Source organism: Leisingera sp. M523, from assembly GCF_025141335.1.
Taxonomy (GTDB): Bacteria; Pseudomonadota; Alphaproteobacteria; order Rhodobacterales; family Rhodobacteraceae; genus Leisingera.
Map to the genome: position 1 here is coordinate 1,670,154 of NZ_CP081036.1, position 903,804 is coordinate 2,573,957.

Consider the following 903,804-nt stretch of genomic DNA (forward strand, 5'->3'; position numbering starts at 1 on the left):
GCAGGCCGAGCGGGTCGGGGTTCACATCCGGCAGGTGCTCAACCAGGCGGATCATGTCATAGCCAAGGTAGCCGAACAGGCCGGCCGCAGCCTGCGGCAGATCGTCTGGCAGGTCGATCCTGCTTTCGGCAATCAACGCCCGCAGGTTGTCCATCGGGTTGCCGTCCTGCGGGGTGAAGTCATCCGCATCAAACCGGGCCGAACGGTTGAGGCTGGACTGCTCCCCATGGCAGCGCCAGACCAGATCCGGTTTCATGCCGATGATCGAATAGCGCCCGCGCACCTCGCCGCCGGTGACGGATTCCAGCATGAAGGCATCCTTTTGGGCGCCGGTCAGCTTGAGCATCAGCGACACCGGCGTGTCGAGGTCGGCGGCAAGGCGGGTATAGACGACCTGGTTCTTACCGGCCTCATACGCCGTGGAGAATGTGTCGAAATCGGGGGTCAGAGCCATGGGTGCTTGCCTTGATTACTGGAAGTTTGCCTGCGCTGCATTCAGCGCCTGCTGGTCGACACGGGGTTCGGCGCGGGCCTGAACGTCCTGCACATAGGCCTGGAACAGCTCTTGTGCCAACGCCTGGTCCAGCTGCGCCTGCAAAGCCTGGGTGAGCAGGGTCATGTCTTCGCTGGCTTCCGGCGGCAGGATACCGTCAAGGCGGACGGCCACGGCTGACTCCGCATCCTGCACCAGGCGGAAGTTTCCGACCTCCATTTCGAACACCTGGGTGACCAGGTCCGCCGGTACTGTGTCGATGTAGGCGGTGCGGGTCAGGCCGGTCTCGGTTTTGACCTCTGCGCCTTCGGCAAAGCTGCCAGCGGTTTCAGCCTGGGCCAGCAGCGCCTCGCCCTGCTCACGCAGCGCGGTGGTCAGGCGGTCGGCCTGCCATGCGGCGAGGACCTTGTCCTTGGCATCGGCAAAGGGTTCCGGACGTTCCGGCAGAACCTCGTCCAGGCGCAGGGCGAACAGGCTGCCATCGTCCAAAAAGTCCACAGCCGGGAAGTCCTCGGCGGTGACGGCGGCTGCGGCGGTGCGGAAGCCTTCGTAAGCGGCGATGCCATCGCTGGTATTGTCTGTCCAATGGATCTGAACCAGTTCCAGCCCGCTTTCGGTTGCCAGCTCTTCGAGCGTAGCACCACCGGCTAGAAGGTCGTCGATGTCTTCGGCCTGGGCCTCTACCAGACGGCGGGTGCGGTCTGAGGCAAGTTCCTCGCGCAGCTCCGGCGTCGCCTGTTCAAAGGTGGTGATCTGTGCCTCCAAGCGGCCATTCACACGGTACAGTGCCGGGCCAAGATCCGAGGGCAGGGGGCCGGCCACATCGCCGACCTGGGCGGCAAACACATCGGTGCCCGCGGCGCCGAGAGCGCCCATAGTCACGTCGCCCATGTCAATGTCCTGCAGGGTCAGGCCGCGGGCATCAACCAGGCTTTCGAACGTCGCACCGCCGGTTTCCAACTGTGCCTTGGCGCTGGCAGCTGCATCGCCGTCAGCAAACACCAGGCGTTCCACCAGACGGCGCTCGGGCACTTGGTACTGGCTGGAGCGGTCATTGAACAGCTGGAGCAGGGCGGCCTCGTCAATCTCCACTTCATCCAGCAGCATCGAGGGGCGCAGCGCGACGTAGGTGATCACCTTGGTTTCCGGCAGCATGAACTGGTCCTGTGCGGCCTCGTAGAAGGCTTGCAGTTCGGCATCCGCAGGAACCTGGGCGGTCAGCGCGATGTCAGCGGCATTGATCTGCACATAGGAAAAGCTGCGGCGCGCGCCGATGAAACCGGTCAGGGTTTCGGTCAGGATCCCCGGCATTTCAGTGCCGGACAGAACCGCGTTCTGGACGATGGTGCGGGCGGCTTCGCGGCGCAGATCGTCCTCAAATTCCTTCTCCGACAGGCCTGCGTTGCGAAGGGCAAAACTATAGGCTTCGCGGTCGAAGGCACCGTTCACGCCCTGGAAGGCATCAATGGCGCCCAGCTCTTCGATCAGGTTTTCGTCACCGATCGACAGGCCCAGGCCCTTCGCCTCGTGATCGAGCGCTGCCAGCGAGATCAGGCGGCCAAGAACCACCCGGTCCAGACCAAAGGCGCTGAGCTGCGCCATGGAGACGGCCTGGCCGGTTTGCGCCTGCAGGCCGCGCTGCTCGCGCTGCAATTCGCGCACATAGGTGCCGATGCTGACTTCCTCGTCGCCGACACTGGCAACCGAGGAGGCGGAGCTGGTGAAATTCACCGCGCCAAATCCGGCAAGGCCGACGATCAGCATCCCCATCAGGATCCAGACAAAGGTTTTGGATAGCTTTTTCATGCCTGCGGCCATGATGCCCTCTTTATTGTTCTGCCGTGCAAGGGGTCGCCTTGCAGCGGGAAATGCCGCTGACTGAATACGCGGCTGCCCGCAGAGGGGCAAGATGGTTGCGGATCAAACTGCTGCGTGATCAGGGATTAAAGGCGGCCAGCCGGTCAAACAGCGTCCGGATGCCTGTCCGGTCCACATTGGCAAAGGCGATGCGGAACTGGCGCGCGCCATCCGGGTCGCCCGCCGGCATGAACATGGAGCCCGGCAGCATAAGAACAGAAGCCTCTGACACCAGCCGTTTGGCGACCTCCCCGGACGGCAGGCCGAACGGGTGCGCGACATAGGCAAAATAGGCGCCGCAACCGAGCAGCTTCCAGCCCTTGGCGGCCAGAACCGGAAATCCGTCTTCGATTGCTGCGCGGCGGTCGAGGATTTCCTGCCGCTCTCCGGCCAGCCAGTCCTGCAGGTTTTCAATCCCCCACAGGGCGCCGGCCTGGCCGAGCTGCGAGGGGCAGATGGTGACGGTGTCCAGAAACTTCTCCATTTCGAACATCTTATCCGGCGAAGCAGCAACAGCGCCGACCCGGTGGCCGGTCAGCCGGTAAGCCTTGGAGAAGGAATAGAGGTGGATCAGGGTCCGGTCCCAGCCGTCCTGCTGGAACAGCCCTTGCGGGGCGCCTTCGCGGCTGTCAAAATCGCGGTAGGTTTCGTCCACGATCAGGGCAATGCCCCTGGCGCGGGCCAGATCAAAGAAAGCCTGCACCAGCCCGGAAGGGTACTCCACGCCGCAGGGATTGTTCGGAGTGACCAGCACAATGGCGCGGGTGCGTGGGCTGATCAGCGCCTCAGCCGCGGCAAGCTCTGGCAGCATTCCGTCGCCAACCGGGAGCGGCACGGTGGTGACGCCGGCCATGTCCAGCCACATCTTGTGATTGAAGTACCAAGGCACGGGGATGATCACCTCATCCCCCTCGCCGCAGAGCGCGGCAATCGCAGCGGCAAAGGCCTGGTTGCAGCCGGAAGTGATGCCAACCTGCTCTGCCCGCACGTCTGCCTGGTAGTGGCCGGAGATCTGCCGCGCCAGCGCCCGGCGCAACGGGTCATTGCCCAGGACGGGCCCGTACAGATGCGCCTCAACGTCATTGAGCGCAGCATCCGCGAGTGCCTGGCGCAGACCTTGGGGCGGCGCTTCTGCCGGCGCGGCCTGGCTGACATTCAGCAGCGGGCGCTCTGGCGGGAATTCAACCCCGGCCACCCAGCGGCGCGATTCGACGATGGGCGAGACAAAGGTGGCTTGGGTGCGGGGAAGGGGCATGTGAGGCTCCGGGCGGCAGCAGATAATGTCAGGTGCGCCGGACCGGGCGCCGGCACATGTCTGGCACGGCGGCATGGACAGCTCAAGCGGTAACGGCTGGTGCCGCCATGGCCAAAGAAAAAGGCGCGCTGTAACGCGCGCCTTTAAACTCTTTCTGTCCGGGCGGGATCAATCCTTGCCGCGGTAGGGCTCCACATATTGCAGCGCCATGTCCCAGGGGAAGAAAATCCAGGTGTCCTGGCTGACTTCGGTGATGAAAGTGTCCACCATCGGCCGCCCTTTGGGCTTGGCATAGACGGTGGCAAAATGCGCCTTGGGGTACAGCTGGCGCACCAGGTCCAGAGTTTTGCCGCTGTCGACCAGATCGTCGATGATCAGGATCCCTTCGCCATCGCCCATCAGACCGGCATCCGGGGCTTTCAGCACTTCGGCCTCACCCTGGGATTGATGATGGTAGGACCGCACCGAGATTGTATCGACGGTGCGGATGTCCAGCTCGCGGCTGACAATCATCGCCGGCGCCATGCCGCCGCGGGTGATCGCCACGACTGCGCGCCATGCGCCTTCATCAGGGCCTTGTCCATCCAGCCGCCAGGCCAGGGCGCGGCTGTCGCGGTGGATCTGGTCCCAGCTGATGTGAAAGCCTTTTTCGTGCGGCAGACGATCGGTCATGTTATTTGCTCCCCGCAAAGTCGCGTCAGCTTGCCGGAGCCCGGACAGCGGTCCGGGCGTCCATGTTTTCAGTTACTTGGAGATGTCCGGCGCATCCACCGCCTTCATGCCCACCACGTGATAGCCGGCATCCACATGCAGGTTCTCGCCGGTCACGCCCGAGCTGAGGTCGGACAGAAGGTAAAGCGCGGATTTGCCGACGTCATCAGTGGTCACGTTGCGGCGCAGCGGTGAATTGTACTCGTTCCACTTCATAATGTAGCGGAAATCACCGATGCCCGAGGCGGCCAGGGTCTTGATCGGGCCGGCCGAGATCGCGTTGACGCGGATGCCGTCCTTGCCCAGATCCTCAGCCAGGTATTTGACCGAAGCCTCCAGCGCCGCCTTGGCCACACCCATCACATTATAGTGCGGCATCACCTGCTCGGCACCGTAATAGGTCAAGGTCAGCAGCGAGCCGCCCTCGCTCATCATCTTCTCAGCACGGTTTGCCACCGCGGTGAACGAGAATACCGAGATGTCCATGGTCATCTGGAAATTGCTGCGGCTGGTGTCGACATAGCGGCCGCGCAGCTCGTTCTTGTCGGAAAAGCCGATGGCGTGGACAACAAAGTCCAGCTTGCCCCATTTGGCCTCAAGCCCGGCGAACAAGGCGTCAATGGACGCTTCGTCCGAGACGTCGCACGGCAGCACGATATCGCTGCCCAGCTGCGCCGCCAGCGGGGCGACCCGCTTTTTCAGTGCGTCGCCCTGATATGAAAAGGCAAGCTCGGCGCCGGCATCGGCGCAGGCCTTGGCAATCCCCCAAGCGATGGATTTGTCATTGGCCAGGCCCATGATGAGGCCGCGCTTGCCGGCCATCAGGTGATTAGACATGCAGGTTCTCCGCCTGTGATCTGTGAATTAGAGGGTGTTTAGTATGCCGCGCGGGCCGCTTCAAGGGTGCACGCCCTTGTCGCGGCGCCGGAAGCTGCATAGGTTGCTGCCAAATCCGCAAAGAGGTGCCCGATGACCGACCGTACAGGTATTTTTGCAGGTGACGATCCGTTTGCCATCGCCCGGTCCTGGCTGGGAGAGGCGGAACAGGCCGAACCCAACGATCCCAACGCCATTGCCCTCGCCACGGTGGATGAGACCGGGTTGCCGAACAGCCGCATGGTTCTGCTTAAGGAAATCGAAGACGGCGCCTTTGTGTTCTACACCAATTACGAGAGCGCCAAGGCGCAGGAGCTGGATCAGGCCGGCAAGGCTGCCTTTGTGGTGCATTGGAAATCGTTGCGCCGCCAGATCCGGGTGCGCGGCACGATCACCCGCGAAGACGGGCCGCAGGCGGATGAATACTACAAGTCCCGCTCGCTCAAAAGCCGGCTGGGGGCCTGGGCCTCAAAGCAATCACAGCCGCTGGACAGCCGCGGCACGCTGATGGCCGAGGTGGCAAAGGTAACCGCCATGAAGGGTCCGAACCCGGACCGTCCGCCGTTCTGGGGCGGTTTCCGCCTGGTGCCGGTTGAGATAGAATTTTGGGCAGATGGCGCATTCCGGCTGCATGACCGGTTTCGCTGGCGCCGCAAGAATGCAGCTGCAGAATGGGAAATCCTGCGGCTTAATCCATGAGCGGAAATGGCAAAGGCTTACCTAGGGTCAAGAGTAATTTCATGACAATTTCTAGACTTTTTAGCTTGAAATCCAAGGTCAGAATCGCGCATCAGGGCACCATCAAAATAAAAAAAACGCGGTAGGGAAAAGTACGTGGCAGAAGATCTGAGCAGCTTGCAGCAAATCCAGGGGCTGGTGAAGTGGTTCGATCCCGCCAAAGGATACGGATTTGTCGTATCTGACGAGGGCGGCGCGGACATTCTGCTCCACGTGAATGTATTGCGTAATTTCGGCCAAAGCTCTGTCGCGGACGGCGCCAGGATCGAGATTGTCACCCATCAGACCGACCGCGGTGTCCAGGCCGTTGAAGTGATCTCCATTCAGCCGCCCGAACGTGATGATACTCCGGTGCTAAGCGATTTTGCCGAACTGGACATGACCAGCCTGCAGAACGAACCGTTGGAGCCTGCCCGGGTCAAATGGTTCGACAAGGGCAAAGGGTTCGGCTTTGCCAATGTCTTTGGCCGCGGCGAGGATATTTTCCTGCATGTCGAAGTGCTGCGGCAGTCCGGGCTGGCGGATCTGCAGCCGGGGGAAGCTTTGGCAATGCGGGTGATCGACGGCAAACGCGGCCGCATGGCGGTAGAAGTGCTGGCCTGGGAGGCTGCAATGCTTCCCGGCGACGAGGACTGAGATTGTGATGCGGCGCCTGCTTCACTGGAGCTTGGGCGCCTGCATGGCATTTGCCGCCGGCACCGCGCTGGCGTCTGACTGCCAGCTTGCACAGGCCGATCTTCGCGGCGACTGGGGGCAGGCGGGATTTACCGTTGAAATTGCCGCTACAGAGGCGGAGAGGGCCCAAGGGCTGATGTTCCGCGAAGACCTGCCGCGCGGGGCAGGGATGCTGTTTGTCTATGACAGCCCGCAGCCTGCGGCGTTCTGGATGAAGAATACTCTGATCCCGCTCGATATTATTTTTCTGAATGAACACGGGCTGGTGACCTCGGTTCACGAGAACGCCGTGCCTGGCGATCTGACCCCGATTCCGGGGGGTGACGCTGTCTTTGCAGTGCTGGAAATCAACGGCGGGCTTGCCCGCAAATACGGTATCGCGGCAGGCTCGCAGATGCGCCATGAAATTTTTTCCCTCAGCGGTGCAGTTTGGCCCTGTTAGGGGTTTCCAAATCAGTTTGGCAGAGATAGGAAGGCGCACGGTCCGGGGCGTGGCGCAGTCTGGTAGCGCACCTGTTTTGGGTACAGGGGGTCGTGAGTTCGAATCTCGCCGCCCCGACCATACTTCTTCAATAAGTTGCAGCGAATCTTTGCCGGGTAAAACCCGGGACAAAGATTCGCTTCCCGTATTTGTTGAACTGAAACTGCGTAGTTCAATCGGGGGTGCTATTGCTTTCTTAACGCACTGTTAAGACACCCTTAACCAATTGCCGCTGAGCCGCATCAAAAGGTTAATCGGAGGCTGGCTGTCCGAAGGTCCGTGGCAGGAAGCCACAAAAAATCGCTTCTAAGCTGTGCGCCCTGTTTTCAGCCAGTGCAGCTGCATGGTTTTACACAGCCATCACCTCTGGCCGGTACGGCAGCTGTCCTTCTGCAAGGCAGCAAGTCACTCACCCGTCAAAGGAAATCCGAACAGGCAGCAGCACAGTCCGAAGACATTGAACGGGACAGGGCCTGTGGATGAATCAACGCCCCGCCGCAGACCCTGCAATCCGCGGAAACCGTCAACAGCAAAGATAGTTGCCAAAGTGTAAATTTGCCGTTGACCCTTAGTGTCCGAATACGCCAAATTGTGGACACCGGTTGCGACGGCACTAGATCTGGTGGGTGACAGAGCCGAAGCAACAACGCTGAAAACAACAGACAGCCCTGTGAGAATGGCCGGCGAGGGCCGCAAGCGCGCTATATGCGGCGTGCGACGGGTGTTTGTGATTTCCGTGACCGGATCTGACTGGCGCTTGGGGGCGCCGCGGCAAATAGACGACGAATGCTTGAAAAGGGGCTGAGCATGAAGATCGAACGGAAGTTCACAAAACCCGGACAGGATGCCTATGCTGATCTGGCCTTTCTCTCGGCCACATCGGAGATCCGCAATCCGGACGGGACCATTGTTTTCCGGCTCGACAACATCGAAATTCCCGCATCCTGGAGCCAGGTCGCCAGCGACGTCATCGCCCAGAAGTATTTCCGCAAGGCCGGCGTGCCGTCGCGGCTGAAGAAAGTCCGCGAAAAAGGCGTTCCTGAGTTCCTGTGGCGCTCGGTCCCTGCGGACGGCGCAGTGCTGGGCGGGGAAACCTCCTCCAAGCAAGTGTTCGACCGTCTGGCCGGCGCCTGGGCCTATTGGGGCTGGAAGGGCGGCTACTTCTCCTCCGAGGAGGACGCCCGCGCCTTTTACGACGAGATGCGCTATATGCTGGCGACCCAGCGTTCCGCCCCCAATTCCCCCCAATGGTTCAACACCGGTCTGCATTGGGCCTATGGCATCGACGGCCCGGCCCAGGGCCATCACTACGTCGATTACAAGACCGGCAAGCTGACCAAGTCCGACAGCGCCTATGAGCATCCCCAGCCGCACGCCTGTTTCATCCAGTCGGTCTCGGATGATCTGGTCAAGGACGGCGGCATCATGGATCTGTGGGTGCGCGAGGCGCGCCTGTTCAAATACGGTTCCGGCACCGGCACCAATTTCAGCCATCTGCGCGCCGAAGGCGAGCCGCTGTCCGGCGGCGGCAAGTCTTCGGGCCTGATGGGGTTCCTCAAAATCGGCGACCGCGCGGCGGGCGCCATCAAATCAGGCGGCACAACCCGTCGAGCAGCAAAAATGGTGATCGTGGACGCGGATCACCCGGACATTGAGCAGTTCATCGAGTGGAAGGTGCTGGAGGAGCAAAAGGTTGCCTCCATCGTCGCCGGGTCCAAGATGCACGAAAAGATGCTGAACGGCATTTTCGAGGCGATCCGCAGCTGGGACGGCGGTGAAGCGGATGCTTATGACCCGGCAGTCAACACCGGGCTGAAGGCCGCGATCCGCGAGGCCAAAAAGGTGGCGATCCCGGAAACCTACGTCAAGCGGGTGCTGGATTACGCCAAGCAGGGCCATACCTCGATCGAGTTCCCGACTTATGACACCGACTGGGACTCCGAGGCCTACAGCTCTGTCTCCGGGCAGAACTCCAACAACTCGATCCGGGTGACAAACGCCTTCCTGCACGCGGTTGAAAAAGACACCGACTGGCAGCTGATCAACCGCACCGACGGCAAGGTCGCCAAAGTGGTGAAGGCCCGCGAGTTGTGGGAGAAGGTCGGCCATGCGGCCTGGGCCTGCGCCGATCCGGGCATCCAGTTTCACGACACCGTGAATGAGTGGCACACCTGCCCGGAAGACGGTGAGATTCGCGGCTCAAACCCTTGTTCGGAATACATGTTCCTGGACGACACCGCCTGCAATCTGGCGTCGCTGAACCTGCTGACCTTCCTGAAGGACGGGCTGTTCCAGGCGGATGACTTCATGCATTCCTGCCGCCTGTGGACGCTGACACTGGAAATCTCGGTGATGATGGCGCAGTTCCCGTCCAAGGAAATCGCGCAGCGCTCCTACGATTTCCGCACCCTTGGCCTGGGCTATGCCAATATCGGCGGCCTTTTGATGAATATGGGCTACAGCTATGACTCGGATGAGGGCAGGGCGCTTTGCGGTGCGTTGACCGCGCTGATGACCGGCGTGTCCTACGCCACCTCGGCCGAGATCGCCGCGGAACTGGGGCCGTTCCCGGGTTATGCAAAAAACACAGACCACATGCTGCGTGTGATCCGCAATCACCGCAACGCTGCAATGGGCAACGCGGACGGCTACGAGGCGCTGTCGGTCACGCCGGTGCCGCTGGACATCTCCAACTGTCCGGACGCGCTGCTGGCTGATCTGGCCGCCAGTGCCTGGGACGAGGCGCTGGAGCTGGGCGAAAAGCACGGCTACCGCAACGCCCAGACCACAGTCATTGCGCCCACTGGCACCATCGGCCTGGTGATGGATTGCGATACGACGGGCATCGAGCCTGACTTCGCCCTGGTGAAGTTCAAGAAGCTGGCCGGCGGCGGCTACTTCAAAATCATCAACCGTTCGGTTCCTTCTGCACTGGAGGGCTTGGGCTACAGCTCTGCCCAGATTGAAGAAATCGCATCCTACGCAGTTGGGCATGGCTCTATCGGTAACGCGCCGGGCATCAACCACACCTCGCTGGCCGGCCACGGCTTTGGCCCCAATGAGCTGGCCAAGGTGGACGCGGCACTGGAATCGGCCTTTGACATCCGGTTTGTGTTCAACCAGTGGACCTTGGGCGAAGATTTCTGCACCGGTGTGCTGGGCATCCCTGCGCCCAAGCTGAATGATCCGACCTTCGACCTGTTGCGCCACCTGGGCTTTACCAAGGCGGATATTGACGCGGCCAACGACCACGTCTGCGGCACCATGACCCTGGAAGGCGCGCCGCATCTGCAGGAAGAACACTATGCGATCTTTGACTGCGCCAACCCCTGCGGAAAGAAAGGCAAGCGTTTCCTGAACGTTGACAGCCACATCTACATGATGGCAGCCGCCCAAAGCTTTATCTCCGGCGCAATTTCCAAGACCATAAACATGCCGAATTCGGCCACCATCGAGGACTGCCAGAAAGCCTATGAGTTGAGCTGGAGCCTGGGGGTTAAGGCCAATGCGCTTTACCGTGACGGCTCCAAGCTGAGCCAGCCGCTGGCGGCGGCACTGGTCGAAGATGACGACGACGCGGCAGAAGTTCTGGAGAGCGGTGCGCCGCAGGAGAAGGCAGCGGTTCTTGCCGAAAAAATCGTCGAGAAAGTGATCATCAAGGAAGTGCTGAAGTCGCACCGCACCAAGATGCCGCAGCGGCGCAAGGGATATACCCAGAAGGCAGTTGTCGGCGGTCACAAAGTTTATCTGCGGACCGGCGAATACGAGGACGGCAACCTGGGTGAAATCTTCATCGACATGCACAAGGAAGGCGCAGGCTTCCGGGCGATGATGAACAATTTCGCCATCGCGGTGTCGGTCGGCCTGCAATACGGCGTGCCGCTGGAGGAGTTTGTCGACGCCTTCACCTTCACCAAGTTTGAGCCCGCCGGCATGGTGCAGGGCAATGACTCGATCAAGAATGCGACCTCGATCCTTGATTATGTGTTCCGCGAGCTGGCCGTCAGCTATCTGGACCGTACCGATCTGGCGCATGTGAAGCCCGAGGGCGCAAGCTTTGACGATCTGGGCCGCGGCGAAGAAGAAGGCGTGTCGAACCTGAGCGAGCTGAGTGAAAACGCAGCCTCGCGGTCGCTGGAAGTACTGAAGCAGATCTCTTCGACCGGCTATCTGCGCAAACGGCTGCCGCAGGAACTTGTGGTGTTGCAAGGCGGCCAGACCGAAGTATCGGCACTGGGAACTGGAACTGATCCGGTTGCCGCGTTGCAATCGCTGGTGCCAGAGACAGGTGATGCACCTGTGCAGCCCGGCGGCGGAATGGATGCGCGCGTCAAGGCAAAAATGCAGGGCTACGAGGGCGAGGCCTGCGGCGAATGCGGCAACTACACGCTGGTCCGCAACGGCACCTGCATGAAGTGCAACACCTGCGGCGGAACCTCCGGCTGCAGCTGAAGAACACCGTCTGCGTCTCTGATTTTCCCTCGGTGGCGCAGACGGATACTGGAAGCGGTGATACTGCTTCCAGAGCTATCAGGAATGGGTGCGCCCGTTCTGAACACCGGGAAGGCCCAGGTAAGAAAACTTTCGGGCAGTCAATGAAGGAGCCTGACCGGTGATAACTGGCTTCCTCTGTTTTCAGGGGAAGCCATTTTCTTGACTGCAGGCGGGCTGTTTACTGCATCAGGTAAATCTCATAATGAGAATTATGTTAATTTGCCGCTCATCAACAGACCACCTTAGCGCAGATTAAACATATAATTCTCAACCCCTTGCCGGACGCAGTAAACCTTCTTGCGCGACGCTGGCGATCAGCTGGCCGTCTTCCGTGTAAATAGATCCACGATTGAAGCCACGGCCGCTGCCGGTAAACGGTGCATCCATTGTGTAAAGATGCCAGTTCTCGAATTGAACCGGTGCATGAAACCACATTGCATGGTCCAGGCTTGCGGTCATGGCGCCGGGTTTGTGAAACGTCAGCCCATGCGGCCGCATCGATGACCCCAGCAAGCCAAAGTCCGAGGCATAAGCCATCAGGATATGCTGCAGCTCAGGACCGGCGCCTTTGGCTGCCTCCATTCTGATCCACATATGATTGATATCAGATGTGTTTTCCGGTTCCAGCGGATCCCGCGGCGCAACTTCGCGGATCTCGAATGGCCGCGGCCTAGTGAATTCATCGCGTTTGGCCGGATCTACCCGGAGTGCATTGCGCAGGAGGATTTTGTCACGCGGCTCCAGCGCGGCCGGCGTTGGAACATCCGGCATTTGGTGCTGATGCTCCCAGCCATGTTCCGGTGCATGAAAGGATGACGCCAGATTCAGGATCTGCTTGCCGTTCTGCATCGCCACCACCCGCCGGGTGGTGAAACTGCGGCCGTCCCGTGCCGGGTCAACCTCGTAGATGACCGGTCTAGACGGGTCACCCGGACGAATGAAATACGCGTGAAGAGAATGACATAAACGTCCGGAAACAGTTGCATATGCTGCCGTCAGCGCCTGTGCGATCACCTGGCCGCCATAAATGCGGGTCGGCGTTTCGCCGCCGGAGCCGGATCCGCGGTAGAGATTTGTATCAAGCTCTTCCAGATCCAGCAGATCAAGGAGAACTTTGGCAGTATCCGGCATGTGCAGCGCTTTCATTGGTCTTTTCTGATGCAGAACGCTTATCTTAGCTGGAACTGCGGCAGTTGGAAATCACTCGGCTATGGCGCCATGGATCAGCGCCTTGAGTTCCGGCCGTGCCGGGTATGAACTGGAAGGCGCCAGCTGGGTCAAAAACACCACCGACACATCAAGCTGCCGGTCCAGCCAAAAGAACGTTGACGCGATGCCGCCCCAGCTGAAGTCGCCAACTGATCCGGGGCACCGCGCCCGTGCCGGGTTCAGAACAACAGCGCCGCCTAGGCCAAAACCCATGCCCTCCATCGGCTGTTCGGCAAAGCTTTGCGGGCCCATTGAGGCAATGTCACCTGTAAGGTGGTTTTGCATCATGAAATCAGCGGTTTGCGAGTTGATGATAATGCCGCTTTGACTGCGGCCGCGGCGCCGGAGCATTTCGGTGAATTTCATGTAATCATCAATTGTGCCGATCAATCCACCGCCGCCGGAGTGCATTTCAGCCTGCCAGAACGGAGAGTGCGGGTAACTGTCTGTCAAGCGCAAACTGTCAGCGCCGGTCTCTGCGGAATTCAGCGCCATGGCGTCACCCGCCAACGGCGTATAGAGAGAGGCAAACCGGCTCCCTGCCCCGCTGGGCGGCTGGAACCCGGTCTCAGTCATTTCCAACGGTTCAAAGATTTCTTCTTGCAAGAACCGGCCCAGAGGTTTGCCTGAAACAACCTCGGCTACGCGGCCCAGCACATCAGTCGCAACGGAATATTCCCAACGGGTTCCGGGTTGGAAGGCCAACGGCAGCCCGGCAAGCCGGGTCACCATCGGGGCAAGTGATCCGTGGTCCGGCTTGAACAGCAGATCCTCCTGGGCCATGGCTTCCGGCAAAACACCTGGGTTGAACGGGTAACTCAGCCCGCTGGTGTGGGTCAGCAGCTGGTGCAGTGTCGGAGCAGCGCAGGGTTTGGTCTGGCTGATCTGGGTGGCTCCAGGTACTAGCGCCTGCATATCATTGAATTCCGGAAGGAAATCGCTGACAGGGGCATCCAGATGGAACAGCCCTTGTTCCAGAAGAGACATCACAGCCACAGACGTCACCGGCTTGGTCATCGAATAGAGGCGCACCAGCGTGTCACGGGTGAATGGCAGGTTCTCCTCGATGTTGCGCAGGCCGGCCGCGTGGAAATACTGTTCCTCGCCGCCGCGGCGGATTAAAAGGGCGCTTCCCGGATATTTCCCTTCATCCACATAGCGTTGCTGCCAGCGCCTGATGCGTTCCAGCCGGTCTGATCTCATCGCTGCGCCCTCGTACTGCTCTGCCTCTTCCATCCGGACTGTATACTGCCGTTCTAAAGGAGACGAGCCGGCAGACGTTGCCTTTCAGGCATCGGGGCGCAGGTGCCGGAATAAGGGCAGAACAAAATTCAAAGGCCCCGATGACTGTGCGGACTGGAAATAGAAACGCTCAATTTGGAAATGGGCTGGAATTGAATGCCGGGCAAATGCTTGTGTCAGCGGGTTCAGTAAATTCCAAAATTCGAATTTTTCCAATTTATGCGCGTTTGCGTGTTCGCATTTGCAATAAATTTGTCTTAGAAGTTCAAAGGGAAGGACGAAAAGGAAACAGATCCGATGACGAGCATTCTGGTATTGAACGGCCCCAACCTTAACCTGCTTGGCACCCGGCAGCCGGACGTCTATGGCTCAGTCACCCTGGCGATGGCCGAACAGGCCTGCGCCGATCATGGTCAAAAACTCGGGGTCACGGTCAGCTGCTTCCAGTCGAACCATGAAGGGGCGTTGATTGATTCTATTCATGCGGCCAAGGGGCAGCATCAGGGGATCATCCTGAACGCCGGCGCCTATACGCACACGTCTATTGCCCTGATGGATGCGTTGATTTCCGTAGAGATTCCGGCCGTTGAAGTGCATCTCTCCAATATCCATGCACGCGAGCCGTTCCGGCACACCTCTTATATCGCCAAGGCGGCGCTAGGGCAGATTTGCGGTTTTGGCGTGCAAGGGTATCTGTTGGCGCTGGATGCGTTGAAGGCACATTTGGAAATGGCTGCAACAGCATGAAGGTAAAGGATTACCTGAATTTCATTTGCGGCGCTCAAAGCCTGGAAGATCTGTGGCACGGGCATGTCCGGCAAATGTCCAGGTTCGGGTTCGACCGGCTGATCTACGGATACACCCGTTACAAAACGGAAACGTCGCTGGGGGATCCGGATGATTTTGTTATCCTGTCCAACCATGACAGCGAATATTTGAACGGCTTCCTGCATAAGGGGCTGTACTTCCATGCGCCGATGCTTCGCTGGGCCTTGGACAATGAAGGCGCCGGCAGCTGGCGTATCGTGCAGGACATGATTGCCGGCGGGACGCTTGGGCCCGAAGCCCAAAGAGTGCATGAGTTCAATCAGAAGCTCGACATGAATGCCGGTTATACCGTCAGTTTCTACTCTGCTTCTCCCCGCTACAAGGGCGCCATATCGCTGGCTGCAAAGCGGGGCATTTCTCAGGATGCGGTGGATGCGCTGTGGCAGAAGTCGGGCGATGACATTGTGCTTATGAATAATGTCGCCCATCTGAAAATCCTCACCCTGCCCTACACGGCACCTAACCGCAGCCTTACCAAACGGCAGCGGGAGGTTCTGCAATGGGTGGGCGACGGCAAAACCACTCAGGACATTGCACTTCTGATGGAACTTACACCCGCGACGATTGAAAAACACCTGCGCCTTGCCAGGGAATCGCTTTCTGTCGAGACAACCGCCCAGGCTGTTTTGAAGGCGGCGTTGCACAATCAGATGTATGTCATGGATGCCTAGGCAGCCGCTTGACTGCAGATGACCGGGCCGTGCTGCCGCTGCGGTGGCGTCAATTTCAGATTTCGCCCCGCTGTCTTTGATCGCTTGCAAGCGGCGGAAATTCAACCGGTTTTTCAATCCGGCCCGGCCTGAACTAAGCCGTAAGAGGTATGGAATTCTATACTACCGTTATAGGTTGATTTTCTGCATGTTGCCCCTGTTCCGTGAGTGGTGGCTTTAGCCTAGGAACTAATGGGTAACGACCCTTGTGATTTCAAGGCTCTCCTACCTGATCAGGGACAGACACGTATTGTTCTGCGTCTGTTCCGGATACAGAGGGGCCTCGCCCATCCCCATCAGTGGGGTCCCTCACATCCCTTTTGCGGGCTCCGTTCCTTCACAAATGCAAAGACCGGTTCAGCCGCTGGGCCCTGCATTCTCTATGCCGGGGGCGATGCGCACAAAAAAACCGGCAGGGATGTCCCTGCCGGTTCCTGAATTCTAGCGTGAGGGCTGATCAGCCCAAATCAGCCCTGTGCGGCTTTGGCGACTTCGGCTGCAAAGTCTTCTTTTTCGACTTCGATGCCTTCGCCGACTTCAACGCGGGCAAAACCGGTGATGGTTGCGCCTGCTTCTTTGGCTGCGGCTTCAACGGTCAGGTCGGGGTTCACAACGAACTGCTGGTTCAGCAGGGTCGATTCCGCGACGAATTTCTTCATCCGGCCAACGATCATCTTTTCAATCACCTGCTCCGGCTTGCCGGATTCACGGGCGATGTCCATCTGAACCTGCTTTTCCTTCTCAACCACAGCGGCGTCCATGTCTGCTTCGGACAGCGCGGCGGGGTTGGCAGCTGCAATGTGCATTGCAATCTGCTTGCCGATCGCGGCGTCGCCGCCGTTCATGGCAACCAGAACACCGATTTTGCCCATGCCAGCGGTGGCGGCGTTGTGCACATAGGACACAACGGTTTCGCCTTCCAGCGCGGCCATGCGGCGGACCGACATGTTTTCACCGATGGTGGCGATCTTGTCGGTGATGGTGTCAGCAACGGTCTTGCCGCCCATGTCAGCCGCTTTCAGCGCTTCGACGTCCGAAACACCCAGGGCAGCCTTGGCGATGCCACCGACCATTGCCTGGAATTCAGCGTTCTTGCCAACAAAGTCGGTTTCCGAGTTCACTTCGACGGCAACACCTTTGTTGCCTTCGACGATTACGGCAACCAGGCCTTCTGCGGCGGTACGGCCGGATTTCTTGGCAGCCTTGGCCAGGCCTTTGGTGCGCAGCCAGTCAACCGCGGCTTCCATGTCGCCGTTGTTTTCGACCAGGGCTTTCTTCGCATCCATCATGCCTGCGCCGGTGGATTCGCGCAGTTCTTTCACCATAGCAGCAGTGATTGCCATCTTAGGCTCTCCTCAATTCAAAAACAGATTTGGGGCAGGTGATACCCTGCCCCGCATGTCAGTTCCGTGACGGGACGGATCAGGCGTCAGCAGCAGCGGCTTCTTCAGCCACGGCTTCTTCGGCCGGCGCTTCTTCGAGCGCGCCCAGGTCAACGCCTGCAGCACCCAGCTGAGCGGACATGCCGTCAAGTGCTGCGCGGGCAACCAGGTCGCAGTACAGCGAGATGGCGCGCGATGCGTCGTCGTTGCCCGGAATGATGAAGTCCACGCCATCGGGGGAGCAGTTGGTGTCGACAATAGCCACAACCGGAATGCCCAGTTTCTTGGCTTCGGCGATGGCCAGCGCTTCTTTTTTCACGTCGATGACGAACAGCAGGTCCGGTACGCCGCCCATATCACGGATACCGCCCAGAGACGCTTCAAGCTTCTCCTGGTCGCGTTCCATGCCCAGACGCTCTTTCTTGGTCAGGCCTTCGGCGCCGCCCGCCATTTTCTCGTCGATTTCCTTCAGGCGGTTGATCGACTGGGAAACGGTCTTCCAGTTGGTCAGAGTGCCGCCGAGCCAGCGGTGGTTCATGAAGTACTGAGCCGACTTTTCAGCCGCTTCGGCAATCGGGCCGGCTGCCTGGCGCTTGGTGCCGACGAACAGGACGCGGCCGCCTTTGGCAACGGTGTCACGGACAACCTGCAGCGCCTGGTCTAGCATCGGAACAGTCTGGGTCAGGTCCATGATGTGGATGCCGTTGCGCGAACCGTAGATGAACGGTGCCATGCGCGGGTTCCAGCGCTGGGTCTGGTGGCCGAAGTGTACGCCAGCTTCAAGCAGCTGACGCATGGTGAACTCAGGAAGAGCCATGCTAATATATCCTTTCCGGTTTCAATCCTCGGCGGGGGTTCAGAGCAAATGCTCCAACCGGGGGTCCGTCAGGGATGTCTCCCCTGATCAGGCCAAACCCCGCCTGCGGGTTCGTAGGCGCGCTCATAGAGCAGAAATTGTCAGCTGACAATAGCGGATCCGGAAGAAACCGGTTCCCACCTGATTTTTCAGCCATTCAAAGCACGCAGGTGGCCATCTTTTACCAGTTGCCCTGCGGCCGCAGCCAGCGCTTTGCGGTCCGCAAAATCCGCAACCTTCAAGGGCTGGTGGTAAATCAGCTCCACCTGGCCTTGCCGCGGCGCTGCCAGGATCTTAAGAAGATGCGGTCCGAAATCCATATCTCCCCACCAGCCATAAAACCGCGCCGGGGCGCCAATGGGCGCGCGGTAGCGCACGGAGACAGGTTGGATATACAGATCTTTGCGTAGTTTTTCAGAAAAGAACGCAGCAAAGAGCGTTGTTTTAAAGGGCAAAACCCGCAAACCATCGGTAGAGGTGCCTTCGGGAAAAAACAGCAGCTTATGGCCGGCCAGCAGGCGCTGTTCAAACATGTCGGCCTGTTCCCTGGCTTTCTTGGGATTGCGTTCGATAAAGACGGTGCCGGTGGCCCGCGCAAGCCAGCCGATCCCCGGCCAATTGGCAACTTCCGCCTTGGAGACAAAGTAGATCCGCTTGCGCGCATTGAGGGCAAAAATGTCCAGCCAGGAGGCATGGTTGGCCACCACGGCTCCATTTTGACGCATCAGCGTTCCGCGGGTTTTGAAGCGGATCCCCAGAATACGAAAGGCATTGCGGCAGACAAACTGCGTGATGAACGGCGTGACCGGCCGCTGGAGGCCAAAGACCGGCCGTTCAATCAGCCGCAGGGCCAGCAGAACCAGCAGCCCGCCAAATACCAGCACCGCCAACGGCAATCCGCGCAGCAGCACCAGCAGCCAGCCCAAGGCGCTGATCCGCACCGGATCCGGCGCTTCTTCGCTTTGCCAGCTGACGCTCATCCCCGGCCCTTGCCTCCGGCATAAATTCTGCGCTGGCGGTCGTTCATTTGCGCGGTGTCCAGAATCAGGCACACATCGGTGGTGTTGAACGACTGATCGACAAAGGCGCCGTCGCCGACATATCCGCCCAGCCGCAGATATGCTTTGATCAGCGCAGGCGTTTCCACCATCGCATGTTTGCGGTTCAGATCACCTGCGGGTACCAAGTTCATGGATTGAAACGCTTTTGACCGTACACGCAGCTCGGGCGGCGCCAGATGATTGTGGTGCAGCATGGCCAGCGGATTGGCCAGCGCAGCGGTATCAGTGCCGTGAAAACTTGCAACCCCGAAAAGAACCTCGATACCGTGGGTCTCCACATAGCCTGCCAGCCCGGACCAAAGGTGGAACATCGCCATGCCGCCGCGGTAATCCGCATGCAGGCAAGAGCGTCCCAGCTCCAGCAGCTTGCGGCCGGACGACCGCAGCACGGTCAGGTCATATTCATCCTCGGAATAAAACTGCCCGGCTTTCGCGGCCTGGTCATCGCGCAGCAGCCGGTAGACACCGACGACCATGCCCCTAGTGTCATCTATCACCAGCATGTGGTCAAAGAACGGATCGAACCTGTCCCGCTCCAGCCCCGCATCATGGTCCACCAGCGCGCCGCCGCCGCCAAGCTCGCGCACAAATACGTTGTACCGCAGCGCCTGTGCGGCCTGCAGCTCTGCGTCTGTTTCTGCAATCTTGACGGAAAATTCCGGCGGGCTGTCTTGCATTCGATCACCTTTGCGTCGATCAGGCTTGAGCGCATCCCTGTATTAAGGCAAAGAACGCGCAGCATTTAAGGCGAATTAGATGGAGTTCGTTAACTCTTCATAAACCGTTATGGATCAAAGACGGGAATAAGGGAGACGCGAGCTCCGTCAATCACAAGCTTGCCTTGGTCGGGGAAATTAACGGTGATCTTGCCGCCCGCGTTCGACTGCACCTGCCCGATGCCCCATTCAGGGTGATCCGGGTGCCGGACGAACATGCCGGGGGCTAAAATTGCGTTGAGGTCATTCATTGGCGGGTGGCCCAGTTCGGAGGAAGTATAAGTTATGGGTGTAGATAACGCCAATCTGGCTGCATTGGTAGGGTCCCGGATCTGCCATGATCTGATCAGCCCTGTCGGTGCCATAAACAACGGTCTGGAACTGCTTGGAATGGCTGGCAGCATGTCCGGCCCCGAGCTGGAGCTGATCTCAGACAGCGTCGCAAATGCCAATGCCCGCATCCGTTTATTCCGTATCGCCTTTGGCGCTGCCGGCGACCAGCAGATGGGCAGGGCCGAGTTGATTTCGGTGTTGGAGGACATCAGCAAGGGCGGCCGTATCAATTACCAATGGTCGCCCCTGGAGGGGTGCACCCGCAGCGAGGCGCGCCTGTCCCTGTTGGCGGCACTGTGCCTGGAATCCGCCCTTCCCTATGGCGGCACAGTTAAGATTTTCTGCGCCGGCGGCAAATGGACAGTAATGGGCGAAGGCCGCAAGCTGAACGTGGATGACGAGCTGTGGGCGCGGGTCAGCGGCGGCAATTCAAATGCCGAGATCACGCCGGCGCTGGTGCAATTTGCGTTGCTCCCCGAGGCCGCCAAGGAAGCAGACCGCACCGTCCGGCTGGAGCAGAGCCTGGAAAAGATCACGCTGCAGTTCTAATCTGCAGCAATTTTCGCAAAGAAACGCCGGGCCAACCGCCCGGCGTTTTGCATTTGATACCGATTAGGCCCTGGTGGCTCCGTCGCCGCGCACCAGGTATTTGAAGCTGGTCAGCTGAGTGGCGCCGACCGGACCCCGCGCGTGCATCTTGCCGGTAGCAATCCCGATTTCCGCGCCCATGCCAAACTCTCCGCCGTCGGCAAACTGGGTCGAGGCATTGTGCATCAGGATTGCGCTGTCGAGTTCAGCAAAGAACTTCTGAACCGCAGCCTCATCCTCGGTGATGATGCAATCGGTGTGCTGGGAGTGATGCGTGCGGATGTGCTGGATTGCTTCATCAATATCCGCAACTTGTTTGGCAGCAATGATGGAATCTAGATATTCCTTGCCCCAGTCCTCGGAGCTGGCAGCAATCATACCACTCGGACCGGGAAGACCGGCCTCAGCGCGGATTTCCACGCCGGCGGATGCCAGCGCTTCCAACACTGCTTTACCCAGCGTTCCTGCGATGTCCTGATGGACCAGCAGGCATTCCGCGGCGCCGCAGATGCCGGTGCGCCGGGTCTTGGCGTTCAGCACCACATCCAGTGCTTTTTGCGGGTCGGCGGATTTGTCGAGGTAAATATGCACGATGCCTTCAAGATGGGCAAAGACCGGCACCCGGGCCTCGCGCTGGACCAGACCCACCAGGCCCTTGCCGCCGCGGGGTACAATGACGTCGACATAGTCTGTCATCGTCAGCAGTTCCTGCACCGCCGCCCGGTCACGGGTCGGCACCAGTTGCACGGCGTCTTCGGGCAGGCCGGCGGACTTCAGGCCTTCGGCCAGGCAGGCGTGGATCGCCTGAGAGGAATGGAAGCTTTCCGAACCGCCGCGCAGAATGACCGCATTGCCCGATTTCAGGCACAGCGCGCCGGCATCCGCCGTCACATTCGGGCGGCTTTCATAGATTACCCCGATCACCCCCAGCGGCGTGCGGACGCGCTGGATCTTGAGGCCGGTGGGCTGTTCCCACTCTTCCATCACTTCACCAACCGGATCGCGCTGTTCTGCCACCGCGCGCAGACCGTCCACGATGCCCTGGATGCGGGGCTCGTCCAGCATCAGCCGGTCCATCATCGCGTCGGACAGGCCTTTGTTCCGGCCGAACTCCAGATCCTTGACGTTCTCGGCGATGATCTCAGCCCGGCGGGTCCAAACCGCTTGGGCTGCGCCGATCAAGGCGGCATGTTTGTGCTCAGCGCTGGCCGTGGCCAGGATTTGCGCCGCTTGCTTTGCACGTTTGCCAAGCTCCGCCATCACGGCGGGAATGTTTTCATTGTCTTTCATGTGTCTCGCGCCCTTGCCGGTACTATTATGGCACATCGGGTGCCTGCCGGCTGGAATAGATTATCAGATGGTCTGCTCAAAGCGCCATATCATCGCGGTGGATCAATGCGGCGCGGCCAGGATAGCCCAGCGTAGCCTCGATCTCTTGCGATTGGCGCCCCTGGATGGCGCGGGCCTCGTCCGCTGTATAGCGTGACAGCCCCTGCCCCAGTTTGCGCCCGTCTGGGCTAAGGATGGCCAGCGGATCGCCGCGGCCAAAGTCACCCTCCACATGACGCACACCTGCGGGCAGCAGGCTGTTACCTGACATCAGCGCGCGTGCAGCACCGTCGTCGATGGTCAGAACTCCGCGGGTCTTCATCGCGCTGATCCAGCGTTTTCGTGCGGTTTGCGGATCGCCCTGTCCGGTGAACCAAGTGCAGGATGCGCCATCTTCAAGTGTTTTCAAAGGGTTCAGTGGCGAACCTTCAGTGATTACCATGGCGCAGCCGGCTGCAGTGGCCATCTTAGCCGCCAGCAGTTTGGTGATCATCCCGCCTTTGGACAGGCCAGAGACGCCGTCGCCGGCCATCGCCTCAATCTCCGGCGTGATCTCGTCAATCCGGTCATAGCGTTCCGCCTTGGGATCCAGTGCCGGATTGGCGCTGTAGAAACCGTCAACATCGGACAGCAGGATCAAGGCATCGGCGCCAACAGTCACCGCCACCTGTGCCGCCAGCCGGTCATTGTCGCCATAGCGGATTTCGTCTGTGGCGATGGTGTCGTTCTCGTTGACGATCGGCACCGCGCCCATCCCCAAAAGCGTTTCCAAAGTGGCGCGTGAATTCAGGTAGCGGCGGCGGTTTTCGCTGTCTTCCAGCGTTACCAGCACCTGTGCCGTGGTAATCCGGTGCGGCGCCAGCGCCTCCTCATAAGCGCGGGCCAGACGGATCTGGCCAACTGCTGCTGCGGCCTGGGATTGTTCCAACGGCAGGTCCGCGCGCGGCAGACCCAGCACACCCCGCCCCAGGGCAATCGAGCCGGAGGAGACCAGCACCACGTCGGTGCCGCCGGCCTTCAGCCAGGCGACGTCATTGGCCAAGGAGTGCAGCCAGCCTGCGCGCAGCTCACCGGTTTTCCGGTCGACCAGCAGCGCCGAGCCGATCTTGACGACAATCCGTTTTGCCGACTTCAGGGCCGCCAAGGCGCTTCCTCCTCGACGGGTTTCATGCGGACGCGGTCATCGTCGATTTCTGCCCGTACCGCGCGCAGCACCTCGTTCAGACCTTCGCGGCTGACGCCGGACATCATCATGACCGGACCGCCAACTGCGGCCTCCAATGCGGCGCGTTTTTCGTCGCGCTCCTCCGGGTCGATCGCATCCACCTTATTCAGCGCAGTGATCCGGGTTTTGGTGGCCAGAACACCGCCATAGGCTTCCAGCTCGCCGATGATGGTCTGGTAATCCTCAACCACGGTGTCGGAGGTGCCGTCCACCAGATGCAGCAGCACCGCGCAACGCTCCACATGGCCCAGGAACCGGTCGCCGATCCCTTTGCCCTCGTGCGCGCCTTCGATCAGGCCGGGGATGTCCGCCACGACAAATTCGGTATTGTCGATGCCGACCACGCCAAGGTTCGGATGCAAAGTGGTAAAGGGGTAATCCGCAATCTTGGGGCGCGCGTTGGAGGTTGCCGACAGAAAGGTCGACTTGCCCGCGTTGGGCAGGCCAAGCAGGCCTGCGTCGGCAATCAGCTTGAGGCGCAGCCAGATGGTGCGCTCTACGCATTCCTGGCCCGGGTTGGCCCGGCGCGGCGCCTGGTTGGTGGCCGATTTGAAGTGCAGGTTGCCAAAGCCGCCATTGCCGCCCTTGGCCAGCAGCACCCGCTGGCCGACTTCGGTGAGATCCGCCAGAACGGTTTCCTGGTCTTCGTCCAGGATCTCGGTCCCCACGGGGACACGCAGAATAATGTCGTCGCCATCCTTGCCGGTGCGCTGCCGGCCCATGCCGGACTGGCCGTTTTTGGCAAAGAAATGCTGCTGATAACGGAAATCGATCAGGGTGTTCAGCCCGTCGGTCACCTCGGCCCAGACCGAGCCGCCTTTGCCGCCATCGCCCCCGTCCGGCCCGCCGTATTCGATATACTTTTCGCGCCGGAAGCTGACACAGCCGTTCCCGCCGGCGCCCGAGCGGATATAGACCTTTGTCAGATCGAGGAATTTCATGACAGCTCCTTAATGCGGCGGGATCCTGTGCCCGCCCGCGCAGTACACGTGTCCCGCCAAAGCCCCAAGGCCTTGGCGGGAATGTTTCGTTTGCCTTACCGCAAAGCGCGCGCCGCGCCAATCACAGTTTTCGGCTGTAGGTCCAGGTCGGGACAGAGGCATCGCGGGCCACCGAATAGCTTTCGGCGTCGCCAAGGTACTCAAAGCCGCAATGGATCAGCACCCGGGCCGAGGCCGGGTTGTCCTGAAACACCGAGGCAAACATCGCCGCGTTGCTTTGCGGATTTGCATCCACCAATGCCTTTACCGCGGCAGAGGCAAGCCCGGTATTCCAAAACGGCGGCGCCGTCCAATAGGACACTTCCGACTGGTTGCGGTCCATCCGCTTAAGGCCGATCACGCCTTTCAGCTCGGCGTCGCCTTCGGCGGTGCCATCTATCACCCAGACATCCTCGTCCCGCTCTTCGGCCATAGCGCGGGCAACAAAGGCCTCGGCGGCGCCGGGCGGCAGCGGATGCGGGACCGAGCGGGTCATGCGGGCAACGCGCGCATCGCTGACGTAATGTTCAATCAGCCCGGCATCGGATTTTCGCAGCGGCCGCAAAATAAACCGCTCTGTTTCGATGGCCTGCTGACACACGATATGTTCCAAGTTCATGGACGTGCTCCTCCTCTGCCTGTGTACTTCTGGCGGCAATTGTCATTGTTGTTGCGGCGATGCTTTTCAGATGTGTTCGCCCTGCCCCTGGAGCAAGCCCCAAGGTCTTCAATTCGCGCAAAACTACTTGTTGGTCCGGCGTGAACACCGAACTGCAGCGGCACAAATTCGAGGGGGCTGGAAACAGCAAGAAAACTCATCATGAACTCGCAGACGCAAAAAAGAAAAGGGGGACCGGTCTTATAACCGATCCCCCTAAAGATTTCTTTACCCTTCGGGTCGGTTTACTCAGCGGCCTCCGCCACTGGGAGAACCGATACAAAGGTGCGGTTTTTCAGGCCTTTGCGGAAGGTGACAGCACCTTCGGCGGTGGCAAACAAAGTGTGATCCTTGCCAATGCCTACGTTTTCGCCCGGCCAGAACTTGGTGCCGCGCTGACGCACGATGATGTTGCCTGCGATGGCCGCCTGGCCACCGAAAAGTTTCACGCCAAGACGGCGGCCCGCGGAGTCGCGGCCGTTACGTGAGGAACCGCCAGCTTTTTTATGTGCCATTCTCTCTCTCCTTAGCCTTTAGCCAGATCTTTGGCTTGCTCAACCCACTCGGGCTTCACTTTGACCGCTTCGATACCAGCAATGTCGTCTTCGGACAAGGCTGCGATCTGGGCAAAGGTGGTCAGGCCTGCTTCGTTCAGCTTTTTGACGGCAGCAGGGCCAACGCCGGTCAGCTGGGCCAAATCGTCCGAACCAGCAGCAGGTGCAGCTTTGGCAGCGGCTTTCGGGGCAGCTTTGGTTGCGCCCGATGCCAGGATCTCGGTGATCCGGACCAGGGTCAGCTTCTGACGGTGGCCTTTGGTGCGCTTGGAGGAGTGCTTCCGGCGGCGCTTCACGAAGTTGATCAGCTTTTCGCCTTTGATCTGGTCGATCACTTCTGCCTTTACGGCAGCGCCATCTACCAGCGGAGCGCCAACAACAGGTGCGTCGCCGCCAAGCATCAGAATTTCGTCGAACTGGATGGTGTCGCCAGCGTCTGCAGCAAGTTTTTCAATGCGGAGGATATCGCCCGCTTGAACCTTGTACTGCTTGCCGCCGGTCTTGAGGACCGCAAACATGTGCGTCTTTCCTTTTATACCCGCGTCCTACGGCCCCCTTACGGGTGTTTCGGCAAATGCCGCCTCGAACAGCGCGCCCGTGTCATGGGCGTATTACAAATGAATCCCGGCGCACGGAGTCCGGGCCGGGATGCGGGCTTATGGTTCGGAATGCATCAGGTGTCAACCGTTTTCCATACCCTGCGCCATCAGCCTGTGCAGGATCAGATATCCTGCCCGGGTGTCAGCTCTGCCATCCGGTGCGCCAGTTCTTCAAAGCGGTTGGCTGTGATCTCATATTGCACAGCGTTGAGCAACTCATAAACCCGCTGCATGGGCGCCTCTTCCAGGGCCATGACATAGGCCTCAACCTCGGCATCGCTGAATTCCTGATAGGTATAGGCCGAGGCGGCCAGGCTGGAGGCCTGCAGGCTGAGGCGCAGCTCGCCCTCCTGCGCCTTCATCAGGGCCCGCAAGCCGTCGGCGTCCAGCTCCAGCTTGATCACCCCGGCCGCGGCGGCGGCCATAAGGAAGCGGAACTGGATCTGCTGCAGCGCCTTTACGCCCGCCCCTGCGGCATCAATTGCGGTTCCCATCCGCTGGTACATGGCGACACGTGTGCTGCCGTCCTTGACCATGTCCGAGATGATGCGGTTGCCTGCCAATTGCTTTACCGCGTCATCTTCGACCTTATGCGAGGCGTTTTCCGCCCGTACCAGGCGCTGCCCCAGATCGCTGGCATAAAAGGCCGCCGCATGATCCAGGGCTTCATCGTCCAGCGTGTTTTCGAGGATCTCCAGCGCCAGGCCGCGCATTTCAGCGGTATCAAAGACGTCCCCGGACAATTCGGTCCATTGGCTGCCAAAGGCGCCTGCATCCAGCCCCAGCATGTCCGGTGCGCTGGAGGCGGACAAGGCAATGCTGTCGAGCGCGACGTCAAAGCCGGTTACTTCCAGAAACGCCTCAACCCTCTCACGGTCTGCGGCCAGGCCGGTCTGCGGCACTCCCGCGGCAGCCAAACACAGCAAAGTCAGGAAACGTAAAAGCACAGCGGGGGTTTTGAGCGGCATCTGCATAAAGCAAATTTAGGCAAAAACATTTGGCTGGCAACGGCAAACCGGCTTTTTTTGCCACAGCCGCATTTCCCGCTTGCACGCGTCCGGAATCAACCTTAAACGCTGCCCCACTAGACCCCCGCGGAGAGGTGCCGGAGTGGTCGAACGGGGCGGTCTCGAAAACCGTTGAGCCTTCACGGGTTCCCAGGGTTCGAATCCCTGTCTCTCCGCCATTATCCCACTGATATCGATAGATAATTATCCGACCCGCCCGGATGGGATGGCCTCGGGGGTAAGGGCCAATCTCGGCATAGTTTAATGACTTTTCGCCCTGTCAGCTGTGCCGGCTATGCCAGGATGCCCTCGCCCATGCCGCCCGAAGCGACCATACGGATGCCCCGAAAAGACGAAGCCCCGCCAGACTGGGCGGGGCTCGTAGCCGTGAGTGGCTTTCGCTTCGTCCAACAGTTGAACGCTGCCGGGATCGTGCCAACCAAATGAAGTGCGCGACATAAGCTGTTGATAAACGGAAAAGGCCGGACACTTCTGCCCGGCCTCTTGTTCAGTCTGACTGCACGGATCAGGCGCGGCGGCGGCGGCCGCCGGCGCGGCCGCCACGGCCACGGCCTTCTTCGCCTTCTTTGGCAGGCTCTTTGTTAAACTTAATCCAGTCGCCGCCATGCGGGTCGTTGTTGGTCAGGAAGTTGGCAGCGCGAATGGCCTCCATTTCCTTGCCGGCGCGCGGCATGGTCGAGCCAAGGCCGAACATCTGAACAAAGGCTTCGTCTTCCATGCCCTCGGGCAGGACGATGCCGGCGGCTTCAACTTCCGCCCTTTTCTCGGCGATCTTCTTCTGCGTGATGGGCAGCGCCACCGGGTTCATAATCGCAGAAGTCATGCCGGCGCCCATTGCCATCGGCAGAAAGGCGTTGTTGATGCCGTGGCGGTTGGGCAGGCCGAACGAGATGTTGGACGCACCGCAAGTGGTGTTCACACCCAGCTCTTCTCGCAGACGGCGAACCAACGCAAACACCTGCAGACCGGCAGTGGCCATTGCGCCAACCGGCATCACCAGCGGGTCAACAACGATGTCGTGGGCAGGAATGCCGAAATCGGCAGCGCGCTCAACGATCTTCTTGGCGACGGCAAAGCGCACATCGGGGTCTTCCGAGATGCCAGTGTCGTCGTTAGAGATCGCCACAACCGGCACGTTGTACTTTTTGACCAGCGGCAGGATCTGCTCCAGGCGTTCTTCCTCGCCGGTGACCGAGTTCAGCAGCGGACGGCCTTCGCAGACTTCCAGGCCGGCTTCCAGCGCGCCCGGCACCGAAGAGTCGATGCACAGCGGCACATCGACCAGCCCCTGCACCAGCTCGACGATCTTCTTCATCAGCGGCGGCTCGGTCTCATTCGGGTTCGGGTTTGAGTTATAGACCACACCCGCGTTGATATCGAGCACGGTGGCACCGGCCAGAACCTGTGCCACGGCGTCTTTTTCAACGGTGGAGAAGTCGCCGGCTTCCAGCTCGGCCGCCAGTTTCTTGCGGCCGGTCGGGTTGATGCGCTCACCGATCACACAGAACGGCTCGTCAAAGCCCAGGACCGCGGTTTTTGTTTTTGATTCTACGACTGTACGGGTCATTTTTGATCCTTAGGGTCTTAGGAGTTAACCGGCTTGGCGGAATCGCCGCCGTTGTTGATCGCCCAGGTGGCATTAGTCTTGATGCCGCCCAGCGGGAAGAAGTGGACCTTCTCGATTGCGAAATCGGGGTTGGCTGCCTTATGCGCTGCCAGACCGGCCAGAACCTCGCCCGGCTCATGCGGCAGCAGCAGCTTGGAGACGTCCTTGGCGCGTTTCTGCAGCACTTTGAGCGACGGGCCGACACCGCAGGCGATTGCAAATTTGATCATGGTCTGCAGCTTGGCCGGGCCGGCGATGCCGATATGGACCGGCAGGTTCATGCCGCGTTCGCTCAGCTCGTTCACCCAGTCGATCACCGGCTGCGCCTCAAAGCAGAACTGGGTTGCCAGCGCCATCTCAGCGTCAGTGCGCTTGGAGAATTCCTGTTTCCAATCGAGCGCCGCATAGGTGTTGGCACGGCCGCCTTTGGGGTCGATGTCCAGGTTCGGCTCGGGATGGCCCGCTACGTGCAGATTGGTAAAACCTGCGTCGTCGAACAGGCCGGTTTCCAGCAGCTGCATCGAGCTGTCGAAATCGCCATGCGGCTTGGCTACGCCGCCGGCCAGGATCAGGCCCTGCTTGACGCCGGCTTCGCCCTGGTAGCGGTTGATCCAGTCGCCCAGCGTGGCCTTGTCCTTGATGATACGCGCCGGGAAGTGCGGCATCACATCATAGCCTTCACCGGCGATGCGCTTGGCAGTGTCGACCATGTCCTCGATCGGGGTGCCTTCGATATGCGCGACATAGACACGGGTGCCGGCGGGCAGCAGATCGCGGAAATCATCGACCTTGGCGGCGGTGCGCGGCATCACTTCGATGGAATAGCCTTTCAGGAAGGCTTCCATTTCGGGGGTGGCAGTCTGGCCAGCACCAGAATCGCGTTTCTTAAAGTTCAGCAAAGCCATCACGGCCTCCCATAGTGGTGTCAGGCTCACGCCCATCCGTCATTTGCAATCAGGGTCTTCAAGCGGTCCTGATCGTATTCTGTTTCCAAGCGGACTGCCTCGGCTTCGGCAACATCGGCCGCTTCGCCTTCGGCGGCATAAGGCGCGGCCTTGCGCCACTCGGCAAGATAGGCATCCGCGTCCTTGGCGTTCACCTTCATGGCCGCGCGGTCGATGGCCTGCTCGAACCGTTCTTCGAGCTGGCGTTTGGCGCCGCGGCGGCCTTTGCCAACGATGACCTGCGCAGGGATATCGCGCCAGTATACGATCGTAACGTCGGGCATGCCTAATTTCCTCCTAGCCTGGATAGACCACGTTCTAGAGCGGCGGCCGCCCGCACGTTGGTCGATTTTCGACAACACGATGGGATTGAGCGACGTTTTGCTGCCGGGACACTAGCTTTGTGCCGTTTCGAATGCCACAGGAGTTTCCCGCCAAAATATTCATGTGGATTATGAGATTTCCTCGAAGCTGCGGAAATTGCTTCGCTTCCGCCGTCTGGCGCTTGCGCCGCTGCACCGGCGCCCCTATTGTTGTCGTTAACACGATAATCGGAGGGCGTGAATCATGGCGCCCAGGCGCTCGAAAGGTGCGGGCGCGTTTCCCAAAGCGGTCGAAACCCCTGCACCGGCCCGGCCCGATCCTGATGCGCTTTATGCCGCGCTGGATCTGGGTACAAATAGCTGCCGCATGCTGATCGCCCAGCCCAAGGGCAGCGGCATTCATGTGGTCGACAGTTTCTCCAAGTCGGTGCAGCTCGGCGCCGGGCTGGAGCGGACCGGACGATTGTCGCGGTCCTCGATGGCGCGCACCATCCAGGCGCTGCGGATCTGCCAGCAGAAATTGAAACGCAACAGGGTCCGGCGGATGCGGCTGGTGGCAACCGAGGCCTGCCGCCGGGCAAAAAACGCGCGCGAGTTCATCCGTCAGGTGAAGCGGGAAACCGGTCTGACGCTGGAAATCATCCAGCCGGAAGAGGAAGCGCGTCTGGCGGTGATTTCCTGCGCGCCGCTGGTCTCTACCAAAACGGATCAGTTGCTGGTGGTCGATATCGGCGGCGGCTCGACCGAACTGGTGTGGATCGACATCTCATCAGTCCCGCGGCGCGACCGTCCCTCTGCGATCATGCGGCTTCATAACGGGTTCCATACCACCGAAAGCCCGTTTCCCGCGGCCAAGGTGGTGGATTGGATTTCCGTGCCGCTGGGGGTTGCCACATTGCGGGACCAGTTCAACGATGTCGAAGACGACGCGGCACGTTTTGCGCTGATGAGCTGGTTTTTCGAGGAAAACCTGGCTGATTTTGCGCCCTATAAGAACGAACAGACCCGTACCGGGTTTCAGATTGTCGGCACATCGGGCACGGTTACAACTGTGGCAGCGTCGCATTTGGGGCTGAAACGCTATGACCGGACCAAGGTGGACGGGCTGCGGATGACCAGCGATCAGATTGACAAGGTGATCCGGGGGTATCTAGAACTCGGGCCTCTGGGCCGCCGCCGCGATCCCCGCATCGGCGAGGACCGTCAAGCGCTGATCATGTCCGGGTCTGCAATCCTGCAGGCATTGCTGCGCTGCTGGCCGACCGACCGGCTGTCTGTTGCGGACCGCGGCCTGCGCGAAGGGCTGCTTTATGCACAGATGAGCGCGGATGGCGTTCTGGAGGACGGCCCCTATTAGGCGGGGCCGGAAAAATTGGATATTTCCGGGCCGGAATTTTTACAGAATTCCGCGCACCGGCGCAAATGGTGACGATGATGGCAAAGACGCCGACAGGTAAGAACACATCCGGACGCGGTCAGCGCGATCTGAAGGTCAAGGTGAAATCCGCGCGCGGGCGCAAGCTCAGCTCGACTCTTTGGCTGCAGCGGCAGTTGAATGACCCCTATGTCAAACGGGCCCAGGCCGAAGGGTATCGCGGGCGCGCAGCCTATAAGATCATGGAAGTGGACGACAAATACCGCTTTCTGGTGCCCGGTGCACGGATCGTCGATCTGGGCTGTGCGCCCGGCGGCTGGGCGCAGGTGGCGGTGAAGCGCATCAATGCTTTGGGCGAGAAACAGGGCAAGGCGGTGGGCCGCATTATCGGCGTGGACCTGCAGGAAGTTGAATCGCTGGCTGGTGCCGAGTTCCATCAGCTTGATTTCATGGAGGACGGCGCCGACGACAAGGTCAAGGAATGGCTGGGCGGCAAAGCTGACGTGGTGATGTCGGATATGGCCGCCGCCAGTTCCGGCCACAAGCAGACGGACCATATGCGGATCATCTCGCTGTGTGAAACCGCCGCTTACTTTGCCTTTGACGTTCTGGAGGAAGGCGGCACCTTTGTGGCCAAGGTTCTGGCAGGTGGCGCCGAAGGCGAGCTGCAGAAGCTGTTGAAGCAGAAGTTCACCAAAGTGGCAAACATGAAGCCGCCCTCCTCCCGGTCGGACAGCTCTGAGAAATTTGTGGTGGCAACCGGGTTCCGGGGCTAACGCCCCGTCAGACCCGGCGGTTGTGCGGTGCGGTCAGCGACCGCGTCGCCAGATCGCGCAGCAGGATAGCTTCATCACCCTCGCCGTCGGCCAGCCGGGACACCCGCAGCTTACGGCTGACATGGCTGGCCATTTCGCGCTGACGCATCAGTTCAAACAGGCGCATGTGGCGCAGTTTGTTTTGCAGTTTTGTCATGATGGCCCCCTTCTGGATCCGCTTCTTCCTGAAGATCTAAAAGGCGATTGGGCCGCTAGATGGGCTCAAATGAGGCAGGGCTGCCTTATTGTTGAAGAAACGGAAACAGTTGCTGAAAACCCGCAGCTTTCATGACCGGCCCATCCCGTTGGCGATCTCAATCAGTGCGCCGTTGAATTCCGCCCCCAGGATCAGGATAGCTGAATTCAGATAGAGGAAGATCATTGCGGCCATGGCGCCAGCAAGCCCTGCGTATGTGGCCGAGTATTGCGCAAATGAGCCGACGTAAAACGCAAAGCCGCTGCCGCAGGCCAGCCACAGCAGAAGGGTCAGGATTGCGCCCGGCAGGATCCGCCGCAAGCGGTGCACGCGGCCAGGCAGCAGCACATGGAACGCCAGCACCGCACCAGTGGGAAGAGCCAGCGCCAGAATGCCCCTCAAGCCCTTTTCCCAGCCTTTTGGAACACTTTCGAAGGGCAGCAATTGCGCGATGTGCCTGACATAGAGCGGCAGTAGCACCTCAAACACGGTGACGGCCAGGATCCCCGCCCCGCCTAGAACAACCAGCCCGATGCACAGCGCCCTCGACCGCCAAAACGGTCTTGTGTCCGTATCATGATAAGCCTGCACCATGGCGGTGCGGACGGCATCGACGCCATTTGATGCAAAATAAAGCGCAAACAGGCCGCCCAGGGTGACAAGCTGGGTATTTGATGTCTGCAGCACCGCTTTCAGTTCGGTCAGGATCGGCCGTGCCACCGCGTCCGGCCAAACGCTGAACACCTGTTCCGTCAGGGTTTCCATGGCGACGTCCTGCGACAGCAAACCGGCAACGGTCCCCGCCAGCGCCACAGTAAACAGAACAAACGGAAACAGCGCCAGCATCATCGACATGGCGATATGGCTGCTCATCACCCAGCCGTTTTTCCGGTTGAAGCGGCGGGTGGCGTCTAGCAAGGCTGCAGGCCAGCAGCGTAATGGCGGCAGGATTGGCATAGGCGTAAGGTTCCACAACCATTAGGAAATTGCCAGCGGCAAAGAACAAACACACTGATTTCCGCTTGCCGCAGCCCGGCCAAGTGTAGCAGGCACCGCCTTTCAGTACTAATTTGAAATCAAACCGCTATCTTAGGATCTCCAGATGTTTTGGATTGTTCTTAGCACCACGGCTATTGCCGCAACCTGGGCCGCTGCCGGGTTTGCAGCCCTTCGTGCAGCCCGCACCGCGCGCACACCTCAAGGGGCGATTGGCTGGGCTGTCTTCTTGCTGGCTGCGCCGATAGCCGCCCTGCCCGCCTACATGATCTTTGGCCACCACCGGTTCAAAGGGTACTGGACGGCTCGCCGTGCTGCAGAACAGGCGGTTGCTGCGACGCGGAACTATACCAGCGCCCAATCCGGAGAGGCGCAGCAACTGCCGGTAAACACAGCGCCCTTTGAGGCCATTGCCGGCATGAACGTCTGCCACGGAAACGGATTGGAACTTTTGACTGATGGCGAAAACACATTCAACGCCATCTTCGAAGCGATTGATAACGCGCAGGAATATATCCTTGTTCAATACTACATTCTGCGTGCGGACGGTGTCGGCAAACAGCTTCAGGCCAAGTTGATCGAGGCCGCGCAGCGCGGTGTGACGGTTTGGTTCATGACAGACAGTATCGGCAGCCGGAAGCTGCCCCGCAGTTTTACCCGCGCGCTGGAGGAGGCCGGTGTGAACATGGTTGATCCGGCGGTTCAACGGCCGCCTTGGCACCGGCTTCGGATCAATTTCCGCAACCACCGTAAAACCGTTATTGTGGATGGGCGGACCGGCTTTACCGGCGGGCTGAATGCCGGCGAGGAATACATGGGGCTGGATCCTGTAATGGGTCCCTGGCGGGATACCCATGTGCGGCTCACCGGACCGGTTGTTCAGCAGCTGCAGCTTTCTTTTGCCGAGGATTGGCACTGGCGCACGCAAGAGCCGGTCCTGGATCTGCTGAACTGGGACGCTGAACCGTCACCGCAAGACCGGCCCGGCTTGATTGTTTCGACCGGCCCCGGCGATAGCATCGGCAACGGGTCCATGCTGTTTTTCTCGGCAATCACCGCTGCACAGGAAAAAGTTTGGCTGGCCTCCCCGTATCTGGTTCCGGATCAGGAGGTGCTTGCTGCCTTGAAACATGCCGCGTTGCGCGGGCTGGATGTCCGGATCCTTTTGCCGGAATCCATTGATCACCACCTGCCTTGGCTTGCGGGTTTTGCATTTTTTGATGAACTGCGGGAGGCAGGTGTTCATATCCTGCGCTACCGGGGCGGCTTCATGCATCAGAAGTGTTTTATTATCGATGACCGGATATCGGGTGTGGGCACGGCAAATCTCGACTACCGGTCCTTCCGGCTGAATTTTGAAACCATGGCCTTGTTTTTCGACCCTCGGTCCGCGCGCGAAATCTCTGAAATGCTGGCCAGGGATTTCCAGCGTTCTACCGCGCTAACACAGCCGCTGGACCGGCAGGCATTGCGCATTCGCTTGCTGGCTCCCGTGGCGCGGTTGCTGGCGCCTGTGCTTTAATCCTTTGCCCTATGCGTTTCTCCGTTCAAGGAAAACAGCCGCCCCATCGCGCTGACCAGAAAGGCCGTGCTGATCCCAAAGCCGAATAACCCGGTGACTGCAGCAAAGGCGGCAAAAATCCGCAACGCCGGCCCTAGCACAACGTCGCCGTAGCCAAGCGTGGTATAGGTCGCCAGAGAGAAATAGACTGATGTGTTCCAGTCGCCGATCGCACCGACCAGGACAAAAGCAGCGGACCAGATCCAGACCTGAGCCGTATGACTGCCCAGAATTATGAAAATCGCCACCACCAGCATAATGCCGATCTGCCAGGGCCTGAAGGGTTTGGCAAAGCCCGCCGACATCCTGTTCAGCACGGCGGAACACAAAACCAAAACAGAGATTTCGAGGATCAGGCAGACACTCAGATAGACTGAGCCCCACAGCAACTGGTTCCATAGCGTCATCTTGGCTCTCCCGTCGGTGTGGGGCTGTGTTGGGGCTTTTCAGCAGCTTAGAAAGGTACTCCGCAACGCTTAACCATAAGAAAGCCGGATGGGCCAGCCTTTGTGCCGCACTGGACTTCTTCCTGGCGGAGGTATTGAGTGCCGTTGCAGGCATTGAAGGCCAAAGCGCAGGAGGGTGCCGCAGGATGGTTCTGAAGATCCGCAATGTTACCAAAACCTATCCGGGACAAACGCCGGAAAACGCTGTCTTGCGCGGGGTGTCTTTGGACTTGGCGGCTGGCAGCAGCCTGGCGCTGACGGGCGACAGCGGCTCCGGTAAAAGCACATTGCTGCACTTAGCCGGGGCATTGGATCGTTTTGACAGCGGCGAAATTGAAGTTGCCGGCACCCCGCTGTCAAACCTCAGAGACCGGCAGCGCGCGGCGTTGCGGAGAAATGATGTTTCCCTTGTTTTCCAGCAGTTTAATTTAATACCTTCACTCAGTATTTGGCAGAATATCGCGTTGCATGCGCGGTTGGGAAACCGGTGGGACCCTGATTGGGGGCAAGTGCTGGCGGACCGTCTTGGCCTGGCCGGTTTACTCGATCGCTATCCAGAGCAGCTCTCGGGCGGGCAGCAACAGCGGGTTGCCATTGGCCGTGCCCTGGCTTTGCGTCCCAAATTGCTGCTGGCGGATGAGCCGACCGGGAACCTGGATGAGACCGCCAGCGCGGCGGTGATGGACTTGATGCTGGAACTGGTCCGGGAGAGCGGCGCGGCCCTGTTTCTGGTCACGCATTCCGCAGCCATTGCCAGGATGCTGGACCAGCGCCTGCATTTGCAGCTTGGCCAGGCCGCATGATCCGCTCCGCGCTGAGTGCCATCCTGTCGCACTGGCGCCGGCATCCCCTGCAACTGGCAACGCTGATGGCCGGGCTGGCCCTGGCAACGGGGCTTTGGTCTGCAGTTCAGGCAATCAACGGCGAAGCCCGCGCCAGTTACGCACGCGCCGCCGAGCAGCTTGGTACAACAGCCGCGGACCGGCTGGCGCCGGAAGACGGCGCAATCCCGTTGCAGCAATACGCAAGCCTGCGCCGGTCTGGCTGGCAGCTGACGCCTGTTCTGGAAGGAACTGTCAGGTTCAAGCGGCAAAGCTTTGATATCATGGGTATTGATCTGCTAAGCCATCCGCTGGTTCCGGCCCTGGCCGAGGCGGCAGAGCAGGACAGCGCACCTGCATTGGATGCGCTTTTGCCGCCGGGCCGGTTTTTTGCTCACCCGGAAACCGCGCTTGTGCTTGCAGCCGCGCAAAGTGAGCACCCGGTCACCCAAACGGACAGATTACCGCCGGGTGTGCTGATAGCCGATATCAGTTTGGCCAGCCGGCTGCTGCGCCAGCCGGACAGTCTCAGCTACCTGATTATTCTGCCGGATCAATTGTCCGGCCTGACACCCCTGCAGCAACTTGCCCCGGGCCTAACCCGCATTCCAGCCCGGAACGCAGCGGCAGATACGGCGCGGCTTACCGACAGTTTCCACCTCAACCTGACAGCCTTTGGATTGTTGTCCTTTGCTGTTGGGCTGTTCATTGTTCAAGGGACCATTGGCCTCAGCTTGGAGCAGCGCCGCAGCATGATCCGGACCTTGCGCGGGCTGGGCGTTCCGATGCGGGTACTCGTTGCCCTGTTTGCAGCCGAGCTTGCGGTTGTTGCGCTGTTTTCCGGGATCGCGGGGCTGGCCGGAGGCTATCTGGTGGCTGCAGCACTGCTGCCGGATGTTCAGGCCACGCTGTCCGGCCTCTACGGCGCCTCGGTGGACGGCGCCCTCAGCTTGCGTCTTGAATGGGTTTTGTCCGGGCTGGCAATGGCCTGCGGCGGCACGTTCCTGGCCGGGGCGCAGGCGCTTTATGCCTTATGGCGGATGCCCCTGCTGGCCGCACCCGCAACCCAGGCCCGCGGGCAGCAGGCAAGCAAGTCACACCTGGCGGCGGCGATTGCAGGTGCTGTCTGTTTGCTTGCAGGACTTACAGTTATCTCTATCTTTCAAGGGCTTATTGCAGGGTTTATCTTTCTGTCCGGGCTTATGCTGGGGGCTGCGCTGATACTGCCGCTTCTGATCTCCGCTGGCCTGCGGATCGGGGCGCGGCTGTGCACACGTCCATTTGCCGAATGGCTGTGGGCCGACACACGGGCGCAATTGCCGGGGATGTCACTTGCCCTGATGGCGCTGCTTTTGGCGTTGGCGACGAATATTGGCGTCGGGACAATGGTTTCCAGCTTCAGGCTCACCTTTACCGGCTGGCTGGACCAACGCCTGTCGGCTGAAGTTTACGTGACCACGACAAGCGATGAACAAGGAGCAAAGCTGACGCTGTGGCTGGAGGACCGGGGCATAACCGTGCTGCCGTTCCGGCGCAGTGACATCCGCTACAAGGGGGCGCCGCTGCGGATTTACGGCGTCGCGGATGATGAGACCTACCGGCAGAATTGGCCGCTGCTGGAGGCGCTACCTGCGGTCTGGGACCGTGTCGCCGCTGGAGAAGCCCTGCTGGTCAATGAACAATTTGCCCGCCGTCATGCCCTTAGCCCCGGGCATTCTTTGGCTCTGGCACCGGATTGGAAGCTGACAATTGCCGGGATCTATTCCGACTATGGCAATCCGAATGGTCAGGTGATCACCTCCCTTGCCGCACTGCTGGCCCGCGCACCGGATATTCCCAACCGGCAGTTCGGGCTGCGGCTGCCTGCTGATGATGTGCCGGAACTGGTCAGCTCCATTCGTGAAGCATTTGAAATACCGCGGGAAAACATCGTTGATCAGGCGGGCATCAAGGCCCGCTCTCTGGGCGTCTTTGACCGGACCTTCACCATCACTTCCGCGCTGAACCTGCTGACCCTGGGAGTGGCCGGATTTGCCATGCTGACCAGCCTTCTTACCCTGTGGAGCCAGCGATTGCCGCAACTTGCACCGGTTTGGGCGATGGGTCTTAGCCGCCGCCAGTTGGCCGGTGCCGAAATCCTGCGCAGCCTGCTGCTGGCCGCGATCACCGCGGTTCTGGCCTTGCCGCTGGGCTTGGCTTTGGCCTGGGCGCTGCTTTCCGTCATCAATGTTGAGGCGTTTGGCTGGAAGCTGCCGATGCATCTGTTTCCAGGCGACTGGCTGCGGCTTATCCTGCTGGCCCTGCTGGCCGCGGTGGTGGCAGCCGCCCTGCCCGCGCTCCGTCTCAGCCGCCTGGATCCTGCGGAACTGCTCAAGGTGTTTGCCAATGAACGTTAGACCCATTTTCACGTTCCTCCTGGCTGGCTGGGCCACTGCAGCCCTGCCGCAGGGTTATGCCGGGCTTGGTACTGAGGCCGAGGGGTTTGCGGTACCAGAGCTTGGCCGCCAGCTGTCTTTTCCTCAGGATCACGGCGCCCATCCGGATTTCCGCATTGAGTGGTGGTACTTAACCGCTAACCTGACAGACGCCGGCGGCAAGGACTATGGCATTCAGTGGACCTTGTTCCGGTCCGCCCTGGCTCCGGGAGAGGCCGAGGGCTGGCAAAGTCCGCAAGTCTGGATGGCCCATGCGGCCGTGACAACGCCGGACCAGCACCTATTCGCCGAACGCCTTGCCCGCGGCGGCGTGGGCCAGGCTGGGGTTTTGGCTGATCCTTTCGACGCCTGGATCGGGAATTGGCAGATGCGCTCCACGGGTGAGGCAATTGAAAAGATGGAGATAACGGCCTCAGGCCAAGAGTTTTCCTATGACTTGCAGCTCGCCGCTGATGGTCCTCTGGTGCTGCATGGAGAGGATGGTTATTCCGTGAAGTCCGCCAGCGGCCAAGCGAGCTATTATTATTCCCAACCGCATTATCAGGTGTCCGGAACGCTTGATCTGCCCGGCGGTCCTGTTGGCGTCACAGGCCATGGCTGGCTGGACCGGGAATGGTCAAGCCAGCCGCTGGCAGAGGATCAAAGCGGCTGGGACTGGTTCTCGCTCAGCTTTGACAGCGGTGACAAGCTGATGGGGTTTGTGTTGCGTGGCGGGAGCGGTGATTTCACCTCAGGCACATGGATATCCGCAGACGGCAGTGTGGAAACATTGTCGCCTGGTGCCTTTCACGCCGAGGCGCTGGCTGCGAGCGATGTGCACGGCCGGCAGATCCCCACCCGCTGGCGTGCAAACCTGCCAGAAAAAGGCGTTTCCGTTGAGGTTCAAGCACTTAATCCGCAAAGCTGGATGGGAACCTCGTTTTCATATTGGGAAGGACCGGTGTCGGTCAGCGGCAGCCACTCCGGCAAAGGCTACCTTGAGATGACCGGCTACGAGTAAGGGCGCCCGCAGGCGCCCTTAGTGTTTTCAGCGAACCACAAAGACTGAGCAATCCGAATGCCGGATCACCCGGGCCGCATTGGGCCCGAGCAAATAGTCCTTCAGGTCCGGCTTATGCGCGCCGATCACGATCAGCCCGCTGCCCGCCGTTTCGGCCACCTTCAGGATCTCCTGATAGGCTTTGCCGGTGGCCACCAGATGGCGAACCTTGGCGTTGCCTTCCTCTCCCAGTACCTTGGTGCAAAGATCACGCAGCCGCTGGGTGGTGTCCTTGACCGCTTTTTGATGGTGGTGTTCCTCAAAGAAGCCCGACACCCAGCTTTCGCCAAAGTCCGGCAGGACGTTGACAACATCCAGCTGGGCGCCGTCCAGATCCGCCAGCCGGGCGGCCTGGGTCAGCACTTTTTCGTCGGACGCTGGATCACTGAGTTCCAATGCACACAGTACGGGTTTGTTCATGCCGCTACTCCTTCCTGTTCACGCGCACGGCCGCGCTGCATTAGTGCGACCAGTGCTACCAGCAGCAATGCCGGGAGGAACATAAGCTCCTTTGGCAGCTGGCTGGCCGGGGCCTGGATCGTTGCAACCCGCACCGGTTCATCGGCGTAGAAATCAAAGCTCTCCAGATTGGGTGCCGCCGGGGTGCCGAACATCGGCTCGTCCAGTTTCACAACCCCGTCTTCTTCCAGCAGCAGCAGCCCATAGGCATCCACCGCTTGCTGGCCGCCAGTGCCATCAGCGGTCAGGATCATGGTGGTGCCTTTGATCTCGGAGGTATCAAAATCAGGGCCTTCAACCGTGATCCTGAACTCCGCTCCCGCTTCCGCTTCGTCCAGAGCCTGAACCAACTGGGCCGGCGGTACTGCGGCATAAGGCGGCATCACCCGGTCCATGAAGAAGTCCGGCCGGAACAGCGCGAAGGCTGCGAAGATCAGCAGGATGCTTTCATAGATCCGGCTGCGGCTGACAAAATAGCCCATGGTGCCGGCAGTAAAGACCAGGATGGCGATGGTCGCTGATATGGCCACAAGGATGCCCTGTATCCAGGTTACATCAATCAGCAGTAGATCGGTGTTGAAGATGAACACAAACGGCAGCGCCACGGTCCGCAACGAGTAGAAGAAGGCAATGAAGCCGGTGCGGATCGCATCGCCGCCCGACACCGCCGCTGCGGCAAAGCTGGCAAGGCCGACAGGCGGTGTCACATCCGCCATGATCCCAAAGTAGAACACAAACAGATGCACTGCGATCAGCGGCACAATCAGACCGGACTGGGCGCCGAGTTCGACCACCACACCGGCCATCAGTGAGCTGACAACGATGTAGTTCGCCGTTGTCGGCAGCCCCATGCCCAGAACCAGCGAGAGGATACCCACCATCACCAGCATCAGGATCAGGTTGCCGCCCGAAACAAACTCAACCAGTTCGGACATCACCTGCCCGACACCGGTCAGCGTAACGGTGCCAACGATCACCCCCGCAGTAGCCGTGGCCAGCGCGATGCCGATCATGTTGCGCGCGCCGTCGATCAGCCCGTTCCACAGGTCGTGGACGCCTTCCATAAAGGCATTGGCCATGTTGCTTTGGCCGCGGAAGACCGCCTTGAGCGGCTTCTGGGTCAGCAGGATCACAAACAGCAGTGCGGTCGCCCAGAATGCCGACAGGCCGGGTGACTTCTGTTCGATCATCAGGAAGTAAACCAGAACGATGATCGGCAGCAGGTAATGCAGGCCCGCCTTATAGATCTCGCCCACCACTGGCAGTTCGACCTCTTTGGCGTTCGGGTCGTCCGGCACCAGATCGTCAACGCCGGAAGCCAGCCACAACAGGGCCGCATAGGCTGCGAACACAAGGGCTGCCAGTGTCAGCCCGGAGGCGCCCGGCATTGCCGAGGTGATCCATTTGACCGGGTATTGAACGCTATAGCAAAGGGCCGCAAAGCCGGCAAAGAACAGAGCCATGCCGCCAATGGTGCGGCCCATGGAAACAACGCGGTTGCCCAGCGTCGGCATGTTCCGCTTCACCGCTTCCAAATGAACGATATAGACCAGCGCGATGTAGGAAATCGCGGCGGGCAGGAAGGCATGGGTGATCACCTCGACATAGGAGATGCCCACATATTCCACCATCAAGAAGGCCGCAGCGCCCATCACCGGCGGCATGATCTGGCCGTTGACTGACGAGGCAACCTCAACCGAGCCGGCCTGTTCGCTGGTAAAGCCCACCCGCTTCATCAGCGGGATGGTGAAAGTGCCGGTTGTCACCACGTTGGCGATGGAGGAGCCGGAGATCAGACCGGTTGCGGCAGAACCCACCACGGCCGCCTTGGCCGGACCGCCGCGCAGGTGGCCAAGCGCGCCAAAGGCCATTTTGATGAAGTAATTGCCGGCCCCGGCCTTATCCAGCAGTGCACCGAACAGCACAAACAGAAAGACAAACTTGGTGGAGACCCCGAGGGCAATGCCAAACACGCCCTCGGAGGTGATCCACATATGGCTCATCGCCTTTTTCAGGCTGGCGCCCTTCCAGCGGATGACTTCGGGCACCCAGTCGGAGGAGCCAAAGAACACATAGGCCAGAAAGATAGTTGCGATGATCGCCATTGCCGGGCCAAGCGCGCGGCGGGCGGCCTCGAACAGCAGGATCAGACCCGCCAGCGCAAACCATTTATCCATGTCATCGGCAAGCCCGCCGGAATCGACGATTTTCTGATAGAAAATATAGCCGTACATGGCAATTACGGTGCCGGCCAGCGCGAAGACCCAATCCTGAATGGGAATGTAATTCCGCGGGCTGGACTTCAGCGCCGGATAGGCGGCATAGGCCAGGAAAATGGCAAAGGCCAAATGGATTTGCCGGGAATTGTTCACCACACTGCCGGGCAGCAGCAGGTTGGAAACGGGTGAAGCAAGAATGACTTGGAACACCGACCAGATGACTGCGACGATAGCCAGGAACAGCCCCACACTTCCTACCGGATTGCGGGCGCCTGCGTCTGAGGACGCGACAAGTTCCTGAAGCTCTTCTTCGCTGAGCGGCCGATTTCCCTGAGCATCGGATGCCATGGATAATCTCCCCTGTGGCCGCCGTTTTTCCGGGGCCTGAAATTTAAAGCCTGGGCAGCGGCCTCAGGCAAAACGGGGCGCCAAATGCGCCCCGTTCCTTATGTTGGTTGGATTACTCGATCCAGCCTTTTTCTTTGTAATACTTGGCAGCACCGGGATGCAGCGGTGCCGACAGACCGTCTGCAATCATCTCTTCCGGCTTCAGATTGGCGAATGCCGGGTGCAGCTTCTGGAAGGCTTCGAAGTTCTCAAAGACGGAGCTGACAACGGCATAGACCGCATCGTCGGACACGTCCGCCGAGGTCACAAAGGTTGCGCCCACGCCAAAGGTCTGGGTGTCGTTGTCAGACCCGCGGTACATGCCGCCGGGGATGGTGGCGGTGCGGTAGAAGGAGTTGTCGCCAACCAGTTTTTCAACCGCTTCGCCGTCCACGGTCACCAGGACCGAGTCACAGGCGGTGGAGGCTTCCTGAATAGAACCGGACGGGTGGCCAACGGTATAGATCATCGCGTCGATCTGGTTGTCGCAGAGCGCTGCGGACTGTTCCGCTGCCTTCAATTCGGTTGCCAGGGCGAAATCCTCCATACCCCAGCCCTTGGCGCCCATCAGCACTTCCATGGTAGCACGCTGGCCGGATCCCGGATTGCCGATGTTGACGCGCTTGCCCTTCAGGTCTTCGAAGCTGCTGATGCCGGCGTCAGCACGGGCCACAACTGTGAAGGGTTCCGGATGCACGGAGAAGACAGCGCGCAGGCCTTCAAAAGGCTTGCCTTCAAACTGCACTACCCCGTTGTATGCGTTATACTGAATGTCAGACTGGGCCACGCCGAACTGCAGTTCACCCTCCTGGATAGTATTCACATTATAGACCGAGCCGCCGGTGGATTCGACGGCGCATTTGAAGCCGTGCTCCTTGCGGCCCTTGTTCACCAGACGGCAGATGGCGCCGCCGGTCGGGTAATAAACACCGGTCACGCCGCCGGTGCCAATGGTGATGTATTCCTGAGCAAATGCTGCGGGTGCCGCAAAGGACGCCGCCACCAATGCACCGATAGCCAGCTGGGTGTGTTTCATGATCAAGTCTCTCCCACTTGTCTTATGATTTGCAGCCTGGCGCGGAAGGCAGTGAAACCGTGATTACGGTACCTGCACGGCCACAGAATTCGGCCCACCAGACCGGGCATGTGCGGATTATTTCGCACGTGCAGAAGGGTTTCACCGGCACCTCTCCAAGTCAAGGGTGCTATCTATTGACGCACCCCGTAAACCCGCATTTTTCTCCTAATTGACGAAGGTTAGGTAATTTTCCCCGTCAAGGCCCGGGTGCATTCGGCCACCTTTGCACAAAGTTTTTTCTTGCAAGGAAAGTGACCGGTACAGCGATTCTTTCTGCGGGCAGCCGTGCTTCTGCGCCGCCTAACCTTGGCAGCCATTCCAGGCGGATTTTTGCAGCTTTGCGACGGTTTAAAAAACATCCTGGTGACAAATCATCCGGATGACGCTAATACGCACCACATAAAAATTGATCCGCGGTACTAAAATTTAATAAAGCGGACAGCATTAACGGGGAGCTTGCGGCAATGCTGCTGAGCCAAGTGATTACTGACAACCCGTCTTTGACGGATTTCTGGGCGTTGGAACGATGCGTTTCCGCTGAAGCCAGAAAGATACCCAGCGAGGCGAATGCGCCTTTGACCTGTGATGTGGAGCCGGAGTTCCGCTGTACGCCACGGAAATGGGACCTGATCCTGTCGGCGGCCCATGACCGCGGATTGCGAGCGCGCCGCGCCTGATACCCGGCTGATCGCTGCCAGCCCCGGCGGACCTTCGGTTCTGATGGAAGAGAAAACCCCGCCAGATGGACTGGCGGGGCGGGCTGTTTTACTCTGCCGGTTGGGCTGCCGGTGTGCCTTTGATGCGTTCGCGCATCCCCTGCATCATCGCATACAGCACCGGTACCACGATGACGCCAACCACGGTTGCTGCCAGCATACCGCCAAAGACGGCAATACCGATGGCCCGCTGGCTGGCTGCGCCTGCGCCCGAAGCAACCAGCAGTGGCACCACCCCCAGCAGAAAAGACAGCGCTGTCATCATCACGGCGCGGAAACGCTGTTTGGCGGCCTCCTGCGCCGCGTCGCGGATTGAGAGACCGGCGGCGCGCTGCTCCATCGCGAACTCGACAATCAGAATGGCGTTTTTCGACGCCAGGCCGATCAGCATGATCATTCCGATCTGCGTGTAGAGGTTGATGTCATTGCCGGCGATTGCCACCGCCGCAACCGCTCCGAACAGGGCTACGATCACCGACAGCAGGATGGCCACCGGCATCGTCCAGCTTTCGTATTGCGCGACCAGGAACAGATAGCCGAACAGCACTGCCATCGCCAGGATCACGGTGACCAGACCTGCCGAGTCCAGCTGCTGCTGCGCCGTACCGGTCCATTCAAAGGCGTAGCCCGGCGGCAGCGCCGTCGCGGCTTCCTCCTGCATCACCCGGATCGCATCGCCGGTGGACAGACCTGCCGCCGGCACAGCGGTAACAGTGGCCGAGCGGAAGATATTGTGCCGCTTCAGCAGCACCGGCCCCAGCACGTTTTCCACATCAATCAGGGTCGACAACGGCACCATTTCACCCGACTGCGTCCGCACATACAGGCCGCCGATATCCTCGATCTTGTCGCGGAAAGTGCCTTCCGCTTGCAGCATCACCTTGTAGACACGGCCGAACAGATTGAAGTCGTTGACGTAATAAGACCCCAAGAGTGCCTGCATGGTCTGAAACACTTCGGAAATCGGCACATTCAGCGTCTTGGCCTTTTCGCGGTCCAGATCAACAAACACCTGCGGCACATTGGCCCGGAAGGTCGTATAGGACTGGGCGATCTCCGGGCGCTGATTGGCCGAGTAGACCAGCGAGCCGACCGATTGCGCCAGATCCTGCGGGGTGCCGCCGGCGGTTTGCTGGATTGCCATTTCCACACCTGCGGACATGCCCAGGCCCGAAATCGGCGGCGGGTTGAAGGCGACGATGCTGGCGGCGGCTTCCCCATTGGCAATGCCGTAGATCTGGCCAAGGATAGCATTGGGATGCAGCGCCTCGGTTTGCCGTTCATCCCAAGGGTGAAGGGAGGCGATGATCATGGCACCATTGGCCCCCGCCCCGTTCAGCAGGCTGAATCCATTGACCAGAACCGTGCCTTGGACACCGGGGATCTGCCGGATCTGCTCGTCGATCCGGCCGGTCACTGTCTCCGTCCGTCCCAGCGCCGCCGCATCGGGCAGCTGCACATCCACAAACAGATAGCCGTTGTCTTCGGCCGGCAGGAAGCCTTTGGACGTAGAGTTGAAAATTGTGCCGGTGCCGAAGGCAACCGCCGCAATGATGGCCAGCCCGATCACCGGCAGGCGCAGCAGCCGGGTGACGATGCTCAGATATCCGCTGCGGACGCCGCCGATCATGTTCTCGAACAGTGCCAGCAAGCCTTTTGGCGGGCCGGAGCGCGCCTTGAGCACAATGGAACAAAGCGCCGGCGACAGCGTCAGCGCGTTGACCGAGGAGATCACAACCGCAACCGAAATGGTCACCGCAAACTGCGAGTACAGCTTGCCGGTGATCCCAGGCATGAAGGTGACCGGCACAAACACCGCCAGCAGAACCAGGGTTGTGGCAATCACCGGACCGGTGATCTGCCCCATTGCCTTGCGGGTGGCCTCAGCCGGGGGAAGCCCCTCTTCGGCGATGATCCGTTCGACATTCTCCACCACCACGATGGCGTCATCCACCACGATGCCGATCGCCAGCACCAGCGCAAACAGCGAGATGGTGTTAAGCGACATGCCAAGCACCAGCAGGAAGGCAAATGTTCCGATAAGGGACACCGGGATGGCAATCGCCGGAATAATCGTTGCCCGGAAAGAGCCGAGGAAGATGAACACCACCGTGATCACCAGTGCAAAGGTCATCATCAGGGTGGAAATCACATCATTCAGCGACTGTTCGACAAAATCCGTGGTGTTGAACGGCACCGAATAGGAAACGTCGTCCGGGAAATCCCCCGACAGCCGGTCCATCTCTGCCAGCACAGCCTCGGACACCGCCAGCGCATTGGCGCCGGGAGATTGGTAGACAGCCAGGATCGTCGCCGGCACGCCGTCGAAATAGCCCGAGGAACTGTAATTGGAGGCCCCCAGCTCAACCTTGGAAATGTCCCTGAGCCGGACAGTGCTGCCGCCGTCGCCGGTGCGGATGACGATGTCCTCAAACTCAGCAACCTCGGTCAGGCGGCCCTTGGACTTGATGGTATATTGGAAGACCTGATCGCCCGGAACCGGCGGCGCGCCCACCTGCCCGGCGGAGACTTCGATGTTCTGTTCACGCACTGCGTTGATAACATCGCCCGGCGAGATTCCGAGGCCTGCCATCTTGTTCGGATCCAGCCAGACCCGCATGGCGTATTCGAAATTGGTCAGGATATCAGCCTTGCCGACGCCGTCGACGCGGGCCAGGGCATCCTTGATGTTGATGGCGGCATAGTTTGACAAAAACACGTTGTCATACGAGCTGTTGGGCGATGTCAGGGCCGCAACCAGCAGCATGTTGGAGGAGCTTTTCTGAGTCACCACCCCGTTTGCCGTCACTTCGGCGGGTAGAGCTGCTGTTGCTTGCGCCACCCGGTTCTGCACGTTGACAGACGCAATATCTGCATCGGTGCCGACTTCGAAGGTTACTGAGAGAGAATAGCTGCCATTGTCAGCCGACGTGGAGGACATGTAGAGCATCCCGTCCACCCCGTTGACCTGCGCCTCAATCGGCGCGGCGACGCTTTTTTCCACGGTTTCGGCATTGGCACCGGGGTAGCTGGCGGTGACATTCACCACCGGCGGCGTGATTTCCGGGAACTGCGCCACAGGCAGCGCGAAGTAGCCGATCACCCCCATGACCGTCAGCACCAGAGAGATGACGATTGCGAATTTCGGTCTTGAAATGAATATGCTGGAAAACATTGCTTATTCTCCAGCCTGTGCGGCCATGACCGGGTCCACTTCGACACCGGGGCGGATCTTTTGCAGGCCTTCGACCACAACGGTTTCGCCCTTGGTCAGACCGTCCAGCACAATGATGCCGGTGCCCTGAACATCGCCAGTGACGATATAGCGCTGGGCCACCTGATTCTGATCGTCCACTACCAGAACAAACGGCCCCTGCTGATCGCGCTGGATCGCAGCCTGGCTGATGATGATCCGGTCAACTGCCTCCTGAGACTGCAGGCCGACGGTCAGAAAGGCGCCGTCCAGGATCAACCGGTGATCATTTTGAAACTGCGCCCGTACGGTGACGGCGCCGGTGGCTGGATCAACCCGGTTGCCGGCAAAGGCGATCCGGCCTTTTTCCTCCAGCTCGGCGCCATTGGGCAAGACGACGAATACTTCCGGCGCGGTTTCAGTGTCAGAGCGTTCAATACCTTCGGCCTGAAGCTCCTGCAAAATCTCGACAAACTGCTTTTCGTTCAACGAAAAGGAAACATAAACCGGTGCTTCACGCACGATATTGACCAAAGCCGCGCCACTGGGGTTGACCACATCGCCGATGCTGACCTCGACCCGGCCGACCCGGCCCGAGAACGGCGCGTGGATTTCGGTATAGCTCAGATCCAATTCCGCCTGCTTGATCGCAGCCGCAGCGGCGCGCACCTGGGCTTCGGCCACTAGCTCATTGGCGCGGGAGGTGTCCCGGTCCGCCTCAGGCACCGAACCGCGATCGAACAGTTCCTGTTTGCGGGCCAGATCCAACGAGGCGAGCTCCAAATTGGCCTCAGCCTGGGCCAGTTCGGCGCGGCGGCTTTCCAGCACCGCCTCATAAGCGCTGCGTTCGATGCGGAACAGCACGTCGCCCTTTTCCACCTCAGCACCGTCTTTGACCAGCACCTCCTCCAAGTAGCCGTTGACCCGGGCCATGATGTTTGCCTTGTCGATCGCTTCACCGCGGCCGATGAAGGTTGAGGTATCCTTGATCGGTTTAACCACTGCCTGTGACACCGAAACCTTTGGTGCAGCACCCTGCTGCGCAAACGCCGCATCCGCACTTGCCAAACCAACCGCTGCAATTGCTGCTAGTCCGGTCCAGCCGGTCAGGCCCCTGTTCCAGAAATTCTTCATCCTTGAGCCTTTCAATTTGACGAAAATAAACCGGGCGGCCGGTTTTCCGGTGCACCCGCTCGTTATAAAACTTAACCCTATTGAACACTGCGCGAGCTGCTGTCTGCAAGGAGCACGCGTGCTGACCGGACAATTTCACTCAGAAACTCCGCGATAATCAAGCGGGCCTTTCCAACGAAACCTTGCGCGCAAGGCGCAATTCAGGGAAACCGGAAACAACTTACCGGCCAATCCGGCACCGGCAGCTGCGCTGCAACGAAAAAGGGGAAACTCCGATGAAAGTGAATGGCACCCATTACCGCTCCCTTTGGTGGGATCACGATCACGATGCGCTGCAGATCATTGACCAGCGCTGGCTGCCGCATGACTTCCGCGTCCAGCAGGTGAACACGTTGCAGGACTTCGCCGATGCAATTGTTGAGATGCGGGTGCGCGGCGCACCTCTGATCGGTGCGACGGCTGCTTATGGCATGGCTCTGGCGATGCGGCTGGATCCGTCAGATGCAGCGATGGATCAGGCCTGGAGCTTTCTCAACGCCACCCGCCCCACCGCTATCAATCTGCGCTGGGCGCTGGATCGTTGCCGCAACCACCTTCGGCCGCTGGCAGCAGGCGAACGCACCGCCGCCGCGCTGGTGCTGGCGCATGAGATCGCAGACGAAGATGTCGGGATCAACCGCAGCATAGGTGCGCATGGGTTGGAACTGATCAGGAAAATCGCCGCGAATAAGCCTGCGGGCGAGCCGGTCCGCCTGCTGACCCATTGCAACGCCGGCTGGATCGCCACCGTCGATTGGGGCACCGCCACCAGCCCGATGTATCAAGCGCATGATGCGGGCATTCCGATCCACGTCTGGGTGGACGAGACCCGTCCGCGCAATCAGGGTGCCCTGACCTCCTGGGAATTGGGCAGCCACGGCATCAGCCACAGCTATATTACCGACAATGCCGGCGGCCATCTGATGCAGCACGGCCAGGTGGATCTGGTGATCACCGGCACTGACCGCACCACCCGCCGCGGCGATGTCTGCAACAAGATCGGCACCTATTTGAAAGCGCTGGCTGCCAAGGACAACGGTGTGCCTTTCTACGTCGCCCTGCCCTCGCCGACCATCGATTGGACCGTCTCGGACGGCGTTGCCGAAATTCCGATCGAAGAACGCAGCGAACGTGAAATCACCCATGTTCAAGGCAAGACCGAGGATGGCGCCATTGGCGTGGTTCAGGTCACCCCGGATGGCACGCCTGGCGGCAACCCGGCCTTTGACGTGACCCCGAACCGGCTGGTCACCGGCCTGATCACCGAACGCGGGATCTGCGAAGCCTCCGAAGACGGCCTGGCCAGGCTGTTTCCGGAAATGGCCGCCGCCAGATCCGCTTGAGACCGGAGGATTTTGCGTGAAGCCTCCTTATCAGGACAGCCCCGGTCTGCGGCAGACAGTGATCGACGCTTGCCTGGAAATGAATGCCATGGGCATCAATCAGGGCACTTCGGGCAATATCTCGGTGCGCGCGGGCGATATGATGCTGATCACGCCTTCCGGTGTGCCCTATGAAAAGATGACGCCCAAGGATCTGGTGAAGATACCGCTGGACGGCAGCCAAGTACCGGACGGCCAGTTGAAACCTTCCACGGAATGGCCTTTTCACCTGGCCATTCTGCAGGCCAAGCCCGCTGTCAGCGCGGTGGTTCACGCGCATCCTGTCTATTGCTGCGCTCTGGCAATGAACCGCCAGGCTATCCCTGCCTGCCACTATATGGTCGCGGCCTTTGGCGGCAACGATGTGCCGGTGGCAGATTATGCGCTGTTCGGAAGCCGGCAGCTGTCGGACAATATCACCCGCTCTTTGCAAAACCGCAGTGCCTGCCTGATGGCAAATCATGGTGCTGTCGCCACCGGAGAAAGCTTGCCGCGTGCACTCTGGCGGATGGGAGAGTTGGAAGCGTTGGCAAAAGGTTATGCGGCGAGCCTCACAATCGGTAAGCCGCACATCCTGAGTGAAGATGAAATGGAGGAAGTTACCGCTGCCTTCACGGATTATGGCCTGAGGGACAGCCGCTGACGTTGCATCAGTGCAAAGCAAGACCAATACGTGATTGCGGAATCTGCCGATGGAAGTGGGCAAAAAAGAACAAAGGCCTGCAGCAAGAACGCGCTGCAGGCCTTTGTTTTTATTGGTACCCAAGGCCGGACTCGAACCGGCACGCTGTCACCAGCGGGGGATTTTGAATCCCCTGCGTCTACCATTCCGCCACTTGGGCAACGTCCTTTTCCTAGCCAAGCCGGACGCCAAGGTCCAGAGGCAAAAAGGCACTTTGCAGCCAAAAAAACGGCCCGTGGCAAATTCACCTGGCAGCAAAGGTTGACGGAATGCGGCGCGCATGCCACCTCATCTTGCAAAACCCGTTGAGGATGCAGGGCGCAGGATGCTGAAACCGCTATACAACCGGACGATGGCCCTGGCCGATCATCCCAAGGCGCTTTGGTGTTTGGCCGCTGTCGCCTTTGTCGAAAGCTCCGTGTTTCCGATCCCGCCGGATGTGCTGATGATTCCGATGATCCTGGCCCGCCCGTCCCGCGCCTGGCTGATTGCGCTAGTGGCCTTGGCGGCCTCGGTCGCAGGCGGTGTGCTGGGCTATGCGATTGGTGCGTTCTTTTACGAGGGCATCGGCCAGCCGGTGCTCGAGGCGATGGGCAAAGGCGATGCTATCGCTGAATTCAACACCCGGTTTAACGATTTTGGCTTCTGGGCTGTTCTTGGCGCCGGCGTCACACCGTTCCCCTACAAAGTGATAACCATAATGTCGGGCTGGACCGGCATGCCCATCGGCACCTTCATTGCCACCTCTATCCTCGCACGCGCATTGCGTTTTTTCATCGTCGCCGGATTACTCTGGAAATTCGGAACCCCAATCCGCGACTTTATTGAGCGCCGCTTGGGGCTGGTTTTCACGGCCTTCATGCTTGTCCTGTTTGGCGGCTTCCTACTGGTAAGGTTTATCTGATAATGCATCGTTTTTTGATTATCCTTGCGGCCGGCGGCTCTGCGGCGCTGCTGTTGGGCGCGCTGGGGTTCCAATACATTGGCGAAATGCCGCCCTGTAAACTGTGCTATTGGCAGCGCTATCCGCATGCCGCCGCCGCAGGGATCGGCGTATTGGCGCTGATCATTCCGGGCGCGCTGCTGCCTTATCTGGGCGCGCTGGCCGCCCTGGCCACAGCAGGCATAGGCGCCTTTCACACCGGGGTTGAACGAGGCTGGTGGGAAGGTCCGTCCACCTGCACATCCGGCCCGGTTGGCGGCTTGTCTCCGGATCAGTTGCTGGACCAGATCATGGCCGCACCGCTGGTGCAATGCGATCAGGTGCCTTGGGAAATGCTGTCACTGTCCATGGCCAGCTGGAATGCCATTGCGTCCTTTGGTCTGGCACTGCTTTGGGTCGCCGCCGCCAACCATGCCCGCAAGCAGGGTTAACCTTATGGAAAGTTGAGGTGCGGCAGATAACCATTGATTATCCAGCAGCCTCCCTAGATATCAGCTGTCCTTTTTAGTGGCCAGCAGCAGATTTGTCTCGCTGCTTACAATCCCTTCAAAGGTGCGGATCTTGGCCAAAGCCGTGTCCAGGGTTTCCAGGGTCTCGGTGCCAAGCTCCACAATTAAATCCCAGCGTCCATTAGTCGTGTGAATGGCCCGCACCTCCGGCAGCCCCTGCAGCTGCCGGGTAATCCGGCTGGTGCCGCGGCCTTCGATTCCGATCAGCATCAGCCCGCGGACCGGATCCCGCAGCACGTCTTCCTTAAGCACCACGGTAAACCCCAGGATGTCGCCCCGCGCCTGCAACCGCTCGATCCGTGCCCGCACTGTGGTGCGTGACAGGTTCAGCTCCAGCGCCAGGTCCGACAGAGACGCCCGTGCGTTGTGCCGCAGGGCCGACACCAGCCGCTCATCCGTTTTGTCCATTTCATGCCTCAAATTGACCAACCGCCAACCTTTATGAACAAAATGAGTGCTGGAATCCATCACATATCGGAGGTTTTTAGTATGAAAGCTAAGTTTTTGAGAGGCCAAAATGGTGACATCGCAACATTGCATCCTCATTGGCGCCCCGGTGGACAGTGGAAAACGCCGGGCCGGCTGCCTGATGGGGCCCGACGCCTACCGCACTGCCGGGCTTGCACCCGCACTGGAAAGCCTTGGCCACACGGTCGAAGACCTGGGAAACCTGACGCCGGAGTCCCATACCCCCGACAGCAATGACGGGCTGGTTTTTGCCCGAAATGAAACAATCGGCTGGACCGCACGTCTGGCACAGGCGGCTGAAGACGCGCTTGAGTGCGGTCTGCCGGTGTTCTTGGGCGGGGATCATTCGCTTTCGCTTGGCTCCGTTGCCGGGGCCGCAAACTACGCTGCCAAGGCAGGCCGGCCGCTGTTTGTTCTGTGGCTGGACGCGCATACCGATTTCCACACGCCTGAAACATCGGACAGCGGCAACCTGCATGGAACACCTGTTGGTTATTTCACTGGACGCAAAGGGTTCGAGGGCTTTCCTAATGTCACCAACCCGGTGCCGCAGGAGAATGTCTGCATGATCGGCCTGCGGTCTGTCGACACCCAGGAACGGCTTGCCCTGGAAGACAGCTCTATCCGCACCCATGACATGCGCCACATCGATGAGAACGGCATTGCAGGCCCGCTGAACCGGTTTCTGGAACATGTCGCCCAAGCCAATGGCATGCTGCATGTCTCGCTGGACGTGGACTTCTTGGACCCGTCCGTCGCCCCGGCAGTTGGCACCACCGTTCCAGGTGGCGCCACGGTCCGCGAGGCGCATCTGGTTTGTGAAATCCTGCATGACTCTGGGCTGATGACCTCTTTGGATCTCGTGGAATTGAACCCGTTTCTGGATGAACGCGGACGCACTGCGCATTTGATGGTGGATCTCTGCGCTTCGGCCCTGGGCCGCCGCGTCTTTGACCGCCCGACACGGAGCTACCAGTGACCAGCCTGCAAGCCCCCTCTGCCGTGGTCATGATCCGGCCGCATCATTTCCGCTCAAACCCGGAAACAAAGGACGATAACGCCTTCCAAACGCTGGCAAATACTTCGGCTGAAACGGCATCTGCCCAGGCACTGGCAGAGTTCGACGGCGCCGTGGAAACCCTGCGCGGCGCTGGTGTTACCGTGCATGTCTTTGACGACACCACCATCAACACACCGGACAGCGTTTTCCCGAACAACTGGTTTTCCACCCATGCCGGCGGCCATGTTGCTGTTTACCCGATGTTCGCTGAGAACCGGCGCAAGGAACGGCGCTGGGATGTGATCGAACTGCTGAAGCGGGACTACCGGGTTCAGGATGTGATCGATTACTCCGGTCTGGAACAGGACGGGCTGTCGCTGGAAGGCACCGGGGCCATGGTGCTCGACCACATCGGCCGCATTGCCTACACGGTGAAATCCAATCGCGCCGACCCGATCCTGCTGGAGCGGTTTTGCACCCATTTCAACTTTGAACCCATGGTGTTCGAAGCCAAAGATGAAGCCGGCCGCGACGTTTATCACACCAATGTTCTGATGGGGATCGGCACCGACTACGCGTTGATTTGCCTCGATATGATCGTTGATCCCGCGCGCCGTTCCCAAGTCGCCGCGCGGCTGGAGGAAACCGGCCGCAATGTGATTGATCTGACGCAGGATCAGATCGCCAATTTTGCCGGGAACGCGCTGGAACTCACTGGCAAGAAACGCATTCTTGCACTTTCTGCCAAGGCGCTGGACGCATTGCGGCCGGACCAGATTGCAGAAATCGAAAGGAGCGCAGAGCCGCTCCCCCTGACCATTCCGACCATAGAAACCGCAGGCGGGTCGGTGCGCTGCATGCTGGCAGGCATCCACCTCAGCCCCCGTGAAAGGATTTCCGCATGACACAGCCTTCGGAAAAAGCACTGGTGCCTTTTGTCAGCGTCGACAATATGATGCGCCTCGTTCATCACATCGGCGTCGAGCAAATTCTGCGCGATCTTGCGGGCTATGTGGAAGACGATTTCAAACGCTGGGAGCTGTTTGACAAAACCCCGCGTGTTGCCAGCCATTCGGATGTCGGCGTAATTGAGCTGATGCCAACTTCGGACGGCGAGGCCTATGGGTTCAAATATGTAAACGGCCATCCCAAGAACACGTCCGAAGGCCTGCAGACTGTCACCGCCTTTGGGCTGCTGGCAGATGTTTATACCGGCTATCCGGTGCTGCTGACCGAGATGACCATGCTGACCGCCTTGCGCACCGCGGCAACCTCAGCAATGGCTGCCAAGTATCTGGCACCAAAAGGGTCAACCACGATGGCGATGATCGGCAATGGCGCCCAGTCGGAATTCCAGACCCTGGCGATGAAAGCGATAATCGGCCTGAAATCTGTGCGCCTCTATGACAAAGACACCGCAGCAACCGCAAAATGCGCCAGGAATTTGGAAGGTCTGGGGGTTGAGGTTGTGTCCTGCAAAACGCCGGAAGAAGCCATTGAAGGGGCCCAGATCCTTACCACCTGCACCGCGGACAAGCAAAACGCCACCATCCTGACCGACAACATGGTCGGCAGCGGCGTGCATATCAACGCGATTGGCGGCGACTGTCCGGGCAAAACGGAATTGGCAGCCGGCATCCTCAGCCGCTCTGACGTCTTTGTCGAATACCCGCCGCAAACCCGGATCGAAGGCGAAATTCAGCAAATGCCGGAGGATTTTGCCGTCACTGAGCTGTGGGAGGTGATTTCAGGCCAAAAACAGGGCCGCACCGGTGACCGGCAGATCACGCTCTTCGACAGCGTCGGCTTTGCGATCGAGGATTTCTCGGCTCTGCGTTACATTCGCGACCGCATCAAAGGCACGGACTATTTCATCGACCTGGACATGCTCGCAGATCCGGACGATCCGCGCGATTTGTTTGGTATGCTCCAGCGCGCCAAAGGCTGACCCAATGCAAAGGCGGCCCGCTAAACTGAGGCCGCCGGCACCTCCGGCCTTTTCGCCTGATCACCGCACTTTTGGCCCTGCAGGCGACGCTCAAGGGGATCTGAGCAACCGCGCCTAACGTAGGCTGGTACACAGGTGAAAAGGCCGGACACCTTAACTTTCAATATCTTAAAAACTTTTCTTCAGGCGTCCAATTCGGTATCCCAGTAAAGGAAATCCATCCAGCTGTCATGCAGATGGTTCGGCGGAAACTTGCGTCCGGTATTGCGCAGCTCCTCTGCGCCTGGACGGCGCGGCGGTTTGCGCAAGGACATGCCAGCCCGATGCAGCGATTTCGAACCCTTCTTCAGGTTGCAGGGGCTGCAGGCCGCCACCACGTTTTCCCAGCTGGTCACCCCGCCCGCCGCACGCGGCACCACATGGTCAAAAGTCAGGTCGCCCTTGCTGCCGCAGTACTGGCAGTGGAATTCATCCCTCAAAAACAAATTAAAGCGCGTGAAGGCCACGCGCTTTTGAGGTTTCACATAGTCTTTTAGAACCACCACAGAGGGTATTCGGATCTCGGTGCTGGGACTGTGCACCACCTCGTCATACTCAGCCACAATCGCCACGCGGTCGAGCCAGGCCGCCTTGACCGCGTCCTGCCAGGACCACAAGGACAACGGGTAATAGGATAATGGCCGGTAGTCTGCATTCAGCACCAGCGCCGGGTGCTGCTTCAGCGCCCCTGGAGATCTGACAAACTCTGCTCTGAAATCGCCATCCATTGTGAACGTCTTCCTCGCACTGATCTTCCGTTTTCCGGAACCAGAGCGGGGAAACCGCCCCAGCTTTCATTTGACTATATCTCGTGGTTAGCGCCTGACAAGCCCTGATGATCCACAATATCTCGGGATCTATCTAAGCTGATTCCGTGACAATGCGGTGAAAGTTATCCACAAGCCTGTTTTGCGTTCCCTCTTGCTCTGCCTGATTGGCCTGCCTATTGCCATGCCATGACCCGTCTGATCCGCTTCAACAAACCTTATGATGTGCTGCCCCAGTTTACCGACCGCGGCAGCCAGGGCAGCCCTCGTGCCACGCTGAGCAATTTCATTGACTGCCCCGGTGTTTATGCTGCAGGCCGTCTTGACCGGGACAGCGAAGGGCTGATGCTGCTAACAGACAACGGCCGGCTGCAGTCCTGGATCACCGATCCGAAACATAAAATGAACAAGACATATTGGGTCCAGGTCGAGGGCACGCCTGGCGCTGAGGCTCTCAAGTTGCTTGCGGAAGGTATTGAACTTAAAGACGGAATGACGCTGCCAGCCAAAGCCCGGCTGATGGATGAGCCGCCGGGCCTTTGGGCCCGCACGCCGCCTGTCCGGATGCGCAAGACCGTCGCCGACAGCTGGATGGAACTAACAATCCGCGAGGGCCGCAACCGGCAGGTAAGGCGGATGACAGCTGCGGCCGGACACCCGACGCTGCGCCTGATCCGCTATAGCATCGGCGCTTGGACGCTGGAGGGGCTGGCGCAGGGGGCGTGGGACGACCTTGAACCGCCCCGGGTGCCAGGACCGCCCAAACCTTCTCAGAAACCACCGCGCCGCCCCAAGGCATCTGCGCCGCGATCACCGGCAAGTGACAGGCCGCGGCGGCGCTGATATTCTGTCAGCATGCCACCGCAAGCCCCTGCCCCCAAAGCCATTCTGGAAACTGCGCTATATGCCGATGATCTGGACGCGGCGGAAGAATTTTATGGCCGGATCCTGGGACTTGAGCGGATTCAACGGATCGGTGACAGGCATGTCTTCTTTCGCTGCGGAACTTCGGTATTGCTGATTTTCAACGCTCAGGAAACCATAAAGCCGCCCGGCAATCCGCGTTTGCCGGTGCCGCCGCATGGCAGCAGCGGCCCGGGGCACATATGTTTTGCCCAGCCGCGGGCAGACCTGCTTTTGATGCGCGGCCGTCTGGTGGCATCAGGAGTTGCAATAGAGGCTGAGTTCGACTGGCCCAGCGGAGCACGCTCCCTTTACTTCCGCGACCCCGCGGGAAACTCGATTGAAATCGCCGAGCCGCAGCTCTGGGCGTTTTGAATTGGCTGCAGCGCGCCGGAAAATTTGAATTTTCCGGCCAAAATTCTTGCCAAGAATTTTGCGGGTCCGCCGGGCCCGGCCCGGAGCGCCTCATCTTTGATGTGGCAGCACCAGGGCGGGAAATCTTTGATCCGGCGTTACAGCCCCAGTTTATCGCGCATAAAGGCCAAGGCGACGCTTAAGCCATCCGGTGCGATGCCATGGCCGGTGCCTTTTTGAATATGGGCAAAGACATCCTGAAAACCGGCCTCCTGCAGAGCTTCCGCCGCTTCCGGCAAGGATTGCACCGGCACCACGTCGTCCTGATCTCCGTGCACCAGCAGGATCGGCATTTTGGACACAGCTTCGTCCTTGAGCAGTTCAGGCGCCAGCAGACGGCCGGAAAAGGCTACAATGCCGGCCACCGCGTCTTCGCGCCGTGGAGCAATCTGCAGGCTCATCATTGTGCCCTGGCTGAACCCGAACAGCACCACCTGTTCCGGCAGCACGTCCTCGTCCACCATCAGCGCATTCAGGAAGGCATTCAGATCTTCCTCGGCCGCCTGCATGCCGCGCATGCTTTCCTCTTCCGAGGAGCCGTCGATCCAGGGGATCGGAAACCACTGATAGCCCATCGGGGCGCCGGCACAGGCCTCAGGCGCGTCAGGCGCGACAAACAGCGTATCCGGCAGATGTTCAGCCAAAGGGTCCGCAAGCCCCAGCAGGTCGGCGCCATTGGCGCCATAGCCATGCAGGAACACCACAATCGAGCGGATATCGCCGGAGAGCGGCTCTTTGCGGCCGGCATTCAGTACACGAGTCATCGGATCCCTTCCCTGTCCTTCGCCACCCGGTAATAGGCCCAGAGAATGCGCGCCGCAACCGATCGCCAGGGCGACCAGTCTTCGGCCATTTGCCGCAGTTCCCGGTCCTTGGGGCGGGCCGGCAGATCAAACAGCACCCTTGCAGCCTCCTGCAAGGCCAGATCACCGTGGGCAAAGACATCGGCCCGGCCCAGCGAAAACATTGCATAAATCTCAGCCGTCCAAACACCGATCCCCGGAACTTCGACCAGACGTGCAATCACTTCCGCATCCGGAACGTCCCGCAAAGCTTTGAAATCAATGCGTGCCTCTGCCAGCGCACGGGCATAGCGGATCTTTTGGCGGCTGAGGCCCGCTGCGCGCAGTTCCTCATCCGTGGCCCACAGTATCTTACGCGGCCCGGTGAGCCTGGCGGCCTTCATCCGCGCCCAGATCGCCTTGGCGGAGGCCACACTCACCTGCTGGCTGACAATTGCGCTCAACAGTTCGGCAAACCCGTCCGGCTTGCGGCGCAGCGGCAAAGGGCCGGTCAGTTTCAATGCATCGGCAAACCGGCTGTCCTGCGCGGCCAGCCATTCGGCGCCCTCACTCACGCAGGCGTCGCATTGGATAATCCGTCCCGCCCCCGGCAGGAATGTCTGTCCATATGACGCCACGTTACCCCCTGATTGGCGGCGGTTGAAAGAAACCGTGATCACAAGGTCCAGCCCGCTGGCTTGCTCCTGCACATATTCACAGCTACGCATCCCACATGACCATGAGCATGACCACCCCCAGCGACGCCGTCGCCAAGAAAAACGTTGCCATCCTGGTGCTGGCCCAGGCGCTCCTCGGCGCCCAGATGCCGATGATCTTCATCGTCGGCGGCCTGGCCGGGCAGTCGCTGGCCTCGAACCCCTGTTTTGCCACCTTGCCGATCTCGCTGATCGTGGCCGGGTCGATGATGGCGGCCACCCCGGTCTCAGCCGTCATGCAGCGCTGGGGCCGCCGGGCCGGCTTTTTCGCAGGGGCGGCCTTTGGCGCCTTGGGCGGGCTGGTCGGGGCTTATGGGTTGTACCTTGGCTCCTTTCCGATCTTTCTGATCGGCAGCCTGCTGACCGGCGTTTATATGAGCGCGCATGGCTTCTACCGCTTTGCAGCAGCCGACACGGCGTCCGAGGCGTTCCGCCCCAAGGCGATCTCCTATGTCATGGCAGGCGGGCTTGCAGCGGCCATTATCGGCCCGCAACTTGTAAAGGCCACCAGCCAAGCCTTTGTTATTCCGTTTTTCGGCACCTACCTGGCGGTGATAGCCGTGAACGTTGTGGGGGCAGCATTGTTTCTGTTCCTCGATATCCCCAAACCGCCAGCCCCCAGCGCTGACAGCCCCAAGGGCCGCAGCCGGATGGAGCTGCTGAAAACTCCAGTCATTGCCGTTGCAGTGATTTGCGCAATGGTTTCTTACGCGCTGATGAACCTGGTGATGACCTCCACGCCGCTGGCGGTGGTGGGCTGCGGCTTTACCGAAGGCAATGCTGCCGACGTGGTCACCTCACATGTTCTGGCGATGTATGTGCCGTCCTTCTTTACTGGCCACTTGATCGCCCGCTTCGGTGTGGAAAAGATTGTGGCGGCAGGCCTGGTGATCCTTGCCGGTGCCGGTGCTGTTGCCCTGCAAGGCGTTGAAATCGAAAACTTCTTCATCGCGCTTGTGCTTTTGGGCGTGGGCTGGAATTTCGGCTTTATCGGCGCCACTACCATGCTGGCCGGCGCACATGAAAGCTATGAGCGCGGCCGGATGCAGGGGCTCAACGACCTTCTGGTCTTTGGCGGGGTTACCATGGCGTCTCTGGCATCAGGCGGGCTGATGAACTGCTCGGGCGGCAACCCGGCCGACGGCTGGAGCGCCGTGAACATGGCGATGGCGCCCTTCCTGGTGCTGGCCGGCGGCGCGCTGATGTGGCTGGTGATGCGCCCCAAAGAAGCCTGAGAAATTCTCCCGCAATAAAAGGAAAGGCGCCCAATCAGGCGCCTTTTTCCTTGGTTTCTATCTACCAGCGGCCAGAGACCCTCCGCAGCATCAGGCCGGTTCTTCGCCGGAATTCGCTTTGCCCCAGCGCGCCCTGCGCCACCCGCTCCGGCTGTTGCAGCGCCTGTTTCAGAATGGCCTCTGCCTGCCAGCCCACCAGCAACGCCCACCCCGCAGGTTTTGAGACCGCGCTGCGGTCTGAGCGGGCTTTAGTCAAATGCTCCAAGCCTTTGCGCGCCAAAGCTTGCACACCTTCCAAGGTGCCATCCAGCAGCGGGATCCGCTTTTGGGCTTCCAGCTCCGGAATGGCGCGCAACCAATTGGCAATGCCCGCTCCATAGGCAAAGCCCCTTACCGCGGCTTCATCCGCCTGACCTAGTGACGCTGCCGCCATCCACATCAGCGAACCGCTGGTGCGGTTAATGTAGCTATCAAATTCAGCTTCATCCCCAAAGGGATCCTTATATATATCCCAACGCCGCGCCTCGGCCATACCGTCGATGCAGGCCGCCAGTTCCGGCTTCAGCAGCCGTCCCAATGGCGTGGCCGCATAGTGGCGGCGGACAGAACCCCCTTCGGCAATCTCGGCGCCTACATCACGCCACCATTGCACCCGCATTTCGGCAATCATACTCTCCTGGCTGGCCCAGGGTGCCCGCGCCAGTTCGATATTGAAAGCATAGAGCGCAAACAGCAACGGCCGCGCCTGAACCGGCGCAGCCATCGTGGCCAAAAACCGGTCCGGGTCGCTTTTCTGGACCAGCTCGGCGCAGGCCGTCAGATCAGCATCAAACGTCATCCGCCTGCCCGGCCCCGCCGTCATGGATCAGTTTCCAGCGGATCGCGTCCAGCAGCGCCTCAAACGACGCATCGATGATGTTCGGGCTGACGCCAACGGTCGACCAGCGGTGGCCCTGGCTGTCTTCGCTGTCAATAATAACCCGCGTCACCGCCTCGGTGCCGCCCTGGGTGATCCGCACTTTAAAATCCACCAGCCGCATATCTTCCAGCTGTGCAGAATAGCGCCCCAGGTCCTTGCTCAATGCCCGTGCCAGCGCGTTGACCGGACCACGATCGCTGCCGGTATCATCAAGGGATTCACTGACAGACAGCCGCTTTTCGCCATCGACCTTAACCACCACAACCGCCTCTGACAGGCTGACCATCCGGTTGTATTTGTTCTTGCGCCGTTCGACGGTGACCTTGTAGCGTTTGACTTCAAAGAATTCCGGCAGCTGCCCCAGCTCCTTGCGCGCCAGCAGCTCAAACGATGCCTGTGCGGTGTCATAGGAATACCCCTCTGCCTCCCGCGTCTTGATCCGGTCCAGGATTAGCGCCAGCGCTGGATTGCCGGTCTCAACACTCAGGCCAGCGTCGGTCAAACGCTTGCGCAGGTTCGACTGACCGGCCTGGTTCGACATCGGTATAACCCGCGCGTTGCCAACCTTGTCCGGCACAATGTGTTCATAGGTCGAAGGATCCTTGAGGATCGCGCTGGCGTGCAGCCCCGCCTTATGGGCAAAGGCCGAGGCCCCCACATAGGCCGCCTGCCGCACCGGAACGCGGTTCAGGATATCGTCCAGCATCCGGCTGATCCGGGTTAGGCCTTCCAAAGCTTCGTGGGTGACGCCTGTCTCAAACTGGCTGGCATAGGGTTCCTTCAACAGCAGTGTCGGGATCAGCGCAGTCAGGTTGGCATTGCCGCAGCGTTCACCCAAGCCGTTCAGTGTGCCTTGGATCTGGCGCGCGCCGGCCTCCACTGCCGCGAGCGAGCAAGCGACGGCATTTTCCGTGTCATTATGGTTATGTATGCCCAGTTTTTCACCTGGAATTCCGGCGGCGACAACTTCTGAAACAATCCGTTTCACTTCGGATGGCAAGGCGCCGCCATTGGTGTCGCACAGCACCACCCAGCGCGCCCCGGCCTCCAGTGCAGCCCGGCAAGCATCAAGCGCATAACCGGGGTTATCCTTGTAGCCATCAAAGAAGTGTTCGGCATCAAACAACGCCTCGCGCCCCTGCGCCACGATATGGGCGACCGATGCACGGATGTTTTCCAAGTTCTCATCCAGAGTGATCCCCAGCGCCTGGGTCACATGGTAGTCATGGCTCTTGCCCACCAGACACACCGCTGGCGTTCCGGCATTCATCACTGCCGCCAGAACATCATCGTTTTCCGCTGACCGTCCTGCCCGCTTGGTCATGCCAAAGGCGGTCATCGTGGCGCGTGTATCAGGCGCCTCATTGAAAAACGCACTGTCGGTCGGGTTCGCCCCCGGCCAGCCGCCTTCGATGTAATCAACACCAAGTCCGTCAAGTGCCTGGGCAATCTGCTTTTTTTCTGCGGTTGAGAATTGCACCCCTTGGGTCTGCTGCCCATCCCGTAAGGTGGTGTCATAGAGGTAGAGACGTTCTTTTGCCATCACAGCCCCTCCAGCTTGGCCGGGTTGAAACCGGCACCTGGCACCAGCTCAACACCTGCCTTGCTCATCCGCACTTCCAGACCCGCTTCTATCAAGGCCGCCTTAAGACGATCAACTTCAGAAAATTCCTTCGTTTCCATAGCCTTCTGACGCGCTTTGAACAGGCTTTCTTCATAGCCGGAGAGATCCATTGACGGTCCGGCAGCCCACGCACCCATCTCATCTGTCAACAGCCCCAGCAAATTGGCAGATGCCAGCAGACCGGCTGCGTCACCAGCTGCCGCCAGCCTGTGCAGCTCCGCAATGACACCAGCGGTATTCAGGTCATCCGCCAAAGCCGCCAGAACCGCGGCAGCAGCGCTGGACGCGGGTTCGATGCCCGCGGTCAGCGCCCGCCACTTGCGCAGCGTCGCCTCGGCCTCCTTTGCCTTTTTGTCAGTCCAATCCATCGGTTTGCGATAGTGAGTCTGCAAAAACACAAGCCGGATCACCTCGCCGGGATAGCCCTGATCCAGCAGATCACGCACGGTGAAGAAGTTGCCCAGGCTCTTGGACATCTTCTTGCCTTCGACCTGCAGCATCTCGTTGTGCAGCCAATACCGCGCAAAACTATCGTCGCCATTGGCGCAGCAGCTTTGCGCAATTTCATTCTCGTGATGCGGAAACATCAGATCATTGCCGCCGCCGTGAATGTCAAAGGTCTCGCCCAGAAGCTCATAAGACATCGCTGAGCATTCAATGTGCCAGCCCGGCCGTCCGCGGCCCCAGGGACTGTCCCAGCCTGGCAAGTCATCAGTGGAAGGCTTCCACAGCACAAAATCCATCGGGTTCTTTTTGTAGGGCGCCACTTCCACCCGCGCACCGGCAATCATGTCGTCCACCGACCGGCCCGACAGTTTGCCGTACGACTCTTTCCAGCTGTCGACTGCAAACAGCACATGACCTTCAGCCGCATAGGCGTGGCCCTTGGCGATCAGGTCGTCAATCATCGCCACCATCTGCGGGATGTATTCGGTTGCGCGCGGCATGTGGTTAGGCTGCAGCGCGCCAAGTTCACCCATGTCATCCAGGAACCACTGCGTGGTTTCCGCGGTGATCTCTCCGATCGGACGCCCGCTTGCGGCGGCGCGCGCGTTTATCTTGTCGTCTACATCGGTGAAGTTCCGGGCGTAAGTCACTTTTCCCGCTCCATAAACCTCACGAAGCAGACGATAAAGCACATCAAATACCACCACTGGGCGCGCATTGCCCAGATGCGCCCGGTCATAGACCGTGGGACCGCAGACATACATCCGCACATCGCTGGCGTTGATCGGCTCAAAGACCTCCTTCTTGCGGGTCTTCGTATTCTGCAGCTTGATCTCTATGTCCATGGTACCCATGCCCGGTTCCTCTCCCATGCCCAGCCAAAAACGGCCGGCATCACCCGTTGCGCGCAGCGCGGGCTTAGCAACTTGTCAGAGAAATGAAAACGACAGAAACCGGCCCGCTGATATGTCAGCAGGTAATGCAGCAGTCAATGATGGTGCAATTTTGGTTCATGCAGGATGCTTAGCACGGGACATTCAGCCCGCCAAGCCTTTTGCCTCAAACGGCAACGGCCGCCCGGTCCGTCTTGGGCCCGGACCGGGCGGCCCAGGGCGCGGCGGAACAGGAGTGCCGCGCCCGTTATTTTGGCAGGCTTAGAACTTGAAGGACGCGCGCAGCGATACCGAAGTGGCATCCGCCCCCACGCCCGAGTTGCCGAACTGGTCGAACTCATGCTCCAACACTTCGCCGCCGATTTGCCACTGGTCGGTCACCTGATAGGCAATGCCGACACCGTAGAACTCACCGGTTTCGCTGCCCAGCGAGCTGTCAGCTTCGGCCACGCCACCGGTCACATAGGCCAGAACATTGCCAAAGTCATAGCCGGCCTTCACCTTGGCACGGGCAACCGAGTCAACAGTCGCACCGCCGCCCAGATCCAGGTCGGTTGCATCATATTCCAGTTCGCCGCCCAATACGAAACGGCCGAAATCATGGTTGTAGCCGCCGTGAATACCATAAGCGGTATCGTCTCCGGAGGCGCCGTTGCTGGCGTCTGCATCCAGCTGGCCGACCTGGCCACCCAGGTAGAAACCGGTCCAGTCGCCGCCATCATTGGCCACCGGAACAGGCGCCGGAGCTGGAGCGGGTTCAATTACCGGATCACTTACATTGCCGGCAAAGGCCGCACTGCCCATTACGGCGGCGATGGCTGTCATAGCTACGAAACGAGTCATTCAGACTTCTCCTTTTGCAGTCCCGGCGCAAGCTGTGCGCCGTTGTCAGCTACAAAAGGGTTCTGCACAGGAACTTCCAGAGCCGCGTTGATCACGCCTGCTGAACTGGCAGTGACTGGCCGAAAGTCCTCAGGCACGTGCGTCTTTCCGCCGGATTCCGCAGGCAGGAAATTGCCAAGCCATTGAAAACCGGCCTCCCCGGTCCTAGTGGCGGCAACGCTGCCGAATGTTCAAAAGACCGGGTCAGAACCGGAAAGCGGCACTCACCGACAAGGTCTCCCCGCGCGGGCTGGCAGTGCCGTCCCTTGGTCCGGCCTCGTGGTGAAGCAATTCTCCGGTCACCTGCAGCGCACGGTTCAGTGAAACCCGCATGCCCAGGCCAAACAGCGGTCCATGCCGCGATCCGCTGGACGTTTCTGCCTGTACCCTGCCCAGGGTCACAAAACCGGTTGCAGGGCCAAAGTCATAACCCGCGTGCAACCGCAGCTGACGGGTTTCTTCCGCTTGCACCGCTTGTGTCAGCAAGCCTGACTGCTCCATCGAGACAGTGCCTGCCAGGATCATTCCCCCCAGATGGCGGCCATAGGCAAATTGAAAGGAGCGTGTTTCACTTGTTGGTCTGCTGCCAGTTGCAGCAGCGCCCTGACCTGTGAAACCGGAGGGCAACGGCCGCCATTCTTCTGCGGCAGATGTCTGAGAAATCAGAGCCGCCGCCGCAAATACCGCAGCTAGAGAGCACCTGTGTCTGGCCTTTTTAACCATCGGCATGTGGCTGTGCCTTTTTGAAATGCGCTGGATCAGCGCTCCATCCCCAGGATATCCAGTATAGCCATTAATGCTTAATATTTGGTTCCCGAACTCACTTTGCCAACAATGAACCACTCCGTGAAGCGTTAAAAATCGAGATTACAGCATTAAAAATGATGACATTTTAGGAAAAAGCATGCGGCTTCTCAGGCCTCATGGCGCTCTCTGCTCAAATGAAAAACATGTCGTTTTTTTCACCAAGGTCGCTATTGTGCTAGAAACGACGCAAAAGCGTGCCAATTTGCAGGGAACTGAACAGGAGTCCGCATGCAAGGTGAACGCTGCCATGTCAGCCTTATCTGTCGCACCATCGGTGCGGCACGGGGCCGTGCGGCAAGGGGCCGGCCGCAGTGAGTTGACGTTTCAACACTTCAACTCACCTCTCCTGAAAGGCTCACAGAATGAACGATCAAGCCTCCCCGTCCCGCGCCGCCCGTAGCGGAGGGCGTAATGCCCGCCGTGCAGCCCGCGCTGCTGCATTGCCGGAACACCTGCGCCCGGTCCGCCCCGGCATGGAATCCACTGCGCTGAAGTTGCTCAGCCAGGCAGATATGGAAAAAATCCATGAGGCCGCCCTTACCGCGCTGGAAGAAATCGGTCTTGCCGACGCGCCGCAAAGCGGTATCGATTATCTGACTTCTGCCGGCTGCGTGCTGGGGGATGACGGCCGCATCCGGTTCCCGCGCGCGCTGGTCGAAGACACCATCGCCAAGGCAAACCGCTCCGTCACCCTGTACAGCCGGGATGGCAAGTCTGACCTGCAGTTGTCTGGCGGCCGGGTTCACTATGGCACTGCTGGGGCCGCGGTCAGCGTGGTCGACGTCCACGGCAAGGAATACCGCGATTCAACTGTGCAGGATCTGCACGACGCTGCGCGCATCTGTGATCAGCTGGACAATATCCACTTTGTCCAACGTCCGATGGTATGCCGCGACATCCCCGACAATCTTGAGATGGACCTGAACTCCATCTACGCGACCACCGCAGGCACGACCAAACATGTCGGCGTCTCTTTTAGTGAACCGGATTTCGTGAAGCCGGGACTGGAACTGCTGCACATGATTGCGGGCGGCGAAGACAAGTGGCGCGAGCGGCCTTTTGTGTCGAACTCAAACTGTTTTGTGGTGCCTCCCATGAAGTTTGCAACCGAATCCTGTGAAGTGATGGAGGAATGCATCAAAGGCGGCATGCCGGTGCTGCTGCTGTCGGCCGGAATGGCCGGGGCAACCGCCCCTTCGTCCATCGCCGGCGCCATCACCCAGGCGGTTGCAGAATGCCTCGCCGGCCTGGTTTATGTTAACGCCGTAAGTCCAGGCGCACCCGCTATTTTCGGCACTTGGCCCTTTGGTCTTGATCTGCGCACCGGCGCGATGTCCGTGGGCTCCGGCGAACAGGCGTTGCTGACTGCAGGCTGTGCTCAGATGCATAAATTTTACAACCTGCCGGGCGGCGCCGCGGCTGGCGCATCGGATTCCAAACTGCCGGATATGCAGGCCGGCTGGGAGCAGATGTGCTCTGCGGTTATGGCGGGGCTTTCCGGCCTCAACATGGCCTATGAAGCTGCCGGTATGCACGCGTCACTGCTGGGTTTTTGCCTTGAGTCGCTGATTTTGGACAACGATCTGCTCGGCCAGGCACAGAGATGCGTTCGCGGCATTGAGGTGAACGATGAAACCCTCGCTCTGGACCAGATGCGCGCCACGTGCATGGGCGGGCCTGGCCATTATCTGGGCACCGATCAAACCCTCAGCCGGATGCAGGTCGACTATGTTTACCCGGATCTGGGCGACCGGACATCTCCCAAGGAATGGGTGGAGCTTGAAAAGCCTGACCTGATCCAAAAGGCTATTGCCAAGAAGGAGAAGATCCTGTCCCAGCGCGCATCCGCACGGTTTGATGCCGCAACCGACATGGCAATCCGCGAGACGTTCAACATCCACCTTCCGGCTTAACCCGACATTCCAGATGCGCTGATACGGGCCGGAGTTTTCCGGTCCGTTTTTTGTGACCAGTACAAAATCAGGACGCCAGGCTCGGAAACTCTGGGCGTTTCCCCGCCCCCTCAGCTATCTCAGCCAGTAAGTTAAGAAAGTTTTCACAAAGCACTTCTGTCTCACAGAAAAGGATGCTAACCTTTTATTAACACGCGGAATTTTTCAGGTCTCCTCGCCTGAACACGGCGATCAACCTGCAAAAACACACCTGTATTTGAGCAAAATGACTTTGAATAACTGCAAAGGTGTCTGCATTTAACCCGGCGTTTAGCGGGTTGATTTTGCGAAACTGCAAGGTGAATGGGATTTTAGTCTCATTTGCGTTCGGTTTCACTTCTGCAAGGCAGGGGCAAATGATCACCTGAGACTCCTTATAGAATGCCGATAGGATTTTTAAAATTTAACCATCAGATGAACTTTTTCCGAAATTCTTTAAGGTTCTGGCCCTCTGCCCGCCTGCTCAATCAACACTTTCGGATCCAAAACCGCTGGCGCGTTTCGCACTCCACCCCTGCCAGCCTTTGCGGAACTCCCGGTGCGCAGCCATGTTGCGGAAATGCATTTCAAAAATGCAGTAATGCAGCGCAGGAACAATTTCCCGCGCTGCTTGCGATGCTTAGAAGAAAGCCTGCAATCCGGTCTGAGCCCGGCCCAGGATCAAGGCATGCACGTCGTGGGTGCCCTCATAAGTGTTCACCGTCTCCAGGTTCACCATGTGGCGGATCACGTTGAACTCCAGGCTGATGCCGTTGCCACCGTGCATATCCCGCGCCATGCGGGCGATATCCAGCGCCTTGCCGCAGTTGTTTCGTTTGATGATCGAGATCATTTCCGGCGCCGCATTGGCGGCATCCATCAGCCGCCCAACCTGCAATGACGCCTGCAGACCCAAAGTGATTTCCGTCTGCATGTTCGCCAGTTTCAGCTGAAACAGCTGGGTGTTGGCCAGCGGACGCCCGAATTGCGTGCGATCCAGGCCATATTGCCGGGCGGCGTGCCAGCAAGCCTCAGCCGCGCCCATTGCGCCCCAGCTGATGCCATAACGCGCGCGGTTCAAACAGCCGAACGGACCTTTGAGCCCTTGAACATGCGGCAGCAACGCATCCTCGCCGACCTCAACACCGTCCATCACGATCTCACCAGTAATGGACGCGCGCAGGCTGGCCTTGTTTTTTATTTTTGGCGCGCTCAGGCCTTTCAAGCCCTTCTCCAGCACAAAACCGCGGATCTTGCCGCCATGGGCTTCGGATTTTGCCCAGACAACAAAGACATCAGCGATAGGCGCGTTGGAAATCCACATTTTGGAGCCGGTCAGACGGTAACCGCCTTCGGTCTTTTCAGCCCGGGTTTTCATACCGGCGGGATCAGAACCCGCGTCCGGTTCAGTAAGGCCGAAACAACCGATCCATTCGCCGGTAGCAAGCTTGGGCAGGTACTTCCGGCGCTGTTCTTCGCTTCCATATGCGTAAATCGGATACATCACCAACGAACTTTGCACCGACATCATTGAGCGGTAGCCGCTGTCTACCCGTTCCACCTCGCGGGCCACCAGGCCATAGGACACGTAGCCGCCGCCAAGCCCGCCGTATTCCTCCGGGATGGTGGTGCCCAACAGACCCATCCCGCCCATCTCGCGGAAAATTTCCGGATCAGTTTCCTCGTTTTCATAAGCGCTTAGCACTCGAGGTTGAAGTTTTTCCTGAGCATAGGCGCGGGCGGAGGCGGCGATCATCCGCTCGTCTTCAGTCAGCTGGTCCTCCAACCGCAACGGGTCTTCCCAATTGAAACGGCCCAGGTCCGGGGTATCCTTGGCGCGCAGGGCGGGTTTGTCAGTCATCTTGTCACCTCAGTGGTTCGCGAATTGGACAAACCCTAACGCGAGGTGAACGGAAAAAACAGCGAGACTTTCGCAACAAACCATGACAAACACTCATACATGACTGTGCCGCGTAAATTCCTGCCCTCGATCTCCTCGCTGCGCGCGCTGGAGGCAGTGGACCGGCTGGGCAGCGCCTCGGCGGCTGCAGATGAATTGGCGTTGACACAAGGGGCTGTCAGCCGCCAGCTGCAGACGCTGGAACGGCAATTGGGGATGGACCTGGTGCAACGGGACCAGAAGCGGCTGGCTCTGACCACAGAGGCGCAGGATTACGCCGCCGAGATCCGCCAGGCATTGAACCAGATCGTGCAATCCACCCTTCGTTTACAGGCCGCGCCGCTGGCCGGGTCGCTCAATCTGGCAATCCTGCCTGCCTTTGGCATGCGCTGGCTGATGCCGCGGCTGCCGGAATTTGCCCGGTTGCACCCGGATGTGACCATCAACATGGCGACCCGGCTGGAACCTTTCAACTTTGCCACTGAACCCTTTGATGCAGCGATACATTTTGGGGATGCGTCCTGGCCGGGAACGCAATCACTGCTTTTGAAGCACGAGCAGCTTTTGCCGGTCTGCGCACCGCTGCTTCTGGAAGGGCGCAGCATTTATGAGGTCAAAGACATCCTGAAGCTGCCGCTGTTGCACATTCAGACCAGGACAAACGCCTGGACCGATTGGTTTGAGCAGAATGGTATTGAAGCTGGTGCCAGCCTGGGCGGTACAATCTATGATCAATTCGCAACCATCACCCAGGCTGCGCTGCATGGGTTGGGTGTCGCCTTGATGCCGGATTATCTGGTCGAGCAGGATCTGGCGACAGGCCGCCTGGTGGCGCTGCATCCGGAGCCGGTGGAAACCGAAGGCGCCTATTACCTGGTCTGGCCGGAGCGGAAATCCAACGCGCCGGCGCTGATGAAATTCCGCACCTGGCTGGCCGGGAAGGCCCAGCCCGAAGACCCGCTGCCGCGTTAAAATCAGGGGGGCCATGCGTGCCCCCCCTTTACGCCATCCGTGTCCCTTGGTGCCGGTTCAGCCCAGATTTCAGCCCGGGTTTCAGCCTAAGGCGTAGCCAGCGCCGCGCACCGTACGGACCGGATCGTTGCCGCCGTGCTGGGTGAGCGCCTTGCGCAATCGGCCGATGTGGACGTCGACGGTGCGGGTGTCGACGTAGATGTCACGGCCCCAGACGCGATCCAGCAGCTGTTCACGGCTCCACACCCGGCCCGGTTTTTCAATGAAGGTGGAGAGCAGGCGGAATTCGGTCGGTCCCAGCTTGAGCGGGTTGCCGCCCCGGCTGACCTTGTGGGTTTCGGCGTCCAGTACGATATCATCATATTCCAGCCGCACACCCACGGTAGAGGGCCGCACCCGGCGCAGCTGGCTGCGCACGCGGGCCATAAGCTCCGCCACCGAATAGGGCTTCACAACGTAATCGTCGGCGCCGGTTTCCAGGCCGCGCACCTTGTCCACTTCTTCGGACCTCGCGGACAGCATGATAACCGGGATATTGCGGGTTTCCGCGCGGGTCTTGAGGCGGCGGCACACTTCAATACCGCTGAGATTGGGCATCATCCAATCGAGGATGATCATATCCGGCATGTCCTCCTCAACCATCAGCAAGGCTTCCTCGCCGTCCTTGGCCCTGAGCACACGAAAACCGTCCGCTTCGAGGTTATAGGCCAGCACTTCCCGTTGTGCCATTTCGTCTTCTACAACCAAAACAGTGGGCTGATCGGCAGCCATTGGTCAGATCTCCTGCGGTGTGGTTGAGGTGGTGTCGAACTTCTTGCGGTCTTCCTCCGGCTTTTCGCCGGTGACCAGATAGATCACCTGTTCTGCAATCGCGGTCACATGGTCGCCCATGCGTTCAGTGTTTTTTGCGATGAAATGCAAGTGCATACAGGCCGAAATGTTGCGCGGGTCTTCCATCATGTGGGTCAAAAATTCGCGGAACAGGGCGTTGTACATCTGATCCACATCGCGGTCGCGCTCTATCACGTCGCGGGCCAGTTCCACGTCGCGCTGGATATAGGAATCAAGCGCGTCCTTCAACATCCGCTCTACCTCGCGCGCCATCCGGCGCAGGGCGGCGGCGCCTTCGCTGGTGTTCGGCCCCTGAGCCAGCACTGTGGTGCGCTTGGCCATGTTTTTCGCATAATCGCCAATGCGTTCCAGGTTGCCGGCGATCTTCATCACTGACAGCACCAGCCGCAGGTCGGAAGCCGCCGGAGCACGCAGCGCGATCAGCCGGGCGGTTTCCTCGTTGATCAATTCTTCCAGCCCGTCAATGGCCTTGTCGCCCTGGCGCACAGTCAGGGCCAGTTCTTCATCGCGGGTTTCAAGAGCCTTGGCGGCTTCGCGGATAGCGTCCTCGACCAGGCCGCCCATTTTCATGATCCGGGCCTGGATTGCCTCCAGGTCACGGTCGAAAGCAGATGCAATATGCTGTGCAGTCATTTGTTTTTCCTAAAGATCAGCCGATCCGGCCGGTAATGTAGCTCTCGGTGCGCGGATCTTCGGGATTGGTGAAGATCTGGCCAGTGGGACCGAATTCCACCAGATTGCCGAGGTGGAAGAAGGCGGTCTTCTGGCTGACTCGCGCGGCCTGCTGCATCGAGTGGGTGACGATCACCACCGAATACTGGCTGCGCAGTTCGTCGATCAGTTCCTCCACTTGCGCAGTCGCGATGGGGTCAAGCGCCGAGCATGGTTCATCCATCAGCAGCACTTCTGGTTCAGTGGCTACGGCGCGGGCGATGCACAGGCGCTGCTGCTGGCCGCCGGACAGGCCGGTACCAGGGGCATCAAGGCGGTCTTTCACCTCGTCCCAGATGGCTGCGCGGCGCAGAGATTTTTCAACGATCTCATCCAGTTCCGCTTTGTTCTTGGCAAGGCCGTGAATGCGAGGGCCATAGGCCACGTTGTCATAGATCGATTTCGGAAACGGGTTCGGCTTCTGGAACACCATGCCGACCTTGGCGCGCAGCTGTACCGGGTCGACGCGACGGTCATAGATATCCTCGCCATCCAGCAGGATGTCGCCCTTCACGCGGCAGATATCAATGGTATCGTTCATCCGGTTCAGACAGCGCAGGAAGGTCGACTTGCCGCAGCCCGAGGGGCCGATAAAGGCGGTGACGGTCTTGTCCTCGATCTCGACATTCACGTCTTTGATCGCGTGGCTGTCGCCGTAGTGGACGTTGACGTCCTTGGCGGCGATTTTGATTTTCTGTGTGTCCACGGTGTTTTCCATCAAGGTCATGTCGTTCATTGCACTATGCCCCCTTACCAGCGGCGTTCAAAGCGGCGGCGCAGGATCACGGCGAAAGTGTTCATGGTCACCAGGAAGATGAGAAGGATGATGATGCCGCCCCAGGCGCGTTCATAAAAGGCCGGGTCGGCGCGTTTGGCCCATTCGTAGATCTGCGCGGGCATGGCGGAGTTCGGCGCCAGCAGGCCGTCGGCAATCGTTTCCGGCGCGTTGGAGGCGATGAAGCCGACCATGCCGATCAGCAACAGCGGCGCGGTCTCGCCCAGTGCCTGCGCCAGTCCAATAATGGTGCCGGTCAGGATGCCCGGTGCGGCCAGCGGCAGCACGTGGTGAAACACCGCCTGCATCTTGGACGCCCCGACACCCAGCGCGGCGTCGCGGATCGACGGCGGCACCGATTTCAGCGAGGCGCGGGTGGAGATGATGATGGTCGGCAGAGTCATCAGTGTCAGCACCAGCCCGCCCACCAAGGGGGCCGAGGTCGGCAAGTGCATGTAGTTGATGAACACCGCAAGGCCGAGGATACCGAACACGATGGAGGGCACCGCGGCGAGGTTGGAGATGTTCACCTCGATCATGTCGGTGAGCCAGTTTTGCGGCGCGAATTCCTCAAGGTAGATCGACGCGGCCACACCAATCGGCAGCGCCAGCGCCAGCACCACCAGCATCATGAACAGCGACCCCAGCATTGCAACGCCGATACCAGCAGCCTCGGGGCGGGCGTCAGACGCATCGGCGCCCAGGATGAAGTCGAGGTTGAAGGTTTTTTCCAGCACCCCGGCAGCAGCCAAAGCGTCAACAAGATCAAGCTGCTCGGCCGAGATGTTCTTGTCGTTGACGATGCTGTCACGGGTGACGCGGCCCTTCAGGTAGCCGTCCACCCGGCCTGAGGCGAGGAAGCGGAACTCAACCGTTTGGCCGATCTGATCCGGGTTGGCGATGACAAAATCGCGCAGCTGGGCGGCGACGTCCTTGGACAGGATGCCGGCCAGTTCCTTGGATTTGAGGCTGGTCTCAATGCCCAGCTCCGCCACCGCGGCCTCCATCGCGCCCTTGATGATCGGGGCATAACCGAAGGTGGTGACCTTCTTGATATCGGCCAGGTCGCGGTTGCCCTTCTTGTCTAGTTTGGCTTCCAGCAGGTCCACTTTCAGGGTGACAAAAGTCTGCTGGAACGCACCGGTGCCCTTGCCGACGATGGTGGTCACCAGGATCGCCAGCATCAGCAGGCCGGCAGCGATGGCAGCAATACCATAAGCCTTGAACCGGGTTTCTGCCGCGTTGCGCTTTTTGGTATGCGGGGTTTGCTCCAGCAGCGAGCCGCCGTGTTTGCGCGGCGCAGAGGGGGATTGGCTGAGATCGGTCATCAGTCGTACTGCTCCCGGTATTTGCGCACGATATAGAGCGCCAGGACGTTCAGGCCGAGGGTCAGGACAAACAGGGTCAGACCCAGGGCAAAGGCAACCAGCGTTTCGGGGCTGGCAAAGTCGGTGTCACCGGTCAGCTGGCTGACGATGCGGGTGGTGATCGTGGTCATCGACTCCAGCGGGTTGGCAGAGAACTTGGCAATCGCCCCAGCCCCCATCACCACGATCATGGTCTCGCCAATGGCACGCGAGGCGGCCAGCAGCACCGCGCCGACAATGCCCGGCAGCGCCGCCGGTATCACCACCTGGCGCACGGTTTCAGATTTGGTAGCGCCGAGGCCCAAGGAGCCATCGCGCATTGCCTGCGGCACCGCGTTGATGATGTCATCGGACAGCGAGGAGACAAAGGGGATCAGCATAATGCCCATCACCAACCCGGCAGTCAGCACCGAAGTGGCACCGGCCATCCACTCGACCCCCAAGAGGCCGCCCTTGCCAAAGAGGTCCGCCAGTGCCGGACCAACGGTCAGCAGCGCAAACAGGCCGTAAACGATGGTCGGGATACCGGCGAGGATCTCCAGCAGCGGTTTGGCAAAGGCCCGTACAGTGCCGCTGGCATATTCCGACAGATAGATGGCTGCAAACAGGCCAACCGGCACCGCCACCAAAAGGGCGATAAAGGAGATATAGAGCGTACCCCACAACAGCGGCAGGATCGACAGCTCACTGTCGCCGCGGAAGTTGGGCGCCCAGGTGGAGCCGAAGAAGAAATCCGTCCAACTGTGCAGGCCAAAGAAGTTTTTGGTTTCAAACAGCATCGACAGAACGATGCCGATGGTAGTCAGGATCGCCAGCGAGGCGGCAAGGATCAGCAGCGCCAGAATGGCCCGCTCCACCACATTCCGGGCACGGAAATCCTTGTGGCTGCGGCTGTAGGCCCAAGCGAAACCGCCAAATGCCAGCAGCGCGACAACCACGATCATGGCGGTCCGACCGGTGTGCGATAGGTTGCGGTAGGTTTGGGCCGCCGTCAGGACTTCGGGCTGCACGTCCGAGCCAAGGGCCACGCCGACCTCACCCAGCAGGGCACGCACGTTCTGGTCGCCGCTGTTGATGTCGCGCGCCTGGCGGGCGGTCAACAGCCCCTGTTCCACTGCGCTGTCCAGCCCCTCGGCGACGCGGCGCACGTCGCTCATCACCAGGCCCAGGGTGGAGTTTTCCGGAACCGCTTCAGCCGGGATTGTGCCGGAGACACGGGTCTCGATGAACATCGGTTGCGCCAGAAGCCAGATGGCCAGCGCCGTGACGGCCGGGACAAAGGCGGCCATCGCAACATGGTAGCCGTAATATGACGGCAGCGAGTGCAGGTCCCTCACATCACCGTTTGCAGTGGCAATCGCGCGGCGGCGGCCGCCGTAAAAGCCAGCGGCAGACAGTGCGAGCAGGAGGGCAACAAGCCAGAAAGTGGGCATGAAAAGCTCCGGTTTGGCGGTGGCGTATTTGCTGCGGCAGCCCTGCCGCGGAAAGAAAGCGCCGGGGCGGATGGCTCCGCCCCGGCGGGGGTCAATCGCACACAGGGCGTCTTAGGAGTTGCCGCCCATCACGGCCTCGTTGGAAACAGATTCCTGAGTGTCCGCCAGTTCCGGGTCGGCAACCAGACCGTATTCGGCCAGCGGGCCGTCTTCGCCGGCAACTTCGTCAGCCACGAAGAATTCCGCGTATTCCTTCAGGCCCGGGATCACGCCGATGTGGGCTTTCTTCACGTAGAAAAACAGCGGGCGGGAGACCGGATATTCGCCGGTTGCGATGCTTTCGGTCGAAGGCACGATGCCGGACATGGTGGCAACTTGCAGCTTGTCGGTGTTGTTCTCATAAAACGCCAGGCCAAAGACGCCGATACCGTCCTTGTTGCTTTCAATGCGGGCAAGGGTCTCGGTGTAGTCGCCGTCAATATCGACCGATTTGCCGTCGGTGCGCAGGGCGATACAGGCTTTCTCGGCTGCTTTCTTCTTGGCTTTGTCACTATCCCCTTCGGCGTGGGCCAGCAGGTGCTCAAACGCGCCGGTGGCTTCGCAGCCGGCCAGGATCACCTTGTCCTCAAAGACTTCGCGGGTGCCGTGTTTGGTGCCCGGAACAAAGGCCTGGATGTCGACAGCCGGAAAGTTGGCGTTCACGTCGGCCCAGGTTGTGTTCGGGTTGTCGACCAGTTTGCCGTCGACCATGATCTTGTCGGACAGCGCCAGAAACCAGTCGGTAGGGGTGTACTCAAAAGAATTGGCGTTGATGTCCGAGGCAAACACGATGCCGTCATAGCCGATGCGGACTTCGATGATGCCGGTCACGCCGTTTTCGGCGCAGGCGGCGATTTCCTTGTCCTTGATCTTGCGCGACGCATTGGCAACGTCGATGGTGTTCTCGCCCACGCCTTCGCAGAACCGCTTGAGACCAGCGGAGGAGCCGCCGGATTCCACAACCGGGGTCGGGAAATCGAAGTTTTCGCCAAAGGCTTCTGCCACGATCGAAGCATAGGGCAGAACGGTCGACGAACCGGCAACCTGCACCTGGTCGCGGGCAGCTGCTGCGGTGGCGGATACGGCGGCGATAGCCAGGGTGGAAGCGGTCAGTTTCACAAAGGACATTTGTGTCTCCAAGAGTTTCTAAGTTCGATCACCCCGTCGATGATCTAGGCCCCTCGTAGAAGCCGCTGATGAGCCTTTTGTGACGGCAGTGTAACAGCTGCATGACAAACCGCGTTTCGGCGGCAAAAAATGTGACACGAAAGAAGAAAACCGCCGCCGGGTGTCCGGCGGCGGCTTGGATGCCTTGGCAGTATTTTCAGAAAGACGGCCTACTTGGGCAGGATCACTGTGAAAACAGACCCCTGGCCCAGATCGCTTTCCACCCGCAGCCGTCCACGGTGGCGGTTGATTATGTGTTTTACAATGGCCAGCCCCAGCCCGGTTCCGCCCATCTCACGCGAGCGGTGGCTGTCGGCGCGGTAGAACCGTTCTGTCAGGCGCGGCAGATGAACGGGGTCGATGCCCGGCCCGTTGTCGATCACTTGAACACGGGCTGCAGGCACGCGCACCGACGGCTCCCGTTCTGTAAAGCTAAGCTCAACGCAGACCCGGTCGCCTCCGTATTTGACCGCGTTTTCAACCAGGTTGGTGAACACCTGCTGCAGCTGATCCGGATCGCCAATGACCGTTGCACTGTCCTGCGGCGCCTTCAACTCCATTGAAACGCCGCGCGCCTCGGCGACCGGAGCGAGGGTTTTCAGCGTCGTAGCCAGATGGGCGGCCAGATCGACGCTCTGCTTGGGGCGCACCCGTTCTTCGCTTTCGACCCGGTTCAGCGACAGGAGGTCCCCGACCAGGCGGTTCATCCGGCTGGCTTCGCCCTCCATAATTGTCAGGAAACGGTCCCGGGCAGCGGAATCATCCTTGGCCGGGCCGCGCAGGGTTTCGATAAAGCCGATCAAAGCCGTCAGCGGCGTGCGCAGCTCATGGCTGACATTGGCCACAAAATCGCGGCGCATCTGGCTGGCTTGCTCACGTTCGGTAATGTCATCAAAACAAACCAGGGCCGCGCCGCCGCCAACAGCGCCAATGCCAGGGACATATCGCAGGGTGACCGTGTAAGCAGTGTCTTGGGCGCCGTCGTTGGACAGGTGCCGCGCGGTTCGCGATTCCTTGTCGTTCAGGCAGGCCTCGATGGCTGTGGCAACGCTGGGCTGGCGCAGGATGGTGGCGAAGTGGCGGCCCCTGATCCCCTGCCCCAGCAGCGCCTCGGCGCCGCTGTTCACAGCGATGAAACGTTCGGTCTGGTCCACCATCACGGCAGGCAGCGGGATCGCCGCCAGAAACCCGTCAATCTGATCGGTCGTCATCTGTACCCCGCGGTTACATTCCCAGCCTGTCTAGCGCCGCTGTGTAAAGCTGATGTGGCAGCCGGCCCGATTACAGCGGTTTCAGCTCTGCCCGAAAGCGGCGCATGTTGTCCTGATACAGCAGCGCGCTTTGCGTGAGCTTTTCCGCCAACTCGGCGTCCACTTCACGCACCACCTTGCCCGGGCTTCCCATCACCAGCGAGTTGTCGGGGATTTCCTTGTTCTCGGTTATCAATGCCCCTGCCCCGATCAGGCAATTCCTGCCGATCTTTGCGCCGTTCAGGATGGTGGCGCCCATGCCAACCAGGGTATTTTCACCAATAGTGCAGCCGTGCAGCATCGCCTTGTGGCCGATGGTGCAGTTCCTGCCGATGGTCAGCGGATAGCCTGCATCAATATGCATCACCACGTTTTCCTGCACGTTGGTGCCTTCGCAGATGCGTATTTCCTCGTGGTCGGCGCGAATGGTGACGCCGAACCAGACCGAAGCGCCCGCCTCCATCACTACTTTGCCGATCAGGTTGGCATCAGGGGCGACCCAGGTGTCTTCGTGAAGCTGCGGCTGGTTATCCCCGAGTGCATACAAGGTCATGACTGTTCCTCGAACTGGGTTTGCAGGGTGCGGACATGATCCTGTAACCTGGGCTGCTGGATGCGGCGCATCCGCTCGGCCTCGACAATGGTTTTCAGCCGGGCCTCGGTCTCGTCCAGATCATCGTTGACCAGCACATAATCATAATAACCCCAGTGGCTGATCTCATCCCAGCTTTTCAGCATTCGCTTGGAAATCACATCCTCGCTGTCCTGAGCACGGGTTTCCAGACGGCGGCGCAGCTCGGTGATCGAGGGCGGCAGGATAAAGATCGACAGCGCGTGTTTGCCCAGGTCTGAATTGCGGATCTGGATTTCACCCTGCCAATCGACGTCGAACAGCACGTCCTGACCGGATTCTATGGTGTCTTTCACCGGGCCTGCGGGGGAGCCGTAGAAGTTACCGAACACATGGGCGTGTTCCAGCATGCCGCCTTCGGCCACCTTCTGCCGGAAGTCGTCTTCGGAAGTGAAATAATATTCGCGGCCGTGCTCCTCACCCGGACGCGGGGCGCGGGTGGTGGCGGAGACCGAAAATTTGAGGCCCGGGTCCCAGGCCATCAGGCGGCGGGCCAAAGTGGATTTACCGGCGCCCGAAGGCGATGAGAGGATGATCAAAAGGCCGCGGCGGTCCGCCATCTGGGCACTCCTTTTCTTATTCTATGTTCTGCACCTGCTCGCGCATCTGGTCGATCACGGTTTTCAGCTCAAGCCCGACTGCCGTCAAGGCGCTGTGCTGCGCTTTTGAACACAGCGTGTTGGCCTCGCGGTTGAACTCCTGCATCAGGAAGTCGAATTTACGGCCCACCGCGCCGCCCTTGGCCAGAAGATCGCGGGCAGCAGTCACATGGGCGCCAAGACGGTCGAGTTCTTCTGTCACATCCGCCTTGACCGCGATCAGGGCCAGCTCCTGGGCCACGCGGTCCGGATCAGCGCCATCGGCATTGTCCATGACGCGCGCCAGGTTGGTCTTAAGCGTCTCCGCCATTTTCAACTTGCGCTCGTCGGCACGCTCCCCGGCCCGGGCCGTCAGCGCGGCGACCTGCTCCAGCTGGCCGTTAAGGATTTGGGCAAGTGCGGCCCCCTCGGCTTCGCGCATTTGCACGAATTCCGCCACAAGGGTTTCCAATTCCTTGCTGAGTGCAGCGACCAGCGGTGCCGGATCATCGTCCCCCGCGGACTGCTCCAGCACCCCTTTGAACGTGAGAACTTCGGCGGCTGAGGCCGGGCGGATTTCCACCCGGTTCTGCTTGGCAATGGATTGTGTCTCAGCCAGCGACTTGATCACCGATTGCAGAACGGCACTGTTGATCCGCATCTGCGCGGTGCCGTCTTCGCTGCGCGAAACACGCAAGGTGAGCGAGACATTGCCCCGTGCCAGGGCTTTAGCCAGGGCCGACCGGACATGATTTTCAAGGCCTTCCAGCCAATCCGGCACCCGCAGCCGCAGATCCAGCCCCTTGGCATTGACCGATCGGAGCTCCCAGCTCCAGCTGTGCTGATCAGAGCTGCCTTGCGCTGAGGCAAAGGCGGTCATGCTGCGGATGGTCATCGGGCAGGCCCTCTTGTCGCTGGTGATTGATCAGCTCTACTGTCTCAAAAGTATAGGGTGCAAGCGCAATCGCATAACCGCGGCGCGCCTATCGCGTTAACCATTGCTTAAAGAAGTAGTCCAAATTTGAATTAGATTGTGTCATCTTAACTTCAGGGTAACCAAGCCGGCCCTAAGAGTTAACGCAGCCATCGGTTGCCGCAACCAAAGGGAAGGCCGGGGTTGAAGGGGATGAAGATATGATTTTTGGCAGCCGCAGCGGAACCGAAGTGCCGACAGGTCAAGACAAGGTTATTTCCATGAACCGCTTCCGCAAGGGCGGCTCGCAATCGCCGCTGCGCCAAGCGGAAGCCTATTGGACCGCGCTGCGCCGCGGTGATGATGTGCCCAGCCGCTCGCAGATTGATCCGCGCGGGCTGGAGAACATCCTGAGCAATACATTCATTCTGGAACGGATCGCACCTGGCATTGCCCGCTTCCGCCTTGCCGGAACGCTGGTGAACGAAATGGCAGGTATGGAAGTGCGCGGCATGCCGGTGACGGCGTTCTTTACCACCGAGGCCCGCAAACAGCTAAGCTCTGCCATGGAGCATATGTTCGAAACCCCCGCCATTATTGAGCTGGAGCTGCAAATCGAGGCACCGCGCCAGCGCACACCGCGTGACGCCCGCATGCTGCTGCTGCCATTGCGCAGCGACCTGGGCGATATCAGCCGGGTTCTGGGGGTTCTGGTCGCGGATGAAGGGGCGGCCGCCACCTCGCAGCGTTTCTCGATCTCGTCGATCGAAATGCGTGCGGTCGGCAAAGCCCCTGGTGCTGCCGGGTTCAAAGCCAAACCGCGGGATTCAGCCGCAGACGAGGGTCGGGACGCAAACCAGCCTAACCCGGGTTTTGCAGAAACCCAGGCGCGGTTCAAACCGGAACGTTCAATTATGGACGAGGCCAAGGCGCTGCTGGAACGCAGCCGCGCAGGTAAACTTGGGGAACCGGCAGATACAACCGCGAAGGCCGCGGACCCGAACGAAGGTAAGCGCAAGCGGGCTTCGCATCTGCGTTTGATTGTGAGCCGCGACTGACATGCAGGCGCCGGAATACGGCCCCGCCGCATAAGTATTTTCAATTCAAGTCCAAGGTCATAGCACTTGAAGCGACTGCGCCCCTAGGGAGAACCCCGGGGCGCCTTTTTTGCATGTGCAATGTTTCAAATGGCCACGCGCCGTAACAGCGCGCGGCCTGTCCAGGCTTCAGCCAGCCTGGCGGGTGCTTTGGGAGGCCCGCAGGGCAGACAGTTCCTCGGCCACCAGGAAGGCCAGCTCCAGCGACTGGCTGGCGTTGAGGCGCGGATCGCAGGCAGTGTGGTAGCGGTCGCTCAGATCCTCATCCGTCACCGCGCGGACGCCGCCGGTGCATTCGGTCACGTCCTGGCCGGTCATTTCGAAATGCACGCCGCCCGGAATAGTGCCTTCGGCCTTGTGAACACCGAAGAAGTCGCGCACTTCGCGCAGAACACTGTCAAAAGGACGGGTTTTGTAGCCGGTGGAGGATTTGATGGTGTTGCCATGCATCGGGTCGCAGACCCAGGTGACATTGGCGCCCTCTTCCTTGACCGCCTTGACCAAGCGCGGCAGATGTTCACCGGCCTTGCCTGCGCCGAAGCGGGCGATCAGGGTCAGCTTGCCCTCTTCGTTCTCCGGGTTCAGGCGCGACATCAGCACCTTAAGATCCTCGGCGGTGGTGGTCGGGCCGCATTTAAGGCCGATCGGGTTCAGCACACCGCGGCAGAACTCGACATGGGCGCCGTCTGGCTGGCGGGTGCGGTCGCCGATCCAGATCATGTGGCCGGAACCGGCCAGCCATTTGCCGGAGGTTGAATCAAGCCGGGTCAGCGCTTCCTCATATTCCAGCAGCAGCCCTTCGTGGCTGGTGTAGAAATCCACGGTCGAGAATTCGTGGGTGGTGTCGGCGGTTATGCCGGCGGCAGCCATGAAATCAATGGTGTCCTGAATACGGTTTGCGATCTCGCTGTATTTCTGGACTTCCTGTTCATCGGTAAAGCCCAGGGTCCAGGAATGCACCCGGCTCATATCGGCAAACCCGCCGGTGGAGAAAGCGCGCAGCAGGTTCAGCGTTGCAGCGGCCTGGGTATAGGCCTGCAGCATCTTCTGCGGGTTGGGAATGCGCGCGGCAGAGGTAAATTCCAACTCGTTGATGATATCACCGCGGTAGCTGGGCAGCTCAACGCCATCAATGGTTTCGGTCGGCGCGCTGCGCGGCTTGGCGAACTGGCCGGCCATACGGCCCACTTTCACCACCGGCACCTTGGCGCCATAGGTCAGCACCATCGCCATTTGCAGCATCACCATAAAGGTGTCGCGGATCGCATCAGCGCTGAACTGGTCAAAGCTTTCGGCGCAATCGCCGCCCTGCAGCAGAAAGGCTTCGCCGCGCCCTGCAGCACCAATATGCTGTTTAAGGCGGCGCGCTTCGCCGGCAAAGACCAGCGGGGGGAATTTGGAAAGCTGAGCCTCGACAGCATTCAGCGCTGCCGCATCGGTATAGTCCGGCATTTGAACCCGCGGCTTGTTGCGCCAGTCCGTTTTTTGCCATTCGCTCATGACTTTATCTCCGCATCAGAGGTCTTTGGATTGTGTTGGGTGCTCTATACAAAATCCGCACCGGGGTGGCCAGTTTAGAATTGCGCCCACTTGACCCCGGGTCCAAGCTGTGAGCACGGTTTCCCGACCTGCCGCGGAGCGTGCTGCCGCGGCCCGAATTGTTTCTTGAAGGACGCTCGCCATGCAGACGCCACGCAAGCCTGCTGATTCTGGAGTTGACGCCGGCCAGCCAAAACGGTTCGTTTTTGTGCTTCTCGATAAGTTCACGATGCTTTCCTATGCATCGGCTGTCGAATGCCTGCGGATTGCCAACCGGATGCATGGGAAGGACACCTATGCCTGGACGCTGATCGGTGAAGGCGGTGAAACGGTGACCTGTTCGGCCGGCACCACGTTTAACCTGGACGGCGATCTGAGCGACCTGCACCGCGACGATGTGGTCATGCTGTGCTCTGGCATTGATGTGCAGGACTCCACCACCAAAAAGCTCTTGGCCTGGCTGCGCCGCGAAGCCCGCAAGGGGCTGACCATCGGCGGGCTTTGCACCGCCTCTTACACATTGGCCAAGGCCGGTCTGCTGGACGGTAAGCGGGCCACTATCCACTGGGAAAACGCCGACAGCTTTGCCGAGGAGTTCGACGAGGTTGACCTGACCAAATCGGTCTTTGTGATTGATGGCAACCGGCTGTCCACCGCAGGCGGCACCTCGTCCATCGATCTGATGCTCAAGCTGATTGCCAATGACCATGGCGAGGAGCTGGCCAATGCGGTGGCGGACCAGCTGATCTATTCGTCCATCCGGACCGACCAGGATACCCAGCGTCTGTCGATCCCGACCCGCATCGGGGTGCGCCATCCGAAGCTGTCAATGGTGATCCAGATGATGGAAGCCAATATCGAAGAGCCGATCAGCCCGTCGGTTCTGGCGCAGGACGTCGGCATGTCCACCCGCCAGCTGGAGCGTCTGTTCCGCCGTTACCTGAACCGCTCACCCAAGCGCTATTACATGGAGATCCGGCTGCAAAAGGCGCGCAACCTGCTGATGCAGACGGATATGAGCGTGATCAACGTGGCACTGGCCTGCGGCTTTGCCTCACCGTCGCATTTCTCCAAGTGCTACCGGGCGCATTACGACACCACCCCCTACCGCGAACGCGGCAGCAAGGCGGCAACGTACAAGGTGTGACCAGCGCTGCCTGCCCGCTGGTCAGCGCGATAGCCTGTATACCGCGCCCTCGCTTTCCGAAGCAAACCAGATACTGCCGTCGGGCGCCTCCTGCAGGTCACGGATGCGTCCGGTTTCGCCGCTGCGCAGCTGCTCCGCTTCGGTAAGAGGCGTTCCCGAAAGGCGGGAAATGTAGTTGAATTTCAGCGAGCCGACAAAGATATCTCCGCGCCACTGCGGCCACATCCGGCCGGAGTAAATCATCAAACCGGACGGTGCGATGGACGGATCCCAGTACCATTCCGGCTGCTCCATCCCTGGTTTCGCGGTGCCTTCGCCGATTTTGCCCCCCGAATAATGGCGCCCGTAAGAAATCACCGGCCAGCCGTAGTTGGCACCTTTGCGGACCCGGTTCACCTCATCGCCGCCTTTGGCGCCGTGTTCCGCAACCCACAGGTTGCCCTGCAGATCCAGCTCCATGCCCTGCGGATTGCGGTGTCCGTAGGACCAGATCTCCGGTTGCGCACCTTGTGTGCTGGTGAAGGGATTGCTGGCGGGGACCGAGCCGTCGCGGTTGATCCGCACCACCGATCCCTGGTGCAGCCGCAGGTTCTGGGCACTGGGCCGGTCGCCGCGCTCGCCCAGCGAAATGAACAGGCTTCCATCCCTCGCTTCCACCACGCGGGCGCCGAAATGCCGCCCGCCCAATGCACCCGGTGCAGCTTCGAACAGCACCCGGACGTCTGTCAGGCGGGTGTTGTCCGGGCTGAGCCGCCCAACAGCCAGCGCGGTGCCTGCACCGCGGCCCTGACGCCTGGCAAAGGTCAAGAAAACCTCGCGGCTTTGGGTGAAATCCCTTGGCACCATCACATCCAGCAGGCCGCCCTGCCCTTCGGCGGCCACGGGAGGCACCCCTTTGACATGTTGTTTGCGCCCCGCGCGGACATGAAGCAACTGCCCATCGCGTTCAGTCACCAGCAGGCTGCCGTCCGGCAGAAAATCAATTGCCCAAGGCACATCAAAGCCATCGGCCATCATCGTTACACTAAGGTCTCCCTGACTGGACGGGAGCTTTTCTGCATAAGAAGCCGTGAAAACCGTCATCAGCGCGGCGGCTACCGTCAAAAGGCGTGAGTACTGCAGCATTGAGGTCTTTTCCTTCTGTTGATTCCCTTGTAAATCCACGCCCGCGCTGCATCCGGGGATCATATGGAGGTGCAGCATAAACCAAGCGGCCCGGGGAAAACTGTTCCGGTTCAATAGGACTTTTCTTTTGGAACCGGCTTGCCTAGGGTCCGATGTGAACATTTTTGTTCCAACAATGGGAGTTTTCAAATGAAGAAACTGCTGATGGCCACTGCGGCCGCTGCGCTGACGGCTGGCACCGCATATGCCGGCGGCCACGCCAAGGAAGTGAAGCTCGGCATCTTGTTCGGATTCACCGGCCCGATTGAATCGCTGACGCCGGCAATGGCAAGCGGCGCCGAACTGGCGATGGAAGAAGTCACCAAATCCGGCAAGCTGCTGGACAGCGCGACCGTCAGCTCTGTTCGTGCTGACAACGGCTGTGTCGACAACGGCCTGGCTGTGGCCAACGCCGAGAAAATCATCTCAGAAGGCGTCAACGGCATTGTCGGCGGCGATTGCTCGGGCGTGACCGGTGCAGTTCTGCAAAACGTGGCCATCCCTAACGGCATGGTGATGATTTCTCCTTCCGCCAGCTCGCCCGGGCTGAGCACAATGGAAGACAACGGCCTGTTCTTCCGCACCACGCCTTCGGACGCGCGCCAGGGTGAGATCATGGCAGACGTGCTGAAAGAGCGCGGCGTCTCGTCGATCGCACTGACCTACACCAACAACGACTACGGCAAAGGTCTTGCGGATTCGATCCAATCCGCCTTCGAAGCCTCCGGCGGCGAAGTCACCATCGTTGCGGCCCACGAAGACGGCAAAGGCGATTATTCGGCTGAAGTCGGCGCGCTGGCCTCGGCTGGCGGCGATGTTCTGGTCGTGGCCGGCTATCTGGACCAGGGCGGTCTGGGCATCATCCAAGGCTCGCTGGACAGCGGCGCGTTTGACATGTTCGGCCTGCCCGACGGTATGATCGGCGATTCCCTGCCGCAGAACGTCGGCCCGGATCTCGATGGGTCTTTCGGCCAGATCGCAGGCTCGGACAGCGAAGGCTCCAAGGTTTTTGCTGAAATGGCCAAGGAAGCAGGCTTTGACGGCACGTCGGCTTATGCGCCGGAATCCTATGATGCTGCCGCGCTGTTCCTGCTCGCGATGCAGGCTGCCAATTCGACCAAACCGGCGGACTACATGGGCAAGATCCTGGATGTTGCCAATGGACCGGGCGAGCCGATCAACCCCGGCGAGCTGGGTAAGGCACTGGAAATCCTCGCCGCTGGCGGTGAGATCGATTATCAGGGCGCTACCGGCGTTGAGCTGATCGGCCCGGGTGAAAGCGCGGGTTCTTACCGCGAAGTCGAAGTCAAAGGCGGCAAAATCGAAACCGTCAAGTTCCGCTGATACGACCCTGAAAAGACACAGAAAATGATCAGCCCGGGTTCCGCCCGGGCTGTTCCAAATTTAAAACGCCGCAAAATCGCGGCAGGGGATGAAATGTCATGATCGTCGTCGAGGACTTGCATAAGCACTTCGGCGGGTTCCATGCGGTTGACGGCGCTTCGCTGGAAATCGCTAAGGGGTCCATAACCGGTTTGATCGGCCCGAACGGTGCCGGCAAGACCACTTTGTTCAATGTAATCGCGGGTGTTTTGCCGCCGACCTTTGGCCGTGTCACCATGGATGGTGAGGATATCACCGGCCTGCCCCCGCATGAGCTGTTCCACAAGGGCCTCTTGCGTACCTTCCAGATCGCGCATGAGTTCTCATCCATGACCTGCCGGGAAAACCTGATGATGGTGCCTGGCGCGCAATCAGGCGAAACCCTGTGGAACACATGGTTCGGCCGCAAGCGGATCGCCGACGAGGAACGCGCCCTGCGGGCCAAGGCGGATGAGGTGCTGGAATTCCTCACCATCAGCCATATCGCAGATCTGAAGGCAGGACAGGTATCCGGCGGCCAGAAGAAGCTGCTGGAGTTGGGCCGCACCATGATGGTAGACGCCAAGATTGTCTTTCTGGATGAGGTCGGCGCCGGCGTGAACCGGACCCTGCTGTATACCATTGCTGATGCGATCAAGCGTCTGAACGAGGAGCGCGGCTATACCTTTGTCGTCATTGAGCACGACATGGAATTCATCGGCCGCCTGTGCGATCCGGTGATCTGCATGGCTGAGGGGAAGAAACTGGCCGAAGGCACCCTGGACGAGATCAAAGCGAATGAGCAGGTGATCGAGGCCTATCTGGGCACTGGCCTGAAGAACAAAGACAAGCTGGAAAACACGTGATGGATTGCTTTGCTGCTTATTGGGGCTCTGCCCCCGCCGCTGCGCGGCTCCCCCGGAGTATTTTCAGAAAGATGAAAGGGGCAGCGAATGTCTGAACCATTTCTGATTGGTGACTGCATGACAGGCGGATACGGCAAGGGGCCGGATATCCTGCATGATTGCACCATCGCCGTGAACCCCGGCGAGATCGCCGTCATTGTTGGCCCGAACGGGGCCGGTAAATCCACCGCCATGAAGGCAGTTTTCGGGATGCTGAACGTGCATTCTGGGACTGTGCGGCTGGGTGGTGAGGACATCACCGCGCTGTCGCCGCAGGACCGGGTGGTCAAGGGCATGGGGTTTGTGCCCCAGACCAGCAACATTTTCACCTCGATGACGGTGGAGGAAAACCTGGAAATGGGTGCCTTTATCCGAACTGATGATTTTTCCGGGACCATTGAGCAAATCTATAGCCTGTTCCCGATCCTGCGCGACAAGCGCAACCAGCCGGCGGGTGAGCTGTCCGGCGGCCAGCGCCAGCAGGTGGCGGTGGGCCGCGCGCTGATGACCAAGCCCAAGGTCTTGATGCTGGACGAACCCACGGCGGGTGTTTCCCCCATCGTGATGGATGAGCTGTTCGACCGGATCATCGAGGTTGCCCGCACCGGGCTGCCGGTCCTGATGGTGGAGCAGAACGCCAAGCAAGCGCTTGAGATCGCGGACAAAGGCTATGTTCTGGTGCAGGGGCGCAATGCCTATACCGGCACCGGCCAGGAGCTGCTGACCGATCCCGAAGTGCGCAAATCTTTCCTGGGAGGGTGAGTATGCGAGCTGAAATAGTTTTTGCCTCGCGGCTTGCACAATCTCGACGCTACCTGACTGCGTCATTGATTGCCACAGCTGCCCTGGTGGCAACAAGCTCCCAGAGTTTTGCGCTCGCGCTGAGTTGCAAGTTTCTGAACTGCTACTCCTCAGGCTCCTGCGTAGACAAAGAAGCGGAAGTCACTATCGAAGTGGATGCCCAGGGAGAAACGGCGAAGATCCTGTCTCCTGGACCACGCCCCTTCAAGGCAACAGTTCATAGCGATCAGGGGACTCAAATTACCAACTTCGTTACAAGAAACGAAAGGGGTGCTGTGCATATGCTAACCGTGTTTTCGAACGGCAACGCCGCTTTCTCGTCACACACATCTTTAGAGGTCGACCCCAAGCCCATTTGGATTTCGGGAACTGGCTTCTGTGAGGAGCAAGATTGATGGATCTTCTCAACGCCCTGGTGGCGCTTACCAACTTTGTTATTGTCCCCGGGCTGGCCTATGGCTCGCAACTCGCGCTCGGGGCGCTGGGGGTGACGCTGATCTACGGGATCCTACGGTTCTCGAACTTTGCCCATGGCGACACCATGGCGTTCGGTGCGATGGTGACGATCCTGATCACCTGGCTGTTTCAATCGATGGGGATCAGCTTTGGAGTGCTGCCAACCGCGCTGCTGGCCCTGCCTTTTGGCATCCTGGGGACCATTGGCCTCGCGCTTCTGACCGACCGGACCGTTTACCGGTTCTACCGCGAGCAGAAGGCAAAACCGGTGATCTTTGTCATGGTCTCGCTTGGTGTAATGTTCATGATGAACGGTATCGTTCGCTTCATCATCGGCCCCGGCGACCAGCGGTTTGCCGACGGCGAGCGCTTCATCATCAAGGCGCGCGCTTTCAAACAGATGACCGGCCTGAACGAAGGCCTGGCGATCAAGACCACCCAAGGCATCACCGTGATCACCGCGATCATCGTTGTGGCGGCGCTGTTTTGGTTCCTGAACAAGACCCGCACCGGAAAATCCATGCGCGCCTATTCGGACAACGAGGATCTGGCGCTGCTGTCGGGCATCAACCCGGAGCGCGTGGTGATGTACACTTGGATGATTGTGGCGGCGCTGGCGACCATAGCAGGCGTGCTTTACGGTCTCGACAAGTCGTTCAAGCCCTTCACCTATTTCCAGCTGCTGCTGCCGATCTTTGCCTCCGCCATCGTGGGGGGCCTAGGCAGCCCGCTGGGCGCCATTGCAGGCGGTTTCATCATCGCCTTCTCCGAAGTGACGATCACCTATGCCTGGAAAAAAGTTCTGACCTACGGGCTGCCGGACAGCCTGGCGCCTGACGGGCTGGTTCAGCTCCTCAGCACCGACTACAAGTTCGCGGTCTCCTTTGCGATCCTGATTGTTGTCCTCCTGTTCAAGCCCACCGGCCTTTTCAAAGGGAAAGCGGTATGACCGACACCATGAAACATACCCTTCTTTTCGTCTTTGTCGGCGTGATGATCCTGGCTGAAGGCATGACCGACTTCCTGTTCTTCTCCGGCTCCTGGAACTCGGCGCTGGTGATCCTGAACATGGGGCTGATTTCAGCCATTATGGCGATCGGCGTGAACATCCAATGGGGCTTTGCAGGGCTGTTCAACGTCGGCATCATGGGTTTCACCGCGCTTGGCGGGCTGGCTGTGGTGCTGACCTCAACCCCAGTGATCCCTGCGGCCTGGTCCTCGGGCGGGGTCAGCATTTTGATGGCGCTGGTCATGGGCGCCATGACCGTGGTTGCCGGTGTGATGATCAGCAAATTCATGGCCCCCGGCAAACTGCGTGCGTTGGTGCTGGCTGGTATGATGATCGCGGGTTTCTTTGTCTACCGTGCGATCTTTGATCCGGCGGTTGGTGCGGTTGAGGCGATCAACCCGGCACTGCAAGGCAACATTGGCGGCTTGGGCCTGCCGGTGCTGCTGGCCTGGCCTGCGGGCGGACTGCTGGCTGCGGGTGCTGCCTGGCTCATTGGCAAGACCGCATTGGGCCTGCGTTCGGACTATCTGGCGATTGCCACGCTGGGCATCGCCGAGATCATCATTGCCGTACTGAAGAACGAGGACTGGCTGTCGCGTGGCGTAAAAAACGTCGTCGGCCTGCCCCGTCCGCTGCCTTATGAAGTGGATCTGCAGAACGATCCGGGCTTTGTCGAGAGTGCCGCAGGGTTTGGTCTCGACCCGGTTCTGGCCTCGACCATCTACGTCAAGGCAGGCTATGCGCTGATGTTCACCGCGGTGCTGCTGGCGCTGCTGTGGATGGCGCAGATGGCGTTGAAAAGCCCCTGGGGCCGGATGATGCGCGCGATCCGCGACAACGAGACCGCGGCCGAGGCAATGGGCAAAAACGTGACCCGCCGCCATCTGCAGATCTTTGTGCTGGGCTCCGCGATCTGCGGCATTGCCGGTGCGATGATGACCACACTGGACAGCCAGCTGACACCGGGTACCTACAACCCGCTGCGTTTCACCTTCCTGATCTGGGTAATGGTGATTGTCGGCGGATCCGGCAACAACTTTGGCGCGGTGCTGGGCGGCATGCTGATCTGGTTTTTCTGGATCAAAGTGGAGCCGATGGGCATTCTGCTGATGGAAGCTGTCACCTCCGGCATGGCCGAAGGCAGCGCTCTTAAGGCGCATCTGGTAGAGAGCGCCTCGCACATGCGGCTGTTCACGATGGGCTTGATACTGCTGCTTGTCCTCAGATTCAGTCCGCGCGGGCTGATTCCTGAGAAGTAAAACAAGCGCCGCCCTGATCTCCAGGGCGGCGCGTTTTGCTTCTTTCTGGTGGTAAATACCCCCGCCGGAGGCATGGGTTCGGCGTCAGCCGAACCCATTTTTACTCTCAGCGCCCTTTGAAAAGGCTGCCAAGAATGCCGCGGACAATCCGGCGCCCGGTTGTGCCCTTCAGCTCCTTGATCACCGCTTCAGACATTGCTGAGGTGAAGCTGTCTTTCTTGCGGAAAACCTTTGCAGACGAGCGGCTGACCCGGGACCCGGAATACCGGCGGGCGGCATTGAATTCCCGCGCCATCGGCTGGGGGGCCTCTTCTGCCGCAGCCTCGGATTCTTCTGCTTCCTCTGCCGCCGCCTCCGCTCGCTGAGCCAGGATTTCATAGGCCGACCGCCGGTCCAGCGGATTGTCGTATTTCCCCGCCATGTCCGAATTTTTCAGCATCTCCTCCCGCTCCTGAACCGTAAGCGGTCCAAGCTGGGTGCTTGGCGGGCGGATCAGCGTGCGTTCAACCACGCCCGGCACGCCTTTTTTCTGCAGCATTGAGGTGACGGCTTCGCCGACGCCAACCTCGCGGATAGCCTCTCCGGTGGAAAAACGCGGGTTCTCGCGGTAGGTTTCCGCCGCCAGTTTCAGGTTTCTGCGGTCCCTGGCGGTAAAAGCACGCAGCGCGTGCTGGATACGGTTGCCAAGCTGGCCGAGGATATCTTCCGGCACATCGGCCGGATTCTGGGTGATGAAATAGATCCCCACCCCTTTGGACCGGATCAGCCGCGCCACTTGTTCGACCTTGTCGACCAGCGCTTTCGGCGCATCCTCAAACAAGAGATGCGCCTCATCGAAAAAGAACACCAGACGCGGTTTCACAGGATCGCCCACCTCGGGCAGCTCTTCGAACAACTCGCTCAGCAGCCACAGCAAAAAGGTTGAATAGAGCCCCGGCGCCGCCATCAGCTTATCTGCGGCCAGAATGTTGACCACGCCCTTACCAGCGTCATCGCACCGCATCAGATCGCTGAGCGCCAATGCAGGCTCCCCGAACAGGCCGGCACCGCCCTGATTTTCCAGTACTAGCAGACGCCGCTGGATAGCACCGATTGAAGCCGGGGACACGTTGCCGTAGCGCAGGGACAGCTGCGCCCGGTTTTCACCGATCCAGACCAACAGCGATTGCAGGTCCTTCAAGTCCAACAAGGGTAAGGCGTCTTCATCTGCCAGCCTGAACGCGATGTTTAAAATACCTTCCTGCGCTTCGCTCAGCTCCAATAACCGGGACAGCAGCAGCGGTCCCATTTCCGCAACCGTCGTGCGCACGGGATGGCCCTGTACACCGTACAGGTCCCAGAACGTCACCGGGCAGGCGTGGTAAGAATAGTCTGCAAAGCCGATTTTTTCCGCCCGGCCGGAGAAAGCGTCATGCAATTTGTGGTCAGCCGTGCCGGATTTAGCCAAGCCGGACAGATCTCCCTTCACATCAGCAAGGATCACAGGCACGCCGGCATTGGAAAACCCTTCAGCCAGGATTTGCAGAGTGACAGTCTTGCCTGTGCCGGTTGCCCCGGCGATCAGCCCATGCCGGTTGGCGTATTTCAGTGGCAGCCCCTGCGGCGTGCCATAACCTTCGCCGCCGCCGCCCAGAAAGATACTGTCTGCCATGCCCGTCCCCTGCCTGTCTTTTTCCCTGTGGATAACAATACAACGTTAACTTTTCAGTGCGATAGTCAATCTTGCCCGCCCCCGCAAATGCGGTTGCCGTGGCGGACATTTCCTCCCTGTCAGACTGGCCGTGCCTTGTGCACGGCCTCCTTTTTTGGGCGGGACTGCCTGCAAAACAGGCAAATACCGCGGCGATCCGGACAGCCAGGGTTCCATTCTCTCTAAATTGAAGCCTGCGCGACTTTTTTTGAAGTTGCATGTTGACCGATGGCCAGCCCTTTCGTAACGTCCTACGCAATAACTAAGTCGGCCAGTCCGACGGGGAGACACAACACGAAAAAGGGGGCCATCCGGTTCCCTTTTTTGTTCCGGTACAGTGACTTCCGGGCTTGAAACATTTTGCGCGGAATTCCCCGCAGATCATTTGTTATTGGCCTGACACCACCCGGCCGGCGTGGTAAACGCAAAACCAGCGTCTTTAGAAAAATGAGGCATTCATGTTGAAGTCCCTGACCCCGATCACGCTTGCCGCAGTGCTGGCCATGTCCGCCCCGCTGGCGGCACAGGAAACAGCTGCGGAAGAGACTGCGGGGGCGGAATCCGCTGAGCAGACAGAACAAACGGAATCAACCGCAGATCAGCTGCTGGACCTGGGCGAACCGGTCAGCGACGGCCCTCAGGCCGGCGAGCGCTACTCCAAGGAAACCCACGGCGATTGGGATCTGGCCTGCATCAAAACTGACAGCGGCACCGACCCCTGCTCGCTGTTGCAGGTGCTGGCAGGCCCACAAGGCAACCCGATTGCCGAAGTGTCGCTGTTCCGTATCGACCAGCAAGGCGGCCAGGCCGTTGCCGGGGCCACCGTCATCGTGCCGCTGGAAACCCTGCTGCCCGCGGCTCTGACGATCTCGATCGATGGCGCCCCGGCCAAACGCTACAACTATTCGTTTTGCAACCAGCTGGGCTGCGTTGCACAGATCGGCCTGACCCAGGGCGACATCGACGCCTTCCGGAAGGGCAAGGAAGCCGTTCTGTCGCTGCGTCCGGCGCCGGCACCGGATCAAGTGGTGCAGATGAAACTGTCGCTGAGCGGTTTCACTGCCGGCTTTGACGTTGTGGACGTGGTCAAGCAATAAGCCCGCTGGCATTGAAAACTGAAAACGCCGCGCGCCGTCGGGCCGCGGCGTTTTTCTTTGCTTGTTTCAGACCTTGCGCAGGGCCAGCACCGCGTTCAGCCCGCCAAAGGCAAAGGCGTTGGACAGGGCCACATCGACCTTGGCCTCGCGGGCCTCATTCGGCACCACATCCAGCGCGCATTCCGGATCGGGGTCTTCATAACCGATAGTCGGAGCGATCACCCCGTCGCGCAGCGCCATGATGCAGGCCAGCAACTCCACCGCACCGGTGCCGCCGATAAGATGGCCATGCATGGATTTGGTGGAGGAGATCATCAGCCTGTCCGCATGGGGGCCGAAAACATCCGCGACGGCAGCGCATTCAGTCTTGTCATTGGCGGCGGTGCCGGTGCCATGAGCGTTGATATATCCCACCTCAGACGCGTTGATACGGGCATCCTGCAATGCGCCAGAAATGGCACGGGCGGCGCCCTGCTTGCTGGGCATCACGATGTCGGAAGCGTCCGAGGACATGGCAAATCCGATGATTTCGCACAGAATTTCTGCATCGCGTGCCCTGGCGTGCTCATATTCTTCGAACACAAATATGCCTGCGCCCTCGCCCTGCACCATACCATTGCGGTTGGCGCTGAACGGGCGGCAGGCGTCCTTGGACATCACCCGCAGCCCTTCCCAGGCCTTGACTCCGCCAAAGCACAGCATGGATTCAGAGCCGCCGGTGATCATTGCCGGGCTCATACCCGAGCGCACCATCTGAAACGCCTGCGCCATCGCGTGATTGGAGGACGCACAGGCCGTGGACACGGTGAAACTGGGCCCCTTGAGGTTGAACTGCATAGACACATGCCCGGCTGCCGCATTGTTCATCAGCTTAGGCACCACAAAGGGGTGCACCCGGTTCTTGCCGTCCTCGTAAACGCTGCGGTAGTTCTCATCCAGCGTTTGCATGCCGCCGCCGGAGTTGCCCAGAACCACGCCGGCCTTGGCGGACAGATCGCCATGGAACTCCAGGCCTGATTGCTCGATCGCCTCTTTCGCCGCAGTCAAGGTGAACTGGGTGAACCGGTCATAGAGGCTCATCTGCTGGCGGTTGAACCGCCCTTCTGCCTCAAATCCGCGGACCTGGCCGCCGATGCGGATTGCCAGGCGGTCCACATCGCGAAACTCCAATTCTCCAATGCCGCAACGGCCTTCGCGCATGGCCTCCAGTGTGGCGGGCACGGAATGTCCCAGGGCATTGATGGTTCCAGCCCCGGTGATGACGACGCGCTTCATTGGCTATCTTACGCTTTTTCCAAAATCAGCTTGTCGATGCCTTCGACGATAGCCGCAACATTGGAAATGTTAAAATCACTGTTTTCGGGTTCATTGGCATTGAAGGGAATCGAAACATCAAACTCCTCTTCAATGGCAAAGATGCTTTCCACCAGGCCCAGGCTGTCGATGCCCAGATCCTCCAACGTGCTGTCGAGGGTCACATCCGACGGCTCAAGAACCGCCTGTTCGGCAATAATTGCAATGACCTTGTCCTGCGTGCTCATGTGGAGATCCCCGACGTTGTGGCTGAGGCAGATGTAGTAATTCGGCCGTTACTTGAAAACAGCCTTTTTTAACAATTCGATGTCACGCATCAAACGCGGCAGGCGGCGTTGTGCTTTATACATCTCAGTGTGGGTCTCCATCTTGACGCTGGGATAGCCCATGATCACCCGGCCCGCAGGCACGTTCGACAGGATCTTGGTGCCGCCGCCGGCAATCACCCCGTCGCCGATGAAAATATTGTCGACTACACCGCATTGGCCGCCCAGCACCACGTTGTTGCCGACATCGACAGAACCGGAAATGCCGGTCTGGCCGCATAGCAGGCAATCATTCCCGACCCGGGTGTTGTGGCCCACATGCACCTGATTGTCGAGCTTGCTGCCATTGCCGATCACCGTGTCGCGGATGGTGCCGTTGTCCAAAGTGCAATTGGAGCCGATTTCCACGTCATCACCAATGGTGACGGCTCCCAAAGAGTGGATGCGGACCCAGGCCTGCGCCCTGGCCTCGCCCTGATCGCCCATGGTCTTGCGGGCGTTTTCAGCACCGGAAACTTCTGGGGTGACATAGGAAAATCCGTCGCCGCCGACGCGTGCGCCAGGCTGGGCACGGAAACGGGCGCCGATGGTTGCCCGGGCGCCGATCGAGACCATTTCGCGCAATTGAGCGTCTTCGCCAATCACAACATCTGTTCCGATATAGCAATGCGGACCGATGACCGAGCGGGCACCGATTTCGGCCCCGGCACCGATGACAGCCAGCGGCCCGACTGACACATCCTCACCCAGCTTGGCCGTAGGGTCGATCACTGCAGAGGGGTGAACACCGGCAGCAAACCCCTGCCCCCGGTCCAGCATCGCGGTTACGCCGGACATGGTCAGGCGCGGACGCGGCGCAAAAATAGCGGCCTTCAGACCAAATGACTGCCAGTCCGCCCCCTCCCACAGCACCGCGGCCTGCGCATTGCCAGCTTTAAGGCCCTCGGCATATTTCGGCGCCATGGCCATGGCGATCTGATCTGCCTTTGCATCCTGCGGCTCCGCCGCGCCCGCAATTTTCAGGTCCAGGTCGCCCTGGGCTTCAATTCCCAGGGACTCAGCGATCTGGCGGATAGTGAACATGGCAGGCCCTTTCAGAATAATCCTGTGTGGGCCTGCTATTTACCCTTGAACGCCGGGCAGTACCACCCCTGCCCGTTCCAGTGCCGCCCAGATCTTGGCGTCGCGGCCATAGACATCTCGGCGGAACTCTGCGCGGCCTTTGCTGGACACAACGGCGGTCCGGTAGATGATATGCACCGGCACTTTCTGGTCCAGCGCCACCTTGGTTTCCTTGCCGCTGCTCAGGATGCGGTGGAAGAAATCTTTCGGGTTTTCGCTTTGCTTGGCCAGCAGCGCATAGGCGAATTCAAACGGTTGCGCCAGCCGGATACAGCCATGCGAGAATGCGCGCACTTCGCGGGCGAACAGGCTCTTTTGCGGGGTGTCGTGCAGATAGATGTTGTATTTGTTCGGGAACATGAATTTGACCAGCCCCAGCGCGTTGCGGCTGCTGGGGGGCTGCCGCATGGAGAACGGAAAGTTCCGCGCAGTATACTGTGAGAAATCAGCGGATCCTCGATTCACCACCCGGCCGCGCCGATCGGTGATTTGGATATGGCCGACCGCATTAGGGTTGCTCTGGAGCTTGGGCAGATACTCCTTGGTGATGATCGAGCGCGGCACATACCAGCTCGGGTTGATCACCATATGCTCCATCTCGTCGGAGAATTCCGGGCTGCGGCGGTCATGTGTGTTCTTGCCGATTACCGAACGGGTTTCAAAGGTCACATCGCCATTATCAACGATTTTGGCAGTGAAATCCGTCTGGTTGACCAGAATGTGCCGCTCACCCCGGTCCGGTGTCAGCCAGCGTTCACGCTCCATCGCGATGATTATGGACTTCAAACGGTTGGAGACAGGTTTGTTTACCTCGGCGATTGTGCCAGCGCCAGCCACGCCGTCGGTTTCCAATCCATGATCGGATTGGAAGCTTTGCACAGCTTGCTCCAGCGCGGCGTCATAGCTGCGTGCAGCGCTTCGCTGCAAATACCCCATCGCCATCAGACGGTTCCGCAGGGCAATGACAGCCGGACCCTGATCGCCAGGTTCCAGTTTCTTGGCGTTGACACCCGGCCCCCAGCCGCCCGCCGCAAGGATCTGCTCCAGCCGCAGTTTTTCGCGCATCAAACCGCGGTATTGCGGCGATTCCGGCACCAGGCTGCGCATGTAAGCATAAGGCTGCTGATCCCGGATGCCCTCCAGAAAGCCGGTCCCGTCAACCATATGTTTCTTGCGCACCATGCCATCGTCGATCCGCGACGGCACCAGCAGGCCAGTCTGCAGGTCGGTCGCATAATCCACCAGTGCCTGGCTCAGCGCGGCCTCGATGGTGCCGATATCACGTGTGGTGCGCACGCCGCGCATTTGCTGCAGCAGCGCGCTGACCTCGGCTGTACGGTCCGGCAGCCCATGGGCATTGGTTTCGTTCAACGCCGCTAACAAGGCGGTTCGGCGCTGGCGCGACGCCTCATCCGTGCCTGTCCAAATCGCCTGATATCCGTTTTCTCGGTAGAATTTGGCCACGGCATCGCTGCCGGAGGCGGCTTCAGCCACTGCTTGGCGGAAAGCCGCCGAAATTTCAGCCTGCGCTGAACTGGAAACAGTCCCCGCGGTCAGGCCACCCAAGGCCAGAGCAAAAAGCCCTGCTTTAATCCCCGGCAAAAAGTTTCCTGCGGATGCGCGCATCATAATATCCGGTCCTTGAGCCGATTTTTGCTAATCTTAGCGGTGCCTATCTGAAATTCTGGTAAATGCCAGCCGGTGTTGTCCATTCACATTTGCGAAATGTTAACATTGATGCACCTATGCCGCGTCTAAGAAGCCCTGTTGCAACAGTCGCGGGGAAAAGTTCCATCGCCCTCCCCTTTTGCGCAAGAAATTGCCGAAAAACGGGCTATCCGTTCTAGTGCGGCAAAGAAATGTTGGAACCAGATTCAGGCTGTGCCATACATGCCGCACGTTAACTAAGACAGTTGGCGAGCCCGTAACATCGGGCGATTAGGCAGGACTAGAAGCGTACGGGACGGCGCAGTGAAAATGGCGAAAACCAAGGGCACGGGGATCTCCCGGCGTTCTCTTTTGGGTGTATTTGCTGCAACCGCAGTGGCAGCAGCCCCGACTTTTTCCAATGCAGCAGGCTTCTTGCGAGGCGGCGGTGATATCCGCCGGATCCGCATGTACTCTGGCCGCACTGGCGAACGGTTGGACATGGTCTACTGGATCGACGGCCAGTACATCAAAGACGCGGTCAGGGAAGTCAATCATTTCATGCGCGATTGGCGGACGGATCAGGTCAAGGACATGGACCTTCGCACCATTGATATCATGGCTGCCTCGCACAATCTGCTGGATGTGAACGAGCCCTTTATGCTGCTGTCCGGCTACCGCAGCCCGAAAACCAATGCAATGCTGCGCAGCCGCTCGCGCGGGGTGGCAAAGAACTCCCTGCATATGCGCGGCCAGGCTGCAGATCTGCGGCTGGCGTCGCGGTCAGTGTCGCAAATGGCCAAGGCCGCCGAGGCCTGCCATGCCGGCGGTGTCGGTAAGTACCAGCGTTCGAATTTCGTGCATATGGATTGCGGTGTTGTCCGCACCTGGCGCGGCTGACTGCCATATCTTTGCAAGAATGCAAGCCTGCATTTTCTAGTGCGGGCTTTTTAGGTTTCAGAACAGACGCCAGCCCGAAACGCCTCCAGCTTTGGCCATGAAATTGTAAACAGTCGGTTTTTCCCGTTGCAGAGGCTGCAAAGCACGGTTATACCCCGCTTTAACGACGCACCTGTAGCTCAGCTGGATAGAGCGCTGCCCTCCGAAGGCAGAGGCCAGAGGTTCGAATCCTCTCAGGTGCGCCAAATCTCCTTGAAGATCCATCTAGACCCGCCCATTCAGGCTGCCAGCACTCTTTGCGAATGCTGTGCTGGAATGTTCATCATCCATGCCTCCTGCGCCTTACTCCTGAAAATCGTTAACTGCGCTTGATAGCTCAGCCGCCGCCGCGTAAAACGCGAGGCTGCGAAGATAGTCTGGCGCTTCTTCGCCAAACGCTTTCAACACCTCCTCAGCCGGTTGCATGAAATCCCCGGCAAGTTCCGGCGGAGCTGAAAGAAACCTGCTGGCCCAAGCTTCATCGTCCAGCTCACCCCCAAAGAGCGTTCGGATTTCTTGAACGATATCTTCAAATATCCCCGGTTCGGGTGTGTTCAGCGCCGCGTTGACCAATCTTCTAAGCTCTGTGCCGCGCTGGCCTTGCAGGGAATAATGCACCGCGGCAACTTGGCGCTTGTTCAGATGCAGCGGCAAATATCCCAGGGCGAGGTGTCCCTTTCCAGGCTTTGAAATCACGTTGAAACCGGCGCTTCGCCCATCAGCCGAAACCGTCACGGAATCTATGGGGAGAGCGCTAATACCCGTAGCGGATTCAAGAACCGATAAAAGTTCGGACTTTTCAATGGAGCCAGAGACCCCTGCATTTAGAGAGATGCCCGCGACCAGCACTTCCCGGCCTCTGAAAACCCTTGAGATTATCGCCCGCCCACGGAAATCATACGCCAGGACGTCAGCATACGGGCTGCATTCCGGATTGGCTTCAGGATAATACAATACGCTTTCTCCGGCAGACGGATCCATTTGGGTCAAGCGTTCGACGTCGAATTTGGCGAGTTTAGACATCGCAAAACGCCCAGAAGCGTCAATTGTTATGAGCCCCCCTGGCCCGGCGCCGCCTGATCCTGCGACAAGCAGTTCAGCGCTCATTGTCCCCAAGAACCCTGCCTCCTTACTGTCATGGGGACCTTTAATCGAAAGCGCAGGATAACATGTGTTTTTCTTATTGCTGCCGGCCCCCAGGATCCTAGTGCCTCTGTCTACATCAATCAGATCGCCCGGATAAATCGTATGAAGCTCTCTTGCAGGGAATGCCCCCAACGGCAGGAAGTAAAGCGCTTCCAACGCTCGGAACCGTGCTTGAACCTGCGTCACATCGGGAGAGGAAAGCCCAAAACCGGGTAAAAATGCTGCGGCAACCAGACTCAACGCCGCTGCATATCTTGTCACACGCATTAGAATACCCTCCGCTGTGCCTATAACCGGCAAGAGAGAAACTATGGCGTTGGCCCAGACTTTCTACCGCCAGTTCAGGATTTCTCAAAAATGCCTGCAGCCGTAGGTTATGTTCCAATTCAGCGGCTTTGCTTCCCCGCACGCTGACAACAGTGCCTCAAGCGCCCTCAGATGCCCCGTTGTTTGCACGGGTAAAATTTCACAGCTTTGCGTCCCTACTGCCGGAGTGCCTGGCTAAAGGCCTCCAGCAGGGCTCTTTGCCGCGGCGATTTGCCAAGGCTTGGCGGCCAGGTCAGCCAATAGCCTTCAATTATAGCCAGTTCCGGCGCAGGCGCGCATTCCAATTGCCCCGTTTGCAAGAGATTTGCAGCCAAAGCTTTGGATCCCAAAACAACACCCATCCCCAACCGGGCAGCCCGCAAGGCATGCGCCATGGAGTCTACAGACACTGGACCGGCATCAGGTTCCGTTTCACCCGTCACTCTGGCCCACTCCGCCCAGCCCGGCCGTTCTCCACGCAATTCTATGACCGGAAGCTGCCGCCACCCGGCCGCTTTTCCAGGTGCTGTCATTGGCTGCAGCACTTCATTTGCCAGCAAGACCCCGTCGCGCCCCTGCCAGCCTCCGCGTCCGTAGCGAATATGCAAAGCCCCGTCGGCCGCCTCGAACTCCAGTCGCTTTGGAACGGTTTCCGTAACCAGGCGCAGGTCCGGGTAAGTCTTTGAAAACAAACTTAGCCGCGGCAGCAAAAGCATCTCCAGATGCGATGGCAAAGCCGCAACCCTCAGCTCCCGAGCACTTTGGCCAAAGAGATTATCGGTGCCTTGTTCCAGAGCGAGCAGAGTATCATGGACCAGCGGCAGGTAACTTTCGCCATCCACTGTCAGCGTCACACCGCGTGCTGAGCGAATAAACAACTGCCGCCCCAGCCAGGATTCCAGATTTCGAATCCGCTGGCTGACTGCGGCCTGTGTGGCGCCGAATTCCTCCGCCGCAGCTGTGAAACTGCCAAGCCGGCCAGCTGCTTCAAACACCTTCAGCCAGTCGAGCGGCGGCAAGCCCTGTTTGGTCGCTTTCTTAGGCATTAGAAAACCTAACTCTGAAACCCCGATTTCCGTCGTTCTCTTGATGGCTCAGCCTCGGTATTAGCGCAAGGGAGAACCAAGCCAACCGGAGAGATCCCATGCCCCGTTCCGTAACCGCTGACACATCCGGCAGTTTTCTGACTTTGACTTTTGAAGACGGCCAGCAGAGCCGTTTTCACGCGATCTGGCTGCGCGACAATGCGCTGGATCCAGAAACCCGCGCGCCGGGCAACGGCCAGCGCCTGATCACCATCGGCGACATACCCGCGGACACCAGGATCAGCACCGCATTGGTGGCTGACGGCGCCCTGACAGTGACCTTTGCTCCGGAAGGCAAGACTGTGACCTACCCCGGAACATGGTTGAACTCACACGCCTATGACATTGACAAAGATACTAAGTTTGGCCGCACTGCGCCGGGCATTCAGACCTGGAACAGCAGCCAGCCGGCGCCCGACTTTGACTGGAACGACGTGCAGTCCGACCCCAAGGTCAAGCGCGGCTGGCTGGATGCGATTGCCCGTCTCGGTTTTGCCAAGCTGGTGAACGGCCCCGTCAAGGAAGGCGCGCTGATTGACTGTGCAGAGATGTTCGGTTTTGTGCGTGAAACCAACTACGGACGCTTCTTTGAAGTCCGCACCGAGGTGAACCCGACCAACCTTGCTTATACCGGTCTGGGGTTGCAGGCGCATACCGATAACCCCTACCGCGATCCGGTGCCAAGCTTGCAGATCCTGTATTGCCTGGAAAATTCTGCTGAAGGCGGCGACAGCATCGTGGTGGACGGGTTCCGTGCGGCGGAACGGCTGCGCGAAGAAGACCCGGAAGGTTTTGCGCTGCTGGCCGGCTACCCGGCCCGGTTCGAATACAAAGGCTCCGGCGGTGTGCATCTGCGCTCGCGCCGCCCGATGATTGAACTCGCGCCTGATGGCGAGATGATCGGCATGCGCTTCAACAACCGGTCGTCGGCGCCTTTTGTGGACGTGCCCTTTGAGAAGATGGAGGCCTATTACGCGGCCTACCGGCGGTTGGGCGAATTCATTGACGATCCGGACATGGGGGTATCCTTTAAGCTGGAGCCGGGAGAGAGCTTTATCGTCGACAACACCCGGGTGATGCATGCACGTCTGGGGTATTCCGGTTCCGGTTCGCGCTGGCTGCAGGGCTGCTACGCTGACAAGGATGGGCTGCTGTCGACCCTTAATGTACTGAACGCACAGATCGAGGGCTAAGTCATGAGCAAGCCGGAGTTCTCTACGCTGACCCAGGACAACATTGTCACTTTCATCGGCGATATCTTTGACCGCCGCGGCGACGAGGAATACCTAGGCGAGCCGGTCACCATGACCGAGCATATGCTGCAAGGCGCCACCATTGCCGAAGCAAACGGTCAGCCGGAAGAGATTATCGTAGGAGCACTTCTCCACGATATCGGCCATTTCACCAGCGAGTTCGGCACTTTCTCCATGGATGACACCGAAGACCGGTTTCACGAAGAGGCCGGCGCCGAGGTGCTGGAACAGTTCTTCCCTTCTGTGATCACCGACTGCGTGCGGTACCATGTGGCGGCAAAGCGCTACCTCTGCGCCACCAAGCCCGAGTATTTCAAGCGTTTATCAGAGGCTTCCGTGCATTCGTTGAACCTGCAAGGCGGGCCGATGAATGCGGAAGAAGTGACCGAGATGGAGAAGAACCCAAACCTCAGGCAGATCATCGCCGTGCGCTATCTGGATGAGGCTGGTAAACGCGCGGACATGGAAACGCCCGATTACTGGCACTTTGCGCCGATGGTGCAGCGAATGGTCGACAAACACATGAATGCTTGAACTTTCGCAAAATGAATCTGCCGGGACAAGTTGAAAACTCCCGTTTCCAGCTGCCTCAGTTCTGAAACACAAAACGGCGCCCGTAGGGCGCCGTTTTCGTGGGTCAGTGGCAGCTCGTCAGACAAACAACTCGTGTGCCAATTCCAGCGCGTCGATCAGCGTGTCGACCTCTTCCTTGGTGTTGTAAAGGCCAAAAGAGGCACGGCATGTGGCGGACACGCCCAAATGATCCATCAGCGGTCCGGCGCAATGATGGCCCGCACGCACCGCCACACCTTTTTTGTCGAGGATGGTAGAGACATCATGAGGATGTGCGGCACCCTCCATGGTGAAACTGAAAATCGCAGCCTTCCCAATTGCTTGCCCTTGTACATTCACCCAATTCAGGCCAGTCAGACGCTCCATTGCATAATCGCGCAGCCCGCCCTCGTGCCTGGCGATATTGTCCATGCCGAGATCCATCATGTATTCCAGCGCTACGCCAAAGCCGATGGTCTGAACGATGCCCGGCGTGCCGGCCTCGAACTTCATTGGAGGATCATTGTAGATGATCTGCTCCTTGGAGACTTCCTTGATCATGTCGCCGCCGCCGATGAACGGACGCATCTCAGCCATGCGTTCTGGCTTGATGTAAATCGCACCCGAGCCTGAGGGGCCGTAAAGCTTGTGACCGGTAATCGCGTAGAAGTCGCAACCGATGTCCTGCACGTCGACCGGCATATGCACCGCCCCTTGCGAGCCATCGACCAGTACCGGCACCCCCTTGGCATGGGCGCCTTTGGTGATGGCCTTCACGTCCACCACAGTGCCCAGCACGTTTGAGCATTGCGTGACTGCAACCAGTTTGGTCTTGGGGGTGATCGCGTCGATCACCTTTTGCGGATCCAGGCTGCCGTCATCTGCCACGTCGACCCATTTCAGCACCACGCCCTGGCGTTCACGCAGGAAGTGCCAGGGCACGATGTTTGCATGATGTTCCATCACCGACAGGATGATCTCGTCCCCTGCTTCAAACCGCGGCATGGCCCAGCCATAGGCGACCAGATTGATGCCCTCGGTGGTGCCTGAATTCAGCACGATGGTGTTTTCATCCCCTGCATTCAGGAAGCGGGAGATAATACCGCGTACGGCCTCGTATTTCTCGGTTGCGAGATTAGAAAGGAAGTGCAAGCCTCGGTGAACGTTGGAATATTCCTCGGAATAGGCACGCGTTACCGCGTCAATCACCACCTGCGGCTTCTGGGCGGACGCACCGTTGTCGAGATAGGTCAGCGGCTTGCCGTTCACCTCCCGCGCAAGGATCGGAAAGTCGGCACGGATTTTTTCCACGTCATACATTTTCGGGAAGTCCCAGATTGGCTGGGCCGATCAGACCCACGATAAACAGAAGGGCAAACACCAGGATCATGCTCGCCATCATGACAACCCCAAGCGACCGCCAGACAGAGCCGAACTTGTGCGCCGCATTGACGAAGTGCAAGAGGATAAAGAACACCATGATGTTCGCTGCAATATTCAGCAGGGCAGCCAGGGCCGGCATAACCAGCAGCATCGCGACAACAGCCGCGTTAAGGCCTGCTTGCAGCAATTGCAGCCAAGTCACCAGTGCAAGCAGCCCGGCCAGATTTCCCTGACCGCCCAGCCATCGGCCGGTGGTTGCAAGCATGGCGATAAAGCTGATTTGCAGCAGCAGTATAACCGCAAAATATGCGCCCGGCGCAAACCTAGGTATCAGAACCTCAGGCGGCAACGGAAACAGCACTTGCTGCAGTGTATAGACGCAAGTGTTCAGCACCACTGACAGCAGAAAGCCCGTCCATAGCGCCTCGCGCGGCCAATCCTGGGCCAGGATTTGATGCGCAGCATCCCGCGGCGATTTCACCGTCAGCAGGGCAAAGGCGGCCAGTGCGTTCATTACTTTGCCCAATACCCTTGGATCATGCCGGACACCCAGAACCACAGAAAGACCGCACACCACAGTGCCCCCACCAGGTTCAAGGCGGGACCAGACCCGATGAAACCGGCGACAAGCCCGTTCAGCAGAATCAGCGGGCTGGCTGCCAGAAAAGCCCAGAACAGCGCCAGACGGGCGCAGTAGGCCTCGCCCTTCCCGCCTGCCGCGCGGGCAATCCAATGCGCGGCCAGGGCCAGCACGTACAGGACCAGCGGCGCGATAAACACAATGCCCAGCAATGACCCGCCCAGCAGCATATTCAGCTCCTGACCCGACAGATGCGCCTCGCGCGCCAGCCTCGGCATCTGCGCTACAAAGGTCAGCACACAGCCGCTGAGCAGGAAAATCAGCAGCCGGTCTTCGCGCACGCCCATGTCCAGAAGCCGCGCAAACACCTTGCGCGGCCCCTTATAGGTCGCCGGGATATCCGTGGTGACGGACATCAGCGGCGCCGGGCCAGCCAGCCTTCGAGGCGGGAAACGATGTCGGCCGCGATCTCCGCGTCCTCGATCTCTTCCACCGCTTCGGCCAGAAAGGCCAGCGTCATCAGATCGGTCGCCTCGGCATGGGGAACCCCGCGCGAGCGCAGGTAGAACAGGCCTTCCTCGTCAATCGCACCTGAGGTGGAGCCATGCGAGCAGGCGACGTCATCAGCGTAGATTTCCAGTTCCGGTTTAGCCAGGAACTGGCTGTCGCCGTCCAGCAGAAGAGACTGGGAAATCTGATACCCGTCAGTCTTTTGCGCGCCTTCTTTAACCAGGATCTTGCCCTGAAAAACACCAGTGGCCCCGTTGCGCAGCACCTTCTTGAAGACCTGGCGGCTTTCGCAGTTCACCGCGTCATGGGTGATGAATACGGTGTCATCGTGGTGAAAGTCGCCATCACCGACGCAAGCGCCCGCAATATGCGCAACCGCATCGTCGCCGGTCAGCTCAATCACCGCCTCGTTGCGGGTCAGCACGCCGTTCACGGTCAGGGTGAACGATTTGAACACAGACTCGGTGCCAAGACGGGTGAACAGATGCGTTGCCGCACGGCGCTCGTGGTCCCGGCCCTGCGCCCGCACCAGATGCATCTTGCCGCCATCGGCAATGTCGATCTCCATGCATTTGTTGAAACGCGAGGCCGCCGGGCCGTTTTCCAGGATCGTCACTTCGGCGCCGGTTTCCACGCGGACCACGTGATGCAGGATCGCGTCGGAACTCTCATCCGAATGCACATAGGTAAAGTTGATCGGTTTGGAGACCTTACCGGTCACCCGGATCGCCACGCCATCGGTGGCAAAAGCGGTGTTCAGCGCCGCCAGCGGGCGTTCCACCGGGGTTTGGCCACGTGCTTCAAGAACACCGTACAAATCCTTGGCCCAATGGATATCTTTGCAGCAGATATCCTCGATCCGGTCGATGGTCAAACCTTCCAGCGACAAATCATCCGAGGCTTCAGCGTCGAAAACGCCATCGACAAAAACAATGTTCAGCCGCTCAAAAGCGCTGAACATTGGTGTTTCCTCCGCAGCGAACACTGCGGCATTGAGAGCCTCAGCCTGAACCAGAGTTTCGGGACGGGTGTATTTCCAGTACTCATCCCGGCGGTTGGGCAGGCCCATAGTCTGGACCCGCGACAGCGCTGCCTGCCGGGCCGCCTTCAGGCAGCCGCTTTCCGGCAGGGTCAGCGCGGACAGCCGCGCCTCGGTTGCGCTTTGCTTTACTTCCGGCAGGGCCATTTACGCCTCCTCTGCCAGGATGCCGGCATAGCCGTTGTTCTCAACTTCCAGCGCCAGCTCGGGGCCGCCGGTCTTGACGATACGGCCGCCTGCCAGAATGTGCACCACGTCCGGTTTGATGTGGTCCAGCAGGCGCTGGTAGTGGGTGATCACCAGGAAGCCGCGGCCCTCGTCGCGCAGCGCGTTCACGCCTTCGGCCACCAGCTTCATCGCGTCGACGTCAAGGCCGGAGTCAGTCTCGTCCAGGATGCACAGTTTCGGCTCCAGCATCGCCATCTGCAGGATCTCGTTGCGCTTCTTCTCACCGCCGGAGAAGCCGACGTTGACCGGGCGCTTCAGCATGTCGGCGTCGATTTTCAGGGTTTTGGCTTTGGCGCGGATAATTTTCAGGAAGTCGGAGGCCGACAGCTCGTCCTCGCCGCGGGCTTTGCGCTGTGCGTTCACCGCGGTGCGCAGGAAGGTCATGTTGCCCACACCAGGGATTTCCACCGGGTACTGGAACGCCAGGAACATGCCGGCAGCGGCGCGTTCTTCCGGCTCCATTTCCAGGATGTCTGCGCCTTCCAGCTCGGCAGAACCGTCGGTGACCTCATAACCGTCGCGGCCGGACAGCACATAAGACAGAGTGGATTTGCCCGAACCATTCGGCCCCATGATGGCGTGTACTTTGCCAGCTTCGACTTTCAGGTCGACACCTTTCAGGATCTGCTTGTCTTCGTCTTCAAGTTTGACGTGCAGGTTTTTGATTTCGAGCATTTTTTCCTCGTCTCACATGTCTTGCGGGCATACAGCCCGCGATATTCCATGGCCCCAGCTGGAGCCGTTGCATTCTTATCCCAGCACCACTGCGGTGCCACTGGCCGAGACCATCAGCATGGATTGCCCGACCACTTCGTAATCCAGATCCACGCCAACAACGGCATTGGCGCCCTTGTCCCGGGCGCGGTCTTCCAGTTCGGCCAATGCGGTTTCGCGCGCGTCCTGCAGCTTGCTTTCATAAGCGCCGGAGCGGCCGCCGACGATGTCGGTGATCGAGGCAAAGACATCGCGCACCACATTGGCGCCCATGATCGCCTCGCCCACCACGATGCCTTTGTATTCGGCGATCTGGTAGCCTTCGACGCTTGGTGTGGTTGTGATGATCATCTTGAAACTCCAGTGTTGATCCGCCGACCCGCTCGAATTGCCCCGGTCACAAGGCCAACCATCATGCCCAACGCGCCAAATCCACCATATCCAACGCAAAACATGATCCAAGCAGCGTCTGCGTCTTTTGGCTCAATCAGTGACATGACGCAGAACCCGCCGGAAACCCCAACTAGAAAAGCAAATAGTGCCCCAGTCTTCAGAATTCCTGCGTTACCTTTGTCAACATTGGCCCAGACACCAGGCGCAACATTCAGTCGTTCCATCTGACTTGCGTCGCCCCCGTTCTGCATAATTTACCCTACCGAGCCTTCCAGCGAGATCGCAACCAGCTGCTGTGCTTCCATGGCAAACTCCATCGGCAGCGCCTGCAAAACGTCCTTGCAGAAGCCGTTGACCACCAGGGCCACTGCCTCTTCCTCGTCCATGCCGCGCTGGCGGCAGTAGAACAGCTGATCGTCGTCCACCTTGGAAGTGGTCGCCTCATGCTCCACGCGCGAGGAGTTGTTCTTGACCTCGATATAGGGAACCGTGTGGGCGCCGCAGTTGCCGCCGATCAACAGCGAGTCGCACTGGGTGTAATTGCGGCTGTCCTTGGCTTTGGGGTGCATCGACACCAGACCGCGATAGGTGTTTTGCGCCTTACCGGCGCTGATGCCCTTGGACACGATGCGGGATTTGGTGTTTTTGCCAAGGTGCACCATCTTGGTGCCGGTATCGGCCTGCTGCATGTTGTTGGCGATAGCGATCGAGTAGAACTCGCCCTGGCTTTCATTGCCGCGCAGGATACAGGAGGGGTATTTCCAAGTCACGGCGGAGCCGGTTTCCACCTGGGTCCACATCACCTTGGCGCGGTCACCGCGGCAGTCGGCGCGTTTGGTCACAAAGTTGTAGATGCCGCCCTTGCCGTTCTCGTCGCCCGGATACCAGTTCTGGACGGTGGAGTATTTCACCTCGGCGTCTTCTTCGATGATGATTTCCACCACTGCGGCGTGCAGCTGTGCGATATCGCGCGCCGGGGCAGTGCAGCCTTCCAAGTAGCTGACATAGCTGCCTTTATCGGCGATGATCAGCGTGCGTTCGAACTGGCCGGTGTTTTCCGCATTGATGCGGAAATAGGTCGACAGTTCCATCGGGCAGCGCACGCCCGGCGGCACATAGACAAACGAGCCGTCCGAGAATACCGCCGAGTTCAGCGTGGCATAGAAGTTGTCGGAAACAGGAACCACGGTGCCGAGGTATTTTTTGACCAGCTCAGGATGCTCGCGGATGGCTTCGGAGATCGAGCAGAAGATGACGCCCGCTTCCTTCAACTCTTTCTGGAAGGTGGTGCCGACGGACACGGAGTCGAACACAGCATCCACGGCCACTTTGCGGCCCTCGGCGGGCGCATTTTCAGCGCCCTCGACGCCTGCCAGAATCATCTGTTCTTTCAGCGGGATACCAAGCTTTTCATAGGTCGCCAGCAGCTTGGGATCGACCTCATCCAGAGACTTCGGCTTCACTTCCATCGACTTGGGGCGGGCATAATAATACTGATCCTGGAAATCGATTTCCGGATAATCCACCATCGCCCAGTCGGGTTCTTCCTTGGTCAGCCAGCGCTCATAGGCTTCCAGACGCCAGTTCAGCATCCATTCCGGCTCTTCGTTCTTTTCCGAAATCAGCCGGACAATATCCGTGGTCAGCCCCTTGGGAGCGTATTCCATCTCGATATCGGTTTCCCAACCGTATTTGTAAGCACCGCCAACCTCGCGGACTGCGTCCACGGTTTCCTGGTCAACACCATCCTTGACTTGGGTCTGGTCCAAAGCGGCCATTTGTCTTCTCCTCATTCACGCCGCGCGGGCGCGATGTTTCTTTTCTTTTAACAGCCACGCATCGGCAAAGCGCAGCACGTCTTCTTCTGTTGTTTCCGGCCCCAGCGACACGCGGATTGCGCCCTGCGCCGTTGCCTCGTCATATCCCATTGCGGTCAGCACCGCGCTGGCGCGCACCTTGCCGCTGGAACAGGCGCTGCCCGCGCTGATGGCAAATCCCGCCAGATCCATCTGCATGACCTGGGTTTCGCCCTTCCAGCCCGGCGTCGCAAAACACAGGGTGTTCGGCAGCCGCCTCTGATCCTTCCCGACAAAAATAGTATGGCTTGCGCCAGACACAAGCGCCTTTTCTAGAATATTTCTAAGTTCTGCAACCCTGTCCCAGACACCAATTGCCAGATCTTTTGCCGCTGCTTCAGCTGCGGCGCCGAAACCCGCGATTCCAATGACATTTTCCGTACCGGAACGCCGACCCATTTCCTGTCCGCCGCCCTTGATCTGCGCAGGCAGATCGGTACCGCGTTTGATCACAACTGCGCCGATACCCTTGGGACCGCCCAGTTTATGCGCAGAAATCAGCGCCATTTGCGCGCCCAGCCAGTTGAACGCCACCGGCAATTTACCAAAAGCCTGGGTCGCATCAGTCACCGCCAGCCCGTCCGGCAAGTGCTGAACAATGCCGGTTTCGGAATTGGCTAATTGTACTGTGCAGGATGCGGGATCAGTAACCCTGACCGTCCCGTCGGCACCTACCTCAAGATTTTCCACCGTCCAGGCACGCACTGCATCATGTTCCACCGGGGCGCCATGCAGCCCGCGGCCCGCCAATGCCAGCGATGCGCCTTCCGTGGATCCAGAGGTGAACACGATATCCGCCCCATCAGCACCAAAAGCGGCTGCGACCTGCGCCCGTGCCTTCTCAACCAACGCCTTGGCAGCGCGGCCTTCGGCATGCACCGACGACGGGTTGCCGCAAATGTCCATTGCCTCAATCATTGCCGCCCGCGCCTCGGGGCGCAGGAGGGCGGTGGCATTATGGTCAAGATAAACGCGTGTCATAGAGTCATCTTTTTACGGATCGGTGCCGCCTCATACGCGGCCTTGCAGCATTTCGCAAAGCTTTCCCGCGAAATTTGTGCGGTATCCGTGCAGGGTCCGGAGAGACAAAGAAGGTGAAATCTTAGCACCTCATTCATCCACGACAGCAAACAGGCTGGGCACCGCCGGACATGGCGCCAGATCATTCTTGATCACATCCGACAGACGGGTTTGATGCAGAAACACATAGACATGCGCGCTCAACCCCTCCCACAGGCGGTTGGTCAGCGATTGCGCCCGGCTGCCGGACAGCGCGCCCGAGGCGCCTGCCCCTTTGTGCATCGCATCAACCGTTTCATCCACGGCAGACAGCACATCGACCACCCGGATCTCTGATGGCACCATCGCCAGGCGGTAGCCGCCGCCAGGGCCGCGCACCGACTCGACCAGTCCCGCACGGCGCAGCTTGACAAACAGCTGCTCCAGATACGGCAACGAGATATCCTGCCGCTTGGAGATGTCCCCCAGCGGCACCAATTTGCCCTGCGGCTGCAGCGCGATATCCGCCAGCGCGACCATTGCATAGCGCCCTTTGGTGGAAAGCTTCATATTTTATCCCTCAAAACCAGGGCGCGAGTGTGAAAACATTGACCTTCCCCGCGTCTGTGCGTATCTCAGCCTGACGGTGTATGGCGAGGCCAGCGCCCTTGATTAGAACTGTTCTAAGATGCCCGACGGAACCCGTCAAGTTTTCTGCCGGCAGTCGCGAGAACGAGAGTAGGATTTGAACCACCCATGCCCGAGGTCATCTTTCCTGGACCCGAAGGCCGCCTCGAAGGCCGCTATCACCCGCAAAAAGAAAAAGACGCCCCGATCGCCATCGTACTGCACCCGCATCCGCAGTTCGGCGGAACCATGAACAACAAGGTGGTCTACAACCTCCACTACGCGTTCTACAACATGGGCTTTACGGTTCTGCGGTTCAATTTCCGCGGTGTCGGCCGCAGCCAGGGCGAATACGACCAGGGCGTGGGCGAACTGTCGGATGCGGCCTCGGCGCTGGATTACCTGCAGTCGATGAACACCAATTCCAAGCATTGCTGGGTTGCGGGTTTCTCGTTCGGCGCCTGGATCGGCATGCAGCTGCTGATGCGCCGCCCGGAGATTACCGGTTTCATCTCTGTTGCACCGCCGGCCAACATGTATGATTTTTCCTTCTTGGCGCCCTGCCCGTCCTCCGGGCTGATCATCAACGGCACATCCGACCGTGTGGCGCCGCCTGCAGATACCGCCAATCTGGTTGGCAAACTGCATGAGCAGAAGGGGATCACCATCACTCATAACGAGATCGAGGGTGCGGATCACTTCTTCCAGGAACCGCATATGGACACGATGATCGGCGATGTATCCGATTACGTGAAGCGCCGCCTGACCGAGAACAGCCGCTGATGGGCACGATCGAAACGCTGGCGCAGAAACTGGCGGTCGATACGATCAAGGTACAGGAGGCCAGCGGCGAAGACCGGCTGTATGTGGAGGTGGGCCAAGTGCTTGGCGCCGCCTCCCAATCTTTGGAAGAAGCGTTTCTGACCGAAATGCGCGTACGCCTGGCCGAGCGCAAGGCGCGGGAGTTCCTAAATCAGAAAGTCAGCGCAATCCAGGCGCAGCTTGACGCAAAGGGCGACGCATGAGCGACCGGCTGGACGCGCAGTTCGCATTCTTGCTGGAAGCAGACAAGCTTCGCCGCATTGACCGCCAAAACCTGATCATTGATTGCAGCCGACGCGAAAACTCGGCGGAACACAGCTGGCATCTGGCGCTTTATGCGCTGGTTATGGCGCCGTTTGCCGCGCCGGACGTGGAGATTTCCCGCGCGATCCGGATGCTGCTGCTGCATGATCTGGTCGAGATTGACGCCGGCGATCACCCGATCACGGATGACGTTGACTGGGACGCCGTCGCACAGGCAGAGCAAGCCGCCGCCAAACGCCTGTTCGGACTGCTGCCCGCGGACCAGGGCGCTGAATTCCTGGACCTGTGGCAGGAATTTGAGGCCGCGGCCAGCCCCGATGCGCGCTTTGCCAAACGGGTGGACCATTGCCAGCCGATCTTTCAGACGCTCTATGGTAGCAAACCTCTGGATTGGCATGTCGATGTGGTCCGGCAAAACCTGAACGGCGGGCGCGCAGCCGCGCTGCAGCAGGACTTCCCGGAAGCCTATCACCATGCGCAGGCCCTGCTGGATCACGGCACCGGTTTTGATTGCAGCCGTTTGACGGCCCGCCTGCCATTTCTGAATGAAGCGGACAAGCTGAAGCTGATCACCCGCGCGTCCAAGCTGGGCGATGGATCACGCCACGAAAACTCGGCCGAACACAGCTGGCACATCATGCTGTATGCTTGGGTGCTGGCAGAGCACAGCGCCGGCCCGCTTGAGGTCGACCGGGTGCTGCAAATGCTGCTGCTGCATGATCTGGTCGAAATCGATGCAGGCGATGCGCCGATCCACGGCGTAATTGATCCCGCAGCCCTCGCGGCGCTTGCGGCCAAGGAAGACGCCGCCGCTGACCGCCTGTTTGGCCTGCTGCCCCCGGACCAAGGCCTGCCTATGCGGGCTATTTGGGAGGAATTTGAGACCGCAGAAAGCCCTGACGCAGTGTTCGCCAAGTCCATCGACCGGGTGCAGCCGGTTCTGCTCAACCTGCTGAACGGCGGCGGCAGCTGGGTGGATTATGACGTACGTTTACCACAGATCGACACCCGGGTTGGCGAAAAGGTTAGCCGTGGTGCGCCCGGCGTCTGGCGTTATGTGCGGGCCAAGATTGAGCCCTGGTTCCGGGACGCTGGACGCCTGTAGCGGGAAACCGGCGTGGCACCAGACCCCGCCAGCCCTGCCTCACGCAAGAAACGGTTGAAACGGCTGCGTTTCAGCCCCGCTCGCAGTAAGCGTCAGGAATTCACCGGGTTGCAGCTCGTTCCATGCGTCACCTGTGTCCTCAAGCGGTTCTGATACAACCGCCCATCCGTTCAAACTGCGGCTCCAGCGGTAATAGACCGATGGCGCAATACTGTCAGAGGAGTAGCGCGCCGCATAAAGCGTCTCTCCATCCGACATGGCTGCGGACAGGCGCATATGCGGGGTGCTGCCACGGGCGCGCGACAAAGCCTCCATGCAGCCCACCGCCCGCTCCAGCGCCGCTTTCGGATCAGTGTCCAGGCCTTCGCGCAGGGCCAGAAGAAACAGCACTTCGCTGTCAGTAGCCCCTTTGCGGTGCTCATAAAGCTCATCAGGAATGCACATATCGGCATGGCGGCGGAAGGTTTCGAAACCTCCGACCTGCCCGTTGTGCATGAAACTCCACCTGCCGACCGCAAAGGGATGGCAATTGTTGCGGCTGGTAGCGGATCCGGTCGATGCCCGCACATGCGCCAGAAAAAGACCGGATTGAACCTGGCTCACCAGCGCACGCAGATTACAGTCCGACCAGGCCGGGTAGACATCCCGGTAGAGCCCCGGCTCGGTCCGCTGCCCGTACCAGGCAATGCCGAACCCGTCACCATTGGTTGCGGTCTTGCATTCAACCGCCTTCTGGCTTTGTGCAATCAGTGAATGCGCCGGGGTGGAAATGATGTCTTCCAAAAAGACCTTGGTACCGGTGTAGGCAGCCCAGCGGCACATATGTCGCTCCTTGTGATGAAGATCCGATCAGGATTTATTTTCCGATCTAATCGCTATAATTGGAATATTCATCTAAAACAGATTAGATTCTTAATACAGCGTATCTGCGCACAGTCATCTGTTCACTGCCGCGGCGGCCGAAAACAAGGCAAACAGTGACGCATTGGGACTTCCTGCACTGCATTGAATACGGTACCGGAGAAAGGAACACTGCTCCGCCGGAGGCCGGGCAAAACGCGTATACGGAGGCAGAGATGCCGGTTCACTATATCTACCTGATTATTGCGGTTGCAGCGGAAACCATTGGCACAACGGCCCTGCAGGCCAGTCAGCAGTTCAGCAAGCTTGGACCGTCGCTGATCGTTCTGGTCGCCTATGCGTTTTCCTTTTACATGATGGGGCTGACGCTCAAGTTCATGCCAGTGGGGATTGTTTATGCGATCTGGTCGGGTCTTGGCATCCTGCTGATAGCGGTTATTGCCTTCATTGTTTTTGGCCAGAAGCTGGATCTGCCAGCCGTGATCGGCATGGTGCTGATCATGTCCGGCATCATTATCATTCACCTGTTTTCCAAGTCTTCCGCCCACTGATCCGCATTTGCGGCTTCTTTGGACGGATTTCCTCTGGCCTTTGTGCGGGGTTCGGGCTATGCGCGGCCCAACTTCCTTACAAAGGCGAACGTCATGGACTTGCGCAACATTGCGATCATTGCTCACGTTGACCACGGCAAAACCACCCTGGTCGACGAGCTGCTGAAACAATCCGGCGCCTTCCGCGAAAATCAGGCTGTGGCGGAACGCGCCATGGACAGCAACGATCTGGAGCGCGAGCGCGGCATTACCATTTTTGCCAAGCCCACCTCGGTCGAGTGGAACGGCACCCGTATCAACATCGTCGACACCCCCGGCCACGCCGATTTCGGTGGCGAGGTTGAGCGGATCCTGTCGATGGTCGACGGCGTGGTGCTGCTGGTGGACGCCGCCGAAGGCCCGATGCCGCAGACCAAATTCGTGACCTCCAAGGCGCTGGCTCTGGGCCTGCGCCCGATTGTGGTTCTGAACAAAGTCGACAAGCCGGACGCCGAGCCCGACCGTGCCCTCGACGAATGCTTTGACCTGTTTGCATCGCTCGACGCCAACGAAGACCAGCTGGACTTCCCGCATATGTATGCCTCTGGCCGTAACGGCTGGGCTGATGCTGAACTGGACGGTCCCCGCAAGGATCTGCACGCGCTGTTCAATCTGATCGTGAACCACGTTCCCGAGCCGAAACAGATCAAACGCCAGGACGAAGATTTCCGGATGCTGGCCACCACATTGGGCAGCGACCCCTTTGTGGGCCGCCTGCTGACCGGCCGCGTCGAATCCGGCAAACTGAAGGTCGGCGCCACCGTGCAGGCCCTCACCCGCATTGGCCAGAAAATCGAACAGTTCCGCGTCACACGCATCCAGGCGTTCCGCGGCCTGGCACAGCAGGACATCGAGGAAGCCCAGGCAGGCGACATCGTTTCCCTCGCGGGTATGGCCAAGGCAACGGTGGCCGATACCATCTGCGCGCTGGCCGTGGATGACCCGCTGGACGCCCAGCCGATTGACCCGCCGACCATCACCGTGACCTTTGGCATCAACGACAGCCCGCTGGCCGGCCGTGACGGCAAGAAAGTCCAGTCGCGCGTCATCCGCGACCGCCTGATGAAAGAAGCCGAGTCCAACGTCGCCATCAAAATTGCCGACACCCCCGGCGGCGAAGCCTTTGAGGTTTCAGGCCGCGGCGAACTGCAGATGGGTGTTCTGATTGAGAACATGCGCCGCGAAGGGTTCGAGCTGTCGATCTCCCGCCCGCAGGTGATCATGAAAGAAGAAGACGGCAAGCGCATGGAGCCGGTCGAAGAAGCCACCATCGACGTGGATGACGAATACTCAGGCGCGGTGATTGAAAAACTGACCGGTGCCCGCAAAGGCGAGCTGGTCGAGATGAAGCCGGCAGGCGCAGGCAAGACCCGCATCATCGCGCATGTTCCCTCGCGCGGGCTGATCGGCTATCACGGCGAATTCCTGACCGACACCCGCGGCACCGGCGTTCTGAACCGCGTGTTCCACGGCTGGACCCAGCACAAAGGCGCGATCCCGGGCCGCCGCGCCGGTGTTCTGATCTCGATGGAGAACGGCACTTCGGTTGCCTTTGCACTGTGGAACCTGGAAGAGCGCGGCAAGATGATGATCGGCGCCCAGGCCGACGTCTACACCGGCATGATCATCGGTGAGCACTCCCGCGAGAACGATCTGGAAGTGAACCCGCTGAAAGGCAAGAAGCTGACCAACGTTCGCGCTTCGGGCACCGATGACGCGGTGCGTCTGACGACCCCGGTGACACTGTCGCTGGAAGAGTCGATTGCCTACATCAACGACGACGAGCTGGTCGAGGTGACGCCGAACTCCGTGCGTCTGCGCAAGCGCTACTTGGACCCGCATGAGCGGAAGCGGATGGCCAAGGCCAACGCCTGATAGACATTAAAAAACGGCGGCAGAAATCTCTGCCGCCGTTTTTTATTCTGCCGAAGTCAGAGCTGTGACGCTGTCGCCCAAAGCCACCCTGCCCGGCTCCACCACTTCGGCATACCAGCCGCCATGGCCGCGCATCGCGTTATAGCCGCCGTGGCCCAGCACCTCTTCCATCCGCGAACAGGGCGGACAGGGGCCGGTAACCTGCAAAACCGCACTCCCGACTTGCAGTTTGGCTTTGCGCAATGCCGCAAGATTGATCCCGGAAATGACCAAGTTCCGGCGCAGCAGTTCCGGCTGCAAATTGTCCAGCCCGTCAAGGGCCGCAATCACCGGCAGATGCTCAGCCTGGATTAATGTAACGGCGCGTTTGCCTTCTTTGGCATGATCGCCGCAAAGACCCGCTGCAGTTACATCCGCAGTTTCCACTGTCAGAATTTCTTCCCGCCGCGCAGGGCGCAGGCCGATCCACGCCACCCGGCCCTGACCAGCGTGGCATTTCAGCATCTCCGCAAAAGCGGTGATCACTATTCGGAGGTTTCCACCACCATCAGTTCGCGCTCGGACGCGCCGCGTGCGTGGCTCAGCGCTTCCTGGTACTCCGCACTGTGATAGCACTCGACTGCGGCGTCGACACTTGGGAATTTGGCGACAACATTGCGCGGGCGTTCGTTGCCCTCCAGCTGCACGAAACGTCCGCCGCGGGCGACGAAGGTGCCGCCGTGCTTGGCGATGGCCGGCCCCGCCAGTTCGGCATATTTGCCATAGGCATCAGCGTCGGTGACGGTCACATGTGCAATCCAAAGTGCGGGCATCGGAGCCTCCCAAGTTATGATCTTTCCGGCAGATTAGGCGATTTGCCGGAAAGACCAAGCATTTTTTGACCAAATGGTCAGCCAGCCAGCACGGCCTCGGCTGCCTTGATCGCCTCGTCAGCGCCGGAGAAATCCTTGCCGCCGCCCTGGGCCATATCCGGACGGCCGCCGCCGCCTTTGCCGCCCACAGCCGGAACAGCCGCCTTCAGCACGTCCACGGCGGAAATTTCGCCAGTCAGATCGTCGGTCACGCCCGCGGCCACAGCAACTTTGCCATCCTCCTCGGCAATCAGCAGGATCACACCAGAGCCGATGTTCTGCTTGTGCGCATCAATCAGGCCGCGGAGATCCTTGCCGGACACCCCTTTCAGAGCCTGGGCCAGGAATTTCTTGCCGTTGACGTCCTTGGCCTCGGCCCCGTTCCCAGAACCGCCACCCATCGCAACCTGCTGCTTGAGATTCGAAATCTCGTTCTGCAGCGCCTTGCGTTCATCCATCATCGCTTTCAGACGGTCCATGACATCAGCAGGCTGCGCTTTCAGCGCAGTTGCAATCTCGGCCATCCGGCCTGTTTCACGTTCCAGATGCTCAAACGCCGCGGCCCCCGTCAGCGCCTCTATCCGCCGCACACCAGCCGAAGACGCACTGTCGCCCAGGATTACAAAGGTGCCGATGTCGCCGGTCTGCTTCACATGGGTGCCGCCGCACAATTCAATCGAATAGGTGTCGCCATCGTGGCCCTTGCCGGTTGCCGCCCGGCCCATCGAGACCACACGGACTTCATCGCCGTATTTCTCGCCGAACAGCGCCTGCGCACCCAGGTTCCGCGCATCATCCGGGGTCATGATCCGGGTCGACACGGGCGTGTTCTGACGAATGAAATCATTCACTTCCGCGCCGACCTTCGTCAGCTCCACAGCGCTCATCGCCTTGTTGTGGCTGAAATCAAACCGCAGCCGGTCCGCAGCATTCAGCGAACCTTTCTGAGCCACATGTTCACCCAGCGCATTGCGCAGCGCCTCATGCAGCAGGTGCGTGGCCGAGTGGTTGGCCCGGATCCGGCTGCGGCGCGCGTGGTCGAGCTCCATCGCGGCACCAAGGCCGACAGCAATTTTACCTTCGGTCACTTCGGCAATGTGCAGAAACAAGCCTTCCACCTTTTTGGTGTCGGTGATACGGGCCGCGCCGCCTTCGACGGTCAGCACACCGCTGTCGCCAACCTGGCCGCCGCTCTCACCATAAAACGGCGTCTGGTTCAGGATGATCTGAACCGTTTCACCCTTGCCCGCCGATGGAACCTGCGCACCGTCCTTGACGATAGCGGCAACCTGGCCTTCGGCTTTTTCGGTCTCATAGCCCAGGAATTCGGTCGGTCCTGCAGCATCGAGAATGTCGAAGTAAACCTTCACATCCGCCGCTTCGCCCAGACCGATGCCACCAGCGCGGGATTTCTCCTTTTGCGCCTTCATCGCCGCATCGAAACCGTCAGTATCAACCTCGATCTCCTTGGCACGCAGCGCGTCCTGCGTCAGATCAAGCGGGAAACCGAATGTGTCGTACAATTTGAACGCAGTTTCACCGGGCAGGACATCGCCCTTGCCCAGATCGCCCGAGGCATCATCCAGCAGCTTCAGGCCACGGTCCAGTGTCCTGAGGAAACGGGTTTCTTCCTGCTCAAAGGTCTCTTCGATCAGCGCCTGGCCCTGGCCAAGTTCCGGATAGGCCGCGCCCATCTTCTGCACCAGTGCCGGCACCAGTTTGTGCATCACCGGATCGGTGGCGCCCAGCAGCGACGCATGACGCATCGCCCGGCGCATGATCCGGCGCAGAACATAGCCGCGGCCCTCATTCGACGGCAGCACGCCCTCGGCGATCAGGAAAGAACACGAGCGCAGGTGGTCCGCGATCACCCGGTGGTGCACGTTCTGATCCCCGAACGGATCGGAATTCGTGACATTTGCCGAAGCTTCAATTAGCGATTTGAACAGATCGGTTTCATAGTTGTCATGGGTGCCCTGCAGCAGCGCCGCAATCCGCTCCAGCCCCATGCCGGTGTCGATCGACTGCATCTCCAGATCGACCATCGAGCCGTCAGCGAACTTCTCGTTCTGCATGAAAACGAGGTTCCAGATCTCAATAAACCGGTCGCCGTCTTCCTCAGGTGAACCCGGAGGACCGCCCCAGATGTGATCGCCGTGGTCATAGAAGATTTCGGTGCAGGGGCCGCAAGGGCCGGTATCGCCCATCTGCCAAAAGTTGTCGGAGGTTGCGATCCGGATGATCCGGTCCTCGGGCACCCCGATCTTCTTCCAGATTTCAAAGGCTTCATCGTCGGTGTGATAGACGGTGGTGTAAAGCCGGTCCTTGGGAACGTCGAGCTCCTTGGTGATCAGCTCCCATGCAAAGGGGATTGCCTCATGCTTGAAATAGTCGCCAAAGGAAAAGTTGCCGAGCATTTCGAAAAACGTGTGGTGGCGCGCGGTATAACCCACATTGTCGAGGTCATTGTGCTTGCCGCCGGCGCGCACGCACTTCTGCGAGGAGGTTGCACGTTTGTAGTCGCGGGTCTCAACCCCGGTAAAACAGTTCTTGAACTGCACCATGCCTGAGTTGGTGAACATCAGGGTCGGATCGTTGCGCGGCACCAGCGGGCTGGAATCCACCACTTCGTGCCCTTGTTTGGCAAAGTAGTTCAGAAAGGTTGAGCGGATATCGTTGAGCGTCGGCATATGCAGGATCTCTTGCGGGCTTAAATAAGCGGTCCGGGCAGGTTTACCCCCCAGCCGGCGCACTGTCTACAGCGCGAAGCGGCGTCTCCCATGAAAAAGGGCGCAGCTTGCGCCACGCCCTCGTATTTCAAATATTTGATCAGATTACCCGGCGCTTAGGCCTCAAGGATATCGTCTGCCCCGCTCGCATCCGGACGGTCGAACTCCAGCCCGTGCGAGGCGCGGATCTTGTCTTCGATGTCAAAGGCAATCGCCGCATTGTCCCGCAGGAAGGTTTTGGCGTTTTCACGCCCCTGCCCGATCCGCTCATCCCCGTAGGAGAACCAGGCGCCGGATTTATTGACAACACCCGCCGCCACACCAAGGTCCAGCAATTCCCCCATCTTCGAGATGCCTTCGCCATACATGATGTCGAACTCCACCTGCTTGAACGGCGGTGCCACCTTGTTCTTTACCACTTTGACGCGGGTCGAATTGCCGACCACCTCGTCCCGGTCCTTGATCGCGCCAATGCGGCGGATGTCCAGGCGGACGGAGGAGTAGAACTTCAGCGCGTTGCCGCCGGTGGTGGTTTCAGGGGAGCCGAACATAACGCCGATCTTCATGCGGATCTGGTTAATGAAAATCACCATGCATTTGGAGCGGCTGATTGAACCTGTCAGCTTGCGCATCGCCTGGCTCATCAGCCGGGCCTGCACGCCGACGCTGCTGTCACCCATATCGCCCTCAAGCTCGGACTTGGGGGTCAGCGCCGCCACCGAGTCGACGACGACCATGTTCACCGCACCGGAGCGTACCAGCGTATCGGTAATTTCGAGCGCCTGTTCACCGGTATCTGGCTGCGAAATCAGCAGCTCATCCAGGTCGACGCCCAGCTTGGCCGCATATTGCGGGTCCAGCGCATGTTCCGCGTCGACAAAGGCGCAGACACCGCCCTTTTTCTGCTGTTCTGCAATGCAATGCAACGTCAGTGTTGTCTTGCCCGAGCTTTCCGGACCGTAGATTTCGATGATCCGCCCCATCGGCAGACCGCCGATCCCCAGCGCGATGTCCAGGCCCAGCGATCCGGTCGAGCTGGCCTCGATCTCCTGCAAGGCCGTGCCATCGCCAAGCTTCATGATGGAGCCCTTGCCGAACTGCCGCTCAATTTGCGCAAGCGCGCTGTCGAGCGCCTTTTGCTTGTCACCGCTTACTTTATTTTTCATGGTCAAAAGATCCGCCATAGTCCCTTGTCCCTTTCTATGTGTCACACACCGGGGCGTGCGGCAATCACTGCTTTGTTCACCTCTTGTTCCTTATGAGATCAAAAAGAGAACATTGCAACAGAAAACTCTGTGTACCCACATCAAACCCGGGGTGTTAAAGAAAGATTGATGGTTAATTCGCAGCAAGAAATTTTACCGGGCAGTTAACGGAATGATGATATTTTTCAAAGAACGGCTGGCGCTACTCTCCGTTCCCAAGACCGGCACCACCGCCTTTCAGGCGGCTTTGCGCAACCGGGCAGATCTGGTGGTCTCCGACCCGCCGGAGCTGAAACATGCGCCGCTTTACCGCTACAACCGGTGGATCCGGCCGATGTTTGAGAAGGTCTGCGGTGCAGAACTGGAAGTCGCCGCAGTGATGCGGGAGCCGGTCAGCTGGCTGGGCAGCTGGTACAGGTACCGGCAGCGGCCGGCGCTGGATGGCAATCCGAATTCGACCAAGGATGTCAGCTTTGACGACTTCCTGCACGCCTACTGCAAAGGCAAACCGCCCGCCTTTGCCAATGTCGGCAGCCAAGCGAAATTCCTCGAGGCACAGCCAAATGGCTGCAAGGTCAGCCATCTGTTCCGCTATGAGGATCAGGACGCGTTGAAGCAGTTCCTGGAGCTTCGCCTGGACGTGGAAATCCGGCTGGAGCGCAAAAATGTCAGCCCTCAGGCAAGTCTGACACTAAGCCCGGAAGCCCAGAACCATGTCCGGCGAAAGCGTGCAGCGGAATTTGAACTTTACGATTCTATTCCAGTCCGTTGACCATAAAAAGCCGCCGGAACCGGCGGCTTTTACAGATCTGAATTTCTCAACCTTAATGCAGTTGCGCATGAACCGTTTCGGTCAACTGGTTGAGCGAGAACGGTTTCGGCAGGAACACCGAATTCGGCACATCCGGGTCAGCCTCGCCAAAGGCTCCTTCGGCATAACCTGAAACAAACACCACGCGGGTATCAGGGCGTTCTTTCAGCGCCTGACGCACCCAACTGGGGCCATCCATGCCGGGCATCACCACATCAGTAACAAAGACATCCACGGTCAAGCCGGGATCTTCCAGCGTGCGCAGTGCGTCCTCGGCGGATTCGGCTTCCAGCACCGTATAGCCCCGCATCCTGAGAGCCCGGGACGCAAAGGCCCGCACCGGAGCCTCATCCTCGACCAGCAGCACCACGCCCTCGCCGTGCTGGGCGGCAACAGCTTTCTCCGTAGTCTCGGCCGGTTTTTCAGCGGCAAGCTGGTCGGCCTGCTGTTTGTAGACCGGAAAGAACAGGGTGAACTGGGTGCCGTGTCCCTTGACCGAGTCAACAAAGATGTAGCCGCCGGTCTGCTTGATGATGCCATAGGCCGTGGACAGGCCCAAACCGGTTCCCTCGCCCGTGCGTTTGGTGGTGTAGAAGGGTTCAAACACCTTTTGCAGCTTGTCCGGAGCGATCCCTACACCTTCATCGGACACTTTCACGGTGACCCAATCGCCGGCCGGAACTGTGGCGCGGTTCCGCTCCAGCGGTTTATCCAGCGCGATCACTTCCGTCTCGACCCGGATCTCACCGCCCTGCGGCATCGCATCGCGCGCGTTCACCACCAGATTCATCAGCACCTGTTCCAGCTGCCGCTTATCAGCCCGGATCGACTTCATCACCGGATCGTGGCTGAGCGTCAGGGTGACCTTTTCACCCACCAGCCGGTTCAGCAGATGGGTCAGGTCCGACAGCGTGTCCCGCACATCCAGGGTTTCCGGCTGCAGGGTCTGTTTGCGCGAAAACGCCAGCAGCTGGCTGACAAGCGAGGCCGCCCGGTTGGCGTTCTCGTGGATCTGGATAAGATCGCCATAGTCCTGGTCGCCCTGATCATGGCGCAGCAGCAGCAAATCGCAGTGGCCGGAAATCGCGGTCAGCAGATTGTTGAAGTCATGCGCAACGCCGCCCGCCAGCTGACCGATTGCCTGCATCTTCTGGCTTTGCACAAATTGCGCTTCCAGCGTCTTCAACTCGGTCGCATCATTCAGCACTGCGATCAGCATCGGAGTGCCCTCTTCCACCACCCGGGTGAGAGTCACCTGAACAAAGACTTCCTTGTCAGCGCGCGACAGGCGCAGGAATTCAGACTTGTTCGGTGCCAGCCCGTCAGCCGTATCGCGCAGCCAGTCTGACATCGGGCGGCCTAGCCCTTCCATCAGCTGGCCAAGTTTCAGATTGGCACAGCTTTCAACGCCTAGCAGGCGCAGGGCCATGCGGTTGCTGGTCAGAATTTCACCTGTAGGAGCAACCTTAAGGAACGGCACAGGCAGCGCTTCCAACCCGGCTTGGGCAGAGTCGAAACTGCCTTCGTCCACTTCCATCAGAAACAGTTCGCTGCGCCCCTGGGTGCGGTTCTTCTCGCTGACCAGCACCTGGACCGGGCCGGATTTGGTGCTGAGCGTATTGATCTGCCCGGGCATGACCGGCAGCGCAGGGAACAAACGGTCGGTGGATTTCACCCGTTCGCCGATCAGGCTGCGGGCTGCCTCGTTCATGAACAAAACAGCGCCAGTGCGGCCAACCGTGATCATCGGAACCGGCATCGTTTCCGCACCGCGCCCGTTGCCGCCGCGATCCAGGATATCCTCCACCCGCCACAGAAAGCTGCCGCCGTTCATCTGGTGAACCGCCAACCGCACATGGCCGCGCCGGGTCACGATATCCTCGCGGGCGGCACCATCAACGCGGGCGCGGCTTTGCAGCCGGTACAAAACAGCCGAAGGGTTAGCCAGGATCGACCGCAAAGTTCCTGCCAATGTGTCGCGGCTGCCGTCCTCGAACCGTTTTACAGCGGCCCCGTTGCAGGCATGGACCACTCCATCACCGTCCGTGACAAAACTCGGCGTTGCATCTTTTTCGATAAAGCCGGTCAGCAGCTCCGCCGCCATCGACCGCGCATTCAGGCGCATCCGGGTTTGAATAACCATCAGCACCGCCACAGCCGCAAGTGTCAGCCCCACCATGACAAAGCCGCGGCCCATCCAATCGGGCAGCGGCACCAGCCAGGGGCCTGACAGCAGCATCAGGGCCAGCAGCAGTGTCGCGGCCAGCCGGGCATGCTCGGGGGCGTAAACCCGCAGTTCCGGAACGGAAGTTTCTTGGCGACCGGACATTACGGCTCCATGGACAATGCAAAGTGACGCCATAACGCGGCGGTTTTGGTTAAAACCACGTTAAGAAACACAAAGGTTTCCCGGCGGCGACCCTAACAACCGCCCTTTGCGCGCGTCAACACAGCAACAAAGAAACCATCGGTGCCGTTTTGCACCTGCCAGCTTTGCTGCGCCGCCAGCGACCAGCCCTCGTTCTCTTGCAAAAACCTTTGAACTTGCTCAGAGTTTTCGCCATTCAGCACCGAGCAGGTGGCATAGGCCAGGGTCCCGCCAGGCGCTGTCAGGCCTGCCGCTGTGCGCAAGATATCTGCTTGGACCTGATGCAGGTCCTGCAGGTTTTCAGGCGTCAGCCGCCATTTACCTTCCGGAGCCCGCCGCCAGGACCCGGAACCGGAACAGGGGGCATCGCACAGCACCAGGTCAAACGGCCCGCTGCTGTCTAGGTCCGCAGTCAACAGCTGCTGCACCTGCACACCCGCCCGGGCCGCGCGTTCGGGCAGGTCTTTCATGCGCTTGGGATCGGCATCATGGGCAAACAGCCGGAGGTTCGCCTGCGCGGCCATGGCCAGTGTTTTACCGCCGCCGCCGGCGCAATAATCCAGCACCTTCATGCTGTCTTGCAATGGCAACAGTGCTGTTACCGCCTGGCTCGCAGCGTCCTGCAATTCAACAAGACCGTCCTGGTACACTTTGGTGTTGCGCAGCTTGCGGGCGCCTTCGGTCACGTCCAGCGCCGTGGCGGCGGCCGGATGCGGCCGGGTGGCGATACCGTCGGCGCTCAGCGCCTCTTGCGCCTGCGCAAGCGTGCCGCGGGCAATGTTCACCCGCAAATGCACCGGCGCACGGCTGCGCAGAGCCAGCGCTGCGGCCTCTGCCTGATCCCCAAGGCTGCTGCTGAATTCAGGCCACAGCCAATCGGGAATATCCAGTGCCTCTGCCCCTTCCGGCGGGGAAGGCAGCTGACGTTCCGCCTCGGTCAAAGGTGCAGGCCCATACCCTTGTCCGCTAAAGACCTCGTCCGGGTCCTGTCCTGCTTCCCGCAGCGCGCCCAGAACCAGCCCCCGCCCGCTGCGCGCGCCGCCAAGGACTGCGTGCGACTGCTGGCACCGCACCGCTGTAAACACATGGTCACGCACCGCGGCCCGGTCTTTTGATCCGGCAAACCGGCTCCGTCGTCCCCAGGAGGTCAGCGCCTTTTCCGCAGGCTCGCCCTCCAGAATCCGGTCAAGAACCTCAATGGCCGCCTGCAGGCGGGCGGCGGGGGTCATGCCCCTGCCTTTTGAGTGCACGCGGCCATCATCAGCTTATCCTGCCCGGTAGTTCGGTGCTTCACGGGTGATCTGCACGTCATGCACATGGCTTTCCTTCAGCCCGGCGCCGGTAATGCGGACAAAATTGCAGTTCTTGCGCATCTCATCCACGGTCGCACAACCGGTATAGCCCATTGCCGCACGCAAACCGCCGACCAATTGGTGAACCACCGGCCCGGCGCCGCCTTTGTAAGGGACCTGGCCTTCGATGCCTTCCGGCACCAGCTTGTCGCTGGCCGCGTCCTTCTGGAAATACCGGTCCGCCGAGCCGCGCGCCATCGCACCCATCGAGCCCATGCCGCGGTAGGATTTGAACGATCGGCCCTGATACAGGATCACCTCACCCGGGGATTCATCCGTGCCCGCGATCATCGATCCAACCATGGCGCAGGAGGCACCCGCCGCAATCGCCTTGGCGAAATCGCCCGAGAATTTGATGCCGCCATCCGCGATCACCGGGATATCGCCTGCAGCGTTTGCGCAATCCATGATCGCCGTCAGCTGCGGCACGCCGACACCGGCCACCATGCGGGTGGTGCAGATCGAGCCCGGACCGATGCCGACCTTGACCGCATCAGCGCCCGCATCAATCAGCGCGCGGGTGGCTTCGGCGGTGGCAACGTTGCCGGCAATCACTTGCACCGCACCATACTGTGCCTTGATCCGCTTCACCGCGTCGATCACGCCTGCCGAATGGCCATGGGCCGTATCCACAACAACGATATCAACACCTGCGTCGATCAGCGCCTCGGAGCGGGCAAAGCCGCTGTCCCCGACTGAGCTGGCGGCGGCAACCCGCAGGCGGCCCAGCTCATCCATGCAAGCGGTCGGGTGCAGCACGGCCTGTTCGGTGTCTTTGAGGGTCAGCAGCCCCGTCAGCCGGCCATCCTTGTCAGAGACCAGCAGTTTTTCGATCCGGCGCGCCTTCATCAGCGACTTGGCTTCTTCCAGATCGGCCGGCTCCTGCAGCATCGCCAGATTGTCAGAGGTCATCATCACCGACACCGGCGTGCTGTCATCCGAGGCAAAGCGCATGTCGCGGTTGGTGACGATACCGACCACGCGGCCCGAACCATCCACCACCGGGAAGCCGGTCACACGGTAGCGTTCCTGCAGCGCCTTGGCGTCGGCCAGGGTCTGGTCTGCGGTCAGCGTAATGGGGTTATAAACGATACCCGAGATAAAGCGTTTGACCCGGCGCACTTCGCGGGCCTGCTCTTCCACGTTCAGGTTCTTGTGGATCACCCCCATGCCGCCGGCCTGGGCCATGGCAATCGCCATGCGGGACTCGGTCACCGTGTCCATAGCCGAGCTAAGAAGCGGGATGTTCAGCGATACCGATTGCGTCACCCGGGTGCGCGTATCAGCGGTATTGGGCAGCACGCTCGACGCGCCTGGCACCAGTAGAACATCATCAAAGGTGAGAGCCTCACGAATCTGCATTGGTCATCCTCATGCATAACCCCGTTTGGCGGTGACCCTATGGCACAGAACCCACTGGGGGGAAAGAGGCAGAGGGCAAGAATTCCTGCACTGCAGCAATCTCTTTCGGGCGGCTCTGATCTGGGTCAATGCGCGCAGGCCTGCTTGGCGTATCAGAAAACCTGCAGAAATGATGCAGGATATTGCCATGCCCGCCCCATTGGAAAACGTCACTGTTCTGGACCTCACCCATGTTCTGGCCGGTCCTTACTGTTCAATGATCCTGTCGGATCTTGGCGCCGATATCATCAAGGTGGAGCGCCCCGGAACAGGCGACGACACCCGTACTTTCCCGCCATTCAAGGAGGGAGAAAGCGCTTATTTCGCCACCATCAACCACGGCAAGAAAAGCATCGCACTGGATCTGAAGGCACCCGAGGACCGTGCGGTTTTTGAGCGGCTGCTGGCGCAGGCCGACGTGCTGCTGGAGAACTACCGCCCCGGCGTGATGCAGCGGCTGGGCTACGGCTGGGAGGATCTGCACGCCAGATTCCCGCGGCTGATCTATGGTGCCGTGTCGGGTTTTGGCCACTCCGGCCCCGATGCTCTGAAGCCTGCCTATGACATGGTGGTGCAGGCCCGCGGCGGGGTGATGTCAATCACCGGCGAAAAGGACCGCGATCCGGTGCGCGTCGGCGCCTCAATTGGCGATATCGTGGCGGGCATGTTTCTGGGGCACGGTGTCCTGGCGGCCCTTTTGGACGTGCAGAAAACCGGTCTGGGCCGGTTCATCGATGTTGCCATGCTGGACAGTCAATTGGCGCTGCTGGAGCACGCCATCGCCATCACATCGGTTACCGGACAAGCCCCGCAGCCCTCTGGCGCCCGGCACCCGTCGATCACTCCGTTCGAAACTTTTCACGCATCAGATGGGCTGTTTGTGATTGCTGCAGGCAATGACACGCTGTTTGCCCGGCTCTGTGACGCGTTGGATTTACCGCTTGCCGAAGACCCGCGTTTTGCCACCAATCCGGCCCGGTGCGAAAATGCACGCCTTCTGAAACGCTTGATCGAAGCCATAACCTTGGGGAACAGCAAAGACCACTGGATCGAGGTTCTGACCAGGGCCGGCATTCCCACAGGGCCGATCCAGACTGTGGATCAGGTCCTGAAGGACCCGCAGATCCTGGCCCGCAATATGGTCGTCGAGGTTCTAGGCAAAAACGGTCAAACCGCAAAATTGTCAGCAGGCAATCCGATCAAGATGAGCGGCCTGCCGGACCCTGAAACCCGCGCCCCTGCCCCGCTGCTGGATGGCGACCGCGCAGAGATTCTGGCGTGGCTGAAAGAGGTTGAGGCACAAGCCGCCCTCTGACTGACGGCCCGCTAAAAACCGCATCCCAAAGTCACCAAATATGGAAAAATGGCGCCAGCAGACGGGAAAATGCCGCCCATTGCCTTTCGCCTGCCGCAAAAGCCCATATGCTCCGCCTAAATTGCGGAATGAGAAGGCTACAGGCATGACTGACGAACCCCTCGTTGTGTTTACCCCATCCGGCAAACGCGGGCGTTTCCCCGCGGGCACGCCGATCCTTACCGCCGCCCGGCAGCTTGGGGTCGACCTCGACTCGGTCTGCGGCGGCCGCGGGATCTGCTCGAAATGCCAGATCACCCCGTCCTACGGCGAGTTTTCCAAGCATGGTGTGACCGCCGAGGAAGGCGCGCTGAGCGAATGGAACAAGGTTGAACAGCGCTACAAGGACAAGCGCGGCCTGATCGACGGCCGCCGTCTGGGCTGTCAGGCCACCGTGCAGGGCGACATCGTGATCGACGTGCCGCCGGAAAGCCAGGTCCACCGCCAGGTGGTGCGCAAACGCGCCGAAGCCCGCGACATCACCATGAACCCCTCCACCCGCCTGTTCTATGTCGAGGTGGAAGAGCCCGACATGCACAAGCCAACAGGCGACATGGAACGGCTGATCGAGGCGCTGGATGCCCAATGGGACCTCAAGGGCGTCAAGACCGATCTGCATATCCTGCATGCGCTGCAGCCTGCCCTGCGCAAGGGTGGCTGGAAGGTGACCGTGGCCGTGCATCTGGGCGACGCAAGCCACCCGCCGAAAATCATGCATATCTGGCCAGGCTTCTACGAAGGCACTGTGTACGGCCTGGCGGTCGATCTCGGCTCCACCACCATTGCCGCGCATCTGTGCGACCTGAAAACCGGCGAGGTCGTCGCCTCCTCCGGCATCATGAATCCGCAGATCCGCTTTGGCGAAGACCTGATGAGCCGGGTCTCCTATTCGATGATGAACAAAGGCGGTGATCAGGAAATGACCCGCGCGGTGCGCGAAGGCATGAACGCGCTGTTCACTCAGATCGCGTCTGAGGCGGAGATTGACAAAGCGCTGATTGTGGACGCGGTCTTTGTCTGCAACCCGGTGATGCACCACCTGTTCTTAGGGATAGACCCGTTTGAGCTGGGCCAGGCGCCGTTTGCGCTGGCAACCTCCAACTCATTGGCCTTGCGCGCGATGGAACTGGATCTGAACATCCACCCCGCCGCCCGCGTCTATCTGCTGCCCTGCATTGCCGGCCACGTCGGTGCTGACGCCGCCGCGGTGGCCCTGTCCGAGGCACCTGACAAATCCGAAGATCTGGTGCTGGTCGTCGATGTCGGCACCAACGCCGAAATCCTGCTGGGCAACAAGGAAAAGGTCCTGGCCTGCTCCTCCCCCACCGGCCCCGCGTTCGAGGGCGCACAGATCTCCAGCGGCCAGCGCGCCGCGCCTGGCGCCATCGAACGCGTCGAGATCAACCCGGAAACCAAGGAACCGCGGTTCCGGGTGATCGGCTCGGACATCTGGTCGGATGAGGACGGCTTTGCCGAGGCCATTGCCACTACCGGCATCACCGGCATCTGCGGCTCCGGCATTATCGAGGCGATAGCCGAAATGCGCATGGCCGGGGTGCTGGATGCCTCCGGCCTGATCGGTTCGGCAGAGCAGACCGGCACGGCCCGCTGCATTCAGGACGGGCGCACCAACGCGTACATGCTGTGGGACAGCTCTGCCGAGGGCGGCCCGACCATTACGGTCACCAACCCGGACATCCGCGCGATCCAGATGGCCAAAGCGGCGCTTTATTCCGGTGCGCGCCTGCTGATGGACAAATTCGGCGTCGAGAATGTTGACCGGGTGGTTCTGGCCGGAGCTTTTGGTGCGCATATCTCAGCCAAACACGCGATGGTGCTGGGCATGATCCCCGATTGTGTGCTGGACAAGGTGACCTCGGCTGGCAACGCCGCCGGTACCGGTGCCCGCATTGCGCTGTTGAACACCGAAGCGCGCGGCGAGATCGAGGAAACTGTCCGCAATATCGAGAAAATCGAAACCGCCGTGGAGCCGCGCTTCCAGGAGCATTTCGTGAACGCATCTGCCATTCCAAACTCGGCCGAACCGTTCCCGATCCTTGGCACCGTGGTGACCCTGCCGCAGGTGAACTTCAACACCGGCGGCGGTGATGGAGAAGGCGCTGGCGGAGGCCGCCGCCGCCGCCGCCGCGGCTGACCTTTCCGCATAAAAATACGCTGCGGTGCCCTTGACCTCACTGGCGCCGCGGCATAATCCTTTGCTCAACGAGCGGGTATGGTGAAATGGTATCATGCGAGCTTCCCAAGCTTAAGGCGCGGGTTCGATTCCCGCTACCCGCTCCAAATCACCCAAAACTTTTTCCTGACTTTCAATGTGAAAGCGGAGGCCGCCCCTGCGGTTCCGGTTGACGATACTGCATTAAAAGGGAAAATCGGGGCCACAAAGACTGCTTCTGGAGCGTGAGCCCCAGGTATTCCCGAAGTGTTTTTCTACTGCCCTGAGGCGCCGCCCCTTGCGCCCATCCGGAAACACATGATTGCCAGCATTCCGCCAGAAGCGGCTGCGAGCGGTCCGGTTCTAAACTGCAAGCGTCAGCACACCCAATGGCAGGCAAATCAAAGGTTTACAACGAACGCCCCGCCAGTCTTGACCTTCGCAGACGAAAATTCCCCGTAAAAGACGGACTCCTCGCCCTACCCTTAAATGGTCCCTTAACCAACAGGGGCAGCGGCCCGCAGGTATCGAGTGAATGTTTAATCAGCTTGGCGGGTCGCATCTTCAAACCGGCCTTACTTTAAACCGGCCTTACTTTGCCACCTGAATACCGCGAGAGGGATGCTTTCATTGCCATTCTGCGTTCGGCGGCAAAGCGTTGAACACTTCCGCAGACAACCAGCATAGCATGCTTTGGAAACTCAACCGTCAAAGAAACCGGATCATTTGCAAACGTTCAGCAATTTTACGAACAATAATGAATTGCTCCCGCTATTGTTGACAAAAACAACTGCAAGACACTACATTTTTAACGGTATCTCCCGCGTTGGGTGTTGTTGGTTCTTGGGGTAATTGGAGATGGTTCTGGTTTCGGGCTCTGCCTTTTATGGCAGGGCAATGTGTTTCCTGGAGATGCTAATCTACTGAAAACGGCCCTGTCCGGCACTGCATTGCCAGTGGCCGCACAGCAGTCGTCCGCCTGCCAGTCGTGATATCCGTTTCGCCTATCAGCCACGCCTTGCAGCGGCCGGGATGCTTTGACTGTTAGGGACCGCCCAAAAGGGGATCGCAGGACGGCTGCGGAATGCCTGGGGCGGTCCAGTTAACGCGCCGCTTACGGCAGCGCAGGCCAGCAGGGGGCAAAATGGCGACGATCAGCATCACGTCCGCAGACGCAATTGAAAGCATAGGATCCGGGTTCGGCGGCTTGGTAACCTTCACGGTCACGCTGTCCGAGGTTCCGGCCGACACGGTCACTGTCCAATACCGCACCATCGGAGGCAGTGCGGATGAAAGCATCGATTTCCCGAAAACATCCGGCACCATCACCTTTGCTCCGGGCGAAGATACCCAGACGGTCGAATTCCGTGTCAGGCATGATACCCTCGACGAGACTGACGAGGCCTTTGTTCTGGAGCTTTTCAACCCGGCCGGCGCATCCTTTGCGGGGCGGTCAGCCGTGCTGCGGCAAAGCGCTTTTGTACTGGACGATGACGGCGCGGGTCTGGACCGGGCGGTCTTTGTTTCCTCACCGGTTGTGGTGGAGGGAAATGGCGGCACCCAGAAAGCGGATTTCACCATCCGCCTGTCCGAACCGGCCGCCAGCAGCCTCACGCTGGATTACCGGACCAAGAACGGCAGTGCGATCGCAGGCGAGGATTACCTTGCCAAATCCGGCAGTGTCACCTTTCAGACCGGGCAGTTGGAAAAGACGGTCCGGGTCGACCTGACCGGAGACACTGCCTTGGAACCGTCAGAGTTTTTTCATCTGATCGTTGGCCCGGATGCCAGTCTTGGCGGAACTGCATCAGGTCTTTCGGGCACGGCCACGATCCTGGACAACGACGGCGGCAGCGGTTTACCGGTCTTGTCGCTGACCTCAGCCAATGCAGTGGAAAGCATCGGTTCGGGGTTTGGCGGCACGGTTGTTTTCACGCTGATGCTGTCGCGGCCCGCCGAAGATGCGGTCGAGGTGAACTACAGGTCGATGGCGGGCGCTGCTGACGAGGATATTGACTACCCTGGGTTTGACGGCACTGTGACCTTTGCCCCCGGGGAGACGCTGAAAACCATCGAGGTCCGGGTTAACCATGACAGTCTCATAGAAACCGATGAGGATTTCGGCATCCAGCTGTTTGATCCAACTGGAGCCGCATTTGCGGGCGGCGCCAAGGTGCTGCACGCCTCGGCCTTCATTCTGGATGATGACGGCACCAATCTGGACCGGGCGCTGACTGTGTCCTCGCCCATTGTTTTAGAAAACAACAGCGGTACACGTTCGGTACTGTTCGAGGTGCAATTGTCGGATCCTGCGGCAACGCAGCTGATGTTTGACTACGCAACCCGCGATGGCAGCGCGACTGCAGGGGAAGACTATACGGCTGCGTCGGGCAAATTGCGGTTTGCCCCTGGCCAGACCAAAACGGTAGTTGAAGTTGAGCTGACCGGCGATAAGACAGTGGAACCAAGCGAGTTCTTTCATCTGTCGGTGTCCCCGGGCAACGGGCTCGGCACGTCGGCCAATGGGCTGACCGGCACCGCAACGATCCTGGACAATGATGGCAGCGGCGGCCAGCCGGTCATTTCGCTGGCCGCGGCCGACGCGGTGGAAAGCATCGGAGCCGGCTTTGGCGGCATCGTGGAATTTACCGTGACCCTGTCCAAAGCCGCCGCTGACACGGTGACCGTCAACTACCGTTCGCGGGCGGGTTCCGCCGACGAGGCTATTGATTACCCGGGCTTTAATGGCACCTTGGATTTTGCGCCTGGCGAGACGTCCAAAACGGTTGAGGTCCGGGTCCGGCATGACAGCATTTCCGAGACCGATGAAAGTTTTGGCATCGAACTGTTTGATCCCGGCGGCGGTGTTTTCACCGGCAGCTCCAAGGTGCTGCGCGCGGACGCCTTTATCCTGGATGACGATGGCGTCAATCTCGACCGGGCACTGATGGTCTCCTCTCCTGTCATTGCCGAGGGCAACGGCGGCGCCCGCACAGCCCTGTTCGAGGTGCAAATCTCGGAACCGTCCGTCAACAGGCTGGTCTATGAGTACAAAACCCGCGACGGCAGTGCTGCCGCAGGTGACGATTACGTGGCGCAAGGCGGCAAGCTGCGATTTGCGCCCGGCCAGACCAAAGCGGTCGTCGAGGTGGAACTGACCGGTGACAGGACAGTCGAGCCGTCTGAGTTCTTCAGCCTGGTTGTGGAGCCGGCCAGCAGCCTTGGCAGCACCGTTAAGGGGCTGGTGGGCACGGCGGTTATTCTGGACGATGATGGCGGCGGCAAACGCCCGGTGCTATCGGTTTCGGCAACAGATGCCGTCGAAAGCATCGGGGCTGGTTTCGGCGGTACTGTGGTTTTCACCCTGACCTTGTCCAAACCTTCCTCCCAGGCAGTGACGGTGGATTACAATTCGGCAGCCGGATCAGCGACCGAAGGCGTCGACTACCCGGCATTTGCCGACACACTGATCTTTGCCCCTGGTGAAACGTCAAAGACCGTCGGTGTTCGGGTGCGGCATGATAGCGAGATCGAAAGCGACGAGAGTTTCGGCATTGAACTTTCCGGACTTGAGGGCGCGGTTTTCGCAGGCGGCAGCCGGGTGCTGCACAGCGATGCCTTTATCCTCGACGATGATGGCGTAAATCTGGGCCGCAGCATTCAGGTAACCGCGACCGAGGCTGAGGAGCCCTCTCAAGGCGGCAGGTTTGCAGTCTTTGAAGTGACCCTGTCCGACCCCTTCAGCAGCACTGAGAAAATCCGCTATACCACCAAGGACAACAAGGCCAAAGCCGGGCAAGATTACGTGGAAACCAAAGGGGCGTTAACCTTTGCGCCCGGCCAGACCAAGGCCGCGGTGAACGTGGAGCTGCTGCCAGATTACCGGGCGGAAGGGACCGAAGCCTTCTCGCTGGTGCTGAAGCAAGGCAGCTTTCCAGCCGGATTGAACGTGGCCAGCAGCATCACCGCCGCCAAGGCCCGGATCCTTGACGATGACATCAGGGGCACAGGCAGAAAGGACGACATCGACGGGACTGGCGGGCCGGAGGGAATTTATGGCCGCGGCGGATCCGACAAATTGAATGGCCGCGGCGGCGCTGACTGGCTGGACGGCGGCACAGGCAATGACACGCTGACCGGCGGCAGCGGCGGCGATACGCTGCTGGGCAAATCCGGGAACGACAGGTTGCATGGCGGTAAAGGCGGCGACAGTCTGACCGGGGGCAAAGGCGCTGATGATCTTACCGGCGGCAAGGGAGCGGATGTCTTTGTCTTTTACAGCGGAGATTCCGGTACCGGGCCAAACAAACGCGACACGGTCACCGATTTCAGTCGCAAACAGGGCGATAAGGCCGATCTCAGCGAAATCGACGGCGACCGCGATGCATCCGGTGTTCAAGACCTGATGTGGATTGGCCGGGATGCGGAATTCTCAGGCGCTGGCGAAGTCAGGTTCGATACCGCCCGGTCGCTTTTGGAAATCAATCTGGACGGGGACCCGGCTGCTGAGATGCGAATTGATTTTGATGGCCTGGACGTATTCGGCGCGCGGGATCTGATATTCTGAGTGCGGCCCCATTGCCACCTGCCAGCGCGTGGTTCCGCAAAACTGTGCTAACCTGACGCGGTCCGCCTGTGCAGTGCGGGCGGACCGTTTTGAGAGGGAACCAGTATGAAACGTCATTGTTTAATTTCGGCACTGTTTTACGCCTTCAGCGCGGGCGGCGGAATTGCCGGCACGACCTGGGACCAGGCAGGCACCGGAACGGGTATCTCGACCAGTTCTGTAACTGAAATTGCCGACGGGCATATGGTAATGCAAATCAGCAGTTCTTATGACAACATGGAAATGGCAGATGCGGGCCATCCGATGAACGGTGCATCAGGGCCGTGTTTCGGCGCGGTTGAGATTGCGTCCGGCAGCGTTGGCGGCGGCGGCATATGCGCCTTTACCAGCAGCACCGGCGACAAGGTTGTGCTGCATTGGACTGCTGAAGCAATGGATCCGTCCGGCGCCCTGACCGGCAGCTGGAAACTGACTGGTGGCACTGGGCACTGGTCTGATGCCGAGGGCGGCGGCGGCTTCTCGTCATTGACAGACCCGGAAACCGGGAAATTCGTCAATACCATCACCAGCAGCGTGACACTGCCCTGAATTGGCGGCGGGGCTTGACCTGCCCCGCCTGCACTAACGCCTGTCTCAGCCCTTGGAATTGCGCACAAAGTCCAGCAAGGCACGGGTGGACCCGTCCTTGCCCGCGTCATCTTTCTTCCCTGCCAGCAGCGGCATCAGGGAATCTGCCAGTTCCTTGCCCAGTTCCACGCCCCATTGGTCAAAGGAATTGATGCCTAGGATCACGCCTTCGGCAAACACCCGGTGTTCATAAAGCGCGATGATCTGGCCCAGCACATAGGGTGTCAGCTGCGGGTAGATCAGCGTGGTTGAGGGCCGGTTGCCCGGAAAAACCCGGTGGCGGGCCTGGCGCTGCAGCTCGGCGCCTTCATACCCGGCAGCCCGCATCAGCGCGCTGGCCTTCTTCAGGCTGCGTCCGCGCATCAGCGCTTCGGACTGGGCCAGGCAGTTGACCACCAGCAACCGGTGATGCGGCTCCAGCTCCGGCTCATGCCCCTTGGCTGCAACCAGGAATTCCGCAGGCACGACGGACGTGCCCTGATGCAGCAGCTGATAAAATGCATGCTGCCCGTTGGTGCCCGGCTCGCCCCATACGACAGGCCCTGAGGGATACGGCAAAGGCGCGCCATCCATCGCAACAGACTTGCCGTTTGATTCCATCTCCAGCTGCTGCAGATAGGCCGGCAGGCGCCGCAGCCGTTGGTCGTACGGCAGCACGGCGCGGGTCGGATGGCCGCAGACCTGATTGTGCCAAATGCCGGTCAAAGCCAGCATCACCGGCATGTTCTGTTCCCAGTCGGCCGTGCGGAAATGGTCGTCCATCGCCTTGCCGCCAGCCAGGAATTCACGGAAGCGGTCCGGGCCGACCGCCAGCATCAGGCTCAGCCCGATCGGGCCCCAGACCGAATAACGCCCGCCGACCCAATCCTCAAACCCGAACACATGCTCCCGCGGGATGCCGAAGGCTGCGGTTTCCTCTTCGGATGTCGACAGCGCCAGGAATTGGCGCGCAGCTTCACCACCGCCGGCCTCGACCCATCGCCGCGCGGTCGCGGCGTTTGTCATGGTTTCGACTGTGGTAAAAGTCTTGGAGGCAACGATCACCAAAGTTGTTTTAGGATCAATCCGTTGCAGGATGTCGTGAATATGCGCGCCGTCGACGTTGGACACAAAATGGCACCGCGGCCCGTTGTGATACGGTGCCAGCGCCAGCGCCGCCATCACCGGCCCAAGGTCAGACCCGCCGATGCCAATGTTCACCACATCGGTAAAGGGGCCGCCGGGGCCTGCCAGTTTGCCCGAGCGCACACGCCGTGCCAAACGCTCCATCCGCCCCAGCGTCGCGCGCAGAGGAGCACGGATGTCCTCTCCCTCGACGAACAATTCAGGACCGCCGGGATCCCGCAGCGCTGTATGCAGCACCGCGCGCTGCTCGGTTTCGTTGATCTCTTTGCCTTCAAACATGGCGTCCCGCCGCCCGGCAACATTCTGCTGGCTGCACAATGCCGTCAGCGCCGCGCGCACTTCGGCGGTGATCAGCGTCTTGGAGTAGTCGAACAAAAGCGCTTCAAACCGTACGCTGAACGCGTCAGCGCGGTTCGGATCTTTTTCAAACAACCCGGAAATACTCTCGCCGCATTCCTGGGAACGCAGCAACTTCAAATCCTTGAACATATCAATCTTTCCTGAATTCAAGGCGCCCAATGCACGGTTACCTCGGACATTACGGCTTGGATTGGCGCGGTTTCCGGCGGCAATGCAAGCGCCTGTTCAAGCGCCCGGCGCTTGGCGCCCCCGAAAATCACCAAATGTTTGGCTATGGCGGCATCCAGCACCCGTGCTGTCAGGCTGATGCGCGCTTCGGGCTGGCTGTCAGGCCGCATGACAACAAGCGCAGGCGCATCCGCCGCCAAAGCATCTTCGATCCCATCAGCGCCAGGAAACAGCGAGGCCGTGTGCATATCCTCGCCCATGCCCAAAAGCAGGACGGACAGCGGCAATTGCGGCACAACCAGGCTTTCCAATTCCGCCAGCACCTCTTCGGGCTGACGTTCCGGCACATGAAACGGCAGCAATTGCGCCGCAGCTGCCCGGTTCTGCAGCAACCGCGCGCGGATCATAGCTGCATTGGAACGCGGGCTGTCTGCGGGGACCCAGCGTTCATCCGTGGCCATAACCTGCACCCGGTCCCACTCAATGTCGGCTGCGCACAGATCGTCAAAGATCATCCCCGGCGTGGTACCGCCCGCCACTGCAAAAGAAGCCGCATCATGTGCGAGAAGATGGGTTTTCAGATCGCCTGCAATTTCATTGGCGACTTCGATCGCCAGCATGTCCTGATCAGGGTATTCGTTGAATTTCATGGGTTTATCCCTCTCCATTCACGCCCGTCGCGGCGCATCAGCAAATCGGCATCGCCGGGTCCGGTGCTGCCGCTTTCATAGGGTTTAGGCACATCGCCCCGGGACTTCCAGCCCGCAATCAGCGGATCCGTCCAGGCCCAGGCCGCCTCGACCTCGTCGCCTCTCATAAACAACGTCTGGTTGCCGCGCACAACATCCATGATCAGCCGTTCATAAGCATCCGGCGGATCGCCGCCTTCAGGTCCCAGCGCCTCGGCAAAGCTCATGTCCAGCGGCACATCCACCAGCCGCATTCCGCCCTGCCCCGGTTCCTTGATTGTCACGCTCAAAGTGATGCCTTCGTTGGGTTGCAAGCGGATTTTCAGGTGGTTTGCATGGCGCCCGGCCTCCGCCCCGAAGATCGAATGCGGCGCGTCCTTGAACATCACATTGATGACCGAAGACCGGTTCACCAGCCGCTTGCCGGTGCGCAAGTAGAACGGCGTGCCCGCCCACCGCCAGTTGCTGATATGCGCCTTCAAGGCAACATAGCTTTCGGTGCTGCTGCGTGGATTGCTGACCAGCCCTCGGTACGAAGGATGCGGGTCTGACGGGTCCAGGCGCGCCTGATACTGGCCGCGCACGATGTGATGCGGCTCTACCGGGTCCAATGCGCGGATCACTTTCAGCTTTTCATCCCGCACCGCGTCCGGGTCGAATTTGGCCGGCGGCTCCATCGCGATCAGGCACAAGAGCTGCATCAGATGGTTCTGCATCATGTCGCGCATCGCGCCGGCGCGCTCATAATACTCCTCGCGCCCCTCGACACCTACGGTCTCGGCCACGGTGATCTGGATGTGATCGACATACTGGCTGTTCCACAATGGTTCGAACAGCATGTTGCCAAAGCGGACCGCCATCAGATTCTGCACCGTTTCCTTGCCCAGGTAGTGGTCGATCCGGTAAATCTGGCCTTCATCGAAGTGACCGGCGAGCGTCCGGTTCAGCTCCCGCGCCGTTACCAGGTCATGGCCAAAGGGCTTTTCCACCACGATCCGCGTATCCGCATTGGCCAGCCCATGGCTGTGCAACCGTTCTGCCAGAGGGCCGAACAGGCCCGGACCCACCGAGAAGTAGAACATGCGGACTGGTACCTCATCGGCCGGCCGCAGCTTCAGGCTCAATTCCTGCCAGCCCTCTTCCCCCAACGCATCCAGCGCAACATAGCTGATCCGCTCCAGAAACGCCTCCAACGCCCCGCCGCCGCAGGCCTTGGGCCCCGCATGCACACGCAGCGCTTCAGCAACGATTGTGCGGTATTCGGCACTGGATAGGCCAGTACGCGCAGCCCCGATGATCCGCTCAGCGCCTGTCAGCTGGCCTGCGCAATGACGGCGGAACAACGCCGGCAGGATCTTACGCTGTGCAAGATCGCCAGTGCCGCCAAAAATCACCAGGTCAAACGGGTCGACCGGTATCACACGCGAAACCATTCTTGTTCTTCCTGTTCAAGCCGGTGCAGGCGCAGCACACCGCCGCTCACATCCCTGTCATGTGCCTGCCCGGCTGCTTTCAATTCCTGCACAGTATAAGGTAGCTTCCCGCGAAAGGAACTGCCCCAAAGGACATCCGCATGAAAGACCTGCAAAAACCCGTCGCGAACCTAGGCAAGTTTCAAGACGCCTTTGTGACGGCCAATGGTCAGCAACGCGCATCGGTGCCGCTCAGCAATCCCGAGACCCTTTGGTTTAACACCGGCACGCTGTGCAATATCGAATGCACAAACTGCTATATTCTGAGTTCCCCCGCAAATGACGCACTGGTCTATCTGACCGAGGACGAAGTGCAAAGCTATCTCAGCCAGATCGGGGAACGCAACTGGCCAATCCGCGAAATCGGATTTACCGGCGGCGAACCGTTCATGAATCCTGAGATGATCCCGATGGCCCGCGCCGCGCTGGAACGCGGGTTCGAGGTTCTGATCCTGACCAATGCCATGCGTCCGATGATGCGCAAGACGGTCAAGGCCGGATTGCTGGCCCTGCGGGAGGCGTTCGGAGACAAGATGACACTGCGCATTTCGGTCGATCATCACTGCGCCGCCCTGCACGACAAGGAGCGCGGCGCCGGCAGTTTTGCCAAAACCATCGAGGGCATGGAATGGCTGCGCGATAGCGGCGTTCGGATGGCCGTGGCCGGCCGCACCTTATGGGGTGAAAGCGAGACAGAATCGCGTGACGGATTTGCCGCCCTGTTTGCCGCGCATGGCTTTGCCATTGATGCGCACAACCCGGGTCAGACGGTTTTGTTTCCTGAAATGGACGAAACCGTGGAAGTGCCTGAAATCACCACTGCCTGCTGGGATATTTTGGGGAAATCCCCGGACAGCGTCATGTGCGCCTCGTCCCGCATGGTCATAAAACGCAAAGGCGCCAAGGCACCCGCTGTGCTGGCTTGCACGCTGCTGCCCTACGCGCCGGAATTCGAGATGGGTGAAACCCTGGCCGAGGCGGAACGCCCGGTGCAGCTGAACCACCCGCACTGCGCCAAATTCTGCGTCCTGGGAGGCGCCAGCTGCTCGGCCTGACGCCTCCTCTCTTGGGCGGGGCTTAGTAATCCCAGTTGCCCACAGTGAAATTGCCGGCTGTCAATTCGACATCCGATGTGAATTCCACCAGGACGTTGCTGCCGAAATAGAGCTTGTCCGCGCTGTTATCCATGAACAGCCGGTCTTCCTCTGCGGCCTCCCATTCGTCCCGGTCGAACAGGACGTCTGTATCTCTTGGGATCGCCCGGCTGGATTCCTGGCGATCGAACACAAACACGTCTTTTGCAGCGGAAAAATCTTCAACAACTGCAACGGTCGAATAGGCATCCAATTCCACAAACAGACGGTCCCTGCCGCCGCCTGTCTTGATGGAGTCGGCTGCGTTCGCAAAGCTGCCGGTCAGGACATAGATATCATCCGACCCGCCGCCGGCATTCAGACTTTCTGAATGCATGCCTTCCAGAACAACTGTATCAGCACCCCTGCCGGTTTTGATCACCGCGTCCAGCCCGCCTGGCGATGCAATGGTCGAGCCATTGATGACAACTGTGTCTTTGCCGCTGCCGGTTTTCACGGTGATATCTGCAGTAACGCCCCAATTGCCGTTGAACTCAAAATAGTCCTTGCCGCTGCCGGTGTTCACCTTCAGGTCGCTCACGTCGGCGTTCGCGGTGTACAGGACGCTGTCCGCGCCGGCGAATGTGTCGACACGGATGCCGTTTTCCGATGCGTCGGCTTGCTGGAAGATATTCAGCGTGTCGTCCTTCACCCCGCTCTGGATGGTGACGCCGCCATCTCCCGCAACTTCGTTCAAAAATATGTCATAAAACCAATGTTCAACCGAAATGACGCTGGTCTCAATGGTATTCAGATCCAGAGTGGAGCCACCTGACATGACCGCAGATACTTTTGATTTTACAGTGTCGTAACCGCTGCCGCCATCAAAGCTGAGCTGGCTGTACTTGCTGAGATTGTCACCATCTGCGGTCACGCTGAAGCTCAACAGTTCCAGCGTGTCATCGCCGCTGCCGCCAAAGAATCGGTCGGTCAGATCCGGAATGTTCACACCATCCGGTTCGTGATGATACAGCGTGAAATCATCGTCGCCGCCCCGGCCGTAAAAACTCTCCCGGATCGTCGAGGACGCCACAAAGATGTTTTCGAACTGGTTTCCAAAAAAGTTCTTGCGCATGAATCCCTGCCTGCTTTCCCTGTGCCCCGGGTCCCGATAGGAATGCCGTGAGCCGGCCCGGGTGCTTCAAACACGCATAGGATTAGGACGGCGCCTGCATGCACGCAACGGCAAAGCCTGCCGCACGGCCCTGCAAACACATTAAAAAGCCAGCCGGTTCAGTGCAGCTGAAACTCTCCGACCACGTTGCGCCATTCTCCCGGACCAATCATCTTGCGGTGATTGAAACGGACAGAATGCAATGGGCCTTCGATTTCCCGCTGCCAGAATTCGATGAATTCGAACAGCCTCGGATGGTCCGGGGCAAGGTCGTACTCCTGCCACACAAAGGTGTTCAGAACGTGGATGTAGTCGGGCATACAATAGGTGAACTCCGCCGTGGTCAGCCCGTATCCCTTCAGCATTAGCTCGGTTTCTGTGGTCTCCATTTACAGCCTCCAAAATTTGCCCCCTCTTACTGATGCTAGGCTGCTATTGGTTAATTTCCCCAAAAACAGTGTGTTACCGCTGTGTGAACGGCCTGTTTTCCGCTTTCCCGGCTGTTTGCTTGCGCCCCATATACGGTATCTGATAGGGTGCAAACACAATATATAGAGCCAGAAGAAAGAGCGGGCAGCCAACGTGAGCGATACGCCGGAAACTCCTGAAAACATGGACGAAAACCTGCCGGAACGGCCCGCCTATGACGGACCGACGGTATCCATTGAATCCGAAATGCGCACGTCCTACCTGGACTATGCCATGTCGGTCATCGTCAGCCGTGCCATCCCGGACCTGCGGGACGGGCTGAAACCGGTTCACCGGCGCATTCTCTATGCAATGCACGAATCCGGCAACACACATGACAAGTCTTACCGCAAATCGGCCCGCCCTGTTGGCGACGTGATGGGTAAGTACCACCCGCACGGTGACAGCGCGATTTATGACGCGCTGGTACGGATGGCGCAGGACTTCTCAATGTCGCTGCCGCTTCTGGACGGCCAGGGCAACTTTGGCTCGATGGACGGCGATAACCCGGCCGCCATGCGTTACACCGAAGTGCGGATGGACAAACCGGCGGCCTTCCTGCTGTCTGACATCGACAAAGAAACCGTCGATTTCCAGGACAACTATGATGGCAAGGACCGCGAACCGACGGTTCTGCCGGCCCGGTTCCCGAATATGCTGGTCAATGGCGCCGGCGGTATTGCGGTCGGCATGGCCACTAACATCCCGCCGCACAACCTCGGCGAAGTGATTGATGCCACCCTGGCGCTGATCGACGATCCCGACCTGACCAGCGAACAGCTGATCGACTACGTGCCCGGCCCGGACTTTCCGACCGGCGGCGTGATGCTGGGCCGCTCCGGTGCCCGCAAGGCTTATCTTGAAGGCCGCGGCAGTGTGGTTATCCGTGCCAAGACCCGCACCGAGGAAATCAGGAAAGACCGCTATGCCATTGTTGTGGATGAGATTCCCTATCAGGTGAACAAGGCGGCAATGATCGAAAAGATCGCCGAGCAGGTGCGCGACAAAAAGATCGAAGGCGTCGCCCATGTGCAGGACGAATCCGATCGCAACGGCGTGCGTGTGGTGGTTGAGCTTAAGCGCGACGCGACCCCCGAAGTGGTGCTGAACCAGCTGTACCGATTCACGCCGATGCAGACATACTTTGGCTGCAACATGCTGGCGCTGAACGGCGGCCGGCCGGAACAGCTGACGCTGCGCCGGTTCCTGACCTCCTTCATCGACTTCCGCGAAGACGTGGTGGCGCGCCGCACTGCGTATCTGCTGCGCAAGGCCCGTGAACGCAGCCACATCCTGTGCGGCCTGGCGGTTGCGGTCACCAATATCGACGAAATCGTCACCACCATCCGCCAGTCTGCTGATGCGGCGGAAGCGCGCGAAAAGCTGATGACCCGCCGTTGGCCGGCCCAGCCGATCCTGGAATACATCGCGCTGATTGATGATCCGACCCATACCGCCAATGACGACGGCACCTATAACCTGTCGGAAACCCAGGCCCGCGCGATCCTTGAGCTGCGCCTGCAGCGCCTGACGCAGATCGGCGTGAAAGAGGTCACCGACGAGCTGGAAGAACTGGCCCGTAAGATCAAGGAATACCTTGAGATCCTGTCGTCGCGCGAGCGCATCATGGGCATCATCGCGGATGAGCTGCGCGAAGTGCGCAACAACTTTGCCGTGCCGCGCCGCACCGAAATCGTCGATTGGTCCGGCGACATGGAGGACGAAGACCTGATTGAGCGCGAGGACATGGTGGTGACCGTGACCTCCGGCGGCTATATCAAGCGTACTCCGCTGGCTGATTTCCGATCGCAAAAGCGCGGCGGTAAAGGTGTATCGGGTATGCAAACCAAAGAAGAGGATGTGATCACCACCCTCTTTGTAGCCAATACCCATACCCAGCTGTTGTTTTTCACCACCGACGGCATGGTCTACAAGCTGAAGACCTGGCGCCTGCCGCAGTCCGGGCGCACCGGCAAGGGCAAGGCCATCGTCAACATCCTGCCGATCCCGACAGGGGTTTCCATCGCGGCGATCATGCCGGTCGATGTGCCGGATGATGAATGGGAAAACCTCCAGGTGGTGTTTGCCACCAGCGGCGGTGATACACGCCGCAACAGGCTGTCGGATTTCACCAACGTCCGCCGCAACGGCAAGATCGCGATGAAACTGCCCGAAGACGGGTCCGTCCAGCTGGTGAATGTCCGTATCTGTTCGGAAGACGATGACGTGATGCTGTTCACCGACTCCGGCCGTGCGATCCGCTTCCGCTCTACCGATGTGCGGGTGTTCAACTCGCGCGAATCCACCGGGGTGCGCGGTATCCGTCTCAGCGGTGAGGACCGGGTGGTGTCGATGTCGGTAATCCGGCACTCAAAATACACTCCGGAACAGCGCACCGCCTACCTCAAGATGCGCCGCGCCATGGCCGGTTTGACCGACGATGCCGAGGCCTCGGATGAGGATGCGCCCGAGGATCCGAACTTCTCGACCGAGCTTTATGCGGAAATGTCGGCGGCGGAAAACCTGATCCTGACCATCACCACAGGCGGTTCGGGTAAGCTGTCCTCCTCGCACGATTATCCGGTGCGCGGACGCGGCGGTATGGGTGTGACGGCGATGGACAAGGCAATGCGCGGCGGCGAGATCGTGGCCTCCTTCCCAGTGGAAATGGACGACCAGATCATGCTGGCCACCTCCAAGGGCCAGTCGATCCGGGTGCCTGTGGATGGCATCTCCTTCCGGTCCCGCTCGGCCGGCGGTGTCCGGGTGTTCAACACCGGCAAGGGCGAAGAAGTGGTTTCCGTTGCCTGGATTGCCGAGAACGGTGATGAGGAAGACGGCGGCGGCGAAGAATAACCCCGCCGCTCAGCCTGAATGAAACAGCGCCGCCCCGGATCACCTGGGCGGCGCTTTTGTGTTTAACCGCTGCCTAATCTTTCTGTGACAGACTATCGCTTGAGTTGTCTGCACCAAGGGATCGCCCCATGAACCTCTATCAATGCTCCATCGATCTGCATCATGAAGCCAAGGCGCTGAGCTTTGCCAGCGCGGTTGACCAATGGATGAGCTACCTGCAGGAACGCGGCGTGATCCTGGGCTGGCGCCTGCTGCGGCGCAAGCTGAACCTGGCCAGCGACAAATGCCGCGATTTCCTCCTGGAGATTGAGTTTAAGGACATGACCCAGCTGGATCAGGCCTTTAGGGTGCTGGGCGAACATGACGAGGAAGTCGAAAAGCTCTACTCCCATGTCACAGCCCTGATCGCCACGTCAGAGACCGGCCTCTACCGTCCCTTCCCGGATCCCGAGCGGGCGGAGCGGATGGCGCTGATCTGACGGTTTGCGATTCAGATCAGGGTTGGCGCCAGCACGAAGCTGGCAAAAATCAGATAGGCTACGGCTGTATGCATCAGTTATATCTCTGCTCTCATCCCCATGAGCATCCGAGAATACACCCAAAATACGGCATTTCCGGGGCAGCTGATTTTCTGCTGCCGCCAGAATGCCTTAGCCGTGGTGCAAGGCCGATTCAGAGATCATAAAGCAGGCTGAACTTCTCTTCGAGATAGGCCAGCAGCGGTGTGTGGCTGGGCTCCATGCCGGATGCATGCACGATGGTATCGCGCGGGCTGCGCAACCCGCCGTGCTGTTGCAGGGCTTCTTTCAGCCAGCCGGTCGCACCCGTGGTGTCGCCCTCTGCCAGCTGCATATCCAGCCCCGGAACATCCCGGCGCAACGCCTGATACAGGCAGCCGGCATAGACATTGCCCAAGCTGTAGGTCGGAAAATACCCGAACAGGCCCACCGACCAATGCACGTCCTGCAAACAGCCGTTTGACGGCTTGTCGACAGCATAGCCAAAATCCGCCTCGAACCGGTCATTCCAGGCCGCCTCCAGATCCTTCACCGCCAGATCGCCGCTCATCAGTGCGCGCTCCAGGCCGAACCTCAGCATGATATGAAGGTTATATTGCAGCTCATCCGCCTCAGTCCGGATATAGCCCTTATGCACTGCGTTCACCGTGGCATAGAAGCTGTCCGCATCCGCAATGCCGAAATCGCCAAACGCCGCTTTCATCTCCTCAAACAGCCAGCCGGTGAACGCCCGGCTGCGGCCGATCTGGTTTTCATAGATCCGGCTTTGGCTTTCATGCACGCCCATCGACACGCCGCTGCCCAGCGGGGTCAGCAGGTAGTCGCGGCTGATGTTCTGCTCATAGGCGCCGTGGCCGACCTCGTGAATGGTCGAATAGAAGCAGTTGAACGGATCGACCTCACTGGTCCGGGTGGTGATCCGCACATCCAGCCCCGAGCCGGAGCTGAACGGATGCACTGCCTTATCAACGCGCCCGTGCGCCATGTCATAGCCGAAAGCTTTGGCGAGCTTCCGGGTAAGCTTCATCTGCGCCGCTTCGTCAAATATGCCTGCCAATCCCTTGGGCGCGGGCTTCTCCAGCACCTTGGCGCGAAGTTCCACCAGGCCAGGACGCATAGCGTCAAAGATCTCCGCGATCCCTGCCCCGGTCATTCCGTGCTCATAATCCTCGACCATGGCGTCATAGACATCGCCGCCCGCGGCCAGCGCCAGACCTTCCTCGCGCTTGAGGGCGACCACTTCCTCCAGCACCGGCACAAAGGCGGCAACATCCTCATCCGCCCGCGCTGCGGCCCATTTGCCCTGCGCCTCGGATGTCACCTGGGCGATCTTCTTGGCCAAATCAGCAGGCACTTTGACGGTGCGCTCATAGCTGCGGCGGATTTCACGCAGCTGGGCTTCGCCTGCCTCATTCGGCGCAACTGCCTGCTCCAGCCACTCCGCCACCTGCGGGTCGCTGCGGCGGGCATGCAGAACGGCTTCAATCGCGGCCATCTCCTCGCCCCGCTGCGGCGCGGCCCCGCGCGGCATCATGGTTTCCTGATCCCAGCCCAGACGGCCTGCAATCTGCCCCAGTGCCTGGGTTTCGCGCTGGAAGGCCATCAGTTCGTCAAATGCGCTCATAATTCAATGATCCTTGATCGAGGTTGCAATGGGATAGGCAGACAGGAAGCGGGCGCGCAGGATCAGCACCCAGAGGCCGATTGCCACCAGCTGGTGGGTGATCGCGGCGTGCAGCGGTGCGGCATAGATCACAGTAATGATCCCCAGCAGCACCTGCACGGACAGCGCCGCAAAGACAGCGTTGAAGGCAAAGCGGGTGCGCGCATGGGCAGAGCCGCGCCCGCGCAGCCAGGCCACCACGCCAAAGGCAAACAGCAGATAGCCCGCCACCCGGTGAATGAACTGCACCAGGCCCGGGTTTTCAAAGAAGTTCTTCCACACCGGTTCAATCATGAAAGGCTGCGGCGGGATCACCTGCCCGCCCATCAGCGGCCAATCGGTATAGGAGCGGCCTGCGTCGATGCCCGCCACCAGTGCGCCCAGCAGGATCTGCAGGAAGGCGAAGTGCATCAGACCGGTGGACAGGCTGAACAGCTTGGCCTCCTTTGCGCGGCGCGCCTGCATCAGTTCACGCTCCTCGCGGCCCAGCATCAGCACGTACCAGACGATGAAGCCGAGGATCACAAAAGCGAGCCCCAGATGCACCGCAAGGCGGTAGGAGGCGACCGCCGTCATCCCCTCGCCCTGGGTCACGCCGGATGCCACCATCCACCAGCCGATGGCGCCTTGAACACCGCCGAGAACACCGGGCAGCGCCAGCCGTCCTGCCCAGCCTGCCGGGATCTTGCGCGCGACCAGAAACCCGAGGAAGCCAAGCGCCCAGATCAGGCCGATGAAACGGCCCAGCTGGCGGTGGCCCCATTCCCACCAGTAGATCGATTTAAAATCAGTCAGTTCCATCCACTGGTTCTGAATGCGCCACTGGTCGATCTGCTGGTATTTGTCGAATTCCGCCTGCCATTCGGCTTCGGACATCGGCGGGATGGCACCGGTCACCGGGCGCCATTCAGTGATCGACAGGCCCGAGTCCGTCAGACGCGTCAGCCCGCCCACCACGATCATTGCCACCACCAGGGCGAACAGCACCATCAGCCAGGCGCGGATGCCTTTGCGGGCGCCGCCGCGGCCGCGGTCGATCAGTCCCGGCTGCGCTGCGGGGGCGTCCGTCTTCTCGCCCTCGACCTCTTCGAAAATGCTGCGCTTGCTCATGCTTGCCTCTTTGTCTGTGGTGCCAAGCTAGGGGCGGGTTATCTAAAGGTCCAGAGCGGCCTATTCGCCGCCGCGCTCTTTCCAGCGGACCATCTGGCGCATGATCCCGTGCAGCATCTGCACGTCGGAACGGGTCATCCGCATCCGGCTCCACAGGTTGCGCAGGTTGGTCTTCATGCTGTCGGCTTTTTCCGGCGGGAAGAAGAAGCCCGCCTGGTCCAGCCGGTCCTCATAATGCTCCACCAGTTTCTCGACCTCAACACCGCTTGCCCATTCGCCCTTACGGCCCAGGTCGGTGGTTTCATGCTCCACATCGGCGGACTGGCGCATCCATTCATAACCAGTCAGCAGCACGCATTGGCCCAGGTTCAGCGAGGCATAAAGCGGGTTCACCGGCACCGAGATGATGGCGTTGGCCTTGGCAATATCCTCGTTTTCGAGACCCGCACGCTCAGGCCCGAACATCACCGCCACTTTTTCGCCCGCTGCGATCTTCTCAGCCGCGATCTGCATCGCGCGTTCGGGACTGTAGACCGGTTTGGTCAATCCGCGCTGGCGGGCAGTGGTGGCGAACACATAAGTGCAATCGCCCAGCGCCTCGGGCACGTCGGCACAAAGCTGCGCCTCGTCCAGCAGGCGGCCCGCGCCCGACGACATTGCCACCGCCTTGGGGTTCGGCCAGCCGTCGCGCGGTGCGACGATGCGCATCCGGTCAAGGCCGAAGTTCCACATTGCCCGCGCCGCGGCGCCGATATTCTCGCCCATCTGCGGGCGGACAAGGACAAAGGCGGGCTGGGGCGTATCGGTGGGCATCGTGTTCTCCGGCAAAATCGGCACTGCTGTACTGCCCGCACGGCGGCGGGGCAAGGTCCGGCGCGGTTTTGGACGGCATTTACCCGGGTTTCACCGCCGCAAATCCTTGCGTCCTGCCGGAAATCGGCTAAATACCTCCAATCGCCTGACACAATGGAGCACCGCTATGGGAAGCCCTGCAGAAGCACCTGAGCAGCCGCAGATCTACCTGATCTCCCCGCCGAGTTTCGAGCTGGGCAAGTTTCCCGGGCAATTGGCACGGGTGCTGGACGAGGTTGACGTGGCCTGCGTGCGCTTGGATCTGGCCAGCCGCGATGAGGACACGCTGAGCCGTGCCGGTGACGCGCTGCGTGAGGTCACGATGGAACGCGACGTGGCTTTGGTGATATCGGATCACCAGATCCTAGCCGAACGGCTGGGGCTGGACGGTGTGCATCTGACGGATGCGTCCAAATCGGTTCGCACCGCGCGCAAGGCGCTGGGGGCGGATGCCATTGTCGGCTGTTTCTGCGGAGCGTCCCAGCATGACGGTATGGTGGCGGGCGAAGCAGGTGTCGACTATGTAAGCTTTGGCCCCGTCGGCACTTCCGGTCTCGGCGACGGCGCCAAGGCCGAGGCCGATCTGTTCCAGTGGTGGTCCCAGATGATCGAAGTTCCGGTTGTGGCCGAGGGCGGCTTGACCGAAGACCTGATACGCAGCATTGCCCCTTGTACGGATTTCTTTGGCATTGGTGATGAAATCTGGCACGCAGAGGATCCGCTTGCCCAGATAAAGACCCTGATGCGGGCAATGGGCTGATCCATCAGCGGGCGTTTACAGAAACACCCGCTCGGCAAACCAGTATCCCCCTATCAGCGCGATTGTGACCGATGCCGGAATTGCCACCCGGCCGCGGTATTTCGGATGCCGCCCGAACCACAGACGCACGCCAAGGTACGCCGCGGCAATCACCGCAAGCTGACCCAGCTCCACACCGACGTTAAAACCGATCAGGGCGGGCAGGAACTGGCTGGACGGCAGGCCGAACGCGCCCAAAACGCTGGCAAAGCCCAGCCCGTGCAGCAGCCCGAAGCCAAATATCACAAAAGTGCGCCAGCTGTGAAGCTTGCGGGCAAAGATGTTCTCGACTGCGACAAAGACAATCGACAGCGCAATCAGCGGCTCGACAATGGCAGCATTGACGCTGACCACCCCCAGCGCGCCCAGCGCCAGGGTGATTGTATGGGCCACGGTAAAGATACTTACTTGCAGCAGCAGCGGCTTCACCCGCGGGCTGAGAAAGAACAGCCCCAGAACAAACAGGATATGGTCCAGCCCTTTGGGCAGGATATGGGTAAAGCCAACGGGGATGTATTCCACAAAGGCCTCGACCGGCGTCTTGGCGGCACCGCCCTGGAGCGGGATGGACGGAGAGGTCTCTCCGCCCTGCAGGTAGCCAGTATAAGGCTCCTCCACCCCGTTCTGACGCAGTACCACTCCACCGGACCCGGCAGGCCAGGCAATGCGCAGGCTGTCTGCGCCCGAAGGGATCGCACCGGTCAGTTCAAGAAAGGACGCCCGCGGCAGGCTTGCGTCACCGGCCTCTGGAATGGAAATGCCAGAAACGCGCAGCTCTACCGGGCCGCCAGCCTGCAGGGAAAAGGTCTCTAGCCACTCCTCGGCAAAAAGCTGAACCATCGGTTCCAATTCCTGAGCCTCCAGCGCGCGCAGCTCGTCATAATCGGCAGCCTGTGCGGTCTCATTTGTGTCGGACAGCCCGTCCAGATTGATCCCGGCAACAAAGGCTTCAACGTTCAGACGCAGTTCCAGCGCAACCTGCCCGTCTTTCACCGTAAAATCGGCAATTACCGGCGTGACTTCATGGGCGCGGGCACTTCCAGCGCCTATTGCAACCATACTGAACAGCAGCGCAAATAGGATCCGCAGCCAAGTCACACTGCGCCCGACAGCCAAGGACAATTTCATGCAATACCGCCTGTTCTGCTCAATTCTCTGCGCCGGGCTGACTTTGGGGGCCGCCCCGCTGTTATCCCACGAGTTTTGGATCGAGCCGGAAAAATATCAAGTGAATTCCGGTGCAACAGTGGTGGCCAGGCTGCGCAACGGGCAGGAATTCAACGGTGCCGAGCAACCCTATCTGGATCACCGGATCGCCCGGTTCGAGGTCATAAAGGACGGATCAGCGGCTCCCTATGAGGGCCGGATGGGCGATATGCCTGCATTCTCAGCGGATAAGACCGACGATGGATTAACCGTGATCATCCACCAGACACAGCCGCAGACGCTGACCTATGACACATGGGAAGGTTTTCAGGCCTTCATTGACCACAAGGGGTATACCGGCATCCCCAGCCAGCATAACGCACGCGGCCTGCCAGACGCGGGCTTTGCCGAGCAATACACCCGCTATGCCAAGGCTTTGGTGTCCATCGGCAGCGGTGAAGGGTCCGATCTGGACACCGGTATGGAGACCGAGATCGTGGCCCTCGCCAATCCCTATACCGATGATCTGGCAGCGGGGTTTCCGGTTCAGGTTCTGTACCAGGGCAACCCGCGCCCGCAGGTGCAGGTCGAGGTCTTTGCTAAAGCCCCGGACGGCAGTGTCGCCATCAGCACCCGGCTGACAGATTCACAGGGAAAATCCGTCATCCCGGTGTTACCGGGGCATACCTATCTGCTGGACGCCGTGGTCCTGCGCCCTGCGCCGGAGGACAAAGATCACGTGTGGGAAAGCCTTTGGGCCGCGCTGACCTTTGCCGTGCCGCTACGCTGAAGCCGCTTGCAGAGGGCGGGTAAAGGCGGCAATAGGTCATTATGACACAAGCCTCTCATTCCCGGATACCTGCCATCCTGTGCATCGGATCGGTTCTGTGGGACATCATCGGCCGTTGCAGAACGGAAATGCAGCGCGGCTCGGACATGCCCGGGCGCATCACCCGGCTGCCCGGCGGTGTGGCCATGAACATCGCCATGACTCTGTCGCGGTTCGGTATGCAGCCTGCCCTGCTGACGGCCGTGGGCCGTGACCCCGAAGGCGACGAGCTGATCCACGCCTGCAGTCACTTCGGCCTGATCACCGACCACATCTACCGCTCCGAGGATCTGCCCACCGACCGCTACATGGCTGTCGAGGGCGCCAACGGGCTGATCGCCGCCATTGCCGACGCCCACTCATTGGAGGCCGCAGGCGACAAGATCCTGCGCCCGCTGTCCGACGGCGCACTGGGTACCCCGGAGACCCCCTACACGGGTCAGGTTGCGCTGGATGGAAACCTTACATTGTCGCTGCTGGATGACATCGTCGCCAGCCCGGCCTTTGCCAAGGCAGACCTGCGGGTGGCGCCTGCCTCTCCTGGCAAGGCGGAACGGCTGCGCCCCTTCCTGACCCGCACCCGCGGCACGCTTTATGTGAACCTCGAAGAAGCCGGCATTCTGTGCCAGGCCGAATTCACCGACAGCGAAACCGCGGCACAGGCGATGCTGGACCGCGGCGCGGCGCGGGTGCTGGTCACCGATGGCGGTTCCTCTGCCACAGTGGCCGATGCCCAGGGCACCATCACCCTTGTCCCGCCCCGTGTCACGGTTGCCCGCGTAACCGGCGCAGGCGACACCTTCATGGCCGCCCATATCGTTGCCGAGGCACGGGGCGAAGACCGCAAGACCGCTTTGGCCTCCGCCCTCAAGGCTGCGGCCACCTATGTTTCAGGAGAACCCCCGCTGTGATCGAGATCCGCACTTCCTCCGAAGTTCAGGCCGCCAAGGCCGCAGGACAGGCCATTGTTGCGCTGGAAAGCACTATCATCACCCACGGCATGCCCTACCCGCAAAACGTCGAAGTGGCCACCCAGGTGGAGCAGGACATCCGTGATGCCGGCGCCGTGCCCGCCACCATGGCCGTTATAAAGGGCGTGCTGCATGTGGGGCTTGAACCCGATCAATTGCAGGCGCTAGGCCAGGCGCAGGGTGTCGCCAAGATCTCGCGCGCCGACATGCCTGCTTGCATCGCCACAGGCGGCACCGGCGCCACCACGGTTGCGGCCACCATGATCGCCGCGCGTCTGGCCGGGATTGAAGTCTTTGCCACCGGCGGCATCGGCGGCGTCCACAAAGGCGCAGAATCCACATTCGATATCTCCGCCGACCTGATGGAACTGGCGCAAACCCCGGTGACGGTCGTGGCTGCAGGCGCCAAAGCCATTCTTGACGTGCCGAAAACGCTGGAAGTACTGGAAACCCAGGGCGTGCCGGTCATCGCCTATGGCCAGGACAGCTTTCCGGCCTTTTGGTCGGCTCAGTCAGATCTGAAGGCACCGCTGCGCATGGATGATCCGGCGCAGATTGCCCGCGCCCATGCCACACGGCAGGCAATGGGGCTGCCCGGCGGCCAGCTGATCGCCAATCCGATCCCGGCAGACGCCGAAATCGCGGCAGAGGAACTGGCCCCGGTCATCGCTCAGGCCCAATCGGAGGCGGATGAACAGGGCATCTCGGGCAAGGATGTAACCCCCTTCCTGCTGCGCCGCATCTTCGAGCTGACCAAAGGCCGTTCGCTTACCGCCAATATCGCATTGGTGCGCAACAACGCCCGGCTGGCGGCAAAGATCGCACAGGAACTGAACAAACTGGCACAATGACTTGATTTTCCGGGCGGATGCCATTGCTCCGCCCGCAATCAGTGCCTAGGTTCCACTCGAAATTTCCGCAAAGAAGCCACATGACCACGCCCTTCGACGAAGAACCTCACCGACGCCGCGGATTGTTTGCCAGCCTGCGTGCTTCCTTCTTTACCGGGATCGTCGTCATTGCGCCGGTGGGTCTGACCATCTGGCTCTTGTGGTCGGTGATGGGCTGGATCGACAGCGTGGTGCTGCCGCTGGTACCGCACACAGTCCGGCCCGAACAGTACATCGGCATCAACCTGCGCGGTGTCGGGCTGATCATCTTTCTGCTGTTCACAATCGTCGTCGGCTGGGTCGCCAAGGGCATCCTGGGCCGGTCGCTGATCAGTTTTGCCGAAAGCCTGGTGGAACGCATGCCGGTGGTCCGCACCGTTTATTCGGGCATCAAGCAGATTTCCGAAACCGTCTTTGCCCAATCGGAACGCAGTTTTGAAAAGGCCTGCCTTGTCCAATACCCGCGCAAGGGCATCTGGGCGATCGGCTTCATTTCAACCAACGCCAAGGGTGAGATCGCCAAGAAGGTAGAAACCAGCGGCGGCCTGGTCAGTGTCTTTTTGCCGACCACACCAAATCCGACATCCGGTTTTCTGCTGTTCGTCCCCGAAGAAGATGTGATCGCGCTGGACATGTCGGTGGAGGATTCTGCCAAGCTGGTAATCTCGGCAGGCCTTGTCTACCCGAACCCCAAGGATCCTTCAAAACCGCTGGAAAACGGCAAGAAACCCGCGCTGAAAGAAAGCGCCTGACCTAGCTGAACATCGCCGGTAGATCCGTTGAAGATCGCACGCCAACATTCTCACCGTCCTGTGCCAGGAAGTTCTCCGCCGCATCCCGCCCTGCCTGTTTCAGCCGCGCCAGGATCTGCGGCACCGGAAACAGCTTGGTGGTGACTGATAGCTGCGTCATCAGATCATCATCGGCAATCATGTGCACCCGAACCTGCTTCATCCGCCCAGCCTCAAGCGTGCCATCCTCCAGCAGCCGCTGCACAAAATTGATGGCGCGCAGCTCCCGCAGCAAGGACGAGTTAAAGCTGATCTCATTCACCCGGTTGCGGATCTGCTGCGGCGTTTTCGGAACCTCCTCGCGCTCCAGCGGATTGATGTTAACAATCACCACATCCCCCGGCAACTCTGGACGGAATAACGGAAACAGCGCCGGATTGCCGGTGAAACCGCCATCCCAATAGGCCTCCATCCGGCCGGTCTCCGGATCCTCGATTTCCACCGCCTGGAACATATCCGGCAGGCAGGCCGAGGCAAGAATGGCGTCAGTGCTGATCCCGGCGCCCTCAAAGACCCGGATCTTGCCCGTGCGCACACAGGTCGCGCAGACAAACAGGTCCGGCCCGGCCCCGGCGCAGACATCATCGAAACAGAACTGATCGACAACTTCCTGCAGCGGGTTCTTGTAAAAGGGGCCGTAATGATAGGGAGAGATCATCTGGCTCATGGTTTCCAGCGGCGAGAATGGCATGGCAGCCTCCAATGCACCGGTCCAGGCCACCGCATCAAACCGGGTCAGCCAATGGGCAAAGCGCATATCGCCCACCGCTCCCATCTGCGCCCACAAGTTGTCCAGCGCCGCCTTGGCGCCGGTCCGCCCGCCCTGAACCATGCCGGACTTGAAGGCCGCGCCATTCAACGCCCCAGCCGAGGTGCCGGTGATCCCGGCCACCTCAACCCCTTCATCCTCCAGCAGCCGGTCCATCACACCCCAGGTAAACGCCCCATGCGCACCGCCGCCCTGCAGGGCCAGATTAATGCATTTCACCAAAATACACCTGCCTATTTCACCTTTGTGAAAATACTCCGGGGGTGAATTGCCCCCTTGGGGCAAGAGGGGGCCGGCCCCCTACCGCCGCTTCCACGTAACGCCTACAGTGCCGTCCAGCCGCCATCGACACTCAGTGTCGTGCCGGTGATCTGCGCCGCTGCGTTCGAACACAGGAACACCGTGGTGCCGCCCAGCTGTTCCACAGTGGCAAATTCGCGGCTCGGCTGGCGCTCCAGCATCACCTTCTTGATCACCTCTTCCCGGCCCATGCCGTATTTTTCCATAGTGTCGGGGATCTGCGCCTCCACCAGCGGCGTCAGCACATAGCCAGGGCAGATTGCATTACAGGTGATTGGCTCCTCCGCGGTTTCCAGCGCCACCGTCTTGGTCATTCCGACAACCCCGTGCTTGGCCGCCACATAGGCCGCCTTAAACGGCGAGGCCGTCAGCCCGTGCGCCGAGGCGATATTGACGATCCGCCCCCAGCCCGCCGCGCGCATTCCGGGCAAGGCGGCGGCCATGGTATGAAAGTTCGAATTCATGTTGATCGCAATGATCGCGTCCCACTTGTCCTGCGGGAAGGTATCGATCGGGGCCACATGCTGGATGCCTGCATTGTTCACCAGAATATCGCAGGCACCGGCCTTCGCAATCAGCGCCCGGCAATCAGCCCCCTTGGACATATCAGCCTGAATGTACTGGGCCTTGACGCTGAATTCACGGGCGAGCTCAGCTGCCAGCGCGTGATCCTCTTCCCGGTCGGTGAACGAATTCAGCACCACATTAGCCCCGGCCCGCGCCAGTTCGCGTGCAACCCCCAGGCCAATACCTGAATTTGATCCAGTGATAACGGCGGTCTTCCCTTGCAAGGACATCGGCAACTTTCCCTCGGCTGAATGAAACTGACGCCACTGTGCCATGCTGCAGATGCAAAAGAAACGCGTAAGACAGCGGATCGCCCCTTGCAACGCAGGGGCATTTCCCGTCAGAGGCAGTGTGGAAACGACCGAAAAAAAACGCCCGCACAAGGCGGGCGTTAGTTATTGAGGCAGGTTTCATACAGGCAAGAAACCTATCGAGCAGTGACCTCTTTATAAGCAATTTCCGGCTTTCGTCCAAGCTAAAAGTTTGAAAAGACGAAAAAGCGCACTTAGCGTGCAGAAGCAAGAAAATAAGGGCAGAGCGGGATTGTTGTGAAACTGCGAAAAGAAAATTTCCTGAATCCCGGTGCAGCACTGGCCGGAATCACCTTGGCTTTTGCTGCGAATTTTGCGCAGGCAGAATCAGGTCATGGCATAGCTATGTATGGGGCGCCTGCGCTGCCACCCGATTTTGTGTCTTTACCCTATGCCAACCCCGATGCGCCCAAAGGCGGCAAGGTGGTTTTCGGCAATACCGGCGGCTTTGACTCGCTGAACCCGTTCACCCTTAAGGGGACCGCGCCGTGGCAGCTGAGGTTCTGGGGATACGAGAGCCTGATGGGCCGCTCCTGGGATGAGCCGTTCACGCTTTATGGTCTTTTGGCCGAATCGATTGAGGTCCCCGAGGACCGCTCCTGGGTCGAATTCACCCTCCGGGAGGAAGCGCGATTCTCCGATGGCAGCCCGGTGACGGTCGAAGACGTGCTGTGGTCTTATGAAACCCTGGGCACCAAGGGCCACCCGCGCTATCGCGGTTTCTGGACCAAGGTGGAGCGGATTGAACAGACCGGACCGCGCAGCCTGCGCCTGACCTTCAATGCCAAAGACCGCGAGCTGGCGCTGATCGCCGGAATGCGCCCTATCTTAAAGAAGGCGCAATGGCAGGACAGGGAGTTCGGTGCCGATGACCTGCCCGGCGCCCCGATTGGCACCGGCGCTTATGTGGTCAAGAATTTTGAACCCGGCCGTTTCGTTACCCTGTCCAGAAACCCGGACTATTGGGGCAAAGACTTGCCCTTTCGGCGCGGTACCGGGAACTTTGACGAACTGCGGCTGGATTTCTTTGGCGATGCAACCGTGCTGTTTGAGGCCTTCAAGGCAGGCGAGCTGAGCGCGGTGCGCGAATTCAATGCGGACAAATGGGACAGCGTCTATAACTTCCCGGCCGTGACCCGCGGCGATGTGGTCAAAAGCGAAATCCCGCATCAGCGCCCCTCCGGCATGACCGGGCTGGTGATGAACAGCCGCCGCGCCCCGCTGGATGACTGGCGGGTGCGCGAGGCGCTGCTTTTGGCGTTCAATTTCGAATACATCAACGGCACCGTGACTGGCGGCGTGCAACCGCGGATCACCTCTTACTTCTCGGGATCCGGGCTTGGCATGCTGCCCGGCGCAGCTGCCGGCCAGGTCCGCACACGGCTTGCCCCGTTTGCAGACACGCTGTTGCCCGGGACGCTGGAAGGCTACGCGCTGCCGCAAGGCGATGGCAGCAAGCGCAACCGCAGAAATCTGCGCAAAGCGATGAAACTGCTGGCCGATGCAGGATGGAGCGTCACAGACGGCGTGCTGCGCAAGAACGATGGTACGCCATTGGAATTCACCGTTCTGATCCGCCAAGGCGACGGCGAGATGAAGACCATCACTGAAATCTATGCGCGCGCACTGGAGCGGTTGGGCATATCCCTAACGGCGGAAACCGTCGATAATGCCCAGTATGTCGAACGCCAGAGCGCCTATGATTTCGATCTCACCCGTTACCGCCGGGAGTTGTCGCTCAGCCCCGGCAACGAACAGCGCTATTACTGGGGCAGCGAGGGCGTCAGCCAGCCCGGCAGCCGCAACCTGATGGGCATGGACAGCCCGGCTGCCGAAGCGATGATCGATGCCATGCTGACAGCAAAGGACCCTGAGGATTTCACCGCCGCCGTGCGGGCGCTGGACCGGGTTCTGACCGCGGGACGCTATGTCATTCCATTCTGGCGGTTCGATGCGGGGCGGATCGCCCATGTCAAGGAAATGCGGTTTCCGGAATACCTGCCGATCTACGGCGACCGGACCGGATTCATGCCGGATGTCTGGTGGTATCAATCAGACTGAGGCGCTGACCAGCGGCTGCCCACAGGCGGGGCAGTTGACTCACGGCTAATAATTCCATATTTCCCGAAATATGGAATCAACGATCACCGATAAGCTCAGCGCCCTTGCACATCCGAACCGTCTGGCCCTATTCCGCCTGTTGATGCGGCGCTATCCGGACGCTGTTCCGGCAGGCGAGATTGCCTCGGCGCTGGACTTCAAGCCCAACACGGCTTCTGCTTACCTGTCAGTCCTGAAACAGGCCGGGCTGATCAGCCAGCACCGGACCGGAACTTCGCTGATGTACACCGCCGATCTGCCTGGCTTGCGCGGTCTGTTTGATGACCTGCTGACAGGCTGCTGCCAGAACCGGCCCGATATCTGCAGCCCTTTCACGAATGAAGAAAGGGCCATGCCGACGGTTGAGCACCCGTTTAACGTTCTGTTCATCTGCACCGGGAACTCGGCCCGATCGCTGCTTGCCGAGGCCATTTTAAACCAATCCGGCGAAGGCAAATTCCGCGCCTATTCGGCTGGTACCAACCCTTCGCCGGGACCGCGCCCCGAGGTGGCATCCCTGCTGTTGGCCAAGGGCTATGACACCAGCGCGCTGCATTCCAAGGATCTGGTCGAGTTTTCAGCCCCGGATGCACCAAGCATGGATTTCATCTTCACCGTCTGCGACCACGCCGCCAATGAGGAATGCCCGGCCTGGCCCGGCCAGCCGATGAGCGCCCACTGGGGGATGGCAGATCCGGTCAGGGCGACCGGCACCGACGCCGAACGGCACCTGGCCTTCCAGCAGGCCTATGGGTTGCTGCGCAATCGGATCAAAGCCTTTGCGGCGCTGCCCTTTGAAACGCTCGACCGCCTGTCGCTTCAGCATCAGGTTGACGGCATCGGCCGCGTGAATTCTTCCGACTAACCCTATAGAACGGTCAAAACCCATGAACATTCTTGTCCTCTGCACGGGCAACTCCGCCCGCTCCATCCTGCTGGAGTCAATCTTCAACACCCTTGGCGCGGGCCGCATCCGTGCGTTTTCTGCAGGCTCCAACCCCACCGGTGAGGTGCATCCGCAATCGCTGGTACTGCTGGAGGAACTCGGCCACGATACCGCCGGCGCCCGCTCCAAAAGCTGGGACGAGTTTGCCGTTCAGGGCGCACCGGAAATGGACATGGTGATCACCGTCTGCGCCTCAGCCGCGGGCGAAACATGCCCGATCTGGCCCGGCGCGCCGGTCCGCGCCCATTGGGGCGTCGCAGATCCGGCTGCCGCGGACCAGCCCGAATGGGACACCGCCTTTCGCGCGGCTTATGCCACGCTGGACAAGCGCGCCAAGGCGCTGCTGGATCTGCCGTTTGAAACCATGAACGCCACCGAGCTGACACAGCAGCTTAAGCGGATCGGAGAAATCCAATGACCGGGCAGAAACTTCTGGCCGAGGGGCTGGGCACAGCCATGCTGCTGGTCGGCGTTGTTGGCTCCGGGATCATGGCTGAAAACCTGGCCGGAGGAAACGTGGCCCTGGCCCTGCTGGCCAATGCTGTTGCCACCGGCTGCATGCTTTATGCGATCATCAACACCCTGGGTCCGATTTCAGGCGCCCACTTCAACCCGGCCGTAACCCTTGCCTTCGCCCTGCGCGGCGAACATGAATGGCGTGCTGTGACACCTTACGTTCTGGTGCAGATCGGAGGCGGGATCCTGGGGGTCTGGGCTTGCCACGCAATGTTTGATCTTGCAGTTTTGCAAAGCTCTGAGACTATGCACCGAACAGGAACAGCGCAGTGGTTTTCCGAAATCCTGGCCACGTTCGGCCTGTTGTTCGTGATCTTCGGCGGGCTGCGGTCGCGTCCTGATACAGTGCCTGCTCTGGTTGGAATCTACATCACCGGAGCCTATTGGTTCACCTCTTCAACCAGCTTTGCCAACCCGGCGGTGACTATTGCCCGCGGCTTCAGCGACACTTTTGCAGGCATCTATCCGGGGCATATCCCGATGTTCATTGTGATGCAGCTGATTGCGGTTGGAATCGGCCATCTGGTGCTGCCCCGGCTGTTCGCACCGGCCTAGGCGCTGGCAAAAAACCGCTTAACACAGCGGCCTTGGGCTGATGCCCCGGGGCCGACGTTACGCGACGGCAGAAAAAATGCTAGCATGAGGGTCCAACAACCATAATCAGTTTGTCAGGGAGGCCCCCCAATGCCTGTACAGACAGCAGCTGCCAGCTGGATTGACAGGATGCCCCGCATCAAACAGCGCTTTCCGCATCTGAAAGCCAGCAACGCGCCGTCACTTGTCGATGACCGGGACAGATTTGTTGCCTATTTGGCCCGCACCCATCATCTCACGCTGAACGAAGCCAGGGAAGAAGTGGACGACTTCCTGTATATCGAAAGCCTGCTGAGAGAGCTGGACGGGCGGACGCACTAGCCTCGCAGCCGCCTTTTGAAGCCCAGGCCTCAAGCCAGCGACGTCACCCAAAGGATCATTGCGTCTTCGGGGCTGACAGATATGACATTATGCCCCATGGCTGCGTCGTAATAGGCGCTGTCACCGCGGCGCATTTCAATCGGCTCGTAGAATTCCGTGTAAAGCTTGACCACCCCGGTCAGCACATACAGAAACTCCTCGCCGTCATGGCGCACCCAGCCGTCAAACTCATCCAGCGACCGCGCCCGTACCCGCGCCCGGTAGGGCAGCATTTGCTTGCGCGACATACCGTCCGCCAGCAGCTCGTGCTCATATGTTGCGGTGGCATGGGCCGAACCGTCACCGGATTTGGTCACCGTCATCCGCCCGTTCACCTGGCCGCGTTGCGGCTGGGTAAACAGCTGCGGCACCGAGATCTGCAGGCCCACGGCCAGCTTCTTAAGCGCCTCGTAAGTCGGTGACATCTGACCGTTTTCGATCTTTGACAAGGTCGAACGCGCCAAACCCGCCTGATTGGCAGCATGTTCCAATGTCCAGTCCCGCGCCTTGCGTAGTTCGCGCACTCGCGCACCCAGGTCCAATGGCTCTGCTGCGTCATCTCCGCCGTTTGCACGGGCGATGGTAATCAGGGACTTCGGGTCACGGCTTGTCATAGCCACTCTATAAGCCGCACCTGCGCAGCTTGCAACGCAGGACGGCGCGGGCTAGCCAATTGCCATGCTGTCCGTTTTTGATCAGGGGCCTTTTGCGCCCTGCCCTTCGCCTTTCAACCTCGCGGCCCATGTGCTGCGCCATGCCCATCGGCTGGCGGCCAAGACCGCATTGTCGGTTCTCGTGGGCGATGCCAGCGAAGACTGGAGCTATGCCCGGCTTGAAGCAGTGGTGCGCGGAACCGGAACAGGGCTGCTTAAAGCGGGATTGAAACCTGGAGATATTGTGCTGATGCGGCTGGGGAACACGGTTGAGTTTCCCATTGCCTATCTCGGCGCCATTGCTGCCGGATTGGTGCCGGTGCCGACCTCAGCCCAGCTTACAGCGCCGGAAACCGCCCGGATGATCGCGGATTTGCAACCGGCAGCAGTTCTGCGCGATCCCGAGGTCCCGTGCGCGAGTCACCCGCTTCAGATCAGCACCGCCGACTTGCTGGAAATGCACCGTCTGCCTCCCTGCAGCTACGCCCTTGGAGACCCGGACCGCCTCGCCTATGTAGTCTACACCTCCGGTACCAGCGGAAATCCGCGCGCTGTGGCCCACGCCCACCGGGCTGTTTGGGCGCGGCAGATGATGGTGGATGGCTGGTACGGTCTGACGCAGGACGACCGGCTGATGCATGCCGGTGCTTTCAACTGGACCTTCACGCTGGGCACCGGCCTGCTGGATCCCTGGGCGGCGGGTGCGACGGCGCTGATCCCCCAGCCCGGAACCCCGCCTCAGGACCTGCCCGCGCTGCTGCGCCGCCACCGCGCGACCCTCTTTGCTGCAGCCCCTGGCGTCTACCGGAAACTCCTGCAGTCCGGACCGCTTGACTTGCCGGATTTGCGGCATGGGCTTTGCGCTGGTGAAAAGCTCTCCCAGCATCTGCGCGCGGCCTGGGAGGCGGCAACAGGCCGCAGATTGTTTGAGGCTTTCGGCATGTCGGAATGCTCAACCTTCATTTCGTCTTCGCCGTCCTGCCCCGCACAGGACGGGTCACTCGGGCAGCCGCAACCCGGCCGCAGAACCGCCATTCTGGGCAGCGGCGGACCAGTTCCCTTGGGGGAAGAAGGCACCATCGCCATCCACTGCTCGGACCCGGGGCTGATGCTTGGCTATCTGAATGAGCCTGAAGAAACCGCCGCCCGCTATCAGGGGGATTGGTTCCTGACCGGTGATCAGGGCGCAATGACCGGCGGCGGGCAGATCCGCTATCTGGGACGCGCTGACGACATGATGAATGCGGGCGGCTACCGCGTGTCCCCGATCGAGGTTGAAACCGCCCTCGCCGCGCATCCGGGCATCACTCAGGCCGGCGCCGCAGCGGTGGAGGTGAAGCCGGACACCTTCATCATCGCCGCCTTCTATACCGGTCCCGAAGAATTGAACCCACAGGATTTGCAGTCCTTTGCATCCCAGCGCCTGGCCCGTTACAAGCAGCCGCGCGCTTATGTGTATCTCGACGCCCTGCCTGCAGGCGCCAATGGGAAGCTGCTGCGCCGCGCCCTGCCCGCCCTGTTCAAAGGATGACCCAAATGACCACTGTCAAACTCGACATCCTGTCGGACCCGATCTGCCCCTGGTGCTATATCGGCAAGACCCATCTGGACAAGGCGCTGGCCGAGGTTCCGGATCATCCCTTTGTCATTGAATGGCATCCGTTCCAGCTGAACCCCGACATGCCGCGCGAAGGCATGGACCGGCGCGACTACCTGGAACGCAAGTTCGGCGGCAAGGAGGGCGCGGTGAAAGCCTATGCGCCAGTGGTGGAGCACGCGGAAAAGGCCGGGCTGACCATCAATTTTGAGGCGATGACGCGCACGCCAAACACGCTGGATGCGCACCGGCTGATCCATTGGGCCGGAATTGAAGGCAAGCAGACCGAGGTGGTGGATGCTTTGTTCCAAGCCTACTTTGTGGACGCCAAGGACATCGGCGACCACACAGTTCTGGCCGGCGTCGCACGCGAGGCCGGAATGGATGCAGATGTCGCCGCACGCCTGCTGCAAGGCGACAGCGACATTCAGGCCATCCAGGACCGCGACGCCCATTCCCGCAAGATGGGGGTACGTTCGGTGCCGACCTTCATTGTCGCCAGCCAGCACGCTGTACCCGGTGCCCAGCCGCCGGAACTGTGGAAGCAGGTGATCGAAGACATTCAGCAGCAGCTGAAAGACGCAGAGGCCGAATAACCTCGCGGTAAACTGCTTAGCATCGCAACAATGCACAGTTTGCTGTGCAGCCGGGCGCTGGCCCGGTATGCGGATTCGTGATAGCGGAACCGGACAGCTCCCGGACCGGCCTTGTTCCCCGGAAACATCTGAAGAGCTGTTAGAGGTTTCAAATGTCACAACCCCAGGTTCACACTCCGGCCCACGGCATGGCCAAGGCCGAATTCATTGCGCTGATCGCGATGATGTTTGCCACCATTGCCTTTTCCATCGACGCGATGCTGCCCGCCCTGCCCGAAATCGGCCAGGCACTTAGCCCGGATGACATTAACCGCGCCCAGCTGGTGCTGACTTCTTTTGTGCTGGGCATGGGCATCGGCACGTTTTTTACCGGCCCGCTGTCTGATGCCTTTGGCCGCAAGACTGTCATTGCCGGCGGTGTTGCGCTGTACATCGCAGCATCTGCCGTCGCCTGGAAGGCGCAATCGCTGGAGCTGCTGCTGGCTTCCCGCATTGTCATGGGGCTGGGTGCCGCCGGGCCGCGGGTTGTCGGCATTGCCATCGTGCGGGATTTGTACTCGGGCCGGGAAATGGCCCGGATGATGTCGATTGCAATGATGATCTTCACCCTGGTTCCCGCCTTTGCACCGATGCTGGGTGCGGGCATCATTGCCTTTTCCAGCTGGCGCAGCATCTTCTTGGCCTTTGCCATTTTCGCCATCCTCATCGTGATGTGGATGGGCCTGCGCTTGCCGGAAACCCTGGTGGTGGAGAACCGCCGCCCCTTCCGTCTGCCGCTGCTTTTGGGCGCGGTGAAGGAAATGTTCGCCCACCCGGCTGTGCGCCTGTCTATTCTGGTGCAGACCCTTTGCCTGGGCATGCTGTTCACTATGCTGACCATGGTGCAGCAAGTCTATGACGTGATCTTTGACCGCGCTGGCAGCTTCCCCTTCTGGTTTGGATTTGTGGCCTTGATGGCGGGTACTGCCAGCCTGCTGAATGCAGCCATCGTTGTCCGCGTTGGTATGCGCCGGATCGTGACATGGTCCTTGGCCGCCCAGGTCTGCATTTCCGCGATTATGCTGGTGCTCAGCGGTCAGGCGCTGCCGGAAACGCTGCTGTTCGGCCTGTTTGTTGCCTGGCAGACCAGCGTGTTCTTTCTGGCCGGCACCACGCTTGGCAATCTCAACGCCATCGCAATGGAGCCGATGGGCCATATTGCCGGCATGGCGGCCTCGGTCATTGGTGCGATCTCCACCGTTCTGGCCGCTGCCATTGCCGCGCCTGTGGGCCTGCTGTTTGACGGCTCGCTGCTGCCGCTGGCCTCCGGGCTGCTGACAATGGCCGGCCTTGCGTTCCTGCTGATGCTGCAAATGGCACGGGCTGAGGCGCAATTGCCCGCAGAATAACTATCTTGTCCGGGTCAACACCTCTGCCTAACCTCTCCAAATACTTGGGGAGGTTTTTTCATGGGTTACGATTATGATCTCGGCAGCCATTCCTGTCAGGTAACGGCAGCTTTGCCCGAGACGCAAAAGTGGTTCGACCGCGGCTTGGTCTGGACCTACGGCTACAACCACGAAGAAGCCGTCAAATGCTTCCAGCAGGCGTTGGCGCATGACCCCGTCTGCGCCATGGCCCATTGGGGCGTGGCCTATGCAACCGGCCCGAATTACAATCTGCCCTGGAACTTGCGGGACGGCAAAGGCCGTGCCGAAGATCTGGCACAGGCTTATGACGCCGCCCAATCCGCGCTGGCTTGTTTAGAGGGCTGCACCGAGGCCGAGCGGCAGCTGATCCTTGCCCTTCAGGCTCGCTACCCCCAGCGCGAGGCCGCCGGGGACATGCACGCTTGGGACTACGCATTCGCAGACGCCATGCGCGCGGCCTTTGCCGCCTGCCCGGATCATCTGGACCTGCGCACGGTCTATGCCGAAAGCCTGCTGAACCTGACCCCTTGGAAAATGTGGGACTTGAAAACCGGCCTGCCTGCCGAAGGGGCCGCGACATTGGAGGCGCAGGAGGTACTGGAATGGGCAATGGAGAACGCCCCCGGCGCGATGAGGCACCCCGGCCTGCTGCATCTATATGTGCATCTGATGGAGATGTCGCCAACGCCGGAAAAAGCCCTGAAGGCCGCCGATGTTTTGCGCACACTGGTGCCGGACGCAGGCCATCTGGTGCATATGCCGACCCATATCGACGTGCTGTGCGGTGACTATCACAGCGTGGTGCATTGGAACCGGAAAGCGATTGAGGCGGATCTGAAGTTCTACCAGCGCGAGGGCGCCTTCAACATCTACACCGGCTACCGCCAGCATAACTACCACTTCGTCATCTTCGGCGCGATGTTCCTGGGCCAGATCGAACCTGCGTTGCAGGCCAATCAGGGTATTCTGGACACGACCCCGCCGGAAATGCTGCTGGTAGAAAGCCCGCCTATCGCGGATTTCTTTGAAAGCTACATGGCAATGCACCCGCACATCCTGGTCCGCTTTGGCCGCTGGGATGAGGCCATGGCACTGCAGCTGCCTGAAGACACAGCGCTCTATTGCACCTTGACCGCCAACACCCATTACGCCCGCGCCATCGCATTTGCCGCAACTGGCCGCGTGGCTGAGGCCGAAGCGGAGGAGCAGCTGTTTCTGACTGCCAAGGCGAACCTGCCGGAGAGCCGCCTGCTGCACAACAACCGTGTGGTGGATCTGCTTGAAATCGCAACCGAAATGCTGCGCGGTGAGATTGAGTACCGCAAAGGGAACTACGACGCGGCTTTTGCCCATTTGCGCCGCTCAGCTGAGCTGGACGATAACCTGCCTTATGATGAGCCCTGGGGCTGGATGCAGCCCAGCCGCCATGCGCTTGGGGCGCTGCTGTTTGAGCAGGGCCGCTCGGGAGAAGCCGAGGCGGTCTACCGTGCGGACCTGGGGTTGGATGGTACTCTGCCGCGCGCGTCGGTCCATCCGGACAATATCTGGAGCCTGAAAGGCCTGCATGATTGCCTGAAGGCCCGCGGCGAAACCGTTGAAATCCGGCACATAAAGCAGAAACTCGATATGGCGCTTGCCCGCGCCGACCAGGCGGTGGCTGCGTCCTGTTTCTGCGCACAGGCAGCAATGACGCCGGACAGCTGCTGCAGCTGAGCAAAATGTCTTCGAAGACATTTGCCAAGGAAATTCGAATTTCCTTGGCTCTGCGTGTCAAGCTTTCGCTTTTGCCTTGGCCTTTTTCTTTTCTGCCACGACTTTCTCTGCCAGGTCGCGGGCAATGGCAAAAGCGCCCTTGATCTTGTCGCTGTCTTTCTTCCAGTCCCGGCGCACGACGATTTTGTTGTCCTTGACCTTGGCCAGCCCATTCTGTCCCTGGATGAACTCCACCAGCCCCTGGGGCGAGGCGAATTTGTCATTGTGGAATTGGATCGTTGCGCCTTTCGGCCCGCCGTCCATCTTGGCAATGCCTGCGCGTTTGCACATTCCCTTGATCCGCACCACCAGCATCAGTGTGTTGACCTCTTTCGGCAGCTTGCCGAAACGGTCGATCAGCTCAGCCGCAAAACCTTCCAGCTCCACCTTGGTCGACAGCGACGACAGTCGGCGGTACAGCCCGAGGCGCACATCCAGATCCGGCACGTAATCTTCCGGGATCAGCACCGGAACGCCCAGGTTGATCTGCGGCGCCCATTGCGCATCGGCGTCCGAGAGGCCCTCCATCTCACCGGCCTTGATCTTGGCAATCGCCTCCTCCAGCATCGACTGGTACAGTTCATACCCCACATCGCGCATCTGGCCGGATTGCTCATCGCCCAGCAGGTTGCCGGCTCCGCGGAGATCAAGGTCTTGCGAGGCCAAGGTAAAGCCCGCGCCCAATGTGTCGAGCGAGCCCAATACCCGCAGCCGTTTCTCTGCCGCCGGTGTCAGCCGCTGGCGTGGCTTGGTAGTCAGGTAAGCATAGGCACGGGTTTTCGAACGCCCCACCCGGCCCCGGATCTGATAGAGCTGCGACAGGCCGAACATGTCGGCGCGGTGCACCACCATCGTGTTGGCGGTCGGAATGTCGAGGCCCGATTCCACAATCGTGGTCGCCAGCAGGACGTCATATTTACCGTCATAAAACGCGTTCATCCGGTCATCAAGTTCGCCCGCTGCCATCTGCCCATGCGCCACCACATAGGTGAGTTCGGGCAGCTGCGCCTGCAGGAACGCCTCGACATCCGGCAGGTCGGTGATCCGTGGCACCACATAGAAGCTTTGCCCGCCGCGGTAATGCTCGCGCAGCAGCGCCTCGCGGATAGTGACGGTGTCGAACTCGCTGACGTAGGTGCGGATCGCCAGACGATCCACCGGCGGGGTGCCGATGATCGACAGGTCCCGCACACCGGTCAGCGACAGCTGCAGTGTGCGCGGGATCGGTGTGGCCGTCAGCGTAAGCACATGGATGTCACTGCGCAGCTGTTTCAGCCGTTCCTTGTGGCCCACGCCAAAGTGCTGTTCCTCGTCGATTATCAGCAACCCAAGGTTCTGGAACCTGATGTTCTTGGCCAGCACGGCGTGGGTGCCGACAACGATATCGACGGTCCCCTTGGCCAGCCCTTCACGGGTCTGGCTGGCCTCTTTGGTGCTAACAAAACGCGACAGCTGCCTGACCTGCAAAGGAAACCCGCGAAAACGCTCGGCAAAGGACGCCGCGTGCTGGCGCGCCAGCAGTGTGGTCGGTGCCACCACCGCCACCTGCAGGCCGGTCATCGCCGCGACAAAAGCCGCGCGCATTGCCACCTCGGTCTTACCAAAACCCACGTCACCGCAGATCAGCCGGTCCATCGGCTGGCCTGAGTGCAGATCCTCCATCACGTCCTCGATGGCGCGCAGCTGGTCGTCGGTCTCCTGATACGGGAAGCGGGCGGAAAACTCCTCCCAGGCATGCGGCGGCGGGTCCATCACCGGTGCCTTGCGCAGGGCGCGTTCGGCTGCAATGCGGATCAGCTTGTCCGCCATCTCGCGGATGCGTTCCTTGAGCTTGGCCTTCTTGGCCTGCCAGGCACCGCCGCCCAGCCGGTCCAGCAGCCCTTCGTCATGGCCGTATTTGGACAGCAATTCGATGTTTTCAACCGGCAGGTACAGTTTGGACGCTTCGGCATATTCCAGCAGAATGCATTCATGCGCGGCACCCGCGGCAGTCACCACTTCCAACCCCTTGTAGCGGCCGATGCCGTGGTCCACATGCACCACCAGATCACCAGGGCTGAGCGACTGGGTTTCGGTCAGGAAGTTCTCGGCCTTGCGGCGTTTCTTCGGTGCCCGGATCAGCCGGTCACCCAGCACATCCTGCTCCGAAATTACGGTCATGTCCGGCGCCTGGAACCCGTGTTCCAGCGCCCAGACCGCCAGGTGCAGGCCGCTTTTGCCGATCCGCGTGCCATCCGTCACCGGGATGGCTTCCGCAAGGCCTTCATCCTCAATCAGCCCGGTCAGACGTTCACGTGCGCCTTCGGAGTAAGAGGCAATAAGAACCGGCCCCTCTTGCATCCGCGCCTTAATATGGGATGCCAAGGCACCAAAAAGACTGATGCTTTCCTGCTGGCGCTCGGGTGCGAAGTTGCGCCCGATCCGCCCGCCGGCGTCCACGGTGCCGGGTCCCGAGGCCTGCGGCAGCGGGTGCAGTTGCACCACACGATGTTCTGCCGATGCGGCCTCCCAAGCGGCATCATCCAGATACAGCAAACCCGGCGGCGTGGGTTTATAGACTGTATCAATCCGACCCTTCTGCGCCATCGCATGCTTGCGGGTTTCAAACTGGTCCTCGATGGTGTCCCAGCGCGCCAGCCGTGCTGGTGTCACCTGATCATCCAGTGTCACCGTTGCCTGCGGCAGATAGTCGAACAGGGTTTCCAGCTTTTCATGGAAGAACGGCAGCCAATGCTCAATCCCCTGATGCTTGCGCCCTGCACTCACCGCCTCGTACAGCGGATCATCCGTACCGGCGGCGCCGAATTCGATCCGGTAGTTCTGACGGAACCGGGTGATTGCTGCCTCGTCCAGGATCACTTCGGACACCGGCGCCAGCTCCACCACCTCCAGTTTCTCGGTAGTGCGCTGCGAGGCCGGATCGAACCGCCGTGCGCCATCCAGCACATCGCCGAACAGATCCAGCCGCACCGGGCCGCTTTCGCCCGGCGGGAAGATATCGATGATCCCGCCGCGCACCGCATAGTCGCCCGGCTCCATCACCGTCGGGCTTTGGGTGAACCCCATCCGCACCAGGAAATTGCGCAGCGCGCCTTCGTCAATCCGGTGATCGACACGGGCGGTAAAGGCCGCCTCGCGCAGCACATCGCGCGCAGGCAACCGCTGGCTGGCGGCATTCAATGTGGTCAGCAGCACAAACTGCTTGGGCATCTGATGCACCAGGGCCGCCAGCGTGGCCATCCGCGCAGCCGAGATATCGGCGTTCGGCGACACCCGGTCATAAGGCAGGCAATCCCAGCCCGGAAAGACAAACACCGGCATCTGCGGCGCAAAAAAGGCAAGTGCCGACCGCATTGCCTCCATCCGCTTGTCGTCACGCGCAACATGCAGAACCGGCGCGCCGGATTTTTGCACTTCCTTCAGGATCAGCCGGGCATCAAACCCTTCGGGCGCGCCGCCCATGGTGATTGCACGCTGTGCCATGCCTTTTCCTTTCCGGGTGTCCTCAATCGGTCTCAGCCCGCCTGTTAAAATGCCCCGATGGTCAGGTTTTGATACATGCCCCAGAACGCAGTGACCACAATGGAGATGACCCCGACGACCTGCACATAGAGTCGGCAAAACGCCAATCTTTTGCGCAGCTCCCCGCCTGTGGCACCGTCCTGCGAGATCCGGCGCGCGGTTGAAAAGCTGATCAGCCCGACCACAGCCATTGGAAACACCAGCAGGAATACAGCCTGGGCAATCTCCAGCAGGAATACAAAGCCAAGCACAGCCAGCCCGGACATCACGAAACAGGACAGCGCCACCAGCCAGGGGCCTGAAACCTCGGAGATGAACAGCAGGCGGTTCACATTGACCCGGACCATATCCTCCAGATCGCGTTCCGCCTGGCCGCCATTGCGCTGCGCCCGCTGGACCATGTCATAGGGAACCCCCAGGATCCTATTGCTGGCCGTCGACCAGAGCACCGCCAGCGCAATCCAGTACCACAGGTTGGAGAATGACCGCAGCTCAATCATCTCATAGATAATATGAAGCAGATCCACGCCAGCCCCCCGCTTGTGCCCGCAGATCCTCGGGCTGGAATTTGTCAACCGGCCCTATATCAACCGGGAAACGCGCACAGGCAAGCCCCGCCTGCTGCACAAGTTTTTTGGCGCGGCGATTGTGCCCCTTGTTCCCGGGGCCGCTTCCATGCCACCCATAGGCAAGCCAAATCGAGAGACCGCCATGAAGCCCACCGTTGCGCCCTTTCCCGCCGCCCGCCTGCGCCGTACCCGTGCCAGCCAGGCCATCCGTGACCTGGTCCGGGAGAACACCCTGACGCCGTCTGATTTCATCTGGCCGGTGTTTGTCCGTGAAGGGGAAGGCATCGAAGAACCGATCGCTTCGATGCCCGGTGTGGTGCGCCGCTCGGTGGACAGGATTGCCGAAGCCGCGGTTGAGGCGCAGGCGCTGGGGATCCCGGCGATCTGCCTCTTTCCCTACACCGATGCCTCGCTCAAGACCGAAGATTGCGCCGAGGCCTGGAACCCCGGCAACCTCACCAACCGCGCAATCCGCGCGATCAAGGATGCGGCGCCGGATATCGCAGTGATGACTGACGTGGCGCTGGACCCCTACAATATCAACGGCCACGACGGTTATGTGGTCGACGGCGAGATCGTCAATGACGCCACCGTCGAGGCGCTGGTCAAAATGACGCTCGCTCAGGCCGATGCCGGCGCCGACATCATCGGGCCGTCCGACATGATGGACGGGCGGATCGGGGCGATGCGCGGCGCGCTGGAAAAGGCCGGCCACCACAATGTGGCGATCCTCTCCTATTCGGCCAAATACGCCTCCGGCTACTATGGGCCGTTCCGTGATGCGGTCGGCGCCTCGGGCGCGCTGAAGGGCGACAAGAAAACCTACCAGATGGATCCCGCCAACAGCGACGAGGCACTGCGGCTGATCGAGCGCGACCTGATGGAGGGCGCCGACATGGTGATGGTCAAACCGGGGATTGCCTATCTCGACATCTGCCACCGGGTGAAATCCGCCTTTGGCGTGCCGACCTATGCCTATCAGGTCTCAGGCGAATACGCGATGATCCAGGCCGCGGCGCAAAACGGCTGGATCGACGGCGAAACGGTGATGATGGAAAGCCTGATGGCTTTCAAACGGGCGGGCTGCAACGGCATTCTGACCTATTTCGCACCCGCCGCGGCCCGGTTGCTGAACGGCTGACCCAGTCATTCAATGCGGATACGGATCACTTCAGCGGGAAGCCGCCGCTGTCCAGATGGCAGCGGATGACAGGCAGCGGTTTTCCGCGTATACATTTGCCCAGAGCCGGAGCATACCGGCCTTGGAGCAAATCATTACAGGCACCTGAGAAATGAGCAGTTTTTCCTCTTCCCGCATGACCCGCCGCGGCTTTGCCCTGACGGCCCTGGCCGGCGCCGGCGTCACCGCCGCATGCGGCAACGGCATAGGCAACAGCAATGGCGCGACCATCGACGCCCGCGTTGATAGCACGCTGAACCAAATGTACAGCCAGTACCCCAACACCCGTACCCTGGCCGATAAGGCAACCGGCATGCTGGTAATGCCGCTGGTCACAGAGGCGGGTTTTGTATTCGGCGGGGCCTATGGGCGCGGCGCCCTGCGGATCAACGGCGTGACCGTCGATTATTACGCCACTTACAAGGGCAATGCGGGCCTGCAGATCGGCGCCCAGCAGTATGCCCACGTGCTGTTCTTCATGACCGAAGGCGCCTTGGCCGGCTTCCGCCGCTCGTCCGGTTGGGCGGCAGGCGCAGATGTGGAATATGTGATCAAGGACGAAGGCAACGCGCTGAGTGCCGACACCAATACCCTGACGTCCCCGGTGCTTGCAGTGGTCTTTGCCCAGGCAGGCCTGCGCGTTGGTGCGACCTTGGAAGGCACCAAATACACCCGCATCATCCCCTAACTGATCCGGGACGCGGCTGTGGCTCACGGCCTTCGCTTCTTTCTGGTTAAAAATACCTCCGCCGGAGGCATGGCCTTTCCTGCTGGAAAGGCCATTTTACCTTACCCTCAGCCCAGTTTGCGCAGCCGTTTGAACAACGACGAGGTATCCCAGCGCCCGCCGCCCATCTTTTGCACGTCCTTGTAGAACTGATCCACCAGAGCTGTGACCGGCAGGCTGGCACCGGTTTCATCCGCTGCATCCAGGCAGATACCCAGATCCTTGCGCATCCAGTCCACCGCAAAGCCATGCTCGAAATGATCGTCCAGCATGGTCTCGTAACGGTTGGCCATCTGCCAGCTGCCCGCCGCGCCCTGGCTGATCACTTCGACCACCGCGCGCCCGTCCAGCCCGGCCTTCTCGGCAAAATGCAGTGCCTCGCTCAAGCCCTGCACCAGACCGGCAATCGCGATCTGGTTGCTCATCTTGGTCAGCTGCCCCGCGCCGGAGGCACCGATCCTGCGGCAGATTTTCGCGTAGGCATCAATCACCGGCTCAACCCGCGCATAGGCGCCTTCATCGCCGCCGCACATCACCGACAGCACCCCGTTTTCCGCCCCTGCCTGACCGCCGGAGATTGGCGCATCCACAAAGAACACGCCTTTCTCTTCAACCGTGCCATGCAACTCGCGGGTCACGGTTTCCGACACCGTGGTGTGATCAACAAACACCGCGCCTTCCCCCATCCCGGCAAAGGCGCCATCCGGCCCCAGGCAGACCGAGCGCAGATCGTCGTCATTGCCAACACAGGCCATTACAAATTCCGCCCCCGCCGCAGCCGCCCGCGGTGTAGCGCCGAACTGGCCGCCATGCTCGGCGGCCCAGGCCTTTGCCTTGGCTTCGGTCCGGTTGTAGACGGTGACCTCATGGCCCGCGGCCTGCAGGTGCCCCGCCATCGGATAGCCCATGACGCCGAGCCCCAGAAACGCGATTTTTGCCATCTGCTTTTCCCCTGATCTGTCTTCGCTTATGTTGGCGCCAACCCTACCACCGCCGCCGCGGGGCGCAATCTGCCAAGCGGCTGGAAATGACAAAACCCAAGGGAAAACAACCGCTGATGGGACATCTTTTCCGCTGGCTTCTGCGCATAGCTGCCGGCCTGATTCTGCTGAGTGTTCTGGCCGCTGCGCTGGTCTATTACCTGGCGTCGCAGTCACTGCCTGAATACAACAAAGAGCTTTCCCTGCCCGGCCTTTCCTCGCCTGTCGAGATTGTCCGCGACAACGCCAATGTACCGCATATCTTCGGCAGTTTCGGCGCCAGCGACGAGGATGTCTATTTTGGCCTCGGCTATGCCCATGCTCAGGACCGCCTGTGGCAGATGGCAGTGATGCGGCGTACCGCCAAGGGCCGCCTGTCGGAAATCTTCGGCACCCGCACGGTTGAGACTGACACATATCTGCGGCGGCTGGATATCTACCGTCTGGCGCAGGAGTCTGCGGCCGTGCAGACGCCCGAGGCGGTGACCGCGCTCAAGGCCTATGCCGCCGGCGTCAACGCCCGCCTTCAGGAGATCAATGAAGACGCCCTGGGCCGCGGTGCTCCGGAGATGTTCCTGTTCAACATGCCGGTTGCGCCCTGGCAGCCCGCCGACAGCATCGCAATCATGAAGCTGATGGCGCTGCAGCTGTCCGGCCACATGAAAGAAGAGATCCTGCGCGCCCGGACTTCGCTGGCACTGGATGATGCCGCCAGGATCAAGGACATCCTGCCGGATGCGCCGGGCAAAGGGCTGACTGCCCTGCCGGAGTATGCAGCACTGATTCCAGGCGTCCGGCAGTTCGCCACTGCCATGCCCGCAGAGGAAGACAGCCTGCTGTTTCCGGTTGCTCCGCGCGGGCTGGCCGGGGCCTCCAACGCCTGGGCCGCCGCCCCCAATCGTTCGGCGGCGGGCGGCACGCTATTGGCCAATGACCCGCACCTGGGCCTCAGCGCACCCGGCATCTGGTATCTGGCACGGCTTGAACTTGGCACCGGCGGAGTGATCGGCGGCACCATCCCCGGCATCCCGGCGGTAATCACCGGACGCTCAGACGTGCTGGGATGGGGGGTGACCTCGTCTTATCTGGACGACCAGGACTTGTTCATCGAACGCCTCAACCCGGAAAATCCTCAGGAGTATCTGAGCGTTGAAGGGTACAAGGAATTCATCTCCCGCCCGTCGATCATCAAGATCAAGGACCAGGCGCCGGTTACTTTGACCCTGCGCTGGACAGACAACGGCCCGGTGCTGCCCGGTTCGATGTTCAAGCTGGCTGAAATCACGCCGCCCGGCCATGTGGTGTCGCTCAGCTGGACTGTGCTCAGCCCCAAAGATACCTCAATGAGTGCTGCCATCGGCCTGATGCGCAGCACCACGGTCCAAGACGCAATCATAGCCGGTGAAGGCTTTGTCGCCCCTTCGCAAAACCTGACTCTGGCGGATAAGGACGCAATTGCGCTCAAGACCGTCGGCGCCTTCCCGCTGCGCGACGCCGCACACCAAAGCAAGGGCCGGATGCCAAGCCAGGGCTGGCGCCCGGAGAACCGTTGGCAAGGCCGCGCGCCTTATGCGGAAAATCCTGAGTTCACCAGCCCCGCAGGCGGCATCCTGGGCAATACCAACAACAAGATCCTGGACCGCCCCTTCCCGAACCACGTCTCCTTCGACTGGGGGGATACCCAGCGCATCCACCGCTGGGAAAAACTGATGCAGAACCGCGAAGTTCATACCCGCGACAGCTTTATCGAGGCGCAATTGGACACGGTTTCCTACACCGCCCGCACCCTTTTGCCGCTGATCGGAGCCGACCTGTGGTTCACCGGCGAAGCCGCCCCCGCCGGCACCCGCGAACGCCAGCGCCAGATTGCCCTGACCCTGCTGTCGGAGTGGAACGGTGAAATGAACGAGCATCTGCCGGAACCGCTGATCTATGCCGCCTGGCTGCGGGCGCTGCAGGCCCGGCTGATCACCGATGAGCTGGGTCCGGTGGCCAAGACCTTCCGCCATGTGGAACCGTTGTTCATTGAACGGGTCTACCGCGATGTGGACGGCGCCGCCGTCTGGTGCGACGTGCGCCAAAGCGCTCCGCAGGAAAGCTGCACCGGCATGGCCCGGCTGGCACTGGATGATGCGCTGATCTGGATCGAAGAACGCTATGGCACCGCGCTGGAATCGCTGCGCTGGGGCGATGCGCATCAAGCCACGCAGGACCACCCGGTGCTGGGCGAAGTGCCGCTGCTGCGTTACTTCGTTAACATCCGCCAATCCACCAGCGGCAGCGGCAACACCCTGCAGCGCGGCAAGAGTTCAGGTAAGGACCCGGATCCGTTCCAGAACACCCATTCTGCCGGCTACCGCGGGGTCTATGATTTTGCCGACCCCGACAGTTCCGTCTTTATCGTATCAACCGGCCAGTCCGGCCATCCGCTGTCGCGCTACTATGACGACATGGCCCAGCTCTGGCGGCGCGGCGAATACATCCCGATGTCATTGGATGAGGATCTGGCCCGCGCCGCAGCTGTCGGCATTACCCGGATCACCCCCCGCCAATAATAACGGGACAATAAAAAAGGGCGCTGCGGCGCCCTTTTCCTTTTACTCTTGACGCAAGGCGTCACAGCCTCTCGTATTTTGCCTTTTGCCGGTCGGTCCACAGCACGGTAATGTCGAAACCGGTTTCGGTCTGTTCTTCGCTTTGAACCAGGTCTTCCTTGAACAGCCAGGCGCGCTGTTTGCCCTCGGCAAACGTGAGATTCAACAGCTCCTCGTGCCGCACGCCCTGCAACTGCTCGGCGATATCTGCCAGCAACCCGTCCAGCCCCTCGCCCGTCAGGGCCGAGATCGCATGAATGCCGTCCTCGCGTTCCGCACGCTGACGGCGGGCTTCGGCGTCGTCTTCAGGCAGCTGGTCCAGCTTGTTCCAGACTTCGATCCGGGCGCGGTTTTCATCTACCCCCAATGAGGTCAGGATGGCCTCGACGTCTTTGGCTTGCTGCTCGCTTTCATCATGGCTGATGTCGCGCACATGCAGGATCACATCCGCCGCCAGAACCTCTTCCAGCGTCGCCCGGAATGATGCCACCAGTTCGGTCGGCAGATCCGAGATAAAGCCCACGGTGTCGGACAGGATCACCTCCGGCCCATCCGCAATCTGCACCCGGCGCATGGTCGGGTCCAGGGTGGCAAAGAGCATGTCTTTCGCCATCACCTCGGCCCCGGTCAGCCGGTTGAACAGGGTCGACTTGCCGGCGTTGGTATAGCCCACCAGCGCCACAATCGGATAGGGCACCTTGGCGCGCGAGGCGCGGTGCAGGGTGCGGGTTTTCACCACCTTGTCGAGCTGCCGGCGCAGGCGCACCAGCTGATCGTCAATAGCCCGGCGGTCGGCCTCGATCTGGGTTTCGCCGGGTCCGCCGACAAATCCCAATCCACCGCGCTGGCGCTCCAGGTGGGTCCAGGCCCGCACCAGCCGCGTCCGTTGATAGCTGAGCGCCGCCATCTCGACCTGCAGCACACCTTCGCGGGTGGCGGCACGGTCCGAGAAGATCTCAAGGATCAGCCCGGTCCGGTCGAGGATCTTGACCTTCCAGGCTTTTTCCAAATTGCGCTGCTGCACCGGGGACACCGATCCGTCAATCAGGACCAATTCCACCTCATTTGCTTTCAGGATGCCCGCCAGCTCTTCGATTTTGCCAGAGCCGAACAGCATCCCCGCATGCGCCTTGGGCAGGCGCACCACGTTGGACCCGATCACATCAAGATCGGGAAGGGCCGCTGCGAGCGCAACGGCCTCATCAAGCGCAGGTGCAGCCTGGCGGCGCCTGCTGTCGGATTTGATTTCCGGATGCAGCACCCAGGCACGGGTGCGCGTCCTTTCATGCTCCATCAATTGGAGTCTTCACCCTCATAGAGACTGATCGGCTGGGCCGGCATGATGGTCGAAATCGCGTGTTTGTAGACCAGCTGCGACTGTCCGTCGCGGCGCAGCAGCACGCAGAAATTGTCGAACCAGGTGATCACACCCTGCAGCTTGACCCCGTTGATCAGAAAGATTGTAACCGGAACCTTGGTTTTGCGAACGTGATTCAGGAAGGCATCCTGAAGATTCTGTCTGTCCGAAGCCATTTTTTATTATCTCGCCTTTGTTCTTGCCGCGCGCTGCGGACCAGCACGCACATTAAATTCAGTATGGACGGAGAAAATGTAAGTTTCCACCAGAAAAACACTTTTCACCCTCAAGGGCGGTCAGCTGCGCCAAAGGTTGGGTGACAACAGCGCAATGAAGGCCAGGGTCTCCAGCCGCCCGAGAACCATCGCAATGCACAGGATCAGTTTGGCAGGATCTGTCAGAAGGTTCAGTACAATCGGCGTACTGCTGGCCGTATCAGCCAGCGGGCCGGTTGTTGACAGCGCCGCTACCGCCAGCACCAGCGATTGTTCAAAATCCGTGCCGACTGCGGCAAGCGCAGTGCTGACCACAGCCAGCGACAGCGCAAACAGCATGAAGAACACCCAAGCTACAAACGCTCCGTTCTTCTGCAAGCGCTTGGCGCGGTTGCCTTCGCTGCTGACCGAGCTGGGGTGCACCAGCCGCTCCATTTCGCGCAGACCATTCAGGTACAACGCGTAGACCCGCAACAGTTTGACCCCGCCCGCAGTGGTCGCGACACCGCCGCCGAACACCGCCAGCCCCAGCAGGATCATGCCCGGTGTTTCCAGCCCCGACCAGGCCTGGGCGGCTTCCCAATGCGTACTTTCAAATCCGGTGGTCGACAGGAAGGACAGCACCGTAAACAAGGTGCCCCAAAGAGCGTGCAGGGCTTGCGGCAGATCTTCACCGGCATCCACTTCATAGGCGGCCAGCCAATGGCGCAGGAACAGCAGCAGAGGCACCCCGAAAACGATCAGCAGCCCGGTTCGGAATTCCGGATCCTTGTCCAGCCGCCCCTGCCCCGCGGTGACCGTGTCGCTGGAGAAAGTCAGCCGCGACAGCGCGAAGAACATGAACAGGAACATCACCATCTCGCCCGCCAGGCCGCTGGCGGCATTCTCCACCCCGCCGATGGCTGATATGCCCGAGGTCGCCATCACCGACATCGCATGGCTGAGACCTGCCAAGGCCTGTTCACCTGTGATCATCAGCAACAGCCATAGCACAAGGGTCAGCCCGGCATAAACCGGCGCCAGGGTGCGCGTCACCAGCACCAGCTGGCGGCGGGGATCTGCCCGCTCCATATGCAGCGGGGCGGCTGTGCCGCCGCCGGGTTCGCCCTTGGCAGTGACCTCAAACCCGCCCAGGGACATCGGTGCCAGCACCGCCGAGGCGGCCACCCACATCAAAAGACCACCCAACCAGCCGACAATCGCCCGCCACAGATGCACGCTGGGCGGCAGCCGGCCCGGATCGCCCCAGACATCGGCGCCGGTGGTGGTGATGGCGCTGACCATATCGAAATAGGCGTTCAAAAACCGGGTGCTGACCAGCGCATCCTGAACCGGCACCGCCAGGAACAGCGGCAGTACGGTGAACGTCGCCAGCAGCGACAGCAATTGTCCCGGCATCCCGTAGCGCGGCACCCGGTTGCCCATCGACAGGCCGATCAGCACCACCAGTATAAGCCCGGCAACGCCGGCATAGAAAAAACTGCGCGAGGTGTGATGATCGTCCAGCACCAGCGCATGAACGGCCGGCAGCCACATCGCCAGCGAAGATATGCCCCAGATCAGCAGGAACAGCGGCAGGCGCAGCACGCCACTGGGAGCTTTGACCGGGCGGCGCATCCTAGAAATAGTCGATCGAAACCTGCAGCAGGCGCTCGACCTCAGGCACGTCCGCCGCCATGGCAAACAGCGCGATCACATCGCCCGCCTCGATCCGCATCTGACCGGAGGGGCGCAGCATCTCGCCGTTCTTCAGAACGCCGCCGACCAGAACGCCTTCGGGGAAGTCCGTCTCGCGGATCATCTGGCCGGCAATCGGCGAGGTCGACAAAACCTCAGCCTCGATCATTTCAGCCTCGGCATCACCCAATGAGTAGACCTGCCGCACCCGGCCATATCGGATGTGGCGCAGGATCGAGCTGACTGTGGTGGAGCGCGGATTGATATAGGCGTCGATGCCCAGATGCGGCAGCAGCGGCACCAGGGTCGGGTCATTGATCAGCGCAATGGCCAGCGGACAGCCCTCAACCTTGGCGCGTACCGCGGCCAGAATGTTGGTCTTGTCGTCATCGGTCACCGCCAGCATCGCATCTGCTTTGTCGATACCTGCTTCGATCATCAGCGCCCGGTCCAGACCGTCGCCGTTCAGCACAATCGTGCGTTCCAGCGTTTCCGCCGCCCGTTCAGCACAGGCACGGTCGCGTTCGATCATCTTGGCCCGGATCCGTGTTGTGCTTGCCTCCAGCGCCTTGGCCACTTCCAGGCCGACGTTGCCGCCGCCGACCACAACCACCCGGTCCTGGCGGGTTTCCTGCTTGCCGAACACTTCGATGGTGCGGGGCACATCATCGGCGTGGCTGAACACATAGCAACTGTCGCCGACGAACAGCTGGTCGCCCGGTTCCGGCGCAAACAAACTGCCGTCGCGCCGCACCCCGACCACAATCGCGCGCAACGTCGAAAACAATTCGGTCAGCTGCCGCAACGGCGTATTCACCACCGGGCAATCGGCATCGATCTGGATCCCCAGAAGCTGCGCCTTGCCGCCCATAAAGGTCTCGGTGTCAAACGCTGCCGGCGCCGACAGCCGCTGCATCGCCGCCGCCGCCACCTCGCGCTCGGGGCTGATCACCACGTCGATCGGCAAATGCTCGCGCTGATAAAGGTCGGAATAGATCGCGGTCAGATAGCTTTTGGCCCGCAGGCGGGCAATCTTGCGCTGAACCTTGAAGACCGAATGCGCCACCTGGCAGGTCACCATGTTGACCTCGTCCGAATGGGTGGCCGCGATGATCATGTCGGCATCGCGCGCGCCGGCCCGGTCCAGCACATCCGGATAGGAGGCAAATCCATGGATCCCCTGCACGTCCAGCGTATCGGTTGCCCGCCGCACCAGTTCCGGGTTGCTGTCGACAACCGTCACATCATTGTGCTCGCCGGACAAGTGCCGGGCGATCTGCCAGCCAACCTGGCCCGCGCCGCAGATAATGACCTTCATTTGCGTGTCCCTTGGCGGAATTTCGGGCGGAGTTTCGCCCGACGTGAATGACAGAAGCCGCTTTCACGGTCAATTTAATTGTAACTTGCTCTGATTGCAGCCATTCTTTGCGTATGTGCAAGGATCGAACGATCATCGCGGCCTTGGTCCTGCTGCTTGGCACGGCGGCCTGCGGACCGCTTCCTGTTTACTACAGGCAGGGGGCAGAAGTTTCGCGCCTGCAAAGTGATGAGCTTGGCTGTGAGGCGCAATCGCTGCGGGATGCGCCCGTCGCCAATGAAATCCGCCAGCATCCCCCGGTTTTCCACCCCGGCCGCAAAGTCTGTTCCGGCGGCAGCTGTTACTTCCGCCCCGGTTACTGGGTGGACGGCGGCATCTACACGGTGGATGTGAACAAACCCCTGCGCCTGCGGCTGGAAAAATCCTGCATGGCATCCAAGGGCTACCAGCAGGTCGCGCTGAAACGCTGCACCCGGCGCAACCCGGCCGCAGTAGCCGGACCGCAACTGGCCCCGCTGAGCGAAGCCTCCTGCGCGCAGCGCAACAAAGATGGCAGCGTCAGCATCCGCACCGGCGGCTAGGCGCACTCCCTTGCCGAAAATGCGCAGCAGGCTAACTTTGAATTGCGCCACCGGATCAGTTAGGCTGGCGCCGGATTGTTTGTTGACCAGTATTTTTAAGAGAAAGGTACCCGATGCGGATACATTTCCTGTTTGCCGCGCTGCCTCTTGCAGCTGTGACAGCCGCCTGCGAACCAGTGGCCCCGATTGCCCCGCCACCGACAGCGGCCCCAGCGCCGGCACCTGCAACTTACAGCGCACCGGCAACGCGGCCGGCACCTGCAGCGGCGACCAGGGCCCCGGTGATCCCGGCAGAAGAAGCACCTGAACCCGCCTATCAAGGCGGCGGCGGAGGTTCCGGCGGCGGAGGTGGTGGTTCCGGCGGCGGCGGTGGTGGAGGAGGCAGTTGGTAATGTCTTTCGTGGCTTTCAGGGGCATTATTCGGGGCATATTCAAGTTATCTGCCCCTCCGGCCTTGGTGTGTGCTGCACTTCTTTCGGGCCAGGCTGCTTTGGCCGCCTACGAAACCCAGGAGAGCGGGACCGCCAGCGAGATCGCCATCGTCATTGGGATCCAGGACTATGACCATGTCTCCGACCTGACCAATACGCGGAACGATGCCGCCGCAGTTGCGGAGATGCTGAAGTCTTTCGGCTATTCGGTGTACGAAGGATATGACCTCGACAAACGCGGGTTCGAAGCCTTGCTGCGCCAGGCGGCTCTGAACATCCGTGAAGGCAGCCAGGTCTTCTTCTATTATGCAGGCCATGGCATTCAGCTGGGGCGGCGCAACTACCTGCTGACCAGCGACGCAGAGCTGAGCGGCATTAATGACCTGCCATTCCAATCTGTTACACTGGACCAGGTCTCTGCCATTCTGGGCGGCAAGGCCAGCAGCCAGATCCTGATGCTGGACTCCTGCCGGGACAACCCGGTTCCCCAGGCCAAACTCAACGCAGAAGTCGGGGCGCAGCTTTATGAGGCCCGTTCAGGGTTTGACGTCTTCAGGCCGCCACTCAATACCCTGGTGGCATTTTCGACCTCGCCAGGGGCAACTGCCCTGGACGGTGATCCAGGCGGCAACAGTCCGTACACAGCCTCTGTCATTCAGCATTTTCCCGCCCGCCCCGATGATGACGCGATGACGGTTCTCGCGGCGATCCGGGGCGACGTCTATGCCTCTACCGGCAATCAGCAGGTGCCTTGGGAAAGTTCAACTCTGATGCAGAAAATTTATCTGCGGCCGCCGGAACGGTCCATGAATGTGGCCGGAACGGAACCCGCCGCCATGCTGTCCAGCCTTGACCAGCTGCCAGCTGAGCTGTCGGTGAAAATCCCGCTGGGCCGGTCCCTGGAACTGGCGTCGGAAATCCAACCTTATATCGGCACGGGGACCACGGTGTCGATTGTTGAAACATCTTCGGCCGGCGTGACCTCGCTGCAGACCGGGACGGGATCCGGCCTTAGCCTCAATTACGCACCGCAACTGACCGAGCTCGCCGCCCGCAAGGATGGCGGTCAGGTGCGCAAAGACCGGATGGTGCTGCGCCTGGCCCAAGGCGAAGCGGTGCGCGACGTCACCCTGAACCTGGAAATGATTGCGCGGCAATGCGACCTGGAGGCCGGGGATCTTCTCGATCTTCAAGGCGTAGGTCTGTACCGTTATCCGAATGAGATCAACCTGAAAGTCGCGGAAACCGCCTGCCGGCAAGCCGCTGAGACGGCGCCGGAAATCGGCCGTTTCCATTACCAGCTGGGCCGTGCCGTTCTGGCTCAGGGCAGCCTGACCGGCGCGTTCTCCAATTTTCAGAAAGCTGCTGATCTGGGGCATGTCCGCGCCTACCACGCTCTGGCAAAGCTCTACACCAGCCCGAACATTGACCGCCAGGCAATCGCCATCCCTCTGGACCCGGAAAAGGCTGCCAGCCTTTGGGAAAAGGGCATCGCTGCGGGCGATCCTTTCGCCATGCATTCCCACGGCAAGCGGCTGTTGCACAGCACCCAGAACCCGCAAGACCGGGAGCGCGGCTTTGACTTGCTGAGCCGGGCAGTGGAGCTGGGGCATACCTATTCGATGAACGAACTGGGGGTCTTCTTTCTCTGGAGCGGCGCTGAACTAGCGCAGCCGGAGCGCGGTTTTTCCTACCTGCAGGCCTCTGCCGGGCGCGGCGATATCTATGGCACCGCCAACCTTGGCTATGTCTACCGCGATGGCGGCGCGGGCCAGGCGGTGGACAAGGAAAAAGCACGCGCGCTGTTTGCCGAGGCCGCACAGCTGGGCCATCCCCATGCCCCGGCTGAGATCGGCCGGATGATCATGGGCGGCGACCTGCCCGGCAGTGACGCAGCCGAAGCGTTGGAATGGTATGACATGGGGCTGTCGCGCGGCGACGCCTGGGGTGGCTCGAACGGTGCGTGGGTAGCCCTTAACAGGCTGCCGGACCGGATCCCCGCCCATGCTGCTGCTGCGCGGGCAGGAAAGGCGATGGCGCTGAATGATCCCGATGCACGCGCCGCAGCGCGGGAATTGCTGACCGGGATGGCCGAAACAGACGTTGCCGCAGGCACCCAGTACATCCTGCGCCAGCTGGGGGCCGGGATTGCCATCGACGGTCAGTTCGGCCCGTCCTCCCGCAAGCAACTGGGCAATTGGGCGCGCCAGGCAGGTCTGCCCGCAACCGTTCCCGGCGATGCCATCAGCCAGCTGCGACTGGCCGCGCAGGTCCATTTTGCGCTGAACCCGATCCGCCAGGACCTGTTCTGACCCTATGATGCAGCACCGCCCGCGCCCGGTGGTGCCGGGCGCAAAGGCGGCCTGATCAGGCCTGTTCTTCCTCAGCCTCCACATGCGCCACCCGGGCGCCTGCCTTGTTGGAGGTCACAACCCCCAGCGACTTCAGCTTGCGGTGCAGCGCAGACCGCTCCATGCCGACAAACGATGCCGTGCGGCTGATATTGCCGCCAAAGCGATTGATCTGGGTCAGCAGGTATTCGCGCTCAAACGCCTCCCGCGCCTCGCGCAGCGGCAATGTCGCCAGCGCACCGGACAGGACCACCCGGCCCTCCTCCTGCGGCTTGTCTTCTTCGCGCGGCAAATCCTTGGCCTCGATCGGGCCGCTGCCATCACCAAGGATCAGCACCCGCTCCACCAGATTCTTAAGCTGGCGCACATTGCCCGGCCACAGCATGGTCTGCATCAACGCCACCGCCTCTTCGGTCAGTACCCGCAGCGGCAGCCCCTGGGCTTCGTTGAACTGGGCAATGAAATGGCCGGCCAGCAGCGGAATATCCTCGCGCCGGTCCGCCAGCGACGGCACCGCAACCGGCACCACATTCAGCCGGTGATACAGCTCTTGCCGGAAACCGCCTGCTTCGATTTCTGCATCCAGGTCCTTGTTGGTGGCGGAAACCACCCGCAGATCTACACGGATTTTGTCCGAACCGCCAACCCGCTGGAACTGCTGATCCACCAGCACACGCAGGATCTTGGATTGGGTGCCCAGCGGCATATCGGCAACTTCATCAAAGAACACCACACCGCCATGCGCCTGCTCCAGCAGGCCGGGTTCCACCCCGCGCTCCGAGGATTCGCGGCCGAACAGAACCTCTTCCATACGGTCGGGTTCGATGCTGGCACAATTCACCGTGATGAAGGGCGCGGAGGCCCGGTTTGAATTGGCATGGATATAACGCGCGGCAATCTCCTTGCCGCTGCCGGCCGGTCCGGTCAGCATTACCCTGCCGTTCGACTTGGTCACCTTGTCCAGCTGGCTGATCAGCGTCCGGAACGACGCAGAGGTGCCGATCATTTCCGCCGGGCCTGTATCCCTGCGCTTGAGATCTGAATTTTCCCGGCGCAGGCGCGAGGTTTCCATGGCGCGGCGGATCACCACCATCAGCTGGTCGATGTTAAAGGGCTTCTCGATGAAATCATAGGCCCCCTGCTTGATCGCTGCGACAGCGATTTCGATGTTGCCGTGTCCGGAAATGATCACCACCGGAACTTCCGGATTGTCGCGCTTAACCGCCTTCAGGATATCGATACCGTCCATCTGGCTGTCCTTCAGCCAGATATCCAGAATCATCAGCGCCGGTTCGGCGTCTTCCAGACGGGCCATGCATTCGTCGGAATTGGCAGCCTTTCGGGTGGCATAGCCTTCATCCTCCAGAATGTCCGAGACCAGTTCCCGGATGTCGCGCTCGTCATCTACAATCAGAATGTCACTCATGTCAGACCTGCTTTCACTGTGCTCTTGTTTGGCGCCGCTGCCCGGTTTGCAGCGGGCAGGCGGATTACCGCCATCGCGCCGTAATGCGCGTGTCCCTCGAATACCGGGGCATCTTCCAGCGTCAGCGTGCCCCCGTGCTCTTCGATGATTTTCTTAACGATCGGCAGCCCCAGCCCAGTGCCCGCATCCCGCGTGGTCACATAAGGCTCAAACAGCCGTGCCCGGTCTTCGGGCAAGCCGATGCCGTTGTCGGCAATACGGACTTCATAGAAATTGCCTGCCTTGACCGCCGCCACCCGGATCTCCGGCACCAGCCCCTGCGGGTTTTCCTTTATCTGCAGGGTTTCAATGGCTTCGCCTGCGTTTTTGATCAGATTGGTCAAGGCCTGGCCAATCATTGTGGCATCCAGATCCGAGGGCATGGCTGTCTCGGGCAGCTCCGCTTTGATCCGGACACCGGGCTGGCCCTGCTGCTGCAGGATAACCGCATCCCGCAGCAGTTTGACCAGATCCTCTTCGCGCCGCTCCGGTTCCGGCATGCGGGCGAATTTCGAGAATTCATCGACGATCCTGCGCAGATCATTGGTCTGGCGCACAATCACATCGGTCATGGATTGCAGCTGATCGCTGTTCTCCTCACCCAGTTTGGGCGCGAATTTGCGTTTGATCCGTTCCGCGCTCAGCTGGATCGGGGTCAGCGGGTTCTTGATCTCATGGGCAATCCGGCGCGCCACATCGCCCCAGGCCGCCATCCGCTGGGCGCTGACAAGGTCAGTCACATCATCAAACGCCACCACATAACCTTCCAGCCGGCCCTGTTCCGACCGGCGCGGCGACATCCGCACCAACAGGTTTTCCAGCCGGCCCTGACGCGTGACTTTGATTTCCTCCTGCACCACCTCGGCACTGGTTTCGATCAATTCCACAAACAGCGGCCCGAACTCCGGCACTGCAACGGATAAGGCCAGGGATTGCTGATCCTCCTGCCAGTCCAACAGCCGCTCAGCCGAGCGGTTCACAAATGTGACACGCCCGTCGGCATCCAGCCCGGCAACCCCGGACGTTACCGATGACAGCACCGAATCAAACAGGCGGCGGCGGCGTTCAATCTGGTGGGTATTGTCCAGAAGCCGCCCGTGCTGCGCCTTAAGTTCGCGCGTCATCTGATTGAAATACTGACCCAATTGGGAAATTTCATCGCCGCCGTCGTCAATCGGCACCTGCACGTCCAAATTGCCAGAGCCAACCCGTTGCGCCGCCACCGTCAGCCGTCCGACCGGACGCGACAACCGCTCGGCAAACCACATCCCCAACCACATCGCCGCCAGGATCAGAATCACTGCAAAACCGATATAAAGCAGCGCAAATTCAAACAGCACCCTGCCGCGCTCGCTTTCCAGCTGCTGATACAGATGGGCTGTTTCCTGGGTGTCATCCAGAAGGTTCAGAAGCTCGCCGTCCACATCGCGGCTGATGTACAGGAACCGGTCGACAAACGCCTCCAGCCGTACCAGCGCGCGGAATTCACTGTTGCTCCAATCCTCGATCAGCAGGAAACCATCCGCACGGGCGGCACCGATCTGGCGGTTGTTCGGCTTCTCAAAATCGAATTCGTAAGACCGCTCGCCGCGCGCCCGGATCAGGCCGGCACTGTCGACGATGTAAGCCTCGCGCAGCCCGCGCTGGATTTGCAGCTGGCCTTGCGACAGCACCAGACGAAGCTCTGCGTCATTGATGAAAAAACTACGGGAACGGCTGTTGTCCAGGTAACGCGCCAGTGCCCGGGCATCTTCGGTCAGGTCATTTTTCTGCTGTGTCTGATACGCGTCCGCCGCAGCCAGCGAGCTGCCGATCACCTGCCGCACCCGCTGGGAAAACCAGCCCTCAAGCCCGACATTCACCGTCAGCACAGCAAATACAGCAACAATCACGGTGGGGATCAGCGCCAGAAATCCAAAGGCGCCGATCAACCGCAGATGCAGGCGGGACCCCGCTGATTTGGAGCGCCGCGCCGCAAACAGGCGGACAATCTGGGCCATCACCAGCGCAGCGATGGTCAGGATATAGACCAAATCCGCCAGCAGAATCAGCCGCAGCGACCGGGACGACGCGCCCTGCCCCAGCGGACCGATTATAAGGAATGTCGCCAGTGCCAGAACCGGCCCCAGCACCACCAGCCCGATGGTGCCGATATTGCGGGCCCGGCGGGTTCTCCGCCACCGGTCCAAGGCCGCAAAAGGCCCGTATGCTGCCCTCAGATGTGACTTATGCGCCACTGACTGCCCTCATCCTGATGTGCGACTCTTTGCGAGTCACCGCCATATCTCGTGGCCCTGCCTAGGAAATTCACAACAAGGCCACATTTCTGTGGCGATATTACATCAGTTTGCGGCGGCGTGTCACCTCAATATCCAGATCGGTGATCTTCTTTCGCAAAGTATTCCGGTTGATCCCCAGCAATTCGGCGCATTTCGCCTGGTTGCCGCCGGTTGCCGTCAGCGCGATTTCGATCAGCGGCGTCTCTACTTCGCGCAGCAGCCGCATATAGAGACCCGGCGGCGGCAGCAAGTCGCCATGCAAATCGAAATAGCGCTGCAGATGGCGGGCCACGGACTCAGATAGCTTTTCATTGGCAAGACCTGCCACCGCAGGCTCCGGCCCGCTCTGCGGCCCCAGCACAGCGGCCGCATCGGACTCGCTGATTTCCTCATTGCGGGCCGTCAGCGCCAGCCGCCGGACGGTGTTTTCCAGCTGGCGGACGTTGCCGGGCCAACCGAAATGGCGCAGCGCTTCGCGGGCGCCCTCGCTCAGCTCGCGGTGCGGCGCGCCTTCGTTCTCAGCCCGGATCAGGAAATGCTCGGCCAGCAGCGGAATATCCTCCACCCGTTCCCGCAGCGCCGGCACTTGCAGCGCGGTACCGCAGATCCGGTAGTAGAGATCCTGGCGCAGCTCCCCGTCTTCCATCGCCGCGGCCAGGTCTTTCTGACTGGACGCGATGAAGCGCGGGGCGTGGTCGCCCGGTGTGTCCATCATCCGCACCAGCCGAGCCTGCGCTTCTTCCGGCAGGTCCGCCAATTCATCAACCACCAGCGAGCCGCCCTTGGCCTGGGCCAGCAGCCGCGCCGGGCCTTCCAGGTCAATCAATGCCGCGGCATCAGCGTGGATAAAGGGCAAAGTCCGCCGGTCTGAAAAGTCATGAATAGCCTGCGCAATCAGGGATTTACCAGTGCCGCTTTCGCCGGTGATCAACAACGGCAGTTCCGTGTTCATCACTCGGGCGATCAACCGGTACAGTGCCTGCATCACCTCGCTGCGGCCAATCAGCGGCAGCTCTTCCGGATGATCTGGCGCTTCGGTCTTTGCGGTGGCAGGCGCCACCCGCTTGACCGCCAATGCTTTGGCCGTGCGCTTCATCAGCTCGGGCAGGTCAAAAGGTTTCGGCAGATAGTCGTAGGCTTCTGCTTCCTCCGCCTTGATTGCAGTCATGATGGTATTCTGCGCCGAGATCACGATCACCGGCAGACCGGGCCGGTCGGCCTGGATCTTGGGCAGCATCTCCAGCCCGTTTCCGTCCGGCATCATCACGTCTGAAATGACGGCATCGCCTTTCCCTTCGGCCACCCAGCGCATCAGCGTGGTCAGCGAAGAGGTCGCATGCACCTTGCAGCCCGCGCGCGTCAGCGCCTGGGTCAGTACGGTGCGGATGGTGCGGTCGTCATCTGCGACCAGAACGGTGCCGTCCATGGATCAGCTCTCCTGCGGTTTTGCGTCACGCGGCACGCGCGACAGCGACAGCCGGAACAGCGTGCGCCCGGGAACCGAGCTTACGGATATCCAGCCATTATGCTCCGAGAGGATCTTGCTCACCAACGCAAGCCCCAGCCCGGTGCCATTCTCCCGGCCCGATACAAACGGGTCGAATATGTCATCCTTGATCTTCTCCGGCAGCCCCGGCCCGTCGTCGCAGATTTCAATTTGCAGCGGCAAAAGCTTGCCTGTTCCATCACTGCGGCGCAGCCGGAAGGAATGCTCATAGAAAGTGCGGATGGAAATATTTCCGCCCTTATTATCAGCTGCTTCCGAGGCATTCTTAAGAAGGTTCAACACCACCTGCAGCAGCTGATCCGCATCCCCCCAGGCCATCGGCAGCGAGGGATCGTAGTTTTCCGTTATGGTCATGCGGGCACCAAACCCCAGCAGCGCCGACCGCCGCGCCCGGTCCAGCACATCATGCAGGTTCACCGGCTTGAAGGCCGGCCCGGTCAGGTTTCCGAACTGCTCCACCTGATCCAGAAGTTTCACAATCCGGCGGCTTTCGCTGACGATCAGGTCAGTCAGCTCCAAGTCTTCGGAACTCAGGTTCATACTCAATAGCTGGGCTGCGCCAGTGATCCCCGCCAGCGGGTTCTTGATCTCATGCGCCAGCATCTCCGCCATGCCGATGGCCGAGGCAGCGGCGGATTTGGCGGAATGGGTCTGTGTCATCCGCCCGGCCAGTTCCCGCGGGGTGACCATCAGCAGCATCACCCCGTCCTGCCCTTGCAAGGGCGCGATCTGCACCCCGCATTGCAGCGGCGCCCGGCTGCCCGAACCGACATCGATGTCATTCACGAACAGCGGCGTGCCCTGAACACGGGCGCGGGCAAAGGCTTCTTCAATCGGCGCGTCAATGGCCAGCGTGTCCCAGACGGGCTGCCCTGCCAGCGCCTTGCGCGAGGTATTCAGAAATCCCTCAGCCGCCGCATTCACATCGGCAATCCTGTCCCGGGAATCGATCAGGAACGCGGGCACTGGCAGCGAGGCCCAGAGGGCGGCACTGTCCATCATGCGGCGGCCTCCGGCTGTTGCACGCTCAGCGCCTCAGGCAGCAAGGCCAATACGTCCTGCGGGTTTTTCCCGGTCAGCACTGCGCGGCGCATGGCAGGGCCGGATCCAGCCTCATCCATGTACCAGCCCAGATGCTTGCGCGCGACACGCACCCCCAGATCCAGCCCGTAAAACTCCAGCATCGCCTTGTAATGCTCTGAAACCATATGGATCAACGCATCACCTTCCGGCACATCCGGTGCCGGCGCACCCCATAGCTCATGGGCCACCTGAGCAAGCAGCCAAGGCTTGCCTTCGGCGCCGCGCCCGATCATCACGCCGTCAGCACCGGACAATTCCAGCGCCTGTCGTGCGGATGCAGTGTCCAAAATGTCGCCATTGGCCAGCAGCGGCACGCTGACTGCGTCCTTCACCGTCCGGATCGCCTTCCAATCCGCCGACCCCTTGTAGAACTGGCAGCGGGTGCGGCCATGAATCGTAATCATCTGCACGCCGGCTTCGCAGGCCCGCCGCCCCACATCCGGCGCGTTCAGGCAGTTGTCGTCCCAGCCCAGCCGGGTCTTCAGTGTGACCGGCACATCGACAGCCTCCACCACCGCCTCGATCAGTTTCAGCGCGTGATCCGGCGTTTTCAGCAGGGCTGAGCCTGAATAGCCATTGGTCACCTTCTTGGCCGGGCAGCCCATGTTGATGTCGATGATCCGCGCGCCCTGCCCGGCAACGTGTTTCGCGGCCTCGGAAATCCAGTATTCATCCCGTCCGGCCAGCTGCACCGCAGTGTTCTCCACATCTGCGCTCAGCTCCGCCCGTTCGCGCACGCCGGGCTTGGCCTGTACCATCTCCTGGCTTGCCACCATCTCACTCACCATCAGCCCCGCTCCGAAAGAGCGGACCAGATCCCGGAACGGACGGTCGGTGATTCCAGCCATCGGCGCCAATGCAATCGGCGGAGACATGGAGGTGGTTCCAAGCGTGAAGGACAACTGCCTAATCCTTGTGCAACTGAGATGTTTTTATCCGAAGCCTTTGCTATGCAGCAATGAAACTGCGCTTTGCAAGGCACAGCAAATCACCACTTGCCTATTTTTCAGGCACATTCCGTGGGGTGATTGCCTATCCCTGCGCCACCTCATAAACAAATGCCGAACTTATCATGAGGCCCGCATGACCACCGCAGCCCTGATCGTCGCCGCCGGCCGCGGCACCCGTGCAGGCGGCGGCACGCCGAAACAATGGCGTCCGCTGAAAACCCGCCGGGTGATTGACTGGACCCTCGAAGCCTTTGAAAAAGCAGGTGTGGATCTCACCGTGCTTGTGCTGTCGCCCGATGACGCCGCCGCTTGGGACGAATTCTCCGGTCACCCCAGCTTGATCCTGGCCGAGGGTGGTGCCGAACGCGCAGCCTCTGTCCTGAACGGGTTGAAGGCCCTGGAGACGCATGGCGTGGAGAAAGTGCTGATCCACGACGCCGCCCGACCCTGTGTCAGCAGTGATCTGATCCATAGCATTCTCAATGCCTTGGACGAGGTCCCTGCAGCAGCCCCGGCTCTTGCTGTGACCGACGCGCTGTGGACCGGCGCCGAGAACACCGTCACGGGTACTCAGGACCGCAACGGCCTCTACGCCGCTCAAACCCCCCAGGGCTTCCGGTTTCAGAACATACTGGCCGCACATCTGTCCCATCCCGGCGGCGCGGTGGATGACGTTGAGGTTGCGCGCGCCGCAGGTCTTGACGTTGCAATCATTCCGGGCGAGCCGGACAATATTAAAATCACCCGCCCCGAGGATTTCACCAGGGCGGAACGCATTCTGGGAGCTGACATGGATATCAGGCTTGGCAATGGCTACGACGTGCACCGGTTCGGGCCCGGTGACAGCGTGATCCTCTGCGGTGTGGAAGTCCCGCATGAGAAAACCCTGCAGGGCCACTCCGACGCCGATGTCGGAATGCACGCCGTCACCGATGCGATCTATGGCGCATTGGCCCGCGGTGATATCGGCCAGCATTTCCCGCCCTCCGATCCGCAGTGGAAGGGTGCTGCCAGCGAAATTTTCCTGCGCCATGCCGCCAATCTGGCGCGCGAGATGGGTTTCACCCTGTCGAACGTCGATTGCACCCTGGTCTGCGAATACCCCAAAGTCGGCCCCCACGCGGCCCGCATGCGTGAAGTCATGGCCCAAATCCTGGGTATCGAGGCTGACAGGGTTTCGATCAAAGCCACCACGTCTGAACGTCTCGGCTTCACCGGCCGCGGTGAGGGCATCGCCGCCATCGCCACCGCTGCGCTGGTGAAGGCATGACCCCGGCGCAAGCAATCGGCACCGTCTGCGGCGTTGGTTACATCCGCCCGGCCCCCGGCACCTGGGGATCGCTGGCCGCCCTGCCCTTGGCTTACGGCTTGCATCAGCTGGGCGGCTTCCCGTTGCTGGCCCTGGCGACCCTTGCCTGCATCCCCGCTGGCATCTGGGCGACCAAGATCATGACCGCCGGCAGCGACAATCACGACCCCTCGGAAATCGTGGTGGATGAGGTCGCAGGCCAGTGGATCGCGCTTTGGGCCATCTCCTATCCGGCCTGGGCGCATGGCATTCCTATCACCGCACTTTGGCCCGGCTGGATCAGCGCGTTCCTGCTGTTCCGCCTGTTCGACATCTGGAAACCGGGCCCTGTCGGCTGGGCAGATCGCCAGGAGGGCCCGTTTGGTGTTATGATGGATGATGTCATCGCCGGCATCATGGCCGCCATCGGCGTTGCCCTGCTGGCCGGCTTCTCGCACGGGGTACTGGGATTATGAGTGTGGATGTGGCAAAGCTGATCACCCAGGCAAAGGCGGCAGGTCTCACCATTGCCACCGCCGAAAGCTGCACCGGTGGCATGATTGCAGCGGCGCTTACGGATGTTCCCGGCTCCTCCGCCGTGGTCGATCGCGGCTTTGTCACCTACTCCAACGACGCCAAGATGCAGATGCTGGGTGTAAAGACGGAAACTCTGGACGCCAAAGGGGCGGTCAGCGAGGACGTCGCGGCTGAGATGGCCGCAGGTGCGGTGACACAGGCAGGTGTTTCGCTCGCGGTCTCCGTCACTGGCATCGCCGGTCCCGGAGGATCAGAGTTCAAACCCGAGGGCCGCGTCTGTTTCGGCTTGGCGCGTGCAGGCTATCCTGCGGTCACTGAAACCGTGGACTTCGGCGCCATTGGCCGCGCCAATGTCCGAACAGCGGCCCGAAACCATGCACTGTCTTTGCTGATGCAGGCGGTTTCGTAAACCGGGTGCATTCCGGGCAGCGTCCGCAAAAGCCTGCCCAAAAAACCGGCACTTGCAAAAAAGCCGCCGAATTGTGCGGCTTGCGAACCTCTGCCGCTTTTTTTCGCGCAGGTTTTCCGCTTTCTCCTGACCTCACCGGTTTTTCAAGGGGAAGGAACACTCGGATGAACGGAGCGGATACCGCATGGATCATTGTGGCCACGGCCCTGGTCCTCTTCATGACATTGCCAGGGCTGGCGCTGTTTTATGGCGGCCTGGTACGTGCCCGCAATGTGCTCAGCGTCTTTATGCATTGCTACGCCATTGCCTGTTTGATGAGCGTTCTGTGGCTCGCATTCGGCTACACAATTGCCTTTGGCAGCGGCACGTCCGGCCTGTGGGGCGGACTGGACAAAATGTTCCTGAACGGTGTCACCGCCGACAGCCTCTCAGGCACATTGCCCGAGGTTCTGTTTTTCGCCTTTCAGATGACATTTGCCATCATCACGCCCGCGCTGATCGTCGGCGCCTATGTGGAGCGGGTGGGCTTTGGCTTTGTCCTCGTGTTCTCCGGCCTCTGGATGCTGCTGTGCTATGCGCCGGTGGTGCATTGGATCTGGGGCGGCGGTTTCCTGGCCGATGGCGGTATCTTCGGCGAAACGGGGGTGAAGGACTTTGCCGGCGGCATCGTGGTGCATGAAACCGCAGGTATCGCAGCGCTGATCATCGCCTTCTACCTTGGCCCGCGTAAAAACCGCACCATCCCGCCGCACAATCCCGGCTATGTAATGATTGGTGCTGCAATGCTGTGGGTCGGCTGGTTCGGCTTCAACGGCGGCTCGCAGCTGGCCGCTGACGGCGGGGCCGCAATGGCGCTGACCGTAACCCATCTTTCAGCCGCCACCGCCTCGCTCAGCTGGGCATTGTGGGAAAAGATCAAATACGGCAAGGCCTCCCTTGTGGGTCTGGTCACCGGCACCATAGCGGGCCTTGCCTCGATCACCCCAGCCTCCGGCTTTGTCGGCCCGGTGGAGGCGCTGATCATCGGGGCCGTTGCAGGTGTCCTGTGTCAGGAAATGGTCAATCTGGTGCGCAACAAGATGCAGATCGACGACACGCTGGATGTGTTTGCCGTGCATGGCGTCGGTGGTATCTTTGGCACTATCATGATCGCCGTCTTCGGCGCCGGCACCTGGGCCGCGCAGCTGGGCGGGCTGGCAATTGTCGGCCTCTTTACTGTGGTTGTGACCATCGTGCTGGTGAAAATCTCCGCTTTCATCACGTCTTTGCGCGTAGATCTTGAAAGCGAGACCAACGGCCTCGATCTTTCAGTTCATGGTGAGCGTGCGTACGACATGAACAGCTGACCCCGGCTATGACGCATGCCGCCACTCACGGCAGACGGTGCAATTTCCGCACCGGGCGGGTCCCTTCGGGGGCCCGTCTTGCGTTCTAAACCAGCGGTTTCAACAGCCAGGCCTGTTCCAGCGCGTTGCAGCGTTCACCAATGCGGCCGTCAGCGGCACGTTCCTCTATCAGGGTGATCGCATGCCTCTCCCGATACAATGCTTGCACGGTTTCACCCGGCACCGAAAACGGCGGGCCTTCCATCAAGGACTGATCATAGTCAAATCCGACCAGAAACTGCTGCGCACAGCCAGTAATGCGGTTGAGTTGCACAGCATATGCCTTGCGGTCCTCAGGCTTGACCGCAACCAGCGCCGCCCGGTCGTAAACCGCATCCACTGTGCCCAGATGCTCTGCCGTCAGCGCAAAGAAGTCTCCCGCAAAAAGGGTCAGACCGCCCGCCTGGAAACGTATAAGGTCCCCTTGCCGGATCACCTCAGGCTCCAGACCCTGGCGGGCAAAAACTTCCTCAACAGCGCCCTGATTGAACTCAATCCCGGATACCTGCAGCCCTTGGCCGCACAGCCAGTCCAGGTCCAGTGCCTTACCGCAAAGCGGCACAAAAACCGAGTGGCCCGCGTGTAAACCCAGCTTTGGAAAATGCTGCGTCAGCAGGGTGTTGGGCGCGTCTTCGTGAAAGCCGATCCGGTTCTCGCGCCAGCGCGCCTGCCAAAAGTCCTGTTCCATCCCGGCGCACCCCTTCCTGATTGATATTGAGACCAGCCCCGATACAACTTCAAGCCCGCCTCAAGTCAATTCAGAAATGCCGGTCAAAGTTCGTATCAGTTGTACAGCTCCGCCGCCCGGCGTTCAAAAGCGCGCACAATGCGCTGCATCGCCTCGTTGAAGACCACGCCGATGATGCCCTGCAGCACCGCGTTCTTGAATTCGAAATCAACAAAGAAAGACACATCGCAGGTGCCGTCCTCGCGCGGGGCAAAGGCCCAGTGGGACTTCATGTAGCGAAATGGGCCGTCCAGATATTCGGTATCGATCTTACGCTCACCCGGATACAGCGTCACCCGGCTGCCAAAGCGTTCACGGAACACCTTGAAGGAGATCACCAGATCCGCCTCCAACACCTCGGCCTCGCCGATCGGTGCGCGGCTGCGGATGCGGGCGGCGGAGCACCAAGGCAGGAATTTCGGGTATTGCGCAACGTCGGCAACCAGATTGTACATCTGCTGCGCCGAATAGGGCATCTGGCGGGTTTCCGAGTGTGTGGGCATCGGCCTGCTGATTTTCTGCTACAATTGTGCCGCGTCATGTCCTATGAACGCGCGGGAAATTCAAGGGGGCAGCCATGTCACAGCGTCCATATGTCATTGATGTGATGATCTCGGCCAAGGCCATTGCAGCACGGATCGAAGAGCTTTGTTCAGAAATTCATAGTGAATTCGCAGGCACCGACAAGCTGGTCGTGGTTGGCCTGTTGCGCGGCAGTTTCGTGTTCATCGCCGATCTGGTACGCGAGCTGGACCTGCCGATCGAGGTCGATTTCCTAGAGGCGTCCTCTTACGGCGACGCAATGGAAAGCAGCCGAGAAGTGCGCATTCTCAAAGACTTGCGCGGCGCTATTGAAGGGCGCGACGTGCTGGTGGTCGAGGATATCGTCGACACCGGCCACACGCTGAACCATGTCACCCACCTGCTGCAAAGCCGTAATCCGGCGCGGCTGAAATCCATTGCGCTATTGGACAAACCATCCCGCCGCGAGGTGGATTTCCGCTCGGATTGGGTGGGGTTTGAGATCCCGGACGAATTTGTCGTGGGCTACGGGATCGACTACGCGCAACGCAACCGGAACCTGCCGCATATTGGCAAAGTGCGGTTCACGGACGAGGGCTGATCCGCTTCCAGCCCGACGCACCCCAAGAGTTTTGCATTCCTGCGGCCTGCACAACCGCCCGCAGGTTCATGGCGCCCGCATATGCAGCAAAGCCACAATCCGCAGAAAAACGCACCCGGCCAAGCTGCGCAAAGAAAACGGCGCCGGACCGCCGGTTTCCGCCCGCTTTCGGCGCTTTCCGGCGCAGCGGATTTGCCTTTTCCGTCAGCCTTGATCATCTGTGAGCCCAAAGCAGTGATCACAGGAAACCCGCAATGCAAAAGACCGCGATAGTGGCCGCAATTGCAGCAGCAAACCTCGCCCTTGCCCCCGCCGCGACCCTTGCCGGACCGAAAAAACAGGCGCCGGGCCACAACAACAGTGCCGCCTATCATGCGCCCGGCCAAGTAAAAAAACGCCAGGCAAGGCAAGGCCATATCCAGGGCGGCGACTGGATTTATGTAAAAGACTATGATCGCTGGGGCCTGAATCCGCCGCGCGACGGTCACCGGTACGTGCGTCAGAACGGCAAAATCTATGAGGTCGTGAAAGACACCCTTGCCATTATCGGCGCGGTTGCTGTTGTCGACGCGCTGCTGAAGTAACGCTCAGCCCAGCAGGTTTCTGACCGTCTGCAGGAAAATCCCGGCCCCGGCCGGGATCGCCGCATCCGGGAAGTCGTAATCCGGATTGTGCAGCTGCGGCTGATCCACGCCGGAGCCGAGCCAGAACATCGCCGCTTTCGCCTGTTTGCCGAACTGGCCGAAATCCTCGGACCAGCGCTGCGGGTCGTCGCGCACCTGTGCCGGGCACCCCGCCGCTGCGGCAGCCGCACGCAGAACCGCGACCGCCTCGGGATGGTTGGTGCAAGCGTCAAAGACGTCATCAAATTCGATTGAAAATGTCAGCCCTTCCGCGGCGCAGGCCTGTTCCACATGCGCCGTTGCAGCAGCAATCAACTGCTCCATGCGGGCATCGGTGACGGTGCGCAGCGTGGCCCAAACCTCGCCATAGCCAGGCGCAATGCCAAAAGCGGCCTCGCCCAGCCGCGCGTGAGTCAGGGTGACTAGGGCAAACTCCGGCCCCAGTTCAGCGCCGCTGCCCAAATCCGCCAGGCCCGGCAGCAGCTGCGCTATGGCACCGGCGGGTGACACCCCGTCCTGCGGCGCGGCAGCGTGGGAGGTCTTGCCAGTGAGTCGGATCCGCATCCCGCGGGAGGCGCAGTTGGCAGAGCCCGCGCACAATCCCACCTGCCCCACCGGCAGCCCCGGCAGGTTGTGCAGTGAGAAGGCATAGTCCGGTGCGACTTGCTGAAACGCGGGATCACCGATCACCGCTGCAGCGCCCTTGCCGGTTTCCTCGGCCGGCTGAAACAGCAGCACCACCCGCCCCTTGGCCGGGCGGCTGGCGGAGAGGTCCTCTGCCAGGGCAGCAACCATGGTCATATGGCCGTCATGGCCGCAAAGATGGCCGCGGCCCTGATGGGTGGAACGGTAGGGCTGATCCGAGAGTTCTTCGATCGGCAGGCCGTCAAGCTCGCAGCGGATCAGAACGGTGGGGCCGTCGGAAATGCCGTCAAAAACCGCGGCAACCCCGTGGCCGCCCAGCCCGGTCAGCAGCTGATCCGGTTCAAAATGGCGCAGGTAATCCGCCACCATGGCGGCGGTCTTTTCCTCGGCGCCCGACACTTCGGGGATTTGATGCAGTGCATGGCGTAAGGCGCGGAGCCGCGCCAGACGCTCGGGCGTCATGCAAGCCCCAGCTTTTTGTTGCGTGCTTCGCGCAGGCGGGCAAAATCATCACCGGCATGGTAGGATGAGCGCGTCAGCGGCGTTGCCGAGACCATCAGGAAGCCCTTGCCATAAGCGGCTTTCTCATAAGATTTGAATTCTTCCGGCGTCACGAAACGGTCCACCGCATGGTGTTTCGGCGTCGGCTGCAGATACTGGCCGATGGTCAGGAAGTCGATGTCTGCAGCGCGCATGTCGTCCATCACCTGTTTCACCGCCTGCGCATCCTCGCCCAGGCCAACCATGATGCCGGACTTGGTAAACATCGACGGGTCCAGTTCCTTGACCCGCTGCAGCAGCCGCAGCGAGTGGAAATAGCGGGCACCGGCGCGGACCTCCGGGTACAGGCCCGGCACGGTTTCCAGATTGTGGTTGAAGACGTCGGGACGTGCCTCGACGACTGTTTCCAGTACCGAGGGATCGCATTTCAGGAAATCCGGGGTCAGGATTTCGATAGTGGTTTTCGGTGAGCGATGGCGAACGGCGCGGATGGTCTGGGCAAAATGCTCGGCTCCGCCGTCTTCGATATCGTCGCGGTCCACCGAGGTGATGACAACGTGGTTCAGCCCTAGCTTTTGCACCGCATCCGCCACCCGGCCCGGTTCAAACACGTCCAGCGCCTCGGGCGGCTTGCCGGTCGCAATGTTGCAGAAGGAGCAAGCGCGGGTGCAGACCTCGCCCATGATCATCATGGTGGCGTGACCCTGGCTCCAGCATTCGCCGACGTTGGGGCAGCCGGCCTCTTCGCAAACCGTGGTCAGCTTGTTGTCGCGCATGATTTTATGCGTTTCCGCATAGCCCTTGCCGCCCGGCGCCTTGACCCGGATCCAGCTTGGCTTTTTGGGCTGAGCATTGTCGGGACGATGCGCCTTTTCAGGGTGGCGCTGCTCCGGGATCTTTAGGTCTCTCACGTGGGTTTCCCTTCCGGCCTTTGGCGTTCTGCGCAGGTTTAACATAGCTGAATTGGCTTGGCACGGGCATATCGTCAACCCTGCCCTGCAGCCTTATCATGGCTCAAACTTCGCAAATGCGCCGTTTTCCTTTGCCAAAGTGACGCTGGGGAACACATAATTCACGCGAAGCAAGAAGATTTCGCCGCAAATCATTCAGGGAGGGACGGATGGCCAAGGAGCTGGAAAAGTTCAAAGCAGAGCATAAAAAGCTGGCTGCAGGCACCAAGACATACACCACCGCTGAGGGCGACAAGCTCAAGAAACGGGTTGGGATTTCCCTGGGCAATGCCTGGGAGGGCGAGGATTATTTCCGCGAAAGCCTGGCCAAAGCGCGCAAGGACGGGGTCAAGTCCAAGAAGATGGCGGACCTGCAAAAGAACAAAAACTTCAAGGACGGGCTGACCACCTGGAACAAGGCGGTGGATATCCATCAGGAAGAGCTGGATGCCATGCTGGGCTTTTGCGGCGACGCCAAGGCGCATCTGGCGAAGCTGGACAAGCTGCTGGCCGAGATCACCAAGGATCTGAAAAAGCGGTCCAAGACGTCAGCCTCGAAAAAAGACATCGAGGCGCTGCAGGGCGTGCTGACCAAGGAAGCTGCCGAAGTGAAGAAAGCGGTGCAGTATGAGGGCAAGCTGAACGCGGCCCAGAAATTCTATGCGGCGAATTTCCAGAAGAACGTGGCCAAGATTCTGAAAGAAAGCGACGACTCTCAGGACAAGAAGCTGGATGCAACCGAGCTGCCGCAGCTGTTGGTGGACCGGAACCTGAAGAAATACACCAACCGGGTCGGGGCGCTGGTAAAGGCGATCAACGCCCATTGCGTGTCGGCCATCGAAAAGGCCGGGCAAGATCTGAAGGCAGCAGCGCCGGATCTGAAGGCCGCAGCAGCGAAATACAAGGACTTGAAGAAGATCAACGACCAGTACCAGACGGTGAAAAAGAAGTTTCCCGGCATAATCAACGATTCCAAGGACAAGAAGAAGCTGCTGGCCACATTGAAGAAATTCAATGATCTTACCACGGCGGCCGAGCGTAAGCTGCGCGGAACCACAGTGACAATAAAGAAGGCAGCGGCCTGACCGGTAGCACCTCTCCTGATGGCATTAAAACCCGCGCCCGGTGTGCCGCCTTTTGGCTCCCGGATGGCGCATCTGCGGCGTCTTGTCCGGAACCTTCACAACTTGCTCACGGACTTGTTGATACCCGCTTAGAATCGTTTTAAGCCTGCCCGCCGAACGAACACCCACCTTCAGGAGCATTCCGAAATGAAAGCTGGCGTTAAGCTGCCCGACGTGACCTTCCACACCCGCGTCCGTGACGAAGCGGTCGAAGGCCCGAACCCCTTCCGCTGGGAAGACAAAACCACCGATGATTATTTTGCAGGCAAGCGCGTTGTGCTGTTCTCGCTGCCCGGCGCCTTTACCCCCACCTGCTCGACCTACCAGCTGCCGGGCTTTGAAAACGGCTTTGCCGATTTCCAGGCCGAAGGCATCGACGCAATCTATTGCATGTCGGTGAACGACAGCTTTGTGATGAACAAATGGGCCGAAGCGCAGAACCTGGCAAACGTGGACGTGATCCCCGACGGCTCCGGCGAATTCACCCGCAAGATGGGCATGCTGGTCGCCAAGGACAACCTGGGCTTCGGCAACCGCTCCTGGCGCTATGCCGCCATCATCGACAACGGCGTTGTTGAAGCATGGTTCGAAGAGCCGGGCCTGTCTGACAACCACGGCGATGACCCCTATGGTGTCTCCTCGCCCGAGACCGTGCTGAAGCACCTGAAAGAAGCCAAGGCTGAAGTCGCCGCCTAAGGCGTTGCCAATTCAGGCAGTTTAACGGGTCCGCCAAATGCGGGCCCGTTTTCCTTTGCCGGGCTTGCGCGGTCAGCCGATCAGCTCAGCCTCCTGCGCGCTGGTCTCGCCGTAGTAATCTGCCAAATGCTGCAGGGCGATACGCAGCACCACCTTGCCCGACCGGGCCGGCCAGCCCAGATTGCGTTCTGCTGTTTCCAGCCCTTCCAGATGGCAGCAACAGCGCAGAGCGATATCGCTCAGCCCCATGCCCAGTGTCTGAAGCGCCTCTGTCATGCGCTTGCGCGCCGCAGCCCCGGCTTCCTGGCTGCTGCTGCGCAGCGCTTGGCTGCCGTTCGTAAAATACAGCTTCTCCTGCATCAGATGGCCGCTGATCTGGGCCAGCTCAAAATCCTCCCGCAGGCGCTTGCCGGCGCTGATCATGCCCGGGGTCAAAAAGGAATTGCCATCCTTGTCCGACAGCCGGGCCAGCATCTCCAGCGGCGTTTCGGATCCGCCGTAGCGCGGCTTGCGGCCATAACTGGATTTGCCGCTGTCTTCGGGTGCCAGAAACGGCGTCTGGGCTTCGGCAAAGCCGCCCTCCAGACGGGCCCGCGCCCGGTTCTCCTGATCGGCAATAATCCGGTTCAAGGCGCTGCGCCCTGATGGGGTGATGGCATACCGGCTGATCCGGCTCCGGCGGGCACAGGAAATCCAGCCGGTCAAAGCCAATGCACCGGCCAGCGGGCGCGAAACGGCCACTTTCTGCCCGTCCGCCTCGGTGCCTTCGCGCACGACCACCGCCATTTCCATGCCCTCGGCCGCAGCCAGAACCGCACCGCCGCGGCTCAGCAGGGTCAGGACACTGGCCGCCTCCTGTTCGAACCCGGCGGTCAATCCCCGTCCCGCCGGTTTGCCCGGGCTGGTGCCGGACTTACTAGGTTTTCCGGACTTGCTGGGTTTTCCGGACTGGCCGGAAGATGTCTGGTAACGCCCGGCAAGGTAGGTCAGAACTTCGTCGATCAGCGGATCATCCCGCAAGGTCTCTACCCGCCTGACCTGCCGCAGGATGGTGGAAGGATGACACCCGGCCTTGCGGGCCAATTGCCGGATCGGGCGGCCTGCCTCTGTGTGCTGAAGGTAACGGCATGTCTCAAGCGGCACCCAGCCAGGCAGGGACGCGTGCGGTATGTTTTGCATATATCAAGCCCCGGTCGTCAGCCAGGCCAGCCTGTCAGCCGCAATCAATAGCGTCTGAGGCTTTTCCACGTACGCCTGACTGTAGTTGAACAAATGCGCGGATCAGGCCCCATTGTTTCCAGAGAAAACATAATCATCACAAAACGTACCGTTCGCCGGTAGCCCCCTCGCCGCAACACCACAATAGGTTGTGATATAGCAGATCCGGTACAGAGAATTGAAAGGAGAGGACCATGCAGGACGTATACACCCGGCTTACATTGCTCCGGCGCCCGCGGATTCTGGCAAGGGCTGCCCGGCTGGGGGCGCAGAACTATAGCCGGCAGCGGGATCTGCGCCGGATTCTAGGGTACGGGACCCTGCCCAAGCCGGCCGCGGCCGTAATGCAGCTCCTGGAGCTGGAAAGCGCGCAAGACACCGCACGCAAGGCAGGTGAAGCGGGATACTCGCTGATCCGGCATGTGGATGTGCTGATCGCGCTGGCGGGCGAAGCCGCTTTCCTGCGCAATACTGCGACCCGGCCAAAAACAGAAACGGCGGCCCCGCGGGACCGCCGTTCTGCTGCGGCAGAGGCGGCTGCCCCCTGCCCCTAAGCTGTAGCTGCGCGATTACATGAACGCGTCGGGCATCGAAGCTTTCTTTTCAGCCACATACTCGTCCAGAGCCATTTTGATGGCCGGGTCCAGCGCCGGCTGCTCGTAAGTGGCCAGCAGTTTCTCGACGCGGTTGGTCGCCAGCGCATAGGTGTCGCGCGCGCCTTCTTCTTCCCACTGTTCAAAGGGTTTGTAGTCGAGCAGTTCGGACTTCCAGAAGGCTGATTTGAAGTTCTCCTGGGTGTGGGCGCAGCCCAGATAGTGGCCGCCGGGTCCGACTTCGCGGATGGCGTCCATCGCCTGGGCGTTTTCGTCCACCGACACGCCTTTGGCCAAGCCGTGCAAAACGCCCAGCTGGTCGGCGTCCATCACGAACTTCTCAAAGTCGGCGACCAGGCCGCCTTCGAGCCAGCCGCAGGAGTGCAACTGGAAGTTCACACCCGACAGAAGACCCATGTTGAGCGAGTTCGCGGTCTCATAGGCCGCCTGCGCGTCGGGCAATTTGGAGCCGCAGAAAGAGCCGGCCGAACGGTACGGCAGGTTCATGCGGCGGGCCAGCTGACCGGCGCCATAGGTGATGTGCGACGCCTCCGGGGTGCCGAAGGTCGGCGCGCCCGAGTTCATGTCGATCGAGGTCACCATGGCGCCGAAGATCACCGGCGCGCCTGCGCGGCACAGCTGGCTGTAGGCGACACCGGCCAGAACCTCGGCCAGAACCTGCGTGAGGGTGCCCGCAACCGACACCGGCGCCATGGCGCCGCCAACGATGAAGGGCGAGATGATGCAGGCCTGCATGTTCTTGGCGTAGACTTCCAGCGAGCCCATCATCACATCGTCGAAAGTCATCGGCGAGTTGATGTTGGTGAGCGAGGTCATCACGGTGTTGTTCTGCACGAACTCCTTGCCGAACAGAATGCCGGCCATATCGACCGAGTCCTGTGCCCGGCTGGGTTCGGTAACCGACCCCATGAACGGTTTATCGCTGAGGGTCATATGCGCCATCAGCATGTCCAGGTGGCGCTTGTTCACCGGGATATCGGTGGGCTCGCAGACGGTGCCGCCCGAGTGATGCAGCCATTTGGACATATAGGCGAGCTTCACGAATTTGTTGAAGTCGTCCATGGTCGCGTAGCGGCGTCCACCAGCAGCGTCGCGCACAAACGGCGGGCCGTAGACCGGCGCCAGCACCATGTTGCGGCCGCCGATGACCACGGATTTCTCCGGGTTGCGGGCGTGCTGGGTGAACTCGGACGGAGCTGTTTCGCACAGCTTGCGGGCCAGTCCGCGGGGGATGCGCACGCGCTCGCCGTTGACATCTGCACCGGCTTCGCGCCAGCGCTCCAGCGCCGTCGGGTTGTCAACGAAGTTGACGCCGACCTCTTCCAGGATGGTATCCGCGTTGTATTCGATGATCTCCAGCGCTTCCTCGTTCAGGATCTCGAAGTTCGGAATGTTGCGCTCAATGTACTTCGCGGTCTCGATCTTGACGCTGGTGCGTTCGGCGCGGCGGGCGGCGCCGCCGCCACCCCGTGCGCGACGGCGCGGTGCTGCTTCTGTCATGGTTTATCCTCACCACAGGCATTTCATTGCGATGGGTATTATAGCCACCTCACACCACGCCGCCGCAGGATTACGGCCATTCAAGTTGAAAAGCGACATTGGCGGGGCATTTTGCACCGTGGCTGTGAACTTTCGCATACCCTGGCCAGGTTCAGGACCGGTCTGCCGTGAAAATCGCGGCTGCGGGCCGGCGCAGGCTCAAACCCTCTTGCGGAAAAGGCTTTCCTGCCCTATGGCGCGTGCATGACAGAGACATCCCATGACCGCCTTCTCATCATCGACTTTGGCAGCCAGGTCACGCAGCTGATTGCACGCCGCCTGCGCGAGCTGAACGTCTATTGCGAAATCCACCCCTATCAGAATGTCACCATGGAGTTTGTGCGCGAGCTGGCGCCCAAAGCTGTGATCTTCTCGGGCGGGCCGGACAGTGTGACCCGCGAAGGGTCGCCGCGTGCGCCGCAGGAGATTTTCGACTATGGCGTGCCGATCCTGGGCATCTGCTATGGCCAGCAGGTGATGATGCACCAGCTGGGCGGCAAAGTGGAAAGCGGCCACGGCACCGCCGAATTCGGCCGCGCCTTTGTGACCCCCACCGTGGAGACACCGCCGCTGCTGGAAGGCTGGTTTGCCAACGACAGCGACCGCGAGCAGGTCTGGATGTCGCACGGCGACCACGTCAGCAAGATCGCACCGGGGTTTGAAGTCTACGGCACCTCTCCCAACGCGCCTTATGCCATCACCGCCGATGTCAGCCGCAATTTCTATGCGGTGCAGTTCCACCCGGAGGTGCATCACACCCCCAACGGTGCCAAGCTGTATGAGAATTTTGTGCGCCTGGCGGGTTTCAGCGGCGACTGGACCATGGGCGCCTACCGCGAACAGATGATCGAAAAGATCCGCGAACAGGTTGGCGACAAGCAGGTGATCTGCGGATTGTCCGGCGGCGTGGACTCCTCGGTAGCCGCAATCCTGATCCACGAGGCGATCGGCGACCAGCTGACCTGCGTGTTTGTCGACCACGGGCTGTTGCGCAAGAACGAGGCGGAAGAAGTCGTCGCGATGTTCCGCGACAACTATAACATCCAGCTGATCCACGCCGATGAGCAGGAGCTGTTTCTGGGCGAGCTGGATGGGCAAAGCGACCCGGAAACCAAACGCAAGATCATCGGCAAGCTGTTCATCGACGTGTTCCAGAAACACGCCAACACGATTGAAGGCGCCGAGTTCCTGGCGCAGGGCACCCTGTACCCGGATGTGATTGAATCGGTGTCGTTCTCGGGCGGCCCGTCAGTCACCATCAAGTCGCACCACAACGTGGGCGGCCTGCCGGAGAAGATGGGGCTGAAACTGGTTGAACCCCTGCGCGAGCTGTTCAAGGACGAGGTCCGCGCATTGGGCCGCGAACTGGGCCTGCCTGCAAGCTTCATCGGCCGTCACCCCTTCCCCGGACCGGGCCTGGCGATCCGCTGCCCCGGCGAGATCACCCGCGAAAAGCTGGAGATCCTGCGCGAGGCCGATGCGATCTATATCGACCAGATCCGCAAGCACGGTCTATATGACGATATCTGGCAGGCTTTTGTGGCAATCCTGCCGGTCCGCACCGTGGGCGTGATGGGCGACGGTCGCACCTATGATTTTGCCTGCGCCCTGCGCGCGGTGACGAGCGTGGATGGCATGACAGCCGATTACTACCCCTTCAGCCATGAGTTCCTGGGCGAGACCGCCACAAGGATCATCAACGAGGTCAAGGGCATCAACCGCTGCACCTATGACATCACCTCGAAGCCGCCCGGCACCATCGAGTGGGAATGATCCGGCGGATCACAAAATTGGCCCAGTGGTTTGCTGCCGCTGGGCTTTTTACATTTTTGGCGGTGCTTTGCTGGACCTTCCTTTGGCCAGACAATGATCCAGCGGAATTGCCCGCAGCGAATGCAATCATCTGCCTGGGCGGCGGCATGACCGCAGATGGCTCCCTGCACGCACCGACGCAAAAGCGGGTTGAGACCTGCGCCCGGCTTTACCACGCCGGGCGGGCACCGCTGGTGGTGTTCACCGGCGGGCGCGCGATTCCGGGCGGCCCGTCTGCGGGCGCGCAAATGGCGCAGCTGGCGCAACAGTTCGGTGTGCCGCCAGACGCCATCCTGATCGAGCCTGAGTCGCAATCGACCCTGCAGAACGCGCTGTTTTCCTTGCCGCTGCTGCCCGTATCGGAAAACCTGATCCTGGTGAGCGAGGCCTTTCACCTGCCCCGCTCCTGGGCGTCCTTCCGCTGGGCCGGAGCGCGCCGGCTGCAGCTTGCAGCATCTGAAAATGTGCGCCGGGATCCAGAAACCCGCTGGCCCAGCTTCAGTATTCTCTTGCGGGAAACCGCTGCGGTCTGGTTCAACCTGTTCAGGGCCGCCGCATGGAGCGCTGCCTCCACCGTGGATTTGCAAAACGATGATTGGCTGCACTGATGACTGACACCGCCAAAGCCGCCCTTTGGATGATCGGAGCCATTGTCTCATTCTCTGCCATGGCCATTGCGGGCCGCGAGGCCGGGCTGACCCTCGACACGTTCGAAGTCATGACCTACCGCAGCCTGGTCGGGGTGATCATCGTGGTGGCGCTGCTGACGGCGACGGGCAAATGGCATCAGGTCAGCCGGGCGCGGCTGGGCGTTCACGCTGTGCGCAATCTGTTCCATTTCACCGGCCAGAACCTGTGGTTCCTGGCGGTGACGCTGATCCCGCTGGCCCAGGTCTTTGCCTTGGAGTTCACCTCGCCGCTGTGGGTGATTATCCTGTCGCCGCTACTGCTGGGGGAAGTGCTGACCCGGCGCCGGATGCTGGCGGCGGCGATCGGCTTTGCCGGCATCCTGATCGTGGCCCGCCCCAGCCCGGACACCCTGAACCTGGGGATCGGGGCCGCAGCCAGCTGCGCGATCTTCTTTGCCCTCACCGCGATCCTGACCAAACGGCTGACCCGGCACGAAACAACTGCCTCAATTCTGTTCTGGCTCACCGCCATGCAGCTGGTGATGGGCCTGCTGGCGGCAGGCTGGGACGGCGACATGGCCTTGCCGGACGCCACCACCCTGCCCTGGCTGGTGCTGATCGGCATTGCCGGGCTGACCGCGCATTTCTGCCTGACAACCGCGCTGTCGCTGGCGCCTGCCAGCGTGGTGGTGCCGGTGGATTTTGCCCGCCTGCCCGCCATCGCCATTCTGGGCATGGTGATCTATGGCGAAGCGCTGGATGCCTGGGTGCTGAGCGGCGCCGCTATCATTTGCATTGCAAATTACCTTAATATAGTTGCGAAGCGGTCCCCTGAAACCCTTGGGAATTGATCGAATCCGGCAAGTTGCCGTGCGGTTAATGTTGATTTGCGGAATTCGGCCCGATTACGTTTGCGTAAAGCGGCCCTAACAGGCCGCAATTCAGGGAGGAAAAATGAAACGCTATCTTGCAACGTCGGCGGCATTGGCGCTGGCATCGGGTTCTGCCATGGCAAGCGGTCTTGACCGCACCGGCCAGCCGATCGGCATCATCTTCGAAGAAGGCACCTACGCAGAGTTCTCATTCGCGACCACATCCGTGGACCTGTCGGGTAACGACCGCACGTCGTTGAACCCGCTTGGCTCCGCTTCCGGAGATGTCGGCGACCGCTTCAACATGTTCGGCGCAGGCTACAAGCAGGACATCAACGACCAACTGTCCTTTGCCGTGATCTTCGACCAGCCTTGGGGTGTGGATGTGCTCTACCCGGCGGGCGGTTCTGCGCTTCTTGGCGGCACCAAGGCGCAGGCGGATGCAAATGCGGTGACCGCCCTTTTGCGCTACAAGTTCAACGAGCGTTTCAGCGCCCATGGCGGTATCCGGTACCAGGAGATCGACGGCGAAATCAATCTGAACGGTCTTGCCTACAGCGTCATTCCCGGCGGCACCTACAATGTCAAGGTCGACAAAGACGGCGCATTTGGCTGGGTAGCCGGCGTGGCCTATGAGATCCCAGAGATCGCCCTGCGTGCAGCGCTGACCTACAGCTCCGAGATCGAACACGATTTCGACCTGAACGAGAGCTTTGCCGGGAGCCCGGGCCTGAACACAACAACCTCAACCAAGACCAAGACCCCGCAATCGGTAAACCTGGACTTCCAGACCGGTATCGCCGCAGACACGCTGCTGTTTGGCGGCATCCGCTGGGCGGAACACAGCGTGACCGACCTGGTGCCCGGCCGTTTGGGCCGCGACCTGATCGATCTGGACGACTCCTTTACCTACACATTGGGGATTGGCCGCAAGTTCAACGAAAACTGGTCGGGGTCTTTGGCGCTGATCTATGCGGATGTGGACGGGGATGACCTGGTGTCGCCGCTGGCACCGACCCATGGCTATGAGGCGATCCGGCTTGGGGTGCAATACAAGCAGGACAAGATGACGATCTCGGCTGGCATCCGTTACACCCAGCTGGGTGACTCGGTCGCCTCCCCCGGCGGCAACCCTGTTACCAACTTTCAGGATAACGACGCGGTCAGTTTTGGCATGAAAATCGGCTACAACTTTTAAAGCGCCGCAAGACGGACAATCTGACCCCGCCCGCATACTCCGGGCGGGGTTTTCGTTTGCCGCAAGATCCGGGTCGCCTGGCCGCGCCCGGCGGGCTAATTGATCCGCATGAGCCCTCAAAAAACCATATCCCCCCGCGCCTGGGCCGAGCTGATACTGCTCGGCGTGATCTGGGGCGGATCGTTTCTGTCGATCCGCATCGCCCTGGACGAAATCCCCGTTGTTACCCTTGTGCTGCATCGCTGCGGCTGGGCGGCGCTGTTTCTGTGGGGCGTGGTGCTGCTGATGCGGCTGCCGGTGCCAAAGGAGCCGCGTATCTGGGGCGCCTTTCTGGTGATGGGCCTTTTGAACAACATCATCCCCTTCGGCCTGATGGCCTGGGGACAGCTGTATATTGAGACCGGCCTTACCTCGATCCTGAATGCGGCCACGGCCATTTTCGGCGTCATCGTCGCTGCGCTGGTGTTTGCCGACGAACGGCTGACAGCACGCAAGGCACTGGGAGTGGCGCTGGGGTTTCTCGGCGTGGCCACCGCCATCGGGCTAGAGCAATTTGCCAATTTCGACATCCGAAGCACCGCGCAACTGGCAGTTCTGGCCGGCACAGTGTCTTATGCCTTTGCCAGTGCCTGGGCGCGGCTGAAACTGTCCGGACTGCCGCCGCAGGTGGCGGCTGCCGGTATGCTGACCGGCTCCACCCTCTGCCTGCTGCCGGCAGCCCTGCTGGTTGACGGCCCGGTTTCGCTGAGCCTGGAAACCGGCACCTGGCTATCCATTGCCTATTTTTCGCTGATTGCCACTGCTGGCGCCTATCTGCTGTATTACCGGGTGCTAGCGTTGGCGGGCAGCGGCAACCTGATGCTGGTCACCCTGATCATTCCGCCGGTTGCCATCCTGCTGGGCGCCTGGTGGCTGGGAGAAGAGTTGAAACCGCAGGCCTACGCCGGTTTTGCCCTGCTGGCAGCCGGGCTTATGGTCCTGAACGGAAAACCGGTCCTGCGGCGCAAACGCACACGGAATTGACCAAGCCCGCGCAGGTGATTAGCAAGGCGTGAAACCTTCAGGGACTTGGAACGCCGATGCTTTACACTTCTGCGCAGGACTGGCGCGACGCGCCCAACAAACGGGTGCTGTTCTTTGGCATGTCCGGGCTTGGCAAAACCTATGTCAGCAACATCCTGCGCGGCGCCGGCAGCTGGTTCCACTACTCGGTCGATTACCGTATCGGCACCCGCTATATGGGCGAATACATCGCCGACAACGCCAAGGCCGAGGCGATGAAAGTGCCGTTCCTGCGGGACCTTCTGCTGTCGGATTCCATCTTCATCGGCTCCAACATCACGTTTGAGAACCTGACCCCGGTTGCCTCCTATCTGGGCAAACCAGGCGATAAGGCCAAAGGCGGACTGCCGATTGGCGAATACAAGCGCCGCCAGGAACAGTTCCGGGTCGCCGAAATCCGGGCGCTGCTGGATACGGAATACTTCGCGGGCCGCGCCGGGCAGCTTTACGGCTATCCGAATTTCATCTGCGATACTGGCGGGTCGATCTGCGAATGGGTCGATGCCAATGACCCGAACGATCAGGTTCTGTCGGAACTCAGCAAACACACGCTGATGGTCTGGATCAAGGGCAGCGAGGCCCACACGGCAGAACTGGTGCGCCGGTTCGACCGCGCGCCCAAGCCGATGTCCTATCAGCCGGAGTTTCTGGACCGGGTCTGGCAAGAGTATCTTCAGGAAAATGGCGTAGCCGAAGGGGATGTCGACCCCGATGCCTTTATCCGCTGGACCTATGCCCAGGCGCTGGCGCACCGCCAGCCGCGCTATCAGGCGATGGCCGACAATTGGGGCGTTACCGTCACCGCCGATCAGATCTCAGCCGTCAAAGATGAGGCGGGTTTCGAGGATTTGATCGCCTCCGCTCTTGAGGCCCGCGGCTAAGCCGCCTATCTGTCGAATTCCGCTATATCGCACAACCTTCCGCAAATCAGGACACTGACATGCCCATCAAGATGCCCGCAGACCTCCCCGCCTATGACGTTCTGACGAACGAAGGCGTGATGGTCATGTCGCCGGACCAGGCGGCGCGTCAGGACATCCGCCCCATCCGCATCGGCCTGCTGAACCTGATGCCCAAGAAGATCCAGACCGAAAACCAGTTTGCCCGGCTGATCGGAGCAACCCCGCTGCAGATCGATCTGAGCCTGATCCGGATGACCGAGCATCAGACCAGGAACACCGCGGCTGAACATATGGCCGAATTTTACCACTCCTTCCAGGAAGTGAAGCACGAGAAGTTCGACGGGCTGATCATCACCGGCGCCCCGATTGAGCATCTCGACTTCCCCGAGGTGACCTATTGGGAGGAGATGCGCGAGGTGTTCGAATGGACCCAGACCAACGTGCATTCCACCTTTGGCGTCTGCTGGGGCGGCATGGCGATGATCAACCATTTCCATGGCGTGAAGAAACATATGCTGGATCACAAGGCGTTCGGCTGCTTCCGGCACCGGAACCTGGCGCCGGCTTCGCCCTATTTGCGCGGGTTTTCGGATGATTTTGTGATCCCGGTCAGCCGCTGGACAGAGATGAAGCAGGCCGAAATCAGTGCGGCACCAGGGCTGAAGACGCTGTTGGGCAGTGACGAAGTCGGCCCCTGCCTGGTTGAGGACAAGGCGCACAACGCGCTCTATATCTTTAACCATTTTGAGTATGACAATGATACGCTGAAGCAGGAATACGACCGCGACGTGGCCAATGGCACCACGATCAACGTGCCGGGCAACTACTATCCGGACGATGATCCCAGCCAGCCGCCGCAAAACCGCTGGCGCAGCCACGCGCATCTTCTTTATGGCAATTGGATCAATGAGATCTACCAGACCACGCCTTATGAAATGGATCAGATCGGCCGCTAAGGTGCTGGTTTACGCAGGCCTTGCACTGGCGGCCGCCGCTGCCCTGACCAACTGGCAGGCGGGCCGCCGCGAGGCAGCGGCTGTCGCAAGCCACCCGCCATTGGGACAAACCCTGGTGGCGGGCAGCCACCGGGTGCATGTGGTAGAGATGGGCCGGCCCAAAGGCAGCGCGCCGGATCTGGTGCTGATCCACGGCTCCAGCGGCAGTACGCGCGATATGACCTTCAGGCTGGCACCGGCATTGGCAGAGGACTTCCGCATCCTGATCTTTGACCGGCCCGGACTGGGGTATTCAGACCGCATCAATGGCACCGGGGCCACCATCCGCCAGCAGGCCGGCCTGTTGCGCCAGGCCGCGGCGCAAATGGGGGCGGACAGGCCGATTGTGCTGGGCCAAAGCTATGGCGGCGCGGTTGCGCTGGCCTGGGCGGTGGACCACCCGGACAGTATCTCGGCGCTGGTGACTGTGTCCGGCGTCGCCTATCCTTGGACCACGCCGCTGGACCCGCTGTACCGGGTCACCTCCTCGCGTGCTGGCAGTATGGTGGCGGTGCCCTTGCTGACCGCCTTTGTGCCGGACAATGCTGTGTCCCGATCGCTGCAGGAGGTCTTTGCGCCGCAAGCCGTGCCGGAAGGATATGCGGCACATTTTGGCCCTGGCCTGTCGCTGCGGCGCACGTCCTTGCGCGCAAATGCCCGGCAACGGGCAAACCTGCTGCAGGAAGTGACCGAACTGTCGCCGCGCTATGGTGAAATCCCGGTTCCGGTGGAAGTTCTGCACGGCACTGCTGACGATCTGGTCAGCCCGGAGCTTCACGCCCAAGGCCTGGCCCGGAATGTGAAAGGCGCGCAGCTGACCCTGCTGGATGGTATCGGCCATATGCCGCAGCATGTGGCCACAGCAGAAGTGGCCGCAGCCGTACGCCGGGCCGCACTGCGCGCACAATTGCGTTAAAACGATTCACATTCCTTGCCTCTTGCCCATATAAAGGGTTGAGGACAGAAGGGTTTTTCACATGCCGCTGCCATTTGACGGGGCCATAAGCCACTATTACCAGACCGGCGCGCCGGAGGAGATCCGCAAGGCCATCAAAGGCGCGGATAAAGACGGGATCCTCAGCCCCAGCTACCCCTACCGGGAGCGGATGAAGCGCAAGGCCTACGAGGCGGAGCTGGAGGCGCTGCAGATCGAACTGGTCAAGCTGCAGTCCTGGGTCAAATCCAGCGGCGCCCGCATTGCCATTGTGTTCGAAGGCCGGGACGCGGCCGGCAAGGGCGGCACCATCAAGCGCTTTCGCGAGAACCTGAACCCGCGCGGCGCGCGGATCGTGGCGCTTTCGAAACCCAGCGAGGCCGAGCAGAGCCAGTGGTATTTTCAGCGCTATGTCCAGCACCTGCCGTCGGGCGGCGAAATCGTGTTCTTTGACCGCAGCTGGTACAACCGCGGCGTGGTGGAAAAGGTGTTTGGTTTCTGCACGGACGCGCAGCGCGAGCGCTTCTTCCGCCAGGTTCCGGGGTTTGAACGCGCTCTGGCCGAGGATGGCGTGCATCTGTTCAAGTTCTGGCTGAACGTCGGCCGGGCGGAACAGCTGCGCCGGATTCTGTCGCGCGAGTCCGACCCGTTGAAACAGTGGAAACTCAGCCCGATTGACGTGAAGGGGCTGGAGAAATGGGACGGCTACAGCGCCGCCATTTCCGAAACCTTTGCGCGCAGCCACAGTGCCGAGGCCCCCTGGACCATCATCCGCTCGGATGACAAACGGCGGGCGCGGCTGGCGGCGATGCGCAGCGTGCTGCACGCGCTTGACTATGACAGCAAGAACGCCGATGCGATTGGCGAATTGGACACTGGAATTTGCGGAGGCCCGGATATCTGGGATGCCTAAACGCGGTTATCATCACGGCAATCTGCGCCAGGCGCTGGTCGAAGCAGCCCTGCATCTGATTGAGGCCAAGGGCCCGACCGGGTTCACCCTGTCGGAGGCTGCCAAACAGGCAGGCGTGACCCCCGCCGCCGTCTACCGCCACTTCAAAGGGCGCGAGGATCTGATCGCCGAAGCCGGGCGGCAAGGCTATGCGATGTTTGCCGACCTGATGCAGCACGCCTATGACAAATACCAGCCCTCGGCGCTGGCGGCGTTTGAGGCTACGGGGCGCGCCTATCTTGCCTTTGCCCGCAAGCATCCGGGCCATTACATCGCCATGTTCGAAAGCGGCATTTCGGTGAACCGGACGCCGGAACTGGCTGATGCTGCTGCCCGGGCACGGGCGATCCTGGAACGCGCGGCGGCAGACCTCAGCCAGCATATCCCGGAAGACAAACGCCCGCCTGCTTCGATGTTCTCGGCGCATGTGCTGGCGATGAGCCACGGAGTGGTGGAGCTTTATGCACGGAACTCGCCCGGTGCCGCCTCCCCGTTTCCGCCCGAGGACCTGCTGGAAAGCGGTATCGGTATCTACTTGCGCGGACTGGGGCTGATTGCACCGGACGGTTAGAACCGGCTGCTGGGCTGCGGGGCGCGCAACTCGTCACCGACGTTGACAAGATGCACCTCACCAATGCCTTTGATGTCTTCGGGGCCAATGTCGGTGACGCGGAACTCCTCGGACAGGGCTTCCTTCATCTCTTCCGGTGCGACGATTTTCATCGGGTTGGCAAAGACTTGCAGGCGCGAGGCCAGGTTCACCGCCGGGCCGAAGACGTCATAGACATATTTCTGAATGCCGACCACCGAACCGACGGCCGAGCCGGTGCCCAGCCCGATCCGCGCCTGCCATTTATGCTGATGGCTTTGGTTGCGCCGGTCCAGATAGCGCAGGAACCGGGTAGCGCAATGGGCCACGGCGGTGGCGTGATCCGGGGTAGGATCCGGCATCCCGGCAACCGCCAGGTAAGCATCGCCAATGGTCTTGATCCGCTCACAGCCGTATTGTTCGACGATGCGGTCAAAGGCGGTGAAGATATCGTTCAGCTCTCCCAAGGTCACCGTCGGATCGGTGCGGGAGGCGAAGTCCGTAAAGTTGACGAAATCCAGCATCACCACTGACACCTTAGGGTAAAGCTGCGGTGTCACCACGCCGAAGGTCTTGAACTCCTCATAGACCGAGCGCGGCATCAGGTTCAGCAGCAGCCGTTCCACCCGCTCCTTCTCGCGCTCCAGCTCGCGGGTGTTGCGCTCCACCATGGCGGAATAGCTGTCGATCATGCTTTCCAGCTCGCGGATGCGGGTGATGTTCTGGCATTCCACTACCAACAGCGCCTCGTCCAGATGGCTGGCCTGGGAGATGTTGATGGCAAAGACCAGCGTCCGCCGCTTGCGCTTGATCTTCAGCTCCGCCGAGTAGCGCAGCCCCTCATCGCACAGCGGGCCAAGATCCTGTGGCTGCAACTCTTCGATGGCATCGGTAAGGGCCGCGCCCGGGCCGGGTGTACCAAACCACTCGGCAAAGGGTTGATTGTGAAAGACAAACCCCAGATCAGAAGCGCGGACAACCGCGACACCGACGCCAACGGCGCGCAGCAGCTGCTCGTTGATGGCAGCAATGCTCATGCGGCGTCCCGGTGGACGATGACGTTGCGCTTGCTTTCAATTGCGGCAAGCGTGGCCCGCACGTCCGGTTCGGACAGCCCGTGCTGCTCCAGCGCGTCTTTCAGCAGCGCGCCCATTTCATCAAAGTCATCATGGGTTATGGCCAAGGCCCGGTGCACCGCCTCCAGCCGCTCATCGCTGAAGGATGCAGGCCCGCCCAGCAGCGAGGAAATGAACTTGGTCTGATGGTCGATCAGCCGCGCCATATCGACATCGGCGAAGTAGTCACCGATCTGATCGGACTCAAGCGCCAACTCGTAAAAGGTCATCACGACCCGGCTGATGGCGCTGAATCCGCCGTATTTCTCATAGATGGTTTGCGCCATCGCAGCGTTCCCCCAACAGGAAGCGGTCCGCCCATGTTACGGCATTTTTAGAAAAAAGTTAACGGTGCAGGAAATTTGCGTATTCCAAACACAAAAAGGGCCGCTCCAAGAGCGGCCCTTTTGCAGTTCTGTTTCTGTGCAAGCTTAACGCTTGGAGAACTGGAAGCTCTTACGGGCTTTGGCCTTACCGTATTTCTTCCGTTCCACAACACGGCTGTCGCGGGTCAGGAAGCCAGCCGCTTTCAGCGCGCCGCGCAGAGCGGGATTATACAGCTGCAGCGCTTTGGAGACGCCGTGCTTGACCGCACCGGCCTGACCGGACAGACCGCCGCCTTTGACAGTGGCGTAGACGTCGAATTCGCCTTCAACACCGGCAACCTGGAACGGCTGGCGCAGGATCATCTGCAGCACCGGACGGGCGAAGTATTTGTTGATTTCCAAACCGTTCACTTCGACCTTGCCGGAGCCCGGCTTGATCCAGACACGGGCAACAGCGTCTTTACGCTTGCCGGTGGCATAGGCGCGGCCCAGTTCATCGCGAACCGGCTCACGTGTGATGGTTTCTTCGGCCACTGCTTCCACACCGGTTGCAGCTGCGAGCTCTTCAAGAGTGTTGATCTGATCAGACATCTACATTAGCTCCGGGTGTTTTTCTTGTTCATGGATGCAACATCCAGAACTTCGGGGGCCTGTGCTTCATGCGGGTGCTCGGCACCGGCATAGACACGCAGATTGGTCATGATCTGACGGCTCAGACGGTTGCCCGGCAGCATGCGCTTGACCGCTTGGGTCACAACGCGCTCGGGGTGCTTGCCTTCCAGGATTTCCTGTTTGGTGCGCGATTTGATGCCGCCCGGGTGGCCAGTGTGCCAGTAGAAGTGCTCTTCGCGCTTCTTGCCGGTCATCTGCACCTTTTCGGCGTTGATGATGATCACGTTGTCGCCCATATCCATATGCGGGGTGAAGGACGCTTTGTGCTTACCACGCAGGCGCATGGCGACGATGGAAGCAAGACGGCCCAGAACAACGCCCTCGGCGTCGATCAGGATCCACTTCTTCTCGATGTCTGCCGGAGTAGCAGAGAAGGTTTTCATGGCAGGTCAATCCTGTTTGTCGTGACGGCAGATTCCCCGAAAGGAAACGCCTGAATGCGATGGAGGGGGTTTACGGCGATCACAAAGCAACGTCAACAGCGGCAATCAACAATAAACATAGCAAATTCAACATCTTACAAATTAGGTATGATAATACCCCAAAAAATCAAACGCTGATCTGCTCGGGCGGGTTGTCCAGCAGGGCGCGCAGGCGCAGCATCGCCTCTTCGAACTGTTTCAGCGGCACATGCGCGTTGATGGCGATGCGCACCGCATGCGGCGCGCGGCCGTCGCGCAGGGCAAATTCATCTGCCGAGCGGATCTGAACCCCGTTTGATTCTGCGGCGCGGGTGAAAGCGGCAGCGCGCCAGCCCGAGGGCAGCCGCAGCCAGACAAAGGGCACATCCGGATTCCAGGTCAGATCAAACCCGCCAAGCGCATTGACCGCGACCCGGACATAGCGGGCCATTTCCCCGCGCACCGCCGCCACCAGATCAGGCAGCCGCGGATCGCTGAGCAGGATCCGCACCAGATCTGCCAGCGGCTGGGCCAGACCGAAATACCCGTGTTCCGCTACCCGCCGCAGGTCCGTGGACCGGCCCTCGGGCGCCAGCGCAAAACCGACGCGCAGGGCAGGTGTCAGAATCTTGGAGATCGAAGACACATGCCAGGCAAGCTCCGGCGCCAGCGACCGGTAGCTGGGTGCGCGCGACTCGCCCAGCCGGTAGCAGTCATCCTCGACGATCTGCACCCCATGGCGGCGGGCAATGCGGACAATCTCCTTGCGGCGCCCCAGCGGCGTGTGCAGCCCGGTCGGATTATGCACCTCAGGGCTGGTGCACAGCACCGTGGCGCCGGTCTTGCGGATCGCCAGTTCCATTGAATCCGGCCGGATGCCGTGTTCATCCATGGCAACCTCGACCACCTGCGCCCGCAGCAGTTCCGCGGCACGGCGGAACCCGGCATAGGTCAGATCCTCAACCATGATCACCGGCTGCGGCCCCTCGAGGATCGCTTGCAGAACCACCATCAGCCCGTTCTGGCCGCCATGTGTCAGGACAATGTCGTTTTCTGTGACCATGCCGACCGGCGACTGCCCCACCCAGGCCGCCGCCGCCTGGCGCACCGGCAGATAGGCGTCACGGGTCGGATAATTCAGGAAATTGCGCGCCTCGCTTTCCGCCACCTTGTGCAGCGCCTCGCGCACCGCGGCCACCTGCCCCATATCGGCAATCCGCGGGCTGAACAGGCTGACATGGCCGGGATCGCGCGCTTCCAGCAAATGCAGCTCCCGCGACCATACGTCATCGGGCACCGGCTTTTTCTTTTCGGCTACAAAGGTGCCGCGCCCAACCTCGGCCTCCAGCACGCCTTCATCGGTCAGAATGCTGTAGGCGCGGGCTACGGTGCCGGGTGTAATGCTCAATTGATACGCAAGATCGCGCACTGGCGGCAGCTTTGTACCAATTTTCAAACTGCCCAATTCGACAGCAGACCGGATTGTATCTGCCACCTTTTTATACTTGGGACCTTTTGTCTCACTCAGGCTTTGCGGCCAAATTGTACCCATTACAATCCATCCTTGGACAACGCGCTTACCCCTTTGTATCAAAACATCACGACAAATCAACAGGATTGTATCAACACAATATAGGAAGCCTCCCATGGTACAGCACACGCAAATGGCACATTCGAACATGTCCTATCTGATCAGCCGCCCGGGCCTGCCGGTGCTGGCGCAATGGGCCGTCCTCTTTGCCGTGCTGGTCACCAAGTGGAGCCTGCGCCGCCGCACAAGGACCCATCTCAAACACCTGAGCGCAGCACAGCTTAAGGACATCGGGCTGAGCCGCCAGGACGCCCATTATGAAGCCACTCTTCCGTTCTGGCGCCCATGATCCCCTGGGCAATAGAACAACCTGACGGCCGGGGTTCGCCCCGGCCCTTTTTTTTTGCCCGCCCTCATGATCCGCTGGATGCAGGTCCTTGCGCGTTACCGGCTATGCAAAAATTAAAGGTTGATCGAATCTCCCCCCCGGCCTAAATGCCCCTCACTTTCGGTACCGATCCCAACCCCGGACCCTTATTCGGGGGGGCGCTAAGGAACCGGCTGGATTGCAATCTACTGGAACGAAGGGGAGTGTCATGAAAGACGCCAACCTCTTCCAACTGGGGATCGGTCTGGAGACAGGCGCCCATGAGGAAGATACCGCCCGCGGTGTAACAGCCGCGAATATCGACTCCGTTGTGGACTCGGACCGCGAAGACCATTTCATCCGCAAGGATGGCAAGGTGTTTGCTGGGACCCATCTGATCATCGAAGTAATGAAAGGCACCGGCCTGGATTGCGAAGCCCGCATCCAGAAGGCGTTTCGCGACTGCGTTGACGTTTGCGGCGCCACCCTGCTGCACATCCACACCCACAAGTTTTCGCCCCAGGGCGTCTCCGGCGTGGCCGTGCTGGCGGAAAGCCATATCTCGGTGCACACATGGCCTGAAATCGGCTATGGCGCCTTTGACGTCTTCATGTGCGGCGATGCCGAGCCGTGGAAAGCCGTCGACGTGCTGAAAGAGGCCTTCAACACTGACATGGTGGAAGTGCGCGAACTGCTGCGCGGAGAGGAACTGATCGCCAAAGAGGTTGCGGCATGAACAGTGCCAGCAAACCGGAGTGGGTGACGGAAAGCCTGCACGCGCATTACGCCCAGGCCCTGCGCGTGGACGAAATGCTGTATGACAGCAACTCCGAGCATCAGCGCCTGAAAGTGTTCCAGAACGGCCAATTCGGCCGCATCCTGACGCTGGACGACGTGGTGCAGACCACCGAAGGCGACAACTTCATCTACCACGAGATGCTGACCCATGTGCCGATCCTGGCGCATGGTGCCGCAAAACGCGTGCTGATCATCGGCGGTGGCGACGGCGGCATGGCCCGCGAGGCGCTGCGCCACACGTCGGTCGAGCATGTCACCATGGTGGAGATCGACGGCGGCGTGGTGGATTTCTCGAAAGAATACCTGCCGATGCTGAGCAACGGCGCGTTTGATGATCCGCGCCTCAATCTGGTGATCAACGACGGTGCGCTCTTTATGAAAGAGAATACCGGAAAGTTCGATGTGATCATCGTCGATTCGACCGACCCGATCGGCCCCGGCGAAGTGCTGTTCACCGACACCTTCTATGGCCACGCGGCCCGTTCGCTGACCGAGGATGGCATCATCGTAACGCAAAACGGCGTGCCGTTCATGCAGGGTGACGAGTTGACCGGCACCCTGCGCGCCTTCCAGGCGTTGTTCGCCGATGCGTCCTGCTATCTGGCGTCAGTGCCGACCTATGCCGGCGGGCCGATGGCGTTCGGCTGGGGCAGCCACTCGGACAAGGCCCGCAACGTGAGCCTTGCGGATCTAGAGGCACGCTTTGCCGCCGCCGGGATCGAGACCGGATATTACAATCCGGAGATCCACAAGGCCGCCTTTGCCTTACCGAACTACGTGAAGAAGCTGTTCCCCTAAAGAACATCCGGGACAGGGGGCTGCGGCCCCCTTGTTCTTTTCTGGAAAAGCAATTCCGCCGCAGAACGACACACGTTGCGCACCCGGCGCTAAGGCACTTTTCTGCCGCAAAAGCTCCACTGGAGCATTCGCAAGACGGCCCCCGGTCCCTGAACGGTCCCTGCCCCGGCGTTGCGACCCAATTCCGGCCTTGGCCCCGCCGCCGCTTCTTGCTAGGCGCGGCGGAGCAGAAACCAGACATGGCAGGCCCTATGAAGCGCGATCCCATCCTTGTTGTTGACCGCGACACCGGCGAGACCTTTGAAGAGGCAGTGCTCGGCGAGAAATGGATTCGCTGGGCCTATCAGAACGCCAGCGCGCGGCCCATCGAGAAACTGCTGTTTGGCTCGCCCCTCATCAGCCGTCTGATGGGCATCTGGTTCAACTCGCGGTTCTCCAAGAGCAAGATCAAGGCGGTGATAGAAGACCTGTCGATCGACATGACCGAAGCTTCTGCCGACACTGAGAGTTTCTCCTGTTTCAATGAATTCTTTGTCCGCCATCTGAAACCCGAAGTGCGCCCCTACAGCACCGACCCCAAGGACGTTGTCTCCCCTGCCGATGGTCGGGTGCTGGTGTTCCCGGAATTGGCCGAGGATATATTTGTGCCCGTCAAAGGCCACCCGATGTCCGTCCGCACCATGCTGCCGGGCATCGCCGATCGCTTCATCGGCGGCGCCCTGGCCATCGTGCGGCTGTGCCCAGCGGATTATCACAGATACCACTTTCCTGCCGCTGGCCGGATCAATGGCGCCCAGGACATTGCCGGCGCGCTGCATTCGGTGAACCCGATTGCGCTGGGGGCCGGGCCGGATGTGTTCGGCGAGAACAAACGCAGCTGGACCCTGATCGAGACCGAAACGCTGGGCACCTATTGTTTTGTCGAGGTCGGCGCCTTTGGTGTCGGCAGCATCGTCAACACCCGTACCGCTGGCGACGTGCAGAAGATGGACGAGAAGGGCTTTTTCAAATTCGGCGGCTCCACCGTGGTGGTGGTGTTTGAGCCCGGCAAGATCCGCTTCTCCGACGATCTGGTGGCAAACAGCGCCAAAGGCCGGGAAACGCTGGTGAAGGTCGGCCAGCCCTTTGCCACTGCGGTTAACGCTTAGGCGGGATCGAATATGTCATGCTGGCGCGCGCCACCGGCTCTGCCAGCCCTTCGGAATACATCAGCACATCGGCAACCGCCAAAACCCGGCCCAGCTTCAACAGCCGCGCCTCGGCGATGATATCCGCGCCAGCGACCGGCTTGCGCATGAAATCCAGCGAACAATTGGTGGTGACGGCCAGCGCCTCGCGCCCCAATCGCGACAGGAGCAGCGCATAGATCGCACAATCCGCCAGTGCAAACATCGACGGGCCCGATACCGTGCCTCCTGGCCGCAGATGCCGCTCGGCAGTCAAAAGCCGCATCCGCAGGCCCTGCTCATCCATAGCGTCGATGGCAAAATCGTCTTTTACCTGCGGAAAAATCTCGTGCAGGTAATCCGTCAGACCTGCGACATCAAATGCCAGCGTCATGCTTTCCCTTTCCCCTATCCCTGCATAGAGTTGCCCCGAGAATTGCGAGGAGGGCAAGATGACAATTCTGGAACGTCACGACACGGGCGGCATTGCCCGGCTGAAGATGAACACGCCGGAAAAACTGAACGCCCTGTCGGACGAGATGCTGGCGGCCCTGCAGGCGCAGATCGACGCCCTGCGCGAAGACAGCAGTATCAAGGTGGTGATCCTGTCCGGCACCGGCAAAGGCTTCTGTGCGGGCCATGACATCAAGCAGATGACCGCAGGCCGCGCCGCGGCGGACGGCGGCAAGGCTTACTTCCAAGACCTGTTTGCCCGCTGCACCAGCGTGATGACAGGGCTGCAGTCGCTGCCCCAGGTGGTGATTGCCCAGGTCCATGGTATCGCCACAGCAGCAGGCTGCCAGCTGGTGGCCTCTTGCGATCTGGCGGTGGCGGCAGAGGACACAAAGTTCGGCGTCAACGGGGTGAACATCGGGTTGTTCTGCTCCACACCGATGGTGGCCCTATCCCGCAACATCCCGCGCAAGCAGGCGTTTGAGCTGCTGACCACCGGCGAGTTCATCAATGCCGCCCGCGCGGTGGACCTGGGTCTGGCCAACCGCGCCGTACCGCCGGAGGAGCTGGAGGACGAAACCGCCCGGCTGGCGGGAACCATCGCCGCGAAACTCGGCTCTGCTGTGAAAATCGGCAAACAGGCATTTTATGAGCAGCTGCAAATGCCGCTGGATCAGGCCTATGCCTATACCAGCGGAGTGATTGTCGAAAACCTGATGTACCGCGACACCATCGAAGGCATGGCCGCCTTTATCGAAAAACGCGCCCCCGACTGGCAGGAAAGCTGATGCGTCGGGAGGATTTTTCGGGAATTCCGGCCTGACCTCCGGAAATCTCCGAAAATTTTAGGCTTTGTTTACCAATCCGCACATATTGTTTCCTTAAGACGCCAGCCAAACGCCTTTCAATTCGGGCGGAAAGATGGCAAAGATTGGGCACGGTCGCTGATTAATCACTGACCGGCACAATTTGGGCTGCTGCTGCGGAAGGGTCCCTCCAACCGGTTCTCTCTCACCGGTGACCATTCCCGCAGCGGCGGCCCCAAATTTCCCTCCCTCCCGGTCAGATCACAATCAGCCAACAAATTCTGTGCGATTTGCGGCGGCTCTGCGGCACGGGTTCGACCGCCAAGCCTGTTGCGCAACCCCTCCCCCTGCCCTATGTGGCGGGCATGACAGATCATTCGGCACAGACATTGCATATCGTGGGCGGCGGCATGGCCGGGTCCGAGGCTGCCTGGCAGGCGGCGAACATGGGCGTATCCGTGGTGATCCACGAAATGCGCCCCAAGGTAGAGACCTTTGCCCATCAGACCGGCAACCTGGGCGAGATGGTCTGTTCCAACTCCTTCCGCTCGGATGATGACGAACAGAACGCTGTAGGCCTGCTGCATTGGGAAATGCGCGCAGCAGGCGGGTTGATCATGGCCACCGCGGACAAACACCGTCTGCCCGCCGGCGGTGCGCTGGCGGTGGACCGCGATCCCTTTGCCGAAACTGTGACGGCTAAGCTGAAGGCGCATCCGAATGTGTCGGTCTCTTACGAAGAGATCACCGAACTGCCTGTGGACGGCCACTGGATCTTTGCCACCGGCCCGCTGACATCACCGGAACTGGGGCAGGCAATCCAGGCGGAAACCGGCGCCGAGGCACTGGCGTTTTTCGATGCCATCGCGCCGATTGTCTATGCGGAAAGCATCGACATGTCCCAGGCCTGGATGCAGTCGCGCTATGACAAGGGCGAAACCGAGGAAGAACGCACCGCCTACCTCAACTGCCCGATGGACAAGGACCAGTACGAAGCCTTTATCGACGCATTATTGTCAGCTGACAAAACTGAGTTTCACGAGGGCGAGACCGCCGGGTATTTCGACGGCTGCCTGCCGATCGAGGTAATGGCCGAGCGCGGCCGCGAGACGCTGCGCTTTGGCCCGATGAAGCCGGTGGGTCTGACCAATCCGCATCAGCCTGACGTCAAGGCCCATGCGGTGGTGCAACTGCGCCGCGACAACGCGCTGGGGACACTGTTCAACATCGTCGGCTTCCAGACCAAGATGAAATACGGCGCCCAGACAGACGTCTTCAAGATGATCCCCGGGCTGGAGAACGCCAGCTTTGCCCGCCTTGGCGGCATCCACCGCAACACGTTTTTGAACTCCCCCACTCTGCTGGATGCGCAGATGCGGTTGAAATCAAAACCCAACATTCGCTTTGCCGGCCAGATCACCGGGGTCGAGGGCTATGTGGAAAGCGCAGCAATGGGACTGCTGGCAGGCCGGCTGGCTGCTGCGGAAATCCTTGGTCAGGACCTGCCCGAAGTTCCGCAGGACAGTGCCATGGGCGCGCTGATCCATCACATCACCGGCGGCGCCGAGGCCAAGACGTTTCAGCCGATGAACGTGAACTTCGGCCTGTTCCGTCCGGTTGACGGCCTGAAGGGCGGCCGCCGCGGCCGCAAGGACCGCTACAAGGCCTACACCGACCGCGCCAAGGATGTCTGGCAAGAGTGGCTCAGCAACTTTTCCTAGACGGACTGCCGCTGCCGGGCCTAAACTTGCAGCATGAGCGAAAAGTTTCTGGACAAGGCCTACGACCTTGAAACACCGGAAGCGACCCTGGAGCACTACAACCAATGGGCCGCTTCTTATGACGCCGAGATCGCCGAGAACGGTTACGCCACACCGGGCCGTATCGCCGAAGCCTTGGCAAAGTTCCAGCCGGACATGAGTGTGCCTGTTCTCGATTTCGGCTGCGGCACCGGCCTGTCAGGCCTGGCCCTGCGGTTGCAAGGGTTTGACACCGTGGATGGTATGGAACCGTCTGACGAAATGCTCACCCAGGCCCGCAGCAAGGGCGTCTACCGCACCTTGACACAGATTGATGTCATGGACAGCAAGCCGATCCCGCAAGGCGCCTACCGCCAGATCACCGGCTGCGGAGTTCTGGGCACTGGCGCAGCCCCGCCAGCGGTATTCGACATGATCCTGCATGCCTTGCCGCGCGGCGGGCTGTTTGCTTTTTCCTACAATGATCACGCGCTGGAAGACCGGGCCTATACCGGCAAACTCAATGAATGGCTGGACTGTTCGGCCGCCCGGCTGTTATTCCGGGAGCACGGCGACCACCTCCCTGGAATCAACTTGAAGTCCACCGTATATGTAATTGAAAAAGCGTGACATTCACCACCCGATTTGCGCCATCTCCAACCGGACCGCTGCATCTGGGCCACGCCTATTCCGCCATCCTGGCGCATGATATGGCGATAGCGGAAGGCGGCAGCTTTCTGCTGCGTATCGAAGATATCGACCAATCCCGCGCGCGCCCCGAATGGGAGGCGCAGATTTTTGAGGATCTGGAGTGGCTCGGCCTGACATGGCCGGAGCCGGTAATGCGCCAGTCGGACCGCCTGCCCCGTTATCGCGCCGCACTGGACCAATTGACAGTGATGGGCCTGACTTATCCTTGCCGCTGCAACCGTGCCGATATCGAGACCGCCGCAGGCGCCCCTCAAGAAGGGGTTCCGCAATTCGGCCCCGACGGGCGCATCTACTCAGGCACCTGCCGCGCGCGCCCGGCATCCGAGGCCACGGACAAGGACGTGATCCGGTTGAACATGATGAAAGCCGTCCAGGCAGCTGATTTACGCAGCTTCACGGAAACCAGCCCGGAGTTCGAAGGCATCCATCCGCTGGACCCGGAACAATTGATCATGACCGTTGGCGACATCATCCTGGTGCGCCGGAATATGGGCACATCCTACCATCTGTCCGTCGTTGTGGATGACGCGGATCAAGGCATCACACATGCAGTACGCGGTGCGGATCTTTTTGAGGCCACACAGATCCACGTGCTGTTGCAAAGCCTGCTCGGATTACCGATTCCAATCTACCACCACCACTGCCTGATCCGCGATGCGCATGGCAAGCGCCTTGCCAAACGTGATGACGCCCGCGCCATCGCCAAATACCGCGCCGAGGGGGCTACCCCGCAGGACATCCGCGAATTGGCCGGCCTGCCCGCTTCTTCTGGCTAAAAATATCCCGCCGGAGGCACGGCCCGCCAGGGCCGTATCCTTGTTCAGCCCATCGGCTTCATCAGCTCAATCTCTTCACCGCCCCGCACCGCAGTGTAAAAACAGGTCCGCCGGTTGGTATGGCAGGCCGCCCCGGTCTGACGCACCAGCGCCAGCAGGCAATCCCGGTCGCAATCCAACCGCAGGTCTATCAGTTCCTGCACGTGGCCCGAGGTTTCCCCCTTCACCCAAAATGCCTGGCGCGACCGCGACCAATAGGTCACGTGCCTGGTCTCCAGCGTGCGCGCCACCGCATCGGCGTTCATCCAGGCCATCATCAAAACCTCGCCCGAAGCCTCATCCTGCGCAATGCAAGGGATCAGCCCGGCATCATTGTACACCAGGCTGGCGGGATCAAAGGACGCGGCAATAGTCATGGATAAAAACCTTTTGCATCTGCTGTTCGGCTCCCTATGTATGGGGAAGAACCAAGCAGGGAAAGCCCGGGAAAGACATGGCTGGCGAAAGTGATCTGATCAAACTGTACTCCACACGGATTCTGGCGCTGGCCACGGATATTCCGCATCTCAACAGGCTTGAATCCCCCAGCGCCACAGTCAAGAAACGCTCGCCGCTTTGCGGCTCTGCCGTGACCGTCGATGTTTCTGTGGAAGACGGGAGAATCGCGGATTTCGGCCAGGACGTAAAGGCTTGCGCGCTAGGACAGGCCTCGGCGGCAGTGGTGGGTGCCCATGTCATTGGCCGCTCGCTGGAAGAGGTTGAGACCGCCCGCGACCAGCTGAAGGCGATGCTGACCCAGAACGGCCCGGTGCCGGACGCGCCGTTTGACGGATTGGAAGTGCTGCAGCCTGCGCGCGAGTTCAAGAACCGCCACGCCTCGATCATGCTGGCGCTGGAGGCAACGCTGGAAGCCATGCAGACCGCCGCCAAGGAGCGCTGCGCCTGACGCGGCCTTTTACGGCCCTGCACAGCTAGCCCAAAATATCGAAACGCGACCAGCACCTGTGCAAATCATTACGCTGTGTGATCACTCTCCCCTCAAACAAAAAAACCGCCGCGCATCCGGGCAGGATGGCGGCGGCAGTCATGCTCTGCTGTGCGGGACCCGGGTCGGCCAGGCTGGATATTGAGGCAATCCAAGTTGGGGATCGGGACAGGCGGTTGATCCCTCGGGCAGTCCGGGACAGGAAAGGGCCGGCCCGGCACAGCAGATGCAATCAGGAATGGGAAAAGCGGATCAGAACAGCCCTGGAAGATGCAACGCCGCCACCAGCATCACCATCAGCGAGGCCGCGCCGATGGCGTCCTCCAGCAGGGTCGAATGGGCGTTCTGCATGGTGGTTTTGATCTGTGTAATCATGGCTCGGGCCTCCTCCGGTCAGTCTCTTCGCTCTCTGGCAAGTTTGTTGCTCCTTTGTTCTCATTTTCAAGAACGCCTGTAAAGAACTTTTTGAGAACATTTGCGAACAGATTGGAACACTGCCAGAGAACACGCTTTGAAATGCGCGTTAACCCACTGTAATCAAACGGATTGCCTGATCCTGCTTCATCACCCACAGTAGAACACGCGCAGCCTTGCCGCGGGGGCTGTCCAGTTTGGGATCGGCGGCCAGCAGCGCCCGCGCGTCGCTTTGCGCCACCGCCATCAGCCCGGCCTGGCGTTCCAAATCGGCAATACGGAACCGCGGCAGGCCGGATTGCGCGGTGCCGATCATGTCGCCCGCGCCGCGCATCTGCAGATCGGTTTCAGAAATCCGAAAGCCGTCTTCGGTTTCGCGTAAGACTTCCAGCCGTTTGCGCCCGCCCTCGGTCAGCGGAGGCTGGTACATCAATAGGCAGGTTGACTGGGCACTGCCGCGCCCCACCCTGCCGCGCAGCTGGTGCAGCTGCGCAAGGCCGAAAATCTCGGCCCGCTCAATCACCATGATCGAGGCGTTCGGCACGTTCACCCCCACCTCGATCACCGTGGTTGCCACCAGAACCTTGGTTCTGCCCTCCTGAAAGGCGGCCATGGCCGCATCCTTGTCCGCAGGCGGCATCTGGCCATGCACCAGCCCCACAGTGCCCTCACCCAGAATGGCCCGCAGATGCTTGAACCGTTCCTCCGCCGCGGTCAGGTCGCTTAGCTCAGACTCGTCGACCAGCGGGCAGACCCAGTAACACTGACGTCCCTCACTGATTGCCTTGCGCAGATGATCGACCACTTCCTGCATCCGCTCGGTGCTGATCACGGCGGTCTTGACCGGCTTGCGCCCCGGCGGTTTCTCATCCAGCACCGAAACATCCATGTCGCCATATTGTGCCAGCGCCAGCGAGCGCGGGATCGGCGTGGCGGTCATTACCAGTACATCCGCGCCCTTGCCCTTCTCCGCAAGCTCCATCCGCTGGCGCACCCCAAAGCGGTGCTGTTCATCGACAATGGCCAGCCGCAGATCGCGGAATTCCACATCCTGCTGGAACACCGCGTGGGTACCTACCAGGATGTGAATGTCACCGCATTTCAGCGCCGCCAGTTTGGCCTTGCGCTCCGCGCCTTTGTCGCGCCCGGTAAGGATCTCAATCACCACACCGGCGTCCTCGGCCAGCGGTGCAAGCCCTTCCATATGCTGCTGCGCCAGAATGCCCGTGGGAGCCATCATCACCCCCTGCCCGCCTGCTTCAACAGCGACCAGCAAGGCCATGAAAGCAACCAAGGTTTTGCCAGAACCCACATCGCCCTGCAAAAGCCGGTTCATCCGTTTGTCCGTCGCCATATCTGCCGAAATTTCCGCGATTGCGCGGGCTTGCGCGCTGGTCGGCCGGTACGGCAATGCCTTCAACACCCGGGATTGCAGCCGCCCTGTGGCCTGGCTTTGAATACCGCGAATTTTACGTTCGGTCTGGCGGGCCAGCGCCAGGGTCAGCTGATGGGCAAACAACTCGTCATATGCCAGCCGCGCCCGCGCCGGTGCCTGCGGGTCCAAATCACCGGGACCCTGCGGTGCATGAGCCGTTTGCAATGCGTCATGCCAAGCGGGCCAGTTTTCCCGAAGCATCTGCGCCGGGTCGATCCATTCGGCCAGCTCCGGCATCCGCGACAGCGCGCTTTGCGCCGCCTTATACATGGTCTTCTGGGTGACGCCGTGGGTCAGGCTGTAGACCGGTTCATACTCCGGGATCTCATGCGCTTCCTCAACCGGCAGCATGTGGTCCGGGTGAACCATCTGGGCCAGCCCGTCAAACAGCTCCAGCTTGCCCGAAACCACCCGGCGCGCGCCCTCCGGCAGCTGAGCCTCAAGATAGCGGCTGCGGCCATGGAAGAACACCAGCTGAAACTCGGTCTCCGCATCCTCCACATGGATCCGGTAGGCACCGCCCCGATTACGGGCCGGGCGGTGGCTGGCGATGGTCACTTCAACTGTAACGACGGCGGGCAGATCCACCCTAAGGATAGTATCGCGCCGCCGCCGGTCCACCACCGAATACGGCAGCGAAAACAGCAAGTCACGCGGTGTCTCAACCTCAACCTGGGTGAGAGATTGCGCCGTTTTCGGGCCAACCCCTTGCAAGGTTTCGGTCCCGGCGAACAGCGGGAACAGGATTTCGGGACGTCCGCTCATGCCTCTGCAATCAGCTCCAGCCAGCTATCTTCGTCCATTGTCCGGATGCCCAGATCAGCCGCCTTCTTGGCCTTGGACCCCGCGCCCGGCCCGGCCACCAGTATGTCGGTCTTTTGGGACACCGAGCCGGACACTTTGGCACCCAAAGCTTCAGCCCGCGCCTTGGCTTCGGCGCGGGTCATCTTTTCCAGCGTGCCGGTGAAGACCACGGTCTTGCCCGCCACCGGGCTGTCTGCTGCCGGTGCATCCGGCGGCACAATGGTCAGCTTGGCCACCAGCCGGTCAATGGCCGCGCGTTCTTCGGGGTTGGCAAAGGCGTCTGACAGGGACAGGCCCAGCACTGCGCCAATCCCATCCACACCGATAAGGTCCGCCCAAGCAGAGGCGGCTTCGGCTGGAACACCGCAAGCGATAATCGCCGCGTCGCGGGCGTCCTTGATGCGGGCACGGCGGCCTTCCTGCGAGGCTGCCAGGCGTTCAGCCTCCTCAGCCTCATCCGCTGCCCGGTGCGCCAGCGCGGCGGGTCGCGCGGCGTCAACCGCCTCCGCCATCGCGTACCAATCCCGGTAATGCAACGCCAGATCGCGGCCGGCAACTTCGCCCGCGTGGCGGATGCCCAGGGCAAAGATCAGTTTGGCCATCGGTATGGTGCGTTTTTCAGAAATCGCAGCAAACAGGTTATCCGCAGATTTTTCGCCCCACCCTTCGCGGTTCTTCAACTGCTGGAGTCCGGATCCATAATTTTCTTGCAAATCAAAGATATCCGCGGGTTCTTTCACCCACTCATCTGAATGAAACTGCTCCACCTGTTTGGCGCCCAGACCCTCAATGTCAAAGGCCGCGCGGGACACAAAGTGCTTCAGCTTTTCCACCGCCTGCGCCGGGCAGATCAGGCCGCCGGAACAGCGCCGCACGGCGTCGCCTTCTTCGCGCACAGCCGGGCTGGCGCATTCCGGGCAAGTCTGCGGGAACTGATAGGGCGCGGCATCCGCAGGCCGCTTGGTCAGATCCACATCAGCCACTTTCGGGATCACATCGCCGGCCCGGTAAATTTGCACCCAATCACCGATGCGGATGTCTTTGCCCGCCCGGATCTCCGCGCCCTTAGAGTCGCGGCCCTGGATGTAGTCCTCGTTGTGCAGCGTCGCATTCGACACCACCACACCGCCAACGGTCACAGGGGTTAGACGGGCAACCGGGCTCAGCGCGCCGGTACGGCCGACTTGAATGTCGATGGCCTCCAGCCGGGTCCAGGCGAGTTCCGCCGGAAATTTATGCGCGATCGCCCAGCGGGGCGTGGTCGAGCGGAAGCCCAGCCGCCCCTGCAAGGCCAGATCATTGACCTTATACACAACGCCATCAATGTCATAGCCAAGCGTTGCGCGCTGTTCTTCGATGCTGCGGTAGTGGCTAATCATCTCTTCAAGAGTTGGGCACAACCGGGTCAGCGGGTTTGTTTGAAACCCCAGGGAGCGCAGCCGCGCAATTGCCTCCATCTGCGTTTCTGCCAGGGGTTCACTCAGCTCACCCCAGCTGTAGGCAAAGAACCGCAAAGGCCGGGCCCGGGTGATTTCCGCATCCAGCTGCCGCAGCGACCCTGCGGCGGCGTTGCGCGGATTGGCAAAAATCTTGCCGCCGCGTTCTTCGTGCCGGGCATTCAGCGCCTCGAAATCCGCATGACTCATGTAGACTTCTCCGCGCACTTCCAGCACCTCCGGCGCGCCGTCCAGCTGCTGCGGAATGTCGGCAATGGTTCGGGCGTTTGCGGTCACATTTTCACCAATGCTGCCATCGCCGCGCGTTGCCGCCTGGATCAGAACGCCCTGTTCATAGCGCAATGACAGCGATAGCCCGTCGATCTTGGGTTCGGCGGTAAAAGACAATCCATCAAAAGGCGTGAGGCCCAGGTATTTGCGGATGCTGCGGTCGAAATCGGCGACGTCTTCATCCTCAAACGCGTTGCCCAGCGACAGCATCCGCACCGAATGGGTGATCTTGCCAAAGCCAGATGCCGCGGGCGCGCCAACAGCGTCCAGCCGGGCCGCTGTCTCAGCCAGTTCAGGAAAGGCCTCTGCCAAGGTCCGGTAACGGCGTTTCAGCGAATCATACTCGGCATCGCTGATCTCAGGCGCGTCGGCCTGATGATAGGCCAGATCCGCCGCCCGAAGATTTTCTTCCAGTGCCAGAAACTCAGCCTGCGCGTCTTCAGCCGTCAGGTTTGACACGTCTTTTTCTGTTTTCTCTGCCACGCGCGGTCCCTCTTCGTTCTTTCCTTTCGTGATAAGGTGCGGCGCCAGCCGCGTCCAGCGCATCCATCAGACCGTCAGCAACAAGCTGCAAAAAGCAAAAAGACCCGCCAGCCGGCAGGTCCTTGCAACCGGCGGCACATGGTCATGTGCCGACCGGGTGATCATCCTTTCAGGCGCCGACAGCCAGCCGCTGGCCGCCTGACAGGTGGTCTTCCTGCGGATCACGCAGCACATAACCGCGCCCCCAGACAGTTTCGATGTAATTCTCGCCGCCTGTTGCATTGCTAAGCTTCTTACGCAACTTGCAGATGAAAACATCAATGATCTTCAGTTCAGGCTCATCCATGCCGCCATAAAGATGGTTCAGGAACATCTCCTTGGTCAGCGTGGTGCCCTTGCGCAGCGACAGAAGCTCCAGCATCTGGTATTCCTTGCCGGTCAGATGCACCGCCTTGCCATCGGTCTCAACCGTTTTGGCATCCAGGTTGACCGCAATCTTGCCGGTCTTGATAATGGATTGCGAATGCCCCTTGGAACGGCGGATGATCGCATGGATCCGCGCCACCAGTTCCTCACGGTGGAAAGGTTTGGTCAGATAGTCATCCGCGCCAAAGCCGAAGCCCTTGATCTTATTGTCGGTATCATCGGCACCGGACAGTATCAGAATCGGCGTTTCGATACGGGACATGCGCAGCTGGCGCAGGACCTCGTGGCCGTTCATATCGGGCAGCCCCAGATCCAGCAGGATCAGGTCGTAGTCGTAAAGTTTAGCCAGATCGATCCCTTCTTCCCCCAAATCCGTCGAGTAGACGTTCAGGTTGGCATGGGTCAGCATCAGTTCGATGCTTTTGGCCGTGGTCGGATCATCCTCAACCAGCAGAATGCGCATATTATTTTCTCCGCCTGTACACTGTTTCCCTCAGGTCGCGTTAACCTTGGTGGAAAAAAGTTAATGCCTCGTTACCATGATGGTTAATTTACAAATGCAACTCAAGGGCGGGCCTGTTTATTTTGCGTCAGGGCTGCGGAATTTCTTGAGACGCGTGGTTTTCAGGGCCTCTTCGCCATGGTCTGCAACCGCTGCAACCCAGCTTCGGAACTCTTCCTCACTCAGCCCGTAACGCTGCATGGCCTCCTTCTGAGGCAGCAGCCCGTACAGAACACCGCGCACCACCGCAGCCTTGCGCGAGGCAACCCAGCGCCTGGTGGTTGTCGGCGGCAGGTCCGCCCGGGTCATGATGGTGCCATCCGGCAGGGTGACGGCGCGCGGCCCGTCAACTTTCTTCAAAAACATCTTTCTTCCCTCGAAGATCTTTTTCGTTGAGGTCTGGCACAAGAATTTCCGATCAGGCTTAACGGCACGTGAACCACGGCCCTTGAGAGTCTGTAGGATTTTCCTATATTCTGCGGCGCCTGCCCCCTTGCCTTCAGGAGCTGCCCCATGGCGCTGGACCACGACTCAAACCTAAACTCGCTCGGCTTTGCCAAACCGCCCTCGGAAACCCGGGTGGTGGTGGCCATGTCAGGCGGCGTCGACAGCTCTGTTGTCGCTGCATACTTGGCCGATCAGGGCTATGACGTGGTCGGCGTGACGCTGCAGCTCTATGATCACGGCGCGGCGCTGGCCAAAAAAGGCGCCTGCTGTGCGGGCATCGATATCCACGACGCGCGGCGCGTGGCCGAGGAGCGCGGCTTTCCGCATTACGTCCTGGATTATGAGAACATTTTTAAGGATGCGGTGATTGACGAGTTCGCAGACAGCTATCTGGCCGGTGCAACCCCGGTGCCTTGCATCCGCTGCAACGAGCGGGTGAAGTTTAAGGACCTGCTGGAAACCGCCAAGGATCTGGAGGCCGACTGCATGGCCACCGGCCATTACATCCAGCGCATGATGGGGGCAAACGGGGCAGAGCTGCACAGCGCCGAGGATGCAAACCGCGACCAGAGCTACTTCCTGTTCTCAACGACGCCGGAACAGCTGGATTACCTGCGCTTTCCGCTGGGCCATCTGCCCTCCAAGGACGCAACGCGCAAGATGGCAGCGCAATACGGGCTGGCGGTAGCGGACAAGCCTGACAGTCAGGACATCTGTTTTGTGCCGGACGGAAACTATGCCGGGGTGATCGAAAAACTGCGCCCCGGTGCTGCGGAACCGGGCGATATCGTTCATTCCGACGGCCGGGTGCTAGGCCGCCACGACGGGGTGCTGCATTACACCATCGGCCAGCGCCGCGGCCTGGGCATCGGCGGCCTCAGCGAACCGCTGTATGTGGTGAGGCTTGATGTGGACAAGAAACAGGTTGTTGTCGGCGCCAAGGAGCTGCTGGCCACCCGCACCATCCCGGTGCGCGAAATCAACTGGCTGGGCGACACGGCGTTCACCTCGCAGGATGAATGGCATGTGAAGGTCAGAGTCCGCTCCACCCGCCCCCCGCGCGAGGCGATCATCCGTCCTCTGAGCGAAACAACCGCCGAGGTCGAGCTGCTGACCCCGGAGGAAGGCGTCTCTCCCGGCCAGGCCTGCGTGTTCTACGCCAGCGAAGGCTCCCGCATCTTTGGCGGCGGCTGGATCTGGCGCGGCTACTGAGGCGCGCCATTGGACGGTTGCGCCGGGTCAGGGAAACGCAGGTTTCCAGATCAAAATTGAGTCAACGCTAAGGGCGCATTTGCGCCCGAGCGGTTCCCGGCAAAACTAAATCCGCCGAGTCATCTTGCCAATCCGCACATGTTCTGCGCTGCCCGGGCGGCGCGCTCCGCGCGGGTGCGCAGCGCCCGCGCTACCAAAAGCCGCGCGGCGGAGGCATCTGCCTCCGGCGCGCTCCTGCCCTATCGGATGGGCAAACGGTCCAGGACCGCGCGGGCGGCACGCAGGCCAGGCTCTTCACCGCCCTTGCCAAGACGTTGCATGGTCACGTCCATGGCACCCATTTGCGCGCCAGGGTCGGCTGAAACCGCAGCCAGCCGGGCAGCTATATTGTCCGGTGTGCACTCTGGCCCCAGGCATTCCGGCACCACGCGGGTATCGCTCACCAGGTTGACCAGCGTCACGGTGTCGATCAGCGCCATGCGTTTCATGATCTGCCAGGTCAGCCATTGGAACTTGTAGGCAATCACCATCGGCGTGGCCGCGGCGGCCAGTTCCAGCGATACTGTGCCAGAGGCGGCCAGTGCCAGATCCGCTGCCGCAAAGGCGGCGCGTTTGTGGGCCCTTGCCGTGGCTGGCTCGAATTTGTTCGGGTCAATCAGGACGGTGCCCGCAGGCCAGCTCTGCAAGGTCTCCTGCACCAGCCCTGCAACCGGCGCGGCGGCAGGAACGACCACCTTATAGTCCGGATGTGTCTCCAGGAAGTGTTTCAAGGCAGCCCCGAAGTCCAGCGCCAGCCGCGATATCTCAGAGCGCCGCGAGCCTGGCAGCGCCAGCACAAAGGGCGCATTTCCCAGACCAAATTGCTGCCGGAACGCAGCAACCTCATCACGCGTGGCCTGCGGCTCGGCGACCACCGGGTGGCCGGCAAAGTCGCAAGCCATCCCGGCCTTTTCCATAAGCGGCGGCTCAAACGGCAGCAACGCCAGCACATGGTCGATGACCTCAGCCATTTTGCCTGCCCGTTTGGGCCGCCAGGCCCAAACCGAGGGCGCCACGTAATGAACTGTGCGGATATTGCTTTGCTCTTTGACCAGCCGCGCCACCCGCAGCGAGAAATCCGGGCTGTCGATGGTGATCAGCACATCCGGCTTGGTTTCCAGAACCGCATCGGCAGTTTCCCGGATCCGGCGTTTCAGATGGCGGTATTTGGGCAGCACCTCGGCCAGCCCCATCACCGAGAGCTCATCCATCGGAAACCGTGAGACCAGCCCCTGCTCAGCCATCAGCGCACCGCCGATGCCGTCGAAACCGACGTCCGGTTCCAGCTGCTTCAAACCCGCCATCAGCGCCCCGCCCAGCCGGTCGCCCGAAGGCTCTCCCGCCAGAATGAACACCCGCAGGCTCATCCCTTGCGCAGCCACAGGAACAGGCCCAGCCGGTCACAGGCCGAAATCACCGCCTCCTGATCCAGTACGATCACGCCGCCTGCTTCCAGTGCGATGCCGGACAATCCGGCCTTTGCCGCGGCTTCCACTGTCCCGGCACCAATGGTGGGGAGGTCAGCACGGCGGTCCTGTGCCGGTTTCGGCGCCTTGAACAGCAAACCGCCCTGCCCGTCCGGACGCTGCAGCAGCGAGGCCAGCATCCAGTCGGTGCCAAAGATGTTCTCGACCGCAATGGCCTGCTGCTTGCGCACTGCACAGGACTGGCCGATATCAGCCGCACACATGGCGGCGACAATTTCAGCGCCCCGTACAGCATCTGCCTTGTCCAGCTCGCCCGGCTGGACCTTGGTCGGCACACCCTCTGCCATCAGCAGATCCGGCGCTACCTCATGCGCGGCGCGGACAGTGAACCCAGCCTGTTCGAAAATGCCAATGATCGCCCGCAAAGCCCCGTCATCGCCAGCAGCCAGCGCCGCCTGCAGCACCGGAACCAGCGGCATCGTCGCGGCATCGATGGCCGAAGGGTCGATATTGGGACGGCGCACCGCGCCCGCCATGCAGATCTCGGTCACATCTGCGGCCTTCAAGCGTTCCAGAAAGGATCCCAGCTGTTCAAACCGGAAAGTCACTTCCGCATCCACCGCGTCCGGTTCGGACCCTGCCATCGCACAGATCAGCGGCCGGCCGGCAACACGGGATACAACTTCAGCCGGCAGTTCACCGGTGCCTGCAATCACTGCCAGCATGGTCTCAGCCCCCCGGTGTCAGGAAAGAGCGGTCGCTGCCGCCGGTGATGAAAGCGACGATCCGCTGCACGTATTCGCTGTCGCTCTCGTCCCCCAGCCGCTTGGCGCGCTCCTGAAAGGTGCCTTCGCCCTGGGCCAGCATCTGAAACGCCGCACGCAAAGCGGTGATGTCGCTGCGGGCGACGCCGCGGCGTTTGAGCCCGACCAGGTTCAACCCGTCCAGCTCGCCCCGTTGCGCCTGCACCAACCCGTAGGGGATCACATCATTAGTCACCATGGTGACTGCGCCGATGATGGCGCCGCGGCCGATGCGCACCCATTGATGGATGCCCGACAGACCGCCGATGATCACGTCATCCTCCAGCACGCAATGGCCTGCCACCGCGGCAGAATTCACCACAATCACCCGGTCGCCGACCTGGGCATCATGGGCGATATGGCAGCCCGCCATGAACAAGCCGTCGTCGCCGATCTTGGTCACACCTCCGCCGCCCTCAGTGCCAGCATTCACCGTCACATGCTCGCGGATGCGGTTGCGTTTGCCGATCAGGGTCTTGCACTTCTCGCCCTTGAACTTCAGATCCTGCGGGATCTCGCCCAGCACCGAAAACGAAAAGACGACGGTATCGTCGCCGATCTCGGTGTCGCCTGTGACCACCACATGGGATTTCAGAACAACCCGGTCCCCCAGCACAACATCAGGTCCAACCAGGCAGAACGGACCGATCTCGCAGCCCTCGCCGATTTTGGCACCGTCTTCGATAATGGCGCTGCGGTGGATGCTGCTCATATCAGGCGCCCTCTACCTGGCGGTCAACCATCGCGGTGAATTCGGCTTCTGCGGCCACTTCACCGTCCACCGTGGCGCGCCCCAGGAACTTGAAGATCTTGCCGCCCGGTTTGCCGCGCAGGGTTTCGACATGCATTTCCAGCACATCACCGGGCACCACCTTGCGGCGGAATTTGCATTTGTCGATATTCATGAAATAGATCAGCAGGTCGGTATCGACCATGTCCATGCCAACGCCCAGCATCACGCCTGCGGTCTGCGCCATCGCCTCGACGATGGTGACACCCGGCATGATCGGCGTTCCCGGGAAATGGCCCTGGAAGTGCGGCTCGTTCATCGTGACATTCTTGATGCCGCGCGCCGATTTGTAGCTGTCGATATCAACCACCTTGTCGACCAGCAGGAACGGGTAACGGTGCGGCAGGATCCGCTGGATCAGTTGAATGTCAGCATTTTGCAGCTCGGTGGTCATGCGTGGTTTCCCATTTTCGTCAATTGTGCTGTGCCGTCCCTAGCAAGCAGAGGGCACTTGGGCAAGTTCGCACGCTCAGCGATCGCCGTCCTCATCTGCCGCGCCATCGCCAAGAACCTCGTCTATCCGGCCGATTGCCAGACTGGTGATATCAGCGGCATTGGCGCTCAGAAAGACCGAAGCATGATCCAGAATCGCCCCTGCGCCGGACTCCCGCATGATCTGCTGCAGCACCGGCAGTGAGGCGGCGATGAATTCCCGCCGGGCTTCCTCGCCCATCTGGTTGATTTCACGCAGCTTCTGGTCCTGGCGGCGCCGGGTTTCCTGCACCTTCTGATCAAAAGCATCGGCCAGGGCACGGAAGGCGTTCGGCGCCATGTCGCTGCGGCGTTCGGTCAGCTCCAGCTCCTCGGCGCGCAGTTCAGCCTCGATGCGGCGGTTTTCCGCAGTGAGCACCGCGCCCTCGGCCTCAATCTCGCGCTCCACCCGCTTGCCAAAGGCGCTTTCGGAAAACAGCCGGTCAGGCTGGATGGTGAGGATACCGCTTTGCGGCAGCCCCAGTTGGAATTCCGCGCCCGCATTGGGGGGTGGTGAAGCCGGCTCCTGGGCTAGGGCCGGCACCGTCCCGGACCCGGACAGCGCTATGGCTAGACCAAGCGCTGCCCAATAACTGGGCGCAGGCCGCCGCACCAGATCAGAACCGCGCCTGCAAGGTCAGGTCGAAACTCTGTTCCTGGTCAAAGTCCTCTTTCTGGAGGGCTTTGGAGAAGTTGAAGCGCAGCGGGCCGATCCCGGTGGTCCACAGCAGGGAAACGCCGACGACGTGGCGGAACGATCTGCTGCCTCCTACCACAGTTGCATTTCCGCCTGCGGGGAGGGATCTGTCCACGTTCTGCGTTCCCCAAAGGCTGCCAACATCATAGAACAGGGCGCCACGCATCCCCAGTTCCTCAGGCAAGCCCAGCGGGAATTCCGCATCAAAGCGGGCCACGGCATAGTAGTTGCCACCTAGAAAATCATTGTAGCTGCTGTTGCCTGGCGCACCACTGGACTGGTCCCGCGGACCGATACCGCCGGGTTCGAATCCGCGCATAACCGATGGGGTCAGCACAAACCGGTCGATCGAGCGGCTGGAACCGCTGCCCTCCCATTGGAACGCACCCGCCTCCAAGGTCGCACGGATCGTGACTTCCTCGTTCAGAATCTGTTTCTGCGCCACAATCTTGGTTGTGGTCTTGAAGTATTCAGAATCTCCGCCCAAGCCGGCATAGTCGGCCCCGATTTCAACCAGGAAGCCCGCAGTCGGATCCAGGCCGGTCAAACGGCTGTCATAGCGGTAGGTGAAACCGATGGCACTGGCCGAACGCTCACCCTGCGCGATTTCATTGCGGATAACCGGGCTGGCCAGGAAGGAGGTCGTGTCGTCATCCTCGCCATCAGTGAACAGCATCTCGTCCGCATCCCACGTATAGCGGACTTGCAGCGACGTATCCTCACCTGTGCTGAACGTCAGTGCAGGCTGGAAGAAGATCCGTTTGGTGCGGTATTCCGAGAAGCTGGAGTCGGTTTCATTCAGCCCCAGGTCCAAATCGAACCGCAAATCCCGGCCCAAAAGGTAAGGCTCGGTAAAGCCCAGAACATAGGAATCCGATTCCGTCGCCGTGGCGACATTGAAAGACAGCCGCTGGCCGCGGCCCAGGAAGTTGTTCTCGGTCAGGCCGACGCTGACCCCGAAACCATCCGTGACCGAGTATGCACCGCCAAGGTTCAGCGACCCGGTTGGCTGTTCCTCGACGTCGACGTCGATAATCACCTGATCGGACGAGCTGCCCTCACGGGTTTCTACATCGGCGTTGGCAAAGAAACCAAGCGCCCGGATACGCTCTGCGCTGTTGCGGATGGACCGCGGATTGAAGGGGTCGCCTTCCACCGAGCGGAATTGCTGACGGATCACCCGGTCCAGCGTGGTGGTATTGCCTTCGATATCGATACGCTCGACAAACACCCGCGGACCGCGGCGCAATACGAACTCAATATCCAGGGTCAGATCCCGCTCATTGCGGGTGACCCGCGGCTCGACCCGCAGAAAATCGATCTCATTGCGGACAGCCTGCCCTTCCATCCGGTCGATTGCATTCTCGACCAATGTCGGGGAATAGACCACACCGGGCTTGATCTTCAGCGTGGAGCTGAACAGGTCGGCATCCGCTTCCGGCATTTCGCTGGTCACCGAAATGTTGCCGAACTTGAATTGCTGGCCCTCGGTCACATCGACCACCAGGAAGACCGCATCCCGCTCGCGGGTGACTTCAGCGTTGGAGCTGTTGATCCTGAAATCCACGTAACCGCGAGACAGGTAAAAATCGCGCAGCACCTGCTTGTCGAATTCCAGCCGGTCCTCGATCAACGTGTCCGAGTTGATGAATGCGCGCAGAAATCCAGCCTGTTTGGTCTGTAGGATCCGGCGCAGACGGCGGTCGGAATAAACCCGGTTGCCGGTGAAGGAGACGCGCTCCACCTCGATGGTGTCGCCTTCGGAAATCTCGAACACCAGGTCGACGCGGTTGTTGTTGCGGCGGATAATCCGCGGGGTCACGCGCGACGCCAGACGGCCTTGAACGCTGTACGCCTCGGCAATTGCGGCGGCGTCGCGCTCGGCCTGCGAGGGGCTGAACACCCGGCGCGGCGCAGATTCGATAATCTGGTCCAGGGAATCATCCTTGAGACGGCGGTTGCCCTCAAAGCTGATCTGATTGATGGTCGGGAATTCGGTGACTTTGATCACCAGCGTGTTGCCGCGCGGCACCAATTCCACTGTTTCAAATACGCCACTGTCAAGGATGCGCTGATAGGCGTCGTTCAACTCGCCCGCACTGACTGTCTGCCCCCGTTCGATCCCGGTGTAGGCAACAACAGTGGACGTCTGGATCCGCTGATTGCCCTCGACCTGAACCGTATTGAAGCGGAAGCTTTGCGCCTCGGCCGGCAGCGGAGACAATGCATAACCCAGCGCAACCGCCAGAGAAATAGCCGAAACTTTACGGTACAAGATGTTGATGCCCGACTTACGCTCACCACAGGACTTGCCTGCGACTTTCCCCCAAACCATTTTTCAAAACCCGATTATTATAGCAGCTTTGGGATGTGCGTACCGGGTTTGAAAGCGCTTGTCAAAACCAACAAAGCGCATTCTGGCAGCAACCGGCACGGCGGGCTTGCGCGCCGGTTGCAGGAATCACAACGTGGCGAGCCAGGCGCCTGCGGTCAATGCGCCGAGGACGGCAAAACCCGTCAGCGCACGGTCCCAATTCAACAGGACCAACAGGCCCAGGCCATGGTAAGATTGCGAGAGTGTCTGCATCATTTGTCCCCCAGTTATCGTCCACCAGTCCGCAATGCACCTATCTGGCACAATCTGCGGATTGATAAAAAGTTAACGGGAGAATGTGGCAGCACTTGGGCGGCAAAATGGCCGCCCGAAGTCATCGTGTCGAGGCAGGCTTCTCAGCAGAACAAATCATTGCCAAGCGCAAACACCATCAGCGACAGCACAATGGCAATGCCAAGCGACATCAGCACCCGCACCGCCCGGTCGCTGGGCGGACGGCCTGCCACGGCCTCGTAGGCATAGAACATCAGATGGCCGCCATCCAGCGCAGGCACCGGGAACAGGTTCAGCAGGCCCACAGCCGTCGACAGCACCGCAATGAAGCGGATAAAGCTCTCGGCCCCCTGGCTGGCCATCGCGCCCGAAGTTTCGGCAATGCCGATCGGCCCGGACAGGTTGCAGGTGCTGATGGCGCCGGTGATCATATGCTTCAGCCCCGACAACGAGGTCTCCACCACAGCCCAAACCTGATAAGTGCCCGCCGCGAAAGAGGTGCCGAAGCCTGCGGATTCTGTTGCCGGTTCAAAAGCCAGGCCGCCAATAATGCCGATCCGCCAGCGGGTGGCAAAACCGCCATCCGGCTGCGGCTCGTCGGTGCGGCGCGGCGCCAGAGCCATTTCGACCTGCTGGCCGTCCCGCCAGACGTCCAGCACCAGCACTTTGCCGTCCGCGGCCTCAACGTGCGTCTTGAGCTGGTCAAAGGACACAACCGGCGCGCCATTCATCGCCAGGATCACGTCTTCCGGCTGCAATCCTGCATCCGCCGCAGCGCTGCGCGGCACCACACCGCGCACATAGGGCGGATAAAGATACGGTCCGCTAACGCTGATTTCAGTACCGTCGCGGCGCACTTGATAGTCCAGCGGCTGCTCTTGCGGCAGGGCCTCGCGGAAGGCGTCCCAGGCATCGGGATCGGTATAGCTTGGCACCGCAATTCCGCCTGCTGCGATCAGCTCATCCCCCTGCTGCAGCCCGCTTTCGACACCCGGCAGCGGCGCCAGCGCGCCAATGGTCAGCGGGTCGCGCATGATGCCTTGGGACATGGCAACAGCGGTAAAGATGATCGCCGACATCACAAAGTTGAACACCGGGCCTGCAGCCACAGTTGCGGTCCGGGCCCACAACGGCGCGCCATGCATGGTGCGGCGCAGGGCTGCCGGATCGTCTGCGGCGGCTTCCATAGCACCGGCATCCTTGCCCGAGGCCGCATCAGCATCACCAAGAAATTTCACATAACCGCCAAACGGCAGCGCTGCGACCTGCCAGCGGGTGCCGTGTTTGTCCACCCGGCTCCACAGCACCGGGCCAAACCCCAGCGAGAACACCTCGGCATGGATTCCCGACCAGCGGCCAACAATGTAGTGGCCGTATTCATGCACTGCCACAATCACCGACAAGGCGATGACAAAACTGGCAATCGTATAAAGAAAACCGCCAAACTGCGGAACAAAAGCAAGTACGTCCAAAGATCTACCCTATGCGTTCTTCTGCGGCGCGTGCCGCCTGTTGCCGGGCGAGATGGTCGACCCGGGTCACGTTATCAAGTGTCATTGCGGCATCAATGAGGTCACGTTCCGCTGACATGCGCTCCAACGCGGTCTCGGTGACGGCCGCCATATCAGTGAACCGGATGCGGCCTGCGATGAAGTCATCCAGCGCCTGTTCCTTGGCGCCGTTAAAGGCTGCGCCCATCATGCCCCCGCGGGCCATCACATCATAGGCCAGGCGCAGCGCCGGATAGCGGGCCGGGTCCGGTGCGCGGAAATTGAGTTGGCCGATGCGGGCCAGATCCAGCCGCTCCACCGGCAGTTCCTGGCGTTCCGGCCAATGCAGCGCGTATCCGATGGCGTGGCGCATGTCTGGCGCGCCCAGATGCGCCATCAGCGCACCGTCCTTGAAACCAACCAACGCATGGACCAGCGATTCGGGATGCACCAGCACCTCGATCTGTTCAGGCCGGACACCGAAGTATTCCCGGGTTTCAATAACTTCCAGTGCTTTATTGAACATGGACGCGCTGTCGATGGTGATCCGCTGCCCCATGTCCCAATTGGGATGCGAGGACGCCTGTGCCAGGCTTGCAGCTGGCAGCTCTTCCAGCGGCCAGTCGCGGAATGCACCGCCGGACGCGGTGATGATGATCCGCTCAACTGCACCGATGTCTTCGCCCGCCAGCCCCTGGAACACCGCCGAATGCTCGCTGTCCACCGGCAGCAGCCGGGCGCCGTGCGCCGCTGCTGTCTCCAGCAGCAACCGGCCGGCGCAAACCAGCGATTCCTTGTTGGCCAGCGCCAGGGTGGTGCCGTGTTTCAGCGCCTCCAACCCCGGAGCCAGACCAGCCGCGCCCACAATGGCCGACATGATCCAATCGGCAGGCCGTGCAGCAGCCTCAACCAGCGCCGCCTGCCCTGCTGCGGCCTCGACGCCGGTCCCTGCCAGCGCCGCGCGCAGATCCGGCAGGCGGTTGTCATAAGCAGTCACAGCAACATCAGCCCGCAGCGCAACAGCGTCTTCGGCCAGCTGGGCGATATTGGCGCCGCCGGTCAGCGCCACAACATCATAAGCGTCCGGCGCGCGGCGGATCAGATCGATGGTGTTCTGGCCAATCGAGCCCGTCGCGCCGAAAATCGAGACTTTCCGCATAGTTTTTCCTGTCTGGTTATCCCCAGAGGGCGGTCACGGCCAGGAACATCGCCGCAGCCCCCAGCATCCCGTCGAACCGGTCGAACAGCCCGCCATGGCCGGGAATCAACCCGCTGGAATCCTTGACGCCCATCTTCCGCTTCAGTGCGCTTTCGGCCACGTCACCCGCCTGGCTGGCCATCGACAGCAGCACCGACAGCACCACAATGCCATAGCCCAGCCCCATCTGCCCGGCAAAACCCGCACCCACGACAGCAGCTGCCAGCCAGCCCGCCGCGGTGCCGCTCCAGGTTTTCTTGGGGCTGACACGCGGCCAGAACTTTGGCCCGCCGATCGCCTTGCCGGCAAAGTAGCCCGCGATATCAGTTGCCACCACAATGCCGATCAGCCACAGCATCCAGGCCACACCCATCTGGCCGCGCAGCCAGATAAAGCCGAAACCCGCCAGCAGAACCCACAAGGCAAAGCCGGTGAAATACTGCCGCCGTTCGCTGATCTGGCCGAACCCTGCCGCCACAGGGGCCGCCAAGACCGGCAGCACCCAAAGCACCGGCAGGAACGACGCCAGCAGTACGGCAACGGCAGAGATTGCACCAAGCTGCAGCGCAGTGCCGCTGCGCGCAGGCTGAAGCATCCGCACCAGTTCCCACACCATGCCGCCGCTGCACAGGGCAATCAGCACATCGAACACCAGCCCGCCGGCCCACACGGCATATCCGCCCGCGGCCACCATCACCACAGCAGACAAGGCCCGCGGCAGCAGGTCCGCCCAGCGGCCCTTGGCGGCACTCATGTTTTGACGGCCCCGAACCGGCGGTCGCGGCTGCCATAGCTGTTGCAAAGCCTCGCCAGCTCCTCGCCGGAGAAATCCGGCCACAGCGTGTCGATGAACTCATACTCCGCATAGGCCGATTGCCAGAGCAGAAAGTTCGAGATCCGCGCCTCGCCGCTGGTGCGGATCACCAGATCCGGATCCGGCAGCACATGGGTGTCCAGATACCGCGGCAGGGTTTCTTCATCGACTTTGGCGGGATCAAGCCGGCCATCCGCCACATCCTGCGCCAGCCGTTTGGTGGCGCGGGCAACCTCGTCACGGCCGCCGTAGTTCAGCGCAATTGTCAGCTGGGTGCCGTCGTTGCCTTCGGTCTTCTGTTCCAGCTTGTCCATCAGGTCGATCAGCTTGGCATCCAGCCGAACCCGGTCGCCGATAAAGCGCACCCGGACATCTTTTTCGGCCAAAGCGTTCATTTCCTTGGAAATGTAACGCCGGAACAGGCTCATCAGGCCTGCGACCTCGGTCTGGGTGCGTTTCCAGTTCTCGGTCGAAAAGGCAAAGATAGTCAGGTATTTCACGCCCAGACTTGGGCAGCACTCGACAACTTCACGCACCCGGCGTGCGCCAGCATGGTGGCCGAACAGCCGCGGCCGCCCGCGGGCCTGCGCCCAGCGGCCATTGCCGTCCATGATGATGGCCACATGGCGCGGGCCGGAACGGACCGCCGGAGACTCTCCGGCGGCGCTCAATTGCGGATTTGCATCTCCTGGCATACTGCCGGTCAGACCTGCATGATTTCGGCTTGCTTGGTCTCAAGCGCCTCATCCACGGCCTTGATCATCTTGTCGGTCAGCTCCTGCACTTCGGCTTCCCAGAACTTTTGATCGTCTTCCGACATGCCGTCGGCCTTGGCCTTCTTGATCTGATCCATGCCGTCGCGGCGCACGTTGCGGATCGAAACCCGGCCATGTTCGGCATACTGCCCGGCAACTTTGGTCAGCTCGCGGCGGCGTTCCTCGTTCAGCTCCGGAATCGGCAGCATGATGATGGTGCCATTAAGCTGCGGGTTGATCCCCAGCCCGGATTCGCGGATTGCCTTTTCGACCTTGCCGACCAGGCCCTTGTCCCAGACGTTGATGGTGACCATACGCGGTTCGGGCACGTTCACGGTGCCGACCTGGTTGATCGGCGTCATCGAGCCATAGGCATCCACCATCACCGGCTCCAGCATCGAGCCAGAGGCCCGGCCGGTGCGCAAGGACGCGAATTCGGTCCGCAGGTTGGCCATGGCACCGTCCATACGGCGCTTCAGGTCGTCGGTATCCAGTTCAAAATCATCAGACATTCTGCTCTCTCCCCTTATCTGAGGCGGTCTTCCCTTGGCTCATAAGCCATTGGAAGGCTGATGTATAGCGATGTCGGCCAGGATTTGCCGCCGCCGGGATTGCATATTGCCCCTTGCCGGTCTCCCCTGTCATCCAGGAAATTTAGTCTGCATTCCGGTGATTTCACGGAATTGCCCTGCCTCGCCAAGGGATCCGCCCCGGCCAGACACAAAAAAACGCGGGCTGCAATGGGCCCGCGTCTTTCCTCAACCCCTGATCAGGGCTTAGCCGTGAACCTTGGTATAGGTGCCTTTGCCGGCCAGGATGCCGCGGAAGCCGCCCGGCTCATCCAGCGGGAACACGATCAACGGCAGATTGTTGTCACGCGCCAGCGCAATGGCCGAGGCATCCATCACCTTCAGCCGTTTGGCAAAGACTTCGTCATAGCTGATCTCGTCATAACGGACGGCATCGGCATGTTCCTTGGGGTCTTTGTCATAAACGCCATCAACCCCGTTCTTGCCCATAAAGATCGCCTCGCAGGCCATTTCATTGGCCCGCAGGGTGGCGGCAGTGTCGGTGGTGAAATACGGGTTGCCGGTGCCCGCCGCGAAGATGCAAACCCGCTTTTTCTCCAGGTGGCGCACGGCGCGGCGGCGGATATAGGGTTCGGCCACCTCATCCATGCGGATCGCCGAGATCACCCGGGTGAAAACCCCCAGTTCTTCCAGCGCCGACTGCATGCCAAGCGCATTCATCACGGTTGCCAGCATCCCCATGTAATCAGCGGTGGTCCGTTCCATGCCCTGGGCGGACCCGGACAGACCGCGGAAGATATTGCCGCCGCCGATCACCATGCAAATCTCAACGCCCATCTCCTGCACCGATTTCACTTCGCGGGCGATGCGCTGCACGGTCGGCGGATGCAGGCCGAACCCCTGATCGCCCATCAATGCCTCGCCCGAAATTTTCAGCATGACGCGTTTATAGGCGGCGGCCGGATGCAGCTCCGGCTTGTCTTGCGGTTGAGGCATGTTGCGCTCCAGAAGATGTGAGGGTTAGTTTGCGCGCAAAATGAAGCAAATCGCCGCCGGTTTCAATCCGCGCAGCGCGCTTTCCGCACAGTTTTGCGGAACTGGACTTAAGAGACGGAACACGCCTGAATGAACCTGCCTGACATCAACCCGGATTTGCCTGTGCTGATTGCCGGCCCCACCGCTTCGGGAAAGTCCGCGCTGGCGCTGGAGATTGCCGCGCGGCAGGGCGGCATCATCGTCAATGCCGATGCCAGCCAGGTCTATGATTGCTGGCGGGTAATCACCGCCCGACCCTCGGCTGAGGAAGAAGCGCAGGCGCCTCACGCGCTCTACGGGCACCTGCCCTATGATGCGGATTATTCCGCCGGCCATTGGCTGCGCGAAGTGCTGGAGCTGCTGAAAGGGCCCGAACGGGTGATCATCACCGGCGGCACTGGCCTTTACTTCACCGCCCTGACCGAAGGCATGGCGGACATTCCTGCCACCCCGCCCGAGGTCCGCGCCAAGGGCGACAGCTTGCCCCTTGAGGCGCTGCTGGCAGAGCTGGACCCCAAGACCGCCTCCCGCATCGATCTGCAGAACCGGGCCAGGGTGCAGCGCGCCTGGGAAGTGCTGAAGGCCACCGGCCGCCCGCTGGCCGGCTGGCAGGATGACACCCCCGCCCCGGCGCTGCCGCTGTCCGGCTGCACTGCATTGGTGCTGAACTCAGAGAAATCCTGGCTGGAGGCCCGCATCCGCAAGCGCTTTGGCCAGATGCTGGATCAAGGCGCCATGGCTGAGATCGGCGCGATGCAGGACCGCTATGACCCCGCCCTGCCGTCCTGCAAGGCGATCGGGGTTCCGGAATTGATGGCCTACGGCCAGGGCCGGATTTCGCTGACTGAGGCAGAAGAACGCGCGGCCATCGCCACCCGGCGGTTTGCCAAGCGTCAGCGCAGCTGGTTCCGCGCCCGCATGAAAGACTGGCAGCAGGTGGCCCTGGCCTGACCGCCGCCGCGCGGACAGCCAGCAGGCACAAACCCTAAAAATTTATACGTTTTCGGTGCCGGCCGGCGAAAACTTGCCAGAATCAGGGATTCATGCCCTGTTGGAGCAGATCGTATTTGTTCCTGCGCTTAAGATATCTGATGCCATTTGATCCGACCCTGTCCGGCGACATTCACGCCGCCCCCTTGTCCAGGCTTGCCCCCGATGGCGCCTGGCAGACCGGGTTGGCGCATACCCGCCGCGAACACCTGCTGATCTGGATCACCCGCGGACAGGGGCGCATCTGTGTCAATGGCGCACAGCGCGGCTTTGGCCCCTACAGCGCCATCTTCCTTCCGGCCGGCACGCTGTGGTCCGCCGAATTCACCCGCCAGTGCCTGGGACAGGTTCTGTCGGTATCCGGCCCGCTGCCGCTGCCGTTTCCGGAAACGCCGGTCCAGAAGCGGTTCGCCAGCCTTCAGGACCAGGCCAGGCTGACCGCCCTGTTCGAAGCCATCAGCCGCGAGCAGAACGCGCAGGAGCTGCTCTGGCATCGCTCCGTTCAGGCACATTGCGAACTGGCCGCCATTGCATTGCACCGGCAACCGGAGCCCGCCGGACGGGCTGCCCGGCAGAACGCAGCGCAGCGCCTGTGCCAGGCCTACTGCCTCCGCATTGCCGAATTGCCCGGCACCCAGGCCGCCATGGCCGATTACGCGGCCGCGCTGAAGGTCACGCCAACCCACCTGACGCGGGTCTGCAAGGCCGAGACCGGCAAGACCGCCGCAGCCCTGCTGACCGAGCGCCAGCTGCACGCCGCGCGCACACTGCTGATCAGCTCTGAGCTGCCCATCCGCGACATCGCTGCTCATCTGGGGTTTGGCAGCGCCGCCTACTTTACCCGCTTCATCTCCCAGCACGCCGGTCAAACCCCCAGCGCAGTGCGCAAAGCCGCCCGCAAGAAGTCACAATAGTTTGATCCGCTTGCAGATTCTTGCATGTTTTCCAGCAAGTGCGGAATTCGCCCCGGTTACTGGGCAGTTTTGAACAGTATTCAGTAGCATACCGTTTCAATTCGGGAAACCGACACCCCGAATGTCGTAATTTTACCTTCAAACGCCGAAACTGTGCATTGACGAAACGGCATATCTCTGCCCGAATACAGCCATGGGGAAACTTTAATCCAAAACGCTAAACAAAAACGCCCGGCACACCGCCGGGCCAAAATCCGTTTCGCAAGACAAATGACCAAACGGGATAACAGGGAGACCTAAATGACCAACGACACAATCAACGGAGCACCGGTACACTGGGCCGCCAAGATGCACGCCGGAGAAGTGCTGGATGGCAAGCTCGACCGCCGCGAGTTCCTGACCCGCGCCACCGCGCTTGGTGTGACCGCAACGGCTGCCTATGGCATGATCGGCATGGCCGCACCGGTACAAGCTGCTGAAGAGAAAAAGCAAGGCGGAACCCTGCGTATCCAGACCGAAGTCCGCCCGCTGAAGGACCCGCGCACATTTGACTGGTCGCAGATGGCCAACAAGACCCGCGGCACCATCGAATATCTGGTTGAATACAACAATGACGGCTCCTTTACCGGCATGCTGCTGGAAAGCTGGGAAGTCAACGAGGACGCAACCGTCTACACGCTGAACGTCCGCAAAGGCGTCAAGTGGAACAACGGCGACGACTTCACTGCCGAAGACGTGGCCCGCAACATTGCACGCTGGTGCGACAAGTCGCTGGAAGGCAACTCGATGGCCGGCCGTTTTGCGACCCTGATCGACGCAGACTCCGGCCAGGCGATTGAAGGCGGCATCGAAGTGGTCGACAGCCACACCGTGAAGCTGAACCTGCCGAACTCCGACATTTCGCTGATCGCGGGCATGTCGGATTACCCGGCGGCGATTGTTCACGCGTCCTTCCAGACCAATGATTTCCTGTCCAACGTCGGCACCGGCCCTTTCCTGCTGACCGAACTGGAAGTGGGCGTGAAGTCGACCCTGGAACGCAACGACAACCACACCTGGTGGGGCGAAGCGATTTACGGCAAGCCCGCTTTGGACCGTATCGAATACGTCGATTTCGGCACCGACCCGTCGTCCTGGCTGGCCGCGCTGGAATCCGACGAAGTCGACATGCTTTATGAATCGGTTGGTGAATTCATCGACGTGATGGACGGTCTCGGCTACAAGAAATCCGAAGTTGTCACCATGTCTTCGATTGTGATCCGCACCAACCAGCTGGCAGAAATCGACGGCAAGAAGCCCTATGCTGACAAACGCGTCCGCCAGGCGATCCAGATGGCTGTCGACAACTCCGTCTGTCTTGAACTGGGCTATGGCGGCCGCGGCGAGCCAGCCGAAAACCACCATGTCGGTCCGATCCATCCGGAATATGCCGAACTGCCGCCGCAGAAGGTTGATCCGGCCGGCGCCAAGGCGCTGATGGAAGAAGCCGGCATGATGGATTTCGAGCATGAAATCCTGTCGATTGACGACGACTGGCGCCGGAACACCACCGATGCCGTGGCCGCACAGCTGCGCGACGCAGGCTTCAAGGTTAAGCGGACCGTTTTGCCCGGCTCGACCTTTTGGAACGACTGGGTGAAGTACCCATTCTCCTCGACCAACTGGAACCACCGCCCGCTGGGTGTGCAAATCTGGGCCCTCGCCTATAAGTCCGGCGAAGCCTGGAACGAATTCGGTTGGGAAAACGCTGAATTCGACGCCCTGCTGGAAGAAGCTCTGTCGATCGCCGACGCCGACAAGCGCCGCGAAGTCTCGGCCATGGGCCAGGCGCTGATCCAGGAAGAAGGCGTTACCATCCAGCCTTACTGGCGTTCGTTGTACCGCCACATGCGCGAGGGCGTTGTCGGCGCGGATATGCACGTCGCCTTCGAGCACCATCATTACAAATGGGGCTGGGCTGCATAAGCAAAGCCCTAACAGGCTCCCGGCACCCGCACCGCCCCGGATGGGGCGGTGCTTTCCAGCTAAGATGATAAGAGACCCGCACCTGCAGCCGGGTCCGATCCGCCAGACTGACAGGGGACCCCATGGGACTTTTCATTCTCCGACGTTCAGGCGTGATGCTGCTGACGGCCTTGTGCCTGACGTTCATCGTGTTCTTCCTGACGAACCTTTACCCGAACCTTGAGAAACTCGCCAAGACCCAGGGCAACTTCCGCATGTCGGACGAAGCCGTGGCCAGTTGGCTGGACTCCAACGGCTATGGCGGCTCCATGGTCTCAAAATACGGCCAATGGCTGGGCGTGCTGCCCGGCTGGACCCAAGAAACCGAAGAGGGTTTCAAAGGCCGGTGCATGACTGGCACCGTTTCAGCCGAAGTGGCCGCCGAAGCCTCAACCTTTTGCGGTATTCTGCAGGGTGACTGGGGCTATTCGACCCGTTTTAAAGACGAAGTTTCCTCCATAGTGGCAGTGCGTTTGGGCAATACCGGCCGCCTGATGTTCTGGGTGCTGGTCCTGATGATCCCATCGGCACTGATCATCGGTGTCCTGGCGGGGATGCGCGAAGGATCGGTGACGGACCGAAGCCTGTCGACGGCCTCAATCCTGACGACGGCAACGCCGGAATACGTGTCCGGGGTGATCTTTATCGCTGTCTTCACATCTTCCACCGTCGGTCTGAAATGGTTCAAGGGCACCGCCACCTCGGCGATGGATAACCCGAATTTCGAAAACTTCTTCCTGCCGGTGCTGACCATCGCGCTGTACGGCATGGGCTACATCGCCCGGATGACCCGCGCCTCGATGACCGAAGTGATGACTGCGCAGTATATCCGCACCGCCCGCCTTAAGGGTGTGAGTTTTCACAACATCGTTCTGAAGCACGCGCTGCGAAATGCGCTGATTGCGCCCTTCACCGTCATCATGCTGCAGTTCCCATGGTTGCTGAACGGCGTGGTGATTGTCGAAACCCTGTTCAACTACAAGGGCTTCGGCTGGATCCTGGTGGAAGCCGCAGGCAACAACGACATCGAACTGCTGCTGGCCGTCTCTGTGGTCTCAGTTGTCGTGGTTCTTGTGACACAGCTGATCTCGGACATCGGCTATGTTTACCTGAACCCGCGTATCCGGATCTCTTAAGGAAGGCAGCAGAGAATGGAACCTCTTAGCGCAATTGAAATTGCAGGGCGTATTATCTACCAGCTGTCTCCGGTTTGGATTTCCCTGGTGATCCTCTACGCTTTCTCGATCGGCTTCAAACGGCGGCTTGGCCTTTACGGCAAGCTGTTTGACAGCCCCATCGGCATGATCGGCTTTGGCCTGGTGATGTTCTGGGTGTTCACCGGCGTCTACGGCGCCATGGACATGATCATCACCCATGACCCGCTGGCACAGCTTTCCGGCATGAAGAACAAGGTGCCTGGCACGCCGCTGCGCAGCCCTGAAGAAGGTCAGTATGAATGGTATCTGCTGGGCGGTGACAACCTGGCCCGCGATGTCTTCAGCCGTCTGGTCAAGGGCGCCTGGGAAGTCATCAAAATCGCCCCGATGGCTGCGGTCTTTGCCTTTATGGTGGGGATCACCCTGGGCCTGCCCGCGGGCTATTACGGCGGCCGCCTGGACACGATCCTGTCGTTTGCAGCAAACCTGATCCTGGCCTTCCCGGTGATCCTGCTGTTCTACCTGCTGGTGACCCCGGAAATCGTCGCCACCGGTGTTCCGAACTATATGGCCATCGTGCTGTTTGTGTTCCCGATCATCTTTGTCGGGGTGCTGCTGAACTCGCGCTATTACACCCGGCCCAAGCTGCGCAACTGGCTGCTGCCGGTTGTGCTGGGGACCATCATCTGGTTCTATCTGCAGCTGGTCTCCAATGGCGGTTACCTGATCAAAACACCGGAATACGCGATCTGGGGCCTGCCCCGGGCGATGGATATGTTCGACATTCCCGGCGGTATCCTGGTGGTCTTTGTCTCGGTGGTCTTCGTCAACTCGCCCACGGTATACCGTATCGTGCGCGGCCTGACGCTGGACATCAAAACCCGCGACTATGTGGCCGCAGCGCAAACCCGCGGCGAAGGCCCCTGGTACATCATGCTGTGGGAGATCCTGCCCAACGCCCGCGGGCCGCTGATCGTCGATTTCTGCCTGCGCATCGGCTATACCACCATCCTGCTGGGCACCCTGGGTTTCTTTGGCCTTGGCCTGCCGCCGGAAAGCCCGGACTGGGGATCGACCATCAATGACGGGCGCAAGCTGCTGTCGATCTACCTGCACCCGGCGCTGCCGCCTGCCTTTGCCCTGCTGACGCTGGTTCTTGGTCTGAACCTGCTGGCGGACGGGCTGCGCGAAGAAAGCCTTAAGGACTGATCCGGCTGGGGGACCGGCTCATCCGGTCCCCCGGAGAATTGGAGCCAGATGAAGGGGTCCTTTTCCCCTCCCGCTCCAACAGGGAGAATAAGAATATGAGCAAAATAGAAGAATACGACGGCCCGATCCTTGAGATTGACAAGCTGTCGATTTCCTTCTTCACCCGCCTGCGCGAAATTCCTGCGGTGATGGACTTTTCCGTAGCCGTGCAACCGGGTGAGGCTGTCGGGCTGGTCGGCGAGTCCGGCTGCGGCAAATCCACTGTGGCGCTTGGCGTCATGCAGGACCTGGGCAAGAACGGCCGCGTTGTCGGCGGAACTATCAAGTTCAAGGGCCGCGACCTGGCCGAGATGAGCGCCGAAGAGCTGCGCGACATCCGCGGCAACGAGATCGCGATGATCTATCAGGAGCCGATGGCCTCGCTCAATCCGGCGATGAAAATCGGCAAGCAGCTGATGGAAGTGCCGATGATCCACGAGGGCGTCAGCGAAAAGGAAGCTTATAACCGGGCGATGGAAGTGGTGACCGACGTGCGCCTGCCCGACCCGGAGCGGATGCTGAACTCCTTCCCGCACCAGCTGTCGGGCGGCCAGCAGCAGCGGATCGTGATTGCGATGGCGCTGATGTCGAAACCGTCGCTGCTGATCCTGGATGAACCCACCACCGCGCTGGACGTGACGGTTGAGGCCGCCGTGGTTGAGCTGGTGAAGGATCTGGGTAAGAAATACGGCACCTCGATGCTGTTCATCTCACACAACCTCGGCCTGGTGCTGGAAACCTGTGACCGCCTGTGCGTGATGTATTCCGGCGAAGCGGTTGAGCGCGGCTCGATCGCGGATGTGTTTGATGAAATGCAGCATCCCTATACTCAGGCCCTGTTCCGCTCAATCCCGCTGCCGGGCGCCGACAAGAACTCGCGCCCGCTGGTGGCCATTCCCGGCAACTTCCCCCTGCCCCACGAACGCCCCAACGGCTGCAACTTCGGGCCGCGCTGCGACTATTTCGAACAAGGCCGCTGCGATCAGGATATGATTATTCCGATGTCGCCGGTGCATGGCAACGACCGCCATGAAACCCGCTGTCTGAAGTTCCAGGAAATCGACTGGAACGCCCCGATTACCTTGGCTGAGACGAAGGAAAAAACCGCGCCTGGCAAGGTTGTTCTCAAGATGGAAAACCTCAAGAAATACTATGAGGTCGCAGCCAACGCCCTGTTCGGCGGCGGCGAGAAGAAGGTGGTGAAAGCCAACGAAACGCTCAGCTTCGAGGCACGCGAGTCTGAGACATTGGCCATCGTCGGTGAATCCGGCTGCGGCAAGTCCACCTTTGCCAAAGTGCTGATGGGCCTGGAAACCGCCACCGAAGGCCAAATCCTGCTGGACAATCAGAACATCGAACAGATCCCGATCGAGGAGCGCGACACCAGGACTGTCTCGGACGTGCAAATGGTTTTCCAGAACCCCTTCGACACGCTGAACCCGTCAATGTCGGTTGGCCGCCAGATCATACGGGCGCTGGAAATCTTCGGCATCGGCAACTCTGAAGCCGAGCGCAAAAAGCGGATGCTGGAGCTTTTGGACCTGGTAAAGCTGCCCCGCGCCTTTGCCGACCGGATGCCGCGGCAACTGTCAGGCGGCCAGAAGCAGCGCGTGGGCATCGCCCGCGCCTTTGCCGGCGGTGCACGTATTGTGGTGGCGGACGAACCCGTCTCGGCGTTGGATGTGTCGGTGCAGGCGGCGGTGACCGACCTCTTGATGGAGATCCAGCGCAAGGAGAAAACCACGCTGCTGTTCATCTCCCACGATTTGTCGATCGTGCGCTACCTCAGCGACCGGGTGATGGTGATGTATCTCGGCCATGTGGTGGAACTGGGCGACACCGATCAGGTGTTCTCGCCGCCCTACCACCCCTACACCGAGGCGCTGTTGTCGGCGGTGCCGATTGCCGACACCTCAATCGTGAAAGAGCACATCGTGCTGGAGGGCGACATCCCTTCGGCGATGAACCCGCCGCCGGGCTGCCCGTTCCAGACCCGTTGCCGCTGGAAGTCCGAAGTTCCAGGGGGGCTGTGCGATAAGGAAGTGCCGCCTGTGCGCCAGTTGGAAGACGGCCATCAGATCAAATGCCACCTTAGCGACGAGGTGCTGGAGCGCATGACACCGGTGATCAAGGTTGCGGCGGAGTGAGGGTAACTCACACGAAAACATACGGGCCGGAAAATTCCCCGGCCCGTTGTTGTCTCCGCTGCTAGCCGCCGTGCAGCGTGTTGTCCCAGTCTTCCCATTCAGCGATCCATTCATCGCCGCCTAAGGATTCTTTTAACGGCTCCAGCTGTGCAGAAAAGGACTTCCATTTGTCCAGCGCTGCGGTGTTGATCGTCTTACGGACCTGAACTAGCGAAGCAGTGACCACAGCCTTGCTGGACTTTTCCGGGGATAGACAGCTATCCTCCCACTCCAGCCCCGAATGCTCCAGCAGCCGAGCGATCTGCGGCTGGGGGGCGCTCACTAGCGCGCGGTAGGACTGCGCCCTGAACTGGCCGCCAAGCTTGTCCTGATAGTCCCAGGCAGAGTCATAGATCAGCCGGGTCATCTCGCCCAGCCAGTCCATTCGTCGGGTAAATGCATTGCCCCGAGCAAAATCAGCCATGATATTGGATAGGCCGGTATCCAACGGGTGGCGGGACATGAACACAAACCGCGCTTCCGGCAGCAGATGCTGCGCCAACCCCAGCGCAAGGCAGTTGAGCGGCATCTTGTCAACAATCACCGGTGCTTCTGAAGACCGTGTATGGAACGCCCGCTGGAAATAGAGCTGCCGGAAAGACTCGCGTTCTTGCGGCTCCAACAGACCAGCCCAGTCCCAGTACCCCTGCCCCAACCCACGCGAAATGCACTGCGCGCGAACCTCATACAGCGTTTGCTTCAGCGCTTCGCTTTCACCGATGCTGTCTACTTTGCTGTGCCGAAGCAAAATATTCTCGACCAAAGTGGTTCCGCTTCTCGGCAGACCGCATACAAAGATGACACGCGGACCAGGAGAGTCTTTTTCTTTGTGAGTAAAAGGTTGAAACCGCTGTTTCTGATCCTGAACCCTTGTTCGCGTTCCTACGGCATCAAATTCCCCTGCCCCCAGCTTCTTGGACTTCAGAAAATGGTAGAAGGCGCGCGAAGGATTGCCAGCCTTTGCTTCGATGTTTCCTATCGCATTGTGCGCCATCCGGCGCTCCTTGGCCGCTAGCTTGCGGCTTTTCGAAAGCTCCTTGAGACGCCGGGCATTACTGCTCTGGACTGCAAAAGGCTCCAGCCTATTGAGTGACACCAGCACGCCAACATGCTTTGGATTGATCTTCAAAGCACTCTTCAGATCACCGATTGCCTGCTCAATCTGTCCGGTTGTCTGGCGCATCGCAGCAAGCTTTGCCCAGGCCGCGCCCATATCAGGCCAGTTTCCGGTAACGAATTCCATCAAAGAAATAGCCGTCGGCGCATCCCCCAACGCATGATAGCAAACCGCCGCGCGGTCCAGAACGCCCGCATTTATCCCACCGCTCTTAAGCACCGGCAGCAGGACCTGCAGCGCCTGGGCAAAATCCTTCTGCTCGATCAGCCGATCAGCGTGCGCCAGATCGGTTTCCGATGCTTCCGAATTGCATTGAAAATTCGACCCTTGGAGTGTCATTCTGGTTCCCTTCTGAAACATGGCCGTCATCAAGATAGCAATACTCAGATGAACCAGCCGTTAAGCGACAGGCAAGAACCGCGGCAACCCTGCCGCTTTCCAGCGACCCAAGAACGTTTTCTTAATCTCTGCGCCAAGTTTCAACAGATCTGGCCATTCGCCTTTCACCAGACCATGGCGCCTGTCCCCCACTCCCACGGGGGCCGTCTTGTTCAGCTCAGCAGCAGCACCACGATCATCAGCAGGTTCATCGACGCAAACTGCATCAGCCGCGGGGCCTCTTTCCCTTTGGCCGCAGCCAACAGGGCAGCCGTTACCGAAGCGGCCAGGCCAGCCAGCGCCAGGCCGCCGCCGATTGCACCCGCAAGGCCGGTTTCCGGTCCCCAAGGAGATCCGGCCAAAGACATGCCCTTGAGGCCGGTGCCGATCAGAATGCCAACAATGGCACCTGCCAGGCTCAGCACAGCACTGCGCGGCTGCCGGGGCAGACGGCTGGCCAGGACACTGTCGATCATCTGCCGCGTCGGAACCGCGCTCGGCTGCCAGTCAATCCGGTTGATCCGCTCATCAAAGCTGTTGGTATACAAGCTATTCCCTCCAGAACTTGAGGGCAGATTCATAAAAATTTAAGGCAAATGCGTGACGCTATCACGGAGTTAACGGGGCATTAAGGGAACTTACCCACAGGTTAATAAAACGGCGCGTCAGCTGCCCCAGATCTTCTTCACGTAGTTCTGGGTTTCCTTATAGGGCGGCACCCCGCCGTATTTCTTCACCGCGTCCGGACCGGCGTTATAGGCTGCCAGCGCCAGACGCCAGGACCCGAATTTGCGGAACTGCCGCGCCAGATACCGCGCGCCGCCCTCCAGGTTCTGCTGCGGCACCGCAGGGTTGACCCCCAGCGCCCGTGCAGTTGCAGGCATCAGCTGTGCCAGGCCCAACGCGCCTTTGTGCGATTTGGCGTTCGGGTTCCAATTGCTCTCCTGTTGCACCAAGCGCAGGAACAGATCTTCGGGCACACCGTGCTGGCGCGCCGCGTCCCGCGCCAGCTGCAGATATTGGCCGCGGTACTTGCCGCTATAGGGCAGCGTGCCCGCGGCTGAAGGGATCTGATAGGTCTTGGGCTGCAGCCGGGTTGAGTTCTTGTACTGGGTCGCCGCACGGCCATCCAGCACCCTGGTGTGGGCGGAAAACAAATCCCGCCGGTTCTTGGTGCTCAATACATCGGCGGCAGCAGGCTGCCCTGCCCCGACCATGGCAATCACCAACCCCGCAACGGCTTTGCGCATTTCCGCTGTCCCAACACTGTCCCACTTTGCGCAAATATAACCAATGCAGAAGAAATTTAAAGCAACACCGGCGCAATCCGTCATCATTGCAGCGCAAACTCCTGCAAAATCATCCCCAGAGAGCTGCTTTCCTCACCTTGCACAGGTCTGTACTGTGCCACTCAAGCAGCCCGGACGGATTCGCGCCGGACCGGTGCTGGACAGGACATTCAGGAAAAAAAGGACGGAACCCTATGGCCGGCTCTCTTAATAAAGTCATGCTCATCGGCAATCTGGGCCGCGACCCGGAGGTGCGCAGCTTCCAGAACGGCGGCAAGGTGTGCAACCTGCGCATTGCCACCTCGGAAAACTGGAAGGACCGCAACACCGGTGAACGCCGCGAGCGGACCGAGTGGCACTCTGTGGCCATCTTCAGCGAAGGTCTTGTGCGCGTTGCCGAGCAGTATCTGCGCAAAGGCTCCAAGGTCTATATCGAAGGCCAGCTGCAGACCCGCAAATGGCAGGACCAAAGCGGCCAGGACCGGTATTCGACCGAAATCGTCCTGCAAGGCTTCGGCTCCACCCTGACCATGCTTGACGGCCGCGGTGAAGGCGGCGGCGGCCAGGACGGTGGCGGTGGCGGCGGTTATGGCGGCGGCAGCCAGGGCGGCGGTTACGGCGGCGGTTATGACAGCGGCCAGCAAGGCGGCAGCGGCGGTGCTGGTGGCGGCGGCAATTTCGGCGGCGGCGCGTCCCATAACATCGATGACGACGAAATCCCGTTCTAACGGGCTATGCTCTCGGCATGTGAAGTCTCTCCGTTTTATAAACAAAAGCAAAGGGTTGGCATTTGCCAGCCCTTTCACGTTACGACACCACTGTTTCGTGTTTCCCTTTTCGAGGAGATGTGAACAATCACCATGACGATCCGCAATTTGACCTGAGCACTGGATCAACCATTCCTTTGCTTGTCGCACCAGATGGCAAGCTATTGATCGCGCCTACAGTCTACATCGCTGCCTCCGTGGAGCTGCAGCGGTTTGATGCCGCGCCTTTGACAGCATTTACTGCAACAAAGGAAACTGATTGTGGGGCTGAAAAGGACGGACGAATTCCGCCAGGATGCGGTACCTTTTGCACTGACCTGCGGGCTGCCGCGCAGGCAGGTAGTTGATGATCCGGGTGTTGGTATGCCGACGCTGAACATTGAGTATATGCAGCACCATTGGTTCGAGCGTGCATCCAGCATGATATCGAGAAAACACAGCAGTCGGGGCCCGGCAAAGCACAAGGTCACGGATTTGCCGTCCTGCAATGAAACATTGAGGCAGCGGGAACCGTTATAGGCTTGGTTTGATGGCGACATGATCCGGGTCCCGCCACCTTCCGGAAACCGGCGCCAGTAGCATTTCTGCGACGCCGCAACCCAGACTTGTCTAATCTTGAATGTACTGCCCGGCCTGCCGTGGCGGCACTCCACGAGCTTCGTGGTAAGTTTGCCGCGGATGGCCAGACTGGACTGGCAGGTGCCCGGCTTCAGCACGCTGTGCAACCGTCAAAGGACGCCGAAAGTGGTTCCGCCATGTCATGGCGGAAACAGTCCCTGAACCTTCTGCCCCTTCTCGGGCTTTGCTGCGCAATACCTTGTCAAACAACGCATAACACCGGATCAGGACATCGGGCGGGTTATGGTCATAAAGAGACTCAACGGAATGGCCGGGACACCTCACGGTGTCTCGGCACAAATTTTCGTGCGGGCAGAAGTGTTGCATCTTCAGGCGAGTAAAGCACGACTGCACAATCAGGCAGAGATGATTTCCAGAAGAATGCTACACGCCAGTTTAAACCCTGAAAACCGCTCGAATTCAAGATGATACACTCAGCCGCACGGGCCTGCTATCGAGACCGCCAACTGTCGGGCTGCCTGGTGCAAGGGCGCAAAATCACTCATGCCGCGCCATATGGACCCTGCGCCGCCGCCTGCCAAGCCGAACTGCATCGGCGGCCCTGAGCGCCCGTCCTTACCCCGCCAAGGACGGCAGGTAGAGCACAATTCCCGGAAAGGCGACCAGCAGCGCAATTGTCACGGCGTCGGCAATGAAAAACGGGGTCACACCCTTGAACACATCCTGCACGCTCAGATCATCGCGTACGCCGGCCACCACAAAGCAATTGAGGCCAATCGGCGGGGTGATCAGGCAGAATTCGGCCATCTTTACCACCAGTATGCCGAACCAGATCGCGCACATGGTGCCGCTCATGCCGAATGCGCTGTCTGCGGCCGCTACACTCTCGCCGCCGTTCAGCGCCATCACCGCGGGGTAGACCACCGGCAGCGTCAGCAGCAGCATCCCGATTGCATCCATGAACATGCCCAGAACCGCATAGGCCAGCAGGATGCAGATCAGGATCACCATCGGCGGCATTTCCAGCGCGGTGATCCAATCCGAAAACGCCCCCGGCAGATCGGCAAAGCCAAGGAAGCGCACATAGATCAGGACGCCCCAGATGATGGTGAAGATCATCACGGTGAGCTTGGCGGTTTCCAAGAGCGCCGACTTCAGCTCCGCCCATTTCATCCCTTCCTTCAGCGCATAGAGAAACACGATGAAGGCGCCGATGGCACCGCCCTCGGTTGGCGTGCCCCAGGCGTCGCCGCCAAAGGGATTGTAGACAAAGCAGATGATGATCACGACGACAAAGATGATCGGCAGCGCGCCGGGCAGCGATTGAAACCGCTGCCGCCAGGTAAAGCCGCGCACCGGCGGGCCGACGTTCTTGAACACCAATGCAATGCCGACGATCAGCGCCACATAGACAATTGCGCTGAAGGCACCGGGGATGAAGCCTGCCAGCAGCAGCTTTCCCACGTCCTGCTCGACGATGATGGCATAGATCACCAGAATGGCCGAGGGCGGGATCAGCGACGCCAGCGTGCCCGCCGCCGCAACAACCCCTGCCGCAAATTGCTTGTTATAGCCGATTGCCAGCATTTCGGGGATGGCGATGCGGGCAAAGACGGCTGATGTGGCGACGGATGCTCCCGATACCGCGGCAAACCCTGCGGTGGCAAACACGGTGGACACCGCCAGCCCGCCCGGCAGCCAGGCGATCCAGCGTTTGGCTGCCTCGAACAAGGCGCTCGTCAGCCCCGCATAATAGGCCAGATAGCCAATCAGGATGAAGGTGGGGATCAGCGACAGCGCCTGTGATGACACTTTGGAGTGCGGCACTTGGCCTGCGATCTTTACCGAGACCGTCAGAGCCTTGCCAAACCGCGCCGGATCATAGCCGAACTTGGCCCAGAAAATCCAGGTCAGGCCGATAAGGCCCGCAAGACCGGCGGCAAAGGCCACCCGCATCCCCAGCACAACCATCGCCAGCAGGCCGCCCGTGACCCACAGGCCGATTTCAATGGGTTCCATCTGCCTTACCCCTGCCCGCTGCCATTGGTGTCATGGCCAGCCAATTGATCCGCCTCTGCCGCCGCTTGTTCCGCAGCACTTAGCACCAGCGGCACCGCCACGGGCGTTTCCAGCCCCAGGACCAGCGCCCTGCCATAGCCCCAGATCTGCAGTATCAGCCGCAGCCCCAGAACCGCAAAGGCGACCGGCGCCAGCAGTTTCGCAGGCCAGATCGGAATGCCGATGTCGATAGAGCTGTCACGGCTCCACCAGGGGGCGGCAAAATCAAAGGAACGCAGGAAATGCGACCAGCTGCCCCAGACCAAGGCCAGGATCAGCAGCAGGATCAGCAGGACCGAGATCAGCTCAAACAGCCACATGGCCCGGCCCCGCAGGGCACCGACAACAATGTCCATGCGGATGTGGCCGCCGTCGCGCTGCACATAGGCAATGCCCATGAAGGCAATCAGCGGCATGATCTGTTCGATCCAGTCCACATAGCCGGGCAGCGGCGCGTTCATCGCATTGCGTCCGCCAACCGAAACCACAGCCAGGATCATCAGTGAAAACACCGCGATGCCGCTCAAAAGCGCCAGCAGGCGCTCCGCTTTCACTAACCGCTGGTCCAGCCTGCTGATCAGGCTGCCGTCCTCCAGCACTGCTGCGCTGCCTGCCATGCCCGCCCCCGTCTTTTCGTGTCATCAAAGGCAAAAGGGGCCGGACCTGAGCAGCCCGGCCCCTTTTGTGTTGCGTCAGGATCAGCTGCCCGAACGGTGATCGCTGAGGGTCTTTTGCACCAGATCATAAAGTTCCTGCGCCGGAAGGCCCTGGGCGCTCATGTCCTCGATCCATTGGGCGCGGATCGGGTCGGCGGCCACTTTGCGGAACTCGGCCAGCTGGTCGTCGGAGATGGTGACTTTCTCGACGCCCTTCTCGGCCAGCACGCCGTCCCATTTCTCCAGCAGCGCGCCGTAGTTGGCCAGATAGTGGCCGATCGCCTCCTCGACCGAGCTGTCGAGCGCTTCGCGTTCAGCGTCGCTGAGGGCGTCATAGGCATCGGTGTTCACCACCACCGGACAGTTCACGGTGCCGGGGTTCAGGTTTGCGGTCCACCAGTCTGCGCGATTGATGGTGCCAAAGGCCAGATGCGCGTGCTGGGCAAAGGCAACCGTGTCCACAACGCCGGATTCCATCGCATTATAGGCTTCGGTTGCAGTGACCGAGGTCGGCACCGCGCCAACAGCCGAGAACGCCTTGCCGATGCCGCCGGTGGCGCGCACCCGCATATCCTTGAACTCTGCCAGCTCATCACGCGGTTCGCCGGTGCCGACGATATTGTACTGCGGCATCGGCGAGGTCATCAGCAGCTTGGCATTCCAGCGCGCCAGATCCGCCAGCACCGCCGGATGCGCGTAGACCGCATTGGCCACGGCCACCTCTTCGTCCAGCGTGTTCACACCCAGAAACGGCAGTTCCAGCACGGTGATCGAGGGGTTCTTGTCACGGTGGTAGCCGGCACAGAACTGCGCCATCTCAAACGCGCCGATGGAGATGCCGTCGAGGTTCTCCTTGTTCTTGCTGAGCCCGCCATAGCTGATGTTCAGGGTGAATTCGCCGCCGGTCTTTTCACTGACCAGCTCAGCCAGTTTTTCCACATGTTCGGTGAACGCCCGGCGCTTGCCCCACAGGGACACGTTCCACTCGGTGGCCGCAGCCTCACCTGCCATTGCAAAACCGGCAGTTGCCGCCACGGCGGCGGTCAGAAATCTGTTCATGATGTAACTCTCCCGAATTGCGCCCTTTTCGATCCGGCATCGGGCCGGCGCGGTGCGCTTGACGGTCAGGCTAGCGGCACAGATACGCTCTGCCAAGCCCCCCGGAGGGAAAGGTGACGCAGCGACTCGCGCTGCCCGCGGAGCACTGGTTCCGCCGCACCGGCACAATATGCCGCAGGTGCAAAGGCGCCGGAAGCTGCGGCAGTACGCCGCTGCCAAGCCGATAACGGGGATAGAAGCCGTAAACGGCCAATGGTGGAATTTACAGAAAAGCCTATGAAAACATGCGGTGGTATGCGTTTGCATGCGCTATCATTTACAAGAACCTCTGAAAACTTGAAATTCGTTTACAGATAAACTCTTTGATATCGGTGTTTTATTCACAAATTTTCAATCTGCGGTATTATCTAGCCCCAGGAGGAAACGGTTTGACAGCCACGGCACAGCGTTGTCGTTTGTCTTGCCAATAAAATTTCTGGGAGGAAATCGAATGAACGCGTTGCACGCAGACGCTGTCTATCCGCCGTCCGACGAAACCGTTGCCCGGGCGCATGTGACTGCCGCCAAGTATCAAGAGATGTATGACGCCTCGCTAACTGACCCGGACGGGTTCTGGGGCGAACAGGGCAAGCGCATCGACTGGATCAAGCCTTTCACCCAGGTGAAAGATGTGAACTACAGCTTCGGCAACGTCTCGATCAACTGGTACGCCGACGGCACCCTGAACGTTTCTGCCAACTGTATCGACCGCCATCTGGAAACCCGCGGCGACCAGACCGCGATCATCTGGGAACCGGACAGCCCCGAAGAAGCGGCGCAGCATATCTCCTATAAGGAGCTGCACCGCCGCACCTGCCGGATGGCCAACATCCTGGAATCAATGGGCGTGCGCAAAGGCGACCGGGTGGTGATCTACCTGCCGATGATCCCCGAAGCAGCCTATGCGATGCTGGCCTGCGCCCGGATCGGCGCCATTCACTCAATCGTTTTTGCCGGTTTCTCCCCCGATGCCCTGGCGGCCCGGATCAACGGCTGCGACGCCAAGGTTGTGATCACCGCCGACGAGGCGCCGCGCGGCGGCCGCAAGACGGCGCTGAAATCCAACGCCGACGCCGCGCTGCTGCACACCAAGGACACGGTAAAATGCCTGGTGGTCAAACGCACCGGCGGCCAGACCACTTGGGTCGACGGCCGCGACTATGACTATAACGAGATGGCACTGGAAGCAGAGGATTACTGCGCGCCCGCCGAGATGAACGCCGAAGATCCTCTGTTCATCCTCTACACCTCCGGCTCCACCGGCCAGCCCAAGGGCGTTGTGCATACTTCCGGCGGCTATCTGGCCTATGCCGCGATGACGCATGAGATCACATTCGATTACCACGATGGCGATGTCTACTGGTGCACCGCGGACGTGGGCTGGGTCACCGGCCACAGCTATATCGTCTATGGGCCGCTGGCCAATGGCGCCACCACACTTATGTTCGAGGGCGTGCCGACCTATCCCGATGCCTCCCGCTTCTGGCAGGTCTGCGAAAAGCATAAAGTCAACCAGTTCTACACCGCCCCCACCGCGCTGCGTGCGCTGATGGGCCAGGGCAACGAATGGGTTGAGAAATGCGATCTGAGCGATCTCAAGGTGCTGGGCACCGTGGGCGAGCCGATCAACCCGGAAGCTTGGAACTGGTACAACGAGGTTGTCGGCAAGGGCAAATGCCCGATCGTCGACACTTGGTGGCAGACCGAGACCGGCGGCCATCTGATGACGCCGTTGCCGGGTGCCCATGCGATGAAGCCAGGTGCCGCGATGAAGCCCTTCTTCGGCATCCAGCCGGTGGTCCTGGACCCGGCCAGCGGTGTCGAGATCACCGGCAACGGCGTTGAGGGCGTGCTGTGCATCAAGGACAGCTGGCCGGGCCAGATGCGCACCGTCTGGGGCGACCATGAACGGTTCGAGAAGACCTATTTCTCCGACTACAAGGGCTACTACTTCACCGGCGACGGCTGCCGCCGCGACGAGGATGGCGATTACTGGATCACTGGCCGCGTCGATGACGTGATCAACGTCTCCGGCCACCGCATGGGCACGGCTGAGGTCGAAAGCGCGCTGGTGGCGCATCCCGCCGTGGCCGAGTCCGCCGTGGTCGGCTACCCGCATGAGATCAAGGGCCAGGGTATCTATTGCTATGTGACCCTGATGAACGACCGCGAGCCGTCGGATGAGCTGGTAAAGGAGCTGCGCACCTGGGTCCGGACCGAGATCGGGCCGATTGCCTCGCCGGACGTCATTCAGTGGGCACCCGGTCTGCCGAAAACCCGCTCCGGCAAAATCATGCGCCGCATCCTGCGCAAGATCGCCGAGAACGACTTCGGCTCGCTGGGCGACACCTCGACCCTCGCCGATCCTTCGGTGGTCGATGACCTGATCCAAAACCGTGCGAACAAGGGGTGATTGACCAATGAATATGGCAGTATTAACCCGTCCCGCTGTTCTGATCCTGCTGGGGCCTCCGGGCGCCGGCAAGGGCACCCAGGCGCGGATGCTTGAAGAAAAATTCGGCTATGTGCAGCTGTCGACCGGCGACCTGCTGCGCGAAGCCGTTGCCGCGGGCACACCCGCCGGTCTGGCCGCCAAGGCCGTGATGGAAGCAGGCCAGCTGGTCAGCGACGAGATTGTGATCAACATCCTGCGCGACCGTCTGACAGAACCTGATTGCACCAAGGGCGTTATCCTTGACGGCTTCCCCCGCACCACCGTGCAGGCTGCCGCACTGGACGAGCTGCTGGCGGAAACCCAGCAAAAGATCAACGCCGCGATCAGCCTTGAGGTGGACGACGCCGCCATGGTGACACGGATCTCGGGCCGCTACACTTGCGGCGGCTGCGGCGAGGGCTACCACGACAGCTTCAAGCAGCCCGCCGAGGCCGGGAAATGCGACAAATGCGGCAGCACAGAGATGAAACGCCGCGCCGACGACAACGCGGAAACCGTTGCCAGCCGGCTGGAGGCCTATCACGCGCAGACCGCGCCGCTGATTGACTACTACGGCGGCAAGGACGTGCTGCAGACAACAAATGCCATGGGCGATATCGCGGATATTGCCCGGGACATGGCGGCCATCGTGACCACGGCCACCGGCCAATAACCAAGAAACGGGGCCTGCCTGACCCGGCAGGACCCCGTCCCCGGACATTTGAATACCCGAAGGCACCGCCTTGGCGGACCAGAGGAGTCATGCCTGCACGCCGTGACCACGGCCGCAGGCAAACGGAGAGAGTCTGCCCGGCGCCGCGTGCGCAAAGCAGCTCAGGAGGAAGAAGGAGGAGCCGCTCATGGCGGACCAAACCACAAATGCGGCAAAAACCGCCGAGGCCGATAAAGGCTATTGGGCGGCGAACGTACGCATCATTCTTGTCAGCCTGGTGATCTGGGCTGTTGTTTCATTCGGCTTTGGCATCCTGCTGCGCCCTGCCCTGTCGGGCATCAGCGTCGGCGGCGCCGATCTTGGCTTCTGGTTCGCCCAGCAAGGTTCGATCCTGGTGTTCCTGGGGCTGATCTTTTTCTACGCGTTCCGGATGAACAAGCTGGACCGCGAATACGGCGTGGAGGAAGAATAAGATGGACCAGTTTACCATCAACCTGCTGTTTGTGGGCGCGTCTTTTGCGCTTTACATCGGCATCGCGATCTGGGCCCGCGCGGGCTCCACATCTGAATTCTATGCCGCCGGCCGGGGTGTTCACCCTGTCACCAACGGCATGGCAACCGCGGCTGACTGGATGTCGGCGGCGTCTTTCATCTCGATGGCGGGCCTCATTGCTTTCACCGGCTATGACAACTCCACCTTCCTGATGGGCTGGACCGGCGGCTATGTGCTGCTGGCGCTGCTGCTTGCCCCCTACCTGCGCAAGTTCGGTAAGTTCACCGTGTCCGAATTCATCGGTGACCGCTTCTACTCGCCGACCGCGCGCATCGTGGCGGTGATCTGCCTGATCGTTGCCTCGACCACTTATGTGATCGGGCAGATGACTGGTGTCGGCGTGGCCTTTGGCCGCTTCCTGGAGGTTTCCAACACCACCGGCCTGCTGATCGGCGCCTGTGTTGTGTTCGCCTACGCCGTGTTCGGCGGCATGAAGGGCGTGACCTATACTCAGGTGGCGCAATACTGCGTTCTGATCATGGCCTACACCATCCCGGCGATCTTCATCTCGCTGCAGCTGACCGGCAATCCGGTTCCGGCACTGGGCCTGTTCGGCGATCACGCCGCATCCGGTGAACCGCTGCTGGCCAAGCTGGACGCCATTGTCCGCGAGCTGGGCTTTAATGAATACACCGCGCATCATTCCGACACTTTCAACATGGTGCTGTTCACCCTGTCGCTGATGATCGGCACCGCGGGCCTGCCCCATGTGATCATGCGCTTCTTCACCGTCCCCAAAGTGGCTGATGCCCGCTGGTCGGCCGGCTGGGCGCTGGTGTTCATCGCGCTTCTGTACCTGACCGCTCCGGCAGTTGGCGCCATGGCGCGTCTGAACATCACCGAAATGATGTGGCCCAATGGCGGCATCGAAGGCGGCGCTGTGACCGTGCAGCAGATCGAAAACGATCCGCAATACGACTGGATGGCCACCTGGCAGAAAACCGGCCTGCTGGCCTGGGAAGACAAGAACGGCGACGGTGCGATCCAGTACTACAACGACAAATCCGAAGAACTGCAGGCAACTGCCGCGGCAAACGGCTGGGCCGGCAATGAGCTGACCAAGTTCAACCGCGACATCCTGGTTCTGGCCAATCCTGAGATTGCCAACCTGCCCAGCTGGGTGATCGGCCTGGTTGCTGCCGGCGGTCTTGCGGCTGCGCTGTCAACCGCGGCGGGCCTGCTGCTGGCGATCTCCTCGGCGGTGTCCCACGACCTGATCAAAGGCTCGATCAATCCGAACATCTCGGAAAAGAATGAGCTGCTGTCGGCCCGTATCGCCATGGGTGTGGCCATCGCAGTGGCCACCTATCTGGGCCTCAACCCTCCGGGCTTTGCCGCGCAGACCGTGGCGCTGGCGTTCGGCCTCGCAGCTGCCTCAATCTTCCCGGCGCTGATGATGGGCATCTTCACCAAGGTGAACAACAAGGGCGCCGTGGCTGGCATGCTGGCAGGTCTGGGTGTGACTCTGGTCTACATCTTCCTGCACAAAGGCTGGCTGTTCATCCCGGACACCAACTCCTTTACTGACGCAGACCCGCTGCTGGGCACCATCAAATCCACCTCCTTTGGTGCGGTTGGCGCGATGGTGAACTTTGCAGTCGCCTTCATCGTCTCGAAATCGACCGCGGCCATCCCCGCCGAGATCGAAGAGCTGGTGGAAAGCGTCCGCATCCCGCGCGGTGCCGGAGTTGCGCAGGACCACTGAACCTCCCCTGGGCGGGCTGCCCTGCGGCCCGCCTTTTTCCTCATGGTCCCGTCCGGTTCTTACTGGCGGGGCCATTTTTTTCCTGATTTCATGCAGGTATGCCCATGCCCCTATCTGACGCCGCCCTGCTCCGCTTTCTGACGTCGGTTCACCCTTATGATAGCCTGGAGCCTGCGCTGCTGCAGGATCTGGCCTTCCAGTTCCAACAGATCGAGGCCGCCGCAGGCGATCCCGTCTATGCGCTGGACGAGGATCTGCAGGGCCTTTACCTGGTCCACACCGGCGAAGTCGAAGTGACGGATGAAAACAATATTCCCGTCTCGATCCTCGGCCCGCGTAATTCATTCGGCGAGCGCGGGCTGACCCGCAGCGGCCGGGCGGTGACCTCAGCCCAGGCCACCACAGAGACGCTGCTGCTGCTGCTGCCCAAGGCAAAATTCCACGCCCTGATGGCAGATCAGCCGCAAGTCGCCAAATTTTTCGACCGCCGCCGCCCCGGCGCGCAGGAGACCAGCAACCTGGCCACCACCCGCGTCGAGGCCATCATGGCGCGCGAGCCGGTCACCTGCTCCAACGGTATTACCTGTCAAAGTGCGGCACAGCTGATGCGCGACCACTTCATCTCCTCGGTCTGCGTGACCGACGGGGACAGGCTGCAAGGCATCCTCACCACCCGCGACCTGACCGGCAAGATCCTTGCCGCGGGCAAACCCATCTCCACTCCGGTCTGTAACGCGATGACCCCGGACCCGCTGACGCTGGCGCCCTCTGCCATCGGCTCGGACGTGCTGCATATGATGATGGAGCACGGCATCGGCCATGTCCCGGTGGTTGAGGCCGGAAAGCTGGTCGGGATCGTCACCCAGACCGACCTCACCCGGTTTCAGGCGGTCAGCTCAGGCGAGATGGTCTCAAGCATCGCCCGTGCCGGCAGTGCCGTAGACATGGCCAAGGTCACCGCTGAAATCCCGCGGCTTTTGCTGCAGCTGGTCGCAGGCGGCAACCGGCATGAGGTGGTGACCCGGCTGATCACCGACATCGCCGACACCGTGACCCGCCGCCTGCTGGCGCTGGCCGAGGAGAAACTGGGCGCTCCGCCTGTGCCCTACCTGTGGCTGGCCTGCGGCTCGCAAGGGCGGCGCGAGCAAACCGGGGTGTCGGATCAGGACAATTGCCTGATCCTGTCGGACGACATGACACCGGAGGATGAGAGCTATTTTGCGCAGTTCGCCGGATTTGTCTGCGATGGGCTGAACACCTGCGGCTATGTCTATTGCCCCGGCGACATGATGGCGTCGAATGCGCGCTGGCGTCAGCCCATGCGCGTCTGGCACGACTATTTCCGCGGCTGGATCGCCAAGCCGGTTCCAGAGGCGCAGATGCTGGCCTCGGTGATGTTCGACCTGCGCCCCATCGGCGGCGAGGCTGCACTGTTCGAGGATCTGCAACAGGAGACCCTGAAGGCGGCTGGTGCCAATACGATCTTTACAGCACACATGATTTCGAACTCGCTGAAGCACACGCCGCCGCTGGGCCTGTTGCGCGGGCTGGCCACTATCCGCTCGGGCGAGCACCGAAACACCTTGGATATGAAACACAACGGCGTGGTGCCGGTGGTGGATCTGGGCCGGATCTATGCGCTGCAAGGCCGGCTGGACACGGTCAACACCCGCGCCCGGCTGGAGGCGGCAGAGACCGCAGGGGTTCTCAGCCCTTCCGGTGCGCGCGACCTGCTGGACGCTTACGACCTGATCGCCCAGACCCGTCTGGAACATCAGGCGGCACAAATCCGCAGCGGCCAGGCTCCGGACAACTATCTGGCGCCCTCGGATCTTTCGGATTTTGAGCGAAGTCATCTGCGGGACGCCTTTGTTGTGGTAAAGACTATGCAATCGGCAGTTGGGCACGGGAAGGGCATGCTGAGCTGACACCTGCGATTGGCGGAGAGTTCGGAAGCCTCCCCTTCCGGCGGCAAAGCCGCCTGCCGGGCAGCGGGACGGGAGTATTTTGGAAAAGATGAAATGGACCGGGCATATCCCGGAGGAGAGCGGATGTTTCTGGAACTGATAGCAGTGATCTTTGCGGGCATTGCCGCGGCGGGCGTGGTGATGCTGCTGGGCAAAACCATGGGCGGGCGGCTGCCGCGCTGGCTGGCGCCGGTGGCGGCAGGTCTGGCAATGATCGCAGCCACCATTGCCTCGGAATACGGCTGGTACCCGCGCACGGCTGCGGCCCTGCCCGAGGGGCTGGTCATCGCGGACACGGTGGAAAACCAAAGCTTTTACCGGCCCTGGACCTATGCGGTGCCTTATGTCGACCGCTTTACCGCATTGGATACCGCGACGATGAAGACCCATGCGGATCATCCGCAGATCTATCTTGGAGAACTGTACTTCTTTGGCCGCTGGGCCCCGGTCAGCAAACTGCCGGTCTGGCTGGACTGCGGCAGCGGCCGGCGGGCGCTGGCGGCAGGGGACACGGGTTTTGCCGGCGGTCTTCCTGAAAACCTGGATTGGGTTGGTGGCGGCGGCGATGACCCGATCCTGGCAACTGCCTGCGGAGGGTAACGATGCTGTCACGCCTCAGCCTGCGCCTGCGGATCTTTCTGTTCTTCTGCCTGCTGGCGCTGGGCGGCATCGCCGTCACCGGCGGCGCGCTGTGGCTCGGCTACTCCCGCGCGGGCCAGCCCGGGCTGACCGATGCCTTTGTCTTTTCCGGCCTGCTTAGCAGCTTTGCCATCCTTGGTCTCAGTGCCGCGGTCTGGCTGTTGTTTGACGAAAACGTCGCCAAGCCGATAGAGCGGCTGGCGGCGGGCATGCGCGCCCGCGCCCATGCCGGCGTGACCAAGGAACTGGACACCCGCGGCGCGCGGTACCTGGGCGATCTGGCAGCCGCCGCCGAGGGGCTGGCCGGGCAGCTGGGGGACTCGGCGCTGTCCGCGGCTGAGGCCATCGCCCGCGAAACCGAGCACCTGGAAGCCGAGAAGTCCCGCCTTGCGGCGCTGCTGACCGACATCCCCATTGCCACCATTATGGCAAACCCCGCCCATCAGATCGTACTGTATGACGGTCAGGCCGCCGCGGTTCTGGCGCAGGAAGCTCCGCCGCGGCTGAACGCGCCGCTGTCCGACTATCTGAACCTCACCGGGCTGGAGGCCGCCTATGGCCGGCTGGTGCGCAGCGGGCTGGAGGTCAAGGCCGAAGTCAAAAGCGCCAGCGGCACCCAGGTGTTCGATTTGCGGCTGAAACCCTTGGGCGGCGCGCCAGGCTATATCATTCTGTTCGAAGGCAGCCATGCCGGTCTTGCGCCGGAGGATGCGCGCCCCTTGGTTTATGACTTTGCACTGCTGGACACGGATCATGCCGAGCTGAACAGCCGCAAGCTCAGCAATCTCAGCTATGTGGTGTTTGATACCGAAACCACAGGCCTGCTGCCGCACAAGGACGAGATCGTGCAGATCGGCGCGCTGCGCATGGTGCGGGGCCGGATCATCGCCAGCGAGGCTTTTGAGACCCTGGTCGATCCGGGCCGGCCGATCCCGGCGGCCTCGACAAAGGTGCATGGGGTCAGCGACGCCATGGTGCAGGGCGCGCCGGACATTGCCGAAGCTGCCCGTGCCTTTCACCGCTTTGCCTCGGACGCCGTGATCGTGGCCCACAACGCGCCCTTTGACATGGCCTTTCTGCACCGCCATGCCAAACGCACCGGCGTCAGCTGGGATCAGCCGGTTCTGGATACGGTACTGCTTAGCGCGGTTCTGTTCGGCGCCTCGCAGAACCACACGCTGGACGCGCTGTGCGAACGGCTGGACGTCACCATCCCGCCTGCCTTGCGCCACACGGCGATGGGCGACGCCCGCGCCACCGCTGAGGTGTTCTGCAAGATGCTGGCGATGCTGGAGGCCCGCGGTCTCAGCACCTTTGGCGCGGTGCTGGAACAGACCCGCAAACACCGGCGCCTCATTGAAGACATGAACTAGGTAGACAATCGCCCCTATGCGTGGCAGGTCACTGCCCGGAACGGATAAAAGGCGCGCGACATGGCCGAAACCAGCTTTATCCCCGGGCCCGAGACCGCCCGGGACTACCGCGATGCGCTCGGCTGCTTTGGCACCGGGGTGACCGTTGTCACCACCATGACAGCGCGCGGTCCTCTGGCCATTACGGTCAATAGCTTTACCTCCGTGTCGCTGGATCCGCCGCTCTTGCTGTGGTGCCCGGCCAAAGCGTCCCTGCGCCATGATGCTTTTGTTATGGCTGAGAATTTCGCGATTCACGTGATGGCAGAGGATCAACTGGGGCTGGCCAAGCATTTCGCGGCCCACGGCGAAGATTTCAGCGCCGCAGCATGGCAACTGAACGATCAGGGGGCGCCGGCGCTGGACGGGGTGATTGCCCGGTTTGATTGCCGCCGCTTTGCCGCCCATCTGGCGGGTGACCACACCATCATCATAGGCGAAGCGGCCAGCGTCACCACCCGCCCCGGCAAGGGGCTGATCTTCAAACGCGGCCAGTATGGCGGGTTCCTGGAGCAAAGCTGAACAGTACAGTCTTAGGCCAGGCACCCTAGCCCCGGGCTTGCCCCAAGGCTTGCGCCGCTGCACTGGCGCTGCCCAGAACTGCAACCTCCTCTACCAATCCAGGGGTGCCTGTATCTTCCGCACCTTGCCCCGCCAGCAGATGCGGCAGCACGGCAGACGCGGACAGATCCATACCCGGTTCCATGCTGAGCGCCCGCTGCGGACAAATTGAAATGCACAGGCCGCATTGAAAACACAAGGATTCTACAAAGCTCAGTGCGCCGCCGTCTTCCGTCAGGCTCAAGGCATCCGACGGGCAAACCCAGACACAGCTGCTGCACTGATTGCACAGGTCTTCATCCAAGCTGACGGAACCGTATGGCGCCTGTTCCGGCAAGGCGACATGGTCCGCACTGGGTGGCAAAAGCGCCGCGGCGCTGGCCCGCGCGGTGTCCCTGCGGCTGCCCACCGCCAATATGTCCGGTGCAACCGAAGGAAACGGGAAAATGCCTGCCGCCAGCCGCATTGCCAGGACCTCAGCCCCGTCAAACAGCAAAATCCGGCCCAGCCCGCCCAGCACCTGCACCAACTCCACCTCCTGCTGCTGATGCAGCCTGCCGGCCGAGCTGGCGCAGGCCTGCACGTGAATGACATCGAAACCGCAGGCCAAGGCTTGCAGCAAATCAGTGTGCGTGATCTGCTGCAAGCAGCAGACCGAAACCGGTATCACGTCGCTCTGCCGGGGCGCCGTCAGTTCCAGCCCCAGTGGCTCTACTTCGTATAGCAACAGAATTTGGACCCGCCCGGTCTCCAGTTTGCGCTGGTGCGCCGCCTGGCAGAGGTTCATCAGCGGCAGCTCGCAGCTTCTGCTGGCGACATCCAGCAACGCAGCCCGACCGTGTGCTGCGTACCGAGCGTGGCAGGCAGTGTCGTCTGGCTGAGGGCAAAGGCACAAGTATTGCGGCGGGTATCCGGATTGCTTTTGCCGATCAGGGATATGAACACACATCTCTCCCATAAGGAGAGGCTATCACAAAAACAAACACCTCAGAGAGGTATTTTTAAATTGCCGTCGAATTGTTGAATTTTTAACAATATTGCGTGGAAACCAAACGGAAGATCCGCCGGACCCAGGTTCCGGCAAATCTCCAAATTCTAAGCCCTGTCTATTTCAGCGCCGCATCGGTGATGGCATGGGACCAGGCGCCTTCCGGGGTCTTGGTGATTACCGGATCCGAGCCGCCGCCCATCAGTGTTGACACTGTCCGTTCATAATCCGCCGGATCCAGCGCGCCGTTGCTGCCAGCTGTCAGCTTGGCTATCTCGCCCATCATCCGCTTCTGGTGGGTTTCGGTCTGCGCACCAGAGGCATCATTGTCGAGAACGATCCCTGCCGCCTCATCCGGATGCTCCTCAGCGTATTTCCAGCCCTTCATCGAAGCCCGCACAAAGCGCTCCATCTTGCCGGTGAACTCCGCATCGCTCAGGTTTTCTTCCAGCACATACAGACCGTCTTCCAGCGTCGCCACGCCCTGATCCTCGTATTTAAACGTGATCAACTCATCGGCGCCGACCCCGGCATCAATGACCTGCCAGTATTCATTATAGGTCATAGTCGAGATACAGTCGGCCTGGCGCTGCAGCAGCGGATCAACGTTGAAGCCCTGCTTCAGGACTTCAACACCAGCCTCACCCTTACCCTCAGTGGAAATGCCCAGCTGGCTCATCCAGCTCATGAAAGGGAACTCATTGCCAAAGAACCACACACCCAGGGTGCGATTGGCCAGATCGGCAGGCGCGGCAATGCCGGTGTCCTTCCAGCAGGTCAGCATCATGCCCGAGGATTTGAACGGCTGCGCAATATTAACCAGCGGCAGGCCTTTTTCCCGTGCTGCCAGCGCCGCGGGCATCCATTCCACCGTCACATCCGCACCGCCGCCGGCAATCACCTGGGTCGGCGCAATATCCGGCCCGCCGGGCAGGATGGTGACATTCAGGTCCTCTTCTTCATAGAACCCCTTGTCCAGCGCCACGTAGTAGCCAGCGAACTGTGCCTGTGTCACCCATTTCAGCTGCAGCGTCACATCGTCAGCTGCCTGGGCAGTACCTGCCGCCCCCAGCGCCAGTGCCGCTGCTGTCATAATGTGCTTCATTGGTAAGTTCTCCCTATTGGTTTTTGATTTTACCTGTTGTTGTTATTTTCTTTTCACTTTCCCGTATGTGCTGTGCCCACTCAACCTCTTTGTGACGGGTGCCAGAAGGTAAAGCTTTTCTCAATCAGCGCCATCAGCCCGTAAAAGGCCGAACCTGCGAGTGCGGCCACCACAATCTCGGCCCAGACCATGTCCAGCGCCAGCTGGCCGACACTGGTAGAGATGCGGAACCCCATGCCGACAGTGGGCGAGCCAAAGAACTCCGCTACAATCGCCCCGATCAGAGCAAGCGTGGTGGAAATCTTCAAGCCATTGAACACAAAGGGCAGAGCCGCCGGCAGCCGCAGCTTGAAAAACGCCTGCCAGTAACTCGCCGCATAGGTCTGCATCAAGTCGCGCTGCATGGCAGAGGTCTCGCGCAGGCCCGCCACCGTATTCACCAGCATTGGAAAGAATACCATGACCACCACGACAGCAGCCTTGGAGTGCCAGTCAAAGCCGAACCACATCACCAGGATCGGTGCGGTGCCGACAATCGGCAACGCTGCAATGAAGTTCCCCACCGGCAGCAGACCCCGGCGCAGAAAATCGCTGCGGTCCACCAGGATCGCGGTCAGAAACGCCGCACCGCAGCCGATCACATAGCCGCCAAGCGCGCCCTTCAGGATGGTCTGGGCAAAATCCGCCCACAGAATTGGGATGCTGGAGACAAAGCGCACCGCGATTACGGAGGGAGCCGGCAGGATCACCAAAGACACGTCCATCCCGCGTACCAGCAGCTCCCAGACCACCAGAACGGTGATGCCGAAGATCGCGGGCACCAACAGCTGCACTGCACGGGTTTTCGCGGCCGGACTGTTTGCCAGACGGCTGTTCAGCCACCACCCCAAACACCAGACCAGCACGGCTAGAACAACCATCACCATGACATCACCCCCTTGTTCTTCTGGCCTGAAACATCCCGGGTGAGCCGCGCAGCGGCGAGGGCAGAGCCCTCTGTCCATCGCTTGATCATGCGCTTACCCCCATGCGTTTCAGAACCATCCGCTCGATCAGCCCGAGCAATGCCACCAGCGCCGCTGCCAGGATCGCCGCCGCAAACAGCGCCGACCAGATCTGCACGGTCTGCCCGTAGTAGCTGCCGGCCAGCAGCCGCGCGCCAAGCCCTGCAACCGCGCCGGTCGGCAGCTCTCCCACGATGGCCCCCACCAGCGAGGCGGCAATGCCGATCTTCAGCGAGGCAAACAGATACGGCATCGAGGACGGCAGCCGCAGCTTCCAGAACCCCTGATTTGTATTGGCGTTATAGGTTTTCAAAAGGTCCAGCTGCATCCCATCCGGCGCCCGAAGGCCCTTCACCATGCCGACAACCACCGGGAAGAAGCTGAGGTAGGCCGAGATAACCGCTTTCGGGATAATCCCCTGCACCCCGATGGAATACAGCACCACAATGATCATCGGTGCCAGCGCGATGATCGGGATAGTCTGGCTGACAATCGCCCAGGGCATCACCGACATATCCATCACCCGGCTATGCACGATCCCCACCGCCAGCAGAATGCCCAGCCCGGTGCCGATGGCAAAGCCCAGGAGGGTCGCTGAAAGCGTCACCTGCGCATGATAGATCAGGCTGCGTTTCGAGGTGATATTCTTTTCCACCGTTGTCTGCCACAGCTCCACCGCCACCTGATGCGGGGCTGGCAAGCGCGGGCGCTGCTGCACCCAGGTTTCGCCAACGGCAAATGTGTTTTTCGCCACCAGCCCGATTTCACTCATGTACCGGCGCTCTTTGGCAGTCGCCGGCGTGACCACGGCCCCTGTCCGCTCTGCCTGGTCAAGCACACCTTTGATATTCATCGGGACGCATGCCGCGTACCAAAGAGCGATGATGGCAGCGAGCACCGTAAAGACTGCAACAAAGCTCTTCATGACCCGCCCCCGCACCGCCTCAATTTTCTGCGCAGAAAATTGACCGGAAAATTCGAATTTTCCGATACCGCGAATGATGCGCCCGCCAGTTTACAAGCGATGTTCAGGGGCTGCATGTCCGGTGCCGCAGTATTTTTCTGGTTGATATCAGTCATCGCCATGACCCGCCCGCAACCCTTCGCGCACCCGATGCGCAATTTCGATGAACTCCGGACTGTCTCGGATATCCAGAGGCCGTTCTTTCGGCAGAGTACTGTCGATCACGTCGTGGATGCGCCCCGGCCGCGGTGACATCACCACGATCTTGGTCGACAGATACACCGCTTCAGGGATCGAGTGGGTGACAAAGCCAATGGTCTTGTTGGTCCGCGCCCAAAGCTTCAGCAGCTGCTCGTTCAGATGGTCGCGCACGATCTCGTCCAGCGCCCCGAACGGTTCATCCATCAGCAGGATATCGGCATCAAAAGCCAGCGCCCGCGCAATGCTGGCCCGCTGCTGCATCCCGCCCGACAGCTGCCAGGGAAACTTACCGCCAAACCCTGTTAATTCAACAAGTTCCAGCACCTGATTGACGCGCTTTTCCTGCTCCGCCCTAGAGTATCCCATGATCTCCAGCGGCAGTTTGATGTTCTTGGAAATGGTCCGCCACGGGTAAAGCCCCGCCGCTTGAAAAACATAGCCATAGGCGCGGTTGCGGCGCGCCTCGTCCGGTGTCATGCCATTAACACTCAGGCTGCCGCCGGTGGGTGTCTCCAGTGCCGCGATGCAGCGCAAAAACGTCGTCTTGCCGCAGCCCGACGGCCCGATAAAGGAGACAAAATCCCCCCTGTTGATCTCCAGGCTGATGTCCTTCAGCGCGTGCACTGGACCGTCGTTTGTCTCAAACGTCAGATCCAGGTTCCGGGCCTCGATCACACATTCTGCGGGGGCTGGATCGGAAGCGGCGGCCTCGGGTCGGATTGCCTGGGTGGTCGGTTCCATATTCATATCTTCGCCTTGATTTCACACAGGAAAACGGGCCGCAGATACCGGCAGCCCGCTCCTGGATTTAAACACCTGTTGCCGGGATGCCGGTGCGTTCCACCGGGCGCGGCGCTGTTAGCTCTTTCCACGTGCTGAGCGCCTTGTTGACCGTTGTGTTCGCCTCCCGCGAGACAAACTTGCCGTGGCCCTCCTGGCACTTGATCTCGCCGTCGTGCACCGCCACATGGCCCCGGGTCAGGGTAAAGCGCGGCAGCCCCTTCACCTCATGCCCCTCGAACACGTTGTAGTCGATCGAGGACTGCTGGCTGGCGGCAGAGATTGTCTTGGTCTTCTTCGGATCCCAGACCACCAGGTCGGCATCTGCACCAACCAGAACCGCACCTTTTTTCGGGTAGCAGTTCAATATCTTAGCAATGTTTGTTGACGTAACCGCAACAAATTCATTCGGGGTGATCCGGCCCGTTTCAACGCCATGGGTCCACAGCATTGGCATTCGGTCCTCCAGCCCGCCGGTGCCGTTCGGGATCTTGGTGAAATCCCCCACGCCAGTGCGTTTCTGCTCAGTGGTAAAGGCGCAGTGGTCGGTCGCGACCACTGACAACGAACCAGACTGCAGGCCGGCCCACAGGCTGTCCTGATGCTGTTTGTTGCGGAACGGCGGCGACATCACCCGGCGGGCAGCGTGGTCCCAATCCTTGTTGAAATACTCGCTTTCATCCAGGGTCAGATGCTGGATCAGCGGCTCGCCCCAAACCCGTTTGCCCTGCATCCGGGCGCGGCGGATGGCCTCGTGGCTGTCCTCGCAGGAAGTATGCACCACATAGAGCGGCACGCCGGCCATATCGGCAATCATGATGGCGCGGTTGGTCGCCTCGCCCTCTACCTGCGGCGGCCGGGAATAGGCATGTGCCTCGGGGCCAGTATTGCCTTCTGCCAAGAGCTTAGCGGACAGTTCTGCTACGACATCGCCGTTTTCGGCATGCACCATGGCAATGCCGCCCAGCTCTGCCAGCCGCTGGAACGAGGAATACAGCTCGTCATCATTCACCATCAGCGCGCCCTTATAGGCCATGAAGTGCTTGAAGGTGTTGATGCCGCGTTCCTGGATCACCGTCTTGATGTCGTCAAAGACCTGCTCGCCCCACCAGGTCACCGCCATATGGAATGAGTAGTCGCAATTGGCGCGGGTTGATTTGTTGTCCCAGCGCTTCAGCGCATCCAGCAGGCTCTCGCCTGGATTGGGCAGCGCAAAATCCACTACCATAGTGGTGCCGCCCGCCAGCCCGGCACGGGTGCCGCTTTCAAAATCATCCGTGCTGTAGGTGCCCATGAAAGGCATCTCCAGATGGGTATGCGGATCAATCCCGCCCGGCATCACATAACAGCCGGTGGCATCCAGCTCCTCGTCGCCTTTCAGGTTCGGGCCGATCTGCGTGATCACCCCGTTTTCAACCAGAACATCCGCCTTATAGGTCAGATCGGCGGTCACGACAGTGCCGTTCTTGATGACTTTACTCATGGCTATAACTCCCTGAATCGGGGCGTTTATTCACGCCTCCCGTTATTTCTTCCGCTGTCTGGCGCAGCTCTTTTCATCTTTTCCGGAAATACTCCGGGGGAAGCGGCCCAACGGGCCGCGGGGGCAGCGCCCCTATTCCACGATTTCCGCCGTTTCGACCACTGCATGGAACAGCACATTGCCGCCGGCCTCCGCCCAGTCCTTGCTGATCTCCTCGGCCTCGTTGTGGCTGAGACCATCAACGCAGGGACACATAACCATCGCGGTCGGTGCAACCCGGTTGATCCAGCAGGCATCGTGGCCCGCGCCGGAAATCAGATCCTGATGCGAATAGCCCAGCCGCTCTGCCGCACTGCGCACGGCACTGACGCATCCCTCGTCAAAGGCCACGGGATCAAAGCCGCCCACCTTCTCGAACGCGATTTCAACGCCCATTGCCTCTGCAATCTGGGTGCCCTTCTCGTGCAGCTGGCTTTCCATATCGGTGATCACGTCCAGTTCCGGGCTGCGGAAATCGACGGTGAAAACCACCTTGCCGGGGATCACATTGCGCGAGTTCGGATAAACGTCGATATGACCCGCCGCCCCAACCGCATGAGGCGCGTGGCCCCAGGCAATTTCGTCCACGGTTTCCAGGATCCGCGCCATTGCCAGCCCCGCGTTGCGGCGCATCGGCATCGGGGTGGAGCCGGTATGCGCATCCTTGCCAGTCACCGTCACCTGGGTCCAGCTAAGACCCTGGCCATGGGTCACCACACCGATGTCCTTGCCCTCGGCCTCCAGGATTGGCCCCTGTTCGATATGCAGCTCAAAGAAGGCGTGCATTTTTCGCGCGCCCGTCTCTTCCTCGCCGCGCCAGCCGATGCGTTTCAGCTCATCCCCGAATTTCTTGCCCTCGGCATCTTCGCGGCCGTAAGCCCAATCCTGCGTATGGATGCCCGCAAAGACACCCGAAGACAGCATCGCCGGCGCATAGCGGGTGCCTTCCTCATTGGTGAAATTGGTGGCAACGATCGGATGTTTGGTCTTGATGTTCATATCGTTGAGCGAGCGGATCAGCTCCAGCCCGGCCAGCACCCCAAGCACACCGTCATACTTGCCGCCAGTCGGCTGGGTGTCCAGGTGCGAGCCCACATAGACCGGAAGCGCGTCCGGATCGGTGCCCTCCCTGCGGGCAAACATATTGCCCATCTGATCCAGCCCCATGGTGCAGCCGACGTCTTCGCACCATTTCTGGAACAGCGCGCGGCCCTCGCCATCTTCGTCTGTCAGCGTCTGGCGGTTGTTACCGCCTGCGACGCCCGGGCCGATCTGGGCCATTTCCATCAGGCTGTCCCACAAACGGTCGCCATTGATCTTCAGATTCTGTCCAAGCGACGTCATCTCAGCTTCCTTCCCTGTGCGCCCGTCTTTGCAGGCTTCAATCGGCTTTGCGCCGTTTAGGTGGCTTTGAGTGCTGGCCGGTTCAGAGCGCCGGTTTTCGCGATTCCGGGCAATGATTTGACCAACTGGTCAAACTCACGCTATCACGGGTTCACTATCAGTCAAGAAATTGCCGCACAGCCCTTGAAAAAATCGGCTCTTTTGCCGGAAACAGGTGAAATTCCGCGCTTCAGCTGGCAGAAGGCGGCAGAAACAGACAGGGACGGACATGCCCGCAGACCGCGCGCCAACCCGAATTCAGAAAAAGAATCGCGCCGCCATCCTGGAGGCCGCGCTGGACGTGTTTTCCAGCCACGGATTCCGCGGCTCCACAGTAGACCAGATCGCTAAGGCTGCCGGCCTGTCAAAGCCGAACCTGCTTTACTACTTCCCCTCCAAGGAGGCGATCTTCAACGAACTGATGTCAGGCTTGCTGGATACCTGGCTCGACCCATTGCGGGCATTGGACCCGGAAGGCGAACCATTGGATGAAATCCTCGCCTATGTGCAGCGCAAACTGCAAATGAGCCGGGATTTTCCGCGCGAAAGCCGGCTGTATGCCAATGAGATAGTACAGGGAGCGCCTCGGCTGCATGATGTGATCGCCAGCGACCTGAACGGGCTGGTGGAGGAAAAGGCACAGCTTTTGCAAGGCTGGATGGATGGCGGCCGGATCAACCGCGCGCATCCCAAACATTTGCTGTTTTCGATCTGGTCGCTGACCCAGCATTACGCGGATTTCGATGCCCAGGTACGCACATTGATGGGGGATGAAGACCCGTTCGATGCAGCGCCGCAATACCTGGAAACCTTGTACCGGCGGATGCTTACACCGCAAAGCTGACCCCTGACTGCCAAACGTGACAAAACGCTCCCGCCCCCGCAGTAACCATCAGCCTTGCTGATGGTTACTGAACGGCGTTGAGCCCGGCACCGCGCCTTGCGCGGTGCCGGGCCCAACGGGAGGAGCGCCTCCGGAAGGAGGCCGGCGACGGGCGGGAGAACACCCGGAGCCAGCCTTGGCGGCGGATTACTCCGCAGCCGTGGCTGCCGGGTTGTTCGGATGTGTTGTCCAATTGGCGTAATCGTCCGAGACCACCTCGCCGGTGCGCTCGTCAATCTGGCCCGCGGCCACTTCTTCCATGGTGATACAGCCCTCGACCGGGCAGACATTCACACAAAGATTGCAGGCGACGCATTCGTCGTCCTTCACCGTGAACACCCGGTCCTCGCTCATCGCAATCGCCTGATGCGAAGTGTCCTCGCAGGCTGCAAAACAGCGGCCGCAGCTGATGCAATCGTCCTGATTGATCTTGGCCTTGGCCACGAAATTCAGGTCCAGATACTGCCAGTCGGTCACATTTGGAACCGCCATGCCGATGAAGTCCTGGGTAGAGGTGTACCCCTTTTCATCCATCCAGGTGGACAGGCCCGAGATCATTTCCTTGACCACATTGAAGCCATAGGTCATCGCGGCGGTGCAGACCTGCACGTTGCCGGCCCCCATCGCCATGAACTCAGCCGCATCGCGCCAAGTGGTAACGCCGCCAATCGCCGAAATAGGCAGGTTGCGGGTTTGCGCATCGCGGGCAATCTCTGCCACCATATTAAGCGCAATAGGTTTCACCGCCGGGCCGCAATAGCCGCCGTGGGTGCCCTTGCCGCCAATTGTCGGTTCCGGTGCCATGCTGTCGAGGTCAACCGAGGTGATCGAATTGATTGTATTGATCAGACTGACCGCATCGGCATTGCCCGCATTTGCCGCCCGCGCCGGCTGGCGGATGTCTGCGATATTCGGGGTCAGCTTTACGATCACCGGTTTGGAGTAGTATTTCTTGCACCACTCGGTGACCATCTGGATGTATTCCGGCACCTGCCCCACAGCTGAGCCCATGCCGCGCTCCGCCATGCCGTGCGGGCAGCCGAAGTTCAACTCAATCCCGTCGGCACCGGTGGCCTCCACCAGCGGCAGGATGTCTTTCCAGGCCTGTTCTTCGCACGGCACCATGATCGAGACGATAATGGCGCGGTCCGGATAGTCTTTCTTGACCCGGGTGATTTCCTCCAGGTTGGTCTGCAGGGGGCGGTCGGTGATCAGCTCAATATTGTTGAGGCCCAGCAGGCGGCGGTCGGCGCCCCAGATCGCGCCATAACGCGGGCCGTTCACATTGACCACTGGCGGGCCTTCGGCGCCCAGCGTCTTCCAGACCACACCGCCCCAGCCGGCCTCAAAGGCGCGGCGGACGTTGTATTCCTTGTCGGTTGGCGGCGCCGAGGCCAGCCAGAACGGGTTCGGGGATTTGATCCCCAGAAATTCTGTTGTCAGATCAGCCATTTGATCTCTCCTCTTCAGGCTAGCTTGGCGCAAGCAACTTGCGCCGCACTGGCTCAGCCCATCAGGCTGGAGTGAATATCCATTGCAGCATCGCGGCCCTCGGCCACGGCAGTCACGGTGAGGTCCTCGCCCCCCGAGGCGCAGTCGCCCCCGGCCCAGACCCCGGCCATCGACGTGCGCCCTGTCTCCGAGACCTTGATTTTGCGGCCCTCAAGCTCCAGCGCGTCAGGCTGGCCTTCCAGTGTCTGGCCAATGGCCTTGAACACCTGATCTGCAACCAGACGCACGGTCTCGCCGGTGCCGGAAACCTTGCCACCTGCAACCGCAGTATACTCCAGTTCGATCTCAGCAGCAGCACCATTGCCAAGCACTGCCTTGGGCATGACATTGAACATCAGTTTCACCCCCTTGGAGGCGGCCAGATCCTGCTCAAACCGGCTGGCGCCCATGTCCTCACGCCCGCGGCGGTAGGCTATGGTGACGTTTTCAGCACCTAGCAGTTTCGATTGCACTGCGGCGTCCACCGCAGTCATGCCGCCGCCGATCACCACCACATTGCGGCCCACCGGCAGCGCAGTCAGGTCCTCCGCCTGGCGCAGCTCAGCAATGAATTCCACCGCGTCGCGCACGCCGTCCTTATCCTCACCGGGCGCACGCAGGGCATTGACCCCGGCCAGACCGATGGAAAGAAACACCGCGTCATAGCCGGACGCCAGCCCGTCCAGCGACAGATCCGCACCCAGCTTCTTGCCGTAATCCATTGTAATACCGCCAATCTTCAGCAGCCAATCCACTTCGCGCGCAGCAAAGCCGTTGGTGGATTTATAGGCGGCAATGCCAAATTCATTGAGGCCGCCTGCCTTGGGTTTGGCATCATAAACCACCACGTCATGGCCAAACATCGCCAGCCGGTGCGCCGCAGAGAGACCCGCCGGGCCTGCTCCGACAACAGCGATTTTTTTGCCGGTTGCTTCGGCGCGGGTGAAAGGATGCACGCCCTTCTCCATCAGCGTGTCGGTGGCAAAGCGCTGCAGGCGGCCGATCTCAACCGGTTTGCCTTCGGCGGTTTCGCGCACGCAGACTTCTTCGCACAGCGTTTCGGTCGGGCAGACCCGGGCGCACATGCCGCCAAGGATGTTCTGCTCCAGAATGGTCTTGGCCGCGCTTTCGGCATGGCCCGCCTGGATTTCCCGGATGAACTGGGGAATGTCGATGCTGGTCGGACAGGCCGTCATGCAAGGCGCGTCATAGCAGAAATAGCAGCGATCCGCCGCTACGGCTGCCTCATGCGCGTCATAGGCTGGGTGCAGGTCCGAGAAATTCTCAGCAATTCCAGCAGCGTCCAAACGCGCTGCCTGAATGCCGGATGCCTGATGGCTGGTCGCCATTGGGTGTCTCCCTGATTATTACATTCTTCTTGCCTATTAGACTGCCACAGTCAGATTTTTTATCAACTGGTAAAATTTTTACTTGGCGAAAAAAAATGCCGCCCCTGCAGGAACGGCATTCAAAGATTTGATTTCAGGGCAAAAACGCGTTGCCGGCCTAGGCAGTCATTTGCGCAAGATGGCCGGTTTTCATCCAAACCTGTGCACCTTCAGCGCCAGCCGTGGCCTCAAAACGGCAGCCCGGCGGCAGCCGAAGCCAGTCCCAGCGCGTGAACGCTTCATCGTTTTCGCTAAAGCTGCCATGCACCACAAATACCTCCACGCCGCCAGCGGCATCCAGGCTGATCGCCTGCCCCGGCGCCCAGGTTTGCAGGGTCACCGTTTCAACACTGTCCTGGAACAGTTCTTGCTGCGCTGCATTGCCCGAGATGCGGGTTTTCACTTCGGTTCGGTCGGCTGGATCGAACTGGTGCAGCTTTACCAGGATCACCGCCCCTTCTGCCGCAGCAGGTGTGTGGCTTGTGGTCGGCGGGTTCCGGATGTAGGAGCCTTTGGGGAAATCCCCGTGTTCGTCCTGAAACACACCGTCCAGCACCAAAAATTCCTCGCCGCCGTCATGCACATGCGGTGCAAAGGCAGAGCCCGGTGCAAACCGGACGATGGTGGTGGCGCGGGCCACTTCTTCGCCAATGCGGTCCAGCATCTTGCGCTCGACCCCAGGCGCCGGGCTTGCCACCCAAGGTGTTTCATCGAAATGCACCGCGGCCCGTTTGGTGAAATCGGCGTTGATCCGCATGTCGCTCTCCCCTGGCTCTGCGCCTTGGAATGTGGCGTCCGGCACGGCCCATGGTAAGAGCGCTCACGAAACCGTGTGACGTATCGCGTCAAGCGGGCAGTACTGCCGTAGCTTCGATTTCCACCTTGGCCTCATCCTCGACCAGAGCGGAAACAACCACCATGGTCATCGCCGGAAAGTGATAGCCCATCACCGCACGGTAGGCTTTTCCGACTTCTGCCTGATGGGCGAGATATTCGGCCTTGTCGGTCACAAACCATGTGAGCCGGGTGATATCCTGCGCAGACCCGCCTGCGGCTTCGACCACCTCCAGAATATTCTGCAGCGCCTGGCTCATCTGGCCGATGAAATCCTGCGCCTCGAACACCTGATCCGCGGTCCAGCCGATCTGGCCGCCGACAAACAGCAGCTTGCCCTCGGCCACCATGCCGTTGGCATAACCTTTGGCGGGCTTCCACCCTTCGGGATGCACGCTGATGGCTGGCATGATGGGGCTCCTTTGCTGATGCGGCCTGCCAGCGACCATACCGTTGCCACGGTATTTATTTCAAGCTTAAAACTTATCACGCTGAAGCTCATCACCCGAGGGCCATTGGCCGCACGGGCAGACGCCCGCACAGCCAAGGTCCCATTTACAGCAGCACGCCGTAATCTTCCTGTGCAAACAGTGGGGCTGCCCCTGCATCAGCCTCATCAAGGCCGCCGACCAGGATGGTCACTGTCGCCTCGGAAGTGCCACCCTGCCCATCGGAGATCGTGTAGGTAAAGCTGTCTTCCAGCACCTCACCGTCAGAGAGCGATTGGATGCCGCCGGCAGCGGTCGGATCGTAAAACAGGGTATCCGTTTCCGCATCATAGGACACCACAGCACCGTATTCACTGGTACTGGCAGCAAGAGCAAAGGTCAGAGCATCTGCATCCGGATCGCTGTCATTGGCCAGCAGATCAAGCACTGCAATTTCAGCGACTTCATCTTCAAAACCATAAGGCAGCTCGACGGGGGAGCCATCGCCTTCGAACACAGTGTACTTTACCGAGTCACCACTATGGTTATCCCCCCAGGTGATGATGAACCGCCCGCCCTCAAGCGCCTCAATTTCGTAATAGCTTTGCGTACCCATGGTTTGCTGGTTGACCACGAATTCATCACCTTGCGGTTCGCCTTCCGAACTGAAAACCCGCGCCCAAACACCTGGATTCCTGGCCCATGCACCCGCTGCCGGATCGCCGTCTCCCGGTGCGCCCCAGACAAAAACGAAATTGCTATCATCAAGCCACGCAACTTTTGGAGGGTTGTTGCCGGGCCCGCCGGCCGCATCCTGATGCACCTGGAATTCATCGACCAGAACCTTTCCCTCCTGGTCGATGATTTTTGCAAAATAGGCAGTACTGCCGGAAACATCCGGGTCATAGAACTTCCAAACAACTAGCAACTGCCCGTCCGGCCCTTCCGTTATATCCGGGAAACTGTCCAGCTGGCCCGCGGGCTTCGTGACATCAAATTCAGCAGCAGCGGTGTTGCCGGTTTTGTCGAACAATTGAACCTTGATCGTATCTGAACCTCCGGAACGGTAATAAGGCTCATAGTCTGGCTGAGACCAAGCAACTGCATACCCGCCGCTTTCAAGAGCGATCACCGAAGGAACGCTGGGGGCGCCAATATCAGGTAGATTGTAAACAATCTCGTCCCCGATTTTTCTGCCGTTGTTGTCAAACAAAGCTATGCGGAAATCGGTCTCCTGAGCATAAGCCGTCCAAACTGCGACGAAGCCGCCGCCTTTCAGTGCGGTTATGTCCACATCTTTGACAGCTTCATCAGCGGCGTCATTGACCACCAATTCCTGAGTTACTGCGTTGCCTTCTTTGTCAAAAATACGGATCGGAAACTCACTTTTGGCATCATCGGCGTCGTAATTGCTGCGCCACCCGATCACAATATTGCCATCGCTAAGAACTGTGACTTCGGGATCGACCTGATAACTCTCAGTGAAACTGTTCACTAGGAACGTTTCAGCAATTACACTGCCGTCGGCATCATAGATTTTGGCCCAAATATCCGATCTTTCATCGGTTCCAATGGCCTTATGCGCCTGCCAGACAACAACATAGCCCCCGTCCTTCATCCCGGCCACGGTTGTCCCCCAAGGAAGAATGGCCCCTGCCCCTTGGACAGTCCATTCAGGCGAAGGAGTATAGCCGCCGAAAGGTTTCAGGCCGCCGTTCAGGTAGTCGTCACCTGCGACAGGCACATCATTTTCACCAGTGAGGGCCACGTTTACTGTGGCCTGAGAACGGTTCCCAAAGGCATCTATTACGTAGTAGGTGAAGCTGTCCTCGAAGACATCCCCCTCTTTCAGGCCTTGCAGCAGGTCCTCGGCGTTGTAGGTGACGATGCCGCCGTCGAAGTCCACCCGAAGACCGCCGGCGCTCACGTCATCGACGCGAACGCGGGAGGTACCGGCGCGCGTTTCTCCGTCGTTCTCCAGCAGAGTTTCCAGCGATATTGCAAGCGGGCCTTCGCCTTCTGCCGTGATCTGATCATCCTGCAGTTGCAATCCGGCTGGCGCATTCAGATCTAGGAGAAGCCCGTCTTCTTCAAACAAAAGCGCCTCGACCCCAAGAAGCGTGTCAGTCCCCTGGTCCCCCTCGCTGCCCGCGCGCGACGTGATATACGCCTTGCCGCGGCCGCCGTTGTAGCGGCTCAGATCAAGGTCATAGTCCTGAAAGCTTCCGCTCAGCACCACGGTGTCATAGCCACGCCCGGCGTTGACATAGTCATCGCCCGCGCCGCTGCTGATCCGGTCATCCCCGTTGCCGGTCTGGATCCGGTCATTGCCACCGCCTGTAGAAATTTCATTACTGCCGTTCCCGGTTTTGATGCTGTCGGCGCCGTCCCCGGTTTCAATTGCATTTTGCCCGTGTCCAACCTTGATCTTGTTGTTGCCGCCAAGTGACGTGATCGTGTTGTTGCCGTCACCAAGCTGGATTGCATCCTTGCCGGCACCAGTCTGAACTGTGTTGTTGCCGTGATCCGCTTTGACCGCATTGTCACCGCCGCCTGCGTCAATCATGTTATCGCCGTCACCGGCCCTGAGATTGTCCTTTCCGGTACCGGTTTCGACAATATTGCTGCCATCGCCCAGTTTGACGCGGTTGTTCCCGTCCCCTGCATGAATACGGTTGTTGCCGTCGCCAGCCTGGATAACATCGTTCAATCCAGCGGCAGTGATCTCGTTATCGCCGCCGCCAGCCTTGATCTGTGCGCTTCCATCCTGAACCTGCAGAACGTTGTTGCCATCGCCAGCCGAGATCTTGTTGGTACCGCCAAGATCCGTGACAGAGTTGTCTCCATCCCCAAGCCGAATATCATCCCGGCCGGATCCTGCCTGCACAGAGTTGCTGCCATCACCCAGCTTTATGCTGTTGTTCCCGCCGTCGGCTTGAACCTGATTGTCGCCGTCGCCGGCCTGGATGGCATCGTTCTGACCTGCAGTGCTGATCTGGTTGTCACCGCTGCCTGTCTTGATCTGTGCGCTGCCGTCCAGCAGCTGGAAAACGTTATTGCCATCGCCGGCCGTGATTCTGTTCGCGCCCCCGGCAACGGTGATACTGTTGTTGCCTTCGCCGGTTTGGATCCTGTCTTTGCCGGCCCCTGTGGCAATCTGGTTATCCCCGTCGCCCGTGGTGACGGAGTTGTTGCCGGCCCCTGCATCAATAGTGTTTCTGCCATCCCCGGCAAGGATTTTGTCGTCGCCGCTGCCGGCCGAAATCTGCGAATTGCCGTCGCCGGTACTGATGCCGTTGCGACCGTCGCCGGCTGCTATCGCATTGGCGCCATCGCCAACCAGGATGCGGTCGCTTCCAGCACCCGCCGAGATCCGGTTGCTGCCATCCCCAGTGGTGATCCTGTTGCTCCCGTCACCAGCATCTATAGCATTGTCACCGTCCCCGACGATGATCTTGTCAGCATCCTTGCCGGTCTCAATTGAATTGTTGCCGTCGCCGGCCATGATCGTGTTTTTTCCATCCCCGGCGGAAATACGGCTGGTGCCGTCCTCAACAATAATCTTGTCGTGGCCGCTGCCAGCGGTGATCGTGTTAACGCTGTCCGACAGATCGCTTGCAGTAATTTTGTTGTTGCCGCTGCCGGCATTAATCACATTGCTGCCAGCCCCGACAATCACGGCATCATTGCCGCTGCCTGACAGAATCTCATTATTGCCATCACCGGCAATAATCTTATTGCTTCCATCGCCCGCACGGATCCGATTGTCGCCATCACCGGTGTAAATACTGTTCTTGCCGCCGCCAGTGTCGATCACATTGCCACCGTCGCCTGCGACAATGGCGTCATTGCCGCTGCCTGTACTGATCCGGTTGCCGCCGTCGCCGGCATTGATCTTGTTCTTGCCGCCGCCTGCGTTGATCTCGTTGGCGCCATCTCCAACGAGAATTTGATCGTTGCCATCAGCCGCTTCGATATCGTTGTTGCCATCTCCGGCAAGGATCTTGTTGTCGCCGGCGCCCGCCTGAATAACGTAATGCTCGTCGTCTACCAGAATCCGGTCACCCCTGCTGGTGCCGGCAATGCTCTTTTTGCTGTTCATAATTCCACTCTGAAGCTACCCGGCTGTGACGCTATCCGGCCAGCCCTTTCGAGAGTGTTAAGGAAAAGTGTTCAATTCTATACAACCAAGGACTGCAAGCCGGCAATTTAAATGGCAAGTCTATCCAAAGATAGGATCGCCCGTGCTCAGATACTTGTCTTCTTAAAGATCGCTTCGGGAATGTTACGGATAATCAGCATGATCAGCTGCCAAACAGGCCGCACATACACAACATTCCGGCCTTTGGATGCGGCGGCGGTGATGGCTTTTGCCACATCTTCAGGCTGAGCAGTCAGCTTGGCCGGCAAGTCCATGCCTTCGGTCATTTGCGTGGCGACAAACCCGGGCAGCACGGTGACAACATGAACGCCTTTGCGGGCCAGCCGGTTGCGAAGCCCGGATAGGAATGCGGTAAAGCCGGCCTTGGCCGATCCGTAGACGTAATTGGACGCTCTGCCGCGCTCGCCAGCGACTGAACTGATGCCAACCAGCGTGCCGGTGCCGCGCTGCTCAAAACGGTTGGCGAGAACCGCCAGAATGCTCGCCGGGCCCTCAAAATTACTCCGCAGCACCTGGGCTGCTTGCTGGGGCGTCTGTTCGCTTTCCGCCTGATCGCCCATATTTCCGACAGTGCAAACGGCTATGCCCGGCAGCTCAGGCAGTGCATCGACAAAACCCTCGTGATCTTCCAGCGCCAGCGCATCGAAATCATGCAGGCTCACCGGCACGCCATGGCGCAGCTCAAGATCCGTTTTTTCAGCCCCGAGCGTGTCCGCCCGGCGGGCGGCAAGCTGCACTGGATGCCCTTGTGCGGCAAAGGCATGGGCCACGGCCAGGCCGATGTCCGAACGGGCGCCAAGGATCAGAACAGGAGATTTTGTCATAGCGAAAGCCTTTGCGATTGTGCGGACTGAAAGGACGGGTGCAGCCCGAAGGATTGCCGCATTCCGGTGAAGCCCGCAGCCCTGGGGTCCGCCGCGCGCAAGGTATCCGCGCGCATCCGGCTGTCCTTGGCCAGGTAGAACCGGCCGCCATGGGCGATGGTGATCCGGTCCAGTTCCTCCATCAGCGCCAGACTGCGGCGATTGACAGGGAAATCCAGCGCCAGCGTGTAGCCTTCCATCGGGAAGGAGAACGGGCTGTCCTGCGGTCCCAGCCGCTTGAGCACCGCCAGAAAAGATCCTTGTCCGGCAGCCGAGATCGCCTGCAGCAGCCTGCGCAGGCCGGACCGGGTGCTATCGAGCGGCAGCACACATTGAAACTGGGCAAAGCCCTTGCGCCCGTAAATCCGGTTCCAGCCAAGCAATGAATCAAGCGGGAAAAAGTAGCGGTTCCAGTCGGTAATCAGCAACCCGGCCTTTCGGGCGCCTGCCCAGTAGTAGGCGAAATTGAAGGCCCGGACACTGAAGCGGTTCAACAGAAAGGAGGGAAACACCGGCGGCACCTGCCGGGTCTTTGCACTGGCGATGGCATAGGGGGCGGCCGCCTGTTGCGCGCTCAGGTCCTGCAACTCCGCATGTTCGCCCAGCATAACCAGCGAGCGGCCCAGCGTGCTGCCTTCCGACAGGCAATCGATCCACGCCACCGAATAGGTTGCGCTGGCCGACCGCTCGAAGATTTCGATTGCGGCATCCAGATTTGCAGCCGGCTGTGTCTGCTGCCGGATCCAGGCCGACGGCACCGCCCGCAGTCTGATCGCGGCCCTGACAATGATCCCGGTGAGCCCCATGCCGCCAGCTGTCCAGCCGAACAATTCGCTGTTCTCCTGCGCCGAACAACGGCGCAGCATACCGTCCGGCCCCATGACATCCACCCAATCCAGGCAATTGCGGAAACTGCCCTCCTTATGGTGGTTCTTACCATGCACATCCGCCGCGATCGCTCCGCCAAGGGTCACAAACTTGGTGCCGGGCACCACTGCCGGAAACCAGCCGCGCGGCAGGAAGGCCGAGATGATATCGCCCAGCAACACCCCGCTTTCAGCAACCAATTGTCCGGTTCCGGCGTCAAACGAGATCATCCGGTTGAAATGCCGCATGTGCAATGTCGCCGGCAGGCCGATGGCGCTGTCACCATATGCGCGGCCATTGCCGCGGGCGATGACCGAGGGGTGACCGGCGATCAAGGTTTGCAGCTCAGCCTCATTGCGGGGGGCCAGAAGCTGTGCCCGTGCCACCGGGTAATTCCCCCAGCCTGACAGCATTGTCATTCCGTCTCCTTTGCGCCTTGAGTGAAAACGAAATGCCGGTCCAGCTGGTACTTAACCGTATAGCCGATCACCAGCCCGAGGACAGCCCCGGCCTCGCGCGCACCATCAGTTCCCCAGGTGATCCAAAACAGCGTTTCCGTGATCCAGAACACCGCTGTGGTTGCGATACCCATCAAGGCATAGAGCGAAAAGGTGCGCCCCTGATGCTTGAGACCGCTGTGCTGATCAAAGAAGATCCAGCGCTTATCCAGCAAGTATTTAACAACCAGCCCGGCCAAGGTGCCCGCTGCCATGGCAGCGGTGAAATGCGCAGCACTTTCACCCAATTGCAGGACCGCGCGCTGGGTGGCGAGGTTGACCGCGGTGGCAACAACCGCAAAGGCCGTGTAGCGGACCAGAAGCTGCTGCAAAGTCATAGCGCACGGCCCCAGACCGCAGCAGCCAGTACAATCAGGCTGAACGGCAAAAACGCCAAGGTAGATTGCATCTGCGTCACTGCGCCCGGCAGATACACGGCCCGCCCCTGAAACAGCGCCTTTGCCGAGGTGAACGGGCTGTTCCGATCCTGCCCGAAGACGGGCCAGGAGCCTTCATACAGAATATTGCTGCACCGCAGAGTGCCATCCAATCCGACGGCAAGCATACCGGGCTGGCCGGTCATAAGCGATGAAACTGTCGTCAAATGAAATCAACCGAAAGATGCTTTTACTTCCGGTCCGATTTGTATCAGCACCATCACTTTTTGGCTAGGTGTCAAACTGCCCGCTGCCTGGCCCGCCTTGCCGGCCAGAGCCTGCGGGGAATTTCAAACTGCTCCGGATTAACCTATAAGGGCATAAAAACGTTGAGGACGGGCATGACAAATCAATCGAATCCATCCGCCAAGCCAGCCGCTCGCGCACCGGCCAGCGCTGCTCTGCCGCGTGAGACAGCGCTGTTTGCGCTGGCGGCAGGCGTCATCATCCTGGCCTCCAGGCTGCTGGCAGCCGGCCTGCTCGACATCCGCCCCGATCCCATTCACCTGGACGGCTCCTACCAGCATCTCCCGGCGCAGCAGCTGCATGACGGTTTGCTGGATGCCCTGCTCACCCTGCACTCCCAGCCTCCGTTCTGGAATTTTCTGCTGGGGATCGCCGCCAAGGCCTGCGGTGCACAAGACGCCTGCATGATCCAGCTGATCTGGAGCTGCCACCTGGTGCTAAGCGTCCTGACCGCCGTCTGCATGTTTGCGGCGCTGCGACTGCTGGTGCAATCGCGGCGCCTGGCCTGGCTGCTGCCGTTGACCTACATTCTGTCGCCGGCCGTGTTTTATTATGAGAATTTCCTCCTCTATGCCCATTTCACCTCAGCGTTTTTTGCGCTGTCCTGCCTCTGTGCCCTGCTGTTTCTGAAATCGCAGAGGACGCTCTATTTCCTGCAGTTCTGCGCCTGTCTGGCGGTGCTGTCATTGACCTGGACGCTGTTCCACCCGATCTACATCCTGCTGGTAGCCGGGCTGCTGCTGTTCAAGACCGCAGCGACCCCTGCCCGTTCGGCCATCCTGGCCCTGACATTGGCAGTCACGCTGCTGCCGTCGGTGAAGAACAAGGCGGTGTTCGGCATCTTCAGCTCCGGCAGCTGGCTTGGCCTCAATGCGTCGCAAACCGCGCCTGAACCGGTCGAAGGCTGCTCGTTCAAAACATTTGCCCAAGTCCACGGGCTGATCGGCCAGCATACCGGCACAGCGCTGAATGATCCGCGGATGATCCCCTATTCCAAGACCTGCCTGAAGAAATCGCTCGAGGTCATCGCTGCCAGCCCGGTGCAATACGCCGCCGGCGTCGTGGTGCGGGCTTCCACCAGCCTGTCGCTGTGGCCGAACGAATATTTTTACCCGCCGCTGAACTGGGACCGTTTCCCAAAGATCCCCGACACCAACCGGGTGCTGACGGCCGAGAACAAGATCATAATCGACCCCAGCATGTCACGTTTCCTGACCCTGGCGCTGAACCTGTTCGCGCTGATCGCCCTGGCGGAACTGGCCCGCCGGGATCAGGACCACACACGCCGGGCCTTCTTTCAGGTGATGCTGCTGTCGGTAGTGCTGTTCCTGGGCGTGGCCCATGCGGTGAACGGGCCGGAACAGGAGCGTATGAGGTACACGCTGCACCCGTTGTTCTGGGGGCTTTATGCGGTGGTGTTCCAGGAGGCCGCCCGGCGCGCAGGGCGGCTGACCCGCCGCATCCGGGTGAAGACCCTGCCGGAAACCGGCAGCTCATAATAAGCCGGATGGACCTGCATCAGCTGGCTGGTGCCGCAAGCGGGCAACCGCCTCCGGCACCAGCAGAAACGCACGCGGGACCGCGGTCCCGCCGGGCTTACATGCCCAGGGCTTCCTTATACATTTCCAGCACCGCTTCTTCTTCGTCGATGTCGTTCTGGTCGCGCTTGCGCAGCGCAATGATCTTACGCATGACTTTGGTGTCGTAGCCGCGTGCTTTGGCTTCGGCCATCACCTCTTTCTGCTGTTCGGCGATGGTCTTCTTTTCTTCGTCCAAACGCTCGAACCGTTCGATGAACTGGCGCAGTTCGCCAGCGGTCACACGGTAGTTTTCGCTTTTTTCGTCTTCGGTGATATCCATCTGCGGCTCCGTCGGCACATGCTGTCAATTGCTGTCGGAGCAAGGGGATACCGCCCTGCCCGCTGCGCCGCAAGCAAGGAAAGCAGCAGAGCCGCTGTAAGCGGCAAAAACCGGCGCCCGTCCCCTCGCGGCTTGCACGCAAAGCCCGGATCAGCTAGGCGCGGCGCAGCGCGAAAACCGCAGGAGCACGCATATGTTCGAACTCATCGTCTGGGCCGGAGCCGCCTTGTCCATCGCCGGTCTGCTGGGCTTGGTCTGGTGCATTGTCCGTGTCGCGCGTGCGCGCCGCCAAAAACTGGACGACGAAGCCCTGCGCGCTGTCGTGCAATCAGTGCTGCCCTACAATCTGGGCGCCCTGCTTTTGTCAGTTCTGGGACTGATGCTGGTTATGACGGGCATTTTCCTGGGCTGAAGCCTGGGGCGCCCTGCCTGACAGACCGGCTAGACCGGCATATTGTCAAACATCTCTTCAACCGCTTCTTCGCACAGTGCGGCTTCCAAACGGCGGAAGCGGCCCGGCACCGCAGCACCCGTCTTGCGCATGTAATCCAGCAACCGGATAAACTCAGGCCGCATGGCAAGCCGGGCAGTACCGGTCTCTCCAAGAATCCGGGTTTCCAGATTCTCGACGGTGTGCAGCAGGTCTTCTTGTGTCATTGGCAGTCCTCCCTGGATCATGATGGGGTTATGCTGGTATTTCACAACAGCTGCGTGAAAGCCCGCAAAAATTAGGCGCTCGACCGCCTATTTGTGAAATTTTGCCGGCCGGTTGACGGTTTTGCAGGCGTCACGCACGCCTGCCAAGCATACTGCAGCGCAACCTTACCCTGTCTTGACACAGGTCAACCGGCTGCGATGATTTCAACGGCACCATCGGTCTACGCACCGGCATCCTTGAAACACATTCTCTAATCAATATATGATTATCCAAACTCAAGGGAGAGCAACAGATGACCCCCGCCGTCAAGGCCTTCTTCGACGAAGCCACCAACACCGTTTCTTATGTGGTGGTTGAGCCTGAGGGCTCCGCCTGTGCCATTATCGACTCTGTTCTGGACTACGACCAGGCAGCGGGCCGCACCGGCACGGCATCAGCCGATGCCATCATCGCCTGGATCAAAAAAGAAGGCCTCCGGACAGAGTGGATCCTGGAAAGCCATGTGCATGCCGACCATCTGTCTGCCGCGCCCTACCTGCAAGAACAGCTGGGTGGCAAGATCGGCATCGGCGCCCAGATCACCGTGATTCAGGACACCTTCGGAAAAATCTTTAATGAAGGCACCGAATTTCAGCGCGACGGCAGCCAGTTCGACCGCCTGTACCGCGAAGGAGACGCCTTCATGATCGGCCAGATGCGCGGCGAGGTGCTGCACACACCGGGCCACACGCCCGCCTGCCTGACCTATGTGATCGGGGACGCGGCCTTTGTCGGCGACACGCTGTTCATGCCGGATTTCGGCACCGCCCGCTGCGACTTTCCCGGCGGGTCTTCAACCGATTTGTATAATTCGATCCAAAAGATCCTGGCGCTGCCCGGCAACACCCGTATCTTTGTCGGCCATGATTACAAGGCGCCGGGCCGCGATGATTACGCCTGGGAAACCACCGTAGGCGAACAAAAGGCGCTGAACGTGCATATCGGCGAAGGGCGCAGCATTGAGGAATTCACCCGAATGCGCGACGCCCGTGATGCGACACTGGGCATGCCGCGTCTGATCCTGCCGTCGCTACAAGTGAATATGCGCGCGGGCCAGATGCCGGAACCGGATGATCAGGGCGATGTCTTTCTAAAGATCCCGATCAACAAGATCTGACCGAAGCAAGCGGAAGGCGATCATGGAAACGGATTGGATTTTGGGCTTGGCGGGCGGCATGCTGGTCGGGCTTGGCGGTGCCGTCTACCTTTTGGGCAACGGCCGCATCATGGGCGCCAGCGGTATTCTGGGCGGGCTGCTGGATGGCAGCGGGCAGAGCACCGCAGGGGAAAGACTAGCCTTCATCACAGGTGTGATTGCCATGCCGTTGCTGATGGGCCTGCTGGCAGGCACACCGGAAACCCATGTCACCAGCAGCGCCACCGTGCTGATCATTGCGGGATTGCTGGTCGGCCTTGGCACGCGGATGGCCAACGGCTGCACGTCCGGTCACGGGGTCTGCGGTGTTTCCCGGCTGTCCTTGCGTGGCATCGCCGCGGCGGCGGCATTCATGCTGGCAGGTATCCTGACGCTGGCAGTTCTGCGCCAGGTTATGGGAGTGATCTGATGCTTCGGATTCTTCTGGCGCTGATTGCAGGCAGCCTGTTTGGCGCCGGGCTAATGCTGTCAGGCATGACTGACACCGCCAAAGTACAAGGGTGGCTGGATGTTTTTGGCCGCTGGGATCCCACACTGGGCTTTGTTATGGGCGGTGCGCTGCTGCCGATGGCACTGGCCTGGCGGCTGGCAAAGGGACGCCAGCCTGCCGCTGGGGGCAGCTTCCCCGCCCTGCCGCGCGCCGGGCTGGACCGGCGGCTGATCCTTGGATCCATTCTGTTCGGCGCGGGATGGGGCCTGGCGGGGCTCTGCCCCGGTCCTGCAATGGCCTCGCTCGGCTATAACGGCTGGCAGGGCGCGCTGTTCCTGGCGGCGATGGCCTGCGGCATGATAGCCGCTCCCAGACTCAGCCGGCATCTGGACCGGCGCGCCGCAAACGCGTAAAGACTCGGGATATGGATGCACGCGTTATTACCCCCCGCTATTCGGTCTCGCCGCAGATCTCGGCTGAGGACTTGCCCGCCATTGCCGACGCCGGCTTTAAAACGGTGATCTGCAACAGACCGGACGCGGAAGTCCCGCCCAGCCATCAGGCTGAGGCGATCCGCGCAGCCGCCGAAGCCGCCGGGCTGCGGTTCGAGGTTCTGCCGCTCACCCATCAGACCATGACACCCGAGAATGCAGCCCGCCAGCGGGAGCTGTATGAAGGCTGCGAAGGCCCGGTGCTGGCCTATTGCGCGTCCGGAACCCGCTGTTCGGTGGTCTGGGCGCTCAGCCAGGCCTGCGATATGTGCGCCGATGACATTCTGCTGAAAACCGAGGCTGCCGGCTATCAGCTGGACGGGTTGCGGCCAGCACTGGATTCCCTGGCGGGAAGTTAACCCTGTGAAAACTCTGCCTGCGTCGAATGTTGCTGGCAGCGGCCAAACCTTTGGCCGACGCGGGAAACCCGGATCTGACCAATACTGATCACCCCAGGCCGGAACCCAATGCGTCAACCGGACCCGGCGCTTGCACTGATGAATGTGCAGGCTGCCAACCGTTTGGGACGGCTATAAGGGTTTGGCTGCTCGCGGCGCCTCCGGGAAAAGGCCCTGGATTCCGGGGCTGAATGATGGCGGTTCGCAGCGCAAACAACCTAATGAATCAGTTATTTCCTGGCAATGCGCCGTCCAGCCCAGCCAATTGCGAGATTTCTGCCGCTGCATCCCCCGGGTCAAAATCCCCCAAGTCGACCGCAGGAAGATCAGGCAAGTCAGGCAGCCCGCCGTCCAACCCATCCATGCCCAAAGCGCCATCGTCGCCGAGACCGGGCAAATCCATTGCGCCCATTCCACCCATTGCGTCATCCATGCCGCCCAGGCCGCCCATGCCGCCGTCAAAACCGCCGTCACCCAGCGCAGGAAGCCCCTCGCCGTCCATACTAAGACCGCCGCCGCCCAGCCCCGGTGCCGCTTCCAATGCAGGCAGGCCCGTGTCGTCCATCGGGTCCTGCAGGCCCTGCGCGGCAATTCCCATATCGAGTGCCGGAGGTCCGCCGCCCATCATGTCGGCGCCTGCCCCGTCGGAGAACCCCATTCCTTCTGCCCCGGCATCGCCTGCCAGCCTGGCCCCGGACTGATTCAGCCGGACTGCACGCGCACCGTTCATTTGGCCCAGGCGCCCCTGTGCAATCGACTGGCCGCCAATGGTCAGCAGGTCGGTTTCATACAGAAAAGCGGAATCCAGCGGCAGCGAATCGCCGACTTTGAGGCCGGTAAAATCCCTTAGGGGCACCCGCATCTTGCACAACACAGCCGACAGCTCCGCCCGGATCGACCCCAGATTGCGGCCCAAGGATGGACCCTGCGCCCCATTGCCCTGACCGTCCTGCAGTTCTTCGGCAGTGGGTTCCGGAAGTATCAGCTTCATCACGCCCTGCATGGCGCCGCAGGCCAGGTCCAGGTTCAACTCGATCACCCGGTAATCCTCAGCCTCCATACCCAGCACCAGGCTGCGCACATTTTCAACCTGTGCGCCAAAGCGGTAACCGGTAAAGATTGCCTGATCCGCTTGGCCATCCAGCATCGCAAACACCTTGCCAAAGGTGCGTTCCAGAAACTCTGCCGTCATGGCTGCATCTGTCGGGGTATAGTGACGCTCGTCCGGTGCTTTGCCCATCACCGTACCGATGGTCTGCTGCTGGATCAGCGCTGTCACCGTAGCTGCATCCATGCTGGCCGCGCCCATTCTGCCATGCGGGCAATCCAGCACCACCAGAAGATCCTTATCCGACAGCTGGTCTGCCAGATCTTCGGGAATGCGGTTGGATTGCCGGGCCGCCAGAACTGCCACCGGCAATCCGCACAGGTCCGCAGCTGCCCGCGCCACCGATCGGCGCAGTGCTTTCAGCGTCAAGGAACTGGTAAGCGCCCCAACACCTTCCTTTGTCGCTGCCAGCTTGCGTGCAAGCACACCCTGCTTGCCGCTGCCTGCCTCTGCTGCTTCTGTTTCAGACATAGGCTGTTTAACCTGCCCCTTGCACGTCCCGTTTCCCCGTTTTTACCCGAAAGGAGGTTAACAACTCCTGTACCTCGGGCCAGGTTACGCAGCCTTTTCGCCTGCTGCGGGTAAGGAAACCCGGAACGCACCGCCGCCGTGCCCCGGCAGATAGGAAACATTGCCGCCCAGCCGTTGCATAACTTCGCGGCAGATTGCCAAGCCAAGCCCCGCACCGCCTGCCCGCTCGGGGCTGACACGCGAAAATTTCTCAAAAATCATCTGTTGAAATTCTGCCGGCACGCCGCTGCCGTTATCAGTGAAGTCGATCTGCAGCCACCCGCTGGTTGCGGAGGCGGAAATGGACAGTTCCGGCTCCGCAGCATCGCAATACTTCTGGGCATTGGCGATCAAATTGATAAAGACCTGCGCCAGCCGGTCGAGGTCGGAGGATATGCGCAACCCTTCCGTTGCGGGATTGCGGCAGACCTTGAGCGGACGGTCTGATCCCGCCAGTGCGGCGGCCACCGCGTGGTCCAGCACGTCCGGCAGGGCGCCCGCCGACATGTTCAGGCTCACCTGACCGTTCTCCAGCACGCTGAGGTCCAGAAGATCGTTCAGCAGCCGGGTCAGCCGCAGCGTTTCGTCATGGATGATCCCGGCATAGTGGCGCTGATCCTGCGCGCTCAGCTGCCCGTCATCGCGCAGGATTTCCGAAAACGCCCGGATCGAGGTCATAGGCGTGCGCAGCTCATGGCTGACCTGGCTAAGGAAGGCGTCCTTCTGTTCAGAAATTTGCGTAAGTTTTTCGTTTGTTTCCCGCAACTTGCGGGCAGTCGCTGTTAGCTCTGCCGATTGCGTCTCCAAGCGGCTGGAATACTCCAGCATCTGGGCGGTTTCATCCGCAACTGCCAGCAGATCCGCAACCGAAACCGAAGAGCCGCCGGCGATCTGGCCAATCATCGCATGCGCTGCCGCCGCGCCGATAGAGGCGCTCAGCTCGCGCTCCAGCCGTTCCAGAAAGGCCGGTGTCGGCTCAGGCAGCGGGCCGCGGCCGCCCTGCCGCAGCCGCTCGCGCTGAAAGAACGCTTGCGCTTCTGCAGCACCCAGAATCCGCTGCGACATGATCATCAGATCTTCGCATTGCGCCACAGATCCGGTCCAGCCGCGCGGGCCGGCGGAATGGTCGAAGACATTGACGAATTGCGCGCCCTGCAGCCGCTCCAGCGGGCTGGGGAAGCTCATCAGCGACACCAGGCAGAACACCAGCGCATTCAGGCTCATCGACCACAAAACGGCGTGAACGGTCGGATCCATGGCTTCGATTCCGAATAGCGCCTCGGGACGCAGCCAGCTAAGGCCAAACAAGCCATCACGCAGGATATGCTCCGGCAACAGCCCGCCGCCCAGGGCCGGCAGCAGCATGGTATAGAGCCAGATGGCAAACCCCACCGTAAGCCCGGCCAGTGCGCCGCTGCGGGTGGCACCGCGCCAGAACAGCCCGCCTACCAGCGCCGGCAGAATTTGCGCCACCCCGGCAAAGGAGATGAGGCCAATGGCGGCCAGCGCCGCAGCGCCGCCGGACAGGTGGTAATAGAAATACCCCAGCGCCATGATCACCGCGATCGACACCCGGCGCGACAGCAGCACTACATCGCGCACATCGCCCGAAACCGACGCCCGGCGGTTCTGCAGCCGCAGCCAGACCGGCATCACGATGTGGTTCGATACCATTGTAGACAGCGCCATGGCGGCCACAATCACCATCGACGTTGCCGAGGAAAACCCGCCGAGAAAAGACAGGACTGCCAACCCCTGCTGCCCCTGCTGCAGCGGTACTGTCAGTACAAACATGTCCGGGTTGGCGCCTGCGGGCAGCAGCTCCAGCCCGACTGCGGCGATGGGGACCACAAACATCGAGATCAGCAGCAGATACAGCGGGAATGCCCATGAGGCGATGCGCAGGTGGCGCTCATCCTCGTTCTCCACCACCATCACCTGGAACATCCGCGGCAGGCAGACAAAGGCCGCCGCGGCCAGAAAGGTAACGGTGGCCCAGCGGCTGCCATCAACGTTCCACTGGCCGATTTGCGAGGCGTCTATCCTCTGCAGCGTCTCTCCCACGCCGCCGGCCACGCCCCAGACCACAAACACCCCAACGGCCAGCAGCGCCGCCAGTTTGACGATGGCCTCGAGCGCCACCGCGGTGACCACCCCGTGGTGACGCTCATTGGCGTTCAGGTTGCGGGTGCCGAACAGAATGGCAAAAACCGCCAGTCCTGCTGCCACCCAGAACACGGTGTAGGTTTCATTATAGCTGCGCAGCGGATCCGCCTCGGCAAAAATGGCAAAGGACAGCGTGATGGATTGCAACTGCAGCGAAATATAGGGCGTGACCCCAATCACCGCGAGAATGGTCACGCCGGCCGCCAGCAGGTTCGACTTGCCATAGCGCGACGACAACAGGTCCGCGATGGATGTGATCCGCTGGCTGCGCCCGATCCGCACCAGTTTTCGCAGGCCCCACCACCATCCGATCATCACCAGCGAGGGACCAAGGTAGATCGTTACGAACTCCAGGCCTGAGCGCGCGGCATAGCCAACCGCGCCGTAAAAAGTCCAGGCAGTGCAATAGATTGACAGCGACAACGTGTAGATCAGCGGCGAGCGCATCCAGGCAGCGCTTTTGCCGCGGGTTGCCATCCGGTCGGCCCAAAAGGCAATGAAAAACAGAAACGCCACATAGGCGAGACAGACAACCGCAAGCACATTCAGCGAGGCCATCAGCGGTTCTCCACCCCGTCCGGAGACCCTGCCCCGTCCGGCCCGCCGCCGGTCCAATGATCCGCCCAACGCTGCACGGCGAGGCTGAAGGCAAAACAAGCGCCGATCAGGCCGGTCCAGACGGCGAAAATATAGATGATGGCCGACGACATACTGACACCATCGCGCGCCGCGGGATGGGTGGAGGCTTCGGGCCACAACAGCGGCAGCGCCAGCAGCAATGCGCCCAGAACCGGCAGCAGGCGGGCAATATCCATCAGCCTGCGGCGGCGGTAGGTCTGGCGTTCCGCGCGGGTGCCTGTTTGCTCTTCGGCGCCGCTCCCCTGTGTCATCCCTGTCCGGCCTGGGCGTGCAGGTCGCGCACCGCCGTCAGCACCTCGGCATTGGAGAAGGGTTTGGTCATAAACCGCGTCACCCCCGCCTTTTCCGCCATCTCGCGGTCGCGCATCTGGCCGCGGGCGGTCAGCATAAGCACCGGCAGTGCGCCCATGCCACCCTCGCTGCGCAGCTCGCGCACGATCTCCAGACCGCTTTTGCCCGGCAGCATAAGATCCAGAATCACCAGATCGGGATTGGCATCGCGGATCACCTCCACCGCGGTGGCACCATCGGTATGCGCATCCACGCTCCAGCCGTCCCGTATCAGCAGAAACCGGATGGCCTCGGTGATATTCGGCTCGTCTTCGATCAGAACAACATGCCTGCCCATCAGCAGAATTTCCTCCCGGCGCCGGCTGCCGGCCAGGCCGGTCCGCAGACGCATTCATTTTTGTGCAGATTAGCCCCGCGGCCGTGTCACTGTCAAAACTCTTCCTTCAGAATCGATGGCTCGCGCCGCGCCGGACAGCCCTGGCGCGGGCAGATCCGGCAACTGGCGCCAACCGGCTGCGGATCCCGTGCATCCTTGGCGCCGGGCAGGATCAGCATAACCGCCCTGTACATAGGATCAGCGCCAAAATCCTGCATCTCCTGCGGCCAGGCCACCGCCATGCAGTCAAAAGCCGCCGCATTGCGCCCCTGCTGCAGAACATTGCGCCGCACCGGGATATTCGGGTGCACAAGCGCAGTATACAACGGCCACAGCGGGCAGGACGCCCCGAAACGCGGCATCGAAAACCCGGTCACAGGCTTGCGGAACAAAAGCGTGCCTGAGGCATCGCAGACCACCAGCCCGGCCTCCTGCCCCAGCACCTCCTCAGGCAGCGCCGCCAGACGGCGCAGCACGGCAGGGAGCCCGCATTTGAAGCGGCGCGCGATCGCCACCGGAGCAACCCCATCCGCCTGGATTTCCTGCTCCAGCGCCTGCAGCGGCATCGCCAAGGCATCCGCCCGGTATTGCGCCAAGGCAGCCTGTGCCAGGCTGCGGGCCGCCGGGCTTGTCAAAGCAGGGGCCGTCTGGACCAGCTGTCCGGGTTCAGCGGAACCATCCTCCAGTGCAGGGAAGTGAAACCCGTTTTCCTGAAAGAAGACCTCGGCCTCCTCTTGCGGCATTCCGCGGCGGTCGTCGCTGGTGTCGCCCTCGTCCAGAAAATTCACCAGCGCCCGGCTGCTCTCGGACAGGCGCAAGGAATCTTCGTTAAGGTTCTTGTGAAAGCGGTCGCGCCACTCCGGCTCCAGCTCGCCAGTTTCCGCAAGGATCGACGCGGTGGAGCGGATCGCAGCAGCAGTCGACAGCACTTCATGCACCGAGGCCGCCAGATTGGGATCATGGGTCAGCCGGTCTGACAGGGTTTCCACCGTGCGTCCCAGCGTGGCAATGCGGCGGTGGCCGGCTGCCAGCACCTCGGCCCAGCCGGGAAACCGGCCGGCAAATTCATCGACCCGGTCCAGCTCGGCCACCGGAACCCCGCTGTCCGCCGCCGCCTCCCGCAGGGTAGAGATCAGGGCCGCCTCGGCCCCCTCGCTCAGCATCGACGGCTCCACCCCCAACACCCCAGCGAGATCAACCAGCAGCTTGCCGCCGATTCTGCGCCGGTTATGTTCGATCAGGTTGAGGTAGGAGGCCGAGATCCCCGCCTCCCGCGCCAATTCGGCCTGACGCATTCCAAGGATCAACCTGCGTTCGCGGATCCGGCTGCCGGTCAGGGTATCGCGTGCCATTATGCGTGGCCTCCCAAAACACTGTCAATTCAACGGCTTTCTGCGTTGCAATATAATACAATTTACAGAACACCACTGAATACTGTTCAGTTATTTACAGAATTTTCAAGCAATAAAAGGGATTTATTGCCTGGCTTTACATAGCGCGCTCATACTGATTTTGCACGAAACGTGCTGGTGCTGCGCAGAAGTGAGGAGCTGCAAGGCACTAATCATATTAGGGAGGAATACATGTCTGAATTTGACGCATCGCGCCGCAGAGTCTTAAAGACCGGCGCAATCGCAGGCGCCGGTATGGCGCTGCCAACGATCTTTACCGCCTCTTCCGCCGCGGCTTTTACCAATGAACCGACCGGCGGCACCGTGACCCTGGGCTTCAATGTGCCCCAGACCGGCCCTTACGCGGACGAAGGCGCCGACGAGCTGCGCGCCTATGAGCTGGCGGTCGAGCATCTGAATGGCGGCGGCGACGGCGGCATGATGAACACCTTCAGCTCCAAGGCGCTGCAAGGGAACGGCATCCTGGGCAAGAAGGTGGAATATGTCACCGGCGACACCCAGACCAAATCCGATGCCGCCCGTGCCTCAGCCAAGTCGATGATCGAAAAAGACGGCGCGGTGATGATCACCGGCGGCTCGTCCTCGGGTGTTGCCATCGCCGTGCAGGGTCTCTGCCAGGAGGCAGGCGTGATCTTCATGGCCGGCCTGACGCATTCCAACGACACCACCGGCAAAGACAAAAAAGCCAACGGTTTCCGCCACTTCTTCAACGGCTATATGTCGGGCGCGGCGCTGGCGCCGGTGCTGAAGAACCTCTATGGCACCGACCGCACCGCTTATCACCTGACCGCCGATTACACCTGGGGCTGGACCCAGGAAGAATCGATTGCAGCCGCCACCGAGGCCCTGGGCTGGAACACCGTGAACAAAGTCCGCACGCCGCTGGCCGCGACCGACTTTTCCTCCTACATCGCGCCGGTTCTGAACTCTGGCGCTGATGTGCTGGTTCTGAACCACTATGGCGGCAACATGGTGAACTCGCTGACCAATGCGGTGCAGTTCGGCCTGCGCGACAAGGTGGTGAACGGCAAGAACTTCGAGATCGTCGTGCCGCTCTACTCCCGCCTGATGGCCAAGGGTGCAGGCGCCAACGTGAAGGGCATTCACGGCTCCACCAACTGGCACTGGACGCTGCAGGACGAAGGCTCCAAAGCGTTCGTCAAATCCTTCGGCACCAAATACGGCTTCCCGCCGAGCCAGGCCGCCCATACCACCTACTGCCAGACGCTGCTTTACGCGGATGCGGTTGAGCGTGCGGGCACCTTCAACCCCTGCGGTGTTGCCGAAGCGCTGGAAGGCTTTGAATTCGATGGGCTGGGCAATGGCAAGACCCTTTACCGCGCCGAAGACCACCAGTGTTTCAAAGACGTTCTGGTGGTGCGCGGCAAGGAAAACCCGACCTCGGAATTCGACCTTCTGGAAGTGGTCGAGGTCACCCCGCGTGCACAGGTGGAATACGCACCGGACCACCCGATGTTTGCCGGCGGCCAACTGGGCTCCTGCAACCCGGGCGCCTGATGCCCGCCACTGGCGCCGGAATTATGCAATAGTTCCGGCCCGGATTCCGTACCGGAATCCGGCTGCGCCGCATCGCGGGTCTTCCGGCATTGCCGGAAGACCCTTCCCTGACCTGACGAACGGTGGGACCCATGGACGCCATTCTCCTGCAAATCCTGAACGGGCTCGACAAAGGCTCGGCCTATGCGCTGATCGCGCTGGGATTGACACTTATCTTCGGCACGCTTGGCGTGGTGAACTTTGCCCATGGGGCCCTGTTCATGATCGGCGCCTTCTGCGCTGTCACCGTGCAACGTTTTCTGAACCTCAGCTTTGAGACCGTCGACGAGACCCAAACCGACTTTCTGGGCAACCCGCTGAAAGTGAAAACCCCCTACGTCGAGGCCTGGTTCGGCCCCGAGTTCGGCGGCTCCATCATCGACTGGGCGGTGCCGCTGGCGATCCTCTTTGCCATCCCGATCATGATCGGCGTCGGCTATGTGATGGAGCGCGGGCTGATCAAGCATTTCTACAAGCGCCCCCATGCGGACCAGATCCTGGTGACCTTCGGCCTTGCCATCGTGCTGCAGGAAGTCATCAAGTATTTCTACGGCGCCAACCCGATCCAGACCCCGGCCCCGGACGCGCTGAACGGCGTGATGAACCTGGGCGCTGTCATCGGCATGGACATCATCTATCCGGTCTGGCGCGTGGTCTATTTCTTTTTTGCAGTGCTGATCATCGGCGGCATCTTCAGCTTCCTGCAATTCACCACATTCGGCATGGTGGTGCGGGCCGGCATGGCCGACCGCGAGACCGTGGGCCTGCTGGGCATCAACATCGACCGCCGTTTCACCATTATGTTCGGCATCGCTGCCGCTGTCGCAGGCCTCGCGGGGGTCATGTACACGCCAATCAACTCGCCCAACTACCATATGGGCATGGATTTCCTGGTCCTCAGCTTCGTGGTGGTGGTTGTCGGCGGCATGGGATCGCTGCCCGGCGCGGTGCTGGCGGGTTTCCTGCTGGGTGTTCTTGAGAGCTTCGCCTCAATGAACGAGATCAAATCGCTGATCCCCGGCATCGACCAGATCATCATCTATGTGGTCGCAATCATCATTCTGCTGACCCGTCCACGGGGCCTGATGGGCCGCAAAGGCGTGATGGAGGACTAAGACATGTTCGGACTGGATAAAAAAGACACCTCTATGCTGATCATCGTCGCCTGCCTGACGCTGTTCGCCCCCTTCATCCTGAACCCCTTCCCCACCGGCAGCGCCATGGCGCAGTTCAACGCGGGCTATCCGGACCTGATGCAGCGCTTTGTGATCTTCGGGATCTTCGCCATCGGATTTAACATCCTGTTTGGCCTCACCGGCTATCTGTCATTCGGCCATGCGGCTTTCCTTGGCGCCGGATCCTACTCGGCCGTCTGGATGTTCAAGCTGGTGGGCATGAACGTGATCCCGGCGATCCTGCTGTCGGTCATCGTTGCAGGCCTGTTTGCGCTGCTGATCGGCTTTGTATCTTTACGCCGCTCCGGCATCTACTTCTCGATCCTGACACTGGCCTTTGCCCAGATGTCCTTTAACCTTGCCTATTCGGTGCTGACCCCGATCACCAATGGCGAAACTGGCCTGCAGCTGACGCTAGAAGACCCGCGCATCCTGGGTGTCTCTGCCACCGCGGACGGCTCAATCCCGGTGACCAGCCTGTTCGGCCTGGAGATGCGTTCAACGTTTGAACTGGCGGTCGGCCCCTGGGCTTTCCAGTTCAACGCGGGCTATTACCTGTGCGCGCTGATCCTGCTGGCGGCCTTCTACCTGTCGATCCGCATCTTCCGCTCGCCCTTTGGCATGATGCTGCGGGCGGTGAAATCGAACCAGCAGCGGATGAACTACACCGGCCTGAACACCCGGCCCTATACCCTGGCGGCCTTTGTGATCTCCGGCATGTATGCCGGTCTGGCTGGCGGCCTGATGGCCTCGATGGACCCCTTGGCAGGCGCTGAGCGAATGCAGTGGACAGCCTCGGGCGAGGTGGTGCTGATGACCATCCTCGGCGGTGCCGGCACGCTGATCGGCCCGGTGCTGGGCGCAGGCTTCATCAAGTACTTCGAGAACATTTTCTCGAAAATCAACGACAACGTGCTGCACAGCTGGTTCAGCTTTATGCCCGACGGGATGGAGGATGCCCTTGTTTTTCTGGTCCACCCCTTCATCGGCAAAGGCTGGCATCTGACCCTGGGTATCCTGTTCATGCTGGTGGTGATCTTCCTGCCGGGCGGCCTGGTTGAGGGCGGCCAGCGGATCAAGGGCTGGCTCAGCCGCCGCAAGGCCAAGGACAGCAATACGTCCGGCAAAACCAACCCCGCGGAATAAGGAGACAACAAAATGGGTATCCTTGAAGTCAAAGACGTGGGGAAACGGTTCGGCGGCCTGCAAGCGCTGTCCGAGGTGAACCTCAGCGTTCAGGAAAACTCGGTCCATGCGATCATCGGACCAAACGGCGCGGGCAAATCCACCCTGCTGAACTGCCTGGTGGGCAAGCTGATCCCCGACACCGGATCCGTCATGTTCGACGGCCAGTCGGTGCTGGGCCGCGCGCCTTACGAGATCAACCAGATGGGTATTTCCCGTGTGTTCCAGACGCCTGAAATCTTTGGTGATCTGACGGTGCTGGAAAACATGATGATCCCTTGCTTTGCCAAGCGCGACGGCGCGTTTGAGCTGAACGCCCTGTCATCGGTGCTGAAGCAGAAAGACATCCTGCAAAAGGCCGAGCATATGCTGGAAGAGATGAACATGGCGGACAAGCGGCACATGCATGCCGCCGCCATGTCCCGCGGCGACAAGCGGCGGCTGGAGATCGGCATGTGCCTCAGCCAGGAACCCCGGCTGCTGCTGCTGGACGAACCCACTGCCGGTATGGCGCGGGCCGACACCAACAACACCATCGACCTGTTGAAACAGATCTCGGACCAGCGCGACATCACCATCGCCATCATCGAACACGACATGCATGTGGTGTTCAGCCTCGCCAACCGGATCACCGTCCTGGCCCAGGGCACGCCGCTGGTCGAGGACGACCCGCAAAACATCCGCGGCAACCCCAAGGTGCGCGAAGCGTACCTGGGCGAGTCGGCGTAAGGAGAAACCAACATGAATGTGAAGCCCGATTTCTCCAAAAGCGCCAATGCGGCCACCACCGCGCCTGCCTTCCTGTCGGTCTGGGATGTCCACGCCTATTACGGTGAAAGCTACATCGTGCAGGGCATCAGCTTCAACGTCCACGAAGGCGAAATCCTGGCCTTGCTGGGCCGCAATGGTGCTGGCAAAACGTCTACCCTGCGCTCGATTGCCCGCACAGGGTCCCCCTTGGTGACCCGCGGTGAAATCTGGCTGGACCATAAACCGCTGCACAAGATGGAATCCTATGAGGCCGCATCCGTGGGCCTGGGCCTGGTGCCTGAGGACCGCCGCATCATCCCCGGCCTGACGGTTGAGGAAAACCTGCAGCTGGCGCAGATCGCGCCGCCCGTCGGCTGGTCGCTGGAGCGTCTGTACGATCTGTTCCCGCGCCTTGGTGAACGGCGCAAGCAGGAGGGCGTGACCCTCTCGGGCGGCGAGCAGCAGATGCTGGCAATTGCCCGCGCGCTGGCCCGCGACATCAAGGTGCTGCTGCTGGACGAACCCTACGAAGGCCTGGCCCCGGTAATCGTCGACGAGATTGAAAAGACCCTCATCCACATCAAGGAACAGGGCATGACAACCATCATTGTTGAGCAGAACGCGGTCCGCGCCCTGGAACTGGCGGACCGTGCGGTGATCCTGGATACCGGCGGCATCGTCTTTGACGGAACCGCCGCCGAGGTTCTGGAAAACGAAGAGCTGCGCGCAGAATACCTGGCGATCTAAAACATCCTTTTGCGTCATGCCGAAACTGGCAGACTGAGGCCACCCCGACCGGGGCTGGCCTCTTTTTCAAGCCTTGCACCTTTTCCAAATCCGCCCTGTTTTTCCTCTTGCCAAAAATATCCCGGGGTTTGGGGCAGAGCCCCAATCTACCTTTTAAAAACGCTCCCGCAGCTCGGTTTTCAGCACCTTGCCATAGTTGTTCTTGGGCAGCGCTTCGATGCGCAGATATGCCTTGGGGCGTTTGAACCGGGCGATCCGGCTGCTGCAAAGGTCATCCAGCTCTGCATCCTGCGCATCTCCCACAACAAAGGCCACCACTTCCTCGCCCCAATCCGCATGGGGCCGGCCCACGACTGAGACCTCGCGCACTTCAGGGTGCAGCAACAAGACTTCCTCCACCTCGCGCGGATAGACGTTGGAACCGCCGGTGATGATCATGTCCTTGGAGCGGTCCTGCAGCGTCAGATAGCCGTCGGCGTCCAAAACCCCCATGTCGCCGGTCATCAGCCAGCCATTGACCAGTGTTCTGGCGGTGGCTTCCGGATTATTCCAATAACCCGGCATCACCACATCGCCGCGCACCATGATCTCTCCGTGGCCGCCGGCGGGCAGGAATTCTCCCTCCGGCGTGCCGATCCGCACCTCAACCACGCTTTGCGCCCTGCCGACACTGGCCAGCCGCTCGCGCCAGCGCGGATGCGCGCGGTCCTGCACGGCATGACGCGGCAGCGCGGTGATCGCCATCGGGCATTCCCCCTGGCCGTAGACCTGCACAAAGACCGGGCCGAAATGCTCCACTGCCTCCACAATGTCGGCCGTATACATCGGCCCGCCTGCGTAAACCACTGTGCGCAGCCCCTCGCCCTTGCGGCCCAGCCGCTTGGCTTCCGAGGTCATCCTTGTGACCATCGTGGGCGCTGCAAACATATGGACCCGCCCGAAATGCGCTGCCAGATCAAAGATCTCCGCCTCGTCAAATCCGCCGGACACCGGGCAGACATGCGCAGCCCCCGCGAGCACATGCTGAATTGCATAAATTCCCGCCCCATGGCTCATCGGTGCCGCATAAAGCGCCTGATCCCCGGCGCTGACCTGATCCACATCAGCGAAATAGGCGATTGCCATGGTCATCAGCATCCGGTGGGTAATCATCACCCCCTTGGGCCGCCCGGTGGTGCCAGAGGTATAGAACAGCCAGGCCAGATCTTCCGGGGCACGGAAAACAGGCTCAACCACAGGCTGCGCTTCCAGGCCAGCGGCAAAGTCTGAACCCGTGATGTCCACACAGCGCACAATCGCCTCTGTTCCCGCAACAGCCTCTGTCAGCCCGGGCGAGGTAAACACCAGCCCCGCACCGGAGTTTTGCAGGATGTATTCCGCCTCCTTGCCATGCAGCTTGGCATTGACCGGCACCGCCGCCGCCCCCGCATACCAAATGCCGTAAAGCGTGATCAGGTAGTCCGGGCAATTCTTCATGAAGATGCCGACCCGGTCCCCCGGCTGCACACCCTGCATCTGCAGCCAGCCCGCCACCGACGCCGCGCGGGCGTGAAAGCCTGCGTAGTCCGCAACCTGCTCCTGTCCCAGAAACAACGCAGGCCGCGCCGCCTCTGCCGCTGCCATGCGCTGCAACCACACTGCAATGTTCATCCGCTTTCCCCTCCGGCTTGCCCGTCGGCGTGCATCGCGGCACGCAAACACCCCCTTCAATTCCGCAGATAGGCCGGGGTAGAAACACCATATGAGCGATCTTGCCTTTGACCATGCCCCTGTGGGCCTTGCCGTGCTGGAACGCCGCGTCATCACGCGGTGCAACCTGCAGTTTGCTTCCACCTTCGGCGGAACTCCCGGTGAATATACCGGCATGCCGATTTCAGGGCTGTACCCCAGCCAGGAGGATTTCAACCGTATCGGCACCCTGTTGCAACAGCCTGAGGCGCAAAGCGGCAGCTACAGCGACGAACGCATCATGCGCCGCCGCGCAGGCGCATTGTTCTGGTGCCGGGTGCGCGGCCGTTCAGTGACACCCGAGACGCCGTTTCAGACCGGCATCTGGTCCTTTGCCGATATATCCGAGGACCGCCCGGTGGTCTCGCTTACCCCGCGCGAGCGCGAAGTGGCGATCCTCACCTGCAAAGGGCTGTCGGCCAAAGAAATCGGCCAGCAGCTGGATCTGTCCTACCGCACAGTGGAAAGCCACCGGGCGCATCTGCTGCAAAAATTCGGCGCCCGCAAGCTGCCGGAACTGGTGGCCAAACTGACCGGCATGCCGCTGTAAGACAAAATACAGTCCGGCAATTGCAAATCAGTTTATCTGCCTCCATGTTACAGCCCGGACCGACGGTGCTTTCCTTGCGGTAATCCTTGCCCTATAAGCGCCCTAATTTCCGGTCCGCCTGCCCTGGCGGGCCTGTCGGAATTGGCTGAGGAAAATATGACAAACAAATCTCACGAAGCTGACGTGGCATTCATCAAGGCGCTGGCGGAATTGCTGCGCGAAAACGATCTGACCGAACTGCAGGTTAAGCGGGACTACGGCGACGACGACAGCCTGAATGTGCGTGTCTCCCGCCAGACCGCCATGGCCGCACCGGTACAGGTTGCGATGCCCGCCGCCGCTGCTCCGGTTGCAGCAGCTGCCCCTGCCGCCACCCCTGCCCCCGCTGCCGCCAGCGATGACCCGGCCAGCCACCCCGGCGCTGTGGCCTCGCCGATGGTCGGCACTGTCTATCTGCAGGCCGAGCCCGGTTCGCCCGCCTTTATCTCCGTGGGCAAGCAAGTCAACGAAGGCGACACTCTGCTGATCGTCGAAGCCATGAAGACCATGAACCACATTCCGGCGCCGAAATCGGGCACCGTGAAGCGCATTCTGGTTGAAGACGGCGCCGCCGTTGAATTCGGAACCCCCCTGGCCATCATCGAGTAAGGATCTGCAATGTTTGACAAGATCCTGATTGCCAACCGCGGCGAGATTGCCCTGCGCGTGATCCGTGCCTGCCGGGAAATGGGCATCAAATCGGTTGCGGTGCACTCCACCGCGGATGCCGACGCAATGCACGTGCGCATGGCCGATGAATCGGTCTGCATCGGCCCGCCGTCCAGCACCCAAAGCTACCTGTCGATCCCGGCCATCATCTCGGCGGCCGAAATCACCGGCGCCCAGGCGATTCACCCGGGCTATGGCTTCCTGTCGGAAAACGCCAACTTTGTGCAGATCATCGAAGACCACGGGCTGACCTTCATCGGCCCCTCGGCTGCGCATATCCGCATCATGGGCGACAAGATCACCGCCAAGGAAACCGCCCTGAACCTCGGCATTCCGGTTGTTCCGGGATCTGAGGGCGGCGTGCCCGACATCGCCGCGGCCAAAAAAGCCGCCGCAGACATGGGCTATCCGGTGATCATCAAGGCCACCGCCGGCGGCGGCGGCCGCGGCATGAAAGTGGCCTTGAACGAAAAAGAGCTGGCCAACGCCTTCTCCACTGCCCGTTCCGAAGCCAAGGCTGCCTTTGGCAATGACGAAGTCTATATGGAGAAATACCTCCAGAAGCCGCGTCACATCGAAGTGCAGGTTTTTGGCGACGGCAAAGAGACCGGCATCCATCTGGCGGAACGTGACTGCTCGCTGCAGCGCCGCCACCAGAAGGTGTTCGAAGAGGCCCCCGGCCCCTGCATCACCCCGGAAGAGCGCGCCCGCATCGGCAAGATTTGCGCCGACGCAATTGGCAAGATGGGCTACTCCGGTGCCGGCACCGTGGAATTCCTCTATGAAGACGGCGAGTTCTATTTCATCGAAATGAACACCCGCCTGCAGGTGGAACACCCGGTGACCGAGGCGATTTTCGGCGTCGATCTGGTGCGCGAGCAGATCAGGGTCGCCGAAGGGCTGCCGATGTCGTTCACTCAGGACGATCTGGAAATCAACGGCCACGCCATCGAGGTGCGGATCAACGCCGAAAAGCTGCCGAACTTTGCCCCCTGCCCGGGCAAGATCACCCAGTACCACGCCCCCGGCGGATTGGGTGTGCGGATGGATTCGGCGCTGTATGACGGCTATTCGATCCCGCCCTATTACGACTCGCTGATCGGCAAGCTGATCGTGCATGGCCGGGACCGGACCGAGGCGCTGGCCCGTCTGAACCGCGCCCTGGGCGAGCTGATCATCGACGGCATCGACACCACCGTGCCGCTGTTCCATGCGCTGCTGCAGGAACAGGATATCCACACCGGCGACTACGGCATCCACTGGCTGGAACGCTGGCTGGAAGAAAACCAGCCCGGATAACTTCAGCGGGGCGCGCCACTGGCTGCGCCCCGTTTTACATTTGCCTGCCTTTTCCCGTTATACTGGCCAGCACCATGAGCTTAACTGCGGACCTATTGCTGCACGCCTATTCTGCCGGTGTTTTTCCAATGGCCGAACACCGCGACGACCCCGAGATTTTCTGGGTCGATCCCAAGCGGCGTGGCATTCTGCCGCTGGATGGCTTCCGCATCTCCCGCTCGCTGGCCAAACGGATCCGCAATGGCGGCTTTGAGATCACCGTGAACCAGGATTTCGGCGGTGTCGTAGACGGTTGCGCCGACCGGACCGAGACCTGGATCAACGGGGAAATCCGCGACCGCTACCTGGATCTGCACCTGATGGGCAACGCCCATTCGCTGGAAGTCTGGCAGGACGGTATTCTGGCCGGCGGCACCTATGGCGTCTCTCTGGGCGGCGCCTTTTTCGGCGAAAGCATGTTCTCGCGCCGCCGCGATGCCTCCAAAGTGGCACTGGCCTATCTGACGGACCGGCTGGTGCAGGCGGGCTACAGCCTGTGCGACACGCAATTCCTGACCACGCATCTTGCGTCGCTTGGCGGAATTGAGGTTACCCGCGCGCGTTACCGGGCCCTATTGCGCGAGGCCCTGAAAACGGATGCGGATTTTGCCCTGCCGGCTGTGCCCGCACCTCAGCTGCTGCTGCAGCGCATGACCCAGACATCATAACGGTTGTGGTCCAGCGCGTTCAGCGCCGGACTGGACGCCACCATCCAGCCCCGGAAATGCGTCGCACCATCGTCGGGGTTCCGCACGGTCAGATAGGCATAGGCATCCCCGGTCGGGTTCTCTGCCGGAAAACGGCAGTCCGACACGGTCACCAGCAGGCCGAACATTTCCGAACTGCCGCCGATCGCCACTTCCGCATCCATGGTATGGCCGTTGACCTTGTCCAGCGCCCTTAGCACCGCAGCACTGCCCTGTGCCGCCTGCTGCTCCTGGCCCCAGGCCGGCATGGCCAGCGCACAAGCCACGGCCGCCACAGTAAAGCGCATCAGGAATCGCCCTCGCCGCCGCCGGCGACAAATTTGACCAGCAGCGAAATCAGGCTGACCGCGCCCTGTGTGTCCTCGATCTCATCCCCTGCCTCAAAGGCAAAGGGCGAGCCGCCGGGCATGATCTCGACAAAGTTACCACCCAGCAGCCCTTCGGAGGAGATCACCACCGCGCTGTCATCCGGGATTTCGATGCCCTCGTTGACAGAAAACATGGTATCTGCGCGGAAGGTTTCCGGGTTCAGGCCAACGCCGGTCACGGTACCGATCTTGACGCCGGCCAGCCGAACGTCGGTGCCGACACTGACCCCTTCCAGAGAACGGAAAGACGCGTTCAGATCATAGGTCGCGCCGCCGCGCGACAGGCCGGCCGCTTGACCGGCATAGACGGCAAAAGCAACAGCAGCAGCCAGCACGACGCCGCCGGCAAAAACTTCGGTAGGATTGTGGGACATGAAATCAGCCTTCTGGCAGATGTTTTATTCGGGCACCCAGGCCTCATAATCGCGGCGTTCCTTGGGTTCGCCGCCTGCACGGATCGAGCCCGCCGGCGCATAGGCCATCATGGTGCCGGTCAGGTTTTCCTGATGCGGCTTTTCCCAGGCCTTGTGCTTCAAGGGTTTCTCGCTGGGCAGCTCGTCAAAGGTACGGTGCAGCCAGCCGTGCCAGTCGGGGCTGACGCGCGAGGCTTCGACCTCGCCGTTGAACATCACCCAGCGCTTGCTGTCATCGGCATTGCGGTAGAACACATTGCCCTGATCATCCTCGCCCACCTTGATGCCCTTGCGGGCGGTGAACATCCGGGTGTTCAGGGTGGCGCCGTTCCACCATGTCACAGCGCTCAGAAGAGTGTTCAGGATTCCCATCGGTGCCTCCGGATTTTTCCATTTCTGATATGGCCCAATTTCCCGCCAAGGTCCAGTGGCTTGCACCCCTCTGGACGGGTCACGGCGGGAATTGGCAGTTTTGCCTGAGGCGCGTTTCCCGCACCTGACAGGATCAGCCTGCCGCTGGGGCCAGCGCCGTCACTTCAATCTCAATGCGGAACTTGGGATCGATCAGGTTGCACTCGATCATTGTCGCCGCAGGCGGGTTGGCGCCAAAGACCTCAGCCAGAACCGGCCAGCAGGGTTCGAACTCCGCCGCATCCGGCAGATAATAGTTCACCCGCACCACATCGGCAAAGCCAGCGCCCGCCTTCTGCAAGGCACCGCCAATGGTTTCAAGCGCAGACTTGCACTGTGCCACCACATCATCGCCCTGCCCGACGGTGCCGGCCACATGCACGAAGCCGCCAGCCACAACAGCGCGGCAATATCCGATCTTGGCCTCAAACTCACCGCCTGAAGAAATACGTTTGATCACTGCCCTGCTCCTTCCTCTTGCCCGAAATATCCCGGGGGCGCAGCGGCCTCCCGCTGCGGGGGCAGCGCCCCTATCAAACCCGCCCCCAAAAGCAAACGGCGCGGAAAGGACCGCGCCGTTTGTCTCAATCTCTATGAATTCACCCGGCCGATGCCGGCTCTTTCTCGGCATCCGCATGGATCATCAGCGGCTGCGCATCCGAGGTCACCGCCTCCTCATTGACAACCACCTTGGTCACGCTGTCCATACCCGGCAGATCGAACATGGTATCCAGCAGGATATCCTCCATGATCGACCGCAAACCGCGGGCACCGGTCTTGCGTTCGATTGCTTTCTTGGCAATCGCACTCAGCGCCTCGTCGGTAAAATCCAGTTCGGTGTCTTCCAGCTCGAACAGGCGCTGATACTGTTTGACCAAAGCGTTCTTGGGCTGGGTCAGAATGATAACCAGCGCGTCTTCGTCCAGATCTTCCAGCGTTGCCAGCACCGGCAGTCGGCCGACAAATTCCGGGATCAGCCCGAATTTCAGCAGATCTTCCGGCTCCAGCTCCTGGAACACTTCGCCGACGCCGCGGTCATCGTTGTCGCGCACATCCGCGCCAAAGCCCATCGCAGACCCTTTGCCGCGGGCCGAGATGATCTTGTCCAGCCCGGCAAAAGCACCGCCGCAGATGAACAGGATGTTGGTGGTGTCGACCTGCAGGAATTCCTGCTGCGGATGCTTGCGCCCGCCCTGCGGCGGCACCGAGGCAACGGTGCCTTCCATCAGTTTCAAAAGCGCCTGCTGCACGCCCTCGCCCGATACGTCGCGGGTGATCGAGGGGTTTTCCGACTTGCGGGTGATCTTGTCGACCTCGTCGATATAGACGATGCCGCGCTGCGCGCGCTCGACGTTGTATTCGGACGATTGCAGCAGCTTCAGGATGATATTCTCGACATCCTCGCCCACATAACCGGCCTCGGTCAGCGTGGTGGCGTCCGCCATGGTGAACGGCACATCCAGGATCCGCGCCAGCGTCTGCGCCAGCAAGGTCTTGCCGCAGCCGGTGGGGCCGATCAGCAGGATGTTCGATTTCGCCAGTTCAATGTCCGACCCGGCCTTTTGGGCGTGGTTCAAACGTTTGTAGTGATTGTGCACCGCAACCGACAGCACCCGCTTGGCGGTGGCCTGGCCGATCACATAGTCATCCAGAACCTGGCAGATGTCCTTGGGCGTCGGCACGCCGTCGGTGGCCTTCAGCCCGGAAGCCTTGGTTTCTTCACGGATGATATCCATGCACAGTTCAACGCATTCATCGCAAATGAATACGGTGGGGCCTGCGATCAGCTTGCGCACTTCATGCTGGCTCTTGCCGCAGAAGCTGCAATAGAGGGTGTTTTTGCTGTCGCCGCCTGAATTCGTCGCCATGGTCTACCTTTCAGTCCGCCCGGTCCGCTGCTCCCGCACTGCGGGGCTACTCAACTTTCTGCCAGCTTAAGCGAGTGCTTAGGCCGCCACAATGTGAAAGTGCGCCCCATTTCAAACACGGGGCACACGGCTGTTCACAACGCCAGGCGTTACGCCTGCTCTTCGTCGCCTTTGGCGCGGTTCTCGACGATCTCATCGATCAGGCCGAACTCTTTGGCTTCTTCCGGCGCCATGAAATTGTCCCGCTCCAGCGCGTCGACGATCTTGTCGTATTCCTGGCCGGTGTGCTTGACGTAGATCTCGTTCAGGCGCTTCTTCAGCTTCAGGGTTTCCTCGGCGTGGATCATGATGTCTGTCGCCTGGCCCTGGAACCCGCCAGAGGGCTGGTGCACCATCACCCGGGAATTGGGCAGGCTGAACCGCATGCCTTTTTCGCCGGCGGTCAGCAGCAGCGACCCCATCGAGGCCGCCTGGCCGATCACCAGGGTCGAAACCTTGGGCTTGATGTACTGCATGGTGTCATAGATCGACAGGCCGCTCGTCACCACGCCGCCGGGGCTGTTGATGTACATCGAGATTTCCTTGGACGGGTTTTCCGCCTCAAGATGCAGCAGCTGCGCCACGATCAGCGAACTCATGCCGTCATGCACCGGACCATTCAGAAAGATGATCCGCTCCTTCAGCAGGCGGGAAAAAATGTCATAGGCCCGCTCGCCCCGGCTGGTCTGCTCCACCACCATCGGGACCAGGGTATTCATGTATGTTTCTCTGGGATCAATCATTTCGACCTGCCTGCGTTGTTTATGTCCGGCACCATACCCGACAGTGTGTTACCTGAGTCTTAGTATCGCCACTTTTGAGCTGCAAGGGGCGGCGGCCATTTTACGGTGCCGCAAAGCTGCATACCGTGTCGCAATCCGCTGGAACGCTGTCGCTATTCTCGGGCTGCGGCGCCCGGCAGCACCTTAGGAAACAAACTCAAGTCCGAATTCCACCCGGGGGGCCAAATCCCGGGTGCCGTGCTGGGGTTCCGCCATGGCTGATGACAGTTTCGTTCAGAAAGGCGCCGCCGCCAATCTCGCCGTTCCCTTTGAGGGCGAGCCGCAGGACTTTTATTTCCTGCTGCTGCCCAAGGCAACAATGCTGCCGGTGGCCGCCGCCATCGAGCCTTTGCGCATTGCCAATCAGGTGACCGGCACCCGGCTGTACCGCTGGTACATCATGACCGAAGACGGCCAGCCGCTGCATTGCTCCAATGGCATGGTGATCACGCCGGACACACCGCTGCAGCCGCTGCCCTCGGATTCGCTGGGCTTTGTCTGCGCCGGCGTGGAGCCGCAAAATACGGCCAGCGAGATCACCCTGAACTGGCTGCGCCGCGAAAGCCGCTTTGGCCGCTCCATCGGCGGCATCTGCACTGGTGCCTTTGCCCTGGCCCAGGCCGGGCTGATCAAGAACCACAAATTCACGCTGCACTGGGAAAACCAGCCGGGTTTCCTGGAAAGCTACCCGAACCTGGACCCCTCGCCCAATATCTTTGAAATCTCCGGCCCGCTGATGACCTGCGGCGGCGGCAATGCGGCCACCGACATGATGCTGCACCTGATCGAGGAACGCCACGGCAAGCAGCTGGCGATCATTGTCGCCGACATGTGCCTGCATGTGCGCTCAGGCGGCCAGGCGGCACCGCAGAAATCGAACTATGCGGTGGCCATCGGCAGCCGCAACCAGCGCCTGCTGAACGCGCTGCAGCTGATGCAGGAATCGATCGAGGAGCCGCTGTCGATCCGCGAGCTTTGCGACCGGCTGGATATTTCCCGCCGCCAGCTGGAGCGGCTGTTCTCGCGCTACCTGAACCAAAGCCCGATGCATGTCTATTTCGACATGCGCCTCAGCCACGCCTTTGCGCTGATGAACGAAACCTCGATGAGCGTTACCGAAATTGCGCTGGCCTCGGGTTTCAATTCGGCCACGCATTTCTCACGCCAGTTCAAACGCAAATTCGGCGCCTCCCCGCATTTCTTCCGCAAAGGCTGGAGCTGATACCCGGACTCCGGCGGCCAGTCTTGCCCGGCCACCGGCCAGCGCTGCGGCTTTCTGCACCGCGCAGCTAGATTTCCCGGCTCAGCTATCTGCCGGCGGTCATCTCCCCTGGCCAGGAGTATGCATCCCCGCACCTTCTGGCCCGTTTGTGAGAGTTAGCGCAATACGCCTAAAATTTGCCGAATTCTCCCTATATCTGAAAAACACGCCTGGGGAGATTTAACTTCAGGGCAAAAACTCATAACAGGATATACGCGGCGGCTCTCCTGTAACCAGGTTGCCGAAAAATTTCCAGGGCAAAGCCGCGCGCTAGGTCATTCATTGAACACAACTTTCGAAATCAGCACCACCGGGCGCAGAACAATGGCGCCACAGCACCATTTTTGGATTTTCGCATGACGCATTCTCCGCACCTTCATCTGCCGCATATACAGGAATTGGACACCGGCAGACTCCGGGCGTTCCGTATCTCTGCCGGTGTGGCGCTGCCGCTTATACTTGCCGTGTCCGCCGGAAATCTGCTGGATCCGATTGTCCGGTTTGACGATTACCCCGCTCTGCTGGCCAGGCCCGATGGGTTCTGGCCGAAAACCCTTCATGAAGGGCGCTGGCTGAATTACCTGTGGCATCTGCGCGGACTAGTAACACCGCCCTGGCTGAACTTCGTCCTGTTCCAGGTGCTGTGGGCGTTGACCGCAGCCGCCATTGCAGCCACGGCAACCAGAGACAATAACCGTACCTGGTTCACCATTGCCCTCACCCTCACCCTGCTGCCGGCCCCGCCTGTCTTTTTGATGGCAGGCTGGTCCAGCACCGTCATTCCGGGCTTTGCATTGCTGGCGCTCTACGGGTTTCTTGCGCTCACCCTGCGCCAAGCCACGCTGCGGCTGCTGCTGCCGCCGTTTACCCTGCTGGCCTTTACCGCCTACACAACTTTTCCGCTCATCCTGTTTGCGATCTGCCTGATCAGAACGCAGCAGCGCTCTATTCGTGACCTTGCGGGGCTGGTGGTTCTTTTCGGGCTCAGCTTTGCAGGTGCGGTGCTGGCGGTCTATGCGTTGAACTGGCAGGTGCATGGGGTATTCGGCATCCCGCTGGCTCCGGCGCGCAGCCCGGACCCCGCGCATGACCTGGCCGGGTTCTGGTCCCATCTGCCGCAGCTGCGGGCGACGGTTTCAGTTCTCCTGGACAAGCTGAGCTTTCAGTCCGCCCCGGTTCTGCTGTTTCATGCCGGCATGCTGACAGCGGCCACTGCCGTGCTGTTGCGCCGGCAGCCGATGGAGACCCTGTACATCTGGGTTGCCTTATGGGCGGGCATGGCACTGATGACCCTTCAGGTGCTCAAGCTGGGGGTGACCATCCCGGCCCGCGCCTTCCATTTCACCTGGATCATCTATGCTGTGATGATAGTCAGGGCAGCACAGGAGCTAAGCCGCAAGCCTGGTTTGCCGGGCCGGCTGGCGCGCAATGCGGTGCTGCTGGTGGCCGCCAGTTATCTTGTGCAGACTGCCGTGCAATTCACCCGCTTTCGCGACTGGCAAGTTGAAACCCGCGCAATGGCTGCTGCCATCGCAGTCAGCCCAAAGCCGGTATTTGTCACCGGAGACATTCTGAATTACCCCTCTGCCGCCAAAGCCGGCCTGCACATGTCCAGCAGTCTTGCAAACCGTCTTGAACTGCTGACTGGGCGCGCCGTCATCCTTTGTCAGGCGGCACCGCAAACCTGCGCGGATCTGCCCGAAAGCCTGCGCCGGCCTGCCGCAGAACGAACACCGAAGGCCCGGCTTGAAGACATCCCGGATGCAATGGTCCTGGTGTTCCCGCCTCTCCCATAAGGGGCCCGGCTACTGGGCACATGCCCCTTGTACAGCGAACACTAAAGAGAGGGGCGCCAGCCGCGCCCCTCTCTGCTGCAGCTCTTCAGGGCAGCCGTTACTGCGAATAGGATTGCAAATAGGCGATCACGGCTTCGATATCGCTCTCTTTCTTCAGCCCGGCAAAGGACATCTTGGTGCCCTTCATGTATTTCTTCGGCTTGGCCAGAAAGGCCGCCAATTGCGTTTCATCCCACACAAGTCCGTCTTCAGCTGCGGTTTTCATTGCCTTGGAATAGCGGAACCCTTCGGCATGGCCGGCCGGGGCGCCGATAATACCGTTCAGAACCGGACCGGTCTTCGGCTTGGCACCGTCCCCGACCTGATGGCAGGCCTTGCACTTCTTAAAGGTCTTCTCGCCTTTGGCGACCAGTTCCGGATCCGGAATCACAGCCACTTCAACAGGAGCCTCCGCTGGCTGTTCCGCAGCCGCTTCCTGTTCTGCCTCACCTGCGGCGCGTGGTTCGGCGCTGTCCTCATCCGGCGTCACATCCAGCACCATGGCCCGCATGGTGATCTCCACGCTGCCCTTGCAATTTTCCATGCAAGGTTCCGGGTTCCAGAAATGCGCCTCTGCCTCTTGCCGGTCATCCAGAATGAACCCGCCGGCATTCGGCAGCTCAACATCCGTGAAAGTCCCGTCCGAGAGCACAAACTCATCATCGACCAGATCATTGGAGTAAAGGATATAGGCCACAATGGCATAGACCTCATCCGCACTCAGCGACTGTGCATCGCCAAAAGGCATTGACCGGTTCACATAGTCCCAGGTGGTCGACAGATACGGCCAATGGCTGCCCACGGTCTTCAGCGGGTCGTCGTGGTCCAATGTGCCCTGCCCGCCGGCCAGCTTGGGCCAGTTGCCGACGCCTTCGGCAAAATCACCATGGCAGACGGCGCATTTCTCGGCAAAGACCTCCTCGCCGGTGAGCACATCGCCCGATCCTGCGGGCAGGCCGGTGCCGTCGGGGGCAACGTCCAGGTCCCACGCCGCGATTTCTTCCGGCAGCGCCGGGCGGCCCAAGCCGAGTTTCTCCGCATAGGCCGGTGCCGTACAGGCCGCCACGACTGCGGTTGCTGCCGCAAGCTTAGGAAACTTCAACATTTTCCGCCTCCCCGTTTGCCTTGACCCACCAGGTCTGAATGGCGTTGTTGTGATAGATCGAATTCAGCCCCCGCACCTCGCGCAGCTGCGCCTTGGTGGGCTGCACATAGCCGCTGGAATCCCTGGCCCGGCTCTGCAACAGCATCTCCGCCCCATCCCAGTTTGTATCCAGATAGAACCGCGTCAGCGCCCTGTCGGCGCCGGGTGCAGCCAGCCGTGCCTCTGTCCAGGTCTTGCCGCCATCAACCGACACATCCACGCCGGTAATCGCCCCACGCCCCGACCAGGCCAGCCCGGTGATCACCAGCGGTCCTGTGCCATGTTTGATCGGCGCTTGCGGGCTGGGGCTGGTGACAACGGATTTCGCATCCATCTCCCAAGTCCATTTGCGGCTGACACCATTGGCCAGCGTATCAGTGTATTTTGAGGTCTCCTCGCGGCTTTCAATCGGCTGATCCGTCACCTCGATCCGGCGCAGCCATTTGATCCACATGTTGCCTTCCCAACCTGGCACCACCAGACGCACGGGATAGCCATGCTCCTTGCGCAGCGCCTCGCCATTGGCCTTGAAGGCCACCAGCACGTCGTCCATCGCCTTTTCCAACGGGATTGAGCGCCCGTTCGAGGACGCATCCGCCCCTTCGACATAGACCCATTTTCCTTCGGGGCTGACACCGGCCTCTTCCAGCAAGGTCCGCAGCGACACGCCGGAATATTCCATGTTGTGGATCATGCCATGGGTGAACTGCGCCCCGTTCAGCTGCGCGCCCGCCCATTCCATGCCCGAATTCGCAGCACATTCGCAGAAATACACGCGGTTTTCGCGCGGGAACCGCTCCAGATCCGCGTAAGTGAACACCAGCGGCGTCTCGACCAGCCCGTTGATCATCAGCCGGTAGTCTTCCTTGCGCAGCTCAATCGCGCCCGAATGATGCCGCTCAAACGCGCAGCCCTGCGGCGTGATGGTCCCGTCCAGCGCATGGATCGGCGTGAAATTGATCGAACTGATGGTGTCCGCCGTCAGCCACTCCACATTGCGGCGCACCACGTCGCTCTCAAACTGGACCGGCAGGCCATAGGGCGTGGCATCTACGCCTTCACCCAGGCCGCTGGCCCACTCCTGCACCTCGGTAATCAGCGGATCCGGTGTTGCGGCCCTGGCAGCGCCTGCAGCCACCGCCCCGGCCCCGGCAGCCGCCGCCCCGGTCAGGAACTGGCGGCGCGAGGGCGCCAGGCTCTTGGCGTTATCACTCATCTGTCTTTGCCTCCTCACATAGATAAATTCACGTTCGTGAATTCAACTGCGCAAAATTTTTTACATATCCCCGCCGGGGCGGGCGCTGTTAAGCGCCTGCCACCTGCACGGAGGTATTCGGGTTCAGGCTCACGGTGCCAAGCTTGCGGATATGATCCTCGACCACATCCCAGATCATCGGACCCTCGGTGCCTTCATTTACGCTGGCCCAGCCGGCCACCACATAAGACTTTGCCGGATCAATTGCCTCGCCGGTCTTCAGCAAGGTCATATCCGTGATCCGCTCGCCCTGCGGCTTGGTGATGTCGATCCGGTAGCCCATGCCGCCGATCCGCACCATGTCGCCGCCCTGCTGATAGTAGGGATCGGGGTTGAAGATGTTGTCGGCCACATCTTCCAGGATCACCTTGATGAACTCGCCCGTCATCTCGGACCGGTACGCCGCGCCGTATGACATCGAGGTCACGTTCCAGATATCCTCGCGGGTGATGTCGTCGCCCGGCACCAGCGACGGCCCCCAGCGCACACCGGGCGACATAGCGATATCCGCCTCCCGCTCGCTCAGCAGCGCGTCGCAGATCAGGTCATCCCAGGTGCCGTTGAAGTTGCCGCGGCGATACAGCAGCGTATCAGTCTTGCCGATCACCTCCGCCAGTTGCGCCTTATAGGGCGCGCGTTCGGCGTCAATCAGCTGCGCCACCATTGGGTCCGGCGCGATCACATCGGAAAACACCGGGATCAGTTTGTGCCGCAGCCCCATCAGCTGGCCGTCCCGCACATCCAGATCGACGCGGGAGACGAATTTGCCGTTCGACCCCGACGCGATGATATGGGTCTTGCCTACCAGCACCGGCTCGGGCAGCGCATCATGGGTGTGGCCCGACAGGATCACGTCGATGCCCTGCACCTTGCCCGCCATCTTCTTGTCCACGTCAAAACCGTTGTGGCTGAGCACCACCACCAGATCGGCACCGGCAGCGCGGACCTCATCCACCATGGCCTGCATGTTCTCGTCACGGATGCCGAACGAATACTCCGGGAACATCCAGCCCGGATTGGCAATCGGCATATAGGGGAAGGCCTGGCCGATCACCGCCACCTTAGCGCCGCCGCGCTCAAAAAACTTGTAGGGTTTGAACAGCTCGGCCGGCTCGTCCCATTCAGAATCAAAGATATTCTGGCCAAGGGCCGCAAACGGCAGTCCCTCGACGATCTCATTGACCCGCTCCGACCCCAGCGTGAACTCCCAGTGAAAGGTCATCGCATCCGGCTTCAGCGCGTTCATCACATTGACCATGTCCTGGCCTGCCGTGTGGTGACAGGTATAGGAGCCGTGCCAGGTGTCGCCGCCATCGAACAACAGCGCATCGGGACGGTCGGCGCGAATCGCGTTGATGATGGTCGCCATCCGATCCAGCCCGCCAACCCGGCCATAGCCCTGCGCCAGCGAGGCAAAATCATCATAGGTCAGCGCATAGGCCGAGGGGCTGCCATCCGCGATACCATAGGCCTTGCGGAAATCGGCGCCGGTGATATGCGGCACATGCCCCTTGTTGGCGCCAACGCCCAGATTGACCGACGGCTCGCGGAAATGGATCGGCTTCAATTGCCCATGAATATCAGTCACATGGATCAGGCTGATGTTGCCAAAACTGTCGAACTGCAACAGCTGGTCCTGCGTCAGCGACTGCTGCGCCGCCAGCCGCGCCCAATTGCCAAAGCCTGACGCCCCCACCATGGCCGATGCCGCCATGGAAACCTGCATAAAATCACGGCGCGAGATCATAAGTACCGGTATCCTGTGTGCCGCGTGATATATTCACGCGAATGAATGTTTAAAGTGAAATACGCCCCGCTCCTGGGTTCAGGAACGGGGCGTAAAGATCAGTTGCGGACGGAAGGTGCTTCGACCGACAGCCCGTTGCCGCGCGATGCGACATACAGCTCCAGCGCGACAAAATCCGCCGAACCCGGCTTGTAGGTCTCGGCGCGGGTGTCACGGATGCAGCCCTTGAAACGCGCATGCGCCGTGTTCAGCTTGGTGTTTTTCAAGCGGTACACCGGAAAGCCGTTGATCTGGCCTTGGCTCAGATGGTCGGCGCGGATCATGTTGCCATAATTGTCTTCATGGCAATTGGCGCAGGACAGCTCCAGCTGGCCGGTGCGGGTGTAATACATCTCCTTGCCCTGCTCCCAGGTAGACTGGGCCGGGCCGTCGATGGCCACATTGACCGGCATGCCGCGCGACTGGACGGAAATCAGCGCTTCCATCGCCGCCATCTTGCCGCCGGAGTATTTCCACTTCTCGGCACCCATCTGGTTTTCGCGGCAATCGTTGATCTGCATGTTCAGAGTGCGGACCTCGCCGGCGGCTTCGTTCCACTTGGGGTACACCGCGCGCACGCCGGCCATGCTGTCCTCGGCATCATCATGGCAGGACGCGCAGGACTTGCCTTCGGACCCCTCGACAGTGTTCCAAGTGTCAATCGCCTGATCGACAAAGATCATCGCCGGGTTCTCGAAATCGTCCATCTGCAGCGACTGGGTTTCATCCTTGCGGAAGTGCCAGCCCGACATCACCTCATCGATCACATCCGCGATATGCGCGGGCGCTGCGGTCTTGGTGACCATCTCGATCTCTTCGTTGATCACCAGCGTGTCATCGTCGGGGCCTGCGCTCGCGGCCATCGGCAGCGCCAGCACGGCGGCAATTGCTGTGATTGCCTTCTTGTTCATTCCCTGTCCTCCCTTGGGTGCCTGCCCTGCCCGAACGTGCCGGACAGGACGCGTGCCTGAAGATCCGGAACGGATCAGCCGATGGCGATATTCTTCTTGGTGTCGTAGACGGCGCCGTCGTCGTCATACCAGGTGAAGACAAATTCACCGGCTTCCGGCACGACAGCGTCGAATTCAAAATACGGGTTGGTCGAGATCGCAGGCTCCATCGCCACGTCCAGCACCATTGCACCGTTGAATTCGCAGGTGAAGCGGTTGATGATCGAGCGCGGGATCAGGTTGCCTTCCTTGTCCTTGCGCTGGCCGCTTTCCATTTTGTGGCTGATCAAGGTCTTGATAGTGACCGCCTCACCGGCGGCGGCTGTCTTCGGGACCTTGACGCGGGGTTTAACACCGGATGCCATGTCTTTAATTCTCCTTAAGAATTCCGTTCAGGGAGCGGGCAGCCTCAGCCGCCGCAGCCGCCGATGGTCACTTTGACGGTGGCGCTTGCCTTGGTGAATGTGCCGTCGGCCATCTTAGCAATTGCAACCACATCCTGGGTGCCTGCCAGACGGATCCGGGTCGAGGCCGATTGCGCCGCCGCACCGGGGCCGAAATTGAACGTCGCCACGCCCGGGGTCGGGTTGCCTGTGGCCAGCACCATTATCGCGGTGGCGCCTTCGGCGGCAACGGACACTGGAACGGTGTTGCCGTTTTCAGCGATTTCCGGCGCGGTCAGGGTGACGCCGCCTTCGGCGATATCCGCACCGCCGGTAAAGGCGGCAATCCGGTCATCCGCCGCCGCATTCACACGAAACGGCAGCACGGTTACCATGGCAGCGCCCAGGCCCATCGCCAGGGTCTCACGGCGTGAGAACTCCATCATATCTCTCCTTTGAATTCTCTAAAGGCGGCAGGGCACGCATGGCCCCGCCCGCGCCTCACTCTTCTTTCAGCGTCGCAAGGAATGCGACCACATCTTCAATTTCCTGCGCTGTCAGGATCGGCGGCAGCGGCTCGGTCCCGGCATCGCCGGTATAGGCATCGCCCGGGCGGATAAAGCCATCGACCTTGTAAAAGGCCGGCATCATGGTGCCCTCAAACGTCATCTTGGCGTTGGCCACCAGCCCGCGCAGCTCTTCTGCGGTCCAGCGGTCGCCGGCACCATCCAGAGACGGGCCGATTTCACCGTGGAACGGCACATCCGCCAGCGCGGTCAGCTGGTGGCAGGACACGCAGTTGCCCTTGGATTTGGTACCAACAACCAGCGCGCCATTGACGGCATCGCCGGCAACACCCGTCAGCGACGCGGCCACTTGGCCATCCTCGCCATACTGCACCGCTTTCGGAGCAACCTCCCCGGCCCAAACCGCACTTCCGGCCAGGCTTAGCACCAGTGTCAGAGATGTAAGCTTCATGTATCCTCCCAATGGCTGCCGCATCTGAGTGCGGTTGCTTAGCTGCTGCATACCGTAGGGCACCGCCGGCCCAATACGCAACAACAAATTCATTATTGTGAATTTTTCCAAATTATGCGCCAGACACCTAGTCGGCAGACCCATTATTGCGCTCACGGATCCGGCGCGCGTGATACCGCTGGAAATCTTCCCCGTTATCAAGCGCATACCGCTTTTCGTTGACCCATGTAAACATGTCCAGCGTGGTGCCGCCGCCAAATGCGCCCGGCATCATTGCAACCGCCGCTTCGGTGGCTGTGACGTTTTCGCCCACGTCCTCCGGCAGGAACAGAATCGTCGGCGTGAACAAGACGCCCCATTTGCGTGCCATGTCCTTTTCCGCCAGCGCCTCGCCGTCGAAATCAGTGACCTCCACATCCCCGTATAAGTTCAGCTGCACAACAAAGAAGTTCTCTTCAATGTACTGGCTGACCTCAGGCCGGGGAAAGACCTCTTCATGCATCTTGGTGCAATAGATGCAGCCGCGCTGCTCAAAGATCAGCGCCAGCCGTTTGCCTTCGCCATTGGCCTCCTCCAGGTCCTCGCGCAGGTCCTTGAAAGTCTCCCGCATCCAGGCTGTCTTGTGCAGCCCGTCATCGCCCAGTTCCGCGGCTGACAGGGGCGCGGCCAGCGCCACCGCCATTAACACTTTCGCAATACTTCTCAGCATGTTGAACTCCTGACCTCACTTACCCAATCGAACCGAAACCCGGCATCCAGCGGATCATCGCCTCGGCAATCAAACGCACCCCGCCGGTGGCGATCAGCACCGCAAACAGCACCAGCATTGCGCCCATCCCCTTCTCCACCCAAGCAAAGGCGGTCCGGTGCCGCGCCACCCAGCCCAGAAACGGCCTGGCAAACAGCGCCGCCACCACAAAGGGCGCCGTCATGCCCAGCCCGTAAACCAGCAGCAGCACCCCGCCGCGCCAGATATCGCCCATGCCTGAGGCGATCATCAGGATAGACGCCAGCGCCGGCCCCACACAGGGCGTCCAGCCAAAGCCGAATGCCAGCCCCATCAGATAGGCACCCAGCACGGTCGACGGCTCGGCACTGCTTTCCATCCGCGCCTCGCGGTACAGCAGCGGGATCTTCACCACCCCCAGAAAATGCAGCCCGAACAGCAGCAGCAAAGCCGCCGCGCCATAAGACAGCACCTCCAGATACTGCCCGAACAGCTGCCCCAGCGCCGTCGCCCCCATGCCCATCAGCATGAAAACCGTGGTGACACCGGCGGCAAAGCAGCAGGCAGATACCAACAGCCGCCGCTGCGCCCCGGCAGCAATCGCCCCGTCCCCGCGCAGCTCTGCCATCGACAACCCGCCCAAGTAAGACAGGTAAAACGGCACCATCGGCAGAATACAGGGGGTGAAAAAGCTCAGCAAACCTGCGATCAAGGCGCCAAACAGGGATATTTCCAGCATCAAGTCCCCCAGTTGCCCCACAACAACGTTATCCGGGCCCGGCTTGTGTCATTCACATATTCGAATTATGTTGTTTCAATAGCAACCGTCAACAGATGGAATGACACACATGCGCCACCTTCGGCAACTGGCTGCAGCCGCAGCGGCGGCCTGCCTTGCCCTGCCCGCCTGGGCGGCTGAACTGGTGATGGTGGAACAGGCGGGCTGCGAATGGTGTGCCCGCTGGGACGAAGAAATCGCCCCGGTCTACCCGAAAACGGCCGAAGGCAAATTCGCACCCCTGCGCCGGGTCGACCTGCGTGCCCTGCCTGAGGATCTGCAAGTCGCCCGCAGGGTCATGTTCACGCCGACGTTCCTGATTGTTGAGGACGGACAGGAACAGGCCCGGCTCGAAGGCTATCCCGGCGAAGATTTCTTTTGGCCTTTGCTGGCAGATTTGCTAACCGCCCATACAGGGTTTGTTGAAGATACGCACACTCAGGGCGGCAGCTGACCGACCCGGCGGGGTCAAGCAGAGGAGTGCGGCGTGCATGCGCCGCTCAGGAGATAACAGATGGCATTACCGCAATTTTCTGCCGACATCGAACCGGAAGAAATGGACAAGATGGTGGATAACGCCACCAAAGCCTCCAACTTCCTCAAGGCAATCAGCCACGAAGGCCGGCTGATGATCCTGTGCCACCTGGTCTCGGGCGAGAAATCCGTGACCGAACTGGAAGAGCTGCTGTCGGCCCGCCAGGCTGCCGTCTCGCAGCAATTGTCACGGCTGCGGCTGGAAGGACTGGTCATTCCCCGCCGCGAGGGCAAAGCCATATTCTACCGCCTGGCCGACGACAAACCCCGCCGCATCCTGGAAGTGGTCTATGATCTGTTCTGCAAAGACGGCAGCTGAGGCCCGATTGAAATCCCCGCATGTTTGACTTCCTGACAGAACACCAGCTGGCCGCCTTTATCGGGCTGCTGGGCGGTGCTCTGCTGGGTCTTGCCGCGCGGCTGGGACGGTTTTGCACCCTGGGTGCAATCGAAGACCTGCTCTATGGCGGCTCCTCCCTGCGGATGCGGATGTGGGGCATTGCTATCGGCGTTGCTGTCACGTCCAGCTTTGCACTGATCGGGCTGGGGCTGGTCGATGCCGGCCAGTCCTTTTACCTGTCGATCCGCTGGATGCCCGCCGCCTCGATCCTTGGCGGGCTGATGTTCGGCTACGGCATGGCCCTCAGCGGCAACTGCGGCTACGGCGCCATCGCCCGTCTGGGCGGCGGCGACCTGCGCAGCTTTGTGATCGTGCTGGTGATGGGCGTCTCCACCTATGTCGTTCTGGCAGGCCCCCTCGCCCCGTTGCGCAACCTGTTTTTCACACAGCAGGACGTCACCACCGAAATCCTGCCGGGACTGGCCCATTACGCCGCCGCCTGGAGCGGCCTGCCGGTTGCCGCGGTCGGTATCGCTGCCGGCCTGCTGATCCTGCTGGCCACGCTTGCCAACGCGGAACTGCGCGCCGACAGGCAGGCGCTGTTCTGGTCTGCCGTGGTCGGACTGGCCGTCACCTCCGGCTGGGTCGGCACGACCTATGTCAACGCCGAAGGGTTCGAAGCGCTGCCGGTTGTCTCGCATTCCTTTTCCGCCCCCTTGGGGGAGACGATCCTTTGGACCATGACCGGCAGTCTGCGCCCGCTGTCCTTTGCCGTCGGCTCCATTGCCGGCGTCTGGACCGGCGCCTTCGCCGGTTCGCTGATCAAGGGTCACTTCCGCTGGGAGGCCTGTGACGACCCGCGCGAGCTGCGCCGCCAGATTATCGGCGCCGCCATCATGGGCGCCGGTGCTGTGATCGCTATGGGCTGCACCGTCGGTCAAGGCCTCAGCGCATTCTCCCTTCTGGCGGTCTCGGCGCCCGTCACCATGCTGGCGATCTTTGCAGGTGCCGCAATCGGCCTGCGCCAGCTGATCGAAGGCTTCCGCCCGGCAGAATAACCCGCTGCCCCCGCCGGGACTGGCGGGCAATTGCAGTCCGCTCCGCCGAATGTGATAGTTCGATTAACCCGCATCAACCTTTATGCAGCTGTTACACACCCGCCCATGATGATCCCGGTCCGTGTTTGGCCCTGCTGGCCGGCCGGCACCGATGGATGAGATTTTGGAGCCCGCCATGGACCGCAAGCAGATCATCGAAGACCCGCAAACCGGCAACAAGGGGGAAGCCTTTGAAGCCTTTGATGATATTCCCGCCAATCCGAACCTGACCCGCACCATCGGCGAAGTAATCGCCAGCCGTTATGGCCGCCGGGACATGCTGAAAGGCCTGCTGGGGGTCTCAGCCTCCACCGCCCTGTTCGGCGCCACCGCCCTCACTGCGCCGCGCCAGGCTGATGCTGCCGGCACTGCTGCAAGCAGCCGCTATGCCTTTGACGAATTGGCCTGGGGCAACGACGGGACCCACCACGTGGCCAAAGGCTATGACGCAGATATCCTGCTGCGCTGGGGCGACCCGATCACGGCAGATGCGCCGGATTTCGACGTGTTGAACCAGACGGCCCAGGCCCAGTTGCAGCAGTTCGGCTACAACAACGACTATGTCGGCTTTACCCCGCTGAATACCGAAGGCACCCGCGGGCTGCTGTGCGTGAACCACGAATACACCAATGAAGAGGTGATGTTCCCCGCCCTTGGCCGCCAGGACAAAGCAGACTTTGCCGGCATGACACGCGCGCTGGTGGATATCGAAATGGCCGCACACGGCGGCTCGGTGGTCGAGATTACCCGCGGTACGGACGGCAAATGGGCGGTGGTCCGGGATGGCAGCATGAACCGCCGCATCTCGCCGCTGAACACGGTGATGACCATCGACGGACCCGCTGCGGGCCATGCCCGGATGCAAACCAGCGCGGATCCCAGCGGGGCGCAGGTCATCGGCACATTGAACAATTGCGCCGGCGGCATGACCCCCTGGGGCACCTGGCTGATGGCCGAGGAAAACTTCCACGGCTATTTCTGGACGGACAGGCTGGACGCCGACGGCAAGCCGGACCTGTCGGATCAGCCTGAAGCGGCGCAGATGAAACGTTACGGCGTGCCGGGCCGCTGGTACGCCTGGGGCAAATACCACGACCGCTTTAACATCGACAGGGACCCCAATGAGGCCAACCGTTTCGGCTGGGTTGTTGAGGTCGATCCGCGAAACCCGGAGGCTGCACCGGTGAAGCACACCGCGCTTGGCCGCTTCCGCCATGAAGGCGCTGAAACCACCACCTCCACGGACGGGCATCTTGTGGTCTACATGGGCGATGATGCACGGTTTGACTATCAGTACAAATATGTCTCCAAGGGCGTTGTGTCGGACGACCCGGCGGCCAATTCAAAGCTGCTCAGCGACGGCACGCTGTATGCGGCGCGGTTTGACCCGGACGGCAGTGTTCACTGGCTGCCGCTGGTCCATGGCAAGGGCCCCTTGACGGCTGAAAACGGCTTTGCCAGCCAGGGGGACGTTCTGATCGATGCACGGCTGGCGGCGGATGCGCTGGGGGCCACGCCAATGGACCGCCCCGAGGATGCAGTCCCCCGCGGCGACGGCACTGCCTATATCATGCTGACCAACAACTCCCGCCGGAAGGCAGGCGAGACGGACGCAGCCAATCCGCGGGCAAAGTCGCGCTTCGGCCATATCATCGAAATCAAGGAAGACGGCGGCGACCATGCAGCGACCCGCGGCAACTGGTCGATCCTGGTGAAATGCGGCGATCCGGGCATTGCCGCCGTCGGGGCCGAATGGAATCCGGAAACCTCTGACAACGGCTGGTTCGCTTGCCCCGACAACTGCGCCTTTGACGCCGAGGGCCGCCTGTGGGTCGCGACCGATCAGGGCAGCAAATGGGGCAAGACCGGCAAATCGGACGGGCTGTACGGGGTTGAGACCGAAGGGAGCCTGCGCGGTCACTCCAAACTGTTCTTCCGCTGCCCGGCCGGCGGCGAGCTGTGCGGCCCCTGTTTTGCACCGGACGGCGAGACACTGTTTCTGGCAGTGCAGCATCCCGGCACCGACGGCACCAAGGCGCTGGCGGGGTTTGTGCGCGCATCGACTTTTGAAGACCCGGCTACCCGCTGGCCGGATTTCGACCCTCAAATGCCGCCGCGCCCCTCAGTGGTGGTGGTCACAAAACAGGGCGGCGGCAGAATCGCAGGATGATACCCGCACAGCTGTTATCAAGCGGAGCGCGCCCCAAACGGGGCACGCGCAGGTTTTTGCCCTAACGGGCGGATTGCCGCCTGATGCACGCAATTGTGAGCAACCAGCCCGCCCGCGTGATTTAAAAAACCCGGTAAAGCCATTGGAGGGTCCCCATGTTTTTCAAACGCCTGACTGCCGCGCTCATTCTCGCAGCCTCTGCCGCATCCGCCGGAAACATTGCTGCACGCAACGGCTGGGCAGTGCATGAGACGTCAAAGCCCTATGAGCAGCTGATCAAGGACGTCAAAGCCGCCGCCAAGGCCGAAGGCATGGGAGTGGTGACCCAGGCAGGCCCCACCAAGGCCGCTGCCGCCCGCGGCATCACCATCCCTGGGAACCGGGTGATCGGGTTGTTCAACAATGATTTCGCGGTTAAAATCCTGGCGCTGTCCACCGCCGCAATGATCGAAGCCCCCGTGCGCATCTATGTCACCGAGGAGGCCAACGGCAGTGCCACTCTCGCCTACAAGCTGCCTTCCCATGTCTTTGCACCCTACACCGATGAGGGCGGTGAAGCGCTGAAAGCTCTGGCAGGCCAGCTTGATAATCGCTTTGCGCAGATCGCTGAAAAGGCTCAGCAATAGCCCCTTCCGCTTCTTTCTGGTTTAAAATACCCGAAAGCGCATGAAATGCGCCGATTTCCGCTGCAACACGCCTCACACTGGCGTGAGAGGGCTTGCACGCGGGCATATCCTCGGCAATCTGACGGCAAATCAACGGATTGGACCGACAAGATGACAGAGATCCTGCGCACAGCTGACGTTCTGGCCCGGCGCCTGTATGAAGCGGGCTGCCGCCACGCCTTTGGCATGCCCGGCGGCGAGGTGCTGACGCTGGTGGATGCGCTGACACGCGCGGGCATCACGTTCCACCTGGCCAAGCATGAAAACTGCGCCGGTTTCATCGGCGAAGGGGTGCATCACGCTGACGGTGCACCGGTCATTCTGGTTGCCACCCTCGGCCCCGGTGCGCTGAACGGCATCAATGTGGTGGCCAATGCGCATCAGGACAGGGTGCCGATGCTGGTGCTGACCGGCTGCGTCGACGCAGCAGAGGAGCAGAGTTATACCCATCAGGTGCTTGACCATCGCGCAGTGTTCACCCCGATCACCAAGGCAACGTTCCGTTTAGACGCCGAAGCTGCCGATCTGATCGCCGACAAGGCTGTTGCCATCGCAACCGAGGCACGAAACGGCCCGGTGCATATTGATGTGCCGATCTCAGTGGCCGATGCGGCGGCCAGAGATCGCGGCCACCGCCGCGCGCCTGCAAGTGCGGCCGTGCCAAACGGTGAAGCGCTGGCGCAGGCGCACTCCTGGCTGGAAGCGGCAGAACGCCCGCTGGCGGTGATCGGCCTCGATGCGCTGCAGGAAAACGCCGGCCCTGCAATCCGCGCCTTTGTGGAAAAACACCGGATACCGTTCATTACCAGTTACAAGGCCAAGGGGATCATCGCCGAAAACCATCCGCTCTGCCTTGGCGGTGCAGGCCTGTCGCCGCTGGCAGACACACATCTGCTGCCACTGGTGCAGGAGGCCGATCTGGTCCTCTCCATCGGCTATGACCCGATTGAAATGCGCCCCGGCTGGCGCAATGCTTGGGACGTGAAACGCCAGAACGTGATCGACATCGCGCCGGAGGCCAACACCCATTACATGCACCAGGCCGGGCTGAATTTTCTGACCGCCATTACGCCGACGCTAGAGGCCCTATCCGATGGCACCGTACCGCGCGAAACATGGGCCAATGGCCGCCCTGCCGCAGTAAAAACAGCCCTGGCCGACGCCTTCCCGCACGACGACGCATGGGGTCCGGCGGGCGTCATTGCCGAATGCCGCGCTACCATGCCGCCGGAAACCCTTGCCACAGCCGACAGCGGTGCGCACCGGATCCTGCTGAGCCAGATGTGGCCATGCCATGAGCCGCGCGGGCTGATCCAGTCATCGGCGCTGTGCACCATGGGCTGTGCGGTGCCGATGGCAATCGGGCGCAAGCTGGCGCAGCCGGACCACCCCGTGGTCAGCTTCTCAGGCGATGCCGGTTTTCTGATGGTTGCGGGCGAGCTTTCCACCGCGGCAGAACTGGGCCTGGCGCCGATCTTTGTGGTCTTTGCCGATGCCAGCCTTGCGCTGATCGAACTCAAGCAGCGCCAGCGCCAGCTCGCCAACGGCGGGGTAGATTTTTCGGCGCATGACTTCGCTGCAATGGGCCGGGCCTTTGGCGGCAACGGGGTGGCTGTGACAAACCGCGCGGAACTGCGCGCCGCCCTGCAGGACGCGATGCAGGCAGACACATTCACTGTCATCTCGGCTGTGATCGACCGCGGAGGCTATGATGGCCGGATCTGATCTTCTTCCCCACGGCGCGCTCAAAGGGGTCAAGGTCCTCGACCTTTCCCGCATCCTGGCAGGCCCGACCTGTACCCAGCTGCTGGGCGACCTCGGCGCTACGGTGATCAAGGTGGAGAACCCCAAAACCGGCGGCGATGACACCCGCCAATGGGGTCCGCCCTATGTGACCGATGCGGACGGAAACCGATCCGATCTCTCGGCCTATTTCATGGCCGCCAACCGCAACAAACGCTCGGTTGCCATTGATATCGCTACAGAAGACGGACAGCAGGCCATCCGCCGCCTAGCGGCAGAGGCCGATATCCTGATCGAGAATTTCAAACCCGGCGGGCTGGCAAAATACGGGCTGGATTACACCAGCCTCAAGGATGATTTTCCGGGCCTGATCTACTGTTCAATCTCCGGCTACGGCCAGACCGGCCCCAACAGCCACAAACCGGGCTATGACATCATGGCGCAGGGGTTCGGCGGCATCATGTCGCTGACCGGCGAACCTGACGGCCAGCCAATGAAAGCGGGCGTTGGCATCGCAGACGTCATGTGCGGCATGTATGCCTGTATCGGCATCCTTTCGGCCCTGCACCACCGCGAAAAAACCGGCGAAGGCCAGCAGATCGACCTTGCCCTGGTCGATGCCCAGATCGCCTGGCTGATCAACGAAGGTACCGCCTATCTGAACACCGCGCAAATCCCCAAGCGCCGCGGCAATGAGCATCCCAGCATCATGCCTTATGGCGTCTATAAAACCTCGGACGGGCATGTGATCCTGGCGGTGGGCAACGACAGTCAGTTCCAACGCTTTATGGAATTCCTGAAACTGGAAGGCCTGGCAGAAGACCCGCGCTTTGCCACCAACCCGGCCCGGCTGCAGAACCGCGACGCGCTGAACGGGGTCCTGATCCCGTCGGTGCAGCGGTTCACCACGGAAGAGGTGCTGGCCGCGATGGAGGCCCGCAAAGTTCCCGCAGGACCGGTGCAGGATCTGGAGACGCTGTTTGCCACTGATCAGGTCGCGGCCCGCAATATGGCCATCAGCATGGACAGCGCGGCAGGCCCGGTCAATCTGCTGGGCAACCCGCTGAATTTCTCCCGCACGCCTGTAACATACCGGCACGCTCCCCCCGCTTGCGGTGAAGGAACAAAGGAGATTCTGGACGCCAGCGACCCCTTTGGGCCAAGCTAAGCACCGCCTTTCGCGGCGGCTTTCCGCCAAGTGTTACACTTTCCGGCAAATCACCGCCAAATCGGCGGTCATTTCGCCGCTCCTTAACCCTTTCGCTTGCAAAAATTTCCCCGGAAATCCTACACATCCGGCGAATTTGACTGTCAGGCACACACAGGCCATCACCAAACCGCGAGCGGGGTTCGCCCGGACCGATCCGATGAACTACTCTTTCATCAGGACACGGAACCCGCGCTTATTTTGAGAAAGATTGGACTCCTATGATGCATGATATTTTCGGCCAAGACAGCAGCCTGACCGATGCAGCGGCGCTGCGGGATTGGAATGCCGTGCAGATGGGCGTTCTGGCACATGCCGCAGTAACCGCCGATCACCTGGGCGCGGTGCTGAAATCGGCGCCGGAGTTTGCCCTGGCCCATGCGATCAAAGGATTGTCCCTGTTGATGCTGGGCCGCCGGGAGCTGCTTCCCACAGCGCAGGAAGCCCTGCGCGATGCCAAAGCGCAGTACGAAGGTGCCCTGCCGCGGGAACGCAAATATGTGGATGCGCTGGAAAACTGGCTGGCCGGCCGCCCCAGTCAGGCCATCCGCCGGATGGAAGAGGTGCTGGACATCTTCCCGCAGGACACCCTGGCAATGAAGCTCAGCCATGGCATCCGCTTTATCCTTGGCGATCCTGATGGCATGCGGGCATCCGTTGAACGGGTGATGCCGGCCTATGCGCCCGACCACGCGGGCCGCGGTTATCTGTTGGGCTGCCACTCCTTTGCGCTGGAGGAAACCGGCGAGTTTGAACGCGCGGCCAATGCCGGCCGTCAAGCGCTTTGGATGGCGCCGGATGATGCCTGGGGCCTGCATGCGGTGGCGCATGTGCATGACATGACCGGCAATGCCAAATCAGGGCTGGAGTGGCTGCACGGCCGCGAAGAAGCCTGGGCGCACTGCAACAACTTCCGCTATCACGTCTGGTGGCACAAGGCGCTGATGCATCTGGACCTGGGCCAGATGGACGAAGCCCTTGCGCTGTATGACACCGAGGTGCGCAAGGACAAAACCGACGACTACCGCGACATCTCCAACGCGACGTCGTTGCTGGTGCGGCTGGAACTGGAAGGCGTCGATGCAGGCAGCCGCTGGGAAGAATTGTCGGAGCTATGCGCCAACCGCACCGAGGACGGCAGCCTGATTTTCGCCGACCTGCATTACCTGCTGGCCCTCACCGGCCACCGCAAGGAAGACGCCCGCAAGCTGGTTCAGCGCATTCATGCCGACGCCGAGCAGGGAGGGACCGAAGCCTGCGCCCGCATGGGTGATCCGGGCTGCGCAGCCGCCGATGGGCTGGAAGCCTTTGGCGACGGCAATTACAAATCCGCCTTCAGCCATCTTGCCTCCGCCCGCGGCAGCATGCAGCTGGCCGGCGGCAGCCACGCGCAACGCGATGTTTTTGAACGCATTACCATAGACGCGGGAATCCGCTCAGGCCAGCTTGACGCGGTCGAGGCAATCCTGGATGACCGCCGTGCCAAACGCGGCGGCGCCGAGGACAATTACGCGCTTGCCCGCCGCACCCTGATCGCCGAAGGCCGGAACTCTCCCGGTGCTGCAAGCGTTCCTGCCGAATAAGACTTTCAAGGACCAAAAACACAAATGTCCAGCGTTGCGCCCTTCCCCGGGCCTCAGAACGATCCCGGCGTTGCCAACCGCGCAGCCCCCCCGCCGCAAGCGGCACAGCCGCGTGTGCGCGACCCGCGGCTCGACTTCTACCGTGGCATTGCCATGTTCATCATCCTGGCCGCCCATATCCCGGGCAACCGCTGGACCGGCTGGATTCCGGCCCGTTTCGGGTTCTCGGACGCAACCGAGATCTTTGTGTTTTGCTCCGGCATGGCCTCGGCCATTGCCTTTGGCGGCTCTTTTGCCAAGCAGGGCTGGTGGCTGGGCACCGCCCGCGTCGCATTCCGCTGCTGGCAGGTATTCTGGGCGCATATCGGCCTGTTTGTTTTCATTGCCGTCTCCATGGCTGCCATCGACCTCTATGGCGGGTTCGAGAAGAGCTATGTGAACTCTCTGAATCTCGGCCATTTCTTCAAGGATCCGATGACCCAGCTGGTGGGGCTGTTCACCCTGACCTATGTGCCGAATTACTTTGACATCCTGCCGATGTACCTGGTGGTGCTGATGCTGATGCCGCTGATGATGGGTCTGGAAAAAATCGGCCTTTGGGCTGTGGCCGCTGTATCGGTGCTGATCTGGCTGACCGCCAACCCCTATATGATCGGTCTGGGTCCCGACGGTGTGTCACTGCCGGCGGAACCCTGGTCGGAACGCGAATGGTTCTTTAACCCGTTCGGCTGGCAGCTGCTGTTTTTCACCGGCTTTGCCTTTATGAAAGGCTGGCTGCCGAAGCCGCCGGTGTCCAAAGTGCTGGTCGTGCTGGCCGCCGCATTCCTGATCCTGTCGGCGCCTTATGGATCGTGGAAAGTCTTCACCTGGGTCAAGGCCGCCAGCCCCGAGCTGGCCGACCTGATCAAGCCGGGCCGCGATGCCATCGGCGAATGGCGCGAAAAAACCGACTTCGGCCTGCTGCGCTATGCCCATTTTCTGGCGCTGGCCTATCTTGGCTGGGTTGCTGCGGGCGAAGGCGGCAAACGGCTGATCGCCTCCGGCAGTTCCGCCGCAGCGCGGATCTGGGCGGTTCTGCTGCAGGTCATCACCAAGGTCGGCCAGCAATCGCTTGCGGTGTTTGTATTCTCAATGGCACTGGCACGTTTCATCGGCTTTGCGCTTGACCAGACCGACCGCGCGGTTATGACCACGGCATTCGCCAATCTGTTTGGTTTTTTCCTAATCATTGGTTGCGCTTACGGCGCTGCCTGGTTCAAGTCCCAGCCATGGAGAGCCAAGAAATGAGCTCTTTCACCCGCCGTTCCTTTTTGGCCGCCGCACTTGGCAGCACAGCACTTGCCGCATTGCCGTCTGTGGCACGCGAGGCCATGCCCTTTACCCGCGATGTTGTCGTGGCCAAGGCCCGCGCGCTGGCCGCCAAACCCTTTGCCGAACGCCCGATGGTGCCGCAGGATTGGCTGGACCAGTCTTATGACGACTATAAATCGCGCTGGTTCCGCACCAAGGACGCGCTGTGGGCGGGGACCGACCGCAGCTATAACGTCGATTTCTTCCTGCCCGGCCTTTATTTTCCGCGCGCCATTCAGGTGAACACGGTGGCGGACGGCATGGCTGAGCGGATCGGCTTTGACCTGTCGCTGTTCGACAAGAACGACAAGGCGCCGGATCTGACGACCGAGGGCGACCTGGGCTATTCCGGCCTGCGCCTGCGCACCGATCTGGATCACCCGGACAAAAAGACAGAATTCTGCGTCTTCCAGGGCGCCAGCTATTTCCGTGCCATCGGCACCGGCAACGCCTATGGGCTGTCGGCCCGCGGCCTGGCGCTGAAAACTGCCGATCCCGAGGGTGAGGAATTCCCCGAATTCATCGAATTCTGGCTGGAGGCCCCTGCCCCCGGCCAACGCTCGATGGTGGTGCATGCGCTGATGGATTCGCCGTCCGTCACCGGCGCCTACCGGTTCACCATCACCCCCGGCAGCAGCGCGGTGATGGATGTGGAAGCGACGCTGTTCGCCCGCGAGGAGTTAAGCCACGCAGGCCTTGCGCCGCTCACCTCGATGTTCCTGTTCGACGCCACCAACCGCAACCGTTTCGACGATTTCCGCCCGGCAGTGCATGACAGCGACGGCCTCTTGGTGCTGAACGGCAATGGCGAGACCCTGTGGCGGCCGCTTGCCAATCCGACCCGTCTGCAGGTCTCGTCCTTTGTCGATGAAAACCCGCAGGGCTTTGGCCTGATGCAGCGCCCGCGCAGACTGTCGGAATTCAACGACCTGGAAGCCTTTTATCACAACCGCCCCTGCCTGTGGGTCGAACCCAAGGAAGACTGGGGCAAAGGCGCCGTCACGCTGGTTGAGATCCCGGCGGACAAGGAGATTTACGACAATATCGTGGCCTACTGGCGCCCGCGTGACCCCTATGCCGCCGGCTCCGAGGTGAACCTGAATTACCGCCTCACCTGGGGCGAAGAGCCGGTGCTGTCGATGCCGCGGGTGATCGACACCGCCGAGGGCGCGCGGATCTTTGGCGGGCCGGGCCGGATCATGACCATTGATTTCGATGCCCACCCGCTGTTTGACGGCGGGCCGGACACTCTTGACGTCCACATCCACTCTCCCCATGTGGCGACCAGCGAAGGCGTGCTGCAGCACAACCCCGAAACCGGCGGTCTGCGGCTGGCCTTCTATTTTGACCCCGGCGAGCGGGATCACGTTGAACTTCGCGCCCAGCTCAGGAAAGACGGCAATGCCGCTTCCGAAGTCTGGCTTTACAGGTGGACCGCATGACTGCATGTGATCTGATGCCCCCGGAACAGCCGCTGGCGATGCCGGAGCAGGATTTCAGCAAGGACTTCCACGATGCAGACGCGCCCGGCGATGCCGCGCCGCGGCAGGTGGCGTTGTGGCGGCTGCTGGCGTTTTCGCCGGCGATGCTGGCGACGGGTGTGCTGACCTGGGTGATGCGGGGCTGGTTCACGGCTGACGGATTTTCGCTGCTGGAGCTGGTGCTGCTGGCGCTGATCGCCTTCAACTTCTTCTGGATCGCCTTTACCGTCTCGACCGTGCTCCTGGGCCTTTACGGTCTGTCACGCCGGGAAAAGACCGTGGCCCGCGGCGCAGCCCGCCCGATGAAGGTGGCGCTCTTGATGCCGGTCTATAACGAGGTGCCCTGGTACGTGCTGGGCAACGCCCAGACCATGCTGCAGGAACTTCATGGCCGCGGCGGCCAGCATGAATATGCTATGTTCATCCTGTCCGACACCCGCAACGACGCCATCGCCGCACAGGAGCGCGCCAGTGTCGAGGCGCTGCGCGGCATGCTGCCAGAAGGCACTGCACTGTATTACCGCCGCCGCGCCGACAATGAGGGGCGCAAGGTCGGCAATATCTCTGACTGGGTGCGCCGCTGGGGCGCGGATTACGAGGCGATGCTGGTGCTGGACGCCGACAGCCTGATGACCGGCCGCGCCATTGCCCGGCTGGCCGACGCGCTGGCCCGCGATCCCAGCGCCGGCCTGATCCAAAGCTACCCGCAGCTCATTGGCGCGCAATCGGTCTTTGGCCGCATGCAGCAGTTCGCCAACGGCGTCTATGGCCTCGCCCTCGCCGAAGGGCTGGCCCGCTGGGCCGGCCACGAGGGCAACTATTGGGGCCACAACGCGATCATCCGCACCCGCGCCTTTGCCGCCTGTGCCGGCTTGCCGCTGCTGCGCTCGCGCTTTGGCGGCGGTGACAAGCTGATCATGAGCCATGATTTTGTCGAGGCGGGCCTGTTGCGCCGTGCGGGCTGGTCGGTTCGTTTTCTGCCCCGCATCCGCGGATCGTACGAGGAAACCCCAGCCACCCTGATCGACCACATCCTGCGCGACCGGCGCTGGTGCCAGGGCAACCTGCAGCACCTGAACCTGCTGCACGCCAAGGGGTTCCGGGCGATCTCCCGCTTTCACCTGTTTGCAGGCGCGATCGGCTATCTGATGGCACCGGTGTGGTTTGCGCTGCTGGTGCTTTGGGCCGTCATCGGCCGCAGCGACGAGGCGTCTGTGATCAGCTACTTCAGCGAGGCCAACCCGTTCCGCCCCAGCTGGCCGGATATGTCGGAACCCAAACACGTGCTGGTGATCATCCTGATTTACGCGATGCTGCTGGCACCCAAGATGCTGGCCGCAACGGCGCTGCCGCTGACCGGCAGCCGGTTCTCGGAATACGGCGGGCCGGTGCATTTTGCGCTGTCCTTTGTCTCCGAAGTGCTGCTGGCAATCCTCTATGCGCCGATCCTGATGGTGCAGCAGATGATCGCGGTGTTCCGTACTGCCTTGGGGCTGCAGCGCGGCTGGGAACCGCAGGCCCGCGACGGCGGCAGCTATTCATTGCGCACGCTGATCACCTGCCACGCGCTGGAAACCGTCAGCGGTGTCGCGCTCTGGGCCGGGATTCTGTCGGGCACCGTATCGCTGTGGCTGGCGCCGATTGCGCTCTCGCTGGTGCTGGCAGTGCCGCTGTCGGCATTGTCCGGGGTGAAGACCGTGAACCGCATCCGCAACTGGATGGCCACGCGCGAGGAATTCACTGAACCCCAGATCACCCGTGCCGCCCGCGTTGCGCGGGCTGACCTGAAGGCCCTGCTGGAAGGCAGCACCGCCCGCAGCACCCCGGCGGAATAAGCCCGCACGTCAGCCGGGAACTCCCGCGACCGCAGGATCCCCGGCTGCGCCGGGACACCCTTGGCGGTCTTGGGCCTAGCGCCGCGCTGACGCGCGGCGCGGTTGCGCAAATACCCGCCGCTATCCTCAAAAATGCCGGCCTCGCGACGGCATGCAACAGCAGCGCGCCCGCAGGGCGCGCTGCCTGGCCCAACGCTTTGATGGAAATCTTTGATTTCTGTCAAAGGGGCGGGAGTGCTCCGCTCGTTGCAGCCCCCCAAGGTCAGCGCACCGCCGGTTCATCCTCAAACCAGTCTGCCATCCAGCCCGCCCAGCCCTTGGGCACCGTATGGCCGCCATCAAACAGAACCAGCTCGATTTCTGCCCCCGGCCCGCAATCCCAGTGGCGGCGCAACAAGCCGCCCTCGCCCCAGGCATTGGATGGCGCGTGCGACGCGCAGCCATTCGCCTCGCGCCAAACCTCAAGCCCGGCAAAGACATCGCCCTGCTCCCAGCGCCCGTCGCCAAGGACACGCCCCTCCAGCGGTACCACTTCGTCACTCCAGCCATGCACCTGCAACAGACGCACCGGCCCCTCACAGGTCTCAGGCTGCGGCCGCCAGAACGCACCGGACACCGGCGCATAAGCTGCAAAGGCCGCCGGGTCGCTGCAGGCCAGGTAATGCACCATAAAGGCGCCGGCGGAAAAACCTGCCAGTACCGTCTGTGCGGTGGAGGTGCCGAACCGGTCCGCGGCATCCGTCAGCACCGAGGCAAAAAACGCCCCCTCATCCCGGCCTTCGGTGAACGGCCCGAAGCCCCAGGACTGCGGACCGCTGCCGCCGCGCTTGCGCCCTTCCGGGGCAATCACCGCATAGCCGCGCGCTGTCAGCCCTTCGGACAGCGCCCTGTTGCGCATCACCTGCGCGCCGCTGCCGCCGTAGCCATGCAAAAACATCACCACCGGCGGCGGCGTGTTCGCATCAGCGGGCAGCGCGATGTGATAGGCGCCATCCGCAACCTCACACGCGCCGGCCTCCGGCCCGCAGCCCGCAACAGCCGCGCCGCTCCACACCGCAGACAGCAGCGCTGCGGCTGCGCCTGTTTTCCAAGCCTGCATCATCCCTCCCATCGGGCCACCGGCAGGTTGGCGGCAATCCAGCCTGGTCCTGCACCGGACCCCAGCATGCCTTCGGGCACGTCAATCACATTGCTGAAACCCGCCTGCGCCAGGGCCAGCGTCAGCCGGGCCGACCGCACGCCGCGCGCACAGATCAGCGCCACAGGCAAAGCCGGGTCCGGCCCCGCCGCGATTTGCAAGGCTGCGATAAAGTCGTCGCGCCGCATGTCGATCTGATGGCTGCCCACCGGCACCCCCGAGGCGCGCCATTCCTGCGGCGTGCGGATATCCACCAGGGTAATCTCCCCGGCCTGCGCCTGGGCAAAGGCCTCGGCCACGGTCAGCCGCGGGTGATCATGATCGGGGGGCTGCCTGCGCTGCCACCAGATCCCCGCACCAGCCGCCGCTGCAATACCGCCGAGCAGCGCCAGCCGGCGGGACACTCCGCGTTTACCTGTGTTTTCCTGCGCCGCCATCCCGCCGCTTTCCTTTCAATCCGACCGCCCGCTGACTGCCCGGCCCCGGGCCCTTGCTCCAAGACCTAGCAGGCCATGAGGCCGCAATCACCAGAAACAGGCCAATACCGCCGGTCAAGTTCTTGTTATTGGGCGGACACTGCCCAATTATGACCCTAACGAGCGTAAGATTCCCGTCTCTGGCTGCGTCATTATTACCGCATCCAGGCCGGCGGGGGTGGTTCTGGGCAAGAAAATTGCTTAGCACTGGTCGAAAAACGACGCGCCAACCCGACAGGAGACCTGCACGTGTCCCTATTCCTGATTGCGGCCCTGCCCTTTCTCGGAGCCGTCTTCCCAGCGCTGTTGATCCGCGCGGGACGCAATGCGGCAGCCTCAGCCGCCGGGCTTACCACCCTGCTCGCTTTTATCGGGCTGATGCTGCATATCCCGGCCGTGTTCCGCGGCGAAACCATTCATGCCTCTGCAAGCTGGCTGCCTGCCCTGGGCCTGAATGCCAATTTCTTCCTCGACGGGCTGGGCTTCCTGTTTGCAGCAATGATCCTGGGGATCGGCCTGCTGATCATCCTTTATGCCCGGTTCTACCTGTCGCGCGAAGATCCGATGGGCCAGTTCTACAGCTATCTCCTGTTGTTCCAAGGCGCGATGGTCGGCATCGTTCTATCCGACAACATCCTGCTTTTACTGGTGTTCTGGGAGCTGACCTCGCTCAGCTCCTTCCTGCTGATCGGCTATTGGAAACACCTGCCCGAGGGTCGCCAGGGCGCGCGGATGGCGCTGACAGTCACCGGCTCCGGCGGGCTGGCGATGATCGCAGGCATGCTGATCCTGGGCCATATCGCCGGCTCATACGACCTCAGCGTCATTCTACAGAACAAAGACGCCATTCAAGCCTCGCCGCTGTACTTGCCCGCGTTGATCCTGATCCTGCTGGGGGCCTTCACGAAGTCGGCCCAGTTCCCGTTCCACTTCTGGCTGCCGCACGCCATGGCCGCGCCCACGCCCGTCTCGGCCTATCTGCATTCGGCCACCATGGTGAAGGCCGGGCTGTTCCTGATGGCCCGCATGTGGCCGGTGCTGGCCGGCACGCCCGAGTGGTTCTATATCGTTGCCACCACCGGCCTGGTGACCATGCTGCTGGGCGCGGTGATTGCGCTGTTCAAGGACGACCTCAAGGCGCTGCTGGCGTTTTCCACCGTCAGCCACCTGGGGCTGATCACCATGCTGCTGGGGTTCGGCACCAAGATCGCCGCGGTGGCTGCCGTCTTCCACATCATCAACCACGCCACCTTTAAGGCGGCGCTGTTCATGACCGCGGGCATTGTTGACCACGAGGCCGGCACCCGCGACATCAAACGGCTTGGCGGATTGCGGCACCTGATGCCGGTCACCTTCACCATTGGCATGGTCGCAGCGCTGTCGATGGCCGGGATCCCGCCCCTCAACGGCTTCCTGTCCAAGGAAATGATGCTGGAGGAAGCCGCCCATACCGTCTGGAACGGCTCGCATCTGGTAATCCCTGCGCTGGCCTCTGTCGCGGCGCTGTTCTCAGCCGCCTATTCCTTCCGCTTCATCGCGCATGTCTTTTTCGGCCCCAAGCGTGACGACTACCCCGGCCACCCGCATGACCCCAATTCCGGCATGTGGATGGGGCCGGCCTTCCTGGTGGTACTTGTGGTGCTGATCGGCTTTGCGTCGGCCAAGATCGCAGGTCCGATGGTCGCCACTGCCGCAAGTGCCGTGATCGGCGGCGAGAAACTGCCCTATTACTCGCTCAAACTGTGGCACGGACTGACCCCGGCGCTGTATATGTCGCTGTTTGCCGTACTGGGCGGCGCGGTGCTGCTGGCGCTGCACAAGCCGCTGGAGCGGATCTGGAACGCCCTGCCCCGCCCCGAAGCCAAGGTCATTTTCGACGCCCTGATCGACGCCTTTACCCGCCTGGGCCAAGGCGTGACCGAAGGCCTGCACAATGGCAACCTCACCCGCTATGCGGCAGTTATGGTCACCTTTACCGTTGCCATCGCCTATTACGCCTATCAGGGCGGCACTCTGGGCGCGGCCACGCGTGAGCTGCAAGAGCCGGGCCTGCTGCCCGTGCTCGGCTGGTTTGCCCTTGTGGTGGCGACGCTGTTCATCGTCGCCAAACATCGCAACCGCCTGTTGTCGCTGGTGCTGATCGGCGTTGTGGGGCTGGTGGTGTCAATGTCGTTCAACTACCTCTCGGCGCCTGATCTGGCGCTGACCCAGATCTCGGTCGAGGTGGTGACGATCATCCTGATGCTGCTGGCGCTGAACTTCATGCCCAAGGAAACCCCGGTTGAAACTCCGGCCCTGACCCGCATCCGCGATGGCGCGATTTCAGTGATCGCAGGACTGGGTGCCGGCGGGCTGATCTATGCGCTTTTGATGCGCGATTTTGCCTTCCCGACCATTTCGGACTTCCACCTTGCCAATTCCTACAAGGGCGGCGGCGGCACCAATGTGGTGAACGTGATCCTGGTCGATTTCCGCGGCTATGACACCTTCGGCGAGATCATCGTGCTGGGCATCGCCGCCATGGTGATCTTTGCCCTGACCGAGGCGGTTTTGAACAGCCGCGTGCGTGCCCATCTTCTGAACCGCAAGCCCGACCTGCCGCAGGCCGGCGACGCGCATCCGCTGATGATGGTGGTGGCAACGCGGGTGATGATGCCGCTGGCGCTGATGGTGGCGGCCTATATCTTCTTCCGCGGCCACAACCTGCCGGGCGGCGGCTTTATCGCCGGTCTGATCGCGGCAATTGCGATCATCATGCAATACATGGCGTCGGGCTTTGCCTGGGCGACCGAGCGCCAGCGCTATCCGTACCACGCCATCATCGGCTCCGGCGTGCTGATTGCCGCCGCCACCGGCATGGGCGCCTGGTTCAACGGCATGCCCTTCCTGACCAGCGATTTCGGCTATCTGCATTGGCCGCCGCTGGAGGAATTCGAGTGGGCCACCGCCGCCCTGTTCGACCTTGGCGTCTTCCTGGCCGTGGTCGGAGCGGTGCTGCTGGCGCTGGAAAGCCTGTCGCGCTTTGCCTGGCAGCCAGGGATAAGCACCGAGCACGCGATGGACATCAACCCGGCACGCGACGAAGCGGCCAAGACCGGGACGGAGGGATAGATATGGAACTTCTCGTCGCTTCGGCCGTCGGCATTCTGACCGCGGCCGGCATCTACCTGATCCTGCGCCGCCGCAGCTTTCCGGTGATCCTGGGCCTGTCGCTGATCACCTATGCGGTCAACGTCTTCCTGTTCGCCACCGGGCGGCTGGCAACCGCCGCGCCGCCGATCCTCAACAAGTATGAAGAGGTCGCCTATACCGACCCGCTGCCGCAGGCGCTGGTGCTGACTGCCATCGTGATCTCCTTTGGCATGACCGCCGTGGTGGTGATGATTGCACTGGGGGCGTACCTGTCGTCCCGTGATGACAGCACTGCCATGCCGGTTGAAACCGAAGGCGCAGGAGACGACGCATGATCGACCACCTTCTGATTGCGCCGGTGGTGCTGCCTGCCCTTGTGGCGCCGTTCATCATCATGACGGTGCGCCACCATCTGGATCTGCAGCGGATCTTTTCGCTGGCCAGCGTGGTGCTGCTGGCCGCCGTGTCGCTGACCCTGGCTGCCCAGGCCCTGGACGGCACCGTCAAGGTCTATGAGTTGGGCGACTGGCCCGCACCCTTTGGCATTGTGCTGGTGCTGGACCGGCTGTCGGCGATGATGATCGTGCTGACCTCATTGCTGGCGCTGCCGGTCCTGCTCTATGCTATCGGATCCGGCTGGGACACCCGCGGCGCCAACTTCCACGCGCTGTTCCAGTTCCAGCTGATGGGCATCATGGGCGCTTTCCTGACCGGTGACGCCTTCAACCTGTTTGTGTTCTTCGAGGTGCTGCTGATCGCCTCTTACGGTTTGATGATCCACTCCGGCGGCACCCGCCGGTTCCAGGCCGGGGTGCAGTATGTGGTGTTCAATCTCTTGGGGTCCACCCTGTTCCTGTTTGCGCTTGGCACGCTTTATTCGGTGACCGGCACCCTGAACATGGCCGACCTCGCCGTAAAGGTTGCACAGATCCCGGCCGAGGATACCGCCCTGCTGCGCGTTGGTGCTGTGATGCTCTTGCTGGTCTTTGCCATCAAAGCCTCGCTGCTGCCGCTGCATTTCTGGCTGCCCTCGGCCTATGCCAATGCGCCGATGCCGGTCGCCGCGCTGTTTGCCATCATGACCAAGGTCGGCGCTTATTCGATCCTGCGCATCTACACGCTGATCTTCGGCCCCGAGGTTGAGGCCACCGCCGGCCTGACCGAGGCCTGGCTGCTGCCCGCTGCCCTCTTGACCCTCGGCGCCGGCGCCATCGGCGTGCTTGGCTCCAAGAAGCTGGGCCGACTGGCGGCCTTCGGCGCCATCGCCTCGATGGGCACGCTGCTGATCGCCATTTCGCTGTTCACCCAGACCGCCGCCGCAGCGGCGCTGTACTATCTGGTGCATTCCACCCTCGCGGCAGCGCTGCTGTTCCTGGTTGCTGACCTGGTGATGGAGCGGCAGGGCCCGTGGATCCTGCCGCAGCTGCCGATGCCGCAGACCGGGCTGATCTCGGCCCTGTTCTTTGCCGCCGCGATCGCGCTTGCGGGGATGCCGCCGCTGTCGGGTTTCCTTGGTAAACTGCTGGTGCTGGACGCCACCCGCGGCGTTGATCTGGCGCCCTGGATCTGGGCCGTGATCCTGCTGGGGTCCCTGATCACCATTATCGGCATGGCCCGCGCAGGCTCGCTGCTGTTCTGGAAAGGGCACGGCCTGCCGCCTGAAGATGCAGACACCAGCGCCGAGCCGCCCGTGGACACCCTGCCCGCCAGACCGGCGCAGCTGCCCTTTGTCGCCTGCTTCGGCCTGCTGGGCGGGCTCATTGCCCTTACCGTATTCGCAGGCCCCGCCACCCGCTATGCCGAGGCGACGGCAGCCCAGCTCTTTGCGCCAACAGCCTATATCGAAACCGTGCTGGGGAGGACGGCAGAATGAAACTGATCCGGCGGCTGTTCCCGCACCCCCTGCTCACGCTTCTGCTGACCCTCACCTGGCTGCTGCTGGTCAATGGCTGGTCGCTGAATTCGCTGGTCTTTGGCCTGCTGCTGGGGGTGCTGATCCCGTTTGTGACCCAGCCCTACTGGCCCAACCGGCCCAAGCTGCGCCGCCCGCTGAAGATCGCGGAATACATCCTGGTGGTTCTGCTGGACATCGTACAGGCCAACATCATCGTTGCCCGCATCGTGCTGTTCAAACCCAATGCCGACCGCCGCCCCAACTGGATCACCGTCCCGCTGGACCTGAAAACGCCTGAGGCGATCACCGCCCTGGCCGGCACCATCACCATGACCCCCGGCACCCTGTCGGCAGATGTCTCGGACGAGGGCCACGCCCTTCTGGTCCACTGCCTGGACGCCCCCAACCCCGACGCGGTGCGGGACGAGATCAAACAGCGCTATGAGCGCCGGCTGATGGAGATTTTCGAATGATCGAAAGCGCTGCCACTTTCGCCTTTGCCTGCTTTGCCCTGGCAATGCTGATGAATCTCTGGAAAGTCGTCACCGCCCCGGATGTGGCCGACCGCATCCTGGCGCTGGACACCATGTTCATCAACGCCATCGCGCTGATGGTGCTCTATGGCCTGGCGCTGGGGAGTGAGATTTTCTTTGAGGCCGCTATGATCATCGCCATGCTTGGCTTTGTCTCCACCGTGGCCTACGCGCGCTTTATCCTGCGCGGCAATATCATCGAGTGAGGAGGAAAGATGGAAACCCTGTTTGAATTCCTCGTTGCCGCCTTTCTGGTGATTGCCGGGGTCTTCGGCTTTGTCGGCTCCTTCGGGCTGCTGAAGCTCAACGATCCGATGTCGCGCCTGCATGCCCCGACCAAGGCCACCACCCTGGGCGTCGGCGGCGTGCTGCTGGCCTCGATGCTGCATGCGGCAGTGTTTGAGAAATACTTCTCGGTGCATGAGCTGATGATCACCCTGTTCCTGTTCCTGACTGCGCCGATCACCGCCAATTTCATTGCCAAGGTGCATATCCACCGGCAAGAGAGCCGCGATACCATGCCCTCGGCGGGCGAGGATGACCATTGGGCCACCCATGACACGCCCGAGGACGAGGAACGCCGCCACCCGACCCACACCCCGCCCGCCGAAGACTGAACGCAGACCACTCAGGAAGGCCTGAACCGTGATGGACACCTCCCGCTTGCCGCTGACCCGCGATCTGGTGCTGGTCGGCGGCGGCCACACCCACGCGCTGGTGCTGCGCAAATGGGGCATGCGTCCGCTGCCCGGCGCCCGGCTCACCGTCATCAACCCCGGCCCCACTGCGCCCTATTCCGGCATGCTGCCGGGATTTGTGGCCGGACATTACGCGCGTGACGAACTGGACATCGACCTGGTGCGCCTCAGCCGTTTTGCCGGTGCCCGTGTGGTTCTGGGGGCCGCCGCGCATATCGACACCGCGGCCCGGCTGGTGCATGTGCCGGGCCGCCCGCCGATTGCCTATGACGTGGCCTCGGTTGATGTCGGCATCACCTCTGCCATGCCGGACCTGCCGGGCTTTGCAGACCACGGGATCCCTGCCAAGCCGCTGGGACGTTTCGCCGCCCAATGGGACGCGTTCCGCGACGGTGACACCCCCGCCCATGTCGCCGTGATCGGCGGCGGCGTGGCGGGGGCAGAGCTGATCCTGGCTATGGCCTTTGCCCTCAGATCCCGCGGCCGGCTGGCGCAGGCAACCCTGATCGACAGCGACCAGGCCTTGCGCGCGATTGGCAAAAAGGCCCGCCAGACCCTCCGCCGCGCTCTGGTCGAACAGGGCGTCCGGCTAGAGGAGAACGCGAAAATCGCGCGCATCTGTGACGGCTATATCGTGCTGGAAGACGGGCGCGAGATCCTGTCGGACTTTACCACCGGCGCCGCCGGCGCCCGCCCCTACGGCTGGCTCGCAGACAGCGGTCTGGACCTGCAGGACGGCTTCATCCGGGTCAGTGATACCCTGCAAAGCTCCGCCGCCAACGTCTTTGCCACCGGCGACTGCGCCCATATGGACTTTGCCCCGCGCCCCAAGGCCGGCGTTTATGCGGTGCGCCAGGCGCCGGTGCTGTACCACAACCTGCGCGGCACCCTGACCGGCGATCCTTTGCGCAGGTACCGCCCGCAAAAAGACTACCTGAAACTCATCTCCATGGGCAGTAAGGAAGCCCTGGGCGAACGCTTCGGCACCACCCTGGCCGGCCCCTTGATGTGGTCCTGGAAAGACCGTATCGACCAGGCCTTTATGGAGAAGTTCCGCGACCTGCCTGCAATGGACGCGCCGCCCCTGCCGGCCGAACACACACTGGGCATGGAGGCCGCACTTGGCGACAAGCCCATGTGCGGCGGCTGCGGCGCCAAGGTCGGCCGCGACGCGCTGCTTGGCGCGCTCGCAGGTCTTGAGCCTGCGGGCCGCACAGACATCACCCCGCTGCCCGGCGACGACGCCGCGCTTCTGACCACCGGCGGCGTCAATCAGGTGATCAGCACCGACCATCTGCGCAGCTTCACCAATGATCCGGTCCTGATGACCCGCATCGCCGCCGTCCACGCGCTTGGCGACATCTGGGCGATGGGGGCAGACCCGCAGGCCGCCACCGCCAACCTGATCCTGCCGCGGATGTCACCCGGCCTGCAGGCCCGGACCCTGCAGGAGATCATGGCTGCCGCCTCGGACGTCATGCAGCGGGCCGGCGCTGCCATCATCGGCGGCCATACCTCGCTGGGGGATGAGCTGACCATCGGGTTCACCGTCACCGGCCTCTGCCCCCGCCCTGCCATCACCCTGGCGGGTGCCAAACCGGGCGACGCGCTGATCCTGACCAAACCCATTGGCTCCGGCGTGCTGATGGCCGCGGAAATGGCCGGTCTGGCCAAGGGGGAATGGGTCGCCGCCGCACTGGACCAGATGAGCCAGCCGCAGGGCAACGCCGCCCGCATCCTGCAGGACGCCCGCGCAATGACCGACGTGACCGGCTTTGGCCTTATTGGCCATCTGCTTGGTATCTGCGAGGCCTCCGGCGCGGGCGCAAAAATCTTCACCAGTAAGATTCCCCTGATGCAGGGCGCCGCTGAACTGGCGGACCGCGGCATCCGCTCCTCGCTGTTTCCCGCCAATCAAGCCGCTGTACCGGAGCTGAAAACCACTGGCTGGCAGGACCTGCTGTTCGACCCTCAAACCGCGGGCGGCCTGCTGGCAGCGGTCGCCGCGGATCAGGCCGATGATTTGCTGAACCGGCTGCGCGCTGCCGGATACCCGGCTGCGCGCGCCGGCAAGGTAACGTCAAGCCCCGGCGCCATCACCCTCAGCGCCTAGCGGCGCCCGGCGCACAGGGGCCAGCCCCTCTTGGCCCTGCGGACCAATTCACCCCGGGGTAGTTTCAACCAGAAAGAAGCCCGGTTCCGGTGCTTCACCTTTGTGAAAATACTCCCGTCCCGCTGCCTGGCAGGCGGCTTTGCCGCCGGGAGCGGAGGCACGCTGCGCGCCAGCGCAGCGCCACGCCCAACGGGAGCGGGGCATCGCAGATGCTCCGGCGACGGGCGGGAGAACTTCTATCAGAGACCGGACATGAGCGCAGCCACCTGCGCCGCGGCGGCATCCAGGCCCGCGTCATCCAGCGCCTCTGCGTCGACAGTGGCGGCAACCTCTGCGCCGATTGCCGTGCGGGACTTGCGGTAGGCGGGGTCATAATGCTCGGCCATCAGCGCCTCGGTCAGACCGGCTTTGTCGCCCTTGGCAATGCTGGTGAACCAACCATCAACAACCGCGCCTGAGCGGTACGCGCGCAAAGGGGCCAGTTTTTTGCGCAGACCGTCCGCGTTTGACAGGATGTCGTCATAAGCCGCCACCAAATAGCGGCAGCGGGCCGCAACCGGCACCTGCAGGTCAATCCTCGGTGCCTGCTTCATTGCCGCCCAGATCGAAGGCGGAATGATCCGCTGGCCAACTTTGCTCGATTCCGCCTCCACCAGCACCGGGCGGCTGGGGTCCAGCCGCATCAAGGCGCCCGCCAGGGCGGATTCAAACCCCTTCTGCGACGGTTGCGGTGTCGGCATGTCCCCCAGAAGCGAGCCGCGGTGATTGGCCAGCCCCTCCAGATCCAGCACCTGCACGCCCAAGGCTCCGGCCCGCTTCAGCACCTCGGTCTTGGCCGATCCGGTATAGCCGTCCAGCGCCACCATCCGATGCGGCAATGCAATCTGATACAGCGCTGTATTCACCAGACGCCGATAGGTCTGATAGCCGCCCTCCACCACCTCGGCGCGCCAGCCGATCTGTTGCAGCATCCAGGTGAAGGACCCCGATCGCTGACCGCCGCGCCAGCAATAGACCAGCGGTTTCCAGCCGCCCTCATGGTGGCTCAGATGCTGCTCGATGTGGTTTGCGGCATTGCGGAACACCAGCGCCGCGCCCAGCTTGCGCGCCTTGAACGGGCTGTCCTGCACATAGATGGTGCCGACCTCGGCCCGTTCGTCATTGTCCAGCACCGGCAAGCTGATTGCGCCCGGCACATGGTCCTCTGCATATTCCGCCGGGCTGCGCACATCGATCACAGTGTCGAACCCGTGGGCATAGAAGTCTTGCAGGGAGGTGAATTTCAGCGCCATGGCCCATGCCTACCCCGCGCCTTCGGCAAGGAAAAGCCGCAAATGCCGCCGTTGCGGCAATAAAACTTGCACGTACTGCGCACAGGGCAGTATGGCAGTCAAGGTGAACAGACCCGCGGGCAGAAGGCCCGAAACAGCAAACCGGCACCAGCAGACCGGCCCTTACAGGCCGGCAAGGACCAGAAGGCCATGGACAGCGACCCTTTGGACATTCACACCCTGCCCGGCCACCTGATCCGGCGGCTGCATCAGATCTCGGTCGCCCAGTTCATGGAACGGATGGCCGAGGAAGGTGCCGACCTCACCCCGGTGCAATTCTCCGCCATGGCCGCGATCCACCGCCATCCCGGCATCGACCAGGCCTCGGTTGCCGGACTCATCGCCTATGACCGGGCCACCCTGGGCAAGGTGGTGGACCGGCTGGTGGAGAAGGGGCTGGTGGCCCGCGGGATCTCCAAGGCGGACCGGCGGGCGCGCGAGGTCAGCCTGACCGGTGAAGGCGAAGCCTTGCTGGAACGGATCCTGCCGGTTGTGCGGGCCGCGCAGCCCGGCATCCTGACGGGACTTACCAATTCAGAACAGGAGATCTTTGTGGCCCTGCTGCAAAAGGCAGCCATCGCCGCCAATGGCCTGAGCCGCGCGCCGCAGCGCGACCTGCCGTCCCGCCAAGCAGCCGAATAACCTGATCAGATCAGGTGGCCGCGCGGGATATCCCCGTCCTCGAACGGCTCAATCAGCTCCGGCCCGCTGGCCCGGTTGGAATTCACCGCCGGATCCACCCGGTGGAAATCCAGAATGCCCGCCGCCCCCGGCTGCATCAGCCGCGCGGCGCCTGGCCCGTCCTCGCCCAGCCATCTGCCCCAGTCCTGCGGCTCCAGGATCAATGGCATCCGGTGGTGAATGGCCGACAGCGCCTCATTTGCCGCGGTGGTGACAATGGCGCAGGTCTTGACCGGATCCGCCGCTCCCCAGCTCTGCCAGATGGCGGCAAAGGCCAAGGGGGCTGCGTCGCTGCGGCGGATGTACCAGGGCAGCCGGGCGCCATCCCCTGCTTTGGTCCATTCATAGAACCCCGTGGCCGGGATCAGACAGCGCCGTTTGCGGCAGGCGGCGGCAAATGCGGGTTTTTGCGCAATGGTTTCCGCGCGGGCATTGATCAGCAGCGGCCCGGCGGTCTCAGCCGTATTCCACTGCGGCAGGAATCCCCAGCGCATAGGAACTAGCTGGCGGTCCCCCTCCCCGGCCTGCACTGCGTGCACCGTATTGGTGGGGCAGACATTAAAATCAGGCACATCCGGCAAAGTGTTCGCAGGCTGCGCCGCAAACAGCTGCGCCATTGCATCATTGGGCAGGGTTATGGCAAATCGTCCGCACATGCTGATTTTCTAACCCAGGACTGCCCCCGCGCAAAGTGCCTGCGCACATCCGGGAAGCAGCCGCCCTGACACAACGAGACGGATAGGCCACATGACTCTTCAGAACGACCTCCAGGCAGCGTTCGGCTTTCTCAATCAGGGCAAGTTCAAACAGGCGCTGAAACAGTCCAAAGCCGGGATGAAACGGCACAAGACCCATCCGGATTTTCCCAACATCGCGGGCATCTCCCTGTCCGGGCTTGGCAAACACCGCGATGCGGTGCCGCATTTCAAGAAAGCGCTGGCCCTGGCGCCCGGCTTTCATGACGCCCGCAAGAACCTGGCGCAGACACTGCTGTTCCTGCAGCAGGGCGGGACCGCAATGAAACTGCTGGACCGGGTGCTGGCGGATCTGCCCGCTGATCAGGGCGCGCTGTACCTGAAGGCGCAGGCGCAGCTGGTGCAGAATGATCCCGAAGCGGCTATCGCCACGGCAAGCGATGCGCTCGCCCGCGATGGCAAACAACCGCGGATGCTGCGGCTGCGCGCCATGGCCTGGAAGAACCTTGGCGATGAAAAAGCGGCGCTGGAAGACTATCAGGCCACCCTGCGCCTGAACCCCGATGACGTGGACGCGCTGACCAATATCAGCCTGCCGCTGGCCCGGCTGATGCGGCAGGACGAGGCCACAGAAGCCGCGCAAAAGGCCGTTACCCTGGCGCCCGACAACCTGGAGGCACGGCGGCGTCTGGCCAGCCAGCTGATCTCCAACGGCGCGCCTGAAGCCGCCCGCACCCATTGCCTGGCGATATTGGATCTGGACCCCAAGGACAGCCAGGTGCTGGAAATGCTGGCCCGGCTCAACAGCCGTGAACAGAACGCAGAGCTGCTGCCGGTGGCGCAAAAGGCGCTGAAAGCAGCCGCGCCGCGCTCGCTGGACCGGGCCAACGCCAGCTTTGCCCTGGCCCGGATATCCGACCAAGGCGGCGACAAGGACGCCTTCGCCGCCCACAACGACGAGGCCAATGCCAGTATGGCCGCGCAGACCCCCTACGGCTACGAAGAGAGCGAGCGCCAGTTCACCCGGATCATGGCGGCCTTCCCGGATCATATCACCCCGGCAGAAACCACGCCCGAAGGCCCGCGCCCGATCTATGTGGTGGGGATGCCGCGCTCCGGCACCACACTGACCGAAACCGTGATCGGCCTGCACCCGGATGTGTTCCCCTTGGGTGAGCGCGGCGTGCCGGCCTTCCTGCTGCATCCCTTTCTGGAGACGGATCAGGACTTCACCCCCGAGGCCGCCCGCAGTTTCGTGGCGGAGGACATCAGCCGCCTGCCGGAAATGCCTGAGGGCACCGCGGCCTATGTCGACAAAATGCCCGACAACTACCGCCTGCTGGGCCACCTTGCGACCGCCTACCCGGATGCACGGTTTGTTCATCTTTGCCGCGACCCGCGCGATGTGGCGCTGTCGATCTGGCGCGGCTATTTCTCCGGCAGCTCGCTCACCTACGCCTACGACCTGAGGGCGATGGCGCACCGTTTCAACCTCTATGGCCGGCTGATGCAGCACTGGCGGCAGGTGATGCCGGGGCGGATTTATGACCTGCGCTATGAAGACTTCGTGGCCGATATCGAAGGCGAAAGCCGCAAGCTGGCGGGCTTCTGCGGGCTGGAGTGGGTTGAGGACATGGCCCACCCGGAACGGCACGAGGGCCAGGTGCTAACGCTGTCGAACACCCAAGTAAGGCAGACGGCGCACACACGCTCAATCGGCAAGTGGGAGAAATACGCGGACGTGCTGGCGCCCTTCATCGACGGGCTGGACCCGGAAATCTGGCCGGAAATCAAAGGGTAACGGAGCCTACTTGGTATAGGCCTTGCGCGCGATCTCGATCCGCGCATCCATCATCGACATCTCTTTCAGGATCTCCTGCCGGCGGCTGCGGTCGCCGGCCTCGCGCAGTTCAGCCCGCAGCCGCTGCAGCTCCCGCGACAGGCTGACGAACTCCGGCACCCCGCCGCTTTCGCGCACCAGCCGGTTGACCAGCGCGTTTTCCGGATCGCCGCAGTCCGGCAGCGGCTTGCCCGCGCCTTGCAGGTTGTCAAAGGCGCCGTCCTTTTCAGCGGCTTCGATACGGGCGTTGATAAGGTCGATCAGCGGGTGGTCCATGACCTGCATTCTGCCATGCCCCCCAGCCACCCGCCAGCCCGTTTACGAACCGCCGGCAAAGGTTAAAAATCTCCGAACATAATGCGGCAGCCTCCCTGCCCGAATGTTTCGCGCGCGAAACATTCAGGCCGCTTCGGACCTATATTTCCCTGTCTATTTCACCCGAGAAATCCGCCCGTCGGTATAGGGCGTATACGGGCCCTGCGCCGCCAGATATTCTGCCAGCACATCGGCCACATCCGGGCCAAAATCATACGCATTCTTGTCGTCGCCCTCGAACATCGCATAACCATCGCCGCCGTTGCGGACATAGTCATTGGTGACCACAAGGTATCTCTTTGCCGGATCAATCGGCACAAAACCCCCGCCCTCGGCCACCATCACTTGCCTGATGCGGCCCTCGTTCGGCGCAGCTGAGGCGTCCCAGCTGAATGTAAGGCCTGCGACCTGCGGAAAGCGGCCCTTGACGTCCTCCACCTGGCTGACCCCGTTTTCCAGCGCTTGGATGAGGGTTCCGCCGCTGATCTCAAAGGTCGACAGCGTGTTTTGAAACGGCAGGACGGTCAGCACCTCTCCCATGGTGACGGCGCCTGCATCCAGGCTGGCGCGGATGCCGCCGGAGTTGGCAATGGCAATGGTCACGCCTTGATCCCGCACGTGGTCCAGCATCGCATCAGCCACCAGATTGCCCATCGGACATTCCTGCACCCGGCAGACATCGCGGCTGCCCTCGACCGGCTCCGCGGTCTCCGCCACCACCTTGTTACGGATCTCATCCAGCGGCTGTGCCAGTTCCGCGATCCGGTCCAGGGTGGCCGAATCCTCGCTGACGGCGGCATCCATGATCAGCGGCTCGCCAGTCGCGCTGGTCACATTGCCTGCATCGTCAAATGTCACATTCAGTTCGCCCAGAAACTTGCCATAGGCATAGGCCTGCACGATCTGCACCCCGTTCACCACGGTCGGGTATGACCCTGCAGCCTTCTCTGACACATTGGACAGGTAGGTGTTGCTATGGCCGCCAACGATCACGTCAACGCCGTTGGTTTCCGCCGCCACCCGCTGATCGACGCCATAACCGGAGTGACTCAGCACCACGATCTTGGTCACGCCTTCTGCGGTCAGCCTGTCCACCTCCGCCTGCACCGCCGCCACGGGATCGGAGAAATGCACGTTTTTACCGGGGCTTGCCAGCTCATGCGTATCTTCGGGTGTCAGGCCGATCAGACCGATCTTTTCGCCGCCGCGCTCGATCACCGTGGATTTCTTCAGCACATCCGCCAGCGCCGGTTCGCCCGAGACATCCGCATTGGACATCAGAACCGGAAAACCCACCGCATCCATGAACCCGCGCAGCACCTCCGGCCCGTCGTCGAATTCGTGGTTGCCGACGGTCATCCCGTCATAGCCCAGCTGGTTCATGAACTCCGCCGCGGCTTTGCCCTTGTAGTAGGTATAGAACAGCGAACCCTGAAACTGGTCGCCGCCATCCACCAGGATTGTATTTTCAGCCCGCGCCCGCGCGTCGGCAATCGCTGTCACCAGCCGCGCGGTGCCGCCGAAACACTTGCCCTCGGCCTGATCCTCAGCGTCGCAGGTGCTGTCATATTTATTGATCGGTTCGAACCGCGCGTGGAAGTCGTTGGTGTGCAGGATGGTCAGCTTGTACTCCGCGGCCGCCGCGCCGGCTGTGAGGGTCAGGGCTGCAACCGAAGTGAGAATGCGTGCAATCATGAGGAGCGCTCCCGTTGTTCTGTTTTAGACAGAGCCTGCGCCCAAAGCCCGCGCCGGTCAAAGGGGAAAAGCCACGCCGCTGCCTCCCCTCGCGTCAGCTCTGCGCGGCTGCTGGCGCCAATCCCCCTTGATTCACCTGCAAACACAAGGCATCAGGCCGTCATGCTGATTTACAAGATTTTCCGGGCGGACGAATGGGCCGCACTGCAGGCGGCGGGCGAAACCACCGGCGCGCCGATTGATGTGGCGGACGGCTATGTCCATTTCTCCACCGCAACCCAGGCGGCGGAAACCGCGGCCAAGCATTTTGCCGGGGCCGAGGGGCTGACCCTCTTGGCCTGCGATGCGGTTGCAATGGGGGCTGATCTCAAGTGGGAAGTGTCCCGAGGCGGCGCCGAATTCCCGCATCTTTACCGCAATCTCCGCATGTCGGACGTGGTCTGGTCCAAGCCGCTGCCGCTGGCGGAGGGCGTGCACCAGTTCCCGGAGGAGATGGCATGAAGCTGACAGAGAAGCTGGCACTGGCCGCAATGCACAAGGTCGATCCGGAAACTGCGCATGGGCTGTCCGTGAAAGCGCTGACCATGGGCCTGGCCCCAGCGCCCGGCCCGGTAACTTCTGCCCGGCTCAAGACCACGCTGGCGGGCATTGAATTGCCGAACCCGGTGGGGCTGGCGGCAGGCTATGACAAAAACGCCGAGGCCCTGGCGCCATTGTCCAAATCCGGCTTCGGTTTTATCGAGGTTGGCGCTGCCACCCCGCGCGCCCAGCCCGGCAACCCCAAACCGCGCCTGTTCCGCCTGACCGAGGACAAGGCAGCAATCAACCGCTTTGGCTTCAACAACAAAGGCATGGAGGCGATCGGCGCGCGTCTGGCGCAACGTCCCCGCGAGGCGGTGATCGGGCTGAACCTTGGCGCCAACAAGGACAGCGAGGACCGCGCGGCGGATTTTGCCAAGGTGCTGGCCCATTGCGGCGCGCACCTGGATTTTGCCACCGTCAACGTGTCCTCGCCTAACACAGAAAAACTGCGCGACCTGCAAGGCAAGGCGGCTCTGTCGGCGCTGCTGGCGGGCGTGATCGACACCCGTAACGGCCTCAGCCGCCGGGTGCCGGTGTTCCTGAAAATTGCCCCGGATCTGGACCGCGAAGGGATTGAGGACATCGCCGCCGTTGCCTTGGAGACCGGCATTGACGCGGTGATCGCCACCAACACCACCCTGTCGCGCTACGGTCTGCGAAGCGCCCACAAGGATGAGGCCGGCGGGCTGTCCGGCGCACCTCTGTTTGAGAAATCCACCCGCGTTCTGGCGCAGTTGTCGGAACTGCTGGACGGCAAGGTGCCGCTGGTAGGTGTCGGCGGCATCAGCACGGCGGAGCAGGCCTATGCCAAGATCTGCGCCGGGGCGTCAGCGGTGCAGTTCTACACCGCGATGGTCTATGGCGGGCTGTCGCTGGCCGGAGACATCGCCCGCGGGCTGGACGCGCTGCTGGCGCGGGATGGCTTTGACAACGTCGCAGAAGCGGTTGGAACCAAACGGAAGGATTGGCTGTGATTACATATTGGCATTACCCGAAATGCTCAAAATCCCGCGCAGGCCTTGCGCTGATTGAGGAGAGCGGCGCGGATGTGCAGACGCGGGTGTATCTGGAAGATGCGCCCTCGGTTGCGGAGTTGAAGACGGTTCAGACCGCCCTTGGCGTCTTGGCCATTGAGATGGTGCGGACCGGCGAGAAGGTCTTTAAGGAGCTGGGCCTGACCAAGGACAGCACCGAGGAAGAGCTGCTGGCAGCGATGGCCGCGAACCCGATCCTGATCGAGCGCCCGATTGCGATCAAGGGCGGCAAGGCCGTGATCGGCCGCCCCACCGAGGCGATTGAAACGCTGCTGTAATCGGCTGCGGCGGGGCAATAGGCATTCAGGCGCCCACCTGTGCCTCCAGCCGCGGGTAGCGCAGGCCCAGCGTGACGCCGCGGGCGATGTTCAGGACTATCAGCGCGGCCCATAGGCCGTGATTGCCAAAGGCTGGAACCAGCAGCAGCAGCGCCGCCACATAGATGGCCACCGATTGCAGCATCGCCCACCGCATGTCGCGGGTCCAGGTGGCCCCGATGTAGATGCCGTCAAACATCCAACTGGCAATTCCCAGAACCGGCATTGCCACGGCCCAGATCAAGAACACCCGCCCGGCTGCGCGCACATCCTCCGAAGTTGACATCAGGTCGATCAGCCAGGGGCCTCCGGCGGCAAAAGCCAGCCCCAGCAGGACTGCACCGCCAACGCCCCATTGAGACGTCACCACGGCAGCCCGGCGCACGCGCGCACGCTCCTTTGCACCAACAGCACCGCCCACCAGCGCCTCAGCCGAGAAGGCAAATCCATCCAGCGCAAAGGCGGTGATCTCGACGAACTGCAGCAGGATCTGATTGGCGGCAAGGTTCACGTCGCCGATGCCCGAGCCGATGAACAGGAAGGTGGTGAAGGAGCCGGTGAGCAGCACCGAGCGCACCATGATGTCGCCGTTGACCTGCATCATCCGTTTCAGCCGCGCCGGATCGAACACCCGCGCCCAGTCGCGCCATTGATCGCCGGCAAAGGCATCGCGGCACAGGTACAGACCCAGTGCCAGACCGGTCCATTCCGCAATCAGCGTGGCGATGGCGACGCCTTCCACGCCCCAGCCAAGCCCCAGCACAAACCACAGGTCCAGGGCGATGTTGAGGCCATTCATCCAGACCTGCAGCAGGAACACGCCGCGGGTGCGCTCTACCGCGATCAGCCAGCCGGTGACCGCATAAAGCGCAATGGTGGCCGGCGCCCCCCAGATGCGGATCTGCAGGTAGTCGCGGGCCAGGCTTTCGACCTCGGCACTGGCGGGCGCCAGCGCAAAGGCACCCCAGAACACGGCTCCTTGGGCGACTATGAAGACCGCGCCGGCAGCAAAGGCCAAGAGCAGCCCGCGCATCAGAAGGGCGCCGGTCTCACCCCAGTCCCCGGCCCCGCGCGCCTGCGCGGCCAAACCAGTGGTGCCCATGCGCAGGAAACCGAAGATCCAGTAAATCGTCGCCAGGATCACCGCGCCGATACCCACTGCGCCGATGGGGGCGGCCTGGCCCATCTGGCCGACCACGCCTGTATCCACCGCGCCAAGGATCGGCACGGTGGCGTTAGACAGCACAATCGGCAATGCGATCTTCAGCACCCGCTTGTGGGTGATGTCTGTGTCCGCGCTGGTCATAAGGTCAGCCGTCGCCGTTCTGATCCTGCGGCATCAGAAAATGGCCAGTGGCCTGGGCAAACAGCTTGTCCTTGTGATCCTGCCAGGCCTCGACATGCACCGAAGCATAGCGCCGCCCGGAGCGATTCACCCGGGCGCGGGCATAGGCGTCGCGCGGCAGGCCGGAGCGCAGGTAGTCAACGGTAAAGTCGATGGTCTTGGGCTGGCGCGGCAGGTTGCCCTTGGCCATTTCCGCAGGATCCAGATCACCGGATTCGATGCGCTGCCAGAGGTGCGACCAGTTCAGCGTGATCATCGCGGTGATTTCCAGAAACGCCGCCGTCACCCCGCCGTGAATCGCGGGCAAAAAGGGATTGCCGATCAGCTTGTCGTCGAAATTCAGCTGGGCTGTCAGCTCATCGCCGCGACGCTCAAAAGTCACGTTCAGGAAGCGGATGTAGGGCACCGAATCCACCAGCGCCGACAGGGCTGCATCGCGGCGCTGCTTGACCACCTGGATCGGTTCAGGACGGGGGCGGCTCAAAACTTCTTCTCCACGGTAAAGGCGCCCGCGGCTGTGGCGACGGGGCGGTCTGTGTCTTCGTCCATTGCCACGGCGCGGACAAAGGCGACGCTGCGGGTGATCTGGTGGCAGGTGGCGCGGGTGGTGATCATCTGCCCCGGCGTTGCCGGGCGCATGTAGTCGATGCGCAAGTCAATCGTGGCGGTGCCGCCGGGGGCCGAAGGGTGGCTCATCACTGCGGCGCCGCAGCAGGTGTCCATCAGCGCCGACACCGCGCCGCCGTGAATGACGCCGGTTGCTGGATCGCCGATCAGCTTTTCATCATAGGCCATGCGGATTTCGGCAGTACCGTCGCCGATCTCAGTCAGCTTCATGCCCAATTGCTGGGCATGGGGGATCGCTTCGATGAACTGGCGCGCGAGGTCGGTCTTGTCGGCCATTGGGCTGTCCCTTTGGTTTGTCTGATCCATCTTTGGCCCCGCCCCGGCGAAAGCGCAAGAGTGCCGCCGCGGAGGTTGCACTGTCCGCTGCAAGTGCATAGGTTCCCGGCAAGGGAGAAGACGGATGACCGACAACAGATTGTCATTCAAAGAAATGTGCGCCGAGTTCGAGGTTACGCCGCGGACGCTGCGCTACTATGAATACATCGAATTGCTGCAGCCGGACCGCGAAGGCCGGTCGCGTTTCTATGGCGCGCGGGAGCGGGCACGGATGAAGCTGATCCTGCGCGGGCGCAAATTCGGCTTTCAGCTGGAAGAGATCCGCCAGTGGCTCATGATCTATGAAAAAGAGAGCAATGACGCCCAGAACCATGCGTTCATGGATATGGCTGACCGTCAGCTGGCGGAGCTGGAAAAGCAGCGTGAACAGATCAATGAGGCCATTGAAGAGCTGAGCGAGCTGCGCGAAAGCACCCGGGCGCTGCTGAAGTAGGCCGAACACCTGTTTTTGGAATTTGAACCCCGCCCCTTGTGGCGGGGTTTTCCTTTTTCAGATCTGGCAACCGGATTCGCCGGTTTCCAGGTCAGATGCGGTGTCAAAACCCGCCAGCACCCCTTCCGCCAGACTGCAACGTTACGTCACTTTATGCGCGTTTTACGAACTGGTAACAGCTCGCAAAGTGACGCAACGTACAACTTACGTAAACGTAAAGTCAGTCTTGATCGAAAAGCCGGATACGCCCAGCTTGGTCCTGCACCAAGCCGTAAGAGTAACGATGATGACCGAGAAAACCATGACCATCCGGGAGATGTGCGAGGCATATGATGTAACCCCCCGCACGCTCCGGTTCTACGAGGCCAAGGAACTGCTGTTCCCGATCCGCGACGGCCAGAAGCGGCTGTTCACCAAACGCGACCGCGCCCGGCTGAAGCTGATCCTGCGCGGCAAGCGGTTCGGGTTCAGCCTGGAGGAAATCCGTCAGCTGCTGGATCTGTACCATGCCGGTGACCAGCAGGTGACCCAGCTCACCAAGACCTATGAGGTCGGCCGCGAGCGGCTTGCCGATATGGAGCGCCAGCGCGAAGAGCTGACCGAGGCGATCGAAGACCTGAAAGACCAGCTGGCCTGGGGCGAAAAGATGATCGCCTCAATGCGGGCCAAGCAGGAGGCGGCTGAATAGGCCGCCGCCCCGCCCTATCCCGCCGGCCTGCCCGGCACCGACCCTAAGCAACAAGACCCCTGAAGAGGACCGCAATGCCTTCTTATACAGCCCCCGCAAAAGACGCCCAGTTTATCCTGCATGACGTATTGAAGGTGTCCGGCAGCGGCATCCCCGGATACAGCGAACTGGAGCCGGATTTTACCGGCGCTGTGCTGGAAGAAGCCGGCAAGATCGCCAGCGCAGTGCTGCACCCGCTGAACGTGGTGGGCGACACCGAAGGCTGCCGGCTGGAAAACGGCGTGGTTTATACGCCCAAGGGCTTCAAAGACGCCTTTGAGCAGGTCAAGGAAGGCGGCTGGACCGGGCTGGACATGCCGGAGGAATTCGGCGGCCAGAACATGCCCTATGTGATGGGCACCGCAGTGGGGGAGTTTTTCTCCTCCGCAAATCAGGCATTCACCATGTACCAGGGCCTGACCCATGGCGCCGCCTCGGCTATTCTGGTGCATGGCACGGACGAACAGAAAGCCACCTATCTGCCCAATATGGTCAGCTGCCAGTGGACCGGCACGATGAACCTGACCGAACCGCATTGCGGCACCGACCTGGGCCTGATGCGCAGCAAAGCGGAACCGCAGGGCGACGGCAGTTTCAAGATCTCGGGGCAGAAGATCTTCATCTCCTCCGGTGATCACGACATGGCGGAAAACGTGGTCCATTTGGTGCTGGCCAAGATCCCCGGCGGCCCCGAGGGCATCAAGGGTGTCAGCCTGTTCATCGTGCCCAAGTTCCTGGTGAAAGAAGACGGCTCGCTGGGGGAGCGCAACGGCGTCTCGGTCGGCAAGATCGAAGAGAAGATGGGCATTCACGGCAATTCGACCTGTGTGATGGATTATGACGGCGCCACCGGCTGGCTTCTGGGCGAAGAGCATAAAGGCATGCGCGCCATGTTCACCATGATGAACGAGGCGCGGCTGGGGGTCGGCATGCAGGGTCTGGCGCAGGCCGAGGCCGCCTATCAGAACGCCGTAGACTACGCCAAGGACCGGCTGCAGGGCCGCGACGTGACCGGCGCCAAGAACCCGGACGGCCCCGCCGATCCGCTGATTGTGCACCCGGATATCCGCCGCTCTCTGATGGATCAGAAAAGCTTTGCCGAGGGGGCGCGCGCGTTCCTGCTGTGGGGTGCCACCCTGATCGACCAGGCGCACCGCGCGGACGACAAGGACGCGGACGGGCTGATCTCGCTGATGACGCCGGTGATCAAGGGCTTCCTGACCGATCAGGGCTATGACATGACCGTGCAGGCGCAGCAGATTTACGGCGGCCACGGCTACATCGAAGAATCAGGCATGTCGCAATACACTCGCGACGCCCGCATCGCGATGATCTACGAGGGTGCCAACGGCGTGCAGGCGCTGGACCTGGTGGGCCGCAAGCTGGGCCAGCACGGCGGCAAATACGTGCTGGCGTTCTTTGATCTGGTAAAGACGTTCTGCCAGGAAAACAAAGATGTTTCAGAGGCTTTCACCAAGGACTTCATCAAACCCCTGCAAGCGGCATCCAAAGACCTGCAGGCGGCGGGGATGTTCTTCATGCAAAACGGCATGAAGGATCCCAACCACGCGCTGGCGGGTTCTTACGACTTTATGCATCTGTTCGGACAGGTCTGCCTGGGCCTGATGTGGGCAAAGATGGGCAAGGCCGCGCAGGAAGCGCTTGACGCGGGGTCCTCTGACGCGGCGTTCTATGAGACGAAACTCGCAACCGGCCGGTACTATATGGCACGGCGGCTGCCCGCGACCAAACTGCACCTGGCCCGCATCGAAAGCGGTGCAGAAACAGTGATGGCGCTGGACGCAGACGCTTTCTGATGCCTTCCGGGCGCCCCTTCCGGGGCGTCTCCCCGGCTGGTGCTTTGACATGCAAAGGACCACATGATGCCAAAACGTTTCCGCCTGACCCGCCGCTTTCCGGTTGCAATGACCGAGGATGGCTATCGCAAGCTCAGGAAGTTTGCCCAGGAGGCGGGGCTGGATGAAGGCGAAGCGCTGTCATTCCTGTTCGAGAATTTCGACAGCGTGACGGACTTTGAAAACCTGAGCCACCGGCTGCGGCTGTTCAACGCCGAGCTGGAGGCGCGCAAAAGATAAGGCCCGCAAAGCGGCCAAAGGGAGAAAGATGACCGAGACGCGCTCCGCATGGATGACGGATGAGCATCAGATGCTCGCCGGAATGACCGCCCAGTTCATCACCAATGAATGGGCGCCCAAGTTCGAGACCTGGCGCAAGCAGGGCATGATGGACCGGGAGACCTGGAACCAGGCCGGGGACCTCGGCCTGCTCTGCCCGTCAATCCCCGAAGAATACGGCGGCGCCGGCGGCGATTTCGGCCACGAGGCGGTGATCCTGATGGAAGGCAGCCGCGCCAATCTGGCCAGCTGGGGCCAGGGCATCCATTCCGGCATCGTCGGCCACTATATCCTGGCCTATGGCACCGAAGAGCAGAAACAGCGCTGGCTGCCCAGAATGGTCAGCGGCGAACTGGTCGGCGCGCTGGCGATGACCGAACCCTCCACCGGATCGGACGTGCAGGCGATCAAAACCAAGGCGGTACGGGACGGCAATGCCTACCGGCTGTCGGGGCAGAAGACCTTTATCACCAACGGGCAGCACGCCAACCTGATCCTGGTCGCCGCCAAAACCGACCCCTCAGCAGGTGCCAAGGGTGTCTCGCTGGTGGCGGTGGAAACCGATGGCGCAGCGGGTTTCAGCCGCGGCCGCAACCTCGACAAGATCGGCTGCCATGCGGCGGACACCTCCGAGCTGTTCTTTGACAATGTGGAGATCCCGCCGGAAAACATTCTGGGCGGTGCCGAGGGCCAGGGCTTTTATCAGATGATGAAGCAACTGCCGCAGGAACGGTTGATCATTGCCTGCGGCGCAGTGGGCGCCATGGAAGGTGCCGTGGACCGCACCATCGCTTATTGCAAGGAGCGCGAAGCCTTTGGCGGTCCGATCCTGCAGTTTCAGAACACCCGCTTCAAACTGGCGGAATGCCTGACCAAAGCCAAAGTGGCGCGCGCCTTTCTGGATGACTGCATTGCCGAGCATCTGGCGGGCAAGCTGACGGTTGAGAAGGCTGCGATGGCGAAATACTGGATCACCGATACCCAGGGCGAAGTGCTGGACGAATGCCTGCAGCTGCATGGCGGCTACGGCTATATGCAGGAATATGCGGTGGGTGAGATGTGGGCCGACGCCCGGGTGCAGCGGATCTATGGCGGCACCAATGAGATCATGAAGGAACTGATTTCAAGGGCGCTGTAGGCGCAGGGGCCGCGGCGGAGCGGCGGGTGGCTGATGATAGGACTTGAGTATTTGGGGAAAGATGAAGGCGAAAGAGTGCCCCTGCCCCCAAGGACAGCGCCAAATGGGCAGGGACGTCTTCAGCTTTCACGGCCATCGGCTCTCCAGCCTGTACCGCAGGTCCAAGATAGCAAACAGGAGGATGCGGCGGGTTAATGCTGCATCATCTTTCCAAAAATACTCCACGGGGGCGCGGGGGTGTGAAACCCCCGCTCCGCCAGCAGACACAGGGAACAGCAGATGACAATAAAACTGCATTGCTTCGGCGAAAGCGGTCATTCCTATAAGGCGGCACTGGCGCTGGAGCTGTCGGGCCTTGCCTGGGAACCGGTCTTTGTCGATTTCTTTAGCGGCGCGCACCGCACCGACGATTACCGCGGCCTGAACGTGATGGCCGAGGCGCCGGTTCTGGTGGACGGCGATGTGTGCCTGTCGCAGTCCGGCGTGATCCAGCAGTATATCACCGACAAGACCGGCAAATTCGGCGGCGCGCCAGAAGACAAATACGAAGTGCTGCGCTGGATCCTGTGGGACAATCACAAAATGTCCAGCCAGGCAGGCATGACCCGCTTCCTGATCAACTTCCTGCCGGAAAAACACCGGCCGCCGGAAGTGATCGCTTTCATGCAGGGCCGCCTGAAAGCCGCATACGCCACATTGGAACATCACCTGAAGGGGCGCGAGTGGATTGTAGGGGAGGACCTTACCAATGCCGACATCAGCTGCTGCAGTTACCTGTATTATCCCGAACCCTTCGGCTTTGACCGGACCGAGTGGCCCAATATCGACGCCTGGCTGACCCGCATCAGCGCGGTTCCAGGCTGGAAACACCCCTATGATTTGATGCCCGGCAACCCGTCGGACCGGGCGTGAGGAGAGCAAAATGACTGATGCATATATCTATGACGCCCTGCGGACCCCGCGCGGCAAGGGACGCAAAGACGGCTCCTTGCATGAGGTGACCTCGGTCCGCCTGTCGGCCCTGACGCTGAACGCGATCAAGGAGCGCAACAACCTGGAAGGCCATGCGGTCGAGGATGTGATCTGGGGCAATGTCACTCAGGTGATGGAACAGGGCGGCTGCCTGGCGCGCTCGGCTGTTCTCGCCTCGGACTTGGACGAGCGTATTCCCGGCCTGGCGATCAACCGCTTCTGCGCCTCTGGCATGGAAGCCGTTAACCTGGCCGCCAACCAGGTGAAGGGCGGCGCGGGCGATGCCTATATCGCAGGCGGTGTTGAAATGATGGGCCGCGTGGCCATGGGCAGCGACGGCGCAGCAATTGCCGTGGACCCGAGCCTGGCGATGGACACCTATTTTGTGCCGCAGGGCATTTCCGCGGATATCATCGCAACTGAGTATGGCTTTACCCGTGATCAGGCCGATGCGCTGGCGATGGAGAGCCAGCGCCGGGCCAAAGCCGCGTGGGACGATAACCGCTTTGCCAAATCGGTGATCACCGTGCGCGACCAGAACGGGCTGGCGATCCTGGACCATGACGAATACATGCGCCCCGGTACCGACATGCAGGCGCTGGGATCACTGAACCCGGCGTTCCAGATGATGGGCGAGCAGATGCCCGGTTTCGACAAAGTGGCGATGATGAAATACCCGCATCTGGAGCGGATCAACCATATCCACCATGCGGGCAACTCATCCGGTATTGTGGACGGGGCTGCCGCGCTGCTGATCGGCAACAAGGAATTCGGTGAGAAGCACGGGTTGAAACCGCGCGCCCGGATCAAGGCAACCGCCAAGATCGGCACTGACCCCACCATCATGCTGACCGGCCCGGTGCCGGTGACCGAGAAGATCCTGGCCGACAACGGCATGAAGATCAGCGATCTGGATCTGTTTGAGGTGAACGAAGCCTTTGCATCCGTCGTGATGCGCTTCCAGCAGGCGTTTGATGTGGATCCGGAACTGGTCAACGTCAACGGCGGCTCCATTGCCATGGGCCACCCGCTGGGTGCCACCGGCGCGATCATCATCGGCACCCTGCTGGATGAGCTGGAGCGGCAGGACAAGGAATGCGGTCTTGCCACGCTGTGCATTGCTTCCGGCATGGGTGCTGCCACCATCATCGAGCGCGTCTGATGCCGAAGCTGGACCTTTCCCAACTGCCCTGGCGCACCGGATCGGGCTATCCCGGTAAGCTAGCGGCCTCGACTGAAGGCCGCAGCGTGCAGCCCTTGGGCGACCCCGGCGGCCTCACCCAATACGGAGTCAACATCGTGCGGCTGGAGCCGGGCGCGGCCTCGTCATTGCGCCATTACCACATGCAGCAGGACGAGTTCGTGATGGTGACCGAGGGCACCTGCACCCTGATCGATGATCAGGGCGCGCATGAGATGATGCCGGGCGATTGCGCCACCTTTCCGGCGGGGGACGAGAACGGCCACCATCTGGTGAACCGTTCCGATAAACCCGCGGCGTTTCTGGTGGTCGGCACCCGCACCCCGACAGAGACCGGCTTTTACAGCGATTTGGACATGATGGTGAAATTCGCAGGCGGCGAGTTCACATTCACCCGCAAGGACGGCAGCCCTCTGACGGCTGACCAGACCGGAGAAGACACATGAGCGATTTCAAATACGACGTGGACGCAGACGGCGTCGCAATCATCACCTGGGACGCGACCGGCAAGTCCATGAACGTCCTCACCCGCGAGGCCTTTGGCCTGGTGGAGGAATACGTGGACCGCGCGCTGGAGGACGAGGGTGTCAAAGGCATTGTGATCACCAGCGGCAAGAAGGATTTTGCCGGCGGCATGGATCTGAACGTGCTGGCGACAATCCGCGAAGAGTCTGGCGAAAACCCGGCGCAGGGGCTGTTCGATTTCACCATGGGCGGCCATCGGATCCTGCGCAAACTTGAACTTGCCGGCATGGACCCCAAGACCAAGAAGGGCGGCAAGCCGGTGGCCTGCGCCATCAACGGCACCTGTGCCGGCATCGGCACCGAGATTGCGCTGGCCTGCCACCACCGGGTGATGACCAGCAATCCCAAGGCCAAGATCGGCCTGCCGGAAATCATGATCGGCATCTTCCCCGGCGGCGGCGGCACCACGCGGTACTCCCGCATGGTCGGTGCCATGGCGGCAGCCCCGGTGCTGCTGGAAGGCAAGATGCTGGACCCGAAGAAAGCAAAGGGCGCGCAACTGATCGACGCGGTTGCAGATGATGCGCTGGCCGCAGCCAGGGACTGGGTGCTGAATGCCAAACCTGCCGATCTGGTCAAGCCGTGGGATGCCAAGGGTTACAAGATGCCCGGCGGCGCGCCGTATCACCCCGCAGGTTTCATGACCTTTGTCGGCGCCTCGGCGATGATCAACGGCAAGACCCAGGGCGCCTTCCCGGCGGCCCAGGCACTGCTGTCGTCGATCTATGAAGGGGCGCTGGTTGACTTCGACACCGCGCTGAAGATCGAAGCGCGCTGGTTCACCCATGTGCTGATGAACCCGTCGTCCTCGGCGATGATCCGCAGCCTGTTTCTGAACAAGCAGGCACTGGAAAAAGGTGCCGTGCGTCCCAAGGATGTACCGGACCAGTCGGTGAAAAAAATCGGCGTTCTGGGCGCTGGCATGATGGGCGCAGGCATTGCGCTGGTCTCGGCCCAGGCCGGCATGGAAGTGGTTCTGATCGACCGCGATCAGGAGGCTGCCGACAAGGGCAAGGCCTACTCCGCCGCCTATATGGACAAGGGCATCAAACGCGGCAAGGCGACCGAGGAAAAGAAAGAGGCGCTGCTGGCGCAGATCACCGCCACCCCGGATCTGGACGCGCTGAAAGGCTGCGATCTGATCATCGAAGCGGTGTTTGAGGATCCAGGCGTCAAGGCCGAGATGACCCAAAAGGTCGAAGCGATTATCCCCGAAGACTGCATCTTTGCCTCCAACACCTCCACCCTGCCGATCAGCGAGCTGGCCAAGGCATCGAGCCGGGCGGATCAGTTCATCGGCATCCACTTCTTCTCCCCGGTTGAGAAGATGTTCCTGGTGGAGATCATCAAGGGCAAGGAGACCGGCGACCGCGCGGTGGCCAAGGCGCTGGATTATGTGCGCCAGATCCGCAAGACGCCGATTGTGGTCAATGACGCGCGGTTCTTCTACGCCAACCGCTGCATCATCCCTTACATCAACGAAGGGGTGCGGATGATCGCCGAGGGTGTCAGCCCGGTGCTGATCGACAACGCTGCGCGCCAGCTGGGCTTCCCGGTGGGGCCGATCCAGCTGACCGATGAGACCTCAATTGATCTGGGTGCCAAGATTGCCCGCGCCACCAAGGCGGCGATGGGCGACGCCTATCCCGAAAGCCCGTCGGACGATCTGATTTTCTGGATGGAAGAACAGGGCCGCCTGGGCCGCAAGGCCAATGCCGGCTTCTTTGACTATGACGACAAGGGCAAGCGGGTTGAGTACTGGAAAGGCCTGCAGGAGAAATACCCGCAGGCGCCCGAACAGCCCGAGCTGATCGAAGTGCAGGAACGGCTGATGTTTGCCCAGGTGCTGGAAGCGGTGCGCGCACTGGAGGAAGGCGTGCTGATGGACATCCGCGAAGGCGACGTGGGCGCGGTTCTGGCCTGGGGCTTTGCCCCCTGGTCCGGCGGCCCCCTCAGCTGGCTGGACATCATTGGCACGCCTTATGCAGCTGAACGCTGTGATCAGCTGACCGCGCAGTACGGCGAACGCTTTGCCTGCCCGGATCTGCTGCGCGACATGGCGAACAAGGGCCAAAGCTTCTATGGCCGTTTCGACCCGGAGAAATCCGCCGCCGCCTGACGGCAACGGAAAACACAAAACGGCCAGGGCATTCCCTGGCCGTTTTCATTGCTCCGAGAGGAGTGCCGTCCGCTTAGCCTAGCGGCGGATGTTTCTGCTCAGTTCAGCGGTTGCTGATGCTGGGCTGCAGCCGGGGCTGCACCAGGCGCGTCCCAGGATTCTTCCCCGGCCATCATCGACAAGACCAGGCCGCGCGCCTCATCCGGCGGCAGCACACGGTAAGTGCCTTCTTCGGTAAAGATACGCCCGCACATCAAGTTGACCGGCGCAGCTGCGAAACCCAGCATTCCGGCTTCCAGGTAAATCACCTGATCCTGGGCAAACCGCGGCGTGACCAGCTCCAGCTGCGCGCCGGGGTGCATCCGGCGGATACCCCGGTAGCCCTCCAGCGCGGCGGCGGGCACGACGGCAAAGGGGTCGCCCTGAACATCCTCCACCAGATCGCTCTCCAGCAGCACACCCTGATCCGGCATCAGCCACAGCGGCACCCGGTTCATCAGCGCATCACGCGGCACCAGCAGCGGACAGCGGGCCGGATCCAGATCGCCGTCGCCCGGAATGATGGTTTCGCGCTGCAGTTCCACCACTGTTTGCATGCCATGATCAAATGTCAGCACCTTGTCGCCCGGCGTCAGCGCTTCAACCGGACGCCAGCCCAGGTTCGAGGCCACGTGGGTGCCAGCCAGAAACCCGCCCTGCCCGACGGAAACCAGTGGAAAACCGCTGTTCAATGCCCGTCCCAGCGAGATTTGCGAACGTTTCAGAAGCCAATCCAGCATCCGGTTTCCTTTCCTGCGGCCCAGGCATTCCCAGGCTGGCCTCAACTCTCACGCCTTGGCAAATCCCCGTTGGCCGATCCGCCCCGGGGCCGCAAAAGCGCCTTTCCCGGTCACCTGGATAGAGGGGAATCGTTAAAAGAGTATTCAAATTGCGCGATATCCTGCGCGCAGGCCTTTGCCACGGCCCCGGCTGCACGATCATCGTAATAGGCCCGCCAGTCCCGCTGCCGGCCGCTGTCATTGACCCGCGGCAGGTCCAAGGAAAATCCCAGATGGCTGAACAGAGGCTGCGCATCGTCGTGAAAATGCTCCAGCCGGATGTAAAGCCGGCACTGCTCTGCCCCGTCCGCGTGGCGCATGTATGAGGCCGCCGGGCTGCCGCGGAACGCGCTGATGATCTCCGGGTGCTGCACAAAGCCGCGGAACTCCAGATCTTGTGCCAGACGAATTGCCGGGTGGCTGAAGCGCTGCCCGCGCAGCCAATGGTAATAGCTCACCGCCCGGTCCCACGGGTTGCGCACCAGGGTAAAGGCGAACAGCGACCGCAGTGCCGGATCCGGCACCAGCCCTTCGATGTCAGCCAGCGTCGAGTGTTTCCACAGCCGCCCGCGTGTCTGCGCGTCCTTCAGACGGCGGCGGCGTTTCAGCGCTTTTGGGGTGTCCCCCAGCATCATGTCATTGGCCATGGCGCGCGCCTCCAACGCCAGGGCCAGCGCTGTTCCGCCGGTCTTGGGGATATGGATAAAGACGTATTTGCGGCCCGGAGACAGGATCATGAACCGACCCTAGGCCATTGATCCGCTGTTGGAAATGCTGATGTGCACGGGTCTGCAGACCGCTTTGCCCCGGTGAACGGCAGACCCAAAGCAATCCCGGCCCATTTCACCTTTGCGCAAATACTCCGGGGTGAATTGGCCCTTAGGGGCAAGAGGGGCAGCGCCCCTGCCCGGCTACCTTGAGCGCACCGCAATGGTGGTGCCAGCGGCAATGATCAGAGTAATCCCCAGCATCTGCCAGATGTTCAGCGCCTGGCCCCAATAGGCCCAGGCAACACCCGGCCCGACGATCATCACCGAGTATTCAAACACCGCCACAAAAGACGCCTCGCCCAGCTGATAGGCCTTGGTGATCAGGAACACGCCGCCAACTGCCGCGCAGCCCTGCAGCAGGATCAGATGCGAGATTTCCCACAGCGGCCAGACCCAGCCGCGGGTGACAAATCCATCGGCGCCAGCGGGCACCGCTTGCGGCCAGATTTCCAGCCCGGTGAGCAGCATCGCCCCCAGTGCGCCCTGCACCAGCAGATAGATGAACAACATCGCCACCGTGCTTTCGCCCTGGCAGTAAAGGCCGGTTGCCAGCGACCCCAATGCGTAGAACAGCCCGCCTGCTACCGGCACCAGGATCAGCCAGTTAAAGGCTGCCGGGTCGGGCTGCAGCACCATCAGCACCCCGGCAAATCCAAACAGAACGGCGCCGATGCGGACCCAGCCGATCCGAACTTTCAGAAACAGAACCGAGATAAGCACAATGATGATCGGCGAGGTGAACAGCCCCGCAAGCGCCTGTGCGATCGGCATCAGCGCGACAGCAGCAAAGTAAAACACCATCGCCACCGCAACCAGCACCGCCCGCAGCAGCACCGCCCCCATCCGGCGCGGCGCCAGCCCGCCCAGCCCGGCCCGCGCCATCAGCCACAGGAACGGCAGCGCGACAAAACTTCGCAGCAGGTAGAACTGACCCAGCCCGATCTGTTCGGCCATCAGCGGGACCGCATTGTCGGTAATGCCGATAATCAGCATGGCTGCCAGCATGGCGTGCGCGGCTGCCGTCTGGCTGCCGGTCTCTGCGGAAAGGGTCGCTGTTTGTTTCATACCCTTCCCATTGCCCGCAACTTTCCGCAATATCTGTTCTCTAAACGACACCAAAGTGATTCAGGGGAGGAAACTGATGGGGTGGATGGCGGATGAAACCGGTCTGGAGAAGACCGCCGCGAATTATGTGCCGCTGACACCGCTGTCGCATCTGCAGCGGGCGGCGCAGGTGTTTCCGGAGCATCTGGCGGTAAGCTATGGCAAGCACCGCAAAACTTATGCCGAATACCACGACCGCTGCAGTCGGCTGGCTTCGGGGTTGGCCAATCTGGGCGTGAAGCCGGGCGACGTGGTGGCCACCTTGCTGCCGAATATCCCGGCCCAGGCAGAGGCGCATTTCGGCGTGCCCGCCTGCGGCGCGGTTTTGAACACCATCAACACCCGGTTGGACGTGGGCACGGTCTCCTATATTTTTGACCACGGCGAAGCCAAGGCAGTGCTCGTTGATCCGCAGTTCCTGGAACTGGCCGAAGCCGCCGTCGAGGAAATGGAAGGCCCGGCCCCGGTTTTGATCGAAGTGGCAGATGATCAGGCCACCTGGCACGCCACCGGCAGGCATATGGAATACGAGGCGCTGCTGGCCAGTGGCGACCCTGATTTCGCCTGGATCATGCCCGGGGATGAATGGGAAAGCCTGGCGCTGAACTATACCTCCGGCACCACCGGGCGGCCCAAGGGTGTGGTTTACCACCATCGCGGCGCCTATCTGATGACCACCGGAACGGTGATCTCGTGGCGGATGGTGCTGCATCCGGTCTATCTGACCATCGTGCCGCTGTTTCACTGCAACGGCTGGAACCACACCTGGATGATGCCGGTGGTGGGCGGCACCCTGGTCTGCTGCCGCGATGTCACCGCGCAGAACATCTATAACGCCATCCACTATGAGGGCGTTACTCATTTCGGCGGCGCGCCGATAGTGCTGAACATGCTGGTCAATGCGCTGGACGAAGAGCGCCGCACCTTTGACCACACGGTGGAGGTCTTCACCGCAGGCGCCCCGCCAGCGCCCGCAACCCTGTCCAAGATCGAGGATCTGGGCTTTAACATCACCCATGTTTACGGGCTGACCGAAACCTATGGCCATGTCACCGAATGCTACTGGAAGGCCGCTGAATGGGACGGGCTGGACAAGGCCGGCATTGCCGCCAAGAAATCCCGCCAGGGCGTCGCCATGCCGATGCTGGAGCCGGTGGTGGTGCGCGACAGCGACCACAACGTGCTGCCGATGGACGCCCAAAGCCAGGGCGAGATTGCCTTACGCGGCAATGTGGTGATGAAGGGGTATCTTAAGAACCCGGAGGCCACGGCAGAGGCGTTCAAGGACGGCTATTTCAACTCCGGCGACCTGGCAGTGCAGCACCCCGACGGCTACATCCAGATTGCTGACCGGGCCAAGGACATCATCATCTCGGGCGGCGAGAACATCTCCTCGGTTGAGGTGGAGGGGGTGCTGATGGCGCATCCGGATGTGCTGCTGGCAGCGGTTGCCGCGATGCCGGACGACAAATGGGGTGAGGTGCCCTGCGCCTTTGTCGAGCTGAAAACCGGTGCCAAGGAAGACGCGGCAGCATTGATCGCCTTCACCCGCGAGACGCTGGCGGGCTTCAAGGCGCCTAAGAAAGTGGTGTTCCTGGAGCTGCCGAAAACCTCCACCGGCAAGATCCAGAAATTCGAACTGAGGAAAATCGCCAAGAACCTGTAATTTTTCACGGCGAAACAGCATCCGGGGGCAGCAAAGCAATTTGCTGCCCCTGTTTTATGTGATTATTCTGGCGGCAACGATAAGAACGGGGGCCGGGCTGGCTGCATGACGGCATTGAGGGAATTTGAGCGGCTAGAGGCTGCGGGCTTGTGGCGCGCGGACCGGGAGGCGCAGCGGCGGGATGTGATCATCTCGCTGGGCGATGCGACGCTGACCATCGCAAGCATGAATGACCTGCCGCTGGCCCACTGGTCGCTGGCAGCGGTCGAGCGCGCCAACCCCGGAGCGTTCCCGGCCCTGTTCCACCCCGATGGCGACCCCGGCGAGACGCTGGAGCTGGGTCAGGACGAGACCGCCATGCTGGAGGCGATAGCCCGGGTGCAGAACGCCATCGGCCGCTCCCGCGCGCGGCCCGGGCGGCTGCGGGCTGTCAGTATCCTGGGCACCTTTGCGCTGGTGCTGGCGCTGCTGGTTTTGTGGCTGCCTGGTGCTGTCACCCGGCATGCTGTCAGCGTGGTTCCTGACATCAAGCGCAAGGCCATCGGCCAAGCCTTGCTAGGCCGGATTGAGCGGGTCTCGGGACCGGCCTGCGCGACGCCCGAAGCCGCTCCGATCCTGAGGGATCTGGCGGCGCGCACCGGGGTGCGGCAGCTGGCGGTGCTTCGCTCAGGCATTCCCGGCAGCCTGCATCTGCCTGGCGGCATCGTGCTGCTGAACCGGTCGTTTGTTGAGGATTTCGAGGATCCGGCAGTTGCGGCCGGCGCCATCCTGGCGGAACGCGCCCGGGCTGAGGCCAGCGACCCGATGTTCGAACTGCTGGAGGCCGGCGGTGTCATGGCCGCCTTCAAACTGCTGACCACGGGCGAGCTGGACCGCGCTGCCCTGGATGCCTATTCCGAGGCCACCCTGGCCAGTCCGCGCCCGGCACTGCCGGATCAGGTGCTGCTGGCCGAGTTCGCCCGCGCAGCGCTGCCCTCATCGCCTTATGCCTACGCGCTGGACATCACCGGCGAGACGGTGCTGGGGCTGATCGAGGCGGACCCGATGGCAGGCCGCGACCAGAAGCCGCTGCTGAATGACCGCGACTGGGTTCAACTGCAGAACATCTGCGGCTAGACGCCCGGTTTGGGGTCCCGGCGCGATACGGGCAGCGCAGTTGTTCAAACAGAAACTGGAGCAGCTGCAGCACTAAAGACAAAGCCCGCCCCTGATGCTGTCAGGAACGGGCTGTTATGCGCTCATTGGTGCATTCCGCCTTCGGGCCACAGGGGGTGCCAGCCGTCATTGCAGAGGCCGGGACAGGCACTGCCCCGCCCCTGCCCCGATGTTATTTACTGATCCGAGCGCCGGTGAAACCAGCATTGCGGGCCTTAGCCAAGGCTGCGGCGGCTTGGTCATCGGCTAGAAACGGGCCCGCCAGAACCACCTTGTAGGGCTGTCCCTTGCGGCTGACCGCGCCAAGGCGCACCGGCAGTCCGGCAGCGGCAAGCCGCTGTGCTGCGGCCTTGGCCTGACCAGCGTCGGCATAGGTTGCGGCGCGAATATACCGCCGCGGTGCGGCCCGCTGCGGCACCGCCGCATCCGGTGCCGAGCGGGAGGATAGGCGCAGGCCCGACGGCTTCGCTTCGGCCGGGCTGCGGCGCACATTGCGCGGCAGTGTCAGCGTGGCACGATCCAATGGCAGCTGCACCAGGCGGCGCGGCACCCCATTGGTCCAGATCTGCGCCATCTGCGCGTCGCCCTCGGGCGTGCGCACCCCGCGCATCGCATTCAGGCGGCCATCCTCACGTTCCACTGTCAGATAGCCGGCCGGGGCCTGGGCAAAACCGGTCACCACTGCCGGACGCACGGTACGCACCGCACGCTGCGGGTTCAGCCGCCCGTCGGTCCAGACCGGGCGATAGCCTTCGGGCACCGTGAAACTGTTGCTGAGGCGGCGGTCCTGGTAGATGTGCGTCTGCACCACACGTGTATTCGGGGTGAGGCGCAGAGAGGACTGCGCGCCGCTGTCCTGCCCGCCGTAGGTCACCGGCGAAACAGTTTGCGGGCCGCAGCGCGCACCGGTGGCATTGGAGTACTGGCGGCTGATATCAGATAGCCCGGCGCAAGCACCGCTGCCCGCAGGCTGCACTGCTGCCGGAGCAGGCGCTGCCGGGGCTGGTGCCGGGGCCGGTGCTGGCTTGGGCGTCACACGCACGACCCTTTTGACTGCCGGTTTCGGCAATGGCGCCGGAGCGGCTGCAGGCCGGGCGCTGGTGGATTGCGGCGTGCGGCGCGGTTTGGCCGTGGTGACAACCTTGGGGGCCGCGGCGCCCGCATTCGATTGCGCCGGTTGCTGGCCCGGGTCAAGGGTGATCAGTTCCGGTGCCGGGGCTGCCTGCTGCGTCCGCGTGGCGCCCGCCAGCTTGGTTGGTGCATAGCCGCAGATCTGCTTGCGCGAGCGGGAAACCCGCGGCACCCAGGTGACATTGCCGTCAATGCCAGCACGGATGTAGACGCAGCCGCGGCTGTCCACATATTGCTTGCCCGTGTAGGAGGCAGGCGGAAATTCGGCGGGCGGGCTGGTTTCACGCAGGGTTTGCGCCTGTATACCTGCTGCCCCGGTTGTCCCCGCGATGATGGCCAGTGCAATAATTCTAGTTATTTTCATTCCTGAGCCCCACAAAATATGGCTGCAGGATGCCTGAATCCGGCCTGTGAGTAAAGATTCTGCGGCAACAATAAGGCCGCACGGCGGCAATTTTTGCGCAAATTGGAACTTGTTTTTCTGCCGCGGGCGGCAGTCGGGCATTCCGGCCAAGGCAATCAGGGGCGCCCTGGCCGGTGCGTTCAGATCATTTAGTGCCGAACATCCGGTCGCCGGCATCGCCCAGACCGGGCAGAATGTAGCCCTTCTCGTTCAACTGGCGGTCCAGCGAGGCGGTGACGATCGGCACATCCGGGTGCGCTTCCTTCATCCGCGCAACACCCTCGGGCGAGGCCAGCAGGCAAAGGAAGCGGATGTTGTTGGCGCCGGCCTCCTTCAGCAGATCAATGGCCGCAGCTGAGCTGTTGCCGGTGGCCAGCATCGGGTCCACCGCGATCACCAGCCGGTCTTCCAGCGCTTCGGGTGCCTTGAAGTAATATTGCACCGGCTCAAGAGTTTCCTCGTCCCGGTAAAGGCCGACAAAGCCGACACGGGCCGAGGGGATCAGCTCCAGCACCCCGTCCAGCATACCGTTGCCCGCGCGCAGGATCGACACCAGCGCCAGTTTCTTGCCGGCCAGGATCGGCGCGTCCATTTCCTCCATCGGGGTTTCGATGTTGGTTGTGGTCAGCTCCATTTCGCGGGTGATTTCATACGCCAGGAGCTGGGTAATCTCGCGCAGCAGGCGGCGGAAGCCGGCCGTGGATGTGCCCTTGTCCCGCATCAGGGTCAGCTTGTGCTGCACAAGCGGGTGATCAACAACGGTCAGGTGGTCGGTCATGGGGCACTCCTATGGTCTGTTAGCGGCGGTTCTGTTTGCAGCGCTTTTACGGGCCTGGCCGCGGCTGGCAAGCGGGTTTTGACCATAAAGTCAAAGAAAGCTCTTGCCAGGCCCCTGGGCCGGGACGTTCAAATGGGCCGCAATAGAGGCGCCCACGTCGGCGAATTTGACCTGCCCGACTGGGCCGGCGTCAAGCCCTGCGACCAGAACCGGCACCTGTTCGCGGGTGTGGTCACTGCCGGGCCAGCTGGGATCATTGCCGTGATCAGCGGTGAGCACGAGCATGTCACCCGGGCGCAGCTTTGCCAGCAGCCGGCCCAGTTCCGCGTCGAACCACTCCAGTGCACGCGCATAACCTGCGATATCGCGGGTGTGGCCGTACATGCTGTCGAACTCAACAAAGTTTGCAAATGTCAGGCTGCCCTCCTCTGCCATCTCCACTGCATCAAAAAGATGCTGCATCAGCTTGGCATCAGAGCCTTTTTCCAATGTATCAATGCCGGACATAGAGAAGATATCACCGATCTTGCCGATGGCATGGACCTTGCCGCCGGCGTCCTGCACCCAGTTGGTCAGCACAGGTGCCGGCGGGGTGATCGCATAGTCGCGGCGATTGGTTGTGCGGGTGAACCCGTCCTCTGCCGAGCCAAGGAAAGGCCGCGCAATTACCCGTCCCACCTTCATCGCGTGCAGGCGCGGAGCGATGGATTTGCACAAGGCCAGCAGGCGGTCGAGGCCAAATGTTTCTTCATGCGCGGCGATTTGAAAGACACTGTCGGCAGAAGTGTAGCAAATCGGCTTGCCGGTCCGCATGTGTTCGGCGCCAAGATCGTTTAGGATCACCGTGCCGGAGGCGTGGCAATTGCCGAGGATGCCATCGGTGCCGGCCTGCTCCGCCACAAAGGCCGTCAGGTCTTCGGGGAAGGACGGCGCTTGATCGGGGAAGTAATGCCAGCCCCAGGGCACCGGCAGGCCCGCCAGCTCCCAATGACCTGACGGCGTGTCCTTGCCGCGGCTGAGTTCGCGGGCACAGCCCCAACGCCCTTGCGGCTCCGCGTCCAGTCCCGGAAACGGCACCGAGGACGCCAGCCGCATCGCTGCGCCAAGACCAAGGCGTTCCATGCTGGGTACGTGCAGCGGGCCGCTTCTGCCCGCCTCGGCCTCACCTGCAGCACAGGCCTGGGTGATATGGGCCAATGTGTTGGCGCCGAGATCCGGCAGATCGCCGTTGAAGAACGTCCCGGCGTCCGGCGCGCCGCCGATACCGGCGGAATCCATCACAATCAGGAAGGCACGGGGCATCAGGAGATCCTTTCGTGAACCAGCGGCGGCAGCGCATCCGGCGCATCGCCGATGGCAATGGCGGCCAAGAGGGAAGCCTCGGCCATATCTGCCGCATCATCGCTGGCCGCGTGAATGCGGGCCAGGATATCCCCTGCCCCGACCTGCTGCCCCAGGCGGGCAATGTCAGAGATGCCAACGCCGGGATGGATTTTGTCGCTCTCCACCATGCGGCCGCCGCCAAGCCTGACAACTGCCAGGCCCAGGGCTTCGCCGTTCATCGCTGAGACATAACCGGCGATTGGCGCTTTCACATCACGCACGACCTCTGCGCCCGGCAGATGATCCTGCCATTTGGCCGCGAAATCCGCAGGGCCGCCCATGGCGGCAATCATACGGGCAAACCGCTCTGCCGCGCGGCCATCGGCAAGGGTTGCGGTGATCTTTGCCGCGCCATCCCCTGCATCGGCAGCCAATCCGGCATGGGCCAGCAGATCGCCGCCCAGAACCGCGGAAATCTCGGCCAGGGGGCCAGCCGCCTGCCCTGTCAGAACCCGCATCACCTCGGCCACCTCCAGCGCATTGCCAAGGGCGGGCGCCAGCGGCTGGTTCATGTCGGTGATCAGCGCCGAAGTGCGGCAGCCGGCGGCATTGGCGGTATCGCACAGCGACTGCGCCAGCGCACGGGCGTCATCGGCGGTTTTCATAAAGGCGCCGGAACCGATTTTCACATCCAGCACCAGCGCATCCGGGCTGGCGGCGAGTTTTTTGGACAGGATCGAGGCGGTGATCAGGTCGAGGCTGTCCACCGTCGCGGTCACATCCCGGATCGCATAAAGCCGCTTATCCGCAGGTGCGATGCGCGCAGTGGCGCCGGCAATGGCGCAGCCCATGTCCTGCATCATGTGGCGCAGGTGGTCTTCGCTGACGCTGATGGAAACACCGGGGATCGATTCCAGCTTGTCCAAAGTACCGCCGGTGTGGCCCAAGCCGCGGCCCGAAATCATCGGCACATAGGCGCCGCAAGCCGCCAGCGCAGGCGCCAGAAGCAGCGAGACACAGTCCCCCACCCCGCCGGTGGAGTGTTTGTCCAGAACCGGCCCGTCCAGATCCCATGTCAGCACATCACCGGTGTCGCGCATCGCCAGCGTCAGGGCGCGGCGGCCCTCGACGCTGAGGCCCTGCAAGCAGACCGCCATGGCAAAGGCGCCGGCCTGCGCGTCCGAGACCGCGCCGCTGGCCAGCCCTTCGGCAAACCAGCGCAGTGCGTCTTCGCCCGGTGTTTCACCGCGCCGGAGCGTTGCATTGATGGCGCGGGCGTCCATCAGCTGCGCTCCATATGGTCCGCGTCAAAAGCGCCCGGCAGCAGATCGCCGATTGTGGTGTCCTTCTCGGCGCCGTCAGTGGTTGCCAGGGTCACTTTCACCTCGCCTGTGCCAAACTCTTTGAGCTTCTGACGGCAGCCGCCGCAGGGCGGGATCGGAGTGGGGCAGTCGGCGATCACATAGACCTCTGCCAGTTCTTTCTCGCCTGCGGCCACCATGGCGGCGATGGCGCCGGCCTCGGCGCAGGTGCCCTCCGGGTAGGCGACGTTTTCAACATTGCAGCCAACGTAGATCTGGCCGCTGGACGAGCGGATTGCAGCGCCAACCTTGAAATTGGAGTACGGCGCGTGGGCGTTTTCGCGGACGGCGGTTGCGGCGGCTTTGAGGCTCATGGGTGTTTCCCCGGTTTTTGATCATCTGGTCAGAATGTCGCAGCCTAGCTGATATGCCCCGCAGAGCGAAAGCCCTGCTCTGCAGTTCACGTGGTATCCCAGCGTGAAGCTGAACAAGCAAAAGCAATCCACGTTCAGCAGTTTCACGTCGTTTCAGGGGCCGGCCAGGCGGCGGGCCTTCGTAAAACCAACTAAGATCTTCAGTCAGAATACAGGGGGCGCCAAGGAAGTCTTTGGTTTTCTTGCAGCCCGCAGGAAACCCGGCGGCTGGAAAAACCCGCAATTCGCAGATCATCCGCCGTTTGATTATGCCCGTTTTCTTCCCCAAGGCTTTGGCAACGAACATTACACCAGTGACCAGCTCCAGCCTGCGCAGGCAAAATCCGGCAACTGTGCGCCTCGATTTTATTCCCTTTTCATTTGCCGCCAATGGCGTCCGCAAGGCAGAATTCATGCAAGAAACCGCCGCTTGCCAGCACTGGCGTTCATTTGCGTCAGTTTGGACTAGGTTTCCGGCAAGAAAAATGGTTTAACACTAAACAATACTGATATTCAGGAGCGCCAGATGTCCGATTCACAGAACTTGCGCCAAGCCGCGCTCAACTATCACGAGTTTCCGCGGCCCGGTAAGCTGGAGATCCGCGCGACCAAACCGATGGCCAACGGGCGCGATCTGGCACGCGCCTATTCGCCCGGTGTGGCAGAGGCCTGCACCGAGATCAAAGCGGACGCCGCCAATGCGGCGCGCTATACCTCACGCGGGAATCTGGTGGCGGTTGTGTCGAACGGTTCAGCGGTTCTGGGGCTGGGCAACATCGGCGCGCTGGCCTCGAAACCGGTGATGGAAGGCAAGGCGGTCCTGTTCAAGAACTTCGCGGGCATCGATTGTTTTGACATCGAAGTGAATGAGAGCGATCCGGAAAAGCTGGCGGATATCGTCTGCTCGCTGGAGCCGACGTTCGGCGCGATCAACCTCGAAGACATCAAGGCGCCGGACTGTTTTATCGTCGAGAAGATCTGCCGTGAGCGGATGGGCATTCCGGTGTTTCATGACGACCAGCACGGCACCGCAATTGTTGTGGGGGCGGCTGCCAAGAACGCCCTGCATGTGGCGGGAAAGTCGTTTGAAGACATCAAGATCGTCTCCACCGGCGGCGGCGCGGCGGGGATTGCCTGTCTCAACATGCTGGTGAAGCTGGGGGTGAAGCGCGAGAATATCTGGCTCTGCGACATTCACGGCCTGGTCTATGAAGGCCGCGAGGAGGACATGAACCCGCAGAAGGCGGCCTTTGCCCAGGCGTCGGACCTGCGCGCGCTGGACGAGGTGATGGACGGCGCGGATCTGTTCCTTGGCCTGTCCGGCCCCAATGTGCTGAAGCCCGAAATGGTGGCAAAGATGGCGGACCGCCCGATCATCTTTGCGCTGGCAAACCCGACGCCGGAAATCATGCCGGAGGCCGCGCGCCAGGTGGCTCCGGAGGCGATCATTGCCACGGGCCGCAGCGATTTCCCCAATCAGGTCAACAACGTGCTGTGCTTTCCCTTCATCTTCCGCGGCGCGCTGGATGTAGGGGCAACCGAGATCAACGACCAGATGCAGATCGCCTGCGTTGACGGCATTGCCGAACTGGCCCGCGCCACAACCAGCGCTGAAGCCGCGGCTGCCTACAAGGGGGAGCAGCTGAATTTCGGCGCCGACTACCTGATCCCGAAACCGTTTGATCCGCGCCTGGTGGCGGTGGTGTCCTCGGCCGTTGCCAAGGCGGCAATGGACAGCGGCGTGGCGACCCGGCCGATTGAGGACATTGAGGCCTATAAGCAGAAGCTGAACCAGACAGTCTTTAAGTCCGCCCTGCTGATGCGCCCGGTGTTCGAGGCCGCCCGCGCCGCTGCCCGCCGGATTGTCTTTGCCGAGGGCGAAGACGATCGGGTGCTGCGCGCCGCCCAGGCGATCCTGGAAGAGACAACCGAGACCCCGATCCTGATCGGCCGCCCGGAAGTGATTGAGCGCCGCTGCGAACGGCTGGGGCTGGATGTGCGGCCGGGGCGCGATTTTCAGCTGGTAAACCCGGAAAACGACCCGCGCTATTACGATTACTGGAACAGCTATCACAAAGTGATGCAGCGGCGCGGGGTGACGCCGGATCTTGCCAAGGCGATCATGCGCACCAACACCACCGCAATTGGCGCCATCATGGTGCACAGGGGCGAGGCCGACAGCCTGATCTGCGGCACCTTTGGTGAATACCGCTGGCACATGAACTATGTCGAACAGGTTCTGGGCGGCAACAGTTATGCGCCGCACGGGGCGTTGTCGCTGATGATCCTGGAAGACGGGCCGCTGTTCATTGCCGACACCCATGTGCGGATCGAGCCGACGCCGGAACAGATTGCAGAAACCGTGATCGGCGCCGCCCGCCACGTGCGCCGCTTCGGCCTGGAGCCGAAGATTGCGCTGTGTTCGCAATCGCAGTTCGGCAATATCGCTTGCGACACCGGCAGCCGCCTGCGCGCCGCGCTGGAGATCCTGGACGAAAGCCACCGGGATTTTGCCTATGAGGGCGAGATGAACATCGACAGCGCGCTGGATCCTGAGCTGCGCGAACGGATTTTCCCCAATTCGCGGCTGGAGGGCGCGGCCAATGTGCTGATCTTTGCCCATGCCGATGCGGCCTCAGGCGTGCGCAACATCCTGAAGATGCGGGCCGGCGGGCTGGAGGTCGGGCCGATCCTGATGGGCATGGGCAACCGCGCCCATATCGTTTCACCTTCGATCACCGCGCGCGGGTTATTGAACATGGCTGCCATTGCCGGCACCCCGGTGGCGCACTACGGTTAATCCTGCGGCTGGGAATTACCGCTGGCCGCCTATCCAGGGAAGCCAACAGCGAGGGACCAGCCATGAGAGGGCATTGCCACTGCGGCGCCGTGCATTGGGAGAGTGAGGCCGAGGCGGCCTGGAGCTGCTATTGCCACTGCGCCGATTGCCGCCGCAATTGCGCGGCACCTGTCACCGCATTTTTCGGACTGCCGCATGCGGCGGTCGCGTGGTCCGGTGCAGAGCCGCAGATCTACAACTCCTCTGACGGTGTCGAGCGGCTGTTCTGCGGCGCCTGCGGCACCCAGATGGCCTATCGCACCGCACGGGATGCGGTGAATATCCACATGTACACGGCGACTTTGGAATGCCCCGGGGAGATGCCGCCCAAGTTCCATGTCTTCCACTCTGACCATGTGAGCTGGCTGGAGCTGAAAGACAGGCTGCCCCGCTACGGCCGGAGCAGCGGCCAAGATCCGCGGTAGCCAGGCCGGGTTGACGGCCGGACATCAATGTTTCCTGCGCCGCCAGGAGATCGCGGGGATTTCCCAGCGGCTTCTATGCAGGGAACCGGCGTATGCTTAGCTGGCGTAACCGATGGTTTGCAACGCATCTTTGATTTCGTCCAGGACAGCCGGGTCGTCAATTGTGGCAGGCATCTTCCACGGGGTGCCATCCGCAATGTTCACCATGGTGCCGCGCAGGATCTTGCCGGAGCGGGTCTTGGGCAGCCGGTCCACCACGACCGCCAGTTTGAAGGCGGCAACCGGGCCGATCTTCTCGCGCACCCGCTTGACGACCTCGGCCACCACCTCGCCATGATCGCGGCCGGCGCCGGCGTTCAGGCAGAGGAAGCCAACAGGCATCTGGCCCTTAAGGCTGTCCGCCACGCCGATCACGGCGCATTCGGCGACATCCGGGTGGCCCGCCAGCACTTCCTCCATGCCGCCGGTGGAGAGACGATGCCCCGCCACGTTGATCACATCATCGGTGCGCGCCATGATATAGAGATAGCCGTCCTCGTCCTTCATGCCGGCATCGCCGGTCTCGTAATAGCCGGGAAAGGTCGTCAGGTAGCTTTTCTTGAACCGCTCTTCGGCGTTCCACAGGGTGGGCAGCGTGCCCGGCGGCAGCGGCAGCTTGACCGCAATTGCGCCCAGCTCGCCCGGTGCCACCGGATTGCCGGCCTCGTCCAGAATGTCGACCTCATAGCCGGGCATCGGCACCGCAGGCGAGCCAAGCTTGGTCGGCAGTTCTTCGATCCCCAGCGGATTGGCAGCAATCGACCAGCCGGTTTCGGTCTGCCACCAATGGTCCACCACCGGCACCTTCAGCTGATCCTGCGCCCAGGTGATGGTGTCAGGGTCGGCGCGCTCGCCGGCCAGGTAAACCTGCTGCAGGCAGCTGAGGTCATACTTCTTGACGAATTCGCCCTTGGGATCCTCGCGTTTCACCGCACGGAACGCAGTCGGTGCGGTGAAGAAGCTTTTGACCTTATGCTCCGAGATCACCCGCCAGAAGGTGCCGGCATCCGGCGTGCCCACCGGCTTGCCCTCAAACACGATGGTGGTGTTGCCGTGGATCAGCGGCCCGTAGCAGATATAGCTGTGGCCGACGACCCAGCCCACATCCGACGCCGCCCAGAACACATCGCCGGGATCGACGTTGTAGATATTCTTCATCGTCCAATTGAGCGCCACCAGCTGGCCCGCGGTGTGGCGGATCACGCCTTTGGGCTGGCCGGTGGTGCCGGAAGTGTAAAGGATATAGGAGGGGTGGTTGCCCTCGACGGGCACGCAGTCGGCGGGTTCCACACCGTATTGGAACCCATGCCAGTTCACGTCGCGGCCCGGGATCAGATCCGCCACTTCCTGTTCGCGCTGGAAGATCACGCAGAATTCCGGCTTGTGCTCCGACAGGTCGATGGCGCCATCCAGCAGCGGTTTGTAATGCACGGTGCGGCCCGGCTCAATCCCGCAGGAGGCGGCGATGATCGCCTTGGGCTTGGCGTCGTCAATCCGCACGGCAAGTTCATTGGAGGCAAAGCCGCCGAATACCACCGAATGCACGGCGCCAATACGGGCGCAGGCCAGCATCGCCTCCAGCGCTTCAGGGATCATCGGCATGTAGATGATGACCCGGTCGCCTTTTTCGATACCTTTCGCACGCAGCGCCCCGGCCAGCGTGGCGACCCGGTTGCGCAGCTCGACATAGGAGATTTCACGCTTGGTATGGGTGACCGGGCTGTCATAGATGATCGCGGTTTGTTCACCGCGGCCCTGTTCCACATGGCGGTCAACAGCGTTGTAGCAGGTGTTCACCTTGGCATCGGAAAACCATTCATAAAGGCCATCGCCCTTTTCAAACAGCGCTTGTTTCGGGGCTTCATCCCAGCTGATTGCCTGTGCGGCCTCCATCCAAAACCCTTCCGGGTCCCGTTTCCAACCGGCGTAAATGTCCTGATATCCCATGGTGTTCATCTCCTCCTGCTCTTTGCCTAGGCGAGAAAGCGGCAAACGGGCAAGTTTTGCTGCCGCAGCACGCAAGGTTGGTCAATAAATTTACAGGTTTCGAACAGGCAGACAGCCTGAATTCACAAAATTTACACATGGTTTGCGGTTTGCATCCAACCCGCTTTGCAAACAGGTCTTTGCCGCAGAATATTCAGGAAAACCCCGCCAGAATTGCAAATCTGCAAACTTTTTCGCCAGATATGGCGGCAGTGATCAGGGAATCACCCGCAGCGGCAAGACCCATGACAAAGAAAAGACATTCTGGCATTTGCCGCGCCTGCTCGCCGTGCACCGCTGATCCTTCCTTCCGCCAAGCATGATTTCGATCCGGCTTTGCCGCTTTCGACTGCGCTTATCGCGTCGCGCTGACAGACATATCTGACAGGTCCTGAACCTTGGTGGAGTTCTCGCAGAATTCCGGCCCTTTTCCGTCCGGTTTCCCTTGCAACTCAGCCCTGCCCTCCTAGGCTGCGGCCAGGGAGGCTTGAGCATGACAAAACCGGATCTATGGCGCCTGAGTGCAACGGAACTGACAAAACGGACACGCACCGGAGATCTTAGCGCGGAAGATGCCGTGCAAGCCTCCATTGACCGGATGAATGCGGTGAACCCGGCGCTGAATGCCGTGGTTGAAGACCTGAGCGCCGAGGCACTGGAGCGCGCCCGCGCGCTCGATACGGCACGCGCAGGCGGTGCTGTTCCCGGCCCGCTGCATGGCGTGCCGGTCACCATCAAGATCAACGTGGATCAGAAGGGCCATGCCACCTCCAACGGCGTCCCGGCGCTGAAGGATTTGATAGCGCCTGCAGATGCACCGGTGGTGGAAAACCTGCAAAAGGCCGGGGCGGTGGTGATCGGGCGGACAAATACGCCAGAGTTTTCTTTCCGGGCCGACACCGACAACCCGCTGCATGGCCGCACCTATAACCCTTGGGGGCGGCATATCTCGCCCGGCGGATCCTCTGGCGGCGCAGGGGCTGCCGTGATGGCGGGGATCGGCGCATTGGCGCATGGCAACGACATAGGCGGATCCTTGCGCTTTCCAGCAGCCGCCAATGGCGCGGTAACTGTGAAGCCTGGCCTGGGCCGGGTGCCGGCCTGGAACCCCAGCCAATCCGCCGAACGCGGGCTGCTGGCGCAGCTGATGTCAGTGCAAGGGCTGATTGCGCGCTCGGCAAAAGACCTGCATCTGTCGATGCCCTCCTTGATTGCCGCAGACCCGCGCGACCCCTTCCATGTGCCGGTGGCCTGGCGCGGTGAAGCGGTGAGCGGTCCGGTTAAGGTCGCATTCACCAAGAACACCCATGGCTATGACCTGCACCCCGAAGTCGAGGCCGCGCTGGATTTTGCCCGCTCGGCGCTGACCGACGCAGGCTATCTGGTTGAGGACGCGGAACCGCCCAATGTGTTCGAGGCCGGGCGCAACGGTTACCGCGCACTGATGGGCGAGGTCTATGCGCTAATGAAGGATGACGTGGACGCGGCAGGCTCCCAGACCGTACGCGATATCTTTGCCGTCTATTTCCAGGAGTTCCCGCCCTTTGCTGGCGATGAGCTGCTGCGAATGATGGCCAAGCGCACCCATTACGCGCGGCAATGGTCCCTGTTCATGGAAGAATACCCGCTGGTTCTGTCGCCGTTCCTGCCGCAGCCCTTTTTCAAGCCGGACCGCGACACCGAAGGTGCCGAAGGCGTGCATGAGGTGCTCGGCTGCGCAGTTTATTCCTATGCGATGAACTTCCTCGGCCTGCCTGCCGCCTCGGTCCCTGCGCGGCTGGCGCAGCTGCCGAACGGGCCGCAGCCCATCAACGTGCAGATCGCCGCCCGCCGCTGGCGTGAGGATCTGGCAGTGGACGCCTGCGCCGCGATTGAAGCCCGTGCAGGCCGCATGTGCCTGCCGCTGTGGGACCAGATACAGGCCGGCGGAAGCGCCTGATTTCACAGTCAGCCGGTGAACGGCAGCATCAGCGGGTCCCAAAGGTTCAAATTGGAGATCACCCCGAAGCAGTCCGGATGGGCGCAATGGCGGGAGTATACATCTTCACGCACCGCCTGTTCACGCCGGTTTTGCCAGTTCATGCCAGTTTTGCGAATGGTCCCGGGGAACGGGTTGAACCGCCCCCGGGGAACTTCCATACCGAGATCACTCACTACAAACAGCGGTCGCCGCGCCGCGTTCAGCGAACCTGGCGTTCTGGCGCAGGTTTCGTGGGCATGACCGGCAGGAAACTAAATAAACAGGAACGTACAAAACACGCCGGTACGGCACTGTGGCATTCTGCCCTTGGGCAATCACCACCCACATCCGCCTGTGGGTAAACCATCGCATATAATCGTTACCGGGATGTTCACAAATCCGTGAACTCTTCGTTAAACGGTTACGTAAACTGCTCGGATATAAGTCTTTCTTCCAGGCCATGACCCGGGTCGAACAGGATTTTATGGCGTATTTGCGGATCGGTGCGGATCTCAACCCAATCAATATCGGCCACAGAATTCGAATCCGCGTCAGCCATCACCGGACGTTTACCGGCCTCCAGCACATCAAAGCGCACCATTGCGTTGCTGGGCAAAAGCGCTCCGCGCCAGCGCCGCGGCCGGAAAGCGGCAATCGCCGTCAGCGCCAGCACATCCGCCCCGATCGGCAGGATCGGCCCATGGGCAGAATAATTATAAGCCGTGGAGCCCGCAGGGGTGGAGACCAAGGCGCCATCGCAGACCAGTTCCTTCATCCGCACGCGCCCGTCCACGGATACTCTGAGCCGCGCCGCCTGCGGTCCTGCCCGCAACAGAGACACTTCGTTGATGGCCAGCGCCTTATGCACCGCGCCGCGGCGGTCCATTGCGGTCATCGACAGCGGATTGATGATTTCCTGCACCGCTTCTTCAAGCCGCTCGATCAGCCCGTCTTCGCGGTACTCATTCATCAGAAAGCCAACGGTGCCGCGGTTCATCCCGTACACAGGCGCCGGGTGATCCACCATCGCAAGCAATGTGCGCAGCATGAAACCGTCGCCGCCCAGAGCCACAACAATACCGGCTTCGGCGGGCGGCACATGCCCGTACCTGTTACGCAGAGTGCCCAGGGCCTGCTGCGCAATATCGGCCTCACTGGCCAGAAAGGCGATTCTCAAACTCATGAAATCTGTTTCCGGTGTTAGGCATCTGGTTCCGAAACAATCACAGCTTTCCGGCAAAGACCATAGTTGCCGTTCTGTCGCAGGGAAATGTCGCTTTACAGGCTTCCTGCGCAAGGAAGTTTCCGATAGGAAATCCCTCAATTCTGATCCTTACTCAACGGAGCCACCATGACTGAAGCGACCCGTGACCCCGGCTTTTTCACCCAACCCCTCTCCGAGCGCGACCCTGAGCTTTATGCGTCGATCACCGCCGAGCTGGGCCGCCAGCGCGACGAGATCGAGCTGATCGCCTCCGAGAACATCGTCTCGGCGGCGGTGATGGAAGCGCAAGGCTCTGTGCTGACCAACAAATACGCCGAAGGCTATCCGGGACGCCGCTATTACGGCGGCTGCCAGTATGTCGACGTCGCTGAAAACCTGGCCATCGACCGTGCCAAGGAACTGTTCGGCTGCGAATTCGCCAACGTGCAGCCGAACTCCGGCAGCCAGGCGAACCAGGGCGTGTTCCAGGCGCTGATCCAGCCCGGCGACACCATTCTGGGCATGGATCTGGCCTCCGGCGGCCACCTGACCCATGGCGCGCGTCCGAACCAGTCCGGCAAGTGGTTCAACGCGGTGCATTACGGCGTGCGCGAAAGCGACAACCTGATCGACTACGACCAGATCCAGGCGCTGGCCACCGAGCACCAGCCAAAGCTGATCATCGCCGGCGGCTCCGCCATTCCGCGCCAGATCGACTTTGCCAAATTCCGTGAGATCGCGGACAGCGTCGGCGCCTATTTCATGGTCGACATGGCGCATATCGCGGGCCTGATCGCCGCCGGTGAGCACCCCTCGCCGTTCCCGCATGCGCATGTCGCCACCACCACCACGCATAAAACCCTGCGCGGCCCCCGCGGCGGCATGATCGTGACCAATGACGAGGCGATTGCCAAGAAGGTGAATTCGGCGATTTTCCCCGGCATCCAGGGCGGCCCGCTGATGCATGTGATCGCAGGCAAGGCGGCGGCCTTTGGCGAGGCGCTGAAGCCGGAGTTCAAGACCTACCAGAAGCAGGTGCGCGCCAACGCCGCGGCGCTAGCGGACCAGCTGATCAAGGGCGGCCTGGACATCGTCACCGGCGGCACCGACACCCATGTGATGCTGGTCGACCTGCGCCCCAAGGGCGTGACCGGCAACATCGCCGACAAGGCGCTGGGCCGCGCCCATATCACCACCAACAAGAACGGCATCCCGTTCGACCCGGAAAAGCCCACCGTGACGAGCGGTTTGCGTCTGGGCACCCCCGCAGGCACCACCCGCGGCTTCGGCGAGGGCGAGTTCCGCCAGATCGCCGACCTGATCATCGAGGTGATCGACGGGCTGGCGGCCAACGGTGAAGACGGCAATGCCGATGTGGAAGCCGCGGTGCGCGCCAAGGTCGCAGATCTCTGCGCCAGGTTCCCGCTGTATCCGAACCTGTAAGAGACTGAAGAACATAAAAAACCAAACGCCGCGGCTCAATTACCGCGGCGTTTCTTATTGACGGCACTTCTGTCAGCCACCACTACTCCCCTTTCGCGTATGCAGTATGGGAGAGCCTGTGATGGACAATGGATGGCAGGCCTCTGCTGACGCCTGGATCACACTGATGGGGGTAAGCGGCGACTTCAGCCGGCAACATGTTCTGGATCACCCGATGATGGACCGTGTGCGTCTCCGGCCAAGCCCGCGCATTCTCGACGTGGGGTGCGGCGAGGGCCGGTTTTGCCGGATGCTCGCGCCCTTCGCAGGAAACGTAACCGGCCTGGATCCGACAGATGCCCTCCTCCGGCATGCAGAAGCCCTGTCTGATCAGAGGTTTGTAAAAGGCACTGCAGAAGCTCTGCCATTTGAAGACGCCAGTTTCGACATCGTAGTCAGCTATTTGACACTGATCGACATCCCGGACACGAAACGTGCAATCGCCGAGATGACGCGGGTGCTGGCGCCGGGAGGTCATCTGCTGATTGCCAACCTCAACAGCTGGATCACAGCCTCGCAGTCCAAAGGCGGAGGCTGGACACGTGATCAGGAGGGCGCGGCGAACATGTGCATCGACTGCTATTTCGAGGAACACCACCATTGGGGCGAATGGAATGGGATGCGGATAAAGAACTGGCACCGGCCGCAGGCGTTCTACATGCAGGCATTGCTGAACGCAGGGCTGCAGCTGACCCATTTTGACGAACCCATGGCGACGGGCGGCGAGCGGGCGGACAGCTACAACCGGGCTCCCTATCTCTACCTGATGGAGTGGCAAAAGCCGGCTGGCTGAATACGGCGGCACGGCAAACGCCCGCCAATAGATGGCGGGCGCCGGGCCTGTTTCACTTAATGCGGATCAAAGATCCTGTTTCGCGTCCAGCAGCGCGTCTTCCAGCAGCTTTTCGTTGCGGGCATCTTCGATCTTGCGGATGCGGTCTTCGCTGGAGCGATGATCGAACCGGTACTTCACCACGTTGATCAAGCTGAGCGTCAGCAAGAGCACGCCCATGCCCCAATAGCCTTTGGTGGCAAGCGGCACTTCGGTGGAAAGCCACAGGGACACCCCCAGCATCGCATAGGCGATGGCCACGCCGGCAACGTTCAGGAGGATAATCAGTTTGTTGTCAGTGCTGTCGGTAAACATGTCTTTGCTCCAGTATTCAAAAATTTCTTTAGGTTGCCCAGCGGTCCGGGAGGTGCCTGGGCTGTGCCCGGTCAGTCTTTAACCTTCAGCCGGTTCAGCACATCAGCAGCGGTGCTGCGGCTGCGGGGGCCGAAACCGGCGTCTGCCAGATCATCGGCGATGGTGCTGCCCGCCAGCTCGCCGTCGATTTCGCGCAGGATCTCGCCCTGCTCGAACGGGTCATCGCGCTGCAGGACCTGGCTGATCAGCGCCTCGGCCTCTTCGGCCGGGCTGTCACCGCCGGTGTGGCGGCGCAGGCGGCGCTGGATGTCCTGCTCGCGCCGGGTAGCACGGGCAGCTATGGCGCCCTGTTTCAGATCGGTGATGCGGCGGCTGGCGGTTTCCACCGACTGGCGCAGCTGCAGGATACGGGCTTCCAGCCGGTCCAGGGTCTGGCGGCGGACTGTCAGCTCGTTCTCCATCTCGGCTACTGCCTGGGCCGCAGTTTGCGCCAGGTCCTCGCGCCCGCCTTCCAGCGCTTCACCGGCCCGGGCCATCAGGTCCCCTACGCGGGTTTGCAGGGTTTCGATCTGGCGCTGTTCGGCGCGCTGACGTTGGATCAGGCTGGCCAGGGTCAGCTTGGCCGCCTTCAGATTTCCTTCGGCCTCGCGGATCTTCTGGGTGATCAGCTCGATCGAATAGGTCTCCCGCAGCTGTCCTTCAGCCCGGGCATTGGCACCGGTGATCAGGGTCTTCAGAGTGGCGAACATCTCTTCCTCCATCTTGAACATCGTTCACAAGGGGAGTGATCGCACAATTTTGAACGCCGTTCAAGAATTATTTTGAACGATGTTCAAAAATTACTGTTTGCCGATTTGATTAAGAACCTGGGCTATCATCGTTTCGATCTGTTCCGGGGGCACCCCCGAAATGCGCCGTTCCAGCCCCAGCAGCACAATGCCATGAACAGACGAAAACAACGCCCGCACCATCAGGCCGGTTTCCTTTGCGCCCATCCCCGGGAACAGTTCCCCCACCGGGCGGGCGATATTGGCAAAGAGACCCTCCAGCGCGTCCAGATACCAGCCAGGCACCGGCCCCTCAGCGGTCATCTGCAGATCGAACAGCGCCCGCCACAGGTTGGTGTTGCCGATGGCAAAATGCAGGTAGGCGTTGCTCATCAGGATCAGGCGGGCAGTAGGAGGTTCCGCACCGGCATCCGCCACCGATGCCCTGACCGCAGCCCCCAGCCTGCGGAAGGTGCGCCCGTTCACCGCCATGATGATGGCGTTCAGATCATCGTAAGCGTTATAGATCGCCCCCAGCGCACAGCCCGCATCCTGGGCCAGGTCACGGGCGCGCAGCGCCCCTGCCCCGTCGCGGGCAATGCGGATCTCTGCCGCTTCCACCAGTTTTTCCCGCAGCGCCGCCTTGCGCGCTTCCACCTTGCCTGCCATGGCGCCCTGCCCCTTCTTGAACCGCGTTCAAAATACCGCAGGCAGCAGCGGCGTAAAGCGGGAAATCAGATCAGGCCGCGCCAGCGCAAGACAACAACCAGCAGAATCAGCACCACCAGAAGGGAAAACGCCACACTGCCCAGCACGCCCAGCCAAAAGCCCTTGCGCCGGTCGGCCAGGTCGACTTTCTGCAAATGCGCCTTCACTTCGCGTGCGGCGCCGCGCAGAGGTTTCTCGTCCACCGTCGGCCGCAACTTGGGGTGTTCCAGCATCGGCAGCGCATCGGCAAGTTTCATGCCCTGCTTGTAGATCCGGCGCGGCAGGCGGCGGCGCGCCCGTTTCAATGCGGCGGCCAGATCGCCGGAGGCCTGTTCGCGCTCCTTCAGCAACGTGCGGATGTCCTCGATATCCTGGTCCAGGCTGGCGGCCATTCCGGCACTCTCCCTCAGCTGCTGTTCACCGCCACCCTAACCTGCGCCTGCGGCTGTCTCAATGGGGGTGGCAAGCCTTTGCCTGCGCGGGTATCAAGACCCTATGCTGAACACGATCACACATGGCACTGCCACCGACAAAACCCCGCTGCTGATTGCCCACGGTCTTTATGGCTCGGCCCGGAACTGGGGTGTTATTGCCAAACGCCTGGCGGATGAGCGGCTGGTGGTTGCCGTTGATATGCGCAACCACGGCGACAGCCCGCGGACCAAAAGCCACAGCTATCCTGAGCTGGCCGAAGACCTGGCCGAAGTGATTGCCGCCCACGGCGGGCAAATGGATGTGATCGGCCATTCAATGGGCGGCAAGGCGGCAATGACGCTGGCACTGAACCACCCTGATACGGTACGCCGGCTGGTGGTGGCTGACATTGCGCCGGTCGCCTATGGCCACACCCAGATCCAATACATCCACGCCATGCGCACAGTGGATCTGGAGACGGTGGAGCGCCGGCCTGAGGCCGCCGCGCAACTGGCCAAGGCCGGAGTGGAGCCTGCGCTGCAAAGCTTTTTCACCCAGTCGCTGGATATTGCGAACAAGCGCTGGAAGCTGAACCTGGACACGCTGGCAGATCAGATGCCGGACATTATGTCCTTCCCTGAGACGGATGCCGCCTGGGAGGGGCCTGCGCTGTTCCTGTCCGGGTCTGAATCGGACTATGTGCTGCCCGAACACCGCGACGAGATCCGTGCGCGCTTTCCCGCCGCCCGCTTTGCCAAACTACCCGGTGCGGGCCATTGGCTGCACGCCGAAAAGCCGCGCGAGTTCGAAGCCGCCGCGCGGGTGTTCCTGAGCGCCTAGGCGCCGCGGGCGTAAAGCTGCTTGGCCACCAGCCAGGCAACCGGCACCCCCAGCACAGCCCCAATGGCCGCCGAGGCCAGGATGGCCGGAACATTGGTCATGCCTGCGACCAGAACCACAATGACGCCAATGCCCGCCAGGCTGCTGCCGATCAGCGAGTAAAGAATGGATGCAAGGCGCAACATGGGGTTTCTCCTATAACTGCCGAGTCTCTTTGAGTACTTGCATAGGGAGAGTGAGAATCTGCCGCCTTGATCAGGATCAGATTGCAAGCCGATCAAAAGGGCGGCCCCAATGGGGCGCCGGCGGCTTACTTTACGGCGAAGCACTGGCCGGGGAGACGCGGGTCAGGCGATGTTCACAAAAACCCGGCCGCCCTCGACCTTTACCGGATAGGTCTTAAGATCAAGATGCACCGGCGCCGACAGCGCCTTGCCGGTGCAGATATCAAACCGGCCGCCATGCAGCGGGCATTCAATGACACAATCAATCACCAGCCCGTCCTCCAGGCTCTGCTCTTCATGCGTGCACATCAGATCCGAGGCGAAGAACCCCTTTTCAGTGTTGTAGATCGCGTATGATTTACCGCCGTGCTGCCAGACGATCAGGTCCTCCTCGTCGATGTCATCGGTGGCGCAGGTGTCTATCCATTGGCTCATGCTGTGGCTCCTGTTTGGTGTATTCCGGCATAACTCACATTGTCCGCTGCGCGACACGTTCCACCGGGCCGCCCCCGGTGATCATATGCGGCGCCTGGCGGATGCTGGCGGCCTTGGTCGGGCGGCCAAGCGAGCGGCGCACCACCACCGACAGCACCTGGATATTGGTCTTGCAGAAGCCCGGATCCGGCTCTGGCAGCTGATCCTGCACCGCTTCGGCCAATTTGGGCAGCGCGTGGAACGGCACCTGCGGATACAGATGGTGTTCGACGTGGTTGTTCATCTTCATATAGAGGAATTCGGCCAGCCGGTTGCTGCGGAAGGAGCGGGTGCTCTCCAGTATCGAAGGTGAATTCTCCTGCAGCTCCACGTGCTGGATCAGCGTGAACAGCAGCATGACGGGAGCACCCAGGATGCGCGGGATCACCAGGAACCAGACCACCCACCAGATACCAAAGAAAGGCGCCGCCGCGATCAGCGCATAGATCATCAGCATAATGCGCGCGTTGCGGGTCATCCTGGCGAACTCGCCTTCCGGCGTGACCATCTTCATCGTATCAGTGTAGCGGCCCGCCGCCAGATGCACGAACACCTGCATGTGGAAGCGCAGCAGGGCAAAGCCGGTGATCTCGGCCAGCCAGCCGCCAAAGCCCATCGGCGTGTCAAACGGCATCTGGCTGTCTTTGCCCACCCACCAGGTATGGGTGTGGTGGTTGGTGTGGGTGTAGCGGCGGTGCAGCGGTTCCTCCATGTATAGGAGCGAGGTGACCCACAGCACTGCCTCGTTCAGCCAGCGGCTGCGGAAGGCCGTGCCGTGCGCGGTTTCATGGCTGAAGGAATAGGCCGGCACGGTCAGGAAGATGCCATGCAGCAGCATCGCGGGCCAGACCCAGAGTGTGCCGAGCGTTGCCCAGACCAGCGCGCCGGTGGCAGCCAGAAAAGCAACCCATTGACCAATATAGATCAGGCCGGGTTTATCGCTGCGGGCAGCGATGGATTTCAGCGTTTTCTTGTCGAGCTTAACCCCGGAAGACGCGGCATTTGTGGGGATGTAATCAGGCATCTGTAACCTTCCGGATGGCTGAAGTGATGTGTCAGACGGGTGCAGAAAACCTCCGGGCAGTCCGCTGAACCATCCGTGGCTTCCGCACCTTCCAGACTGCCTGCTCAGCTCGCGTAATTGGCGCCTTCGTCGTCGAGGATCGCCTTCAGCTCGGCCAGGTGGCGTTCGGCCTGGCTGGGATAATCCTCCAGCTCCTGCGCCGTCTTCTCGGCGACCTCGTCGCTCAGCACCCGCAGTTTCTGGCCGGTCTGCAGCGCCCGGATATAAGTCTCGGCGGCGCGCTCAAAGTAATAGAGACGGTTGAAAGTGTCCGCGACATCGTCGCCGATGATCAGCACCCCGTGGTTGCCCATGATCATGGTCTTGACCTTGGGGTCGGTCAGCATCGACGCGCAGCGCGCGCCCTCGTCGTCAAACGCCAAGCCGCCAAAGCCGTTATCTATCACATAGCGGTTGTAGAAGGTCGCTGTGTTCTGGTCGATCGGCGGCAGGGTGCTGTCGGCCAGGCAAGCCAGCACTGTGGCGTGGATCGAATGCACATGCATCACGCAGCGCGCATGGGGACACAGGCGATGGATCGAGCCGTGCAGCCCCCAGGCGGTCGGGTCCGGCGCATCGGGGCGCTCCATCGTCTTGGGGTCATTGGCGTCCAGCAGCAACAGGTCCGAGGCCTTGACGCGGGAAAAATGCACCTGGTTCGGGTTCATCAGGAACTGGCTGCCGTCCTCGTTCACCGCCAGGCTGAAGTGGTTGGCCACCGCCTCATGCATGTCCAGCTTGGCCGTCCAGCGGAACGCAGCAGCCATGTCGACACGCTCCTGCCAATGGGTGAGGTTCGGGCTGAGATCCGCTTGCTTGTTCATTCTGACGCCTCCGAAAGTGTTGATGCAAAAGTGGTGCCAGCAGAATTGCCGGCTGACAAATGATTGATTCAGCGCTAATGCATTAATTGAATTAATGCATAGGTCGTACGTCCGTGTCTTCTCCTGCCTCGCCCTCTTCTTCGCTGCCCCCGCTCACCTGGCTGCGCGCATTTGAGGCCAGCGCGCGGCATCTGTCCTTCACCCGCGCCGCAGGCGAGCTGAACCTGACGCAATCGGCGATCAGCCAGCATGTGCGCAGCCTGGAGACTTTTCTGGGCCGCGAGCTGTTCATCCGCAAAACCCGCGCGCTGGAACTTTCCGAAGCCGGCGCCAACTACATGCCCATCGTGCGCGAGGCCTTTGACCTGATTGCAGCCGGAACGCAGGCTTTCACCGGCGGCGATCAGGGGCGGCACTTGGTTTTGCAGTGCAATATGGCCTTTTCGGTGTTCTGGCTGTCACCCCGCCTGCCCCGTCTGTACAATAAGTTCCCCTGGCTGGTGCTGAACATCGTGACCCCGATCTGGGATCCCGAACGCCATGCCGCCAATGCAGGCACCGAGATCCGCTTTGGCCGCCCTGCCGACATGTCGGCCGCCGCCGTCCGGCTGACGCGGGACCGGTTCTACCCTGTCTGCGCGCCGGGCTATCAGGACGGCAAAGTTGATTTCGAGACCGGGACCCTGTTGGATTGCGGCGGTGTGACAGGCTCTTGGGGGGCGTGGTTCAAGTCGCAAGGGCGCACGTTTGAACGCAATCACGAGATCAACCTGGCCTCCACCTACGTGATCGCCATGACAGCGGCGGTGAACGGCGCCGGTATCTCCATGTCGCACGACACGCTGGCCGGCGGGCTGCTGGAAAGCGGCCAATTGGTCAAACCCAGCGGGCATTCAGCGGAATTGCTGGAGAACTATTTCCTGATGCCGCCTCCCAGCCATGCCAGCACACCGGCGTCGCGGGCGTTTCTGGAGTGGCTGGAGGGTGAACTGCCTCCTGTATAGCACCAACATGAGGCCCGCGCCTGACCTTCTGTAATGGGGGCAAAATCAAGACAAAATATTCATCTCAGTTAAAGGCCCAACCGCCCCAAACGTGCTCAGATGGGGATTGTGAGGAACACAAAGAGAACACACGATACAGTGGCCATTCGCTGCGCGTTGTTCGAACTGGTGAAGAGCGGATGGAGTGGATGGCGTCTGCACCGAACCGTCGCGCAATGCGGCATAGTGCAAATGTTTTCACCAGCTAGGAATGGAGCTCCGCCTTGGAAGTTACGACAATAGGATTGGATCTTGGAAAGGACGTTTTTCAAGTTCACGGCAGTTGGTTGGTCATTATGCACCCCCTTCGTAAGCGCTTGGAAACATTGATAGCTGGTCGTCGAGGTCAGCGCGACACGGGCGTCCTTTCCGTGCGAGAGCGTTTTTGACCTTATCCGAATGCAGGTCAGCCGTCCGGATTTGGTACGGCGCGCCATCGACCACCTGATTTGCGGGCAGAATACCGTCCTTTATCAGTTTGCGGATGACGTGATTGGTCACACCGAGCTCTTTCGCTGCCTCGGTCATTGTGCGCCACGGGCCATCCTTGTCAGCAGACAGGTATCCGTGAATGTCATTCACACGCCGGATGGATGAAACGCGTTTCGCATTCCAGGTCTTGCCCTGGCCAGTCTGCATTCCCATGCGGTTTAGACAGGCAGCAATCGACTCATCCGGCCAGCGTCCTGCCATCTCGCGAATGACTCCAAGCGCCTCTTCACTGGTGCGGGCATTGTGTTCGCCGCTCTTTGGCTTCTTGACGCGCAATTCCGTGTGCCGGCCGCCTTTCCAGTGGACGACCAGAACAATTTCGCCTGTATCGTCGTCGATATCCGCCACGATGTCTTCGATCAGCGTTCTGAGCAATCGTTGCTTGTCGCGCATGGAGGTCGCCGGAGCCGCCCAGGCGGCCTCAAGGTCCTGCGCCAGCCCCTCCAGGCGGGTGACATCCACGTCCGGGACTGCGGCAATCTCCGCATTCAGGCGCTGCTCGAAGCTTCGAACACGTCCCAGAGCCTCTTCCCATCGGTTCTCCAATTCCGCCGCGATGAGACGGTTATCCGGGTCACAGGCGGCGTAGCGCCGTTCCGCCAGAGATGCGTCGTACCGGGCCTGCTGCAACTCCATCTCGAGCACCAGCCGCTTGTCTTCCACGGCTTGGCTCAACATGGCACGTGCCTCGATAGCGGCGTTGATGGCAATTGGCGCCACGGCCTCAAGAACGGCCTCGGTGATGAGCTTGTCGGCCCGGAACCCGCCGAAGGTGATACAGCGCTTCTGTCCCAGAAGAAGGTTGGGGGTGTCGCAGCGGTAGACAGGGCGTGGACTGCGGCCGGTATAGACCACATGCAGCCGCCGCCCGCATCTCGAACAGCAGAGGAGGCCGGCCAGAAGCGCGCCGCCGCCGCGACCGGATTTGACCCCGCCGGCGCGCCCGAAAGCGTTCCTGGCCAGCTGTGCCTGATTGCGTTCATACTCCTCCCAATCGATATAGCCGGGGTGGTGATCCCTGATCACCACATCCCAGTCTTCGGGGGATTTGCGGTTCTTGTAAGTGACATGCGCGCGCCCGTCCCGGATTTCTGCTTGCCGGCCGGTCTTACCATAGGCGTAGACGCCCGCATAAAACATGTTCTTCAGCACGCTGATCACGTTGCGGTAGCGAATGGGCTGCCATTCGAAGCTCGTCAATCTGATACCATCGGAGGGTCTGGGGAAATGAACGCCCTCGGCAGACATGGCCAGAAGTACCTGCCGGGCACTTCCAAGCTCGCGAAACCGGCAGAAGATCTGCCGGACGACCTCCTGGATCCGGAGATCGGGATCGAACATCACCCCAGCGTCACGATCCCACAGATAGCCGGTCGGCGGGGTATAGCGCAGCTCTCCGCGGCGCGCTTTTGCGCGGGCGGCTTCAACCATGCGCGTGCGCAAGACGCCAAGCTCGAACTCGCTGATGCTGCCCTTCATGCCCAGAAGCAGCCGGTCATTGGGATGACGCGGATCGTAGACGCCGTCATGGTCCACGACACGCGCATCGACCAGGCCGCAAAGCTCCAGCATATGATGCCAGTCGCGGCCGTTGCGGGCCAGGCGCGATACTTCCAGGCAGAAGACGGCGCCGATCGAGCCCGAACACAGCATGGCCACGAGCCGTTCGAAGCCGGGGCGGGCGTGACAGCCACTGGCCGATACACCAAGGTCGTCGTCGATGACATCGATCCCGGCAAATCCATATCCGCGGGCCATCTCGACAAGATCGTATTGCCGGCGCTGGCTTTCGAGGTTCGTCATAACCTGGCTCTGCGTCGACTGGCGCACGTAGATCACCGCCTGACGCTTCAGCAGTTCCGGTGGAAACGTGAGGGCCATGTCATTCATTGCTGTGCCCTCCCGGACCGGCTTTTGCCGCGGTCAGCAGCAATTGCGCCAGGGCTGTCACCATCGACCGGTATTCCGGTTCCGTCAGCGATGGTGCCGGCGATAACGGCAGCGGCAACTGGGCTGGTGTCGAGGATCTGTGATGCTTCATTCGGGGCCTCCATGGGTGACCCGTCACCATTCAACCCTCGCCGGAAACCGAGGTGCCCGAGAACCGAATGAAGTTCGAAAAGCGCATCCGTGGACACCAAAGGTGCGCCAAGCTCGAAACTCTGACAAACCGAAGCATCCAGAATCCAAGCGGGTGCCAGGATCGCGATCCCCGCATCGCGCTCGATCCCAACATGTTGGCCATCACAGCGATTGAGCGTGCGGAAAACCTTCACGTCCGAGCCAAAATAGGCATGCCATCGATAATGAACCCGGTAAACTTGCCCGACATGGGCAGAATGAACGGGAACTGGTATCTCCGCTGACGGAACAGTTGTTTTCAATCGTTCGATCCGGCGCATACAACTGCTCAATTTCTTTGAGGCGTTGCCAAACTGTCTTGTTGGGATTGAGGCCTGCGGATCCGCACATCATTGGGCGCGTGAACTAACTGCGATCGGTCATGATGTGCGGCTTATGCCAGCGGTCTATGTGAAGCCGTATGTGAAGCGCGGAAAGACAGACGCCGTCGATGCGGAGGCAATCTGCGAGGCCGTCACACGACCGACCATGCGGTTTGTTGCTGTGAAGTCGAAAGAGCAACAGGCCCTGCTGACCATCCATCGGGTGCGACAGCTTATCGTCCGCCAAAAGACCCGGATGTTGAACGTAATCCGCGGTCTTCTTCGTGAGTTTGGCCATGTGATCGGGAACGGACCGGTTGCTGCGATGCGTTTCATTAAGACATTTCAGACGGACGGCTGCCTAGACATGCCTGATGTGGCCAAGAGCATGCTCAAAACGCTCTGCGAACAGGTTGTTGCTCTCGATGAGCGGGTGACCTTTTATGACAAGCTGATTGAGTATCATTCCCGGATCGATGAGCGCGCCAAACGGATTAGGACAGTGCCAGGCGTTGGCCCCGTCACCGCTTCGGCCATTGTGGCCACCATCGGCGACGGTCGCCAATTCAAGAACGGACGTGAGTTTGCCGCCTGGCAGGGGCTGACACCCCTTAACAGATCGAGCGGTGGCAAAGAGCGTTTGGGGCGTATCAGCAAGAAAGGTGATCGCTATCTCCGACGATTGCTCGTGATCGGCATGACCTCTCAAGTACAGCGTGCCCGTGGATACCCGGAACGTGTGCATCCATGGATCATGCAGCTTCTTGGACGCAAACCCGTCCGCCTCGCAACGATTGCTATGGCGAACAAGGCGGCCAGGATCATCTGGGCGATCCGCACCAAAGATACGTACTACCGCCAATCAGCGGCATAGAAGGAGCCGAACAAAACCGATTTGCAAGACGAATGCCCCCTCTCGGCAGATTTGCCGTGCAAATCGCCTGCCGGGCAACGGATGGCACGTGCGGTCATCCGAAAACCTGAAATCCCGTACTTTGTCCTGAACTCACAGGTTCGCGTCGCCGATTGGGAGCAGGTTTGCGGAACCCGTCAAGGCCAGCGGCAAGTATCGACGCCGCGATCAAAGGCCGGACACAGGACTGTACTGACCAATCGCGCAATCAACGCATTTTTTCCTTGCAAAGCAGACGCCATCCACACAGGACAATCCGGACTTATGCAGCTGCGGAGAATGCGCTTGCAGAAAACGCGAGAACTTCTTTGCACCTGCAACAGCAGCCTTTCTGCAATGCAGCGGGTTTCACCGAACAGGCCATCCAGTTCCGCAGCTTGGCTGCGTCTTCCATAACCTCAACTGGCTACTGCCAGGCTCAACATTCGAGACGCAAGGTCTTGCAAGAGATCGCACAATTTCTGGTACTCGAGCCCGAAGTGCAACGTTGCCGCTATTGAGATGCGGCAGACACAGCCAGCACATATAGAAATTAATTCGGCAAAGCGCCAATCGCATCCGCAGCTGCCACAATTTCCCGACTGAAGGAAACAAGAGGCAATTCCTGGAGAAGGCATCAGTTCTTGCCCGCAGCACGTTCAGTGATTCCGGCTCGGTGCAGCCCTGAGGGATATCAGGCTTCCCGCCTCTGCTCTTCCCAGCGGCGGCATAACAACAATCCTAGTGCTTCGTTTTTCTAGCGGCTGTCTCGCAGCCCTGTAGAATGAGACAGTTTTTCACGAACCGTCGACGAGCGCCTGAAAACGCTGTCAACGGTGTCGGCAGCGCGGCAGCCTTTTCTCTGACAAGGAGGAGAGGAATTATGCAGCCAGCAAAAGACACCTTGGCGTGGATGTATGAAAAGATGGTGACAAGCCGTCGTTTCGAGAACGCCATCGAAAAGATCTATATGGAAGGTAAATCGCCTGTCTTCAACATGGCGGACGGTCCGATCCCGGGTGAGATGCACCTGTCGGACGGTCAGGAGCCTGTTGCCGTGGGGGTCTGCGCCCATCTTGAGGCCGGGGACGTGGTCACGGCCACGCACCGCCCCCATCATCAGGCGATTGCCAAGGGCGTGGACCTGAAGAAGATGGCCGCCGAGATTTTCGGCAAGGCAACCGGCCTGTCCGGCGGCCGCGGCGGCCATATGCATATCTTCGATGCCGAGGTGAACTTCGCCTGTTCCGGCATCATCGCGCAGGGCATGGGACCCGCCGCCGGCGCGGCGCTGTCGCGCCAGATCCAGGGCAAGCCAGGGGTTGCGGTTTCATTCATCGGTGAAGGCGCGGCAAACCAGGGCGCGTTTCACGAAGCGCTGAACCTGGCGGCGGTCTGGAAGCTGCCGATGGTGGTGGTGGTTGAGGATAACGCCTGGGGGATTTCGGTCTCCAAGGAAGCTTCTACCGCGATCAAGCTCAACTCGGACCGGGCGGCGGCCTATGGCATTCCCGGCCATTACATCCCCGGCAATGACCCCCTGAAGATCTACGAGGTGGCGGGCGAAGCCATCGCACGGGCGCGCCGCGGTGAAGGCCCGACGCTGATCGAGGTCGAAACCTACCGGCTGGCGGGCCACTTCATGGGCGATGCCGAGGGCTACCGCCCCGATGGCGAGAAAGACGGGCTGTTCGCCAAGGACCCGATCCCGGTGATGCGCGCCCGGCTGCTGGCTGGCGGCAGCTTTACGGATGCCGAACTGGACGCGCTGGAAACCGGCGCCCAGGCGGCGGTGGATGAGGCGATCCGCTTTGCCCGTGACAGCGCCGATCCGAAACCCGAAGACGCGCTGACAGCCGTTTTTGCCTGAAGGCCCAAGGGAGGAAAACACATGGAAAATGAACGGAAACTGACAATTGCACGGGCGATGGCCGAGGCCACGGCGCAGGAAATGCGTGATGACCCGAGCGTGTTCGTGATGGGTGAAGATATCGCTGAACTTGGCGGAGTCTTTGGCAACACCCGCGGCCTGCTGGAGGAATTCGGCAAGGAACGGGTCCGCGATACCCCGATTTCCGAGACCGGGTTCATCGGCGCCGCGGTTGGTGCGGCGCAGGATGGCATGAAGCCGGTGGTTGAGCTGATGTTTGTGGATTTTTTCGGAGTCTGCTTTGACGCGATCTACAACCTTATGGCCAAGAACACCTACTTCTCAGGCGGCAACGTCAACGTGCCGATGGTGCTGATGACCTCCACCGGCGGCGGCTATTCGGATGCGGGGCAGCATTCGCAGTGCCTTTACGGCAGCTTTGCGCATTTGCCCGGCATGAAGGTCGTGAGTCCCTCCAACGCCTATGACGCCAAAGGGCTGATGACGGCGGCAATCCGTGATCCGAACCCGGTGATTTACATGTATCACAAGGGACTGCAGGGCATGGGCTGGCTGGGCACCGAGGCGGGCGCAATTACCCATGTGCCGGAAGAAGCCTATGAGGTGGAGATCGGCAAGGCGGCCATTGCCCGCGAAGGAGGCAATGTGACCATCGTGTCAATTGCCCAGGGCGTGCATCACGGGCTGAAGGCCGCGGATGCGCTGGCGTTACAAGGCATCAGCGCCGAGGTGGTCGATCTGCGCTCGCTGGTGCCACTGGATCGCGAAACGGTGCGCGCCAGCGTCGCCAAGACCGGGCGGCTGATTGTGGTCGATGAGGATTATCACAGCTACGGCGTCTCGGGTGAGATCATCGCCACGGTCACCGAGAGCAACATGGCAGACCTGAAGGCGCCGCCGCGGCGGATCGCCTATCCGGATGTGCCGATCCCCTTTGCCCGGGTGATGGAACAGCACTGCCTGCCCAATGCGGACAAAATCGCCGCAGCCGCCCGCGACCTTTGCGGGGCGCCGGTTCCGGCCTGAACGCACTCAAAATTCCTAGAAACAATCAGCTGCCCCGCAGTGCCGGGGCGGCGCCAAGAGGAGATTGCCAAGTGGCAAACGATATCATCATTCCATCCGGCTTGTGGGAGGGCGACGACGAATGCGTCATCACCGCCTGGCTGGCAAGTGACGGCGCACAAGTCACCCAGGGCGCGCTGATTGCCGAGATCATGACGGCCAAGGTCCAGTACGAAATCACCGCACCGGCAAGCGGCACCCTGAGCATCGCAAAGCAGCAGGACGAAGTTGCGTCCAAGGGCGACGTGATCGGGGCGGTCTCATGACCGTGCAGGCGGCAAGTCCTGCTGTGGTTCCCCTGCGCGGGGCACGCGGGATGATCGCTGACAAGATGTGCGCCTCGCTGCGCGACGCGGCGCAGCTGACCCACCATGCACGGGCAGACATGACTGCACTGCTGGCAACCAAGGCGCATCTCAAGGAATCCGGCACCGTGCTGTCGGTCGAAGACCTGCTGATGGGTGCGGTGGTCCGAACTCTGCGGCGCCATCCGGACATCAACGGCACCGTGCAGGACCGCGCGGTGCATCTGCCGGATGCCATTGATCTGGGGGTTGCCATCGCCCTGCCGGGCAACCTGCTGGCGGCACCCGCGATCTTCGGGGCCGAACGCCTGGATCTCGCCGGCCTGCGGGAAGCACGGCGGGACCTGGTGGCCCGCGCAAGGACAAACAAGCTGACGGTGCCGGAGATGACCGGCGGCACTTTCACGGTCTCCAACCTCGGCCTCAGCCGGGTGGAGCAGTTCACTCCAATCCTGAATACGCCGCAGATTGCCATTCTCGGCATTGGCCGCACGGTCGAAACCGCGGTGCGCAAAGGCAATGAAATTGCCTGGAAACCCTATACCGGCCTGTCGCTGACCTTTGACCACAGGGCCATCGACGGCGCCCCAGCGGCGGAGTTCCTGACGGAGCTTTGCGAAGCGATCGAAGGTTTCGCGCCATGATCACCGCGCCGTTTTCCACCGCTGCAGACGGGATAGCTCGCGAAGCCACCCTATTGCAGAAGGGTAAGCCTGCGCTGATGCTGTGGCAGGCGGCGGAAAACGCACTGGTGGTTCCGGCTGCCGTAGCACGTAGGGATGGTATGCAACGCTTGATGGCCGAAGCAGCCGAACAGGGCTGGCCGGTCACCGTGCGCGGAAGCGGCGGCGGCATTGTTCCACAAGGACCATCTACCCTGAACCTTGCCATGGTGCTGCCCTGTGCGGCGGGTTTCACGGTGGAGGACGGCTACCGGATGATCTGCGGCGCGGTGACTGAGGCGCTGACCCGATTTGACATCACCGCAGAAACCGGCGCCTGCCCGGGCGCCTTCTGCGATGGCGCCTGGAACGTTCTTGCAGGCGGCCGCAAGCTGGCTGGCACCGCACAGCGCTGGCGCGCCGCGCCGCAGGAGCGGGTTGTGCTGGCGCATGCCGCGATTCTCGTCCGGACGCCGCAGCCGGATTTGTGGCCGGTGCTTCGGCAGTTGCAGGCCGCCGCCTTCGCAGCGGAACCGCCCTTACGGACGGGTGCCCATATTGCCCTGGACGCGCTGTTACCCGGCAGCATGGGCCAATCAGCCTTTCCCGGCGCCCTGATCAGAGCCGCGGAGGACCGGCTGACTGCTCTGACGCGCCGCGAAAAACAAGCGGCCTGACCGCATCAACACCACTCACTGGGAGGAGAGTAACCATGACAATCAGATTCCACCGGCGCGGCAAGGAGAAGGGCGGCAGTGCCGCCATGAACCGCCGCATGTTCCTGATGACGACCACACTGGCCGGCGTCACCACCAATGCCATGCTCGGAAGCGCATCCTTTGCGTCATCAGCGGTGCTCGGCGAGGCGCAGGGCGCCAGCCTGCTGCGGATGATCCAGGATATCTACCCGCATCCGGATGTGCTGCAGGTTTCACACTACGAGGCGATTGCTGCCACGGTGATGAAGAACGCCGAAGCGGATGCGGCGACCGCCAGTGGGCTGACTGATGGCCTGGCGCGGATCGACGCCAAGGCGCAGGAGCTGTTCGGCACCCCCTTTACCGGCATCGAAGACCCGGATGCGCGTGAAGGCCTGCTGCGCCATTTTCAGGACGGGGGCTTCTTTCAGGGGGTCCGCTGGACCGCCTACTTTGGCATCTACGACAACAAGGAGGTCTGGCCGCTATTCGGCTACGAGGGCTCCTCAGTTGAGCACGGCGGCTACATCGACCGTGGGTTCTCCGACATCACCTTTGTTCCCGAGGGGCCGACCCTTGAGGAACGCATGGCCGACGTTCAGGCATAAGGGGAGGCTGACATGACAAAATTCGACCTCAACGACGACAATGTGGTTGTCATCATCGGCTCCGGCGCGGGCGGTGGCACCCTGGCAAACGAACTGGCCCAGAAAGGCGTCAAATCGGTTGTTCTGGAAGCTGGCAAGCGGTTTGACCTGAGCGATATCGAAAACGACGAATGGGCAATGTTCCAGAAAATCTCCTGGCTGGATAAACGCTATTCCGGCGGCGGCTGGCACGGGGCGGTGAACCACCCGACGCTGCCTGCCTGGATCGTCAAAGGCTATGGCGGCTCGACCATCCACTGGGCGGGCGTCGCCCTGCGGTTCAAGGATTTCGAATTCGAGACCCGCAGCACCTATGGCGAAATCGACGGCGCCAATGTCGAAGACTGGCCGATCGACCTGGCGGAAATGACACCGTGGTATGAAAAGGCCGAGCTGAAGATGGGCGTCACCGGCAGAACCACCGGCATGCCGCATCTTCCCTGGAACAACGGGTTCCGGGTGCTGGCCGAAGGCTGCCGCCGCACCGGGCGCAGCGATTACCGCTCGGGACCGATGGCGATCAACTCGGTTGAACGTGACGGCCGCCCGGCCTGCCAGCAGATCGGGTTCTGCATGCAGGGCTGCGCCATCGGCGCCAAGTGGTCGACGATGTACACCGAACTGCCCCGCGCCGAGGACACCGGCAACTGCGAGGTGCGCACCGATGCGATGGTTCTGCGGATCGAGCATGACGATGCAGGCAAGGTGAACGCGGTGGTCTATGCAGACAGCGAGGGCAACCAGCACCGCCAGAAGGCGCGTGTTGTCTGCGTCGCGGGCAATTCCATCGAAAGCCCGCGGATGCTGCTGAACTCGGCCTCCGCGATGTTCCCGGACGGCCTTGCCAATTCCTCCGGCCAGGTGGGCAAGAACTACATGAACCACACCACCGGCGGGGTCTACGCAGTGCTGCCGGAGAAGGTGCATATGCACCGCGGCACCTCGGTGGCCGGGATCGTCGGCGATGAGGTCTACCACGACGCTTCGCGCGGGTTCAGCGGCGGTTACTACCTTGAATTCCTATCGCTTGGCCTGCCGTTCATGGCCGCCTTCCTGGAACCGGGAAACACCGGCTGGGGCCGCAGCGTGGCAGGCGCGCTGGAAAACTACGACCGGATGTCAGGAGTCTGGGTGCTGGGCGAGGATCTGGCGCAGGAGCGAAACGCGATCACCCTGCACGGCAGCGAGACCGATCAGTACGGTCTGCCGGTGCCGGTCGTCTCCAAGACCCCGCATAACAACGACTACGAGATGACGGCACATATGTACGAGACCTCGGCGCAGATTTACGAGGCCGTCGGCGCCACTGATGTCTATGAGCTGCCCGCCTATCCGGCGACCCACAACATGGGCACCAACCGGATGCACGCCGACCCCGCGAAGGGTGTCGTCAATGCCTACGGGCAGGCGCATGACATCGATAACCTTTTTGTCTCGGATGGCAGCCAGTTCACCTCCTCGGCGGCCTGCAACCCGACGCTGACCATCGTGGCGCTGGCCATCCGCCAGGCGGAATACATCGCACAGGAAATGAACGCGCAGAACATCTGACGCGGCACGTTTTCTCCCTGGCGGTCCATTCTTTCGAGGCGGGCTGCCCCTGCCGCTTCGGGAGTTTCCTATACGCCCCCGAAGCGGCGACAAAACAGAAGGAAATCGACATGTTCGGAAGACTGAAAAATATCACCCTTATGACCCTGCTGGGATTGAGCATACCGGCCGCGGCTGTGGCCCAGATGCCCGGCATGCGCGGCACGCAACATATCGGAATTACGGTGCCGGATGTTGACGAGGCGGTGGAATTCCTCGTCGACGTGCTGGGCTGCGAGTCATTCTTTTCGTTCGGTCCGTTCGGCCCGTTCGAGGATGACTGGATGACGAAGAATCTCAATGTCGACGCCAGTGCCGTGATCGACATCATCACAATGGTGCGCTGTGGCAACGGCCCTGCATTCGAGGTGTTCAAATACACTGCTCCGGATCAGAACAAGACCCCGCCGAAGAACAGCGACATCGGCGGCTATCATATCGCGCTCTATGTCGACGATATCAACACGGCGACGCAATACCTGCGCGACAACGGTGTTCAGGTCCTGGAGGCCCCCCACCCGCTGCCCGGAACGGAACTGGAAGGCCTGGAATGGGTGTATTTCCTGTCGCCTTGGGGCATGCAGATGGAAATTGTAAGCCATCCCGACGGCATCGCATTCGACCAAAGGGGCGATAGCCGTCTTTGGGACCCGCGTTCCTGAAAACCAGGAAATCACAACAATCCGGACCTCTGCAATCGACATCAGGGGTCCGGAAAATGGGGGAATTTGATATGACGGAGCCAAGATCTTCCGGGATCGTTCCATTCCGAAAAAGCCTGTTTATCGCCTTACTGTCGCTTGCCGTGCTTTTCTGCGACCCTCAGGGTGCCCGTGCGCATTTCAGCAACGCTGATCCGCGCATCATCCATATCGCGGCGCAAGGCAATGATCGGGCGATCATCCTGATCCGCATGCCCGCGCCCCTGGCGCTCTTGCCCGATGACTGGCAAGGCAGAGACGAGGTTCGGCTTCCTCCTTTTGCTGCCGAAATGAACGGTGAGCCGGTTCTTGACACCGCTGCCATCGCAAAGTCAGACGAGGCGGTGAAACTGCGGCTGCGCGAAGTTGTGACGCTATGGGTCTCGGGGCAACGCCAGGAAACCCGGGTCGAGAAGTTCAGGTTCTGGGAAGACAGCGCACGGCCCTCCTTTGGCACCCTCAAGTCCGCGCTATCTGCCTATGAGGCTCCGTTCAGCAAAGACCGCGAGACACCGCTGCCTTATTTCGATCTCACGCTTGATGTTATGATCTCCGCACCCTCCGGCATCCTGGCGCAGGAAATACGCCTGGACTCCCAGCTTGGCTGGAATTTTCGTGTGATGGAGAGTCTCGGGACAGTGACGAAACTGCACCGGGAAACAGGCATCGAAACAAGGGCGACAATGGGCGTGCTGCAAGTGTCCTTTCCAGCCTTGCCGACGACAACCAAGATCCTGCTGGACACCGCCAAGTCGGGGGCCGAGCATATTTATCGCGGGCCCGATCACCTGGCCTTGATCACCCTGATCGCCATCGCGGCACAGCACTGGCGTCAGGCACTGTCCTGGGCCTCAGCCTTCACTGTCGGGCATATGACCACCCTTGTGGCCGGCCTTTACGGTTTTGCACCGTCAGCGTCCTGGTTCGTGCCGGTGGTCGAAACTGCGATCATCTTGTCTATCATCTACGCCTGCGCCGCCGTTTTCCTGCGGCAGGGCCGTGCGTTCGGCTGGGCAAGCCTTCTGATTGTCGGATTGTTTCATGGTTACGGTTTTGCCGCTTCGGCGTCCGAAGCGCTTTTCACAGGCCAGTTTGATCCTCTGGTTCTGATTTCTTTCGCGATAGGGTTGGAGCTGTGTCAGTTTGCCATTTACGCAATGGCTCTGCCATTGATTGTGATTGCTGACCGTATCCCGCCTAAATTCCGCATCTCGTGGCGCAAAGCGGTAGTGCTTGGCATAATGGTCTTCGCAATTTCGGCGGCGATCTCGCGCCTGTCCGATACGGCCAGCGCCTTCGCCGTAGCGTGATTTCAGAAGGGTTGAAGACCTGTTCGCACCGGGTTCCTGATCGACATCAAGGCACGCTGCTATGCCGGGTTCCTGGGCGCACTTGGTTGATCGGGTGCAGGTCCAAGAAACTATTCCGGACGCTGCAGCCCTTCCGAGGCAATCCAGCGGTTGAGCGTTGCGCGGCTCTTGCCCAGCAGGCGCGCGGCCTTTGTCACGTTCCAGTTGGTGCTGTCCAACGCGTCCCGCAGCGACGCCCGCGTCAGCGCTTTGGAACTTTCCTCCTGCGGCGCCAGCAAGCGTGCCGGCAGGTCGGTCACGTTGATCCGCCTGCCGTTGCCGCAAATCACCGCCTCGCGCAGAACAGCCATCATTTCCCGCCTGTTGCCCGGCCAATGGTAACCGGTCAGCACATCCAGGGCGCTTTCAGCGATCTCGATGGCAGTATCAAAACTCTCCGCGATGACATTGGCCAGCACCGTCTCGCAATCCCGCTCGGTAACCGGCGGCAGTTCAACAACTGACTGTGCCAGAAGATACAAGAGGTTCCTGGGAATGCCCTCGTCACTCTCAAGCTGCAGCCACGGTTTGCCCGCGGTGAACAGCACCACCGGAGGATGCGCCTTTGAGCCGCTGTCTGCCCGGCTGCTGTCAAGATAGCGTTCGAGGACTGCTTGCGCTTCTGCCGACAGAGTTTCGACATTCTTCAGGATCAATGTCGGAGCTATGTCGCAAACCGGGTAATCGCTGAGGAAGTCCAGGCTTTTCAGTGCCTCTGCGAGATCGGTTTCGGTGCCGCTATGGGCCGCATCGAGGGTGAGCGTCATTGGAGTGTCGAGGTTCTGGTCTTCCAAAAGTGCCCGGGCAAACCGTCCGGCCCCTGTGCCAGGCGCGCCGCAAATCAGCAATGGCACCCGGTGCGCCACCAGTTTGCGGGCCCGCTCCGTCAAGACCGGCAAGCCGCCGCCCTCCGCAATCAGCCGCCCCAGTGTGGCGTCCTTGCCGATCCGCGCAGGAAGGCGCGGCTTATCGGGGTGCAGCACCTTGCGCTTGGGCGGAACCACAGCCGGCCCGCGCAGGCTGATTTTAAGGTTTTTCAAATCGGAAATGTAACGCCCTGCAAGACCCTGGTGTTCGGTCGGCCGTGCGGCATCGCGCCAGAGCGGCAGGTGCGAGATGATGACACCGTCTTCATCGCAGGCCACCAGGGTTTCAAAGATGCGGTTCTGCTCCAAGTCCTGCGACAACACGCGCCCGGTGAGCTTGTCCGCGTGAAAATTGCGAAACAGGCGTGTTTGAAACTGACGGGAGGCTCGCCGCACGACCTGCTCGCACAAGGCGTGTTCCTCGGGACGCCGATGCAGAGATCCCACCAGCGTTATTGTTCCGATCAGGTTGTTCTGGGCATCGGTCAGCGGCGCTGAGCTGCAGCTGAGCTGGTGAAAGCAATCGTAAAAATGCTCGCCTCCGCGTACCGTCAGGACCCGGCCGGACTGCATCGCCATCGCGATCCCATTGGTGCCTGCAACACGCTCATCCCATACCGCCCCTCTGACAAGGCCGCTTCTTTGAAATTCCGCCTCCACCCCCTCAGGCGCATAGGATTCAATTACAATTCCGTCTGCATCAGTGATCAGCAAGCAATACCTAGAGCGGCTGGGCAGCAGAGCGGATTTGTCTACCTCTGCCGCCGCCCCGCCAGCTTGATCCAGAAACCTCTCGTTGCGGTGGATGATTTCGTCGGCCTGCAGCCGCAGGATCGGGTTTCTGGTGCTTGACGTCAGGCTGTGCTTGGATTGGCTCCGCTCCCGTGAGGACCGGATCAGCTTGTCCACGGATGTCCTGTCCAAAAAAGCGGACATTTCTTGCACCTCCTGTTCTTCAGCCTTTCCGTTGCTTACCGATTGTCAGGCGAGTTTCGCTGAAATCATGCTCTGTGTCCAACCTGGTCAAACCCGAACGACAGTCAAAGCAAGCCTTCCAGTGCTTCCAAAGCCCGTCCGCCGTAAACCACTGACGGCCCGCCGCCCATCTCGACCGCAACAGAGATCGCCTCGACCACCTCTTCCCGGCTGGCCCCATGCTTGAGCGCAGCGCGCAGGTGGAACAGGATGCAATCCTCGCAGCGGATAGCAATGGCGATCGAAAACGCCATCAATTCCTTGGTTTTGCTGCTCAGCACCGCCTCAGCTGAAGCCGCTTTCACAAGCTGGCTGTAGGGTGACATGACCCCTGGTGCCGCTTTGAACAGTGCTCCTGCGCGCTTGTCGATTGCTGCGGCTTGGTCCTTGTAAGCTGTCGTCAATTTCCGGGTTCTCCGTCAAGTACTATGGGACGGCCGGTTCACGGATCTGCCCGCTGCCGGCTGCGTCTGTTTATTGCTGGGTGGCCGGGGAAAGTATTGCTGCATGCAACGTGCTTAGAAAGCGCTAGGGCCGAACTCTCTTTCGAGACGGAAAAATTGTCTCATCGAGCATGCAAATGAGACAGTTGCGGTCTGCTAGCGGCCTGCCTGCACGGATTTCAAAGGTTTTCAGGCTTTCCTGCCCAATTAGATGCTGCGTGGGTCCAGATCCTAAAACACTTCGGGCCATCAAAGAGCGGCGATACGCCGAGAATCCTGTTTGCTGCCGCAGTGCCATTGGACAGAACCCCTCTAACCAAATAGGCAGAGTCCTCCAGAATGATCACTATGTGCGGTATTTCCGCCTTTAGAACCGCTGTGCGATGCTCAATCAGTTGCAACGCCACAGACGGATCCGCCCTGCACTGCGGAAAAGGCCGCTTATCCTTCTGCAATGCGGAGGGAGAATCTCTGCGGCGCAGCGCATCAGCGTGTTGCGTGCGCGCGCAGCATGATTTTGACAGTTCTGCTGTGGGCTCTCCGCCAGCTTTCCCCGCGTTTTACTCAAACGGCTGCTTCGCTGAATCGGCAAGGGCATTGAGCATTCCGATATTTGGTGTCTCCACGCTCAATGCCCTTGCTATCGTCGCGCCAGGATGTTGACTAAAGGTCCACGGTAGATATCGGCAGCCAGAAGAATACAGGATCCCCCTGTTCATCTGGCCGGAAATATCCCGGAGCGCGAGGCAGAGCCTCGCTGAACATCATGTTCAGAGGCCACCCCGGCCAAGCGGACTAAAATCCTCAGGCGAGAGCGGCCCGCGCGCCCAAGGCCGGAAACGCAAGCGGACAGCAGCCAGCAGCGCTTTGTCATCCGCCGGCGCCGTGAAGCCGGCCTTGCGGGCGGCCTTGCGGAAGTGATCAAACGTCCGGGTTTGCGGCCTCTCGCCGTTTCCGGCGTCTTCAGCCAATCCCTGGCGGGCCAGCCGGGCCCAATCGAACCGCGGGCCCGGGTCGGCCTTGCGCCCCGGCGCCATGCAGGAATGGCCGATGACCCCGGCCGGAGCGATAGACCAGCGCTGCATGATACCCTGCATCAGATCTTCCAGCACCGCCATCTGCGGCGCGCTGAAGGGGTGATTGCCGCGATTATCCAGTTCGATGCCGATGGAGCGGGAGTTTACATCCGCCTGGCCGCACCACTCCCCTGCCCCGGCATGCCAGGCGCGGCCTGCCTCAGCCACCAGTTGCCAGAGGGCGCCGTCCGCTCCGATCAGGTAGTGGGCGGAAACCTCGGCAACCGGGTCGCAGAGCCGTTCCAGTGCGGCCTGTGCGCTTTTCATCGCGGTGTAATGCAACACAATCAGGGACGGCGTCAGACCGTCCCTGCGCGGCCCGGAATTCGGGCTGGGGTGCCAGATGGCGCCCGGATGATCAGGCCCGCGCTGATCCGGCGCCATCAGTTCTGGACGGCCTGCCGGTACGGTGCCGGGTCCCAGCCGCAGGCAAAGCCGTCGCCGTCCGGGTCCAGCGCCTTGCGGTCCCGCTGCGGGCCGCCTGCGTCGAGGAATGCGGTCTGGGCCTGATCAGGTGAGGCAAACTCGGCGCAGTTGCGCTTGCTGCGGGCCTGCAGGTTGATGCCCGCACGGCTGTAGAGACGGGCACCCTTGGGGTTGCTGGTGCTCAGCGCGTAACGCACGATGTTGGGACTGGCAGTATCGGTCCGCTGCGGCACGGCAACCGGCTGCACCTGCTGGTATTGCGCCCGCTGGCGCTCCAGCCGGGCGGCATCGCTTTCAATCGACTGACGGGAGGAGACCGCCTGGAAGTCGTTCTCATCCGAAATACTGGCATTCCCGCCCGGCTGCGGCGCCGGGTTAGAGGGGCTGGCCTGCAGCGGCGCGATCCCGGAATTCGACTGTGAAGCAGCAAGGGCCGCAGCCGTTTCGCGGGCAATATCGGCATCGCTGCCAGCGGCCGGCACAGACGAGGAGAACGTGCCTGCCGCCGCAACCGACCCTGGGCTGCGCGGTGCCGGGCTTACCTGATAGGGTTCGGTCGAGACCCGTGCAGGCGGCACCAGCGGCGCCCCTGTAATTGTGGTGCCCGCGGCGGGCGGCGGTGCAAACGGATCGCCGTCAATGCCGACGTTTGCGGCACTGTCGGGGACCTGAGGGGAACAGGCAGCCATAACCAGAAGGCTGCCTGCAGCGGCGTAAGATGCGAATGCGCGCATGGGGTTACCTGTCAGTTCTGCTCAACTCATTGAGCAGAGCATTACCACCATTGCTGCGGCTTGGCTACAAAGCCTGCAGCATTCTCCAGCGCATAGGCAGTGTTCAGCAGATCGCCCTCATCCCAGGGCTTGCCGATCAGCTGCAGACCCAGCGGCAGGCCTTGGGCATCCAGCCCAGCTGGCACTGCAATCCCGGGCAGGCCTGCCAGGTTCACGGTGACGGTAAAGACGTCGTTCAGGTACATCTGCACCGGGTCCGCATCCGTCATCTCGCCGAGACCAAAGGCCGCGGACGGGGTTGCCGGGGTCAGGATCGCATCGACGCCAGCGGCAAAGACGTCCTCGAAATCTTTCTTGATCAGAGTGCGGACGCGGCGGGCGCGGTTGTAATAGGCGTCATAGAAGCCTGCCGACAGCACATAGGTGCCAACCATCACCCGGCGCTGCACCTCGGGACCAAAACCTTCGGCGCGGGTCTTTTCGTACATCTCGGTGATGCCGTCGCCAGCCTCCAGCGCGGCGCGCTGGCCATAGCGGACACCGTCGTAGCGCGCCAGGTTCGAGGACGCTTCTGCCGGGGCAATCACATAATAGGCAGGCAGCGCGTATTTGGTATGCGGCAGCGAGATATCCACGATCTCGGCGCCTGCGGCCTTCAGCATGTCAGCACCATCGGACCACAACTTTTCAATCTCGCCCGGCATGCCATCCATCCGGTATTCCTTGGGGATACCGATTTTCTTGCCCTTGATGTCGCCGGTCAGCATCGCCTCGAAATCCGGCACCGCCAGTTCGGCGCTGGTCGAATCCTTGGGATCATAGCCGCACATGGCTTCCAGCATGATCGCCGCGTCGCGCACCGATTTGGTCATCGGCCCGGCCTGATCCAGCGAGGAGGCAAAGGCAACGATGCCCCAGCGCGAGCAGCGGCCATAGGTCGGCTTGATGCCGACAGTGCCGGTAAAGGCGGCAGGCTGGCGGATCGAGCCGCCGGTGTCGGTTCCGGTAGCCGCCAGGCAAAGGTCGGCAGCAACAGCAGACGCAGAACCACCCGAGGAGCCGCCGGGCGTCAGCTGGGCCTCGTCATTGCCGCGGCGCCAGGGGCTGACGGCATTGCCGTAAACCGAGGTCTCGTTGGACGATCCCATGGCAAATTCGTCCATGTTCAGCTTGCCCAGCATGACGGAACCGGCATCAGCCAGCTTTTGCGAGACAGTGGATTCATATTCCGGCTTGAAGCCTTCCAGAATCCCCGAGGCCGCCTGCGACGGCACACCTTTGGTGCAGAACAGATCCTTGATGCCGACCGGCAGGCCGCACATGGAGGGGGCATTCCCCGCCTTGATGCGCTCGTCTGCCGCCTTGGCGCGGTCCAGCGCAATCTCCGGGGTCTTGTGCACAAAGGCGTTCAGCGCATCTGCGGCGTCAATCGCCTTGAGGCAGGCTTCGGTCAGCTCAACAGAGGTGGTATCGCCCTTGCGCAGCGCGTCGCGGGCCTCTGCCAGGCCCAGTTTATTCAGATCGCTCATGTCTCTTACTCCACCACTTTGGGCACTGCGAAGAAGCCTTCGCGGGCATCGGGCGCATTGGCCAGCACCTTGTCCTGCTGGCTGCCGTCGGTGACCTCATCCACCCGGCGCTTGAGGCGCTGCGGGGTGACCGAGGTCATCGGCTCGACGCCGTCAACATCCACTTCGTTCAGCTGTTCGATGAAGCCCAGGATCGTGTTGAACTCGTCCGCCAGCGCCGGAAGTGCTGCGTCTTCAACCTTGATCCGGGCCAGTTTGGCCACCTTGGCGGCGGTGCTTTGGTCAATCGACATGGGAACCCTCATCTGGTGTTGGATAGGCATTTACCGCCGCACCGCCCCGCCTGCAAGCCTGCAAGGGTCCTTCGCTGCATCCTGGCCTGACCAGCCCGGCGGGCGGGCAAATTTTCCGCAGGCTTCAATTCCATTTCGCAGCAAGCCTGTTAGGCTTCGGCCAAAAGCCACGGGAGGAGATTTGAGATGAAGATTATTTGGCTGGGACACGGATCGTTCCGCATCGAAACAGGCGGCCAGGTGCTGCTGGTGGACCCTTGGCTCAGCGGCAATCCGGTTTTGCCGGAGGATCAGCATGACGCCGCCATTACAGGCGCCACCCATATCCTGCTGACCCATGTGCATTTCGACCATGTGGTGGATGTGCTGCCGCTGGCAAAACGGCTAGAGGTGCCGGTGATCGGGCAATACGACCTGATGGGGCTGTGGGGCGAAACCGAAGGGGTGGAGACCGTGGGCTTCAACAAAGGCGGCACGGTGGATCTGGGCGGGGTGAAGGTTGCAATGGTGCCCTCCTCGCACAGCTCCACCTTCAACACGCAGGACGGCTTGCGCACCGGCGGGTCGGAAGTAGGCTACATGCTGATGGCAGAGGGCACGACAGTGTACCTGTCCGGCGACACTGCGATTATGGCCGACATGGACTGGATGGGGGATTACTACAAACCTGATATCGGCATCCTGTCCGCAGGCGGGCATTTCACCATGGACATGAAACAAGCCGCCTATGCCGCCAAGCGCTATTTCAGCTTCAAGACGGTGATCCCCTGCCATTACAAAACCTTCCCAATCCTGGAGCAGGACGCATCGGATCTGATTGAGGGGCTGCCGGGGGTCAAGGTCATTGAACCGGAGGTGATGAAGGCGATCGAGCTGTAGCCACTTTGGGGCGCACCGGGGCACTCCCGCCCGGCGCCGGATCAGCGCAGCAGATCCGCGCCCGTTGGGCCGGGCGCCGGGCCTCATGGCCCGGCGCGGTTGCGCTTCATTCATAGGTTTTCAGCCAGATGCCTCCAGCCGTGGCGCGGTAAAGGCGTTGCGCGCCTCTGCCGCCTTTTCGCGGCAGATACAGCCGTTGGCGTGGTCGTTGATCAGACCCATCGCCTGCATAAAGGCAAAGGCAGTCGTCGGGCCGACAAATTTCCAGCCGCGTTTTTTCAGCGCCTTGGACAGGGCCACGGAATCGGGACTGGTTGAGGCGGTCTGCGGTTCCGGAAGATCTTCCGGTCTTGGCTCGAAACTCCAGAAAAACGCCGCAAGCGAGCCGGCCTCAGCCACCAGCTCCTGGGCGCGGGCAGCGTTGTTGATCACCGCTTCAATTTTGCCGCGGTGGCGGATGATGCCCTTGTCCTGCAGCAGCCGCTCCACGTCCCGTTCGCCGAACTTGGCCATTTCATTGAAGTCAAAGCCGGCAAAGGCGGCGCGGAAGTTCTCGCGCTTGTCCAGGATGGTGCGCCAGCTGAGGCCGGACTGGAAGCTTTCCAGGCAGACCTTCTCAAACAGCCTTATGTCGTCGCCGACCGGATACCCCCATTCTTCGTCGTGGTAACGCAGGAAATCGGGCGCCGAGGCGCTCCAGGCGCAGCGGGGGTGGCCGTCGGCGGCGGTGATGGTGCCGCTCATTCTCCGCCCCGCAAGAAGTCAAGCCGGGGGTCCATCATGGTGGGCGCCACGCCGATGATTTCCGGCTCCACCACGCCGCCGGTCACAAAAGGATCCTGCGCGACGCGGGCAGCCAGTTCCTCTTCGCCTTCGCCCACGGCAAGGATCGCGCCGCCTTCGCCATCGGTCATGGACCCGGCAGCAAGGAACACCCCGTCCTCGAACCCCTGTTTCAGCCAGGCCTTGTGGCCCTCCAGGAACTCGGCCAGGCGATCCTTCTGCGCCGCGAATGAAAGCAAAATAAAATACATGCGTGTCTCCTGTGATGAGTATTAGGCGGGGTGATCCCCTGGCAGTTGATCGCCGAGCCAATCCAGCATCAGCGCCACTTCGCTATTGATGAATTCCACGTCGCCAAACGCCTGCGCCAGCGTTGCCGCCCCCTGGCTGCGGGCCAGCAGGTGCATGGCCAGAGTGTCCGCCGCTTCGCCGCAGCCCGCCTGCTCAAACTGGCGGCACAGCCAATCGCGGAACAGGGTGAAAATGGCATTGGCCTGTTCCCGGGCGGCGTGGTCCAATTTGCCCAGTTCCGCCACCAGCGTGCCAACCGGGCAGCCGTAGAGGGTGATCTTGGCCTGATTGGCGATCAGGATGCGGATAAAGCAGGCAATCCGCTGCCCAGGGCTGCTGCCCTCCGCCTGCCAATTCTTCAGCATGGTGCGGGTACTGGCCATGCGGCGCGCGATCACCGCTTCAAGGATCTCGTCCTTGGCCTTGAAATGATAGTAGAAATTTCCGCGCGAGATGCCAACCGCAGCGGCGATATCCGCGAATGACGTCGCCTCGAACCCGCGTTCATAGAACAGCTGATCGGCGGCTTCTGCAATCCGGTCTCTGGTTGTTTCCTGCGTCATCCAAATCCCTAGGACAAATGACCTACACCCTATATAGGACAAGTGACCTAATATTGCAAACACCAAAAGACGGGCGGAAAATTATCGTTACGTGCTTAGCGTTTACCTGCAAAGAAGTCCTTGAGCAGTGCGCTGGCCTCGCCTTCTGCAATGCCGTCATAGACTTCAGGCGCGTGGTGCGCCTGCGGATGGGAGAACACACAGGCGCCATGCGCCACACCGCCGGACTTGGGATCGGAGGCGCCATAGTAAACCCGGCGGATGCGGGCAGCGGCGATGGCGGCGGCACACATCGCGCAGGGCTCCAGCGTCACATATAGATCAAAGCCGGTCAGCCGTTCGCGGCCCAGCGCCGCGCAGGCCTCCCGGATCGTCAGGATCTCGGCATGGGCGGTTGGATCGTTCAGCTCGCGGGTGCGGTTGCCCGCCAGCGCTGCGACCTGTCCGTCCGGCGCGATTAGCACAGCGCCGACTGGCACCTCGCCGCGGTCTGCCGCGGCACGCGCCTGCTCCAGCGCCTTGTCCATATGCGATTTGAATGCCATGCCCCTTCCTGCCCGCGATTGCGCGCTTTCGCAAGGCGGCGGAATGCTCTATGGCACGCACATGAGCAAAGCACCCGCATCCCCCAAGGGCAAACCAAGCCCGAAACCCCAGCCCCGCAAAGCTGCAGCCGCCGCCCCTGCCGACGGCGCCCCCTCCGGCGGCGACCGCATCGCCAAGGTTTTGTCGCGCGCAGGCGTCGCCTCGCGCCGGGAGGCGGAACGGATGATCGCCGAAGGCCGCGTGTCAGTGAACGACGAGAAGATCGACAGCCCGGCGCTGAACGTGACTTCCGCGGACCGGATCAGCGTCGATGGCAAGCCCCTGCCCGAGGCCGAGGCGCCGCGGATGTGGCTGTATTACAAGCCCATCGGCCTGGTCACCTCGAACAGCGACGAAAAGGGCCGCACGACGATCTTTGACGAGCTGCCCGAAGACATGCCGCGGGTGATGACGGTGGGGCGGCTAGACATTAATTCCGAAGGTCTGCTGCTACTGACCAACGACGGCGGCATCAAACGCAAGCTGGAGCTGCCCTCGACCGGCTGGCTGCGCCGCTACCGAGTGCGGATCAATGGCCGCCCTAGGGACGAGGATTTTGCCCCGCTGCGCAAGGGTCTGGTGATCGAGGGCGAACGGTTCCAGCCGATGACCGTTGCTTTGGACCGCCAGCAAGGCGCCAATGCCTGGCTGACCGTGGGCCTGCGCGAGGGCAAGAACCGCGAGATCCGCCGCGCGATGGAGGATATCGGTTTCAACGTGAACCGGCTGCTGCGGATTTCATATGGTCCGTTCCAGCTGGGTGAGTTGAAACCCGGTGCAGTCGAGGAGTTGCGCTCGCGCGTGGTGCGCGACCAGCTGGGGCTTGCTCCGGAAGAAGAACAGCCCGAAGCCCGCCCGACCCGTTCGCGCGGCGGCAAACCCGCAGGCAAGCCTGGCGGCAAACCGATGGGCAGACCAGCTGGCAAACCGGGTGGAAAGCCGGGTGGAAAGCCAATGGGCAAACCGGGTGGAAAACCCGGACAGAACGCGCAAGGAAAACCGGGCAAACCCTCCGGCAAGCCGTCAGCCCCCCGCGGCGGCGGGGACGCTCAGCGCGGGGGCGGAAAGCGTCCGATCGGCAAAAATCCCCGCCGCTGAGCCATTTCCCGCAGACTTCCCCCTAGCAACAGCGCCAGCTATCCCCTAGATTTCCAATCAGTTAATCTTTGCTGGCCGTTCTGGGGGGACCTGCGTGCAGAAACTTGCCTATGCCGCCCTGTTGATCCTGATGCTTGGCCTCAGCACCGGCTGGATTGTAGGGGGCTGATCCCATGGCACAGCGTTACGGCGGCAAATACAGCCCCGATGGAAAACCCGCGCAGCAACCCGCAAAGCCCGCGCAATCCTTTCGCAATGCGCAAGTAGATCCTGTTGGCATGCGCGCCAACCTGATGTTTGTGCCGCCCGCGATCCTGACGCTTTTGTCCTTGAATGACGGAGCAATAGGGCTGGCGTTGGGGCTGGCAGGCGCAGGCCTGTGGACTGGCGGCGCCTTTCTGCTGCGCGAAGGACTGAAGGCCGAGGCCGCCTTTGGTGCCCGCAAGGTGGCGCGCAAACCCGCCCTCCCCCGCAAGATCCTGGCCGCCTTGCTGGCAGGCACAGGCGCGGCCCTGGCGGCCTGGAAGGCCGAACCCGGTATTCTGATTGCCGCCATCTATGGCATTGCAACAGCCGGGCTGCATGTTACCGCATTCGGGATCGACCCGCTGCAGGACAAAGGTGCCGAGGGTGTCGACGATTTTCAGCAATCCCGGGTGGCCCGCGCCGTGGACGAGGCCGAAGCGAATCTTACCGCCATGAAAGACGCCGCCCTGCGCGCCCGCGACCGCAAGGTTGAGGCGCGGGTGGAGCAGTTCCAGGCGGTGGCCCGCGACCTGTTCCGCACGGTTGAGGAAGACCCGCGCGACCTGACTGCAGCGCGCAAGTATCTGACTGTGTATTTGCAGGGCGCCCGTGACGCGACGGTGAAATTCGCCGATATCTATGCCCGCAGCCAGGACGCCCAGGCCCGCACCGATTATCTGGCGCTGCTGGACGATCTGGAACAGAATTTTGCCGCGCGCACCCGCAAGATGCTGGTCGAGGATCGCGCGGATCTGGGTATTGAAATTGATGTGCTGCGCGACCGTTTGCAGCGTGAAGGGGTCCATCTGGACCAAAACTGATTAGCGAGGAAGCCGTTCATGTCCGAAGCCGTGCAACAGAAAGCCGCCCAAGCCGAGGCCCTGGTCAATGAGGTGACGGCGATCGAACTGCCCGAACCCGCCGCAGAGATCCAGCCGCTGGCGCAGGCCGACGCCACCACCAGCGAGGCGATCCGGGTGCGGATGGATCAGATCGACATGGGCGACACCAATTCGATCATCCATTTCGGCTCGGCCGCGCAAAGCGAACTGCAGACGATCAGCCAGGCGATGCTGGCCGATGTGCGCAACAAGGACGTGGGGCCTGCGGGCGACAGCTTACGCAATATCGTGACCGCCATCCGCGGCTTTTCAGTGTCCGAGCTGGATATCCGCCGCAAGCCGACGTTCTGGGAGCGGCTGCTGGGCAAGGCAGCCCCTTTTGCCAAATTCACCGCGCGGTATGAAACCGTTCAGGGGCAGATCGACAAGGTCACCGACGATCTGCTGGGACACGAGCACACCCTGCTGAAAGACATCAAATCTCTCGATATGCTCTACGAGAAAACGCTGAGCTTTTATGACGAGCTGGCGCTGTACATCGCCGCAGGCGAGGCAATGCTGGCCAAGCTCGACGCCGAAGATATCCCCGCCAAGGAAGCCGAAGTGCAGGCAGCACCCGAAGATGACCAGGTGATGAAGGCGCAGGAGCTGCGCGACCTGCGCGCCGCCCGCGACGATCTGGAACGCCGGGTGCATGACCTGAAACTGACCCGTCAGGTCACCATGCAATCGCTGCCCTCGATCCGGCTGGTGCAGGAGAACGACAAATCACTGGTCACCAAGATCAATTCGACCCTGGTGAACACCGTGCCCCTGTGGGAGACCCAGCTGGCCCAGGCGCTGACCATCCAGCGTTCGGCCCAAGCGGCAGCAGCCGTGCGCGATGCCAATGACCTGACCAACGAATTGCTGAAGTCCAACGCCGCCAATCTGCGCCAATCAAACGAGATGATCCGGCAGGAGATGGAGCGCGGCGTCTTTGACATCGAAGCGGTAAAACAGGCCAACGCCGATCTGATCGGCACCATTCAGGACAGCCTGCGGATTGCTGACGAAGGCAAAGCCAAACGCGCCGCTGCCGAGGCCGATCTGCAGAAAATGGAAGCCGACCTGCGAGATACGCTGGCCTCTGCCAAGTCGCGCCGCGATGGGGTTGGCGATAACGCCGGCACCGCTGTGCCGACCTGAGCGGAGTGGCAGGCGTGCAGGCATTCAGATCCGTTTGGACAAGCGGGGCGGTAGTTGCCGGGCTGACCGCGCTGTCTGCCTGCCTGCCCTTCGACCAAGCAGAATCGCTGGTGCCGCAGGCCCGTCCCGCAGTGCCTGAACCTGCGGTCTACAAACCCTCTTCCGACAGTGCCCAGCTGGCTTATTATTATAACGCCCTGCAACGCGACCTGCTGACCCGTGGGCTGCTGCGCACCGATGGCGGCGGCCCGGACACGCCCTATGATGCCGAGGACCTGGCTGAAAGTTTCGAGGCGCTGGCGTTTTATGACGAATACGGCGGATCGGGCATTTCCGGCGGCTTGGGCCGTTGGGCCGGGCCGGTGCGGATCGCTGCCGAATTCGGCCCCTCGGTACCCGCTGCCCAGCGGGTCGCGGACAAGGACACAGTCACCGCCTATGCGGCACGGCTGGCCCGCATCACCAGCCACCCTGTAACAACAGTGGCCTCCCGGGCCAATTTTCACGTGATCTTTGCTAGCCTTGATGACAGCGCCTTTGTCGCTGAGCGGGTGCGCGAGCTGCTGCCTTCGATCAGCGCCAAAGACCTGTCGCTGCTGGCAGCCCCGCCCCGCAGTTTTTACTGCCTTGTGGTTGCCGGCGGGCCGCAAAGCGATCCGCTGTCCTACACCCGCGGCGTGGCGCTGATCCGCGCCGAACACCCTGATCTGGTACGCAAAAGCTGCGTGCATGAGGAAGTCGCGCAGGGGCTCGGTCTCAGGAATGACAGCCCGCGGGCGCGGCCCTCGATCTTTAACGACGACGACGAATTCGCGCTGCTGACCAGCTTTGACGAAAAACTGCTGCAGATGCTGTATGATCCAAGACTGAAAACGGGGATGGGCGCAGGCGAGGCCCGTCCCGTGATCCGCATTCTCGCCCGCGAGGCGATGGGCCAGGAGCTGTAGGCCAGCAAAGAAAGAGGACCTGACAGATGGGTATTTTCGATTTTCTCAAAGGCGAATTCATTGACGTCATCCATTGGGTGGATGACACCCATGACACCATGGTCTGGCGGTTTGAGCGCGAAGGCCATGAGATTAAATACGGCGCCAAGCTGACGGTGCGCGAGGGCCAGGCAGCGGTATTTGTGCATGAGGGCCAGCTGGCGGATGTGTTCACACCCGGTCTTTACATGCTTGAGACCAACAACATGCCGGTGATGACAACGCTGCAGCACTGGGACCACGCGTTCCAGTCGCCGTTTAAATCGGAGGTCTATTTTGTCGACACCACCCGGTTCAGCGATCTGAAATGGGGGACCAAGAACCCGATCATCTGCCGCGATCCGGAGTTCGGCCCGGTGCGGCTGCGGGCCTTTGGCAGCTATACCGTGCGCGTCGCTGACCCGGCGCGGTTCCTGACCGAGATCGTCGGCACCGATGGTGAGTTCACCATGGACGAGATTTCCTATCAGATCCGCAACATCATCGTGCAGGAGTTCTCCCGCGTGGTCGCCGGCTCCGGCATTCCGGTACTGGACATGGCCGCCAATACCGCGGACCTGGGCAAGCTGGTAGCGGCTGAGATCTCTGGCACAATCGCCGAATACGGCCTGATGATCCCTGAGCTTTACATCGAAAACATCTCGCTGCCGCCGGCGGTGGAAGAGGCGATGGACAAGCGCACCCAGATGGGCGTTTTGGGTGATCTTGGCCGCTACACGCAATTCTCCGCAGCTGAGGCAATGACCGCTGCAGCGCAAACCCCGAACAGCGGCATGAGTGCTGGCATGGGAATGGGTATGGGGTTCGCGATGGCACAGCAGATGGGCAACCAGTTCGGCAACGGGGCAGCGGGTCAGCCCGCAGGCCCCTGGGGCGCCCGCCCCGCCCCCGCTGCAGCCGCACCGGCAGCGCCTGCCGCAGCCCCGCAGGCCGCACCTGTTGCCCCGCCCCCGCCGCCGGTCGAGCATGTCTGGCACATTGCAGCGGACGGACAGACCTCCGGACCCTACTCAAAAGCAAGAATGGGACGGATGGCGCAGGACGGCACCCTGACGCGGGAAAGCCATGTCTGGACCCCGGGCCAGGATGGCTGGAAGCGGGCCGGCGATGTGATGGAACTGGCGCAGCTGTTCACCATCCTGCCGCCGCCTCCCCCGCCGCCGCCTCCTGCCGGATAACGCCGCGCCGGGTCAACAACCGCCAAGCGGTTTGCTGCCCGCCCCATTCCCTGCCCCCTTACCTGACAGGTTGCCGCACGTGACGATGCCCCCGCCGCCGCCCGCTGAAACCATGCCCGCCGCCGAGGAAGAAACTCATCGCTTCCCTTGTGAACAATGCGGTGCGGACTACTCCTATGACCCGGCCGCGGGCACCCTGACCTGCGGCCACTGCGGGCATTCCGAAAGCATCCGCAGCGGGCCATGGAAAGGGACTGCGCTTCAGGAACTGGACTTCGCCGCCGCCGCCGCAGACCGGCTGCCAGAGGCGGAGATCGAAGTGACCCGCGTTTCCACCTGCCCCAATTGCGCAGCACAGGTTGAGTTTGACCCCGACACCCATGCCAAGGAATGCCCGTTCTGCGCCACACCGGTGGTCACTGGAACCGGCGAAAGCAGGCATATCAAACCCAAGGGCGTGCTGCCCTTTGCAATACCCGAGCGCGCCGCGCATAAGGCAATGACCGACTGGCTGGGCGGCCTGTGGTTTGCGCCCAGCGGCCTGAGGGAATACGCCCGCAAGGGGCGGCGGATGCAGGGTATCTATGTGCCCTACTGGACCTATGACGCCCAGACCCGCAGCCGCTACTCCGGTCAGCGCGGCACGGTTTATTACGTGACCGAGACCTACCAGCAGGATGGTGAGACCAAGACCCGGCAGGTGTCCAAGGTGCGCTGGACGCCGGTGTCAGGCCGGGTGCAGCGGTTCTTTGACGATGTGCTGGTACTGGCCTCCAACAGCCTGCCCAAACGCTATACCGAGGCACTGGAACCCTGGGATCTGTCTCAGCTGGAACCATACCAGCCGCAATACCTGGCGGGTTTCCGGGCCGAGGCTTACACCGTGGATCTGGAAACCGGTTTCGCCGAAGCGGGCCAAAAGATGGACCGGGTGATTGAGCGCGATGTGCGATTTGACATCGGCGGCGACCGCCAGCGGATCAGCGATATTGACACTCAGGTTTCAGAGGTGACCTTTAAACACATCCTGCTGCCGGTCTGGCTGGCGGCCTATAAATACCGCGGCAAGACCTATCGGTTTGTAATCAACGGGCAATCCGGGCGGGTGCAGGGCGAACGGCCCTATTCTGCGGTCAAAATCGCGGCCGCTGCGCTGGCCGCCGCCATCGTGATTGCCGCCATCGCCTATTTCGCCGGGCAGCAGTAAGGCCCGCCGGCCAGCGACAGGAGAGACCTGCATGACACCCGATCTGCCCAGCCTTGATGATCTGTTATTCACCCGCCACAGCTGCCGCGCTGCGCTGCGCTGCAGGATTTCATGGGCTGGCACGGCTGAACCGAAGCAAGGACAAGACAGATGCGGGCATTGATACAGCGGGTCAGCGAGGCCTCGGTCACTGTTGAGGGCACGGCCATCGGCGAAATCGGCCCCGGCTTACTGATCCTGATCTGCGCCATGGAAGGCGACGGCGAGGCGCAGGCGGATCAGCTGGCGGCCAAAATATCCAAGCTCCGGATTTTCAAGGACACGGGCGGCAAGATGAACCGCTCGGTGCTGGATACCGGCGGCAGTGCGCTGGTGGTCAGCCAATTCACCCTGGCCGCCGACACCCGCCGCGGCAACCGTCCGGGGTTTTCCACTGCCGCAGCCCCTGCCGACGGCGAACGGCTGTACGAGTATTTTGCGGAGCAATTGTCCCGGCTAGGTTTGGAAATTGCAAAAGGACAGTTCGGTGCCGACATGAAGGTCCGGCTGCTGAATGACGGCCCGGTGACGGTCTGGATGGACACAGAACAGCTCTGATCCGGCGCCAACAGGCAGCTATCTGGCGTGCCGCAAACCGTTCTTAGGGATTGGCCCGGACGACCCCGCCTGCCGCTGCGGAAAAAGGTCAGGAATTGGTCTTTTGCGGTGCGGAAGACGTTTTTGGACCTCAAAGCATCGATTCTTTCCGAATTCAAACCCGGCGGCGTACGCAATCGCGGCAGATTCATAAAAATTCCATCATTCCGGAGCACAAAAATTTCTTGTCGCATTCCGGATGTTTTTTTGATTTACACGCGACATTACCACTGAAAACGGCACCTTACCTAAAAAAGACGACACCCCCTTATCCGGCCTCGCAAGTGCTCGTTCCCGCCCGCCAAGGGTTTGGCGAATAACGCTTGCGAGGTGGCAGTAAATGCGCAAATCTTGAACCACCAATCAAAAAACGGGTGCTTGCAGCACCGCAATCAATCGGGAGAAATCAATGAACAAGCATATGCAGTATCTGGCCAGTCAGGCCGTGGCAGGCAAACTGACGCGGCGTGACTTCCTGGGCAAGGCCGCCGCACTGGGCTTTACCGCTGTGTCCGCAAACCTGCTGCTGTCCGGCGCAGCCAAGGCCGCGGGTCCGCAAAAAGGCGGCACTTTGCGCCTTGGTTTGCAGGGTGGCTCTACCACCGACAGCCTGGACCCGGCGCTGGTTACCAACACGGTTGGCCTGATGGTCACCCGCCTGTGGGGTGAAACCCTGGTGGAACTGACCGAAGACGGCGGCATCGAAGGCAAACTGGCCGAAAGCTATGAAGCTTCTGCAGATGCACGCACCTGGACCTTCAAACTGCGGTCCGGCGTAACCTATTCCAACGGCCAGAACGTCACCACAGAAGACGTGGTCAAGACCATGGAGCGCCACAGCGGCGAAGACACCAAGTCCGGCGCCCTGGGTATCATGCGCGGCATCAAGGACGTGCGCGCAGACGGCGATACCGTTGTCTTTGAACTCGACAGCCCGAACGCCGACCTTCCCTATCTGCTGGCCGACTATCACCTGATCGTTCAGCCGGGCGGCGGCAATGACGATCCCGCGGCTGCCATCGGCACCGGCCCCTACATCATGAAGTCCGCCGATATGGGCGTGCGTTTTGTGGCCGAGAAGAACCCGAACTACTGGGGTGATCTGGGCAATGCCGAGACCGTTGAAATCATCGTTATCAACGATGACACCGCCCGCGTTGCAGCGCTGCAGTCCGGCCAGGTGGATGTGATCGACCGGGTGCCCCCGCGCACCGCAAAACTGGTCGAGCGCGCGCCCAATATCACGGTCCATTCGACCTCGGCGGCCGGTCACTATGTGTTCATCATGCACACCAACACTGCACCGTTCGACAACTACGACCTGCGTATGGCGCTGAAGTACGGGATCAACCGCGAGGAAATGGTCGACAAGATCCTGAACGGCTATGGCACGGTGGGCAATGACAGCCCGATCAATGCGTCTTATCCGATGTACACCGAGCTGGAGCAGCGTCAGTTCGATCCGGACAAAGCGATGTTCCACATGAAGAAATCCGGCCATGACGGCTCGGTGCTGCTGCGCACCTCGGACAATTCGTTCCCCGGCGCACCGGATGCTTCGGCGCTGTTCCAGCAATCCTGCCAAAGCGCCGGCATCAAGCTGGACGTCAAGCGTGAGCCGAACGACGGCTACTGGTCGGAAGTCTGGAACAATCAGCCCTTCTGCACCAGCTACTGGGGCGGCCGCCCGACCCAGGACCAGATGTTCACAACCGCCTACCTGTCGACCGCGGACTGGAACGACACCCGTTTCAACAACGAGCAATTCGACCAGATGCTGGTTGCAGCCCGCGGTGAGCTGGACGTCGCCAAGCGCACCCAGATGTATGCAGACATGTCGACAATCCTGCGCGACCAGGGCGGCCTGATCTGCCCGATGTTCAACGATTTTGTCGAGGCAACAACCGACAAGGTTGACGGTTTCGTCGAAGGTGTCCCGGGCCAGGTTCTGATGAACGGCTATGCTGCCAGCAAGCTGTGGGTCAAAGCTTAAATGTCCCCGATTATAAAACTCCTGGCTCAGCGCATCGCGCTGAGCCTCCTTCTTTTGCTGCTTATCTCAGTGGTGATCTTCGCGGGCACGATCGTGCTGCCTGGCGATGTTGCCCAATCGATCCTGGGGCAATCAGCAACACCGGAGGCTCTTGCCAACCTGCGGGCCGAACTTGGGGTCAATGATCCGCCTGTGGGGCGCTATTTCGCCTGGCTGTTCGGTGCCATGCAGGGTGATCTCGGCACTGCGCTGACGAGTGGCCAAGACATCACCTCTGCGCTGGCCGGCCGTTTCTGGAACACTATGTTCCTGGCGTTCTGGGCTGCTGTGGTCGCAGTTCCGCTGGCGATTTTCCTGGGCCTGCTTGCCGTTCGGTTCAAAGACCGCTGGCCCGACAAACTGATTTCGGCCGTCACCCTGGCCTCGATCTCGATCCCCGAATTCCTGATCGGCTATGTGCTGATGTACGTGGTCGCAGTGAAACTGCGCTGGTTTCCGTCGGTCGCCATGATTAATGATGGCATGACCCTGTTTGAAAAGCTGAACGCCATCGCCCTGCCGATCACCGTGCTGACGCTGGTGGTTCTGGCGCATATGATGCGGATGACCCGCGCCGCAATCCTGAACGTGATGCAGTCGGCCTATATCGAAACCGCCGAACTGAAGGGCCTCAACGCCTTTCAAGTTATCTACCGCCACGCTTTTCCCAACGCGATTGCGCCGATCGTCAACGTCGTGATGCTGAACCTCGCCTATCTGGTTGTCGGCGTCGTGGTGATCGAGGTGGTGTTTGTCTACCCGGGCATGGGCCAGTATCTGGTGGATCACGTGTCCAAGCGTGACGTGCCTGTTGTGCAGGCCTGCGGCCTTATCTTTGCCGCCGTCTATATCGGCCTCAACATGATTGCCGATATCGTCGCCATCCTGAGCAACCCGCGCCTGAGGCATCCGAAATGAAGAACATCCCCATTTCCGCACTCATCGGGCTGTTCTTCACGGCCCTGTACTTTCTTGGCGCCATCTTTGCGCCGCTGCTGGCCCCCTTTGGCGTTGGCGAAATCGTCGGCGATGTGTGGGAGCCGTCCAGCGCTGAATACCTGCTGGGCACCGACAACATCGGTCGCGACCTTCTCAGCCGGATGATCTATGGCGGCCGCACCACCATCTTCATCGCCACCGCAGCAACCGTCTTGTCGTTCACCCTGGGGTCAATCCTCGGTTTCTTTGCCGCCGTTGCCGGCGGCTGGGTTGACCAGGCGCTGTCGCGCTTTGTCGATCTGGTGATGTCAATCCCGACGCTGATCTTTGCGCTGGTTGTGCTGTCGGTTGCGCCAGTGACTATTCCGATGCTGATCATCGTGATGGGCCTGCTGGACGCCACCCGCGTCTACCGTCTGGCCCGGGCCGTCGCAGTGGATATCGAGGTCATGGACTATGTCGAAGCAGCCCGTCTGCGCGGCGAAAAAACCGTTTGGATCATCTTCCGCGAAATCCTGCCCAACGCGTTGTCCCCTTTGATTGCCGAAATGGGCCTGCGGTTCATCTTTGCGGTTCTGTTTGTTTCTACCCTGTCCTTCCTTGGCCTGGGTGTGCAGCCGCCTGAGGCTGACTGGGGCGGCATCGTGAAGGAGAACAAGGAAGGCATCGTCTACGGCATTCCTGCAGCCCTGATCCCGGCCTTTGCCATCGCCACCCTGGCAATCTCGGTCAACCTTGTGGCTGACTGGGTGCTGAACCGGACAACCTCGCTGAAAGGAGGCCGCGGATGAGCGATGCCCTGTTGAAAGTCCGCGACCTGAAGATCGGCGCGACCATCTATCCGCCGGGGGAACGCCCCCGTGATATCGAGATCGTGCACGGGGTCAGCTTTGACCTCGCGCCCGGCAAGGTGCTGGGGCTGATTGGCGAATCCGGAGCAGGCAAATCCACCATCGGTCTGGCGTCCATGGCCTATGGCCGCGGCGGCGTGAAGATCACCGGCGGCGAAGTCTGGGTTAACGGCCGCGACGTCCTCAAGGGCAGCCACAAGGACATCCGCAAACTGCGCGGCGCCGAGGTGACCTATGTGTCGCAATCGGCGGCAGCCTCCTTCAACCCCGCCAAGAAGATCATGGACCAGGTGGTCGAGGCCGCGGTGGAGCAAAAGAAGTTCTCCCGCAAGGACGCCGAAGCCCGTGCGCGGGTGCTGTTTGCCAAACTGGGCCTGCCGGACCCGGACAATATCGGCGAGCGCTTCCCGCACCAGGTGTCGGGCGGCCAGCTGCAGCGCTGCATGACCGCGCTGGCGCTGTGCCCGGAGCCGGATCTGGTGGTCTTCGACGAGCCGACAACCGCGCTCGACGTGACCACCCAGATCGACGTGCTGATGGCGATCAAGGAAGCGATCCGCGACACCGGTGTTGCCGCGCTCTACATCACCCACGACCTGGCGGTTGTGGCGCAGGTGAGCGACGACATCATGGTGCTGAAGATGGGCAACACCGTGGAATACGGCCCTGTTGACCAGATCATCAACAACCCGCAGGAGGAGTACACCCAGGCGCTTGTCTCGGTCCGCTCCATCGAGCATGAGGAGAAAGCCCCGACGCCGGATCCCGTGCTGAGCGTGCGCAATATCACCGCGCGCTACAAAGGCACCCAGTTCGACGTGCTGCACAATGTGAATGTTGATCTTTATCCCGGCCAGACGCTGGCGGTTGTGGGTGAATCCGGTTCCGGAAAATCCACCCTGGCCCGCGTCATCACCGGCCTGCTGCCGCCGCGCGAGGGCGAGATCGAATTTGCAGGCCGCACTCTTTCAGGCGACCTCAAAGGGCGCAGCCGCGAGGACCTGCGCGAGCTGCAGATGATCTATCAGATGGCGGATGTCGCGATGAACCCGCGCCAGACCGTTGGCACCATCATCGGCCGCCCGCTGGAGTTCTACTTTGGCATCCGCGGCGCGGAAAAGAAGAAGCGGATCATCGAACTGCTCGACGAGATCGAGCTGGGCGAAAAATTCATGGACCGGTATCCGGCGGAATTGTCAGGCGGCCAGAAGCAGCGTGTCTGCATTGCCCGCTCGCTGGCGGCCAAGCCCAAGATGATCATCTGCGACGAGGTCACCTCGGCGCTGGACCCGCTGGTGGCGGACGGCATCCTGAAGCTGCTTCTGGACCTGCAGAAGATCGAGGATGTGGCCTATCTGTTCATCACCCACGATCTGGCAACCGTGCGCGCCATCTCGGACAACATCGCGGTGATGTATCAGGGCAAGGTGCAACGCTACGGCGGCAAGTCCAAAGTGCTGAGTCCGCCATTTGACGATTACACCGACCTGCTGCTGAGTTCCGTCCCCGAGATGAAGCTGGGATGGCTGGAAGAGGTGATCGCCAACCGCAAAATGGAAAGCGCCGGCAACTGATCCCGTAAAATTTTTGCGTCATCTCACGTCCCTGCCCGGTTCCGGGCGGGGGCTTTTTCTTTTCTGCCCCCGGTTATTTTGTGATAGCTTGACGGAACCGGGGAAATGCGGCGGGTCCAGCCGCAAATAATGTTCTTTTTCTGAGTGCAGCTGTTTTTGCTTTGCAGGTCAACCTGAAGTCATCGGGCAGTTTTGTTTGACTGCAACAGGCTGGAGGGGCTGCTATGACAGATTGGGCCATTCACGGACAGGAAATCGGCAACTGCAATTGCAATCCGGGGTGCCCGTGCCAGTTCTCACAGCTGCCCACGGACGGCACTTGCGAAGCCATGCTGACCTACCGTATCGACAAGGGGCATTATGGCAGCGTCCAGCTGGACGGGCTTTATGCGGCGGTGATCTATAAATGGCCGGGCGCCGTGCACGAGGGCAACGGCCAGATGCAGATGATCATCGACGAACGCGCCACCGCGGATCAGCGGGCCGCGCTGGAGGCGATCATGACGGGCGAAGACACCGATGAATTCGCCACCATGTTCTATGTGTTCAGCCTGACAAGCCCGACCAAGCACGAAACGCTGCATGCCGCGATCTCGTTGGACTACGATCGCGAAACCGGCACCGGGTCGGCCAAGGTTGGCGATTACGCCGAAACCAAAGTGCAGCCGATCGCCAATATCGTTTCCGGGGATCCGCATTTCATCAGCATCGCGCTGCCGAAAGGCTTCGAATTCACCGAGGCCGCCATGGCCTGCGGTTCGACCGTGACACGCAATGCAGCGATCAGCCTGGATAAGAACAGCGCAACCCACGCCCATATCGCCGAGCTGCACCTGACCGGCAGAGGCGTTGAGCGCGCGGCCTGAGACGGCCATGGCACCGGTGCTGCGCATAAAGGGAACAGCGGAACGGTTGGCGCGCCACGACCAGGCAGTGGTGCTGGGCGCCGTGGCCATGATCGTGCTGCTTAGCGTGCTTTACACTGTTTTCGGCGTTGGCATGACCATGACCGCGGTAGAAATGACACGGATGGCCGGACCGATTGGCGCACCGATGCAGATGGGCGCGAACGATGCCTGGACACCTGCCTATACCGGGCTGATCTTCCTGATGTGGTGGATCATGATGGTCGCCATGATGACCCCCAGTGCCGCGCCTGTGCTGTTGCTTTACACGGCCATCAAAAAAGCCGGCTCCAGACCGCAGCAGGCACCGCTGCTGAGTTTGGCGTTTCTTGGCGGTTATCTGCTGGCTTGGGCCGTTTTTTCAATTATCGCCACCAGCTTGCAATGGTGGCTGGAATCGTGGGGCCTCTCTGATGGTCCCATGATGTCGCTCAGCAGCCGCGCGCTTGGCGGTGCGTTGTTGCTGGCGGCGGGCGCCTATCAGTTTACCCCCTACAAGCACGCCTGCCTATTTCATTGCCGGATGCCGGTACAATTTCTGACCGCGCATAACCGCACAGGTTTGGCTGGTGCTGTACTGATGGGCGCCCATCACGGCGTTTTTTGCCTCGGCTGCTGCTGGGCGTTGATGCTGCTGCTGTTTGCCGGCGGCATCATGAACCTCTACTGGATTGCCGGGCTTGCGCTTTATGTGCTGGCGGAAAAGCATGTCCGCAACCCGCGCCTGTTTGCCAACTCCACTGGCGGGCTCCTACTGCTTTCCGGCGTCTATGTCCTTGCCACCGCATTCTAAGACCGGCCCGGCCCCTCCCCGGCAAAGCAAGGAAACTTCCTGCCGAAATGCCGGTTTCTGACCATCCTTTCGTTTTTTGAATGGCAATTCAAGAAACCGTCACGATGATACGGCACCAAGGTCTGCGCGAAAAAGGGATTCGGCGAATGGACAACAAACTCCTGCTCATCATTCTGGACGGTGTGCCGTGGCGCAACTTCCGCCGCCTGTTCGGCAACCTCGAAGGCTGGGTCGACAGCGGCGATGCCCGCGTCTGGAAACTGCGCGCTGTGCTGCCGTCTATCTCGGCCAGCTGCTATGCCTCGATCCACACCGGTGTGGCGCCCGCCATCCATGGCTGCACCGGCAATGCCAATGTGTTCCGGCTGAAGGAAAAGGACGTATTCTCCCAGGTGCGCGAAGCGGGCGGCGTGACGGGGGCTGTGGCGCACAGCTACTGGTCGTCCTTCTTCAACCGGCATCCGTTCGACTACGTGCGCGACATCGAATACGATGAACCCGAAAGCAAGACCATCAACCATGGCCGGTTCCATTCCATGACCGGCTACGGCAAAGATAATCAGATGACCCCGTCGGATGTCGATCTGTTCGGCACCCTGACCAACCTCTGCCTGCGATTTGGCCTGGACTACGGGATGCTGCACACCTGTACCCTGGACAGCATGGGCCACCGGTTCTTCCATGATTGCCAGGAAATGGACCACGCCTGTTTCGTGATGGACGAGATGCTGGCCCCCTTCATCACCCGCTGGCGCGATCTGGGCTATGAGGTGATCGTCACGGCAGACCACGGCCAGGACGAGCGCGGCCACCATGGCGGCCGCGGCGCCCTGCAGCAGGAAACAGCACTGTACTACTTTGGTGATGCCGAAGGACCTGATCATGACGCCGTGATCGACCAGCGCCAGCTGGCGCCGACCATCCTGAAACGTCTGGGCGCACCCATTGCCGGCGCAATGAAGGCAGAACCGTTCCTGAAGTAACGCGAATTCGGCGGTTGTGTGCTAGAATGGTCCTCAGCCGCTGTTTTTATTCGTCAGGAAAGATTGCCATGAAATCCTTTGCTGCTGCGCTGTGCATGCTGGCGTCCCCGGTTCTGGCCAGCGATGCCTGTCACGACCTGTGGTTCACCAGGAACGCAGTTATCGACCGGGCCGGGTATTGTTTCGGCTCGCCGCTGGGCCGGGCGGTGTTCAACAACGGCGATTGCATCGGCAAATCCGTATCCCTGCCGCCGCACGCCGGGCGGATGGTGGCATTGGTCAAGGAAATGGAGGCGCGGTTCGGCTGCCGGGTGAACAACAAGCAGTCCTATCTGGACCTGGACGATCTGTTCCTCAGGCACCAGCTGTGGGACCTGCCTGTGCGGGACGAGTTTGAAAGCGCCTGCCTTGGCTGGCTGGGTCCGGTGACCGGCCTGCGGGCGGGACACCGCCCGGATGCACCGCTGGTCGGTCAGATCGTTGCCGGGGATTATGTCAGCTATTCGCACATCCCGGTTGGCAGCTGGACCTATGTCACAACCTCCGGCCCGGACTGGCAGGCAACCAGCGGCGGCTGGCTGGATACATCGCTGGTTCAGGAGCAATGCCGCGAGGTCGCCGGCTAGGGCGCCTCGTCATCGTAGCTCCAGATCCCCTGCCCCAGCGCTTCGATCGCGACCGAGATCCGCTCGAAACTGTCCCGCGCCCGGCCCACGCTGTGGCGGGCGCGCAGATACCCGTGGATCAGGCCCGGCTCGTTGATCCAATGCGCCTTGCCGCCGGCCTCCTGAACGCGGTCGCTGTAATCACGGGAGTCATCGCGCACCGGGTCGCAATCAGCTGTCACCAGCACTGTCGGCGGCAGACCTGCAAAATCGCTGTCGGCAAGCGGTGTTAACTGCGGATCATCTTTCGGCGCCGCGCCGTCGGTTCGGATATCCATGTAAAACAGCACATCCTCGCGGGTCAGCATCGGCGCTTTGGCGTGTTCGATATAAGACCCCTGGTTCACATCGCCGCCAAAGGCGCCATAGATCAGCACCTGCCCCAGGATTGCCTCTGTCCGGCCCCGGGCATGGGCGGCAACCGCAGCGCACAGGTTCGCACCGGCGCTGTCACCGGTCAGGACAATGCCGGTGCCATAAGCGGCCTCCACCCATTCCAAAGCGGTCCAGGCGTCCTCGAAACTGGCCGGGTGCTTGTGCTCCGGCGCCAGGCGGTAGTCCACGGCCACTACCCGGTAACCGGTCTGGGCGCAGATCTCGGCGCAGACATCGTCATGGCTGTCGAGCCCGCCAACCACAAATCCGCCGCCATGACAGAACAGTACCGTGCGGGTCGGATCGCCTGCGGTGTAGACCCGGACCGGCACCCCGTTAGCCGAGGTATCCATGACCGAAACCACATCCGGACGCGGCACCCGGAACTCGCGTGCCATGGAGTCATAAATCAGGCGCTGCTCTTCAATGGACATCTCAACGGCGTCATCAGGGTAGTGCTCCCCGGTCTTCTGGATAAAGTCCCAGGTCTCTTCGTCGATCAGCCGTTCATAATCCATCCGCGAGCCTCCCTGCGTGTCTGTTTTCAGAGCCTAGGCAGAGATTCCTGTAAATGGAATGCCTGAATGAAAAAGCGCCCCTGAGGGCGCCTTTTATCTCACGTTTACAATCAGGTTCAGCCCGCCGCCGGCTCCCAGGGCCGGGTAAAGCTGGCCAGGACACCGGAAATTTCAGGCTCGGCACTGCCATTGGCCGCCACCTGGGCCACCAGACCGCGTTTTTTGTCGTCAGTCACGCTGACAACCCGCGCGGCCAGACCGGCCTTTTCCAGTGCGCCGTTGTAAACACGGGTGATCGCATGCTTGCGCAGATCCGGCTTGAATACCTTGCCCACGGCGGTTTTCGGCAGCTCGTCCAGCACCGTCATATGCTTGGGGATCGCCGCCCGCTCATGCACGTGGATCTTGCAGTACTCAAGCAGTTCTTCCTCGCTGACCGAGGCGCCGCCCACCAGCTCAACAAAGGCGCAAGGCAGCTCGCCCGAGTGGGCATCCGGCTGGCCGATAGCGCCGGCAAATGCCACCGCTTCATGGCCCAGCAGCGCCTCTTCGATCTCGGCCGGGTCGATGTTGTGGCCGCCCCGGATGATCAGATCTTTGGCACGGCCGGTGATCCACAGGTAGCCATCCCCGTCAATCCGCCCCAAGTCGCCGGTGCGCAGGTATTTGTCCTGATAGTAGAGGTCCACGTTCTTGTCGGCTTCGGTATAGGTATTGCCGGGGAACACGCCGGGGTTCGAGATGCAGATTTCCCCGACTTCATCGACTCCGCATTCCAGCGGGCCGTCGGAGGTCTGCTTGACGATCCGCACATCCGTATAGGGCAGCGGGATCCCAACCGAGCCAACCTTCTTTTCACCGCCCGGAGGGTTGCACGAAACCAGGCAGGTCGCCTCGGTCAAACCGTAACCTTCGACAATGGTCACACCCGATGCCGCCTCAAACCGCTTGAACAATTCCATCGGCATCGGGGCCGAGCCGGAAAACGCCGTTTTCACCGAGGAGATATCAGCGTCCACTTCCCGCTGCATCAGCGCCGAAACAGCGGTGGGCACGGTGATGATAAAGGTGATCTTCCAGCGTTCGATCAGCTTCCAGAAGTTGTCGAACACCCCCTCGCCCCGGTAACCTTGCGGTGTCGGGAACACCACATGCGCCCCCGAGGACACCGCCGCCATCATGATCACATGCACCGCAAAAACGTGGAACAGCGGCAGCGGGCACATGATGTTGTCTTCTTCGGTGAACAGCAGTGTGTCCCCCAGCCAGCCGTTATAGATCAGGCCTGAGTATTTATGCTGCGCCACCTTGGGCATTCCCGTGGTGCCGCCGGTGTGGAAATAGCAGGCAACCCGGTCGCCGTCGCTGTCGGCGAAATTCAGCGTGGCGGGATGTTTTGCCATCTCCTTGGAGAAATTCAGGTAATCCGCATGGGCCGCTTTGGCCTGATTATCCAGCTTGGGCCGGATCAACGGCACGATCCAGGATTTCGGCGGCGTCAGGTAACGGTTCAGGTCCACTTCCAGCACCGTGTTCACCCCAGGCGCATGGCGCACGGCCTCAGCCACCTTCTGGGCCACATCGGTTTTGGGGAAGGGCCGCAGGGTCACCACCACCTTGGCCTTGGTCTCGCGCAGGATCGAGGCGATCTGCTCTGGCTCCAAAAGCGGGTTGATCGGGTTCACGATCCCCGCCACCGCACCGCCCAGCATGGTCACCAGCGTCTCGTGGCAGTTGGGCAGCACATAGGCGACCACGTCCTGCTCTCCGATCCCCAGCGCGCGGAACATATTGGCCGCCTGGCTCACCTGATCCTTCAGCGTGCTCCAGGTCAGGGTTTCCGCCTTGTCCCGGGGGCCGGAAAAAATCTGATAGCTGACCGCGTTGCTGTTCGGGAACTTGCCCGCGGTCCGTGACAGCAGCCCATACAGCGTGGCCGGCAGATCCCGCGCCTCATACGGCATTTCGTTCTGCAGCGCGTCGCGGTCTGCGACTCCGGAAAATCCCATAAATCTCCTCCCCGTTCCCCCAATGAATGGGGTGTTCTGTTTGCGCCCAGACTATTGCAAACGCGCAATTGCGCAAGCACCGCAACAGGGTCACGCCAAGGCAGTTTGCGGCATGACGTGGCGCCATTTTGCTGCGACTTGCGGTTTTCCAAACAAAAACACCCCGGAACCAGTCCGGGGTGCAGAGTATTCTTCAGGAATTGGCGTTTACTCCGCTGCCAGCCCTTCGGTGAACTGCAGCTTGGCCAGGCGCGCATACAACCCGCCTTGCGCCACCAGCTCATCATGGGTGCCGGTGGCCACAATCCGGCCCTGATCCATCACCACAATCCGGTCGGCCTTCTTCACCGTTGCCAGACGGTGCGCCACAATCAGTGTCGTCCGGCCCTGGCTCAGCTCGTCCACCGCGGCCTGCACAAGACGTTCGCTTTCGGCATCCAGCGCCGAGGTCGCCTCGTCCAGCAGCAGTACCGGCGCATCGCGCAGGATGGCACGGGCAATGGCAATCCGCTGTTTCTGGCCGCCCGACAGCATCACCCCGCGCTCGCCGACAAAACTGTCATAGCCTTCGGGCAGTTTCGAGATGAAGTCATGCGCGGCGGCGGCCTGGGCTGCAGCTTCGACCTCGGCATCCGAGGCTTCTGGCCGGCCGAACCGGATGTTCTCGCGGGCGGAGGCAGCAAAGATCACCGGATCCTGCGGCACCAGCGCGATGTGACGGCGGAATTCATCCCGCTGCAGCGCTGTCAGCGCCACACCATCCAGTTTCACAGCACCCTGGTTCGGGTCATAAAACCGCTGCAGCAACTGAATGATGGTGGTCTTGCCCGCGCCGGACGGTCCGACAAATGCGACAGTCTCGCCCGGCTTTACCGCCAGCGACACCGCGTCCAGCGCCGAGACATCGGGGCGCGACGGATAGCGGAACGACACATTGTCGAACTGGATTTCGCCCTTGACCGGCGCGGGCAGCACCTGCGCCGCAGCCGGATCCAGCACGGTATCCTTGGTGTTCAACAGCTCAACCAGCCGCTCGGTTGCGCCGGCAGCGCGCTGCAGCTCGCTCCAGATTTCCGACAGCGCTGCCACCGAGCCAGCCACCAGCACAGCATAGATCACAAACTGGATCAGGGAACCTTCGGACATAACACCCGCGCGCACATCATTGGCGCCCATCCACAGCACACCGACAACTCCGGAGAACACCAGAAAAATCACGATTACTGTCAGATAAGCACGCGTCTGGATCCGGCGGCAGGAAACAGTATAGGCGGTCTCGGTCATGTCGCCGAATTTCAGGCGGCTGGCGGCCTCATGGGTAAAGGCCTGCACGGTCTGCACCGCCCCCAGCGCCTCACCCGCATTGCCTGAGGAGGCTGCGATCCAGTCCTGATTTTCCTTGCTGATCGCGCGCAGACGGCGGCCCAGCACCAGAATCGGGACAATAACGGCCGGCACAATCAGCAGCACCATCATCGTCAGCTTGGCCGAGGTCAGCAGCATCAGCACCATGCCACCCAGGAAAATCAGCAGATTGCGCAACGCGATCGACACCGAGGACCCCAGCACCGACTGGATCAGCGTTGTATCAGTGGTGATCCGGCTCAGCACTTCGCCGGTCATGACCCGTTCGTAAAACTCCGGGCTCATGCCGATCACCCGGTCGAACACCGCCTTGCGGATATCGGCCACCACCCGTTCCCCCAGCCGGGTCACCAGCGCATAGCGCACACCGGTGCCAGCCGCGAGCAGCGCAGCAATTCCCAGCGCCGCGCCAAAATAGAGGTTCAGCAGTTCGGAATCCGAGACCCGGAAATTATCCACCACCCGGCGCACTGCCAAAGGCAGCGTCAGCGACAGCCCTGCGGTCATCACCAGCGCGCAGGTCGCAGCAAGCATCAGCAGACGGTATGGCCGCATATACGGCCACAGCGCCGACAGTACGCCAATTTTACGGGAGCCTTCGCGCTCCTGTTCCGCATTCGGGGCCGCTTGTCTCCGCGCCATTCCGGATCCTTCTGCACTTTGGGCTGGCGGGTATGAAACCCCGCGCATTCGCCAAGGTTCATGGCCCTGCAGGCTCCGCGCGTCAAGCGCTGAGCCGTTTCAAAAAGCACATGAAAGCGCGAACGTCCCGCGTCACGGTGTAACAGAATGGCAATCGGGGAAGATCTGGAGCGGGTAGCGGGAATCGAACCCGCACCTTAAGCTTGGAAGGCTCTTATGATACCATTTCACCATACCCGCTCAGAGTGTTTGCTGATTTAGGTGAAGCACCCGGGAAGGTCAACCTCCTTGGTTTCGTTTCTCGACGTGCCGCAGAAAAAATCCATCCAAGCCTTGCAGAGTTCCCGGCAAGCCCCCCAAATATAGGAACAATCCTGCCAGCTTCCGCAATTTCAACGATCCGGACCTCCGCCTTGACAAAGATCACGCGCACCGCCGTTATAACCGCCCATGGCCAGCCTTCCGACCCTGCTCCGGCAGAGGCCGCCCTGGCCGGTCTTGCGGCAGAAGTTGCGACGCATCTGCCGGACTGGGATGTGCGCTCCGCCACCCTCGCCACGCCTGGGCGGCTGGAGCGCGAAATTGCCGAGAACGCCGTGGTCTATCCGTTTTTTATGTCGCAGGGATGGTTCACGGCCAAGGTTCTGCCGGACCGCCTTAAGGGCCGCAGCTACCGCATGGCACCGCCTTTCGGTCTGGATGCCGCCCTTCCCGCCCTCGCGGCCCAGGCCGTCCGCCAGACTGTCACAGACCAAAGCTGGCCGCTGGCAGAAACGCATCTTCTGCTTGCCGCGCACGGCTCTGCCCGCGGCCCCAAAGCGGCAGAGGCCGCAGAAGATTTTGCCGCCCACCTGCGCCCCTTGCTGCCTGGCTGCACGCTCTCGCCCGGCTATGTGGAACAATCCCCGCGGATTGAAACCGCCGCAACCGCATTATCTGTTCGCTCCATTTGCCTGCCTTTCTTTGCCCAGGCCGGCGATCATGTGAAACAGGACATCCCCCAAGCGCTCGAGGCTGCGGGGTTCAAGGGAATTCTGCTGCCCGTCGCTGGCGCGCTGCCCGGTATTCCAGCCCTGATCGCCGAAGCCATCCGCGCGGTTGCACCCGACCAAAGTGCGGGCAGCTGAGATTTTTCCTAGCCGGAAAGAAAAGCAGTTTTTGGCCCGGACAGAGGCAATACACCTCTTGCACAGGCTGCAAGCATGTGATTAATCACGCCCTACACCACGGCTGGCGAGTTGGCGGAGTGGTTACGCAGCGGATTGCAAATCCGTGTACACCGGTTCGATTCCGGTACTCGCCTCCAAAACACACCAAATCAATGACTTAGCTTTCAGGGCAGGCAAGTGCGGCACAAAGTGAGGCACACCGTCCATGAAGCTGTCGGCATATCTAAGCCCCTCCGGGCACGGCATTTACTACTTCCGCTGGGCCCTGCCCCGAGCGAACGGCTGCAAGCGGCAGACAGTTAGAATTTCCCTGCGCACACGCTGCCCAGAAAGAGCTGGAGATATCGCCCGCCATCTAGCATCTTGCGGGAGAGTAGTTCGGGAAAGCAGAGACTTGGCGCGTTTAAGGCAAGACCAAATAAGGACAAAGGTCCAAACCTACTTCAAGGCACAACTGGACCAATACCTCGACTGGCTGGATCGCCGAGGGCTGTCGAAGAACGCTTTGGCTGATGCACGCGAGGAAATGCTGGATCATGACTGCATGGTCGAGCTTGAGGGCCTCAATCCCCAATACCTCCCGATAGCACGCTTCAAGCGCAAGATGGGGATTTCTGACGAGGATTGGCAAGACAGCCTACCCCGGATCACCATTGAGCTCCGCAAAGGCCGTCGGGACATGCTGAGAGACGTTCTCGACGCCGCTGAGAGCTTTGAGAACTATTCCTTTCGCGATGCCCCTTCCGGTTCCCTTGCGCCTCCTGCGCCCGCTCTGCCCGCCTCTACGCCTTTGGGAACCGCAATCGAGGATTTTATTTCCGAGCATTCCCGGCAATGGGCACCAAAGACAGTTATGCAGAACCGGGCATATCTCAATATCCTCTTGGAATACTTCGGTCCTGAAAGGTTTCTAGCCACTATCACCAAGCAAGACGCAAGCGACGTCAAGAAGACGTTGCAGGCTTTACCGGCAAGCCGAAACACTAAACCTTCCCTGAAAAAGTTGCCGTTGATGGAAGTTATTAAAGTAGATGGGCACAAGAAGATTTCGCCCAGAACTATCAACAGCCATATTCAGATGTTCGCTGCATTCTTTCATTGGGCAGTAACACATGGGCACGCTCCGCACCGCCTTTTCGAGGGCATGAAACTGGGCAACCGTGCCAAGAAGAACGAAGTCCAGCGCAAACCTTTCACGCCTGCCCCTGCTATCCGCGCTGGAGAGCCGCTGAGCTCCGTCAGGATGGCGTTAAGCCCTTTGGCACTCCATCGTGCCCCCCTTAAGCCACCCAGAGGCCCTCCACGGGGCCGCACACGGGCTACCAGCACACACGGGCGATAGGCGCAGCATCTATCTGTTTTGGCCCTGTCCGTTCCTCTTGCCACCCCTGTAGAACTAAGCCGGGGAACAGGCTGGAGCCCAACGTCCCCTTTTAGGATAAACAGGCCGGAAAGTATCAGGGTACGGGTTTTACGCTGTATCTGTCTGAAAAGCCTATGCTTGCATAGAGATAGCCCGGCGATAGCCTTGAACATCACCAGCGCAAGTTCAACAAGAATGTGTTGGTATGATCCTAAGCAATGTATGTAGTCAAAAAGACAAAGAACCTTCCAAAGATACACATCCAAATTCACACTGTTTAAGCCACCCCCTTGGATAAATAGAGAATGAACAGAACTATCCCTGTTCTAGTTTAAGATACTGGATTAGATTGATGTAAAGGTCTGAAATGTTAGCATCATTTAGAACCAATCCTGTCCGTGTGGCTAGAAAGCAAACAGGAATGCTCGGCACGGCTAACACAATCCCCTACACTAGCAAGAGCTAGCTCTTGAACTCCGGCACTGGTTCGCAAGCATTCTGAAGAACAAATAAGTTTCAGACACAGTAAGGCCAGCCATCCGGCGTAACACAAATCCTTTGACAATCTCGCACTTTCTGCATCAAGGTGCGGCACATAGTGAGACACATGAGCAAACCCCGCTCTTGAATGTGCTGGCTAGTCAATGGCTTAGAAAAATGGTAGCGGGTCCGGTACTCGCCTCCAATAAAATCAATGGCTTGCGTCATCCCACACCTCCTTCACTGCCATTTTGAAACAACCGTTGAAACTTTCACGTTTCGGTCTTGCTTCGTTCCATCTGATTTCTTGCCTCTTGAGCGCGCTTCGCGAGCTCCCTTTGCCAGATCGGCCCACCATACTTTTTCAGCATCTCGACGCCTGACGGCTGCATGGCAGCCGCCGGCAGGATAAGCACTGGGAAATCCCTGGCAGCTAGGCTTTCAGCCTGAACCGCTGGATTTTTCCGGTCTCGGTTTTTGGCAGTGCCGAGGTAAACACCAATGAACGCGGATACTTGTAAGGCGCGATTTCCGCCTTCACGTAATCCTGCAGCAGCTTGACCATTTCATCCGACGGCGCCAGCTCATCGGCCAGCACCACATGCGCCTGCACAATCTCGCCCCGCGCCTCATCCGGGACGCCGATCACCGCGCATTCCACCACCGCTTCATGCGCCAGCAGGGCCGCCTCTACCTCAGGTCCTGCAATGTTGTACCCGGAGGAGACGATCATGTCATCGTTGCGGGCGGCAAAGTGCAGATACCCGGCGTCATCCCGGATAAAACTGTCGCCGGTGATGTTCCATCCGTCTTGCACGTACCCAGCCTGCCGGTCATCTGCCAGGTAACGGCACCCTGTGGGTCCCCTGACTGCCAACCGCCCGATCTCGCCGCGCGGGGCCTCGTTGCCGCTCTTATCCAGCACCCTCACCTGATAGCCGCCCACAGGCTTGCCAGTGCAAGCGGGCCGGTGGTCGCTGAACCGGTTGGTGATGAAGATATGCAGCATCTCTGTCGCCCCGATCCCGTCCAGCATCGGCTTGCCGGTTTTCTGCATCCACTCGTCATAAACCGGCGCGGGCAGGGTCTCCCCGGCCGACACTGCCGCCCGCAGCGACGACAGATCCGCCCCCTCCTCCATCGCCCGCAGCATCACGCGGTAAGCAGTCGGCGCGGTGAAGCAAACCGTCGCCTTGTATTTCTCAATGATCTCAATGAGGTTCGGCGGCGAGGCATTTTCCAAGAGCGTCGCCGCAGCACCAAAGCGCAAAGGGAAGATCGCCAGCCCGCCCAGGCCGAATGTGAAAGCCAGCGGCGGCGAGCCGACGAACACATCCTCCGGCTGCACATCCAACACTTCGCGGGCATAGCCGTCAGCGATGATCAGCAGATCACGGTGGAAATGCATGGTTGCCTTGGGGGCGCCGGTGGTGCCCGAGGTGAAGCCCAGCAGGGCCACGTCATCACGCCCCGTTTGCACCGCCTCATAGGTCACGGGTTTTTCCAGTGCCAGCCGGTCCAGTTCAGCATCGTGATTGGACGTGCCGTCAAAGCCGACAACCGTTTTCAGGAATTCTGAATCCTTGGCGCAGGCGACCAACTCGTCCTTCAGCCTTGTGTCGCACAGCGCATGGGACACTTCGGCCTTGTCGACGATCTTGGCCAGCTCCCCCTTGCGCAGCATCGGCATGGTATTGACCACCACCGCGCCCGCCTTTGTCGCCGCCAGCCAGCAGGCCACCATCGCCGGGTTGTTGGCCGAGCGGATCAGCACCCGGTTGCCGGGTTTCACCCCCAGATCCTCGCTCAGCACATGCGCCAGCCGGTTGGTCCAGTCCGCCAGCTCCTTGTAGGTCCGGTAGCGGCCATTGCCGATCAGCGCAGTGCGGTCGCCGAACCCCTTTTCGACCATCGCATCGGTCAGCTCGACCGCGGCATTCAGGTGTTCCGGATAGTCAAACCCCTCCAGCAGAAACTCAGGCCATTGCTCCGCAGGCGGCAGGTTGTCCCGGGCAAAACTGTCTACATGCGCGGTTGGTCCCAACATATCACTCCCCTCCCTGAAAGGCACCCATCGCCTGGCGGGCGATCACCACCCGCTGCACGTCCGAGGCCCCCTCGTAGATCCGCAACGCCCGGATATCGCGGTACAGCTCCTCCACCTTCTGACCCCGGCGCACGCCGTCTCCTCCATGCAGCTGCACTGCCTTGTCGATCACAGATTGCGCCTGATCGGTGGAAAACAGCTTGGCCATCGCCGCCTCCCGCGTGACCCGCGCGGCGCCGGAATCCTTGGCCCAGGCGGCACGGTAAACCAGCAGCGCAGCGGCATCCACATCCAGAGCCATATCGGCAATGTGCCCCTGCACCATTTGCAGATCAAACAGCGGCGCGCCCTGCACCTGGCGCTGTGCCACCCGCGCCAGCGCTTCGTCCAGCGCCCGGCGGGCAAACCCCAGCGCCGCCGCCGCTACGGTGGAACGGAACACGTCCAGCACCGACATCGCAATCTTAAAGCCGGCACCCGGCTGGCCTAGCAATGCCGTTTTCGGAATCCGGCAGCCGGTGAACCGCAAGGTTGCCAGCGGATGCGGCGCGATGGTTTCCAGCCGCTCCGCCACCTCGAACCCAGACAGGCCCGCCGGCACGACAAAGGCACTCAGCCCCTTCGCCCCCGGCGCCTCGCCGGTGCGGGCAAACAGCGTGTAGACATCGGCAATCCCGCCGTTGGAGATCCAGGTCTTTTCACCGTTCAAAACGTAATGATTGCCATCCAGCGTCGCCGTCATGGTGGAATTGGCCACATCCGACCCCGACTGCGGCTCAGTCAGCGCAAAGGCCGATATCGCCTTGCCCGCCCGGGTCAGCGGCAGCCACTCCTGCTGCTGCGCTTCTGTCCCGAACAGCGAAATGGCGCCGGTCCCCAGCCCCTGCATGGCAAAGGCGAAATCCGCCAGCCCGTCATGGCGCGCCAGCGTCTCGCGGATCAGGCACAGGCTGCGCACGTCCAATTTCCCGCCGGCCATCGCACCGGAATGCTGCGTCCAGCCACCCGCACCCAAAGCTGCGACCAGCGCCCGGCAGGCCGCATCCGTGTCCGAATGATCAATACCCGTCAGATGCGCTCCGGCCCAGGCCTCCAGCTCCTCCGCCAGCGCCCGGTGCCGGTCCTCAAAGAACGGCCAATTCAAAAACGACTTGTCCGCCATGGCGCGGCTCTCCCTGTTTCACCTTTGTCCAAATACTCCCGCCGGAGGCTCCCGTACCCTCCTCCTGCACGAGGCCTTCGGCTCAAGCGGCTCAGTCGCCCTCGAACACCGGTTTTTCCCTATTCACAAAAGCATGGAACGCACGCTCAAAATCCGCCGTCTGCATGCAGATCGCCTGCGCCTGCGCTTCAGCCTCAATCGCCTGTTCGATCGACATCGACCATTCCTGCGCCAGCATGGTCTTGGTCATCATGTGGCCAAAGTTCGGGCCTGCTGCGATCCGCGCCGCCCAGGCTTGTGCCTCCGCCTCCAGAGCGTCCGGCGCCACAAGCTTGTTGTGAAACCCCCAGGCGTGCCCCTCTTCGGCATTCATCGACCGCCCGGTGTACAGCAGCTCCGCCGCCCGCCCCTGGCCAATAATCCGCGGCAGGATCGCACAGGCGCCCATATCGCAGCCTGCAAGCCCGACACGGGTGAACAGAAATGCAGTTTTGGCCTCCGGCGTGGCAATCCGGATGTCCGAGGCCATGGCGATAATTGCCCCCGCGCCAACGCAAATCCCGTCAATCGCCGCAATCACCGGCTTGCCGCAGGTCACAATTGCCTTGACCAGATCGCCGGTCATCCGGGTGAAGGCCAACAGTTCCTTCATGCTCATCTTCGTCAGCGGCCCGATAATGTCATGCACGTCGCCGCCCGAGCAGAAATTGCCGCCGTTGGAGGCAAAAACCACCGCCTTGACGCTGTCGTCATAGTGCAGATCCCGGAACCAGTTGCGCAGTTCGGCGTAGCTGTCGAATGTCAGCGGGTTCTTCCGCTCGGGCCGATCCAAGGAGACTATGGCAACGCCATCCTCGATCCGGCACAGAAAGTGCTGCGGGTCCGTGTTCACCTTCATGCCTTGCCTCCCTCGTCCAGCCGCCGTGCCACCGCGTCCAGGCTTTCGGCAATTGCTTGCGCCTCATCCGTTGCAAGCCCGTCAAAGGCCGCATTGATCCAACCCTCATGCGCCTCTGCCTGGCGCGAGAACTCAGTCTGGCCCGCCGCCGTCAGCCGCACAAGATTGGCGCGCCGGTCGCCCTCGACCTTCTCGCGCTGCACATGGCCGTCCTCCACCAACCGCTCGACAATACCGGTCACGTTGCCGTTCGACACTTTCAGAACACCTGACAACTCACTCATTTTCAGCCCTTTTTCATGCTGCATCAGCGCCGCCATCACATCGAACCGCGGCAGCGTGGTTGCGAAGTCCCGCCGCAGGTTTTCGCGCACCTCGCTCTCCACCGCCTTGGTGGCCTTCAGCACCTTCAGCCACAGCCGCAGCCGGTCTTTTGACGTTGTGCTCAAATCTCGCCTCCCGAAACGCTCATCGCGTGCCCGTTGATTGACGAAGCGTCATCTGACGCCAGGAACACTGCCGTTGCCGCCACTTCCGCAGGCGCGATCAGCCGCTGCATCGGGTTGCCGCCAACCACCATCTTAAGCGCCTTCTCCCGCGGAATGTCATGCCGGGCCATCAGCCCTGTGATTGCGCTCTCCGCCATTTCGGTATCAACAAACCCCGGGCAGATCGCATTGCAAGTGATGCCGCGCTTGGCCACGCTCTGCGCGACCGAGCGCACCAGTCCCAGCACCCCGTGTTTCGAGGCCGCATAGGCCGGGATATGCGCCCCGCCCTGCAAGGACGCGGTCGAGGCAATGGCAATCAGCCGCCCGCCCGGTTTCATGCCAGCCCGCAGCGCCGCCCGGAAGGTCAGGAATGTGCCGGTCATGTTCACCGTCAGGGTGTGCTGCCAGTCTTCCAGCTCAACATCCTCGATCCGCGCGGCGATCCCGGTGCCCGCATTTGCCACAACCACGTCGTAAGCTGTGTCAAACAGTGTCTCGACCTGGGCCTCATCCGTGACGTCAGCAGGTCTGATTTCCAGATCCGTACCCATCGCTGCCTGCTCCAGCGCGCCGCGCCGCCGCCCCGAAATTGTCACCTGACAATTCTGGGCTGCAAAGGCCTGTGCGATTGCCTTGCCGATGCCGGTGCCGCCGCCTGTTACCAATACCCTGCGTGTCATGCCCGGATCACCTCCGCGTCACGGTCGGCCAGCCGCCAGGCCTGATCCCGGCCCGCCTGATACGGCAGCGGCCAGTCCCCGTGCCGGTCGCCGATCCGCGCCGCCTCGTGCAGGGTCCAATAGGGATCGGCCAGATGCGGCCGGCCCACGCAGACCAGATCGGCCCGCCCCGCCATCAGGATCGAATTGGCATGGTCCGCCTCATAGATATTGCCGACCGCCATGGTGGCAATCCCGGCTTCGTTGCGGATGCGATCGGAGAACGGCGTCTGGAACATGCGACCATAAACCGGTTGCGCGTCGGTCGAGGTCTGCCCGGCGGAGACATCAATGATATCCGCACCCGCCGCGGTGAACGCCTTGGCGATCTCCACCGCTTCTTCCGGAGTGACGCCATCGCCCCCCACCCAGTCATTGGCGGAGATCCTGACAGACATTGGCTTCGCCTCAGGCCAAACCGCGCGCATCGCCCGGAACACCTCCAGCGGATAGCGCAGGCGGTTTTCCAGGCTTCCGCCGTACTCATCAGACCGAATGTTCGATTTTGGCGATATGAACGAGGAAATAAGGTATCCATGCGCCGCATGAAGTTCGATCATGTCAAACCCTGCGCGCTCTGCCATCTGCGCCGATGCAACGAATTCGCCCCGAATTTGATCCATTTCCGCCCGCGTGATCTCCCGCGGCGCCGGGTTGTTTGCCGACCAAGGGATCGCGGAGGCCGAAACCGTTTCCCAGTTTCCCTCCGGCAGCGGCGCGTCCATTTCCTCCCACCCCAGCTGGGTGGAGCCTTTACGCCCAGAATGGCCGATCTGGCAGCAGATCTTCGCGCCGGTCTCAGCATGCACAAAATCCGTCAGCCGTCTCCAGGCCGCCTCATGCTCCGGCGCATACAGCCCCGGGCAGCCCAGCGAGATCCGGCCCTCAGCCGAAACACAGGTCATTTCGGTATAGACCAGCCCGGCGCCGCCCTTGGCACGCTCGCCGTAGTGGATCAGATGCCAGTCCGCCGGGCAACCCTCCACCGCCTTGTACTGCGCCATGGGGGAGACCACGATGCGGTTCTGCAGTTCCATCCCGCGCAAGCGGTAGGGGGCAAACATCGGCGGCCGCACCGGCGCATCACCCGGCGCGCCGGCCTTGTCCTGGAACCATTTCTCAGCGCTTTGGAGCCAGTCCGCATCGCGCAGCCGCAGGTTCTCGTGGCTGATCCGCTGCGATCGGGTCAGCAGCGAGTAATTGAACTGCACCGGATCCATATCCAGATAGCGCTCGACCTCTTCAAACCACTCCAAGGAGTTGCGTGCAGCTGATTGCAGCCGCAGCACATCCAGCCGCCGCTCCTCCTGATAGCGCTCAAAGGCGCGTTCCAGCGTCGGTTCGGTGCTCACCAGCTCAGCCAGTGCAATCGCGCTGTCAAAGGCCAGCCGCGATCCCGACCCGATGGAGAAATGCGCGGTGGCAGAGGCATCGCCCAGCAGAACCACATTCTCGTGGTGCCACTTTTCGCACAGCACCCGCGGGAAGTTGATCCACACCGCCGCCCCGCGCAAATGCGCCGCGTTCGACATCAGCCGCTGCCCGCCCAGATGATCCGCAAAGATCTCCTCGCAGGTGCCGACGGTCTCCTCCTTGCTCATGCCCTCAAAGCCCCAGTTCTCCCAGGTCTCAGCCGAACATTCGACAATCACCGTCGCCGTGTCGGCATCAAACTGGTAGGCGTGGATCCACATCCAGCCGTGTTTGGTCTTCTCATAAATAAAGGTGAAGGCATCGTCGAATTTCTGATGGGTGCCCAGCCAGATGAACTTGCAGGGGCGCACGTCGATTTCCGGTTTAAAATGCTCCGCGAACTCATTGCGAACGCTGGAGTTCAGCCCGTCGCAGCCGACCACAAGATCATAGTCTGCTTGATATTCCGCAGCGGATTTGGCAGTGGTTTCAAATTGCAGGTCAACGCCCAGTTCGCGCGCCCGGTCCTGCAGCAGCAGCAGCATCTGCCTGCGGCCTATTCCGGCAAACCCATGCCCGCCTGACACCGTGCGGGTGCCGTTATGCACCACCGCGATATCATCCCAATAGGCAAAGCTTTCGCGGATCGCTTCGGCGCTCTTCGGGTCATTGGCGCTGAGATTCTCCAGCGCGTCATCCGACAGCACCACGCCCCAGCCAAAGGTATCATCAGGCTTGTTACGCTCAATCACCGTGACCTGTGCCTCGGGCTGGCGCAGCTTCATCGAGATCGCAAAGTAGAGGCCCGCAGGCCCTCCTCCCAAACAGGCGACTTTCATGATCATCCTTTCCCGCTCAGCGCACATCCTTGCAGATCAGGATAGGCAGAGCCGGGAAAACTTCAAGCATAAAGTTTTAAGCTTGAAACAAATGGATGCAAAGCTTTGGCGCAGCCCCTGCCGGGTCTGCTCAACTTTCCCATGAAATCATCAGCCAGCCCCAGGCGCCGGGGCCCGTCAAAGTTCCCGCAGGTATTTCATCACTGCCGGGCGCACCGCCTGGTCGCCGCGATGGCGTGCATCCGCGATGATCTTGCGCAGCTCGCCCAGATCGACCCGCAGCAGCAGTGACTTGACCGGCCCGATAGAGGCCGGGCGCATCGACAGCGTGCGAATGCCCATGGCGGCCAGGCACACAGCCTCAACCGGGCGGCCCGCGTCCTCGCCGCAAAAGCTGAGCGGCGTGCCAGAGATCGCGCAGCGTTCCACGATGCGCTCGATGAAGCTCAGGAAGCTCACATTCAGCGTATCATAGCGTTTACGCACCCGCTCATTCTCGCGGTCGGCGGCAAAGAAGAACTGCTTCAGGTCATTGCCGCCGATCGAGATAAAGGCCACCTCGTCAAAGAACTTCTGCGGCGCATAGGCCAGCGAGGGTGTTTCCAGCATTGCGCCGATCTCCAGCTCAGCCGGCAGCACGTGGCCCAGGATGCGCTCGCGTTCGATGGTCTTGTCCACCTCGGCCTTGGCCGCGCGGTATTCCTCGAATTGGGCGACAAAGGGAAACATGATCGACAGCGGCCGCCCTTCGGCCGAGCGCAGCAGCGCCTGCAACTGCATCCGCATGATGCCGGGCTTGTCCAGCCCCACCCGGATCGCCCGCCAGCCCAGCGCAGGGTTCGGCTCATCCGTCGGTTTCATATAGGGCAGCACCTTGTCGGAACCGATGTCCAAAGTGCGGAAAATCACCGGTTTGCCATGGGCTGCATCCAGCACCCGCTTGTACAAAGCAACCAGCTCCGAACGCTTTGGCATCTGATTGCGCACTAGAAATTGCAATTCCGTGCGAAACAGCCCCACACCTTCAGCACCAGAGCTATCCAGTGACGGCAGGTCCGCCATCAGGCCGGCATTCATCACCATATTGATGCGCTGGCCGTCGGTGGTGACCGCCGCCTTGCTGCGGATCGAAGCATAGCGTTCCTGCGCCTTGGTATGCATCGCGATCTTGTCGCGGAAGGCGCCGACAACCGTGTCATCGGGCCGTAGATGCACCACGCCCTGATCACCATCCACCATGATGTGGTCGCCGTTCAGCGCCTCGGTGGTGATCCGTTTGGCATTCACCACCAGCGGAATGGCCAGCGCCCGCGCGACAATAGCGGCGTGGGATCCGACAGAGCCTTCCTCCAGCACGATGCCCCGCAGGCCGCGGCCATACTCCAGCAGATCCCCCGGACCTATGTTGCGGGCGATCAGGATGGGGTTGTCCGGCAGCTCGGCACCGGTGTCTGCCCCCTGCCCGGTCAGAATCCGCAGCAGACGGTTTGAGAGATCATCCAGGTCGCTCAGCCGTTCGCGCAAGTAGGCGTCCTGCACCTGGCCCATCCGGGCGCGGGCCTGGGATTGCTCCTTTTCCACCGCGGCTTCGGCGCTCAGGCCACGGGCGATATCCTCTTCCATCCGCCGCATCCAGCCTTTGGAATTGGCAAACATACGGTAGGCTTCAAGAACCTGCAGCTGGTCTTTGTCGCCATTGCGGGAGACTTCCAGCATCTTGTCAACGCCGACCCGCAGTTCCTCGACCGCGCTGTTCATCCGCTCCAGCTCCCGCTGGGGATCATCGGCAATCGGATTGGTCACAATCACCCGCGGCTCATGCAGCCACACATTGCCCTCTGCCGCGCCTTCCTGGGCCGAGGTACCGTGGATCAGAACCGGCTGCTTGTGCAGTGGCGACAGGGCCGCGCCTTCACCGACAAAGGCGCCCAGCTCGGTCATCTCCGCGATGACCATCGCCACCACTTCCAGCGCATAGACCGCATCGGCTGAAAACTCGCGCCCCTCCTTGGACTGAACCACCAGAACACCCAGCATCTCGCCCAGCCGCTGCACCGGCACCCCGAGGAAGGAGGAAAACCGCTCCTCCCCGGTTTCCGGCATATAGCGGAACCCCTTGGCATTGGGCGCATCCGGCGTGTTCACCACCTTGCCGTATCTTGCCACCCGGCCCACCAGGCCCTCGCCGATGCGCATCCGGGTCTGGTGCACAGATTCGGTGTTCAAGCCTTCGGTTGCACACAGCTCCAGCGTCTCGTCATCGCGGAACAGATAGACCGAACACACCTCGGTCCCCATGCTGTCGGCGATCAGATGAGTGATCTTGTCGAGCCGCGCCTGACCGGCATCGTCACCCGCCATCGCCTCGCGCAGGCGAACCAGAAGCTTCCTGCTTTCGGATTCCGTTGTATCAGCCATTGCCACCCTCTCCCGAGGTCACTTCCCCGCACGCTGCCGCTCTGATTGGTTCACCAGAACAAATACCACTCAAAGCAGTATCCCAGCGTTCTCTCCTCCCCCCACTTGTCCCATCCCAGCGGAAAAAGTCCAAGTGTTTTTGCAGCATTGCCCGCAATCAGAGCAGCCTGACACGGCATTGCGCAAAATACCGCCAGCCACAGGCCAGACACAACAAAGGCGCCGGATCGGCGCCTTTGCAACTTACAGAAAATGGTTTTCCGGCCCGCGCTTAGCCGGCTTTTTCCAGCTCAAACGCGTCATGCAGCGCCTGTACGGCCAGCTCCATGTATTTGCGATCAATCAGCACCGAGATCTTGATTTCCGAGGTTGTGATCACCTTGATGTTGACGCCCTCATCCGACAGCACCTTGAACATTTTGGCGGCCACGCCGGACTGCGAGCGCATGCCGATACCAACCACAGAAACCTTGGCCACATCCTTGTCGGCCAAGAGTTCAGCATAGTTCAGCTCGCCCTTTTCCTTGATTGCCAGCAGCGCCTGTTCGGCACGCGCCACCTGGTCAGTCGGGCAAGAGAAGGTCATGTCGGTGCGGCCCTCGTCCGAGATATCCTGCACAATCATGTCCACATTCACGCCCGCATCGCTGAGGGTGGTGAAAATGGTTGCCGCGATGCCGGGGCGGTCGGCCACCGATTGCACGGTCAGCTTGGCCTCGTCACGGGAATAGGCCACACCGGCCACAACATTGGATTCCATGATTTCCTCCTCGGCGCAGACCAGAGTACCGGCCTCGTCAGTTTGTTCCTCAAAGCTCGACAGCACGCGCAGCTTCACCTTATAGCGCATCGCCAGTTCAACCGAGCGGGTCTGCAGCACCTTGGCGCCCAGCGACGCCAGCTCCAGCATTTCCTCAAACGCGATCTTGTCCAGCTTGCGCGCCTTGTCGCAAATCCGCGGGTCGGTGGTATAAACGCCGTCCACGTCGGTATAAATATCGCAGCGCTCGGCCTCAAACGCCGCCGCAAAGGCCACCGCGGTGGTGTCCGAACCGCCCCGGCCCAGCGTGGTGATGCGGCCTTCAGGGCTGATGCCCTGGAAACCGGCCACAACCGCCACTTTCATGCCTTCATCAAACTTGGCGCGGATGTTTTCCGGCGGGATCTCTTCGATCCGCGCCTGGCTGTGCGCCGAGGTGGTCAAAAGCGGCACTTGCCAGCCCTGCCAGCTGCGGGCGGGAACATCCATTTCCTGCAACGTCAGCGCCATCAGGCCGGCGGTCACATTCTCGCCCGAAGACACAATCGCATCATATTCACGCGCGTCATACAGCGGCGAGGTCTCATCAACCCAGCCGACCAGTTCGTTGGTCTTGCCGGACATCGCCGACACGATGACGATCACGTCATAGCCCTTGGCCACCTCAACACCGACGCGTTTGGCAGCGCGGCGGATGCGGTCCAGGTTGGCGACGGACGTGCCGCCGAATTTCATCACAAGTACGGGCATATGGAGCGGGTCTCCCTGCGCTTGCGGGTTTCAGTCCCGTGCCTCATATGCGAGCGGCCTCTTAAGGGCAAGAGCGGGCAGCCCCATCGGGCAAGGAAGCTGCGGTTCAGGCCACCGTTTCAGCGCGGCAAACCGCCACAAGGTCCGGTTTGCGCAATTTCAGCCAATCCGCGGGGCGCTCAGCTGCGCCAAAAGCGGACAGTCAGCATCGCGTAGACCGCCATCAGCTCCAGCCGCCCGATCAGCATCGCCGCGCTCAGGATCCATTTTGCCGGATCATTGAGGGTGGAGAAATTGCCCGCCGGCCCGATGGTATCGCCCAAACCGGGGCCGATATTGGCCACTGCAGTCGCGGCACCGGACACTGCGGTCACAAAATCCAGGCCGGTCAGCGCCAGCGCCCAGGCGACAACGCCCAGCGTTACAACAAAGAACATGAAGAATGAGATAACCGAACTGAGCACCTCAGCGTCCACCGGACGCCCCTCGTAGCGGGTAAAGAACACCCCATGCGGCGACCGGATGCGCTGGATCTGCGTTCTGACCGAAGCCAGCAAAAGCTGGTAACGAAAGATCTTGACGGAACAGGCGGTCGAACCCGCACAACCGCCAATCAGCCCGGTGAAGAAGAAGATCATCACCAGAAAGCTGCCCCATTGCATGTAGTCCGCACTGGCATAACCGGTGCCGGACATGATCGAGGTGATGTTGAACAGGGCCGAGCGCAGCGCCTGTTCACCGCTGTGCGGATTGGCGTAATACAGAACCCCGGCTGCCACAGCGACCAGAATGCCCAGTGTCATCATGAAGCCGCGGATCTGGCTGTCCCGCAGCATCGGCGTGCCATGGCCGTTGATCAGCTGCACATAGCGCACAAACGGCAGCGCCGCGAGGATCATGAATATCGCCGCCGCATATTCCACCGGTCCCGCAAAGGCCCCGAAAGAGGTGTCGTAATTGGCAAACCCGCCGGTGGCGATGGTGGTCATGGAATGCACCAGCGCATCAAACGGCCCCATGCCCATCACCATGTAGACCAGCATGCAGGCCATGGTCAGCGACACGTAGATCAACGAGATCTGCTTGGCGATCGCCTGCGCGCGGGGCAGGATTTTGCCAAAGGTGTCAAAGCTTTCCGATTTAAAGATCTGCATCCCGCCGACCCGCAGCTCGGGCAAGAACACCATCGCCACAACAATGATGCCTATACCGCCCAGCCATTGCAGGATGCCGCGCCACAACAGCAGTCCGCGCGGCAGGTCGTCCAGCCCCGAAATCACTGTTGATCCGGTGGTGGTCAACCCCGACATCGCCTCGAAAAACGCATCAACAAACCGCAGCTCGGTTGCCCCCAGCATCAGCGGAATCGCCCCGAACAGCGGCAGCGCCAGCCACACGGTGGTGGTCAGCAAAAAGGTCTGGCGGATGCTCAGCCCCTCCTTCACGCCATTGGCGCAGCTTAAGGCCAGCAGCCCGCCGACGAGAATGGTGAAGAGCGCACTTTCAAGAAACACATGCCATTCGCCACGGCCATCCAGCAGATCGACCAGCAGCGGGAACAGCATCATGGCTCCCAAAATGACGACCAAAAGGCCGATGACATATCCTACCGGGCGGAGATCCAACATGCGGGGCAGCGTTGGACCTGCGCACGGTAAGTGTCAAGCCTGCGCCGCTATTCCTTGCCCTCGCCGGCTTTTACAGCGTTGCGTGCGGGCATCTTGCGCGGTTTGGACGGCTTGCGCGGGCGTTTGCCTGGTGCCGCTTTCTCTGATCGCGCCGGCTTAGCAGCCGGGGGCGCCGTTTCCGGTGCGGGCGTCTGCACAGCAAAGGACTTGGTCACTGCCGCCACTGCAGCGGACTGCGCAGGGTTCTGCTGCTTTTCAGGGCTGCCGCGGCGGGCAGCGGATCCGCGGAACACCGCAGATGGTTCGGAAACCGCTTCAGCAGCCGTTTTCCCTGTTGCGTGTGCCGTTGCCTGATTTGCCTTCGCCGCCACTGGTTCTGCAACTTCCGGCTTGGCAACTGCTGCCTCGGCCGGCACGGTTTTACCAACAGCTGCCTTTGCTGCAGCAGCCCGCACGGCCGGTTTTTGGTCCGCGGTCTTGCGCTCTGCCGGTTTTACGGCAACCGGCTTCTTTTTGGCGGCAGGTTTTTCTGCCGCTTTCCTGGCAGGCGGTTGCGTGGCTTGCACTGCGGCCGCAACTGAAGTGTCTTCTTTCGCAGGCGTTGACGGTTGGGCGGTCTGCGGCAGTGCAGTTTCCGGCCTTGCCTGCAGCGGCACCGCGAAGCCGAGGATTTTCCGCTGCAACTCAAACATGGAATGCGCGGCCCGCATCTGCTCCAGCGGCGCCGTAATCGCCGCTTCGGTCATCTGCCGCCACAGCTTCAGCTGCGTGCCTGCCGTATAACCTGCCCATTCATGCGCCAGGGCTGAGAATGCGCCGTGCTGGTGAAAACTGCTCATCAGATACTCCTTACTTCATGCACTGGTTTTACCCTGCCTGTTGGTGTTGCGGCCGGGCAAAAAAGGAGAGGTGCGGCACCGGAGCAGATCCGGGCCTGCAGCATCGGCAACCGGGTGTAAGATCCCTGCCCCATGCACAACGGCTCCCCTGAACACCTGGAGAATCCTCCAGGCTACAGCCCGGAGTTTACCATGTTTCGCTGCACGGCAGCATAAAAAATGCGGCGGCGCAGAAATTACAGGAGGTCAGCCGTATGCCTGCCTTCAAATCGGGCACGCCGCCCGGCAGGCTAGCCTTGATGGATCAGGGTCGAGAACAGTTTCGGATCCAGGCTCATCGCCTTGAACAGCGGACCCTGGGTCAGCACACTGACCGCGTCATGGCTGTGCAGGCTTTCCTGATGGCTGGCCACCACCCGGAAATCACCGATTCGCGAATCGCCCTGCAGCGCCTCGCAAAACAAACGCGCCGCATCCTCGACAAAGATCGGGTTGGCAGCGTTCAGCTCGGCAAAGGCCTGTTCATCCTCGCGCTTGACCATCACCTGCGTCTCGGTCGGCACCGCCTGGCGGCACAGTTCGATCAGATCCTCGAACCACAAGCAGCCGCTCTCCGGCACCGACTGCAGCGAAATCCGCGCCACCGAGCGCTGCGAATGCGGCGTCGCCAGCTGGCCGCGCGACTGGCGGGCGTGCTCGGACAGTTCCAAGGAGCACGGGCAGGTCGAGGAATAGACATAGTCCATATGCATGATCTTTTCGCGCACGCCGTCATGGTCCACCAATTCCAGCGCAAAATCGTAATACTGATAGCCGCTGAGGCCGGACCGCAGGCTTTGAACCCGCGCAGGAAAGGAGAACCGCATCTGAATGCGCGCATCGGGGCTGTCCAGATCGCTCAGGTAATCATCCAGCGCCGCGGCCATCACCTCGAAACTGAAGGTGCGCTCGGCGTGTTTATAAAAGGTGCGCATGATCCGGGACATGTTGATGCCCTTCTTGCCGGCGTCCAAGCTGACGGTGCCGGTCACGCTGGTTTCCAGCGTCAGATCGCCGTCATCGCGGGTGTGGAACCGGATCGGCAGGCGGAAATTTGAAATCCCCACATGCTGGATCTGCTCCTGCGCACCGCGGATCAGACTGGTCGGCCCGTTCTGCAGGTCGGGCAGCGTGGCGCGGTAGGCCTCGTCCGACGTGAAATCTTCGGGGTAGTGCCGCGACAGATCCGGGTAATTGCCCACCTCACGGCCGGGCAGCAGCCGCGCCACAGCAGGGTCCAGCTGGGCGATCTCGGTCTCGGTCACAGTGCCGGCCCAGGCCCGCAGCACATCCAGCGCGGCGGCAGCCGCCTCGCGGTCCGGCGCCTCAGCAGCATCGCGGTTGTGAATGTTCATCGGCGTTACCCCCAGTGATACAGCCCATATAGGGGCCGGCAGGCCACCCTCATATACTGTTAAGCGGCAGTTTTCAAAACGGATCCGCCAAATGCGGCAGAACCGGCGCCTTATCGGACGCCCAGCGCCCCCGCAAGCGCCCGCAATCGCCGTGAGCGCGACTTGTAATGCGCAGTCACCAGCACATAGGGGCGCGGCATCTCCAGCGCCGGGCCGGCCAGCCGGTGCAGCCTGCCCGCGCGGATTTCACCGCTCACCACCTGCTCGGGCAGCAGTGCAATACCCAGTCCCGCCTGCACCAGCGGCACGACTGACGGCACCGATTGCGCAATCACTGCTGCCACAGGGTTTTCGCGGGTAATTCCGTGCTGCTTAATATACTGCCGCCAGCCGGGGACCGAGGAAATCGTCTCCCCCCAGCTCACCTCCACCAGCGGCGCTGTCCGCATATCCGCCCCCGGATCAATGCCAACCGGCACCAGGCGGTCGGTGAACATTTCCTGTGTCCGGTAATCCGGATGTTCGCCGCCATAAGACAGCCGGGCATCAATGCCCTCAGCCTCAAGGTCGATACTGTCATCCTCGATCCGGAGACGTACAGGCACATCCGGGCGCACGCCCGAGAAGATCTTCAGCCGTTCCGGCAGCCACAGCTGCCCCAGTGCAGGCGTCGCCGAAATCACCAGCGGACGGTACCCGCGGCCCTCGGTCAGCGCTTGGGTGAAACTGGCGATCTCTGCCAGGGACATAGCGGCTTTCTGGTAATAATCGCGCCCCGCATCGGTCAGCCTCACCTGGTTCGCACGGCGGATGAACAGCTTCAGCCCCAGCCAGTCCTCAAGGTTTTTCACCTGCATCGACACCGCCGCCGAACTCACTCCCTGCTCAGCGCCCGCAGCCGAAAAACTCCCGGTCCGGGCGGCGCATTCAAAAGCGCGAAGAGCATTCAGCGGCGGCAGTTTCATGGCTGCACAGTGCAAGATTTTCTTATGCTCGCCAAGATATTTTATAGTGGTCAGATCCCCGTCCAGCGCGCAGGCTTTGTGTAAGCAAAAGAACCCCAAGGAACATCCCATGCACGATATTCTTGATCTGGAGCGTTACCCGCTCGACCGCCCCGGCAGCCCCGGCTGGCAGGCCATGGTGGACCGCTGCCGCGCAGAACTGGCGCAGGACGGCATGTTCAGCCTGGACGGGCTGATGAAACCGGAAGTGGCCCAAGGCGCCGCAGATGCGCTGCAGGGCAAGTTTAAGACCGAAAGCTTCCACCACAAGCGCAAACACAACATCTACTTCAAGGACACGGTTGAGGGACTGGCGCCGGACCATCCGGCGCTCAAAAAAGTTGAGACGTCCAATTTCACCCTCTGCGCCGATCAGTTCCAGGGATCGCCAGTGCTGCGTCTGTATGACTGGCCGCCCTTTGCCGCGTTCCTGGCTGCCACCATGGACAAAGAAAACCTCTATACTATGGACGACCCGCTGGCGCGGCTGAACATCATGTCCTATGGGGCCGATCAGGCGCTGAACTGGCATTTCGACCGGTCCGAGTTCACCACCACTATGCTGCTGCAAGCACCGGATGAGGGCGGTGAGTTCATCTACAGTCCCGAACTGCGCAGCGATGACGATCCGAATTACGAGGGCGTCGAGCGGCTGCTGGCGGGCGAAGATCCCAACATGCGCGCCATCACCCTGGCCCCCGGCACCCTCAACATCTTCCGCGGCAAAAACTCGCCCCACCGGGTGGGCACTGTCAAAGGGGCCAAAACGCGGGTGATCGCCGTCTTCACCTTCTACGAACGCCCCGGCGTGCAGTTCTCGGATCAGGAAAACATTGGCTTTTACGGCCGTGCGTCGTGACCGAGCTGGCTGTTTTCAAAGACGAGCGCAAACGCGTCTTCCTCAATGCCGAAGGTGCGGACAAGCCGCTGAAGTCACCGCTCGGCCAGGACGTTCTGGACCGCGCCCGCGCCTACCGCCTGCAGCGGCTGCGGGACGAGATGGCGCGTCAGGACGTGGCGGGGCTGCTGCTATATGATCCGGTCAACATCCGCTATGCCTTCGACTGTTCCAACATGTCGGTCTGGACCGCCCACAACCCGATCCGCTATGCGCTGATCCTGAACGGCGGCCCCGGCGTCATGTTCGAATTCAAGGGCTGCGAGCATCTGAACGATGGCTTGCCCGGCATTGACGAGGTCAGGAACGCCATCGGCTGGATGTTCATGTGCGCCGGTGACAAGGCCGCGGACAGACTGTCCCCCTGGGCGGCGGAGATCGCAGATCTGATCAAGCAATACGGCGGCGGCAACCTGCGCCTCGGCGTCGACCGGATGGAGCCCGAGGGCGTGCATGCGCTGTCGGAACACGGCATTCAGGTGATCGACGGCGGTCAGATTACCGAGACCGCCCGCGCCATCAAATCGGCAGATGAGATCGAGCTGATGCGCTGGACCATCCGCGTCTGCGAGGCCGGCATGGCGCGGATTTACGAACATTCGGTGCCAGGTGTCACCGAACAGGAGCTGTGGGCGCATCTGCATTTCGAGAACGCGCGCTCGGGCGGCGAATGGCTGGAAACCAAGCTCCTCACCTGCGGGCCCAACACCAACCCCTGGTACAAGGAATGCTCATCCCGCGAATGCCGCGAGGGAGAGATGATCTCATTCGATACCGACATGATCGGCCCTTATGGATATTGTGCGGATCTCTCCCGCAGCTGGACCTGCAGCTATGTGCCGATGAATGATACTCAGAAACGTCTGTACACGGCGGCTCGGGAGCAGATCGATCACAACATGATGCTGCTGCAGCCGGGGCTGAGTTTTGCCGAGTTCAACGCCAAGAGCTGGCAGATCCCGGACGCATATCAACCCTACCGTTACTCATTGGCAGCCCATGGCGTCGGCATGGCTGACGAATGGCCGGTGGTGCCGCTGCATGTGGACTTTGACGGCGCCCACGGCGGGCAGTTCGAGGAAAACATGGTGATCTGCATTGAAAGCCTGGTCGGCGAGAAAGGATCCGAGTCGGTCAAGTTGGAAACCCAAGTACTGGTCACCGCAGACCGGCCGGTGCGGCTCGACACGTTTCCCTGGGAGATGTGAAAAAAGCGGGGGCGCTGCCCCCTCTTGAGCCTGCGGCTCAATTCACCCCCGAGGATTATGTGTTTGATATTGCCCTCAATCCAGCTTCTGTCAGATTGAAGGCGGCCGGTTTTCCGGCTGGCCATCCGGTAATCGGGTGGCGGGCGGCCCTGAGGCAGACCTAAAATCAGTGGTTTTATGGTCGCAAATATCCCGCCACCCGCCGCGCCATATGTCCGGCCAAGATCATGCGGATTGAGTAGAATCGCCTGGAACACGCGGCGGTCGAAACGGTGCGCTTGTCCTTACAACGGCATGTTCGATCCATGCCGCGCCGGAGGGAGGCGTTGGACAAACGGATTTCGGAGCCGGCCGCTGCCACGCCCATGTTTCGGCACAAGGCGGAACTGATGCTGCCTATCAAAGGCATTGGACCCAAAACCGCAGCCGCGTGTCTGGCGTATCTGCCGGAATTGAACTCTTTAACAAACGGCGAGGCCGCTGCTATCGTTGGCTTGGCACCATATGTGAAAGAGTCCGGAACGTTTCAGGGCCACCGCCATGTCTCGCGCGGGCGCAAGGACGTTCGGGCAAGCCTCTGAATGGCGGCGTTTTCAGCTCTGCGAAGCGACCCGTGGCTTCGGGGCAAGTTGAAGGCGCGTGGAAAACCATCGCACGTCATTCTTACCGCCATCATGCGCAAGCTCATTGCGATCATGAACACCGTTCTTAAAGAAGGGCAGATATCAACTCGCTACGGCGCAGCATCTTAGCAACTCCAGGCATTCGCTGCGCCGCGCACCAAGTCACAGTCTGCGAAACGGGGACGAAACCGCTCACGCGGTCTTGGCGTTTGTGGCGGCTGGATCGCGCTGATTGGTACTGTGGATTTGGCGGGTACGACAATGCCCTGGCCGAGACGATCAACGGTTTGTTCAAAGCCGAGGTCATTCACCGCCGCGGCCCTTGGCGCAACTTCGAAGACGTGGAATACGCAACGCTCGGATGGGTGGATTGGTTGTCTAATCGCTACCCGCACGTCAAGGCACTGGGCAGCAGAACGTCCGCCGTGCCGCAAGGGTGGCAGCACGCAGCGCAAATCTCAAGTGCGGGACCGGGGCCGTATCCGTCTCGTTGCGCAGAAATGTCCGGGTGCCGGGAGCAGGGTTGTCTCCGCGGTCGGCATGTGCCGCCGCATCATGGTCTTCGCAGGCACGGCCTTCCTGTGTTCAACGCGCAGTCTATCCTGAGAGCTGCAGCCAATCTAAACGGAATGGCCAGACCCACGTCCGCGGCAGGGACGGCGCAGCACGCATGTGCCGGTCCCGGCTGGCGGGCTCCGGTCTAAATTGTCGCGGGTTCTCCGGACGGCCTGAAGGCTTCGCCGGTCTTGAGCATGCTGTGCATGATCACCGCCAGCTTGCGTGCGACGGCCACGGCTGCGCGCTTGAGCCCGATACGTTCCTTCAGCGCCAAGCCCCATGTCCGGAGCACACTGTCGTTCCGGGCCCTGCTGCGCGTCAGCATCACGACTGCAGCCTCGTAGAGCAGGCTACGCAGATGTCGGTCGCCCCTGCGGGAAATGTGGCCGTCATAGTCGACCTCTCCCGACTGGTATCGGCGCGTGGTCAGCCCGAGCCACGCCCCAACGGAGCGCGACCGTCGGAAATTGCCCGGGTCTTCCACTGCGGCGGAAAATGACAGGGCCGTCACCGGCCCGATGCCCGGGATCGTCATCAGCAAGACCGCTGCCTTGTCGTGCCTCGCGGCAGCAAGCAACTGCCGGTCGAACTCGGCCGCGTGGCTGCGCATGTCGCGCCATGCCCCGAGCAGCGGCAGAATGATCCGCGCCAGATCATCCCTTCTGTCGAGAAGAGCGCGGACATTGGCCTCGAAGACCCGGCCCTTGCCCTTCGGCACAATCAGCCCGAACGTCTTCATGACGCCCCGGATCTGGTTGCTCAGCTGGATCGACATGCCGACGATCTGGCTGCGGATCGCGATCAGCGTGCGCGCCAGCATCGAGCCGAACGCCTTGACGCGGACTTCCTTGTAGAACCCAGCCTCTGCGATCCGGGCAAGGCCGTCTGCATCATTGGCATCCGTCTTGTTCAGCGTTTCGTTCAATATCTTCTGCGCATGGCGCGCCTCGATGCAGATGGCGGGAACGCCTTCCGCGGTCAGGGCGTGGTAGAACCACGTCGCGAGCGGGCCGCTCTCGAAGACGACCCGTTCCGCCCGCGGAGCGTGCCTTCGGATGATTTCCGCGACGCTTCCGGGATCGGAAACGCATTTTCCCCGCCAGATCCGGGAGCCGTCCTCCCGGATGGAAATTGCAGTTTCCTTCAAAGACACGTCCAACCCGACATGCTGCACCATGGTTGTTCTCCGCCTGTTGCCTTGGTCAGGAGCTCTTCCCGAGCCCCTTCCCATCGTAGCGCGGGCAGCCGCTCGTTCATCTGTCCAGAAGGCCGGAACGACTCGCTCCGCGATTACGCCATGTTCAACAACCGCCGCCTGCTTGAACCCATTGGGCACATCCCGCCGGCAGAAGCAGAGGCCCATTTCTACGCCGCTCTGGAAACTGAGGACATTGCCGCGTAACTAACTGAAATCAGTCTCCGGCAAACCCGGTGCGGTTCACTTCCCCCAGACAGTCGTACCCTACGGGTTCCGTGGCGGGTATGCCAAGAGCGGTGTAGCGATTGAATACGGCGACACGGATCTGGACTTCCGCGACTTGCCGATCAAAGTCACGTGCCATCAAAGATTTGCCCAGTCGTTTCACATAGTGCATCTTGCTCTCAACGCGGCTCCTGCGGTGGTATCCGCTCCAGCATTTCCAGATGGTTCGGCCGAGATAGCGCGAGGCATTGACCCCATCGTTGCGGGCGATGGCGCCAGGGCCCGTGGGTTTCCAAGGCTTGGCATTCTAGCGCGGCGGTATGACGGCATGAGCGCCACGGGCAGCAATTGCGACATGGCATTTGCGTGTGTTGTATGCCCCGTCAGCAGTCACTGACCCAACGCCCAGATCCAGCGGGATTTGGTTGAGCAACTCGGGCAGCATCGGCGCGTCACCGACATTTCTGGTGGAGACCTCGGCGGCACGAACTTCCAGTGTTTCGTAAGCGGCGTCTGGAGGGCACCGGCCTTTCAACTTGACGGCTGGAAATTCCAGGGGAGGAGCTCGTCGAGCTGGCTGGCAGGGTGACCTGCAGCGATGGCTTCGAGGGTGGCCTTGAGGTTGGCGAAGGGCGCTGTTGCACAAATCCGGGCCTGATCGCAGGGCCCCTTTCCCCGGACGGATTTACTCTACGGGCACTGTGACAGGTATACCGAGAGCGGTGTAGCCGTTTAGAACGGCGATGCGAACTTGCAGCTCGGCAACCTGGCGTTCGAAGTCTTTTGCCATCAGGGATTGGCCGAGCAGCTTGATGCAGTTCATCTTTGACTCGACCCGGCTCCGGCGGTGATATCCGCTCCACCGCCGCCAGATGGCGCGGCCGAGATACTTTGATGCGCGCAGGGCTTCGTTTCGTGCCACCACGCCCGGGCTCGTTGGCTTCCAGGGTGTGGCATTCTTGCGGGGCGGGATAACAGCGGCGGCACCACGGGCGGCGATCGCCTCGTGGCATTTGCGGGTGTCGCAGGCACCGTCGGCAGTCACCGAACCGATCTGCTCGTCAGCCGGGGTCTGGTCCAGGAGATCGGGTAAAATGGGCGCATCACCGATGTTGCTGCCGGTGACCCCGGTGGCCCGGACTTCCAGCGTTTCCTCATCGATTCCGATATGCATCTTGCGCCAGAGGCGCCGCTTGGGGCCTCCGTGCTTGCGCGTTTGTCGGGAAAACAGTCCCCCGGACTGTTTTCTGATCCTCCGCACTCCACTCACCTTCGCCTTCGGCCTTGATGCCGGTGCTGTCCGCTGCCCGGCAGTGCATCACGCAGTGATGTCACGAGAGGGGATCAGAAGGTTCAGCGGGCCCGCGCCACCGCGGAACGGGATACTCACGTTCCGCTTCCGCTGCCGACGGCACAGGGTGCTGAAGTCCGGCACGGCCCAGTCCAGACCGACCAGCCGCAGAAGGCTTTGCACGAAGCCCGTCGTCTGCCTCAGTGGCAACCCGAACAGTACTTTCAGGGTTAGACAGGTTTGGATCGCGGCGTTGCTGAATTGGCACCGGCGACCGCGCTTGCCAGTCGGCGGCGGCGTCCAGATCATCCTCGGATCAAACCAGATGGTCAGAGATCCGCGTTGCTTCAGTGCTTCATTGTAAGACGACCAGTTCGTGGTCTTGTATCTCGTAGCGGCCCAACTGCTCATGCATCCCAGCTACCACGCTGGATTCACGCAGTGAATCCCTCACCCGATTTGTGCAACAAGGCCTCTCAAACCTATCAGACACCTCTGACGCCGGAGAATCACGCAACGCCCCATTACGGTATCTTGGGAGGGCGCGAAGGCGCCTTCGTCATGCTGAAAGCATGACTCCGGCACGACGGGAAGGTCAGGCGCGGGCCGTGCCGCTGGCCCGGCCCAAAAGACATTTTCAAGAATCTCCAACATCACCTGCAAAAAGTGCGCTATCCGCCCGCCTCTTGCGCGATACCACCCGCAACGCTATATGCGCCGCACCGGTCGCAGCCTACCCGGTCACCAAAACAAGGGTACAAACATGAAGACTATCGTTATCTGCTCGGGCGGGCTGGATTCCGTTTCGCTTGCCCATATGGTTGCTGATGAACATCAGCTGACCCGCCTTGTCTCCTTTGATTACGGCCAGCGCCACAAGAAGGAGCTCGACTATGCCGCCGCCGCCGCTGAGCGGCTTGGCGTGCCGCATGACATCATCGACATGCGCGGTATCGGCGCAGCCCTTTCCGGCTCTGCCCTGACGGATGATATCGATGTGCCGGACGGCCATTACGAAGAAGAATCCATGAAGGTTACCGTGGTGCCGAACCGCAACGCCATCATGCTGACAATCGCCTATGGCATCGCTGCCGCCAATGGCGATGAGGCCGTGGCCACGGCAGTGCATGGCGGCGATCACTTCATCTATCCGGACTGCCGCCCGGCCTTCACCGAGGCCTTTGATGCGATGCAGCGCGCCGCGCTGGATGGCTATGCCGACGTGCGGCTTTACACCCCGTTTGTGCACCGCTCCAAGGCCGACATTGTGACCGCCGGTGCCAAGCACAATACCCCCTTTGCCGATACCTGGTCCTGCTACAAGGGCGGCGACAAGCACTGCGGCCGCTGCGGCACCTGCGTCGAGCGGCGCGAGGCATTTCATCTGGCGGACATCGCAGATCCGACGGACTACGCCGACCCCGAATTCTGGCAGCAGGCGATTGCCGCCAAGGACGGTGCCTGATGTTCCGGATCACCAAGGAGTTCCATTTCTCCGCCTCGCACCAGCTGACACATCTGCCGTCCGGCCACCAATGCGCCCGGCTGCACGGGCACAACTACGTGGTGGTGGTGGAACTTGCGGCCAAGGAGCTGAACGCGGATGGCTTTGTGCGCGACTATCACGAGCTGAAGCCGCTGAAAGAATACATCGACGGAACCTTTGACCACCGGCACTTGAACGATGTGCTGGAAGGCCATTCAACGGCTGAAAACATGGCCAAGCATTTCTATGACTGGTGCCATGCGCGCTGGCCGGAGGTCGCTGCCGTGAAGGTTTCCGAAACACCCAAAACCTGGGCGGAGTACAGGCCGGAGTTCAGGCCATGACCCTGCGCATCGCGGAAATCTTCGGCCCCACGATCCAGGGCGAAGGCGCATTGATTGGGGAGCCTACGGTGTTTGTCCGTGCCGGCGGCTGTGATTACCGCTGTTCCTGGTGCGACAGCATGCATGCGGTGGACAGCGCCTACCGCCACGACTGGGCGGTGATGGCGCCAGAGGAAGTCATGGGCGAAGTGCGCCGCCTGTCCGGCGGCAACCCATTGACGGTGTCAATCTCGGGCGGCAATCCGGCGATCCAGGACTTCGCCCCGGTGATCGCCTACGGCAAGGCCGAAGGCTACCGCTTTGCCTGCGAAACCCAAGGGTCCGTCAGCAAGCCGTGGTTTGGTGATCTTGACACTTTGGTGCTCAGCCCCAAGCCGCCGTCCAGCGGTGAAAGGGTGGATTGGAAAGCCTTCGACCTATGTCTTGAAGCCGCCAAGGGCTGCGGCCAGGCAGTAATGAAGATCGTGATCTTTGACGACAAGGATTACGCCTGGGCCAAGGCCGCCGCGGAGCGCCATCCCGAACTGCCATTGTATCTGCAGCCCGGCAATCCGGAAGTTGATCCGGCCCTGCCGGTCGATCTGAACCAAGCCACCGACCGGCTGTTGTGGCTGATTGAAAAAGTGACCGGCGACGGCTGGTTCACCCCCCGCGTCCTGCCCCAGCTGCATGTGCTGGTCTGGGGCAACAAACGCGGCGTCTGAACATAGGAACCCTGACATGTCTGACAGCATCTACAGCAATCTGAAACAGCTGGGCGGCGATACCGTGGTGCCGGCCAGCCCGGAACAGGCGGAACTGGAGCGGGTGCAGAACCCGCAGGCCGACACGGCCTATAACGTGCGCTTTACCGCGCCGGAGTTCACCTCCCTTTGCCCGATGACCGGCCAGCCGGATTTTGCCCATCTGGTGATCGACTACGTACCCGGTGAGTGGCTGGTGGAAAGCAAATCGCTAAAGCTTTTCCTGACCTCCTTTCGCAATCACGGCGCCTTTCACGAGGATTGCACGGTCTCCATCGCCCGCCGGCTGGCGGACTTCCTGCAGCCGCAATGGCTGCGCATCGGCGGTTACTGGTATCCGCGCGGCGGCATTCCGATTGATGTGTTCTGGCAAACCGGCCCGATGCCTGAGGGCGTCTGGATCCCCGACCAAGGCGTGCCCCCCTACCGCGGCCGCGGTTGACACAACCAATAGCATCTTTGACACAGTTCAGCCCGGCAGCGCAGTTGCCGGGCTTTTGCTATTTAAAACAAGCGATACCCTTTCCCGGCGGCCGGAATACAAGCGGTGGAGAGTTCAGTTTGAATTTCAAACAATTTACCGCAAAAGTAGTTAAGATTTTAGTGAACCTGCACTCTGAGGCGGCGTCAGGAGACGATCCGGGCTATCCGGATACATAATTTTTGTGACGGGGGACCTTTATGAACTTTCTGGATTTGGGCAAAACGCTTTCGGGGTATTTGAACGCGCTTTCGCAGGCCGGCCTTCAGGTCGAAATGTTCACGGATTTTGAGAAAGTGCCCGAGGCCGCCGCCGAAACCGGCCGCCGGTTCCAGATGCCGGGTTTTGCCATCGAACGGGCTGACCACACCCGCAACTCGGCCTTTTGGCTGTTCCTGAAGGAGGGCGACAGCTATGTCGGCGGTGCGGCCTCGATGCTGCAGGACCTGGGCCGCGAAACCCTGGCTGAGTTTCTGCTGCGCACCTCGCGGCATCAGTTTCCCAACGATGCGGGCGGCGGCGTTGAAAGCGTCGCAGAACCGCTGGCGCGGGAGGTCAGCGGCCGCCTGGCCTATATCGGCGAGCTGAACTTTCTGCCTGGCCACCGCGGCAGACGGGCGGAGCGGCTGGAGCCCTTCATGCGGATCTTTCAAATCCTGGCGATCCAGAAATGGGATGTGGACTGGATCTACGCCTTCATCCCCGATCGCCACATGCAGGCCCGGCTGGACCTGGTCTACGGCTTCAGCCGGGCAATTCCGCGGGCGCAGAAGTGGCGCGATCCGGAACCGGAGGTGCGCAGCAGCACCGAATGGTTTGTCGGCGCGTCCCGGCTGGAAATGGAACACATGCTGCAAAGCGACTTAGCCAAATTTGATGTCCTGTGAGAAATTGGCCACCATCAGCTTGCCGTCCGGCAAATATACCGGGGCCAGAACCCGCCGGTACTGCCGGGTAAAGCGGCGCCCGTTCAGCAGGTTCACGTCGATCGACGGATGGGTGATCACCGGCTCGCCGCGGCTGATCGCCTCGCTGTGCGCCAATACCAGATCAGAATTGAGCCTGTCGCTGAACCCGTTCAGGGTGCTCCGCAGCTGCTCGCTGCTTGCCACCTCAAAACAAATCGAGGCCAGGCTGGCCGGACCTGACTTGATCGGCTGAATGCGGTTCTTCTCCGCATCCGGCGGGCTGAACAAGTCCACCTGATGCTGCAGCTGGTCAAAGCCTTCCAGGCGGCCGCTGTTGGCAAACCACCAGTCCAGGAAGTCCTGCAGCGACACGTCGCAGCCGCGGTACTGGCGGGAGCGGGCAGCCGATTGCAATTGAGCATTGAGAATTTCAAATGCCTTGCGTCCAGCCTCCTCCGCCCGGCGGTCCGGCAGCAGCTCGAGACCAGCAGTGTCCGACGAGAAATAGTGAAACGACACCCCCAGCCCGCGCGCCAGCGCATCCAGCATGCTCCAGCCGATCTCACGCTCGTTCTTCAGCGCGCTGTTGAAAGTGCCATAGGGGATCCCGCATTTCAGCGCCGCCTGCCGGTTGGACAGGTTCATATCCGTCAAAAGCGCGGAGATCTTTTTGTGAATAAGCGCCATATGCGTAAGATCTTTCATATTTAGCGAAACATCTTGCATAAAACAACCGGCACGGCAATGCAGTGCCCGCGTTGATTTCGGCGGCGGCCTGGAAACCCGGCTCATGCTCTGGATGACCCAGCAGCCCGCAGAAAACCATTCCTGGCGGCCGCTGGAAACAGGCGAATGGGTCAGGGTTGGCGCACCAACCCGAGATCTTGCCAAGGCCGTCCTTCCGGGCGCCATCCCGGCCCGCTCCATCCCGCGGCACGGCGCGCCCGGCACCTTCCGGCTGAGTTCCGAGGGCGATGTGCATCAGGCACAGTCGATCCTTGATATTCTGCCGACCTCCAAAAGCACGCTGGCCATGCTGCGTGACTACGGGTCCCATTTGCCTGCTGTGATCGACCAGCCGTTGAACGGCGGAACTCTGGTTGATGCCTTTCAGCCGGCGGCCGAGGCGCTGCCCCTTTGGAACCCGCGCATCAGCCTGGGCCGGGTGCAAGTTCCGGATGCCTGGCCGGGCTATGCGGAGCTGGAGCTGATCGTAATCGGCGCCTGGAGAGCACCGGGCTTTCAACTTGACGGCTGGAAATTCCAGGGGAGGAGCTCGCCGGCCGGCTGGCAGGGTGACCTGCAGCGATGGCTTCGAGGGTGGCCTGGAGGGAGGCGAAGGGTGCGACGCCGCTGATCTTCGCCGTGGCGATGAGCGAAGCGATGCGGCCCCAGGTGCGGCCGCCTTCGTCGTGACCGGCAAAAAGTGCGTTCTTCCTGGTCAGGGCCAGTTCCCGTTCATTCTGCCCATGTCGGGCAAGTTTACCGGGTTCATTATCGATGGCATGCCTATTTTGGCTCGGACGTGAAGGTTTTCCGCACGCTCAATCGCTGTGATGGCCAACATGTTGGGATCGAGCGCGATGCGGGGATCGCGATCCTGGCACCCGCTTGGATTCTGGATGCTTCGGTTTGTCAGAGTTTCGAGCTTGGCGCACCTTTGGTGTCCACGGATGCGCTTTTCGAACTTCATTCGGTTCTCGGGCACCTCGGTTTCCGGCGAGGGTTGAATGGTGACGGGTCACCCATGGAGGCCCCGAATGAAGCATCACAGATCCTCGACACCAGCCCAGTTGCCGCTGCCGTTATCGCCGGCACCATCGCTGACGGAACCGGAATACCGGTCGATGGTGACAGCCCTGGCGCAATTGCTGCTGACCGCGGCAAAAGCCGGTCCGGGAGGGCACAGCAATGAATGACATGGCCCTCACGTTTCCACCGGAACTGCTGAAGCGTCAGGCGGTGATCTACGTGCGCCAGTCGACGCAGAGCCAGGTTATGACGAACCTCGAAAGCCAGCGCCGGCAATACGATCTTGTCGAGATGGCCCGCGGATATGGATTTGCCGGGATCGATGTCATCGACGACGACCTTGGTGTATCGGCCAGTGGCTGTCACGCCCGCCCCGGCTTCGAACGGCTCGTGGCCATGCTGTGTTCGGGCTCGATCGGCGCCGTCTTCTGCCTGGAAGTATCGCGCCTGGCCCGCAACGGCCGCGACTGGCATCATATGCTGGAGCTTTGCGGCCTGGTCGATGCGCGTGTCGTGGACCATGACGGCGTCTACGATCCGCGTCATCCCAATGACCGGCTGCTTCTGGGCATGAAGGGCAGCATCAGCGAGTTCGAGCTTGGCGTCTTGCGCACGCGCATGGTTGAAGCCGCCCGCGCAAAAGCGCGCCGCGGAGAGCTGCGCTATACCCCGCCGACCGGCTATCTGTGGGATCGTGACGCTGGGGTGATGTTCGATCCCGATCTCCGGATCCAGGAGGTCGTCCGGCAGATCTTCTGCCGGTTTCGCGAGCTTGGAAGTGCCCGGCAGGTACTTCTGGCCATGTCTGCCGAGGGCGTTCATTTCCCCAGACCCTCCGATGGTATCAGATTGACGAGCTTCGAATGGCAGCCCATTCGCTACCGCAACGTGATCAGCGTGCTGAAGAACATGTTTTATGCGGGCGTCTACGCCTATGGTAAGACCGGCCGGCAAGCAGAAATCCGGGACGGGCGCGCGCATGTCACTTACAAGAACCGCAAATCCCCCGAAGACTGGGATGTGGTGATCAGGGATCACCACCCCGGCTATATCGATTGGGAGGAGTATGAACGCAATCAGGCACAGCTGGCCAGGAACGCTTTCGGGCGCGCCGGCGGGGTCAAATCCGGTCGCGGCGGCGGCGCGCTTCTGGCCGGCCTCCTCTGCTGTTCGAGATGCGGGCGGCGGCTGCATGTGGTCTATACCGGCCGCAGTCCACGCCCTGTCTACCGCTGCGACACCCCCAACCTTCTTCTGGGACAGAAGCGCTGTATCACCTTCGGCGGGTTCCGGGCCGACAAGCTCATCACCGAGGCCGTTCTTGAGGCCGTGGCGCCAATTGCCATCAACGCCGCTATCGAGGCACGTGCCATGTTGAGCCAAGCCGTGGAAGACAAGCGGCTGGTGCTCGAGATGGAGTTGCAGCAGGCCCGGTACGACGCATCTCTGGCGGAACGGCGCTACGCCGCCTGTGACCCGGATAACCGTCTCATCGCGGCGGAATTGGAGAACCGATGGGAAGAGGCTCTGGGACGTGTTCGAAGCTTCGAGCAGCGCCTGAATGCGGAGATTGCCGCAGTCCCGGACGTGGATGTCACCCGCCTGGAGGGGCTGGCGCAGGACCTTGAGGCCGCCTGCGCGGCGGCGCGCCTATCAGCAGCAGGTTGACGCGCAGGAGATTTCCGAGGAGCTGAAGGACGAGCTGATGGCGGCCTGGGATGCTGCCAACGGTGTGGCCGATGCCGATATGGCGGGCAATATCACCCTGGCCGCGGATGAAGCCCACCGCCTGAAAACCAACCTGCTGGAAGCCCAGGGCAACGAGATCATGGGCCGCATCCGCGCGAACCCGGATTTCAACGACCCGCGCGGCGAAGGCGCAGGCGCCGGAAACCCGGATTACATCTACCGCGACCAGGGCCTGCCGGACGTGGATCTGCCTTCGAACCCGCGGAAAAAGCGGGGCGGCGGTGCCGGTCAGCATGACTCTGAGCGAAAGGCCATTGAACGGCTGATCGCGCGGGAGCGGGAGCGCCTGGACGTCCTGAAGGAAACCGACCCGGTTATGCAGGAAATGATCCGGCACCGGGACGTTTTGAAGGACGCCACCGATGCAGAACGCAAGGCGGTTGAAGCCATCATCCGCCAACGGCTGGAAGAAGAAAAGGCACTAGAGCAAACCAAAGAGGCCGCTGATTGGCTGAAGGCAACCGGCCAGGATCTGGGCGATGCGCTGACGTCCAGCGGCGATGCCGCCGCAGACGCCTGGGACCGCGTCAAAGAAGCAATCATCCGCGCCGCCGCTGAAGCCGTGTTCTTTGGCAAGGGGCCTCTTGCCGAGCTTTTCAACATCGGCAGCGGCTTGTTTGGCGGTGGTGAAAGCACCGGCAGCGACGGCGGGAATATCATCCTGAATGCCTTGGGTTTCGCAGACGGCACTGTTGGCATGGTTTACGGCGATGGCGGCAACCGGGATGACAAAGTGCGGGCACGGCTGTCTGCTGGTGAAAGCGTCATCACCGCCAAGGCCACCCGCCGCTACCGCCCGATCCTGCAGGCGATGAATGACGGCGTTGAAATCCCCGGTTTTGCAAGCGGAATTGTTCCCGGCGCCGCCGCCAGTGCGCCCCCGTCGGCGGCGGCCGGGCAAGCCCGCCCGGCCATGACAGTCCGCCTTCTGCCTTCACCGATGTTCGAGGCGGTGGTGGAAGAACGCGCCTCGGAAATCAGCGTCGAGGTGGTCCGGGACTACGACCAAGGCCCCGCCCGCTCGACCGTGAAAGACACTCTTGAAGATCCATACAAGGTTTGATGATGGCACTGGCCTGGCCCCTCCCCCTCAGCGAGTTTTTTGACACATTGCCCATCGCCCGGATCACCTCCCGGCCCGGTGCTGCCAATACCACGTCGGAAACCCATGGCGGCGACGTGATCAAGCACCGGCTCGGCAGCCGCCTGTGGGGCGGGCGCATTGTCCTGGACAAGGACCACCACAGCGCCATTGCCGCCATCGAGGCGCGCCTGTCGCTGCTGGACGAACCCGGCGCGTCCTTTCTGCTGTGGGACACCCGCCAGCCGCACCCGGCAGCCGACCCGGAAAAATTCATCCTTGGCAGCTCCGCACCCGTCATCGAGGCGCTGAACCCGAACAACCGCGAGCTGGATATTTCCGGCCTGCCTGCGGGCTACATCCTCAGCCGCGGCGACCTGCTGGGCTTCACCTATGGCGCCAATCCAATCCGCTACGCCTACCACCGCGTTGCGACCGGCGCGGTGGCCTCTGGTGCCGGTGTTGCCGCAGACATTGAAGTCACCCCGTTCATCCGGCCGGGCGCTGCCCTTGGCGCCGCCGTCACGCTGGGCAACCCGGTCCTGAAGGCCACGCTCACCACCGCCCAATACGGCGAGGGCCGTTCGGCTGTGACCGAAGGCGGCTCGTTCAACTGGCTGCAGACGCTGAGGTAACCATGAGCTATTCCGCACAAGCACAGCAGCAGCTCGCAGAACGCCGCGGCACCGACGCCCGCGTCCTTTTGTGGTTTCAGGCCAGGAACCGCACCACCGGCGCCCCGGAAACCCTGGGGTTCTGGACCGGCGACGATCATCAGGAATTCCTGATCGACGGCGAGGTCCGCACCTACTACGGCGCGGGTGCCGTGATCGATGTGCCCCCGATCATCGCGGCGCCGGGGTTCCAGGTGCGGCAGTACCGGGTCAAGCTGCCGCCGATGCTGGACGAGGTGAAACAGCTCCTGCAGCAGTATGACCCCCGCCACGCCGAAGTGCAGATCCATTCCGCTGTCTTCGACCTGGACACCGGCAATCTGATGCCCCCCGTTAAACGCATGTTTAAGGGCGTTTTAAACGAGGCGCCGGAGGAGCTGGGCGGCAAGGGCAGACCCAGTTTCACCCAGCTTGTCCTGGTATCGCCCGCCCGCAAGCTGACCCAGGGCCTGCCCCTGAAGCGTTCAAACGCCGAACTGCGGCGCCGCAACGCCGACGACCGGGGCCGCGAATACAGCGATGTGGCCGGTGAATGGCCGGTGCCATGGGGAACCTGATGCAAAACCGGGCGGAACTCCTGCTGGATTATCTGAGCGGCATCCGGGTCGCCAAGCGCGTGCTGAAGCCGTCGCAATTCGACTGCGCATTCTTTGCGGCAGGCTGGGTGAAGGCCTGCACGGGCGTTGATCCGGCCAGCGCCTGGCGCGGGAAATACCGCAGCCTTGATGAAGGCCGCGCCATGCTGAAGAGCGCCGGCTACCGGGATCTGGACGACCTGGCCGCGGCCCATTTGGCGGAAATCGACGGCTGGGGCGGTTCCCGGCCGGGCGACATTGCGGCTGTCAGCGAGGGCGGCCACACGGCGCTGGGGATCATCGGCGGCCCGCAGATCCATGTTCTGGGCTTCAAAGGGCTGGACTACCTGCACCTTGACCGGGCGGAACGGGTGTTCCGCCCATGAAGCTGCTGTCCTACGCCCTTCTGTTCCTGCTGGTGCTGAGCCAGCCCGCCGAAGCCGCCTCGGTCGGGGCTGTCCTGGTGGCACTTGGCACCGCCTTCAAGGCATATGTTGCCGCCAATGCAATCGCGGCCTTTGCGCTGCGGACGCTGGTTTCCACCGGCATTTCGCTGCTGCTGAAGAAGTTCCAGCAGCGCAAACAGCGCCGCCCCGGCATTCAGACTTCGGCGACCACGACCGGCGGGACAGATCCGCAAGGCTCGGTTGTTGGCCGCTTCGCCACGGCGGGCCATCTGGTCTATCAGAACAGCCACGGCGGCAACCGGGTTTATCTGACCCATGTAATTGAGCTGGGCGACCTCCCCGGTGCCAGCCTGCGCCGCCTGATCATCGACGGCGAATACTCGGAGATCGGCACCGACTGGGACCCGAACGTCGGCTACCAGATCCTGAACAAAGTCGCGGATGACGGCTGGGGATACGGCTGGATCCGGTTTTATGACGGCAGCCAACTGGCGGCAGATCCGCGCCTGGTGGCGCTGTACGGCGCGGACCCGGACCGGCCCTGGACAAATGACCATATCCTGACCGGCCTCAACTATGCGGTTCTGACCTTCTACCGCAGCGACAAACTGTATCCGAACGGCAGGCCGCAGGTCCGCTTTGAGCTGAACGGACCGGGCTTTTATGACGTGCGCCAGGACAGCACCGCCGGGGGCAACGGACCCCAGCGCTGGGATGATCAAACCACCTGGCAGCCCTCCGAAAACCTGATGGTCATGGCCTATACCGTCATGCGCGGCATCACCCTGCCCTGCGGTTCTGTCTGGGGCGGCGGCTTTCCGGCCGGGGACATGCCTTACACCGAATGGGCGGCCGCATTGGACGCCTGCGATCTGGGCGTGGGCGGCAACAACCGGCCTCAGTTCCGCGGCGGCATGGAGATCCGCTTTGAAGAACCGCCGGCCGATTTCCTTGAGGAGATCTTTGCCGCCGCAAATGCCGAGATTGTTGAACTGGGCGGCTATTGGTATCCGCTGGTGGGATCTGCCGACACTTACGCGGCCGACCTGACCGAAGACGATCTGCTGGTCTCTGAAGGCTGGAAGCATGACCCTTTTCCCGGACTGGAAAAGGCGTTCAACGCCGTCACCATCACGCACCCGTCCCCGAACGCACTGTGGAACCCATCCGCCCCGATCACCCTGACCCGGCCGGAATGGGAAGCGGAAGACGGCGGCGAGCGTGTCTTCGATCTGAAGCTGCCGATGGTGTTCAACACCCCGCAAGCGCGCCAGATCGGCAACGCGCTGCTGAAGGAGAACCGCCGTTTCAGGACACACCGGCTGCCGCTGCCGCCTGATTATTCAAACCTGCGCCCCCTGCTGAAGACCCGTTTCACTTCTGAGTGGTACGGCTACAACGGCAAGACCTTCACCATCACCGAGATGGCCTATGACCTGCTGAAGCTGAATGTCTCTGTCAGCCTGCGGGAATGGGACCACAGCGATTTTGATCCGGATCTGGCGCTTGAAACCCCGGACGCCCCGCAGGTCACTGCGCCCATCGTCACCCAGGACGCTGGGGTGCCGGGCTTTGGCGTCTCCGGCATCGAAATCAAGGACGCAAACGGCGTTGTTCGCGGCGTTGGTATCCGCGTCGTTTGGAATACATCTCTTGCCTTCACAGCGGACGGCGTTTCTTTCCAGGTCCGGGTCAAGGACGGCGACGACGAGCGCTTCAGCGCCAGCACCGCCGATCTGGAGCTGGGCACCTTCCGCCTAGAGCCGATGCAGGGCAGCACCGAATACGAGGCCCGCGCCAAGGCAATCTCAAAGACCAGAGACACCAAGTGGACCGCCTGGCTGCCGGTCACCACGCCCGCGTTCAAGCTGCAGCCGGACATGCTGGCCGAGAAGACCTGGCAGGCAATTTCCGATGATGCCAATGCCGCCGCCGCCGCGCTGGATGACCAGCTTGTCCTGGACAAGATCGCGCCGCTGGAAGGCGCGGTGAAGCGGGATCTGGAAATCCGCGATGTGCAGAGCTTCCATGCCGCCGAAGCGCTGGGGGTCATCGGGGACAAAGTGCTGTGGATGCTGACCGAACTGTCCAAAATAGACGCCCGCATGGCGGACGCCGGGATTTATCAGGACCCGGACACCGGCACAGTGCGGATCTATGGCGTGGTTGCGGAAGCGGAACGGATCAGCGAGGCGGAAATCCGGCTGTCCGCCGCCGAAGCCTCTATCACACTGTCGGCCACGCAAGCCTGGGTTAATCAGCAGATTTCCAATGCGGTGCTGGACCCGAGCCAGATCCCCGTCGTGGGCGACCTGCAGGTGCGGGTCAATCAAGTTGAGGCGGATCTGGATGCCGCGGAGGCGGCAATCGCTCTGAAGGCCACGCAAACAGAAGTGGACGGGATGGACGCCCGCCTGAGTTCGGCGGAAGTGGATATCGACGCCGCGCAAGAGGCCATCACCCTGAAGGTGGATCAAGCGGATTTTGACGCTGCCGAAAGCCGCCTGTCCACGGCAGAGGTGCAGATCAGCACCCTGGACGGCCCGGCAATCACCCAGTCGGTGAGCGACGTGCGGACCCTGCATGATCAGCTTGGCACTCAGGATGTTGCCACCCTGGAGCAATTGCTGCTGGCTTATGAACAGCGCGAAGCCCTGAAGACTCAAATTGCCTATGCAACTCAGGATATCCGGGCGCGGGTGGATGATGACCGCAGCGCAACAGCGGCCATCACGGCAAGCCTTGGTGTGGCGATTGAAAACAGCGTGGCGCTGATTGAGTCGGAAAAGCTGGTGCGTGCCAGCGGCGATGCGGCACTGGCCAGCAGCATTGATGCCCTGGAAGTCCGCTTGGATGGCGACATCGCCGCCCAGGCCTCCGCTTCCAGCGCGCTGACAACCCGTGTCAGCACTGCAGAAGGTGCGATCACCAGCCACAGTCAAAACCTGATCAGCCTTGAGGCCCGCCTGGATAGTGCGGAAGGGGGTATTTCCGGCCAGGCCACGGCGCAATCGCAACTGGATGCGCGGGTCACAAGTGCAGAAGGCGTAATCACCAGTCACAGCCAGAGCCTCATCAGCCTAGGCAGCCGTCTGGATGATGCGGAGGGCAATGCTGCCGGGCAGGCCACCGCCCTCAGCCAGTTGGACACCCGTGTGACTGGTGCCGAAGGGAATGTGTCCAGCCAGGCCACGGCGATCACGCAATTGCAATCCGATGTTGGCGGCAACAGCACCAGCATTCAGCAGACCATGCAGACTGTGGATGGCGTGATGGGGGAATACACCCTGCGCATCGACAATAACGGCCATGTGGCGGGCATGGTGGTGCGGTCTGATCTGGATGACGAGGGAGAACCCGCATCCGAGATTGCGTTTCAGGCGGATAAATTCGCAATCGTCTCGCAGGATGGCGCGCAGAAGCGCAGCCCCTTTGTGGTCTATACCGAGGACCGCACGATCAATGGCCGGGTGTATCCAGCGAACGTCTATATGGAGAACGTCTCACTTGGGGCGGCATCCATCGGGCGGGCTGAAATCGCAAACGTGATCAAGAGCGATGACTACGCGCAGGATGCCAACGGCATTCCGACCGCTGGAATAAAGATCAACTTTGACACCGGGCAGATCAAGGCGGCGGGGATGGTTCTGTCCCGGCCCATGGTCCTGGCGCAAGGCTCGTTCACGGTTTCGGGGGCCGTTGGCAATGGCGCCCACTGGGCCTTTGTGAATACCGGCATCCGGGTTGGCAAACTGGACGTCTGGCAGGCACAGCGGTTTGCCCTGGCCGCTGCCGCATCGGTCACCACCACCGGCACCGCACCGGGCGGCATGGACCCCAACAACACATTCTGGACCCTCAACACATCGATCCAGCCCGGCGCGCGCTGGAATGGCTTTGGCGGCGCCAACCCCGATCCGGCAGCGTCTTGGAGCAAGGACCCTTCTGCCCTGGTGGATCCGCATTGGGCCAGCGGCAGCGATCAGCGGGTGTTCCTGGCAATCGATCTGGAGGCCCAGGGCGGCGTCTATTTCAACAACCCGAAAATCGAATGGACAGTGTTCCAGGTAACATAAGGAGAGCAGCCCTATGGCATGGCCAAAGGCAGGAACAGTCAGCGTTGTGAACGGCAGCGCAATCGTCACCGGCACCGGCACCAGCTTCTTTGGCAGCGCGCAGGCGGGCTGGGGCTTTGTCGGCCCGGACGGGCGGGTCTATGAGGTGCTGGCGGTCAGCAGCGGCACGCTCCTGACAATCACCCCTGTGTACCAGGGCGCAACGGCGGCCGGGCAGATCTATGCGCTGTTCCCCACTATGTCGCTCGCGCATGATGTGGTGGCCAGCGTGCAGGCGCTGACCGGCACGTTTCAAGCCGTTGCGGACGGCCCCGGACAGGGCAAGTTCAGCACCGATGTGGTCAAGCTGGGCGATGAAGACACCGGCCTCGGCTGGCCGTCCAGCAATGAGGTGGCGCTGAAAGCCGGGGGCGATTGGCAACTGCGCCTCAAGGAAGGTGTGGCCAGCGGCGCGGCGGTGCAGGCCCATTGGCTCGATGCGGCAATTGGAAAGCTGTTGACTGCCGGCGCTTTCGGCTGGGGGCACGATGCCGCCAATGGATCGGCAAACTCGGCTGCGGGCACAGAGCTTTCGGCGATCACTGTCACCGGCCTTTACCGGTATGCCAGCACGCACACCGATGCGCCCAGCACCGCGGGCGTGGTGATGCATCTGAACCGGATCCCCAGCAGCGCTGCCGGTGGCATGGTTCAGATTGCGTTCGGCAACAACGGCGAGATGTGGATCCGCGTTCAGGACGGGGCGGGTCCGGTCTCCTTCGAGGCTTGGCGGCGGATGGATCCGGATCGTGGCAGCGGCCCTAATGGCGAGTATGTGCGCTTCCCCGATGGCACGCAGATCTGCACTCATACTGTTGCGCCCAGCACAACAACGGCGGACAGCACCTGGGACTTCCCGGCAGCGTTCACAACTGCCACCGGGCTTGTTGTGGTCGGCGGGGGCCGGACAAACTCGGATGCCACCTTCGTGTCGGCTCGGCCACCCACAACCTTAAACGTCGCTTTCAATCACTGGAACACCAGCGGTGCGCGTGTGGCGGGCGCCGTCAGTCTGATCGCAATTGGCCGTTTTGAATAAGGGGATCATCATGAAAATAACCTGCATCTGTGTGGCCGGTACTCCTGGCCAATCTGAAACCAGCGCCAGAGTGAGCGGCGATGTGATCACTGTGGGCGGCGTGTCCTTTGATCTGTCCGATGTGCCCGATGGCGGCTTTGCAGAACCAGAAGGCGAAAACCATCCGTTCATAGGGCGCATCGAGCGGATCAATGGGGAGCTGCATGTTCAGCTGCGGTGGTTCTTTTTCAAGGTAACCGCAGAGCCGGACCAGCCTGCTGTTCCGCCGACGTTCACCGTCGCCAGCGGCCCCGTGCCTGACCCGATTGTCCGCAAACCCCAGACCGGCGAGGTTGAAGCATGACGTTCTCCCTGAAAATCACCACAGCGGAGCAGGTCGCAGCGGCGGCCCGCGCGGCGCTCCTGTCCGATCTGGCCGGAACCCGGTGGCAGATCCAAAACGGCGGCATCACGCTGCCCAGCGGGTTCCACGCCCGCACCGACCGCACAACCCGCGAAGACCTCACTGAGGCGCTGTTTGCTCTGCAACTGGGCATCAAAAGCGAGCCGTTCTCCTGGAAGGCCCCGGATGGCTGGATCAAGCTGACGCGCGCGGACCTGGAGCAGATCACCGCTGCCGTCGCGGCCCATGTGCAGAGCTGCTTTGATGCGGAGGAAGTCGTGGAAACGCAGATCGCCGCACTCAGCGATGCGGATCTGGCCGCGTTTGATGTGCGGGCTGCTTTTGATGCCGCCATGGCCGCCCCTGCGGCTGAAAGCTGAAACAACCCGCCTCCCGGTAACGGGAGGCCGGGGCCGGTTGCAGCCCAAAGCTGCCGGTCATGCCAGGCCCGGCGCTGGTTTCGCCGCAGGTGCGAAGGTCTGGGGCCAAATTCCCGGAAGCGGACGCTCAGACGGCCTGGCGGACTGCTCCGAATGCTGCCGCAAGCACGAAGAGTACAGAAGCACAGGACGCTGACACAGAAAAGCCGTAAATTTTGATCTGATGATGGCGCCAATTTCGCACCCCCGATAAGGTATGAAGAGCCATTTCACTCAGGGCCTCTATCTGGCTATGGGAGAAACTTGACCGTAGTAACGTAGCACCAATGCTGCTAGTTAAGCGGCTACGGACGAGTTTACTAGGCGAGAGAAACCACTTGATCTACGACCTCGGCGCACGACCAAACTTTGATAATCAAGCGATAGAGAAATCCCAAAATCGACTACCGAAAGGGCTGTTGTAAAAAATCTCTCAAGTTCGTTTTTTTCCAAACTTGGTCGGCCTAAGTTAACCGCACCAGACCTCCAGTCCCGTACTTTTCCCAACAAGCTTTCAAACGATGGAGTCGATTTCGAGAATGGGAACCACACCCCCTCCAAAGACTTATAGTTCACTTGATTGCGAACTGCGGAAAGCCAGTTTCCCGCTGAAAACTGCCCCCTATTAGTTAGCGCAACCTTTAAATCCAGGAAATGCGCAGACAGATCTTCACGTCGCTCCTGTGAGGCCCGTAGTGATAGCACCTCTTTTTCCAAATTCGTAATAAGAGCAAGGAAGCATTTCCATAGGTCTTTGTGGCTTTCTCCATGCCTTGCGAAGCTCACGTTCCTAGTGTTCGGCTCTATTTCAATTAAATAGTAGGAAGATTGAAGGCTAGGGGTGTACCCTGCTTCACTTTGGCATCTCCCACGAAGAAAGTTGATGTGACCATTTTCTAGATGTGAGAACGACTGCCCAAAAAACCTCAAAGCAGCGTGGGCGGCATAGAAGGCTGCGTAGTAGGTTTGGATGACCCGCCAGGAGGTTAGTTTTTCATACGCAGATGTTTTCTCCATCTCATAAACCGTTTGAGCCGCGTGGGAGGAAAAACGAAACGCGTCCAGTGACAAGCACTTCTTAAGCTCATTGGTATCCAAGCAGAACAGAGATAAATTAGGTGCCGCGTTGTTAAGGTAGAAGTTCCCTTCAGAAAGCCAAACTTTTAGACTTTGCGCGCAGTTTTCATCTTCCACATAGCTTAGGGGGTGCCAAATAGCCCTGAGAAGATCGAGATCTATCTGCTTCAAAGTTGGAACTCACCCTTGAAGTGTTTATCCAAGTAATCAATGATTTTTGCCTGAGATGTGCCGGAGAGTTTGGCCAATTGAATACTATCGAAGAGCGGCATCAGGACCTCGTTAAAATTGTCAACGCTATAGTCTGGTCCAAACCGATCTTTAACCCGTCGCGCGGCTTGGATAAAAAAGGACGTGAGCGCCCTGAATGTGACGCTGTTCATAATCACTTCTTCATCTCCTCCGTTGCGAATTATTTGGTCTCGTACACTCGCGATATAGTCGGAGAGAATTTCCTGAATTTCTACGGGTGTTCTTGAGGACAACGCGGGGTAGATACTTTTGAGTGCCGCATTGAAGGTTACTCTTGATATTTTGCTCTTTGCACGCTTTGAAGGCGAGAGTCGGCCGAAAAGTGGGCTAGTGGGATCGGTCGACATAAGGTCAAAAACCTCGCGGAACAACTGCTCTTCTGAGTTTTCGTACTCCGCTTGATTTTTGATATCAAGTAGTAGCTCAGATGGGACGCCTCGTTGTTTTGAGTTTATGTCAATAAACAAACGAGATTCATCACGACGGTTCAACCCGTCGTATATAATCACTGGGACACGGATCTTCGTATCGGATATTTTAAACCCATACACCCTATGCTGGCCATCTAATATCAGAAACGAGCTAGGCAAAATTTCGAAGCTAATTGTCTTGTTTCGTGAGTCGTACTCCAAGTGGCAAACTTCCTGTGCCGACAGGATGACAGATGTGGGGATCGTTCCATGTCCCGAGTCGATGTAGTTTGCAATTTCTGTTGCCCGTTTTTTGTCTAGTAGTCTCTGGAAACCCGCCTCAGGATCGGTGTCGCGGGTAGTAACAAAGGTGCATTCACCAAGAACATCGCTCGGCATAGCGAGCTGGTAGAAGCGATGCTCCCCTTGGGTAAGCAGAACTGCTGCGTAACTTTCTCGCGCCATTTTGTCTCCATTGCACCACTAATAAGTATCTTGACAGCCTGACCTGTGTTTTGCCTGCTTGCAAGGCGTCTCATGGAAGTACTTTCGCTTAGCCGAACTGAACCAATGTTGGGTCCGTCCGCATCGTTCCGGTTCGACGATGTCACGCGACGGGACCTGCGGCGTAGGGCGGCTTTTTCTAGTGCCCATGCAGCGTGAGTCTCCGGTACTGCCCACAGATCCGGCGACTTTGCAAATTCCGCTTCCTGCGCATTGCCGCCACACGGTTCCGCCTGGGCTGCACCTGCTGCGAACGGCGGCAAGGTCCCGTGCCTTCCCTAAAACACCCCTTAAACACCCTTTAAAACCCTCTGCCGCCCGGCGTTTTTTTACGGTTTGGGCGGCGGATTGCCGGGTATTGCAACGGGAAGTGTCCCGTACTGCAATGCGAAGTGTCCCAAAATTCCGGCGCCGAAACGCAGGACCGGCGCAAATCCGGGCTGGCTAAACCCCGGTTTTGCGCCTAAAAATCAGGGAATTCGCGAAAATGAGTTGCTGCAACGGGAAGTGTCCCGCACTGCAACGCGAAGTGTCCCGCTACAAACAGTGTTAGGAGACACTTGATATTGCAGTAACCGGAAGAGGCCGGACAAAGCCGGAAGAACCCGGATAGAGCCATATAAAAAAGGGTATTCAGGAAGGTCTAAACCTGGAAAGTGGCTTGGGGCGTTTGTCCTTCAGTACCCGAAAAAATAGCCCCTACAGCGCGCTCAGCAGATTTTGGGACACTTCCCGTTGCAAACTCTCTCCCCTGCCCCAGACCTTGTAGAATAAGGGAAAACAAGCCCTCACAAGGGCGATAATGCCACTTATGTTAACTTTCAGGCAGCCCGTTTGATCCGCCGAACTTGGAACTAGGGTGTCGGTCCAGCCTATCGCTTCCCAGAATGGGATTACCGGCATAAAATCAAAAGGGTAAGTATTTCTTCCCCCGTCAGAAGCTCTCTGAACTAGGAAACGATTTCAGGTGTGCTGGCGGGACATTGCTGTCGTTCGCTGCATACGCAGCCTAGACAGCTCTGGGCGACCGCTTTGGGCAAGGAAGCGCCTCCGCTCGTTCGCGGCACCTCGGCCGAGCGGCGACGGCAGAAAAGTAGCAACGCATATCGGCTTTGCTGAGTGGCCCCGAAGCCCCGCGCGGGGCTTCGGTCTGAATTTGATCAGAACAGAATGTTACCCTCTAGCGTTGCAATACTGATGTTTAGGACCGTCAGGGTGTCGCCGTTCCCAAAGTCAAAAACGACATCAACGCCGCTTTCCTCAGCGAAGTCCAGGGCGGCGGCCTCGTCTGCGAAACCAAAGCTCTCAAGATCAAGGATGTCTCTGCTTCCCTCAAAGTCGGCAATGACGTCCTGGCCGTAACTAGCCTCGAACACAAATGTGTCAGCGCCGTACCCACCTTCCAGCGTGTCGCGGCCAACACCTCCTTCCAGAGTGTCTTCGCCGTCGCCGCCCTCGAGCGTGTCCTCGCCATTGCCCCCTTCCAGTTTATCATTACTGCTTCCGCCATGCAGGCTGTCATTGCCGAGCCCTCCCGTCAGAGAATCCTCACCGCTGTCTCCTGTCAGGGTATCTCCCCCTTCACCGCCAATAAGCGTATCATTATCGACGCCGCCGACCAGCGAATCTGCGCCGATCCCGCCTTCTATCCAGTCATTACCGTGGCCGCCATCCAGCGTGTCGGCACCGTCGTACCCTTTCAGCGTGTCATCCCCGTCGCCGCCAAAGAAAATGTCCCGGCCGGAATTTGTTGCATCCCCTGAGATTTCATCCTCATTGCTGGTGCCTGAAACCTCCGTGATCCCGCTGCCTTTGACCTGGATCCGGCCGGTAGCATCTGCTGCCCCGTCTTTGAATGCCATGCCGGTAAAATCATACGTCCCGCCACCCTGAACAAAGAGAATGTCATTTGCGGTGTCTATGTAATCAATGTTCTTGATGATCGCGCCGGTGCCAATGGTAATTGCCGGCCCCCCTCCATTGTCAAACAGCAGGGTATTGGTCCCCAAAACGCCATCGATACTGTCATTTAAAACTGCATTTTCTTGAGTTCTGTGAATGATTGTGTCGTTGCCACTGCCGCCAATCAGCGTATCAACACCTGCACCGCCTTCCAGGATGTCGTTGTGGTTACCGCCATGCAGATAGTCATCGCCGAGCCCGCCCGTCAGAGAATCCTCTCCGTAGTCTCCTGTCAGGGTATCTCCCCCTTCACCGCCAATAAGCGTATCATTATCGACGCCGCCGACCAGCGAATCTGCGCCGATCCCGCCTTCTATCCAGTCATTACCGTGGCCGCCATCCAGCGTGTCGGCACCGTCGTACCCTTTCAGCGTGTCATCCCCGTCGCCGCCAAAGAAAATGTCCCGGCCGGAATTTGTTGCATCCCCTGAGATTTCATCCTCATTGCTGGTGCCTGAAACCTCCGTGATCCCGCTGCCTTTGACCTGGATCCGGCCGGTAGCATCTGCTGCCCCGTCTTTGAATGCCATGCCGGTAAAATCATACGTCCCGCCAACCTGAACAAAGAGAATGTCATTTGCAGTGTCTATGTAATCAATGTTCTTGATGATCGCGCCGGTGCCAATGGTAATTGCCGCTCCATTGCCCTCAAGCTGCAGCGTGTTGATCCCCAGGACACCATTGATACTGTCATTCAAAACCGAGTCATCATCTGCAAAGTTATGAATGATAAGGTCATCGCCGCTGCCGCCAATCAACGTGTCAAGGCCTTTACCGCCTATTAGGGTGTCGTTGTGGTTACCCCCATGCAGATAGTCATTGCCGAGCCCGCCGGTCAGAAAGTCGTTGTTACTGTTGCCATACAGAGTGTCGTGGCCGGCGCCGCCGGTTAGGAAATCATCTCCGCTATTGCCGGTCAGTGAATCTGCTCCGCCGCCCCCTTCCAGCGTGTCAGAGCCGCCCTTGCCAGTCAGCGTATCATCACCCTCACCTCCAATGAACAAGTCATCTGCGTTGGCACCTGTCAAATTCAATCCAGCCGTCACAGTTAGTCTCCCTAATTTTCCTGAGGAAGTACTACCTGGGGTAGGTTAATGAATGGTTAATCTCCCGTGTTAACACATTGATATACGGGCGTGTTTTCTTCGACATAGGCTTTAAAGCAGATTCCCCACATCGCAAGCGACAGGCAATCTGCTTTCTTGAATGAGTGCTGGCGTGCTTACGAGTACTAATGCAGAAAAGGGGCAGCTTCGTACCACTTTGCTGTCCTTCGAACGCCCGTCATTGGACGGCCGCTGAGCACCGATTGCACCATGCTACACACGCAAAGCACCATGCCTTGTCGATGGAAGCAAAGGGGTCAGAGCTACAAACCTGCTCTGAGCCCAGGCTTCAAACGATAAGGGCGTTTATGTTCACTCTGGCACCGCCCGTCGACGGCGCCATTAGCGCGCTTATGTTCACTGTAATGTTTATAGCACCACGCCCAAGCGGCGCCTGCGTCCAGCTATTGAGTGTTTTGCTAATCGGAGAGCAAATCGCCAATGCGTGCGCCAGTCACCGCTGACAGGGTTTTCAACTCCACTAGTAGTGAACGGTCTGCCTTGCTTAGCTCTGCCTTCGATCTGTTTGAAAGTTCAGTTAAGTATTTCACGCTCTTGTACATCAGATCTTGGGCCTCAACGTCTGTTACCGATGGACTGTCCCACTCAGGCGGGGCATGAACGTCAGCCAAATCGAGAGATATTAGTGCGCGATTATAGAACTCTTTTTGCATCGAGTTGCCGTCACCAGTGCCAACGGCTTCTACTATCTTCATTAGCGTACCCTGCCGAACCCTCCCCCCTCGCTCCGCTCTAGAAATTGTTTGGCGCGAAACTCCGCTCCTTTCCGCCAAATCTTCGTGTGTGAGGTCGGCCGATTCGCGAAGCCTCCTGATTAGTTGCCCCGCTACTTTCTGATCCATAGTTTTTGCACCCTTCACTTTGGTTCAATCAAGTATACAAGATGGCAAAATATGCGTCAAATCTTTACACTGCACAACCAATGATGGGTTTCACAGGGGATCAAAACAACCCCAAGGGCAACTTGTAACTGTTTGTAAATTATCAGGCTTCTTGATAAAGTGGGCCTGCCGGAACCGTGCAAGTTTTGACGGCAGACCCACAGCCGAAGCTACAAATAGCTTACAAGATACGTGCTCATTTGTCAGCTAAGGCCTACAACAGGAGGCATGATTGCCAACAGACCCTCAGTGGATGGCAGTATATATCGCTCTCGCTACGCTCATAGTATCTATTGTTGCGTTGGCTATTTGAGGAGCACCTGCCCGCTTAACTATGGCGGGCGGGTGCAACAATTGACAAAGCATGTAAACACCATTCAGAAATGTCACCGGGTTTGCAAAGCAGAAAGGTCACCGCAGGGCGCGACGGGAGCAAGGCTTAGCAGCCGCACCTTGAGAATGCCAATATTGCGCTACGCTGCCCCCATCAGGTCGCGACGCAACCAGGACGCAGAACTGGGCGAAAGATAGTTCGCTGCCAGGGCTTGATTTACTCCGGGATCACACTGCATCCGAAAGGGCCGGTACTCCCGCCCGTCATCCTCGCAAATGTAGCGTGCCGTCTCTCTCCGCACCTTATAGCCGAAACGCCGAAGCAGTGGACCAAGTCCTGGTGGTGATAGAGACATCAATTCGGATGCTCCAAAGTTGAACGTAGCCTGGCAAAGCCCCGCCACGACGAGCTTCGTTTCGATGGACGGGTGCGCCTGATTAGCGTGAGATTCATCCATAACAAAGCGCGTGCACTCCCATGTCTGGCTCGTTTCCGGGTAGTCAGCAAGCAATCCCCCAGGAATACCCTGGATCTTGCCGTCTCTGGCGTCTTTTAGCATGTACGCCCAATACCCATCGCTGCCTCCACAAGACGCAGCCCGGGCGCCGGCAATCACCCTGCCCCCCAGCGTTACGATGGAATAGACAGCACCAGCCCGGTCATACTGATCCTGCTCAAAACTGCCATCATGGGTTAGGCCCCAACCCAGTTCGTCCACCAGCTTTAGTTTTCTGAGGGCGAGGAACCCTAGATGTACTGCGTCGAAGGAAGGCAGTTGTTCGAATGTAAAAACGTGTAGTTGCATGGCGCTCTCCTAGTTGCAGCGCCATGTTCAAAGAGCCCATTTTGAATGGAATCCTTGGCCTTTAGATAAGCCCGAATTTTATCACTAGTGATATCAACTGCGCGGTGGAGGTAGCCTCAACTGCCTGCATAGCCCCTCTGCGGCGCTGGCGAACAGTTTCCAGCTTTACCCCGAGCCTTTCGGCAATTTCCTGATCTTTAAACCCCGCACACATGAGGCGAAGAACATCCTGCGCCTGCCGTGATATGGAATAATGCCGGGTTTGTTCGTGATGCAGTGAGTAGAGGGTGTACAAGGCTGCCTTCGCGAGCCGCCGCTCAGCGTCGGTCCACTTGGGTCCGCTGCTGCTCACTATCGACACTTGCCCGTCAACATGAATTGAAAGGGTGTTTCCCTGTATAAGGCCGTGCCTGGCGGCGTCATCAAAGAACCTCTCGCTTTCTGGATAGCGCACCCTCAGTTCTTCCCAAGTAATAGAACCGGTTCCAGCGACCCCGAATTTTATTGTCGGGTCTAGGTCGAGGTATCTTTGCGCGACGTACCGCTCCTGCCATTCTCTCGAGTAGGTCGACTTTAAAAAAGCAATATTTGCACCGTCGAAGCCAACGCCCAGCGAAAAACCGCACTCAGAAATGTTATCCAGCGACCGTAAATGGACGCCCGCTATATCACTAATCATATTGGATGCACACGCTTAGTATGTAATGTGACACATGATTACCGCAATGCGTGAAGTATCACAAGTGATACTTCACCTCGATAGGCAACCAGATGAACGAAGACGGGATCACCGCCGAAACGCTGCAAAGGATTGTTCATGAAGTGGAGCAAGCAAACAAAGAAAAGCCGGGCGAAGGAACCCGGCTGTTCGAACAAGCAATGGATAGGATTAAATCAGCGCGGGCGCGCGCTCTTGATGAGTCGGCTGACTAGCTCGGCATCATTTTCTGAGAGGTCTGCAGCCTTCTCAACCACGGACTGGCTCTCGGATGAAGGGTCGTCAGAAAACAACCAAGCCATATCAATGTTTGCAACTTCGCATATTTTCATAAGCTTACCGACTGTCGGATTAAAGCGGCCTGACAGCACCCGGCTTACATACTCAGCTCCGCTATCGCTCTCCAACGACACCTTATCATAGTCAAGGTTACGGTCATCCAGGGCTTGACGCAGGCGCTTCCTCCACGCCTCGACCCCCTCACTCTTTGAGTCTGAATTGTTCTTGCCAGGTTTGCTCATGCGCGAACCTTACACGGAATTATTTGTCCAGCAAACGGAAATAAAAGTCCAGCAAGCGGACTTTTAAGTTCATGCATCCAACAAAAAGGGATAAGCCGCCACCTTTTGCGATAATCTTAAGACCCTTTATGGCATGTTGCTGGTCTTTTAGGGTTGTTGCACTGGTCTTTTAAGGCTACCGTTTGATCTAACGGAGGACCCGATGGCACCAGAAACAATAATTCACCACTTGAGCGGACAGCAGTTCGCAGGGCTTCTCCGCAAAGAGCTTGACCAGATGAACCGGGGTTTCACCACGGTTTCTTGCGAAAGCTTTGCCAGGTCTTGCGGCCTCTCTGGGAAGCAAATTCGCAGACTGAAGGACGGACAGGTTCCCAACCCGAATACCCTGACTGTCAGGACGGTTCTGTACACCTTGGGGTATCGGGTAGCGAATGCAGGTGACGACGTCGTCCCACACCTTAAAGAAACAGGTAGTTACGACGAGGAAATGCACGGCCCCAAGCGAGATCGTCGCAGTTTATCTGCTGATGATCTGCCCCCTCTCTCCGTCAGGAGGGAGGCAGGCCAGTGACCAGCATTCAGAAACAACACCTGTGCAGCCAGTCCCGCGCGCCTGCTAGCAGCGGCCTGGCTCAACTTCCCGGCAGCCATGGGGATGCGCTGCCGGGGCCTTTTTTTTCCCGCTTACCACTCGCCGGAGCGGGTCCCAGCGCCGTCCCATTTTGGACGGCCTGGGGCCAAGAGTTCCGCGCTGTGTGGCCAAGTCCTTCGGACCTTTTCGACGACTTTATTGGGGGCATCTGCGCCTTCGCCCTGCCCTTCCTGTTCTTGTTTGGAGCCTTTTGAGATGACCGGCAACGATGTTTTTAAGAAGAAATCAGTTTCAGAACGGATCACTGAACTCCGGGCCGCAGCGGCTGATTATGCAGAGCAGCGCGAACGCCTGGTTATCGCTGCAAGCCGTCACAGGATGGCTCAGACCCGCCGCTGGAAAACGGTCGGCGAACGTGCCGCAGAAGTGGACGCAGCAGTTGAAGCCCTGGCCGAAACACAGCGCAGGGTGGCGGATCTAGTCGCCAGCCTGGCCGGTGACGGCGCCCTGGACGATTTCAACGACTTCCTGGCTAGCAAGCACTGATGCCCGGTGCGCAGATCCTGACGGGCAGTTTCAAACCCCGCCTACGCGTTGAAACCGCCGGCCATGCCGCAAAGAACGGCAAGCCATCTATTGAAACCCCTGAATTCAATCAAAGTGGAGCATCCCCAATGACCCCTCCAAATTGGCAGAAAATTCAAACCCTTCCGGTTGCCGATATCCAAGTGGAAGAACGCCTACGCACGGCCTCCCCCACGGCGGTTGCCAGCATTGTTTCGTCCATCCATGAGGTAGGCAGCATCCTGCAGCCGCTGCTGGTGCGCAGGGTCAAGGACGGTTACCGGCTGATGGACGGGTTGCACCGCCTGACCGCCGCCAAGGAAGCCGGACTGGAAGAAGTGCCGGTCAAGGTCAGCGAATGCACCAACGACCAGGCCATCCGCATTGAGGTGGACGCCAATGTGGCCGGCGCCCCGCTGACACCGTTGGATATGGCCGTATTTCTGGCTGCGCACAAAGAGCTGTATGAGCGGGAAAACCCCGAGACAGCGCAAGGCAAAGCTGGCGCGCACGGCCGCTGGGATGCAAACGACAAAATGTCGCTTGCATCATTTAGCGCCAACGCCGCTGAAACATTTGGAAAATCTCAGAAGACAATGCAGCGCCTAATCAGCGTCGGGGAAAAGCTATCCAAAGAGGAAATCGCCCAACTGCGGGACGCACCGAACAAGGTGCAATTCAAGGACCTGGAACACATCGCCAAATGCGGCGAACAGACAGACCGCAGTGCGATCTGCGCGGCACTGGGCACTGGTGAAGCCAAATCCGCCAAGGAGGTTCTGGACCGTAAGAAAGCCCCCGGAGCGGCGGTGCAATCCACCACGGACCAGCAGGCCGCCAAGATCACCGACGCCTGGCTGCGCGGTTCCAAAGCTGCACGGACGCAATTTGCGGAGAAATTCCGCGATGAGCTGCTGGAGCTTCTGCAGGAGGCCGAAGAAAGTGACACGCCCGCCTCTGAAGTTTTGATGTTTCAAGCCCACAACCGGGAGGCCGGCTGATGGACAGCGGCATCACACCCGAAAAGGAATGGTGGACGGCAGCGGAGCTTGCCGAGGCCAAGCTGCCGGGATTGCCGGGCAGCGTGCGCGGAGTGAACGCTTTTGCAGAGCGCTGGGGCTGGAAAAACAACCCGGCAGCGTTGCAACGCAGGCCGGGGCGCGGTGGCGGGCTGCTGTTTCATTGGTCGGTGCTGCCGTCTGCCGCCCGTGAAAAACTGGCGATGCAGGAAGCCGCCGCGCCAGTAGAGCGCCCTGACCGGACAACCGCATGGGTGACCTATGAAAAGCTGTCCCAGAAGGCCAAAGACGAGGCTGCGGCACGGCTGGATGCAATCCAGAAAGTTGAGCTGCTGCACGGCAGCGGAACAGCCCACGTTCAGGCTGTGGCAACAATTGCGGCTGAGTTCAACGCCAGCCCACGCACGATCTATAACTGGCTGGCGCTTATTGAGGGTATTCCGGCGGTGGATCAGCTTGCCTAACTATGCGGTTCTGACCTTCTACCGCAGCGACAAGCAGTATCCGAACGGCAGGCCGCAGGTCCGCTTTGAGCTGAACGGACCGGGCTTTTATGATGTGCGCCAGGACAGCACCGCCGGGGGCAACGGGCCTCAGCGCTGGGACGATCAATCGACCTGGCAGCCCACCGAGAACCTGATGGCCATGGCCTATACCGTCATGCGCGGCATCACCCTGCCCTGCGGTTCTGTCTGGGGCGGCGGCTTTCCGGCCGGGGACATGCCTTACACCGAATGGGCGGCCGCACTGGACGCCTGCGATCTGGGCGTGGGCAGCAACAACCGGCCTCAGTTCCGCGGCGGCATGGAGATCCGCTTTGAAGAACCGCCGGCCGATTTCCTTGAGGAGATCTTTGCCGCCGCAAATGCCGAGATTGTCGAGCTGGGCGGCTATTGGTATCCGCTGGTGGGATCAGTTGACACCTATGCGGCCGATCTGACCGAAGACGATTTGCTGGTTTCTGAAGGCTGGAAGCATGACCCTTTTCCCGGTCTGGAAAAGGCGTTCAACGCCGTCACAATCACCCACCCGTCCCCGAATGCGCTTTGGAACCCGTCTGCGCCGGTCACGCTGACCCGGCCGGAATGGGAAGCGGAAGACGGCGGCGAGCGTGTGTTCGATCTGAAGCTGCCGATGGTGTTCAACACCCCGCAAGCGCGCCAGATCGGCAATGCGCTGCTGAAGGAAAACCGCCGTTTCAGGACACACCGGCTGCCGCTGCCGCCGGAGTATTCCAATCTGCGGCCTCTGCTGAAGACCCGTTTCACCTCCGGCTGGTACGGCTACAGCGGCAAGACCTTCACCATCACCGAGATGGCCTATGACCTGCTGAAGCTGAATGTCTCTGTCAGCCTGCGGGAATGGGACCACAGCGATTTTGATCCGGACCTGGCGCTGGAAACCCCGGACCTGCCGCAGGTCACCGCGCCCATCGTCACCCAGGACGCCGGGGTGCCGGGCTTTGGCGTCTCCGGTACCGAGATCAAGGACGCAAACGGCATTGTCCGCGGCGTTGGTATCCGCGCCGTCTGGAATACATCCCTTGCCGCCACAGCCGATGGCGTTTCTTTCCAGGTCCGGGTCAAGGACGGCGACGACGAGCGCTTCAGCGCCAGCACCGCCGATCTGGAGCTGGGCACCTTCCGCCTGGAACCGATGCAGGGCGGCACCGAATACGAGGCCCGCGGCAAGGCCATCTCAAAGACCAGGGACACCAAGTGGACCGCCTGGCTGCCGGTCACCACGCCCGCGTTCAAGCTGCAGCCGGACATGCTGGCCGATGAAATCTGGCAGGCAATTTCCGATGATGCCACTGCCGCCGCTGCCGCGCTGGATGACCAGCTTGTCCTGGACAAGATCGCGCCGCTGGAAGGCGCGGTGAAGCGGGATCTGGAAATCCGCGATGTGCAGAGCTTCCATGCCGCCGAAGCGCTGGGGGTCATCGGGGACAAAGTGCTGTGGATGCTGACCGAACTGTCCAAAATAGACGCCCGCATGGCGGACGCCGGGATTTATCAGGACCCGGACACCGGCACAGTGCGGATCTATGGCGTGGTTGCGGAAGCGGAACGGATCAGCGAGGCGGAAATCCGGCTGTCCGCCGCCGAAGCCTCTATCACACTGTCGGCCACGCAAGCCTGGGTTAATCAGCAGATTTCCAATGCGGTGCTGGACCCGAGCCAGATCCCCGTCGTGGGCGACCTGCAGGTGCGGGTCAATCAAGTTGAGGCGGATCTGGATGCCGCGGAGGCGGCAATCGCTCTGAAGGCCACGCAAACAGAAGTGGACGGGATGGACGCCCGCCTGAGTTCGGCGGAAGTGGATATCGACGCCGCGCAAGAGGCCATCACCCTGAAGGTGGATCAAGCGGATTTTGACGCTGCCGAAAGCCGCCTGTCCACGGCAGAGGTGCAGATCAGCACCCTGGACGGCCCGGCAATCACCCAGTCGGTGAGCGACGTGCGGACCCTGCATGATCAGCTTGGCACTCAGGATGTTGCCACCCTGGAGCAATTGCTGCTGGCTTATGAACAGCGCGAAGCCCTGAAGACTCAAATTGCCTATGCAACTCAGGATATCCGGGCGCGGGTGGATGATGACCGCAGCGCAACAGCGGCCATCACGGCAAGCCTTGGTGTGGCGATTGAAAACAGCGTGGCGCTGATTGAGTCGGAAAAGCTGGTGCGTGCCAGCGGCGATGCGGCACTGGCCAGCAGCATTGATGCCCTGGAAGTCCGCTTGGATGGCGACATCGCCGCCCAGGCCTCCGCTTCCAGCGCGCTGACAACCCGTGTCAGCACTGCAGAAGGTGCGATCACCAGCCACAGTCAAAACCTGATCAGCCTTGAGGCCCGCCTGGATAGTGCGGAAGGGGGTATTTCCGGCCAGGCCACGGCGCAATCGCAACTGGATGCGCGGGTCACAAGTGCGGAAGGCGTGATCACCAGCCACGGCCAGAGCCTCATCAGCCTGGACAGCCGTCTGGATGATGCCGAGGGCAATGCTGCCGGACAGGCCACCGCCCTCAGCCAGTTGGACACCCGTGTGAGCGATGCCGAAGGGAATGTGTCCAGCCAGGCCACGGCGATCACGCAATTGCAATCGGATGTTGGCGGCAACAGCACCAGCATTCAGCAGACCATGCAGACTGTGGACGGCGTGATGGGGGAATACACCCTGCGCATCGACAATAACGGCCATGTGGCGGGCATGGTGGTGCGGTCTGATCTGGATGACGAGGGAGAACCCGCATCCGAGATTGCGTTTCAGGCGGAAAAGTTTGCAATCGTCTCGTCGGATGGCGCGCAGAAACGCAGCCCCTTTGTGGTCTATACCGAGGACACCATGGTCGGCGGAATTTTGGTTCCCGAAGGTGTTTACATACGCAAGGCGGCGATCCGCGACGGCTCAATCGGCAATGCTGAGATCGCTGGAAGCCTAAAGTCTTTCGACTACGCCGAAGACGAAAACGGGTTCCCGACTGAAGGCGTGAAGATCGACTTCATGAACAACGCGCTGAAAGTGGCCGGCGCAGTGTTTTCCCGGCCTATGGTCCTGGCGCAGGGGTCCTTCACGGTTTCAGGGGCGGTTGGCAACGGCGCCCGCTGGGCCTTTGTGAATACCGGCATCCGGGTCGGCAAACTGGACGTCTGGCAGGCGCAGCGGTTTGCCCTGGCCGCTGCCGCTTCGGTCACCACCACCGGCACTGCACCGGGCGGCATGGACCCCAACAACACATTCTGGACGCTCAATACATCAATCCAGCCCGGCGCGCGCTGGAATGGATTTGGCGGCGCCAACCCCGCTCCGGCAGCGTCTTGGAGCAAGGACCCTTCCGCCCTGGTGAACCCGCATTGGGCCAGCGGCAGCGATCAGCGGGTGTTCCTGGCAATCGATCTGGAGGCCCAGGGCGGCGTCTATTTCAACAACCCGAAAATCGAATGGACAGTGTTCCAGGTAACATAAGGAGAGCAGCCCTATGGCATGGCCAAAGGCAGGAACAGTCAGCGTTGTGAACGGCAGCGCAATCGTCACCGGCACCGGCACCAGCTTCTTTGGCAGCGCGCAGGCGGGCTGGGGCTTTGTCGGCCCGGACGGGCGGGTTTACGAGGTGCTGGCGGTCAGCAGCGGCACGCTCCTGACAATCACCCCTGTGTACCAGGGCGCAACGGCGGCCGGGCAGATCTATGCGCTGTTCCCCACTATGTCGCTTGCGCATGATGTGGTGGCCAGCGTGCAGGCGCTGGCCGGCACATTTCAAGCCGTTGCGGACGGCCCCGGACAGGGCAAATTCAGCACTGATGTGGTCAAACTGGGCGATGAAGACACCGGCCTCGGCTGGCCGTCCAGCAACGAGGTGGCGCTGAAAGCCGGGGGCGATTGGCAACTGCGCCTCAAGGACGGCGCGGCCAGCGGCGCGGCGGTGCAGTCGGATCCGCTTGACCAGACCGCAGGCAGGCTCCTGTTGTCCGGGGCCTATGGTGCCAACAAGTCAGTGGCAGTGCCGTCCGGAAATATAGATCTGGCGGTGGTGGGCGGCATATATCACGGCTATGGCGGGGCGCACGCCAGCGCCAGCACAGGCGACAACCCCTTCCCCGCACTAAACGGGGCCTATGTTTTGCGGGTGGAAAACCTCGGAATTGGTGGAGCGGGTGAATACCTTGCGCAAACCGTGACCGCTGTTAGCGGCCCTGACCAGGGCCACAAGCGAACCCGCATCATCAATACTTCAGGGAACGGCTTTTCAGACTGGTTTGATGACTATTCGGCGGCGAAAGAACCTGACGTTTATGGAAGCAATCCCAGTGGCCAGTATTTGAAGATGTCCAACGGCACCCTGATCATGTGGCGGGACCGTATTCCGATCACAATAACAAATGCTGTCTCGGCTGCTTGGACAGGGAGTTTCCCGACGACTTACACAGGCGGCATTGCGCTTGTCCCGTCTGCCGGAGGCGGCAACATATCGGAGAATGATTTTGGCTCCTATTTGCCAACAGGCCGCGTAGCAAGCGGAGCGCCGGATCTGCGGCTGCGCCATGTCTCCGGAACCGCCCGCAGTGACACCCTTTACGGGGGCTACACCGCCTTCACCCGCTGGAAATAAGGAGACCCCCCATGAATATCACCATCCATCTGCGGGCCTGCCGCAGCCATGAGACCGAAACCACCGCGTCCGTTGCTGGCGATGTGTTCACCTGGAGCGGAAACGAATTTGACCTGTCTTCAATACCGGAAGGCGGGCGGGCGCTGCCGATTGGCGATCACCCTTTCTGCGGGGAGATCACCCGCCAGAATGGCGTCCTGAGCTTTGCCGTTGAGTGGTTCTACAACGAGGAGAGCGCCGCCGCCAGCCAGGGCGCCGAGCCGCCCGTGCTGACCGTAACCGGCGGCCCGGTCCCCGACCCGGTAATCCGTCTGCAAACAGAGGAAACAGAAGCATGACGTTCTCCCTGAAAATCACTACGGCTGCGCAGGTCGCAGCGGCGGCCCGCGCGGCACTCCTGGACAATCTGGCCGAGACCCGGTGGCAGATCCAAAACGGCGGCATCACGCTGCCCAGCGGGTTCCACGCCCGCACCGACCGCACAACCCGCGCCGACCTCACTGAGGCCCTGAGCGCGCTGCAACTGGGCATCAAGAGCGAGCCGTTCTCCTGGAAGGCCCCCGACGGCTGGATCAAGCTGACGCGCGCGGACCTGGAACAGATCACCGCTGCCGTCGCGGCCCATGTGCAGAGCTGCTTTGATGCGGAGGAAGCCGTGGAGACGCAGATCGCCGCACTCAGCGATGCGGAGCTGGCCGGGTTCGATGTGCGGGCTGCGTTTGATGCCGCCATGGCCGCCCCTGCGGCTGAAACCTGAAACAACCCGCCTCCCGGTAACGGGAGGCCGAGGGGTGTATCACCACCCCCCAAACTCGGGGCCTAAGTTCTCACACACAACCCCGCCGACCACACAACACTCTTGGCCGCTCCCTGTCCTCGAGGACCCGGCCTCTTTGGAGTGATTCCACTTGAAGCTGCAAGACCAGCGTTGCGGTGAATGCCGCAGATTGTTATTTAAAATCGAGCCTGGCGCCCTTAGCGGCACGCTCGCTATCAAGTGCCCAAGATGCAAGGCACATAATTCCCTGAGGCCGCAGAGCCCTTCACCAAAGCGCCCGGTTCAATCCAATGAGCGCGATGGAAAGGACCCACAGTGTGGCTCTTTGTACCCCCAACCGATCTAACGGCCTTCTCGGCATCAGCCTTTGCGCCGGTGTCGGAGGACTTGACCTTGGCCTTCACCTCGCTGAACCCGGATACCGAACTGTGTGTTATGTCGAGCGGAACAGTTTCTCCGCGGCCGCTCTCGTGGCGCGGATGGCGGACACGTCCCTGGCTGCGGCTCCTGTCTGGGACGATATCAAATCCTTCGACGGCAAACCGTGGCGCGGCCGCGTTCATCTCCTCTCTGCCGGTTATCCCTGCCAGCCCTTTACCCTCAGCGGAGACCGCAAGGGCGACCAGGACCCCCGGCACCTCTGGCCAGACGTCGCCCGCATTATCAGCGAAGTGCAGCCGGAATGGTGCTTCTTTGAGAACGTCGCCGGCCATCTCACCCTTGGCCTGCAAGACGTCGTCGGCGACCTTCAAGGCATGGGCTACCGGGTTGCAGCGCGCGTGCAATCGGCGGCTGAAGTCGGCGGGTCTCATATCAGGCAAAGGCTCTTCATTCTGGCCCACGCCGACGTACAAGCAGGGCGGCAACCGGACCTCGATCCGGATGGGGCCCGGCAGCTTCCTGTTTGTAGCGGATCAGAATCAGGCCGGGGGCCAGGTCTCGCTGAGAACGGCGGGGCTGTGCTGGACGGTGATGTGGGATCTGATGAAGGCCACCGGCTGGACGCCGGGGCCGCTGGCCTCTTCCCCCCGATGCCTGGTGACCTTGCTGGCTGGGGACGCGCACTCGAAGGGGGCGGCCCTGCTGCAGCAGAACCCTGCCTTCACCGATTGGATAATGGGCTGGCCTGCGGGGTGGACCGATCCGCTGCAGCCGGTAACGGGGTGGTCCCAATGGCTGCAGCGCGCGCGTATCTCGAATTGAAGAAGGAGTTCCCGGCTTAGTCCGGGGCTCCCCCTTTTCCCAGTAGGAACCTTAAACCAGTCTTTGATCCTTCATGCGGAGAAGGGTTGCAATGAGCCCGAGTGGCCGGTGCTGCGGTCTGATCGAATGCCCGCTTTGACGTTCAAGCCTATGTCTGTTTACCACCACTGCTCTGCTGCGAAGTGAAATGATGAAAAACAGAAGTAGTAAATTCGTTTTGAGCAGACTTCTCGAAATCCATGCAGATCACGGCGAGCTTACCAGATGCACGAAGATACCAGGTTGCTTTTCCCAAATCATACGGCTGAGATGATGTTGTGTCGGTAACGTGGAAGAAGAGGCCATTCGCAAAAATCCTAAAGAACTTCTCCTTTGCTCCACCTGGCAGAGACAGTTCATGATTCATCGGTGTAAGGTTGTGCAATGGGCCCTTCGTCCCAAACTGAAAAACCTTGACTGGAAACACCGTTGGATCGAATTCGCGGTGGCCGATTACTACTAGTCTGGCTTGTTCTAGAAGCGTCTCCGAAACATGAAAGCCCTCTAAATCCTCCATTTTAGAAGCGCCTGCACGCCAGAGTATGCTGATTGCAAATTTAGCTAACGCTACATGATTGACATCACAAAGAGAGCGAAGGCCGATTGCTGCCCCGTCTCTGAACGGCTCCATAGCGAGTTCAGATTTATCGTCCCAGTACTTCCATGCAAGTTTCAGGCGCCGAATTTCCTTTATTGCATCGTCATCAATCGACGCGAGAATATCTTCCCCCTTCCGAATTACGAGCCGCTGGTCATACCAACTGTCAAAACGCTTTTTCGGGCGTTCATGCCCGTCGGACTGAAACATAGGGCCGCCTGGAACGTCTTTGGGCGTCAGCGCTTTCGGAACAATATGGGATTTTACGTATTTCCCGCGCTCCAATGTCAGTCTACAAATTCCTATTTCGTGCTTTTTCATACCAACTCGATCTACCCAAACTGAGGCTTCAAACCTTACGTGAGATGAACGTACTGTTTATTATTTCCAGAGTCTAAGCAGACATTTAGGCCATTCGATTGAACGGCAGCTTCGTCTAAGTTTTGTGGATGCTGTCAGCGCGAGCTGCAGCGGCGACAAATCTGACAAGGAGGAAAGCGCGGGTTGCTCTCGGTGCTATGGGGATTGTGCGTTACGGCTACATCGGTTGATGCGCACAGCGAACGGCGGGTCTGGTGAAGCTGCAATGAAGCGACAAACCGTGTGACGAAGGGTGGACAGGTCCCGTGCCTTCCCTAAAACACCCTTTAAAACCCTCCGCTGCCCGGCGTTTTTTTACGGTTTGGGCGGCGGATTGCCGGGTATTGCAACGGGAAGTGTCCCGTACTGCAATGCGAAGTGTCCCAAAATCCCAGCGCCGAAACCCGGAACCGGCGCAGATCCGGGCTGGCTAAACCCCGGTTTTGCGCCTAAAAATCAGGGAATTCGCGAAAATGAGTTGCTGCAACGGGAAGTGTCCCGCACTGCAACGCGAAGTGTCCCGCTACAAACAGCTACAGCTACAACCGCTACATACACACATACGCCGGTTACGTCCCGCTTCACGCGAATGTAAAAAAGTTTCACATCCCCTCTTGAACCCTGCCCACTGGCTTCCGATATGCTATGATGTGAAAGAGATTTACATTCACTGCAACCAGGAGGACCCTGATGACGAGTTTCACCCCTACCGCCCCCCATGCACCCGTGCAGGGCTGGTTTTCCCGCAGCGAAGCCTGGCTGGACAGCAAGGGCAAAGGCGCCTGGATCGCCGCCATGGTTTTGGGCTTCGTGTTCTTCTGGCCAGTGGGCCTGGCCCTTCTCTTCTACATGATCTGGAGCAAACGCATGTTCAGTAAATCCTCCTGCCGCCACCGCAAGTCATGGGCGCGCCACGGGTATTCTGCAATGAAACCCTCGGGCAACAGTGCCTTTGATGCCTACAAGGCAGACACGCTGAACCGCCTGGAGCAGGAGCAGCACGACTTTGACGCCTTCCTGCAGCGCCTGCGCGAAGCCAAGGACAAAGCCGAATTTGACGAATTCATGGATGAGCGCGCGCAAGCCGCCGCCCACAGTGATGATCCGGAAGATGAAGCCGGCAACGGCGGCCCCAAGAGCCACTGATCTGCCCGGCCTGTAAAGGCTCCAGCTGCCCCGCCCCTTGACCGGGCGGGGAAACGGTTCGGCCCATCTCTGCCCCCTCACAGCTCCTGCAGCGCAAAGGACTTCTGCATATGACCGCCCTGCCCGACCCCGACTACCAGGCAGAATTTTATACATCCGTACCCGCCAAACGGCTGATCGCCTGGATCATCGACAGCATTCTGATCTTTGCCATCAGCGCCGCCGCAGTGGTGCTGACGGCCTTTACCGGGCTGCTGATCTGGCCGCTTTTGTATCTGGCTGCGGGGTTTGCCTACCGGACCGTGACCATTGCCAATGGCTCTGCCACCTGGGGTATGCGCTTTGCCGGGATTGAACTGCGCGACGGTTCCGGCCAGCGGCTCGACAGCGGCTTGGCCGCGTTACACACCGCAGGCTACTCGCTGTCGCTGGCGCTGCCGGTCCTGCAGGTGATCTCGGTCATCCTGATGCTGACCTCCTCGCGCGGCCAAGGCCTGACTGACCACTTCCTCGGCACCGCGATGCTGAACCGCCGGGTGTAACGGACCCCGGCCTGTTCCGGAACACACAGGGGCAAGGCTTTGCTAAGCTGCTTTGCGTCCGACCAGGAGTGCCGGTTTTTAGGACACATACGCCTGAGGACCTGCCTGACCCCGCACCCAAATCTTCAACATTTCAAGCGATCTCATGCATAAGCATCCAAGCCGCGTAAGATGGGCAGTTTGAACAAACGCATCTTGGAAACCTGGCCGTAAAGCATAGCCCGCAAACCAAAATTCTGTAGTCGCTGTAAGGCCTGCAGATAGGGTAGAAACGGAACGCCGGATGACGCAGAAAGAACAGGCACGCCCGGATGCGAACTTAAGGGCGCAAAGGCGCCGTGGTCTGCGCAAGTGCTCTTGCCGAAGCTTTCAGCGGCGCAACTCCTGACAGATATTGAACAATCGGGGCTGTCTGCCCGCCTTCCAACGCAAGAGCCTGTTAAACCATTTTCCACAAGTCCACTTGGCGCACTGGAACCGCGTTGCTATCATCATGGGACAACGTTGCGAACCGTCCCGTCTGTCCTGTGAAACTGCTGAAGAGTTCTGATGCGCCATACCCTTCCTATTGCACCGCAGTTTTATGTGACGGCGCCGCAGCCCTGCCCATATCTGGAGGGCCGGATGGAGCGCAAGCTGTTCACCGCGCTGCAGGGCGACGGGGTGGAGCAGCTGAACAACAGCCTTAGCCAACAGGGTTTCAGACGCTCGCAGAACGTGCTTTACCGGCCGTCCTGTTCGGAATGCTCCGCCTGCCTGTCGGCGCGGATTGATGTGGCGGCCTTTACCGCCACCCGCAGCCAGAAACGCACGCTTAAACGCAATGCGCATCTGGAACGGCGTGCAACCTCGCCCTGGGCAACCGAGGACCAGTTTTCGCTGTTCCGAAGCTATCTTGACAGCCGCCATGCCGATGGCGGTATGGCGGATATGGATGTCTTCGAATACGCCGCTATGATCGAGGAAACCCCGGTGCGCAGCCGGGTTGTAGAATATGCCGAGACCGGATCCAACAAGCTGACGGCGGTATCGCTGACCGACGTGCTGGAGGATGGGCTCAGCATGGTCTATTCCTTCTATGCCCCGGACCAGCCGCAGAATTCGCTGGGCACGTTTATGATCCTCGACCATATCTCTATCGCGCGCGAGGCCGGGCTGCCGTATGTCTACCTCGGCTACTGGGTGCCTGGCAGCCAGAAAATGAGCTACAAAGCCAAGTTCGCAGGCCTGGAAATTTACCACCGCAGCGAATGGAAAAAGATGTCCGACCCGTCTGAGTTCGAAGCCGCCGGCCATCCGCTGTCCACCGATCCGATTGCCGAACAGGTCGCCAATATTCAGCTGCCCGAACAGCCTATCCATCGAAGCCGCTGATGCAGCATATTCACGCCATTTCACTGGTGGTGCCGGATTACGACGCAGCAATTGCATTTTACTGCGGCCGGCTCGGCTGGCAGCTGGCCGAGGATATCGATCAGGGCCGCAAACGCTGGGTCCGTATCCTGCCGCCGGGCGCCAGCCAGGGCAGTCTGATCCTGGCCCGTGCCGAAGGACCTGAACAGAAGGCTGCCATCGGCAACCAGTTCGGCGGCCGCGTCGGATTGTTCCTTGCCTCAGATGACTTTGCCAGCGACCACGCGGCGATGCAGGCTCAGGGCGTCATATTCGAGGAACAGCCGCGCCATGAACCCTATGGCACCGTTGCGGTCTGGCGCGATCCATTCGGCAACCGCTGGGACCTGATCCAGTTCGCCTGATACCGGCGCCGCCTCGTTTCATCTTTCTGCAAATACTCCGGGGTGAATGCGCCACAGGCGCAGAGGGGCAGCGCCCCTCCCCCTGTAAAAGCAAAGGGGCCCGCATGGGGCCCCTTTTCCGTTTAATTATTCCTGTTGCCCTGGTCAGTTCGGAATCAGCGCCGGCACGATGGTCACAATCGCCGGGAAGGCCCACAAGATGCCGATGCCCACCACCTGGATCAGCACAAACGGCGCGACCCCGCGGTAGATATGGGCCGTTGTCACCTCCTTGGGAGCAACCCCGCGCAGATAGAACAGCGCAAAGCCGAAAGGCGGCGTCAGGAACGAGGTCTGCAGGTTCACCGCCACCATGATGGTCACCCATTTCGGATCAAACGAACCGCCATAGATCACCGGGCCGACGATGGGGATCACGATGTAGATGATCTCCAGGAAATCCAGCACGAAACCCAGGAAGAACAGCACCAGCATCACGATCAAAAAGACCGTCATCTCGTTGTCAAAGCTCTTCAGGAACTGCTGGATATAGTGTTCGCCGCCAAAGGAGATCACCACCAGATTGAGCAGCTGCGAGCCGATCAGGATGGTGAACACCATCGAAGTCACCTTGGCAGTTTCACGCACAATCGGTGACAGCACGCCGGATTTGAACAGCACCCAGCAGCCGTAAAGCAGCCCGAACAGCGCAAAAAGATAGGCGCCATAGGCCACAAAAAAGGCAATCCAGCTTTCCAGGGAAACGCCGCCCTGATTGACCCGCAGGTCAAAATTCATGCCAACTAGGATGCACAGCATGACCGCAAAGGTGGACCAGATGATAATCTTGCCGGAACGGCCCTGATCCTGCAGCTTGCGGTAGGCCGCCAGCATGATGGCACCGCCTGCCCCCAGCGCCGCAGCGGGCGTCGGGTTGGTGATGCCGCCCAGGATCGACCCCAGCACCGCAACAATCAGCACCAGCGGCGGGAACACCACCCGGATCAGATCGTTTCCTGCGCAGCGCGCAGCGGCCTCACGGCAGCCCCACAGCGCCAGCAGCAGCGGCAGTGCAATCCACAGCACAGTGACACCGGCCGAGGTCGTGGGTGCAATTGCCACCAGATCCACCAGCGCAACCACCAGCACGCCGATGGCGCCCAGGATCAGCGGCTTGGCATCGCGCGACGGCGCCACACCGCGGCCAAAGGCCAGCACCAGCCCCAGCAGGATCATGATCACCGAAATGCCGGTGCCGATCGGCGCGGCGGCGGCGATCTTGGCATCACGGGCGGCGATGATTTCATCCTCGCTCAGCCGTTCTGACAGGGTCACACCGCCAGCAGCCTCGATGGCCTCCTGTTCGGCAACAGCGGCGTCCCAATCCTCCTGCCCGTGCAGATCGATCATCGCAGCCTTGCACTCGGCACCGACATTGGTGCGCAGGGAGGCTGTCTCGCCCGCGTCCGAGAATGTCGAAACGGTGATGTTCTGGCTGCCGATCACGTTGAAGCTGCCCAGCAGGATGGCACCGCCAACCAAGGCCGCCGGAACCGCCAGGAACCAGGTCAGGCCTTCACTGCGGGTGATCACCTCGCCAGTGCCGGGTTCCATCGCCACGGCCGGGGCCTTATGCGGATTCAGCAGCGCATAGCCAAAGGCATAGGTGGCATAAAGCAGCGCCAGCAGGATACCCGGCAGCAGCGCCGCCTGGAACAAGGTGCCGACCGACACCACTGCGGGCTCGCCCAGATAGGTCAGCGCATCGGAACAGCCCGCCTCCATTGCGCGAGTTTCCTGCGCGGTGGAATACAGATCGCCCGCGAGCGTGCCCAGTAGAACAATCACGATGGACGGCGGGATGATCTGGCCCAGGGTGCCCGAGGCCGCAATCACGCCGGTTGCCAGTTCCGGCGAATAGTTGTTGCGCAGCATGGTGGGCAGCGCCAAGAGCCCCATGGTCACCACGGTGGCGCCGACGATGCCGGTGGAGGCGGCAAGGAACGCGCCCACAACCACAATCGACACCGCCAGACCGCCGGGCAACGGGCCAAAGACGCGCGCCATGGTGGTCAAGAGATCGTTGGCGATCTTGGAACGTTCCAGGGTGATACCCATCAGAACAAACATCAAAACCGCCAGCAGGGTTTCAATCGAAGCACCGGCCAGAACCCTCTCATTCATCCGGTTAACGATGAAGGAGACATTGCGGTCCAGCGCCACTTCCCAGCCTTGGGTGAACACAGGTTCCGCCAGTGTTGGCAGGTCCGGGTATCGGAAGACCGAAACCTTATCCGGCCTGATACCGGAATTCACCAGATCGCGGTAGGCCTGCGACGAGGTGTCGATGGCCTGGTGGATCAGGATACCGGAGCTGTCCAGCGCCGCGATGATACCGAATGAGATGATCCCGGCGCCGCCGATGGCGAAGGCCACTGGAAAGCCGGATAGGATGCCCCCGAAGAGGCACATGAATACGATGAGCAGGCCGATTTCGACGCCATCAAGTCCAAATAACATGTTTCTGACGTCCCTTTAGTGCGTGCCTTCGTAGGCTTCTTCACCCTCTCCAAGGCTGTCCTTGTCGAGGTATTTGTTTTCGCTGCCCTGGCCTTCGACAAACTCGAGGTACGAGCGGTAAAAGAAAGCGATGGCGTGCAGGAATACGAGGCCCGCAAACAGCACCAGCAGGATCTTGAACAGGAAATAGGCATTGAACCCGTTGGGGCTGAAGCCGATGGTTTCCACATTCCAGCGCAGGGCGCGGGATTTCATCACCAACCGGTCCAGGCTGTCCGAGGCCGAGGGTTTCGGCACGATCAGGTGGCGCCACAGGAAGAACCAGCCGTACATCCAGGTCAGCACTGCCGTGGGCATCATGAACAAAAGCGAACCGAGCATGTCGACCACCCGCTTGGCGCGGAAACTGATGCCGGAATAGATCAGGTCCACCCGCACGTGGCCGCCCTGCACAAAGGTGTAGGTCACGCAAAGGCAGACCACCAAGGCATTGTAAAGCTTCAGTTCTTCAGCGAACCAGCTGATGTCCTGGCTGAACGGAATACCAAAGCCAAAGCTGATGTCGGGCCGGGCAAACACGCGCTGCATGAAGACAATGATGATCTGTTGCAAGACCATCAAAAGGCCAGCCCAGGCAAAGAAGCGGCCGACAGTATTGGCCAGCCCTTCCAGCCCGCGCACCATGCCCCACATGACATTGCGAAAGTACAGGCCGATAGCGGTCAGCACCAGGAAGGCGGTGAACACGACAAAGAAAAACTCGACCGAGCCGCCGTAGTAGACAAAGCGCATGACCGAGGCTTTGTCGGACCAGTCAAGCCAAAGCTGCGGATGGGTGACGGCGTAGCCGAAATTGTAAAAGGCGCCGGCGATGTTCTGGATCAGCCAGACAAGCCCGCCCCAGATTGCGCCAAAGAAGGTGATGCCACTCTCTTCCTGCATATTTCCCCCGGGAAGATTGCTGCGAAGCTGCCGTTAGCGGGTTGGGCGCGCGGCGTCTGCCGGCCGTCCCGCAGTTTCAGCAACTGCATGTGGATCCCCCGCGCGGCGGCGGAGGATCCGATTGATGCCTTTCAGGCAGATTAGCCCAGGACGCGGTCGCGCTGAACGCGGTAGGCGCCTTCGGATTTGGTGATCCAGCCCGAGGAGGCCTTCATCGAAGTTTCGACGCTGCTGCGGATTTTTGCAAACAATTCGTCGCCCATGAACTCGTCCAGGGTGTCCTTGGTGGCGGACCCGAAGGCATCCCAGACGCTGTCCGGGAATTCCAGGGTTTTCACGCCGCCGGACTGCAGGCGCTGCAGCGCCGCACCGTTGTTGTTCATGAACTGCGCAAGGCTCCACTGGTGGCCAGCGGCGGACGCCATTTCAATGACCTTCTGGTGTGCAGGCGACAGGCCTTCGAAAACATCGCGGTTGGTGGCAACCGACAGTGCCGCGCCCGGCTCGTGGAAACCTGCGGTGTAGTAGGTCTTGGTGATTTCCTGGAAGCCGGCCTTCTCGTCCGCCCAGGGGCCGATCCACTCGGTGCCGTCGATCGCGCCGGAGGACAGCGCCTGATAGACTTCGGAACCGGGGATGTTCTGCACGGAGGCCCCCAGTTTGCCCAGCGCCTTGCCGCCCAGGCCCGGCATCCGGAATTTCAGGCCGTTGAAATCTTCGGGGCCTTTGATTTCCTTGTTGTACCAGCCGCCGGCCTGCGGGCCGGTGTTGCCGCCGATGAAGGACTTGAGGCCGAAAATCTGGCCCAGCTCATCATGCAGTGCATGGCCTTCGCCATGGTAGTACCAGTTGGTCAGTTCCTGCGGGGTCATGCCAAAAGGCACGGCAGTAAAATAGGCGTAGCCCGGGTGCTGGCCGGTGAAATAATAGTCGGCACCATGGTACATGTCGGCCTGGCCTGCGGTCACGGCGTCGAACACTTCGAACGCGCCGACCAGTTCGCCTGCGGCTTTCACATCAACGGTCAGGTCGCCGCCGGACATGGCGGTGATGGCGTCGGCAACATACTGCGCGGAATCATGCACACCCGCCAGGCCGCGGCCCCAGGTGGTGACCATGGTCAGGGTGCGCTTGCCCTGGGCATAGGCCGGTGCAGCCAGCGTGCCGGCTGCGGCGGCAGTCCCGCCCAGCGCGGAAGTTCTCAAAAAAGAACGGCGATCCATTAATTATTCCTCCCATTTATTCTTCGGATTGCCCGGAAGGTCCCCCCGGGCGGATCGGTTCGAGTGCGGCCAGCCTAGCGGCGATGAATTTTATGTGAATACCTAGTACTGCGTAGAACGGCACGTTTTTGAGGGCATTCGCTGGAAAGTTCCTGCATTCCCGGCGCGAATCCCCAAGGGGATCACTCCCGCCCTAAGAGCAAATACCTCCTGCCCATGTGATTCCTCTGGGCGGCTGCAAAATGATTCGGTACAAGAATCTGACCAATTCCGGGGACCTGCTTATGCGCCTGTTCCGATACCTGCTGCGCCCCACCTATGCGCAGAAGCTGTCGCTGTTGACGACCCTGCCGCTGATTGTGGCGGGCACTGCGATTGCTGTGCTGGTGGGTTATCAGTCGCGCAGCCTTGCCGAACGTGAAATTCAGGCGCTGGAACTGCAGCTGCTGGAGGCCAAGAAGGCCGAGCTGCGCAACTACGTGACCCAGGCGCGCAATGGTTTTGCCCATATCTACGGGCTGGCCGCCCCCGATGATGCCGAAGCCAAAGAACGGGTCACCCAGATCCTCAGCGCGATGATCTACGGCAAGGACGGGTTCTTTTTTGTCTATGACTACGACGGCACCAATCTGGTCAGTCCGCGGCAGACTGAATTTATCAACCGCAATTGGGCTGGGCTGACCGACAGCGCCGGGGTGCCGGTGGTGGATGAGTTCATCCGCCTGGCCCGGATCGGTGCAGGCTGGCACAGCTTCACCTGGGAGAAGCCCTCAACCGGGGAAGAGGCGCAGATGATCGCCTATGTGCTGGGGCTGCAGGATTGGCAGTGGGCGATCGGCACCGGCGTGTTCATCGACGATGTGCTGGCTTCGGTTGCTGCGTCGCGGGCCGAGGTTGAGGCCCGGGTGCAGCGCACATTCTTCTATATCGGCGGTATCACTCTGGTTTCTTTGGTGCTGGTCTTTGCCTCCGGTATGTTCCTGAACCTGCGCGAACGGCGGCTGGCGGATGCCAAGCTGAAGGAGCTGACCCAGCGGGTGTTCGACGCCCAGGAGGAAGAGCGCGGCCGGGTGGCGCGGGAGCTGCATGACGGTATCAGCCAGCTTTTGGTCGGGGTACGCTATGCGCTGGACAACACCCGGCGGCGGCTGTCCCGCGGTGACAGCGACGGCGCTGCGGCTCCGTTGGAAAAAGGCGCCGATAACCTGCTGACTGCGATCACCGAGGTGCGCCGGATCAGCCGCGACCTGCGTCCCGCTGTGCTGGACGATCTGGGGCTTGGCCCAGCGCTGAAGGCGCTGACGGATGATTTTGCCGCCCGCACCGGCATTGAGACAGAGTTTTCCACTGTGGTGTTCCGCAACCGGCTGGATCAGGATGCCAAGATCGCGCTTTACCGGATTGCGCAGGAAGCGCTGACCAATATCGAACGCCACGCCGAGGCGTCCAACGTCAGTATAGACCTGCGCGGCCACACCCGCGGTGCGACCATGCGGATCTCTGACAACGGCCGCGGGCTGCCGCCGCGCGATGCGCGCAGCGGGCCGGGCATTGGCCTGCGCAATATGCAGGAACGGATTGAGCAGCTTGACGGGGCCTTGCGCATTCTGTCATCACGAGGCACCCAAAGCGGCACGGTGATCGAGGCAAGCCTGCCTCTGAGCCATCTGCTGCCGCCGGGTGAAGAGGGAACGCCCGTGCAATTGCCGTAGACCTGGGGAGGGTGCAGCGGCCTGCGGGGCCTCTTTAGCAATGGAAATCTGCCGTTGGGGGGATGATGGCTGATCCGGTGAAAGTTCTGATCGTGGATGACCATCCGATGGTCGCCGAGGGCATCCAGTCGATCCTGGAAAGCTATGATGATATCGAGGTCGTCGGCTCATTGACTGACGGGCGCGACGCGGTGGAGCAGATGGGCACTTTGGCGCCGGATGTGGTGCTGATGGATCTGAACATGCCCAATCTTGGCGGGCTGAGTGCGACCGAGATCATTCTGGAACAGCACCCCGGCACCCGTATCCTGATCCTGTCGATGCATGACAGCGCCGAATATATCTCCACCGCGCTCAGCCATGGCGCCATGGGATATGTTCTGAAGGATGTGCCCACAGAAGAGATCAAACAGGCCGTTGATGCGGTGATGAAGGGGCAGACCTATCTTTGCACCGGGGCCGCGGGTTCGCTGAAGCCCAAGGGTGGCGACAGCCGCGAGGCGCTCACGGGCCGTGAACAGACAATCCTGCTGGAGCTGGCACAGGGAAAGTCAAACAAAGAAGTCGCCCAAGCGCTTGATATCTCGGTCAGAACCGTTGAGACACACCGCAAGAACATCAAGCGCAAGCTGGGCATTTCCTCAACCGCCGGCCTGACCCGATACGCGCTGGAGCATGGCGTGCTGCAGGGGACTGGCGCCGGTTTCTGATCCCCTCCCGCAATTTTGCCTTTGTGATGTGCCGCTCCTGCCCTAGCCTCCCGGGCCAGGGAGACGCGCTATGACGACGGACAAACCCCCGATCACACCTGAAACCCAGGCCAAATGGCAGCGGGTGGTGGACCTGGTGGCCGAGCTGACCGATGTGCCCGCCGCATTGATCATGGCGACTGTGGATCTGGATCACCGGGTCAAGGTCTCCAACTCCGCTGACAACAATCCCTATTACCCGGGCCGCAAGTACCACCTGAATGAAAAGCTCTATTGCTTCGGCGTGTTCGAGGCTGATGGCGAACTGGTGGTCGAGGACGCCCAGTGCGACCCCCGCTGGCAGGACAACGAAGACATGGAGCACGCCATGTCCTTCTACATCGGCTATCCGATCAAATGGCCCGATGGCGAGGTTTACGGCACCATCTGCGTGCTGGACACCCGCCGTAACAAACGCGCCCTGATGTTCCGCAAGGGCCTGCAGGAGTTCTGCCGGGTGGTCGAGGGCGATCTGGCGCTGCTGTTGGAAGTCGCCCAGCGCAAACAGGCCCAAGCGGAGCTGCGCGAGACCGTGCGGGCGCGTGAAGACACCATCAAACGCCGCACCACCGCGCTGGAGGATGCCAATACCGCGCTGCGCGTGCTGATCGACAATGTCGAGGCCTCGCGCCACGAGACCGAGCAGCAGATCGTGCAGCAGATCAAGGGTATGGTACTGCCCTATGTGGCCAAGCTGCGGCATCTGGATGCGGACCGGGAGCTGCAAAGCGCCTATTTGCAGATGGTCGAGGATAATCTCAAGAACATCACCTCAAGCCTGTCCTCCAAGCTGGCCGAGACACTGGAGCAGCTGACGCCAGCGGAGACCGAGATCATGCAGTTGATCATGATGGGCCGCACCACCAAGGAGATCGCGGCCACTTTGGGGCGGGAGACCAGCACCATCGACTTTCACCGCAATAACATCCGCCAGAAGCTGGGCCTCAGCCGGCGCGAGAACCTGCGCCAGCATCTGATCGCGCTGAATTCGGCCGAGTAGCCCGGTTACCTAAGGCTGCTGAGCAGCGTCTGCGACGGATCACCTGTTGCGGGCAATCCACGGCTGGATTGAAAGCCGCTGATGGCGGCACGGCTTTTCGGTCCCAGCACACCGTCGGCGCCGCCGGTATCGAACCCTTTGGCCGTCAGGCGTTTTTGCAGCAGGATGCGGTCGTCCTTGGTCAGCCCGTATTTGTCCGGCGGGAAACTGGCGCGCAGCGGGCCGCCGCCTGCGATGCGGTCAGCCAGATGGCCCACCCCGATCGCATAGGAATCCGAGTTGTTGTAGCGCTTGATCGCATTGAAGTTTCCAGTGACCAGGAACTTCGGCCCGCCCGCCTGCGGCTGCAGGGTGCGGCCCGCAGGGGTGCCCGGCGCCCCGGCCTCGCCGCCCCATTTCTGTCCGCGGGTCCAGCCATTGCGCTGCAGATAGGCAGCGGTGGAGGCCAACGAGTCACTGGGATCCTCGGACCAGATGTCGCGGCGTCCGTCGCCAGTGAAATCAACTGCAAAGGCCTGATAAGATGTCGGGATGAATTGGGTATGCCCCATCGCGCCAGCCCAGCTGCCGGTCATCCGCGCAGGCGTGGTATCGCCGTTCTGCAGGATCTTCAGCGCTGCAATCAGCTGTTTTTCAAAGAACGCCCCGCGCCGCCCGTCATAGGCCAGCGTTGACGTGGCCGAGATCACCGGCACATTGCCGCGGCGCTCACCGTAAAAGCTCTCCAGCCCCCAGATTGCGCAGATGATTTCCGCATCAACGCCGTAAGCGCGCTCCAGCGCCCGCAAGGTGGACTGATGCCGGGCAAAGGCGGCGCGGCCCTTGGACAGGCGCTCGTCCGAAACGGCGATGGACAGGTAATCCTCCAGCGTGCGCTTGAATTCGGTCTGGTTGCGGTCGCGTTTGACAACGCCGGGCAGGTAGCCCGCACCGCGGAACGCTGCGCGCAGGGTGGATTGGGAAATGCCCCTCGCCTCGGCGCGGGAGCGGAACGACGCCACCCAGGCGTCATAGCCCGTATTGGGCACGGGGCGAAGGTCCGCCGGCAGGCTGGGGCTGCCGCTGGAGCCGCTGACCGTGGGCACTGTGCTGCTGCAGGCGGTCAGCCCAAAAGCCGCAAGACCAAATCCAAAATGACGCCGTGTGATATCCATGCTGCTGCCCGTTCCGATATTTGTTTTACAGCCCGGTTGCGCCGGACTTGTTTCCTGACAAGCTGCCAGAATCCGGAGATGGCGCCAAGGCCCGGATTCCCCCCGCAGCAAAGACCCGCCACAGGCCCCCGGCCGCTTGTTATGGGGCCGCCCCCCATATTTACCCCATATTCTTCCGGGGCACCCCTGACCTGCAACCCTGTCTAGCCTGATTACATCGCTGCACCAATGCGGCGGTCAGAAAACACCAGGGAGACAGAACCAATGGATGAGCAAAGGAAGAACCTCGATCCGGTGAGGCTGGACGGGCGCAAAGATGATCTGGCACCGGGGCTGTCGCGGCGCAGTTTCTTTGCGGCGGCGGGTGCCGCAGGTGTGGGCACTGCCGCCAGCCTGCTGGGCAGCACCAGCGCCCAGGCGCAATCCACTGACTGGCTGCAGCCCGGCAACAACAACCATGTGATCGACCTGCAAAACGCAGGGTCATTCACCGATGGCGAGGTCAAGATCGATTTCTACGGCCATTGCGCCTTCAAGATCACCTCACCCGGCGGCACCTCGATCCTGTTCGACCCGTGGCGGGATGATCCGTCGGGCGCGTGGGGGCTGTGGTTCAAGCAGAAATTCCCGGAGACATTGGTTGATATCACCATGTCCACCCACACCCATTTCGACCACGACGCCATTGACCGGCCGCAATCAACCATGGTGCTGGACCGGATGGTAGGCACATTCGAATTCGCCGACATGAAGATCACCGGCTACGCCGACAAACACGCCTGCGTGGCGCCGGGCTGGTATCCGTGGACCGACGCGCTGGCTGAATTCGGGGTAGAGGCCTGCCCGCCCAATAACCCGGGCCATATGGATATGGTGACCTACGTGGTGGAAACCGGCGGCATCCGCACGCTGATCTGGGGCGACAACCGGCCTGACCCGGCAGACGGGTTCTGGGATGCCATCGGCCGAATTGACGTGCTGACCCTGCCAGTGGATGGCTCCGAACACATCCTGTCCTATGCCCAAGCCAATGCACTGGTTGAGCGGATCCAGCCCAAGGTGGTGATCCCAACCCACTACCTGTCCGAGACAACCACCTATACGCTGTCGACCCTGCAGCCAGCCGACACCTGGGTACAGGACCAGAAAAGCTTCAAGATACTGGAGAGTGCATCACTGTCGCTGGCCGCCGCGGATGTTCAGGGCATGGATAAGGAGTTCCTCTATTTCGGGCACAACGCGCTGACGGAGTAATCCTCGGCATTGCCGCAACAATGTTGTGCCCGGCTGGCCGGGTGCCCTCCCCCAGGGCGCCCGGCATCGGTCCTTTGCCGGGTCAGCTGGATAGAAACCGCCGCTGCGGGAAACCTGCCTGGGCTAAAATCTCCCAGATCTTCTGCTCAAGATCCGGTTCGTCGATTTCCAGGCAATTGCGCCGGAAGTACCAGGTCATGAACTGCGCATAGCCGCGGGTGCGGGCCAATGCGCGCTCCAGTGCGGTGGCAAACTGCCCCGGCCGGGTGACGGTTTCCGCCATGCGGTGAAGACCCGAAGCGCCGTAAAGAATGGCCGGTTTTCGGTGCAGGAACCCTTCGAAGGCTTGCCCGTTCCCGCTCCTGCCGGTGGCGGGAACGCCGCTGATCCTTGAAATTCTGCTGCAGCTGCCAATAGAAACGCTTGGCGTATTGGAACGGCACCATGTATGTGCGGAACAGGCGGCTGCCTATCGCGCTCAAACTGCGGATCCCCTTGGGATCAAGGTGTCCTTGCCGCCAAAGGGTAAAGCAGCAATCAATCCCGCAACGCGTCGGCGCGCAGGCCTTCACGTTCGTAATGCCGCGGCAGCACCCGGCCATAAAGCTGTTTGGTGCGCTCAACCCCGCCGCACATGCCTTCTTTTTCGACAAAAGAGAAGATACCGACATAGCGCCTGCGCGGGCCCTCGACAGGGGCGACCCGGTGCAGTGAATAGCGGCCGCGGAAAATCTGCAGGTCGCCGGGCTGCAGCACCAGTTTGCGCACCAGCGGCGAGCCGCCCGCCAGCACCCGCGCCACGCCGTCATAATTCTCATCCGCGGGGGTGCGCAGCATCGGGGCATATTCGAAATCGCCGCCCGCCTCGCCGTTCTGGATCACCAGTGTCACCGTGTAATTGTTGGTGTCGAAATGCCAGGGAAAGCCCTGTCCCTCCTCGACCATGTTGATGATCACATCGGCCAGCGGATCGTCATAGCGGAAGAACCGGTCCTCTGGCTCCCCCAGGGCGGTGCGGATGAAAGGCATGAAACCGGAAAACTCATAAATCGCCCGCAGCGGGCTGTCCGATCCAAAGTTATCCGCCGGAATAAAGGCGTTGGAGCGGTCATAGAATTGGCGCACCGGGTGGCTCTGCGGCAGTGCGGTGTCGTCCTTGCTGAAATAAGCATTGGTACGGCTGAAGGATTTGTGGCCGGTCTCCGCCACCGCATCGGCCTCAGCTGCCAGTCTGGCAATTCCGTCCTGATGCACGAATCCCGGCAGCACCGCACAGCCATCCGCCCCCAGGTCGCGCTGCAGATCCGCAATCAGCCGCGCATAAGCTTCGGAGCCGGGCCGGTCGATCGGATACCGCCCCAAGTCGATCAGATCAGAAAGTTGAACCATTTTTGCATCCTTCCCTGTGTGCTCTTTTGAGTTGAGCTTGCCCGTGGAAAATCTGCTGATCTTGCAAAAACGGGACACCGGCGTGCCGGTTTTGAACGATTCCGCATCACCGCCCCCCTCTGCCTTCGCGGAAATGTCGCTGCACCCCGGGGTTCAAGCAAGAAAATGTCCCCGCACGGCGCTTTTTTGATACCTTTGGCGGTTGACGCCCCTGTCCAGCGCCCATAATGTCGCCCGCAACGCAAAAAGGAGCCTGTGGCCGTGACCACCCTAGTCGTAATCGTAGGAACCAAGCGCATGGGCCGGTAACGGTAAACCATAATCGAACCCATGCGCCTCCGACTTGAAATCGGGGGCTTTTTTTATGCGTAACGGACGATGCCGCCAATTGGAGCAAAAAGCAGATGACACGTGAAATGACCGGCGCAAAGATGGTTGTCCAAGCCCTGAAGGATCAGGGTGTGGATGTAGTCTTCGGATACCCAGGCGGCGCCGTGCTGCCGATCTATGACGAGATCTTTCTGCAAAATGACATCCGCCACGTGCTGGTGCGCCACGAACAGGGCGCGGTGCACGCCGCCGAAGGCTATGCCCGCTCCACCGGCAAACCCGGCGTTGTGCTGGTGACCTCTGGTCCCGGCGCCACCAATGCGGTGACCGGTCTGACCGATGCGTTGCTGGATTCCATCCCGCTGGTGGTTCTCACCGGCCAGGTGCCGACCTTCATGATCGGCTCGGACGCCTTCCAGGAAGCCGATACCGTCGGCATCACCCGCCCTTGCACCAAGCACAACTGGCTGGTCAAGGACACCAATGCGCTGGCCGGCACCCTGCATGAGGCCTTTCATGTCGCTACCTCGGGCCGTCCGGGCCCGGTTCTGGTCGACATTCCCAAAGACGTGCAGTTTGCAAACGGTACCTATAACGGGCCGAAACCAGCCGCCTCCCATTACCAGCCGCAAGTCAAAGGCGACATGGAAGAGATCACCGAACTGGTCGCAGCCCTTGAGACCGCTAAACGCCCGGTGTTCTATACCGGCGGCGGCGTGATCAACTCCGGCAATGCCGCCAGCCAATTGCTGCGCGAGCTGATTGACGGCACCGGCATTCCGGTGACCTCAACCCTGATGGGGCTGGGCGCCTATCCGGCCTCCGGCAAGAACTGGCTGGGGATGCTGGGCATGCACGGGCTGTATGAGGCCAACATGGCGATGCACGGCTGCGACCTGATGATCAACATCGGCGCCCGCTTTGACGACCGCATCACCGGCAAGATCGACGCCTTCAGCCCGAAATCGAAGAAGGCGCATATCGATATCGATCCCTCCTCGATCAACAAGGTGATCCGGGTCGATATCCCGATCGTGGGCGATGTGGCGCATGTTCTGGAAGACATCCTGAAGGTCTGGAAGTCGCGCGGCCGCAAGGTGAACCGCGAGGCGCTGGCCAAATGGCACAAGCAGATCGACGAATGGCGCGCGGTGAACTGCCTGAACTTCAAGAACTCGGACAAGACCATCAAGCCGCAATATGCGCTGCAGCGCCTGGAAGAACTGACCAAGGGCCATGACCGCTACATCACCACCGAGGTCGGTCAGCACCAGATGTGGGCGGCGCAATACCTGAATTTCGAGGATCCGAACCGCTGGATGACCTCGGGCGGGCTTGGCACCATGGGCTATGGTTTTCCGGCCTCGATCGGCGCCCAGATGGCGCATCCGGACGCGCTGGTGATCAACGTCGCGGGCGAAGCCTCCTGGCTGATGAACATGCAGGAGATGGGCACTGCGATGCAGTTCCGCCTGCCGGTGAAACAGTTCATCCTCAACAACGAACGCCTGGGCATGGTGCGCCAGTGGCAGGAACTTCTGCACGGCGAGCGCTACTCGCACAGCTGGTCGGAATCGCTGCCCGATTTTGTGAAACTCGCCGAGGCTTTCGGCGCCAAAGGTATCTGTGTCAGCGATCCCAAGGACCTGGATGATGCGATCATGGAAATGATCGAATACGACGGGCCGGTGATCTTTGATTGCCTGGTGGAAAAGCACGAGAACTGCTTCCCGATGATCCCGTCAGGCAAGGCGCATAATGAGATGCTGCTGGGCGAGGCCGATACGCAAGGCGTTATCCAGGCCGGCGGCGCAGTGCTGGTGTAACGCGGCAGCGCCGCAAATTTCTTCGAAGAAATTTGCCAGGAAAATTCGAATTTTCCTGGCAGCGACATACGAGAGAAAGGCACGACATGTCTGCCCTGCATATTAATAAAGGCTCCACCCGCCATTCCGCCTACAACCTGCGCCCGACGTTTTCGGATGTGCAGGAACGGCACACAATTGCGGTTCTAGTGGAAAACGAACCCGGTGTTCTCGCCCGTGTCATCGGGCTGTTCTCGGGCCGCGGTTACAACATTGAAAGCCTGACCGTGGCCGAAGTGGATCATACCGGCCATCTATCGCGCATCACCATCGTCACCACCGGCACCCCGCAGGTGATTGAGCAGATCAAGGCCCAGCTGGGACGGATCGTTTCGGTGCGCGACGTGCATGACCTGACCGTCGAAGGCGTGGCCGTAGAGCGCGAGCTGGCGATCCTCAAGGTCGCCGGTGAAGGCGAAAAACGCGTCGAGGCGCTGCGGCTGGCCGATATCTTCCGCGCCAATGTGGTTGACAGCACGCTGAACAGCTTTGTTTTCGAGATCACCGGCGCGCCGGAGAAGATCGACGCCTTTGCCGATCTGATGCGCCCGCTTGGCCTGTCCGAGATTGCCCGTACCGGGGTCGCTGCGCTGCTGCGAGGAAATTGACCCTGCAGCCGGCTCGCGGACGGGCCGGCAGTATCAGCCCCGGCTTACATGAAGCGGCGCCGCAACGCGCCGCTTTTTCACAGATTGCTGCGGAAAGGGAACAATAGTTCCGTTTTCCGGCCCGGCACCCGCCGCTTCGGCGCCGCGACCCGCTGCCGCACACAGCCGGTCCGCCAGGCCCGGGCTGCCCTGTTCAAGCAATACCGCAAGATTTTCCGCAATCCTGCAATTGCCGCTCAAAGTTAACTCAAACTCAACCCAATCGCCTGGATTCAGTTCATGGAAGTCTTCACTTGCCTTTTTTGTGTAGAAAGCAAGGTCACCCTGATCATCGCACCAAATAACGGCTTTGTTCAGGGATTCATCACTCCATAAAATAACTCCAATCATACCAGTCCTCGCATTGCCGCATTCCAATTCTGGAACAATTGAGGTGACGCCAACATGGTAAAATACGCGCTGGACTATTGCATTTTGTGTCGGCTTGACTAGCCTTGTGACGTGAACTAGCAACAGCAATGACGTCAAACAGGATCAGCGCTGCGCAGCCCTCAGCCGATTTCCCGCATAAGGCGTTGTCAGATAGTGCTAAAATACCGCAACCAACTACGCCATCAGAGGCAATGATGACCAGCCATACCCGATCCCCTGCCGACCTGAGGAACATGTTTGGCGCCAATTTGCGTCAATTGTCGCGGCAATATCCGTCGATTTCGGAACTGTCGCGGCAGCTGGGGATCAACCGGACCCAATTCAACCGGTACCTGTCCGGCGAAAGCTTTCCGCGCCCGGATGTGCTGGACCGCATCTGCCAGTTTTTCGAAGTGGATGCCCGCATTCTGCTCGACCCGGTGGAAAAACTGTCAAAAACCGGCCAGGTCATCAACGGCGCCTTTCTCGCCGATTTCCTGGGCCGCGGCGTGCTGCAGCTGAGGGAAGAATTCTTCCCGTCCGGATTCTACCGCTTCACCCGCCGCAGTTTCATCAATGACGACAAATTCGTCATTGGCCTGGTCTATGTCTTCCGCGACGCAGGCGTGACATACATAAAGGGTTTTGAAGCCAAGGAGGCGATGCGCAGCCAGGGCCTGCCCGACAGTCCCGGCGTCCGCGAATTCCGCGGCTACATCAGCGGCCACGAGGACGGTGTCGCCTTTGTCATCGCCCGCCGAAATGCCATGACCTATTCCTTCAACTACCTGGCCCGGGTGGCCTCGCTCGAGAACAACTTCTGGTCCGGCTACGTCGCCCGCACCGTCCGGGAAAACGAAACCGGCGAACGGGTGACGCGAATGGTCTATGAACATCTTGGCCGGGACACCAAACAGGTGCTGGCCGCTGCCCGCAGCGCAGGGTTCGCCAATGAAGCAGAGCTGCTGCCCTTTCACCAGCGGCTGCTGCACACCGGCCAGCCTTTCTGCTGACCCTATTCAGCAGCAGCCTGGCGGTAGATGTGCCAGGTGGCGTGACCGAGCAGCGGCAGCACCACAAACAGCCCCAGGAACCACGGCAGCAGCGCGGCAAAGGTTACGGTAGCAATCAGACCGGCCCAGATCATCATCACCAGAAAATTCTGCTGCACATATTGGAAACTCGTGATCATCGCGGTGACAAAATCCACCTCGCGGTCCAACAGCAGCGGCAGTGAAATCACCGTGATCATGTAAAGCAGCAACGCAAACAGCGCGCCGACGGCGGTGCCGACGGCCAGCATGGTCAGCCCGTTAACGGTCAGAAAAACCTCGGCTGAACTGGAGATATTGGTCATTGTGGCATGGCCCATGAACAGAGCGAAAATCATATGGCCAAGGAAAAACCAGAACAGGAACACCACAATGATGATGGCGCAGATAGACGGCAGCTGACGGCGGCTTTGCTGCAAAACCACACCCAAGATCCTGCCAACCGCTATCCCTCTGCCCTGCTCAAGGCGGTGCGAGACCTCATACAGGCCCACCGCTGCAAACGGACCGATCAGCGGAAAGCCGATCGCTGCAAGAACCAGCCAAAAAGTGGTGCCGGTCCGAACCGTGGTCCAGGCCATGGCCCAGCCTGCCAGCACATAAAAGCCCGCAAAAAACAGCCCGTAAACAGGTTTCGCCCGGAAGTCCGCCCAGCCCCGGCGCAGTGCCTCCAACAGCATCTGCGTCGAAATCGGCCGTAGCGGCGGCACCCCAAAGGGCTTTTCGGTGGTCATCGCGGTCTGTCCTCCCATTTGGTGTTTTTGCCAGCCTAGCCGCGATCCGGGTGTTAAAAAATGCCTTCCGGATACATATTACCAATTACCCTGCGGGATCAGCGCTCCGGCCTGGCCTGTCAGGTCCCACCCGGATCCCGTGCAGAACAAAGACGGGCCTTACGGTCCGCCTTCTGTCCCGGAAAATTCAGTTTGCAGTCAGACAAACATGAAGTCATCAGCGGTCAGGACAAGCCCGGCCTCGCCGTCCAGCCGGATGGTTCCGCCATCATGGGTGATCAGACGGTCGCCGCCGTCATCCTCGATAACAAGGCTGCCAATGCCGCCACTGTGCCCCCTGATTTGCAGGATATCGGTGCCATCCATGAAGTCCCTGACCAGATCATCGCCGCTGCCTGGTGCAAATACAAATGTGTCGGCGCCGCCGCCGCCCTTCAGCGTGTCATTGCCGCCGCCACCGTTCAACGTGTCCGCGCCGCCGCCGCCGTTCAGCCTGTCCGCACCGCCGCCGCCGTTCAGCGTATCACCGCCAGCCAAACCAAACAGCCGGTCATTGCCGCCCTTGCCGGCAAGCAGATTGGCCCCGCCATCCCCCGTCAGCCTGTCGCCTTTCGAGGTGCCGGTCAGGTTTTCGATGCTGGTTTCCTGAAAGAACCCGGCGCCCTCCGCATTCAAATCGCCGCCCGGCGCTCCCGGGTTCTGCCAGGCGCCACCCGAGTCGAGCGAGAACCGCACACCGGTTGCGAAATTCGAGAAATCAACAGTGTCTCTGCCGCCGCCGCCTTTGATGTTCAGTCCGAAACCGGGATCCGTCTCCGAGACTTTCACGACGTCCCTTCCTCCTCCCAGCCGAACCATGCCAGCGCCGCCCGAGCCGATTTCGACCATATCCTTGCCGTCGCCGGTTGAGATCAGCTCAACCCACTCCTTGCCGGTGCGGACACTGTCCTTGCCATCCCCGGTACGGACGATGCCAGCGCCATGTTTGCCAATCACCACGGTGTCGTCGCCGCCCGATGTGCTGACATATTCAACGCCCCCCTTGCGGACCACGACCTTGTCGTCACCTATGCCGGTTCGAACTGTGCCGGCCCAGCCGGTCCCGATGGTGATCACATCTCCCTTAGCCCGATCCGCATCGCTGCTGTCCAGCCCGGTTTGGATGTTGAACACAAAGGCATTGCCAGTGGTGACGATGTTTTCCTCGGCAAACAGAAAGATGGAGAACGTGCTGCCATCCTGATTGTTGCCCAGTTTGACCTCGTGTTTTTCCCCGTCCCAGCCGTTGATCTGGCGTATGCGGGTCGAGTCCAGTTCCACCACAGAATTGAAACCAACCTCCAGATAATCAATCCGGCGGCCTGCACCGCTGTCCATATCAGTGATCGTCGTCAGGTTGTCCTCGGCGGCATTTCCAAACCGGACGATCTTGGCTGTCCAATCCTCGCCAGTAAGATCAAGGTTCGACACAAGGCGGTTGTCCGGGTTCCCCTCAAAGACATTGTAGGTGTTCATGAACCGGTCGAACCATTCGGCCTCACTTTGACCTTCAAGCCGGGGGATCGCGGTTTCACCGTCAAAGGTCAGATTCAACTCTACCGTGGCCATGGCAAAGTCCTCCTCGTTAAATAGCTGAAATTGTTAAAACGGGGTTTCACTACCGGAAACAATGCCCGGACCCCCCAAGGTTTAGTGTATCATAAGTTGACAATAAAATGAACGCGCACGGAAAAAGAGCCTCGGGGTGGGCACCCTGAGGCTCTGTCATTCTGCGGCTGGCGCGCCGTTTGCAGCGCGACGCCTGGTTAGTCCTCGCCCTGCGCCTCCGAGCGGCTTTTGCCAGCGACATTCATCGCCAGCGTTGCGCCCATAAACCCGTCCAGATCGCCATCCAGAACACCCTTGGTATCCGAGGTCTCGTGGCTGGTGCGCAGGTCCTTCACCATCTGATAGGGCTGCAGCACATAGGACCGGATCTGGTTGCCCCAGCCCGCATCGCCTTTGGCCTCGTGGGCGGCGTTGATCGCCTCGTTGCGGCGGTCCAGCTCCTGCTGATACAGGCGCGATTTCAGCGCCTTCATGGCGATGTCGCGGTTCTGGTGCTGCGATTTTTCCGAAGAGGTCACCACGATGCCGGTTGGGATGTGGGTGATCCGCACCGCCGAGTCTGTGGTGTTCACGTGCTGGCCGCCTGCGCCTGAGGACCGGTAGGTATCGACCCGGATATCAGAAGGGTTCACGTCGATCTCGATATTGTCGTCCACCACCGGATAAACCCAGACCGAGCTGAACGACGTGTGCCGCTTGGCCGCCGAGTCATAAGGCGAGATCCGCACCAGCCGGTGCACGCCGCTCTCGGATTTCAGCCAGCCATAGGCGTTGTGGCCGGAAATCTTGTAGGCGGCGGATTTGATGCCCGCCTCGTCGCCTGCGCTTTCGGATTGCAGCTCGACCTTGTAACCCTTTTTCTCGGCCCAGCGGACATACATCCGCGCCAGCATCGAGGCCCAGTCGCAGCTTTCGGTGCCGCCCGCGCCTGCATTGATTTCCAGGAAGGTGTCATTGGCATCGGCCTCGCCGTCCAGCAGCGCTTCCAGTTCCTTCTCGGCAGCCTTGTCCTTCAGCGCGCTCAGCGCGGCTTCGGCATCCTTGATGACTTCCTCATCCTCTTCCATCTCGCCCAGCTCGATCAGCTCGATATTGTCAGAGAGATCCTGTTTGATGCCCTTGTAGGTATTGATCGCATCCACCAGCGCCTGGCGTTCGCGCATCAGCTTCTGGGCCGCGTCGGGATCGTCCCACAGGTTCGGATCCTCAACCCGCGCGTTGAATTCCTCCAGGCGGAATTCAGCGGTTTCCCAATTCAACCGCTGGGCCAGCAGCTCCAGCGATTTCTCGATATCCGCCACGATGTTCTGGGTTTCCGCGCGCATGGGAGGTCCTTGCAATCTAAGATCAGGCTTGTGTGATAAACCACACTTGCGCCGCGGGCAAGCGGCCAGACCCTGCCCCGGACCGCCGGTCGCTGCGGAAAAACCAACTAAAATGCCGCGCGTTTTCCAAAGCCGGAAATACGCGAAATTAACGCGGCCTGCTTGACTTTGGGATCTGGAACGCGCGAGCAGCCTGCCCGCTGCGAATTTGAGGAATTGGGACCATGCCCAGCGGGTATCTTGTCCAGCTTGGAGACGGATCGCTCGATCACGGCGATACGATCACGTCCACCTATTCCTCCTTTACCACGGACCAGAACCTGGGCGCCGGCAATTGGAGCTGGACCGGCTCCCACGGCGGCACGCCTTACACCAATGAAGTCGAAAGCGGCGTTTATTATCTCGGCGCTGACGGCAACGTTTACTTTGTGCCGGATCTGGGCCCGCCAGACACCTTCAGCTCGGCCAGCGCCGACAGTCCGCCCGCCTATACAGACACCGACGGCCCGGTCGAGGGCTCCAGCGGCGCAGATAACATCGACAGCAGCTACACCGACAGCGATGGCGATCAGATCGACAATGGAAGCGGCGGCGGCGCCTCGGGCAATCAGGACACGGTTGAGGCCGGCGCAGGCAATGATACCGTCAACGCCGGTGCAGACAACGACATGGTGTTCGGCGGAGACGGCGATGACAGCCTGGAAGGCGGCGCAGGCGATGACACGATCTATGGCGACAGCAGTTCTGAGGCCGGGCTGGCAGATTCCCAGGAAAGCATCGATGACTCCAACGTTACTGACACCAGCAGCGGTTTCACAGTTACGGCCAGGGATTTGTCGGGCACTGCCAATGCGGCCAATATCGACTATTACGATGGTGCATTTGGCGTTGCCGGGGCCATCTCTGACTCCGACAGCGGCGTTGACGCGCAGATTGGATATGACAAAGCATCAGGCATTTCCGAAGAGCTGATCGTCGACTTCGATCAGGATACAACCGACGCCAGCTTCACCTTCAAGCACTTGTTTACTGATGGCAACGGCGAAGAAGGCCATTGGGCGATCTATAAGGACGGCGTCCTGGTCGCCCAGGGGGATTTTACCGAAGATGTGGCCGGGACCGGTACAGGGACCGTCGACATCAACGGTTATGGCGCCTTTGACCAACTGGTCTTGTCGGCCAACCTGCAAACCGATGGCACCGACGGGTCCGACTACACGATCTCGAACATCACATTCACGGTGCCGCCGGAGGACCCCGCTGATGGTGATGACAGTATTTCCGGCGGCGGCGGCGATGATCTGATCTATGGCCAGGGGGGAAGCGACACAATCTCCGGCGGCGCGGGAAATGATACGCTTTACGGCGGCAGCGGCAACGACACGCTTTGGGCGGGAACCGGAGATGACCTTGTCTATGGCGGGGATGGCAACGACCTCTATGACACGGACGAGGGTAACGATACCTTCTATGGCGAAGGCGGGGACGACTGGGTTGCAGTTTGGGCAAATCCTGATGGCGAAACCCTGGTGGGCGGCGAAACCGATGAAACCTCCGGCGACATGCTGGAGCTCTATGGCGACGGCACCGGTATAAACATCACCTTCACGGGTGATGAAGCAGGCTCTTTCTCCGTCGGCGGGGATAGCGTCACTTTCTCGGAGTTCGAACGCTACTACCTGCATTCCGGTGACGATACGCTCAATGCGTCCATCGGAACCTCGGATATCTGGGTCAAAGGGGCCGCAGGCGACAACAGTCTGACCGGCGGCAGCGGCAGCGACACCCTTCTGGGTGAAGGCGGCAGTGATACACTGGAAGGCAACGCCGGAGCCGACTCCATCGACGGTGGTTCCGGTGATGACAGCCTGATCATCGGTGAGGGCGACACAGCCTCGGGCGGTGACGGCGACGATTATTTCACCATAGTCGACACCGGCGACAGCGGCAGCAACAACATGACCGTCACCGGTGGCAACACCGGGCAAACCACCGGCGACACGCTGGATTTCAACGGCCAGCTTGACAAGGGCACGCTGAACATAACCGACAATACCGGCGGCAGCCTGACCGGCACGGCTACACTGCTGGATGGCAGTGTGGTCAGCTTCTCGGGTATCGAGAACATAATCTGCTTCGCAGCCGGAACCAGAATAGCCACCACCGCAGGCCTGCGCGCCATCGAAACGCTGCATCCGGGCGATCAGGTGATCACCCGCGACAATGGTTTGCAACCGGTGCGCTGGATCAGTCAGTCGACGGTGCCTGCAACGGGCAACCTGGCCCCGGTGCGGATCCCGGCCGGGTGTTTCGGCGCTGAACGCGACCTGCTGGTGTCACCACAGCACCGGATGCTGTTTTGCGGCGCTGCTTCAACTTTGCTGTTTGACGAAAACGAGGTTCTGGTCCCGGCGCTGCATCTGGTCAACGGCAGCACTGTCCGCCAGGAAACCGGCGGCACTGTCACCTATGTGCACCTGTTGTTCGACCAGCACGAGATCATTTATGCCGAAGGCGCGCCCTCGGAAAGCTTTCATCCCGGCGCCCAAGCGGTCTCAGCCCTGGACGATCCGGTGCGCGAGGAGCTGTTCCGGATCATGCCCGATCTGCGCTGGAGCACAGGAACATATGGCGCCACCGCGCGCCAGGTTGCAGCGCGCCACGAGGCAGCGCTTTTGTTTCAGTAAAGCCCGCCGGAACTGATGGTGCCAAAGGTCGCCTTGGGCCCCAGCACGGCGGTACCGCCGCTGGAGGTGGTCACCTTGCGTCCCGATTCCTGCACCTCTTCGATCAACGGCAGGTTCGACCCCATCGCAAAGCCGCCATCATAGGTCAGGCCAAAGATCGGCTCGGCGCCGTCGCGGAAATACTCCGCCACCACATAGGCGCCTGACGCATTATCGGGCAGCCGTGCGCCGGTATAGCGGTCAATCTTGATGAAATGGCCGCCTTCCGGCACGTCGAACGGGCCGCCGCCGAACTTCTCGGTGGCCTTTTTCATGAACTGCTGGAACACCGGGCCGCACATGGTGCCGCCATAGGCACCGCGGCCCATCGGGCGGGGCTGGTCAAAGCCCATGTAGCAGCCGGCCACGATGTTGGAAGTGAAGCCGACAAACCAGACATCGCGGGAATCATTAGTGGTGCCGGTCTTGCCCGCAGTGGGCACCGGCAGGTTGATCACGCTCGACGCGGTGCCGCGGTCCACCACGCCCCGCATCATCGAGGTCAGCTGATAGGCTGTGATCGGATCCATCACCTGTTCCCGGTCGGTAACAATCCGCGGCGCCTGACCAGGGGCCAGATCGGGGTCTGCGCATTCGACACAGTCGCGGTCGTCATGCCGGTAAATGGTGCGCCCGAAACGGTCCTGCACCCGGTCCACCAATGTGGGCTGCACCCGCTCGCCGCCGTTGGCAAACATCGCATAGGCCGCGACCATCTTGTACAACGTGGTTTCCTCGGACCCGAGCGAATTGGCCAGGAAGGCGCCCATATTGTCATAAACGCCAAAGCGTTCCGCATAGCCCGCGACAACGGGCATCCCAACCTCCTGCGCCAGGCGGATTGTCATCAGGTTCCGGCTCATCTCAATTCCCGTCCGCAGAGGCGTCGGGCCATAGAATTTGTTCGACGAGTTCTTGGGCCGCCACAGACCCTGCGGCGTGTTGATCTCGATCGGGGCGTCCACAACGATGGTTGCCGGGCTGTAGCCGCTGTCGAGTGCTGCCGCATAAACAAACGGCTTGAAGCTGGAGCCGGGCTGGCGCAGCGCCTGGGTCGCGCGGTTGAACACAGAATGCTGGTAGGAGAAACCGCCCTGCATTGCCAGAACCCGGCCGGTGTTCACGTCCATAGCGACAAAGCCGCCCTGCACTTCCGGCACCTGGCGCAGCGACCAGTGGCTGAACGTGCCGCCTTTTTCCTCGGCCCGCACCAGCACCACATCGCCGCGGGTGAAATTGGCGGCAAAGCTGCCTTGCATCCATTTGATGTCAGAGCGTGGCACCGTGCCCGTGCCCTCATTGTCTTCGACACCGACGGTCAGCGATTTATCACCAACCTCCAGCACCACGGCCGGATACCATTTGCCGCCCAATTCAATGTCCCGGGACACGTCGGCACTGGCCAGCGCGGCACGCCAGCCGGCCTCATCCGCAAGCTGCACCTCTTCCAGTGTCACGCCGGTGCCACGCCATTTCCCGCGCGAGCGGTCGTACTTTTGCAAACCGCCGCGCATCGCCAGCGCCGCCTCGGCCTGCATTTCGTGGTCGATGGTGGCACGCACGGTAAAGCCGCCGGTGAAAAATTCGCCCTCGCCAAAGTCCTGGGTCAGCTGGCGGCGGATTTCATCGGTAAAGTAGTCGCGCGGCGGCAGCGCGGTGCGGAAGCCCTCGAAATCGCCATTCTGCACCGAACGCAGCGGCTGCGCCACTTCGACGCCATAGACATCCCGCGAGATATAACCATTCTCGCGCATCTCCCGCAGTACGTAGTTGCGGCGCGCCAGCAGCCGTTCCTTTTGCCGTACCGGGTGGTAATCCGACGGCGCCTTGGGCATTGCAGCCAGCGTTGCCGCCTCATGCGGGGCGAGTTCCCCCAGCGTTTTGTTGAAATAGGTCTGCGCCGCCGCCGTCACACCATAGGAATTCTGGCCCAGGAAGATCTCGTTCAGATACAGCTCCAGGATCCGTTCTTTATTAAGCGTCTCCTCCAGCCGTGTGGCGAGGATGATCTCCTTGATCTTGCGCTCGGCACGGCGGTCGCCGGACAGCAGGAAGTTTTTCATCACCTGCTGGGTGATGGTTGAAGCGCCGCGCACATTCGCCCCGCGCGAGCGCACCGCCTCAACCGCTGCCGCTGCGATACCGCGGGCGTCATAGCCCGCATGAGTGTAAAAGTTCTTGTCCTCCGCCGAGATAAAGGCCTGTTTCACCAGATCCGGAATGTCCGCCGACGGCGTGAACAGGCGCCGCTCCTTGGCGAATTCGTCGATCATGTGGCCTTCGCCGGAATAAATCCGGCTGATGGTCGGCGGCTGATACTGCGCCAGAGAATCGTGGCTTGGCAGATCGCGACCGTAGATCCAGAACACCGCGCCAATGGTCAGCGCCACCATCGCCACCCCAAGGGTGAGGGTGCTGAAGATGGAACCAAAGAAGGAGAGTATGAACCTAAGCACGGGTTTGGCCTTTCTCGCGAGGTGCCGCCTATATAGGTGCGGCAGTCCCCCGGGTCAAAACAGGAAACAGCGGATATATGCCAGAGAGATGGGAGAATTCTAGCACAATTCCCCGCCCTGTGCGGTGTCTTACGTGGCGGGAGCACCCAAGCCGTAGTCACAGAACTGGCATTGCTGCAGGGTCAGCCCGCCTGGGCTGTGCTCCAGCACCGTCAGCGCCGGGGCCTCGGCGGCGGGTCTGAAGCTGCTCCAATCCCAATCAGGGCACGGTGGCGGCGCCTGGTAAAGCACTGATTTTGCGGTGGTAAAGGAAATGCCCTGCGCTGTGCCTGAACAAGGCCGGTGCACATGCCCCGCCAGCAGATGCAGCACGTTGGGGTGACCGGCAAGCAACGCCAGCAGCGCGTCCCCGTTTCGCAGATTGTCCGGATCCAGCATCGGCAGCCCCAGCATCATCGGCGGGTGATGCATGGCCAAGATGGCGGGCCGCCCGTTCAGCGCGTCCAGCTCTGCCTTTAGCCAACCCATCCGGTCTGCGCAAAGAACGCCCGCCGCGGCGCCCGGAATCAGCGTATCCAGGCACAGCACAGAAAGATCCCCGAAATCGCACCGGTATTGGATAAAACCAGGCATTGCGGTCTCCGGCAACGGCAGCACCGCACGCAGCGCCGCCCGGTCATCATGATTGCCGGTCATTGGCAGAACCGGCATCGGCAAGCCGTCAAGAAACCCCTTCAACGCCTTGTAATTCTGCATCGTTCCGGTTTCCACCAGGTCGCCGGTGATCAGACAGGCGGCGGCATCCGAATGGTGCTCGGCAATAAAGTCTACGGCAGCCTGCAGCCGCAGACGCGGGTCGTGGCCCAGCACCAGCCCCTCAGCCTCGAAATGCAGATCGGACATCCATATCAGTTTCATCGCTGCCCCTATTGCCGCACCAGCGTGCGGCGGGCGTCGTCCTGGGCGCGCCAGGTGATCAGCCCGTTCAGAATGCCGCGCGCAGCCTTGGCCCGCCAATCCGGATCCACCAGGTTCTCAAGGTCCCGCTTGCTGGACAGAAAGCCGATCTCCACCAGAACGGAAGGAATATCAGCCGATTTCAGCACCGAAAACCCGGCCGAGCGCAGCGGCCGGTTGTTGATCGGCCGCCCCTGCCCCCGCAGCCCGTCAATCAGCGCCGTCGCCAAGGCATCACTGCGCGGCTGGGTTTCCTGCCGGGCCAGATCCAGCATCACCGCCGTCACCTTGTCGTCTGCTTCACTCAGGTCGGTGCCCGAAAGCAGATCACCGCGCAGGTGCCGCTCTGCCAGCTTAGCCGAGGCCACATCGGAGGCTTCTTTGGACAGCGTATAAACAGTCGAGCCATGCGCCCGGCCCTCGGAAATCGTGTCGGCATGCAGCGAGATGAACACATCCGCCCCGGCCTGATGCGCCATGGCAATGCGCCGCTCCAGCGAAACGAAATAGTCGTCGTCGCGGGTCATCTGCACGGTGAACTGGCCGGACCGCAGCAGCGCCTCGCCCAGCTCCCGCGCGAATTGCAGCATCAGGTGTTTTTCAATGACCACTTCGGTCTCCGCCCCTGGGTCGATGCCGCCATGTCCGGGGTCAAGCATCACCAGGAGCGGTGCATTTTCATCGCGCGCGCCCTTGCCCGGCATGGTTTGCGGCGCAGGCAGATCCCAGCGCGGATCCTGCGGAGCGCCGGCGCCGGCAGCAAACTCTTCCGCCGTGGCAGGCGCAAGCGATACTGCCAGCCGGGCGGCGGCGGTCACCTGATCAACTGTCATTGCTGCGGTGGAAACCTTCATCGGCTCTGCCAGCTGCAAAACCAAACGCGACCAGCCCGGCACATAGGTGCCAAATTGCGCCGTGGTGATTTGCTCGCCCTGCAGCAAGGTCTCCGCCGTCAGCCCGGTCCAGTCGACTTCCTGGAAGTCCAGCACTAGCCTTGGCGGCTCCGCCAGGGTGAACAGCCGGTACGGCACCCCTTGGCTGAGGCCCAGAACCACCTCGGTGCCCCGCCCGGCATCGCGGACCCGGCTGGCGTCAGCATCAATGCGCGCCAGCCCGCTGAAGCCTTGCGCCCAGGCGCCGCCTGCCAGCAGCCAGATCAGCGTGATGAAGGAAAGCAGTCTGCCCATGCCCGAACCCCGGTTCTTGGTTTTCGGCGCAGACTAGGCAATTCCGCCCGGATTGAAAATCCGCCTTTCAAAGGTCAGCCGCGCGCGGCCATGAATTTCTCCAGCCGCGCCAGTCCTTCTTCGATATCCGCCGTCGATCGCGCATAGGAGAACCGCAGTGTCGTTGCCCCCCGGACAGGGTCAAAATCCAGCCCCGGCGTCACCGCAACGCCTGCCTTATCAAGGATTTCCGCGGCAAAGCTGCGGCTGTCCGCGGTCAGGTCCGACACGTCGGCATAGACATAAAACGCCCCGTCCGGCGGTGCGATTTTGGTGAAACCGGCCTTGGGCAGCCCGTCCAGCATCAGCTGGCGGTTCTTGGCGTAGACGGCCAGATTCTCCCTCATCTCATCCTCGCAGTCCATCGCAGCAAGTGCCGCCACCTGACTGGCGTGCGGGGCGCAGATGAACATGTTCTGGGCGATGCGTTCCACCACCCGCACATGGTCTTCGGGCACCACCATCCAGCCAACCCGCCAGCCGGTCATCGAGAAGAACTTGGAGAAGGAATTGATAACATAAGCCTCATCCGTCAGCTCCAGCGCGGAGACCGCCTTCGCCTCATACTCCAGCCCGTGATAGATCTCGTCGGAGATAATACTGGCCCCCTCACCCCGCGCCGCATCGATCAGGGCGCCCATCGCGGAATGGTCCAGCATGGTGCCGGATGGATTGGCGGGCGAGGCCACCATGAGGCCCGCCAGATCCTGCCCCTTCAAATCGGCAGCCACGGGTTGCAGCCGGTTTTCCGGGGCTGTCTGGATGTCCACCGGCGTCAGCCCCAGCGCCTTGAGGATCTGCCTGTAGGACGGATACCCCGGCGCGCCGATCCCCACCCGGTCGCCGCTGTCAAAAAGTGCCGTGAAACTCAGCAGAAAGGCGCCGGAGGAGCCCGGTGTTACGATCACCCGATCCGGATTCAGATCGACGTTATACCAGTCGCCGTACAGCCGCGCGATGCGCTGGCGCAATTCCGGCAGACCCAAAGCAACAGTATAACCCAAAGCATTGTTTTCCAGCGCATTCCCCAGCGCTTTCAAGGCACCGGAGGGCGCCCCCGTCGATGGTTGGCCCACCTCCATATGGATGATATGGCGGCCTGCTTCCTCGGCCTTGCGGGCGGCCTCCATCACGTCCATCACAATAAACGGATCAACCCTGGATCGGCTTGAGTTTCGCATTCTGATCTCCCATGGTGCGCGCATGAGTTTTGACCGTTTCTTCCGGCTGGCGTCAATCCCGGCTCTTGTGCTTTGCGCGCTGTTTCAATTTGCTGCGGCGGCGCAAGCGGCGTCGATCTCGCTGCTGCGCGATCCGGATATCGAGCACGGGCTGAACCGGCTGGCAGCACCGGTGCTGCGGGCCGCGGGACTGAATGCAAACCGGGTCCGGATCCTGCTGGTCAACGATTCCGCCTTCAATGCCTTTGTCTTGGATTCGCGAACGATTTTTGTGAATTACGGGCTGATCCTCAAGGTGACCTCCCCCGAGATGCTGCAGGCAGTAATCGCCCATGAGGCCGCCCATATCACCAATGGCCATCTGGCGCGGCGGATGCAGAACCTGCGCTCAGCCAGCAGCGCTGCCGGTTTAGGCGTGGCGCTTGCGGTTCTGGCTGCGGCGGCGGGTGCGGGCGACGCCGCGGGCGGCATTGCCATCGGCACGCAGAATTCCGCGCTGCGCGGGTTTCTGTCCCATACCCGCGCCGAAGAAAGCTCGGCCGACCGTTCTGCTGCGGATTACCTCAACCGTGCCGGCATCAGCCCGCAGGGGCTGGTCGATCTGCACCGCGCCTTTGCCGGTCAGGAAGTGCTGAGTGCCGGCAGTCAGGACCCCTACACCCGCTCGCACCCGCTTAGCCGCGACCGTATCCGCGCCGCGCAAGCCTATCTCGCGGCGCATGGCGACAAGGGCCGGGCCAGTGCCGAGGCGCAATACTGGTTCGCCCGGGTGCGCGGCAAGCTGTCGGGGTTTACCCGCGCCCCGAAATGGACGCTGCGCCGGGTGCGCGAGGAACAGTACAAAGACGTGCGCCTGATGCGCGAAGCCGCCGCCTATCACCGGCAGCGAAATTTGAAGAAAGCCCTCAAGGCGGTAAATGGCGCGCTGGCGGTCCGGCCCTCCGACCCCTTCTATCATGAATTGAAGGGACAGATCCTGATAGAGAACCGGCAATGGGGCGCCGCATTGGCGGCCTATGGCCAGGCGGTGAAACTGGCCCCCAAGGACCCGCTGATCCTTTCCGGTTACGGGCGTGCGCAGCTGGCCGCGGGCCAGCCGAAAGCGGCGCTGCAATCCATGGAACGCGCCCGCGCCATTGATTTCCGCAATCAGGTGCTGCTGCGCGACATGTCGCTGGCCTATGCCAAGACCGGCCAGCGCGGCCTGGCCGCGCTGGTCACCGCCGAACGCTATGCCTTGCAAGGGCGTCTGGATGACGCCGGAATTCATGCCAAACGGGCTGTCGCCCAGCTGCCTGCAGGATCCGCCGCCGCGCGGCGGGCACAGGATGTGCTGACGGCCTATGAACAAGCTCAGAAAAGGAAAAGACGAAAATGAAACCCTTTACCCGCGCCGCCACGGCGGCAGCCACCGCCCTCGCGCTGCTGAGCACCCCGGCGCAGGCGCTGGACCTCAGCAATATGTCTGACGCCGAACGTGAGGCTTTTGGCGAACAGATCCGTGCCTATCTGCTGGAGAACCCCGAGCTGATCCTGGAAGCGGTTGATCTGCTGGAACAGCGCCAGCAGCAGGCCGAGGCTGTCCGCGATGACACGCTGGTCACAGATAATCTGGCAGAGCTGCAGAACGATGGCTATTCCTGGGTCGGCGGCAATCCGGACGGCGACATCACCCTGGTTGAGTTCATGGATTACCGCTGCGGCTACTGCCGCCGGGCGGCCCCCGAGGTGGAAAAGCTGGTGAAAGGCGACGGCAATATCCGCCTGGTGATCAAGGAATTCCCGATCCTCGGCGAAGCCTCGGTGCTGTCGTCGCGCTTTGCCGTGGCATCCAAACTGGTGGCGGGGAATGACGCCTATAAGCAAGTGCATGATGCGCTGATTGAATTCGGCAGCGAGCCGAACGAGGTGGCTTTGCGCCGGATCGCGGACGGGCTGTCATTGGATGGCGATGCGATCTTTGCCAAGATGGACAGCGAAGAGGTGACGGCCGAACTGCGCCAGACCCGAGCGCTGGCACAGAAGATGGCAATCTCCGGCACCCCGACCTTTGTGCTGGGCAATGAGCTGCTGCGCGGTTACCTGCCCGCCGACCAGATGGAGATCATAGTGGCTGAAATCCGCGACCAGCAGAGCTGACGCCCGACGTCGAACCAGCGGAACCGGGGCTCTGCCCGCCGCCATTAGGCTTGAACCAATGGCGCACCAATGGCAGCCCCGGAATATTTTTGCAAAGATGAAAAAGCGGGCAACCTGACGCAGGCCTGCGAGGTTATTCCGCAGCTTGGGCGGCCATTTCCGCTTCAATTTCCGAGGCCTTTTTCTCGACCTCTTCAACGATGTGGTCGACCATCTGTTCGTTGGACATCTTGTGGCTGGCCTTGCCCGCCAGATAGACCATGCCCGCACCCGCGCCGCCGCCGGTGAAACCGACGTCGGTCATCAGCGCCTCACCCGGACCGTTCACCACACAGCCGATGATCGAAAGGCTCATCGGAGTGTGGATGTGGGCAAGCCGTTCTTCCAGCGCTTCCACCGTCTTGATCACGTTGAACCCTTGGCGCGCGCAACTGGGGCAGGAGATGATATTGACGCCGCGGTGGCGCAGGCCGAGGGATTTGAGGATCTCAAAGCCGACTTTCACTTCCTCCACCGGATCGGCAGAAAGGCTCACGCGCAAGGTGTCGCCGATGCCCATCCACAAGAGCTGGCCCAGGCCGATCGCCGATTTGATGGTGCCGGAGACAAAGCCGCCCGCCTCGGTGATGCCGAGATGGATCGGCGCGTCGGTCGCCTCTGCCAGCTGCTGGTATGCGGCGGCTGACATGAAGACATCCGAGGCTTTCACCGAGATCTTGAATTCGTGGAAATCATGGTCCTGCAGGATGCGGATATGGTCGAGGCCGGACTCCACCATCGCTTCCGGGCAGGGCTCACCGTATTTATCCAGGAGGTGTTTTTCCAGCGACCCGGCATTCACCCCGATGCGGATCGAGCAATTGTGGTCCTTCGCGGCTTTGATCACCTCGGCCACCCGTTTTTCGTCGCCGATGTTGCCCGGGTTGATGCGCAGGCAGGCGGCACCTGCCTCGGCAGCCTCAATCCCGCGTTTGTAGTGGAAATGGATATCGGCCACGATCGGAACCGGGCTTTCGCGCACAATCTCCTTCAGCGCCTTTGAGGACGCCTCATCCGGGACCGAGACCCGGACCAGATCCGCGCCTGCCTCAGCCGCGGCCTGGATCTGGGCAACGGATCCCGCCACATCGGTGGTCAGCGTGTTGGTCATCGTCTGCACCGCAATCGGGGCGTCGCCGCCGACGGGCACATTGCCGACATGGATCTGGCGGCTTTTGCGGCGCTCGATATGGCGCCAGGGGCGGATGTGGTTGATCGACATGAGGAATGCGTCCCGGCTGGATCCTGTTAGCAGCTAGATACGTGCTGATAGGCGGCGCTGCAATGGCAGCCCGCCTCTTGCGGCGGGATTCGCCGGGCACATTTGCGGCAACAGCTACTCGGCCGGCTGGTCCGCCTGCAGCTCGGCTACCAATGTTGCCAGTGCTTCATTGCTGCCATCGGCCAGATCAGCCAGTGCAAACCGGTTGGTGATCGCGTCCATCGACAGGTCGATGTTCTTGGATACCTGGCCGCGTTCGCCGACCGGGCCGAAATGTTCGCCGTTCACCGCAAAATAGATTGCACTGCTTTCGCCGGTGCGCAGGCGCGGGGCATCTTCGGTCAAAGGCACCTCAAACCGCTGGCCTGCGTCCATGATGGTTTCCAGGATCACGCTGCCATCTGCCGCAGTGACCTGCACCCAGGACGGGCGCACCGCAACCATTTCAACGCCCGGCTTAACCTCGGCCACAACCTGCGGCACCAATTGCAGCGGCCCCCCGCCCTCATAGGGCAGGCTGGCTTCGGCAAAGGCCAGCGAGGGCACTTCGGGCGCAGCAAAGTTGCCCAGCGTGGCCGGATCCAGGGTCGAAATCGGTGCATCGCGCGCCACCAGCACAGGCACATCCAGAGCCTGCGGGCGGTAAAGCCGGTCCAGCGCCTCAGCTGCCGGATCCTGCGCGTCCCCGGCTGCATTCAGAACTGCGCTGTTCAGCGGATCAAGGTCAGCCAGCACCGCAGGAGTTTGATCCACTGGTGCGAACTGCACCTGCTGCACCTCTTTCAAGACGGCCCAGCCACCATAACCGATGCCGCCGATCAGCGCTGCCAGCACCATCAGCGAGCCGACGGCCCGCGGTTCGATCTGGCTGAGGAAACTGCTGGGGGCGGGAATAAACGGTGTGTTGGGCGAGGCAAAAGCATCGCCGCCCAGCCCGGTGGATGTGACTGCCTGGGCGGCGCCGCCTTTGGTCCGGCTGGAAGCTTCGGCAGACATGCCATGGGCAACAGTAAATCCGCTTTCGGTGCAGAAATCCTGAAAAGCCTCTTCTGCGTCCATATTCAGATAGCGTGCATAGGAACGCACATACCCGGCGATAAAGCCGGGCGTGTCAAAGGCGGAAGGGTCTGAATTCTCGATTGCGGCGATGTAGGACGCCTTGATCCGCAACTCGCGCTGCACATCCAGCAACGACTTACCCATCGTTGCCCGCTCACCGCGCATTATGTCGCCGAGCTTCAACTCGAAATCGTCAAAACCCTTCGGCTCTGCCGTTCCGCCATGCTCTTCTTGCTTGCGCTGGGTGAAGCGCCCGATCATGCCTGCTGTCCCATTTTTGCCTGCCGCAATCTGTTCAGGGCGGTGAAAGAATCACAATTGCGACTCAGATCCGCTCATTGATTAGCAACAGCGTAACACACCGAAGGTAAATTTACACTGATCAGTATGTTACCCGGCAAGTTCGGCACGATTCAGCGCACAATGCGACCACAATGCGTCCATCGCCTGGACCAGCGCGTCGATTTCCTTGGGGCCGTGCACCGGCGACGGGGTAAAGCGCAAACGCTCGGTACCGCGCGGCACAGTCGGGTAATTGATCGGCTGCACGTAGATGCCATAGTCCTCCAGCAGATGGTCGGACAGCACTTTTGTGTGCACCGGGTTGCCGACAATCACCGGCACGATGTGGCTGCCATGATCAATGATCGGCAGGCCAAGACCCTTAAGCCGCAATTTCAGCACCTTGGCCTGGTCCTGATGCTTGTCGCGCAGATCCTGCGCGCCCTTCAGATAGGCAACCGAGGCCGCCGCCCCTGCCGCAACCGACGGCGCAAGCGAGGTGGTGAAGATGAAGCCCGGCGCATAAGAGCGGATCGCGTCGCACATTTTGGCCGAGGCCGCGATATAGCCGCCCATCACGCCGTAGGCCTTGGCAAGCGTGCCGTTGATGATGTCAATGCGGTGGGCCAGACGGTCGCGCTCTGCCACGCCGCCGCCGCGCGGGCCGTACATGCCAACCGCGTGGACTTCGTCGATATAGGTCAGCGCGCCGAATTCATCAGCCAGGTCGCAAAGGGCCTCAATCGGGCCGAAATCGCCATCCATCGAATAAATCGATTCAAAGGCGATCAGCTTGGGCGCCTTGGGGTCATCGGCTTCCAGCAGCTCGCGCAGATGCGCCGCGTCATTGTGGCGGAAGATACGCTTGGCGCCGCCATTGCGCCGCACGCCCTCGATCATCGAGGCATGGTTCAGCGCATCGGAATAGATGATGAGGCCGGGGAACAGCTTGGGCAGAGTGCTCAGCGTGGCGTCATTGGCGATGTAAGCCGAGGTGAACAGCAGCGAGGCTTCCTTGCCATGCAGATCCGCCAGTTCGGCCTCCAGCTGCTTGTGATAAACCGTAGTGCCGGAAATGTTGCGGGTGCCGCCGGAGCCTGCGCCGGTCGAATCAATCGCATCATGCATCGCCTCCAGCACAACCGGATGCTGGCCCATGCCCAGATAGTCATTGCCGCACCAGACGGTGATGTCCTGTTCGCCGCCGTCCGGACGGGTCCAGACCGCATGCGGGAAATGGCCCTTCTTGCGCTCGATGTCGATAAAGGTCCGGTAGCGGCCCTCGTCGTGAAGGCTGGCAATCGCTGCATCCAGTTTCGCGGTATAGTCCACCGGCATCTCCATGGCTTCATGCGGCCCCAGGGGCACGCGGGCTGTGTAAAGGGCACGGCCTGTCGGCGATGCGGCCACATTCACGGTCCGGAATGATTACCGCAGGCACCCCTTTTGATCAACTGCATACGCGCCGCCCTAGGTGCGCAACATTGATGCAGGTCAAATAAAACTTAAACAGAGGCTGGGCAAGGACAGCTGCGGCCAACCTGTGGCCGTTTGCGTCGTATATGCCGCGTGTTCAGGCGTCACTATGCGCAGGATCGGAAACCTGCCGCCCTGGAAAAACAAGCGAAACCCCGCCCTTCCCCCACTGGCCCCTGTTCCGGACCGCTGTTAGGGTCCGCGTCAAATTGCCCGCAACCGGACACGCAGGAGAATGAAAGATGGCACTGAATGATGTTCTGGACCGGATCGACACAGAGCTGGACGCCGCCACCGAACGGCTGATGGACCTGCTGCGGATCCAATCGATTTCCACCGATCCCGCCTTTAAGACCGACTGTGATAAAGCCGCCGACTGGCTGGTGGCCGATCTCAACGCCATCGGTATCAAGGCGAAAAAGCGCGAAACGCCGGGCCATCCGATGGTGGTCGGTCATGTGGGCGAGGAAAACACAGACGCGCCGCATGTGCTGTTCTACGGCCATTATGATGTGCAGCCGGTCGATCCGCTGAACCTTTGGAACACCCCGCCGTTTGAACCGCAACTGGAGGAAACCCCGAACGGCACCGTGATCCGCGGCCGCGGATCCTCGGATGACAAGGGCCAGCTGATGACCTTTGTCGAGGCCTGCCGCGCCTGGAAGGCCGTGAACGGCTCCCTGCCCTGCCGCATCACCTTTTTCTTTGAGGGCGAAGAAGAATCCGGTTCCCCCTCGCTGATCCCCTTCATGGAGGCCAATGCCGAGGAGCTGAAGGCCGACCTCGCGCTGATCTGCGACACCTCGATGGTGTCGCGCGGGGTGCCGTCGATCTCTTCGCAGCTGCGCGGCATGCTGAAGGACGAATTCACCATCGTCGGCCCGCGCATCGACTTGCATTCGGGCCACTATGGCGGCCCCGGCCTGAACCCGCTGCGTACACTCTCGGAAATTGTAGCCTCCTTTTATGACAGTGACACCGGGCGCGTGGCCGTCGAGGGTTTCTATGACGGCGTGCATGAGGTGCCCGAGGACCAGCTGCGCCAGTGGAAGAGCTGCGGTTTTGACGAATCCGAATACCTGAGTTCGGTCGGCTACTCGCAGCCGCACGGCGAAAAAGCCTATTCTACCCTGGAACAGCAATGGGCCCGCCCGACGCTCGAGGTGAACGGCCTCTGGGGCGGCTACAACGGGGCCGGCTCCAAAACCGTGATCCCGTCCGAGGCGCACTGCAAGATCACCTGCCGCCTAGTCGGCGACATGGACCCTGACGCGCTGCGCGACAAGATTCGCAAACACGTCGAGGACCGCCTGCCTGCGGACGCATCGGTGCGCTGGGACAACGACCTCGAAGGCTCCCGCGCCGCAGTGATGAACATCACCCGCCCCGAATTTGAGGCCGCCCGCGGCGCCCTGTCGGACGAATGGGAGCGCGAGGCCGTATTCTGCGGTATGGGCGGTTCGATCCCGATTGCCGGCTTCTTCAAGTCGATCCTGGACATGGACGCGATGCTGATCGGCTTTGCCAATGACGACGACGCCATCCACTCGCCGAATGAGAAATACGACTTGAAGAGCTTTCACAAGGGCATCCGCTCCTGGGCCCGTGTCCTGGACGCCCTATCGCGCAAGTAACCCCAGTTTCGGGCGGTGCATTTCGAAGCCCCGCCCGGATACTCCAATCCGGACACCGCGAAGCGAGCCGGACAACGGGAAGCAGGCATAAACTCTCTCTTTAAGACGTGCGCAATACTTGCGGCAGTACTGGCACCGCTTCTCCCCGCTCCGCCCGGTGCCGCCCAGTGCCACCGGAGAAAAGGCTCGGCCAGGCCGGTAAGGCGGTTTTCGTTGGCGCTACCGGTTTCCTGGCGCGCAAGGCACAGCAATCGGGTGCAGCCGTCGCCGCAGCCTTCTTTTCCAGCGGAAGGCGGGCCAAAGCGGTTCCAGAGTCCACCGATGACAAGCTGGCCCGGCTGTTTTCAGGCACAAACTGCGCGGTTTCCCTGAACCGCCGCCCCGGCCAGGCCAAGGCCTATGTCTTCACTACCCCCGAAGACCTGGACGCCTGCCTGCCACGGCAGTTTCTTCTCGTGGCCGGTCTGCTTCCTTTCGAAGGCGAAACACCAAGCGCCTTGAACCTCAACTTCAATTACACCAAGGCAACCTTGGCAGACATCGCGTTTTTGCGGATCCTCTATTACATCAGAAAAACGCCGTACCTTGCCCGGCTGGAACTGCGAACCGCTGCCAACCGGATGTTTGACCTCTACGACTTCAGCACACGGCTGCAATAGCAGGCGACGCCGCACTCCCGCCCGTCATCAAGCCTCATGCGAGGCCTTCTTCCCGTTGGGTCTGGCGCCGCTTGCGCGGCGCGCGCCGTGCCTTGGCACGGCGCCAGACCCAAGGCTTCCAGCGGTATCTATGATGCCGCCGGAAAGGCGCGGGAGCGCTCTGTTTCCGTCGGCCCCATGCAGAATGGGTGACACCGTGCAAAATTAGCGCTGCAAGCAACGCTAACGCCACTAGCAGGATGTTCCCTGGGCACGGATTGCGTTTTTACCCTTGTTTTCCTCGCGTCTCCCTATCGGCTTAACCGTTGGTTATCCGAACCATCCGATACTGCATGTGATTTCTGCCGCGACAGCGGACCACGATGGAGACAGCAGATGGCACAAAGCAGATTCAACCGCCCGCCCGGTTTCGAAGGCAACCAGACCGATCCGGAAGAAAGCTACCGCGCCGGCTATCAGCACGGCACCCGCGTGATGCTGCGGTATCTGGAAACCATCCCCAAGGCAGACCTGGAACGCCTCAAGAAATGGGTCGATTTCGAACTCACTGGCTGGCGCCACGACACCGGCGCGGACCCGAATCCTCCGGCTCTTTGATACCCCGGCCCCGACCGCTTGCACCTGATGCGCCAGTTCGCCAATGTGGCGCCATGAAGGAAAAGAATATGACCGAAGGCCCGCAGCTGGCCGAAATCCTTACCCTGGAAACCAAGGTCTGGGAGGCGCTTGTCTCTGGCGACCCCGAGGCAGATGGCCGGATGCTGTCGGAGGACTTCCTAGGTGTCTATCCCAGCGGCTTTTCGGGCAAGGCAGGCCATTGCGATCAACTGAAGGACGGGCCGGTAATGGCGCAATTCCGGCTGAGTGATGCGCAGCTGCGCGTCATAACAGAACAGGCTGTACTGCTGTCCTACCGGGCGCGCTACCGTTCCTCAGGCAGCTCATGCTGGCAGGTCATGCTGATCTCCTCGCTTTGGGAAAAAAGCGCGTCAGGCTGGCTCAACACTTTCAGCCAGGACACTCCGGAAACAGCCGTATAACCACGGTACAGCTGCGTTCATACCTGAAATTGAGAGAAAGTGGCGCGGTTGACGGGGCTCGAACCCGCGACCCCCGGCGTGACAGGCCGGTACTCTAACCAGCTGAGCTACAACCGCGCATTTGCCTTTCGGCGGCCGTCTCCGGCCAGTCTTCCCCTCCGGGGCGGACCCTGCAATGCCAGGGCGGCAGGCGAAAGTGGCGCGGTTGACGGGGCTCGAACCCGCGACCCCCGGCGTGACAGGCCGGTACTCTAACCAACTGAGCTACAACCGCATTTTCGCCTTTCGGCAGATTGTTTCCAATCCAGTTCCCCTCCGGGGCGGATCCTGTTTTACCCCAGGATGAGGTGCAGCGGTGGCGCGGTTGACGGGGCTCGAACCCGCGACCCCCGGCGTGACAGGCCGGTACTCTAACCAACTGAGCTACAACCGCCCGCTGCACGTTCAGCATCGCTGCTGAATGTTGGGCTGTAATATTCCCACCCCTTAGAACCGTCAAGAAGTGTTTTGCCTTTTTCGGGACTTTCCCTCAAAAAAAAATCGCCCCCCCGGCAACCCTTTGAAACAGATGGCAAAAATCCAAAGACTACGCGCCTATCGGTATCTTAGCGCGGTCAATCTGCAAGGTGGGGATGGTGGGTCGTGAGAGGCTCGAACTCCCGACATCTTCGGTGTAAACGAAGCGCTCTACCAACTGAGCTAACGACCCGGTAAGCGGGGATTTAGACAATGCCGCCGGGCAGCGCAAGAGAAAAAACAAAGATTTTTCCACCCTGCCCGCCGGATCACTCCAAAACGGTTTCCATCCCGTTTTCCAGCACATAAACGCACCCCTGCCCGTTCGGCAGAGCCGCCATGCTGTCGCGGGGCAGGCCGCAGATGATACCGCGCATCACCTGCCCCAAAAGCCCATGCGCCACCACCACAGACGGCCCGGTCAGCGACAGCATGAAGTCCAGAATGCGGCCATGAAATCTGGCATAGCCTTCGCCGCCGGGGGCCTCGCAGAACAGGTCCAGGTTCCGCGGATTGGCGCCATGGATCTGCGGGTAACGCTGCGCGACCTCCTGCAGCGTCATCCCCTGAAACACGCCGGCAAAGGCCTCTGCCAGGCGCGGATCGGTCACAAATGGCGCCCCTCTCAACGCGATATCCGCTGTCTGCTGGGCACGGCCCAGCGGGGACGCATAGCAGGCCGGTTTCTGCTCCAGCACAGGCGCCATCAGACCGGCCTGCCGGCGGGCATGTTCAATGCCCAGCGGTGTCAGCGGCGATTCCAGCTGACCTTGAATGCGGTGCTCTGCATTCCACTCGGTCTGCCCGTGTCTCAGCAGCCAGATTTTTGGAAATTGCATCACATGCCCCCTGCCCGGTTCTATCGCCAAATTGGTAGCGGCAAGCCGGGGACAACGAAACCCCGCAAACAAGAAAAGGCGCTTAACCGGTACCGGGAGCGCCTTTTGAAGAGAATGGTGGGTGATAAGAGATTTGAACTCCTGACATCTTCGATGTGAACGAAGCGCTCTACCACTGAGCTAATCACCCGTGAGGCAGGCTTTTACCCGTCCGATGCGGCCTCTGCAAGAGGGTCATTGGAAGAATTTCCGGCTTCCCCGGAATTTTCTGCCGTCGCGTTTTTTGCGACGGCCGGCTGGCGCAGTTTGCATACGAACACTTTGCCATTGCTGCGTTCCTGGCTGCGGTTGATGCGCAGTTTCCCGAACGGCTTGAGGTTCAACTCACGGCCTTCGGCCACGGCCTCGCCCAGCAGCGCCAGAACCGCCTCAACCACCGGCTTTGCGTCTCTCTTTTTGACACCGGAGCGTTCGACTGCCAGCTCCACCAGTTCCTTCTTGTTCAGTTCCGGTGCGGCAACAATCGGTGAAGCGGCTGTTACAACCACGGGTTCTGGTGCAGCAGACGCTTCGGATGACGGGTTGGCTTCCGGCGCGTGCCGCTGCATCGGTGCGTTCACATCTTCAGGTTCGCCTGTCTCAGGTTTCACAGCAGCCGTCCTGGCGGTGGATGCCTTCAGCGTGCCTGCCTTGCGGACAGGTGGCTTGCCTTCGCCGGACTTGCGCCCGGATGTACTGCTTTTGCTGGTTGCTCTTGCCATTTGTGCCCCATGATCCTGTTATTTACCCTGCATCGGCTTCTCAGCTGCCCCGCGCTGTTGCGATTGGCAGCCAGGCGTGCGGGCCTGCTCTGTGCAGCCAGCCTAACACAGGCCCCCTCCGGCGTGAACCGGTTAGCAGGCCGGCAGGGCATCGCGCTGAATCATGGTGCGCAGGGTAAAACTGGACCGGGTGTTGCGAATGCCCGGCACCCGCATCAGACGGTCCTCCAGAAATCTGTCGAAATCCGGCAGATCCTCGGCCACCACCCGCAACAGGATATCGCGTGTGCCGGTCATTAAGTAGCACTCCATCACCTGATCGAACTGGCGCACCGCTTTTTCAAAGGCCTGCAGGGCGCCGGTTGACTGGCGCTCCAGCTCCACCGCCACAAAGATCGTGACCGGCAGCCCCATCTTGGTCTGATCCACTCGCGCGGAATAGCCGCTGATCACGCCGCTTTCCTCCAAATTGGCCACCCGGCGCGCGCAGGGCGTTGGCGATAGCCCGACCTTCTCTGACAATTCGGAAATCTTCAGCCGCCCATTGCGCTGAAGCGCGGCCACAATCTTGCGATCAATTGAGTCCATGGAGGTTTCCTCTAAGATAGGCTTCTTCTACAGAGCATACCACCAAACACCACCGTTCTGGCAGGTCTTTTTAGTGAAAACCGGCGCCCGCGCCCTAGTATCATCGGGAAAAGTTTTGGAGGAGCAATCCAGATGACAGTGACTGCCGTCGCATCAACCACCCATGAAGAGATCTACCGCGTCGAGGAGGCCTCCGCGGGGCTGCTTGGCTTCATCGCCATCCACTCCACCCGGCTGGGTCCCGCCGCCGGCGGATTGCGGATGCGCCCCTATGCCAGCGAAGAGGAAGCACTGACCGACGTTCAGCGGCTCAGCGAAGGCATGACCTACAAGAACGCCGCAGCGGGACTTACGCTGGGCGGCGGCAAGGCGGTGATCATCGGCGACCCTGCCCGGGACAAATCGCCGGAGCTGCTGCGCGCCTTTGCCCGTGCCATCGAAAGCCTGGACGGCCGCTACATCACTGCCGAAGACATGGGGATGAGCCCTTCCGACATGGGGGTTCTGGCAGAGGAAACCCGGTTTGTGGCAGGTCTTGCCGATGGCGAATATGCTAGCGGCGATCCCTCTCCCATCACCGCCCGCGGTATTTTCAACGCGATTTGCACCACGCGTGCCCACAAACACGGCAGCCGTGATCTGGGCGGCGTCACCGTTGCGGTGCAGGGCCTGGGCCATGTCGGCTGGTATCTTTGCCGGTTTCTGACCGAGGCCGGCGCCAAGCTGATTGTGACCGACATCGACGAGGCCCGTGTAGAACAGGCAATTGCCGAATTCGGCGCCAAAGCAGTGCCGCTGGACGGAATCTACGGTGTTGACGCAGACGTCTTTGCTCCCTGCGCCATCGGCGGCATCTTGAATGCCCGGACGATCCCGCAGCTGAAGGCGGACATCGTCGCAGGCGGCGCCAACAACCAGCTGGCGACCGCTGCTGACGCCGCAGGCCTGCACGCGCGCGGCATCCTTTATGCGCCTGACTTTGTGGCCAATGGCGGCGGCATCATCAACGTTGCAACCGAAATCCAGCGGATCAAGGATCGCAAGGGATTTGTTGCCGAGAAACTCAAAGCGCTGGACGAAACGATGGCTTCGATCCTGATCCAGGCTGAGACAGCAGATGTCAGCCCGGCCGAAATGGCCATTGCCACGGTACAGGCCAAAATGGCCGGTTCCAGCAAGGCGGCCTGACCGCCTTCCCAAGCGATACCGCGGGGCACTCCCGCACCCCAGGTGCGGCGCCCCGCCCAACCGCTGCTGAGGCGCATCAGCGCATCCCGCAGCGGGCGGGAGCCGTCCTCCCACGCCTGAGACCTGTCAGGGATAGACACACAGAAACCTGGGAACCACGCCCCGCCAAGAAGGGCCGGAACGGAAGATAAAACTGAAAAAGGGCAGTCCCGCGGGACCGCCCTTTCCTTTCTTGCACCAGATCCAGGCCGTGATCAGTGGGCGGTAGCGCCCGCCCCGTCCTCTGAGCCTTTCAGAGCCGCTTTGGCTGCTGCGGCTTCCTCGGCCTCCTGGTCCCATTCGATGGGGTCCGGCTGGGACACCAGCGCGTGTTTCAGAACCTCGGACACATGGGACACGGGGATGATTTTCAGCCCTTCTTTCACATTGTCCGGAATTTCCGGCAGATCCTTTTCATTTTCCTGCGGAATCAGAACCGTCTTGATACCGCCGCGCAGAGCTGCCAGCAGCTTCTCCTTGAGGCCGCCAATGGCGCTGGCATTGCCGCGCAGGGTGACTTCGCCCGTCATCGCAATGTCCTTGCGCACCGGAATGCCCGTCAGCACCGACACGATCGCCGTAACCATCGCCAGGCCCGCACTTGGGCCGTCCTTGGGCGTCGCGCCGTCGGGCACGTGCACATGGATGTCCAGCTTGTCGAATTGCGGCGGCTTGACGCCGATCTGCGGGCTGATCGAACGCACATAGCTCGACGCCGCCTCGATTGACTCCTTCATCACATCGCCCAGCTTGCCGGTGGTCTTCATCCGGCCCTTGCCCGGCAGCCGCAGCGCCTCGATCGACAGCAGCTCACCGCCGACCGATGTATAGGCGAGGCCAGTGACAACACCAACCTGATCCTCCATCTCAGCCAGGCCATAGCGGAACTTCTTCACGCCCAGGAAATCATCCAGATTGTCCGCCGTGACAGTGACGCTGCCGGCCTCTTTCTTGATGATCTTGGTCAGCGATTTGCGCGCCACCTTGGCAATCTCGCGCTCCAGGTTCCGCACGCCGGCTTCGCGGGTGTAGGTCCGGATCATCTCCGTCACCGCGTCTTCGGTCAGCTCAAACTCCTTGGCCTTCAACCCGTGGTTCTTCACCTGCTTGGAAATCAGGTGCTGCTTGGCGATCTCGCGCTTTTCGTCCTCGGTGTAGCCCGACAGCGGAATGATCTCCATCCGGTCCAGCAGCGGCCCCGGCATGTTGTAGCTGTTCGAAGTGGTCAGGAACATCACGTTCGAGAGGTCGTATTCGACCTCCAGATAGTGATCCATAAAGGTGTTGTTCTGTTCCGGATCCAGCACCTCCAGCATCGCCGAGGCCGGGTCGCCGCGGAAATCCTGGCCCATCTTGTCGATCTCATCGAGCAGGATCAGCGGGTTGGTGGTTTTCGCCTTCTTCAGCGCCTGGATGATCTTGCCGGGCATCGAGCCGATATAGGTCCGGCGGTGGCCGCGGATCTCGCTCTCATCGCGCACGCCGCCCAGCGAGATGCGGATGAACTCGCGCCCCGTCGCCTTGGCAACTGATTTACCCAGCGAGGTCTTACCCACGCCCGGAGGACCGACTAGGCACAGGATCGGCCCCTTCAGCTTGACCGAGCGCTGCTGCACCGCCAGGTATTCGACGATCCGCTCCTTGACCTTCTCCAGGCCATAGTGATCCGCATCCAGGATCTCCTGCGCCTTGTTCAGGTCTTTCTTGACGCGGGACTTGTTGCCCCACGGGATCGACAGCATCCAGTCGAGATAGTTGCGCACAACCGTGGCTTCGGCCGACATCGGCGACATGTTCTTGAGCTTCTTCAGCTCGGCATCCGCCTTTTCGCGCGCTTCTTTCGACAGTTTGGTGGCGGCAATCTTTTCTTCCAGCTCGGCGATTTCGCCAGCGCCTTCCTCACCGTCGCCCAGCTCCTTCTGAATGGCCTTCATCTGCTCATTCAGATAATATTCGCGCTGGGTCTTCTCCATCTGGGATTTGACGCGGGTTTTGATCTTCTTCTCGACCTGCAGGACCGACATTTCGCCCTGCATCAGGCCATAGACCTTCTCCAGCCGTTCGCTGATGGACAGTGTTTCCAGCAGTTCCTGCTTGCGGTCGACCTCAATGCCCAGATGACCCGCAACCAGATCGGCCAGCTTGGCCGGCTCAGTGGTTTCACCGACGGCAGACAGGGCCTCCTCGGGGATGTTCTTGCGGACCTTGGCATAGCGCTCGAACTCGTCGCCCACGGTGCGCACCAGCGCCTCGGTGGTGGTGACATCACCGGGCATTTCCGGCAGTTCCTCGGCCTTGGCCTCGAAGAAATTGTCATTTTCCAGGAATTCGGTGATCTTTACACGCGCCTGCCCCTCGACCAGCACCTTGACGGTGCCGTCGGGCAGTTTCAGCAGCTGCAGCACATTGGCCAGCACGCCCACGGAATAGATGCTATCGGTTTCGGGATCGTCCTCGGACGGGTCGATCTGGCTGGACAGCAGGATCTGCTTGTCATCCGCCATCACCTCTTCCAAGGCGCGCACCGATTTTTCCCGGCCCACAAACAGCGGCACGATCATGTGGGGAAAGACCACGATGTCGCGCAGCGGCAGGACTGGGTAGGAGGAATTGAGTGGCTCTTGCATACTCGGTCCTTTGATTTGGCAAGACGGTCCGGCCCCGATCCCGGCAGCTTTGGCCCGTCTCCTCAATTGATGTCTTTATCTGGGGGGATGGTTAACACTTTTCAACCGCCCTGCCCCAAGGTTTGCAGCCACCTTGCCCGCACCGCACCCGGACCACAAGGGCGCAAATGGTGAAAGGGTGACCAAAGGCCTAACGGGTCCGCCGCAGCTGCAAGAGCCGCAGGGCACAGGCCGTTTAACAGCACATAGTTGCGCCCGGCCAGCCGTCATCCAGCAGCCATACGGGCGGGTTCCAACTGCTTGGCACAGGGTTCACATCCAGCACCTTGTACAACTGCACGCCGGCGCCTAAACTGCACGGCGAATATCGGAGATTGTATGACCTGAGTCATCCGGGCCCGCGGCATGCCGGCCCACACCAAACGTAAAAAACCTTCAGACCTGCAGCCAGCGGGCCGGGTTTGTTTGGCCGCATTTGAATATACAACGCCCGCCAAACGGGCTCTCCAAGAGTTTTAAGACATGAACCGCAGAAAACTTCCCGGCTTTCTGAACACCCCCGTGCGTTCGCAGGTCTCTTCCGGCCTGAGCGAACTGGGTTTCAAACCCTTTTTTCAACACCAGATGGCAGATGCCGCCGAGGGCGCCGCTCCGGCCCGCATCACCGCCATTCACCGCAGCCAGTTCGACCTCATCAGCGCTGACGGCCCCCTCACCTGCCCGGCCATTGACGGCGCCGCTGTCGGCGACTGGCTGCTGCTTGACCCAGAAACCGGGCACGGCACCGTCCTGCTGGAACGGGCCTCCTTGTTTAGACGGCGCGCGCCCGGCACCGGCCGCGAAACACAGCTGATTGCCGCCAACATTGACACGCTGTTTATCGTCACCTCCTGCAATCACGACTTCAACATCGCCCGGCTGGAACGCTTTCTGGCGCTGGCAAACGAAGCAAACACCACCCCGGTGATCATTCTGACCAAGGCCGACCTGGCAGATGATCCCGACAGTTACCGGACCCAGGCCCAATCCTTGCAGCCCGGCCTTGTTGCCGAAACCATCGACGCCACCAATCCTGCAGAGGTGAACCGCCTGCGTGCCTGGTGCGGACTGGGGGAAACGGTGGCATTGGCCGGCTCCTCAGGTGTCGGCAAGTCCACTTTGGCCAACACCCTGGCCGGCGGCGGGCTGATGCAAACCGGCGCCATCCGCGAGGACGACAGCAAAGGCCGCCATACGACCTCGCACCGGCAAATGCTGCGGCTGCCCGGCGCCGGCTGGCTGATCGACACTCCCGGCATGCGCGAGCTGCAGATATCAGACGCGCAAGACGGTATTGATATGGTGTTTCAGGATCTTACCGATATCGCGGCACACTGCCGTTTCAGGGACTGCCAGCACGAAAGCGAACCGGGCTGCGCCATCCAAGCAGCCGCCAAAGCCGGCCAGCTTGACACCGACCGCATTGCGCGCTGGCAAAAGCTAAGATCCGAGGACGCCTTTAACGCGCAGTCTCCGTCGGAACGCCGCGCCGCCGGCAAAGCGCTTGGCAAGGTGATCAAACAGGCCAAACGCATCAAGCGCAAAAAGTAAGCCCTAAGGCCTGAACCCGCCCCTGGCGCAGCAGCGCCGGGGGTATCGGGGCGCCGTTTACAGCGGCTCGATATCACCCTGCGCGCGGGTATCGTGAAAGTCCTTCTGCCAGACCTCAAAACTGCCGGCGGCAATCGCCTCCCGCATACCTTGCATGATCTCCTGGAAATAATGCAGGTTGTGCCAGGTCAGCAGCATCCCCGAAATCATCTCGTTCGAGCGGAACACATGGTGCAGGTAAGCCCGCGAATAACTCGAACAGGCCGGGCAGCTGCAATGCTCATCCAGGGGCCGCGGGTCGTCCTGATGGCGGGCGTTCTTGATATTCACCACGCCATAGCGGGTAAAGGCCTGTCCGGTGCGGCCCGACCGCGACGGCAGCACGCAGTCCATCATGTCAATGCCGCGCGCCACAGCGCCGACGATATCACCGGGCTTGCCCACGCCCATCAGATAGCGCGGCTTGTCTTCGGGCAGGAAACCGGGGGCGTAATCAAGGCAATCGAACATCGCCTCCTGCCCCTCGCCCACCGCAAGGCCGCCAACAGCATAGCCCTCAAATCCGATTTTCTTCAGCGCCTCAGCGCTTTCTTCGCGCAGGTCCTGTTCCAGCCCGCCCTGCATGATCCCGAACAGCGCATGGCCGGGACGGTCGCCGAATGCCTCGCGCGACCGCTCGGCCCAGCGCATAGACAGGCGCATTGATTCCGCAATCCGGTCACGGTCCGCAGGCAGCGCCGGGCATTCGTCAAAACACATCACGATATCAGATCCCAGCAGCCGCTGGATCTCCATCGAGCGTTCTGGTGTCAGCTCATGCTTGGAGCCGTCGATATGGGATTTGAAGGTCACGCCCTTCTCGGTCAGCTTGCGCAAACCGGCCAGCGACATCACCTGAAACCCGCCCGAGTCCGTCAGAATGGGCCGCTCCCAGTTCATGAACTTGTGCAAGCCGCCCAGCCGGTCGATCCGCTCCGCTGTCGGGCGCAGCATCAGGTGGTATGTATTGCCCAGCAGGATATCGGCCCCGGTCGCGCGCACGCTTTCCGGCATCATCGCCTTGACGGTGGCGGCGGTGCCGACCGGCATGAAAGCAGGCGTGCGGATTTCACCGCGCGGCGTATTGATGACACCTGTGCGCGCCGTGCCGTCGGTTGCCTTCAGTTCAAAGTTGAAAAGCTCTGCCATCTTCTATTCCTGCCGTTACACTCAAACCGGCACACCGGTGATTCCCCTCTAATGCCAAGGAGCCAACTCCATGTCCACAGCCGACGCCGCACCGCAATTGAAACTCGGTTGGGAAGAATGGGTAAGCCTGCCCGACCTTGGTCTACCCGCATTGCGGGTCAAGGTCGACACCGGCGCCCGCACCTCCTCGCTGCATGCCACCGGCATTGAAACCTTTGGCCCGGCAAGCGCCCCCAAGGTGCGCTTCATGGTGCATCCCATCCCCGGCCAGTACGATCTGGAAATCCCCTGCTCAGCCCTGATCAAGGACCGCCGCGAAGTGACGTCGTCAAACGGCGAAAGCGAAATGCGCTTTGTGATCGAAACTCCGATGGAGATCGCAGGCCAGTCCTGGCCGGTGGAGCTGACGCTGACCGACCGGCGCGGCATGGCGAAACACATGCTGCTGGGCCGCCAGGCGCTGACCGAAAATGTGACAGTGGTGCCGGGCGAACGTCTGTGCCAGCCGGAACTGGATTATTCGGTCTATTCCTCTTCCAGCATCCGCAAATCCGCCCCGAAACGCTCGCTGCGCATTGCCGTGCTCAGCCGCGAGGACAATTACTCCACCCGCCGCCTGGTGGAAGAGGGTGAAAACCGCGGCCACACGGTCGAGGTGATCAATACCACCCGCTGCTACATGGCGCTGAACGCGCTGGCGCCCGAGGTCCATTATGACGGCAAGCGCCTGCCCCGCTATGACGCGGTGATCCCGCGCATCGGCGCCTCGGTCACCCAATACGGCACCGCGCTGCTGCGCCAGTTCGAAACCGTGGGCACCTATTGCGTCAATGGCGCCGAAGGCATCACTGCCAGCCGCGACAAGCTGCACGCGCATCAGATTCTGGCGCGCCACAAGATCGGCATGCCCGCCACCGCCTTTGCGGCCTCGCCCAAGGACACCGGCAGCCTGATCCAGATTGTGGGCGGCGCGCCGCTGATCGTGAAACTGCTCGAAAGCACCCAGGGCAAGGGCGTGGTGCTGGCGGAAACCACAAAGGCCGCCGAAAGCGTGATCACCGCCTTCCGCGGGCTCAAGGCCAACTTTCTGGTGCAGCAGTTTGTCAAGGAAGCCGCAGGCGTGGATATCCGCTGTCTGGTGGTCGGCTCCAAGGTGGTCGCGGCGATGAAACGCTCCGGGGCGGAAGGCGACTTCCGCTCCAACCTGCACTTGGGCGGCAGCGCTGAAATCGTCCGCATCACCAAGGAGGAACGCTCCACCGCGGTCCGCGCCGCCCGTGCCTTTGGCCTCAACGTGGCGGGCGTGGATCTGTTGCGGTCGGAAACCGGCCCCAAGGTGCTGGAGGTGAATTCCTCCCCCGGGCTGGAAGGGATCGAGAAGACCTCCTCCAAAAACATCGCCGCGCTGATCTATGCCGAGATCGAAGACCGGGTCCGCCCGGCCCCGATGCGGCGGCTCAAACCCTCTGCCTCTTGAGGCGCAGTTTATCTTGACCTGCCGGGACGGGCGCAGGATCCTGCCCGCAGGCGTTTGAAACAGAAGGCATATTCATGAACGAAGACCTGATTCTGGACCTACTCTCCAGTAACCTGCTGTACTTGCTGGGCGCGGTCCTGCTGATCATCGTGGTACTGAAGGGCGTGCGCATCGTACCGCAGTCCGAGAAATACGTGATCGAACGTTTCGGCCGCCTGCATTCTGTGCTCGGGCCGGGCATTAACTTCATCGTGCCGTTCCTGGATGTGGCCCGCCACAAGATGTCAATCCTGGAGCGCCAGCTGCCCAACGCCACCCAGGACGCGATCACCAAGGACAACGTGCTGGTGCAGATCGACACTTCGGTGTTCTACCGCATCCTGGAGCCGGAAAAGACCGTCTACCGGATCCGCGACGTGGACGGCGCCATTGCCACCACCGTGGCCGGCATCGTGCGCGCCGAGATCGGCAAAATGGACCTGGACGAGGTGCAATCCAACCGCTCGCAGCTGATCGGGCAGATCCAGCATTCGGTCGAAAGCGCGGTAGACGACTGGGGCATCGAAGTCACCCGCGCCGAGATCCTGGACGTGAACCTTGATCAGGCCACCCGCGACGCGATGCTGCAGCAGCTGAATGCCGAACGCGCCCGCCGCGCCCAGGTGACCGAGGCCGAGGGCGCAAAACGCGCGGTTGAGCTGAACGCCGACGCCGAGCTTTATGCCGCCGAACAGACCGCCAAGGCCCGCCGCATCCAGGCCGAGGCCGAGGCCTATGCCACCGAAGTTGTCGCCAAGGCGATCCGCGAAAACGGTATCGAGGCAGCGCAGTACCAGGTCGCCCTGAAACAGGTGGAATCGCTGAACGCGCTCGGCAAGGGCGCGGGCAATCAGACCATCCTGGTCCCCGCCCACGCGCTGGAGGCCTTTGGCAACGCCTTCAACCTGCTGAAAGGGGGCAAATGATGGACATGCCGTTCTGGGACTTGTGGTGGGTCTGGGGCGCCGCGGCGCTGGCGCTGGCCATACTGGAGGTTCTGGTGCCCGGCTTTGTCTTTCTCGGCTTTGCCATCGGCGCCGCGGCCGTTGCCTTGCTGCTGCTGGCAGGCGCCGGTTTCGGCCTGCCGCCGCTGCTGCTGATCTTTGCAGTGCTGTCGCTGGCGGCCTGGCTGGTGATGCGCCGCTTTTTTGCCCTGCCCAAGGGCCAGGTGAAGACCTTCAACCACGACATCAACGACTGACAACACCAACTGACAGCAGGCCGGGCTGCGCATCACAGCGGCCCGGCCCGTGTCAGAACCTGAACCCCACCCCCGCCAGCAGCCCGTGAGTCACCGCATCATGGCGGAAAAAGCTGTCCGTGCCGCGGATGCCGTCCTGATACTCCACCCCCAGCCCGCGGTACATCACATAGATCGAGGCCCGCTCCCAGCGGTCGTAAATCAGCCCGCCCATGGCCGACCAGCTTTGATCGGACCCGGCGCCAAAGCCGCCGATATCGCCCTCCAAGGACAGGCTGAACCGAGGCGACAGCCGCCGCTCCCAGCGCAGCCCGGCAATCGGATCGGTCCATGCGCCGCCGCGCCGCACCGCGCCGCCCGGCAGATAGGCCGTCACATCCACATCCCAGTGGCGCAGCCCGCCAAAGACCTCAAACCGGTCCCGCCCCTGCCCGAAACTATAGGTCACCACTGCCTCAGCCATGTTCTGATCATAGGCAGCAGCCACCGCACCGGCAAAGCTTTCCGCTGTCCGGTCCGAATCCATCACCGCATAGCGCAGCCGGAAACCGAAACGGCTGCTGTGCTGCCCCTCAAATGCCAGCATCCCGCCGGCCTGCAGCTGATCAAACACATCGCCCGCATCAATCGACAGACCGCCGCCTGCCTGCCCCAGCTCTGTTGTCCCCTCCACCGATGGTGCCAGCACAAAGGGCGTCAGCTGCCAGCGCCATGCCCCCTGTGCCCGGGCATCACCTGCCGTCCCGCCCACGGCCAGGCAGCTGCCCGCCAGCACAAGGGCAGCGGAATTCGCGCATCTGCGGGTCGTGGTTTTCCCTGGCATGGCCTCTCTCCGCTCCTGCCCGCACACAGCAGCTCCGTGGCCGGACAGCGGCGCACGGCCCGCATCCTTCGGGCAGCGTTTACAAAATCATCGTGGGGGAGCCACAATTTAGCGCGCTCACCCCATCAAATCAAATTTTCACGAACAGGCGGTTAACAGAACATTCCCGCTGCGGTGTGCGCCGCCTCTGGACGCCGGGCCGTACATTCCCTATATAAATCGTCGGAATATCAGACCGGGATCCCCATGACCAACCCTTCCGAACCGCTTGAAGGCGCACCGCTGATCGCGCCCTCCTCCGTCAGCCATCCGCTGTACGAGGCCGTGACCGACGCCTGCCGCTCTGTCTATGACCCGGAAATACCGGTGAACATCTACGAGCTGGGGCTGATCTACACGATCGACATCAATGACGAGAACGACGTCAGGATCATCATGACCCTGACCGCACCGGGCTGCCCGGTTGCGGGCGAGATGCCGGGCTGGCTTGTCGACGCCATTTCGCCGGTGCCGGGGGTGAAAACGGTTGACGTCGAACTCACCTGGGAGCCGCCGTGGGGCATGGAGATGATGTCCGACGAGGCCCGCCTGGAACTGGGCTTCATGTAAGCCCGCACAGCCTGTGCCCGGATCCGGCCCCTGCATCTGCGGGGGCCTTTTCATTTTCGGGCCCGCGCGTCTAATGTGCGGCAGCCCTAGACCCGGAGCCGCCCCATGCGCCTAGCCCTGCTGTCCGTTGCTTTACTGTCCGCGGTCCTCGTGCTGCTTCCTGCTCCCGGCACTGCGGAGCCTCCGGCCTTCAGCTACGGCCCGCGCCCGGCCTATCTGATCAGCCAGCTGCCCGAAGGTGCGCTCAAGGACAGGCTGCAGGCCTGCGCAGGCCAGACCCCGGCGCGCACGGATTTCTCCATCGGCCACCGCGGCGCGCCGCTGATGTTTCCCGAACACACCGCCGAAGGCCACCGCGCCGCTGCCGCCATGGGGGCGGGCATTCTGGAATGCGACGTCACCTTCACCCGCGACCTGGAACTGGTCTGCCGCCATGCGCAGAACGATCTGCACCGGACCACGGACATCCTGACCTCGCCCCTGGCGGACCGCTGCATCCAGCCCTTCTCTCCGCATGCATTCAATTCCCCCGCCAGCGCCGAATGCCGCAGCTCCGATCTGACCCTGGACGAATTCCGCAGCCTGCGCCCGAAAATGGACAGCGCCAATCCCTTTGCAGCCACGCCGCGGGACTATCAGGGCGGCCTTCCCTCGTGGCGCAGCACGCTTTACGGCGGCAACGCCCAAACCCTGACCCATGCCGAGTCGATCGGCCTGCTGCAAAGCCTCGGCGCCAAATTCATGCCCGAGCTGAAGGCCCCCGCAGTCCCGATGCCCTTTAACGGCTTCACGCAACAGGATTTCGCGCAGAAACTAATTGATGATTATAAATCCGCCGGCATCGCACCCGCCGACGTCTGGGTACAAAGCTTCAGCCTGGACGATATCCTCTATTGGATCGAACACGAACCGGAGTTCGGCCGCCAGGCGGTGCTGCTCGACGGCAGCTACCGCCACGAGGGGTTTGATCACACCGATCCGGCAACATTCCCCTATGACTTCGCGGCACTGAAGGCGCAGGGCGTCAATTACCTGGCACCGCCCCTTTGGATGCTGGTGACCGTACAGGACGGCCGCATTATCCCCTCCGCCTATGCCATTGCCGCTAAATCCGCCGGGCTGCGGCTGATCACCTGGACGCTGGAACGCTCCGGCCCGCTGCAGGGCGGCGAATGGTATTTCCAGTCGCTCGCAGGCCTCAGCCGCGGCGACGGCATGTATTACCAGTTGCTGGACGTTCTGGCACAGGACGCAGGTGTCGAAGGCGTTTTTTCCGACTGGCCTGCCACCGTCACCTACTATGCAAATTGTATGGGACTGTGACACCATTGGCCTGTGATCGGCGGCAGCGCAGGTTTCAGGCCGCTCCCCGTTGAAAATCCGCATACAGAATACATGTTACCTGCCTGCCTGGACGTTTGCGGGGTTGAGCCGCGGCAGCACCAGCCCTAGATAGGGACTAAGTGTAAGGAGAACCCCATGTTCGGCATTCCCGGCAAACAAGCTGTGACCATGACGCCCAAGGCAGCAGCGCAGATCGCCAGGCTGATGGCCAAGGATGGCCATGCCGGCCTGCGTATCGGCGTCAAGAAAGGCGGCTGTGCGGGCATGGAATACACCATGGAATACGTCAACGAGCCCTCTGCCAACGATGAAGTGGTGGAACAGGACGGCGCCCGCATCCTGATCGCGCCGATGGCGCAGATGTTCCTCTTCGGCACCGAAATCGACTATGAGGTGACGCTCTTGGAAAGCGGTTTCAAGTTCAACAACCCCAATGTCGCGGATGCCTGCGGCTGCGGCGAATCGATCAGCTTCAAGGAACTGCCCGGCGCCTGATCCGGTCCAGACGGGACGCAATCAGCGGGCGGGGTCTTCCCCGCCCTTTTTGTGGCCGGTCCCCGGCCAAGCGAATTGCGCCACTCCGCCGCTGGTGTTACCTGTCACGCCCACATAACGAGGATCGGAGGCATCCCCCATGCGGCGGAAACTGGCAGCAGGCAACTGGAAAATGAACGGCACCGGCGACAGCCTGGGTGAATTGGCAGCCCTGGCCGAAAGCCACACCGGCCCGGCTGCGGACATCCTGATCTGCCCGCCGGCAACCCTGCTGTCGCGCGCGGCTGAAATCGCCAAAGGCAGCGCCGTCGCCATCGGCGGCCAGGACTGCCACGCAAACGCCTCCGGCGCCCACACCGGCGATCTGTCAGCTGCCATGCTGAAAGACGCCGGCGCCTCCGCCGTGATCCTCGGCCATTCCGAGCGCCGCGCCGACCACGGCGAAACTGACGCCCAGATCTGCGCCAAAGCCGAAGCCTCCCTCGCAGAAGGCCTCACTGCGGTGATCTGCATCGGTGAAACCTTGTCCGAGCGCGAAGGCGGCGACACGCTGAAGGTGGTTGGCACTCAGCTTGCAGGTTCCGTCCCGGCCTCTGCCACCGGCAAAAACACCGTTGTGGCATACGAACCGGTGTGGGCCATCGGCACCGGCAAAGTGCCGACGCTTGAGCAAATTTCCGAAGTGCACAACTTCCTGCGCGCCGAACTCACCACCCGCTTCGGGGCCGGGACCGCAGAGGCCATCCGCCTGCTCTACGGCGGCTCGGTCAAGCCATCGAACGCACGTGAGATCTTTGCTGTTTCCAATGTCGATGGAGCACTTGTAGGCGGCGCCAGTCTCAAGGCCGCGGATTTCTCCCCGATCATCACCGCGCTTGAGGCCGCCTGAGCCAAGAAAATTCGAATTTTCTTGGCAAAATTCTTCGAAGAATTTTGCCGCAAAACGCAAAACGGCGCCCGAACAACCGGGCGCCGTTTTCTTTTCTGCAATGCCTTACTTGGTTATGATCTCCGGCCCCATCACCGCATTTGGCAAAACAGTGGACAGCCAGGGGATATAGGTGATCATGATCAGGAAAACAAAGAGCACCGCGAGGAACGGCAGCGCCGCCCGCACCACCCCCATCATCGGCATCCCCGCCACGCCCGAGGTCACAAACAGGTTCAGGCCAACCGGAGGGGTAATCATGCCGATCTCCATGTTCACCACCATGATGATGCCCAGATGGATGGGATCAATGCCCAGCTCAATCGCAATCGGGAACACCAGCGGTGCAACGATGACCAGCAGGCCCGAAGGCTCCATGAACTGGCCGCCGATCAGCAGGATCACATTGACCACGATCAGGAACATCACCGGGCCAAAGCCTGCCGACAGCATTGCCGTTGCAATCTGCTGCGGCACCTGCTCATCGGTCAGCACATGTTTCAGGATCAGCGCATTGGCAATCACAAACAGCAGCGTCACGGTCAATTTGCCCGCCTCGAACAGCGTGTGCTTGGTATCGCTGTGCAGGAACGCAGTCAGCAGTGCATAAGGCTTGCGCAACAGCGGCGTCTTTGCCTTGCCCTCACCATTCGACAGCGGTCCCATGTCCTTGTAGACAAAGCTGGCGATGAAGAAAGCATAGACCGCCGCCACTGCCGCCGCCTCGGTCGGAGTAAAGATGCCGCCATAGATGCCGCCCAGAATGATCACGATCAGGAACAATCCCCAGCCCGCGTCCCGCGCCGACTCAAAGATCTCGCCCCAGCCCTTCCACTCGCCCTTGGGCAGGTTCTTGACCTTGGCCATCACATAGATGGTCACCATCAGCATCAGCCCGGCCATCAGACCCGGAATGACGCCGGCCAGGAACATCCGGCCGACGGAAACCTCAACCGCGGCTGCATAGACCACCATCACAATCGACGGCGGGATCAGGATGCCAAGCGTCCCTGCGTTACAGATCACACCTGCCGCGAACTCCTTGGAGTAGCCCACCTCGCGCATGCCAGCGATCACAATGGAACCAATGGCCACCACAGTTGCAGGCGACGACCCCGAAAGCGCTGCAAACAGCATACAGGCAAAGACGCCCGCAATCGCCAGCCCGCCCGGCAGATGGCCGACACAGGCAATCGAAAACCGGATGATCCGCCGCGCCACGCCGCCCGTGGTCATGAACGACGATGCCAGAATGAAGAACGGGATCGCCAGCAGGGTGAAATGCCCCTCAAAGGCTTCAAACAGCGTGCCCGCGACGCTCGCCAGCGAACTGTCGGAGTAGATCAGCAGGAAAATCGTCGAGCTGAGACCCAGCGACACCGCAATCGGCACCCCGATCAGCAACAGGCCGATCACCATAGCAAAGAGAATTACCACTTCCATCAGTCATGCTCCCCGCGCTGCGCCCGCACGGCGTCCAGCTCATCTTCCACTTCATGGCTGGCGACCAGCCGGTCCACATCACCGCGCGCGATCTGAAACGCCGCCTGAATAAAGCGGAACACCAAAAGCAGCATCGACACCGGCAGCACCACATACGGCACCACTTTCGGCAGTTTTTCGTAGGAATCGCCGTAGTTGATCAGGTCCTCAAGAAACTTGAAGACCGCCACCATCGGCACATCCTGCACTTCGTAAAAACTTTGGCTGCGTGCCTTCATGTCAAACCCGGTCGGGAACCAGCGCCCCGAGGTCGGCGGCAGATCCGCAAACACCGCCCAATAGTCATAAGCGCCTTTCAGCAGCAGCAACGAGAACACGATGCAGCAGGCGGCGGTAAACAAGCCCACCGCGCGGCGCGCGCCCGGCGCCAGCATGTTGACGATGGCATCAACGCCCAGATGCGCATGCGCTTTCACCGCATAAGACGCGCCCAGCAGCACCAGCCAGGCAAACAGGAACACGGTCAGTTCCAGCGCCCACAGAATGTTGGAATTAAACACAAACCGCGCGATGACATTGGCAAATGTTATTGCCGTCATCAGCCCCAGCAGGATCGCGATCAGAGTTTCTTCGAGTGCGTTGATAAGCCCGCTCGGGCCAGTTCTGGATCCCGCCATGGCTGCCTCCCAAATTTTGCGGAAAAGGGGTGCAGGCAGCGGATCCCCGCGCCGCCTGCAGTCAGGAGGCCCCGATGCGGGCCTCCCGGATACGGGCCTGACTTACAGGCCTGCGTTGATGGCTTGCGCCGCGTCGATCTTCTCCTGGCCGACGTCGCCTGCGAACTTCTCCCAGACCGGCTTCATCGCCTCGACCCAAGCCGCACGCTGCTCGGGCGTCAGTTCGCGCACCACGCCGCCGGCGTCGATGATCGCCTGGCGTGCTTCGCCGTTCACCTTGGTGGATTCAGCGTTCCGGGTCGCGGTGACTTCATTCAGGATGGTCAGGAATTGGTCGCGCACCGCCGGGTCCAGGCTGTCCAGCCAGTCCACGGACGTCACCACCAGATAGTCCAGCGCGCCGTGGTTGGTCTCGGTCACACCGTCCTGCACCTCAAAAAACTTCTTGCCGTAGATGTTGGACCAGGTGTTTTCCTGCCCGTCCACAACCCCCTGCTGCAGCGCGCCGTAGACTTCCGAGAATGCCATCTTCTGGGGCGAGCCGCCGATGGCTTCCATCTGGGCGACCAGCACGTCCGAGGACTGCACCCGGAACTTCAGCCCATTGGCATCCGTGGGCTCGACAAGCGGCTTGTTCGCCGACATCTGCTTCATGCCGTTGTGCCAATAGGCCAGCCCCTGCAGGCCCCGGCGCTGCATGGAGTCCAGCATCTCCTGGCCGGTTTCGGACCCCTGGAACGCATCCACCGCGTCGATGTTCTTGAACATGAACGGCAGGTCGAACAGGCGGAACTGCTTGGTGAACTTCTCAAACTTCGACAAGGACGGCGCGGCCAGCTGCACGTCGCCCTGCAGCATCGCTTCCAGCACCTTGTTGTCATTGTACAGCGTCGAGTTCGGATAGACCTCGATGCACATGGTGCCGTTCATCTCTTCGTTCACGCGGCTCTCCAGCAGCGAGGCGGCAATCCCCTTGGGGTGCTTGTCGGTGTTGGTGACATGGCTGAACTTCACCACGATCTCGCCGTCGTCGCAGGCAGCACTTGCAGCGCCTGCGGTGACGGTCAGTGCCATTGCGGTGGCGGCGGTGGTCAGGAATTTCATGGTCTTTTCCTCCCAGAAAAATCATCTCTGAATCCGATGTTGCATTCAGCGCATGGCTGAAGCCCGCCCAGAGCATCCCAAGTTGCGGAAACCCGCTCAACAGTTGATTCGGGAATCACGCGGTCGCGGGATTCTCCGCATCTTTGCATGGACTTACGAGACACATCAAAAGCGCATCAGCAGCACCTGCCGCAAGCTGTGCGAAATCCCGCACAGGGCATTCCGGGCTTTGTGCGGAAAACCGCACAAATGTTAGCGCTAGACTTAGCAAGCCGGGAATCGCCTTTTTCCTCTTGCCGAAAATATCCCCGCCGGAGGCATCCCAGCCTGGCCCGGCACGCGCGCTTCGGGGTGTTGCGCCGCGGCCGCCCCCACCGCACGCACCGCTTGCGCTTCCTTAACCCTGGCTTGCGATAGTCATTCCCGTCGCGACACCGGTGCGGTTTGACACCCCGCACCAACAGGAGACCACAGGGCCCCAAGACCACCTCTTCATCGGGTGCAGGGGCGTCCCGAACGAAGGCTTCAGCGAACATGGGCTTACCCCCCGTCCTCCCTCCGCCCCCATTCCCCCTTCCGGGGTTTCCGGCGGCGCCGCCTCCTTGACTACCCCGGTTTCAGCGCCGGACAGAACGAACCGCAAGACCCCGGCCGCCAGCGCCCTCAGCGGCGGTAGTCCTCGGGCCGGATGCCATAGCGGGCCAGCTTGTCATAAAACGTCTTGCGCGGCAGCCTCAACGCTTCCGCGGCTGCAGCCGCGCGGCCATTGGCCCGGCCCAGCGCCGCAATCAGCAGCGAGCGCTCGACCTGCGCCATCTGCTCCGCCAGACCCAGCCCTGCCGCTGCGGCGGCCTCTTCCGGCATGCCCAGCACAAACCGCATTGCCGCCGACATCAAGGATCGCGCATTGCCCGGCCAGTCCTGCGCCATCAGAGCTGCCAGATGGCCCTGCGAAATCTCCGGCGCCCCGATCCCCGCCTGCTCTGCCGCCTGCGCCACGTAATGACGGAACAATACCGGAATATCACCGGGGCGTTCGGCCAAAGAGGGGATCCGCACCCGCATCACATCCAGCCGGTAAAACAGGTCCGGACTGAACCCGCCGGCCTGCACCTTATCCGCCAGACCAGCACTGGAGCCCGCAATGATCCGCACCCCGCTGCCCTGTTCCAATTGCGCCAGCAGCGCAAACTGCGCCGCTTCGGGCAGCGCCTGCAGCTCGTCCAGAAACAGCGAGCCGCCCGCCGCCTCCTGGCACAGCTCCGCCACCGTCTCTGCGGCCAGCCCTGCGGCGGGGCGTTTCACAAACGGCCCCTGCCCCGCAGGCGACATCAGATGAATGACCTCCGCCACTTTGGAAATACCGCTGCCCGGCGCGCCGGTGACCAGCACCTCCGCCCCTGTCGGCGCCACTGCGCGCACCCGCTGGCGCATTTCCATGGCCTGGGGCGAGGTGCCGAACAACAGCCGCGCCGCCGGATCGCCGGTCTCCAGCTGATGCTTCAGCCGCCGGTTTTCCAGCACCAGCGCGCGGGTCTTTAGGGCGCGTTCCAGCACCGGCAGGAAATCGGCTGCGGCGCAGGGTTTTTCCAGGAAATCGAACGCCCCCTGCGACATCGCCTTCACCGCCATCGGAATGTCGCCCTCGCCGGTCAGCAGCACCACCGGCAATTCCTCATCCATGCTGCGGGCATAGTCCAGCAGGTGAAACCCGTCCCGCCCCGGCATCCGGATGTCCGACACGATGATGCCGCCGAACGCCGGAGTAATGTGATCCTTGGCCGCCACAAACGAGCCGCAGGCGACCACCTCCAGATCATTCAGCTCCAAGGTCTGCGCCAGCGCCTCGCGCACCGCCGCGTCGTCATCCACCAGCAGCACCTTGCGGGTCATGCGGCATCTCCCTTTTCAGCACCTTCGCGCCATGGCTCCAGTTCCACTGTGAACACCGCGCCGCCGCCGGTATTGGCTCCGCGGATGTTACCGCCAAAGCTTTGCACCAACCCGTATGAGATCGACAGCCCCAGCCCCATGCCTTCCGAACTGCCCACCGCCTTGGTGGAATAAAACGGCTCGAACATCTTTTCCGGCTCCTTGATGCCGGGGCCGCTGTCCTGCACCCGCACCTGCAGCCGCGGACCGCTTTCGACAGAGATTGAGATCACCTTCTCCAATTGCCCTTGCATTGCATCCGCCGCGTTGTTGATCAGGTTCACAAACACCTGCGTCAGCCGCACCTCGCCGCCCCAGGCATAAACCGGCCCGCCGCAGGCTTCGGGGCGCCAGCGCAGATCGATGCCGTCCGCCTTCAGCCGCGGGGCCGTCAGCTCCACCGCCGCGCCGATCACCTGCACCAGATCGACCTGCCCCATCGGCTCGCTCTCATTACGGGCAAAGGCACGCAAGTTCTTGATGATCCGCGCCATCCGCACCGCCATGTCGGCGATCCGGCCCAGGTTTTCGCCAGTGCGCTCCGCCTTGCCCCGCTCCAGAAAGGCGGCGCCGTTTTCGGCATATTGCTGGATCGCCATCAGGGGCTGGTTCAATTCATGGCTGATGCCCGCCGACATCTGCCCCAAAGCGGACAGTTTGCCCGCCTGCACCAGATCCTCCTGGGCGCGTTTCAGCGCGGCTTCGGCTTCCTCGCGCTCGCCCACCTCGCGGCGCAGCCGGTCATTGGCCAGAGACAAGGCCTTGGTCCGTTTTTCCACCCGGCTTTCCAGCACCGCATTGGCATCGGCCAGGGTGCGGCGGCGCTCCATCACGATGAACAGCATGGCGCCCAGAGCCAGGCACACCGCCGCCAGCGCCGCCGCCTGCAAGGCTGCGATCCGCCGGGCAGGTGCGACATCCACCAGAATTTCGCCTGTCATCCCAATCAGCGGCAAATCCACTGAAAGATGCAGTGCGCGGCCGGGCAAATAGGGGCTGCCCTCAAGGCTCCAGATTTCATGCCCTGCATAGCCGTCCCTGCCGGTGACACGCGGGGTTTCTCCCGCCGCGCTGCGCTGCCAGAACAGCAATTCGGACCGGTTGGAAATGAACACCTCGCCGCTCATGCCGGTAAAGAATACCGCCGGCAGCGAGCCGCGCCAGGTCTGCTCCACGTCATTCACATCCGCTGCAACCACCAGCGCCCCGCGCACACCACCAGGCTGAAACACTGGCGCGGCATAGAAATAGGCCCGCCGCCCGCCCGGCTGCAATACCGCGTGGCCGGTGCCCATGGCCCCCTGCATGGCACGCATAAAATAGGCCTGATCCGCAACATCCGGCCCGGACACCCCTTCGGCTGCCGCCAGCACCCGGCCGTCCGCAGCGGCAAAAAACACATCCAGCGCCGCGGTTTTGTCCGCAACCGCGCGCAGCAGCTCCGCCGCCGCGTCCTGCGCCGCGGGCGTGGACAAATCCGCCAGCGCCGGGTGTCCGGCAGTCAAAACCGCCAGTTCCTGATAGACCTGCAGCTGGGTGCTGACCCTGTCCGACGCCAAGGCCAGATCCGCCGCACTGCGCTCTGCCAGGCTGTCCAGCGCCTGACGGTAGCCATAAGACCAGACCATCAGCGCCAATGCCGCCACGGCCAACAGAAACCCGGCAGGCAGGCTCCAGCGAAGGAATTGCTGTGTTTTCATTGCGGCACGTTATCAAAGCGGCCCTTGCATTGACCAGATGCAACGGCAACAACCGGTATATGAAGACTTTAATCCAATCCCCCACCGATCCGGCCTTTGTACAGGACCCTTACCCGTTCTACGCCGCCGCCCAGGTCCAGGGCCAGCTGCACCATTGGCAGGACTACGGCATGGTTGCCGCCTTTGGCCATTCCGCCGTGCACATGCTGCTGCGCGACCGCCGCTTCGGCCGCGAGATGCCGGAAGAGATGCGGACAGAAGGCCCCGCCCATCTCGCCCCTTTTCTGGCGGTTGAAGCGCACTCAATGCTGGACGCCGAGCCGCCCCGCCACACCCGCCTGCGCCGGCTGGTGCTGCGCGCCTTCACCTCGCGCGAGATCGCGGCGCTGGAACCGGATATCAAGGATCTGTGCCACCAGCTGATCGACGCTTTCCCGGACCAGCCCTTCGACCTGTTGGAGGCCTATTGCACCCAGGTGCCGGTGATCACCATCTGCCGCCTGCTGGGCGTGCCCGAGGACATGGCGCCGCAGTTGCTGGACTGGTCGCACAGGATGGTGGCGATGTATCAGGCGTCGCGCACCGAAGAGACCGAACACGCCGCCGCCAAGGCCTCGCAACAGTTCACGGAGTTCCTGCGCAGCTACATCGATGAGCGCCGCAACGATCCCCGCGACGACCTGATCACCCGGCTGATCGCGGCTGAGGAGGAAGGCGACAAGCTGTCAACGGATGAGCTGATCGGCACCTGCATCCTGTTGCTGAATGCAGGCCACGAGGCCACCGTGCACTCCCTGGGTAACGGTGTGAAAACCATGCTGCAGCAGGGCTGGGACCCGGCGTGGCTGGCGCCCGATGGCATTGACGGGCTGGTAGAGGAGATCCTGCGATATGACCCGCCGCTGCATATGTTTACCCGCTACGCCTATGAGGAGGCCGAGGTCTTCGGCCATACCTTCCAGCGCGGCGATCAGGTGGCCTTGCTGCTGGCCGCCGCCAATCGCGACCCGGCGGCACTGGACGACGCGGACCGCTTCAACCCGGCCCGCCCGCCCAAAGTGAACAAAAGCTTTGGCGGCGGCTTGCATTTCTGCGTCGGCGCCCCGCTGGCGCGGCTGGAAATGCAGATTGCCCTGCCGATCCTGTTCGGCCGCTGCCCGGATCTGAAACTGGCGGCAGCGCCGGAGTATTCAAATACCTACCACTTCCACGGGTTGACCCGGTTGCTGGTTGCGGTCTGACTTGGAGCTCTGCCCCAAACGCACGCTTGATATGGGGCTCTGCCCCAAACCCCGGGGTGTTTTCGGACCAGAAAGAAGCAGACCATCTTCCCTGCTTCTTTCTGGTCTTAAATACCCAAGTCCTTAGGGTTGCAGCGGCAGCATCGTTGTGGATTTGATCTCCTCCATCGACAACAGCGCCGTCACATTATGCACCCGCACCTCGGCAATCAGCGCCTGATAGAACACATCATAAGCGCGCGCATTCTGCACCCGGACCTTCAGGATATAGTCGATGTCGCCCGCAAGCCGGTGGGCCTCCTGCACCTCGGGGCGGTCGCGCAGCGCTTGCAGAAATTTGGCCTGCCAGTCTGCCTCGTGCTCGGACGTGCGGATGAGAACAAAGAAACAGGCCTCGAACCCCAGCGCCTCGGCATCCAGCAGCACCGTCTGCTGGCCGATCACACCAGCCTCCTTCAGCTTGCGGATGCGATTCCACACCGGGGTCTTGGAGGAGCCCACCTGACGGGCGATTTCGTCCAGCGACTGGCCAGCGTCGCGCTGCAGTTCAGCCAGAATTTTCCGGTCAGTGGCGTCGATCCGCACCGTCATTCCTGTTTTCTCCTATTGTGAGGACCAATCGGCCCAATGTCTCTTTGCGGTAAAACCAGTGTTCTTATTTCCGCAGGTATATAGCGCAATACCGGGAATATTTCCTATATCTAACCTCAAGTCAAACACACTGGAGAGGCCGCCAAGATGCCTGCACATAATATACCTGCCGCCAACGCCACCGCTTACACCCGCGGCAGCATGGCTTGTATGGTTGCGGGCCAGGTTGTCTTTGCAGGCTCCGGCCCCGGCGATGCGGACCTTTTGACCGTCAAAACCCTGCGCGCGCTGCAAGAGGCGGATGTCATTCTTTTTGACCGTCTGGTCAGCGATGAGATTATGGCGCTGGCCGCCCCGCAAGCGGTGCTGGAAAATGTCGGCAAGGAAGGCTTTGGTGCGCAGGTCAGTCAGGACGAGATCAACGCGCGGCTGGTCGCCCATGCCCAGGCCGGTAAAAGGGTGCTGCGGCTGAAGGCTGGCGACCCCACCATCTTTGCCCGCCTGGATGAAGAGCTGACCGCCTGCGAAGAGGCTGGCATCGCCACGCAGATCATCCCCGGCATCACCGCTGCGTCGGCTGCCGTGGCCGGCATCGGCCAAAGCCTGACGCAGCGCGGGCGCAACACCTCGGTGCGCTTCATCACCGGCCACGCGATGACCGGCTTTGCTGATCACGACTGGGCCGCCTTGGCGCGTCCGGGCGAGGTGGCCGCAGTGTACATGGGCAAGAAATCCGCCCGCTTCGTACAGGGCCGCCTGATCATGCACGGTGCGGACCGCGCCACGCCGGTGACCATTGTCGAGAACGCCTCGCGCCCTGAACAGCGGGTGCTGGAAACCAATCTGGACCGTCTGCCTGCCGACCTTGATGCGGCTGGCTTTGACGGCCCGGCTCTCACCTTCCTGGGCCTCGCGCCGCGCAAAGCGGCCGCCGCCCTGAACGACCTCAAAACGGAGCTTGCATAATGGCCCGCGCCTTTACCCCCAAAGTCATCACCGCCAACGACCTGCTCGAAGGCGACGTGATCTATTTCACCGCTGACGACAGCTGGACCCGTGACATAGCACAGGCTGAGCTGATCACCGACGAGGCCGTCGCGCCGTTGCGCCTGCTGGACGCAGAAAAGCAGAACATCCGCATCGTCGGCGCCTATCTGGCCGACGCCAAAGCAGGGCCGAACGGCCCCGAGCCTACCCATTTCCGCGAGGACTTCCGCCGCACCGGCCCCTCGAACTACTTCCATGGCAAGCAGGAGGCTGAAGCCAATGTATAAGTACAACGAGTTCGACGAAGCCTTCCTGGCCGAACGCAACGCCCAGTTCCGCGCCCAGGTCGAGCGCCGCATCGACGGCTCTCTCACCGAGGACGAGTTCAAGCCGCTGCGCCTGATGAATGGCGTCTACCTGCAGCTGCACGCCTATATGCTGCGGGTCGCGGTGCCTTATGGCACCCTGAACCCGAACCAGATGCGCACCCTGGCGCTGCTGGCGGAAAAGTGGGACAAGGGCTATGGCCATTTCACCACCCGCCAAAACATCCAGTACAACTGGCCGAAACTGCGCGACATTCCGGATATGCTGGACGCGCTGGGTGAGGCCGGCCTGCACGCCATCCAGACCTCGGGCAACACCATCCGCAACACCACCGCCGACCATTTCGCCGGTGCCGCCGCGGATGAGCTGACTGACCCCCGCCCCTATGCCGAGCTGATCCGCCAGTGGTCCACCGACCACCCGGAATTCCAGTTCCTGGGCCGCAAGTTCAAGATCGCCATCACCGGCAGCGGCAACGACCGCGCCGTGATCAAGGCGCATGACGTGGGTCTGCAAGTGGTGGAACAGGACGGCAAGACCGGCTTCAAGGTTGTTGTTGGCGGCGGTCTGGGCCGCACCCCGATGATCGGCCAGGTGCTGCGCGAATTCCTGCCGCAGGCGGATCTGCTGCCTTATCTGGAGTCGGTTCTGACCGTCTACAACGTGCTGGGACGGCGCGACAACAAGTACAAAGCCCGCATCAAAATCACTGTCTCTGAGAACGGCATCGACACCTACCGCGCGATGACCGAGGAGGCCTTTATGGCGATCCGCGGCCAGTACGACGGCACCGACCAGCAGCACCTGGAAGAGATCAAGACGCATTTCCAGGCACCTGAGTTCCGCTCCGGTTCCACGGAAGCGTTTGACACGGCTTACGCAAACGACCCGGTGTTCCGCGCCTGGGCCGACACCAATCTGGCCGAACACCGCAAGGGCGACCACGCCATCGTGACCATCTCGATCAAGGCGCACGGGGCAACCCCGGGCGACGCGACTGCCGAGCAGATGCGGGTAATGGCGGATCTGGGCGAGCAATACGCCTATAACGAGCTGCGCATCAGCCACCAGCAGAACGTGATCCTGCCGCATGTCCACAAGAACGACCTGCCGGCGATCCACGCCACGCTGAAGGCAAACGGCCTGGCCACCGCCAACATCGGCCTGATCTCGGACATCATCGCCTGCCCGGGCATGGACTATTGCGCGCTGGCAACCGCCCGCTCGATCCCGGTCGCGCAGGAGATTGCAACCCGCTTTGACGAGCTGAAGATGGAGCACGACATCGGCCATCTGCAGATCAAGATCTCGGGCTGCATCAACGCCTGCGGCCACCATCATGTTGCCCATATCGGCATCCTGGGCCTGGACCGTGCAGGGGTGGAGAACTACCAGATCACCCTGGGCGGCGACGCGACTGAAACGGCGGCCATCGGCACCCGCACCGGTCCCGGCTTTGCCTATGACGAGATCGTGCCCGCAGTAGAGCGCATTGTTGAGGTCTACATGGCCCAGCGTGAGGGGTCTGAGGAAACCTTCCTTGAGACCTACCGCCGGATCGGCATGGAGCCGTTCAAGGCAGCGCTTTATCCCGAGGCCCAGAAAAAGGTCGCCTGACCCATGTTCCACACAGCCGGAAACAAACCCGCCGGGGAGCCTGTCAGCCCTCGATATCGGGAGCTGGCCGCCAAGGCGGAGGCGCTGAATGCGCGCTTCCGCCACCATTCGGCCACCTCGGTGATGCAGGGCGCACTGCGGGATGCGGGGCATATCGCTCTGGTTTCCTCTTTCGGCGCGGAATCCGTGGTGCTGCTGCACATGGCCGCGATCATCGACCCGATGACGCCGGTTCTGTTCGTGGACACCGAGCTGCTGTTCACCGAGACGCTGATCTATCAGCAGGAGGTGAGCGAGCGGCTGGGCCTGCGCAATGTGCGCATCATCCGCGCCGACGACATCGCCGAGAAGGACCCCTATGGGGCCCTGAAGTTCAGCGACAAGGACGCCTGCTGCACCCTGCGCAAGACCGTGCCGCTGCAAAAGGCGCTGGCGGGCTATGACGGCTGGATTACGGGCCGCAAGCGGTTCCAGGCCGGCACCCGTGCCGCGCTCGAGTTTTTCGAGGTCGAGGACGGCCCAGGAGGATCAACCGGGCGGCTCAAGATCAACCCGCTGGCCCACTGGGCGCCCGAAGACGTGCGCGCCTATATGGATGAAAACCGCCTGCCCCGCCATCCGCTGGTGGCCAAGGGCTATCCGTCGATCGGCTGCGCGCCCTGCACCAGCCCGGTCAAGGAAGGCGAAGACCCGCGCGCCGGCCGGTGGCGCGGGGAAAACAAGGAAGAATGCGGCATCCACGTGGTGGACGGCCAAATGGTACGCACAGGAGCGTGAGTGAGATGACTGTTATCGTGACCGACACGGGCTTTGCCCCCGACGACTGGACCACCGGCTTTGAGGGCGCAGACGTGCTGGAGCTGGCCTCGGATGCCAATCTGAACGATGTGTCGCTGGACGGCGTGGCGCTGGTGCGGGTTGCCTTCCCCAGCTTTGCCGACGGCCGCGGCTTTACCCTGGCCCGCCAGCTGCGGCTGCGGGGCTATCAGGGCCGCCTGCGCGCCTTTGGCCATGTGATTGCCGATCAATACGCCATGGCCCGCCGCTCCGGCTTTGACGAGGTGGAGCTGTCTGACGACCTCGCCGCCCGCCAGCCCGAAGACCAGTGGCTGGCCCGTGCCAACTGGAAAGACCACAGCTATCAGGCCCGCCTGCGCGGCAGCACCGCTGCCCGCTAAGCCAGCCCTCCCGAGCCTGGGAAAACCTTTGCCAGACCGGTTCCGTTGCGTCCTGCGCGGGGCCGGTTTCGCAAAACAAGGGGTTTTCCTGACCTGTATCAAAGACTAATCAGAGGTGCCGGCTACTCCTCCGGCAGTGGACCCGATGAATGAGATGACACCCGTGACCGACATTGCAACCAACGCCGCGCCCGAAAAGGCAAAGCCCGCCCTGCCCGATGCCCAGACCGTCACGCAAGTGAAGCACTGGACCGACAAGCTGTTCTCCTTCAAGGTGACCCGCCCGGCCTCGCTGCGGTTCCGCTCGGGCGAATTTGTGATGATCGGCCTGATGAACGATCCCGACCCCAAGACCGGCAAGGTGAAACCCCTGCTGCGCGCCTATTCCATCGCCTCGCCGTCCTGGGACGAGGAAATGGAGTTCTACTCGATCAAGGTCGAGGACGGCCCGCTGACCTCGCGCCTGCAGCACATCCAGCCGGGCGACGAGATCATCCTGCGCCCCAAACCCGTTGGCACCCTGGTGCATGACGCGCTGCTGCCCGGCAAGCGGATCTGGTTCTTTGCCACCGGCACCGGCTTTGCGCCCTTTGCGAGCCTGCTGCGCGAGCCGCAGACCTATGAGGATTACGACGAGGTGATCATCACCCACACCTGCCGCACCGCGGGTGAGCTGACCTATGGCCGCGAGCTGATCGAGAGCCTGAAGGACGACGAGCTCTTGAACGAGGTGATCGGCGAAGGCTTCTGGAAGAAGATCAAATATTACCCGACCACCACCCGCGAAGAGAGCCCGAAGATGGGCCGCATCACCGACCTGATGCGCTCGGGCGAGGCGTTTGCGGAACTTGGCGTGCCGCCACTGAACCCGGAAAGCGACCGCGCGATGATCTGCGGCAACCTGGCCTTCAACCTGGAACTCAAGGATCTGTTCGAGAACACCTATGGGCTGGAAGAAGGCGCCAATTCGAAACCGGCGCATTTCGTGGTCGAAAAAGCCTTTCTCGACTGATCCCGCGCCGGGCGCACCGGGGGCGCTGCCCGGATTTTGACACTGTTTTGACGGGAGGCTGCCGCCTCCCGTTTATCTTTTGTTGGGGATGATTCTGTATTCCGGTTGCTGAGATCCAGAACGGAGCAGCAAGAAATGCAGAACGAATTGACTTCGGGGCAGCCGCCCGTATTCCAGTCCGTCAGAACAGAGGCAGGCAAAGCCCGCGTCAAGGCAGCGGTTGCAGGGTTCCAGGCCCGTCCCGGCCAGGTACAGCCGACGGTCCCCGAGCGGATTGCCGGCGTCAAGGCCCGCTATGATGCGCGCGCCATTGCCCCCGGCGACATTGACGAGATGTTTGACGCGCTGGTGCAGGCCGGCCATCCGGTGACCTCGCCGATGCTGCTGCTGAATTCCATGGGCAAGCGGTTCCGCAGCCATCTGGCCACCATCACCGGCAGCGCCTACGACGGTGTCAAGCCGCTGGACCTGATTGGTATTGCCCAGCTGCAAATCCAGCGCGCCCGCAAACAAGGCGGCAACAGTGCCGGCTGGGAGACCTTCCTGGCCTTTCTGGCGCCGCAGCCGCAGCCCGGCGGCCAGGCCCCGCTGGACCATATGGCCCGTGTTGCGCAGCAAGCGCAGGCCCGCCCCCATTGATCCGCGGCAGTAAGTTCCGGCCGCAGACGTCCGGCGGCAGGCATGATGCCTGCCGCCGGTTGCGTTTCGTGCCTTACGGCCTGGCCTAGCTTACGGCCTGGCTTAGCTTACGGCCTGGCTCACTCGCTGCCTGCAGTGCTTTCGGTTTCCGCCGAACCGGGCTGGTTCAGCAGTTCCTGTGCGGTGCCGGCTGCACTGTCCAGCGCCTCGGATGCGGCGTCCTGGGCGGCCTCAGCCGCGCCGGCGGCGGTCTCTGCTGCGCCGGTGGCAGCCTCGCCCGCCTGATCCACAGCAGAGCCTGCGGCATCCGCGGCGTCATCCGCAACGCCGGCGGCGGCATCGGTGGCAGCGTCAGTGGTGTCCTGGACGGCATCCGATGCAGCACCCGCCGTGCCCTGGGCTGCATCAACCGCATCCCCTGCCGCTTCTGCCGCCGCTTCTGCGGCTTCGCTTACGGTATCCTGCACCGCATCAACAGCTGCGCCGGCAGCTTCGGCACCGGATTCGATGGCACCCTCAACGGCGTCCGCCGCATCTTCCACCGCCTGCTCAGCCGGCGCCGTGCTGTCCTCGTCTGCCGCTTCCGGCGCTGTGCTGCTCTGTTCTTCTTGCACGGCCGGCGCCTCAGCGGGCGCAGGGTCCTGCGCGTCCTGGCTGTTCAGCAGCACATATCCGCCCACGGCAGCAGCCCCCAGCGCAATCAGGATCAATAACTGTTTCATAATACACTCCTTCCGTTAACCGGCTTGGCCGGCCTGGCCGCGCCATCCGCAGCATCTGCCTGCCAGATGGCGCGCGGCAGCGCAGCACTCAAGGGGGAAGTTTCCTAAGCCTGCATCACGGGCGGCCAGCTGCCGCCGGCCGGTCCCGCAACTGGCGGAACCCCGCCGCATTCCCACCGTTTCAGGATGCCATCCCGCAGCGCCACGCTGCCGTCCGGCCAGGGTTTGCGCCTGTTTTCAGGGCCATTTGCAATATGCGGCCTTGAAATGCGGCTTTCCTGCCGCCATACCGCCTATAAGCCTTGAATCACATGCGCGGGGGCAGTAGCGTTCCCGCACTTTTTGCAATGACAGAAGGATCGCAGTCATAGCCCGCAGACCTCATAACGCGCCGCCGCAACGCGACACCGGCCCGCGCGTCAACGAAAAAATCCGTGCCTCTGAAATCCGCCTGATTGGCGCCGATGGCGATAACGCAGGGGTTGTGACCCCCGCCAGAGCCATGGAAATGGCCGCCGAGGCCGGATTGGATCTGGTGGAAATCTCGCCCAATGCCAACCCGCCCGTGTGCAAGATCATGGACTTTGGCAAGTTCAAATATGAACAGCAGAAACGCGAGAGCGAAGCCCGCAAGAAGCAAAAGATCATCGAGGTCAAAGAGGTCAAGTTCCGTCCCAACACGGACACTCATGACTATGATGTGAAAATGCGCAACGTCTACAAGTTCCTGGAGAACGGCGACAAGGTGAAAGTCACCCTGCGTTTCCGGGGCCGCGAGATGGCGCACCAGAACCTGGGCCGCGAGCTTTTGGAACGGGTTGCGGAAGATATCAAGGAATTGGGCAAGGTCGAAAACATGCCCAAGATGGAAGGCCGTCAGATGATCATGATGATCGGCCCGCTGCCGAACAAGTAATCCGGCCGCCTTCAAGACAGGTATCCAGCCCCGCAGTGCCGCTGCGGGGCTTTTCTTTTGCCAAAGCCATCGCAGTTAGCGCTGCCTTAACGCCTGCCCGGTAGAAGGGTCTTCATGGTCACTAAGGTGCAGGCATGAAAAGTTTATCCGACGTACAGAACACCGCTTTCATGGCCGTCGGCCCCAGCCGCATCGCCGCGCTGTCGCTGCTGGCCCTGGCCCAGGATCCGAAAGGCGCGGATGGCGGCAACGCCACGGAGGTTCTGACCTTGTCGGTGCAGCGCATTGCGGCGGCCCATGCGATGCTCAGCAGCGACCTGGACAGCCTGTTGCAGGAGTGCAGCTACAACCTGCCCAAGGATCTGGAAGCCAAGCGCCAAGCCTGCCTGGACGTGCTCGGCCCCCTGCACAGCGCCACCTCCCGGCCCGAGGGCGGCCCGCTGGAGAATGTGCGCCGGATCCCGGACCTTGCGGGCCTCTGCCTTTACCGGCTGGAACCAGCTGTCTCCGGCTTTCTCAGCCAGATGGTCCAGACCTTATGCGACGCCCAGAAGATGCGCGAGGAAGAGCGCGAGCAGAACATGCGCACAACCATCGCCAATGCCGAAGGGGTTGGCCGCAACATCAAGTTCATCTCCTTCAACGCCTCGATCGAGGCGGCGCGGATCGGCGATATGGGCAAGGGGTTTGCGGTTATCGCAACCGAAATCCGCGAATTGTCAGGCAAGACCCAGACCTTGCTGGAGGAAATCTCCGGCTACCTGCGGCACTAGCCGCCGCATTCGGCAGACACCGGCATCCCGGTGCCTGCTTTGTTCAAAACATTAAGCGGCCGCCGCCACGGCGCGCTTGGCCATCACCGCGACCAGATGGGCGCGATAGGCTTTGGAGCCATGCAGGTCCGCCATCATGCCGCCGGCATCCACGCTGAGTCCATCAAGCGCCTCCGGCGAAAAATCCGCATCCAGCGCGGCTTCGGCCTCATTCCAGCGGAATACGCCCTCCTCTGAGGCGCCGGTCACTGCCACCCGTACGCCCGCCGCATATTTCGCCGCAAACACCCCGACCAAAGCAAAGCGCGAGGCCGGCTGCAGGAACTTCTGATAGCTGGCCTTCTGCGGCACCGGAAAGCGCACCGCGGTGATGATCTCGCCGTCTTCCAAGGCGGTCTCAAACAGCCCGCGAAAATAGTCATCCGCGGTGATCTCGCGCCGGTTGGTCATAATCGTTGCACCGCTGCCCAGCGCCGCCGCCAGATAACAGGCTGCGGGGTCGTTGTTGGCCAATGAGCCGCCGATGGTGCCGCGGTTCCGGACTGCCGGATCGCCGATTTGGCCCGCCAATGCTGCCAATGCCGGATAGGCATCTGCCGCAGCTTCGGCCACCTCCGCATGGGTTGTAGCGCCGCCGATGCTCAGCATCCCGTCACCGCCGCTGACACCCTTCATCCCCTCTATCCCCGCCAGGCTCACCAGTTTCGACGGCATCGCCAGCCGCTGTTTCAGCGTCGGGATCAGCGTCTGCCCGCCGCCCAGCGCCTGCGCGTCCTCATCCGCCAGCGCCGCCACCGCTTCAGATATGGTCGCTGGTTTCTCGAACTCGAATTCATACATTTCGTATCCTTTCTGAAAACCGGCCCTCCGGCTTTCATCTTTCCGAAAATACTCCGGGGGTATGGGGGCAGCGCCCCCATGAACCCTTACCCGTTCATCGCCGCCCAGACCCGCGCGGGCGACAGCGGCATGTCGATATGGGTGACATTCTTGCCTGCCGACTGCAGCGCATCCACCACCGCATTTACCACCGCTGGCGGCGATCCGATGGCCCCGGCCTCGCCGCAACCCTTCACGCCCAATGGATTGTGGGTGCAGGGCGTCTGGCAGGAATGATCAACCTGATAGAACGGCACATCATCGGCGCGCGGCATGGCGTAGTCCATGTAAGACGCCGACAGCAACTGCCCGTCTTCGTCATAGGCGGCGTTTTCCAACAGCGCCTGGCCGATGCCCTGCCCCAGCCCGCCGTGGACCTGGCCGTCAACGATCATCGGGTTGATGATATTGCCAAAATCATCGGCAGCCGCAAAGCGCTCGATGCTGACCTTGCCGGTGTCGGGATCCACCTCCACCTCGCAGGCATAGGCGCCGGCCGGATAGGTAAAGTTGGCCGGGTCGTAAAACGCGGTCTCCTCCAGTCCCGGCTCCAGCTCCTCCAGCGGGTAGTTGTGGGGCACATAGGCGGTCAGGGTCACATCACCCCAGGCCACCGATTTGTCAGTGCCCGCAACGGTGAACTGGCCGTCCTTCAGCTCAATATCGGCGTCGGACGCCTCCATCAGATGGGCGGCGATCTTCTTGGCCTTATTGATGATCTTCTCGGTTGCCCGCACCATGGCCGAACCGCAGACCGCAATCGAGCGCGACCCGTATGTGCCCATGCCAAACGGCACCCTGCCGGTGTCGCCATGCACGATGTCGATCAAGCTTTCATCAATGCCGATCATGTCGGCCACCACCTGCGGAAAAGACGTCTCGTGCCCTTGCCCGTGGCTATGGGCGCCGACAAAGACACTGATGGTGCCGGTGGCGTTCACCCGCACGGTGGCCGCGTCATACAGACCCGCCCGCGCCCCCAGCATGCCGACGATGTTGGAGGGCGCAATGCCGCAAGCCTCAATATAGCAGTTGACGCCAAAGCCGCGCAGTTTGCCCTTGGCTTCGCTCGCCGCACGGCGGGCGGCAAAACCTGCCACATCGGCGACCTCCTCGAGCTTGTCCATGGTCGCCACGTAATCGCCGGTGTCATAGGTCAGCGCCACCGGGGTTTCATAGGGGAATTTGGTGATGAAGTTCTGGCGGCGCAGGGCAATCGGGTCGGCGCCAAGCTCGCGCGCGGCCTTGTCGATGACGCGCTCCAGCTGATAGGTCGCCTCGGGCCGGCCGGCGCCGCGGTAGGCATCCACCGGCACCGTGTTGGTGAACACGGTCTTCACGTTCACCTGCACCACCGGCGTCTTGTAGTTGCCCGCCATCAGGGTGCCGTGCAGATAGCTGGGCACCGAGGTGGAGAAGGTCGACAGATACGCCCCCATATTGGCCATTGTATTGGTGCGCAGCGCGGTGAAATTATTGTCCGCGTCCAGCGCCAATTCGATCTTGGACACGTGGTCCCGGCCATGCGCGTCAGAGATGAACGCCTCGGACCTTGTCGAGGTCCATTTCACCGCCCGCCCGCAGGCCTTGGCGGCATGGGTGCAAAAGGCTTCTTCGGCATAGTGGAAGATCTTGGAGCCAAAGCCGCCGCCCACGTCCGGGGCCACAACCCGCACCTTGTGCTCGGGCAGGCCCAGCACAAAGGCGCACATCAGCAGGCGGATCACATGCGGGTTCTGGCTGGTGGTGTGCAGCGTGTATTCATCGGTGCCGCGGCTGTATTCACCGATGGCCACACGCGGCTCCATCGGGTTGGCAACCAAACGGTTGTTGACCAGCTCCAGCGTCGTCACATGGGCGGCGCTGTCAAAGGCCGCCTGCACCGCAGTATCGTCATCATTGCCGAACACCCAGTCATAACAGAGGTTTGAGGTCAGATCCTCATGCACCTTGGTGCTGCCTTCGGCCAGTGCCGCGGCCATGTTGACCACCGCGGGCTTGTCGCTGAGGTCCAGTTCAATAGCCTCTGCCGCGTCGCGGGCCTGCTCGACTGTGTCGGCCACCACTGCGGCGACGATCTCGCCCACGTGGCGGATGGTGCCGTCGGCGATGATCGGGTGGCGCGGCTCCTGCTGCGGGTTGCCGTGGCGGTCGGTCACACCCCAGCCGCAGGGGATGCCGCCGACCTCGGCGAAATCAGCTCCGGTGAAAATCTTCACCACGCCGGGCATTGCCTCAGCCGCGCTGATGTTGATCGAATTGATGGTTGCATGGGCCACATCCGCGCGCAGGAAATGCACATGGGCCTGGCCGTGCACGTTGATGTCGTCGGTATAGTTTCCGGCTCCTGTCAGGAACCGCACGTCCTCGCGCCGCTTGGGGCTGGCGCCGATGCCGCTGTCATTGTCCTTGGGCATGTCTGGATCTTCCTCCCTGGAGGGTGCTGCCGTGGCGCACCTCTTGGTAATCACTCCTTGCTCAACTCAGGCCGCTCCCTGTCGGCCTGGGGTCGTCATCTGTCACGCTGTCACTCCGCCGCGATGGCCGATACATCCTGGCCCGAGGCCGCCAGGATCGCCTTGACGATATTGTGGTAGCCGGTGCAGCGGCACAGGTTACCCTCAAGGTAGTGGCGGATCTCTGCCTCAGTGGGCTTGGGGTTCTCTTTCAAGAGCGCTGCTGCCGACATCACCATGCCCGGCGTGCAAAAGCCGCATTGCAGCCCGTGGTGGTCCTGGAACGCCTGCTGGATCGTGTTCAGCGAGCCGTCGGCATTGGCCTGCCCTTCGATGGTGGCGACCAGCGCCCCCTCGGCCTCCAGCGCCAGCATGGTGCAGGCTTTAACCGCTTGGCCGTCCACATGCACAACGCAGGCGCCGCACTGGCTAGTGTCGCAGCCCACATGGGTGCCGGTGAGGCCCAGCTCCTCGCGCAGGAATGCGGACAGCAGCGTGCGCCCTTCCACATCGCCGCTGGCAGCCTTGCCGTTCACGGTCATTGAGACCTTGGCCATAGTACCCTCCCTTTAGCTTGTTTTTGTCTGGCTGGGGGGAGTTAACCACGGCGGCAGCGATCCGCGAAGTGTTTTCAGGGCGGTAACGGGGGTAAAATTCGCGTCAGACAGGCCTGCCTAGGGTTGTGACCTTGCGTCACAAATCACGTGCCGCAGCGCCGCATTCAGCCTTCTGCATCGCGGCGCGGCATCGGGCGGGTGGGAATCTCCTTCAGCAGACCGCCGACGCCCATCGCGGCGATATCGGCGGAGGTGACGGGGAGGCCGCAGATCACCCGCTCCAGCACCCAGTCGGCGCCGTTGAGCGCCGGAGAGCGCGCGCAGCCCGGCAGGCCAATGACAGGCCTGTCCTGAAAGCTGCCCAGAAACAGGAGGTTGCCGGGGTCGACCGGCATACCGAAACGGGTGACGCTGCCGCCCGCCTTGCGCAAAGCCTCAGGTGCGACATCGTGAGTGTCGGAGGTCGCCGAGCCGGTCAGCACCAGCACCAGCTGTCCCGGCGCCCGGGCGATGGCCTCTGCCAGCGCGTCCTCGCGGTGCGGCACCACAACGCGCGGCGACAGGGGGATGCCCATCCGGTGCAGGCGCCCGGCCATCGCGGCGCGGCCTTTGTCCGGCGGCGTCTCGTCACTCACCTGCGTTTCAATCAGCGTGGCAGAGGAGAACACCGGCGGCAGCACCCGGATCGCATCCCCTGCGCCTTCGCTGGCGCGGCGGATGGCGTCGGCGGCGACGCCATAGGAAATGATCTTGATCGTGGCCAGCATCCCGTCTGCGTCCGCCCGGTGATAATCCGGCACAGTGGCAACGGTGATCATCGGGTCCGCCGCGTTGACGGCCTCCAGCTTGGCCCGGTCCAGCCGCACCAAACCGGAGCGGTCGGCATAGAGGTTCACCCGGCCCGTACCTGCGCCGGAAATGCGCACACCCTGCGCCGAGGGGTCCGGTACCAGCGCATGTCCAAGCGCTGCTGCGGCGGCGTCCTCGTGCAGATCGGCTGGGTCGAGCCGGGCCACGGTCAGGGTTTCATGCCCCGCTGCGGCGAGATCTTGGAGGTCATCTGCAGTCAGCACCGTGCCCTTGGCCACCTTGCGGCTGCCCCCCTGCAGCGAATGTGCGAGGATGGCGCCCTTGGCCTGTTGCAGCGGGACAGGTCCGAACCTCATGGCTGTTTGCCGCGCAGCACGGCGGTCATTTCGGCCAGGATGGACACGGCGATTTCCGCCGGGCCGGCGGCGCCGATATCAAGGCCGATAGGGCCGTGGATGCAGTTGATCTGCTTTGCGCTGAAGCCGGCGCCCTGCATCCGCGCCACCCGGGCGGCTTGTGTTTTCTTCGATCCCAACGCGCCGATGTAGAACACATCTGCCTTCAGGGCCGCTTGCAGCGCCGGATCGTCCAGTTTCGGATCATGCGTCAGCAGCACCAGCGCGGTGCGGCTGTCGAGACCGAGCTTTGCCACCGCCTCGTCCGGCCAATCATCCATCAGGGTCTCGCCGGGGAAGCGTTCCGGCGAGGCGAAGGCGGCGCGCGGGTCGATGATCACCACGTCATACCCCGCGATCCGCGCCATCGGCACCAAGGCTTGGGTAATGTGTACGGCCCCGACGCAGACCAGACGCAGCGGCGGGTTGTGAACGGCCACAAAGGTTTCGCCGTCTTCTTCCAGGCCAGAGCGGTCCAGGCGCATCCGGTCGGGGTATCCATCGCGGACCAGGCGGCGGACGCCGGTGGCGAGGTTCACCTCATAGGCCGCGGGCGTGCGGTTAGCGCGGGCCTCTGTCAGTTCCTCCAGCAGGTCCGCGGGCAGCGCAGTGCCGACCGGCTCCACCAGCACCTTGATGGTGCCACCGCAGGCGAGGCCCACGGCAAAGGCGTCCGCATCGCTGACGCCGAATTCCAGCAAACGGTGACGGCCGTCCTGCAGTGCGTCAATTGCTTCGGCCACCACAGCGCCCTCGACGCAGCCGCCGGAGACGGAGCCTTCGATCTTGCCATCTCCCGAGACCACCAGCTGCGAACCGGTGCGGCGCGGCGCCGAGCCCCAGGTCTGCACCACAGTGGCCAGCGCCGCGCCTGAACCGGAACGGTGCCATTCCAGGGCTGTCTCAGGCGCGTTCTCAAACGGGTTTGTGGTCTGCATGCGGCGTCCTCCCCGCCGGTTTGCCCGGCTTTGAGCCTCAAAGGTCGGGGTTTGCAGCCTTGGTTTCAAGCGGGAAGTTGCGGCGTCCAAACAGAAAACGCCCGCCGGAACGGGCGGGCGCTTGGGGCTTGCTTGGGTGCGGTGGTTATTCCGCCGGCTGCAGTTCAGCCTTTTGCGGCACCAGCCGCTGTGGCAGGGCAAAGGCCAGTGCGATGAATCCAAGGCCCAGAATGATGCCCAGCAGATCGCCGGGCAGCGCCATCAGCCCCTCGTATTTGGCGCCGGGAACTGCGCCCAATGTCACCTTGCCGCCCGCGAAATTGTCCAGCAGGCCGCTGGCCTTCCACGCCGGATAGGTCGCCATATAGGCCGCCGCCCCCAGCAGCCCGCCCGCGATGAAAAACAGCGCATCCTTGCGGCCCGAGGCAGCAGCGACAACGCCAGTGCCGGGGCAATAGCCTGCCAGCGCCCAGCCGGCACCCAGCATCAGCCCGCCGATGAAAACACCGGCATAGGCCGCCTTGACCGACATATGGCCGACATCGACCAGCCCCGCCATCTGGCCGCCGAACATCAGCACCGAGCCGGTGCCGATTGCCAGCAGGATGGATTTGGCCAGGTCCAGATTGGTGAGGTTCAGCATCTTGCCGATAAAGCCAGGATTCGACGCTCCGATCCGGTCCAGCACCGCACCAAAGGCAGCACCGGTCACAATTGCCAAAAGAATGGTTGTCATCGCTCAGGCCTCCTTTTTGAACAGCAGCAGCGAGACGGGGATGGCAGCGGCAAAGGCTCCGGCAGCGAAGATATAGCCCGAGAGCGCGGTTTGCATCATGCCGGACATCATGTGCCCCGAGGTACAGCCTCCTGCGAGGCGCGCGCCGTACAGCACGATGAAGCCGCCCAGGAAAGCCGCGGCGTAGCGTTTCATCCGGCAGCCGCCGAAGTTGGCGCGCCAGAGCGCGGGGATTGTCCGCTCAGCCTGCGGGATGCCGCCGCGCAGCTTGGCAGAGACCAGCCCGCCCAGCGCCATCGCCAGCACAAAGACAAAGCTGTAGTTCAGCGGGCTGGCGACGGCCTTGGCGTATTTGCCGTCCGATTTTGCCAGATAGGCGTTGGTGGAGGTGGTGCCTTCGGCGGTTTCTGTCACCAGTCCGGGGAACACCGCATCTGCGATAATGCCGTCCAGGATCACAAATTGCGTTGAAACCCCGATGGGTTTGACCAGCAGCACCGCCAGAAAGAACACCAGCCCCAGCATGAGGCCTCCGGCTTTCCAGTTGAGGGACATGTCAGCTCCTTTCGCACGTTACATTCAGATTTCAGAATGCAACGTGGAAGCGGGGAGCGGATTGATCCAGATCAAGTGACATTCCATTTATGGAATTTGTTAATCGAGCATTGCCATCAGCCGGGCTTTCTCACCCGCATCGGAGGGGCTGGAAATCACCTGTGCCAGATCCTGCAGCGAGGCGATGGAATGGCCGGCGCGGAAGCTGTCGGTATAGGGCAGCATGGCGCGGATGCCCTGCGCCCTTGGGGCAAAGCCGTCCCAGCGCAGCAGCGGGTTCAGCCAGATCAGGCGGCGCGACGACAGCTGCAGGCGCTGCATCTCGCGGGCCAAAGCCTCCGGGTCGCCGCGGTCCAGCCCGTCGGTGATCAAAAGCACCACTGCCCCCTGCCCCATGACACGCCGCGACCAGTCGCGGTTGAAGGCGTGCAGGCAGTCGCCGATCCGGGTGCCGCCCTCCCAGTCCTGCGCCTCTGATCCCGCTGCGGACAGGGCGGCGTCCACGTCGCGCTGATGCAGATGGCGGGTGATATTCGTCAGCCGGGTGCCGAAAGTGAAGCCATGCACCCGCGCCCAGCCTTGCCCTTTTGCATTTGCGGCGGCGTGCAGGAAATGCAGGATGATGCGGCTGTACTGGCTCATCGAGCCGGAGATATCGCAGAGCACCACCAGATTGGGCCAGCGGATGCGGCGCCTGACGCGGGCGATCTGCTGCAATTCGCCACCCTGGCGGGCTGCATTGCGCAACGTGCGGCGCCAGTCGGGACGTGTCCCTTGCGGCGATGCCATCAGCCGCCGCGACTGGATCGGTGTCACCGGCAGGGTGAGCTGTGCAAGGATGCGTTTGGCGGCGGCAATCTCCGACGTGCTCATCTGTTCGAAATCGAGGGTTCTGAGGCGTTCTTCGGCTGACATGGTGAGGGTGGTGTCCACCTCAACCTCGGTGCCGTCCTCATCATTGTCCGGTGTCTCCGGCTGGTCCCGCATACCGTCCAGCAGCGCCTCTGCCGCGCGTTTTTCCGCCGGTTTTGCGGCGCGGTCCTCCTGCACGCCACGGATCGCAGGCAGCATGGCGGCCATCATGTGTTCCAGATAGCGCGGGTCGCGCCAGAACAGGCGGAAGACCTGGGCGAAGACCGCCCGTTGCTCGGGCTTGGTCACGAAACAGGCGTGCAAGGCCCAGTAGAAATCCGTGCGGCTGGTGAAGCCCGCGGCGGCCACCGCCCGCACCGCACCCAGCACACGGCCCGGACCGATCGGCAGGCCGGCCTTGCGCAGGGCGCGGGCGAAATGAGTGATGTTGCGGACCAGCTTGGGGTGGTCCGGCAGGGGGAGCGGCGGAGTGTCAGGCACTAGGGCAGCTCATGGGGGCTCTGCCCCCAAACCCCCGGAGTATTTCTGGAAAGATGAACCATCAGGCCGCATCCAGGCTTGCCCGGGCCTGATCCAGGATGCGTTTGGCCTCGGAACCGTGCAGACGGGCGATATCATCCTGGTATTTGAGGATAGCGCCGAGGGTGTCGGCGATCACCTCGGGGCTGAGGGTGATGACGTCGAGGGCCAGCAGGCAATTGGCCCAGTCGATTGTTTCCGCAACACCCGGTTTTTTGAACAGGTCTTCGGTGCGCAAAGATTGCACGAAGGCGACGATCTCGCGGCTGAGCCGCTCGCTGGCCTCAGGCGCGCGGGCGTTGAGGATTTCAATCTCGCGGGGGAAATCCGGGTAGTCGACCCAATGATAAAGACAGCGGCGTTTCAGCGCGTCATGCACTTCCCGTGTGCGGTTGGAGGTGAGGATGACAATCGGCGGTTCCGGCGCCTGGATGGTGCCAAGCTCGGGGATGGTGACCTGGAAATCGCTGAGCGCCTCCAAGAGGAAAGCCTCAAACGGTTCGTCGGTACGGTCGAGTTCATCGATCAGCAGGACGGGGGCGCCGTGCTCATCGGGGCGCATCGCCTGCAACAGTGGCCGTTCTATGAGGTAATCGGCGGAGAACAGTTCCGCCTGCAGGGCGGTGCGCTCGGCGCTGCCTGCGGCCTCGGCGGTGCGGATGGCGACCATCTGGGCGGCGAAGTTCCATTCATAGACGGCGCTGGCGGCGTCCAGCCCCTCGTAGCATTGCAGCCGGATCAGGCGGCGGCCCAGTGCGGCGGCAATGGCCTTGGCGATCTCGGTTTTGCCGGTGCCGGCCTCGCCCTCCAGAAACAGCGGGCGGCCCAGTTTCAGCGACAGGAACACCACGGTGGCCAGAGACCTGCCGCAGATATAGCCCTGCTCCGAGAGCATGTGCTGGACCTGACCGATGGATTGCGCCTGCTGCATGTTGTGCCTCCCCTTGCCCGGCCAACAGGCCATGCGGGGCGGCATCGGTCAAGCCGCGTGGTGCGGCGACGCTGCGGCGGCGGGGCTGACGGGGGCGGTTGTATAACCGGGCCTGCCGGGTAAAACTGCCGCGGGAAGACCCTGCAGACGGCCAGGGCAAGAGGACAGAGACAGGAACGCCAGCCATGCACCGCGTTTTTCGCAAACACGCCGGCCCCAGCGGCCAGGATCAAAGGCGCTAGGGGATGCGGGTTCTGGCAATTCTGTGCGTGCGCAATGAGGGCGCGTTTCTGCTGGAGTGGCTGGCCCATCACCGGGCTGCGGGCTTTACTGATTTCCTGGTGTTTTCAAACGATTGCCAGGACGGCACCGATCACATGCTGGACCGGTTGCAGGACATGGGTCAGCTGGTCCATGTCCGCAATGAAGGCCCGTATGACAAGGGCGGCATTCAGTTCACCGCATTGAAGCAGGCCGACCGGCATCCGCTGATGAAGCAGGCCGATTGGGTGCTGGTGCTGGATGTTGACGAGTTTGTCTGCATCAAGACCGGCGATGGAACCGTGGCGGATCTGCTGGCAGCGCTGCCTGAGGCCGATGCGGTGACGCTGACCTGGCGGCTGTTCGGCAACGCAGGCGCCGTGCGGTATAAGGATGCGCCGGTGACCGCGCAATTCACCCGTTGCGCGCCGGAGGTCATTCACTGGCCTTGGCGGGCGGTGATGTTCAAGACGCTGTACCGCAATGACGGCACTTACCGGAAATGCGGGGTTCACCGGCCCCGCGATATCCGCAGCGCAGCACTGCTGGACCGCTTCCGCTGGTATGATTGCGAAGGCCGCGAACTGGGCAAGGCGTTCAAGACCAAACGGCTGTTTTCCAACTACGGCCAGCCCAACGGACGGCTGGCGCAGCTGAATCACTACCCGCTGGGGGCGATGGAGAGCTATGTGCTGAAGGCCGACCGCGGAAGGGTCAACCGGCAGGCGGAGCTGGGCATGGATTACTGGGTTGAGCGCAATTATTGCAGCGCCGAGGATACCTCAATCGCCCGTTACGGCACAGACTGCGCGGGTCTTCAGGCCGGGCTGATGGAGGATCCGGACCTGGCCCGGCTGCACCGCGGGGCTGTGGCCTGGCGCCATGCCCGGTTTGCCGGGCTGATGACACAGGAACCTTATCGGGCGCTGTTTGCGCGGCTGCTGATGACGCCCCCTGCCCGCCCGATAAGCCCGGCAGCCGCCGATCTGCTGCGCAGCTTTGCCATTCCGGACCAAGCCGCTCCGCAGCCCCCGGAGGACAGCAGCTGAGGCACAGCTGCCGGCTCAGGCAAAAGGCCGCCGAAAGAACCGCGCGCCGCCTCATTCAGGCATGGGTTTTTCCAATTTTGGCCTTAATTGTCACCTAAATGTAAATCCAAACAGCAGGCAGGACCCCTTTGGGGCAAAGAGGACAGCAGGCATGCAGGACGGACTTGAAAATCTGGATGAAGACCTTTCCGGGCTGAAGCCGGCCCAGTGGAAGGCGCGGATGGCGGCTTTGGCCGAAGAGCATGGCATGTTCCAGCCGCTTGGCGACAAGCATTTCGCCACATTCATCGACCAGGGCAACACGCTCTTGGTGACGTTTGAAACCATGCAGGGCATTCACAACCTGTCGGATCAGGCGCAGCCCCTGGGGTTTGATCTGGTGAAGAACCTGGGCTGGTCGCATATGTGCGTGGTGTCGGACGGTGACACCTGGTTCCGCGAAGGCCGTATCTATGGCTTTTTCGATCAGCTGATCGACGACGGTTTTTTCGACGAGTTCGACAAAGTGATATTTTATGGCGCGGGCCCCTGCGGTTATGCAGCGGCGGCCTATTCGGTGGCCTCGCCGGGTGCGGTGGTGGTCGCGGTGCAGCCGCAGGCAACGCTGGACCCGCGGATGACCGAATGGGATGACCGGTTTGCCGATATGCGGCGCCTGTCCTTCACCGACCGCTATGGCTATGCGCCTGACATGCTGGACGCCGCTGATCAGGCCTATGTGATCTATGACCCGCGGGAACAGCTGGACGCCATGCATGCCGCGCTGTTTGCGCGCAAGAACGTGACCCGGCTCAGGGCTGCGCATCTGGGCGATGCGGTGCAGACCCGGCTGATCGAGATGGAGATGCTGTACCACATCCTGTCGCTGGCAGGCAGCCGCAAGCTGACCGGCGGCGCCTTTCACAAGCTGCTGCGCAGCCGCCGCAACAATTCTTTCTTCCTGCGCAATCTGCTGAAAAACCTGGAACGGCAGGACCGCCCGTTCCTGATGGCGCTGTTGTGCCGCAATGTGACCGAGCGGATGCGGGCCCCGCGGTTCCGCCGCCGCCTGCAGGAACTGGAAACCCGCGCCGAAGAAGGCGAGTTCATCTTTCCTGCCAAACCCTGAGCGGCGCCTGCCCCGGGCGCATTCAGCCGCTTCTTTTCTGCCCGCCTCTGTGCTAGGCGAACGGCATGACCCAGACGCTGACCATCCCCCGCCCCGACGACTGGCACCTGCATCTGCGCGATGGCGCGATGCTGGAGGCCGTGCTGCCCGAAACCGCCCGCCATTTCGGCCGCGCAATCATCATGCCGAACCTGGTGCCGCCGGTGGTGACCGCCGGTCAGGCCGCCGCTTATCGCGACCGCATTCTGGCTGCGCTGCCCGATGGCATGGCGTTTGAGCCCTTGATGACGCTGTACCTGACCGAGGACACCGACCCGGCGGATGTTGCCGCGGCGCACGCCAGCGGGCTGGTCAAGGCGGTAAAGCTGTACCCGGCCGGCGCCACCACCAATTCGGCCTCGGGCGTCAGCGACTTCGACAAGGTGCGCGGCGTGCTGGAAAAGATGGCCGGGATCGGCCTGCCGCTGTGTGTGCACGGCGAAGTCACAGATGCGGACATCGACATTTTCGACCGCGAGGCCGTATTCATCGACCGGGTGCTGGACCCGATCCGCAAATCCACCCCCGGACTGCGGGTGGTGATGGAGCATATCACCACCAAGAACGGTGTGGACTATGTGAAATCCAACGCCGCAGATCTGGGGGCGACGATCACCACGCACCATCTGATCATCAATCGCAACCACATCCTGGTGGGCGGCATCAAGCCGCATTACTATTGCCTGCCGGTCGCCAAGCGCGAAGAGCACCGTCTGGCGTTGCGTGCTGCCGCCACCTCGGGCGATGCGCGGTTCTTTCTGGGCACCGATTCCGCGCCCCATACCGATCCGAACAAGGAAAGCGGCTGCGGCTGTGCCGGCTGTTTCACCGCCACCAACACCATGTCCCTGCTGGCGCATGTGTTCGAGGAAGAGGCCGCGCTGGACAAGCTGGCGGGCTTTGCCTCGGAAAACGGTCCGGCGTTCTACGGCCTGCCGGTGAGCGGCGAAACCCTAAGCTTAGCCAAGGGCGATGTACCGGTGGTCTTCCCGGAAAAGATTGAGACCGGCGATGGGCCTGTCACCGTATTCGATCCGGGATTTGATGTTCACTGGCGTGCGGAATAGCAACACCTGCTTATTATCCCTTGGGTTCATTTAACCTTGCCCTTGCCGGGAATCAGCGTCCTCATTCAGTTTCCTGGCTATTAATTTACGCCAGCGGCTGCAGCTGGCTGTTTTCCGGTGAAGGGCAAGGGTATGACAACATTTACGTTCAGCGGGCTTCGGGTTGATTACGAAAGCGGCGATGCTGTAGCTGCCAAAGAGATCGACGCATCAATCATCGTTTCCTCCACATCTTCGACATTTTCCTATTCAATCACCGGCCATGATGAGGACGGCGTCGCAATCATCAATGTAGCCGACGATATCCAGCAGATCATCGCGGACGGAACGAACCTGGACGCACCGAATTTTCCGGTGGTATTGGAAGAAACCCAGATCACCCGTGTGACCTGGTCCGGCGGCACCAGCACGGTGCTGATCCTCGCCTTTGAAACCGGTGGAAACAGCGACACCGAGTTTTACTTTGTTATCGACGGGCCGCAGATACCGGATATCGGCACTCTGTCCGATTGGACTGCTTTCAATGACTCGATCTCGGGCCTGTCGGACCCTGTCGGCGCCTTTGGACCCGGGCAGAACATCGCCTGGTCGTCAATCGACGGCGCAACCACAAGCCAGGACGATGAATTCTGGGGCACTCCCGGCCGCAACATCTTTAACGGCGGCATGGGAGACGATTACTTCTCCAGCTCCGACGGGCGCGATACCTATAACGGCGGCGCTGGCAGTTTTGACCAGGTCTCTTTTACCGGGGACCCCACTGGCGTGACTGCGCATCTTGGCACCGGCAAGGCAACCGACGGCTGGGGCAGAACCGACACCTTGAAAAGCATCGAAGCACTGCGCGGTTCGGCCCATGACGACCACTTTACCGGCAATGGAAAAAGCAACATCTTCCGCGGAGTCGAAGGCAACGACACGATCAAAGGCGGCAAAGGCCGCGATGAGGTCCGCTATGACCGCGACGAACGCTATGGCGGCGAGGACGGCGCAACTGTCAACCTGTCCAAAGGCTTTGCCATTGACGGCTTTGGCGACCGTGACACGCTGAAAAGCATCGAAAACGCGCGCGGCACTGACAGTGGCGACAAGATTACCGGCAGCAGCACCGGCAACCGCATTATGGGGCTGGGCGGCAATGACACCCTGTCCGGCAAGGGCGGAAATGACACGATTTATGGCGGCGGCGGCAAGGACAGGATCAATGGTGACGGCGGCAACGATCTGCTGTCCGGCGAAGGCGGTGCTGACCGGTTCATATTCAAAGGCACTTTTGGTGACGATACGGTATCCGACTTCTCGACGGCGGGGCGCAAGGAAAAGATCGACCTCTCCGGCGTCGAGACCATCAAGCATTTCCGCGACCTTAAGAACAACCATCTGTCCGAAAATGATGACGGCGATGCGGTGATCAGCGACAACCGGGGCAATACAATTACCCTGGAAGACATCGCGGTGGCAGACCTGTCCGGCAACGACTTCCTGTTCTGACCCCGAACCGCAGGTGCCGGTCTGCATGATAAGACCCAAAAACCGCGAAAAGGCCCGTGTTTCTGCACGGGCCTTTTGTGCAGTGTTTCCGATTGCTGGCGCTTCGCACTTGAAAGGAGAGCTTATGGATGTATGTTCAACCTAAATTTAGCCAAATTCTCTTTAAGGTGAGCATGCATGACGACATACACGCTAACAGGCTTTGGTATCAGTACATATTCTGCTTATGATCCCGCCGGCGGTCCGAGCGTGCAGGCTGGTTTGAAGCTTCAGCTCAACGTTCCGGATGAGGCCGTTTTTTCGTTCTCGCCGACCCGAATCCGCGAAAACAGCGTGTCCATTGAACCCGGCGATCATGTTTCCGGCCTGACGCGGACCCAAGGCGTGAACCCTGACGGTACGCAGGTCTTTACTCTGGACGTAGAGTACACGCTGTCAGAGATCGCTTGGAGCGGCGGCACAACCGTTGTTCTGACAATTCACAGCATGGGTTCTTACCAGGCCATCTACGCGCTGAGCGGCGATCCCCTCCCCGAAATTGACAGCTACAGCGGCTATGAAGCGTTTGAAGCGTCGATCACCCAGAGTTCGCCTGTCACCACCTCGCTGGAGCCGAACCAGACCCTGGTTTGGGACTTGGGCACCGTGGAGATTACGGAACACGACAAGCTCACAGGAACCGTCTGGGATGACACGCTGAAGGGAGGCGCCGGAAACGATACCGTCAAAGGCGGAGCGGGCGACGACGTTGTGAAGGGCGGGTCCGGCCAGGACAAGCTGGCCGGGAATGCAGGCGATGACACGTTGTCCGGCCACAAGGGCGAAGACAGGCTGAACGGCGGCAGAGGCGACGACAGCTTGAAGGGCGGCAGGGGGGACGACAGCCTGAAAGGCGGCAAAGGCCAGGATACGCTGGACGGCGGCAATGGCGATGATCTTTCGACCGGCGGATCAGGCGACGACACTTTTGTGTTCAGCGACGCATTTGGCAACGACACCATCACCGACTTTGATGCCTCCAGCAGCGGTGAAAAGATTGACCTGAGCACGGTGTCCAGCATCACGGATATGGCCGATCTGCTGGACAACCACATTCGCGAGGACGGCGAAAACGTCGTGATCGAGGACGCACACGGCAACACCATCACGCTGAAAGATGTGCAGCTGGCGGATCTGGACGAAACGGATTTCAATTTTGAATTGCCCGAATGGGAGCCTGTGCTCGTTTCAGCCAAGCAGCCCGCCGGCATCGACACCCCTACCCCCATTGTTGAAAAACTCTGGGCCTGCGAAGACTACCCAGCCCCCGAGGAATGGAACTTGGTCTGATCTGAACAACAGAGGGCAGCGTTGGCCTGCTGCCTTTCACCGGGGGTTCAAACCGGCGGCGTTCCGGTTTATGGACAGCCAAACCGCTGCCGCAAAGGATGCCTGCCGCCATGATCCCCTCGTCCTATCCGTCTCAAGAAGAAATCGCCCGCCTGTCGGCCCGGATGCTGCTGGAAATCGGCGCGGTGAACTTTAACACCGAGACACCTTATACGCTGGCGTCCGGCCTGCCCTCGCCCAGCTATATCGACTGCCGCAAGCTGATCTCCTTTCCGCGGATCCGCTCGACGCTGATGGATTTCATGACCGTGACCGTGATGCGCAATGCCGGGTTTGAGGCGTTTGACAATATCGCCGGCGGTGAGACTGCGGGCATTCCCTTTGCTGCCCTGGTCGCCGAACGCATGGCGCTGCCGATGACCTATGTGCGCAAGAAGCCCAAGGGCTATGGCAAGAACGCCCGCATCGAGGGCGCGATGAGCGAAGGCGAACGGGTGCTGCTGGTCGAGGACCTGACCACCGATGGCGGATCGAAACTGTCGTTTGTCGATGCGATCCGCGAGACCGGAGCCAGCTGCGGCCACACCGCAGTGATTTTCTATTACGACATCTTCCCGGAAACCACCAAGACGCTGGGCGATCACGGGGTGGAACTGCACTATCTGTGCACCTGGTGGGATGTGCTGGCCGAAGCCCGCGCGCAAGGCGCGTTCAGCACCGAGACGCTGGATGAGGTGGAAACCTTCCTGAAGGATCCGCGCGCCTGGCAGGACGCGCATAAATCCGCTTAACGCCAGGGAAAGCGTTACGGGGCGGCCTGTGGACAAAGCCGCCTCGAATCATATTCTGCGCCAATTGAAATGCAGATATAGAATTCTTCCCAGATCGCGCCACATCATATAGTCTGCATTGGGCAGGCATGCTGGCCTTTCCGGTAAACAGCCCACAGGCCCCGTGCGGATATCCACAAGGGATCCACAGAGATTCCCAGATAGGAGAAACGCCCTTGGCGCCCTATAAGGCGGGCTTAGTGACGAGAGCAGTGATGAACGAAATTACCCCTTTCGACGGCGATATGCCGCCTCCGGCCCCGATGCCGGAGCCTGCCGCACCGCAATCTGCGATGCCAGACAATGAACTGCCGCATTCGGTGGAGGCGGAACAGCAGCTCTTGGGTGCGATCCTGACCAACAACGAGGTCTATGACAAGATCGCGCTGATCATCGACTCGTCGCATTTCTATGATCCGGTGCATGCCCGGATCTATGAAGTGGCCGCGGCGCGGATTTCCAAGAACGCGCTGGCCTCGCCAGTGACGCTGAAGGCGTTTCTGGAAGACCACGAAGGGCTGAAGGAGCTGGGCGGCCCGGCCTATCTGGCCAAGCTTGCCGGCGCGTCGATCTCGGCCTTTGCGGTGCGGGATTACGCACAGATGATCTACGACCTGGCGATCCGGCGCGAGCTGATTGCCCTGGGCCACAGCATTGCAGAAAAGGCGCGCCGCGTTGACGTGGCATCAGAACCTAAAGAGCAGATCGTTGAAGCAGAACAATCGCTGTATCAGCTGGCCGAACAGGGCCAGACCGAAAGCGGTTTCAAGTCGTTCCTGAAAGCCGTCACAGAAGCGGTTAATGTGACCAACGAGGCGTATCAGCGGGGTGGCGGCATGGCCGGCATCTCGACGGGCCTGACGGACCTCGACAAACAACTTGGCGGCCTGCATCCCTCGGACCTTCTGATCCTCGCGGGCCGCCCCTCTATGGGGAAGACGTCGCTGGCGACCAACATCGCCTTCAACGTCGCCAAGGCCTATAAACGCGGGATAAAACCCGACGGTTCGGAGGGCGCGCTGGACGGCGGCGTGGTCGGCTTTTTCAGCCTTGAGATGAGCGCCGAGCAGCTGGCCGGGCGTATTCTGGCGGAAGCGTCTGAGATTTCATCGCACAAGATCCGCCAGGGTGACATGACCGAAGGCGAATTCCGCCGCTTTGTGCAGGCGGCCAAGGATCTGGAAAGCTGCCCGCTGTTTATTGACGATACGCCGGCGATCCCGATTTCGCAGCTTGCCGCACGGGCGCGGCGTCTGAAGCGGACGCATGGGCTGGATCTTCTGGTGATCGACTATCTGCAGCTGTGCCGCGGCATGGCCGAAAACCGGGTGAACGAGATTGCCGAAATCTCGATGGGGATGAAGGCGATTGCCAAGGAATTGAACATCCCGGTGATCGCGCTGTCGCAGCTGTCGCGCCAGGTGGAAAACCGCGAAGACAAACGGCCGCAGCTGTCGGACCTGCGGGAATCCGGCTCGATCGAACAGGACGCCGACGTGGTGATGTTTGTGTTCCGCGAGGAATATTACAAAGAACGAGAAAAGCCCGGCGATCACGAGCTGGACAGGATGGAAGAGTGGAAGCAGGCGATGGAGAGCCTGCACGGCAAGGCGGATGTCATTGTCGGCAAACAGCGCCACGGTCCCATCGGCACCGTGACCCTGACATTTGAGGCGCAATTCACCCGCTTTGGCAACCTGGCCAAAGCCTGGCAGCAGGGGCAGGAAGACTACTGATCCCGGCCGGTTTGGGCCGGAGTCCGGTTTGCCTATGCCAAGGACACGCCGATCACTTGACCGTCACCCCCTTGGCACCGGCCCGGTCCTGCCCCCCCGGGACCGGGCTAATTTGTTCTGCGGCGGCGGAGCTCTGCCGCCATTCCGGTTTTTCCCACTTGACCTGCGGTCTCCCCATGTCATGAACACCGCATGAGCACGGCAAGATTGACAATCAACCTGGATGCGCTGGTCACCAACTGGCGGAATCTGGATGCGCTGACCACCTGCGAAACCGCAGCCGTGGTCAAGGCGAACGGCTATGGCCTGGATGCGGGCCGCGTCGGCAAGGCACTGGCCAAGGCGGGCGCGCGCAATTTCTTTGTGGCGGCAGCCGAAGAAGGCGGCGCGCTGCGGCGCGCACTTGGCCCCGGCCCCGGCATTTCGGTGTTTTCCGGCCATATGGCGGGCGACACCAAGCTGCTGAAGGATTTTCAGCTGACGCCGATGCTGAACTCGCTGGACCAGATGCTGCGCCATTTCGAGGCGCTGCCGGGGCATCCGTTCGGGGTGCAGCTGGACAGCGGCATGAACCGGCTGGGAATGGAGCACAGCGAATGGGCCGCAGTGGCCGAGATCGCCCTGGGCCAGAATCCGGTGCTGCTGATGTCGCATCTGGCCTGCGCCGATGAGCCCGGCCACGCGATGAACGCGCAGCAGCTGCAGACCTTCCGCGATATGACCGACGGGCTGGAGATCCCCCGCTCGCTGGCCGCGACCGGCGGCATGCTGCTGGGGGCGGAATACCATTTCGACCTTTGCCGCCCCGGTATCGGGCTTTATGGCGGGCTGCCGTTCACGGACGCGCTGCCGGTGGTGCAGCTGGACCTGCCGGTTATTCAGCTGCGCGATCTGGAACCGGGTGAGACTGCCGGTTACGGCAACAGCTGGACCGCCCAGCGTCCCAGCCGCATCGCCACCGTCGCCGCGGGCTATGCAGACGGTTTGCACCGGGCGATGGGCAATGGCGGCATCCAGGTCTTTGCAGGCCGCACCCCCTGCCCCGTGGTGGGCCGGATCTCGATGGATCTGATCACTGTGGACGTGACCGACCTGGCTGAGGTGCCTGAGGCGCTGTCGATCCTCAATGAGCAGCAGACCGTGGATCGGCTGGCCGATGCGGCCGGCACCATCGGCTATGAGATCCTGACCTCTACCGGTCACCGCTATGCACGGACATATCAGGGATGAACCCAACCGCTTTTCTGGCCCGGCTGGGCCGCGCAGCACTGGCCGGGCTGGCCGCTGTTGGCCGCGCAGCACTATTTGCGCTGCGGGCCTTCAGCCATATGGTCCGCCCGCCCTATTACCCGCGCGAGCTGCTGAATGCGCTGTTGAACATCGGCTGGCTGTCGCTGCCGGTTGTGGGCCTGACCGCGGTCTTCACCGGCGGCGCGCTGGCGCTGCAGATCTATGCCGGCGGCGCGCGCTTTAACGCCGAGGCGGTGGTGCCGCAGATCGTTGCCATCGGCATGGTGCGCGAGCTGGGCCCGGTCCTGGTCGGGCTGATGATCGCGGCGCGGGTGACCTCGTCGATTGCGGCGGAGATCGCCACCATGAAGGTGACCGAGCAGATCGACGCGCTGGTGACACTGTCGACCCATCCGATGAAATACCTGGTGGCGCCGCGGGTGCTGGCGGCGCTGATCACAGTGCCGGTGCTGGTCGGCGTCGGCGACATCATCGGGATCATGGGCGGCTATGCTGTGGCGGTGCAGAACCTCGGCTTCAATTCCGCGGCCTACCTGAAGAACACCGTAGATTTCCTGGAGCCGCTGGACATTATCTCGTCACTGGTCAAGGGCGCCGCCTTTGGCACCATCGCGGCGATGATGGGCTGCTATTACGGCATGCAATCGGGCCGCGGCGCGCAGGGTGTGGGCCGCGCCACCAAAGGGTCCGTGGAGTCCGCTGCGGTGCTGATCCTGGCCGCCAATTTTGTCCTGACAGGGGTGTTCTTCTCGCTATGATCCGCATGGAAAACGTCCGCAAATCCTTTGGCGACAATGCTGTGCTGAACGGCATGAACCTGGAGATCGCCAAGGGCAGCTCGATGGTGATCATCGGCGGGTCCGGCACTGGCAAATCTGTGGCGCTGAAAAGCGTGCTGGGGCTGATCACCCCGGACAGCGGTGAAATCTATGTCGATGGCAGGCCTGCAGGCCAGGGCGACCGCGACAAGTTTCTGGCGCGGTTCGGGATGCTGTTTCAGGGCGGTGCGCTGTTTGACTCGCTGCCGGTCTGGCAGAATGTAGCCTTTCGCCTGCTGCGCGGCGCGTTGAAGCGCCCGGCGGATGAGGCCCGCGAGATCGCCATCGAGAAGCTGCGCCGGGTCGGTTTGAAATCAGACGTCGCCGACCGCCTGCCTGCTGAACTGTCAGGCGGCATGCAGAAACGTGTAGGCCTCGCCCGCGCTATTGCGGCGGAGCCGGAGATTATCTTTTTCGACGAGCCGACCACCGGCCTGGACCCGATCATGTCCGGCGTGATCAACGACCTGATCCGCGAAATCGTGGTGGAGATGGGCGCAACCGCGATGACCATCACCCACGACATGACCTCGGTTCGCGCCATTGCCGACAATGTGGCGATGCTGCACGGCGGGGTGATCCAATGGACCGGTCCGGTGAGCGAGATGGATGCGTCGGGCGATCCCTATATGGAGCAATTCATCCACGGCCGCGCGGAGGGGCCGATCGAGGCGGTGAGGTAATGGACTTCGGGATCGCATTTTGGTTTATTATCTTTCCTGCTTGCTTCGTCGCAAGCACATGTCTGACGGTGACCTTTGGCAAACGGTTGCGCCGTCATACAAAATTGCAAAGAACAGGCCTTCTGGCGATATTCTTCGGTTGTCTACCGCTCGGCCTCGACCTTATCTACAGTCTGGCTTATTGGCTTCTGGAATTGGGCCCTGCCCCGCTTGCCAAGGCCGTAATCTCAACGACGCAGGCAGTCACCGTCGGCATTCCGCTTAACTTGGCACTCTCATTTTACGCACTGACAAAGTGGACGTTGCCCTGGCACAGCGCTTCCATCATTTTCTGCAACACAATTTTCGGTATGCTCGCTTTGCTCTTTTTTGATGTTTTCTAGCATCTGCAAAAAGGCCAGTCGCTTCCCAACCGGCAGGGCCTCCCCTTTTTATTTCACAAACACTCCGGCGAGAGGCATCCTTAGCCTCCATATATGCTGCCGCTACGGTTTTCAGGCCACTTGCCCGCTTTTAAATCCGGCCCCGCACACACAATTCCAAATGGGATAGCAGAAACGAGCCGCCATGACCCTCCGCCTCCTCACCCTGTCGCTGCTGATCCTTTACCCCGTCGCCTGGTTCGCGCCGCTGATGCGGGCGGGGCTGCTGCCGATCTTCGGCCTCAGCGAAATCTCGGTGCTTACGGGGCTGCAGTCCTTGTGGGGCAGTGATGCGGTGCTGGCGCTGATCGTGACATTTTTTGCGATCTTTGCGCCCTACCTCAAAACCATCGGGCTGGCGCTGGTGCAGTGGGATCTGCTGGACAGCAAGGTGCAGCCGGTCCTGCATGTGCTGGGCAAACTGGCAATGGCTGATGTTTTCCTCATCGCGCTTTACATCACGCTGGCCAAGGGGATCGGCCTTGCGACCATTGAGACCGCCTGGGGGTTGTACCTGTTCACGGCATGCATCCTGGCCTCGCTGGGGTTGGGGATGCTGACTGAACGCACTGCAAAGATTGGCAAAACACCGGACTGAAAGCTTGATCCGGCGCTGAACCGCTCCATTTCGTAGGGCCGAACACCTGTATCGCAGGGGTCCGGCATGCTGCGCCCGGTTGACGGGCGTCCCCCGCAGCCCGCCGGCCCCGCATCTGTTGCATTGCTGCTGGAGGGGGACCTATGTCCGGCGTTCAATCGATCCTGTTCACTGCCCAGACCGCATTCATGCGGCTGACGTTCCTGCTGATCTGCTTTGGCGCGCTGGCGGCGCTGGCGGCCACCGGGCTGTCGGCCTCGGGCGTCTGGCCCTGGCTCAGCCTGCAGGCCGGGGTTGGCGCTGATATCTACCCGCAGGCCGGAATGGCGGCGCAGATCACCCTGACGGCGCTGGCGGTGATGCTGGCTTTTTTCCTGCCTGCCAACGGGCGTATCCTGGCGCTGGAAACCTCGCACCGGCGGTTCTCGCTGCAGATGGAGGACGTGCTGCAGGCCTATCAGCTGGCCCATGCCGCCGACCGTGCCGGGATCTTTACCCTGGCATCAGAATTCGACGCGGTGAAGGAGCGGCTTGCCTTTCTGCGGTCGCACCCCGATCTGGCCGGGCTGGAACCGCAGGTGTTGGAAGTGGCGTCGCAGATGAGCCAGGTCAGCCACGAGCTGGCAGAGACCTATTCCGACGCCAAAGTATCCCGCGCCCGGCTGTTTCTGCAGCAGCGCCAGGAGGAGCTGGAGACCTTCAAGGCGCGGCTGGAGGATGCCCAGATCGTCATGCATGAGCTGCGCCAGTGGTCCCGCGATGTGGAGATCGAGGAAAGCATCGCCAAATCGCATTTGGGGCGGCTGCGCGGCGAGCTGTTCGAATTGCTGCCGGAACTGTCGGCGCAACTGCAAAGCCCGCCGGACGGGTCTGATCCGCATCCCGGCAGCGTCGTGCCGATCCAGCCGCCCCGCCGCGCGGACTGACGCGCTGCGCTCCCTCCTTGCGGAAGACGCGTCAAAGGGGCGCTGCCCCCGGCCCTTGGGGGCAGCGCCCGGGGTATTTTCAACCAGAAAGAAGCCCGCTTCTTCTGGCCTCAAATATCCCGGAGCGCGAGGCAGAGCCTCGCTTTTGCCGTGACAGCCCGCAGGAACCGGGCGTCAAGGTTCGCGGCCCTTGAACAAAACAGAAACATCTGCCACTGATCCGGCATGGCAAAAACATCTTTCTCCTGCTCGGCCTGCGGCGCGAGCTTCTCCAAATGGTCGGGCCGCTGCGAAGGCTGCGGCGAATGGAACACGATTTCCGAGGACAAGGGGCTGAGCTCCGGCCCCTCGAAAAAGTCACTGGGCGTCAAACGCGGGCGCACCATCCCGCTGAGTGATCTGGCCACACGCGAAACCCCGCCGCCGCGCGCCTGCTGCGGCGTGGGGGAACTGGACCGGGTGCTGGGCGGCGGCCTGGTGGCGGCCTCGGCCATTCTGGTGGGGGGGGATCCGGGGATCGGCAAATCCACGCTTTTACTGCAAGCGGCGGCGCGGTTTGCCAAGGCCGGTGTCAAGACCATCTATGTCAGCGGCGAGGAAGCCAGCGCGCAGGTGCGGATGCGGGCGCAGCGGCTGGGGTTGACGGATGCGCCCGTGCAGCTGGCTGCCGAGACCAACCTGCGTGATATTCTGACGACGCTGGAAGCGGAGAAGCCGCAACTGGCTATCATTGACTCCATCCAGACCATGTGGTCCGACCATGTGGACAGTGCGCCGGGGTCGGTCAGCCAGGTGCGGGCTGCTGCGCACGAGCTGACCACCTTTGCCAAGCGCAACGGGGTGTCGATCATCATGGTCGGCCATGTCACCAAAGACGGCCAGATCGCCGGCCCCCGCGTGGTTGAGCATATGGTCGACACCGTGCTCTATTTCGAGGGTGAGCGCGGCCATCAGTTCCGCATCCTGCGGGCGGTCAAGAACCGCTTTGGCCCGGCGGACGAGATCGGCGTGTTTGAGATGACCGGCGGCGGGCTGGCTGAGGTCATCAACCCTTCGGCCCTGTTTCTGTCCGAACGCGGCGAGCCGTCGCCCGGCTCAGTTGTGTTTGCCGGCATTGAGGGCACCCGGCCCGTTCTGGTCGAGATGCAGGCGCTGATCGCGCCCTCGCCCCATTCCCAGCCGCGCCGCGCTGTTGTCGGTTGGGATTCATCGCGGCTGGCGATGATATTGGCCGTCCTCGAAGCGCGCTGCGGCATCCCGTTTGCAGGATTGGATGTCTATCTGAACGTGGCGGGCGGCATGAAGATCTCGGAACCTGCGGCGGACCTTGCGGTTGCCGCAGCGCTGCTGAGCGCACGGGAAGACGTGGCTTTGCCCGCCGATACGGTGGTTTTCGGAGAAATTTCGCTATCCGGAGCCCTGCGTCCGGCTCCGCAGACCGAAAACCGGTTGAAAGAGGCGCAAAAACTTGGTTTCACGGCGGCGATTGCCCCTGGCGGCAGTAAAACTGTGTCCGTGAACGGTCTGAACTTGCGAAAGTCCAGCGATCTGGCCGGTTTTGTTGGCGAATTCTTCGGGGCCGGCTAAGGTCGCAAAAAATTTATCGCAGGCAAACGGGCGAGGGACATGGAAGGTTTCACAATCATCGACGGGGTCGTGGCCCTGGTCATCGTCGTATCGGCGCTGCTGGCCTATTCACGTGGCTTCGTGCGCGAAGCGATGGCCATCGCAGGCTGGATCGCCGCAGGCGTGCTCGCCTTTATCTTTGCGCCACAGGTGGAACCGCTGATGGCGGAAATTCCGGTGATCGGCGAATTCATTGCCGACAGCTGCGAATTGTCGATCATTGCGGCCTTTGCCGCGGTGTTTGCATTGGCGCTGATCGTGGTCTCCTTCTTTACGCCGCTGTTTTCCACCCTGGTGCAGCGCTCGGCGCTTGGCGGGCTGGACCAGGGCGCGGGTTTCTTCTTTGGGGTGTTGCGCGGCATTCTTTTGGTGGCGATTGCCTTCTTCCTCTACAATGTTGTGATGACCGGGCAGAGCTTCACAATTGTTGACGAAAGCCGCTCGGCCGACGTGTTTGAGCGTTTGATCGGCAAGATTGAGGACCGCAACCCGGAGCAGGCATTGGGCTGGGTCACCGAGCAGTATGAAGCGCTGATCGGGTCCTGCGGTCAGTAATACCTAAGGATTACCACCTTAAGACAGACATGCGGGCGCCCCTTGGGCGCCCGTTTTGCTTTGATTTCAAAGCGTTCACACAGTTATCCACAAGCAGCCGGGCTGGATGGTTAACGAGACAAATGATGGTTAACGTCCTGTTAACCAAAAGGAATCACGTGCAGAGCGAGCAAAACCCGGGTCATCAAACTTGCGGTAAATCTTAACAAATCCTCAGCCTGCCCCGTCAAACAGTTAACAATCCCCCTGAAAAGGCGGCTTTTGTCCTGGAAAAATCGCGCCATCCCGAAATGGGACGCACCCCCGCCCCAATTTGGTCCCAATTCCGGGGCCTGATGGCTTCAACGGCAAAACGCCGGGCTAAGACGCTCAGAAGGGACGACACAATGCAGCTGGACCACACCACAGATTTTGCCGACTATCAGCCGGTTGATGTTCTGCTGCTGACCAATCCCCTGCCGGACACGCTGTCTGCGGCCCCTGCCAAGAGGCGCAACCGTATCCGCAGCGGCGGCTTTCTGCCCGCAACGCTGGTGGAGACCGAAGAAGGCTTTAAGCAGGCCCGCGACGTGAAGCCAGGCGACATGGTGTTCACCTTTGACGGCGGTGCTCAGGAAGTGAAAGCGGTCCGCCACGCAGTGCCGCGCCTGACCACATGCATGCATGTCCCGGCCGGCGCCCTGGGCAACGACACCGACCTTATGCTGCCCTCGGACCAGCAAGTGGCGCTGGAAATGGACACTGCCGAGCGCCTGTTCGGCCTGCCGGTGGTGGTCACCAAGCTGATTGCGCTGACCGGCTACAAAGGCATCACCGCAGTTGCGCCCGAGCGTCTGGGCCGCATCCATTTCGAGTTTGCAGAAGAAGAGCTGGTCTGGGCCGAAAGCGGCATGCTGCTGCCCGCAGGCGATGTTGCCGAAGAGTCCGCCTTTCACCAGCTGTCGCTTTCCGAGACCCGCCAGGTGCTGGCCAGCAACGAAGGCCGCGCTCTTGCCGAGACCGGCATGGACAGCGAGGACGCCCGCCTGCCGTCGCCGCTGGACAACCTGCTGGACCGTATTCTGGCAGCCTGATCACCGGGGCCAAGCCCCCCAAGACATTCCCTCCCCCCTCGGGCCCGCCTTTGTGCGGGCCTTTTCTTTGCAGGATGCGGCCACCGGGCTGGAAGAACAGCATCCTGACCGCATCCCGCAATTAGTCGGCCATCGGCCGCATACCGCACAAAACCGGGAAAATGTTTCGCGCAGCAGCGTCATTTCGAAAAAAATTGCCCGGAATTTGGATGTGTGCCAGCATTAGCGCAGGCGCCGAGACGCACGACAGAACAAATGGCGCCCGTTTTCAGGGAGGATTTGACGATGAATTTGCGGCCTGACCCCACATTCCATGCCACCCCCAGGCTAGCCATGGAAGCCCCGGCCGAGACGCTGGCTTTTACCCTTATGCTCAGCCCCGATGGTTCGCAGCCTGACGGGTTGGCGGTTGTCGATGTGGATCCCAAATCGGACAGCTACGGCGACATCGTGCATCAGCTGATCATGCCCAACAAGGGCGACGAATTTCATCATTTCGGCTGGAACGCCTGTTCGTCGGCGCTGTCGCCGCTGACCGGCCACGCGTTTCTGGAGCGGCGCTATCTGATCATTCCCGGCATCCGCTCCAGCCGTATCTATGTGATCGACGTGAAGGAACCGCGAGAGGCGAAGATCCACAAGATCATCGAACCCGAAGAGCTGTTTGCCAAAACCGGCTATTCCCGCCCGCACACCATTCATTGCGGACCTGAAGGCATCTATGTCTCGACCCTGGGCGGCGGCGGCAAAGACGGCACCGACGGGCCGCCGGGCATTTTCATCATGGATTGCGAGACCTTCGACATTCTGGGCCGTTATGAAATGGACCGCGGCGCGCAGGACAAGCATTATGATTTCTGGTGGAACCTGCCGCGCGACTACATGGTGAGTTCGGAATGGGGCCTGCCGCCGCAGTTTGAAAACGGCATCGTGGCCGAGAATCTGCTGAGCAACAAATACGGCCATTCGATCCATTTCTGGAACCTGCGCGAGCGCAAGAACGTGCAGACCATTGATCTGGGTGAAAATCACCAGATGGCGCTGGAAATCCGGCCTGCGCATGATCCGTCCAAAGATTACGGCTTTTGCGGTGTGGTGGTGGATACCACTAACCTGCAGGGCGCGATCTTTACTTGGTGGCAAAAGGATGACGGCACGTTTGAGGCCAAGAAGACCATCACCATCGACCCGCGTCCCGAAAAGCCCGAAAACCTGCCACCGCTGCTGCAGGGGTTTGAAGCAGTGCCGCCGCTGGTCACCGATATCGACCTGAGCCTGGACGACAAATACCTGTATGTGGCCTGCTGGGGGTTGGGGGAAATGCATCAGTATGATGTATCTGACCCGATGAACCCCAAGCTGGCCGGCAAGGTTGAACTGGGCGGTATTGCCCGCGGCGCCAAGCATCCGAACGGCAAGGATTTTGTCTATGGCCCGCAGATGGTTGAGATCAGCCGCGACGGCAAGCGGGTCTATTGGACCAACTCGCTTTATTCCACCTGGGACGACCAGTTCTATCCTGATGACGAAGGCGGCCAGATGGTAATGGCCAACGTGGGCGACGGCGGCGGGCTGGAGCTGGACAAGGATTTCTATATCGACTTCCCCAAAGGCTACCGCAGTCATCAGATCCGGCTGGAGGGGGGCGACTGCTCTACCGACAGTTTCTGCTATCCCTCCGTCTGACGGGTGGCGGAAATTTCAACGGCGGCGGCCCTGTGGTGGGCCGTCGTTGCCTCGGGGCTTTATCACGGGGTGAACCCTGGGATGGGATGGCCGCTGGCGGTCTCCTCGGCGCTGATGGAGCGCCGCAAATCCAGCCTGTTCAAAGCACTGATGGCCCTGGCCTTTGGCCATCTGCTGGCGATGACTGCGATCCTGCTGCCGTTTTCGGCGCTGCTGTGGCTGACGGAATGGCATGTTGAAATCCGTATCGGTGCGGCCTGTCTGGTAATTGCGCTGGGGGGGTATCTGCTGATCAACCGCCGCCACCCCCGCTTTTTGGCGCGGGTGCCGCCGTCGCGGCTAGCGCTGTGGTCGTTTCTGGCAGCGATGGCGCATGGTGCGGGGCTAATGCTGGTGCCGGTCTATCTGGGCCTTTGCGGCCCGGATGAGGGCGCAGGCCACGCCGCCGCCTTTACACTGATGGGACGCAATGCCGGTATCGCCATCACCGTGGCGCTGGTCCATACCCTTGCCATGACCGCAGCCGGCGGCGCGCTGGCGCTTGGCGTTTATCACTGGCTGGGGCTTAAATTCCTGTCCAAGGGCTGGTTCAACCTGGATCTGGTCTGGGCGCTGAGCCTTGTGCTGGTCGGGGCTGTTTCATTGCTGACGCTGCATTGATGCCGCCGCCGGGTACATCCCTCCCCGCCCCGTTGCCGCGGTGCGGCATCGGATTTGTGATCCTTTGATGACAGCCGCGGCGAAAGGCACTATGTGAGGGCCGGAACAGGAAACGGATTCGGAGCCACACCGCCTTGCCGCTGCTGCAGACGCTGCCCGCCTGCCCTTGTGGATCTGACCTGACGCGCATGGCGCCGGGCTTTGGAGACGCATTCGGCGCCTTGGCTCCGGCCGGTTTGCCGGTATGGCCGCTTGGCGCCGCTTGGTCAGCCGGATTGGCGCAAGCGACGCAAAATGCGCTAGACTGCCATCCGAGCCGCTTCCTTCAGCAACCGAACAGCAAAGCCTAAGTGGGATTGGAGCCAGCCAATGTGCGGGATTTTGGGGATCGCAAGCCGGGACACGGATGTCTTTGCGGAGATATATGACGGGCTGCTGATGCTGCAGCACCGCGGCCAGGACGCCTCCGGCATCGTCACCTACACCGGCGAGTTCTTTCGCGAGCGCAAGGAGAACGGCCTGGTCAAGGATGTGTTCGGCCCGCAGGATGCCGACACCCTGACCGGCAAGACCGGCATCGGCCATGTCCGCTATCCCACCGCGGGCTCGCTGAGTGCGGCCGAAGCGCAGCCGTTCTTTGTGAACGCGCCTTATGGCATCTATCTGGTTCACAACGGCAATATCACCAATACTGCCGAGCAGCGCGAGAAGGTGACCGGCAAATACAGCCGCCATCTGCGCACCACCTCAGATTCCGAAATCATGCTGAACGTGCTGGCCGACAAGGTGGCTGACGCGATCAAGGTCAACGGCAATGCCGAGCCGGTCCGCAACATCTTTGCCGGTGTGAAGATGACCATGGAGCGGATCCAGGGCGCCTATTCGGTGCTGTGCATGATCGCCGGCGTCGGCATGCTGGCGTTCCGCGACCCCAATGGCATCCGCCCGCTGTCCGTCGGCAGACGCCCGGCACAAAGCGGCGGCGAGGATTTCTGCTTTGCCTCTGAAGACGTGGCGTTCGGCATCAACGGCTTTGAAAAGATCCGCGACGTAAAGCCGGGCGAGGCCATTCTTGTTGATCTCGACGGCAACATGCACAGCTTCCAGGCGGTCGAGGGCAAGCTGACACCCTGCATCTTTGAATATGTCTATCTGGCGCGGCCTGATTCGATGATGGACGGTGTTTCCGTCTACAAGACCCAGCTGCGCATGGGCCAGGCGCTGGCCAAGCAGATTCAGGACGCGGGACTGGAAATCGACAGCATCATCCCGGTACCTGATTCGGCGCGCCCCGTGGCACTGGAAGTCGCCAACTCCACCGGCATCCGCTACCGCGAAGGGCTGGTGAAGAACCGCTATGTGGGCCGGACCTTTATCATGCCGGGCCAAGCGGAACGGCAGAAGTCGGTGCGCCGCAAGCTGAATGCCATCCCGCTGGAGTTCAAGGGCCGCAACGTGCTGCTGATCGACGATTCCATTGTGCGCGGCAACACGATTAAAAAGATTGTGCAAATGTGCCGCGATGCGGGCGCCAAGAAAGTCTATATCGCCTCTGCCTCACCGCCGGTAAAATACCCGAACGTCTATGGCATCGACATGCCGACCAAGCATGAGCTGATCGCAAACGGCCTCAGCATCGACGAAATCCGCGAAGAGCTGGGAGCGGACGCGCTGTTTTATCAGAGGCTCGAAGACCTGATCTGGGCGGCGCAGGAAGGCAACCCGGACATCCAGGGCTTTGACTGCTCCTGCTTTGACGGCAATTATGTCACCGGGGTGACGGCTGAATACCTGGACGCGCTGGAAGGCAGCAGCCGGGTCAGCGCCAAGATCCAGGACATGCCGGCCCCCGGCGCCTCCTGGAATGCCTCGAAACTGGCCACCGGCTAAGGCTGGCGTCCCCTCGGCGGTCCATGGGGGTTTGAACTTCCGGCCGCATCCGCGTATGAGGGCCGCCAACAGTGCATGGGGAGGCGCTGGCCGTGACGGCCCGCGCCTTTTCCTATGCTTCCAGATGAAAGGCCGCCTTTTGGACGCGCATCTTGCCCGCATGCTGACCTCTCCGCGCCAGTGCCGCTGCTGCGGCGCTACCTTTGCGCAATTGCTGAGCCTCAGCTGCGACCGGCCCGACATCTGTTCCGAGGACATGGAAGTGGAGGACAACTCTGCTGTGCTGGCCACCCGCGGCGACATCCTGACGGATGATTTCTGCCGCCTCGGCGAATTGCGTTTTATCCGCGCAGTGCTGGCAGTGCCATTGGCAAACAGCCGCGGCGAAGAGTTCATCCTGGGCACCTGGGCCAGCCTCAGCCGCGATGATTTCGACGCCTATCTCGACCTGTTTGAGATGCGCGAGACGGAAAAGCTGGGCGACCGCCCGGCCTGGCTGGCCAATGCGATCCCGCCCGACATGCCGGTGCCTGCGGGCTGCATGCTGGAGATGCGCCCCGGCGGTGAGTATCCTGAGCTGAGGGTCACCGAACAGAACCATCCGCTCTATCCGCTGCAAAAGGACGGTGCCGACCTGGAGGAGCTGCTGGAGCTGCTCTATGCCTATGGGCACGACCTGCCGTCGCTGGTGTATGACGCCTGAGCGGGCACTGCGGCACCGGGTCTCGCGGTCCCGTTGCAGCCGTCCGCGGCTTCCCGCCGATGCGGATGCCGCCGGGCCGGATGCGGCTTGATACGCAGCCTGCCTCAGCCCAGATACGTCCGGATTAATGAGGAACGGACGGTATGTCGAACACAAAGACTGAGGCCGGCACCTCTGCCAAAGTGGCAGGGCTTGCGACTCAAACCAATGCAATGAACCGCGGCAACCTGAGCCTGCTGGGGCTGTTCGGTCCAGAGGACAGTATGACTGCACTGATCCGGCTGCCGTCGGGCCGCACCCGCAAGGTGTCGCGCGGCAGCCGCCTGTCATCGGGCCAGGTGGTGGCAATAGACGCCAAGGGGCTGATCCTGAATTCCAAGGGCGAAAGCAAGCGACTTGCCATGCCTGGCGGCTGAAGCACCCCGGTTCCGCAGCACAAATTTCTTCGAAGAAATTTGCCAAGAATTTTCCAAAATTCTTGGCCCGGGCCGCCGCCCCTTGACCTGCCCGTGCGCGCGGCCCACAAGACGTGCCATGACAGATAAAATCGCTCTCATCACCGGCGCGTCGCGCGGCCTTGGCAACGCCCTGGCCGAAGCGCTTGCGCCCACCCATCACATTGTTGCCGTGGCCCGCACCACCGGCGCGCTGGAAGAGCTGGATGACCGCATCAAGGCCGCAGGCGGCTCTGCCACCCTGGCGCCGATGGACATCACCGTGCCCGAGGCGATGGCAACGCTCTGCCGTGGCATCCACGATCGCTGGGGCAAGCTGGACTTGTGGCTGCACACCGCGATCCACGCAACCGCGCTTTGCCCCGCGCCTTCTGTGGCCGCCAAGGACTGGACCAAGGCCGTGGCCATCAACGCCACTGCGACCTCGGTGCTGATCCCTTATGTCGCGCCGCTCTTGGGCCAATCGGGCCGCGCAGTGTTCTTTGACGACGCACGCGCGGGCGAGAAGTTTTATGGCACCTACGGCGCCACCAAGGCGGCGCAGATGGCGCTGGCCCGCAGCTGGCAGGCGGAAACCGGCCGCACCGGCCCGCAAGTGCGGATCCTGGAGCCGCAGCCGATGGCCACTGCCCTGCGCGCCCGTTTCCACCCAGGCGAGAACCGCGATGCACTGAGCCCGATCCAGGATGAGGCCGCGCGCCTGCTGCCGCAGATCCTGGCAGACTGACGCTGACTGTCAGCCCGCGCCGCGCGCCAGCGCGGCGCCCGGCCCAACGCCCGGGACGGCATCTTTGATGCAGGCCCAGGGGGCGGGAGCGCAGCCGGCCGGCCTGTTGCCTCCCTGCCCCGCTTTGCGGCTGATCCCGCTTCACTCCGCGAAAACCTTGCCCCGTTCCGGCACAGGTCCTATTCAATCGAAAACCCGGTTGAACACGGCAGGCAGACACCCCATGCGCATTCTGATCACCAATGACGACGGCATCAGCGCCGAAGGGCTGAAGGTCCTGGACGCCATCGCCCATGAGGTCGCAGGCCCGGACGGCGAAGTCTGGACCGTGGCCCCTGCGTTTGAACAATCCGGCGTCGGCCATTGCATCAGCTACACCCGCCCCACCATGCTCAGTCAGCTGGGCGAGCGCCGCTTTGCCGCCGAAGGCTCGCCTGCCGACTGCGTGCTGGCGGGCATTCATGTGGTGATGCAAGGCGAAAAACCCGACCTGGTGCTATCCGGTGTGAACCGCGGCAACAATTCGGCTGAAAACGCGCTCTATTCCGGCACACTCGGCGGCGCCATGGAAGCCGCGCTGCAGGGCATCCCGGCAATGGCGCTGTCGCAGTATTACGGCCCTGCCAACCGCGAGACGGACAATCCGTTTGAAGCCGCCGCCGTGCATGGGGCCGGGCTGGTCAATAAGATCCTGGCCGCCCAGCCGCAGGACGGGCAGGATTACCGGCTGTTTTATAATATCAACTTCCCGCCGGTCCCGGCCGCAGAGGTGAAGGGTGCCCGCGTGGCCACCCAAGGGTTTCGCCGCGGCAGCCATTTTTCCGCGGAAGAACAGCTGTCGCCCACCGGACGGCGCTATCTGTGGATCCGCGGCGGCAACCAGCAGGTCGAGACCGCCGCCGGTTCGGACGCCGCGGTCAACCTCGACGGTTATATCTCTGTCACTCCGATGCGTGCCAACCTGACCGCGCGCGATGCATTGGACGCGCTGAAAGCAATTGAATGAGCGGCCCCGATCCCGAAACCAAGATGCAATTCCTGTTCTCTGTGCGTTCGCGCGGGGTAACAGAGCAGCGGGTGCTGGAAGCCATCGAAGCGGTCGACCGCGGCATGTTTGTGCGCGGCATCTTCTCGGAACGCGCCTATGAGGACGTGCCGCTGCCGATTGCCTGCGGCCAGACCATCTCGCAGCCTTCTATCGTGGGCATGATGACCCAGGCGCTGCAGATCTCCCCGCGCGACACGGTGCTGGAGGTCGGCACCGGCTCCGGCTATCAGGCGGCGATTCTGTCAAAGCTGGCGCGCCGGGTCTATACCATCGACCGCCACGCAAGGCTGGTGCGCGAGGCGCGGGCCGTGTTCGAGCAGCTGCAGCTTGCCAATGTGACCTCGCTGGTCGGCGACGGCAGCCACGGCCTGAGCGAACAGGCGCCGTTTGACCGGATCATCGTGACCGCCGCCGCCGAGGATCCGCCAAGCCCCCTGCTGGCGCAGCTCAAGACCGGCGGCATTATGGTGCTGCCGGTAGGTCAATCCGACCACGTCCAGACCCTGATCCGGGTGCGCAAAACCGAAGACGGGCTGGACTATGACGAACTGCGCCCGGTGCGTTTTGTGCCGCTGCTTGAGGGATTGGGCAAGGACACGTAAACTACCGGCGGATTTCAGCCGCCCCCCGGACGGCATGGGCTATAGTGATTGACGCGAGCGAACCCCCGCGAAAAAGGGGAAGCGTGTTTTGAGGAGAGCAAAATGACCCGGACCACCCCCACCCGGACCGCATTCCGCGGCCTGCCCCGTGCAAGGCTGCTGGCCGCATTGCCGCTGGCCGGGATGCTGACCGGGGTGCTGGCCGCCTGCCAGGGCCCGCTGGATTACGACCTGCGCGGCCAGTTGGGCGCCTTTAACACGGCAGGCGCAGCGCAGACTGCAACCGCGAACCGGCCTTCGCCGGATGCCCGCGGCCTGATCTCCTACCCCTCTTATCAGGTGGCGGTGGCGCAGCGCGGCGATACGGTTTCGGACGTCGCTGCCCGCATCGGCCTGCCGCCCGCGGAAGTGGCCCGGTTCAACGGCATGGAAACCAGCGACAAGATGCGCCAGGGCGAAGTGCTGGCGCTGCCGCGCCGCGCGCCGGACAGCCTGCCTGGCAGCGCCACTGCAGGGTCCGTCGATATTGCAACGCTGGCGGGCCAGGCCATTGACACCGCGCCGCTGACCTCGCCCAACCCCGGTTCCGTCACCCCTACTGCAATCCAGCCGGTGCCCAAGCCGCAGCCGCCCAAGGTGCAGGCCGGCCCCGAGCCGGTGCGTCACAAGGTGAAACGCGGCGAGACCGCCTATACCATCTCAAGGCTTTACCAGGTGCCGGTGAAATCGCTGGCGGAATGGAACGGCCTGGGCAGCGATTTTGCGGTGCGCGAAGGCCAGTTCCTGCTGATCCCCTTGAAAGAAGAGCCCGCACCCCGCCCGGCCCCGGCCGCTGCTGCCGTGGCAGTCACCGAACCGGGGGCCGGTTCTGAAACGCCGGTGCCGCCAAGCGCCAGCCAGCCGCTGCCGGAGGAAAAGGTCGAGCCCGCCGCCGTCAAACCTGCGGCGGAAACCCTGCCCAAGCCGGAGCTGCCCAAACCCACCCGCGCCAGCAGTGCTGCCATGGCTTATCCGGTGCAGGGCAAGATCGTCAAAACCTACTCCAAGGGCCGGAATGACGGTATCGACATCGCTGCCGCTGCCGGTGCGCCGGTGAATGCCGCTGAGGCCGGCACTGTTGCTGCGATCACCAAGGATTCCAATAATGTGCCGATTGTGGTGATCCGCCACAGCCAGAAACTGCTGACCGTCTATCAGAACGTTGGCAATATCACCGTGAAGAAGGGCGAAAGCGTGGTCCGCGGCCAGCGCATCGCCTCGCTGCGTGGCGGCGACGATGCCTATGTGCATTTCGAAGTGCGCGACGGATTTGAGAGCATTGACCCGCTGAGCTACTTGAACTGACGGCGGTAAGGATCTGCAAACAAACAAAAGCCCGGCAAAATCGCCGGGCTTTTCTGGTTTCAGGCATTGCGAAGTCGTTGCGGGCTATCGCAGCGCCACCCCGTGCCGCCCGGCCAGATCAGTAAAGAACTGCCAGGCCACCCGGCCCGACCGCGCGCCGCGGGTCGCCTGCCATTCAATGGCCTCGGCACGCAACACGTCTGTGTCCGCCGTGACACCGTAAGCCGCACAATAGCCCTCGATCATCGCCAGATACTCGTCCTGATCACAGGGGTGGAAGCCCAGCCACAGGCCGAAGCGGTCGGACAGAGAGACTTTCTCCTCCACCGCTTCAGAAGGGTTAATGGCGCTGGACCGTTCGTTTTCGATCATGTCCCGCGGCATCAGGTGGCGCCGGTTCGAGGTGGCGTAGAACACCACATTCTCGGGCCGCCCTTCGATACCGCCGTCCAGCACCGCCTTGAGGCTTTTGTAATGCTGGTCGTCATGGCTGAACGACAGGTCGTCGCAAAACAGGATAAACCGGTTCTCCGAGCCGCGCAGGTGATTCAAAAGACGCGCTACCGAGGGCAGATCCTCGCGCTGCAGCTCCACCAGTTTCAGCCCTGGATGATCCGCCGTCAGGGCGCCATGCACGGCCTTCACCAGGCTTGATTTCCCCATCCCCCGCGCGCCCCACAACAGCGCGTTGTTGGCGGCGGCCCCTTGGGCAAACCGGCGGGTGTTCTCCAGCAGCGTATCGCGGGAGCGGTTGATGCCGACCAGCAGCTCCAGATCGACCCGGCTCACCTGTTCCACCGCTTCCAGCCGTTCTGGCCCCACATGCCAGACAAAGGCGCTGGCGGCGTTGAAATCGGGTGCCTCCAAAGGTGCGGGCGACATCCGCTCCAGCGCCTCGGCAATGCGGGTCAATGCGATCTGGTCCATGGGTGCCTCCGTCCGTCAGTTGCCGCATTTCAAAGCACGTTCAAGGCGGACCGGCAAGAGCAGAGACGGGGAGCATGGCTGCAGGCCTAGGCCCTGCTTTTTCTGCGTGCGGCCATTCTGCGCCCGTCCCGAATGTTCATGCCCATCATCGTGAGGTTCAGCGCACCCGCCAAAAGCTCAATGCCCTGCACAACGATGAATGCACCGTCAAAGTTTCCCGCACCTGCCCTTGCCTCCAGAAAGAAGGCCGCCGGCAGGAGAACCAGCAATCCATTTGCGGCAATAAAGGGCATGCGCTTCATCTTTGCACGGGCCGGGGCATCTTTGCGGCGGCGCCCGATCGCCATGCCTGAGCCCCCGGCAATGGCCATCGCCGGTATCAGGGCGAACATCCCCAAGAGGATTCTGGATTTGACCAGGGCAATGGTTTCCTGTGTTCCCAAAACCTCGCTGAGTACTGTGGACGTCCAAAACGTCAGAATGATCAGGAAGGCGGTTACACCTGCGGCTGCGTGGACTTTCTGTTTCATGGCAATCTGATCCGGGAACATTCAGGTGACACAATGATTGGCGACAGCCAATTTTTTGAAAAGATGCGGCTTGGCGATTGCGCTTTCCGGGTACTGTGCAATGCGGCGTTGGAATTCCGGGTGCATGAATGCCGCACGAAAGCTTTGCACGTCCTGCCAGACAGCATAGTTCACATAGGTCGCGCTGCCGGCGATCCCCTTGTGCATCTGTGTCGAAATGTACCCGGGCTGCGTCTTCATGAAATCAGCGTCATGCGCCCAAGCATCCAACAGGGCCTGCTCATCAGATGGGTCTATTGTGAACAGGTTCATCAGGACAACCGGACCTTCTTCGGCGTCCATCTGTTCGAAAAGCGTGACGGCGCTGTCGAGTTCTGCAAGTTCAGGCATGTGGGTTCCTTTCACTAATATAGCATGCTATGTATCATTGCATAGCATGCTATTCAAGTGCAGATCTGGCACATGAAATTCGAAAAAGAAAACTCCGCCGGTTATCTGGTGAATCACACCGCCCGCCTGTTTGCCGCCGGCTTGCAGGAGCGTATCACTCCGCTTGGCATTACCATTGGGCAATTCCCCATTCTGCTGGAACTTTGGGTCAAGGACGGGGTGACCCAGCGCGAGCTGCTGCAGAAGCTGGCGCTGGAACAGGCAACCCTTGCCAACACACTGAACCGAATGGAAAGAGACGGGCTGATTGTCAGAAGGAAACACCCGTCAGACGCGCGATCACAGCAAATCTGGCTGACTGCAAAAGGACAGGCCACACGGGAGAGCGCATATCAGGCCGCCAACGACCAGAACGAGCAATCCCTAGCCCCCCTATCAATCGAGGAGAGGGAACAGTTCATGGGATTGATGCGCCGGATAATCAGCGCTGGAAACTGCGGCTGACTGCATACGCAGCGGCCGCCAAAGCCAGAGGCCCGGCGCCACAACTATCGATCAATGGTATGCAACCCAAGAAAGGCGCGCCCTCGCGGACGCGCCTTTCTGCTTCAAACCGTCTTTGGCCTACTTTTCTTTGCCGTCTTCAGCTTCGAATTCAGCCATCATCGGATCGTCGGGATGGGCGTCCATCTCGTCCTCATCGTCATAATACCCCTCGGCGCGCAGCTTGGCTTCACGCTTGGCTTCAACCCGGCGAACCAGGAGAATTGAGATCTCGTACAGCCCGTAAACCACCACAAACAGGATCACTTGGGTGATCACATCCGGCGGGGTCACCAGCGCGGCCAGCACCAGAATCGCCACCACCGCGTATTTGCGGACCGAGCCCAGGCCATCGGCGCTCACCAGCCCGGCCTTGCCCATCAGCGTCAGCAGAACCGGCAGCTGAAAGCACAGGCCAAAGGCCACGATGAACTTGATGGTCAGGTTCAGATACTCCTGCGCCGAGCCCTGGAACACCACGCTCAGCCCCTGGTTCACTTCCTCACCGGTGACAGCCTCGCCAGCGGTTCCGAATTGCTGGAATCCAAGGAAGAAGTCGTAGGCCAGCGGTGTCACCACATAAAAGGCAAAGCTGGCACCCAGAATGAACATGAACGGCGAGGCGAGCATGAAGGGCAGGAACGCGCCCTTTTCATTCTTGTAGAGCCCGGGCGCCACAAACCGCCACATCTGGAATCCGATATAGGGAAACGCCAGGATAAAGCCGCCCAGGAAGGAAATCTTGATCGCGACAAAGAAACCCTCCTGCGGGCTGATGAAGATCAGCGCGCAGTCCTGGCCGCCCTCGGCCAGCACCTGGCACAAAGGCGCAGTGAGGAAGTTGAACACCGGCGTTGCCACGGTGAAACAGATCACCATGCCGACGATGAAAGCCGCAACCGAATGGATCAGCCGGTTGCGCAGTTCGGCCAGATGCTCGATCAGCGGCGCGGTTGAGTCGTCGATCTCATCCGTGTTGCTCATGATTTGGCCTCTTCTTCCGTTTTCGGTGCCGCAGGCTTCAGCGCCGCCTCGGCCTCTTCGGCCTTGGCCAGCGCCGCTTCCGCCTCGCGCGCCTTGCGCTCAGCTGCGGCACGCGCTGTGGACGCCTGGATCTTCTTGGCATCTTCCGCGCGCTCAGCGGCTAGCTTGCCGGTCTCGCTTTCGGGGTCGAATTTGGTCGGGTCGATCGATTTAGCCATTTCCTGCGCTGCCTGTTTCACCCCGTCCATGGCAGAGCCCATGGGGTTCGATGCAGCCTTCAGGCCCTTGGCCATATCGTTGACCCCGGCCTCATCCGCCGCGTCATGCATCGCCCGGCTGAATTCGCGCGCCATCCCCTTGGCCTTGCCCACGAACCGTCCCACATTTCGGAACAGCACCGGCAGGTCCTTGGGGCCGACCACGATCAGCGCGACCACGCCAATGACCAGCAGTTCGGTCCACCCAAGATCAAACATAGACGGTTATGCCTTGTCTTTTTCGGTCTCGGGCGTGACGTCTTTCGCTTCGGCAGCGGTATCTTCTTCCAGCTCCTTGCTGCCTTCGCTGATGCCCTTCTTGAACGAGGTGATGCCTTTGCCGACTTCGCCCATCAGCGAGGAAATCTTGCCGCGGCCGAACAGGACCAGAACCACGACAGCGATAAGCAGAATACCAGGCAGGCCGATGTTGTTGAGCATGAGAGTCTCTCCTTCTTGTTCCAGCGCGGATCAGCGGCGCCGGTGGAATTGTTCGCTACGGGTTTAGCGCGGGCTGCGCGTTGAGAGAAAGCAACTCTGCGCGCGCAAGGCACCCGCAAACCTCGGATTCTGCGTTTTTTGCAGGCAGCCCGCACTCAACTGACAGGTATATGTCAGTTGTGGCCCGGTAAATCCAGCCCATCACAAACACCAAAGGAGAAACGTGATGAGCAAACATGTCGCCGAAATCGTGACTTTCAAACTGGCCGAAGGCGTGAGTCCCGAGAAATTTGTCGCTCTCAGCCAGGCCAGCGAGGCTTTTGTACGGTCCCAGCCCGGCTTTCTGCACCGGCAGCTAAGCTGCGGCGAAGATGGGCACTGGACCGATTATGTCATCTGGAAGGACATGGAAACGGCGCATAAGGTGGCCGCCGAATTCCACAAGCAGGACTTCTGCGCCGATCTGATGAAGGCCATCGCGCCGGATAGCGCAAAAATGCGCCATGAAGAAGTGCTGTGGGACATGGTCGCCTGATCTGGCCCAAGCCGCGCCCGGCACCTGCGCCGGGCGCGGCCCTTGACCTGTCCCCCTTTCCCGCGCCAAGGGTGGTTCCCATGCGCCGCACCGACCGCCTTTTCGAAATCATCCAGATCCTGCGCGACGGGAAACTGCACCTTGCCCGGGACATTGCCGAACGGCTGGAGGTCTCGACCCGCACCATCTACCGCGACATGGACACGCTGACGGCCTCCGGCGTGCCGGTCGAGGGCGAACGCGGCGTCGGCTATATGGTGCGCGAGCAGATCAGCCTGCCGCCGCTGACGCTGACCCCGGAAGAATTGGAGGCGCTGAATCTCGGCATGGCAATCGTGGCCGAGGCCGCCGACCCGGACCTCAAATCTGCAGCCCAATCATTGGCGGCCAAGGTGGACGCAGTGCTGCCGGAACAGACCATCGCCGAAGCCGACGCCTGGAAATTCGCGGTCTACCCCTTCTCGGACGCAGCACGCGCCCTTGCCCATATGCCCGCCCTGCGCGCCGCCATCAAAACCCGCCAGAAACTGCAGCTCAGCTATCGCCGCATCGACGGCACTCTGACAGACCGCAGGATCCGCCCTCTGCACATGGAATACTGGGGCCGGGTCTGGACCCTCACCGCCTGGTGCGAGACCCGCGGCGCTTTCAGGGTGTTCCGGGTCGACCTGATCGAGGACGCCTCCGCCCTGCCCGAACTTTTCGTCGACGAACCCGGCAAACGCCTGCAGGACTACGACCCATACGGCTCCTGAGTCCCGGCATTCACCTTTGCAAAAATACTCCGGGGGAGGCCCGCAGGGCCGGGGGCAGCGCCCCCTATCCCAGCTCGAAACTGGTGACACCGTAGATCAGATCCGTTTCCAGCTGCGGCGCTGTACCGCGGTACATCCGGGCGGTCTCAAAAACCGGCGCCAGTCCCAGGGAGCGCGCCAGATCCACCGCTGCAGCATGGGGTTCCGGCACATCCAGAAATACCTCCTGCCCTTCCGGCAGTTCATGCAGCAGCCGCGCCAGCACCGCTTCTGCCGCCGGACGCGACGTGGCAACAAGCGGCCCGATCTTGCAGCCGCTGGCGCAGGGCCGCAGGGTGCCGAAAGCGGCAAGGCCGCCATGCTGATGCGCGGCGCAGGAAACATGCCCCTCAGCCCCCAGCCAATGCTGCCAGAACCCCCGGCGCGGCGCTGGGAAGACGCGGGCATCCAGTGCCTCCAGCTCTGCCCCCGGTTCTGTCAGCGGTGTCACCTCATATTCCTGCGAAACCGCCAGCCCGCCGGACAGCACCCCGCCAAAGCGGATATTGCGGTAAGCCAGTTCAAAGCCGGAGCGGCGGTAGTTCTCCTGCTGGTCCACCACGCCGTCCAGGCCAACAACCCGGCTCCCTGCGTGTTCCAGCGCCTTTTGCCACAAGGCATAGCCATACCCCTGCCCGCGATGCTGTGATGCAACAATGTAGAAACCGAGGAAGGCAAACGCCTGCCCGTAGTTCACCACCGAGATGCAAGCAATCATCTGCCCGTCCAGGAAACCGCCCCAGAACCCTTCGGAATCAACCGCACCGAAACAGGCGGCGTCCTGATGGCCGGGGTTCCAGCCTTCACGCGCGGCCCAGTCAACGGCGATCTGGATTTCCGCGCCGCTCAATGCTCTGATCCGATAGCTTTCCTGCAACTGCACCTCCTGTCTATTTGGAGACAAAGATGCCCTTCAATTATCAGGCAGGAAAGACAAAACAGCGGTTGCGCCGCACCGTCAGCCACATCACCCGGCCTTTTTCCGGCAAGAACACATTGGGCACCGTGGCTCGCAGGATCGAGCCGTCGAACTCCATCCGGAACTCCACCAGGCTTTCACTGCCCAGGAACCGCGCCCGTTCCACCACCGCGCGCGCAGGCACCCCGTCGCTGGGGGTCGGCAGCGGCCCCTTGCCCGCCCGGTCAAAATCAATTCGCAGATGCTGCGGGCGGAACACGATCTCGACCGCGGTTCCATCCGGCACGCCGGGGGCCAGAAACTGGCCGAATGCGGTCTCGGCCAATGCTCCGCGCACTTCGGCCTTCAACACATTCACATCGCTGAAGAACGCAACCGCGGCCTTGTCCACCGGGTGGGTATAGACGTTGTAGGGCGCGCCCTGCTGCACGATCTTCCCGCCGCGCATCAATGCGATCTCATCGGCCATGCGCATCGCCTCTTCCGGCTCATGGGTGACCAGCAGAACGGCGGTGTCTTCTTCCTTCAGGAGGCTCAGCGTCTCATCCCGGATGCCGTCGCGCAAACGGTTATCAAGCCCCGAGAACGGCTCATCCATCAGCATGATCCGTGGCCGCGGCGCAATCGCGCGGGCCAAAGCCACCCGCTGCTGCTCGCCGCCTGACAGCTGGTGCGGGTAGCCGTCAATGAAACGTTTCAGCGCCACCCGGTTCAAGAGTTCCTCGACCCGGGCGCGTTTCTCATCCTTGCTGCCCTTCAGGCCGAAACCGACATTATCAGCGACGCTCAGATGCGGGAACAGGGCGAAATCCTGGAACATCAGCCCGATTTCGCGCCGCTCCGGCGGCACCCGGAACACGGTGTCGCAGATCAGCCTGCCATCCACGTAAATCTCGCCGCTGTCCTGCATCTCCACCCCGGCGATCATCCGCAGCGTGGTGGATTTGCCGCAGCCCGAAGGCCCCAGCAGGCAGGTCACCTGCCCCGCCTGGATCTGCAGCGAAACGTCATCCACCACCGCGCGCCCCTCAAAGAAGCGCTTGATGCGGCGGATCTCCAGACGCGGCGGCGTTTGCGTGCTGATCAGGTCGGCGGGGGCAGTGTTCATGAGGCCTCGGGGCTGTTTTCCGCGCGAAACGCTGGGGTCACGCCGGGATAGCAACCCTGCCGCAAGGCCGCAAGCCGCTCTAGCAGCAGCCCTGCGCGGCACCGTCCTGTTCCAGCCCATTGAAAGGCGAATTACCACCACAGCCCGCAAAAATCCCGTAGTGGGTATCAAACGAGCCGATGAAGTCGAAATGCGCCGCCAGACGGCTGCCCTGCAGCATCATCCAGGTATTGCCGCAGACAGGAAACACCTTGCCCGCCTCGATCACATGATGATCATCCAGCGCAAAGACATGCGGCGCGTGTTCGATGGTGCCTTTGTAGATCACCGCCTGGCCGTAATCCTCGCAGGCCGGTTCAAGTGCTGCCAGTTTGAATAACCGGTAGGTGGCCGAAAGGAACTTCAGCGGCTGAACACGTGTCTCCAGCGCCGGGTTCTCGATCGTCAGCAGCCGCGAAGTCACCATGCGCGGGTCTTTGAAACCCGATGCCTTGGCGATCGACAGAAAGTCGTTCCAATAAAGCGCGCCGGACAGGCACTCGCCGTACAGCACCTCATCCTCGGCCATCGTCTGCGGCACCCGGCGGTCGGCATAGACGTCCGAAAAATACATCTCGCCACCCTCTTTCAGCAGATGATGCGCGCCGCGCAGCACCGCGCCCTTGTCGGTGGCCAGGTTGATCACGCAGTTGGAGACGATGATATCAAACGAGCCCGGCTCCAGACCCAGTTCCTCCAGCTGTTCAATGTAGCCGTGGTGAAATTCGACGTTGGACTTGGCATAATCAAAGGCTTCGGCGTGATAATCCTGATGGCGGCGGGCGACGTCCAGCTGCGCCGGGGTCATATCGACGCCCACTACCTTGCCGCTCTCTCCGACAAGCGCCGACAAGGCATAGACATCGCGGCCCGCGCCGCAGCCCAGATCGAGGATCCGCGCGCCCTCCAGCGCTTCCGGCGCGATCAGCCCGCAACCGTAATATCGGGTCAGCACCTCGTCATGGATCTTGGACAGCACCGCCTTCACATGGTCCGGCATGTCATCCGGCGTGCAGCAAGCGTTGGTCTGCAGATCATCGCTGCCCTGCAGCACCTCGCCGTAATAGGTCTGCACGTTTTCATGTTTCATGGGGACGCCTTTCCTGTGGTTCCGGACCACTGGGATAGCGGCGTGCATGATAGGCGGCAATCCGGGCAGCGGGCGGCCTGACGCAACTGTGATGGAGCGTGGGCAGCGGGGCCGGCGCTGCCCGGCCTATCGAACGGGCGGAAGAAGAAGATTCAGCTTTCCGGCAGCAGCTCAAACGCGGCTCCGGCCCGTACTTTGCCGTTCACCATCAGCTCAATCCGGTGCGGGCCGGGCACCAGCTTAAAGGTGGTGGCATCGCCCTTCAGCTTATGCTTTTTGCCCAGCTCCAGCCTGCCGCCGGCGATCCTGGCCTGCTTCAGCTTGAAAACCTTGGCCGAGGTCTTTCCGCCAGGGCGCTGGAAATGCAGGATATAATCCACCAGAACCGGCGCGCCAGCCGCGCCTTCCAGCCGGCAGGTGAAATCCAAGGCCGCGCCGATACGCACCTTGTCCGGCACCTCAATCAGCGCTTCCAATGCCAGTTCCGGGTCATAGCCCAGCATCGCCATCGCCCGAGGATGGCCCGCTTTGACCAGCCCGCGCAAGGCATGGGAGGTCATCCAGTCCAGTTCCTTGCGGTCCTGAACCCCTGCGCCGTGCCAGCCCTGCAGCCGGTCCATCACCAGATCCGGATCCTTTTTGGCAATGTCGTTCAGATGGTTGGCGACTGACCGCGTGACATAGCGGGTGCTGTCGCCGTGCAGCTGGTCCAGCAGCGGCAGCGGGTCCGCCAGGTTCAGGCCAACTGCCTCGCCCCAGGGCAGGCGCGGCCGGGTGCCCTCGCTGACGAGGCGCCGTACATGATAGCTGGAATGGGTGGACCATTCCCCCAAACGCGCCAGAACCGCATCCGGCCAGCGGTTGAGAAACGGGCGGATCGCCCATTCCATGGAAAACCGCTGGGTAATCTCCTCCAGCAGGTCCAGCGACAGCCCGGGATGCGCCCCGGCACCTTTGGCCGCCACATACTCCCCCAGGGGCGCAAAGATGAAATCGCCGAAATCATCGTCGGTCTTGCCGGGGTCCAATGGCGGCGGCAGTGCTTTCAACAGGATCGGTGCAGCCTCGGGCAAAGCCTGTGGCAGATGATCCGCAAGCACTTGCGCAATCAAAACGATCCGCTGCTTCAGCTCCAGCTCCGGCAGTTTTGCCATCACCTGGGCTTCAAACACCTCAGCATCAAATCCAGCCTCAGCCGCTGAAAAAAGGCCCGCCAGATAGCGGACCTTGTCGCGGTTGAACAGCTGGTCCTTCAGGGAAAAACCGCTGGCCATTTCTGCGTTCCTTACATCGTGGTGTTGGTAGCGCCGCCATCCAGAAGGATGTTCTGCCCGACCATGAAACCTGCGTGCTGCGAGCACATGAAGGCGCAGGTGGCGCCGAACTCGGCCCGGGTGCCATAGCGGCCCGCCGGTATGGTGGCGCAGCGTTGCACCTTGGCTTCTTCCGGTGTGATCCCCTGTGCCTGCGCCGCACCGCCATCCAGCGACACAGCGCGGTCCGTGGCATGGATGCCCGGCTGCAGATTGTTGATGATGACCCCCTGACCGGCCACCTGCCGCGCGGTGCCCGCAACATAACCGGTAAGGCCGGCCCGCGCCGCGTTCGACAGACCCAGCACCGGGATTGGCGATTTGACCGACACCGAGGTGATATTGACCACCCGGCCCCAGCCGCGGTCGATCATACCGGGCACCAGCGCTTTGATCAGCGTGATCGGGGTCAGCATGTTGGCGTCCAGCGCGCTGATAAAATCCTCGCGGTCCCAGTCGGTCCACATGCCCGGTGGAGGGCCGCCCGCGTTGGTCACCAGAATGTCCACGCCGTCAGCCGCATCCAGCACCTTCTGCTGGCCCTCCAGCGTGGTCACATCCGCTGCGACGGTGACCACATCCACACCGAACTGATCGCGGACCGCCTGCGCTGACACCTCCAGCGCGTCGGCACCGCGGGCGTTCATTACCAGGTTCACACCGGCCTCTGCCAGCGCCTCGGCACAGCCCAGCCCCAGCCCTTTGCTGCTGGCACAGACCAGCGCGCGCTTGCCCGAAATACCCAGATCCATCGTCGTTCTCCCTCGGGAATCTTGTCCGTTTCGCGGAGCTTGCACCGCCTGCGCCCGGATGGCCAGCCCCGCGGCCGGCCGGACCGCAATCAGCCGGCAGCGTGAAACTGCCGGAAAATTTGCCCCTTCCCACCCCCTTTCCGCCACATTCTCACGGCAAATCTATTTGACGGTCCGGCCTGCGGGCCCGCATATGGAATCGAGTACCGGCCGCACATGGGACAGATTTTGACCGCCAGCCTCTCCTCCGTCCAGGCCTACCCGGCCGACCGTTTCCGCGTCGAATACGGCGCCAACATGGGTGACCCCCTGGGCGTGCTCGAGGACCTGGTGCTGGACGACATCTACCTGCTGAACAACCCGGTGCCGCCGCAGCGGCTGGGCATCGCCACCCATCACGATGGCAGTTTCCGCATCGCCGGCGACACCGCCCTGGGCACCCCGGGTGCGGCGCTGCATCTGGACTGCCTGCTGACGCTGATGCCCGACAGCGGCCCCAACACCGAGATCCTGGTAATGGTCGAAGTGGACGGTGACGGGCTGATTGCCGGTATCTTTCTGGTGCCGCTGGCCCCTTTGCAGGCGCATATGCCCTACACGCTGGTCAAGGCCGGGCGCAAATCAGCCCGGCGCAAGCTGGCGCAATCCGCCTGCGTCTCCTTTACCCGCGGCACCCGCATCACGCTGGCCACCGGCGCACAGCGCCTGATCGAAGACATGCGCGCAGGCGACCGTGTCCTGACCCGGGACGACGGTATTCAGGAGGTGCGCTGGGTTGGCCAGTCCACCCTGCGCGCGGTTGGGGACCTGGCCCCGATCCTGATCCGCCAAGGCGCCTTGAACAACGCCAACGACCTGATTGTCAGCCCGGCCCACCGGCTGATGGTCTATCAGCGCAGCGACGAAATCGGCGCCGGCGCGCCGGAGGTCCTGGTCCGCGCCCGCGACCTGGTGAATGGCGGCACCGTGGTGGTGCTGGACGGCGGCTTTGCCGACTATTTCCAGATTCTGTTCGACCGTCACCACATCATCTATGCCGAGGGGATTGCGGCTGAGAGCACCTTTCTTGACCCGGTGACAAGCCCGGCTTTGCCGGACGATTTCTGGACCTTGCGCCCCGGCACCCTGCCTGCGCAGCACAAGCGCGGCGCCCATGGCCTGGACGTGAGCCGGTCACTGCTGGACCGCCCCGATGCAGTGGGACTGCTGAAGCGGGCCTCGCTGCGCTAGATTTCTGCTTCCACGTGTTCGCCGGGCAACATAATCCCGGATTGGACTGCGCGGACAAACGTGCCACAACCTAAATGCGAATTTATCGTTCATTAAGGACTGTAAAGATAGAATGCGATGGACGCATAGCGGGCTGTGAGCACACCGATGAAGACGATTTCCCCTTTTCAGAAATGGCGCTTATTCTTCAGGAACAGCCACCTCTCGCTGATCCATGCACTGGTCATTGGCCTGTCGCTGATGATGACCATCGGCGCCTGGCTCTACGCCGAAACGCAGACGCAAAACCGTGTCGAAAATGCCTTTAATGCTGCCCGCGATCAGGCCGTCGGCTTGATTGCAGCCCGCATGGAGAAATACGAAGAAGCCCTATGGGCCGGTGTATCAGCCATCCAATCCAATGATGGCGACATGAGCTATGAGCAGTGGAAAATATTCGCGCATTCCTTGCGGGTTGACGAAAGGTATCCGGGGATCAACGGGATCGGCGTCATTCACCATGTAGCCCCGTCCCAATTTGACAGCTACCTGCGGACCCGGCGGACGGAACGGCCGGGTTTTTCAGTCTATCCTGCGCATGACAACAGCATTCACTTGCCGATCTCGTTCATTGAGCCGGAGAATCTGAATGCAGCGGCCGTGGGACTGGACGTTGCCCACGAACTTAACCGGCGGGATGCCGCATTGGCCAGCCGCTCAAGTGGCGAAGCCAGGATTACCGGCCCCATTGTTCTTGTTCAGGACGAAAGCAGCACGCCGGGTTTCCTGTTTTACGCCCCCTTTTATTCCGGAGGAGACGCTGACAGCCAATCAGAGCGCGAGCAGCGCTTTGACGGCATGGTCTACGCGCCGTTCGTGGTGCGGAAACTGATGGCCGGCCTGCTGTCCAAAGAGCTGAGGAATGTGCGGTTCAGTATCAGCGACCAAGGAGAGCGGATCTATAATGAACATGACCCGGCAGATCCCCGGTTTGATCCCGCTCCCAAGTTTGCAGAGAAGGTGCTGCTGGAAATATACGGCCGAAAATGGACCATTGATATCCGCACCAATCTTGGGTTCCGCCAGGCAAACTCCTATTCTCAGCCGACTATTATACTGATTGCCGGCCTGGTGATCGAAGCCTTGGTCATTTCGCTTTTGTTTTTCATGAGCCGGTCAAACCAGCGTGCCCAGGCTTATGCGGAAAGGATTACAGCCGATCTGCAGCAGGAAACCGCGAAGCTGGCCAAGGCCAATGCGGAACTGGAACAGTTTGTCTACATCACCTCCCATGACTTAAAGACGCCGGTGCGCGGCATTAGCACGCTTACCGAGATGATCCAGGAAGATCTGGAAGACTATTTTCAATCTGCAAATGCAGACCCCGAGGTTGCTGCCAACCTGGCGCGGATCACTGAACGCGTGGGCCGGATGAACGATCTGACCCAAGGTGTGATGGAATTTTCGCGTATTGGAAAACATGAGGAAGCTGAACAGACACTCAACCTTGGCGAGGTGATTGAAACACTGAAGTCGGATTTCAGCCTTTCCGATGACCAGCTTGAGCGGGTGGGAGACGTCGAAACCATTGCCACGGATACCTTCAACTTCCGCCGTGTCCTGGAAAACCTTGTTGGCAATGCGGTCAAGTACCATCCCGCGCCGGACACCGCGAAGATATCCGTCAGCATTGTGGACGCAGCCGACCGGTATGACATATCCGTAAGGGACGATGGTGACGGTATTGCGCCGGAATTCCATACTAAAATTTTCGAAGTCTTTCAAACTCTGCGGCGGCCGAACCAGCCTGAGAGCACTGGCATTGGCTTGGCTATTGTGAAAAAAACGGTCGAACAGCATGGGTTTGGGGTTGAGTTGAAATCCAAGGTTGGACACGGCGCTGATTTCAGGTTTAGCTGGCCGAACAAAGGGGCTGCACACTCCTCCGCAAACCAAGAGAAAGCCGCCTGACGTGGAGAGCACGAAATGAATATCCTTTTGGTCGAGGACAATGACCTGGATGCGCTTATTCTGGAGCGCAATCTGAAGAAACTCTCCCCTGCTGCACAAATTGTCCGGGCATGCGATGGGCTGGAAGCGCTGGAAATCCTGACCACCGACAAGCTGCAGGACGTTCCGCACCCCTTTTTCATTCTTCTGGACATCAACATGCCGCGCATGAACGGGCATGAATTCCTGGACGCCCTGAGGGCAAAGGAAGATATTTCCAGCAACATCGTCTTCATGTTCACGACGTCCGAAAATCCGAAAGACATATCCCGGGCCTACGCCCGGAACGTGAGCGGCTACATTGTGAAGCCGATCTCTTCAGCCGGCACGCGGAAGGTATTGGGCGCGTTGCAGGATATGTGGGATATCTGCACACCTCCGATCTACTGCAGCGCATAATCAGCACACACCGGCCCCAGGGCAAAACGGATGAACATCTGAAGCGGTTGCCAGGTTTTTAGGCCAATCCTTCCCATCACTGCCTCCAGTGGCTGTTGATACGGCCGCAGCGACCTGGGGGGCGCGCGGCATATCCTTAATGACCCAGGATGCGGACGCACAGGAGTGCCGCCCCTGAGATGCGCGGGATTGCGTTGGTGCAGCAAACCGTGCCGGCAAGCCCCGGCCCGGGAAACCTGCAGCAGGCTTTTGCGCGATTGCCGCCCCGTCTAACGCAGGATGCGCGCCAAAAGCTCAGCCTTGCGAAAGGGTTTGGACAGAAAATCGTTCATCCCCACGGCCATGCAAGCCTCTACGTCGCTAGGCTGCGCATTGGCTGTCAGCGCAATGATCGGGCATTCCGGCAACGCGGCATCCTGCTCATACTGCCGGATTTTCCGGGTGGCCTCGAGCCCGCCCAGAACCGGCATCGACAGATCCATCAGGATCAGGTCGCAGCCAGCAGAGATGTATGCCTCAAAGGCGAGCTGCCCGTTGGCCGCAAACTGCAGGTCTGCGCCAGTAGGTTTCAACATCTTCCTGACGACCAGCTGGTTGGTCTTGTTGTCCTCGGCAACAAGGATCCTCATCCCCTTCAACGCCTCTGCCGGCAGCTCTGACGGGGTGTTTGCCGCCTGAATATTCAACGCCAGTCTTTGATCCTGGACGCAGGAAACGCCGTCTTCCGGGCCGGCGGCGCCATCCTCTGCATCCGCTTGCCTTAAATCCAGATGGACCGTAAAGACCGCCCCCTGCCCCGGCACCGATGCCACGTCGATCCTGCCGCCCATCCGCTCAACCAGTGCACGGGTGATTGCCAATCCCAGGCCGGTGCCCTCTACCACCCTTGTGGTCTGGCGGTTGACCTGTTCGAACGCAGAAAAAATCTGTTCAATCTGCGACTGGTCGATCCCCGGGCCGGTGTCGCTTACAGAGATGCGCAGCGGATGTTTCGCAGCGCCAGGGTCATAGGAAACGCTGGCAGTGACATGGCCGGTGCCGGTGAATTTGATCGCATTACCCAGCAGGTTCATCAGGATTTGCCGGATCTTGCTGGCGTCCCCGATAAATGCCCGCGGGACGTCAGCGGGATAATCGGTGCGAAGATCGAGCCCCTTATAGGCCGCCTTTGCCCACAGCAGGGTCCCCACATCCTGGACAAGGTCCAACAGGGAAAAGGGAGCGTCCCGCAATGAGATTTTGTCCGCCTGAATTTTGGAAAAATCCAGAACATCGTTGATCACGCTCAGCAAGGCGGTGGCCGAATTGAAAATCGTGTCCGCGAACAAAGCCTGCTGGTCATCAAGTGCTGTTTCTTTCAGCAATTCACACATCCCGAGTATGCCGTTCATCGGGGTTCTGATTTCGTGGCTCATGTTGGCCAGAAACCGCTCTTTTGCCTGGCTTGCCTCCTCCGCCTTGTCGAGGGCCAGCCGGGTGAGTTCCAACGCCTCGTCCCGCTCACGCTCAGACGTGATATCAGTGGAGGAGCCGACGAGGTAGACCAGCCTGCCGTCATCATTGAAGACAGGCCGCAGCGTCGTGCTGAGGTATTTTGTTTTCTGAACAGCCGGAAGGACGATGTCGTAGGTGGCTTCCCTGCCTGCAGCTATGACGTCTAGGTGGTGGTTCAAGGCGCGGCGGCCAGTCGCCCCGCCATAAAGCTCAAGCGCGGTTTTGCCGGCGAAATCGTCAAATCCGAGCTTGGTGAATTCCTGCGCCTTTGTATTCATCGCCACATAGCGCGGCAGGCCGTCGCCCCCCACTTTCAGGACGATCACTGCAATTTCAACTGAGTCCAAAACTTCAAAATGATCGGAAAATTCGTCTTGTTGCACGAGTTGTTCCTGCAGTGGCAAAGTTTTCAAATCCGGTTGCCCGCATTCATTCAAATAGACTTACAAGATATTCGTTAGCGAAACATAGGCAATCCGGAATTTGGATCTGTTCGTTGCCCCGTGACGGCCGGCAGCTTGCCCGGCGGCGGCCCCTGTTTTCCTTGCCACGCTTGCGGATTCTGGATACAGCCACCCCCATGTTGGACACCGCTTCGAACCACCCCGAACTGCCGCCCGAAATTGCCCGCCGCCGGACTTTTGCGATCATTTCGCACCCGGACGCCGGCAAGACCACGCTGACTGAAAAGTTCCTGCTGTACGGCGGTGCGATTCAGATGGCCGGGCAGGTGCGCGCCAAGGGTGAGGCGCGGCGCACGCGCTCGGACTTCATGCAGATGGAAAAAGACCGCGGAATCTCGGTCTCTGCCTCGGCAATGTCATTTGATTTCAGCGGCTTCCGCTTTAACCTGGTGGATACGCCCGGCCACTCGGACTTTTCCGAGGACACCTACCGCACGCTGACTGCGGTGGATGCGGCAGTGATGGTGATCGACGGCGCCAAAGGCGTGGAAAGCCAGACCCAGAAGCTGTTTGAAGTCTGCCGTCTGCGCGACCTTCCGATCCTGACTTTCTGTAACAAGATGGACCGCGAAAGCCGGGACACCTTTGAGATCATTGATGAGATCCAGCAGAACCTGGCGATTGACGTGACACCTGCCAGCTGGCCGATTGGCGTCGGCCGCGAATTCATCGGCTGTTATGACATGCTGCGCGACCGGCTGGAGCTGATGGACCGCGCCGACCGCAACAAGGTTGCAGAAAGCATTGAGATTAACGGCTTGGACGACCCAAGGCTGGCTGAACATGTGCCGGAACACCTGCTGGATCAGCTGTTGGAAGAGGTCGAGATGGCCCGCGAGCTGCTGCCTGCCTTGGATCCGCAATCGGTGCTGGAGGGGCATATGACCCCGATCTGGTTCGGCTCGGCGATCAACTCCTTCGGGGTGAAGGAGCTGATGGACGGTATCGGCGCCTATGGCCCCGAACCGCAGCCGCAATCCGCCCAGCCCCGCCAGGTGGCGCCGGAAGAGAAAAAGGTCGCGGGTTTCGTTTTCAAGGTGCAGGCCAATATGGACCCCAAGCACCGCGACCGGGTGGCCTTTGTCCGCATGGCTTCGGGACATTTCAAGCGCGGCATGAAACTGACCCATGTGCGCACCAAAAAGCCGATGGCGATTTCCAACCCGGTGCTGTTCCTGGCCTCAGACCGCGAATTGGCGGAAGAAGCCTGGGCCGGCGATATCATCGGCATTCCGAACCACGGCCAGCTGCGTATCGGCGATACGTTGACCGAGGGCGAGGCGATCAGGGTGACCGGCATCCCGTCGTTTGCACCGGAACTGCTGCAAGGTGTGCGGGCGGGCGATCCGATGAAGGCCAAGCACCTGGAAAAGGCACTGATGCAGTTTGCCGAAGAAGGGGCTGCCAAAGTATTCAAGCCCTCGATCGGCTCCGGCTTCATCGTTGGCGTTGTCGGCCAGTTGCAGTTCGAGGTTCTCGCTTCACGGATTGAGATGGAATACGGCCTGCCGGTGCGGTTTGAGGCCAGCCAGTTCACCTCGGCCCGCTGGGTCAGCGGGGAGCGGGCAGCAGTGGACAAGTTTACCAACGCCAACAAGCAGCATATCGCCCATGATCACGACGGCGATGTCGTCTACCTGACGCGGCTGCAATGGGACATCGACCGGGTGGTGCGCGACTATCCGGACTTGAAACTGACCGCGACCAAGGAAATGATGGTCTGACAGAAACGCCGCATTTAGAAAAACAGCGCATTGAAACCCGTCATGGACCTGGATCAACAGAACTACCCTGGCGGGTTTTTTGCGCTGATGCGGCGGCTGGAGACGCGCGAGGCGCCTTTCGACGATCCTCTGTCGGTGCTGCCGCCCCCGGACGTAGATCTGAATGCACTTAAGGCAGCGTTGGTCTCCTGCGCACCTGACATGAACGGCATGCCGGAAAACCGCAGGCATGCGTTGCGCAAGCAGGCGATTATACGCGCTGAGTTTGTTGGCCAGCCTGAACTTTGGGCGCTTCATGCAGTTTGCATTGCCATTCTGCGCAGGCGCGCCGCCCCGCCGCAAGCGCAGCAGTTGTTTCTGCGGATCTGGTCGGAACAGGGCGACGCGCTGGCCCGCGAACTGCCAGTGCGCTGGATGATATCGGCAGCGGCTACATTTGCCGATCATGGGGAAACCATGGACCAACGTTTGGGCGGACAAGGGCTGATGCTGCTGTTCGACCTGATCAAGCTTCACGACAGTGAGCGCCGTCAGAGCGGGCAGAAAAACAGCGTTGGCTTTCCCCGGACCCGCGGCGGTTCAAAACCGGACGAACTGGGCTTTGGCTTGGAGCCCTATTCGCTGCCAAACGGGGATTTGGACAAGAACATGCTGGCCCGGCTGTGGCGCTATGCCGAGAATGACGCGGTTCTTCGGCCTTTGGGAACACGCATGCTGCAGATGGTCATGAATGATCCGCGCAGCATCTTCGCCCGGATCCAACGCTATAAGGACAGGCCCGCCTCTGATGAGCGGTGAGAAGATCAAATGGGGTGTCGTCAGCACCATCAAGGCAGACGCAGGCGATATTCTGACCTTTGCGGCCCATTACCTTGAGGCCGGGGCGCACAGACTGTTTCTGTATCTGGACGCCCCCTGCCCGGACGCTTTTCCGCATCTGAAAGCACACCCCAAGATCCGGGTCACCGAATGCAACGAGACCTACTGGCGGCGGATGGGCCGACGGCCGGTCAAGCACCAAGTGAGGCAATCGGCAAACGCCAGCCGTGCCTACCAGCGCCAGGCCGGGGGTTTGGACTGGCTGTTGCACTGCGACGTGGACGAATTCCTGTGGTCTGCAGGGTCTGTTGCCGCCCGGCTGGCGGCGCTGCCGTCTGACATCCGCTGTGCCCGGGTGCGCCCGGTTGAGGCCCTGGCGGGCGGCGGCGGCACGGCTTTCAAAGGATATCTCCCGGTCGCTGGCCAGGACGCCCGCGCCGCGCGGCTGTACCCGCAGTTCGGCAAACATCTTAAGGGCGGTTTTCTAAGCCATGTCCAAGGCAAACTGTTTACCCGCACTGGCATCGACGGCCTGGAGATTCGGATTCACAATATTTTGCTGGACGGCGGCATGAATCCCGGCCAGGCCGAACTGGACGGCTTGGATCTGTGCCATTTTCATGCCGCGGACTGGCAAAGCTGGATCAGCCACTACCGGTACCGGCTGCAAAAAGGCTCTTACCGGGCCGGGCTTGCCCCTTCCCGGTCACGGGAGATCGGGGGAATCACCGCGCACGAGCTGCTCAGCACGATAGAAACGGATCACGGAGAGGCCGGCCTGCGCATCTTTTTTGACGAAGTTTGCGCCGACAGCCCTGGCCTGCGGAACCGCCTGCAGGCTGAGGGGCTGCTAAAGATCCGAAATCTGGATTTGGACACAAAACGGCGGAAACACTTTCCCGAATTCGGCTGAATTGTCTCTCTGTTGCAAATGGGCGGGGCAAAAGCACAACAAAATCCGGCAATAATTGACGATCGCGCGGGATTTTGCTATGCCGCCACACGAGCCGGCAGCTGCCATCCCGCATGACCTTTGCGGAGCCGGCTGGAACACACACGCGCGGGCCAGGTCAGTGTCCGCAATGACGGATGCATATGACAAAATTCTCCGATCTGAACCTTAATCCCAAGGTCCTCAAAGCTGTTGAGGAAGCTGGATATGAAACCCCCACTCCAATCCAGGCCGGGGCGATTCCATCCGCACTGGAGGGACGCGACGTTCTGGGAATCGCCCAGACCGGCACCGGTAAGACTGCGTCTTTCACGCTGCCGATGATCACCCTTCTGGCGCGCGGCCGCGCCCGCGCCCGGATGCCGCGCAGCCTGGTGCTGTGCCCCACCCGCGAGCTGGCGGCCCAGGTGGCGGAAAACTTCGACACCTATGCCAAGCATGTAAAGCTCACCAAGGCGCTGCTGATCGGCGGGGTTTCGTTCAAGGAACAGGACGCGCTGATCGACAAAGGCGTCGATGTCCTGATCGCTACCCCCGGCCGCCTGCTGGACCATTTTGAGCGCGGCAAGCTGCTGCTCACCGGTGTGCAGATCATGGTGGTGGACGAGGCCGACCGGATGCTCGACATGGGCTTTATCCCGGATATCGAGCGGATCTTCTCGCTGACGCCGTTCACCCGCCAGACGCTGTTCTTTTCGGCCACCATGGCGCCGGAGATCGAGCGGATCACCAACACATTCCTGTCAGGCCCGGCCCGGATCGAAGTGGCCCGCCAGGCCACTGCGTCGGAAACCATCGAACAGGCCGTCGTGCAGTTCAAAGCGTCCCGCCGCGACCGCGAAGCAACGGAAAAACGCCGGGTACTGCGCGCGCTGATTGATGGCGAGGGTGACAAGCTCACCAATGGCATCATCTTCTGCAACCGCAAAACGGATGTGGATATCGTAGCCAAATCGCTCAAGAAATACGGTTATGACGCAGCGCCGATCCATGGCGATCTGGATCAAAGCCAGCGGACCAAAACTTTGGACGGCTTCCGCGAAGGGGCCTTGCGCATCCTGGTGGCTTCGGATGTGGCCGCGCGCGGTCTTGATGTGCCCAGCGTCAGCCATGTGTTCAATTTCGATGTGCCCGGCCATGCCGAGGATTACGTCCACCGGATCGGCCGCACAGGGCGCGCCGGCCGCGAGGGCAAGGCCATCACCATCTGTATTCCGCGCGATGACAAGGCGTTGGATGCGGTGGAAAAGCTGCTTCAGAAAGAGATCCCGCGTCTGGACAACCCGGTGAAGCCGGAACCCAAGGCGGAAAAACCCGCGCGCGCTGCCAAGCCGGAAGCGGACACCCGCGCAGCCAAGCCGGAATCGGAAGCCCGCGAGCCCCGCAAGGAGGCGTCCCGCAGCCCCCGCAAGGACGAAACGCCTGCGCAAAAGCCCGAACGCTCTTCGGGCCGCGGTAAATACGGTAAACGCGACGACAAATCCGTGGTCGGCATGGGCGACCATCTGCCCAGCTTCATCGCTCTCAGCTTTGCTGAGCGCCGGGCCGGCTGACCGGCACTGCCAGACATTTTTTTTTTGCAGGCCGCTCCTCTCCGGGGCGGCCTTCTTTCATTGCGACTGCAGAAGGGCGACCCACCATGCAGCTGCCGCATGGCGACCTTTGCATTTGCAGCATAACGGGTCTTCGATCTTGGGTGGCGTCAACCTATGCAAACAGGCGTATTGCATCCGCAACACTGTAACGCGCCATTGAAATTGGGCCTCGCCATGAACACCACCGACACCAACACCCTGACCATTGCACAATTCCAGGCCATTGAAGCCCGCGCCCATGAGCTGCGCGCCGAGGCTTTTGCCAATGTGATGCGCCGCCTGTTCCGCGCTATGTTCAGCGCCCCGCGCAAGGTAGTTTCCTGCCCCAGCTGCGCCCGTCCGCTGCACGGCTGAGACGTCTCGCGGCTCTGCCGGTCCGGCACCCGAATTGACAACGCCGCGTGCCTAAAAAGGCCGCGGCGTTGTTGTTTCTTACACTGTTGTTCTGCGGCAGCGCCGCGGACCCGCCAGGGTACGCGGCGCCTGGCCCAACGGGGCCTGCTGCATTTTCAATGCGGCTTGGGCCGGGCGGGAGAACCGCCCTGCCCACGCAGGCTCAGCGCATGCGGCTGACGACCACCGTCACCTCGGGTTTTTTGCCGATCTCGCTATGGGCGCTTTGGCGGGCAATGCGGCGCAGCTCCTGTTCCAGCTTGTCTTCATCGCGCAGCGTCTTGGCACCGGCGCGCATCAGGAACTGGTTCAGATCCGCTTCCATAATCTCGACCAGGGCGGCGTTGGAACTGCCGGTTTCGGCCAAGCCCTTGACGTCGCACCAGGGCTCGCCCAGCGGCTCGTCCTGCTCGTCCAGCAGCACCGTCACCACCACATGGCCGTTCAAAGCCATGCGGATACGGTCGCGGACAACACCGTCCATCGCACCGTATTTGACAGATCCATCCAGATAGGTGCGGCCTGTATCGACATAGCCGGCGGACTTGGGCGCGTCGCCGCTGAGGTCCATCATCATACCGTTGACCACAACCGCGCTGGCAATGCCCTTTGCCTCGCCCAGACGGGCGTGCTGGCGCAGGTGGCGGTGCTCGCCGTGCATCGGCACCAGCATTCTGGGTTTCAGCAAGGTATGCATGGTTTCCAGATCCGGACCGTTCGCATGGCCGGACACATGGTAAAGGCCGGAACTGTCATCAACCACATCAACACCCATTTCAGAGAACTGGTTGATAATGCGGATCACGCCTTTTTCATTGCCCGGGATGGTCTTGGAGGAGAACAGGAAGGTGTCGCCCTCCTTCAGCTCCAGCCCGCGGTACTTGCCGCGCGCCAGCTGTGCAGAGGCCGCGCGGCGCTCGCCCTGGCTGCCGGTTGTGATCAGCATCAGGTTGTCACGCGGCACATTGTTGGCGTCTTCGGGGCTGATCACCTTGGGGAAGTCCGTCAGAACGCCGGTTTCCGTCGCAGCCTCGATCATCCGGCGCATCGCCCGGCCCAGCAGCACAATCGACCGCCCGGCCCGCACCCCGGCCTCGGCCAGGGTTTTCACCCTGGCCACGTTGGAGGCGAATGTGGTGGCTGCAACCATACCCTTGGCTTCGGAAATCAGCCGGGTGATCTCATCCGGCAGCTCTGATTCCGAGCGGCCCGGATGGGTCGAGAACACATTGGTGGAATCGCAGACCAGCGCCTGGATGCCGTCCTTGGCGATCTCTGCCCACATCTCCGGATCAAACGGTTCGCCGACCAGCGGATTGGAATCCAGCTTAAAGTCGCCGGTATGCACCACCCGCCCTGCCGGGCTGTCAATGACCAGTCCCCCGCTTTCGGGGATTGAGTGGCTCATCGGGGCAACGCCGATGGTGAAGGGGCCGAGTTTGGTCACTTCGGGCCAGGCTTCAACCGTGTGCACGTTGGCCGGATCGTGACCCGCTTCCTCCATCTTGCGGCGCGCCAGGTTGGCGGTGAAGGCACGGGCGTAGACCGGCACATTCAGGCTGGAATACATATGCGCGATGGCGCCGATGTGGTCCTCGTGCCCGTGGGTGACGAAAATCCCTTCCAGCCGGTCTACCCGCTCTTTCAGCCAGGTCATGTCCGGCATGATCAGGTCGACGCCGGGGGTGGTGTCCATATCGGGGAAGGTCACGCCCAGGTCGACCAGGATCAGGCGTTCTTTGTTCTTTGGCCCGTAGCCGTAGACATAGGCATTCATGCCAATTTCACCCGCCCCGCCGAGGGGCAGATAGATCAATCTTTCACTGCTCATGCGTCAGTACCATTATCCTTGTTGTATTTATGAATGATCTGCAGCCCATGCATGGTGAGGTCATCCTCAAATGCGTCGAACAGATCAGCGGATTGCTGGAACAAAGGCGCCAGCCCGCCTGTCGAGATTACTTTCATCGCCACGCCGCGTTCCGCCTTGATTTGGGTGCAAATCTCGCGGACGAGGCCGACATAGCCCCAGAACACGCCGGACTGCATACAGGCGACGGTGTTAGTGCCGATGACATTTTCAGGTTTGGTGATGTCCACATGCGGCAGGGCGGCGGCAGCCTGGTGCAGGGCCTCCAGGCTCAGGTTTACGCCGGGCGCAATCACCCCGCCGACATAGGCGCCATCTTCGGCCACCACATCAAATGTTGTGGCGGTGCCAAAATCCACCACAATCAGATTGCCGCCATAAAGGTCAAAGCCGGATACCGTGTTGACCAGCCGGTCGGGGCCGACGGCGGTGCCTTCGTCCACCCGCACCGCGACGGGCAGCAGGCAACCGGGCTTGCCCACCACCAGGGGGCGCGTGCTGAAATAGCGGTCCGCCAGAACCCGCAGGTTGAATACCACCCGCGGCACGGTCGAGGAGATGATCATGTCGGTGATATCCGCCTCGATCCCCTGCAGGCGCATCAGCGTGTTGAGCCAGACATAATACTGGTCGGCAGTGCGCTGCCAGTCGGTGGCGGTGCGCCACATGCCAACGAACTTCTCTCCGTCGTAGATTGAGAAGACGGTATTGGTATTGCCGCAGTCAACTGCCAGAAGCATTGCTGCCCCTTCCTAGAAATAGATGTCGGCCGCGGGAATGCTGACGCGGCCCTTGGCAGTGTTTAGGACAAGGTTGCCGTTGGCGTCCACTGTTTCAAAAGTGCCTTCGGTCTCGGAACTAGCGGTGCGGGCGGTGATCACCTCGCCCAACTTGGCGGCGCGCGCCAGCCATGCGGTGCGAATCGGTTCAAAACCATAGGTGCTGAATTGCTGCTCATAGCGTGCAAAGGCGTCGGCCACTGCTTCCAGAAACTCCTCAGGCGAGACCTGGACGCCGGTTTCCGACAACAGTGACACTGGCCAGACCGCGCCGGGTTCCAGCCATTCCTTCATCGGGGTTTCAACCAGATTGACACCGATGCCGACAAACAGGTGGGTGACCCCCTGCCCGTTACCAGCACTTTCCAGCAGGATCCCCGCCAGCTTGCCGCCTTTCAGCAGCACATCGTTGGGCCACTTCAGCGACAGGCCTTCAGTGCGGCCTGTCACGGCGACACAGGCGTCATAGACCGCCAGCGCCGCAACAAAGCTGCGCAGCGCCGCCTGATCCGGCGCGCCTTGGGGCCGCATCACCAGCGTGGCGGCGAAATTGCCCTTGGGGTCCTTCCAGTCGCGCCCGCGGCGGCCGCGCCCCTGGGTCTGGCGCAGCGCCAGGATCCATTCGGGGCCTGCCAGCTCACCTGCGATGCGGGCGGCCTCGTTCAGGGTGCTGTCGACCTCGGCAAGCACCCGTTTTCCATATTCAGCTGGCCAGCTCATCTGCATTCCTTAGAAAGTGCGAAAGGCCCGGTCACGCGACCGGGCCTTTTCAGCCTGCCTGAAAAGCAGATCAATTTACAAGGGTTGCCGCGGCAGCTGCCGCCGCGCCGTCAATGCCGAACTGGTAAACCACGCCCACCAGCATCAGCGCAGCAGAGGCCATCAGTGCCACGCCCAGAACCGGCGAACCCTTTGCTTCGACATCGTCATCGCCCGTGCCGAAGTACATGTAGAAGACGATGCGGATGTAGTAGAATGCACCGATCACCGAAGCCACGGCAGAGGCAATGACCAGCCCGATCAGCCCAGCATCAACACCCGCCTGCCAGACGCCCAGCTTGGCAAAGAAACCCAGCATTGGCGGCACGCCCGCCAGCGAGAACATCAGGATCAGCACCGCCAGCGCCTTGCCCGGCTCACGCGCGGCGAACTGATTCAGCGCCATGATATCGGTCACGGGCTTTCCGTCTTTCTCCAGCATCAGGATAAAGGAGAACGTACCGATGTTCATGGTGACGTAGATCGCCAGATACACCAGCATCGCAGTGACGCCCTGTTCGGTGCCCGCTGCCAGACCGATCATCGCATAGCCCATATGGGCAATCGACGAAAAGGCCATCAGGCGCTTGATATCGCGCTGGCCGATGGCGGCAATGGCGCCTAGGAACATCGACAGCACCGACAGCACCACGATGATCTGCTGCCAGTCAGAGATTGCACCGCCAAAGGCATCATGCAGGACACGGGCAAACAGGCCCATCGCCGCAACCTTGGGCGCGGTGGCAAAGAAGGCCGTGACCGGGGTCGGCGCGCCCTCGTAGACATCCGGGGTCCACATGTGGAAAGGCACCGCCGAGACCTTAAACGCCAGCCCCGAGATCATGAACACGAGGCCGAACAGCATGCCGATGGACATATGGCCCTGCTCTGCCACCTGGATGATGCCCGCAAACTGGGTGGTGCCTGCAAAGCCGTAGACCAGCGAGGCACCGTACAGCAGCAGGCCGGAGGACAAGGCACCCAGCACGAAGTACTTGAGGCCCGCCTCAGTCGACTTCACACTGTCGCGGCGCATTGCAGCGACGACATACAGCGACAGCGACTGCAGCTCCAGCCCCATGTAAAGGGACATCAGGTCTCCGGCGGAGACCATCATCATCATGCCAACAGCGCTGAGCGCCACCAGGATCGGGTATTCAAACCGCAGCATGCCGCGGCGCGCCATGTAGTCCTGACCGATCAGCAGCACTGCCGCCGCGCCCAAGAGCAGCGCCACTTTGGCAAAGCGGGCAAAACCGTCGTTGATGAACATGCCGTTGAAGGCCGTCTGGGTGGTCGCCGGGCTGGCCGCGATCCAGAAGGCTACCGCCGCCAACAGCGCCGCGGTTGCCCAGACCAGCGGCACTGCCAGCTTGTCCTTGCCGGTGTAGACCGCGCCCAAGAGCGCGCCCATCGCGTAAAGCGCCAGAACGATCTCTGGCAGGATTACAGTAAGATCAGCTTGGATCATCTGCCTGATGCTCCCTTAATGCGAAGCAATCTGGGTGGCTGCCGAAGTGTCGGCAGCCGCCAGAGACTGGTTGAAGTTTGCAATCAGCGCCTCGGTCGAGGGGGCGATGACATCGGTGACCAGGGACGGGTAGACACCCAGAAGCAGGGTCATCACCACCAGCGGCGCAAAAACGAAACGCTCGCGTGCGGTCATGTCGCGGATGCCGGCCAGGCTGCCCTTGATCATGTCGCCAAAGACCACCCGGCGGTAGAGCCACAGCGCATATCCGGCCGAGAAGATCACCCCGGTTGCGGCCACTGCCGTCACCCAGGTGTTTTTCTGGAAGGCGCCCATCAGGGTCAGGAATTCACCGACAAAGCCAGAGGTGCCCGGCAGGCCGACGTTGCCCATGGTGAAGAACATAAACACCAATGCGTATGCCGGCATCCGGATCACCAGGCCGCCATAGGCGCCGATGTCGCGGGTATGCATGCGGTCATAGATCACCCCGACACAAAGGAAGAGCGCGGCAGAGATGAAGCCGTGGCTCAGCATCTGAAAGATTGCGCCGTCGATGCCTTGCTGGTTAGCGGCAAAGATGCCCATGGTCACAAATCCCATGTGCGCGACTGACGAATAGGCGATCAGCTTTTTCATGTCCTCCTGCACCAGTGCCACCAGCGAGGTGTAGACAACCGCGATGGCTGACATCCACAGAACCACATCGGTCATCACATCCGCACCCACCGGGAACATTGGCAGCGAGAACCGGAGGAAACCATAGCCGCCCATTTTCAGCAAAATCGCCGCCAGCACCACGGAACCCGCGGTCGGCGCCTGCACGTGCGCGTCCGGCAGCCAGGTATGCACCGGCCACATCGGCATCTTCACCGCAAAGGAAGCAAAGAACGCCAGGAACATCAGCGTCTGGGCGCCGCCCACGACGTGAATGCCCAGCACATCAAAGGACGCAGCCGAGAAGCTGTGGGTCAGCAGGGTTTCGATATCGGTGGTGCCGGCGTCCACATACATGAACACCATCGCCACCAGCATCAGCACCGAGCCGAAGAAAGTGTAGAGGAAGAACTTGAAAGAGGCGTAGATCCGTTCCTTGCCGCCCCAGATGCCGATGATCAGGAACATCGGGATAAGGCCTGCCTCAAAGAACAGGTAGAACAGCACCAGGTCCAGCGCCATGAAGACGCCCAGCATCAGGGTCTCCAAGAGCAGGAAGGCGATCATGTATTCCTTCACACGGGTCGTGACCGACCAGCTGGCCAGAATGGTCAGCGGCATGATGAAGGTGGTCAGCATCACAAACAGCACCGAGATGCCGTCGACGCCCATCTTGTATTTCAGCCCCAGGATCCAGGCCCGGTCTTCCACAAACTGAAAGCCTGTGTTGGCGGGGTCGAACTCGAAATAGATGCCAAGGCTCACCAGGAAGGTGATCGTGGTGGCAAAGAGCGCAACAAACTTGGCATTGCGCTGCGCCGCCTTATCCTCGCCGCGCAGGAACAGGGCCAGAATGCCCGCAGCCAGCGCCGGAATGAAGGTGACAATAGAAAGGAGATTGTCCATCAGTGCGTTCCTCCGCCGATCGACATCCAGGTGACCAGGGCTGCGATGCCCAACACCATCCAGAAGGCATAAGTGAAGATGTAACCTGACTGCGCCCGGCCCGCGAGGCGGGTAAAGAAGGGAACAACCCCCATTGCCAGACCGTTCAGAAAGCCGTCGATGGTGCCCCCGTCGCCGCGTTTCCACAGGAAGCGGCCAATGGCCAGCGCCGGTTTGACGAAGATCACGTTGTAGATCTCGTCAAAGTACCATTTGTTGAGCAGGAACAGGTAGAGCGGGCGCTGCTGAGCGGCCAGACGTGCCGGCAGCGACGGGTTCCAGATGTAGAACCACAGCGCCAGCACCAGACCTGCAACCATTGCCATGAACGGGGACAGCTTCACCCATTTCGGAGCCGCGTGGGCGTCCTCCAGGATGTGGTTGTCCTTGCCGATGTAGATACCGCCCTCCCCCGGCTTGCCGGCAAACACATAGTGGTGCGCGCCTTCAGCCGCGGCTTCACCGTGCCCAGCCTCTTCGCCGTGGCCGTCAGAGTCACCATGCGCAGCGTCCTCGCCGTGACCGGCGTCTTCGCCATGTGCCGCAGCTGAGGCTTCCGCAACCGGAATGCCATAGAATTTGCCGACTTGATCCGCGTGGCCGAAGAAGCTGCTGTACCAGATCATGCCTGCAGTAACCGACCCCACCGCCAGCACGCCCAGCGGCACCAGCATGGTCCAGGGGCTTTCGTGCGCGTGGTCATGGGTGTGTTTGTCGCCGCGTGCCTCGCCATAAAAGGTCATGAACATCAGGCGCCAGGAGTAGAAAGAGGTCATGAAAGCCGCGATCACCAGCGCCCAGAAGCCGAACATCGAGCCGCCCGCATAAGCGCTTTCGATAATCGCATCCTTGGAGACAAAGCCGGCAAAGCCGATCCAGCCGCTAAGCGGGATACCAACACCGGTGATGGCAAGCGTGCCGATCATCATTGCGCGGAAGGTCCACGGGATCTTTTTGCGCAGGTTGCCATAGTGACGCATGTCCTGCTCGTGATGCATCGCGTGGATCACCGAACCGGCGCCAAGGAACAGCATCGCCTTGAAGAAGGCGTGGGTGAACAGGTGGAACATGGCAGCGGAATACATGCCGACGCCAGCGGCCACGAACATATAGCCCAGCTGCGAGCAGGTCGAATAGGCGATCACGCGCTTGATGTCGTTCTGCACCAGCCCGACGGTTGCCGCAAAGAATGCCGTGGCTGCGCCCATCACGGTGATGAATGCAGTGGCTTCAGGCGCAAATTCCATCAGCGGCGACATCCGGCAGACCAGGAACACACCCGCGGTCACCATGGTTGCCGCGTGGATCAGCGCCGACACCGGTGTCGGACCTTCCATCGCGTCCGGCAGCCAGGTGTGCAGTATCAGCTGCGCCGACTTGCCCATCGCGCCGACAAACAGCAGGAAAGCAATCAGGTTGGCAGCATTCCACTCGCTCCACAGGAACGACACTTGGGTTTCCGCCAGCGCCGGAGCGGCGGCAAAGACATCTGCAAGGTTGATACTGTCGGTCAGGAAGAACAGCCCGAAGATCCCCAGCGCAAAACCGAAGTCACCGACGCGGTTGACGATAAACGCCTTCATCGCTGCCGCGTTGGCGGTGGGCTTGCGGTAGTAAAAGCCGATCAGCAAGTAGGAGGCGACACCGACGCCTTCCCAGCCAAAGAACATCTGCACCAGATTGTCGGAGGTCACCAGCATCAGCATCGCAAAGGTGAAGAACGACAGATAGGCAAAGAAGCGCGGCTTGTAGCTTTCACCGTCTTTCCACTGCGGGTCATGCGACATGTAGCCGAAGCTGTACAGATGCACGAGCGACGACACTGTGGTGATCACGATCAGCATGATCGCGGTCAGCCGATCCAGCCGGATCGCCCAGAAGGTCGACAGCGAGCCGCTTTCGATCCAGCGGAAGATTTCGATGTTGTCAGTCACCCCGTCAAACGACAGGAAGGTGATCCAGCTGAGCAGCGCCGCCAGGAAAAGCAGCGATGTGGCCGTGACAGTGGCGGCTTTCTCGCCGATGAATTTCCAGCCGAAGCCGCAGATAAGGGCGCCCGCCAGCGGGGCAAAGAGAAGGATGGTTTCCATAAGTTCTTCAGCCCTTCATCACGTTGACGTCTTCGACGGCAATGGTGCCGCGGTTACGGAAGAAGCAGACCAGGATCGCCAGGCCGATGGCGGCCTCGGCGGCGGCCACGGTCAGCACGAACAGTGTAAAGACCTGCCCCACCAGATCGCCCAGGAAGCTGGAGAAAGCGACCAGGTTGATGTTCACCGCCAGCAGCATCAGTTCGATGCTCATCAACAGGATGATCACGTTCTTGCGGTTCAGGAAGAGCCCGAAGATGCCAATGACGAACAGCGTCGCCGCGACGGTCAGATAATGTTCAAGTCCGATCATGTGCTCACAGCCCCTGCCCCGGTTTCACGTCCTTAAGCTCCATTGCTACGGCCGGGTCGCGCATCATCTGGGCAACCACGTCCTGGCGCTTGACGTCGGTGCGGTGGCGCAGGGTCAGCACGATCGCGCCGATCATTGCCACCAGCAGGATCAGGCCAGACAATTGGAACAGAAGGAAATATTGATCATAGATGATGAGGCCCAGGGCCTCGGTGTTGTGGCGGTCGGCAGGCACTGGATTGGCCAGCAGCTCAGGCGCCTTATGCGCGGTTTCCCAGACGCCAAAGGCCATCACGAACTGCATCAGGATGACCAGGCCGATCAGCAGAGCCAGCGGCATGTACCGCGCCATCTCGGCCTTCAGCGCGGCAAAGTCCACGTCCAGCATCATCACCACAAACAGGAACAGCACCGCAACAGCCCCCACATAGACGATGATCAGCAGCATGGCGACAAATTCCGCCCCCAAGAGCACAAACAGCCCGGCCGAAGAGATAAAGGCCAGGATCAGCCACAGCACCGAATGCACCGGCTGGCGGCTGATCACAGTGAACAGCCCGCCGGTGATGGCGCTGACGGCGAAGAGGTAGAAGGCAAAAACGCTCATGTCTCATCGTCCTTGTTGTCGTCCAGGACCGTCTGCGCCAGATCCAGCGCCCGGTTCATGGCCGGAATGCCGGCAAACACCGACATCTGTCCGATCGTTTCCACGATCTCTTGTTTCTTTGCCCCTGCCGCAAGAGCGTGGCGCACAGTCTGGCGCACCGCTGAATCCGCCTGCGCGCCCTGCATGGTGAGCCCGGCCAGCGTCAGCAGCAGCCGGGTCTTGGCATCCAGCCCGTCCTTGTTGACGGTGTTGCCGAACATCATTTCCATGACCTCTTTGGGCATGGTGGGCCACAGCGCCTCGAACTCCTTGAAAGCCTCGGAAGGCGAGAAATTCTCCAGCGCCGGATTGAAGGCCTTGGCCATCTCCTGCGCCTGGGTCTGCATCTGTTCCATCATGGCCTCAAACGGGTTGGGCGGCTGTTTGGTCATGTCCTGTCCTCCGTCCAAGAATTTTCAAAAATTCTTGGCAAAAGTTTTTGAAAACTTTTGCGCTGCTCTCTCATCGGTACGGCGCATCGATTTCGAGGTTGCGGGCAATCTCGGCTTCCCAGCGTTCACCGTTGGCCAGCAGCTTGTCCTTATCGTAGAACAGCTCCTCGCGGGTCTCAGTAGCGAACTCGAAGTTCGGGCCTTCGACAATCGCGTCCACCGGGCAGGCTTCCTGGCAAAAGCCGCAGTAGATGCATTTGGTCATGTCGATGTCATACCGCGTGGTGCGGCGGCTGCCATCCTCGCGCGGTTCCGCGTCGATGGTGATTGCCTGTGCCGGGCAGACTGCCTCGCACAGCTTGCAGGCAATGCAGCGCTCCTCGCCGTTTGGATAGCGGCGCAGCGCGTGCTCACCCCGGAAACGGGGCGACAACGGACCCTTCTCGTGCGGGTAGTTCAGGGTGGCCTTGGGGGCGAAGAAATACTTCAGCCCCAGTTTGAAGCCGACCCAGAAATCCTGCAGCAGGAAGTATTTGGCGGCGCGGGTATAGTCGATTTGGGTCATTGCGGAGCCATTTCGTCATCAAGCCGGGTTGCGCCGGCGTTTCCGTGGCTGTGCCACTTGGTTTCATAGTCGCTTTGCAGAACCAGGTCTTTCATCACTGAATCCTTGGTCTTTTCAATCTCGTAGTAGAGGTACATACGCCCCTCCGGTATCTTACCTTTAAGCCGCATCCGCTTGCCGGTCTCTGCGGGGTCCTGGAATTCGATATGGTAGTCGCCGCCGCGCGGCCGTTTGTGGATGCCGCGGCAATCATGCACGGTGCAGCCGCAGTTGCGTCCCCAAAACGTCCAGACCAGTTCCGGATTGAACTGGTAGATGCCATGCGCGGGCCAGCCATTGAACCCGTTTGCGGAAATGAACCGTCCGCCGGGTTTCAGCATCCGGAAAACGGTCTCCAGCGCCATCGGCACATTAAAGACATGCTCAATGGTGCCGCCATCGAAGATCAGATCGAACTGCCCTTCCAGCTCGGCAGCCACCGGGCGGTTCAGGTCATGAAGGATCGTCGCACCCTCATAATCCGAAAAGTCCATCGTCTCCATATCGCCAAACCCCAGCTTCTGCATCAGGGTTTCGCAATACCCGTCCTCCTGCAGCAGCTGCTCGTGGCTCAGATCGAGCCCCTTCTTGCGCAGGATCCGGTCAAACTTGTGTTTGATATGATCCTCCACCTGGAAGGAATGGCGCCCAAGCATGAGCGTCCGGCCTTCCGGCTGGAAGCGGGCCGACAAGTCGGCCAGCCGTTCGAAGAGCTCGATATCGACGCCCATCGCTGTTTAGCCCCCCACGGTCCAGCGGGCGAAGATGCCCCAGAACCAGTCAAATTTTGCAGCAAAGGACACGAAGACCACCCAGGCCAGCGAGAACGGCAGGAACACTTTCCAGCCTAGGCGCATCAGCTGGTCGTAGCGGTAGCGCGGGGTGATCGCCTTGACCATTGCGAAGAGGAAGAAGAAGAATGCCATTTTGCCGACCATCCACAGGACGCCGTCCGGCAAGCCCGGGATCGGGGACAGCCAGCCGCCGAAGAACAAAAGCGACGTCAGCGCGCACATCAGGAAGATGGCGATATATTCACCGGCCATGAACAGCAGGAAGGGCGTGGCCGAGTATTCCACCTGATAGCCCGCAACCAGTTCCGATTCCGCTTCCGGCAGGTCGAACGGCGGGCGGTTGGTTTCTGCCAGCGCCGAGATAAAGAAAAGAAAGACCATCGGGAAATGCGGGATCCAATACCAGTTCAAGAGGCCCAGATCGCCATCCTGAGCGCGCACGATGTCGCCAAAGTTCATGCTTCCGGTGGAGATGATAATGCCGATGATGATCAGGCCCAGCGATACCTCGTAGGAGATCATTTGTGCGGCCGACCGCAGCGATCCCAGGAACGGGTACTTCGAGTTCGACGCCCAGCCGCCCATGATCACGCCGTAGACCTCAAGACTGGAGACCGCGAAGACATAAAGAATGGCGACGTTGATATCCGACAGCACCCAGCCGTCGTTGAACGGGATCACCGCCCAGGCGATCATCGCCAGCACAAAAGAGGTCAGCGGAGCCAGGATAAAGACCGGGCGGTCGGCACCGGCCGGGATCACTACTTCCTTGACCACATATTTCAGCGCGTCGGCCACCGATTGCAGCAGGCCAAAGACGCCCACCACGTTCGGCCCCCGGCGCATCTGCACTGCGGCCCAGATCTTGCGGTCCCCGTAGACAAGGAACAGGAGCGAGATCATCACAAAGGCAACAACTGCAAGCACTTGCGCCAGGATCAGAACAGCGATGCCGCCTGGAGTGTTAAAGAAATCAGCCATAGGTCCTCACACCGTCGGTATTCCGTTTGCCGCGCAATCCGCAACCACGACTTCAGCGTCAATGGTGCGCAACCCGCGCGGCAGAGAGGGCGAAATCAGATAGACCGCATCAGCGGTCCGGCTGCCCCCTGCCTGTTTCATTGTTGTGCGCACATGGCGCGCAAACCCGTAATCCCGGATCAGCGCATATTGCGCGGCGGCACATTCCGCATAGTTGTCGAGGTCTTCCTGCACGGTCGCACCGCGCATGGAGACGTGAAATTGCACCAGATCGCCCTCCAGCAGGCTGGTTTCCACCCCTTCATAGATCGGGGCGGGCCGCTCGCCTTCGCTGCCGGGCGCCATTGCGCAGGCGGCCAGCAGGAAGGGCGTTATGAGGGCAAAGCGGATCATTCGGCAGCCAATTTCCCGGTTTCGCGGGCTTTCACACCCGCCGACAGTTCCGCCATCAGCTGGGAGGCACGGGCAATCGGGTTGGTCAGGTAGAAGTCCTTGATCGCGGGCAGGAAGTCCGCCTTGCCAAGCTTGTCCAGCTCCAGCGCGTCGCCTGTTTTCTCAGCCACTTCGTCAATCCTGGCCAGATGCGGCACCTCAGCCACCAGCGCTTGGCGCAGCTGCGCCAGCGAGTCATAGCCCAGCTTGGCGTCAACTTCGGCGCTGAGGGCGCGCAGGATGGCCCAGTTTTCCTTGGCTTCACCCGGTGCGAACGCGGCACGCATCGCCAGCTGCGGACGGCCTTCGGTGTTTACGAACAACCCGTTTTCTTCGGTATAGGCAGCGCCCGGCAGGATCACGTCAGCGCGATGTGCGCCGCGGTCGCCATGGGAGCCCTGATAGATCACAAAGGCGCCCCCGCTTTCAGATCCGTCGATTTCGACCTCATCCGCGCCTAAGTTATAGATCACTTCGGCGCCGTCGATGGCTGCTTCCATGCCGCCTTCGGTGACGGCCCCCACATCCATTGCCCCCACACGGGACGCAGCGGTGTGAAGGATCAGCAGCTTGCCGTTGGTGCGTTCGGCCGCATGCATAGCGTGAGCCAGAACGGCAAGCCCGTCCGCTTCACGCAAAGCGCCGGCACCCACGACAATTACCGAAGGTTTTTCCAGGATTTCAGTGAATTCGTGCTTTTCCAGACCGGCAAGCGCGTCGCGCCCTGCCCCCATCTGAAACACGTCATAGGTCAGATCCGCCGGCTGGCCGATATTGCCGATCTTCGCACCATTCAGCCAGGCCTTGCGGATGCGCGCATTCAGCACCGGGGCTTCATCACGCGGGTTGGTGCCGACCAACAGAATGTATTCGGCGCTGTCGATGTCTTCGATGGCCGCGGTGCCGGCATAACCCGCCCGGTTGCCAATGGGCAGGCGGGCGTTGTCGGTACGGCATTCCACTTTGCCGCCCAGACCTTCGACCAGCTGTTTCAGCGCAAAGGCGGCCTCAACCGGGGCCAGATCGCCGATCAGACCGGCAACTTTCTTGCCCTTCATAGCATTAGCTGCGGCATTCAGCGCCTCTGCCCAGGTGGCGGACTTCAGCTTGCCATCGACACGCACATAGGGACGGTCCAGGCGCTGGCGGCGCAAGCCATCCCAGACAAAGCGGGTCTTGTCGCTGATCCATTCCTCGTTCACGCCGTCATGGTTGCGCGGCAGGATCCGCATCACTTCGCGGCCTTTGGTGTCAACGCGGATGTTCGATCCCAGCGCGTCCATCACGTCGATGGTTTCGGTCTTGGTCAGCTCCCAAGGCCGTGCGGTGAAGGCATAAGGCTTCGAGGTCAGCGCGCCGACCGGGCAAAGGTCGATGATATTGCCCTGCAGGTTCGATTGCAGCGTCTGGTTCAGGTAGGAGGTGATCTCTGCATCCTCACCGCGCCCGGTCTGGCCCATCTGGGTGATGCCGGCCACTTCGGATGTAAAACGCACGCAGCGGGTGCAGCTGATGCAGCGGGTCATAGCGGTACCGACCAGCGGGCCAAGGTCCAGATCATCCACCGCGCGCTTGGCTTCCTTGAAGCGGCTGGCAGAGATGCCATAGGCCATCGCCTGGTCCTGCAGGTCGCATTCGCCACCCTGATCGCAGATCGGGCAGTCCAGCGGATGGTTGATCAGCATGAATTCCATCACGCCTTCGCGGGCTTTCTTGACCATCGGCGAGTTGGTCTTCACCTGCGGCGCCTGTCCTTCCGGCCCGGGGCGCAGATCGCGCACCTGCATCGCGCAGGACGCGGCCGGCTTCGGCGGGCCGCCGACAACTTCAACAAGGCACATGCGGCAGTTGCCCGCAATCGACAGGCGCTCGTGGTAGCAGAAGCGCGGGATCTCGACACCGGCCTCCTCACAGGCCTGGATCAGGGTCATTGCCCCTTCCACCTCGATCTCGGTTCCGTCAATGTTGATCTTGCGGAGGTCAGACATGGTCTATTTCGCCCTCAGTAACACGCCGATCGCGCTGTTCTTTTCGATTTCTGCGCGGCCATAGGCGCAGAAGGTTTCCGGTTGTTCGTAAAAGACGCCGTTTTGCGCCAGCAGGCGCTCGCCTTTAGCACGCATACGGGCCTTTTCAGCATCCGAGTCGATGTAGGCCCGGATTTCCGTGTCCGTGTACCCCAGCTCATTCGCCCGCGCTTTGAGCCTGCGCAACTCGCCCAGCCCCTTGAAGTAGCGCGGCGCAAGGCGGTCGCAGTGGTCCGAGACCTCCTTGGCCATGGCCACCGCAAACAGGGGGTCTTCGATTTCGGCGACATCGCGCAGCGACGGTTTGGCCAGCGCCGAAACCGGCAGGGCCACAAAGGCAGACAGGGCAACAGCAATCAGGGCACGCATGGCAAAGAACTCCTTCAGTTTGAAGCTCCCACTGCTCAAGCGCGCGGCGCTGCTATTCAATAGCAGCCGGGCCGGCCAGCCCTGATATGCCGGAAATCCGCTCACGGTGTGCAGGTTCCCTGGAATACGGCCTTACCGTCGGTCAGTGTCAGCTGCGTATCCTGATCGGCAGGGTCCACCGCCCAATCGATTTTGGAGGAGCCATAGTTCACAACGCAATAGGTGGTCCCGGCGTGGGCCGCAGCTGCGCGCGCACCTGTGACAGAGCGGTCGGCGCCCTTGATTTCGATGGAGAAATCGGCGCGGTTCACCTTCTTGTCCAAAGGCTTGGCCTTGGCCTTGAAGGGGATGCCGTCATACAGCTCGCGGTTCTTGTTGGTGGTTGAGGAACCGCAGGCCGTGACCAGCGCCGCAACTGCCAAACAGGCCACCGGCAGGGCCATCCGGTATGTCGTTAGAATGCTCAAAATACTGCCACCAAAGTCAAAATTGCCAGGCCGCCCATACAGGACCAGCCAATCACGTAGAAAATCGAGCGCAACCCGCCATGCGGTTTGCCGCTGCCGCGCAGATGGATAAGGATCATGATCAGCCGCGCCACCAGCACCAATGAGGCCAGCAGGTTCACCCAGAACGGCGCCGCGCCCGCCAGTATCGCGGCCAAAGTCACCGCCAGGAAGGCCGGCAGGGTTTCGCAGCCATTCAGATAGGCCCGGTTCAGACGGTAAGCCTTTTCGGCATAGTCCTCCTGCGGCGTGGCGCCAGGCGCAAGGCCTGCCTTCTGCTTGGCCAGCGCCGAAAACGGCGACAGCGCCAGGATGATCAGGGTAAAGATCACCAGCGCGGCCAGAGCGTGGGAATATGCGTCGAAGGATTCCATTGGTTACTCCGCCGCCATCGCGCCCATGCGGCCCGTTTTCTGAGCCTTGATACGGTCTTCGATTTCCTCGCGGAAGTTCTTGATCAGACCCTGGATCGGCCAGGCCGCCGCGTCGCCAAGGGCGCAGATGGTGTGGCCTTCGACCTGTTTGGTCACGTCCCAAAGCATGTCGATCTCTTCCAGCTCGGCCTCGCCCTTCACTAGGCGGTCCATCACGCGCATCATCCAGCCGGTGCCCTCGCGGCACGGGGTGCACTGGCCGCAGCTTTCGTGTTTGTAGAACTTGGCCAGGCGCCAGATCGCCTTGATAATGTCCGTCTGCTTGTCCATCACAATGACCGCCGCGGTGCCAAGGCCGGACCCCAGTTCGCCACGCAGGTAATCAAAGTCCATGAGTGCGTCGCGCATGTTCTCGCCGCGCACGCAAGGCACCGAGGAGCCGCCGGGGATCACCGCCAGCAGGTTGTCCCAGCCGCCGCGGATGCCGCCGCAATGCTTTTCGATCAGTTCCTCGAAACCAATCGACATTGCCTCTTCAACCACACAGGGGTTTTTCACATGACCGGAGATCGCAAACAGCTTGGTGCCTGCGTTGTTCTGGCGGCCGAAGCCTGCGAACCAATCGGCACCGCGGCGCAGGATAGTCGGCACAACGGCAATGGATTCGACGTTGTTCACCGTGGTCGGGCAGCCGTAAAGACCTGCACCTGCCGGGAACGGCGGCTTCATCCGGGGCATGCCCTTCTTGCCTTCAAGGCTTTCAATCAGGGCGGTTTCCTCGCCGCAGATATAGGCCCCTGCCCCGTGGTGCAGGAAGACATCGAAATCCCAGCCAGAGCCGGCCGCGTTCCTGCCCAAGAGGCCCTGATCATAGCATTCGTCGATCGCGGCCTGCAGCGCCTCGCGCTCGCGGATATATTCGCCGCGCAGGTAGATGTAGCAGGTATGCGCGTTCATCGCGAAGGACGCTATCAGTGCGCCCTCGATCAGCGTGTGCGGATCATGGCGCATGATTTCCCGGTCTTTGCAGGTGCCTGGCTCGGATTCATCCGCGTTGATCACCAGAAAGGCCGGCCGGCCATCGCTTTCCTTGGGCATGAAGGACCACTTCAGGCCGGTCGGGAAACCCGCGCCGCCGCGGCCGCGCAGGCCGCTGTCTTTCATGGTCTGAATAATCCAGTCGCGGCCCTTCTCAACGATGCCGGCGGTGCCATCCCAATGGCCGCGCGCCTTGGCGCCCGCCAGGTTACGCTCGTGCATCCCGTAAAGGTTGGTAAAGATCCGGTCCTGATCCTTCAGCATGTGTGCCTACCTTTGGTTTTCTTGTTCATTGGCCCGGCGCATGCGCCAGAGTTGAAATATGTTGACCAGGGCATAGATCATGCCCGCCAGCGCGGCGAAGTCGAACAGCAAGGCATAACGCCCCGGCAGCCCCAGCATGGGGCCGATGAACAGCGACACGGCGATCCACAGCAAAATGGTCCCGGCAATCACCAATGCGATATGCCGGCCCTTTGCTGCGATGGCTTGGTCCTGTTCCTTGCTCATCTGTTCCCTATCACCAAGGCACGGCCCCCTCGGGCCGATCCCGATTAGTCTTCTTTGTCGTCGTAGATGTGCTCTTCTTTGGCACGCTTGGCGAATTCGGTCTCGTCGCCTACTTGCAGACGCTTGGCCTGCTCGATCCAGCCGTCCCGCTCGATCCGGCCCTTGAACTTGAGCCGTGCATCAACCCAAGCCACCTCGGCCTCAGTCCAGTCGGCAATCTGGTCGAAATGGAAGAACCCCAGCTCGTTCAGGGTCTGCTCCAGCTTGGGGCCAACCCCTTTGAGCAGTTTCAGATCATCCGCCAGGCCGCCGCGGGCTTCCTTCAGGATTTCCGGCTGGGTTTCCTCGGGCTGGCTGTCCGCCCCAGGTTTTGCCGCCGCGCCTTCCGGAGAGGAAGGCTCAGCCGCGTCCGATTTTTTGGGAGCCGCCTTGGCAGCTTCTTCTGCCTGTTTCGCGGCAGGTTTGGGCGCTTCCGGTGCTTTGGGCGGCGCATCTGCCGCGGCCCGGCCGGCCACAACACCGTCCTTGCCGACCCAAGGGGTCAGCAGCGGCACCTCATCCCCCTGGATACGCTTGACGCCGTCCTTGATGTCCATCGCCAGCTGCGCACTTGCATTGTACTGGGTCTTGCCGCTGTCAAAGTCAGTCAGCGAGGTGAGGCCCGATTCCGGCTCAGCGGCGTAACGGCCGTTCTGAGGGCCCGGCGTCACCATCTTGCCTGCGGCCAGATCGTCCAGCAGCCGGGTAAAGCTCTCGACGGTAAGGTCCTCGTAATAGTCCTTGCCGATCTGGGCCATCGGGGCGTTGGTGCAGGCGCCAAGGCATTCGACCTCTTCCCAGGAAAACTTGCCGTCCGCCGACAGGGTGTGCGGCTTTGCAGCGATTTTTTCCTTGCAGACCGCAACCAGGTCTTCGGCCCCGCAAATCATGCAGGACGTAGTGCCGCAAATCTGGATATTGGCAACAGACCCTGTGGGTTGCATCTGGAACATGAAGTAGAAAGAGGTGACTTCCAGCACCCGGATATAAGCCATGCCCAGCATATCGGCGATGGCCTCAATAGCGGGCTTGGTGACCCAGCCTTCCTGCTCCTGCGCGCGCCACAAGAGCGGAATAACCGCCGAGGCCTGGCGGCCCTCAGGGTATTTGGTGATCTGCGCTTCAGCCCAGGCCTGATTGGCCGGAGTGAAGGCAAAGCTGTCGGGTTGTTCATGGTGGAGACGGCGCAGCATCAGATCACCTTTTGGTGGGTGTTGCCCGCGCGGATGCCTCCGGCGGGAGTATTTTTAGAAAGATGAAACAGGGCGGGCAGGCTCACCGGTCGATCTCCCCGAACACGACGTCCATAGTGCCGATGATGGCGGCGACGTCGGCCAGCTGGTGGCCGCCGGCCACGTGGTCCATCGCCTGCAGGTGCAAGAAGCCCGGCGCGCGGATCTTGGAGCGGTAGGGTTTATTGGACCCGTCCGCCACCAGATAGACGCCAAACTCGCCCTTGGGTGCCTCGACAGCGGCATAAACCTCGCCTGCGGGGACGTGAAAGCCTTCGGTGTAAAGCTTGAAGTGGTGGATCAGGCTTTCCATCGAGGTCTTCATATCGCCGCGCTTGGGCGGGGACAGCTTGCCGCGGGCTATCACGTCGCCGGTGGCTTCGCGCAGTTTGACAATTGCCTGACGGATGATCGAAGTCGATTGGCGCATCTCTTCCATGCGGCACAGGTAGCGGTCGTAGCAGTCGCCGTTCTTGCCGACGGGGATCTGGAACTCAAACTCGTCATAGCATTCATAGGGCTGCGCGCGGCGCAGGTCCCAAGCAAGGCCGGAACCGCGCACCATGACCCCGGAGAAGCCGTATTGCTGAATTTCTTCCTCGGTCACCACGCCAATGTCGCAGTTGCGCTGTTTGAAGATACGGTTTTCGGTCAAAAGGCCGTCGATGTCGTCCAGAACCTTGGGGAATTCCAGCGCCCAGAGGTCGATATCGTCCAGCAGATCGTCCGGAATGTCCTGATGCACGCCGCCAGGGCGGAAATAGGCCGCGTGCAAGCGCGCACCGCAAGCGCGCTCGTAGAACACCATCAGCTTTTCACGCTCTTCAAAGCCCCACAGCGGCGGGGTCAGCGCGCCAACATCCATTGCCTGCGTGGTGACGTTCAGAAGGTGGTTCAGAACACGGCCGATTTCCGAATAGAGCACCCGGATCAGCTGGCCGCGGCGGGGAACCTCGACACCGGTCAGTTTTTCGATGGCCAGGCACCAGGCATGTTCCTGGTTCATCGGCGCAACGTAATCAAGGCGGTCGAAATACGGCAGGTTCTGCAGGTAGGTGCGGCTTTCCATCAGCTTTTCGGTGCCGCGATGCAGCAGGCCGATATGCGGATCGCAGCGCTCGACAATCTCGCCGTCGAGTTCGAGGACCAGACGCAAAACCCCGTGCGCCGCAGGGTGCTGCGGGCCGAAGTTGATGTTGAAGTTGCGGATCTTCTGCTCACCGCTCAGCGCGTCAACGCTGCCGTCGTCAAATTTGGAGCCGTCCATCATTTCGCCCCCCTATTTATTTTGGGCTGCGAAACTACACAAAATGTGTAGTCAGAGGTTTTTTTAAAAAAGGGAATAGCCGCGCTCAGCATCATTGCACAGCCCGTCAGCAAGGTTCCCATTTCGGCCAGAGGTTCAAACCACATCAGTTTGCGCCCTCCTTCTTCTCGTCACCGGGCAGGATGTATTCAGCACCTTCCCACGGGGACATGAAATCAAACTGGCGGTATTCCTGCACCAGCTTCACCGGCTCATAGACCACGCGCTTTTGCGCCTCGTCATAGCGTACTTCGGTATAGCCGGTGGTCGGGAAATCCTTGCGCAGCGGGTAGCCGCGGAAGCCATAGTCGGTCAGGATCCGGCGCAGGTCCGGGTGGCCGGAGAACAGGATGCCGAACATGTCGTAGACTTCCCGCTCAAACCAGTTGGCCGAAGGGTGCACATCGACGATCGAGGGCACCATTTCATCTTCGCGCACAGCGGCGCGCAGGCGGATCCGCTGGTTCCGGTACATCGACAGGAAGTGGTAGACCACATCGAACCGCTTAGCGCGTTCCGGGTAGTCCACCGCGGTGATGTCCACCAAGGAGGAGAACTTGCAGTTCTGATCCGACTTCAGGAACTCCACCAGGCCGGCGATATTCGAGGGCGTCACGTCAATGTTCAGCTCACCAAAGGACACGTCCCAGGCGACAACGCAATCGGGGCGTTTGGCTTCGATCTGCGCGCCGAGTTCATTCAGGGCTTCAGTCATCTGCTCTCTCCCGCCTTAGCGAACAAGGGTGCCGGTGCGGCGGATTTTACGCTGCAGCTGCATCAGGCCATACAGCAGCGCCTCAGCTGTCGGCGGGCAGCCGGGCACATAGACATCAACCGGCACAACCCGGTCGCAGCCGCGCACCACGGAATAGCTGTAATGGTAATAGCCGCCGCCATTGGCGCAGGACCCCATCGAAATCACATAGCGCGGCTCTGGCATCTGATCGTAGACCTTGCGCAGGGCCGGCGCCATCTTGTTGGTGAGGGTGCCCGCTACGATCATCACGTCCGACTGGCGCGGCGAAGCGCGCGGTGCGATGCCAAACCGCTCGGCATCATAGCGCGGCATCGAGGTGTGCATCATTTCCACAGCACAGCAGGCCAGACCAAAGGTCATCCAGTGCAGCGAGCCGGTGCGCGCCCAGTTGATGATGTCTTCTGCCGAGGTGAGCAGGAAACCCTTGTCCTGCAACTCAGCGTTCAGGGCCTGGGTGACAACTTCCTTGTCCACACCCGCGGTGTTGGCTCCGGTCATCACTGCCATTCCAGCGCCCCTTTCTTCCATTCATAGGCAAAGCCGATGGTCAGCACGCCCAGGAACACCATCATCGACCAGAAACCAGTGTCGCTGATGTCCTTGAAACCGACGGCCCAGGGAAACAGGAATGCGATTTCCAGGTCAAAAATGATGAAGAGAATCGACACCAGATAGAACCGGACGTCGAATTTCATACGGGCATCATCAAAGGCATTGAAGCCGCACTCATAGGCGCTGACCTTTTCCGGGTCCGGGTTGCGGACTGCCAGCACAACGGCTGCCAGGATAAGGACAATGCCCAACCCTGCCGCAACGGCCAGGAAAACCAGGATCGGCAGGTATTCCCTCAACATCTCTTCCAAGAGCAGCTCCTTTTCCCGGCGGTTTCCCGCGCGACGTCAATTGGCGTGTTGATTTGCCTCGTGCATACCCCCCCGCCCCCACAGCGTCAACTAAAGCAAGGTTAATCTACAAGGGTTTGTGACAGGAAAAAGCACAGCCGCAACATGCACGTAATTCCTTAGTTATTTCATAAGGAAAGCGGCCGCGGGCGAAACCGCGGCCGCCATCAAAACATGACTCATTTTTACCGGTATTTCAGCCTTGCCAGGCAGGTTTGCGCTTTTCAAAGAATGCGCTGATGCCCTCCTGCGCCTCGTCGCCTTCCCAGCGCGCCACCAGCGCCTTGATTGTATGGTCAATCACAGCGTCATCAAGTTGCGGCCCCAGGTCGCGGGCCAGCTTTTTGGCGGCGGCGACTGCGCCGGGTGCGCAGTTCAGATAAGGTGCGACCTCCGCCTCGACTGCCTCCGCCAGCTGATCTGCGGGCACGGCTTTGGCCAGCAGCCCCAGCTCAACCGCCTCTGCCGCGCCGAACAGGCGGGCCGACATGAAGACACGCCGCGCTTTGGCCTCGCCCATGCGGGCAATGACATAAGGGCCGATGGTGGCGGGAATCAGTCCCAGTCTGGTCTCGGTCAGCCCCATCTTCAGATGGTCTGCGCCGATGGCAACATCACAGACCGAGGCCATTCCAACACCGCCGCCAAAGGCATTGCCTTGCACCGCGCCGATCACCGGCTTAGCCAGAGTGTTAAGCGCCATCAGCATCTCTGCCAGCACCCGCGCCTCGCGGCCACGGGTTCCGGCGTCCGCATCCATCTGATCCCGCATCCAACCCAAATCGCCACCGGCGCAAAAACTCTTGCCTGCGCCGGTCAGCACCACGACACGGACGGTCTCGTCTTCGTTCAGCCGCCGGGCCGCCAGAATCAATTCCTGCAGCATCTGACCGGACATGGCGTTGTGTTTGTCAGGGCGGTTCAGGGTAAGGGTGCAGACGCCACGGGCGTCAGTGTCCAGGGTGATTGTCTCAAACATCTTGCTTCTCCGCTGAATTCTATTGCAGGCCGCGCATCGAACGGGCCAGGGCCGCAGCCTTTTCCAGCACATTACCGTCCAGCCCCGTGTCATAGCCCAACCCGGTCAGGCGCTTGTGCACCGCTTCCGTCGCCACGTTGCCCGCAGCCCCCGGCGCGTAAGGACAGCCGCCCAAACCGCCCACGGCAGCATCAAACACCCGCACGCCCTGCGCCAGCGAGGCCTCGATATTGTCCAACGCCCGGCCCGCAGTGTCGTGGTAATGCCCCGCAAGCCTGGCCGCAGGAACCCGAGCGGTGACGGCGCTCAGCATCGCGGTGATCGCCTCCGGAGTACCCTGCCCGATGGTGTCGCCCAGCGAGATCTCATAGCAACCGAGGGCGTACAACCGTTCGACCACCTCCGCCACTTTCTCCGGCGGCGTTGCTCCGTCATAAGGGCAGTCGGTCACGCAGGACACATAGCCCCGCACCGGCAGCCCGTTCTCCTTGGCAGCCTCCAAGATGGGCAGAAAACGTGTGATGCTTTCCTCGATTGTGGCGTTGATATTGGCCTTGGAGAACCCTTCGGAGGCGGAGGCAAAGACCGCGATTTCATCCGCCTTGGCAGCTACAGCATCCTCGTAACCGCGCATATTGGGCGTCAGTGCTGCATACCGCACGCCGGGCGCGCGGGTGATGCCCGCCAGCACCTGGGCGCTGCCCGCCATCTGCGGCACCCATTTCGGCGACACAAAGCTCGCCACCTCAATCCGCGAAAATCCGGCGCGGCTCAGGCAGTTTGTCAACGCGACTTTCTCCGCCACGGGGATTTCACGCTTTTCATTCTGCAGCCCGTCGCGCGGACCGACTTCGAAAATTTCGACACGCTCAGCCATTGCCGGGCCTCCTGCTTCTTTCTGGTCTTAAATACCCAATTCCGGACAGCTGCCGCAGGCGCACGGTCAGCCGCCTTCCTCCTCCAGCCGCACCAGCGCCGCGCCGGCCTCGACCTGGTCGCCAGCGGCGGCAAGCACCTCAGCCACCACACCGTCGCGCGCGGCCAGCAGCGAATGCTCCATCTTCATCGCCTCCAGAATAGCCAGCCTGTCGCCCTCTGCCACCGGCTGGCCGGCTTTGGCAAATACAGCTTTGACCAGCCCCGGCATCGGCGCCTCAACCACATTGCTGTCGCCGCCTGCAGCCGCATCACGATCCAGCGGATCCACAACGGCAAATTCCAGGCCGTAGGCGTCAAACACCGTGATCAGCGGGCCGGCCTGCGAGGTTACAGGCATCCGGCGCCCGTCAATGCGCCAATGGCCCTGGCTGCGCTCGGCCAGCACGGTTTCACCATTCACCGACCACAGCTGCCGGTCCGGCCCGTCCACCTGCACGTCAGCTGTGAACTCCTCCTCCAAATGGCTGAGCGTAACAGCGCGGTGCAGCGGCGCCCAAAGCGTGAAACCGGTCTCCGGCGCGGCGTCCACCAGGCCAAGTGCCACCATACCAGCGGCCGCTTTGTGGCGCAGCTCAGTCTTTGGCGCAGCCACCAATGCCTCCAGATCACGGGCGATCAGGCCGGTGTCCACGTCGCCCTGCGCAAACCCTTCGTGCGCTGCCAGCGCGCCGAGGAAAGCAAGGTTGGTGACGGTGCCGCCCACCTGGGTTTCTTCCAGCGCACGGGCCAAACGGGACAGCGCCACCTTACGGGTGGAGCCATGCACGATCACCTTGGCAATCATCGGATCATACCAGGGGCTGATGGCGTCGCCTGCCCGCACGCCGCTGTCGGCGCGGCATTCGGCCGGGAAAGACAAATGGGTCAGCGTGCCGGTGGCCGGAAGAAAGCCCTTAGGCACGTCTTCCGCATAAAGCCGCGCTTCAAACGCGTGGCCGGTGATCGTCAGATCTTCCTGCCGCGCAGGCAGGCGCTCACCTGAGGCGACCCGCAACTGCCACTCCACCAGATCGACACCGGTGATCAGTTCGGTCACCGGATGCTCCACCTGCAGGCGGGTGTTCATTTCCATGAACCAGAAGCCGTCGGTGCGCAGCCCGTCCGAGCCATCGACGATGAATTCGACGGTGCCTGCCCCCCTGTAGCCGATCGCCTCTGCCGCGCGCACGCCGGCCCGCCCCATTGCTTGGCGCATCTCAGCCGTCATGCCCGGTGCGGGGGCTTCCTCGATCACTTTCTGGTGGCGGCGTTGCAGCGAACAGTCGCGTTCAAACAGATGCACCGCATGGGTGCCATCGCCAAAGACCTGCACCTCGATATGACGCGGCTGCTGAATGTATTTCTCGATCAGCACATCCGGATTTCCGAAGGCCGTGGTGGCCTCACCCTGGGCGCTGTTCAGGGCATCTGCGAACTCCGCCGGCTTCTCGACCAGCCGCATGCCCTTGCCGCCGCCGCCGGCCACGGCTTTGATCAGCACCGGATACCCGATCTTGCCTGCTTCTTCCTGCAGGAAGCCCGCATCCTGGTTGGCACCGTGATAGCCCGGCACCACCGGCACGCCGGCCTCTTCCATCAGCACCTTGGCGGCGTCTTTGAGGCCCATCTTGCGGATCGCGTCTGCGGACGGGCCGATGAAGGTGAGGCCCGCGGCCTCCACCGCCTCGACGAATTTCGGGTTTTCCGAAAGGAAGCCATAACCGGGGTGGATCGCCTGGGCGCCGGTCTCCTTGGCCACGCGGATAATTTCCGCACCGCGCAGATAGCTGTCCGCAGGCGCCGGGCCGCCGATATGCACGGCCTCATCCGCCAGCGACACATGTTTGGCGGCCGCATCGGCGTCTGAATAGACGGCCACGGTCCGCACTCCCATGGCGCGGGCACTTTCCATCACGCGGCAGGCAATCTCTCCGCGGTTGGCAATCAGAATCTTGTCAAACATGGGAGGTCCTCACATCCGGAACACGCCGAAGCGTGTGTCTTCAATCGGGGCATTCAGCGCGGCGCTAAGCGACAGCGCCAGCACATCGCGGCTTTTGCGCGGGTCGATGATGCCGTCGTCCCAGAGACGTGCAGAGGCATAAAGCGGATGGCTCTGCTCCTCGAACATCTCAATGGTGGGGCGTTTGAAGTCGGCTTCTTCCTCCGTGCTCCAGCTGCCGCCCTGGCGTTCGATGGCGTCGCGCTTGACCGTTGCCAGCACGCCTGCCGCCTGCTCGCCGCCCATCACAGAGATGCGGGAGTTGGGCCAGGACCACAGGAACCGCGGCTGGTAAGCCCGGCCTGACATGCCGTAATTGCCCGCTCCAAAGGAGCCGCCGACCAGCATCGTCACCTTCGGCACATTGGTTGTGGCAACTGCCGTCACCATTTTGGCGCCATGGCGGGCGATGCCTTCGTTTTCGTATTTGCGGCCAACCATGAAACCGGTGATATTCTGCAGGAAAACCAGCGGGATCTTGCGCTGGCTGCACAGTTCCACAAAATGCGCGCCCTTCTGGGCGGCTTCCGAGAACAGCACGCCGTTGTTGGCGATGATGCCTACAGGGCAACCTTTAACATGGGCAAAACCAGTGACAAGAGTTTCGCCGAAACGCGGCTTGAATTCGTCAAAACGGGAGCCGTCCACCAGCCGCGCGATTACCTCGCGGATGTCATACGGCGTGCGCAGGTCGCCGGGCACCACGCCGAGGATTTCCTCGGGGTCATAGGCGGGTTCCTCGGGGCTGGCCCAGTTCACCGTCAGCGGCTTGGTGATATTCAGCGATTGCACCGCACGTCGTGCCAGCGCCAGCGCGTGGGCATCGTCTTCTGCCAGGTAATCGGCCACGCCGGACAGGCGGGTGTGCACGTCGCCGCCGCCCAGATCTTCGGCGCTTACGACCTCCCCCGTCGCGGCCTTCACCAGCGGCGGGCCTGCGAGGAAAATGGTCCCTTGCTCTTTCACGATGATGGTCACGTCGGACATCGCCGGAACATAAGCGCCACCTGCGGTGCAGGAGCCCATGACCACCGCAATCTGCGCAATGCCCTTGGCCGACATCCGCGCCTGATTGTAGAAGATCCGCCCGAAATGGTCGCGGTCGGGGAAGACCTCATCCTGTTGCGGCAGGTTGGCACCGCCGCTGTCCACCAGATAGATGCAGGGGAGACGGTTTTCCTCGGCAATTTCCTGCGCCCGCAGGTGTTTCTTCACCGTCATTGGGAAATAGGTGCCGCCCTTCACTGTGGCGTCATTGCAGACCACCATGACCTCTTGCCCGTGAACGCGGCCGATACCCGCCACGACCCCAGCACCGGGGGCGGCCCCGTCATACATGGCATGGGCCGCAGTGGCGCCGATCTCCAGAAACGGAGAGCCAGGGTCGAGCAGGTTCGCCACGCGGCGGCGCGGCAGCATCTTGCCGCGGCCTTCGTGGCGGGCACGGGATTTCTCGCCGCCGCCCATGCGCGCGGCCTCTGCCGCCTCGCTGATCTGCCCGAGCGCGCTCAGATGCGCCTCGCGGTTCTGTTTGAAGCCGTCCGAGGAGGGCATCGCCTTGGATGTGAGTTTCATGTCCACTCTCCCGTTATAGGGGTTAGGCTGAATCCCGTTAAACGGGAAATTTCTTTCATTCTGGTTGGGGCAACGCACGCCGGGTATGCAACACCTTGCGTCATTGGCTTGCCTCCCCGGTCATATCTTCACTGCGCATCAAAACTCTTAGTTTGAGCCATTCTGAAAGTGCCTCCGAGTAGCGGCACGCTACTTCGGAAGGCGGATTTGGGTCCGAAATCTTGGTACAATCGGGAGCGTCACCCATAGCAGGCATGGGCAGGGACAGACCTGCAGGCCCGTTGCCATCAAGAACACTTTTGTCGAAGCCGGGCATCTGGCTAACGATGCGCGCTCCATCCGCCTCCAACCACGCAGCGGCGCTATCAGCACAGTGCTGCAAAGCCTTCATTTCTTGGCTTAGGTTACACATGCGGACGGCCTGCGAGACGCATTGGGTGTCCATGGGCACCGCAAAGCCAACATCGGGGACAAATCCAGAGCAAGCGCTTAGAAAACCGGCGATATCAAATTGAGACAGTTCATCGCCGGCCACAGCAGGCGATGCCGCGCTGCCTAGAGCACAGGCCATGGCAGTGACCACGAAATGAATTGATAGTTTCATCTTTGCACCTCCCCTGCCGCCCGTGCCTTCAATTCCTTGCGGATCACCTTGCCGGTCACGGTCATCGGCAGTGCGCCCACGAACGCGACCTCCCGCGGGTAGGAATAATGCGCAAGGCGGTCCTTTACGTAGTGCTGAAGCTCCTGTCCTGACGCCTCCGCCCCCGGTTTCAGCACCACATAGGCTTTGACGATCTCGGTGCGCAGGCTGTCGGGCTTGCCGACCACGCCAACCGTCGCCACTGCCGGGTGGGTCATCAAGCAATCCTCGATCTCTGCCGGACCGATGCGGTAGCCGCCGGAGGTAATCACGTCATCCTCGCGGCCTACAAAGCGAAGATAATCCCTTTCCCAGATGCCGCGGTCGCCGGTTACCAGCCAGTCGCCGCGGAACTTCTCGGCAGTTTCCACAGGCCGGTTCCAGTATTCCAACAGCATCGAGGCCGAGCCGCGGCGGATGGCGACGTCGCCCTCTCCGTCCGTGGGGTTTCCGTCCGCGTCAATCACCGCCAGCTCATGCCCCGGCACCGGTTTGCCAATGCAGCCCGGACGCGGGTCAAAATCCACTGCGCAGGAGGAGGCAACCATGTTGCACTCGGTCTGGCCGTAGAATTCATTAATCGTTACGCCCAGGTCCCGCCGGCCCCAGGCGAGCATTTCCGCGCCCAGGGGCTCTCCGCCGCTGGCAACCGAGCGCAAGGCCCGAAGCCCCTGCCCGGCGGCCTTGAGCATTCTCAAGGCAGTTGGCGGGAAGAAGATATTGCGCACGCCGGCCGTTTCGATCAGATCTGCGCAGGCCTCGGGGGTGAACTTATCCAGCCGTGCCGCCACCACCGGCACGCCCAGCGCCAAGCCCGGCATCAGAACGTCGAACAATCCGCCAATCCAGGCCCAGTCGGCAGGCGTCCACAGGCAGTCGCCCGGCTGGCCCAGGTGGTCATGGCTGATCGAAACGCCCGGCAAATGGCCGGTCAGCACCCGGTGGCCGTGCAGCGCGCCCTTTGGGCTGCCGGTGGTGCCGGAGGTGTATATCAGCACCGCGGGGGTTTCAGGTGCGGTATCGGCAAAAGCAACCGGCGGGCCGTCTATTCCAGCGGTGTCTGCCATCACCGCTTCGGCCAGATCGCCGAGCAGCTCCGCGCCTTCCTGGTCTGTGAAGACAAAGCGCACACCAGCATCGCCAGCGCGGGAGGCCAGCGCGTCGCGTTTGAACAGCTTGAACAGCGGCACCGAGATGCCGCCCGCCTTCCAGATGGCCAGATGCGCTGCAGCACACCATGGCGACTGGCTCAGCAGCACGCCGACGCGGTCGCCCGGCTGGATGCGGGTCAGCAGGTAGCGAGCCAGGCCATCCACCATCCCGGACAGCGCACCATAAGAAAAGCTGCGGCGCGCAGGGCCGGTCATATCGATCAGCGCCACAGCCTCAGCAGGATGCGACAGGCATTGGGCGGCCATGTTCAGCCGCTCCGGCAGGTCCCAGCTGCCATCGGCGCGCAGCCCGGGAATGTTACAAAAATCATGCATATTTAGACATTCCAGAAACGCATAGCTGATATGCATTTTTTCCCTGCGTTTTCAAAGGCAAAGCAAGGGTCTCCTTGATTCAGATCAGGGTTTCCACCCGCTTCCGGGTGCACCACGGCGGAGTAATCACAAGAAAAGGGACGCACCCCATGAAACGCATGGTTTCCGCTTTGGCATTGACCTCTGCCCTGGCCGCACTGACCGGCCCCGCGCTGGCCCAACAGCATGGCGACTGGACCGTTGGCGTCGGCATCGCCAACGTGAACCCGAAATCCGGCAACGGCACCCTTGCCGGCATGGCCGCTGATATCGACGACGGCACCGCGCTGTCGCTGACAGTCGAATACTTCTTCCGCGACAACTGGGGTGTCGAACTGCTGGCGGCTTCGCCGTTCGAGCATGATGTCACTCTGGCCGGTGCCGGCTATGCCGCCTCCGCCAAGCAGCTGCCGCCGACCATCTCGGTCAACTACCATTTCCCGACCCAGGGCAAGATCAAGCCGTTTGTCGGCCTGGGCCTGAACTACACCACTTTCTTTGAAGAAAGCTCGCCGCTTGGTGTGATCGAAATGGACGACAGCTTTGGCGTGGCGCTCAATGCCGGCGCGGACTGGCAGATCTCCGACCGCGGTGCGGTACGTTTCAATGTCCGCTACATCGACATCGAAAGCGACGTTACCCTGAACGGAGCCGCAATCGGCACCGCCGAGATCGACCCGGTTGTCCTGAACATTGCTTACGTGCACCGCTTCTGATCCTTTGCATCCCTATGCTGGCGGGCCAATGCGCGTCCGCCAGCGTCTGTTTCCGGCCTGCTATTCGCCGAGCCAGGCATCTTCCAGATAGAGCGCCTGCTCTCCGGTCAGCCGCATCAGGCAGCTGAGCGTGGCCGGGCCGCCGCCAGTGCCGCCGCCCCATTGCGACCTTTCGAATTCACAGGTGGCGTCGCGATAGCTGATCCAGGCCCGCTGCATGCTGCGGAGCGGTGGCGCTGTCTTTGGTGCGGCAGAACCAAGCTCCTCCATTTCGGCATCCATTTCTTCCGCCTTGGCCCGCAAAGACTTGTAGGCGCGGTTCAGCCGGTGATCCCAGTAGCTGCGCTCGCCATCCAGGCATCCCATCATACCAACGGTGGTAGAGCCATCCGGCGTCGCCCCCATGCAGTGCTGTGCCGAGGTGCCCACGCAGCTGTGCTTTGCGTCCTGATTGACCGCTCCCGCGACGCAAGCATCCGTCGCACCAGAGGAGAATTGAACCTCCTGTGCCATGACGGACGTGCCTGCCATCAGCAGAGCAAACGGCAGAGCCGTTTTCATCACATGGTTCCCATCAGCTCGCGGCCGATCAGCATCCGGCGGATCTCTGAGGTGCCGGCACCGATTTCCATTAGCTTGGCATCGCGGAAAATACGGCCAACCGGGTTGTCGGACAGGTAGCCGGCACCGCCAAAGGCCTGCACCGCCTGATGCGCCTGGGTCATCGCCACTTCGGACGCGTAAAGGCAGCAGGCCGCCGCGTCCTGGCGTGTCACCGTGCCCTTGTCGCAGGACTTGGCCACCTCATAGACATAAGCCCGCGCCGAGTTCATCGCAGTGTACATATCGGCGATTTTGGCCTGCATCAGCTGGAAGTTCCCGATCGGCTGGCCGAACTGCTTGCGCTCGGCCATATAGGGCATCATTTCATCCATGCAGGAGGCCATGATGCCGGTGCCGATGCCTGCCAGCACCACGCGTTCATAGTCCAGGCCGGACATCAGCACACGCACGCCCTTGCCCTCCTCGCCGAGAATGTTTTCAAACGGGACTTCCACGTCTTCAAACACCAGCTCAGCCGTGTTGGAGCCGCGCATGCCCAGTTTGTCGAAATGCTTGGAGGTGGAAAAGCCCTTCATCTCTTTTTCGATCAGGAAGGCCGTCATGCCTTTGGAACCGGCGTCAGGATCGGTTTTGGCATAGACCACCAGGGTGTCGGCATCCGGACCGTTGGTGATCCAGTATTTGTTGCCGTTCAGGCGGAAGTGATCGTTGCGCTTTTCCGCCCGCAGCGACATTGAAACGACGTCGGATCCCGCACCTGCTTCGGACATCGCCAGCGCGCCGACATGCTCACCCGAGATCAGCCGCGGCAGATACTTGGCCTTTTGCTCGGCGTTGCCGTTCAGCTTGATCTGATTGACGCAGAGATTGGAATGCGCGCCATAAGACAGCGAAACAGAAGCGCTGGCGCGCGCGATTTCCTCGACTGCAACGGTATGGGCCAGATAAGACATGCCGGCACCGCCGAACTCCTCCGGCACGGTGATCCCCAAAAGGCCAAGCTCGCCCATCTCTTTCCAAAGCTCCGCAGGAAACGCGTTACTCTGGTCGATCTCCTGCGCCATCGGCCTGACACGGTCCTGCGCCCAGCGGTGAATTACGTCGCGCAGTGCATTCACGTCATCGCCAAGGTCAAAAGTCATGCTTGCATTGAACATCCCGCGGGACCTCCCGGTTAGAGTCGATTATATGAACAGTTGTTCAATTCAATAGACGAGGCCTCGATTCGGGTCAATCATGTTCCGTGTCGGCGCCGCAAACAGCACCGGGCGGCCCCGCCAGGGACCGCCCGCAAATAGCCGCTTTGGATTGGATCAGCGGACCACGTAAACCACTGTGCGGTCGTCCGCCTCAACCAGCACAGGCAGGCCGTTCAGGTAGACATAGCGGTAATTGGTGTCCGGAACCTCGGTCAGCTGGACCTCTTCCGGGATCATGACGCCTGTCACCACCTCGCCCTGCACGTAAACCGGCTCGGTGGCATTGCTGCGCACATAGGTCACCACCTTCTCGTCCGGCACCGCAGCCTCACCCGCGAGTGAGCCCGCAATGGCCCCTGCGACAATGCCTGCCGGGCCTGCAATCAGGCCGCCGGTGATGGCGCCGCCGACAGCACCCAGCGCAGCATCGTCTTCGCCGGTTTCAGTGCTGGTGTACGTGACGGTGTTGAATTTGACCGGGTTGTCCTTGGCAACAACCGGCACATACTTGTCGGCCAGAGTGGTGGTCAGGTATTCGCCGTAAGCCCAGCCGTCCGCGCCATCATATGCAACCTTGCACCAATTGCTTTCCTCAAGGCAGCCCTCAAGATCAACCGAGCCATCGGCAGAGATGACGCCAATGATTTCGTGCTGCGGCCCCGGGCCTGCGCGCAGGTTCAGGTCGGTCACAGCCTGCACTTGGGCGCCGGCCCAGACCGGTGCGGCCAGCAGGGCCAGAGCGGACGCGGTCAGGGCAGGAGCGGTCAGGGTGCGGTTGGACATGAACATTGTGTTCTCCTCGATATCATTTCTGTCTGAGGGCGCGTTTTTGCGCCGTTGTGCTGAGACAACGTCCGCTTGTTCAAAAAGGTTCCCCGGATCGTTTTGCCGATTGCGCGCGTTGGTTTAGCAGTAACCGGACAGACCGGCACAAATCAGATTGCGAGGATAAAAACTGATGAAACGATTGAACCGCGCCGCGGCAGCCCTGACCTGCCTGCTGAGCCTGCCTGCCGCCGCGGAGGAAGTCGGGGAGATCGGCGTCGACTGGGTGGGAAACGACATCATCATCGAGGCCATCGCCGACCCTAAAGTCAGCGGCGTAACCTGCCACATCGCCTATTTCGAACGGGGGCTGCTGGACCGCCTGTCCAACGGAAACTGGTTCGAGGATCCGTCCAATGCCTCAATCGCCTGCCGCCAGACCGGGCCGATCACCGTGGGTGACATCGACCGCGGCCGCGATGGCGAGGACGTGTTCCGCGCGTCCCGCTCCATTATCCTGAAATCGCTGCGGGTGAAGCGCATCTTCGACGAGGGCAACCAGACGCTGATCTATGCTGCCCACGCGGCAGAGCTGACCGATGGCTCGGCCAAGGTCTCGATCTCGACGGTGCCGCTCTATCAGGCGGACTGATAGACGGCAGAGACCTCGGCGCGAATAATGCGGGCGATCTGGGCGCAGTCTTCCAGACTGAATGTCAGCGGCACCCGCATGTCGATGATACCGGCCAAAACCCGGTCACTCTGCGGCAGCCGCGGGGTGTCTGCATAGCGCCAGCTGTCATAACGGGAGGTGAAGGCCACAGGTTCGGGCGTGCCGAACCACTTCAGTTCCACGCCGCGGGCAGCGCAGCGCCGCACCGCTTCCTGCACGGCCTCCTCGGACCAGTCCATCAGCAGGAACTGGATCGAAGAGCCGACATAGACTTCCTGCGCAGGACGCCCGACCACGGTCAGGCCCGGCGTGCCGCGCAGGCCGCTCTCAACTTCGCGGTAGCGGTCGTTCCAGCGCTGCACCTGGGTTTTCAGGTCACTCAGCTGCGGCCGCAGGATGGCGGCACGCAGGTTGTCCATCCGGCCCGAAATGTTGGGGGTCTCGTATTTCACCCGTTCGAACACTTCCGGCCCCGGCGCCGCCAGGTGGCGGCCATAAAGCATATAGGATCCTGACAGCATGATAGCACGGGCGGCGATCTCTTCATCATCTGTGATGAGCAGCCCGCCTTCGCCCGAGTTCACATGTTTGTAAGTCTGGCAGGAATAGCACCCCACTGCCCCGTGCTTGCCCGAGAGCACACCATTCCAGGACGCCCCCATGGTGTGGGCGCAGTCTTCAATCACGGTGATGCCGGCGGCGTTGCAGACCTCCATCAGACGGTCCATGTCGCACAGATGGCCGCGCATATGCGACAGCATCAGCACCCTGGCCTGATCCGCCTTTGCGGCCAGATCGTCGAGATCAATGGTCAGGTCTTCGGTGACTTCAACAAACACCGGCTCCGCCCCGACCGAAGCGATGGAACCCGGCACCGGTGCAAGTGTAAAGGCATTGGTCAGGACCTTATCGCCGGGCTTCACTCCGACCGCCCGCAAGGAGGTGGCCAGCGCATAACCGCCCGAAGCCACCGCCAGGCAGTATTTCGCGCCCATCTGTGCCGCGAACTCCTGTTCCAGCAGCGCAGTTTCCCCTGCCTCGCCCTCTGCCACGTTGTACCGGTGCAGCCGCCCGCTGCGCAGCACCGCAAGTGCTGCCTCGATGGCGTCTTCGGGGATGGGTTCCTGCTGGGTGAAAGACCCGGAAAAAATCTCGCTCATGCGGCGTTTGTGAGCCGCCGCCCGGCAGGGGTCAAGAGGGAAGCCATTTGGCCGAGTTTCCCGAAACTAAGTTGCGGGATCACGCAATCAGCTGCTCCGCGATCTCCGGCAGGTCTTCGAACCGGTGCAGCAGCGCTTCGGGTTTGAGCGCTGCCATATCATCGCCCGACGGGCCGAAGGTCACCAGAACCGAGGGCACGCCCGCATTGGCAGATGTATTGCGGTCAGTGTCGCTGTCACCCACCAGCAAGGTGCGGGCCGGGTCACCGCCTGCCCGGCGCGCGGCCTCGAACAGCGGTTCCGGATCCGGCTTGCGCACCGGCAGCGTATCTGCCCCCACCAGCGACCTAAATGCATCGCGCACGCCCAGGCTGTGCAGCAACTGCTCCGCCAGCCCCTCCGGCTTGTTGGTGCAGATACCGACGCCGAAGCCTGCGGTTTTCAGCGCCTCGACCGCCTCCATTGCACCGGGATAAAGCACCGTATGGTGATCAATAGCATCGCGGTAGGCCTCCAGCAGCACTGGATAGAACTCGTCGACGGTCGCCTCGTCGAAATTTTCCACCCGCTTCAAACCGGTTGCCAGCATGTTGCGCCCGCCGCGCAGGGCAACACCGGCATCGCGCGGATGGCTCAGCACATCGCCCAGCCCCATCTGCCGGAAACAAGTATTGGCCGCCGCCAGCAGATCGCCGGAAGTATCCGCCAGCGTGCCGTCCAGATCGAAGATAACTGTTCGCATATCCTGCCCCTTCGGCGCATTTCCGCTGCCGCATGTTGCAGCCCGCAATCTTGTTTGATGGCGCTATCTCTTGCGCCCCGCCCCTTAGCGGATAAAACGGGAGTGATAAAAAGACAAAGAGAAAAGCGATTATGAGCATTGCCCTTGTCATCCTGGCGGCCGGAAAAGGCACCCGGATGAACTCCGACCTTCCGAAAGTGCTGCACCCGATCGCACAGGCGCCAATGCTGGAGCATGCGATGGCCGCTGGCCGCACGCTGGCGCCCGAGCGCACCATTATCGTGGCAGGGCACGGAGCGGATCAAGTCCGCAAGGCAGTGGCTGGTATCGACGAAGAGGCCGACGTTGTCCTGCAGGAAGAACAGCTTGGCACCGCCCATGCGGTGGACCAGGCCCGCACCGCGCTGACAGGGTTCGAGGGCGATGTGGTTGTGCTTTATGGCGACACGCCCTTTGTCAGCGCTGAAACGCTGGAGCGGATGGTCGAGGCCCGCCAGCGTGCCGATCTGGTTGTGCTGGGGTTCGAGGCCGCCGATCCGGGCCGCTATGGCCGCCTGGTGATGGACGGCGACAGCCTGGAGCGGATTGTCGAGTTCAAGGATGCAAGTGAAACAGAGCGCGCCATCAGCTTCTGCAATTCCGGTCTGATGGCAGGCAAGGCCAGCGCGTTGTTCGACCTGATCGCCAAGGTCGGCAATGAAAACGCCTCGGGCGAATATTACCTGACCGACCTGGTGGAGCTGGCCCGCCGCGAGGATCTGAAAGTCACCGCCGTGTCCTGTGACGAGGCGGAGACGCTGGGCGTCAACTCCCGCACAGAACTGGCGCAGGCGGATGCGCTGTTTCAGGCGCGGTCACGGGCAGACCTGATGGAACTGGGCGTTACCCTGATGGCCCCGGAAACCGTTTACCTCGCCTTTGATACATTCATCGGGCGCGATACGATGATTGAACCCAATGTGGTCTTCGGTCCCGGCGTCACTGTGGAAAGCGGTGCGCTGATCCGGGCGTTTTCGCATCTGGAGGGCTGCCATGTCAGCCGCGGCGCCAAGGTTGGCCCCTATGCCCGCTTGCGCCCCGGCGCGGAACTGGCCGAGGACACTCACGTTGGCAACTTTGTCGAGATCAAGAACGCGGAAATCGCCGCCGGCGCCAAGGTCAATCACCTGAGCTATATCGGCGATGCCTCGGTCGGCAAGGAAACCAACATTGGCGCGGGCACAATTACCTGCAACTATGACGGGGTGATGAAGCACCGCACCGAGATCGGCGCCCGCGCCTTTATCGGATCGAACACCATGCTGGTGGCGCCGGTCCGGGTCGGCAACGAGGCGATGACCGCCACCGGTGCTGTGATCACAAAGAATGTCGAAGACGGCGACCTGGCCCTTGCCCGCGCCGAACAGACCAACAAGCCGGGCCGGGCACGCAAGCTGATGGATATCCTGCGCGCCAAGAAAGCCCGCCTGCAGAAGGAAGCCAAGTGATGTGCGGAATTGTCGGCGTACTGGGCAATCACGAGGCCGCCCCGATCCTGGTCGAGGCGCTGAAGCGGCTTGAATACCGCGGCTATGACAGTGCCGGCATTGCCACCGTGAACAAGGGCGAGCTGCGGCGCCGCCGCGCGGTGGGCAAGCTGGTGAACCTCAGCGACCTTCTGGTGCATGAACCGCTGGCCGGTAAATCCGGCATCGGGCACACCCGCTGGGCCACCCATGGCGCGCCTTCTGTCAGCAATGCCCACCCGCACCGCGCGGGCGCCGTCGCAGTTGTGCACAATGGCATCATCGAGAACTACAAGGAGCTGCGGGCTGAGCTGCTGAACTGCGGAATGGAGTTCCGGACAGAGACCGACACCGAAACCGTCGCCCTGATGACGGAACGCCATTTGCAGGAAGGGCTGGCGCCGGTGGATGCCGCTTTCAAGACGCTGGACCAGCTGCAAGGCGCGTTTGCGCTCGCCTTTCTGTTTGATGGCGAGGAAGACCTGATCATCGCTGCCCGCAAGGGCTCGCCGCTGGCCATCGGCCATGGTGATGGCGAGATGTTCGTGGGCTCCGATGCCATCGCCCTGGCGCCGCTCACCGACCGGATCACCTATCTGGAGGAAGGCGACCGCGCCGTCGTCACCCGCGCAGGCGCAGAAATCCGCAATGCAGACGGCGCCTTGGTGAACCGGGCGACCAAGACTATCCAGATCGATTCTGCTCAGGTCGACAAAGCCGGCCACAAACATTTCATGGCCAAGGAAATCGCCGAGCAGCCGCATGTGATTGCCGAAGCAATCCGCCACTATCTGCCGGTTGAGGAAGACGCCGTGCGCCTGCCCGGCGAGGTGGACTTCAGCCAGGTCGAACGGCTGACGATGGTCGCCTGCGGCACCGCCTATTACGCCTGTGTGACCGCCAAATACTGGTTTGAGCAGATCGCCCGGCTGCCGGTCGAAGTCGATATTGCGTCCGAGTTCCGCTACCGCGAGCCGCCGATCCCGGGCAAGACTCTGGCGCTGTTTGTCTCCCAATCGGGCGAGACCGCCGACACTCTGGCGGCGCTGCGCTATTGCCAGGAAAAGGCCGACAAGATCCTGTCAGTGGTAAACGTTCCCGAAAGTTCCATCGCGCGGGAAAGCGATCTGGCACTGCCGATCTATGCCGGGCCGGAAATCGGCGTCGCTTCGACCAAGGCGTTTACCTGTCAGCTGACAGTGCTGCTGGCGCTGGCGCTGAAAGCCGCCTGCGACCGCGGGCATCTTTCGCCTGAGGAAATGGCAGACTACGCCACCGCGATCCGCGGCCTGCCTAATGTGCTGTCGTCAGCGCTGGAACAGAACGACGCGATCCGCCTGGCCGCCCAAAAAGTCAGCGAGGCCCGCGACGTGTTGTTCCTGGGCCGCGGACTGATGTTCCCGCTGGCATTGGAAGGCGCGCTGAAGTTGAAGGAAATCAGCTACATCCACGCCGAAGCTTATGCCTCGGGCGAACTGAAGCACGGCCCCATTGCACTGATCGACAAACACATGCCGGTGGTGGTGCTATCCCCCAAGGATTCGCTGTTCGACAAATCGGTCTCCAACATGCAGGAGGTGCTGGCGCGCAAGGGCAAGGTTCTGATGATCTCCGACCAGGACGGCATTGACGAGGCCGGCGACGATGTCTGGTGCGCGATCCGGATGCCGCGCGTCAAAGAAGCGCTGTCGCCGATCCTCTATGCAATCCCGGCACAGTTGCTGGCCTATCACACCGCGGTCGCCAAGGGCACCGATGTGGACCAGCCGCGAAACCTCGCGAAATCCGTTACCGTGGAGTAGCAGCCGGTGGCCAAGCAATTCAACCGGATCAATGAGGATCACGCGCGCTTCATCGCTGCGCAGCATATCTTCTTTTCCGGGACCGCTGCGGCGGAAGGCCGGGTAAACATCTCTCCCAAGGGCATGGACAGCCTGCGGGTGATGGACCCGAACCGGATCGTTTGGCGCAATCTCACCGGCAGCGGCAACGAGACTGCGGGGCATTTGCGCCAGATGAACCGGATGACGCTGATGTGGTGCAGCTTCGCGGCGCGGCCTCTGATACTGCGGGCTTATGGCTCGGCCCGCACCCTGCATCCCCGCGACCCGGAATTTGCGGAGCTCAACGCGCTGTTCCCAGCCAACCCAGGCCCGCGCCAGATCTATGACATGAACGTGGAAATGATTCAGACGTCCTGCGGCTACGCGGTGCCGTTCCTCGATTACGCCGGCGAACGGGACACATTGGACAGGGTGACCGAACCGTTGGGCCAGGACGGGCTGCATACATTCTGGGCAGAGCGCAACGTGACCACAATCGACGGGCAGCCGTCCAACATTTTCGGAGATATTGATGACGCTGGATGACGCTCTTGCCAGTTTGAAAGCGCAGGCAGAACCCGGCCGCGCCGCGCAGATGGCCGCCTATCACAAGCAAACCCGCGAAATACTGGGCGTGCCCAATCCGGCCACCAATGACCTGACCAAGACTTGGCGGCAGGCGCTCCCGCTCGACGAACGGGTCAACCTGGCACGCGCACTGTGGGAGTCGGATATCTTCGAAGCCCGCATCGCCGCCGCCAAACTGCTGACCCAGGCGCGGATCAAGGAAGACGCAGCCGCATGGGACTTGATGCAATCCTGGGTGCCGGATTTTGACAGCTGGGCCATTGCAGATCACGCCTGCTCGGCCATTTCAAAGCGCCTGCAAACCGCACCGGAACGGCTGGACACTGTGGAAGCCTGGACGCAGTCCGATCACATGTGGTCCCGCCGCGCGGCACTTGTCGCCACCCTGCCCTGGGCTAAGCTAAACAATTTGAAGCCTGCTGACCAAGAACGGCGCGAACGTATTCTGGGCTGGGCGGCGGCTTATGTGCCGGACCGCAACTGGTTCATGCAAAAAGCCGTGGCCTGGTGGCTGCGCGACCTCAGCAAACATGACGCGGAGCGCACCCGCGCTTTTCTGGCCGAACATGGGACAGCCATGAAAGCCTTCGCCCGCAAGGAAGCGGCGAAATACCTGAAAGACGGCTAGCCCCGCCCTATTCACAACCGGCCCGCCCAGCGCCAGCCGGGCAGCGCACGCCCCCGCCCCAAGAGGGCGGGCGCTTCCCCGCTCTCAAGCAGAATCAACCCGCGGGCAGCACCTGTACTTCGGCCAATTCAGTCAGCGGCAGCTGCAGTGCGCGCATGGCGCCGATCGACAGGCGGCTGCCGCCGGACTCGGCCCCCGGGGCGGGCTTCAGCGTCAGCACCACCTGGGTGTTGCGGCTGGTGCGCACCAATGCCTGCTGTTCAGCAGCCACCAGCGGTGTTTCCATCCACAGTCCCGGCAGGGACGGATCGCCCAGCGAGGCCACCGTGGTTGCAGAGCCGCGGAACGACGGTGCATCGGACAAGGCGGGATCCGCCTCGGCCACATCAACACCGGGGGCCGGCTGCAGCACCGGGTCTTGCGGCTCAGCTGCCGCCGGAGCCCCCTGGCCGCCAAGGATGGAAGAATTCAGCTGGATCCCGTTACAGGCAGCCAGCAGGGAAATCGAAGCAAGGGAAATGACTGTCATACGCATGAGGCGACCCTAGCTTTGCGCGAAACTCTTTGCCAGCGGTAAAAGCCGTCCCCCTCTTGCCGCGGGCGGTGCCCCGCTTTACCTAGGAGGCATGACAGCTCCGCTTATTGATCCCTTCGCCCGCGCAATCACTTATCTGCGTGTCTCGGTCACCGACCGCTGCGACTTCCGCTGCGTCTATTGCATGTCCGAGAATATGACCTTTTTACCCAAGAAGGATCTGCTGACGCTGGAGGAGCTGGACCGGCTGTGTTCCACCTTCATCCGGCTCGGCGTTGAGAAGCTCAGGATCACCGGCGGTGAGCCGCTGGTCCGGCGCGGCATCATGACTTTCTTCCAGTCGATGAGCCGCCATCTGGACACCGGCGCCCTGAAGGAGCTGACGCTGACCACCAATGGCTCGCAGCTGTCGAAATACGCCGATGACCTTTATGCCGCCGGGGTGCGACGGGTGAATATCTCGCTCGACACGCTGGACGAACAGAAATTCGCCGATGTCACCCGCTGGGGCCGCCTGCCGCAGGTGCTGAAAGGGATTGATGCCGCGCAGAAGGCCGGCCTCAAGGTCAAGCTCAACGCCGTGGCGCTGAAAGGCTTCAACGAAGAAGAACTGCCCGCGATCACCGCATGGTGCGCCGAACGCGGCCTCGACCTAACATGGATTGAGGTCATGCCGATGGGCGAGGACATCGGTGCCATGGAGCGCATCGGCCAGTATTGGTCGCTGAAAGACGTACGTGCGGAATACGAAAACCACTATACCGTCACCGATCTGGCTGAGCGCACCGGCGGTCCGGCGCGATATGTGCGGCTGGAGGAAACCGGCCAGAAGATCGGCTTCATCACCCCGCTGTCCCATAATTTCTGCGAAAGCTGCAACCGGGTGCGGGTGACCTGCACCGGTGAAATTTACACCTGCCTGGGCCAGGAGGGCAAAGCTGACCTGCGCGCGCCCCTGCGCGCAAACGAGGAAGGCACCGGCGTCTTGGAGGCCGCGATCCGCGCCGCCATCGGCGACAAGCCCCGCGGCCATGACTTTGACTATTCCCGGCAGGAGGCCGGCGGCCAGATGTCCCGCCACATGAGCCACACCGGCGGCTGATCATGTCCAGTGACTCGCCCGCGCGGCCGACGCTGCTTTACTCCCTTTATTGCGGCGCCAGCGCGCTGATAGCTCCCTTTGCCTGGCGCAAGGTGGCGGGCAAGCTGCGTGACTACGGCCTGCCGGAGGCGCGCGTGCGCGAACGCCTTGGCCACGCCTCCCTGCCCCGCCCCGCCGGGCAGCTGATCTGGTTCCACGCCGCCTCGGTCGGCGAGAGCCTGTCGGTGCTCACGCTCATCAAGCGGATGGGAGAACAGGCGCCGGACGCGGAATTTCTGATCACTTCCGGCACGCCAACGTCTGCCGAGCTGATTGCCAAACGGATGCCGCCGCGCTGCCGCCATCAGTTCCCGCCGCTGGACACAGCCTCGGCGGTGGACCGGTTTCTGGCGCACTGGCGCCCCGATCTGGGGGTGTTTGTCGAAAGCGAACTGTGGCCGCAAATGCTGGTGCGGGCGCGCAAGGGCGGCTGCCCGCTGGTGCTGCTGAATGCGCGGCTGTCGGACCGGTCTGTGGAAGGCTGGAAGAAACGCCCGGAAACGGCGCGCTACATCCTGGAGCAATTCGACCTGCTGGTGACGCAAAATGCAAAGACCGCATCGAACCTGCAGGCGATGGGCGCCAACCCCAAGCGCGTCCGCCCGGGCAGCAACCTCAAGGCCGTCTCAGCGCCGCTGCCGGTCGACCGGGACAGCCTTGAAAAGCTGCGTAGAAACATCGGTGAACGCCCGGTCTGGATCGCGTCCTCGACCCACGAGGGCGAGGAAGAGACCGTGCTGGAGGCACATAAGGCGCTGCTGAAGAAACACCCGGACCTCTGCCTGCTGCTTGCTCCCCGCCACCCCGAGCGCGGCGATGCGGCAGAAGCTCTGGTGAAGGGCGCAGGCCTGTCCTGCGCGCGGCGCAGCAAGGGCGTCATGCCCGGGACTGCCACCCAGGTCTATCTGGCGGACACTCTGGGCGAGGTCGGCACCTGGTATGCCGTCAGCCCGCTGGTTTTCCTGGGCGGCTCCCTGCGCGAAATCGGCGGCCACAACCCGTTTGAGCCGATGCAGGCGGGCGCCACTGTGATCACCGGCACCGGACATTACAATTTCGCCGAAACCTATGCCGAACTGACCGCGCTTGGCGCCGCGGCTGAGGTGCGGTCCGCGGCAGAGTTGACCGATCAGGTTGCCACCTGGCTGGAACATCCGCAGGCCTTCCAGGCTGCCTGTGATGCCGCCCGGCAATTCATCTCCCGCCAGTCGGATCAACTGGACAAGACGGTGGACGCCCTGCTGGCGGTTCTGCCCCGCGATGGAGGCCATGATGGCAAAAACTGACGCCAATACGGTTGAGGTCATCGCGCCGAATTTCAAGCGCCGCCTGTCCGGCGTCACCTCTACCATCGTGCGGCTGGTGCCGCTGCAGCGCCAGCAAATCGCCATTGCCACCGCCGGCAGCGGCCTGCCCGACGGCATGCCGCATCTGTCGGTGCTGCAGCTCTTGTTCATGAAACGCAACGGCCCGGCCGGCGCCCGCGTCTGGCACGCCCGGCGCAATGTCGAAATGCTCGGCGGGCTGGCGTTGAAATACCTGCTGGGCAAGCGGCTGAAACTGTTGTTCACCTCTGCTTCCCAGCGCCATCACTCCGGTTACACCAAGTGGCTGATTTCCAACATGGACCGGGTGATTGCAACCTCGGCCAAAGGTGCCGCCTATCTGGAGAACCCGGTGCAGGTGGTGCATCACGGGATCAATACCGAAGAGTTTTCCCCGCCCGCTGACAAAGCCGCGTTGCGGCGTGAACTGGGCCTGCCTCAGGATGCAATCCTGATCGGTTGCTACGGCCGCATCCGGGCGCAGAAAGGCACGGACGTCTTTGTCGATGCCATGCTGGAGGTGATGAAAGCGCATCCCCAAGCGGTAGGCCTGGTCATGGGCCGCGCCACTGAAAAGCATGTGGCGTTTGAGAAGGAGCTGCGCGCCAAGGTAGAGGCCGCAGGCCTGTCCGGCCGCCTGCTGTTCCCGCCTGAGGTGCCGGTCTGGGAAGTTTCCCGCTGGTATCAGGCGCTGGATCTCTATGTGGCACCGCAACGCTGGGAGGGGTTTGGCCTGACCCCTTTGGAAGCCATGTCTTGCGGGGTGCCTGCAGTTGCCACCCGCGTTGGCGCCTTTGAAGAGCTGATCGCACCGGGTGAAACCGGCCTTCTGATCGACGCAGGCGAGACCCGGCAGATGGTGGAGGCGATCAATGAGGTGTTATCCACCGAAGGGCGGCTGGACGCTTGGTCAGAGGCAGCACGCAAGCACGCGATTACCAATTTCGCGTTGGAAAAGGAGGCCGGTACGCTGGTCGCGATCTACCGCGAGATGCTGGAGCATTAGCTTCTTCCTTTAACCCAAAGAATCTACCATCTGAGCTCACTCAATTCGCTGTCGCAACGATGGCAAAGCCGCCAAAGAGCCCAAGGACGAAGCCGCTGCGCGCGGATGATCGAGGACATGCGCATTCGGGGGATGGGCGAGAAGGCGCAGAAGTCCCACATCCGTGCCATCAAGGATTTCGCCGCGTTCCTCGGGCGGTCGCCGGATACGGCCACGCCGGAGGACCTGCGCGCCTATCAACTGCACATGACGGGCACCGGGATCACCTCCTCGGCCTTCAACGCGCGCATCATCGCGCTGCGGTTCTTCTTCGGCATGACCTGCTGGCGCGAGGAGATGAAGCGCTACCTGCAGTTCCGAACACAGCCGCGGAATTTGCCCGTGGTCTTCAGCGTCGAGGAGGTCTCGGGCATTCTTTCGGCGGCGCCGGGGCCGGGCCCGAAGTGCCGGTCGGCACTCAGCATTTCCTAGGGTGCAGGGCTCAGGGCCGCTGAGATTTGCAATCTCAAGATCGGCCACATCGACAGCGACCGGATGCTGATCCATGTCGAGCAGGGAAAGGACCGTAAGGTGATGCTGTCACCAGGATTGCTGAGCCTATTGCGAGACTATTGGCGCGAAGCCAGACAGGAAGGCTGGCTGTTTCCCGGAAAGCCGAAGATCACCCCGCTCTCGCCGCGGCGGCTGAACCGGGCCTTCACGTCGGCGAAGACCATGGCTGGGGTCAGAAGCCCGCGACCCTGCATACCCTGCGGCGCAGCTTTGCCACGCATCTGCTGGAGGCCGATACGGACGTGCGGGGCATCCAAGTCCTGCTGGGCCACGCCAAGCTGACCTCCGCGGCACAATACCCCCATGTCGCCACCAGGACGATCCGCGACACGGTCAGCCCCTACGTGATGCTGGCGAAGCTGCAGGATCAGGCGGCTAAGCTAAGTCTGGAGTGACAGACCCGGGCGTTGTCCCGCCCGAAGCTGGAGATCGCTGACATCTTTCGCGCTCATGGTCCCGCGTGGCGGCGGGCCGATGCGGGGCATGTCAGCCTGACCCAGCTCAGGGTAATATCGGCAATCGAGACCTGCCGGACCGAAGCGCTCGGCGGGCATGTGGCCGGGTGCGCCAAATGCGGCCATCACCACATCGCCTACAATTCTTGCAAGACACCATTGCGCGGCAGGCGCATACAAAGCATGCAATCGAGAGCGGGGCACTGCCTGAAGTGCCAGGGGCCGGCGGCGCGCGACTGGAAGGAAGTCTGCGCAGAGGGCCTGTTGCCCGTGGAGTATTTCTACGTGGTCTTCACCCTGCCAGCCGAGATTGCCCGGATCGCCTTCCGGAACAAGAAGGCGGTGTATGGGGTGCTGTTCTAGGCGTCGGCACAAACGGTCATGACCGTAGCGGCAGACCCCAAACGGTTGCGCGCGCGGGTGGGCAGGATCAGCGTGCTGCATACCTGGGGATCGGCGCTGACCCATCACTCCCACATCCACATGGTCGTGCCCCTCTCGGCAGATTGCTGCGCAATCGCCTGCTGGGCAATGGGATGGCGGCCTGTCGCTGGACGGCGCGAGATGGGTTGCCTGCAAGCCCGGGTTCTTCCTGCACGTGCGGGTCCAGTCGCGCCTGTTCCGGTGGCCGATTCTGGAGGGCTGGTGGCGCTTCACCGTGCCGGGGAGCAGGCCTTCTTCGGCGACCTGGAACCACTGGCGCAGGCCGGCACCTTCGCAGAGTGGCTGGACCCTTTACGCAAGGTCGAATGGGTCGTGTGTGGATGTCCCTGGTTTTGCAAGAAGTATCCAAAGGCTTGGGGTCGATCATTTGCGGTCGTGTGTCAGGCCTCAGATATGCGGCTTTTCTCACGCCGCGGACCGGTATGGTTTGTTCGCGGACCGGGTCCAAGCCGTCTGCGCGGGTTCCTGGCGGCCCACCCATTGCTGGCTTTCCGATCGCGATTGCCGCCGGCTTCCATATCATTCACTGCACTTCTTGCGGAGGGCCGCGCCAGAACTGAGCGCTAAACCCTTTTCGTCATGCTATCGCTGGCATGTATTCTTCTCCCTTCGTCAGCATGGCCCAAATCTGACGCGCCATCTTGTTAGCCAGAGCGGTAGCGGCAACCATTTTAGGTTTACGGTCCAATTTGTCCTGCAGCCATGGCGTGGCCCCGCGTTTGAAGCGCACAACACGTGCGACACAGCTCATCGCCCCGATAATCAGCAATCGCCGGATGTCACGCTGACCCATCTTTGACGTCTTTCCCAAGACCTGCTTGCCGCCGGAAGAGTATTGCCGCGGGATGAGACCCAGCCAAGCTGCAAAATCCCGGCCGCTTTTGAACGTCCCCATCGGTGGCGCCAAGGCCTCGATCGCCATTGCTCCAATCGGTCCGATGCCCGGCATGGACCGCAAAATGCGCGCATCGCGGCTCGCCGAGCCGATCTCTTTGATCTTCGTCATCACATCATCAATCTGCGCCGTGAGCGCTGCGATGCGGTCAAGATGCATTCGGACCATATCCCGGGCAAGGTCAGGCAGTTCCGAACTTGGGGCTTAAATGCGCTCCGCCAATCTGGGCAGATTCGTGATGCCCTGTCCAACGATTTACCGGACTCGGCGAGATGGCCTCTCAAGGCGTTGATCGCCCCGATGCGCTGCCCAATCAGCTGCTCGCGGGAGCGAAACAGCATTGTGTGAGCCTGGGTCTCAACCGATTTGACGGGAACGAAACGCATACTCGGTCGCTGAGCCGCCTCGACGATCGCTTCCACATCCGCAGCATCATTCTTCTGCCGCTTCACGAAGGGTTTCACGTCGCTCGGGGCGATCAGCCGCACCTCATGGCCCAATTTGGTTATCTCGCGTGCCCAGTAATGCGAGGTCGCACATGATTCAATGGCAAGGAGGCCATACATCTTTGAAACTGCGGGCGTGATAGTTTCCTTTGGAAAATCGTTGCGCCATCCGCAGCAGCCCCCGTGGACCTGAAAAACGTTCTTTGCCAGGTCAACGCCGATAATGGTAACTTCGTTCATGGGGGGTTGTCCGTCGCGGGTGAATGCAACATCACCAGTTTTGGCACAATGCGATGCCGTCTGAGGAGGGGACATCCACTCCATCATCCACGGCGAAAGCGCTTCGGAGGGCCCGAGGCGGTGCTGGCCTATCTCAGCCGACACACCCACCGGGTGGGGGTCTCGAACCATCGCCTTCCGCCGGAAGGACTACCGCATCAAGCACGGCGACCGGAAGAAGGTCATGCAGCTCGAAACCGGCGAGTTCATCCGCCGGTTCCTGACCCGCGTCCTGTCCGATGGGTTCCACCGCATCCGGCACTACGGGCTGCTGGTCAGCGCGGCTTGCAAGGCCACCATCGCACGCTCCCGCGGCTTGCTTGGCCGCAAGCCGATTGACCAAGCCCCCCGGAAACCCGTTGAGACCGTCCCGCTCTCGCACCGAGCCGGTCCCTTTGTGCCGATGACCAAAAGCGCTTACCAAGCGCGGGTGAAGGCCTATGCAGATGGGGCGCCAACTACGCTTCGGCTGTTCGCACCGCCCTTGGAGATCATCCTGGCCGCGCAGGTCAACGACTGGCCATCACAGTTGCAACGGGCTTCAGCAAGCTATCCCCATAGTGCCGGCATCCGCGCCTCTGATGTATCGGTGTTGGCAGCGCGAGGCCCGGATACCTTGCCAAGGTCAGCGGCTGTGAAACATGCGCGCAGTGATCAGACAGGCCGAGCGCAACGAAGCCGTTCAGAGCACAGCTTTCATCACCACCGGAAGCTTCGCAGACGAAAAGCCTCGAACAGACCTTGTCTCTTTGCTTTGAGAAGCTTCGTTACCACTGCGTCGGTGCCAGGGCCGGTGCCAGGTATGCGATCCCAAGGTTTGATGGCGTGATCCTTTTGTTGAAATGAAAGGAAGCACTATGGGACAAGTTCGTCATGGCAGCGCCACGGCCATGCATGTGGTCCGAGCAGCAATACAGCGATCGCAAGCTTCGACCGCGGAGTTGAGCCGCGAGCTGGGCCCTTGCCTCGGCAAGTGAGTTGTACCGCAGGCTCATGAGGGGGCAAACAGCCCCCTCCCCGCATTATGCTTAAGCAGCCGGCATCCGCTGCTCGACAATCTCCGCCCACCAGCTGCAGCCTGCAGGGATCGCGTCATCGTTGAAGTTGTACTCCGGATGATGCACCATTGCAGTATCGCCGTTGCCCATCAGAATATAAGCGCCCGGGCGCTCTTCCAGCATGAAGGCGAAATCCTCGCCGCCCATCACCAGCGGCGCGTCTTCGCAGGAACCGGAAACACTGGCGGCGACCTTGGCGGCGAACTCAGTCTGCGCATCGTGGTTCGCCATCACCGGGTATCCGCGATGATAGGTGACACCCGCGGTACCGCCAAAGGTCGCGGCGATGCCGGTGCAGATCTCGTTGATCCGCTTCTCCGCCAGATCGCGCATCTCCCCCGACATGGTGCGCACGGTGCCTTTGATCTGCACCTTCTGCGGGATCACGTTGAACGCTTTCGAAGACGTCTCAAACGAGGTCACAGAGACCACGATCTGATGCACCGGGTCGGCATTGCGCGAGGCGATGGTCTGAAGCGCCAGCACGGCCTGGGCTGCCAGAACGGTGGTATCCACGGTTTCATGCGGTTTGGCAGCATGGCCGCCGCGGCCCTCGAAAGTGATGTCGAACTGGTCGGTGGCGGCGAAGAAGGATCCGGGGCGGATAGCGAAGGAGCCCAGCGGCTGGCCCGGCCAATTGTGCAGACCGTAGACTTCCTGGATGTTCCAGCGGTCCATCAGCCCGTCATCGCACATCACCTTGGCTCCGCCGCCGCCTTCCTCAGCCGGTTGGAAGATCACCACCACGGTGCCATCAAAATTCCGTGTCTCGGACAGGTACTTGGCCGCGCCCAGCAGCATCGCGGTGTGGCCGTCGTGGCCGCAGGCATGCATTGCGCCGGGAGTCTTGGAGGCATAGTCCAGCCCGGTCTGCTCATGGATCGGCAGCGCGTCCATGTCGGCGCGCAAGCCGATGACCTTACTGGAAGTGTCCGCCTTGCCCTTAATCACGCCCACCACGCCGGTGCGGCCGATGCCGGTCACCACTTCGTCACAGCCGAACGCCTGCAGCTTTTCCGCCACCAGCGCGCTGGTACGGTGGGTTTCGAACAGGATTTCCGGGTTTTCGTGGATGTCACGGCGCCAGGCGGTGATTTCATCCTGCAGTTCGGCAAAGCGGTTCTTGACCGGCATTTCTCGCTCCTTTGGTTGTCTTTTCCCCGCAGCCTCAGGCCGCAGGCATTCTTCGTTCCACCAGCTCGGCAAACCAGCTGCATCCCAAGGGAATCGCTTCGTCGTCAAAGACATAGGCCGGGTGGTGGCACATCTGAGTGTCGCCGTTGCCGAGGAAGATATAGGCGCCGGGGCGCTGCTCCAGCATATAAGAGAAATCCTCGGATGGCATAATCGGCGGGGTCTCGGCATCGACCTTGGCAGAGACCGCCTGCGCCGCCTCCACTGCATGGGCGGTGCCGTTTTCATCATTGATGGTAACGGGATAGCCAGGAACCCATTCGACCTCGGCCTTGGCGCCAAAGGCCACTGCCGTGCTTTCGGCAACCCGGCGCACCCAATCCCCGGCCTGGGTGCGGTACTCCGGATCCAGGGTTCGGACGGTGCCTTGCAACTTGGCGGTATGGGCAATCACGTTTGACGCCGTGCTGTCGGTCTCAAACGTGCCGACGGTCAGCACCACGCGCTTTACCGGGTCGACGTTGCGCGAGACGATCGAATGCAGCGAGACCACGATCTGAGAGGCCACAAGCGTCGTATCAATCGCCTCATGCGGGGCGGCGGCGTGGCCGCCCTTGCCGGTGACGGTGATGATGAACTCATCCGAAGACGCCATCAGCGGACCGGGGCGGATGGCAAATTCACCCACCGGAAGGCCCGGCATATTGTGCAGGCCATAGACCTCCTGGATACCCCAGCGGTCCATCAGCCCGTCGTCGCACATTGCCTTGCCGCCTGCGCCGCCTTCTTCTGCAGGCTGGAAGATCAGCACTGCTTTGCCGTCAAAATTCCGTGTCTCTGCAAGATACTTAGCCGCCCCCAGCAGGATCGACGTGTGGCCGTCATGGCCGCAGGCATGCATCACGCCAGGTGTCTTCGAGGCGTAGCCCACTCCCGAGGCCTCAGGGATTGGCAGCGCGTCCATATCAGCGCGCAGGCCGATAGCGCGACCGGAGGTATTGGTCCTGCCCTCGATCACCGCCACCACCCCGGTCTTGCCCACGCCAGTGGTGATATCGGTGACGCCGAACTCCTTAAGCCGCTCCACCACAAAGGCGGCGGTCTCGTGCACCTCGTACATCAGTTCGGGGTTCTCGTGCAGGTGATGGCGCCAAGCGGTGATCTCCTGGTGCATCTCGGCAAAGCGGTTCTTGGCCGGCATTTTCCCCTCCCTTTTTTGTTTCAGGTTCCGTTGCGGCAGACTGTCCGCGAAAAAACTTAGCTTCGCAAGTATGCGGTCCCGCCGGGACGTGGCGGAACACGCCAGTGCCGGGGTGGCAAGCATGCACAATCTGTACACCCCTCGTATACCTTCCGCACAAATCTGAACACAAAACGCCCGGTTTCAAGGCAGAGGAAAGTAACCGCTCAGCTTTTCCACCAGCTTGCGCATGAAGTCGTGACCCGCATTGAACTGGGCGACTGTGATAAACTCGTTGGGCTGATGCGCCTGCGCGATGTCGCCGGGGCCGCAGATCACCGCGGAATAACCCGCCTGCTGAAACTGGCCCGCTTCAGTGCCGTAGCTGACCACATGGGAGCCGTTGTCGCCAGTCACCCGGCGCGCCAGCGCCTCTGCCTCGCCGTTTTGTTCCGGAACCAGTCCGGGCACGTCGAAATGCTTGGAAACATCAATGCGGGCGTCCGGGTGGATGGCCTGCATCTCCGCTTCAACCTCGCGCACTTTGGCAATATAGGCGGCTTCCCAATCACCGGCGTTCTCCCCCGGCACCACCCGGAAATCCATCATGAAACGGCAGTCCTTGGCAGTGATGTTGTGGGCGGTGCCGCCCTCGATCATGCCGACGTGGCAGGTGGTCCAGGGCGGGGTGAACATCGCCTGCACTTCGCCCGGTTCCCCGGCCATATTCGCGGCATTCTGCTGGTTGGCCCAGTCGATCAGTTTCGCGCCCTGCATAATGGCGCTGACGCCGGTGTGCATCAGCGACGAATGCACCTCAAAACCCACCAAATGAGTGTCATAACCTGTGCCGCCCTTGTGGCCGGTCACCGCCTTCATCATCGACGGTTCGCCGACAATCACCGCCGAGCCCTTGGGCAGAACAGGCTGCATCGCGGCGATCATGGGCGGGGCGCCGGTGCAGCCTATCTCCTCGTCGAAACTCAGCGCCAGTTGCAGCGGGCGTTTAACGCCTTGGGTCTGCGCCTCCACCAGCGCCCAGATCGCCAGCGCGTCATAGCCCTTCATATCACAGGTGCCGCGGCCGAAGTACTTGCCATCTTTCTCGACCACGGTGAAAGGATCCGTGTCCCAGGGCTGGCCGTCCACAGGCACCACATCGGTATGGCCCGAGAGCACCACGGCGCCCTCCTCCCAAGGACCAACATGGGCAAAGACGGCGGCCTTGTGCGATTGCTGGGGGTCCACCCAACGGTGGCTTTCAATACCGTGCGAGGACAGATATTCCTGCACCCAATCCACCAGCGGCAGGTTGGTGTCCCGGCTCACGGTCGGGAAGGAGACCAGCGCTTGCATGATCTCCAAAGGCGTCAATCTGGCAGCCATGTCTTCAGTATCCGCTGTCGGTGGTCAGCACGAAATGGCCGGGCTCCAGCTCCAGGTACTCCGACGGTTCCGGCTGATAGCCCACTTCGTGGATCGGCGAGGGGATCGGTTTGAAGTTCAGCTCTTTCTCCGATTTGCGCTGGCGCGGGTCGGCGATCGGCACAGCTTTCATCAGCGCCTGGGTATAGGCATGCAGCGGATTCTCAAACACCCGCTCGCGCGGGCCGATTTCAACGATGCGGCCCAGATACATCACTCCGACCTGATGCGAGACGCGCTCCACCACTGCCATGTCGTGGCTGATGAACAGGAAGGACAGGCCCAGTTCCGCCTGCAGCTCCATCATCAGATTCAGCACCTGCGCCTGCACCGACACATCCAGCGCCGAGACCGCCTCGTCCGCGACGATCAGCTTGGGGTTCAGCGCCAGCGCCCGGGCGATGGCGATCCGCTGGCGCTGGCCGCCGGACATCTCGTGCGGGTAGCGGCGCATGAAGCTGCGCGGCAAGTGGACACGGTCGAACAGGCTGGCTACCCGGTCGTGCAGTTCGGAACCGGAGGCGAGGCCATAGTTCCGGATCGGTTCCGCCACCTGGTCGATCAGCTGCATCTGCGGGTTCAGCGAGGCAAAGGGATCCTGAAAGATCATCTGCATGTCCTGGCGGGCTTTGTGCATCTGGGAGGTGTTGAAACCCAGCACATCGCGGCCCTCAAACTCTACTTTGCCTGAATCCGGCTCCACCAGCCGCAGAATCGACCGCCCGGCCGAAGACTTACCGCAGCCGGATTCGCCGACCAGCGACAGGGTCTGGCCCTTAAACACCTTGAAAGAGACATCTTCTACTGCGTGGACGTTCGAAATAGTGCGGCGAAACAGGCCGCCTTTGACCGGGAAACGGGTTGTCAGGTTCTGCACCTCCAGCAGCACCTCGTCCGTGCCCTTGATCGGTTCGATCTTCTGGCCTTCGACCCCCAGCAGCTTCATCGGCTCGGGGTATTTCTTGCCGCGCATCTCGCCCAGTTTTGGAACTGCGGCCAGCAGCGCCTTGGTGTAGTCGTGCTTGGGGTTCTCAAAGATCTCCTGAACCGTGCCTTCCTCAACCTTGTTGCCGCGGAACATGACAACGACGCGGTCGGCCATCTGGGCGACCACCGCCATGTCGTGGGTGATGAACATCACCGCCGTTCCGGTCTCGCGCTTCAGGCGATCCATCAGCGCCAGGATTTCCGCCTGGATGGTCACATCCAGCGCGGTTGTGGGTTCATCCGCGATCAGCAGCCGCGGTTCGCAGGCCATCGCCATGGCAATCACCACGCGCTGACGCATGCCGCCGGACAGTTCGTGCGGGTATTGTTTCAGCCGCCGCTCCGGTTCGGGAATGCGGACCTGGCTCAGCAGTTCCAGCGCGCGTTCCTCGGCCTGGGATTTGGACATGTTCTTGTGGATGCGCAGACCCTCGGTCAGCTGGCGGCCCACTGTGAACACCGGGTTCAGCGCGGTCATCGGCTCCTGGAAGATCATGCCGATCTCATTACCGCGGATCTGCTTCATCAGATCCTGTTCGGTGCTGGCCAGATTGGTCTCGCCGCCCTCACGCCGGTTGAACAGCAGCTCACCGCCCGCGATCTCGCCGCCGCCGAACTCCACCAGCCGCATCAGCGACAGCGAAGAGACCGATTTGCCCGACCCGGATTCGCCCACGATACAAACGGTTTCGCCCGGGCTGACATCAAAGGAGACATCTTCAACACCGATGACAGGGCCGTCCTTGGTCTGAAACTCCACACGCAGATTTTTTATGGACGCAATGGTGTTGTCCAGCATGACGGCTCCCCTGCCAGTAAATTTCCAAGGCGCCCGGTGATCGGGGCCTCAGCTTCCAGAGTAAACTCTACTTTGCACAAAAATGCTCATGCAAATAATGCATAGGGTGATCGAAATTGGAATTTGCAATTTCCAGTGAACTGGTCTTCGATACCCCTAGTGGCTGCCTGCAATGCACCCCGCGCCGGTCTGCCCGGCAAAATGTTAAGACTGCTTAGTTTCTTCGTTTTTTGGCTGCCTGCAGGCGCGAATGCTACAGTTCCGCAGCGATGCGGCAATCATCCGGGCCAAAGAGTCCGGCCAACAAATAAGACACGAAACGTGTCCGACAAGGAGAGTGTGATGAAACTCAAATCCCTATTGATGGGGGCTGTTGCCACAGCCTCCCTCGCGCCTGCGGCCTTTGCCGAGCGCGGGTCAGACGGCCAGGTCAACATCATCTATTGGCAGGCGCCGTCGATCCTGAACCCGTATCTGTCAAGCGGCACCAAGGACATCCAGTCTTCGTCGCTGGTGATTGAACCGCTGGCGCGCTACGACCCGCAGGGCAACATGATCCCCTATCTGGCGGTGGAAATTCCGACTGTGGACAATGGCGGCGTCAGCGAGGATCTGACATCTGTCACCTGGAAAATCGCGCCCGGCATGAAGTGGTCCGATGGCAGCGGTGTCACCGCGCATGACGTCAAGTTCACCGCAGACTACTGTATGCATCCTGAGGGCGGCTGCGCCCAGCTGACCAAATACGAAGGTGTCACCAATGTCGAAGTGCTGGATGATCTGACCGTCAAGGTCACCTTCGACAAGCCGACCCCCTTCCCTTACGGCCCGTTTGTGGGCGGCGAAGGCCCGATCCTGCAAAAGGCGCAGTTTGAAAACTGCACCGGTGCCAGGGCGCCGGAATGCACCGATGCCAACTTTGGCCCGATCGGCACCGGCCCGTTTGTGGTGGATGAGTTCAAGCCGAACGACGTGATCACCATGTCGGCTAACCAAAACTACCGCGACCCGGCCAAGCCGGCGTTCGCCAAGGTACTGTTCAAAGGCGGCGGCGATGCAACTGCTGCGGGGCGTGCCGTAATGGAAACCGGCGAGTTCGATTACGCCTGGAACCTGCAGCTGGCGCCGGAAGTGATCGCGCAGATGGAAGCTGGCGGCAAAGGCACCCCGGTTGCGGGCTTCGGCTCGCTGGTGGAACGCATCATGCTGAACCAGACCGACCCGTCATCAAGCTTGCCCGAGGGCGAGCGCGCCACTGTCAAGCATCCGCACCCGTTCCTGAAGGACCCGGCTGTCTACAAGGCGATGTCAATGGCCATCGACCGTCCGCTGCTGGTGGAAATCGGCTATGGCAAGGCAGGCGCAGTCAGCTGCAACTGGGTGCCCGCACCTGCGGCCTTTGCCTCAGACACATTTGACTGCTCCACCCAGGACATCGAAGGCGCCAAGGCGATGCTGGAGGAAGCCGGCTACAAGGACACCAATGGCGACGGCGTGCGGGAAACCCCCGACGGCAAGCCGATGAAAATCCTGTATCAGACCTCGACCAACGCTGTGCGTCAGGACTTCCAGGCGCTGATCAAGGAGTGGTGGAGCCAGATCGGCATCGAATCCGAGCTGCGCAACATCAACGCTTCGGTGTTCTTCGGCGGCGACCCGGGTTCGCCCGACACTTTCCAGAAGTTCTATGCCGACGTCGAAATGTATGCCAACAACTTTGACGGCACCGACCCGCAGGCCTACCTGGGCAACGGCCTGTGCGATCAGGCTCCGCGTCCGGACACGCAGTGGCAGGGACAGAACATCTCGCGCTTCTGCAACGAGGAGTTCGACCAGCTGCACGCCGAGCTGAGCAAGACCGCCGGTCTGGAAGCGCGTGCCGAGATCGGCCGCCGCCTGAACGACATCATGGTTGAAAACGGCGGCATGATCCCGCTGGTGCACCGCGGCCGCCTGTCGGCGCATTCCAATACCCTGGGCGGTGTGAACCTGAACGTGTGGGACAGCGAGCTGTGGAACGCAGCTGACTGGTACCGCATCAAGTAAGCCCGGCTTGCTTTTCCGGGGCCCCGGCACATGCCGGGGCCTCTTGCCATCCGGAAGGGCAGCGCCGCGGCCCCCCGGCATGGCCTGGACGCGGGGCCTCTCCCCGCCTGTTCCGAATTCAATATAAGTTGCAAAGGCGCTTAGCAGATGCTGACCTTTACAATCCGGCGGCTGATCCTGGCAGTTCCGACACTGCTGTTCATCAGCCTCGTGATCTTCCTGCTCCTGGAGCTCGCCCCCGGCGATCCCATGGCGCAGGTTCCCCTGACCGTCCCCGCTGAAGTCAAAGAAAAGATGCGCCTGGCCCTGGGCCTGGGCGAGCCGATGCATATCCGGTTCTGGAAATGGCTGGTGCAGTTCTTTTGGATCGAACCGCAGGTGCTGATCGACAACATCTTCGGCACTGGCCTGGCTGACGGCAAGCTCAGGGTAATTTCCTGGCAGACCCGTTCGCCGGTGATGGACATCGTGGTGCAGCGGATGCCGCAGACCCTGTGGGTGGTCGGCACCGCCTATGTCGTCGCCATCCTGATCGCGCTGCCGATCGGCATCTATTCCGCCTACCGCCAGTACAGCTGGTTCGACCAGCTGGGTACTTTTGTGTCGATGGTCGGCTTCTCCGTCCCGCCGTTCTTCTCCGGTGTGCTGGTGATCGTTATCTTCTCGGTGCAACTGGGCTGGTTCCCGTCGATCTATGACACCACCCATGTGGTCGACAGCTGGGACAGCTTTGTCTACCAGCTGAAGCAGATGATCATGCCGGTGATGGTGCTGGCGCTGCAGATCACTGCACAGCTCAGCCGCTTTATGCGCGCGTCGATGCTGGACAACCTGAACCAGGATTATGTGCGTACCGCACGGGCCAAGGGCCTGAGTGAATATGTCGTGGTGATGGTGCATGTGCTGCGCAATTCGATGATCCCGGTGGTCACCGTGATCGCGCTGGGGATTCCGGCGATCTTTGGCGGCGCCATCATCACCGAGCAGGTGTTCAAGGTGAACGGCATCGGCCAGCTGCTGATCGGCGCCATTCAGGCCAACGACCTGCCCATGGTGCAGACGCTGACCTTTATCTTTGCGGTGCTGATCGTGCTGTTCAATCTGATCGCCGACGTGCTGTACGGCATTCTTGACCCGAGGATCCGCTATGACTGAGTTGAGCAATCCTGTCCCTTCGAAACCGCCGCGCAGCCAGTGGCTGGACGTCTGGGACCAGTTCAAATCCCACCGTGGTGCGCTGATGGGCGGGGCCTTGTTCCTGTTCATCATCCTGGCGGTCTATCTCGGCCCCTACCTGTGGGACATTGAGGCCACCAAGATCGACATCCGCGCCCGCAACCAGGGCCCCACTTGGGCACATCCCTTTGGTACCGATCAGCTGGGCCGCGACATGCTGGCCCGGATGATGGCGGGTGGCGCGACCTCGGTTTCCGTCGGTCTGACCGCGATGCTGCTGGCGCTGTTCCTTGGGTCCTTCATCGGGGTGATGGCCGGCTTCTTCAAGAAACTGGACGGACCGCTGATGCGCCTTACCGACCTGTTCCTGGCGCTGCCGCTGCTGCCGCTTCTGCTGGTTATGATGCTGCTGTTCCGCGAGCCGCTGAACGCGGCGTTCGGGCCGGAACAGGGGATCTTCATCCTGATCGTCGTCTCCATCGGGGTGACCAGCTGGATGCCAACCGCGCGGATCGTGCGCGGCGACGTGCTGGCCCTGAAGGAGCGTGAGTTTGTGATGGCCGCCCGCTCCATTGGCACCACCAACAGCGGCTTGATCACCCGGCATATCCTGCCCAACGTATTGTCGCCGATCATGGTCTCGGCCACCTTAGGGATTGCCACTGCGATCATCACCGAGTCGTCGCTGTCCTTCCTCGGACTCGGCTTCCCGCCGGATTTTCCAACCTGGGGGCGGCTGCTGTTTGATGCCACCGATTACCTGCAGCAGCACCCGGAGCGGGTGTTCTGGCCCGGCATGGCGATCTCTTTGACGGTGCTGAGCGTGAACTACCTCGGCGACGGGTTGCGCGACGCGCTGGACCCGCGGATCCGCGGGCGCTGAGGCGCAACACACGCATACATTCAAATAAAAACATACCTTCTGGCCGCTTTCCCCAAAGCGGCCAGTTTGTTTTGCTGGCGGCGGTTTCTTGAAATCCGATTTTCCCCCGAGCCGCATAAATTGGGAAAAGCGTCCCGGCCTTACACCACGAGCACGCCCAGCACCGCTTGCCTATGCAGTGGATACCCGCCATTTCGGGAAAACGTTCCGAATCCGCAGCAGGAGAGCGCAATGTTCGAAACATTCGGCTTTGAAGACACCACAGCACGGGAGATTTCCGTCCTGTTCGCGTTGGCCATCGGCGTGCTGTTCGGCGCGCTGGCGCAGCTGACCCGTTTCTGCTTCCGCCGTGCGCTTGCAGGGGACGACCGGCGCCGGGCTGCTGGGGTCTGGGCGATGGCTATGGCGGTTGCGGTCCTTGGCACACAAGCCGCCGTGGCGCAGGGCTGGATCAGCTTTGCGGACCACCGGTTGTTAACCGGAGATCTGCCGCTGCTGGCAATCGCCGCAGGCGGGCTGATGTTCGGGGCGGGCATGATCCTGACCCGCGGATGTGCGTCGCGGCTGGTAGTTCTGGCAGGCAGCGGCAATCTGCGGGCACTGCTGGTGATCGCAGTCTTCGCCGTTACGGCGCATGCCACGCTCAAGGGCGTTCTGGCGCCGCTTCGAACCGCGCTTGGTTCATTCACGCTGCCGATGGGGGAGCAGGTTTCGCTGGCCGCCCTGCCCGGCGGCCCGCTGTTGTGGAGCGCGATGATCGCCGCTGCCGCGTTGGCGGTTGCGCTGCGTTCGGGAAATCGCTTGCTGACACTGGGCGGCGGCGCCTTGATCGGCTTGCTGGTGCCCCTGGCTTGGGTTGGCACCGGCTTTGTGCTGTTTGACGAATTCGACCCGATCGCAATGGAGAGCCTGTCGTTCACCTCTCCGGCTGCGGACACATTGTTCTTTGTGATCGCCTCCAGCTCCATTCCTGCCGGCTTTGGGCCGGGTCTGATCGGCGGTGTGCTGCTGGGCGCCCTGGCGGCGGCGCTGCTGAGCGGCAGCTTCCAATGGCAAAGCTTTGAAAGCCCGCGCCAAACAGGCCGCTACCTGACCGGCGCCGTGCTGATGGGAACCGGCGGAGTATTGGCAGGCGGTTGCACGGTGGGTGCGGGGCTGGCCGGCATCCCCACGCTCAGCATAGCCGCTGTGCTGGCGCTGGCCTTTATCGCGCTTGGCGGCATCGGCATGAATGCCCTGCTTAATGCAGCTTCTTCCGAATCCGCTGGATCCCCAGCCACACCAAACCAACAACCGGCAGAGTGACCGCCGCAATCAGCAGCTTCTTGTTCAGTCCGTAGCGTTCGGCAAGCGGCAGGAAGAAATCGGACACCAGCGAAACCGCGTAATAGCTGACCGCCACCACCGACAGCCCCTCGACCGTGTGCTGCAAACGCAGCGCGAGATCGGCGCGGCGGTCCATACTGGCAAGCAGCGCCTGGTTCTGCGCCGAGCGTTCCACATCCACCCGCGTTCGCAGCAGCTCCCCTGCCCGGCGCGCACGGTTGGCCAGCGTCTCCAGCCGTTTCTCTGCCGATTTCACCGTGCGCATGGCCGGCTCAAACCGCCGCAGCATGAATTCCGCCAGCGTCTGAAAACCCTCGTGGCGGCCTTCGCGCAGCAGGCTGACGCGCTGATTGACCAAAGCCTCGTAAGCCCCCGTTGCACCAAAGCGGAAGGCAGAGCGGGCTGCCATTGCCTCCAGTTCTGCGGACACTGTCAGCAGTTGCGACAGCGTCTGTTCGGCAGGCACGGTACCGCTGGTCATCTCCACCATCATCTCGCTGAGATGCGTATCCAGCGCACTGATGGTTGGTGTCAGGCCGCGGGCGCGGGAAAAGCCCAGCATCGCCATCGCCCGGTAGGTCTCGATCTCGCACAGCCGCTGCACAATCCGGCCGATGCGCTGGCTTCCGGTCCCCGCGCCCGGCAGCACGGCAAACCGTATGTGCCCGGCGGGATCAATGCGAAAGTCCCCAGCCACCACGGCGCTGTCATCCAGCACCGGCGACACCGCCAGGCTTTCCGGCACAAACCAGTCGTGCAGGGTTGCCTTCAGCCTGGCCGGAGCGGTGCGCGGCACCACCCGGATCAGTGCTGAGGTAATCCGCTGCCCCGGCGCCTGTGCCAGCCAGTCCTCGGGGAAGACATCGAAGTCCGCCGGATCAAAGGCCCGCGTGCTGACGCCGTCCCGGTAAACCGTGTAGCTGACGAATTCCGTATGCTGCTCCCATTTGACCATGTGGCGCCCGATCTGCGCCGTGTGATGCGTCGCCCCCGGCTGAGGATGCGCTGCGCCATGGCGGTCCAGAAGGTCCGTCAGATGCTGGACGTCCTGCTGCCTGTCGCGATGCTCCGCTTCCTGCGGCTGTTTTACCGCCAGGTAAACCACTGTGCAGGGACTGGACATGGCCGGGAAGGGCCGTGCGTGCAGCTCATTGGTGAGCTGATAACGTAAAGGGTGGTCCTGGATCAGGGGCATTGGGGTCTCCCGGGTAATGCCGCGGACCATAAAGCCTGAGGAAATGTATGTAAAGAACGCTGTTATTTCAATGTGTTATCTGAATGCCGTGGTATGCAAAAGCCATCCCAGGGGGCTCTGCCCCCGGCCTGCGGCCTCCCCCGGAGTATTTTGGACCAGAAAGAAGCAGCTCAGAAAAAAGGCGCCCCGTTTGGAGCGCCTTTTACAGGTTATCTGTTCTCTTAGCTGATCATGGTCAGCAAATTATCCAGGCTTGCTTTTGCGTCGCCATAGAACATGCGGGTGTTTTCCTTGAAGAACAGGGGGTTCTCGATGCCGGAGTACCCCGTGCCCTGGCCGCGTTTGGAGACAAAGACCTGTTTCGCCTTCCAGCACTCCAGCACTGGCATGCCGGCGATGGGAGAGTTGGGGTCTTCCTGCGCCGCCGGGTTGACGATGTCGTTGGAGCCGATGACGATGGCTACATCCGTTTCCGGGAAGTCCTCGTTGATCTCGTCCATTTCCAAAACGATGTCGTAAGGAACCTTGGCCTCGGCCAGCAGCACGTTCATGTGGCCCGGAAGGCGGCCTGCGACCGGGTGGATCGCAAAACGGACGGTCTTGCCCTTCGCGCGCAGACGGCGGGTCAGTTCCGCCACGTTCTGCTGCGCCTGCGCCACGGCCATGCCGTAGCCGGGGATGATCACCACAGAGTCGGCCTCGTCCAGCGCTGCCGCCACGCCGTCAGCGTCAATGGCGATCTGCTCGCCGTCGATCTCCATCGCCGGGCCTGCAGTGCCGCCAAAGCCGCCCAGGATCACGCTGACAAACGAGCGGTTCATCGCCTTGCACATGATGTAGCTGAGGATCGCACCCGAAGAGCCCACCAGCGCGCCGACCACGATCAAGAGGTCATTGCCGAGCGAGAAGCCGATCGCCGCCGCGGCCCAGCCCGAGTAGCTGTTGAGCATCGAGACCACCACCGGCATGTCAGCGCCGCCGATGCCCATGATCAGGTGATAGCCGATGAACAGCGCCGCCAGGGTCATCAGGAACAGCGGCAGGAAACCGCCCGAATTGAAGTACCAGATCAGGCTGAGGAAGGAGATGCCTGCGGCACCGGCATTCAGCATATGGCCGCCCGGCAGTTTGGTGGCCGCCGAGGTGAGCTTGCCCGCCAGTTTGCCAAAGGCGACAACCGAGCCGGTGAAGGTGATGGCCCCGATGAAGATGCCCAGGAACAGCTCAACCCGCAAAAAGGCGATCTCGGCCGGGGTTTTCTTGGCAATCAGCTTAGCAAAAGTTCCCAAGTCATCGGTGCTGGTGGCTGCTGCCACATTGCCGATCTCGAAATGGGCGATAAAGCCCACAAACACCGCGGCCAGGCCGACCAGCGAGTGCATCGCCGCAACCAGCTGCGGCATCTCGGTCATCTGGACCTTCTTGGCCACGTAAGTGCCAATGAGGCCGCCGCCCGCGATCAGCAGCAGCGACAACAGCCACAGGCCGGAACCGGGGCCGATAATTGTGGCAAAAACCGCCAGCCCCATGCCGGCAATGCCGTACCAGACCGCGCGTTTGGCGCTTTCCTGGTTGGAGAGACCGCCCAAGGACAGGATGAAGAGAACAGCCGCAACAACATAGGCGGCGGTGGTGAAACCGTATTCCATAAGTCCGGCCTCTCCTTAAGATTTCTGGAACATGGCAAGCATGCGCCGGGTGACGAGGAAGCCGCCGAAGATGTTGATCCCGGCCATGAAGACCGAAAGCGCCGCCAGCAGGATCACCAGCCAGCTGCCGGATCCGATCTGCATCAGCGCGCCGAGGATAATGATCGAGGAGATCGCGTTGGTCACCGCCATCAGCGGCGTGTGCAAGGAATGCGCAACGCCCCAGATCACCTGGAAACCCACGAAACAGGCCAGCGCAAAGACGATGAAATGCTGCATGAAGCTGACCGGTGCAAAGAGGCCGACCAGCAGCAAGAGCGCACCGCCGCCTGCCAGCAGCGTCACCTGGCTTTTGGTCTGCGCCTTGAAGGCCGCAACCTCCTGCGCGCGTTTTTCTTCCGGTGTCAGCTCCGGCACAACTTCCTTGGGCTTGGCCGCAATTGCCTGAACTTTCGGCGGTGGCGGCGGGAAGGTGATCTCACCCGCAAAGGCCACGGTGGCGCCGCGGATCACGTCGTCTTCCATGTCGTGATTGACCTGACCGTCCTTTTCCGGTGTCAGATCTGTCATCATATGGCGGATGTTGGTGGCATAGAGCGTCGAGGCCTGCGCCGCCATCCGGGAGGGGAAATCGGTGTAGCCGATGATGGTGACGCCATTGTCCGTCACGATCTTCTCGTCTGCCACCGTCAGCTTGCAGTTGCCGCCCTTTTCCGCCGCCAGATCGACAATGACCGAGCCGGGCTTCATCGCTGCGACCATATCCTCGGTCCACAACTCCGGCGCTTCGCGGTTGGGGATCAGCGCGGTGGTGATGACGATGTCCACCTCAGGCGCCAGCTCGCGGAACTTGGCCAGCTGTGCTTCGCGGAATTCCGGCGAGGAGACCGAGGCATAGCCGCCGGTGGCAGCGCCGTCCTGCTGGGCTTCCTCGAAATCGAGATAGACAAATTCGGCGCCCATGCTCTCGACTTGCTCGGCGACTTCCGGGCGCACGTCAAAGGCCAGGGTGATTGCGCCAAGCGAAGTCGAGGTGCCGATGGCCGCCAGACCGGCAACGCCAGCGCCGACCACCAGGACCTTGGCCGGGGGCACCTTGCCCGCCGCCGTGATCTGGCCGGTAAAGAAGCGGCCGAAGTTGTTGCCCGCTTCAATGACCGCGCGGTAGCCCGCGATATTGGCCATTGACGACAGCGCATCCATCTTCTGCGCGCGGCTGATCCGCGGCACCATTTCCATGGCGATCACATTGGCGCCCTTGGATTTGGCCAGCTCCATCCCCTCTTCGTTCCCAGCCGGGTTGAAGAAGGAGATCAGCGTCTTGCCCTTGGTCAGGCGCTTCAGCTCGGTCGCATCCGGCTGGCGCACCTTGGCGACGATATCGGATGCTTTCCACAACGCCGCCGGTGTCTTGATGATCTCGACGCCCGCCGCTTCATAGGTCGCATCGGAAAAGCCCGCCGCTGCACCGGCCCCGGCTTCGATCGCGCAATCGTAACCGAGTTTCTGCAGCTGCTTGGCTGAGTCCGGCGTCATACCGACCCGGTTCTCGCCCGCAAATGTTTCTTTTGGTGTCCCTATTTTCACCTTATGGGTCCCCCTCGTCCTGCCCGTGCCAGCAATGCCTAGGTACGGATCACAATGATTTTCTTTACTATGCGCAAGATTATTGCGCAAGGATTTTGCTGCATTGCCGCAAAGTCATGCTGCAATGCCGCGTTTCGATCAGATCCAGCGGCGCACCTTTTTCTCATAGCGGGCCCAGTCCGCCCGGAAGGTCCGGCGCAGCCTGTCTTCTTCGGGAATGACAAACCGCTTTTCCAGCACCCACAGGAAAATGGGGATCAACGGCAGCGTCAGCACTGCGTCAAACCACAACACAAGGCCCGCGAGGATCAGAACATCGCCCAGATAGATCGGGTTGCGGCTGCGGCTGAAAATCCCCGATTGCACCAGCCGGCTGGGCGTCTGGTGCGGGATGACCGTGGTCTTTTGCCGCCGCATCTCGGTAATGGCGAGCAAGGCCAGCAAGAGGCCGCCGCCCAGCAGAATACCACCCAAGAACCCGGCCCATGCCCCCCCGAAAGAAAGCCCGAATGCGGCATGAGCCGACTGCAGCCAGGCCGTCAGGACGAAGCCTGCCAGCCAGACGGGTGGCACATCCAGCCACCGCATCACGCCCTGCTCTTTTGCAGAATATGTCCTGAAATCATATGCATTTCGGGCAATCTTTCCTTATCCGGCTTGCTCGTCCAGACCAGTTCGGGCGGGACTTTCAGAAAAGGACAAATTGCCCCCGATGCCGCAGAAACGACGAATCTGTTCCGGCTTGCGGCATGATCCTGCATAGTTTCGCCCGAAAGCCTACGTATATTTATGTGTACTGAACCGGAGGGGCTTATTCCCATTCCATTTCCTCGAACACCCGGCCTGCATTTTTAGTAGCCAGCTCCTCGAATGTGTCCAACCCCTTCCATTGCTCCTGATCCACATAGTAGGCGCTGGCGAGGTCTCCGCCGTCCTCGATATGGGCGCCGACCTTGGCCCGCAGGTCCACCAGATAATCGAGCGTATAGCGGCGAAGCTGCGGCAAATTGGTCGGATGGCCATGGCCCGGGATGACATAGGTGGGGTTGAGCGGTTCCAGCTTGTCCTGCCAGGTCTCAACCCAGCATTTGGTGCAAGTGTGCGGAAAGACCGGCAGCATCCGTTCGTGAAAGGCGATGTCGCCGGCGATCATCAGGTTCCACGCGGGAATCCAGACCTGGATGTCACCGGGATCATGCGCCGGGCCCAGGTGCAGAACCTGTATTTCCACCCCCCCAAGGCTAATGTCATGGCGGTCCTCGAAAGCCAGATTGGCATGTTCAACACGGGTCTCCCCTGCCCGGTCCTTGTTGTAGCCGCGCATGCGCTGCAGGATCATGTCGCTGTTTTCCCGCGTTTCCGCAATTGCCTCGGCATGGGCCAGCACATCCACGCCCTGATCGCGCCAGTAACCATTGCCCAGCATGGCATGGCCCTGGCCGTTTTCATTGATCACCAGCACCACGGGCTGATCGGTCACATGCTTGATTTCCTGATGCAGCGCCTTGGCCAGCGCGTCCGAGGCGCCGGCATTCACCACCACCACGCCTTCGCCGGTCACGATGAAGGACAGGTTGTTGTTGTGGCCTGCATTCTCATAGGTCGGCGGGGCCGTGGCGCCGATGGCGGAGAACACATGCGGGATGACCTCCACCGGTTTGGAGTAGAGTTCGGACTGGGGGTATTGGTCGGCGATGTCCTCGCTTGCCTGCGCGGCAAAGGGCATCAGCAGGGCTGCGCAGGCGGCGGCGGCAAAGGCTTTCATTGGTATCTCCCTGAACGTTTGCCGCAACATTCACACATGTGAATATAACTGTAAACGCCAGACCCATGCGGCGTGACGGCACGGCGGGCTTGCCAGAGCGTTCTGCCCGGATAGGCTGTGCCGCAAAACAGGGAGGCCGGACGTTCATGACATTGACAGGCAAACACGCACTGGTGACCGGCGGCGGTACCGGGATCGGGCTGGCCATCGCCCAAGGGCTGGCAGCGCAAGGGGCGCAAGTCACCATCACCGGACGGCGGCAAGAGGTTCTGGAGGAAGCCGCAACGGAGAACCTGCATCCGCTGGCCATGGATGTGCGCAGCGAGGAGGACGTGGCAGCCAGGATTGCCGCCGCGGCTGAGGCGCGCGGCCCTATACAGATCTGCGTGGCCAATGCCGGCGTTGCCGAGGGGGCTGCGCTGCACAAGACCACAATGGAGTTCTGGCGCAACATGATGGCGACCAACCTTGACGGTGCCTTTTTGACCATCCGCGAGTGTTTTCAGTCGATGCGGCAGACCGATTGGGGCCGGGTCATCACGGTGTCGTCTATCGCCGGGCTTCGAGGGCTGAAAGGCGCCGCCTGCTATTCCGCCACCAAACACGGGATGATCGGCCTCACCCGCGCGCTAAGCGAGGATTATCTGGGCACGCCCTTCACCTTCAACGCGCTGTGTCCCGGATACGTGGACACGCCGATTGTCGAGCGCAACATCACATCAATCGCCCAGCGCGCCGGGATGAGCGCGGTGGAGGCGCTGGACGTGATGGTCAACGCCAACCGCCACAAGCGGTTGATCGAACCCGGCGAAGTCGCCGCCGCGGCGCTTTGGTTGTGCGGACCGGGGTCGGGATCCATCAATGGCCAGTGCATCGAGATTTCAGGAGGGCAGACCTGATGGACCGCAAGGAATTCAACAAATTCTGCGCCACCTTCCCCGCCGCTGAACATGTGGTCCAATGGGGGAATTCCGACGTCTGGAAAGCAGGCGGCAAGCTGTTTGCGGTCTGCGGCTGGGCCGATGGCAAGGATGCCTTCACCTTCAAGGCAGGAGAAATTGCCTTTGAAGTGCTGCAGGAACGTCCCGGCGTCCGTCCGGCACCCTATTTGGCATCACGCGGGATGAAGTGGTTACAGCATTTTGAACCTCCCGGCCTGTCAGATGCAGAGCTGCAGGAACAGATCACCCTGTCCTACCAGATGGTCACAGCAGGATTGTCCAAACGCAAACGGGATGAGTTCGGCATTCCCGATCCCCGGCCTGCCGCGGGTCAGGGCTGACGCAGGCAGCCGGCCTCTGGACAGAAAGGAATGGATACGATAGCAAAACGCAAAGCTTTAAGCTTGAAATACCCACCTGACGCGAGGCCCCGATGACCGATTTTGCAGCGACCAAGGCGATGTTCGACTTGCCGGAAGGCATGATCTATCTGGATGGCAACTCGCTGGGTCCCCTGCCCCGCGCTGCCAAAGACCGTGTTGGCGCGATGATGCAGGACGAATGGGGGCAGATGCTGATTACCGGCTGGAACAAGGCCGGCTGGATGGACAAGCCCAAGGCGCTGGGGGATCGCATCGGGCGGCTGATCGGGGCGGAGCCGGGCCATGTTGTGATGGGCGACACGCTGTCGATCAAGGTCTATCAGGCGGTGGCTTCGGCACTGGAGCTGAACCCGGGGCGCAAGGTGGTGCTGTCGGACAACGGCAACTTCCCGACTGACCTCTATATGGCGGGCGGGCTGCTGAAATCGCTGGGACCCGACTATGAGCTGCGGGTGGTCGACCCTGAGGCAGTAGAGGAAAACATCACCGACAAGGTCGCGGTGCTGATGATCACCGAGGTTGATTACCGCACCGGCCGCAAGCACGACATGAAAGCGCTGACCGAAAAAGCCCATGCCAACGGCGTGCTGACGGTCTGGGATCTGGCACATTCAGCCGGTGCTGTTCCCGTGGATCTGGCGGGTTGCCGCGCCGATTTTGCGGTTGGCTGCAGCTACAAATACCTTAATGGCGGCCCCGGCGCGCCGGCCTTCATTTATGTTGCCCCGCGCCACGCGGAACACGTCCGCCCGGCGCTGTCCGGCTGGCTGGGGCATGAAGCGCCTTTTGCCTTTGACCTCGACTACCGGCCCGGCAGCGGCATCGACCGGATGCGCGTCGGCACTCCGCCGATCCTGCAACTGACCGCGCTGGAGGCGGCAATGGATATCTGGGACATGGCCGACATGGAATCCATACGCGCCAAATCCATCGCGCTGTGCGATCTGTTCATCGCCGAGGTAGAGAAAACCTGCCCGCAGCTGGAACTGGCCTCGCCGCGTGATCCCGCCTTCCGCGGCAGCCAGGTGTCGTTCAAATTCACTTACGGCTATGCCGCCATGCAGGCGCTGATCGGCCGCGGCGTGATCGGCGATTTCCGCGCACCCGATATCATGCGCTTTGGCTTCACCCCGCTATACATCGACGAAGGCGACGTGCGCGCAGCGGCCCGGATCATTGCCGATGTCATGAACAACGCCCTGTGGGACCGTGCCGAATACAAAGTGCGCAACGCGGTCACCTGATGCGAACCACCCGCTCATACCATCTGCCGCTCTGCCGCCCGGCGGGTTGGATCGCGCAGTGGCGCCGGTTGGCCCAATGCGGCACCCTGAACCGGAGAAACCCTTCCTTTCCCTGAACCGTGATACACTTAGGAAAAGGAAAGACTTCGATGACGAAACCCTATGATCCCGCCGACGATGGTGCGCAGATGTCCTTTGACGGGCGTATGTCCTACGGTGACTACCTGTCGCTGGACATGCTGCTGAACGCGCAGAAAACATGGACCAATACCCATGACGAGATGCTGTTCATCATTCAGCACCAGACCTCGGAACTGTGGATGCGGCTGGCCATCCATGAACTGACCGCCGCCCGTGAACGGCTGCTGGGCGGCCAGGCGCATCAGGCCTTCAAGATGCTGGCCCGTGTGGCGCGCATTTTTGAGCAGCTGAACTCTGCCTGGGACGTGCTGCGCACCATGACACCCTCGGACTACACCGCGTTCCGGGACGAGCTGGGCCAAAGCTCCGGCTTCCAGTCGCACCAGTACCGGCAGATCGAATTTATGCTGGGCAACCGCAACAAGGCGATGCTGCGCCCCCATTCGCATCGCCCGGACATCCTGGCGCTGCTGGAGGCAGAGCTGGCGCAGCCCTCGCTGTATGACGTGGCGCTGAAGGCGCTGGCGCGCAGTTTCCCGCTACCGGCAGAAGTGCTGAACCGGGATCTGTCCGAAGCCTATGTGCCGCATGACGCCGTGCAGGCCGCCTGGACCGAAGTCTACCGCGACACCGAGACCCATTGGGAGCTGTATGAGCTGGCCGAGAAGCTGGTGGATTTCGAGGATTATTTCCGCCGCTGGCGCTTCAACCATGTGACCACGGTGGAGCGCGTCATCGGTTTCAAGCGCGGCACCGGCGGCACTGGCGGCGTCAGCTATCTGAAACGGATGCTGGAAGTGGAACTGTTCCCGGAACTCTGGCACCTGCGCACCGAGCTTTGAAACTTCGGCGGGCCGGCCTTACCGGCCCGCATCACCGCGGCGTCAGCCCGGCCCCGAACAGCGCCGCCAGCTGGCGCACACCGGACTGATAGGCGGCAAAATCATCGGCGGTATGCTTGATCCCCTTCAACGAGGCGCAGACCGTCCGGGCAATTTCAGCAGGGTCTCCGGTCAGCAGTGCCCGCCCGGCCCTGGCTTCCGCCTCCAGCCATTCTGCATATATCGCGCGCAGCGCGGACTCGCCCTGGTCGATGACCTCTCCGGCCACGTTCTTGCTGGCCTCGAACAGCTCCATCCCATGCGGCGAGGCCATCATCGCCTCAATCGCTTCACCACCCTGGGCTTCAAACGCCGCCAGCAGGCGCGCGGCCAAGGACCCCTCAGCCGCCAGACCAGCCCGGATATCTTTTGATGCATTGCCGTAATACCCAGCCACAAGCGCCCGGAAAATCGCCTCTTTGTTCTTGAAATGCAAATACAGCGCCGGCCGCGACATGCCCGCACTCTTGGCAATGTCATCCATCGAAGTCTTGCGGAACCCATAGGTAGAGAACGCCGCCCATGCGGCGCCCAGGATTGCCTGCTGCTTCGGATCAATGCCTGCCATGTTCATGTTTTTGCTTCTGACATTCTCTTTGAAAAATGTCAATTGACGACATGACAAAATAAGTACATTTTGTCAGCGAGCAGCAAGGGAGTCTCCGCCATGCCAACAGACCTGCGCATCAACGGAAAGACACATCAAGTGGACCTGCCGGATAACGTGCCCCTCCTGTGGGTTCTGCGCGATGAGGTTGGCCTCACCGGCACCAAATTCGGTTGCGGCGTCGCCGCCTGCGGCGCCTGCACCGTGCATATTGATGGCGCGGCGGTGCGCTCCTGCCAGGTAGCGCTGTCCGACGTTTGGGGTGAAGTGACAACCATCGAGGGTCTCGGCACGCCCGAGGCAATGGCGGCAATCCAGCAGGCCTGGGTTAAGCATCAGGTGGCGCAATGCGGCTATTGCCAGTCCGGCCAGATCATGCAGGCGGCCAGCCTTTTGGCGGAAACCCCGGCCCCATCAGACGCCGAGATTGACGAGGCGATGCAGGGCAACCTATGCCGCTGCGGCACCTATCCCCGCATCCGGGCCGCCATCCATTCCGCCGCAAAACAGATGCAGGAGGCGTAATCCCATGGCCAGCATCGCAAAAATCGCCCGCCGCACCTTCCTCATCGGCTCTGCCGCTATCGTCGGCGGCGTTGCCTTTGGCGCCTATTACGTCAGCCGCCCTGCCCCTAACCCGCTGCAACCGGGCGACGGCGAAGCTGCACTGAACCCGTTTGTGCTGATTGATAAGAACGGCGTCACCCTGTTTGCCCCGCGTGCCGAAATGGGCCAAGGGGTGAAAACCAGCTGGGCCGCGCTGATCGCGGAAGAGCTGGATGTGGAACTGGATCAGGTGCGGGTGCTGCACGGGCCTGCCGCCAAGGCTTATTACAACTCAGCCTTCATCGCCGATGCGCTGCCGGGCAAAGGTTATGACAGCAGCAATTTCAAGCATTCAATCGGCGAAGCACTGGGGCATCTCGGCAAGGTGCTGAACCTGCATGGCACCGGTGGCTCCACCTCGATGAAGGACGGCTTCGCGCGGATGCGTCAGGCCGGCGCCGCCGCCCGCGAGACGCTGAAACAGGCGGCAGCGGACCGGCTGGGCATCAGCCGCAGCCAGTTCTCCACGGCCAAGGGGGCGGTGATTGCACCGGATGGCACGCAGATCCTCTACAGCGATCTGGCCATGGAGGCCGCCAAGCTGGACCCGGTGGAGGCCGATCTGCGCCCGCGCAACGACTGGCGGCTGATCGGCAAATCCCAGCCCCGGATCGACATGGCGGAGAAATCCACCGGCACCGCCGAATTCGGCATCGACGTGCGGCTGCCGGGGATGAAGTTTGCCGCATTGCGCATGAACCCGCGCCAGGGCGGCGGCATGGCAGGCTTTGACGCCGCAGCGGCCATGTCCATGCCCGGTGTGGAAAAGGTGATCAGCATGGGCGTTGGCGTCGCAGTGGTGGCCAGCAATACATGGCTCGCCATGCAGGCGGTGGATGCCATCGAGGTAGACTGGGAAGACGCCCCCTATCCGCCGGAAACCGATCAGATCTTCGCCCGCATCGCCGCGGCCTTTGACGACGCTCCGAACTCGGTGCTGCGCGATGACGGCGATGCGGATCAGCTGCCCGCAGGCGCAACTGAACTGACGGCAGACTACCAGGTGCCTTACCTGGCTCATGCCACAATGGAGCCGATGAATGCCACTGCCCTGCTGGAGGATGGCAGGCTGACCGTCTGGTGCGGCAACCAGATGCCCACGTTCACCCAGTCGAAATGTGCGGCAGAGGCCGGGCTGGACGCCGAACAGGTGGACATCCGCACCACCTATCTGGGCGGCGGATTCGGGCGACGGGTCGAATTCGACTATGCAGTGTTCGCCACCCGCATCGCCAAGGACATGCCCGGCGTGCCGGTGCAGCTGACGTGGAGCCGCGAGGAAGACATGCGGCACGACATGTACCGCCCCGGCGCCATGGCCCGGATGCGCGGCGCGGTAAAAGATGGCACGGCGGTGCTGATGGATGGCAAGGTGGCAGCGGCCTCGCCCACCGAACAGGCGATGAAACGGCTGGCGGATTTCACCCCCGCAGGCCCGGACAAGGTGCATGTCGAGGGGTTCTTCAACTCCCCATACGCGATCCCGAACTACCGGATGGCCGGGCATGTTTCGGACGTGCAGATCCCGGTCGGTTTCTGGCGCTCTGTCGGCAACAGCTTCAACGCCTTTTTCGTCGAAAGTTTCATTGATGAGATGGCCCATGCGGCCGGCACCGACCCGCTGGAATTCCGCCTGGACCTTGCCCGCCGCGAATGGGCGCCTGCCGCAGGCGTGCTGGAGGCGGTCAGGGAGATGTCCGGCTGGACCGGCAAAACACCCGATGGAGGGGGACGCGGCGTTGCCCTGTGCTACAGCTTCGGCACGCCGGTGGCCGAAGTAATCGAGGTGGCAGAGGAAGACGGCAGCATCCGCATCGCCAAGGCCTGGATTGCCTGCGACATGGGCCGGGTGATCGACCCGGAAATCGTCAAGGCCCAAATGTTCGGCGGCATGGCATACGGGCTGTCGGCGGCCTGCTTCGGCGAGATCACCTTTGCCGATGGCGCCGCCGAACAGGGCAACTTCCCGGACTATGACGCCCTGCGCATGCACACGATGCCCAAGACCGAAGTGAAGGTGCTGGAAACCCAGGCTCATATGGGCGGCGCCGGCGAGCCCGGCACCCCGCCAGCTGCGCCGGCGCTGGCCAACGCGCTGTTCGACCTCACCGGCAAACGCGCGCGTCGTCTGCCTCTGATGCACGCGTTTGATCTTCTGGTCTGAAACGGTTTGCGGCCTGCCGCGCGGGGCGGGCCGCAGGTTCTTCGCCTAGCCCAGGATCTTGACCATCCGGTAGTTGTGAATTTTCACGCCGCCACGCTCAAATTCGCACCGCTTATCCAAGGCAAATCCCGCCCGTTCGAAAAAGCCGCGCGCCGCTTCGCTCGCCTCGACATACAACAGCCCGATCCCCTGACGCAGCGCAGCCTCTTCCAATTTGCCGTAGAGCATCGCCGCTACGCCCTGCCCTGCCGCACGGGGGTGGCAGAACAGCATGTCGATATGGCCGTCCGCCTCAAGATCAATGAATGCCGCCGGCACATCTGCGTCATCCGCCGCCACCCAAACTGCCCGGCCATCGGATAGTTTTTTCCGGAACGCTTCGCTGGATGGCACCTCCGGGCACCATGCGCGGATTTGCGCAGGAGAATAAAACCGGCTGGCAATTCCATGAACAGCGGATGCAAAAACATCCGCCAGCGCCGCTGCATCACCTGCTCTGAATTGCCTGATTCTGCAGGAAACTGGCCTGCCAGCGGTCTCAAGCCGCATATTAATTGCCATATTCGAACCTTTTACGCTGACCGCTGCAAACCAGCCTGCGCCTTGCCAGCCGCCCAGGCCCTGACCGCATCGCCGAACGCCTCGAACAGCGGACGTGATACCGGATCGCTGGCCGCATCCCATTCCGGGTGCCACTGCACAGACATCGTAAACCCGGCTGCGTCCTTGATATAGACTGCTTCGGGTGTGCCATCGGGCGCCTGCCCGTCAATCACCACGCGGGTGCCCGGGCGTTTGATCCCTTGCCCGTGCAGCGTGTTGGTCATGACTTCTTCGGCCCCGAACAATCGGTGGAACACTCCGCCGGAGCTGAATTTCACCGTGTGGCGCAGGGCAAATTTCTCTTCCAGCGTGCCGTCTGGCGGCATCCGGTGGTTCATCCGCCCCGGCAGGTCGCGGATTTCCGGGTGCAGCGTGCCGCCCATCGCCACGTTGACCTCCTGAAAGCCGCGGCAGATGCCCAGAAACGGCTGGCCGCGGTCAACACAGGCGCGGATCAGCGGCAAAGTGATCGCATCACGCGCCCGGTCAAAGGCGCCATGCGCTTCGGTCTCGGCCTCGCCGTATTCATGCGGGTGCACATTCGGGCGGCCGCCTGTCAGCAAGAAGCCGTCAAAGCTCTCCAGCAGTTCCTCAACCGTCACAAAACGGGGGTCCGAAGGGATCATCAGCGGCATGCAACCCGCCACTTCGGCGATCGCCTCGGAGTTCATGGTTCCGCCCGCGTGGACAGGGTACTGATCGTTGATCAGGTAGGAGTTTCCGATGATGCCAACTTTGGGTCGCGCCATATTCCGCTCTTCTTGTGCTGTATAAAGAAGAACCTAGCCCCCTGCGGGCGCCACATCAACGGGGAGCACGGCGCAACAGACTGTTCAGCCGCGCACAACGCTGCGGAATGTCCTTGCGATGTCAGATTTCGCCCTGCAAACCCGCCGCCTCGATACCGGCCATGGCCGCGACGGCATCATTGTCCGAGCTGTCGCCGGTGACGCCAACGGCACCGATCACAGTACCGTCCGTACCGCGCACCAGCACCCCGCCCGGCACCGGCACCACTTGGCCGCCGTAAACGCCGTTCACCGCCGCCATGAAATAGGCCTGCGCCTCTGCCCGGGCCATCTGGGCGCTGCCCGCCATGCCCAGCATGACCGAGCCATAGGCCTTGCCATGGGCAATGGGGAACCGGCCCGGCGCGGCGCCGTCCTCGCGCTCGAACGCCTGCACATGGCCGCCCGCATCCAGCACCACCACCGACAGCGGCTTCAGCCCCATCTCATGCCCTTTGCCCAAGGCCGCACGGATGATTGCGCGCGCCTGATCCAGTGAAATGTCAGCCATGGGTGTCTTTCCTTCCGTTCGCGTGACGTCACGGAACAGAAAAGGAGGCCAAAAGGCCCCCTTTGACTACCCCTTATTGAAGGGAAACTGTTTCATCCGGTCAGTTTGCCGCGGTCAGCCCGACGCTTCTTGCGCCTTCAGTTCCAGCCGCCGGGCGTGCAGAACAGGCTCGGTATAGCCGGAAGGCTGCACCCGGCCCTTGAACACCAGATCGCAGGCCGCCTGGAAGGCGATGGTGTCGAACCCCGGCGCCATCGCGCGATAGGTGTTGTCGCCGCGGTTCTGCTCATCCACCACTTTGGCCATCTTGCGGAGGGAGCCCATCACCTCGTCCTCAGTGACAACACCATGATGCAGCCAATTGGTGATATGCTGGGCGGAAATCCGGCAGGTGGCACGGTCCTCCATCAGGCCGACGTCGTTGATGTCCGGCACTTTGGAGCAGCCGACGCCCTGGTCGATCCAGCGCACCACATAGCCCAGGATGCCCTGCGCATTGTTTTCCACCTCACGCGCGATCTGGCGCGGTGTCCATTTGCGGTAAGTCGCCAGCGGGATTTCCAGGATGCCATCAACATGGGCGCGGCGGCCGCCGACCATAAGCCGCTCCTGCACCGCGAATACATCGACCTTGTGGTAATGCAGCGCGTGCAGGGTGGCGGCGGTCGGGCTTGGCACCCAGGCACAGTTGGCGCCGGATTTCGGGTGTTCGATCTTCTGTTCCAGCATTGCCGCCATCATGTCGGGCATCGCCCACATGCCCTTGCCGATCTGCGCCTTGCCGCTCAGCCCGCACTCCAGGCCGATATCCACATTCAGGTTCTCATAGGCGCCGATCCAGCCCTTGCGTTTGATGAAATCTTTGCGCGAAAACGGCCCCGCCTCCATCGAGGTGTGGATCTCATCCCCAGTGCGGTCGAGGAAGCCGGTGTTGATAAACGCCACCCGGTGCTTGGCCGCACGGATGCATTCCTTGAGGTTCACCGAGGTGCGGCGTTCTTCATCCATGATACCGATCTTCACGGTGTGGCGCGGCAAGCCCAGAATGTCCTCGACCTTGCCGAAGATCCGGTCAGTGAATGCCACTTCCTCCGGCCCGTGCATCTTGGGCTTTACCACATAGACCGAGCCATGGGCCGAGTTGCCACCCTCGCGCTTCAGGTCGTGCTTGGCGATCATCACGGTGATCAGCGCATCCAGCAGCCCCTCATAGGCCTCCTTGCCGTCCTGATCCAGCACTGCCGGGTTGGTCATCAGATGGCCGACATTGCGCACCCACAGCACCGCCCGGCCCTTTACGGACATCGCAGAGCCGTCCGGCGCAGTGAAGCCGAAATCCGGGTTCAGACGGCGGATAATACTCTTGCCGCCCTTGTCCAGCTTCGCTTCCAGATCGCCCCGCATCAAGCCCAGCCAATTGGAGTAGGCCTGCATCTTGTCCTCGGCATCAACGCAGGCGACCGAGTCCTCACAGTCCATGATCGCCGACATCGCGCTTTCCAGCCGCACATCCGCCAACCCCGCCTGATCGCGGGCGCCAATCGCATGGGCGCGGTCAAAGACCAGCTCCACATGCAGCCCGTTGTTGCGCAGCAGCACGGATTCAGGCGCCTTGGGGTTGCCGCGGTAGCCTGCAAACTTCTCCGGCTGCGCCAGCGGCAGGTCGTCAATCAGCAGCTGGCCGTCCTGCACATAATAGCGGCGCACATCGGCGTGGCTGGCGCCTGCAATCGGAAACGCCTCATCCAGAAACACCCGCGCCCGCGCCACAACCCGCGCACCGCGGCCCTTGTCATAGCCGCCCTTGGGCGCCGGGGCGCCCATCGCATCAGTGCCATAAAACCCGTCATACAGGCTGCCCCAGCGGGCGTTGGCTGCATTCAGCGCATACCGTGCGTTGGTGATCGGCACCACCAGCTGCGGCCCCGGCACTGATGCAATCTCGGGATCCACATTCTGCGTTTCAATCTCAAAATCCCCGCCCTCGGGCAGCAGATAGCCGATCTCATTCAGGAACGTCTTATACCCTTCGTGGTCATGGGGCTTGTCCCGGTTGGCAATATGCCAGGCGTCGATCTTGGCCTGCATCTGTTCCCGCTTGGCCAGCAGCGCGCGGTTTTCCGGGCCAAACCCGTTCACCAGTTCCGCCAGTCCCGCCCAGAACACCTCGGCCTCGACCCCGGTGCCCGGCAGCGCCTGCTTTTCGATGAATTCCGCCAGTTCCGGCGCGACCTGAATTCCCTGCTTTTCGACCCGGCTCATGACTTGCTCCTTTGGGCGGTACACCACTGTATGCTGTCTCTTAATTAGGGGAGAAGTTTCCGATCGGCAACAAATCAGCCTACCTCTGAAACCGAACTCAATTTCTTGATTATCAAGAAAGTGCTGCGGATTTTTCCAGACCGCCCTTCAGGTCCCCCAATCCGCTTGCAGTCACCTGCCTATCCTCTACACCTTAAAAGGACGCAGTGCCGAGGAGAGCGAGAATGGCCAAAGACACGCCCCAAACCTTCTACCTGAAAGATTACACCCCTTTTGGATACGACGTTGAAAGCGTTCACCTGACCTTCCGCCTGTCGCCGGAAACCACCCGCGTCCTCAGCAAAATCCGCTTTGCGCCCAAGGCTGACGCGGCGGACAAGACGTTCTTCCTGCACGGCGAGGAGCTAAAATTGATCTCCGCCAAAATCGACGGCCAGGAAGTAACGCCGGAACCGGTAGATGGCGGTCTTAAATGCGATGTGCCCAGCGCTCCCTTCACTTGGGAGGCTGAGGTGGAAATCAACCCGGCCGGCAATACCGCGCTGGAAGGGCTTTATATGTCGGGCGGCATGTATTGCACCCAATGCGAGGCCCAGGGCTTCCGCAAGATTACCTATTACCCCGACCGCCCCGATGTGATGTCCACCTTCACCGTCCGGATTGAGGGCGATGAGCCGGTGATGCTGTCGAACGGCAACCCCATGGGCGCGGGCGAAGGCTGGGCTGAATGGCACGATCCCTGGCCGAAACCGGCCTATCTGTTTGCGCTGGTTGCGGGCGACCTGGTCAACCACCCCGGCCAATTCACCACCAAATCCGGCAAAGAGGTGGAGCTGAACATCTGGGTCCGTCCCGGCCCTGATGAGGGCAAATGCGCCTTTGGCATGGAAGCACTGAAAAAGTCGATGACATGGGACGAGAACGTCTATGGGCTTGAGTACGACCTGGAGCTGTTCAACATCGTCGCCGTGGACGATTTCAACATGGGTGCGATGGAGAACAAAGGGTTGAACATTTTCAACTCCTCCTGCGTCCTGGCCTCGCCGGAAACCTCCACAGATGAAAATTTCGAACGTATTGAGGCGATTATCGCCCATGAGTATTTCCACAACTGGACCGGGAACCGCATCACCTGCCGCGACTGGTTCCAACTGTGCCTGAAGGAAGGCCTGACCGTTTTCCGTGACGCTCAGTTCACCTCCGACATGCGCTCTGAACCGGTCAAACGGATCGAGGATGTGATTACCCTGCGCGCCCGCCAATTCCCCGAGGATGGCGGCCCCCTGGCCCATCCGCCGCGCCCCGAGGAGTTCCAGGAGATCAACAACTTCTACACCGCCACCGTTTACGAGAAAGGCGCCGAGGTGATCGGCATGCTCAAGCGGCTGGTAGGGGATGAGAACTACTACAAGGCGCTGAAACTCTATTTTGAGCGCCACGACGGCCAGGCCTGCACCATTGAGGACTGGCTGCAGGTGTTCGAGGACGCCACCGGCCGCGACCTGCAGCAATTTAAACTATGGTACAGTCAGGCAGGCACCCCGCGGGTGAAAGTGTCCGAGGATTACGCCGGCGGCACCTACACCCTGACGTTTGAGCAATCGACGCCGCCGACGCCGGGCCAGCCGGACAAGGCGCCGCGGGTGATCCCGATGGCGGTTGGCCTGTTGTCGCCCAATGGCGACGAGCTACGCGGCACGGAAATGCTGGAGCTGACGGAAGCAAAGCAAAGCTTCACCTTTGACGGCCTCGCCGCCAAACCGGTGCCCTCGATCCTGCGCGAGTTTTCCGCGCCGGTAATCCTGGAGCGTGAGAGCACCAATGCCGAACGCGCTTTCCTGCTGGCCCATGACACCGACCCGTTCAACCGCTGGGAGGCAGGCAACGCGCTGGCCAAGGAGGTCCGTTTGGCGATGGTGCTGGACGGTGCCGCGCCCGATGGCGCCTATCTGGATGCGTTGGAAAAACTGGTGCGCGATGACGATCAGGACCCGGCCTTCCGCGCCCTGGTACTGTCGCCGCCCAGCCAGGCCGACATCGCCCAGACCCTGTTTGAGCGCGGCTATACCCCCGATCCGCAGAAAATCTATGACGCGGCTGAGACCTTTACCCAAACCCTGGCGCAGCAGCTGGAAACCAGCCTGCCCCGGCTTTATGCCGCCACCACGGTCGAAGGCCCTTATGCGCCGGACGCCGATAGCGCCGGGAAACGTGCCCTGAACGGCCGTATCCTGTCGCTGCTCACCCGTCTGGACAGCGGCGAACAGGCCGCGCGCCAATACGCAGCTGCGGACAACATGACCCAGCAATACACCGCCCTCGCCGCGCTGATGAAGGCTGAAAAGGGCGATGCCCAATCCCAGGCCTTCTTTGATCAGTGGCAGGACGACCGGCTGGTGATGGACAAGTGGTTCGCCCTGCAGATCGCCTGCGCGGCGCCACAGAAAACCGCAGCCACCGCAGCCGCCCTGACCAATCATGCGCTGTTCGACATGAAGAACCCCAACCGTTTCCGCGCCGTCTTTGGCGCCTTGGCGGGCAACCACGCGGGCTTCCATCACGCCAGCGGCGAGGCCTATGCCCTGCTGGCAGAGAACCTGATTGCATTGGACAAGCTGAACCCGCAGACCACTGCCCGCATGTGCGCCGCCTTCCAGACCTGGAAACGCTATGACGCCGGCCGCCAGTCGCTGATCCGCGCCCGGATGAGCCGCATTGCCGGCGCGCCGGGTCTCAGCCGGGACACCAATGAGATGATCACCCGGATCCTGGATGCCTGAAACACCGGAAACACGCTCTCCGGCGGCGGATTACAGCTTCTCCCGCCGGGGCCGATCTCCCGCCGCAATACTGGCAACCGGCATCTGGCTGGCGGCGCTGCTGGTGCTGTGCCTCTTGCTGGATGCGGCCGTTTGGCTGGTGATCCTGCTGGCCCTGCCGGTTATTCCTGCGCTGCTGGACCTGATCCGCAACCCCCTGTCTGGCCTCACATTTTCTGAAAACCAATTGGAATGGTTCACCGGAGGCCTGACCGGCAAGGCCGAGCTTGGAGAGATCGACCGCGTGCGTTTTGACACCCGGTGGGATTTCTCAGTCCGCGCCACATTGGTCCTGCGCAACGGCAAATGCATCCGCCTGCCGCAAGAGGCCACCCCGCCGCACACCGAAGCGGACGCCGAATTCCAGGCCCGGGGCATCAGGACCGAACGCCATCATTTCACTGCGTTTTGACGGCGCCGGTCTTGAACTTGCGCATCAGCTGCCATTGCCGCTGCCGCCACCCGCGATTGTTCCCATTGAGGCGTTAACTTCCCCAGTGCCGCCATCTTTGCGCCCCAATGCCTGACGACATTGGGAGCAACGATAAGCTGCCACTCATCAGGAAGCGCAAATGCTCACAACCTCTCGACAGGCACGGGATTTTCTGTCCCGCATTTCAGGTCTGGTTTCCGACCGCTCCAAGCCTGCCGCCACTCCTGTTCCTGTTCCTGTTCCTGTTTCGTCCCCGGCCCCGGCCCCGGCAGAGGAATTGCTGAACCGCCGCCTGGAAGACAGCCTGTCGATCCCGGTCAGCCGCGAACAGGGCGATCCGGATTGCATCCATGCCCAGGACCGCGGCCAGTTTCTGGCCCGTCAAGAGCGCTGGGAGGAGTTGTCCCGGCAAATCGGTGACGCGGATCAATCCCGCGCCGCCGCCCGCTGCGGGCTGCCGCTGGCCGACCTCATCGCTTATGGTGCCCGGGCTGATGTTGTAAACGCAACCGAACATGCGCTGACGGAAAACCAGGATGCCTGCAGCCGCACATTGATCCGCGGCCTGATGGCGTTTGAAGCGTTGCGGGCCGAGAACCGCCACGACCCCTATTTGACAGCGCTGGTCGCCCTTGCCCATATCGACATCGGCTGGGCCTGGCGCGGGACCGATGGGCAAACTGCAGCCCCGCAGGCGAACCAGCGCCGCTGCGCCGCCCATTTCGACCGTGCCGCGGCCTTGCTGGATCCAATTGCAAACGATTGCCAGGACAGCCCGTTCCTGAAGGCCGCACACTGCGCGCTGTTTGCCGGCCGCAATGCCGGGACGCTTCGGATGGCGGATGAATTCGCCGCGCTGATCGATCTCGCTCCCGGCAACCACCGCCACATGCGCACACTCGGCACCCATATGCTGCCGCGCCGGTCCGGCTCCTATGCGGCCCTCGAACTGGAGGCCCGCCGCACCGCCGCGCGCACGGCTGAAACCTGGGGGGCCGGCGGCTACGCTTGGGTCTATTTCGACGCCATTGCCATCGACGATCAGGCCTGCGCCCGTGTTGACTCCCGGCTTTTCCTCGACGGGCTGAAGGATATCGTCAATGCCAACCCCTCACAGGAGATGATCAACCTGCTGGCCGCCTATTGCACGGTTTCCCTGCGCAAGGGTCTGGGCCGGACTCTGCAAGCCGACCTGCCGCGGCTGAAGATTGCCGAGGCTGCAAACTGGCTGATCCGCGATCACCTGACGGAACTGCATCCGCTGGTCTGGGCGCATGCCGCCGAAGGCTTTGACAACAGTGCCCGCATCCGCTCTGTCAGCCGCTTTGCCGCCCGTGGCCATGCCGGCGCGCTTGCTGCCATCGCCGGGCAATTCCGCGAAGAGATCGAAGGCGGGCAACAAATCGCCTTTACCGGCCGGGGCCTGCAAGTCAGCCCGGCGTAACTGGCCGGCATCACGGAAAAGGCGGGGCCATGGCCCCCTTTGCTAAGTTTTCTTGAAGGCATCCATCAGCGCCGCGCCCAGCGCGCCTGTGCCCTGCCCCTTGCCCGGGCTGCCCTTGGGGCTGGCAGAGGTTTTGCCTTTTGCGCCAGCAGGCATGCCGCCCCGTCGCGGTCCCGCGCCCTTGGACGGACCGCGCGCGTTGCGGTCCTCCTTGGCCGAAGCACCGCCATCCTTGCGCATGGTCAGTCCAATCCGCTTGCGCGGCACATCGACCTCGGTGACCGTCACCTTGACCACCTGGCCGGTCTTCACAACCTCATGCGGGTCCTTCACAAAGCGGTCCGCCAACTGGCTGACGTGCACCAGCCCGTCCTGATGCACGCCAATGTCCACAAAGGCGCCAAAGGCTGCCACATTTGTCACCGTGCCTTCCAGCACCATGCCCGGTTTCAGGTCGGTGATCTGCTCCACCCCGTCTTTGAAGGACGCCGTCACAAAAGAAGGACGCGGGTCGCGGCCCGGCTTCTCCAGCTCCTGCAAAATGTCCCGTACGGTGGGCAGACCAAATCTGTCGCTGACAAAATCCTCTGCCCGCAGCCCTTTCAAGGCGTTCTCATCGCCCATGATCTGGCGGATATCGCGCCCGCAGGCCGCAACCACTTTGCGCGCCACATCATAGGCCTCAGGGTGGACCGAGGACGCATCCAGCGGTTCCTTGCCATCCCGGATGCGCAAGAAGCCCGCACATTGCTCAAACGCCTTGGGGCCGAGCCGCGCCACCTTCAGCAACTCCTTGCGGGACATGAACGCCCCATTCAGATCGCGGTGCGCCACAATCGCCTCCGCCAGACCAGGGCCAAGACCCGAGACATGCGCCAGCAGCGGCGCCGAGGCCATGTTGAGATCCACCCCGACCCCGTTCACCACATCCTCGATCACCGCCTCCAGCGATTTCGAAAGTTTGTGCTGGTCCACATCGTGCTGATACTGGCCCACACCGATGCTTTTGGGCTCGATCTTTACCAGCTCCGCCAGCGGATCCTGCAGGCGCCGCGCAATCGACACCGCGCCGCGCAAACTCACATCCAGATCCGGAAACTCCCGCGCTGCCAGCTCGGACGCGGAATAGACCGATGCGCCAGCCTCAGACACCACCACCTTGGTCGGCGCCTTTACCTTCGCGGGCAGATGGTTCAGCACCTCCGCCACCATCCGCTCGGTCTCGCGGCTTGCGGTGCCGTTGCCGATGGCGATCAGCTCGACGCCATGCTCGGCGATCAGTTTGACGATGGACACTTGCGCGCCGCGCAGATCATTCTTCGGCTGAAACGGGTACAGCGTTTCGGTGGCCACCAGTTTGCCCGTAGCATCAACCACCGCCGCCTTGACGCCGGTGCGGATGCCCGGGTCCAGCCCGAGGGTCGGCCGCGCACCGGCTGGCGCTGCAAACAGCAAATCCTTCAGGTTGCGCGCAAACACCTGAATGGCATCCTCCTGCGCCCGCCCCCGCAGATCGCCCATCAGTTCCAGCATCATCGACAGCGACAGCTTCACCCGCCAGGTCCAGCCCGCCACCTTGCGCAGCCAGATATCCCCCGGACCGTTGCCGCCCGCGCCCAGCTCCGCTGCGACCATGGCCTCGGCCCTGGCCGCGCCTTCCTCCGGCTCCGGCCCCACATCCAGCGTCAGCACACCTTCATTTGAGCCGCGCAGCATCGCCAGTGCCCGGTGTGACGGAACATCCGCCCAGCGCTCGGTGTGGGCAAAGTAGTCCGAAAACTTGGCGCCTTCCTGTTCCTTGCCTTCGATCACCTTGGCAGTCAGCACCGCCTCCCGCTGCAGGAACTCCCGCAACCGCCCCAGCAGATGCGCCTTTTCTGTCAGACGCTCTGTCAGAATGTCCCGCGCCCCGTTCAGCGCATCCTTCACCGTTGCCACCGTCTCGGTCACATACCCGCCGGCCAGCTGTTCCGGGTCAGCATTCCGGTCCGCCAGAATAGCATCGGCCAGCGGCTCCAGCCCGTTTTCGCGCGCAATCATTGCCTTGGTGCGCCGCTTGGGCTTGTATGGCAAATAGATATCCTCCAGCTGCGCCTTGGTCTCTGCCTTCGCGATCGAGGCCGCCAGGCCTTCAGTCAGCTTGTCCTGCCCCTTGATCGAGTCGAAGATCGCCGCCCGCCGCTTTTCCAGCTCGCGCAGATATTCCAGCCGTTCTGCCAAGGTGCGCAGCTGGGTATCATCCAGCCCGCCCGTCGCCTCTTTCCGGTAGCGCGCGACAAAGGGCACCGTTGCGCCCTCGTCCAGCAGCGAAACCGCGGCGTTCACCTGTTTCGATGCGGCGCCGATTTCTGCGGCGATAGTCTGGCTGATGCGGGCGGATGTGTCCAATGCGGCCTCCTGAAATTCTGCTCGGGCATCTTTCTTAGCCGCGCTGGCGGGCACCGCCAAGCGAATGTTTCGCCCCCGGCGAAGTGCCGCGTCCAAACCTGAGAGGCTGCGAATGCGCCCTCCCCTTTGCCGGAGGCAAACCTGCGGTTTGACGGGAGGGGCGGGCGCGGCCCGGTCTTTTAGCCCGCGCCAAGTGCCCATTGCCCTCTTGCTCCTCGCCCCGCACAAGCCTAGAACCCTTGCCAACATTGGACATTCGGATACGGCGGAAAACCATGCTCGACCTGACATATGAACTCCCCAAGCCCAAGGTGATCGCGGGCGCCAAGCATGACTGGGAACTGGTCATCGGCATGGAGGTGCACGCCCAGGTCAGCTCCAATTCCAAGCTGTTCTCTGGCGCCTCCACCAAGTTCGGCGCTGAGCCAAACTCCAACGTCGCCTTTGTGGACGCGGCGATGCCCGGCATGCTGCCGGTGATCAACGAATACTGCATCGAACAGGCCGTGCGCACCGGCCTGGGCCTGAAGGCCAGCATCAACCTGTGGTCGGCCTTTGACCGCAAGAATTACTTCTACCCCGACCTGCCGCAGGGCTACCAGATTTCCCAGCTCTACCACCCCATTGTGGGCGAGGGCGAAGTCTTGGTGGAACTGGGCGACGGCACCGCGCGCAACGTGCGGGTTGAGCGCATCCACATGGAACAGGACGCGGGCAAGTCGATCCACGACATGGACCCCAACATGTCCTTTGTCGACCTCAACCGGACCGGTGTCTGCCTGATGGAGATCGTCTCCCGCCCCGACATCCGCGGCCCCGAAGAAGCCGCCGCCTATATCGCCAAGCTGCGCCAGATCATGCAGTATCTGGGCACCTGTGACGGCAACATGCAGAACGGCAACCTGCGCGCCGACGTCAACGTATCGGTCTGCCTGCCGGGCCAGTATGAGAAGTACCAGGAAACCCAGGATTTCGATCATCTCGGCACCCGCTGCGAGATCAAGAACATGAACTCCATGCGCTTCATCCAGCAGGCCATCGAAGTCGAGGCGCGCCGCCAGATCGCCATCATCGAGGCAGGCGGCAAAATCGACCAGGAAACCCGGCTCTATGATCCGGACAAGGGCGAAACCCGCTCTATGCGGTCCAAGGAAGAAGCGCATGACTACCGCTATTTCCCCGACCCCGACCTGCTGCCGCTGGAAATCGAACAAGCCTGGGTCGATGACATCGCCGCCAATCTGCCGGAACTGCCGGACGAGAAAAAGGCACGTTTCATCAAAGACTTCAGCCTGTCGGACTATGACGCGTCGGTACTAACCGCCGAGGTCGAGGCCGCGGCCTACTTTGAAGAAACCGCCAACGGCCGCAATGGCAAGCTGGCTGCCAACTGGGTGATCAACGAACTGTTCGGCCGCCTCAAGAAAGAAGACCACGCCATCAGCGAATCGCCGGTATCTCCGGCGCAGCTCGGCGGTATCATCGATCTGATTTCCTCGGACGCCATCTCCGGCAAGATCGCCAAGGACCTGTTCGAGATCGTCTACACGACAGGCGGCGACCCGGCGCAGATCGTCGAAGAACGCGGCATGAAGCAGGTGACCGACACCGGTGCGATTGAAACCGCCCTGGACGAGATCATCGCCGCCAACCCCGCGCAGGTTGAAAAGGCCAAGGTGAACCCGAAACTGGCGGGCTGGTTTGTCGGCCAGGTGATGAAAGCCACTGGCGGCAAAGCCAACCCGGCTGCCGTGAACAAGCTGGTGGCACAGAAACTGGGCGGCTGATCCGTTTCGGACGCAGTTTTTAAATGGGGCGCCGCTGGCGCCCCTTTATTTTTGCCCCGAAGAGGTCTGAACAGAACCCACTGGGCGGCTTCACGACCTTCCGCTAGCGCATCAAAGATTGCGTTCCGGCAGGCCGCCCCGGGTCATCAAGCCAATTACCTGTCTTGGCCCGCTCCAAATTGCTTGTTACAAGCCCTCAAGCAGGAAGAGTAAAGCAAATGCAAGCCTACGAATACAAGGTTGTCCCCGCCCCGGCCAAGGGCACCAAGGCGAAAGGGGTCAAGACCCCGGAGGCGCGCTTTGCCAATTCGGTCGAGATTCTGCTGAATGAAATGGCTGCCGGCGGCTGGGAATTCCAACGCGCCGAACTGCTGCCGAGCGAGGAGCGGTCCGGTCTTACCGGCTCCACCACCAACTGGCGCAATGTGATGGTGTTCCGCCGGGCGCTGGCCGCGGACCAGCCGGCAGAATCACCCGCACCAGGCCGCAAGGAACCCGCTGCCCCCTCAGTCGAGTTCCGCCATTCCGAGCCGCACACACCACCGCTCACCGCGGCGGCCGGCGATCCGGAAGCGCCGCCGGAGGCAACCCAGGTGCCCGGTCCGGGCGCCGCCAGGATGCAGTCTGATGACGGGGTCGAGGAACTCAGCCCGGTTGCAGGCATGACAGCCGCGCTGAAGAAACGCGCCGAACAAAAAGGCGACGGGGAGAACTGATCCTCCCGCGCCCTGGTGCCTAGACCCCGATATCCAGCGCCAGCGCGTGAATGCGCGGCACGATGCCTCCCAGCGCCTTATGCACCGCGCGGTGCTGCGCCACCCGGTTCATCCCCTCAAACGCGCCGGCGCGGATCATCACCGCAAAATGGCTCTCGCCCGAGCCATCGTCGCCTGCATGGCCTGCATGTTTATGGCTTTCGTTCACCACCTCCAGCGCGCTGGGGGCAAAGGCCGCCTGCAGCGCTGCTTCCATCTCTTTCTTCACGTTCATTTTCCGCTCATCCCCATAATTTTTTCGGCGCGCCCCCTTCTATCTGGCGCACCTTAGACTAAACTGCTGCCTCCGAGTCGAACAGATGCGTCTAGAAGGTGCGCCCCCATGAGCAAGTCCGATCCCTTTGGCTTTGATATGTCCATCCGCTCAGCCAAAAAGAAGAATCCGCGCGGACGCCGGGCCGCCACCGGCGCGTCCGAAACCTCCGTCCGTGTCTGCGACAAGGACGGTTGCGAAGAAGCCGGCAAGTTCCGCGCGCCCAAGGCGCCGGATGTGCTGGATGATTTCTACTGGTTCTGCCAGGAGCACGTGCGCGAATACAACAATGGCTGGAATTTCTTTGAAGGCACCACCGAGGCCGAGCTGAACGCGCAGCAGTCCAAGGACAAGGTCTGGGAGCGCGAGACCAAGCCGATGGGCGACCCCGAGGCCCGCGCCTGGGCCCGCCTCGGCATTGAGGACCCGCATCAGGTGCTTGGTGTCAACGCAACGCAGAACCCCGGCCGGGCTGCCAAGGCGGGCCGCCGCCTGCCGCCCACCGAGCGCCGCGCGATCGAGATCCTGGAAGCCAAGGACGACTGGACCAAGGCCGATATCCGCAAGTCCTATAAGAAGCTGATCAAGGTGCTGCACCCCGACATCAACGGCGGCGACCGCAGCCAGGAAGAGCAGCTGCAAGAAGTCATGTGGGCCTGGGACCAGATCAAGGACAGCAAAAGCTTTAAATAGGCAGCCGGAAAACGGATGCGCAAAGAGCGGCCTGGGGCCGCTCTTTTTTTGCCGAAGGCGGCCCCAAGCCACGGCATGGCAGGCGCCAAGGGTCAGACAGCTATCCTTTGGGTCAGGCGGCCGCGCTTTTGCGGCCGCCACAGCGGGGTTTCTATCCTTCTGCAGGCAGGCGGAGCGAGCATTTCCTTCGTAAATTGATTTCACCAAATCCGCTTATGCCAGCAGCCTCAGCGGCACCCGCCCCAACAGGAGACAGCCAATGCACCGCCTCACACTCACCGCCCGGTTGACCGAAGGTTCCAGCCATCAGCAGATCGCCGAATTCATCAGCCGGAACCGCCCGGCCTTCCGCGATACCGGCGCCACCGGCATGATGATCCGCAGCGGTGAACAGGTGCATTTCATCCTGGAAGGACCACAAGCCGCCTTGCAGAACACCGTCGGCCAAGCCAAATCCAGCCCGCTGTTCGCGTCCGCCGGCGTCACCAGCACGATGCCAATCAGCTGCCGCGCTTTCGAAAAAATCTGCCTGGCCTATGCGAGGCCAGAAAACCTCGGCGACGGGATGCGGCGCGAAATCACCCTGCTGACCGGGCTGGAGTTCACCCCGCAGGCCCTGGCCGCCTGACGCCCTGCACCGGCCGGCCCGCGGCCCCTGTCACGGCAAACCGCCTCAGGCCAGGCTGCTATGGGCGGTCTTTCGCCGAAACGTTAAGATAGACTTTTTATTTCTTTGACGTGTGCTGCCACGACCGGTTACCCAAAAGACGTGCCGGCCGCAGCCTACCCCCCCAAAGCTCAGCAAGAGCCGGCAAAACGCGCCCCCCGCTGCCCGGCTGGGGGCGCTGTGCGTCAGATGGGGCGCTGCCCGCCCGCCCCTTGCCCCCGTCCAGATCCGGAACAATCACAGCCTCAGCTGGTTTCTGGCGTTACTTTCCCTTGCCCTTGCCCGCCAGATCAGGCACCAATCCCGCGAATTGACCCCTGACAGCAGGGATGAGGGATAAGGATCGACTGCGATGACCGACGGCTTTGTGGATATGGATGCGAAACCGACCGAAACAGTTTCGGTGCGCGATGTGTTCGGGATCGACACCGACATGACCGTCAAGGGCTTTGCCGAGACCTCGGACCGGGTGCCGGCAGTGGACCCCACCTACAAGTTTGATCCGGAAACCACGCTGGCGATCCTGGCGGGCTTCAGCCACAACCGCCGGGTGATGATCCAGGGCTACCACGGCACCGGAAAATCGACCCACATCGAACAGGTCGCGGCGCGCCTGAACTGGCCCTCTGTTCGGGTGAACCTCGACAGCCACATCTCCCGGATCGACCTGATCGGCAAGGACGCGATCAAGCTGCGCGACGGCAAACAGGTGACCGAATTCCACGAAGGCATCCTGCCCTGGGCGCTGCGCAACCCGGTTGCGATTGTGTTCGACGAATATGACGCGGGCCGCGCCGACGTGATGTTTGTGATCCAGCGGGTGCTGGAGCATGACGGCAAGCTGACCCTTCTGGACCAGAACGAGATCATCACTCCGAACCCGTTCTTCCGCCTGTTTGCCACCGCCAACACCGTTGGCCTGGGCGACACCACCGGGCTTTATCACGGCACCCAGCAGATCAACCAGGCCCAGATGGACCGCTGGTCGCTGGTCTCGACCCTGAATTATCTGAGCCATGATGCCGAGGCTGCAATCATCCTGTCCAAGGCGCCGCATTACAACACCGCCGAAGGCCGCAAGACCATCAGCCAGATGGTCACCGTTGCCGACCTCACCCGCACCGCCTTCATGAACGGCGATCTGTCGACCGTGATGTCGCCGCGGACCGTGATCAACTGGGCGCAAAACGTCGAGATCTTCCGCAACGTGGGCTATGCCTTCCGGCTGTCGTTCCTGAACAAATGCGACGAGCTGGAGCGCCAGACCGTGGCCGAGTTCTACCAGCGCTGCTTTGACGAAGAGCTGCCGGAAAGCGCCGCGAGCGTTTCGCTGGGCTGAATGTGACGTGCCGCCCGGCCGTCAGGCCGGGCGGCGCCCGGCCCGCCCCCGTGAAACCGGAGGTTTGCCTCTGGCAAAACGGAGGCGGGCGCTCCGCTTCCCACCCCGCCGGGCCGGGCGCTGCCCTATCCGCAGCTGTCCCACTGGACTTTCCCGAAACGAGGGGGGATGCTCACAAGGGACAAGGTGCGACCATGAAAAAGCCCAACGACAACCCCGCCGATCCGTTCAAGAAGGCCCTGGCCGAAGCAACCAAGGTTATGGCCAACGACCCGGAACTGTCGGTCAGCTACACGGTGGACCCTTCGGGGCTGTCGGGCGGTTCCATGCGGCTGCCGCAGGTCTCGCGCCGGATGAGCCGCGAGGAAGTGCTGCTGGCCCGCGGCACTGCCGATGCGCTGGCGCTGCGGCACAAATTCCACGACGATGCCACCCACGCCAAATATACCCCGCAGGGCGAAATGGCCCGCGATCTCTATGAGGCGATGGAAACCGCCCGCTGCGAGGCAATGGGCGCACGCCACATGCCCGGCACCGCCTCCAACATCGATGTGAAGATCCGCAATGAGTCGATCCGCCGCGGCTATGATCAGATGAAGTCGTCTTCCGAGGCGCCGCTGGCCGCCTCGGCCGGCTATCTGATCCGCCATCTGGCCACTGGCCGCCCGCTGCCCGAAGGCGCCTCCAACATCATGGAGCTGTGGCGCGGCTTCATCGAATCCCAGGCCGGCGGCACGCTGGAAAACCTGGACGAGACGATTGCCGACCAGGCAGCATTCGCCAAACTGGCGCGGCAGGTGATTTCCGACCTCGGCTATGGCGACCAGCTTGGCGATGACCCGGATGAGCTGGACGACGACGCCAACGACGATGCCGAAGACAACGCCGAAGAGCAGGACGATCCGGACAGCAGCGGCCAGGACGATAGCGAGGACGAGCAGGCCGACGCCAGCCCCGAGCAATCCCAGGAACAGCAGCAGGACGAGAGCCAGGCCCAGGTCTCGATGGACGAGATGGCGGATGATGAATTCGCCGAGGACACCGAAATGCCCGACGGCGAAGCGCCGCTGGAGCCGCCCGCCCCGCCGCCTGCGTCAGAGGCCGATCCGGACTACAAGGTGTTTCAGGACGCCAATGATGAGGAAATCGCCGCCGAGGATCTGGCGGAACCTGCCGAACTGGAGCGCCTGCGCGCCTATCTCGACCAGCAGCTGGAGCCGCTGAAGGGCGCGGTGTCCCGCCTTGCCAACAAGCTGCAGCGCCGTCTGCAGGCCCAGCAGAACCGCAGTTGGGAGTTTGACCTAGAGGAAGGCACACTGGACGCCGGCCGCCTGGCCCGTGTTGTCGCCAACCCGACCACGCCGCTCAGCTTCAAGCGCGAAAAAGATACTGAGTTCCGCGATACAGTGGTGACGCTGCTGCTGGACAACTCCGGCTCGATGCGCGGGCGTCCGATTTCAATCGCGGCAATCTGCGCCGATGTGCTGGCGCGTACGCTTGAACGCTGCAATGTGAAGGTCGAAGTCCTTGGCTTCACCACCCGAGCCTGGAAAGGCGGGCTGGCGCGCGAGGGCTGGCTGAACGAGGGCCGCCCGCAGCAGCCAGGGCGCCTTAACGATCTGCGCCACATCATCTACAAGGGCGCGGATGCGCCGATGCGCCGGACCCGCACCAATCTGGGCCTGATGATGAAAGAGGGCCTGCTGAAGGAAAACATCGACGGCGAGGCGCTGGAATGGGCGCACCGGCGAATGACGGCCCGGCAGGAAGCGCGCAAGATCCTGATGGTGATCTCCGACGGCGCGCCGGTGGACGATTCGACGCTGTCGGTGAACCCGGCGAACTATCTGGAAAAACACCTGCGCGATGTGATCGCCATGGTGGAGAAACGCAAACAGGTGGAGCTGCTGGCGATCGGCATCGGCCATGATGTGACCCGTTACTATGAACGCGCAGTCACGATCACCGACGTCGAGCAGCTGGCCGGCGCGATGACCGAGCAGCTAGCCGCCCTGTTCGACAGCGACCCGCGTGCCCGCGCCCGGGTGATGGGCATCAAACGCGCCAGCTGACCTGAACCGCCACGGCAGGGGCGCCCTCCCGCGCCTTTGGCCTGCATCAAGATGCCGTCAAAAGTTTTGGGCATGGCCGCGCGCTGACGCGCGCGGCGGCACCGGATGCACCGCATCCGGTGCTTGGCCCAACGGGGTGAAGGGCATCGCAAGATGCCCTGAGAACGGGCGGGAGCCCTCCGCTTGCCCTGTGCCGCAAGGTCTGCAGCAAACCCATGCTGTCAGGCTTGCCAGCAGCAAGGCGATTTGGGACAAGAAGGGGCGCGCCGCTGCTGCGCCTTTTCATTTGCGCTGCCAGGGCCATCCGCCCCAATCCGCCCCGCCTTTCAGCAGGAGAGATACCTATGTTCCAGACATTCGATGTGACCGCCCGCCCGGAACAGGGCCCGCCGCGGCTGGCGGCCCTGCGCAAGGAGCTGGCAGCCGAAGATCTGGATGGTTTCCTGGTGCCCCGTGCCGACGCCCATCAGGGCGAATATGTTGCGCCCCGCGATGACCGGCTTGCCTGGCTCACCGGTTTTACCGGCTCGGCCGGATTCTGTGCCGCCCTCACGAACATTGCCGGTGTATTTATCGACGGGCGCTACCGCACCCAGGTGAAACGCCAAGTCGCCGCGGATTTCACGCCGGTGCCCTGGCCTGAGGTGCAGCTGGCCGGCTGGCTGAAGGCGCAGCTTCCTGAAGGCGGCAAGATCGGGTTTGACCCCTGGTTGCATGCCGCGGGCCAGATCACCGCGCTGACCCAGGACCTGAAGGGCAGCGGCATCACCCTGGCGCAATGCGAAAACCTGGTGGACCGGATCTGGCAGGACCAGCCCGCACCGCCGATGCAGCCTGTGGCCGCGCACCCTCTTGATTACGCAGGCGAAAGCGCTGCTGAGAAATGCACCCGTCTCGCTAAGGACCTGCACGGTGCGGGTCAGGCAGCGGCGGTCATCACCCTGCCCGACAGCATCATGTGGCTGCTGAACATCCGCGGCGCTGATGTGGCCCGCAACCCGGTGGCGCACGGCTTTGCCATCCTGCACAGTGACGCGCGGGTGGATCTGTTCATGGCGGCGGACAAGCTGGCAGGACTGCAGGATCATTTTGACAGCGCCGTCACCCTGCACCCGCCCGAAGCGTTCCTAAAAGCCGCAGCGGCGCTCAACGGCTCCGTCGCCGCAGACGCCGGCACCGTGCCGCAGATCGTGGCGGACGCCTTAGGCAGCCGGATAGTGCCCGCAGGCGATCCCTGCGCCCTGCCCAAAGCGCGCAAAAACGCAGCTGAAATTGCAGGCAGCGCCGCCGCCCATCTGCGCGATGGCGCGGCAATTGTCGAAATGCTGGCCTGGCTCGACGCGCAGCCCCCTGGCACCATCACCGAAATTGACGCGGTGAGGAAACTGGAAGCCCTGCGCCGCGAAGACCAAGCTCTGCGCGACATCAGTTTCGAGACCATTGCAGGCACCGGAGAGAACGGCGCGGTGATGCACTACCGGGTGACCGAAGAAACCGACACGCGGCTGGAAGACGGGCATCTTTTAGTGCTGGACAGCGGCGGCCAGTATCTCGACGGCACCACCGACATCACCCGCACCATCGCCATCGGCACCCCCGGAGCCGAGGAACGCGACGCCTATACCCGCGTGCTGCAGGGCATGATCGCCATGTCCCGCCTGCGCTGGCCCAAGGGGCTGGCAGGCCGCGATATCGAATGTATCGGCCGGATGCCGCTGTGGCTGGCAGGCCAGGATTTCAACCACGGCCTTGGCCATGGCGTCGGCGCCTACCTCAGCGTGCATGAAGGCCCGCAGCGGCTGGCCCGCACCAGCCACGTGCCGCTGGAACCCGGCATGATCCTGTCGAACGAGCCGGGGTATTACCGCGAAGGCGCCTTTGGCATCCGGATCGAGAACCTTCTGGTGGTTGAACAGGCCCCGGCCCTTGACACCAGCGACGCCGAGCGCGAGATGCTGTGCTGGCGCACGCTCACCTTTGCCCCCATTGACCGGCGGCTGGTGAACACAGCGATGCTGTCAGCCGCCGAGAAAGACTGGCTCGACAGCTATCACCAAGAGGTTTCGGCAAAGACCGGACCGCTGCTCAACCCCGCCGCAAAGGCGTGGCTTGATGCCGCAACCGCCCCCTTGTGACACTGAGGTGTTACATAGGCTGCTACATAGACTGAACCAACGACGACACGCACGAAGAGAATGGAAAAACACGCATGACCACTATCCGTATCCGCAAGGCCGAAGGCACCTGGACCGTCCGCTCCGGCGGCGCTGTACTGGGAGAAAGCTCCAATGCTTTGGAGCTGACAGAGGGCGATATGGATCCGGTCATCTATTTCCCGCGCGAAGACATCGCCATGGCCTTCCTGGACCGCACCAGCAAGACCGCCCAGTGCCAGCACAAGGGCGAGGCCAGCTATTTTTCGATCGCCAACAAGTCGTCTGTCACCGAAAACGCGGCGTGGAGCTATGAAAACCCAAGGGAAGCGGCGGCTGAAATCAAGGGCTGCCTGGCGTTCGTGCTGAGCGATTCTGTCAAGGTTGAACAAGTCTAAGCCGGTTATCCGGGTTGCGGGGCCGTTTCACTGAACGCGCCGCACCCCGTCCGCAGGAGCAGAACATCCCGTAAAAAATCCCCCACCGGTGCCCTGGCGCCGGTGTTTTGCGTTTGCGGGGAACCCGTTCCCGCGGCCAGATGCCCGTTGCAGCAACAGCCGGCCCGGTTCCGCAACAGGAGCCGGAGCCGCTGGGGCAGCTATTGTGCCGCAAACACCGAGGTTCAGGCCAAAACGGCGCGGCTGAGGTTCAGCCTGGCTTCCTCCAGCGCCTCACCTGCGCCAAGAATGTCCGTTTCGCGGGCGCATTGGATCGCATAGTTGATCACTGCTTCCAGCGCTGCCCGTTCGTTTGCCCGTTCGTCTGCCTTGTTGTTCGCACCAGCCTCTTGCGAGCCGATTTCGAAATTGCGCATGATTCCCTACCGTTTGAGTAAGCTAAGCAATAATCCGCTTACAGTGTTGGTTCAGGCGCCATTGCAGGGCAATGGGGTTTTTAACTTTACCTTTACATGTCACCGATATCGCACAGATTTGGGGACGGAATCTGTGTTTTTCCCCGTAACAGACGAGGGATGCACCGGTCGGGATGCGGTGATCAGAGACACAACAGCCCGGTCCCGCTTATCTGTGCTCCTCCGCTGCGGTTGCAGCCAAGGCACGGTTGTAGGCCTTTAACGCATCCACATGGTACAGCGCGCCGATGATTTCCTCCGTCCCGCCCTCCTCCATCATCACTGGAAGAAAGGCCGCTTCCGCCCGGTCGAACACCGGCATAGCAGCCTCCAGCGACGCGGAGGCCCGGATGCACAGCCCTTCCTCAACCAGCGCCTGGCAGTCCTCCAGCGGCGCACAGCGGCCGTCGCCCATCGGGCGCATCACCGCACCGGCGCGGATCAGTGCCAGCAAATAGGCCTGCGGTCCGGCGGCACAATGAATATTGCGCTTTTCCAGCTGGGTCAGGAAGAAAGAGCGGTCCACCAGCCGCGAGGCCAGTGCGGTGGACATCGACACTGACACCATCACCGCCAGGCCGATCTGCCAGTCGCCAGTCAGCTCAAACACAATAAGAGTGGTTGAAATCGGCGCCCCCAGCACCGCGGCGGCAACAGCGCCCATGCCGGCAAAGGCATAAAGCGTGTGGGTACCTGACACATCCGGCAGCACCGCAGTTGCGATCAGGCCAAAGGCCAGCCCGGTCAGCGCACCGATCATCAGCGACGGCGAAAACACCCCGCCGCCCATACGCCCGCCCATAGTGATCGCCACGGCGGCGGTTTTGACTGCGGTGAAAATCACCGCCTGCCCCAGCAGCAGCCCGCCGGTCAGCGCCAGCACGGTGGTTTCATAGCCGACGCCGATGATATGCGGATACCAGACAGCGATCACCCCCAGCATCGCGCCGGAGACCGCAGGCCGCAGCCAGCGCGGCAGATGCAGCCGCTCTTGCACAGTGTTGCCCACTTTGTCGGCAAAGAAGATCGCCCTCATCAGCGCCACCGCCACCAGGCCGCAGATCAGGCCAAGGATCAGAAAGGCCGGCAGCTCCACATAGAACTGCAGCGCACCGGGGGTGTTCAGGGTGAATTCGGTGACATCGCCGTATTCCAGTCGGTTGATCACTGTTCCGGCAACCGAGGCCACCACGATCGGCGCAAAGGCGTTGACCGAGAAATGCCGCAGCACCACCTCCATCGCAAACAGCGCACCCGCAATCGGCGCATTGAAACTGGCCGAAACTCCCGCCGCCACAGCGCAGCCGAGCAAATCACGCCCGGTAATGCCATCAGCGTTGATCCGGTTGCTGACCCAGGTGGAGATCACCCCCGCCATATGCACCACCGGCCCTTCCCGGCCCGTGGATCCACCGGTGGACAGCGTAATGAAAGACGCCAGCGCCGAGGCCAGCCCCTCTTTGTGCTCGACCCTGCCGTCGTGCAGTGCGGCGCCTTCGATCACATCCGCAACCGAGCGCACCCGCCCGTCCGGCGTAAAGCGGTCCAGGATCAGGCCGACCACCAGCCCGCCGCCGGCGGCAATGGCGACCAGCGCATACCAGGGAAGCTCTTGCGCATGGGAATGCAGGTAATCAAGATCCGGCGCGCCATAGACCCAGGCCTGCAATGCCGAGATCCCCTTGCGGAAGAACAGCGCGGCAAAACCGGCAGCGACGCCGATCAGCAGGGCGATCAGCCAGAACTGGAACTGGCTGGGGCCGCGATGGCGCAGCACCCGCCAGATGTCTTTCAGGCCAGCCAGCCATTGCAGGAAAACTGCGGAAAGCGATGAACGGATTTCTTCTACCATAACCTGTCAGCGGGTCTTTTCTTATTTAATGGCCTACAACTGTCATAAGCCAGTTAAAGAACCCTCACCCGCGACAGTTTTCCGGCCGCAGTAATCCGGCTGGTCACCCGGCCAGCAATGCGCGGGCGGCAGCGCGGGCTTCTTCGGTGATAGTATCACCCGACACCATACGGGCAAGCTCATCCACCCGCGCAGTATCGGCCAGCGGCACCACCTGCGACAGGGTCATGCCGTCCACCACCTGTTTGCGCACCTGCCAGTGATGGCCGCCAAGCGCCGCCACCTGCGGCGAATGGGTCACTACCAGCACCTGGCCGCTGGCCGCCAGACTGCGCAGGCGGCGGCCCACGGCATCCGCAGTCGCGCCGCCGACACCGCGGTCAATTTCATCGAAAATCAAGGTCTTGCTGACATCCTCGCCGCGCAGGCAGACCTTCAAGGCCAGCAAAAACCGGCTGAGTTCCCCGCCCGAGGCGATCTTGTTCAAGGCCCCTGCCGGGGCGCCCGGATTGGTGGCAACGGTAAAGGCCACCGCGTCAATGCCCTCGGGCCCCGGTGCGCAGCTGGAAATGCGGGTTTCAAACACCGCCCGTTCCATCTTGAGCGGCGCCAGTTCCGCCATCACCGCCTGATCCAGCGCCGCAGCGCTTTCCCGGCGGGCGGCACTCAGTTGTTCTGCGGCTTGGGTATAGGCCGCCTCGGCGGCCTTCAATGCGGCCTCCTGATCGGCCAAGTCCTGATCGCCGGCATCCAGTGCCGCCAGCTTGCTGCGCAGGGTTTCGGCATAGCCGGCCAGCTCATCCGCCTGCACATCATGCTTGCGCGCCAGGCCGCGAATGGCAAAAAGCCGTTCTTCGCAGTCCTCCAGCTCACCCGGATTGAATTCCAGATAGCCCAGCACCCGCTCAACCCCGTCCTGGGCATCGCCCAGCTCGATCATCGCGCGGCTAAGGGCCGCCAGCGGTTCCTCCAGCCCGGTATCGCTTTCCTGGCTGGCAACACCCTCAAGCCAGCGCTGTGCTTCACCCATGGCCCCCTCGGCACCGTCGCTCAGCAGGGAATGCGCGCGGGTGATGTCGCCGCGGATGCGCTCTGCCGCCTGCATCTGGCGGCGGCGGGTATCCAATGCATCGTCTTCGCCCGGTTGCGGGTCCAGCTTGTCCAGCTCGCCCACCGCATGGCGCAGGAACTCCTCCTCGGCCCGCACCGCATCCAATGCCGCCCGCGTGGCCCCGACGGTCTTGCGCGCCTTGGCCGCGCCGGTCCAGGCCGCCCGCACCGCGGCCAGCAGCCCCTGCACATTGGCATATTGATCCAGCAGCGCCATATGCCCGCGCGGGTTCAAAAGCCCCCGGTCGTCATGCTGGCCGTGCAGCTCCACCAGGGTTTCCGACAGCGCCCGCAGCACCTCGCCCGAGCAGCGCCGGTCGTTGACCCAAGCGGTCTTGCGCCCTTCCGCCGTGTTCACCCGGCGCAGGATCAGCGTCTCGCCGCCCGGCAGGCCGGCCTCTTCCAGAATGGCATGCGCCGGGTGGCCCTTGGCCAGGTCGAACTCGGCCAGAACCTCGCCTTGCGCGGCGCCCTGGCGTACCAGCTCGGCCCGGCCGCGCCAGCCCAGCACAAACCCCAGACTGTCCAGAAGAATGGATTTGCCGGCGCCGGTCTCGCCGGTCAGCACATTGAGACCGGGCTGAAAGTTCAGCTCCAGATGATCAATGATCAGGATATCCCGGATATCAAGCGCGCGCAGCATAGCCCCGCCTCCGTGCAGCAGCAGCCGTTACAACCACTGCCCTTTGACCGTCTGACGGTAGATCTGGCTCAGCCAGTTATTGCCGCGGTCCCGCATTTTAAGCCCGTTTGCAGTCAGCAGCTTATAGCTGCTGTCATACCATTCGGTGGACTGGAAGTTATGGCCCAGAATGGCACCCGCGGTCTGCGCCTCGTCGGTCAGGCCCAGCGACAAATACCCCTCAACCAGCCGGTGCAGCGCTTCGGCTGTGTGGCTGGTGGTCTGGAAATCCTCAACCACCACCCGGAACCGGTTGATGGCCGACGTGTAATGGCCCCGGCGCAGATAATAGCGGCCGATCTCCATTTCCTTGCCCGCCAGATGGTCAAAGGCCAGGTCGAATTTCAGGATCGCCGAGGTGGCATATTCGCTGTCGGGATAGACCTCGATCACCGTGCGCAGCGCCTGCAGCGCCTGGAAAGTCAGGCCCTGGTCGCGGCCCACCTCGTCGATCTGGTCATAATAGCTGAGGGCAAGCAGATACTGGGCATAGGCCGCATCTTCATCCGCCGGGTAGAAATCGATGAACCGCTGCGCGGCTGCGCGGCTGTTCTCGTAATCCTTGGTGCTGTGATAGGCAAAGGCCTGCATGATCACCGCCTGCTTGGCCCATTCGGAATAGGGATACAGGCGCTCGATCTCGGAGAAGTAATAGGCCGCGTCCTTGGGCTGTTTCTGGGCCAGCTCAAACTCGCCGCGCCCATAGATCTGCTCGGGCGTGAAGGCTTCCAGCGACTCGCCTTTCTTGACCGCGCCGCCGTCTCCGCCGCAGCCCGCAAGGGCCGCCATCAGAAGGACCGCGCCGAGGGTTTTGGCTCCCGCCCTGATGCCGTTCATAGTGCCTAACCTCACCGTCTTTAACTTACGGGTGTCCGCCCCGGTTATGCCGTCTCTAGCACATTCAAATGGCGTGCAAAACGCCTTTCGCCACTTCCGCGTTCACATGGCAGAGAAAGCGGGCAATGGTCAAGTCCGCCCTGCTGTTCCTGTCCCCTTCTGCCGCCCTCAGCACAGGAAAAGACCCGGGACACTCACGCCCCGGGCCAGTCTGCCGCTCGTTCCTGGTTTTTTGCCTTATGCCACGCGCCGCTGTTCGGCCGGGATTTCCGACCAGATCAGACCCTGCCCCGGCAGCCGCGCGGTCATCGCTGCATCGCAGGCGACGGCCCGGACCGCGCCCGGCTCCGCAAACAGGGCACGCAGCAATGTGTTGGTCAGCGCATGCCCCGCGCGCTCGCCAACATACCGCCCCAAGATCGGCCCCCCAGCCAGCGCCAGATCCCCCAAAGCATCCAGCATCTTGTGGCGCACAGGCTCATCCGAATGGCGCAGGCCTGCGCCGCTCTCAACCCGTTCTCCGTCAAACACAACGGCGTTTTCGCCCGGCACACCGCCCAGGGCGAGGCCATTGGCCTGCATCGCTTCCACGTCTGCCTGACGGCAGAAGGTGCGGCTGTCGCACAGCTCGCGTGCAAAGCTGCCGTTGCGCATATCCAGAACCTTGCTCTGACGGCCGATGGCGGCCTCGGCAAAGTCGATATGGAATTCAATGCTCAGCCGGTCGCTGGGCAGCAGAGTGGCACGGGCGCCGTCTTTCTCCACTGTCACCGGCTTCAGTACTTCATATGCCATGATCGGCACGCCCAGCCGGCGCACGCCGTATTGCATGATACCGCGCACAAACGGTGCCGAGGAGCCGTCAACGATCGGCACTTCCGGCCCGTCGATTTCGATCAGCGCGTTGTGCACGCCGCAACCGGCCAATGCGGCCATGATGTGTTCCACGGTGGAAACGCTGACGCCGGAGGTGTTGATCAGCCGGGTGCACAGCGGGCTGCGCTCAACCAAGTCCCAGCGCGCCGGAACCAGGGTGTTGCCCAATGCAATGTCGGTGCGCTTGAAGACGATGCCATGCCCTGCCGGAGCCGGGATCAGGACCATGCGTGCAGGCTGGCCGGAATGCAGGCCGGGCCCTTCAAATGCTACCGATGCTTTGAGCGTATTCTGCACGTTGCGCCTCGTTCCACTGTTTCCGGCCTCATGGGACCGTGTTGCGAACGAGAGTTAAGGTTTTGCAAAAAAACCTACAACTCAATCTTTGTAACGGATTGAAACATGGCTGTAACAGATAAGCAAAACACCGCTCAAAATCGCGCAATTGGCTGAAATACAAAAATAAAAAGCCGCCCGAAGGCGGCTTTTGCAATCTGTTTTGTGATCCGTCAGTTTGCTTGGCGGCGCAGGAAAGCGGGGATTTCGATGCGTTCCTGGTCCGGGTCATGCTGCTGCGCCTGCACCGGTTGCTGCTGGGCTGCGGCGGCCGGGGCCTGCATGGCCGGCTGCTGGCGTGCGGCCTGCGGCGGCTGTTTGCCTGCCGGAGCGTCGGCTGTGCCGGTCATCCGGTGGATCAGGGAATTCAGCCCAAAGCGGCGCTGCCCGTCGGGCTGCTGCTGTGCATTCTGCTGCTGTTGCTGCTGCGGTGCCGGTGCGGCCGGGGCCGCCGCCGCACGCGGCTGCTGAACCCGCTGCGCTGCCGCCTGCAGACGCTCCAGCGCTTGCGGCGACGGGGTGCCCGGAGCCGGTGCCCGCGGCGCCACAAAAGCATCGGGCTGCGGCTCGGGTGCTGTTGCCTGCGGGCGGAATTCCGGAACCTGCGGCTGATAGGCCGGCGGCGGCAGGCCGTCGTTGTCCACCAGTTCCGGCTCTTCAAAAATGTCTTCAGCCTGCTCCTGTGCGGCGGCCTGCTGCGCGTTCATCTCTTCGAACAGCGAAGGCTCTTCCAACTGCGCGGCAGCTTCGGGCTGAACAGGCTCCGGGGCCGGGGCAGCCGCGGCTGCGGGCTGGGCAACCGGGGTTTCCAGCTCCAGCGGCGCCGGACGGGTGTCTTCGACACTGACGGTCTGGCGCAGCGGTGCCGACATCGGACGGCGCGGCACCGGCATTTCGGTGTTCACATCCACCGCGTCGATACCGGTGGCAACAACGGAGACCCGCATCTTGCCTTCCATACCGGTGTCCAGGGTCGAGCCGACGATGATGTTGGCATCCGGATCCACTTCCTCGCGGATACGGTTGGCGGCCTCGTCCAGTTCAAACAGGGTCAAATCGTGCGAGCCGGTGATGTTGATCAGCACGCCGCGCGCGCCGCGCAGGCTGATTTCGTCCAGCAGCGGATTGGCAATCGCCTTTTCGGCGGCCTGCACCGCGCGGTCCTCGCCCTCGCCCTCGCCGGTGCCCATCATCGCCTTGCCCATCTCGTCCATCACCGCGCGCACGTCAGCAAAGTCGAGGTTGATCAGGCCCGGGCGCACCATCAGGTCAGTCACGCCTTTGACACCCTGATACAGCACGTCATCCGCCATCGAGAACGCCTCGGTGAAGGTGGTCTTCTCGTTGGCCAGACGGAACAGGTTCTGGTTCGGAATGATGATCAGCGTATCGACAACCTTCTGCAGGCTTTCGACCCCCGCTTCGGCCTGGCGCATCCGCTTGAGCCCCTCGAACTGGAACGGCTTGGTGACAACGCCGACGGTCAGCACGCCCAGTTCCCGCGCGGCCTGCGCGATGATCGGTGCAGCACCGGTGCCGGTGCCGCCGCCCATGCCGGCAGTGATAAAGCACATATGCGCGCCGGCCAGATGGTCGACGATCTGCTCAATGCTTTCCTCAGCCGCAGCCGAGCCCACCTGCGGACGGGCGCCTGCGCCCAGTCCTTCGGTCACCTTCACACCCAGCTGGATACGGCTCTTGGCCGAGGCCTGTTGCAGCGCCTGCGCGTCGGTGTTGGCCACGACGAATTCAACGCCGTCCAATTCCTTGGCAATCATGTTGTTGACGGCGTTGCCGCCGGCCCCGCCGACACCAAATACCGTGATCTTCGGCTTTAACTCTTCTTGCCCGGGCATCGAAAGATTCAACGTCATGCTCATACCGCCTGTGTTACCCGCCCTTCCCGCAAAGGGCTTTTTCCTGTGCTATTCACCATAATCCTACCGCGCAGAGGGAGTTTCGTCATCCCAAAAAGCACAATGTGCCACAAAATACGGCCTCATTCTGAGGTCTAAACCGCGGTATTTCGCCGTCCCTAGCAGATATGGGGGATCCAGCACAAGCCACACACAACACAGCTGCAGCCTCCGCAAAATCACTTTTGCAGAAGACATCTTTCCTGATACGTGGCTGGCCACTGCCCGGCCTGCTGAATCGCCGCGTTTGCCGCGGACGTTAAGAACAACCTAACGGGTCCTGCCGGCGCTGTCACGCCCTGTTTGACCCGTCTGGCAGAATTGAAAAGCGGCTTACCAGTTGTCCCGGAACCAGCGCACAGCACGGCCCAAAGTGCCCGCCGGATGACGGCTGGCGGGCATCTCGAAGTCCCACCATTCGTCCTGCGGATGGGCCGCAAACAGGCACAGCCCCACGGCTGAGGCAAAGCCCGGCCCGGTCGCCGATTGCGGCAGGCCGTGAACGCGCAAGGGCCGCCCCAGACGCACCTGCTGGCCCAGGATGCGGCTGGCCAGCCCGTCCAGCCCCATGATCTGGCTGGAGCCGCCGGTCAGCACGATCTGCTGGCTGGGGAGATATTCGAAACCCGCCGCATCCAGCCGTGCCCGCACCTCTTCCAGGATTTCTTCGACGCGGGGCCGCATGATGCCGATCAGCTCGGCGCGGCTGACAGTGCGCCGGTCATGTTCCCAATCGCCGGTATCACCGCCGATGTCGATCATGTCGCGGTCGTCGGCACCGGTGGCATGCACCCCGCCGCAAAAGGTCTTGATCCGCTCCGCGTTGGTCAGCGGCACCCCCAGCCCCATCGAAATGTCGCTGGTGATGTGATCGCCGCCCAGACGCACCGCGTCGGCGTAGATCATGTGTTTCTTCATAAAGACCGAGATCGAGGTGGAGCCGCCGCCCATATCGATACACGCCGCTCCCAGTTCCTGCTCGTCCTCGACCAGTGCCGAAAACCCCGAGGCATAGGCCGAGGAGGCAATCCCCGCCAGTTCCAGATCGCAGCGCTGGATGCAGCGCACCAGGTTTTGCACCGCGATGGCATCCACCGTCAGCATATGCATGTCGACTGCCAGCGTCTGACCCATCTGACCGCGCGGATCCCCCAGGCCGGACCGGTTATCCAGCGCAAAGTTCACCGGCTGCGCATGTATTACCTCGCGGCCCGCGCCGTATTCCGGCACCTCGCAGGAGGCCAGCACCTGCGCCACCTCATGCTCCGAGACCACCTGCCCCTCAAGATCCAGCTTGGCATCCAGCCCGTATGAGCGCGGATTGGCGCCCGAGAAACAGGCGATCACGTGATCGACCCGCACCTCTGCCATCTTCTGTGCGGCCTGCACTGCGGTGCGGATGGCGCGTTCGGTCTCCTGCATGGCGTTGATTTCGCCGAACTGAACCCCGCGCGACCGCGTGGTTGCCGCCCCGATCACCCGGAACCCCGACTGCCCGGCCAAGGCGCCGATAGAGCCGTCCTCGCTCAGCCGTCCGCTGCCGTCGAACCGCAGCACCAGGCAAGCGATCTTGGAGCTGCCCACGTCTAAAATGGCCACCACGCCGCGCTGCATCGCCTGGCGTCGCATCTGCCGCATCGCCCGCTGAGATTGATAGAGATCTGTCATGCTACTGCCCGCCCCCATTCAGCTGCCGGATCCGCCACCAGTTTTCCACTGAGTTTTCGGTCATACGCACGGTCGGGCGCCCAGCCAGGCGCATATCCACCGCTGCCACATCGCGTTCCAGCAAATCCTGCACTTCACTTACCGCCAGCACCCGCTCCAGCGCCCGCACCGGCTGCTCGGCCGGCAGCATGATCCTCTGCTTGCGGTCCAGCACCACGTCCCAGCGCCGCTCGCCCACCCGGACCAGCCCGCGCAGCCGCGGCCCCAGCGGTTTGGCCGCTGCAAACAGCCGCAGCGCCTGTGCCGCATGTTGCCCGGCCCCCTTGCCCGCGATCAGCGGCAGGTCCGGGTGCAGGTTGCGGCGGCCCAACTCGGCCACGTGAATGCCATTCTCATCCAGCAGCGCCAGCCCCTCGCGGTTGCGCCAGATCAGCGCCGGCGTGCGTTCCTCGACGTCCACCTGCAGGATGCCGCCGGGGCGGATACGCACGCTTGCAGTCTTGACCGGGTCCAGCCCGGTGATCACATCGCGGATCTGCTCCAGATCCAGATCAAAGGAGCTGACGGGAAAATCTGCCGGCACCACCACGCGGATGTCCTGCGCCACGCTTGAGCCCGCCCCGTCCACCGCCATCACATTGACCATGAACTCGGGCCGCTCCTCGATTGCGGCGCGGGCATCGCTGACCAGCCCCTGCAGCGCCGCCCGGCGGCTCTCATCCGCCAGATAGGCGCTGCCGGCTGCAAAAATCAGGCAGAACGGCACCCCGACGCGCAGGCCGAACCGGATACCCGGCGTCAGCATCCAGCGCTGCAGCCGGTACTTCAGCCGCGACGGCGCCGGATCCGCCCGCCCCTCGCCACCGCCGCCGCTGCGGCGCAAGCGCCCCTTCAGCGGTTGCATGAGGCATCCTCCACCATCCAGGCGCAGAGTTCGCCGAAAGTCATGCCCAGATGTGCGGCCTGCTCCGGCACCAGCGAGGTCGGTGTCATACCGGGCTGGGTGTTGGTCTCCAACAGGATCAGCCCGCCGGCGCCGCGCGCCTCGTCCCAGCGGAAATCGGTGCGGCTCACGCCGCGGCAGCCCAGCACCTCATGCGCCTTCAGGGCATATTCCAGGCACAGGTCATGGATTTCCCGCGGCAAATCCGCGGGCAGCACATGGCGCGATCCGCCCGGTTTGTATTTGGCGTCGTAATCATACCAGCCGTCTGTCAGTATATCGGTCACGGTCAGCGCCTTGTCCCCAACCACGGTGGTGGTCAGCTCGCGGCCCGGCGCGTAGGTCTCAACCATCACTTCGGCAGGCATCTGCTCCGACAGCTGCGGCGGGCCGTTGGCGGCCTCATGCACGATATAGATGCCGACGCTAGAGCCTTCATTATTGGGTTTCACCACATAGGGCGGCGCCATCACATGGCCCGCCATCACGTCGGCCTTGGCAAACAGCCCGCTTTCGACAACCGGCAGCCCGGCGGCACGGTACACTTCCTTGGAGCGCTGCTTGTCCATTGCCAGCGCCGAGGCCAGCACCCCGGAATGGGTATAGGGCAGCCCCAGCCATTCCAGCACGCCCTGCACGCAGCCGTCCTCGCCCCAGCGCCCGTGCAACGCGTTGAACACCACATCCGGTTTGATATCCGCCAGACGCGCGTGCAGGTCCCGGCCCGCATCAATCTCAATAACCTCGAACCCCTCACCGCGCAAAGCAACCGTGCATTCACGGCCGCTGGACAGCGATACGTCGCGTTCGGCTGACGGGCCACCCATCAGCACCGCGACTTTCGGGAGTGTCCTGCTCGACTTACTCACCACGAAGCGCCTCAATACATGCAGGGCTTTGCGCCCCTGTTTCTTGGAGCCTGGAACAGGCCCGCATTATGTCCTTGCGCCGGTTAGATCCGGCTGATTTTTGCGGGGCAGCCTGCCCCGGATTCTGCTGGGCATCCGCCCCGGATTCTGCTGGGCATCCGCCCTGTGCATCGGCATAGAATTGCCGCCTCTTCGGCACCCTACCGCCCAAAATCTTACCGGGGCGTTAATGATGCTTTTACCACGTTTATCAATTGCCGCTGCCCGCGCCCCTCCGGAGCTTTAGGGTCACCTCTAGCTGCGGCAAGCGAAGCCTTTGTCAGCACTCAGGTTTTCCAGTTATTCGGACAGCTGTTCGGGAAGCGGATCACCAATCCGCATGATTTCCCACTCTAGCGTGATGCCGGAATCTTCGTAAACCTTTTTCCGCACATCTTCGCCCAGACCTTCCAGATCTGCGGCAGTTGCGCCACCCGTGTTGATAAGGAAGTTGGAGTGTTTCCCGCTCATCTGCGCACCGCCGCGCCTTGCGCCGCGCATGCCGGCGTTGTCGATCACCTTCCAGGCCTTCAGGTCATGCACGTCATCCGCACGGCCCGTGGATGAAAACCCCACCGGATTGCGGAAGGTAGAGCCGGCCGAACGGTCGCGGGTCGGCTGGCTCTCATCGCGCTTTTGCAGCTGTGCCTCCATCCGGGCATGCAAGTCCTCTGGATCGCCCTTGGGACCGCGCAAAGTGGCATGGACCAGCACCGCGCCCTCTGGGAAAGCGGTCTGGCGGTACTGGAAATCCAGCTCCTGCGCGGTAATCTCGCGGATCTCGCCCTCGCGGGTCACGATGGTGGCCGACACAAACACATCCGCAGTATAGCTGCCGTAACAGCCCGCGTTCATCCGCACCGCACCGCCGATCGAACCGGGGATAGTGCGCAGGAAGGTCAGGTCAACACCTGCATCCGCCGCACGTTTTGCAACATGGGCATCCAGCGCCGCCGCACCGGCGGTGACGGTATCCCCGTCAACCGAAACCCCGTTAAAGCCGCGGCCCAGCCGGATCACCACCGCGCGCATGCCGCCATCGCGCACAATCAGGTTCGACCCCACCCCCATCGGGAACACCGGCACCGCCGGGTCCAGCCGGCGCAGGAATTCTGCCAGATCGTCTATATCCGCAGGCTGGAACAGATGGTCCGCCGGGCCGCCAACCCGCAGCCAGGTCAGCTCCGCCAGCGGTTTCTGCTGGGAAAGGCGCCCGCGAACCGCCGGAAGGATGATTTCAGTTTGCTCCGCCATCGTTTTTGCCGCCCCAGCTTCCAGCCAATAAACGCGCACAGTCCGTATACAAGATGGCCATCGAAATAAAGGGTGAACGCGGCGCCGTGGTCATGATTTTCGTGAAACCGGTCCTGAGACAGCCAGATCAGCATAAGCCCCCAGAGCAACACCAAAGCTTGCGCCAGCCGGTACCACTTGAACCGGGCTAGATAATAGAAGCCAATCAGCCAAACGGCCCCAAAGGCCATCCAAATTGCAATTACAGCGATCACTACCAACCTCCACGTCCGGCAACACGCACACCGGAGCAACAGCAGGAAACAAAAACAATCTCCCGTAGGTAGCACTTGCTGTGAAAACAATCCGTAAACGCGCGGTGATTTCCTGCCCGGTCAGCGGCTCAGCCTGCGCTTTACCCACCGCCCCAGATAGATCACCGGCCAGCGCAGCACCGACATGCCTGCCAGCAGCACCGCCAGCCCCCACCAGGGGCCGTTTTCATAGGTGACATAGCCAAGCAACGGAATGCCCAGTGCAATCAGCACATAGGCGCGCCGCCAGTGATTGTCGCGGCTGGGAATCACCGCCAGCACATTGGCGGTCAGCGCCCAGACTGCCGCCAGCGTCAGGGACAGCGTCATGCCGCGCCGCCCTGGCGGGCATCTTCTTTTGGCCGGAAGTATCCCGGGGGACGCCGCCGCAGGCGGCGGGGGGCAGCGCCACCTGCTGCCCTTGCTGCTCTCATTGCTCCAGCCGTTCAGGCAGGCCGTTGGCCCAGGTGCTGATCGTACCCGCCCCCAGGCAGACAACCATGTCGCCGGGACGCGCCTGCTCGCGCACCAGACGCTCCAGGTCTTCTTCGCTGAGGATGGCGCGGGCGTGGCGGTGGCCGTGGCGGATCAGCCCGGCAACCAGATCATCGCGGCCGGCGCCCTCGATCGGGTCTTCGCCTGCTGCGAACACTTCGGCAATCGCCACCACATCCGCCTCGTTGAAACAAGCGCAGAAATCGTCGAACAGGTTCGACAGGCGCGAATAGCGGTGCGGCTGATGCACTGCGATCACCCGGCCTTCGCTGGCCTGGCGCGCCGCCTTCAGCACCGCGGCGATCTCCACCGGGTGATGGCCATAGTCGTCGATGATGGTGACACCGTTCACCTCGCCCACCTTGGTGAAACGCCGGTTCACGCCGCCAAAGGCCGCCAGCGCCTCACGGATTTCGGAACTGTTCATACCCAGATGCCGCGCGACCGCCACGGCGGACAGCGCGTTGGAGACATTGTGATCCCCCGGCATCGGCAGGGTGCAGCCCTCGATCACCCGGCCTTCGGCCTGCAGATGCACGTCAAAATGCGCCACACCGCCCTTGTAGGTCAGGTTCTCGGCCCGCACATCGGCCTGGGCGTTGAAACCATAGGTCACAACCCGGCGGTCGGAAATCCGCCCGATCAGCGCCTGCACCTCGGGATGGTCAGTGCAGCAAACCGCGATACCGTAGAACGGAATGTTTGAGACAAACTCCAGGAACCCATCGCGCAACGTGTCAAAGTCGCCCCAATGCTCCATATGCTCGGGGTCGATATTGGTCACCACGGCGATGGTCGCAGGCAGCCGGTTGAACGAGCCGTCGCTCTCATCCGCCTCGACCACCATCCATTCGCCCTGCCCCATCCGCGCGTTGGAGCCATAGGCGTGAATGATGCCGCCGTTGACGATGGTCGGGTCAAAGCCGCCGGCCACCATCAGCTCTGCCATCATGGTGGTGGTGGTGGTCTTGCCATGAGTGCCGGCAATGGCGATGTTGGATTTGAGCCGCATAAGCTCCGCCAGCATATCGGCGCGGCGCACCACCGGCAGGCCGCGAAGACGGGCCTCGTCCAGCTCCGGATTGCCCGGTTTGATGGCGGAAGAGATTACCACAACCGCGGCGTTCTCCAGGTTTTCCGCCTTCTGGCCCACAAAGATACGCGCGCCCAGCTCTTCCAGCCGGCCGGTGATTTTGGAAGTTTTCAGGTCCGACCCCTGCACCATATAGCCGAGGTTCAGCAGCACCTCGGCGATGCCCGACATGCCGATGCCGCCGATCCCCACAAAATGGATCGGGCCGACGTCTCCGGGCAGTTTGGTTGCAGGGTTCATGACAGTTATCCTTCTTCGGCCAGCTGCTCAACCAGTGCCGCCAATCGTTCGGTGGCATCGGGAACCCCGACGCTCAGTGCGGCTGCCGACATTTGCGTGGCAGCCCGCGGGTTACTCAGAATTGCGCCCATATGCTCTGCCAGCACCGGGATATCAAGAGCGCTTTCCGGGATCACCACCGTTGCATTGGCGTCAACCAGCCCACGGGCATTGGCGCTTTGGTGGTCGCCCGCCGCAGCGGCAAAGGGGATCAGGACGGAGGGCCGCCCGATAATCGAAATATCGGCCACCGACGAGGCGCCCGAGCGCGAGATCACCAGCTGCGCTTCCGACATCCGCGCAGGCACGTCGGCAAAGAAGGTCTGCACATCGGCGTTGATGCCGTGTTCGGCATAGAACGCATTGACCCGGTCCAGATCTTCTGCCCGCGCCTGATGCGACACCCGCAGATAGCGGCGGATTTGATCCGGCAGCGCAGCCACAGCCCCGGGCACCACGTCGGACAGGATCCGCGCGCCCTGGCTGCCGCCCATCACCAAGAGCGACATCGGATAGTCGCCCGGCGGGATATAGGCAGCCCCTGCCCGCTCCATTACCGCGCTGCGCACCGGGTTGCCAACGTGCTCATGCGCGACACCTTCGGGCAGCGCGGTTGGCCAGGTGCCGCAGGCCACCCCTGCGACCCGTTTGGCAAAGATCTGGTTGACCCGGCCCAGCACTCCGTTCTGCTCATGGATCATCCGCGGCAGCTTCAGCAGCGTTGCCGCCCCCAGCGCCGGGATCGACGGGTAGCCGCCAAAACCGATGACGGCATCGGGGCGTTCGCGGCGCATCTGCATTGCCATCGACAGCACGCCGCCGGCAATCTTCGGACCCGCCAGTGCCTTGGCCAGCAGCCCGCCGCGGGCAAAGGTGGCCGAGGACACTTGCGAAATCTCAACCGCGCTTGGAAACGACGCGGTATAGCGCGCGCCCCGCGCGTCGGTCGACAGTTTCACCCGCCAGCCGCGCGCCAGCATCATCTCGGCCAGCGCCTGTGCCGGAAACATATGGCCGCCGGTTCCGCCAGCGGCCATCAAAAGCAATTTCTGTGCCATCCCAGGGGGTCTCTTTCACATCTCTCAGCGGCCGCGGCCGTTCAGGTAATCCGCAATCCCGCCCTGCGGACGCGTGCGGGTAAAGGCCAAGAGCATACCCACCGCAATCCCGGTGGCAATCAGCGAGGATCCGCCATAGCTGACAAACGGCAAAGTCATGCCTTTCGCGGGCAAGAGCCGCACCGCAACACCCATGTTGATCATTGCCTGAACGCCGAACATACAAACCAGTCCGGTGCCTGCGAGACGGATGAAAATATCGCGCTCCCGCATCAGCCGGAACAGCGAACGCACCACGATCGAGGCGTAAAGCACAATCAGAACCGCCACCAGCACCAGCCCGTATTCCTCGGCCGCGACGGCAACGATGAAATCGGTATGGGCATCCGGCAGCGACCATTTCACCTGCCCTTCGCCGACGCCAACACCAAACAGCCCGCCCTCGCGGATTGCGTTGGTGGCATAGCCCAGCTGGGTGGTCGGATCGACATCGGGGTTCAGGAAGCCGTCGATGCGGCGGGCAAAGTGTTCGGAGCTGTTGTAGGCAAAGACGCCCCCCATCACCACCACGGCGGCCATGCAAACCAGCAGTAGCATCGGTGCCCCAGCCACAAAATACATCACCCCCCAGCCGAACAGGATCAGGCTGGCCTGGCCGAAATCCGGCTGCAAAACCAGCATCATAACGACCATCATGCACAGCGCGAAGGACATCAGCGTGCCGGGTGGCCCGTTGATCTGCTGGCTGGCGGCAATCATCCAGGCCGCAACAACAATAAAGCCGGGCTTCAGGAACTCCGACGGCTGCAGGGAGGCAAATCCCAGCGAATACCAGCGCACCGCACCCTTGCCGAAATCGGTGCCGAAAATCGGCAAAAACGCCAAGGCGACAAAGGCCAGGGCAAAGCCCAGCACCGCCAGCCGCCGCACCAGCGTCGGCGACATCACGGATGTCACCAGCATCGCCGTCAGCGCCGTCAGGCCAAAAACCGCCTGCCGCTGCACATAGTGGAAATTGCCGAACCCGTTGCGCTCCGCCAGCGGCACCGAGGCCGCCAACCCCAAGAGCAGCCCGATCACGAACAGCATCAGGATGCAGGACATTGTCCATTTATCCAGCGTCCGCCACCATTTCGGAAGAATCGGCTCACCTGCCTGCACGGGAACCGCGCCATAGACCATCTCAGTCATGGGAATACCGCCACTATATGCCTCGTTCCGCCCCATTTTTCGGGGTCTCACAGAAACTGTAACGAAACGTGAGCCGCGGCGCCAGAAAAAGAACACAGTTCGGCGGAAAACCACCGCACCGCCGACCGCCCATCTTGACAGGCAGGAAGCTGCCAGCCGATGCCGGCGCTCCGCGGGAACCCGCCGTCTGAACAATACAGTTGCTAGGCAGAAAGCCTTTCAAGAGCCGGAAAATCACGGCATTGCTCGCGAACATAGACCCAGGCACACATTGTCTTGGTCTGCTATTAAACGGGGGGCTGGCATCTTCACCGGTGTACCGTCAGCCAAGAGGGCTGCGCTCCGGCCAACGGTCCTGTCAGCTCGTGCCCGCAGTCGGCGGCTGGAATACACTACCCCGCAGCCTTGGCTGCCTGCAGGAAAAGCCGCGGCGCTTCCTCATTGATCCGATAGTGCGCGCCCCAGCGCTGCGCATGAGTTCGTGCCCGGCGCAGCAAAAGCTGACTTATCTTAGACCGGCTGCGGGTGTCCGATCCGGTGAACTGGCAGTCTGAGCCCATGCACGAAACCGCTTTGCGGCCGCATGATCGCGGTTTCAGCATTCAGCCATCACGCCGCTCAGCAATTGCTGTTCCCGCTGCCCAGCCCGAAGACCACGCCCATTGAAAATTATAGCCGCCAAGCCAGCCGGTGACATCGACAGCCTCGCCGATGACATAAAGACCGGGTAAGTTCTTCGCTTCCATTGTGCGCGAGGACAGCGCCTCCGTGGAAATTCCTCCTGCCGTCACCTCTGCCTTCGCATAGCCCTCGGTGCCAGTGGGGTGGAATGTCAGCTGCGACAAGTAGCCGGCGGCGCGCTCAAGGTCTGCATCGGAACTGTTGCCCAATTCCTTTCCCAATCCGATACGCGCTGACAACACCTCGGCCAGGCGGTTCGGAAGATGCTCGCTCAATGCCGATCTCAGCCTTGAGCGGGGCGCCCGCCGCCGGGCCTCGCGCAGCACCTCCAGGGCATTGTCGACCAGCGTCAGGACAACGGGTTCGCCGGGGGTCCAATAGGAGGACACCTGCAAGATAGCAGGCCCCGACAGCCCCCGGTGAGTAAACAGCCCCGCTTCGGTGAAACTGGCCGTTCCGACCCGCGCTGTGATCGGGCTGGAAACGCCGGAAATGTCCCGGAACGCCTGTGAGTCCGGACCCAGCGTCAACGGCACAAGCGCGGGTCTCGGCGGCACTACCGTCAGGCCGAAGCGTTGCGCGATCTGGTAGGCGATGCCAGTAGCCCCCATCTTCGGAATCGAGGGGCCGCCGGTGGCGATGACCAGTTTCGCTGCTGTCGCTCCGGCAACGCGGAAGAGCCCGTCGCCATGGCCGATCTCGCCGATCTGCGTCGAAAGACGGATATCAACGCCGCCACGGGCACACTCGTCAAGGAGCATCGCTACAATCTGCCGTGCGGAGCCGTCGCAGAAGAGCTGCCCCAAGGTTTTCTCGTGCCAGGCGATGCCGTAGCGTTCGACCAGCGCGAGGAAATCCCACTGGGTATACCGTGCGAGAGCGGACTTGGAGAAATGCGGATTCCCGGACAGAAAGCATTCCGGCCCGGTCCACATATTGGTGAAGTTGCACCGGCCTCCACCCGAAATCAGTATCTTCTTCCCTGCCTTGTCTGCATGATCCAGCAGGAGCACACGCGCACCTGCCTGCCCGGCAATCGCGGCTGCCATCAGGCCGGCAGCACCGGCACCAAGCACAATTACGTCATATTTCATGCACGTCCTCTACGTCTCCCAGACAGAGGAGAAAAGGGACAATCGCACCATGCGCCTCGCTCCAGACACAACGGAGAAGCAGGAATTCAGCTTCCTCGACCGTGTCAGCTCTCAGGCATTCGAAAACGGACAGGTTAATCGTCCTTCCACGCCCGCCCGTTCTTGCGGATTGGAATGGCCGGGATGGCGTCACGCTCAAGGATGGCCGCGTGACAACGCGTGTAGCCTTGGCCAGTTCTGACTTGCCCGGAATCCGTGCCAGCTGCGCGGCCAGCCAGACCTCCAGTACATCGAGCAAAGGCTTTGACGTAAGCGGCGCCTGGAGAGCACCGGACTTTCAACTTGGCGGCCGGAAGTTCCAGGGGAGGATTTCGCCGGCCGGCTGACAGGGTGACCTGCAGCCCGCCCACTGCCGGTGGATGCAGGCCGGCTTCTCTCGAGGCGGGACTTTGAGGAGATCCGGCGGCGCTGGCTTTGCAACCATTCTCAGAATCCGGCGGCCAGCGGCGCGGTGCGGGCCTGCCGGGCCATCATGGCCTTTACAGAGCAAGCCTTGGGCGCCATTGATTCGAGCCCAATGGCAAGCCACCGGTTTCGCCGCCGCCAGAATCCGAACCCCTCGCGAGGGCATCAGCATGGCGACGCCCCAAGCGCATGCACGACCCTGCGATCCGCGCTGCGGGCGTGCCGGGTGCCAGCTCGATCCTGACTGCGCCCGAGAGGATCCGGATCACCTCACCTGATACAACAAGGTCCGGTTCCGGCAGCACCTCTGGCACATCGCAGACCATCAGCGGGGCGAAAAAGGTTCGTCACCCTTTGCCGCTGGCAATACCAGCCTCCCACGCTTCGCCAACCGGCGCCAGGCCGACGGCTGGTTTGGGAAGAACTCCATACCGCGCCGCCACAGCATTCACGTCGTGCCCGGCTCAAGCGTATCCGCCATCGCCGCCCGCGGCTGAAGCCACCTTGACACTGCGCGGCGCCGCTCATATGGTTACCATGATAACATAAATGGAGAAACACCATGACCGCCCCCTTCCAACTGATCGCCAGGATCACTCCGAAACCGGAACACATGCAGGATGTGCGCCAAAGCCTGCTGGATATTCTGGAACCGACCCGCGCCGAACCCGGCTGCCTGAAGTTCCTGCTGGCCGAAGGCCGCGATCGCGATTGCTTCTATCTCGACGAAGAATGGGCCAGCGACGACGCCCTGGCGGCACATTATGCAGCGGACTACATCACGCCGGTCTTCGCCAAATACGAGGCCTGGCTTGCAGCACCGGTGGAAATCCACAAGATGACCCCGCTGGCCTGAGCCTCATGTTCTTCCTAAAGGATATGCCGTCGCAGCAGATGGTCGGCACCTACGCCAAGGCATACGGCGCCGACCCGGACCATATCACCAGCGCGCTTATGATGATGCGCCGCGCCAGCCTGCTGATCCGCAGCCTCGACGCCTATTTTGCCCTCCACGGGCTGTCCCAATTGCGGTTCCTAGTGCTGATCGTGATCGACCGCGAACCGGACCGCACCTCGCTGACCCCGAATGAGATCGCCCAGCGGATCGACGTGTCAAAACCGGTGATGACCCGCACCCTGCAATCGTTGCAGAAAGACGGGCTGATAACCCTTTCGAACAACCCATCCGACGGGCGCTCCAAAGAAGCCGCGCTGACACCCGACGGCCATCAGCGGCTGCAAGACACTCTTCCCGGCTATTTCAAACTCTTGTCAGAGGAGATCACCAAGCCGTCCACCGCCAACAGCTGACCCTCACGGATTTTCCGCTTCGGAGCCGCCTTCGCTTGAGCTTGAACGGCCGGGGGTGCCGGGCGGGGTCAAGAGAAATCGCGGAGGCTCCGCCGCAGGCGGATACCGCTATTTCTCTTGGGCGCGTGCGGCAGTTCTGGCAGGCAAAGATCAGGTGAAGGCGGGTTTGAGGCGGGTTTTCCGCTTGGGTGAGACCTGAAGCCCCTTTTACCCCAGCCGCGCTTTCACTTCGGCGATGAAATCCTCACCGCGCTGTTCGAAATTGTCATACTGATCGAAACTCGCAGCGGCCGGCGCCAGCAGCACGGTGTCACCGTCCTGCGAGTCCTGAATGGCCCGCTCCACTGCCGCCGCCATGGTGGTGCAAACTTCGGCCTGCACATCCAGCTGCAGCGCAAATCCCGCCGCCTCGCGTCCGATCACATAGGCTTTCACCACATTGCCAGCCCGCCCTTTCAAGGCCTCCAGCCCGCCATCCTTCTCCAATCCGCCGCAGATCCAGCGGATGTTACTGAACGCACTTAAGGCTTTCACTGCGCTGTCCACGTTGGTTGCCTTGCTGTCATTCACATACCGCACGCCGCCGGCCTCAGCGATAGTCTGGCTGCGGTGCGGCAGGCCGGGGAATGTCGCCATCGCATCGCCGATCAGCCGCGGCGCCAGCCCCAAGGTACGCGCCGCCGCATAGGCCGCGCAGGCGTTCTGGTGGTTGTGTGCCCCCGGCAGCCCGGTCATGGCGCGCAGATCAATCGAGGCCGCCTGCCGCCCCTTGCGGTATTCCGACAGGAACCCCTTGCGGGCAAAGACCTGCCAGCCAGGCCCGGTCAGCTTGCGCGCGGCGGACACCCGGATCACCCGGTCATCGCCTGCCCCTTCCGACAGCTGACCCGCCAGAAACAGCCCCTCATCCTCGTCAATGCCAATCACCGCACGGTCCGGCCCGCCCTCGGCAAACAGCCGCCGCTTGGCGGCGAAGTAACCGCCCATACCGCCATGCCGGTCCAGATGATCCGGGCTGAGGTTGGTGAACACCGCCACATCCGGTGTCAATGCGCGCGCCAGCTCGGTCTGATAGCTCGACAGCTCCAGCACCACCACACCGCCATTTCCGGGCGCGTCGATATCCAGCACGCCGCGGCCTATATTGCCCGCCAGCTGGCTCTCGCGCCCCGCCTCCTGCAGGATGTGATGCAGCAGCGCCACCGTGGTTGATTTGCCGTTTGACCCCGTTACCGCCACCACCCGCGGCGGCTGATCATGCATTTGCCATTCGGCATCCGCAAACGAGCGGAAGAACAGACCAATGTCATTGTCCACCGGTACCCCCGCCTCCATCGCCGCCCGGATCACCGGATTGGGCTTGGGATAAAGATGCGGGATACCGGGCGAGGTCACCAGCGCCGCAACCCCGTCAAAGGCACCGGCCTTTTGCAGGTCGCAGCAGGTCAGGCCTTCCGCCTCCGCCGTCTCCCGCGCAGCAGGGTTGTCGTCCCAGCAGACCGCCTCCGCCCCGCCTGCCCGCAGGGCACGCGCCGTCGCCAGCCCCGAACGGCCCAGCCCCAGCACCGCCACCTTGGCGCCCTCATATCCTTTGACCGGGATCATCGCCTGCCCTCATCTTGATGAATTTGCTTCTGCGGCACATTGCACAGGTGCAAGCCGGGCTTCAAGCGCTGCCCCGGCACAGGCCGCGGGCATGGGCCGCAGGCCCGTGCCACGCCCAACAATTGGCAGGCAGGCAAAGCCTGCCGAAATTGGCGGGAGCATCCCCCCGTTGCGCATCCACCGTACGCTGCCCACCTCGCTTGTTCACCGCGCCGCGCTATTCTCCAGCCGTTGCAACAACCAGACCAGGAGACCGGCCCCCTCAGACCACCTCTTCATCGGGTGCAAGGCGGGTCCGTATAGGCCGCCAGACGGACGTGGCCCCTGACAAGGGCCATCCGATGCTCCGCCCCCCCTTGGCGGCGCCGCCTTCTTCATAAGAAAAAACCGCGCCAAGCCTGAAGCCCCGCGCGGTTCACATAATAGAGGAAAGCCTCACCACCCGCCGGGTAACCCGGCGCGGCAGCCAAAACCTATGCCTTACCGGACTTTCAGCGTCGCCAGCCCGATCATCGCCAGGATCAGCGAAATGATCCAGAAACGGATCACGATCTGCGGCTCGGCCCAGCCCTTCTTTTCATAGTGGTGGTGGATCGGCGCCATCAGGAACACCCGGCGCCCGGTGCGCTTGAAGTACAGAACCTGAATGATCACCGACATCGCCTCAACCACAAACAGCCCGCCGACGATGGCCAGCACCAGCTCGTGCTTGGTGGCAACCGCAATGGCCCCCAGCGCGCCGCCCAGGGCCAGCGAGCCGGTATCGCCCATGAACACCGCCGCCGGCGGCGCGTTGTACCACAGAAACCCCAGGCCTGCGCCAAACAGCGCCGCGCTGAAAATCAGGATCTCACCGGTGCCGGGCACGTAATGCACGTCCAGATATTCGGTAAAGTCGACCCGCCCCACCGCATAGGCAATGACACCCAGGGTGCCCGCAGCAATCATCACCGGCATGATCGCAAGGCCATCCAGCCCGTCGGTCAGGTTCACCGCATTGGCAGCGCCGACAATAACGCAGATCGAAAACGGTACATAGAACAGGCCAAGATTGATCAGCGTGTCCTTGAACACCGGCAGCGCCAGCTGGTTCTGCAGCGCTTCCGGGTGGAATCGCGCGGCCAGAACCGAACACAGCGCCGCAATCGCAATCCCCAAGGCCAGCCGCAGCTTGCCCGAAACACCTGCTGTGGTCTGTTTGGAGACCTTGGCATAATCATCAGCAAAGCCGATCAGCGCAAAGGCCAGCGTCACCAGCAGCACCATCCAGACAAAGGGATTATCCAGCCGCGCCCACAACAGCGTCGAGGACAGCAGCGCGCCGACAATCAGCAGCCCGCCCATTGTGGGTGTGCCCGCCTTGGAAAAATGCCCCTCCGGCCCGTCATCGCGGATCGGCTGGCCCTTGCCCTGCTTGCGGCGCAGCACATTGATCAGCGGCTTGCCGAACAGAAAGCCAAAGATCAGCGCAGTCATAAAGGCGCCGCCTGCGCGGAAGGTGATATAGCGGAAGAGGTTGAAAACATCCCCCCCGTCCGACAAAGCGGTCAGCCAATAGAGCATCTGGGCCCTTCCCTCGTTCTTTTATGCGTTTTCTTGTGTGGGGGTGGATTGGCCCATTTCGCGGATGCCGTCAACGATCTTGGCCAGCCCCATGCTGTTGGAGCCTTTTGCCAGCACGATGTCGCCGCCTTTGATGGCGGTTTTCAGATCTGGCACCGCCTCGGAACTGGTACCGTACCAGCCGCCGCGCTTTGCTTCCGGCAGCGCCGCATAAAGCGACTTCATCAACGGCCCGACGCAATGGATTTTCTCAATACCCGCAACGGCCTGCAGCGCGGCAAGGCCGGCATGCAGATCCTTTTCCTGCACCCCCAGCTCTCCCATATCGCCAAGATAGGCAATCCGCCGTCCCGCGCCGGGTGTCGCCGCCAGCACTGCCAGCGCTGCCGCCATTGAGGTCGGATTGGCGTTATAGCTGTCGTCCAGCAGGGTAACCTCACCGCTGTCCAGCCGGATGGTTTCCCGCACGCCGCGGCCCTTGACCGGCGACCACAGGGCGAGGCTTTCAACAGCTTTCGCCACATCCGCACCCAGCGCATCGACACAGGCCAGCGCCCCCAGAGCGTTCATCGCAAAATGCGCGCCAAGGGATTGGATGTGCATCTCAACCTCGCCGCCCCCTGCCGTGGCGCGGGCAGCAAGCCCGTCGCCTTTGTTGTCAGCTGACAACAATTGGTAATCCCCGGCGCTTTCGCCGAACCAGCGGGCAATGATGCCCAGATCTTCCGCCACATCCCGCAGCACATGGGCCTCGGCAATATCCGCGTTCAATACCGCAACACCGCCTGGCTCCAGCCCCTGCATGATCGCGGCCTTCTCACCGGCAATGCCCTCGACGTCCTCAAACGCCTCCAGATGCACCGCGGCAACTGTCGTCACCATCGCCACATGCGGGCGGGCTTGTTTGGCCAACGGGGCAATCTCACCCGGATGGTTCATGCCGATTTCGATAACGGCAAACTCAGTTTCGCGCGGCATTCGCGCCAGCGTCAGCGGCACGCCCCAATGGTTGTTATAGCTGGCCACTGCCGCATGGGTGCGGCCCTGATCGGACAGCATCCGCGCCAGCATTTCTTTGGTCGAGGTTTTACCGACCGAGCCTGTCACCGCAACGACCTTGGCCCCGGTGCGGACACGGGACGCCCGGCCAAGGGCCTCAAGCCCCGCCTGCACGTCGTCCACGATCAGCAGCGGTGCATCGGCGGGAACCCCTTCGGGAATGCGGGAGACCAGCGCAGCGCCCGCCCCCTTCGCCAAAGCCTGGGCCACGAAATCATGACCGTCGCGCGCGGCCTTCAAGGCCACGAACATATCACCCGACTCAATGGTGCGGGTGTCGATCGACAGGCCGGTGACAGCCCAATCCCCCTGCGCCTGCCCGCCGGTGGCTGCAGCGGCCTCGGTTGCGGTCCAAAGCGTCATGCCAGCCTCCCGTCCAGTGCGGCTGCAGCAATGCTGGCCTGCTCCACATCGTCAAACGGCAGAACCTGATCGCCCACGGTCTGGCCGGTCTCATGCCCCTTGCCGCAGACAATCAGCGCATCGCCCGCCTGCAGCATGTCGGCGCCGCGCAGGATCGCCTCGGCGCGGTCGCCGACCTCGATGCAATCGGGCGCGCCGCCCTTGACCGCGGCACGGATCACCGCCGGATCCTCGCTGCGCGGGTTGTCATCCGTCACAATCACCACATCGGCGTTCTGATGCGCTGCCTGCCCCATCAAAGGCCGCTTGCTGGTGTCGCGGTCGCCGCCTGCGCCAACAATGGCAATCAGCCGCCCCAGCACATGCGGGCGCAGGGCCTTGATGGCGCTGGCAACGGCGGCAGGCGTATGGGCGTAGTCAACAAACACGGCTGAGCCATTGTCACGCGACGCCGCCAGCTGCATCCGGCCGCGTACCGTGGTCAGATGCGGCAGGGTTTCAAACACCCGCTCCGGATCCTCGCCGCCAGCAATCACCAGCCCGCAGGCCAACAGAACGTTTTCTGCCTGGAAACCGCCGATCAGGTTCAACCGCACCTGATACGGCTTGTCATGCCAGGAGAACCGCACATCCTGGCCGGTGCCGTCATAGCGCAGCCCCATCAGGTTCAGATCGCCAAGCCCGCGTCCCACGCTGATCACCTCCTGCCCGCGGGCAGCGGCCACCGCGCGCATCTCAGCCCCGCGGGGGTCGTTCAGGTTGATGACGGCGACTCCTTCGTCCGGCAGCACCCGGCGGAACAGGCCCGCCTTGGCGTTGAAATAGGCTTCAAATGTCTCGTGATAATCCAGATGATCCTGGGTGAAATTGGTGAACCCCGCCGCCGCCAGCTGCACCCCGTCCAGACGGCGCTGGTCCAGCCCATGCGAGGACGCCTCCATCGCCGCATGGGTCACCCCTGCGGCGGCAGCCTCAGCCAGCGCGCGGTGCAGGGTGATGGGTTCCGGCGTGGTATGGGCCAGCGGATAGCTCCAGGCGCCCTCAATTCCGGTGGTGCCCATATTGACCGCCTCATGGCCCAGCTCAGACCAGATCTGGCGCACAAAACTTGCAACGGAGGTCTTGCCATTGGTGCCGGTCACCGCAACCACGGTCTGCGGCTGGCCGCCGGACCACAACGCGGCGGCATAGGCCAGCGTCTGGCGCGGATCCTCAACCACCACAAGGGCGGCGTGGCTTTCGTCCAGCAGTTTGGCGGCGATGCCCGCGCCCGCTGCATCGGTCAGAATGGCGGTGGCGCCCTTATCCAGCGCGGCGGGGATGAATTTGGCGCCATGCACCTGGCTGCCCGGAAGGGCTGCAAACAGGAACCCCTCGCGCACGTCGCGGCTGTCTACCGCCAGGCCGCGGATCTGCGGGTCGGCGCCGCCGCGGGCTGTCAGCCCCAATTGGCTTAGCGGCTGGTCTGGTCTGCTGCTGCTCATGGCGGCCCTCTGCCCTGGTTCAGTTCGAGGTGAGGGTTATACCAGTCACCTCTGCGGGTTCAACTTGCGGACGCAAGCCCAACAGCGGCGCGACCCGCCCGATCATCTCAGCCGCCACCGGGGTGGCGGTCCAGCCTGCGGTGCGGCGCTCCTCGCCGTGGGCAATGATAGAGGGTTCGTCCAGCGTCACGATTAGCACGTATTTCGGGTCATGTGCCGGGAAAATAGAGGCAAAAGTGGCAATTACCTTGTCATCATAATAGCCGCCCTGCGGCTTGGGCTTATCAGCCGTGCCGGTCTTGCCGCCCACCTGATAGCCCTCGACTTCGGCAAAGGACGCGGTGCCTTCGCTGACCACCTTGCGCAACATCTTGCGCGCGGCGGCGGCGGTGCTTTCGCTCAGCACCCGTTCACCCAGCTGCGGTGCCGCCTGTTTCAGAATCGTCGGCGCCACATAACGCCCGCCATTGGCAATCGCCGCATAACCCGCCGCCAGATGCATCGGCGTGGTGGAAATGCCGTGGCCGTAGGAAATCGTCATCGCCGACAGTTCGGACCAGTTGGCGGGCAGCAGCGGCTTGCCGCCCTTGGCTTCGGAAATCTCAAACGGGGTCGGCTCCAGCATGCCCAGCGTATCAAGGAAGCTTTTCTGCCGCTCCACTCCGATTTGCTGCGCCAGCCGCGCGGTGCCGATGTTGGAGGATTTGACGATGATCTTGGTCACCGACATCTCATTGCCGTAGTTGCGGAAATCACGAATCGCAAAGCGGCCCCAGCGCAACGGGCCGCGGGTGTCGATCACGGTGTCAGCACCCACCAGCCCCAGCTCCATCGCTTGCGCTGCGGTGAAGATCTTGAAGGTGGAGCCAAGCTCGTACACCCCCTGCACCGCGCGGTTGAACAGCGGGCTTACCGAGGGATCAAAACCGGAGGCCGGCGGGCGCGGCCGGTCATTGGGATCAAAATCCGGGAAGGACACAACCGAGATCACCTCGCCCGTGTGCGCATCCATCAGGATCGAAGTTGCGCCCTTGGCGTTCATCAGCTTCATGCCGCCATACAGCACCTGCTCGGCTGCCGCCTGCACGGTGAGGTCCAGCGACAATTGCAGCGGCTTGCCCGCATTGGCCGGGTTGCGCAGGTAGGTGTCGAACTGGCGTTCAACACCCGCAACACCGATCACCTCGGCGGCATTCACGCCCTCTTTGCCGAATCCGGCACCGCCCAGCACATGGGCAGCCAGGCTGCCATTGGGGTAGAGACGCATCTCGCGCGGGCCGAACATCAGGCCGGGATCGCCGATGTCATGCACTGCCTGAAGCTGCTCGGGGCTGATTTTCTTCTTTACCCACAGGAACTTGCGCTTGCCCGTAAAATCCCGGATCAAACGGTCGAGTTCAAGGTCCGGGAAAATCTGCACCAACTGCTCTGCCGCGCCAATAGGATCAATCATCTGCGGCGGCTGGGCATAAAGCGAATGGGTCTCGAAATTGGTCGCCAGCAGGCTGCCGTTGCGGTCAACAATGTCGGCCCGCTGCGCGGCGATGACGCTGCCGGCAACACTGGCGACGGGCTCGGACGGCTCCGACACCGCCGTCATGCCCATGCGCGCCGTGATGGCGCCAAAGGCACAGACAAAAAACAGCCCCAGCACCAACAGCCGCCCCTCGGCGCGCTGACGGGACTGCACCTGCATTTCCTGATGCCGCAGGCTGATGTTTTCCTCTTCGATCACATCCGGGTTTTCGCCGGTTGCGCGGGCATGAAGAACCCGCGCCAGCGGGCGGAGCGGAGTGCGGATCATGGCTGGCTCCTCCGGTTCAGGCCCGACACCTCAACTCCTTCGGTGATCACCAGCTCTTCGGGTTCGGGATATGACACCTCATCCACCCGGCCGAACTGATCCGGGCGCAGCGGCAACAGGCCCAGGCTGTCGAAATTGATATCCGCCAGCTCGCGCAGCCGCTGCGGGCGGTTGAGGTAAGCCCATTCAGCGCGCAACACGCTAAGCCGCACCTGCGCCGCGCCGATCTGGCCCTGCAGAGCGCGGGTATCCTTCAGCACCTGCTGGGTGGCGTAGTTTTCGCGGTAGGCCCAGAAGGCCAGGCCAAAGACGGCCAGGCAGGTTGCGGCATACAGCAGGGTCTTCATTTGCGCGCCTCTTTCAGCTGCGGCATTCCAAGGTCTTTGGCCGAGATCGGTCCGGGGTCTGCAGCCGTGCGGCGTCCGACCCGCAGGCGGGCAGAACGGGAACGCGGGTTTTCCGCCAGTTCCTGATCGTCGGGGCCGACCGCCTTGCGGGTGACCAGTTCGAACTGGTTGGGCGTGTCTTCCTGCTCCGGCGCATAGCGGTTAGCGCGGCCGGTCTTGCCTGCGCGGTGCTGAAAGAAGCGTTTGACCATCCGGTCCTCGACCGAGTGGAAGGTCACGACTGCCAGCAAGCCGCCGGGTTTCAGCGCGCGCTCGGCCGCCAGCATCCCCTCGAACAGCTCGTCATATTCGGCGTTCACCGCGATGCGCAGGCCCTGAAAGCTGCGGGTCGCCGGGTGCGACTGGTTGGGCTTGGGGCGCGGCAGGCAGGATTCAATGATCTTTGCGAGGCGCAGGGTGCTGGTGATCGGTTCAATCGTGCGATCGCGGACAATCGCCTTGGCGATGCGGCGGCTGGCGCGCTCTTCGCCATAGTGGAACAGGATGTCAGCGATCTGCGCCTCATCCAGCTCGGCGATCAGATCGGCAGCTGAAGGCCCCGACTGCGACATCCGCATGTCCAGCGGCCCATCCCGCATAAAGGAGAAGCCGCGTTCGGCCAGGTCCAGCTGCATCGAGGAGACACCAAGGTCCAGCACCACACCATCAAGGTCTTGCGCGTATTCATCCATGCGGGAGAACACACCCTGCTGCAGGATCAGGCGGTCACCGTAGTCCGCGGCCCAAGGTTTAGCCATTTCAAACGCCAGCGGGTCGCGGTCGACGCCGGTGACTTCGTCCGCGCCGGCCTCAAGCAGCCCGCGGGTATAGCCGCCCGCACCGAATGTGCCATCCAGCCAGCGGCCCGTGACCGGGGCCACGGCCTGCAGCAGCGGGCGCAGAAGGACGGGAATGTGGGGACCATTGGCAGCGTTTTGGTCCTGGGTCATAAGTCAAACGCCTCCGGCGCCATCTAGGAATTCCAGGGGATCGAAATCCTCGGGCAGGTCTTCCATCAGTTTCTCGGCTTCCGCCATTTCGACCTCTTCATAGGTCCCGGGGTTCCAGATCTGGAAGGTATCGCCGGACGCAATAAAGAAAGCCTCGCCATCCAGGCCGATCTTCTGGCGCAGCTTGGCAGGCAGCACAAGGCGGCCGGTCTCATCCACGTTGGTCGGCAAGGATTGGCCGTTGAACATGCGTTCCAGGATCTTGCGCGGTTTGGAGCCGCGCGGCAGGGCGGCGATCTTGGCGTCCACCTCGTCGATGGCTTCCATTGTATAGCATTCCAGGAACGGGCGGCGGTGATCGCCGTAAACGATGACCAGTTCGGGGCTGTCGCCGGATTTCCAGTTGGGGTCGGCGGCCTCCAGCACACGGCGGAAAGAGGCCGGAATTGACACCCGCCCCTTGCTGTCCACCTTGTGGTGGCTTTCGCCTCTGAACCTGCGGCCCAACTTACCGTTCCTTTTCCGCGCGTCCCTCGCGTAAATCCGATCCCCAGAATGAAAAGGGGCGGGTTGATCTGCTGCCACTGATCAACCCGCCGCCTTGGCCCGCTATGCGGGATGTCCGACTGCGCACGCCACCTGGGGGGATGTCTGCTCGCTCGCGCGCCGGATCTCTTGGTTCGATGAAAGCGAAGGCCTGTATGAAACCTGCTCTTTTAGTTTGGCTTGGGGTCGTTTGGCGCCCCGTCCCTCGTCTCATTCGATGTAATAGGGATACTATGGGAAATGATGGTCCCGCAACTGTTTTCTGCGGGAAATCATCGGGCGGCTGCCAATAGCAACAGAGATTCGCAAGAGATTCGTGGTGATATTGAGGCAAAATCGCGAACTTGTTGTGCATCACTCAATCGCAAACACCAAATATAGGGGCGAGTTGCACCTGCAATTTTTTTCCCATAGTTTCCCGCGATTCGACATGAAGACTCGCTTCAGCTGCGGATATTCCCCTTACGTTCGCATCTCTCCGCAAAGGAAGCGGCGGAATACTCCGGCATCAACGCCTCAAAACCGCGTGATTCGCATATTCAAGAGAGGCGCGGGGCAATTCGGGCCATGATTTCCCATGGCGCCCATGAATTCCCGCAAGTCCCGTGAATTCCCAAGCGCCCCATGCAATCCCGCCGGCCCCATACTGTCCCATGCAGGGCCTGCTGTCCCGCAGGTTCCCGTACCGGGCGGGAAACCCCATCCGCACCCAAAACAAAGCGAGCAAACAGCAAAAGGCCCGCCAATCAGGCGGGCCATCCGGGACAGTATATATAGAGAGTGCGGGGAACCCGCCGGGAGTCAGGCCATGCCGCCGCCGATCAGACCCTCGGCAATCCGCGCATAGGCCTGCGCCATTGGCCCCTCGCCCGCCGCGATGGGCGTGCCGCTGTCGCCGGCCAGCCGGGTTTCCAGGTCAATCGGCAGCGCGCCCAGCAGCGGCAGGCCAAGCGCCTCAGCCTCAGCCGCGACACCGCCATGACCAAAGATGTGATGCTCACCGCCGCAATCCGGGCAGGTGAAGAAGGACATGTTCTCGATCAGACCCAGCACCGGGGTTTTCAGCGTCTTGAACATATCGATTGCCTTGCGTGCATCCAGCAGTGCCACATCCTGCGGAGTGGAAACCACGATGGCTCCGGTCAGCTCTGTCTTGGTGCAAAGCGTCAGCTGCACGTCGCCGGTGCCGGGCGGCAGATCGACGATCAGCACGTCCAGCTCACCCCAGTTCACCTGCCCCAGCATCTGCTGCAGCGCGCCCATCAGCATCGGGCCGCGCCAGACCACAGCCTTGCCCTCCTCCAGCATAAAGCCGATCGACATCAGGGTGACGCCATGGGCGTGCAGCGGCTCGATGGTCTTGCCGTCAGGGCTGGCAGGGCGGCCCTTGGCGCCCATCATCCGGGGCTGGGAGGGGCCGTAGATATCCGCATCCAGCAGCCCGACCTTGCGGCCCTGCCTGGCCAGCGCCACGGCAAGGTTTGACGACACGGTGGATTTCCCCACCCCGCCCTTGCCGGACCCAACCGCCAGAATGCGTTTTACGCCTGCGGGTTTCAGCGGCCCGGCCTGCGGTTTCGGATGGCCGCCGACCTTGAGGCTGGGCGCGGGCTGCTGCGCGGCATGGGCGGTGAGCGCGGCAGAGACAGTTTCAACCCCGTCCAGCGACAGCACCGCGGCCTCGGCAGCCTTGCGCAAAGGTTCCATCAGTTTGGCGATCTCGGGGCTGGGCGCCTCGATCACAAAGCTCACCTTGCTGCCGTCGATACGCAGGGCGCGCAGCATATCGCGCGATACCAACGTGCCGCCGTCCGGCAAGGCCAGCCGCTCCAGTATTTCGCGAATCTGATCCTGAGTGACCGCCATGACTGCTCTCCTGCGTGTTGTCCGGCCCTATATATGTGTCCGCCATACGCCTTGGAACCCGTGTTGCGTGATTGCCGCGGCCCCGGCTGCGGAGCCAAGGGCTGCACCCGTCAACAGACCGTGCCGTCAGCCATGCGCGGATTGCAGCCCCGCGCCCGAAAATTATACAGCTGCGCAACGGCACGCTGAAATTAGTGATCCCTTACAAAGGCATACCCTAGGTCACCCATGCAAATGCTGCATAGCAGCATTGACGACGCACGGGATTGCGACTCCGCACAAGATCCCTAAATTACCCCTCAAGCGGCGCCGGGATGGTGCCGGACGGATACGACGATACGGTCAGACGAAGGAACAGAACGATGGCAGCAGCACAACAGATCTCCGCGGTGAACATTGCATCCCCGGTTGGCTTCCTGGATGCGCTGATGGTGAAATTTGTTCGCTACCGGCTGTATCGCAAAACCGTCAATGAGCTGTCCGCGCTGACGGCCCGCGATCTGGCGGATCTGGGTCTGAACCGGTCCGAGATCCAGCGCGTTGCCTATCAGGCCGCTTACGAGAACAACTAATAGAGATCAGGTCTTTTCTCCTCCTCCCTTGAAGGGCCTGGCTTTGGCGGCGGCATCCTCCTCCTCCCTGATGCCGCCGCACCTTATACCGGTTAACAGCCGGGTTTGAATCACCGGGATCTCCTCCTCCCTGAATTCCGGTGTTTGACAGAACGGCGGCACCCCTCCTCCTCCCTGGGTGCCGCCGTTTCTTGTTTTCCGCATAGCAAAACCGCCCCCCCCCTCCGAAGACAGACAGCTGCAGCCAAGCGCTTACGGCCTAGCCGTTTCGCGCAAACCTCAAAGGATGGGGTGGCGCAGGCGCGGCGGGCAGCTTTGCTGCCCGCCGCGCCTGCGCCCGGGTCGGATCGCTGCGCGATCCGACCCGCCGGTCAAACCGGCGTAATGGGAGCCGTCAGAACGGCACGTCGTCGGTAGCGGAAACAAACCGGGCAACAACTTTCTTGGTGCCGGCCTTCTCGAAGTCCACTTCCAGCTTGTCCCCCTCGATACCGGTAATCGAGCCGTAGCCGAATTTCTGGTGGAACACGCGTTCGCCCAGAGTGAAGCTGGACGTAGCGGTGAGGTCGATCACCTGATGCTTGCTCTCCTTGGGCTGCGACATCCCGCGCTCGCCTGCCCGCGCTTGCATCCGCTTCCAGCCGGGGGAGTTGTAGCCATCGGCCTGGGCCATTTTCTCTTCGATAGTGGAGCGCACCTGCCCCCCGCCCATGGACCCGCCCATAGTACCACCCGGTGCTGCCGCACCATAGCCGCCGCCGTAAAGGCCCGGCGGGGTCAGCACCTCGACATGTTCCTCTGGCAGCTCGTCAATGAAGCGCGAGGGCAGCTGCGATTGCCATTGACCGAACACCCGGCGGTTGCCGGCAAAGGAGATGGTGCAGATCTGCTCGGCCCGTGTGATGCCGACGTAGGCCAGCCTGCGTTCTTCCTCGAGCCCCTTCTGGCCGCTTTCATCCATTGAGCGCTGCGAGGGGAACAGCCCGTCCTCCCAGCCCGGCAGGAACACGGCGGGGAACTCCAGGCCCTTGGCGGCGTGCAGGGTCATGATCGAGACCTTCTCGTCCGCGTCCTGCTTATCATTGTCCATCACCAGGCTGACGTGTTCGAGGAAGCCTTGCAGGTTCTCGAAGTTCTCCAGCGCCTTCACCAGTTCCTTGAGGTTTTCCAGACGGCCGGGTGAATCCGGGTTCTTGTCGTTCTGCCACATGGTCGTGTAGCCCGACTCATCCAGGATGATTTCAGCCAGCTCCATATGGGTGATGTCGGCGTCGCCGGCCATGCGGCCCCAGCGGATGATACCCTCAACCAGCTGGCGCAGGGCGCCGCCGCCTTTGCCCTTGATATGACCGCCTTCAACCGCCAGCCGCGCCCCTTCGACCAGGGACACACCGTTCTCACGGGCAAGCCCCTGAATGGTCTGCTGCGCCTTGTCGCCCAGGCCGCGTTTCGGCGTATTGACGATGCGTTCAAACGCGAGGTCGTCGTCGGGTGAGACCACCACGCGGAAATAAGCCATCGCATCGCGAATCTCGAGCCGTTCATAGAAACGCGGGCCGCCGATGACACGGTATGGCAGGCCGATGGTCAGAAACCGGTCCTCGAACGCGCGCATCTGGTGCGAGGCGCGCACCAGAATGGCCATGCTGTTCAGACCGATGGGCGACTGGCCGCGGGTGCCGCGCTGCATTGCCTCGATTTCTTCACCGATCCAGCGGGCTTCTTCCTCGCCGTCCCAATGGCCGATCAGGCGGAGCTTTTCGCCGTCGCCGGCGGCCGTCCACAGCTCCTTGCCCAGGCGGCCCTGATTGCCGCGGATCACGTTTGAAGCGGCGGCCAGGATATGCCCGGTGGAGCGGTAGTTCTGTTCCAGCCGCACCACAATGGCGCCGGGAAAATCCTTTTCAAACCGCAGGATGTTGCCGACCTCAGCGCCGCGCCAGCCATAAATCGACTGGTCATCGTCACCAACGCAGCAGACGTTCTTGTGCTTGCCCGCCAGCAGCCGCAGCCACAGGTACTGGGCGACGTTGGTATCCTGGTATTCGTCCACCATGATGTAGCGGAACCAGCGCTGGTACTGCTCCAGCACGTCCGGGTGGTTCTGGAAGATCGTCACCATGTGCAGCAGCAGGTCGCCGAAATCGACCGCGTTCAGCTCGCGCAGGCGGGTCTGGTACTGGGCATAAAATTCGGTGCCGCGGTTGTTATAGGCGCTGGCATCGCCGGCCGGCACTTTGTCCGGTGTCAGCGCCCGGTTTTTCCAGTCGTCGATGATATTTGCCAGCATCCGCGCGGGCCAGCGCTTGTCGTCGATGCCTTCCGCCTTGATCAGCTGTTTCAGCAGCCGGATCTGGTCATCGGTATCGAGAATGGTGAAATTCGACTTCAGTCCCGCCAGTTCGGCATGGCGGCGCAGCAGTTTCACGCAGACCGAATGGAAGGTGCCAAGCCAGGGCATGCCTTCGACCGCCTGACCCAGCATGCCGCTCACCCGTTCCTTCATCTCGCGCGCGGCCTTGTTGGTGAAAGTCACCGACAGGATTTCGTTCGGGCGCACCCGACCGGTGCTGAGAAGATGCACAATCCGCGTCGTCAGCGCCTTGGTTTTGCCGGTGCCGGCCCCCGCCAGCATCAGCACGGGGCCATCCAGGCACTCCACCGCCTCGCGCTGCGCCGGGTTAAGGCTGTCCAGATAGGGCATCGGCCGCGCCTGCATGGCACGGGCCGACAATGATGCGCCCTCAAAGGCGTCCATTTCGTCAAAACTGCTCATGCGGGTGATCCTAGCCTGATTCAGCCGCGGCGGAAAGAGGACGTTCACACTCTGTTCACGGGTGAATTGCGGCCCCGGCCAGACCCGCCGTCAAGCCCCCGCCCAAGGATGCAGCCGCAGAAAAATTCCTTAACGCATATATCAGGTTAACGGTACCGCAATCAATCCCGCCTAGGCTCGCAGGGGCGCACAGCCGCATAAATACTAACTACTTTTGGCACCGGAATATGAAAAATAAATTGAGATCCAGCCTTGCTGAAAAGATCCGCAGCATGTCGCTGATCCTTGTCCTGATCGCGGCGGCGGCGGCTTCGGCATGGGCCGTAATTGCAGTGCCCGCCCCCATCGTGGACCGGATGATCGAAAACGATTTACGCAAGCAATCAGGACATTGGCAGCGCCGGGTTGTTCTGCATATGACCAATGTCGAGGAAGCCTTTGAAAAGGGGCAGATTCTGCCTGGCGATGCCCGCAACCTTTCATTGCTTCCCGAGGAGACCGATGTGTTCCGGTTCCGGCTGCTGACCAGCGAGGGGGAGATTTTCTGGTCCACCCGCAGCGATGAAATCGGCGAGTATGAGTCCAATGCCTTTTTCAGCACCCAGGTGGCCCGCGGCGAGGTCTATTACATGCATGACCCGCTGCCTGCGTATGAGGTCGACGGGTTTCCGCTGCAGTCCAGCGGTTTTGACAGCAGCATCACGCGGGAAGTTGCACAGATTTATGTGCCTTTGATGCACAATGGCCATTTTGATGGCGCCATCGACTTTTACACCGACATCACCGACCTGCGGCAGACCTTCATCCGCCGCGCACAGCTGTCGCTGATCGTGCTGACTTCGGTTGCACTGCTGGCGATGACCATTGCGGTCTATGTGGTGTTCAAGACCAACCGGGTCAGCATGAACCAGCTGCGCCAGCGCAATGAAACCGAGCGCAGCATTCTGGATGAGCAGCTGCGGCTGGCGCGCGAGGTGCAGCTGCTGGGAGAGCTGAACGAATGGCTGCAATCCAGCCGCTCCCTGGATGAGCTGTTTGATATGGTCGCCCGCTTCATGACCCATATCCTGCCGACCGCCGAGGGCAGCGTCTATGTCTACTCCAATTCGCGCGACGTGCTGGACGGCTGCGCCAGCTGGAACGGCGGCAGCCACAGGGAGCACATCCACCCCGAGGAATGCTGGGGCCTGCGCCGGGGCCGGACCTATGAATTCGGCTCCTCGGAGATTGATTTCGTCTGCGAGCATGCCGAGCCGCACGATGGCCGCAGCTATTACTGCTTCCCGATCCTGGCCCATGGCGAGACAGTCGGCCTGATGCATCTGCAGGCAATCAAGGACGAGTGCCCTGAGTTCATCAGCAGCAAGAAAATGGCCCAGATGTGCGCCGAGCAGATCTCGATGGCGATTGCCAATGTGCGGATGCGCGACCAGCTGCACGACCAGTCGGTGCGCGATCCGCTCACCGGGCTGTTCAACCGCCGCCATATGACGGAAACCTTGCGCAAAAGCATCAATGCCAGCCAAAGCAGCGGCCAGCGGCTGAGCATTGTGTCGATCGACGTGGATCACTTTAAGAAATTCAACGACAACCATGGCCATGACGCCGGCGATATGGTGCTGCGCGCGGTGGGGTCGGTGCTGGAGCAGGCCTGCGACGGCGACGAGGTGGCCTGCCGCCCCGGCGGCGAAGAATTCACCCTGATCCTGCCCGGCCTGAGCCAGGAAGACGTGATGACCAAGGCCGAGCTGCTGCGCCAAGGCGTGGAGGACGTGGTGGTGCGCTATGGCGAAAAGGCGCTGCCGCGGATCACCATATCGCTGGGAGTGGCGCATTATCCGGCCCATGGCACCATGCCGCAAGACCTGCTGCGGGCCTCGGATGACGCGCTGTATGACGCCAAGGCAAAGGGGCGCAATCAGGTCTGTGTTGCCGCAAGCGCAGCGCCGGCGCCCCGCAATCCGTCCGCCCAGCCAGAAACCGGCAGCACACAGGACAAGGATAAGGACGCGGCAGCATAGGCACTGCCCTGCCCCGGCAGCGCCTATGCTGCCGGGCTTTTACTTGCGGAATCCGCGGTGGCACGTACCAATGCCCGCATGGACCTGCATCAGCGATACCCCGGCCTTGAAGACCTGAAGCGCCGCGCCAAGCGGCGGCTGCCCCGGTTTGTCTGGGACTATCTGGACAGCGGCACCGGGGCTGAGGCGGCGCGGGCCCGGAACCGGACAGGCCTGGACCGGGTGGGATTTCTGCCCTCGGTGCTGCATGGGCCGATGGAGCCGGGCCTTTCCACCCCGTTTCTGGGCAGCGTTTATGCGCTGCCTTTCGGGATTGCTCCGGTGGGCATGTCCGGCCTGATCTGGCCTGATGCCGAGGGCATCCTGGCCCGCAGCGCCGCTGCCGCCGGTATTCCCTATTGCCTTTCCACGGTTGCCAGCCAATCGCCCGAGGATCTGGCGCCCCATCTGGCCGGGGACGGCTGGTTCCAGCTGTACCCTCCCAAGGATGAGGCGATCCGCAGCGATCTGCTGGCGCGGGCGCAGGACGCCGGGTTCAAGACGCTGGTGCTGACGGTGGATGTGCCAGCCGCCTCGCGCCGCGAACGGCAGACCCGCTCCGGCCTGACCCAGCCGCCGAAACTGACACCGCGGCTGATGGCGCAGATTGCGCAGCGTCCGGCCTGGGCGCTGGGAATGGCGCGCAGGCGTCTTGAAGGGCGGGGCATGCCGCGGATGCGCACGCTGGACAAATACATCTCCGCGCCGCAGGCTAACTTGCCGCCGACCGCCCATATCGGCTACTTGCTGCGCACCTCGCCGGACTGGGATTATGTGCATTGGCTGCGCCGCAACTGGGACGGGCCCTTTGTCATCAAGGGGGTGCTGCGCGCCGAAGATGCTGTGCGCCTGCAGGAGGCAGGCGCCGATGCGGTCTGGATTTCCAACCACGGCGGCCGCCAGTTCGACGGCTGCCCCGCCGCCATTGATCTGCTGCCGGACATCCGCGCCGCGGTGGAGCTGCCATTGATCTTTGACAGCGGTATCGAAGGCGGTCTGGATATCCTGCGGGCGCTGGCGCTGGGGGCGGATTTTATCATGCTGGGCCGCGCTTTCCATTATGCGCTGGCCGCGCTTGGCACTGTGGGACCGGACCACCTGATTGATATGCTGGCCAAGGACATGCAGGCGAATATGAGCCAGCTTGGCCTGCCCGGTCTTGGTGAAACCCGCAACCTGCAGCAGCGTGAACTGGACTGATTGCACGCAGATTTGGCGCAATTCGGGCAAAATCCGGGGAATTGCGCCGAAATGACGCAGTTCCCGCTCCCTTCACCCGCTGCAATGCAGAAAAGTAGTTACAAAATCATGATGCAAGTGCAGAATTCCGGCAGAATCTGCAACTGTTAGCGCCATGCCCCCAAACCCCCGATTGGCCCCTGCGGCCGGCAAGCAGCAGACGAGGAATGACAAAACAGGCCGCTTGAGAGCGCAATCATGCCGGAAATACCCAGAACTACGGTTGTGCGGATTGATAGTATCCGCCTAACACTGCACCAACTTGCACGGACCCCGAGGGTGAAATGACCGACTTCAAAAAGATCCTGATTGCCAACCGTGGTGAGATCGCCATCCGCGTGATGCGCGCCGCCAACGAAATGGGCAAACGCACCGTCGCCGTCTATGCCGAGGAAGACAAGCTCGGCCTGCACCGGTTCAAGGCGGATGAAGCCTACCGGATCGGCGAGGGCATGGGCCCGGTTGCGGCTTATCTGTCGATTGACGAAATCATCCGTGTCGCCAAGGAATGCGGCGCCGATGCGATCCACCCCGGATACGGCCTGCTGTCCGAGAACCCGGATTTCGTCGACGCCTGTGCGCGCAACGGCATCACCTTCATCGGCCCCAAGGCCGAAACCATGCGCGCGCTGGGTGACAAGGCCAGTGCCCGCCGTGTCGCGGTTGAGGCCGGCGTGCCGGTCATTCCTGCCACCGAGGTGCTGGGCAACGACATGGACGCGATCCGCAAGGAAGCGGCTGAGGTCGGATATCCCTTGATGCTGAAAGCTTCCTGGGGCGGCGGCGGCCGCGGCATGCGGCCGATCCACAGCGAGGATGAGCTGGAAGAGAAAGTGCTGGAAGGCCGCCGCGAGGCGGAAGCCGCATTCGGCAACGGCGAGGGTTATCTGGAAAAGATGATCATTCGCGCCCGCCACGTCGAGGTGCAGATCCTGGGCGACAAACATGGTGAGATCTATCACCTGTTTGAACGCGACTGTTCGGTGCAGCGCCGCAACCAGAAAGTGGTTGAGCGCGCCCCTGCCCCCTATCTGACCGATGAGCAACGCACCGAGATCTGCGATCTGGGCCGCAAGATCTGCCAGCATGTGAATTATGAATGCGCCGGCACCGTCGAATTCCTGATGGATATGAATGACGGCAAGTTCTATTTCATCGAGGTGAACCCGCGGGTGCAGGTGGAACACACCGTCACCGAGGAAGTCACCGGCATCGACATCGTGCAGGCGCAGATCCTGATCGCCGAAGGCAAAACCCTGGCCGAGGCCACCGGCAAAGCCAGCCAGGATGATATCCGCCTGAACGGCCACGCGCTGCAGACCCGGGTGACCACCGAGGATCCGCTGAACAACTTCATCCCCGACTATGGCCGCATCACCGCCTACCGGTCGGCAACCGGCATGGGCATCCGTCTGGATGGCGGCACCGCCTATGCGGGCGGCGTGATCACCCGCTATTATGACTCACTCTTGACCAAGGTCACCGCCTCGGCGCAGACACCGGAAAAAGCGATTGCCCGCATGGACCGCGCGCTGCGCGAATTCCGGGTCCGCGGTGTTTCCACCAATATCGCCTTTGTCGAGAACCTGCTGAAGCACCCGACCTTCCTCGACAACACCTATACCACCAAGTTCATCGACGAGACGCCGGAGCTGTTTCAGTTCAAGCGCCGCCGCGACCGCGGCACCAAGGTGCTGACGTATATTGCCGACATCTCGGTGAACGGCCACCCGGAGACCGAAGGCCGCGCCGCCCCCGCTGCCGACCTGAAAGAGCCGCGCGCACCGCATGCGGAGCCGGGCAACCAGCCCTATGGCACCCGCAACCTGCTGGAGCAGAAAGGCGCCCAGGCCGTTGCCGACTGGATGAAGGCACAGCGCCAGCTGCTGCTGACCGACACCACCATGCGCGACGGGCATCAGTCGCTGCTGGCAACCCGGATGCGCTCGATCGATATGATCAAGGTGGCGCCGGCCTATGCGCAGAACCTCAGCCAGCTGTTCTCGGTTGAATGCTGGGGCGGTGCGACGTTTGATGTGGCCTACCGCTTCCTCCAGGAATGCCCCTGGCAGCGCCTGCGCGATCTGCGCGAGCGGATGCCGAACGTGATGACCCAGATGCTGCTGCGCGCCTCCAACGGCGTCGGCTACACCAACTATCCGGACAATGTGGTGCAGGAATTCGTGCGCCAGGCTGCAAAGACCGGCGTCGATGTGTTCCGCGTCTTCGACAGCTTGAACTGGGTTGAAAACATGCGCGTCGCGATGGATGCGGTGGTCGAGAGCGGCAAGGTCTGCGAAGGCACCATCTGCTATACCGGCGATATCCTGGACCCCAACCGCGCCAAATACGACCTGAAGTATTATGTCGGCATGGCCAAGGAACTGGAAGCCGCAGGTGCCCATGTTCTGGGCCTGAAAGACATGGCAGGCCTGCTGAAACCCGCCGCGGCCCGCCAGCTGGTGAAGGCGCTGAAGGAAGAGGTCGGCCTGCCGGTCCACTTCCACACCCATGACACCTCGGGCATTGCCGGCGCCACCATTCTGGCTGCTGCCGATGCGGGAGTTGATGCAGTGGACGCGGCAATGGACGCGTTTTCCGGCGGCACCTCGCAGCCCTGCCTGGGTTCCATCGTCGAAGGCCTGCGCAACACCGACCGCGACACCGGGCTGGACATCGCCAAGATCCGCGAAATCTCGGGTTACTGGGAGCAGGTGCGGGCGCAGTATGCGGCCTTTGAAAGCGGCCTCGCGGCGCCGGCCTCGGAAGTGTACCTGCACGAGATGCCGGGCGGCCAGTTCACCAACCTGAAGGCGCAGGCGCGTTCCTTGGGTCTGGAGGAAAAATGGGCTGATGTGGCGCAGACCTATGCTGACGTGAACCAGATGTTCGGCGACATCGTGAAGGTGACGCCGTCGTCCAAGGTGGTTGGCGACATGGCGCTGATGATGGTCAGCCAGGGCCTGACCCGCGATGAGGTTGAAAACCCGGAGACAGACGTGGCCTTCCCCGACTCGGTCGTGGACATGATGCGCGGCAACCTGGGCCAGCCTCCGGGCGGCTTCCCTGCGGGCATCGTCTCCAAGGTGCTGAAAGGTGACGCGCCGAATGTGGAGCGCCCCGGCGCACATCTGGACGCGGTGGACCTAGAAGCGGTCCGCGCCGAGCTGTCGAAGGAGCTGGAAGGCTTCACCGTCGATGACGAGGATCTGAACGGCTACCTGATGTATCCGAAGGTGTTCCTGGACTACATGGGCCGCCACCGCCAGTACGGTCCGGTGCGCAGCCTGCCGACCCGCACGTTCTTTTATGGCATGGAGCCAGGCGAGGAGATCACCGCCGAGATCGATCCGGGCAAGACCCTGGAGATCCGCTTGCAGGCAATCTCTGAGACCGACGTGAAGGGCGAAGTGAAGGTCTTCTTTGAACTGAACGGCCAGCCCCGGGTGATCCGGGTGCCGAACCGTCTGGTCAAAGCCTCGACCGAACAGCGCGCCAAGGCCGAAGTCGGTAATGCCAACCACGTCGGCGCGCCAATGCCGGGGGTTGTCGCATCGGTCGCGGTGCAGGTCGGCCAGCAGGTCCACGAGGGCGACATGCTGCTGACGATTGAGGCGATGAAGATGGAAACCGGCATCCACGCCGAACGCGACGCGGTGGTCAAGGCCGTGCACGTCCAGGCCGGCACCCAGATCGACGCCAAGGACCTTTTGGTCGAGCTGGAATAAACTTCTCAGCTGGCACAAGAAACAAGGGGCGCCCTTTCGGTTGGAGGGGCGCCCTTTTTCTATTGCGCGCCAATGCGGAATTACGCGGAAATTCCGGCCAGTTTTCCGGCCAGCTTTCCGGCCCGGAAAACCGGGGCGGTCCGCAACTGGGATCACCCGAAAATCCTCGCAGGATTTTTGGCCGTTTCCCGCGCCGGGAAACGGTTTGCCTCAATGTCAGGCGTTGAATGCTTCAGGGTCCGGCAAGGTCACGGTTTCAACCTGCACTGGCTTTATCCCGTCAATCTGGCCGGCCCAGCTGTCCGCTTGCGGTGTGCTGTGGTGCTGTACGCCATGCGCAAGCAAACCCAAGGCAATTGCCGCACCCAGGCCAGTGATCCGCAGGCAGTCCTTCCAAAGCATGATCCAATCCCTCCTGAAAAGTTCCGCTTGTTTGTGACTGAAACGCACAGCCTGGCCGCTTCCGTCGCGGCGGGTGCATATTTTTTTCAACTGCCGCCGGTTTTCCTCTTGCAGCGCGGACGGCGACGCCCTAAATCACCGCTCACCGGATGGCAGCGCGGGCGTAGCTCAGGGGTAGAGCATAACCTTGCCAAGGTTAGGGTCGGGCGTTCGAATCGCCTCGCCCGCTCCACCGGGAAACGAACAGGCCGTCCCTCGGGGCGGCCTTTCGCTTTTGAGGATTTGCGCGTACCCTGCCCCAAGCAGAAATCCTTGTGCGGAATCACCTTTCCGTCTAGGAACAGAGCAAGAACGCGAACACACAGGCAGGCAGAATGCTGACATCGGTAGAACTATGCGCAGGCGCGGGCGGCCAGGCCTTGGGGCTGGAGGCAGCGGGCTTTGATCACACGGCGCTGGTTGAGATCGACAAGCATTGCTGTGCCACCCTGCGCCACAACCGGCCCGCCTGGAATGTGCTGGAAGAGGACGTGCGCAAATTCAAGGACGTTGCTGGCGACTATAAAGGCATCGACCTGCTGGCTGGCGGTCTGCCCTGCCCGCCGTTTTCAGTTGCGGGCAAGCAGCTGGGCGAAAAGGACGAGCGCAACCTGTTTGACGACGCGATCGAAATCGTCGACTCGACCCGGCCCAAGGCCGTGATGATCGAAAATGTGCGCGGCTTTCTGGATGCTGTGTTCCATGACTACCGCGAAAAGCTGAAGAAGCAGCTGTCGAAACTGGGGTATGTGACCGACTGGCGGCTGCTGAATGCCTCGGACTACGGTGTGCCGCAGCTGCGGCCGCGGGTGGCGATTGTTGCCCTGCGCAAAGAGTTTTCAAGCCAGTTCAACTGGCCTGAGCCGCTGCCGCACAACCCGCCGACCGTGGGTGCGACCCTTGTCGACCTGATGAAGGAACGCGGCTGGCGCGGCGCCGAGGATTGGGCCGCCAAAGCGGATGAGATTGCCCCCACCATTGTCGGCGGCTCCAAGAAACACGGCGGGCCGGATCTGGGTCCGACACGCGCGCGGCGCGCTTGGGCTGCCTTGGGGGTTGAGGGGCGCACCATCGCCTATGAGGCGCCGGACCCGTTCCACAACGACATGCCGCGCCTCACGGTGCGGATGGTGGCGCGTATTCAGGGTTTCCCGGACGCGTGGCATTTCACTGGCGCCAAAACCAATGCCTACCGCCAGGTCGGCAACGCCTTTCCGCCGCCGGTGGCCGAAGCTGTTGCGCGGGAGCTGAGGGCGGCCATTGCCAAGCCGAAGCTGCATGCTGTGCGGGCCTGAAGCCTCCCCGTCATTCCAGAGCCAAGGGCAGTGCCCGGCCCTGGGCGGGTGCGAAGCGCCTTCCCGTGGGGAGGGTCGGGCGCTGCCCGGCCTATCGTCCGGGCGGAACGCGAAATGAAACAGAAACTTCCCGGCAGTCTTGTTCTTCCCGGCCATCCGGATTTCGCTGTCCTTTGCGAATTGGCGGAGGAGATCACCACCCGTGCCGGCGGCCCTTTGGCGCTGGAACACGACGTGCCGCAGATGCTTCGCCAGTGCATTGACGATGTGATCATGACGCCCAAGACCGGGCGGCGCGCCTATGAAGAGCTGGAGAAGACCGAGAAGACCTATATCGGCACAAGGGTCGAGATTGAGCTGCGGGCGCTGCTGCGCTTGCGCAAGGGGCGGTTGGATACCGAGATCCTGGGCCGCGATGTGGATATCAAACACACCATGGGCAGCAATTGGATGATCCCGACCGAGGCGCTGGATTGCGCCTGCCTGCTGGTCGCCGCGGATGAGGTGCGGGCGCGCTGCTATCTGGGGCTGATCATCGCCCGGCGTGAATACCTGACAGCTGGTCAGAACAAAGACGCCAAGCGCAGCATTTCGGCGGAAGGCTTCCGCCATATCCTGTGGCTGCTGAAGGATCAGCCTTACCCCGCCAATTTTTGGCGCACCGCCGATGAAGCCGCCGTAGACAGGATCTTTACGGGCGCCACGGGCAATGAACGGATGGCGCAGCTGTTCCGACTGATCCAAGGGCGCCCGATTCCACGCGACGTGGTGGAGGCGGTGGCGCAGCAGAAGGACTTCATGCGCCGGATCCGGGCCGATGGCGGCCACGGCACCCGCGATATTCTGGCGCGCGAGCAGATCGTGCTGCTGGAGGGTCAGAAAGATGCCCAGCTGATCAAGGCGCTGGAGTTGCCGCCCTGCCCGGCCAGTGCCTTTGTTTCCTGCCGGATTGAAAGCAGCTACCATGCCCGCATGGTGGAACAATCCAGGCATCACGTGGAATGGCCGACACCCTGACACCCGAGCGGCGCAGTGCCAATATGGCAAAGATCCGCGCCAAGCACACCAAGCCGGAGATGCTGGTGCGGCGGATGGTGCACGGGCTTGGCTTTCGCTACCGGCTGCACCGCAAGGACCTGCCCGGCAAACCCGATCTGGTGTTCGGCCCGCGCCGCAAAGTGATCTTTGTGCATGGCTGTTTCTGGCATTTGCATGAGTGCCGCGACGGGCGCATTCCCGCCAGCCGCCGCGACTACTGGGAACCCAAACTGCTGCGCAACACGCTGCGCGACGCGGAGCAACTGGCCGCGCTGCAGGCCGCGGGCTGGCAGGTGCTGACCGTCTGGGAATGCGAAACCAAGGATCAGGATGCCTTGCGGATCCGGCTCAGGGCATTTCTGGAAAATGAAGAATAACGCTTATCCACAGATACCTGCGCAACTCTTCAAATTTCCTCTTGCGGCCCGTTTGGGAACGCCCTAAACACCGGCTCATCGAATGGCAGCGCGGGCGTAGCTCAGGGGTAGAGCATAACCTTGCCAAGGTTAGGGTCGGGCGTTCGAATCGCCTCGCCCGCTCCATTCGACAGCCGAAAAGGCCGCCCTCCGGGGCGGCCTTTCGCGTTTTACAGCCCCTCGGCCTGCAGCACTTTCTTTACCGTTCCGTCATTTTCCGCTTGCAGCAACCTCGCGGATTTCCTATTCACCGCTTCACCGAATGGCAGCGCGGGCGTAGCTCAGGGGTAGAGCATAACCTTGCCAAGGTTAGGGTCGGGCGTTCGAATCGCCTCGCCCGCTCCATTTGGAACCGAACAGGCCGTCCCTTGGGGCGGCCTTTCGCTTTTCTGCCATTTGCTGCTTTAATTTGATCAAATTCCTTTGACGCGACTCGTGAAACGCGCCAATTCTATCGGCAATAGGCCCCATGGGACGTTCATGGGTGTTTCGCGCAAGGAGTTTGGCCATGGCCCCTGTCATCTATCCCACCACCAATTTCACCGCGACCGAGCAGCTGTGCCTGGAGCGCGGCGAAGGTATTTATGTCTACGACACGGACGGCAACAAATATATCGAAGGGCTGGCGGGCCTTTGGTGCACCTCGCTGGGCTACAGCAACACCGAAGTGGTGGATGCGATCACCGATCAGCTGCACAAGCTGCCATTTTCGCACACTTTCGGCGGCAAGACCCATGCGCCGATCATGCAGTTGGCCGAGAAGCTGCGCGCGATGGTGCCGGTGGAGGATGCCTATATCTTCTTTGGCAACTCAGGTTCGGACGCCAATGACACCCACGTGAAGATGCTGCGCTATTACTTCAACGCCATCGGCAAGCCGGAAAAGCGCAAGATCATCACCCGCGAGCGCGGCTATCACGGGGTGACGGTTGCGGCCGGCGCGCTGACTTCGCTGCCCGCCAACCTGGCGCATTTCGATGCACCGCTGGAGGCGCTGTCGATCCTGCGCTCGGATTCGCCGCACTACTACACCGGCCGTCAGGGCAATGAGACTGAAGAACAGTTCGTTGACAGGATCATCGGCAATTTGGAACAGCAGATCCTGGCAGAAGGCCCCGACACCATCGCCGCGATGATTGTGGAGCCGATCACCGGCGCGTCGGGCGTAATCGTGCCGCCGGAAGGGTATTACGAGAAGCTGCAGGCGCTGCTGCGCAAACACGGCATCCTGGTTTGGGCGGATGAGGTGATCTGCGGCTTCGGGCGCACCGGCGCCGATTTCGGCTGCACCACCATGGGCATCAAGCCGGACCTGATGACATTCGCCAAGCAGCTCAGCTCAGCATACTTCCCGATCTCGGCCTCGGTCATCCCCGGCTGGATGTATGAGGCGATGATCGCGCAGACCAATGAGGTCGGCGTGTTCGGCCACGGCTACACTTACTCCGGCCACCCGGCGGCCTGTGCGGCAGCGCTGAAAACGCTGGAGATCTATGAGCGCGACAACCTGTTTGAACACGCCGCCGACGTTGGCGCCTATATGCAGGCGCAACTGCGCGAGATTTTCACCGATCACCCGCTGGTCGGCGAGGTGCGCGGCAAGGGGTTGATTGCGGCGCTGGAGCTGGTGTCGAACAAGACCACAGGCGCCAGTTTTGAAAAGGGCGCGGCCGGTGCCGCCGCGCAGAAGGCCTGCGAGGAAAACGGGCTGATCATCCGGGCAGTTGCGGGCAATGCGGTGGCGCTGTGCCCGCCGATCATTATCACCAAGACGGAGGTGGACGACATGCTGGCCCGGATGAAGACCGCCATCGACACAGCCTATGACCAGCTGAAGGACAAAGGGCTGATCGCCGCCTGAGCCAATAAAAAACGCCCCGGCTGCCGGGGCGTTTTCTGTTTCAGAACACCTTGTAAGTCATTGTCGTCAGCGAGCGTTCGATCCCGTCGATCTGCAGCAGCTGGTCGTTGATGTATTTACCGACATCCTCGCCCGAAGGGATGTACAGCTTCATCATGAGGTCGAAATTGCCGCTGGTGGAGTAGAGTTCGGAGTGGATTTCCCGCAGGGCAATCTCCTCGGCCACCTTGTAGGTGGTGCCGGGTTTGCAGCGGATCTGGACAAAGACGCAGGTGGACATGGGCGGCCCTTTTGAATGGTCACGGATTTGCGCCCAAGCTCGCATGCGGTGCAACCGGGCGCAATAGGCCGGGATTGCTGCAACAGGTTGGCCCCGACCACAATGCCGCACTTGAGCCAGCCGCCCTGCCCGCCCTATAAGCGCCCAGGCAGACTTAAAGTTCTTGCAGCATGACGAAGGATAAGCCGCTGATGCGTACCGCCAAAGTGACCCGCAAAACCGCGGAAACCGATATCTCGGTCGAGATCAACCTCGACGGCACCGGGGTTTACGACAACCAGACCGGGGTTGGTTTTTTCGATCACATGCTGGACCAGCTGGCGCGGCATTCGCTGATTGACATGACCATCCGCGCCAAGGGCGATTACCACATCGACGACCATCACACGGTGGAAGACACCGGCATCGCACTGGGTCAGGCGCTGGTGCAGGCGCTGGGGGACAAGAAGGGCATCCGCCGTTACGGCGAATGCCACCTGCCGATGGATGACGCCCAGGTGCGCTGCGCGCTGGACCTGTCGGCGCGCCCGTTCCTGATCTGGAACGTGGAGCTGCCGACCCAGAAGATCGGCGCCTTTGACACCGAGCTGGTGCGGGAGTTCTTTCAGGCGCTCAGCACCCACGGCGGCATCACCCTGCACATCGACCAGCTGCACGGGTTCAACAGCCACCACATCGCCGAGGCGGCCTTCAAGGCTGTCGCCCGCGCGCTGCGGCTGGCGGTAGAGACCGACCCGCGCAAGGCGGATGCTATTCCCTCGACCAAGGGTGCGTTGTGACCATGCTGACTGCCATCATTGATTACGAGTCTGGTAATCTGCACTCTGCCGAAAAGGCGTTCCAGCGCATGGCGCGGGAGATGGACGCGGGCGAGGTTGTGGTGACCTCGGACGCCGATGTTGTGGCGCGGGCGGACCGGCTGGTGCTGCCCGGCGACGGCGCCTTTCCGGCCTGCGCGGCAGAGCTGCGCGGCCACAAGGGCATTTATGACGCCATGGTCGAGGCGGTGGAGCAGAAGGGCCGGCCGTTCCTGGGCATCTGTGTCGGCATGCAGCTGATGGCCACCACCGGGCATGAATACCAGGAAACACCGGGCCTTGGCTGGGTCGGCGGCGATGTGGTGAAGATCACGCCCACGGATGCTGCCCTGAAGGTGCCGCATATGGGCTGGAACGATCTGGTGATCGATCATGCGCATCCGGTGTTTGACGGCATCACATCCGGTGACCATGTGTATTTTGTGCACTCCTACCACTTCCGCGTTGCCAATCCGGCGGAACGGCTGGCGCATGTGGATTATGCCGGCGACGTCACGGCCGTCATTGGCCGGGACACGATGGTTGGCATGCAGTTCCATCCGGAGAAAAGCCAGGCGACGGGGTTGCGGATGATCGGCAACTTCCTGACCTGGAAACCGTAAGGGGACGGCGCTGACGCGCCGTAGCCTTCGGCTTTGAGTACTTAAGCAAAGAAGAAGCTTGGAGCGTTCAGGCCGAAACGGTGCGTAGCGACACCGGCGCGACGCCATAGGCTTTGCGAAAGGCGCGGGTGAAGCCTTCGGGACTGCTGTAGGCATAGCGGCGCGCCACCGCCTCGACCCGGTCGCCGCGGATGAGGTCCTGATGCGCCAGGATCAGCCGCCAGCGGCGCAGATAGCCCATCGGGGTTTCGCCGACTTCTGCCGAAAACAACTCGGCAAAGCGGGACAGCGACAGGCCCGCTTCCTGCGCCAGATCGGCGTTGGCCCAAAGCCTGCCGGGGTGGTCATGCATTGCCACAATTGCCCGGCTGAGACGCGGGTCCGCAAGGCCGGCCAGCAGCCCCGGCTCCGTCGCACCTTTCTGGATCTGGTTGCGCAACAAGCGCACCATCAGCACTTCGCCCAGCCGGTTGACCACCGATTGCGCGCCGCAATGCCGGCCCTCTGCCTCGTCCCGCATCAGACACACCAGCCCCTGTGCTTCGGCATTGCTGCCGATGCCGTAGTCCACCACCGATGGCAGGGCCGCCAGGAACGGGTTACTGTTGCCCGACCAATCCACCCGCGCGGCCCACATGATCGCGCCGGGGTCCGGATCCGCCAGCGGACCGCGCGTGCGATAGAGGATCCGCACCGGCTGCCCCGCCGCATCTGCCAGAGCAATCAGATTGGCCTCGCCAGGCCCGGCGGCCTGCACGGCGAGCTGAAAGCGGTCCATCAAGGTGGTAAGGCGGTCCATATTCCGGTGTTCCAGTCAGATTTTTCGGATTTATGAGATGGTAACCTGCGCGATACACTTGATCAACCACCACTCGCACCACTACTCACGAAGGACCAATGCCATGCTGATCCCCCGCCAGAAGACCCCGGAGCTGACCCTGCCGACGCTGGACCACGGCCCGTTCGACCTGTCTGCGGAGGCCTCCGAACGCGGCACCGTGATCTGCTTTTACCGCGGCCTGCATTGCCCGATCTGCGCCACTTATCTGAAGGAGTTCGAAAAGAAGGTCTCAGCCTTCGCTGAGCGCGGTGTTGATTGCATTGCCATCAGCTCGGACGGTGAGGAGCGCACCCGTGCCATGGCCGACAAGATCGAGGCTAAGGATCTGCGGTTCGGTTACGATCTGCCGCTGTCCGTGGCCAAGGACTGGGGGCTGTATATCTCCACCTCGCGCGGCAAGACCTCGATCGGGATTGAGGAGCCCGCGCTGTTCTCGGAACCCGGCCTGTTCCTAGTGACGCCGGAACAGACGCTGTACTACGGCGCGGTGCAGACCATGCCGTTTGTGCGGCCGCATTTCGCGGAACTGGTGGCGGCGCTGGATTTTGCGATCCCCAACAACTATCCGGCGCGGGGCGAATACACTGGTGAGGTGTAACGCCACCACCAGCCCGTAAAATCGGCTGCGTCCGGCAATGGACAAAGGGTCCGCTTCCATGCATACGGGGCGGACCTTTTTTCGCGCTTCAGGTCCCCCATTGCACATCCGTTTCGAGAAATACGACCACACTGAAGGCAAGCACCGCTATTGCCAGCTGAGCCTGACGCCGACGCTGTTCGGCGACTGGTGTGTTGAGCGTATCTCGGGACCGCTGAATGCGCCGGGCGGGGTGCAGAAGCGGACCTATTTTGCCGCCCAAGGTGAGGCGATGGCGATTTTCGAACGCTTCCGGGACCGGCAGATGAAGCGCGGTTATGCGCCGATCCCGGTGCAGCTGGGGCTTCTGTAGCCCCCAGCCGGGTTTACTTGATCCGGGTCCAGCGCTGTTTTGAGCAGATCAGCCCGCCCGCCACACAGCCGCGCAGGGCAAGGCTGTCCCCGGACATGTCCATCTTGCCGATGTAGATCTTATCATTGGAGGGCCGCCAGACTTTGCCCTCGTAAGAGCCATCGCCGTTCGGCACCATGTCGATTACCAGCGTCTTGCCGATATTCGGGGATTTGTATTCGCCCTCGCTGTTGAAGGTGCGGGCAATCTTGCCGCAGACGGCCGCGCCGCATTTATCCATCTGGATATGCGCATAAGAGCCGTCATCCGCTTGCGTCTTCCAGACGCCCAGAACCGGGTCCGCCGCCGCAGCGCCCGCCAGCCCTATTGCAACGGTCAAGCCTGCCAATAGATGTTTCATTCCATGTCCTCCCTGTTTTTCAGGCAGCCTGTCCCTGATGCGCCGCTTCTGGCAAGGTTGACTTCGGGTCGCGTTGCAATTCAGGCCGGGCTTGTGCAAAACACCGCCAGCTTGATTTCACGAAGGACCGCCCGGATGATCCTCTACCCCGCGATTGACCTCAAAGACGGCCAGGCCGTGCGCCTGCTGCATGGCGAGATGGACAAGACCACCGTGTTCAACGACAACCCCGCCGCCCAGGCGCTGGAGTTTGTCGCGGCGGGTTGCGAGTGGCTGCATCTGGTGGACCTTAATGGCGCCTTTGCCGGTGAGCCGGTGAATGCCGCGCCGGTGGAGGAGATCCTGAAACAGACCAAAGTGCCGGCACAGCTGGGCGGCGGCATCCGCGACATGGCCACCATTGCGCGCTGGATCGACAAGGGCCTGGCGCGGGTCATTCTGGGCACCGTTGCGGTAGAGAACCCGGAGCTGGTGCGCGAGGCGGCGCTGGAATTCCCCGGCAAGGTTGCGGTTGGCATCGACGCCCGCAATGGCCGCGTTGCCACCAAAGGCTGGGCCGAGGAGACCGACGTGATGGTCACCGATCTGGCCAAATCGTTCGAGGACGCAGGCGTTGCCGCCATCATCTACACCGATATTCTGCGCGACGGCGCAATGAAGGGGCCGAATGTGGAGGCCACCGCCGATCTGGCAAATGCGGTCAGCATCCCGGTGATTGCTTCGGGCGGCGTCTCCTCGCTGGACGACCTCAGGGCGCTGAAATCCTGCGGTGCGCCGCTGAACGGTGCCATTTCGGGCCGCGCACTGTATGATGGGGCGATTGATCTGAAAGAGGCGCTGGCGGTTCTGAAAGCCTGACGCGTCAACAGAACCGGGAGGCCAAATGCGCCTGATCCGCCGCATCCTTGCCATTCTGGCGCTGGGACCTATTGCCCTGTGGCTGCTGTGCATTGCCTTTGTAATGCTGCTGGGGTTCGGTTTTGGCTGCGAAATCAACGAAGGGTTTGCCAACCCTTGCGTGGTGCTGGGCCGCGACCTGAGCGAGACCGCCTATTCCATGGGCATCCTTGCCGCATGGGGGCCGCTGATCTTCGGCCCGGTCTCAATGGGGGCCGGGTTTCTATGGGCGATTGCTGTTGCGATTGACCGCCACCGGTCCCGCCCGCGCCAATAAGGCACGGGACGGCCGGTCCGGTTCCTTGGCTTACTGCGCGGCGGCAGCCGTCAGCTTGCCCAGGGCGCCCTGCATCTTGGCGATGAACCCGGCATCCGCAGGAATATCGAGGGTAGAGAGCATCTCAGCCGGATCCTCATAGGTCAGCCAGACCTGGCCGTCCGCATCCTCATAGGCCAGCACCTTGAGCGGCAGAAAGAGCCCCGCGCGCGGGTCCGCCTGCATTGCCGGGGTGCCCAGCTTGGGGTTGCCGAAGATCAACAGCTGCGCGGCCCCCAGTTCCAGCTCTGCCTTCTGCGCGCCTGCAGCGTGGTCGACGCGGGCAAAAACAGTGGCGCCTGCGCCCTCAACCGCTGCCTGCAGCGCGTCGATGGTCTCAGCCACGGGTTTCTGGCTGGGTACTTTCATCAATCCCGCGGCGGCGGGCAATGCGGACATAAGGGCGATGGCTCCGGCAAGGATAAGGGGTTTTGTCATAACGGCTGCTCCGAAAATGTGCGGTGATGGGATGAAAACAAGGCAACAGGCCCTGGCTGGCAATTCACGTCTTCGGCATCGGCAGTTCTTTGCTGCCAGTCTGCGGCCGCACAAGCCGCAACGTGTGATTGCAGCACCAGTCAATTTGAAGCACTAACTCAAAAGCAGCCCGGAGAATTGGTTTCTTCGACCGGATGGCCGGCACGGTAGTGCCGAGAAATTACTTAAAACCAATTTGAAAGAAAGCTTATTCCATGGATGCCGAAAACTTCACGGTGGTCGCACACTTCACGGTTGCTACCCTTCCTCTCCTGATCGGTTTCATTCTTGCAATGCGCGACATAGTCCTTAGGGCGCCCAGCAATGCCACGTTCCCACCGTTTGCAAACCGCTGGACCGGATACTGCGGCGCTTGGATTGTTGTGCTTTTGATCGCCTATTGCTGCGCTTGGATCACCTTTACATATGGCGGCTGTTCAGGAGGTATCAAACACAGCGCCGCGCGGTGCTACCACATTCCCAATGCGGCGGGACAATACGCGTCATTCATAATGTTTTTTGGCTTCATCTACCTGGTCTCGACCCTGATGCCAGCTTTCGTCATTCTTACCGCGACAGAAGCGGCTTACAGGCTGCGTAAAAAACGGGTAACCGGTCCCCGAAACCGCCGCCCTCCCGGACCAAAACGCGCATCCACCGCCATATCTGTTGCGATTCCAGCGTCCATTGCGTACCCACGGGCCAAGCAGTCCGAAAGGCCCGATCCATGCTGAAGACCCGTATCATTCCCTGTCTCGACGTCGCCGACGGGCGCGTGGTCAAGGGTGTCAATTTTGTCGGCCTGCGCGATGCGGGCGACCCGGTGGAATCGGCCAAGGCCTATGATGCGGCCGGCGCGGATGAGATCTGCTTTCTCGATATTCACGCCACCCATGAGAACCGCGGCACCATGTTCGATGTGGTGCGCCGCACCGCCGAGCAGTGCTTTGTGCCGCTGACCGTGGGCGGCGGGGTGCGGACCAAGGATGATGTGCGTGCGCTCTTGCTGGCCGGGGCTGACAAGGTCTCGTTCAACTCGGCTGCCGTGGCCAACCCGGATGTGATTGCCGAGGCCGCGGATCAATTCGGCAGCCAATGCATCGTCTGCGCCATCGACGCCAAGACGGTGGAGCCTGGCCGCTGGGAGATCTTCACCCATGGCGGGCGCAAGGAAACCGGCATCGACGCGGTAGAGTTCGCGCGCACGGTTGTGGCAAAGGGCGCCGGGGAGATCCTGCTGACCTCAATGGACCGGGACGGCACCAAATCGGGTTTTAACCTGCCGCTGACCCGGGCAATTTCCGATGCGGTGGACGTGCCGGTGATTGCCTCGGGCGGCGTCGGCAACCTGGACCACCTGGTGGAAGGCGTGACCAAGGGCGGCGCCTCAGCGGTGCTGGCGGCCTCGATCTTCCACTTCGGGGAATACACCATCCAGGAAGCCAAGAACCACATGGCCGCCGCCGGCATCCCGATGCGGCTGAACTGAGGGGCATGTGATGAGCCTGCTGCACGATCTCGAAACCACCATCCTGTCCCGCAAGGGATCTGACCCTGACAGCAGCTGGACCGCCAGGCTGCTCGCCAAAGGACCGGAGAAATGCGCCGAGAAATTCGGCGAGGAAGCCATTGAGGCCATCATCGAAGCGGTGAAGGGCGACAGCGGCAAGCTCGCCTCGGAAGGCGCCGATGTGCTCTATCATTTCCTGGTGATGCTAGCCGCCCGTGACGTGGCGCTGGACGATGTGCTGCAGGTGCTGGCGGAACGCCAGGGCCTCAGCGGTATCACCGAGAAGGCCAGCCGCCCCAAGGGCTGATCCCAGACTCGGACGGCCCCTTTTGGAGGCGGGTCAAGGGAGGCGCAGCCTCCGCGCGGCAGCGCGGCTTGCCCTTGACGCGCGAAAGAAAAGTACAATCAGAAAGGCCCTGAAGGGCACACCTGCACCTTAAGGGCTTTTCAGCCCTTTCTTCTTGCGCCGCGCAGCGGCGCTACGCCCAACCGTGGAGGCCGTCCAAAGGACGGCCGGAACGGGCGGGAGCGCCTCCGCCCCGCCGCCGCCTCAAAGCTTCGAGGATATGATCCCGGTAGCGAAACCGCCGAAACGCAACTCTCCGAACAGGCGCTGGTATTCGATCTTGGGACAGCGGTTCTGGATCACCGTGACACCGCGCGCTTCGGCCTTTGCGGCGACTTCGGCATGTTCCACCCCGATCTGCATCCAGATGGTCTGCAGCTCGGGGAATGCCTCCAGCGCCTCGTCCGCAATGGGCGGCACCGCCTCTGAGCGGCGGAAGATATCGACCATGTCCACCGGGGCGTCTATATCAGAAAGGCTGGCCCGCACTGTTTCGCCAAACAGCATCTTGCCTGCATGGCCGGGGTTCACCGGAATCACCCGGTATCCCTTGAGACCCAGATAGCGCGCCACGTAATAACTGGGGCGCACCGGGTTCATCGACACGCCGACCACCGCCACAGTTTTGGTCCGCTGCAGGATCGTCTTCAGATGCTCGTCGCTGTATTCTGTCATGCCGCGCACACTAGCTGCGGCGCCCGCTCTCGCAAAGGCGGATTCGCTGCCGGGTGAACAAAAAAGCGCCCGGACGAACCGGGCGCTAGGTATGGAACGAGGGACAGTGAAAAAGATCTGCGGTGGTTCCACTCCGCAGTCCCTATTGAATATGGGCCACAGTCTGGAAAATAAAAGAGCACCTCTCGCAATCGTGAGGTGACAGGTTATTTCCTTAGAACCGCGGGCCAATGCGCGCGGCCATCCGCAATCATCTGCACCGTGTCCGCCTGCCACAGATGGTGGACCCCGCGGTTGTTCAGAAGAAACAATTCGCCGTCCACAATGGCCCAGATCTGCGGATCTCCGTCATGCAATCGCCCCTGCGACATCGCATAGGCGCAGTAGCCGCCAAAGGCTGGCGCATAGGCCCGCGGGTTGGCCTCGAACTGCGCCTGATTGCGGGCTGATGCAAACCGCCACACAACGCCTTTCCACATCACCGCATGGCCGCGCCGTCCGGGTTCTGCCGTGCCATGTTCGAAAAACGCAACCGCATCATACCCCCCGATAGCAACGCCCGCGCGGGAGGAGAAAACAGCAGCATCTGCCCGCACCATATCCGGCAGGGACACAAACATCACCGCAATGGCCATCAGGACCAGACGCAAGGCCACATTGCACTCCATTCACTTCTTGCAACAGACTTTCGACTCTGCCGCACCGCCCTGCTCTTGCAAAGACAGCATACGCAGATGTGATCAGCCTGTGACAGCCGGTGCCGCGGCCCTACCGGGCGATAGAGGCGTAAAGCGCAATGGCCGCTGCGTTGGAGACATTGAGCGAGCCAAAACCGCCCGCGGCGTCAATCTTGACCAGCCCGTCAACCGTTTCCTTGGTCTTCTGGCGCAGGCCAGGCCCTTCGGCGCCCAGAACCAGTGCCACCGGCAGGTGCTTTTTGCCGTCCAGGGCGGTCTCGATGGTGTTCTCCGCCTCGCCGTCCAGGCCCAGCACGACAAAGCCCATGTTCTGCAGCTCGGTGATGGTGTCGGACAGGTTGCGCATCCGCAGATAGGGCTGGCGTTCCAGCGCGCCGCTGGCGGTCTTGGCCAGCGCCCCGGTTTCCGGTGCGGAATGGTGGCGGGTGCCGATTACCGCACTGGCGCCCAGCACCTCGGCCGAGCGCAGGATAGCGCCGACGTTATGCGGATCCGTCACCCGGTCCAGCAGCAGCACCCGCGGCGCCTCGCGGCCGATGCAGTTGTCGGCCAGCCCGCCCCAGTTCAAAGGCTTCACTTCCAGAGCGGCGCCCTGATGCACCGATTGCGCATCGATCGGAGGGTTGAACTTGCGCGGGTCGATCACCTCGGCCTCGACGCCCGAGGCTGCGATGGCGTCAGCCAGTTTCACTTCGGCGTTCATGGTCACCATCAGGCGCAGTTTTTCGCGCTGAGGATTCATCAGCGCATCGCGCACCGCATGCAGCCCGAACAGCCATACGGTTTCTGCCGAGGCAGCCTTTTTGGACTGTTCTTTTGCGACGACCCATTTGGGCTTCTTGGTCATTTTGCTCTCCGGCAGAAAGAATTTTCAAGGCGTGCTGAAAACTTGCGTTTTTCCGGTTGACGCCCCTTTGGCCTGCTTGTAATCACGCCTCCACATCAGGTGCAACATGCAACTGACAGTGGGCGACAGGCCGCAAGGTGTGGCAGGGGACTGTAACTCCCTCGCGGAGACGCACGCCTGGTTCGATTCCAGGGTCGCCCACCATCTTCTCTTCTATTCAGACCGGACGATGGTGGACCAGCTGCAGGCCGGACGGTATGCGCGCCGCCGCTGTGCTGTCCCGAGCAGCAAAAAACCCGCGTGAGTTTCGCGGGCTTTCCGTTTGATTTGAAATGGGAATGCGCCAGTCAGGCGGTTTCAGCAACGGCCTGTTCCGCCCAGCCAACCAGAGCGTCCAGATCCGGCCCCGCCTCCACGGCCATACCGTCGGCAAAGGCCTGGAACGGCTCCACATTCATCTTGTTGACGCCGGAAATCACCGGAATGCCAAGGGCCAGTGCCTCGCCGATGACAGACCGCATGCCGCGCCCGTCGGCCTCGTGCTTGCCGAATTTATTGACGATCATCAGTTGCGGCGCCGGGTCCGATTGCAGCGTGGCAGAGACCAGCCCAACCGCCTGTTCCAGCGCCTCCGGGTTCAGGCGGCAACCGCGGGCACCTGCACCCAGGGATTGCGAAATGCGGATGGTTTCGCCGCCGGGCAAAACCCGGACATCCATGTCGCACAGTTCCTTGTCGTAGCATTCAACATTGGTCTGCGCGATGCCTGCCAGGCGGATGCCCTTGGCCTGCAATTTCTCAGCCAGCTCACTCAGCAGGCGGTCGGTAGCACCGCGTTCTTGGGTCATCACATAGGCCAGGTGCATCGGTCGTTCTCTCCAGTGTCGTCTCAGTTCATAGGTGGTGATGCGGCGGGCGGGGTCAACCCCTACCACGGCAACGGGTGATAGCCGATGACCGGGGTGTGCAGGATCAGCAGGGCCAGGAAAACCGCACCCGCCAGCCCGGCTTCAGCCGCAGAGGGGCGCAGGCGGGCCAGATTCAGCCGCGCGGTGTTGCGGCTGAGACGGGTCCATTCGCCCTGCCCCATCCGGCGCTGTGTGCGCCGGTCGATGATCACCATGCCAGCCCAGGCAAAGCCCGCAAACAAGCCAAACAGGATCACATGCGCCAGATCGCCATTGGCCAGCAGATGCGCCCCGGCCCAGAGCGCCATGGCCGCAAGCAAAGGGTGGCGGCTGACACCCAGAATGCCGGGATTCGCGGGATCAAAGGCCCGCAGGCCCAGCCCGCCAAAGCTGAACGGGTTTTGCCGCATCATGCCCGCAACGGTCAGCAGGCAGGCCAGCGGCATCAGCAGAAGCGGCGTCCAGCGGAAGATGTCCCAATAGGGCAGCACGCCGACATAAGGCGCCCGTGCCGCCGCCACGATCAGCCAGGCCAGAATTGCCAGCGACAGCAGGCTGTAGGCGATGATGTAGCCGCGCAGGCCCAGGCGGCCCACCAGCCAGGGCCGTACCGGCGGGCGTACGGGGATCGCATGGCTGGCCAGAAACAGCATCAGCGCGGCGGTGAATTCAAGCCAGCCCATCGGGGTCTCTCCTGCCTTAGATCAGTCTTGTTTGCAGCTATACGCGGGCGGGCAGTGCAGAACGTTGCCCCAGATCAAAAAAGGGCGCCGCTGGGGCGCCCTTCTCATTTCGCGGCAGAGGCTTACAACCCCAGCGCCTTGCGCCTCTCCTCGGCAAAACCCTGCACCATGCGGTCGGCGATCAAGGCAAGGATCGCCATCGCAGCCCCGGCGGATATGCCAAGCCCCACATCCGCCTGCCCCAGCGCCAGATAGATCGACTGGCCCAGACCGGTCGTGCCGATCAGCGCCGCAATCACCAGCATTGCAAAGGCATAAAGGATGGTCTGATTGAGCCCCAGCAGGATCGACGGCGCGGCATAAGGCGCGCGGATATCCTTGAGCATCTGCCATTTGGTCGCGCCGGAGGCTGTTGCCGCTTCGATCATCTCCTCCGGTGTCGAGACCAGCCCGTGCCGGGTGTAGCGGATCATTGGCACGATGGCATAGGCAATGATCGCCAGGAAGGCCGAGAATTCGCCGATCTGAAACACCATCAGCACCGGGATCAGGAACACAAACAGCGGGATCGTCTGCAGCATGTCGCAGATGGGCCGCACCAGCCGCCAGACACCGGGTGACACCGCCGATACAAGGCCGATCGCGCCGCCCATCACCGCGCAGGCAAAGACCGCAGCGCCCGACAGATACAGCGACAGCAACGCCCGCTCCCACAGGCCGGAGACCAGAATGGTGCCCAGCAGGACAACTGTCATGATCGCCAGCCCGCGCCCGCCTGCAACCCAGGCCAGCGCGCCTGCGCCAATCAGCACAAAGGGCCAGGGCAGTTGCGAAATACCTGTCTCCAGCATGCCGGCGGCAATCAGCAGCATCACGCCCAGCGCCATCTGCCCGCGCAACGCAAAGACCACGCCGGCAGCGGCGCCCACTGCAAACAGCACCGCACTCATCATCGGGGTCCAGGAGAAACCCCAGGTGAAGGGCAGCACCGCCTGGTCCAGCCCGATCCGCAACGGCAGCAGCACGTAGAACAGCACGTTGTTCTTGAACGCTGTCAGCGCATCGGCATTGGCGGTGGTAAAGGACGACAGCCCCCTGTCGACACTGTCCGCCACCGGGTTGAACAGCGCATAAGCGCCGGGCTGCTGAATATGGCCCCAAAACACGGCGCTGGCTGCGGCACCCACAGCCAGAATGCCCCAGGCAATGCGCGGATCGTGTTTGCCGCGCCGCTCTTCGGTCAGGGTGCCGCTCATCCGGTCGATCAGGATGGCAAAGACCACAATCACCGAACCGGCCAGCAGGCTTTGCCCGAACTGCGCCTTGCGCATGGTCAAAAGGACTTCCCAGCCGATATCGTCAAAGCCGCCGATTACCGCGGCGATAATCACCATCGACAGCGCCGCCATCAGGCATTGGTTGACACCGACCATGATCTGCTGCCCGGCCGAGGGGATCTCGCATTGGAACAGCTGCTGCAGCCGGGTGCCGCCGGCCATGATGGCGGCCTCCTTGATTTCCGGTTCCACCCGCTCCAGCCCCAAGAGCACATTGCGCGCCATTGGCGGCGCGGCATAGATGGCCGAGGCGATCAGACCCACAACCGGGCCAAAGCCGAACAGCACCAGCAAGGGGGTGAGATAGGCAAAGGTCGGCACCGTCTGCATGATGTCCAACAGCGCCTGCACCGGCTTGCGGACGCGCGGGTATTCATTGGCAAGAATGCCAATGCCGCCGCCGATTATCAGTGCCAGCGGTACTGAAACAGCAACCAGCGCCAGCGTGTTCATGCTTTCGGGCCAGTACCCCGACGCCAGCACAAACCCGAGACCCACAAGGGCCATCAGCGCCATCCGCATGCCGCCCAAGGTCCAGGCCAGCGCCGTGGTGGCGCAGATGACCAGTGGCCAGGGCGTGCTGCTCAGCACATAATTCGCCGCTTCCATCGGATAGAACATCAGCGCCGAAAAACCACGCGCAGTGGGTTTGATCAGCGCCAGCAGCCACTCCATCGCGGCGCCAACCCAATCAGTTGCGGGCAGCACCCAGGCGGCAGGGAATTTGACCAGCCATGGCAGGCTGCTTTCCAGCAGAAGGCACAGGGCACCCGCCGCCGCCGCGATCAGCGCCGCCATGGATCCTTTTGTCAGCACCGCCATTACCCCTGCTCCACCTGCAGCGCCGCCGCCAGGTCTGCCGGGTTCACGACGCCCACCACGTTGCCCTCGGGTGAGCGCACCGGCACCGGCTCGTACAGCTCCATGCAGCGCGCCAGGGCCGCGTCCAGCGTCATATCCTGGCGCAGGCCGGGATCATCGGCGCCATACGCCAGACCCGCGCCGGCCTCCATCACCGAGGCCACACGGGCGTGCCGGCCCTTGGCCACATCCTTGGAGAACTCACGCACGTAATCATCCGCCGGGCGCAGAACGATATCTGCGGGCGTGCCGATCTGCACAATCCTGCCATCCCGCATGATGGCGATACGATCGGCCAGCTTCAGCGCTTCGTTGATGTCGTGGGTGATGAAAACGATAGTGGTTTTCAGCTTGGCCTGAATTTCCAGGAATTCATCCTGCAGCTGGCGCCGGATCAGCGGGTCAAGCGCCGAGAACGGCTCATCCAGGAACCAGACCGAGCAATCCGCCACCAATGAGCGGGCAATGCCGACGCGCTGGCGCTGGCCGCCGGACAGTTCGCGCGGATAGTGGTTTTCACGGCCGCGCAGGCCGACCAGTTCGATCACCTCTTCCGCTTTGGCCTGCCGTTGCTTTTTCTTCACCCCCTGCACCCGCAAGGGATAAGCAACATTCTCGGCCACTGTCATATGCGGAAACAGGCCGAAATGCTGAAACACCATGCCCAGCTTCTTGCGGCGCAGTTCGATCAGCCGTTTGGGACTGGCCTCGACGATGTTTTCGCCGTCGATGCGGATTTCACCGCCGGTTGGGTGCAGCAGATGCGAGATGCAGCGGATCAGAGTCGATTTGCCGGACCCCGACAGCCCCATGATCACAAACAGCTCGCCCTCCTTGACTTGGAAGGACACATTCTGCACCGCCGGGATCAGCCCCTTGCGGCGTAGCTCTCCGGCAGCGTCATGCGGCGAGTGATGGGTTGCCAGCACCTCTTTCAAGGCGCTGTCTGCGTCATTGCCAAACACCTGCCAGACATTCTGGCAGGTGATGGCCGGCGTGTTCGCGCCAGTTTCAGAGCCACTCACTGGGCGCGGCTCACTTGATGGCAGCGTCGACAACCGGGCGCCATTTGCCCTCGTTTTCGGCCATCCAGGCAGCGACAACTTCTTCGACCTTGCCGCCGTCCACATCGACCGCGCCCATCATCGGTTGCTGGTCTTCCACGGCCAGAGTGTAGTTCGACAGGATCTCATAGGCGGCGGGCCAGGTTTCTTCAGCCCCCGACCAGGCGGCCTTGAAGATGCGCGAGGGCGAGAAGTCGCAGTCGTTCACCGCATTCGGGTTCGGACCCCAGGCCGGGTCCGAGAAACAGGCCTCCTCACCCGCAGGCAGGTCGACGAATTTCACGTCATAAGCCGACATCGCCCAATGCGGCTGCCAAAAGGTGACCAAGAGCGGTGTCTTGCGCTCGGTCGCGGCGCGCAGTTCGACAATCAATGCGGCTTCGGAACCCGCAGGCACGGCCTTGAACGGCAGGTCCAGCCCGGTCATGCGGTCGGCGCCCGGCGTGCCCCAGTCGGCGGGGTAATCCACCAGGCGGCCATTAGGCAGGGTTTCCGCGGTGGCGAACTGCATCGCGCAGTCCTTCAGCGCTTCCCAGGCCGGCAGGCCGGGGCACAGCTCGGCCACATGGGCCGGATAGGCGATGCCTTCGCGCGCGTTCAGCTCCAGATCGCCAAGTTCAACAACAGTGCCCTCTTCGATCTTTTTGGCGTATTCATCCGAGACGTTCGAGGACCAGATTTCCAGCGTCGCGTGAATGTCGCCGTCTGCGATGGCCTGGAACTGGTTCATCATCCCGGCCGAGACAAATTCCACCTCATAGCCCGCGGCCTTCAGCATCCCGGCGGCGATATGGGTGGTCACATGCTGGCCAGTCCACTCATTGACCGCCAGCTTGATCGGTTTGCTGGTATCACCCAGATCGGCGGCCGAAGCAAAGCCCGCAGAAACCGTCATTGTTGCGGCGCCCAGCGCCAGCGCATATCCTTTGAAGTTCATTGTTCTACTCCCTGTCAGTGTTCTTGCGCCGCCGATTGCCCGGCTTGGCGCGTCCTTTTTGGAACCCGGCGGTTCATGGCGTCTGCCTGGCCTTGCGGCTGGTCTTATTCTTGTCAGCAAGCACCCATGGTCCAAGTGTGGCCGGGGATAATGCAAGTATTGGAACATATTACGACTGTTTGTCGAGTGATTGCGGCATAAACTGTGAAAAATTTTGATTGACGATTCAAGTTTCTGTGCAATGGGACAAGTTCCGGAATCACCCTGCCCCGTGCGGCAAACGCCCGCACCCGGCATAGCGCGGCCCGGAGCCCGGCTTCAAGACCTGCCCCGCACACAAAAACAGCGCCCCCGCCTGAGGCGGGAGCGCCGGTATCGAAACCCGGACCTTGCGGGTCAGGACCGGCCTTTGCCAGTGGCTTCCTCGATAACGGGCATCCATTTGGCCCGGTTCACCGCAAGCCAGCCGCGGGCGGCGCCCTGCGGAGTTTCCCCCCGGACATCCACCAGGCCGATCAGCGGCTGCTGGTCCCAGATGCTCAGCTGATAGTTCTTCAGGATCTCATGGGCGGCCGGCCAGCGGTCCTTCAGGCCCGGCCAGCTCGCCTTCATCACGCCGCCGCGGGCAAAATCGCAATCGCCGGTGGCCTTGGGGTTCGGCCCCCAGGAGGGATCGGTGTAACAGGCCGGTTCCGGCTTGGGCAGGCGCACAAACTGCAGCGCGTAGGACGACATCGCCCAATGCGGCGCCCAGAAGGTGGAGATCACCGGGCGTTTTTCCTTGTAGGCTTTCTGAAACTCCTCGATCATCGCCGCCTCGGATTCAGCCGCAACCACGTCAAACGGCAGATCCAGCGCCCGGATCCGGTCCGCCCCGGGCGAGCCCCATGAGTCCGGGTAAGCCAGGTAAATGCCGCGCTTGCCCTTGCCGTCTTTGGAGAAGATGCCCGCACAATCGCGCAGGGCTTCCCAGTTGGGCAGGCCTGGGCACATCTGCGCCACATAAGGCGGGAACACCACGCCGTTGCGGGCATCCAGGCCCAGGTCGCCCAGCTCCTCCACACGGCCTTCATCGCGGGCCGCAAAGTAATCCGCCGGGGTGCTGCTGGTCCAGATTTCCACCATTGCATGCACGTCGCCGCTGGCGATGTCGTCATACATGGTGCCCTGATCGGCTTCGACGTATTCGACGGCATAACCTGCTTCCTCCAGCATGCCGCCGGCGATATAGGTCGACAGATGCTGACCGGTCCAGTTGTTCAGGGACAGCCGGATCGGTGTTCCGCTATCCCCCATGTCAGCGGCTTCGGCGGCCCCCGAAACCGCCAGCGCCGCCAAAGCGGCGGCAAACGCTTTGAATTTCATTGGCGTCACTCCCGTACTGCCAGTATTTCCACGTTCCGCGCCCCCGGGCACGGCTCTGGTTCCGGCATAGCAGGCGGGAGTTGACAAAGATTAACGCACCGCTGGAAGCGGCGGTCTTATGGCAGGGAAAAAATCTAAAACTTGCCTCAAGTGCGGACTGCGCACGCCAGCCGCCCTGACCGGTCAGCCGGTCTTGCGCGCCACCAGCAGGACCGGATCATAGGTCAGCGGCAGTTTGCCGCCACAGCCGAAACGCTGCCGGTAAGCACCTTCAAAGTCCTGCAGCCGCCTGCGGCTCCAGCTTTGCTGGGCGTGGCCGTTGACACCGGTCTGGCGCAGGTGTTTCAGCAGCTCCAGCGCGGTATCGAATTCCAGCACGGCAGGGCACTGTTCGATGGCCAGAATCTCCAGATCTTGCGGCAGCACGGACGGCCACTCCCCGGCATCCAGATAACTGGGCGCCGCGGCGGATGACCCCAGCGCCGCCAGCTCGCGGAACTGGCCCCGGCCAAAGCCGGACAGCGCCAGCCAGCCGCCGGGTTTCAGCCGCGCCGCCAGCCGGGCGGTCAAGGCCGGCAGATCCGGGATCCACTGCACGGTCGAGGCTGAGGCGATCAGGTCCAGCTGCTGCGGCAGCGGCAGGGTCTCAACCGGGCCGGCCTCAAACCGGGACTGCGCCGGGGCTGCGCTGCCCAATGCCTGCAGCACCTGCGCCGCCTCCGGCACCAGGTCATTCAGCAACAGGCTGCCGGCCGTGAACCGCTGCAGCAGGTGCCGGGTCAGATGACCGGTGCCGCAGCCGAATTCCAATACCGCCCCAAACCGGCGGGGCGCGCCCTGCGCTTGCAGCAGCCCTGCAAGCTGCGCCGCAATATCCGCCTGCACAGAGGCGGTGCCGTGATAGCTGTTCAGCCCGCGGCGGAAGCTTTGGCGCACGCGGGTCTGATCCAGCTGAGGCGGCAGCGTATCTTTCACTGGAACAGCTCCTCCCAGTGCGAGAAGCGGCCAAAGGGGGCGTGTGGCGCGTCGATCTGTGTCACGTTCTGCCCCGCCCAGGCGCGTGCCAGATTGGCGGGCGGAAAGATCTTGTCGCCGGAGCTGATCCAGACCTTGTCAAAGCGCATTTGCGGCGCGTCGCCGCGCTGCTCTACCGCCAGCAGCTCAGCCCGGCGCGCCGGCACATCCAGCGCTTCTGCCTCTTGCGGGGCACCGAATACACGGGTCAGAAAGCCTTGGTAGCTTTCCAGGCTCAGCGTTTCCATTGTTCTGCGGAAGACCGCAGGCGGAATACCGGCGCCGCGGTTCACCGGCTGCAGGCTGCCGTTCACCGCCGCCTTGCGCTGGAACGGCTCGGGGCGCTCCTGCTGCCAATGGGCATAAGCCGCCACGCCAAAGGACCAGGCCAAGACGCTGACCCGGCTGTAACCGGACAGATCCGGCGGCTCTGCGTTCAGATCGGTATAATCGCCGGCAAACAGGATGTCCTGCGGACCGTCCAGATGCCAGAACACCTCTGGCCCCACAGCCCAGCCGCCGAAGACCACGATGGCCTCGGCTGCATTGTTCTGTTTGAGCCAGCGGAACTCCATGGCTCAGAGCTCCCGCGCCAGCCGCAGCATGCCTGCGGTGATCTGGCTCAGCTGATCCGGGGACGTGATGAACGGCGGCATGGTATAGATGTTGTTGCCGAAGGGACGCAGGAAGACGCCCATATCATGGGCACGGGCGTGCGCCTCATCTGCGGAGACGGGATGTTTCATCTCGATGACGCCAATGGCGCCCAGAACCCGCACATCCGCCACATTGGGCAGCTCGCGCGCAGGTGCCAGTTCAGACTGCATCTGCTCTGCAATCCCCGAGACAGTTCCGCGCCAGTCCTGCCCGGTCAGCAGATCCAGCGAGGCCTTGGCCGCAGCGCAGGCCAGCGGATTGGCCATATAGGTCGGCCCATGCATGAAGATGCCCGGGTTTCCGCCACCCACACCCTCGGCGACGCGGTCGTTCGTCATGGTGCAGGCAAAGGAGATATGGCCGCCGGTCAGCCCCTTGCCCAAACAGATGATATCCGGTTCCGCGTCGCAGAAACCGGTGGCGAACAGCGCGCCGGTACGGCCAAAGCCGGTGGCGATCTCGTCGAAGATCAGCAGGATACCCAGTTCATCGCACAGCGCACGCGCCTGGTTCAGGTATTCCGGGTGGTAGAAATACATGCCGCCAGTGCCCTGCACCACAGGTTCCAGAATGAAGGCTGCGATCTTCTGCGCGTTGGCTTCCAGCACGGTGCGCAGTTCTCCCAGACCGTTTTGCGCCGGATCGTCACTCCAATCCTCATGGATACGGATGGGCGGGCGGGAGACGAAATGCTGCACGCTCAGCGCGCCCTGGAACAGGTGGTGCATGCCGGTGTCCGGGTCGCAGACGCTCATCGCCTTCCAGGTGTCACCGTGATAGCCGGAGCGGATGGTGGCAAACTCCTTGCGCTCTGGCTGGCCGATGGCGTGCTGGTACTGCACCGCCATTTTCATCGCCACCTCGACCGAGACCGAGCCGCTATCGCAATAGAAAATGCGGGTAAGGCTTTCGGGGGTGATCTCCAGCAGCTTGCGGCCCAGGTCGATGGCCGGGTCGTGGGTCAGCCCGCCGAACATCACATGCGGCAGAGTGTCGAGCTGCTCATGGATGGCCGCTGTGATCGCCGGGTGCCTGTGCCCATGCATCATACACCACCACGACGACATCGCGTCGATCAACCGGGTGCCGTCGTCGAGCGTGATGTGGACGCCTTCGCTTTCCTTGACCACAAAGGTCGGGCCGGGTTTGGCGACATTGGTGTAAGGGTGCCAGAGGTGCTGCTGGTCGAACTCCAGCTGGGTGAGATCTGCCGCGCTCATGCCGACTCTCCTTGGGCCAATGCCTCCCTGATCAGGTCCACATTGATGCTTTCGGCAAAGGTTTCTTTGAGCGCCGTTCTGGTCCGGTCGATAGACCGGGCCGCGCCCGACCCTCCCCCCGGGAGGGCGCTTCGCACCCGCCCAGGCTCGGGCGCGTCCCTCAGATCTTCAATGATGGGGAGCCGCCCCAAATGCGCCACTTTGCCGAACTGGCAAATGGTTTCCTCCACCTCCGGCTCGGCGTCGCCTATGAAGGCCACGCCCACAACCAGACAGCCCGCATCGCGCAGGGCCTTGAGCGACAGGAGAGTGTGGTTGATCGTGCCCAGCTGCGTCCGCGCGCACAGGATCACCGGCACGCCCCAGCGGGCAAACAGGTCAAGATACAGCACCTTGCGGTTCAAGGGCACCATCAGCCCGCCGGCCCCCTCGGCCACCAGCACGCCGTTGGCTTCGGGCAAGTCCAGCGTATCCGGGTCGATCTCCACGCCCTCGGCCTCCGCCGACAGATGCGGCGAGGCAGGGAGTTGCAGCAGATACCCCTCGGGCAGCGCCGGGCGGCCTGACAGGCGTGCGACGGTCTGGCTGTCGGTCTCCTCCTCCAGCCCGGATTGCACCGGTTTCCAATAGGTCGCACCCAGTGCCTGCACCAGACCGGCCGAAAAAATGGTCTTGCCAATGCCGGTGTCGGTTCCTGTGACGATCAGCGCGCTCATGGCCTTGTCTCCATTTCCCGGGCGAGGTCTTCGAACATCCGGGTGACGACCCCTGCCCCCGTGTTCAACGTGATCGACAGCCGCAGCCGCGAGGTGCCGCGCGGCACGGTTGGCGGGCGGATGCCGCGGATGTCATAGCCGTGGCCTTGCATGCGCGCGGCCAGCGCCATGGTGCGCTTGTCCGCGCCGATCACCACCGGCAGGATCTGGCTCTGGTAGCCATCCAGTCCGCACAGGCGTTTGGCCTCTGCTTGCGCATGAGTGATTCCCGTCCAAGCCTGTTCACGGCGGGCCGGGTTCTGCTTCAGCTCCTGCAAAGCCGCCCGCACCAGGGCTGCGTTCAACGGCGACGGAGCCGTCGCAAAGATAAACCCTCGCGCCTTGTTGATCAGTGTCTCGATCAGCACCCGCTGGCCGCAGATCAAAGCGCCTGAGGCGCCCAGCGCCTTGCCGCAGGTGTGCAGGCTCAGGACGTTCGGGCGGTGCGCGATTTCATGCGCCAGCCCGCGGCCCAGATCGCCAAACACGCCTGTGGAATGCGCCTCATCCACCACCAGCACCGCGCCGTCCGCATCACACAGCGCCATCAGCGCATCCAGCGGCGAAAGGTCGCCGTCCATGGAGTAGACCGCCTCAACCGCGATCCAGACCTGTCCGGTGCCACCTGTCGAGCGCCAGTCCGCCAGCACCCGCGAAGCGTCTTCCACGTCGCCATGGGCAAAACTGCGGGTCTCTGCCCGGCCCAACCGCATCCCGTCATGGGTGCTGGCATGGATCAGCGCATCATAGAGCACCAGATCGCCCTGCTGCGGCAGAGTGGAAAAGATTGCTTGATTGGCAGTGAAGCCGCCGCCCATGAACAGCGCCGCCTCGGCGCCGAAAAACGCCGCGGCCTCTGCCTCCAGCAACTGATGTTCAGCGTCATTGCCGCGCAGCAGGCGCGAACCGCCTGCGCCCACCGGAACGCCGCGCGCCAGCGCATCGGCGGCAGCGGCGCGCAGCACATCGCTGCCCGCCAGCCCAAGATAGTCATTGGAGGCAAAGTCATAACCGTCCCGCGGCATCAGCTGCCGGTAGCGCCCGCGATTGCGCAGCGCTTCCAGCGATGTCTCATGCCTCGGGAAGGCGCCCGCCATCAGCGGCTGCCGTCACATCCCACCGCCATGGCGGTGATGCCCAGACGGTCGAACAACTGCTGGTCCTTGTCCTCTTCCGGGTTGTCGGCGGTCAGCAGCGTGTCACCGACAAAGATCGAGTTGGCGCCGGCAAAGAAGCACATCGCCTGCATCTCGTCCGACATATCGGTGCGGCCTGCGGAGAGGCGCACGTGGGATTTCGGCATCAGGATGCGGGCCAGCGCCACCGAGCGGACAAATTCGATCGGGTCCAGCTTTTCGACATTGGCCAGCGGCGTATCGGCAATCGGGATCAGCATGTTCACCGGCACCGAGTCGGGATGCACCTCCAGCGTTGCCAGCGCCAGCATCATGTCGATGCGGTCCAGCTGCTGCTCGCCCATGCCGACAATACCGCCGGAACAGACTTTGATACCCGCCTCGCGCACCCGGTTCAGGGTGTCGATCCGGTCGGCAAAGGTGCGGGTGGTGATGATCTCGGAGTAATACCGCTCGGAGGTGTCGATATTGTGGTTGTAATAATCCAGCCCCGCATCACGCAGGCGGAACACCTGGTCTTCCTCCAGCATGCCGAGGGTCATACAGGTCTCCATGCCGAGATCCTTGACGCCCTGCACCATGGCTTCCAGTGCGGCCATGTCGCGGTCCTTGGGCGAGCGCCAGGCGGCGCCCATGCAATAGCGCGTCGCGCCGCCTTCTTTGGCTTTCCTGGCTTCGGCAATCACCCGCTGCACCTCGATCAGCTTGGAGGCCGACAGCTGCGCACCGTTGCGGGCCGACTGCGAGCAATAGGCGCAATCCTCGGCGCAGCCGCCGGTCTTGATGCTGAGAAGCTTGGATTTCTGCACCTGATTGGGGTCGAAATACTGCCGGTGCACCGTGTGCGCCTGAAACAGCAAGTCCATGAAAGGCTTGTTGTAAATCGCTTCCGCTTCTTCGCGGGTCCAGTCGGTGCGGATGGGTGCAGCGTCCAGCATGCTGTCTCCTGTTCTCGTATACCAGTTGGCCATACGCGGATGGCGTTGCGGGTTTTTATAGATAATTTCACCACCCCCGATCAAGCATCAAAGCTGCGCTGCAGCGATTTGACCCGCATTTACTTCCTTAACGCCAGTATCAACCTGATATTAATGCCAAAAAATAATCTACAAAGATTTCGGTTGACGCGCGCCCTGTGCCTCCCCTACCCCTAAGGCCACGCAGGGGAGTCCCGCCCAAGGGACTGAGAGGCGTCATGGTGCGGGGCAACCCAAACCGGCGGCGCGACCCTTTGAACCTGACCCAGTTGATACTGGCGTAGGAAGCAAGGACGCGCCTTTTGTCCGCTTGTCCCCGCGGGGACAGCCGTTTGAAACAGGCGCATTCCGGTAAAGCAGGCCTCTTTGCCTGCCGGTTTCCCAGCCAAAACTCATCTGGTGTCTTTTCTAAGTTTTCGGCTTTGAGGAGCACCAAAATGAACGTCCCCAACCCCAAGATCACCACAGGCGCCCTGCCCGCGTCGCGCAAGATCTATGTCGCAGGCGAAGTCCACAAGGACATCCGCGTGCCGATGCGCGAAATCGCCACCCACCCCACCGCGGGCGAAGCACCGCTGCCGGTATATGACAGCTCCGGCCCCTACACCGACCCGGATGTTCTGACCGACATCCGTCAGGGCCTGCCGCAGCTGCGCCGTGACTGGATTCTGGCGCGCGGCGACGTTGAGGAATACCAGGGCCGTGATGTGACACCCGCCGACAACGGCTTTGTCGCGGGCGACCGGCTGACGCCCGAATTCCCGGTGAAACCCGCGCCGCTGCGGGCCAAGGACGGCATGGCGGTGACCCAGCTGGCCTATGCCCGCGCCGGGATCATCACGCCAGAGATGGAATTTATCGCCATCCGCGAAAACCAGCTGCGCGAATTGTCCCCCTGCCACCGCGATGGCAACGACTTTGGCGCCAATATCCCCGATTACGTGACGCCGGAGTTTGTCCGCGATGAGATCGCCGCCGGCCGCGCCATCATCCCCGCAAACATCAACCACCCCGAGATCGAGCCGATGATCATCGGGCGCAATTTCCTGGTCAAGATCAACGCCAATATGGGCACCTCTGCCGTCACCTCCTCGATGGAGGAAGAGGTCGACAAGCTGGTCTGGTCGATCCGCTGGGGCGCCGACACGGTGATGGATCTGTCGACGGGCCGCAACATCCACAACACCCGCGAATGGATCATCCGCAACAGCCCCGTGCCGATCGGCACTGTGCCGATGTATCAGGCGCTGGAGAAGGTGAACGGCATCGCCGAAGACCTGACCTGGGAAGTGTTCCGCGACACCCTGATTGAGCAGGCAGAGCAAGGCGTGGATTACTTCACCATCCATGCCGGCGTGCGCCTGCACATGGTGCCGATGACCGTTGAACGGGTGACAGGGATTGTGTCGCGCGGCGGCTCGATCATGGCCAAGTGGTGCCTGCATCACCACAAGGAGAGCTTCCTGTACGAGCATTTCGAGGAAATCTGCGACATCTGCCGCCAGTATGATGTCTCCTTCTCGCTGGGTGACGGGTTGCGCCCCGGCTCCATCGCCGATGCCAATGACGCCGCACAGTTTGCCGAGCTGGAAACCCTGGGTGAGCTGACCAAGATCGCCTGGGCCAAGGACTGCCAGGTGATGATCGAGGGGCCGGGCCATGTCGCCATGCACAAGATCAAGGAAAACATGGACAAGCAGCTGGAGTGCTGCCACGAGGCGCCGTTCTATACGCTGGGGCCGCTGACCACCGACATCGCGCCGGGGTACGACCACATCACATCCGGCATCGGGGCGGCGATGATCGGCTGGTTCGGCTGCGCGATGCTGTGTTACGTGACGCCGAAGGAGCACTTGGGCCTGCCCGACCGCGACGACGTCAAGGTGGGCGTGATCACCTATAAGATCGCGGCCCATGCGGCTGACCTCGCCAAGGGTCTGCCGGGTGCGCAACGCCGCGATGATGCGCTGAGCCGCGCGCGGTTCGAATTCCGCTGGGAAGATCAGTTCAACCTGTCGCTGGACCCGGACACCGCGCGCGAGTTCCACGACCAGACCTTGCCCAAGCAGGCGCATAAGGTGGCGCATTTTTGCTCCATGTGCGGGCCGAAGTTCTGCTCGATGCGGATCAGCCACGACATCCGCGCCGAGGCGCAGAAGGAAGGCATGGAGGCGATGGCCGCCAAGTTCCGCGAAGGCGGCGAGCTGTATGTGCCCGCGCCCGAGAAGGTGGAACCTGCGGAATGATCACCATCGCAGGCGCAGGCCTTGCCGGCCTCGCCTGCGCCTATGAGCTGGCGCAGCGCGGAGCCAAGGTCACGGTCTATGAACGGGGAAAGACCCCCGGAGACAGCAGCGTCGCACGCTTTGCGGGCGGCATGCTGGCACCCTGGTGCGAACGCGAAAGCGCCGAGGAGCAAGTGATAACTCTCGGCAGCCGCGCCTTCGGCTGGTGGGCCAGGGTCACACCGGTGCACAGGCGCGGCACGCTGGTGGTGGCGCCGGCCCGCGACCGGGCAGAGCTTACCCGTTTTGCCCGCCGCACCACAGGCCACCGGGGGGTGGACGGGGCCGAGATCACCGGGCTGGAGCCCGCGCTGGAGGGGCGGTTTTCGCAAGGGCTGTTCTTTGAGGGGGAGGCGCATCTGGATCCGCGCCGCGCCTTACGGGACCTCAGCGCCAAGGTACAGGCGATGGGGGTGGACATCCGCTATGGCACGCCTGCCCCTGCCACTACCCCTGCCGGTGTCACGCTGGATTGCACCGGCATGGCGGCATCCCTGCCCAGCCTGCGCCCTGTGCGCGGCGAGATGGCGATCCTGCATTGCCCGGAGGTGCAGATCGACCGTACCCTGCGGTTGCTGCACCCGCGGATGCCGCTGTATCTGGTGCCCCGCGGGGACGGGCATTTCATGATCGGCGGCACCATGATCGAAAGCTCCTCGGACCGGGCCATCACCCTGCGCTCGCTGAGCGAGTTGCTGAGTGCCGCCTTTACCCTGCACCCCGCATTCGCCGAGGCCAGCGTAGTGGAAACCGGCGCAGGGCTGCGCCCGGCCTATCCCGACAACCTGCCGCGGCTGATCGAACAGGACGGCACGCTCTACCTCAACGGGCTTTACCGCCACGGCTTTCTGCTGGCGCCCGCGATGGCGCAGCAAGCCGCGGACCACCTGCTACCGGAGACCACAGATGAAAATCATCGTGAACGCCAGACCGCATGACGTATCCGCAACCGACCTCCAGTCTGCGCTGCATGAGCTGGGCTTTGCCTGCTCCTCGGTTGCAACCGCGCTGAACGGCCGGTTTGTGGCCCGCAGCAACCGGGAGGACGTACAGCTGACTGAGGGCGACCACCTGGAAGTCCTGGCACCGATGCAAGGAGGCTGAAATGGAATTCTACGGAACAGATATCACCTCGCGGCTGCTGCTGGGCACCGCGCAATACCCCTCACCCGCCGTGCTGGCGGAGGCAGTGAAGTCCAGCGGCACCGGGATCATCACCGTCAGCTTGCGCCGTGAAACTGCTGATGGCTCGGGCGCCGGCTTTTGGGACAGCTTGCGGACGGCCGGCTGCCGGATCCTGCCCAACACCGCAGGGTGCCATTCGGTGCAGGAGGCGGTGACCACGGCGCATATGGCGCGGGAGTTGTTCGGCACCCCATGGATAAAGCTGGAGGTGATCGGCCATTCCGACACGCTGCAGCCGGATGTGTTCGGGCTGGTCGAGGCGGCGCGGATCCTGAGCAATGAGGGCTTTCAGGTCTTTCCCTACACCACCGATGATCTGGTGGTGGGCGAGCGGCTGCTGCAAGCGGGTTGCGAGGTTCTGATGCCTTGGGGGGCGCCGATCGGGTCCGGCCAGGGATTGCGCAACCCGGATGCCTTGCGGGCGATGCGGGCGCATTTCCCCGGCGTGCCGCTGATTGTGGACGCCGGCATCGGGCGGCCCTCGGATGCCGCACAGGCGATGGAGCTGGGCATGGATGCGGTGCTGCTGAATACAGCCGTGGCCAAGGCCGGCGACCCGGCAGCGATGGCCGCGGCCATGGCGCTGGCAATTGAGGCCGGGCGCGCGGGCTATGAGGCCGACCCGATGGAGCGGCGCGACATGGCGGTGCCCTCAACCCCTGTACTTGGCTTGGCGGAGTTTGCCTGATGGAACGTTTCTACCTGATCACGGGCCACGTCGGCCGGTTGGAACTGCTGGTGCCCCAAGGGGCCAAGCTGGTGCAACTGCGCATCAAGGACGCGCCTGAGACTGAGGTGCGGCGCCAGATTGCCCGGGCGCGGGATTTCTGCGCAGTGCATGACGCGCAGCTGGTGGTGAATGACTATTGGCAGGCGGCGCTGGATCTGAACTGCAACTTTGTGCACCTGGGCCAGGAGGACATGGACACGGCGGATTTCGCTGCGCTGCGCCGCAAGGGCATCCGCTTTGGCCTGTCCACCCATGACGAAAGCGAGCTGGAACGCGCGCTGTCGTTCGGGCCGGAATATGTGGCGCTGGGGCCGGTCTATCCGACGCTGCTGAAGAAGATGAAATGGGACCCGCAGGGATTGGAGCGGGTGACGCGCTGGAAACAGATGGCCGGGGAGACGCCGCTGGTCGCGATTGGCGGGCTGACGCCCGAGCGGCTGCCCGGGGTGTTTGCTGCCGGTGCGGACAGCGCTGCGGTGGTGACCGACATCCAACTGGCTGATGACCCCGAAGCGCGCGCCCGCGAATGGGTGGCGGCCTGCCGGGTCAAGGAGGCAGCATGAGCCGCTATGCCCGCCAGACGGTCCTGCCGGAGGTCGGTGCTGAGGGGCAGGAACGGCTGGCCCGGTCGCATGTTCTGGTTGCGGGTGCCGGCGGTCTTGGCTGTCCGGTGCTGCAGTATCTCGGCGGCGCAGGCGTGGGGTGCATCACCGTGATGGACAGCGACAGGGTGGAGGAAAGCAACCTGCACCGGCAGGTTCTTTATACTATGGGCGACCTTGGCCAGCCCAAGGCAATGGCCGCCCGGCGGCACTTGCTGGCGGCCAATCCGTCTCTGCACGTCACAGCGCGGGTTGAAAACCTGGATGCGGCCAATGCTGCCGCGATGGTGGCTGCGGCTGATCTGGTGGTGGATGCGGCGGATAGTTTTGCGTCGTCCTATATCCTGTCGGATGCATGCCGGGCGCAGGGCAAGATGCTGATCTCGGCCTCGGCGCTGGGGCAGTCGGGCTATGCCGGGGGATTTTGCGGCGGCGGGCCGTCGTTGCGGGCCGTATTCCCGGACCTGCCCGCGCAGGCGGCGACCTGTGCAACCGCAGGCGTGATGGGGCCGGCCGTCGGCATGATCGGCGCCTTGCAGGCGCAGCTGGTCCTGAAGTCCCTGCTCGATCACCAGCCGTCCCCGCGGGGACAGGTGTTTGTTTTCCGGCTCCAGGACCTGCAGGTCAGCAGCTTCCGCTTTGATGAGGCGGAAGAACCGGGGGACGCCCTGCCCTTTGTCGCGGCCTCGCATATCACTGCCGCGGATACGGTGATCGAACTGCGCGATGCCGCTGAAGCGCCCGGATTGCCCGCGCCCCAGGCCCGTCGGATTGCCCGCGCCGATCTGCTGGCGGCAGAGCTGCCGCGCAAGGGGCGGATTGTGCTCTGCTGCCGCACCGGCCTGCGGGCTTGGGGCGCAGCCTCGGATCTGAAGGCTGCGGGCTATGGCGACCTCGCCCTGCTGGCGGCCGGAGACCCCGCATGACCGCGATCCTGGCGATTGGCGGAACCGACAGCAGCGGCGGCGCCGGCCTCACCCGCGATACGGCCATGGCTGCCGAGTTCGGGGTGACGGTGCGCCCCGTGGTGACGGCTGTGACAGTGCAGACCGATGCCGCGGTCCTGGCCATTCACCCCAGCACGCCGCAAGCCGTTGCAGACCAGGCGCAGGCAGCCTTGGCCGCATTGCCTGCACCCGCGGCAGCCAAGATCGGAATGCTGGGGTCTGCCGCAGCGGCAAGCGCAGTTGACGCGGCCCTGCCCCGGGAGATGCCTATCGTGCTGGATCCGGTTCTGAAAGCAAGTTCCGGCGGCAGGCTGATGGCGGCAGACGGCTTTGGCGCATTGCTGCAGCGGGCGGCCTTAGTCACCCCGAACCTGGCAGAGCTGGAAGTGCTTTCCGGCTCAACCGGCAGCATCGAGGCGCAGGCGGCGCAGCTGCTGGCACAGGGGGTGCGGGCGGTGCTGGTCAAGGACGGCCATGGCACCGGCGCTGAAAGCATTGATGTGCTGTTTACCGCCGGTGGCGCGGCAACGCCTTTTGCCGCGGCGCGGCTGCCGGGTTCCAAACGCGGCACGGGATGCAGCCTGGCCACCACAATCGCCTGCTGCCTGGCCAGGGGAGAGACCCTGCCGGAGGCCTGCCGCCTGGGCAAAGCCGCTGTCCGCCGCTGGCTTGGCCGCTGAAGCCTGGAAGGTCGCTGAGAGACGGTTTTGCGGCCGGTTCGGAACGGAGCCGCCGGGCATGTTTTTTTAGTCTGGAAAGCGTGCCTTAACTGCCAGCACCGGAAACCTGCCGCATGACCGACATCACCGCCCTTACCGCCGAGGACATGGCCGCCAGGCTGCGAAGCCGCAGCCTGAGTGCACGCGAGGTTCTGGCCGCGCATAAGGCGCAGACCGAGGCGCGCAACAGCACCGTCAACGCCTTTATCACCCTGGACTGGGACGCGGCAGAGGCGCGGGCCGCAGAACTGGATGCGATGGCGGCATCGGGCGCATTTGCCGGACCGCTGCACGGCCTGCCGGTTGCCATCAAGGACTGCTTTGAAACCAAGGGCTTGCGCACCACCTGGGGGTCCAGGAGCTTTGAAAAACATGTGCCGGATTATGATGCCCTGCACGTGGACCGCCTGCGCGCAGCGGGCGCAGTGATAACCGGCAAAAGCAACACGCCTGAGTTCACTTTTTCCGGCCAGACCAGCAATCTGGTGACTGGCACCACCCGCAACCCGCTGAACCCGGAAAAGACAGTGGCCGGCAGCTCTGGCGGCGCTGCGGCGGCCCTGGCGGCAAACATGGTGGCGCTGGCCGATGGCTCGGATCTGGGCGGCAGCACCCGCACGCCCGCCGCCTGGTGCGGTGTCGTGGGCTACCGGCCAACCCCGGGCCTAATTCCCTATGACCCGAACCCGGCGCCGTTTGACGGGCTGTCGGTGCCCGGTCCGATGGCGCGGAGCGTGCGCGATCTGGTGCTGATGCTGGAAGCCATGCAAGGCAATACACCCCGCCAGCCGCTGGGCTTCTGGCGGGACCTGCCGCGGCTTGCCGGCCTGGAAGAGGCGCCGCCCCGCAGCGCAGGCAGGGTTGCCCTGTCGCTGTCCCCTTTCGGCGCCTGCGTTGACGCGTCGGTGCAGGCAGCGATTGCCCCGGCGGAGGCACTGTGCCGGAGCCTCGGCTGGCAGGTGGCGGCGGACACCCCCGGTCTGGCGCCGCTTTTGGCGCATGGCGGAATTGTCCGCGGCCAATGCGCGCTGCAGATCCAAACGCAGCTGCAGCCGGACATGGCCTTGGCAGGCGAAAGTTTCCGCACCGCCAGCGCCCAGGCCGAAGGACGCAGCCTGGCGGAGCTGGCCGCCTACCAGAAGACCCGCGCCGCAGTTTGGGCGGATGTCAGCAGCTTTTTCGAGCGCTACGACTTTGCCCTCTGGCCCACGGCCACGGGGATGCCCTTCTCTGCCGGCCTGCGTGACAGCGAACTGACCGAGGACTGGCGCACCGTGACGCTTACCCCGCCGCTGGAGCTGCCTTCCATTTCGATCCCCTTTGGCACCTCGTCGGACGGAATGCCTGCTGGGCTGCATATCACCGGCCCCAAGGGCGCAGATGCGCGGCTGCTGCAGTTCGCCCGCAGTATCGAGCGTGCAGGCCGGACCTGAGCCACTGGCAATAAATGCATGAGGGCAAGCCGTTTCATTGCAATCGCGTAAAATTTCACGCTGCCTTGCAGAGGGAACAGCGGCCGTTCACACATGCCGCAGAGAAAGAGAAATGGGCAGTACCCGAAGTCTAAGACAGCCTCCTGGCCATCGTGCTCGCCAGAGACTTCCTCTCGGAGGGTCAAGCCGGATTTAAAGACTCCCAAACCGCAGCCAAGTGCCAGGGCGATTTCACCGGTGATCTTACGGTCGCTTCCGGTGCTGGGGCCTTGCTGGCAAGCGAGATACGCAAGTCATGATCTGGCCCTTCCGTAAGACGCCCGAAATTGAACAGCGCAGCCTGCAAACAGGCCTGACGCCGCAACACATTGGCATGCGCCGCCGCAACCTTGTCTCGGATGGCTCAGCGGCTCTGTCAGCCACGGGTCAGGTAAACACCAGCCTTCTTAACTGAAGGTGCTGCTCCGAGTGCCTAAGACGAATTTTGTCGGTCTTTGGTCGAAGCCAGCATAGGTCAAGTTCTATGGCCCTAAGAGCAATCTACAACGTCACACCTAAGTCTTTGAAAAGATGGTGCCCCCACACGGACTCGAACCGCGGACCTACTGATTACAAATCAGTTGCTCTACCAGCTGAGCTATAGGGGCACTCACAATCACAGGCGTCCAGATCCGGGGCCGGCGCGCGGCCATGAAGCCAGCGTGTCCGGTGGAAAAGATCTCCCCGCCGGGCCTGCTGGGCGACTGGTACTAAAGTACAGAATGACCGTCAAGCCGGTTTGAAACTCAAATCGCGAATCTGCGAAAACCTCCCGCCAGGCTGCACAGAACCAAACGCAGCAGCCCTCCGATAAGAACGCCGTCAGCCGGGGCTGGCCGCCGCGGCAGGTGCGGCAGCCCCCGTAACGCAAACCCAGCGCAAACCGCAGGTTTGACCTCCCTGCTGCTGCACATTACTTCTGAAGGCAATAAACCCGGAAAAACAGGTCGGATCATGCAGGTCATCATTCACTGCGGGGCGCATGCCACTGAGGAAGATCTGCTGCTGAAGGCGCTGCTGAAAAATGCCGGCGCTTTGTCGGAACAGGGCACCGCGGTGCCAGGGCCCGGCCGCTACCGGTCCTTGCTGAAAGACTGCCTGGCGGCGATGAAGAACGGCAGCGCCGCCAAGGACGCGCCGGAGGTGCTGTGGGACGCGATCCTGGATGACCGCCAGGCGGACCGGGTGATTCTCTCCAATCCGCATTTCTTCGGCTCGCCGCGGCACGCGCTGCAGGACGGACGCCTGTATCCGGAGGCCGGGAACCGGCTGCAGGCACTGCAGGCGCTGTTTCCCTATGATCAGCCGGAAGTCTTCATGGCGCTGCGCAACCCGGCGACATTCCTGCCCGCGATGTTTGCAAAGTCCAGCCGGTCCATCGTGCAGAACGCATTGCAGGGCGGCGACCCGCTGCAGCTGCGCTGGTCCGGACTGCTGGCGCAGATGCGGGATATGGTGCCCGGCATGCCGGTCACCGTCTGGTGCTATGAGGATCTGCCGCTGATCTGGGGCCAGGTGCTGCGGGACCTGGGCGGGATGGAGATCAATGCGCCGGTCGAAGGCGGGATGGACCTGCTGGCCACCCTGATGCAGCCTGCCGGCATGGAGCGGCTGCGCGCCTATCTTGCAGAAAACCCGGATCTTACGGAAATCCACAAACGCCGTGTCTACGCCGCCTTTCTGGACAAGTTTGCGATGGAAGACGCGCTGGAGGAGGAGCTGGACCTTCCCGGCTGGACCAGCGTGCTGGTGGAGGAGATGAGCGAGCGGTACGAAGAAGACCTCTATCTCATCCAGCGAATGCCCGGCGTCACCCTGATTGCGCCCTGATTGCTGCCAGGCGGGCTGCCCGGCCTGACCTGGGCTGCCTGACCTGCCTGGCCTGCCTCTGCGAGGCGGAACGCGCATAGCAGCATTGGATTGCGTTGCCGCCGCCGGGGCCCCTGAGGAGCAGGACCCCGCGCCAGGCTCACTGCTGGGGTTGGCCGTTGCGTCCAAAAACCAATTCTTCAGTGCTCAGGTCATCATAGGTAACCTCGACCGCAATCTGCTGGATGGAACCCAGAGGATAGCTGCGGTAGGGCATCCCGTCTTCATCCTTGATCATATTCGGAAAGCCTTCCTCCAGGTGGCAGTCCGGCAGCGGCCAGATTTCCGGCGGGTTGCCGTTCACCCCCAGCTTGACCTGCGCCAGCCCGCAGCGCCAGGACCACAGGTGGGTCACATAGAGCAGATCCTGGCCATTGAACTCGCGCACATGGATCCAGTTGGCTTGGGTCGCGGCCAGAATCGGCTTCACTTCCAGCGCAGTCGTAAAACGCCCGGTCGCCTGCTGCGGCTCAGCGGCCGGTGCCGTTTGGGCTGATGCTGTTTGCACCGCCTCCAAAGCAGCCGCAGCTTCCGGAACACCAGGCTGTGCCCCGGGCAGCACTGTTGCCGCAAGAAGGGCCAGGATCACGTTATTCATCTTTGTCTCTCCCCGGTTTGCGCCTCTGGCGGCACAGACCGTCTGAAATTGTCTGCAGGCTGGTTGCGCGGCGCCTTGCAGGCTTGTAGCTAATCAATCAGGCAGTCCTATCCGCCCGGAAGAGACGGAACACGGGGAAAACCATGGCAAATGCCCCCTTCAATGTGATGATCGTCGGCCAGGCCGGCCGGCTGCAGTATGAGGCGCTGCTGTTTGCCGCTTCTCTGCGCCACTGTTCGCCCGGTTTTTCCGGACGGCTGTTTGTGGCAGTGCCGCAGCAAGGGCCGCTGTGGGAGAAGGACCCCGGCATTCGCAATCAGGAGGTTCTGAAGGCGCTGGCGGACCTGGGCGCCGAAATCCTGCCGTTCGAGAGCAAGGCCTTTGGCGCCGCCTACCCTTATGGCAACAAGATCGAAGCATTGCAGGCGATGCCAAAGGGCGAGCCGTTTGCGTTTTTTGACACCGACACGCTGATCACCGGCGAGCTGGCGGATGTGCCGTTTGATTTCAGCCGTCCTTCGGCGTCGTTGCGGGTTGAAGGCACTTGGCCCAAGCCGACACTGTACGGACCAGGCTACAGCGGCATCTGGCAATCGCTCTACAGCCGCTTCGGCCTCGACTTCCTGTCCAGTCTCGACCTCGGCCAGCCGGATGAATACTGGAAACGCTATCTCTATTTCAACGCAGGTTTCTTTTACGGCGCCTGCCCGCGCGCCTTTGGCAAGCGGTTTCTGGTCTACGCGCAATCGGTCCGCAATGATCCGCCGCTTGAGCTGGTTGGCCAGGTGCTGGAGCCCTGGCTGGACCAGATCGTGCTGCCGCTGGTGATCCACTCCTTCGGCGGCGGGCGGGATGCGCTGCCTGCCGGTTATCTGGATGGGCAGACCAGCTGCCATTACCGGCTGTTTCCGCTGCTTTATGCGCGGGAAAGCGACCGGGTGGTGGAATTGCTGCAGGAAATCACGGCGCCGAACCGGATCAAGAAAGTTCTGAAAGGCTACGAGCCGATCAAGCGGATGGTCTATCAGGGGCGCGGCGAAAAGGTGCGGGCGCTGTTTGACCGTGCAAACCTGCCGCGCCGCGAACAGGCAATCCGCAACCGGATCAAATCCGAAGGCTTCTGGATGCGCTGACCGCGGCTTTCGGGTCTTGGAGAACGCAGGGCTCCCGCCCGCTCACGGGCCTCTGGCAGAGGCCCTTCGCAGTTGGGTCCGGCGCCGCGCTGCGCGCGGCGCGCGCCATGCGCAGCATGGCGCCCCGCCCAACGGGCGCAGGCACCGCCAGGGGCCGGCGGCGGGCGGGAGCCTTTTGCTGCGGCATTCCCGCAATTGCCTTCCCAGCGCAGCCATGCTGATGTGTGCCCGGAATAACAGAGCTTTCAGGGAGACCCATTCATGACCGACGCTCCGACATACGGTTTTGACACCTTGCAGATCCATGCCGGCGCCAAGCCGGACCCGGCAACCGGCGCCCGGCAGACGCCGATTTACCAAAGCACCGCCTATGTGTTCCGCGATGCCGAACACGCCGCCGCGCTGTTCAATCTGCAGGAAGTCGGTTTCATCTATTCGCGCCTGACCAACCCCACTGTCGCGGTGCTGCAGGAACGTCTGGCAACGCTGGAAGGCGGCGTTGGCGCGGTCTGCTGTTCGTCGGGCCATGCGGCGCAGATCATGGCGCTGTTCCCGCTGATGGCACCGGGCTGCAACGTGGTCGCCTCGACCCGGCTTTACGGCGGCACCATCACTCAGTTCAGCCAGACCATCAAACGCTTTGGCTGGTCGGCCAAATTCGTCGACACCGACGATCTGGACGCTGTGAACGCAGCAATCGACGAAAACACCCGCGCCGTGTTCTGCGAATCCATCGCCAACCCCGGCGGCTATGTGACCGACATCCGCGCCCTGGCGGATATCACCGATGGCGCAGGCATCCCGCTGATTGTCGACAACACCTCAGCCACGCCTTACCTGTGCAAGCCGATTGACCACGGCGCGACGCTGGTGGTGCACTCCACCACCAAATACCTGACTGGCAACGGCACCGTGACCGGCGGCTGCGTCGTTGACAGCGGCAACTTCGATTGGTCCGCCAACGATAAGTTCCCGTCTCTGTCCGCCCCCGAGGACGCCTATCACGGCCTCAAGTTCCACGAGACCTTCGGCCCGCTCGCCTTTACCTTCCACAGCATTGCCATCGGCCTGCGCGACCTTGGCATGACGATGAACCCGCAAGGGGCGCATTACACGCTGATGGGGGTTGAGACGCTGTCCCTGCGGATGCAGAAACACTGCGAGAATGCCGAGAAAATCGCCGCCTGGCTCGAGAACGACAGCCGCGTTGACTACGTGACCTACGCGGGCCTGCCCTCCTCTCCCTATTATGAGCGTGCCCAGGCCTGCTATCCCAAGGGTACCGGCGGCTTGTTCACCTTTGCCGTCAAGGGCGGCTATGAGGCCTGCATCAAACTGGTGGATGCGCTGGAGATCTTCAGCCATGTGGCCAACCTCGGCGACACCCGCTCGCTGATCATCCACTCGGCCTCCACCACCCATCGGCAGCTGTCACCCGAGCAGCAGGAAGCTGCAGGCGCCGGCCCGAACGTGGTGCGTATCTCCATCGGGATCGAGGATGCAGACGATCTGATCCGTGATCTGGACCAGGCGCTGGCCAAAGCCTGCGGCTGAGCAGGCCAACCGCCATTCAACAGAAAGGCCGGGCGCCCTGCCCGGCCTTTCCTTTTTACGCGATTTACTCGCCGCCGGGCACGATCATATCGAAAACCACCGAGACATTGTGACTGAAGGTCAGCTCGCCCGCCTCAATCGGCATCGCGTCGCTGCGCGCCATTTCCATTGCCATCATCGGACGTCCGCCACCGCCGCCGTGTTCATTGATCGAGCGTACCGGCCCCAGCTCCATGCCCGCCGCGTCTGCCAGCTGCTGCGCCTTGCGGATGGCATCCTTGACGGCTTCACCGCGGATTTGATCGGTGACCGCAGACGGATCTGCCACCCCGAAACTCAACCCTTGGAACTGATTGGCGCCGGCCGTCAGCACCGCATCCAGAACCGGGCCAAGCCGGTCCAGGTCGCGCACCCGCACCATCAGGGTGTTCGAGGCCTGAAAGCCGGTGATCTCACGCCGGCCGCCGCTGTCATAAGACCGGTCCTGCGACCAGACCGGATGCATTGAGATCTGCCGGGTCTGCATGTCCTCAGCCGCAATACCGCCGTCCTTCAGCCGTCCAATCACTGCGCCCATCGCGTCAGATACGGCGGCCATAGCGGCGGCGGCTTCTTCGGCCTCCTCGGTGACACCCAGCGTGATTGTCGCCAGTTCCGGCGCCACCTGCAGCGTGCTTTCGCCGTTCACGGTGATTTGGCGCAACGCCGCGGTCCCGCTTGCCGCCAGGGTCCCGGCGCTCATCGACAGCATCAGCGCAGCTGCCAGAATTTTCTTTGCCTTCATACGGAAAAGCTCCTTTTGCAATGCCTTCTAGATGGGGATGGCAAACTGCCGCCTGCAAGTCCTGGCAGACGTCTTTTCCTTTAACTCGGCAGGTTCCTGCTTTAAGGTCCGCGTCAAAACACCGGGCCCGTCAGGCGGCCCCGGGCAGTATGGATTTTGATGGTTTGACCCAAGGCATGAAACCGGCTTTTGCTCTTTCACTTTCCGCTGACGGCATTGCGCTGCTATTTCGCGCTGAAGACGGCTGGCGCAGTGTGGCCAGCACGCCGTTCAACACTGAAGACCTGCCTGCGGCACTGGCCGCGATGCGCGCGGATGCGCTGCAGCTGGCGCCCGGCGGCATCTTCTGCAAGCTGATCCTGCCCGACGACCAGATCCGCTATTTGACCGCCGAGACCGGTGATCTGCCTGCCGAGGCGCGGATTGAAGCGGCCCGGCAGGCGTTGGAAGGGGCCACGCCTTATCCGGTGGATGAGCTGGCCTTTGATATCGCCATCGAGGGCAGCCGGACCCATGTTGCGGCGGTGGCGCTGGAGACCCTGGACGAGGCTGAGACCTTTGCAGTCGAACACGGGTTCGGCCCGGTCAGTTTTGTTGCGGCGCCGGAAAACAGCGGTTTTCCGGGAGAGCCGTTCTTTGGCACCACCCGGGCAATCCGCGGCACCGAGGTTGAGCCGGACGATACTGTGGTAAAGGTGATCGGGCCGGCAGCACTGCCAGTCCTCCTGACCGAAGACAGCGCGGATGACCCAGCCGCCTTAGCACTGGCGGAAGACAGCGTAATACCGGCAGCAATTGCCGCTATTACGGAACCCTTGGCAGAGCCGGCAGGACCGGCGGTTCTTGCTGAGGCAGAAGATATGGCTGCCGCCGCCAAACAAGCACCTGAGCGGGACAGCGCGCCGCTGGCTACCCCCCCCAAGGACACACCGGTGCCCCTGTCTGCCAAGGCAGCCGGGGCCGAGGAGCCTGCAAGCCCGCCACCGCTTGTTTCGCCGCCTTCTGGCGCTTCTGGCGCGCCGCTGCCAGGTGTTTCAGGCCCTCTCAGCCAAGAGGACAAGGCAGCCTCTGTTGAAAGCGTATCCGCGCCGTCCGCACAAGCCTCCGCTTCGCTGGCCGCCGGGCGCCAAGTGCCAAAAGCTCCAGCAGCCGTGAAGCCGGTCGGCGCAGCAATTCCGGTCCGGAAACCTGACACCGCGGACACTCCGGCGGCCCATTTGCCAATACCGCCAGCTCCGTTGCCAACTGGTGCGGATTCTCCGTTGCCAATTCCGCCAGCGCCGGCAGCATTACGGGACAGCACCCCGGCAGCCGCCGCGCCCGCGGCGCCACAGTCCCCGGCCCCCGAAAAGGCCGCCAAAGGCAAGCCGCGCTACCTTGGGGTGATCCTGACAGCTGTGCTGCTGCTGTTCATGGCAACAGTTGCGGTCTGGGCAATATTTGGCGAAGGCGGATTTTTTGCCGCAGCCCCGGATCAGGATCCCGGCCTGGCACCCGCCCCTGCGGTCAGCTCCGAAGACGGGCAGCCGCAGGAAGGCCTCCCCCAGCCGGCGCGCGCGCCTGCGGCAGGCAGCCCCGGTTCAGAAACCGCCCCTGCCGCCATCGCTCCACAGGTGAGCGTCCTGGCGGACCAGCCCGATCCCGGGCTGCAGGAGACCGGCGCAGCGTCGGCAGAGGGTGAATCGCAGGAAAACACCGCCCTGACTGAGGCCAGCGGCACAGGCGTGCTCCCTTCGGTTGAGGATGAAGCCGCCGCTGATGGTGTGAAGCTGCCCGAAGAGGGCACCGGCACCGCCTTTTTGGACCCTTCCACCCTGCAGCCTGGCGGTGCTGAGGACACCCAGCCGGCCCCGGCGCCGGCTGAATCTCTGACTGCAGAGCCGCTGGATGACTTGGCCCAGGCCGCGCGCTATGCCGCAACCGGGGTCTGGCCGGTTGCCCCCGGTCTGGGAGGCATCCCCGCCGCGCCCCGCCTGGACGAGCTTTACACGGCATCCGTTGACCGCACTGAGATTGCCGCCGACGCGGTGGCCCTGCCGCAGCCGGAAACTTTTGCCGGGGATGACGAACCCGGCGCCGTTGCCTCTCCTGCCGCAGCAGGGTCTGCGTTTGATCTGGACGCGCGCGGGCTGGTCAAGGCCAGCCCCGAAGGCACGCTCAATCCCGATGGCATCACCGTCTACCTTGGCCGTCCGAAGAAAGTGCCGCCGCCCGCACCGGATCGCAGCGACCCCGCCGCCGAAGCGCTGGCCGAAGAAGTGGCCCGCAATCAGGTCTTGTCGCGCAAACGCCCCAAGGCGCGGCCTGCAGATCTGGAGGAACAGGTGGAACGCGCACAGCTTGGCGGTCTCAGCCGGACAGAACTGGCCGGCATGCGCCCGCGCCAGCGCCCCGCCAGCCTGAAGCCCGCCGGGGAAGAGCAGCTGCCGGTCACAGCCCAAGCCATCGCCGCCTCGGCTGTTCCGCGTGCCAGACCCGCCAATTTCGCCAATCTGGTCGACCGCGCCCGGCGCAATCCGCAGAACCAGGTGCAGACCGCCGCTGCCGTGCCCGCCGCTGCAGCCGCGGCGGCACCCCGCATCCCGACAGCCGCATCGGTCGCCCGCCGCGCCACTGTCAGCAACGCCATCAACCTGCGCAAGCTGAACCTGATCGGAGTCTATGGCACCGCCTCGGACCGCCGCGCATTGGTCCGGCTGCCCTCAGGCAGATACAAAAAGGTGCAGGTCGGCGACCGTATCGACGGGGGCCGGGTAATTGCCATTGGTGAAAGCCGGCTGCAGTACCAGAAAGGCGGCCGCAACCGCACCCTGGAAATGCCCAAGGGATAAGATCAATCCCTTCCCGCGCTTAACTCAAAAAACAGCAGCTCCGGCGAATGGGCGTGTTGCAGGCCGTTTTGCCGCCGCACGCAAAAAGGCCGGACCCGCATGGCAGGACCGGCCTTTTCCGTTTCTCAGGTTATTTATTCCGCGGCCTGGATCTCGCCGTTTTCGATCTGCTCGCGCTCGATCGATTCAAACAGCGCCTTGAAGTTGCCCTCGCCAAAGCCGTCATCGCCCTTGCGCTGGATGAATTCAAAGAAGATCGGCCCGATCACTGTTTTTGAGAAGATCTGCAGCAGGATCCGGGTTTCGCCGCCGTCAACCACGCCTTCGCCGTCGATCAGGATGCCGTGTTTCTTCATCCGCTCCAGCGGTTCGTCATGGCCCTGCACCCGCTCTTTGGACATCTCATAATAGGCGTCGTTCGGGCCAGGCATGAACTTCAAGCCTTTTTCCGCGATTGCATCGGTGCTGGCATAAATGTCGTCCGAGCCCACCGCGATATGCTGGATGCCTTCGCCGTTGTATTTTTTCAAATATGAAACGATCTGACCTGTTTCGCCCCGGTCCTCGTTGATCGGGATCCGGATGCGGCCGCAGGGCGAGGTCAGCGCACGGCTGAGAAGGCCGGTGAATTTGCCCTGGATGTCAAAGAAACGGATCTCCTTAAAGTTGAACAGCTCCTCGTAGAACTTGAACCACTTGTCCATGTTGCCCTTGTAGACGTTGTGAGTCAGGTGATCGAGATAGAAGAACCCGTCGCCGCGCGGCTTGGACTGTTTCAGCCAGGTGAATTCCGCGTTGTAGGGCGAGGTGTCGTGATACTGGTCGATAAAGTAGATCAGCGAGCCGCCAATCCCCTTGATCGCGGGCACGTCCATCACTTTGCCCGGCCCGTCATAGGCCTCGGCGCCTTTGGACACCGCGTGTTCGAACGCCTTCTGGGCATCCGCAACCCGCCAGCCCATCGCCGGGGCGCAGGGGCCGTGCTGTTCCACAAATCCGGCAGCAAAGCTTTCGGGGTCGGCGTTCAGAATATAGGTGACGTCGCCCTGCTGCCACAGTTCCACCAGCGGCTGATCCTTGCGGTGGCCGGTCAGCTCATAGCCCATACGGGTGAACAGCGCCCGCAGCTCGTCCGGGTCGGGGCTGGCAAATTCAACAAATTCAAAACCATCGGTGCCAGCCGGGTTTTCCGGGGTGATTTCGGATTTCGGGGCGTTATGCGGGAACGGACCCATTGGGTGTCTCCTTCGGATCATGCGGGAAGCCAGGTGAATTCTTGCATCAAGAATACCGCATATCCGGCGCAGGTTTTCCGCGTTGTTTCGCACCGAAAACTTGAAATACGCGTAACATTCGCGCCATAGTGGCCAAAAACGGAAAAAACACGCATGCTGGACCCAACAGATACCAAGCTGCTTGCAGCGCTTCAGAAAAATGCCCATCTCACCGCGCAGGAATTGGGCGAGATGCTCAACCTTTCCCCCAGCCAGGCCGGGCGGCGGCGGCAGCGGCTGGAGGCAGAAGGGTATATCCAAGGGTATTCGGCCCGGCTTGACCCCGCCAGGCTGGGGCTGTCGGTGCAGGGGTTTGTGCAGGTTCATCTGGGCAGTCACGGCCCCGAACAATCCAAGGGGTTCGCCCGGCTGGTGGCCAGCCAGCCGGAAATCACCTCGGCCTGGACGATGACCGGAGAGGCTGATTACCTGCTGCGCGTCTATTGCGCCGATCTGGAGGCGCTGAACACACTTATCCACGGCATCCTGCTGCCCCATCCCGCTGTTTCCAGGGTCCAGAGTCAGATCGTAATGGCACAATTAAAACGTGATGCACCGCTGCCGACTTAACCATCCGGGAAGGAATTGGCGGTAAAGATGCACTAACGAATTCTGTAACCGAAAGTGGAACGTGCTGTGTCTATTGTTGACCGCCGAATTGAAACGCGTCCGACCAGCGGCGAAGCCCCGTTTGGCCTCAATGAGGTGTTCTTTTCCAGGACCAACGACCGCGGTATAATCCAAGCCGGTAACTATGTGTTCCGCCGGGTTGGCGCCTACACTTGGGACGAGCTGATCGGCGCCCCGCACAAGGTGATCCGCCATCCGGACATGCCCAAGGGGGTGTTCTCACTGTTCTGGGACACCATCCAGCGCGGCGAATTCATGGGTGCCTACGTCAAGAACAAGTCTAAGGACGGGCTGTATTATTGGGTATTTGCCGTGGTGGTGCCCTGCCAGGACGGCTATCTTTCCGCCCGCATCAAGCCAAGCAGCGCCTTGTTTGCCGAGGTGCGCAATCTCTATGCGACAATGCTCAAGCGGGAGACCGAACAGGACGTCACCCCGGAGGACAGCGCGCAATATCTGCTCGATTGGCTGAACAGCCAGGGCTACGAGAACTACCACCAGTTTGCCGCTCACGCGCTGAGCCAGGAACTGATCTCGCGCGATAAGGGCCTGAACCAGCCGCCCCACGCCCGGATCCAAGAGCTGACGGGCATGCTGCGCAACGCTGAAACCCTGGTGGAAGAGACCGAAGGGCTGATCACAGATTTCGACGCAATGCACACGATCCCGCATAACCTGCGGGTGCTGGCGTCGCGGATTGAGCCTTCGGGCGGCCCGGTCACGGTGCTGTCGCAGAACTACGGGTCCATGTCACGCGAGATGTCGGATTGGTTCGGCGCCCATGTGATGGGCGAGAACAGCAATTTCGCCAAAATCAAGGCTTCGGTGAACAGCAGCCTGTTTGTCGAAGGCATGGCGCGTATTCTGGTCGAATGCGACAATCAGCTGCAAAAGGAACGCCGCGACCTGGGTGAGGCCGATATGGAAACCGAGCGCGGGATCCTGGGCGACCTGGTAAAAGACCAGGTCAAGCGTTCGCAGGACGGCATGAAAGAAGTGGACGAAGAAGCCGCGCGCATCACCAGCGCCTGCCAGATCATGCACCGGCATTTTCTTGGTCTCAGCTCCACCCGGGTGCTGCTTAAGATCGAAAGTGCAAGGCTGACCGATTCCGGCGAAACACTGGCTGATATCATTGATCAGCTGGGCGGCTTCCAGGAACGGATTTCGCGGCGGCTGGACCGGATCGGCAAGCTGAGCGAAGAGATTCGCCTGCTCGAACAATAGCGGTCCCGGAGAATAGCAAACCCGCACAAAAATCCGTCAATGACTGCTGCTGGCAGGCACCGGATTGCCGTAACAGACCGCCGCGGCCGGCAAAGCCATTGCCAAGGCACCGGCAGGCGCGCGATACCTGAAATATGGAAGAGTTTTTTTACCAAGCAACCATTTATCTGGGCGCCGCAGTCATTGCGGTGCCTCTGGCTGCGCGCCTTGGGCTTGGCTCGGTTCTGGGGTACCTGGCTGCGGGCATTGCCATCGGCCCGATCTTTGGCCTGACCGGCACCGAAACCGAGGATTTGCGCCACTTCGCCGAGTTCGGCGTAGTGATGATGCTGTTTCTGATCGGGCTGGAGCTGGAACCGCGCGCCCTCTGGGCCATGCGGGATAAGCTGATCGGCTTAGGCGGCATGCAGGTCACGGCCTCAACCGCTGTCCTGATGGGCGCAGCCATGGCCGCAGGCGAACCCTGGCATGTCAGCCTGGCGGTCGGGCTGGCGCTGTCGCTGTCTTCCACGGCGATTGTTCTGCAGACGCTGTCGGAAAAGGGGCTGATGCGCACCGGCGGCGGCCGTTCTGCGTTTTCGGTGCTGCTGACCCAGGATATCGCGGTGATCCCGATCCTCGCTTTCCTGCCGCTGCTGGGCAGCTATGCGATCCCCCAGTTTGCCTCCGATGGCTCCATCATCCGGGATGGCGCAGACGGCCATGGCGGCGGTCACGGGTCGCTGTCGCTGGTGGATGGTTTGCCCGGCTGGGCGGTGGCGCTGGTCACCCTGGCCGCCATCGCCTTTATCATCCTGGCGGGTATTTACCTGACGCGGCCGCTGTTCCGGTTCATTCACGCCTCCAACCTGCGTGAAATGTACACAGCCCTGGCGCTGATGATTGTGGTCAGTATCTCCTTCCTGATGACGCTGGTCGGCCTTTCTCCGGCGCTTGGCGCTTTTCTGGCCGGGGTGGTGCTGGCCAACTCCGAATTCCGGCACGAGATGGAAAGCGACCTTAACCCCTTCAAGGGGCTGCTTTTGGGGCTGTTCTTCATCACCGTCGGCGCGGGCATCAACTACCGCCAGTTTCTTGCCGACCCTGGCGATCTGATCGGCCTGGCGCTGCTGGTGATCTTTGCCAAAGGGGCGGTGCTGTTTGCCGTCGGCCGTGCCTTTGGCCTGCGCCGCCGCCGCTTGTGGCTGTTCACCCTCAGCCTGGCCCAGGCCGGCGAGTTCGGCTTTGTGCTGCTGGCTTTTTCCACCCAGCTGAACGTGATTCCGGCGGCGCTTTCAGAAAAGCTGTTGCTGGTGATTGCCTTGTCGATGCTGATCACCCCGCTGTTGTTCATCGCCTATGACCTGTTGTCCAAACGCATGGGCGACGCCCGGCAGGAGCATGAACCCGACGAGATTGACGAGGAAGGGCCGGTGATCATCGCGGGCATCGGCCGTTTCGGCCAGATCGTCAACCGGCTGGTGCAGGCCAGCGGTTTCAAAACCGTGGTGCTGGACCATGATATGGAGGCGGTGCAGCTGATGCGCCGTTTCGGGGTCAAAAGCTTCCTTGGCGACCCAACCCGGCCGGAACTGCTGAAAGCCGCCGGCATTGCCAAGGCAAAGGTTTTTGTGGTGGCGCTGGATGACCCGGAAGGCGTGGTCAAGATGGTCACCTATGTGCGCCGGGCCTATCCGGATCTGCACATCATCGCCCGCGCCAAGGACCGCAACCATGTCTACGAACTGTATAAAGCCGGCGCCGATGACATCGTGCGCGAGATGTTCGACAGCTCTGTGCGTGCGGGCCGCTATGTGCTGGAGAACGTCGGCCTCAGCGAATATGAGGCGGCGCAGGCGGCGCAGACCTTTTATGCGCATGACCGCGCCAACCTGCGCGACCTTGCCCAGCACTGGATCCCTGGCGTGCCCGCCAGCCAGAACCCGGCCTATATAGACCGCGCCCGGGAGCTGGAGAAAGCCATCGAAAGCGCGATTTTTGAGATGGCCGAACGCAAGCGCAAGAAGTCCACCAAAGCCGCCGAATGACCAAAGGCCCGGGGTGGATCCGGGCCTTGCGGAAAAGATCTGGACGGGGCTGTTCAGCCGTCCGTCACCCCCGCCTCGGCAAAGGTCGCCATGCCACTGTGGCAGGCAACGGCGCCTTTCAGCACTTGGATCGCCAGCGCCGCACCGGAGGCCTCGCCCAGACGCAGGCCCAGCGACAACAGCGGCTGCTTGCCCAGCTTCGCCAGCAGCGCCGGATGCGCCCCCTCGGCGCTTTGATGGCCGGCCACTGCGTGGTCCAGCGTGCCGTCTGCGGTTTGCAACAGGCAGGCCGCCGCAGCGCAGCAGATAAATCCGTCCAGGATCACCGGGATATGCAGCACGCGCGCGGCAGCGATGGCGCCCGCCATGGCAGCAATTTCGCGTCCGCCCAGGCAGGCCAGCGCATCCAGCCCGTCGTTGATCCTGCCCTGATGCAGTGCAACGCCTTCGGCCACCACGCGGATTTTATTCGCAAGCCCCGCCTCATCCACACCGGTGCCGCGCCCGGTCCAATCCGCCGCCTCGCCGCCGAACAGCGCACAGGCCAGGGCGGCGGCAGGGGTGGTATTGCCGATGCCCATTTCGCCGACCACCAGCAGGTCAGCGCTTGGGTCCACCGCCTCCCAGCCGGTTTGCAGCGCAGCCAGCAGCTCATCGCCGCTCATCGCGGGCCCTTGGGTGAAATCGGCGGTCGGGCGCTCCAGCTCCAGCGCATGCACATCCATGCGGGCGCCGGCCAGCCTGGCCAGCTGGTTGATGGCCGCGCCGCCATGTTCGAAGTTGATCACCATCTGGGCGGTGACTTCCGGCGGAAAGGCAGAAACCCCCTGTGCCGTCACACCATGGTTGCCGGCAAAGACGATCACCTGCGGTGCGGTGATTTCCGGCCTATCGCTGCCGCGCCAGCCGCCGTACCAGATGGCCAGCTCCTCCAACCGGCCCAAGGCACCGGGCGGCTTGGTCAGCTGGGTGTTGCGCGCAGCCGCACCGTCCAATGCGGCCTGGTCCTGCGCGGGCGCACTGGCCAGTGCGGCGCGAAAATCATCAAGGGAGGAAAGCTGTGGCAGCATGTGAAAGCCTCGTTGCATCTGGGCGCGGGACGCGGATAAAGCGGATGGCAATCTGTTTAACGGCTGACGGCAGTGCCGCAAGCCCCGCAATAGGCCCGTAAATGCGAAAAAACGACATCCAGGCAAATGACATCCTGCTGGCGCTGGTTCTGCTGACCCGGCTGCCTTTGCCGCATCTGCCTGCGACGGCTTTTCAGCGGCAGGCCAAGGCGGTCTGGGCGTTTCCGCTGGCCGGGCTTGCCGTCAGCCTGCCGGCGGCGCTGATTGCATCTTTTGCATTGCACATGAGCCTGCCCGCCGCGGTCGCCGCAGGACTGGCGCTGGCGGTTCAGGTGATGCTGTCAGGCGCCATGCATGAGGACGGGCTGGCCGATACTGCCGACGGGCTGTGGGGCGGGTTCACCCGGGACCGGCGGCTGGAGATTATGAAGGACAGCCGCATCGGCGCCTATGGCGTGATTGCCCTGATCCTTGGGTTCGGCCTGCGCTGGAGCGCCCTGGCGGCGCTGATCGCCGCAGCAGGTGCCTGGCCGCTGCTGGCCTTGGCCATGCTGAGCCGGGCAGTAATGCCGGCGCTGATGCTGGCACTGCCAAACGCGCGCGCTGCCGGACTGTCGCAAACCGTGGGCCGTCCCCGCGCCCTGCCCTGTTTTCTGGCGGCCCTGCTGGCCATTGTCCTGTCGCTGCCGCTGATTGGCGCTGCGGCGTGGCCTGCGGCCTTGGCCATGGGTGCGTCTGCCCTGGGTTTGGGGGCGCTGGCCAAGGCCAGGATCGGCGGCCAGACCGGGGACATTCTGGGGGCAGCCCAGCAAATCGCCGAGATTGCCGGCCTGCTCACGCTTCTCGCACTCTGCAGCTGAGCCGGACCGTCTCATGAAAAAGGCCGCGCCCACGAGGGGCACGGCCTTTCAATGACTGATTATTGCAGATGCTTATGCTGCAACGCGGGAGGTCAGAACCTCATCCACCTGCTTGGCGGCCGCAATCTCGTCGTTGCCGGATACTGCTGCAACTTCGCGGGTCAGGCGCTCAAGTGCGGCTTCGTACAACTGACGCTCGGAGTAGCTTTGTTCGCGCTGGTCGTCGGTGCGGTGCAGGTCGCGCACCACTTCGGCGATCGAGATCAGGTCGCCGGAGTTGATCTTTTGCTCATATTCCTGGGCGCGGCGCGACCACATGGCGCGTTTGACCTTGGCCTTGCCCTTCAGCGTTTTCATCGCCTGGGCAATCACGTCCGGCGAGCTGAGCGAGCGCATCCCCACTTCGGTTGCCTTGTTGGTCGGCACCCGCAGGGTCATCTTGTCTTTTTCAAAGGTGATCACGAAAAGCTCCAGCGCAAAGCCGGCCACTTCCTGCTCCTCGATCGAGATGATCTGGCCCACGCCATGCGCCGGGTAGACAACATACTCATTAGGGCGGAATTCGAGCTTCTTCGATTTGGTCATACAGGTTATTCCTTACTCATAGCCGGGCGGCTCCGGCATTTTAGCGAACAAAATGCCCGGCCCCGGTCAGTTTGATTTGACCAGCCCCCAGGACATTTTATCCGCAGAAATACCGCCCAATCTGCGCACCACTGCTGGCGTGCGCCAGGGGCGGACTCCGATTGTTTATGTCTTTTGCCCTTTAAGCATACCACAAAAAAGGGCCGCCCGAAAGGCGGCCTGCAGATCAGGGTCCGTTAAAACCCCATGCGATGCGGCGGTTTCCCGCAAATTTGCGGCATCGCCCCGATCAGGCAGAGAATCAGCCGCCTTCGCCGGGCGCTTCGGAGAAATACTTCTCCATCTTGCCCTCTTCGCCGTCGCGTTCCTCGTAGCCCGGCATCGGGTCTTTCTTGGAGACGATGACCGGCCACAGTTCAGAGTATTTGCGGTTGAACTCGACCCATTTGTCCATGTCCGGCTCGGTATCCGGGCGGATTGCATCTGCTGGGCATTCCGGTTCGCAGACGCCGCAATCGATGCATTCGTCGGGGTGGATCACCAGAGTGTTCTCGCCCTCGTAAAAGCAATCCACCGGGCATACCTCGACACAGTCGGTGTATTTGCAGGCGATGCAGTTTTCCGTCACGACATAGGTCATAATACCGAGTCCCGTTTTCCGTTTGCGCCTAGCTAATCCAGACCGGCGACGGCTTCAAGCCGTCAAAGGGTATCCTGCTTGCGAGTAAGATCAAGCGCTCTGCGGGCTTTTTTGTCCGGCCGGCCTTTTCCTTCGAACCTGGGATTGGCCGGAATTTTTTCCTGCTTTTCCGTCATATCGAAGTACAGTGCCTGGGCTTCGGGCGCCGGGCCGCGGCGTTCGCCGATGGCCTCGACCCGCACCACGCGGATCATTTTGGCCTGGGCAAAGGTCAGAACGTCACCCGGGGCGACGTTCTGAGCCGGTTTCAAGGTCTTGGTGCCGTTGAGGCGCACATGGCCCGCGCTGACCTGTTTCGCGGCCAGGCTGCGGGTTTTGAAAAACCGCGCATGCCATAGCCACTTGTCGATGCGGATCTTGGGCGCGCCCTCGGTCATGGCAGGATCAGTCGCCCTGTTTCAGCCCCATCAGCGCGGCGGCAAAGGGGTTGTCGGGGTCGATCTGCTTTTCCTTCCTGGCAGGGCGCGCGGAATAGGTCTTGGCGCCCTGATCCTGACGCGGACCGCCCTTGCGGCCCGGTTTGCCGCGCGGGCCGCCTTCGCGGTCGCCGCCTTTGGCGCCGCGCGGTTTGCCCTTGCCTGCCGGCTTGCCGTCGCCCTGCGGACGGCGGTTCTGCTGGCGCTGGCCGCCCTGGCGTCCGCCCCGGTTGCCGCCCCAGGTGAAAGTGAAGAAGACTTCCATTTCCGGTTCGGCAGCAGCATCCGCTTCAGCAGCCGCTTCGGGCTTGGCTTCTGCACTATCTTCCGCAGGTGCCGTGTCTTCCGCAGGTGCGGCCTCGGCCTCAGCGGCGGGAGCTTCGGCAGCGGCGTCTTCAGCAGGTGCTGCATCCGCAGCTTCAACAGCCGGCTCTTCCGTTGCAGGTGCCGCGTCACCAGCTGCTTCAGCAGGCTTGACCTCAGCTTCAGCAGGTTTCGCTTCCGCTTCCGCCGCAACCGGCTTCACTTTCTGGCGCTCGCCCTTTTCGGCCTTGTAACCCAGACCCTGCATCAGGTCGGCGAACTGCTCCAGCGTCATGCCGGTGATCGACAGCATGTCAGCCTTGGCTTCAAAACCGCCGCGGCTGTCTTCGCCGCGCAGCATGTCGGCCAGACGTTCCAGCATATCGATGCGGATCATCCGTTCACCCGCCGCGCGGTAGCCGGACATGGTGTCATAGCCGTCGGGCGCGTCCTTGGCGGAGGGCACCGTGACCAGACCGGGAGGCGGCGATTCGGGGAAATCCTGCAAACCCTTGACCAGCGACCACAGCACCAGCCGCAGACGGGTCGGTGCGGGCTTCAGCAAGAGCGGCATGAAAATGGTGAACTGGCCGAAACGGATGCCATGCTTGCGCAGCGCGCCGCGGGCGTCCTGGTCCAGGTCCTTCACCTCTTGCGCGATGCTTGCACGCGGCAGCACGCCAAGGTTTTCGACCATACGGAACGCAAAACCACGGGCCAGGCCGGTCAGCTCTTCGTCCTTTTGCAAGGCCAGCAGCGGCTCAAACAGCGCGTTGATCTTGCGGGTGATGAAATGCAGCAGGCGGCGTTCCACCTTCTGGGCGACATCCGGCCCGGCGGACTCGTCCACAAAGACCTCGATCTGCGGGGTCAGCGCGTCGGCGCCGGCAACCAGTTTGCCCACCGCATGTTCGCCCCACATCAGGCCGCCCTGTTCGGTGTAATCGATCTCGGTATCGGGCGCGTTATAGAACCGGTCCGCACGCAGATGGAATTGCGGCGCCAGCGCCTGCAGCGAGGCCGCCTTCAAGGCCTTGGCCTCGGCACCCTGCGCGCTTTTGTCCGGGCTGAACCGGAACCCCTCGAGACGGCCGACGAATTCGCCTTCAACCGTCACTTCACCCTTGTCATTCACTTCGGCCAAAAGGGCCTCCTTCTGTTTGAGCCGGCGCAGCAGCACAGACGTGCGCCGGTCCACAAATCTTTGCGTCAAGCGCTCGTGCAGAGCATCTGACAACCTGTCTTCTACAGCGCGCGTCTCTCCGCGCCAATGGCTTTCGTCACGCAGCCAGCCATTCCTTTGCGCGACATAAGTCCACGTGCGGATAAATGCCAGCCGCTTGGACAATGTGTCGATGTTGCCGTCAGTGCGGTCAATTCGCTTTATCTGGCGGGCCATCCAGTCGTCCGGCACCACGCCGCCGCCCTGGAGATGTTCAAAAATCACCCCCAGAAGCGAGGCATGTTCGGCCTGGGAGATGCCGCGGAAATCGGGAATCCGGCAGATATCCCACAACAGTTTCACCGATTGCGCGTTGGTGGTGCGCGAGATCACGGCGGATTCGCGCGACAGCATTTTCAGCGCGCCCAGGTCATCCGCCTCGCGCGCTTTGATCAGGTTTTCGTCCGAAGGGCTTGATTCGAGCGAGTGGATCAGCGCCTCAACCGTGCCGAACTGCAGATCCGCAGACCGCCAGTTGAGTTTCTTCAGCGGCGTGAACTGGTGGTTCATGATCGCAGACGCCGTGCCCTCGTCCAGGGGCCGCGCATCGCCGGTCACACCAAAGGTGCCGTGGCTCATCCCGCGGCCTGCACGGCCGGCGATCTGCGCCAACTCATTCGGGGCCAGCTCGCGCATCCGGCGGCCGTCGAATTTGCGGGTCGAGGAAAACGCCACATGGTCGATATCCAGGTTCAGCCCCATTCCGATGGCATCAGTGGCGACCAGGTAATCCACCTCGCCATTCTGATATAGCTCCACCTGGGCATTGCGTGTGCGGGGGCTAAGCGCCCCCATCACCACCGCCGCGCCGCCCTTCTGGCGGCGGATCAGCTCGGCAATCGCATAGACATTATCAACCGAAAACCCGACAATTGCAGTGCGCGGCGGCATCCGGCTTATCTTTTTCGAACCCGCATAGACCAGATCCGACATCCGCTCGCGGCGGTGGAACTCCACCCCGGGCACCAGCGCCGAAATCGGCCCGCGCATGGTGTCGGCGCCCAGGAACAGTGTCTCCAGCGTGCCGCGGGCGCGCAGCAGGCGATTGGTAAAGACATGGCCGCGCTCGGGATCGGCACAAAGCTGGATCTCGTCGATCGCCAGGAAGTCGCAGCCCATGCCCTCGGGCATCGCCTCCACCGTGCAGATCCAATATTTCGCGCGCGGCGGCACGATGCGTTCCTCGCCGGTGACCAGCGCCACCACCGACGGCCCGCGCGCCGCCACCACCTTGTCATAGACCTCGCGCGCCAGAAGCCGCAGCGGAAAGCCCATGACGCCGGTGCGGTAGCCCAGCATCCGTTCAATGGCGTAATGTGTTTTGCCGGTATTGGTCGGGCCCAGAACGGCCACGATCCGCGATGCGCTTGCCATTGCTTCAGCCCCCGCCCCGATGGGGCTTACAGTTCCCGGCCCTCGGCCAAGGGCGCCAATCGTTTGAGGGCGCTGCTTACGTCCTCGTGGTGCGGATGTATAGCCTTGGCCCGCTGATAGGCTTGATAGGCGCGTTCAGGATTGCGGAATTGCTCGAACAACGCGCCCAGCGCGTAGATCGCGTTGTAATCCATCGGGTTCAGCGCCAGCGCGCGTTCCAGATCCGCCACCGAAGGCCCGTAAAGCCCCAGCGCGAAATAGACGCGGGCCCGTTCGTACCAGCCGCGGGCAAATTCCGGCGCATGATCGGTCAGCGCGGTCAGATGCTCCGCTGCCTGCTGCAAATCGCCGCGCTCCAGCGCGTCGGTACCGCGCCGCAGCAGCAGATCCATCGCAGGCGAGCCGCTTTTGGCCCAAAGCGCCTGCAGCTCGCGGTCGATGGCCGCAGCCTCGGAGAGTTCCGACACGGCCAGGTCCTGCAGCAGCGCATCGGCGGAATGCTGCTGTGCCGCGCCGGCCCCAGGCAAGGAATACGTGACTGTGACTGCCGTTGCCGCCACGATAGCTTTGAGCTTTGGGAGATTTGCCAGCATGATGCCCCCAGTGTAATCCAGCGCGCGGCAAATTCCAGTATTGGATGCAAATGCTTCACAGATTTGTGCTATGAAGCGCGCAAAACAGATTGAGGACGGACATGAGCGATACCCTGGCACAAGCGGCAGAGACCCTGAACAGCAAACTGGACGCAGGCGAATTTGACGCCTCCGCAAAATTCGAGATCGAGGGGCTGGGCTCCATCGTGCTTGACGGCGCAGGCGCCCGCGTCAGCGACGAAGACACCGATGTCACCATGAAAGCCGACGCCGACACGTTCCAGTCGATCCTTGAGGGCGATTTGAACCCCACCGCCGCCTTCATGTCCGGCAAGCTGACCATCGATGGTGACATGGGCACCGCGATGAAGCTGGCCTCGGCCCTGTCCTGATGGACGGCGCCCCGGTGGAGCCGCAGCCTGCCCCCCTGTTTGCGGATATCGCGCAGGGGCCTGCGGGCGGTGCGGCCCATTGGGTGCACACCTCGGACGGCCTGCGTATCCGCGCAGGCCACTGGCGACCGGAAGGAGCGGCAAAGGGCACGGTCCTGCTGTTCCCCGGCCGTACTGAATACATCGAAAAATACGGCCTGGCCGCGGCGGAATTTGCGGATCGCGGATTTGCTACCCTCACCGTGGACTGGCGCGGCCAGGGGCTGGCGGACCGGACCCTGGCTGAGCGCCGCCTGGGCCATGTCGAAGATTTCAGCGACTTCCAGAAGGACGTGCAGGCGCTGACCGGGCTGGCCGAACAACTGGACCTGCCGAAACCCTGGTTTCTGGTCGGCCATTCCATGGGCGGCGCCATCGGGTTGCGCGCGCTGATGCAGGGGCTAAAGGTCAACGCCTGCTGTTTTACCGGCCCGATGTGGGGCATCCAGATCCCGCCGCTGCTGCGCCCCCTGGCCAGTTTTCTAAGCGGCGTTGCGCCGTTTTTGCGGCTGGACAAATTGCTGCTGCCGACCACGGCGCTGGAACAATATGTGCAGATCACGCCGTTCGAGGGCAACACACTGACCACCGATCCGGACATGTACCGGATGATGCATGCCCAACTGGCTGCACAGCCCGATCTGGCGCTTGGCGGCCCCACCGTCCAATGGCTGCGCGTCAGCCTGCAGGACTGCGCCTGGCTGGCCGGACAGCCCTCGCCCGCCCTGCCCTGCATCACCTTTGCTGGCTCGGACGAGCAGATCGTCGACACCAAGGCCATCCACGACCGGATGGCGCGCTGGCCGGGCGGCGAGCTGGACCTGATCAAGGGTGCCCAGCACGAGGTACTGATGGAAACCCCGGAAATCCGCGCGCATGTGTTTTCCAGCATGTGCCGCCTGTTTGAACAGTACCGCGGCTGATCGCCCGGCGTTGCGCCGTGCCTTTACCCGCCCCTTACCAGCATTCGTTAAACTCCCGGTGATCTGCAGACGATCAACGCCCGCCTGCTTGTGATCCCGCAAGCCGCCGCTTAGATGTTGGGTCAATGAATTCCTCATGACAGGAGCCCCCATGTTCCAGCTTCCCTTCCCCGTTCACGATGCAAACGCCTCAGCCGGCTCCGGCGGTCTTGGCAATCTGCCGGAATGGGACCTCAGCGATCTTTACGCGTCTGAGGACGCCCCCGAACTGGCCCGCGATCTGGGCTGGCTGGAGCAGGAATGCGCCGCTTTTGCTGCCGATTACGAGGGCAAGCTGGCTGGTCTGGACGCCGCCGGCCTGCTGGAATGTGTTGAGCGCAACGAGAAGATCAACAACATCGCCGGCCGCATCATGTCCTTTGCCGGCCTGCGCTATTACCAGCTGACCACCGATGCCGACCGTGCTGCCTTTTTGTCGGACTGTCAGGAAAAGGTTACGGTGGCCACCACGCCGCTGGTGTTCTTCACGCTGGAGCTGAACCGTATTGAAGACGGTGCCATGCAGGCGCATCTGGCCGCCAATGCGGAGCTTGCCCGCTATGCCAGCGTGTTCCGCCGCATCCGGGCGATGAAGCCCTACCAGCTGTCGGACGAGCTGGAACGCTTCATGCATGACCTCGGCATTGTCGGCGATGCCTGGGAGAAGCTGTTTGATGAGACCATCGCCGGTTTGCAATTCACCGTCGATGGCGAAGAGCTGACCATTGAAGGCACCCTGAACCTGCTGACCGACCCGGACCGCGCCAAACGCGAGGCGGCGGCGCGGGAGCTGGCCGCCGTCTTTGCCGAAAACGTCAAGACCTTTGCCCGTATCCACAACACGCAAGCCAAGGAAAAGGAAATCATCGACCGCTGGCGCGGCATGCCCAGCGCCCAGACCGGCCGCCACCTGTCCAACGATGTGGAGCCTGAGGTGGTTGAGGCCCTGCGCGCGGCTGTGGTTGCCGCCTATCCCAAGCTGAGCCACCGCTATTATGAGCTGAAGCGCAAATGGCTGGGCCTGGACGTCATGCAGGTCTGGGACCGCAACGCGCCGCTGCCGTTGGAAGACCCCCGCACCATCAGCTGGGAGCAGGCGGAAAAGACGGTGATGGACGCCTATAATGCGTTCGATCCGCGCATGGGTGAAATCGCCGCGCCGTTCTTCTCGGACGGCTGGATCGACGCCGGGGTGAAGCCCGGCAAGGCGCCGGGCGCCTTTGCCCACCCGACCGTCACCAACGTCCACCCTTATGTGATGCTCAACTACCTGGGCAAACCGCGCGACGTGATGACCCTGGCGCATGAGCTGGGCCACGGCGTGCATCAGGTGCTGGCGGCGGAACAGGGCGAGATGCTGTCCTCCACCCCGCTGACGCTGGCGGAAACCGCAAGCGTGTTTGGCGAAATGCTGACCTTCCGCAAGATGCTGGACGGGGCCGAGACCAAGGAGCAGCGCAAGGTGCTGCTGGCAGGCAAGGTCGAGGACATGATCAACACGGTTGTGCGCCAAATCGCGTTCTATGACTTTGAATGCAAACTGCACGCCGCCCGCGCCGAGGGCGAGCTGACACCAGACGACATCAACGCCATCTGGATGTCGGTGCAGGCGGAATCACTGGGCGACGCCTTTGAATACATGGACGGCTACGAGACGTTTTGGGCCTATATCCCGCATTTCGTGCACTCGCCGTTCTACGTCTACGCCTATGCCTTTGGCGACGGGCTGGTGAACGCGCTTTACTCGGTCTACGCCTCCGGTGCCGAAGGGTTCGAGGACGAGTATTTCGAGATGCTCAAGGCAGGCGGCTCCAAACACCATAAGGAGCTGCTGGCGCCCTTCGGCCTTGATGCCACAGATCCCGAATTCTGGGACAAGGGCCTGTCGATGATCTCCGGCTTCATTGACGAACTGGAAGCTATGGAGGGGTGATGCGCCTCAGCCTGCGACCGGTGCCGCGAAACGAATTTGATCTGGTCTCCCATATTCAGGTGGAGCCGGATCAGGTGCGTTACTCCGGCACTGTGGCGCAGGCGTTTGAAGAAAATGAGGACGGCGTGGATTTTCACGCCGTTCTTGACGGCTCCCAAGTGGTTGGGTTCTTCAAGATCGACCGGCTGTATCACGAAACCTACAGCTTTGCCGCGCGGGATGAGCTGGGTCTGCGCGCCTTCATGATTGATCGCGCTGAGCAAGGCAAAGGCTATGCGACGGCTGCTGTTGCCGCGCTGGAACCCTATCTGGCCGCGCAGTATCCAGCGCGGCGTGCGGTGGTGCTGACCGTCAATATGCAGAATTTCGGCGCCATCCGCTGTTATTACAAGGGCGGTTTTTCAGACACCGGCGGCATCTATCCCCACGGCATCGCAGGCCCGCAGCACATTCTGCGAATGGGGTTCGGATAGACCCTAAGCGGTACACCAACCCCACCCCTTTGCGTGCAATTGACCACCGCCTAGGGGAAATTTTTAGAATACAGATTCGATGTGTGGTGGACTAAGCCGGTTAACCGGGATGGGAGTTGTTACCATGGCACCGCTTTCGAAGCTTACTGCGCTCGTTGTTGCTGCGGCCCTGACCGCCACCAGTGCTATAGCTGCCGGCCCGGACCGCAAGAAACCCGTCAGCGGTCAAACCATTGCCGAATTGTATTCTGGAACAACCTGGACCAAGGGAGGCTCCTACTGGGGACCGGACGGCAGTTTTCAGGCTATTTGGGAAGACAGCGTTGGCCTCGGAAAGTGGTATGCGACGTCCAAGGGCTACCTTTGCTATGAAGCGACCTAGTATAATCAAAAGGGGGATCCCGGCGGACAGCATAACGAATGCTTCCGGCATGTTGCCGACAGCGAAGGGCAATTGTGGAAATACAGCGAACGAGACAAATCCTGGTACAAGCCGAAAAAAGAATTCGCAGAACGCATCAAGCCTGGCAACAAGATTGCCTCTCAAGTCCGCAAGCTGCGCAGGAAATACGGCATCTGATCGCTGCGCGCCCTACTTCAACTGGCTGTCCTTCGAGCCGCGCCGGTTGAAGCCCCCGCGTGCCTGATGCGCGCCGTCGCGCTCCTGCTGGCAGTCGATACACAGCTTCACGCCAGGAATGGCGACGCGGCGTTTCTCGGGGATCACCTCCTCGCATTCCGCGCAATGGGTCAGGCTTTCGCCCACCGGGCGCCGCACCGCCTTCAGCCGCGCCAGCTCGTCATTGATCGAGGCTTCAATCTGCTCATTCACCGCGCCGTCCTGCGCCCAGCCGCCTGCCATGGACCTTCCTCCTGTGCCAGAGGGGGTGAATGTAAGGCCGCGTAGGCGCTCTGCCTAGGGCTGCCTGAAAGCAATTCCCGAGCAAATCTATCAACTATTTGATTTCATTGCATTTTCTGTTGACCTGCAGCGCAGGCACGGCTAAACAGAATACAGAAATTGCACGCAAGCCAGAATCACCAGGCCGCAAGCAGCCAGCACTCCAGCCATCCCCCGGGACAGCCAGACCGCAAGCAACGCCAGCAACCAGAGTGATTTCAGCCAGCCACGCGCATGTCTGCCAGCCAGCGTTTCTGCCAGCCTCCCATTCAGCCGCGCACCCAGCATTTTGCCAGGCCCGTGCCAGACAGGTTTTACAGCCAGCTTCCGCCAGCTTTTCAGGTCAGTCTTTCTGACCCAATGTTTCGCGCGCGAAACATTCCGGCAGGACTGCTGCCGTAAAGCCAGCATCATTGTCAGCTGACAAAAAAAGGCGGCGCCAAGCACCGCCTTTACAGTCTGCTGCCGGGCGCTGGGATCAGGCGCCGGTCAGCATTCCTTTTTCGCTCGCCAGATCGCGCATCTTTTTCTGCAGCTTTTCAAACGCCCGCACTTCAATCTGACGGATCCGCTCGCGGCTGACCTTGTACTGCGTGCTCAGCTCCTCCAGGGTCACCGCCTGATCCATCAGGCGGCGCTGGGTCAGAATGTCCTTCTCGCGGTCGTTAAGCACATCCAGTGCCGCAGTCAGCAATTCCCGGCGCGCCTCCAGCTCATCTCGGGCCTCGTAATCGCCGGCCTGGTCGGCATCTTCGTCTTCCAGCCAGTCCTGCCATTGCATCGTGCCTTCGCCCTCGGAACCGACGGTGGCATTAAGCGACGCATCACCGCCCGACATGCGGCGGTTCATCGAGATCACCTCGTCCTCGGTCACGCCAAGGTCGGTTGCGATCCGTTTGACATTCTCAGGGCGCAGATCGCCATCTTCCAGCGCGCCGATGCGGGCCTTGGCCTTGCGCAGGTTGAAGAACAGTTTTTTCTGCGCCGAAGTGGTTCCCAGTTTGACCATAGACCAGGACCGCAGGACATATTCCTGGATCGACGCACGGATCCACCACATCGCATAAGTCGCCAGCCGGAAACCTTTTTCCGGATCGAATTTCTTAACCGCCTGCATCAGGCCTACATTCGCCTCGGAGATAACTTCGGCCTGCGGCAGGCCATAGCCGCGGTACCCCATGGCAATCTTGGCCGCGAGCCGCAGATGGGAGGTCACCATCTTGTGCGCTGACTTTGCGTCCTGCTCCTCGACCCAGCGCTTGGCCAGCATGTATTCCTCTTCCGGCTCCAGCAGTGGAAATTTGCGGATTTCCTGGAGATACCGGTTCAGACCGCCTTCGGGCGTCGGGGCAGGCAGGTTTGCATAATTCGCCATATTAAAGTGTCCCTCCCAAAATGTATAAGGACTTAACATTAGCGCATATGTGTTAGCGCCAAATCCTTTTCAAGGACCGCTTAAGGAATTGTTGTATGTTAACCCGCCGGAATGCGTCTGTGAATTGCATCACAGGCGTGAACACGCTTATTTGCCGGCAATTTACTGGCGCAACGCCGCCAGCAATTCCGCCATATCCTGCGGCAGCGGCGCCTCAAACCTGAGCGGTGCGTCCGTCACCGGGTGATTGAATCCCAAGACAGCGGCGTGAAGCGCCTGGCGCGGAAACTGCTGGACGGCCGCATGCGCGGCTTCGCTCAAGGCCTTGGCCGCCAGTTTGCGGCGCCCGCCATAGGTGGGATCCCCCACCAGCCCGTGACCGGCGTGGGCCATATGCACCCGGATCTGATGGGTGCGTCCGGTTTCCAGCCAGCATTCAACCAGCGCCGCGCAGGCCGGGTTGCCGAAACCCTCGCAGATGCGGGCCCGGGTCACCGCATGGCGGCCGCCCTGGAACAGCACCGCCTGGCGCTGCCGGTCAGTTTTGTGGCGGGCCAGCTGGGTGGTGAGCTTGAGGATATTGCCCGGCTCGAAGCTGGCCCCTTTGACGCCGCGCAGCCGCGGGTCGTTGCCATCCGGCACGCCATAGCAGACTGCCTGATAATAGCGCTCCACCGTGTGTTTTTCGAATTGCACGGCCAGCCCCTGGTGGGCGGCGTCGGATTTGGCCACAACCAGCAGGCCGCTGGTCTCCTTGTCGATCCGGTGCACGATGCCAGGGCGCTTGACGCCGCCTACGCCCGACAGGCTGCCGCCGAAATGATGCAGCAGCGCATTGACCAAAGTGCCTGAGGGGGAGCCCGGCGCCGGATGCACCACCATGCCGGAGGGCTTATTGATGACGATCAGGTCATCGTCCTCAAAGACAATCTCCAGCGGGATATCCTCGGGGCCGATATGGCTGTCCTCTGCCTCCTCCACGGTGATCGCGATTTGCGCGCCGGCCTCAACCTTGGCCTTGGCGTCCTGCACCACGGCGCCGTCCACCGTCAGCGCGCCCTCTTCGATCAGCCGGGCCAGACGGGTGCGCGACAAAGACGCCTCCTCTGGCACATCGCGCGAAACCGCTTTATCAAGCCGCTTAGGCGGGTTTTCCGCGATGACAAATTCAATCCGGCGGCTGCCCATGACTGATCCTTCCGAGACCGAAATCCAAACGGAGCCGCCGCAGATCCGGTTCCTGCGGCGGCTGGTGACCACGCTGACCGTGGTGATGATTGGCGGGCTTGTAGTGATAATCTCGCTGCTTGTCATCCGCTTGCAGGCAGGCGATGCGCCGCTGCCTGCAGAAATCGCCCTGCCCGACGGGATAAAGGCCGAGGCGGTCACACTGGGACGCGGCTGGATAGCTGTGGTCAGCCAGGACAACCGCATCCTGATTTTCGACCGCGAGTCCGGTGCGCTGCGCCAGGAAGTGCGGATCAAGGACTAGCCCCGCGGGGTCAGGACCTGAGCAGAACCTTGTTGGAATCGATTGCCGCGGCAATCTGGGCGTATTGCGCCTGCCGCTCCTGCGCGGATTCCGCGCTGCGCAGCAGAACTGTGCCCGCATCCTCAAATATACGGACGGCTTCCCGGTTCACTGCAGCCTGCGCGGACGGTCTGACAGGCGTCAGCGGCCGGGTGGTGCGTTCAGCCGGGTTTGCGGAACTGGTGACACTGACCCTGCTGCGCCCCGGATCGCTGTTCTGGCGGGCCAGCCGCTTGAGCCGGGCCGAGGTGTCTTGCAGCACATCGCGCACCTCGTCGTAATCAGTGCCCGCCGGAATACCATCTGCAGCCGCTTCCAGCCGTTCAGAGAGGCAATCGACCTGAAGCGCCGAATCACCGGTGGCGCGGCAAAAGGCCTTGGCGGCCGACAGGGTGCCCAGCAGCTCGGTCAGAAAGGCAGCCGAACCGAATTCTCCGGCCGGAACCACGACTGTATAGGTCAGGGGTCCAGCGCCCTGTGCCAGTGCGGGTGCTGCGGCCAGACCCAGGCAGGAAACCCCTGCGGTCAAGCTCTTGGCGGCTGTCTTAAACATATCGTTACCCTCGCATATCCCCGAAAAACCACGCATAGCGGTGCGGCAGCTGCGCGGCATCTCGCCGGAACATCGCCGCTGCAGCGCCGCCGTGTTGCCTGGCGCCCGGGCCTTCATTAACCTTAAGATGTTCCAAAGCATAAGGTTGTTTTATCATGTACACCAGTATCTTGCGGGCAGCGGCATTGATTGTCCCCCTGTCTTTTGCCGCACAGCCCGTATTTGCCCAGACCGCGGACGCCGCATTGAACGAAGCCAAGCGGCGCGTGGCCTGCGGTGCCGGTGTTCCGGTCTCCGCCACTTATCTGGCAAACGGCACGCTGCAGGTGACCTGCCAGGCACAGGGCGCCGAGGCCGTGGCCCAGGCCGCCGCAAGCGGCCTGCCGGAAACCGGACTGTCCGCCGGAGCCGCCGCCGGAGCGGTTGCAGGGGTGCTGTTCCTGGTTCTGATCGCCGATGACGATAATGGAACATCCACCACAACAACGACCACGACCACCAGCACAACCGATTGAGGCCAGGTCCCTTTTGCCCGTTCTGCTTGAGCACATCTTTTGCGCGCTCCAGCAGAACGGCATGCACCGGCCGGCACAGCGCCACTGCTTTAGCCTGCCCCGCGTGCAGAAGATCAAAGGGCCGCGCAGAATTGCGCGGCCAAAAGGCTAATTCCTGAAAAAAGCACCACAACCGCAGTCCCGGCTGTTGGCGCCCGACGGGAGGCGTGAACAAGCCGGCCGTTCAGCGGCCAGGGAAACCTGGGCTGGTGGCGTGAACCCGCAATAGAATGATGAGACTGCAAAAGCCGTGCCCGTCAGAAACGCCGGGCTGCTGCCGCAACTGATATTGCTCAAGGTGTTCGATTGAGTGGTACCACCTCCCCGGCTCGAACGGGGGACCTCCTGATCCACAATCAGGCGCTCTAACCTACTGAGCTAAGGCGGCACTGTGGGGTCATTTATAGCACGTCCTGGAGGCGTGCAAGAGGTTTTTTTGCCTTTCCGCTGCAGAAACCCGCCGCTTTTGATTGTCCGGCTCAACGGTCCGGACCCGCCATGACAGGCGGCTGAAAATTATCCGCAACCGTTTGCAATCATGCGCAATTTTACGCTGCACTTAGGGCGCTTTGCCGTCCGAAACCGGAAAAGACAACCTCCAGGTTTGCTCCACCAGATCCTGGCCATAGCTGTGCACCGGATAGCTGTCCGTCAGCTGCCAGCCGAAAGCCCGGTAAAGCGCGCAAGCGGTCTGGTGGCTTTCATGGGTTTTCAGCATCATGCCCCGGTACCCGGCTGCACGGGCAAACTCCATGCATTCCCGCAGCAGCCGCTTGCCCAGCCCCTTGCCGCGCGCCGCAGGCGTCAGCAGGAACAGCCGCAGCTGCGCTGTGTCGGCATCCTTTTTCATGCAAAACACCGAACCCAGCCGCTCGCCGCCGCTTTCCGCCAACCAGCCGCGTTCGCACGCCGGGTCGTGGCCAGCGCAGAAACTATGCAGAATATCGGCAACCAGCGGTCCGAAAGTTTCATCAAACCCGGCCTCGCGGGCGTAAAGATCCTGGTGGCGGGCGGCCAGCCAGTGCATGTCGGCAGGTGCGAATCGGCGCAGGGTCACATCCATCATGCTGACAGCATAGCGCAAAGCCGGCTTGCGTTTCAGCCTGCCCCGGGCTAGCACCAGCTGCAATCCGCTGACCGGCATTGGAGTGTGCAATGAGTATCAACACCGAACGCGACATTGAGGCAAACATGCAAATCGGTCCGACCGATCAGGGTATGGTGCGGATTTTCATTGATACCGGCAGCGTTGAAATCCCGATGGACTTTGACCCGGAAGAAGCCGAGGAGATTGCCGAAGAGATCCGCGCCGCTGCACAAGCCGCGCGCAACGTCAAGTAACGCAGTCTTTCCGGCACTCCGCACCCGCCCTTCTGCGCTGAACCCGATGGCCGGGCAAAGCGGCGCACCAAGCGCCGGCAGCGTGCCGCAGGCATGCTGCCGGGCCCAAGGCCGCCAAGGGGTTCCGGCGCAGCCGGGGCGCACCTGCGGGCGCGGGAGCTGCCGCCAGCGCTCAATCCTCAGGCTCTTGATCTCCTGCCTCGCCCAGCAGCTGCCCGTCCCGGCCCGGGCGCGGGTCACGCAGGGCCTGCAGGCGGCGGGCGGAATCCATCGCGAACTTCTGGATCAGTTTTCTGCGGCGCGCCGGCGGCAGTTTGTCCTCCGGCGCCATGCGGATGATTTCAGCATCATACGGGTCTGCAATAATCAGCCCGGTGCCGTCCGGCAGCAGCTCGGTTGGAAACGCTAGGTCCACCGCCCAGAAAAAGCGGTCGCACCACTCCAAATAACCCTCCCACTTGCTGTCGGACTGGAAATCAGCGCGGCTGGACTTGCACTCGACCACCCACAGCTCCCCCTTGGGCCCCAGCGCCATCACATCAACGCGCAGGCCGCGGGCCGGCACAAACTCCTCCAGCGGCGCATAGCCCAGCGAGCGCAGATAGCGCGACACCCCGCGGGCGAGTTTCTGTCCAGGCTGCAGATCATTCATCATACAGGCAAATGTGAACAATCAGGGAACAAGTTGCAATCCTGCGGTTTTATCCGGAAACAACCCGCCAGCACCGCGTTCCCCTTGTAACAGCGGGCCGGGCAGACTACTTACGGCATTGGCGGGTTCTGCCCTTCTTGTGACAGGCAGCATTCCAGTGGCCTTAAGCAATTCCACGGGAGCTGGCTCTGTTCGGACCCTGGTCCGTTTACCTGGCGCCCACCTGTACAAACAGGTCCCCGGGAATCAAAGCCGCACGGTTGATTGGTGGTCCCGCCGCATTTTCCCTTACCGCCAAAGAAAAACCGCGCCTTCCGGATGGAAAGCGCGGGCGGATTGCGTTTTGCAATACTTCAGCGGCGGCTGCGCAGCTGACGCTCACGCTGGGAAGGCTCGTCAGCCGGTACACGCACCGGCTGGAATTCATTAACCACCGGAGTGCCGCGGCGGGGCCCGCCATCCTTTTCGGCCATGGCCATCACCGCCCAGGCAAACTGCACACCGGCAAAGACGATGCCATGCATGAACCACAACAGGAACACCGCCAAGAGGCCCGCGTCAGATGTGGAAACCAGCCCCCAAAGGTTCATTACATTGAACCAAAGCAGCATCGCCACAAATACGGCAGCAATGCAGAAGCCGATCACGACGTTGCGGATGTACATCTTCACCAGTTCAGGCATCTGAGTCCTCCAGATATGCAATAGGAGGTTATCAGTCTTTGCAGCGCCGTCCAGCGCTTCCGGAAAAATGAGCGGAATTTGCCGCACCCTTTGCGATTGGCAATCTCCCAAAGAAAAAGGCGCACTCTGCAGCGCGCCCTTTCTCCATCGAAGTCCGGAATTACCGCCTTAGAAGGCTTCCGGTTTTGCTTCGCGTGCCATGTGGTCCAGCACCGCGTTGACGAATTTCGGCTCTTTGCCCTCGGGAAAGAAGGCGCGGGCGATGTCGACAAACTCGTTGATCACCACTTTGGGCGGGGTGTCGGATTGCGTCAGCTCGGACCCCGCGGCGCGGAACAGCGCGCGCAAGGTGGGATCGATCCGTGCAATCGGCCATTTCGCCACCAGGGCGCGGTCGGTCATCTGGTCGATCTGCGCCTGGTGGTTCACGGCTTCGCGTATCAGCTTGCGGAAGATTTTGTTATCCCCCTCCGCCATCTCGTCACCCTCATAGACAGCGCCAAAGCGGTGGTCCTCAAACTCGACGATCACCTTGTCAAAGGTGAGGCCGCTGTGTTCCATCTGGAACAGCGCCTGCACAGCGTAAAGCCGCGCTGCCGATCTCATCTGATTCTTGCCATTGCCCTTGGGGCGGCTGTCCTGGGTGCTCATACGCTGGTGGATCCGTTGTCTGTACCGGCGACCTGGTACGCCCCTGTGGGCGCCTTGAAACCGATGCCTTTGGTCTGGGCGCCCCACTTACGCGTGAGTGCGATCAGATGCAAGGCCGCAGCTGCCGCACCGCCGCCTTTGTTCTGATCGGCAGTATCTGCGCGCACTTCGGCCTGTTTGCGGTTTTCCACGGTCAGGATGCCGTTGCCGATGCACAGGCCCTGCAGGCCCATCAGCTGGATCGCGCGGCTGCTGTCGTTGCAGACGGTGTCATAATGGGTGGTCTCGCCGCGGATCACGCAGCCCAGCGCCACGTAGCCGTCGAAATTCGAGGTCCGGTCGGCGATGGCGATCGCGGTCGGGACTTCCAGCGCACCGGGCACTTCGACGATCTCGAAAGTTCCGCCTGCGGCTTCGATCTCGGCTGCGGCGCCGGTGACCAGATTGTCGGCGATATCCTTGTAATAAGGCGCCACAACAATCAGCATCTTCACCGGCTTTTCGAATTCCGCGCGCGGCAGGGTGTAGTGGGTTTCATGTCCAGCCATATCAATCGTCCTTCAGAATGGGGCGGCTGCCGGTGATGGACAGCCCATAGGCATCCAGCCCGACATATTTGGTCGAGGGCGAGTCGGTCAGCAGGACCAGTTCGTTCAGTCCCAGGCTTGACAGGATCTGCGCGCCGATGCCGGTCTGTTTGATGGTCACGGTCCGCGCGCCGTCTTCCTCATTGGCATAAAGCGCATTGCGGGGCTGGCGGAACAAGGTCACCACGCCACGGCCCTCTTCGGCAATGATCTCCATCGCGCGGGGCAGCTGGCGGGCTGATTTCGGGCCAAGGCCCAGGATATCCGTTGCCTCATGCAGCGCATGGGTGCGCACCAGCACCGGCTCCGGCGTGGTAATGTCGCCCTTGATCATCACCACATGTTCGATGCCGTGGGTCTGATCGGTAAACAGCCGCATCTCCCACTCGCCGCCGATTTCCGAGGTCACGGTCTCGCGCGAGGTTTCCGTTACCAGATTGTCGTTGCGGGCGCGGTAGGTGATCAGGTCGGAAATGGTGCCGATCTTCAGCCCGTGCGTCGCGGCGTATTCCACCAGATCGGGCAGACGTGCCATGGTGCCGTCTTCTTTCATGATCTCGCAGATCACCGACGACGGGTATTGACCTGCCAGCCGAGCCACGTCGCAGCCGGCTTCGGTATGGCCTGCACGCACAAGCACCCCGCCCCGGCGCGCGCGCAGCGGAAAGACATGGCCGGGGGTGGCGATGTCGGCGGCGGTGTTATCGGGATCAATGGCAGTAGCCACGGTCAGCGCCCGGTCGGCGGCAGAGATGCCGGTGGAAACGCCTTCGCGCGCCTCGATCGAAACTGTGAAAGCAGTCTCATGGCGCGACGAATTGTGCAGCGCCATCATCGGCAGGCCCAGTTCCTCGATTCGATCAGCAGGCAGGGTCAGGCAGATCAGGCCGCGGCCGTGGGTGGCCATGAAGTTGATCGCCGCCGCATCCGCAGCTTGCGCCGGGATCACCAGGTCGCCTTCGTTCTCGCGGTCCTCGTGATCGACCAGGATGAACATACGGCCTTGGCGGGCCTCCTCAATGATGTCTTCAATCGGGCTGATGGCATTGCGCAATTGCGCCTCAACCGGCCCCGGTGTTTCAAAGCTCATGTAGCAGCCTTTCGATGCGCAAAGGCAGCACGCCTGGCGCTGCGGGTTCTTTCCCTGCCAGATAGCCCACAGACGGGGCAAATGCCAGTCCCGCAAACGGCACCGAGGGGTATGGACGCGGCCTGTGCATCTGTGCACAAATGATTTTGGATCCAATCCATAGGTCCAGGGTTACATCGGGAAGGGAAAGACAGATGCGCGCATCCCGCATTATCCAGGCGGTTGAGGCTCATGCCGAGGGCGAGCCGGGCCGGGTGATCACCGGCGGCATGCCGCTGCTGAAGGGCCGTTCGGTGTTTGAAAAGATGCAGGACATGGCGGCCAATCATGATGATATCCGCCTGCAAATGCTGCGCGAGCCGCGCGGCAATCCGGGGCTCTGCGGCAATGCGATTGTGCCGCCCTGCCATCCGGAAGCGGACGCCGGGTTCATCATTTTCGAGCAGACCGAATACCCGCCGATGTCCGGCTCCAACACCATCTGCGTGGTGACGGTGCTGCTGGAGACCGGCGTGGTGGCGATGGTGGAACCGGTGACCGAGCTGGTGCTGGAGGCTCCCGCCGGGCTGATCCGGGTGCGGGCCGAATGCGGGGATGGCAAGGTGACGCGGGTGGAGTTTGAGAATGTGCCGGCCTTTGCGGTGCATCTGGACGCGCCAGTGGAGGTTGCGGGGCTTGGCACTGTCACCGTGGATGTGGCCTGGGGCGGGATGTTCTTTGTGCTGGCCGAGGCCGGGAGGCTGGGGATTTCCCTCGATGCAGACAATGGAGCAGAGATCGTGCGGGTGTCGGAAGCGATCCGCCATGCCACTGCCGAGCAGCTGCCCGTAGCGCATCCGGAAAACCCCGGGATCACAGGGCCTACGATCACCAACCTGTGGGGCGCGCCGGCGACGCAAGGCACCCACGGCCGCGGCGCCATTACGATTTCAACAGGCCCGTTCGACCCGAAGCGCCCGCAAGACGCTAGCGGCATTCTGGACCGGTCGCCCTGCGGCACCGGCACCTGCGCCAAAATGGCGGTGCTGCATGCGCGCGGGAAGCTAGGGATCGGGCAGGACTATGTGAACGCAGGACCACTGGGCACCACGTTCACCGGGCGTATCACAGCAGAGACGCAGGTCGGACCATACAAGGCCATCATCCCCACCCTGTCCGGCCAGGGCTGGATCTACGGGCTGAGCCATTACACGCTGGATCCCAGCGACCCTTTCCCTTTGGGCTATACCGTTGGCGACATGTGGTGACGCGCGCCGCCCCGGCGGCGCGCAACGCCCAACGCTTTGGGCTGCACGTCAGTGCTGCTCAAAGGGGCGGGAGCGTTTGTATGTGGCGGGATGAGGGGCGCTGCCCCTCGGCCTTACGGCCTCACCCCGGAGTATTTTTGGAAAGATGAAGAGGCTGCGCCGTTTTAGCCGGCTTCCTGCAGACGCGCGACGTAGCGGGCCAGGGTGTCGATTTCCAGATTGATGCGGTCGCCTTGCTTCACATCGCCCCAGGTGGTGACCTCCTTGGTGTGCGGGATGAAGTTGATACCGAAATCGCAGCCGTCCACGTCATTCACCGTCAGTGAAGCGCCGTTCAGGGCCACCGATCCTTTGGAGGCAATGAAGCGGGCCAGGTCCTGCGGCGCGCGCAGGATGACGCGGGTGCTGTCGCCCTCGTCTTCCATCTTCACCACTTCGGCAACACCGTCCACATGGCCGGACACGATATGGCCGCCCAGCTCGTCCCCCACTTTCAAAGCGCGCTCCAGATTGACCCGCTTGCCCGTGGTCCAGCTGTCCAGGTTGGTCTTGGAGACGGTCTCGGCCGAGACTTGCACGTCGTACCAGTCTTCCCCCAGCGCGATCACTGTCAGGCAGACCCCATCAGAGGCAATGGAAGCGCCGATATCAATGGCCGCCGTGTCATAAGAGGTGCGGATGCGGGCGCGCAAATCGCCTTGCTGCTCCAGTTCGGTGATGGTGCCAACGTCCGTGATAATGCCTGTAAACATGGGTCCGCTCCCCGCAGATGATGTGCCAATGCTGCCGCAGAGGTAGCCAAGCTGCGCGCGCTCCACAAGCCCCGGCTTGCCTTACCGCCCCTCGCGGCCATAGTTTCGCCCCAGTCAATTGTTAATCAATCCTTGAGACTGCCACCCTATTTCTGACACCGGGATGTCACGCCACCTGATGAAACACCGCAGCTTTCTGTTCCTGCAAGGCCCGCACGGGCCGTTTTTCGCCGCCCTTGGACGATTGCTGCGGGCCGCGGGCTGTGATGTGGCCCGGGTCGGGTTCAATGCGGGCGATCAGGCCTTCTGGCGCAGCAAAAACAGTTATTTTCCCTTCACCGGCAGCCCTGAAGATTGGCCGGAGGTGCTGGCCGGGCTGCTGGAAAGCCGCAGCATCACCGATATTGTGCTGTATGGCGACACCCGCCCTATTCACGCCAGCGCGATCAAAGCCGCGCAGCAACGCGGTATCACCGTGCATGTATTCGAGGAAGGCTATCTGCGCCCCTATTGGGTGACTTACGAGCGCGGCGGCGCCAATGGCCATTCGCGGCTGATGGAGATGGGTGTTCCGCAAATGCAGCAGGCGCTGGCGCTGTCCGACATGGAGGCGCCGCTGCCCCCCGCACACTGGGGCGATATGCGCCAGCACGTGTTTTATGGCGCGCTGTACCATTGGTTCGTGATGTTCCGGAATGGCAAGTACCGCAGTTTCCGGCCGCACCGGTCATTGACAGTGACCAAGGAATTCCGGCTGTATCTGAAACGATTACTGCTGATGCCCGCCCAGGCGCTGGAGCGGAGGCTGGCGGAGCGGCGCATCCGCAATGGCGGGTTTCCCTATCATCTGGCGCTTTTGCAGCTGGAGCATGACAGTTCCTTTCAGATGCACTCGCCGTTCTCCAGCATGGGCGAGTTTCTGGAAGAAGTGATCCGCGGCTTTGCCGAAGGCGCCCCGCGCCATCACCACCTGGTGATCAAGGCGCATCCGCTGGAGGACGGCCGTGCCCAAGTGCGCCGCAGCCTGCGTCGGCTGGCGCGCGAGCACGACATCGAAGACCGGGTGCATTATGTGCGCGGCGGAAAGCTGGCACAGCTGCTGAACGAGGCGCGCACCGCGGTGACCGTCAATTCCACCGCCGGCCAGCAGGTGCTGTGGCGCGGCATTCCGCTGCGGGTGTTCGGACGCGCGGTTTACGGCAAGCCGGAGTTTGTGTCCGAGCAGCCCCTGGCGGAGTTTTTTGCCGCCGCCAGCCGCCCGGACAGCCGCGCCTACAAGGATTACCGTCGGTTCCTGCTGGAAACCTCGCAGGTGCCAGGCGGCTACTATTCCCGTGAGGGGCGGCGCCAGCTGCTGCGCCAAGTGGCGGACATGATGCTGGCGGACGAGGACCCCTATGACGCGCTGCGCCTGGGCACAGCGGCACCGCGGCAACAGTTGCGTCTGGTGACCTGATACAGCTGCGCCCAAAGACTGGATTTTTCCCTGCTGGCAGGTTAGGTTGCCCCTAAAACTTGAGGCAAACAATAATTGGTCGAGGAGACCGAGCAGTGAAATCCGTTCCCCTTCGCTGGGCGCGTCCGGTGGCGATGCTGGCAGCATTGGCCCTTGCGGCCTCCTGCGGGCTGCCCAAGGTCGGCCCTAACAAGCGCCAGATCTTTGCCGGTTCCGTGCAGCGGGAAGGCGATGCCTTCATCGTCTCCGTCAACGACCGCGTCGCCCGCGCCACCGCCGTGGTGCCGGCCCTTGGCTTTTCCTCCGGCTTTACGTCTGCCGGCCGGCTGACCTCGGACACTATCCGTCCTGGCGACGTGCTGGGCCTGACAGTCTGGGAAAACGTGGATGACGGGCTGCTGGCCGCCGAGGCCACCAACTCCACGGTGCTGGAAGAGGTCCAGGTCGACAGCGCCGGCTATATCTTTGTGCCCTACGCAGGCCGCCTGCGCGCCTCCGGCAACACACCGGACCAGCTGCGCGAGACCATCACAAAAAAGCTTGAAGACCAGACCCCCGACCCGCAGGTGCAGGTGCGCCGTTTGGCCGGTGACGGTGCCACCGTCAGCCTGACGGGCGCCGTGGGCGGCCAGGGTGTCTATCCGATTGAACGCCCGACCCGCACCCTGTCGTCCATGCTGGCCCAGGCGGGCGGCGTGACGATCCAGCCGGAAATTGCCCAGGTTACCGTGATCCGCGGCCAGGAAAAGGGCAAGATCTGGTTCCAGGACCTGTTCGACCACCCGGAGCTGGATGTGGCCCTGCGCGGCGGCGACCGCATTCTGGTTGAGGAGGACACCCGCTCCTTCACCGCCCTGGGGGCGACCTCGGCACAGGCGCGGGTGCCGTTTGAAAGCCAGGACCTGTCGGCGCTGGAAGCCATTGCACAGGTTGGCGGGCTGATTTCCACCGCCTCTGATCCAACCGGCGTCTTTGTGCTGCGCAATGAGCCGGCCGAGATCGCCAACCAGGTGCTGGGCCGCGACGATCTGATCGGCGCACAGCGTCTGGTCTATGTGCTGAACCTGACCCAGCCGAACGGGCTGTTTGTCGCCCGCGATTTCGTGATCCGCGACGATGATACGCTTTATGTCACCGAAGCGCCGTACACCCAATGGACCAAGACCATTTCGCTGCTGGTGACACCAGTGGGGTCGCTGTCAAGCGTTTCCAGCGCCGTAGGCGGTTAAACCGCCATGCGTCAGAGCGCTGGCCAGCACAAAGCCGGGAGCATTGCGTCCCGGCTTTTTGTTTACAATGGCGGCTTTCTGACCCAGCGCCGGGTGCGGCGGATCCTGCAGCTTTGCGGTTATGGCATCCGGCTGGGACTGCCGCAGGCCGAAGATCTGGTTGGCATCTGGGGCGCCTCGCCCACAGCGCACCGGGGCCTTGCAGTCGCCGAACAGCGCGGCTGCGGATTGTTGCGGGTCGAGGATGCCTTTCTGCGCTCGCTCCACCCCGGCCGCGCAGGCGAACCGCCGGCCGGATTGCTGCTGGACCGCTCGGGCGTGCATTTTGATGCGGCGCAGCCCTCGGAGCTGGAACAGCTGCTGGCCAGCCATCCGCTGGATGATGCACATCTGATGCGCCGGGCACGGGATGCGATTACCCGGCTCAAGAACGCGCATCTCAGCAAATACAACGCCTTTGATCCTGCGGCGGCGGTACCGGATCCGGGTTATGTGCTGGTTGCGGACCAGGCACGCAACGATGCCTCGGTCACTGCATCGCGCGGCGACCGGGCGCGGTTTCTGGAAATGCTCGCCTTTGCCCAGGAGGAGCACCCGGGTGCGCGGGTACTGATCAAGACACATCCAGAAACATTGCGCGGCTACCGGGCGGGGTATTATGATGCGCAGGACGCTCAGGGGCGGGTTGCGCTGTTCACGGGAAGCGTGTCGCCCTGGGCGCTGCTGGAAGGCGCCGTGGGCGTCTACACGGTATCTTCGCAATTGGGGTTCGAGGCGATCCTGGCAGGTCACAAGCCGAGGGTCTTCGGCCAGCCGTTTTACGCGGGCTGGGGGCTGAGCATTGACGACGCCCCGCCCCCCCGCAGGCAGCGGCGGCTGACACGGGCGCAGCTGTTTGCCGCAGCGATGATCCTCTATCCAAAGTGGTACGACCCGTTCCGGGATGAATTGTGCGGGCTGGAGACGGTGCTGGACAACCTGGAGGCACGGGTGCGGGCCTGGCGGGACGACCGTCCCGGCTGGGCCGCCTCGGGCATGCGGATGTGGAAGCGCAAGCCGCTGCAGAAGTTCTTTGGCGCCGGGACACGGGTGCTGTTCACCGAAGACCCGGCCAAGGCACAAGCCAGCGGACGCAAGCGGATGGTCTGGGCCGGCAAGGCGGATGCGGCGCATGACGGTGCTGTGCGGGTGGAGGACGGCTTTCTGCGCTCCCGCGGGCTGGGGGCGGAACTGGTGCCGCCGCTGTCGCTGGTGGCTGACCGGCAGGGGATCTACTATGATCCGCGCCAGCCCTCGGATCTGGATGGGCTGATTGCCCGCAGGGTTGAGATGACCCAGGCCGAGGCGTTACGGGCCGAGCATCTGGTGCGGTCTCTGGTCCAGGACGGCGTGTCGAAATACAATCTTGGCGGCACCCCTCCTGCCCTGCCCCAAGGCCGCCGGATCCTGGTGCCGGGCCAGGTGGAGGATGACGCTTCAATCCTGTGCGGAGCCGGGGCGGTGAACACTAACCTGGATCTGCTGCGCGCGGTGCGGCAGGCCAACCCGGACGCGGTGATTGTCTACAAGCCGCATCCGGATGTGGAGGCAGGCCTGCGCAAAGGCCGGGTTGCAGCAGAGGGGCTGGCCGATGCGGTTGCCTCCCATGCGGACCCCATGGCCCTGCTGGCTGAAGTGCAAGAGGTCTGGACGATGACCTCCCTTCTGGGGTTCGAAGCCCTGTTGCGCGGGGTGCCGGTGACCACGCTGGGAACACCGTTTTATGCAGGCTGGGGCCTGACTGCCGATCTGGCTCCGGCGCCAGCCTGGCGGCAAGCCCGTGTCACACTTCTGGGCCTTGCCCATGCGGCGCTGATCGACTACCCGCGCTACTTCGACCCGGTGACCGCACAGCCCTGTCCGGTGGAGGTTGCAGTGATGCGTCTGCGCCAAGGGCATCTGCCGCATCCGGGGCTAAGCAACCGGCTGCTATCCAAGCTGCAGGGGCTTTTTACCACCTACGCCCATCTCTGGCGTTGAACGGCGGCCAGCTGATCGGGAGCTCTCCCGCGCCCGCAGGACATCCTGGCTGACGCCAGCCCGCCCTTGGCGGCCTTGGGCGTGGCCCGGCGCGCAGCGCCGGGCCACGCCCAACGGAAGCGGAGCATGAAACATGCTCCAGTGACGGGCGGGAGAGCCTGCTCTGCACGGAAAAGGATGATCAGCGCAACGCGCGGGTCCAGCGGTGCAGGATGTCTTTGCCGAGGGGGCGGGTTTCAACCAGCTCAAACCGCGGCGCTTCCTCCAGCCGGCCGATGCCAAGCGCACCGATCGACGGCAGACCCTCGGCCCCGATCCCCAGACCCGCAGTGAAGCCGATCAGCTCATCCACCAGATCAAATGCCAAAAGCGATGCCGCCAGCGCGCTGCCGCCTTCACAGAACACCCGTGTCAGACCCGCCTGCCCCAACTGCTGCAGCACATCCGCCGCGTCCAGCTGTACCCCGTGCGACGCACAGGGGATCAGATTGGCACCCAGCCCTTCCCAGGCCTGAATGCGTTCATGATCAGCGCCGTGGCCATGGCAGAGCCAGACCGGCACGTCCTTGGCGGTGCGGGCCAACTGACCCATCAGCGGCAAGTCCAGATGGCGCGAGATCACCACCCGCACAGGCTGGTGCTCCACCCCCAGATCGCGCACGGTCAGCGAGGGATCATCAGCCCGCGCAGTCCCGCCGCCGACCATCACCGCGTCATGGCGCGCGCGCATCGCGTGCACGGCGCGACGGGCCTCCGGTCCGGTGATCCATTTGCTTTGGCCCGATCCGGTGGCGATACGCCCGTCGAAACTGGCGGCCAGCTTCAGGGTCACCAGCGGGCGGCCCTGCTCAGTCTTCAGGAAGAACCCAGCATGATCCCGCGCTGCCTGTGCCCCCCATATTCCGGTGGCCACATCGATGCCCGCATTGCGCAGCATCTGAAATCCGTGCCCCGACACCCGCGGATCGCTGTCTTCAATCGCGGCAACAACCCGCGCCACACCGGCGTCAATCAGCGCCTGCGCACAGGGCGGTGTTTCGCCGTGATGGGCGCAAGGTTCCAGCGTCACATAAGCCGTGGCACCGCGTGCGGCCCCGCCGGCCTGCGCCAGTGCTTCGGTTTCTGCATGAGGGCGGCCGCCCGGCCTGGTCCAGCCGCGGCCCACCACGCGGCCGCCCTGCACGATAACACAGCCCACTGCCGGGTTGGGCCAGCAGTTGCCCTGCCCGCGCCGTCCCAGGGACAGCGCCAGCGCCATGAAACGGTGATCAGCGTCCATTATTCTTCCGGTGCAACTGGCGGGCGCAGCTCGTGAACAAAATCCTCGAAGTCATCTGCCGCCTGGAAATTCTTGTAAACGCTGGCAAAGCGCACGTATGCCACGGTGTCGATCCGGGCCAGTGCCTCCATCACGATCTCGCCGATTTTCTTCGAGCCGATATCGGTCTCGCCCATGCTTTCGAGCCGCCGCACGATGCCCGAGATCATCTGATCAATGCGCTCCGGCTCAATCGGGCGTTTTTGCATCGAGATGCGGATCGAGCGTTCCAGCTTGTCGCGGTCGAAATCCTCGCGCTTGCCGCTGGTTTTGATCACCACAAGATCGCGCAGCTGCACCCGTTCGTAGGTGGTGAAACGGCCGCCGCAAGCCGGGCAGAACCGGCGCCGCCGGATCGAAACATGATCTTCGGCGGGGCGTGAATCCTTGACCTGAGTGTCGATATTTCCGCAAAATGGGCAGCGCATCCGCCTGCTCCCTCAATCCTGTCAGCCTATTGTTTGTGCCGGTGTTTGCCCGGTTATCCACAACTATAGGCTACCCTCCAGAATTTGGGTAGTGGTGATTTATGGCCGCTAGATAAAGAGGTTCAGGCCAGATGCGCGGCCACATGCCGCTGGTGCGGACGATCGCGGTGTTCAAACAGGTAGATCCCCTGCCAGGTGCCCAGCACCAGTGCACCGCGGCTGACAGGGACCGACAGGCTGACTGGCATCATCGCCGCTTTGATATGGGCGGGCATGTCGTCCGGCCCCTCATAGGTGTGGCGCAAATAGGCCATTGCGGGATCGGAGGAAGGCGGCACCAGGCGTGAAAAGAAGGCCCGAAGGTCGGTCTGCACCTCGTGGTCGGCATTTTCCTGGATCAGCAGCGAACAGGAGGTATGGCGGACAAACAGGGTCAGCAGCCCATCCTGCAGGCCGGACCCGGAAACCCAGGCCTGCACGTCGCGGGTGAACTCATAAAGGCCCTGCCCGCACGTCGGAATGGTGAACTCATACTGCATAAATCATTTGTGGCGGAACCCGGTCCGGCTGGCAACCGCTGCGGCCGGCGAAAGCGGACGCTAAGGCAACCAGCGGTCCCGGCCGGGCAGCCGGTCATAACAATAGGTTTGTGCAGCCGTCACATGCAGATTGTCACCTGCCTCGCGCACATTCAGCGACAGGCTGGAGGAGCGGTCCGGAACACCAGGCGGCAGGCCAAAGGCAAATTGCACCGCTTTGCGCCCCGGCCGGTTGACCGAAGGCCCGACCCCGCGCCAGACATAGATGCGCTGGTTCACCGGCGCCCGCAGCTGGCGGATCGCAAAATCACCGATACCGCACCAATAATCCTGTGCGCCAGTCCCGACCCGGGCCACCACTTCCCAGACGCCTTCGGACACTGGCAGCACCTCATGGCGGTTGATTGCCCGCCAGGCAGCGCTTGCTTCAGGCAATAGGAGAAGCGCCCCGGCCAGACCGGCAATGGCTGCAATGCGTTTGGTCATCTAATTCTCCTTGTTTCAACAGCCGCCAGATATCAAGCAGGCCCTGGCTCAGGGTCGTCCCGGCAGCCTGTCGCAATAACTAAAAGCCCGCTGCACACTCATGCTTTGGCCGGCCTTCAGGCTATTGATATTGCCACGGCTTGCCGCAGGCGCCAAACCCGCATTCAGGGTGAACTGAACCGCTGATACGCGGTTTGTTGTCTCGCTTGCCCCCAACCCGCGGGTGATAAACAGATCCGCCTTCCACGGCGCTCCTAGGTCCCGCTGAGCATGATCAGCTGCAGCACACCAGAAGAATGCCCCGGCTGAGATTTTCGGCACCACCTCAAAGATATCTTGCGATACTGCATTGATATGCGCCGCCCTGCGGTCATTCCAGGCCGCGGCCGGCTCTGGCAGAAAAAACGGCAGAGCGGTGGCGAGAGACAGGACAGATATCCAGATTTTCATGTCGGACCCCTTTCAGTTATTGTGCGCCGCCCGGCAACCAGGCAGATACCGAAAAGTGTAAGGAGAATTGAAACACAAGCGACTCACACTGCTGTGCGGTCACTGTGGCAAGTCACGCCCCGGCTCTTTCACACTGTTTTCAAGGCCATCGACATTTGAGAAAACTCCGCTTTGTCAGCCCCTTAACTACAGCACGGCAGAGACAAGCATGAGCTGCGATTCCACCTGAAACGTTACTTTGGCGCAAACGCAACTGGGGTTCTATCCGGGCAGCAGCTCACGCTCGATGACACTGTATTGCGAAGGATGCTGCAGAAGAACTGGCCATCCATTGCTACAAGAGGATTGCGCAGCTACTGGAGCGACCGGCACCAGTAGACAGCCAATTGTCATCATACAACGTCACATCCGCGCAAGTTCAAATGCTTCGAATCCATTACAACGCCGGTTCATTCACGCAATAGCCGTATCCCTGCTGCACTGACATGCTTTCCCCGGGACGAAAACCCAGCGACAGCCAGCCTGTTTTGGGTTCGACACCGCTCCGTTTCGGGTAGAGCGTGAACTGCACCGAGGACCGGCGCCCGGTGGTGACGCTGACATCACGGCCCCGCACCACGTAAAACCGGTCCATCCAGCCAGCGCCCAGCTCGCGGCGGGCGTATTCGGCAGCCGCACACCAGTAATCCCAGGTGCCGCCGGAGCCGCGCGGCACCACCTCATAGACCGTGTCATTGACCGGCAGCACCCGCACGCCGCGGTTGGTAATGAAGGCATCCGCAGCTGCGGGACTGGAAGAAAGACAAGCCAGGATGGCAGCGCAAAGGAGGTGTTTCATTCGGAAATATCCCTGTGTTCGCTTCAACATAGGGATTTGCCGCAGCGGCTCCAATAGACCGGCAGCACCTTTGTAACGACCTCTCGCAGATGTGTGAACGCCCGGCTTAGGCGCGGGACGGGAACGGAATGATCTCCGCACTGTCCCGCTGATGGCTCAGCACGCCTTCCAGAATGGCAAGCGCTGCAGCATTCGGCACGGTGCCAGTGTCCGGGTGGAACTTTTCGCGCGCCTGCCGGCGCAGCATATCCTTGGTCTCAGCACCATCCATTTGCTTAAGCGCATCCCCCTGATCCGCCAAAGCCTCGACCATGAACTGGTTGGCCGTCACCAGATCATTCAACGATTGAAGCTTTGCAGTCAGCGCCAGCAGTGCCGTGTTCATATTGGTATGTGCAGACATTTTCTTCCCCCCGGAAGGCCAATGGGCAACAGCATCGATTTTAAGGGCCGATGCCGCGCCGGGCAATGACAGGGTTAGCAAATGGTTAACGTCTGAGGTCCAGCTCCGGCAGCACCAGAAACCCGCTGTAACGCACCAGCAAGCCGATGCGCGGCAGGCTGGCAGAGATGTCAAATCCCAAGTGCCCCTCCGGTGTTTCAAATTCGGTAGCGGCGCTTTGCGGGCAAAGAGCTTGGGGCAGCGGCAGGCCGAACAGCCGGGCCCTCTCCACCGAGACCACCATTGCGCCTTGCTGAGCCGAGACGGCCAGGTCCAGTTCGACCAAGCCGAAGCGTTCCACTGCTCTGCCTGTTTGCGGATCATACCGCAAGTGCGAGCGGGTCAGGAATTTTCCGAAACTGCGCCGCCAGACATGGCCCTTGCCCTGCGGGGCGACATCCAGCCGGAACCGGGTTTCGGCCATTGGCGGCGGAAAGCCTGCAAGCGCCGCCAGCAGCCGCGCCCAGCGGCTGCCGCCCTCAACCTTGACCATGCCGTGGCTGCGTTGCGGCGGCTGCGCATGGAACCGCAGCAGGGCCGGCGGCACCTCCAGGTCTTGTGCCGCGATGATGTCGCCAAAGGCATCCCTCATGACTCAAAGCCTCCGTCGGCGAACCGGGCGCGAACCTCAGGACCAGGGATCAGGCACGTATCAAAGCGGCCGAACAGCCGGTAGCGGTTGCGGGCGATGCTGAAGTACAGCGCATCCTTCAACCGCCCCGGCAGGAACCGGCAGACAGACAAGGCCGGCCAGGGCCCGGGCAGCGCCCGCATTGCGGCGGCAAAGGCATCCAGCCGCTGATAGGTGCGGCCATCCACTATCACCAGATTGGTCTCGAAATTATCCGTCGGCAGGCCATGCTGGCGGTAGAGCTGCTGCCCCAGCGGCGACTGCGCGGTGGCAAAGGAGAACCGCCCGGCCCGGTCATGGCGCAGCATGAAGCGGAAGAAGCCCGAGCACAGCACGCATTCGCCGTCGAAGACGATGAGGTCTTTGCCTGCCGCCGCAGCCGCAGCCCTGTCCTGCAGCCCAGGCACTTAACGCCAGCTCTGGGTTTCAGGCGAATAGATTTGGCCGGCCGCCTCTTTGGCTTCAAACAAAGGCAATGAATAGCCGGAAGCCGAAACACTGCCGGTATCACATTGCCTGCTGGCGACCTGCTGACCATCCTTATCGACAATGATGCCGCCGCTCATCGGAGATTCTGCGCCGGGATCCTTCTTGATCGCGTAATGGGCCGTGTAAGAATACCCGCCGTTCTCAAAGGTGAACGCCTCCCAGATCGATTTCCCGATACCGGGCCAAGGCGTCATATCCACATCGCGCACATGGCGGGCCAGTGCCAGTTCCGGCTTCCTGTCAGATTCACCATACGCATAAGTCGCATGATCGCCCATCAGACACGTTTCCAGATAGCTTGCTCCGCCATTGAACGTGCAGGAAACAAGTATGGTTGAGCCATCAGGACAGGCATGAACAGCATTCGCCGCGAGCAGAAAACTACCGATCAAAAATGCGCGCATGAAACCTCCAATTAAAAAGGGCGTCCCCAAAGGGACGCCCTGAAACAATACCAGCCCAAATATTACTGATCCAGGAAGCTGCGCAGTTTGCGGCTGCGGCTGGGATGCTTCAGTTTCCGCAAGGCTTTCGCCTCGATCTGGCGGATCCGTTCGCGGGTCACGCTGAACTGCTGGCCGACTTCTTCCAGCGTGTGGTCAGTGTTCATGCCGATGCCGAACCGCATCCGCAGAACCCGTTCCTCGCGCGGGGTGAGCGACGCCAGAACCCGGGTGGTGGTTTCCTTGAGGTTTTCCTGAATGGCGCTGTCCAAGGGCAGCACGGCATTCTTATCCTCGATGAAATCACCCAGCTGGCTGTCTTCCTCGTCCCCGATCGGGGTTTCAAGGCTGATCGGCTCCTTGGCGATCTTCATCACCTTGCGGACCTTCTCCAGCGGCATCTGCAGCTTTTCAGCCAGCTCTTCCGGGGTCGGCTCGCGGCCGATCTCATGCAGCATCTGGCGGCCGGTGCGGACCAGCTTGTTGATGGTCTCGATCATGTGGACCGGGATCCGGATGGTGCGGGCCTGATCCGCGATGGAGCGGGTGATCGCCTGACGGATCCACCAGGTCGCATAGGTCGAGAATTTGTAGCCGCGGCGGTATTCGAACTTGTCCACCGCCTTCATCAGGCCGATGTTGCCTTCCTGGATCAGGTCCAGGAACTGCAGACCGCGGTTGGTGTACTTCTTGGCAATCGAGATCACCAGGCGCAGGTTGGCCTCGACCATTTCCTTCTTGGCCTGGCGGGCTTCTTTTTCGCCCTTTTGAACCTGCTGCACAATGCGGCGGAATTCCGAGATATCCAGACCGACATACTGGCCGACCTGGGCCATGTCGGCGCGCAGTTCTTCGACCTTGTCAGTCGAGCGTTCGATGAACATCTGCCAGCCGCGGCCGGGCTTGCCGCCCATGTCGGCCAGCCAGTTCGGGTCCAGCTCACGGCCGCGGTAGGCATCAATGAACTCGCGGCGGTTGATGCGGGCCTGGTCGGCCAGCTTGACCATCGCGCTGTCAATCTGCATCACCCGGCGGTTAATGCCGTAAAGCTGGTCGATCAGCGCCTCGATCCGGTTGTTGTGCAGATGCAGCCCATTCACCAGCTCAACGATTTCCGAACGCAGCGCCTGATAGGTCGCCTCGTCCTGAGTGCTGAAAGAGCCGTCCTCGTTCAGGGTCGCCGAGATCCGGCTGTCCTGCATTTCGGACAGCTGCGCAAAGTCGGTCGAGATCCGCTCCAGCGTGACCAGAACCCGGTCCTTGAGCGCGGCCTCCATCGCGGCCAGCGACATGTTGGCCTGTTCGTCCTCGTCATCGTCATCATCGCTGGCAATCGGGTTGCCGTCGGCGTCCAGCTCGGGACCTTCGTCTTTGACCGGCTTGGCCGCGGCCACAGCAGATGTATCGACAACCGGCGCTTCCTCCTCGCCGTCTTCGTCCAACTGATTGCCAAAGGTGGCCTCCAGGTCGATGACGTCGCGCAGCAGGATGTCCTCGGACAGAAGTTCGTCGTGCCAGATGGTGATCGCCTGGAAGGTCAGCGGGCTTTCGCACAGCCCCAGGATCATCGTATTGCGGCCGGCTTCGATCCGCTTGGCGATGGCAATCTCGCCTTCGCGGCTCAGCAGCTCAACCGAGCCCATCTCGCGCAGGTACATGCGCACCGGATCATCGGTGCGGTCCAGCTTTTCAGCCTGGGCGCCGGCCAGCGCAACCTCGCGCGGGCCTTCGGTGGTCACAAGGTCGGTGGTGCCCTTGTTCTCTTCTTCTTCGGCCTCTTCGTCCTCGATGATGTTGATGCCCATTTCACTGAGCATCGACATCACGTCTTCGATCTGTTCCGAACTGACCTGATCCGGCGGCAGAACCTGATTGAGCTGATCGTAGGTGATGTAGCCTTTCTCGCGGGCCTCCGCGATCATCTTCTTGACCTGAGTCTGGCTCATGTCGAGTGAGATTTCGGCATCCTGATCGTCAGGTTTGCGGTCGTCGGTGTCTTTGGCGGCCATTCATTGCTCCTACTCAGGGGCTGCGGGGCGATTCGGGTCGCGCGAATCATTAGCGCGATTCTCTGATTCGTCACCCCGTTTACCCAATTTTCCTGTGCTCTTCCTTAGCAAAACGCAGAATCAGGCAATCTGTGTCATTTACCGGAAAAGCCGATCCGATCCAAAAGGGCGCCGAATGCGTCGCGCTCATCCCGGCTGACCCGCGCGCCGTTCTCGCCCACATCATACTGCGCCTGGTCCTCATTCTCGCTGCGCACTGCCTTGTTCTTGGCCTCGGCTGCCTGCCGCAACCGCCAGGTCAGCGCCTCATCTGCAAGACCGTCCAGATCCTCTTCGGCCTCTGCCAGTTCCGCGTCCAGCCCGCGCCGTGCCTCAAGTTTTGCCAGTTCCTCGGCCAGGGTCATGCTGGCCAGTTCGGTGTCGCCGGGTTTGCGCAGGCAGGGGGTGATTGCGACATGGCGAAGCCCAAAGAGGTTTTCAAGGGCATGAGGCCCCAAAGACCAGTCGATTTCCTCGCGCAGACGCTCCGGCGCGCCGATGCCAAAGCGCAGCACCATATCCCGCAGCACCGCCAGATCCGGGTCGGCGCATTGCAGGCGCTCAAGGCTGGTTTCGAATTCGGGGATCACAGCCGGGGTGGTGATTGCCGTGGCCAGGATCACCGCTTCGCGCATGGCGGCAAAAAATTCGTCTTCGGCACCTGCCACCAGCGAGGCACGGGTGGTTGCCCGCGGCTGCGGGATCGGGCCAAAGCCTTTGCCGGGTTTCCACGGCGGACGGCTGCCATCGCGAAAACCGCCGCTGCGGGACCCGCGCTGCTGGAAACCGCCCTCGCCGCCGCTGCGGTTACTGCGGAACAGCTGCCAGCGCATCTCCTTGACGTCTTCGCCGTAATGCTTGCGGATCGACGGGTCGCGGATCAGCTTGATCTTCTCGCGCAAGGATTTGTCCAGCGACGCCTTGCGTTCGGGGCTGTCGAAGACTTTGCCCTCGGTCTCGCGCTGCCACAGCAGCTTAACCATCGGCATCGCCTGATCCAGCACCGCCTGCACCGCCTCCGGGCCTTTACTGCGGATCAGATCGTCGGGGTCCTTGCCCTCGGGCATGATGGCAAAGCGCAGGGATTTTCCGGCCTCCAGCAGCGGCAGCGCCAGATCAATCAGCCGCATGGCAGCACGGATACCAGCGGTGTCGCCGTCCAGCGCGATGATCGGCTCATCCGACATCCGCCACAGCATCTGCAGCTGGTTTTCGGTGATCGCAGTGCCCAGCGGCGCCACGCAGGACTGAAACCCGCCCTCGGCCAGCGCAATCACATCCATATAGCCTTCGGCCACAACCAGCGTGGAACCCCGCCCCGACGCCGCCCGTGCAGGTCCGTGATTGTACAGGCTGCGGCCCTTGTCGAACAGCTCGGTCTCGGGCGAGTTCAGGTATTTGGCATTGTCATTCGGGTCCATTGCCCGGCCGCCAAAGGCAATCGCGCGGCCGCGCGCGTCGCGGATCGGGAACATGATCCGGTTGCGGAAGGTGTCATAAGGCTTGCCGCCCTTGTTCGAGGGTTTGGCCAGCCCGGCGCCGATGATCAGGTCTTCGGGCACGTTTTTGCCGCGCAGCCCGTCCCACAAGGCTTGCCAGCCATCAGGGGCAAAGCCGATTTCCCAGCGGTCCAGCGCCGGCGGCGTCAGCCCGCGGCGCTGCAGGTAAGCACGGGCGTCATGAGCGCCGTTGGTCTTGAGCTGCAGGCGGAAGAACTGCACCGCCTGCTCCATCACTTCGGCCAGCAGCGTCCGGCGGTCCTGTTTTTCCTGCGCGCGCGGGTCGCGCTTGGGCATTTCCATGCCCGCCTCTTGCGCCAGGATCTCCACCGCCTCCATGAAACCGACGTTCTCGGTCTCCTGGATGAACTTCAGCGCGTCGCCTTTGGCATGGCAGCCGAAGCAGTAATAGAACCCCTTGCGGTCCTCGACATGGAAAGACGCGGTTTTCTCGTGGTGAAAGGGGCACGGGCTCCAAAAGTCACCTTTGCCCGGCTGCGACTTGCGCTGATCCCACATGACCTTGCGCCCGACAACATCAGAGATACTGACTCGGGTGCGCAATTCATCCAGAAAGCCGGGCGGCAGGGACATATCAGTTCGACTTCAGCTGTTTCTGCATCGCCTGGATCTGATCCCAGTTCTGCAGGCACTGTTCCTCGAAGGCCGCACCAAGATCAACGTCGCGCAGATCGCGCCGTTTCATCGCATAGACATGGTTCGTCAGCTGCGGGATCGCCTTGGAATAGGTCTCAGGCCAGTCCGGTTCGCTGTCCAGTACCGCCTGCTCCACCTCTTCCTGTTTCACCCGGTCCAGCCGCGCCTGCTGCACCGCGGCCATGACCTGGCCCTGGTACTTGCAGCTTTGTTCTTTGGTTTCAGAAGCATAGGCCGGAGCCGCCAATAAGGCGGCTGCAAGGGCAATGCGGATCATAGATGCGCTCCGGGAATCAGTTGGTGATCCCCAAAGGTTACCCCCGCGCCGCGACAGCTTCCATCGCTGTTTTCAAATCATGCACAAGCGTTTTCGCCATCGAGCGGAACACCATGATCTGAAACGCCTGCGGGCCGGTGCGGGTCACAGACGCCATCATGTGCTTCAGCTCGGCCCGCACGGTATGGCCGCGTTTGAACACCTGGTTCCGCAGATCCACTGGCACCAGCCGCGCCAGCACGTCCTCAGCGCCCGCACCCTCCAGCCGCACCACGGCCCAGGCGTCGCTCTGATCCGTCAGCGCGGCGTGCCCCGCCAGCTTGGCATCCGGCGCAGGCCCTATCAGCAATGCCATGTCCCGCCCGAACCAGACAGCGCGGCTGCCGGCCTTGCCGGTCGCACGATTCGGCGCCGGGAACGCCATGCCATGGGCCGTTTCCAGCGCTTTGCTCAGCGCCTCCTGCTGGCCCTTGAACGGGGCCACGGTCCACATCGCACCCGGGTGTTCCTCGGTCAGGCTCATGCCGCCGATACTTGCCGGAACCAGCCCCTCACAGGGGCTTTTTGCTATCAGTTCAGCCACGGGCACGCCCTCCTTCGGGGTCAAAGAACACAGGCGGCACAATCTCGCACAGGGTGTCAACGCCGCGCATGTGGTCAACCAGACGCACGGTTTCGCCGATCCGGTCGGGGCCTTCCTTCAGGAACGCCAGGCCGACCGGATGCCCCAGCGTCGGCGAATAGCCTGCCGAGGTCACATAGCCCTGATCATAGATCCGCTCGACCGGATCGCCCGGTGTGAACAGATGCGCGCCGGCAGTGATCTCCTTGGCCGCGCCAACCGGTTTCAAGCCCACCAGGCGCATCCGCTCCTCGGCCATCAGCCCCTCACGGGTGGACATCGGCTTGCCCAGGAAATCCTTCTTCCTGGACATCATCCCCTGCAGGCCCAAATCAAAGGCGGTCACTGTGCCGTTGATCTCGGCATGGGTGATCAGCCCCTTCTCAATCCGCAGCACGTTGAGCGCTTCCATCCCATAGGCCCCGCCGCCCACCGCCTCGGCCCGCTTCAGCAGCTCGCGGAACAGCGCCTCGCCATAGCGCGCAGGCACGGCCACCTCATAGGCGTGTTCGCCCGAGAAGGAGATCCGGAACAGCCGCCCCTTGACGCCCAGCACGGTCGCCTCACCGCAGGCCATGAAGGGCCAGGTTTCGCCGTTGACCTCCTCGTCCAGCAGCCTGTTCAGCAGCTCTTGCGACTTGGGGCCGGCCACGGCAAACTGCGCCCATTGCTCGGTCACCGAGGTAAAGCGCACGTCCCAATCGGGGTGCAACACTTGGCTGACAAACTCCATATGCGCCATCACCTGCCCTGCCGCAGCGGTGGTGGTGGTCATGACATAATGGTTCTCGCCCAGCCGCGCGGTGGTGCCGTCATCCATGACAAAGCCATCCTCACGCAGCATCAGCCCATAGCGCACCTTGCCCACCTTCAGCGTGCTGAAGGTGTTGGTATAAAGATGATCCAGGAACTTGCCCGCATCGGCGCCCTGAATGTCGATCTTGCCCAGGGTGGAGACATCGCAGATGCCCACCGCATTGCGCACGCACGTCACTTCACGGTCGCAGGACTGGCGCCAATTGGTCTCCCCCGGTTTCGGGTAATAGGCGGCCCGGTACCACAGGCCGACCTCCAGCTGATGCGCACCGCGGGTGTCGCTTTCAGCGTGCGAGGTCAGGAAGCGCTGCGGCTTGAAACCTTCATCCGTGGCCCCCGCCCCGATGGCGCCAATCGCCACCGGCACAAATGGCGGGCGGAAGGTTGTGGTGCCGGTCTCGGGGATCGTCCGCCCCGTGGCATCCGCCAGCACCGCCAGTGCGGCAACGTTGGAATTCTTGCCCTGATCCGTCGCCATCCCTTGGGTGGTGTAGCGCTTCATATGCTCGACAGAGCGGAAGTTCTCGACCGCTGCCTGCTTCACATCCTTGACCGTTACATCGTTCTGAAAATCGAGCCAGGCGCGGCCCTTGCCGGGTACAGCCCAGAGTGCCGCAATACGGTAAGGATCATCCTCGGCATCCGGCAGATCAGCGGCAGCGGGTTTCAGGCCCAGCGCTTCCAGCACCTTGCCCGCGGCTTCAGCCCCTTCGCGCAGCGCGCCTGCGGTGGAGAATGTGCCGTTGCAAGCCCCCGCGGTGACCATGCCCGGCACGGCCCCCTCGGCAGGCACAAAGCCCAGCACATCGCGTTTCCACACCGGGCGGCTGTTCAGATGGCAGGTCAGATGCACAGACGGGTTCCAACCGTCGGACATCGCCAGGCAATCGGTCTGGATCTTCTCCTCGCCCTTGACCGAGCGCACAGTGATACTGTCCACCCGATGCCGTCCGGCGGAACCGCAAACCTGCGCGCCCTTGATCACCTGATAAGGGCCGCTGTCCGGCGCTTCGTGGCGGCTGTCGATCACCGCTGCAATGTGCACCCCTGCGTCATGCAGGTCGCGCGCGGTCCGGTGCGCCTGATCGTTGTTGGCAAAGACGGTGACCCGCTCCCCCGGCGCCACACCCCAGCGGTTCAGATAGGCGCGCACGGCGCCCGCCATCATGATGCCAGGCCGGTCGTTGTTACGGAACGCGACCGGACGCTCGATCGCACCTGCCGCCAGCACCGCGTGTTTGGCCGCGATCCGCCAAAAGCATTCGCGCGGCAGATGGCTGCCCTTCAGCGAATGCCGCCGCGGCAAGTGATGCGAGACCCGCTCCAGCGCGCCATAAGTGCCCTGATCATAGGCGCCAGTGACAGCGGTGCGGGTCATCAGCCGCACATTGTCCATCGCCTCAAGCTCAGCCAGCACGTCCGCGGCCCATTCATGGCCCGGCTTGCCGCTGACGTCTTCGCGTTCCGCCAAAAGACGCCCGCCTATGCGGCTGTCTTCTTCTGCCAGAATCACATCGGCCCCAGCCCGGCCTGCAGTCAACGCCGCCATCAGCCCGGCAGGACCCGAACCGATCACCAGTACATCGCAAAAGGCAAAGGCTTTCTCGTAGCGGTCCTGATCCGCCTCGCCCGACAGCGCACCAAGCCCTGCCGCATTGCGGATCATCGGCTCGTAGAGCTTTTCCCAGAACGCCGCCGGCCACATGAAGGTCTTGTAATAGAACCCCGCAGTAAAGAACGGCGCCGCCAGGTCATTGACCGCCATCACGTCGCGCTCAACCGAGGGCCAGCAATTCTGGCTGCGCGCATCCAGCCCCTCATAGATCTCCTGCTGGGTGGCACGGACGTTCGGATCCTGCTGGCCGCCGGCGCCGGTGGTCACCAGCGCATTCGGCTCCTCGCTGCCCGCAGTCAGCACCCCGCGCGGACGGTGGTATTTGAACGATCGCGCCATCAGATGCACATCATTGGCCAGCAGCGCCGCGGCCAGCGTGTCCCCTTCCAGCCCCATCATGTGACGGCCATTAAAAGAGAACGTAATCGGCTTCGCACCCTGGTTCAGCCCTTTTCCGGGAAGCCTCATGTCTTACCTCCCAGCCCGGCCTCGGACGCCAGCTGCACCGCCAGAATCTCATGGGTCGACGTATTGCGAGTGACCTTCAGCCAGGAATTGCAGCCCATCTCGTGATACCACAGCTCATCCAGCGGCCCCGCCGGGTTTTCGCGCAGGTTCACATAGGCGTGCCAGGCATCCAGACCAGCGCCCTCAGCCGGGCGCTCCAGCGCGGCCCCTTTATAATAGAATTCGCGGCGGTCCCTTTCGCCGCAGAGCGGACAGGCAATCCTCATGACCAGCGCCCTTTCATCTTTCTGAAAAAACTCCCGCCGGAGGCAAACCCGGCGCATTCAAAACGCTTAGTGCAAGTTATGCTGCGCACCGGTCCCCTCCTCATCCATCAGGCCGTGGCCGCTGCGGAAACGGTCCAGCTTCAGTTTGGTTGCTGCCCCATGCGGGCGGTCTGTGGCGATCAGATGCGCATAGACATGGCCTGACGCCGGCGTCGCCTTAAAGCCGCCGTAGCACCAGCCGCAATTCAGATAGAGGCCGTCAACCGGCGAATGATCGATAATGGGCGAGCCATCCGGCGTCATGTCCATGATACCGCCCCAGCTGCGCAAGAGCCGCGCCTTGCTGACCGCCGGCACCATCGCCACAAAGCTTTCCATCGTGTGCTCCACCATCGGCAGGTTCCCCCGCGCCGCGTATGAGCTGTAGAAATCCAGGTAGCTGCCAAACACCAGCCCGCCCTTGTCCGACTGGCTGATATACAGATGCCCTTCGGCAAAGGTGATCACATGATCCACCATGGGTTTCAGCCCTTCGGAAACAAAAGCCTGCAGCACGTGGCTCTCAATAGGCAGGGTCAGACCCGCCATCGCCGCCACCTGGCCGGAGCGCCCCGCGGCGGCCAGCGCCACCTTCTTGGCCCGGATCGGTCCGCGGGCGGTCTGCACGCCCACAACCTTGCCGTTCTCCACGTCGATGCCGGTCACTTCGCAGTTCTGGATCAGATCCACCCCGCGCATATCGGCGCCGCGGGCATAGCCCCAGGCCACCGCGTCATGGCGCGCAGTACCCGCCCGGCGCTGCATCAGCCCGCCCATGATCGGGAAGCGGTTGCTGTCAAAATTCAGGAACGGCGCCATCTGACGCACCTGTTCGCGGCTCAGGATCTCAGCATCGTCACCCTGGTTGATGATCGCGTTGCCCCGCCGCACCGCCGCATCGCGCTGGCCGTCGTTGTGGTACAGGTTGAGGATGCCGCGCTGCGACATCATCGCGTTGTAATTCAGGTCCTGCTCCATCCCCTCCCACAGTTTCAGCGAGTGGGAATAAAACTCGGAATTGCCCGGCAGATAGTAGTTCGCCCGTACGATGGTGGTGTTGCGCCCCACATTGCCGCCGCCGAGATAACCCTTTTCCAGCACTGCAACATTGGTAATGCCGTGTTCTTTGGCCAGGTAGTAGGCGGTCGCCAGACCGTGGCCGCCGCCGCCGATGATCACCACGTCATATTCGGACTTGGGTGCGGGGTCGCGCCAGTGCGGCGTCCAGCCCTTGTTTCCGGTGAGCCCCTCTTTGAGCACACGCCATCCCGAAAACCGCATGTCGTCCCTCCCCGTCAAATCACTTCCGATGCCCGGAAAAAAGGTGACCCGGACCTTGGCGGCATTGCTACCCGCTTTCGCCTGCTGCTCCTAGCCCCAAGGATCAATTTGCGGCAGTTCAGCCCGGCTTTGCTGCAAAACACACGAACTGATCACATGTGTCTAGTAATAATTGCGACAGGTCGTGACGTATTCCGGTTCACTTGCAAATAAAAACGGGGCGGAGAGTTTTCCCTCCGCCCCGGCCATAATCCAATTACCCGCTGCCTGGTCAGAGACCCTTGGCGTGATAGCTTTTGGCGACCTTGTCGATCGACACCAGATAGGCGGCAGTCCGAAGGTCGGTGACATCGTCCCGGCTGTGCCAGACCTCACGCATCGACTGGTAGGCCACCCGCATGGTGTCATCGAGGCCCGAGCGCACCAGCTCCAGCTCACCCGCGCCCTTAAGGTACTTGTCCTTGAAATTCGGCGACATCGACCAGGTGCTCCCCATCACGTCGTCCAGGCGCTGCAGCTCGTCGATCACCAACTGGTGGCGCGCCTCTTCCTGGCGGCGCTGCATGCGTCCGAAACGGATGTGGGAAAGGTTCTTCACCCACTCGAAGTAAGACACCGTCACACCGCCCGCATTGGCATACATGTCGGGAATGATCACGGTGCCCTTCTTGCGCAGAATGTCATCCGCACCGGCGGTCACCGGACCGTTTGCAGCCTCGATGATCAGCGGCGCCTTCACGCGTTCGGCGTTGGACAGGTTGATCACCCCCTCCAGCGCGGCCGGGATCAGGATGTCACAGTCTTCCTCCAGCAGCAGCGCGCCGTCTTCCACATACTGGGCATCCGGGTAGCCAACCACGCCGCCATGCTTGACGATCCAATTGCGCACCGCCTCGACATCCAGGCCATCTGGGTTCGACAATCCGCCGTCCCGTTCGATGATGCCGGTGATCCGCGAACCATCTTCCTCGGACAGAAATTTGGCCGCGTGATACCCCACGTTGCCAAGCCCCTGAACAATGATCCGTTTGCCATCCAGCTTGCCGCTCAGACCAGCTGCCGCCTTGTCTTCCTCGTAACGGAAGAATTCCTGCAGCGCGTATTGCACGCCGCGGCCCGTGGCCTCGACCCGGCCGGAGATGCCGCCGGCATTCAGCGGCTTACCGGTGACACAGGCCTTGGCGTTGATGTCGGTGGTGTTCATGCGCGCATACTGATCTGCAATCCACGCCATCTCGCGCTCGCCGGTGCCCATGTCGGGTGCAGGCACGTTCTGCGAGGGATGGATCAGGTCGCGCTTGGCCAGCTCATAGGCAAAGCGGCGGGTGATCAGCTCCAGCTCGTGTTCCTCATACTCGCGCGGATCAATGCAAAGCCCGCCTTTGGAACCGCCGAACGGCGCCTCCACCAGGGCGCATTTATAGGTCATCAGCGCCGCCAGCGCTTCGACCTCGTCCTGGTTGACACCGGTGGCATAACGGATGCCGCCCTTCACGGGCTCCATATGTTCGGAATGGACCGAGCGGTAGCCGGTGAACGTGTGCATGGCGCCGCGCAGGCGCACCCCGAACCGCACCGTATAGGTCGCATTGCAGACCCGGATCTTTTCCTCCAGCCCCGGCGGCAGATCCATCAGGGACACGGCCCGGTTAAACATCAGGTCCACGCTCTCGCGGAAGCTCGGCTCTGTGCGGCTGCTCATCTAAAATCTTCTCCGTGCTCAAACATCGACTCGATGCCGATGATGCCTTCACTCTATGCAGAGAAGATTAAGGAGTGCGACCTTTTTGACCATTCCCTGCCAAAAAGATTCGCATTTTTGCCAAAAGTTCACGATTCGCTGTTTGCCCAGAACCATTGTTCTGCAGACCGCGACAGCCCCGCAGGATACCCGGCAATTGAAACCCCAAATCACTACAATCACATGTTTTTCGGCGCAAACCCGCCCCAATTCCGCCACGTTCGGCAGCCATTAATTATGTGTAAATTCCGCGTCTAGAGCCGGGCTGATCTGTTCAAGAACCGGCGGGGGGGGTGTTAAATGCATAGACGTCACAAGGGGTCCACAGCGCTGAGCAGCCCGCTCATGCAGCGCTGTCTGGCCGGTGCTCAAACCTACCTGCGGGAAGAAGATGGTGTTCTGGCCAAACCGATGATCGGTACTTTCCTGGCTATGGTTGCGGTGGGCGGAATTGGCGTGGACCTGATGCGGATGGAACGCGACCGCACCATGCTGCAATACACGCTTGACCGGGCGGCACTGGCAGCGGCGGACCTGGATCAAGAGAAGTTACCTGATGCAGTCGTGCTGGACTATCTGTCGAAATCCGGTCTTCAGGAGTACTATCAAGCGCCCTGGTGGGAAGCCGGCTTGGGTTTCAAGAAAGTGCAGGCCACGATCGACACAACCTTTCCCACCCACATGCTGGGTTTCGCCGGTGTCGACGAAATGCCGCTCTATGCCACCTCCCGAGCTGAAGAGAGCATCGACGGTCTTGAGATTTCGCTGGTGCTGGACGTGTCCGGGTCGATGACCCGCAACAGCCGTCTGACCAACCTGCAAGCGGCAGCAAAGGATTTTATCGACACCATGGTGGCCAACACCACCGATGGAAAAATGTCGATCTCAATCGTGCCCTACGCCACGCAAGTGTCAGTCCCGGAAGACCTGATCAGCAAATACGCTTTGGACGAGTTGCACGACGATTCGTATTGCGTGAACTTTGATGGCCCCGATTTCAACACAACCAGCCTGTCCACCACCGCACCGCTGGAGCAAACGATGCATTTCTCGCCCTGGTCCAGCAATGACCGGCGCGATAACGGGGATTTGGTTCAATCCCCCGTCTGCGTTGCCGCTTCGGATAGCTCCCGGGCGATCCTTCCCTTTCAGAAGGATGCCGCAGCTCTTAAAGCCTTCATCGATGGTCTTTGGGGTGGCGGCAACACCTCCATCGACATTGGGATGAAATGGGGCACGACCCTGCTGGACCCTTCAGCCCGGCCCGCGATAAACGCCCTGACCGCTGGTCCGGATGCGTCTGTTCCAAGTGACTTCTCAACCCGCCCCTCGGAATACACAGACTCGGATACCGTCAAAGTGATCGTGCTGATGACAGACGGCCAGAACACCTCGCAGTACTATGTCGAAAGCGACCATCGCGAGGGCGACTCCTACGTCTGGTATACGGAAACGAGTCCCGGCAGTGGTGTTTACTCAACACTCAGGCCATCGACCGGCAGCTATTACTGGCATAATGGCGGCGGCTGGCAGGACCATCCTTTCGGTGCCGGGAACGACACAGTCTGCACCAACTCTTATAATGGCTACTGTTATGGCTATACAACCGAAAGCGGCACGCCGGTCCGGCTCTCTTATACCGATTTGTTCGCGCAGACGCCGCTCAAATATCTGTACAAGTACATCTACGCCGACTGGATGGGCACGTCTTCCGCCCGCAGCGAGTGGTATTACGGCGTTTACGACTCCTACGGGAACTCTACCAAGAACGCCCGCACCCGCAGCATCTGCGAGGCGGCTAAGGATCAGGGCATCATCGTCTACACCATCGGCTTCGAGGCGCCCAGCAACGGGGTGGCGGTGCTGCAGGACTGCGCCAGCTCCGACTCCCACTATTTCGACGTGCAAGGTCTGGAGATCGCCGATGCCTTTTCCTCCATCGCAACCTCAATCCGCCAACTGAGGCTGACCCAATGATCCGCTGCATCACACAAAAACTGCGCCGGTTCAGGTCACATGACGATGGCAACGCTTCTGTTGAGTTCGCCATCGTCATCCCCGCCTTCCTACTGGCACTGATGTCAACCGTGGAGCTGGGGCTGATCAATCTGCGCCACTCGCAGCTGGAACGCGCCCTGGACCTAACTGTACGCGATATTCGCCTGAACACCGGCGCCAACAAGGACCACGCGCAAATCCGCGACGAAATCTGCGAACTTTCCGGGTTCATAGACGACTGCGCGTCATCTCTGAAGCTTGAAATGGTGCGAGCCGACCCGTTCAATTGGACAGGGATTGATCCAGATCCGGATTGCATCAACCGGATCGAAGAAGTGAACCCAGACGTAACCTTCGAACACGGGCAATCCAATGAGCTGATGCTGATCCGTGCCTGCATGAAGTTTAAGCCCATCCTGCCAACCTGGGGATTGGGACAAAGCCTATCCAAGGATGATGACGGCCGGATCAGCCTGACCGCCGCATCCGCATTTGTTCAGGAACCGAGGTGAGCCATGCTGACTGCCCTGATACCGAAATTTTCCGGCCAAGCCCTGCCCCGCCATCTGCACATCTTCCGGTGCAGAACCGAGGGTAACGTATCGGTCGAATTCGCACTCTATGCCCCCCTGTTATTGGCCCTGTTTGCCTCCATCTACACGTTCTTTGACGCCTTCCGCCGCGACAGTGTCAATCTCAAAGCTGCTTACACCATCTCAGACCTGATCTCGCGCGAAACAACGGCGATCAACGACGACTATATCGACAGCATGTACGAAATGGCGCAACTCCTGATCCGGCAGGATTCGCAGCTTGGCCTTCGGGTATCAGTGGTGCGCTGGGACGAAGATGACGCCAAATACTATGTAGATTGGTCCGAAGTCCGCGGCACGTCCGATATCACATGGACTGACACCACGATCAACACTGTCGCCGGCAAACTTCCGGACATGCCGGATCAGGAACGGGTCATTCTGGTGGAGACCTTCAACGAGATGGAGCCTGCCTTCAATGTCGGCCTGCCGACGCTGAACCTGGACAATTTCATCTTCACCCGCCCGCGTTTTGCCCCGCTTGTCGTCTTCGAAGGCAGCGCCACGGGTTCCGGCAGCCACAATGATGGCGGTGAAAGTACCGACTGAGCCAGAAGCGCGGCCTTACTGGCCGCGCTGCGCCATCGTCGCCGCCAGGATTTCCGACATCGCCTTGCCTTGCGATCCTGGCGTTACCCCGCCAATGCCGATCCGGCGGCCCGACCGCCACCACAACCCGGGCATCCAGATCCTGGAGCCTTGCGCGCCGGTCCGGATCAAAAAACCGTTGGACGGCTTAAAGGCAAAAAAGCCGCGGTCTATGGCTTTGATATCTTCAACCCTGGCAATCAGCTGGCCATTTGAACAGCGCAGCTCCTCCGCCGTCAGCTCAATCCGGTGCACGGTTGCCTGCCACATCCGCACGGCCAGCCACAGTGCCGCTGCACCAACCGCTAGCAGAAACACCAGCCAAGCCGGAGACGGCGGCGCCGCGAAGGCGACATAAAGCAGCAGGCAGCCGGTCAATCCCAGCATCACCGTGCCCATGATCCGCCGTCCGCCGGAGGCTTCTATTGTGGCCAGGACCTCGTTGTTCATCCGCTGCTCCCCTTGCTGCTGCGCCGGGCATAAACCGGATTTGCCAAAGAAAACAGCCCCCGCCGGAGCAGGGGCTGGATGCGGCCGTGCAAGCGGGGAAACTTACTCCGCAGCAACGCGGCGCACGACCACCTCATAGCCCGGCTCTTCCGGTTCGTCGTCAATCAATTCCTGCGGGAAACCCGGCGCGGTGATGGATAGACCGGTGGCCTCTTCCAGACGCTCGATCATCCGGTCGGACTGCGCCCGCTCGCCATAACGGCGCTGGCCGTCCTTCATCATCTCGATCATCAGCGGCGACAGCTCCAGCGGCACATTGCTGCGGTCCGCCAGGGCCTGGAACAGGCCGATGTCCTTCATCACCAGATCCATGGTGAAGTTCACATCGCGTGATCCGGACAGGATCAGCTGGCTTTCGGTTTCATGCGCAAAAGAGGTGCCCGACGACATCGAAATCGCCTCAAACGTCATGCCCAGATCCATGCCGCTGGCCTTCATCACCGTCAACGCCTCGCAGACCGCCAGCATGTTGATATTGGCCAGATAGTTGGTCATCACTTTCAGAACCGACGAATTGCCGACCTCGCCCACGTGCAGAATGCGGCGTCCCATGGTGGTCAGGATCGGCAGAATGCGCTCAAAAGTCTCGCGCTCGCAGCCCGCATAAATCGAGATATTGCCTGTATCCGCCCGGTGGCAGCCACCGGAAACCGGACAATCGACCGGCTGACCGCCGCGTTCCACGATCAGGGCACCCAGGCGCTTTACCTCGGCCACGTCGGTGGTGGACATTTCCATCCAGACCTTGCCGGGCTGCACATGCGGCAGCATCTCGGTGACAACCGCATCGGATGCCGCAGGGCTTGGCAGGCAGGTGATGACCGCATCGCAATCCTGCATCATTTGCGCCGGGCTGCCGCCTGCTTTGGCACCGCGCTCCACGAAGTTTTGAACCAGTTCTGCGTCCAAATCGTGCACTGCCACGTCCAAGCCGTTGCGCACCAGGCTGCCCGCCAGTTTTCCGCCGACATTGCCAAGGCCGATAAAGCCGACTTTCAAAGTGGTTGCCATTTCGAGTTTCTCCTCCCGGGGCTGATCTACTGCGATATGGCTAGCTTGACCTCCGCCAAAATTAAAACGAATAATAAAACGGCCTGACCCCAGAAAAATTTGCAACACTAATGTCCGACCTGCCCAATCTCGTCTGGCTGCGCGCGTTTGAGGCCGCCGCCCGTCTGAAAAGCTTCACCGCTGCGGCGGAGGAACTGGGGCTGACCCAGGCCGCCGTCAGCCATCAGGTGCGCAGCCTGGAGAAAAGCTTTGGCATCACCTTGTTTGTCCGCCGGTCGCGTCATCTGGAACTGACAGAGCTGGGCCATGCCTATTACCCCTCGGTGGCGCAGGCGCTGACTGATATCGCGTATTCCACCCGCGGGCTGCTAGGGCATGCGCAGACCCGTACGGTAACGATACGGGCACCGGTCTCGACTGCTGTCCTGTGGGTGGCGCCGCGGCTGGGGGTGTTCCACGCCGCCAATCCGCATATCCGCATCCGGCTTATCTCTGCCGTCTGGGCCGACAGCACCCAGGACGAGGACGTGGATATCGACCTGCGGCTTGGGCCATCCGGCTGGTTCGGCCGCCGTGCGCATCTGCTTTCGGCTGAGACCGTGATCCCCGTGGCGCAGCCGCAGCTGGCCGGACGGATGCAGTCCGTGGATCAGCTGTTCGACCAGACGCTGATCCATATCCACGGCTATCAGGACCACTGGCTGCGGCTGTCCGAACAAGAAGGCGTGCCGCTGAAGGACCGCACCGCGCCGCTCTATGTGGACACCTCTTTGGCGGCGATAGAAATGACGGCCTCTGGCGCTGGTGTGGCCATGCTGATGCGCCGCTATGCCGAACTGCCGCTGTCGCAGGGCCGGCTGGCACAGGTTCTTGGTGCAGAAATCCCCATGGGTCAGGGCCACTATTTGATGCCCGCCGCCGGAGAGGCCCCGAACAGCGCCGAAGTATCCCTGGTACGCGATTGGATTGTATCGCTGTTCGGCTGAACAGCAGCGGCCCCTTGCCCGGCCGCCGGGCGCATGATGGCATCCGCGAGGGGTTCCAGGCCGCCATCCGGCCCGGCACCCCGGTGGCCATGGAAGCGCTGGAGATCGATGATCCCGCCAAAATGCCCGCAGAAGTAAAGCGTATCGCCAAGTTCTTCGGCGCCGGTCATTGCGGTATCACCGATCTGGACGAGCGCTGGATAAACACCGCCCGCGTTGATACCCGCGACGATACCAAGCGGCGCTCCCGCCCGGCCTTGACGCCTGCGGCGCCGCGTCCCGTTGGGCCGGGCAGCCCTGCGGGCTGGAGCGCTCCGTTCGCACACGCACAGAAGCCGTGTTTCAACGCCCGTTTTCCGGCGGCACCGCACAGCCTATCTTGCGGTCAGTCAATAAAACCCAGGAGACAGGCAGATGTCCCTCAGACCGATACTCGAAACCCGTCCGGCACAGCCCCATACCGAGGGCGCCGGCGTGAAACTGCACCGCGCCTTCGGCTTTCAGGATCCGTCAGAGCTGGACCCGTTCCTGCTGTTCGACGATTTCCGCAATGAAAATCCCGAAGACTATCTGCGCGGCTTCCCCTGGCACCCGCACCGGGGCATCGAGACCATAACTTATGTGCTGTCCGGCGCGGTCGAACATGGCGACTCGCTGGGCAATGCGGGCACCCTGGGGGCGGGCGACGTGCAGTGGATGACCGCCGGCTCCGGCATCCTGCATCAGGAGATGCCGTCGGGCAACGCGCAAGGCCAGATGCATGGCTTCCAGCTTTGGGGCAACCTGCCTGCCAGCGAGAAAATGACCGCGCCGCGCTATCAGGATGTGCAGGGCACCGAGATCCCTGAAATCATCGACGACGACGGCACACGGGTGAAAGTGATTGTCGGAGATTTCTGGGGCAAGCGCGGCCCGGTGGACGGGATTGCCGCCGATCCGCAGTATCTGGATGTGTTTATTCCGGCGGGCGTGAAAAAGACCCTGCCGGTCGACACCTACCGCCGCGCGTTTGCCTATGTGTTCGAAGGCCAGGCGGCTTTTGCTGATGCCTCTGCTCCGCAAGGTGTATTGCTGGAAAAAGAAGTTGCAGGTGAAGAGGTCAACATCCGCGACCTGTCCGGCGACCGTACCCTGATCCGTTTTGGCACCGGCGATGAGATCACCGTGCAGGCGGGCCCCGAGGGCGTGCGTTTCCTGTTGATCTCCGGCGCGCCGATCAATGAGCCGGTGGCCTGGCACGGGCCCATTGTGATGAATACCCAAGCAGAACTGCAGCAGGTCTTCCGCGACCTGCGCAACGGGACGTTTATAAAGCCCGCGCACTGATCGGGAAAACCGGTGCCCGCTTTTCCCTGTGCGCGGCGCAGGCCCCCGCACAGGCCTGCGCACTGACACGGAAAAACCGCGTCCGCCAAAACGGACGCGGTATGCTATACTCCCTGCGCCAATAAGCATTGGGGGGAGTGATGATTATCCGGGTATTCCGTGCCACCGTCCGCGAGGACAGGATCGAGGACTTCAAGGCCTTTCTGACCGGCAGCGCCATTCCGCATGTGCGCCGCCAGCCGGGGCTGGTCTCGGTCACCGCCGGGCTGCCCCGGCCGGACTCGCCTGCCACCTTCTGCGTCGTCATGGTTTGGGAGAGCGTGGCCGCGCTGCAGGCCTTTGCAGGCGAGGATTGGGAGCAGCCGCATGTGCTGCCGGAGGAAGACCCGATGGTGCTAAGCCGCCAGATCGACCATTATGACATGATCGGGCTGATCAGCTGAACCGCAAACGCAAGCGTCAGCCGTCTGCGCGCCAGCTGTAGACGGTTTCGCCCTGCGCAGCCTCCGGCGTGAAGCCCGCCTTTTCCAGCACCCGGGCCGAAGCCGCGTTTTCCTGCATGACGCCTCCGCTCAGCGTCACCGCGCTGCCGCTGAAATGCACCTGCAAGCCGGCAATCAGCTCACTTGCCAGACCCTGGCCCCAAGCTTTTTCGGCCAGAAGATATCCCAGATTGCGGGTGCGGCTGCCCTGCTCCGGATAAGAGAGGATCAACAGCCCGATGCCCTTTCCTTCAGCAAGCCGCAAGGCAACGATGTCTGCTTGCTGCGATACAGCCGCCAGGAAATCCCGGCGCGCCTGATCGCTGTCTTGCGTCTGAAACCCGGCAGGCAGCCATTGCACCACCTTAGGCGCAAACAGATCCGCCAGTTCCGGCTCCGGCAGATCCTGCCAGCGCCCGGCGCTCAGCCGCTGGGTTTGCAAACTCAGAAGACTCATGCGCTGACCGCTTTTTGCACCATGTCCCAATAGACCTTCTCTACCTCATCCAGCGTCAGGCGCCCTTCGGAACGGTACCATGTGTTGACCCCGTTCAGCATCGCAATCACCGCCAGAGTGGCGATTTTGGTATCGGGGATGCGGAACACACGCTGCTCCACCCCCTCTTTCAGGATCGCCTCCACGCCGTTCTCATAGTCCCGGCGCAGCGATTCGAGGGCGGAGAAATTTTCCTCCGTCAGGTTGCGCAGCTCCATATAGGCGATGAACACTGCATCCGGGCGCTCCAGGTGAAAGCGGATGTGAAAACCGGTAAAGGCCCGCAGCCGCTCAGCCGCGCCCGCGGCCCGCGGCACCGCGTCCCAGGCCGCCTGCAGTTCCACCATATGCCCTTGCATCAGATTGAACAGCAGGCTTTGCTTGTCCGGTGTGTAGTTATACAGCGCCCCGGCCTGCACCCCCACCTCCCTGGCGATCTGGCGCATTGAGACGGCGGCATAGCCATGCTGCGCAAACAGCCGTAAAGCGGCCTCGCGGATTTTGGGTCCGGTGATATCGGAATGGGAGCCTTGGGTACGTGCCATGACCGGACCGTAACTGAACATGCGTTCAGAAAAAAGAGCGGGAATGCCGAAAAGATGGTCTGACCTATCCCCCTATAGCCCGAACAAGCCAATCCCGGCACATGCAGGCGGGAAAGCAATTGTGCGGCGGCCCCGGACACCCTAGAACCACCAGGATAAAACACAGGATTTCGTACAATGCAGGTTTGGGTCCGGATTACATGTCTTCTGGTTATGGCAACCGCAGCTGCCTGCACCCGCGTGCCCGAGCTTGAGGACCGGCTGACCCCGGATCTGCGCGGTGCAGGATATCCGGATCTGCTGCCGCTGGATGACGCGCTGGAACCGCTCGATCCGCCGCAGCAGGCCAGCGCAGACCTGCAGGATGAGCTTGACGCCCGCAGCGACCGGCTGAAACGCCGCGCCGAAGCGGTGAATAACGCCGGATCTTAGGCCGTTCCCGGCTTTCCCTTCCGCATGTGCCGCACGCAGGCGGCAGCAGCGTTGCACGCCCGCCCCGAACCCGCTAAGGCGGGGCCTGAGCATTTCGGAACAAAGGACCTCCAGCTATGACAGAACCGCTTCGTCTTGGGATTGCAGGTTTGGGCACGGTTGGCATCGGCGTGGTGAAGATCATCCGCCGCCATGCTGCGCTGCTGGAGGCACGGACCGGACGTCCCGTTGTGATCACGGCGGTGTCTGCCCGCGACGCCAATAAGGACCGTGGTGTCTCGCTGAAAGACTACGCCTGGGAAACCGACCCGGTAACGCTGGCCGTGCGCGATGACGTGGATGTATTTGTCGAGCTGATGGGCGGCCATGAAGGCGCCGCCAAAGCGGCAACCGAGGCCGCACTTGCTGCTGGCAAGGATGTGGTCACCGCCAACAAGGCGCTGCTGGCGATCCATGGCCAGGCGCTGGCCGAACAGGCCGAGACCGCAGGCCGGGTCATCCGGTTCGAGGCTGCCGTGGCCGGCGGCATCCCGGTGATCAAATCGCTGACCGAAGGTCTGGCCGGCAATGAGATTACCCGCGTCATGGGGGTGATGAACGGCACTTGCAACTTTATCCTGACCCAGATGCAGGCCACCGGCCAGGGCTACAATGCCCTGTTCGAGGAATGCGGCCGCCTCGGCTATCTGGAGGCCGATCCGAACCTGGACGTGGGCGGCATCGACGCGGGCCACAAGCTGGCGCTGCTGTCCTCGATCGCATTTGGCACCAAGCCAGCCTTTGACGACGTGCAATTGGAAGGCATCCAGCGCATCCAGCTGGACGACATCAATGCTGCCGCTGATATGGGTTACCGCATCAAACTGCTGGGTGTGGCGCAACGCACTGCCCGCGGGCTGGAGCAGCGCATGTCGCCCTGCCTGGTGCCCGCGAATTCCCCGCTCGGCCAGCTGGAAGGCGGCACCAATATGGTGGTGATTGAGGGCGACTCGATCGAACAAGTGGTGCTGCGCGGCCCCGGCGCCGGCGAAGGACCGACGGCCAGCGCTGTGATGGGCGATGTGCTGGACCTGGCCCGCGGCCTGCGGATTGCAACTTTCGGCCAGCCTGCCGGCACCCTGCAAGAGGTGCCCGCAGCACAAACCGGCCTGCCCGCGCCGTTCTACCTGCGTATGGGACTGCTGGACAAACCCGGCGCGCTGGCCAAAGTGGCCGCCGTGCTGGGCGATGCCGGGGTCTCCATCGACCGGATGCGCCAGTACGGCCATTCCGAACCAACCGCACCGGTGCTGATCGTCACCCACAAATGCACCCGCGCCGCACTGGATGCGGCACTGGACGGCCTCGCCGCCACCGATGTGGTCGACGGCACCCCGGTTGCGCTGCGCATTGAAGAGGTTTGAGCCTCGCGATAGGCCGAAAACCGGCGGTTTTGGTCACTGCGGCTGGATATTCCTGCCGCAGTAAACGCTATCTGCTCTTGCGAGCCTGCCCTGCCCCGCGCTATTCGGCTTTAAACGCCCAATTCACATCTGACCCGTTGAGACAGGATTTCCGGTATGACATCGAACACTTCTGACGCGCCTTTTCATGACCGCATGCTGTCGCTCGGCCTGGCCCGCGTTGCCGAGCAGGCCGCGCTGGCCTCTGCCTCGCTGATCGGCCGCGGCGACGAGAAAGCCGCCGACCAGGCAGCCGTGAACGCCATGCGCGAGCAGCTGAACCTGCTGGACATCGCCGGCGTCGTGGTGATCGGCGAAGGTGAACGCGACGAGGCGCCGATGCTGTACATCGGCGAAGAAGTCGGCTCCGGCAACGGCCCCGGCGTCGACATCGCGCTGGATCCGCTGGAAGGCACCACGCTGACCGCCAAAGACATGCCGAACGCGCTGACCGTGATCGCCATGGGCCCGCGCGGCTCGATGCTGCACGCGCCGGACACCTATATGGACAAACTGGCAATCGGCCCGGGCTATGCCGAGGGCGTTGTGTCGCTGGACATGTCACCGCGCGTACGGGTTGAGGCGCTGGCCGCGGCCAAGGGCTGCGCGCCCTCCGACATCACCGTCTGCATCCTGGAACGCCCGCGCCACGAGGCGATGATCGCCGAGGTGCGCGAAACCGGCGCTTCGATCCGCCTGATCACCGACGGCGACGTGGCCGGCGTCATGCATTGTGCCGAATCTGAGATTACCGGCATCGACATGTATATGGGCCAGGGCGGCGCGCCTGAGGGCGTGCTGGCAGCCGCTGCATTGAAATGCATGGGCGGCCAGATTTTCGGCCGCCTCCTGTTCCGCAACGATGACGAAAAAGGCCGTGCCGCCAAGGCAGGCATCACCGATCTGGACCGCGTCTATACCCGCGATGAGATGGTCACCCAGGACGTGATCTTTGCCGCCACCGGCGTCACCGGCGGCTCGCTGCTGCCCAGCATCAAGCGCACACCGGGCTGGGTTGAGACCACCACCCTATTGATGCGCTCAAAGACCGGTTCGGTGCGGCGCATGTCCTACCGCACGCCGCTGGCGCCGCATCAAGGCTGAGCGTTGCGCTTGGTAGCGGCTTGCGCCGCTGCCTCCGGCAGGGATATTTAAAGCCAGAAGAAGGGCCGGGTCCGTTTTGGGTCCGGCCTTTGCATATGGGGGAAACGCATGAGCTTTTTGGGTGTTGAGCAGTCCTTGACCGGGCGGCGCTGGGTCGGCCCCGGTGTGGAGATGGACCGCGCCTCCGAGATGATGGCACAGCAGACCGGCCTGCCCCGGTCTGTCTGCCAGGTGCTGGCCCGGCGCGGGGTTCCGGCGATGGAGGCCAAGGGGTTTTTGGAACCCCGGCTGAAGGAACTGTTGCCCGATCCGCGCGAAATGAAGGACATGGAAGCGGCAGCTTCCCGTTTTCTGGACGCGGTGCGGCGCAAGGAGCGGATTGCGGTTTTTGCCGATTATGACGTCGATGGCGGCAGCTCGGCCGCGCTGCTGCTGGTCTGGCTGCGGCAGATGGGGCTGCAGGCCACGCTCTATATCCCCGACCGCATTGACGAGGGCTATGGCCCCAATGTGCCCGCGATGCAGGAGCTGGCCGCCGCCCACGACCTGATCATCTGCGTCGATTGCGGCACCCTCAGCCATGAGCCGATTGCTGCCGCCAAAGGCGCGGATGTGATCGTGCTGGACCACCACCTGGGTAGTGAGACGCTGCCGGACTGCGTGGCGGTGGTGAATCCCAACCGCCAGGACGAAAGCGGCGACCTTGGATATTTCTGCGCCGCAGGTGTGGTGTTCCTGATGCTGGTTGAGGCCGGGCGGCAAATGCGCCAAGCAGGCGCCAAGGGGCCGGATCTGATGGCCTTGCTGGATCTGGTGGCATTGGCCACCGTTGCCGATGTGGCGCCGCTGATCGGCGCCAACCGGGCGCTGGTGCGCCAGGGGCTGAAGGTCATGGGCGCGCGCAAACGCCCCGGTCTGGTGGCCCTGTCCGATGTCAGCCGCATGGATTCGGCGCCCTCCACCTATCACCTCGGTTTTCTGCTGGGACCGCGGGTCAATGCCGGCGGGCGGATCGGCAAGGCCGATCTTGGCGCACGGCTGTTGTCAACAGACAACCCGCATGAGGCTGCCGCCCTGGCCGAACGGCTGGATGAGCTGAACACCGAACGCCGTGACATTGAAAACGCCGTGCGTGCCGCCGCCCTGGAACAGGCGGAAGACCGCGGGCTGGAGACTCCGCTGGTCTGGGCCGCTGGCGAAGGCTGGCATCCCGGCGTGGTCGGCATTGTCGCCTCGCGCCTGAAAGAAGCCGCCAACCGCCCCGCCGTTGTGATCGGTTTTGATGGCGAGGAAGGCAAGGGCTCTGGCCGGTCCGTGTCCGGCGTCGACCTGGGCGCCTCGATCCAGCGGCTGGCAGCCGAGGGGCTGCTGGTCAAAGGCGGCGGCCACAAGATGGCGGCAGGTCTCACTGTCATGCGGGACAAGCTGGAGCCGGCGATGGCGCGGCTGTCGGAGCTGTTGGAAAGACAAGGCGCCGGACAGGGCGGCCCGGCCGATCTGAAGCTGGACGGCGCCCTGATGCCCGGTGCCGCGACGGTAGACCTGATCGAACAGATCGAACAGGCAGGCCCCTTTGGCGCCGGCGCCCCTGCCCCGCGCTATGCGCTGCCGGATCTGCAGGTGCGTTTCGCCAAGAAGGTGGGGGAAAGCCATCTGAAGATTTCCCTCAGCGACGGTATGGGCGGCGGATTGGACGGGATCTGCTTTGGCGCCTTTGACACCGCGCTGGGTCCCCGCCTGCTGGAACACGGCGGCGCCCGCTTCCACTTTGCCGGTCGGCTGGAGGTGAACAGTTGGGGCGGTCGCCAAAGCCCTCAGCTGCGCCTGGAAGATGCCGCCGAAGCCTGATTTTTCAATGACTTACCCCCTGCGGACAAGAAACTTCACTGAGGCCCGTTTTTTCCCTTGCGGGATCCGGCTGTTGCGACTAAATACCCGCTCACACATAGAGTGGCCCGTTCGTCTATCGGTTAGGACGCCAGGTTTTCAACCTGGAAAGAGGGGTTCGATTCCCCTACGGGCTGCCACTTCTCCCACATATGAATGACGCATTCCCCAAGCCGCTGAAGCATGGCTTTTTCCTGTTCTTTCACCCACTTAGCAATTGAACTCGGGAGATGGAAAAACTTTGTGCCTCCGCAAAAAACCTCTTGCGCCCGGCCATGGCAATCAGTAAACACCGCTTCACAGACAGCGTGGCCCGTTCGTCTATCGGTTAGGACGCCAGGTTTTCAACCTGGAAAGAGGGGTTCGATTCCCCTACGGGCTGCCACTTTCTCCTGACATGCGCTCTTAAGCTGAACACACGCAGCAGCCAGCCGGTTGGTGCAGGGATGCTTGGCTGCTTTATGGTTCAAGCAGCTGTCCTAACCTCAGAAAACGCAGCTGTCCTAGCCCAAAAACACGGTGTGCATGATCCTGCTGCGGATCACGCCAAGCGGTGTCGCCTCCCTGGCCCGTTCGGGACATTTTCGGTGCCAGCAGCCGGCCTTGTACCGGGTGTTCTGGGTGCTAAACACCAGCACAGCCCCAAACCTTCCACAAGGAAATTGGCGTCCCGCACTCAGCGCAGTGCTTGCCATAGCACACCCCGATGGCAAGCAAGACGCGGCCGCCTATCGCACCCCCGCGGTTGAGATCCAGGACCGGGACAGACAGCCGCTGCACTGCCTGCACACAATCTTATAAACCGGTAACCTTCAGGCTGCCGGGCCCCGTGCCGCTGCTTGCGGCTGGGCAGCCTCGCTGATGCCGCATGCGTCTTCTTTCTCCATGCCTTCTCGGTAAAAAAAGTGCTGCGCCCGTCCGGCGCGCTTGGCAGCATACAGCGCCATATCCGCTTGGTTCAGCAGCTGATGAGCATCCGGAACTTTTTGCCAGGTGGACAGCGTGGTGCCGGCACTGGCCGAGATCCGGCACGTCAAGGCGCCAAACGGAACCGGCTCTTCCAGCCGCTGGATCAGCCGTTTAGCAATAGCAGCCAGCCTGGCCGTGTCCAGAACACCTTCGAGAATCATAACAAATTCATCGCCGCCGACACGGGCAACGGTATCGGACTGGCGGGTGCATTCCACCATGATCCGCGCCGCCTGCTGCAGCACCGCATCACCAGCCGCGTGGCCCATCGTGTCATTGACCTGCTTGAAATAGTCCAGGTCCAAATGCATCAGCGCAAATTCGCGGCCGCCGTTGATCAGCCGGCCCAGCACATGATCCATCGCCCGGCGGTTCTTCAACCCGGTCAGCGTGTCGGTAAAGGCTTGTTCCTCGGCTGCGATCTTTGCCCCTTGCAACCGCGTGTTCAACTGGCGTGACGCCTCCATCGCGGCCGATTTTGCCTCCACCAGATAGAGCATTTCGATGGTCAGATCCGTTGGCGAAAAATCAGCGCTGGTCAGATCATAATCGCGTACGGCCTCCAGCACGGAGATCCCAAAGGACAGATTGATGAAAGCGCCCTGACCGTCAGGCAGCGGCGTGCAAACGCCTTTCAGACCGGTTTGCGGCCCATCCCGGAACTGCAGATGCAGCTTGCTCCCGGAGGTCCTCACCAGATCTTCTATCGACCGCACCGAACGCGGCCGCGACAAGTCGAACACCCGGAAGAACCGCCGCCCCTCCCAGTTCAATTGCGGGCGCAATTTTTTCAGCGTCGGCCCGGCAGAGGTGATCCGCCCCTTGGCATCGGCAATCACGTACATCGGGCAGATCACGCCTGCCATCTGTGTCAGCTGCTCGAGAGTCATCATAAGGAATGCGCCCCCAGATCAAATTCACGCCCGGCGGCGAACTCGGTTTCGATAAGGGTGATCGCAATCACCTCCGCCCCGTCCTGACTGCCGCTGTGATCCAGGAAAACAAGATCACCGTAATCATCGGCCATCGCCCGCAGAACCCCCATCAGAACATAGGCATAGCCAGGCAGCCCAGGCTGGCAAACCAGCTCGAACTGTTCCGGTGCCTGTTCCAGAAGCTCCAGCCCCGGCAGGTGCAAATCCGACACTGCCAGCCGGGCCCGGTCCGGCAAGTCGTCCAGCGAATGCAAAAACTCGACGTAATTCACCCCGCCGAAACGCAGCAGCCGCCGCAGTGCCTCCACCTGCGGATTGGACACCAGAAACGTGCCCATATCCTCCAGCATTTCCGGCAGCGGGCGCGCCAGAACCTTTTCCATCGCCGTCAGCATCTGGCTCGATTGCTCTTCAGAATAGAATAGCATCGCCTCGAACTCGGTAAACCCAAGCCCTGCCTCTTCCATAACCTCTTCCCAGCGGTCGGCCCCGTAGGTACTGGTCACAAAAGCCTGAATCGCCCTATTGATCAGACCGTGCATACAATGGCCCCTCTTTGCCTTTGCCACAGTCTTGACGCTTGCAGGTTAAGAAAGAACCAACAAAGCGAACTTGTACGATAAGCCGCGCGCGTTTCTTCTGACATTATCAACTCTTGCACGAACCCTGCACCCCCGGCCGCAGACACCGGCCATATGCGCAGCGCGGCCATTGCCCGGCAACCGGCCCTGCGGCCAGCCACATCTGAAACCAACTTCAAATTTGCACGCACCTGCACTCCCGCATTGGACCGTTCAGGCGCCTTTCCCTACTGGACCGGCTGGCGCCGGGAGGCAAGCCTGCTGCTGTGCATCCGCGCCGAACCGGCGGCTTCCAACCTGCCGCCGGCACGCTGTGTGCGAAACCTGTACCCAGCATAAAAAAGCGGAGGGGCTGCCTCCGCTTTTCCTGCTGGTGATAGGCCCGATGGCTCAGAAATCTGTCGGTGCGCCGCCCTCGGCCTTGCGGCGGGTGACGAAATCCGCAAGTTCGTCGCGGATCGCTGCATCCATCGGCGGTTCCTCGAAATCGGCGATGATCTCCTTGAACAGCTTGTGGGCGCGCTCAGCAGTCCAGGTTGCACCGGCCGCCTCCCAGGCCTCGTAGTTGCGCCAGTCGCTCAGGAACGGCTGATAGAAGGCCTCGGAATAGCGGTCCTGGGTGTGCTGAATACCGAAGAAATGACCGTCATTGCCGACCTCCCTGATCGCATCCAGGGCAATCTCTTCCGGGCCGGTGGCAGAGATCTGCGGCTGCATATAGCGTTCGATCTGCTGCAGGATCTCGCAATCCATGATAAATTTCTCGGGGCTGGCAATCAGCCCCCCCTCCAGCCAGCCGGCCGCGTGATAGACCATGTTGGTGCCCGACTGCACCGCCGCCCACAGCGAATTCGAGGTCTCCCAGATTGCCTGCCCGTCCGGTACGTTGGCCGCGCAAACGCCAGAGGAACGCATCGGCAGGCCATAGAACCGCGCCATCTGCCCGGTCATCTGGGTCGAGCGCATGTATTCCGGGGTGCCAAAGGCCGGCGCGCCGGATTTCATGTCCACATTCGAGGTAAAGGTTCCGATCACGCAGGGAGTGCCGGGGCGCACGTACTGGAACAGCGCAATGGCACAGAGGCTCTCGGCGATCGACTGCGCCACCGCACCGGCCATGGTCACCGGCGCCATCGCGCCTGCCAGCGTGAAGGGCGACACCACGATGGCCTGGCCGCGCCGCGCCAGCCGCAGGCAGCCGTCGATCATCGGAAAGTCGTGCTTCAGCGGCGAGGTGGAGTTGATGTTGGTGTACATATGCGGCTTGGCATCGAATTCTTCGTGGCTGAGCCCACCGGCAATCCGCACCATCTCCATCACGTCCTCGACCCGCTCCTTACCAAGGGAGTAGGCATGCATCGCTTTGTCGGTGAGCGTGAGCTTGTCGTAAAGCACATCCAGATGCCGGGTTGAGGCATGCAGGTCCACCGGCTCCACCGGATAGCCGCCGGCAAAGTGGATGCAGTTGAAATACTGCGTCAGTTTCAGCAGGTTACGGCATTGCTCGCGGTTGCCTGCCACCTTTTTGTTCAGCTCCATATCCCAGTAGTTCGGCGGCGAAGACACATTGCCGAACAGGATGTGATTGCCGCCCAGCGGAATGGTCCGGTCCGGGTTGCGCGGCGTGATCGAGAATTCGCGCGGGGCCTTGCCAACCATCTCCATCACAAAGTCCCGGTCCATTTTGACCAGCTCGCCCTCGACCTTGACGCCGGCCTGTTTGAAGATCTCCAGCGCTTCCGGGTTCAGGAAAACCACGCCGATCTCTTCCAGGATACGCATGGCGCCCTCGTGGATTGCCATCACGCCTTCCTCGCTCAATGGCTCGGTCGGCCGGTCGATGTTGACCGGGATCTGCCAGGGCATTTGCTCCAGCGCAGCGCTGCCGCGCCGGGCCGCTGCGCCTGCCCTGCCTCCGCCCCGCTTCTTGCGCGCACCTGTGTCTGCCATACCGGTCTCCCCTGGATCCGAATTTCAAAAATGCCGATAGCCACTCACTGTGCCAATCCCGCCCGCCGAAAACAGTCCAAACCCGACTATCGCTGTCGTTTTTGCCATGCGATCCGGCGGTTCAGGATATTTCTGTACACTTGTGCCCAGTATGCCGCAGCAAAAACCGGCGTACAAGACTGCACGCCGGCAAAAACGGGCGTCCCCGGTTCAAAACGCGGGAATCAGTGGAGGATCAGCGGTCCATCCAGGCCGGGATATGGCCGATATCGGGCAGCACAATATCTGCGTGCGGCGCCAGCTCATCGTGCAGGGCCATGCCGGTCAGGACGCCGATCCGCTGCATTCCCGCCGCCGCGCCTGCTTCCAGATCATGGCGGCTGTCGCCGACCATGGCCGTCCGGCCGGGAGAGACGCCCGCAGCCTTGCAAAAGGCCAAAAGCGGATCCGGCGCCGGCTTGGCCCCATGGCCGCTGTCGCATCCCGCGACAAAGGCAAAGCGGTCCAGCACGCCTGCCCGCTGCAGCTGGCTCTTGGCAGAGCTCTCGGCGTCATTGGTCATCACTCCCAGCACTTTGCCGCGCGCCAGCAGGCTGTCGAGAAACGCCGCCAGCGGCACTGCCGGCGTCAGCTCTGCCCCGGCAGCGCTTTCCGCCAGGAAATCCGTCAGCTCCGCCAGATCCATATGCGCAACATAAGGCGCAAGGGCTTCTGCCACTTCATCGTTGGAACAGGCAATCACCAGGCTATCCGGATTGAATGCCTCACGCTCCAGGTCGTAACTGATCGCCTTGGCCATTGCCTGTTTGGCGCCCTGATCGCCCTTGGACAGGGTTTCCAGCAGGTCTGCAGCCCAGCCGTCCCAAGTCGCTGCAAAGTCAAACAAGGTCCCGTCTTTATCAAACAGAAGAGCATCAACAGGCATGGCGGGTCCTTTTTCCGCTGGATTCGGACCGGACCCTAGGCACAGGGCCGGTCAATCTCAAGTCCAGTTCACCTGCTCACCGCCTGGAAGCGACATCCGCGCCTGCATCGGCGCCTCATAGGCCAGGCCCTCGGAATCGCAGAACTGCATCACCCAATTGTCGTCCATCGTTAAGAAGTCGAGCACCGACCCCAGAAACGCCGGCTCGGACGCCTGCATGCGCAGATCCGCCTCGCTGGCGCCGGTTGCTCCCAGAAACACCGGTAAAAGCTCATCATTCCCGGCCAGCCAGGCCAGAGCTTTCAGCGCCAGCGTCTCTGCTCCATCGGCGGAATTCCGCATGTTCTCCACACTCCTGCCGCATTGCGGCCAATTTAGTAAAAATCCGAAAGGGTTTCTTAACCAGTCTCAGCAAAAACTGTAAGGCATAGGATTTGCAAGGGGCGAAAGGATACCGCGTGCAAGGCACCATCCTGGTCATCGACGGCGTCTCCACCAACCGCATCATGCTGAAGGTACAGCTGGCGGCGGCCTATTACGATGTGGTCCAGGCCGGCAGCGTGGCTGAAGTGCTGCAGACCGCCCGCCGCCACCGTCCCGACCTGGTACTTTGCGCGATGTCGCTGCCTGATGGCTCCGCTGCGGATGTGAAACGCGAATTGGCCGGGGATGAAACACTGGGCGATCTGCCGGTGATCGCGGTCACCGATTGGGAGGGGTCCAAAGCCCGGCTGCAGGCATTGGCCGCCGGCATCGATGATGTGCTGCAGCAGCCGGTGGACGACGTGATCCTGCAGGCCCGCATCCGCAGCCTGCTGCGCGCCCGCAGCAGCACCGAGGAGCTGAACCTGCAGCGCGATGCCTCGCATGGTTTCATCCTGCCGCTCAGCGACCGCACCTGCGCCGAGGATCTGCGCAATGCCTCCGTTGCCCTGGTGGCGCAGGATCCCCGCAACGCAATGGCCTGGCGCGACCGGCTCGCCACCCGCCTGCCCTATGACCTGCGCACCCATTCCATCAGCGACATCCAAGGGTTGATGCAGGCCCCGGTGGCCGATGCCATCATCATCGAACTGACAGAGGCCTCGGCCGGCCCCGGACTGCGCCTGCTGGCTGACTTGCGCGCCCGCGCCGCCACCCGCAAATCGGTGGTGATTGCCGTGCCCAACCCGGCGGATCCGCATATCGCCGCCGAGGCCCTGGACCGCGGCGCCCATGACGTGCTGCAATCCGGCTTTGATGCCGAGGAGCTGCAGCTGCGCCTTACTGCCCAGTTGCAGCAGAAGGCCCGCAAGGACCGGCTGCGCGACAGCGTCCGCAACGGATTGCGAGCAGCCGTGCTGGACCCGATGACCGGTCTTTACAACCGCCGCTACGCCAAACCTTTCCTGGACCGGGTGGCCCATTCCGCCACTGCAAACGGCGAAAAGTTTGCCGTCATGCTGGCCGATCTCGATCACTTCAAGCGGATCAACGACCATTACGGCCACCCGGCCGGGGACGCCGTGCTGATCGAGGCCGCCCGCCGGATGCAGGCGGTGCTGCGCCCGGCAGACCTGCTGGCCCGGGTCGGCGGCGAAGAGTTCATGGCGGTGCTGCCCGGCGCCACCGAGGCCGAGGCAGGCCTGGCCGCCATTGCCCTGTGCAATGCCATAAACAGCACCCCGTTCCAGGTGCCCGGCGCCAAGGAGCCGGTCAGGATCACCATCAGCATCGGCGCCGTCATGGGTGGCGGCGGCAATGAAGACAGCACCGCCGCACTGGTCGAGAAAGCCGATCAGGCGCTCTACAACGCCAAGGATGCGGGCCGCAATCAGGTGACCTTGTCGCCGGAGTGCATCCAGGCCGCTTAAGGCCCTTGGACGATGTAACTTTGCCGGCCTGAAAAAGGCAGCCGTCACGGGCTGCCTTCATTGTATCGGACACACAGGCTGCCTTCAGTGTGTAACACACACAGGGGGAAACGGCTGCAGCTGCACGCCTGCGGGCTTAATCCCGCCCGCTGCGCCGCTCATGCCGGCGCCCGCCGCGCCGCTGCATCCGCTCTTCCATGCGATCGGCAAAAGCAGCCCGCTCCTGCGCGGTCATCGCTTCAAGCTTGCGCACCCAGGCCTGTTGCACCTTGGTATGAAAAACATGGCGCGCCTCTGACTGGGTCTGCAGCACCGCCAGCAATGCGGCGCCGTCAAAATCCGCGCTGCGCAGCGCGTCGATCACCGCCGAGCCTTCGGCATCGCGGCGCTTGAAGTAACTGCCGTGCCCCCCGCCCGCCTCCTGCCGCAAGGCCTTGCGGGTGTCGCGGTCCAATTCGCGAAAGATCATCGCCCCGACCGTTGGCGGCCGTTGCCAGTGCCGGTCCTTGCCGCTGTACCGCCAGGCCGCCCCCGCCGCGATGCCGATCACTGCCAGGTTCAGCGCCAGCGACGCCGCCAGCAGCAGTTTCAGCCACAGCTTCATTCCGGGTTGGCCCCCGGTGTTCGATGCAGTGCTCATTGCAGATCCCCGCTCAACATCACCGCCATGTCATAGCTGTCATCGGGCAGCGCGGTGCTGCTGTCTTCATACCCCGCCAGCGCCACGGGGTCGGGCACAAAGGAGGGCGGCGCAATGCCGATCCACAGCCCCGCCGCGCTGGCCGCCGCCAGCCCGCCCAGCGCAGGCCAGCCGCCCAGCGCCTCGATCAGCTGCCGCCACAGCGGCTGCCGGGGCGCCTGCGCCGGCGCCGCAGCCTGAAAGCCCGCTTGCACCCGCTCCGCATCTGCCAGGATGGCCGCGTTCAGACGCTCCGCCAGCACCGGCGGCTGACTGCGTGCTGCGGCAAACAGATCGTCCAGCTCTTGCAGTGTTTTATCCGTGTCAGCCATCATTATACCCCAATTCTTCGCGCCGCCCGGCCAAAGCCGCGGCCAGCGCCCGTTTGCCCCGGGCGGTCAGACTTTCGACCGCCTCGACGCTGATGTCCATGATGCCGGCGATCTCCGGGTTGGACAGTTCCTCCAGATGCCGCAGCACCACTGCCTGACGCTGCCGCTCGGGCAATTGCATCAGCGCCGTCTGCAGCGCATCCTGCCGCTCCCCCTCCTGCAGCGCTTCTGCAGCCGAGCGCGCCGGGTCCGGCGGCTCGGGCACCGCATCCAGATCCACATAGCCGCCACGGGCGCGCCGTTTGCGGTCAATGCACAGGTTCATCGCCACCCGGTACAGCCAGGTGGAGACCTGCGCCTCTCCCGGCCGCCACTCCGGCGCCATCTTCCATAGGCGCAGCATCGCCTCCTGGGTCACGTCCTCGGCCTCGGCGCGGATGCCCATCACCCGCATCGCCACACCAAAGACCCGCGGCCCCAGCCGTGCCGTCAGCTCTGCCGCGGCACGTCCGTCGCCATTGACGAACAGCACCAAAAGCGCATCGTCAGAGACCTCCTCTGCCGTGGCGCTCATGGCTGCCAGGCCCGCATCAGGGGCCCGGCGCCGGGAGATTTCCGCTTTGTACAGCACGTCTCAGCGATCAGTTCTGCTCCGTTTCGTCCCCGTTCCCCTGGCCATGACGGTGCTTGCCGCCGCGGCGCATCCGGGCCTCGTCGAATTCCTGCTTCGAGATCCCGCCGCTGCCGTCCGCATCCATCCGGTCAAACATCCTGCCCGCCCGGCGCGGCCCTGGCAATTCGTCTTTACTCAACGCGCCATCGCCGTCCGTGTCAAAGCGTTCCAGCATCCGGGCGGCGCGTTCACTGGCCCGCTCCTGCGCCCGCGCCTGCATTTCCTCAAGCGTCAGTTTGCCGTCGCCGTCAGCATCCGCCTTGCTGAAACGGGCTTCTTTCATGGCCTGGATTTCCGCCTTGGTGACCTCGCCATTGCCGTCCGTGTCGATTTCCTCAAAGGACATCTTCGGCCCGTGGTGGCCATAGCCCTTGGCCAGGGCCGCGCCGCCCGCGGCCACACCTGCAGCGGCAACAATCACGGCGATGAAGTTGACGTGTTTCATGTCGTCTTTCCTTTGTTCTGCGGCAGCCTCTTGCTGCCCGATACATAAGAAAAACGCAGCTGCCCGGCAGATCCGTCGCGGAAATCCCAAATAAATCTTCTGCCCCGCACGTTGCGGCAAACCGGCGCAATACCAGGCCTTTCCCCTTTTACCGCGGCGGCGAAGCGCGCAATGATATGCTCAGCACACAGGATATCTTCATGACCGAGTCGCAGGCCAAACCCCAGGCCGCAATACCCTCAGACGCAGAGAGTGAACGCCCCACTATGCCCGCCCTGGCCAAGGGCTGGCGCTGCAAATGCCCCCAGTGCGGCGAGGGCAAGCTGCTGCATTCCTATCTCAAGGTGAACAGCAGCTGCAGCAGCTGCGGGTTGGATTTGACCCACGCACGCGCAGATGACGGGCCTGCATATCTTACGATCCTGATCGTCGGCCACATCATGGCGCCCCTGATGCATGTGGTCTATTTCTCCTGGCGGCCCGAACCGCTGGTGATGTTCACGGTATTCACGATTGGCTGCGTTGCCTCTTCCTTGTATCTGCTGCCGCGGATGAAGGGGATTGTCATTGCCTATCAATGGGCGCGGCGCATGCACGGGTTCGACAAGGGTATCCCGGCAGTAAAAGGGCAGTAAGACGATGAGCAAGACATTTCCCAGCGGTGAGACCACCACCGACAAGACCGCAATCCGCAATGCGGCAACCGTCATCGCCATGCGCGGCCGGATGTCCGATGACCCGCAGGTGCTGATGGGCCAGCGCGGCGCCAAGGCTGCCTTTATGCCGAATAAATTTGTCTTTCCCGGCGGTGCCGTGGACGTGGAGGACGCGCAAGTCCCTCTGGCCTCGCCAATCCCGCCCGTCTGCCAGGAACGCCTCGCAGATAAGGCACCCGCTGGGGTGCACCATGCCCTCAGCGTCGCCGCGGTGCGCGAGCTGTGGGAGGAAACCGGCCTGATCCTGGGCGAACCAGGTGAGTGGCAGGGAGACATTCCCAACGACTGGCAGGAGTTCGCCGCCACTGGCCATCTGCCATCAGCCAAGGCGATGCAGTTCGTGTTCCGCGCCCTCACCCCGCCGGGCCGCCCGCGCCGGTTTGATGCGCGGTTTTTCCTGATTGATGCGGATCAGATCACCGGCGATCTGGATGACTTCTCCCGCGCCGCGGATGAGCTGTCGCATCTGCAATGGATCCCGCTCAGCCAGGTGCGCAGCTTTGATCTGCCCTTCATCACCGAGGTGGTGCTGGCCGAAGTCACCGCCCGCGTCCGCGACGCCGAGCCGCCGCAAAGCGTGCCCTATTTCCACAACAACGACGAAGCCAGCCTGTTCCTGCGTCTCAAAGGCTACCCGATGCCTGCCGACGGGTAACCTTTGCCGACGTCCCAGCCGCTGGCGCTTCCGCTCACAGGGCCAGAACAAGCACCAGGATCGATGCCACCAGCAGCGCCATGCCCGCCAGCTCGCGCGCGGCGACCTTCTCCTTGAAGAACAGCACCGAAGCCAAAAGCGACAGCAACAGCTCAACCTGCCCTACCGCCTTCACATAGGCGGCGTTCTGCAGCGTGAAGGCCCAGAACCAGCAGAACGAGCCGCCCATGCTGGTCAGCCCCACCCAGACCGCCACCCGGCGGGCGGCCCAGACCCGGGCAATCTCTCCCCGGTCCCGCAACGCCAGCCAGACAGCCATGAACAGCGTCTGCAAGCTGACCACCGCCGCCAAGGTCACTCCGGCGCGAAACACCGGTTCCAGATCACCCAGCTGCAAGGACGCCCCGCGGTAGCTGACGGCGGAAAAGGCAAACAGCACCCCCGATCCCAGCCCCAGCTGTGCAGCGCGGTTGGTCAGATGGCGCCACCAGGCGCCCGTTGCGTCCGGCGCCCGGGACAGAACCAGCACCGCCGCCAGCCCGATCAGGATCGCCGCCCAGCCGCCAAGGCTGACCGGATCGCCCAGAACTGCCAGACCAACGATGGCGGTCTGAATGACTTCGGTTTTCTTGAAGGTGATGCCAACCGCAAAATTTCGCTGCTTGAACAGGGCAACCACACAGACGGTCGCCAGGATCTGCGCGGTGCCGCCAATGGCGGCAAACATCCAGAAGGCGGGCGGCAGGGCTGGCAAGGACCGGCCCGAAACGGCCAGATACACCGCCAGCCCCGCCAGGATGAATGGCGCGGAATAGACAAACCGGGCGAAGGTGGCTCCGCCCGGCGACAGTGTCACGCTGCTCAGGACCTTCTGCAGCATGAAGCGCACGGTCTGAAAGCTGGCAGCGGCTATGGAAACGGGGATCCAGGCAAACATGCCCCCGCTTATGCGGGTTTATTCCCCCTGCTGCCAGAGCGGATGCGGCACCGGGTCCTTGGCGCGCAACAGGTAGTTGCGGAAAATCTGCAGGTAGTTGCGGTAGAAATAGCCGTCATTGGCGGCCAGGAACTCCGCCCGGCGCGTCTGGTACAGCCGCGGCAGCGCATACCAGGGCACGCCCGGATGCATGTGGTGCACGATGTGCAGGTTGTTGTTCAGGAACAGCAGGGCCAGCGGCCCCTTGTCCTCGATCACCACGGTGCGGCCGCGGGCGGTCTCATGCGCGCGGTGCTCCAGAAAGGTGCGGATCTTCAGCAGGCCAAGGCCGAGATAAGCCCCGGCAACCGCCGTCCACAGCGGGGCCGGCGATTGCATTACCACCCAGATCACTACCACAAGGCCAAGGCCATGCAGCGCCCAGTCGCGGACAATGCCCGGCTCGCCCCTGCGCGCCAGCCGCCAGTCGCCCGCCATGAAGCAGAGCTGCCCCACCAGCGGCCCCAGCACCACCCGGCCCAGCAGCGTGTTGTTCACCCGCAAGAGCATTTTCCGCCAGCCGGGCAGCCGGACCCAGACCGCAGGGTCCTGGAAATTACTCTCCGGATCGTCATAGGGATCGGTCAGCGCCTCATCCTCGTGATGCGCCAGATGGGTGTCGCGGAAGCGGCCATAGGGGACCGCCAGGCTGAGCGGAAAGAACATCAGCGCCTCATTCAGCCAGCCGCGGCGGAACGGATGCCCGTGCAGCGCCTCATGGGTCAGCGAGGAATGCAGCGCCGCCATCAGGCCCAGCGCCAGAACAGTCAGCCCCAGGCTGACGCCGGGTAGCAGCCACAGCGCCGCCAGCCAGCCGCCGTAACAGCCCAGGATCAGCGCCAGGGTGCCCCACTCCACGCCCCGCGGCATATATTCGCTGCAGCGCTCAGACATGGCTGCGCCCCCAGCTGATCTTGGCCCAGGCGCGCTCATAGAAAAGATAGACCGTGAACCCGATGCCGGTGTTGACCAGCGCCATCATCCCGCCCGCCTTGACCGAACCGGTAGCAACCAGCCCCACCAGCGTCATCGTCGCCAGCCCGAGGACGTTCCAAATCACCGCCTTTACAATGGAGCGCCTGCGCGTTTCCATCTTGCCTCCTGAATTTCTTTGCTAAGGTCTTGATTCCAAACTACCGCAGCCACGGACTGTGCAGAATTCCGAATGCGGTTAACAAAATCCATCAATCGTGATATTTTCAAACACATGCTAGAAAATATCGACAAACGGGTGCGGGCTGAGCAGTTCCGGCAAAGACTGAACAAAGCCCTGCGCGACAGCGGCCTCAGCCAAAGCGCCCTGGCCCGCGCTGTCGGCGTGGACCGCTCCACCATCTCGCAGCTCTTGACGGACGAAGGCGCGCGGCTGCCCAACGCCCATGTGGTCGGTGCCTGCGCAGGCGCCCTTGGGGTTTCCGCCGACTGGCTCCTCAGCCTCTCGGACCGCCCCGAAAGCGCCGCCGAGCTGCTGGCCTCCAGCCTCACCCTCTCCGAAGCCCCGCGCGCGCTGGTGGATGAAAAGATCTTCGACTGGCATCAGGAGGCCGAGGGCTACAAGATCCGCCACGTCCCTGCCGCCCTGCCCGACATGCTGAAAACCCGCGCGCTGCTGGAGTGGGAATATTCCCCCCACCTGGGCCGCACCGCTGGGCAGGCCATCGGCGCCTCCGAGGACCGGCTCACCTGGATGCGCCAGTCGCCGTCAGATTATGAAATCGCCATGCCGCTCTATGAGCTCGACAGCTTTGCCCATGCGGTTGGCTATTACGAAGGCCTGCCGCTGGAGGTACGGCTGGAGCAGCTCGCCCAGTTCGAGCGCCTCTGCGAGCAGCTCTACCCCCGCCTGCGCATCTACCTGTTTGATGCCAAGCGGCTTTATTCCTCGCCGATCACCATTTTCGGCCCGCTCTTGTGCGTGTTCTACGCGGGCACCCATTACCTCGCCTTCCGCGACAAGGAACGGATCGCCACCTTCACCAGCCATTTCGACAATCTGGTGCGCGAGGCCGATATCACGGCCCGGCAGCTGCCTGGCCGCCTCCGCGCGCTCAGGGCGGCGATTTCCTGACCCTTTAAGCAGGGCCGCCGGAATTCGGCGCGAATTCCGGCTCGGAAAACATGTGTTTTCCGGGACGTTTCCCGCGCCGGGAAACGTGACCCGCCCGTTCAGCCCGGCTCACACCTTCGGGTCCGGGTTCTCCGTGTGGCCATCAACGGCAATCACCTGCCCCGACACCAGCCGCGCCGCATCCGAGCCGAGAAACACCGCCATATTGGCAATGTCCCGCGCCTCGACAAAGGACCGCATCGAGGTGCCAGAGGCATAGCCATCATAGACCTGATCGCGGGTCATGCCCTTGGCCGCCGCCTCGCGCTCCAGCACGCCCTCCATCCGCGGGCCTTCCACTGCGCCGGGGCAGATTACATTGGCGCGGATGCCAAAAGGGCCAAGCTCCATCGCCAAGGTCTTCATCAGCCCGATCACCGCCCATTTCGCCGAAGCGTACGGCGCCCGGTTGGGATAGCCGTACAGCCCAGCGGTCGAAGACGTCACGATAATCGCCCCGGCCTTCGCCGCCTTCATCAAAGGCGCCGCATGTTTCGCCGCCAGAAAGCAGCCCTCCAGGTTGACGCTCACGCATTTGCGCCAATCCTCCAGCGCGATATCCTCAATCAGCGTGGTCGGCCCGGCAACACCTGCATTGGCGCAGAGCACATCCAGCCCGCCCCACTCCCCGGTGATCTCCTCAAACAGCGCCTTGACCCCGGCCTCGTCGGTGGCATCCACCGCCGTTGCCCTCCAGCCCGCCGGGAGATCCGACAGGCTGACCGCACTCACATCCGTCACCCAGACCTGATGCCCGGCAGCGGCAAAGCCCTCGGCCATGGCCCGGCCGATGCCGGAGCCGCCGGCCGTGACCAGAACCCGGCTCCCTTGCATGGCACTCATCTCGGCGCTCCAATCGCGCGGCCCAGCCCCTCTGGCGCGGGCAAGACGGCGTGCGCCTCAGCCAGCTTCGCCAGATTGGCCTCGATATGCGCCGCAGGCGGGGCCGAGCGGCGGGTCGCAAGATCCACATGCAGCAGCATATGCTCGCCGGTCGCCAGCAACCGTTCACCGGAATACATCTCGTGCCACAGATGCATTTTCTTGCCCGCGCCCATGATCACCCGCGTCCGCACCTGGATCGGATCTCCCGCATGCACCTCGTCGATGTGGCGGATATGGGTTTCGGCGGTGAAATAGCTGCCGCCGTTGGCGATATACTCCGCATCGCAGCCGATGATCATCATCAGCCGGTCGGAGGACTGGGCGAAGGCATCCAAATACCGGCTCTCGGTCATATGGCCGTTGTAGTCGGTCCAATCCAGCGGCACGGTGCGGCTTTGGGTCAGCACCGGCTGGCTCAGGTCCTCAAGATCCGCAACCGAGCTTACCAGCCCGGCTTCGCCCTCACGCCCCTTGTCATGGGCATTCTGCAGCGCCCCCGCACCCCAGTCGTTGTTGCCAAGGGCCCGCATCATGCCGACCAGATTGTCGTCGCGGATCTGCTCCATCTTGCGGATCGGCAGATGGCCGGATTGCGCATCCGACTGGCCTGCGATCAGATCCACCAGCTCGTCATTGAACTCGGGCACATCCATCAGCTTGGTCCAGGGCCACGACAGGCAAGGGCCGAACTGCGCCATGAAATGCTTCATGCCCGCTTCGCCGCCCGCAACGCGGTACGTGTCAAACAGCCCCATCTGCGCCCAGCGGATGCCAAAGCCGTAGCGGATGGCATTGTCGATCTCCTCGGTGGTGGCAATGCCGTCCTTCACCAGCCACAGCGCCTCTCGCCAGACCGCCTCCAGGAACCGGTCCGCCACATGCGCGTCGATCTCTTTCTTCAGATGCAGCGGGTACATGCCCAGCCCCGAGATGATCTCCTTGGCCCGTTCAATCACACCTGCCGGATTGGCCGCCGTTGTGACCAGTTCCACCAGCGGCAGCAGGTAGACCGGGTTGAAGGGATGCGTCACCACGATCTGCCCCGGCGCTTCGCGCCCGTCCTGCAATTGCGACGGCTTGAAGCCGGAAGTCGAAGAGCCGATCACCGCATCCGGTGCGCAAAAAGCCTGCAACTGCGCATAGATTTTCTGCTTCAAATCCAGCCGCTCCGGCACGCTCTCCTGAACCCACTCCGCGCCGTCCACGGCTTCGGCAATGGTGTCATGGAACGTCAGGCTGCCTTCCGCAGGCAGTGCCACATTGCCCAAACCGGGCAGGGAGCGCCGCGCATTGCCCAGCACTTCGCTGATCTTGCGCTCTGCTTCCGGGTCCGGGTCGAACACCCGCACATCCCAGCCGTTCAGAAGGAACCGCGCGGCCCAGCCGCCGCCGATTACGCCGCCGCCAATGATTGCTGCTGTTTTCATCTGCTTCCCTTTGAGAGCCGCCCGGCTCTTCTTCTGGCCCAAAATATCCTGGGGGCTTGGGGGCCAGCCCCCAATTCCTCCAATTCAACGAAACCGCTGGTCGCCGCTTACTGCGCCGCCGGCGCGCGCTTGGTCAGCCCCAGCTTTGCGCGCACCTCCGCCGGTCCCATCAGCTTGCTGCCCATATTCTCGATGATGGTGCCAGCCCGCTCCACCAGCTGCCAGTTCTCCGCCAGCTGACCTTTACCGAGCCACAGATTGTCCTCCAGCCCGACCCGCACATTGCCGCCCGCCAGAACTGACGCCGCCACATAGGCCATCTGATCCCGCCCCAAGGAGAACGCCGACCAGTTCCAATCGCCGGGCACATTGTTGACCATCGCCATGAAGGTATTCAGATCATTCGGCGCCCCCCAGGGCACCCCCATGCACAGCTGCACCAGGGCGGGGCTGTCCAGAATACCCTCCTTCACCAGTTCCTTGGCAAACCACAGGTGTCCGGTATCGAACGCCTCGATCTCCGGCTTCACGCCCAGATCGGTCATCATCTGCCCCATCGCCCGCAGCATGCCGGGCGTGTTGGTCATCACGTAATCGGCTTCGGCAAAGTTCATGGTGCCGCAATCCAGCGTGCAGATCTCCGGCAGGCATTCCGCCACATGCGCCATCCGCTCGGTGGCGCCAACCATATCGGTGCCCGCCGGGTTCACCGGCAGCGGATTTTCAGTATCGCCAAACACCATATCCCCGCCCATGCCGGCGGTCAGGTTCAGCACCATATCGACCTCAGCATCGCGGATCCGGTCGGTGACTTCGCGGTACAGCGCCAGATCACGGCTCGGCGCGCCGGTCTCCGGATCGCGCACATGGCAATGCACCACAGCGGCCCCGGCCTTGGCCGCGGCAATGGCGCTGTCGGCGATCTGCGCAGGCGAACGCGGCACATGCGGGCTGCGGTCCTGAGTGCCGCCAGAGCCGGTCACAGCACAGGTGATAAAGACGTCCCGGTTCATTTCCAGAGGCATTTTGCTTTTCCCTTCAATGTACAGGGTTTTGCCGCAGGTTATCCCCAGGCTCTTCCCCAGATTCTGATTTGCGCTAAGGGCAACCTTGCCGCAGCCTTTGGGCCTGAACTTTACACCAGGCGAATCGAAGTTGATCAAATCCGCAAAAAACATCCTGCAGCCCGAGCATCAGCCGCTGAAAACCGCGGTACTGGTGCTGGATGAATGCAACACGCTGTCCTTTGCGGCTGCCGTGGACCCGATGCGCGCCGCCAACCGGCTGGCCGGGCGCGCGGCCTTTGACTGGGATTATGTCAGCGCCACGAACGAGCCGCCGATGCTGACCAGCGGTCTCACCGTGCCCAGCTTTCCACTGGCCCGGCTGCAGGGCTGCGAGCTGCTGATTGTTGTGGCGGGCTTTCAGCTGGCGCGCCACGCCACCCCCAGCCTGCTGGCAGGCCTGCGCCGCATCGCCGCCACCGGCGCCACCATTGCAGGCATCGACGGCGGCCCCTGGCTGATGGCCGAGGCCGGGCTGCTGGACGGCCATCCTGCCACCAACCACTGGGAGGACCTGGAAAACTTCGCCAGCCGCTTCCCCGAGGTTGACGTCCGCAATGACCGTTTCACTGTGTCCGATGGCCGCCTGACCTCCGGCGGCGCCACCCCCGCGATTGAGATGATGCTGCACATCATCGGCGCCCGCCACGGTGCCGGCTTTGCCGCCCGCGTCGCCGGGCTGTTCCTTTACGATGGCCCCGCCGCAGAACCGCGGCCGCAAAGCCGCCTGGGCGGCCACAAGCACAATGCGCTCACAGCCAAGGCCAACGCGCTGATGGAGGCCGCCCTGGACGAGCCGCTGCCGCTCAGCGCCCTGGCCGAGACTCTTGGCACCAGCCCGCGCAGCCTGCAGCAGCAGTTCCGACTTAGGCTCAACACCACGCCGCAGGACCACTACCTGCAGCTGCGCCTCGCCGAAGCCCGCCGTCTGGTCACCGACACCGATCTGCCGCTGATGGAGGTGGCCATCGCCACCGGCTTCACCTCGCAATCCAGCTTTGCCCGCGCCTTCCGCACGGCCCACGGCACCTCTGCCCGCGATTTGCGCCAGGAACAGGCCCGCCCGACCGCGCACTGACCGGCAGCCCGGCCTCGCGGGTCCAGGGCCGCGCAGCACCGTTCACTCTTGACGCGCAATTCTTGAATACAATTGCAATGGCGTTTCAGGACATGGGCTCCGCCCGTTCAGTCCTGAAACCGTCCCCCGGACGGTTCCCCGACGGGCCTCCCCCCTAAAGCGCCTCTCAGCGGATCTCCTGCGCTGCGCAGCAGCGCCCGGCCCAACCGGCCAAGGGCATGTCAATGCCCGCAGACCGGGCGGGAGCCTCCGCCCGATGCGCCGCTCAAAACGGCATCGGATGCGCCCGGTGCGCGGTATTGATTTCGTCCAGCACGCCCTGGCTCAGCTCCAGTTCCACCGATTTCAACGCATGCTCCAGCTGCGGCAGATGCGTGGCGCCAAAGATCGCCGAGGCCATGAACGGCCGTGTGCGGCACCAGGCCAGCGCCATATGCACAGGATCCAGCCCGTGCCGCTTGGCGATCTCCAGATAGGCCGCCACAGCGCCATAGACCCGCGGCGAATGCCGCCCACCCAGTTCCGGGTTGATGGCTTTGCGCGAGCCGTCCGGCACCGCCCCGTCCTGATACTTGCCGGTCAGCAGCCCGGTGCCCAGCGGCGAAAACGCCATCAGCCCCACGTCTTCATTGACGCTCAGCTCTGCCAGATCGGTGTCATACAGCCGGCAGACCAATGAGTATTCATTCTGGATTGAGGCCACCCGCGGCCCGCCGCGCGCTTCTGCGATGCGCAGCCATTGCGCGGTGCCCCAGGCGCTCTCGTTCGACAGGCCAAAGGCGCGGATGGTGCCGCGCTCCACCTCGCGCTGCAGCGCCTCCAGGCAATCCTCCATATGGGCCAGCGTCTCTTCCCGGTTCTGGGAGGACGGATCATAGCTCCAGTTCTGCCGGAACATGTAACTGCCCCGGTTCGGCCAGTGGAACTGATAGAGGTCGATGTAATCGGTCTTGAGCCGCTTCAGCGACGCTTCAATTGCGGGCGCAATAGTCCTGGACGAAATCGGCGCCCCGTCCCGCACATGCTGCATCCCCGCGCCGGAATGCTTGGTGGCCAGGATGTACTCGCCCCGCCGCCCGGTCTGCGCATTCC

General features: G+C 61.6%; 853 protein-coding genes, 20 tRNA genes, 9 pseudogenes and 1 riboswitch (2 of these 883 running past the window's edge). Of the genes and pseudogenes, 416 read left to right on the forward strand and 466 right to left on the reverse strand.

Annotated features, from left to right (window positions below):
- The 5 genes from trpE to fabI form a co-directional block, all read right to left on the reverse strand.
- On the reverse strand, positions 1-454 hold the start of the coding sequence (gene trpE, locus K3557_RS08305) for an anthranilate synthase component I (protein WP_259999056.1). It extends 1,058 nt beyond the left edge of the window; 454 of the gene's 1,512 nt are visible here — the first part of the coding sequence; its start codon is at positions 452-454; its stop codon lies off the left edge, out of view.
- Positions 455-469: 15 nt separating this feature from the next.
- Positions 470-2,311, reverse strand: coding sequence for a SurA N-terminal domain-containing protein (locus tag K3557_RS08310; RefSeq protein WP_259999058.1), 1,842 nt, complete (start codon positions 2,309-2,311; stop codon positions 470-472).
- Between the two features lie 118 nt (positions 2,312-2,429).
- Positions 2,430-3,605 carry an aminotransferase gene (locus tag K3557_RS08315; RefSeq protein ID WP_259999059.1) on the reverse strand — a complete coding sequence of 392 codons (1,176 nt, stop codon included), beginning with the start codon at positions 3,603-3,605 and terminating at the stop codon, positions 2,430-2,432.
- Between the two features lie 168 nt (positions 3,606-3,773).
- Positions 3,774-4,277, reverse strand: a complete 504-nt coding sequence (gpt, locus tag K3557_RS08320; RefSeq protein WP_259992104.1) for a xanthine phosphoribosyltransferase — start codon at positions 4,275-4,277, stop codon at positions 3,774-3,776.
- A 72-nt stretch (positions 4,278-4,349) separates the two neighbouring features.
- Complete coding sequence (fabI, locus tag K3557_RS08325; RefSeq protein ID WP_129370933.1) at positions 4,350-5,153, reverse strand: enoyl-ACP reductase FabI; 804 nt, start codon at positions 5,151-5,153, stop codon at positions 4,350-4,352.
- Positions 5,154-5,285: 132 nt separating this feature from the next.
- Between fabI and pdxH the strand changes: the two genes are divergently transcribed.
- From pdxH to K3557_RS08350, 5 genes are all read left to right on the forward strand, one after another.
- A complete protein-coding gene (gene pdxH / locus K3557_RS08330) occupies positions 5,286-5,891 on the forward strand; it encodes a pyridoxamine 5'-phosphate oxidase (protein ID WP_237454514.1) in 606 nt (201 codons plus the stop codon).
- Positions 5,892-6,026: 135 nt separating this feature from the next.
- Complete coding sequence (locus K3557_RS08335; protein ID WP_259992109.1) at positions 6,027-6,566, forward strand: cold-shock protein; 540 nt, start codon at positions 6,027-6,029, stop codon at positions 6,564-6,566.
- Positions 6,567-6,573: 7 nt separating this feature from the next.
- Positions 6,574-7,047 carry a DUF192 domain-containing protein gene (locus K3557_RS08340; RefSeq protein ID WP_409201206.1) on the forward strand — a complete coding sequence of 158 codons (474 nt, stop codon included), beginning with the start codon at positions 6,574-6,576 and terminating at the stop codon, positions 7,045-7,047.
- Between the two features lie 43 nt (positions 7,048-7,090).
- Positions 7,091-7,167: transfer RNA gene (locus K3557_RS08345), tRNA-Pro, on the forward strand.
- Between the two features lie 726 nt (positions 7,168-7,893).
- Positions 7,894-11,538 (forward strand): vitamin B12-dependent ribonucleotide reductase, encoded by a 3,645-nt coding sequence (locus K3557_RS08350; protein WP_259999061.1) that lies wholly within the window; start codon positions 7,894-7,896, stop codon positions 11,536-11,538.
- Positions 11,539-11,847: 309 nt separating this feature from the next.
- On the opposite strand, the gene K3557_RS08355 is transcribed toward K3557_RS08350, so the two are convergent.
- From K3557_RS08355 to K3557_RS08365, 3 genes are all read right to left on the reverse strand, one after another.
- Entirely contained in the window at positions 11,848-12,711 is an 864-nt protein-coding gene (locus tag K3557_RS08355; RefSeq protein ID WP_259999582.1) for an acyl-CoA thioesterase II, read from the reverse strand.
- 69 nt (positions 12,712-12,780) lie between these two features.
- A complete protein-coding gene (locus tag K3557_RS08360; protein WP_259999584.1) occupies positions 12,781-13,992 on the reverse strand; it encodes a serine hydrolase in 1,212 nt (403 codons plus the stop codon).
- Between the two features lie 84 nt (positions 13,993-14,076).
- Positions 14,077-14,247: a hypothetical protein gene (locus tag K3557_RS08365; RefSeq protein ID WP_259999063.1), complete on the reverse strand. Its 171-nt coding sequence runs from the start codon at positions 14,245-14,247 to the stop codon at positions 14,077-14,079.
- Between the two features lie 81 nt (positions 14,248-14,328).
- Between K3557_RS08365 and aroQ the strand changes: the two genes are divergently transcribed.
- Both aroQ and K3557_RS08375 read left to right on the forward strand, forming a co-directional pair.
- Positions 14,329-14,778, forward strand: a complete 450-nt coding sequence (gene aroQ, locus K3557_RS08370; protein ID WP_259999065.1) for a type II 3-dehydroquinate dehydratase — start codon at positions 14,329-14,331, stop codon at positions 14,776-14,778.
- Positions 14,775-15,530, forward strand: coding sequence for a LuxR family transcriptional regulator (locus K3557_RS08375; RefSeq protein ID WP_259999067.1), 756 nt, complete (start codon positions 14,775-14,777; stop codon positions 15,528-15,530). The genes aroQ and K3557_RS08375 overlap by 4 nt, the downstream gene beginning before the upstream one ends.
- 506 nt (positions 15,531-16,036) lie before the next feature.
- On the opposite strand, the gene tsf is transcribed toward K3557_RS08375, so the two are convergent.
- The 5 genes from tsf to K3557_RS08400 form a co-directional block, all read right to left on the reverse strand.
- On the reverse strand, positions 16,037-16,912 hold the full coding sequence (gene tsf, locus K3557_RS08380; RefSeq protein WP_259992119.1) for a translation elongation factor Ts: 876 nt from the start codon (positions 16,910-16,912) through the stop codon (positions 16,037-16,039).
- Positions 16,913-16,991: 79 nt separating this feature from the next.
- On the reverse strand, positions 16,992-17,768 hold the full coding sequence (rpsB, locus tag K3557_RS08385; RefSeq protein ID WP_259992121.1) for a 30S ribosomal protein S2: 777 nt from the start codon (positions 17,766-17,768) through the stop codon (positions 16,992-16,994).
- A gap of 188 nt (positions 17,769-17,956) precedes the next feature.
- Entirely contained in the window at positions 17,957-18,787 is an 831-nt protein-coding gene (locus K3557_RS08390) for a 1-acyl-sn-glycerol-3-phosphate acyltransferase (protein WP_259999069.1), read from the reverse strand.
- Positions 18,784-19,545 (reverse strand): GNAT family N-acetyltransferase, encoded by a 762-nt coding sequence (locus K3557_RS08395; protein ID WP_259999070.1) that lies wholly within the window; start codon positions 19,543-19,545, stop codon positions 18,784-18,786. Before K3557_RS08395 ends, K3557_RS08390 begins: the two co-directional genes overlap by 4 nt.
- A gap of 107 nt (positions 19,546-19,652) precedes the next feature.
- A complete protein-coding gene (locus tag K3557_RS08400; protein WP_259992127.1) occupies positions 19,653-19,835 on the reverse strand; it encodes a DUF3553 domain-containing protein in 183 nt (60 codons plus the stop codon).
- Positions 19,836-19,869: 34 nt separating this feature from the next.
- On the opposite strand from K3557_RS08400, the gene K3557_RS08405 reads away from it, so the two are divergent.
- Positions 19,870-20,466 (forward strand): histidine phosphotransferase family protein, encoded by a 597-nt coding sequence (locus K3557_RS08405; protein ID WP_259999072.1) that lies wholly within the window; start codon positions 19,870-19,872, stop codon positions 20,464-20,466.
- A 63-nt stretch (positions 20,467-20,529) separates the two neighbouring features.
- Here the strand turns inward: K3557_RS08405 and K3557_RS08410 are convergent, their stop codons facing one another.
- The 7 genes from K3557_RS08410 to K3557_RS08440 all read right to left on the reverse strand — a co-directional run bounded on the left by K3557_RS08410 (position 20,530) and on the right by K3557_RS08440 (position 26,824).
- Complete coding sequence (locus K3557_RS08410; protein WP_259999074.1) at positions 20,530-21,795, reverse strand: glutamate-5-semialdehyde dehydrogenase; 1,266 nt, start codon at positions 21,793-21,795, stop codon at positions 20,530-20,532.
- Positions 21,796-21,871: 76 nt separating this feature from the next.
- Positions 21,872-22,978 (reverse strand): glutamate 5-kinase, encoded by a 1,107-nt coding sequence (gene proB / locus K3557_RS08415; RefSeq protein WP_259999076.1) that lies wholly within the window; start codon positions 22,976-22,978, stop codon positions 21,872-21,874.
- Positions 22,966-24,000, reverse strand: a complete 1,035-nt coding sequence (obgE, locus tag K3557_RS08420) for a GTPase ObgE (protein WP_259999078.1) — start codon at positions 23,998-24,000, stop codon at positions 22,966-22,968. Before obgE ends, proB begins: the two co-directional genes overlap by 13 nt.
- Positions 24,001-24,121: 121 nt before the next feature.
- Complete coding sequence (locus tag K3557_RS08425; RefSeq protein WP_129370917.1) at positions 24,122-24,658, reverse strand: GNAT family N-acetyltransferase; 537 nt, start codon at positions 24,656-24,658, stop codon at positions 24,122-24,124.
- Positions 24,659-24,942: 284 nt separating this feature from the next.
- The gene (gene rpmA, locus K3557_RS08430; protein WP_027258993.1) at positions 24,943-25,212 is read right to left on the reverse strand and encodes a 50S ribosomal protein L27; all 270 of its coding nucleotides are present in this window, start codon (positions 25,210-25,212) and stop codon (positions 24,943-24,945) included.
- An 11-nt stretch (positions 25,213-25,223) separates the two neighbouring features.
- The gene (gene rplU, locus K3557_RS08435) at positions 25,224-25,769 is read right to left on the reverse strand and encodes a 50S ribosomal protein L21 (protein ID WP_259992140.1); all 546 of its coding nucleotides are present in this window, start codon (positions 25,767-25,769) and stop codon (positions 25,224-25,226) included.
- Between the two features lie 203 nt (positions 25,770-25,972).
- Positions 25,973-26,824 carry a DUF2059 domain-containing protein gene (locus tag K3557_RS08440; protein ID WP_259999080.1) on the reverse strand — a complete coding sequence of 284 codons (852 nt, stop codon included), beginning with the start codon at positions 26,822-26,824 and terminating at the stop codon, positions 25,973-25,975.
- 122 nt (positions 26,825-26,946) lie between these two features.
- On the opposite strand from K3557_RS08440, the gene K3557_RS08445 reads away from it, so the two are divergent.
- Positions 26,947-27,036 (forward strand) — tRNA-Ser (locus K3557_RS08445).
- A gap of 347 nt (positions 27,037-27,383) precedes the next feature.
- Here the strand turns inward: K3557_RS08445 and K3557_RS08450 are convergent.
- The 3 genes from K3557_RS08450 to K3557_RS08460 are packed head-to-tail and all read right to left on the reverse strand — an operon-like array spanning position 27,384 to position 29,712.
- On the reverse strand, positions 27,384-28,445 hold the full coding sequence (locus K3557_RS08450) for a methyltetrahydrofolate cobalamin methyltransferase (RefSeq protein WP_259999082.1): 1,062 nt from the start codon (positions 28,443-28,445) through the stop codon (positions 27,384-27,386).
- Positions 28,446-28,462: 17 nt separating this feature from the next.
- Entirely contained in the window at positions 28,463-29,389 is a 927-nt protein-coding gene (locus tag K3557_RS08455; RefSeq protein WP_259992609.1) for a methylenetetrahydrofolate reductase, read from the reverse strand.
- Between the two features lie 26 nt (positions 29,390-29,415).
- The gene (locus K3557_RS08460) at positions 29,416-29,712 is read right to left on the reverse strand and encodes a virulence factor (protein WP_259992146.1); all 297 of its coding nucleotides are present in this window, start codon (positions 29,710-29,712) and stop codon (positions 29,416-29,418) included.
- Positions 29,713-29,995: 283 nt separating this feature from the next.
- Here K3557_RS08460 and K3557_RS08465 point away from each other — a divergent pair, with 283 nt between their 5' ends.
- Both K3557_RS08465 and K3557_RS08470 read left to right on the forward strand, forming a co-directional pair.
- Positions 29,996-31,108, forward strand: coding sequence for a Ppx/GppA phosphatase family protein (locus K3557_RS08465; RefSeq protein WP_259992148.1), 1,113 nt, complete (start codon positions 29,996-29,998; stop codon positions 31,106-31,108).
- Between the two features lie 77 nt (positions 31,109-31,185).
- Positions 31,186-31,902 (forward strand): RlmE family RNA methyltransferase, encoded by a 717-nt coding sequence (locus K3557_RS08470; RefSeq protein WP_259992610.1) that lies wholly within the window; start codon positions 31,186-31,188, stop codon positions 31,900-31,902.
- A gap of 7 nt (positions 31,903-31,909) precedes the next feature.
- On the opposite strand, the gene K3557_RS08475 is transcribed toward K3557_RS08470, so the two are convergent.
- Both K3557_RS08475 and K3557_RS08480 read right to left on the reverse strand, forming a co-directional pair.
- A complete protein-coding gene (locus tag K3557_RS08475; protein ID WP_259999084.1) occupies positions 31,910-32,098 on the reverse strand; it encodes a hypothetical protein in 189 nt (62 codons plus the stop codon).
- 129 nt (positions 32,099-32,227) lie between these two features.
- A complete protein-coding gene (locus tag K3557_RS08480; protein WP_259992152.1) occupies positions 32,228-33,094 on the reverse strand; it encodes a YihY/virulence factor BrkB family protein in 867 nt (288 codons plus the stop codon).
- Between the two features lie 145 nt (positions 33,095-33,239).
- Between K3557_RS08480 and cls the strand changes: the two genes are divergently transcribed.
- Entirely contained in the window at positions 33,240-34,655 is a 1,416-nt protein-coding gene (cls, locus tag K3557_RS08485) for a cardiolipin synthase (RefSeq protein WP_259999086.1), read from the forward strand.
- On the opposite strand, the gene K3557_RS08490 is transcribed toward cls, so the two are convergent.
- Positions 34,652-35,101, reverse strand: coding sequence for a potassium channel family protein (locus K3557_RS08490; protein ID WP_259999087.1), 450 nt, complete (start codon positions 35,099-35,101; stop codon positions 34,652-34,654). The two genes, cls and K3557_RS08490, sit on opposite strands and share 4 nt — an antisense overlap.
- 185 nt (positions 35,102-35,286) lie before the next feature.
- Between K3557_RS08490 and K3557_RS08495 the strand changes: the two genes are divergently transcribed.
- The 3 genes from K3557_RS08495 to K3557_RS08505 are packed head-to-tail and all read left to right on the forward strand — an operon-like array spanning position 35,287 to position 39,396.
- Positions 35,287-35,943, forward strand: a complete 657-nt coding sequence (locus K3557_RS08495; RefSeq protein WP_259992611.1) for an ABC transporter ATP-binding protein — start codon at positions 35,287-35,289, stop codon at positions 35,941-35,943.
- Positions 35,940-38,357 carry an FtsX-like permease family protein gene (locus K3557_RS08500; protein ID WP_259999090.1) on the forward strand — a complete coding sequence of 806 codons (2,418 nt, stop codon included), beginning with the start codon at positions 35,940-35,942 and terminating at the stop codon, positions 38,355-38,357. Before K3557_RS08495 ends, K3557_RS08500 begins: the two co-directional genes overlap by 4 nt.
- Positions 38,347-39,396 carry a lipocalin-like domain-containing protein gene (locus tag K3557_RS08505; RefSeq protein ID WP_259999092.1) on the forward strand — a complete coding sequence of 350 codons (1,050 nt, stop codon included), beginning with the start codon at positions 38,347-38,349 and terminating at the stop codon, positions 39,394-39,396. Before K3557_RS08500 ends, K3557_RS08505 begins: the two co-directional genes overlap by 11 nt.
- Positions 39,397-39,423: 27 nt before the next feature.
- On the opposite strand, the gene K3557_RS08510 is transcribed toward K3557_RS08505, so the two are convergent.
- The 5 genes from K3557_RS08510 to K3557_RS08530 all read right to left on the reverse strand — a co-directional run bounded on the left by K3557_RS08510 (position 39,424) and on the right by K3557_RS08530 (position 48,621).
- On the reverse strand, positions 39,424-39,855 hold the full coding sequence (locus K3557_RS08510) for a universal stress protein (RefSeq protein WP_129370903.1): 432 nt from the start codon (positions 39,853-39,855) through the stop codon (positions 39,424-39,426).
- Positions 39,852-42,461 carry a TRAP transporter permease gene (locus tag K3557_RS08515; protein ID WP_259999094.1) on the reverse strand — a complete coding sequence of 870 codons (2,610 nt, stop codon included), beginning with the start codon at positions 42,459-42,461 and terminating at the stop codon, positions 39,852-39,854. Before K3557_RS08515 ends, K3557_RS08510 begins: the two co-directional genes overlap by 4 nt.
- Positions 42,462-42,573: 112 nt before the next feature.
- A complete protein-coding gene (locus K3557_RS08520; protein WP_259999095.1) occupies positions 42,574-43,536 on the reverse strand; it encodes a TAXI family TRAP transporter solute-binding subunit in 963 nt (320 codons plus the stop codon).
- A gap of 807 nt (positions 43,537-44,343) precedes the next feature.
- Positions 44,344-47,469, reverse strand: coding sequence for an efflux RND transporter permease subunit (locus K3557_RS08525; RefSeq protein WP_259999097.1), 3,126 nt, complete (start codon positions 47,467-47,469; stop codon positions 44,344-44,346).
- 3 nt (positions 47,470-47,472) lie between these two features.
- The gene (locus tag K3557_RS08530) at positions 47,473-48,621 is read right to left on the reverse strand and encodes an efflux RND transporter periplasmic adaptor subunit (RefSeq protein ID WP_259999099.1); all 1,149 of its coding nucleotides are present in this window, start codon (positions 48,619-48,621) and stop codon (positions 47,473-47,475) included.
- 275 nt (positions 48,622-48,896) lie between these two features.
- Here K3557_RS08530 and mtnA point away from each other — a divergent pair, with 275 nt between their 5' ends.
- The gene (gene mtnA / locus K3557_RS08535) at positions 48,897-50,003 is read left to right on the forward strand and encodes an S-methyl-5-thioribose-1-phosphate isomerase (RefSeq protein WP_259999101.1); all 1,107 of its coding nucleotides are present in this window, start codon (positions 48,897-48,899) and stop codon (positions 50,001-50,003) included.
- Between the two features lie 16 nt (positions 50,004-50,019).
- Positions 50,020-50,685, forward strand: coding sequence for a class II aldolase/adducin family protein (locus tag K3557_RS08540; RefSeq protein WP_259999102.1), 666 nt, complete (start codon positions 50,020-50,022; stop codon positions 50,683-50,685).
- Positions 50,686-50,798: 113 nt separating this feature from the next.
- Here K3557_RS08540 and K3557_RS08545 read toward each other — a convergent pair.
- Positions 50,799-50,884 (reverse strand) — tRNA-Leu (locus tag K3557_RS08545).
- Positions 50,885-51,049: 165 nt separating this feature from the next.
- Here K3557_RS08545 and K3557_RS08550 point away from each other — a divergent pair.
- Both K3557_RS08550 and K3557_RS08555 read left to right on the forward strand, forming a co-directional pair.
- Positions 51,050-51,628, forward strand: coding sequence for a YqaA family protein (locus tag K3557_RS08550; protein ID WP_259992612.1), 579 nt, complete (start codon positions 51,050-51,052; stop codon positions 51,626-51,628).
- Positions 51,629-51,630: 2 nt separating this feature from the next.
- Entirely contained in the window at positions 51,631-52,098 is a 468-nt protein-coding gene (locus tag K3557_RS08555) for a disulfide bond formation protein B (RefSeq protein ID WP_259992174.1), read from the forward strand.
- A 60-nt stretch (positions 52,099-52,158) separates the two neighbouring features.
- Here K3557_RS08555 and K3557_RS08560 read toward each other — a convergent pair whose 3' ends face one another.
- Complete coding sequence (locus K3557_RS08560; RefSeq protein WP_027258961.1) at positions 52,159-52,584, reverse strand: Lrp/AsnC family transcriptional regulator; 426 nt, start codon at positions 52,582-52,584, stop codon at positions 52,159-52,161.
- A gap of 112 nt (positions 52,585-52,696) precedes the next feature.
- Here K3557_RS08560 and rocF point away from each other — a divergent pair, with 112 nt between their 5' ends.
- The 3 genes from rocF to K3557_RS08575 are packed head-to-tail and all read left to right on the forward strand — an operon-like array spanning position 52,697 to position 55,592.
- Positions 52,697-53,623 (forward strand): arginase, encoded by a 927-nt coding sequence (rocF, locus tag K3557_RS08565; RefSeq protein WP_259999586.1) that lies wholly within the window; start codon positions 52,697-52,699, stop codon positions 53,621-53,623.
- On the forward strand, positions 53,620-54,549 hold the full coding sequence (gene ctlX, locus K3557_RS08570) for a citrulline utilization hydrolase CtlX (protein ID WP_259999104.1): 930 nt from the start codon (positions 53,620-53,622) through the stop codon (positions 54,547-54,549). The genes rocF and ctlX overlap by 4 nt, the downstream gene beginning before the upstream one ends.
- A complete protein-coding gene (locus tag K3557_RS08575) occupies positions 54,546-55,592 on the forward strand; it encodes an ornithine cyclodeaminase (RefSeq protein WP_134829868.1) in 1,047 nt (348 codons plus the stop codon). The genes ctlX and K3557_RS08575 overlap by 4 nt, the downstream gene beginning before the upstream one ends.
- 182 nt (positions 55,593-55,774) lie before the next feature.
- Here the strand turns inward: K3557_RS08575 and K3557_RS08580 are convergent, their stop codons facing one another.
- Complete coding sequence (locus K3557_RS08580; RefSeq protein WP_129370889.1) at positions 55,775-56,359, reverse strand: HNH endonuclease; 585 nt, start codon at positions 56,357-56,359, stop codon at positions 55,775-55,777.
- 228 nt (positions 56,360-56,587) lie between these two features.
- Here K3557_RS08580 and K3557_RS08585 point away from each other — a divergent pair, with 228 nt between their 5' ends.
- Positions 56,588-57,241 (forward strand): pseudouridine synthase, encoded by a 654-nt coding sequence (locus K3557_RS08585; RefSeq protein ID WP_259999106.1) that lies wholly within the window; start codon positions 56,588-56,590, stop codon positions 57,239-57,241.
- A 12-nt stretch (positions 57,242-57,253) separates the two neighbouring features.
- Positions 57,254-57,676, forward strand: coding sequence for a VOC family protein (locus K3557_RS08590; RefSeq protein ID WP_259992182.1), 423 nt, complete (start codon positions 57,254-57,256; stop codon positions 57,674-57,676).
- Positions 57,677-57,813: 137 nt separating this feature from the next.
- Here the strand turns inward: K3557_RS08590 and K3557_RS08595 are convergent, their stop codons facing one another.
- Positions 57,814-58,479 (reverse strand): alpha/beta hydrolase, encoded by a 666-nt coding sequence (locus tag K3557_RS08595; protein WP_129370886.1) that lies wholly within the window; start codon positions 58,477-58,479, stop codon positions 57,814-57,816.
- Complete coding sequence (locus K3557_RS08600) at positions 58,476-59,135, reverse strand: DNA-3-methyladenine glycosylase 2 family protein (protein ID WP_311198499.1); 660 nt, start codon at positions 59,133-59,135, stop codon at positions 58,476-58,478. Before K3557_RS08600 ends, K3557_RS08595 begins: the two co-directional genes overlap by 4 nt.
- A gap of 95 nt (positions 59,136-59,230) precedes the next feature.
- On the opposite strand from K3557_RS08600, the gene K3557_RS08605 reads away from it, so the two are divergent.
- Entirely contained in the window at positions 59,231-60,448 is a 1,218-nt protein-coding gene (locus tag K3557_RS08605) for an MFS transporter (protein WP_259999108.1), read from the forward strand.
- A gap of 61 nt (positions 60,449-60,509) precedes the next feature.
- Here K3557_RS08605 and K3557_RS08610 read toward each other — a convergent pair whose 3' ends face one another.
- The 5 genes from K3557_RS08610 to K3557_RS08630 form a co-directional block, all read right to left on the reverse strand.
- Entirely contained in the window at positions 60,510-61,286 is a 777-nt protein-coding gene (locus tag K3557_RS08610; RefSeq protein ID WP_259999110.1) for a squalene/phytoene synthase family protein, read from the reverse strand.
- Positions 61,276-62,910, reverse strand: a complete 1,635-nt coding sequence (gene cimA / locus K3557_RS08615; protein WP_259999112.1) for a citramalate synthase — start codon at positions 62,908-62,910, stop codon at positions 61,276-61,278. The genes K3557_RS08610 and cimA overlap by 11 nt, the downstream gene beginning before the upstream one ends.
- Positions 62,910-64,292 (reverse strand): cysteine--tRNA ligase, encoded by a 1,383-nt coding sequence (gene cysS / locus K3557_RS08620; RefSeq protein ID WP_259999114.1) that lies wholly within the window; start codon positions 64,290-64,292, stop codon positions 62,910-62,912. Before cysS ends, cimA begins: the two co-directional genes overlap by 1 nt.
- 300 nt (positions 64,293-64,592) lie before the next feature.
- The gene (locus K3557_RS08625; RefSeq protein WP_129370880.1) at positions 64,593-65,174 is read right to left on the reverse strand and encodes an outer membrane protein; all 582 of its coding nucleotides are present in this window, start codon (positions 65,172-65,174) and stop codon (positions 64,593-64,595) included.
- A 243-nt stretch (positions 65,175-65,417) separates the two neighbouring features.
- Positions 65,418-65,738, reverse strand: coding sequence for a hypothetical protein (locus K3557_RS08630; protein ID WP_259999116.1), 321 nt, complete (start codon positions 65,736-65,738; stop codon positions 65,418-65,420).
- A gap of 644 nt (positions 65,739-66,382) precedes the next feature.
- Here K3557_RS08630 and K3557_RS08635 point away from each other — a divergent pair.
- The gene (locus K3557_RS08635; protein WP_259992197.1) at positions 66,383-67,933 is read left to right on the forward strand and encodes a trimethylamine methyltransferase family protein; all 1,551 of its coding nucleotides are present in this window, start codon (positions 66,383-66,385) and stop codon (positions 67,931-67,933) included.
- A 658-nt stretch (positions 67,934-68,591) separates the two neighbouring features.
- Here K3557_RS08635 and K3557_RS08640 read toward each other — a convergent pair.
- The gene (locus tag K3557_RS08640; protein ID WP_259999118.1) at positions 68,592-69,812 is read right to left on the reverse strand and encodes an acyl-CoA dehydrogenase; all 1,221 of its coding nucleotides are present in this window, start codon (positions 69,810-69,812) and stop codon (positions 68,592-68,594) included.
- Positions 69,813-69,911: 99 nt separating this feature from the next.
- Between K3557_RS08640 and K3557_RS08645 the strand changes: the two genes are divergently transcribed.
- Positions 69,912-70,823 carry a LysR family transcriptional regulator gene (locus tag K3557_RS08645; RefSeq protein WP_259999120.1) on the forward strand — a complete coding sequence of 304 codons (912 nt, stop codon included), beginning with the start codon at positions 69,912-69,914 and terminating at the stop codon, positions 70,821-70,823.
- A gap of 81 nt (positions 70,824-70,904) precedes the next feature.
- Here K3557_RS08645 and phoB read toward each other — a convergent pair whose 3' ends face one another.
- The 10 genes from phoB to K3557_RS08695 all read right to left on the reverse strand — a co-directional run bounded on the left by phoB (position 70,905) and on the right by K3557_RS08695 (position 80,521).
- Complete coding sequence (gene phoB, locus K3557_RS08650; protein WP_259992203.1) at positions 70,905-71,594, reverse strand: phosphate regulon transcriptional regulator PhoB; 690 nt, start codon at positions 71,592-71,594, stop codon at positions 70,905-70,907.
- A gap of 3 nt (positions 71,595-71,597) precedes the next feature.
- Complete coding sequence (gene phoU, locus K3557_RS08655; protein WP_259992205.1) at positions 71,598-72,308, reverse strand: phosphate signaling complex protein PhoU; 711 nt, start codon at positions 72,306-72,308, stop codon at positions 71,598-71,600.
- Between the two features lie 16 nt (positions 72,309-72,324).
- Positions 72,325-73,122, reverse strand: a complete 798-nt coding sequence (gene pstB / locus K3557_RS08660) for a phosphate ABC transporter ATP-binding protein PstB (RefSeq protein WP_259992206.1) — start codon at positions 73,120-73,122, stop codon at positions 72,325-72,327.
- A 14-nt stretch (positions 73,123-73,136) separates the two neighbouring features.
- The gene (pstA, locus tag K3557_RS08665) at positions 73,137-74,489 is read right to left on the reverse strand and encodes a phosphate ABC transporter permease PstA (RefSeq protein ID WP_259999122.1); all 1,353 of its coding nucleotides are present in this window, start codon (positions 74,487-74,489) and stop codon (positions 73,137-73,139) included.
- Positions 74,489-75,961 (reverse strand): phosphate ABC transporter permease subunit PstC, encoded by a 1,473-nt coding sequence (pstC, locus tag K3557_RS08670; RefSeq protein WP_259999124.1) that lies wholly within the window; start codon positions 75,959-75,961, stop codon positions 74,489-74,491. The genes pstA and pstC overlap by 1 nt, the downstream gene beginning before the upstream one ends.
- A gap of 111 nt (positions 75,962-76,072) precedes the next feature.
- The gene (locus tag K3557_RS08675; protein ID WP_259999126.1) at positions 76,073-77,128 is read right to left on the reverse strand and encodes a substrate-binding domain-containing protein; all 1,056 of its coding nucleotides are present in this window, start codon (positions 77,126-77,128) and stop codon (positions 76,073-76,075) included.
- Between the two features lie 209 nt (positions 77,129-77,337).
- A complete protein-coding gene (locus tag K3557_RS08680) occupies positions 77,338-78,378 on the reverse strand; it encodes an ATP-binding protein (protein ID WP_259999128.1) in 1,041 nt (346 codons plus the stop codon).
- A gap of 70 nt (positions 78,379-78,448) precedes the next feature.
- Entirely contained in the window at positions 78,449-78,970 is a 522-nt protein-coding gene (locus tag K3557_RS08685) for a gamma carbonic anhydrase family protein (protein ID WP_259999130.1), read from the reverse strand.
- The gene (gene gmk, locus K3557_RS08690) at positions 78,967-79,608 is read right to left on the reverse strand and encodes a guanylate kinase (RefSeq protein WP_259992218.1); all 642 of its coding nucleotides are present in this window, start codon (positions 79,606-79,608) and stop codon (positions 78,967-78,969) included. Before gmk ends, K3557_RS08685 begins: the two co-directional genes overlap by 4 nt.
- A gap of 16 nt (positions 79,609-79,624) precedes the next feature.
- The gene (locus K3557_RS08695; RefSeq protein WP_259999132.1) at positions 79,625-80,521 is read right to left on the reverse strand and encodes a YicC/YloC family endoribonuclease; all 897 of its coding nucleotides are present in this window, start codon (positions 80,519-80,521) and stop codon (positions 79,625-79,627) included.
- A 239-nt stretch (positions 80,522-80,760) separates the two neighbouring features.
- On the opposite strand from K3557_RS08695, the gene K3557_RS08700 reads away from it, so the two are divergent.
- Positions 80,761-81,597 carry a PAS domain-containing protein gene (locus tag K3557_RS08700; protein WP_259999134.1) on the forward strand — a complete coding sequence of 279 codons (837 nt, stop codon included), beginning with the start codon at positions 80,761-80,763 and terminating at the stop codon, positions 81,595-81,597.
- Between the two features lie 168 nt (positions 81,598-81,765).
- On the opposite strand, the gene K3557_RS08705 is transcribed toward K3557_RS08700, so the two are convergent.
- Complete coding sequence (locus tag K3557_RS08705) at positions 81,766-83,136, reverse strand: class II 3-deoxy-7-phosphoheptulonate synthase (protein ID WP_259999136.1); 1,371 nt, start codon at positions 83,134-83,136, stop codon at positions 81,766-81,768.
- 181 nt (positions 83,137-83,317) lie between these two features.
- Here K3557_RS08705 and K3557_RS08710 point away from each other — a divergent pair, with 181 nt between their 5' ends.
- Positions 83,318-84,322: a GlxA family transcriptional regulator gene (locus K3557_RS08710; protein WP_259992226.1), complete on the forward strand. Its 1,005-nt coding sequence runs from the start codon at positions 83,318-83,320 to the stop codon at positions 84,320-84,322.
- Between the two features lie 21 nt (positions 84,323-84,343).
- Here the strand turns inward: K3557_RS08710 and K3557_RS08715 are convergent, their stop codons facing one another.
- Positions 84,344-85,447, reverse strand: coding sequence for a PQQ-dependent sugar dehydrogenase (locus K3557_RS08715; protein WP_259999138.1), 1,104 nt, complete (start codon positions 85,445-85,447; stop codon positions 84,344-84,346).
- 189 nt (positions 85,448-85,636) lie between these two features.
- On the opposite strand from K3557_RS08715, the gene K3557_RS08720 reads away from it, so the two are divergent.
- The 6 genes from K3557_RS08720 (at position 85,637) to K3557_RS08745 (ending at position 91,278) form a co-directional block, all read left to right on the forward strand.
- Entirely contained in the window at positions 85,637-86,830 is a 1,194-nt protein-coding gene (locus tag K3557_RS08720) for an ABC transporter substrate-binding protein (protein WP_129370861.1), read from the forward strand.
- Between the two features lie 98 nt (positions 86,831-86,928).
- On the forward strand, positions 86,929-87,714 hold the full coding sequence (locus K3557_RS08725; protein WP_129370860.1) for an ABC transporter ATP-binding protein: 786 nt from the start codon (positions 86,929-86,931) through the stop codon (positions 87,712-87,714).
- An 87-nt stretch (positions 87,715-87,801) separates the two neighbouring features.
- Positions 87,802-88,515 (forward strand): ABC transporter ATP-binding protein, encoded by a 714-nt coding sequence (locus tag K3557_RS08730; RefSeq protein WP_259999140.1) that lies wholly within the window; start codon positions 87,802-87,804, stop codon positions 88,513-88,515.
- A gap of 2 nt (positions 88,516-88,517) precedes the next feature.
- Complete coding sequence (locus K3557_RS08735; protein ID WP_259999142.1) at positions 88,518-88,949, forward strand: hypothetical protein; 432 nt, start codon at positions 88,518-88,520, stop codon at positions 88,947-88,949.
- Entirely contained in the window at positions 88,949-89,959 is a 1,011-nt protein-coding gene (locus K3557_RS08740; RefSeq protein ID WP_259999145.1) for a branched-chain amino acid ABC transporter permease, read from the forward strand. The genes K3557_RS08735 and K3557_RS08740 overlap by 1 nt, the downstream gene beginning before the upstream one ends.
- On the forward strand, positions 89,956-91,278 hold the full coding sequence (locus K3557_RS08745) for a branched-chain amino acid ABC transporter permease (RefSeq protein WP_259999146.1): 1,323 nt from the start codon (positions 89,956-89,958) through the stop codon (positions 91,276-91,278). Before K3557_RS08740 ends, K3557_RS08745 begins: the two co-directional genes overlap by 4 nt.
- 106 nt (positions 91,279-91,384) lie before the next feature.
- Here K3557_RS08745 and K3557_RS08750 read toward each other — a convergent pair whose 3' ends face one another.
- On the reverse strand, positions 91,385-92,929 hold the full coding sequence (locus K3557_RS08750) for a DUF853 domain-containing protein (RefSeq protein WP_259999148.1): 1,545 nt from the start codon (positions 92,927-92,929) through the stop codon (positions 91,385-91,387).
- 497 nt (positions 92,930-93,426) lie between these two features.
- Here K3557_RS08750 and K3557_RS08755 point away from each other — a divergent pair, with 497 nt between their 5' ends.
- On the forward strand, positions 93,427-94,065 hold the full coding sequence (locus tag K3557_RS08755; RefSeq protein ID WP_259992243.1) for an invasion associated locus B family protein: 639 nt from the start codon (positions 93,427-93,429) through the stop codon (positions 94,063-94,065).
- 66 nt (positions 94,066-94,131) lie between these two features.
- On the opposite strand, the gene K3557_RS08760 is transcribed toward K3557_RS08755, so the two are convergent.
- Genes K3557_RS08760 through K3557_RS08775 form a run of 4 tightly spaced genes read right to left on the reverse strand, consistent with a single transcriptional unit; the run spans position 94,132 to position 98,396 of the window.
- Complete coding sequence (locus K3557_RS08760; RefSeq protein WP_259992245.1) at positions 94,132-95,340, reverse strand: beta-ketoacyl synthase; 1,209 nt, start codon at positions 95,338-95,340, stop codon at positions 94,132-94,134.
- An 8-nt stretch (positions 95,341-95,348) separates the two neighbouring features.
- Positions 95,349-95,606 (reverse strand): acyl carrier protein, encoded by a 258-nt coding sequence (locus tag K3557_RS08765; protein ID WP_129370852.1) that lies wholly within the window; start codon positions 95,604-95,606, stop codon positions 95,349-95,351.
- 48 nt (positions 95,607-95,654) lie between these two features.
- Positions 95,655-96,728 carry a UDP-3-O-(3-hydroxymyristoyl)glucosamine N-acyltransferase gene (gene lpxD / locus K3557_RS08770; protein ID WP_259999150.1) on the reverse strand — a complete coding sequence of 358 codons (1,074 nt, stop codon included), beginning with the start codon at positions 96,726-96,728 and terminating at the stop codon, positions 95,655-95,657.
- 39 nt (positions 96,729-96,767) lie between these two features.
- On the reverse strand, positions 96,768-98,396 hold the full coding sequence (locus tag K3557_RS08775; RefSeq protein WP_259999151.1) for a murein L,D-transpeptidase: 1,629 nt from the start codon (positions 98,394-98,396) through the stop codon (positions 96,768-96,770).
- A gap of 348 nt (positions 98,397-98,744) precedes the next feature.
- On the opposite strand from K3557_RS08775, the gene K3557_RS08780 reads away from it, so the two are divergent.
- Together K3557_RS08780 and K3557_RS08785 are read left to right on the forward strand one after the other, a co-directional pair.
- Positions 98,745-99,314: a DUF882 domain-containing protein gene (locus K3557_RS08780; protein WP_259999153.1), complete on the forward strand. Its 570-nt coding sequence runs from the start codon at positions 98,745-98,747 to the stop codon at positions 99,312-99,314.
- 168 nt (positions 99,315-99,482) lie between these two features.
- Positions 99,483-99,559: transfer RNA gene (locus K3557_RS08785), tRNA-Arg, on the forward strand.
- A 97-nt stretch (positions 99,560-99,656) separates the two neighbouring features.
- Here K3557_RS08785 and K3557_RS08790 read toward each other — a convergent pair.
- Positions 99,657-100,766, reverse strand: coding sequence for a hypothetical protein (locus K3557_RS08790; protein WP_259999155.1), 1,110 nt, complete (start codon positions 100,764-100,766; stop codon positions 99,657-99,659).
- A 215-nt stretch (positions 100,767-100,981) separates the two neighbouring features.
- Positions 100,982-101,851, reverse strand: a complete 870-nt coding sequence (locus tag K3557_RS08795; RefSeq protein ID WP_259999157.1) for a LysR family transcriptional regulator — start codon at positions 101,849-101,851, stop codon at positions 100,982-100,984.
- Positions 101,852-101,949: 98 nt separating this feature from the next.
- On the opposite strand from K3557_RS08795, the gene K3557_RS08800 reads away from it, so the two are divergent.
- Both K3557_RS08800 and K3557_RS08805 read left to right on the forward strand, forming a co-directional pair.
- Entirely contained in the window at positions 101,950-103,083 is a 1,134-nt protein-coding gene (locus tag K3557_RS08800) for a gamma-butyrobetaine dioxygenase (protein ID WP_259999159.1), read from the forward strand.
- A gap of 3 nt (positions 103,084-103,086) precedes the next feature.
- On the forward strand, positions 103,087-103,677 hold the full coding sequence (locus K3557_RS08805; RefSeq protein ID WP_259999161.1) for an HD domain-containing protein: 591 nt from the start codon (positions 103,087-103,089) through the stop codon (positions 103,675-103,677).
- Between the two features lie 117 nt (positions 103,678-103,794).
- On the opposite strand, the gene K3557_RS08810 is transcribed toward K3557_RS08805, so the two are convergent.
- From K3557_RS08810 to K3557_RS08855, 10 genes are all read right to left on the reverse strand, one after another.
- On the reverse strand, positions 103,795-105,015 hold the full coding sequence (locus tag K3557_RS08810; RefSeq protein WP_259999163.1) for a cysteine desulfurase: 1,221 nt from the start codon (positions 105,013-105,015) through the stop codon (positions 103,795-103,797).
- Positions 105,008-105,592 carry a YIP1 family protein gene (locus K3557_RS08815; RefSeq protein WP_259999165.1) on the reverse strand — a complete coding sequence of 195 codons (585 nt, stop codon included), beginning with the start codon at positions 105,590-105,592 and terminating at the stop codon, positions 105,008-105,010. Before K3557_RS08815 ends, K3557_RS08810 begins: the two co-directional genes overlap by 8 nt.
- Entirely contained in the window at positions 105,592-106,074 is a 483-nt protein-coding gene (locus K3557_RS08820; RefSeq protein ID WP_259992264.1) for a YIP1 family protein, read from the reverse strand. Before K3557_RS08820 ends, K3557_RS08815 begins: the two co-directional genes overlap by 1 nt.
- Positions 106,074-107,354: a SufD family Fe-S cluster assembly protein gene (locus tag K3557_RS08825; protein WP_259999167.1), complete on the reverse strand. Its 1,281-nt coding sequence runs from the start codon at positions 107,352-107,354 to the stop codon at positions 106,074-106,076. The genes K3557_RS08820 and K3557_RS08825 overlap by 1 nt, the downstream gene beginning before the upstream one ends.
- The gene (gene sufC, locus K3557_RS08830; RefSeq protein ID WP_259999169.1) at positions 107,355-108,110 is read right to left on the reverse strand and encodes a Fe-S cluster assembly ATPase SufC; all 756 of its coding nucleotides are present in this window, start codon (positions 108,108-108,110) and stop codon (positions 107,355-107,357) included.
- A 75-nt stretch (positions 108,111-108,185) separates the two neighbouring features.
- Positions 108,186-108,500, reverse strand: a complete 315-nt coding sequence (locus K3557_RS08835) for a heavy metal-binding domain-containing protein (RefSeq protein WP_259992270.1) — start codon at positions 108,498-108,500, stop codon at positions 108,186-108,188.
- Positions 108,497-108,766 (reverse strand): hypothetical protein, encoded by a 270-nt coding sequence (locus K3557_RS08840; protein ID WP_259992272.1) that lies wholly within the window; start codon positions 108,764-108,766, stop codon positions 108,497-108,499. The genes K3557_RS08835 and K3557_RS08840 overlap by 4 nt, the downstream gene beginning before the upstream one ends.
- Before the next feature lie 30 nt (positions 108,767-108,796).
- Positions 108,797-110,320 (reverse strand): Fe-S cluster assembly protein SufB, encoded by a 1,524-nt coding sequence (sufB, locus tag K3557_RS08845; protein WP_259992274.1) that lies wholly within the window; start codon positions 110,318-110,320, stop codon positions 108,797-108,799.
- 15 nt (positions 110,321-110,335) lie between these two features.
- Positions 110,336-111,379 carry a cysteine desulfurase family protein gene (locus tag K3557_RS08850; RefSeq protein ID WP_259999171.1) on the reverse strand — a complete coding sequence of 348 codons (1,044 nt, stop codon included), beginning with the start codon at positions 111,377-111,379 and terminating at the stop codon, positions 110,336-110,338.
- 129 nt (positions 111,380-111,508) lie between these two features.
- Positions 111,509-111,967: an Rrf2 family transcriptional regulator gene (locus K3557_RS08855; protein WP_129370835.1), complete on the reverse strand. Its 459-nt coding sequence runs from the start codon at positions 111,965-111,967 to the stop codon at positions 111,509-111,511.
- 186 nt (positions 111,968-112,153) lie between these two features.
- On the opposite strand from K3557_RS08855, the gene K3557_RS08860 reads away from it, so the two are divergent.
- From K3557_RS08860 to K3557_RS08870, 3 genes are read left to right on the forward strand one after another with little or no spacing between them, the layout of a single operon-like run.
- Positions 112,154-112,807 (forward strand): alpha/beta hydrolase, encoded by a 654-nt coding sequence (locus K3557_RS08860; protein WP_134829836.1) that lies wholly within the window; start codon positions 112,154-112,156, stop codon positions 112,805-112,807.
- On the forward strand, positions 112,807-113,049 hold the full coding sequence (locus tag K3557_RS08865; protein ID WP_259992280.1) for a hypothetical protein: 243 nt from the start codon (positions 112,807-112,809) through the stop codon (positions 113,047-113,049). Before K3557_RS08860 ends, K3557_RS08865 begins: the two co-directional genes overlap by 1 nt.
- A complete protein-coding gene (locus tag K3557_RS08870; protein WP_259999173.1) occupies positions 113,046-114,215 on the forward strand; it encodes an HD domain-containing protein in 1,170 nt (389 codons plus the stop codon). Before K3557_RS08865 ends, K3557_RS08870 begins: the two co-directional genes overlap by 4 nt.
- A gap of 39 nt (positions 114,216-114,254) precedes the next feature.
- Here K3557_RS08870 and K3557_RS08875 read toward each other — a convergent pair whose 3' ends face one another.
- Positions 114,255-115,037: a class II glutamine amidotransferase gene (locus K3557_RS08875; protein WP_259992284.1), complete on the reverse strand. Its 783-nt coding sequence runs from the start codon at positions 115,035-115,037 to the stop codon at positions 114,255-114,257.
- Between the two features lie 254 nt (positions 115,038-115,291).
- Between K3557_RS08875 and K3557_RS08880 the strand changes: the two genes are divergently transcribed.
- Both K3557_RS08880 and typA read left to right on the forward strand, forming a co-directional pair.
- Positions 115,292-115,627, forward strand: coding sequence for a multidrug efflux SMR transporter (locus K3557_RS08880; protein WP_129370830.1), 336 nt, complete (start codon positions 115,292-115,294; stop codon positions 115,625-115,627).
- A 93-nt stretch (positions 115,628-115,720) separates the two neighbouring features.
- Positions 115,721-117,541 carry a translational GTPase TypA gene (gene typA, locus K3557_RS08885; RefSeq protein WP_259992286.1) on the forward strand — a complete coding sequence of 607 codons (1,821 nt, stop codon included), beginning with the start codon at positions 115,721-115,723 and terminating at the stop codon, positions 117,539-117,541.
- A 42-nt stretch (positions 117,542-117,583) separates the two neighbouring features.
- On the opposite strand, the gene K3557_RS08890 is transcribed toward typA, so the two are convergent.
- From K3557_RS08890 to recA, 4 genes are all read right to left on the reverse strand, one after another.
- A complete protein-coding gene (locus K3557_RS08890; protein WP_259999175.1) occupies positions 117,584-118,066 on the reverse strand; it encodes an MOSC domain-containing protein in 483 nt (160 codons plus the stop codon).
- Positions 118,066-118,353, reverse strand: a complete 288-nt coding sequence (locus K3557_RS08895) for a DUF1330 domain-containing protein (RefSeq protein WP_259999177.1) — start codon at positions 118,351-118,353, stop codon at positions 118,066-118,068. The genes K3557_RS08890 and K3557_RS08895 overlap by 1 nt, the downstream gene beginning before the upstream one ends.
- 77 nt (positions 118,354-118,430) lie before the next feature.
- Positions 118,431-121,082, reverse strand: coding sequence for an alanine--tRNA ligase (gene alaS / locus K3557_RS08900; RefSeq protein WP_259999179.1), 2,652 nt, complete (start codon positions 121,080-121,082; stop codon positions 118,431-118,433).
- 155 nt (positions 121,083-121,237) lie between these two features.
- Complete coding sequence (gene recA, locus K3557_RS08905; protein WP_259999181.1) at positions 121,238-122,305, reverse strand: recombinase RecA; 1,068 nt, start codon at positions 122,303-122,305, stop codon at positions 121,238-121,240.
- A gap of 193 nt (positions 122,306-122,498) precedes the next feature.
- Between recA and K3557_RS08910 the strand changes: the two genes are divergently transcribed.
- Complete coding sequence (locus tag K3557_RS08910) at positions 122,499-123,098, forward strand: gamma-glutamyl kinase (protein WP_259992296.1); 600 nt, start codon at positions 122,499-122,501, stop codon at positions 123,096-123,098.
- A gap of 52 nt (positions 123,099-123,150) precedes the next feature.
- Here K3557_RS08910 and K3557_RS08915 read toward each other — a convergent pair whose 3' ends face one another.
- The 3 genes from K3557_RS08915 to guaB all read right to left on the reverse strand — a co-directional run bounded on the left by K3557_RS08915 (position 123,151) and on the right by guaB (position 128,219).
- On the reverse strand, positions 123,151-125,466 hold the full coding sequence (locus K3557_RS08915; RefSeq protein ID WP_259992298.1) for an ATP-binding protein: 2,316 nt from the start codon (positions 125,464-125,466) through the stop codon (positions 123,151-123,153).
- A 92-nt stretch (positions 125,467-125,558) separates the two neighbouring features.
- Positions 125,559-126,734, reverse strand: a complete 1,176-nt coding sequence (locus K3557_RS08920; RefSeq protein WP_259999183.1) for an RsmB/NOP family class I SAM-dependent RNA methyltransferase — start codon at positions 126,732-126,734, stop codon at positions 125,559-125,561.
- 36 nt (positions 126,735-126,770) lie between these two features.
- Positions 126,771-128,219: an IMP dehydrogenase gene (guaB, locus tag K3557_RS08925; RefSeq protein ID WP_259999185.1), complete on the reverse strand. Its 1,449-nt coding sequence runs from the start codon at positions 128,217-128,219 to the stop codon at positions 126,771-126,773.
- Positions 128,220-128,406: 187 nt separating this feature from the next.
- On the opposite strand from guaB, the gene K3557_RS08930 reads away from it, so the two are divergent.
- The 5 genes from K3557_RS08930 to K3557_RS08950 all read left to right on the forward strand — a co-directional run bounded on the left by K3557_RS08930 (position 128,407) and on the right by K3557_RS08950 (position 136,940).
- Positions 128,407-129,573, forward strand: coding sequence for a CaiB/BaiF CoA-transferase family protein (locus K3557_RS08930; protein WP_259999188.1), 1,167 nt, complete (start codon positions 128,407-128,409; stop codon positions 129,571-129,573).
- A 145-nt stretch (positions 129,574-129,718) separates the two neighbouring features.
- Positions 129,719-131,767 (forward strand): ASKHA domain-containing protein, encoded by a 2,049-nt coding sequence (locus K3557_RS08935; protein ID WP_259999190.1) that lies wholly within the window; start codon positions 129,719-129,721, stop codon positions 131,765-131,767.
- Between the two features lie 72 nt (positions 131,768-131,839).
- Positions 131,840-131,913: transfer RNA gene (locus tag K3557_RS08940), tRNA-Gly, on the forward strand.
- A 1,016-nt stretch (positions 131,914-132,929) separates the two neighbouring features.
- Positions 132,930-136,352 carry a Calx-beta domain-containing protein gene (locus K3557_RS08945; protein ID WP_259999191.1) on the forward strand — a complete coding sequence of 1,141 codons (3,423 nt, stop codon included), beginning with the start codon at positions 132,930-132,932 and terminating at the stop codon, positions 136,350-136,352.
- A gap of 105 nt (positions 136,353-136,457) precedes the next feature.
- Entirely contained in the window at positions 136,458-136,940 is a 483-nt protein-coding gene (locus tag K3557_RS08950) for a hypothetical protein (RefSeq protein WP_259999193.1), read from the forward strand.
- A gap of 45 nt (positions 136,941-136,985) precedes the next feature.
- On the opposite strand, the gene pgi is transcribed toward K3557_RS08950, so the two are convergent.
- The 3 genes from pgi to zwf are packed head-to-tail and all read right to left on the reverse strand — an operon-like array spanning position 136,986 to position 140,754.
- Entirely contained in the window at positions 136,986-138,593 is a 1,608-nt protein-coding gene (pgi, locus tag K3557_RS08955) for a glucose-6-phosphate isomerase (RefSeq protein WP_259999195.1), read from the reverse strand.
- 17 nt (positions 138,594-138,610) lie between these two features.
- Positions 138,611-139,282 (reverse strand): 6-phosphogluconolactonase, encoded by a 672-nt coding sequence (pgl, locus tag K3557_RS08960; protein WP_259999197.1) that lies wholly within the window; start codon positions 139,280-139,282, stop codon positions 138,611-138,613.
- Positions 139,279-140,754, reverse strand: coding sequence for a glucose-6-phosphate dehydrogenase (zwf, locus tag K3557_RS08965; RefSeq protein WP_259992317.1), 1,476 nt, complete (start codon positions 140,752-140,754; stop codon positions 139,279-139,281). Before zwf ends, pgl begins: the two co-directional genes overlap by 4 nt.
- Positions 140,755-140,894: 140 nt before the next feature.
- Here zwf and K3557_RS08970 point away from each other — a divergent pair, with 140 nt between their 5' ends.
- Complete coding sequence (locus tag K3557_RS08970) at positions 140,895-141,848, forward strand: radical SAM protein (RefSeq protein WP_259999199.1); 954 nt, start codon at positions 140,895-140,897, stop codon at positions 141,846-141,848.
- A gap of 22 nt (positions 141,849-141,870) precedes the next feature.
- On the opposite strand, the gene K3557_RS08975 is transcribed toward K3557_RS08970, so the two are convergent.
- Together K3557_RS08975 and K3557_RS08980 are read right to left on the reverse strand one after the other, a co-directional pair.
- Entirely contained in the window at positions 141,871-143,001 is a 1,131-nt protein-coding gene (locus tag K3557_RS08975) for a hypothetical protein (protein WP_259999201.1), read from the reverse strand.
- 158 nt (positions 143,002-143,159) lie between these two features.
- Complete coding sequence (locus K3557_RS08980) at positions 143,160-143,429, reverse strand: usg protein (RefSeq protein ID WP_027258878.1); 270 nt, start codon at positions 143,427-143,429, stop codon at positions 143,160-143,162.
- A 193-nt stretch (positions 143,430-143,622) separates the two neighbouring features.
- Here K3557_RS08980 and gyrA point away from each other — a divergent pair, with 193 nt between their 5' ends.
- Positions 143,623-146,364 (forward strand): DNA gyrase subunit A, encoded by a 2,742-nt coding sequence (gene gyrA, locus K3557_RS08985; RefSeq protein ID WP_409201207.1) that lies wholly within the window; start codon positions 143,623-143,625, stop codon positions 146,362-146,364.
- 128 nt (positions 146,365-146,492) lie between these two features.
- Positions 146,493-146,843, forward strand: a complete 351-nt coding sequence (locus K3557_RS08990) for a DUF6614 family protein (protein WP_259992323.1) — start codon at positions 146,493-146,495, stop codon at positions 146,841-146,843.
- 193 nt (positions 146,844-147,036) lie between these two features.
- On the opposite strand, the gene K3557_RS08995 is transcribed toward K3557_RS08990, so the two are convergent.
- Genes K3557_RS08995 through K3557_RS09005 form a run of 3 tightly spaced genes read right to left on the reverse strand, consistent with a single transcriptional unit; the run spans position 147,037 to position 150,468 of the window.
- A complete protein-coding gene (locus K3557_RS08995) occupies positions 147,037-148,506 on the reverse strand; it encodes a carboxypeptidase M32 (RefSeq protein WP_259999202.1) in 1,470 nt (489 codons plus the stop codon).
- Between the two features lie 3 nt (positions 148,507-148,509).
- Complete coding sequence (gene ctaA / locus K3557_RS09000; RefSeq protein ID WP_259999204.1) at positions 148,510-149,655, reverse strand: heme A synthase; 1,146 nt, start codon at positions 149,653-149,655, stop codon at positions 148,510-148,512.
- 60 nt (positions 149,656-149,715) lie between these two features.
- Positions 149,716-150,468, reverse strand: a complete 753-nt coding sequence (locus tag K3557_RS09005; RefSeq protein ID WP_259999206.1) for an RNA methyltransferase — start codon at positions 150,466-150,468, stop codon at positions 149,716-149,718.
- Positions 150,469-150,634: 166 nt separating this feature from the next.
- On the opposite strand from K3557_RS09005, the gene K3557_RS09010 reads away from it, so the two are divergent.
- The gene (locus tag K3557_RS09010; protein WP_259992330.1) at positions 150,635-151,267 is read left to right on the forward strand and encodes a thiamine phosphate synthase; all 633 of its coding nucleotides are present in this window, start codon (positions 150,635-150,637) and stop codon (positions 151,265-151,267) included.
- A 15-nt stretch (positions 151,268-151,282) separates the two neighbouring features.
- Here the strand turns inward: K3557_RS09010 and K3557_RS09015 are convergent, their stop codons facing one another.
- Positions 151,283-152,434 carry a HupE/UreJ family protein gene (locus tag K3557_RS09015; protein ID WP_259999208.1) on the reverse strand — a complete coding sequence of 384 codons (1,152 nt, stop codon included), beginning with the start codon at positions 152,432-152,434 and terminating at the stop codon, positions 151,283-151,285.
- On the opposite strand from K3557_RS09015, the gene K3557_RS09020 reads away from it, so the two are divergent.
- The 4 genes from K3557_RS09020 to K3557_RS09035 all read left to right on the forward strand — a co-directional run bounded on the left by K3557_RS09020 (position 152,433) and on the right by K3557_RS09035 (position 155,894).
- Positions 152,433-153,242 carry a DUF4198 domain-containing protein gene (locus K3557_RS09020; protein ID WP_259999210.1) on the forward strand — a complete coding sequence of 270 codons (810 nt, stop codon included), beginning with the start codon at positions 152,433-152,435 and terminating at the stop codon, positions 153,240-153,242. The two genes, K3557_RS09015 and K3557_RS09020, sit on opposite strands and share 2 nt — an antisense overlap.
- A 41-nt stretch (positions 153,243-153,283) precedes the next feature.
- Positions 153,284-154,192 carry a PfkB family carbohydrate kinase gene (locus K3557_RS09025; RefSeq protein ID WP_259999212.1) on the forward strand — a complete coding sequence of 303 codons (909 nt, stop codon included), beginning with the start codon at positions 153,284-153,286 and terminating at the stop codon, positions 154,190-154,192.
- Positions 154,189-155,103 (forward strand): pseudouridine-5'-phosphate glycosidase, encoded by a 915-nt coding sequence (locus tag K3557_RS09030; protein ID WP_259999214.1) that lies wholly within the window; start codon positions 154,189-154,191, stop codon positions 155,101-155,103. The genes K3557_RS09025 and K3557_RS09030 overlap by 4 nt, the downstream gene beginning before the upstream one ends.
- A gap of 80 nt (positions 155,104-155,183) precedes the next feature.
- Positions 155,184-155,894 (forward strand): DUF502 domain-containing protein, encoded by a 711-nt coding sequence (locus K3557_RS09035; RefSeq protein WP_259992340.1) that lies wholly within the window; start codon positions 155,184-155,186, stop codon positions 155,892-155,894.
- Between the two features lies 1 nt (position 155,895).
- Here K3557_RS09035 and K3557_RS09040 read toward each other — a convergent pair whose 3' ends face one another.
- Both K3557_RS09040 and K3557_RS09045 read right to left on the reverse strand, forming a co-directional pair.
- Positions 155,896-156,924, reverse strand: coding sequence for a patatin-like phospholipase family protein (locus tag K3557_RS09040; protein WP_259999216.1), 1,029 nt, complete (start codon positions 156,922-156,924; stop codon positions 155,896-155,898).
- Positions 156,925-157,025: 101 nt separating this feature from the next.
- Positions 157,026-157,799, reverse strand: coding sequence for a 3-hydroxybutyrate dehydrogenase (locus K3557_RS09045; RefSeq protein WP_259999218.1), 774 nt, complete (start codon positions 157,797-157,799; stop codon positions 157,026-157,028).
- 324 nt (positions 157,800-158,123) lie between these two features.
- Between K3557_RS09045 and K3557_RS09050 the strand changes: the two genes are divergently transcribed.
- From K3557_RS09050 to K3557_RS09070, 5 genes are all read left to right on the forward strand, one after another.
- A complete protein-coding gene (locus K3557_RS09050) occupies positions 158,124-159,941 on the forward strand; it encodes an extracellular solute-binding protein (RefSeq protein WP_409201216.1) in 1,818 nt (605 codons plus the stop codon).
- A gap of 70 nt (positions 159,942-160,011) precedes the next feature.
- Positions 160,012-160,845 carry a helix-turn-helix domain-containing protein gene (locus K3557_RS09055; RefSeq protein ID WP_259999222.1) on the forward strand — a complete coding sequence of 278 codons (834 nt, stop codon included), beginning with the start codon at positions 160,012-160,014 and terminating at the stop codon, positions 160,843-160,845.
- Positions 160,846-160,867: 22 nt separating this feature from the next.
- Positions 160,868-161,344 carry an arsenate reductase ArsC gene (locus tag K3557_RS09060; protein WP_259999224.1) on the forward strand — a complete coding sequence of 159 codons (477 nt, stop codon included), beginning with the start codon at positions 160,868-160,870 and terminating at the stop codon, positions 161,342-161,344.
- Positions 161,341-161,997 carry an MIP/aquaporin family protein gene (locus K3557_RS09065; RefSeq protein ID WP_259999226.1) on the forward strand — a complete coding sequence of 219 codons (657 nt, stop codon included), beginning with the start codon at positions 161,341-161,343 and terminating at the stop codon, positions 161,995-161,997. The genes K3557_RS09060 and K3557_RS09065 overlap by 4 nt, the downstream gene beginning before the upstream one ends.
- Positions 161,998-162,126: 129 nt before the next feature.
- Positions 162,127-162,357 (forward strand): hypothetical protein, encoded by a 231-nt coding sequence (locus K3557_RS09070; RefSeq protein ID WP_259992355.1) that lies wholly within the window; start codon positions 162,127-162,129, stop codon positions 162,355-162,357.
- Positions 162,358-162,386: 29 nt separating this feature from the next.
- Here the strand turns inward: K3557_RS09070 and K3557_RS09075 are convergent, their stop codons facing one another.
- A complete protein-coding gene (locus K3557_RS09075; protein WP_259992357.1) occupies positions 162,387-163,010 on the reverse strand; it encodes a helix-turn-helix domain-containing protein in 624 nt (207 codons plus the stop codon).
- Between the two features lie 64 nt (positions 163,011-163,074).
- Between K3557_RS09075 and K3557_RS09080 the strand changes: the two genes are divergently transcribed.
- The 4 genes from K3557_RS09080 (at position 163,075) to K3557_RS09095 (ending at position 168,364) form a co-directional block, all read left to right on the forward strand.
- The gene (locus K3557_RS09080) at positions 163,075-164,580 is read left to right on the forward strand and encodes a class I adenylate-forming enzyme family protein (protein ID WP_259999228.1); all 1,506 of its coding nucleotides are present in this window, start codon (positions 163,075-163,077) and stop codon (positions 164,578-164,580) included.
- Positions 164,577-165,242 carry a DsbA family oxidoreductase gene (locus K3557_RS09085; protein WP_259992360.1) on the forward strand — a complete coding sequence of 222 codons (666 nt, stop codon included), beginning with the start codon at positions 164,577-164,579 and terminating at the stop codon, positions 165,240-165,242. Before K3557_RS09080 ends, K3557_RS09085 begins: the two co-directional genes overlap by 4 nt.
- Before the next feature lie 152 nt (positions 165,243-165,394).
- Complete coding sequence (locus tag K3557_RS09090; protein WP_259999230.1) at positions 165,395-166,630, forward strand: multidrug effflux MFS transporter; 1,236 nt, start codon at positions 165,395-165,397, stop codon at positions 166,628-166,630.
- Positions 166,631-166,690: 60 nt separating this feature from the next.
- Entirely contained in the window at positions 166,691-168,364 is a 1,674-nt protein-coding gene (locus tag K3557_RS09095; RefSeq protein ID WP_259999232.1) for a tetratricopeptide repeat protein, read from the forward strand.
- A 57-nt stretch (positions 168,365-168,421) separates the two neighbouring features.
- Here K3557_RS09095 and mfd read toward each other — a convergent pair whose 3' ends face one another.
- Positions 168,422-171,886 carry a transcription-repair coupling factor gene (gene mfd / locus K3557_RS09100; RefSeq protein ID WP_259999234.1) on the reverse strand — a complete coding sequence of 1,155 codons (3,465 nt, stop codon included), beginning with the start codon at positions 171,884-171,886 and terminating at the stop codon, positions 168,422-168,424.
- A 44-nt stretch (positions 171,887-171,930) separates the two neighbouring features.
- Positions 171,931-172,452, reverse strand: a complete 522-nt coding sequence (locus tag K3557_RS09105) for a component of SufBCD complex (RefSeq protein ID WP_259999236.1) — start codon at positions 172,450-172,452, stop codon at positions 171,931-171,933.
- A gap of 184 nt (positions 172,453-172,636) precedes the next feature.
- Between K3557_RS09105 and hemB the strand changes: the two genes are divergently transcribed.
- Together hemB and K3557_RS09115 are read left to right on the forward strand one after the other, a co-directional pair.
- Positions 172,637-173,635, forward strand: coding sequence for a porphobilinogen synthase (gene hemB, locus K3557_RS09110; RefSeq protein ID WP_259999238.1), 999 nt, complete (start codon positions 172,637-172,639; stop codon positions 173,633-173,635).
- Positions 173,636-173,786: 151 nt separating this feature from the next.
- A complete protein-coding gene (locus tag K3557_RS09115; protein WP_259999240.1) occupies positions 173,787-174,362 on the forward strand; it encodes a YSC84-related protein in 576 nt (191 codons plus the stop codon).
- Between the two features lie 107 nt (positions 174,363-174,469).
- Here K3557_RS09115 and K3557_RS09120 read toward each other — a convergent pair whose 3' ends face one another.
- Entirely contained in the window at positions 174,470-175,342 is an 873-nt protein-coding gene (locus K3557_RS09120) for an NAD(P)-dependent oxidoreductase (RefSeq protein WP_259999242.1), read from the reverse strand.
- Positions 175,343-175,458: 116 nt separating this feature from the next.
- Here K3557_RS09120 and K3557_RS09125 point away from each other — a divergent pair, with 116 nt between their 5' ends.
- A complete protein-coding gene (locus tag K3557_RS09125; RefSeq protein ID WP_259999244.1) occupies positions 175,459-177,936 on the forward strand; it encodes a penicillin acylase family protein in 2,478 nt (825 codons plus the stop codon).
- Between the two features lie 61 nt (positions 177,937-177,997).
- Here K3557_RS09125 and hflX read toward each other — a convergent pair whose 3' ends face one another.
- The 4 genes from hflX to trkA form a co-directional block, all read right to left on the reverse strand.
- Complete coding sequence (gene hflX / locus K3557_RS09130) at positions 177,998-179,269, reverse strand: GTPase HflX (protein WP_259992378.1); 1,272 nt, start codon at positions 179,267-179,269, stop codon at positions 177,998-178,000.
- The gene (gene hfq, locus K3557_RS09135) at positions 179,269-179,508 is read right to left on the reverse strand and encodes an RNA chaperone Hfq (RefSeq protein ID WP_005611588.1); all 240 of its coding nucleotides are present in this window, start codon (positions 179,506-179,508) and stop codon (positions 179,269-179,271) included. Before hfq ends, hflX begins: the two co-directional genes overlap by 1 nt.
- Positions 179,509-179,628: 120 nt before the next feature.
- Positions 179,629-181,164 (reverse strand): TrkH family potassium uptake protein, encoded by a 1,536-nt coding sequence (locus tag K3557_RS09140; protein WP_259999246.1) that lies wholly within the window; start codon positions 181,162-181,164, stop codon positions 179,629-179,631.
- 1 nt (position 181,165) lies between these two features.
- Positions 181,166-182,542: a Trk system potassium transporter TrkA gene (gene trkA, locus K3557_RS09145; RefSeq protein WP_259992382.1), complete on the reverse strand. Its 1,377-nt coding sequence runs from the start codon at positions 182,540-182,542 to the stop codon at positions 181,166-181,168.
- A 113-nt stretch (positions 182,543-182,655) separates the two neighbouring features.
- Between trkA and K3557_RS09150 the strand changes: the two genes are divergently transcribed.
- Both K3557_RS09150 and K3557_RS09155 read left to right on the forward strand, forming a co-directional pair.
- Positions 182,656-183,123, forward strand: a complete 468-nt coding sequence (locus K3557_RS09150; protein ID WP_259999248.1) for a hypothetical protein — start codon at positions 182,656-182,658, stop codon at positions 183,121-183,123.
- 457 nt (positions 183,124-183,580) lie between these two features.
- Positions 183,581-185,866 (forward strand): caspase family protein, encoded by a 2,286-nt coding sequence (locus K3557_RS09155; protein WP_259999250.1) that lies wholly within the window; start codon positions 183,581-183,583, stop codon positions 185,864-185,866.
- Positions 185,867-185,921: 55 nt separating this feature from the next.
- Here the strand turns inward: K3557_RS09155 and K3557_RS09160 are convergent, their stop codons facing one another.
- From K3557_RS09160 to dusB, 5 genes are all read right to left on the reverse strand, one after another.
- Complete coding sequence (locus K3557_RS09160; RefSeq protein WP_027258843.1) at positions 185,922-187,331, reverse strand: sigma-54 dependent transcriptional regulator; 1,410 nt, start codon at positions 187,329-187,331, stop codon at positions 185,922-185,924.
- Complete coding sequence (locus tag K3557_RS09165) at positions 187,328-189,607, reverse strand: PAS domain-containing sensor histidine kinase (RefSeq protein WP_259999252.1); 2,280 nt, start codon at positions 189,605-189,607, stop codon at positions 187,328-187,330. Before K3557_RS09165 ends, K3557_RS09160 begins: the two co-directional genes overlap by 4 nt.
- 100 nt (positions 189,608-189,707) lie before the next feature.
- The gene (locus K3557_RS09170) at positions 189,708-191,075 is read right to left on the reverse strand and encodes a sigma-54 dependent transcriptional regulator (RefSeq protein ID WP_259999253.1); all 1,368 of its coding nucleotides are present in this window, start codon (positions 191,073-191,075) and stop codon (positions 189,708-189,710) included.
- Between the two features lie 3 nt (positions 191,076-191,078).
- Complete coding sequence (locus K3557_RS09175) at positions 191,079-192,158, reverse strand: nitrogen regulation protein NR(II) (RefSeq protein WP_259992391.1); 1,080 nt, start codon at positions 192,156-192,158, stop codon at positions 191,079-191,081.
- Positions 192,155-193,141 (reverse strand): tRNA dihydrouridine synthase DusB, encoded by a 987-nt coding sequence (dusB, locus tag K3557_RS09180; RefSeq protein ID WP_259999254.1) that lies wholly within the window; start codon positions 193,139-193,141, stop codon positions 192,155-192,157. The genes K3557_RS09175 and dusB overlap by 4 nt, the downstream gene beginning before the upstream one ends.
- 181 nt (positions 193,142-193,322) lie before the next feature.
- Here dusB and K3557_RS09185 point away from each other — a divergent pair, with 181 nt between their 5' ends.
- The 4 genes from K3557_RS09185 (at position 193,323) to K3557_RS09200 (ending at position 196,769) form a co-directional block, all read left to right on the forward strand.
- On the forward strand, positions 193,323-194,459 hold the full coding sequence (locus K3557_RS09185) for a bifunctional 2-C-methyl-D-erythritol 4-phosphate cytidylyltransferase/2-C-methyl-D-erythritol 2,4-cyclodiphosphate synthase (protein ID WP_259999256.1): 1,137 nt from the start codon (positions 193,323-193,325) through the stop codon (positions 194,457-194,459).
- Positions 194,456-194,953: a phosphatidylglycerophosphatase A gene (locus tag K3557_RS09190; protein ID WP_259992395.1), complete on the forward strand. Its 498-nt coding sequence runs from the start codon at positions 194,456-194,458 to the stop codon at positions 194,951-194,953. Before K3557_RS09185 ends, K3557_RS09190 begins: the two co-directional genes overlap by 4 nt.
- Entirely contained in the window at positions 194,950-195,423 is a 474-nt protein-coding gene (locus K3557_RS09195; RefSeq protein WP_409201208.1) for a CinA family protein, read from the forward strand. The genes K3557_RS09190 and K3557_RS09195 overlap by 4 nt, the downstream gene beginning before the upstream one ends.
- 164 nt (positions 195,424-195,587) lie before the next feature.
- Entirely contained in the window at positions 195,588-196,769 is a 1,182-nt protein-coding gene (locus tag K3557_RS09200; RefSeq protein WP_259999258.1) for an ammonium transporter, read from the forward strand.
- 85 nt (positions 196,770-196,854) lie between these two features.
- On the opposite strand, the gene tmpT is transcribed toward K3557_RS09200, so the two are convergent.
- Both tmpT and K3557_RS09210 read right to left on the reverse strand, forming a co-directional pair.
- Complete coding sequence (gene tmpT, locus K3557_RS09205; RefSeq protein WP_259999260.1) at positions 196,855-197,496, reverse strand: thiopurine S-methyltransferase; 642 nt, start codon at positions 197,494-197,496, stop codon at positions 196,855-196,857.
- Positions 197,497-197,591: 95 nt separating this feature from the next.
- Positions 197,592-198,038 (reverse strand): type II toxin-antitoxin system RatA family toxin, encoded by a 447-nt coding sequence (locus K3557_RS09210; RefSeq protein WP_259992401.1) that lies wholly within the window; start codon positions 198,036-198,038, stop codon positions 197,592-197,594.
- Positions 198,039-198,112: 74 nt separating this feature from the next.
- On the opposite strand from K3557_RS09210, the gene hpt reads away from it, so the two are divergent.
- Complete coding sequence (gene hpt / locus K3557_RS09215; protein WP_259992403.1) at positions 198,113-198,658, forward strand: hypoxanthine phosphoribosyltransferase; 546 nt, start codon at positions 198,113-198,115, stop codon at positions 198,656-198,658.
- Positions 198,659-198,912: 254 nt separating this feature from the next.
- On the forward strand, positions 198,913-199,242 hold the full coding sequence (locus K3557_RS09220) for an RcnB family protein (protein WP_259999262.1): 330 nt from the start codon (positions 198,913-198,915) through the stop codon (positions 199,240-199,242).
- Between the two features lie 3 nt (positions 199,243-199,245).
- Here K3557_RS09220 and K3557_RS09225 read toward each other — a convergent pair whose 3' ends face one another.
- Positions 199,246-200,388, reverse strand: coding sequence for an amidohydrolase (locus K3557_RS09225; protein WP_259999264.1), 1,143 nt, complete (start codon positions 200,386-200,388; stop codon positions 199,246-199,248).
- A complete protein-coding gene (gene lipA / locus K3557_RS09230) occupies positions 200,385-201,338 on the reverse strand; it encodes a lipoyl synthase (RefSeq protein WP_259999266.1) in 954 nt (317 codons plus the stop codon). The genes K3557_RS09225 and lipA overlap by 4 nt, the downstream gene beginning before the upstream one ends.
- A 209-nt stretch (positions 201,339-201,547) precedes the next feature.
- Here lipA and K3557_RS09235 point away from each other — a divergent pair, with 209 nt between their 5' ends.
- Together K3557_RS09235 and K3557_RS09240 are read left to right on the forward strand one after the other, a co-directional pair.
- A complete protein-coding gene (locus K3557_RS09235; RefSeq protein WP_259999268.1) occupies positions 201,548-202,462 on the forward strand; it encodes a hypothetical protein in 915 nt (304 codons plus the stop codon).
- A gap of 186 nt (positions 202,463-202,648) precedes the next feature.
- Positions 202,649-203,197 (forward strand): peroxiredoxin, encoded by a 549-nt coding sequence (locus K3557_RS09240; RefSeq protein ID WP_259999270.1) that lies wholly within the window; start codon positions 202,649-202,651, stop codon positions 203,195-203,197.
- A 72-nt stretch (positions 203,198-203,269) separates the two neighbouring features.
- Here the strand turns inward: K3557_RS09240 and K3557_RS09245 are convergent, their stop codons facing one another.
- Positions 203,270-204,376, reverse strand: a complete 1,107-nt coding sequence (locus tag K3557_RS09245) for a helix-turn-helix domain-containing protein (RefSeq protein ID WP_259999272.1) — start codon at positions 204,374-204,376, stop codon at positions 203,270-203,272.
- A gap of 233 nt (positions 204,377-204,609) precedes the next feature.
- Here K3557_RS09245 and K3557_RS09250 point away from each other — a divergent pair, with 233 nt between their 5' ends.
- Positions 204,610-204,969: a DUF6477 family protein gene (locus K3557_RS09250; protein ID WP_259992418.1), complete on the forward strand. Its 360-nt coding sequence runs from the start codon at positions 204,610-204,612 to the stop codon at positions 204,967-204,969.
- A 15-nt stretch (positions 204,970-204,984) separates the two neighbouring features.
- Here the strand turns inward: K3557_RS09250 and K3557_RS09255 are convergent, their stop codons facing one another.
- Positions 204,985-206,529, reverse strand: a complete 1,545-nt coding sequence (locus K3557_RS09255; RefSeq protein ID WP_259999273.1) for a trimethylamine methyltransferase family protein — start codon at positions 206,527-206,529, stop codon at positions 204,985-204,987.
- A 243-nt stretch (positions 206,530-206,772) separates the two neighbouring features.
- Here K3557_RS09255 and guaA point away from each other — a divergent pair, with 243 nt between their 5' ends.
- The 10 genes from guaA (at position 206,773) to K3557_RS09305 (ending at position 216,495) form a co-directional block, all read left to right on the forward strand.
- Positions 206,773-208,341: a glutamine-hydrolyzing GMP synthase gene (gene guaA, locus K3557_RS09260; RefSeq protein ID WP_259999275.1), complete on the forward strand. Its 1,569-nt coding sequence runs from the start codon at positions 206,773-206,775 to the stop codon at positions 208,339-208,341.
- Positions 208,342-208,448: 107 nt separating this feature from the next.
- Positions 208,449-208,988, forward strand: coding sequence for a YdcF family protein (locus tag K3557_RS09265; protein ID WP_259999277.1), 540 nt, complete (start codon positions 208,449-208,451; stop codon positions 208,986-208,988).
- On the forward strand, positions 208,988-209,860 hold the full coding sequence (locus tag K3557_RS09270) for a DMT family transporter (protein ID WP_259999278.1): 873 nt from the start codon (positions 208,988-208,990) through the stop codon (positions 209,858-209,860). Before K3557_RS09265 ends, K3557_RS09270 begins: the two co-directional genes overlap by 1 nt.
- 103 nt (positions 209,861-209,963) lie before the next feature.
- Entirely contained in the window at positions 209,964-211,079 is a 1,116-nt protein-coding gene (locus K3557_RS09275; RefSeq protein WP_259999280.1) for an outer membrane protein transport protein, read from the forward strand.
- A 108-nt stretch (positions 211,080-211,187) separates the two neighbouring features.
- Positions 211,188-212,102 carry a DMT family transporter gene (locus K3557_RS09280; RefSeq protein WP_259999282.1) on the forward strand — a complete coding sequence of 305 codons (915 nt, stop codon included), beginning with the start codon at positions 211,188-211,190 and terminating at the stop codon, positions 212,100-212,102.
- A 56-nt stretch (positions 212,103-212,158) separates the two neighbouring features.
- A complete protein-coding gene (locus K3557_RS09285) occupies positions 212,159-213,022 on the forward strand; it encodes an ATPase (protein ID WP_259999284.1) in 864 nt (287 codons plus the stop codon).
- A gap of 59 nt (positions 213,023-213,081) precedes the next feature.
- Positions 213,082-213,999: a homoserine O-succinyltransferase gene (metA, locus tag K3557_RS09290; protein ID WP_259999286.1), complete on the forward strand. Its 918-nt coding sequence runs from the start codon at positions 213,082-213,084 to the stop codon at positions 213,997-213,999.
- Positions 213,974-214,954 (forward strand): alpha/beta fold hydrolase, encoded by a 981-nt coding sequence (locus K3557_RS09295; protein WP_259999288.1) that lies wholly within the window; start codon positions 213,974-213,976, stop codon positions 214,952-214,954. The genes metA and K3557_RS09295 overlap by 26 nt, the downstream gene beginning before the upstream one ends.
- A gap of 61 nt (positions 214,955-215,015) precedes the next feature.
- Complete coding sequence (gene ppk2, locus K3557_RS09300) at positions 215,016-215,885, forward strand: polyphosphate kinase 2 (RefSeq protein WP_259992490.1); 870 nt, start codon at positions 215,016-215,018, stop codon at positions 215,883-215,885.
- Positions 215,878-216,495, forward strand: a complete 618-nt coding sequence (locus tag K3557_RS09305; RefSeq protein WP_027258814.1) for a TetR/AcrR family transcriptional regulator — start codon at positions 215,878-215,880, stop codon at positions 216,493-216,495. Before ppk2 ends, K3557_RS09305 begins: the two co-directional genes overlap by 8 nt.
- On the opposite strand, the gene K3557_RS09310 is transcribed toward K3557_RS09305, so the two are convergent.
- The 5 genes from K3557_RS09310 to K3557_RS09330 form a co-directional block, all read right to left on the reverse strand.
- Entirely contained in the window at positions 216,492-217,550 is a 1,059-nt protein-coding gene (locus tag K3557_RS09310) for an adenylate/guanylate cyclase domain-containing protein (RefSeq protein ID WP_259999289.1), read from the reverse strand. The two genes, K3557_RS09305 and K3557_RS09310, sit on opposite strands and share 4 nt — an antisense overlap.
- Complete coding sequence (locus tag K3557_RS09315) at positions 217,547-217,915, reverse strand: group 1 truncated hemoglobin (protein ID WP_259999290.1); 369 nt, start codon at positions 217,913-217,915, stop codon at positions 217,547-217,549. The genes K3557_RS09310 and K3557_RS09315 overlap by 4 nt, the downstream gene beginning before the upstream one ends.
- Before the next feature lie 144 nt (positions 217,916-218,059).
- A complete protein-coding gene (rpsI, locus tag K3557_RS09320) occupies positions 218,060-218,545 on the reverse strand; it encodes a 30S ribosomal protein S9 (protein ID WP_129370747.1) in 486 nt (161 codons plus the stop codon).
- A gap of 5 nt (positions 218,546-218,550) precedes the next feature.
- A complete protein-coding gene (gene rplM, locus K3557_RS09325) occupies positions 218,551-219,009 on the reverse strand; it encodes a 50S ribosomal protein L13 (protein WP_129370746.1) in 459 nt (152 codons plus the stop codon).
- A 166-nt stretch (positions 219,010-219,175) separates the two neighbouring features.
- Positions 219,176-220,579, reverse strand: coding sequence for a PLP-dependent aminotransferase family protein (locus tag K3557_RS09330; protein ID WP_259999291.1), 1,404 nt, complete (start codon positions 220,577-220,579; stop codon positions 219,176-219,178).
- A gap of 94 nt (positions 220,580-220,673) precedes the next feature.
- Between K3557_RS09330 and K3557_RS09335 the strand changes: the two genes are divergently transcribed.
- From K3557_RS09335 to asd, 4 genes are all read left to right on the forward strand, one after another.
- Positions 220,674-220,907, forward strand: coding sequence for a DUF1127 domain-containing protein (locus K3557_RS09335; protein ID WP_027258807.1), 234 nt, complete (start codon positions 220,674-220,676; stop codon positions 220,905-220,907).
- A gap of 247 nt (positions 220,908-221,154) precedes the next feature.
- Positions 221,155-221,661 (forward strand): adenosylmethionine decarboxylase, encoded by a 507-nt coding sequence (gene speD, locus K3557_RS09340; protein ID WP_129370740.1) that lies wholly within the window; start codon positions 221,155-221,157, stop codon positions 221,659-221,661.
- Positions 221,658-222,521, forward strand: a complete 864-nt coding sequence (gene speE, locus K3557_RS09345) for a polyamine aminopropyltransferase (RefSeq protein ID WP_259999292.1) — start codon at positions 221,658-221,660, stop codon at positions 222,519-222,521. Before speD ends, speE begins: the two co-directional genes overlap by 4 nt.
- Before the next feature lie 251 nt (positions 222,522-222,772).
- The gene (gene asd / locus K3557_RS09350) at positions 222,773-223,669 is read left to right on the forward strand and encodes an archaetidylserine decarboxylase (protein WP_259999293.1); all 897 of its coding nucleotides are present in this window, start codon (positions 222,773-222,775) and stop codon (positions 223,667-223,669) included.
- Here asd and K3557_RS09355 read toward each other — a convergent pair.
- Positions 223,659-224,081 (reverse strand): PaaI family thioesterase, encoded by a 423-nt coding sequence (locus K3557_RS09355; RefSeq protein WP_129370735.1) that lies wholly within the window; start codon positions 224,079-224,081, stop codon positions 223,659-223,661. The two genes, asd and K3557_RS09355, sit on opposite strands and share 11 nt — an antisense overlap.
- 58 nt (positions 224,082-224,139) lie before the next feature.
- Between K3557_RS09355 and K3557_RS09360 the strand changes: the two genes are divergently transcribed.
- The 4 genes from K3557_RS09360 (at position 224,140) to gluQRS (ending at position 228,172) form a co-directional block, all read left to right on the forward strand.
- Complete coding sequence (locus K3557_RS09360) at positions 224,140-224,928, forward strand: enoyl-CoA hydratase (RefSeq protein ID WP_259999295.1); 789 nt, start codon at positions 224,140-224,142, stop codon at positions 224,926-224,928.
- A 383-nt stretch (positions 224,929-225,311) separates the two neighbouring features.
- Positions 225,312-226,667, forward strand: coding sequence for a methylenetetrahydrofolate--tRNA-(uracil(54)-C(5))-methyltransferase (FADH(2)-oxidizing) TrmFO (gene trmFO / locus K3557_RS09365; RefSeq protein WP_259999297.1), 1,356 nt, complete (start codon positions 225,312-225,314; stop codon positions 226,665-226,667).
- Positions 226,668-226,700: 33 nt separating this feature from the next.
- Positions 226,701-227,315: a class I SAM-dependent methyltransferase gene (locus K3557_RS09370; protein ID WP_259999299.1), complete on the forward strand. Its 615-nt coding sequence runs from the start codon at positions 226,701-226,703 to the stop codon at positions 227,313-227,315.
- Entirely contained in the window at positions 227,312-228,172 is an 861-nt protein-coding gene (gene gluQRS, locus K3557_RS09375) for a tRNA glutamyl-Q(34) synthetase GluQRS (protein WP_259999301.1), read from the forward strand. Before K3557_RS09370 ends, gluQRS begins: the two co-directional genes overlap by 4 nt.
- Positions 228,173-228,216: 44 nt before the next feature.
- On the opposite strand, the gene hisI is transcribed toward gluQRS, so the two are convergent.
- Positions 228,217-228,588, reverse strand: coding sequence for a phosphoribosyl-AMP cyclohydrolase (gene hisI, locus K3557_RS09380; protein ID WP_259999303.1), 372 nt, complete (start codon positions 228,586-228,588; stop codon positions 228,217-228,219).
- A gap of 77 nt (positions 228,589-228,665) precedes the next feature.
- On the opposite strand from hisI, the gene K3557_RS09385 reads away from it, so the two are divergent.
- Positions 228,666-229,118, forward strand: coding sequence for an iron-sulfur cluster assembly scaffold protein (locus K3557_RS09385; RefSeq protein ID WP_259999305.1), 453 nt, complete (start codon positions 228,666-228,668; stop codon positions 229,116-229,118).
- A gap of 291 nt (positions 229,119-229,409) precedes the next feature.
- Here K3557_RS09385 and K3557_RS09390 read toward each other — a convergent pair whose 3' ends face one another.
- The 5 genes from K3557_RS09390 to K3557_RS09410 form a co-directional block, all read right to left on the reverse strand.
- Positions 229,410-229,532: a hypothetical protein gene (locus K3557_RS09390; RefSeq protein ID WP_259992508.1), complete on the reverse strand. Its 123-nt coding sequence runs from the start codon at positions 229,530-229,532 to the stop codon at positions 229,410-229,412.
- A 148-nt stretch (positions 229,533-229,680) separates the two neighbouring features.
- Positions 229,681-231,771 carry an ATP-dependent DNA helicase RecG gene (gene recG, locus K3557_RS09395; RefSeq protein WP_259999307.1) on the reverse strand — a complete coding sequence of 697 codons (2,091 nt, stop codon included), beginning with the start codon at positions 231,769-231,771 and terminating at the stop codon, positions 229,681-229,683.
- Positions 231,768-234,020 carry an NAD-dependent DNA ligase LigA gene (gene ligA / locus K3557_RS09400; RefSeq protein ID WP_259999309.1) on the reverse strand — a complete coding sequence of 751 codons (2,253 nt, stop codon included), beginning with the start codon at positions 234,018-234,020 and terminating at the stop codon, positions 231,768-231,770. The genes recG and ligA overlap by 4 nt, the downstream gene beginning before the upstream one ends.
- A gap of 169 nt (positions 234,021-234,189) precedes the next feature.
- Complete coding sequence (gene ctrA / locus K3557_RS09405; RefSeq protein ID WP_259992512.1) at positions 234,190-234,909, reverse strand: response regulator transcription factor CtrA; 720 nt, start codon at positions 234,907-234,909, stop codon at positions 234,190-234,192.
- A 117-nt stretch (positions 234,910-235,026) separates the two neighbouring features.
- Positions 235,027-235,314 carry a DUF1153 domain-containing protein gene (locus K3557_RS09410; protein WP_259999311.1) on the reverse strand — a complete coding sequence of 96 codons (288 nt, stop codon included), beginning with the start codon at positions 235,312-235,314 and terminating at the stop codon, positions 235,027-235,029.
- 147 nt (positions 235,315-235,461) lie between these two features.
- On the opposite strand from K3557_RS09410, the gene mnmA reads away from it, so the two are divergent.
- The gene (mnmA, locus tag K3557_RS09415) at positions 235,462-236,607 is read left to right on the forward strand and encodes a tRNA 2-thiouridine(34) synthase MnmA (RefSeq protein WP_259992515.1); all 1,146 of its coding nucleotides are present in this window, start codon (positions 235,462-235,464) and stop codon (positions 236,605-236,607) included.
- A gap of 239 nt (positions 236,608-236,846) precedes the next feature.
- On the opposite strand, the gene lpxB is transcribed toward mnmA, so the two are convergent.
- From lpxB to pyrH, 13 genes are all read right to left on the reverse strand, one after another.
- Positions 236,847-238,013: a lipid-A-disaccharide synthase gene (lpxB, locus tag K3557_RS09420; RefSeq protein WP_259999593.1), complete on the reverse strand. Its 1,167-nt coding sequence runs from the start codon at positions 238,011-238,013 to the stop codon at positions 236,847-236,849.
- Complete coding sequence (locus K3557_RS09425) at positions 238,010-238,798, reverse strand: LpxI family protein (RefSeq protein ID WP_259999313.1); 789 nt, start codon at positions 238,796-238,798, stop codon at positions 238,010-238,012. Before K3557_RS09425 ends, lpxB begins: the two co-directional genes overlap by 4 nt.
- Positions 238,799-238,802: 4 nt before the next feature.
- Positions 238,803-239,588, reverse strand: coding sequence for an acyl-ACP--UDP-N-acetylglucosamine O-acyltransferase (lpxA, locus tag K3557_RS09430; protein WP_259999314.1), 786 nt, complete (start codon positions 239,586-239,588; stop codon positions 238,803-238,805).
- Position 239,589: 1 nt separating this feature from the next.
- Positions 239,590-240,060, reverse strand: coding sequence for a 3-hydroxyacyl-ACP dehydratase FabZ (fabZ, locus tag K3557_RS09435; protein ID WP_129370710.1), 471 nt, complete (start codon positions 240,058-240,060; stop codon positions 239,590-239,592).
- Between the two features lie 75 nt (positions 240,061-240,135).
- Positions 240,136-240,681: an OmpH family outer membrane protein gene (locus K3557_RS09440; RefSeq protein WP_259999317.1), complete on the reverse strand. Its 546-nt coding sequence runs from the start codon at positions 240,679-240,681 to the stop codon at positions 240,136-240,138.
- A gap of 73 nt (positions 240,682-240,754) precedes the next feature.
- On the reverse strand, positions 240,755-243,169 hold the full coding sequence (bamA, locus tag K3557_RS09445) for an outer membrane protein assembly factor BamA (RefSeq protein ID WP_259999319.1): 2,415 nt from the start codon (positions 243,167-243,169) through the stop codon (positions 240,755-240,757).
- 126 nt (positions 243,170-243,295) lie between these two features.
- A complete protein-coding gene (locus K3557_RS09450) occupies positions 243,296-243,421 on the reverse strand; it encodes a hypothetical protein (RefSeq protein ID WP_259999321.1) in 126 nt (41 codons plus the stop codon).
- A 143-nt stretch (positions 243,422-243,564) separates the two neighbouring features.
- Positions 243,565-244,914, reverse strand: coding sequence for an RIP metalloprotease RseP (rseP, locus tag K3557_RS09455; RefSeq protein ID WP_259999323.1), 1,350 nt, complete (start codon positions 244,912-244,914; stop codon positions 243,565-243,567).
- Positions 244,915-244,918: 4 nt separating this feature from the next.
- The gene (gene dxr / locus K3557_RS09460) at positions 244,919-246,091 is read right to left on the reverse strand and encodes a 1-deoxy-D-xylulose-5-phosphate reductoisomerase (protein WP_259999324.1); all 1,173 of its coding nucleotides are present in this window, start codon (positions 246,089-246,091) and stop codon (positions 244,919-244,921) included.
- Positions 246,092-246,107: 16 nt separating this feature from the next.
- Entirely contained in the window at positions 246,108-246,884 is a 777-nt protein-coding gene (locus K3557_RS09465; RefSeq protein ID WP_259992526.1) for a phosphatidate cytidylyltransferase, read from the reverse strand.
- A complete protein-coding gene (locus K3557_RS09470) occupies positions 246,881-247,639 on the reverse strand; it encodes an isoprenyl transferase (RefSeq protein WP_129370700.1) in 759 nt (252 codons plus the stop codon). Before K3557_RS09470 ends, K3557_RS09465 begins: the two co-directional genes overlap by 4 nt.
- Before the next feature lie 8 nt (positions 247,640-247,647).
- The gene (gene frr, locus K3557_RS09475; RefSeq protein WP_129370698.1) at positions 247,648-248,211 is read right to left on the reverse strand and encodes a ribosome recycling factor; all 564 of its coding nucleotides are present in this window, start codon (positions 248,209-248,211) and stop codon (positions 247,648-247,650) included.
- Between the two features lie 264 nt (positions 248,212-248,475).
- Complete coding sequence (pyrH, locus tag K3557_RS09480) at positions 248,476-249,225, reverse strand: UMP kinase (protein ID WP_129370696.1); 750 nt, start codon at positions 249,223-249,225, stop codon at positions 248,476-248,478.
- 129 nt (positions 249,226-249,354) lie between these two features.
- Between pyrH and miaA the strand changes: the two genes are divergently transcribed.
- The 6 genes from miaA to K3557_RS09510 all read left to right on the forward strand — a co-directional run bounded on the left by miaA (position 249,355) and on the right by K3557_RS09510 (position 257,724).
- Positions 249,355-250,215, forward strand: a complete 861-nt coding sequence (gene miaA / locus K3557_RS09485) for a tRNA (adenosine(37)-N6)-dimethylallyltransferase MiaA (RefSeq protein WP_259999326.1) — start codon at positions 249,355-249,357, stop codon at positions 250,213-250,215.
- Positions 250,216-250,355: 140 nt separating this feature from the next.
- Positions 250,356-251,168: an AraC family transcriptional regulator gene (locus K3557_RS09490; RefSeq protein WP_259999328.1), complete on the forward strand. Its 813-nt coding sequence runs from the start codon at positions 250,356-250,358 to the stop codon at positions 251,166-251,168.
- 300 nt (positions 251,169-251,468) lie between these two features.
- Complete coding sequence (locus K3557_RS09495; protein ID WP_259999330.1) at positions 251,469-253,133, forward strand: ABC transporter substrate-binding protein; 1,665 nt, start codon at positions 251,469-251,471, stop codon at positions 253,131-253,133.
- Between the two features lie 122 nt (positions 253,134-253,255).
- On the forward strand, positions 253,256-254,308 hold the full coding sequence (locus tag K3557_RS09500; protein ID WP_259984658.1) for an ABC transporter permease: 1,053 nt from the start codon (positions 253,256-253,258) through the stop codon (positions 254,306-254,308).
- Positions 254,309-254,323: 15 nt separating this feature from the next.
- Complete coding sequence (locus K3557_RS09505) at positions 254,324-255,538, forward strand: ABC transporter permease (RefSeq protein WP_259984660.1); 1,215 nt, start codon at positions 254,324-254,326, stop codon at positions 255,536-255,538.
- A 95-nt stretch (positions 255,539-255,633) separates the two neighbouring features.
- On the forward strand, positions 255,634-257,724 hold the full coding sequence (locus K3557_RS09510; RefSeq protein WP_259999332.1) for an ABC transporter ATP-binding protein: 2,091 nt from the start codon (positions 255,634-255,636) through the stop codon (positions 257,722-257,724).
- Between the two features lie 61 nt (positions 257,725-257,785).
- Here K3557_RS09510 and K3557_RS09515 read toward each other — a convergent pair whose 3' ends face one another.
- The 3 genes from K3557_RS09515 to K3557_RS09525 all read right to left on the reverse strand — a co-directional run bounded on the left by K3557_RS09515 (position 257,786) and on the right by K3557_RS09525 (position 260,508).
- Positions 257,786-259,219 carry a sulfotransferase gene (locus K3557_RS09515; RefSeq protein WP_259999334.1) on the reverse strand — a complete coding sequence of 478 codons (1,434 nt, stop codon included), beginning with the start codon at positions 259,217-259,219 and terminating at the stop codon, positions 257,786-257,788.
- 212 nt (positions 259,220-259,431) lie between these two features.
- A complete protein-coding gene (locus K3557_RS09520; RefSeq protein ID WP_259999336.1) occupies positions 259,432-259,806 on the reverse strand; it encodes a hypothetical protein in 375 nt (124 codons plus the stop codon).
- A 117-nt stretch (positions 259,807-259,923) separates the two neighbouring features.
- Entirely contained in the window at positions 259,924-260,508 is a 585-nt protein-coding gene (locus tag K3557_RS09525; protein WP_259999338.1) for a lytic transglycosylase domain-containing protein, read from the reverse strand.
- Positions 260,509-260,741: 233 nt separating this feature from the next.
- Here K3557_RS09525 and ssb point away from each other — a divergent pair, with 233 nt between their 5' ends.
- The 3 genes and pseudogenes from ssb to K3557_RS20585 all read left to right on the forward strand — a co-directional run bounded on the left by ssb (position 260,742) and on the right by K3557_RS20585 (position 262,094).
- Positions 260,742-261,275 (forward strand): single-stranded DNA-binding protein, encoded by a 534-nt coding sequence (gene ssb / locus K3557_RS09530; protein WP_259999340.1) that lies wholly within the window; start codon positions 260,742-260,744, stop codon positions 261,273-261,275.
- A gap of 300 nt (positions 261,276-261,575) precedes the next feature.
- A pseudogene (locus K3557_RS20580) lies at positions 261,576-261,692 on the forward strand (IS3 family transposase); the annotation flags it as partial.
- A 237-nt stretch (positions 261,693-261,929) separates the two neighbouring features.
- Entirely contained in the window at positions 261,930-262,094 is a 165-nt protein-coding gene (locus K3557_RS20585) for a transposase (RefSeq protein ID WP_409201209.1), read from the forward strand.
- A gap of 414 nt (positions 262,095-262,508) precedes the next feature.
- Here the strand turns inward: K3557_RS20585 and K3557_RS09540 are convergent, their stop codons facing one another.
- From K3557_RS09540 to K3557_RS09550, 3 genes are all read right to left on the reverse strand, one after another.
- Positions 262,509-263,912, reverse strand: coding sequence for a TRAP transporter large permease (locus K3557_RS09540; protein ID WP_259999342.1), 1,404 nt, complete (start codon positions 263,910-263,912; stop codon positions 262,509-262,511).
- 5 nt (positions 263,913-263,917) lie between these two features.
- A complete protein-coding gene (locus tag K3557_RS09545; protein WP_129370679.1) occupies positions 263,918-264,568 on the reverse strand; it encodes a TRAP transporter small permease subunit in 651 nt (216 codons plus the stop codon).
- Between the two features lie 81 nt (positions 264,569-264,649).
- Positions 264,650-265,666: a C4-dicarboxylate TRAP transporter substrate-binding protein gene (locus K3557_RS09550; RefSeq protein ID WP_259999344.1), complete on the reverse strand. Its 1,017-nt coding sequence runs from the start codon at positions 265,664-265,666 to the stop codon at positions 264,650-264,652.
- A gap of 490 nt (positions 265,667-266,156) precedes the next feature.
- Here K3557_RS09550 and acs point away from each other — a divergent pair, with 490 nt between their 5' ends.
- The 8 genes from acs (at position 266,157) to K3557_RS09590 (ending at position 275,610) form a co-directional block, all read left to right on the forward strand.
- On the forward strand, positions 266,157-268,118 hold the full coding sequence (acs, locus tag K3557_RS09555; protein ID WP_259999347.1) for an acetate--CoA ligase: 1,962 nt from the start codon (positions 266,157-266,159) through the stop codon (positions 268,116-268,118).
- Between the two features lie 7 nt (positions 268,119-268,125).
- Positions 268,126-268,812, forward strand: coding sequence for an adenylate kinase (locus K3557_RS09560; RefSeq protein ID WP_259999349.1), 687 nt, complete (start codon positions 268,126-268,128; stop codon positions 268,810-268,812).
- A gap of 187 nt (positions 268,813-268,999) precedes the next feature.
- Positions 269,000-269,284, forward strand: coding sequence for a DUF4212 domain-containing protein (locus tag K3557_RS09565; RefSeq protein ID WP_129370675.1), 285 nt, complete (start codon positions 269,000-269,002; stop codon positions 269,282-269,284).
- A gap of 1 nt (position 269,285) precedes the next feature.
- The gene (locus tag K3557_RS09570) at positions 269,286-271,070 is read left to right on the forward strand and encodes a sodium:solute symporter family protein (protein ID WP_259999351.1); all 1,785 of its coding nucleotides are present in this window, start codon (positions 269,286-269,288) and stop codon (positions 271,068-271,070) included.
- 104 nt (positions 271,071-271,174) lie between these two features.
- Positions 271,175-272,998: a DUF294 nucleotidyltransferase-like domain-containing protein gene (locus K3557_RS09575; protein WP_259999353.1), complete on the forward strand. Its 1,824-nt coding sequence runs from the start codon at positions 271,175-271,177 to the stop codon at positions 272,996-272,998.
- A 123-nt stretch (positions 272,999-273,121) separates the two neighbouring features.
- Entirely contained in the window at positions 273,122-273,637 is a 516-nt protein-coding gene (locus tag K3557_RS09580; protein WP_259999355.1) for a hypothetical protein, read from the forward strand.
- A 2-nt stretch (positions 273,638-273,639) separates the two neighbouring features.
- On the forward strand, positions 273,640-275,049 hold the full coding sequence (locus tag K3557_RS09585; protein WP_259999356.1) for a 3'-5' exonuclease: 1,410 nt from the start codon (positions 273,640-273,642) through the stop codon (positions 275,047-275,049).
- A gap of 60 nt (positions 275,050-275,109) precedes the next feature.
- On the forward strand, positions 275,110-275,610 hold the full coding sequence (locus K3557_RS09590) for a flavin reductase family protein (RefSeq protein WP_259984688.1): 501 nt from the start codon (positions 275,110-275,112) through the stop codon (positions 275,608-275,610).
- A gap of 25 nt (positions 275,611-275,635) precedes the next feature.
- On the opposite strand, the gene K3557_RS09595 is transcribed toward K3557_RS09590, so the two are convergent.
- From K3557_RS09595 to K3557_RS09625, 7 genes are all read right to left on the reverse strand, one after another.
- Positions 275,636-276,475 carry an ATP-binding protein gene (locus K3557_RS09595; RefSeq protein ID WP_259999358.1) on the reverse strand — a complete coding sequence of 280 codons (840 nt, stop codon included), beginning with the start codon at positions 276,473-276,475 and terminating at the stop codon, positions 275,636-275,638.
- 280 nt (positions 276,476-276,755) lie between these two features.
- On the reverse strand, positions 276,756-277,742 hold the full coding sequence (locus K3557_RS09600) for an ABC transporter substrate-binding protein (protein WP_259999360.1): 987 nt from the start codon (positions 277,740-277,742) through the stop codon (positions 276,756-276,758).
- An 80-nt stretch (positions 277,743-277,822) separates the two neighbouring features.
- Positions 277,823-278,668 (reverse strand): ABC transporter permease, encoded by an 846-nt coding sequence (locus K3557_RS09605; protein ID WP_259984693.1) that lies wholly within the window; start codon positions 278,666-278,668, stop codon positions 277,823-277,825.
- Positions 278,669-278,753: 85 nt separating this feature from the next.
- Positions 278,754-279,671: an ABC transporter permease gene (locus K3557_RS09610; RefSeq protein WP_259999362.1), complete on the reverse strand. Its 918-nt coding sequence runs from the start codon at positions 279,669-279,671 to the stop codon at positions 278,754-278,756.
- 147 nt (positions 279,672-279,818) lie between these two features.
- Positions 279,819-280,658 (reverse strand): ABC transporter ATP-binding protein, encoded by an 840-nt coding sequence (locus tag K3557_RS09615; RefSeq protein WP_259999364.1) that lies wholly within the window; start codon positions 280,656-280,658, stop codon positions 279,819-279,821.
- A 61-nt stretch (positions 280,659-280,719) separates the two neighbouring features.
- Complete coding sequence (gene hydA / locus K3557_RS09620) at positions 280,720-282,174, reverse strand: dihydropyrimidinase (RefSeq protein WP_259999365.1); 1,455 nt, start codon at positions 282,172-282,174, stop codon at positions 280,720-280,722.
- Positions 282,175-282,306: 132 nt separating this feature from the next.
- Complete coding sequence (locus tag K3557_RS09625) at positions 282,307-283,557, reverse strand: Zn-dependent hydrolase (protein WP_259999366.1); 1,251 nt, start codon at positions 283,555-283,557, stop codon at positions 282,307-282,309.
- A 268-nt stretch (positions 283,558-283,825) separates the two neighbouring features.
- On the opposite strand from K3557_RS09625, the gene K3557_RS09630 reads away from it, so the two are divergent.
- A complete protein-coding gene (locus K3557_RS09630; RefSeq protein WP_259984706.1) occupies positions 283,826-284,440 on the forward strand; it encodes a TetR family transcriptional regulator C-terminal domain-containing protein in 615 nt (204 codons plus the stop codon).
- A gap of 186 nt (positions 284,441-284,626) precedes the next feature.
- Here the strand turns inward: K3557_RS09630 and preA are convergent, their stop codons facing one another.
- The 5 genes from preA to K3557_RS09655 form a co-directional block, all read right to left on the reverse strand.
- The gene (gene preA / locus K3557_RS09635) at positions 284,627-285,931 is read right to left on the reverse strand and encodes an NAD-dependent dihydropyrimidine dehydrogenase subunit PreA (protein WP_259984708.1); all 1,305 of its coding nucleotides are present in this window, start codon (positions 285,929-285,931) and stop codon (positions 284,627-284,629) included.
- A gap of 53 nt (positions 285,932-285,984) precedes the next feature.
- Complete coding sequence (locus tag K3557_RS09640) at positions 285,985-287,319, reverse strand: NAD(P)-dependent oxidoreductase (RefSeq protein ID WP_259999367.1); 1,335 nt, start codon at positions 287,317-287,319, stop codon at positions 285,985-285,987.
- A 157-nt stretch (positions 287,320-287,476) separates the two neighbouring features.
- The gene (locus tag K3557_RS09645) at positions 287,477-288,115 is read right to left on the reverse strand and encodes a cupin domain-containing protein (protein WP_259999368.1); all 639 of its coding nucleotides are present in this window, start codon (positions 288,113-288,115) and stop codon (positions 287,477-287,479) included.
- A gap of 88 nt (positions 288,116-288,203) precedes the next feature.
- Positions 288,204-288,602 carry a RidA family protein gene (locus K3557_RS09650; RefSeq protein WP_259999369.1) on the reverse strand — a complete coding sequence of 133 codons (399 nt, stop codon included), beginning with the start codon at positions 288,600-288,602 and terminating at the stop codon, positions 288,204-288,206.
- Positions 288,603-288,747: 145 nt separating this feature from the next.
- On the reverse strand, positions 288,748-292,677 hold the full coding sequence (locus tag K3557_RS09655; RefSeq protein WP_409201217.1) for an Ig-like domain-containing protein: 3,930 nt from the start codon (positions 292,675-292,677) through the stop codon (positions 288,748-288,750).
- Here K3557_RS09655 and K3557_RS09660 point away from each other — a divergent pair.
- Complete coding sequence (locus K3557_RS09660) at positions 292,570-292,833, forward strand: hypothetical protein (RefSeq protein WP_259999371.1); 264 nt, start codon at positions 292,570-292,572, stop codon at positions 292,831-292,833. The two genes, K3557_RS09655 and K3557_RS09660, sit on opposite strands and share 108 nt — an antisense overlap.
- A 35-nt stretch (positions 292,834-292,868) precedes the next feature.
- Here K3557_RS09660 and K3557_RS09665 read toward each other — a convergent pair whose 3' ends face one another.
- From K3557_RS09665 to K3557_RS09680, 4 genes are read right to left on the reverse strand one after another with little or no spacing between them, the layout of a single operon-like run.
- The gene (locus K3557_RS09665; RefSeq protein WP_259999372.1) at positions 292,869-293,606 is read right to left on the reverse strand and encodes an SDR family oxidoreductase; all 738 of its coding nucleotides are present in this window, start codon (positions 293,604-293,606) and stop codon (positions 292,869-292,871) included.
- Positions 293,603-294,931, reverse strand: a complete 1,329-nt coding sequence (locus tag K3557_RS09670; RefSeq protein WP_259999373.1) for an FAD-binding oxidoreductase — start codon at positions 294,929-294,931, stop codon at positions 293,603-293,605. The genes K3557_RS09665 and K3557_RS09670 overlap by 4 nt, the downstream gene beginning before the upstream one ends.
- Positions 294,928-295,347 carry a GtrA family protein gene (locus K3557_RS09675; protein ID WP_259999374.1) on the reverse strand — a complete coding sequence of 140 codons (420 nt, stop codon included), beginning with the start codon at positions 295,345-295,347 and terminating at the stop codon, positions 294,928-294,930. Before K3557_RS09675 ends, K3557_RS09670 begins: the two co-directional genes overlap by 4 nt.
- On the reverse strand, positions 295,344-295,592 hold the full coding sequence (locus K3557_RS09680) for a hypothetical protein (RefSeq protein ID WP_259999375.1): 249 nt from the start codon (positions 295,590-295,592) through the stop codon (positions 295,344-295,346). Before K3557_RS09680 ends, K3557_RS09675 begins: the two co-directional genes overlap by 4 nt.
- 195 nt (positions 295,593-295,787) lie before the next feature.
- On the opposite strand from K3557_RS09680, the gene K3557_RS09685 reads away from it, so the two are divergent.
- Positions 295,788-297,191, forward strand: coding sequence for a hypothetical protein (locus K3557_RS09685; RefSeq protein ID WP_259999377.1), 1,404 nt, complete (start codon positions 295,788-295,790; stop codon positions 297,189-297,191).
- A 97-nt stretch (positions 297,192-297,288) separates the two neighbouring features.
- Here K3557_RS09685 and K3557_RS09690 read toward each other — a convergent pair whose 3' ends face one another.
- Positions 297,289-297,552 carry a DUF2312 domain-containing protein gene (locus K3557_RS09690; protein ID WP_024089791.1) on the reverse strand — a complete coding sequence of 88 codons (264 nt, stop codon included), beginning with the start codon at positions 297,550-297,552 and terminating at the stop codon, positions 297,289-297,291.
- Between the two features lie 193 nt (positions 297,553-297,745).
- Here K3557_RS09690 and K3557_RS09695 point away from each other — a divergent pair, with 193 nt between their 5' ends.
- A complete protein-coding gene (locus K3557_RS09695; protein ID WP_024089790.1) occupies positions 297,746-297,964 on the forward strand; it encodes a hypothetical protein in 219 nt (72 codons plus the stop codon).
- Positions 297,965-297,993: 29 nt separating this feature from the next.
- Here the strand turns inward: K3557_RS09695 and K3557_RS09700 are convergent, their stop codons facing one another.
- On the reverse strand, positions 297,994-298,209 hold the full coding sequence (locus tag K3557_RS09700) for a hypothetical protein (RefSeq protein ID WP_259984732.1): 216 nt from the start codon (positions 298,207-298,209) through the stop codon (positions 297,994-297,996).
- Positions 298,210-298,502: 293 nt separating this feature from the next.
- Between K3557_RS09700 and K3557_RS09705 the strand changes: the two genes are divergently transcribed.
- The 4 genes from K3557_RS09705 to K3557_RS09720 are packed head-to-tail and all read left to right on the forward strand — an operon-like array spanning position 298,503 to position 300,685.
- Positions 298,503-299,366, forward strand: a complete 864-nt coding sequence (locus tag K3557_RS09705; RefSeq protein ID WP_259999379.1) for an MBL fold metallo-hydrolase — start codon at positions 298,503-298,505, stop codon at positions 299,364-299,366.
- A gap of 22 nt (positions 299,367-299,388) precedes the next feature.
- The gene (locus K3557_RS09710) at positions 299,389-299,814 is read left to right on the forward strand and encodes a YeeE/YedE family protein (RefSeq protein WP_259999381.1); all 426 of its coding nucleotides are present in this window, start codon (positions 299,389-299,391) and stop codon (positions 299,812-299,814) included.
- Positions 299,814-300,248: a DUF6691 family protein gene (locus tag K3557_RS09715; RefSeq protein WP_259999383.1), complete on the forward strand. Its 435-nt coding sequence runs from the start codon at positions 299,814-299,816 to the stop codon at positions 300,246-300,248. Before K3557_RS09710 ends, K3557_RS09715 begins: the two co-directional genes overlap by 1 nt.
- 11 nt (positions 300,249-300,259) lie before the next feature.
- Complete coding sequence (locus tag K3557_RS09720; RefSeq protein ID WP_259999385.1) at positions 300,260-300,685, forward strand: TIGR01244 family sulfur transferase; 426 nt, start codon at positions 300,260-300,262, stop codon at positions 300,683-300,685.
- 265 nt (positions 300,686-300,950) lie between these two features.
- On the opposite strand, the gene K3557_RS09725 is transcribed toward K3557_RS09720, so the two are convergent.
- The 5 genes from K3557_RS09725 to K3557_RS09745 all read right to left on the reverse strand — a co-directional run bounded on the left by K3557_RS09725 (position 300,951) and on the right by K3557_RS09745 (position 307,166).
- A complete protein-coding gene (locus tag K3557_RS09725; RefSeq protein ID WP_259999387.1) occupies positions 300,951-302,303 on the reverse strand; it encodes a FliM/FliN family flagellar motor C-terminal domain-containing protein in 1,353 nt (450 codons plus the stop codon).
- Between the two features lie 84 nt (positions 302,304-302,387).
- A complete protein-coding gene (locus K3557_RS09730; protein ID WP_259999389.1) occupies positions 302,388-305,066 on the reverse strand; it encodes an ATP-binding protein in 2,679 nt (892 codons plus the stop codon).
- Positions 305,066-305,398, reverse strand: coding sequence for a hypothetical protein (locus K3557_RS09735; RefSeq protein ID WP_259999391.1), 333 nt, complete (start codon positions 305,396-305,398; stop codon positions 305,066-305,068). Before K3557_RS09735 ends, K3557_RS09730 begins: the two co-directional genes overlap by 1 nt.
- The gene (locus K3557_RS09740) at positions 305,395-305,775 is read right to left on the reverse strand and encodes a response regulator transcription factor (RefSeq protein WP_259992618.1); all 381 of its coding nucleotides are present in this window, start codon (positions 305,773-305,775) and stop codon (positions 305,395-305,397) included. The genes K3557_RS09735 and K3557_RS09740 overlap by 4 nt, the downstream gene beginning before the upstream one ends.
- A gap of 92 nt (positions 305,776-305,867) precedes the next feature.
- Positions 305,868-307,166, reverse strand: coding sequence for a helix-turn-helix transcriptional regulator (locus tag K3557_RS09745; RefSeq protein WP_259999393.1), 1,299 nt, complete (start codon positions 307,164-307,166; stop codon positions 305,868-305,870).
- Positions 307,167-307,397: 231 nt separating this feature from the next.
- Between K3557_RS09745 and K3557_RS09750 the strand changes: the two genes are divergently transcribed.
- The 5 genes from K3557_RS09750 (at position 307,398) to K3557_RS09770 (ending at position 312,640) form a co-directional block, all read left to right on the forward strand.
- On the forward strand, positions 307,398-308,744 hold the full coding sequence (locus K3557_RS09750) for a substrate-binding protein (RefSeq protein WP_259984750.1): 1,347 nt from the start codon (positions 307,398-307,400) through the stop codon (positions 308,742-308,744).
- 131 nt (positions 308,745-308,875) lie between these two features.
- On the forward strand, positions 308,876-309,898 hold the full coding sequence (locus K3557_RS09755) for a branched-chain amino acid ABC transporter permease (protein ID WP_129370641.1): 1,023 nt from the start codon (positions 308,876-308,878) through the stop codon (positions 309,896-309,898).
- A gap of 3 nt (positions 309,899-309,901) precedes the next feature.
- The gene (locus K3557_RS09760) at positions 309,902-311,104 is read left to right on the forward strand and encodes a branched-chain amino acid ABC transporter permease (protein WP_259984753.1); all 1,203 of its coding nucleotides are present in this window, start codon (positions 309,902-309,904) and stop codon (positions 311,102-311,104) included.
- Between the two features lie 12 nt (positions 311,105-311,116).
- Complete coding sequence (locus K3557_RS09765; protein ID WP_259999395.1) at positions 311,117-311,872, forward strand: ABC transporter ATP-binding protein; 756 nt, start codon at positions 311,117-311,119, stop codon at positions 311,870-311,872.
- Between the two features lie 12 nt (positions 311,873-311,884).
- A complete protein-coding gene (locus tag K3557_RS09770) occupies positions 311,885-312,640 on the forward strand; it encodes an ABC transporter ATP-binding protein (protein WP_259999397.1) in 756 nt (251 codons plus the stop codon).
- 153 nt (positions 312,641-312,793) lie between these two features.
- Here K3557_RS09770 and K3557_RS09775 read toward each other — a convergent pair whose 3' ends face one another.
- Positions 312,794-314,290 (reverse strand): class I adenylate-forming enzyme family protein, encoded by a 1,497-nt coding sequence (locus K3557_RS09775; RefSeq protein ID WP_259999398.1) that lies wholly within the window; start codon positions 314,288-314,290, stop codon positions 312,794-312,796.
- A gap of 91 nt (positions 314,291-314,381) precedes the next feature.
- Here K3557_RS09775 and K3557_RS09780 point away from each other — a divergent pair, with 91 nt between their 5' ends.
- From K3557_RS09780 to aat, 4 genes are all read left to right on the forward strand, one after another.
- Positions 314,382-314,918 carry a PAS and helix-turn-helix domain-containing protein gene (locus K3557_RS09780; protein ID WP_259984761.1) on the forward strand — a complete coding sequence of 179 codons (537 nt, stop codon included), beginning with the start codon at positions 314,382-314,384 and terminating at the stop codon, positions 314,916-314,918.
- Between the two features lie 156 nt (positions 314,919-315,074).
- Positions 315,075-315,566, forward strand: coding sequence for an acetyl-CoA carboxylase biotin carboxyl carrier protein (accB, locus tag K3557_RS09785; protein ID WP_259999400.1), 492 nt, complete (start codon positions 315,075-315,077; stop codon positions 315,564-315,566).
- Between the two features lie 9 nt (positions 315,567-315,575).
- A complete protein-coding gene (gene accC, locus K3557_RS09790) occupies positions 315,576-316,925 on the forward strand; it encodes an acetyl-CoA carboxylase biotin carboxylase subunit (protein ID WP_259984766.1) in 1,350 nt (449 codons plus the stop codon).
- A 74-nt stretch (positions 316,926-316,999) separates the two neighbouring features.
- Positions 317,000-317,632 carry a leucyl/phenylalanyl-tRNA--protein transferase gene (gene aat, locus K3557_RS09795; RefSeq protein WP_259999402.1) on the forward strand — a complete coding sequence of 211 codons (633 nt, stop codon included), beginning with the start codon at positions 317,000-317,002 and terminating at the stop codon, positions 317,630-317,632.
- Here the strand turns inward: aat and K3557_RS09800 are convergent.
- The 6 genes from K3557_RS09800 to K3557_RS09825 all read right to left on the reverse strand — a co-directional run bounded on the left by K3557_RS09800 (position 317,596) and on the right by K3557_RS09825 (position 321,513).
- Complete coding sequence (locus tag K3557_RS09800; RefSeq protein WP_259999404.1) at positions 317,596-317,958, reverse strand: DUF2155 domain-containing protein; 363 nt, start codon at positions 317,956-317,958, stop codon at positions 317,596-317,598. The two genes, aat and K3557_RS09800, sit on opposite strands and share 37 nt — an antisense overlap.
- Positions 317,958-318,413: an outer membrane lipid asymmetry maintenance protein MlaD gene (mlaD, locus tag K3557_RS09805; RefSeq protein WP_129370628.1), complete on the reverse strand. Its 456-nt coding sequence runs from the start codon at positions 318,411-318,413 to the stop codon at positions 317,958-317,960. The genes K3557_RS09800 and mlaD overlap by 1 nt, the downstream gene beginning before the upstream one ends.
- Positions 318,414-318,437: 24 nt before the next feature.
- A complete protein-coding gene (locus tag K3557_RS09810; RefSeq protein ID WP_129370627.1) occupies positions 318,438-318,824 on the reverse strand; it encodes an NADH:ubiquinone oxidoreductase subunit NDUFA12 in 387 nt (128 codons plus the stop codon).
- A 133-nt stretch (positions 318,825-318,957) separates the two neighbouring features.
- Positions 318,958-319,323: a RidA family protein gene (locus tag K3557_RS09815; RefSeq protein WP_259999407.1), complete on the reverse strand. Its 366-nt coding sequence runs from the start codon at positions 319,321-319,323 to the stop codon at positions 318,958-318,960.
- Positions 319,324-319,462: 139 nt separating this feature from the next.
- Positions 319,463-320,731, reverse strand: a complete 1,269-nt coding sequence (clpX, locus tag K3557_RS09820; protein WP_129370625.1) for an ATP-dependent Clp protease ATP-binding subunit ClpX — start codon at positions 320,729-320,731, stop codon at positions 319,463-319,465.
- Between the two features lie 149 nt (positions 320,732-320,880).
- Positions 320,881-321,513 carry an ATP-dependent Clp protease proteolytic subunit gene (locus tag K3557_RS09825; protein WP_129370624.1) on the reverse strand — a complete coding sequence of 211 codons (633 nt, stop codon included), beginning with the start codon at positions 321,511-321,513 and terminating at the stop codon, positions 320,881-320,883.
- Between the two features lie 253 nt (positions 321,514-321,766).
- Here K3557_RS09825 and K3557_RS09830 point away from each other — a divergent pair, with 253 nt between their 5' ends.
- Both K3557_RS09830 and K3557_RS09835 read left to right on the forward strand, forming a co-directional pair.
- Positions 321,767-322,774 (forward strand): GlxA family transcriptional regulator, encoded by a 1,008-nt coding sequence (locus K3557_RS09830; protein ID WP_259999408.1) that lies wholly within the window; start codon positions 321,767-321,769, stop codon positions 322,772-322,774.
- 395 nt (positions 322,775-323,169) lie between these two features.
- Positions 323,170-324,609 (forward strand): hypothetical protein, encoded by a 1,440-nt coding sequence (locus K3557_RS09835; RefSeq protein WP_259999410.1) that lies wholly within the window; start codon positions 323,170-323,172, stop codon positions 324,607-324,609.
- Positions 324,610-324,706: 97 nt separating this feature from the next.
- Here K3557_RS09835 and K3557_RS09840 read toward each other — a convergent pair whose 3' ends face one another.
- The 9 genes from K3557_RS09840 to K3557_RS09880 all read right to left on the reverse strand — a co-directional run bounded on the left by K3557_RS09840 (position 324,707) and on the right by K3557_RS09880 (position 332,610).
- Positions 324,707-325,753, reverse strand: a complete 1,047-nt coding sequence (locus tag K3557_RS09840; protein WP_259999413.1) for a c-type cytochrome — start codon at positions 325,751-325,753, stop codon at positions 324,707-324,709.
- The gene (gene soxC, locus K3557_RS09845; RefSeq protein ID WP_259999415.1) at positions 325,737-327,008 is read right to left on the reverse strand and encodes a sulfite dehydrogenase; all 1,272 of its coding nucleotides are present in this window, start codon (positions 327,006-327,008) and stop codon (positions 325,737-325,739) included. The genes K3557_RS09840 and soxC overlap by 17 nt, the downstream gene beginning before the upstream one ends.
- 88 nt (positions 327,009-327,096) lie before the next feature.
- The gene (gene soxB, locus K3557_RS09850; protein WP_259999417.1) at positions 327,097-328,794 is read right to left on the reverse strand and encodes a thiosulfohydrolase SoxB; all 1,698 of its coding nucleotides are present in this window, start codon (positions 328,792-328,794) and stop codon (positions 327,097-327,099) included.
- Positions 328,795-328,892: 98 nt separating this feature from the next.
- Positions 328,893-329,744 (reverse strand): sulfur oxidation c-type cytochrome SoxA, encoded by an 852-nt coding sequence (gene soxA / locus K3557_RS09855; RefSeq protein WP_259999419.1) that lies wholly within the window; start codon positions 329,742-329,744, stop codon positions 328,893-328,895.
- A gap of 74 nt (positions 329,745-329,818) precedes the next feature.
- Entirely contained in the window at positions 329,819-330,148 is a 330-nt protein-coding gene (gene soxZ, locus K3557_RS09860; RefSeq protein WP_259984786.1) for a thiosulfate oxidation carrier complex protein SoxZ, read from the reverse strand.
- Between the two features lie 44 nt (positions 330,149-330,192).
- Positions 330,193-330,609: a thiosulfate oxidation carrier protein SoxY gene (gene soxY, locus K3557_RS09865; RefSeq protein ID WP_259992620.1), complete on the reverse strand. Its 417-nt coding sequence runs from the start codon at positions 330,607-330,609 to the stop codon at positions 330,193-330,195.
- A gap of 58 nt (positions 330,610-330,667) precedes the next feature.
- Positions 330,668-331,144, reverse strand: coding sequence for a sulfur oxidation c-type cytochrome SoxX (gene soxX / locus K3557_RS09870; protein ID WP_259984788.1), 477 nt, complete (start codon positions 331,142-331,144; stop codon positions 330,668-330,670).
- Positions 331,145-331,271: 127 nt separating this feature from the next.
- Positions 331,272-331,853, reverse strand: coding sequence for a thioredoxin family protein (locus tag K3557_RS09875; RefSeq protein WP_259999421.1), 582 nt, complete (start codon positions 331,851-331,853; stop codon positions 331,272-331,274).
- A gap of 19 nt (positions 331,854-331,872) precedes the next feature.
- Positions 331,873-332,610 (reverse strand): cytochrome c biogenesis CcdA family protein, encoded by a 738-nt coding sequence (locus K3557_RS09880; RefSeq protein ID WP_259999423.1) that lies wholly within the window; start codon positions 332,608-332,610, stop codon positions 331,873-331,875.
- Positions 332,611-332,719: 109 nt separating this feature from the next.
- Between K3557_RS09880 and K3557_RS09885 the strand changes: the two genes are divergently transcribed.
- The 11 genes from K3557_RS09885 to mdoH all read left to right on the forward strand — a co-directional run bounded on the left by K3557_RS09885 (position 332,720) and on the right by mdoH (position 346,654).
- Positions 332,720-333,103 carry a hypothetical protein gene (locus tag K3557_RS09885; protein WP_259999595.1) on the forward strand — a complete coding sequence of 128 codons (384 nt, stop codon included), beginning with the start codon at positions 332,720-332,722 and terminating at the stop codon, positions 333,101-333,103.
- Positions 333,104-333,163: 60 nt separating this feature from the next.
- Positions 333,164-333,502, forward strand: a complete 339-nt coding sequence (locus K3557_RS09890) for a helix-turn-helix transcriptional regulator (protein WP_259984796.1) — start codon at positions 333,164-333,166, stop codon at positions 333,500-333,502.
- A 20-nt stretch (positions 333,503-333,522) separates the two neighbouring features.
- A complete protein-coding gene (locus tag K3557_RS09895; RefSeq protein WP_259999425.1) occupies positions 333,523-334,581 on the forward strand; it encodes a YeeE/YedE family protein in 1,059 nt (352 codons plus the stop codon).
- Between the two features lie 175 nt (positions 334,582-334,756).
- Positions 334,757-336,790 (forward strand): PhoX family phosphatase, encoded by a 2,034-nt coding sequence (locus tag K3557_RS09900; RefSeq protein ID WP_259999597.1) that lies wholly within the window; start codon positions 334,757-334,759, stop codon positions 336,788-336,790.
- 155 nt (positions 336,791-336,945) lie between these two features.
- A complete protein-coding gene (locus K3557_RS09905; protein ID WP_259999427.1) occupies positions 336,946-337,416 on the forward strand; it encodes a DUF302 domain-containing protein in 471 nt (156 codons plus the stop codon).
- A 150-nt stretch (positions 337,417-337,566) separates the two neighbouring features.
- Entirely contained in the window at positions 337,567-339,180 is a 1,614-nt protein-coding gene (locus K3557_RS09910; RefSeq protein WP_259999429.1) for a thiamine pyrophosphate-binding protein, read from the forward strand.
- Positions 339,167-340,366: a CaiB/BaiF CoA-transferase family protein gene (locus K3557_RS09915; protein ID WP_259999431.1), complete on the forward strand. Its 1,200-nt coding sequence runs from the start codon at positions 339,167-339,169 to the stop codon at positions 340,364-340,366. Before K3557_RS09910 ends, K3557_RS09915 begins: the two co-directional genes overlap by 14 nt.
- Before the next feature lie 260 nt (positions 340,367-340,626).
- Complete coding sequence (locus tag K3557_RS09920; protein ID WP_259999433.1) at positions 340,627-341,988, forward strand: tetratricopeptide repeat protein; 1,362 nt, start codon at positions 340,627-340,629, stop codon at positions 341,986-341,988.
- A 24-nt stretch (positions 341,989-342,012) separates the two neighbouring features.
- On the forward strand, positions 342,013-343,275 hold the full coding sequence (locus K3557_RS09925; RefSeq protein WP_259999434.1) for an OpgC family protein: 1,263 nt from the start codon (positions 342,013-342,015) through the stop codon (positions 343,273-343,275).
- Positions 343,272-344,780 carry a glucan biosynthesis protein gene (locus tag K3557_RS09930; protein WP_259999436.1) on the forward strand — a complete coding sequence of 503 codons (1,509 nt, stop codon included), beginning with the start codon at positions 343,272-343,274 and terminating at the stop codon, positions 344,778-344,780. The genes K3557_RS09925 and K3557_RS09930 overlap by 4 nt, the downstream gene beginning before the upstream one ends.
- Positions 344,777-346,654 (forward strand): glucans biosynthesis glucosyltransferase MdoH, encoded by a 1,878-nt coding sequence (mdoH, locus tag K3557_RS09935; RefSeq protein ID WP_259999438.1) that lies wholly within the window; start codon positions 344,777-344,779, stop codon positions 346,652-346,654. Before K3557_RS09930 ends, mdoH begins: the two co-directional genes overlap by 4 nt.
- Positions 346,655-346,916: 262 nt before the next feature.
- On the opposite strand, the gene K3557_RS09940 is transcribed toward mdoH, so the two are convergent.
- A complete protein-coding gene (locus K3557_RS09940; RefSeq protein WP_259999440.1) occupies positions 346,917-347,753 on the reverse strand; it encodes a PHB depolymerase family esterase in 837 nt (278 codons plus the stop codon).
- Positions 347,753-348,229 (reverse strand): rhodanese-like domain-containing protein, encoded by a 477-nt coding sequence (locus tag K3557_RS09945; protein WP_259999442.1) that lies wholly within the window; start codon positions 348,227-348,229, stop codon positions 347,753-347,755. The genes K3557_RS09940 and K3557_RS09945 overlap by 1 nt, the downstream gene beginning before the upstream one ends.
- A gap of 288 nt (positions 348,230-348,517) precedes the next feature.
- Here K3557_RS09945 and K3557_RS09950 point away from each other — a divergent pair, with 288 nt between their 5' ends.
- From K3557_RS09950 to selD, 7 genes are read left to right on the forward strand one after another with little or no spacing between them, the layout of a single operon-like run.
- Complete coding sequence (locus K3557_RS09950; RefSeq protein WP_259999444.1) at positions 348,518-351,379, forward strand: monovalent cation/H+ antiporter subunit A; 2,862 nt, start codon at positions 348,518-348,520, stop codon at positions 351,377-351,379.
- A gap of 2 nt (positions 351,380-351,381) precedes the next feature.
- A complete protein-coding gene (locus tag K3557_RS09955) occupies positions 351,382-351,735 on the forward strand; it encodes a Na+/H+ antiporter subunit C (protein WP_259984816.1) in 354 nt (117 codons plus the stop codon).
- Positions 351,735-353,273 (forward strand): monovalent cation/H+ antiporter subunit D, encoded by a 1,539-nt coding sequence (locus K3557_RS09960; protein ID WP_259999599.1) that lies wholly within the window; start codon positions 351,735-351,737, stop codon positions 353,271-353,273. Before K3557_RS09955 ends, K3557_RS09960 begins: the two co-directional genes overlap by 1 nt.
- Positions 353,270-353,767 carry a Na+/H+ antiporter subunit E gene (locus K3557_RS09965; protein WP_259984818.1) on the forward strand — a complete coding sequence of 166 codons (498 nt, stop codon included), beginning with the start codon at positions 353,270-353,272 and terminating at the stop codon, positions 353,765-353,767. Before K3557_RS09960 ends, K3557_RS09965 begins: the two co-directional genes overlap by 4 nt.
- A complete protein-coding gene (locus K3557_RS09970; RefSeq protein ID WP_259984820.1) occupies positions 353,764-354,033 on the forward strand; it encodes a K+/H+ antiporter subunit F in 270 nt (89 codons plus the stop codon). The genes K3557_RS09965 and K3557_RS09970 overlap by 4 nt, the downstream gene beginning before the upstream one ends.
- Before the next feature lie 9 nt (positions 354,034-354,042).
- Positions 354,043-354,444, forward strand: coding sequence for a Na+/H+ antiporter subunit G (locus tag K3557_RS09975; RefSeq protein ID WP_259999446.1), 402 nt, complete (start codon positions 354,043-354,045; stop codon positions 354,442-354,444).
- A 31-nt stretch (positions 354,445-354,475) separates the two neighbouring features.
- Positions 354,476-356,638 (forward strand): selenide, water dikinase SelD, encoded by a 2,163-nt coding sequence (gene selD, locus K3557_RS09980; protein ID WP_259999448.1) that lies wholly within the window; start codon positions 354,476-354,478, stop codon positions 356,636-356,638.
- A gap of 239 nt (positions 356,639-356,877) precedes the next feature.
- On the opposite strand, the gene mnmH is transcribed toward selD, so the two are convergent.
- The gene (gene mnmH, locus K3557_RS09985; protein WP_259999450.1) at positions 356,878-357,930 is read right to left on the reverse strand and encodes a tRNA 2-selenouridine(34) synthase MnmH; all 1,053 of its coding nucleotides are present in this window, start codon (positions 357,928-357,930) and stop codon (positions 356,878-356,880) included.
- A gap of 189 nt (positions 357,931-358,119) precedes the next feature.
- On the opposite strand from mnmH, the gene K3557_RS09990 reads away from it, so the two are divergent.
- Positions 358,120-358,611, forward strand: coding sequence for a MarR family winged helix-turn-helix transcriptional regulator (locus K3557_RS09990; protein ID WP_259999452.1), 492 nt, complete (start codon positions 358,120-358,122; stop codon positions 358,609-358,611).
- Positions 358,612-358,616: 5 nt separating this feature from the next.
- Here the strand turns inward: K3557_RS09990 and K3557_RS09995 are convergent, their stop codons facing one another.
- Positions 358,617-359,306 (reverse strand): SOS response-associated peptidase, encoded by a 690-nt coding sequence (locus tag K3557_RS09995; protein WP_259999454.1) that lies wholly within the window; start codon positions 359,304-359,306, stop codon positions 358,617-358,619.
- A 91-nt stretch (positions 359,307-359,397) separates the two neighbouring features.
- Between K3557_RS09995 and K3557_RS10000 the strand changes: the two genes are divergently transcribed.
- Positions 359,398-361,146 carry a tetratricopeptide repeat-containing sulfotransferase family protein gene (locus K3557_RS10000; RefSeq protein ID WP_259999456.1) on the forward strand — a complete coding sequence of 583 codons (1,749 nt, stop codon included), beginning with the start codon at positions 359,398-359,400 and terminating at the stop codon, positions 361,144-361,146.
- 6 nt (positions 361,147-361,152) lie between these two features.
- Here the strand turns inward: K3557_RS10000 and K3557_RS10005 are convergent, their stop codons facing one another.
- Both K3557_RS10005 and K3557_RS10010 read right to left on the reverse strand, forming a co-directional pair.
- A complete protein-coding gene (locus tag K3557_RS10005; RefSeq protein WP_259999458.1) occupies positions 361,153-361,461 on the reverse strand; it encodes a DUF1992 domain-containing protein in 309 nt (102 codons plus the stop codon).
- A gap of 153 nt (positions 361,462-361,614) precedes the next feature.
- A complete protein-coding gene (locus K3557_RS10010; protein WP_259999460.1) occupies positions 361,615-363,195 on the reverse strand; it encodes a bifunctional UDP-sugar hydrolase/5'-nucleotidase in 1,581 nt (526 codons plus the stop codon).
- Between the two features lie 162 nt (positions 363,196-363,357).
- Here K3557_RS10010 and K3557_RS10015 point away from each other — a divergent pair, with 162 nt between their 5' ends.
- From K3557_RS10015 to arsC, 3 genes are read left to right on the forward strand one after another with little or no spacing between them, the layout of a single operon-like run.
- Complete coding sequence (locus K3557_RS10015; protein ID WP_259999462.1) at positions 363,358-363,696, forward strand: DUF952 domain-containing protein; 339 nt, start codon at positions 363,358-363,360, stop codon at positions 363,694-363,696.
- Entirely contained in the window at positions 363,693-364,751 is a 1,059-nt protein-coding gene (locus tag K3557_RS10020; protein ID WP_259999464.1) for a quinone-dependent dihydroorotate dehydrogenase, read from the forward strand. The genes K3557_RS10015 and K3557_RS10020 overlap by 4 nt, the downstream gene beginning before the upstream one ends.
- A complete protein-coding gene (gene arsC / locus K3557_RS10025) occupies positions 364,748-365,089 on the forward strand; it encodes an arsenate reductase (glutaredoxin) (RefSeq protein WP_259999601.1) in 342 nt (113 codons plus the stop codon). Before K3557_RS10020 ends, arsC begins: the two co-directional genes overlap by 4 nt.
- Before the next feature lie 25 nt (positions 365,090-365,114).
- Here arsC and K3557_RS10030 read toward each other — a convergent pair whose 3' ends face one another.
- From K3557_RS10030 to K3557_RS10040, 3 genes are read right to left on the reverse strand one after another with little or no spacing between them, the layout of a single operon-like run.
- Positions 365,115-366,434 carry an MATE family efflux transporter gene (locus K3557_RS10030; RefSeq protein ID WP_259999466.1) on the reverse strand — a complete coding sequence of 440 codons (1,320 nt, stop codon included), beginning with the start codon at positions 366,432-366,434 and terminating at the stop codon, positions 365,115-365,117.
- Between the two features lie 4 nt (positions 366,435-366,438).
- Entirely contained in the window at positions 366,439-366,957 is a 519-nt protein-coding gene (locus tag K3557_RS10035) for a PaaI family thioesterase (protein WP_259984844.1), read from the reverse strand.
- Complete coding sequence (locus K3557_RS10040) at positions 366,954-367,376, reverse strand: PaaI family thioesterase (RefSeq protein WP_259984846.1); 423 nt, start codon at positions 367,374-367,376, stop codon at positions 366,954-366,956. Before K3557_RS10040 ends, K3557_RS10035 begins: the two co-directional genes overlap by 4 nt.
- Positions 367,377-367,500: 124 nt before the next feature.
- Between K3557_RS10040 and K3557_RS10045 the strand changes: the two genes are divergently transcribed.
- The 9 genes from K3557_RS10045 to K3557_RS10085 all read left to right on the forward strand — a co-directional run bounded on the left by K3557_RS10045 (position 367,501) and on the right by K3557_RS10085 (position 376,686).
- Positions 367,501-367,869 (forward strand): MerR family DNA-binding transcriptional regulator, encoded by a 369-nt coding sequence (locus K3557_RS10045; protein WP_259984848.1) that lies wholly within the window; start codon positions 367,501-367,503, stop codon positions 367,867-367,869.
- 286 nt (positions 367,870-368,155) lie between these two features.
- Positions 368,156-368,557 carry a MerR family DNA-binding transcriptional regulator gene (locus K3557_RS10050; RefSeq protein ID WP_259999468.1) on the forward strand — a complete coding sequence of 134 codons (402 nt, stop codon included), beginning with the start codon at positions 368,156-368,158 and terminating at the stop codon, positions 368,555-368,557.
- Between the two features lie 74 nt (positions 368,558-368,631).
- Complete coding sequence (locus K3557_RS10055; RefSeq protein WP_259999470.1) at positions 368,632-370,413, forward strand: acyl-CoA dehydrogenase C-terminal domain-containing protein; 1,782 nt, start codon at positions 368,632-368,634, stop codon at positions 370,411-370,413.
- A gap of 66 nt (positions 370,414-370,479) precedes the next feature.
- Positions 370,480-370,692: a hypothetical protein gene (locus K3557_RS10060; protein ID WP_027259316.1), complete on the forward strand. Its 213-nt coding sequence runs from the start codon at positions 370,480-370,482 to the stop codon at positions 370,690-370,692.
- Positions 370,693-370,720: 28 nt separating this feature from the next.
- Positions 370,721-371,869, forward strand: a complete 1,149-nt coding sequence (locus tag K3557_RS10065) for an acyl-CoA dehydrogenase family protein (RefSeq protein ID WP_259999472.1) — start codon at positions 370,721-370,723, stop codon at positions 371,867-371,869.
- Positions 371,870-372,148: 279 nt separating this feature from the next.
- Positions 372,149-372,781: a glutathione S-transferase family protein gene (locus tag K3557_RS10070; protein ID WP_259999474.1), complete on the forward strand. Its 633-nt coding sequence runs from the start codon at positions 372,149-372,151 to the stop codon at positions 372,779-372,781.
- A 10-nt stretch (positions 372,782-372,791) separates the two neighbouring features.
- On the forward strand, positions 372,792-374,003 hold the full coding sequence (locus K3557_RS10075) for an acetyl-CoA C-acetyltransferase (RefSeq protein WP_259999476.1): 1,212 nt from the start codon (positions 372,792-372,794) through the stop codon (positions 374,001-374,003).
- Positions 374,003-374,488, forward strand: coding sequence for a cupin domain-containing protein (locus tag K3557_RS10080; protein ID WP_259999478.1), 486 nt, complete (start codon positions 374,003-374,005; stop codon positions 374,486-374,488). Before K3557_RS10075 ends, K3557_RS10080 begins: the two co-directional genes overlap by 1 nt.
- Entirely contained in the window at positions 374,485-376,686 is a 2,202-nt protein-coding gene (locus tag K3557_RS10085; RefSeq protein WP_259999480.1) for a 3-hydroxyacyl-CoA dehydrogenase NAD-binding domain-containing protein, read from the forward strand. Before K3557_RS10080 ends, K3557_RS10085 begins: the two co-directional genes overlap by 4 nt.
- 98 nt (positions 376,687-376,784) lie before the next feature.
- Here K3557_RS10085 and K3557_RS10090 read toward each other — a convergent pair whose 3' ends face one another.
- From K3557_RS10090 to K3557_RS10100, 3 genes are all read right to left on the reverse strand, one after another.
- Entirely contained in the window at positions 376,785-377,465 is a 681-nt protein-coding gene (locus tag K3557_RS10090) for a Hint domain-containing protein (RefSeq protein ID WP_259999482.1), read from the reverse strand.
- Between the two features lie 110 nt (positions 377,466-377,575).
- The gene (locus K3557_RS10095) at positions 377,576-378,241 is read right to left on the reverse strand and encodes a sulfotransferase family protein (RefSeq protein ID WP_259999484.1); all 666 of its coding nucleotides are present in this window, start codon (positions 378,239-378,241) and stop codon (positions 377,576-377,578) included.
- Between the two features lie 174 nt (positions 378,242-378,415).
- Entirely contained in the window at positions 378,416-379,339 is a 924-nt protein-coding gene (locus K3557_RS10100) for a DMT family transporter (protein WP_259999486.1), read from the reverse strand.
- 76 nt (positions 379,340-379,415) lie between these two features.
- Here K3557_RS10100 and K3557_RS10105 point away from each other — a divergent pair, with 76 nt between their 5' ends.
- On the forward strand, positions 379,416-381,044 hold the full coding sequence (locus tag K3557_RS10105) for an AMP-binding protein (protein WP_259999488.1): 1,629 nt from the start codon (positions 379,416-379,418) through the stop codon (positions 381,042-381,044).
- Positions 381,045-381,149: 105 nt separating this feature from the next.
- Complete coding sequence (locus K3557_RS10110) at positions 381,150-382,160, forward strand: hypothetical protein (RefSeq protein ID WP_134829695.1); 1,011 nt, start codon at positions 381,150-381,152, stop codon at positions 382,158-382,160.
- Between the two features lie 211 nt (positions 382,161-382,371).
- On the opposite strand, the gene K3557_RS10115 is transcribed toward K3557_RS10110, so the two are convergent.
- From K3557_RS10115 to K3557_RS10135, 5 genes are all read right to left on the reverse strand, one after another.
- On the reverse strand, positions 382,372-383,694 hold the full coding sequence (locus K3557_RS10115) for an SPOR domain-containing protein (RefSeq protein ID WP_259999490.1): 1,323 nt from the start codon (positions 383,692-383,694) through the stop codon (positions 382,372-382,374).
- A gap of 184 nt (positions 383,695-383,878) precedes the next feature.
- A complete protein-coding gene (gene upp, locus K3557_RS10120) occupies positions 383,879-384,511 on the reverse strand; it encodes a uracil phosphoribosyltransferase (protein ID WP_027259330.1) in 633 nt (210 codons plus the stop codon).
- 90 nt (positions 384,512-384,601) lie between these two features.
- A complete protein-coding gene (locus K3557_RS10125; RefSeq protein WP_259999492.1) occupies positions 384,602-385,813 on the reverse strand; it encodes a phosphopentomutase in 1,212 nt (403 codons plus the stop codon).
- Positions 385,813-387,117, reverse strand: a complete 1,305-nt coding sequence (locus K3557_RS10130) for a thymidine phosphorylase (RefSeq protein WP_259999494.1) — start codon at positions 387,115-387,117, stop codon at positions 385,813-385,815. The genes K3557_RS10125 and K3557_RS10130 overlap by 1 nt, the downstream gene beginning before the upstream one ends.
- Positions 387,117-387,509, reverse strand: coding sequence for a cytidine deaminase (locus K3557_RS10135; protein WP_259984878.1), 393 nt, complete (start codon positions 387,507-387,509; stop codon positions 387,117-387,119). Before K3557_RS10135 ends, K3557_RS10130 begins: the two co-directional genes overlap by 1 nt.
- Before the next feature lie 103 nt (positions 387,510-387,612).
- Here K3557_RS10135 and K3557_RS10140 point away from each other — a divergent pair, with 103 nt between their 5' ends.
- From K3557_RS10140 to K3557_RS10150, 3 genes are all read left to right on the forward strand, one after another.
- Positions 387,613-388,017 carry a hypothetical protein gene (locus K3557_RS10140; protein ID WP_259999496.1) on the forward strand — a complete coding sequence of 135 codons (405 nt, stop codon included), beginning with the start codon at positions 387,613-387,615 and terminating at the stop codon, positions 388,015-388,017.
- A gap of 57 nt (positions 388,018-388,074) precedes the next feature.
- Positions 388,075-390,348: an NADP-dependent malic enzyme gene (locus K3557_RS10145; protein ID WP_259999497.1), complete on the forward strand. Its 2,274-nt coding sequence runs from the start codon at positions 388,075-388,077 to the stop codon at positions 390,346-390,348.
- A 62-nt stretch (positions 390,349-390,410) separates the two neighbouring features.
- The gene (locus K3557_RS10150) at positions 390,411-390,812 is read left to right on the forward strand and encodes a GFA family protein (RefSeq protein WP_259984884.1); all 402 of its coding nucleotides are present in this window, start codon (positions 390,411-390,413) and stop codon (positions 390,810-390,812) included.
- Positions 390,813-390,908: 96 nt separating this feature from the next.
- On the opposite strand, the gene prpE is transcribed toward K3557_RS10150, so the two are convergent.
- Positions 390,909-392,798 carry a propionate-CoA ligase PrpE gene (gene prpE / locus K3557_RS10155; RefSeq protein ID WP_259984886.1) on the reverse strand — a complete coding sequence of 630 codons (1,890 nt, stop codon included), beginning with the start codon at positions 392,796-392,798 and terminating at the stop codon, positions 390,909-390,911.
- 142 nt (positions 392,799-392,940) lie between these two features.
- On the opposite strand from prpE, the gene K3557_RS10160 reads away from it, so the two are divergent.
- Together K3557_RS10160 and K3557_RS10165 are read left to right on the forward strand one after the other, a co-directional pair.
- Positions 392,941-393,138 (forward strand): hypothetical protein, encoded by a 198-nt coding sequence (locus K3557_RS10160; RefSeq protein WP_259993698.1) that lies wholly within the window; start codon positions 392,941-392,943, stop codon positions 393,136-393,138.
- 192 nt (positions 393,139-393,330) lie between these two features.
- Positions 393,331-394,776, forward strand: a complete 1,446-nt coding sequence (locus K3557_RS10165; protein WP_259993699.1) for an amidase family protein — start codon at positions 393,331-393,333, stop codon at positions 394,774-394,776.
- A gap of 8 nt (positions 394,777-394,784) precedes the next feature.
- Here K3557_RS10165 and K3557_RS10170 read toward each other — a convergent pair whose 3' ends face one another.
- Together K3557_RS10170 and K3557_RS10175 are read right to left on the reverse strand one after the other, a co-directional pair.
- Positions 394,785-394,919 (reverse strand): hypothetical protein, encoded by a 135-nt coding sequence (locus K3557_RS10170; RefSeq protein ID WP_259984892.1) that lies wholly within the window; start codon positions 394,917-394,919, stop codon positions 394,785-394,787.
- Positions 394,920-395,218: 299 nt separating this feature from the next.
- On the reverse strand, positions 395,219-395,980 hold the full coding sequence (locus tag K3557_RS10175) for an NAD kinase (protein ID WP_259984894.1): 762 nt from the start codon (positions 395,978-395,980) through the stop codon (positions 395,219-395,221).
- A gap of 168 nt (positions 395,981-396,148) precedes the next feature.
- Between K3557_RS10175 and glyA the strand changes: the two genes are divergently transcribed.
- Entirely contained in the window at positions 396,149-397,444 is a 1,296-nt protein-coding gene (glyA, locus tag K3557_RS10180; RefSeq protein WP_259993700.1) for a serine hydroxymethyltransferase, read from the forward strand.
- Between the two features lie 121 nt (positions 397,445-397,565).
- A complete protein-coding gene (locus K3557_RS10185; RefSeq protein ID WP_259993701.1) occupies positions 397,566-398,276 on the forward strand; it encodes a class I SAM-dependent methyltransferase in 711 nt (236 codons plus the stop codon).
- A gap of 66 nt (positions 398,277-398,342) precedes the next feature.
- On the opposite strand, the gene K3557_RS10190 is transcribed toward K3557_RS10185, so the two are convergent.
- From K3557_RS10190 to K3557_RS10205, 4 genes are all read right to left on the reverse strand, one after another.
- Positions 398,343-398,630 carry a hypothetical protein gene (locus K3557_RS10190; RefSeq protein ID WP_129370559.1) on the reverse strand — a complete coding sequence of 96 codons (288 nt, stop codon included), beginning with the start codon at positions 398,628-398,630 and terminating at the stop codon, positions 398,343-398,345.
- 71 nt (positions 398,631-398,701) lie between these two features.
- Positions 398,702-399,379 (reverse strand): PspA/IM30 family protein, encoded by a 678-nt coding sequence (locus K3557_RS10195; RefSeq protein WP_259993702.1) that lies wholly within the window; start codon positions 399,377-399,379, stop codon positions 398,702-398,704.
- 90 nt (positions 399,380-399,469) lie between these two features.
- On the reverse strand, positions 399,470-400,066 hold the full coding sequence (locus K3557_RS10200; RefSeq protein WP_259993703.1) for a TetR/AcrR family transcriptional regulator: 597 nt from the start codon (positions 400,064-400,066) through the stop codon (positions 399,470-399,472).
- A gap of 65 nt (positions 400,067-400,131) precedes the next feature.
- On the reverse strand, positions 400,132-400,497 hold the full coding sequence (locus K3557_RS10205; protein WP_259993705.1) for a hypothetical protein: 366 nt from the start codon (positions 400,495-400,497) through the stop codon (positions 400,132-400,134).
- Between the two features lie 103 nt (positions 400,498-400,600).
- Between K3557_RS10205 and K3557_RS10210 the strand changes: the two genes are divergently transcribed.
- Complete coding sequence (locus K3557_RS10210; protein ID WP_259993706.1) at positions 400,601-401,359, forward strand: alpha/beta fold hydrolase; 759 nt, start codon at positions 400,601-400,603, stop codon at positions 401,357-401,359.
- On the opposite strand, the gene K3557_RS10215 is transcribed toward K3557_RS10210, so the two are convergent.
- The 4 genes from K3557_RS10215 to K3557_RS10230 all read right to left on the reverse strand — a co-directional run bounded on the left by K3557_RS10215 (position 401,356) and on the right by K3557_RS10230 (position 403,944).
- Positions 401,356-401,544 carry a hypothetical protein gene (locus K3557_RS10215; RefSeq protein ID WP_259984910.1) on the reverse strand — a complete coding sequence of 63 codons (189 nt, stop codon included), beginning with the start codon at positions 401,542-401,544 and terminating at the stop codon, positions 401,356-401,358. The genes K3557_RS10210 and K3557_RS10215 overlap by 4 nt on opposite strands.
- Positions 401,545-401,706: 162 nt before the next feature.
- The gene (locus tag K3557_RS10220; protein ID WP_259993707.1) at positions 401,707-402,018 is read right to left on the reverse strand and encodes a non-heme iron oxygenase ferredoxin subunit; all 312 of its coding nucleotides are present in this window, start codon (positions 402,016-402,018) and stop codon (positions 401,707-401,709) included.
- A 34-nt stretch (positions 402,019-402,052) separates the two neighbouring features.
- Positions 402,053-403,081 (reverse strand): fatty acid desaturase, encoded by a 1,029-nt coding sequence (locus K3557_RS10225; RefSeq protein WP_259993708.1) that lies wholly within the window; start codon positions 403,079-403,081, stop codon positions 402,053-402,055.
- Between the two features lie 104 nt (positions 403,082-403,185).
- Positions 403,186-403,944 carry a class II aldolase and adducin N-terminal domain-containing protein gene (locus tag K3557_RS10230; protein WP_259993709.1) on the reverse strand — a complete coding sequence of 253 codons (759 nt, stop codon included), beginning with the start codon at positions 403,942-403,944 and terminating at the stop codon, positions 403,186-403,188.
- Positions 403,945-404,057: 113 nt separating this feature from the next.
- On the opposite strand from K3557_RS10230, the gene K3557_RS10235 reads away from it, so the two are divergent.
- Positions 404,058-404,948 (forward strand): LysR family transcriptional regulator, encoded by an 891-nt coding sequence (locus tag K3557_RS10235; RefSeq protein ID WP_259993710.1) that lies wholly within the window; start codon positions 404,058-404,060, stop codon positions 404,946-404,948.
- A gap of 333 nt (positions 404,949-405,281) precedes the next feature.
- Here the strand turns inward: K3557_RS10235 and K3557_RS10240 are convergent, their stop codons facing one another.
- Positions 405,282-407,369 (reverse strand): recombinase family protein, encoded by a 2,088-nt coding sequence (locus K3557_RS10240; protein ID WP_259993711.1) that lies wholly within the window; start codon positions 407,367-407,369, stop codon positions 405,282-405,284.
- Entirely contained in the window at positions 407,366-407,881 is a 516-nt protein-coding gene (locus K3557_RS10245; protein ID WP_259993712.1) for a hypothetical protein, read from the reverse strand. The genes K3557_RS10240 and K3557_RS10245 overlap by 4 nt, the downstream gene beginning before the upstream one ends.
- Between K3557_RS10245 and K3557_RS10250 the strand changes: the two genes are divergently transcribed.
- From K3557_RS10250 to K3557_RS10295, 10 genes are all read left to right on the forward strand, one after another.
- Positions 407,835-408,797 carry an IS110 family transposase gene (locus tag K3557_RS10250; RefSeq protein WP_259999603.1) on the forward strand — a complete coding sequence of 321 codons (963 nt, stop codon included), beginning with the start codon at positions 407,835-407,837 and terminating at the stop codon, positions 408,795-408,797. The two genes, K3557_RS10245 and K3557_RS10250, sit on opposite strands and share 47 nt — an antisense overlap.
- 901 nt (positions 408,798-409,698) lie before the next feature.
- Positions 409,699-410,685, forward strand: a complete 987-nt coding sequence (locus tag K3557_RS10255) for a thiamine pyrophosphate-dependent dehydrogenase E1 component subunit alpha (RefSeq protein ID WP_259993713.1) — start codon at positions 409,699-409,701, stop codon at positions 410,683-410,685.
- 21 nt (positions 410,686-410,706) lie between these two features.
- Positions 410,707-411,732, forward strand: coding sequence for an alpha-ketoacid dehydrogenase subunit beta (locus tag K3557_RS10260; protein WP_259993715.1), 1,026 nt, complete (start codon positions 410,707-410,709; stop codon positions 411,730-411,732).
- Positions 411,733-411,803: 71 nt separating this feature from the next.
- A complete protein-coding gene (locus K3557_RS10265) occupies positions 411,804-412,037 on the forward strand; it encodes a lipoyl domain-containing protein (RefSeq protein WP_259993717.1) in 234 nt (77 codons plus the stop codon).
- 50 nt (positions 412,038-412,087) lie between these two features.
- Positions 412,088-412,720 carry a 2-oxo acid dehydrogenase subunit E2 gene (locus K3557_RS10270; protein WP_259993720.1) on the forward strand — a complete coding sequence of 211 codons (633 nt, stop codon included), beginning with the start codon at positions 412,088-412,090 and terminating at the stop codon, positions 412,718-412,720.
- Complete coding sequence (locus tag K3557_RS10275; protein WP_259993721.1) at positions 412,717-413,415, forward strand: lipoyl protein ligase domain-containing protein; 699 nt, start codon at positions 412,717-412,719, stop codon at positions 413,413-413,415. The genes K3557_RS10270 and K3557_RS10275 overlap by 4 nt, the downstream gene beginning before the upstream one ends.
- Before the next feature lie 35 nt (positions 413,416-413,450).
- Positions 413,451-414,044, forward strand: coding sequence for a gluconate 2-dehydrogenase subunit 3 family protein (locus tag K3557_RS10280; protein ID WP_259993724.1), 594 nt, complete (start codon positions 413,451-413,453; stop codon positions 414,042-414,044).
- A gap of 12 nt (positions 414,045-414,056) precedes the next feature.
- Positions 414,057-415,634 carry a GMC family oxidoreductase gene (locus K3557_RS10285; protein ID WP_259993726.1) on the forward strand — a complete coding sequence of 526 codons (1,578 nt, stop codon included), beginning with the start codon at positions 414,057-414,059 and terminating at the stop codon, positions 415,632-415,634.
- A 140-nt stretch (positions 415,635-415,774) separates the two neighbouring features.
- Positions 415,775-416,335, forward strand: coding sequence for a VOC family protein (locus K3557_RS10290; RefSeq protein ID WP_259993728.1), 561 nt, complete (start codon positions 415,775-415,777; stop codon positions 416,333-416,335).
- A 56-nt stretch (positions 416,336-416,391) separates the two neighbouring features.
- On the forward strand, positions 416,392-417,684 hold the full coding sequence (locus tag K3557_RS10295; protein WP_259993730.1) for a HupE/UreJ family protein: 1,293 nt from the start codon (positions 416,392-416,394) through the stop codon (positions 417,682-417,684).
- A gap of 110 nt (positions 417,685-417,794) precedes the next feature.
- Here K3557_RS10295 and K3557_RS10300 read toward each other — a convergent pair whose 3' ends face one another.
- From K3557_RS10300 to gatC, 6 genes are all read right to left on the reverse strand, one after another.
- Positions 417,795-419,525 carry a sigma-54-dependent Fis family transcriptional regulator gene (locus tag K3557_RS10300; protein WP_259993731.1) on the reverse strand — a complete coding sequence of 577 codons (1,731 nt, stop codon included), beginning with the start codon at positions 419,523-419,525 and terminating at the stop codon, positions 417,795-417,797.
- Positions 419,526-419,629: 104 nt separating this feature from the next.
- A complete protein-coding gene (locus tag K3557_RS10305; RefSeq protein WP_259993732.1) occupies positions 419,630-419,968 on the reverse strand; it encodes a carboxymuconolactone decarboxylase family protein in 339 nt (112 codons plus the stop codon).
- A gap of 809 nt (positions 419,969-420,777) precedes the next feature.
- Positions 420,778-421,467, reverse strand: coding sequence for an N-acetylmuramoyl-L-alanine amidase (locus tag K3557_RS10310; protein ID WP_259993733.1), 690 nt, complete (start codon positions 421,465-421,467; stop codon positions 420,778-420,780).
- Positions 421,467-422,243, reverse strand: a complete 777-nt coding sequence (locus K3557_RS10315; RefSeq protein WP_259993735.1) for a hypothetical protein — start codon at positions 422,241-422,243, stop codon at positions 421,467-421,469. Before K3557_RS10315 ends, K3557_RS10310 begins: the two co-directional genes overlap by 1 nt.
- Before the next feature lie 41 nt (positions 422,244-422,284).
- A complete protein-coding gene (gene gatA, locus K3557_RS10320) occupies positions 422,285-423,772 on the reverse strand; it encodes an Asp-tRNA(Asn)/Glu-tRNA(Gln) amidotransferase subunit GatA (RefSeq protein ID WP_259993736.1) in 1,488 nt (495 codons plus the stop codon).
- Positions 423,773-423,777: 5 nt separating this feature from the next.
- Complete coding sequence (gene gatC / locus K3557_RS10325) at positions 423,778-424,065, reverse strand: Asp-tRNA(Asn)/Glu-tRNA(Gln) amidotransferase subunit GatC (RefSeq protein ID WP_259984949.1); 288 nt, start codon at positions 424,063-424,065, stop codon at positions 423,778-423,780.
- A gap of 186 nt (positions 424,066-424,251) precedes the next feature.
- Between gatC and K3557_RS10330 the strand changes: the two genes are divergently transcribed.
- Positions 424,252-424,944 carry a metal-dependent hydrolase gene (locus K3557_RS10330; RefSeq protein ID WP_259993737.1) on the forward strand — a complete coding sequence of 231 codons (693 nt, stop codon included), beginning with the start codon at positions 424,252-424,254 and terminating at the stop codon, positions 424,942-424,944.
- Between the two features lie 120 nt (positions 424,945-425,064).
- Here the strand turns inward: K3557_RS10330 and K3557_RS10335 are convergent, their stop codons facing one another.
- The 4 genes from K3557_RS10335 to K3557_RS10350 all read right to left on the reverse strand — a co-directional run bounded on the left by K3557_RS10335 (position 425,065) and on the right by K3557_RS10350 (position 427,126).
- The gene (locus tag K3557_RS10335; protein ID WP_259993738.1) at positions 425,065-425,688 is read right to left on the reverse strand and encodes a DNA-3-methyladenine glycosylase I; all 624 of its coding nucleotides are present in this window, start codon (positions 425,686-425,688) and stop codon (positions 425,065-425,067) included.
- On the reverse strand, positions 425,685-425,978 hold the full coding sequence (locus K3557_RS10340; RefSeq protein WP_259993739.1) for a YciI family protein: 294 nt from the start codon (positions 425,976-425,978) through the stop codon (positions 425,685-425,687). Before K3557_RS10340 ends, K3557_RS10335 begins: the two co-directional genes overlap by 4 nt.
- A gap of 21 nt (positions 425,979-425,999) precedes the next feature.
- Positions 426,000-426,581 carry a TetR/AcrR family transcriptional regulator gene (locus K3557_RS10345; RefSeq protein WP_259993740.1) on the reverse strand — a complete coding sequence of 194 codons (582 nt, stop codon included), beginning with the start codon at positions 426,579-426,581 and terminating at the stop codon, positions 426,000-426,002.
- Positions 426,582-426,676: 95 nt separating this feature from the next.
- Positions 426,677-427,126: a nucleoside deaminase gene (locus K3557_RS10350; protein WP_259993741.1), complete on the reverse strand. Its 450-nt coding sequence runs from the start codon at positions 427,124-427,126 to the stop codon at positions 426,677-426,679.
- Between the two features lie 61 nt (positions 427,127-427,187).
- Between K3557_RS10350 and K3557_RS10355 the strand changes: the two genes are divergently transcribed.
- The 15 genes from K3557_RS10355 to K3557_RS10425 all read left to right on the forward strand — a co-directional run bounded on the left by K3557_RS10355 (position 427,188) and on the right by K3557_RS10425 (position 443,250).
- Positions 427,188-428,264 carry a pseudouridine synthase gene (locus K3557_RS10355; RefSeq protein ID WP_259993742.1) on the forward strand — a complete coding sequence of 359 codons (1,077 nt, stop codon included), beginning with the start codon at positions 427,188-427,190 and terminating at the stop codon, positions 428,262-428,264.
- A gap of 173 nt (positions 428,265-428,437) precedes the next feature.
- On the forward strand, positions 428,438-429,331 hold the full coding sequence (locus K3557_RS10360) for a 5-bromo-4-chloroindolyl phosphate hydrolysis family protein (RefSeq protein ID WP_259993743.1): 894 nt from the start codon (positions 428,438-428,440) through the stop codon (positions 429,329-429,331).
- An 18-nt stretch (positions 429,332-429,349) separates the two neighbouring features.
- Positions 429,350-430,540 carry a toxic anion resistance protein gene (locus K3557_RS10365; protein ID WP_259993745.1) on the forward strand — a complete coding sequence of 397 codons (1,191 nt, stop codon included), beginning with the start codon at positions 429,350-429,352 and terminating at the stop codon, positions 430,538-430,540.
- 14 nt (positions 430,541-430,554) lie between these two features.
- Positions 430,555-431,487 (forward strand): DUF2927 domain-containing protein, encoded by a 933-nt coding sequence (locus K3557_RS10370; RefSeq protein WP_409201175.1) that lies wholly within the window; start codon positions 430,555-430,557, stop codon positions 431,485-431,487.
- A 26-nt stretch (positions 431,488-431,513) separates the two neighbouring features.
- A complete protein-coding gene (locus K3557_RS10375; RefSeq protein WP_259993747.1) occupies positions 431,514-432,704 on the forward strand; it encodes an SPFH domain-containing protein in 1,191 nt (396 codons plus the stop codon).
- An 85-nt stretch (positions 432,705-432,789) separates the two neighbouring features.
- Positions 432,790-433,911: a TFIIB-type zinc finger domain-containing protein gene (locus K3557_RS10380; protein WP_259999607.1), complete on the forward strand. Its 1,122-nt coding sequence runs from the start codon at positions 432,790-432,792 to the stop codon at positions 433,909-433,911.
- Between the two features lie 150 nt (positions 433,912-434,061).
- Positions 434,062-434,508 (forward strand): D-aminoacyl-tRNA deacylase, encoded by a 447-nt coding sequence (gene dtd, locus K3557_RS10385; protein ID WP_259984974.1) that lies wholly within the window; start codon positions 434,062-434,064, stop codon positions 434,506-434,508.
- A gap of 448 nt (positions 434,509-434,956) precedes the next feature.
- Positions 434,957-436,540 carry an ABC transporter substrate-binding protein gene (locus tag K3557_RS10390; RefSeq protein WP_259984979.1) on the forward strand — a complete coding sequence of 528 codons (1,584 nt, stop codon included), beginning with the start codon at positions 434,957-434,959 and terminating at the stop codon, positions 436,538-436,540.
- Positions 436,541-437,497 (forward strand): ABC transporter permease, encoded by a 957-nt coding sequence (locus K3557_RS10395; protein WP_259984981.1) that lies wholly within the window; start codon positions 436,541-436,543, stop codon positions 437,495-437,497.
- Positions 437,494-438,309, forward strand: coding sequence for an ABC transporter permease (locus K3557_RS10400; RefSeq protein ID WP_259993749.1), 816 nt, complete (start codon positions 437,494-437,496; stop codon positions 438,307-438,309). Before K3557_RS10395 ends, K3557_RS10400 begins: the two co-directional genes overlap by 4 nt.
- Positions 438,306-439,943 carry an ABC transporter ATP-binding protein gene (locus K3557_RS10405; RefSeq protein ID WP_259993750.1) on the forward strand — a complete coding sequence of 546 codons (1,638 nt, stop codon included), beginning with the start codon at positions 438,306-438,308 and terminating at the stop codon, positions 439,941-439,943. The genes K3557_RS10400 and K3557_RS10405 overlap by 4 nt, the downstream gene beginning before the upstream one ends.
- A gap of 224 nt (positions 439,944-440,167) precedes the next feature.
- Positions 440,168-440,809 carry a DUF1326 domain-containing protein gene (locus K3557_RS10410; RefSeq protein ID WP_259993751.1) on the forward strand — a complete coding sequence of 214 codons (642 nt, stop codon included), beginning with the start codon at positions 440,168-440,170 and terminating at the stop codon, positions 440,807-440,809.
- A 7-nt stretch (positions 440,810-440,816) separates the two neighbouring features.
- Positions 440,817-441,641 (forward strand): DUF2182 domain-containing protein, encoded by an 825-nt coding sequence (locus K3557_RS10415; protein ID WP_259993752.1) that lies wholly within the window; start codon positions 440,817-440,819, stop codon positions 441,639-441,641.
- A 146-nt stretch (positions 441,642-441,787) separates the two neighbouring features.
- On the forward strand, positions 441,788-442,624 hold the full coding sequence (locus K3557_RS10420; RefSeq protein WP_259993753.1) for an alkaline phosphatase family protein: 837 nt from the start codon (positions 441,788-441,790) through the stop codon (positions 442,622-442,624).
- A gap of 68 nt (positions 442,625-442,692) precedes the next feature.
- Positions 442,693-443,250: a DUF4453 domain-containing protein gene (locus K3557_RS10425; protein WP_259993754.1), complete on the forward strand. Its 558-nt coding sequence runs from the start codon at positions 442,693-442,695 to the stop codon at positions 443,248-443,250.
- Here K3557_RS10425 and K3557_RS10430 read toward each other — a convergent pair.
- The 4 genes from K3557_RS10430 to K3557_RS10445 form a co-directional block, all read right to left on the reverse strand.
- Entirely contained in the window at positions 443,247-444,182 is a 936-nt protein-coding gene (locus K3557_RS10430) for an alpha/beta hydrolase (protein WP_259993755.1), read from the reverse strand. The genes K3557_RS10425 and K3557_RS10430 overlap by 4 nt on opposite strands.
- Before the next feature lie 116 nt (positions 444,183-444,298).
- Positions 444,299-446,191 carry an acyl-CoA synthetase gene (locus K3557_RS10435; protein ID WP_259993756.1) on the reverse strand — a complete coding sequence of 631 codons (1,893 nt, stop codon included), beginning with the start codon at positions 446,189-446,191 and terminating at the stop codon, positions 444,299-444,301.
- Between the two features lie 207 nt (positions 446,192-446,398).
- Positions 446,399-448,198 carry an ABC transporter transmembrane domain-containing protein gene (locus tag K3557_RS10440; RefSeq protein WP_259993757.1) on the reverse strand — a complete coding sequence of 600 codons (1,800 nt, stop codon included), beginning with the start codon at positions 448,196-448,198 and terminating at the stop codon, positions 446,399-446,401.
- 166 nt (positions 448,199-448,364) lie between these two features.
- Positions 448,365-448,438 (reverse strand) — tRNA-Gly (locus K3557_RS10445).
- Positions 448,439-448,611: 173 nt separating this feature from the next.
- Between K3557_RS10445 and K3557_RS10450 the strand changes: the two genes are divergently transcribed.
- From K3557_RS10450 to K3557_RS10460, 3 genes are all read left to right on the forward strand, one after another.
- A complete protein-coding gene (locus K3557_RS10450) occupies positions 448,612-449,325 on the forward strand; it encodes a CbiX/SirB N-terminal domain-containing protein (protein WP_259993758.1) in 714 nt (237 codons plus the stop codon).
- Positions 449,326-449,430: 105 nt separating this feature from the next.
- Positions 449,431-449,504: transfer RNA gene (locus K3557_RS10455), tRNA-Cys, on the forward strand.
- 257 nt (positions 449,505-449,761) lie between these two features.
- Complete coding sequence (locus K3557_RS10460) at positions 449,762-450,709, forward strand: hypothetical protein (RefSeq protein WP_259993759.1); 948 nt, start codon at positions 449,762-449,764, stop codon at positions 450,707-450,709.
- A 934-nt stretch (positions 450,710-451,643) separates the two neighbouring features.
- On the opposite strand, the gene K3557_RS10465 is transcribed toward K3557_RS10460, so the two are convergent.
- From K3557_RS10465 to K3557_RS10520, 12 genes are all read right to left on the reverse strand, one after another.
- Positions 451,644-453,257 (reverse strand): AMP-binding protein, encoded by a 1,614-nt coding sequence (locus K3557_RS10465; RefSeq protein WP_259993760.1) that lies wholly within the window; start codon positions 453,255-453,257, stop codon positions 451,644-451,646.
- Between the two features lies 1 nt (position 453,258).
- Positions 453,259-454,419 carry an acyl-CoA dehydrogenase family protein gene (locus tag K3557_RS10470; protein WP_259985032.1) on the reverse strand — a complete coding sequence of 387 codons (1,161 nt, stop codon included), beginning with the start codon at positions 454,417-454,419 and terminating at the stop codon, positions 453,259-453,261.
- A 91-nt stretch (positions 454,420-454,510) separates the two neighbouring features.
- The gene (locus tag K3557_RS10475) at positions 454,511-455,317 is read right to left on the reverse strand and encodes an enoyl-CoA hydratase family protein (RefSeq protein WP_259993762.1); all 807 of its coding nucleotides are present in this window, start codon (positions 455,315-455,317) and stop codon (positions 454,511-454,513) included.
- The gene (locus K3557_RS10480) at positions 455,314-455,766 is read right to left on the reverse strand and encodes a MarR family winged helix-turn-helix transcriptional regulator (protein WP_259985037.1); all 453 of its coding nucleotides are present in this window, start codon (positions 455,764-455,766) and stop codon (positions 455,314-455,316) included. Before K3557_RS10480 ends, K3557_RS10475 begins: the two co-directional genes overlap by 4 nt.
- Positions 455,763-456,488, reverse strand: coding sequence for an SDR family NAD(P)-dependent oxidoreductase (locus K3557_RS10485; RefSeq protein ID WP_259993764.1), 726 nt, complete (start codon positions 456,486-456,488; stop codon positions 455,763-455,765). Before K3557_RS10485 ends, K3557_RS10480 begins: the two co-directional genes overlap by 4 nt.
- A complete protein-coding gene (locus tag K3557_RS10490; protein WP_259993766.1) occupies positions 456,485-458,779 on the reverse strand; it encodes a bifunctional salicylyl-CoA 5-hydroxylase/oxidoreductase in 2,295 nt (764 codons plus the stop codon). Before K3557_RS10490 ends, K3557_RS10485 begins: the two co-directional genes overlap by 4 nt.
- 177 nt (positions 458,780-458,956) lie before the next feature.
- Positions 458,957-461,197 (reverse strand): phosphoenolpyruvate--protein phosphotransferase, encoded by a 2,241-nt coding sequence (gene ptsP / locus K3557_RS10495; RefSeq protein WP_259985043.1) that lies wholly within the window; start codon positions 461,195-461,197, stop codon positions 458,957-458,959.
- Positions 461,198-461,468: 271 nt separating this feature from the next.
- On the reverse strand, positions 461,469-462,707 hold the full coding sequence (locus K3557_RS10500) for an aspartate kinase (protein ID WP_129370346.1): 1,239 nt from the start codon (positions 462,705-462,707) through the stop codon (positions 461,469-461,471).
- 179 nt (positions 462,708-462,886) lie between these two features.
- Positions 462,887-464,335, reverse strand: a complete 1,449-nt coding sequence (locus tag K3557_RS10505; RefSeq protein WP_259985047.1) for a TrkH family potassium uptake protein — start codon at positions 464,333-464,335, stop codon at positions 462,887-462,889.
- Between the two features lie 47 nt (positions 464,336-464,382).
- Positions 464,383-465,174, reverse strand: a complete 792-nt coding sequence (locus K3557_RS10510; RefSeq protein ID WP_259993771.1) for a hypothetical protein — start codon at positions 465,172-465,174, stop codon at positions 464,383-464,385.
- Between the two features lie 290 nt (positions 465,175-465,464).
- Positions 465,465-466,568, reverse strand: coding sequence for a GTP cyclohydrolase FolE2 (gene folE2, locus K3557_RS10515; RefSeq protein ID WP_259993772.1), 1,104 nt, complete (start codon positions 466,566-466,568; stop codon positions 465,465-465,467).
- Positions 466,569-466,678: 110 nt separating this feature from the next.
- Complete coding sequence (locus K3557_RS10520) at positions 466,679-467,533, reverse strand: LysR family transcriptional regulator (RefSeq protein WP_259993773.1); 855 nt, start codon at positions 467,531-467,533, stop codon at positions 466,679-466,681.
- Between the two features lie 109 nt (positions 467,534-467,642).
- On the opposite strand from K3557_RS10520, the gene K3557_RS10525 reads away from it, so the two are divergent.
- The 4 genes and pseudogenes from K3557_RS10525 to K3557_RS10540 form a co-directional block, all read left to right on the forward strand.
- Positions 467,643-468,431: a 2OG-Fe(II) oxygenase gene (locus K3557_RS10525; RefSeq protein WP_259993774.1), complete on the forward strand. Its 789-nt coding sequence runs from the start codon at positions 467,643-467,645 to the stop codon at positions 468,429-468,431.
- Positions 468,428-469,678, forward strand: a complete 1,251-nt coding sequence (locus K3557_RS10530; RefSeq protein WP_259993775.1) for a Xaa-Pro peptidase family protein — start codon at positions 468,428-468,430, stop codon at positions 469,676-469,678. Before K3557_RS10525 ends, K3557_RS10530 begins: the two co-directional genes overlap by 4 nt.
- Positions 469,679-470,004: 326 nt before the next feature.
- Positions 470,005-470,259 carry a transposase gene (locus K3557_RS10535; RefSeq protein ID WP_259993777.1) on the forward strand — a complete coding sequence of 85 codons (255 nt, stop codon included), beginning with the start codon at positions 470,005-470,007 and terminating at the stop codon, positions 470,257-470,259.
- A gap of 296 nt (positions 470,260-470,555) precedes the next feature.
- Positions 470,556-470,687 (forward strand): annotated as a pseudogene (locus tag K3557_RS10540) (IS3 family transposase); the annotation flags it as partial.
- A gap of 314 nt (positions 470,688-471,001) precedes the next feature.
- On the opposite strand, the gene K3557_RS10545 reads toward K3557_RS10540, so the two are convergent.
- The 4 genes and pseudogenes from K3557_RS10545 to K3557_RS10555 form a co-directional block, all read right to left on the reverse strand.
- Positions 471,002-472,036: an IS110 family transposase gene (locus K3557_RS10545; RefSeq protein ID WP_259993778.1), complete on the reverse strand. Its 1,035-nt coding sequence runs from the start codon at positions 472,034-472,036 to the stop codon at positions 471,002-471,004.
- 235 nt (positions 472,037-472,271) lie between these two features.
- A pseudogene (locus tag K3557_RS10550) lies at positions 472,272-472,784 on the reverse strand (IS5 family transposase); the annotation flags it as partial.
- A gap of 29 nt (positions 472,785-472,813) precedes the next feature.
- Positions 472,814-472,930: a transposase domain-containing protein gene (locus tag K3557_RS20590; RefSeq protein WP_409201218.1), complete on the reverse strand. Its 117-nt coding sequence runs from the start codon at positions 472,928-472,930 to the stop codon at positions 472,814-472,816.
- A 37-nt stretch (positions 472,931-472,967) separates the two neighbouring features.
- Positions 472,968-473,984, reverse strand: a pseudogene (locus K3557_RS10555) (IS5 family transposase).
- A 352-nt stretch (positions 473,985-474,336) separates the two neighbouring features.
- On the opposite strand from K3557_RS10555, the gene queC reads away from it, so the two are divergent.
- From queC to K3557_RS10585, 6 genes are read left to right on the forward strand one after another with little or no spacing between them, the layout of a single operon-like run.
- Positions 474,337-475,038, forward strand: a complete 702-nt coding sequence (gene queC, locus K3557_RS10560; RefSeq protein ID WP_259993779.1) for a 7-cyano-7-deazaguanine synthase QueC — start codon at positions 474,337-474,339, stop codon at positions 475,036-475,038.
- The gene (queD, locus tag K3557_RS10565; protein WP_259993781.1) at positions 475,038-475,403 is read left to right on the forward strand and encodes a 6-carboxytetrahydropterin synthase QueD; all 366 of its coding nucleotides are present in this window, start codon (positions 475,038-475,040) and stop codon (positions 475,401-475,403) included. Before queC ends, queD begins: the two co-directional genes overlap by 1 nt.
- Positions 475,400-476,107 carry a 7-carboxy-7-deazaguanine synthase QueE gene (queE, locus tag K3557_RS10570; RefSeq protein ID WP_259993783.1) on the forward strand — a complete coding sequence of 236 codons (708 nt, stop codon included), beginning with the start codon at positions 475,400-475,402 and terminating at the stop codon, positions 476,105-476,107. Before queD ends, queE begins: the two co-directional genes overlap by 4 nt.
- A gap of 16 nt (positions 476,108-476,123) precedes the next feature.
- Positions 476,124-476,588 carry a preQ(1) synthase gene (gene queF, locus K3557_RS10575; RefSeq protein ID WP_259985085.1) on the forward strand — a complete coding sequence of 155 codons (465 nt, stop codon included), beginning with the start codon at positions 476,124-476,126 and terminating at the stop codon, positions 476,586-476,588.
- A gap of 17 nt (positions 476,589-476,605) precedes the next feature.
- Entirely contained in the window at positions 476,606-476,806 is a 201-nt protein-coding gene (locus K3557_RS10580) for a hypothetical protein (RefSeq protein ID WP_259993784.1), read from the forward strand.
- A gap of 21 nt (positions 476,807-476,827) precedes the next feature.
- Positions 476,828-477,514 (forward strand): hypothetical protein, encoded by a 687-nt coding sequence (locus tag K3557_RS10585; RefSeq protein WP_259993785.1) that lies wholly within the window; start codon positions 476,828-476,830, stop codon positions 477,512-477,514.
- Here the strand turns inward: K3557_RS10585 and K3557_RS10590 are convergent.
- Together K3557_RS10590 and K3557_RS10595 are read right to left on the reverse strand one after the other, a co-directional pair.
- The gene (locus K3557_RS10590) at positions 477,491-478,240 is read right to left on the reverse strand and encodes a helix-turn-helix transcriptional regulator (protein ID WP_259993786.1); all 750 of its coding nucleotides are present in this window, start codon (positions 478,238-478,240) and stop codon (positions 477,491-477,493) included. The two genes, K3557_RS10585 and K3557_RS10590, sit on opposite strands and share 24 nt — an antisense overlap.
- 537 nt (positions 478,241-478,777) lie before the next feature.
- Positions 478,778-478,992 (reverse strand): annotated as a pseudogene (locus K3557_RS10595) (transposase domain-containing protein); the annotation flags it as partial.
- 68 nt (positions 478,993-479,060) lie between these two features.
- Here K3557_RS10595 and K3557_RS10600 point away from each other — a divergent pair.
- Genes K3557_RS10600 through K3557_RS10645 form a run of 10 tightly spaced genes read left to right on the forward strand, consistent with a single transcriptional unit; the run spans position 479,061 to position 489,689 of the window.
- Positions 479,061-479,450 (forward strand): hypothetical protein, encoded by a 390-nt coding sequence (locus K3557_RS10600; RefSeq protein ID WP_259993787.1) that lies wholly within the window; start codon positions 479,061-479,063, stop codon positions 479,448-479,450.
- Complete coding sequence (locus K3557_RS10605) at positions 479,447-480,955, forward strand: recombinase family protein (protein ID WP_259993788.1); 1,509 nt, start codon at positions 479,447-479,449, stop codon at positions 480,953-480,955. Before K3557_RS10600 ends, K3557_RS10605 begins: the two co-directional genes overlap by 4 nt.
- Entirely contained in the window at positions 480,912-482,099 is a 1,188-nt protein-coding gene (locus K3557_RS10610; RefSeq protein WP_259993789.1) for a hypothetical protein, read from the forward strand. Before K3557_RS10605 ends, K3557_RS10610 begins: the two co-directional genes overlap by 44 nt.
- Positions 482,099-482,752, forward strand: a complete 654-nt coding sequence (locus K3557_RS10615) for a hypothetical protein (protein ID WP_259993791.1) — start codon at positions 482,099-482,101, stop codon at positions 482,750-482,752. The genes K3557_RS10610 and K3557_RS10615 overlap by 1 nt, the downstream gene beginning before the upstream one ends.
- 2 nt (positions 482,753-482,754) lie before the next feature.
- Positions 482,755-483,348 carry a hypothetical protein gene (locus tag K3557_RS10620; protein ID WP_259993793.1) on the forward strand — a complete coding sequence of 198 codons (594 nt, stop codon included), beginning with the start codon at positions 482,755-482,757 and terminating at the stop codon, positions 483,346-483,348.
- Positions 483,336-483,752, forward strand: coding sequence for a DUF6950 family protein (locus tag K3557_RS10625; RefSeq protein WP_259993794.1), 417 nt, complete (start codon positions 483,336-483,338; stop codon positions 483,750-483,752). The genes K3557_RS10620 and K3557_RS10625 overlap by 13 nt, the downstream gene beginning before the upstream one ends.
- Entirely contained in the window at positions 483,749-487,849 is a 4,101-nt protein-coding gene (locus tag K3557_RS10630) for a DUF1983 domain-containing protein (protein ID WP_259993795.1), read from the forward strand. Before K3557_RS10625 ends, K3557_RS10630 begins: the two co-directional genes overlap by 4 nt.
- Positions 487,850-487,862: 13 nt before the next feature.
- Positions 487,863-488,927, forward strand: coding sequence for a hypothetical protein (locus tag K3557_RS10635; protein WP_259993796.1), 1,065 nt, complete (start codon positions 487,863-487,865; stop codon positions 488,925-488,927).
- Positions 488,928-488,937: 10 nt separating this feature from the next.
- Positions 488,938-489,270, forward strand: coding sequence for a hypothetical protein (locus tag K3557_RS10640; protein WP_259993797.1), 333 nt, complete (start codon positions 488,938-488,940; stop codon positions 489,268-489,270).
- Positions 489,267-489,689 (forward strand): DUF4376 domain-containing protein, encoded by a 423-nt coding sequence (locus tag K3557_RS10645; RefSeq protein ID WP_259993799.1) that lies wholly within the window; start codon positions 489,267-489,269, stop codon positions 489,687-489,689. Before K3557_RS10640 ends, K3557_RS10645 begins: the two co-directional genes overlap by 4 nt.
- Positions 489,690-490,025: 336 nt before the next feature.
- Here K3557_RS10645 and K3557_RS10650 read toward each other — a convergent pair whose 3' ends face one another.
- From K3557_RS10650 to K3557_RS10675, 7 genes and pseudogenes are all read right to left on the reverse strand, one after another.
- On the reverse strand, positions 490,026-490,976 hold the full coding sequence (locus K3557_RS10650) for a hypothetical protein (protein ID WP_259993801.1): 951 nt from the start codon (positions 490,974-490,976) through the stop codon (positions 490,026-490,028).
- A complete protein-coding gene (locus K3557_RS10655; RefSeq protein WP_259993802.1) occupies positions 490,973-491,932 on the reverse strand; it encodes a DGQHR domain-containing protein in 960 nt (319 codons plus the stop codon). Before K3557_RS10655 ends, K3557_RS10650 begins: the two co-directional genes overlap by 4 nt.
- Before the next feature lie 1,199 nt (positions 491,933-493,131).
- Positions 493,132-494,979 carry a calcium-binding protein gene (locus K3557_RS10660; protein ID WP_259993804.1) on the reverse strand — a complete coding sequence of 616 codons (1,848 nt, stop codon included), beginning with the start codon at positions 494,977-494,979 and terminating at the stop codon, positions 493,132-493,134.
- Positions 494,980-495,458: 479 nt separating this feature from the next.
- Positions 495,459-495,755: a hypothetical protein gene (locus K3557_RS10665; RefSeq protein ID WP_259993806.1), complete on the reverse strand. Its 297-nt coding sequence runs from the start codon at positions 495,753-495,755 to the stop codon at positions 495,459-495,461.
- A gap of 27 nt (positions 495,756-495,782) precedes the next feature.
- A pseudogene (locus tag K3557_RS20595) lies at positions 495,783-495,902 on the reverse strand (helix-turn-helix transcriptional regulator); the annotation flags it as partial.
- 512 nt (positions 495,903-496,414) lie between these two features.
- Positions 496,415-497,080 (reverse strand): acyl-homoserine-lactone synthase, encoded by a 666-nt coding sequence (locus K3557_RS10670; RefSeq protein ID WP_259993807.1) that lies wholly within the window; start codon positions 497,078-497,080, stop codon positions 496,415-496,417.
- Positions 497,081-497,141: 61 nt separating this feature from the next.
- On the reverse strand, positions 497,142-497,759 hold the full coding sequence (locus K3557_RS10675; protein WP_259993809.1) for an autoinducer binding domain-containing protein: 618 nt from the start codon (positions 497,757-497,759) through the stop codon (positions 497,142-497,144).
- A gap of 92 nt (positions 497,760-497,851) precedes the next feature.
- On the opposite strand from K3557_RS10675, the gene K3557_RS10680 reads away from it, so the two are divergent.
- On the forward strand, positions 497,852-498,013 hold the full coding sequence (locus tag K3557_RS10680; RefSeq protein WP_259999712.1) for a hypothetical protein: 162 nt from the start codon (positions 497,852-497,854) through the stop codon (positions 498,011-498,013).
- Here the strand turns inward: K3557_RS10680 and K3557_RS10685 are convergent.
- Positions 497,975-498,319: a helix-turn-helix domain-containing protein gene (locus K3557_RS10685; RefSeq protein WP_129370535.1), complete on the reverse strand. Its 345-nt coding sequence runs from the start codon at positions 498,317-498,319 to the stop codon at positions 497,975-497,977. The two genes, K3557_RS10680 and K3557_RS10685, sit on opposite strands and share 39 nt — an antisense overlap.
- A gap of 850 nt (positions 498,320-499,169) precedes the next feature.
- Between K3557_RS10685 and K3557_RS10690 the strand changes: the two genes are divergently transcribed.
- The 10 genes and pseudogenes from K3557_RS10690 (at position 499,170) to K3557_RS10730 (ending at position 507,588) form a co-directional block, all read left to right on the forward strand.
- On the forward strand, positions 499,170-499,460 hold the full coding sequence (locus K3557_RS10690; RefSeq protein ID WP_259993811.1) for a hypothetical protein: 291 nt from the start codon (positions 499,170-499,172) through the stop codon (positions 499,458-499,460).
- 128 nt (positions 499,461-499,588) lie between these two features.
- Positions 499,589-500,479 (forward strand): ParB/RepB/Spo0J family partition protein, encoded by an 891-nt coding sequence (locus K3557_RS10695; protein WP_259993812.1) that lies wholly within the window; start codon positions 499,589-499,591, stop codon positions 500,477-500,479.
- A complete protein-coding gene (locus K3557_RS10700) occupies positions 500,479-500,961 on the forward strand; it encodes a DNA-binding protein (RefSeq protein WP_259993814.1) in 483 nt (160 codons plus the stop codon). Before K3557_RS10695 ends, K3557_RS10700 begins: the two co-directional genes overlap by 1 nt.
- Positions 500,954-504,463, forward strand: a complete 3,510-nt coding sequence (locus tag K3557_RS10705; protein WP_259993815.1) for a DUF1983 domain-containing protein — start codon at positions 500,954-500,956, stop codon at positions 504,461-504,463. The genes K3557_RS10700 and K3557_RS10705 overlap by 8 nt, the downstream gene beginning before the upstream one ends.
- Positions 504,464-504,476: 13 nt before the next feature.
- On the forward strand, positions 504,477-505,607 hold the full coding sequence (locus K3557_RS10710) for a hypothetical protein (RefSeq protein WP_259993817.1): 1,131 nt from the start codon (positions 504,477-504,479) through the stop codon (positions 505,605-505,607).
- An 11-nt stretch (positions 505,608-505,618) separates the two neighbouring features.
- Positions 505,619-505,945 carry a hypothetical protein gene (locus K3557_RS10715; protein WP_259993818.1) on the forward strand — a complete coding sequence of 109 codons (327 nt, stop codon included), beginning with the start codon at positions 505,619-505,621 and terminating at the stop codon, positions 505,943-505,945.
- Positions 505,942-506,364, forward strand: a complete 423-nt coding sequence (locus K3557_RS10720; protein ID WP_259993820.1) for a DUF4376 domain-containing protein — start codon at positions 505,942-505,944, stop codon at positions 506,362-506,364. The genes K3557_RS10715 and K3557_RS10720 overlap by 4 nt, the downstream gene beginning before the upstream one ends.
- Positions 506,365-506,554: 190 nt before the next feature.
- On the forward strand, positions 506,555-506,731 hold the full coding sequence (locus K3557_RS20600) for a hypothetical protein (RefSeq protein ID WP_409201219.1): 177 nt from the start codon (positions 506,555-506,557) through the stop codon (positions 506,729-506,731).
- A pseudogene (locus K3557_RS10725) lies at positions 506,685-507,170 on the forward strand (DNA cytosine methyltransferase); the annotation flags it as partial. The gene K3557_RS20600 and the pseudogene K3557_RS10725, both read left to right, overlap by 47 nt.
- 97 nt (positions 507,171-507,267) lie before the next feature.
- A complete protein-coding gene (locus tag K3557_RS10730; RefSeq protein ID WP_259999713.1) occupies positions 507,268-507,588 on the forward strand; it encodes a hypothetical protein in 321 nt (106 codons plus the stop codon).
- Positions 507,589-507,736: 148 nt separating this feature from the next.
- Here K3557_RS10730 and K3557_RS10735 read toward each other — a convergent pair whose 3' ends face one another.
- Complete coding sequence (locus K3557_RS10735; protein ID WP_259993822.1) at positions 507,737-508,546, reverse strand: hypothetical protein; 810 nt, start codon at positions 508,544-508,546, stop codon at positions 507,737-507,739.
- Positions 508,547-509,275: 729 nt separating this feature from the next.
- Here K3557_RS10735 and K3557_RS10740 point away from each other — a divergent pair.
- The 4 genes from K3557_RS10740 to K3557_RS10755 all read left to right on the forward strand — a co-directional run bounded on the left by K3557_RS10740 (position 509,276) and on the right by K3557_RS10755 (position 512,030).
- Complete coding sequence (locus tag K3557_RS10740) at positions 509,276-509,731, forward strand: DUF2852 domain-containing protein (RefSeq protein ID WP_259985184.1); 456 nt, start codon at positions 509,276-509,278, stop codon at positions 509,729-509,731.
- A gap of 110 nt (positions 509,732-509,841) precedes the next feature.
- Positions 509,842-510,273, forward strand: a complete 432-nt coding sequence (locus K3557_RS10745) for an RDD family protein (RefSeq protein WP_134829617.1) — start codon at positions 509,842-509,844, stop codon at positions 510,271-510,273.
- Positions 510,274-510,822: 549 nt separating this feature from the next.
- A complete protein-coding gene (locus tag K3557_RS10750; protein ID WP_259993823.1) occupies positions 510,823-511,647 on the forward strand; it encodes an arginyltransferase in 825 nt (274 codons plus the stop codon).
- Complete coding sequence (locus K3557_RS10755) at positions 511,647-512,030, forward strand: VOC family protein (RefSeq protein WP_259985189.1); 384 nt, start codon at positions 511,647-511,649, stop codon at positions 512,028-512,030. Before K3557_RS10750 ends, K3557_RS10755 begins: the two co-directional genes overlap by 1 nt.
- A gap of 144 nt (positions 512,031-512,174) precedes the next feature.
- Here K3557_RS10755 and K3557_RS10760 read toward each other — a convergent pair whose 3' ends face one another.
- From K3557_RS10760 to K3557_RS10770, 3 genes are all read right to left on the reverse strand, one after another.
- Positions 512,175-514,529, reverse strand: a complete 2,355-nt coding sequence (locus K3557_RS10760; RefSeq protein ID WP_259993824.1) for a TRAP transporter large permease subunit — start codon at positions 514,527-514,529, stop codon at positions 512,175-512,177.
- Positions 514,530-514,544: 15 nt separating this feature from the next.
- A complete protein-coding gene (locus K3557_RS10765; RefSeq protein ID WP_134829615.1) occupies positions 514,545-515,471 on the reverse strand; it encodes a TRAP transporter small permease subunit in 927 nt (308 codons plus the stop codon).
- Positions 515,472-515,611: 140 nt separating this feature from the next.
- The gene (locus K3557_RS10770; RefSeq protein WP_259985194.1) at positions 515,612-516,694 is read right to left on the reverse strand and encodes a TRAP transporter substrate-binding protein; all 1,083 of its coding nucleotides are present in this window, start codon (positions 516,692-516,694) and stop codon (positions 515,612-515,614) included.
- A gap of 284 nt (positions 516,695-516,978) precedes the next feature.
- On the opposite strand from K3557_RS10770, the gene K3557_RS10775 reads away from it, so the two are divergent.
- The 3 genes from K3557_RS10775 (at position 516,979) to K3557_RS10785 (ending at position 520,155) form a co-directional block, all read left to right on the forward strand.
- Positions 516,979-518,406, forward strand: a complete 1,428-nt coding sequence (locus K3557_RS10775) for a cache domain-containing protein (protein WP_259999609.1) — start codon at positions 516,979-516,981, stop codon at positions 518,404-518,406.
- A gap of 65 nt (positions 518,407-518,471) precedes the next feature.
- Positions 518,472-519,116 carry a response regulator transcription factor gene (locus K3557_RS10780; RefSeq protein WP_129370486.1) on the forward strand — a complete coding sequence of 215 codons (645 nt, stop codon included), beginning with the start codon at positions 518,472-518,474 and terminating at the stop codon, positions 519,114-519,116.
- Between the two features lie 70 nt (positions 519,117-519,186).
- Positions 519,187-520,155, forward strand: coding sequence for a LuxR C-terminal-related transcriptional regulator (locus tag K3557_RS10785; protein WP_259993825.1), 969 nt, complete (start codon positions 519,187-519,189; stop codon positions 520,153-520,155).
- A gap of 5 nt (positions 520,156-520,160) precedes the next feature.
- On the opposite strand, the gene K3557_RS10790 is transcribed toward K3557_RS10785, so the two are convergent.
- Positions 520,161-521,309, reverse strand: coding sequence for a lytic murein transglycosylase (locus tag K3557_RS10790; RefSeq protein ID WP_259993826.1), 1,149 nt, complete (start codon positions 521,307-521,309; stop codon positions 520,161-520,163).
- A 264-nt stretch (positions 521,310-521,573) separates the two neighbouring features.
- Here K3557_RS10790 and K3557_RS10795 point away from each other — a divergent pair, with 264 nt between their 5' ends.
- On the forward strand, positions 521,574-522,563 hold the full coding sequence (locus K3557_RS10795; protein WP_259993827.1) for an MBL fold metallo-hydrolase: 990 nt from the start codon (positions 521,574-521,576) through the stop codon (positions 522,561-522,563).
- An 82-nt stretch (positions 522,564-522,645) separates the two neighbouring features.
- On the opposite strand, the gene K3557_RS10800 is transcribed toward K3557_RS10795, so the two are convergent.
- Complete coding sequence (locus tag K3557_RS10800) at positions 522,646-522,846, reverse strand: hypothetical protein (RefSeq protein WP_259993828.1); 201 nt, start codon at positions 522,844-522,846, stop codon at positions 522,646-522,648.
- 254 nt (positions 522,847-523,100) lie between these two features.
- On the reverse strand, positions 523,101-523,952 hold the full coding sequence (locus tag K3557_RS10805) for a hypothetical protein (RefSeq protein WP_259993829.1): 852 nt from the start codon (positions 523,950-523,952) through the stop codon (positions 523,101-523,103).
- Positions 523,953-524,356: 404 nt separating this feature from the next.
- Between K3557_RS10805 and K3557_RS10810 the strand changes: the two genes are divergently transcribed.
- Together K3557_RS10810 and ilvN are read left to right on the forward strand one after the other, a co-directional pair.
- Entirely contained in the window at positions 524,357-526,108 is a 1,752-nt protein-coding gene (locus tag K3557_RS10810) for an acetolactate synthase 3 large subunit (RefSeq protein ID WP_259993831.1), read from the forward strand.
- A gap of 86 nt (positions 526,109-526,194) precedes the next feature.
- Positions 526,195-526,755 (forward strand): acetolactate synthase small subunit, encoded by a 561-nt coding sequence (gene ilvN, locus K3557_RS10815; protein WP_259993833.1) that lies wholly within the window; start codon positions 526,195-526,197, stop codon positions 526,753-526,755.
- 33 nt (positions 526,756-526,788) lie between these two features.
- Here ilvN and K3557_RS10820 read toward each other — a convergent pair whose 3' ends face one another.
- The gene (locus K3557_RS10820) at positions 526,789-527,145 is read right to left on the reverse strand and encodes a cold shock domain-containing protein (protein WP_259993836.1); all 357 of its coding nucleotides are present in this window, start codon (positions 527,143-527,145) and stop codon (positions 526,789-526,791) included.
- 275 nt (positions 527,146-527,420) lie between these two features.
- Between K3557_RS10820 and K3557_RS10825 the strand changes: the two genes are divergently transcribed.
- Positions 527,421-528,179, forward strand: a complete 759-nt coding sequence (locus K3557_RS10825; RefSeq protein ID WP_259993837.1) for a helix-turn-helix domain-containing protein — start codon at positions 527,421-527,423, stop codon at positions 528,177-528,179.
- 2 nt (positions 528,180-528,181) lie between these two features.
- On the opposite strand, the gene K3557_RS10830 is transcribed toward K3557_RS10825, so the two are convergent.
- The 3 genes from K3557_RS10830 to prfB all read right to left on the reverse strand — a co-directional run bounded on the left by K3557_RS10830 (position 528,182) and on the right by prfB (position 531,885).
- The gene (locus K3557_RS10830) at positions 528,182-528,952 is read right to left on the reverse strand and encodes a DUF2189 domain-containing protein (RefSeq protein ID WP_259999611.1); all 771 of its coding nucleotides are present in this window, start codon (positions 528,950-528,952) and stop codon (positions 528,182-528,184) included.
- A gap of 198 nt (positions 528,953-529,150) precedes the next feature.
- Positions 529,151-530,560, reverse strand: coding sequence for a hypothetical protein (locus K3557_RS10835; RefSeq protein ID WP_259993839.1), 1,410 nt, complete (start codon positions 530,558-530,560; stop codon positions 529,151-529,153).
- 197 nt (positions 530,561-530,757) lie between these two features.
- Entirely contained in the window at positions 530,758-531,885 is a 1,128-nt protein-coding gene (prfB, locus tag K3557_RS10840) for a peptide chain release factor 2 (RefSeq protein WP_129370475.1), read from the reverse strand.
- 224 nt (positions 531,886-532,109) lie between these two features.
- On the opposite strand from prfB, the gene K3557_RS20470 reads away from it, so the two are divergent.
- The gene (locus K3557_RS20470) at positions 532,110-534,572 is read left to right on the forward strand and encodes a Hint domain-containing protein (RefSeq protein WP_311198469.1); all 2,463 of its coding nucleotides are present in this window, start codon (positions 532,110-532,112) and stop codon (positions 534,570-534,572) included.
- On the opposite strand, the gene K3557_RS10860 is transcribed toward K3557_RS20470, so the two are convergent.
- From K3557_RS10860 to K3557_RS10875, 4 genes are all read right to left on the reverse strand, one after another.
- Positions 534,566-537,067, reverse strand: coding sequence for a penicillin-binding protein 1A (locus tag K3557_RS10860; protein ID WP_259993841.1), 2,502 nt, complete (start codon positions 537,065-537,067; stop codon positions 534,566-534,568). The genes K3557_RS20470 and K3557_RS10860 overlap by 7 nt on opposite strands.
- Positions 537,068-537,196: 129 nt before the next feature.
- Positions 537,197-537,985, reverse strand: a complete 789-nt coding sequence (locus K3557_RS10865) for a phosphodiesterase (RefSeq protein WP_259993844.1) — start codon at positions 537,983-537,985, stop codon at positions 537,197-537,199.
- 8 nt (positions 537,986-537,993) lie between these two features.
- Positions 537,994-539,211: an N-acetylmuramoyl-L-alanine amidase gene (locus K3557_RS10870; protein WP_259993845.1), complete on the reverse strand. Its 1,218-nt coding sequence runs from the start codon at positions 539,209-539,211 to the stop codon at positions 537,994-537,996.
- Positions 539,212-539,285: 74 nt separating this feature from the next.
- Positions 539,286-540,431: a pyridoxal phosphate-dependent aminotransferase gene (locus K3557_RS10875; protein WP_259993846.1), complete on the reverse strand. Its 1,146-nt coding sequence runs from the start codon at positions 540,429-540,431 to the stop codon at positions 539,286-539,288.
- Positions 540,432-540,453: 22 nt separating this feature from the next.
- Here K3557_RS10875 and K3557_RS10880 point away from each other — a divergent pair, with 22 nt between their 5' ends.
- The gene (locus tag K3557_RS10880; protein WP_259993847.1) at positions 540,454-541,809 is read left to right on the forward strand and encodes a M48 family metalloprotease; all 1,356 of its coding nucleotides are present in this window, start codon (positions 540,454-540,456) and stop codon (positions 541,807-541,809) included.
- Positions 541,806-542,570 (forward strand): DsbA family protein, encoded by a 765-nt coding sequence (locus K3557_RS10885; RefSeq protein ID WP_259985273.1) that lies wholly within the window; start codon positions 541,806-541,808, stop codon positions 542,568-542,570. Before K3557_RS10880 ends, K3557_RS10885 begins: the two co-directional genes overlap by 4 nt.
- Positions 542,571-542,703: 133 nt before the next feature.
- On the opposite strand, the gene ispG is transcribed toward K3557_RS10885, so the two are convergent.
- The 3 genes from ispG to hemA all read right to left on the reverse strand — a co-directional run bounded on the left by ispG (position 542,704) and on the right by hemA (position 546,504).
- Entirely contained in the window at positions 542,704-543,831 is a 1,128-nt protein-coding gene (gene ispG, locus K3557_RS10890) for a flavodoxin-dependent (E)-4-hydroxy-3-methylbut-2-enyl-diphosphate synthase (protein ID WP_259993848.1), read from the reverse strand.
- A 114-nt stretch (positions 543,832-543,945) separates the two neighbouring features.
- On the reverse strand, positions 543,946-545,151 hold the full coding sequence (locus tag K3557_RS10895) for a helix-turn-helix domain-containing protein (protein WP_259993849.1): 1,206 nt from the start codon (positions 545,149-545,151) through the stop codon (positions 543,946-543,948).
- A 129-nt stretch (positions 545,152-545,280) separates the two neighbouring features.
- Positions 545,281-546,504: a 5-aminolevulinate synthase gene (gene hemA, locus K3557_RS10900; protein WP_291737749.1), complete on the reverse strand. Its 1,224-nt coding sequence runs from the start codon at positions 546,502-546,504 to the stop codon at positions 545,281-545,283.
- 386 nt (positions 546,505-546,890) lie between these two features.
- Between hemA and K3557_RS10905 the strand changes: the two genes are divergently transcribed.
- The 4 genes from K3557_RS10905 to K3557_RS10920 all read left to right on the forward strand — a co-directional run bounded on the left by K3557_RS10905 (position 546,891) and on the right by K3557_RS10920 (position 549,981).
- Complete coding sequence (locus K3557_RS10905; RefSeq protein WP_259993850.1) at positions 546,891-548,282, forward strand: dipeptidase; 1,392 nt, start codon at positions 546,891-546,893, stop codon at positions 548,280-548,282.
- 167 nt (positions 548,283-548,449) lie between these two features.
- Positions 548,450-548,941 (forward strand): hypothetical protein, encoded by a 492-nt coding sequence (locus K3557_RS10910; protein WP_259993851.1) that lies wholly within the window; start codon positions 548,450-548,452, stop codon positions 548,939-548,941.
- Between the two features lie 375 nt (positions 548,942-549,316).
- Entirely contained in the window at positions 549,317-549,538 is a 222-nt protein-coding gene (locus K3557_RS10915) for a hypothetical protein (protein ID WP_129371299.1), read from the forward strand.
- A gap of 53 nt (positions 549,539-549,591) precedes the next feature.
- Positions 549,592-549,981 carry a nuclear transport factor 2 family protein gene (locus K3557_RS10920; RefSeq protein ID WP_259993852.1) on the forward strand — a complete coding sequence of 130 codons (390 nt, stop codon included), beginning with the start codon at positions 549,592-549,594 and terminating at the stop codon, positions 549,979-549,981.
- A gap of 40 nt (positions 549,982-550,021) precedes the next feature.
- Here the strand turns inward: K3557_RS10920 and K3557_RS10925 are convergent.
- From K3557_RS10925 to K3557_RS10960, 8 genes are all read right to left on the reverse strand, one after another.
- Positions 550,022-550,098, reverse strand: a tRNA-Asp gene (locus tag K3557_RS10925).
- Positions 550,099-550,178: 80 nt separating this feature from the next.
- Positions 550,179-550,255: transfer RNA gene (locus K3557_RS10930), tRNA-Asp, on the reverse strand.
- An 82-nt stretch (positions 550,256-550,337) separates the two neighbouring features.
- A tRNA-Asp gene (locus tag K3557_RS10935) sits at positions 550,338-550,414 on the reverse strand.
- Positions 550,415-550,614: 200 nt separating this feature from the next.
- Positions 550,615-550,690: transfer RNA gene (locus tag K3557_RS10940), tRNA-Val, on the reverse strand.
- Between the two features lie 76 nt (positions 550,691-550,766).
- Positions 550,767-551,336: a histidine phosphatase family protein gene (locus K3557_RS10945; protein ID WP_259993853.1), complete on the reverse strand. Its 570-nt coding sequence runs from the start codon at positions 551,334-551,336 to the stop codon at positions 550,767-550,769.
- A gap of 115 nt (positions 551,337-551,451) precedes the next feature.
- Positions 551,452-551,526: transfer RNA gene (locus tag K3557_RS10950), tRNA-Val, on the reverse strand.
- A gap of 13 nt (positions 551,527-551,539) precedes the next feature.
- Positions 551,540-551,986, reverse strand: a complete 447-nt coding sequence (locus tag K3557_RS10955; protein ID WP_259993854.1) for an HU family DNA-binding protein — start codon at positions 551,984-551,986, stop codon at positions 551,540-551,542.
- 243 nt (positions 551,987-552,229) lie between these two features.
- Entirely contained in the window at positions 552,230-552,685 is a 456-nt protein-coding gene (locus tag K3557_RS10960) for an Lrp/AsnC family transcriptional regulator (protein WP_259985294.1), read from the reverse strand.
- Between the two features lie 132 nt (positions 552,686-552,817).
- Between K3557_RS10960 and K3557_RS10965 the strand changes: the two genes are divergently transcribed.
- Complete coding sequence (locus K3557_RS10965; RefSeq protein ID WP_259985296.1) at positions 552,818-553,873, forward strand: Glu/Leu/Phe/Val dehydrogenase; 1,056 nt, start codon at positions 552,818-552,820, stop codon at positions 553,871-553,873.
- A 254-nt stretch (positions 553,874-554,127) separates the two neighbouring features.
- Here K3557_RS10965 and lon read toward each other — a convergent pair whose 3' ends face one another.
- Entirely contained in the window at positions 554,128-556,539 is a 2,412-nt protein-coding gene (gene lon, locus K3557_RS10970; protein ID WP_259985298.1) for an endopeptidase La, read from the reverse strand.
- Between the two features lie 522 nt (positions 556,540-557,061).
- On the opposite strand from lon, the gene rsgA reads away from it, so the two are divergent.
- Positions 557,062-558,129, forward strand: coding sequence for a ribosome small subunit-dependent GTPase A (rsgA, locus tag K3557_RS10975; RefSeq protein ID WP_259993855.1), 1,068 nt, complete (start codon positions 557,062-557,064; stop codon positions 558,127-558,129).
- 57 nt (positions 558,130-558,186) lie between these two features.
- Here the strand turns inward: rsgA and tgt are convergent, their stop codons facing one another.
- Entirely contained in the window at positions 558,187-559,317 is a 1,131-nt protein-coding gene (tgt, locus tag K3557_RS10980) for a tRNA guanosine(34) transglycosylase Tgt (RefSeq protein WP_259993856.1), read from the reverse strand.
- Between the two features lie 70 nt (positions 559,318-559,387).
- Between tgt and rimK the strand changes: the two genes are divergently transcribed.
- The 3 genes from rimK to K3557_RS10995 all read left to right on the forward strand — a co-directional run bounded on the left by rimK (position 559,388) and on the right by K3557_RS10995 (position 562,034).
- Complete coding sequence (gene rimK, locus K3557_RS10985; RefSeq protein ID WP_259985320.1) at positions 559,388-560,794, forward strand: 30S ribosomal protein S6--L-glutamate ligase; 1,407 nt, start codon at positions 559,388-559,390, stop codon at positions 560,792-560,794.
- Positions 560,795-560,868: 74 nt separating this feature from the next.
- Complete coding sequence (locus K3557_RS10990; protein ID WP_259985322.1) at positions 560,869-561,759, forward strand: SPFH domain-containing protein; 891 nt, start codon at positions 560,869-560,871, stop codon at positions 561,757-561,759.
- Positions 561,756-562,034, forward strand: coding sequence for a hypothetical protein (locus tag K3557_RS10995; RefSeq protein ID WP_409201176.1), 279 nt, complete (start codon positions 561,756-561,758; stop codon positions 562,032-562,034). Before K3557_RS10990 ends, K3557_RS10995 begins: the two co-directional genes overlap by 4 nt.
- Before the next feature lie 52 nt (positions 562,035-562,086).
- On the opposite strand, the gene K3557_RS11000 is transcribed toward K3557_RS10995, so the two are convergent.
- Positions 562,087-562,857 carry a hypothetical protein gene (locus K3557_RS11000; RefSeq protein ID WP_259985325.1) on the reverse strand — a complete coding sequence of 257 codons (771 nt, stop codon included), beginning with the start codon at positions 562,855-562,857 and terminating at the stop codon, positions 562,087-562,089.
- Positions 562,858-563,103: 246 nt separating this feature from the next.
- On the opposite strand from K3557_RS11000, the gene K3557_RS11005 reads away from it, so the two are divergent.
- The 4 genes from K3557_RS11005 to tpiA all read left to right on the forward strand — a co-directional run bounded on the left by K3557_RS11005 (position 563,104) and on the right by tpiA (position 566,194).
- The gene (locus K3557_RS11005) at positions 563,104-563,466 is read left to right on the forward strand and encodes an SUF system Fe-S cluster assembly protein (RefSeq protein WP_129371311.1); all 363 of its coding nucleotides are present in this window, start codon (positions 563,104-563,106) and stop codon (positions 563,464-563,466) included.
- A 105-nt stretch (positions 563,467-563,571) separates the two neighbouring features.
- The gene (locus K3557_RS11010; protein WP_259993861.1) at positions 563,572-564,789 is read left to right on the forward strand and encodes a glycerophosphodiester phosphodiesterase family protein; all 1,218 of its coding nucleotides are present in this window, start codon (positions 563,572-563,574) and stop codon (positions 564,787-564,789) included.
- Between the two features lie 156 nt (positions 564,790-564,945).
- On the forward strand, positions 564,946-565,305 hold the full coding sequence (locus K3557_RS11015) for an iron-sulfur cluster assembly accessory protein (RefSeq protein ID WP_129371313.1): 360 nt from the start codon (positions 564,946-564,948) through the stop codon (positions 565,303-565,305).
- Positions 565,306-565,444: 139 nt separating this feature from the next.
- Positions 565,445-566,194 carry a triose-phosphate isomerase gene (tpiA, locus tag K3557_RS11020; protein WP_259993862.1) on the forward strand — a complete coding sequence of 250 codons (750 nt, stop codon included), beginning with the start codon at positions 565,445-565,447 and terminating at the stop codon, positions 566,192-566,194.
- A 105-nt stretch (positions 566,195-566,299) separates the two neighbouring features.
- Here the strand turns inward: tpiA and K3557_RS11025 are convergent, their stop codons facing one another.
- The 5 genes from K3557_RS11025 to K3557_RS11045 form a co-directional block, all read right to left on the reverse strand.
- The gene (locus K3557_RS11025) at positions 566,300-567,676 is read right to left on the reverse strand and encodes a TRAP transporter large permease (protein WP_259985338.1); all 1,377 of its coding nucleotides are present in this window, start codon (positions 567,674-567,676) and stop codon (positions 566,300-566,302) included.
- Positions 567,676-568,353 carry a TRAP transporter small permease gene (locus K3557_RS11030; protein WP_259993863.1) on the reverse strand — a complete coding sequence of 226 codons (678 nt, stop codon included), beginning with the start codon at positions 568,351-568,353 and terminating at the stop codon, positions 567,676-567,678. Before K3557_RS11030 ends, K3557_RS11025 begins: the two co-directional genes overlap by 1 nt.
- Before the next feature lie 102 nt (positions 568,354-568,455).
- Positions 568,456-569,457, reverse strand: a complete 1,002-nt coding sequence (locus K3557_RS11035; RefSeq protein WP_259993864.1) for a DctP family TRAP transporter solute-binding subunit — start codon at positions 569,455-569,457, stop codon at positions 568,456-568,458.
- A 663-nt stretch (positions 569,458-570,120) separates the two neighbouring features.
- Entirely contained in the window at positions 570,121-571,350 is a 1,230-nt protein-coding gene (locus K3557_RS11040) for a sigma-54 dependent transcriptional regulator (RefSeq protein WP_259993865.1), read from the reverse strand.
- Positions 571,347-573,089, reverse strand: coding sequence for an ATP-binding protein (locus K3557_RS11045; protein ID WP_259993866.1), 1,743 nt, complete (start codon positions 573,087-573,089; stop codon positions 571,347-571,349). Before K3557_RS11045 ends, K3557_RS11040 begins: the two co-directional genes overlap by 4 nt.
- A 59-nt stretch (positions 573,090-573,148) precedes the next feature.
- Between K3557_RS11045 and K3557_RS11050 the strand changes: the two genes are divergently transcribed.
- Positions 573,149-574,330 carry a cytochrome P450 gene (locus K3557_RS11050; protein ID WP_259993867.1) on the forward strand — a complete coding sequence of 394 codons (1,182 nt, stop codon included), beginning with the start codon at positions 573,149-573,151 and terminating at the stop codon, positions 574,328-574,330.
- Positions 574,331-574,453: 123 nt separating this feature from the next.
- Here the strand turns inward: K3557_RS11050 and K3557_RS11055 are convergent, their stop codons facing one another.
- Positions 574,454-574,921 (reverse strand): Lrp/AsnC family transcriptional regulator, encoded by a 468-nt coding sequence (locus K3557_RS11055; RefSeq protein ID WP_027258505.1) that lies wholly within the window; start codon positions 574,919-574,921, stop codon positions 574,454-574,456.
- Positions 574,922-575,131: 210 nt separating this feature from the next.
- Between K3557_RS11055 and cobA the strand changes: the two genes are divergently transcribed.
- The 7 genes from cobA (at position 575,132) to K3557_RS11090 (ending at position 580,681) form a co-directional block, all read left to right on the forward strand.
- Entirely contained in the window at positions 575,132-575,887 is a 756-nt protein-coding gene (gene cobA, locus K3557_RS11060) for a uroporphyrinogen-III C-methyltransferase (protein ID WP_259999617.1), read from the forward strand.
- Positions 575,887-576,195 carry a DUF2849 domain-containing protein gene (locus K3557_RS11065; protein ID WP_259993868.1) on the forward strand — a complete coding sequence of 103 codons (309 nt, stop codon included), beginning with the start codon at positions 575,887-575,889 and terminating at the stop codon, positions 576,193-576,195. The genes cobA and K3557_RS11065 overlap by 1 nt, the downstream gene beginning before the upstream one ends.
- On the forward strand, positions 576,188-577,852 hold the full coding sequence (locus K3557_RS11070) for a nitrite/sulfite reductase (protein WP_259993869.1): 1,665 nt from the start codon (positions 576,188-576,190) through the stop codon (positions 577,850-577,852). Before K3557_RS11065 ends, K3557_RS11070 begins: the two co-directional genes overlap by 8 nt.
- A gap of 3 nt (positions 577,853-577,855) precedes the next feature.
- The gene (locus K3557_RS11075; protein ID WP_259993872.1) at positions 577,856-578,629 is read left to right on the forward strand and encodes a phosphoadenylyl-sulfate reductase; all 774 of its coding nucleotides are present in this window, start codon (positions 577,856-577,858) and stop codon (positions 578,627-578,629) included.
- A 5-nt stretch (positions 578,630-578,634) separates the two neighbouring features.
- Positions 578,635-579,030 carry a DUF934 domain-containing protein gene (locus K3557_RS11080; protein WP_259993873.1) on the forward strand — a complete coding sequence of 132 codons (396 nt, stop codon included), beginning with the start codon at positions 578,635-578,637 and terminating at the stop codon, positions 579,028-579,030.
- A 145-nt stretch (positions 579,031-579,175) separates the two neighbouring features.
- A complete protein-coding gene (locus K3557_RS11085) occupies positions 579,176-580,042 on the forward strand; it encodes a ferredoxin--NADP reductase (RefSeq protein WP_259993874.1) in 867 nt (288 codons plus the stop codon).
- A 135-nt stretch (positions 580,043-580,177) separates the two neighbouring features.
- Positions 580,178-580,681, forward strand: a complete 504-nt coding sequence (locus K3557_RS11090) for a hypothetical protein (protein ID WP_259993876.1) — start codon at positions 580,178-580,180, stop codon at positions 580,679-580,681.
- A gap of 119 nt (positions 580,682-580,800) precedes the next feature.
- On the opposite strand, the gene K3557_RS11095 is transcribed toward K3557_RS11090, so the two are convergent.
- Positions 580,801-581,403 carry a hypothetical protein gene (locus tag K3557_RS11095; protein WP_259993877.1) on the reverse strand — a complete coding sequence of 201 codons (603 nt, stop codon included), beginning with the start codon at positions 581,401-581,403 and terminating at the stop codon, positions 580,801-580,803.
- 367 nt (positions 581,404-581,770) lie between these two features.
- On the opposite strand from K3557_RS11095, the gene infC reads away from it, so the two are divergent.
- Together infC and K3557_RS20475 are read left to right on the forward strand one after the other, a co-directional pair.
- Entirely contained in the window at positions 581,771-582,319 is a 549-nt protein-coding gene (gene infC / locus K3557_RS11100) for a translation initiation factor IF-3 (protein ID WP_027258497.1), read from the forward strand.
- Between the two features lie 134 nt (positions 582,320-582,453).
- On the forward strand, positions 582,454-583,092 hold the full coding sequence (locus K3557_RS20475; RefSeq protein ID WP_311198470.1) for a methyl-accepting chemotaxis protein: 639 nt from the start codon (positions 582,454-582,456) through the stop codon (positions 583,090-583,092).
- 51 nt (positions 583,093-583,143) lie between these two features.
- Here the strand turns inward: K3557_RS20475 and K3557_RS11110 are convergent, their stop codons facing one another.
- The 9 genes from K3557_RS11110 to K3557_RS11150 all read right to left on the reverse strand — a co-directional run bounded on the left by K3557_RS11110 (position 583,144) and on the right by K3557_RS11150 (position 592,741).
- A complete protein-coding gene (locus K3557_RS11110) occupies positions 583,144-583,932 on the reverse strand; it encodes a xanthine dehydrogenase family protein subunit M (RefSeq protein ID WP_259993878.1) in 789 nt (262 codons plus the stop codon).
- An 86-nt stretch (positions 583,933-584,018) separates the two neighbouring features.
- Entirely contained in the window at positions 584,019-586,388 is a 2,370-nt protein-coding gene (locus tag K3557_RS11115) for a xanthine dehydrogenase family protein molybdopterin-binding subunit (protein WP_259993879.1), read from the reverse strand.
- A 110-nt stretch (positions 586,389-586,498) separates the two neighbouring features.
- Entirely contained in the window at positions 586,499-586,984 is a 486-nt protein-coding gene (locus tag K3557_RS11120) for a (2Fe-2S)-binding protein (protein WP_259993881.1), read from the reverse strand.
- A 164-nt stretch (positions 586,985-587,148) separates the two neighbouring features.
- The gene (locus K3557_RS11125; RefSeq protein WP_259993883.1) at positions 587,149-588,150 is read right to left on the reverse strand and encodes a molybdopterin-binding protein; all 1,002 of its coding nucleotides are present in this window, start codon (positions 588,148-588,150) and stop codon (positions 587,149-587,151) included.
- Positions 588,147-589,127, reverse strand: a complete 981-nt coding sequence (locus K3557_RS11130; RefSeq protein ID WP_259993884.1) for an XdhC family protein — start codon at positions 589,125-589,127, stop codon at positions 588,147-588,149. Before K3557_RS11130 ends, K3557_RS11125 begins: the two co-directional genes overlap by 4 nt.
- 145 nt (positions 589,128-589,272) lie before the next feature.
- Complete coding sequence (locus K3557_RS11135; RefSeq protein ID WP_259993885.1) at positions 589,273-589,863, reverse strand: YeeE/YedE family protein; 591 nt, start codon at positions 589,861-589,863, stop codon at positions 589,273-589,275.
- Positions 589,864-589,866: 3 nt separating this feature from the next.
- Positions 589,867-590,418, reverse strand: a complete 552-nt coding sequence (locus K3557_RS11140; RefSeq protein ID WP_259993886.1) for a YeeE/YedE family protein — start codon at positions 590,416-590,418, stop codon at positions 589,867-589,869.
- Between the two features lie 99 nt (positions 590,419-590,517).
- On the reverse strand, positions 590,518-591,771 hold the full coding sequence (locus K3557_RS11145; protein ID WP_259993887.1) for a VWA domain-containing protein: 1,254 nt from the start codon (positions 591,769-591,771) through the stop codon (positions 590,518-590,520).
- Positions 591,772-591,832: 61 nt separating this feature from the next.
- The gene (locus tag K3557_RS11150; RefSeq protein WP_259993888.1) at positions 591,833-592,741 is read right to left on the reverse strand and encodes a MoxR family ATPase; all 909 of its coding nucleotides are present in this window, start codon (positions 592,739-592,741) and stop codon (positions 591,833-591,835) included.
- Positions 592,742-592,986: 245 nt separating this feature from the next.
- On the opposite strand from K3557_RS11150, the gene K3557_RS11155 reads away from it, so the two are divergent.
- The 25 genes from K3557_RS11155 (at position 592,987) to K3557_RS11275 (ending at position 618,718) form a co-directional block, all read left to right on the forward strand.
- On the forward strand, positions 592,987-594,051 hold the full coding sequence (locus K3557_RS11155) for a glycosyltransferase family 2 protein (protein ID WP_259993889.1): 1,065 nt from the start codon (positions 592,987-592,989) through the stop codon (positions 594,049-594,051).
- 151 nt (positions 594,052-594,202) lie between these two features.
- Positions 594,203-595,159, forward strand: coding sequence for a phosphoadenosine phosphosulfate reductase (locus K3557_RS11160; protein WP_259993890.1), 957 nt, complete (start codon positions 594,203-594,205; stop codon positions 595,157-595,159).
- A gap of 65 nt (positions 595,160-595,224) precedes the next feature.
- Positions 595,225-596,265 carry a dihydroorotase gene (pyrC, locus tag K3557_RS11165; RefSeq protein WP_259993892.1) on the forward strand — a complete coding sequence of 347 codons (1,041 nt, stop codon included), beginning with the start codon at positions 595,225-595,227 and terminating at the stop codon, positions 596,263-596,265.
- A 132-nt stretch (positions 596,266-596,397) separates the two neighbouring features.
- Positions 596,398-597,756, forward strand: coding sequence for a calcium-binding protein (locus K3557_RS11170; protein WP_259993894.1), 1,359 nt, complete (start codon positions 596,398-596,400; stop codon positions 597,754-597,756).
- Positions 597,757-597,933: 177 nt separating this feature from the next.
- Entirely contained in the window at positions 597,934-599,085 is a 1,152-nt protein-coding gene (locus K3557_RS11175; protein ID WP_259993895.1) for a calcium-binding protein, read from the forward strand.
- 110 nt (positions 599,086-599,195) lie between these two features.
- Complete coding sequence (locus tag K3557_RS11180; protein ID WP_129371342.1) at positions 599,196-599,876, forward strand: orotate phosphoribosyltransferase; 681 nt, start codon at positions 599,196-599,198, stop codon at positions 599,874-599,876.
- A 254-nt stretch (positions 599,877-600,130) separates the two neighbouring features.
- The gene (locus K3557_RS11185; protein WP_259985419.1) at positions 600,131-601,651 is read left to right on the forward strand and encodes a replicative DNA helicase; all 1,521 of its coding nucleotides are present in this window, start codon (positions 600,131-600,133) and stop codon (positions 601,649-601,651) included.
- A gap of 192 nt (positions 601,652-601,843) precedes the next feature.
- Positions 601,844-602,881, forward strand: coding sequence for an alanine racemase (gene alr / locus K3557_RS11190; RefSeq protein ID WP_259993896.1), 1,038 nt, complete (start codon positions 601,844-601,846; stop codon positions 602,879-602,881).
- Positions 602,878-603,660: an ABC transporter permease gene (locus tag K3557_RS11195; RefSeq protein ID WP_259993898.1), complete on the forward strand. Its 783-nt coding sequence runs from the start codon at positions 602,878-602,880 to the stop codon at positions 603,658-603,660. Before alr ends, K3557_RS11195 begins: the two co-directional genes overlap by 4 nt.
- Positions 603,657-604,403, forward strand: coding sequence for an ABC transporter ATP-binding protein (locus tag K3557_RS11200; protein WP_259993899.1), 747 nt, complete (start codon positions 603,657-603,659; stop codon positions 604,401-604,403). The genes K3557_RS11195 and K3557_RS11200 overlap by 4 nt, the downstream gene beginning before the upstream one ends.
- Positions 604,403-604,786: a hypothetical protein gene (locus tag K3557_RS11205; RefSeq protein ID WP_259993900.1), complete on the forward strand. Its 384-nt coding sequence runs from the start codon at positions 604,403-604,405 to the stop codon at positions 604,784-604,786. Before K3557_RS11200 ends, K3557_RS11205 begins: the two co-directional genes overlap by 1 nt.
- Positions 604,787-604,970: 184 nt before the next feature.
- Positions 604,971-605,423 carry a paraquat-inducible protein A gene (locus K3557_RS11210; RefSeq protein ID WP_259985444.1) on the forward strand — a complete coding sequence of 151 codons (453 nt, stop codon included), beginning with the start codon at positions 604,971-604,973 and terminating at the stop codon, positions 605,421-605,423.
- 143 nt (positions 605,424-605,566) lie between these two features.
- On the forward strand, positions 605,567-606,349 hold the full coding sequence (locus K3557_RS11215) for a DNA repair protein (RefSeq protein WP_259993902.1): 783 nt from the start codon (positions 605,567-605,569) through the stop codon (positions 606,347-606,349).
- Positions 606,350-606,574: 225 nt separating this feature from the next.
- Entirely contained in the window at positions 606,575-607,936 is a 1,362-nt protein-coding gene (radA, locus tag K3557_RS11220) for a DNA repair protein RadA (RefSeq protein WP_129371349.1), read from the forward strand.
- A 39-nt stretch (positions 607,937-607,975) separates the two neighbouring features.
- Complete coding sequence (locus K3557_RS11225; protein WP_259985456.1) at positions 607,976-608,530, forward strand: CvpA family protein; 555 nt, start codon at positions 607,976-607,978, stop codon at positions 608,528-608,530.
- Between the two features lie 386 nt (positions 608,531-608,916).
- The gene (locus tag K3557_RS11230; protein WP_259993904.1) at positions 608,917-609,603 is read left to right on the forward strand and encodes a Hint domain-containing protein; all 687 of its coding nucleotides are present in this window, start codon (positions 608,917-608,919) and stop codon (positions 609,601-609,603) included.
- Positions 609,604-609,888: 285 nt separating this feature from the next.
- On the forward strand, positions 609,889-611,289 hold the full coding sequence (locus tag K3557_RS11235) for a selenium-binding family protein (RefSeq protein WP_259993905.1): 1,401 nt from the start codon (positions 609,889-609,891) through the stop codon (positions 611,287-611,289).
- Between the two features lie 3 nt (positions 611,290-611,292).
- Positions 611,293-611,949 carry a hypothetical protein gene (locus K3557_RS11240; RefSeq protein WP_259993906.1) on the forward strand — a complete coding sequence of 219 codons (657 nt, stop codon included), beginning with the start codon at positions 611,293-611,295 and terminating at the stop codon, positions 611,947-611,949.
- A gap of 369 nt (positions 611,950-612,318) precedes the next feature.
- Entirely contained in the window at positions 612,319-613,839 is a 1,521-nt protein-coding gene (purF, locus tag K3557_RS11245; protein WP_259993907.1) for an amidophosphoribosyltransferase, read from the forward strand.
- Between the two features lie 160 nt (positions 613,840-613,999).
- Positions 614,000-614,542 carry a DUF2199 domain-containing protein gene (locus K3557_RS11250; RefSeq protein ID WP_129372927.1) on the forward strand — a complete coding sequence of 181 codons (543 nt, stop codon included), beginning with the start codon at positions 614,000-614,002 and terminating at the stop codon, positions 614,540-614,542.
- 143 nt (positions 614,543-614,685) lie between these two features.
- Positions 614,686-614,958 carry a hypothetical protein gene (locus K3557_RS11255; RefSeq protein WP_259993909.1) on the forward strand — a complete coding sequence of 91 codons (273 nt, stop codon included), beginning with the start codon at positions 614,686-614,688 and terminating at the stop codon, positions 614,956-614,958.
- Positions 614,959-615,076: 118 nt separating this feature from the next.
- On the forward strand, positions 615,077-615,724 hold the full coding sequence (locus K3557_RS11260; RefSeq protein ID WP_259985475.1) for an SDR family oxidoreductase: 648 nt from the start codon (positions 615,077-615,079) through the stop codon (positions 615,722-615,724).
- Positions 615,725-615,947: 223 nt separating this feature from the next.
- Positions 615,948-616,730 (forward strand): 5'/3'-nucleotidase SurE, encoded by a 783-nt coding sequence (surE, locus tag K3557_RS11265; RefSeq protein ID WP_259993911.1) that lies wholly within the window; start codon positions 615,948-615,950, stop codon positions 616,728-616,730.
- Positions 616,727-617,374: a protein-L-isoaspartate(D-aspartate) O-methyltransferase gene (locus K3557_RS11270; protein ID WP_259993913.1), complete on the forward strand. Its 648-nt coding sequence runs from the start codon at positions 616,727-616,729 to the stop codon at positions 617,372-617,374. The genes surE and K3557_RS11270 overlap by 4 nt, the downstream gene beginning before the upstream one ends.
- Before the next feature lie 102 nt (positions 617,375-617,476).
- Positions 617,477-618,718, forward strand: a complete 1,242-nt coding sequence (locus K3557_RS11275; protein ID WP_259993914.1) for a peptidoglycan DD-metalloendopeptidase family protein — start codon at positions 617,477-617,479, stop codon at positions 618,716-618,718.
- Between the two features lie 84 nt (positions 618,719-618,802).
- On the opposite strand, the gene K3557_RS11280 is transcribed toward K3557_RS11275, so the two are convergent.
- The 3 genes from K3557_RS11280 to K3557_RS11290 all read right to left on the reverse strand — a co-directional run bounded on the left by K3557_RS11280 (position 618,803) and on the right by K3557_RS11290 (position 620,565).
- Entirely contained in the window at positions 618,803-619,645 is an 843-nt protein-coding gene (locus tag K3557_RS11280; protein WP_259993915.1) for an ATP-binding protein, read from the reverse strand.
- Positions 619,646-619,731: 86 nt separating this feature from the next.
- Positions 619,732-620,175 (reverse strand): hypothetical protein, encoded by a 444-nt coding sequence (locus K3557_RS11285; protein WP_259993916.1) that lies wholly within the window; start codon positions 620,173-620,175, stop codon positions 619,732-619,734.
- Between the two features lie 21 nt (positions 620,176-620,196).
- Positions 620,197-620,565: an antibiotic biosynthesis monooxygenase gene (locus tag K3557_RS11290; RefSeq protein ID WP_259993917.1), complete on the reverse strand. Its 369-nt coding sequence runs from the start codon at positions 620,563-620,565 to the stop codon at positions 620,197-620,199.
- A 72-nt stretch (positions 620,566-620,637) separates the two neighbouring features.
- Here K3557_RS11290 and K3557_RS11295 point away from each other — a divergent pair, with 72 nt between their 5' ends.
- Entirely contained in the window at positions 620,638-621,069 is a 432-nt protein-coding gene (locus K3557_RS11295) for a MarR family winged helix-turn-helix transcriptional regulator (protein ID WP_259993918.1), read from the forward strand.
- Positions 621,070-621,189: 120 nt separating this feature from the next.
- Here the strand turns inward: K3557_RS11295 and tatC are convergent, their stop codons facing one another.
- From tatC to K3557_RS11310, 3 genes are read right to left on the reverse strand one after another with little or no spacing between them, the layout of a single operon-like run.
- Positions 621,190-622,092 (reverse strand): twin-arginine translocase subunit TatC, encoded by a 903-nt coding sequence (gene tatC / locus K3557_RS11300; RefSeq protein WP_259993919.1) that lies wholly within the window; start codon positions 622,090-622,092, stop codon positions 621,190-621,192.
- Entirely contained in the window at positions 622,089-622,568 is a 480-nt protein-coding gene (gene tatB / locus K3557_RS11305; protein WP_134829554.1) for a Sec-independent protein translocase protein TatB, read from the reverse strand. Before tatB ends, tatC begins: the two co-directional genes overlap by 4 nt.
- A 6-nt stretch (positions 622,569-622,574) precedes the next feature.
- Positions 622,575-622,790, reverse strand: a complete 216-nt coding sequence (locus K3557_RS11310) for a twin-arginine translocase TatA/TatE family subunit (RefSeq protein WP_129371366.1) — start codon at positions 622,788-622,790, stop codon at positions 622,575-622,577.
- Between the two features lie 226 nt (positions 622,791-623,016).
- On the opposite strand from K3557_RS11310, the gene K3557_RS11315 reads away from it, so the two are divergent.
- Complete coding sequence (locus K3557_RS11315) at positions 623,017-623,325, forward strand: hypothetical protein (protein ID WP_259993921.1); 309 nt, start codon at positions 623,017-623,019, stop codon at positions 623,323-623,325.
- A gap of 80 nt (positions 623,326-623,405) precedes the next feature.
- Positions 623,406-624,080 carry a YafY family protein gene (locus K3557_RS11320; protein WP_259993925.1) on the forward strand — a complete coding sequence of 225 codons (675 nt, stop codon included), beginning with the start codon at positions 623,406-623,408 and terminating at the stop codon, positions 624,078-624,080.
- A gap of 64 nt (positions 624,081-624,144) precedes the next feature.
- On the opposite strand, the gene K3557_RS11325 is transcribed toward K3557_RS11320, so the two are convergent.
- The 5 genes from K3557_RS11325 to K3557_RS11345 all read right to left on the reverse strand — a co-directional run bounded on the left by K3557_RS11325 (position 624,145) and on the right by K3557_RS11345 (position 629,340).
- Positions 624,145-624,996 carry a GNAT family N-acetyltransferase gene (locus K3557_RS11325; RefSeq protein WP_259993926.1) on the reverse strand — a complete coding sequence of 284 codons (852 nt, stop codon included), beginning with the start codon at positions 624,994-624,996 and terminating at the stop codon, positions 624,145-624,147.
- A gap of 43 nt (positions 624,997-625,039) precedes the next feature.
- Positions 625,040-626,146 carry an ABC transporter ATP-binding protein gene (locus K3557_RS11330; RefSeq protein WP_259985549.1) on the reverse strand — a complete coding sequence of 369 codons (1,107 nt, stop codon included), beginning with the start codon at positions 626,144-626,146 and terminating at the stop codon, positions 625,040-625,042.
- A 79-nt stretch (positions 626,147-626,225) separates the two neighbouring features.
- Positions 626,226-627,275: a methyltransferase domain-containing protein gene (locus K3557_RS11335; RefSeq protein ID WP_259993927.1), complete on the reverse strand. Its 1,050-nt coding sequence runs from the start codon at positions 627,273-627,275 to the stop codon at positions 626,226-626,228.
- Positions 627,276-627,427: 152 nt separating this feature from the next.
- Positions 627,428-628,549: a hypothetical protein gene (locus K3557_RS11340; RefSeq protein WP_259993929.1), complete on the reverse strand. Its 1,122-nt coding sequence runs from the start codon at positions 628,547-628,549 to the stop codon at positions 627,428-627,430.
- A gap of 11 nt (positions 628,550-628,560) precedes the next feature.
- On the reverse strand, positions 628,561-629,340 hold the full coding sequence (locus tag K3557_RS11345; protein ID WP_259993931.1) for an SDR family oxidoreductase: 780 nt from the start codon (positions 629,338-629,340) through the stop codon (positions 628,561-628,563).
- 216 nt (positions 629,341-629,556) lie between these two features.
- Here K3557_RS11345 and K3557_RS11350 point away from each other — a divergent pair, with 216 nt between their 5' ends.
- From K3557_RS11350 to K3557_RS11360, 3 genes are all read left to right on the forward strand, one after another.
- Positions 629,557-630,570 carry a Hint domain-containing protein gene (locus K3557_RS11350; protein ID WP_259993933.1) on the forward strand — a complete coding sequence of 338 codons (1,014 nt, stop codon included), beginning with the start codon at positions 629,557-629,559 and terminating at the stop codon, positions 630,568-630,570.
- 135 nt (positions 630,571-630,705) lie between these two features.
- Positions 630,706-632,520: a CHASE domain-containing protein gene (locus tag K3557_RS11355; RefSeq protein WP_259993935.1), complete on the forward strand. Its 1,815-nt coding sequence runs from the start codon at positions 630,706-630,708 to the stop codon at positions 632,518-632,520.
- A 15-nt stretch (positions 632,521-632,535) separates the two neighbouring features.
- Positions 632,536-632,958 (forward strand): response regulator, encoded by a 423-nt coding sequence (locus K3557_RS11360; protein ID WP_259993937.1) that lies wholly within the window; start codon positions 632,536-632,538, stop codon positions 632,956-632,958.
- Positions 632,959-633,227: 269 nt separating this feature from the next.
- Here K3557_RS11360 and K3557_RS11365 read toward each other — a convergent pair whose 3' ends face one another.
- Positions 633,228-634,835: an ATP-binding protein gene (locus K3557_RS11365; RefSeq protein WP_259993939.1), complete on the reverse strand. Its 1,608-nt coding sequence runs from the start codon at positions 634,833-634,835 to the stop codon at positions 633,228-633,230.
- A 197-nt stretch (positions 634,836-635,032) separates the two neighbouring features.
- On the opposite strand from K3557_RS11365, the gene K3557_RS11370 reads away from it, so the two are divergent.
- The 5 genes from K3557_RS11370 to K3557_RS11390 all read left to right on the forward strand — a co-directional run bounded on the left by K3557_RS11370 (position 635,033) and on the right by K3557_RS11390 (position 640,360).
- A complete protein-coding gene (locus tag K3557_RS11370) occupies positions 635,033-636,640 on the forward strand; it encodes a peptide chain release factor 3 (RefSeq protein ID WP_259993947.1) in 1,608 nt (535 codons plus the stop codon).
- Positions 636,641-636,682: 42 nt separating this feature from the next.
- Positions 636,683-637,438: a hypothetical protein gene (locus K3557_RS11375; RefSeq protein WP_259993948.1), complete on the forward strand. Its 756-nt coding sequence runs from the start codon at positions 636,683-636,685 to the stop codon at positions 637,436-637,438.
- Positions 637,428-638,372 carry a glycosyltransferase family 2 protein gene (locus tag K3557_RS11380; protein ID WP_259993949.1) on the forward strand — a complete coding sequence of 315 codons (945 nt, stop codon included), beginning with the start codon at positions 637,428-637,430 and terminating at the stop codon, positions 638,370-638,372. Before K3557_RS11375 ends, K3557_RS11380 begins: the two co-directional genes overlap by 11 nt.
- A 182-nt stretch (positions 638,373-638,554) precedes the next feature.
- Positions 638,555-639,964: a DEAD/DEAH box helicase gene (locus tag K3557_RS11385; RefSeq protein ID WP_259993950.1), complete on the forward strand. Its 1,410-nt coding sequence runs from the start codon at positions 638,555-638,557 to the stop codon at positions 639,962-639,964.
- Between the two features lie 216 nt (positions 639,965-640,180).
- On the forward strand, positions 640,181-640,360 hold the full coding sequence (locus tag K3557_RS11390; RefSeq protein ID WP_129371381.1) for an RSP_7527 family protein: 180 nt from the start codon (positions 640,181-640,183) through the stop codon (positions 640,358-640,360).
- A gap of 202 nt (positions 640,361-640,562) precedes the next feature.
- On the opposite strand, the gene K3557_RS11395 is transcribed toward K3557_RS11390, so the two are convergent.
- From K3557_RS11395 to K3557_RS11540, 30 genes are all read right to left on the reverse strand, one after another.
- Positions 640,563-642,230 (reverse strand): ribonuclease J, encoded by a 1,668-nt coding sequence (locus K3557_RS11395; RefSeq protein ID WP_259993951.1) that lies wholly within the window; start codon positions 642,228-642,230, stop codon positions 640,563-640,565.
- Positions 642,227-643,009 carry a type III pantothenate kinase gene (locus tag K3557_RS11400; protein ID WP_129371383.1) on the reverse strand — a complete coding sequence of 261 codons (783 nt, stop codon included), beginning with the start codon at positions 643,007-643,009 and terminating at the stop codon, positions 642,227-642,229. Before K3557_RS11400 ends, K3557_RS11395 begins: the two co-directional genes overlap by 4 nt.
- A gap of 12 nt (positions 643,010-643,021) precedes the next feature.
- Positions 643,022-643,768, reverse strand: coding sequence for a biotin--[acetyl-CoA-carboxylase] ligase (locus K3557_RS11405; RefSeq protein ID WP_259993953.1), 747 nt, complete (start codon positions 643,766-643,768; stop codon positions 643,022-643,024).
- Between the two features lie 70 nt (positions 643,769-643,838).
- Positions 643,839-645,278, reverse strand: a complete 1,440-nt coding sequence (gene nuoN, locus K3557_RS11410; RefSeq protein ID WP_259985614.1) for an NADH-quinone oxidoreductase subunit NuoN — start codon at positions 645,276-645,278, stop codon at positions 643,839-643,841.
- A 15-nt stretch (positions 645,279-645,293) separates the two neighbouring features.
- On the reverse strand, positions 645,294-646,841 hold the full coding sequence (locus K3557_RS11415) for an NADH-quinone oxidoreductase subunit M (protein ID WP_259985623.1): 1,548 nt from the start codon (positions 646,839-646,841) through the stop codon (positions 645,294-645,296).
- Entirely contained in the window at positions 646,841-648,970 is a 2,130-nt protein-coding gene (nuoL, locus tag K3557_RS11420) for an NADH-quinone oxidoreductase subunit L (protein ID WP_259993958.1), read from the reverse strand. The genes K3557_RS11415 and nuoL overlap by 1 nt, the downstream gene beginning before the upstream one ends.
- Before the next feature lie 7 nt (positions 648,971-648,977).
- On the reverse strand, positions 648,978-649,283 hold the full coding sequence (gene nuoK / locus K3557_RS11425) for an NADH-quinone oxidoreductase subunit NuoK (protein WP_008553673.1): 306 nt from the start codon (positions 649,281-649,283) through the stop codon (positions 648,978-648,980).
- Positions 649,284-649,287: 4 nt separating this feature from the next.
- The gene (locus tag K3557_RS11430) at positions 649,288-649,890 is read right to left on the reverse strand and encodes an NADH-quinone oxidoreductase subunit J (protein WP_259993959.1); all 603 of its coding nucleotides are present in this window, start codon (positions 649,888-649,890) and stop codon (positions 649,288-649,290) included.
- On the reverse strand, positions 649,887-650,321 hold the full coding sequence (locus tag K3557_RS11435) for a carboxymuconolactone decarboxylase family protein (protein WP_259985635.1): 435 nt from the start codon (positions 650,319-650,321) through the stop codon (positions 649,887-649,889). Before K3557_RS11435 ends, K3557_RS11430 begins: the two co-directional genes overlap by 4 nt.
- A 70-nt stretch (positions 650,322-650,391) precedes the next feature.
- The gene (gene nuoI, locus K3557_RS11440; RefSeq protein ID WP_027258426.1) at positions 650,392-650,886 is read right to left on the reverse strand and encodes an NADH-quinone oxidoreductase subunit NuoI; all 495 of its coding nucleotides are present in this window, start codon (positions 650,884-650,886) and stop codon (positions 650,392-650,394) included.
- Positions 650,883-651,656, reverse strand: a complete 774-nt coding sequence (locus K3557_RS11445; protein ID WP_259993961.1) for a cyclopropane-fatty-acyl-phospholipid synthase family protein — start codon at positions 651,654-651,656, stop codon at positions 650,883-650,885. The genes nuoI and K3557_RS11445 overlap by 4 nt, the downstream gene beginning before the upstream one ends.
- 6 nt (positions 651,657-651,662) lie before the next feature.
- Complete coding sequence (gene nuoH / locus K3557_RS11450) at positions 651,663-652,700, reverse strand: NADH-quinone oxidoreductase subunit NuoH (RefSeq protein WP_027258425.1); 1,038 nt, start codon at positions 652,698-652,700, stop codon at positions 651,663-651,665.
- Positions 652,701-652,706: 6 nt separating this feature from the next.
- Positions 652,707-653,093: a hypothetical protein gene (locus K3557_RS11455; protein WP_027258424.1), complete on the reverse strand. Its 387-nt coding sequence runs from the start codon at positions 653,091-653,093 to the stop codon at positions 652,707-652,709.
- The gene (gene nuoG, locus K3557_RS11460; protein ID WP_259993962.1) at positions 653,090-655,120 is read right to left on the reverse strand and encodes an NADH-quinone oxidoreductase subunit NuoG; all 2,031 of its coding nucleotides are present in this window, start codon (positions 655,118-655,120) and stop codon (positions 653,090-653,092) included. Before nuoG ends, K3557_RS11455 begins: the two co-directional genes overlap by 4 nt.
- 3 nt (positions 655,121-655,123) lie before the next feature.
- On the reverse strand, positions 655,124-655,528 hold the full coding sequence (locus K3557_RS11465; RefSeq protein WP_134829540.1) for a DUF5333 domain-containing protein: 405 nt from the start codon (positions 655,526-655,528) through the stop codon (positions 655,124-655,126).
- A 101-nt stretch (positions 655,529-655,629) separates the two neighbouring features.
- Positions 655,630-655,995, reverse strand: coding sequence for a hypothetical protein (locus K3557_RS11470; protein WP_259993964.1), 366 nt, complete (start codon positions 655,993-655,995; stop codon positions 655,630-655,632).
- Positions 655,992-656,408, reverse strand: a complete 417-nt coding sequence (locus tag K3557_RS11475; protein WP_259993965.1) for an MAPEG family protein — start codon at positions 656,406-656,408, stop codon at positions 655,992-655,994. The genes K3557_RS11470 and K3557_RS11475 overlap by 4 nt, the downstream gene beginning before the upstream one ends.
- 3 nt (positions 656,409-656,411) lie before the next feature.
- The gene (gene nuoF / locus K3557_RS11480; protein ID WP_259993966.1) at positions 656,412-657,710 is read right to left on the reverse strand and encodes an NADH-quinone oxidoreductase subunit NuoF; all 1,299 of its coding nucleotides are present in this window, start codon (positions 657,708-657,710) and stop codon (positions 656,412-656,414) included.
- A gap of 6 nt (positions 657,711-657,716) precedes the next feature.
- Positions 657,717-657,956: a DUF5337 domain-containing protein gene (locus K3557_RS11485; RefSeq protein ID WP_129371398.1), complete on the reverse strand. Its 240-nt coding sequence runs from the start codon at positions 657,954-657,956 to the stop codon at positions 657,717-657,719.
- Positions 657,957-658,000: 44 nt separating this feature from the next.
- A complete protein-coding gene (locus K3557_RS11490) occupies positions 658,001-659,188 on the reverse strand; it encodes an NADH-quinone oxidoreductase subunit E (RefSeq protein ID WP_259993967.1) in 1,188 nt (395 codons plus the stop codon).
- 82 nt (positions 659,189-659,270) lie between these two features.
- Complete coding sequence (locus K3557_RS11495; protein WP_205879963.1) at positions 659,271-660,494, reverse strand: NADH-quinone oxidoreductase subunit D; 1,224 nt, start codon at positions 660,492-660,494, stop codon at positions 659,271-659,273.
- Positions 660,495-660,639: 145 nt separating this feature from the next.
- Complete coding sequence (locus K3557_RS11500) at positions 660,640-661,248, reverse strand: NADH-quinone oxidoreductase subunit C (protein ID WP_259993968.1); 609 nt, start codon at positions 661,246-661,248, stop codon at positions 660,640-660,642.
- A gap of 15 nt (positions 661,249-661,263) precedes the next feature.
- Complete coding sequence (locus tag K3557_RS11505; RefSeq protein ID WP_027258414.1) at positions 661,264-661,797, reverse strand: NADH-quinone oxidoreductase subunit B family protein; 534 nt, start codon at positions 661,795-661,797, stop codon at positions 661,264-661,266.
- Complete coding sequence (locus K3557_RS11510; RefSeq protein ID WP_024090668.1) at positions 661,788-662,153, reverse strand: NADH-quinone oxidoreductase subunit A; 366 nt, start codon at positions 662,151-662,153, stop codon at positions 661,788-661,790. The genes K3557_RS11505 and K3557_RS11510 overlap by 10 nt, the downstream gene beginning before the upstream one ends.
- Before the next feature lie 235 nt (positions 662,154-662,388).
- Positions 662,389-663,171 (reverse strand): crotonase/enoyl-CoA hydratase family protein, encoded by a 783-nt coding sequence (locus tag K3557_RS11515; protein WP_259993969.1) that lies wholly within the window; start codon positions 663,169-663,171, stop codon positions 662,389-662,391.
- Positions 663,172-663,190: 19 nt separating this feature from the next.
- On the reverse strand, positions 663,191-664,048 hold the full coding sequence (locus K3557_RS11520) for a hydroxymethylglutaryl-CoA lyase (RefSeq protein ID WP_259993972.1): 858 nt from the start codon (positions 664,046-664,048) through the stop codon (positions 663,191-663,193).
- Positions 664,049-664,114: 66 nt separating this feature from the next.
- Complete coding sequence (locus tag K3557_RS11525) at positions 664,115-666,052, reverse strand: acetyl/propionyl/methylcrotonyl-CoA carboxylase subunit alpha (RefSeq protein WP_259993974.1); 1,938 nt, start codon at positions 666,050-666,052, stop codon at positions 664,115-664,117.
- A 9-nt stretch (positions 666,053-666,061) separates the two neighbouring features.
- The gene (locus tag K3557_RS11530) at positions 666,062-667,666 is read right to left on the reverse strand and encodes a carboxyl transferase domain-containing protein (protein ID WP_259993975.1); all 1,605 of its coding nucleotides are present in this window, start codon (positions 667,664-667,666) and stop codon (positions 666,062-666,064) included.
- A gap of 100 nt (positions 667,667-667,766) precedes the next feature.
- The gene (locus tag K3557_RS11535; RefSeq protein ID WP_259993978.1) at positions 667,767-668,270 is read right to left on the reverse strand and encodes a hypothetical protein; all 504 of its coding nucleotides are present in this window, start codon (positions 668,268-668,270) and stop codon (positions 667,767-667,769) included.
- Complete coding sequence (locus tag K3557_RS11540; RefSeq protein ID WP_259993981.1) at positions 668,267-669,796, reverse strand: AMP-binding protein; 1,530 nt, start codon at positions 669,794-669,796, stop codon at positions 668,267-668,269. Before K3557_RS11540 ends, K3557_RS11535 begins: the two co-directional genes overlap by 4 nt.
- A gap of 149 nt (positions 669,797-669,945) precedes the next feature.
- Between K3557_RS11540 and K3557_RS11545 the strand changes: the two genes are divergently transcribed.
- Positions 669,946-670,551 carry an OmpW family protein gene (locus K3557_RS11545; RefSeq protein WP_259993983.1) on the forward strand — a complete coding sequence of 202 codons (606 nt, stop codon included), beginning with the start codon at positions 669,946-669,948 and terminating at the stop codon, positions 670,549-670,551.
- Between the two features lie 60 nt (positions 670,552-670,611).
- Here the strand turns inward: K3557_RS11545 and K3557_RS11550 are convergent, their stop codons facing one another.
- From K3557_RS11550 to K3557_RS11560, 3 genes are all read right to left on the reverse strand, one after another.
- The gene (locus tag K3557_RS11550; RefSeq protein ID WP_259993984.1) at positions 670,612-671,112 is read right to left on the reverse strand and encodes a lysozyme inhibitor LprI family protein; all 501 of its coding nucleotides are present in this window, start codon (positions 671,110-671,112) and stop codon (positions 670,612-670,614) included.
- Positions 671,112-672,272, reverse strand: coding sequence for an isovaleryl-CoA dehydrogenase (locus K3557_RS11555; RefSeq protein WP_134829532.1), 1,161 nt, complete (start codon positions 672,270-672,272; stop codon positions 671,112-671,114). The genes K3557_RS11550 and K3557_RS11555 overlap by 1 nt, the downstream gene beginning before the upstream one ends.
- Before the next feature lie 156 nt (positions 672,273-672,428).
- Positions 672,429-673,103, reverse strand: a complete 675-nt coding sequence (locus K3557_RS11560; protein WP_259993985.1) for a DUF1236 domain-containing protein — start codon at positions 673,101-673,103, stop codon at positions 672,429-672,431.
- A 169-nt stretch (positions 673,104-673,272) separates the two neighbouring features.
- Here K3557_RS11560 and K3557_RS11565 point away from each other — a divergent pair, with 169 nt between their 5' ends.
- Positions 673,273-673,731 (forward strand): CreA family protein, encoded by a 459-nt coding sequence (locus tag K3557_RS11565; RefSeq protein WP_259985676.1) that lies wholly within the window; start codon positions 673,273-673,275, stop codon positions 673,729-673,731.
- Here K3557_RS11565 and K3557_RS11570 read toward each other — a convergent pair.
- Both K3557_RS11570 and K3557_RS11575 read right to left on the reverse strand, forming a co-directional pair.
- Entirely contained in the window at positions 673,719-674,912 is a 1,194-nt protein-coding gene (locus tag K3557_RS11570) for a DegT/DnrJ/EryC1/StrS aminotransferase family protein (protein WP_259993986.1), read from the reverse strand. The genes K3557_RS11565 and K3557_RS11570 overlap by 13 nt on opposite strands.
- Before the next feature lie 79 nt (positions 674,913-674,991).
- The gene (locus K3557_RS11575; RefSeq protein WP_259993987.1) at positions 674,992-675,654 is read right to left on the reverse strand and encodes an HAD-IA family hydrolase; all 663 of its coding nucleotides are present in this window, start codon (positions 675,652-675,654) and stop codon (positions 674,992-674,994) included.
- Positions 675,655-675,785: 131 nt separating this feature from the next.
- On the opposite strand from K3557_RS11575, the gene glmU reads away from it, so the two are divergent.
- From glmU to K3557_RS11595, 4 genes are read left to right on the forward strand one after another with little or no spacing between them, the layout of a single operon-like run.
- Positions 675,786-677,141, forward strand: coding sequence for a bifunctional UDP-N-acetylglucosamine diphosphorylase/glucosamine-1-phosphate N-acetyltransferase GlmU (gene glmU, locus K3557_RS11580; RefSeq protein WP_259993988.1), 1,356 nt, complete (start codon positions 675,786-675,788; stop codon positions 677,139-677,141).
- Entirely contained in the window at positions 677,141-678,961 is a 1,821-nt protein-coding gene (gene glmS, locus K3557_RS11585) for a glutamine--fructose-6-phosphate transaminase (isomerizing) (RefSeq protein WP_259993989.1), read from the forward strand. The genes glmU and glmS overlap by 1 nt, the downstream gene beginning before the upstream one ends.
- 6 nt (positions 678,962-678,967) lie before the next feature.
- Complete coding sequence (locus K3557_RS11590) at positions 678,968-679,528, forward strand: pyridoxamine 5'-phosphate oxidase family protein (protein WP_259993990.1); 561 nt, start codon at positions 678,968-678,970, stop codon at positions 679,526-679,528.
- Positions 679,515-680,198: a DNA alkylation repair protein gene (locus K3557_RS11595; RefSeq protein ID WP_259993992.1), complete on the forward strand. Its 684-nt coding sequence runs from the start codon at positions 679,515-679,517 to the stop codon at positions 680,196-680,198. The genes K3557_RS11590 and K3557_RS11595 overlap by 14 nt, the downstream gene beginning before the upstream one ends.
- 94 nt (positions 680,199-680,292) lie before the next feature.
- Here the strand turns inward: K3557_RS11595 and K3557_RS11600 are convergent, their stop codons facing one another.
- A complete protein-coding gene (locus tag K3557_RS11600) occupies positions 680,293-680,733 on the reverse strand; it encodes a hypothetical protein (protein ID WP_259993993.1) in 441 nt (146 codons plus the stop codon).
- A gap of 91 nt (positions 680,734-680,824) precedes the next feature.
- Here K3557_RS11600 and moaA point away from each other — a divergent pair, with 91 nt between their 5' ends.
- The 6 genes and pseudogenes from moaA to K3557_RS20610 all read left to right on the forward strand — a co-directional run bounded on the left by moaA (position 680,825) and on the right by K3557_RS20610 (position 686,223).
- Positions 680,825-681,835 (forward strand): GTP 3',8-cyclase MoaA, encoded by a 1,011-nt coding sequence (gene moaA / locus K3557_RS11605; RefSeq protein WP_259985696.1) that lies wholly within the window; start codon positions 680,825-680,827, stop codon positions 681,833-681,835.
- A 2-nt stretch (positions 681,836-681,837) separates the two neighbouring features.
- A complete protein-coding gene (locus K3557_RS11610; protein ID WP_259993997.1) occupies positions 681,838-683,160 on the forward strand; it encodes a 3-deoxy-D-manno-octulosonic acid transferase in 1,323 nt (440 codons plus the stop codon).
- The gene (locus K3557_RS11615) at positions 683,147-684,205 is read left to right on the forward strand and encodes a glycosyltransferase family 4 protein (protein WP_259993998.1); all 1,059 of its coding nucleotides are present in this window, start codon (positions 683,147-683,149) and stop codon (positions 684,203-684,205) included. The genes K3557_RS11610 and K3557_RS11615 overlap by 14 nt, the downstream gene beginning before the upstream one ends.
- Positions 684,206-684,322: 117 nt before the next feature.
- Positions 684,323-685,152: pseudogene (locus K3557_RS20480) on the forward strand (tyrosine-type recombinase/integrase).
- A 12-nt stretch (positions 685,153-685,164) separates the two neighbouring features.
- Positions 685,165-685,575: a transposase zinc-binding domain-containing protein gene (locus K3557_RS20605; RefSeq protein ID WP_409201177.1), complete on the forward strand. Its 411-nt coding sequence runs from the start codon at positions 685,165-685,167 to the stop codon at positions 685,573-685,575.
- Between the two features lie 18 nt (positions 685,576-685,593).
- Positions 685,594-686,223, forward strand: coding sequence for a transposase (locus K3557_RS20610; protein WP_409201178.1), 630 nt, complete (start codon positions 685,594-685,596; stop codon positions 686,221-686,223).
- A 10-nt stretch (positions 686,224-686,233) separates the two neighbouring features.
- On the opposite strand, the pseudogene K3557_RS11635 reads toward K3557_RS20610, so the two are convergent.
- Positions 686,234-687,237, reverse strand: a pseudogene (locus tag K3557_RS11635) (IS110 family transposase).
- A gap of 196 nt (positions 687,238-687,433) precedes the next feature.
- Between K3557_RS11635 and K3557_RS20615 the strand changes: the two are divergent.
- Positions 687,434-688,105: a transposase gene (locus K3557_RS20615; RefSeq protein WP_409201220.1), complete on the forward strand. Its 672-nt coding sequence runs from the start codon at positions 687,434-687,436 to the stop codon at positions 688,103-688,105.
- A gap of 199 nt (positions 688,106-688,304) precedes the next feature.
- Here the strand turns inward: K3557_RS20615 and K3557_RS11645 are convergent, their stop codons facing one another.
- The 4 genes from K3557_RS11645 to K3557_RS11660 form a co-directional block, all read right to left on the reverse strand.
- A complete protein-coding gene (locus K3557_RS11645) occupies positions 688,305-689,468 on the reverse strand; it encodes a M20 aminoacylase family protein (RefSeq protein ID WP_259994002.1) in 1,164 nt (387 codons plus the stop codon).
- 34 nt (positions 689,469-689,502) lie between these two features.
- On the reverse strand, positions 689,503-690,669 hold the full coding sequence (locus tag K3557_RS11650) for a M20 aminoacylase family protein (RefSeq protein ID WP_259985699.1): 1,167 nt from the start codon (positions 690,667-690,669) through the stop codon (positions 689,503-689,505).
- Positions 690,670-690,852: 183 nt separating this feature from the next.
- Positions 690,853-692,034 carry an acetylornithine deacetylase gene (gene argE / locus K3557_RS11655; protein ID WP_259994003.1) on the reverse strand — a complete coding sequence of 394 codons (1,182 nt, stop codon included), beginning with the start codon at positions 692,032-692,034 and terminating at the stop codon, positions 690,853-690,855.
- Positions 692,035-692,038: 4 nt separating this feature from the next.
- Positions 692,039-693,859 (reverse strand): ABC transporter ATP-binding protein, encoded by a 1,821-nt coding sequence (locus tag K3557_RS11660; protein WP_259994005.1) that lies wholly within the window; start codon positions 693,857-693,859, stop codon positions 692,039-692,041.
- A gap of 342 nt (positions 693,860-694,201) precedes the next feature.
- Here K3557_RS11660 and K3557_RS11665 point away from each other — a divergent pair, with 342 nt between their 5' ends.
- The 4 genes from K3557_RS11665 to K3557_RS11680 all read left to right on the forward strand — a co-directional run bounded on the left by K3557_RS11665 (position 694,202) and on the right by K3557_RS11680 (position 699,269).
- A complete protein-coding gene (locus K3557_RS11665) occupies positions 694,202-695,905 on the forward strand; it encodes a peptide ABC transporter substrate-binding protein (RefSeq protein WP_259994008.1) in 1,704 nt (567 codons plus the stop codon).
- Positions 695,906-696,052: 147 nt separating this feature from the next.
- Positions 696,053-697,060 (forward strand): ABC transporter permease, encoded by a 1,008-nt coding sequence (locus tag K3557_RS11670; protein ID WP_129371429.1) that lies wholly within the window; start codon positions 696,053-696,055, stop codon positions 697,058-697,060.
- A complete protein-coding gene (locus K3557_RS11675; protein WP_259985703.1) occupies positions 697,053-697,964 on the forward strand; it encodes an ABC transporter permease in 912 nt (303 codons plus the stop codon). The genes K3557_RS11670 and K3557_RS11675 overlap by 8 nt, the downstream gene beginning before the upstream one ends.
- A gap of 231 nt (positions 697,965-698,195) precedes the next feature.
- Positions 698,196-699,269, forward strand: coding sequence for a YeeE/YedE family protein (locus K3557_RS11680; RefSeq protein ID WP_259994011.1), 1,074 nt, complete (start codon positions 698,196-698,198; stop codon positions 699,267-699,269).
- On the opposite strand, the gene K3557_RS11685 is transcribed toward K3557_RS11680, so the two are convergent.
- From K3557_RS11685 to K3557_RS11705, 5 genes are all read right to left on the reverse strand, one after another.
- Positions 699,205-700,485 (reverse strand): DUF3422 family protein, encoded by a 1,281-nt coding sequence (locus tag K3557_RS11685; RefSeq protein WP_259994013.1) that lies wholly within the window; start codon positions 700,483-700,485, stop codon positions 699,205-699,207. The two genes, K3557_RS11680 and K3557_RS11685, sit on opposite strands and share 65 nt — an antisense overlap.
- Before the next feature lie 221 nt (positions 700,486-700,706).
- On the reverse strand, positions 700,707-702,134 hold the full coding sequence (locus K3557_RS11690) for an NAD(P)(+) transhydrogenase (Re/Si-specific) subunit beta (RefSeq protein WP_259994015.1): 1,428 nt from the start codon (positions 702,132-702,134) through the stop codon (positions 700,707-700,709).
- A gap of 15 nt (positions 702,135-702,149) precedes the next feature.
- Positions 702,150-703,721 (reverse strand): Re/Si-specific NAD(P)(+) transhydrogenase subunit alpha, encoded by a 1,572-nt coding sequence (locus K3557_RS11695; RefSeq protein WP_259994020.1) that lies wholly within the window; start codon positions 703,719-703,721, stop codon positions 702,150-702,152.
- A 138-nt stretch (positions 703,722-703,859) separates the two neighbouring features.
- Positions 703,860-704,309, reverse strand: a complete 450-nt coding sequence (locus K3557_RS11700; protein ID WP_259985714.1) for an isoprenylcysteine carboxylmethyltransferase family protein — start codon at positions 704,307-704,309, stop codon at positions 703,860-703,862.
- Positions 704,310-704,532: 223 nt separating this feature from the next.
- On the reverse strand, positions 704,533-705,486 hold the full coding sequence (locus tag K3557_RS11705; protein WP_259994021.1) for an MBL fold metallo-hydrolase: 954 nt from the start codon (positions 705,484-705,486) through the stop codon (positions 704,533-704,535).
- A gap of 146 nt (positions 705,487-705,632) precedes the next feature.
- On the opposite strand from K3557_RS11705, the gene K3557_RS11710 reads away from it, so the two are divergent.
- From K3557_RS11710 to kynA, 4 genes are all read left to right on the forward strand, one after another.
- Entirely contained in the window at positions 705,633-706,385 is a 753-nt protein-coding gene (locus K3557_RS11710) for an SDR family NAD(P)-dependent oxidoreductase (protein ID WP_259994022.1), read from the forward strand.
- Positions 706,385-706,768, forward strand: a complete 384-nt coding sequence (locus tag K3557_RS11715; RefSeq protein ID WP_259994024.1) for an MmcQ/YjbR family DNA-binding protein — start codon at positions 706,385-706,387, stop codon at positions 706,766-706,768. The genes K3557_RS11710 and K3557_RS11715 overlap by 1 nt, the downstream gene beginning before the upstream one ends.
- A 92-nt stretch (positions 706,769-706,860) precedes the next feature.
- A complete protein-coding gene (gene kynU, locus K3557_RS11720; protein WP_259994026.1) occupies positions 706,861-708,054 on the forward strand; it encodes a kynureninase in 1,194 nt (397 codons plus the stop codon).
- Positions 708,055-708,203: 149 nt separating this feature from the next.
- Positions 708,204-709,037 carry a tryptophan 2,3-dioxygenase gene (kynA, locus tag K3557_RS11725; protein WP_259994028.1) on the forward strand — a complete coding sequence of 278 codons (834 nt, stop codon included), beginning with the start codon at positions 708,204-708,206 and terminating at the stop codon, positions 709,035-709,037.
- 31 nt (positions 709,038-709,068) lie between these two features.
- Here kynA and K3557_RS11730 read toward each other — a convergent pair whose 3' ends face one another.
- The gene (locus K3557_RS11730) at positions 709,069-709,650 is read right to left on the reverse strand and encodes a TetR/AcrR family transcriptional regulator (RefSeq protein WP_259994030.1); all 582 of its coding nucleotides are present in this window, start codon (positions 709,648-709,650) and stop codon (positions 709,069-709,071) included.
- Positions 709,651-709,743: 93 nt separating this feature from the next.
- Here K3557_RS11730 and K3557_RS11735 point away from each other — a divergent pair, with 93 nt between their 5' ends.
- Entirely contained in the window at positions 709,744-710,208 is a 465-nt protein-coding gene (locus tag K3557_RS11735; RefSeq protein WP_259994031.1) for a (2Fe-2S)-binding protein, read from the forward strand.
- A gap of 4 nt (positions 710,209-710,212) precedes the next feature.
- Positions 710,213-712,453 (forward strand): xanthine dehydrogenase family protein molybdopterin-binding subunit, encoded by a 2,241-nt coding sequence (locus K3557_RS11740; RefSeq protein ID WP_259994032.1) that lies wholly within the window; start codon positions 710,213-710,215, stop codon positions 712,451-712,453.
- 45 nt (positions 712,454-712,498) lie between these two features.
- Here K3557_RS11740 and K3557_RS11745 read toward each other — a convergent pair whose 3' ends face one another.
- The 4 genes from K3557_RS11745 to K3557_RS11760 form a co-directional block, all read right to left on the reverse strand.
- Positions 712,499-713,137 carry a GNAT family N-acetyltransferase gene (locus tag K3557_RS11745; RefSeq protein WP_311198471.1) on the reverse strand — a complete coding sequence of 213 codons (639 nt, stop codon included), beginning with the start codon at positions 713,135-713,137 and terminating at the stop codon, positions 712,499-712,501.
- Positions 713,026-713,805, reverse strand: a complete 780-nt coding sequence (locus K3557_RS11750) for a gamma-glutamyl-gamma-aminobutyrate hydrolase family protein (protein ID WP_259994033.1) — start codon at positions 713,803-713,805, stop codon at positions 713,026-713,028. The genes K3557_RS11745 and K3557_RS11750 overlap by 112 nt, the downstream gene beginning before the upstream one ends.
- Before the next feature lie 121 nt (positions 713,806-713,926).
- Positions 713,927-714,355, reverse strand: coding sequence for a heme-binding protein (locus K3557_RS11755; RefSeq protein WP_259994035.1), 429 nt, complete (start codon positions 714,353-714,355; stop codon positions 713,927-713,929).
- Positions 714,356-714,469: 114 nt separating this feature from the next.
- Complete coding sequence (locus K3557_RS11760; RefSeq protein ID WP_259994036.1) at positions 714,470-716,617, reverse strand: malate synthase G; 2,148 nt, start codon at positions 716,615-716,617, stop codon at positions 714,470-714,472.
- 224 nt (positions 716,618-716,841) lie between these two features.
- On the opposite strand from K3557_RS11760, the gene pepN reads away from it, so the two are divergent.
- The 3 genes from pepN (at position 716,842) to K3557_RS11775 (ending at position 721,313) form a co-directional block, all read left to right on the forward strand.
- A complete protein-coding gene (gene pepN / locus K3557_RS11765; protein WP_259994037.1) occupies positions 716,842-719,397 on the forward strand; it encodes an aminopeptidase N in 2,556 nt (851 codons plus the stop codon).
- On the forward strand, positions 719,390-719,848 hold the full coding sequence (locus K3557_RS11770; protein WP_259994039.1) for a hypothetical protein: 459 nt from the start codon (positions 719,390-719,392) through the stop codon (positions 719,846-719,848). Before pepN ends, K3557_RS11770 begins: the two co-directional genes overlap by 8 nt.
- Before the next feature lie 160 nt (positions 719,849-720,008).
- The gene (locus K3557_RS11775) at positions 720,009-721,313 is read left to right on the forward strand and encodes a hypothetical protein (RefSeq protein ID WP_259994042.1); all 1,305 of its coding nucleotides are present in this window, start codon (positions 720,009-720,011) and stop codon (positions 721,311-721,313) included.
- A gap of 42 nt (positions 721,314-721,355) precedes the next feature.
- Here the strand turns inward: K3557_RS11775 and K3557_RS11780 are convergent, their stop codons facing one another.
- Entirely contained in the window at positions 721,356-723,701 is a 2,346-nt protein-coding gene (locus tag K3557_RS11780) for a Tex family protein (RefSeq protein ID WP_259994045.1), read from the reverse strand.
- A 275-nt stretch (positions 723,702-723,976) separates the two neighbouring features.
- Between K3557_RS11780 and gatB the strand changes: the two genes are divergently transcribed.
- Positions 723,977-725,488, forward strand: a complete 1,512-nt coding sequence (gene gatB, locus K3557_RS11785; RefSeq protein ID WP_259994047.1) for an Asp-tRNA(Asn)/Glu-tRNA(Gln) amidotransferase subunit GatB — start codon at positions 723,977-723,979, stop codon at positions 725,486-725,488.
- A gap of 218 nt (positions 725,489-725,706) precedes the next feature.
- Positions 725,707-726,204 carry a DUF4177 domain-containing protein gene (locus K3557_RS11790; RefSeq protein WP_259994050.1) on the forward strand — a complete coding sequence of 166 codons (498 nt, stop codon included), beginning with the start codon at positions 725,707-725,709 and terminating at the stop codon, positions 726,202-726,204.
- A gap of 19 nt (positions 726,205-726,223) precedes the next feature.
- Here K3557_RS11790 and K3557_RS11795 read toward each other — a convergent pair whose 3' ends face one another.
- The gene (locus tag K3557_RS11795; RefSeq protein WP_129371454.1) at positions 726,224-726,478 is read right to left on the reverse strand and encodes a BolA family transcriptional regulator; all 255 of its coding nucleotides are present in this window, start codon (positions 726,476-726,478) and stop codon (positions 726,224-726,226) included.
- A 108-nt stretch (positions 726,479-726,586) separates the two neighbouring features.
- Here K3557_RS11795 and K3557_RS11800 point away from each other — a divergent pair, with 108 nt between their 5' ends.
- From K3557_RS11800 to K3557_RS11825, 6 genes are all read left to right on the forward strand, one after another.
- Positions 726,587-727,210, forward strand: a complete 624-nt coding sequence (locus tag K3557_RS11800) for a J domain-containing protein (protein WP_259994054.1) — start codon at positions 726,587-726,589, stop codon at positions 727,208-727,210.
- 259 nt (positions 727,211-727,469) lie between these two features.
- Positions 727,470-727,838 (forward strand): BLUF domain-containing protein, encoded by a 369-nt coding sequence (locus K3557_RS11805; protein WP_259994056.1) that lies wholly within the window; start codon positions 727,470-727,472, stop codon positions 727,836-727,838.
- 391 nt (positions 727,839-728,229) lie between these two features.
- Entirely contained in the window at positions 728,230-729,216 is a 987-nt protein-coding gene (gene cobS, locus K3557_RS11810; protein ID WP_129371456.1) for a cobaltochelatase subunit CobS, read from the forward strand.
- A gap of 194 nt (positions 729,217-729,410) precedes the next feature.
- On the forward strand, positions 729,411-731,288 hold the full coding sequence (cobT, locus tag K3557_RS11815; RefSeq protein WP_259994058.1) for a cobaltochelatase subunit CobT: 1,878 nt from the start codon (positions 729,411-729,413) through the stop codon (positions 731,286-731,288).
- Positions 731,289-731,632: 344 nt separating this feature from the next.
- A complete protein-coding gene (locus tag K3557_RS11820) occupies positions 731,633-733,423 on the forward strand; it encodes an aminopeptidase P family protein (protein WP_259994060.1) in 1,791 nt (596 codons plus the stop codon).
- A gap of 74 nt (positions 733,424-733,497) precedes the next feature.
- Positions 733,498-733,839 carry a DUF427 domain-containing protein gene (locus K3557_RS11825; protein WP_259994062.1) on the forward strand — a complete coding sequence of 114 codons (342 nt, stop codon included), beginning with the start codon at positions 733,498-733,500 and terminating at the stop codon, positions 733,837-733,839.
- A gap of 224 nt (positions 733,840-734,063) precedes the next feature.
- Here K3557_RS11825 and K3557_RS11830 read toward each other — a convergent pair whose 3' ends face one another.
- From K3557_RS11830 to K3557_RS11905, 16 genes are all read right to left on the reverse strand, one after another.
- Entirely contained in the window at positions 734,064-734,255 is a 192-nt protein-coding gene (locus tag K3557_RS11830; protein ID WP_259985801.1) for a hypothetical protein, read from the reverse strand.
- Positions 734,256-734,463: 208 nt separating this feature from the next.
- On the reverse strand, positions 734,464-736,146 hold the full coding sequence (locus K3557_RS11835) for a chloride channel protein (RefSeq protein WP_259994065.1): 1,683 nt from the start codon (positions 736,144-736,146) through the stop codon (positions 734,464-734,466).
- Between the two features lie 103 nt (positions 736,147-736,249).
- On the reverse strand, positions 736,250-737,899 hold the full coding sequence (gene recN / locus K3557_RS11840) for a DNA repair protein RecN (protein ID WP_259994066.1): 1,650 nt from the start codon (positions 737,897-737,899) through the stop codon (positions 736,250-736,252).
- A 27-nt stretch (positions 737,900-737,926) separates the two neighbouring features.
- A complete protein-coding gene (locus K3557_RS11845) occupies positions 737,927-738,775 on the reverse strand; it encodes an outer membrane protein assembly factor BamD (RefSeq protein WP_129371463.1) in 849 nt (282 codons plus the stop codon).
- 237 nt (positions 738,776-739,012) lie between these two features.
- Positions 739,013-739,948 carry a UDP-3-O-acyl-N-acetylglucosamine deacetylase gene (lpxC, locus tag K3557_RS11850; protein ID WP_134829503.1) on the reverse strand — a complete coding sequence of 312 codons (936 nt, stop codon included), beginning with the start codon at positions 739,946-739,948 and terminating at the stop codon, positions 739,013-739,015.
- 212 nt (positions 739,949-740,160) lie between these two features.
- A complete protein-coding gene (gene ftsZ, locus K3557_RS11855) occupies positions 740,161-741,861 on the reverse strand; it encodes a cell division protein FtsZ (RefSeq protein ID WP_259994067.1) in 1,701 nt (566 codons plus the stop codon).
- A 375-nt stretch (positions 741,862-742,236) separates the two neighbouring features.
- Entirely contained in the window at positions 742,237-743,571 is a 1,335-nt protein-coding gene (gene ftsA, locus K3557_RS11860) for a cell division protein FtsA (RefSeq protein ID WP_259985811.1), read from the reverse strand.
- A 1-nt stretch (position 743,572) separates the two neighbouring features.
- Positions 743,573-744,475, reverse strand: a complete 903-nt coding sequence (locus tag K3557_RS11865; RefSeq protein WP_259994069.1) for a cell division protein FtsQ/DivIB — start codon at positions 744,473-744,475, stop codon at positions 743,573-743,575.
- Positions 744,463-745,341 carry a D-alanine--D-alanine ligase gene (locus K3557_RS11870; RefSeq protein ID WP_259994070.1) on the reverse strand — a complete coding sequence of 293 codons (879 nt, stop codon included), beginning with the start codon at positions 745,339-745,341 and terminating at the stop codon, positions 744,463-744,465. The genes K3557_RS11865 and K3557_RS11870 overlap by 13 nt, the downstream gene beginning before the upstream one ends.
- A 381-nt stretch (positions 745,342-745,722) precedes the next feature.
- On the reverse strand, positions 745,723-746,676 hold the full coding sequence (gene murB, locus K3557_RS11875) for a UDP-N-acetylmuramate dehydrogenase (protein ID WP_259994071.1): 954 nt from the start codon (positions 746,674-746,676) through the stop codon (positions 745,723-745,725).
- Complete coding sequence (locus tag K3557_RS11880) at positions 746,601-746,930, reverse strand: hypothetical protein (protein WP_259994072.1); 330 nt, start codon at positions 746,928-746,930, stop codon at positions 746,601-746,603. The genes murB and K3557_RS11880 overlap by 76 nt, the downstream gene beginning before the upstream one ends.
- A gap of 120 nt (positions 746,931-747,050) precedes the next feature.
- Positions 747,051-747,299 (reverse strand): DUF2484 family protein, encoded by a 249-nt coding sequence (locus tag K3557_RS11885; RefSeq protein ID WP_259994073.1) that lies wholly within the window; start codon positions 747,297-747,299, stop codon positions 747,051-747,053.
- Positions 747,300-747,399: 100 nt separating this feature from the next.
- Positions 747,400-748,797, reverse strand: coding sequence for a UDP-N-acetylmuramate--L-alanine ligase (murC, locus tag K3557_RS11890; protein WP_259994075.1), 1,398 nt, complete (start codon positions 748,795-748,797; stop codon positions 747,400-747,402).
- Between the two features lie 5 nt (positions 748,798-748,802).
- Complete coding sequence (locus K3557_RS11895) at positions 748,803-749,894, reverse strand: UDP-N-acetylglucosamine--N-acetylmuramyl-(pentapeptide) pyrophosphoryl-undecaprenol N-acetylglucosamine transferase (RefSeq protein ID WP_259994077.1); 1,092 nt, start codon at positions 749,892-749,894, stop codon at positions 748,803-748,805.
- A 24-nt stretch (positions 749,895-749,918) separates the two neighbouring features.
- Positions 749,919-751,085, reverse strand: coding sequence for a putative lipid II flippase FtsW (ftsW, locus tag K3557_RS11900; RefSeq protein WP_129371473.1), 1,167 nt, complete (start codon positions 751,083-751,085; stop codon positions 749,919-749,921).
- 602 nt (positions 751,086-751,687) lie between these two features.
- Positions 751,688-752,860, reverse strand: a complete 1,173-nt coding sequence (locus K3557_RS11905) for an NAD(P)/FAD-dependent oxidoreductase (RefSeq protein ID WP_259994078.1) — start codon at positions 752,858-752,860, stop codon at positions 751,688-751,690.
- A 1,027-nt stretch (positions 752,861-753,887) separates the two neighbouring features.
- Here K3557_RS11905 and K3557_RS11910 point away from each other — a divergent pair.
- Positions 753,888-754,181, forward strand: coding sequence for a putative quinol monooxygenase (locus tag K3557_RS11910; protein ID WP_259994079.1), 294 nt, complete (start codon positions 753,888-753,890; stop codon positions 754,179-754,181).
- A 5-nt stretch (positions 754,182-754,186) separates the two neighbouring features.
- On the forward strand, positions 754,187-754,636 hold the full coding sequence (locus tag K3557_RS11915) for a MarR family winged helix-turn-helix transcriptional regulator (RefSeq protein ID WP_259985841.1): 450 nt from the start codon (positions 754,187-754,189) through the stop codon (positions 754,634-754,636).
- Positions 754,637-754,843: 207 nt separating this feature from the next.
- Here K3557_RS11915 and murD read toward each other — a convergent pair whose 3' ends face one another.
- The 9 genes from murD to K3557_RS11960 all read right to left on the reverse strand — a co-directional run bounded on the left by murD (position 754,844) and on the right by K3557_RS11960 (position 766,262).
- Positions 754,844-756,241 carry a UDP-N-acetylmuramoyl-L-alanine--D-glutamate ligase gene (murD, locus tag K3557_RS11920; protein ID WP_259994080.1) on the reverse strand — a complete coding sequence of 466 codons (1,398 nt, stop codon included), beginning with the start codon at positions 756,239-756,241 and terminating at the stop codon, positions 754,844-754,846.
- Positions 756,242-756,721: 480 nt separating this feature from the next.
- The gene (gene mraY / locus K3557_RS11925) at positions 756,722-757,804 is read right to left on the reverse strand and encodes a phospho-N-acetylmuramoyl-pentapeptide-transferase (protein ID WP_259985870.1); all 1,083 of its coding nucleotides are present in this window, start codon (positions 757,802-757,804) and stop codon (positions 756,722-756,724) included.
- A gap of 21 nt (positions 757,805-757,825) precedes the next feature.
- Complete coding sequence (gene murF, locus K3557_RS11930) at positions 757,826-759,226, reverse strand: UDP-N-acetylmuramoyl-tripeptide--D-alanyl-D-alanine ligase (protein WP_259994081.1); 1,401 nt, start codon at positions 759,224-759,226, stop codon at positions 757,826-757,828.
- Positions 759,223-760,710: a UDP-N-acetylmuramoyl-L-alanyl-D-glutamate--2,6-diaminopimelate ligase gene (locus K3557_RS11935; protein ID WP_259994088.1), complete on the reverse strand. Its 1,488-nt coding sequence runs from the start codon at positions 760,708-760,710 to the stop codon at positions 759,223-759,225. Before K3557_RS11935 ends, murF begins: the two co-directional genes overlap by 4 nt.
- A 19-nt stretch (positions 760,711-760,729) precedes the next feature.
- Complete coding sequence (locus tag K3557_RS11940) at positions 760,730-762,514, reverse strand: penicillin-binding protein 2 (RefSeq protein WP_259994089.1); 1,785 nt, start codon at positions 762,512-762,514, stop codon at positions 760,730-760,732.
- Positions 762,511-762,861, reverse strand: a complete 351-nt coding sequence (locus K3557_RS11945; protein ID WP_259985891.1) for a cell division protein FtsL — start codon at positions 762,859-762,861, stop codon at positions 762,511-762,513. Before K3557_RS11945 ends, K3557_RS11940 begins: the two co-directional genes overlap by 4 nt.
- Positions 762,858-763,850, reverse strand: coding sequence for a 16S rRNA (cytosine(1402)-N(4))-methyltransferase RsmH (rsmH, locus tag K3557_RS11950; protein ID WP_259994090.1), 993 nt, complete (start codon positions 763,848-763,850; stop codon positions 762,858-762,860). The genes K3557_RS11945 and rsmH overlap by 4 nt, the downstream gene beginning before the upstream one ends.
- 3 nt (positions 763,851-763,853) lie before the next feature.
- Positions 763,854-764,357 carry a division/cell wall cluster transcriptional repressor MraZ gene (mraZ, locus tag K3557_RS11955; RefSeq protein WP_259994092.1) on the reverse strand — a complete coding sequence of 168 codons (504 nt, stop codon included), beginning with the start codon at positions 764,355-764,357 and terminating at the stop codon, positions 763,854-763,856.
- Between the two features lie 840 nt (positions 764,358-765,197).
- The gene (locus K3557_RS11960; protein ID WP_259994094.1) at positions 765,198-766,262 is read right to left on the reverse strand and encodes an Mrp/NBP35 family ATP-binding protein; all 1,065 of its coding nucleotides are present in this window, start codon (positions 766,260-766,262) and stop codon (positions 765,198-765,200) included.
- Between the two features lie 362 nt (positions 766,263-766,624).
- Between K3557_RS11960 and K3557_RS11965 the strand changes: the two genes are divergently transcribed.
- Positions 766,625-766,834, forward strand: a complete 210-nt coding sequence (locus K3557_RS11965) for a DUF1127 domain-containing protein (protein WP_129371489.1) — start codon at positions 766,625-766,627, stop codon at positions 766,832-766,834.
- 6 nt (positions 766,835-766,840) lie between these two features.
- Here the strand turns inward: K3557_RS11965 and K3557_RS11970 are convergent, their stop codons facing one another.
- Together K3557_RS11970 and K3557_RS11975 are read right to left on the reverse strand one after the other, a co-directional pair.
- Entirely contained in the window at positions 766,841-767,038 is a 198-nt protein-coding gene (locus K3557_RS11970) for a hypothetical protein (protein WP_259994096.1), read from the reverse strand.
- Between the two features lie 190 nt (positions 767,039-767,228).
- Positions 767,229-769,610, reverse strand: a complete 2,382-nt coding sequence (locus tag K3557_RS11975) for an ATP-dependent helicase (protein WP_259994097.1) — start codon at positions 769,608-769,610, stop codon at positions 767,229-767,231.
- 227 nt (positions 769,611-769,837) lie between these two features.
- On the opposite strand from K3557_RS11975, the gene K3557_RS11980 reads away from it, so the two are divergent.
- From K3557_RS11980 to K3557_RS11990, 3 genes are all read left to right on the forward strand, one after another.
- On the forward strand, positions 769,838-771,631 hold the full coding sequence (locus K3557_RS11980; protein WP_259994099.1) for a diguanylate cyclase: 1,794 nt from the start codon (positions 769,838-769,840) through the stop codon (positions 771,629-771,631).
- A 78-nt stretch (positions 771,632-771,709) separates the two neighbouring features.
- Positions 771,710-772,870: an alpha-hydroxy acid oxidase gene (locus K3557_RS11985; protein WP_259994101.1), complete on the forward strand. Its 1,161-nt coding sequence runs from the start codon at positions 771,710-771,712 to the stop codon at positions 772,868-772,870.
- A gap of 323 nt (positions 772,871-773,193) precedes the next feature.
- A complete protein-coding gene (locus tag K3557_RS11990; RefSeq protein ID WP_259985929.1) occupies positions 773,194-776,637 on the forward strand; it encodes a pyruvate carboxylase in 3,444 nt (1,147 codons plus the stop codon).
- Between the two features lie 216 nt (positions 776,638-776,853).
- Here K3557_RS11990 and K3557_RS11995 read toward each other — a convergent pair whose 3' ends face one another.
- Positions 776,854-777,039 carry a hypothetical protein gene (locus K3557_RS11995; RefSeq protein ID WP_259994103.1) on the reverse strand — a complete coding sequence of 62 codons (186 nt, stop codon included), beginning with the start codon at positions 777,037-777,039 and terminating at the stop codon, positions 776,854-776,856.
- Between the two features lie 157 nt (positions 777,040-777,196).
- On the opposite strand from K3557_RS11995, the gene K3557_RS12000 reads away from it, so the two are divergent.
- The 7 genes from K3557_RS12000 to K3557_RS12030 all read left to right on the forward strand — a co-directional run bounded on the left by K3557_RS12000 (position 777,197) and on the right by K3557_RS12030 (position 781,688).
- A tRNA-Gly gene (locus K3557_RS12000) sits at positions 777,197-777,271 on the forward strand.
- 142 nt (positions 777,272-777,413) lie between these two features.
- A complete protein-coding gene (locus tag K3557_RS12005; RefSeq protein WP_259994105.1) occupies positions 777,414-778,373 on the forward strand; it encodes a DNA cytosine methyltransferase in 960 nt (319 codons plus the stop codon).
- 114 nt (positions 778,374-778,487) lie between these two features.
- On the forward strand, positions 778,488-779,390 hold the full coding sequence (locus K3557_RS12010; protein WP_259994107.1) for a NaeI family type II restriction endonuclease: 903 nt from the start codon (positions 778,488-778,490) through the stop codon (positions 779,388-779,390).
- Positions 779,375-779,788 carry a very short patch repair endonuclease gene (locus tag K3557_RS12015; protein WP_259994109.1) on the forward strand — a complete coding sequence of 138 codons (414 nt, stop codon included), beginning with the start codon at positions 779,375-779,377 and terminating at the stop codon, positions 779,786-779,788. The genes K3557_RS12010 and K3557_RS12015 overlap by 16 nt, the downstream gene beginning before the upstream one ends.
- Before the next feature lie 90 nt (positions 779,789-779,878).
- A tRNA-Gly gene (locus K3557_RS12020) sits at positions 779,879-779,953 on the forward strand.
- A 144-nt stretch (positions 779,954-780,097) separates the two neighbouring features.
- Positions 780,098-780,172: transfer RNA gene (locus tag K3557_RS12025), tRNA-Gly, on the forward strand.
- Positions 780,173-780,335: 163 nt separating this feature from the next.
- Positions 780,336-781,688 (forward strand): aminotransferase, encoded by a 1,353-nt coding sequence (locus tag K3557_RS12030; protein WP_259994111.1) that lies wholly within the window; start codon positions 780,336-780,338, stop codon positions 781,686-781,688.
- A 40-nt stretch (positions 781,689-781,728) separates the two neighbouring features.
- On the opposite strand, the gene K3557_RS12035 is transcribed toward K3557_RS12030, so the two are convergent.
- Entirely contained in the window at positions 781,729-781,968 is a 240-nt protein-coding gene (locus tag K3557_RS12035; protein ID WP_259985946.1) for an Lrp/AsnC family transcriptional regulator, read from the reverse strand.
- Positions 781,969-782,159: 191 nt separating this feature from the next.
- Here K3557_RS12035 and hisB point away from each other — a divergent pair, with 191 nt between their 5' ends.
- Together hisB and hisH are read left to right on the forward strand one after the other, a co-directional pair.
- The gene (hisB, locus tag K3557_RS12040; RefSeq protein ID WP_027236985.1) at positions 782,160-782,747 is read left to right on the forward strand and encodes an imidazoleglycerol-phosphate dehydratase HisB; all 588 of its coding nucleotides are present in this window, start codon (positions 782,160-782,162) and stop codon (positions 782,745-782,747) included.
- Between the two features lie 2 nt (positions 782,748-782,749).
- The gene (hisH, locus tag K3557_RS12045; RefSeq protein ID WP_259994113.1) at positions 782,750-783,388 is read left to right on the forward strand and encodes an imidazole glycerol phosphate synthase subunit HisH; all 639 of its coding nucleotides are present in this window, start codon (positions 782,750-782,752) and stop codon (positions 783,386-783,388) included.
- A 67-nt stretch (positions 783,389-783,455) separates the two neighbouring features.
- Here the strand turns inward: hisH and K3557_RS12050 are convergent, their stop codons facing one another.
- On the reverse strand, positions 783,456-784,187 hold the full coding sequence (locus K3557_RS12050) for an AraC family transcriptional regulator (RefSeq protein WP_259994114.1): 732 nt from the start codon (positions 784,185-784,187) through the stop codon (positions 783,456-783,458).
- A 103-nt stretch (positions 784,188-784,290) separates the two neighbouring features.
- Between K3557_RS12050 and K3557_RS12055 the strand changes: the two genes are divergently transcribed.
- Together K3557_RS12055 and K3557_RS12060 are read left to right on the forward strand one after the other, a co-directional pair.
- Positions 784,291-784,827 carry a peroxiredoxin-like family protein gene (locus K3557_RS12055; RefSeq protein ID WP_259994116.1) on the forward strand — a complete coding sequence of 179 codons (537 nt, stop codon included), beginning with the start codon at positions 784,291-784,293 and terminating at the stop codon, positions 784,825-784,827.
- 100 nt (positions 784,828-784,927) lie between these two features.
- A complete protein-coding gene (locus K3557_RS12060) occupies positions 784,928-785,179 on the forward strand; it encodes a WGR domain-containing protein (RefSeq protein ID WP_259985955.1) in 252 nt (83 codons plus the stop codon).
- A gap of 13 nt (positions 785,180-785,192) precedes the next feature.
- Here the strand turns inward: K3557_RS12060 and K3557_RS12065 are convergent, their stop codons facing one another.
- The gene (locus tag K3557_RS12065) at positions 785,193-785,579 is read right to left on the reverse strand and encodes a DUF2147 domain-containing protein (RefSeq protein WP_259994118.1); all 387 of its coding nucleotides are present in this window, start codon (positions 785,577-785,579) and stop codon (positions 785,193-785,195) included.
- Positions 785,580-785,714: 135 nt separating this feature from the next.
- Here K3557_RS12065 and hisA point away from each other — a divergent pair, with 135 nt between their 5' ends.
- A complete protein-coding gene (gene hisA, locus K3557_RS12070) occupies positions 785,715-786,437 on the forward strand; it encodes a 1-(5-phosphoribosyl)-5-[(5-phosphoribosylamino)methylideneamino]imidazole-4-carboxamide isomerase (RefSeq protein WP_259994120.1) in 723 nt (240 codons plus the stop codon).
- 25 nt (positions 786,438-786,462) lie between these two features.
- A complete protein-coding gene (locus K3557_RS12075; RefSeq protein ID WP_259985961.1) occupies positions 786,463-786,753 on the forward strand; it encodes a hypothetical protein in 291 nt (96 codons plus the stop codon).
- Between the two features lie 30 nt (positions 786,754-786,783).
- Here K3557_RS12075 and K3557_RS12080 read toward each other — a convergent pair whose 3' ends face one another.
- On the reverse strand, positions 786,784-787,230 hold the full coding sequence (locus K3557_RS12080) for a DUF302 domain-containing protein (RefSeq protein WP_259994122.1): 447 nt from the start codon (positions 787,228-787,230) through the stop codon (positions 786,784-786,786).
- A 254-nt stretch (positions 787,231-787,484) separates the two neighbouring features.
- On the opposite strand from K3557_RS12080, the gene K3557_RS12085 reads away from it, so the two are divergent.
- Genes K3557_RS12085 through K3557_RS12095 form a run of 3 tightly spaced genes read left to right on the forward strand, consistent with a single transcriptional unit; the run spans position 787,485 to position 789,086 of the window.
- Entirely contained in the window at positions 787,485-788,003 is a 519-nt protein-coding gene (locus tag K3557_RS12085) for a hypothetical protein (RefSeq protein ID WP_259994123.1), read from the forward strand.
- Entirely contained in the window at positions 787,997-788,758 is a 762-nt protein-coding gene (hisF, locus tag K3557_RS12090) for an imidazole glycerol phosphate synthase subunit HisF (protein WP_259985975.1), read from the forward strand. The genes K3557_RS12085 and hisF overlap by 7 nt, the downstream gene beginning before the upstream one ends.
- 10 nt (positions 788,759-788,768) lie before the next feature.
- Entirely contained in the window at positions 788,769-789,086 is a 318-nt protein-coding gene (locus tag K3557_RS12095) for a phosphoribosyl-ATP diphosphatase (RefSeq protein WP_259994124.1), read from the forward strand.
- A gap of 243 nt (positions 789,087-789,329) precedes the next feature.
- Here the strand turns inward: K3557_RS12095 and K3557_RS12100 are convergent, their stop codons facing one another.
- From K3557_RS12100 to rlmB, 3 genes are all read right to left on the reverse strand, one after another.
- Entirely contained in the window at positions 789,330-789,800 is a 471-nt protein-coding gene (locus K3557_RS12100; RefSeq protein WP_259994125.1) for a CoA-binding protein, read from the reverse strand.
- A 206-nt stretch (positions 789,801-790,006) separates the two neighbouring features.
- On the reverse strand, positions 790,007-790,468 hold the full coding sequence (locus tag K3557_RS12105) for a YHS domain-containing (seleno)protein (RefSeq protein ID WP_259994126.1): 462 nt from the start codon (positions 790,466-790,468) through the stop codon (positions 790,007-790,009).
- Between the two features lie 100 nt (positions 790,469-790,568).
- Complete coding sequence (gene rlmB, locus K3557_RS12110; RefSeq protein ID WP_259994127.1) at positions 790,569-791,345, reverse strand: 23S rRNA (guanosine(2251)-2'-O)-methyltransferase RlmB; 777 nt, start codon at positions 791,343-791,345, stop codon at positions 790,569-790,571.
- 120 nt (positions 791,346-791,465) lie between these two features.
- Between rlmB and K3557_RS12115 the strand changes: the two genes are divergently transcribed.
- Positions 791,466-791,549 (forward strand) — tRNA-Tyr (locus tag K3557_RS12115).
- Positions 791,550-791,692: 143 nt separating this feature from the next.
- Here K3557_RS12115 and K3557_RS12120 read toward each other — a convergent pair.
- From K3557_RS12120 to bioB, 12 genes are all read right to left on the reverse strand, one after another.
- Positions 791,693-792,211: a DUF2478 domain-containing protein gene (locus K3557_RS12120; protein ID WP_259999623.1), complete on the reverse strand. Its 519-nt coding sequence runs from the start codon at positions 792,209-792,211 to the stop codon at positions 791,693-791,695.
- Between the two features lie 62 nt (positions 792,212-792,273).
- Entirely contained in the window at positions 792,274-792,936 is a 663-nt protein-coding gene (locus K3557_RS12125; protein WP_259994128.1) for an NnrU family protein, read from the reverse strand.
- 122 nt (positions 792,937-793,058) lie between these two features.
- A complete protein-coding gene (locus K3557_RS12130; protein ID WP_259994129.1) occupies positions 793,059-795,095 on the reverse strand; it encodes a proline/glycine betaine ABC transporter permease in 2,037 nt (678 codons plus the stop codon).
- Positions 795,095-796,159, reverse strand: a complete 1,065-nt coding sequence (locus K3557_RS12135) for a glycine betaine/L-proline ABC transporter ATP-binding protein (RefSeq protein ID WP_259994130.1) — start codon at positions 796,157-796,159, stop codon at positions 795,095-795,097. Before K3557_RS12135 ends, K3557_RS12130 begins: the two co-directional genes overlap by 1 nt.
- Before the next feature lie 10 nt (positions 796,160-796,169).
- On the reverse strand, positions 796,170-797,135 hold the full coding sequence (locus tag K3557_RS12140) for an ABC transporter substrate-binding protein (RefSeq protein ID WP_259986068.1): 966 nt from the start codon (positions 797,133-797,135) through the stop codon (positions 796,170-796,172).
- Between the two features lie 396 nt (positions 797,136-797,531).
- Positions 797,532-798,500 (reverse strand): ABC transporter substrate-binding protein, encoded by a 969-nt coding sequence (locus tag K3557_RS12145; RefSeq protein ID WP_259994132.1) that lies wholly within the window; start codon positions 798,498-798,500, stop codon positions 797,532-797,534.
- Positions 798,501-798,683: 183 nt separating this feature from the next.
- Positions 798,684-799,475 (reverse strand): malonyl-ACP O-methyltransferase BioC, encoded by a 792-nt coding sequence (bioC, locus tag K3557_RS12150; RefSeq protein ID WP_259994134.1) that lies wholly within the window; start codon positions 799,473-799,475, stop codon positions 798,684-798,686.
- Complete coding sequence (locus K3557_RS12155) at positions 799,472-800,089, reverse strand: pimeloyl-ACP methyl esterase BioG family protein (protein WP_259994136.1); 618 nt, start codon at positions 800,087-800,089, stop codon at positions 799,472-799,474. Before K3557_RS12155 ends, bioC begins: the two co-directional genes overlap by 4 nt.
- A gap of 3 nt (positions 800,090-800,092) precedes the next feature.
- Positions 800,093-801,391: an adenosylmethionine--8-amino-7-oxononanoate transaminase gene (gene bioA / locus K3557_RS12160; protein WP_259994138.1), complete on the reverse strand. Its 1,299-nt coding sequence runs from the start codon at positions 801,389-801,391 to the stop codon at positions 800,093-800,095.
- Positions 801,388-802,107: a dethiobiotin synthase gene (gene bioD, locus K3557_RS12165; protein ID WP_259994140.1), complete on the reverse strand. Its 720-nt coding sequence runs from the start codon at positions 802,105-802,107 to the stop codon at positions 801,388-801,390. The genes bioA and bioD overlap by 4 nt, the downstream gene beginning before the upstream one ends.
- Positions 802,104-803,243: an 8-amino-7-oxononanoate synthase gene (locus tag K3557_RS12170; protein ID WP_259994141.1), complete on the reverse strand. Its 1,140-nt coding sequence runs from the start codon at positions 803,241-803,243 to the stop codon at positions 802,104-802,106. Before K3557_RS12170 ends, bioD begins: the two co-directional genes overlap by 4 nt.
- Complete coding sequence (bioB, locus tag K3557_RS12175) at positions 803,243-804,220, reverse strand: biotin synthase BioB (RefSeq protein WP_259994143.1); 978 nt, start codon at positions 804,218-804,220, stop codon at positions 803,243-803,245. Before bioB ends, K3557_RS12170 begins: the two co-directional genes overlap by 1 nt.
- Before the next feature lie 214 nt (positions 804,221-804,434).
- Positions 804,435-804,563, forward strand: a riboswitch (TPP riboswitch).
- Between the two features lie 133 nt (positions 804,564-804,696).
- Here bioB and thiC point away from each other — a divergent pair.
- The 8 genes from thiC to K3557_RS12215 all read left to right on the forward strand — a co-directional run bounded on the left by thiC (position 804,697) and on the right by K3557_RS12215 (position 812,160).
- Complete coding sequence (gene thiC / locus K3557_RS12180) at positions 804,697-806,505, forward strand: phosphomethylpyrimidine synthase ThiC (RefSeq protein WP_259994145.1); 1,809 nt, start codon at positions 804,697-804,699, stop codon at positions 806,503-806,505.
- Positions 806,502-807,482, forward strand: coding sequence for an FAD-dependent oxidoreductase (locus K3557_RS12185; protein ID WP_259994147.1), 981 nt, complete (start codon positions 806,502-806,504; stop codon positions 807,480-807,482). Before thiC ends, K3557_RS12185 begins: the two co-directional genes overlap by 4 nt.
- Positions 807,451-807,648, forward strand: coding sequence for a sulfur carrier protein ThiS (gene thiS, locus K3557_RS12190; RefSeq protein WP_259986089.1), 198 nt, complete (start codon positions 807,451-807,453; stop codon positions 807,646-807,648). Before K3557_RS12185 ends, thiS begins: the two co-directional genes overlap by 32 nt.
- A 1-nt stretch (position 807,649) precedes the next feature.
- Positions 807,650-808,417, forward strand: a complete 768-nt coding sequence (locus K3557_RS12195; RefSeq protein ID WP_259994151.1) for a thiazole synthase — start codon at positions 807,650-807,652, stop codon at positions 808,415-808,417.
- Positions 808,417-809,022 (forward strand): thiamine phosphate synthase, encoded by a 606-nt coding sequence (locus tag K3557_RS12200; protein ID WP_259994153.1) that lies wholly within the window; start codon positions 808,417-808,419, stop codon positions 809,020-809,022. Before K3557_RS12195 ends, K3557_RS12200 begins: the two co-directional genes overlap by 1 nt.
- The gene (locus tag K3557_RS12205) at positions 809,019-809,987 is read left to right on the forward strand and encodes a ThiF family adenylyltransferase (protein WP_259994156.1); all 969 of its coding nucleotides are present in this window, start codon (positions 809,019-809,021) and stop codon (positions 809,985-809,987) included. Before K3557_RS12200 ends, K3557_RS12205 begins: the two co-directional genes overlap by 4 nt.
- A complete protein-coding gene (locus K3557_RS12210; protein ID WP_259994158.1) occupies positions 809,984-810,688 on the forward strand; it encodes a PfkB family carbohydrate kinase in 705 nt (234 codons plus the stop codon). Before K3557_RS12205 ends, K3557_RS12210 begins: the two co-directional genes overlap by 4 nt.
- A gap of 113 nt (positions 810,689-810,801) precedes the next feature.
- Positions 810,802-812,160, forward strand: coding sequence for an amidase (locus K3557_RS12215; protein WP_259994160.1), 1,359 nt, complete (start codon positions 810,802-810,804; stop codon positions 812,158-812,160).
- Between the two features lie 571 nt (positions 812,161-812,731).
- On the opposite strand, the gene K3557_RS12220 is transcribed toward K3557_RS12215, so the two are convergent.
- A tRNA-Thr gene (locus tag K3557_RS12220) sits at positions 812,732-812,807 on the reverse strand.
- Between the two features lie 346 nt (positions 812,808-813,153).
- Between K3557_RS12220 and K3557_RS12225 the strand changes: the two genes are divergently transcribed.
- Positions 813,154-814,029 (forward strand): hypothetical protein, encoded by an 876-nt coding sequence (locus tag K3557_RS12225; RefSeq protein WP_259994161.1) that lies wholly within the window; start codon positions 813,154-813,156, stop codon positions 814,027-814,029.
- Positions 814,030-814,168: 139 nt separating this feature from the next.
- Here the strand turns inward: K3557_RS12225 and K3557_RS12230 are convergent, their stop codons facing one another.
- Entirely contained in the window at positions 814,169-814,666 is a 498-nt protein-coding gene (locus K3557_RS12230) for a hypothetical protein (RefSeq protein ID WP_259994162.1), read from the reverse strand.
- 143 nt (positions 814,667-814,809) lie between these two features.
- Here K3557_RS12230 and K3557_RS12235 point away from each other — a divergent pair, with 143 nt between their 5' ends.
- Both K3557_RS12235 and K3557_RS12240 read left to right on the forward strand, forming a co-directional pair.
- Positions 814,810-815,799, forward strand: coding sequence for a hypothetical protein (locus tag K3557_RS12235; protein WP_259994164.1), 990 nt, complete (start codon positions 814,810-814,812; stop codon positions 815,797-815,799).
- 261 nt (positions 815,800-816,060) lie between these two features.
- The gene (locus tag K3557_RS12240) at positions 816,061-817,353 is read left to right on the forward strand and encodes an O-acetylhomoserine aminocarboxypropyltransferase/cysteine synthase family protein (protein ID WP_259994166.1); all 1,293 of its coding nucleotides are present in this window, start codon (positions 816,061-816,063) and stop codon (positions 817,351-817,353) included.
- 64 nt (positions 817,354-817,417) lie between these two features.
- On the opposite strand, the gene K3557_RS12245 is transcribed toward K3557_RS12240, so the two are convergent.
- Positions 817,418-818,137, reverse strand: coding sequence for an SIMPL domain-containing protein (locus K3557_RS12245; protein ID WP_259994168.1), 720 nt, complete (start codon positions 818,135-818,137; stop codon positions 817,418-817,420).
- Between the two features lie 176 nt (positions 818,138-818,313).
- On the opposite strand from K3557_RS12245, the gene K3557_RS12250 reads away from it, so the two are divergent.
- Positions 818,314-820,968: a hypothetical protein gene (locus K3557_RS12250; RefSeq protein WP_259994170.1), complete on the forward strand. Its 2,655-nt coding sequence runs from the start codon at positions 818,314-818,316 to the stop codon at positions 820,966-820,968.
- Between the two features lie 134 nt (positions 820,969-821,102).
- Here K3557_RS12250 and hppD read toward each other — a convergent pair whose 3' ends face one another.
- A complete protein-coding gene (gene hppD, locus K3557_RS12255) occupies positions 821,103-822,203 on the reverse strand; it encodes a 4-hydroxyphenylpyruvate dioxygenase (protein ID WP_259994172.1) in 1,101 nt (366 codons plus the stop codon).
- 153 nt (positions 822,204-822,356) lie between these two features.
- On the opposite strand from hppD, the gene K3557_RS12260 reads away from it, so the two are divergent.
- The 3 genes from K3557_RS12260 (at position 822,357) to K3557_RS12270 (ending at position 826,126) form a co-directional block, all read left to right on the forward strand.
- The gene (locus tag K3557_RS12260; RefSeq protein ID WP_027259655.1) at positions 822,357-822,812 is read left to right on the forward strand and encodes an Lrp/AsnC family transcriptional regulator; all 456 of its coding nucleotides are present in this window, start codon (positions 822,357-822,359) and stop codon (positions 822,810-822,812) included.
- 66 nt (positions 822,813-822,878) lie between these two features.
- Positions 822,879-824,099: a PAS domain-containing protein gene (locus K3557_RS12265; protein WP_259994175.1), complete on the forward strand. Its 1,221-nt coding sequence runs from the start codon at positions 822,879-822,881 to the stop codon at positions 824,097-824,099.
- A gap of 134 nt (positions 824,100-824,233) precedes the next feature.
- The gene (locus K3557_RS12270; RefSeq protein WP_259994176.1) at positions 824,234-826,126 is read left to right on the forward strand and encodes a cation:proton antiporter; all 1,893 of its coding nucleotides are present in this window, start codon (positions 824,234-824,236) and stop codon (positions 826,124-826,126) included.
- 53 nt (positions 826,127-826,179) lie between these two features.
- On the opposite strand, the gene cobT (K3557_RS12275) is transcribed toward K3557_RS12270, so the two are convergent.
- Positions 826,180-827,196, reverse strand: coding sequence for a nicotinate-nucleotide--dimethylbenzimidazole phosphoribosyltransferase (cobT, locus tag K3557_RS12275; protein WP_259994177.1), 1,017 nt, complete (start codon positions 827,194-827,196; stop codon positions 826,180-826,182).
- 101 nt (positions 827,197-827,297) lie between these two features.
- Here cobT (K3557_RS12275) and cobS (K3557_RS12280) point away from each other — a divergent pair, with 101 nt between their 5' ends.
- A complete protein-coding gene (gene cobS, locus K3557_RS12280) occupies positions 827,298-828,056 on the forward strand; it encodes an adenosylcobinamide-GDP ribazoletransferase (RefSeq protein WP_259994178.1) in 759 nt (252 codons plus the stop codon).
- Between the two features lie 72 nt (positions 828,057-828,128).
- Here the strand turns inward: cobS (K3557_RS12280) and K3557_RS12285 are convergent, their stop codons facing one another.
- From K3557_RS12285 to K3557_RS12305, 5 genes are all read right to left on the reverse strand, one after another.
- Positions 828,129-828,641 carry a CarD family transcriptional regulator gene (locus K3557_RS12285; protein WP_024090807.1) on the reverse strand — a complete coding sequence of 171 codons (513 nt, stop codon included), beginning with the start codon at positions 828,639-828,641 and terminating at the stop codon, positions 828,129-828,131.
- 301 nt (positions 828,642-828,942) lie between these two features.
- Positions 828,943-829,281, reverse strand: coding sequence for a ferredoxin FdxA (gene fdxA / locus K3557_RS12290; RefSeq protein WP_024090808.1), 339 nt, complete (start codon positions 829,279-829,281; stop codon positions 828,943-828,945).
- A 62-nt stretch (positions 829,282-829,343) separates the two neighbouring features.
- Complete coding sequence (locus tag K3557_RS12295) at positions 829,344-829,718, reverse strand: RNA-binding S4 domain-containing protein (protein ID WP_259994179.1); 375 nt, start codon at positions 829,716-829,718, stop codon at positions 829,344-829,346.
- A gap of 7 nt (positions 829,719-829,725) precedes the next feature.
- Positions 829,726-832,656 (reverse strand): helicase-related protein, encoded by a 2,931-nt coding sequence (locus K3557_RS12300; protein ID WP_259994180.1) that lies wholly within the window; start codon positions 832,654-832,656, stop codon positions 829,726-829,728.
- A 26-nt stretch (positions 832,657-832,682) separates the two neighbouring features.
- Positions 832,683-833,249: a tetratricopeptide repeat protein gene (locus tag K3557_RS12305; RefSeq protein WP_259994181.1), complete on the reverse strand. Its 567-nt coding sequence runs from the start codon at positions 833,247-833,249 to the stop codon at positions 832,683-832,685.
- A 101-nt stretch (positions 833,250-833,350) separates the two neighbouring features.
- Here K3557_RS12305 and K3557_RS12310 point away from each other — a divergent pair, with 101 nt between their 5' ends.
- From K3557_RS12310 to K3557_RS12330, 5 genes are all read left to right on the forward strand, one after another.
- Entirely contained in the window at positions 833,351-833,641 is a 291-nt protein-coding gene (locus K3557_RS12310; protein WP_259986146.1) for an SCP2 sterol-binding domain-containing protein, read from the forward strand.
- A complete protein-coding gene (locus tag K3557_RS12315; RefSeq protein WP_259994182.1) occupies positions 833,641-834,603 on the forward strand; it encodes an alpha/beta fold hydrolase in 963 nt (320 codons plus the stop codon). Before K3557_RS12310 ends, K3557_RS12315 begins: the two co-directional genes overlap by 1 nt.
- A gap of 151 nt (positions 834,604-834,754) precedes the next feature.
- Complete coding sequence (locus K3557_RS12320) at positions 834,755-836,575, forward strand: M3 family oligoendopeptidase (protein ID WP_259994183.1); 1,821 nt, start codon at positions 834,755-834,757, stop codon at positions 836,573-836,575.
- Entirely contained in the window at positions 836,575-837,048 is a 474-nt protein-coding gene (locus K3557_RS12325) for a GNAT family N-acetyltransferase (protein ID WP_259994184.1), read from the forward strand. The genes K3557_RS12320 and K3557_RS12325 overlap by 1 nt, the downstream gene beginning before the upstream one ends.
- Before the next feature lie 124 nt (positions 837,049-837,172).
- Positions 837,173-837,430: a DUF995 domain-containing protein gene (locus tag K3557_RS12330; RefSeq protein ID WP_259994186.1), complete on the forward strand. Its 258-nt coding sequence runs from the start codon at positions 837,173-837,175 to the stop codon at positions 837,428-837,430.
- A gap of 210 nt (positions 837,431-837,640) precedes the next feature.
- Here the strand turns inward: K3557_RS12330 and K3557_RS12335 are convergent, their stop codons facing one another.
- The 4 genes from K3557_RS12335 to K3557_RS12350 all read right to left on the reverse strand — a co-directional run bounded on the left by K3557_RS12335 (position 837,641) and on the right by K3557_RS12350 (position 840,512).
- Positions 837,641-837,910 (reverse strand): DksA/TraR family C4-type zinc finger protein, encoded by a 270-nt coding sequence (locus K3557_RS12335; RefSeq protein WP_027259667.1) that lies wholly within the window; start codon positions 837,908-837,910, stop codon positions 837,641-837,643.
- Positions 837,911-838,051: 141 nt separating this feature from the next.
- Positions 838,052-838,396 carry a hypothetical protein gene (locus K3557_RS12340; RefSeq protein WP_259994188.1) on the reverse strand — a complete coding sequence of 115 codons (345 nt, stop codon included), beginning with the start codon at positions 838,394-838,396 and terminating at the stop codon, positions 838,052-838,054.
- A 31-nt stretch (positions 838,397-838,427) separates the two neighbouring features.
- Positions 838,428-839,324, reverse strand: coding sequence for an RNA polymerase sigma factor RpoH (gene rpoH / locus K3557_RS12345; RefSeq protein ID WP_259986155.1), 897 nt, complete (start codon positions 839,322-839,324; stop codon positions 838,428-838,430).
- 162 nt (positions 839,325-839,486) lie between these two features.
- Positions 839,487-840,512 carry an RluA family pseudouridine synthase gene (locus K3557_RS12350; RefSeq protein ID WP_259994190.1) on the reverse strand — a complete coding sequence of 342 codons (1,026 nt, stop codon included), beginning with the start codon at positions 840,510-840,512 and terminating at the stop codon, positions 839,487-839,489.
- Here K3557_RS12350 and K3557_RS12355 point away from each other — a divergent pair.
- The gene (locus K3557_RS12355; RefSeq protein ID WP_259986158.1) at positions 840,511-840,816 is read left to right on the forward strand and encodes a DUF6476 family protein; all 306 of its coding nucleotides are present in this window, start codon (positions 840,511-840,513) and stop codon (positions 840,814-840,816) included. The genes K3557_RS12350 and K3557_RS12355 overlap by 2 nt on opposite strands.
- Positions 840,817-840,826: 10 nt before the next feature.
- On the opposite strand, the gene K3557_RS12360 is transcribed toward K3557_RS12355, so the two are convergent.
- Entirely contained in the window at positions 840,827-841,408 is a 582-nt protein-coding gene (locus tag K3557_RS12360) for a hypothetical protein (RefSeq protein WP_129371557.1), read from the reverse strand.
- 155 nt (positions 841,409-841,563) lie between these two features.
- Here K3557_RS12360 and K3557_RS12365 point away from each other — a divergent pair, with 155 nt between their 5' ends.
- Positions 841,564-841,923 (forward strand): hypothetical protein, encoded by a 360-nt coding sequence (locus tag K3557_RS12365; RefSeq protein WP_259994192.1) that lies wholly within the window; start codon positions 841,564-841,566, stop codon positions 841,921-841,923.
- A gap of 350 nt (positions 841,924-842,273) precedes the next feature.
- Here the strand turns inward: K3557_RS12365 and K3557_RS12370 are convergent.
- Positions 842,274-842,350: transfer RNA gene (locus tag K3557_RS12370), tRNA-His, on the reverse strand.
- A gap of 171 nt (positions 842,351-842,521) precedes the next feature.
- The gene (locus K3557_RS12375; protein WP_259999625.1) at positions 842,522-843,028 is read right to left on the reverse strand and encodes a GNAT family N-acetyltransferase; all 507 of its coding nucleotides are present in this window, start codon (positions 843,026-843,028) and stop codon (positions 842,522-842,524) included.
- Positions 843,029-843,117: 89 nt separating this feature from the next.
- Between K3557_RS12375 and K3557_RS12380 the strand changes: the two genes are divergently transcribed.
- Complete coding sequence (locus K3557_RS12380; RefSeq protein ID WP_259994194.1) at positions 843,118-843,303, forward strand: DUF6324 family protein; 186 nt, start codon at positions 843,118-843,120, stop codon at positions 843,301-843,303.
- 172 nt (positions 843,304-843,475) lie between these two features.
- Here the strand turns inward: K3557_RS12380 and K3557_RS12385 are convergent, their stop codons facing one another.
- The 5 genes from K3557_RS12385 to ribB form a co-directional block, all read right to left on the reverse strand.
- Positions 843,476-843,958, reverse strand: a complete 483-nt coding sequence (locus K3557_RS12385; protein ID WP_259994197.1) for an MmcB family DNA repair protein — start codon at positions 843,956-843,958, stop codon at positions 843,476-843,478.
- Positions 843,959-844,308: 350 nt separating this feature from the next.
- Positions 844,309-844,638 (reverse strand): hypothetical protein, encoded by a 330-nt coding sequence (locus K3557_RS12390; protein ID WP_259994199.1) that lies wholly within the window; start codon positions 844,636-844,638, stop codon positions 844,309-844,311.
- Between the two features lie 168 nt (positions 844,639-844,806).
- Positions 844,807-845,289 (reverse strand): transcription antitermination factor NusB, encoded by a 483-nt coding sequence (gene nusB / locus K3557_RS12395; RefSeq protein ID WP_259986167.1) that lies wholly within the window; start codon positions 845,287-845,289, stop codon positions 844,807-844,809.
- A complete protein-coding gene (locus K3557_RS12400; RefSeq protein WP_259994201.1) occupies positions 845,286-845,837 on the reverse strand; it encodes a 6,7-dimethyl-8-ribityllumazine synthase in 552 nt (183 codons plus the stop codon). Before K3557_RS12400 ends, nusB begins: the two co-directional genes overlap by 4 nt.
- A 1-nt stretch (position 845,838) precedes the next feature.
- Entirely contained in the window at positions 845,839-846,966 is a 1,128-nt protein-coding gene (ribB, locus tag K3557_RS12405) for a 3,4-dihydroxy-2-butanone-4-phosphate synthase (protein WP_259986168.1), read from the reverse strand.
- A 194-nt stretch (positions 846,967-847,160) separates the two neighbouring features.
- On the opposite strand from ribB, the gene K3557_RS12410 reads away from it, so the two are divergent.
- Positions 847,161-848,213, forward strand: coding sequence for a proline racemase family protein (locus K3557_RS12410; RefSeq protein WP_259994204.1), 1,053 nt, complete (start codon positions 847,161-847,163; stop codon positions 848,211-848,213).
- Between the two features lie 164 nt (positions 848,214-848,377).
- Here the strand turns inward: K3557_RS12410 and K3557_RS12415 are convergent, their stop codons facing one another.
- On the reverse strand, positions 848,378-848,965 hold the full coding sequence (locus tag K3557_RS12415; RefSeq protein ID WP_259994206.1) for a riboflavin synthase: 588 nt from the start codon (positions 848,963-848,965) through the stop codon (positions 848,378-848,380).
- Positions 848,966-849,143: 178 nt separating this feature from the next.
- Here K3557_RS12415 and K3557_RS12420 point away from each other — a divergent pair, with 178 nt between their 5' ends.
- The 3 genes from K3557_RS12420 (at position 849,144) to K3557_RS12430 (ending at position 853,669) form a co-directional block, all read left to right on the forward strand.
- Positions 849,144-850,421 (forward strand): capsule biosynthesis protein, encoded by a 1,278-nt coding sequence (locus tag K3557_RS12420; protein WP_259994207.1) that lies wholly within the window; start codon positions 849,144-849,146, stop codon positions 850,419-850,421.
- 95 nt (positions 850,422-850,516) lie between these two features.
- Positions 850,517-851,650 (forward strand): polysaccharide biosynthesis/export family protein, encoded by a 1,134-nt coding sequence (locus K3557_RS12425; protein ID WP_259986183.1) that lies wholly within the window; start codon positions 850,517-850,519, stop codon positions 851,648-851,650.
- Positions 851,651-851,656: 6 nt separating this feature from the next.
- Positions 851,657-853,669: a capsular polysaccharide biosynthesis protein gene (locus K3557_RS12430; RefSeq protein WP_259994209.1), complete on the forward strand. Its 2,013-nt coding sequence runs from the start codon at positions 851,657-851,659 to the stop codon at positions 853,667-853,669.
- 181 nt (positions 853,670-853,850) lie between these two features.
- Here the strand turns inward: K3557_RS12430 and ribD are convergent, their stop codons facing one another.
- The 17 genes from ribD to K3557_RS12515 form a co-directional block, all read right to left on the reverse strand.
- Positions 853,851-854,927 (reverse strand): bifunctional diaminohydroxyphosphoribosylaminopyrimidine deaminase/5-amino-6-(5-phosphoribosylamino)uracil reductase RibD, encoded by a 1,077-nt coding sequence (gene ribD / locus K3557_RS12435; protein ID WP_259992643.1) that lies wholly within the window; start codon positions 854,925-854,927, stop codon positions 853,851-853,853.
- Between the two features lie 20 nt (positions 854,928-854,947).
- Positions 854,948-855,415 (reverse strand): transcriptional regulator NrdR, encoded by a 468-nt coding sequence (gene nrdR / locus K3557_RS12440; protein ID WP_027259687.1) that lies wholly within the window; start codon positions 855,413-855,415, stop codon positions 854,948-854,950.
- A gap of 122 nt (positions 855,416-855,537) precedes the next feature.
- Positions 855,538-855,954, reverse strand: a complete 417-nt coding sequence (locus tag K3557_RS12445; protein WP_259994210.1) for a secondary thiamine-phosphate synthase enzyme YjbQ — start codon at positions 855,952-855,954, stop codon at positions 855,538-855,540.
- Between the two features lie 60 nt (positions 855,955-856,014).
- Positions 856,015-856,440: a hypothetical protein gene (locus tag K3557_RS12450; RefSeq protein WP_259986202.1), complete on the reverse strand. Its 426-nt coding sequence runs from the start codon at positions 856,438-856,440 to the stop codon at positions 856,015-856,017.
- 886 nt (positions 856,441-857,326) lie between these two features.
- Positions 857,327-857,728: a hypothetical protein gene (locus K3557_RS12455; RefSeq protein ID WP_259994212.1), complete on the reverse strand. Its 402-nt coding sequence runs from the start codon at positions 857,726-857,728 to the stop codon at positions 857,327-857,329.
- 106 nt (positions 857,729-857,834) lie between these two features.
- Positions 857,835-858,131: a hypothetical protein gene (locus K3557_RS12460; protein WP_259994214.1), complete on the reverse strand. Its 297-nt coding sequence runs from the start codon at positions 858,129-858,131 to the stop codon at positions 857,835-857,837.
- A gap of 85 nt (positions 858,132-858,216) precedes the next feature.
- Entirely contained in the window at positions 858,217-858,762 is a 546-nt protein-coding gene (locus tag K3557_RS12465; RefSeq protein WP_259994216.1) for a DUF4166 domain-containing protein, read from the reverse strand.
- Entirely contained in the window at positions 858,759-859,208 is a 450-nt protein-coding gene (locus K3557_RS12470; RefSeq protein WP_259994218.1) for a thiol-disulfide oxidoreductase DCC family protein, read from the reverse strand. The genes K3557_RS12465 and K3557_RS12470 overlap by 4 nt, the downstream gene beginning before the upstream one ends.
- Positions 859,209-859,694, reverse strand: coding sequence for a hypothetical protein (locus K3557_RS12475; protein WP_259994219.1), 486 nt, complete (start codon positions 859,692-859,694; stop codon positions 859,209-859,211). It abuts the gene before it with no gap.
- A 62-nt stretch (positions 859,695-859,756) separates the two neighbouring features.
- Complete coding sequence (gene rpoD / locus K3557_RS12480) at positions 859,757-861,742, reverse strand: RNA polymerase sigma factor RpoD (protein ID WP_129371578.1); 1,986 nt, start codon at positions 861,740-861,742, stop codon at positions 859,757-859,759.
- A 134-nt stretch (positions 861,743-861,876) separates the two neighbouring features.
- Complete coding sequence (gene dnaG, locus K3557_RS12485; protein ID WP_259994220.1) at positions 861,877-863,874, reverse strand: DNA primase; 1,998 nt, start codon at positions 863,872-863,874, stop codon at positions 861,877-861,879.
- Position 863,875: 1 nt separating this feature from the next.
- Positions 863,876-864,214 carry a hypothetical protein gene (locus tag K3557_RS12490; RefSeq protein WP_129371580.1) on the reverse strand — a complete coding sequence of 113 codons (339 nt, stop codon included), beginning with the start codon at positions 864,212-864,214 and terminating at the stop codon, positions 863,876-863,878.
- A 37-nt stretch (positions 864,215-864,251) separates the two neighbouring features.
- The gene (locus tag K3557_RS12495) at positions 864,252-864,797 is read right to left on the reverse strand and encodes a sarcosine oxidase subunit gamma (RefSeq protein ID WP_259994221.1); all 546 of its coding nucleotides are present in this window, start codon (positions 864,795-864,797) and stop codon (positions 864,252-864,254) included.
- On the reverse strand, positions 864,790-867,735 hold the full coding sequence (locus K3557_RS12500) for a sarcosine oxidase subunit alpha family protein (protein ID WP_259994222.1): 2,946 nt from the start codon (positions 867,733-867,735) through the stop codon (positions 864,790-864,792). Before K3557_RS12500 ends, K3557_RS12495 begins: the two co-directional genes overlap by 8 nt.
- Positions 867,732-868,001: a sarcosine oxidase subunit delta gene (locus tag K3557_RS12505; RefSeq protein WP_259994223.1), complete on the reverse strand. Its 270-nt coding sequence runs from the start codon at positions 867,999-868,001 to the stop codon at positions 867,732-867,734. Before K3557_RS12505 ends, K3557_RS12500 begins: the two co-directional genes overlap by 4 nt.
- Positions 868,002-868,067: 66 nt before the next feature.
- The gene (locus tag K3557_RS12510; protein ID WP_259994224.1) at positions 868,068-869,321 is read right to left on the reverse strand and encodes a sarcosine oxidase subunit beta family protein; all 1,254 of its coding nucleotides are present in this window, start codon (positions 869,319-869,321) and stop codon (positions 868,068-868,070) included.
- Positions 869,322-869,592: 271 nt separating this feature from the next.
- Entirely contained in the window at positions 869,593-871,023 is a 1,431-nt protein-coding gene (locus K3557_RS12515; RefSeq protein ID WP_259986231.1) for a Glu/Leu/Phe/Val dehydrogenase, read from the reverse strand.
- A 384-nt stretch (positions 871,024-871,407) separates the two neighbouring features.
- Here K3557_RS12515 and K3557_RS12520 point away from each other — a divergent pair, with 384 nt between their 5' ends.
- From K3557_RS12520 to K3557_RS12530, 3 genes are read left to right on the forward strand one after another with little or no spacing between them, the layout of a single operon-like run.
- Positions 871,408-873,039 (forward strand): pilus assembly protein TadG-related protein, encoded by a 1,632-nt coding sequence (locus tag K3557_RS12520; RefSeq protein ID WP_259994225.1) that lies wholly within the window; start codon positions 871,408-871,410, stop codon positions 873,037-873,039.
- Positions 873,036-873,572 carry a TadE/TadG family type IV pilus assembly protein gene (locus tag K3557_RS12525; RefSeq protein ID WP_259994226.1) on the forward strand — a complete coding sequence of 179 codons (537 nt, stop codon included), beginning with the start codon at positions 873,036-873,038 and terminating at the stop codon, positions 873,570-873,572. Before K3557_RS12520 ends, K3557_RS12525 begins: the two co-directional genes overlap by 4 nt.
- Positions 873,573-873,575: 3 nt before the next feature.
- Positions 873,576-874,202, forward strand: coding sequence for a pilus assembly protein (locus tag K3557_RS12530; protein ID WP_259994228.1), 627 nt, complete (start codon positions 873,576-873,578; stop codon positions 874,200-874,202).
- A 15-nt stretch (positions 874,203-874,217) separates the two neighbouring features.
- Here K3557_RS12530 and K3557_RS12535 read toward each other — a convergent pair whose 3' ends face one another.
- Together K3557_RS12535 and K3557_RS12540 are read right to left on the reverse strand one after the other, a co-directional pair.
- Positions 874,218-874,691 carry a hypothetical protein gene (locus tag K3557_RS12535; RefSeq protein ID WP_259994230.1) on the reverse strand — a complete coding sequence of 158 codons (474 nt, stop codon included), beginning with the start codon at positions 874,689-874,691 and terminating at the stop codon, positions 874,218-874,220.
- Positions 874,692-874,793: 102 nt separating this feature from the next.
- On the reverse strand, positions 874,794-875,750 hold the full coding sequence (locus tag K3557_RS12540) for an NAD(P)-dependent oxidoreductase (protein ID WP_259999627.1): 957 nt from the start codon (positions 875,748-875,750) through the stop codon (positions 874,794-874,796).
- Between the two features lie 122 nt (positions 875,751-875,872).
- Here K3557_RS12540 and K3557_RS12545 point away from each other — a divergent pair, with 122 nt between their 5' ends.
- The 3 genes from K3557_RS12545 (at position 875,873) to K3557_RS12560 (ending at position 878,517) form a co-directional block, all read left to right on the forward strand.
- Positions 875,873-876,748 (forward strand): LysR family transcriptional regulator, encoded by an 876-nt coding sequence (locus K3557_RS12545; RefSeq protein ID WP_259994231.1) that lies wholly within the window; start codon positions 875,873-875,875, stop codon positions 876,746-876,748.
- Between the two features lie 414 nt (positions 876,749-877,162).
- Positions 877,163-878,074, forward strand: a complete 912-nt coding sequence (locus tag K3557_RS12555; RefSeq protein ID WP_259994233.1) for a pirin family protein — start codon at positions 877,163-877,165, stop codon at positions 878,072-878,074.
- A gap of 140 nt (positions 878,075-878,214) precedes the next feature.
- On the forward strand, positions 878,215-878,517 hold the full coding sequence (locus K3557_RS12560; protein WP_259994235.1) for an antibiotic biosynthesis monooxygenase: 303 nt from the start codon (positions 878,215-878,217) through the stop codon (positions 878,515-878,517).
- A gap of 16 nt (positions 878,518-878,533) precedes the next feature.
- On the opposite strand, the gene K3557_RS12565 is transcribed toward K3557_RS12560, so the two are convergent.
- Complete coding sequence (locus K3557_RS12565; protein WP_259994236.1) at positions 878,534-879,013, reverse strand: GNAT family N-acetyltransferase; 480 nt, start codon at positions 879,011-879,013, stop codon at positions 878,534-878,536.
- Positions 879,010-879,597 carry a TetR/AcrR family transcriptional regulator gene (locus tag K3557_RS12570; protein ID WP_259994238.1) on the reverse strand — a complete coding sequence of 196 codons (588 nt, stop codon included), beginning with the start codon at positions 879,595-879,597 and terminating at the stop codon, positions 879,010-879,012. Before K3557_RS12570 ends, K3557_RS12565 begins: the two co-directional genes overlap by 4 nt.
- Before the next feature lie 213 nt (positions 879,598-879,810).
- On the opposite strand from K3557_RS12570, the gene K3557_RS12575 reads away from it, so the two are divergent.
- The 6 genes from K3557_RS12575 to K3557_RS12600 all read left to right on the forward strand — a co-directional run bounded on the left by K3557_RS12575 (position 879,811) and on the right by K3557_RS12600 (position 884,847).
- Positions 879,811-880,029, forward strand: coding sequence for a hypothetical protein (locus K3557_RS12575; RefSeq protein ID WP_259994240.1), 219 nt, complete (start codon positions 879,811-879,813; stop codon positions 880,027-880,029).
- Between the two features lie 116 nt (positions 880,030-880,145).
- Positions 880,146-881,432: a homoserine dehydrogenase gene (locus K3557_RS12580; RefSeq protein ID WP_259994242.1), complete on the forward strand. Its 1,287-nt coding sequence runs from the start codon at positions 880,146-880,148 to the stop codon at positions 881,430-881,432.
- A gap of 156 nt (positions 881,433-881,588) precedes the next feature.
- Positions 881,589-882,575 carry a class II fructose-bisphosphatase gene (gene glpX / locus K3557_RS12585; RefSeq protein WP_259994243.1) on the forward strand — a complete coding sequence of 329 codons (987 nt, stop codon included), beginning with the start codon at positions 881,589-881,591 and terminating at the stop codon, positions 882,573-882,575.
- A 108-nt stretch (positions 882,576-882,683) separates the two neighbouring features.
- Complete coding sequence (gene recJ, locus K3557_RS12590; protein WP_259994245.1) at positions 882,684-884,423, forward strand: single-stranded-DNA-specific exonuclease RecJ; 1,740 nt, start codon at positions 882,684-882,686, stop codon at positions 884,421-884,423.
- A 104-nt stretch (positions 884,424-884,527) separates the two neighbouring features.
- Positions 884,528-884,602, forward strand: a tRNA-Glu gene (locus tag K3557_RS12595).
- 170 nt (positions 884,603-884,772) lie between these two features.
- Positions 884,773-884,847 (forward strand) — tRNA-Glu (locus K3557_RS12600).
- 427 nt (positions 884,848-885,274) lie between these two features.
- Here the strand turns inward: K3557_RS12600 and K3557_RS12605 are convergent.
- The 5 genes from K3557_RS12605 to K3557_RS12625 all read right to left on the reverse strand — a co-directional run bounded on the left by K3557_RS12605 (position 885,275) and on the right by K3557_RS12625 (position 890,164).
- Positions 885,275-886,324 (reverse strand): GGDEF domain-containing protein, encoded by a 1,050-nt coding sequence (locus tag K3557_RS12605; RefSeq protein ID WP_259994248.1) that lies wholly within the window; start codon positions 886,322-886,324, stop codon positions 885,275-885,277.
- On the reverse strand, positions 886,321-886,908 hold the full coding sequence (locus K3557_RS12610) for a heme NO-binding domain-containing protein (protein WP_129371600.1): 588 nt from the start codon (positions 886,906-886,908) through the stop codon (positions 886,321-886,323). Before K3557_RS12610 ends, K3557_RS12605 begins: the two co-directional genes overlap by 4 nt.
- Positions 886,909-887,337: 429 nt before the next feature.
- The gene (locus tag K3557_RS12615) at positions 887,338-888,897 is read right to left on the reverse strand and encodes a trimethylamine methyltransferase family protein (protein WP_259986260.1); all 1,560 of its coding nucleotides are present in this window, start codon (positions 888,895-888,897) and stop codon (positions 887,338-887,340) included.
- A gap of 235 nt (positions 888,898-889,132) precedes the next feature.
- Positions 889,133-889,822 carry an HAD family hydrolase gene (locus tag K3557_RS12620; protein WP_259986263.1) on the reverse strand — a complete coding sequence of 230 codons (690 nt, stop codon included), beginning with the start codon at positions 889,820-889,822 and terminating at the stop codon, positions 889,133-889,135.
- 57 nt (positions 889,823-889,879) lie between these two features.
- A complete protein-coding gene (locus K3557_RS12625; protein WP_259994250.1) occupies positions 889,880-890,164 on the reverse strand; it encodes a DUF3572 domain-containing protein in 285 nt (94 codons plus the stop codon).
- Between the two features lie 116 nt (positions 890,165-890,280).
- Between K3557_RS12625 and K3557_RS12630 the strand changes: the two genes are divergently transcribed.
- Entirely contained in the window at positions 890,281-891,675 is a 1,395-nt protein-coding gene (locus K3557_RS12630) for a diguanylate cyclase (protein ID WP_259994252.1), read from the forward strand.
- A gap of 136 nt (positions 891,676-891,811) precedes the next feature.
- On the opposite strand, the gene K3557_RS12635 is transcribed toward K3557_RS12630, so the two are convergent.
- The 4 genes from K3557_RS12635 to K3557_RS12650 all read right to left on the reverse strand — a co-directional run bounded on the left by K3557_RS12635 (position 891,812) and on the right by K3557_RS12650 (position 893,804).
- The gene (locus tag K3557_RS12635; RefSeq protein ID WP_259994254.1) at positions 891,812-892,315 is read right to left on the reverse strand and encodes a periplasmic heavy metal sensor; all 504 of its coding nucleotides are present in this window, start codon (positions 892,313-892,315) and stop codon (positions 891,812-891,814) included.
- On the reverse strand, positions 892,312-892,686 hold the full coding sequence (locus tag K3557_RS12640; RefSeq protein ID WP_259994256.1) for a hypothetical protein: 375 nt from the start codon (positions 892,684-892,686) through the stop codon (positions 892,312-892,314). Before K3557_RS12640 ends, K3557_RS12635 begins: the two co-directional genes overlap by 4 nt.
- Positions 892,679-893,260 (reverse strand): RNA polymerase sigma factor, encoded by a 582-nt coding sequence (locus tag K3557_RS12645; protein WP_259994258.1) that lies wholly within the window; start codon positions 893,258-893,260, stop codon positions 892,679-892,681. The genes K3557_RS12640 and K3557_RS12645 overlap by 8 nt, the downstream gene beginning before the upstream one ends.
- A gap of 67 nt (positions 893,261-893,327) precedes the next feature.
- Positions 893,328-893,804 (reverse strand): EF-hand domain-containing protein, encoded by a 477-nt coding sequence (locus K3557_RS12650; protein ID WP_259994259.1) that lies wholly within the window; start codon positions 893,802-893,804, stop codon positions 893,328-893,330.
- Between the two features lie 200 nt (positions 893,805-894,004).
- Between K3557_RS12650 and K3557_RS12655 the strand changes: the two genes are divergently transcribed.
- A complete protein-coding gene (locus K3557_RS12655) occupies positions 894,005-894,439 on the forward strand; it encodes a DUF983 domain-containing protein (RefSeq protein WP_259986288.1) in 435 nt (144 codons plus the stop codon).
- Between the two features lie 4 nt (positions 894,440-894,443).
- Entirely contained in the window at positions 894,444-895,175 is a 732-nt protein-coding gene (locus K3557_RS12660) for an NUDIX hydrolase (protein ID WP_259994262.1), read from the forward strand.
- Positions 895,176-895,209: 34 nt separating this feature from the next.
- On the opposite strand, the gene K3557_RS12665 is transcribed toward K3557_RS12660, so the two are convergent.
- The 3 genes from K3557_RS12665 to K3557_RS12675 are packed head-to-tail and all read right to left on the reverse strand — an operon-like array spanning position 895,210 to position 897,244.
- Positions 895,210-896,112 carry a DMT family transporter gene (locus K3557_RS12665; RefSeq protein ID WP_259994264.1) on the reverse strand — a complete coding sequence of 301 codons (903 nt, stop codon included), beginning with the start codon at positions 896,110-896,112 and terminating at the stop codon, positions 895,210-895,212.
- Positions 896,113-896,130: 18 nt separating this feature from the next.
- Complete coding sequence (locus tag K3557_RS12670; RefSeq protein ID WP_259994266.1) at positions 896,131-897,045, reverse strand: fatty acid desaturase; 915 nt, start codon at positions 897,043-897,045, stop codon at positions 896,131-896,133.
- The gene (locus K3557_RS12675) at positions 897,038-897,244 is read right to left on the reverse strand and encodes a DUF2061 domain-containing protein (RefSeq protein WP_019296553.1); all 207 of its coding nucleotides are present in this window, start codon (positions 897,242-897,244) and stop codon (positions 897,038-897,040) included. Before K3557_RS12675 ends, K3557_RS12670 begins: the two co-directional genes overlap by 8 nt.
- A 114-nt stretch (positions 897,245-897,358) precedes the next feature.
- Here K3557_RS12675 and K3557_RS12680 point away from each other — a divergent pair, with 114 nt between their 5' ends.
- A complete protein-coding gene (locus K3557_RS12680; protein ID WP_259994269.1) occupies positions 897,359-898,219 on the forward strand; it encodes a helix-turn-helix domain-containing protein in 861 nt (286 codons plus the stop codon).
- 108 nt (positions 898,220-898,327) lie between these two features.
- On the opposite strand, the gene K3557_RS12685 is transcribed toward K3557_RS12680, so the two are convergent.
- The 3 genes from K3557_RS12685 to K3557_RS12695 form a co-directional block, all read right to left on the reverse strand.
- Positions 898,328-899,101 carry an SDR family oxidoreductase gene (locus tag K3557_RS12685; protein ID WP_409201179.1) on the reverse strand — a complete coding sequence of 258 codons (774 nt, stop codon included), beginning with the start codon at positions 899,099-899,101 and terminating at the stop codon, positions 898,328-898,330.
- Positions 899,098-900,570 carry a carnitine 3-dehydrogenase gene (locus K3557_RS12690; RefSeq protein ID WP_259994271.1) on the reverse strand — a complete coding sequence of 491 codons (1,473 nt, stop codon included), beginning with the start codon at positions 900,568-900,570 and terminating at the stop codon, positions 899,098-899,100. The genes K3557_RS12685 and K3557_RS12690 overlap by 4 nt, the downstream gene beginning before the upstream one ends.
- Positions 900,571-900,677: 107 nt before the next feature.
- The gene (locus K3557_RS12695; protein ID WP_259994272.1) at positions 900,678-901,595 is read right to left on the reverse strand and encodes a 3-keto-5-aminohexanoate cleavage protein; all 918 of its coding nucleotides are present in this window, start codon (positions 901,593-901,595) and stop codon (positions 900,678-900,680) included.
- A gap of 133 nt (positions 901,596-901,728) precedes the next feature.
- On the opposite strand from K3557_RS12695, the gene K3557_RS12700 reads away from it, so the two are divergent.
- The gene (locus tag K3557_RS12700; RefSeq protein ID WP_259999631.1) at positions 901,729-902,712 is read left to right on the forward strand and encodes a GlxA family transcriptional regulator; all 984 of its coding nucleotides are present in this window, start codon (positions 901,729-901,731) and stop codon (positions 902,710-902,712) included.
- Between the two features lie 265 nt (positions 902,713-902,977).
- Here the strand turns inward: K3557_RS12700 and K3557_RS12705 are convergent, their stop codons facing one another.
- Positions 902,978-903,804, reverse strand: the 3' portion of a protein-coding gene (locus K3557_RS12705; protein ID WP_259994274.1) for an aldo/keto reductase. 217 nt of this gene lie beyond the right edge of the window; 827 of the gene's 1,044 nt are visible here — the last part of the coding sequence; the start codon falls outside the window, past its right edge — the gene reads right to left on this strand; its stop codon occupies positions 902,978-902,980.

What these genes read in the sequence shown, in the direction of transcription:
- K3557_RS08310 (WP_259999058.1), bottom strand. Translation starts at nt 2,311, where the DNA reads ATGGCCGCAGGCATGAAAAAGCTATCCAAAACCTTTGTCTGGATCCTG.
- K3557_RS08315 (WP_259999059.1), bottom strand. Translation starts at nt 3,605, where the DNA reads ATGCCCCTTCCCCGCACCCAAGCCACCTTTGTCTCGCCCATCGTCGAA.
- gpt (WP_259992104.1), bottom strand. Translation starts at nt 4,277, where the DNA reads ATGACCGATCGTCTGCCGCACGAAAAAGGCTTTCACATCAGCTGGGAC.
- fabI (WP_129370933.1), bottom strand. Translation starts at nt 5,153, where the DNA reads ATGTCTAATCACCTGATGGCCGGCAAGCGCGGCCTCATCATGGGCCTG.
- pdxH (WP_237454514.1), top strand. Translation starts at nt 5,286, where the DNA reads ATGACCGACCGTACAGGTATTTTTGCAGGTGACGATCCGTTTGCCATC.
- K3557_RS08340 (WP_409201206.1), top strand. Translation starts at nt 6,574, where the DNA reads ATGCGGCGCCTGCTTCACTGGAGCTTGGGCGCCTGCATGGCATTTGCC.
- K3557_RS08350 (WP_259999061.1), top strand. Translation starts at nt 7,894, where the DNA reads ATGAAGATCGAACGGAAGTTCACAAAACCCGGACAGGATGCCTATGCT.
- K3557_RS08355 (WP_259999582.1), bottom strand. Translation starts at nt 12,711, where the DNA reads ATGCCGGATACTGCCAAAGTTCTCCTTGATCTGCTGGATCTGGAAGAG.
- K3557_RS08360 (WP_259999584.1), bottom strand. Translation starts at nt 13,992, where the DNA reads ATGAGATCAGACCGGCTGGAACGCATCAGGCGCTGGCAGCAACGCTAT.
- aroQ (WP_259999065.1), top strand. Translation starts at nt 14,329, where the DNA reads ATGACGAGCATTCTGGTATTGAACGGCCCCAACCTTAACCTGCTTGGC.
- K3557_RS08375 (WP_259999067.1), top strand. Translation starts at nt 14,775, where the DNA reads ATGAAGGTAAAGGATTACCTGAATTTCATTTGCGGCGCTCAAAGCCTG.
- tsf (WP_259992119.1), bottom strand. Translation starts at nt 16,912, where the DNA reads ATGGCAATCACTGCTGCTATGGTGAAAGAACTGCGCGAATCCACCGGC.
- rpsB (WP_259992121.1), bottom strand. Translation starts at nt 17,768, where the DNA reads ATGGCTCTTCCTGAGTTCACCATGCGTCAGCTGCTTGAAGCTGGCGTA.
- K3557_RS08390 (WP_259999069.1), bottom strand. Translation starts at nt 18,787, where the DNA reads ATGAGCGTCAGCTGGCAAAGCGAAGAAGCGCCGGATCCGGTGCGGATC.
- K3557_RS08395 (WP_259999070.1), bottom strand. Translation starts at nt 19,545, where the DNA reads ATGCAAGACAGCCCGCCGGAATTTTCCGTCAAGATTGCAGAAACAGAC.
- K3557_RS08400 (WP_259992127.1), bottom strand. Translation starts at nt 19,835, where the DNA reads ATGAATGACCTCAACGCAATTTTAGCCCCCGGCATGTTCGTCCGGCAC.
- K3557_RS08405 (WP_259999072.1), top strand. Translation starts at nt 19,870, where the DNA reads ATGGGTGTAGATAACGCCAATCTGGCTGCATTGGTAGGGTCCCGGATC.
- K3557_RS08410 (WP_259999074.1), bottom strand. Translation starts at nt 21,795, where the DNA reads ATGAAAGACAATGAAAACATTCCCGCCGTGATGGCGGAGCTTGGCAAA.
- obgE (WP_259999078.1), bottom strand. Translation starts at nt 24,000, where the DNA reads ATGAAATTCCTCGATCTGACAAAGGTCTATATCCGCTCGGGCGCCGGC.
- K3557_RS08425 (WP_129370917.1), bottom strand. Translation starts at nt 24,658, where the DNA reads ATGAACTTGGAACATATCGTGTGTCAGCAGGCCATCGAAACAGAGCGG.
- rpmA (WP_027258993.1), bottom strand. Translation starts at nt 25,212, where the DNA reads ATGGCACATAAAAAAGCTGGCGGTTCCTCACGTAACGGCCGCGACTCC.
- rplU (WP_259992140.1), bottom strand. Translation starts at nt 25,769, where the DNA reads ATGTTTGCGGTCCTCAAGACCGGCGGCAAGCAGTACAAGGTTCAAGCG.
- K3557_RS08440 (WP_259999080.1), bottom strand. Translation starts at nt 26,824, where the DNA reads ATGCAGATGCCGCTCAAAACCCCCGCTGTGCTTTTACGTTTCCTGACT.
- K3557_RS08450 (WP_259999082.1), bottom strand. Translation starts at nt 28,445, where the DNA reads ATGACCCGTACAGTCGTAGAATCAAAAACAAAAACCGCGGTCCTGGGC.
- K3557_RS08455 (WP_259992609.1), bottom strand. Translation starts at nt 29,389, where the DNA reads ATGGCTTTGCTGAACTTTAAGAAACGCGATTCTGGTGCTGGCCAGACT.
- K3557_RS08460 (WP_259992146.1), bottom strand. Translation starts at nt 29,712, where the DNA reads ATGCCCGACGTTACGATCGTATACTGGCGCGATATCCCTGCGCAGGTC.
- K3557_RS08465 (WP_259992148.1), top strand. Translation starts at nt 29,996, where the DNA reads ATGGCGCCCAGGCGCTCGAAAGGTGCGGGCGCGTTTCCCAAAGCGGTC.
- K3557_RS08470 (WP_259992610.1), top strand. Translation starts at nt 31,186, where the DNA reads ATGGCAAAGACGCCGACAGGTAAGAACACATCCGGACGCGGTCAGCGC.
- K3557_RS08475 (WP_259999084.1), bottom strand. Translation starts at nt 32,098, where the DNA reads ATGACAAAACTGCAAAACAAACTGCGCCACATGCGCCTGTTTGAACTG.
- K3557_RS08480 (WP_259992152.1), bottom strand. Translation starts at nt 33,094, where the DNA reads ATGCCAATCCTGCCGCCATTACGCTGCTGGCCTGCAGCCTTGCTAGAC.
- cls (WP_259999086.1), top strand. Translation starts at nt 33,240, where the DNA reads ATGTTTTGGATTGTTCTTAGCACCACGGCTATTGCCGCAACCTGGGCC.
- K3557_RS08490 (WP_259999087.1), bottom strand. Translation starts at nt 35,101, where the DNA reads ATGACGCTATGGAACCAGTTGCTGTGGGGCTCAGTCTATCTGAGTGTC.
- K3557_RS08495 (WP_259992611.1), top strand. Translation starts at nt 35,287, where the DNA reads ATGGTTCTGAAGATCCGCAATGTTACCAAAACCTATCCGGGACAAACG.
- K3557_RS08500 (WP_259999090.1), top strand. Translation starts at nt 35,940, where the DNA reads ATGATCCGCTCCGCGCTGAGTGCCATCCTGTCGCACTGGCGCCGGCAT.
- K3557_RS08505 (WP_259999092.1), top strand. Translation starts at nt 38,347, where the DNA reads ATGAACGTTAGACCCATTTTCACGTTCCTCCTGGCTGGCTGGGCCACT.
- K3557_RS08510 (WP_129370903.1), bottom strand. Translation starts at nt 39,855, where the DNA reads ATGAACAAACCCGTACTGTGTGCATTGGAACTCAGTGATCCAGCGTCC.
- K3557_RS08515 (WP_259999094.1), bottom strand. Translation starts at nt 42,461, where the DNA reads ATGGCATCCGATGCTCAGGGAAATCGGCCGCTCAGCGAAGAAGAGCTT.
- K3557_RS08520 (WP_259999095.1), bottom strand. Translation starts at nt 43,536, where the DNA reads ATGAAACACACCCAGCTGGCTATCGGTGCATTGGTGGCGGCGTCCTTT.
- K3557_RS08525 (WP_259999097.1), bottom strand. Translation starts at nt 47,469, where the DNA reads ATGTTTTCCAGCATATTCATTTCAAGACCGAAATTCGCAATCGTCATC.
- K3557_RS08530 (WP_259999099.1), bottom strand. Translation starts at nt 48,621, where the DNA reads ATGAAGAATTTCTGGAACAGGGGCCTGACCGGCTGGACCGGACTAGCA.
- mtnA (WP_259999101.1), top strand. Translation starts at nt 48,897, where the DNA reads ATGAAAGTGAATGGCACCCATTACCGCTCCCTTTGGTGGGATCACGAT.
- K3557_RS08550 (WP_259992612.1), top strand. Translation starts at nt 51,050, where the DNA reads ATGCTGAAACCGCTATACAACCGGACGATGGCCCTGGCCGATCATCCC.
- K3557_RS08555 (WP_259992174.1), top strand. Translation starts at nt 51,631, where the DNA reads ATGCATCGTTTTTTGATTATCCTTGCGGCCGGCGGCTCTGCGGCGCTG.
- K3557_RS08560 (WP_027258961.1), bottom strand. Translation starts at nt 52,584, where the DNA reads ATGGACAAAACGGATGAGCGGCTGGTGTCGGCCCTGCGGCACAACGCA.
- K3557_RS08575 (WP_134829868.1), top strand. Translation starts at nt 54,546, where the DNA reads ATGACACAGCCTTCGGAAAAAGCACTGGTGCCTTTTGTCAGCGTCGAC.
- K3557_RS08580 (WP_129370889.1), bottom strand. Translation starts at nt 56,359, where the DNA reads ATGGATGGCGATTTCAGAGCAGAGTTTGTCAGATCTCCAGGGGCGCTG.
- K3557_RS08585 (WP_259999106.1), top strand. Translation starts at nt 56,588, where the DNA reads ATGACCCGTCTGATCCGCTTCAACAAACCTTATGATGTGCTGCCCCAG.
- K3557_RS08590 (WP_259992182.1), top strand. Translation starts at nt 57,254, where the DNA reads ATGCCACCGCAAGCCCCTGCCCCCAAAGCCATTCTGGAAACTGCGCTA.
- K3557_RS08595 (WP_129370886.1), bottom strand. Translation starts at nt 58,479, where the DNA reads ATGACTCGTGTACTGAATGCCGGCCGCAAAGAGCCGCTCTCCGGCGAT.
- K3557_RS08605 (WP_259999108.1), top strand. Translation starts at nt 59,231, where the DNA reads ATGACCATGAGCATGACCACCCCCAGCGACGCCGTCGCCAAGAAAAAC.
- K3557_RS08610 (WP_259999110.1), bottom strand. Translation starts at nt 61,286, where the DNA reads ATGACGTTTGATGCTGATCTGACGGCCTGCGCCGAGCTGGTCCAGAAA.
- cimA (WP_259999112.1), bottom strand. Translation starts at nt 62,910, where the DNA reads ATGGCAAAAGAACGTCTCTACCTCTATGACACCACCTTACGGGATGGG.
- cysS (WP_259999114.1), bottom strand. Translation starts at nt 64,292, where the DNA reads ATGGGTACCATGGACATAGAGATCAAGCTGCAGAATACGAAGACCCGC.
- K3557_RS08625 (WP_129370880.1), bottom strand. Translation starts at nt 65,174, where the DNA reads ATGACTCGTTTCGTAGCTATGACAGCCATCGCCGCCGTAATGGGCAGT.
- K3557_RS08630 (WP_259999116.1), bottom strand. Translation starts at nt 65,738, where the DNA reads ATGATCCTGGCAGGCACTGTCTCGATGGAGCAGTCAGGCTTGCTGACA.
- K3557_RS08635 (WP_259992197.1), top strand. Translation starts at nt 66,383, where the DNA reads ATGAACGATCAAGCCTCCCCGTCCCGCGCCGCCCGTAGCGGAGGGCGT.
- K3557_RS08640 (WP_259999118.1), bottom strand. Translation starts at nt 69,812, where the DNA reads ATGACTGACAAACCCGCCCTGCGCGCCAAGGATACCCCGGACCTGGGC.
- K3557_RS08645 (WP_259999120.1), top strand. Translation starts at nt 69,912, where the DNA reads ATGACTGTGCCGCGTAAATTCCTGCCCTCGATCTCCTCGCTGCGCGCG.
- phoB (WP_259992203.1), bottom strand. Translation starts at nt 71,594, where the DNA reads ATGGCTGCCGATCAGCCCACTGTTTTGGTTGTAGAAGACGAAATGGCA.
- phoU (WP_259992205.1), bottom strand. Translation starts at nt 72,308, where the DNA reads ATGACTGCACAGCATATTGCATCTGCTTTCGACCGTGACCTGGAGGCA.
- pstB (WP_259992206.1), bottom strand. Translation starts at nt 73,122, where the DNA reads ATGAACGACATGACCTTGATGGAAAACACCGTGGACACACAGAAAATC.
- pstA (WP_259999122.1), bottom strand. Translation starts at nt 74,489, where the DNA reads ATGACCGATCTCAGCCAATCCCCCTCTGCGCCGCGCAAACACGGCGGC.
- pstC (WP_259999124.1), bottom strand. Translation starts at nt 75,961, where the DNA reads ATGCCCACTTTCTGGCTTGTTGCCCTCCTGCTCGCACTGTCTGCCGCT.
- K3557_RS08675 (WP_259999126.1), bottom strand. Translation starts at nt 77,128, where the DNA reads ATGTCCTTTGTGAAACTGACCGCTTCCACCCTGGCTATCGCCGCCGTA.
- K3557_RS08680 (WP_259999128.1), bottom strand. Translation starts at nt 78,378, where the DNA reads ATGACGACCGATCAGATTGACGGGTTTCTGGCGGCGATCCCGCTGCCT.
- K3557_RS08685 (WP_259999130.1), bottom strand. Translation starts at nt 78,970, where the DNA reads ATGACCTTGTATGCACTCGGGGATAACCAGCCGCAGCTTCACGAAGAC.
- gmk (WP_259992218.1), bottom strand. Translation starts at nt 79,608, where the DNA reads ATGGCGGACCGCCGCGGCCTTTTGATCATCCTCTCATCGCCTTCGGGC.
- K3557_RS08695 (WP_259999132.1), bottom strand. Translation starts at nt 80,521, where the DNA reads ATGACCATCCGCAGCATGACCGCCTTTGCCTCAGCGCAAGGCAGCTCT.
- K3557_RS08700 (WP_259999134.1), top strand. Translation starts at nt 80,761, where the DNA reads ATGATTTTTGGCAGCCGCAGCGGAACCGAAGTGCCGACAGGTCAAGAC.
- K3557_RS08705 (WP_259999136.1), bottom strand. Translation starts at nt 83,136, where the DNA reads ATGAGCGAATGGCAAAAAACGGACTGGCGCAACAAGCCGCGGGTTCAA.
- K3557_RS08710 (WP_259992226.1), top strand. Translation starts at nt 83,318, where the DNA reads ATGCAGACGCCACGCAAGCCTGCTGATTCTGGAGTTGACGCCGGCCAG.
- K3557_RS08715 (WP_259999138.1), bottom strand. Translation starts at nt 85,447, where the DNA reads ATGCTGCAGTACTCACGCCTTTTGACGGTAGCCGCCGCGCTGATGACG.
- K3557_RS08720 (WP_129370861.1), top strand. Translation starts at nt 85,637, where the DNA reads ATGAAGAAACTGCTGATGGCCACTGCGGCCGCTGCGCTGACGGCTGGC.
- K3557_RS08725 (WP_129370860.1), top strand. Translation starts at nt 86,929, where the DNA reads ATGATCGTCGTCGAGGACTTGCATAAGCACTTCGGCGGGTTCCATGCG.
- K3557_RS08730 (WP_259999140.1), top strand. Translation starts at nt 87,802, where the DNA reads ATGTCTGAACCATTTCTGATTGGTGACTGCATGACAGGCGGATACGGC.
- K3557_RS08735 (WP_259999142.1), top strand. Translation starts at nt 88,518, where the DNA reads ATGCGAGCTGAAATAGTTTTTGCCTCGCGGCTTGCACAATCTCGACGC.
- K3557_RS08740 (WP_259999145.1), top strand. Translation starts at nt 88,949, where the DNA reads ATGGATCTTCTCAACGCCCTGGTGGCGCTTACCAACTTTGTTATTGTC.
- K3557_RS08745 (WP_259999146.1), top strand. Translation starts at nt 89,956, where the DNA reads ATGACCGACACCATGAAACATACCCTTCTTTTCGTCTTTGTCGGCGTG.
- K3557_RS08750 (WP_259999148.1), bottom strand. Translation starts at nt 92,929, where the DNA reads ATGGCAGACAGTATCTTTCTGGGCGGCGGCGGCGAAGGTTATGGCACG.
- K3557_RS08755 (WP_259992243.1), top strand. Translation starts at nt 93,427, where the DNA reads ATGTTGAAGTCCCTGACCCCGATCACGCTTGCCGCAGTGCTGGCCATG.
- K3557_RS08760 (WP_259992245.1), bottom strand. Translation starts at nt 95,340, where the DNA reads ATGAAGCGCGTCGTCATCACCGGGGCTGGAACCATCAATGCCCTGGGA.
- K3557_RS08765 (WP_129370852.1), bottom strand. Translation starts at nt 95,606, where the DNA reads ATGAGCACGCAGGACAAGGTCATTGCAATTATTGCCGAACAGGCGGTT.
- lpxD (WP_259999150.1), bottom strand. Translation starts at nt 96,728, where the DNA reads ATGTTCACTATCCGCCAGATCGCTGAGTCCCTGGGAATTGAAGCCCAG.
- K3557_RS08775 (WP_259999151.1), bottom strand. Translation starts at nt 98,396, where the DNA reads ATGATGCGCGCATCCGCAGGAAACTTTTTGCCGGGGATTAAAGCAGGG.
- K3557_RS08780 (WP_259999153.1), top strand. Translation starts at nt 98,745, where the DNA reads ATGGCGAAAACCAAGGGCACGGGGATCTCCCGGCGTTCTCTTTTGGGT.
- K3557_RS08790 (WP_259999155.1), bottom strand. Translation starts at nt 100,766, where the DNA reads ATGCGTGTGACAAGATATGCAGCGGCGTTGAGTCTGGTTGCCGCAGCA.
- K3557_RS08795 (WP_259999157.1), bottom strand. Translation starts at nt 101,851, where the DNA reads ATGCCTAAGAAAGCGACCAAACAGGGCTTGCCGCCGCTCGACTGGCTG.
- K3557_RS08800 (WP_259999159.1), top strand. Translation starts at nt 101,950, where the DNA reads ATGCCCCGTTCCGTAACCGCTGACACATCCGGCAGTTTTCTGACTTTG.
- K3557_RS08805 (WP_259999161.1), top strand. Translation starts at nt 103,087, where the DNA reads ATGAGCAAGCCGGAGTTCTCTACGCTGACCCAGGACAACATTGTCACT.
- K3557_RS08810 (WP_259999163.1), bottom strand. Translation starts at nt 105,015, where the DNA reads ATGTATGACGTGGAAAAAATCCGTGCCGACTTTCCGATCCTTGCGCGG.
- K3557_RS08815 (WP_259999165.1), bottom strand. Translation starts at nt 105,592, where the DNA reads ATGAACGCACTGGCCGCCTTTGCCCTGCTGACGGTGAAATCGCCGCGG.
- K3557_RS08820 (WP_259992264.1), bottom strand. Translation starts at nt 106,074, where the DNA reads ATGTCCGTCACCACGGATATCCCGGCGACCTATAAGGGGCCGCGCAAG.
- K3557_RS08825 (WP_259999167.1), bottom strand. Translation starts at nt 107,354, where the DNA reads ATGGCCCTGCCGGAAGTAAAGCAAAGCGCAACCGAGGCGCGGCTGTCC.
- sufC (WP_259999169.1), bottom strand. Translation starts at nt 108,110, where the DNA reads ATGCTCGAAATCAAAAACCTGCACGTCAAACTTGAAGACGAAGACAAG.
- K3557_RS08835 (WP_259992270.1), bottom strand. Translation starts at nt 108,500, where the DNA reads ATGATCATCACAACCACACCAAGCGTCGAAGGCTACCAGATCGCCGAA.
- K3557_RS08840 (WP_259992272.1), bottom strand. Translation starts at nt 108,766, where the DNA reads ATGGAACGACTGAATGTTGCGCCTGGTGTCTGGGCCAATGTTGACAAA.
- sufB (WP_259992274.1), bottom strand. Translation starts at nt 110,320, where the DNA reads ATGGCCGCTTTGGACCAGACCCAAGTCAAGGATGGTGTTGACCAGGAA.
- K3557_RS08850 (WP_259999171.1), bottom strand. Translation starts at nt 111,379, where the DNA reads ATGACACGCGTTTATCTTGACCATAATGCCACCGCCCTCCTGCGCCCC.
- K3557_RS08855 (WP_129370835.1), bottom strand. Translation starts at nt 111,967, where the DNA reads ATGAAGCTTTCCACCAAAGGGCGCTATGCAATGGTCGCGCTGGCGGAT.
- K3557_RS08860 (WP_134829836.1), top strand. Translation starts at nt 112,154, where the DNA reads ATGCCCGAGGTCATCTTTCCTGGACCCGAAGGCCGCCTCGAAGGCCGC.
- K3557_RS08865 (WP_259992280.1), top strand. Translation starts at nt 112,807, where the DNA reads ATGGGCACGATCGAAACGCTGGCGCAGAAACTGGCGGTCGATACGATC.
- K3557_RS08870 (WP_259999173.1), top strand. Translation starts at nt 113,046, where the DNA reads ATGAGCGACCGGCTGGACGCGCAGTTCGCATTCTTGCTGGAAGCAGAC.
- K3557_RS08875 (WP_259992284.1), bottom strand. Translation starts at nt 115,037, where the DNA reads ATGTGCCGCTGGGCTGCCTACACCGGTACCAAGGTCTTTTTGGAAGAC.
- K3557_RS08880 (WP_129370830.1), top strand. Translation starts at nt 115,292, where the DNA reads ATGCCGGTTCACTATATCTACCTGATTATTGCGGTTGCAGCGGAAACC.
- typA (WP_259992286.1), top strand. Translation starts at nt 115,721, where the DNA reads ATGGACTTGCGCAACATTGCGATCATTGCTCACGTTGACCACGGCAAA.
- K3557_RS08895 (WP_259999177.1), bottom strand. Translation starts at nt 118,353, where the DNA reads ATGCCCGCACTTTGGATTGCACATGTGACCGTCACCGACGCTGATGCC.
- alaS (WP_259999179.1), bottom strand. Translation starts at nt 121,082, where the DNA reads ATGCCGACGCTCAACGATATCCGCTCAACCTTTCTGAACTACTTTGCC.
- recA (WP_259999181.1), bottom strand. Translation starts at nt 122,305, where the DNA reads ATGGCGGATCTTTTGACCATGAAAAATAAAGTAAGCGGTGACAAGCAA.
- K3557_RS08910 (WP_259992296.1), top strand. Translation starts at nt 122,499, where the DNA reads ATGATGATATTTTTCAAAGAACGGCTGGCGCTACTCTCCGTTCCCAAG.
- K3557_RS08915 (WP_259992298.1), bottom strand. Translation starts at nt 125,466, where the DNA reads ATGTCCGGTCGCCAAGAAACTTCCGTTCCGGAACTGCGGGTTTACGCC.
- K3557_RS08920 (WP_259999183.1), bottom strand. Translation starts at nt 126,734, where the DNA reads ATGACCCCCGCCGCCCGCCTGCAGGCGGCCATTGAGGTTCTTGACCGG.
- guaB (WP_259999185.1), bottom strand. Translation starts at nt 128,219, where the DNA reads ATGCAGATTCGTGAGGCTCTCACCTTTGATGATGTTCTACTGGTGCCA.
- K3557_RS08930 (WP_259999188.1), top strand. Translation starts at nt 128,407, where the DNA reads ATGCCCGCCCCATTGGAAAACGTCACTGTTCTGGACCTCACCCATGTT.
- K3557_RS08935 (WP_259999190.1), top strand. Translation starts at nt 129,719, where the DNA reads ATGACTGACGAACCCCTCGTTGTGTTTACCCCATCCGGCAAACGCGGG.
- K3557_RS08945 (WP_259999191.1), top strand. Translation starts at nt 132,930, where the DNA reads ATGGCGACGATCAGCATCACGTCCGCAGACGCAATTGAAAGCATAGGA.
- K3557_RS08950 (WP_259999193.1), top strand. Translation starts at nt 136,458, where the DNA reads ATGAAACGTCATTGTTTAATTTCGGCACTGTTTTACGCCTTCAGCGCG.
- pgi (WP_259999195.1), bottom strand. Translation starts at nt 138,593, where the DNA reads ATGTTCAAGGATTTGAAGTTGCTGCGTTCCCAGGAATGCGGCGAGAGT.
- pgl (WP_259999197.1), bottom strand. Translation starts at nt 139,282, where the DNA reads ATGAAATTCAACGAATACCCTGATCAGGACATGCTGGCGATCGAAGTC.
- zwf (WP_259992317.1), bottom strand. Translation starts at nt 140,754, where the DNA reads ATGGTTTCGCGTGTGATACCGGTCGACCCGTTTGACCTGGTGATTTTT.
- K3557_RS08970 (WP_259999199.1), top strand. Translation starts at nt 140,895, where the DNA reads ATGAAAGACCTGCAAAAACCCGTCGCGAACCTAGGCAAGTTTCAAGAC.
- K3557_RS08975 (WP_259999201.1), bottom strand. Translation starts at nt 143,001, where the DNA reads ATGCGCAAGAACTTTTTTGGAAACCAGTTCGAAAACATCTTTGTGGCG.
- K3557_RS08980 (WP_027258878.1), bottom strand. Translation starts at nt 143,429, where the DNA reads ATGGAGACCACAGAAACCGAGCTAATGCTGAAGGGATACGGGCTGACC.
- K3557_RS08990 (WP_259992323.1), top strand. Translation starts at nt 146,493, where the DNA reads ATGAACCTCTATCAATGCTCCATCGATCTGCATCATGAAGCCAAGGCG.
- K3557_RS08995 (WP_259999202.1), bottom strand. Translation starts at nt 148,506, where the DNA reads ATGAGCGCATTTGACGAACTGATGGCCTTCCAGCGCGAAACCCAGGCA.
- ctaA (WP_259999204.1), bottom strand. Translation starts at nt 149,655, where the DNA reads ATGAGCAAGCGCAGCATTTTCGAAGAGGTCGAGGGCGAGAAGACGGAC.
- K3557_RS09005 (WP_259999206.1), bottom strand. Translation starts at nt 150,468, where the DNA reads ATGCCCACCGATACGCCCCAGCCCGCCTTTGTCCTTGTCCGCCCGCAG.
- K3557_RS09010 (WP_259992330.1), top strand. Translation starts at nt 150,635, where the DNA reads ATGGGAAGCCCTGCAGAAGCACCTGAGCAGCCGCAGATCTACCTGATC.
- K3557_RS09020 (WP_259999210.1), top strand. Translation starts at nt 152,433, where the DNA reads ATGCAATACCGCCTGTTCTGCTCAATTCTCTGCGCCGGGCTGACTTTG.
- K3557_RS09015 (WP_259999208.1), bottom strand. Translation starts at nt 152,434, where the DNA reads ATGAAATTGTCCTTGGCTGTCGGGCGCAGTGTGACTTGGCTGCGGATC.
- K3557_RS09025 (WP_259999212.1), top strand. Translation starts at nt 153,284, where the DNA reads ATGACACAAGCCTCTCATTCCCGGATACCTGCCATCCTGTGCATCGGA.
- K3557_RS09035 (WP_259992340.1), top strand. Translation starts at nt 155,184, where the DNA reads ATGACCACGCCCTTCGACGAAGAACCTCACCGACGCCGCGGATTGTTT.
- K3557_RS09045 (WP_259999218.1), bottom strand. Translation starts at nt 157,799, where the DNA reads ATGTCCTTGCAAGGGAAGACCGCCGTTATCACTGGATCAAATTCAGGT.
- K3557_RS09055 (WP_259999222.1), top strand. Translation starts at nt 160,012, where the DNA reads ATGGAATCAACGATCACCGATAAGCTCAGCGCCCTTGCACATCCGAAC.
- K3557_RS09060 (WP_259999224.1), top strand. Translation starts at nt 160,868, where the DNA reads ATGAACATTCTTGTCCTCTGCACGGGCAACTCCGCCCGCTCCATCCTG.
- K3557_RS09065 (WP_259999226.1), top strand. Translation starts at nt 161,341, where the DNA reads ATGACCGGGCAGAAACTTCTGGCCGAGGGGCTGGGCACAGCCATGCTG.
- K3557_RS09070 (WP_259992355.1), top strand. Translation starts at nt 162,127, where the DNA reads ATGCCTGTACAGACAGCAGCTGCCAGCTGGATTGACAGGATGCCCCGC.
- K3557_RS09075 (WP_259992357.1), bottom strand. Translation starts at nt 163,010, where the DNA reads ATGACAAGCCGTGACCCGAAGTCCCTGATTACCATCGCCCGTGCAAAC.
- K3557_RS09080 (WP_259999228.1), top strand. Translation starts at nt 163,075, where the DNA reads ATGCTGTCCGTTTTTGATCAGGGGCCTTTTGCGCCCTGCCCTTCGCCT.
- K3557_RS09085 (WP_259992360.1), top strand. Translation starts at nt 164,577, where the DNA reads ATGACCCAAATGACCACTGTCAAACTCGACATCCTGTCGGACCCGATC.
- K3557_RS09090 (WP_259999230.1), top strand. Translation starts at nt 165,395, where the DNA reads ATGTCACAACCCCAGGTTCACACTCCGGCCCACGGCATGGCCAAGGCC.
- K3557_RS09095 (WP_259999232.1), top strand. Translation starts at nt 166,691, where the DNA reads ATGGGTTACGATTATGATCTCGGCAGCCATTCCTGTCAGGTAACGGCA.
- mfd (WP_259999234.1), bottom strand. Translation starts at nt 171,886, where the DNA reads ATGGCACAGCGTGCAATCACCATGGGCGGCGCGCCCGAAGGGTTTGAT.
- hemB (WP_259999238.1), top strand. Translation starts at nt 172,637, where the DNA reads ATGAAGCCCACCGTTGCGCCCTTTCCCGCCGCCCGCCTGCGCCGTACC.
- K3557_RS09115 (WP_259999240.1), top strand. Translation starts at nt 173,787, where the DNA reads ATGAGCAGTTTTTCCTCTTCCCGCATGACCCGCCGCGGCTTTGCCCTG.
- K3557_RS09120 (WP_259999242.1), bottom strand. Translation starts at nt 175,342, where the DNA reads ATGGCAAAAATCGCGTTTCTGGGGCTCGGCGTCATGGGCTATCCGATG.
- K3557_RS09125 (WP_259999244.1), top strand. Translation starts at nt 175,459, where the DNA reads ATGGGACATCTTTTCCGCTGGCTTCTGCGCATAGCTGCCGGCCTGATT.
- hflX (WP_259992378.1), bottom strand. Translation starts at nt 179,269, where the DNA reads ATGGAGCATGAAAGGACGCGCACCCGTGCCTGGGTGCTGCATCCGGAA.
- hfq (WP_005611588.1), bottom strand. Translation starts at nt 179,508, where the DNA reads ATGGCTTCGGACAGACAGAATCTTCAGGATGCCTTCCTGAATCACGTT.
- K3557_RS09140 (WP_259999246.1), bottom strand. Translation starts at nt 181,164, where the DNA reads ATGCGCCGCCCGGTCAAAGCTCCCAGTGGCGTGCTGCGCCTGCCGCTG.
- trkA (WP_259992382.1), bottom strand. Translation starts at nt 182,542, where the DNA reads ATGAAGGTCATTATCTGCGGCGCGGGCCAGGTTGGCTGGCAGATCGCC.
- K3557_RS09150 (WP_259999248.1), top strand. Translation starts at nt 182,656, where the DNA reads ATGTGCAAGGATCGAACGATCATCGCGGCCTTGGTCCTGCTGCTTGGC.
- K3557_RS09160 (WP_027258843.1), bottom strand. Translation starts at nt 187,331, where the DNA reads ATGAGTGACATTCTGATTGTAGATGACGAGCGCGACATCCGGGAACTG.
- K3557_RS09170 (WP_259999253.1), bottom strand. Translation starts at nt 191,075, where the DNA reads ATGGACGGCACCGTTCTGGTCGCAGATGACGACCGCACCATCCGCACC.
- K3557_RS09175 (WP_259992391.1), bottom strand. Translation starts at nt 192,158, where the DNA reads ATGATGGACAGTGCCGCCCTCTGGGCCTCGCTGCCAGTGCCCGCGTTC.
- K3557_RS09185 (WP_259999256.1), top strand. Translation starts at nt 193,323, where the DNA reads ATGACCACCGCAGCCCTGATCGTCGCCGCCGGCCGCGGCACCCGTGCA.
- K3557_RS09190 (WP_259992395.1), top strand. Translation starts at nt 194,456, where the DNA reads ATGACCCCGGCGCAAGCAATCGGCACCGTCTGCGGCGTTGGTTACATC.
- K3557_RS09195 (WP_409201208.1), top strand. Translation starts at nt 194,950, where the DNA reads ATGAGTGTGGATGTGGCAAAGCTGATCACCCAGGCAAAGGCGGCAGGT.
- K3557_RS09200 (WP_259999258.1), top strand. Translation starts at nt 195,588, where the DNA reads ATGAACGGAGCGGATACCGCATGGATCATTGTGGCCACGGCCCTGGTC.
- tmpT (WP_259999260.1), bottom strand. Translation starts at nt 197,496, where the DNA reads ATGGAACAGGACTTTTGGCAGGCGCGCTGGCGCGAGAACCGGATCGGC.
- K3557_RS09210 (WP_259992401.1), bottom strand. Translation starts at nt 198,038, where the DNA reads ATGCCCACACACTCGGAAACCCGCCAGATGCCCTATTCGGCGCAGCAG.
- hpt (WP_259992403.1), top strand. Translation starts at nt 198,113, where the DNA reads ATGTCACAGCGTCCATATGTCATTGATGTGATGATCTCGGCCAAGGCC.
- K3557_RS09220 (WP_259999262.1), top strand. Translation starts at nt 198,913, where the DNA reads ATGCAAAAGACCGCGATAGTGGCCGCAATTGCAGCAGCAAACCTCGCC.
- K3557_RS09225 (WP_259999264.1), bottom strand. Translation starts at nt 200,388, where the DNA reads ATGACGCCCGAGCGTCTGGCGCGGCTCCGCGCCTTACGCCATGCACTG.
- K3557_RS09235 (WP_259999268.1), top strand. Translation starts at nt 201,548, where the DNA reads ATGGCCAAGGAGCTGGAAAAGTTCAAAGCAGAGCATAAAAAGCTGGCT.
- K3557_RS09240 (WP_259999270.1), top strand. Translation starts at nt 202,649, where the DNA reads ATGAAAGCTGGCGTTAAGCTGCCCGACGTGACCTTCCACACCCGCGTC.
- K3557_RS09245 (WP_259999272.1), bottom strand. Translation starts at nt 204,376, where the DNA reads ATGCAAAACATACCGCACGCGTCCCTGCCTGGCTGGGTGCCGCTTGAG.
- K3557_RS09250 (WP_259992418.1), top strand. Translation starts at nt 204,610, where the DNA reads ATGCAGGACGTATACACCCGGCTTACATTGCTCCGGCGCCCGCGGATT.
- K3557_RS09255 (WP_259999273.1), bottom strand. Translation starts at nt 206,529, where the DNA reads ATGACAGAAGCAGCACCGCGCCGTCGCGCACGGGGTGGCGGCGGCGCC.
- guaA (WP_259999275.1), top strand. Translation starts at nt 206,773, where the DNA reads ATGACAGAGACATCCCATGACCGCCTTCTCATCATCGACTTTGGCAGC.
- K3557_RS09270 (WP_259999278.1), top strand. Translation starts at nt 208,988, where the DNA reads ATGACTGACACCGCCAAAGCCGCCCTTTGGATGATCGGAGCCATTGTC.
- K3557_RS09275 (WP_259999280.1), top strand. Translation starts at nt 209,964, where the DNA reads ATGAAACGCTATCTTGCAACGTCGGCGGCATTGGCGCTGGCATCGGGT.
- K3557_RS09280 (WP_259999282.1), top strand. Translation starts at nt 211,188, where the DNA reads ATGAGCCCTCAAAAAACCATATCCCCCCGCGCCTGGGCCGAGCTGATA.
- K3557_RS09285 (WP_259999284.1), top strand. Translation starts at nt 212,159, where the DNA reads ATGCTTTACACTTCTGCGCAGGACTGGCGCGACGCGCCCAACAAACGG.
- metA (WP_259999286.1), top strand. Translation starts at nt 213,082, where the DNA reads ATGCCCATCAAGATGCCCGCAGACCTCCCCGCCTATGACGTTCTGACG.
- K3557_RS09295 (WP_259999288.1), top strand. Translation starts at nt 213,974, where the DNA reads ATGAAATGGATCAGATCGGCCGCTAAGGTGCTGGTTTACGCAGGCCTT.
- ppk2 (WP_259992490.1), top strand. Translation starts at nt 215,016, where the DNA reads ATGCCGCTGCCATTTGACGGGGCCATAAGCCACTATTACCAGACCGGC.
- K3557_RS09305 (WP_027258814.1), top strand. Translation starts at nt 215,878, where the DNA reads ATGCCTAAACGCGGTTATCATCACGGCAATCTGCGCCAGGCGCTGGTC.
- K3557_RS09310 (WP_259999289.1), bottom strand. Translation starts at nt 217,550, where the DNA reads ATGAGCATTGCTGCCATCAACGAGCAGCTGCTGCGCGCCGTTGGCGTC.
- K3557_RS09315 (WP_259999290.1), bottom strand. Translation starts at nt 217,915, where the DNA reads ATGGCGCAAACCATCTATGAGAAATACGGCGGATTCAGCGCCATCAGC.
- rpsI (WP_129370747.1), bottom strand. Translation starts at nt 218,545, where the DNA reads ATGTCTGATCAGATCAACACTCTTGAAGAGCTCGCAGCTGCAACCGGT.
- rplM (WP_129370746.1), bottom strand. Translation starts at nt 219,009, where the DNA reads ATGAAAACCTTCTCTGCTACTCCGGCAGACATCGAGAAGAAGTGGATC.
- K3557_RS09330 (WP_259999291.1), bottom strand. Translation starts at nt 220,579, where the DNA reads ATGGGTACAATTTGGCCGCAAAGCCTGAGTGAGACAAAAGGTCCCAAG.
- K3557_RS09335 (WP_027258807.1), top strand. Translation starts at nt 220,674, where the DNA reads ATGGTACAGCACACGCAAATGGCACATTCGAACATGTCCTATCTGATC.
- speD (WP_129370740.1), top strand. Translation starts at nt 221,155, where the DNA reads ATGAAAGACGCCAACCTCTTCCAACTGGGGATCGGTCTGGAGACAGGC.
- speE (WP_259999292.1), top strand. Translation starts at nt 221,658, where the DNA reads ATGAACAGTGCCAGCAAACCGGAGTGGGTGACGGAAAGCCTGCACGCG.
- asd (WP_259999293.1), top strand. Translation starts at nt 222,773, where the DNA reads ATGAAGCGCGATCCCATCCTTGTTGTTGACCGCGACACCGGCGAGACC.
- K3557_RS09355 (WP_129370735.1), bottom strand. Translation starts at nt 224,081, where the DNA reads ATGACGCTGGCATTTGATGTCGCAGGTCTGACGGATTACCTGCACGAG.
- K3557_RS09360 (WP_259999295.1), top strand. Translation starts at nt 224,140, where the DNA reads ATGACAATTCTGGAACGTCACGACACGGGCGGCATTGCCCGGCTGAAG.
- trmFO (WP_259999297.1), top strand. Translation starts at nt 225,312, where the DNA reads ATGACAGATCATTCGGCACAGACATTGCATATCGTGGGCGGCGGCATG.
- K3557_RS09370 (WP_259999299.1), top strand. Translation starts at nt 226,701, where the DNA reads ATGAGCGAAAAGTTTCTGGACAAGGCCTACGACCTTGAAACACCGGAA.
- hisI (WP_259999303.1), bottom strand. Translation starts at nt 228,588, where the DNA reads ATGACTATTGCCGCGTCCTTTGATCCCGCCAGCCTGGTGTACAATGAT.
- K3557_RS09385 (WP_259999305.1), top strand. Translation starts at nt 228,666, where the DNA reads ATGGCTGGCGAAAGTGATCTGATCAAACTGTACTCCACACGGATTCTG.
- K3557_RS09390 (WP_259992508.1), bottom strand. Translation starts at nt 229,532, where the DNA reads ATGATTACACAGATCAAAACCACCATGCAGAACGCCCATTCGACCCTG.
- recG (WP_259999307.1), bottom strand. Translation starts at nt 231,771, where the DNA reads ATGAGCGGACGTCCCGAAATCCTGTTCCCGCTGTTCGCCGGGACCGAA.
- ctrA (WP_259992512.1), bottom strand. Translation starts at nt 234,909, where the DNA reads ATGCGCATTCTGCTGGTTGAGGATGATCCGACCACGGCCAAAAGCATC.
- K3557_RS09410 (WP_259999311.1), bottom strand. Translation starts at nt 235,314, where the DNA reads ATGTTTTTGAAGAAAGTTGACGGGCCGCGCGCCGTCACCCTGCCGGAT.
- mnmA (WP_259992515.1), top strand. Translation starts at nt 235,462, where the DNA reads ATGGCGCTGGACCACGACTCAAACCTAAACTCGCTCGGCTTTGCCAAA.
- lpxB (WP_259999593.1), bottom strand. Translation starts at nt 238,013, where the DNA reads ATGAGCCTGCGGGTGTTCATTCTGGCGGGAGAGCCTTCGGGCGACCGG.
- K3557_RS09425 (WP_259999313.1), bottom strand. Translation starts at nt 238,798, where the DNA reads ATGCTGGCAGTGATTGCAGGCACCGGTGAACTGCCGGCTGAAGTTGTA.
- lpxA (WP_259999314.1), bottom strand. Translation starts at nt 239,588, where the DNA reads ATGAGCAGCATCCACCGCAGCGCCATTATCGAAGACGGTGCCAAAATC.
- fabZ (WP_129370710.1), bottom strand. Translation starts at nt 240,060, where the DNA reads ATGACCACCGAGCTGCAAAATGCTGACATTCAACTGATCCAGCGGATC.
- bamA (WP_259999319.1), bottom strand. Translation starts at nt 243,169, where the DNA reads ATGGTTTGGGGGAAAGTCGCAGGCAAGTCCTGTGGTGAGCGTAAGTCG.
- K3557_RS09450 (WP_259999321.1), bottom strand. Translation starts at nt 243,421, where the DNA reads ATGCAGACACTCTCGCAATCTTACCATGGCCTGGGCCTGTTGGTCCTG.
- dxr (WP_259999324.1), bottom strand. Translation starts at nt 246,091, where the DNA reads ATGCGGAAAGTCTCGATTTTCGGCGCGACGGGCTCGATTGGCCAGAAC.
- K3557_RS09465 (WP_259992526.1), bottom strand. Translation starts at nt 246,884, where the DNA reads ATGAGTGCCGCCAAGGGCCGCTGGGCGGACCTGCTGCCGCGGGCCTTG.
- K3557_RS09470 (WP_129370700.1), bottom strand. Translation starts at nt 247,639, where the DNA reads ATGCCAGGAGATGCAAATCCGCAATTGAGCGCCGCCGGAGAGTCTCCG.
- frr (WP_129370698.1), bottom strand. Translation starts at nt 248,211, where the DNA reads ATGTCTGATGATTTTGAACTGGATACCGACGACCTGAAGCGCCGTATG.
- pyrH (WP_129370696.1), bottom strand. Translation starts at nt 249,225, where the DNA reads ATGCCTCAACCGCAAGACAAGCCGGAGCTGCATCCGGCCGCCGCCTAT.
- miaA (WP_259999326.1), top strand. Translation starts at nt 249,355, where the DNA reads ATGAACCTGCCTGACATCAACCCGGATTTGCCTGTGCTGATTGCCGGC.
- K3557_RS09490 (WP_259999328.1), top strand. Translation starts at nt 250,356, where the DNA reads ATGCCATTTGATCCGACCCTGTCCGGCGACATTCACGCCGCCCCCTTG.
- K3557_RS09495 (WP_259999330.1), top strand. Translation starts at nt 251,469, where the DNA reads ATGACCAACGACACAATCAACGGAGCACCGGTACACTGGGCCGCCAAG.
- K3557_RS09500 (WP_259984658.1), top strand. Translation starts at nt 253,256, where the DNA reads ATGGGACTTTTCATTCTCCGACGTTCAGGCGTGATGCTGCTGACGGCC.
- K3557_RS09505 (WP_259984660.1), top strand. Translation starts at nt 254,324, where the DNA reads ATGGAACCTCTTAGCGCAATTGAAATTGCAGGGCGTATTATCTACCAG.
- K3557_RS09510 (WP_259999332.1), top strand. Translation starts at nt 255,634, where the DNA reads ATGAGCAAAATAGAAGAATACGACGGCCCGATCCTTGAGATTGACAAG.
- K3557_RS09515 (WP_259999334.1), bottom strand. Translation starts at nt 259,219, where the DNA reads ATGACACTCCAAGGGTCGAATTTTCAATGCAATTCGGAAGCATCGGAA.
- K3557_RS09525 (WP_259999338.1), bottom strand. Translation starts at nt 260,508, where the DNA reads ATGCGCAAAGCCGTTGCGGGGTTGGTGATTGCCATGGTCGGGGCAGGG.
- ssb (WP_259999340.1), top strand. Translation starts at nt 260,742, where the DNA reads ATGGCCGGCTCTCTTAATAAAGTCATGCTCATCGGCAATCTGGGCCGC.
- K3557_RS09540 (WP_259999342.1), bottom strand. Translation starts at nt 263,912, where the DNA reads ATGGAACCCATTGAAATCGGCCTGTGGGTCACGGGCGGCCTGCTGGCG.
- K3557_RS09545 (WP_129370679.1), bottom strand. Translation starts at nt 264,568, where the DNA reads ATGGCAGGCAGCGCAGCAGTGCTGGAGGACGGCAGCCTGATCAGCAGG.
- K3557_RS09550 (WP_259999344.1), bottom strand. Translation starts at nt 265,666, where the DNA reads ATGAACAGATTTCTGACCGCCGCCGTGGCGGCAACTGCCGGTTTTGCA.
- acs (WP_259999347.1), top strand. Translation starts at nt 266,157, where the DNA reads ATGAACGCGTTGCACGCAGACGCTGTCTATCCGCCGTCCGACGAAACC.
- K3557_RS09560 (WP_259999349.1), top strand. Translation starts at nt 268,126, where the DNA reads ATGAATATGGCAGTATTAACCCGTCCCGCTGTTCTGATCCTGCTGGGG.
- K3557_RS09565 (WP_129370675.1), top strand. Translation starts at nt 269,000, where the DNA reads ATGGCGGACCAAACCACAAATGCGGCAAAAACCGCCGAGGCCGATAAA.
- K3557_RS09570 (WP_259999351.1), top strand. Translation starts at nt 269,286, where the DNA reads ATGGACCAGTTTACCATCAACCTGCTGTTTGTGGGCGCGTCTTTTGCG.
- K3557_RS09575 (WP_259999353.1), top strand. Translation starts at nt 271,175, where the DNA reads ATGCCCCTATCTGACGCCGCCCTGCTCCGCTTTCTGACGTCGGTTCAC.
- K3557_RS09580 (WP_259999355.1), top strand. Translation starts at nt 273,122, where the DNA reads ATGTTTCTGGAACTGATAGCAGTGATCTTTGCGGGCATTGCCGCGGCG.
- K3557_RS09585 (WP_259999356.1), top strand. Translation starts at nt 273,640, where the DNA reads ATGCTGTCACGCCTCAGCCTGCGCCTGCGGATCTTTCTGTTCTTCTGC.
- K3557_RS09590 (WP_259984688.1), top strand. Translation starts at nt 275,110, where the DNA reads ATGGCCGAAACCAGCTTTATCCCCGGGCCCGAGACCGCCCGGGACTAC.
- K3557_RS09600 (WP_259999360.1), bottom strand. Translation starts at nt 277,742, where the DNA reads ATGAAGCACATTATGACAGCAGCGGCACTGGCGCTGGGGGCGGCAGGT.
- K3557_RS09605 (WP_259984693.1), bottom strand. Translation starts at nt 278,668, where the DNA reads ATGGTGATGGTTGTTCTAGCCGTGCTGGTCTGGTGTTTGGGGTGGTGG.
- K3557_RS09610 (WP_259999362.1), bottom strand. Translation starts at nt 279,671, where the DNA reads ATGAAGAGCTTTGTTGCAGTCTTTACGGTGCTCGCTGCCATCATCGCT.
- K3557_RS09615 (WP_259999364.1), bottom strand. Translation starts at nt 280,658, where the DNA reads ATGAATATGGAACCGACCACCCAGGCAATCCGACCCGAGGCCGCCGCT.
- hydA (WP_259999365.1), bottom strand. Translation starts at nt 282,174, where the DNA reads ATGAGTAAAGTCATCAAGAACGGCACTGTCGTGACCGCCGATCTGACC.
- K3557_RS09625 (WP_259999366.1), bottom strand. Translation starts at nt 283,557, where the DNA reads ATGACGTCGCTTGGACAGAATCTGAAGATCAATGGCGACCGTTTGTGG.
- K3557_RS09630 (WP_259984706.1), top strand. Translation starts at nt 283,826, where the DNA reads ATGCCCGCAGACCGCGCGCCAACCCGAATTCAGAAAAAGAATCGCGCC.
- preA (WP_259984708.1), bottom strand. Translation starts at nt 285,931, where the DNA reads ATGGCTGATCTGACAACAGAATTTCTGGGGATCAAATCCCCGAACCCG.
- K3557_RS09640 (WP_259999367.1), bottom strand. Translation starts at nt 287,319, where the DNA reads ATGGCGACCAGCCATCAGGCATCCGGCATTCAGGCAGCGCGTTTGGAC.
- K3557_RS09645 (WP_259999368.1), bottom strand. Translation starts at nt 288,115, where the DNA reads ATGCGGATCAACGCCGATTTCACCAAACGGGCCGCGGTGCATTTCGAT.
- K3557_RS09650 (WP_259999369.1), bottom strand. Translation starts at nt 288,602, where the DNA reads ATGCCAGCCATCAGCGTGCATCCCGAAGGGTGGAAGCCCGCCAAAGGT.
- K3557_RS09665 (WP_259999372.1), bottom strand. Translation starts at nt 293,606, where the DNA reads ATGACAAAATCTCCTGTTCTGATCCTTGGCGCCCGTTCGGACATCGGC.
- K3557_RS09670 (WP_259999373.1), bottom strand. Translation starts at nt 294,931, where the DNA reads ATGACAATGCTGTCAGGCTGGGGGAATTACCCGGTGGCACGGGCACAG.
- K3557_RS09675 (WP_259999374.1), bottom strand. Translation starts at nt 295,347, where the DNA reads ATGACTTTGCAGCAGCTTCTGGTCCGCTACACGGCCTTTGCGGTTGTT.
- K3557_RS09680 (WP_259999375.1), bottom strand. Translation starts at nt 295,592, where the DNA reads ATGACCGGCCAGCCCGGTATGCTTGCCGTCGGATTGGATGGCACTCTG.
- K3557_RS09685 (WP_259999377.1), top strand. Translation starts at nt 295,788, where the DNA reads ATGACAAATCAATCGAATCCATCCGCCAAGCCAGCCGCTCGCGCACCG.
- K3557_RS09690 (WP_024089791.1), bottom strand. Translation starts at nt 297,552, where the DNA reads ATGGATATCACCGAAGACGAAAAAAGCGAAAACTACCGTGTGACCGCT.
- K3557_RS09695 (WP_024089790.1), top strand. Translation starts at nt 297,746, where the DNA reads ATGTTCGAACTCATCGTCTGGGCCGGAGCCGCCTTGTCCATCGCCGGT.
- K3557_RS09700 (WP_259984732.1), bottom strand. Translation starts at nt 298,209, where the DNA reads ATGACACAAGAAGACCTGCTGCACACCGTCGAGAATCTGGAAACCCGG.
- K3557_RS09705 (WP_259999379.1), top strand. Translation starts at nt 298,503, where the DNA reads ATGACCCCCGCCGTCAAGGCCTTCTTCGACGAAGCCACCAACACCGTT.
- K3557_RS09710 (WP_259999381.1), top strand. Translation starts at nt 299,389, where the DNA reads ATGGAAACGGATTGGATTTTGGGCTTGGCGGGCGGCATGCTGGTCGGG.
- K3557_RS09715 (WP_259999383.1), top strand. Translation starts at nt 299,814, where the DNA reads ATGCTTCGGATTCTTCTGGCGCTGATTGCAGGCAGCCTGTTTGGCGCC.
- K3557_RS09720 (WP_259999385.1), top strand. Translation starts at nt 300,260, where the DNA reads ATGGATGCACGCGTTATTACCCCCCGCTATTCGGTCTCGCCGCAGATC.
- K3557_RS09725 (WP_259999387.1), bottom strand. Translation starts at nt 302,303, where the DNA reads ATGTCTGAAACAGAAGCAGCAGAGGCAGGCAGCGGCAAGCAGGGTGTG.
- K3557_RS09730 (WP_259999389.1), bottom strand. Translation starts at nt 305,066, where the DNA reads ATGGCCTCGCTGAATGTGCTTGCGGTTGTCTGTCTCGCCTATGTGGCG.
- K3557_RS09735 (WP_259999391.1), bottom strand. Translation starts at nt 305,398, where the DNA reads ATGACACAGGGGAGCGGCGCCGAAGAGCAAACAGGCACCCGCGCGGAA.
- K3557_RS09740 (WP_259992618.1), bottom strand. Translation starts at nt 305,775, where the DNA reads ATGGGCAGGCATGTTGTTCTGATCGAAGACGAGCCGAATATCACCGAG.
- K3557_RS09745 (WP_259999393.1), bottom strand. Translation starts at nt 307,166, where the DNA reads ATGGCACGCGATACCCTGACCGGCAGCCGGATCCGCGAACGCAGGTTG.
- K3557_RS09750 (WP_259984750.1), top strand. Translation starts at nt 307,398, where the DNA reads ATGTCTGAATTTGACGCATCGCGCCGCAGAGTCTTAAAGACCGGCGCA.
- K3557_RS09755 (WP_129370641.1), top strand. Translation starts at nt 308,876, where the DNA reads ATGGACGCCATTCTCCTGCAAATCCTGAACGGGCTCGACAAAGGCTCG.
- K3557_RS09760 (WP_259984753.1), top strand. Translation starts at nt 309,902, where the DNA reads ATGTTCGGACTGGATAAAAAAGACACCTCTATGCTGATCATCGTCGCC.
- K3557_RS09765 (WP_259999395.1), top strand. Translation starts at nt 311,117, where the DNA reads ATGGGTATCCTTGAAGTCAAAGACGTGGGGAAACGGTTCGGCGGCCTG.
- K3557_RS09770 (WP_259999397.1), top strand. Translation starts at nt 311,885, where the DNA reads ATGAATGTGAAGCCCGATTTCTCCAAAAGCGCCAATGCGGCCACCACC.
- K3557_RS09775 (WP_259999398.1), bottom strand. Translation starts at nt 314,290, where the DNA reads ATGAACATTGCAGTGTGGTTGCAGCGCATGGCAGCGGCAGAGGCGGCG.
- K3557_RS09780 (WP_259984761.1), top strand. Translation starts at nt 314,382, where the DNA reads ATGAGCGATCTTGCCTTTGACCATGCCCCTGTGGGCCTTGCCGTGCTG.
- accB (WP_259999400.1), top strand. Translation starts at nt 315,075, where the DNA reads ATGACAAACAAATCTCACGAAGCTGACGTGGCATTCATCAAGGCGCTG.
- accC (WP_259984766.1), top strand. Translation starts at nt 315,576, where the DNA reads ATGTTTGACAAGATCCTGATTGCCAACCGCGGCGAGATTGCCCTGCGC.
- aat (WP_259999402.1), top strand. Translation starts at nt 317,000, where the DNA reads ATGAGCTTAACTGCGGACCTATTGCTGCACGCCTATTCTGCCGGTGTT.
- K3557_RS09800 (WP_259999404.1), bottom strand. Translation starts at nt 317,958, where the DNA reads ATGCGCTTTACTGTGGCGGCCGTGGCTTGTGCGCTGGCCATGCCGGCC.
- mlaD (WP_129370628.1), bottom strand. Translation starts at nt 318,413, where the DNA reads ATGTCCCACAATCCTACCGAAGTTTTTGCCGGCGGCGTCGTGCTGGCT.
- K3557_RS09810 (WP_129370627.1), bottom strand. Translation starts at nt 318,824, where the DNA reads ATGGGAATCCTGAACACTCTTCTGAGCGCTGTGACATGGTGGAACGGC.
- clpX (WP_129370625.1), bottom strand. Translation starts at nt 320,731, where the DNA reads ATGGCGACGAATTCAGGCGGCGACAGCAAAAACACCCTCTATTGCAGC.
- K3557_RS09825 (WP_129370624.1), bottom strand. Translation starts at nt 321,513, where the DNA reads ATGATTGATCCCAGAGAAACATACATGAATACCCTGGTCCCGATGGTG.
- K3557_RS09830 (WP_259999408.1), top strand. Translation starts at nt 321,767, where the DNA reads ATGGCTGATGACAGTTTCGTTCAGAAAGGCGCCGCCGCCAATCTCGCC.
- K3557_RS09835 (WP_259999410.1), top strand. Translation starts at nt 323,170, where the DNA reads ATGACGCATTCTCCGCACCTTCATCTGCCGCATATACAGGAATTGGAC.
- K3557_RS09840 (WP_259999413.1), bottom strand. Translation starts at nt 325,753, where the DNA reads ATGTTGAAGTTTCCTAAGCTTGCGGCAGCAACCGCAGTCGTGGCGGCC.
- soxC (WP_259999415.1), bottom strand. Translation starts at nt 327,008, where the DNA reads ATGAGTGATAACGCCAAGAGCCTGGCGCCCTCGCGCCGCCAGTTCCTG.
- soxB (WP_259999417.1), bottom strand. Translation starts at nt 328,794, where the DNA reads ATGATCTCGCGCCGTGATTTTATGCAGGTTTCCATGGCGGCATCGGCC.
- soxA (WP_259999419.1), bottom strand. Translation starts at nt 329,744, where the DNA reads ATGAACAAGAAGGCAATCACAGCAATTGCCGCCGTGCTGGCGCTGCCG.
- soxZ (WP_259984786.1), bottom strand. Translation starts at nt 330,148, where the DNA reads ATGGCATCCGGTGTTAAACCCCGCGTCAAGGTCCCGAAGACAGCCGCC.
- soxY (WP_259992620.1), bottom strand. Translation starts at nt 330,609, where the DNA reads ATGGAGTTCTCACGCCGTGAGACCCTGGCGATGGGCCTGGGCGCTGCC.
- soxX (WP_259984788.1), bottom strand. Translation starts at nt 331,144, where the DNA reads ATGAAGCTTACATCTCTGACACTGGTGCTAAGCCTGGCCGGAAGTGCG.
- K3557_RS09875 (WP_259999421.1), bottom strand. Translation starts at nt 331,853, where the DNA reads ATGCTGAGAAGTATTGCGAAAGTGTTAATGGCGGTGGCGCTGGCCGCG.
- K3557_RS09880 (WP_259999423.1), bottom strand. Translation starts at nt 332,610, where the DNA reads ATGCTGGAAATATCCCTGTTTGGCGCCTTGATCGCAGGTTTGCTGAGC.
- K3557_RS09885 (WP_259999595.1), top strand. Translation starts at nt 332,720, where the DNA reads ATGCGCCACCTTCGGCAACTGGCTGCAGCCGCAGCGGCGGCCTGCCTT.
- K3557_RS09890 (WP_259984796.1), top strand. Translation starts at nt 333,164, where the DNA reads ATGGCATTACCGCAATTTTCTGCCGACATCGAACCGGAAGAAATGGAC.
- K3557_RS09895 (WP_259999425.1), top strand. Translation starts at nt 333,523, where the DNA reads ATGTTTGACTTCCTGACAGAACACCAGCTGGCCGCCTTTATCGGGCTG.
- K3557_RS09900 (WP_259999597.1), top strand. Translation starts at nt 334,757, where the DNA reads ATGGACCGCAAGCAGATCATCGAAGACCCGCAAACCGGCAACAAGGGG.
- K3557_RS09905 (WP_259999427.1), top strand. Translation starts at nt 336,946, where the DNA reads ATGTTTTTCAAACGCCTGACTGCCGCGCTCATTCTCGCAGCCTCTGCC.
- K3557_RS09910 (WP_259999429.1), top strand. Translation starts at nt 337,567, where the DNA reads ATGACAGAGATCCTGCGCACAGCTGACGTTCTGGCCCGGCGCCTGTAT.
- K3557_RS09915 (WP_259999431.1), top strand. Translation starts at nt 339,167, where the DNA reads ATGGCCGGATCTGATCTTCTTCCCCACGGCGCGCTCAAAGGGGTCAAG.
- K3557_RS09920 (WP_259999433.1), top strand. Translation starts at nt 340,627, where the DNA reads ATGATGCATGATATTTTCGGCCAAGACAGCAGCCTGACCGATGCAGCG.
- K3557_RS09925 (WP_259999434.1), top strand. Translation starts at nt 342,013, where the DNA reads ATGTCCAGCGTTGCGCCCTTCCCCGGGCCTCAGAACGATCCCGGCGTT.
- K3557_RS09930 (WP_259999436.1), top strand. Translation starts at nt 343,272, where the DNA reads ATGAGCTCTTTCACCCGCCGTTCCTTTTTGGCCGCCGCACTTGGCAGC.
- mdoH (WP_259999438.1), top strand. Translation starts at nt 344,777, where the DNA reads ATGACTGCATGTGATCTGATGCCCCCGGAACAGCCGCTGGCGATGCCG.
- K3557_RS09940 (WP_259999440.1), bottom strand. Translation starts at nt 347,753, where the DNA reads ATGCAGGCTTGGAAAACAGGCGCAGCCGCAGCGCTGCTGTCTGCGGTG.
- K3557_RS09945 (WP_259999442.1), bottom strand. Translation starts at nt 348,229, where the DNA reads ATGGCGGCGCAGGAAAACACAGGTAAACGCGGAGTGTCCCGCCGGCTG.
- K3557_RS09955 (WP_259984816.1), top strand. Translation starts at nt 351,382, where the DNA reads ATGGAACTTCTCGTCGCTTCGGCCGTCGGCATTCTGACCGCGGCCGGC.
- K3557_RS09965 (WP_259984818.1), top strand. Translation starts at nt 353,270, where the DNA reads ATGAAACTGATCCGGCGGCTGTTCCCGCACCCCCTGCTCACGCTTCTG.
- K3557_RS09970 (WP_259984820.1), top strand. Translation starts at nt 353,764, where the DNA reads ATGATCGAAAGCGCTGCCACTTTCGCCTTTGCCTGCTTTGCCCTGGCA.
- K3557_RS09975 (WP_259999446.1), top strand. Translation starts at nt 354,043, where the DNA reads ATGGAAACCCTGTTTGAATTCCTCGTTGCCGCCTTTCTGGTGATTGCC.
- selD (WP_259999448.1), top strand. Translation starts at nt 354,476, where the DNA reads ATGGACACCTCCCGCTTGCCGCTGACCCGCGATCTGGTGCTGGTCGGC.
- mnmH (WP_259999450.1), bottom strand. Translation starts at nt 357,930, where the DNA reads ATGGCGCTGAAATTCACCTCCCTGCAAGACTTCTATGCCCACGGGTTC.
- K3557_RS09990 (WP_259999452.1), top strand. Translation starts at nt 358,120, where the DNA reads ATGGACAGCGACCCTTTGGACATTCACACCCTGCCCGGCCACCTGATC.
- K3557_RS09995 (WP_259999454.1), bottom strand. Translation starts at nt 359,306, where the DNA reads ATGTGCGGACGATTTGCCATAACCCTGCCCAATGATGCAATGGCGCAG.
- K3557_RS10000 (WP_259999456.1), top strand. Translation starts at nt 359,398, where the DNA reads ATGACTCTTCAGAACGACCTCCAGGCAGCGTTCGGCTTTCTCAATCAG.
- K3557_RS10005 (WP_259999458.1), bottom strand. Translation starts at nt 361,461, where the DNA reads ATGGACCACCCGCTGATCGACCTTATCAACGCCCGTATCGAAGCCGCT.
- K3557_RS10010 (WP_259999460.1), bottom strand. Translation starts at nt 363,195, where the DNA reads ATGATTGCACGCATTCTCACTTCGGTTGCAGCCCTGACCCTCACAGCC.
- K3557_RS10015 (WP_259999462.1), top strand. Translation starts at nt 363,358, where the DNA reads ATGCTGATTTACAAGATTTTCCGGGCGGACGAATGGGCCGCACTGCAG.
- K3557_RS10020 (WP_259999464.1), top strand. Translation starts at nt 363,693, where the DNA reads ATGAAGCTGACAGAGAAGCTGGCACTGGCCGCAATGCACAAGGTCGAT.
- K3557_RS10030 (WP_259999466.1), bottom strand. Translation starts at nt 366,434, where the DNA reads ATGACCAGCGCGGACACAGACATCACCCACAAGCGGGTGCTGAAGATC.
- K3557_RS10040 (WP_259984846.1), bottom strand. Translation starts at nt 367,376, where the DNA reads ATGGCCGACAAGACCGACCTCGCGCGCCAGTTCATCGAAGCGATCCCC.
- K3557_RS10045 (WP_259984848.1), top strand. Translation starts at nt 367,501, where the DNA reads ATGACCGACAACAGATTGTCATTCAAAGAAATGTGCGCCGAGTTCGAG.
- K3557_RS10050 (WP_259999468.1), top strand. Translation starts at nt 368,156, where the DNA reads ATGACCGAGAAAACCATGACCATCCGGGAGATGTGCGAGGCATATGAT.
- K3557_RS10055 (WP_259999470.1), top strand. Translation starts at nt 368,632, where the DNA reads ATGCCTTCTTATACAGCCCCCGCAAAAGACGCCCAGTTTATCCTGCAT.
- K3557_RS10060 (WP_027259316.1), top strand. Translation starts at nt 370,480, where the DNA reads ATGCCAAAACGTTTCCGCCTGACCCGCCGCTTTCCGGTTGCAATGACC.
- K3557_RS10065 (WP_259999472.1), top strand. Translation starts at nt 370,721, where the DNA reads ATGACCGAGACGCGCTCCGCATGGATGACGGATGAGCATCAGATGCTC.
- K3557_RS10070 (WP_259999474.1), top strand. Translation starts at nt 372,149, where the DNA reads ATGACAATAAAACTGCATTGCTTCGGCGAAAGCGGTCATTCCTATAAG.
- K3557_RS10075 (WP_259999476.1), top strand. Translation starts at nt 372,792, where the DNA reads ATGACTGATGCATATATCTATGACGCCCTGCGGACCCCGCGCGGCAAG.
- K3557_RS10080 (WP_259999478.1), top strand. Translation starts at nt 374,003, where the DNA reads ATGCCGAAGCTGGACCTTTCCCAACTGCCCTGGCGCACCGGATCGGGC.
- K3557_RS10085 (WP_259999480.1), top strand. Translation starts at nt 374,485, where the DNA reads ATGAGCGATTTCAAATACGACGTGGACGCAGACGGCGTCGCAATCATC.
- K3557_RS10090 (WP_259999482.1), bottom strand. Translation starts at nt 377,465, where the DNA reads ATGCTGGATTGGCTTCTGAAACGTTCGCAAATCTCGCTGGGACGGGCA.
- K3557_RS10095 (WP_259999484.1), bottom strand. Translation starts at nt 378,241, where the DNA reads ATGATCCTGTCTCCGGGCCGCAAATACGTCTTTATCCATATCCCCAAG.
- K3557_RS10100 (WP_259999486.1), bottom strand. Translation starts at nt 379,339, where the DNA reads ATGAAACAAACAGCGACCCTTTCCGCAGAGACCGGCAGCCAGACGGCA.
- K3557_RS10105 (WP_259999488.1), top strand. Translation starts at nt 379,416, where the DNA reads ATGGGGTGGATGGCGGATGAAACCGGTCTGGAGAAGACCGCCGCGAAT.
- K3557_RS10110 (WP_134829695.1), top strand. Translation starts at nt 381,150, where the DNA reads ATGACGGCATTGAGGGAATTTGAGCGGCTAGAGGCTGCGGGCTTGTGG.
- K3557_RS10115 (WP_259999490.1), bottom strand. Translation starts at nt 383,694, where the DNA reads ATGAAAATAACTAGAATTATTGCACTGGCCATCATCGCGGGGACAACC.
- upp (WP_027259330.1), bottom strand. Translation starts at nt 384,511, where the DNA reads ATGACCGACCACCTGACCGTTGTTGATCACCCGCTTGTGCAGCACAAG.
- K3557_RS10125 (WP_259999492.1), bottom strand. Translation starts at nt 385,813, where the DNA reads ATGCCCCGTGCCTTCCTGATTGTGATGGATTCCGCCGGTATCGGCGGC.
- K3557_RS10130 (WP_259999494.1), bottom strand. Translation starts at nt 387,117, where the DNA reads ATGGACGCCCGCGCCATCAATGCAACGCTCCGGCGCGGTGAAACACCG.
- K3557_RS10135 (WP_259984878.1), bottom strand. Translation starts at nt 387,509, where the DNA reads ATGAGCCTCAAAGCCGCCGCAACCGCCGTCCGCGAAAACGCCCACGCG.
- K3557_RS10145 (WP_259999497.1), top strand. Translation starts at nt 388,075, where the DNA reads ATGTCCGATTCACAGAACTTGCGCCAAGCCGCGCTCAACTATCACGAG.
- K3557_RS10150 (WP_259984884.1), top strand. Translation starts at nt 390,411, where the DNA reads ATGAGAGGGCATTGCCACTGCGGCGCCGTGCATTGGGAGAGTGAGGCC.
- prpE (WP_259984886.1), bottom strand. Translation starts at nt 392,798, where the DNA reads ATGGGATATCAGGACATTTACGCCGGTTGGAAACGGGACCCGGAAGGG.
- K3557_RS10165 (WP_259993699.1), top strand. Translation starts at nt 393,331, where the DNA reads ATGACAAAACCGGATCTATGGCGCCTGAGTGCAACGGAACTGACAAAA.
- K3557_RS10170 (WP_259984892.1), bottom strand. Translation starts at nt 394,919, where the DNA reads ATGAACTGGCAAAACCGGCGTGAACAGGCGGTGCGTGAAGATGTATAC.
- K3557_RS10175 (WP_259984894.1), bottom strand. Translation starts at nt 395,980, where the DNA reads ATGAGTTTGAGAATCGCCTTTCTGGCCAGTGAGGCCGATATTGCGCAG.
- glyA (WP_259993700.1), top strand. Translation starts at nt 396,149, where the DNA reads ATGACTGAAGCGACCCGTGACCCCGGCTTTTTCACCCAACCCCTCTCC.
- K3557_RS10185 (WP_259993701.1), top strand. Translation starts at nt 397,566, where the DNA reads ATGGACAATGGATGGCAGGCCTCTGCTGACGCCTGGATCACACTGATG.
- K3557_RS10190 (WP_129370559.1), bottom strand. Translation starts at nt 398,630, where the DNA reads ATGTTTACCGACAGCACTGACAACAAACTGATTATCCTCCTGAACGTT.
- K3557_RS10195 (WP_259993702.1), bottom strand. Translation starts at nt 399,379, where the DNA reads ATGTTCGCCACTCTGAAGACCCTGATCACCGGTGCCAATGCCCGGGCT.
- K3557_RS10200 (WP_259993703.1), bottom strand. Translation starts at nt 400,066, where the DNA reads ATGGCAGGCAAGGTGGAAGCGCGCAAGGCGGCGCTGCGGGAAAAACTG.
- K3557_RS10205 (WP_259993705.1), bottom strand. Translation starts at nt 400,497, where the DNA reads ATGGCCGCCAGCCTGGACCAGGATATCGAGGACATCCGCACGTTGCTG.
- K3557_RS10210 (WP_259993706.1), top strand. Translation starts at nt 400,601, where the DNA reads ATGCTGAACACGATCACACATGGCACTGCCACCGACAAAACCCCGCTG.
- K3557_RS10215 (WP_259984910.1), bottom strand. Translation starts at nt 401,544, where the DNA reads ATGTTGCGCCTTGCATCCATTCTTTACTCGCTGATCGGCAGCAGCCTG.
- K3557_RS10220 (WP_259993707.1), bottom strand. Translation starts at nt 402,018, where the DNA reads ATGAGCCAATGGATAGACACCTGCGCCACCGATGACATCGACGAGGAG.
- K3557_RS10225 (WP_259993708.1), bottom strand. Translation starts at nt 403,081, where the DNA reads ATGCCTGATTACATCCCCACAAATGCCGCGTCTTCCGGGGTTAAGCTC.
- K3557_RS10230 (WP_259993709.1), bottom strand. Translation starts at nt 403,944, where the DNA reads ATGAACAAGCAAGCGGATCTCAGCCCGAACCTCACCCATTGGCAGGAG.
- K3557_RS10240 (WP_259993711.1), bottom strand. Translation starts at nt 407,369, where the DNA reads ATGAATGACATGGCCCTCACGTTTCCACCGGAACTGCTGAAGCGTCAG.
- K3557_RS10245 (WP_259993712.1), bottom strand. Translation starts at nt 407,881, where the DNA reads ATGCGCCGGATCGAACGATTGAAAACAACTGTTCCGTCAGCGGAGATA.
- K3557_RS10255 (WP_259993713.1), top strand. Translation starts at nt 409,699, where the DNA reads ATGCAGCCAGCAAAAGACACCTTGGCGTGGATGTATGAAAAGATGGTG.
- K3557_RS10260 (WP_259993715.1), top strand. Translation starts at nt 410,707, where the DNA reads ATGGAAAATGAACGGAAACTGACAATTGCACGGGCGATGGCCGAGGCC.
- K3557_RS10270 (WP_259993720.1), top strand. Translation starts at nt 412,088, where the DNA reads ATGATCGCTGACAAGATGTGCGCCTCGCTGCGCGACGCGGCGCAGCTG.
- K3557_RS10275 (WP_259993721.1), top strand. Translation starts at nt 412,717, where the DNA reads ATGATCACCGCGCCGTTTTCCACCGCTGCAGACGGGATAGCTCGCGAA.
- K3557_RS10280 (WP_259993724.1), top strand. Translation starts at nt 413,451, where the DNA reads ATGACAATCAGATTCCACCGGCGCGGCAAGGAGAAGGGCGGCAGTGCC.
- K3557_RS10285 (WP_259993726.1), top strand. Translation starts at nt 414,057, where the DNA reads ATGACAAAATTCGACCTCAACGACGACAATGTGGTTGTCATCATCGGC.
- K3557_RS10290 (WP_259993728.1), top strand. Translation starts at nt 415,775, where the DNA reads ATGACCCTGCTGGGATTGAGCATACCGGCCGCGGCTGTGGCCCAGATG.
- K3557_RS10295 (WP_259993730.1), top strand. Translation starts at nt 416,392, where the DNA reads ATGGGGGAATTTGATATGACGGAGCCAAGATCTTCCGGGATCGTTCCA.
- K3557_RS10300 (WP_259993731.1), bottom strand. Translation starts at nt 419,525, where the DNA reads ATGTCCGCTTTTTTGGACAGGACATCCGTGGACAAGCTGATCCGGTCC.
- K3557_RS10310 (WP_259993733.1), bottom strand. Translation starts at nt 421,467, where the DNA reads ATGGCGCCGGATCAGCGCGGGCCTGATCATCCGGGCGCCATCTGGCAC.
- K3557_RS10315 (WP_259993735.1), bottom strand. Translation starts at nt 422,243, where the DNA reads ATGCGCGCATTCGCATCTTACGCCGCTGCAGGCAGCCTTCTGGTTATG.
- gatA (WP_259993736.1), bottom strand. Translation starts at nt 423,772, where the DNA reads ATGAGCGATCTGAATAAACTGGGCCTGGCAGAGGCCCGCGACGCGCTG.
- gatC (WP_259984949.1), bottom strand. Translation starts at nt 424,065, where the DNA reads ATGTCGATTGACCAAAGCACCGCCGCCAAGGTGGCCAAACTGGCCCGG.
- K3557_RS10330 (WP_259993737.1), top strand. Translation starts at nt 424,252, where the DNA reads ATGAAGATTATTTGGCTGGGACACGGATCGTTCCGCATCGAAACAGGC.
- K3557_RS10335 (WP_259993738.1), bottom strand. Translation starts at nt 425,688, where the DNA reads ATGAGCGGCACCATCACCGCCGCCGACGGCCACCCCCGCTGCGCCTGG.
- K3557_RS10340 (WP_259993739.1), bottom strand. Translation starts at nt 425,978, where the DNA reads ATGTATTTTATTTTGCTTTCATTCGCGGCGCAGAAGGATCGCCTGGCC.
- K3557_RS10345 (WP_259993740.1), bottom strand. Translation starts at nt 426,581, where the DNA reads ATGACGCAGGAAACAACCAGAGACCGGATTGCAGAAGCCGCCGATCAG.
- K3557_RS10350 (WP_259993741.1), bottom strand. Translation starts at nt 427,126, where the DNA reads ATGGCATTCAAATCGCATATGGACAAGGCGCTGGAGCAGGCGCGTGCC.
- K3557_RS10355 (WP_259993742.1), top strand. Translation starts at nt 427,188, where the DNA reads ATGAGCAAAGCACCCGCATCCCCCAAGGGCAAACCAAGCCCGAAACCC.
- K3557_RS10360 (WP_259993743.1), top strand. Translation starts at nt 428,438, where the DNA reads ATGGCACAGCGTTACGGCGGCAAATACAGCCCCGATGGAAAACCCGCG.
- K3557_RS10365 (WP_259993745.1), top strand. Translation starts at nt 429,350, where the DNA reads ATGTCCGAAGCCGTGCAACAGAAAGCCGCCCAAGCCGAGGCCCTGGTC.
- K3557_RS10375 (WP_259993747.1), top strand. Translation starts at nt 431,514, where the DNA reads ATGGGTATTTTCGATTTTCTCAAAGGCGAATTCATTGACGTCATCCAT.
- K3557_RS10380 (WP_259999607.1), top strand. Translation starts at nt 432,790, where the DNA reads ATGCCCCCGCCGCCGCCCGCTGAAACCATGCCCGCCGCCGAGGAAGAA.
- dtd (WP_259984974.1), top strand. Translation starts at nt 434,062, where the DNA reads ATGCGGGCATTGATACAGCGGGTCAGCGAGGCCTCGGTCACTGTTGAG.
- K3557_RS10390 (WP_259984979.1), top strand. Translation starts at nt 434,957, where the DNA reads ATGAACAAGCATATGCAGTATCTGGCCAGTCAGGCCGTGGCAGGCAAA.
- K3557_RS10395 (WP_259984981.1), top strand. Translation starts at nt 436,541, where the DNA reads ATGTCCCCGATTATAAAACTCCTGGCTCAGCGCATCGCGCTGAGCCTC.
- K3557_RS10400 (WP_259993749.1), top strand. Translation starts at nt 437,494, where the DNA reads ATGAAGAACATCCCCATTTCCGCACTCATCGGGCTGTTCTTCACGGCC.
- K3557_RS10405 (WP_259993750.1), top strand. Translation starts at nt 438,306, where the DNA reads ATGAGCGATGCCCTGTTGAAAGTCCGCGACCTGAAGATCGGCGCGACC.
- K3557_RS10410 (WP_259993751.1), top strand. Translation starts at nt 440,168, where the DNA reads ATGACAGATTGGGCCATTCACGGACAGGAAATCGGCAACTGCAATTGC.
- K3557_RS10415 (WP_259993752.1), top strand. Translation starts at nt 440,817, where the DNA reads ATGGCACCGGTGCTGCGCATAAAGGGAACAGCGGAACGGTTGGCGCGC.
- K3557_RS10420 (WP_259993753.1), top strand. Translation starts at nt 441,788, where the DNA reads ATGGACAACAAACTCCTGCTCATCATTCTGGACGGTGTGCCGTGGCGC.
- K3557_RS10425 (WP_259993754.1), top strand. Translation starts at nt 442,693, where the DNA reads ATGAAATCCTTTGCTGCTGCGCTGTGCATGCTGGCGTCCCCGGTTCTG.
- K3557_RS10430 (WP_259993755.1), bottom strand. Translation starts at nt 444,182, where the DNA reads ATGGATTATGAACGGCTGATCGACGAAGAGACCTGGGACTTTATCCAG.
- K3557_RS10435 (WP_259993756.1), bottom strand. Translation starts at nt 446,191, where the DNA reads ATGGGATTTTCCGGAGTCGCAGACCGCGACGCGCTGCAGAACGAAATG.
- K3557_RS10440 (WP_259993757.1), bottom strand. Translation starts at nt 448,198, where the DNA reads ATGGCGCGGAGACAAGCGGCCCCGAATGCGGAACAGGAGCGCGAAGGC.
- K3557_RS10465 (WP_259993760.1), bottom strand. Translation starts at nt 453,257, where the DNA reads ATGTTGGGACCAACCGCGCATGTAGACAGTTTTGCCCGGGACAACCTG.
- K3557_RS10470 (WP_259985032.1), bottom strand. Translation starts at nt 454,419, where the DNA reads ATGGCGGACAAGTCGTTTTTGAATTGGCCGTTCTTTGAGGACCGGCAC.
- K3557_RS10475 (WP_259993762.1), bottom strand. Translation starts at nt 455,317, where the DNA reads ATGAAGGTGAACACGGACCCGCAGCACTTTCTGTGCCGGATCGAGGAT.
- K3557_RS10485 (WP_259993764.1), bottom strand. Translation starts at nt 456,488, where the DNA reads ATGACACGCAGGGTATTGGTAACAGGCGGCGGCACCGGCATCGGCAAG.
- K3557_RS10490 (WP_259993766.1), bottom strand. Translation starts at nt 458,779, where the DNA reads ATGAAAGTCGCCTGTTTGGGAGGAGGGCCTGCGGGCCTCTACTTTGCG.
- ptsP (WP_259985043.1), bottom strand. Translation starts at nt 461,197, where the DNA reads ATGGCTGATACAACGGAATCCGAAAGCAGGAAGCTTCTGGTTCGCCTG.
- K3557_RS10500 (WP_129370346.1), bottom strand. Translation starts at nt 462,707, where the DNA reads ATGCCCGTACTTGTGATGAAATTCGGCGGCACGTCCGTCGCCAACCTG.
- K3557_RS10505 (WP_259985047.1), bottom strand. Translation starts at nt 464,335, where the DNA reads ATGTTGGATCTCCGCCCGGTAGGATATGTCATCGGCCTTTTGGTCGTC.
- K3557_RS10510 (WP_259993771.1), bottom strand. Translation starts at nt 465,174, where the DNA reads ATGAGCAGTTTTCACCAGCACGGCGCATTCTCAGCCCTGGCGCATGAA.
- folE2 (WP_259993772.1), bottom strand. Translation starts at nt 466,568, where the DNA reads ATGAACATTCACAACCGCGATGCTGCTGAGGCGCCGGACCGCGAGGCG.
- K3557_RS10520 (WP_259993773.1), bottom strand. Translation starts at nt 467,533, where the DNA reads ATGAAACTGCCGCCGCTGAATGCTCTTCGCGCTTTTGAATGCGCCGCC.
- K3557_RS10525 (WP_259993774.1), top strand. Translation starts at nt 467,643, where the DNA reads ATGCACGATATTCTTGATCTGGAGCGTTACCCGCTCGACCGCCCCGGC.
- K3557_RS10545 (WP_259993778.1), bottom strand. Translation starts at nt 472,036, where the DNA reads ATGGTGCAGCATGTCGGGTTGGACGTGTCTTTGAAGGAAACTGCAATT.
- queC (WP_259993779.1), top strand. Translation starts at nt 474,337, where the DNA reads ATGAAGACTATCGTTATCTGCTCGGGCGGGCTGGATTCCGTTTCGCTT.
- queD (WP_259993781.1), top strand. Translation starts at nt 475,038, where the DNA reads ATGTTCCGGATCACCAAGGAGTTCCATTTCTCCGCCTCGCACCAGCTG.
- queE (WP_259993783.1), top strand. Translation starts at nt 475,400, where the DNA reads ATGACCCTGCGCATCGCGGAAATCTTCGGCCCCACGATCCAGGGCGAA.
- queF (WP_259985085.1), top strand. Translation starts at nt 476,124, where the DNA reads ATGTCTGACAGCATCTACAGCAATCTGAAACAGCTGGGCGGCGATACC.
- K3557_RS10585 (WP_259993785.1), top strand. Translation starts at nt 476,828, where the DNA reads ATGAACTTTCTGGATTTGGGCAAAACGCTTTCGGGGTATTTGAACGCG.
- K3557_RS10590 (WP_259993786.1), bottom strand. Translation starts at nt 478,240, where the DNA reads ATGAAAGATCTTACGCATATGGCGCTTATTCACAAAAAGATCTCCGCG.
- K3557_RS10605 (WP_259993788.1), top strand. Translation starts at nt 479,447, where the DNA reads ATGAATGACATGGCCCTCACGTTTCCACCGGAACTGCTGAAGCGTCAG.
- K3557_RS10615 (WP_259993791.1), top strand. Translation starts at nt 482,099, where the DNA reads ATGATGGCACTGGCCTGGCCCCTCCCCCTCAGCGAGTTTTTTGACACA.
- K3557_RS10620 (WP_259993793.1), top strand. Translation starts at nt 482,755, where the DNA reads ATGAGCTATTCCGCACAAGCACAGCAGCAGCTCGCAGAACGCCGCGGC.
- K3557_RS10625 (WP_259993794.1), top strand. Translation starts at nt 483,336, where the DNA reads ATGGGGAACCTGATGCAAAACCGGGCGGAACTCCTGCTGGATTATCTG.
- K3557_RS10630 (WP_259993795.1), top strand. Translation starts at nt 483,749, where the DNA reads ATGAAGCTGCTGTCCTACGCCCTTCTGTTCCTGCTGGTGCTGAGCCAG.
- K3557_RS10635 (WP_259993796.1), top strand. Translation starts at nt 487,863, where the DNA reads ATGGCATGGCCAAAGGCAGGAACAGTCAGCGTTGTGAACGGCAGCGCA.
- K3557_RS10640 (WP_259993797.1), top strand. Translation starts at nt 488,938, where the DNA reads ATGAAAATAACCTGCATCTGTGTGGCCGGTACTCCTGGCCAATCTGAA.
- K3557_RS10645 (WP_259993799.1), top strand. Translation starts at nt 489,267, where the DNA reads ATGACGTTCTCCCTGAAAATCACCACAGCGGAGCAGGTCGCAGCGGCG.
- K3557_RS10655 (WP_259993802.1), bottom strand. Translation starts at nt 491,932, where the DNA reads ATGGCGCGAGAAAGTTACGCAGCAGTTCTGCTTACCCAAGGGGAGCAT.
- K3557_RS10665 (WP_259993806.1), bottom strand. Translation starts at nt 495,755, where the DNA reads ATGAAGATAGTAGAAGCCGTTGGCACTGGTGACGGCAACTCGATGCAA.
- K3557_RS10670 (WP_259993807.1), bottom strand. Translation starts at nt 497,080, where the DNA reads ATGCAACTACACGTTTTTACATTCGAACAACTGCCTTCCTTCGACGCA.
- K3557_RS10675 (WP_259993809.1), bottom strand. Translation starts at nt 497,759, where the DNA reads ATGATTAGTGATATAGCGGGCGTCCATTTACGGTCGCTGGATAACATT.
- K3557_RS10680 (WP_259999712.1), top strand. Translation starts at nt 497,852, where the DNA reads ATGAACGAAGACGGGATCACCGCCGAAACGCTGCAAAGGATTGTTCAT.
- K3557_RS10685 (WP_129370535.1), bottom strand. Translation starts at nt 498,319, where the DNA reads ATGAGCAAACCTGGCAAGAACAATTCAGACTCAAAGAGTGAGGGGGTC.
- K3557_RS10690 (WP_259993811.1), top strand. Translation starts at nt 499,170, where the DNA reads ATGACCGGCAACGATGTTTTTAAGAAGAAATCAGTTTCAGAACGGATC.
- K3557_RS10695 (WP_259993812.1), top strand. Translation starts at nt 499,589, where the DNA reads ATGACCCCTCCAAATTGGCAGAAAATTCAAACCCTTCCGGTTGCCGAT.
- K3557_RS10700 (WP_259993814.1), top strand. Translation starts at nt 500,479, where the DNA reads ATGGACAGCGGCATCACACCCGAAAAGGAATGGTGGACGGCAGCGGAG.
- K3557_RS10710 (WP_259993817.1), top strand. Translation starts at nt 504,477, where the DNA reads ATGGCATGGCCAAAGGCAGGAACAGTCAGCGTTGTGAACGGCAGCGCA.
- K3557_RS10715 (WP_259993818.1), top strand. Translation starts at nt 505,619, where the DNA reads ATGAATATCACCATCCATCTGCGGGCCTGCCGCAGCCATGAGACCGAA.
- K3557_RS10720 (WP_259993820.1), top strand. Translation starts at nt 505,942, where the DNA reads ATGACGTTCTCCCTGAAAATCACTACGGCTGCGCAGGTCGCAGCGGCG.
- K3557_RS10730 (WP_259999713.1), top strand. Translation starts at nt 507,268, where the DNA reads ATGGGGCCCGGCAGCTTCCTGTTTGTAGCGGATCAGAATCAGGCCGGG.
- K3557_RS10735 (WP_259993822.1), bottom strand. Translation starts at nt 508,546, where the DNA reads ATGAAAAAGCACGAAATAGGAATTTGTAGACTGACATTGGAGCGCGGG.
- K3557_RS10740 (WP_259985184.1), top strand. Translation starts at nt 509,276, where the DNA reads ATGACGAGTTTCACCCCTACCGCCCCCCATGCACCCGTGCAGGGCTGG.
- K3557_RS10745 (WP_134829617.1), top strand. Translation starts at nt 509,842, where the DNA reads ATGACCGCCCTGCCCGACCCCGACTACCAGGCAGAATTTTATACATCC.
- K3557_RS10750 (WP_259993823.1), top strand. Translation starts at nt 510,823, where the DNA reads ATGCGCCATACCCTTCCTATTGCACCGCAGTTTTATGTGACGGCGCCG.
- K3557_RS10755 (WP_259985189.1), top strand. Translation starts at nt 511,647, where the DNA reads ATGCAGCATATTCACGCCATTTCACTGGTGGTGCCGGATTACGACGCA.
- K3557_RS10760 (WP_259993824.1), bottom strand. Translation starts at nt 514,529, where the DNA reads ATGTTATTTGGACTTGATGGCGTCGAAATCGGCCTGCTCATCGTATTC.
- K3557_RS10765 (WP_134829615.1), bottom strand. Translation starts at nt 515,471, where the DNA reads ATGCAGGAAGAGAGTGGCATCACCTTCTTTGGCGCAATCTGGGGCGGG.
- K3557_RS10770 (WP_259985194.1), bottom strand. Translation starts at nt 516,694, where the DNA reads ATGGATCGCCGTTCTTTTTTGAGAACTTCCGCGCTGGGCGGGACTGCC.
- K3557_RS10775 (WP_259999609.1), top strand. Translation starts at nt 516,979, where the DNA reads ATGCGCCTGTTCCGATACCTGCTGCGCCCCACCTATGCGCAGAAGCTG.
- K3557_RS10780 (WP_129370486.1), top strand. Translation starts at nt 518,472, where the DNA reads ATGGCTGATCCGGTGAAAGTTCTGATCGTGGATGACCATCCGATGGTC.
- K3557_RS10785 (WP_259993825.1), top strand. Translation starts at nt 519,187, where the DNA reads ATGACGACGGACAAACCCCCGATCACACCTGAAACCCAGGCCAAATGG.
- K3557_RS10790 (WP_259993826.1), bottom strand. Translation starts at nt 521,309, where the DNA reads ATGGATATCACACGGCGTCATTTTGGATTTGGTCTTGCGGCTTTTGGG.
- K3557_RS10795 (WP_259993827.1), top strand. Translation starts at nt 521,574, where the DNA reads ATGGATGAGCAAAGGAAGAACCTCGATCCGGTGAGGCTGGACGGGCGC.
- K3557_RS10800 (WP_259993828.1), bottom strand. Translation starts at nt 522,846, where the DNA reads ATGGCGGAAACCGTCACCCGGCCGGGGCAGTTTGCCACCGCACTGGAG.
- K3557_RS10805 (WP_259993829.1), bottom strand. Translation starts at nt 523,952, where the DNA reads ATGGTTCAACTTTCTGATCTGATCGACTTGGGGCGGTATCCGATCGAC.
- K3557_RS10810 (WP_259993831.1), top strand. Translation starts at nt 524,357, where the DNA reads ATGACACGTGAAATGACCGGCGCAAAGATGGTTGTCCAAGCCCTGAAG.
- ilvN (WP_259993833.1), top strand. Translation starts at nt 526,195, where the DNA reads ATGTCTGCCCTGCATATTAATAAAGGCTCCACCCGCCATTCCGCCTAC.
- K3557_RS10820 (WP_259993836.1), bottom strand. Translation starts at nt 527,145, where the DNA reads ATGATTGGAGTTATTTTATGGAGTGATGAATCCCTGAACAAAGCCGTT.
- K3557_RS10825 (WP_259993837.1), top strand. Translation starts at nt 527,421, where the DNA reads ATGTTTGGCGCCAATTTGCGTCAATTGTCGCGGCAATATCCGTCGATT.
- K3557_RS10830 (WP_259999611.1), bottom strand. Translation starts at nt 528,952, where the DNA reads ATGACCACCGAAAAGCCCTTTGGGGTGCCGCCGCTACGGCCGATTTCG.
- K3557_RS10835 (WP_259993839.1), bottom strand. Translation starts at nt 530,560, where the DNA reads ATGGCCACGGTAGAGTTGAATCTGACCTTTGACGGTGAAACCGCGATC.
- prfB (WP_129370475.1), bottom strand. Translation starts at nt 531,885, where the DNA reads ATGCGCGCGGAAACCCAGAACATCGTGGCGGATATCGAGAAATCGCTG.
- K3557_RS20470 (WP_311198469.1), top strand. Translation starts at nt 532,110, where the DNA reads ATGCCCAGCGGGTATCTTGTCCAGCTTGGAGACGGATCGCTCGATCAC.
- K3557_RS10865 (WP_259993844.1), bottom strand. Translation starts at nt 537,985, where the DNA reads ATGAAACTGATATGGATGTCCGATCTGCATTTCGAGGCTGAGGGGCTG.
- K3557_RS10870 (WP_259993845.1), bottom strand. Translation starts at nt 539,211, where the DNA reads ATGGGCAGACTGCTTTCCTTCATCACGCTGATCTGGCTGCTGGCAGGC.
- K3557_RS10875 (WP_259993846.1), bottom strand. Translation starts at nt 540,431, where the DNA reads ATGCGAAACTCAAGCCGATCCAGGGTTGATCCGTTTATTGTGATGGAC.
- K3557_RS10880 (WP_259993847.1), top strand. Translation starts at nt 540,454, where the DNA reads ATGAGTTTTGACCGTTTCTTCCGGCTGGCGTCAATCCCGGCTCTTGTG.
- K3557_RS10885 (WP_259985273.1), top strand. Translation starts at nt 541,806, where the DNA reads ATGAAACCCTTTACCCGCGCCGCCACGGCGGCAGCCACCGCCCTCGCG.
- ispG (WP_259993848.1), bottom strand. Translation starts at nt 543,831, where the DNA reads ATGTCGATCAACCACATCCGCCCCTGGCGCCATATCGAGCGCCGCAAA.
- K3557_RS10895 (WP_259993849.1), bottom strand. Translation starts at nt 545,151, where the DNA reads ATGATCGGGCGCTTCACCCAGCGCAAGCAAGAAGAGCATGGCGGAACG.
- K3557_RS10905 (WP_259993850.1), top strand. Translation starts at nt 546,891, where the DNA reads ATGGCACTGAATGATGTTCTGGACCGGATCGACACAGAGCTGGACGCC.
- K3557_RS10915 (WP_129371299.1), top strand. Translation starts at nt 549,317, where the DNA reads ATGGCACAAAGCAGATTCAACCGCCCGCCCGGTTTCGAAGGCAACCAG.
- K3557_RS10920 (WP_259993852.1), top strand. Translation starts at nt 549,592, where the DNA reads ATGAAGGAAAAGAATATGACCGAAGGCCCGCAGCTGGCCGAAATCCTT.
- K3557_RS10945 (WP_259993853.1), bottom strand. Translation starts at nt 551,336, where the DNA reads ATGCAATTTCCAAAAATCTGGCTGCTGAGACACGGGCAGACCGAGTGG.
- K3557_RS10960 (WP_259985294.1), bottom strand. Translation starts at nt 552,685, where the DNA reads ATGGACTCAATTGATCGCAAGATTGTGGCCGCGCTTCAGCGCAATGGG.
- K3557_RS10965 (WP_259985296.1), top strand. Translation starts at nt 552,818, where the DNA reads ATGACAGTGACTGCCGTCGCATCAACCACCCATGAAGAGATCTACCGC.
- lon (WP_259985298.1), bottom strand. Translation starts at nt 556,539, where the DNA reads ATGCAAGAGCCACTCAATTCCTCCTACCCAGTCCTGCCGCTGCGCGAC.
- rsgA (WP_259993855.1), top strand. Translation starts at nt 557,062, where the DNA reads ATGAACCGCAGAAAACTTCCCGGCTTTCTGAACACCCCCGTGCGTTCG.
- tgt (WP_259993856.1), bottom strand. Translation starts at nt 559,317, where the DNA reads ATGGCAGAGCTTTTCAACTTTGAACTGAAGGCAACCGACGGCACGGCG.
- rimK (WP_259985320.1), top strand. Translation starts at nt 559,388, where the DNA reads ATGTCCACAGCCGACGCCGCACCGCAATTGAAACTCGGTTGGGAAGAA.
- K3557_RS10990 (WP_259985322.1), top strand. Translation starts at nt 560,869, where the DNA reads ATGAACGAAGACCTGATTCTGGACCTACTCTCCAGTAACCTGCTGTAC.
- K3557_RS10995 (WP_409201176.1), top strand. Translation starts at nt 561,756, where the DNA reads ATGATGGACATGCCGTTCTGGGACTTGTGGTGGGTCTGGGGCGCCGCG.
- K3557_RS11000 (WP_259985325.1), bottom strand. Translation starts at nt 562,857, where the DNA reads ATGCCAGGGAAAACCACGACCCGCAGATGCGCGAATTCCGCTGCCCTT.
- K3557_RS11005 (WP_129371311.1), top strand. Translation starts at nt 563,104, where the DNA reads ATGACCAACCCTTCCGAACCGCTTGAAGGCGCACCGCTGATCGCGCCC.
- K3557_RS11010 (WP_259993861.1), top strand. Translation starts at nt 563,572, where the DNA reads ATGCGCCTAGCCCTGCTGTCCGTTGCTTTACTGTCCGCGGTCCTCGTG.
- K3557_RS11015 (WP_129371313.1), top strand. Translation starts at nt 564,946, where the DNA reads ATGTTCGGCATTCCCGGCAAACAAGCTGTGACCATGACGCCCAAGGCA.
- tpiA (WP_259993862.1), top strand. Translation starts at nt 565,445, where the DNA reads ATGCGGCGGAAACTGGCAGCAGGCAACTGGAAAATGAACGGCACCGGC.
- K3557_RS11025 (WP_259985338.1), bottom strand. Translation starts at nt 567,676, where the DNA reads ATGGAAGTGGTAATTCTCTTTGCTATGGTGATCGGCCTGTTGCTGATC.
- K3557_RS11030 (WP_259993863.1), bottom strand. Translation starts at nt 568,353, where the DNA reads ATGGCGGGATCCAGAACTGGCCCGAGCGGGCTTATCAACGCACTCGAA.
- K3557_RS11035 (WP_259993864.1), bottom strand. Translation starts at nt 569,457, where the DNA reads ATGAAATTCCTGACCACCGCCGCCACCGCAATGGCACTGACCGTCACC.
- K3557_RS11040 (WP_259993865.1), bottom strand. Translation starts at nt 571,350, where the DNA reads ATGACCCGCAAGGTGCTGCTGGTGGATGACGACGCGGCGGTGCGCGAG.
- K3557_RS11045 (WP_259993866.1), bottom strand. Translation starts at nt 573,089, where the DNA reads ATGAAAACACAGCAATTCCTTCGCTGGAGCCTGCCTGCCGGGTTTCTG.
- K3557_RS11050 (WP_259993867.1), top strand. Translation starts at nt 573,149, where the DNA reads ATGAAGACTTTAATCCAATCCCCCACCGATCCGGCCTTTGTACAGGAC.
- K3557_RS11055 (WP_027258505.1), bottom strand. Translation starts at nt 574,921, where the DNA reads ATGACGGTGCGGATCGACGCCACTGACCGGAAAATTCTGGCTGAACTG.
- cobA (WP_259999617.1), top strand. Translation starts at nt 575,132, where the DNA reads ATGGTTGCGGGCCAGGTTGTCTTTGCAGGCTCCGGCCCCGGCGATGCG.
- K3557_RS11065 (WP_259993868.1), top strand. Translation starts at nt 575,887, where the DNA reads ATGGCCCGCGCCTTTACCCCCAAAGTCATCACCGCCAACGACCTGCTC.
- K3557_RS11070 (WP_259993869.1), top strand. Translation starts at nt 576,188, where the DNA reads ATGTATAAGTACAACGAGTTCGACGAAGCCTTCCTGGCCGAACGCAAC.
- K3557_RS11075 (WP_259993872.1), top strand. Translation starts at nt 577,856, where the DNA reads ATGTTCCACACAGCCGGAAACAAACCCGCCGGGGAGCCTGTCAGCCCT.
- K3557_RS11080 (WP_259993873.1), top strand. Translation starts at nt 578,635, where the DNA reads ATGACTGTTATCGTGACCGACACGGGCTTTGCCCCCGACGACTGGACC.
- K3557_RS11085 (WP_259993874.1), top strand. Translation starts at nt 579,176, where the DNA reads ATGAATGAGATGACACCCGTGACCGACATTGCAACCAACGCCGCGCCC.
- K3557_RS11090 (WP_259993876.1), top strand. Translation starts at nt 580,178, where the DNA reads ATGCAGAACGAATTGACTTCGGGGCAGCCGCCCGTATTCCAGTCCGTC.
- K3557_RS11095 (WP_259993877.1), bottom strand. Translation starts at nt 581,403, where the DNA reads ATGAAACAGTTATTGATCCTGATTGCGCTGGGGGCTGCTGCCGTGGGC.
- K3557_RS20475 (WP_311198470.1), top strand. Translation starts at nt 582,454, where the DNA reads ATGAAAAGTTTATCCGACGTACAGAACACCGCTTTCATGGCCGTCGGC.
- K3557_RS11110 (WP_259993878.1), bottom strand. Translation starts at nt 583,932, where the DNA reads ATGTATGAATTCGAGTTCGAGAAACCAGCGACCATATCTGAAGCGGTG.
- K3557_RS11115 (WP_259993879.1), bottom strand. Translation starts at nt 586,388, where the DNA reads ATGCCCAAGGACAATGACAGCGGCATCGGCGCCAGCCCCAAGCGGCGC.
- K3557_RS11120 (WP_259993881.1), bottom strand. Translation starts at nt 586,984, where the DNA reads ATGGCCAAGGTCTCAATGACCGTGAACGGCAAGGCTGCCAGCGGCGAT.
- K3557_RS11125 (WP_259993883.1), bottom strand. Translation starts at nt 588,150, where the DNA reads ATGAGGTTCGGACCTGTCCCGCTGCAACAGGCCAAGGGCGCCATCCTC.
- K3557_RS11130 (WP_259993884.1), bottom strand. Translation starts at nt 589,127, where the DNA reads ATGCAGACCACAAACCCGTTTGAGAACGCGCCTGAGACAGCCCTGGAA.
- K3557_RS11135 (WP_259993885.1), bottom strand. Translation starts at nt 589,863, where the DNA reads ATGACAACCATTCTTTTGGCAATTGTGACCGGTGCTGCCTTTGGTGCG.
- K3557_RS11140 (WP_259993886.1), bottom strand. Translation starts at nt 590,418, where the DNA reads ATGTCCCTCAACTGGAAAGCCGGAGGCCTCATGCTGGGGCTGGTGTTC.
- K3557_RS11150 (WP_259993888.1), bottom strand. Translation starts at nt 592,741, where the DNA reads ATGCAGCAGGCGCAATCCATCGGTCAGGTCCAGCACATGCTCTCGGAG.
- K3557_RS11155 (WP_259993889.1), top strand. Translation starts at nt 592,987, where the DNA reads ATGCGGGTTCTGGCAATTCTGTGCGTGCGCAATGAGGGCGCGTTTCTG.
- K3557_RS11160 (WP_259993890.1), top strand. Translation starts at nt 594,203, where the DNA reads ATGCAGGACGGACTTGAAAATCTGGATGAAGACCTTTCCGGGCTGAAG.
- pyrC (WP_259993892.1), top strand. Translation starts at nt 595,225, where the DNA reads ATGACCCAGACGCTGACCATCCCCCGCCCCGACGACTGGCACCTGCAT.
- K3557_RS11170 (WP_259993894.1), top strand. Translation starts at nt 596,398, where the DNA reads ATGACAACATTTACGTTCAGCGGGCTTCGGGTTGATTACGAAAGCGGC.
- K3557_RS11175 (WP_259993895.1), top strand. Translation starts at nt 597,934, where the DNA reads ATGACGACATACACGCTAACAGGCTTTGGTATCAGTACATATTCTGCT.
- K3557_RS11180 (WP_129371342.1), top strand. Translation starts at nt 599,196, where the DNA reads ATGATCCCCTCGTCCTATCCGTCTCAAGAAGAAATCGCCCGCCTGTCG.
- K3557_RS11185 (WP_259985419.1), top strand. Translation starts at nt 600,131, where the DNA reads ATGAACGAAATTACCCCTTTCGACGGCGATATGCCGCCTCCGGCCCCG.
- alr (WP_259993896.1), top strand. Translation starts at nt 601,844, where the DNA reads ATGAGCACGGCAAGATTGACAATCAACCTGGATGCGCTGGTCACCAAC.
- K3557_RS11195 (WP_259993898.1), top strand. Translation starts at nt 602,878, where the DNA reads ATGAACCCAACCGCTTTTCTGGCCCGGCTGGGCCGCGCAGCACTGGCC.
- K3557_RS11200 (WP_259993899.1), top strand. Translation starts at nt 603,657, where the DNA reads ATGATCCGCATGGAAAACGTCCGCAAATCCTTTGGCGACAATGCTGTG.
- K3557_RS11205 (WP_259993900.1), top strand. Translation starts at nt 604,403, where the DNA reads ATGGACTTCGGGATCGCATTTTGGTTTATTATCTTTCCTGCTTGCTTC.
- K3557_RS11210 (WP_259985444.1), top strand. Translation starts at nt 604,971, where the DNA reads ATGACCCTCCGCCTCCTCACCCTGTCGCTGCTGATCCTTTACCCCGTC.
- K3557_RS11215 (WP_259993902.1), top strand. Translation starts at nt 605,567, where the DNA reads ATGTCCGGCGTTCAATCGATCCTGTTCACTGCCCAGACCGCATTCATG.
- radA (WP_129371349.1), top strand. Translation starts at nt 606,575, where the DNA reads ATGGCAAAAACATCTTTCTCCTGCTCGGCCTGCGGCGCGAGCTTCTCC.
- K3557_RS11225 (WP_259985456.1), top strand. Translation starts at nt 607,976, where the DNA reads ATGGAAGGTTTCACAATCATCGACGGGGTCGTGGCCCTGGTCATCGTC.
- K3557_RS11230 (WP_259993904.1), top strand. Translation starts at nt 608,917, where the DNA reads ATGCAGCTGGACCACACCACAGATTTTGCCGACTATCAGCCGGTTGAT.
- K3557_RS11235 (WP_259993905.1), top strand. Translation starts at nt 609,889, where the DNA reads ATGAATTTGCGGCCTGACCCCACATTCCATGCCACCCCCAGGCTAGCC.
- purF (WP_259993907.1), top strand. Translation starts at nt 612,319, where the DNA reads ATGTGCGGGATTTTGGGGATCGCAAGCCGGGACACGGATGTCTTTGCG.
- K3557_RS11250 (WP_129372927.1), top strand. Translation starts at nt 614,000, where the DNA reads ATGCTGACCTCTCCGCGCCAGTGCCGCTGCTGCGGCGCTACCTTTGCG.
- K3557_RS11255 (WP_259993909.1), top strand. Translation starts at nt 614,686, where the DNA reads ATGTCGAACACAAAGACTGAGGCCGGCACCTCTGCCAAAGTGGCAGGG.
- K3557_RS11260 (WP_259985475.1), top strand. Translation starts at nt 615,077, where the DNA reads ATGACAGATAAAATCGCTCTCATCACCGGCGCGTCGCGCGGCCTTGGC.
- surE (WP_259993911.1), top strand. Translation starts at nt 615,948, where the DNA reads ATGCGCATTCTGATCACCAATGACGACGGCATCAGCGCCGAAGGGCTG.
- K3557_RS11270 (WP_259993913.1), top strand. Translation starts at nt 616,727, where the DNA reads ATGAGCGGCCCCGATCCCGAAACCAAGATGCAATTCCTGTTCTCTGTG.
- K3557_RS11275 (WP_259993914.1), top strand. Translation starts at nt 617,477, where the DNA reads ATGACCCGGACCACCCCCACCCGGACCGCATTCCGCGGCCTGCCCCGT.
- K3557_RS11280 (WP_259993915.1), bottom strand. Translation starts at nt 619,645, where the DNA reads ATGGACCAGATCGCATTGACCCGCATTGCCGAGGCGCTGGAGCGGATG.
- K3557_RS11285 (WP_259993916.1), bottom strand. Translation starts at nt 620,175, where the DNA reads ATGAAACAGAAAGTCCACGCAGCCGCAGGTGTAACCGCCTTCCTGATC.
- K3557_RS11290 (WP_259993917.1), bottom strand. Translation starts at nt 620,565, where the DNA reads ATGCCTGAACTTGCAGAACTCGACAGCGCCGTCACGCTTTTCGAACAG.
- K3557_RS11295 (WP_259993918.1), top strand. Translation starts at nt 620,638, where the DNA reads ATGAAATTCGAAAAAGAAAACTCCGCCGGTTATCTGGTGAATCACACC.
- tatC (WP_259993919.1), bottom strand. Translation starts at nt 622,092, where the DNA reads ATGAGCAACACGGATGAGATCGACGACTCAACCGCGCCGCTGATCGAG.
- tatB (WP_134829554.1), bottom strand. Translation starts at nt 622,568, where the DNA reads ATGTTTGATCTTGGGTGGACCGAACTGCTGGTCATTGGCGTGGTCGCG.
- K3557_RS11310 (WP_129371366.1), bottom strand. Translation starts at nt 622,790, where the DNA reads ATGCTCAACAACATCGGCCTGCCTGGTATTCTGCTTATCGCTGTCGTG.
- K3557_RS11315 (WP_259993921.1), top strand. Translation starts at nt 623,017, where the DNA reads ATGAGCAAACATGTCGCCGAAATCGTGACTTTCAAACTGGCCGAAGGC.
- K3557_RS11320 (WP_259993925.1), top strand. Translation starts at nt 623,406, where the DNA reads ATGCGCCGCACCGACCGCCTTTTCGAAATCATCCAGATCCTGCGCGAC.
- K3557_RS11330 (WP_259985549.1), bottom strand. Translation starts at nt 626,146, where the DNA reads ATGAACACTGCCCCCGCCGACCTGATCAGCACGCAAACGCCGCCGCGT.
- K3557_RS11335 (WP_259993927.1), bottom strand. Translation starts at nt 627,275, where the DNA reads ATGAAACATGAAAACGTGCAGACCTATTACGGCGAGGTGCTGCAGGGC.
- K3557_RS11340 (WP_259993929.1), bottom strand. Translation starts at nt 628,549, where the DNA reads ATGGCCAGCGGTTTTTCCCTGAAGGACCAGCTGTTCAACCGCGACAAG.
- K3557_RS11345 (WP_259993931.1), bottom strand. Translation starts at nt 629,340, where the DNA reads ATGGATCTGGGTATTTCGGGCAAGCGCGCGCTGGTCTGTGCCAGCAGC.
- K3557_RS11350 (WP_259993933.1), top strand. Translation starts at nt 629,557, where the DNA reads ATGGGACAGATTTTGACCGCCAGCCTCTCCTCCGTCCAGGCCTACCCG.
- K3557_RS11360 (WP_259993937.1), top strand. Translation starts at nt 632,536, where the DNA reads ATGAATATCCTTTTGGTCGAGGACAATGACCTGGATGCGCTTATTCTG.
- K3557_RS11370 (WP_259993947.1), top strand. Translation starts at nt 635,033, where the DNA reads ATGTTGGACACCGCTTCGAACCACCCCGAACTGCCGCCCGAAATTGCC.
- K3557_RS11375 (WP_259993948.1), top strand. Translation starts at nt 636,683, where the DNA reads ATGGACCTGGATCAACAGAACTACCCTGGCGGGTTTTTTGCGCTGATG.
- K3557_RS11380 (WP_259993949.1), top strand. Translation starts at nt 637,428, where the DNA reads ATGAGCGGTGAGAAGATCAAATGGGGTGTCGTCAGCACCATCAAGGCA.
- K3557_RS11385 (WP_259993950.1), top strand. Translation starts at nt 638,555, where the DNA reads ATGACAAAATTCTCCGATCTGAACCTTAATCCCAAGGTCCTCAAAGCT.
- K3557_RS11390 (WP_129371381.1), top strand. Translation starts at nt 640,181, where the DNA reads ATGAACACCACCGACACCAACACCCTGACCATTGCACAATTCCAGGCC.
- K3557_RS11395 (WP_259993951.1), bottom strand. Translation starts at nt 642,230, where the DNA reads ATGAGCAGTGAAAGATTGATCTATCTGCCCCTCGGCGGGGCGGGTGAA.
- K3557_RS11400 (WP_129371383.1), bottom strand. Translation starts at nt 643,009, where the DNA reads ATGCTTCTGGCAGTTGACTGCGGCAATACCAATACCGTCTTCTCAATC.
- K3557_RS11405 (WP_259993953.1), bottom strand. Translation starts at nt 643,768, where the DNA reads ATGAGCTGGCCAGCTGAATATGGAAAACGGGTGCTTGCCGAGGTCGAC.
- nuoN (WP_259985614.1), bottom strand. Translation starts at nt 645,278, where the DNA reads ATGATCCAAGCTGATCTTACTGTAATCCTGCCAGAGATCGTTCTGGCG.
- K3557_RS11415 (WP_259985623.1), bottom strand. Translation starts at nt 646,841, where the DNA reads ATGGACAATCTCCTTTCTATTGTCACCTTCATTCCGGCGCTGGCTGCG.
- nuoL (WP_259993958.1), bottom strand. Translation starts at nt 648,970, where the DNA reads ATGGAAACCATCCTTCTCTTTGCCCCGCTGGCGGGCGCCCTTATCTGC.
- nuoK (WP_008553673.1), bottom strand. Translation starts at nt 649,283, where the DNA reads ATGATCGGACTTGAACATTATCTGACCGTCGCGGCGACGCTGTTCGTC.
- K3557_RS11430 (WP_259993959.1), bottom strand. Translation starts at nt 649,890, where the DNA reads ATGAGCGTTTTTGCCTTCTACCTCTTCGCCGTCAGCGCCATCACCGGC.
- K3557_RS11435 (WP_259985635.1), bottom strand. Translation starts at nt 650,321, where the DNA reads ATGACCAAACAGCCGCCCAACCCGTTTGAGGCCATGATGGAACAGATG.
- nuoI (WP_027258426.1), bottom strand. Translation starts at nt 650,886, where the DNA reads ATGACCCAAATCGACTATACCCGCGCCGCCAAATACTTCCTGCTGCAG.
- K3557_RS11445 (WP_259993961.1), bottom strand. Translation starts at nt 651,656, where the DNA reads ATGGGCGTCGATATCGAGCTCTTCGAACGGCTGGCCGACTTGTCGGCC.
- nuoH (WP_027258425.1), bottom strand. Translation starts at nt 652,700, where the DNA reads ATGGCTGATTTCTTTAACACTCCAGGCGGCATCGCTGTTCTGATCCTG.
- K3557_RS11455 (WP_027258424.1), bottom strand. Translation starts at nt 653,093, where the DNA reads ATGATCCGCTTTGCCCTCATAACGCCCTTCCTGCTGGCCGCCTGCGCA.
- nuoG (WP_259993962.1), bottom strand. Translation starts at nt 655,120, where the DNA reads ATGTCTGACCTCCGCAAGATCAACATTGACGGAACCGAGATCGAGGTG.
- K3557_RS11465 (WP_134829540.1), bottom strand. Translation starts at nt 655,528, where the DNA reads ATGCGTGCCCTGATTGCTGTTGCCCTGTCTGCCTTTGTGGCCCTGCCG.
- K3557_RS11475 (WP_259993965.1), bottom strand. Translation starts at nt 656,408, where the DNA reads ATGGAATCCTTCGACGCATATTCCCACGCTCTGGCCGCGCTGGTGATC.
- nuoF (WP_259993966.1), bottom strand. Translation starts at nt 657,710, where the DNA reads ATGCTGAAGGATCAGGACCGGATCTTTACCAACCTTTACGGGATGCAC.
- K3557_RS11485 (WP_129371398.1), bottom strand. Translation starts at nt 657,956, where the DNA reads ATGAGCAAGGAACAGGACCAAGCCATCGCAGCAAAGGGCCGGCATATC.
- K3557_RS11490 (WP_259993967.1), bottom strand. Translation starts at nt 659,188, where the DNA reads ATGCTGCGCCGTCTCCACCATGAACAACCCGACAGCTTTGCCTTCACT.
- K3557_RS11495 (WP_205879963.1), bottom strand. Translation starts at nt 660,494, where the DNA reads ATGGACGGCTCCAAATTTGACGACGGCAGCGTTGACGCGCTGAGCGGT.
- K3557_RS11500 (WP_259993968.1), bottom strand. Translation starts at nt 661,248, where the DNA reads ATGACTGAAGCCCTGAATGAACTCGGCGCGCAGATCGAAGCCAAACGC.
- K3557_RS11505 (WP_027258414.1), bottom strand. Translation starts at nt 661,797, where the DNA reads ATGGCAGTGATGACCGGAGCCAACACCGCGGGTGTGGACAAGGAAGTT.
- K3557_RS11515 (WP_259993969.1), bottom strand. Translation starts at nt 663,171, where the DNA reads ATGTTTGAGACAATCACCCTGGACACTGACGCCCGTGGCGTCTGCACC.
- K3557_RS11520 (WP_259993972.1), bottom strand. Translation starts at nt 664,048, where the DNA reads ATGGCTGAGCGTGTCGAAATTTTCGAAGTCGGTCCGCGCGACGGGCTG.
- K3557_RS11525 (WP_259993974.1), bottom strand. Translation starts at nt 666,052, where the DNA reads ATGTTTGACAAGATTCTGATTGCCAACCGCGGAGAGATTGCCTGCCGC.
- K3557_RS11530 (WP_259993975.1), bottom strand. Translation starts at nt 667,666, where the DNA reads ATGAAACTCACATCCAAGGCGATGCCCTCCTCGGACGGCTTCAAACAG.
- K3557_RS11535 (WP_259993978.1), bottom strand. Translation starts at nt 668,270, where the DNA reads ATGAAACTATCAATTCATTTCGTGGTCACTGCCATGGCCTGTGCTCTA.
- K3557_RS11540 (WP_259993981.1), bottom strand. Translation starts at nt 669,796, where the DNA reads ATGCATGATTTTTGTAACATTCCCGGGCTGCGCGCCGATGGCAGCTGG.
- K3557_RS11545 (WP_259993983.1), top strand. Translation starts at nt 669,946, where the DNA reads ATGAAACGCATGGTTTCCGCTTTGGCATTGACCTCTGCCCTGGCCGCA.
- K3557_RS11550 (WP_259993984.1), bottom strand. Translation starts at nt 671,112, where the DNA reads ATGAAAACGGCTCTGCCGTTTGCTCTGCTGATGGCAGGCACGTCCGTC.
- K3557_RS11555 (WP_134829532.1), bottom strand. Translation starts at nt 672,272, where the DNA reads ATGTTCAATGCAAGCATGACTTTTGACCTTGGCGATGACGTGAATGCA.
- K3557_RS11560 (WP_259993985.1), bottom strand. Translation starts at nt 673,103, where the DNA reads ATGTTCATGTCCAACCGCACCCTGACCGCTCCTGCCCTGACCGCGTCC.
- K3557_RS11565 (WP_259985676.1), top strand. Translation starts at nt 673,273, where the DNA reads ATGAAACGATTGAACCGCGCCGCGGCAGCCCTGACCTGCCTGCTGAGC.
- K3557_RS11570 (WP_259993986.1), bottom strand. Translation starts at nt 674,912, where the DNA reads ATGAGCGAGATTTTTTCCGGGTCTTTCACCCAGCAGGAACCCATCCCC.
- K3557_RS11575 (WP_259993987.1), bottom strand. Translation starts at nt 675,654, where the DNA reads ATGCGAACAGTTATCTTCGATCTGGACGGCACGCTGGCGGATACTTCC.
- glmU (WP_259993988.1), top strand. Translation starts at nt 675,786, where the DNA reads ATGAGCATTGCCCTTGTCATCCTGGCGGCCGGAAAAGGCACCCGGATG.
- glmS (WP_259993989.1), top strand. Translation starts at nt 677,141, where the DNA reads ATGTGCGGAATTGTCGGCGTACTGGGCAATCACGAGGCCGCCCCGATC.
- K3557_RS11595 (WP_259993992.1), top strand. Translation starts at nt 679,515, where the DNA reads ATGACGCTGGATGACGCTCTTGCCAGTTTGAAAGCGCAGGCAGAACCC.
- K3557_RS11600 (WP_259993993.1), bottom strand. Translation starts at nt 680,733, where the DNA reads ATGCGTATGACAGTCATTTCCCTTGCTTCGATTTCCCTGCTGGCTGCC.
- moaA (WP_259985696.1), top strand. Translation starts at nt 680,825, where the DNA reads ATGACAGCTCCGCTTATTGATCCCTTCGCCCGCGCAATCACTTATCTG.
- K3557_RS11610 (WP_259993997.1), top strand. Translation starts at nt 681,838, where the DNA reads ATGTCCAGTGACTCGCCCGCGCGGCCGACGCTGCTTTACTCCCTTTAT.
- K3557_RS11615 (WP_259993998.1), top strand. Translation starts at nt 683,147, where the DNA reads ATGGCAAAAACTGACGCCAATACGGTTGAGGTCATCGCGCCGAATTTC.
- K3557_RS20610 (WP_409201178.1), top strand. Translation starts at nt 685,594, where the DNA reads ATGACCGTAGCGGCAGACCCCAAACGGTTGCGCGCGCGGGTGGGCAGG.
- K3557_RS11645 (WP_259994002.1), bottom strand. Translation starts at nt 689,468, where the DNA reads ATGCCGGTCAAGAACCGCTTTGCCGAACTGCAGGATGAAATCACCGCC.
- K3557_RS11650 (WP_259985699.1), bottom strand. Translation starts at nt 690,669, where the DNA reads ATGCCGGCCAAGAACCGCTTTGCCGAGATGCACCAGGAGATCACCGCT.
- argE (WP_259994003.1), bottom strand. Translation starts at nt 692,034, where the DNA reads ATGGCTGCCAGATTGACGCCTTTGGAGATCATGCAAGCGCTGGTCTCC.
- K3557_RS11660 (WP_259994005.1), bottom strand. Translation starts at nt 693,859, where the DNA reads ATGCTGGACAACACCATTGCGTCCATAAAAAATCTGCGTGTGGAGTTT.
- K3557_RS11665 (WP_259994008.1), top strand. Translation starts at nt 694,202, where the DNA reads ATGAAACTCAAATCCCTATTGATGGGGGCTGTTGCCACAGCCTCCCTC.
- K3557_RS11670 (WP_129371429.1), top strand. Translation starts at nt 696,053, where the DNA reads ATGCTGACCTTTACAATCCGGCGGCTGATCCTGGCAGTTCCGACACTG.
- K3557_RS11675 (WP_259985703.1), top strand. Translation starts at nt 697,053, where the DNA reads ATGACTGAGTTGAGCAATCCTGTCCCTTCGAAACCGCCGCGCAGCCAG.
- K3557_RS11680 (WP_259994011.1), top strand. Translation starts at nt 698,196, where the DNA reads ATGTTCGAAACATTCGGCTTTGAAGACACCACAGCACGGGAGATTTCC.
- K3557_RS11685 (WP_259994013.1), bottom strand. Translation starts at nt 700,485, where the DNA reads ATGCCCCTGATCCAGGACCACCCTTTACGTTATCAGCTCACCAATGAG.
- K3557_RS11690 (WP_259994015.1), bottom strand. Translation starts at nt 702,134, where the DNA reads ATGGAATACGGTTTCACCACCGCCGCCTATGTTGTTGCGGCTGTTCTC.
- K3557_RS11700 (WP_259985714.1), bottom strand. Translation starts at nt 704,309, where the DNA reads ATGCGGTGGCTGGATGTGCCACCCGTCTGGCTGGCAGGCTTCGTCCTG.
- K3557_RS11705 (WP_259994021.1), bottom strand. Translation starts at nt 705,486, where the DNA reads ATGAAAGCCTTTGCCGCCGCCGCCTGCGCAGCCCTGCTGATGCCCTTT.
- K3557_RS11710 (WP_259994022.1), top strand. Translation starts at nt 705,633, where the DNA reads ATGACATTGACAGGCAAACACGCACTGGTGACCGGCGGCGGTACCGGG.
- K3557_RS11715 (WP_259994024.1), top strand. Translation starts at nt 706,385, where the DNA reads ATGGACCGCAAGGAATTCAACAAATTCTGCGCCACCTTCCCCGCCGCT.
- kynU (WP_259994026.1), top strand. Translation starts at nt 706,861, where the DNA reads ATGACCGATTTTGCAGCGACCAAGGCGATGTTCGACTTGCCGGAAGGC.
- kynA (WP_259994028.1), top strand. Translation starts at nt 708,204, where the DNA reads ATGACGAAACCCTATGATCCCGCCGACGATGGTGCGCAGATGTCCTTT.
- K3557_RS11730 (WP_259994030.1), bottom strand. Translation starts at nt 709,650, where the DNA reads ATGAACATGGCAGGCATTGATCCGAAGCAGCAGGCAATCCTGGGCGCC.
- K3557_RS11735 (WP_259994031.1), top strand. Translation starts at nt 709,744, where the DNA reads ATGCCAACAGACCTGCGCATCAACGGAAAGACACATCAAGTGGACCTG.
- K3557_RS11740 (WP_259994032.1), top strand. Translation starts at nt 710,213, where the DNA reads ATGGCCAGCATCGCAAAAATCGCCCGCCGCACCTTCCTCATCGGCTCT.
- K3557_RS11745 (WP_311198471.1), bottom strand. Translation starts at nt 713,137, where the DNA reads ATGGGATGCGGCCAGCGATCCGGTATCACGTCCGCTGTTCGAGGCGTT.
- K3557_RS11750 (WP_259994033.1), bottom strand. Translation starts at nt 713,805, where the DNA reads ATGGCGCGACCCAAAGTTGGCATCATCGGAAACTCCTACCTGATCAAC.
- K3557_RS11755 (WP_259994035.1), bottom strand. Translation starts at nt 714,355, where the DNA reads ATGGCTGACATTTCACTGGATCAGGCGCGCGCAATCATCCGTGCGGCC.
- K3557_RS11760 (WP_259994036.1), bottom strand. Translation starts at nt 716,617, where the DNA reads ATGAGCCGGGTCGAAAAGCAGGGAATTCAGGTCGCGCCGGAACTGGCG.
- pepN (WP_259994037.1), top strand. Translation starts at nt 716,842, where the DNA reads ATGGCCAAAGACACGCCCCAAACCTTCTACCTGAAAGATTACACCCCT.
- K3557_RS11770 (WP_259994039.1), top strand. Translation starts at nt 719,390, where the DNA reads ATGCCTGAAACACCGGAAACACGCTCTCCGGCGGCGGATTACAGCTTC.
- K3557_RS11775 (WP_259994042.1), top strand. Translation starts at nt 720,009, where the DNA reads ATGCTCACAACCTCTCGACAGGCACGGGATTTTCTGTCCCGCATTTCA.
- gatB (WP_259994047.1), top strand. Translation starts at nt 723,977, where the DNA reads ATGCTCGACCTGACATATGAACTCCCCAAGCCCAAGGTGATCGCGGGC.
- K3557_RS11790 (WP_259994050.1), top strand. Translation starts at nt 725,707, where the DNA reads ATGCAAGCCTACGAATACAAGGTTGTCCCCGCCCCGGCCAAGGGCACC.
- K3557_RS11795 (WP_129371454.1), bottom strand. Translation starts at nt 726,478, where the DNA reads ATGAACGTGAAGAAAGAGATGGAAGCAGCGCTGCAGGCGGCCTTTGCC.
- K3557_RS11800 (WP_259994054.1), top strand. Translation starts at nt 726,587, where the DNA reads ATGAGCAAGTCCGATCCCTTTGGCTTTGATATGTCCATCCGCTCAGCC.
- K3557_RS11805 (WP_259994056.1), top strand. Translation starts at nt 727,470, where the DNA reads ATGCACCGCCTCACACTCACCGCCCGGTTGACCGAAGGTTCCAGCCAT.
- cobS (WP_129371456.1), top strand. Translation starts at nt 728,230, where the DNA reads ATGACCGACGGCTTTGTGGATATGGATGCGAAACCGACCGAAACAGTT.
- cobT (WP_259994058.1), top strand. Translation starts at nt 729,411, where the DNA reads ATGAAAAAGCCCAACGACAACCCCGCCGATCCGTTCAAGAAGGCCCTG.
- K3557_RS11820 (WP_259994060.1), top strand. Translation starts at nt 731,633, where the DNA reads ATGTTCCAGACATTCGATGTGACCGCCCGCCCGGAACAGGGCCCGCCG.
- K3557_RS11825 (WP_259994062.1), top strand. Translation starts at nt 733,498, where the DNA reads ATGACCACTATCCGTATCCGCAAGGCCGAAGGCACCTGGACCGTCCGC.
- K3557_RS11830 (WP_259985801.1), bottom strand. Translation starts at nt 734,255, where the DNA reads ATGCGCAATTTCGAAATCGGCTCGCAAGAGGCTGGTGCGAACAACAAG.
- K3557_RS11835 (WP_259994065.1), bottom strand. Translation starts at nt 736,146, where the DNA reads ATGGTAGAAGAAATCCGTTCATCGCTTTCCGCAGTTTTCCTGCAATGG.
- recN (WP_259994066.1), bottom strand. Translation starts at nt 737,899, where the DNA reads ATGCTGCGCGCGCTTGATATCCGGGATATCCTGATCATTGATCATCTG.
- K3557_RS11845 (WP_129371463.1), bottom strand. Translation starts at nt 738,775, where the DNA reads ATGAACGGCATCAGGGCGGGAGCCAAAACCCTCGGCGCGGTCCTTCTG.
- ftsZ (WP_259994067.1), bottom strand. Translation starts at nt 741,861, where the DNA reads ATGACGTTGAATCTTTCGATGCCCGGGCAAGAAGAGTTAAAGCCGAAG.
- ftsA (WP_259985811.1), bottom strand. Translation starts at nt 743,571, where the DNA reads ATGACAGATCTCTATCAATCTCAGCGGGCGATGCGGCAGATGCGACGC.
- K3557_RS11865 (WP_259994069.1), bottom strand. Translation starts at nt 744,475, where the DNA reads ATGCAACCGCTGAAGGGGCGCTTGCGCCGCAGCGGCGGCGGTGGCGAG.
- K3557_RS11870 (WP_259994070.1), bottom strand. Translation starts at nt 745,341, where the DNA reads ATGGGTGGCCCGTCAGCCGAACGCGACGTATCGCTGTCCAGCGGCCGT.
- murB (WP_259994071.1), bottom strand. Translation starts at nt 746,676, where the DNA reads ATGGCGGAGCAAACTGAAATCATCCTTCCGGCGGTTCGCGGGCGCCTT.
- K3557_RS11885 (WP_259994073.1), bottom strand. Translation starts at nt 747,299, where the DNA reads ATGACGCTGTCCCTGACGCTGGCGGCAGTCTGGGCGCTGACCGCCAAT.
- murC (WP_259994075.1), bottom strand. Translation starts at nt 748,797, where the DNA reads ATGAACCCTGCAACCAAACTGCCCGGAGACGTCGGCCCGATCCATTTT.
- K3557_RS11895 (WP_259994077.1), bottom strand. Translation starts at nt 749,894, where the DNA reads ATGGCACAGAAATTGCTTTTGATGGCCGCTGGCGGAACCGGCGGCCAT.
- ftsW (WP_129371473.1), bottom strand. Translation starts at nt 751,085, where the DNA reads ATGACTGAGATGGTCTATGGCGCGGTTCCCGTGCAGGCAGGTGAGCCG.
- K3557_RS11905 (WP_259994078.1), bottom strand. Translation starts at nt 752,860, where the DNA reads ATGAAATATGACGTAATTGTGCTTGGTGCCGGTGCTGCCGGCCTGATG.
- K3557_RS11910 (WP_259994079.1), top strand. Translation starts at nt 753,888, where the DNA reads ATGACCGCCCCCTTCCAACTGATCGCCAGGATCACTCCGAAACCGGAA.
- K3557_RS11915 (WP_259985841.1), top strand. Translation starts at nt 754,187, where the DNA reads ATGTTCTTCCTAAAGGATATGCCGTCGCAGCAGATGGTCGGCACCTAC.
- murD (WP_259994080.1), bottom strand. Translation starts at nt 756,241, where the DNA reads ATGATCCCGGTCAAAGGATATGAGGGCGCCAAGGTGGCGGTGCTGGGG.
- mraY (WP_259985870.1), bottom strand. Translation starts at nt 757,804, where the DNA reads ATGCTCTATTGGCTGACCGCTTTGTCGGACGGGGGGGATGTTTTCAAC.
- murF (WP_259994081.1), bottom strand. Translation starts at nt 759,226, where the DNA reads ATGACGCTTTGGACCGCAACCGAGGCCGCTGCAGCCACCGGCGGGCAG.
- K3557_RS11935 (WP_259994088.1), bottom strand. Translation starts at nt 760,710, where the DNA reads ATGAGCAGCAGCAGACCAGACCAGCCGCTAAGCCAATTGGGGCTGACA.
- K3557_RS11940 (WP_259994089.1), bottom strand. Translation starts at nt 762,514, where the DNA reads ATGATCCGCACTCCGCTCCGCCCGCTGGCGCGGGTTCTTCATGCCCGC.
- K3557_RS11945 (WP_259985891.1), bottom strand. Translation starts at nt 762,861, where the DNA reads ATGAAGACCCTGCTGTATGCCGCAACCTGCCTGGCCGTCTTTGGCCTG.
- rsmH (WP_259994090.1), bottom strand. Translation starts at nt 763,850, where the DNA reads ATGACCCAGGACCAAAACGCTGCCAATGGTCCCCACATTCCCGTCCTT.
- K3557_RS11960 (WP_259994094.1), bottom strand. Translation starts at nt 766,262, where the DNA reads ATGGCGGTCACTCAGGATCAGATTCGCGAAATACTGGAGCGGCTGGCC.
- K3557_RS11965 (WP_129371489.1), top strand. Translation starts at nt 766,625, where the DNA reads ATGGCAGCAGCACAACAGATCTCCGCGGTGAACATTGCATCCCCGGTT.
- K3557_RS11970 (WP_259994096.1), bottom strand. Translation starts at nt 767,038, where the DNA reads ATGCGGAAAACAAGAAACGGCGGCACCCAGGGAGGAGGAGGGGTGCCG.
- K3557_RS11975 (WP_259994097.1), bottom strand. Translation starts at nt 769,610, where the DNA reads ATGAGCAGTTTTGACGAAATGGACGCCTTTGAGGGCGCATCATTGTCG.
- K3557_RS11980 (WP_259994099.1), top strand. Translation starts at nt 769,838, where the DNA reads ATGAAAAATAAATTGAGATCCAGCCTTGCTGAAAAGATCCGCAGCATG.
- K3557_RS11985 (WP_259994101.1), top strand. Translation starts at nt 771,710, where the DNA reads ATGGACCTGCATCAGCGATACCCCGGCCTTGAAGACCTGAAGCGCCGC.
- K3557_RS11990 (WP_259985929.1), top strand. Translation starts at nt 773,194, where the DNA reads ATGACCGACTTCAAAAAGATCCTGATTGCCAACCGTGGTGAGATCGCC.
- K3557_RS11995 (WP_259994103.1), bottom strand. Translation starts at nt 777,039, where the DNA reads ATGCTTTGGAAGGACTGCCTGCGGATCACTGGCCTGGGTGCGGCAATT.
- K3557_RS12005 (WP_259994105.1), top strand. Translation starts at nt 777,414, where the DNA reads ATGCTGACATCGGTAGAACTATGCGCAGGCGCGGGCGGCCAGGCCTTG.
- K3557_RS12010 (WP_259994107.1), top strand. Translation starts at nt 778,488, where the DNA reads ATGAAACAGAAACTTCCCGGCAGTCTTGTTCTTCCCGGCCATCCGGAT.
- K3557_RS12015 (WP_259994109.1), top strand. Translation starts at nt 779,375, where the DNA reads ATGGCCGACACCCTGACACCCGAGCGGCGCAGTGCCAATATGGCAAAG.
- K3557_RS12030 (WP_259994111.1), top strand. Translation starts at nt 780,336, where the DNA reads ATGGCCCCTGTCATCTATCCCACCACCAATTTCACCGCGACCGAGCAG.
- K3557_RS12035 (WP_259985946.1), bottom strand. Translation starts at nt 781,968, where the DNA reads ATGTCCACCTGCGTCTTTGTCCAGATCCGCTGCAAACCCGGCACCACC.
- hisB (WP_027236985.1), top strand. Translation starts at nt 782,160, where the DNA reads ATGCGTACCGCCAAAGTGACCCGCAAAACCGCGGAAACCGATATCTCG.
- hisH (WP_259994113.1), top strand. Translation starts at nt 782,750, where the DNA reads ATGCTGACTGCCATCATTGATTACGAGTCTGGTAATCTGCACTCTGCC.
- K3557_RS12050 (WP_259994114.1), bottom strand. Translation starts at nt 784,187, where the DNA reads ATGGACCGCCTTACCACCTTGATGGACCGCTTTCAGCTCGCCGTGCAG.
- K3557_RS12055 (WP_259994116.1), top strand. Translation starts at nt 784,291, where the DNA reads ATGCTGATCCCCCGCCAGAAGACCCCGGAGCTGACCCTGCCGACGCTG.
- K3557_RS12065 (WP_259994118.1), bottom strand. Translation starts at nt 785,579, where the DNA reads ATGAAACATCTATTGGCAGGCTTGACCGTTGCAATAGGGCTGGCGGGC.
- hisA (WP_259994120.1), top strand. Translation starts at nt 785,715, where the DNA reads ATGATCCTCTACCCCGCGATTGACCTCAAAGACGGCCAGGCCGTGCGC.
- K3557_RS12075 (WP_259985961.1), top strand. Translation starts at nt 786,463, where the DNA reads ATGCGCCTGATCCGCCGCATCCTTGCCATTCTGGCGCTGGGACCTATT.
- K3557_RS12080 (WP_259994122.1), bottom strand. Translation starts at nt 787,230, where the DNA reads ATGACAAAACCCCTTATCCTTGCCGGAGCCATCGCCCTTATGTCCGCA.
- K3557_RS12085 (WP_259994123.1), top strand. Translation starts at nt 787,485, where the DNA reads ATGGATGCCGAAAACTTCACGGTGGTCGCACACTTCACGGTTGCTACC.
- hisF (WP_259985975.1), top strand. Translation starts at nt 787,997, where the DNA reads ATGCTGAAGACCCGTATCATTCCCTGTCTCGACGTCGCCGACGGGCGC.
- K3557_RS12095 (WP_259994124.1), top strand. Translation starts at nt 788,769, where the DNA reads ATGAGCCTGCTGCACGATCTCGAAACCACCATCCTGTCCCGCAAGGGA.
- K3557_RS12100 (WP_259994125.1), bottom strand. Translation starts at nt 789,800, where the DNA reads ATGACAGAATACAGCGACGAGCATCTGAAGACGATCCTGCAGCGGACC.
- K3557_RS12105 (WP_259994126.1), bottom strand. Translation starts at nt 790,468, where the DNA reads ATGGAGTGCAATGTGGCCTTGCGTCTGGTCCTGATGGCCATTGCGGTG.
- rlmB (WP_259994127.1), bottom strand. Translation starts at nt 791,345, where the DNA reads ATGACCAAGAAGCCCAAATGGGTCGTCGCAAAAGAACAGTCCAAAAAG.
- K3557_RS12120 (WP_259999623.1), bottom strand. Translation starts at nt 792,211, where the DNA reads ATGCACCTGGCCTATGTGATGACCCAAGAACGCGGTGCTACCGACCGC.
- K3557_RS12125 (WP_259994128.1), bottom strand. Translation starts at nt 792,936, where the DNA reads ATGGGCTGGCTTGAATTCACCGCCGCGCTGATGCTGTTTCTGGCCAGC.
- K3557_RS12130 (WP_259994129.1), bottom strand. Translation starts at nt 795,095, where the DNA reads ATGGCGGTGCTGACAAAAGGATCCATGGCGGCGCTGATCGCGGCGGCG.
- K3557_RS12140 (WP_259986068.1), bottom strand. Translation starts at nt 797,135, where the DNA reads ATGAACTTCAAAGGATATGCGCTGGCGCTGGGCGCCGCAACAATGACG.
- K3557_RS12145 (WP_259994132.1), bottom strand. Translation starts at nt 798,500, where the DNA reads ATGAAATTCAAAGCGTTTGCCGCCGCTTTGGCGGCGCTGGCGGTTTCG.
- K3557_RS12155 (WP_259994136.1), bottom strand. Translation starts at nt 800,089, where the DNA reads ATGGAGTTCCGCTGGCTCAAACAGAACAATGCAGCCGAGGCCATCGTG.
- bioA (WP_259994138.1), bottom strand. Translation starts at nt 801,391, where the DNA reads ATGAGCGCGGCAGATCTCACCCAGCTGGAGTTCGACCAGCAGCACCTC.
- bioD (WP_259994140.1), bottom strand. Translation starts at nt 802,107, where the DNA reads ATGAGCGCGCTGATCGTCACAGGAACCGACACCGGCATTGGCAAGACC.
- K3557_RS12170 (WP_259994141.1), bottom strand. Translation starts at nt 803,243, where the DNA reads ATGGCGGGCGCCTTCCCGAGGCATGAGACATCGCTGGAAGCGCTGCGC.
- bioB (WP_259994143.1), bottom strand. Translation starts at nt 804,220, where the DNA reads ATGCTGGACGCTGCACCCATCCGCACCGACTGGACCCGCGAAGAAGCG.
- thiC (WP_259994145.1), top strand. Translation starts at nt 804,697, where the DNA reads ATGAACGTCCCCAACCCCAAGATCACCACAGGCGCCCTGCCCGCGTCG.
- K3557_RS12185 (WP_259994147.1), top strand. Translation starts at nt 806,502, where the DNA reads ATGATCACCATCGCAGGCGCAGGCCTTGCCGGCCTCGCCTGCGCCTAT.
- thiS (WP_259986089.1), top strand. Translation starts at nt 807,451, where the DNA reads ATGAAAATCATCGTGAACGCCAGACCGCATGACGTATCCGCAACCGAC.
- K3557_RS12195 (WP_259994151.1), top strand. Translation starts at nt 807,650, where the DNA reads ATGGAATTCTACGGAACAGATATCACCTCGCGGCTGCTGCTGGGCACC.
- K3557_RS12200 (WP_259994153.1), top strand. Translation starts at nt 808,417, where the DNA reads ATGGAACGTTTCTACCTGATCACGGGCCACGTCGGCCGGTTGGAACTG.
- K3557_RS12205 (WP_259994156.1), top strand. Translation starts at nt 809,019, where the DNA reads ATGAGCCGCTATGCCCGCCAGACGGTCCTGCCGGAGGTCGGTGCTGAG.
- K3557_RS12210 (WP_259994158.1), top strand. Translation starts at nt 809,984, where the DNA reads ATGACCGCGATCCTGGCGATTGGCGGAACCGACAGCAGCGGCGGCGCC.
- K3557_RS12215 (WP_259994160.1), top strand. Translation starts at nt 810,802, where the DNA reads ATGACCGACATCACCGCCCTTACCGCCGAGGACATGGCCGCCAGGCTG.
- K3557_RS12225 (WP_259994161.1), top strand. Translation starts at nt 813,154, where the DNA reads ATGCAGGTCATCATTCACTGCGGGGCGCATGCCACTGAGGAAGATCTG.
- K3557_RS12230 (WP_259994162.1), bottom strand. Translation starts at nt 814,666, where the DNA reads ATGAATAACGTGATCCTGGCCCTTCTTGCGGCAACAGTGCTGCCCGGG.
- K3557_RS12235 (WP_259994164.1), top strand. Translation starts at nt 814,810, where the DNA reads ATGGCAAATGCCCCCTTCAATGTGATGATCGTCGGCCAGGCCGGCCGG.
- K3557_RS12240 (WP_259994166.1), top strand. Translation starts at nt 816,061, where the DNA reads ATGACCGACGCTCCGACATACGGTTTTGACACCTTGCAGATCCATGCC.
- K3557_RS12245 (WP_259994168.1), bottom strand. Translation starts at nt 818,137, where the DNA reads ATGAAGGCAAAGAAAATTCTGGCAGCTGCGCTGATGCTGTCGATGAGC.
- K3557_RS12250 (WP_259994170.1), top strand. Translation starts at nt 818,314, where the DNA reads ATGAAACCGGCTTTTGCTCTTTCACTTTCCGCTGACGGCATTGCGCTG.
- hppD (WP_259994172.1), bottom strand. Translation starts at nt 822,203, where the DNA reads ATGGGTCCGTTCCCGCATAACGCCCCGAAATCCGAAATCACCCCGGAA.
- K3557_RS12260 (WP_027259655.1), top strand. Translation starts at nt 822,357, where the DNA reads ATGCTGGACCCAACAGATACCAAGCTGCTTGCAGCGCTTCAGAAAAAT.
- K3557_RS12270 (WP_259994176.1), top strand. Translation starts at nt 824,234, where the DNA reads ATGGAAGAGTTTTTTTACCAAGCAACCATTTATCTGGGCGCCGCAGTC.
- cobT (WP_259994177.1), bottom strand. Translation starts at nt 827,196, where the DNA reads ATGCTGCCACAGCTTTCCTCCCTTGATGATTTTCGCGCCGCACTGGCC.
- cobS (WP_259994178.1), top strand. Translation starts at nt 827,298, where the DNA reads ATGCGAAAAAACGACATCCAGGCAAATGACATCCTGCTGGCGCTGGTT.
- K3557_RS12285 (WP_024090807.1), bottom strand. Translation starts at nt 828,641, where the DNA reads ATGACCAAATCGAAGAAGCTCGAATTCCGCCCTAATGAGTATGTTGTC.
- fdxA (WP_024090808.1), bottom strand. Translation starts at nt 829,281, where the DNA reads ATGACCTATGTCGTGACGGAAAACTGCATCGCCTGCAAATACACCGAC.
- K3557_RS12295 (WP_259994179.1), bottom strand. Translation starts at nt 829,718, where the DNA reads ATGACCGAGGGCGCGCCCAAGATCCGCATCGACAAGTGGCTATGGCAT.
- K3557_RS12300 (WP_259994180.1), bottom strand. Translation starts at nt 832,656, where the DNA reads ATGGCAAGCGCATCGCGGATCGTGGCCGTTCTGGGCCCGACCAATACC.
- K3557_RS12305 (WP_259994181.1), bottom strand. Translation starts at nt 833,249, where the DNA reads ATGCTGGCAAATCTCCCAAAGCTCAAAGCTATCGTGGCGGCAACGGCA.
- K3557_RS12310 (WP_259986146.1), top strand. Translation starts at nt 833,351, where the DNA reads ATGAGCGATACCCTGGCACAAGCGGCAGAGACCCTGAACAGCAAACTG.
- K3557_RS12315 (WP_259994182.1), top strand. Translation starts at nt 833,641, where the DNA reads ATGGACGGCGCCCCGGTGGAGCCGCAGCCTGCCCCCCTGTTTGCGGAT.
- K3557_RS12320 (WP_259994183.1), top strand. Translation starts at nt 834,755, where the DNA reads ATGTTCCAGCTTCCCTTCCCCGTTCACGATGCAAACGCCTCAGCCGGC.
- K3557_RS12325 (WP_259994184.1), top strand. Translation starts at nt 836,575, where the DNA reads ATGCGCCTCAGCCTGCGACCGGTGCCGCGAAACGAATTTGATCTGGTC.
- K3557_RS12330 (WP_259994186.1), top strand. Translation starts at nt 837,173, where the DNA reads ATGGCACCGCTTTCGAAGCTTACTGCGCTCGTTGTTGCTGCGGCCCTG.
- K3557_RS12335 (WP_027259667.1), bottom strand. Translation starts at nt 837,910, where the DNA reads ATGGCAGGCGGCTGGGCGCAGGACGGCGCGGTGAATGAGCAGATTGAA.
- rpoH (WP_259986155.1), bottom strand. Translation starts at nt 839,324, where the DNA reads ATGGCGAATTATGCAAACCTGCCTGCCCCGACGCCCGAAGGCGGTCTG.
- K3557_RS12355 (WP_259986158.1), top strand. Translation starts at nt 840,511, where the DNA reads ATGACTGATCCTTCCGAGACCGAAATCCAAACGGAGCCGCCGCAGATC.
- K3557_RS12350 (WP_259994190.1), bottom strand. Translation starts at nt 840,512, where the DNA reads ATGGGCAGCCGCCGGATTGAATTTGTCATCGCGGAAAACCCGCCTAAG.
- K3557_RS12360 (WP_129371557.1), bottom strand. Translation starts at nt 841,408, where the DNA reads ATGTTTAAGACAGCCGCCAAGAGCTTGACCGCAGGGGTTTCCTGCCTG.
- K3557_RS12365 (WP_259994192.1), top strand. Translation starts at nt 841,564, where the DNA reads ATGTACACCAGTATCTTGCGGGCAGCGGCATTGATTGTCCCCCTGTCT.
- K3557_RS12375 (WP_259999625.1), bottom strand. Translation starts at nt 843,028, where the DNA reads ATGATGGATGTGACCCTGCGCCGATTCGCACCTGCCGACATGCACTGG.
- K3557_RS12380 (WP_259994194.1), top strand. Translation starts at nt 843,118, where the DNA reads ATGAGTATCAACACCGAACGCGACATTGAGGCAAACATGCAAATCGGT.
- K3557_RS12385 (WP_259994197.1), bottom strand. Translation starts at nt 843,958, where the DNA reads ATGATGAATGATCTGCAGCCTGGACAGAAACTCGCCCGCGGGGTGTCG.
- K3557_RS12390 (WP_259994199.1), bottom strand. Translation starts at nt 844,638, where the DNA reads ATGCCTGAACTGGTGAAGATGTACATCCGCAACGTCGTGATCGGCTTC.
- nusB (WP_259986167.1), bottom strand. Translation starts at nt 845,289, where the DNA reads ATGAGCACCCAGGACAGCCGCCCCAAGGGCAATGGCAAGAATCAGATG.
- K3557_RS12400 (WP_259994201.1), bottom strand. Translation starts at nt 845,837, where the DNA reads ATGGCTGGACATGAAACCCACTACACCCTGCCGCGCGCGGAATTCGAA.
- ribB (WP_259986168.1), bottom strand. Translation starts at nt 846,966, where the DNA reads ATGAGCTTTGAAACACCGGGGCCGGTTGAGGCGCAATTGCGCAATGCC.
- K3557_RS12410 (WP_259994204.1), top strand. Translation starts at nt 847,161, where the DNA reads ATGCGCGCATCCCGCATTATCCAGGCGGTTGAGGCTCATGCCGAGGGC.
- K3557_RS12415 (WP_259994206.1), bottom strand. Translation starts at nt 848,965, where the DNA reads ATGTTTACAGGCATTATCACGGACGTTGGCACCATCACCGAACTGGAG.
- K3557_RS12420 (WP_259994207.1), top strand. Translation starts at nt 849,144, where the DNA reads ATGAAACACCGCAGCTTTCTGTTCCTGCAAGGCCCGCACGGGCCGTTT.
- K3557_RS12430 (WP_259994209.1), top strand. Translation starts at nt 851,657, where the DNA reads ATGCGTCAGAGCGCTGGCCAGCACAAAGCCGGGAGCATTGCGTCCCGG.
- ribD (WP_259992643.1), bottom strand. Translation starts at nt 854,927, where the DNA reads ATGGCGCTGGCGCTGTCCCTGGGACGGCGCGGGCAGGGCAACTGCTGG.
- nrdR (WP_027259687.1), bottom strand. Translation starts at nt 855,415, where the DNA reads ATGCGCTGCCCATTTTGCGGAAATATCGACACTCAGGTCAAGGATTCA.
- K3557_RS12445 (WP_259994210.1), bottom strand. Translation starts at nt 855,954, where the DNA reads ATGCAGTATGAGTTCACCATTCCGACGTGCGGGCAGGGCCTTTATGAG.
- K3557_RS12450 (WP_259986202.1), bottom strand. Translation starts at nt 856,440, where the DNA reads ATGACCAAACGCATTGCAGCCATTGCCGGTCTGGCCGGGGCGCTTCTC.
- K3557_RS12455 (WP_259994212.1), bottom strand. Translation starts at nt 857,728, where the DNA reads ATGAAACACCTCCTTTGCGCTGCCATCCTGGCTTGTCTTTCTTCCAGT.
- K3557_RS12460 (WP_259994214.1), bottom strand. Translation starts at nt 858,131, where the DNA reads ATGTCTGCACATACCAATATGAACACGGCACTGCTGGCGCTGACTGCA.
- K3557_RS12465 (WP_259994216.1), bottom strand. Translation starts at nt 858,762, where the DNA reads ATGAGGGATGCCTTTGGCGACATCATCGCGGCACAAGACCTGGAGGTG.
- K3557_RS12475 (WP_259994219.1), bottom strand. Translation starts at nt 859,694, where the DNA reads ATGCGCGCATTTTTGATCGGTAGTTTTCTGCTCGCGGCGAATGCTGTT.
- rpoD (WP_129371578.1), bottom strand. Translation starts at nt 861,742, where the DNA reads ATGGCCGCCAAAGACACCGACGACCGCAAACCTGACGATCAGGATGCC.
- dnaG (WP_259994220.1), bottom strand. Translation starts at nt 863,874, where the DNA reads ATGTCCCTGCCGCCCGGCTTTCTGGATGAATTGCGCACCCGAGTCAGT.
- K3557_RS12490 (WP_129371580.1), bottom strand. Translation starts at nt 864,214, where the DNA reads ATGATCCGCATTGCCCTTGCAGCCGCCTTATTGGCGGCTCCGGCCTAT.
- K3557_RS12500 (WP_259994222.1), bottom strand. Translation starts at nt 867,735, where the DNA reads ATGAGGCTTCCCGGAAAAGGGCTGAACCAGGGTGCGAAGCCGATTACG.
- K3557_RS12505 (WP_259994223.1), bottom strand. Translation starts at nt 868,001, where the DNA reads ATGAGGATTGCCTGTCCGCTCTGCGGCGAAAGGGACCGCCGCGAATTC.
- K3557_RS12510 (WP_259994224.1), bottom strand. Translation starts at nt 869,321, where the DNA reads ATGCGGTTTTCGGGATGGCGTGTGCTCAAAGAGGGGCTCACCGGAAAC.
- K3557_RS12515 (WP_259986231.1), bottom strand. Translation starts at nt 871,023, where the DNA reads ATGAGCAGCCGCACAGAGCCGAGCTTCCGCGAGAGCGTGGACCTGATG.
- K3557_RS12520 (WP_259994225.1), top strand. Translation starts at nt 871,408, where the DNA reads ATGCAGCGCTGTCTGGCCGGTGCTCAAACCTACCTGCGGGAAGAAGAT.
- K3557_RS12525 (WP_259994226.1), top strand. Translation starts at nt 873,036, where the DNA reads ATGATCCGCTGCATCACACAAAAACTGCGCCGGTTCAGGTCACATGAC.
- K3557_RS12530 (WP_259994228.1), top strand. Translation starts at nt 873,576, where the DNA reads ATGCTGACTGCCCTGATACCGAAATTTTCCGGCCAAGCCCTGCCCCGC.
- K3557_RS12535 (WP_259994230.1), bottom strand. Translation starts at nt 874,691, where the DNA reads ATGAACAACGAGGTCCTGGCCACAATAGAAGCCTCCGGCGGACGGCGG.
- K3557_RS12545 (WP_259994231.1), top strand. Translation starts at nt 875,873, where the DNA reads ATGTCCGACCTGCCCAATCTCGTCTGGCTGCGCGCGTTTGAGGCCGCC.
- K3557_RS12555 (WP_259994233.1), top strand. Translation starts at nt 877,163, where the DNA reads ATGTCCCTCAGACCGATACTCGAAACCCGTCCGGCACAGCCCCATACC.
- K3557_RS12560 (WP_259994235.1), top strand. Translation starts at nt 878,215, where the DNA reads ATGATTATCCGGGTATTCCGTGCCACCGTCCGCGAGGACAGGATCGAG.
- K3557_RS12565 (WP_259994236.1), bottom strand. Translation starts at nt 879,013, where the DNA reads ATGAGTCTTCTGAGTTTGCAAACCCAGCGGCTGAGCGCCGGGCGCTGG.
- K3557_RS12570 (WP_259994238.1), bottom strand. Translation starts at nt 879,597, where the DNA reads ATGGCACGTACCCAAGGCTCCCATTCCGATATCACCGGACCCAAAATC.
- K3557_RS12575 (WP_259994240.1), top strand. Translation starts at nt 879,811, where the DNA reads ATGGCAACCGCAGCTGCCTGCACCCGCGTGCCCGAGCTTGAGGACCGG.
- K3557_RS12580 (WP_259994242.1), top strand. Translation starts at nt 880,146, where the DNA reads ATGACAGAACCGCTTCGTCTTGGGATTGCAGGTTTGGGCACGGTTGGC.
- glpX (WP_259994243.1), top strand. Translation starts at nt 881,589, where the DNA reads ATGACATCGAACACTTCTGACGCGCCTTTTCATGACCGCATGCTGTCG.
- recJ (WP_259994245.1), top strand. Translation starts at nt 882,684, where the DNA reads ATGAGCTTTTTGGGTGTTGAGCAGTCCTTGACCGGGCGGCGCTGGGTC.
- K3557_RS12605 (WP_259994248.1), bottom strand. Translation starts at nt 886,324, where the DNA reads ATGATGACTCTCGAGCAGCTGACACAGATGGCAGGCGTGATCTGCCCG.
- K3557_RS12610 (WP_129371600.1), bottom strand. Translation starts at nt 886,908, where the DNA reads ATGCACGGTCTGATCAATAGGGCGATTCAGGCTTTTGTGACCAGTACC.
- K3557_RS12615 (WP_259986260.1), bottom strand. Translation starts at nt 888,897, where the DNA reads ATGGCAGACACAGGTGCGCGCAAGAAGCGGGGCGGAGGCAGGGCAGGC.
- K3557_RS12620 (WP_259986263.1), bottom strand. Translation starts at nt 889,822, where the DNA reads ATGCCTGTTGATGCTCTTCTGTTTGATAAAGACGGGACCTTGTTTGAC.
- K3557_RS12625 (WP_259994250.1), bottom strand. Translation starts at nt 890,164, where the DNA reads ATGCGGAATTCCGCCGATGGAGCAGAGACGCTGGCGCTGAAAGCTCTG.
- K3557_RS12635 (WP_259994254.1), bottom strand. Translation starts at nt 892,315, where the DNA reads ATGAGCACTGCATCGAACACCGGGGGCCAACCCGGAATGAAGCTGTGG.
- K3557_RS12640 (WP_259994256.1), bottom strand. Translation starts at nt 892,686, where the DNA reads ATGGCTGACACGGATAAAACACTGCAAGAGCTGGACGATCTGTTTGCC.
- K3557_RS12645 (WP_259994258.1), bottom strand. Translation starts at nt 893,260, where the DNA reads ATGAGCGCCACGGCAGAGGAGGTCTCTGACGATGCGCTTTTGGTGCTG.
- K3557_RS12650 (WP_259994259.1), bottom strand. Translation starts at nt 893,804, where the DNA reads ATGAAACACGTCAACTTCATCGCCGTGATTGTTGCCGCTGCAGGTGTG.
- K3557_RS12655 (WP_259986288.1), top strand. Translation starts at nt 894,005, where the DNA reads ATGACCGAGTCGCAGGCCAAACCCCAGGCCGCAATACCCTCAGACGCA.
- K3557_RS12660 (WP_259994262.1), top strand. Translation starts at nt 894,444, where the DNA reads ATGAGCAAGACATTTCCCAGCGGTGAGACCACCACCGACAAGACCGCA.
- K3557_RS12665 (WP_259994264.1), bottom strand. Translation starts at nt 896,112, where the DNA reads ATGTTTGCCTGGATCCCCGTTTCCATAGCCGCTGCCAGCTTTCAGACC.
- K3557_RS12670 (WP_259994266.1), bottom strand. Translation starts at nt 897,045, where the DNA reads ATGTCTGAGCGCTGCAGCGAATATATGCCGCGGGGCGTGGAGTGGGGC.
- K3557_RS12675 (WP_019296553.1), bottom strand. Translation starts at nt 897,244, where the DNA reads ATGGAAACGCGCAGGCGCTCCATTGTAAAGGCGGTGATTTGGAACGTC.
- K3557_RS12680 (WP_259994269.1), top strand. Translation starts at nt 897,359, where the DNA reads ATGCTAGAAAATATCGACAAACGGGTGCGGGCTGAGCAGTTCCGGCAA.
- K3557_RS12685 (WP_409201179.1), bottom strand. Translation starts at nt 899,101, where the DNA reads ATGAGTGCCATGCAAGGGAGCCGGGTTCTGGTCACGGCCGGCGGCTCC.
- K3557_RS12690 (WP_259994271.1), bottom strand. Translation starts at nt 900,570, where the DNA reads ATGAAAACAGCAGCAATCATTGGCGGCGGCGTAATCGGCGGCGGCTGG.
- K3557_RS12695 (WP_259994272.1), bottom strand. Translation starts at nt 901,595, where the DNA reads ATGCCTCTGGAAATGAACCGGGACGTCTTTATCACCTGTGCTGTGACC.